General features: G+C 70.7%; 747 protein-coding genes, 2 tRNA genes, 45 pseudogenes and 6 riboswitches (2 of these 800 only partly in view). Of the genes and pseudogenes, 418 read left to right on the top strand and 376 right to left on the bottom strand.

The genetic code is table 11. The features are described 5' to 3' along the window. Both OG485_RS04920 and OG485_RS04915 read left to right on the top strand, forming a co-directional pair. Nucleotides 1–1,191: the final stretch of a phosphoketolase family protein gene (locus OG485_RS04920; protein WP_328664775.1), read on the top strand. It extends 1,194 nt beyond the left edge of the window; only the last 1,191 of its 2,385 coding nucleotides appear in the window; the start codon falls outside the window, past its left edge; its stop codon occupies nt 1,189–1,191. 144 nt (nt 1,192–1,335) lie between these two features. Beyond that, nucleotides 1,336–3,720, top strand: a complete 2,385-nt coding sequence (locus tag OG485_RS04915; RefSeq protein ID WP_328664774.1) for a glycoside hydrolase family 65 protein — start codon at nt 1,336–1,338, stop codon at nt 3,718–3,720. Nucleotides 3,721–3,811: 91 nt separating this feature from the next. Here the strand turns inward: OG485_RS04915 and OG485_RS04910 are convergent, their stop codons facing one another. The 3 genes from OG485_RS04910 to OG485_RS04900 all read right to left on the bottom strand — a co-directional run bounded on the left by OG485_RS04910 (nt 3,812) and on the right by OG485_RS04900 (nt 6,062). Then, on the bottom strand, nt 3,812–4,516 hold the full coding sequence (locus OG485_RS04910) for a response regulator transcription factor (RefSeq protein WP_328664773.1): 705 nt from the start codon (nt 4,514–4,516) through the stop codon (nt 3,812–3,814). Between the two features lie 163 nt (nt 4,517–4,679). After that, nucleotides 4,680–5,144: a Crp/Fnr family transcriptional regulator gene (locus tag OG485_RS04905; protein ID WP_328664772.1), complete on the bottom strand. Its 465-nt coding sequence runs from the start codon at nt 5,142–5,144 to the stop codon at nt 4,680–4,682. 333 nt (nt 5,145–5,477) lie between these two features. After that, the gene (locus OG485_RS04900) at nt 5,478–6,062 is read right to left on the bottom strand and encodes an Rv1733c family protein (RefSeq protein ID WP_328664771.1); all 585 of its coding nucleotides are present in this window, start codon (nt 6,060–6,062) and stop codon (nt 5,478–5,480) included. Between the two features lie 325 nt (nt 6,063–6,387). On the opposite strand from OG485_RS04900, the gene OG485_RS04895 reads away from it, so the two are divergent. Beyond that, the gene (locus tag OG485_RS04895) at nt 6,388–7,929 is read left to right on the top strand and encodes a hypothetical protein (protein ID WP_328664770.1); all 1,542 of its coding nucleotides are present in this window, start codon (nt 6,388–6,390) and stop codon (nt 7,927–7,929) included. 87 nt (nt 7,930–8,016) lie between these two features. On the opposite strand, the gene gndA is transcribed toward OG485_RS04895, so the two are convergent. From gndA to OG485_RS04880, 3 genes are all read right to left on the bottom strand, one after another. Further along, a complete protein-coding gene (gndA, locus tag OG485_RS04890; RefSeq protein ID WP_328664769.1) occupies nt 8,017–9,459 on the bottom strand; it encodes an NADP-dependent phosphogluconate dehydrogenase in 1,443 nt (480 codons plus the stop codon). Between the two features lie 393 nt (nt 9,460–9,852). Continuing rightward, entirely contained in the window at nt 9,853–10,650 is a 798-nt protein-coding gene (gene thiD / locus OG485_RS04885) for a bifunctional hydroxymethylpyrimidine kinase/phosphomethylpyrimidine kinase (RefSeq protein ID WP_328664768.1), read from the bottom strand. A gap of 65 nt (nt 10,651–10,715) precedes the next feature. Beyond that, on the bottom strand, nt 10,716–12,116 hold the full coding sequence (locus tag OG485_RS04880) for a purine-cytosine permease family protein (RefSeq protein ID WP_328664767.1): 1,401 nt from the start codon (nt 12,114–12,116) through the stop codon (nt 10,716–10,718). After that, a riboswitch (TPP riboswitch) is annotated at nt 12,108–12,202 on the bottom strand. Its footprint overlaps the gene before it by 9 nt. A 344-nt stretch (nt 12,203–12,546) precedes the next feature. Here OG485_RS04880 and OG485_RS04875 point away from each other — a divergent pair. From OG485_RS04875 to OG485_RS04860, 4 genes are all read left to right on the top strand, one after another. Continuing rightward, a complete protein-coding gene (locus OG485_RS04875; protein WP_328664766.1) occupies nt 12,547–13,380 on the top strand; it encodes an alpha/beta fold hydrolase in 834 nt (277 codons plus the stop codon). Between the two features lie 131 nt (nt 13,381–13,511). Further along, nucleotides 13,512–14,879, top strand: a complete 1,368-nt coding sequence (locus OG485_RS04870) for a phospholipase (RefSeq protein ID WP_328664765.1) — start codon at nt 13,512–13,514, stop codon at nt 14,877–14,879. 147 nt (nt 14,880–15,026) lie between these two features. Beyond that, the gene (locus OG485_RS04865; protein WP_328664764.1) at nt 15,027–15,629 is read left to right on the top strand and encodes a hypothetical protein; all 603 of its coding nucleotides are present in this window, start codon (nt 15,027–15,029) and stop codon (nt 15,627–15,629) included. Between the two features lie 88 nt (nt 15,630–15,717). Next, the gene (locus tag OG485_RS04860; protein WP_328664763.1) at nt 15,718–16,212 is read left to right on the top strand and encodes a hypothetical protein; all 495 of its coding nucleotides are present in this window, start codon (nt 15,718–15,720) and stop codon (nt 16,210–16,212) included. Nucleotides 16,213–16,226: 14 nt separating this feature from the next. On the opposite strand, the gene OG485_RS04855 is transcribed toward OG485_RS04860, so the two are convergent. Together OG485_RS04855 and OG485_RS04850 are read right to left on the bottom strand one after the other, a co-directional pair. After that, nucleotides 16,227–16,676: a hypothetical protein gene (locus tag OG485_RS04855; protein ID WP_328664762.1), complete on the bottom strand. Its 450-nt coding sequence runs from the start codon at nt 16,674–16,676 to the stop codon at nt 16,227–16,229. A gap of 35 nt (nt 16,677–16,711) precedes the next feature. Continuing rightward, entirely contained in the window at nt 16,712–17,416 is a 705-nt protein-coding gene (locus OG485_RS04850) for a phosphatase PAP2 family protein (RefSeq protein ID WP_328664761.1), read from the bottom strand. A 385-nt stretch (nt 17,417–17,801) separates the two neighbouring features. Between OG485_RS04850 and OG485_RS04845 the strand changes: the two genes are divergently transcribed. Both OG485_RS04845 and OG485_RS04840 read left to right on the top strand, forming a co-directional pair. Next, nucleotides 17,802–18,194, top strand: coding sequence for a VOC family protein (locus OG485_RS04845; RefSeq protein WP_328664760.1), 393 nt, complete (start codon nt 17,802–17,804; stop codon nt 18,192–18,194). A gap of 96 nt (nt 18,195–18,290) precedes the next feature. Continuing rightward, on the top strand, nt 18,291–19,355 hold the full coding sequence (locus OG485_RS04840; RefSeq protein WP_328664759.1) for an adenosine deaminase: 1,065 nt from the start codon (nt 18,291–18,293) through the stop codon (nt 19,353–19,355). Nucleotides 19,356–19,383: 28 nt separating this feature from the next. Here the strand turns inward: OG485_RS04840 and OG485_RS04835 are convergent, their stop codons facing one another. Together OG485_RS04835 and OG485_RS04830 are read right to left on the bottom strand one after the other, a co-directional pair. Then, nucleotides 19,384–19,893, bottom strand: a complete 510-nt coding sequence (locus OG485_RS04835) for a mycothiol transferase (protein ID WP_328664758.1) — start codon at nt 19,891–19,893, stop codon at nt 19,384–19,386. A gap of 108 nt (nt 19,894–20,001) precedes the next feature. After that, nucleotides 20,002–20,895 (bottom strand): LysR family transcriptional regulator, encoded by an 894-nt coding sequence (locus OG485_RS04830; protein WP_328664757.1) that lies wholly within the window; start codon nt 20,893–20,895, stop codon nt 20,002–20,004. Nucleotides 20,896–21,045: 150 nt separating this feature from the next. On the opposite strand from OG485_RS04830, the gene mgrA reads away from it, so the two are divergent. The 5 genes from mgrA to OG485_RS04805 all read left to right on the top strand — a co-directional run bounded on the left by mgrA (nt 21,046) and on the right by OG485_RS04805 (nt 27,002). Next, a complete protein-coding gene (mgrA, locus tag OG485_RS04825) occupies nt 21,046–22,038 on the top strand; it encodes an L-glyceraldehyde 3-phosphate reductase (RefSeq protein WP_328664756.1) in 993 nt (330 codons plus the stop codon). Nucleotides 22,039–22,319: 281 nt separating this feature from the next. Then, on the top strand, nt 22,320–22,730 hold the full coding sequence (locus OG485_RS04820; RefSeq protein WP_328664755.1) for a hypothetical protein: 411 nt from the start codon (nt 22,320–22,322) through the stop codon (nt 22,728–22,730). Nucleotides 22,731–22,798: 68 nt separating this feature from the next. Continuing rightward, a complete protein-coding gene (locus OG485_RS04815; protein ID WP_328664754.1) occupies nt 22,799–25,141 on the top strand; it encodes an ABC transporter ATP-binding protein/permease in 2,343 nt (780 codons plus the stop codon). Between the two features lie 6 nt (nt 25,142–25,147). Continuing rightward, nucleotides 25,148–25,969 carry a hypothetical protein gene (locus OG485_RS04810; protein ID WP_328664753.1) on the top strand — a complete coding sequence of 274 codons (822 nt, stop codon included), beginning with the start codon at nt 25,148–25,150 and terminating at the stop codon, nt 25,967–25,969. A 34-nt stretch (nt 25,970–26,003) separates the two neighbouring features. Beyond that, nucleotides 26,004–27,002: a serine/threonine-protein kinase gene (locus OG485_RS04805; protein WP_328664752.1), complete on the top strand. Its 999-nt coding sequence runs from the start codon at nt 26,004–26,006 to the stop codon at nt 27,000–27,002. 86 nt (nt 27,003–27,088) lie between these two features. On the opposite strand, the gene OG485_RS04800 is transcribed toward OG485_RS04805, so the two are convergent. Next, entirely contained in the window at nt 27,089–28,390 is a 1,302-nt protein-coding gene (locus OG485_RS04800; protein WP_328664751.1) for a streptophobe family protein, read from the bottom strand. A gap of 162 nt (nt 28,391–28,552) precedes the next feature. Between OG485_RS04800 and OG485_RS04795 the strand changes: the two genes are divergently transcribed. Both OG485_RS04795 and OG485_RS04790 read left to right on the top strand, forming a co-directional pair. After that, entirely contained in the window at nt 28,553–29,851 is a 1,299-nt protein-coding gene (locus OG485_RS04795) for a DUF6777 domain-containing protein (RefSeq protein ID WP_328664750.1), read from the top strand. Nucleotides 29,852–29,934: 83 nt separating this feature from the next. Then, nucleotides 29,935–30,411 carry a helix-turn-helix domain-containing protein gene (locus OG485_RS04790; protein ID WP_328664749.1) on the top strand — a complete coding sequence of 159 codons (477 nt, stop codon included), beginning with the start codon at nt 29,935–29,937 and terminating at the stop codon, nt 30,409–30,411. 26 nt (nt 30,412–30,437) lie between these two features. On the opposite strand, the gene OG485_RS04785 is transcribed toward OG485_RS04790, so the two are convergent. The 3 genes from OG485_RS04785 to OG485_RS04775 form a co-directional block, all read right to left on the bottom strand. After that, complete coding sequence (locus tag OG485_RS04785) at nt 30,438–31,040, bottom strand: ClpP family protease (RefSeq protein WP_328664748.1); 603 nt, start codon at nt 31,038–31,040, stop codon at nt 30,438–30,440. Nucleotide 31,041: 1 nt separating this feature from the next. Then, nucleotides 31,042–31,695, bottom strand: coding sequence for an ATP-dependent Clp protease proteolytic subunit (locus OG485_RS04780; RefSeq protein ID WP_326789705.1), 654 nt, complete (start codon nt 31,693–31,695; stop codon nt 31,042–31,044). Nucleotides 31,696–31,869: 174 nt separating this feature from the next. Beyond that, a complete protein-coding gene (locus OG485_RS04775; protein ID WP_328664747.1) occupies nt 31,870–33,066 on the bottom strand; it encodes an epoxide hydrolase family protein in 1,197 nt (398 codons plus the stop codon). Nucleotides 33,067–33,383: 317 nt separating this feature from the next. Between OG485_RS04775 and OG485_RS04770 the strand changes: the two genes are divergently transcribed. From OG485_RS04770 to OG485_RS04760, 3 genes are all read left to right on the top strand, one after another. Further along, complete coding sequence (locus OG485_RS04770) at nt 33,384–33,866, top strand: VOC family protein (RefSeq protein ID WP_328456170.1); 483 nt, start codon at nt 33,384–33,386, stop codon at nt 33,864–33,866. A 213-nt stretch (nt 33,867–34,079) separates the two neighbouring features. Next, nucleotides 34,080–34,877, top strand: a complete 798-nt coding sequence (locus OG485_RS04765; RefSeq protein ID WP_328664746.1) for a VOC family protein — start codon at nt 34,080–34,082, stop codon at nt 34,875–34,877. A gap of 100 nt (nt 34,878–34,977) precedes the next feature. Beyond that, nucleotides 34,978–35,679, top strand: coding sequence for a ribonuclease H family protein (locus OG485_RS04760; RefSeq protein ID WP_328664745.1), 702 nt, complete (start codon nt 34,978–34,980; stop codon nt 35,677–35,679). Between the two features lie 61 nt (nt 35,680–35,740). Here the strand turns inward: OG485_RS04760 and melC2 are convergent, their stop codons facing one another. Next, complete coding sequence (gene melC2, locus OG485_RS04755) at nt 35,741–36,565, bottom strand: tyrosinase MelC2 (protein ID WP_328664744.1); 825 nt, start codon at nt 36,563–36,565, stop codon at nt 35,741–35,743. A 33-nt stretch (nt 36,566–36,598) separates the two neighbouring features. Further along, nucleotides 36,599–37,003, bottom strand: coding sequence for an apotyrosinase chaperone MelC1 (gene melC1, locus OG485_RS04750; RefSeq protein WP_328664743.1), 405 nt, complete (start codon nt 37,001–37,003; stop codon nt 36,599–36,601). Nucleotides 37,004–37,340: 337 nt separating this feature from the next. Between melC1 and OG485_RS04745 the strand changes: the two genes are divergently transcribed. From OG485_RS04745 to OG485_RS04735, 3 genes are all read left to right on the top strand, one after another. After that, nucleotides 37,341–38,543, top strand: a complete 1,203-nt coding sequence (locus tag OG485_RS04745) for an FAD-dependent monooxygenase (protein ID WP_328664742.1) — start codon at nt 37,341–37,343, stop codon at nt 38,541–38,543. A gap of 325 nt (nt 38,544–38,868) precedes the next feature. Beyond that, a complete protein-coding gene (locus OG485_RS04740) occupies nt 38,869–40,314 on the top strand; it encodes an MFS transporter (RefSeq protein ID WP_328664741.1) in 1,446 nt (481 codons plus the stop codon). Nucleotides 40,315–40,520: 206 nt separating this feature from the next. Beyond that, on the top strand, nt 40,521–41,033 hold the full coding sequence (locus OG485_RS04735; RefSeq protein ID WP_328458684.1) for a TetR/AcrR family transcriptional regulator: 513 nt from the start codon (nt 40,521–40,523) through the stop codon (nt 41,031–41,033). A 33-nt stretch (nt 41,034–41,066) separates the two neighbouring features. Here OG485_RS04735 and OG485_RS04730 read toward each other — a convergent pair whose 3' ends face one another. Together OG485_RS04730 and OG485_RS04725 are read right to left on the bottom strand one after the other, a co-directional pair. Beyond that, nucleotides 41,067–41,693: an alpha-ketoglutarate-dependent dioxygenase AlkB gene (locus OG485_RS04730; RefSeq protein WP_328664740.1), complete on the bottom strand. Its 627-nt coding sequence runs from the start codon at nt 41,691–41,693 to the stop codon at nt 41,067–41,069. Nucleotides 41,694–41,796: 103 nt separating this feature from the next. Further along, on the bottom strand, nt 41,797–42,504 hold the full coding sequence (locus OG485_RS04725) for an SDR family NAD(P)-dependent oxidoreductase (protein WP_328664739.1): 708 nt from the start codon (nt 42,502–42,504) through the stop codon (nt 41,797–41,799). Nucleotides 42,505–42,606: 102 nt separating this feature from the next. Between OG485_RS04725 and OG485_RS04720 the strand changes: the two genes are divergently transcribed. Further along, nucleotides 42,607–43,446, top strand: a complete 840-nt coding sequence (locus tag OG485_RS04720; RefSeq protein WP_328664738.1) for a helix-turn-helix transcriptional regulator — start codon at nt 42,607–42,609, stop codon at nt 43,444–43,446. A gap of 16 nt (nt 43,447–43,462) precedes the next feature. Here the strand turns inward: OG485_RS04720 and OG485_RS04715 are convergent, their stop codons facing one another. Continuing rightward, the gene (locus tag OG485_RS04715; RefSeq protein ID WP_328664737.1) at nt 43,463–44,344 is read right to left on the bottom strand and encodes an aminoglycoside phosphotransferase family protein; all 882 of its coding nucleotides are present in this window, start codon (nt 44,342–44,344) and stop codon (nt 43,463–43,465) included. Between the two features lie 368 nt (nt 44,345–44,712). Here OG485_RS04715 and OG485_RS04710 point away from each other — a divergent pair, with 368 nt between their 5' ends. The 3 genes from OG485_RS04710 (at nt 44,713) to OG485_RS04700 (ending at nt 48,847) form a co-directional block, all read left to right on the top strand. Beyond that, entirely contained in the window at nt 44,713–45,768 is a 1,056-nt protein-coding gene (locus OG485_RS04710; RefSeq protein ID WP_328664736.1) for a tetratricopeptide repeat protein, read from the top strand. Next, a complete protein-coding gene (locus OG485_RS04705) occupies nt 45,765–46,832 on the top strand; it encodes a polyprenyl synthetase family protein (RefSeq protein WP_328664735.1) in 1,068 nt (355 codons plus the stop codon). The genes OG485_RS04710 and OG485_RS04705 overlap by 4 nt, the downstream gene beginning before the upstream one ends. A gap of 230 nt (nt 46,833–47,062) precedes the next feature. Next, nucleotides 47,063–48,847: a M4 family metallopeptidase gene (locus OG485_RS04700; protein WP_328664734.1), complete on the top strand. Its 1,785-nt coding sequence runs from the start codon at nt 47,063–47,065 to the stop codon at nt 48,845–48,847. A gap of 69 nt (nt 48,848–48,916) precedes the next feature. Here OG485_RS04700 and OG485_RS04695 read toward each other — a convergent pair whose 3' ends face one another. Together OG485_RS04695 and OG485_RS04690 are read right to left on the bottom strand one after the other, a co-directional pair. Next, complete coding sequence (locus OG485_RS04695; RefSeq protein WP_328664733.1) at nt 48,917–49,594, bottom strand: AIM24 family protein; 678 nt, start codon at nt 49,592–49,594, stop codon at nt 48,917–48,919. A 125-nt stretch (nt 49,595–49,719) separates the two neighbouring features. Continuing rightward, nucleotides 49,720–50,280 carry an NAD(P)H-dependent oxidoreductase gene (locus OG485_RS04690; protein ID WP_326789720.1) on the bottom strand — a complete coding sequence of 187 codons (561 nt, stop codon included), beginning with the start codon at nt 50,278–50,280 and terminating at the stop codon, nt 49,720–49,722. Between the two features lie 125 nt (nt 50,281–50,405). Here OG485_RS04690 and OG485_RS04685 point away from each other — a divergent pair, with 125 nt between their 5' ends. Together OG485_RS04685 and OG485_RS04680 are read left to right on the top strand one after the other, a co-directional pair. Beyond that, the gene (locus OG485_RS04685; protein ID WP_328664732.1) at nt 50,406–51,068 is read left to right on the top strand and encodes a TetR/AcrR family transcriptional regulator; all 663 of its coding nucleotides are present in this window, start codon (nt 50,406–50,408) and stop codon (nt 51,066–51,068) included. A 33-nt stretch (nt 51,069–51,101) separates the two neighbouring features. Next, entirely contained in the window at nt 51,102–52,238 is a 1,137-nt protein-coding gene (locus OG485_RS04680; protein ID WP_328664731.1) for a sulfite oxidase, read from the top strand. 127 nt (nt 52,239–52,365) lie between these two features. On the opposite strand, the gene OG485_RS04675 is transcribed toward OG485_RS04680, so the two are convergent. Continuing rightward, complete coding sequence (locus OG485_RS04675; RefSeq protein WP_443048655.1) at nt 52,366–53,562, bottom strand: glycoside hydrolase family 64 protein; 1,197 nt, start codon at nt 53,560–53,562, stop codon at nt 52,366–52,368. Nucleotides 53,563–53,806: 244 nt separating this feature from the next. Between OG485_RS04675 and OG485_RS04670 the strand changes: the two genes are divergently transcribed. The 4 genes from OG485_RS04670 to OG485_RS04655 all read left to right on the top strand — a co-directional run bounded on the left by OG485_RS04670 (nt 53,807) and on the right by OG485_RS04655 (nt 58,462). Continuing rightward, complete coding sequence (locus OG485_RS04670) at nt 53,807–54,493, top strand: FadR/GntR family transcriptional regulator (RefSeq protein ID WP_328664730.1); 687 nt, start codon at nt 53,807–53,809, stop codon at nt 54,491–54,493. Then, a complete protein-coding gene (locus OG485_RS04665; RefSeq protein WP_328664729.1) occupies nt 54,490–55,872 on the top strand; it encodes a hypothetical protein in 1,383 nt (460 codons plus the stop codon). The genes OG485_RS04670 and OG485_RS04665 overlap by 4 nt, the downstream gene beginning before the upstream one ends. Continuing rightward, complete coding sequence (locus OG485_RS04660) at nt 55,869–57,713, top strand: GMC family oxidoreductase (RefSeq protein ID WP_328664728.1); 1,845 nt, start codon at nt 55,869–55,871, stop codon at nt 57,711–57,713. The genes OG485_RS04665 and OG485_RS04660 overlap by 4 nt, the downstream gene beginning before the upstream one ends. 131 nt (nt 57,714–57,844) lie before the next feature. Beyond that, nucleotides 57,845–58,462 (top strand): hypothetical protein, encoded by a 618-nt coding sequence (locus tag OG485_RS04655; protein ID WP_328664727.1) that lies wholly within the window; start codon nt 57,845–57,847, stop codon nt 58,460–58,462. Nucleotides 58,463–58,582: 120 nt separating this feature from the next. Here OG485_RS04655 and OG485_RS04650 read toward each other — a convergent pair whose 3' ends face one another. Continuing rightward, nucleotides 58,583–60,400 carry a coagulation factor 5/8 type domain-containing protein gene (locus OG485_RS04650; protein ID WP_328664726.1) on the bottom strand — a complete coding sequence of 606 codons (1,818 nt, stop codon included), beginning with the start codon at nt 60,398–60,400 and terminating at the stop codon, nt 58,583–58,585. 429 nt (nt 60,401–60,829) lie between these two features. On the opposite strand from OG485_RS04650, the gene OG485_RS04645 reads away from it, so the two are divergent. The 5 genes from OG485_RS04645 to OG485_RS04625 all read left to right on the top strand — a co-directional run bounded on the left by OG485_RS04645 (nt 60,830) and on the right by OG485_RS04625 (nt 68,458). Then, nucleotides 60,830–61,924 (top strand): DUF1996 domain-containing protein, encoded by a 1,095-nt coding sequence (locus OG485_RS04645; protein WP_328664725.1) that lies wholly within the window; start codon nt 60,830–60,832, stop codon nt 61,922–61,924. Nucleotides 61,925–62,062: 138 nt separating this feature from the next. Then, the gene (locus OG485_RS04640; RefSeq protein ID WP_328664724.1) at nt 62,063–63,811 is read left to right on the top strand and encodes a discoidin domain-containing protein; all 1,749 of its coding nucleotides are present in this window, start codon (nt 62,063–62,065) and stop codon (nt 63,809–63,811) included. Nucleotides 63,812–63,845: 34 nt separating this feature from the next. Then, the gene (locus OG485_RS04635) at nt 63,846–66,308 is read left to right on the top strand and encodes a glycoside hydrolase family 3 C-terminal domain-containing protein (protein ID WP_328664723.1); all 2,463 of its coding nucleotides are present in this window, start codon (nt 63,846–63,848) and stop codon (nt 66,306–66,308) included. A 62-nt stretch (nt 66,309–66,370) separates the two neighbouring features. Next, the gene (locus OG485_RS04630) at nt 66,371–67,411 is read left to right on the top strand and encodes a LacI family DNA-binding transcriptional regulator (protein WP_326789731.1); all 1,041 of its coding nucleotides are present in this window, start codon (nt 66,371–66,373) and stop codon (nt 67,409–67,411) included. Nucleotides 67,412–67,579: 168 nt separating this feature from the next. Beyond that, nucleotides 67,580–68,458, top strand: a complete 879-nt coding sequence (locus OG485_RS04625) for a universal stress protein (protein ID WP_328664722.1) — start codon at nt 67,580–67,582, stop codon at nt 68,456–68,458. A 146-nt stretch (nt 68,459–68,604) separates the two neighbouring features. Here the strand turns inward: OG485_RS04625 and OG485_RS04620 are convergent, their stop codons facing one another. Next, nucleotides 68,605–68,958, bottom strand: a complete 354-nt coding sequence (locus tag OG485_RS04620; RefSeq protein WP_328456220.1) for a hypothetical protein — start codon at nt 68,956–68,958, stop codon at nt 68,605–68,607. Nucleotides 68,959–69,065: 107 nt separating this feature from the next. Here OG485_RS04620 and OG485_RS04615 point away from each other — a divergent pair, with 107 nt between their 5' ends. Both OG485_RS04615 and OG485_RS04610 read left to right on the top strand, forming a co-directional pair. After that, nucleotides 69,066–69,731 carry an NUDIX domain-containing protein gene (locus OG485_RS04615; protein ID WP_328664721.1) on the top strand — a complete coding sequence of 222 codons (666 nt, stop codon included), beginning with the start codon at nt 69,066–69,068 and terminating at the stop codon, nt 69,729–69,731. A 72-nt stretch (nt 69,732–69,803) separates the two neighbouring features. After that, nucleotides 69,804–70,790, top strand: a complete 987-nt coding sequence (locus OG485_RS04610) for an aldo/keto reductase (protein WP_328664720.1) — start codon at nt 69,804–69,806, stop codon at nt 70,788–70,790. Nucleotides 70,791–70,864: 74 nt separating this feature from the next. Here OG485_RS04610 and OG485_RS04605 read toward each other — a convergent pair whose 3' ends face one another. Together OG485_RS04605 and OG485_RS04600 are read right to left on the bottom strand one after the other, a co-directional pair. Then, entirely contained in the window at nt 70,865–73,444 is a 2,580-nt protein-coding gene (locus OG485_RS04605; protein WP_328664719.1) for a SpoIIE family protein phosphatase, read from the bottom strand. Nucleotides 73,445–73,634: 190 nt separating this feature from the next. After that, a complete protein-coding gene (locus OG485_RS04600; protein WP_328664718.1) occupies nt 73,635–74,555 on the bottom strand; it encodes a LysR family transcriptional regulator ArgP in 921 nt (306 codons plus the stop codon). Between the two features lie 66 nt (nt 74,556–74,621). On the opposite strand from OG485_RS04600, the gene OG485_RS04595 reads away from it, so the two are divergent. The 4 genes from OG485_RS04595 (at nt 74,622) to OG485_RS04580 (ending at nt 78,320) form a co-directional block, all read left to right on the top strand. Next, nucleotides 74,622–75,233 (top strand): LysE/ArgO family amino acid transporter, encoded by a 612-nt coding sequence (locus OG485_RS04595; protein ID WP_328664717.1) that lies wholly within the window; start codon nt 74,622–74,624, stop codon nt 75,231–75,233. A 379-nt stretch (nt 75,234–75,612) separates the two neighbouring features. Then, complete coding sequence (locus tag OG485_RS04590) at nt 75,613–76,947, top strand: MFS transporter (protein WP_328664716.1); 1,335 nt, start codon at nt 75,613–75,615, stop codon at nt 76,945–76,947. A 38-nt stretch (nt 76,948–76,985) separates the two neighbouring features. Continuing rightward, the gene (locus OG485_RS04585) at nt 76,986–77,804 is read left to right on the top strand and encodes a methyltransferase domain-containing protein (protein WP_328664715.1); all 819 of its coding nucleotides are present in this window, start codon (nt 76,986–76,988) and stop codon (nt 77,802–77,804) included. Nucleotides 77,805–77,885: 81 nt separating this feature from the next. Continuing rightward, a complete protein-coding gene (locus OG485_RS04580; RefSeq protein WP_328664714.1) occupies nt 77,886–78,320 on the top strand; it encodes a DUF6479 family protein in 435 nt (144 codons plus the stop codon). 90 nt (nt 78,321–78,410) lie between these two features. Here OG485_RS04580 and OG485_RS04575 read toward each other — a convergent pair. Then, nucleotides 78,411–79,121: pseudogene (locus OG485_RS04575) on the bottom strand (ATP dependent DNA ligase); the annotation flags it as partial. Between the two features lie 42 nt (nt 79,122–79,163). Next, complete coding sequence (locus OG485_RS04570) at nt 79,164–80,057, bottom strand: Gfo/Idh/MocA family protein (protein WP_328664713.1); 894 nt, start codon at nt 80,055–80,057, stop codon at nt 79,164–79,166. 254 nt (nt 80,058–80,311) lie between these two features. Here OG485_RS04570 and OG485_RS04565 point away from each other — a divergent pair, with 254 nt between their 5' ends. Beyond that, nucleotides 80,312–81,100: a PIG-L deacetylase family protein gene (locus OG485_RS04565; protein ID WP_328664712.1), complete on the top strand. Its 789-nt coding sequence runs from the start codon at nt 80,312–80,314 to the stop codon at nt 81,098–81,100. A 146-nt stretch (nt 81,101–81,246) separates the two neighbouring features. After that, complete coding sequence (locus OG485_RS04560) at nt 81,247–82,674, top strand: M1 family metallopeptidase (RefSeq protein ID WP_328664711.1); 1,428 nt, start codon at nt 81,247–81,249, stop codon at nt 82,672–82,674. A 32-nt stretch (nt 82,675–82,706) separates the two neighbouring features. Here the strand turns inward: OG485_RS04560 and glgB are convergent, their stop codons facing one another. From glgB to OG485_RS04535, 5 genes and pseudogenes are all read right to left on the bottom strand, one after another. After that, entirely contained in the window at nt 82,707–84,869 is a 2,163-nt protein-coding gene (gene glgB, locus OG485_RS04555) for a 1,4-alpha-glucan branching enzyme (protein WP_328674236.1), read from the bottom strand. A 140-nt stretch (nt 84,870–85,009) separates the two neighbouring features. Then, complete coding sequence (locus tag OG485_RS04550; RefSeq protein ID WP_328664710.1) at nt 85,010–86,383, bottom strand: maltokinase N-terminal cap-like domain-containing protein; 1,374 nt, start codon at nt 86,381–86,383, stop codon at nt 85,010–85,012. 47 nt (nt 86,384–86,430) lie between these two features. After that, nucleotides 86,431–88,152: a maltose alpha-D-glucosyltransferase gene (gene treS / locus OG485_RS04545; RefSeq protein ID WP_328664709.1), complete on the bottom strand. Its 1,722-nt coding sequence runs from the start codon at nt 88,150–88,152 to the stop codon at nt 86,431–86,433. Then, a complete protein-coding gene (locus tag OG485_RS04540) occupies nt 88,139–90,145 on the bottom strand; it encodes an alpha-1,4-glucan--maltose-1-phosphate maltosyltransferase (protein WP_328664708.1) in 2,007 nt (668 codons plus the stop codon). The genes treS and OG485_RS04540 overlap by 14 nt, the downstream gene beginning before the upstream one ends. A 99-nt stretch (nt 90,146–90,244) precedes the next feature. Continuing rightward, nucleotides 90,245–90,436 (bottom strand): annotated as a pseudogene (locus tag OG485_RS04535) (DUF5133 domain-containing protein); the annotation flags it as partial. A gap of 304 nt (nt 90,437–90,740) precedes the next feature. Here OG485_RS04535 and OG485_RS04530 point away from each other — a divergent pair. Both OG485_RS04530 and OG485_RS04525 read left to right on the top strand, forming a co-directional pair. Then, complete coding sequence (locus OG485_RS04530) at nt 90,741–91,256, top strand: pep a2 (protein WP_328664707.1); 516 nt, start codon at nt 90,741–90,743, stop codon at nt 91,254–91,256. A gap of 306 nt (nt 91,257–91,562) precedes the next feature. Further along, nucleotides 91,563–92,960, top strand: a complete 1,398-nt coding sequence (locus OG485_RS04525; RefSeq protein ID WP_328664706.1) for an FAD-binding oxidoreductase — start codon at nt 91,563–91,565, stop codon at nt 92,958–92,960. Nucleotides 92,961–92,978: 18 nt separating this feature from the next. Here the strand turns inward: OG485_RS04525 and OG485_RS04520 are convergent, their stop codons facing one another. The 4 genes from OG485_RS04520 to OG485_RS04505 form a co-directional block, all read right to left on the bottom strand. Then, on the bottom strand, nt 92,979–93,785 hold the full coding sequence (locus OG485_RS04520; RefSeq protein ID WP_328664705.1) for an SAM-dependent methyltransferase: 807 nt from the start codon (nt 93,783–93,785) through the stop codon (nt 92,979–92,981). 36 nt (nt 93,786–93,821) lie between these two features. Further along, complete coding sequence (locus tag OG485_RS04515) at nt 93,822–94,319, bottom strand: hypothetical protein (RefSeq protein ID WP_328664704.1); 498 nt, start codon at nt 94,317–94,319, stop codon at nt 93,822–93,824. 133 nt (nt 94,320–94,452) lie between these two features. Then, nucleotides 94,453–94,689 carry a DUF397 domain-containing protein gene (locus tag OG485_RS04510; protein WP_328664703.1) on the bottom strand — a complete coding sequence of 79 codons (237 nt, stop codon included), beginning with the start codon at nt 94,687–94,689 and terminating at the stop codon, nt 94,453–94,455. A 3-nt stretch (nt 94,690–94,692) separates the two neighbouring features. Continuing rightward, nucleotides 94,693–95,559 (bottom strand): helix-turn-helix domain-containing protein, encoded by an 867-nt coding sequence (locus tag OG485_RS04505; RefSeq protein ID WP_328664702.1) that lies wholly within the window; start codon nt 95,557–95,559, stop codon nt 94,693–94,695. A 253-nt stretch (nt 95,560–95,812) separates the two neighbouring features. Here OG485_RS04505 and OG485_RS04500 point away from each other — a divergent pair, with 253 nt between their 5' ends. Next, complete coding sequence (locus OG485_RS04500; protein WP_328664701.1) at nt 95,813–97,222, top strand: hypothetical protein; 1,410 nt, start codon at nt 95,813–95,815, stop codon at nt 97,220–97,222. A gap of 72 nt (nt 97,223–97,294) precedes the next feature. Here the strand turns inward: OG485_RS04500 and OG485_RS04495 are convergent, their stop codons facing one another. Continuing rightward, complete coding sequence (locus OG485_RS04495; RefSeq protein WP_328664700.1) at nt 97,295–98,116, bottom strand: SDR family NAD(P)-dependent oxidoreductase; 822 nt, start codon at nt 98,114–98,116, stop codon at nt 97,295–97,297. A 721-nt stretch (nt 98,117–98,837) separates the two neighbouring features. Between OG485_RS04495 and OG485_RS04490 the strand changes: the two genes are divergently transcribed. The 6 genes from OG485_RS04490 (at nt 98,838) to OG485_RS04465 (ending at nt 103,585) form a co-directional block, all read left to right on the top strand. Continuing rightward, a complete protein-coding gene (locus tag OG485_RS04490; protein ID WP_443048654.1) occupies nt 98,838–99,200 on the top strand; it encodes an ATP-binding protein in 363 nt (120 codons plus the stop codon). 65 nt (nt 99,201–99,265) lie between these two features. Beyond that, entirely contained in the window at nt 99,266–99,769 is a 504-nt protein-coding gene (locus tag OG485_RS04485; RefSeq protein ID WP_328664699.1) for a DUF6624 domain-containing protein, read from the top strand. 190 nt (nt 99,770–99,959) lie between these two features. Beyond that, nucleotides 99,960–100,475 carry a hypothetical protein gene (locus OG485_RS04480; RefSeq protein ID WP_328664698.1) on the top strand — a complete coding sequence of 172 codons (516 nt, stop codon included), beginning with the start codon at nt 99,960–99,962 and terminating at the stop codon, nt 100,473–100,475. 234 nt (nt 100,476–100,709) lie between these two features. Then, nucleotides 100,710–101,546: a hypothetical protein gene (locus tag OG485_RS04475; protein WP_328664697.1), complete on the top strand. Its 837-nt coding sequence runs from the start codon at nt 100,710–100,712 to the stop codon at nt 101,544–101,546. A 207-nt stretch (nt 101,547–101,753) separates the two neighbouring features. Continuing rightward, nucleotides 101,754–102,293 carry an ArsR/SmtB family transcription factor gene (locus OG485_RS04470; RefSeq protein WP_328664696.1) on the top strand — a complete coding sequence of 180 codons (540 nt, stop codon included), beginning with the start codon at nt 101,754–101,756 and terminating at the stop codon, nt 102,291–102,293. After that, nucleotides 102,290–103,585: an MFS transporter gene (locus tag OG485_RS04465; protein WP_328664695.1), complete on the top strand. Its 1,296-nt coding sequence runs from the start codon at nt 102,290–102,292 to the stop codon at nt 103,583–103,585. The genes OG485_RS04470 and OG485_RS04465 overlap by 4 nt, the downstream gene beginning before the upstream one ends. Before the next feature lie 205 nt (nt 103,586–103,790). Here OG485_RS04465 and OG485_RS04460 read toward each other — a convergent pair whose 3' ends face one another. Further along, nucleotides 103,791–104,333 (bottom strand): hypothetical protein, encoded by a 543-nt coding sequence (locus OG485_RS04460; RefSeq protein ID WP_328664694.1) that lies wholly within the window; start codon nt 104,331–104,333, stop codon nt 103,791–103,793. Between the two features lie 585 nt (nt 104,334–104,918). Here OG485_RS04460 and OG485_RS04455 point away from each other — a divergent pair. Then, nucleotides 104,919–105,569: a DUF4360 domain-containing protein gene (locus OG485_RS04455; protein WP_328664693.1), complete on the top strand. Its 651-nt coding sequence runs from the start codon at nt 104,919–104,921 to the stop codon at nt 105,567–105,569. A gap of 89 nt (nt 105,570–105,658) precedes the next feature. Here the strand turns inward: OG485_RS04455 and OG485_RS04450 are convergent, their stop codons facing one another. Next, on the bottom strand, nt 105,659–105,865 hold the full coding sequence (locus OG485_RS04450; RefSeq protein WP_328456281.1) for a hypothetical protein: 207 nt from the start codon (nt 105,863–105,865) through the stop codon (nt 105,659–105,661). Nucleotides 105,866–106,061: 196 nt separating this feature from the next. Here OG485_RS04450 and OG485_RS04445 point away from each other — a divergent pair, with 196 nt between their 5' ends. The 5 genes from OG485_RS04445 (at nt 106,062) to OG485_RS04425 (ending at nt 110,869) form a co-directional block, all read left to right on the top strand. Continuing rightward, nucleotides 106,062–106,295 carry a chaplin gene (locus OG485_RS04445; RefSeq protein WP_328664692.1) on the top strand — a complete coding sequence of 78 codons (234 nt, stop codon included), beginning with the start codon at nt 106,062–106,064 and terminating at the stop codon, nt 106,293–106,295. Between the two features lie 341 nt (nt 106,296–106,636). Further along, nucleotides 106,637–107,518: a hypothetical protein gene (locus OG485_RS04440; protein ID WP_328664691.1), complete on the top strand. Its 882-nt coding sequence runs from the start codon at nt 106,637–106,639 to the stop codon at nt 107,516–107,518. A gap of 130 nt (nt 107,519–107,648) precedes the next feature. Continuing rightward, nucleotides 107,649–107,900, top strand: a complete 252-nt coding sequence (locus tag OG485_RS04435; RefSeq protein WP_328664690.1) for a hypothetical protein — start codon at nt 107,649–107,651, stop codon at nt 107,898–107,900. Between the two features lie 11 nt (nt 107,901–107,911). Then, a complete protein-coding gene (locus OG485_RS04430; protein ID WP_328664689.1) occupies nt 107,912–109,105 on the top strand; it encodes a flotillin family protein in 1,194 nt (397 codons plus the stop codon). Nucleotides 109,106–109,393: 288 nt separating this feature from the next. Further along, on the top strand, nt 109,394–110,869 hold the full coding sequence (locus OG485_RS04425; protein WP_328664688.1) for an FAD-binding protein: 1,476 nt from the start codon (nt 109,394–109,396) through the stop codon (nt 110,867–110,869). Between the two features lie 34 nt (nt 110,870–110,903). Here the strand turns inward: OG485_RS04425 and OG485_RS04420 are convergent, their stop codons facing one another. The 7 genes from OG485_RS04420 to OG485_RS04390 form a co-directional block, all read right to left on the bottom strand. After that, the gene (locus tag OG485_RS04420) at nt 110,904–111,851 is read right to left on the bottom strand and encodes a TauD/TfdA dioxygenase family protein (RefSeq protein ID WP_328664687.1); all 948 of its coding nucleotides are present in this window, start codon (nt 111,849–111,851) and stop codon (nt 110,904–110,906) included. Between the two features lie 382 nt (nt 111,852–112,233). Further along, nucleotides 112,234–112,701, bottom strand: coding sequence for a peroxiredoxin (locus tag OG485_RS04415; RefSeq protein WP_328664686.1), 468 nt, complete (start codon nt 112,699–112,701; stop codon nt 112,234–112,236). Then, nucleotides 112,698–113,078, bottom strand: a complete 381-nt coding sequence (locus tag OG485_RS04410) for a DoxX family protein (RefSeq protein ID WP_328664685.1) — start codon at nt 113,076–113,078, stop codon at nt 112,698–112,700. The genes OG485_RS04415 and OG485_RS04410 overlap by 4 nt, the downstream gene beginning before the upstream one ends. 337 nt (nt 113,079–113,415) lie before the next feature. Further along, nucleotides 113,416–113,895, bottom strand: a complete 480-nt coding sequence (locus OG485_RS04405; RefSeq protein ID WP_328664684.1) for a cell envelope biogenesis protein OmpA — start codon at nt 113,893–113,895, stop codon at nt 113,416–113,418. Nucleotides 113,896–114,003: 108 nt separating this feature from the next. Continuing rightward, a complete protein-coding gene (locus OG485_RS04400) occupies nt 114,004–114,309 on the bottom strand; it encodes a hypothetical protein (RefSeq protein WP_328664683.1) in 306 nt (101 codons plus the stop codon). Nucleotides 114,310–114,417: 108 nt separating this feature from the next. Then, nucleotides 114,418–114,852, bottom strand: a complete 435-nt coding sequence (locus OG485_RS04395) for an ATP-binding protein (protein WP_328664682.1) — start codon at nt 114,850–114,852, stop codon at nt 114,418–114,420. Nucleotides 114,853–114,961: 109 nt separating this feature from the next. After that, entirely contained in the window at nt 114,962–115,222 is a 261-nt protein-coding gene (locus OG485_RS04390) for a WhiB family transcriptional regulator (RefSeq protein WP_326789774.1), read from the bottom strand. 265 nt (nt 115,223–115,487) lie between these two features. Here OG485_RS04390 and OG485_RS04385 point away from each other — a divergent pair, with 265 nt between their 5' ends. After that, nucleotides 115,488–116,192 carry a GAF and ANTAR domain-containing protein gene (locus OG485_RS04385; RefSeq protein WP_328664681.1) on the top strand — a complete coding sequence of 235 codons (705 nt, stop codon included), beginning with the start codon at nt 115,488–115,490 and terminating at the stop codon, nt 116,190–116,192. Nucleotides 116,193–116,246: 54 nt separating this feature from the next. Here OG485_RS04385 and OG485_RS04380 read toward each other — a convergent pair whose 3' ends face one another. Continuing rightward, nucleotides 116,247–117,461: a phospholipase D-like domain-containing protein gene (locus tag OG485_RS04380; protein ID WP_328664680.1), complete on the bottom strand. Its 1,215-nt coding sequence runs from the start codon at nt 117,459–117,461 to the stop codon at nt 116,247–116,249. Nucleotides 117,462–117,929: 468 nt separating this feature from the next. Between OG485_RS04380 and OG485_RS04375 the strand changes: the two genes are divergently transcribed. Beyond that, the gene (locus OG485_RS04375; protein WP_328456309.1) at nt 117,930–118,340 is read left to right on the top strand and encodes an ATP-binding protein; all 411 of its coding nucleotides are present in this window, start codon (nt 117,930–117,932) and stop codon (nt 118,338–118,340) included. 53 nt (nt 118,341–118,393) lie between these two features. On the opposite strand, the gene OG485_RS04370 is transcribed toward OG485_RS04375, so the two are convergent. Then, nucleotides 118,394–119,581 carry a PP2C family protein-serine/threonine phosphatase gene (locus tag OG485_RS04370; RefSeq protein ID WP_328664679.1) on the bottom strand — a complete coding sequence of 396 codons (1,188 nt, stop codon included), beginning with the start codon at nt 119,579–119,581 and terminating at the stop codon, nt 118,394–118,396. 174 nt (nt 119,582–119,755) lie between these two features. Here OG485_RS04370 and OG485_RS04365 point away from each other — a divergent pair, with 174 nt between their 5' ends. Beyond that, complete coding sequence (locus tag OG485_RS04365) at nt 119,756–120,187, top strand: MarR family winged helix-turn-helix transcriptional regulator (RefSeq protein ID WP_328664678.1); 432 nt, start codon at nt 119,756–119,758, stop codon at nt 120,185–120,187. Here the strand turns inward: OG485_RS04365 and OG485_RS04360 are convergent. Next, a complete protein-coding gene (locus OG485_RS04360; RefSeq protein WP_328664677.1) occupies nt 120,184–120,540 on the bottom strand; it encodes an STAS domain-containing protein in 357 nt (118 codons plus the stop codon). The genes OG485_RS04365 and OG485_RS04360 overlap by 4 nt on opposite strands. 198 nt (nt 120,541–120,738) lie before the next feature. Between OG485_RS04360 and OG485_RS04355 the strand changes: the two genes are divergently transcribed. The 4 genes and pseudogenes from OG485_RS04355 to OG485_RS04340 all read left to right on the top strand — a co-directional run. Then, a complete protein-coding gene (locus OG485_RS04355) occupies nt 120,739–121,200 on the top strand; it encodes a MarR family winged helix-turn-helix transcriptional regulator (RefSeq protein WP_328664676.1) in 462 nt (153 codons plus the stop codon). Between the two features lie 195 nt (nt 121,201–121,395). Beyond that, nucleotides 121,396–122,211, top strand: a complete 816-nt coding sequence (locus OG485_RS04350; protein WP_328664675.1) for an ABC transporter ATP-binding protein — start codon at nt 121,396–121,398, stop codon at nt 122,209–122,211. After that, nucleotides 122,171–122,815 (top strand): annotated as a pseudogene (locus OG485_RS04345) (ABC transporter permease); the annotation flags it as partial. The gene OG485_RS04350 and the pseudogene OG485_RS04345, both read left to right, overlap by 41 nt. Nucleotides 122,816–123,149: 334 nt before the next feature. Next, nucleotides 123,150–123,449, top strand: a pseudogene (locus OG485_RS04340) (IS30 family transposase); the annotation flags it as partial. 348 nt (nt 123,450–123,797) lie between these two features. On the opposite strand, the gene OG485_RS04335 reads toward OG485_RS04340, so the two are convergent. Both OG485_RS04335 and OG485_RS04330 read right to left on the bottom strand, forming a co-directional pair. Beyond that, nucleotides 123,798–124,247 carry a hypothetical protein gene (locus OG485_RS04335; protein ID WP_328664674.1) on the bottom strand — a complete coding sequence of 150 codons (450 nt, stop codon included), beginning with the start codon at nt 124,245–124,247 and terminating at the stop codon, nt 123,798–123,800. Between the two features lie 200 nt (nt 124,248–124,447). Continuing rightward, nucleotides 124,448–125,077, bottom strand: a complete 630-nt coding sequence (locus OG485_RS04330) for a PadR family transcriptional regulator (protein WP_328664673.1) — start codon at nt 125,075–125,077, stop codon at nt 124,448–124,450. An 86-nt stretch (nt 125,078–125,163) separates the two neighbouring features. Between OG485_RS04330 and OG485_RS04325 the strand changes: the two genes are divergently transcribed. From OG485_RS04325 to OG485_RS04315, 3 genes are all read left to right on the top strand, one after another. Beyond that, entirely contained in the window at nt 125,164–125,868 is a 705-nt protein-coding gene (locus tag OG485_RS04325; RefSeq protein ID WP_225900152.1) for an ABC transporter ATP-binding protein, read from the top strand. 5 nt (nt 125,869–125,873) lie between these two features. Then, the gene (locus OG485_RS04320) at nt 125,874–128,696 is read left to right on the top strand and encodes an FtsX-like permease family protein (protein WP_328664665.1); all 2,823 of its coding nucleotides are present in this window, start codon (nt 125,874–125,876) and stop codon (nt 128,694–128,696) included. 225 nt (nt 128,697–128,921) lie between these two features. After that, nucleotides 128,922–129,050 (top strand): hypothetical protein, encoded by a 129-nt coding sequence (locus OG485_RS04315; protein ID WP_328664663.1) that lies wholly within the window; start codon nt 128,922–128,924, stop codon nt 129,048–129,050. 10 nt (nt 129,051–129,060) lie between these two features. Here the strand turns inward: OG485_RS04315 and OG485_RS04310 are convergent, their stop codons facing one another. Next, entirely contained in the window at nt 129,061–129,216 is a 156-nt protein-coding gene (locus tag OG485_RS04310) for a hypothetical protein (RefSeq protein WP_328674855.1), read from the bottom strand. A 409-nt stretch (nt 129,217–129,625) separates the two neighbouring features. Between OG485_RS04310 and OG485_RS04305 the strand changes: the two are divergent. After that, a pseudogene (locus tag OG485_RS04305) lies at nt 129,626–129,862 on the top strand (ABC transporter permease); the annotation flags it as partial. 115 nt (nt 129,863–129,977) lie between these two features. Then, nucleotides 129,978–131,615 (top strand): MFS transporter, encoded by a 1,638-nt coding sequence (locus OG485_RS04300; protein ID WP_328664659.1) that lies wholly within the window; start codon nt 129,978–129,980, stop codon nt 131,613–131,615. 181 nt (nt 131,616–131,796) lie between these two features. Here the strand turns inward: OG485_RS04300 and OG485_RS04295 are convergent, their stop codons facing one another. Beyond that, the gene (locus tag OG485_RS04295) at nt 131,797–134,529 is read right to left on the bottom strand and encodes a SpoIIE family protein phosphatase (RefSeq protein ID WP_328664657.1); all 2,733 of its coding nucleotides are present in this window, start codon (nt 134,527–134,529) and stop codon (nt 131,797–131,799) included. A gap of 176 nt (nt 134,530–134,705) precedes the next feature. Between OG485_RS04295 and OG485_RS04290 the strand changes: the two genes are divergently transcribed. Next, on the top strand, nt 134,706–134,942 hold the full coding sequence (locus tag OG485_RS04290) for a DUF6296 family protein (RefSeq protein WP_328664655.1): 237 nt from the start codon (nt 134,706–134,708) through the stop codon (nt 134,940–134,942). On the opposite strand, the gene OG485_RS04285 is transcribed toward OG485_RS04290, so the two are convergent. Both OG485_RS04285 and OG485_RS04280 read right to left on the bottom strand, forming a co-directional pair. Next, the gene (locus OG485_RS04285) at nt 134,903–135,481 is read right to left on the bottom strand and encodes a GNAT family N-acetyltransferase (RefSeq protein WP_328664648.1); all 579 of its coding nucleotides are present in this window, start codon (nt 135,479–135,481) and stop codon (nt 134,903–134,905) included. The genes OG485_RS04290 and OG485_RS04285 overlap by 40 nt on opposite strands. A gap of 78 nt (nt 135,482–135,559) precedes the next feature. After that, nucleotides 135,560–137,803 carry an MMPL family transporter gene (locus tag OG485_RS04280; protein WP_328664646.1) on the bottom strand — a complete coding sequence of 748 codons (2,244 nt, stop codon included), beginning with the start codon at nt 137,801–137,803 and terminating at the stop codon, nt 135,560–135,562. Between the two features lie 441 nt (nt 137,804–138,244). Between OG485_RS04280 and OG485_RS04275 the strand changes: the two genes are divergently transcribed. Then, the gene (locus OG485_RS04275) at nt 138,245–140,638 is read left to right on the top strand and encodes a M4 family metallopeptidase (RefSeq protein ID WP_443048653.1); all 2,394 of its coding nucleotides are present in this window, start codon (nt 138,245–138,247) and stop codon (nt 140,636–140,638) included. Between the two features lie 108 nt (nt 140,639–140,746). On the opposite strand, the gene OG485_RS04270 is transcribed toward OG485_RS04275, so the two are convergent. After that, nucleotides 140,747–141,367: an L-threonylcarbamoyladenylate synthase gene (locus OG485_RS04270; protein WP_328664644.1), complete on the bottom strand. Its 621-nt coding sequence runs from the start codon at nt 141,365–141,367 to the stop codon at nt 140,747–140,749. Nucleotides 141,368–141,548: 181 nt separating this feature from the next. On the opposite strand from OG485_RS04270, the gene OG485_RS04265 reads away from it, so the two are divergent. Next, on the top strand, nt 141,549–142,622 hold the full coding sequence (locus OG485_RS04265) for an NAD(P)H-dependent amine dehydrogenase family protein (RefSeq protein WP_328664641.1): 1,074 nt from the start codon (nt 141,549–141,551) through the stop codon (nt 142,620–142,622). 9 nt (nt 142,623–142,631) lie between these two features. After that, the gene (locus tag OG485_RS04260; protein WP_326791090.1) at nt 142,632–143,111 is read left to right on the top strand and encodes a carboxymuconolactone decarboxylase family protein; all 480 of its coding nucleotides are present in this window, start codon (nt 142,632–142,634) and stop codon (nt 143,109–143,111) included. 67 nt (nt 143,112–143,178) lie between these two features. Here OG485_RS04260 and OG485_RS04255 read toward each other — a convergent pair whose 3' ends face one another. Continuing rightward, nucleotides 143,179–144,822, bottom strand: a complete 1,644-nt coding sequence (locus OG485_RS04255) for a GMC oxidoreductase (protein WP_328664639.1) — start codon at nt 144,820–144,822, stop codon at nt 143,179–143,181. Nucleotides 144,823–145,071: 249 nt separating this feature from the next. On the opposite strand from OG485_RS04255, the gene kstD reads away from it, so the two are divergent. Then, nucleotides 145,072–146,892: a 3-oxosteroid 1-dehydrogenase gene (kstD, locus tag OG485_RS04250; RefSeq protein ID WP_328664637.1), complete on the top strand. Its 1,821-nt coding sequence runs from the start codon at nt 145,072–145,074 to the stop codon at nt 146,890–146,892. A gap of 10 nt (nt 146,893–146,902) precedes the next feature. Here the strand turns inward: kstD and OG485_RS04245 are convergent, their stop codons facing one another. Then, on the bottom strand, nt 146,903–148,099 hold the full coding sequence (locus OG485_RS04245; protein ID WP_328664634.1) for a PP2C family protein-serine/threonine phosphatase: 1,197 nt from the start codon (nt 148,097–148,099) through the stop codon (nt 146,903–146,905). 408 nt (nt 148,100–148,507) lie between these two features. Between OG485_RS04245 and OG485_RS04240 the strand changes: the two genes are divergently transcribed. After that, nucleotides 148,508–149,365: a DMT family transporter gene (locus OG485_RS04240; RefSeq protein ID WP_328664632.1), complete on the top strand. Its 858-nt coding sequence runs from the start codon at nt 148,508–148,510 to the stop codon at nt 149,363–149,365. A gap of 125 nt (nt 149,366–149,490) precedes the next feature. Next, on the top strand, nt 149,491–150,234 hold the full coding sequence (locus OG485_RS04235) for an HAD family hydrolase (protein WP_328664630.1): 744 nt from the start codon (nt 149,491–149,493) through the stop codon (nt 150,232–150,234). Nucleotides 150,235–150,415: 181 nt separating this feature from the next. Here the strand turns inward: OG485_RS04235 and OG485_RS04230 are convergent, their stop codons facing one another. The 3 genes from OG485_RS04230 to OG485_RS04220 all read right to left on the bottom strand — a co-directional run bounded on the left by OG485_RS04230 (nt 150,416) and on the right by OG485_RS04220 (nt 158,445). Further along, nucleotides 150,416–152,833 carry a SpoIIE family protein phosphatase gene (locus OG485_RS04230; protein ID WP_328664627.1) on the bottom strand — a complete coding sequence of 806 codons (2,418 nt, stop codon included), beginning with the start codon at nt 152,831–152,833 and terminating at the stop codon, nt 150,416–150,418. Nucleotides 152,834–152,934: 101 nt separating this feature from the next. After that, nucleotides 152,935–157,209 (bottom strand): HAMP domain-containing protein, encoded by a 4,275-nt coding sequence (locus tag OG485_RS04225; RefSeq protein WP_328664625.1) that lies wholly within the window; start codon nt 157,207–157,209, stop codon nt 152,935–152,937. A gap of 354 nt (nt 157,210–157,563) precedes the next feature. Further along, a complete protein-coding gene (locus OG485_RS04220; protein ID WP_328664623.1) occupies nt 157,564–158,445 on the bottom strand; it encodes an RNA polymerase sigma factor SigF in 882 nt (293 codons plus the stop codon). Nucleotides 158,446–158,919: 474 nt separating this feature from the next. On the opposite strand from OG485_RS04220, the gene OG485_RS04215 reads away from it, so the two are divergent. After that, complete coding sequence (locus OG485_RS04215) at nt 158,920–159,855, top strand: sensor histidine kinase (protein WP_328664621.1); 936 nt, start codon at nt 158,920–158,922, stop codon at nt 159,853–159,855. Between the two features lie 121 nt (nt 159,856–159,976). On the opposite strand, the gene OG485_RS04210 is transcribed toward OG485_RS04215, so the two are convergent. Further along, the gene (locus tag OG485_RS04210; RefSeq protein WP_326789810.1) at nt 159,977–160,546 is read right to left on the bottom strand and encodes a Dps family protein; all 570 of its coding nucleotides are present in this window, start codon (nt 160,544–160,546) and stop codon (nt 159,977–159,979) included. Between the two features lie 332 nt (nt 160,547–160,878). Here OG485_RS04210 and OG485_RS43920 point away from each other — a divergent pair, with 332 nt between their 5' ends. The 9 genes and pseudogenes from OG485_RS43920 to OG485_RS04165 all read left to right on the top strand — a co-directional run bounded on the left by OG485_RS43920 (nt 160,879) and on the right by OG485_RS04165 (nt 166,534). Then, nucleotides 160,879–161,286 (top strand): DUF5133 domain-containing protein, encoded by a 408-nt coding sequence (locus OG485_RS43920; RefSeq protein ID WP_443048652.1) that lies wholly within the window; start codon nt 160,879–160,881, stop codon nt 161,284–161,286. A 107-nt stretch (nt 161,287–161,393) separates the two neighbouring features. Next, the gene (locus tag OG485_RS04200; protein WP_328664619.1) at nt 161,394–161,813 is read left to right on the top strand and encodes a hypothetical protein; all 420 of its coding nucleotides are present in this window, start codon (nt 161,394–161,396) and stop codon (nt 161,811–161,813) included. A 382-nt stretch (nt 161,814–162,195) separates the two neighbouring features. Continuing rightward, entirely contained in the window at nt 162,196–162,372 is a 177-nt protein-coding gene (locus OG485_RS04195; RefSeq protein WP_192582574.1) for a hypothetical protein, read from the top strand. Between the two features lie 102 nt (nt 162,373–162,474). Beyond that, a pseudogene (locus OG485_RS04190) lies at nt 162,475–162,831 on the top strand (cobalamin B12-binding domain-containing protein); the annotation flags it as partial. A gap of 80 nt (nt 162,832–162,911) precedes the next feature. After that, a complete protein-coding gene (locus OG485_RS04185; protein WP_443048651.1) occupies nt 162,912–163,067 on the top strand; it encodes a hypothetical protein in 156 nt (51 codons plus the stop codon). Nucleotides 163,068–163,225: 158 nt separating this feature from the next. Beyond that, nucleotides 163,226–163,591, top strand: a complete 366-nt coding sequence (locus tag OG485_RS04180) for a PRC-barrel domain-containing protein (protein ID WP_328664613.1) — start codon at nt 163,226–163,228, stop codon at nt 163,589–163,591. A gap of 197 nt (nt 163,592–163,788) precedes the next feature. Further along, entirely contained in the window at nt 163,789–164,712 is a 924-nt protein-coding gene (locus OG485_RS04175; protein WP_328664611.1) for a YihY/virulence factor BrkB family protein, read from the top strand. Nucleotides 164,713–164,793: 81 nt separating this feature from the next. Next, nucleotides 164,794–165,072 carry a GlsB/YeaQ/YmgE family stress response membrane protein gene (locus OG485_RS04170; RefSeq protein ID WP_326789817.1) on the top strand — a complete coding sequence of 93 codons (279 nt, stop codon included), beginning with the start codon at nt 164,794–164,796 and terminating at the stop codon, nt 165,070–165,072. 253 nt (nt 165,073–165,325) lie between these two features. Beyond that, on the top strand, nt 165,326–166,534 hold the full coding sequence (locus tag OG485_RS04165) for a cysteine desulfurase-like protein (protein ID WP_328664608.1): 1,209 nt from the start codon (nt 165,326–165,328) through the stop codon (nt 166,532–166,534). Nucleotides 166,535–166,615: 81 nt separating this feature from the next. Here OG485_RS04165 and OG485_RS04160 read toward each other — a convergent pair whose 3' ends face one another. The 4 genes from OG485_RS04160 to OG485_RS04145 form a co-directional block, all read right to left on the bottom strand. Then, nucleotides 166,616–167,695, bottom strand: a complete 1,080-nt coding sequence (locus OG485_RS04160) for a MerR family transcriptional regulator (protein ID WP_443048900.1) — start codon at nt 167,693–167,695, stop codon at nt 166,616–166,618. A 253-nt stretch (nt 167,696–167,948) separates the two neighbouring features. Continuing rightward, nucleotides 167,949–168,836 carry an oxygenase MpaB family protein gene (locus OG485_RS04155; RefSeq protein ID WP_328664604.1) on the bottom strand — a complete coding sequence of 296 codons (888 nt, stop codon included), beginning with the start codon at nt 168,834–168,836 and terminating at the stop codon, nt 167,949–167,951. 216 nt (nt 168,837–169,052) lie between these two features. Beyond that, nucleotides 169,053–170,003 (bottom strand): ornithine cyclodeaminase family protein, encoded by a 951-nt coding sequence (locus OG485_RS04150; RefSeq protein ID WP_328664602.1) that lies wholly within the window; start codon nt 170,001–170,003, stop codon nt 169,053–169,055. Continuing rightward, entirely contained in the window at nt 170,000–170,923 is a 924-nt protein-coding gene (locus OG485_RS04145; RefSeq protein WP_328664601.1) for an IclR family transcriptional regulator, read from the bottom strand. The genes OG485_RS04150 and OG485_RS04145 overlap by 4 nt, the downstream gene beginning before the upstream one ends. A 168-nt stretch (nt 170,924–171,091) precedes the next feature. On the opposite strand from OG485_RS04145, the gene OG485_RS04140 reads away from it, so the two are divergent. The 4 genes from OG485_RS04140 to OG485_RS04125 all read left to right on the top strand — a co-directional run bounded on the left by OG485_RS04140 (nt 171,092) and on the right by OG485_RS04125 (nt 175,779). Continuing rightward, entirely contained in the window at nt 171,092–172,519 is a 1,428-nt protein-coding gene (locus OG485_RS04140; RefSeq protein WP_328664599.1) for an amidohydrolase family protein, read from the top strand. After that, the gene (locus OG485_RS04135; protein ID WP_328664597.1) at nt 172,516–173,595 is read left to right on the top strand and encodes a dipeptidase; all 1,080 of its coding nucleotides are present in this window, start codon (nt 172,516–172,518) and stop codon (nt 173,593–173,595) included. Before OG485_RS04140 ends, OG485_RS04135 begins: the two co-directional genes overlap by 4 nt. A 350-nt stretch (nt 173,596–173,945) precedes the next feature. Further along, complete coding sequence (locus OG485_RS04130; protein WP_328664595.1) at nt 173,946–175,295, top strand: transaminase; 1,350 nt, start codon at nt 173,946–173,948, stop codon at nt 175,293–175,295. Between the two features lie 43 nt (nt 175,296–175,338). After that, complete coding sequence (locus OG485_RS04125) at nt 175,339–175,779, top strand: Lrp/AsnC family transcriptional regulator (RefSeq protein ID WP_328664593.1); 441 nt, start codon at nt 175,339–175,341, stop codon at nt 175,777–175,779. A gap of 303 nt (nt 175,780–176,082) precedes the next feature. Here OG485_RS04125 and OG485_RS04120 read toward each other — a convergent pair whose 3' ends face one another. Further along, nucleotides 176,083–178,356: an FUSC family protein gene (locus OG485_RS04120; protein ID WP_443048650.1), complete on the bottom strand. Its 2,274-nt coding sequence runs from the start codon at nt 178,354–178,356 to the stop codon at nt 176,083–176,085. Nucleotides 178,357–178,507: 151 nt separating this feature from the next. Between OG485_RS04120 and OG485_RS04115 the strand changes: the two genes are divergently transcribed. Beyond that, nucleotides 178,508–179,137 carry a GNAT family N-acetyltransferase gene (locus OG485_RS04115; RefSeq protein ID WP_328664591.1) on the top strand — a complete coding sequence of 210 codons (630 nt, stop codon included), beginning with the start codon at nt 178,508–178,510 and terminating at the stop codon, nt 179,135–179,137. Between the two features lie 56 nt (nt 179,138–179,193). Here the strand turns inward: OG485_RS04115 and OG485_RS04110 are convergent, their stop codons facing one another. After that, nucleotides 179,194–180,648: an MFS transporter gene (locus tag OG485_RS04110; protein ID WP_328664589.1), complete on the bottom strand. Its 1,455-nt coding sequence runs from the start codon at nt 180,646–180,648 to the stop codon at nt 179,194–179,196. A gap of 184 nt (nt 180,649–180,832) precedes the next feature. On the opposite strand from OG485_RS04110, the gene OG485_RS04105 reads away from it, so the two are divergent. Continuing rightward, nucleotides 180,833–181,288 (top strand): MarR family winged helix-turn-helix transcriptional regulator, encoded by a 456-nt coding sequence (locus tag OG485_RS04105; RefSeq protein WP_328664587.1) that lies wholly within the window; start codon nt 180,833–180,835, stop codon nt 181,286–181,288. A gap of 119 nt (nt 181,289–181,407) precedes the next feature. After that, on the top strand, nt 181,408–181,971 hold the full coding sequence (locus OG485_RS04100) for a 3'-5' exonuclease (RefSeq protein ID WP_328664585.1): 564 nt from the start codon (nt 181,408–181,410) through the stop codon (nt 181,969–181,971). A gap of 42 nt (nt 181,972–182,013) precedes the next feature. Here OG485_RS04100 and OG485_RS04095 read toward each other — a convergent pair whose 3' ends face one another. Continuing rightward, the gene (locus OG485_RS04095; protein ID WP_328664583.1) at nt 182,014–182,607 is read right to left on the bottom strand and encodes a DinB family protein; all 594 of its coding nucleotides are present in this window, start codon (nt 182,605–182,607) and stop codon (nt 182,014–182,016) included. A gap of 230 nt (nt 182,608–182,837) precedes the next feature. Between OG485_RS04095 and OG485_RS04090 the strand changes: the two genes are divergently transcribed. The 4 genes from OG485_RS04090 to OG485_RS04075 all read left to right on the top strand — a co-directional run bounded on the left by OG485_RS04090 (nt 182,838) and on the right by OG485_RS04075 (nt 185,397). Then, nucleotides 182,838–183,212 carry a VOC family protein gene (locus OG485_RS04090; RefSeq protein ID WP_328664581.1) on the top strand — a complete coding sequence of 125 codons (375 nt, stop codon included), beginning with the start codon at nt 182,838–182,840 and terminating at the stop codon, nt 183,210–183,212. A gap of 253 nt (nt 183,213–183,465) precedes the next feature. Further along, nucleotides 183,466–184,170 carry a beta-glucanase gene (locus tag OG485_RS04085; protein ID WP_328664579.1) on the top strand — a complete coding sequence of 235 codons (705 nt, stop codon included), beginning with the start codon at nt 183,466–183,468 and terminating at the stop codon, nt 184,168–184,170. A gap of 176 nt (nt 184,171–184,346) precedes the next feature. After that, nucleotides 184,347–184,520: a hypothetical protein gene (locus OG485_RS04080; protein ID WP_328664577.1), complete on the top strand. Its 174-nt coding sequence runs from the start codon at nt 184,347–184,349 to the stop codon at nt 184,518–184,520. A gap of 130 nt (nt 184,521–184,650) precedes the next feature. Continuing rightward, nucleotides 184,651–185,397 carry an alpha/beta fold hydrolase gene (locus OG485_RS04075; protein ID WP_328664576.1) on the top strand — a complete coding sequence of 249 codons (747 nt, stop codon included), beginning with the start codon at nt 184,651–184,653 and terminating at the stop codon, nt 185,395–185,397. Nucleotides 185,398–185,483: 86 nt separating this feature from the next. Here OG485_RS04075 and OG485_RS04070 read toward each other — a convergent pair whose 3' ends face one another. Beyond that, the gene (locus OG485_RS04070) at nt 185,484–185,714 is read right to left on the bottom strand and encodes a hypothetical protein (RefSeq protein ID WP_328456447.1); all 231 of its coding nucleotides are present in this window, start codon (nt 185,712–185,714) and stop codon (nt 185,484–185,486) included. Nucleotides 185,715–186,215: 501 nt separating this feature from the next. Next, a riboswitch (cyclic di-AMP (ydaO/yuaA leader) is annotated at nt 186,216–186,387 on the top strand. Nucleotides 186,388–186,394: 7 nt separating this feature from the next. Here OG485_RS04070 and OG485_RS04065 point away from each other — a divergent pair. Further along, nucleotides 186,395–188,176, top strand: a complete 1,782-nt coding sequence (locus OG485_RS04065; RefSeq protein ID WP_328664575.1) for an NlpC/P60 family protein — start codon at nt 186,395–186,397, stop codon at nt 188,174–188,176. Between the two features lie 94 nt (nt 188,177–188,270). On the opposite strand, the gene OG485_RS04060 is transcribed toward OG485_RS04065, so the two are convergent. Then, on the bottom strand, nt 188,271–188,588 hold the full coding sequence (locus OG485_RS04060; protein WP_326789838.1) for a hypothetical protein: 318 nt from the start codon (nt 188,586–188,588) through the stop codon (nt 188,271–188,273). Between the two features lie 178 nt (nt 188,589–188,766). Between OG485_RS04060 and OG485_RS04055 the strand changes: the two genes are divergently transcribed. The 4 genes from OG485_RS04055 (at nt 188,767) to OG485_RS04040 (ending at nt 192,453) form a co-directional block, all read left to right on the top strand. Further along, nucleotides 188,767–189,297: a PadR family transcriptional regulator gene (locus OG485_RS04055; protein ID WP_328664574.1), complete on the top strand. Its 531-nt coding sequence runs from the start codon at nt 188,767–188,769 to the stop codon at nt 189,295–189,297. An 84-nt stretch (nt 189,298–189,381) separates the two neighbouring features. Next, nucleotides 189,382–190,557 (top strand): DUF2306 domain-containing protein, encoded by a 1,176-nt coding sequence (locus OG485_RS04050; protein WP_328664573.1) that lies wholly within the window; start codon nt 189,382–189,384, stop codon nt 190,555–190,557. 60 nt (nt 190,558–190,617) lie between these two features. Beyond that, a complete protein-coding gene (locus OG485_RS04045) occupies nt 190,618–191,544 on the top strand; it encodes a hypothetical protein (RefSeq protein ID WP_328664572.1) in 927 nt (308 codons plus the stop codon). Between the two features lie 216 nt (nt 191,545–191,760). Further along, nucleotides 191,761–192,453 (top strand): hypothetical protein, encoded by a 693-nt coding sequence (locus tag OG485_RS04040; protein ID WP_328664571.1) that lies wholly within the window; start codon nt 191,761–191,763, stop codon nt 192,451–192,453. Between the two features lie 78 nt (nt 192,454–192,531). Here the strand turns inward: OG485_RS04040 and OG485_RS04035 are convergent, their stop codons facing one another. Beyond that, on the bottom strand, nt 192,532–193,761 hold the full coding sequence (locus tag OG485_RS04035; RefSeq protein ID WP_328664570.1) for a PP2C family protein-serine/threonine phosphatase: 1,230 nt from the start codon (nt 193,759–193,761) through the stop codon (nt 192,532–192,534). Nucleotides 193,762–194,127: 366 nt separating this feature from the next. Here OG485_RS04035 and OG485_RS04030 point away from each other — a divergent pair, with 366 nt between their 5' ends. The 4 genes from OG485_RS04030 to OG485_RS04015 all read left to right on the top strand — a co-directional run bounded on the left by OG485_RS04030 (nt 194,128) and on the right by OG485_RS04015 (nt 197,799). After that, nucleotides 194,128–196,224, top strand: a complete 2,097-nt coding sequence (locus OG485_RS04030) for a DUF1996 domain-containing protein (protein ID WP_328664569.1) — start codon at nt 194,128–194,130, stop codon at nt 196,222–196,224. Between the two features lie 256 nt (nt 196,225–196,480). Then, nucleotides 196,481–196,912: a hypothetical protein gene (locus tag OG485_RS04025; protein ID WP_326789845.1), complete on the top strand. Its 432-nt coding sequence runs from the start codon at nt 196,481–196,483 to the stop codon at nt 196,910–196,912. 74 nt (nt 196,913–196,986) lie between these two features. Further along, nucleotides 196,987–197,060: transfer RNA gene (locus OG485_RS04020), tRNA-Met, on the top strand. A gap of 145 nt (nt 197,061–197,205) precedes the next feature. Continuing rightward, nucleotides 197,206–197,799 (top strand): uridine kinase family protein, encoded by a 594-nt coding sequence (locus OG485_RS04015; protein ID WP_328664568.1) that lies wholly within the window; start codon nt 197,206–197,208, stop codon nt 197,797–197,799. An 80-nt stretch (nt 197,800–197,879) separates the two neighbouring features. On the opposite strand, the gene pflA is transcribed toward OG485_RS04015, so the two are convergent. The 3 genes from pflA to adhE all read right to left on the bottom strand — a co-directional run bounded on the left by pflA (nt 197,880) and on the right by adhE (nt 203,784). After that, nucleotides 197,880–198,707: a pyruvate formate-lyase-activating protein gene (gene pflA / locus OG485_RS04010; RefSeq protein WP_328664567.1), complete on the bottom strand. Its 828-nt coding sequence runs from the start codon at nt 198,705–198,707 to the stop codon at nt 197,880–197,882. 69 nt (nt 198,708–198,776) lie between these two features. Then, a complete protein-coding gene (pflB, locus tag OG485_RS04005) occupies nt 198,777–201,041 on the bottom strand; it encodes a formate C-acetyltransferase (RefSeq protein WP_328664566.1) in 2,265 nt (754 codons plus the stop codon). A gap of 52 nt (nt 201,042–201,093) precedes the next feature. Then, entirely contained in the window at nt 201,094–203,784 is a 2,691-nt protein-coding gene (gene adhE, locus OG485_RS04000; protein ID WP_328664565.1) for a bifunctional acetaldehyde-CoA/alcohol dehydrogenase, read from the bottom strand. Nucleotides 203,785–204,063: 279 nt separating this feature from the next. Between adhE and OG485_RS03995 the strand changes: the two genes are divergently transcribed. Continuing rightward, nucleotides 204,064–204,516, top strand: a complete 453-nt coding sequence (locus OG485_RS03995; protein ID WP_328664564.1) for a flavodoxin family protein — start codon at nt 204,064–204,066, stop codon at nt 204,514–204,516. Between the two features lie 95 nt (nt 204,517–204,611). Here the strand turns inward: OG485_RS03995 and OG485_RS03990 are convergent, their stop codons facing one another. The 3 genes from OG485_RS03990 to OG485_RS03980 all read right to left on the bottom strand — a co-directional run bounded on the left by OG485_RS03990 (nt 204,612) and on the right by OG485_RS03980 (nt 208,207). Further along, nucleotides 204,612–206,252 carry an FAD-dependent monooxygenase gene (locus OG485_RS03990; protein WP_328664563.1) on the bottom strand — a complete coding sequence of 547 codons (1,641 nt, stop codon included), beginning with the start codon at nt 206,250–206,252 and terminating at the stop codon, nt 204,612–204,614. Between the two features lie 126 nt (nt 206,253–206,378). Beyond that, nucleotides 206,379–207,557, bottom strand: a complete 1,179-nt coding sequence (locus OG485_RS03985; protein ID WP_328664562.1) for a PP2C family protein-serine/threonine phosphatase — start codon at nt 207,555–207,557, stop codon at nt 206,379–206,381. A gap of 194 nt (nt 207,558–207,751) precedes the next feature. Then, entirely contained in the window at nt 207,752–208,207 is a 456-nt protein-coding gene (locus OG485_RS03980; protein WP_328664561.1) for a hypothetical protein, read from the bottom strand. Between the two features lie 247 nt (nt 208,208–208,454). Here OG485_RS03980 and OG485_RS03975 point away from each other — a divergent pair, with 247 nt between their 5' ends. After that, nucleotides 208,455–209,102 carry a TetR/AcrR family transcriptional regulator gene (locus tag OG485_RS03975; protein ID WP_328674232.1) on the top strand — a complete coding sequence of 216 codons (648 nt, stop codon included), beginning with the start codon at nt 208,455–208,457 and terminating at the stop codon, nt 209,100–209,102. 95 nt (nt 209,103–209,197) lie between these two features. Here OG485_RS03975 and OG485_RS03970 read toward each other — a convergent pair whose 3' ends face one another. The 5 genes from OG485_RS03970 to OG485_RS03950 all read right to left on the bottom strand — a co-directional run bounded on the left by OG485_RS03970 (nt 209,198) and on the right by OG485_RS03950 (nt 214,753). Further along, nucleotides 209,198–210,778 carry an MFS transporter gene (locus OG485_RS03970; RefSeq protein ID WP_328664560.1) on the bottom strand — a complete coding sequence of 527 codons (1,581 nt, stop codon included), beginning with the start codon at nt 210,776–210,778 and terminating at the stop codon, nt 209,198–209,200. A 350-nt stretch (nt 210,779–211,128) separates the two neighbouring features. After that, on the bottom strand, nt 211,129–211,869 hold the full coding sequence (locus OG485_RS03965) for an FAD binding domain-containing protein (RefSeq protein ID WP_328664559.1): 741 nt from the start codon (nt 211,867–211,869) through the stop codon (nt 211,129–211,131). Between the two features lie 259 nt (nt 211,870–212,128). Beyond that, a complete protein-coding gene (locus OG485_RS03960; protein ID WP_328664558.1) occupies nt 212,129–212,962 on the bottom strand; it encodes an ABC transporter ATP-binding protein in 834 nt (277 codons plus the stop codon). A 128-nt stretch (nt 212,963–213,090) separates the two neighbouring features. Beyond that, nucleotides 213,091–213,531 carry a VOC family protein gene (locus OG485_RS03955; RefSeq protein ID WP_328664557.1) on the bottom strand — a complete coding sequence of 147 codons (441 nt, stop codon included), beginning with the start codon at nt 213,529–213,531 and terminating at the stop codon, nt 213,091–213,093. A gap of 292 nt (nt 213,532–213,823) precedes the next feature. Continuing rightward, nucleotides 213,824–214,753 (bottom strand): alpha/beta hydrolase, encoded by a 930-nt coding sequence (locus OG485_RS03950; protein ID WP_328664556.1) that lies wholly within the window; start codon nt 214,751–214,753, stop codon nt 213,824–213,826. Nucleotides 214,754–214,867: 114 nt separating this feature from the next. On the opposite strand from OG485_RS03950, the gene OG485_RS03945 reads away from it, so the two are divergent. Next, entirely contained in the window at nt 214,868–215,314 is a 447-nt protein-coding gene (locus tag OG485_RS03945) for a MarR family winged helix-turn-helix transcriptional regulator (RefSeq protein ID WP_328664555.1), read from the top strand. Nucleotides 215,315–215,600: 286 nt separating this feature from the next. Here OG485_RS03945 and OG485_RS03940 read toward each other — a convergent pair whose 3' ends face one another. Together OG485_RS03940 and OG485_RS03935 are read right to left on the bottom strand one after the other, a co-directional pair. After that, complete coding sequence (locus tag OG485_RS03940) at nt 215,601–216,293, bottom strand: metal-dependent transcriptional regulator (RefSeq protein ID WP_328664554.1); 693 nt, start codon at nt 216,291–216,293, stop codon at nt 215,601–215,603. An 8-nt stretch (nt 216,294–216,301) separates the two neighbouring features. Continuing rightward, entirely contained in the window at nt 216,302–216,841 is a 540-nt protein-coding gene (locus tag OG485_RS03935) for a YbhB/YbcL family Raf kinase inhibitor-like protein (RefSeq protein ID WP_328664553.1), read from the bottom strand. Between the two features lie 154 nt (nt 216,842–216,995). Between OG485_RS03935 and OG485_RS03930 the strand changes: the two genes are divergently transcribed. Next, nucleotides 216,996–217,688 (top strand): GntR family transcriptional regulator, encoded by a 693-nt coding sequence (locus OG485_RS03930; RefSeq protein ID WP_328664552.1) that lies wholly within the window; start codon nt 216,996–216,998, stop codon nt 217,686–217,688. A 154-nt stretch (nt 217,689–217,842) separates the two neighbouring features. Here OG485_RS03930 and OG485_RS03925 read toward each other — a convergent pair whose 3' ends face one another. The 3 genes from OG485_RS03925 to OG485_RS03915 all read right to left on the bottom strand — a co-directional run bounded on the left by OG485_RS03925 (nt 217,843) and on the right by OG485_RS03915 (nt 220,232). Next, the gene (locus OG485_RS03925; RefSeq protein WP_328664551.1) at nt 217,843–218,511 is read right to left on the bottom strand and encodes a DUF4232 domain-containing protein; all 669 of its coding nucleotides are present in this window, start codon (nt 218,509–218,511) and stop codon (nt 217,843–217,845) included. Between the two features lie 337 nt (nt 218,512–218,848). Further along, nucleotides 218,849–219,577 carry a hypothetical protein gene (locus OG485_RS03920; RefSeq protein ID WP_328664550.1) on the bottom strand — a complete coding sequence of 243 codons (729 nt, stop codon included), beginning with the start codon at nt 219,575–219,577 and terminating at the stop codon, nt 218,849–218,851. A gap of 202 nt (nt 219,578–219,779) precedes the next feature. Next, a complete protein-coding gene (locus tag OG485_RS03915; protein ID WP_328664549.1) occupies nt 219,780–220,232 on the bottom strand; it encodes a hypothetical protein in 453 nt (150 codons plus the stop codon). Between the two features lie 319 nt (nt 220,233–220,551). Between OG485_RS03915 and OG485_RS03910 the strand changes: the two genes are divergently transcribed. Beyond that, nucleotides 220,552–221,895: a tetratricopeptide repeat protein gene (locus OG485_RS03910; protein ID WP_328664548.1), complete on the top strand. Its 1,344-nt coding sequence runs from the start codon at nt 220,552–220,554 to the stop codon at nt 221,893–221,895. Nucleotides 221,896–222,109: 214 nt separating this feature from the next. Here OG485_RS03910 and OG485_RS03905 read toward each other — a convergent pair whose 3' ends face one another. After that, nucleotides 222,110–223,711, bottom strand: coding sequence for a TROVE domain-containing protein (locus OG485_RS03905; RefSeq protein ID WP_328664547.1), 1,602 nt, complete (start codon nt 223,709–223,711; stop codon nt 222,110–222,112). Between the two features lie 520 nt (nt 223,712–224,231). Between OG485_RS03905 and OG485_RS03900 the strand changes: the two genes are divergently transcribed. Further along, complete coding sequence (locus OG485_RS03900; protein ID WP_328664545.1) at nt 224,232–224,981, top strand: MerR family transcriptional regulator; 750 nt, start codon at nt 224,232–224,234, stop codon at nt 224,979–224,981. Then, nucleotides 224,978–225,850 carry a hypothetical protein gene (locus OG485_RS03895; protein WP_328664543.1) on the top strand — a complete coding sequence of 291 codons (873 nt, stop codon included), beginning with the start codon at nt 224,978–224,980 and terminating at the stop codon, nt 225,848–225,850. Before OG485_RS03900 ends, OG485_RS03895 begins: the two co-directional genes overlap by 4 nt. Nucleotides 225,851–226,423: 573 nt before the next feature. Here OG485_RS03895 and OG485_RS03890 read toward each other — a convergent pair. The 3 genes and pseudogenes from OG485_RS03890 to OG485_RS03885 all read right to left on the bottom strand — a co-directional run bounded on the left by OG485_RS03890 (nt 226,424) and on the right by OG485_RS03885 (nt 231,470). Next, nucleotides 226,424–230,158 (bottom strand): tetratricopeptide repeat protein, encoded by a 3,735-nt coding sequence (locus tag OG485_RS03890; protein ID WP_328664541.1) that lies wholly within the window; start codon nt 230,156–230,158, stop codon nt 226,424–226,426. 138 nt (nt 230,159–230,296) lie between these two features. Continuing rightward, a pseudogene (locus tag OG485_RS43915) lies at nt 230,297–230,620 on the bottom strand (toll/interleukin-1 receptor domain-containing protein); the annotation flags it as partial. Nucleotides 230,621–230,939: 319 nt separating this feature from the next. Beyond that, complete coding sequence (locus OG485_RS03885) at nt 230,940–231,470, bottom strand: hypothetical protein (RefSeq protein WP_326787697.1); 531 nt, start codon at nt 231,468–231,470, stop codon at nt 230,940–230,942. Nucleotides 231,471–232,061: 591 nt separating this feature from the next. Between OG485_RS03885 and OG485_RS03880 the strand changes: the two genes are divergently transcribed. Together OG485_RS03880 and OG485_RS03875 are read left to right on the top strand one after the other, a co-directional pair. Further along, the gene (locus tag OG485_RS03880; protein ID WP_328664536.1) at nt 232,062–235,436 is read left to right on the top strand and encodes a dsDNA nuclease domain-containing protein; all 3,375 of its coding nucleotides are present in this window, start codon (nt 232,062–232,064) and stop codon (nt 235,434–235,436) included. Nucleotides 235,437–235,723: 287 nt separating this feature from the next. Continuing rightward, nucleotides 235,724–236,230, top strand: coding sequence for a hypothetical protein (locus OG485_RS03875; RefSeq protein ID WP_328674192.1), 507 nt, complete (start codon nt 235,724–235,726; stop codon nt 236,228–236,230). On the opposite strand, the gene OG485_RS03870 is transcribed toward OG485_RS03875, so the two are convergent. Continuing rightward, nucleotides 236,172–236,978, bottom strand: coding sequence for an IS5 family transposase (locus tag OG485_RS03870; RefSeq protein WP_328663239.1), 807 nt, complete (start codon nt 236,976–236,978; stop codon nt 236,172–236,174). The genes OG485_RS03875 and OG485_RS03870 overlap by 59 nt on opposite strands. 636 nt (nt 236,979–237,614) lie before the next feature. On the opposite strand from OG485_RS03870, the gene OG485_RS03865 reads away from it, so the two are divergent. Together OG485_RS03865 and OG485_RS03860 are read left to right on the top strand one after the other, a co-directional pair. After that, on the top strand, nt 237,615–238,025 hold the full coding sequence (locus OG485_RS03865) for a GntR family transcriptional regulator (RefSeq protein WP_328664533.1): 411 nt from the start codon (nt 237,615–237,617) through the stop codon (nt 238,023–238,025). A gap of 10 nt (nt 238,026–238,035) precedes the next feature. Continuing rightward, complete coding sequence (locus OG485_RS03860; RefSeq protein WP_328674231.1) at nt 238,036–238,602, top strand: HD domain-containing protein; 567 nt, start codon at nt 238,036–238,038, stop codon at nt 238,600–238,602. On the opposite strand, the gene OG485_RS03855 is transcribed toward OG485_RS03860, so the two are convergent. Then, nucleotides 238,590–239,063 (bottom strand): NUDIX domain-containing protein, encoded by a 474-nt coding sequence (locus tag OG485_RS03855; RefSeq protein ID WP_328664532.1) that lies wholly within the window; start codon nt 239,061–239,063, stop codon nt 238,590–238,592. The two genes, OG485_RS03860 and OG485_RS03855, sit on opposite strands and share 13 nt — an antisense overlap. 2 nt (nt 239,064–239,065) lie before the next feature. Beyond that, the gene (locus OG485_RS03850) at nt 239,066–239,782 is read right to left on the bottom strand and encodes an XRE family transcriptional regulator (protein ID WP_328664530.1); all 717 of its coding nucleotides are present in this window, start codon (nt 239,780–239,782) and stop codon (nt 239,066–239,068) included. 788 nt (nt 239,783–240,570) lie between these two features. On the opposite strand from OG485_RS03850, the gene OG485_RS03845 reads away from it, so the two are divergent. The 8 genes from OG485_RS03845 to OG485_RS03810 all read left to right on the top strand — a co-directional run bounded on the left by OG485_RS03845 (nt 240,571) and on the right by OG485_RS03810 (nt 245,804). Continuing rightward, on the top strand, nt 240,571–240,750 hold the full coding sequence (locus OG485_RS03845) for a hypothetical protein (protein WP_328664527.1): 180 nt from the start codon (nt 240,571–240,573) through the stop codon (nt 240,748–240,750). Between the two features lie 94 nt (nt 240,751–240,844). Next, nucleotides 240,845–241,114 carry a DUF6284 family protein gene (locus OG485_RS03840; protein ID WP_328664525.1) on the top strand — a complete coding sequence of 90 codons (270 nt, stop codon included), beginning with the start codon at nt 240,845–240,847 and terminating at the stop codon, nt 241,112–241,114. Further along, entirely contained in the window at nt 241,111–241,965 is an 855-nt protein-coding gene (locus tag OG485_RS03835; protein ID WP_328664524.1) for a protein spdB, read from the top strand. The genes OG485_RS03840 and OG485_RS03835 overlap by 4 nt, the downstream gene beginning before the upstream one ends. Next, nucleotides 241,965–242,348, top strand: a complete 384-nt coding sequence (locus OG485_RS03830) for an RRQRL motif-containing zinc-binding protein (protein WP_328664522.1) — start codon at nt 241,965–241,967, stop codon at nt 242,346–242,348. The genes OG485_RS03835 and OG485_RS03830 overlap by 1 nt, the downstream gene beginning before the upstream one ends. Before the next feature lie 29 nt (nt 242,349–242,377). Continuing rightward, on the top strand, nt 242,378–242,608 hold the full coding sequence (locus OG485_RS03825; RefSeq protein WP_328664520.1) for a hypothetical protein: 231 nt from the start codon (nt 242,378–242,380) through the stop codon (nt 242,606–242,608). A gap of 2 nt (nt 242,609–242,610) precedes the next feature. Continuing rightward, a complete protein-coding gene (locus OG485_RS03820; RefSeq protein ID WP_328664518.1) occupies nt 242,611–242,928 on the top strand; it encodes a hypothetical protein in 318 nt (105 codons plus the stop codon). Nucleotides 242,929–243,010: 82 nt separating this feature from the next. Beyond that, the gene (locus tag OG485_RS03815) at nt 243,011–245,125 is read left to right on the top strand and encodes an ATP-binding protein (RefSeq protein WP_328664516.1); all 2,115 of its coding nucleotides are present in this window, start codon (nt 243,011–243,013) and stop codon (nt 245,123–245,125) included. A 208-nt stretch (nt 245,126–245,333) separates the two neighbouring features. Next, nucleotides 245,334–245,804, top strand: coding sequence for a hypothetical protein (locus OG485_RS03810; RefSeq protein ID WP_328664514.1), 471 nt, complete (start codon nt 245,334–245,336; stop codon nt 245,802–245,804). A 21-nt stretch (nt 245,805–245,825) separates the two neighbouring features. On the opposite strand, the gene OG485_RS03805 is transcribed toward OG485_RS03810, so the two are convergent. Continuing rightward, nucleotides 245,826–245,969, bottom strand: a complete 144-nt coding sequence (locus OG485_RS03805; RefSeq protein WP_328664513.1) for a hypothetical protein — start codon at nt 245,967–245,969, stop codon at nt 245,826–245,828. A gap of 73 nt (nt 245,970–246,042) precedes the next feature. Then, nucleotides 246,043–246,351 (bottom strand): hypothetical protein, encoded by a 309-nt coding sequence (locus tag OG485_RS03800; protein WP_328664511.1) that lies wholly within the window; start codon nt 246,349–246,351, stop codon nt 246,043–246,045. A 206-nt stretch (nt 246,352–246,557) separates the two neighbouring features. Between OG485_RS03800 and OG485_RS03795 the strand changes: the two genes are divergently transcribed. From OG485_RS03795 to OG485_RS03780, 4 genes are all read left to right on the top strand, one after another. Next, nucleotides 246,558–247,448 carry a bifunctional DNA primase/polymerase gene (locus OG485_RS03795; RefSeq protein ID WP_328664509.1) on the top strand — a complete coding sequence of 297 codons (891 nt, stop codon included), beginning with the start codon at nt 246,558–246,560 and terminating at the stop codon, nt 247,446–247,448. Nucleotides 247,449–247,450: 2 nt separating this feature from the next. Further along, entirely contained in the window at nt 247,451–248,932 is a 1,482-nt protein-coding gene (locus OG485_RS03790; protein ID WP_328664506.1) for an ATP-binding protein, read from the top strand. Between the two features lie 443 nt (nt 248,933–249,375). Then, entirely contained in the window at nt 249,376–249,615 is a 240-nt protein-coding gene (locus tag OG485_RS03785) for a helix-turn-helix transcriptional regulator (RefSeq protein ID WP_328664504.1), read from the top strand. Nucleotides 249,616–249,690: 75 nt separating this feature from the next. Continuing rightward, on the top strand, nt 249,691–250,956 hold the full coding sequence (locus OG485_RS03780; protein ID WP_328664502.1) for a tyrosine-type recombinase/integrase: 1,266 nt from the start codon (nt 249,691–249,693) through the stop codon (nt 250,954–250,956). 148 nt (nt 250,957–251,104) lie between these two features. Here OG485_RS03780 and lpdA read toward each other — a convergent pair whose 3' ends face one another. Then, nucleotides 251,105–252,505 carry a dihydrolipoyl dehydrogenase gene (lpdA, locus tag OG485_RS03775; RefSeq protein WP_328664500.1) on the bottom strand — a complete coding sequence of 467 codons (1,401 nt, stop codon included), beginning with the start codon at nt 252,503–252,505 and terminating at the stop codon, nt 251,105–251,107. Between the two features lie 155 nt (nt 252,506–252,660). Next, nucleotides 252,661–254,883 (bottom strand): catalase/peroxidase HPI, encoded by a 2,223-nt coding sequence (gene katG, locus OG485_RS03770; RefSeq protein WP_328664498.1) that lies wholly within the window; start codon nt 254,881–254,883, stop codon nt 252,661–252,663. Nucleotides 254,884–255,476: 593 nt separating this feature from the next. On the opposite strand from katG, the gene OG485_RS03765 reads away from it, so the two are divergent. Both OG485_RS03765 and OG485_RS03760 read left to right on the top strand, forming a co-directional pair. Further along, nucleotides 255,477–255,887, top strand: a complete 411-nt coding sequence (locus OG485_RS03765; RefSeq protein ID WP_328664496.1) for a Fur family transcriptional regulator — start codon at nt 255,477–255,479, stop codon at nt 255,885–255,887. 270 nt (nt 255,888–256,157) lie between these two features. After that, on the top strand, nt 256,158–256,649 hold the full coding sequence (locus OG485_RS03760) for a GNAT family N-acetyltransferase (protein ID WP_328674230.1): 492 nt from the start codon (nt 256,158–256,160) through the stop codon (nt 256,647–256,649). On the opposite strand, the gene ligA is transcribed toward OG485_RS03760, so the two are convergent. Further along, nucleotides 256,637–258,739, bottom strand: a complete 2,103-nt coding sequence (gene ligA / locus OG485_RS03755; RefSeq protein ID WP_328664495.1) for an NAD-dependent DNA ligase LigA — start codon at nt 258,737–258,739, stop codon at nt 256,637–256,639. The genes OG485_RS03760 and ligA overlap by 13 nt on opposite strands. A gap of 364 nt (nt 258,740–259,103) precedes the next feature. On the opposite strand from ligA, the gene OG485_RS03750 reads away from it, so the two are divergent. Further along, on the top strand, nt 259,104–260,078 hold the full coding sequence (locus OG485_RS03750; RefSeq protein ID WP_328664493.1) for a helix-turn-helix domain-containing protein: 975 nt from the start codon (nt 259,104–259,106) through the stop codon (nt 260,076–260,078). A 27-nt stretch (nt 260,079–260,105) separates the two neighbouring features. Here OG485_RS03750 and OG485_RS03745 read toward each other — a convergent pair whose 3' ends face one another. The 9 genes from OG485_RS03745 to OG485_RS03705 all read right to left on the bottom strand — a co-directional run bounded on the left by OG485_RS03745 (nt 260,106) and on the right by OG485_RS03705 (nt 269,864). Then, nucleotides 260,106–260,480: an ArsR/SmtB family transcription factor gene (locus OG485_RS03745; protein WP_389157841.1), complete on the bottom strand. Its 375-nt coding sequence runs from the start codon at nt 260,478–260,480 to the stop codon at nt 260,106–260,108. A 279-nt stretch (nt 260,481–260,759) separates the two neighbouring features. Continuing rightward, entirely contained in the window at nt 260,760–261,134 is a 375-nt protein-coding gene (locus OG485_RS03740; protein ID WP_328664489.1) for a hypothetical protein, read from the bottom strand. A gap of 171 nt (nt 261,135–261,305) precedes the next feature. Further along, a complete protein-coding gene (locus tag OG485_RS03735; RefSeq protein ID WP_328664487.1) occupies nt 261,306–263,306 on the bottom strand; it encodes an acetoacetate--CoA ligase in 2,001 nt (666 codons plus the stop codon). 29 nt (nt 263,307–263,335) lie between these two features. Further along, complete coding sequence (locus tag OG485_RS03730) at nt 263,336–263,914, bottom strand: RBBP9/YdeN family alpha/beta hydrolase (protein WP_328664483.1); 579 nt, start codon at nt 263,912–263,914, stop codon at nt 263,336–263,338. Beyond that, a complete protein-coding gene (locus tag OG485_RS03725) occupies nt 263,911–265,257 on the bottom strand; it encodes an MFS transporter (protein WP_328664481.1) in 1,347 nt (448 codons plus the stop codon). The genes OG485_RS03730 and OG485_RS03725 overlap by 4 nt, the downstream gene beginning before the upstream one ends. Nucleotides 265,258–265,290: 33 nt before the next feature. After that, the gene (locus OG485_RS03720; RefSeq protein WP_328664479.1) at nt 265,291–266,199 is read right to left on the bottom strand and encodes a TauD/TfdA dioxygenase family protein; all 909 of its coding nucleotides are present in this window, start codon (nt 266,197–266,199) and stop codon (nt 265,291–265,293) included. A 50-nt stretch (nt 266,200–266,249) separates the two neighbouring features. Beyond that, the gene (locus OG485_RS03715) at nt 266,250–267,224 is read right to left on the bottom strand and encodes a quinone oxidoreductase family protein (protein ID WP_328664476.1); all 975 of its coding nucleotides are present in this window, start codon (nt 267,222–267,224) and stop codon (nt 266,250–266,252) included. Between the two features lie 229 nt (nt 267,225–267,453). After that, nucleotides 267,454–268,506: a 3-keto-5-aminohexanoate cleavage protein gene (locus OG485_RS03710; RefSeq protein WP_328664473.1), complete on the bottom strand. Its 1,053-nt coding sequence runs from the start codon at nt 268,504–268,506 to the stop codon at nt 267,454–267,456. A gap of 356 nt (nt 268,507–268,862) precedes the next feature. Next, a complete protein-coding gene (locus OG485_RS03705) occupies nt 268,863–269,864 on the bottom strand; it encodes an AraC family transcriptional regulator ligand-binding domain-containing protein (RefSeq protein ID WP_328664471.1) in 1,002 nt (333 codons plus the stop codon). Between the two features lie 158 nt (nt 269,865–270,022). Between OG485_RS03705 and OG485_RS03700 the strand changes: the two genes are divergently transcribed. Then, nucleotides 270,023–271,096: a TauD/TfdA family dioxygenase gene (locus OG485_RS03700; protein ID WP_328664469.1), complete on the top strand. Its 1,074-nt coding sequence runs from the start codon at nt 270,023–270,025 to the stop codon at nt 271,094–271,096. Beyond that, nucleotides 271,093–272,586 (top strand): long-chain-fatty-acid--CoA ligase, encoded by a 1,494-nt coding sequence (locus OG485_RS03695; RefSeq protein ID WP_328664467.1) that lies wholly within the window; start codon nt 271,093–271,095, stop codon nt 272,584–272,586. Before OG485_RS03700 ends, OG485_RS03695 begins: the two co-directional genes overlap by 4 nt. Nucleotides 272,587–272,632: 46 nt before the next feature. Here OG485_RS03695 and OG485_RS03690 read toward each other — a convergent pair whose 3' ends face one another. From OG485_RS03690 to sigK, 8 genes are all read right to left on the bottom strand, one after another. Further along, entirely contained in the window at nt 272,633–274,243 is a 1,611-nt protein-coding gene (locus OG485_RS03690) for a sodium/solute symporter (RefSeq protein ID WP_328664466.1), read from the bottom strand. Continuing rightward, nucleotides 274,240–274,713: a DUF485 domain-containing protein gene (locus OG485_RS03685; RefSeq protein ID WP_328664464.1), complete on the bottom strand. Its 474-nt coding sequence runs from the start codon at nt 274,711–274,713 to the stop codon at nt 274,240–274,242. The genes OG485_RS03690 and OG485_RS03685 overlap by 4 nt, the downstream gene beginning before the upstream one ends. Nucleotides 274,714–275,106: 393 nt before the next feature. Beyond that, entirely contained in the window at nt 275,107–275,781 is a 675-nt protein-coding gene (locus OG485_RS03680; protein ID WP_328664463.1) for a hypothetical protein, read from the bottom strand. A 263-nt stretch (nt 275,782–276,044) separates the two neighbouring features. Beyond that, the gene (locus OG485_RS03675; protein WP_328664461.1) at nt 276,045–276,536 is read right to left on the bottom strand and encodes a peptidylprolyl isomerase; all 492 of its coding nucleotides are present in this window, start codon (nt 276,534–276,536) and stop codon (nt 276,045–276,047) included. 274 nt (nt 276,537–276,810) lie between these two features. Continuing rightward, nucleotides 276,811–278,328: a glycerol kinase GlpK gene (gene glpK, locus OG485_RS03670; protein ID WP_328664459.1), complete on the bottom strand. Its 1,518-nt coding sequence runs from the start codon at nt 278,326–278,328 to the stop codon at nt 276,811–276,813. A 33-nt stretch (nt 278,329–278,361) separates the two neighbouring features. Next, nucleotides 278,362–279,207, bottom strand: a complete 846-nt coding sequence (locus OG485_RS03665; RefSeq protein WP_328456558.1) for an MIP/aquaporin family protein — start codon at nt 279,205–279,207, stop codon at nt 278,362–278,364. A gap of 199 nt (nt 279,208–279,406) precedes the next feature. Next, nucleotides 279,407–280,141, bottom strand: coding sequence for an anti-sigma factor (locus tag OG485_RS03660; protein WP_328664456.1), 735 nt, complete (start codon nt 280,139–280,141; stop codon nt 279,407–279,409). After that, a complete protein-coding gene (gene sigK / locus OG485_RS03655) occupies nt 280,138–280,740 on the bottom strand; it encodes an ECF RNA polymerase sigma factor SigK (protein WP_328664454.1) in 603 nt (200 codons plus the stop codon). The genes OG485_RS03660 and sigK overlap by 4 nt, the downstream gene beginning before the upstream one ends. A gap of 548 nt (nt 280,741–281,288) precedes the next feature. Between sigK and OG485_RS03650 the strand changes: the two genes are divergently transcribed. The 5 genes from OG485_RS03650 to OG485_RS03630 all read left to right on the top strand — a co-directional run bounded on the left by OG485_RS03650 (nt 281,289) and on the right by OG485_RS03630 (nt 285,121). Continuing rightward, a complete protein-coding gene (locus OG485_RS03650) occupies nt 281,289–281,648 on the top strand; it encodes a hypothetical protein (protein ID WP_328664453.1) in 360 nt (119 codons plus the stop codon). Nucleotides 281,649–281,752: 104 nt separating this feature from the next. After that, nucleotides 281,753–282,112, top strand: coding sequence for a DUF6204 family protein (locus tag OG485_RS03645; RefSeq protein WP_328664451.1), 360 nt, complete (start codon nt 281,753–281,755; stop codon nt 282,110–282,112). A gap of 60 nt (nt 282,113–282,172) precedes the next feature. Next, nucleotides 282,173–282,631 carry a MarR family winged helix-turn-helix transcriptional regulator gene (locus OG485_RS03640; RefSeq protein WP_328664448.1) on the top strand — a complete coding sequence of 153 codons (459 nt, stop codon included), beginning with the start codon at nt 282,173–282,175 and terminating at the stop codon, nt 282,629–282,631. 401 nt (nt 282,632–283,032) lie between these two features. Next, nucleotides 283,033–283,791: an IclR family transcriptional regulator gene (locus OG485_RS03635; protein ID WP_328664446.1), complete on the top strand. Its 759-nt coding sequence runs from the start codon at nt 283,033–283,035 to the stop codon at nt 283,789–283,791. A 91-nt stretch (nt 283,792–283,882) separates the two neighbouring features. Then, the gene (locus OG485_RS03630; RefSeq protein ID WP_328664443.1) at nt 283,883–285,121 is read left to right on the top strand and encodes a PP2C family protein-serine/threonine phosphatase; all 1,239 of its coding nucleotides are present in this window, start codon (nt 283,883–283,885) and stop codon (nt 285,119–285,121) included. Nucleotides 285,122–285,183: 62 nt separating this feature from the next. On the opposite strand, the gene OG485_RS03625 is transcribed toward OG485_RS03630, so the two are convergent. Beyond that, nucleotides 285,184–286,140: an expansin EXLX1 family cellulose-binding protein gene (locus tag OG485_RS03625; RefSeq protein WP_328664442.1), complete on the bottom strand. Its 957-nt coding sequence runs from the start codon at nt 286,138–286,140 to the stop codon at nt 285,184–285,186. A gap of 420 nt (nt 286,141–286,560) precedes the next feature. On the opposite strand from OG485_RS03625, the gene OG485_RS03620 reads away from it, so the two are divergent. Beyond that, nucleotides 286,561–286,794 carry a hypothetical protein gene (locus OG485_RS03620; protein ID WP_328664440.1) on the top strand — a complete coding sequence of 78 codons (234 nt, stop codon included), beginning with the start codon at nt 286,561–286,563 and terminating at the stop codon, nt 286,792–286,794. A gap of 170 nt (nt 286,795–286,964) precedes the next feature. On the opposite strand, the gene OG485_RS03615 is transcribed toward OG485_RS03620, so the two are convergent. Next, nucleotides 286,965–288,239, bottom strand: coding sequence for an acyltransferase family protein (locus OG485_RS03615; protein WP_328664438.1), 1,275 nt, complete (start codon nt 288,237–288,239; stop codon nt 286,965–286,967). Between the two features lie 391 nt (nt 288,240–288,630). On the opposite strand from OG485_RS03615, the gene OG485_RS03610 reads away from it, so the two are divergent. Next, nucleotides 288,631–288,921, top strand: a complete 291-nt coding sequence (locus OG485_RS03610) for a hypothetical protein (protein ID WP_328664436.1) — start codon at nt 288,631–288,633, stop codon at nt 288,919–288,921. Nucleotides 288,922–289,017: 96 nt separating this feature from the next. Here the strand turns inward: OG485_RS03610 and OG485_RS03605 are convergent, their stop codons facing one another. Together OG485_RS03605 and OG485_RS43910 are read right to left on the bottom strand one after the other, a co-directional pair. After that, entirely contained in the window at nt 289,018–289,809 is a 792-nt protein-coding gene (locus OG485_RS03605; RefSeq protein WP_328664433.1) for a glutathione S-transferase C-terminal domain-containing protein, read from the bottom strand. Nucleotides 289,810–289,920: 111 nt separating this feature from the next. Then, nucleotides 289,921–289,986 (bottom strand): putative leader peptide, encoded by a 66-nt coding sequence (locus OG485_RS43910; protein ID WP_351121255.1) that lies wholly within the window; start codon nt 289,984–289,986, stop codon nt 289,921–289,923. Nucleotides 289,987–290,022: 36 nt separating this feature from the next. Then, nucleotides 290,023–290,167, bottom strand: a riboswitch (SAM riboswitch). 487 nt (nt 290,168–290,654) lie between these two features. Between OG485_RS43910 and OG485_RS03600 the strand changes: the two genes are divergently transcribed. From OG485_RS03600 to OG485_RS03565, 9 genes are all read left to right on the top strand, one after another. Then, the gene (locus tag OG485_RS03600; protein ID WP_328664431.1) at nt 290,655–291,659 is read left to right on the top strand and encodes an amino acid ABC transporter permease; all 1,005 of its coding nucleotides are present in this window, start codon (nt 290,655–290,657) and stop codon (nt 291,657–291,659) included. Further along, a complete protein-coding gene (locus OG485_RS03595; RefSeq protein WP_328664429.1) occupies nt 291,656–292,555 on the top strand; it encodes an amino acid ABC transporter ATP-binding protein in 900 nt (299 codons plus the stop codon). Before OG485_RS03600 ends, OG485_RS03595 begins: the two co-directional genes overlap by 4 nt. 151 nt (nt 292,556–292,706) lie before the next feature. Beyond that, entirely contained in the window at nt 292,707–293,732 is a 1,026-nt protein-coding gene (locus OG485_RS03590) for an ABC transporter substrate-binding protein (protein WP_328664427.1), read from the top strand. 90 nt (nt 293,733–293,822) lie between these two features. Then, nucleotides 293,823–294,608: a GNAT family N-acetyltransferase gene (locus OG485_RS03585; RefSeq protein WP_328664424.1), complete on the top strand. Its 786-nt coding sequence runs from the start codon at nt 293,823–293,825 to the stop codon at nt 294,606–294,608. A 104-nt stretch (nt 294,609–294,712) separates the two neighbouring features. After that, the gene (locus OG485_RS43905; RefSeq protein WP_443048649.1) at nt 294,713–294,826 is read left to right on the top strand and encodes a putative leader peptide; all 114 of its coding nucleotides are present in this window, start codon (nt 294,713–294,715) and stop codon (nt 294,824–294,826) included. A gap of 73 nt (nt 294,827–294,899) precedes the next feature. Then, nucleotides 294,900–296,108 carry an LLM class flavin-dependent oxidoreductase gene (locus OG485_RS03580; protein WP_328664421.1) on the top strand — a complete coding sequence of 403 codons (1,209 nt, stop codon included), beginning with the start codon at nt 294,900–294,902 and terminating at the stop codon, nt 296,106–296,108. Between the two features lie 19 nt (nt 296,109–296,127). Further along, nucleotides 296,128–297,504, top strand: a complete 1,377-nt coding sequence (locus OG485_RS03575) for an NtaA/DmoA family FMN-dependent monooxygenase (RefSeq protein WP_328664420.1) — start codon at nt 296,128–296,130, stop codon at nt 297,502–297,504. Next, entirely contained in the window at nt 297,501–298,622 is a 1,122-nt protein-coding gene (locus OG485_RS03570) for an LLM class flavin-dependent oxidoreductase (RefSeq protein ID WP_328664416.1), read from the top strand. The genes OG485_RS03575 and OG485_RS03570 overlap by 4 nt, the downstream gene beginning before the upstream one ends. Nucleotides 298,623–298,636: 14 nt before the next feature. Next, nucleotides 298,637–299,764: an MsnO8 family LLM class oxidoreductase gene (locus tag OG485_RS03565; protein WP_328664414.1), complete on the top strand. Its 1,128-nt coding sequence runs from the start codon at nt 298,637–298,639 to the stop codon at nt 299,762–299,764. 297 nt (nt 299,765–300,061) lie between these two features. On the opposite strand, the gene ssuE is transcribed toward OG485_RS03565, so the two are convergent. The 11 genes from ssuE to OG485_RS03510 all read right to left on the bottom strand — a co-directional run bounded on the left by ssuE (nt 300,062) and on the right by OG485_RS03510 (nt 311,363). Then, nucleotides 300,062–300,619, bottom strand: a complete 558-nt coding sequence (ssuE, locus tag OG485_RS03560; protein ID WP_326789920.1) for an NADPH-dependent FMN reductase — start codon at nt 300,617–300,619, stop codon at nt 300,062–300,064. A 105-nt stretch (nt 300,620–300,724) separates the two neighbouring features. Further along, nucleotides 300,725–301,504 carry an alpha/beta hydrolase gene (locus OG485_RS03555; protein ID WP_328664411.1) on the bottom strand — a complete coding sequence of 260 codons (780 nt, stop codon included), beginning with the start codon at nt 301,502–301,504 and terminating at the stop codon, nt 300,725–300,727. A gap of 1 nt (nt 301,505) precedes the next feature. After that, nucleotides 301,506–302,540, bottom strand: a complete 1,035-nt coding sequence (locus OG485_RS03550; RefSeq protein WP_328664409.1) for an LLM class flavin-dependent oxidoreductase — start codon at nt 302,538–302,540, stop codon at nt 301,506–301,508. A 117-nt stretch (nt 302,541–302,657) separates the two neighbouring features. Then, nucleotides 302,658–303,998, bottom strand: a complete 1,341-nt coding sequence (locus OG485_RS03545) for an LLM class flavin-dependent oxidoreductase (RefSeq protein ID WP_328664407.1) — start codon at nt 303,996–303,998, stop codon at nt 302,658–302,660. Nucleotides 303,999–304,025: 27 nt separating this feature from the next. After that, complete coding sequence (locus OG485_RS03540) at nt 304,026–304,967, bottom strand: ABC transporter ATP-binding protein (protein WP_328664405.1); 942 nt, start codon at nt 304,965–304,967, stop codon at nt 304,026–304,028. Continuing rightward, nucleotides 304,964–305,866, bottom strand: coding sequence for an ABC transporter ATP-binding protein (locus OG485_RS03535; RefSeq protein WP_328664403.1), 903 nt, complete (start codon nt 305,864–305,866; stop codon nt 304,964–304,966). The genes OG485_RS03540 and OG485_RS03535 overlap by 4 nt, the downstream gene beginning before the upstream one ends. Further along, nucleotides 305,863–306,771 (bottom strand): ABC transporter permease, encoded by a 909-nt coding sequence (locus tag OG485_RS03530; protein ID WP_328664400.1) that lies wholly within the window; start codon nt 306,769–306,771, stop codon nt 305,863–305,865. The genes OG485_RS03535 and OG485_RS03530 overlap by 4 nt, the downstream gene beginning before the upstream one ends. 2 nt (nt 306,772–306,773) lie before the next feature. After that, nucleotides 306,774–307,802, bottom strand: a complete 1,029-nt coding sequence (locus tag OG485_RS03525) for an ABC transporter permease (RefSeq protein ID WP_328664397.1) — start codon at nt 307,800–307,802, stop codon at nt 306,774–306,776. A 31-nt stretch (nt 307,803–307,833) separates the two neighbouring features. Further along, nucleotides 307,834–309,408 carry an ABC transporter substrate-binding protein gene (locus OG485_RS03520; RefSeq protein ID WP_328664395.1) on the bottom strand — a complete coding sequence of 525 codons (1,575 nt, stop codon included), beginning with the start codon at nt 309,406–309,408 and terminating at the stop codon, nt 307,834–307,836. A 552-nt stretch (nt 309,409–309,960) separates the two neighbouring features. Then, nucleotides 309,961–310,878: a DsbA family oxidoreductase gene (locus tag OG485_RS03515; protein WP_328674229.1), complete on the bottom strand. Its 918-nt coding sequence runs from the start codon at nt 310,876–310,878 to the stop codon at nt 309,961–309,963. Between the two features lie 50 nt (nt 310,879–310,928). Continuing rightward, nucleotides 310,929–311,363 carry an RrF2 family transcriptional regulator gene (locus OG485_RS03510; protein ID WP_328664393.1) on the bottom strand — a complete coding sequence of 145 codons (435 nt, stop codon included), beginning with the start codon at nt 311,361–311,363 and terminating at the stop codon, nt 310,929–310,931. Nucleotides 311,364–311,502: 139 nt separating this feature from the next. Between OG485_RS03510 and OG485_RS03505 the strand changes: the two genes are divergently transcribed. Both OG485_RS03505 and OG485_RS03500 read left to right on the top strand, forming a co-directional pair. Continuing rightward, complete coding sequence (locus OG485_RS03505; protein ID WP_328664391.1) at nt 311,503–312,012, top strand: cupin domain-containing protein; 510 nt, start codon at nt 311,503–311,505, stop codon at nt 312,010–312,012. Between the two features lie 482 nt (nt 312,013–312,494). Further along, complete coding sequence (locus OG485_RS03500; protein WP_328664389.1) at nt 312,495–313,190, top strand: SMI1/KNR4 family protein; 696 nt, start codon at nt 312,495–312,497, stop codon at nt 313,188–313,190. Between the two features lie 297 nt (nt 313,191–313,487). Here OG485_RS03500 and OG485_RS03495 read toward each other — a convergent pair whose 3' ends face one another. Continuing rightward, nucleotides 313,488–317,750: a golvesin C-terminal-like domain-containing protein gene (locus OG485_RS03495; RefSeq protein WP_328664387.1), complete on the bottom strand. Its 4,263-nt coding sequence runs from the start codon at nt 317,748–317,750 to the stop codon at nt 313,488–313,490. A gap of 933 nt (nt 317,751–318,683) precedes the next feature. Here OG485_RS03495 and OG485_RS03490 point away from each other — a divergent pair. The 3 genes and pseudogenes from OG485_RS03490 to OG485_RS03480 form a co-directional block, all read left to right on the top strand. Next, nucleotides 318,684–318,896 (top strand): annotated as a pseudogene (locus OG485_RS03490) (cupin domain-containing protein); the annotation flags it as partial. Between the two features lie 144 nt (nt 318,897–319,040). Beyond that, complete coding sequence (locus OG485_RS03485; protein WP_328664385.1) at nt 319,041–320,159, top strand: enoyl-CoA hydratase/isomerase family protein; 1,119 nt, start codon at nt 319,041–319,043, stop codon at nt 320,157–320,159. Nucleotides 320,160–320,404: 245 nt separating this feature from the next. Next, a complete protein-coding gene (locus OG485_RS03480; protein WP_326784383.1) occupies nt 320,405–320,626 on the top strand; it encodes a CbtB domain-containing protein in 222 nt (73 codons plus the stop codon). A gap of 238 nt (nt 320,627–320,864) precedes the next feature. On the opposite strand, the gene meaB is transcribed toward OG485_RS03480, so the two are convergent. Genes meaB through OG485_RS03465 form a run of 3 tightly spaced genes read right to left on the bottom strand, consistent with a single transcriptional unit; the run spans nt 320,865 to nt 325,827 of the window. After that, on the bottom strand, nt 320,865–321,848 hold the full coding sequence (meaB, locus tag OG485_RS03475; protein ID WP_328664378.1) for a methylmalonyl Co-A mutase-associated GTPase MeaB: 984 nt from the start codon (nt 321,846–321,848) through the stop codon (nt 320,865–320,867). Further along, nucleotides 321,845–324,019, bottom strand: coding sequence for a methylmalonyl-CoA mutase (gene scpA / locus OG485_RS03470; protein WP_328664375.1), 2,175 nt, complete (start codon nt 324,017–324,019; stop codon nt 321,845–321,847). Before scpA ends, meaB begins: the two co-directional genes overlap by 4 nt. Continuing rightward, entirely contained in the window at nt 324,019–325,827 is a 1,809-nt protein-coding gene (locus tag OG485_RS03465) for a methylmalonyl-CoA mutase family protein (protein ID WP_328664373.1), read from the bottom strand. The genes scpA and OG485_RS03465 overlap by 1 nt, the downstream gene beginning before the upstream one ends. A 227-nt stretch (nt 325,828–326,054) precedes the next feature. On the opposite strand from OG485_RS03465, the gene OG485_RS03460 reads away from it, so the two are divergent. After that, nucleotides 326,055–326,552: an NUDIX hydrolase gene (locus OG485_RS03460; protein WP_328664370.1), complete on the top strand. Its 498-nt coding sequence runs from the start codon at nt 326,055–326,057 to the stop codon at nt 326,550–326,552. A gap of 39 nt (nt 326,553–326,591) precedes the next feature. Here the strand turns inward: OG485_RS03460 and OG485_RS03455 are convergent, their stop codons facing one another. Further along, nucleotides 326,592–330,680 carry a molybdopterin-dependent oxidoreductase gene (locus OG485_RS03455; protein ID WP_443048898.1) on the bottom strand — a complete coding sequence of 1,363 codons (4,089 nt, stop codon included), beginning with the start codon at nt 330,678–330,680 and terminating at the stop codon, nt 326,592–326,594. Nucleotides 330,681–330,938: 258 nt separating this feature from the next. After that, nucleotides 330,939–332,450, bottom strand: coding sequence for a hypothetical protein (locus OG485_RS03450; protein ID WP_328664366.1), 1,512 nt, complete (start codon nt 332,448–332,450; stop codon nt 330,939–330,941). A 563-nt stretch (nt 332,451–333,013) separates the two neighbouring features. Between OG485_RS03450 and OG485_RS03445 the strand changes: the two genes are divergently transcribed. Together OG485_RS03445 and OG485_RS03440 are read left to right on the top strand one after the other, a co-directional pair. Then, nucleotides 333,014–333,217 (top strand): cold-shock protein, encoded by a 204-nt coding sequence (locus OG485_RS03445; protein WP_037622929.1) that lies wholly within the window; start codon nt 333,014–333,016, stop codon nt 333,215–333,217. 836 nt (nt 333,218–334,053) lie between these two features. Further along, a complete protein-coding gene (locus OG485_RS03440; protein ID WP_328664345.1) occupies nt 334,054–334,587 on the top strand; it encodes a lamin tail domain-containing protein in 534 nt (177 codons plus the stop codon). Between the two features lie 179 nt (nt 334,588–334,766). Here the strand turns inward: OG485_RS03440 and OG485_RS03435 are convergent, their stop codons facing one another. After that, nucleotides 334,767–335,639: a UbiA family prenyltransferase gene (locus OG485_RS03435; protein WP_328664344.1), complete on the bottom strand. Its 873-nt coding sequence runs from the start codon at nt 335,637–335,639 to the stop codon at nt 334,767–334,769. A 143-nt stretch (nt 335,640–335,782) separates the two neighbouring features. Between OG485_RS03435 and OG485_RS03430 the strand changes: the two genes are divergently transcribed. The 6 genes from OG485_RS03430 (at nt 335,783) to OG485_RS03405 (ending at nt 340,312) form a co-directional block, all read left to right on the top strand. Further along, nucleotides 335,783–336,841 (top strand): type III polyketide synthase, encoded by a 1,059-nt coding sequence (locus tag OG485_RS03430; protein WP_328664341.1) that lies wholly within the window; start codon nt 335,783–335,785, stop codon nt 336,839–336,841. Between the two features lie 40 nt (nt 336,842–336,881). After that, nucleotides 336,882–337,415: an isoprenylcysteine carboxyl methyltransferase family protein gene (locus tag OG485_RS03425; protein ID WP_328456647.1), complete on the top strand. Its 534-nt coding sequence runs from the start codon at nt 336,882–336,884 to the stop codon at nt 337,413–337,415. Beyond that, on the top strand, nt 337,412–338,425 hold the full coding sequence (locus OG485_RS03420) for an NAD(P)/FAD-dependent oxidoreductase (RefSeq protein WP_328664337.1): 1,014 nt from the start codon (nt 337,412–337,414) through the stop codon (nt 338,423–338,425). Before OG485_RS03425 ends, OG485_RS03420 begins: the two co-directional genes overlap by 4 nt. Nucleotides 338,426–338,580: 155 nt before the next feature. Next, nucleotides 338,581–339,084 carry a DUF3618 domain-containing protein gene (locus tag OG485_RS03415; RefSeq protein WP_328664335.1) on the top strand — a complete coding sequence of 168 codons (504 nt, stop codon included), beginning with the start codon at nt 338,581–338,583 and terminating at the stop codon, nt 339,082–339,084. 243 nt (nt 339,085–339,327) lie between these two features. After that, entirely contained in the window at nt 339,328–339,654 is a 327-nt protein-coding gene (locus OG485_RS03410) for a plasmid stabilization protein (protein WP_328664334.1), read from the top strand. Nucleotides 339,655–339,784: 130 nt separating this feature from the next. After that, a complete protein-coding gene (locus tag OG485_RS03405) occupies nt 339,785–340,312 on the top strand; it encodes a DUF6328 family protein (RefSeq protein ID WP_328664332.1) in 528 nt (175 codons plus the stop codon). 367 nt (nt 340,313–340,679) lie between these two features. Here the strand turns inward: OG485_RS03405 and OG485_RS03400 are convergent, their stop codons facing one another. After that, a complete protein-coding gene (locus tag OG485_RS03400; protein ID WP_326789946.1) occupies nt 340,680–341,465 on the bottom strand; it encodes an SAM-dependent methyltransferase in 786 nt (261 codons plus the stop codon). Nucleotides 341,466–342,215: 750 nt separating this feature from the next. Here OG485_RS03400 and OG485_RS03395 point away from each other — a divergent pair. After that, on the top strand, nt 342,216–343,157 hold the full coding sequence (locus OG485_RS03395) for a L,D-transpeptidase (protein WP_328674228.1): 942 nt from the start codon (nt 342,216–342,218) through the stop codon (nt 343,155–343,157). 30 nt (nt 343,158–343,187) lie between these two features. Here OG485_RS03395 and OG485_RS03390 read toward each other — a convergent pair whose 3' ends face one another. Together OG485_RS03390 and OG485_RS03385 are read right to left on the bottom strand one after the other, a co-directional pair. Beyond that, nucleotides 343,188–344,069, bottom strand: coding sequence for a diacylglycerol kinase family protein (locus tag OG485_RS03390; protein ID WP_328664327.1), 882 nt, complete (start codon nt 344,067–344,069; stop codon nt 343,188–343,190). A gap of 175 nt (nt 344,070–344,244) precedes the next feature. Beyond that, a complete protein-coding gene (locus OG485_RS03385) occupies nt 344,245–345,834 on the bottom strand; it encodes an FAD-binding oxidoreductase (protein ID WP_328664325.1) in 1,590 nt (529 codons plus the stop codon). Nucleotides 345,835–345,906: 72 nt separating this feature from the next. Here OG485_RS03385 and OG485_RS03380 point away from each other — a divergent pair, with 72 nt between their 5' ends. The 3 genes from OG485_RS03380 (at nt 345,907) to OG485_RS03370 (ending at nt 350,261) form a co-directional block, all read left to right on the top strand. Continuing rightward, nucleotides 345,907–346,506 carry a TetR/AcrR family transcriptional regulator gene (locus tag OG485_RS03380; RefSeq protein WP_328664323.1) on the top strand — a complete coding sequence of 200 codons (600 nt, stop codon included), beginning with the start codon at nt 345,907–345,909 and terminating at the stop codon, nt 346,504–346,506. Next, the gene (locus tag OG485_RS03375; RefSeq protein WP_328664321.1) at nt 346,503–348,101 is read left to right on the top strand and encodes a glycerol-3-phosphate dehydrogenase/oxidase; all 1,599 of its coding nucleotides are present in this window, start codon (nt 346,503–346,505) and stop codon (nt 348,099–348,101) included. Before OG485_RS03380 ends, OG485_RS03375 begins: the two co-directional genes overlap by 4 nt. Before the next feature lie 336 nt (nt 348,102–348,437). Further along, nucleotides 348,438–350,261, top strand: coding sequence for an FAD-binding dehydrogenase (locus OG485_RS03370; protein WP_328664319.1), 1,824 nt, complete (start codon nt 348,438–348,440; stop codon nt 350,259–350,261). A gap of 100 nt (nt 350,262–350,361) precedes the next feature. Here the strand turns inward: OG485_RS03370 and OG485_RS03365 are convergent, their stop codons facing one another. The 3 genes from OG485_RS03365 to OG485_RS03355 form a co-directional block, all read right to left on the bottom strand. Continuing rightward, nucleotides 350,362–351,000, bottom strand: coding sequence for a DUF4328 domain-containing protein (locus tag OG485_RS03365; protein ID WP_328664316.1), 639 nt, complete (start codon nt 350,998–351,000; stop codon nt 350,362–350,364). Nucleotides 351,001–351,296: 296 nt separating this feature from the next. Beyond that, nucleotides 351,297–352,253, bottom strand: coding sequence for a hypothetical protein (locus tag OG485_RS03360; protein ID WP_328664315.1), 957 nt, complete (start codon nt 352,251–352,253; stop codon nt 351,297–351,299). A 140-nt stretch (nt 352,254–352,393) separates the two neighbouring features. Further along, nucleotides 352,394–352,852 carry a PPOX class F420-dependent oxidoreductase gene (locus tag OG485_RS03355; protein ID WP_328664313.1) on the bottom strand — a complete coding sequence of 153 codons (459 nt, stop codon included), beginning with the start codon at nt 352,850–352,852 and terminating at the stop codon, nt 352,394–352,396. A 190-nt stretch (nt 352,853–353,042) separates the two neighbouring features. On the opposite strand from OG485_RS03355, the gene OG485_RS03350 reads away from it, so the two are divergent. Beyond that, a complete protein-coding gene (locus OG485_RS03350; RefSeq protein ID WP_328664311.1) occupies nt 353,043–354,275 on the top strand; it encodes a cytochrome P450 family protein in 1,233 nt (410 codons plus the stop codon). Nucleotides 354,276–354,331: 56 nt separating this feature from the next. On the opposite strand, the gene OG485_RS03345 is transcribed toward OG485_RS03350, so the two are convergent. Beyond that, nucleotides 354,332–354,766 carry a hypothetical protein gene (locus OG485_RS03345; protein WP_328664309.1) on the bottom strand — a complete coding sequence of 145 codons (435 nt, stop codon included), beginning with the start codon at nt 354,764–354,766 and terminating at the stop codon, nt 354,332–354,334. Between the two features lie 345 nt (nt 354,767–355,111). Here OG485_RS03345 and OG485_RS03340 point away from each other — a divergent pair, with 345 nt between their 5' ends. The 3 genes from OG485_RS03340 (at nt 355,112) to OG485_RS03330 (ending at nt 359,283) form a co-directional block, all read left to right on the top strand. Further along, complete coding sequence (locus OG485_RS03340; protein ID WP_328664306.1) at nt 355,112–357,052, top strand: lamin tail domain-containing protein; 1,941 nt, start codon at nt 355,112–355,114, stop codon at nt 357,050–357,052. Between the two features lie 184 nt (nt 357,053–357,236). Next, nucleotides 357,237–358,379: an ROK family transcriptional regulator gene (locus OG485_RS03335; protein ID WP_328664304.1), complete on the top strand. Its 1,143-nt coding sequence runs from the start codon at nt 357,237–357,239 to the stop codon at nt 358,377–358,379. Nucleotides 358,380–358,419: 40 nt separating this feature from the next. Next, nucleotides 358,420–359,283, top strand: coding sequence for a Cof-type HAD-IIB family hydrolase (locus OG485_RS03330; protein ID WP_328664302.1), 864 nt, complete (start codon nt 358,420–358,422; stop codon nt 359,281–359,283). Nucleotides 359,284–359,462: 179 nt separating this feature from the next. Here OG485_RS03330 and OG485_RS03325 read toward each other — a convergent pair whose 3' ends face one another. Beyond that, the gene (locus tag OG485_RS03325; protein WP_328664300.1) at nt 359,463–360,656 is read right to left on the bottom strand and encodes a cytochrome P450; all 1,194 of its coding nucleotides are present in this window, start codon (nt 360,654–360,656) and stop codon (nt 359,463–359,465) included. Nucleotides 360,657–360,894: 238 nt separating this feature from the next. Continuing rightward, entirely contained in the window at nt 360,895–362,118 is a 1,224-nt protein-coding gene (locus OG485_RS03320; protein ID WP_328664298.1) for an MFS transporter, read from the bottom strand. Nucleotides 362,119–362,186: 68 nt separating this feature from the next. Between OG485_RS03320 and OG485_RS03315 the strand changes: the two genes are divergently transcribed. Further along, entirely contained in the window at nt 362,187–363,209 is a 1,023-nt protein-coding gene (locus OG485_RS03315; RefSeq protein ID WP_328664295.1) for a helix-turn-helix domain-containing protein, read from the top strand. A gap of 250 nt (nt 363,210–363,459) precedes the next feature. Here OG485_RS03315 and OG485_RS03310 read toward each other — a convergent pair whose 3' ends face one another. Continuing rightward, nucleotides 363,460–364,011, bottom strand: coding sequence for a YciI family protein (locus OG485_RS03310; protein WP_328664293.1), 552 nt, complete (start codon nt 364,009–364,011; stop codon nt 363,460–363,462). Between the two features lie 319 nt (nt 364,012–364,330). Here OG485_RS03310 and OG485_RS03305 point away from each other — a divergent pair, with 319 nt between their 5' ends. The 3 genes from OG485_RS03305 (at nt 364,331) to OG485_RS03295 (ending at nt 367,357) form a co-directional block, all read left to right on the top strand. Next, nucleotides 364,331–365,080, top strand: coding sequence for a YoaK family protein (locus tag OG485_RS03305; RefSeq protein WP_328664291.1), 750 nt, complete (start codon nt 364,331–364,333; stop codon nt 365,078–365,080). Between the two features lie 125 nt (nt 365,081–365,205). After that, nucleotides 365,206–366,906, top strand: coding sequence for a PASTA domain-containing protein (locus OG485_RS03300; RefSeq protein WP_328664289.1), 1,701 nt, complete (start codon nt 365,206–365,208; stop codon nt 366,904–366,906). Between the two features lie 97 nt (nt 366,907–367,003). Then, a complete protein-coding gene (locus tag OG485_RS03295) occupies nt 367,004–367,357 on the top strand; it encodes a hypothetical protein (protein WP_328664287.1) in 354 nt (117 codons plus the stop codon). Between the two features lie 38 nt (nt 367,358–367,395). Here the strand turns inward: OG485_RS03295 and OG485_RS03290 are convergent, their stop codons facing one another. Continuing rightward, nucleotides 367,396–368,253, bottom strand: coding sequence for a YhjD/YihY/BrkB family envelope integrity protein (locus tag OG485_RS03290; protein WP_328664284.1), 858 nt, complete (start codon nt 368,251–368,253; stop codon nt 367,396–367,398). 192 nt (nt 368,254–368,445) lie between these two features. Next, nucleotides 368,446–370,338 (bottom strand): arabinofuranosidase catalytic domain-containing protein, encoded by a 1,893-nt coding sequence (locus tag OG485_RS03285; RefSeq protein ID WP_328664282.1) that lies wholly within the window; start codon nt 370,336–370,338, stop codon nt 368,446–368,448. A 495-nt stretch (nt 370,339–370,833) separates the two neighbouring features. On the opposite strand from OG485_RS03285, the gene OG485_RS03280 reads away from it, so the two are divergent. The 7 genes from OG485_RS03280 to OG485_RS03250 are packed head-to-tail and all read left to right on the top strand — an operon-like array spanning nt 370,834 to nt 379,985. Continuing rightward, a complete protein-coding gene (locus tag OG485_RS03280; RefSeq protein WP_328664280.1) occupies nt 370,834–373,599 on the top strand; it encodes a phosphoenolpyruvate synthase in 2,766 nt (921 codons plus the stop codon). Continuing rightward, nucleotides 373,596–375,248, top strand: coding sequence for a hypothetical protein (locus OG485_RS03275; protein ID WP_328664278.1), 1,653 nt, complete (start codon nt 373,596–373,598; stop codon nt 375,246–375,248). The genes OG485_RS03280 and OG485_RS03275 overlap by 4 nt, the downstream gene beginning before the upstream one ends. Before the next feature lie 53 nt (nt 375,249–375,301). Further along, nucleotides 375,302–376,408, top strand: a complete 1,107-nt coding sequence (locus OG485_RS03270) for an SDR family oxidoreductase (RefSeq protein ID WP_328664275.1) — start codon at nt 375,302–375,304, stop codon at nt 376,406–376,408. Next, a complete protein-coding gene (locus OG485_RS03265; RefSeq protein WP_328664273.1) occupies nt 376,405–377,349 on the top strand; it encodes a nucleoside-diphosphate kinase in 945 nt (314 codons plus the stop codon). Before OG485_RS03270 ends, OG485_RS03265 begins: the two co-directional genes overlap by 4 nt. A 10-nt stretch (nt 377,350–377,359) precedes the next feature. Continuing rightward, nucleotides 377,360–378,340 (top strand): ScbA/BarX family gamma-butyrolactone biosynthesis protein, encoded by a 981-nt coding sequence (locus tag OG485_RS03260; protein ID WP_328664270.1) that lies wholly within the window; start codon nt 377,360–377,362, stop codon nt 378,338–378,340. 47 nt (nt 378,341–378,387) lie between these two features. After that, a complete protein-coding gene (locus OG485_RS03255) occupies nt 378,388–379,335 on the top strand; it encodes a hypothetical protein (RefSeq protein WP_328664268.1) in 948 nt (315 codons plus the stop codon). Further along, nucleotides 379,332–379,985, top strand: a complete 654-nt coding sequence (locus tag OG485_RS03250; protein ID WP_328664266.1) for a nitroreductase family protein — start codon at nt 379,332–379,334, stop codon at nt 379,983–379,985. Before OG485_RS03255 ends, OG485_RS03250 begins: the two co-directional genes overlap by 4 nt. 75 nt (nt 379,986–380,060) lie before the next feature. Here OG485_RS03250 and OG485_RS03245 read toward each other — a convergent pair whose 3' ends face one another. Further along, complete coding sequence (locus tag OG485_RS03245) at nt 380,061–380,801, bottom strand: DUF4142 domain-containing protein (RefSeq protein ID WP_328664264.1); 741 nt, start codon at nt 380,799–380,801, stop codon at nt 380,061–380,063. Nucleotides 380,802–381,165: 364 nt separating this feature from the next. On the opposite strand from OG485_RS03245, the gene OG485_RS03240 reads away from it, so the two are divergent. Genes OG485_RS03240 through OG485_RS03230 form a run of 3 tightly spaced genes read left to right on the top strand, consistent with a single transcriptional unit; the run spans nt 381,166 to nt 384,685 of the window. Continuing rightward, on the top strand, nt 381,166–381,822 hold the full coding sequence (locus OG485_RS03240; RefSeq protein WP_328664262.1) for a TetR/AcrR family transcriptional regulator: 657 nt from the start codon (nt 381,166–381,168) through the stop codon (nt 381,820–381,822). Next, nucleotides 381,819–383,186, top strand: coding sequence for an MFS transporter (locus tag OG485_RS03235; protein WP_328664260.1), 1,368 nt, complete (start codon nt 381,819–381,821; stop codon nt 383,184–383,186). Before OG485_RS03240 ends, OG485_RS03235 begins: the two co-directional genes overlap by 4 nt. After that, complete coding sequence (locus tag OG485_RS03230) at nt 383,183–384,685, top strand: pyridoxal phosphate-dependent decarboxylase family protein (protein WP_328664258.1); 1,503 nt, start codon at nt 383,183–383,185, stop codon at nt 384,683–384,685. Before OG485_RS03235 ends, OG485_RS03230 begins: the two co-directional genes overlap by 4 nt. Nucleotides 384,686–384,734: 49 nt before the next feature. Here OG485_RS03230 and OG485_RS03225 read toward each other — a convergent pair whose 3' ends face one another. Together OG485_RS03225 and OG485_RS03220 are read right to left on the bottom strand one after the other, a co-directional pair. Then, a complete protein-coding gene (locus OG485_RS03225; RefSeq protein WP_328456733.1) occupies nt 384,735–384,908 on the bottom strand; it encodes a hypothetical protein in 174 nt (57 codons plus the stop codon). Nucleotides 384,909–384,935: 27 nt separating this feature from the next. Next, nucleotides 384,936–385,292 carry a PRC-barrel domain-containing protein gene (locus OG485_RS03220; RefSeq protein ID WP_328458709.1) on the bottom strand — a complete coding sequence of 119 codons (357 nt, stop codon included), beginning with the start codon at nt 385,290–385,292 and terminating at the stop codon, nt 384,936–384,938. A 53-nt stretch (nt 385,293–385,345) separates the two neighbouring features. Here OG485_RS03220 and OG485_RS03215 point away from each other — a divergent pair, with 53 nt between their 5' ends. Both OG485_RS03215 and OG485_RS03210 read left to right on the top strand, forming a co-directional pair. Then, nucleotides 385,346–385,717 carry a hypothetical protein gene (locus tag OG485_RS03215; RefSeq protein WP_328674854.1) on the top strand — a complete coding sequence of 124 codons (372 nt, stop codon included), beginning with the start codon at nt 385,346–385,348 and terminating at the stop codon, nt 385,715–385,717. A gap of 91 nt (nt 385,718–385,808) precedes the next feature. After that, a complete protein-coding gene (locus OG485_RS03210; protein WP_328664250.1) occupies nt 385,809–386,705 on the top strand; it encodes an arginase family protein in 897 nt (298 codons plus the stop codon). Between the two features lie 129 nt (nt 386,706–386,834). Here OG485_RS03210 and OG485_RS03205 read toward each other — a convergent pair whose 3' ends face one another. Next, entirely contained in the window at nt 386,835–387,464 is a 630-nt protein-coding gene (locus tag OG485_RS03205; protein WP_328664248.1) for a TetR/AcrR family transcriptional regulator, read from the bottom strand. Nucleotides 387,465–387,684: 220 nt separating this feature from the next. Between OG485_RS03205 and OG485_RS03200 the strand changes: the two genes are divergently transcribed. Then, nucleotides 387,685–388,821, top strand: a complete 1,137-nt coding sequence (locus OG485_RS03200; protein WP_328674227.1) for an FAD-dependent oxidoreductase — start codon at nt 387,685–387,687, stop codon at nt 388,819–388,821. A 70-nt stretch (nt 388,822–388,891) separates the two neighbouring features. Then, a complete protein-coding gene (locus OG485_RS03195; RefSeq protein WP_328664245.1) occupies nt 388,892–389,872 on the top strand; it encodes a phosphotransferase family protein in 981 nt (326 codons plus the stop codon). On the opposite strand, the gene OG485_RS03190 is transcribed toward OG485_RS03195, so the two are convergent. Together OG485_RS03190 and OG485_RS03185 are read right to left on the bottom strand one after the other, a co-directional pair. Beyond that, the gene (locus tag OG485_RS03190; RefSeq protein ID WP_328664243.1) at nt 389,863–390,315 is read right to left on the bottom strand and encodes a pentapeptide repeat-containing protein; all 453 of its coding nucleotides are present in this window, start codon (nt 390,313–390,315) and stop codon (nt 389,863–389,865) included. The genes OG485_RS03195 and OG485_RS03190 overlap by 10 nt on opposite strands. Nucleotides 390,316–390,410: 95 nt before the next feature. Further along, nucleotides 390,411–390,923, bottom strand: coding sequence for a GNAT family N-acetyltransferase (locus tag OG485_RS03185; protein WP_328664241.1), 513 nt, complete (start codon nt 390,921–390,923; stop codon nt 390,411–390,413). A gap of 371 nt (nt 390,924–391,294) precedes the next feature. On the opposite strand from OG485_RS03185, the gene OG485_RS03180 reads away from it, so the two are divergent. Continuing rightward, nucleotides 391,295–391,750 (top strand): VOC family protein, encoded by a 456-nt coding sequence (locus OG485_RS03180; RefSeq protein WP_328664239.1) that lies wholly within the window; start codon nt 391,295–391,297, stop codon nt 391,748–391,750. 87 nt (nt 391,751–391,837) lie between these two features. Here the strand turns inward: OG485_RS03180 and OG485_RS03175 are convergent, their stop codons facing one another. Continuing rightward, a complete protein-coding gene (locus OG485_RS03175) occupies nt 391,838–392,257 on the bottom strand; it encodes a transposase (RefSeq protein WP_443048897.1) in 420 nt (139 codons plus the stop codon). 354 nt (nt 392,258–392,611) lie between these two features. Further along, nucleotides 392,612–394,873: an eCIS core domain-containing protein gene (locus OG485_RS03170; RefSeq protein WP_443048648.1), complete on the bottom strand. Its 2,262-nt coding sequence runs from the start codon at nt 394,871–394,873 to the stop codon at nt 392,612–392,614. 188 nt (nt 394,874–395,061) lie between these two features. On the opposite strand from OG485_RS03170, the gene OG485_RS03165 reads away from it, so the two are divergent. Continuing rightward, on the top strand, nt 395,062–396,168 hold the full coding sequence (locus tag OG485_RS03165; RefSeq protein ID WP_328664233.1) for a hypothetical protein: 1,107 nt from the start codon (nt 395,062–395,064) through the stop codon (nt 396,166–396,168). Between the two features lie 206 nt (nt 396,169–396,374). On the opposite strand, the gene OG485_RS03160 is transcribed toward OG485_RS03165, so the two are convergent. From OG485_RS03160 to OG485_RS03145, 4 genes are all read right to left on the bottom strand, one after another. Then, entirely contained in the window at nt 396,375–396,842 is a 468-nt protein-coding gene (locus tag OG485_RS03160; RefSeq protein ID WP_328664231.1) for an HIT family protein, read from the bottom strand. A 171-nt stretch (nt 396,843–397,013) separates the two neighbouring features. Then, nucleotides 397,014–398,579 carry an alpha/beta hydrolase gene (locus tag OG485_RS03155; protein ID WP_328664229.1) on the bottom strand — a complete coding sequence of 522 codons (1,566 nt, stop codon included), beginning with the start codon at nt 398,577–398,579 and terminating at the stop codon, nt 397,014–397,016. 366 nt (nt 398,580–398,945) lie between these two features. Further along, nucleotides 398,946–399,200 (bottom strand): hypothetical protein, encoded by a 255-nt coding sequence (locus tag OG485_RS03150; RefSeq protein ID WP_328664227.1) that lies wholly within the window; start codon nt 399,198–399,200, stop codon nt 398,946–398,948. 393 nt (nt 399,201–399,593) lie between these two features. Then, complete coding sequence (locus tag OG485_RS03145) at nt 399,594–400,256, bottom strand: lysophospholipid acyltransferase family protein (protein WP_328664224.1); 663 nt, start codon at nt 400,254–400,256, stop codon at nt 399,594–399,596. Between the two features lie 713 nt (nt 400,257–400,969). Between OG485_RS03145 and OG485_RS03140 the strand changes: the two genes are divergently transcribed. Then, the gene (locus OG485_RS03140; RefSeq protein ID WP_328664222.1) at nt 400,970–401,308 is read left to right on the top strand and encodes a thioredoxin family protein; all 339 of its coding nucleotides are present in this window, start codon (nt 400,970–400,972) and stop codon (nt 401,306–401,308) included. 106 nt (nt 401,309–401,414) lie between these two features. Here OG485_RS03140 and OG485_RS03135 read toward each other — a convergent pair whose 3' ends face one another. Beyond that, nucleotides 401,415–401,930, bottom strand: coding sequence for an NUDIX hydrolase (locus OG485_RS03135; protein WP_328664220.1), 516 nt, complete (start codon nt 401,928–401,930; stop codon nt 401,415–401,417). Between the two features lie 203 nt (nt 401,931–402,133). Between OG485_RS03135 and OG485_RS03130 the strand changes: the two genes are divergently transcribed. Then, the gene (locus OG485_RS03130; RefSeq protein ID WP_328674226.1) at nt 402,134–403,150 is read left to right on the top strand and encodes an NAD(P)H-dependent glycerol-3-phosphate dehydrogenase; all 1,017 of its coding nucleotides are present in this window, start codon (nt 402,134–402,136) and stop codon (nt 403,148–403,150) included. Nucleotides 403,151–403,212: 62 nt separating this feature from the next. On the opposite strand, the gene OG485_RS03125 is transcribed toward OG485_RS03130, so the two are convergent. From OG485_RS03125 to OG485_RS03100, 6 genes are all read right to left on the bottom strand, one after another. Next, nucleotides 403,213–403,626 carry a pyridoxamine 5'-phosphate oxidase family protein gene (locus tag OG485_RS03125; protein ID WP_328664219.1) on the bottom strand — a complete coding sequence of 138 codons (414 nt, stop codon included), beginning with the start codon at nt 403,624–403,626 and terminating at the stop codon, nt 403,213–403,215. A gap of 139 nt (nt 403,627–403,765) precedes the next feature. Next, nucleotides 403,766–404,260 (bottom strand): GNAT family N-acetyltransferase, encoded by a 495-nt coding sequence (locus tag OG485_RS03120; RefSeq protein WP_328664217.1) that lies wholly within the window; start codon nt 404,258–404,260, stop codon nt 403,766–403,768. 167 nt (nt 404,261–404,427) lie between these two features. After that, on the bottom strand, nt 404,428–405,852 hold the full coding sequence (locus tag OG485_RS03115) for an NAD(P)/FAD-dependent oxidoreductase (RefSeq protein WP_328664215.1): 1,425 nt from the start codon (nt 405,850–405,852) through the stop codon (nt 404,428–404,430). A gap of 14 nt (nt 405,853–405,866) precedes the next feature. Continuing rightward, nucleotides 405,867–407,045: an MAB_1171c family putative transporter gene (locus tag OG485_RS03110; RefSeq protein ID WP_328664212.1), complete on the bottom strand. Its 1,179-nt coding sequence runs from the start codon at nt 407,043–407,045 to the stop codon at nt 405,867–405,869. 64 nt (nt 407,046–407,109) lie between these two features. Further along, nucleotides 407,110–408,288 carry an MAB_1171c family putative transporter gene (locus OG485_RS03105; RefSeq protein WP_328664211.1) on the bottom strand — a complete coding sequence of 393 codons (1,179 nt, stop codon included), beginning with the start codon at nt 408,286–408,288 and terminating at the stop codon, nt 407,110–407,112. After that, nucleotides 408,285–408,791, bottom strand: a complete 507-nt coding sequence (locus tag OG485_RS03100; RefSeq protein ID WP_328664209.1) for a toxin — start codon at nt 408,789–408,791, stop codon at nt 408,285–408,287. The genes OG485_RS03105 and OG485_RS03100 overlap by 4 nt, the downstream gene beginning before the upstream one ends. A gap of 668 nt (nt 408,792–409,459) precedes the next feature. Here OG485_RS03100 and OG485_RS03095 point away from each other — a divergent pair. Further along, nucleotides 409,460–410,275 (top strand): DUF427 domain-containing protein, encoded by an 816-nt coding sequence (locus tag OG485_RS03095; protein WP_328664206.1) that lies wholly within the window; start codon nt 409,460–409,462, stop codon nt 410,273–410,275. Between the two features lie 47 nt (nt 410,276–410,322). Here the strand turns inward: OG485_RS03095 and OG485_RS03090 are convergent, their stop codons facing one another. Beyond that, nucleotides 410,323–411,954: an alpha/beta fold hydrolase gene (locus OG485_RS03090; protein WP_328664204.1), complete on the bottom strand. Its 1,632-nt coding sequence runs from the start codon at nt 411,952–411,954 to the stop codon at nt 410,323–410,325. 96 nt (nt 411,955–412,050) lie between these two features. Between OG485_RS03090 and OG485_RS03085 the strand changes: the two genes are divergently transcribed. Next, on the top strand, nt 412,051–412,965 hold the full coding sequence (locus tag OG485_RS03085) for a helix-turn-helix domain-containing protein (protein ID WP_443048647.1): 915 nt from the start codon (nt 412,051–412,053) through the stop codon (nt 412,963–412,965). A gap of 106 nt (nt 412,966–413,071) precedes the next feature. Here the strand turns inward: OG485_RS03085 and OG485_RS03080 are convergent, their stop codons facing one another. Both OG485_RS03080 and OG485_RS03075 read right to left on the bottom strand, forming a co-directional pair. After that, entirely contained in the window at nt 413,072–413,629 is a 558-nt protein-coding gene (locus tag OG485_RS03080) for a pyridoxamine 5'-phosphate oxidase family protein (protein WP_328664202.1), read from the bottom strand. 142 nt (nt 413,630–413,771) lie between these two features. After that, entirely contained in the window at nt 413,772–414,029 is a 258-nt protein-coding gene (locus tag OG485_RS03075) for a hypothetical protein (protein ID WP_328664200.1), read from the bottom strand. Between the two features lie 399 nt (nt 414,030–414,428). Here OG485_RS03075 and OG485_RS03070 point away from each other — a divergent pair, with 399 nt between their 5' ends. Further along, a complete protein-coding gene (locus OG485_RS03070) occupies nt 414,429–415,268 on the top strand; it encodes a virginiamycin B lyase family protein (RefSeq protein WP_328664198.1) in 840 nt (279 codons plus the stop codon). A 36-nt stretch (nt 415,269–415,304) separates the two neighbouring features. On the opposite strand, the gene OG485_RS03065 is transcribed toward OG485_RS03070, so the two are convergent. From OG485_RS03065 to OG485_RS03055, 3 genes are all read right to left on the bottom strand, one after another. After that, nucleotides 415,305–416,591, bottom strand: a complete 1,287-nt coding sequence (locus OG485_RS03065; RefSeq protein ID WP_328664196.1) for an MFS transporter — start codon at nt 416,589–416,591, stop codon at nt 415,305–415,307. A 262-nt stretch (nt 416,592–416,853) separates the two neighbouring features. Then, the gene (locus OG485_RS03060; RefSeq protein ID WP_328664194.1) at nt 416,854–417,777 is read right to left on the bottom strand and encodes an RNA polymerase sigma-70 factor; all 924 of its coding nucleotides are present in this window, start codon (nt 417,775–417,777) and stop codon (nt 416,854–416,856) included. A gap of 49 nt (nt 417,778–417,826) precedes the next feature. Further along, nucleotides 417,827–418,300 (bottom strand): carboxymuconolactone decarboxylase family protein, encoded by a 474-nt coding sequence (locus OG485_RS03055; protein WP_328664192.1) that lies wholly within the window; start codon nt 418,298–418,300, stop codon nt 417,827–417,829. Nucleotides 418,301–418,738: 438 nt separating this feature from the next. On the opposite strand from OG485_RS03055, the gene OG485_RS03050 reads away from it, so the two are divergent. After that, nucleotides 418,739–419,191, top strand: a complete 453-nt coding sequence (locus tag OG485_RS03050) for a hypothetical protein (protein ID WP_328664191.1) — start codon at nt 418,739–418,741, stop codon at nt 419,189–419,191. Nucleotides 419,192–419,386: 195 nt separating this feature from the next. Further along, nucleotides 419,387–419,890, top strand: a complete 504-nt coding sequence (locus OG485_RS03045) for a GNAT family N-acetyltransferase (RefSeq protein WP_328664189.1) — start codon at nt 419,387–419,389, stop codon at nt 419,888–419,890. A 98-nt stretch (nt 419,891–419,988) separates the two neighbouring features. On the opposite strand, the gene OG485_RS03040 is transcribed toward OG485_RS03045, so the two are convergent. From OG485_RS03040 to OG485_RS03025, 4 genes are all read right to left on the bottom strand, one after another. Further along, entirely contained in the window at nt 419,989–420,483 is a 495-nt protein-coding gene (locus tag OG485_RS03040) for a 2'-5' RNA ligase family protein (RefSeq protein WP_328664186.1), read from the bottom strand. A gap of 65 nt (nt 420,484–420,548) precedes the next feature. Next, nucleotides 420,549–421,154, bottom strand: coding sequence for a hypothetical protein (locus OG485_RS03035; protein ID WP_328664184.1), 606 nt, complete (start codon nt 421,152–421,154; stop codon nt 420,549–420,551). A 353-nt stretch (nt 421,155–421,507) separates the two neighbouring features. Continuing rightward, nucleotides 421,508–422,470 (bottom strand): NAD(P)H-dependent flavin oxidoreductase, encoded by a 963-nt coding sequence (locus OG485_RS03030; RefSeq protein WP_328664182.1) that lies wholly within the window; start codon nt 422,468–422,470, stop codon nt 421,508–421,510. Between the two features lie 146 nt (nt 422,471–422,616). Continuing rightward, the gene (locus OG485_RS03025; RefSeq protein WP_328664180.1) at nt 422,617–423,249 is read right to left on the bottom strand and encodes a TOPRIM nucleotidyl transferase/hydrolase domain-containing protein; all 633 of its coding nucleotides are present in this window, start codon (nt 423,247–423,249) and stop codon (nt 422,617–422,619) included. A 270-nt stretch (nt 423,250–423,519) separates the two neighbouring features. Here OG485_RS03025 and OG485_RS03020 point away from each other — a divergent pair, with 270 nt between their 5' ends. The 3 genes from OG485_RS03020 to OG485_RS03010 are packed head-to-tail and all read left to right on the top strand — an operon-like array spanning nt 423,520 to nt 426,847. Then, complete coding sequence (locus tag OG485_RS03020) at nt 423,520–424,746, top strand: PP2C family protein-serine/threonine phosphatase (protein WP_443048895.1); 1,227 nt, start codon at nt 423,520–423,522, stop codon at nt 424,744–424,746. A gap of 44 nt (nt 424,747–424,790) precedes the next feature. Further along, nucleotides 424,791–426,401 (top strand): sensor histidine kinase, encoded by a 1,611-nt coding sequence (locus tag OG485_RS03015; protein WP_328674224.1) that lies wholly within the window; start codon nt 424,791–424,793, stop codon nt 426,399–426,401. Further along, nucleotides 426,398–426,847 carry a response regulator gene (locus OG485_RS03010; RefSeq protein WP_328664177.1) on the top strand — a complete coding sequence of 150 codons (450 nt, stop codon included), beginning with the start codon at nt 426,398–426,400 and terminating at the stop codon, nt 426,845–426,847. Before OG485_RS03015 ends, OG485_RS03010 begins: the two co-directional genes overlap by 4 nt. Here OG485_RS03010 and OG485_RS03005 read toward each other — a convergent pair whose 3' ends face one another. The 5 genes from OG485_RS03005 to OG485_RS02985 all read right to left on the bottom strand — a co-directional run bounded on the left by OG485_RS03005 (nt 426,848) and on the right by OG485_RS02985 (nt 439,594). Next, nucleotides 426,848–428,896 (bottom strand): hypothetical protein, encoded by a 2,049-nt coding sequence (locus OG485_RS03005; RefSeq protein ID WP_328664175.1) that lies wholly within the window; start codon nt 428,894–428,896, stop codon nt 426,848–426,850. Continuing rightward, nucleotides 428,893–432,534, bottom strand: coding sequence for a vWA domain-containing protein (locus OG485_RS03000; protein ID WP_328664173.1), 3,642 nt, complete (start codon nt 432,532–432,534; stop codon nt 428,893–428,895). Before OG485_RS03000 ends, OG485_RS03005 begins: the two co-directional genes overlap by 4 nt. Further along, the gene (locus OG485_RS02995) at nt 432,531–433,691 is read right to left on the bottom strand and encodes an ATP-binding protein (protein ID WP_328664172.1); all 1,161 of its coding nucleotides are present in this window, start codon (nt 433,689–433,691) and stop codon (nt 432,531–432,533) included. The genes OG485_RS03000 and OG485_RS02995 overlap by 4 nt, the downstream gene beginning before the upstream one ends. Nucleotides 433,692–433,829: 138 nt before the next feature. Then, nucleotides 433,830–438,731 carry a DNA-binding protein gene (locus tag OG485_RS02990; RefSeq protein WP_328664170.1) on the bottom strand — a complete coding sequence of 1,634 codons (4,902 nt, stop codon included), beginning with the start codon at nt 438,729–438,731 and terminating at the stop codon, nt 433,830–433,832. Further along, nucleotides 438,728–439,594: a DUF4132 domain-containing protein gene (locus OG485_RS02985; protein WP_328664168.1), complete on the bottom strand. Its 867-nt coding sequence runs from the start codon at nt 439,592–439,594 to the stop codon at nt 438,728–438,730. Before OG485_RS02985 ends, OG485_RS02990 begins: the two co-directional genes overlap by 4 nt. Nucleotides 439,595–439,775: 181 nt before the next feature. Between OG485_RS02985 and OG485_RS02980 the strand changes: the two genes are divergently transcribed. Both OG485_RS02980 and OG485_RS02975 read left to right on the top strand, forming a co-directional pair. Further along, nucleotides 439,776–440,573, top strand: coding sequence for an inositol monophosphatase family protein (locus OG485_RS02980; protein WP_328664167.1), 798 nt, complete (start codon nt 439,776–439,778; stop codon nt 440,571–440,573). Nucleotides 440,574–440,703: 130 nt separating this feature from the next. Further along, nucleotides 440,704–441,609, top strand: coding sequence for a transporter substrate-binding domain-containing protein (locus OG485_RS02975; protein WP_328664165.1), 906 nt, complete (start codon nt 440,704–440,706; stop codon nt 441,607–441,609). Nucleotides 441,610–441,690: 81 nt separating this feature from the next. On the opposite strand, the gene OG485_RS02970 is transcribed toward OG485_RS02975, so the two are convergent. The 4 genes from OG485_RS02970 to OG485_RS02955 all read right to left on the bottom strand — a co-directional run bounded on the left by OG485_RS02970 (nt 441,691) and on the right by OG485_RS02955 (nt 446,463). After that, nucleotides 441,691–443,358, bottom strand: a complete 1,668-nt coding sequence (locus OG485_RS02970; protein ID WP_328664162.1) for a polysaccharide deacetylase family protein — start codon at nt 443,356–443,358, stop codon at nt 441,691–441,693. After that, nucleotides 443,349–443,471 carry a hypothetical protein gene (locus tag OG485_RS02965; RefSeq protein ID WP_328664159.1) on the bottom strand — a complete coding sequence of 41 codons (123 nt, stop codon included), beginning with the start codon at nt 443,469–443,471 and terminating at the stop codon, nt 443,349–443,351. The genes OG485_RS02970 and OG485_RS02965 overlap by 10 nt, the downstream gene beginning before the upstream one ends. After that, entirely contained in the window at nt 443,468–445,003 is a 1,536-nt protein-coding gene (locus OG485_RS02960) for a glycosyltransferase family 2 protein (protein WP_328664157.1), read from the bottom strand. The genes OG485_RS02965 and OG485_RS02960 overlap by 4 nt, the downstream gene beginning before the upstream one ends. A gap of 116 nt (nt 445,004–445,119) precedes the next feature. Continuing rightward, nucleotides 445,120–446,463 (bottom strand): nucleotide sugar dehydrogenase, encoded by a 1,344-nt coding sequence (locus tag OG485_RS02955; protein WP_328664155.1) that lies wholly within the window; start codon nt 446,461–446,463, stop codon nt 445,120–445,122. Between the two features lie 637 nt (nt 446,464–447,100). On the opposite strand from OG485_RS02955, the gene OG485_RS02950 reads away from it, so the two are divergent. Both OG485_RS02950 and OG485_RS02945 read left to right on the top strand, forming a co-directional pair. Further along, entirely contained in the window at nt 447,101–447,967 is an 867-nt protein-coding gene (locus tag OG485_RS02950) for a LamG domain-containing protein (protein WP_328664153.1), read from the top strand. Between the two features lie 288 nt (nt 447,968–448,255). Further along, nucleotides 448,256–450,655, top strand: a complete 2,400-nt coding sequence (locus tag OG485_RS02945; protein WP_328664151.1) for a beta-L-arabinofuranosidase domain-containing protein — start codon at nt 448,256–448,258, stop codon at nt 450,653–450,655. Between the two features lie 169 nt (nt 450,656–450,824). On the opposite strand, the gene OG485_RS02940 is transcribed toward OG485_RS02945, so the two are convergent. Next, the gene (locus OG485_RS02940) at nt 450,825–451,331 is read right to left on the bottom strand and encodes a DUF6584 family protein (RefSeq protein ID WP_328664149.1); all 507 of its coding nucleotides are present in this window, start codon (nt 451,329–451,331) and stop codon (nt 450,825–450,827) included. Between the two features lie 80 nt (nt 451,332–451,411). On the opposite strand from OG485_RS02940, the pseudogene OG485_RS02935 reads away from it, so the two are divergent. After that, nucleotides 451,412–451,653, top strand: a pseudogene (locus OG485_RS02935) (GNAT family N-acetyltransferase); the annotation flags it as partial. Between the two features lie 5 nt (nt 451,654–451,658). On the opposite strand, the gene OG485_RS02930 reads toward OG485_RS02935, so the two are convergent. Continuing rightward, the gene (locus tag OG485_RS02930) at nt 451,659–453,035 is read right to left on the bottom strand and encodes a serine hydrolase domain-containing protein (RefSeq protein WP_328664147.1); all 1,377 of its coding nucleotides are present in this window, start codon (nt 453,033–453,035) and stop codon (nt 451,659–451,661) included. Between the two features lie 104 nt (nt 453,036–453,139). Here OG485_RS02930 and OG485_RS02925 point away from each other — a divergent pair, with 104 nt between their 5' ends. Further along, the gene (locus OG485_RS02925) at nt 453,140–453,835 is read left to right on the top strand and encodes a TetR/AcrR family transcriptional regulator (RefSeq protein WP_328664145.1); all 696 of its coding nucleotides are present in this window, start codon (nt 453,140–453,142) and stop codon (nt 453,833–453,835) included. A 390-nt stretch (nt 453,836–454,225) separates the two neighbouring features. On the opposite strand, the pseudogene OG485_RS02920 reads toward OG485_RS02925, so the two are convergent. Further along, a pseudogene (locus tag OG485_RS02920) lies at nt 454,226–454,570 on the bottom strand (hypothetical protein); the annotation flags it as partial. Between the two features lie 178 nt (nt 454,571–454,748). On the opposite strand from OG485_RS02920, the pseudogene OG485_RS02915 reads away from it, so the two are divergent. Continuing rightward, nucleotides 454,749–455,307, top strand: a pseudogene (locus OG485_RS02915) (DUF3291 domain-containing protein). Nucleotides 455,308–455,401: 94 nt separating this feature from the next. Here OG485_RS02915 and OG485_RS02910 read toward each other — a convergent pair. The 3 genes from OG485_RS02910 to OG485_RS02900 all read right to left on the bottom strand — a co-directional run bounded on the left by OG485_RS02910 (nt 455,402) and on the right by OG485_RS02900 (nt 457,611). Next, nucleotides 455,402–456,034 (bottom strand): glyoxalase, encoded by a 633-nt coding sequence (locus tag OG485_RS02910; RefSeq protein ID WP_328664143.1) that lies wholly within the window; start codon nt 456,032–456,034, stop codon nt 455,402–455,404. A gap of 162 nt (nt 456,035–456,196) precedes the next feature. Then, nucleotides 456,197–456,748 (bottom strand): ABC transporter ATP-binding protein, encoded by a 552-nt coding sequence (locus tag OG485_RS02905; RefSeq protein WP_328664141.1) that lies wholly within the window; start codon nt 456,746–456,748, stop codon nt 456,197–456,199. Between the two features lie 134 nt (nt 456,749–456,882). Next, complete coding sequence (locus OG485_RS02900) at nt 456,883–457,611, bottom strand: hypothetical protein (protein WP_328664139.1); 729 nt, start codon at nt 457,609–457,611, stop codon at nt 456,883–456,885. 241 nt (nt 457,612–457,852) lie between these two features. Between OG485_RS02900 and OG485_RS02895 the strand changes: the two genes are divergently transcribed. Then, nucleotides 457,853–458,836, top strand: a complete 984-nt coding sequence (locus OG485_RS02895; RefSeq protein WP_328664137.1) for a DUF6215 domain-containing protein — start codon at nt 457,853–457,855, stop codon at nt 458,834–458,836. 326 nt (nt 458,837–459,162) lie between these two features. On the opposite strand, the gene OG485_RS02890 is transcribed toward OG485_RS02895, so the two are convergent. From OG485_RS02890 to OG485_RS02875, 4 genes are all read right to left on the bottom strand, one after another. Then, entirely contained in the window at nt 459,163–459,549 is a 387-nt protein-coding gene (locus OG485_RS02890; RefSeq protein WP_328664135.1) for a hypothetical protein, read from the bottom strand. Next, a complete protein-coding gene (locus OG485_RS02885; RefSeq protein ID WP_328664133.1) occupies nt 459,501–459,839 on the bottom strand; it encodes a hypothetical protein in 339 nt (112 codons plus the stop codon). Before OG485_RS02885 ends, OG485_RS02890 begins: the two co-directional genes overlap by 49 nt. Before the next feature lie 132 nt (nt 459,840–459,971). Further along, complete coding sequence (locus OG485_RS02880) at nt 459,972–460,706, bottom strand: dienelactone hydrolase family protein (protein WP_328664131.1); 735 nt, start codon at nt 460,704–460,706, stop codon at nt 459,972–459,974. Nucleotides 460,707–461,229: 523 nt separating this feature from the next. Further along, nucleotides 461,230–461,385 (bottom strand): DUF6131 family protein, encoded by a 156-nt coding sequence (locus OG485_RS02875; RefSeq protein ID WP_328664129.1) that lies wholly within the window; start codon nt 461,383–461,385, stop codon nt 461,230–461,232. Nucleotides 461,386–461,590: 205 nt separating this feature from the next. Between OG485_RS02875 and OG485_RS02870 the strand changes: the two genes are divergently transcribed. Together OG485_RS02870 and OG485_RS02865 are read left to right on the top strand one after the other, a co-directional pair. After that, nucleotides 461,591–462,040, top strand: a complete 450-nt coding sequence (locus tag OG485_RS02870) for an NUDIX hydrolase (RefSeq protein ID WP_328664127.1) — start codon at nt 461,591–461,593, stop codon at nt 462,038–462,040. A 339-nt stretch (nt 462,041–462,379) separates the two neighbouring features. Beyond that, nucleotides 462,380–464,077, top strand: coding sequence for an LCP family protein (locus OG485_RS02865; RefSeq protein WP_328664126.1), 1,698 nt, complete (start codon nt 462,380–462,382; stop codon nt 464,075–464,077). A 32-nt stretch (nt 464,078–464,109) separates the two neighbouring features. Here OG485_RS02865 and thpR read toward each other — a convergent pair whose 3' ends face one another. Together thpR and OG485_RS02855 are read right to left on the bottom strand one after the other, a co-directional pair. Further along, a complete protein-coding gene (thpR, locus tag OG485_RS02860; RefSeq protein WP_328664124.1) occupies nt 464,110–464,718 on the bottom strand; it encodes an RNA 2',3'-cyclic phosphodiesterase in 609 nt (202 codons plus the stop codon). Between the two features lie 58 nt (nt 464,719–464,776). Continuing rightward, nucleotides 464,777–466,000, bottom strand: a complete 1,224-nt coding sequence (locus OG485_RS02855) for a saccharopine dehydrogenase family protein (RefSeq protein ID WP_328664122.1) — start codon at nt 465,998–466,000, stop codon at nt 464,777–464,779. A 126-nt stretch (nt 466,001–466,126) separates the two neighbouring features. Here OG485_RS02855 and OG485_RS02850 point away from each other — a divergent pair, with 126 nt between their 5' ends. From OG485_RS02850 to OG485_RS02835, 4 genes are all read left to right on the top strand, one after another. Further along, complete coding sequence (locus OG485_RS02850; protein ID WP_328664120.1) at nt 466,127–466,870, top strand: TetR/AcrR family transcriptional regulator; 744 nt, start codon at nt 466,127–466,129, stop codon at nt 466,868–466,870. A 168-nt stretch (nt 466,871–467,038) separates the two neighbouring features. Then, a complete protein-coding gene (locus OG485_RS02845; RefSeq protein WP_328664117.1) occupies nt 467,039–467,779 on the top strand; it encodes a peptidase E in 741 nt (246 codons plus the stop codon). 110 nt (nt 467,780–467,889) lie between these two features. Further along, nucleotides 467,890–468,339: a hypothetical protein gene (locus OG485_RS02840; protein WP_328664115.1), complete on the top strand. Its 450-nt coding sequence runs from the start codon at nt 467,890–467,892 to the stop codon at nt 468,337–468,339. Then, nucleotides 468,326–468,865: a YrhB domain-containing protein gene (locus OG485_RS02835; protein ID WP_328664113.1), complete on the top strand. Its 540-nt coding sequence runs from the start codon at nt 468,326–468,328 to the stop codon at nt 468,863–468,865. The genes OG485_RS02840 and OG485_RS02835 overlap by 14 nt, the downstream gene beginning before the upstream one ends. A 2-nt stretch (nt 468,866–468,867) precedes the next feature. Here the strand turns inward: OG485_RS02835 and OG485_RS02830 are convergent, their stop codons facing one another. Together OG485_RS02830 and OG485_RS02825 are read right to left on the bottom strand one after the other, a co-directional pair. Then, nucleotides 468,868–469,098 carry a DUF6192 family protein gene (locus tag OG485_RS02830; protein ID WP_328664111.1) on the bottom strand — a complete coding sequence of 77 codons (231 nt, stop codon included), beginning with the start codon at nt 469,096–469,098 and terminating at the stop codon, nt 468,868–468,870. A 19-nt stretch (nt 469,099–469,117) separates the two neighbouring features. Next, nucleotides 469,118–469,225: pseudogene (locus OG485_RS02825) on the bottom strand (hypothetical protein); the annotation flags it as partial. A gap of 696 nt (nt 469,226–469,921) precedes the next feature. Here OG485_RS02825 and OG485_RS02820 point away from each other — a divergent pair. Further along, nucleotides 469,922–473,122 carry a TIM-barrel domain-containing protein gene (locus tag OG485_RS02820; protein ID WP_328664109.1) on the top strand — a complete coding sequence of 1,067 codons (3,201 nt, stop codon included), beginning with the start codon at nt 469,922–469,924 and terminating at the stop codon, nt 473,120–473,122. A gap of 173 nt (nt 473,123–473,295) precedes the next feature. Beyond that, nucleotides 473,296–474,420 (top strand): ABC transporter substrate-binding protein, encoded by a 1,125-nt coding sequence (locus tag OG485_RS02815; protein ID WP_328664106.1) that lies wholly within the window; start codon nt 473,296–473,298, stop codon nt 474,418–474,420. A gap of 64 nt (nt 474,421–474,484) precedes the next feature. Here the strand turns inward: OG485_RS02815 and OG485_RS02810 are convergent, their stop codons facing one another. Further along, nucleotides 474,485–474,808: a VOC family protein gene (locus tag OG485_RS02810; protein ID WP_328664104.1), complete on the bottom strand. Its 324-nt coding sequence runs from the start codon at nt 474,806–474,808 to the stop codon at nt 474,485–474,487. 110 nt (nt 474,809–474,918) lie between these two features. Between OG485_RS02810 and OG485_RS02805 the strand changes: the two genes are divergently transcribed. Continuing rightward, nucleotides 474,919–475,434, top strand: a complete 516-nt coding sequence (locus OG485_RS02805) for an AMIN-like domain-containing (lipo)protein (RefSeq protein WP_328664102.1) — start codon at nt 474,919–474,921, stop codon at nt 475,432–475,434. A 189-nt stretch (nt 475,435–475,623) separates the two neighbouring features. On the opposite strand, the gene OG485_RS02800 is transcribed toward OG485_RS02805, so the two are convergent. The 4 genes and pseudogenes from OG485_RS02800 to OG485_RS02785 all read right to left on the bottom strand — a co-directional run bounded on the left by OG485_RS02800 (nt 475,624) and on the right by OG485_RS02785 (nt 480,454). Further along, nucleotides 475,624–477,216, bottom strand: a complete 1,593-nt coding sequence (locus OG485_RS02800) for an alpha/beta fold hydrolase (RefSeq protein ID WP_328664101.1) — start codon at nt 477,214–477,216, stop codon at nt 475,624–475,626. After that, the gene (locus OG485_RS02795) at nt 477,213–478,961 is read right to left on the bottom strand and encodes an alpha/beta fold hydrolase (protein WP_328664099.1); all 1,749 of its coding nucleotides are present in this window, start codon (nt 478,959–478,961) and stop codon (nt 477,213–477,215) included. Before OG485_RS02795 ends, OG485_RS02800 begins: the two co-directional genes overlap by 4 nt. A 240-nt stretch (nt 478,962–479,201) precedes the next feature. Beyond that, a pseudogene (locus tag OG485_RS02790) lies at nt 479,202–479,354 on the bottom strand (MFS transporter); the annotation flags it as partial. Between the two features lie 206 nt (nt 479,355–479,560). Continuing rightward, nucleotides 479,561–480,454 (bottom strand): LysR family transcriptional regulator, encoded by an 894-nt coding sequence (locus tag OG485_RS02785; protein WP_328664098.1) that lies wholly within the window; start codon nt 480,452–480,454, stop codon nt 479,561–479,563. A gap of 98 nt (nt 480,455–480,552) precedes the next feature. Here OG485_RS02785 and OG485_RS02780 point away from each other — a divergent pair, with 98 nt between their 5' ends. Then, a complete protein-coding gene (locus OG485_RS02780; RefSeq protein ID WP_328664095.1) occupies nt 480,553–480,918 on the top strand; it encodes a YybH family protein in 366 nt (121 codons plus the stop codon). Between the two features lie 183 nt (nt 480,919–481,101). Here OG485_RS02780 and OG485_RS02775 read toward each other — a convergent pair. From OG485_RS02775 to OG485_RS02765, 3 genes and pseudogenes are all read right to left on the bottom strand, one after another. Next, nucleotides 481,102–481,281 (bottom strand): annotated as a pseudogene (locus tag OG485_RS02775) (WD40 repeat domain-containing protein); the annotation flags it as partial. 192 nt (nt 481,282–481,473) lie between these two features. Beyond that, a complete protein-coding gene (locus tag OG485_RS02770) occupies nt 481,474–483,567 on the bottom strand; it encodes a hypothetical protein (protein ID WP_328664093.1) in 2,094 nt (697 codons plus the stop codon). Nucleotides 483,568–483,911: 344 nt separating this feature from the next. Beyond that, the gene (locus tag OG485_RS02765; protein ID WP_328664091.1) at nt 483,912–484,091 is read right to left on the bottom strand and encodes a DUF6480 family protein; all 180 of its coding nucleotides are present in this window, start codon (nt 484,089–484,091) and stop codon (nt 483,912–483,914) included. A 293-nt stretch (nt 484,092–484,384) separates the two neighbouring features. On the opposite strand from OG485_RS02765, the gene OG485_RS02760 reads away from it, so the two are divergent. Then, on the top strand, nt 484,385–487,159 hold the full coding sequence (locus OG485_RS02760) for a lectin (protein WP_328664089.1): 2,775 nt from the start codon (nt 484,385–484,387) through the stop codon (nt 487,157–487,159). 111 nt (nt 487,160–487,270) lie between these two features. Here OG485_RS02760 and OG485_RS02755 read toward each other — a convergent pair whose 3' ends face one another. The 5 genes from OG485_RS02755 to OG485_RS02735 are packed head-to-tail and all read right to left on the bottom strand — an operon-like array spanning nt 487,271 to nt 494,732. Next, nucleotides 487,271–487,906 (bottom strand): vitamin K epoxide reductase family protein, encoded by a 636-nt coding sequence (locus tag OG485_RS02755; protein ID WP_328664087.1) that lies wholly within the window; start codon nt 487,904–487,906, stop codon nt 487,271–487,273. Beyond that, nucleotides 487,903–488,682: a respiratory nitrate reductase subunit gamma gene (gene narI, locus OG485_RS02750; RefSeq protein ID WP_328664084.1), complete on the bottom strand. Its 780-nt coding sequence runs from the start codon at nt 488,680–488,682 to the stop codon at nt 487,903–487,905. The genes OG485_RS02755 and narI overlap by 4 nt, the downstream gene beginning before the upstream one ends. Beyond that, nucleotides 488,679–489,470, bottom strand: a complete 792-nt coding sequence (narJ, locus tag OG485_RS02745; RefSeq protein WP_328664083.1) for a nitrate reductase molybdenum cofactor assembly chaperone — start codon at nt 489,468–489,470, stop codon at nt 488,679–488,681. The genes narI and narJ overlap by 4 nt, the downstream gene beginning before the upstream one ends. After that, a complete protein-coding gene (gene narH, locus OG485_RS02740; protein WP_328664081.1) occupies nt 489,467–491,023 on the bottom strand; it encodes a nitrate reductase subunit beta in 1,557 nt (518 codons plus the stop codon). Before narH ends, narJ begins: the two co-directional genes overlap by 4 nt. A 1-nt stretch (nt 491,024) precedes the next feature. Further along, nucleotides 491,025–494,732 carry a nitrate reductase subunit alpha gene (locus tag OG485_RS02735; protein WP_328664079.1) on the bottom strand — a complete coding sequence of 1,236 codons (3,708 nt, stop codon included), beginning with the start codon at nt 494,730–494,732 and terminating at the stop codon, nt 491,025–491,027. A gap of 475 nt (nt 494,733–495,207) precedes the next feature. Between OG485_RS02735 and OG485_RS02730 the strand changes: the two genes are divergently transcribed. The 5 genes from OG485_RS02730 to OG485_RS02710 all read left to right on the top strand — a co-directional run bounded on the left by OG485_RS02730 (nt 495,208) and on the right by OG485_RS02710 (nt 502,053). Beyond that, a complete protein-coding gene (locus tag OG485_RS02730) occupies nt 495,208–496,482 on the top strand; it encodes a TIGR04053 family radical SAM/SPASM domain-containing protein (RefSeq protein WP_328664077.1) in 1,275 nt (424 codons plus the stop codon). Beyond that, nucleotides 496,463–499,105 (top strand): multicopper oxidase domain-containing protein, encoded by a 2,643-nt coding sequence (locus tag OG485_RS02725; protein WP_328664075.1) that lies wholly within the window; start codon nt 496,463–496,465, stop codon nt 499,103–499,105. The genes OG485_RS02730 and OG485_RS02725 overlap by 20 nt, the downstream gene beginning before the upstream one ends. After that, nucleotides 499,105–499,551 carry a hypothetical protein gene (locus OG485_RS02720; protein ID WP_328664073.1) on the top strand — a complete coding sequence of 149 codons (447 nt, stop codon included), beginning with the start codon at nt 499,105–499,107 and terminating at the stop codon, nt 499,549–499,551. Before OG485_RS02725 ends, OG485_RS02720 begins: the two co-directional genes overlap by 1 nt. A gap of 445 nt (nt 499,552–499,996) precedes the next feature. Further along, on the top strand, nt 499,997–501,013 hold the full coding sequence (locus OG485_RS02715; RefSeq protein WP_328664071.1) for an Acg family FMN-binding oxidoreductase: 1,017 nt from the start codon (nt 499,997–499,999) through the stop codon (nt 501,011–501,013). Nucleotides 501,014–501,486: 473 nt separating this feature from the next. Next, the gene (locus OG485_RS02710) at nt 501,487–502,053 is read left to right on the top strand and encodes a dihydrofolate reductase family protein (RefSeq protein ID WP_328664069.1); all 567 of its coding nucleotides are present in this window, start codon (nt 501,487–501,489) and stop codon (nt 502,051–502,053) included. 300 nt (nt 502,054–502,353) lie between these two features. Here OG485_RS02710 and OG485_RS02705 read toward each other — a convergent pair whose 3' ends face one another. Beyond that, nucleotides 502,354–504,813: an alpha-L-rhamnosidase-related protein gene (locus tag OG485_RS02705; protein WP_328664067.1), complete on the bottom strand. Its 2,460-nt coding sequence runs from the start codon at nt 504,811–504,813 to the stop codon at nt 502,354–502,356. 608 nt (nt 504,814–505,421) lie between these two features. Here OG485_RS02705 and OG485_RS02700 point away from each other — a divergent pair. Further along, nucleotides 505,422–505,649: a hypothetical protein gene (locus tag OG485_RS02700; protein WP_328674853.1), complete on the top strand. Its 228-nt coding sequence runs from the start codon at nt 505,422–505,424 to the stop codon at nt 505,647–505,649. Nucleotides 505,650–505,819: 170 nt separating this feature from the next. On the opposite strand, the pseudogene OG485_RS02695 reads toward OG485_RS02700, so the two are convergent. Further along, a pseudogene (locus OG485_RS02695) lies at nt 505,820–505,909 on the bottom strand (pyridoxamine 5'-phosphate oxidase family protein); the annotation flags it as partial. A gap of 268 nt (nt 505,910–506,177) precedes the next feature. Here OG485_RS02695 and OG485_RS02690 point away from each other — a divergent pair. From OG485_RS02690 to OG485_RS02680, 3 genes are all read left to right on the top strand, one after another. Next, nucleotides 506,178–507,461: an MFS transporter gene (locus OG485_RS02690; protein WP_443048894.1), complete on the top strand. Its 1,284-nt coding sequence runs from the start codon at nt 506,178–506,180 to the stop codon at nt 507,459–507,461. Between the two features lie 47 nt (nt 507,462–507,508). Then, nucleotides 507,509–507,985 carry a hemerythrin domain-containing protein gene (locus OG485_RS02685; RefSeq protein ID WP_328664065.1) on the top strand — a complete coding sequence of 159 codons (477 nt, stop codon included), beginning with the start codon at nt 507,509–507,511 and terminating at the stop codon, nt 507,983–507,985. Nucleotides 507,986–508,364: 379 nt separating this feature from the next. Continuing rightward, nucleotides 508,365–509,861, top strand: coding sequence for an IMP dehydrogenase (locus tag OG485_RS02680; RefSeq protein ID WP_328664063.1), 1,497 nt, complete (start codon nt 508,365–508,367; stop codon nt 509,859–509,861). A 100-nt stretch (nt 509,862–509,961) separates the two neighbouring features. On the opposite strand, the gene OG485_RS02675 is transcribed toward OG485_RS02680, so the two are convergent. The 3 genes from OG485_RS02675 to OG485_RS02665 form a co-directional block, all read right to left on the bottom strand. Continuing rightward, nucleotides 509,962–510,525 carry an AAA family ATPase gene (locus OG485_RS02675; protein ID WP_328664061.1) on the bottom strand — a complete coding sequence of 188 codons (564 nt, stop codon included), beginning with the start codon at nt 510,523–510,525 and terminating at the stop codon, nt 509,962–509,964. 115 nt (nt 510,526–510,640) lie between these two features. Continuing rightward, a complete protein-coding gene (locus tag OG485_RS02670; RefSeq protein ID WP_328664060.1) occupies nt 510,641–511,555 on the bottom strand; it encodes a PhzF family phenazine biosynthesis protein in 915 nt (304 codons plus the stop codon). A gap of 53 nt (nt 511,556–511,608) precedes the next feature. Further along, on the bottom strand, nt 511,609–512,181 hold the full coding sequence (locus OG485_RS02665) for a carboxymuconolactone decarboxylase family protein (RefSeq protein ID WP_328664058.1): 573 nt from the start codon (nt 512,179–512,181) through the stop codon (nt 511,609–511,611). 143 nt (nt 512,182–512,324) lie between these two features. Here OG485_RS02665 and OG485_RS02660 point away from each other — a divergent pair, with 143 nt between their 5' ends. The 3 genes from OG485_RS02660 to OG485_RS02650 all read left to right on the top strand — a co-directional run bounded on the left by OG485_RS02660 (nt 512,325) and on the right by OG485_RS02650 (nt 515,262). Beyond that, on the top strand, nt 512,325–512,627 hold the full coding sequence (locus OG485_RS02660) for a winged helix-turn-helix transcriptional regulator (RefSeq protein WP_328674222.1): 303 nt from the start codon (nt 512,325–512,327) through the stop codon (nt 512,625–512,627). Between the two features lie 143 nt (nt 512,628–512,770). Beyond that, on the top strand, nt 512,771–512,917 hold the full coding sequence (locus OG485_RS02655) for a hypothetical protein (protein ID WP_328664056.1): 147 nt from the start codon (nt 512,771–512,773) through the stop codon (nt 512,915–512,917). Between the two features lie 305 nt (nt 512,918–513,222). Beyond that, complete coding sequence (locus OG485_RS02650; RefSeq protein ID WP_328664054.1) at nt 513,223–515,262, top strand: SpoIIE family protein phosphatase; 2,040 nt, start codon at nt 513,223–513,225, stop codon at nt 515,260–515,262. A gap of 73 nt (nt 515,263–515,335) precedes the next feature. Here OG485_RS02650 and OG485_RS02645 read toward each other — a convergent pair whose 3' ends face one another. The 4 genes from OG485_RS02645 to OG485_RS02630 all read right to left on the bottom strand — a co-directional run bounded on the left by OG485_RS02645 (nt 515,336) and on the right by OG485_RS02630 (nt 519,508). Then, nucleotides 515,336–515,641 (bottom strand): ANTAR domain-containing protein, encoded by a 306-nt coding sequence (locus OG485_RS02645; RefSeq protein WP_328674221.1) that lies wholly within the window; start codon nt 515,639–515,641, stop codon nt 515,336–515,338. A gap of 141 nt (nt 515,642–515,782) precedes the next feature. Then, nucleotides 515,783–516,523, bottom strand: a complete 741-nt coding sequence (locus OG485_RS02640) for a class F sortase (RefSeq protein WP_443048646.1) — start codon at nt 516,521–516,523, stop codon at nt 515,783–515,785. 91 nt (nt 516,524–516,614) lie between these two features. Next, entirely contained in the window at nt 516,615–517,106 is a 492-nt protein-coding gene (locus tag OG485_RS02635; RefSeq protein WP_328664052.1) for a sortase, read from the bottom strand. 401 nt (nt 517,107–517,507) lie between these two features. After that, on the bottom strand, nt 517,508–519,508 hold the full coding sequence (locus OG485_RS02630; protein ID WP_328664049.1) for an ABC transporter ATP-binding protein: 2,001 nt from the start codon (nt 519,506–519,508) through the stop codon (nt 517,508–517,510). A 399-nt stretch (nt 519,509–519,907) separates the two neighbouring features. On the opposite strand from OG485_RS02630, the gene OG485_RS02625 reads away from it, so the two are divergent. Further along, nucleotides 519,908–520,456, top strand: coding sequence for a DUF1062 domain-containing protein (locus OG485_RS02625; RefSeq protein WP_328664047.1), 549 nt, complete (start codon nt 519,908–519,910; stop codon nt 520,454–520,456). Nucleotides 520,457–520,529: 73 nt separating this feature from the next. On the opposite strand, the gene OG485_RS02620 is transcribed toward OG485_RS02625, so the two are convergent. Further along, a complete protein-coding gene (locus tag OG485_RS02620; protein ID WP_328664045.1) occupies nt 520,530–520,784 on the bottom strand; it encodes a lipopolysaccharide assembly protein LapA domain-containing protein in 255 nt (84 codons plus the stop codon). Nucleotides 520,785–520,961: 177 nt separating this feature from the next. Here OG485_RS02620 and OG485_RS02615 point away from each other — a divergent pair, with 177 nt between their 5' ends. Then, a complete protein-coding gene (locus OG485_RS02615; protein ID WP_328664043.1) occupies nt 520,962–521,318 on the top strand; it encodes a hypothetical protein in 357 nt (118 codons plus the stop codon). Between the two features lie 33 nt (nt 521,319–521,351). On the opposite strand, the gene OG485_RS02610 is transcribed toward OG485_RS02615, so the two are convergent. The 7 genes from OG485_RS02610 to OG485_RS02580 form a co-directional block, all read right to left on the bottom strand. Then, nucleotides 521,352–522,248: an NAD-dependent protein deacetylase gene (locus OG485_RS02610; protein WP_328664040.1), complete on the bottom strand. Its 897-nt coding sequence runs from the start codon at nt 522,246–522,248 to the stop codon at nt 521,352–521,354. A 93-nt stretch (nt 522,249–522,341) separates the two neighbouring features. Then, a complete protein-coding gene (locus OG485_RS02605; RefSeq protein ID WP_328664038.1) occupies nt 522,342–522,890 on the bottom strand; it encodes an FABP family protein in 549 nt (182 codons plus the stop codon). Between the two features lie 144 nt (nt 522,891–523,034). After that, a complete protein-coding gene (locus tag OG485_RS02600) occupies nt 523,035–525,962 on the bottom strand; it encodes a hypothetical protein (protein WP_328664036.1) in 2,928 nt (975 codons plus the stop codon). A 2-nt stretch (nt 525,963–525,964) separates the two neighbouring features. Continuing rightward, on the bottom strand, nt 525,965–527,812 hold the full coding sequence (locus tag OG485_RS02595; RefSeq protein ID WP_328664034.1) for an HSP90 family protein: 1,848 nt from the start codon (nt 527,810–527,812) through the stop codon (nt 525,965–525,967). Nucleotides 527,813–527,860: 48 nt separating this feature from the next. Continuing rightward, entirely contained in the window at nt 527,861–528,847 is a 987-nt protein-coding gene (locus OG485_RS02590) for a hypothetical protein (protein WP_328664033.1), read from the bottom strand. 433 nt (nt 528,848–529,280) lie between these two features. Next, on the bottom strand, nt 529,281–529,949 hold the full coding sequence (locus tag OG485_RS02585) for a class I SAM-dependent methyltransferase (protein ID WP_328664031.1): 669 nt from the start codon (nt 529,947–529,949) through the stop codon (nt 529,281–529,283). Nucleotides 529,950–530,119: 170 nt separating this feature from the next. Continuing rightward, entirely contained in the window at nt 530,120–530,377 is a 258-nt protein-coding gene (locus OG485_RS02580; RefSeq protein ID WP_328664029.1) for a siderophore-interacting protein, read from the bottom strand. 143 nt (nt 530,378–530,520) lie between these two features. On the opposite strand from OG485_RS02580, the gene OG485_RS02575 reads away from it, so the two are divergent. Together OG485_RS02575 and OG485_RS02570 are read left to right on the top strand one after the other, a co-directional pair. Then, complete coding sequence (locus OG485_RS02575; protein ID WP_328664027.1) at nt 530,521–531,303, top strand: AraC family transcriptional regulator; 783 nt, start codon at nt 530,521–530,523, stop codon at nt 531,301–531,303. 210 nt (nt 531,304–531,513) lie between these two features. Further along, nucleotides 531,514–532,686, top strand: a complete 1,173-nt coding sequence (locus OG485_RS02570; protein WP_328664025.1) for a 4-hydroxybenzoate 3-monooxygenase — start codon at nt 531,514–531,516, stop codon at nt 532,684–532,686. Here the strand turns inward: OG485_RS02570 and OG485_RS43900 are convergent. From OG485_RS43900 to OG485_RS02545, 6 genes and pseudogenes are all read right to left on the bottom strand, one after another. Beyond that, nucleotides 532,642–532,845, bottom strand: a pseudogene (locus tag OG485_RS43900) (hypothetical protein); the annotation flags it as partial. The gene OG485_RS02570 and the pseudogene OG485_RS43900 sit on opposite strands and share 45 nt — an antisense overlap. 71 nt (nt 532,846–532,916) lie before the next feature. Further along, nucleotides 532,917–534,416, bottom strand: a complete 1,500-nt coding sequence (locus tag OG485_RS02565) for an MFS transporter (RefSeq protein WP_328664023.1) — start codon at nt 534,414–534,416, stop codon at nt 532,917–532,919. A gap of 216 nt (nt 534,417–534,632) precedes the next feature. Then, on the bottom strand, nt 534,633–535,451 hold the full coding sequence (locus OG485_RS02560) for an ABC transporter permease (protein WP_328664021.1): 819 nt from the start codon (nt 535,449–535,451) through the stop codon (nt 534,633–534,635). Then, nucleotides 535,448–536,215, bottom strand: coding sequence for an ABC transporter permease (locus tag OG485_RS02555; protein WP_328664020.1), 768 nt, complete (start codon nt 536,213–536,215; stop codon nt 535,448–535,450). The genes OG485_RS02560 and OG485_RS02555 overlap by 4 nt, the downstream gene beginning before the upstream one ends. Further along, entirely contained in the window at nt 536,212–537,267 is a 1,056-nt protein-coding gene (locus OG485_RS02550; RefSeq protein WP_328664018.1) for an ABC transporter ATP-binding protein, read from the bottom strand. The genes OG485_RS02555 and OG485_RS02550 overlap by 4 nt, the downstream gene beginning before the upstream one ends. Then, the gene (locus tag OG485_RS02545; protein ID WP_328664016.1) at nt 537,264–538,457 is read right to left on the bottom strand and encodes a nucleotidyltransferase family protein; all 1,194 of its coding nucleotides are present in this window, start codon (nt 538,455–538,457) and stop codon (nt 537,264–537,266) included. The genes OG485_RS02550 and OG485_RS02545 overlap by 4 nt, the downstream gene beginning before the upstream one ends. A gap of 434 nt (nt 538,458–538,891) precedes the next feature. Between OG485_RS02545 and OG485_RS02540 the strand changes: the two genes are divergently transcribed. The 8 genes from OG485_RS02540 (at nt 538,892) to OG485_RS02505 (ending at nt 548,222) form a co-directional block, all read left to right on the top strand. After that, nucleotides 538,892–539,791, top strand: coding sequence for a nucleoside-diphosphate kinase (locus OG485_RS02540; RefSeq protein WP_328664014.1), 900 nt, complete (start codon nt 538,892–538,894; stop codon nt 539,789–539,791). 55 nt (nt 539,792–539,846) lie between these two features. Continuing rightward, the gene (locus OG485_RS02535; RefSeq protein ID WP_328664012.1) at nt 539,847–540,659 is read left to right on the top strand and encodes a metallophosphoesterase family protein; all 813 of its coding nucleotides are present in this window, start codon (nt 539,847–539,849) and stop codon (nt 540,657–540,659) included. Nucleotides 540,660–540,864: 205 nt separating this feature from the next. Beyond that, on the top strand, nt 540,865–541,038 hold the full coding sequence (locus tag OG485_RS02530; protein WP_328664010.1) for a hypothetical protein: 174 nt from the start codon (nt 540,865–540,867) through the stop codon (nt 541,036–541,038). A gap of 50 nt (nt 541,039–541,088) precedes the next feature. Continuing rightward, nucleotides 541,089–542,168, top strand: coding sequence for an alkaline phosphatase family protein (locus tag OG485_RS02525; protein WP_328664008.1), 1,080 nt, complete (start codon nt 541,089–541,091; stop codon nt 542,166–542,168). Nucleotides 542,169–542,202: 34 nt separating this feature from the next. Continuing rightward, nucleotides 542,203–543,423, top strand: a complete 1,221-nt coding sequence (locus OG485_RS02520; RefSeq protein ID WP_328664005.1) for a hypothetical protein — start codon at nt 542,203–542,205, stop codon at nt 543,421–543,423. Further along, nucleotides 543,420–545,315: an aminotransferase class I/II-fold pyridoxal phosphate-dependent enzyme gene (locus OG485_RS02515; RefSeq protein WP_328664003.1), complete on the top strand. Its 1,896-nt coding sequence runs from the start codon at nt 543,420–543,422 to the stop codon at nt 545,313–545,315. The genes OG485_RS02520 and OG485_RS02515 overlap by 4 nt, the downstream gene beginning before the upstream one ends. Next, entirely contained in the window at nt 545,305–547,173 is a 1,869-nt protein-coding gene (locus tag OG485_RS02510) for a DUF4910 domain-containing protein (protein ID WP_328664001.1), read from the top strand. Before OG485_RS02515 ends, OG485_RS02510 begins: the two co-directional genes overlap by 11 nt. Continuing rightward, the gene (locus tag OG485_RS02505) at nt 547,170–548,222 is read left to right on the top strand and encodes a GNAT family N-acetyltransferase (protein ID WP_328663999.1); all 1,053 of its coding nucleotides are present in this window, start codon (nt 547,170–547,172) and stop codon (nt 548,220–548,222) included. The genes OG485_RS02510 and OG485_RS02505 overlap by 4 nt, the downstream gene beginning before the upstream one ends. Nucleotides 548,223–548,332: 110 nt before the next feature. Here OG485_RS02505 and OG485_RS02500 read toward each other — a convergent pair whose 3' ends face one another. The 4 genes from OG485_RS02500 to OG485_RS02485 all read right to left on the bottom strand — a co-directional run bounded on the left by OG485_RS02500 (nt 548,333) and on the right by OG485_RS02485 (nt 551,039). Beyond that, nucleotides 548,333–548,929 (bottom strand): GOLPH3/VPS74 family protein, encoded by a 597-nt coding sequence (locus OG485_RS02500; RefSeq protein WP_328663996.1) that lies wholly within the window; start codon nt 548,927–548,929, stop codon nt 548,333–548,335. Nucleotides 548,930–549,010: 81 nt separating this feature from the next. Next, complete coding sequence (locus OG485_RS02495; protein ID WP_261709417.1) at nt 549,011–549,433, bottom strand: hypothetical protein; 423 nt, start codon at nt 549,431–549,433, stop codon at nt 549,011–549,013. Nucleotides 549,434–549,741: 308 nt separating this feature from the next. Continuing rightward, the gene (locus OG485_RS02490; RefSeq protein WP_328663991.1) at nt 549,742–550,359 is read right to left on the bottom strand and encodes a VOC family protein; all 618 of its coding nucleotides are present in this window, start codon (nt 550,357–550,359) and stop codon (nt 549,742–549,744) included. Between the two features lie 131 nt (nt 550,360–550,490). Beyond that, entirely contained in the window at nt 550,491–551,039 is a 549-nt protein-coding gene (locus OG485_RS02485) for a hypothetical protein (RefSeq protein ID WP_328663989.1), read from the bottom strand. 213 nt (nt 551,040–551,252) lie between these two features. On the opposite strand from OG485_RS02485, the gene OG485_RS02480 reads away from it, so the two are divergent. From OG485_RS02480 to OG485_RS02470, 3 genes are all read left to right on the top strand, one after another. Further along, nucleotides 551,253–552,278 carry an alcohol dehydrogenase gene (locus OG485_RS02480; RefSeq protein ID WP_328663987.1) on the top strand — a complete coding sequence of 342 codons (1,026 nt, stop codon included), beginning with the start codon at nt 551,253–551,255 and terminating at the stop codon, nt 552,276–552,278. A gap of 610 nt (nt 552,279–552,888) precedes the next feature. Then, on the top strand, nt 552,889–554,478 hold the full coding sequence (locus OG485_RS02475) for a molybdopterin-dependent oxidoreductase (RefSeq protein WP_328663985.1): 1,590 nt from the start codon (nt 552,889–552,891) through the stop codon (nt 554,476–554,478). Nucleotides 554,479–554,578: 100 nt separating this feature from the next. Further along, on the top strand, nt 554,579–555,241 hold the full coding sequence (locus OG485_RS02470) for a fasciclin domain-containing protein (RefSeq protein WP_328663983.1): 663 nt from the start codon (nt 554,579–554,581) through the stop codon (nt 555,239–555,241). Nucleotides 555,242–555,446: 205 nt separating this feature from the next. Here OG485_RS02470 and OG485_RS02465 read toward each other — a convergent pair whose 3' ends face one another. After that, nucleotides 555,447–556,073 carry an HD domain-containing protein gene (locus OG485_RS02465; protein ID WP_328663982.1) on the bottom strand — a complete coding sequence of 209 codons (627 nt, stop codon included), beginning with the start codon at nt 556,071–556,073 and terminating at the stop codon, nt 555,447–555,449. A gap of 450 nt (nt 556,074–556,523) precedes the next feature. On the opposite strand from OG485_RS02465, the gene OG485_RS02460 reads away from it, so the two are divergent. Further along, on the top strand, nt 556,524–560,798 hold the full coding sequence (locus OG485_RS02460; protein WP_328663980.1) for a discoidin domain-containing protein: 4,275 nt from the start codon (nt 556,524–556,526) through the stop codon (nt 560,796–560,798). An 89-nt stretch (nt 560,799–560,887) separates the two neighbouring features. Here the strand turns inward: OG485_RS02460 and OG485_RS02455 are convergent, their stop codons facing one another. Continuing rightward, nucleotides 560,888–561,766, bottom strand: a complete 879-nt coding sequence (locus tag OG485_RS02455; RefSeq protein ID WP_328663977.1) for a hypothetical protein — start codon at nt 561,764–561,766, stop codon at nt 560,888–560,890. Nucleotides 561,767–561,930: 164 nt separating this feature from the next. Here OG485_RS02455 and OG485_RS02450 point away from each other — a divergent pair, with 164 nt between their 5' ends. The 4 genes from OG485_RS02450 (at nt 561,931) to OG485_RS02435 (ending at nt 564,587) form a co-directional block, all read left to right on the top strand. Continuing rightward, entirely contained in the window at nt 561,931–562,170 is a 240-nt protein-coding gene (locus OG485_RS02450; protein WP_328663976.1) for a hypothetical protein, read from the top strand. Next, nucleotides 562,170–562,547, top strand: a complete 378-nt coding sequence (locus OG485_RS02445) for a fic family toxin-antitoxin system, toxin component (RefSeq protein ID WP_328663974.1) — start codon at nt 562,170–562,172, stop codon at nt 562,545–562,547. Before OG485_RS02450 ends, OG485_RS02445 begins: the two co-directional genes overlap by 1 nt. A gap of 175 nt (nt 562,548–562,722) precedes the next feature. Next, complete coding sequence (locus OG485_RS02440) at nt 562,723–564,423, top strand: FG-GAP and VCBS repeat-containing protein (protein ID WP_328663972.1); 1,701 nt, start codon at nt 562,723–562,725, stop codon at nt 564,421–564,423. Further along, nucleotides 564,324–564,587, top strand: coding sequence for a DUF6000 family protein (locus OG485_RS02435; protein WP_328663970.1), 264 nt, complete (start codon nt 564,324–564,326; stop codon nt 564,585–564,587). The genes OG485_RS02440 and OG485_RS02435 overlap by 100 nt, the downstream gene beginning before the upstream one ends. A 120-nt stretch (nt 564,588–564,707) precedes the next feature. Here the strand turns inward: OG485_RS02435 and OG485_RS02430 are convergent, their stop codons facing one another. The 10 genes from OG485_RS02430 to OG485_RS02385 form a co-directional block, all read right to left on the bottom strand. After that, nucleotides 564,708–566,429: an acyl-CoA dehydrogenase family protein gene (locus tag OG485_RS02430; RefSeq protein WP_328663968.1), complete on the bottom strand. Its 1,722-nt coding sequence runs from the start codon at nt 566,427–566,429 to the stop codon at nt 564,708–564,710. 70 nt (nt 566,430–566,499) lie between these two features. Next, nucleotides 566,500–567,105: a PadR family transcriptional regulator gene (locus tag OG485_RS02425; RefSeq protein ID WP_328663966.1), complete on the bottom strand. Its 606-nt coding sequence runs from the start codon at nt 567,103–567,105 to the stop codon at nt 566,500–566,502. Nucleotides 567,106–567,285: 180 nt separating this feature from the next. Beyond that, complete coding sequence (locus tag OG485_RS02420) at nt 567,286–567,597, bottom strand: DUF3040 domain-containing protein (protein WP_328663964.1); 312 nt, start codon at nt 567,595–567,597, stop codon at nt 567,286–567,288. Nucleotides 567,598–567,667: 70 nt separating this feature from the next. After that, on the bottom strand, nt 567,668–568,144 hold the full coding sequence (locus OG485_RS02415) for an Asp23/Gls24 family envelope stress response protein (protein ID WP_328663962.1): 477 nt from the start codon (nt 568,142–568,144) through the stop codon (nt 567,668–567,670). Between the two features lie 499 nt (nt 568,145–568,643). Next, a complete protein-coding gene (locus tag OG485_RS02410; protein WP_328663960.1) occupies nt 568,644–569,888 on the bottom strand; it encodes an acyl-CoA dehydrogenase family protein in 1,245 nt (414 codons plus the stop codon). 794 nt (nt 569,889–570,682) lie between these two features. Next, nucleotides 570,683–571,732 (bottom strand): LLM class flavin-dependent oxidoreductase, encoded by a 1,050-nt coding sequence (locus OG485_RS02405; protein ID WP_328663957.1) that lies wholly within the window; start codon nt 571,730–571,732, stop codon nt 570,683–570,685. A 12-nt stretch (nt 571,733–571,744) separates the two neighbouring features. Further along, nucleotides 571,745–573,439, bottom strand: a complete 1,695-nt coding sequence (locus tag OG485_RS02400) for a dipeptide ABC transporter ATP-binding protein (protein ID WP_443048645.1) — start codon at nt 573,437–573,439, stop codon at nt 571,745–571,747. Beyond that, on the bottom strand, nt 573,421–574,344 hold the full coding sequence (locus OG485_RS02395) for an ABC transporter permease (protein WP_328663952.1): 924 nt from the start codon (nt 574,342–574,344) through the stop codon (nt 573,421–573,423). The genes OG485_RS02400 and OG485_RS02395 overlap by 19 nt, the downstream gene beginning before the upstream one ends. Further along, a complete protein-coding gene (locus tag OG485_RS02390; protein ID WP_328663950.1) occupies nt 574,341–575,300 on the bottom strand; it encodes an ABC transporter permease in 960 nt (319 codons plus the stop codon). The genes OG485_RS02395 and OG485_RS02390 overlap by 4 nt, the downstream gene beginning before the upstream one ends. 3 nt (nt 575,301–575,303) lie before the next feature. Next, nucleotides 575,304–576,923: an ABC transporter substrate-binding protein gene (locus tag OG485_RS02385; protein WP_328663948.1), complete on the bottom strand. Its 1,620-nt coding sequence runs from the start codon at nt 576,921–576,923 to the stop codon at nt 575,304–575,306. Between the two features lie 425 nt (nt 576,924–577,348). Further along, nucleotides 577,349–577,462, bottom strand: a riboswitch (SAM riboswitch). A 552-nt stretch (nt 577,463–578,014) separates the two neighbouring features. On the opposite strand from OG485_RS02385, the gene OG485_RS02380 reads away from it, so the two are divergent. Beyond that, entirely contained in the window at nt 578,015–579,289 is a 1,275-nt protein-coding gene (locus OG485_RS02380; protein WP_328663946.1) for a sulfite oxidase, read from the top strand. Nucleotides 579,290–579,311: 22 nt separating this feature from the next. On the opposite strand, the gene OG485_RS02375 is transcribed toward OG485_RS02380, so the two are convergent. The 3 genes from OG485_RS02375 to OG485_RS02365 form a co-directional block, all read right to left on the bottom strand. Continuing rightward, nucleotides 579,312–579,830, bottom strand: coding sequence for a GNAT family N-acetyltransferase (locus OG485_RS02375; RefSeq protein ID WP_328674219.1), 519 nt, complete (start codon nt 579,828–579,830; stop codon nt 579,312–579,314). A 32-nt stretch (nt 579,831–579,862) separates the two neighbouring features. Continuing rightward, the gene (locus OG485_RS02370; RefSeq protein WP_328663944.1) at nt 579,863–580,297 is read right to left on the bottom strand and encodes a hypothetical protein; all 435 of its coding nucleotides are present in this window, start codon (nt 580,295–580,297) and stop codon (nt 579,863–579,865) included. A gap of 184 nt (nt 580,298–580,481) precedes the next feature. Beyond that, a complete protein-coding gene (locus OG485_RS02365) occupies nt 580,482–581,738 on the bottom strand; it encodes a cytochrome P450 (protein ID WP_328663942.1) in 1,257 nt (418 codons plus the stop codon). Nucleotides 581,739–582,232: 494 nt separating this feature from the next. Here OG485_RS02365 and OG485_RS02360 point away from each other — a divergent pair, with 494 nt between their 5' ends. The 5 genes from OG485_RS02360 (at nt 582,233) to OG485_RS02340 (ending at nt 588,684) form a co-directional block, all read left to right on the top strand. Further along, entirely contained in the window at nt 582,233–582,508 is a 276-nt protein-coding gene (locus tag OG485_RS02360) for a hypothetical protein (RefSeq protein ID WP_328663940.1), read from the top strand. Between the two features lie 104 nt (nt 582,509–582,612). Continuing rightward, nucleotides 582,613–583,809 carry a radical SAM protein gene (locus tag OG485_RS02355; RefSeq protein WP_328663939.1) on the top strand — a complete coding sequence of 399 codons (1,197 nt, stop codon included), beginning with the start codon at nt 582,613–582,615 and terminating at the stop codon, nt 583,807–583,809. Continuing rightward, a complete protein-coding gene (locus OG485_RS02350; protein WP_328663938.1) occupies nt 583,806–585,380 on the top strand; it encodes an MFS transporter in 1,575 nt (524 codons plus the stop codon). Before OG485_RS02355 ends, OG485_RS02350 begins: the two co-directional genes overlap by 4 nt. Nucleotides 585,381–585,431: 51 nt before the next feature. Continuing rightward, entirely contained in the window at nt 585,432–587,561 is a 2,130-nt protein-coding gene (locus OG485_RS02345; protein WP_328663935.1) for a prolyl oligopeptidase family serine peptidase, read from the top strand. A gap of 1 nt (nt 587,562) precedes the next feature. Continuing rightward, nucleotides 587,563–588,684 carry a glycosyltransferase gene (locus OG485_RS02340; protein ID WP_328663933.1) on the top strand — a complete coding sequence of 374 codons (1,122 nt, stop codon included), beginning with the start codon at nt 587,563–587,565 and terminating at the stop codon, nt 588,682–588,684. A 96-nt stretch (nt 588,685–588,780) separates the two neighbouring features. On the opposite strand, the gene OG485_RS02335 is transcribed toward OG485_RS02340, so the two are convergent. From OG485_RS02335 to OG485_RS02310, 6 genes are all read right to left on the bottom strand, one after another. Beyond that, complete coding sequence (locus tag OG485_RS02335; protein WP_328663931.1) at nt 588,781–589,392, bottom strand: GAF domain-containing protein; 612 nt, start codon at nt 589,390–589,392, stop codon at nt 588,781–588,783. Beyond that, the gene (locus OG485_RS02330; RefSeq protein WP_328663929.1) at nt 589,389–590,249 is read right to left on the bottom strand and encodes a S8 family peptidase; all 861 of its coding nucleotides are present in this window, start codon (nt 590,247–590,249) and stop codon (nt 589,389–589,391) included. The genes OG485_RS02335 and OG485_RS02330 overlap by 4 nt, the downstream gene beginning before the upstream one ends. Further along, nucleotides 590,246–593,320 carry an AAA family ATPase gene (locus OG485_RS02325; protein ID WP_328663927.1) on the bottom strand — a complete coding sequence of 1,025 codons (3,075 nt, stop codon included), beginning with the start codon at nt 593,318–593,320 and terminating at the stop codon, nt 590,246–590,248. Before OG485_RS02325 ends, OG485_RS02330 begins: the two co-directional genes overlap by 4 nt. A 101-nt stretch (nt 593,321–593,421) precedes the next feature. Beyond that, on the bottom strand, nt 593,422–593,631 hold the full coding sequence (locus tag OG485_RS02320) for an aroma-sacti cluster domain-containing protein (protein ID WP_037623557.1): 210 nt from the start codon (nt 593,629–593,631) through the stop codon (nt 593,422–593,424). After that, nucleotides 593,624–594,316 carry an iron-containing redox enzyme family protein gene (locus OG485_RS02315; protein WP_328663924.1) on the bottom strand — a complete coding sequence of 231 codons (693 nt, stop codon included), beginning with the start codon at nt 594,314–594,316 and terminating at the stop codon, nt 593,624–593,626. The genes OG485_RS02320 and OG485_RS02315 overlap by 8 nt, the downstream gene beginning before the upstream one ends. Further along, on the bottom strand, nt 594,313–595,380 hold the full coding sequence (locus OG485_RS02310; protein ID WP_328674218.1) for a radical SAM/SPASM domain-containing protein: 1,068 nt from the start codon (nt 595,378–595,380) through the stop codon (nt 594,313–594,315). Before OG485_RS02310 ends, OG485_RS02315 begins: the two co-directional genes overlap by 4 nt. A 409-nt stretch (nt 595,381–595,789) precedes the next feature. Between OG485_RS02310 and OG485_RS02305 the strand changes: the two genes are divergently transcribed. Further along, nucleotides 595,790–597,685 (top strand): AfsR/SARP family transcriptional regulator, encoded by a 1,896-nt coding sequence (locus OG485_RS02305; RefSeq protein WP_328663922.1) that lies wholly within the window; start codon nt 595,790–595,792, stop codon nt 597,683–597,685. 531 nt (nt 597,686–598,216) lie between these two features. On the opposite strand, the gene OG485_RS02300 is transcribed toward OG485_RS02305, so the two are convergent. Then, entirely contained in the window at nt 598,217–599,278 is a 1,062-nt protein-coding gene (locus OG485_RS02300) for a helix-turn-helix transcriptional regulator (RefSeq protein WP_328663920.1), read from the bottom strand. 98 nt (nt 599,279–599,376) lie between these two features. Between OG485_RS02300 and OG485_RS02295 the strand changes: the two genes are divergently transcribed. From OG485_RS02295 to OG485_RS02275, 5 genes and pseudogenes are all read left to right on the top strand, one after another. Next, a complete protein-coding gene (locus tag OG485_RS02295; protein ID WP_328457117.1) occupies nt 599,377–599,565 on the top strand; it encodes a hypothetical protein in 189 nt (62 codons plus the stop codon). A 142-nt stretch (nt 599,566–599,707) separates the two neighbouring features. After that, nucleotides 599,708–600,379, top strand: a complete 672-nt coding sequence (lexA, locus tag OG485_RS02290; protein ID WP_328663912.1) for a transcriptional repressor LexA — start codon at nt 599,708–599,710, stop codon at nt 600,377–600,379. Nucleotides 600,380–600,556: 177 nt separating this feature from the next. Further along, a complete protein-coding gene (locus OG485_RS02285) occupies nt 600,557–600,919 on the top strand; it encodes a DUF1330 domain-containing protein (protein WP_328663907.1) in 363 nt (120 codons plus the stop codon). A 99-nt stretch (nt 600,920–601,018) separates the two neighbouring features. Further along, nucleotides 601,019–601,846, top strand: a complete 828-nt coding sequence (locus OG485_RS02280) for a class I SAM-dependent methyltransferase (protein ID WP_328663905.1) — start codon at nt 601,019–601,021, stop codon at nt 601,844–601,846. A 577-nt stretch (nt 601,847–602,423) separates the two neighbouring features. Beyond that, nucleotides 602,424–602,846 (top strand): annotated as a pseudogene (locus tag OG485_RS02275) (carbohydrate binding domain-containing protein); the annotation flags it as partial. A gap of 76 nt (nt 602,847–602,922) precedes the next feature. Here the strand turns inward: OG485_RS02275 and OG485_RS02270 are convergent. The 7 genes from OG485_RS02270 to OG485_RS02240 all read right to left on the bottom strand — a co-directional run bounded on the left by OG485_RS02270 (nt 602,923) and on the right by OG485_RS02240 (nt 610,658). Then, nucleotides 602,923–603,714, bottom strand: a complete 792-nt coding sequence (locus tag OG485_RS02270) for an MBL fold metallo-hydrolase (protein WP_328663902.1) — start codon at nt 603,712–603,714, stop codon at nt 602,923–602,925. 211 nt (nt 603,715–603,925) lie between these two features. Further along, nucleotides 603,926–604,729, bottom strand: coding sequence for an alpha/beta hydrolase (locus OG485_RS02265; RefSeq protein ID WP_328663900.1), 804 nt, complete (start codon nt 604,727–604,729; stop codon nt 603,926–603,928). A 29-nt stretch (nt 604,730–604,758) separates the two neighbouring features. Then, nucleotides 604,759–605,007 (bottom strand): alpha/beta fold hydrolase, encoded by a 249-nt coding sequence (locus OG485_RS02260; RefSeq protein ID WP_328663899.1) that lies wholly within the window; start codon nt 605,005–605,007, stop codon nt 604,759–604,761. A gap of 343 nt (nt 605,008–605,350) precedes the next feature. Further along, on the bottom strand, nt 605,351–606,175 hold the full coding sequence (locus OG485_RS02255; RefSeq protein ID WP_328663897.1) for an alpha/beta fold hydrolase: 825 nt from the start codon (nt 606,173–606,175) through the stop codon (nt 605,351–605,353). A 211-nt stretch (nt 606,176–606,386) separates the two neighbouring features. Continuing rightward, nucleotides 606,387–609,161: a helix-turn-helix transcriptional regulator gene (locus tag OG485_RS02250; protein WP_328663895.1), complete on the bottom strand. Its 2,775-nt coding sequence runs from the start codon at nt 609,159–609,161 to the stop codon at nt 606,387–606,389. Between the two features lie 133 nt (nt 609,162–609,294). After that, nucleotides 609,295–609,702, bottom strand: a complete 408-nt coding sequence (locus OG485_RS02245) for a hypothetical protein (RefSeq protein ID WP_328663892.1) — start codon at nt 609,700–609,702, stop codon at nt 609,295–609,297. Between the two features lie 308 nt (nt 609,703–610,010). Beyond that, a complete protein-coding gene (locus OG485_RS02240; RefSeq protein ID WP_328663891.1) occupies nt 610,011–610,658 on the bottom strand; it encodes a TetR/AcrR family transcriptional regulator in 648 nt (215 codons plus the stop codon). A 135-nt stretch (nt 610,659–610,793) separates the two neighbouring features. Here OG485_RS02240 and OG485_RS02235 point away from each other — a divergent pair, with 135 nt between their 5' ends. The 7 genes from OG485_RS02235 (at nt 610,794) to OG485_RS02205 (ending at nt 621,201) form a co-directional block, all read left to right on the top strand. Continuing rightward, nucleotides 610,794–611,939, top strand: coding sequence for a VOC family protein (locus OG485_RS02235; RefSeq protein ID WP_328663890.1), 1,146 nt, complete (start codon nt 610,794–610,796; stop codon nt 611,937–611,939). A 26-nt stretch (nt 611,940–611,965) separates the two neighbouring features. Further along, nucleotides 611,966–612,904 (top strand): fumarylacetoacetate hydrolase family protein, encoded by a 939-nt coding sequence (locus OG485_RS02230; protein WP_328663888.1) that lies wholly within the window; start codon nt 611,966–611,968, stop codon nt 612,902–612,904. 24 nt (nt 612,905–612,928) lie between these two features. Next, nucleotides 612,929–614,542, top strand: coding sequence for a bifunctional 3-(3-hydroxy-phenyl)propionate/3-hydroxycinnamic acid hydroxylase MhpA (mhpA, locus tag OG485_RS02225; RefSeq protein ID WP_328674217.1), 1,614 nt, complete (start codon nt 612,929–612,931; stop codon nt 614,540–614,542). Beyond that, on the top strand, nt 614,539–616,515 hold the full coding sequence (locus OG485_RS02220; RefSeq protein ID WP_328663887.1) for an acetoacetate--CoA ligase: 1,977 nt from the start codon (nt 614,539–614,541) through the stop codon (nt 616,513–616,515). The genes mhpA and OG485_RS02220 overlap by 4 nt, the downstream gene beginning before the upstream one ends. A 286-nt stretch (nt 616,516–616,801) precedes the next feature. Beyond that, the gene (locus OG485_RS02215) at nt 616,802–617,623 is read left to right on the top strand and encodes an SAM-dependent methyltransferase (protein ID WP_328663885.1); all 822 of its coding nucleotides are present in this window, start codon (nt 616,802–616,804) and stop codon (nt 617,621–617,623) included. A 270-nt stretch (nt 617,624–617,893) separates the two neighbouring features. Then, the gene (locus OG485_RS02210) at nt 617,894–618,709 is read left to right on the top strand and encodes an ABC transporter ATP-binding protein (RefSeq protein WP_328663882.1); all 816 of its coding nucleotides are present in this window, start codon (nt 617,894–617,896) and stop codon (nt 618,707–618,709) included. Beyond that, nucleotides 618,706–621,201, top strand: coding sequence for an FtsX-like permease family protein (locus tag OG485_RS02205; RefSeq protein ID WP_328663880.1), 2,496 nt, complete (start codon nt 618,706–618,708; stop codon nt 621,199–621,201). The genes OG485_RS02210 and OG485_RS02205 overlap by 4 nt, the downstream gene beginning before the upstream one ends. Nucleotides 621,202–621,911: 710 nt before the next feature. Here OG485_RS02205 and OG485_RS02195 read toward each other — a convergent pair. Further along, nucleotides 621,912–622,541 carry a TetR/AcrR family transcriptional regulator gene (locus OG485_RS02195; RefSeq protein ID WP_328674216.1) on the bottom strand — a complete coding sequence of 210 codons (630 nt, stop codon included), beginning with the start codon at nt 622,539–622,541 and terminating at the stop codon, nt 621,912–621,914. A 113-nt stretch (nt 622,542–622,654) separates the two neighbouring features. On the opposite strand from OG485_RS02195, the gene OG485_RS02190 reads away from it, so the two are divergent. After that, nucleotides 622,655–623,239, top strand: a complete 585-nt coding sequence (locus OG485_RS02190; protein ID WP_328663878.1) for a dihydrofolate reductase family protein — start codon at nt 622,655–622,657, stop codon at nt 623,237–623,239. A 47-nt stretch (nt 623,240–623,286) separates the two neighbouring features. After that, nucleotides 623,287–623,670 (top strand): annotated as a pseudogene (locus OG485_RS02185) (VOC family protein); the annotation flags it as partial. 337 nt (nt 623,671–624,007) lie between these two features. On the opposite strand, the gene OG485_RS02180 reads toward OG485_RS02185, so the two are convergent. The 3 genes from OG485_RS02180 to OG485_RS02170 all read right to left on the bottom strand — a co-directional run bounded on the left by OG485_RS02180 (nt 624,008) and on the right by OG485_RS02170 (nt 626,909). Next, nucleotides 624,008–625,513, bottom strand: a complete 1,506-nt coding sequence (locus OG485_RS02180) for an FG-GAP repeat protein (RefSeq protein ID WP_328663877.1) — start codon at nt 625,511–625,513, stop codon at nt 624,008–624,010. 431 nt (nt 625,514–625,944) lie between these two features. Next, nucleotides 625,945–626,136, bottom strand: a complete 192-nt coding sequence (locus tag OG485_RS02175; RefSeq protein WP_328674215.1) for a DUF6183 family protein — start codon at nt 626,134–626,136, stop codon at nt 625,945–625,947. 59 nt (nt 626,137–626,195) lie between these two features. Then, on the bottom strand, nt 626,196–626,909 hold the full coding sequence (locus OG485_RS02170; RefSeq protein WP_328663874.1) for an SDR family oxidoreductase: 714 nt from the start codon (nt 626,907–626,909) through the stop codon (nt 626,196–626,198). Between the two features lie 111 nt (nt 626,910–627,020). Between OG485_RS02170 and OG485_RS02165 the strand changes: the two genes are divergently transcribed. Then, nucleotides 627,021–627,848 carry a helix-turn-helix domain-containing protein gene (locus OG485_RS02165; RefSeq protein WP_328674214.1) on the top strand — a complete coding sequence of 276 codons (828 nt, stop codon included), beginning with the start codon at nt 627,021–627,023 and terminating at the stop codon, nt 627,846–627,848. 500 nt (nt 627,849–628,348) lie between these two features. Here OG485_RS02165 and OG485_RS02160 read toward each other — a convergent pair whose 3' ends face one another. From OG485_RS02160 to OG485_RS02150, 3 genes are all read right to left on the bottom strand, one after another. Next, complete coding sequence (locus OG485_RS02160; protein WP_328663871.1) at nt 628,349–629,182, bottom strand: SDR family NAD(P)-dependent oxidoreductase; 834 nt, start codon at nt 629,180–629,182, stop codon at nt 628,349–628,351. Continuing rightward, entirely contained in the window at nt 629,179–629,391 is a 213-nt protein-coding gene (locus tag OG485_RS02155) for a TetR-like C-terminal domain-containing protein (protein ID WP_328663869.1), read from the bottom strand. The genes OG485_RS02160 and OG485_RS02155 overlap by 4 nt, the downstream gene beginning before the upstream one ends. 385 nt (nt 629,392–629,776) lie before the next feature. Continuing rightward, entirely contained in the window at nt 629,777–630,295 is a 519-nt protein-coding gene (locus OG485_RS02150; RefSeq protein WP_328663866.1) for a hypothetical protein, read from the bottom strand. A gap of 487 nt (nt 630,296–630,782) precedes the next feature. Between OG485_RS02150 and OG485_RS02145 the strand changes: the two genes are divergently transcribed. The 6 genes from OG485_RS02145 (at nt 630,783) to OG485_RS02120 (ending at nt 653,459) form a co-directional block, all read left to right on the top strand. Continuing rightward, the gene (locus OG485_RS02145; RefSeq protein ID WP_328663863.1) at nt 630,783–631,691 is read left to right on the top strand and encodes a hypothetical protein; all 909 of its coding nucleotides are present in this window, start codon (nt 630,783–630,785) and stop codon (nt 631,689–631,691) included. 578 nt (nt 631,692–632,269) lie between these two features. Then, the gene (locus tag OG485_RS02140; protein WP_328663862.1) at nt 632,270–634,045 is read left to right on the top strand and encodes a fatty acyl-AMP ligase; all 1,776 of its coding nucleotides are present in this window, start codon (nt 632,270–632,272) and stop codon (nt 634,043–634,045) included. Nucleotides 634,046–634,384: 339 nt separating this feature from the next. After that, nucleotides 634,385–648,649 carry an SDR family NAD(P)-dependent oxidoreductase gene (locus OG485_RS02135; RefSeq protein ID WP_328663859.1) on the top strand — a complete coding sequence of 4,755 codons (14,265 nt, stop codon included), beginning with the start codon at nt 634,385–634,387 and terminating at the stop codon, nt 648,647–648,649. A 67-nt stretch (nt 648,650–648,716) separates the two neighbouring features. Further along, the gene (locus OG485_RS02130; protein ID WP_328663857.1) at nt 648,717–651,482 is read left to right on the top strand and encodes a thioester reductase domain-containing protein; all 2,766 of its coding nucleotides are present in this window, start codon (nt 648,717–648,719) and stop codon (nt 651,480–651,482) included. Continuing rightward, nucleotides 651,479–652,615 (top strand): alpha/beta hydrolase, encoded by a 1,137-nt coding sequence (locus OG485_RS02125; RefSeq protein WP_328663854.1) that lies wholly within the window; start codon nt 651,479–651,481, stop codon nt 652,613–652,615. Before OG485_RS02130 ends, OG485_RS02125 begins: the two co-directional genes overlap by 4 nt. Nucleotides 652,616–652,679: 64 nt before the next feature. Next, the gene (locus OG485_RS02120) at nt 652,680–653,459 is read left to right on the top strand and encodes an alpha/beta fold hydrolase (RefSeq protein WP_328663853.1); all 780 of its coding nucleotides are present in this window, start codon (nt 652,680–652,682) and stop codon (nt 653,457–653,459) included. A 42-nt stretch (nt 653,460–653,501) separates the two neighbouring features. Here OG485_RS02120 and OG485_RS02115 read toward each other — a convergent pair whose 3' ends face one another. The 7 genes and pseudogenes from OG485_RS02115 to OG485_RS02090 all read right to left on the bottom strand — a co-directional run. Further along, nucleotides 653,502–654,326, bottom strand: a complete 825-nt coding sequence (locus OG485_RS02115; protein ID WP_328663851.1) for a DUF1684 domain-containing protein — start codon at nt 654,324–654,326, stop codon at nt 653,502–653,504. A 79-nt stretch (nt 654,327–654,405) separates the two neighbouring features. Then, nucleotides 654,406–655,329 carry an LLM class F420-dependent oxidoreductase gene (locus OG485_RS02110; protein ID WP_328663849.1) on the bottom strand — a complete coding sequence of 308 codons (924 nt, stop codon included), beginning with the start codon at nt 655,327–655,329 and terminating at the stop codon, nt 654,406–654,408. Nucleotides 655,330–655,405: 76 nt separating this feature from the next. Then, a pseudogene (locus OG485_RS02105) lies at nt 655,406–655,627 on the bottom strand (ABC transporter ATP-binding protein); the annotation flags it as partial. A gap of 15 nt (nt 655,628–655,642) precedes the next feature. Next, entirely contained in the window at nt 655,643–656,749 is a 1,107-nt protein-coding gene (locus tag OG485_RS02100; protein WP_328663847.1) for an aliphatic sulfonate ABC transporter substrate-binding protein, read from the bottom strand. 229 nt (nt 656,750–656,978) lie between these two features. After that, nucleotides 656,979–657,080, bottom strand: coding sequence for a putative leader peptide (locus tag OG485_RS43895; protein WP_443048644.1), 102 nt, complete (start codon nt 657,078–657,080; stop codon nt 656,979–656,981). A gap of 139 nt (nt 657,081–657,219) precedes the next feature. Next, nucleotides 657,220–657,678: an RrF2 family transcriptional regulator gene (locus OG485_RS02095; protein ID WP_328663845.1), complete on the bottom strand. Its 459-nt coding sequence runs from the start codon at nt 657,676–657,678 to the stop codon at nt 657,220–657,222. An 89-nt stretch (nt 657,679–657,767) separates the two neighbouring features. Further along, a pseudogene (locus OG485_RS02090) lies at nt 657,768–657,878 on the bottom strand (winged helix-turn-helix domain-containing protein); the annotation flags it as partial. Nucleotides 657,879–658,814: 936 nt separating this feature from the next. Here OG485_RS02090 and OG485_RS02085 point away from each other — a divergent pair. The 7 genes and pseudogenes from OG485_RS02085 to OG485_RS02055 all read left to right on the top strand — a co-directional run bounded on the left by OG485_RS02085 (nt 658,815) and on the right by OG485_RS02055 (nt 670,270). Further along, entirely contained in the window at nt 658,815–662,840 is a 4,026-nt protein-coding gene (locus OG485_RS02085; protein WP_328663843.1) for an amino acid adenylation domain-containing protein, read from the top strand. A 62-nt stretch (nt 662,841–662,902) separates the two neighbouring features. Next, the gene (gene epsC / locus OG485_RS02080; protein WP_328663841.1) at nt 662,903–663,511 is read left to right on the top strand and encodes a serine O-acetyltransferase EpsC; all 609 of its coding nucleotides are present in this window, start codon (nt 662,903–662,905) and stop codon (nt 663,509–663,511) included. Nucleotides 663,512–663,641: 130 nt separating this feature from the next. Next, nucleotides 663,642–664,595, top strand: a pseudogene (locus tag OG485_RS02075) (ATP-grasp domain-containing protein); the annotation flags it as partial. Next, a complete protein-coding gene (locus OG485_RS02070) occupies nt 664,584–665,882 on the top strand; it encodes a cysteine synthase (protein ID WP_443048893.1) in 1,299 nt (432 codons plus the stop codon). The pseudogene OG485_RS02075 and the gene OG485_RS02070, both read left to right, overlap by 12 nt. After that, on the top strand, nt 665,879–668,482 hold the full coding sequence (locus OG485_RS02065; protein WP_328663839.1) for an ATP-grasp domain-containing protein: 2,604 nt from the start codon (nt 665,879–665,881) through the stop codon (nt 668,480–668,482). The genes OG485_RS02070 and OG485_RS02065 overlap by 4 nt, the downstream gene beginning before the upstream one ends. A gap of 8 nt (nt 668,483–668,490) precedes the next feature. Then, nucleotides 668,491–669,756 carry an MFS transporter gene (locus OG485_RS02060; protein WP_328663837.1) on the top strand — a complete coding sequence of 422 codons (1,266 nt, stop codon included), beginning with the start codon at nt 668,491–668,493 and terminating at the stop codon, nt 669,754–669,756. A gap of 61 nt (nt 669,757–669,817) precedes the next feature. Next, complete coding sequence (locus OG485_RS02055) at nt 669,818–670,270, top strand: cupin domain-containing protein (RefSeq protein ID WP_328663835.1); 453 nt, start codon at nt 669,818–669,820, stop codon at nt 670,268–670,270. Between the two features lie 72 nt (nt 670,271–670,342). Here OG485_RS02055 and OG485_RS02050 read toward each other — a convergent pair whose 3' ends face one another. From OG485_RS02050 to OG485_RS02035, 4 genes are all read right to left on the bottom strand, one after another. Then, a complete protein-coding gene (locus OG485_RS02050) occupies nt 670,343–670,891 on the bottom strand; it encodes a nucleoside deaminase (RefSeq protein ID WP_328663832.1) in 549 nt (182 codons plus the stop codon). 27 nt (nt 670,892–670,918) lie between these two features. Next, nucleotides 670,919–671,755, bottom strand: coding sequence for an LLM class flavin-dependent oxidoreductase (locus OG485_RS02045; protein WP_328663831.1), 837 nt, complete (start codon nt 671,753–671,755; stop codon nt 670,919–670,921). An 87-nt stretch (nt 671,756–671,842) separates the two neighbouring features. Next, nucleotides 671,843–673,000 (bottom strand): MFS transporter, encoded by a 1,158-nt coding sequence (locus OG485_RS02040; protein ID WP_328663829.1) that lies wholly within the window; start codon nt 672,998–673,000, stop codon nt 671,843–671,845. Nucleotides 673,001–673,369: 369 nt separating this feature from the next. Beyond that, nucleotides 673,370–673,762: a hypothetical protein gene (locus tag OG485_RS02035; protein WP_328663826.1), complete on the bottom strand. Its 393-nt coding sequence runs from the start codon at nt 673,760–673,762 to the stop codon at nt 673,370–673,372. A 247-nt stretch (nt 673,763–674,009) separates the two neighbouring features. On the opposite strand from OG485_RS02035, the gene OG485_RS02030 reads away from it, so the two are divergent. From OG485_RS02030 to OG485_RS01995, 8 genes and pseudogenes are all read left to right on the top strand, one after another. Next, nucleotides 674,010–674,085, top strand: a tRNA-Arg gene (locus tag OG485_RS02030). Nucleotides 674,086–674,193: 108 nt separating this feature from the next. Next, complete coding sequence (locus OG485_RS02025) at nt 674,194–675,327, top strand: gala protein (protein WP_328663824.1); 1,134 nt, start codon at nt 674,194–674,196, stop codon at nt 675,325–675,327. After that, on the top strand, nt 675,324–677,300 hold the full coding sequence (locus OG485_RS02020) for an ankyrin repeat domain-containing protein (RefSeq protein WP_328663822.1): 1,977 nt from the start codon (nt 675,324–675,326) through the stop codon (nt 677,298–677,300). The genes OG485_RS02025 and OG485_RS02020 overlap by 4 nt, the downstream gene beginning before the upstream one ends. Next, complete coding sequence (locus tag OG485_RS02015) at nt 677,297–678,508, top strand: AAA family ATPase (protein ID WP_328663819.1); 1,212 nt, start codon at nt 677,297–677,299, stop codon at nt 678,506–678,508. Before OG485_RS02020 ends, OG485_RS02015 begins: the two co-directional genes overlap by 4 nt. A gap of 41 nt (nt 678,509–678,549) precedes the next feature. Then, a complete protein-coding gene (locus tag OG485_RS02010) occupies nt 678,550–679,707 on the top strand; it encodes a vWA domain-containing protein (protein WP_328663817.1) in 1,158 nt (385 codons plus the stop codon). A 13-nt stretch (nt 679,708–679,720) separates the two neighbouring features. After that, nucleotides 679,721–679,933: pseudogene (locus tag OG485_RS02005) on the top strand (hypothetical protein); the annotation flags it as partial. 71 nt (nt 679,934–680,004) lie between these two features. Then, the gene (locus OG485_RS02000) at nt 680,005–680,706 is read left to right on the top strand and encodes an HAD family hydrolase (protein ID WP_328663815.1); all 702 of its coding nucleotides are present in this window, start codon (nt 680,005–680,007) and stop codon (nt 680,704–680,706) included. A gap of 60 nt (nt 680,707–680,766) precedes the next feature. Then, nucleotides 680,767–681,360: a VOC family protein gene (locus tag OG485_RS01995; protein ID WP_328663811.1), complete on the top strand. Its 594-nt coding sequence runs from the start codon at nt 680,767–680,769 to the stop codon at nt 681,358–681,360. A gap of 499 nt (nt 681,361–681,859) precedes the next feature. On the opposite strand, the gene OG485_RS01990 is transcribed toward OG485_RS01995, so the two are convergent. After that, nucleotides 681,860–682,777, bottom strand: coding sequence for a LysR family transcriptional regulator (locus OG485_RS01990; RefSeq protein ID WP_328663809.1), 918 nt, complete (start codon nt 682,775–682,777; stop codon nt 681,860–681,862). A 100-nt stretch (nt 682,778–682,877) separates the two neighbouring features. On the opposite strand from OG485_RS01990, the gene OG485_RS01985 reads away from it, so the two are divergent. The 4 genes and pseudogenes from OG485_RS01985 (at nt 682,878) to OG485_RS01970 (ending at nt 686,626) form a co-directional block, all read left to right on the top strand. Continuing rightward, the gene (locus OG485_RS01985; protein WP_328663808.1) at nt 682,878–683,900 is read left to right on the top strand and encodes an NADP-dependent oxidoreductase; all 1,023 of its coding nucleotides are present in this window, start codon (nt 682,878–682,880) and stop codon (nt 683,898–683,900) included. A 216-nt stretch (nt 683,901–684,116) separates the two neighbouring features. Further along, nucleotides 684,117–684,251: pseudogene (locus tag OG485_RS01980) on the top strand (IS5/IS1182 family transposase); the annotation flags it as partial. Nucleotides 684,252–684,372: 121 nt separating this feature from the next. After that, nucleotides 684,373–685,317: an RNA polymerase sigma factor SigJ gene (gene sigJ / locus OG485_RS01975; protein ID WP_328663806.1), complete on the top strand. Its 945-nt coding sequence runs from the start codon at nt 684,373–684,375 to the stop codon at nt 685,315–685,317. Between the two features lie 112 nt (nt 685,318–685,429). Beyond that, the gene (locus OG485_RS01970) at nt 685,430–686,626 is read left to right on the top strand and encodes an NAD(P)/FAD-dependent oxidoreductase (RefSeq protein ID WP_328663804.1); all 1,197 of its coding nucleotides are present in this window, start codon (nt 685,430–685,432) and stop codon (nt 686,624–686,626) included. A 130-nt stretch (nt 686,627–686,756) separates the two neighbouring features. On the opposite strand, the pseudogene OG485_RS43890 reads toward OG485_RS01970, so the two are convergent. Next, nucleotides 686,757–686,882, bottom strand: a pseudogene (locus OG485_RS43890) (TetR family transcriptional regulator); the annotation flags it as partial. 580 nt (nt 686,883–687,462) lie between these two features. Then, on the bottom strand, nt 687,463–687,861 hold the full coding sequence (locus tag OG485_RS01965) for a nuclear transport factor 2 family protein (protein ID WP_328663801.1): 399 nt from the start codon (nt 687,859–687,861) through the stop codon (nt 687,463–687,465). Nucleotides 687,862–688,143: 282 nt separating this feature from the next. Between OG485_RS01965 and OG485_RS01960 the strand changes: the two genes are divergently transcribed. Beyond that, on the top strand, nt 688,144–690,564 hold the full coding sequence (locus OG485_RS01960; protein ID WP_328663799.1) for a SpoIIE family protein phosphatase: 2,421 nt from the start codon (nt 688,144–688,146) through the stop codon (nt 690,562–690,564). Between the two features lie 116 nt (nt 690,565–690,680). Here the strand turns inward: OG485_RS01960 and OG485_RS01955 are convergent, their stop codons facing one another. Continuing rightward, nucleotides 690,681–690,860, bottom strand: coding sequence for a hypothetical protein (locus OG485_RS01955; RefSeq protein ID WP_328663798.1), 180 nt, complete (start codon nt 690,858–690,860; stop codon nt 690,681–690,683). A 28-nt stretch (nt 690,861–690,888) separates the two neighbouring features. Here OG485_RS01955 and OG485_RS01950 point away from each other — a divergent pair, with 28 nt between their 5' ends. Then, complete coding sequence (locus OG485_RS01950) at nt 690,889–691,059, top strand: hypothetical protein (RefSeq protein WP_328663795.1); 171 nt, start codon at nt 690,889–690,891, stop codon at nt 691,057–691,059. A gap of 46 nt (nt 691,060–691,105) precedes the next feature. Here the strand turns inward: OG485_RS01950 and OG485_RS01945 are convergent, their stop codons facing one another. Next, nucleotides 691,106–692,314 (bottom strand): MFS transporter, encoded by a 1,209-nt coding sequence (locus OG485_RS01945; protein ID WP_328663793.1) that lies wholly within the window; start codon nt 692,312–692,314, stop codon nt 691,106–691,108. 90 nt (nt 692,315–692,404) lie between these two features. Here OG485_RS01945 and OG485_RS01940 point away from each other — a divergent pair, with 90 nt between their 5' ends. Next, on the top strand, nt 692,405–693,166 hold the full coding sequence (locus OG485_RS01940) for a DeoR/GlpR family DNA-binding transcription regulator (RefSeq protein WP_328663792.1): 762 nt from the start codon (nt 692,405–692,407) through the stop codon (nt 693,164–693,166). Nucleotide 693,167: 1 nt separating this feature from the next. Here the strand turns inward: OG485_RS01940 and OG485_RS01935 are convergent, their stop codons facing one another. Then, nucleotides 693,168–694,712 carry a hypothetical protein gene (locus tag OG485_RS01935; RefSeq protein ID WP_328663791.1) on the bottom strand — a complete coding sequence of 515 codons (1,545 nt, stop codon included), beginning with the start codon at nt 694,710–694,712 and terminating at the stop codon, nt 693,168–693,170. A gap of 235 nt (nt 694,713–694,947) precedes the next feature. Between OG485_RS01935 and OG485_RS01930 the strand changes: the two are divergent. The 4 genes and pseudogenes from OG485_RS01930 to OG485_RS01915 all read left to right on the top strand — a co-directional run. Beyond that, a pseudogene (locus tag OG485_RS01930) lies at nt 694,948–695,155 on the top strand (short-chain fatty acyl-CoA regulator family protein); the annotation flags it as partial. Further along, nucleotides 695,153–695,329, top strand: a riboswitch (cobalamin riboswitch). Its footprint overlaps the pseudogene before it by 3 nt. A 355-nt stretch (nt 695,330–695,684) precedes the next feature. Next, the gene (locus OG485_RS01925; protein ID WP_328663788.1) at nt 695,685–695,816 is read left to right on the top strand and encodes a hypothetical protein; all 132 of its coding nucleotides are present in this window, start codon (nt 695,685–695,687) and stop codon (nt 695,814–695,816) included. Between the two features lie 3 nt (nt 695,817–695,819). Beyond that, nucleotides 695,820–696,212, top strand: coding sequence for a (2Fe-2S) ferredoxin domain-containing protein (locus OG485_RS01920; RefSeq protein WP_328663787.1), 393 nt, complete (start codon nt 695,820–695,822; stop codon nt 696,210–696,212). A gap of 469 nt (nt 696,213–696,681) precedes the next feature. After that, complete coding sequence (locus OG485_RS01915) at nt 696,682–696,906, top strand: transposase family protein (protein WP_328663784.1); 225 nt, start codon at nt 696,682–696,684, stop codon at nt 696,904–696,906. Nucleotides 696,907–696,953: 47 nt separating this feature from the next. On the opposite strand, the gene OG485_RS01910 is transcribed toward OG485_RS01915, so the two are convergent. The 3 genes from OG485_RS01910 to OG485_RS01900 form a co-directional block, all read right to left on the bottom strand. Continuing rightward, the gene (locus OG485_RS01910) at nt 696,954–697,322 is read right to left on the bottom strand and encodes a VOC family protein (protein ID WP_328663782.1); all 369 of its coding nucleotides are present in this window, start codon (nt 697,320–697,322) and stop codon (nt 696,954–696,956) included. A 217-nt stretch (nt 697,323–697,539) separates the two neighbouring features. Beyond that, nucleotides 697,540–698,337: an ArsR/SmtB family transcription factor gene (locus OG485_RS01905; RefSeq protein ID WP_328663780.1), complete on the bottom strand. Its 798-nt coding sequence runs from the start codon at nt 698,335–698,337 to the stop codon at nt 697,540–697,542. Nucleotides 698,338–698,635: 298 nt separating this feature from the next. Continuing rightward, nucleotides 698,636–699,295: an MSMEG_1061 family FMN-dependent PPOX-type flavoprotein gene (locus tag OG485_RS01900; protein WP_328663778.1), complete on the bottom strand. Its 660-nt coding sequence runs from the start codon at nt 699,293–699,295 to the stop codon at nt 698,636–698,638. Here OG485_RS01900 and OG485_RS01895 point away from each other — a divergent pair. Beyond that, nucleotides 699,294–699,455 carry a hypothetical protein gene (locus tag OG485_RS01895; RefSeq protein ID WP_328663776.1) on the top strand — a complete coding sequence of 54 codons (162 nt, stop codon included), beginning with the start codon at nt 699,294–699,296 and terminating at the stop codon, nt 699,453–699,455. The two genes, OG485_RS01900 and OG485_RS01895, sit on opposite strands and share 2 nt — an antisense overlap. 176 nt (nt 699,456–699,631) lie before the next feature. Here the strand turns inward: OG485_RS01895 and OG485_RS01890 are convergent, their stop codons facing one another. Beyond that, nucleotides 699,632–700,747, bottom strand: a complete 1,116-nt coding sequence (locus OG485_RS01890; RefSeq protein WP_328663774.1) for a serine hydrolase domain-containing protein — start codon at nt 700,745–700,747, stop codon at nt 699,632–699,634. A 234-nt stretch (nt 700,748–700,981) separates the two neighbouring features. Between OG485_RS01890 and OG485_RS01885 the strand changes: the two genes are divergently transcribed. Then, nucleotides 700,982–701,863 carry an AraC family transcriptional regulator gene (locus OG485_RS01885; RefSeq protein WP_328663771.1) on the top strand — a complete coding sequence of 294 codons (882 nt, stop codon included), beginning with the start codon at nt 700,982–700,984 and terminating at the stop codon, nt 701,861–701,863. A gap of 267 nt (nt 701,864–702,130) precedes the next feature. On the opposite strand, the gene OG485_RS01880 is transcribed toward OG485_RS01885, so the two are convergent. Further along, the gene (locus OG485_RS01880) at nt 702,131–702,916 is read right to left on the bottom strand and encodes a GNAT family N-acetyltransferase (protein ID WP_328663770.1); all 786 of its coding nucleotides are present in this window, start codon (nt 702,914–702,916) and stop codon (nt 702,131–702,133) included. 461 nt (nt 702,917–703,377) lie between these two features. Here OG485_RS01880 and OG485_RS01875 point away from each other — a divergent pair, with 461 nt between their 5' ends. The 4 genes from OG485_RS01875 to OG485_RS01860 all read left to right on the top strand — a co-directional run bounded on the left by OG485_RS01875 (nt 703,378) and on the right by OG485_RS01860 (nt 707,896). Further along, nucleotides 703,378–704,112 (top strand): HAD family hydrolase, encoded by a 735-nt coding sequence (locus tag OG485_RS01875; RefSeq protein WP_328663768.1) that lies wholly within the window; start codon nt 703,378–703,380, stop codon nt 704,110–704,112. A 567-nt stretch (nt 704,113–704,679) separates the two neighbouring features. Next, entirely contained in the window at nt 704,680–705,891 is a 1,212-nt protein-coding gene (locus tag OG485_RS01870) for a M4 family metallopeptidase (RefSeq protein ID WP_328663766.1), read from the top strand. Between the two features lie 71 nt (nt 705,892–705,962). Further along, a complete protein-coding gene (locus tag OG485_RS01865) occupies nt 705,963–706,265 on the top strand; it encodes a protealysin inhibitor emfourin (RefSeq protein WP_328663763.1) in 303 nt (100 codons plus the stop codon). 41 nt (nt 706,266–706,306) lie between these two features. Beyond that, entirely contained in the window at nt 706,307–707,896 is a 1,590-nt protein-coding gene (locus tag OG485_RS01860) for a hypothetical protein (RefSeq protein WP_328663761.1), read from the top strand. Between the two features lie 71 nt (nt 707,897–707,967). Here the strand turns inward: OG485_RS01860 and OG485_RS01855 are convergent, their stop codons facing one another. Both OG485_RS01855 and OG485_RS01850 read right to left on the bottom strand, forming a co-directional pair. Continuing rightward, nucleotides 707,968–708,531: an SMI1/KNR4 family protein gene (locus OG485_RS01855; RefSeq protein ID WP_328663758.1), complete on the bottom strand. Its 564-nt coding sequence runs from the start codon at nt 708,529–708,531 to the stop codon at nt 707,968–707,970. Between the two features lie 122 nt (nt 708,532–708,653). Next, nucleotides 708,654–709,097 carry a MarR family winged helix-turn-helix transcriptional regulator gene (locus OG485_RS01850; protein WP_328674212.1) on the bottom strand — a complete coding sequence of 148 codons (444 nt, stop codon included), beginning with the start codon at nt 709,095–709,097 and terminating at the stop codon, nt 708,654–708,656. 171 nt (nt 709,098–709,268) lie between these two features. Between OG485_RS01850 and OG485_RS01845 the strand changes: the two genes are divergently transcribed. Beyond that, nucleotides 709,269–710,102: an alpha/beta fold hydrolase gene (locus OG485_RS01845; protein WP_328663756.1), complete on the top strand. Its 834-nt coding sequence runs from the start codon at nt 709,269–709,271 to the stop codon at nt 710,100–710,102. A 42-nt stretch (nt 710,103–710,144) separates the two neighbouring features. On the opposite strand, the gene OG485_RS01840 is transcribed toward OG485_RS01845, so the two are convergent. Next, a complete protein-coding gene (locus tag OG485_RS01840) occupies nt 710,145–711,359 on the bottom strand; it encodes an MFS transporter (RefSeq protein ID WP_328663754.1) in 1,215 nt (404 codons plus the stop codon). A gap of 68 nt (nt 711,360–711,427) precedes the next feature. On the opposite strand from OG485_RS01840, the gene OG485_RS01835 reads away from it, so the two are divergent. After that, nucleotides 711,428–711,844, top strand: a complete 417-nt coding sequence (locus tag OG485_RS01835) for a MerR family transcriptional regulator (RefSeq protein WP_328663752.1) — start codon at nt 711,428–711,430, stop codon at nt 711,842–711,844. A 29-nt stretch (nt 711,845–711,873) separates the two neighbouring features. Here OG485_RS01835 and OG485_RS01830 read toward each other — a convergent pair whose 3' ends face one another. Continuing rightward, nucleotides 711,874–713,004, bottom strand: a complete 1,131-nt coding sequence (locus OG485_RS01830) for an LLM class flavin-dependent oxidoreductase (RefSeq protein WP_328663750.1) — start codon at nt 713,002–713,004, stop codon at nt 711,874–711,876. A 380-nt stretch (nt 713,005–713,384) separates the two neighbouring features. Between OG485_RS01830 and OG485_RS01825 the strand changes: the two genes are divergently transcribed. After that, nucleotides 713,385–714,596: a S8 family peptidase gene (locus OG485_RS01825; protein WP_328663748.1), complete on the top strand. Its 1,212-nt coding sequence runs from the start codon at nt 713,385–713,387 to the stop codon at nt 714,594–714,596. 462 nt (nt 714,597–715,058) lie between these two features. On the opposite strand, the gene OG485_RS01820 is transcribed toward OG485_RS01825, so the two are convergent. Next, nucleotides 715,059–715,784, bottom strand: a complete 726-nt coding sequence (locus tag OG485_RS01820; protein WP_328663745.1) for a dienelactone hydrolase family protein — start codon at nt 715,782–715,784, stop codon at nt 715,059–715,061. A gap of 481 nt (nt 715,785–716,265) precedes the next feature. On the opposite strand from OG485_RS01820, the gene OG485_RS01815 reads away from it, so the two are divergent. The 7 genes from OG485_RS01815 to OG485_RS01785 all read left to right on the top strand — a co-directional run bounded on the left by OG485_RS01815 (nt 716,266) and on the right by OG485_RS01785 (nt 722,034). Further along, nucleotides 716,266–717,213 carry a M28 family metallopeptidase gene (locus tag OG485_RS01815; RefSeq protein ID WP_328663744.1) on the top strand — a complete coding sequence of 316 codons (948 nt, stop codon included), beginning with the start codon at nt 716,266–716,268 and terminating at the stop codon, nt 717,211–717,213. A gap of 300 nt (nt 717,214–717,513) precedes the next feature. After that, on the top strand, nt 717,514–718,290 hold the full coding sequence (locus OG485_RS01810; protein ID WP_328663742.1) for an endonuclease/exonuclease/phosphatase family protein: 777 nt from the start codon (nt 717,514–717,516) through the stop codon (nt 718,288–718,290). Nucleotides 718,291–718,459: 169 nt separating this feature from the next. Further along, a complete protein-coding gene (locus OG485_RS01805; protein WP_328663740.1) occupies nt 718,460–718,900 on the top strand; it encodes a DoxX family protein in 441 nt (146 codons plus the stop codon). Between the two features lie 95 nt (nt 718,901–718,995). Beyond that, entirely contained in the window at nt 718,996–719,523 is a 528-nt protein-coding gene (locus tag OG485_RS01800) for an STM3941 family protein (protein WP_328663738.1), read from the top strand. Between the two features lie 249 nt (nt 719,524–719,772). Next, on the top strand, nt 719,773–720,129 hold the full coding sequence (locus tag OG485_RS01795) for a hypothetical protein (protein ID WP_328663735.1): 357 nt from the start codon (nt 719,773–719,775) through the stop codon (nt 720,127–720,129). A gap of 235 nt (nt 720,130–720,364) precedes the next feature. Next, a complete protein-coding gene (locus tag OG485_RS01790; protein ID WP_328663733.1) occupies nt 720,365–720,982 on the top strand; it encodes an RNA polymerase sigma factor in 618 nt (205 codons plus the stop codon). Beyond that, nucleotides 720,979–722,034, top strand: a complete 1,056-nt coding sequence (locus OG485_RS01785; RefSeq protein WP_328663732.1) for a CU044_5270 family protein — start codon at nt 720,979–720,981, stop codon at nt 722,032–722,034. Before OG485_RS01790 ends, OG485_RS01785 begins: the two co-directional genes overlap by 4 nt. A 174-nt stretch (nt 722,035–722,208) precedes the next feature. On the opposite strand, the gene OG485_RS01780 is transcribed toward OG485_RS01785, so the two are convergent. The 4 genes from OG485_RS01780 to OG485_RS01765 form a co-directional block, all read right to left on the bottom strand. Beyond that, nucleotides 722,209–722,376 (bottom strand): hypothetical protein, encoded by a 168-nt coding sequence (locus OG485_RS01780; protein WP_328663729.1) that lies wholly within the window; start codon nt 722,374–722,376, stop codon nt 722,209–722,211. A 78-nt stretch (nt 722,377–722,454) separates the two neighbouring features. Next, the gene (locus tag OG485_RS01775; protein WP_328663727.1) at nt 722,455–723,186 is read right to left on the bottom strand and encodes a DsbA family protein; all 732 of its coding nucleotides are present in this window, start codon (nt 723,184–723,186) and stop codon (nt 722,455–722,457) included. A gap of 176 nt (nt 723,187–723,362) precedes the next feature. Then, nucleotides 723,363–724,055 carry a DUF4232 domain-containing protein gene (locus OG485_RS01770; protein ID WP_328663725.1) on the bottom strand — a complete coding sequence of 231 codons (693 nt, stop codon included), beginning with the start codon at nt 724,053–724,055 and terminating at the stop codon, nt 723,363–723,365. An 83-nt stretch (nt 724,056–724,138) separates the two neighbouring features. Beyond that, entirely contained in the window at nt 724,139–725,038 is a 900-nt protein-coding gene (locus OG485_RS01765) for a PIG-L deacetylase family protein (protein WP_328663724.1), read from the bottom strand. A 382-nt stretch (nt 725,039–725,420) separates the two neighbouring features. Here OG485_RS01765 and OG485_RS01760 point away from each other — a divergent pair, with 382 nt between their 5' ends. The 4 genes and pseudogenes from OG485_RS01760 to OG485_RS01745 form a co-directional block, all read left to right on the top strand. After that, entirely contained in the window at nt 725,421–726,071 is a 651-nt protein-coding gene (locus OG485_RS01760) for an RICIN domain-containing protein (RefSeq protein ID WP_328663722.1), read from the top strand. Continuing rightward, nucleotides 726,059–726,655, top strand: a complete 597-nt coding sequence (locus tag OG485_RS01755) for an exo-alpha-sialidase (protein WP_328663720.1) — start codon at nt 726,059–726,061, stop codon at nt 726,653–726,655. The genes OG485_RS01760 and OG485_RS01755 overlap by 13 nt, the downstream gene beginning before the upstream one ends. 423 nt (nt 726,656–727,078) lie before the next feature. After that, nucleotides 727,079–727,474 (top strand): hypothetical protein, encoded by a 396-nt coding sequence (locus OG485_RS01750; protein ID WP_328663718.1) that lies wholly within the window; start codon nt 727,079–727,081, stop codon nt 727,472–727,474. Between the two features lie 330 nt (nt 727,475–727,804). Next, a pseudogene (locus OG485_RS01745) lies at nt 727,805–728,056 on the top strand (SAM-dependent methyltransferase); the annotation flags it as partial. A 140-nt stretch (nt 728,057–728,196) separates the two neighbouring features. Here OG485_RS01745 and OG485_RS01740 read toward each other — a convergent pair. The 6 genes and pseudogenes from OG485_RS01740 to OG485_RS01720 all read right to left on the bottom strand — a co-directional run bounded on the left by OG485_RS01740 (nt 728,197) and on the right by OG485_RS01720 (nt 731,779). Further along, nucleotides 728,197–729,597, bottom strand: coding sequence for an SMI1/KNR4 family protein (locus tag OG485_RS01740; RefSeq protein ID WP_328663717.1), 1,401 nt, complete (start codon nt 729,595–729,597; stop codon nt 728,197–728,199). 127 nt (nt 729,598–729,724) lie between these two features. After that, nucleotides 729,725–729,838, bottom strand: a complete 114-nt coding sequence (locus OG485_RS01735) for a DUF6281 family protein (protein WP_328663715.1) — start codon at nt 729,836–729,838, stop codon at nt 729,725–729,727. Nucleotides 729,839–729,863: 25 nt separating this feature from the next. Further along, nucleotides 729,864–730,324, bottom strand: a pseudogene (locus tag OG485_RS01730) (IS5 family transposase); the annotation flags it as partial. A 4-nt stretch (nt 730,325–730,328) separates the two neighbouring features. Continuing rightward, nucleotides 730,329–730,472, bottom strand: coding sequence for a hypothetical protein (locus OG485_RS43885; protein ID WP_443048980.1), 144 nt, complete (start codon nt 730,470–730,472; stop codon nt 730,329–730,331). 140 nt (nt 730,473–730,612) lie between these two features. Continuing rightward, entirely contained in the window at nt 730,613–731,197 is a 585-nt protein-coding gene (locus OG485_RS01725) for a DUF4383 domain-containing protein (RefSeq protein ID WP_328663714.1), read from the bottom strand. Nucleotides 731,198–731,317: 120 nt separating this feature from the next. Further along, nucleotides 731,318–731,779 (bottom strand): SRPBCC family protein, encoded by a 462-nt coding sequence (locus OG485_RS01720; RefSeq protein WP_328663712.1) that lies wholly within the window; start codon nt 731,777–731,779, stop codon nt 731,318–731,320. A 510-nt stretch (nt 731,780–732,289) separates the two neighbouring features. Between OG485_RS01720 and OG485_RS01715 the strand changes: the two genes are divergently transcribed. After that, a complete protein-coding gene (locus tag OG485_RS01715) occupies nt 732,290–733,189 on the top strand; it encodes a hypothetical protein (protein WP_328663710.1) in 900 nt (299 codons plus the stop codon). A gap of 51 nt (nt 733,190–733,240) precedes the next feature. Here OG485_RS01715 and OG485_RS01710 read toward each other — a convergent pair whose 3' ends face one another. The 5 genes from OG485_RS01710 to OG485_RS01685 all read right to left on the bottom strand — a co-directional run bounded on the left by OG485_RS01710 (nt 733,241) and on the right by OG485_RS01685 (nt 740,347). Next, nucleotides 733,241–734,242: a hypothetical protein gene (locus tag OG485_RS01710; RefSeq protein WP_328663708.1), complete on the bottom strand. Its 1,002-nt coding sequence runs from the start codon at nt 734,240–734,242 to the stop codon at nt 733,241–733,243. 751 nt (nt 734,243–734,993) lie between these two features. Beyond that, nucleotides 734,994–736,688: a hypothetical protein gene (locus OG485_RS01700; protein ID WP_328663706.1), complete on the bottom strand. Its 1,695-nt coding sequence runs from the start codon at nt 736,686–736,688 to the stop codon at nt 734,994–734,996. A 35-nt stretch (nt 736,689–736,723) separates the two neighbouring features. After that, nucleotides 736,724–738,280, bottom strand: coding sequence for a serine/threonine-protein kinase (locus OG485_RS01695; protein WP_328663704.1), 1,557 nt, complete (start codon nt 738,278–738,280; stop codon nt 736,724–736,726). Next, entirely contained in the window at nt 738,277–740,037 is a 1,761-nt protein-coding gene (locus tag OG485_RS01690; protein ID WP_328663702.1) for an FHA domain-containing protein, read from the bottom strand. Before OG485_RS01690 ends, OG485_RS01695 begins: the two co-directional genes overlap by 4 nt. Nucleotides 740,038–740,149: 112 nt before the next feature. Beyond that, entirely contained in the window at nt 740,150–740,347 is a 198-nt protein-coding gene (locus OG485_RS01685; RefSeq protein ID WP_328663700.1) for a hypothetical protein, read from the bottom strand. Between the two features lie 37 nt (nt 740,348–740,384). Between OG485_RS01685 and OG485_RS01680 the strand changes: the two genes are divergently transcribed. Then, nucleotides 740,385–741,353: a hypothetical protein gene (locus OG485_RS01680; protein WP_328663698.1), complete on the top strand. Its 969-nt coding sequence runs from the start codon at nt 740,385–740,387 to the stop codon at nt 741,351–741,353. Between the two features lie 731 nt (nt 741,354–742,084). On the opposite strand, the gene OG485_RS01675 is transcribed toward OG485_RS01680, so the two are convergent. The 3 genes from OG485_RS01675 to OG485_RS01665 all read right to left on the bottom strand — a co-directional run bounded on the left by OG485_RS01675 (nt 742,085) and on the right by OG485_RS01665 (nt 744,947). Further along, nucleotides 742,085–742,450 (bottom strand): tetratricopeptide repeat protein, encoded by a 366-nt coding sequence (locus tag OG485_RS01675; protein WP_328663696.1) that lies wholly within the window; start codon nt 742,448–742,450, stop codon nt 742,085–742,087. A gap of 154 nt (nt 742,451–742,604) precedes the next feature. After that, a complete protein-coding gene (locus tag OG485_RS01670) occupies nt 742,605–742,814 on the bottom strand; it encodes a hypothetical protein (RefSeq protein WP_328663695.1) in 210 nt (69 codons plus the stop codon). 651 nt (nt 742,815–743,465) lie between these two features. Then, the gene (locus OG485_RS01665) at nt 743,466–744,947 is read right to left on the bottom strand and encodes an MFS transporter (protein WP_328663693.1); all 1,482 of its coding nucleotides are present in this window, start codon (nt 744,945–744,947) and stop codon (nt 743,466–743,468) included. 64 nt (nt 744,948–745,011) lie between these two features. Here OG485_RS01665 and OG485_RS01660 point away from each other — a divergent pair, with 64 nt between their 5' ends. Continuing rightward, nucleotides 745,012–745,794: an ArsR/SmtB family transcription factor gene (locus OG485_RS01660; protein ID WP_328663692.1), complete on the top strand. Its 783-nt coding sequence runs from the start codon at nt 745,012–745,014 to the stop codon at nt 745,792–745,794. A 432-nt stretch (nt 745,795–746,226) separates the two neighbouring features. Here the strand turns inward: OG485_RS01660 and OG485_RS01655 are convergent, their stop codons facing one another. Next, entirely contained in the window at nt 746,227–746,805 is a 579-nt protein-coding gene (locus OG485_RS01655) for a TetR/AcrR family transcriptional regulator (protein WP_328663690.1), read from the bottom strand. A 91-nt stretch (nt 746,806–746,896) separates the two neighbouring features. Here OG485_RS01655 and OG485_RS01650 point away from each other — a divergent pair, with 91 nt between their 5' ends. After that, nucleotides 746,897–747,343, top strand: coding sequence for a DUF1772 domain-containing protein (locus OG485_RS01650; protein ID WP_328663689.1), 447 nt, complete (start codon nt 746,897–746,899; stop codon nt 747,341–747,343). 538 nt (nt 747,344–747,881) lie between these two features. Here the strand turns inward: OG485_RS01650 and OG485_RS01645 are convergent. The 6 genes and pseudogenes from OG485_RS01645 to OG485_RS01620 form a co-directional block, all read right to left on the bottom strand. Next, nucleotides 747,882–748,136: pseudogene (locus OG485_RS01645) on the bottom strand (SCO4402 family protein); the annotation flags it as partial. A 24-nt stretch (nt 748,137–748,160) separates the two neighbouring features. Continuing rightward, nucleotides 748,161–748,589: a ribosomal protein L7/L12 gene (locus OG485_RS01640; RefSeq protein WP_328663684.1), complete on the bottom strand. Its 429-nt coding sequence runs from the start codon at nt 748,587–748,589 to the stop codon at nt 748,161–748,163. Between the two features lie 789 nt (nt 748,590–749,378). Then, nucleotides 749,379–749,816 carry an SRPBCC family protein gene (locus tag OG485_RS01635; protein ID WP_328663682.1) on the bottom strand — a complete coding sequence of 146 codons (438 nt, stop codon included), beginning with the start codon at nt 749,814–749,816 and terminating at the stop codon, nt 749,379–749,381. 34 nt (nt 749,817–749,850) lie between these two features. Then, on the bottom strand, nt 749,851–750,192 hold the full coding sequence (locus tag OG485_RS01630; protein WP_328663680.1) for an ArsR/SmtB family transcription factor: 342 nt from the start codon (nt 750,190–750,192) through the stop codon (nt 749,851–749,853). Between the two features lie 150 nt (nt 750,193–750,342). Next, complete coding sequence (locus OG485_RS01625) at nt 750,343–750,453, bottom strand: SRPBCC domain-containing protein (protein ID WP_328663678.1); 111 nt, start codon at nt 750,451–750,453, stop codon at nt 750,343–750,345. Between the two features lie 221 nt (nt 750,454–750,674). Continuing rightward, the gene (locus OG485_RS01620; RefSeq protein WP_328663676.1) at nt 750,675–751,721 is read right to left on the bottom strand and encodes a hypothetical protein; all 1,047 of its coding nucleotides are present in this window, start codon (nt 751,719–751,721) and stop codon (nt 750,675–750,677) included. A 495-nt stretch (nt 751,722–752,216) separates the two neighbouring features. On the opposite strand from OG485_RS01620, the gene OG485_RS01615 reads away from it, so the two are divergent. Further along, the gene (locus tag OG485_RS01615) at nt 752,217–752,948 is read left to right on the top strand and encodes a hypothetical protein (protein WP_328663674.1); all 732 of its coding nucleotides are present in this window, start codon (nt 752,217–752,219) and stop codon (nt 752,946–752,948) included. A 199-nt stretch (nt 752,949–753,147) separates the two neighbouring features. Further along, the gene (locus OG485_RS01610; protein WP_328663672.1) at nt 753,148–753,672 is read left to right on the top strand and encodes a hypothetical protein; all 525 of its coding nucleotides are present in this window, start codon (nt 753,148–753,150) and stop codon (nt 753,670–753,672) included. A 396-nt stretch (nt 753,673–754,068) separates the two neighbouring features. Here the strand turns inward: OG485_RS01610 and OG485_RS01605 are convergent, their stop codons facing one another. The 3 genes from OG485_RS01605 to OG485_RS01595 form a co-directional block, all read right to left on the bottom strand. Continuing rightward, complete coding sequence (locus OG485_RS01605) at nt 754,069–756,348, bottom strand: ABC transporter permease (RefSeq protein WP_328663670.1); 2,280 nt, start codon at nt 756,346–756,348, stop codon at nt 754,069–754,071. Continuing rightward, nucleotides 756,345–756,968: an ABC transporter ATP-binding protein gene (locus OG485_RS01600; RefSeq protein ID WP_328663668.1), complete on the bottom strand. Its 624-nt coding sequence runs from the start codon at nt 756,966–756,968 to the stop codon at nt 756,345–756,347. The genes OG485_RS01605 and OG485_RS01600 overlap by 4 nt, the downstream gene beginning before the upstream one ends. Nucleotides 756,969–757,670: 702 nt before the next feature. Continuing rightward, on the bottom strand, nt 757,671–758,096 hold the full coding sequence (locus tag OG485_RS01595) for a MarR family winged helix-turn-helix transcriptional regulator (protein WP_328663665.1): 426 nt from the start codon (nt 758,094–758,096) through the stop codon (nt 757,671–757,673). Nucleotides 758,097–758,286: 190 nt separating this feature from the next. On the opposite strand from OG485_RS01595, the gene OG485_RS01590 reads away from it, so the two are divergent. Continuing rightward, the gene (locus OG485_RS01590) at nt 758,287–758,931 is read left to right on the top strand and encodes an MBL fold metallo-hydrolase (protein WP_328663663.1); all 645 of its coding nucleotides are present in this window, start codon (nt 758,287–758,289) and stop codon (nt 758,929–758,931) included. A 257-nt stretch (nt 758,932–759,188) separates the two neighbouring features. Here OG485_RS01590 and OG485_RS43880 read toward each other — a convergent pair. Together OG485_RS43880 and OG485_RS01580 are read right to left on the bottom strand one after the other, a co-directional pair. Further along, nucleotides 759,189–759,344: pseudogene (locus OG485_RS43880) on the bottom strand (transposase); the annotation flags it as partial. Between the two features lie 123 nt (nt 759,345–759,467). Then, nucleotides 759,468–759,863, bottom strand: a complete 396-nt coding sequence (locus OG485_RS01580; RefSeq protein ID WP_328663662.1) for a VOC family protein — start codon at nt 759,861–759,863, stop codon at nt 759,468–759,470. A gap of 137 nt (nt 759,864–760,000) precedes the next feature. On the opposite strand from OG485_RS01580, the pseudogene OG485_RS01575 reads away from it, so the two are divergent. From OG485_RS01575 to OG485_RS01540, 9 genes and pseudogenes are all read left to right on the top strand, one after another. Beyond that, nucleotides 760,001–760,607 (top strand): annotated as a pseudogene (locus OG485_RS01575) (IS5 family transposase); the annotation flags it as partial. Nucleotides 760,608–760,625: 18 nt separating this feature from the next. After that, on the top strand, nt 760,626–760,769 hold the full coding sequence (locus OG485_RS43875) for an integrase core domain-containing protein (protein WP_443048892.1): 144 nt from the start codon (nt 760,626–760,628) through the stop codon (nt 760,767–760,769). Nucleotides 760,770–761,032: 263 nt separating this feature from the next. Further along, nucleotides 761,033–761,911 (top strand): CPBP family intramembrane glutamic endopeptidase, encoded by an 879-nt coding sequence (locus OG485_RS01570; protein WP_328663659.1) that lies wholly within the window; start codon nt 761,033–761,035, stop codon nt 761,909–761,911. 28 nt (nt 761,912–761,939) lie between these two features. Then, nucleotides 761,940–763,169 (top strand): sensor histidine kinase, encoded by a 1,230-nt coding sequence (locus OG485_RS01565; RefSeq protein ID WP_328663658.1) that lies wholly within the window; start codon nt 761,940–761,942, stop codon nt 763,167–763,169. A gap of 4 nt (nt 763,170–763,173) precedes the next feature. After that, nucleotides 763,174–763,866, top strand: a complete 693-nt coding sequence (locus OG485_RS01560) for a response regulator transcription factor (RefSeq protein WP_328663655.1) — start codon at nt 763,174–763,176, stop codon at nt 763,864–763,866. Nucleotides 763,867–764,287: 421 nt separating this feature from the next. Continuing rightward, on the top strand, nt 764,288–764,845 hold the full coding sequence (locus OG485_RS01555) for a TetR/AcrR family transcriptional regulator (protein ID WP_328663653.1): 558 nt from the start codon (nt 764,288–764,290) through the stop codon (nt 764,843–764,845). Further along, nucleotides 764,842–765,735 carry an aldo/keto reductase gene (locus OG485_RS01550; RefSeq protein ID WP_328663651.1) on the top strand — a complete coding sequence of 298 codons (894 nt, stop codon included), beginning with the start codon at nt 764,842–764,844 and terminating at the stop codon, nt 765,733–765,735. The genes OG485_RS01555 and OG485_RS01550 overlap by 4 nt, the downstream gene beginning before the upstream one ends. Before the next feature lie 90 nt (nt 765,736–765,825). Beyond that, nucleotides 765,826–766,845, top strand: a complete 1,020-nt coding sequence (locus OG485_RS01545) for an NADPH:quinone reductase (protein WP_328663649.1) — start codon at nt 765,826–765,828, stop codon at nt 766,843–766,845. Between the two features lie 277 nt (nt 766,846–767,122). Beyond that, nucleotides 767,123–767,834, top strand: a pseudogene (locus tag OG485_RS01540) (IS5 family transposase). Between the two features lie 22 nt (nt 767,835–767,856). Here the strand turns inward: OG485_RS01540 and OG485_RS01535 are convergent. The 3 genes from OG485_RS01535 to OG485_RS01525 form a co-directional block, all read right to left on the bottom strand. Then, complete coding sequence (locus tag OG485_RS01535; RefSeq protein WP_328663647.1) at nt 767,857–768,504, bottom strand: tetratricopeptide repeat protein; 648 nt, start codon at nt 768,502–768,504, stop codon at nt 767,857–767,859. Nucleotides 768,505–769,307: 803 nt separating this feature from the next. Beyond that, nucleotides 769,308–770,126 carry a barstar family protein gene (locus OG485_RS01530; protein ID WP_328663645.1) on the bottom strand — a complete coding sequence of 273 codons (819 nt, stop codon included), beginning with the start codon at nt 770,124–770,126 and terminating at the stop codon, nt 769,308–769,310. Nucleotides 770,127–770,310: 184 nt separating this feature from the next. Continuing rightward, a complete protein-coding gene (locus tag OG485_RS01525) occupies nt 770,311–770,625 on the bottom strand; it encodes a hypothetical protein (protein ID WP_328663644.1) in 315 nt (104 codons plus the stop codon). Between the two features lie 1,230 nt (nt 770,626–771,855). Here OG485_RS01525 and OG485_RS01520 point away from each other — a divergent pair. Then, entirely contained in the window at nt 771,856–772,392 is a 537-nt protein-coding gene (locus tag OG485_RS01520) for a hypothetical protein (protein WP_328663642.1), read from the top strand. An 83-nt stretch (nt 772,393–772,475) separates the two neighbouring features. Beyond that, nucleotides 772,476–773,596, top strand: a pseudogene (locus tag OG485_RS01515) (IS630 family transposase). 29 nt (nt 773,597–773,625) lie between these two features. On the opposite strand, the gene OG485_RS01510 reads toward OG485_RS01515, so the two are convergent. Further along, complete coding sequence (locus tag OG485_RS01510; RefSeq protein WP_328663640.1) at nt 773,626–774,081, bottom strand: SUKH-4 family immunity protein; 456 nt, start codon at nt 774,079–774,081, stop codon at nt 773,626–773,628. Nucleotides 774,082–774,279: 198 nt separating this feature from the next. On the opposite strand from OG485_RS01510, the gene OG485_RS01505 reads away from it, so the two are divergent. Continuing rightward, nucleotides 774,280–774,849, top strand: a complete 570-nt coding sequence (locus OG485_RS01505) for a hypothetical protein (RefSeq protein WP_328663638.1) — start codon at nt 774,280–774,282, stop codon at nt 774,847–774,849. A 194-nt stretch (nt 774,850–775,043) separates the two neighbouring features. Further along, nucleotides 775,044–775,889: pseudogene (locus tag OG485_RS01500) on the top strand (transposase); the annotation flags it as partial. Nucleotides 775,890–776,079: 190 nt separating this feature from the next. Here OG485_RS01500 and OG485_RS01495 read toward each other — a convergent pair. Both OG485_RS01495 and OG485_RS01490 read right to left on the bottom strand, forming a co-directional pair. Beyond that, nucleotides 776,080–776,829 (bottom strand): SDR family oxidoreductase, encoded by a 750-nt coding sequence (locus OG485_RS01495; protein WP_328663636.1) that lies wholly within the window; start codon nt 776,827–776,829, stop codon nt 776,080–776,082. A 154-nt stretch (nt 776,830–776,983) separates the two neighbouring features. Further along, nucleotides 776,984–777,889 (bottom strand): AraC family transcriptional regulator, encoded by a 906-nt coding sequence (locus tag OG485_RS01490; RefSeq protein ID WP_328663634.1) that lies wholly within the window; start codon nt 777,887–777,889, stop codon nt 776,984–776,986. 143 nt (nt 777,890–778,032) lie between these two features. Here OG485_RS01490 and OG485_RS01485 point away from each other — a divergent pair, with 143 nt between their 5' ends. Together OG485_RS01485 and OG485_RS01480 are read left to right on the top strand one after the other, a co-directional pair. Continuing rightward, the gene (locus OG485_RS01485; protein WP_328674211.1) at nt 778,033–778,350 is read left to right on the top strand and encodes a putative quinol monooxygenase; all 318 of its coding nucleotides are present in this window, start codon (nt 778,033–778,035) and stop codon (nt 778,348–778,350) included. 94 nt (nt 778,351–778,444) lie between these two features. Continuing rightward, nucleotides 778,445–779,413 (top strand): alpha/beta hydrolase, encoded by a 969-nt coding sequence (locus OG485_RS01480; RefSeq protein WP_328663632.1) that lies wholly within the window; start codon nt 778,445–778,447, stop codon nt 779,411–779,413. Nucleotides 779,414–779,495: 82 nt separating this feature from the next. Here the strand turns inward: OG485_RS01480 and OG485_RS01475 are convergent, their stop codons facing one another. After that, on the bottom strand, nt 779,496–781,457 hold the full coding sequence (locus tag OG485_RS01475; RefSeq protein WP_328663630.1) for a serine/threonine protein kinase: 1,962 nt from the start codon (nt 781,455–781,457) through the stop codon (nt 779,496–779,498). Nucleotides 781,458–781,784: 327 nt separating this feature from the next. Between OG485_RS01475 and OG485_RS01470 the strand changes: the two genes are divergently transcribed. Further along, complete coding sequence (locus tag OG485_RS01470; RefSeq protein WP_328663628.1) at nt 781,785–782,744, top strand: 5'-nucleotidase; 960 nt, start codon at nt 781,785–781,787, stop codon at nt 782,742–782,744. A 58-nt stretch (nt 782,745–782,802) separates the two neighbouring features. Here the strand turns inward: OG485_RS01470 and OG485_RS01465 are convergent, their stop codons facing one another. The 4 genes from OG485_RS01465 to OG485_RS01450 all read right to left on the bottom strand — a co-directional run bounded on the left by OG485_RS01465 (nt 782,803) and on the right by OG485_RS01450 (nt 785,067). Then, complete coding sequence (locus tag OG485_RS01465; RefSeq protein ID WP_328663625.1) at nt 782,803–783,072, bottom strand: sensor histidine kinase; 270 nt, start codon at nt 783,070–783,072, stop codon at nt 782,803–782,805. Next, entirely contained in the window at nt 783,069–783,470 is a 402-nt protein-coding gene (locus OG485_RS01460) for a histidine kinase (RefSeq protein WP_328663622.1), read from the bottom strand. Before OG485_RS01460 ends, OG485_RS01465 begins: the two co-directional genes overlap by 4 nt. Nucleotides 783,471–783,490: 20 nt before the next feature. Then, a complete protein-coding gene (locus OG485_RS01455; RefSeq protein WP_328663621.1) occupies nt 783,491–783,970 on the bottom strand; it encodes an ATP-binding protein in 480 nt (159 codons plus the stop codon). Between the two features lie 308 nt (nt 783,971–784,278). Then, on the bottom strand, nt 784,279–785,067 hold the full coding sequence (locus tag OG485_RS01450) for a hypothetical protein (protein ID WP_328663618.1): 789 nt from the start codon (nt 785,065–785,067) through the stop codon (nt 784,279–784,281). 294 nt (nt 785,068–785,361) lie between these two features. Here OG485_RS01450 and OG485_RS01445 point away from each other — a divergent pair. Both OG485_RS01445 and OG485_RS01440 read left to right on the top strand, forming a co-directional pair. Continuing rightward, a pseudogene (locus tag OG485_RS01445) lies at nt 785,362–785,814 on the top strand (sugar nucleotide-binding protein); the annotation flags it as partial. 93 nt (nt 785,815–785,907) lie between these two features. Beyond that, nucleotides 785,908–786,156, top strand: a pseudogene (locus OG485_RS01440) (transposase); the annotation flags it as partial. A gap of 99 nt (nt 786,157–786,255) precedes the next feature. Here the strand turns inward: OG485_RS01440 and OG485_RS01435 are convergent. Next, a complete protein-coding gene (locus tag OG485_RS01435; protein ID WP_328663617.1) occupies nt 786,256–787,185 on the bottom strand; it encodes an ADP-ribosylglycohydrolase family protein in 930 nt (309 codons plus the stop codon). A 391-nt stretch (nt 787,186–787,576) separates the two neighbouring features. After that, nucleotides 787,577–788,824 carry an FAD-dependent monooxygenase gene (locus OG485_RS01430; RefSeq protein ID WP_328663615.1) on the bottom strand — a complete coding sequence of 416 codons (1,248 nt, stop codon included), beginning with the start codon at nt 788,822–788,824 and terminating at the stop codon, nt 787,577–787,579. Nucleotides 788,825–788,904: 80 nt separating this feature from the next. Between OG485_RS01430 and OG485_RS01425 the strand changes: the two genes are divergently transcribed. After that, on the top strand, nt 788,905–789,498 hold the full coding sequence (locus OG485_RS01425) for a TetR/AcrR family transcriptional regulator C-terminal domain-containing protein (RefSeq protein ID WP_328674210.1): 594 nt from the start codon (nt 788,905–788,907) through the stop codon (nt 789,496–789,498). A 21-nt stretch (nt 789,499–789,519) separates the two neighbouring features. On the opposite strand, the gene OG485_RS01420 is transcribed toward OG485_RS01425, so the two are convergent. Further along, entirely contained in the window at nt 789,520–789,777 is a 258-nt protein-coding gene (locus OG485_RS01420; protein ID WP_328663614.1) for a hypothetical protein, read from the bottom strand. A gap of 126 nt (nt 789,778–789,903) precedes the next feature. Then, a complete protein-coding gene (locus tag OG485_RS01415) occupies nt 789,904–790,764 on the bottom strand; it encodes an SDR family oxidoreductase (protein ID WP_328663612.1) in 861 nt (286 codons plus the stop codon). 88 nt (nt 790,765–790,852) lie between these two features. Here OG485_RS01415 and OG485_RS01410 point away from each other — a divergent pair, with 88 nt between their 5' ends. The 3 genes from OG485_RS01410 (at nt 790,853) to OG485_RS01400 (ending at nt 793,392) form a co-directional block, all read left to right on the top strand. Continuing rightward, nucleotides 790,853–791,581 carry a TetR/AcrR family transcriptional regulator gene (locus tag OG485_RS01410; RefSeq protein WP_328663610.1) on the top strand — a complete coding sequence of 243 codons (729 nt, stop codon included), beginning with the start codon at nt 790,853–790,855 and terminating at the stop codon, nt 791,579–791,581. A gap of 409 nt (nt 791,582–791,990) precedes the next feature. After that, nucleotides 791,991–792,719, top strand: a complete 729-nt coding sequence (locus OG485_RS01405; RefSeq protein WP_328663609.1) for an SDR family oxidoreductase — start codon at nt 791,991–791,993, stop codon at nt 792,717–792,719. Nucleotides 792,720–792,909: 190 nt separating this feature from the next. Beyond that, nucleotides 792,910–793,392: a GNAT family N-acetyltransferase gene (locus OG485_RS01400; RefSeq protein WP_328663607.1), complete on the top strand. Its 483-nt coding sequence runs from the start codon at nt 792,910–792,912 to the stop codon at nt 793,390–793,392. Nucleotides 793,393–793,512: 120 nt separating this feature from the next. Here the strand turns inward: OG485_RS01400 and OG485_RS01395 are convergent, their stop codons facing one another. After that, nucleotides 793,513–793,887 (bottom strand): NAD(P)-dependent oxidoreductase, encoded by a 375-nt coding sequence (locus OG485_RS01395; RefSeq protein WP_328663605.1) that lies wholly within the window; start codon nt 793,885–793,887, stop codon nt 793,513–793,515. Between the two features lie 181 nt (nt 793,888–794,068). Between OG485_RS01395 and OG485_RS01390 the strand changes: the two genes are divergently transcribed. From OG485_RS01390 to OG485_RS01370, 5 genes and pseudogenes are all read left to right on the top strand, one after another. Next, a complete protein-coding gene (locus OG485_RS01390; protein ID WP_328663603.1) occupies nt 794,069–794,683 on the top strand; it encodes a DUF6817 domain-containing protein in 615 nt (204 codons plus the stop codon). A gap of 218 nt (nt 794,684–794,901) precedes the next feature. Then, nucleotides 794,902–795,283: pseudogene (locus OG485_RS01385) on the top strand (DUF3224 domain-containing protein). 94 nt (nt 795,284–795,377) lie between these two features. Further along, nucleotides 795,378–796,376, top strand: coding sequence for an RNA polymerase subunit sigma-70 (locus OG485_RS01380; protein ID WP_328663602.1), 999 nt, complete (start codon nt 795,378–795,380; stop codon nt 796,374–796,376). Between the two features lie 5 nt (nt 796,377–796,381). Then, nucleotides 796,382–796,717: a hypothetical protein gene (locus tag OG485_RS01375; protein WP_328674852.1), complete on the top strand. Its 336-nt coding sequence runs from the start codon at nt 796,382–796,384 to the stop codon at nt 796,715–796,717. A gap of 34 nt (nt 796,718–796,751) precedes the next feature. Then, nucleotides 796,752–796,933: pseudogene (locus tag OG485_RS01370) on the top strand (IS30 family transposase); the annotation flags it as partial. A gap of 278 nt (nt 796,934–797,211) precedes the next feature. On the opposite strand, the gene OG485_RS43870 reads toward OG485_RS01370, so the two are convergent. Further along, a complete protein-coding gene (locus tag OG485_RS43870) occupies nt 797,212–797,736 on the bottom strand; it encodes an AMP-binding enzyme (RefSeq protein WP_443048891.1) in 525 nt (174 codons plus the stop codon). A gap of 210 nt (nt 797,737–797,946) precedes the next feature. Here OG485_RS43870 and OG485_RS01365 point away from each other — a divergent pair, with 210 nt between their 5' ends. Both OG485_RS01365 and OG485_RS43865 read left to right on the top strand, forming a co-directional pair. Then, the gene (locus tag OG485_RS01365; RefSeq protein WP_328663601.1) at nt 797,947–801,288 is read left to right on the top strand and encodes a S8 family serine peptidase; all 3,342 of its coding nucleotides are present in this window, start codon (nt 797,947–797,949) and stop codon (nt 801,286–801,288) included. A 72-nt stretch (nt 801,289–801,360) separates the two neighbouring features. Then, the gene (locus tag OG485_RS43865) at nt 801,361–802,014 is read left to right on the top strand and encodes a carbamoyltransferase C-terminal domain-containing protein (RefSeq protein WP_443048890.1); all 654 of its coding nucleotides are present in this window, start codon (nt 801,361–801,363) and stop codon (nt 802,012–802,014) included. Here OG485_RS43865 and OG485_RS01360 read toward each other — a convergent pair. Then, a complete protein-coding gene (locus tag OG485_RS01360; protein WP_328674209.1) occupies nt 802,004–802,177 on the bottom strand; it encodes a zinc-binding dehydrogenase in 174 nt (57 codons plus the stop codon). The two genes, OG485_RS43865 and OG485_RS01360, sit on opposite strands and share 11 nt — an antisense overlap. Before the next feature lie 1,172 nt (nt 802,178–803,349). After that, nucleotides 803,350–803,967: a LysE family translocator gene (locus OG485_RS01355; RefSeq protein ID WP_328663599.1), complete on the bottom strand. Its 618-nt coding sequence runs from the start codon at nt 803,965–803,967 to the stop codon at nt 803,350–803,352. Nucleotides 803,968–804,078: 111 nt separating this feature from the next. On the opposite strand from OG485_RS01355, the gene OG485_RS01350 reads away from it, so the two are divergent. The 4 genes and pseudogenes from OG485_RS01350 to OG485_RS01335 all read left to right on the top strand — a co-directional run bounded on the left by OG485_RS01350 (nt 804,079) and on the right by OG485_RS01335 (nt 808,347). After that, nucleotides 804,079–804,534 carry an Lrp/AsnC family transcriptional regulator gene (locus OG485_RS01350; RefSeq protein ID WP_328663595.1) on the top strand — a complete coding sequence of 152 codons (456 nt, stop codon included), beginning with the start codon at nt 804,079–804,081 and terminating at the stop codon, nt 804,532–804,534. A gap of 61 nt (nt 804,535–804,595) precedes the next feature. Next, a pseudogene (locus OG485_RS01345) lies at nt 804,596–804,737 on the top strand (thioredoxin-disulfide reductase); the annotation flags it as partial. Nucleotides 804,738–805,198: 461 nt separating this feature from the next. Beyond that, nucleotides 805,199–806,482, top strand: coding sequence for a PP2C family protein-serine/threonine phosphatase (locus OG485_RS01340; RefSeq protein ID WP_328663593.1), 1,284 nt, complete (start codon nt 805,199–805,201; stop codon nt 806,480–806,482). Nucleotides 806,483–807,373: 891 nt separating this feature from the next. Further along, nucleotides 807,374–807,459, top strand: a riboswitch (ZMP/ZTP riboswitch). A 21-nt stretch (nt 807,460–807,480) separates the two neighbouring features. Further along, nucleotides 807,481–808,347 (top strand): bifunctional 5,10-methylenetetrahydrofolate dehydrogenase/5,10-methenyltetrahydrofolate cyclohydrolase, encoded by an 867-nt coding sequence (locus tag OG485_RS01335; protein ID WP_328663592.1) that lies wholly within the window; start codon nt 807,481–807,483, stop codon nt 808,345–808,347. A 444-nt stretch (nt 808,348–808,791) separates the two neighbouring features. Here the strand turns inward: OG485_RS01335 and OG485_RS01330 are convergent, their stop codons facing one another. Beyond that, complete coding sequence (locus tag OG485_RS01330) at nt 808,792–809,259, bottom strand: hypothetical protein (protein WP_328663590.1); 468 nt, start codon at nt 809,257–809,259, stop codon at nt 808,792–808,794. Between the two features lie 248 nt (nt 809,260–809,507). Here OG485_RS01330 and OG485_RS01325 point away from each other — a divergent pair. Further along, nucleotides 809,508–810,721: pseudogene (locus OG485_RS01325) on the top strand (RNA-guided endonuclease InsQ/TnpB family protein). Between the two features lie 230 nt (nt 810,722–810,951). Here the strand turns inward: OG485_RS01325 and OG485_RS01320 are convergent. Next, on the bottom strand, nt 810,952–811,593 hold the full coding sequence (locus OG485_RS01320) for a uridine kinase family protein (RefSeq protein ID WP_328674184.1): 642 nt from the start codon (nt 811,591–811,593) through the stop codon (nt 810,952–810,954). 377 nt (nt 811,594–811,970) lie between these two features. Between OG485_RS01320 and OG485_RS01315 the strand changes: the two genes are divergently transcribed. The 5 genes from OG485_RS01315 (at nt 811,971) to OG485_RS01295 (ending at nt 815,248) form a co-directional block, all read left to right on the top strand. Continuing rightward, nucleotides 811,971–812,174: a hypothetical protein gene (locus tag OG485_RS01315; RefSeq protein ID WP_328663588.1), complete on the top strand. Its 204-nt coding sequence runs from the start codon at nt 811,971–811,973 to the stop codon at nt 812,172–812,174. Continuing rightward, nucleotides 812,171–812,389, top strand: coding sequence for a hypothetical protein (locus OG485_RS01310; protein WP_328663586.1), 219 nt, complete (start codon nt 812,171–812,173; stop codon nt 812,387–812,389). Before OG485_RS01315 ends, OG485_RS01310 begins: the two co-directional genes overlap by 4 nt. Before the next feature lie 283 nt (nt 812,390–812,672). Beyond that, the gene (locus tag OG485_RS01305) at nt 812,673–813,221 is read left to right on the top strand and encodes an effector-associated constant component EACC1 (RefSeq protein WP_443048642.1); all 549 of its coding nucleotides are present in this window, start codon (nt 812,673–812,675) and stop codon (nt 813,219–813,221) included. Then, nucleotides 813,221–814,384 (top strand): caspase family protein, encoded by a 1,164-nt coding sequence (locus tag OG485_RS01300; RefSeq protein WP_328663582.1) that lies wholly within the window; start codon nt 813,221–813,223, stop codon nt 814,382–814,384. Before OG485_RS01305 ends, OG485_RS01300 begins: the two co-directional genes overlap by 1 nt. 114 nt (nt 814,385–814,498) lie before the next feature. Continuing rightward, nucleotides 814,499–815,248, top strand: a complete 750-nt coding sequence (locus OG485_RS01295) for a transposase family protein (RefSeq protein WP_328663580.1) — start codon at nt 814,499–814,501, stop codon at nt 815,246–815,248. A 680-nt stretch (nt 815,249–815,928) separates the two neighbouring features. Here the strand turns inward: OG485_RS01295 and OG485_RS01290 are convergent. Together OG485_RS01290 and OG485_RS01285 are read right to left on the bottom strand one after the other, a co-directional pair. Continuing rightward, nucleotides 815,929–816,699, bottom strand: a complete 771-nt coding sequence (locus OG485_RS01290) for a polysaccharide deacetylase family protein (protein WP_328663578.1) — start codon at nt 816,697–816,699, stop codon at nt 815,929–815,931. Nucleotides 816,700–816,861: 162 nt separating this feature from the next. Continuing rightward, nucleotides 816,862–818,398 (bottom strand): annotated as a pseudogene (locus OG485_RS01285) (ISL3 family transposase). Between the two features lie 104 nt (nt 818,399–818,502). Between OG485_RS01285 and OG485_RS01280 the strand changes: the two are divergent. Continuing rightward, a pseudogene (locus OG485_RS01280) lies at nt 818,503–818,935 on the top strand (transposase family protein); the annotation flags it as partial. Nucleotides 818,936–819,295: 360 nt separating this feature from the next. Here the strand turns inward: OG485_RS01280 and OG485_RS01275 are convergent. The 3 genes and pseudogenes from OG485_RS01275 to OG485_RS01265 form a co-directional block, all read right to left on the bottom strand. Next, complete coding sequence (locus OG485_RS01275; protein WP_328663575.1) at nt 819,296–819,877, bottom strand: TetR/AcrR family transcriptional regulator; 582 nt, start codon at nt 819,875–819,877, stop codon at nt 819,296–819,298. Nucleotides 819,878–820,108: 231 nt separating this feature from the next. Then, a pseudogene (locus OG485_RS01270) lies at nt 820,109–820,714 on the bottom strand (IS110 family transposase); the annotation flags it as partial. A gap of 624 nt (nt 820,715–821,338) precedes the next feature. Then, nucleotides 821,339–821,596 carry a phosphopantetheine-binding protein gene (locus OG485_RS01265; RefSeq protein ID WP_328663574.1) on the bottom strand — a complete coding sequence of 86 codons (258 nt, stop codon included), beginning with the start codon at nt 821,594–821,596 and terminating at the stop codon, nt 821,339–821,341. Nucleotides 821,597–821,914: 318 nt separating this feature from the next. Between OG485_RS01265 and OG485_RS01260 the strand changes: the two genes are divergently transcribed. The 12 genes from OG485_RS01260 (at nt 821,915) to OG485_RS01205 (ending at nt 833,962) form a co-directional block, all read left to right on the top strand. Further along, nucleotides 821,915–822,904, top strand: coding sequence for an ATP-binding cassette domain-containing protein (locus OG485_RS01260; protein WP_328663572.1), 990 nt, complete (start codon nt 821,915–821,917; stop codon nt 822,902–822,904). Then, complete coding sequence (locus OG485_RS01255; protein WP_443048641.1) at nt 822,897–823,706, top strand: ABC transporter permease; 810 nt, start codon at nt 822,897–822,899, stop codon at nt 823,704–823,706. Before OG485_RS01260 ends, OG485_RS01255 begins: the two co-directional genes overlap by 8 nt. 213 nt (nt 823,707–823,919) lie before the next feature. Then, complete coding sequence (locus tag OG485_RS01250) at nt 823,920–824,660, top strand: TetR/AcrR family transcriptional regulator (protein WP_328663570.1); 741 nt, start codon at nt 823,920–823,922, stop codon at nt 824,658–824,660. A gap of 191 nt (nt 824,661–824,851) precedes the next feature. Beyond that, nucleotides 824,852–826,078, top strand: coding sequence for a macrolide family glycosyltransferase (locus OG485_RS01245; RefSeq protein ID WP_328663568.1), 1,227 nt, complete (start codon nt 824,852–824,854; stop codon nt 826,076–826,078). A gap of 98 nt (nt 826,079–826,176) precedes the next feature. After that, complete coding sequence (locus OG485_RS01240) at nt 826,177–827,421, top strand: macrolide family glycosyltransferase (protein WP_328663566.1); 1,245 nt, start codon at nt 826,177–826,179, stop codon at nt 827,419–827,421. After that, nucleotides 827,408–827,995 carry a dTDP-4-dehydrorhamnose 3,5-epimerase family protein gene (locus OG485_RS01235; RefSeq protein WP_328663564.1) on the top strand — a complete coding sequence of 196 codons (588 nt, stop codon included), beginning with the start codon at nt 827,408–827,410 and terminating at the stop codon, nt 827,993–827,995. Before OG485_RS01240 ends, OG485_RS01235 begins: the two co-directional genes overlap by 14 nt. Nucleotides 827,996–827,997: 2 nt before the next feature. Beyond that, nucleotides 827,998–828,942 (top strand): NAD-dependent epimerase/dehydratase family protein, encoded by a 945-nt coding sequence (locus tag OG485_RS01230; RefSeq protein ID WP_328663562.1) that lies wholly within the window; start codon nt 827,998–828,000, stop codon nt 828,940–828,942. Nucleotides 828,943–828,944: 2 nt separating this feature from the next. Next, complete coding sequence (gene rfbA / locus OG485_RS01225; RefSeq protein ID WP_328663560.1) at nt 828,945–829,826, top strand: glucose-1-phosphate thymidylyltransferase RfbA; 882 nt, start codon at nt 828,945–828,947, stop codon at nt 829,824–829,826. Continuing rightward, nucleotides 829,826–830,815, top strand: coding sequence for a dTDP-glucose 4,6-dehydratase (gene rfbB / locus OG485_RS01220; protein WP_328663558.1), 990 nt, complete (start codon nt 829,826–829,828; stop codon nt 830,813–830,815). The genes rfbA and rfbB overlap by 1 nt, the downstream gene beginning before the upstream one ends. Continuing rightward, nucleotides 830,815–832,191 carry an NDP-hexose 2,3-dehydratase family protein gene (locus OG485_RS01215; RefSeq protein ID WP_328663556.1) on the top strand — a complete coding sequence of 459 codons (1,377 nt, stop codon included), beginning with the start codon at nt 830,815–830,817 and terminating at the stop codon, nt 832,189–832,191. The genes rfbB and OG485_RS01215 overlap by 1 nt, the downstream gene beginning before the upstream one ends. Then, the gene (locus tag OG485_RS01210; RefSeq protein ID WP_328663554.1) at nt 832,158–833,228 is read left to right on the top strand and encodes a Gfo/Idh/MocA family protein; all 1,071 of its coding nucleotides are present in this window, start codon (nt 832,158–832,160) and stop codon (nt 833,226–833,228) included. The genes OG485_RS01215 and OG485_RS01210 overlap by 34 nt, the downstream gene beginning before the upstream one ends. 53 nt (nt 833,229–833,281) lie before the next feature. Then, a complete protein-coding gene (locus tag OG485_RS01205) occupies nt 833,282–833,962 on the top strand; it encodes an NAD-dependent epimerase/dehydratase family protein (protein ID WP_328663552.1) in 681 nt (226 codons plus the stop codon). 111 nt (nt 833,963–834,073) lie between these two features. Here OG485_RS01205 and OG485_RS01200 read toward each other — a convergent pair whose 3' ends face one another. Then, nucleotides 834,074–835,273 (bottom strand): macrolide family glycosyltransferase, encoded by a 1,200-nt coding sequence (locus OG485_RS01200; RefSeq protein ID WP_328663550.1) that lies wholly within the window; start codon nt 835,271–835,273, stop codon nt 834,074–834,076. 408 nt (nt 835,274–835,681) lie between these two features. On the opposite strand from OG485_RS01200, the gene OG485_RS01195 reads away from it, so the two are divergent. The 3 genes from OG485_RS01195 to OG485_RS01185 all read left to right on the top strand — a co-directional run bounded on the left by OG485_RS01195 (nt 835,682) and on the right by OG485_RS01185 (nt 839,685). Next, the gene (locus OG485_RS01195) at nt 835,682–835,969 is read left to right on the top strand and encodes a hypothetical protein (protein ID WP_328663549.1); all 288 of its coding nucleotides are present in this window, start codon (nt 835,682–835,684) and stop codon (nt 835,967–835,969) included. Nucleotides 835,970–836,309: 340 nt separating this feature from the next. Beyond that, nucleotides 836,310–838,943, top strand: coding sequence for a helix-turn-helix transcriptional regulator (locus OG485_RS01190; protein WP_328663547.1), 2,634 nt, complete (start codon nt 836,310–836,312; stop codon nt 838,941–838,943). A 76-nt stretch (nt 838,944–839,019) separates the two neighbouring features. Next, the gene (locus OG485_RS01185) at nt 839,020–839,685 is read left to right on the top strand and encodes a DUF1707 SHOCT-like domain-containing protein (protein WP_328663545.1); all 666 of its coding nucleotides are present in this window, start codon (nt 839,020–839,022) and stop codon (nt 839,683–839,685) included. Nucleotides 839,686–839,759: 74 nt separating this feature from the next. Here OG485_RS01185 and OG485_RS01180 read toward each other — a convergent pair whose 3' ends face one another. Both OG485_RS01180 and OG485_RS01175 read right to left on the bottom strand, forming a co-directional pair. Then, on the bottom strand, nt 839,760–840,533 hold the full coding sequence (locus tag OG485_RS01180) for a class I SAM-dependent methyltransferase (protein ID WP_328663543.1): 774 nt from the start codon (nt 840,531–840,533) through the stop codon (nt 839,760–839,762). A 53-nt stretch (nt 840,534–840,586) separates the two neighbouring features. Continuing rightward, a complete protein-coding gene (locus tag OG485_RS01175) occupies nt 840,587–841,435 on the bottom strand; it encodes a mycofactocin-coupled SDR family oxidoreductase (protein WP_328663542.1) in 849 nt (282 codons plus the stop codon). A 246-nt stretch (nt 841,436–841,681) separates the two neighbouring features. On the opposite strand from OG485_RS01175, the gene OG485_RS01170 reads away from it, so the two are divergent. The 12 genes and pseudogenes from OG485_RS01170 (at nt 841,682) to OG485_RS01115 (ending at nt 869,101) form a co-directional block, all read left to right on the top strand. Then, nucleotides 841,682–843,229: an AMP-binding protein gene (locus OG485_RS01170; RefSeq protein WP_443048889.1), complete on the top strand. Its 1,548-nt coding sequence runs from the start codon at nt 841,682–841,684 to the stop codon at nt 843,227–843,229. Then, nucleotides 843,226–844,473, top strand: a complete 1,248-nt coding sequence (locus OG485_RS01165; RefSeq protein WP_328663540.1) for a type III PLP-dependent enzyme — start codon at nt 843,226–843,228, stop codon at nt 844,471–844,473. Before OG485_RS01170 ends, OG485_RS01165 begins: the two co-directional genes overlap by 4 nt. After that, nucleotides 844,470–844,970, top strand: a complete 501-nt coding sequence (locus OG485_RS01160; RefSeq protein ID WP_328663539.1) for a cobalamin B12-binding domain-containing protein — start codon at nt 844,470–844,472, stop codon at nt 844,968–844,970. The genes OG485_RS01165 and OG485_RS01160 overlap by 4 nt, the downstream gene beginning before the upstream one ends. Continuing rightward, on the top strand, nt 844,967–846,307 hold the full coding sequence (locus OG485_RS01155) for a methylaspartate mutase (RefSeq protein WP_328663537.1): 1,341 nt from the start codon (nt 844,967–844,969) through the stop codon (nt 846,305–846,307). The genes OG485_RS01160 and OG485_RS01155 overlap by 4 nt, the downstream gene beginning before the upstream one ends. 121 nt (nt 846,308–846,428) lie before the next feature. Continuing rightward, nucleotides 846,429–862,460, top strand: coding sequence for a type I polyketide synthase (locus tag OG485_RS01150; RefSeq protein WP_328674186.1), 16,032 nt, complete (start codon nt 846,429–846,431; stop codon nt 862,458–862,460). Continuing rightward, nucleotides 862,444–863,814 (top strand): annotated as a pseudogene (locus OG485_RS43860) (type I polyketide synthase); the annotation flags it as partial. The gene OG485_RS01150 and the pseudogene OG485_RS43860, both read left to right, overlap by 17 nt. Before the next feature lie 5 nt (nt 863,815–863,819). Continuing rightward, on the top strand, nt 863,820–864,341 hold the full coding sequence (locus OG485_RS01140) for a flavin reductase family protein (protein ID WP_328663535.1): 522 nt from the start codon (nt 863,820–863,822) through the stop codon (nt 864,339–864,341). A 24-nt stretch (nt 864,342–864,365) separates the two neighbouring features. Further along, nucleotides 864,366–865,628: an LLM class flavin-dependent oxidoreductase gene (locus tag OG485_RS01135; RefSeq protein ID WP_328663533.1), complete on the top strand. Its 1,263-nt coding sequence runs from the start codon at nt 864,366–864,368 to the stop codon at nt 865,626–865,628. A gap of 1 nt (nt 865,629) precedes the next feature. Continuing rightward, a complete protein-coding gene (locus OG485_RS01130) occupies nt 865,630–866,385 on the top strand; it encodes a thioesterase II family protein (protein ID WP_328663530.1) in 756 nt (251 codons plus the stop codon). Between the two features lie 97 nt (nt 866,386–866,482). After that, nucleotides 866,483–867,604, top strand: a complete 1,122-nt coding sequence (locus OG485_RS01125; RefSeq protein ID WP_328663529.1) for an NADH:flavin oxidoreductase — start codon at nt 866,483–866,485, stop codon at nt 867,602–867,604. A gap of 37 nt (nt 867,605–867,641) precedes the next feature. Further along, nucleotides 867,642–868,892, top strand: a complete 1,251-nt coding sequence (locus OG485_RS01120) for a cytochrome P450 (protein WP_328663527.1) — start codon at nt 867,642–867,644, stop codon at nt 868,890–868,892. A gap of 11 nt (nt 868,893–868,903) precedes the next feature. Then, nucleotides 868,904–869,101 carry a ferredoxin gene (locus OG485_RS01115; RefSeq protein ID WP_328663525.1) on the top strand — a complete coding sequence of 66 codons (198 nt, stop codon included), beginning with the start codon at nt 868,904–868,906 and terminating at the stop codon, nt 869,099–869,101. Between the two features lie 107 nt (nt 869,102–869,208). Here the strand turns inward: OG485_RS01115 and OG485_RS01110 are convergent, their stop codons facing one another. Further along, nucleotides 869,209–869,664, bottom strand: coding sequence for an SRPBCC family protein (locus tag OG485_RS01110; protein ID WP_328674206.1), 456 nt, complete (start codon nt 869,662–869,664; stop codon nt 869,209–869,211). Nucleotides 869,665–869,938: 274 nt separating this feature from the next. On the opposite strand from OG485_RS01110, the gene OG485_RS01105 reads away from it, so the two are divergent. The 7 genes and pseudogenes from OG485_RS01105 to OG485_RS01075 all read left to right on the top strand — a co-directional run bounded on the left by OG485_RS01105 (nt 869,939) and on the right by OG485_RS01075 (nt 907,150). Continuing rightward, nucleotides 869,939–871,129: a DUF993 family protein gene (locus tag OG485_RS01105; protein WP_328663523.1), complete on the top strand. Its 1,191-nt coding sequence runs from the start codon at nt 869,939–869,941 to the stop codon at nt 871,127–871,129. A 41-nt stretch (nt 871,130–871,170) separates the two neighbouring features. Continuing rightward, a complete protein-coding gene (locus tag OG485_RS01100; protein WP_328663521.1) occupies nt 871,171–872,583 on the top strand; it encodes an FAD-dependent oxidoreductase in 1,413 nt (470 codons plus the stop codon). Between the two features lie 54 nt (nt 872,584–872,637). Then, nucleotides 872,638–879,414, top strand: a pseudogene (locus OG485_RS01095) (SDR family NAD(P)-dependent oxidoreductase); the annotation flags it as partial. A 279-nt stretch (nt 879,415–879,693) separates the two neighbouring features. Continuing rightward, nucleotides 879,694–884,532, top strand: a complete 4,839-nt coding sequence (locus OG485_RS01090) for a type I polyketide synthase (RefSeq protein WP_328663517.1) — start codon at nt 879,694–879,696, stop codon at nt 884,530–884,532. Between the two features lie 121 nt (nt 884,533–884,653). Next, nucleotides 884,654–900,082 (top strand): SDR family NAD(P)-dependent oxidoreductase, encoded by a 15,429-nt coding sequence (locus OG485_RS01085; protein WP_443048640.1) that lies wholly within the window; start codon nt 884,654–884,656, stop codon nt 900,080–900,082. Between the two features lie 47 nt (nt 900,083–900,129). After that, nucleotides 900,130–906,159, top strand: coding sequence for a type I polyketide synthase (locus OG485_RS01080; protein ID WP_443048888.1), 6,030 nt, complete (start codon nt 900,130–900,132; stop codon nt 906,157–906,159). Nucleotides 906,160–906,253: 94 nt separating this feature from the next. Continuing rightward, nucleotides 906,254–907,150: a proline iminopeptidase-family hydrolase gene (locus tag OG485_RS01075; protein ID WP_328663512.1), complete on the top strand. Its 897-nt coding sequence runs from the start codon at nt 906,254–906,256 to the stop codon at nt 907,148–907,150. Between the two features lie 62 nt (nt 907,151–907,212). Here OG485_RS01075 and OG485_RS01070 read toward each other — a convergent pair whose 3' ends face one another. Together OG485_RS01070 and OG485_RS01065 are read right to left on the bottom strand one after the other, a co-directional pair. Continuing rightward, nucleotides 907,213–908,697, bottom strand: a complete 1,485-nt coding sequence (locus tag OG485_RS01070) for an amino acid adenylation domain-containing protein (RefSeq protein ID WP_328663510.1) — start codon at nt 908,695–908,697, stop codon at nt 907,213–907,215. A gap of 38 nt (nt 908,698–908,735) precedes the next feature. Then, entirely contained in the window at nt 908,736–909,686 is a 951-nt protein-coding gene (locus OG485_RS01065; RefSeq protein WP_328663507.1) for an ACP S-malonyltransferase, read from the bottom strand. Nucleotides 909,687–909,803: 117 nt separating this feature from the next. On the opposite strand from OG485_RS01065, the gene OG485_RS01060 reads away from it, so the two are divergent. Genes OG485_RS01060 through mftR form a run of 3 tightly spaced genes read left to right on the top strand, consistent with a single transcriptional unit; the run spans nt 909,804 to nt 911,509 of the window. Then, nucleotides 909,804–910,229 (top strand): hypothetical protein, encoded by a 426-nt coding sequence (locus OG485_RS01060; RefSeq protein ID WP_443048639.1) that lies wholly within the window; start codon nt 909,804–909,806, stop codon nt 910,227–910,229. Continuing rightward, complete coding sequence (locus OG485_RS01055; protein ID WP_328663506.1) at nt 910,226–910,888, top strand: 4'-phosphopantetheinyl transferase family protein; 663 nt, start codon at nt 910,226–910,228, stop codon at nt 910,886–910,888. Before OG485_RS01060 ends, OG485_RS01055 begins: the two co-directional genes overlap by 4 nt. A 24-nt stretch (nt 910,889–910,912) precedes the next feature. Continuing rightward, a complete protein-coding gene (mftR, locus tag OG485_RS01050) occupies nt 910,913–911,509 on the top strand; it encodes a mycofactocin system transcriptional regulator (RefSeq protein WP_328663504.1) in 597 nt (198 codons plus the stop codon). On the opposite strand, the gene mftF is transcribed toward mftR, so the two are convergent. The 6 genes from mftF to mftA are packed head-to-tail and all read right to left on the bottom strand — an operon-like array spanning nt 911,425 to nt 916,483. Beyond that, nucleotides 911,425–912,909 (bottom strand): mycofactocin biosynthesis glycosyltransferase MftF, encoded by a 1,485-nt coding sequence (mftF, locus tag OG485_RS01045; protein ID WP_328663502.1) that lies wholly within the window; start codon nt 912,907–912,909, stop codon nt 911,425–911,427. The genes mftR and mftF overlap by 85 nt on opposite strands. Next, complete coding sequence (gene mftE / locus OG485_RS01040) at nt 912,906–913,637, bottom strand: mycofactocin biosynthesis peptidyl-dipeptidase MftE (protein ID WP_328663500.1); 732 nt, start codon at nt 913,635–913,637, stop codon at nt 912,906–912,908. Before mftE ends, mftF begins: the two co-directional genes overlap by 4 nt. Nucleotides 913,638–913,640: 3 nt before the next feature. Further along, a complete protein-coding gene (gene mftD / locus OG485_RS01035) occupies nt 913,641–914,819 on the bottom strand; it encodes a pre-mycofactocin synthase MftD (RefSeq protein ID WP_328663498.1) in 1,179 nt (392 codons plus the stop codon). A 48-nt stretch (nt 914,820–914,867) separates the two neighbouring features. Further along, nucleotides 914,868–916,067, bottom strand: a complete 1,200-nt coding sequence (mftC, locus tag OG485_RS01030) for a mycofactocin radical SAM maturase (RefSeq protein ID WP_328663496.1) — start codon at nt 916,065–916,067, stop codon at nt 914,868–914,870. Continuing rightward, entirely contained in the window at nt 916,064–916,345 is a 282-nt protein-coding gene (gene mftB, locus OG485_RS01025) for a mycofactocin biosynthesis chaperone MftB (RefSeq protein ID WP_328663494.1), read from the bottom strand. Before mftB ends, mftC begins: the two co-directional genes overlap by 4 nt. A gap of 9 nt (nt 916,346–916,354) precedes the next feature. After that, complete coding sequence (mftA, locus tag OG485_RS01020; protein WP_328663491.1) at nt 916,355–916,483, bottom strand: mycofactocin precursor MftA; 129 nt, start codon at nt 916,481–916,483, stop codon at nt 916,355–916,357. A 176-nt stretch (nt 916,484–916,659) separates the two neighbouring features. On the opposite strand from mftA, the gene mftG reads away from it, so the two are divergent. From mftG to OG485_RS01000, 4 genes and pseudogenes are all read left to right on the top strand, one after another. Continuing rightward, the gene (gene mftG / locus OG485_RS01015) at nt 916,660–918,228 is read left to right on the top strand and encodes a mycofactocin dehydrogenase MftG (protein WP_328663489.1); all 1,569 of its coding nucleotides are present in this window, start codon (nt 916,660–916,662) and stop codon (nt 918,226–918,228) included. Nucleotides 918,229–918,377: 149 nt separating this feature from the next. Continuing rightward, nucleotides 918,378–919,909 (top strand): annotated as a pseudogene (locus OG485_RS01010) (ISL3 family transposase). Nucleotides 919,910–920,298: 389 nt separating this feature from the next. After that, nucleotides 920,299–920,700 carry a DUF6009 family protein gene (locus tag OG485_RS01005; protein WP_328663487.1) on the top strand — a complete coding sequence of 134 codons (402 nt, stop codon included), beginning with the start codon at nt 920,299–920,301 and terminating at the stop codon, nt 920,698–920,700. Between the two features lie 264 nt (nt 920,701–920,964). Then, nucleotides 920,965–922,500, top strand: coding sequence for an FAD-dependent monooxygenase (locus OG485_RS01000; protein ID WP_328663485.1), 1,536 nt, complete (start codon nt 920,965–920,967; stop codon nt 922,498–922,500). Here OG485_RS01000 and OG485_RS00995 read toward each other — a convergent pair. Continuing rightward, nucleotides 922,493–922,746, bottom strand: the 3' portion of a protein-coding gene (locus OG485_RS00995) for a ScbR family autoregulator-binding transcription factor (RefSeq protein WP_328663484.1). It continues 415 nt past the right edge of the window; only the last 254 of its 669 coding nucleotides appear in the window; its start codon lies beyond the right edge, outside the window; its stop codon occupies nt 922,493–922,495. The two genes, OG485_RS01000 and OG485_RS00995, sit on opposite strands and share 8 nt — an antisense overlap.

The following is a 922,746-nucleotide window of genomic DNA, read 5'->3' as shown; positions in this document are numbered from 1 at the left end:
GAGCCGACCCGGGTCCTCGGCGGCCTCCTCGAACACGTCATGAGCAAGACCTCGCAGCGCCGCGACTTCCGGCTGGTCGGCCCCGACGAGACGGCCTCCAACCGCCTGGACGCCGTCTTCGGCGCCAGCGGCAAGGCCTGGCAGGCGCAGACCCTGCCCGTGGACGAACACCTGGACCGGCACGGCCGCGTCATGGAGATCCTCTCCGAACACCTCTGCCAGGGCTGGCTGGAGGGCTACACCCTCACCGGCCGGCACGGACTGTTCTCCTGCTACGAGGCCTTCGTGCACATCGTCGACTCCATGGTCAACCAGCACATCAAATGGCTGAGGACCTCCCGCGAACTGCCCTGGCGCGCCCCGATCGCCTCCCTCAACTACCTGCTCACCTCACATGTCTGGCGCCAGGACCACAACGGCTTCTCGCACCAGGACCCCGGCTTCGTCGACCACGTCCTCAACAAGAGCCCCGAGGTCGTGCGCGTCTACCTCCCGCCGGACGCCAACACCCTGCTGTCCGTGGTGGATCACGTACTGCGCAGCCGCGACTACGTGAACGTCGTCGTCGCCGGCAAGCAGCCCTGCTTCGACTGGCTGTCCATGGACGAGGCCCGCGCCCACTGCGCCCGCGGCGCCGGCATCTGGGACTGGGCGGGAACCGCCGACGGCGCCCGGGACCCCGACGTCGTCCTCGCCTGCGCGGGCGACGTCCCCACCCAGGAGATTCTGGCCGCCTCCGACCTGCTGCGCCGCCATCTGCCCGAGCTCGCCGTCCGGGTCGTCAACGTCGTCGACATGACCCGGCTGCTGACGAGGGAGGAACACCCGCACGGGATGAGCGACTTCGAGTACGACGGACTGTTCACCACCGACAAGCCGGTGATCTTCGCCTACCACGGCTACCCCTGGCTCATCCACCGCCTCGCCTACCGCCGCACCGGCCACGGGAACCTCCATGTGCGCGGCTACAAGGAGATGGGCACCACCACGACCCCCTTCGACATGGTCGTCCGCAACGACATGGACCGCTACCGGCTGGTCATGGACGTCATCGACCGCGTCCCCGGCCTCGGCGTCCGTGCCGCCGCCCTGCGCCAGAGGATGGCCGACGCCCGCTCCCGCCACGGCATCTGGATCCGCGAACACGGCACCGACCTTCCCGAGGTCGCGGACTGGACCTGGACCGGCTGAGGAGCCCAGCCCGCGGCCGGAGCGGGGCGTCACCCGGGACCGTACGCGTCCATGACCGACGCTCATGGGACAGGCCCGCCGTCGCCCCGCGTGTGCCGCGTGTGCCGCGAGGCCGGCGGGCCGCCTGTGCCGGAGGATGAAGGCATGGACGACCTCACCTGGAACTACGAGGGCTACCACCCGGCGCAGGAACGCCTGCGCGAATCGCTGTGCACCCTCGGCAACGGGTACTTCGCGACCCGGGGCGCGGCCCCGGAGTGCTCCGCCGACTCCGTCCACTACCCGGGCACGTACGCGGCGGGCTGCTACAACCGTCTGACCTCGCAGGTGGCCGGGCACCAGGTCGAGAACGAGGACATGGTCAACCTCCCCAACTGGCTGCCCCTGCGCGTGCGGACCGCCACCGGGACCTGGCTCACCCCCGACTCCCACCGGCTGCTCGACCACCGGCTGCGCCTCGACCTGGTCGCGGGCACCCTGGAACGCGCCGTGCGCTACGAGGACGAGGAGGGCCGGCGCCTCGCCGTGCGGCAGCTGCGCCTGGTCCACATGGCCGATCCCCACCTCGCCCTGCTGCGCACGCAGGTGACGGCCGAGGGCTGGTCCGGACCCGTCGAGATCGAGTCGGCACTCGACGGGACGGTCACCAACAGCGGAGTCGAGCGCTATCGCTCCCTCGCCTCACGCCACCTGGCGGACGTCAGGACCGGCACCGGGAAACCGGACACGGTCTGGCTGCGCTGCCGCACCTCCGCCTCGGAGATCGGCATCGGACTGGCCGCCCGTACCGTCACGGACGCCCCCGCCGAGACGACGGACGCGCACACCCCGGGACGCGCCGCCCAGTCGCTCAGGATCGCGCTGACCGACGGCCGGACGGTGACCGTGGACAAGACCGTGGCCCTGCACACCTCCCACGACACGGCGATCAAGGACCCGCTGGACGCGGCCGTCGACCGGGTCGGGCGGGCCGCGGACTTCGAGGGACTGCTGGACACCCACCGCACCGCGTGGCATGCACTGTGGCGCAACGCCGACCTGGACGTGGCGGGCAGCGTGGGACCGATCCTGCGTCTGCACCTGTTCCACGTGCTCCAGACGCTCTCCCCGCACACCGCGGAGCTCGACGTCGGAGTCCCGGCGCGCGGGCTGCACGGCGAGGCCTACCGGGGGCACGTCTTCTGGGACGAACTGTTCGTGCTGCCGTACCTGAACCTCCATTTCCCCGAGGTCTCCCGCGCCCTGCTCACCTATCGTCACCGCCGTCTGGAGCGGGCCTGCCGGGTGGCCCAGGACGTCGGCCGCACCGGCGCGATGTACCCGTGGCAGAGCGGCAGCGACGGGCGGGAGGAGACCCAGCAACTGCATCTGAACCCGCGTTCCGGGCGCTGGCTGGCCGACCACTCGCACCTCCAGCACCACGTCGGGTCGGCGATCGCGTACAACGTGTGGCAGTACTGCGAGGCGAGCGGCGACACCGAGTTCCTGCACACCAAGGGCATCGAGATGCTCGTGCAGATCGCCCGCTTCTGGGCCGGCTTCGCCGAGTACGACGGCACCCTCGGCCGCTACCGGATCCGCGGTGTCGTCGGCCCCGACGAGTATCACGACGCCTACCCGGACGCCATCCGGCCCGGGCTCGACGACAACGCGTACACCAATGTGACGGCCGCCTGGGTGCTCGCCCGCACCCTCGACGTGCTGGGCGAGCTGCCCGAGCTGCTGCGCCGGGACCTCGTGGAGCGGACCGGCCTCGACCCCGCCGAACTCGACCTCTGGCACGACGTGTCGAGCGGACTGCACGTGCCCTTCCACGCCGGTGTCATCAGCCAGTTCGAGGGGTACGGCGACCTCGCGGAACTCGACTGGGAGGGCTACCGGGACCGGTACGGCGACATCCGGCGGCTCGACCGGATCCTGGAGGCCGAGGGCGACAGCGTCAACCGCTACCAGGCCTCGAAGCAGGCGGACGTGCTGATGCTGGGCTATCTCTTCGCGCCGGCCGAACTCGGCGCCCTGTTCCGCAGGCTCGGACACGAGGTCGACGACACCCTCTGGCGGCGCACCGTCGACCACTACCTGAGCCGCACGAGCCACGGTTCGACGCTGAGCAGTCTCGTGCACGGCTGGGTGCTGGGCCGGGCCCGGCGCGCCGAGGCCTGGACGTACATCCACGAGGCTCTGCGGGGCGACATCGCCGACCTCCAGGGCGGTACCACGGGGGAGGGCATCCACCTGGGCGCGATGGCGGGCACCCTCGATCTCGTCCAGCGCGGGCTGACCGGTCTCGAGACCCGCGGCGGAGCGCTGCGGTTCGACCCGGTCCCGCTGCCGGAGCTGTCCGAGTACGGTCTCGCGATCCGCTACCGCGGGCATCGTGGTGTGCACCTGCACCTGAGCGCGGGGAGGCTGATGGTCAGCGTGCCGGCGTCGGACGAGCCGCCGATCGACATCACCTTGGCGGACCGCACGGTCACGGTGGCGCCGGGTGAGTCCTGCACCCTCACGCTGCCGGAACGGCGACCATGACCGGGGTCCGGGGACTGGGGACGGGAGACAGTGACCGGGGACCGGGGGCGGGGGTCGGGGACAGTGACCGGGGACCAGGCCGGAGCGGGGCTCAGCGCGTGGAGTGGTGGCCGGCCGTTTCCGGGTGTTCGAGCTGGTTGGCCAGGACCGCGGCCTGGACGCGGCGCTGGACGCCGAGCTTGGCCAGCAGCCGGGAGATGTGGTTCTTCACCGTCTTCTCGGAGAGATAGAGCTCCTTGCCGATCTCGCGGTTCGTGAGCCCGTCCCCGATCAGCGCGAGGATGTCCCGCTCGCGCGGCGAGAGGCCGGCGAGCTCGGGCGAGAGAGCCGGTTCCTCGGCCGGGTCGGTGCGCAGCTTGCGCATCAGCCGGGCGGTCGTCGTGGGGTCCAGCATCGACTGGCCGGACGCGACGGTGCGGACAGCCGAGACCAGGTCGGAACCCTTGATCTGCTTCAGGACGTAGCCCGCCGCCCCGGCCATGATCGCGTCGAGCAGGGCTTCCTCGTCGTCGAAGGACGTCAGCATCAGACAGGACAGCTCGGGCATCTGGCTGCGCAGTTCCCGGCAGACGCTGATGCCGTCGCCGTCCGGCAGGCGTACGTCCAGAACGGCCACGTCGGGGCGCAGCGCGGGGCCGCGCACCAGGGCGTGCTCCACGTTGCCCGCGTCGCCGACCACCGAGATGTCGGGCTCGGCGTCCAGCAGGTCGGTGAGACCGCGGCGCACCACCTCGTGGTCGTCCAGCAGGAAGACCCTGATCGGGTTCCGCTCGGAGAACGTACGCGCCTCGGCCATGACGACCCCTTGTTCAGTAATGGACAGCAGACCGTGAGCCCGCTCAGCTCGATCGTTGCGCTTCCGGCCCCGATGCACTAGGGCCGACCGGCCCCATTCGAGTCTGCACGGGTTTCCCCGCCGAGGCCGACGGCAGGTTCACCGATCCGCGCGACGCCGGTGGTCAGCGCGCGCTGCCGCTGCCGTAAGGGGCGTACAGGTCGAGCAGCCGGGTCCGGGCCGACTGGAGCCGGTGGCCGACGATCTCGCCCGCCCACTGGGCCACGGCCATTCCCAGCTCGGGGTCTTCGCGGCACAGTGCCCGGACGTCCTCGGCGTCGAACTCGTAGGCGCGCACCGGGCTCGTCGCCTCGGCGCCCAGATGCCAGGTGTGCGGGGCGAACAGCCAGGACCAGCCGACGAGTTCGTTGTGACCGAGGATCTCGATGACGGCCGCCCGGCGGCCCGGGACCCGCATGTCGAGGGACACCGTCCCGGTCCGGATGATCCAGAACCGGTCCGCGTGACGGCCTTCCTCGAACAGCCGGGTGCCCTCGGGGAACGACACCTCGCGGGCCATGTGCAGCAGCCGTTCCTGCTGGTGGGCGGGCAGCGCCCGCAGCATGGTGGATGTGGTGGAAGTGTTCATGATCCTGCCTCTTCCTGGCGCCCGACCCTTCCGCCTCCAATCTCCGCCCGCGGTCCGCCCGCCGCCATGGGCCGTCCGGCCCCCCTTCGCGGGCCGCATGGCACCGGCCCGGGCCTGAGGCTTCCGCGGAAGGAGACTGCCGGCTGCGCGGCGCCGTGCCGCGCGCCATCCACGCCCTGACCGTCACGGACCCCGTCGCCGCCGAACGCCTCCCGGACGGCAACACCGTCCGGGAGGCGTGAAGTCCCGCACCGCTGAAGTCCCTTATGGCTCAGGCCGGTTGACTCCTGCCGGGGATCAGTGGCCCCGACCGTGGGGCCGGACGCACCCGGGTCAGGGCGTCTTGTGCCCCCACTGCGGGCCGAGCCGCTCCCACTCGCGCTCCCACCGGCGGTAGCGCCGCTGGTCGAGCCGCCACCGGACGAGGCCGCCCACCCCGAAGACCAGGCCGCCCAGGGCCACGGCGGCGGCGACGCCCAGCAGGGTGGACTCGGTGGCCGCGGCGCTCGTGGTCGGCGGTGCCGTGGTGGGCCGGCCCTGCGGATCCGTCCAGATCACCACGTGCGATCCGGCCTTGTGCCCGGATTCCACCAGGGCGCTGCCGATGTGCGGCGACCCGTCCGGCGTCGTCCAGCGGACCGTCGCCCGGACATGGTCGAAGGACGAGCCCTCTCCGGCGGGTACCGCCCTTTCCGTGCCGCTGACCAGTATGGCCGGGATGGCTTGCCGGTCGTGGCGCAGCCGCGTGAAGGACTCGTCGGCGGCGTGGGCGGTCACCAGGCCGGCGAGGGTGCCGCCCAGCACCATCACCGTCCAGACGATCAGCACGATCCACGCCTCGAAGACGTCGTCACGGCGACGCAGCGGATTCCTCCGCCAGCGCCAGCACCACTGCCTCGCACCCTGTGCTCCGCGCATGGCACCGCACCTCCTCGTTACACCCCAACAGTGCAAGGGGATCGCGGCGCGCGCGAGTGGTGGCAGAGGCCGGCAGGTCCCGCGGCGGGGGACCGACCGCCCCCGGCGCGAAGCATCTGCCCCGGTCAGGGCGGGTGTCGCGAGATCGACTCGCGTACTGAAGGAGCCGTTGACAAGGAAATTTCGACCTTGGGCGCCGATGAACGCCGGGGCACCGAGCGAGGCGTGCGCACCGCGCCGGCCGGCACCGGGACGTTCCGCCCGGTGACCTCCGCGCCGGAAAAATCCCGGGCCGATCCTCCACGCCCGAGGCAGGATGCCCCCTGTGAACCATGTCCTGAGCGGTCTCGCCGCCAACCCGGCCCTGCCGTCCGAACTGGTCGACCGGCTGATCGCGGTCGCGGACGCCGACCTCGCCGTCGACCTCGCGGGCCGGGAGGACCTCACCCACGCGCAGGCGGTCGCCCTCTTCGCGCGCGACGGGCGAAACGGCGTACGGCTCGCCCGTGAAGGCAGGCTGACAGCCGCCGACGTCGATCCCGTGGCGCGGCCGGACACCGCCCTCGCCCTGCTCGACGAAGGATCCGGCAGCCCGGAGTGGGCGCGCCTGTTCGCGGCGGACCCGGTGGCGGAGCGCCGGGAGAAGCTGGCCGCCTGCCCCGGCCTCCCCGCCGACGTGGTGGAGAGGCTCGCCGCGGACCCGGATCCGGACGTCGTCGCGGAGCTCGCCCTGTGGACCGTACCGGAAACGGCTGCCGGGCTCGCGGAGCATCCGCATGCCGAGGTGCGCCGCGCCGTGGCGGCCAACGAGGCGACGCCCGCGCACATACTGGCCGCGCTCGTCACCGGCGAGGGGCTGCCGCCCGCGAGACACTGCCAGGTCTGCGACCGCGAGGCGACCTCCTTCACCCACGATCCGGAGTGCCCCCGGCCGGACTGTGATCTGCTGCCGGGGGCCTCCTGCGACGGCTCCCACGAGTCCACGGTCCACGACATACAGGTCGCCGCACTCCGCAACCCCGCGACACCCACCGAAGCGGTCGTCCGCTTCGCGGACCATCCCTCGACGATGTTGCGCTGGACACTCGCGGCCCGTCCGGACCTGCCCCCGCAGGTGTGCGCACGGCTTGCCGCGGACCCCGTTCCCGGTGTCCGCGCCGACCTCGCCGAGAACCCCGCGACCGGCGAGGACGTGATCCGTGTACTGGCGGGGGACCCTGACGTCCACGTGCGCCGCAGCCTCGCACGGCATCCCCGTGTCCCGCTCGACGTGCTCACCGAACTGGCCCGCACCGCCAAGGTCGGCGCCACCCTGCTCCCCCGGATCGCCGCCGCGACTCCCGCCGAGATCAAGGAGCTGGCCCGGTCGCCGGACCCGGCGGCACGCATGCTGGCGGCCCAACGCCGTGATCTGCCGCCGCAGATACGTGACGCGCTGGCGAGTGACCCCGACGCGAGGGTGGTCAAGTCCGTCGCGCCGCACCCTGGCCTCACCGAAGACCGGTTGCTGGCCATGGTCGACCGGCACGGATCCCGGGTCCACGCCAAGGCGGCGGTCAACCCTGGAGCGAGTGCGGCACTGTTGGAACACCTGGCCCGGCAGGCCCCACCCGGGCAGAAGGTGTTCCGGGAGATCGCCCGGCACCCGAACGCGACCGCCCCGGTCCTGCTCTCCTGCCTCGCGGACGCCCGGGCGAGACCCGTGGCCGCCGCTCACCCGGCACTCCCGCCGCGGGTGATCGTGGAACTGCTCTCCGACCCCGACCGGCAGGTGGCGGAAGCGGCGGCCGGAAATCCGTCGCTGCCGCCCGCGGTGATGACGCGCCTCGTGACGGGGGTCGACGGGCCCTTCACGAACGGTGGTTGAGACGCCCGGCCGTCAGCGAGGGGCGGGCCGTACCTCCGTCACCACGGAAGTAGGCCCGCCCCTCGCTCGCTCATCGGCCGACGGAGGTCACAGAACCTCGGTCTCGCTGCGGGACGCCTCGCCCCACAGCGTGTGGAAGCTGCCCTGGCGGTCGGTGCGCCGGTAGGTGTGGGCACCGAAGAAGTCGCGCTGGCCCTGCGTCAGGGCGGCCGGCAGCCGGTCGGCGCGCAGCGTGTCGTAGTAGGACAGCGCCGCGGAGAACGCGGGCACCGGGACGCCTCTGCGGGTTGCCGTGGAGACGACCTCGCGCCACGGGACCTGGGCGTCCTTGATCTCGGTGGCGAACCCCGCGTCCGACAGCAGGCTGACCAGGCCCGGATCGACGGCGTACGCGGCGCGGATACGGTCGAGGAACGCCGCGCGGATGATGCAGCCGCCGCGCCAGATCTTCGCCACCTCGCCGAGGTCGATGTCCCAGCCGTACTCGGCCGCCGCGTCCAGGATCATCTTCCAGCCCTGGTCGTAGGCGATCAGCTTCGAGGCGTACAGGGCGTGTTCCACCTGGCTGGTGAAGCGCTCGGCCTCGGTTCCCGACAGCTCCCAGTGGGTGCCGCCGGGCAGGCCGCGGTAGGCGGAGCGCAGTCCGTCCTGGCTGGAGGCGGCGCGGGCGAAGGTCGCCTGCGCGATGGCGGTGACCGGGGAGCCGAGGTCCAGGGCGGTCTGCACGGTCCAGCGGCCGGTGCCCTTCTGCCCGGCGGCGTCCACCACGACGTCGACGAACGGCTCGCCGGTGGCGGCGTCCGTGTGCGCGAGGACCTCGGCGGTGATCTCGATCAGGTACGAGTCGAGGCGGCCCTTGTTCCAGCGCCGGAAGATCTCCGCGATCTGCTGCGGCGTGTAGCCGCCGACGCGCCGGAGCAGGTCGTAGGCCTCGCCGATGAGCTGCATGTCGGCGTACTCGATGCCGTTGTGCACCATCTTGACGAAGTGTCCGGCGCCGTCGGTGCCGATGTGCGTGGCACACGGCTCGCCGTCCACCTTGGCACTGATCGACTCGAACATCGGGCCCAGCGAGGCGTACGACTCGGGGGAGCCGCCCGGCATGATGCTCGGCCCGTTGAGGGCGCCCTCCTCACCGCCGGACACACCCGCGCCGACGAAGTGGATGCCGCGTTCGCGCAGCGACTGCTCACGACGACGGGTGTCGCTGAAGTGCGCGTTGCCCCCGTCGATGATCATGTCGCCGTCTTCGAGCAGCGGGGCGAATTCCTCGATGACGGCGTCGGTGGCGGCACCCGCCTGCACCATGATCATGAGGCGCCGGGGGCGTTCCAGCGCCGCCACGAAGTCCGCGGCCGACTCGGCCGCGACGAAGGAGCCCTCGTGCCCGAACTCCTCGACCAGTGCCTTGGTGCGCGCGGGGGTGCGGTTGTGGACGGCGACGGTGTAGCCGTTCCGGGCGAAGTTGCGGGCCAGGTTGCGGCCCATCACCGCGAGCCCTGTGACGCCGATCTGCGCGGTCGCCTTCATGGTGTGCTCCTTGGATCCGGATCTGCCTGTCCGCGTACCTGACGGGCGAGCAGACGACTGTCGCTGTGCCGATCAGTACGCCGGGAGGGGCCGAGGTGTTCACCGTCCGAGGCAGGAGGTGTGCCGGACCGTGGGACGGGCCTCCGGACCCGGACGCCCCGGGGCCTCGCGCCGAGGTGCGGAGCCGTTGGCCGGCCGGGGTCAGGGCCCCCGGCGGGCGGTGGCCGACGGAGGGGCGGGTCGGGCCCGAATGAGGGTCGGCGGCCGGGGAACTGAACAACCGTGCCGGGATCGCGGGCGGCGGCCCGGGCGGAATTCCGTGGTGCCGGAACGGCGGGCGTCCGCCGGGCGGGGGGCAGCCGTGCCCGAACATCGGGCGAACGCCGGGCGGGGTCAGTCGTTGCGGCGCAGCCGCCACCCGTGGTCCACCGGCCCGATACCGGCACCGAGCGCGAAACCGGCCTCGATCGCGGCCGTCACGTACGCCTTGGCCCGTCGTACCGCCTCCGGCACCGAAAGGCCCTCGGCCAGGCCCACCGCGATGGCCGAGGCGAGCGTGCACCCCGTGCCGTGCGTGTGCCGGTTGTCGTGGCGGGGCGCGCGCAGCCAGTGCTCGGACGTTCCGTCGGTGAGCAAGTCGACGGCCTGGCCCGGCAGATGACCCCCCTTCACGAGCACCCAACGGGGACCGAACGCGAGCAGCAGCCCTGCGGCCCGGCGCATGCCCGTCTCGTCGTCCACCTTCGACCCGGTGAGCTGGGCGACCTCGTCGAGATTCGGGGTGGCCACGGTCGCCCGCGGCAGCAACCGGGTCCGTACGGCGTCCAGCGCGTCGTCTGCCAGCAGCCGGTCCCCGTGCTTGGAGACGCTCACCGGGTCCACGACGACCGGGACGCCCACGTCGGACAGCAACTCGGCGACCGTGGTGACGAGTCCGGGCGACGAGAGCATCCCCGTCTTCACGGCCTGGACGCCGATGTCGTCGACCACACTGCGGTACTGGGCGCGTACCGCCTCCTCGGGCAGCTCCCAAGCCCCCTGCACACCCACGGAGTTCTGCGCGGTCACAGCGGTGAGCACGCTCATCCCGTGGGCGCCCAGCGCGAGCATGGTCTTCAAGTCGGCCTGGATTCCTGCGCCTCCGCCGGAATCGGAGCCGGCGATCGTCAGGACGCGGGGCGGGGCGGTCATGAGGTGTTCCTCTCGGATACGGCCGCGGGCCCGAAGCCCTGGACCGGCGGAGCGACGGGCGGCCCTCAGACGCGGCGGCGCATCCGCAGCGGGGCGTAGAGGGCGAGGGCGACGAGGAACGCCACGTAGTACGAGAGATCGGCGCCGTGCAGCGCGTCGGCCACCGGACCGACGTACAGGCCCGTGTCCATGAACGGCACCGCCGCGCCGAACGCCGCGACGAAGGCCACCAGCGACGGCCATCCGGGGCGCGGACGGGACATCTCGACGGCGACGTCGACCGGGGCGTCCCCACGTTCCCGCCCCCGGGCGATCCAGTCGACGACGACGATCGCGACGAACCCGGGGATCCAATAGCCCACGAACAACAGCACGTTCTGGAAGCGGGCCGTGGTGTCGGCGGCGTGCATCCACAGCACCAGCGGGAAGCCGAGCGCGGCGGCCAGGGCGGCCGCCAACGGGCGCGGCATCCGCACACCCAGGGTCTGCAGGGCCAGCGAACCGCTGTAGTCGTTCATCGCGTTGCTGCACACCGCGGCGAGTGCCACGGCCAGCAGCCCGAACGCTCCCGCGGCGCCGCCGCCCAGCAGCGAGTCCACGCCCGCCGCCGTCTGGTCGGTCAGCACCGACGCGCCCCACAGCCCGAGGACCTGCACGGCGACGAAGGATGCGACGAGCCCGAGCAGGGTGCACCAGAACATCCGCGGCCGGGACGTCGAACGCGGCAGATAGCGGCTGAAGTCACCGGCGTACGGCGCCCAGGACAGCGAGAGGCTCAGCGCGATGGTGCTGGTGAGCACGAACGCGCCGGCTCGGTCGGCGCCCGTCGCGGATCCGGTCGTCGTGGGGTGGACCCCGTCGAGCATCCGCCAGGCGATCACCGCGAAGGCCACGGCGAGCACGAACGTCATGACGATCTGCAGGCGGTGTATGGCTTCGTAGCCGAGGACGCCGAGGGCCCCCTGAGCGGCCATCATGACCAGTACGCCGAGCCAGAACGGCCAGCCGCACAGCCGCGCCAGCGCATCCCCGCCGAACAGGCCGATCAACGCGTCCCAAGCGACCGAGGACAGCCACTGGAGCATCCCGGGCAGTACCACCGCCCGGCCGAACGCGAGCCGTGCGAGCGGGAGTTGGCCGGTGCCGGTGAGCCCGCCCCAGGTGCTGAGGTAGGCGGTGGGCAGGGCGCCGATCACGGTTCCGAGGACGACCGCGGCGAGCGCGGTGCCGAAGTCCAGGCCCAGCGCGATCCCGATGGTGCCGGTGAACACGCCCGTCATCGTCAGGTTCGGGGCGAACCACACGGTGAACAGGCGCCCGGCCCCGCCGTACCGGTTGCTCTCGGGAACCGGCTCGATGCCGTGCCCCTCCACCCGCAGGTCGCCGGGTGCGGCGGGCATCCGTCCGTCGAAGACGGCGGGCCGGCTGTCGGCGGGCAGCCCGCCGGGAACATGCGCCAATGGCATGGAAGACATCCCTCCGCCAGTATGAACTGGTTCAGGTTCGACGGGTGTGATCTCAGCCCTCGGACGGGGCACCCCGTGTCCGGTACGACGGACACACTAACTGCTCCCGGGGACCGAGCGGGAGTGGGTCCCCCGGGCAGAACCCGTGCTCAGCTCCTGTGTACGGGCGGCGCCACCACCGGACACGGGCCGGACCGTCCGGGAGCCCTCCGGGGCCGTGACCCCAGGTCCCCTTCGGAAGCGTCCCCTCATGGGCTCACTCACCGGACCAGCGCCCGCCCGCGCACGCTCCGGTTCATTCGAACGGCGCGAGCGGGCCCGTTCGCAGCGCGGCGCGTGCCGCCCCTCGGTACTGTCGGAAGTGATCGCCGCCCGCTCTCCGCTCCCGGGTTCCCGGACCCGGTGGCCGGGCGGAAGGAGGCAGAGTGCCGTGACCGTGATCTCCCTGAAGTCCGCGCAGGTGCGGGAAGGTCTCGCGCTCCCGTACGCCGAAGCCGGCTACCCCAGTGGTACGCCGGTCGTCTTCGTGCACGGTCTGGCCGACTCCTGGTGGTCCTTCGAACCGCTGCTGAGGCGCCTTCCCGCGTCCCTGCACGGATACGCGCCCACGCAGCGCGGGCACGGTGATGCCGGTCGGCCCACGGAGGGCTACACTCCGGACGATTTCGCCGCCGACCTGGTGGACTTCCTGAACGCGGTCGACATCCCCCGGGCCGTCCTGGTCGGGGCGTCCAGCGGCGGCGTACCGGCCCGGATCGTCGCCGGCAGCCATCCCGACCGCATCGCGGGCCTGGTCCTGCTCGGTGTCCCCGGCACCCTCGCGGACAAGCAGGCGGTGACCAGGATGGCCGGCGCCATGGAGGATCTGGCCGATCCCGTGCCCCGCGCGTTCGTCGAGGACTTCCTGGCCGATACGGTGAACCGCCCGATCGCCCGGGGGTTCGTCGAGACCATGGTGGAGGAGAATCTCAAGCTTCCCGCGTACGTCTGGAAGGACACGGCCCGCGGTCTCCTCGACGCCGATCTCCGCGCGACCCTCGGCGGCATCCTGGTGCCCACACTCGTCATCTGGGGTGAACAGGACGAGTTCCTGCCCCGAGAGGACCAGCAGACCATCCTGGACGCGGTGCACGGCGCGGAATTTCTCGCCTACCCGGAGACCGGCCACTGCCTCCACTGGGAACAGCCCGAACGCGTGGTGGCCGACATCGCCGCGTTCGTCACGCGGATCGAGCACCCCGGCACGCGAGCCGGCGGCGGCTGACCTCACCCGGCGGGTGTGCGGAAAGCCATCGGCCCGGGGTCATACCCACTGACGCGATCCGTACCGCCATCGCCCGCCCCTGTGTCGCTGCATGGCATGCTCATGCTCCCCACAGGAAGGGATCACGTGCCATGAGACCGAGCCGACGCTCCCTGCTCGCCGCCACCGCTGTACTGGGCTCCGTTTTCGCCGTCCCCGCGCCCGCCGGCGCCGCCGAAGTCCCCGTCGCGGGCACCTACTTCGTCCAGAGCGCCGTCACGGGACTGAACGCGGCCGACAGCGCGGGCGCGGTCGTCCAGCACAACCCCAAGGGAAACGAGGACCGCCAGCAGTGGACCCTGCGCCGGAGCGGTTCCGCCTCCGTACTCGAAAGCACGGACAGCGCGGGCAGTTGCCTGGGCCGCTCGGGCGACCAGGCCCGGACCGTGGCCTGTACGAGCGCCGACGCGGCCTGGGAGGTGACACCGAGCGGCACCGACCAGTACACACTCAAAGCCCCGGGATCCGACCGGTACTTGACGGTCACCGACAAGTCCGCGGGCTCCAACTACCCGGCCCAGCTTGCGATCGGCTCACGGGGCGCCCTCGCCTCCTGGTACCTCACCCCGGTCGCGTCCGCGACCCGGCCGATGCCGCCGCAGGACCAACGCACCCTGGACCAAGTCACGTTCCTCACCGCGCACAACGCCTACGCGAACGGCGTGGACGGCGGATTCGCCCCGCCCTTCGTCAACCTCGTCCCCAATCAGAAGCGCGGTATCGATCAGCAACTCGCCGACGGTGTACGGGGCTTCATGCTCGATCTGCACCAGACCCCCGACGGCGCGATCCTGTGTCACAACAGCTGCACCCTCGTCAGCAGGCCGGTCGCGCTCTGGGTCGACCTCCAGCGCATGGTCGACTTCCTCAAGCAGCACCCCGACCAGGTCGTCACCGTGTTCCTGGAGGACTACGTCGATCCGGGCGTCCTGCGCTCCGAACTCGCCCGCGTGAACGGCCTGTCCGACGTCCTCTACCGTCCCGACCTGACCGGCGTGCGCGAGAACGGCTGGCCGAAGCTCGCGGATCTCACCGCGGCGGGACACCGCCTGCTCATCTTCACCGACCACAGCCGTTCATCGGACGAGGCCGCCGGACTGACCCGGGACAGCTTCGGCGTCATGTACCAGCGCGAATGGACCGTCGAGAACTACTGGTCCATGGGCTCGGGCCTCGGCTCCTCCGACTGGTCCTGCTACAGCCGCTGGTACGACGCGGGCACGAACCTACCGCTCACCCGTACCGAGAACGGCTTCCGCCCGCTCTTCGTCATGAACCACTTCCGTGACGCCACGATCTCCGGGACCGCCGGGACGGACAACACCAAACTCGCCGACCGGGCCCGCCGCTTCTGCGAACCGGCCGCCCGAAAGAAGCCCAACTACCTCGCGGTCGACCGCTACGACCTGGGCGATCCCGGCTCCGCGGTGAACACGCTGAACACGTACGTGTATCCGTAGCCGTACGCGACCCGTGAGTCTCGCCGAGGTCACCCCGAGGGGAGGGGCCCGGGCGAGGCTCGCCGGGCGTGACGGGGCGCCCGACGGCGGATGTCAGTGCGGTGCGGCAGGATCCGCCCAAAGACGTGGGAGGGGATCACCATGGGTATGGGCTACAAGACATCCTGGCTCGCCGTGCCCGGCGCCGGCAGCCGGGCGGTCGCCGACGCGCTCGGGTTGGTCGGGCGAGTGCCGATGGACTGGGACTCAGGGACCAAAGCGGCGTACAAGCGGGGCGTCTTCGTCGCGTCCCCCGTGGAGGGGTGGACACTGGCCCACGGCCGGATCCACCTCGAGAACGGACGCGACGGCGACGGTCCGGCCATGCTGGACTGGCTCGGAGCGCTCGGCCGGCGCCTCGGCGACCTTCAGTACTTCAGCACGGATCGCATCGGCGATTATCACGCCTGGGCGAGAGTGGAGGCCGGCCGACTGGTCCGGGCCTATTGCTACCACGGCTGCGTCGGTGATGTGCCCCTGCGGCTCGGCGAGCCCACCGAGATCGAGCGCCGACTCGGCGTCGGGGAAAGGTGGCTGGAGGAAGGACGACAGAACTGGAGCGAGGACGAATGGGACGACTGGCATGCCGCCATGCCGGATGAACAGCACGTCATGGCCATCGCCCGGAACTGGGGAATCCTCCCTCTGGAGATCCCGGACGGGACCCCCGTGGACGACGGCATCTACGGATTTCCGCCGGGCGCCGAGTGACGGCTGCCCGGCCGTCATGGCCCACGTTGTCAGGTCGAGACAATGCAGAGCGGTGTTCACCCGCCACCGCCCTCGTACACTGCGCCGGGTGAAGTGGGGAAGGGCGACAGGCGTCCTGGTTCTCGCACTCCTGCTGAGTGGTTGCGGCGCGGAGTTCGATCCGCTGTTCGTCGAGAGCGGGCGTTCGGGGCCGATGATCGGCTGGCGCGATTGTCCGGGCGCCGAGCACGACGGCATCACCGAGGTCGGCCTGTACCGGTGGGATCATGATGGCACGGTCGATGATCCGGGTGAACTGCTGTGGCACATCAAGGCTTCCCACGGGATCCCGCTGCATCGAATCCGCCTCGGGAGCTCCCCGCAAGGCTTCACGACACAGCTCCCCCTGTCCGTCGCGCTCGACCCCGAATCCACGTACGCGCTGCGCGCCAACATGACCTCGGACGATCTCGTCTCGGGATTCCTCACCTTCAAGCCCCGCCAACTCGACACCGGGCGCGTGGTCTTCAGCGAGGGCGAGGAAGCATCACGAAAGGCGTACGAGGATCGAGACAACGAGGACTTCGGCTGCTTCGCCGGCTGAAGCCGCTGTCGATGTCATCGGGGAACGGCGGTCTTCGCACGCCCTCGTTCGCCGCCGCCTCCTCGTACCCACCGCCGCAGGTTCTTGAGGGCGTGTTCCTTGTGGATCCGGGTCGCCGAGAATTCACCTGTGCCCGTGATGAAAGCGGTCAGAGGGGTCCATCGCTCGCGCCCGTTGCGAGCTGTCCACCTCACGGCCGGAAAGTCCGTGACGGCCTTGATGTGTTCTCGGTCGATGACCCGTGTGCGCGAGTAGCCGCGAATCGTGATCCGCGAGTGGTCGTAGGCCACGCCGAGCCGGTATCCGCGGACTGCCAGTACGGCGAACCCGAGCACGGCCAGAATCGCCACGAGGCGTGGCATCGAGTCGTCGGCTTGTACCGCGTACGCGGTAGCGGCAACGGCCGGGACGACCCCGAGGCCGCTGTTGCCCAGACGGTTACGGGTCGACAGCGAATGTTCCATGGCGTTCCTCGGGTGATCTCAGCGACGGCCGCAGCCTACAGCCCGTGGTTCGCCGTGGGGTCTTCGCGGAGAGGAGGCGGGGGCGCCGTTGTCGCGGAGTGGAGGTGGGGGAAGAAGCGCGCGAGGACGTACACGAGCAGGCTCAGCCAGCAGGTGGCGAACAGCCAGCCGCCCACGACGTCGGAGAACCAGTGAACGCCCAGGTAGACGCGTGACAGGCCGACGAGCACGGCCCAGCAGCCGATGAGCAGGACGAGGGCTCTCCTGGACTGCGGGGCGCGGGCGAGCACCGCGAGGATGAGCAGCCCGCCCGCGACGGCGGAGGTGGTGGTGTGACCGGAGGGGAACGACCACCCCGAGGCATGGGTGGCCCAGTTCGCCACGGGGGGCCGGGGACGGGCGATCAGTGACATCACGGCGAACCGCAGGGCCTGCGCGGCGGCCAGAGCGCATACACACGCGGCGACGGCGCGGACCCGCTGCCGTGCCGTCCGGCCGAGGAGCAGGCCGGCCAGGACGACCAGCGCGTACGGGACGACTCCGGTGCCGGTGTAGGTCACGCCGCGTGCCATGGCGAGCGCCACGTCCGGGCGGTGCGTGAGCGACCAGGAGGCCAGCTCGGAGTCGCCGGACAGGGGAGCACCGTCGTGACCGGTCACGACCAGAGCCAGCAGCACGAATGCCACCAGGCTCCCCAGTGCGGCCGACGCGGCGATGTCGCTGGTGCCCTGTCGCTTCACGGCCGGGCCCGGGTGGCGTCGGCCTCGTGCGCGAGTGAGGCGCCCAGGGCGGCGGACATGACTGTGGCCCCTTTCCACGGGACGCGCGCACGGGGCAGGACTGCTCGCCCGCGCCCAGCTGCGTCGCGGTTTCGTCTACACAACTGTAGACGATGCGTGCCCGGGATCGCCGCCGGGTTGCCCCACGAAGATCAGCGTCCCATCGCCCGAGGAAGTCGGCGTCCCGTGGCCCGGCGGGTGACGGCGTCCCGTCACCCGTCAGAGAAGCGGTGCCGTGCCACCCGTCAGAGAAGCGGCGCCGTGGAACCGGGCGGTGGAGCGGCGCCGTAGCGCCCGGCAGGGAATGACGTACCCTGCGTGTTACGTATAACCCTGGAGAGGTCCGATGAGACGCATCGCCCTGGTCACCCTCGTCGTCGACGACTACGACGAGGCCGTCCGCCACTACACCGAAGCCCTCGGTTTCCGCCTCGTCGAGGACACCCCGAGGCCCGACGGCTCCCGCTGGGTCGTGGTCGAGCCGGGTGCGGACGGCGGTGGGACCGGGCTGCTGCTCGCCCGGGCCAAGGACGAGGCGCAGCGCGGCCGGATCGGCGACCAGGCCGGCGGACGTGTCGGCTTCTTCCTGTACACCGACGACTTCGCCCGCGACCACGCCAGGATGCGCGCCGCGGGCGTGACCTTCCTGGAGGAGCCGCGCCACGAGCCGTACGGCTCGGTCGCCGTCTTCCAGGACCTGTACGGCAACCGCTGGGACCTGCTCCAGCCCGCGGGCTGACCGGCCCGGTCTCCCGCACCCTCCCGTACGCCCTCGTACGCCCCCGTACTCTTCCGCACCATCCCGATCCGAACGACCTCCCGAGGAACACCGCACATGACCGCGCCCCGCATCGACATCGACACGATCCGCCGCCTGCCCAAGGCGGTCCTGCACGACCATCTCGACGGCGGCCTCCGCCCGGCCACCCTGGTCGAGCTCGCGGAGACCGTCGGCCACACCCTGCCCACCACGGACCCGCGGGAACTGGCCGACTGGTACTACGAGGCCGCCAACTCCGGCGACCTGGTCCGCTACATAGCCACGTTCGAGCACACCCTCGCCGTGATGCAGTCCCGCGAGGGCCTGCTCCGCACGGCCGAGGAGTACGTCCTCGACCTCGCCGAGGACGGTGTCGTCTACGGCGAGGTGCGGTACGCGCCCGAGCTCATGGTCAACGGCGGGCTGACCCTGCCCGAGGTCGTCGAGGCCGTGCAGGAGGGCCTCGCCGCCGGTATGGCCAAGGCGGCCGCCGCGGGCACCCCGGTGCGCGTCGGCACCCTGCTGTGCGGCATGCGGATGTTCGACCGGACCCGCGAGATCGCCGACCTCGCGGTGGCGTTCCGGGACGCCGGAGTCGTCGGCTTCGACATCGCGGGCGCCGAGGACGGCTTCCCGCCCGCCGACCACCTGGCCGCCTTCGAGCACCTGCGCCGCGAGAGCGTCCCGTTCACCATCCACGCCGGCGAGGCGCACGGTCTGCCCAGCATCCACCAGGCGCTCCAGGTCTGCGGCGCCCAGCGCATCGGCCACGGCGTCCGCATCACCGAGGACATCGTGGACGGCAAGCTCGGCCGCCTCGCCGGCTGGGTGCGCGACCGCCGCATCGCCCTGGAGATGTGCCCGACCTCCAACCTCCAGACCGGCGCGGCGAAGTCCATCGCCGAGCACCCCATCACCGCCCTGCGCGACCTGGGCTTCCGCGTCACCCTCAACACCGACAACCGTCTGGTGTCGGGGACGACGATGACCCGGGAGATGTCGCTGCTCGTGGAGGAGGCGGGCTGGGGCATCGAGGATCTGCGCACCGTCACCGTGAACGCGGTCAAGAGCGCGTTCATCCCGTTCGACGAGCGCAAGGCCCTCATCGAGGACGTCGTGCTTCCCGGTTACGACTGCTGAACCGGTCCGAGGACGTCGTGCTTCCCGGTCACGACTGCTGAACCAGTCCGCGTACGTAGGCGGCCTGTCCGACGTGCTGGAGATCGTCGGACAGGACGCTGACCAGGCGTACGCCCAGGGTGACCGGCGGGTCCCAGCGTTCGTCCACGACGCGCTCGAAGTCGTGGGCGGCCAGCCCGCCGATGTAGGCGAGGGTCCGTTCGTGGACGGCGTCGTAGTAGCCGAGCAGCAGGTCGCCCGATTCCACCCGGACCCGGGCGACCTTCCCGGACGTGTGGCCGTACCCGGTGTCGCCGCGCGGCAGGTCGAGCGCGAAGCGCTTCGCCCAGTCCTCGGTGAGCCACACCTGCTCCGTCCCGGCCGCGTCGGCGACATGGTCGTCCTGGACCCGGGTGAGGTGCCAGACCAGCCAGGAGATCGAGTTCGCGGTCTCGTCGGGGCGGGCGTTGAGGGCGTCCGGCGCGAGCCCGTCGACAGCGGCATGGACTTCTTCCCGGATGCGGCCGAATCCGTCGATGAGGATGTCCTTCGCAAGCATGGAACCACCATCGCCCATCGGGCCCGTCCCTGCGCCCGGAACCGCCCGGGTGTCCCGAAACGGTGCCGGGCACGCCGCCTCCCCGCCGTCGCCGTGCGTCCCGGACGTTCAGGCGCCTTCCTGAGAGGCGTCGAGCAGGGCCATCAGGGCCCGCGCGGCCGGGCTCGTGGCCTCCGCCGGAGGCAGCATCGCGACCGTCTCGTACGAGCCCTCCGAGACGCCCTTGAAAGGCAGCGCGGTGAGATCGCGGGCCTCCGGCTTGTGACCGAAATGGCGTGGTACGACGGCGACGCCGAGGCCTTCGTGGACGAGCTCCAGAAGGCTGTGGACGTCGTTGACCTCCAGCGCCACCGTCCGCCGCACACCCGCCGCCGCGAAGGCGGCGTCGGTGGTGCGCCGCGGACCCCAGTCGGGGTGGAAGTCGACGAAGGCCTCCCCGCCCAGTTCCTCGGGCGTGACCACGGCGGCGGTCGCGAGCGGGTGCTCGGCGTGGCAGAGCACGGTCATCGGCTCACTGGCCAGCGGGACCGACCGCAGCTGCTCGGCATCGGCACGGGTGCGCACGGCGAAGGCCAGGTCGAGACGGCCCGCCGCGACCTCCTCCGCCAGTGCCTCGGAACCCGCCTGGCGCAGCCGGATCTCCACGTCCGGATGGCGCCGCCGGAACGCGGCGAGCAGCCTGGCGCAGTGCACGCCGGCGATGCACTGTTCGGTGCCGAGGGACAGAGTGCCGCGCAGCACCCCCTGGACGGCGGCCACGGCGTCGTGCGCCGACCGCACCTGGGCGAGGATCCGTTCCGCCTCGACGAACAGGGCACGGCCGGCCTCCGTGAGGGTGACCCGGCGGGTCGTACGGACGAACAAAGGGGCTTGGAGCTCCCGCTCCAGCGCTCTGATCGAGGAGGAGAGACCCGACTGCGACACCATGAGCCGCTCCGCCGCCCGGGTGAAGTGCCGGTCCTCGGCGACGGCGACGAAGTGCTGAAGATGACGCAGTTCCATGAGAGGCAAGGGTAGGCGCCGACCGAGGGGCGCCCGGACCGATTGAGAAGCGGGATCGCTCAATGCCATCCGATCCTTCCGTTGGACCGCTGCCCGCGGGGCGCGCGAGAGTGGAGGCAGCCTGTTTCCCCGGCCTCTCAGGAGTACGCGTTGTACACCCCGCACCCCGACCGTTACGCGGACATGCCCTACCGGCGCACCGGACGCAGCGGCCTGAAGCTTCCGGCGCTGTCGCTCGGTCTGTGGCACAACTTCGGCCCCGACCGGCCCGTGGACGTCCAGCGCGCGATCCTGCGCCGCGCCTTCGACCTCGGTGTCACCCACTTCGACCTGGCGAACAACTACGGCCCGCCGCCCGGCGCGGCCGAGTCCGCCCTCGGTGACGCCCTGAAGGCGGACTTCGCCCACCACCGTGACGAGCTGATCGTCTCGACCAAGGCCGGCTATCTGATGTGGCCGGGCCCGTACGGCGAATGGGGCTCGCGCAAGTACCTGCTGTCCTCGCTCGACCAGAGTCTGGGCCGGATGGGCCTCGACTACGTCGACATCTTCTACTCGCACCGCCCCGACCCGGAGACTCCGCTGGAGGAGACGATGGGCGCCCTGCACTCGGCCGTCCAGCAGGGCAAGGCGCTGTACGTCGGCGTCTCGAACTATTCGGCGGAGCAGACCCGTGAAGCCGCCCGGATCCTGGCCGAGCTGGGCACCCCGCTGCTCATCCACCAGCCGCGCTACTCGATGCTCGACCGCCGCCCCGAGGACGAGGGGCTGCTGGACGCGCTCGACGAGCTCCAGGTGGGGTCCATCGCGTACTCGCCGCTGGAGCAGGGCCTGCTCACCGGCCGCTACCTCGACGGCATCCCGGAGGACTCGCGGGCCGCGAGCGACAGCCCGTTCCTGAGTGCGGACACGGTCACCGAGGACCTCGTGGGCCGGCTGCGGACGCTCGACGAGATCGCCAAGTCCCGTGGCCAGTCGCTGGCCCAGCTCGCGCTGGCCTGGGTGCTGCGCGGCGGCCGCGTCACCTCGGCCCTGGTCGGCGCCAGCAGCCCGCGGCAGTTGGAGGACAGCGTCGAGGCCGTCGCCAGCCTGGACTTCACCGAGGACGAACTCACCCGGATCGACGCGGTGGTCAGGGCGTAGGGCCTGGGGCGCGGGGCGCGCCCGCGGGTGTACGCCGAGTTCCCCGACGCCGACCGCGTCGGGGAACTCCTCAAAAAGCTGTCGATGCCGTTTCGGCCAACCGCGGCGATGAATATGCCAAGAGACTGGCTGAATTCACGTGGTGACAGTGTGTCAGTAGTGACGATACTCAATCAGTAGGGCAATTCAGCCATGCCTGTGCAATTGCACGGAGCATAGCCCATGAGCCGCAGGGAAAGTGAGGCCGGACCGGCGACGAGCGACGCCAATGGGGGAAGATCGTGCACGACGAATTCCTGTGCCATGTCACCGCGTACGGCATGTGCGGCGGTCAGCGAGTCGGCGTACCCCTCGGCACCTATCGCGCGCCGACCCTCGCGCTGGCCCTGTGGTGGATGCGGGACCGTGCGGCCTGGATGGCCGAACGGCTCGATCCGCAGCCCGAGGATCCCGCCTTTCCGCCCAACTCGATCGCCCCGGTGGGGGACGGCGTTCCCGACGTCCCGACCATGCTGCGCTCCTGGTGCGGCGACTCGGGGCAACAGGAGCTGGTCGCCGAGGAGTTGGCCGCGGGCAAACTCGTCCGCGTCTCCACCAGCGACGACACCACCGAGTACGAACTGCTCGCGGAATCGGTGGACGCGCTGCGCATGCACCGCACCGCCGCGGTCCTCGGAACCTCGGCCGCCTGATCGTTCGCGAGCCCCGGCCGCCGGACACAGATCAGGCACTTATGTGGGCGGATCGTTAGAATTCAGGCATGGCAGAGAGGCCGCTCACGGCGACTGCACCCGAGCTCGTCCTCGAAACCGAGACGGGCTCGACGGTGATGAGCCCGGACCACGACTACCACGTCGGGCGCGATCCGCTGTGTGACGTCGTGATCGACGACGTCCGGGTCTCGTGGCACCACGCGGTGCTGCGGCCGCAGGCCGATCACTGGACGCTCGAGGACGAGAACAGCACGAACGGCACGTACGCCGACGGCCGACGCGTCCACGAATGGGGCGTCGGACCCGGCAGCGTGATCCGCTTCGGGAGTCCCGCGGACGGCCCGCGAGCCGTCCTCGTGCGCCGTCCGCCACCTGCCGCGGAGCGCCCCTCGGCCGTCTCCATGCCGGCCGCCACCAGCACCTTCAGACAGCCGACCACGGTACGGCCGCTGCCCTCCCGTACCGTCCGCATCGGCCGTGGCCCCGACAACGACCTCGTCGTCGACGACCTGATCGTCTCCCGGAACCACGCCGAACTGCTGGCCCGGCCCGACGGGACGTACGAGATCGTCGACCTCGGCAGCCACAACGGCACGTTCCTCAACGGACAGCCCGTCGAGCGTGCCCTGATCACACCCGGTGACATCGTCGGCATCGGGCACTCCGCGTTCTGTCTCGTCGGCGACCAGCTGCAGGAGTACGTCGACAGCGGCGAGGTCTCCCTCGACGTGCAGGACCTCACCGTCGAGGTGGACAAGGGCCGCAAGACGCTCCTGGACCAGGTGTCGTTTCCCGTCGGCGAGAAATGTCTGCTCGCGGTCGTCGGCCCGAGCGGCGCCGGCAAGTCCACGCTCCTGAACGCGCTCACCGGACAGCGGCCCGCCGACCACGGCACGGTGCTCTACGACGGCCGTGACCTCTACCGCGACTACGCCGAACTGCGCCAGCGCATCGGCCTGGTCCCGCAGGACGACATCCTGCACGCCCAGCTGACCGTCCGCCGGGCGCTGACCTACGCCGCCGAACTGCGCTTCCCGCAGGACACGGCCAAGGAGGAGCGTCTGGCGCGGGTGGACGAGGTGATCGGCGAACTGGGCCTGGGGCAACGTGCCGACCAGCCCATCCACAGTCTGTCGGGCGGGCAGCGCAAGCGCGTCAGCGTGGCCCTGGAACTGCTCACCAAGCCGTCCCTGCTCTTCCTCGACGAACCGACCTCCGGACTCGACCCGGGTATGGACCGCTCGGTGATGCACATGCTGCGCGGCCTCGCCGACGACGGCCGAACCGTCATCGTGGTCACCCACAGCGTGCTCAGCCTGGACGTCTGCGACCGGCTCCTGGTCCTCGCGCCCGGCGGCAAGGTGGCCTATTACGGGCCGCCCGACGACACGCTGGCCTTCTTCGGCTACCGGCAGTGGCCCGAGGCGTTCGAAGCCTTCGAGCGCGACACCGACCGTGACTGGGCGGGGGAGTACCGGGACTCGCCGTTCCATGGTCAGTACATCGACAAGTCGACCTCGCAGCCGAAGATGCCGGACGCGGCCACCGGAGCCCTCGTCGGGCCGCCGCCGAAGGCCCAGAGCTGGGGCTCCCAGCTCCGTACCCTGGTCCGCCGCTACGCCGCCGCGCTCGGAGCCGACCGGACCTTCCTCGCCATCATGATCGCGCTGCCGTTCGTGATGGGCGCGATGGCGCGGGCGCTGGCGGGCGGCAAGCTGACCCAGGAGACGGCGATGAACGCGCTGCTCATCCTGTGCGTCGGCGGCGTGCTGACCGGCGCGGCCAACGCCGTGCGCGAACTCGTCAAGGAACGGACGATCTACCAGCGAGAACGCGCCGTCGGCCTGTCCAGATCGGCGTACCTGATGTCCAAGGTCGTCGTCCTCGGCACCATCACCGTGCTCCAGGCCGTCGTGCTCACCCTCGTCGGCCTGTTCGGCGTCGACCTCAACGCCCCCGGGGGTGAGGGCGTCCTGATGCCACCCCTGCTGGAGATCACGCTGGCGGTGGCCCTGCTCGCCTTCACCGCGATGATGCTCGGCCTCCTCGTCTCCGCCGTGGTGCGCAAGGAGGAGGTGACGATGCCGCTGCTGGTGCTGCTGGCCATCGTCCAGGTGGTGTTCTGCGGCGCCCTGCTGAAGCTGAACGGTGTGCCCGGTCTGGAGCAGCTCTCCTGGCTCGTGCCCTCCCGCTGGGCCCTGGGCGCGATGGCCGGGACCATCGGCCTCGCCCGGATCGTGCCCGGCGACCTGACCGGCGACCCGATGTTCCGGCACTCGACCAGCGCGTGGCTCATCAACATGGGCATGCTCGTGGTGCTCTCCGTCGTCTTCGGCTGGCTGGTCGCCCGGCTGCTGCGACGGCACGAGCCCGCGGTCATGCGGAAGTAGCCGCCGATGACGACCCCCGGCTTCCGCCCGACGCATGTCGTTCCGCAGGACGGGCTGCCCGCCTGGGAGTCGCCCGACCCGTCCCGCCCCACCGTTCCCCTGGACGCGCTCCTGCCGGTCGAACTCGTCGACCGGCTCGGCGACTGGGGGCGGATCGTGTGCGCGAACGGCTGGTCGGCCTGGGTCGACGGCCGCCTGCTGATCGCCGTACCGCAGGTACCGCCGGCGGCGACCCGTCCGCTCGCCCGCACGGCCGATCCGCGCCCGCTGCTGGCCCGCGTCGAGCAGGCGCTCACCGACTACCGGCGGGCGGCCGAGGAACTGGCGTCCGGGCAGCTCGAGGCCGAGAACTTCCGTGCCCGGACGCAGGGCAGCCGGATCGGTGTGGTCGTCGACGGCGAGTCGCTGTGGCTGTACGACGGTGAGCACGAGCGGTGGGTCTACTGCGACGGGACGCGGCTGAGCACCTTCGCGGCCGAGCGCACCCCCTCGACCGCGCGACGCGAGCGTGCTCACCATCCCCGGGAGCGGGAACCGTCACGGGACCGGGCACAGTCGCGGGACCGGGACGCGGAGCGGGACCGGGGTCCGGAGCAGGATCGGGGTCCGGAGCGCGACCGGTCGCAGGGACCCGGCCGATCGCAGGAGCGGGATCGGTCGCAGGGGCCGAGCACGGCGCGCGAGCGCCAGGCGGAGCCGACACGGATCGTGCGGGAGCCCGCCCCCGGCGGGCCCCCCAGCGGGCCTCCTGGCGGACACGAGCCCACCCGCCTGGTCACTTTCGGCGGTGACGACGGCGACGACGGCGACGACGGGAGCGAGGACTGATGCACGGCGCGGGGCAGGACCGGGGTGACGGCTGATGGACGAGACGTCCGGGCGGGACACCAGCCCGTTCTCGGGGCGGCCCTCCGACCTGATCGGACGGCAGATCGCGGGCTACCGGATCGAGCGGGAGATCGGCCGCGGCGGGATGGCCGTCGTCTACCAGGCCAAGGACCTGCGTCTGGACCGCACGGTCGCCCTCAAACTGCTCGCCCCGGAACTCGCCCGGAACGACACCTTCCGCGGCCGCTTCACCCACGAGTCACGGGTGGCCGCCGCGATCGACCACCCGCACATCGTGCCCGTGTTCGAGGCCGGCGAGACGGACGGCGTCCTCTACATCGCCATGCGTTACGTGGCCGGACGCGACCTGCGCCATCTTCTCGACCGCGAGGGTCCGCTGACGGTCACCGTGGCCGCCCGGATCGGCATCCAGGTCGCCTCCGCGCTCGACGCGGCGCACGACCACGGCCTGGTGCACCGGGACGTGAAACCCGGAAACATCCTGGTGGCCCAGGGCACCGACAGCGACCACCCCGAACACGTCTATCTCACGGACTTCGGACTGACCAAGAAGTCCCTGTCGCTGACCGGGTTCACGAGCGTCGGACAGTTCGTCGGCACCCTCGACTACGTGGCGCCGGAGCAGATCTCCGGCAAGCCGGTCGACGGCCGCTGCGACGTCTACAGCCTCGGCTGTGTCGTCTACGAGACGATGGCCGGCCGTCCGCCCTTCCAGCGCGACGACGACATGGCGCTGCTGTGGGCCCACCAGTACGACCAGCCGCCGGCCCTGACCACGCATCGCCCCGACATCCCGGATGCGGTCGACGCGGTCCTCGCGAAGGCGCTCGCCAAGAGCCCCGACGACCGGTACGACTCGTGCCTGGCCTTCGTCAGCGCGCTGCGGGTCGCCGCACGCGGCCCGGTGACCGGGAGCGGCACCGGGTCGAGCGCGGAGGCCGAGGTGGCGTCGGGCGGCCCGGGGCCCGTGCCGCAGCCGCCCGTCTGGGCCCGGCCGGTGTTCCGGGGCTGAGGCGCCGCCGTCAGCGTGCGTGTGCCGTCAGCCGTCAGCCGTCAGCCGTCAGCCGTCAGCCGTCGTCCGTCAGCCGTCGGTATCGGTCATCGGCGGCCGGTGGACTCGACCTCGCCCTTGCGCCGGACGCCCTTGGCCAGGAGGGCGCCCAGGAAACCGGCGACCAGCCCCCACAGCACGGCGAGGCCGAGGGCACCCCACACCTGGGGCTTCAGGAAGAGCTCCCCCTTCAGACCTCCGCCGATGTCACCGAGGCCGAGGATCGACAGGCCGTAGTGCGCCGAGATCCGGCCCAGCAGGCAGATCATGAGCACCGTCAGCGCCAGCGCGACCGCCATGCGGACGGCGTGCTGCCAGGCCCGCGTCCGGGCCGGTGAGCGTACCGCCATCAGGAACGCCGCCCCGAACAGCAGAACGGCGTCGACGACCACCAGCCACCAGATCCTGCCGTCGTAGTCGGCGAGGGAGCCGAGGTTGAGCGCGGACACGTCCGGCGTGCGCAGCACCTCGTCGAGAAGATGCGGCATCGGCAGCCCGAAAGGCCCGTCCACCCGTCCGTTCCAGGTGGCGCCCAGCCCGATGGTGAAGGCGAGCCAGACGACATTGGGAAGACCGAGGAGCATCACGGCGAAGGTCTCGGCCGGATGCCCGCGGGTCGCCGCCACGACCAGTCCGATGACCACGCCGAGGCCCACGCAGGCGAGCAGCAGGATCACCATGGCGTACGCGGCCGGCCGCACCGATTCCTGGAAGCGCAGCAGCCGGGCCGGGAGCGGCGCACCGCGTGAGACCAGCAGCGCGATCACGAAGACGCCGGCGAGCCACAGCACCCCGAAAACCAGCGTCGGTGCCATGGCGGCCTTGAAACCCACCTCGGGCGTTGCGCCGAACAGGTCGCCGATGGCGCCGATGGTGCCGTCCCCGAGGTCGATGGTGAAGTTCTGGCGGGCCGCGAGCGCCAGCCCGATCAGGACGAGCAGCCACAGGACGGCGAGCCGTCCGGCCCAGCCGGCCAGCTCCGTCGCCCCGGCGACCGCGCGGTGCCGCAGCGGCCGCAGGAAACCCGCCCCGAGCACCAGCGCCCCGGTCAGGGTCACCGACAGCGGAATCACCGTGAGGCCCGCCTTCGTCTCGGCGATGGCTCCCGCGTCACCGGTGAGCTCGATGGTCCCGCCGACCGCCGTGACCAGGGTGGCCGCGACCACCCGCGGATAGGCGTTGTCGGGGAGGTCGGTGGCCCCGGAGGCCCACAGGCCGAGAGCGGCGACCACGGCCATCAGGACCAGACCGGCCAGTACGGCCACGAGGGCCTGGAGCCAGCCGTGACGGGCGGCCGGACCTGCACCGCTGCTGTGGGCCGGCTGGGCGGACGGTGTCTGGGGACTCACGCTGCCACGCTAAGCAGCACCGACACCGTCCGCCCCTCGGGAGAGCCGACCGCGTCGGCTTGCGGGCACCGGCGGACCGGGGCACACAATGGGTTCGTTATGTAGGAAAGCATGGCAAAAGCACCTCGGTGCCACCGCATCCCTCCATCGGGAGAAGAGCTTGTGAGCGTCGAACCGCCATCCTCCGGCCGCCCCACAGGACCGCCTTCGGGCCCGCTGTCGGGCCCGTCCCAGCCGAGCCCCACCCAGCCCGTCGACCTTCCGCCCGCGGGACCGCCCAGCGGCGCTTCCGGCGCGGGCGACGGAGCCGGTGGACCGGGAAGCGGTGGTACGGGAGGGGGCGGTACGGGTGGCGGTGGCTCGGGTCCCGAGGGGCCCGGCGGTGGCGCCGGCGGACCGGGTGGGCCGGGTGGGGGACCCGAACGGCCCTGGTGGCGGTCGGCGCCGCGGGTCGCGCTGATCACCGGTGTCGTGGCGGCGGCGGTGATCCTGGGACTGGTCTTCACCAACAGCGGCGGCGGGGCCAAGAACGCCAGCAGCGAGGTCTTCGCGCAGTCCGCGGACAAGTCGGGACCCGACCCGTTCACCGAGTCGACCGCCAACGACAGCTCCATCGAGTCGGAGACGCCCTCGGCATCGGCCTCGTCGGCGCCCGCCAACAAGGCCGGCATCTACAGCGGCAACGCGCCCGGCCTCTACGGCGGTACCCGCAACGTGTCGAGCTGCGACGTCGAGAAGCAGGTCAGCGCGCTGAAGGCGGACCCCGCCAAGAACAAGGCCTTCGCCTCGGTCGAGGGCATCCAGCCGAACGCGGTCCCCGCGTACCTGCGCTCCCTGACCCCCGTACAACTGCGCCTGGACACCCGTGTCACCAACCACGGCTACCGCAACGGTGCCCCCACCAGCTACCAGGCGGTCCTCCAGGCAGGCACCGCCGTCCTCGTGGACTCCCGCGGTGTGCCCCGGGTGCGCTGTGCCTGCGGCAACCCGCTGCTCGAACCGGTACCGCAGAAGGGCAACGTCAAGACGACGGGCGACCCGTGGCCCTCGTACCGTCCGCAGAACTCCGTGGCCGTCGCGCCGTCGACGACAGTCATCAACGTGTTCGTGCTCTACGACCCCGGGAGCAACGAGTGGATCGAGCGGCACCGGGGCGACGACGTGGACAAGGACAAGAAGACGCACCCCCCGGTGAAGCCCTCGCCGTCGGTCAGTGACTCGGGTTCCAAGTCCCCCTCGGCCTCGACCTCGACCTCGCCGTCGTCCGAGAGTTCGTCCCCGTCGTCGTCCTCCTCCGAACCTTCCTCCTCCGAGCCGTCCTCGGTGCAACCGGAGAGTCCTTCCAGCGAGCCTCCGCCGCCCGTGACGGAGTCGGCCCCGGCGTCCGGCTCGTCGTCCGGCGAACAGTCGCCGGCGCCGGAGTCGCCGGGTTCCTCTCCCGCCCCGGGCAACGGTGCCTGAGGGGCCGGGCGACGCACCCCGGCTTCACCGAGAGCGGAACGCCGGTCCCTTCCCGTACGGCCCCGCGCTTCTAGGCTGAAGGGGTGAGCGACCACGTGACCAACGAAGCCCGCGTCATTGCCCTCCGCCCGGCGGCGGGAGAGCCTTCCCGCGCAGCGCCGCCGGCCCGCGCCCCGGGCCGAGCACCGCGGCCACCGGTGCTCGCGCCGCTCCGGGGGCCCGCGGCTCCCGCTCCCACAGCCAAGGAGCCGCTGTGGCGCGACCTGGTCGGCGATGTCCTGAGGCGCGAGCGACTGGCTCAGGAACGCACGCTCAAGGACGTGGCCGACGCGGCCCGGATCTCCATGCCCTACCTCTCCGAGGTGGAACGCGGCCGCAAGGAGGCCTCCTCCGAGGTCCTCGCAGCGGCCGCGCGCGCCCTCGGCCTCGGCCTGACCGAACTGCTGTCGCTGGCCCAGCGTGAGCTGACCCGGCACACCCGGGCCGAGTCCGTCCGGAGCCGCTCCGCGTCCACCCCGTCCGCGGCCTCGCGGTACGACGGAATGTGTCTCGCCGCCTGACGCCGTCCCCGCCCGGCTCGCCGAGGTCAGACCACGGCGAGCCGGCGGCTGAGGATCTCGTCCGCGAGCCCGTACTCCACCGCTTCCTGCGCGGTGAAGATCTTGTCGCGGTCCATGTCCGCGCGCAGCGTGGTGACGTCGTGGTGGGTGTGCCGGGACAGGACCTCCTCGACCTGCGAGCGGATCCGCAGCATCTCCTTGGCCTGGAGGCTGAGGTCCGACACCGTGCCCTGACGGCCGCCGCTGGCCGGCTGGCCGAGCAGCACGCGGGCGTGTTCCAGGACGAATCGCCGCCCGGGATCACCCCCGGCGAGCAGCACCGCGGCGGTGGAGGCGGCCTGCCCGACGCAGAACGTCGAGATGGGAGCCTGTACGAAGGTCATCGTGTCGTAGATGGCCATCAGTGAAGTGAACGATCCCCCGGGCGAGTTGATGTAGATCGCGATCTCGCTCTCCGGGCTCGACGACTCCAGATGGAGGAGTTGCGCGATGACGACGTTGGCGACACCGTCGTCGATCTCCGTGCCGAGGAAGATGATCCGCTCGGAGAGCAGCCGGCTGAAGACGTCGTACGACCGCTCGCCCTGCGGGGTCCGCTCGACGACGTTCGGGATCGTGTACGTACCCATGTCAGAGTCCCATCCGTCGCCGTGACGCGGCCGGGCGGACATCGTCGAGCGACTCCACGACCCGGTCCACCATGCCGTACTCCCTGGCCTGCTCCGCCGTGAACCAGCGGTCGCGGTCACCGTCCCTGGAGATCGTCTCCTCGCTCTGGCCGGTGTGTTCCGCGGTGATCCGTTCGATGGCCCGCTTGGTGAACTCGTGGTTCTGTGCCTGGATCTCGATGTCGGCGGTGGTGCCGCCGATGCCCGCGGACGGCTGGTGCATCATGATCCGCGTGTTCGGCAGGGCGAAGCGCTTGCCACGGGTGCCCACGCTGAGCAGGAACTGTCCCATGCTGGCGGCGAATCCCATCGCGAGCGTGGAGACGTCGTTGGGGATCAGCCGCATGGTGTCGTAGATGGCGAGCCCGGCGGTCACCGAACCACCCGGACTGTTGATGTAGAGGCTGATGTCGGTGCGCGCGTCCTCGGCGGACAGCAGGAGCAGCTGGGCGCACACCCGGTTCGCGGAGACCTCGTCGACCTGGGTGCCCAGGAAGACGATCCGCTGGGCCAGCAACTGTGCGGCCAGATGGTCGTCGTAGCGGGTCGCCGGGGTGTCGCCCTCCTCGGCCCGCGGCATGCGGTCCGGATACCGGCCGGTGATGAGGGGAGTCATGGTTCCTCCTGGTCGTGACGCGGCGGGCGTCGCCGCTGACTCCACTCTCGGTCCGGTGGCGGTGCCGGAGCGGATTTCTCGGCCCGTGGCAGATTCGCCGTCGGCAGAGCAGGAAGGCGCCCCGGGGTGTTCCCGCAGGGTTCCCGGCGACCGCGACTGCGATGGCGGCGTTCCTCAGGCGGTCGCGTGGAGCTGGCGGAAGAACGCCCGGATGTCCGCGACCAGCAGATCCGGCTCCTCCATCGCGGCGAAGTGACCGCCCCGGTCGAACTCGGTCCAGCGCACGATGGTGTCGGTGCGTTCCGCGACATGGCGCAGCGCGACGAAGTTCTCCTCGGGGAAGACGGCGAGGGCCGTCGGAACGGTCGACGGCTCGGGCGGAGTGCCCCAATAGGCGGCGTGGGCCCGCTCGTAGTAGATCCGCGCGGACGAACCGGCCGTTCCGGTCAGCCAGTACAGCATCACGTCGGTCAGCATCAGATCCCGGTCGACGGCGTCCTCGGGACGGTCCCGCGAGTCCGTCCACTGCCTGAACTTCTCCGCGATCCAGGCGAGTTGACCGACCGGGGAGTCCGTGAGGGCGTACGCGAGGGTCTGCGGCCGGGTGGACTGGAGCGCGGCGTATCCCGCCTCCTCACGGTTCCATTCCCGGCCCCGCCGCCAGGAGCCGAGGGTGCGCTCGCGCTCGTACGGGGTCAGCTCGGCCAGTTCCAGGGCGGTCGGCTCGGTGACGGCGGACGACCCGGGCAGCAGGTTGAGGTGGACGCCGGTCACCCGGTCGGGGTGCGCCCTCCCCAGCTCGCGCGAGACGGCGCCGCCCCAGTCCCCGCCCTGTGCGCCGTATCGCCGGTAGCCGAGGCGCTCCATCAGCACGGCGAACGCTGCGGCCACCCGGGTGAACTCCCAGCCGGTGTCCCGGGTCGGCCCCGACAGCCCGAAGCCCGGGATGCTCGGCACGACCAGGTGAAAGGCGTCGGCCGGATCGCCGCCGTACGCGCGCGGATCGGTCAACGGCCCCACGACATCGGTGAATTCGACGATGGACCCGGGCCAGCCGTGCGTCATGATCAGCGGGGTGGCGTCGGGTTCCGGCGAGCGGATGTGCGCGAAGTGCACGCGCGCGCCGTCGATCTCGGTGGTGAACTGCGGCCACGAGTTGAGGCGTTCCTCGGCCGCGCGCCAGTCGTAGACGTGCCGCCAGTGGTGGACGAGATCCTGGAGGTAGTCCTTCGGGACTCCGTAGGCCCAGCCCACTCCGGGCAGTTCGTCGGGCCAGCGGGTGGCGTCGAGACGGCGGTGCAGGTCGTCGATGTCGCTCTGCGGGACGTCGACACGGAACGGATGGACGTCGGGGGAGTCGCTGGGATTCATGTCCGGGCATGCTAACGCCGCGCCCGGCTCGCCCGGCACGGGTCTTCCGCGGGACCGGGGGCCGGCAGCCGGGTGTCACCGGAGGGCGGTCCGGGGGCCGCGTCGACCCCCGACCGTCATGGCCGAGGGGGTGCGACCACTCCGGGTGACCAGGTCGGACCGGTGCCGGGCGGCCGAGGGTGGTCGAGGCGGGTGAAGGGGCGCGCACCCGGTGGCCCCGGGTCGTCGCGGGTGAGGTCGTGCGCGCGCGGCCGATGAGTTTTCGGACGAGGATCGGTCGACAGAGGTGACGACGATTTCCGCCCGAGGAGGTACACATGCCCGCCGACGGTTTCACCACCTGTCTGTGGTTCGACGGCCAGGCCGAGGAGGCCGCCCACTACTACGTCTCGATGTTCAAGCACTCCCGGCTCGGCCGGGTCGGCCGCTACACGGAGGCCGGGCCCGGGACGCCCGGTTCCGTGCTGGCCGTCGAGTTCGTGGCCAACGGCCAGAAGTTCGTCGCGGTCAACGGCGGCCCGCAGTTCACGTTCGACGAGGCGATCTCGTTCCAGGTGCACTGCTACGGCCAGGAAGAGGTGGACCACTACTGGGACAAGTTCATCGAGGACGGGGGCGAGGCGGGTCCCTGCGGCTGGCTGAAGGACAAGTACGGACTGTCCTGGCAGATCGTCCCGGACGGGCTCATCGAGTTGCTCGGCGACGCGGACACGGAGAAGGCGGCCCGTACGGCCCAGGCGATGTACAAGATGACCAAGCTGGACATGGCGGCCCTGGAAAGGGTGCACGCGGGGGAGTGACCGACGCCCGGCGCCCTCCGGCCGGCCGGGCGAGCCCGCCCGGCCGGAGGAACGGGGACGACCGGGGGCATGGGGTGCCGGGCCCCGTCCTGTCGACGACCGGGTCGGCCGGCCTCCGGTGTCGTGCGGGGCCCGCGCTTCGGCGCGCGGCCCGAGTGAAGGCTGGCTAGCGTGAACAGCGCAATCGTTCACCGAACAGGAGAAGGTCGGGTCATGGCCGTACAGCCTGAAGGAACGCCCTGCTGGGCGGACGCGATGTTCAGCGATGTCGAGGGGGCCAAGAGCTTCTACGGGGACGTGCTCGGCTGGACGTTCGGCGAGGCGTCCTCGGAGTACGGGAACTACACGCAGGCCTTTTCCGGCGGCAAGGCGGTGGCCGCCGTCGTACCGCCGATGCCGGGACAGGAGGGCCAGTCCGCCTGGTGTCTGTACTTCGCCTCACCCGACGCCGCAGCGACCGCCGAGAAGATCAGGAGCCAGGGCGGCGAGGTGCTGATGGAGCCGATGCAGGTCGGCGACTTCGGCACCATGGCGCTGGCCCGCGACCCCGGCGGGGCCGTCTTCGGCGTCTGGCAGGCGGGCGTCCACGAGGGCTTCGAGTCGATCGGCGAGCCCGGCTCGTACGCCTGGGCCGAGGTCTTCACCCGTGAGCCGGAGAAGTCCGACGCCTTCTTCCCGGCCGTCTTCCCCTTCACCGCCCAGCAGGTGCAGGACGACGCGGTCGACTTCCGCGTCTTCAACATCGGCGGGAACCCGGTGCTCGGCCGGATGAAGATGACGGACGACTTCCCGCCCGAGGTGCCGTCGTACGTCAACGTCTACTTCGCTGTCGACAACTGCGATGAGGCGGTGGCCAAGGCGACCGCGCGCGGTGCGGTCCTGCGCTTCGGGCCGATGGACAGCCCGTTCGGCCGGTTCGCGGCGCTGAGCGACCCCCAGGGCGCGTCGTTCTCCGTCATCGACATGAAGACGACCCAGGGCGAGATGCCCGGGATGGCGGATGTGTCCTGACGCTCGTCCGTGGCCGCCGCCCCGCCGGTGACCGGCGGGGCGGCACTGCTTCGCACCGCTCCGCACCACTCCGTGCGCGGGGCCGTCGGCCGGGCGTGGCATGATCGGGGTCATGCCTGAACGCGTTGTTGCCGCCTGTGACGGGGCTTCGAAGGGAAACCCGGGACCCGCCGGATGGGCCTGGGTCGTCGCCGACGGGGACGAGACCCCGGCTCGCTGGGAGGCGGGACCGCTGGGCACGGCGACGAACAACGTCGCCGAACTGACCGCGCTGGAACGCCTGCTGACGGCCGTCGCCCCCGATGTGCCGCTGGAGATCCGGATGGACTCCCAGTACGCGATGAAGGCCGTCACGACCTGGCTGCCGGGCTGGAAGCGCAAGGGCTGGAAGACGGCCGCGGGCAAACCCGTGGCCAACCAGGAACTGGTCGCCCGGATCGACGAACTCCTCACCGGACGTACGGTGGAGTTCCGCTACGTCCCCGCCCACCAGGTCGACGGCGACCCGCTGAACGACTTCGCCGACCGAGCCGCCAGCCAGGCCGCGGTGGTGCAGCAGCCCGCGGGCAGCGACCTCGGATCCCCGCAGCCGCCCGCCTCCCCCGACACCCCGGTCGCCTCGGGTGCCGCCCGCCGCCGCCCCGCGGCCAAGGCGTCCCGGCCGGGCACGTCGAGCCGCACCATCAAGGCCAAGTTCAACGGCCGTTGTGTGTGCGGTCGTTCCTATGCCGCGGGCGAGCCCATCGCCAAGAACGCCCAGGGCTGGGGTCACCCGGAGTGCCGCACCGAGGCACAGGGCTGAGCCTGAGCCCCGGCGTTCCCCGTGACGCGGGCGCCTGCTCGCGTCCGCGCCGCGGCCGGGATCAGACGGTGTCGAACGTGTAGAACGCGGAGTGGTCGAGCAGGTCGGCCGGCCGGGTGTCGTTCCACGGCTTCATCGTCTCGCCGAGGTCGACGACGTTCGGGGTGTCCTTGAGCGGGACGTAGCCGGAACCCGGGTGCCTGCGCTGCCACTGGGCCCACAGCCTGTCTATGAAGGCGTGGTGGAGCCAGAACACCGGATCGTTGGGGGAGACGCCCGTGCCCATCTGGCCGCCCACCCAGACGTGCACCCGGTTGTGGAGATTGACGCCCCGCCAGCCTTCGAGGTGATTGCGGAAGCCGTCCGAGGCGCTGTTCCAGGGCGCCATGTCGTACGTCGCCATGGCGAGCACGGACTCCACCTCGGCGCGGGTCGGCAGTTCCCGCACCCCGGTGCCCAGCGACCTGCGCAGATAAGTGCGGCTGTCGACGCGGACGTTGATGGGCCAGTTGCCCGAAGAGGCGGCGAACGGACCGTCCATCACCCGGCCGTCCAGACTGCGCCCGGTTCCGCCGAGGAAGTCCGGCGCCCACAGGGACGCCCGAGCGGTGCGGTCGGTGCTCCAGTCCCAGTAGGGCAGCGCCACCGAGGGGTCGACGGCCTGCAGGGCCCGCTCGAACTCTAGAAGGAATCTGCGGTGCCAGGGCAGGAACGAGGGTGAACGGTGGCCCGTCCGTTCGCCGTTGTCGGTGTCGCCGAGGATGAACGCGTTGTGCGTGGTGACGAAGGTGTCGTACGTTCCGCTGCGCTTGAGCTGCAGCAGCGCGTCGACGAATCGCCGCTTCTCGTCGGCGGTCAGGCTCGCCTGGTTCTTGCGTACGGTCATGTGCGGGACTCCACGATCTGCTTGCGGGGTGGTTCAGTTGGCGGCGAAGGGCACGAGCGGCGCCCCCTGCAGCTCCACGACGGCGGCGCGGGCCGCGTCGCGCGGGGTGGGAACGGGGGAGTAGTGGCTGACGACGCTGATCCAGCTGCCGTCGGCGTTGCTCATCACGTGCAGCTCCGCGCCGTCGACGAACACGGCGTATCCGGCGCCGTGGTGGTGGCCGCCCCCGGTGACCGGGCGGCCTTCTATGCGGCGCCCCTGGAAGACCTCGTCGAAGGCTTCCGGGCCGCCGTGGTGGTGCCCGGCCACGGACCGCCGCGATGCGGCCGGTGAGTCCGGGTTCGCGGACGCGGCGGGTGCGGCCAGGGTCTGGGCACCCGCGCCCACGGCGAGTGCGGCGGCGGCCCCGAGGGCGCGGCGACGAGTGAGCTCCGGCATGCGGAGACCTCCTGTGATCAGCTGTGTTGATGACCCGATATGCCTATCGGTTCGTCAAACAACGGGAGAAATCGCCGAATGTCGGTTGGCTGCGATCCGGACAATCGCGTATATGTCATGCAGAGTTGAACAAAGATGATCTTGCTGTCCGGGGTGCCCGCGGCCCGTCGATGGGCGGAAATCCTGCGGCCGGAAGACGCCGTGGTGATGATCTTGCGGTCGCGGCCGCCGGCTCGTGGCGCGGCTCACGTCCGCGATCTGGCGCGAACCGCGGGCGTGACGCCCCTGCTACTCTTCGTGGTCAATCGACCGCATTGTGCAACATAGGGGAGTGCGCGTGAAGATCGCGTGCGTCGGTGGCGGACCCGCAAGCCTGTACTTCTCGATCCTGATGAAGCTCCAGGACCCGTCCCATGACGTCACCGTCCATGAGAGGAACCCGGCCGGATCGACGTACGGCTGGGGTGTGACCTACTGGGCGGGCCTGCTCGACAAGCTGCGTGAGGGTGACCCGGCGTCCGCGCTCGCCGTCAGCGAGAACTCGGTGAGCTGGAGCGACGGTGTCGCCCATGTCGGCACCCGCATGACAGTGGCCCCGGGCGACGAGGGATTCGGCATCGGCCGCCGCCGGATGCTCGACCTGCTCGCGGAGCGGGCCCGCTCCCTGGGTGTCCGTGTCGAGTACGAGAGCGAGATCGCGGCCGACCGGCTGCCCGACGCCGACCTCGTCGTCGCCGGTGACGGGGTCAACAGCGCCCTGCGCGAGCGCCATGCCGGCCACTTCGGCACCGAGATCAGCCACGGACGCAACCACTACATCTGGGTCGGAACGACCAAGGTCTTCGACTCGTTCACCTTCTCCTTCGTGGAGACGGACCACGGCTGGATCTGGTGCTACGCGTACCGGTTCAGCGACGACCGGAGCACCTTGGTCATCGAGTGCTCTCCGGGGACCTGGACCGGCCTCGGGCTCGGGCGCGCGAGCGAGGCCGACGGTCTCGCGCTGCTGGAGAAACTGTTCGCCGGCCTGCTGAACGGGCACGGGCTGATCGGCCGGGCGCAGCCCGACGGCGCCGCCCAGTGGCTCACCTTCCGCACGCTGACCAACCGGACGTGGCACCGCGGCAACCTCGTCCTGCTCGGCGACGCCGCCCATACCACGCACTACTCGATCGGCGCCGGCACCACCCTCGCCTTGGAGGACGCCATCGCCCTGGCCGGAGCGCTGCGGGAGCACCCGGACCTCGAGACCGCCCTCACCCGGTACGGGCAGAAGCGCAGGTCCGAGCTGCTGTCGGTGCAGAGCGCGGCCCGCCACAGCGCCCAGTGGTACGAGAGCCTGCCGCGCTACATCGGTCTTCCGCCGGCGCGGATGTTCGCCCTGCTCGGACAGCGTCACTCGCCGCTGCTGCCCTACGTCCCGCCGCAGCTGTACTACCGCCTCGACCGCGTGGCCGGACGGCTGGAGGCGCTGCGCCGTCTCAAGCGCTGGCTCGGCCCCAAGGTCGCCCGCGGAGTACAGGCCCGCGCCGGGCGATAGCCGCGCCGGGGCGACAGCTGTACCGGCTCGTGCCGGGCGATAGCTGTACCGGTCCGTGCCGGGCGAAACCCGTTCAGGCCCGCGCCGGCCGATAGCTGTACCGGCCTGTCTGCGTCGGGCGCGACCCGTACAGGCCGGTGCCCGACGCGGACCGGCCCGCCCCAGGCCACCCATGAGTCCCCGACGTGTCCCCGGAAACACCCCAGCGCCGCCGAGGCGCCCTAACACACTCCCGGAGAAGCGGACACCCCTTTGGGTGAATGGCAATTCACCGCTAAGGTGAATTGTCATTCACCTCTTTCTCACGTCTACTTCTGGAGTGCCGATGGCGGCCTTGCGCGAGCGGCTCGCGATCCCTGTCCTGGCGTTCGGCGGGATTCTCATGGCCGTCATGCAGACGGTGGTCGTCCCGTTGCTGCCCGACCTGCCCCGCCTGACCGGCGCCTCGGCGGGCGCGGTCTCCTGGATGGTGACGGCGACCCTCCTCGCCGGAGCCGTGCTCACCCCCGTCCTGGGCCGCGCGGGCGACATGTACGGGAAGCGGCGCGTGCTGCTCATGGCCCTCGGGATGATGACGGTCGGCTCGCTGATGTGCGCGCTCACCTCCGACATCGGCGTCCTGATCGTGGCGCGGGCGCTTCAGGGCGCCGCCGCCGCCGTGGTCCCGCTGTCGATCAGCATCCTGCGCGACGAACTGCCGCCCGAGCGCACGGGTTCCGCCGTCGCGCTGATGAGTTCCACCGTCGGCATCGGCGCCGCCCTCGGCCTCCCGCTCGCCGCCCTCCTGGTGCAGTACGCCAACTGGCACGTCATGTTCTGGGCGACGACCGCGCTCGGTGCCTTCGGGACGGCACTGGCCTGGTGGGCGGTGCGCGAGTCGCCCGTACGGGAGCCGGGCCGCTTCGACACGCTGGGCGCGCTGGGCCTGGCCGCCGGACTGGTGTGTCTGCTGCTCGCCGTGTCCCAGGGCGGCACCTGGGGCTGGACCAGCCCCGGGATCCTCGCGCTGTTCGCCGCCTGCGCGGCCGTTCTCACGCTGTGGTGGCGACAGCAGCTGCGCACCGAACGCCCCCTCGTCGACCTGAAGCTGGCCGCCCGTCCGCGCGTCGCCCTGCCGCACATCGCCGCGCTGCTGACCGGCTTCTCCTTCTACGGCAACTCGCTGGTCACGGCGCAACTGGTCCAGGCGCCGAAGGCCACCGGCTACGGGCTCGGCCTGTCCATCGTGGCGACCGGCCTGTGCCTGCTGCCCGGCGGGGTGACGATGCTGCTGCTGTCGCCCGTCTCGGCGCGCATATCGGCGGCCCGCGGTCCCCGGATCACCCTGGCCCTCGGTACGGCGATCATCGCCTCCGGCTACGTCCTGCGGATCGCCGACAGCCGTGACCTGTGGGCGATCATCCTGGGCGCCACGGTCTGCTCGATCGGCACGACGTTCGCCTACTCCGCCCTGCCCACGCTGATCCTGCGTGCCGTGCCCGCCGGGCAGACCGCGTCCGCCAACGGCGTCAACGTCCTGATGCGGACCATCGGGCAGGCCGTGTGCAGTGCCGCCGTGGCCGCCGTGCTCGTGCACCACACGAGCCTCGTCGCGGGCGCCCCGGTTCCGACCCTGCACGGCTATCTGCTGGCCTTCGCCATGGCGGGTACCGTCGCACTGGTGGCCTGCGCCGCCGCACTGTCGATACCCGCCGACCCCGCCTCCCGCGAGACCCCGCGAACCGGCCGCCCCACCGGCGCACCCCGCGACGAGGCCCTCGAAGGAGCTTGAGCACCGTGACCACCCCGCACTCCGGTCTCACGGCGTCCCCGGCCGCACCAGGGCCCGGTGGGCAGCCGGCCGCCCCCGCTCCACCGCACCACGATCCCGAAGCGGCGCCCGCCCCGCACCGCGAACCGGGAGCCGCGCCCGCCCCGGACCAGGAGCCGGAAGCGGCTCCCGCCCCCCGCCGTGACGCCGAGGCGAGCAAGGCGGCGATCCTGCGCGCGGCCCGGTATCTGCTGGCCCGGCACGCGCACACGGACATCACGCTCAAGGCGGTCGCCGACCGGGCCGGAGTGAGCGCGCCGCTGATCCTCAAGTACTTCGGCAACAAGGACGCGCTGTTCGCCCGTGTCATGTCCTTCGAGTCCGATGCCGAGGCCCTGCTGGACGCGCCGCTGGAGGAGCTCGGGCGGCACATGGTCCGCCATCTCCTCGAAGGCCAGACCCAGCGCGGCGCCGACCCCGTCCTGCGGATCGTCTTCGCCCCGCTCCAGGGGGAGCAGGGCGAGATACTGCGGGCCAACTTCCGCGCCCAGGTCAGCGACCGTCTCGCCGGGCGGCTGAGCGGGCAGGACGCGGGCCTGCGCGCCGAACTCGCCGTGAGCACACTGCTCGGCCTCGGCGTGATGTACGGGATCGCGCGGGGCTCGCACCTGCGCGCCACCCCGGTCGACGACATCGTCGACCGGTACGCGCCCGCCGTGCAGGCGCAGCTCGCGCCGTGAGCCGGCCGGGCCCGGCGGGAGCGTCCGCGCCGGTCAGTTCACGCCGTCCGGGCGGAACTGGACGCTGATCCGGGGTCCCGCGGCCCGCGCCGTCTTGGGGATCGCGTGTTCCCAGGTGCGCTGGCAGGAGCCGCCCATGACGATGAGGTCGCCATGGCCCAGCGGGCGCCGGACCGTGTCCCCGCCACCACGCGGCCGCAGCAGGAGATCACGCGGGGCGCCCACCGACACGATGGCGACCATCGTGTCCTCGCGGGCGCCCCGGCCGATCCTGTCCCCGTGCCAGGCCACACTGTCGCGCCCGTCCCGGTAGTAGCAGAGCCCGGCCGTGGTGAACGCCTCGCCCAGCTCCTCGGCGTAATGCGCCGACAGCGCGTCCCGGGCCTTGTCCAGGACCGGGTGCGGCAGCGGATCCTCCGCCCGGAAGTAGGCGAGCAGCCGGGGTACGTCGACCACCTGCTCGTACATCTGGCGCCGTTCGGCCCGCCACGGGACCTCGGCGGCGAGGCGGGTGAAGAGCTCGTCGGCTCCGCTCAGCCACCCGGGCAGCAGGTCGATCCAGGCACCGTCGCCCAGCGTCGTGCGCCGCAGCCCGTTCAGGGGGCCGGGACGGAGTTCGTCGGTCTGGTCGAAGAGTGAGCCCTGGAGGTGCGTGGCCATGAGGCCAGCGTACCCTCGTAATCGAATACGTGTTCCATTGGGTTGCCGAGTTGCCGAGTTGCCGAGTTGCCGAGGGGCGGGGCCGGCCGGCCGGGTGGCGTGGTCACCAGGGGACGGGGCCCGCCGCGTCGAAGAAGCCGCCGGTCGGTCCGTCCGGGCCGATCAGCGCCATGCGCACGATGATCTCGGCGCCCTCCTCCACGGTCTGGATCCCGGTGTTGCCGTTCAGGTCGGTGGCGGTGAAACCCGGCTCCACGGCGTTGACGCGGATCCCGGGGAACGCCTTCGCGTACTGCACGGTGATCGTGTTGACGGCCGTCTTGGAGGCCGGATAGGCGACACCCGGGTAGGCGTGGGCCGGGCCTGCGGGGTCGGTGATCCGGGCCAGCGAGGCCAGGCCGCTGCTGAGGTTCACCACGACCGGGGCGGCCGAGCGCTGGAGCAGGGGCAGGAAGGCGTGGAGGACCCGGACGACACCGAACACGTTCGTCTCGAACAGTTCGCGCATCATCCCGGCGGTCACCTCCGCCGCCCCGATCACGCTGTTGCCTTTGCCGCGCCCTTCCACGCCGGCGTTGTTGACCAGGACGTCCAGGCCGCCGTCCGCCTCGATGGTCCTGGCCGCGGCGGCGACGGACGCGTCGTCGGTGACATCGACGACGACCGGGAGCGCCCCGAGGTCCGCGGCCGCGCGCCGTCCGCGTTCCGCGTTCCGGCTGCCGACGTAGACGGTGTGGCCCGCCGCGACGAGCCGGCGGGCGGTCTCGAAGCCGAGGCCCTTGTTCGCTCCGGTGATGAGTGTTGTGGTCATGCGTCCAGAGTCCGGCGGTCCGCCGCCCGCAGCCAGGAGTCCGGTCTTCCTGGGACCGCCGGTACCAGGCGCGCCGGGCCGGGCGGGTGCACAGTGGGTGGCATGGCGAACACGGAGTTCGGGAGGACGGTGCGACGCTGGCGTGACCGGGTCACGCCGGAGGCCGTCGGGCTGCCCGGCGGCGGGACCCGGCGCGCGGCCGGACTGCGCCGCGAGGAACTGGCCCTGCTCGCCGGAATCTCGGTCGACTACGTCACCCGCCTCGAACAGGGGCGGGCGGCCCATCCCTCGGAGCAGGTCGTCGAGGCCCTGGGCCGGGCACTGCGGCTGTCCGGAGCCGAACGCGAGCACCTTTTCCAGGTGGCCGGACTGGTGCCGCCGGGCCGGGGCATGGTGCCGGCCCACATCAGCCCCGGCGTCCACCGGCTGCTCGACCGGCTGAGCGGGACGCCCGTGGCGGTGTACGACGCGGCCTGGACCCTGCTGCTGGCCAATCCGCTGTACGCGGCGCTGCTGGGTGATCCGTCCGGGTGGAGCGGCAACGAACGCAACGGTGTGTGGCGCGCCTTCGTCGGCCCCGGCGGCCGGGTACGGCACACCCCCCGGGAGCGGCGCGCCTTCGAGGCGACGCTCGCCGCCGACCTGCGCGCGACCGCGAGCCGGTACCCGACGGACCGGCGCCTCGGGCAGCTGATCGACGAGCTGTGCGCGAACAGCGTGCGGTTCGCGGAGCTGTGGGAGTCCGGAGCCGTCGCCCGTCACGATGCCTCCCGCAAGACCATCGACCATCCCCAGGTCGGAGCCGTGACGCTGGACTGCGATGTGCTCAGCGTCGCGGGCAGCGACCTGCGGATCATGGTCTACACGGCCGAGCCCGGCACGGAGGACGCCGAGCGCGTCGCCCTCCTCGGCGTTCTCGGAACGCAGGCCCTCGTCGAGTGACCGCGCGTGACGGCGGCTACGACCCCCGCTGTTCGGCCAGCACTTCGCGGATCACGTGCTCGGCGTTGCCCGCGATGACCGGGTTCGTGACGCGGTAGTACGGGAGTTGGGCGAGGGCCATGGACAGGGCCCAGCCGCGTCCCCGTGCCCATCCGGCGTCGTCGGCGCCGGCCGCGTCCCGGAAGGCGGGCCTCGCGGCCGCGGGCAGGAGGTTCCAGGCCGGGATGAAGTCACAGGCCGGATCGCCGGTGCCGAGGGTGCCGAAGTCGAGGACGGCCGCGAGCCGGCCCCCGCGGACCAGGAGGTTCATCGGCATCAGGTCCGAGTGGAGCCATCGCGGCGGTCCCGTCCACGCCGGTGCCGCCAGGGCTTCCTCCCACGCCGCCGTCGCGGCCCCGGTGTCGATGGCGCCGCGGAGGTCGTCGAGCGCCGAGCGCGTCTCGGCGTCCACCGCGGCCAGTGGTGTGCCGCGGTAGGCGCGCGGTCCCCCGGGCAGGTCGATCCCGCGCAGGGCGGTGACGAACGCCCCCAGATCGGCGGCGAGTTCCTGTGGGGCGGTCAGGGCATCGGGCGCCGGGAGGTCGCCGTCCAGCCAGCGCAGCACGGACCAGTGCCACGGGTAGTCCGCGGCGGGGGTGCCGAGGCCGAGGATCTCGGGGACCGGGAACGGGAGCATCGGGGCGAGCCGCGGCAGCCACGTGTGTTCCTTGAGCGCGTCGTCGGAGCCGTCCGCGATTCGCGGGAGGCGTACGGCCAGGTCGTCGCCGAGACGGTAGAGGGCGTTGACGGTACCGGCCGACTGCACACGTTTCAGGGGGAGTCGGGCCCACCGGGGGAACTGCCCGGCCAGCAGACGCCGTACGAGCGAACCGTCGATCCGCGTCTCACCTGCGTGCATCGGGGCTGGGGGCAACGGTGGCCTGCTTTCCGCGGGGGAGGCTCTGCTGCCGCCATCCTGTGGCCGGTTCGGGCTGCCGTGCAACGTGTTCGGGGCGGCCAGGCAACCTCCCGGACGCGATCGCCGTCTTGATCGGCAACGGGCGCGTGGCGCGCTGCCCTCCCTGAGGCATCGGTTCGCGGACAGGGATCGGCGCACTATACACATTGCGTATACAGTCCGTGTATACAGCCCATGTATGCATGTCGTGTATACGTGGTGTGCATAGTGGGATCGCCGCACGTCACCGCCTTGAAGGAGTCGAGAACAGCATCACCACCGGGACGAGCCCGCACGGGGACGGACGGTGGGCGGACGGAAAGGCACTCATGTACGGCAAAGCCTTCGCCCCGGAATACCAGGGCGCCTTGACCACCCTGTCGGTGAACTCCTCGCTGACCGACGTCCTCGCGGCGGGCACCGAGCAACTGCGCGCCGCCGAGCGTACGGGCGCCCGCGCCGAGGCCGCCCGGTCGGGCCTCGCGGTCGCCGAGGCGCACCGCCGGCTCGGGCAGGTGACGGACGCCGACCGGGCGTGGAAGGCGAGTTACCGCACCGCCCGGGAGGCCGGGGACGGCGCCGCGATGGCGTGGGCGCTGTGGAGCGGCGGCACCCTGGCCCGCCAGCGCGGGGCGTTCCCGCTGGCGTGGCGGCTGCTGCGGCTGGCCGCCGAACTCGGCGGCCGGGCGGGGGATGTCGTGGTGCGCGGCTACTCGCTGGCCGGAATGGCGGAGACCGGCCGCATCCAGGGCGACTACGCGGCCGTGACGGAACTGCACGAGCAGTTGCTGGCCGAGGCCCGCAAGCGCGGCGAGGCCCGGCACACCGTGTGGGCCCTGGAGGGCATCGCCCAGATCCACCGCAACACCGGCGCGTACGACACCGCTTACGCGATGTTCGAGGAGGCGGCCGGGATAGCCGCCCGTGCCGAGGACCGGCGCGGCCACGCCTGGGCGCTGCGGGGACTCGCGGACATCGTCTCCGTGCGCGACGGAGACACGGAGCGCGCGCTGGAGCTGCTGAGCGAGGCCGAGGTCTCCTGCCGCGCGATGAAGCTGTCCGGCGCGCTCGCCTACAACCACAAGATGCGCGGCAACGTCCTCTACCGCGCCGGGCGTTACGGGCCGGCCCGCGATGTGTACGCGGGCGCCCTGGCGGAGTTCGAGGCGATGAGCGAGCCGCGCGGCACGGCCCTGTCCCGTCTCGGGCTGGCCAAGTCCCTCGCCCGCCTCGGCCGCGACCGCGCCGAAACCGCCGCCGAACTCGACGAGTTGGCCGTGACGCTGGAGGGCATCGGACTGCGGCACGCCCACCGGATGGTCGAACGAGCACGGACGGAACTCGGGTTGACGACCGGGACCGACGAGACGGAGGCCGCGGGATGACCTCCACCGCCCTCGACCGTTCGACCGCCCCGGCGCTGGCCGCGCCGTCGCCCGCCGCCGCGCAGGTGCTGCGCCGGTGCCGCGAACTCGCCGCTCCCGCACTGTCGGAGGCGATCGGCACGCTGCACCCGTGGGTGGCCGAGATGGCCCGGTACGCGCTCGGCCGCTGCGAGGTCGGCGGCGCCCCCGCCGACCACGGTCAGGGCAAAGGGGTACGCCAGGCGCTGGCCGTCCTCGGGGCGGAGCTCGTCTCCGGCCCGGCCGAGGCCGGTGTGCCGGGGGCTGTCGCGGTGGAGCTCGTGCACGTCTTCTCGCTGCTCCACGACGACATCATGGACGGTGACCCGCTGCGCCGCGGGCGCCCGGCCGTGTGGAAGGCGTACGGCACCGGTCCCGCCGTCCTGGCGGGCGACGCGCTGTTCGCGCTGGCCGTCGAGACCGTCGCTCTCACTCCCCAAGCCGGTTCCGCCGTACGGCAGTTGACCTCCGCACTCGGTGACCTGGTCCGAGGCCAGGCCGACGACCTGCTGTTCGCCGACCGGCCCTGGGCCGGGCCCGGCGCGGTCGGGGTACGGGAGTACGAGGTGATGGCCGAACGCAAGACCGGTGCGCTGCTCGGCTGCGCGCTGGCACTGGGCGCCCGGCTGGCCGGAGCACCGGACCGGACCGTGGCCGTGCTGGACCGCGCCGGCCGCCATCTCGGCGTCGCGTTCCAGATCGCCGACGACGTGCTGGGCATCTGGGGCGATCCGTCGGTCACCGGCAAGCCGGTCCACAGTGACCTGCGGCAGGGGAAGAAGACCCTGCCGGTGCTCGCGGCGCTCGGCGGAGCCGGGTACGGCGAACTCGAAGAACTCCTCGCGCACTCGGCCGTCCTGGGTGAATCCGGAGTCCGCCGTGCGACGGCCCTCGTCGAGCGCGCCGGGGGCCGGGCGGAGGCCGTGCGCGCCGCGCGCCGCCACCTGGCCGTGGCGGACACGCTCCTCGCCGGGGTGCCGTCGGCCCAGGAGCCCGCGGCGCAACTCCGTACCGTGCTGTCCGCCCTCGCCGACCGCACCGTCTGAGGTCTCCGCGCTCCCGGATCCCGCCTCGCAGCCCGCACGCCCGCCCTGTCCGCTCCGGGGCCGGGTCCGTGCGACATCGGTCACACACGGACGCTGATCGGCCGGGCCGGGCAACCACCTCGTTTCCCCGCACATCTGTCCGACCGGGACCCGACAGCCCCCGCGGTGCCCGACGGCGCCGCGCCGTAAGGCGGTTGGTGATCCTGGCCGCCCTTGTACGAAGGAACTCAGTGCGTAGACCCCACATACGCCGCGTGGCGATCGCCGTCGCCGTGACGACGGCCGCCACGCTCCCCGGCCCCGCCTTCGCCGCCGTGCCGAACGAGCCCGCCCGCGCGGCGGCTTCGGTCTCGTCGCCGGTGGCCGCCGCCAGGGCGGCGGCGTTCGCGCACGCCTCGGCCACCGGTGTCACCCACGGCGACACGCTCCGGGCCAAGGACGTGATGACGGACCCGGACGGAAAGAGCCACGTCCGCTTCGTCCGCACCCACCGGGGCCTCCCGGTCCTCGGCGGCGACATGGTCGTCCACCTCGGCAAGCGGGGCGAGTACCTGGGTGTGACCCGGGCCGCCGATCACGTGGTCGAGCCGTCCACCGTCGAGGCGGATCTGACGCCCGAGCAGGCGGAGCGGAAGGCCGAGGCCGTGGCGAAGGGCGACGCGGGCACCGCCCGGCTCGTCGTGGACGCCCGTGACGGCGCCGCAGCCCTCGCCTACCAGGTGCTCGTCATGGACAGCGACACCACGGAGGCCGGCGGGTCGAGCACGGTCGTGGTGGACGCCCGTACCGGCCGGATCCGCAGCAACACCCCGAACACCGACGAGTTCATATCCCCGTCCCTGGCCGCGACGCTGCGCGAGCGCGGCGAGAGCGCGACCCCGCGGACCGGCACGGCCGCCGGTGCCGCGACCGGGCTGTCCGGCCTCACGAGCGCCGCCGCGGGCCGTTACCCGGCCACCGCCACCGGAAGCGGGTCCTCCCTCTTCGCCGGCAAGGTGGCGCTGACCACCACCCGGACCGCGCGGACCAGCTATGTGCTCAAGGACCCGACCCGGTGGAACACCGAGACCCGGGACGCCAAGGGCCAGGAGCTGGAGTCCTTCGCGCGGGGCAAGGCGTTCACCGACGGCGACAACAAGTGGGGCACGGGTACCACCTCGGCCCGGACGAGCGCCGCGGTCGACGCCCAGTACGGCATCGCCCAGACCCTGGACTTCTACAAGAAGACCTTCGGCCGCAAGGGCATCAAGAACAACAGCGCCGGTGCCCGCGGAATGGTGCACTTCGGCAACAAGGTCGGCAACGCCTTCTGGGACTCCGCCTGCGGCTGCATGCTGTACGGCGACGGTGACGGCCAGGTGTTCAAGAAGCCGCTCGTCGTCCTCGACGTCACCGGCCACGAGCTGACCCACGGGGTGGTCGACGCGACCGCCGCCCTGGAACCCACCCGCGTCGACGACGACGGCAACCAGTACGGCGAGGCGGGCGCTCTGAACGAGTCGCTCGCCGACGTCTTCGGCTCGGACGTCGAGTTCTCGGCGAACAACCCGAAGAACCCGCCGAACTACCTGGTGGGGGAGAAGCTGGGCCTCGCCCAGAAGTTCCTGCGGCGCCTCGACCACCCGTCCCTCGACGTCCTCGAGGAGACGATCGACTACTGGTCGCCCGCCGCGTACGACACCGAGGTGCACGCCGGCTCCGGTGTCTCCTCGCACGCGTTCTACCTGCTCGCCGAGGGCAGCGGCCGTAAGACGATCAATGGTGTCGCGTACAACTCGCCTACGTACGACGGATCCCGGGTGACCGGCATCGGCCGCACCAAGGCCACCGCCGTCTTCTACCGGGCGCTCACCCGGTACATGGTCTCCACGACCGACTTCCACGACGCGCGCAAGGCCACGCTGAAGGCCGCCGCCGACATGTACGGCGCGAACAGCGCCGAGTACAAGGCGGTGGGCTCGGCCTGGGCGGCCGTCAACGTCACGGCCGCCAACACCCCGGCCGCCGGCCGCTGACGAACCGCTGCGGAAGACGCCACGAGGGGGCTCCGCCGGCCGGCGGAGCCCCCTCGCCGTTGCCCGGAATCAGTGCTGCTGCGTCTTCTGCGGTGTCGCCTCACTGGGACGTACGACCACGTGGCCCTCGCCCTCCAGCTTGAGCTGGACCGCCTCGCCCGACCCCCCTCGGATCATCGAGCCGATCGACTGCGAGCGGTGCAGCGAGGTGCGCAGATGCGCCGTCCAGCCGACGACCGCGTCGGTGTCGACGAACACCGGCTGCTGCTGGGAGACGGGGATGACGAGCGGGTTGCCCTCGCATATCAACCCCAGGCTGCCGTGACCGGTGAAGACGCTGTTGAACAGACCGCCACCGGTGATGCCCGCGCCCTTGACGGTCTTGATCTCGTACGACAGCGAGGCGTCGAAGCACAGGACGTTGCGGCCGTTGACCGTGAACACGTCGCCGGGTTCGATGCCCACGATGAAACAGTTCTGTGCCTCGTGCGCGAACCAGGCCTCGCCCTGCCCGCGGACGGTCATCAGCGGAAGTCCCTCACCCGTGACCGCGCGCTTGAGCATGCCGCCCACGCCCTGGCCCTTGCGCTCGAACTGGAGGCTGCCCCGGTAGGCGACCATCGCGCCCTGGCGCGCGAACATCTCGCCCTGGACTGCGTACTTGATGGACTTCGCGTTCTGGACGGTCATGCCCGCCGCCACGGCCGGCCGCACGATGTGGTCACTGGAAAAGAGATCGCTCTTCATGCGGGCATCCTGTCGCGGAGGGTGAGGCTCCGCCAGAGCCGTAGCGATCTTGGGACGAACGGTGGCCGAGTGACGACATGCCGAAGGCCGGTCCGGGGCAACCGGACCGGCCCACAAGGGAGTTGTCAGGCAGCGGGCGCACCGACGTGGCCGTGCAGCCGGTTCAGGACCTCGGAGAGCTGCGCCGCGACCTCGGCGTCGTCGACGGGGTGCGTCTCGGCGAAGCGGACCACGGAGCCGGGGACGGAGAGCTTGACGTCCTCCAGCACGGTGCCGCCGGCGATGCCCACGGCCTTGCGGGCCTCGTCCTGCGCCCAGACGCCGCCGAACTGGCCGTACGCGGTGCCGGCCACGACGACCGGCTTGCCGCTGAAGGCGCCGGCGCCGTACGGACGCGACAGCCAGTCGATGGCGTTCTTCAGGACGGCCGGAATGGTGCCGTTGTACTCCGGCGAGAAGAGCAGGAACGCGTCGGCCTCACCGGCCGCGGCGCGCAGCCGGGCGGCGGCGGCGGGCACGGCGCCCTCTACGTCGATGTCCTCGTTGTAGAAGGGGATCTCGGCCAGGCCCTCGAAGAGCTCGACCTCGGCACCCTCCGGGGCGAGCTTGACGGCCGCCTCGGCGAGCTGACGGTTGTGGGAACCGGCGCGCAGGCTGCCGACGAGGGCGAGGATGCGTACGGACATGGATATCTCCCGGGGGGTGGAATCGCTGAAACACTGCCGTAATGAAACGGACCGAAGTCCGCTTAAGGTCTACCACTGAAGCGGACCGCAGTCCAGTTGACCCCGGATGCCGTTACGCTGGCTTCATGTCCCATCCACTTCCGCCGTTTCCGAAGCGACCGGAGTCGCCCGGAGAGCCCGTCCTCATGCAGCTCACCGCGCCTGAGGAAGCCCCGTTGCGCGCCGACGCCGCCCGCAACCGCGCGCGTCTGCTGGAGGCCGCCGCGCGGCTGGTCGAGGAGCAGGGAGTGGCCAGGCTCACCATGGAAGGCGTCGCCTGCGCGGCGGCGGTGGGCAAGGGGACCGTCTTCCGGCGCTTCGGCGACCGCACCGGCCTGCTGATGGCCCTGCTCGACCACACCGAGCAGCGCTTCCAGACCGCCTTCATCAGTGGTCCGGCCCCGCTGGGCCCCGGCGCACCACCGGTGGAGCGCCTGCACGCCTTCGGATGCCACACCCTTCGCCAGACCTCCGAACAGCTCGACCTGTACCTCGCCGCCGAACCCGAGGTCACCCGCCGCTTCACCTCCGCGCCGTTCCGGGTCCGCTTCATGCACGTGTGCATGCTGCTGCGGCAGACCGGCTCGGGGCCGGACACGGACACGGAGCTCGTCGCCCAGACCCTGATGGGATACCTCGACCCCGCACTGATCGGCCATCTGACCCGCCAGCGCGGTATGCCGCTGGAGCGGCTGGAGGCCGGCTGGCGCGACCTGGTCGACCGGAGCGTCACCCCGCGCTCCGTCTAGCGGCCCCGCCCCCGGCGGGCGGAGAATGGGCGCATGGGTCAACGCCTTGAGGACATGAGCGCACCCGCCCGGCTGGCCGACCCGGACGAGGGCATCAGCGCCCAGGAACTGGCCCTCGCCGCCCGGAACCACGGACTGCCGCTGGAGGCCCTGCGCTACGAGGTCACACCGCCAGGGCTGCACTATGTGCTGACGCACTACGACATCCCGTACGCCGAAGAGGCCTCCTGGCGGCTCGTTCTCGGCGGGCGGGTGCAGCGCCCGCTGCTGCTCGGAGTCGACGAGCTGAAGGCGTATCCCGCGGTGAGGCAGCGGGTGACCATGGAGTGCGCGGGCAACGGGCGCGCCCTGCTGACACCCCGGCCGGTCAGCCAGCCGTGGCTGGTGGAGGCGGTCGGAACGGCCGAGTGGACGGGTGTGCCGCTGCGCCTGCTGCTCTCCGAGGCCGGGGTCGAACCGGACGCGGTGGACGTGGTGTTCACCGGAGCCGATCACGGCGTGGAACGCGGGGTCGAGCAGGACTACCAGCGTGCCCTTCCGCTGGACGTGGCCCGCGGCGAAGAGCCCGAGGTCCTGGTGGTCTACGCGATGAACGGAGCCCCGCTGCCACCGCAGCACGGGCATCCCCTGCGGCTCGTGGTGCCGGGCTGGTACGGCATGGCGCATGTGAAGTGGCTGCGGGAGATCACGGTGACGAGCGCGCCGTTCCGGGGCTTCCAGCAGGCCGTGGCGTACCGGCTGCGGCAGGAGGCCTCCGACGAGGGCGAGCCGGTCACCCGGATCGCCCCGCGCGCCCTGCTGGTCCCGCCGGGCTTCCCCGACTTCATGTCGCGGGAGCGGGCGGTCCCGCCGGGCGTCGTCACCCTGACGGGACGGGCCTGGTCGGGGCGCGCGCCCGTGACCGGCGTCGAGGTCAGCACGGACGAGGGGCGTACCTGGCATCCGGCGCGGCTGGACCCGCCGAACGCCGACCGGTGGGCCTGGCGCGGGTGGAGCTTCACGTGGACGGCGACCCCCGGCCGTCATGTCCTCAGTGCGCGCGCCACCGATGCCGAAGGCCACACACAGCCCGTCGAACAGCCGTGGAACCGCGGGGGCTTCGTGAACAACCTGGTCCAGCGGGTCCCCGTGCACTGTCTGGATCCCGGCGACGACGGACGAGGCCGCTGACGGCGACCCACGCCCAGGACGGTCCGGGCGGCGCGGCACGGGGGCGGACACGAGGACGGGGGCGGGGACGGTTCCCGCCCGGGACATGCCCTCGCTCCCGCCCCCGCCCCTCGCGACTCGGCGTCGGTCAGCTGAACGGGTCCAGCGTGACGAACGCCTGCTGCGGATTGCCGTCGTTGACGAGGGACTCGTGGTTCCCGACGTCGTCGAACGCGAACGCGTAGGCCTTGCCGTCGGCCATCTGAGCGTGGATGGCGCGGGCGTACTGGTTGGTCACCGCGTCCGCGTAGAAGTTCGCGGACGAGGTGTCCGGCTGGTTGGGGTTGGTCAGCAGCGTGGTGCGGTTGAACCCCGCGCACAGCGTGCGCGAAATGGGCCCGCGCACCAGGTCGTTGGGTGCGTCGAGCCGCTTGTAGCAGCCGAAGACGCTGTCCGAGTCCGGCTTCTGGAAGCTGGTGACGACCGCACCGGAGCTGTTGGTGAAGTTCATGACGCCACCGGAGACCCGGCCGAAGTACTTGGTGTTCGGCTGGTCGCCGAAGGGTGTCACCGTCAGTGTCGACGAACCGTACTTCTGCCAGACGCGGTTGATGTAGTCGTCCATGACGCCGGCCGGGAGCGCGCCCGCCTCGATGCCGTGCCCCGGGGCGAGCGCCCGCAGCACCGTGCCGTCGGACCGGGTCTGGATGAGGTTCGCCCAGCCGCCCGGCCGACCGCGCAGCGCGTTGAAGAAGCCGTTGTAGCCACCGGCCTTGAGGTGCCCGGTGCTCTTCGTGGTCCCGTCGGCGAGCTTGACTCCGACGGCGTACGGGGCGGAGAACATGTCGACCTGGGTGCTGTTGATCCACAGACCGGAGTCGTTGAGCGTGTACTCGGACCAGTTGAAGAGGATGTTGCGGTTCGGGTCGCTCGGATTCTGGACGGCCGGCTGCACGAGACCGCCGGTCGTCACCCGGAAGTCGAGCTTCTGCCCGAAGGAGAAGTAGAGCCGCCCGGAGAACTTGGGGAGCCGGATCGTCTTCGACTGACCGTTGGCCGGTCCCGTGATCGACGCGTCGGGCGCGGGCGTCGGCGGGTTGCCGCCCACGGGCCACGCGTGGAAGGTGCCGTTCGCGTCGGCCCAGCCCTGCCGTCCGGTCGAGAGCTCGGTGCCGAGGTCGTAGATGTAGACCTGGTCACCGCGGCCGGAGTTGTTGGTGAAGGTGAGGGGGATGGTCGCCGGGACCGCGGCTTCGGCGCGGGAGGGTGCGCCGAAGGTGAGCAGTGCCGTGGCGAGTGTGGTGCAGGCCAACGCCCAGGCGGGCCATCTGATGTGTACGCGCACTCTCTGCCTCCTTGATGTGGGGGTTCAGCGAGGTGGATGCACGCGGACGCGGCTCGTCCGCTTCCTTTTGAGAGCGCTCTCAGAATCCTGCCGGGCGGTAGGCGTGTCAACGATTCGCGCAGCATTGGTCCGGTCCAACTCGCCTTGCGGTGGGGCGGGTCGAGTGCGCGCGAGGGGTTGACCCCCAGGGGCGGTCACTGGTTCAGTGGCTCATCCACTCAGCCACTTGCCCGGAGGGGGAAACGTGGAGGCTCTGCCCCGCGAGACCATCGTGGACGTCCTGGAGGACCGGCTGCGGACGGACATACTCGACGGCCGTCATCCGGCGGGGAGTTACCTTCCCCCCGAGCGGCGGCTGGCCGACGGGTACGGCGTCACGCGCACCACGCTCAAGCACGCCTTCGGGCGGCTCGTGCAGGCCGGACTGCTGGAGACCCGGCACGGAGTGGGCACCCGGGTGCGGGACTACGCCCGGCTCGGCGGAGCTGATCTCCTGCCCATGCTCGTGCGGCACGACGCCGGCTGGGTGCACGAGGTGTTCGAAGTACGGCGCGGGGTGGGCGCGTTGATCGCCGAGCGGGCCGCCGAGCGTGGCACCCGCCCCCAACGGGCCGAACTCGGCGCGCTGCTCGCGGCCGTACGGCGGGCCGAGGGCGCCGACGCGGTCCAGCTGGCCGACGTCGAGGTGCACCGCGCGCTGGCCCGCGCCACGGGCAACCGCGTGTACGTCCTGCTCACGAACACCCTCTTCAACGCCTACCTGCCGGTCCGTTCCCTGCTCAAGGGGCCCTTCACCGACCCGGAGACCGCCCACGAGAGGCTCGCGCCCGTGGTGGAGGCCGTCACCGCCGGTGATGCCCGGCGAGCGCACGAGGCGGCCGACACCTATCTGCGGGCCACCGAACGCATCATGCTGGACGGCCTCAAGTGAGGGGCACGCGGTTCACGGAGACGATGCTCGGCACCGTCCGCCTCGACGGCGAACCGGGGCAACGGCGCATCCGGCTCGACCTGCGCGCCGTCGCCGACCAGGTCCTGCTCCCGCACCGGACCACCCCGGCCCGCCTGACCGGCCGGGTGCGCATCGCCGGACACACCGACGACCCGCTCGCCGAAGGCGAGTTGGAGGTGTCACCGATCGCCCGGCGGCGCATCCGCTACCGGCTCACGTTCACCGCAGACGGGCGCCGCCTCACCCTGGACGGCTGGAAGTCGGTGACACCCAGCCGTCCCCTCACCTCCATGACCGTGCTGCCGTTCACCGTCCACGAGGGCCCGGTGCGGGTGGGCGAGGGCGTCCTGCGCTTTCCCCTGGCCACCGGCCTTCTCCCCTTCCTGCTCGGATTCCGCTTCCCGCGCCGCGAGGACCCCGCGGAACACGCGGCCCCGCGATGGAACGGCACCCCGGGCCGCACCGAGGTCTGGTACACCACCCTCACCGACCCGACGACCGGAACCGGGGTCTGGCTGCACCACGAACTCACCGCACCCGCCGACGGATCCGAGCCGTTCGCCCACGGCTGGGCCGCGGTGTTCCCCCGCGAGGGCGAGGTACGGCACGCCCGCTTCGGACCCGTCCCCTGGACCCGGCCGGCCGACGGATTCACGGCCGAGGACGTCACCAGCGTCGGCGGACAACTCACCGGCAGCGCGGGCGACTTCCACTGGAGAATCCTCGAACAACCCCAGGCAACACCACTGTTCACCTTCCCCCGCTGGTCCTGGCGCCGCCCCGTGCTGCCCGCGGCCCAGATGCTGCCGGCCGCCCGCGCCACGTACGAGGGCGAATTCTCGTACGGGGAAACGACCTTGAACCTGGTCGCCGCGCCCGGAGCCTCGGCCCGGATCTACGGACACGGCAACGCGCACCGGTGGACCTGGCTGCACGCGGACCTCGGCGACGGAGACGTCCTGGAGATCGTCGCCGCCGTGTCCACCCGGCCCGCCCTGCGCCGGCTGCCACCGCTCGTCTTCCTGCGCCTGCGCCGCGACGGCCGCACCTGGCCGCGGCGACCCGAGCGCTCGGCCATCGGCCGGGCGGGACTCGGCCGTTTCCGGGCCGCCATCGGCCTGCCCGAGTGGACGGTCACCGGCCGTACGGCCCTGCGCCGCATCCGCGTCGAGGTGCGCCAGCCCCCGGAACGGACCCTCACCCTCGAATACCGCGACCCGGACGGCGCCCGCGCCGTCTGCCGCAACAGCGAGTCCGCCGACGCCCGGGTCGTCCTGGAACGCTGGTGGGGCCACTGGCGGCCGGAAGCCACCTGGGAACTCGACGGCACCGCCCACGCCGAGGCGGGCGAACGATGACCGCCGACGGGCTCGTCGCCGCGCTGCTCGCCGACGAGGGCGGCCCCGCCTGGCCCGCCCGGGTGCCGCACCGCCTCGATTCCGTGCTCGCGGCGCTTCCCCGGCCCGCCCGCGCCGCGGTACACACCGCCGTCGCCGCCGTGGAGTCGTACACCCTCGCACGCACCGGCAGACGTCTGGCGGCGCTTCGCCCCGAGGAACGCGAGGACGTACTCCGCTCGCTGGCCCGGCGACCCCGGCTCGCCCCGCTCCTCGACCTCCTCAAGGTTCCCGTCCTGCTGGCCGCGGGCACCGAACGGACACAGGCCCGGCCCGCCCCCGGGGCCGTCCCTCAGGATCCGCCCCTCGACTGCACACCGGCCGAGGAATGGCCCGCCCGCACCACCGCCGACGCGGTCGTCGTCGGCTCCGGCGCGGGCGGCGCCATGGCCGCACGGACCCTCGCGCGCGCCGGGCTGGACGTCGTCGTCCTGGAGGAGGGCCGGCACCACCCGACGGCCTCCTTCGGCCGCCGGGCGCCCCTCGACCGGTTCACCGAGCTGTACCGGGACGGCGGCGCCACGGTGGCCCTCGGCAGGCCGCCCGTCCTGCTGCCCGTCGGCCGCGCCGTCGGCGGCACCACCGTGGTCAACTCCGGCACCTGCTACCGCACACCGGACCACGTACGGGAGCGCTGGCGGAGCGTGTTCGGGTTCGCGCTCGCCGACCGCCTCGGCCCCTACCTCGACGAGGCCGAGCGCACCCTGCGCGTGGCACCCCAGCCCCTCGACGTCCTCGGCAACAACGGGCTGCTCACCCTCACCGGCGCCGGACGCCTCGGCTGGCGGGCCGCCCCGCTGCGCCGCAACGCCCCCGGCTGCAAGGGCTCCTGCCAGTGCGTCGTGGGCTGCCCCACCGGAGCCAAGCAGAGCGTGCAGCTGTCCGTCCTGCCCGACGCCTGCGCCGCCGGCGCCCGGATCGTCACCGGCGCGCGGGTCCACCGCATCCTGCTGGACCACGACGTTCCCGGCCCGCCACGCGCCGCCGGAGTCCGGGCGCGCCGCCCCGACGGCGGCGAACTGGAGATCCTCAGCCCCCTCGTCGTGACGGCCGCCGGCACCCTCCAGACCCCGCCCCTGCTGCGCCGCTCCGGCCTCGGCGGACATCCCCGCCTGGGCCGCAACCTCAGCGTGCACCCGGCCACCAGCGTCGCCGGACGCTTCACCGAACCCGTGACGGCCTGGCGGGGCGTGCTCCAGAGCGTCGGGGTCGAGGAACTCCACGCACAGGGGATCCTCCTCGAGGCGACCGCGAGCCCACCCGGCATGAGCAGCTTCGTCCTGCCCGGCCTCGGCCGGGAACTGCGGCGCGAACTGGAGGGATCGGACCATCTGGCGACCCTCGGCGCCATGATCGCCGACCGTCCCTCGGGGCAGGTCAGGGGCCGGGACCGCACGCTCGTCCGCTACGACCTCGACCCCCGCGACGGCGACCGCCTGGTGACCGCCGTACGCGCCATGGGCCGCCTGCTCTTCGCCGCCGGGGCGACGGAGGTCCTCACCGGAATCCCCCGCGCGCCCCGCGCCCGCTCACTCGACGCGCTCGACGAGCTGCTCACCTCGGCCGGGGCCCGTGATCTGCATGTGTCGGCGTTCCACCCGACCGGCACCGTGGCCGCGGGCGATGATCCGCAGCGGGCACCCGCCGACCCCGAGGGCAGGCTCCGCGGTGTCCGCGGAGTCCTCGTCGTCGACGGTTCCGTCCTCCCGTCCTGCCCGGAGGTCAACCCGCAGCTCAGCATCATGGCGGCGGCCCTGGCGGTCTCGGACGCGTGGCTCGACGGAGCACGGCACGGGGTCTGAACCGTCGTGCGCCACCCCAATGGCCCCCGTGGTTCGCCGTGGCCGGGCGTGGCGCGGAGCATGAGGGAGTCCGTAAGGCAGGAAGAGGACGAGCCCCCGTGCCCCGTACGGCAGGAAGAGGACGAGCCCCCATGAGCAGACGTGTTCCCCACGGCCGGAGCGGATCACGGCGTGCCGCTGCCCTGTTGTCCGCGATCGCGTGCTGCTCCGTTCTCGTCTCGTGCAGCTCGGACGACGGCGGCGGCAGCAGCACGGCCTCCATCACCCCGCCGAACAAGTCCGACTTCACGGGGTCGGCACCCTCCGCCATCGCCTCGGCGGCCTCCTCGATCATCGCGTCGGCCAGCGAGCGGGCGTCGTCGGCGGCGGCCTCCGTGGAAGCCAGGGCCTCGGAGTTCGCGGCCTCGGTGTCCGCCGACACCGTCCGCGCCGCGGCCACCGCCGAGAAGGAGCTGAAGGACGTCCAGGGCAGCGGCAACGCGACGTCCGAGGTCAGCATGAAGGGCGTGCCCACGGCGGAGACCGGCGGGCTGCGGGCCGTACTCGTCACCATCACCAACACGACCGGCAAGACCGCCTCGTACGCCGTGCAGGTCGACTTCAAGAACCCCGACGGCAAGGTCGTGGAGACGAAGTTCGTCGGCAAGGAGAACCTGGAGCCGGGGAAGAAGGCGACGCCGATCGTGATCAGCAGGCAGCCCGCGGAGCCCCAGCTCACCGCCGTGCTGGTCAAGGCCCAGCGCTACTGACGCGGGCGGACGCGGACGAACACGGGCGTCGGCCACGCCCTCGCCCCGGGAAGCCCGTCCTCCTGTCGGGGACGGGCTTCCCGGGCCCGCGCCGGTGCAAGCCGCGCGGACGGGGAACGGTCAGGGATACGAGACCACGGTGGACGGCACGGTGGAGGTGCCCGAGGTGGGGGCGCCCGTGTCGTTGATGACGCGCTCGTACTGTCCGTTGCCGCCGAGCGAGACGACCAGCAGGTCGTGGAACTTCACGCCCGGCCTGTTCGGCGCCGCGAAGCCGTGGTGCTGGACGATCGTCGGAGCGACGTTGTAGTAGCAGTAGCTGCCCAGGCCCCAGCCCTCATGGGTGGTCACGGTGTCGGCGACCTTGTAGGCCGCGTACCCCTTGACGCTCCCGTTCTGGATGGCGGCCTGGTTCGGGGCGTCGTACGCCTTCTCGTTCTGGAAGAAGATCGTGCGGCCCCGCTGGCCGTACCACTGCACGTCGTACTTGTTGAAGTGCTCGACGAAGAGACCCGTGGCCAGGACGTCGTCGCCGTTGACGCGGATGCCGTAGTCGGCCCGGTTGGTGTCCCAGCCGACGCCGGTGCCGTGGTCGGCCCGCCAGACCCAGGTGTGGTCGACGATCGTGTGCCGGCTGTTGACGACCATGCTGGTCGTCGCCTTGCCGGCACCGGCTCCGCCGATGCGGACGAAGACGTCCTGCACGGTGGTGGGATTGGCCGAGTGGTCCGCCGAGGCTCCGGCCGGACCGATCTCCAGGAGGGTCGTGGAGTTGACCGGCCCGGCGTCGATCAGGAAGCCGGCCAGTCGGACGCCGTCCACGTCGGCCGTCCTGAGCACGGTGACGCCGTTGTCCGGGATCAGCGTGGCGTAGCCGAGACCGAGGACCACGGTTCCCGCGCGGTTCACCTGGATCGGCTGGTCCAGGTGGTAGATCCCCGGTGTCAGCAGCAGATGGAGTCCTTGCGTGAGTGCGGCGTTCAGGGTGGCGGCGGTGACACCGGGCTTGGCCACGTAGAACTGGCCGAGCGGCAGGGAGGAGCCGCGCGGGGTTCCGTTGCCCCAGGTGACGCCGCGTGCGTTGGTGCGCTTCTCCGGCAGGAACACCCGGTACTCACTGCCGTTGAGGTACAGGAACGGCTTCTCGCGCGACACCGGTGTGGTGTCGAGCGTCGTGTACGGAGGGTTCGGGAAGGACTGGGCGGGCGCCCCCTGGACGCCCGAGAACACCATGTTCCAGACGGCGTTGACCCAGCCGCCCACCGAACTGTCGCGGGTGTACCACTGCTGCTGCGAGTACGGTCCGACCGAGCCGTCGATCCGGCTGTCGGCGATGTAACCGCCGCTGGCCCAGCCGTAGCCGTCGGGCGCCAGGTTGAGGCCGCCCTTGACGTGCATACGACGGAACGGGGCGGCCTGCGCCACCGCCCACCGGTTGGTGCCGCTGACCGGGTTGAGCGCGAGATTCTCCGCCGAACGCCAGAAGTTCTGGGTGGCGTTGCCGTTGAACCAGCCGGCGTCGACGGTCACGTCACCGTTGATCGTCGTGTCGTCCGGTGACAGGCCGAGGCCCGCGATCGAGGTGTAGAAGCCGAGCTGGGCGTTGAGCCCGTTGTACGTGCCCGGCTTGAAGAAGAACGCGTAGCGGCCCGTGCCGAACTGCGCCGACTCCTGCTGCCGGAAGATCTGGTCGAGCCTGGCTTGGATCCCCGGCGTCGAGGGATCGAACACGATGACGTTCGGGCCGAGATCACCGCCGCCGGGAAGCGCCGACGGCTGCCGGGTGGGGGAGGCGGACTCGGCGGGTACGGCGGACGCCGGTGAGGACAGCGCGAGCAGTCCGGGCGCCGCCGCGCCGGCCGCCATCGCTCCGAGGACGGTGCGCCGCGCGACGGGGGAACGGCCGGAGTCCGGGACGTCTGTGGGGGTTGGAGGCATGGGGGGCGACTCTCCTTGTTCAGAAAGTGAACGATGGGAGGTACGGGGGAGCGCTCTCTCGCCGATGCATGCTTCATCCAGGTGAACGACGCGTCAAGAGTTGTGACCGCAGTCCCGGATGTTGTTGCACGGCGAAGAGGCAACACGGTGGGGATTTGGGATAGTTCACTGCTCTATGGGCTCACTCGAAGATCGATGACGAGTTCGGAGCTGTATTCAAGAGGTGAGCGCACGGCGGTCACCTGATTCTTCGTCAACTCCCTTGACACTCCCGCGCGACCGCCACAACACTCCTCGACGGGAGAGCGCTCTCCCGTTCCCTCGGCACATGTGATGGACCGTCACGCGGGCGGCCCGGCGGCACCGTGCTCATCGCCGCTCACGGCCGTCCGACCCCCACCGTCCCCATCGACGTGGCAGGAGGTCTCCATGGCACGGAGATCGAAGATCGTTTCAGGAATCCTGATGTCCGGCGCGCTGGTGCTGACCTCGCTCGGCCTGGCCGGAGTGGCGATGAGCGCCGACCCCCCGTCCCGCCCGGCGGCGTCCGTGGCCGGTGCGCCGGCCGTGCACGCGGCGCACGTGATGGCCGCCTCCACGATCTCCTCGCCAGAGGACCCGGACGGCGACGGCTACATCCCGGCGAATCCGCAGGTGACCGGTGTCGTCCCGTCCAAGGCGGAGCCGGCGCACCGCTACTTCCACGAGTTCCAGGCGAACTGTTCGGTGTCCCACACCCGGCCGGACGACCCGATCGTCTACCCCGGCCAGCCGGGCAAGTCGCACGACCACACCTTCATGGGCAACACCACGACGAGCGCGGCCAGCACCACCGCCTCGCTCGACGGCGGCGGGACCACCTGCCGGGCCCCCGGTGACAGGTCGGCCTACTGGATGCCGACCCTGCTCAACGGCAACACGCCCGTGCTGCCGGTGGGCCCCCAGGTCATCTACTACAAGGCAGGGGTCACCGACTACACCAGCGTGCGCCCTTTCCCGAAGGGTCTGCGCTTCGTCGTCGGCAGTCCGATGCAGTCGGCGGCCGAGTTCCGCAACCACCGCGGCTTCGTGGAGGGCTGGGAGTGCGGCGACAGCTTCTTCAACGTCGAGTTCCCGCAACAGTGCCCGAACAGGGCCGACGTCCAGCTCAACATCCGTTTCCAGGCGCCCAGTTGCTGGGACGGCAAGTATCTGGACACCCCCAACCACCAGAGCCACATGGCCTATCCGGTGGTCAACCCCGGCACCAACAACAACATCTGCCCGGACGACCACCCGGTCGCGCTGCCGATGATCGAGTTCAAGATGGCCTTCCCGGTCAACGGTGACATGTCGCAGGTCAGGCTTTCGAGCGGCGCCGGCCACTCGTTCCACTACGACTTCTTCAACGCGTGGGACGCGCCGACACAGAAGGCGCTCGTCGACCACTGCGTCGTGGGCGGGCTCCAGTGCGACGCCCGCGGCTACGACCAGACGCATCCCGAGGCGGGCGCGGCACTCGACGCGAACTACCGGCTTCCCTGAGGCGACGCGGACGGGTTCCGCCGGTCCGGCGCACACCCGGCCGGCGGGACCGTCCGTCCCCGTCGCCCCGCGCACCCGTACCTCCTCACCCGCACCCCTTCCCCGGCACCTCCCCACCCGTACACCGGACGGACTCTCATGACCGGATCGCGTACCACCCGGCGCCGTGTTGCGGCGCCCCTCACGGCGGGCCTGCTCGCCGCGGGAGCACTCGTTCTGCCCGCCCAGCCGGCCCAGGCCGCCGGCGGCGTCGTCAAGGTCACCGGCTCGCAGGGCAACTGGCAGCTGACCGTCGACGGAAGCCCGTACCAGATCAAGGGCCTCACCTGGGGGCCCGCCGTCGCCGACGCGGGGCGCTACCTGCCCGACCTGAAGTCGATGGGCGTCAACACCGTCCGCACCTGGGGCACCGACGCGTCCAGCAAGCCCCTGTTCGACGCGGCGGCGGCCCAGGGCATCAGAGTGATCGGCGGCTTCTGGCTGCAGCCCGGAGGCGGTCCCGGCAGCGGCGGCTGTGTGAACTATCTGACGGACACCTCCTACAAGAACCAGGTACTCACCGAGTTCCCCCAATGGGCCGCCACCTACAAGGACAACCCGGGCGTCCTGATGTGGGATGTCGGTAACGAGTCCGTGCTCGGACTCCAGAACTGCTACAGCGGCGCCGAGCTGGAGCGCCAGCGGGACGCCTACACCACCCTCGTGAACGACATCACCAAGAAGATCCACGCCGTCGACCCCAACCACCCCGTCACCTCGACCGACGCGTGGACCGGCGCCTGGCCCTACTACAAGCGGAACGCGCCCGATCTGGACCTGTATGCGGTCAACGCCTACAACGCGGTCTGCGACATCAAGTCGGCCTGGCAGCAAGGTGGTTACACCAAGCCCTACATCGTCACCGAAACCGGTCCCGCGGGCGAGTGGGAGGTGCCGGACGACGCCAACGGCGTCCCCGCCGAACCGGCCGACCGGGCGAAGGCCGACGGCTACACCCGGGCCTGGAACTGCGTCACCGGACACCAGGGCGTCGCGCTCGGCGCCACGATGTTCCACTACGGGACCGAGTACGACTTCGGCGGCATCTGGTTCAACCTGCTGCCCGCGGGCGAGAAGCGGCTGTCGTACTACGCCGTGAAGAAGGCGTACGGCGCGGACACCTCCCGGGACAACACCCCGCCGGTCGTCTCCGACCTGACCGTCGAGGGAGACGCGGGCAAGGTGCCGGCCGGGCGCGACCTCACGCTCTCCGTCAAGGCCACGGACCCGAACGGCGATCCGGTCACGTATGAGGTACTGGACAACAGCATGTACATCGACCAGGGCAAACAGCTGAACCCGCTGCCCTTCACCGACCTCGGCGGCGGCCGGCTCCGGGTCACCGCGCCGGACCGGCCCGGAGTCTGGAAGGTCTACGTCAAGGTCAAGGACGGCAAGGGCAACGTCGGTGTCGAGACCCGGTCCGTGCGGGTGGTGCCGCCCACCCCGAGCGGAACGAACGTCGCGCTCGGCCGGCCGGCCACCGCCTCCTCGTTCCAGACCGGCGGCGGCGACTGTCCCTGTACCGCGGCCGGTGCCGTGGACGGCAACCTCAGCACCCGCTGGGCCAGCGACTGGAGCGATCCCCAGTGGCTGCGGGTCGACCTCGGTACCCGAACCCCGTTCCGCCATGTGCAACTGGTCTGGGAGACCTCGTACGCCAGGGCCTACACCGTGCAGACCTCGGACGACGGGCAGAACTGGACCACCGTCCGCACGGTCACCGACGGCAACGGCGGCGTGGACGACCTCGATGTCACCGGGGCGGGCCGCTACGTACGGGTGAACGGCACCACGCGAGGAACCGGATGGGGTTACTCGCTCTACGAGTTCGGCGTCTACAACTGAGTCGAGCACCGACGGGGAGAGCGCTCTCCCAGGAATGAGGCCGCACTTGACGGAGAAGACGGACGACGAGGCGGAACGCGAACGGCTCCTCGGCAAACTGACCCTCCGCGAGAAGGTCCGGCTGCTCACCGGCGCGACCACCTGGCGCACCAGGGCCGAACCAGCCCTGGAACTGAGGGAGATGGTCCTGTCGGACGGTCCCGCCGGAGTACGCGGGCAGTCCTGGGACGAGGGCGATCCGGCCCTGCTGTTGCCCTCGGCGTCCGCGCTCGGCGCCCTGTGGGACGAGGAACGGGTGGAGCGTCTCGGCGGGCTGCTCGCCGCCGAGGCGCGCCGCAAGGGTGTCGACGTCGTCCTCGCACCCACCCTCAACCTCCACCGGACACCGCTCGGCGGGCGGCACTTCGAGTGCTTCTCCGAGGACCCCGAACTGACCGGCCGCACCGGCGCCGCGCTGATCCGGGGCATCCAGGCACACGGAGTGGCCGCCACCGCCAAGCACTACGTGGCCAACGACTCCGAGACCGACCGGCTGACCGTCGACGTACGGGTGTCCGAGCGGGTCCTGCGGGAGGTGTATCTGGCACCGTTCGAGGCGGCCGTCGAGGCTGGCGTCCGGATCGTCATGGCCGGGTACAACGGCGTCAACGGCACCACGATGACCGCCAGTTCCCTGCTCGAGGAACCCCTCAAGGAGGAGTGGGGCTTCACCGGCGTGGTGGTGTCCGACTGGGGCGCGGTGCGGTCCGGGGAACCGGCCGCCCGCGCCGCCCTCGACCTCGCGATGCCGGGACCGGAGAGCGCCTTCGGCGAGGAGCTGGTGCGGGCGGTGGAAGAGGGGCGCGTTCCGCGGAACGCCGTCGACGACAAGGTGCGGCGGCTGCTCGGGCTCGCCGCCGCGTGCGGCGCGCTGGGGGAGCCGCTGCGGGACGCCCCGCCCGCCACCGGCCGGGGCGAGGCCCGCGCGCTGCTGCGCGCGGCCGCGGCCGCGAGCACCGTCCTGCTGCGCAATCGCGGTGTCCTCCCGCTCGATCCCGCCCGGTTGCGCACCGTCGCGGTGATCGGCGCGCACGCGGCCCTGCCGCGGGTCCAGGGCGGCGGCAGCGCGGGAGTCTTCCCCGAGCGGGTCGTCACTCCGCTGGAGGGGATCAGGGCCGCGCTCGGCGACGGCGTACGCGTCGTCCATGTGCCGGGCCCCTCGGCCGACGCGCCCGCGCCACCCCTGGCCCCGGACCTGTGCGCCGATCCGGAGACCGGCGCCCCCGGTGTCCGGCTGCGCGTGCTCGACGCGGCGGGGCGTGAACTGCTCTCCGAACACCGCCTCGGGGGACGTCAGTTGGAGCCGCCGCTGCCGTCGGGCGCGCACACCGTCGAGATCGCCGCCCTTCTGCTTCCGCGGATCTCGGGGCGGTGGACGCTCGGAGTCGGCGGGTTCGGGCGCCTGAGCATCACCGTCGACGAACGCGTCGCCCTGAAAGGGGAGTTCGGCAAGGAGACCGACGATCCGGCGGTCGTCCACGTGAACCCGCCCGTCCACGGTGCGCCCGTCCCGCTCACGGCGGGACGCGCGGTGCGCGTGGTGGCCCGCCGCGAACTCGCCCCGGGCACCGGCCGGGCCACCGTCGTCACCGCTGCCCCGCCACCCCCCGACGACGGTCCGGCCCTGGCCGACGCGGTGCGGGCGGCCCGCGACGCGGACGCGGCGATCGTGGTCGTCGGCACCACCGAACACGGCGAGTCCGAGGGATACGACCGGACGGACCTCGGGCTCGGCGGACGCCAGGACGAGCTGGTCCGCGCGGTGACCGCCGCCGAACCGCGCACGGTCGTCGTCGTCAACAGCGGCGGACCGGTCGAACTGCCCTGGCGCGCGGCGGCCGGTGCCGTCCTGCTGACCTGGTTCCCCGGTCAGGAGGGCGGCGCGGGCCTCGCCGACGTGCTGTTCGGCCGAGCCGAACCCGGCGGGCGGCTGCCCACGACCTGGCCGGCGACCCTCGCCGACGCGCCGGTCACCCGCACCCGGCCCGAGGACGGACACCTCGACTACACCGAGGGCCTGCACATCGGTTACCGAGCCTGGGCACGCCACGACCGCGAACCCGCCTACTGGTTCGGGCACGGACTCGGCTTCACCACCTGGGCGTACGAGGGGCTGGGCGTCCCCGGCGACATCGTGGCCGGCGAGCCGTTCACCGTGCGGGTCGACGTACGCAACACGGGCCCCCGGCGCGGACGCGAGGTCGTCCAGGTCTATCTCGCCGGGCCCCCCGGCCCGCCGGACCGCCCGGAACGCTGGCTCGCCGGGTACGCCGCGGTGAGCGCCGAACCGGGCGAGCGGGCGACGGCGTCGGTGCGGATACCGCCCCGGGCGCTGCGCCACTGGGCCGAGGACGAACACGCGTGGCGCACGCGGCCCGGCGCCTACCGCGTGCTCGCCGGCAGCTCCGCGGGCGCCCTGCCGCTGACGGCCACCGCCCTGGTCCGGGCCCCCGGCTGAGCGCCGGGCGGCCGGGGAGAGCGCTCTATCCCGGGGCGGTGCCGTGCCGTTAGGGTGCCGCCATGAGCAGACAGGCTCCCACGCTGGAGGATGTCGCGCGGGTGGCCGGAGTCTCCCGCGCGACCGTGTCCCGGGTCATCAACGGTGTCCGCAACGTCGACCCCGGAATCCAGGAGGTGGTGCGCCAGGCCATCGAGCGGACGGGATACGCGCCCAACCGGGCCGCCCGATCGCTGGTGACACGGCGCAGCCAGACGGTGGCGCTGATCGTCTCCGGCGCGGGCGACACCCCGGGGGAGGCGCAGAACGCCTTTGCCGCGCGGGTGTTCGCGGACCCCTTCTTCGGACGGGTCGTCAGCGGCGTGGTGGGGTACCTGCGTCCACGCTCGATGCATCCGCTGCTGATGTTCGCCGAATCCGCGGAGACCAGGAGCCAGGTGCTGGCCGACCTCCGGCAGGGCAGCGCGGACGGGGCCCTTGTCGTCTCCACCCACGCCGACGACCCGCTGCCCGCCCTGCTCGCCGACGCGGGTCTGCCCGCCGTCCTCTTCGCCCGGCCCTCCCGCCCCGTGCGGCTCAGCTACGTCGATCTCGCCCACCGCGAGGGGGCGCGACTGGCGGCCGAACACCTGCTGAACCGGGGCTGCCGGCGGATCGTCACCGTCACCGGGCCGCTCGGCGTCGCCGCGAGCCAGGACCGGCTCGCCGGGTTCCGCGACACGATGGCCCGCAGCGGACACCCGTACGTCCCGGTCGCCGAGGGCGGGTTCACGCTGGACAGCGGCATGGCGGCGATGTCCGGTCTGCTGTCCGAACACCCGGATGTGGACGGGGTGTTCGCCGCCAACGACCTGATGGCCCAGGGTGTGTGCCAACTGCTGCGGGAGCGGGGCAGACAGGTGCCGGACGATGTCGCGGTCGTCGGCTTCGACGACTCCAGCGTGGCCGTGACCTGCCGCCCTCCGCTGACCACGGTGCGCCAGCCGGTGGAGGAGATGGCCGCGGCGATGGCCGCCCTCCTGGACGAGCACATCCAGGGCGTCCGCACCGAACCCACGTCGCTGATCTTCGACCCGGAACTCGTGGTCCGCGCCTCGGCGTAGGGCTTGGCGGACAAGCCCTAGCAGGGTCACGCCCGTCGGCCCGTGCCGGAGCGGGTCCTCCGCATGTCCTGTCGTGTGTCCGCCGTCCCCGCCGGTGACGGAGACTGGACCGGCAAGGATGGACGAGCACCCGGCCGGGCAGACGGGCCGGCGACGGAAGGCAGGCGGATGACCCACCCGATCACCGTGGGCGTGGACGGATCACCCGAGAGCAGGGCGGCCCTGGCCTGGGCGGGCCGTGAGGCCGTCCGCCGGGGTGTGGCGCTGCGGGTGGTGTACGCCTGGCACTGGCCGCCGCACGACATGGTCGGCGGTGGTGACCGGGAGGACCAGGCACGCGCGGCCCGAGCCATGATCGAGGACGCGGCCCGCACGGCCACCGAACGGCACGAGGGTCTGCCGGTGACGGTCGACGTGATCGACTCCGTCGACGGCGACGTGGTGCAGGCGTTGCTGGGCGTCGCGGCCGACACGCGGACCCTGGTCCTCGGCTCGCGCGGATACGGCGCGTTCGTCGGCTTCCTGCTCGGTTCCGTCGGACAACGGGTGATCGCCGAGGCGTCCTGCCCGGTGGTGCTGGTGCGTTCGGAGGACCGGCCCGAGGACGAGGCGGGCGGCCGCGAGATCGTCGTGGGCCATCAGGGCGGGCCCGAGGACGACGCCGGTCTGCGTTTCGCGTTCGAGACCGCGGCGGCCCGTGGCGCGGCGGTGCGGGCCGTACGGGCGTGGAGCCTGCCGCCGGTGTTCGCCTACAGCCCCGGTTCGCTGAAGATGCTCGACGAGGCCGGCGGCCTGGAGCCGTACGAGAGGAAGGCGCTGGCCGAGGCGCTCCTGCCGTGGCGCGAACGCTTTCCCGAGGTACCCGTCACCCAGCACATCGAGATGGGCAGCGCGGGCCAGGTGCTGCTGTCCCTCTCCGACCGGGCCCAGCTGGTGGTCGTCGGCCGCAGGGCCGACCGCTCCGCGGTGGGCGTCCGGATCGGTTCGGTGGCCCACGCGGTGATGCATCACGCGCCCTGCCCGGTGGCCATCGTTCCGCACGCCTGACCCGGCACCGGGCCGTCGGACCCCGCCGCGGGCTCCCCCGGTCGAGAGCCGGCCGGGGGAGCCCGGGCCGGGACCGGCCGGGTGCGCGTCGAGCGGGACCGGTGACGTGGAGCGGGGCGGGACGGCGCGCCCGCGTCGGACGGCGGTTACTCGTTGTCGGCCCGGGACATGCGCAGGGCGAGATCCTGGAGCAGATCGGCCGTCGAGACGTCGGTGCGCCCGGAGTCGTGGAGGTCGGCGAGCTCGGAGAAGAGGAACGCGAACGCGCCCACCAGCGAGATGGCGGCGGGCAGGTAGGCGTCCGCGACCGCCTGCCCCGCCTCGGCGGGACCGGCGTCACCGGGCACCTCGACACGCGGGAACACCTCGGTGACGAGAGCGCCCAGGTTGTTCTCGGCCGATTCGACCCCGGCCTCCTCGTCCTGGGCGATCCTGCGCACCATGGCGTTGGTCTCGGTGAGCACGCCGATGGCGCGCAGGATGATCTCCGTCTGTTCCATGGCGTGAGCCTAGACGGGCGAAGCCCCGCTGTGACCAGGACCTTGGTCTCGGGATGGTAGACAGTGCCCATGAACGACAACTCCCGCGCCCGCCGGGCCCGCGCGCGATGACCGCCGGCATCGACACCCCCGACCGCCGGGGCCGGACCGGACTCGACCGGACGGGCCGCGACCTGACCGGCAACCCCCGGGTCAGGATCCGCGACGTGCAACTTCTGTCCTGCCACTGGTACGTGGAGCGCACCACCACCTTCGACCTCCAGCTGGCCGACGGGACCTGGAGCACCCAGGAGCGCGAGACCCACGACCGCGGCAACGGAGCCACCCTCCTGCTGTACGACAGCGAGCGCGAAACCGTGCTGCTGACCAGGCAGTTCCGCTATCCCGTGTATGCCAACGGGCACCCGGACGGCATGCTGGTCGAGACACCCGGCGGCCTCCTCGACGAGGAGGACGAGCACCCCGAGGACGCCGTACGGCGCGAGGTCATCGAGGAGACCGGGCACACCGTCGGCGCGGTGGAACACGTCTTCGACGTCTACATGAGCCCGGGTTCGGTCACCGAGCGGGTGAGCTTCTACGCCGCCTCCTACGGCCCGTCCACCCGCACCCACGAGGGCGGCGGACTCGACGAGGAGGGGGAGGACATCGAGGTGGTCGAACTGCCCTTCCGTGAAGCCCTGTCGATGATCCGCAGCGGGGAGATCGCGGACGCCAAGACGATCATGCTGTTGCAGTGGGCCGCCCTGGAGGGCCCCTTCGCCAAGGCTTGACCTCAAGAGCACTCCAGCGACCAGACTCCCGTTCGGGCCCGGGGACTTCGGGCCCGAACGGGAGGGAACACCATGCGCTACCGCACGATCGGCACGGACCCGGCGACCCGCCGCGAGGTGAGTGTGCTCGCGCTCGGCGCGATGCTGTTCGGCTCACTGACCGACGAGAAGACGTCGTTCGCCGTACTGGACCGCTATGCCGAGGCCGGCGGCAACTTCATCGACACCTCGGACAACTACGCCTTCTGGACCGACGGCGGGCAGGGCGGCCAGAGCGAGGAACTGCTCGGACGCTGGCGGCGCAGCCGGGGCGTCGGCGACGGGATCGTCCTCGCGACCAAGCTCGGCGCACGCCCGCTCGCCCCGGGGACCGGCTACGTCGACAACCCCGAGGGACTGTCGGCCAAGGTGATCCGCGAGGCCTCCGAGCGGAGCCGGGAACGCCTCGGCGTGGAGAAGATCGACCTTCTGTACGCGCACATAGAGGACCGCACCGTCGAACCGGGCGAGACCGTCCAGGCGTTCGCCGAACTCGTCGCGGCAGGCAGCGTCGGACTCCTCGGGGTGAGCAACCACGCCGTCTGGCGCGTGGAGCGGGCCCGCGCCCTGGCCGCCCTGGCCGGACTGCCCGGCTACGAGGTCCTCCAGTACCACCACAGCCTGCTGCGCCCGCGCTCCGACGTACCCAGCGGGCTCTTCCCCGAGGGCGGCCTCGGCGCCGCGACCGGTGAACTCCTCAGCTACCTGGGGGCGGAGCCCGGGCTGACGCTGGTCGCCTACTCGCCGCTGCTGGGCGGCGCCTACGGGCGCCGGGACAAGCCGCTGCCGTCCGACTACGACCACCCGGGAAACGCAGCCCGGCTCACCGCGCTCAAGGAGGTGGCGAAGGAGACGGGGGCGACCCTCAACCAGGTCGTGCTGGCCTGGCAGATGGGCGGCGAGCTGCCGCTGATCCCGCTGGCCGGTGCCTCCTCGGTGGCCCAGCTGGAGGAGAACCTGGCCGCGGTGGACCTGGAACTCACCCCGGACCAGCGGGCCCGTCTGGACGCGGCCCACTGACTCCCGTCGGGCGTACTGACATCCGTCGGGCCAGCTGACATCCGTCGGGCCAACTGACCTCCGTCCGGCCCGTGTCACCGTGAGCGGTCCGGACGGGTGTCCGGCCCCGGGCGTTCATCCTCGTCGGGCGGCCGGCGGGTGGTGAGCAGCAGCGCGATGTCGTCGGGGCGTTCGTTGGCCCTCCGGGCGTCCGCGGTGAGCAGATCGGCGGCGCTGGACAGGGACGGACCGCCCGCCGTGCGGTGCCGCGGGGGGTCCGCGTCGGCCAGGGTCGAGCGAAGGGCCTCGATCCCGTCGTCGATGTCCGTGCCGGGCCGCTCGACCAGCCCGTCCGTGTACAGGGCCAGTACGGCCTCGGGTTCCAGCACCAGGTCCGTCACGGGGTAGTCGGCGTGCGGGTCCACGCCCAGCACCACACCGCCCGGCAGGTCCAGAACCTCGGTGCGGCCGTCGGGGTGGCGCAGCAGCGGCTGCGGATGCCCGGCCCGCGCCGCCTGCGCGACACCGGTCAACGGATCCACCCGGACGTAGCAGCAACTCGCGAACTGGCCCGGATCGAGGTCGATGAGCAGCCGGTTGGTACCGCTCATCACCTCGTCCGGAGGATGGTCCCCGAGGGCGAACGCCCTTACTGCGCTGCGGAGTTGACCCATGGTGGCGGCGGCCTGGACGCCGTGGCCCTGGACGTCCCCGATGACGAGGGCGAGCCCGTCGCCGGCCTCGACGACGTCGTACCAGTCGCCGCCCACGTCCATGCCGACGGTGCCGGGCAGATAACGGCCCGCCGTCTCCACGAGGGGGTGTGCCGACAGCCGGTGCGGCAGCAGGGCCTCCTGGAGCCCGCGGGCGAGCGCCGCCTCGCTGTCGTAGCGCCTCGCCCGTTCCAGGGACTGCGCGATCAGCCCGGCGAGCGCGGTGAGGACCGTACGTTCCTCGGTGCTGAAGCCGCGCGGCCGGTCGAACCCGAGGATGCAGGAGCCGACCGGCCGTCCGGAGGCGATCAGCGGAAGGAAGGCACGGGCGCCGACGGTGGCGTCCAGGGAGATGCCCGGATAGGCGGCGGCGAGCTGTTGCATCGACTCGAAGAAGAGCGGCCGGCCGCTGGTGAGTGACTCGACCCCGGGCAGTTTGGCGTCCAGGCCCACACCGTCGAAGGGAGCGAGGAACCCTTGCGGGAAGCCGGTCTCCCAGGCCAGATAGAGCCTGCGGTCCTGGAGCAGATAGATGGCCAGGCGGCGGCTGCCGAACGCGGGCAGCAGTTCGCGCATCACCACCTCGGACACCTGCCGCGCGGTCACCGCCTCGGTCAGGGCGATCGCGAGGACGATGGGCCGGTACTGCGGTGCCGTGCCCGGGGCACCGGTGTCGGGCTCTTCGGTCCCGGCCCCTGCGGCCTGCGTCGCCTCCAGGTCGAACGGGGCGTTCCCGGCGGACCCCGAGGCCCGTCCCAGAGGCGTGATCTTGCAGGTCACCCCGCGCGGGCCCGGATAGACGGAGAAGCTCAGCCAGGTTCCCGTCAGGTGTCCCGGAGTCGTCGCGGTGCCGTGTCCCAGCGGGCTGCGGGCCCGGAAGTGCACCGGGTCCGGTGAGAACAGCGCGCTGCGCAGGTGATCCTCGTAGGCGGGGTGGTCCATCCAGGGCACCGCGTCCCACAGCAGCCGCCCCATCAGCTCGGCGCGCGGGCGGCCGAGCAGCTCGCCGGCACGCGGGTTGGCGTAGGTGATCAGCCCGATCCGGTCGATCGAGAAGACGCCCTCGGGGAGCTGGTCGGCCGCCCCGTCCGCCGCCGGTCCCGGTCCCGGGTCGACGAGCGCGCCGCTGACCCGGAACGGCGGATCGTCCGTTCCTCCCGCTGTCCACAGTTCGAGAAGCCGCAGTCCGCCGTTTCCGGTCCGTACGGGCAGGGGATGGGGCGGGGGCCGGCCGGCGGCGGTCTCGCGCAGGGCGGCCAGCAGCAACCGGGGCTCGTCGTGGGCCAGCGCGTCCGCGAAGGCCTCGGGGGTGCCCCCGAAATCCTCCTGGGGTATTCCCAGCAGCGCCCACAGGGCGTCGTCCGCGAGCAGCGTGCCGTCCTCCGGATCCCAGGTGAAGCCCCCGACGCACCGGGTGGACGGGCCGTCGACCGGCGGCCGGGTTCCGAGGGGGTTGCCGTCCCACAGGACCGAGGACCCGTCCCTGTCCAGCTTCGCCAGGGCTGCTCCGAGGCCCGCCGCCACCGCTGTCATCCGGTCGCGGTCCGGCAGGACCTCGGTGGCGTCGGAGGCGGGCGGGCGCAGCACCGTCAGGACGCCGTACGGGGTGGAGTCGCTCACGACCGGCACGTAGAGCGAACCGAACTGGAACGGCAGTCCCGCCGCGAGCTGCGGATAGCGGCGCATCGTCTCCGTCGGATCGGCGAGCAGCACCTCGACACCGAGCCGATGGGCGTCCGCGACCGGGAACGGCCGGTCCACGTGCATGCGCGACCAGGGGCGGAAGAGGGGCCCCGGCAGGCCCGCGAGCACGGCGAGTCGCAGCAGGCCGGGCGTACCGGAGCGCAGGTACACGCCCCCCGCGAAGCCGCGGGCGGCCCGGATCGCGTCCGTCACCGCGTCACTGAGCAGGGAGGTCAGGCTGTCCAGCGCCTGGCCCTCGCGCTCGGCGCTCCCTGTCATCGATCTGCCCTCGTCCGCCCGCCACCAGGGGGATAACACAGCAAGAATGCGCCTCTCGGGCCGTTCACCGCACCTCGACGTCCTCCGCGGCACCGGGAGGTGAGGCCATTCTTCCCGGCCGCGCCCGAATGCGCCCGGCGTGAACATACAGACTCGGGCCCGCTTCGGGAACTGTCGGGAAGCGAGTGATTCAGGAGGCCGGTCCGGGCCGCAGTGCCCCGGCGGCGACGGCCGTCACCGCCTCGGCCAGCGCGCCGAGGGCGGGGAAGTCGAGCTTCCACTGCTGCCAGAAGAGGGGGACGTCGATGCCCCGGCCCGCCGCGAGAGGGACCAGTCTTCCGGCGCGCAGCAGCGGTGCCGCCTGGACCTCTGGCACCATGCCCCAGCCCATCCCGGCCGCCACGGCGTCGACGAACCCCTCCGACGTGGGGACGAAATGGCGCAGCGCGCTCCCGCCGGGACCGCCCGTGAGGGCGCGGACGAAGTCGTCCTGGATGTCGTCGTTGCGGTCGAACGCCACCACGGGGGCGGAGCCGATCAGCTCGCGCAGGGGCGTGCCGGTCGTCGTGCCGAGCCACTGCTCGGCGCAGCCGGGGCTCGCCACCGGCAGATAGCGCATGATCCCGAGGGCGCGCACGGAGCAGCCGGCCACCGGGTCGGGCGACGAGGTGACCGCCGCCATGACGGTTCCCTCGCGCAGCAGGGCCGCGGTGTGGTCCTCGTCCTCCCGGCGCAGTTCGAAGCACAGCCGCAGTTCGCCCGGCACACGGGCGAGCGCCGGCAGGAACCAGGTCGCCAGCGAGTCGGCGTTCACGGCGACCGACAGCCGTGTGGGCTCACCGGATCCGGACATGCCGAGCTCGGCGTGCGCGTCGCGCTCCAGCCGGGCGAGCCGGCGCGCGAAGCGCACCACGATCTCGCCGGACTCGGTCGGGCGCACCGGCTTCGTCCGTGTCAGCAGGACCCTGCCGGTGCGCTGTTCGAGTGACTTGACCCGCTGGCTCACCGCCGAGGGCGTCACATGGAGGGCCGTGGCCGCCGCGTCGAAGGTGCCCTCGTCGACCACCGCGAGCAGTGTGCGCACCTGGTCGAGGGGGAGTTCCGTCATCACGATCGCTAAGGATACGTAAGAATCTTTAGCTGTACTTCCGGCGATCCGTTTTCTAGCGTCGACGGCATGACAGACGCCCTGGCCGCAGCGGTCGCCGGATTCGGCGCCGGCCTCTCCCTCATCGTCGCCATCGGCGCTCAGAACGCCTTCGTCCTGCGCCAGGGCGTCCGCCGGGACGCGGTCCTCGCCGTGGTGGGCATCTGCGCCCTGTCCGACGCGCTGCTCATCGCGCTGGGAGTCGGCGGGGTCGGCGCGGTGGTGGTGGCCTGGCCCGCGGCGCTCACCGCGGTCGGGCTGATCGGCGGCTGTTTCCTCGTCGTCTACGGAGTTCTCGCCGCCCGGCGGGTGCTGAAGCCGTCGGCCCTGCGGGCGGCCACCGACTCCCCGGGCTCCTGGCGCCGTGCCGTCCTCACCTGCCTCGCCCTGACGTGGCTCAACCCGCATGTGTACCTCGACACCGTGTTCCTGCTCGGCTCCCTGGCGGCCGGACGTGGATCGCTGCGCTGGACGTTCGGGCTGGGCGCGGCACTCGCCAGCCTGTGCTGGTTCGTCGCCCTGGGGTTCGGCGCGCGGCTGCTCGGCCGCTTCCTCGCCCGGCCGGCGTCCTGGCGTGTGCTCGACGGACTGGTCGCCACGACCATGATCGCGATGGGCGCCACCCTGATCGCCGGCGCCTGACCCGCCGCACCGCACGTACGGTCGGCACCGCCCGGACCGCCGCAAACGTCCAGCCCGCCGCCCGCCGCCCGCCGCCCGCCGCCCGCCGTCCGCCCCGTGCCGCCCGCCGCCCGCCGCCCGCTCCGCTCCGGGCGCGCACCGTCCCGCAGCGCCGTGCGCCCGGGTGCCCGCACGCCCGGGTGCCCGCACGCCCCGCCGGGGTGTTCCGCCGCGCACTGAGCGTGCGCCGTCGTGCGCCCCTTTGAGGTATCCCGCGCTGCCGTGCGCCGGTCGTGCGACCGGCCCGCAGGGCCGGTCTCCGGGCGCCCCGTGCACCGATCTCGTCCCCCGGGGGACACGCGCCGCCCGCGCTCGGCCATAGTGATCCCCGAATCGAAAGATGTATCGAGCAACCAGGATGAGCGTGGACACGAGCCAGAGCAGTACGGACAGCGGCGCCGCGGAGCCCGACGGGAGGGCGGAGACCGAGCGGCCGGGCCGCTCCGGATGGCGGCGATGGGCCATGGACACCCGGCCGCTGCGCCGTCCCGCCTACCGCCGGCTGTGGTCGTCGACCGCGGTCACCTCCGTGGGCAGCCAGCTCACCGCTGTCGCCGTGCCCAAACAGATCTACGACATCACCGGCTCCTCGGCCTGGGTCGGCTACGCGAGCCTCGCCGGCCTGCTGCCCCTCGTGGTCTTCGCCCTGTGGGGCGGTGCGGTCGCCGACAGCGTGGACCGCCGCAAGCTGCTCCTCGTCACCAACATCGGCATAGCCGTCACCTCCCTGCTCTTCTGGGTCCAGGCCGCCACCCAACTGGAGTCGGTGCTCGTCCTGATGGTCCTGCTCGCCCTCCAGCAGGCGTTCTTCGGCCTCAATTCCCCGGCCCGCAGCGCGTCCATCGCGCGGCTCGTCCCGGCGGACGAACTGCCCGCGGCCAACGCGCTCGGCGCGACCGTCATGCAGACCGGTTCGGTGGCCGGGCCGATGCTCGCCGGTGCCCTCATTCCCCTCATCGGGCTGCCCGAGCTCTATCTGATCGACGCCCTCGCCCTGTGCGTCACCGTGTGGGCCGTCCTGCGCCTTCCGGCACTGCCGCCCCTCACCGGAACGGCCTCCCAGCGCGCGGGCCTGCGCGAAGTGGTGGCCGGTTTCCGCTACATCGCCCTGCACAAGGTGCTGTTGCTGTCCTTCCTCGCCGACATCATCGCCATGGTCCTCGGCATGCCGCGCGCGCTGTTCCCGCAACTCGCCGCCGAGACGTACGGCTCCTACGGCGAAGGACTCGCGCTCGGACTGCTGTTCGCGGCGATCCCCGTCGGCGCGGTCGTGGGCGGACTGATGTCGGGCACCTTCTCCCGCGCCCGCCGGCACGGTCTGATGGTCATCGTCTCCGTCGCGGCCTGGGGCGCGGCCATCGCCGGGTTCGGTCTCAGCGGCAGTCTGTGGCTCGCCGTGGCCTTCCTGGCCGTCGCCGGGGTCGCCGACATGGTCTCCATGGTCTTCCGCGGCGCGATCCTGCTGTCCGCGGCCACCGACGAGATGCGCGGACGGCTCCAGGGCGTCTTCACCGTCGTCGTCGTGGGCGGCCCGCGCGTCGCCGACGTCCTTCACGGCACGGCGGGTTCGGCCCTCGGAGCACCGGCCGCGGTGGCCGGCGGAGGCCTGTTGGTGATCGTGGCGGTGCTTGTGCTCGCTTTTGTCACACCGGCCTTGAGGCGTTACACAATCTGAATACGAAAAACGACCATGGTGGTTCTAGAGTGGCCGCCATGGTGGACACGCGCCCTACGTCGGCATTCCACGCGCAGAACATCAGCGCGGACAGTACCTCCCGTCTGGTGGGAGCCCTGGATGCCCAGGACGTCAACGACGGCGTACAGCGCCTGCGTTCGTGGGCACACGCGGCACTGACCGTGCGGCCCGGGGAGCGGGCGCTCGACATCGGCGCGGGCACCGGATCACAGACCCGGCGGCTCGCGGCGGCCGTGGGTCCGCGCGGCAGGGTGCTCGGCATCGAACCGAACCCCGGACTGCGCGCCGTGGCCGAACAGCGGGGCACCGAGGAACGCAGCGCGGCGCGGTTCGCCGACGGTGACGCCCTCGCCCTGCCGCTGCCCGACGCCACCGTCGACGTGGTGTGGTGCGAGCGGGTTCTCCAGCACCTCGTGGAGCCGGAGAAGGCCGTCTTCGAGATAGCGCGCGTGCTGCGCCCCGGCGGGAGGGTCGCCCTGCTGGACACCGACTGGGCGACCACGATCCTGCACCCCGGCGACCCCGAGACGATCGCCGCGCTCACCACCGGCGCGCTGTCCGCGGCCACCGACCCGTACTCGGGACGCAAGCTGGTCGGACGGCTGACGGCGGCCGGCCTCGTCATCGACGACCGTGGATCGCAGGCGCTGCTCCAGGACCACAAGTCGGTCGCCTGGCCGCTCATCCGCATGCTGGGCGACTCGGCGCTGAGCCGCGGACTCATCGGCGAGACGCAGCGCGACCGCCTGTACGAGGACCTCGCCGAAGCCGCGCGCCAGGGCGGCCTGCACATGTCCGTGACGATGTTCGGAGCCGTCGCGCACCGTCCGGAGTGACCGGGTCCGCGTTCACCGTGTGCCGTCGGCGGTGACCGGGTCCAGGAGCGCGGCGTAGCGTCCGGATTGATCCGGAATACAATGGAATGGCCGTCGCTGACGGGCCAGTACGCAGATTTCCCCTGGTATTGGGGGTACGCGAACACCATGTACACCGCGAGCCAAGAACTGATCGCAGCGAGTTCATCGCTGAACGCGGGCGCCGCTTTCATCGGCGGCCTCATCATCGCCGGTGCCCTCGTCTGGGCCGTCCGGATGGGCATCCGGGTGCGGAACCTGGAATCCCGCCCGCCCACAGCCGAGGAGCAGCCCAGGCTGCCCGAGACCGGGGCGGTGCACGAGGAGCGCGAGATGCGGGAACCCGACGAGGTCCCGCACGCCGCGGACGAGAGTGAGCGGCTCATGCCGTACAACATGCACTCCGCGAGCACCAAACACGCCGATGACCAGCACCGCAAGCGCTGGCAACCAGGATCCAGCGGGTCCTTCGGCAGCGGCGGACCCGGCAGAACCTGACCGGGGCGCGAAGGAGCCGACCGCCGCGAGCGGCCGGCTCCTCCATGTACGCGCACGGCCTCTCATGGAAGCTCGGAAGACCGGTCCTGGGGGGAGATCGGCCGCCGAGTCCTCGGGAGCGAGGCCGGGACGCAGCCGCAGCCACGACGGCTGGCGCAGCAGCCCGGCCCGGGTGCGCGTGCTGTAGCGGACCTCGCCCATCAGCCGGGGCAGCACCCAGTGCGCCTCGGCCGCCCGCGGGACACTGTCGAAGGGGCAGTGGCCTGTCTCGGCGGCCCGCAGCAGCCGGGCCAGTCCGGCACGTTCGGCCTCGCTCCAGCCGGTGCCCACGCTCCCGACGTGGCGCAGCCTTCCCGCGTCGCGCTGGCCCACGAGCACGGCACCGGGCAGTCCCGGCAGACGCCCCTTCCCGGGGACCCAGCCGCCGACCAGGACGTCCGCCGTCCGCATGTTGCGGATCTTGATCCAGGACCGTGAGCGCACGCCGGGCTCGTACACCGAGTCCAGGCGCTCGCAGACCAGCCCCTCGAGGCCGCTCGCCCGTGTCGCCCGCAGGGCCTCTTCGCCATGCCCCACGAGCGCCGTCGGTGTCGACCGGAACGGGCCCTCCGGGGAGAGGCTCTCCAGCGTCTGCCGCCGCCGCGCGTAGGGCCGGCCCGTGAGATCGCCGCCCAGGCGCATGACGTCGAACAGGACGAGACGAGCGGGTGCCTGCTCGGCGCGCCGGGCCGCACTGCCGGGCGACCGGGCGAGGCCCATCCGGGACTGCAGCAGCCGGAAGTCACCGCGTCCCTGGTCGTCCCGGAGCGGTGACCGGGGGCCTCTCAGGGCTGTCCGGGCCCTCTAGCCCTCCAGCGCCTGGGCGATCAGCGTCTGCAGGTACAGCCCGCGGTGGGCGTCGAGGTCGCCCGGCCGGCCCGAGCGGACGGCGGTGGCGAACTCCCGGCGCAGCACGGGCCAGGACTCCTCGTGGTCGAGGGCTCCGGCGTCGAGGACCAGTTCGGGATGCCGGCCGAACAGCTCGACACGGGTGATCCCGCGCTCGACCTCGACCGAGCCCGACAGGGAGGCCTGGCTCACGGCGCCGCTCTCGTGCTCGCAGGTGAGTTCGAGCCAGCGGCGCGGGTCCCCGGCACCGCGCACCCGGACGACCGGCCCCAGTGCCGCGTCCAGCAGGTCCAGCAGATGCGGTCCGAGGTCGAGGAGCGCCCCGTGCTCAAGGCGCCACGGGGTCGCGAAGTCACCGCCCAGGAAGGCACCGCTCAGACCGCAGGAGCGCGCGCCCGAGACGTCCAGGGTCCGTGCCGCGGCGAGGAACCGCCGGACGGCCGGGTGATAGCGGTTCGTCAGGACGAGCTGCGAGACCACGCCCGAGGCGTCGATCGCGTCCACGAGCCCTCGCGCCGCGGACAGGTCGAGCGCCAGCGGCTTCTCCAGGAGCAGGGCCTTGCCCGCCTCGGCGGCCCGTACGGCCAGTTCGGCCTGTACCGCGGGCGGAACCGAGAAGGCCACCGCCTCGCAGCCGTCGAGCAGTTCCTCGAACGTCGCGCTGACATCCGCGCCGTACGGGGCCGCCGTCTCGCGGGCGGCCTCCGGCCGGCGTGCCCACACCGACGTCAGCACGGTCTCGGGTCCGGCGGCGAGCACCCGGGCGTGCACGGCCCGCGCCCAGGGTCCCGCGCCGACGAGCCCCACCCTGACGGGTGTCCGGTTCCAGGCGGGCGAGGTGGTGGTCACGGCTTCTCCTCTGCGCTGTACGGGTTCTGACATGCCGTCGGCGGCCGCGCCCGACGAGGGGAGCGGCCGCGCCCGACGTCGGATCTTCGGACGTGTGGACAGACTTCACCACGGTGTCCCGGTGTTCGGCCAGCGGCTCGACAGCGTCCTCGCCTCCCGGTCGCGCGGGGCACGCGGGGCGCGGGAGCCCGGCGCGTGAACCCGGGAAGCGCGCCTCTGTCGGTCCCCGCCCGCCGCACGTCATCATGCCGGACATGGATCCCACACAGGACAAAGCGGGCTTCGGGGGCGGTGCGGGCCTGCCCGCGCTGCCGGAGGACTGGGAACGGTGTCTCGCCGTGGCCGCCCACCCGGACGACATCGAGTACGGCACGGCCTGTGCCGTCGCGCGCTGGACCGCACAGGGCAAGCGGGTGAGCTATCTGCTGGCGACCAGGGGAGAGTCAGGCATCGACAGCCTGCACCCGGACCGGGCGGCACCGCTGCGGGAGTCCGAGGAGCGGGCCGGCGCACGGCAGGTCGGCGTCGACACCGTCGAGTTCCTCGATCACCGCGACGGCGTCGTCGAGTACGGGACCGGCCTGCGCCGGGAGATCGTGCGCGCGATGCGCCGCCACCGGCCCGAGATCGTGGTGTCCGGCGCGTTCACGGTACGGATGATCGGCGGCATGACCAACCAGGCGGACCACCGGGCGGTGGGCCTGGCCGCCCTCGACGCGGCACGCGACGCGGGAAACCGCTGGATCTTCCCCGAACTCGCCGACGAGGGCCTGGAACCCTGGAACGGCATCCGGATGGTGTGCTTCGCCGGAGCGGAACGGCCCAGCCACGGCGTCGACGTCACCGGCGAACCCCTCGAACGCGGCATCGCCTCGCTGGAGGCACACGCCGAGTACACCAAGGGTCTGGGCGCGGGCGCCTTCGAAGCACGGCCGTTCCTCACCTGGGCGGCCGGTATGGGCGGAGCGGCGCTCGGCGTCGAGTCCGCCGTCCTGTTCGACGTCCACCAGCTCGTCCCGGACGGTCCGCCGCCCTGGGTGTGAGCGCTCCGGACCCATCCACCGGGACGGGGCCGGGCCCGGCGACCGGGGGCGGGTATGGACGCGACTTGACCGGATCGTGGGGGTCGAGGCCGCGAGGGACTCATAGGCTGTGCGCGAGTGATCACCGTCGAACAGGAGGAGCGAACGTGACAGCACGCCCGCACGAGGCCGCACGACGCACAACCGTCCTTCGCCGCGAGGCAGTTGTCGCGGCCGTCCCCGTCGCGCTAGCCGCGCTGCTCACCGCGGCGGGCCCCGCCACAGCGGCCGGGACCGTGGGCTCCGCGGGCGCGGGTGACCCGTACTTCCCTCTGTCGGGCAACGGCGGCTACGACGTCCACCACTACGACCTGACGCTCGGATACGACCCGGGCAGCCGCCACCTCGACGGCAAGGCGGTCATCACCGCCCGGGCCACCGAGCGGCTGACCCGGTTCGACCTCGACCTCAGCGGGCTGAAGGTCACCGGCGTCACCGTCGGCCACGCCAAGGCGGCCTTCCGGCGCGACGGCCGGGAACTCGTCGTCACTCCGAAGGAAACCCTGCGCAAGGGCGAGGAGTTCCGCGTCACCGTCACCTACTCCGGCACCCCGAAGCCGGTCACCGATCCCGACGGTTCCCTCGACGGGTGGATCCCCACGGACGACGGCGCGTTCGTGGCCGGTGAACCGCAGGGCGCGATGACATGGTTCCCCGCCGACAGCCACCCCACGGACAAGGCGTCGTACGACTTCACGCTGACCGTCCCGAAGGGGCGCACCGCTGTCGCCAACGGCGTCCTGCTCGGGCAGCGGACCGCGAACGGCCGGACCACCTTCCGCTGGCGCCAGTCCGAGCCGATGGCGGCCTACCTCGCCACGGCGACCGTCGGCACGTTCAAGGTCGAGCAGTACACCACCCGCGACGGCCTCAAGATCTACAACGCGGTCGACCCCCGCGAGGCGACCGCCGCCGCGCCCGTCGTGAAGAAGCTGCCGTCCGTCCTGGCCTGGGAGAGCAAGCTCTTCGGCCCCTATCCCTTCCGCGCCGCCGGAGCCATCGTCGACCGGGCCCCGCAGGTCGGCTACGCCCTGGAGACCCAGACCCGTCCGGTGTACGACTCCGCGCCCGACCTGGACACCCTCGTCCACGAGAGCGCCCACCAGTGGTTCGGCGACTCCGTCACCCTGACCCGCTGGAAGGACATCTGGCTCAACGAGGGCTTCGCCACCTACGCCGAGTGGCTGTACGCCGAGCAGCACGGCGGCAAGAGCGCGCAGAAGGCCTTCGACGCGCTGTACGCCACCCCCGAGGGCAAGGACCTCTGGGCGTTCCCGCCCGGTGATCCCGGAAACGGCGAGCACATCTTCGAGACGCCGGTCTACGCCCGGGGGGCCATGGTCCTGCACAAGCTGCGCACGGCCGTCGGCGATCCCGCGTTCTTCCGCATCCTGCGCACCTGGGCCACCGTCCACCGCGGCGGGCACGGTACGACGGACCGGTTCATCCGGCTCGCCGAACGGGAGTCAGGCAAGGACCTCACCGCTCTCTTCCACACCTGGCTCTTCACGGCCGGGAAGCCCGCCTCGGCCTGAGACGGGCTTCCCGGCGGCGGCTGCGGTCCGGCTCAGGCCGGCCGCAGCCAGACCGTCGCCAGAGGCGGCAGCGTCAGCTCGATGCTGGTCGGGCGGCCGTGCGTACCGATCGCCTCGGCCTTCACCGGCTCGGGGTCCGTGATGTCGCCGCCGCCGTAGCGCAGGGCGTCGGTGTTGAGGACCTCGCGCCAGGCCGGGATGTCCTCGGGGACGCCGAGGCGGTAGCCGTGGCGGACGGCGGGGGAGAGGTGGGAGACGGCGAGGAGCGGGGTGCCGTCGGCGGCGTGGCGCAGGAAGGCGAAGACGTTGTCGTCGGCGGCGTCGCCGACCACCCAGGTGAAGCCGGACGGGTCGGTGTCGCGTTCCCACAGCGCGGGTTCGTCGCGGTAGAGGGTGTTGAGGTCGCGGACGAGATCCTGGACCCCGCGGTGGTCGGCCTCGGCGCCGTAGGCGGGGTCCAGCAGCCACCAGTCGGGGCCGTGGGCTTCCTTCCACTCGCCTCCCTGGGCGAACTCCTGGCCCATGAAGAGGAGTTGCTTGCCGGGGTGGGCCCACATGAAGGCGAGGTAGGCGCGGAGGTTGGCGCGCTGCTGCCACCAGTCACCCGGCATCTTGGAGACGAGTGACTGCTTGCCGTGCACGACCTCGTCGTGGGAGATCGGCAGGACGTAGTTCTCGCTGTAGGCGTACACCATCGAGAAGGTCATCTCGTTGTGGTGGTACTTGCGGTGGATCGGCTCGTGCTGCATGTACTCCAGCGAGTCGTGCATCCAGCCCATGTTCCACTTGAGGCCGAAGCCGAGACCCCCGTCGGAGGTCGGCCGGGTGACTCCGTCCCAGGCGGTGGACTCCTCGGCGATGGTGACCACGCCGGGATTGCGGCGGTACACCGTGGCGTTCATCTCCTGGAGGAACGTCACCGCGTCGGGGTTGTCCCGCCCGCCGTGTTCGTTGGGAGCCCACTGGCCCTCTTCGCGGGAGTAGTCGAGGTAGAGCATGGAGGCCACGGCGTCGACGCGCAGGCCGTCGATGTGGAACTCCTCGCACCAGTAGGTGGCGTTGGCGACGAGGAAGTTGCGGACCTCACGGCGGCCGTAGTCGAACTCCAGGGTTCCCCAGTCGGGGTGGTCGGCGCGCCTCGGGTCGGCGTGTTCGTAGAGGGGGCGGCCGTCGAACTGGGCGAGGGCCCAGTCGTCGCGCGGGAAGTGGGCGGGCACCCAGTCCATGAGGACGCCGACACCGGCGCGGTGCAGGGCGTCGACGAGGAACTTGAAGTCGTCGGGGGTGCCGAGGCGTGCGGTGGGCGCGTAGAACCCGGTGATCTGGTAGCCCCAGGAGCCGCCGAAGGGGTGCTCGGCGACGGGCATGAGCTGGACGTGGGTGAAGCCGAGGCCGGTGACGTAGGCGGGGAGCTGGTCCGCCAGTTGACGGTAGGTCAGACCTGGTCGCCAGGACGGCAGATGCACCTCGTACACCGAGAACGGCGCCTCGTGCAGCGGGCGTGCCCTCTCCCGCTCCTTCATCCACTTCGAGTCCTGCCACGTGTACGACGACCGGGTCACGACCGACGAGGTCGCCGGAGGCACCTCGGTGCGGCGGGCCATCGGGTCGGCGCGCAGGGTGCGGGATCCGTCGGGGCGCGTGATGTCGAACTTGTAGAGCGTTCCCTCACCCATGCCGGGCAGGAACACCTCCCACACACCGGACGAGCCGAGTGAACGCATCGGGAACCCGGCGGCGCCGTCCCAGTGGCAGAAGTCCCCGCAGACCCGGACCCCTTGAGCGTTCGGGGCCCACACGGTGAAGCGGGTGCCCTCGACCCCCTCGTGGGTCATCGGCTCGGCGCCCAGCGCCCGCCACAGCTCCTCGTGCCGGCCCTCGCCGATCAGATGCAGGTCCAGATCGGCGAGCGCGGGCAGGAACCGGTAGGGGTCCTCCGAAGCGAACTCGGTGCCGTCGTACGTCACCAGCAGGGTGTACGCGGGAATCGCGTCGAGCGGCAGCGCGGCCCCGAAGAGCCCGTCGCCCAGGTCGTCCAGGTCGGTGCGCTGCCCGTCCACCATCACCGCCACGCCCTGGGCGTACGGCCGCAGCGCCCGGAACACCACCCCGCCCGGCACCGGATGGGCACCCAGCAGCGCATGCGGATCGTGATGGGCGCCGGACAGCAGCCGCCCCCGATCCATGGGGTCCAGCGCGGTGTGCTGCGCCGAAGGGGTGACGGGCTTGGCCCGTCGTGCGCGGTTGGATGCGGTGCGGGTCACGGCTTGAGCCTCTCGAAGTGGGGGCGCTGAGGGTGGTCGGTCGGAGCGTCGAGGTGGTCGGTGGTCGGTGGTCAGGGGCGGTCGGCGAGACGTCCGACCGCTGCCATGGGCACGGGCAGCCAGTCGGGCCGGTGCCGTGCCTCGTAGAGCACTTCGTACACGGCACGGTCCGTCTCGTACGCGCGCAGCAGTTCGGGTTCCTCGCGCGGGTCCCAGGCCGCCGCGGCGGCGTAGCCCGAGCAGAAGGCCTCGCGGCAGCGCTCCGCCCACTCCGGACGCCAGGGCTGCCGGGAACGGGCCGCGTAGTCGAAGGACCGCAGCATGCCCGCGACATCGCGCACAGGCGACTGGACACGCCGACGTTCGCTGATCGGGCGGGCCGGTTCACCCTCGAAGTCGATGACCGACCACCGCTGCCCGGCCCGCAGGACCTGGCCGAGGTGGAGGTCACCGTGGATGCGCTGGGCGGGGCGGACCGCGGAGTCCAGCGCGGCGAGCGCGTCGAACGCCGACCGCAACCCGACCGCGTGGGGGCGGAGTTCGGGGACGGAGCGGACCGCGGCGTCGAGACGGCCGTGCATCGCCTCCGCGAGCCGCTGGTTGCGGTAGGGGCTCGGCGCGTCCACGGGGAAGGCCGCGCCCAGGGTCAGATGCACCTCGGCGGTGGCCCGGCCCAGTTCGTACGCCTCGCCCGTGAAGTCCTGCCGCGAGCCGAGGGATTCCAGGGCGAGCGCCCAGCCGTCGGCGGCGTCGCGCAGATACGGCTGCAGGACGCCGAGCGTCGCCTCCTGCGGCTCCGAGGTATGGAACCACGCGGCCGGCGCGGGGACGCGGGTGCAGCCCTGCCGGGCCAGTGCGCGCGGCACCTCCAGGTCCGGGTTGATGCCGGGCTGGACGCGTCGGAAGACCTTCAGTATGAACGCGTCTCCGTAGACAAGTGAAGTGTTGGACTGTTCGGCGTCGAGGAGGCGTGGCGTGAGACCGGACGGCACCGTCACACGAGGATCGCGCTCGAACCGCAGCGGTCCCGCCTTACCCGAACGGCGCAGTCGCTCCAGGAGCAGTCCCGCGGCCTTCGGGTCGTGGAAGGCGTCGTACACGGTCAGGTCGGCCAGCGGGCCGGCGCTCGCCCGGCCGATGACGGCGTGGGCCAGCAGGGGCGGCAGGGTCTTCCGCACTCCGAGCAGCAGTTGGTAGCAGTCCTCGGCAGCGGGAGTGCCGGCCGTGCCGTGGGCGGGCGGGCCGAGGTGCTCGGTGCGGACCAGCACATGCAGGCACCCCGGGTACAGCTCGGTGGTCGACAGCAGCGTCAGATCCGTCACGGGCCTGCCCTTGCCCGCGAACCAGCGCTGCCGCGGCAGCCAGGCCCGCAGCAGCTCGGCCAGCGAGGTGAGCAGCGGAGCGGTGTCGAGGCCGCTCGGACGCTGCAGAGCGGTGTTCGCCATGACGGCACGTCCTTTCAGGGGCGGGCGGGCTGTCGAGGGGTACGCGTTCACGATCGCCTCGTGGTGCCGGGCCCGACCGCGCGGCGCAACCGGAACCAGTAGAAGCCGTGACCGGCGAGGGTGAGCAGGTAGGGCAGCTCGCCGATGGCGGGGAACCGCACGCCGCCGATCAGCTCGACCGGGTGCCTGCCGTCGAACTCGCGCAGGTCGAGCTCGGTGGGCTGGGCGAAGCGCGAGAAGTTGTGCACGCACAGCACCAGGTCGTCCTTGTACTCCCGCAGGAAGGCGAGGACGGCGGGGTTGGAGGAGGGGAGTTCGGTGTAGGAGCCGAGTCCGAAGGCCTTGTTCTGTTTGCGGATCTCGATCATGCGGCGGGTCCAGTGGAGCAGCGAGGAGGGCGACGACATGGACGCCTCGACGTTGGTGACCTGGTAGCCGTAGACGGGGTCCATGATCGTGGGGAGGAAGAGGCGGCCGGGGTCGCTGGAGGAGAAGCCGGCGTTGCGGTCGGGGGTCCACTGCATGGGGGTGCGCACGGCGTCGCGGTCGCCGAGCCAGATGTTGTCGCCCATGCCGATCTCGTCGCCGTAGTAGAGGATCGGGCTGCCGGGCAGGGACAGGAGCAGGGCGGTGAAGAGTTCGATCTGGTTGCGGTCGTTGTCCAGGAGGGGGGCGAGGCGGCGGCGGATGCCGATGTTGGCGCGCATACGCGGGTCTTTCGCGTATTCGGCGTACATGTAGTCGCGTTCTTCGTCGGTGACCATTTCGAGGGTGAGCTCGTCGTGGTTGCGCAGGAAGATGCCCCATTGGCAGTTGCCGGGGATGGCGGGGGTCTTGGCGAGGATCTCGGAGACGGGGTAGCGGGACTCGCGGCGGACGGCCATGAAGATGCGGGGCATGACCGGGAAGTGGAAGGCCATGTGGCACTCGTCGCCGCCGGAGGGGAAGTCGCCGAAGTAGTCGACGACGTCCTCGGGCCACTGGTTCGCCTCGGCCAGCAGCACCGTGTCCGGATAGTGCGTGTCGATGTCGGCCCGGAGCCGCTTGAGGAACTGATGGGTGGCGGGGAGGTTCTCGCAGTTCGTCCCCTCCTCCTGGTAGAGGTAGGGGACCGCGTCGAGCCGGAAGCCGTCGATGCCCAGGTCCAGCCAGAACCGGAGAGCCGCCAGGATGTCCTCCTGGACGGCGGGGTTCTCGTAGTTGAGGTCGGGCTGGTGGGAGAAGAAGCGGTGCCAGTAGTACTGCTTGCGGACCGGGTCGAAGGTCCAGTTGGAGGCCTCGGTGTCGACGAAGATGATCCGGGCGTCCTGGTACTGCTTGTCGTCGTCGGCCCAGACGTAGTAGTCGCCGTAGGGTCCGTCGGGGTGGGCGCGGGACTCCTGGAACCACGGGTGCTGGTCGCTGGTGTGGTTCATGACGAAGTCGATGATGACGCGCATGCCGCGCTGGTGGGCGGCGTCGACGAACTCGACGAAGTCGGCGAGGTCGCCGAACTCGGGCAGGACGGCGGTGTAGTCGGAGACGTCGTAGCCGCCGTCGCGCAGGGGGGACTTGAAGAACGGGGGCAGCCACAGGCAGTCGACGCCCAGCCATTGCAGGTAGTCGAGTTTGGCGGTCAGGCCCTTGAGGTCGCCGATGCCGTCGCCGTCGCTGTCCTGGAAGGAGCGGACCAGGACCTCGTAGAAGACGGCGCGTTTGAACCACTCGGGATCGCGGTCCTTGGCCGGGGTGTCCTCGAACTTGTCCGGGACGGGCTCATTGACCATCATGCGGGGACCCTCCGATCCGCGGTGCCGGGCCGACAGTGAGCACATGTGCACCGCCCGGACCCAGGCGCACAAAGTTGGACCTGCCCCAGTTGTAGGTCTCGCCGGTGAGCTCGTCGCGCACCGGCACGCGCGCGTCCTCGCTCGGAGCGAGTCGCGGCATGTCCAAGGACACTGTCGCCTGCCGGGTGTGGTGGGGGTCCAGGTTCGCCACGACGACCACCGTGTCGTCACCCGAACGCTTGCTGTACGCGATCACGGCATCGTTGTCGACCTGATGGAATCGAAGGTTCCGCATTTCGCGCAGAGCCCTGTGTTCCCGTCTGATCCGGTTCAGCCGGGTGATCAGCGGGGCGATCGTACGGCCCTCGCGCTCGGCGGCTTGCCAGTCGCGGGGGCGGAGCTGGTACTTCTCGGAGTGGAGGTATTCCTCGCCGCCCTGGCGCAGGGGGGTGTTCTCGCAGAGTTCGTAGCCGCTGTAGATGCCCCAGGTGGGGGAGAGGGTGGCGGCGAGGACGGCGCGCAGCGCGAAGGCGGGGCGGCCGCCGGTCTGCAGGAACTCGTGCAGGATGTCGGGGGTGTTGACGAAGAGGTTGGGCCGCATGCGGGCGGCCGAGTCGCCGGAGAGTTCGGTGAGGTACTCCGTCAGCTCCTGTTTGGTGTTGCGCCAGGTGAAGTAGGTGTACGACTGCTGGAAGCCCACCTCGGCCAGGGTCCGCATCATCGCGGGGCGGGTGAAGGCCTCGGCCAGGAAGATCACGTCGGGGTCGGTCGCGTTGACGTCCGCGATCACCTGTTCCCAGAACACGACGGGTTTGGTGTGCGGGTTGTCGACGCGGAAGATCCGCACCCCGTGGTCCATCCAGTGCCGCAGGACGCGTACGGTCTCGGCGACCAGGCCGGGCATGTCCTGGTCGAAGGCGATCGGGTAGATGTCCTGGTACTTCTTGGGCGGGTTCTCCGCGTGGGCGATGGTGCCGTCGGGGCGGTGGTGGAACCATTCCGGGTGCTTCTCCACCCAGGGGTGGTCCGGGGAGCACTGCAGGGCGAAGTCGAGCGCGATCTCCAGGCCCAGGGAGCCGGCCCGGCCGACGAAGGCGTCGAAGTCGTCCAGGGTGCCCAGGTCCGGGTGGATCGCGTCGTGGCCGCCCTCGGGGGAGCCGATGGCCCAGGGCACCCCGACGTCCTCGGGACCCGCGGACAGCGTGTTGTCGGGGCCCTTGCGGTAGGTGGCGCCGATGGGATGGATGGGCGGGAGGTAGACCACGTCGAAGCCCATCTCCGCGATCGCGGGCAGCCGTTCGGCGGCCGTCACGAACGTGCCGTGCACCGGCGGATCGACCTGCCCGCTCTCCGAACGCGGGAAGAACTCGTACCACGCCCCGTACAGCGCCCGCTCCCGCTCCACCAGCAGCGGCAACGGGAGGGAGGGGGTGAGCCGTTCACGCAGCGGATGCTCCGCGAGCGTGGCGGCCACCTCGGGCGCCAGGGCCGCCGCGAACCGCTCGGCCGGGGGCAGGGAGTCGTCGCGCAGGGTGTCCGCGGCGGTCAGCACCGTGTCCCGGCCGGCGCCCTCGGGCACGCCCGCGGCGGCCCGTTCGTGGAGGGCGGCGCCCTCCTCCAGGACCAGCCCGACGTCGATCCCGGCGGGGATCTTGACCCCGGCGGAGCGCCGCCAGCCGGTCACCGGGTCGCTCCACGCCTCCACCCGGTAGGTCCAGTGGCCCGTCGCCGACGGAGTGACATGGGCTCCCCAGCGGTCGGTGCCGGGGGCCAGTTCGCGCATCGGCGTCCACGGGCCGGGGCGCCCGCGCGGATCACACAGGACGACATTGGCACCGACCACGTCATGGCCTTCGCCGAAAAGGGTGGCGGTGACCTGGAAGGTCTCGCCCACAACCGCTTTGGCGGGCCGTCTGCCGCGATCGACGACCGGCCGCACATCCATGACGGGTATGCGGACGGTCTCCGATTTCGCGTCCATGATCGCGTCCATGCGTCTAGCCTCCGCGGTTCTGGGCCGAATCGTCGTTGCCGCGAGAGGCCCTCTCGGTGCGGTCCCTGGGACCGTCGTTCAGATCCGTGCCGGAACGTCCTGCAGATAGACCTCGGCGGCGTTCGCCGCCTCCCGCGCGCAGCGCTTCCCCATCAGGACGCACAGGGTGTAACCGGTGTTCTCGAAGTTCCCCCGCACCACGCGGTCGGCGGGAGTCGCGAGAAGCAGGCGTTCCCACGCCCGGTAGCGCTCCAGATGCCTGGCGACCTCGGCTTTGGCAGGCAGCAGCATCACGCTGGTCACCTTCCCGATCTCTCGACCGCGCACGGCTCGCCTGGCCGGCGGATGAGGGCCGTACGCGAAGGGGAGCCGTTCCGTCACGGAGCGACACCCTCACTCATGGTGCCTGCACAGGGACCGAGCGTCTTGTTGGTTCTTCAACCACATTGGGCTCGCGCTCGGGTTGCACGAATGGAGTAGCCCTCTCATGCTGAGGGTGACTCAGGAGCGATCGGTGCTCACGCTTCGCAATCGGGGCTCGGTCCCGCAGGGGGCGAGGAGGAGCGAGAGCTTCGCCGGTGAGGAGCCAACGACGATGAAAGCCGCAGTCCCCTGCTACTACCACCTTGATGTGGAGCTCAGCGAGGAAAGGGTCGGACAGGTCAAGCGGATTCTGGCCGCGCACCTCAGGTACTGGAACCTGGAGAATCTCGCCGAGTCCGTCTGCCGCTGTGCGGAAGCGCTGCTCCGCACCATCGAGCAGCACTCGGCGGACAAGAACACCACGATCGAGATGTGGTGGAACGGCCGCCGTCTGTTCGCCGCCGTCTCGGACAACAGTCAGGACATCCGCCCGCACCGGGCACCGCAGGGATGTCTGGCCCAGATCGCCGCCCTGAGCGACGGCTGGGGCTGCTGTGCCACGGACGTGGGTGGAAAGATCATCTGGTCCTCGTGGCGGGCCCGCGCCGCCGATCACGCCCCGCTGGACCCGTCCGTGCCCGCGCCCTGCCTGCGGGTGGCGCGTCCGACGCCCCTGTACGCGATGCTGCCGGAACCCGCGCTGGCCGCCGGACGCGACGAGACCGAGCCGGTCGCCTCCCACGGATGACCGGCCGGCGGACCCGGCCGTGACGCCCGGCCACGCTGTCCGGCCGTGTTTCCCGACCATGTCGCCGGGCGCTTCGATCCGTACGGGATCGAAGCGCCCGGCGACGTCCGCGCTGCCGTCTCCTGCCGTCTCCGGCCGTGTGCGGTCGGTGCGTCGCAGGTCGCACGGGTCGCCGAGCTAGGCGGATGTGACGGGGTTAGGCTGGTCATTGATCGGGCTGAAACGGGCACATCGGACCCAATGGCGGGGAACCGGTCCACGGCCCGGACGCCGGACCTGGGGCGGTCCCCAGATACGGGGATGCACATGTCCACAACACCGGTACAAGCGGCACGCCAGGAACTCTCCGGATTCAAAGGGCAGTTGATCGGCCCGGAGGACTCCGGGTACGACGAGGCCCGTGCCGTCTACAACGCGATGATCGACCGGCGCCCCGCCCTGGTGGCGCGGTGCACCTCCCCGGAGGACGTCGCCCTGGTCATCGGTTTCGCCCGCGACCACGCTCTCCCGCTCGCGGTGCGCGGCGGCGGCCATCACGGGGCGGGCCTGAGCACCTGCGACGACGGAGTGGTCCTCGACCTCTCCCCGTTGAAGGACATCGAGGTCGATCCGGCCGCCCGTACGGTACGTGTCGGCGGCGGCTGCCTCCTGGGCGAGGTCGACCGCGCCACCAACGAGCACGGCCTGGCCACACCGAGCGGCATCATCTCCACCACCGGGGTCGGCGGCATCACCCTCGGCGGCGGACTCGGCCATCTCACCCGCAAGTGCGGGCTGGCCGTCGACAACCTGCTGGAGGCGGAGCTCGTCCTGGCGAACGGTGAGCGCGTCCGCGCCGACGCCGACGAGAACACCGACCTCTACTGGGCGATCCGTGGCGGCGGCGGCAACTTCGGCGTCGTCACCTCGTTCCTCTTCCGGCTGCACGAAGTGAGCACGGTCGTCGCGGGTCCCACGTTCTGGCCCGTCGAGCTCGGCGCCGAAGTCCTCGCCGCCTACCGCGACTTCATTCCCCACGCGCCGCGTGAACTCGGCGGCTTCTTCCTCTTCGCCTCGGTCCCGCCGGGACCGCCGTTCCCCGAGGAGCTGCACCTGAAGAAGGTCTGCGGTGTGATGTGGTGCCGCGTGGGCGACGACACCGACGCTGCGGCCCGGGACATGGCCCCGCTGCTCGACGCCCTGCCCGAGCCCCTGCTGCACGGCCCCGCGCCGATGCCGCACCCGGCCATCCAGTCCGCGTTCGACGGCGTCTACCCGCCCGGCGACCAGTGGTACTGGCGGGCCGGTTTCGTCGACGAGATCCCCGGCGAGGCCGTCGAGCTGCACGCCAAGTTCGGTGCCGGGATGCCGACCTGGAAGTCGACCATGCACCTCTACCCCATCGACGGAGCCGTCCACGACGTCGGCCCGACGGACACCGCCTGGGGCTACCGCGATTCCGGCTGGGCCGCCGTCTACGCGGGTGTCGATCCCGACCCGGCCAACGCCGAGGTGATCAAGCGGTGGAGCGTCGACTACTCCGACGCCCTCTTCCCGTACTCCGCGGGCGGCGCGTACGTCAACATGGTGATGGCCGAGGACCAGGAGAGTGTCCGGGCCAGCTATCGCGGCACCTACGACCGGCTGGCCGGGGTGAAGGCCGAGTACGACCCCGCCAACCTGTTCCGGCTGAACCAGAACATCGAGCCGGCGTCGAGCGACTGACCTGCCGGGCGGGCCCGTTCACGGTTTGCGGGCCACGCCTCCGTGGACGTCCGTGGGCTCGGGCGACGTACCGGGCTCCGGACGCCACAAGGGGCAGGACACGACGCCGGGTTCGACCGGTTCGAGGCCCTCGTAGAACGCGCCGATCTGTCCGGGGCTGCGCAGCACGTACGGGATCGCCCCGGTGTCGTCGTAGCCCTGCTGGGCCTCCTTGAGCGCGGCGTCCGTGTCCGTGCTGTCGTAGTGCACGAAGCAGCTGCCCGGAGGCAGGGCTTCCTGGAGGCGCCGGACGATCGACCTGGCCTCCCCGTAGTCCTGGATGTGGCCGAGGATGCCCATCAGCATCAGGGCGACGGGCCGGGAGAAGTCGAGGATCCGGGACGCCGCTTCGATGATCTTCTCGGGCTCGTGCAGATCCGCGTCGATGTAGTCGGTGACGCCCTCGGGAGTGCTCGTCAGCAGCGCCTGGGCGTGGCGCAGCACCAGCGGGTCGTTGTCCACGTAGACGATGCGGGACCCGGGCGCGACGCGCTGGGCGACCTGGTGGGTGTTGTCGTACGTGGGCAGGCCGGTGCCGATGTCGAGGAACTGGCGGATGCCGAGCTCGCCCGCTACGAAGGTGACGGTACGGACCAGGTAGTCGCGCGAGGCGCGGGCCATCGTCTCGATGTTCGGGGCGACTTCGCGGTACGCGTCACCGGCGACCCGGTCCACCTCGTAGTTGTCCTTCCCGCCCATCCAGTAGTTCCAGATGCGAGCCGAGTGCGGCACCGTGGTGTCGATCTTGGACAGTGCGTCCTGGTCGGGGGCGGGTCGGTCGGCCATAGGAGGTCTCCTGCCGTGCGTCGCGCGGTCGGTTCCCTACGTTATCGGCAACAGGCCTGCACAGAAGTCGAGTTGACGGACAGGCCGGGAGGGGTCGTGGACCGCGCCGGCCGGTTCTCCGGTGTCGAGGGTGATCACGGGGACGTGCTGGGCCAGGGTCCGCAGTACCCGCTCGTAGGCGCAGGCCGCCTCGGCGTCGTCCGTCCGGCCCGTCAGATGGACGAGCGCTCCCCCGCGTTCGGCCACCGCCTCCGCGAAGTCGAGCGCCTGGATCCATGTCACCCGGGAGCGGCCGCGGCGCAGCGGTCCGTAGACCAGTTCGTGGACGAGACCGCCGTCGACGGCCAGCCGGCCCGGCGCGGACAGGAGTTCGCGGTAGGGCTGGGTGGGGTCCACGTGGTGAAGGTGCCCGTGCAGCGGGCGGATCGTGAAGCGGTGGCGGGCCAGTTCGGCGAGGAACGGGCGCCGGTCGAGACCGTCGGGGCCCTCGACGACGAGCGTCCGGCACCGTGCGAGAGCCTGCTGGAGGATCATGCCCGTATCCGCTCCCTCCGGGACGAACGGATTCGCCAGTATGGGGGGACAACCCGCACGGCGGGAGTGTGCGTGCGGGTTGTCCGGTCGTGGGGGCGTGGTTGCGGTCTCCGAAGGCGCGGCGCGGACTCGTTCAGGCGATCAGGAAGTCGGCCTGTCCCGACTTGGCGCCCTCGATGAACGCGGCCATCTCGTCGCGGGAACAGATCAGCGCGGGTCCCTCGGGGTCCCGTGACTGGCGCAGCGCGACACTTCCGTCGGCGAGCCGCTTGGCCTCGACGCAACTTCCGCCGTTGGTGCCGCTCCAGGGCTTGTGCCAGCCCCCGGTCCCCAGACCGGCCGCTGACATGCCGTTGTGCACGGGTCCCATGGATCACAACTCCTTACGCAGTTCGCCCAGGACGGCCCTGGTCCGGGCGACCGGCTCCGCCTGTACGGACATCCGGTCCAGTACTTCGAGATAGCTGACGACGACGTCGGGACGGTCGACGTAGACCGCGCCCACCAGGCTCTCCGTGTAGACGATGTCGGGGAGTTCGGAGAAGCCGAAGCGGAAGTGGTGGAAAGGGCCGAACGCCCCCGGGTGCGCGCCCACGCCGAAGCGCATGATCTGGATCCGGACCTTCGGCAGGTCCAGGGCCTCGGTCAGCCGGTCGAACTGGGCCCGCATCACCTCGGGTCCGCCCACCGGCCGGCGCAGCACCGTCTCGTCCAGGATCGCCCAGACGGCCGGGGCGTCCGGTTTGGCGAGCAGGTCCTGGCGTTTCATCCGCAGGGCGACGCGGCGGGCGACGTCCTGCTTCGTCTCGTTGGGGAAACCGACGCGCATCAGGGCCGTGGCGTAGTCGCGGGTCTGCAACAGGCCCGGGACGTAGTGGGGTTCGTAGAGACGGATGACGCCGGCCTCGCTCTCCAGGCTCACGTAGGCGCTGAACCAGTCCGGCAGTACGTCGCGGTAGGAGTACCACCAGCCCGGCTTGTTGGCCTCCCTGGCCAGGGCCAGGAAGTCGTCGACCTCCGCTGCCGGCACCCCGTAGGCGCGGAGCAGTTCCCTCACGTACGGGATGCGGAGCCCGACCTCGGCCTTCTCGATCCTGCGGACCGTCAGAGCCGTGACCTCGATGGCGCGCGCCGCCTCCTCGAAGGAGACTCCCGCCCGTTCCCGCAGATGACGCAGCCGTTTCCCGAGGACCAGGCGCAGGACGGTCGGCGCGCTGCCGCCGGAGCGGTTCTCGCCCACGTCCTACCTCCCGGTAACGGCCGTCTCAGGGGGCAGTGTGCCACGCGGCCGGTGACAGGGACAGAGCGTCGCGGATCGTTCTGAAATTATCAGGACGCCGGTTGCACAGGCGGCGGGCGGGCCACCATAGTGATCGAGTGACCTGTCGCACATTCGGCGACGATCACTCTCAACTGCGCTTGTCCACACGGCAATTGAAAACCCGCCAGAAGGGATCGGAGCGCAGCCGCACGCGGATGTGAGGCGATTCGGGATGGCCGCCGTGGCCGAGGGGCAGATGAGGAACGCCGGCAGGAGCGCCGGGCCGAATCAGGTGCTGGGGACCGTGCTCAAGGAGGCCGGCTGCTCCTACGCCTCCCTCGCTCTGCGGGTCAATGAACTGGGGCGCCGCCAGGGCGCGGACTCCCACTACGACAAGGCGTCGGTCACTCGCTGGCTTCAAGGCCAGCAACCCCGCGGAAGCACCCCGGAGTTGATCGCCGCCGTCCTGTCCGAGCGGCTGGGCCGCGCCATGTCGCCCGCCGACCTCGGCTTCCACTCCGACTCCCAGCGCCCGGTCGCGAGCAGAGCGCTCGTCTACGGCGAGGACGTGGCCGAGACCCTGCACACACTCGCGGAACTGGGCTCGACCGACATCTCCCGCCGCAGCCTCCTCGGCACGGTCCCCTTCGTCGCGGCAGCCCTGACGACCCCCCAACGCGATTGGCTTCTCTGGCTGTTGGAGCACCAGGAGGCGCTCTCCTCGGCGCTGCCCGTGAGCGGCGGACCCGTCGAGCAGGTGCACGCGATGATCGCCGTGTTCGACCAGATGGACAACCACTACGGCGGCGGCGGAGTCCGCACCAGCATCGTGCACTACCTGTCCACCGAGGTCGTCCCGATGCTCCAGCGGCGCGGCACACCGGCCGGCCGGCGCCGGCCGCTGTACGCGGCCGCCGCGCGCCTGGCCGCCATGGCCGGCTGGAGCTCGTACGACGCGGGGGAGTACGGCCTCGCCCAGCGCTACATGACCCAGGGCCTGCGGCTGTGTGCCGAGGGCGGCGACCGGGTGCTCGGCGGCCAGATACTCGCCGGGCTCTCCCACCTCGCCACCAGCCTCGGCCGCCCCGACGAGGGGGTGACACTCGCCCGCGCCGGAATCGTCACGGCCCAGGGGGCGGGCAGCCCTCTCGGACTGATGCGGCTGTACGCCATGTCGGCCCGCGGACATGCGGCGCAGGGCCGCTCGGACGACACGTCCAAGGCGCTGCGGCTGGCGGAGCGGCAACTGGCGGCGAGCAAGGGGGCCGAGCAGGAGTCACCGTGGGTGCGCTATCTGGACCATCACTACCTTCAGGCCGAATCCGCCCTGTGCTTCCGTGATCTGGGACAGGCCCGGCAGGCCGAGCGCACGGCCGGCGAGTCGCTCGCCGCGGGCGCCGACCGGCGCAGGCGCCAGGCCATCAGCCGTTCCGTCCTCGCGACCGCGCACCTTCAGCAGGACCGCCTGGACGAGGCGGTCGGCACCGCGACCCTGGCGCTGGAGACCCTCGGCACCGTCCACAGCGAACGTTCCGTCCAGGCCCTGCGTGACTTCCGCAGACGCCTCGAACCCCGCCGCGCCGAACCGGTCGTGCAGGAGTTCGAGCGCCGCTCCCGCGGGGTCCTCGGGGCGGTTGCCTGAGAGGCCGGCACGTCACCCGGGACCGGGCTCGGTGCCATGAGCGGGAGCGGTGCCGCCGGTCCGCCGCGGGGCTCAGTACCCCTCGGGGGAGGGGGCGTTCTGGGCGCGGTCGACCGGGAGGTGCGCGCCGGAGATCCCGCTCGACCAGTCCGACAGCAGGAACGCCACGACCCGGGCGACCTCCTGCGGCGCGACCGGTGCGCCGCCCGGCAGCTCCGCCGCCACGAAGCGGGCGAACGCCTCGGGCTCCTCGCGGCGCATCCGGTCCCAGCGCCGTCCGGGGATCAGCATGGACCCGGGGGAGACCGCGTTCACCCGGATCCCGTCCGGACCGAGCTCGCGGGCCAGCGAAGCGGCGAGCTGGATCTGCGCGGACTTCGCGACCGAGTACTGCGCGGGCGGGCCGGGCTTCCAGCCGGAGATCGAGGAGATCACCACGACGGAGCCGCCGCCCGCGGCCCGCAGATGCGGGACCGCGGCCCGCACCAGCCGGGTCGCGTGACCGACGTTCACCGCCCAGGTCGCGGCCCAGTCCTCCGCGTCCGCGTCCTCGAAGCCGCCGCCGCGCGAACCGCCCGTGCAGGCCACCACGCCGTCCAGGCCTCCGAAGCGTTCCGCCGCGTCCTGGACGAACCCCTCCAGGTCCCCCGGCGCGGTGACGTCGAGCCGTCTGGTGAACAGACCGGGACCCATCGAAGCGGCCAGCGCCTCCAGACCCCGCGCGGTGCGCGCGCAGGTGGCCACCCGTACGCCCTCGGCGGACAGCAGCCGCACGATCTGCTCGCCGAGCCCCCGCGTACCGCCGGTCACCAGCACCCGCTTGTCACGCAGTCCCGCCCGGCCGGTGTCACCGTCAAGGGACACCGCCGCCCCGCCCCCGCTCCCGTTCCTCACAAGATCGAACATACATCCCGCGCCACTACGTTCTTGCAACCGGACAACCCGAATACCCCCTGGTCGCCGAGACAGTCCGGCGTGTTGGCTGCACGGGCAGCCGCCGAGACAGCCGCCCCCCCGGGCTGCACCCGAAGGAGGACCGATGCCGGCATCCAGGGCGCCGCGCCGCGAGCCGTGGCCCGCACCGGCCCACGGCGGCCGGGCTCCGGGGCACGAGACGCGGGTACCGGAACAAGGAGTCCACCCGGCGGACGGCCAGGCAATCCGCGCCCACCTCGCCGAACGGGCCGAGCCCTCGTCACCGGCCGCACCGGAACCCCCGACGGCGGCCCCGGCCCCGACCGAGTTCGTACAGGCCCCGGCTCCGGCCGGGACCGAACCCATGGGGTCCGCGACCCCGGCACCGACCGGGCCCCTGCACTCCACGGCCCCGGCACGGACTGAGCCGGTACAGTCCCCGGCCCCGACCGAGCGCGTACAGGCCGCGGCCCCGCCCCCGACCGAACCTCTACCGTCCCCGTCCCCTGCCCCCGCCCCCCGCGCCGGTTCCGGACCGTCGGGAGCCCCGGACTTCTTCGCGGGCTCCGCGCCGGTCGCGGCCCCCGCCCTCCCCGTGTCTGCCGTCCCCTCCGGGACCGCCGCCTCGGGGGGCCTCCCCACGAGCCGGGTGCGCGGGGCGCACGGCCTGCGGACCACTGTCCCGGCGCACCCCTCGCGGGTGCCCGCTGTGCGGGCCGTCGTCGCCGAGTACCTCACCCGCCTGCGGCTGCCGGCCCACCGCGTCGACGACGCGGTGGTCGCGGCCGGGGAACTCTTCACCAACGCCCTCAGACACGGCAGCCCGGACCGCGGCGACACCATCACCGTCGGCATCGAGTGCGACCCGCGCGAACTGCGCGTGTCCGTCGCCGACCGCTCCTCCGCCCTACCCGCGGCACGGACGGCGGACGGTGCCGAGGAGTCGGGACGCGGGCTGACGATCATCGCCGCGCTGAGCGACGACTGGGGCGTCGCGCCGGCCGACCCGGGTACCAGGGGAAAGAAGGTGTGGTTCTCGATGGTGCTTCAGGCGGTGCCGTGAAGGTCGCCCCGAGGCGGCCGGCCAGGGACACCGGGGCGGGTCCCGGGGGCCGGGGTGCCGCGCCGATGGTCCCGGCGCTCGCCAGGGCCCTCGCGGGGGAGCTCGTACGCCGGGCCGACGAGGAACGCCGCCTGATGCGCCAGGCACGGGACCGTCCCGCCGGGCCGTGGCGCGAGCCCCTCGCCGCGTGCCGCGCGGGCAACGCCGAGGCGCTCGCGGTGATCGTCCGGCGGCACGGCTGGCCGACCACCGACCAGGTCGGCGCGCCCGCCTCGACCGCGGCCCTGATGATCCTGCTGCACGCCCCGGACCTCGGCCTGCAGCTCAGGTGCCGCGACCTGATCGCGCAGGCCGCGGCCGACGGACTCTGCCCGGCCCTGCACCACGCCTACATCGCCGACCACTGCGCGGTGGAACTGGGTCTGCCGCAGTTCTACGGAACCCGCGTCGATCCGGTCACCCTGCGCCCCTGTCCCGTACGCAGGCCCGGGACTCTCGACGAGCGGCGCCGGGATGTCGGACTGGGCCCGCTCGACGAACAGCTCCGGCGTCTGCGCGACGGCGCCTGAGGCCTCCGGGGAACGTGATGTGAAGCACGCCCGGAAATACCCCGTTCGGGTGGCGCGGAAAGATTCTGGCTGGGCACGGCTTGATCACCGATCAAGAAAGGCGAAATCGCTGGCCACGGCATGTTCGGCGCATTTGACACTTCGTTGAGGGCACAGATAGGAACAACTCTCTGAAGCGGAGAGGTGGACTGTGCACGAGCCGAACGTGGTCGGGGACTGGCAGGAGTACGACGAGCAGGCCGGCCTGCGTGTTCGCGTTCATGGTGTGGAGAAGGCGGAGCCCCCGAAGGGGCGCGACGACGCCGCCGACGAACTCACCTACTTCAGATTGCGGGTGACCGTCGAGAACCGTGGCACCGAGCATTTCGGCATCCTCCTCGAAGACGGCCAGATCGATATCCGTGTCGGCGCCGACGGCGAGAGCGCCTTCCTCGACTGGCGGAACTCGCAGTTCATCGAGGGATACGACATCTATCCCCTGCGCCGGGCCACCGCGGTCCTCTTCGCGGCCGGCCCCGACGCCGACCTGGACCGGATGGACATCCAGGTCCAGCTCAAGGTCGACGACGAGTGGACCGAGCGCTACCTCTGGGCGGGTGGCATCGAGAACGACACGCCCGTCGAGGCGGGCGCGCGTCCCGACACGGCCTGGGACAGTCTCGCCTGCCAGGTGACCAACTTCCTGAGGCGTGAGGCGGAGTCCTGAGCCCACCGGCCCGAACGCCGCGGACCACGGGTGTGTCCTGTCCGCGGCCATGGGCGTGTCCCGTCCGCGGGCGGGCGTAGGCGTGTCCCGTTAGCGGGCGGGTGCAGGCGTGTCCCGTTCGCCGGCACAGGCATGTCCCGTTCGTGGGCAGACCCGCCCGTCCCCGGAAAACCGTCCGAAAGGTGACGGGGCGGGTGAACGACGGATTTCGCCGCTCCGGGCTATGGTCGCCGGGTGAGTCGAACCGAAGCGCGCTCCGAGGGGGCGGGTCCCTTCACGACCCGGCTGACCTGGCGTCTCATCGACGGGCGTATCGCGGTCTGGGAATCGCGCCGGGCCCGTAAACGCGGTTTGCTCACCGTACGCGTCCCGGGCGAGGCCGAGGCCCGTTCCCGGCGGGCGGACACCGTGTCGATCGCCCGGCTGCGCCGGCTGAACGCCGTCGCCGCGGCCGCGTTCACGGTCGGCGGGCTGCTGTTCGCCCTCGGGGCCGGGGTCGCCCAGTTCGGCTCGAGGGGCGCTACGGGCGCCTGGATCTACTTCGCGGGCGGCCTGTTCTTCAACACCGGGGGCTACGCCTCACTGCTCCAGGCGGTGAACGCTCCTCGCCGCGACAGCGAGTCCGACGCACTGACCGGGCGGCGCTGGAGGTGGTGGAGCTACGAGCCCGGCCGGATCGACTGGCTCAGTACGTTCCTGCTGTTCGTGGGAACGCTCGTGTTCGGCGTCAATCTGCTGGACTCGCTGCTGAGGGGACTCTCGGTCCAGCAGACGGACCGGCTGATCTGGGCGCCCGACATGATCGGCTGCGTCCTGTTCCTGGTCTCCGGCCACCTCGCTGTCGTGGAGGTCTGCCACGGGCGTCCCCGCGTCCTCGCCGGCGACCTCGGCTGGTGGATCGTCGCGGTCAACCAGTTCGGTTCCGTGCTCTTCTTCGTCTCGGCGCTGGCCGCCTTCACACGGCCGGCGACCGGCAGCCTCGTGAACGTCGACATCGCCAACTGGGGCACCCTCGTCGGCGCGCTGTGCTTCTCGGCCGGAGGCGTGATCCAGTTCTTCGAGCGGCCCTGAGGGGCGCGGCGGGACAGCCGTCTCCTCGGGCGGCCCCGGGTGTGAGCAGTTGAGGTACGGAAAGTGCCGCCGAGATCGATCTTGGCCCGCTCTGCCTGCTGTGCGAGGGCTTCGAGCCGGCGGGGAACCGTGCCGGCGCGCGGCTCGCGCAGGGGTTCGGCGTAAATCCGCTTGCGCAATGGTCAAGAGTCGTTGACCATTACTCGTATGCCTACCGATGATCTTCCCGAGACGTTTCACGTCACCACTGAGGACCAGTTACGCGCCGTCTCCAATCTCACGCGGCACCGGATCATGGCCGTGCTCCGCTTCGAGCCGGCGACGATCACGCAGATCGCCGAGCGGGTGGGCCTTGCGAAGGGGAGTTCCAGCTATCACGTGCGGCTGCTGGAGCGGGCCGGCCTGGTGAAGGTGGTGCGGACGCGGAAGGTGCGGGGTGTCACCGAGCGGTACTACGCGATGGCCGCGCGGGCGATCGTGCTGCCGGATCCGGGCGAGGGAGGGCCGGATGCGCTGATGCGGCATGCGGTGGCGGACCTGGAGGCGTCGCCGGCGGATGGCGAGCGGCACGTACGGATGGCGCATCTGCGACTCACCGAGGAGCGGTTCGCACAGCTGGGGGCGCGGTTGCAGGCTCTGGCGGACGAGTACCAGGAGCTGTCCGATCCGTCGCTGCCGGACGCGTCACTCGTCTTCGCACTGTTCCACCCGGCACCGCGCGAGCAGGCCGAGGGGGACGCCAAGTGACCTCGGACATTCGGAAGTCGCCGACCGGGTTCGGACGGCTGTGGACCGCGCAGACGGTGTCCTCGCTCGGTGACGGGGTGTCGCATGCCGCGCTGCCGCTGCTCGCCTTGACGTTGACGCGGGATCCGATGGCGCTCGCCGTCGTCACGGCCGCGGGGACGCTGCCGTGGCTGCTCTTCGGGGTGCTCGGCGGTGCGCTGGTGGACCGCTGGGACCGCCGGCGCACGATGTGGGTCATGGACGCGGCGCGTGCGGTGCTGCTCGGGCTACCCGCGGCTGCGGCCGTGCTCGACGTGCTGAGCATTCCGCTGCTGGCGGCCGTCGCCTTCCTGCTCGGCCTCGGCGGGCTCTTCTTCGATACGGCCGCCACGGCCTATCTGCCGGATCTGCTGGGCCGCGACCCCGCACTCCTGGAGCGCGCCAACTCCCGCCTGCGCGGAGCCCAGACCGCCATGTCCGGCTTCGCGGGGCCGCCTGCGGGCAGTGCGCTGCTCGCGCTCGGGCGGGCGGTTCCGCTGCTCGCCGACGCGCTGTCGTTCGCGCTCTCCGCACTGCTCGTACGTACGCTGCCCGCCATGCCCCGGCCCGTGCCGGAGGTCCGCGAGTCGCTGCTGCGGCAGGCGCGGGCCGGGGCCTCGTACGTCTTCCGGGACCGGTTGCTGCTCGGGCTCGCGCTCCGCCCGGCGGTCGGGAACATCGCCTTCCTCGCGGTGGAGACCGTCCTCGCCCTCTTCGCGCGCGAACGCCTCGGCATCGACACCTACGGCTTCGGCCTGCTCCTCACGGCGGAGGCCACCGGCGGCCTGCTCGGCGCGGGCATCGCCTCCTACCTCGGCCGACGGCTCGGCACCGGCACCGCACTGACCTGCACGGCCGCCGTCGAAGGTCTTGCCGTCCTGGGCCTGGCCGCTGCCCCGAATCCGTACGTGGCCGGGCTGGCGCTCGCCGTCTGCGGGGCCGGCATGGGCGCCACGATGGTGCTCGCGCCCTCCCTCCGGCAGGCGATCGTCCCCGCCCACCTCATGGGCCGGGTCGCCTCCACCTCCCGCATGCTGGCCATGTGCGCCGCACCCGTCGGGGCCTTCCTCGGCGGCTGGCTGGCCACCACGTACGACATCCGCACCCCGCTCTACGCCGCCGCCGTCCTCCTCCTGTCGATGACGGCCGTCACGGCATCCATGACCAGCAACCGCCGGGTCGAAGCGGCGCTGCGTGCCGCCGCTCCGGCCGGCGGTCCGGACGGCCCGGCAGCCGAGGATCCCGCCCGGGAGAGTGCATCCGACGTGTTGTGACGCCTGCCGCGCCGCGAATGCCGCACGACAAGCCGGGAGCCGGGCCCCCGCGGGGCGCGGCGAGTGGCCGGGTCGGTCGGGTGTGCCGCCCGTCGATCCTCGCCGCCCTCGGCGGCGTCCGGGTTCCGGAAGGGGCGCAGGCCCTGGCCGGGGCCGCCGGCCTCGATGTACCGCGTCACGCCGGGACCGCCGTACCGGCGATCGTCTACCGGTCGCTCGCCGGGTTGCCCTCGACCCACTGGATGAGGAGCTGTCGTACGTACGGATTGCCCTCCTGGGCGGCGTGCGCCAGCCGCTCCGCGCTCGCCCGTGCCGCCCGCCAGGCCGCCGGGGTGTCCTCGGCGTTGGCCTGGTCCGCCGCGGCCAGCGCTTCGGCCGCCAGGAGCCGGAGGTCCTCGGAGAGATCGTCGTCGGCGGCGGCCCGGTAGGCCTCCAGGCGCAGGGCCGCGAGAGCATCCTTGGAGGGGGCGGGCTGCGAGGGCGGCTGGGCGTAGCCGCTCACCGCTATGACCACGCAGAAGGTGGCGACGTCCCGGTTGCTCTCCGACCGGCCCTTGGCGATGGCGGGCGCGAGCCAGGTGGAAGCCCGCCAGTGCAGGACCGCGGTGGCGATGAGAAGGGCAACGGCCAGCAGCGCGAAGGGAATCCAGCCACCGAAGAACCAGCCGAGCGGCCCGAGGACCAGGAAACAGACGGCGCTGCTCATCCATATCCGGCGGCGGCCGAGTCTCAGGTGTCGTGGATCCATGTGTCTCAGTGTCGCAGGGGCGCCCGGGACGCGCTGAGGGGGCGGGTGATTCGCGCGGTCCCACCCCCTTCCGGCCCGCCCGGGACACGGGAGCGAATGCCTGGGGACCAGGGTCCGGGAGGGGCGCTCGGGTCCTTCACGCGGGGGCGGCCGGGGCGCCCGCGCGTGCTCCGGCGCCTTGGCGGCGGGCACGCACCGTGACGGCCGCCGGGAGACCGTCACCCCCGGAGCAGGGTCCCTGGGCGGCCGCCGTGCCCGGCGCGACGGCCGCGGGTGGCGCGAACCGTGGTGAACAGGCCGGTGACCGCGGCGCCGGGTGTGAACGGCGCGTATCGAATGGCCGGAGATGGCCCTGTCCGGCGCGGCCCCCCGTACGTACGATTTCGTCGTTCCCGTTCTTCACAGCTCCTTCACAGCCGGGAGCGACTTGCGCATGTGCATTTGTCATGCGCATGCGCAAACGAACCACTTGATCCAACGCTGGTCCGCGACGGTTCCCCGTCCGTTCGGGGAGCCGCACCCCCCATTCATGGCGGCGCACCCGCGTGCTGCCGCCGGAACACCGACGCAACGGATTGGAGCACCATGGCCGGTGGCCTGTTCATGGGTGGCGCGATCGCCGCCCTGTTCGCCACAGCGCTTCCCCTGTCGAGCCCGAACTCCGGTATCCAGGACCCGCCCCCGGACAAGATCGTCATCAGTGTCGCCACGGTCAACGGATCCGGCTGTCCCCAGGGGACCGCTGCCGTCGCCGTCTCCCCGGACAACACCGCCTTCACGGTGACCTACAGCGAGTACCTCGCCCAGGTCGGAGGCAACGCCGACCCCACCGCGTTCCGCAAGAACTGCCAGCTCAACCTGAATGTGCATGTCCCACAGGGCTTCACCTATGCCATCGCCAGCGCGGACTACCGCGGCTTCGCCTCGCTCCAGCCGGGCGCCAGCAGCACGGAGAAGGCCTCGTACTACTTCCAGGGATCCTCGAACACGGCCTCCATCACCCACCCCTTCCGCGGCCCGTACGGCGACGACTGGCAGACCACGGACACCACGGACTGGGCCCAACTGGTCTGGGCGCCCTGTGGTGTTCAGCGCAACTTCAACATCAACACCGAACTTCGCGTCAACGCGGGCACCTCGACGCCCGGCAGCTCCAGCTTCATGACCATGGACTCGACGGACGGTGACATCAGCACCGTCTACCACCTGGCCTGGAAGGAGTGCCCCGCCGTCTGACCCGCCCGTTCACTCGCGGATCCTCGGCCGGCTCCACCGCATCGGAGCCGGCCGAGCCGGTCCAGGGTCCTCGTCCTGCGGGCAGGGCCCTATGGCAGCAGCTTGTCCACCGCCGCCGAGCCTTCCTGCTCGAGTTTGCGCTCGGCCCAGGCGAGGCTCTGCGGTGTGACGTCGCGACCCGCGGCGAGAACCAGGTCCTCGGCCGTCACCGGGCCCTCGGTCCCGGTGTGCAGCAGCGTGTCGGGGGTCGCCCTGTCGTCGGAGGGCGTGGACGCGTCGGGCTGGCTGGTTGGCATGGTCTCTCCCTGTTCCACCGGATCTGTATTCACGCTACGGGCATTCCGTACGCCCCGCGCGACACGTCCTGGGCCAGGGCCTTTCCACGCCCGCCGCGGCGGGCGAACCCCCGTTCGGCTGCTCTGGAATGTCGACAAGTGTTCGCCGAGGTGATGGTGGAGGAGCTCGCACCACCGCGAATGAACGGAGCTTGGAATGCGTATTCGTCTGATGGCTGCCGCCGGACTTGCCGGCGTGGCCCTGCTGGCCACCGCCGGGACCGCCGCCGCCGACCCCGGACCGGTGGGCGTCGCGGTGGGCAGCCCCGGATTCCTGTCCGGCAATGTCGTCCAGATCCCCGTCGACGTCGACGCGAACGTCTGCGGCAACGCGGTCAACGTGCTGGCGCTGCTGAACCCGACGGGCGCAAACAGCTGCACGAACAACTGACGGTCGGCGGGTCCGGGCGGTCACTGCCCGGACCCGCGGCCCTCTCCGGGCCCGGCGGCACACTCATCCTCCCGAGTGAGCCGCCGGGCCCGGCCGCGTTCGGGGGTGTGGGACCGTGCCGGCGCGGACGTCGGCGTTCGATCGGCCCCGCGGGCGGTGAGGCCGAGCTCGATGCCGACGGCGACGTGATGGCCGACGGGAGGGCGGGAGGCGACGGGGAGACGGCGGGGGTGTGTCGCCGGTGACGGGGTTCGGTGTCGGGCGCGGATTGGTCTGTACATGACCATCATGGCGGGCCAGACTGTGCGCCGACCCACACCCCCCATCGAGGAGCACCTTTCATGCGCATGCCCGCACGGCGACGTTGTCACGCGGTCCTGGCCGGGCTCGTCACCCTCACCACCGCCGCCGTCCTCTCCGTGGCCACCGGAGCGCCGGCCTCGGCCGCCGACACCTGGAACGAGGTGGGTTCGGACCGCGCCGACCCGCTGACCGAGAGCCAGGGCCTGACCTCCGTCGAGGTCCCGGCCGGCAGTCCCAACCGCTACACGGGCATCGGCACCGTCCCCACGAGCGTGAGCAGCCGGGGCTGGAACCACGTGGGCGACCCGGACGCCTCGTACAACGGCTACTACGTGGAGCCGTACCAGAGCGACTCCGGCAGCGCGAAGATGTTCCGCGTGCAGGCACCGGGCGGTGCCTGGTCGGAGTACGTCCACACGCTGAGCGCCGGAGAGGCGCTGAACAACTCGTTCGTCAGCATCGCGCCGAGCGGTTCGTGGATGGTGTCCGGCGAGTACGGCACGATGAACCGGCTCCTGGTGTTCCCGACTCCCGGGATCAACCCGGCCACCTCGCCCTCCGCCAACCTTCCGCAGGCGTCCACCATCAACCTCGACCACGCCGTGCGCGACGTCCAGGGCTGCGACTTCGTCACCGCGACCCGGCTGCTCTGCTCGTCCGACGACCCCGCCGGCACGCTCTTCGGGATGACCAAGCCGCTCCTCCAGATCGACCTGTCCGGCGAGCCGAACGGCTCGGCCGACGTCTCCGGACACGTCACCGCGCTGCGCCAGCTCCCGCTGCGCAGCTCCTGCTCGGGCACCTTCGAGGTCGAGGGCATCGACTACGACCGGCGCAGCGCCACCCTGCGCGTGATCGTGGTGTCCCCGGGCTTCTGTGTGCTGACCGACAGCAAGACCTATCGCTTCACCAGGAGTTGAGCCCACACTTCTCCTGAGGCCCGGGCGCGTACCCCGCCGAGCGGCTGCCGACCGACGGGGGGCGTACGCGCCCTGAAAGGGCTGGGTCTAAGGTCAGAGGCAGATTCAGAGTGATGGGGGGTGGCCGGCTGTGGTGGAGGACGAAGCCGTGATCGGCTGCACGGGGGAACTGCTCATCGGCACCCGGGGACCCGCCGGTCCCGGCGAGATCCTGGTGCGTGTGAGAGGCGGATCCGAGACCTTCCTCGCCTGGTCTCGGGAGCCCCTGCCGAAAGGGGCGACCGCGCTGGTGATCGAGTCCAGGGGATGTCGCACGGTCGACGTCATCGAGTGGGCCGATCCGCTGGACGCGCTGGACGGCGTCGCCGTCGGCGCCGGTTGAGAAGGAGAAGCATGTTCGGTTATCGCGTACCCGCTCCCGATGAGGCGATGTTGATCTCGGGTGGCAGGCGGGGACTGGGGGGCGCGCCGTTCCGAGTGGTGACGGGGCACGGAAAGTTCGTGCTCCCCGTCTTCCGTAAGACCCGCTTCCTGACCCTGTCCATGTGCGAGGCGGAGGTCACCGAGACCTGTGTCACGAAGCAGGGCATCTCGCTGCACGTCCGTGCCGTGATCGCGTTCAAGGTGGGCAACGACACCGAGAGCATCATCAACGCGGGGCAGCGGTTCCTGTCCGACCAGGACCAGATGTCGGTCCTGACGGGCCGGATCTTCGCGGGCCATCTGCGTTCCATCATCGGTTCGATGACGGTCGAGGAGATCGTCACCGAGCGGCAGAAGCTCGCCGCCGAGGTCCTCGACACCTCGAAGCTGGAGATGGCGAAGATCGGCCTGATCGTCGACTCGCTCCAGATCCAGTCGATCGACGACGGCGACACCGGCTACATCGACGCGATGTCCGCGCCGCACAAGGCGGCCATCCAGCGTCAGGCCCAGATCGCCCAGGCGCAGGCCACGCAGGCCTCCGTCGAGGCGCAGCAGGTGGCGGCGCGCAACCAGGCCGAGTACGCCCGGCAGACGGCCATCGTGCAGGCGGAGTACTCGGCCGAGGTGGACCGGGCACAGGCGATGGCCGCCCAGGCGGGCCCGCTCGCCCAGGCCCACGCCCAGCAGGAGGTCCTCGCGGCGCAGACCGAACTCGCCCAGCGCGCCGCCCTGTTGCGTCAGCAGCAGCTCGTCGCCGAGGTCGTCAAGCCGGCCGAGGCGGAGGCCGAGCGGATCAAGGTGCTCGCCATCGCCGATGCCGAGCGCATGAAGATCCAGGCCGAGGCGGCCGCCTCGCACGACCGGGTCGCGCTCGACCGGATGCTGATCGACCAGCTGCCCCTGATCGTCAAGGAGGCGGCCGGCGGTCTCGCGGGCGCCAACGTCAACGTCCTCAACGGCGCCGACGGTCTCGGCGAGATAGCGGCCGGCCTGGTCGCCCAGGGTCTGACCATCCTCGACTCGGTCCGCCAGAACCTGGGCGGGCAGAACGCCGAGGGCGGCGCCGGGAAGGCGAACAGCCCGCTCGAGCTCCAGGGATACAGCCGCACGCCGGTCGACGTCGACGGCGACGAGCCGAAGGGCTCCTCGGCGGCCAACTGACCGTCCCCGGTCCTTCGCCCACCGCGTCCGCCGTCCCCTCCGGGGCGGCGGACGCGGCCGTTTCGCCCGGCACCGGGCAGGCGGGGCACCGCGGCCGGCCATCGGCTCGCGACGGGACGAGGCCGGACCCGGGCCGGCGCACGAGACTGCGTGCATCACGTCGCCGGGCGGACGGGAACTGTCAGACAGGCCCCAGTGACCCCGTTCGGATCAACCGGCCCCAAGGGCTCTCAAGTCCCTTACACTCTGCCCCAGTTGATCTCGATGCGGCCGCCCCTGGAGGAGCGCATGCCCCGGACACCCTCGCGACGTAACGCACTTCAGGGCCTCGCCGCCGCCGGCGCCGCGGTCGTCGGGTTCGATCCCTTCACCCGGAGCTGGGCGGCCACCACGACCGGCACCGGCCGTCGGCCGCTCGCCGGCCTTCCGCCGCTGGACGGGAGCGTGCACACCGACGACGCCTCGCTCACGGCGGACGCCGACGACTACGGACACATCGTCCACCGGCGTCCGGCCGCGGTGCTGCGACCGGGCTCGGTGCGCGACGTCGTCGCGATGGTCCGCTTCTGCAACGAGCACGGTGTGTCCGTCGCACCGCGCGGCCAGGGCCACGCCACACAGGGGCAGGCACAGGTCGACGGCGGCCTGGTCATCGAGACAGCGCCGCTCGCCACCATCGGCCCGGTCGGGCCGGGCAGTACGACGGTCACCGTCGGCGCGGGCGCCAGATGGAGCCAGGTCGCCCACGCCACCCTGGCCCACGGACTCACCCCGCCCACCCTCACCGACTACCTCGAACTCTCCGTCGGCGGAACCCTCTCGGTCGGCGGCATCGGAGGCCAGACCCACCAGCAGGGCGCCCAGGTCGACAACGTGACGGAACTCCAGGTCGTCACCGGCGCCGGTGACCTCGTCCGCTGCTCCCCGACCCGCCACCGCGATCTGTTCCACGCCGTGCTCGCCGGACTCGGCCAGTGCGCGATCATCGTCGGCGCCACGCTGCGCCTGGTCCCCGCGCCCGAGACCGTACGCCACTACCTCCTGCCGTACGACGACCTGCGCACGTTCCTCGACGACCAGCGGCTGCTCGTCGAAGAGGGCCGTTTCGCCTACGTCGAGGGCCAGGTGACCGCCGACGCCGACGGGGCGTTCAACGGCTACCTCCTCGAAGCCGTCGCCTACGGGCCGCCCGTCGGTCCCGCCCCCGACGACACCACGCTGCTGCGCGGACTGCGGCACGACCCCGCGGGCGCCCAGACGAGCGACCTCGGCTACTACGACTTCCTCGACCGGCTCGCGGCCGGAGTCGCCGCGCTCAAGGAAGCGGGCCTGTGGGCCTTCGCCCACCCCTGGCTGAACCTGCTGCTGCCGGGCCGTTCGACGGCGGCACTGGCGGAATCCCTGCTGGCGGACCTCACCCCGGCCGACCTCGGGCCCGGCGTCGTCCTCCTGTACCCCGTGCTGCGCGAGAACCTGCACGCCCCGCTGCTGCGCACTCCCGACGACCGGGTGTCCTATCTGCTGGCGGTCCTGCGCACGACCCCGCCCGAGGACACCGCGACCGTCGGCCGTCTCCTCGCGGCCAACCGGGCCGCCTACGACACCGTCCACGCGGCGGGCGGCACCCACTACCCGGTCGGCTCGGTCCCCTTCGGCGCGGCCGACTGGCGCGAGCACTTCGGCCCCGCCTACCGACGGCTGGCCACCGCCCGGCACACGTACGACCCGCGAGGGATCCTGGTCCCCGGGCAGGGCGTCTTCTGACGGAGGTGTCCAGTCCCCGGCCCGCGGACCGCGCTCACCAGCGGCCGGGCTCGCTGCCCACGATCGGCGCCGACGGCTCGCCGTTCACCCCCCTCGGGACATCACCGGCCAGCATCACCCGGTGCATGACCCGGGGGTGGTCGAGGTGGGCGGTGTCGCTCGGTGCCAGATGGATGGTGGCCCGGTTGTCCCAGAAGGCGACACTGCCCGCCTCCCACCGGAAGCGGACCGTGTACTCGGGCCGGGTCGCCTGCTCCAGCAGCATGTCCAGCAGTGCCCGGCTCTCCGGCCGGGACACCCCGAGGATCTGCTCGACGTAGTAGCCGTTGACGAACAGCACCCGCTCACCCGTCTCCGGGTGCGCCCGCACCAGCGGGTGGTCGGTGGCGATCTGACGGTCCAGGAGATGACGGACGTACGCGTCGTCGCCCGGCCGGCTCTGGTAGCCGACCCCGAGCCGGTGCTCGGCGCGCAGGGTGTCGACGAAGGCGCGCACGGGAGCGGAGAGGCCCGCGTAGGCGACGGCCAGGTTCGACCAGGTCGTGTCGCCGCCGTACGGGGGCACGGTCTCGGCGCGCAGAATCGTCGCGGCCGGGGGATCGACCCGGGCGCCGTGGTCGCAGTGCCACCCGCGCAGCAGCGAGTGACGGCGCCTGCGCAGCCATTCCTCGTGGTCCATGCCGTAGCGCCCGCCCAGTTCGAGACGGTCGGCCGTCGTCTCGATCTCGGGGAACTCCATGGGCGACGCGCTGCCCCGGGAGCGGAGACGGACCGGAGTTCCGAAGCGGCGCGCGAAGGCGACGTGCGCGGTGTGATCGAGCCGCTGGCCGCGGAAGAACAGGACCTTCCAGCGCAGTACGGCCGCCCGGATCGCGGCCACGACCTCGTCCGTCAGCGGTTCCGCCAGGTCGACTCCCGTGATCTCGGCGCCGATGTGTCCCGCCGCCGGTCTCACTTCGAGGGATGCGACCTGGTCCATCATGGGGCCTCCGTGGTTCGTGTGTCGGGCTCTTCGGCTTCAGGATGACCGTTCGGCCGGGAACGGGACAGGCCGCCTCGCGAGCGGTGCCGGCCGCAGGGTGCCGGTCGGGGGAGGGCGGTGCGCGGGGGCGCCGGGGCATCCGCTCGGGCAGGGCGGGTGCTTGGGCAAGGCAGGGCGGGCGTTCGCGCCGGGCGCACACGGGAGGCGCGCGGCGCGCACGGGGTGTGTCCGGTGTCCCCCACGTCACCGGGTCGCACTCCCTGTCGGCGGACACGGGCCGTACCGAGAATGGGGCACAGTGAACGGGGCCCGCCCTCCATCCGCATAGGGGCGGGGCCCGTTCACTCCGTACAGGGGCCGTGCGCGAGGCGCCCCGGACCTCTCAGCCCTTGTACTCGCGCAGCGCGGCCAGAGCGCGGTCGGCGTGGGCGCTCATGCGCAGTTCGCTGCGGACCACCTCCAGGACGGTGCGGTCCTTCGCGATGACGAAGGTGACCCGCTTGGTGGGGGCGAGCGAGAAGCCCCGCTTCACCCCGAACCGCTCCCGCACGGCTCCGTCGACGTCGGACAGCAGCGGGAAACCGAGCGTGTGACGGTCGGCGAACTCCTGCTGCCGGTCGACCGCGTCACCGCTGATCCCGACCGGCCGCGCGCCGGCGGCCGTGAACTCGGTGGCCAGATCGCGGAAGTGGCAGGCCTCGGCGGTGCAGCCGGCGGTGAGGGCCGCGGGATAGAAGAAGAGCACCACCGGTCCCTCGGCCAGCAGCTCGGACAGGCTCCGCGTCGCCCCGGTCTCGTCCGGCAGCGCGAAGTCCTCGACCTTGTCGCCCACGTTCACCTGAGATGTCATGACTGTCCCTTTCCGGACCGGGCGACTGCGCGCGCCCAGAGTACGAGCGGCACCTGGAGCGGGAGCCGTGCCAGGGCCGCGGCCCTGAGCGGCGCGGGGCGGTCGCGCCAGTCGGCGGCCATCTTGACGTTGGCGGGGAGGACCCCGACGAAGAACGCGGCGGTGGCCAGCGCGGCGACCCTGCGCGTCCGGGGGAGTGCCACCCCTGCCGCCAGGGCGAGTTCGGCGGCGCCGCTCACGTACGTCCAGGTCCTGGGCGCTCCCGGGAGAGCGCGCGGGATGATGGCGTCGAACTGCCGTGGTGCGGCGAAGTGGGCGACGCCCGCGGTGGCCAGAAGGCCTGCGAGCAGCAAGGGTGATCGTTCGGGCCGTGGCACGGTTCCTCCTCGGGGGGCCTGCCCGCGGATATTACTGCAGAGTAAGTGCCAGTGGTACGGGTGGGACACGTCGGCCGGCCGTCGTTCGGATGGCGTGCGCATGCTCTCCGCGTGCCGTCCGCATCCCCTCCACGTGCCGTCCGTGTACCGTCCGAGGGCCGGAGCGGGGAGCCGGGGCGTCGGGGCGTACCGGCGGGGCGTCGGGGCGTACCGGCGGGGCGTCGGGGCGTACCGGCGGGGCGTACCGGCCGGGAGTCGGGTGTCAGGGCATGACGGCAGGGCTCTGGTGTCAGGGCACGACGGCAGGAAGCCGGGTGTCAGGGCGGGCGGCGGGGAGTCAGGCCGTCAGAGCATGCCGGAAGCCGCTCGCAGCCATCCCCTCGCTCCGACCGGTCGCTTCGTTCCGCCCTGTTCCCTCACTCCGCCCCGTTCCCTCACCCCGTCCGGTCGTCTCGCCTCGGCCCACGGCGGTCGTACGTGCCGGGGCCTGCACCGCGTACGTGGTCTTCGCGGGGTCGACGAGCGGGTCGCCGAGCGTGATCCGTCCCGCCGCGTGCAGCGCGTCGCACTCGCCGGTGGGCAGGGCGACATAGCAGCCGCCGCGCCTGGTCGAAGGATCGAAGGGAAGCCAATAGCCGTACCGACGGCGGCCGTTGGCATGCACGGTGAGGCGGACGGGGAACCGGCGCTGGGTGATCAGACGCAGGATCTCGGCGCCTTCGGGGCCGAGCGGGGCGGGCGTGCGGGGCAGCGGCCGCACCATGGTCACCGGCCTCCGATCGGCGCTCGCGGCACGGAGATGCGGGGTCGGCGTCATGTGCGGGCGGCCTTTCGACGGACGGACGGGATCACACGGCACGAGTGCGGTGATCTTCTGGCTGACCAGCATTGTTCCGTACGGGACTGACAACAGGGAAGGAATGGCTCAGCCACGTCGTGTCGATGCCCGTGCGCGACGGGACCGGGCGGCGAGCTGGCCTTGGACGAAGGGGTCCGTGGCGGGGTCGTAGGACCCGGCGTGGTCGGCCAGGGTCTCGGTGATCCGCTCCCATTCGTCCAACTCCGTCTGTGTGTCGGGCGCCGTCCCGCCGGCGGACGGATTCTCCTCGGCCGCCTTCCTCGCGTCGTCGAGGGCCGCCTTCGCCCGGTGATGGTTCATCCCGGTGGCGGTGCGGCGCACCCGGTCCCACACCGCGTGCTGCCGCTCGGACGGCTCCGGCTCCTGACTCAAGGCTCCACCTCGATCGTGCGACGGAACAGCTTCCTCACCGCAACCGTGTGCCCGTGCCGCGCGGAACGACACCTCCGCGTCGGCGTGCGCGGCGCGGGTACCGTCCCGTCACCAGGGCAGGAACGCGTGGACGTCCTTGCCGTCGGGCCGCACGATCACGCTCACCTGGTCGCACAGCGCGTGGACGAGATGCCAGCCGATGCCGCCCCCGCCCTGGGACGGGCGGAAGCGGCGTGGCGCGGGCGGGGTGGTGCTGGTGTCGTGGAGCGTCACGTGCACACCGCCGATGGTGGGACGCATCTGGAGCTCGAAGGGGCCGGGAGCGTACTGGACCGTGTTCGCGGCGAGTTCGGTGACCACCAGCAGGATGTCGTCCCAGTGCTCGGCCGCCGAGGGCGGTGTCGCTCGCGCGAGGGCCCGCAGATAGCCGTCCGCGGCCAGCCGCGCGTCGGACACGTTGCGCAGCTCGCCGCCGAACGCGCTGGTGAGCGTCCCCAGTTCCCCGTACGACGACTTCCCGTTCCGGCTCGGATCGATCTCCATCGTGTCCTTCGTTCGGATCTCGTCGGCGGAATGTCTCTCGCTGCGCCGCGACCCGGTCGTCTGCTCCGAACCCGGCCCTGTGGCGAGGCCCGGTGCTGCCCCTCCCGCTCTACGCGGAGGTGTTCCGGGAGCGCCCACGGGAGCGGCGCCGCGCCAGCGCGCGCCGTTCCGCCTCGCTCGTACCACCCCAGACGCCGACGGTCTGGCCCGTGTCCAGGGCCCAGCGCAGGCACTCCTCACGGACCGGGCAGCCCGCGCAGACCGCCTTCGCCTCCTGGATCTGGAGCAGCGCGGGCCCGGTGCTCCCGATGGGGAAGAACAGATCGGGGTCAACGGTGCGGCAGGACGCGCCTTCGCGCCAGTTCTCCATGCGAGCCTCCTGATCGAGTCGAACGCGTTCTTCGGAATTCGGTCCCTTCCCGGGTCACCCTTGATCCGCCGGATGAAACAGGCGAGTCGTGCAAAGATCCCGTGGATACTGGAGCGGCCGTAAGGGGCGGCCGCGCCGTACGGCGGGATGCGCCCGGGCCGGCGTACGGACCTCACCCGGCCGCCACGGCGGGGGTGAACCACGGTGTCACAATGGAACCCCCGGGTAAGCGCTGGTTTCGCTTCGACGGATGATCGGATGGCCCATGACGCAGGAGTCCGGCGAGGTCTGGGAGAAGTTTGCCGTCGCCCTGGCGGACATGGCACGGGACCTGCTGGCGCAGGACTCGGTGCAGGCGACCTTGGACCGGATCGTGGAGCACGCGACGGTGCTGATCAACGGCTGCGACGAGGGCGGCATCCTCACCGTCCGCCGCGGTGAGGTCAGCGCCCTGGCCGCGACCAGTGACGTCGTGCGCATGGCGGACCGGATCCAGCAGGACCTGCGGGAGGGACCGTGCTTCGACGCGGTGACCGACCGGGAGCAGCTCTACGCCATCGAGGACCTGCGCCGGCCGCACGAGAAGTGGTCCCGCTTCGCGCCCGAACTGAGAAAGCTCGGCATGGGCAGCATGATGGGCTTCCTGCTCTTCACCGACGAGGACGAACTCGGCGCCCTCAATCTGTACTCGCGCCGTCCGAACATGTTCGACGAGTCGGCCCAGCGTGCCGGCTGGGTCCTGGCCTCGCACGCCGCGGTCGCCCTGTCCGCGGCCCGTACACACCAGCAGCTCGGCCATGCCCTGGAGACCCGCCACGAGATCGGTGAGGCGATGGGCATCCTCATGGAACGTCACGGCCTCAGCGAGGAGGACGCCTTCGCCGTGCTGAAGAAGGCCTCCCAGGACCACAACATCAAACTGCGGGAGATCGCCCGCAAGGTCTGCGAGACCGGCGAACGGCCCCGCTGACCCCCTGACCGATCCCGTCCGGACCCGACCGGACCAGGGTTTGTCCGACGATTCCTAGAGGAAACGGCGCAGGGGTACGACGGCCAGCTCCTTGGCGCGCTGGACCGGGGACCTGCGCCGCCAGCGGGTCGGATCGATGCTCACGGCGTTCTCCCGGTCCTCGTCGAAGTCCCGGTCGAGGGTCGCGGTGAACGCCTCGTCGAGGACGGCCAGCATGACCTCCTCGTCGTGCTCCATCGAGCGGCGGTTGAAGTTGGTGGAACCGATCAGGGAAGCCACCCCGTCCACTGTCATGATCTTGGTGTGGAGCATGGTTGGCTGGTACTGGCGTATCTCGACACCGGCGGCCAGCAGCGTGCCGTAGTGGTTCTGGCCGGCGAGCTGACAAGCCCGCTGGTCGGTGTACGGACCGGGCAGCAGGATCTCCACCCGGACACCGCGGCGCGCCGTCGCGCACAGCAGGTCGACGAAGTAGGTGTCGGGAGCGAAGTAGGCGGTGGCGAGGCGGAAGCGTTCCTCCGCGGAGCCGAGCATCACCCGGATGAGGGTCTGCATGTCCTGCCAGCCGAAACTGGCCGAGCCCCGCACCACCTGCACCGTCGCCGTCCCCGGCTGACCGTGCCCGGTGAAGCGGTCCCGGTCGTCGAAGAGCTCGTCGTGGCACTCCGCCCAGTTCTGCGCGAACGCGGCGGCGATGCCGTCCACGGCCGGCCCCCGCACCTTGACGTGCGTGTCCCGCCACTCGGAGGGACCGCGGGCGTCCCCGCACCATTCCTCGGCGATACCCACGCCGCCGGTGAACGCGGTGTGCTCGTCGACGACGAGCGCCTTGCGGTGACAGCGGTGGTTCTGCTTCAGGGGCGAGAGCCACAGCGGCTTGCGGAACCACGCGACCTGCACACCCGCTGCGGTCATGGACCGCAGCAGGTCCCCTTCGATCCGCTTCGCGCCGAAACCGTCCAGCAGGAGCCGCACCCTGACGCCCGCCCGCGCCCGGTCGGCCAGCGCGGCGGCGAAGTCACGGGCTATCTGCCCGCGCCAGTAGACGAAGGTCATCATGTCGATGGTGTGCTCGGCGGACCGCACCGCGTCGAGCATCGCGGCGAAGATCCGGTCGCCGTTGCGCAGGGGAACCAGCTCATTTCCCTCGGTGGCGGCGATGCCGATCAGCCGTTCCAGGCGTCTGCGGAACCGCTGCTTGCGGCGACGCGCCTCCGCCGGGGCCACCGTTCCGTACGCCTCGACTCGTGCAGCGATGGTCTGGGACATCCGCAGTCTCCTGTTGTGCGTGCCGCGTTCCGACAGTCCGTGCCGCGTTCCGTCCGGTCGCCCCGGGCGGAACGCGGAGCAGTGCCGGGGTGGCGGCCCTGCCGGCCGCTGCCCGGCGAGGGCCACCACCCCGGCCGCTCGACCGTGCCGGCCTCGGGGTCGCCCGGCCCCGACGACCGACACGGGAGCGATGTCGCCGAACCACCCGTGGGCGTCCGGGACGCGTGCCTAGTGCCCCCGATCCGCCGCGGCAGTCCCCTGTCCCCGAGACCTTTCGCCGTGGGCCGGCCTCGGGGCGCCGTCTCGGAGGGGGACGCCTGTGGACGGGGTGTGAAGCCGGGGACACCTGTGACATGGCCTCCGGAGGTCCGGGAACAAGGGGAGACAGCCTGCCCGGCACTTCGATCAGCGCGGAGGGGCGCCGCCGCGCGGCGCGCGGGCGGGACGTACGGCAAGGGAGGCGAAGGCATGACCACCGTCGAACCGTCCTGCGATCTCGGTCCCGATCTCGGTGCGAGACTGGAGCGGGATCCGCAGGCCGCCGTGCACGCCCGGCGGATGGTCCGCACGTTCCTCGGCGGCCTGCCGCGCGCCGTGCCGCGCGAGACCGCCGAGGCGGTCACGCTCGTGGTCTCGGAGCTCGTGACGAACGTGGTGCGCCACGCGCGCGGTCGTCTGTGCAGCCTGGACCTGAGGGACATGGGCCACGGGGTGGGCATCTCGGTCTCCGACGACGACCCCGAGCCGCCGCGCCCGAAGCGCCTCGACCTGACCGGACAGGGCGGCTTCGGCTGGCCGCTGGTGCACCGGCTGTCCGCCGAGCTGACCGTGCTGTCCCGCCCCGACGGCAAGACGGTCCACGCGGTCGTGAGGTTCTGACAAGTGCCGCTTCCGGCCGGCCCAGCGGGAGCCAGGCCGGCCGCCTGAGCCGGTTACCGAGCTGCGCCGTGCCGGGCGCTCGCCGGGCCGTGCCAGTCGAGGCACACCACGAGGGCGTCGTCCTCCGGGCCGGGCCTGCCCCGGTGACCGGTCAGCTCCCGCAGGACGGCGCGGGGCACCTCCGCCGCGGGCAGCAGCCGGGTGGAGCTGATCGCCCTGGCCAGGGCCTTCTGCCCGTACCTCTCGCCGCCCGGCCCGGCCACGGCGTGGACGCCGTCGCTCACGAAGAGGAGCCGGTCGCCGGGTTCCACCCGGAACTCCTGGACGAGGTAGTCGGTCTCCTCGAACATGCCGAGGGGCAACTGGGCCTCGAACTCGACGCGTTCGACGGTCCTGCCGCGCAGCCGCAGCATCTGGGGCGATCCCGCGTCGATCACGCGCATCCGGCCGGTGGACAGCTCGAAGTCGAGCATGAGCACGGACAGATAGCGGTCGCCGCGGTACTGGGCGTGGACCGCCTGATCGGCGAGCGCCGCCTGGTCCGCGAGCGGGATGCCGGCCCGGCGCGCGTTGCGCAGGGCGTTGATACCGAGATTGGTGAGCAGTGACGCCTCGATACCCTCGCCCATCCCGTTCGTCACGTAGAGGGACAGCCGCTCGGCGTCGGCCGACCAGTCGAAATTGTCGCCGAAGATCGCGTAGGCGGGTTCCAGCTGGGCGCCGAGCTCGTACTCGGGCCGGGAGCAGGAGCGGCCGGGCAGGAGCTGCCACTGCATCTCCGCGGCCAGGGTCAGCCGGTCCTTGCGGCGGGCCTGGAGGTACAGGTCGGTGTCGCGTTCGGCCACGAGCACCTCGTGGCCGAGGACCTCGGCGATGTCGGCGAGCTCGGCGACCGTGTCCGCGTCGCAGGCGGCGGAGGGCAGGACGACGGACAGGACGCCGAGCCGGTCGCCGCGGACCGTCACCGGGAGGTGCGCTCGTACGCCCCCGTCGCCGCGTTCCTCCACGAAGGGTTCCTGAGCGCCGAAGGCCCGGCCCTCGGGGCTGGTGTGCACCGGAATGGGTTCCAGGGTGTGCGGAAGCACCGAGACGGGCTGCAGCACGGTGAGCCCGTAGTCGGCCATGAAGAGTTCGACGGAATCGGCCGCGTAGTGATCGCACAGCACGTCACGGACCGCGTCCAGCAGCTGATGGGGCGCCGCGGTGCGCAGGGCACGCTCCGCGGCCACGAATCTGTTCACGATGTCGCACAGACCAATCTTCGAGAAGTTCAAGGAGTCCAAGGGGTTCGAGGGCCGGTATCCACCCTTTCGTTCCTGGTGTCGCGCCGACAGGCTGACAGCGCCCGGGAAGACTGGGAGAGTTGGACGGTGACTTCCTCCGGCCCGCGTCCACGCCGCAGCGAGGTGGCCCGCGTGACCGCCGAGGCCGCCGAGCTTCTGGAGATCCTCTGGGGCCGCGCCTCGACGGCCCCGGTCTCCGCCTCCCAGTTGCGGGTGCTGTTCATCCTGGAACACGGCGAGGGCATCAACCTGAGGACCCTGGCCGACGCGCTCGGCTCCACACCTCCCTCGACCAGCAGACTCTGCGACCGGCTGCAGGCCGTGGGGTTCGTCGAACGGGCACCGAGTACCACCAGCCGCCGCGAGCTGCGCCTGTTCCTGAGCCCCCAGGGCCGGACCTTCCTCGCGGAACTGCGCGCACGGCGCGAGCGGGCCGTGGAAGCCGTCCTCGCGCAGATGCCGGCCGCCGGGCGGGAGGCGCTCGTGGAGGGGCTGGCGGCCTTCTGCGCGGCCGCGTCGGCACAGCTCCACGACGTGGACACCCTCGAGGCCCGCTCCGCCTAGTGCCGGGCCGTCCCTTCTCCGATGCGGACCAGTGCGGCGTCCACATCGGCCACCGACGGTATGGCGAGGCTGACGCCCGTGAGATCCAGAACGCGCTGGACGGCCGGCGCCGGGGACACGAGGCATACTCCGCCTCCCGCGTGTCCGGCGGCGTCGTGGGCCTTGAGCAGGGCGTTGATGCCGGAGGAGTCCATGAAGGGGACCGCGGACAGGTCGAGCAGCAGGTGCCGTCGGCCCCCGCGTACCTGGTCGGCCAGGCGGTGGTGCAGCTCGGGGGCTGTCTCGACATCCAGTTCCCCGGCGACGGTGACCAGGGCGATGCCCTCGCCGTACAAGGTCGCGTCGATGGTCACAGGAGCCTCTTCGGCCGGCACGGTTACCTCCAAGGGGGAACTGACCCGTCGGGATCCACCCGGCGCTGGGATACGCCGGTGAGCAGGTCAACGGTTACCCCCCGAACCGAGGTGCACACCTAGGGTCTCGCCGCCTGAGCCCGGTCTCTTGACCCTCCCTTTCCCGAATTACCTCTGACACAGAGGTAACCTCGGACCGTGAGGTCGGAGTCGGAGAGTTTCCCCGAGGCACTGGCGGACACGCTGGCCGGGTTGCAGCGGCTGATCAGACGGCGGCTGCGCCGCGGCACGGCAGGACCGAGCCTGCGCGGTGCCGAGGTCGATCTGCTGCGGCTGGTCGTCGACCGGCCGGGCATCGGTGTGTCGGAGGCGGCCAAGGAGCTGTATCTGGCGGGCAATTCGGTCTCGACGCTGGTCAACCGGCTGGTCGCGGACGGCTATCTGGTCCGCGAGACCGACCCGGCCGACCGGCGCGCCGCCAGGCTGCTGTCCACCCCGGCGGCCGATGCCCGGTTGCGCGACTGGCGGCAGCGGCGCGCGGTGCTCGTACGCGGCCAGGTGGCGCGCCTCGACGCGGCCGACCGTGCCGCGCTGGAGGCCGCTCTTCCGGCCCTGCGCAAACTGGCGGCGAACCTGCACGAGGAGGCCGAGGAGACATGACAGGGCACAGCAGCGGACGCGGGGAACCCGCACGGCAGGAGAACCCGGAACCCCCACGCGACGAGGCGGACCCGGCCGGCGACCGGGCGGACACGCCCCGAACGCCGGTCCCGGCCACCGCGGTCGACGCCGACGCCGACGCCGTGATGACGGGAGCGGCCGCGGACGGCGCCGTCGCGCCCGCCCCCGGACGCCGTGTCCTGTGCGGGACTCGTGTACGCCTTCGGCGAGATGACCGCCGTCGACGGTCTCGACCTCGCCGTCCGTGACGGTGAGGTGTTCGGACTGCTCGGCCCCAACGGCGCCGGCAAGACCACGGCGCTCCGCTGCATCACCACGCTGCTGCCGGTCCCCTCGGGAAAGGTCCGTGTCTTCGGGCACGACGCCACCCGTGAACGCATGGCCGTACGAAGCCTGTTGGGCTACGTGCCGCAGCAACTGTCCGCCGACTCCGGGCTCACCGGCAGGGAGAACGTGCTCCTGTTCGCCCGCGTCTTCGACGTGTCCCGGCGTGAACGCGCGGCCCGTGTGGCCCAGGCGCTCGACGCGGTCGGCCTCACCGACGTGGCCGACCGGCTCGCCAGGACGTACTCCGGAGGCATGGTGCGCCGCCTGGAACTCGCCCAGGCCCTGGTCAGTGCGCCGCGGCTGCTGATCCTGGACGAGCCGACCATCGGCCTCGACCCGATCGCCCGCACCAGCGTGTGGGAGCACATCAACGCCGTACGGGCCGCCACCGGGATGACCGTCCTCGTGACGACCCATTACATGGACGAGGCCGACCAGTACTGCGACCGGGTCGCGCTGATGCACCGTGGACGCGTCCGCGCGCTCGGCACCCCACAGCAGCTCCGGGCGGGTCTCGGCGAGCGCCGTGGGATCGACGGCGACGCTGAACCGCCCACGCTGGAAGACGTTTTCCGCGATGTGGCCGGCAGTGGATTCGACGACCGATCAGGAGACTTCAGCGATGTCCGAAGCACCCGCCGTACCGCTTCCCGCGTCGGCTGAGAGCGTCCGCCCCGGGAGCCTCGACCTGCTCGTGACCCCGCCCAGGGCCCGTACGGGCTGGCGCGTGCTGCCCACCCGGGTCGCCGCGATGTGCGCGGTCGAGCTCCAGAAACTCCGCCACGACCGTACCGAGTTGTACACGCGGGCGATCCAGCCGGCGCTCTGGCTGCTGATCTTCGGCGAGACGTTCACCCGGATCCACGCGATCCCGACCGGGGGGATCCCCTACCTCGACTATCTGGCGCCGGGCATCATCGCCCAGTCCGCCATGTTCATCGCCATCTTCTACGGCATCATGATCATCTGGGAGCGGGACGCCGGCATCCTCACCAAACTCCTCGTCACCCCCACACCCCGCTCCGCGCTCATCACCGGCAAGGCGTTCGCAGCCGGAGTGAAGGCGCTGATCCAGGCCGTGGTGGTCGTCGTGATCGCCGCACTGCTCGGGGTGGCGATGACCTGGAACCCGCTGCGGCTCCTCGGAGTGGCCGTGGCCGTCGTGCTCGGTTCGGCGTTCTTCTCCCGCCTGTCGATGACGATCGCGGGCATCGTGCTCACCCGCGACCGGCTGATGGGCATCGGGCAGGCCATCGCGGTACCGCTTCCAAGCAGTGGCGGCACGGCTGACCAGCGGGTATAGCGCGAGTGATACAGGATCTCCCAGTGGCGGATGGTTTTATCGTGCTGCAGTGCGACTGTGCGGGCAGATTCGCCGGATCGTTGGCTGGTCCGCCGCGACAAGGAAAGAGACCCGCTCGTCCTGGAAGCCCTGGACATGGCCTTTTGGCAACGCGATTGGGACGGAATCCCCCCAGAGCCAAGACGAGTTGAGACTTCACGCCGATGCCGGGTCACAGGGTGGATTCAACCGGTCGTCGCAACACTCGCAGTGGTGGGAGTGTGATGGGCAGGCCGGCAGGGTGAATGAAGGCGTTGACGCCCAGTTCAAGCTCGACACTGGCGTCGCGGTCTACTTCGCGGACCCGCACAGTTCCTGACAGCGCGGGACGAACGAGAACGCGAACAGGCTTCTCCGCCAGTACTTTCCCAGGGGCACCGACCTGGCCAGGTGGTGGCCAGATGAGCTCCAGGTCGTGTCTCACGCCCTCAACAGCAGGCCCCGGAAACGATCCGGTTGGAAGACGCCCGCTGAAGTCCTGAATGATGACCAGTTCCACTACGACACCGCACCGGCCAACGGCTGGCCCATCGCCGCAAATGGTGACTTCGAGGACTAGTGGCCTTACCACGGGCATCGCGGGCACCGGCATCTCCATCCCGTATCCCGCCAGCAGGAACACGGGCCTACAGTCTGATCAGGAGCTAGTGCCCCGGCAGGCAACGTTCGCCCCGTCGCGACGCCCGGCACGCTCCCCCAAGCTCTTCGAGCAGGGGGGACCCCCACTCGCCGCACCGGGCACAAGCCCAAGTACGTCCAGTACGAGGGCTTGCACCCGGCACGCCGAGAGCACGCACCGGACGCCGCTCCTTGACGGGTAAACGTTGCCTGCCGGGGCACTAGCGACGGTCCCCGTCTCAACCTCCTCCCTGGTGCTGAACTGGCAAGGCAAGGGGGTAGGCGCCCGTCAGACGCAGATCCAGCAGTAGAGGCGATGCCCTCGCTCGACCGCCCGGCCCGCCAGGTCGATGGCCTGCTCGAGGAACTCCGCAAGGCCCTGTGGATCCGGCGGTGTGGGGAACACGTCCGATGCGGCCCATACCTGGGCCACGTGGTGCAATGAACCGCGGTCAGCGGCGGCGAACGCGTCACGCAGGGCATCTGTCAGCGACAGACGCAACAGTTGCCCATCGTCGGCCGTCGCGAGCAGGTGACCGTACCGCGGGTCCGCCTGGATGGTCTCGGCAGACCGGCCCGAAAGGATCACCTCCGCCGGCAGCAGGTCGACGGTCGGATCCATACCGTTGACGTCGAACCCGTCATAGCCCGTCGCGGTCGGTTCGTCGTCCTCACGCGTCACGGCCCGGACCGCGTCGTCATCGTCAGCAGCAGCGAAGTAGCCATAGATGACTCCCATGCGGCGATCTTGGTACCCGCCCCTGACACCCGCTCTCGATCAGTCCATCACTCCGGAGGAACCGCACCCAACCCGGATCGCATGCGCCGTCGCTTCACATCGCCGGGTGCGGGGTCCGGTCGTCGCCGCGCAAGCGCGTGCTGTGCGCCGGGTGACGGCTGCGCTCAGCCGTAACCACCTTTGAACGCGCGTGGCGTCGGCTATGCGGACTCCGACCGGCGTCCTCTCCTGCCGTTGTCGTCGCTGGTGGTGTCCGTACCGCCGGATCCTTGGGGCTGTGAACGCTGTGGCGCCTGTGCGTCTTGGGCCGCGGCGAGCGGCGCCAGGTGTGCCGAGGCGCTGTCCAGCAGTCCGAGGTCGGCCTTGGTGTGCGCGATGGCGGCGTCGATCAGGACCGCGACCAGCGGCTCGGCGGCGTGGGCCCGGCGTTGCTGTGCCAGGCCGGCGAGTTCGGACAGGTATGTCTGCCGCTGTGCCTCGATCAGTGTGGTCAGGGCGTGCGGGCCCAGGGCGACGGCGCCGAGGAGTTTCAGGAACAGCTCGTCGCGGAAGCCGCCGACACGTACCCAGGCGCTGGTCGCCCACGTGTTCAGCTCGGTCCTGCCGGCCTCGGTGAGTGTGTAGAGGTTCTTGTCGGGCCGGTCGGTCTGCGTGACCTGTGAGCGTGAGACATAGCCGTCACGGACCAGCCGTTCGAGGATCTGGTAGAGGTGGCCGATGTTCAGGCCACCCCACTGCGGGCCGATGGCCTCCTCGAACCGGGCTTTGAGTTCGTATCCGTGGTTCGGCCGCTGGGTCAGCAGCGCGAGTACCGCGTGGTGGAGCGGCATATACCTCTCCCTTCGGCATTGCTCCCTTCTGCATTGTGACAACATACCCTTGAATTGCGACAATGTATGAGGGTGAGGCTGCATCTATGGCTGTGAGCGTGGCGTTGCGCGGGGTGAGCCGCCGGTATCCCGGGCTGACCGCTCTGGACGGGATCGACCTGGAGGTCGCGGCCGGCGAGGTGGTGATGCTGACCGGGGCCTCCGGTGCCGGCAAGTCCACCGTGCTGCATGTGACGGGCGGTATGGACCAGCCCGACGAGGGGCATGTCGAGATCGACGGCACGGAGCTGGTGCCCCGGAACCTCGACCGCCACCGGCGGCGTATCGGCTTCGTCTTCCAGCGCTTCCATCTGCTGCCCGCGCTGACCGCGCTGGACAACGTGCTCGCCCCCGTCCTGCCCCGCAGAGTGGACTTCGACCGGCGCGAGCGCGGCATGGAACTGCTCGAAGCGGTCGGCCTGGGAGACCGGTCCGACGCCCTGCCCTCGCAGCTGTCGGGCGGTCAGCAGCAACGCGTCGCCGTCGCCCGCGCGTTGGTCAACCGGCCGGGACTGCTGCTGGCCGACGAGCCGACCGGCAACCTGGACAGCGTCATCGGGCGGGAGATCATCGATCTGCTGATGTCGCTGCGCGAGCGGTACGCGATGACGATGCTGATCGCCACCCACGACGCGGAGGTCGCCGCCAACGGCGACCGGGTGGTGCGTCTGCAGGACGGCAGGATCACCTCCGACCAGCGGGTCACGCCGTCCGGCGACGTGCTGAACCGGCTGGGGGGCCTGCGCCCGTGATAACGATGATCCTCGATCAGCTCCGGCGGCGGCGCGGGCGGGCGCTGGCCCTGGCCGCCGGCATCCTGGTGGCGGCGACCAGCTTCACCCTGCTGACCGCGACGGTGAGCACCAGCAGGGCGACCACCGTGGGCACGGTCCGCAAGAACGCACGGTCCGCCTACGACGTCCTGGTGCGCCCGCCGAACTCGCAGACGGACGTGGAACGGCAGAGCGGACTGGTCGAGCCGAACTTCCTGTCCGGCACGTTCGGCGGCATCACCATGGACCAGTACCGGCGCATCCGCGGCATGGCCGGGATCGACGTGGCCGCACCGGTCGCCAACATCGGGTACCTCATGGTGATGAGCACCGTCACCGTGGACGTCTCCCGCTTCCTGGACAGCAAGGCGTCCCGGCAGATCCTGCGCATCAGCCCGACGCTCACGGCCGGACTGGGCGCCTATCGCACCTCCGACGAGTACGTCTACCTCACCCGCTCCCCCCTGACGTCGGGGTCGTCGTCGGATCAGGTCTTCCAGTCCGACACCCTGGAGAAGGGCGCGGTCGACAAGAGCACCCAGCGCTATCGGCTGAAGGGTAAGTACGACGTCTGCTTCTACTTCAACCGGGACAAGACCGAGCAGACGGACTTCAACCTGCAACTGCCGATGAGGCCGAACCTCATCGCCGAGGATCTCAGTGACAGGTCGGCGTTCGACCGGGACCTGAATTCGTGGATGAACTGTCAGTCCGGGCAGGGCAAGGCCACCATCGACGTTCCGGTCAGTTACCCCGTGCTGCTGTCCGCCGTCGATCCTGAGGCCGAGAACCGCCTGGTGGGCCTGGGCGGCGCGATCGCCTCGGGCCGCATGCTCACCGAGCAGGACAAGCCGTGGACGCTGCCGTCCTCCAAGAGCATCCACGGACAGCACGACTCGTACATCCCGGCGCTGCTCAGCAGCAGCCCGCTGACCGCCGGAACGCTCAACGCCGCCGTCGAGCGGCTCGATGTCGGTGACCCGGCCGAGCTGCCCTCCAAACTGGGCAATCCGACAGCCGCCAGTTTCGTCCGCGGCCTGCACGGGACCCGTGTGGGCAAGGTCGGCGTCGATCTGAGCAAGGGCTACCGGAAGGCGCTGGAGGAGGATTCCTTCGACACCGGCGCCTACTGGACGGTGGGCCCTGTCACCTACCGCCGGACATCCGACGGCGACCTCGCCGTGCAGGCACAGCCGCGGCAGAAGCCCGGCCTGTGGGTGACCAACCAAGGACAGCGGCCCGTCCCCTACGTCCCCGAGGAGAACCAGGGCAAGCAGTACCGGAAGGTGGTCAGCCATGCCTCCACGGACTGCCTAGGCCTGGGATACTGCGACCAGGTCGACTCCGGGCGCCTGCCCAATCCCTTCGTCCGCCTGGTCGGCCGCTACGACACCGGCAAACTGCGCGGCTTCTCGACACTGTCCGACGTCCCGTTGGAGACCTACCAGTCGCCACAGGTCACCGGCGCGGACCCCGCCACGCGCGCGGTGCTCCACGACAAGCCGCTGCGGCCCGACCGCAACCTGGGCGGTTACGCCAGCCCGCCGCCCACCATGCTGACGACGATGGACTCCATCACCGCGCTCACCAAGAGCCGCCGGGTCCCGAGCCTGCAGGACAAGGCGCCGGTCAGCGCGATCAGGATCCGGGTGGCCGGCGTGAGCGGCGTCGACACCGCTTCCCGTGCGCGGGTGAACGCCGTGGCCGGGGCGATCCGGGCCGCCTACCCCCGGCTCCAGGTCGACGTCACCGTCGGCAGTTCCCCCGCCCCTCAGACGGTGGCGCTGAGTCCCTCGGCGCATGTGACGGAGCGCTGGGTCGCCAAGGGCGTGGCACTGCGGATCCTCAGGGCGGTGGACACCAAGAGCGCGGTGCTCTTCGTACTGGTCCTCGTCGTGTGCGCGCTCTTCCTCGGGCAGGCGGCGCTGGCTTCGGTGCGCTCACGCCGCACCGAGATCGGCACGCTGCGCTGCCTGGGCTGGAGCGGCGGTGAAGTACTCCGCCTGGTCCTCGGCGAACTGGCGGTCATCGGCCTCGCTGCCGGAGCCGCGGGCACGGCCCTCGCCTACGCCCTTGGCCGCATGCTGGGACAGCCCGGCGCCGGCGCCAAGTCACTCCTCGTCCTGCCGGTGGCGCTCCTCGTGGCCCTGGCGGCGGGATTGATCCCCGCCTGGCTCGCCGCCCGGCTGGGGCCTATGGCAGCCGTCCGACCCCCTGTGACCGCGGCCCGCCGCTCCCGCCCGGTGGGTTCGGTGGCCGGACTGGCCGTGCTCAACCTGCTGCGGGTGCGGGGCCGCACGCTGCTGGGCGCGGCAGGGCTGGCGCTGGGAGTGGCCGCCTTCACCGTGCTGCTCGCCCTGACACTGGCCTTCCGCGGCGAGGCGGCCGGCTCGCTGCTCGGCAACGCCGTGGTGGCGCAGGCACGCGGGGCCGACTACCTCAGCGTCGCCCTCTCCCTGCTGCTGGGTGCCGCCGGCGCTATCGACGTACTGATCATCTCGCAGCGCGAGCGCGCCGCCGATCTCGCGGTGCTGCGGGCGACCGGCTGGACCAACCGCGAGCTGGCGATGCTGACCCTGTACGAGGGGATCGGACTGGCTCTGCTGGGCGGCCTGACCGGCGCGGTGGGCGGCCTGCTCGTGGTGCTGTCGCTCGGTCAGGGCGTGCTGCACGGACACCTCCTTGCGGTCGCCGGCGCCGCACTGCTGGCCACGCTTGCCGCGACCGCCCTGGTGAGCGCGGCTCTGACAGTCCCGATCCGGGGGCTGTCCCGGATCGCCCCCGCCCACCTGCTCGCCGCCGACTGACAGTGAGGATGTGACGTGGTGACGCTGCTGGTGGGTCCGACCCTCCGACTGGCTGACGTTTCGACTGCCCTGTCTGGGATTTGTCGGCCCATCGGGTGTCACCACGCACGCGGCCGGACGGGCGCTTGTGACTTCATGGGAGCTTGGCCCAGAAGCCCCGTCACTGTCTTGTCCACCCGCCCGACCGGCGCGTGCCGCCCTCGGATCGGACACGCATGGACGGACATGACCAGCATGACGCACGACGGCCGGCAGATCACAGGCGGAGTCGACACCCACGGCCTGACCCACCACGCCGCAGTGATCGACCGGATCGGCCGGCACCTGGCCGAGCGTGCGGATCCTGTCGAGTGAAGGCCGTTGATCAGGCGCCGAGTTGGTAGTCGTGCTGGTCGGGGTAGGTGCGCTGGTGTTCGGGGGTGTGGTGGTAGGTGAGGCAGTCGTCGAGGTCGCCGTTGGCTTGGACGGCGCGGAGTTCGAGGACGGCTTCGGCGTCGGCGACTACCTCACCTACCACCACACCCGCAAAACCCCAGCTCAACCGTCCCCCGAGAGGATCCACACCCAACGGCGACTTCGAGGACTACTGGAACTTCCACGTGGCCCGCGAACATCAACGCCTCTACCTCAGCCCTGACCAGCAGCACTACCGCCTCACCGCTTGATCCCGACCTTCACTCCAGAGGATCCGCACCCAACGAGGAAGGGGCTCAAAGACCACGTGGCCGTACAGAACCTGGACCCGGTTTTCGGGCTCACCCTGTCTCGGAGGCGATCCGCGAGGCGTCTCAAGTACCCACCGGGGACAGGCTCAAGATCGCGTCCTTAGTGCCCTTCGATGCAGGCCAGTACGCGTTTGGGGCGCGCATCGACCGCCCCGGCAGTCGGACGTCGGTCGACAGTAAATGTCTTGTGAACCGACGTTGACCCAGGCGATCACCATGCCCCTCTTCTTCGCCTCCAACGCCCTCTACCCGGTGGCCGTCATGCCCGGCTGGCTGAAGGCCGTCAGTCTCGTCAACCCGCTCAGCTACCAAGTCGACGCCCTGCGCGGCCTGCTGCTCGGAACGCCCGCGCACCTGGCCCTGGACTACGGCGTCCTGGCCGTGGCCGCGGCCCTCGGTGTCCTGTCCGCGTCGTCCCTGCTGGGCAGGCTGGCCAGGTGAGGCGGTGATCCCGGTCCCGCGCGTTGATCGATTGGTGGGGCCGGGCGGGCAGGCTTAACGTCGATGGGGTGAACACCCACGTTCGCCGCCGACCCGCGATCCAGGGCCATCCCCGATGACGGCCGGTCACGTGACATCCTCCGATTCTGCCGAGTCCCCGCAGCGGGGCCGAGGCAGCGGTATCGCGCTCCTCGTCATCGCCTCCTGCCAGTTGATGGTGGTCCTCGACATCACCATCGTGAACATCGCGCTTCCGCACATTCAGACCTCGCTCGGTTTCTCGACCGAGAACCTGTCCTGGGTGATCAACGCCTACACGCTGACCTTCGGCGGTCTGCTGCTGCTCGGCGGACGCTCCGGGGACATCCTCGGCAGACGCCGGGTCTTCATGTTCGGTGTGGTGCTCTTCGCCCTCGCGTCGCTGCTCGGCGGACTCTCCCAGGAATCCTGGCAGTTGCTCGCCGCACGCTCGCTGCAGGGCGTCGGCGGGGCCATCGCGTCGCCCACCGCGCTGGCGCTGATCACCACCACCTTCCGCGAAGGGCCGGAGCGCAACAGGGCGTTCGGCGTGTTCGCGGCCGTCTCCGCGGGCGGCAGCGCCATCGGGCTGCTGGCCGGCGGCATCCTCGTCGAGTGGCTCGACTGGCGCTGGGTGTTCTTCGTGAACATCCCCATCGGCCTGCTGATCGTGCTCGCCACGCCCCGCTACATCAAGGAGTCCAAGCGCCACCCGGGCCACTTCGACTTCCTGGGCGCCCTCACCTCCACGCTGGGCATGGTGCTGCTCGTCTACGGCTTCATCCGGGCCTCGGAGAAGGGCTGGAGCAACCCGGTCACCCTCGCGGCCTTCGGGGCGGCACTGGTGTTCCTGATCGCCTTCATCGCCGTCGAACGCCGGTCGAGACAACCCATCACACCGCTGTGGATGTTCCGCGACCGCAATCGCTCGGGCGTCTACGCGATGATGCTGAGCCTCTCCGCCGCGATCTTCGGGATGTTCTTCTTCCTGACCCTGTTCGTGCAGAACATCCTGGGCTTCAGCCCGCTCAAGGCCGGCATCTCGTTCCTGCCGATCAGCGCGATCATCGCGATCGGCGCGGGAGTCGCCTCGAACCTGCTGCCCAGGTGGGGGCCGAAACCCTTCATGGCCGTGGGCGCGGTCCTCTGCGCCCTGGGCCTCGGCTGGCTGACACTGACCGATGTCGACAGCACGTATCTCGGCAGCATCCTCGGACCGACTCTGGTCTTCGGCTTCGGCATGGGCCTGCAGTTCGTGTCGCTGACGCTGATGGCCGTGTCCGGAGTCCAGCCCAAGGAGACGGGCGCCGCCTCCGGCATCCTCAACGCCACCCAGCAGGTCGGCGGATCCCTCGGCCTGTCCGTACTGGTCACGGTCTTCGGCACGGCGAGCCGCAACGAGGCCACGAACCAGGTCGCTGACTTCCTGTCGACCGCGACCCCCGCCCAGCAACTGCAGTTCCGCAGAACGGGACAGTTGCCCGCGCCCTGGAGCGGCCAGGTGCTGACGTCCGGCATCACGGGCGCGTTCGTCGCCGCCGCCGTTTTCGCGGTCTTCGCCGCGCTGGTCGCCCTGATCGTCATCCAGGTGCGCCCCTCCGACCTGGAGCGGCTCCAGGGAGGCGCCGCCGCCATGACTCCGGCGGACGCGGCCGGCGACGCGGAGAGTGCCCCGACCGGCGCGAGTCCGGCGGGCGAGTCGGACGGCCGGGACGGCCCGCCCGGCTCCGGCTGACCCGGCCCCGCCCCAGAGGGCCCGCCCGCGGGCGGGGCGCCCGAACCATCCGACCGAGCCGAACCCCGGCATCCGACCGAGCCGACCCTCGGCACGGGAATCCCAGGTATCCCCGTGGCCGCGTCGCCGTCGTACGGCCGTAGCGGTGCCGCCGCCGCTGCCGCTGCCGGGAGCGTCCGGCTCAGGGCAGCGGCTGTTCCGCCCAGATGACCTTTCCCTCGGGCGTGTAGCGGGTGCCCCAGCGGTCGGTGAGCTGGGCGACCAGGAACAGGCCGCGCCCGCCCTCGTCCGTCGTCGCCGCGTACCGCAGATGCGGTGAGGTGCTGCTGCCGTCGAAGACCTCGCAGATGAGCGTGCGGTCCAGCAGCATACGGACCCCGATGGGCCCGTTGCCGTAGCGGATCGCGTTGGTTACCAGCTCGCTGAGGACCAGTTCCGTGGTGAACGCCAGCTCGTCGAGCCCCCACCGGGCCAGCTGCCGGCTGACCGAGGCACGGACCTCGCCCACGGCGGCCGGTTCGGACGGCACCTCCCACGACACGATGCGGTCGGGGCCGAGGGCGTGGGTCCGGGCCACGATCAGGGCGATGTCGTCGCTCGGCCGGGCCGGGAGCAGGGCGCTCAGCACGGCCTGACAGGTGTCCTCCGGCGAGCGGTCGGCTCCGGCCAGCGCCGTGCGCAGCAGTTCCAGCCCGACGTCGATGTCCCGTTCCCGGTCCTCGACCAGGCCGTCCGTGTAGAGCACCAGCCGGCTGCCCTCCTCCAGTTCCAGCTCGGCCGTCTCGAACGGCAGACCGCCCAGACCGAGCGGCGGGCCGGCCGGCACATCGGGGAACTCGACGCTGCCGTCCGGACGGATCACCGCGGGCGGCGGGTGTCCGGCGCGGGCGACGGTACAGCGCCGGGTCGTCGGGTCGTAGACGGCGTACACGCAGGTGGCGCCCGTGACGGCGGCTCCGGTGTCGTCCGAGAGCTCGTCCTGGTCGATCCGGCCGACCAGTTCGTCCAGAAGACCGAGCAATTCGTCGGGCGGCAGATCGAGCGCGGAGAAGTTGTGGACCGCCGTACGCAGCCGGCCCATCGTCGCCGCGGCCAGCAGTCCATGGCCGACCACATCGCCGACGACGACCGCGACCCGGGCACCGGGCAGCGGCAGCACGTCGAACCAGTCGCCGCCGACCCCCGCCTGCGCCGGCAGATAGCGATAGGCGAGGTCGAGGGCGCTCTGGTCGGGCAGGGTGCGCGGCAGCAGGCTGCGCTGGAGGGTCACGGCCATCGTGTGCTCGCGCGTGTAGCGGCGCGCGTTGTCGATGGAGACCGCCGCACGGGCGACCAGTTCCTCGGCGAGGGCGAGATCGTCCGCGTCGAACGGGTCGGGCTTCTCGGAGCGCCAGAAATTGACCACGCCCATGACCAGGGGTCCGACGCGCAGCGGGACCGTGATGAGGGAGTGGATCCCGTAGTCGACGACCTGTGCGGTGCGCTGCGGGTCCTGGGCCAGCCAGCCCGGGGCACCGCCGAGGTCGGGCTCGACCACGGCCTCTCCGGTTCGCAGACTGTGGGCCTGGGGCGTGGAGGGGATGAACCCGATGTGCTCCCCGACCGGATAGAGCGGCGCGTCCTCGCGGATGCCGCCGGAGGCGGTGCGGCGCAAGCCGGCACCCGCGTCCGGCTCCTGGCCGTTGAGTACGGCGTCGGCCAGGTCCACGGTGACGAAGTCCGCGAACCGGGGGGCGGCGACCGCCGTCAGTTCCTCGGCCGTCCTGGTGACGTCCAGACTCGTCCCGATGCGCACGCCGGCGTCGTAGAGGATCTTGAGCCGTTCGCGGGCGATGTCCGCCCGGCCGGAGAGCGCGCGCAGTTCGGTCGAGTCGCGGAGCGTGGCGACGCTGCCGGCCGGCCCGCCCGGAAGGTCTGTGGGCCGCTGGTTGACGGCCAGGAGCTGGTCCCCGACGAGATGCACCTCGTCGGTGGCGACGCGCCCGGAGGCCAGCAGCTCCGCGGTGCCCGAGTCGAGACCGAGTTCCTGGACGTGCTGTCCCTCGGCGTCCGCGGGCAGGCGGAGCAGGCGGTTCGCCTCGTCGTTGGCCAGGAGCAGCTGCCCCTCCGCGCCGATGATGATCACACCTTCCCGGACGGAGTGCAGCACGGCGTCGTGGTGCTCGTACATCCGGGTCATCTCGTACGGGCCGAGGCCGTGCGTCTGGCGCAGCAGGCGCCGGCTCACCAGCGCGGTGCTCGCGGTCGCCAGGGCGAGCGCCACGGCGGCGGCGCCCAGCACCAGCGGCAGCTGGTGGTCGGCCGTGCCGCCCACGGTCGCCGTGGTGATCCCGGCGGACACCATGCCGACGACCGTGCCGTCGGGTGCCTTGACGGGGACCGTGGCCTGCACCAGCGGTCCGAGCGTCCCGGTGATCTGCTCGGTGACGGAATGCCCGGCCAGCACCGGAGCGGTGGTCCCGATGAACTTCTTGCCGATCCGGTCGGGCTTGGGGTGGGTGTAGCGGATCGCGTCGGTGTTCAGTACGACGATGAAGTCCACGTCCGACGCCTTGCGGGCGGCTTCGGCGCTGGGCTGCAGAAGGGCCGTCGGATGGGGGGCGGCGAGGGCCGCGCGCGTGCCGGGCGCGTTGGCGAAGGTCTGCGCGACGGCCAGCGAGCGGTTGCGGGCCTCCTGTGTGCTGTCATGCCGCACCTGGAGTACCAGTGCGACCACCGCGGCGACGACCAGGAGCAGCACGATCACCACTTGCAGGACGAACACCTGTCCGGCGACACTGCGCCCGCCCAGGGCGGTACGTAGCCCGTTGGACGGGCCGTGCCTGTGCTTGCCGTCGTGTGGCCCACGCTCATGTTGCGCTGTACTGGGGCGGCGGGTCGACTGAGCCCGGGTTCGACCCAATAGTCCGACCATGAGCTATGTCTACACTGCCCGGCCTCCGGTGGCGAGAGGCGTCACGTTCCGTGATCGGTCGCTACGCCGGTCGGCAGACGGGCCCGGCGCGGGCGACGCGGCTCGCGGGCGTGTGGACGCATGATGGAGACCTAGTCCTTCTTACCTGCATTTGTCGCTTCGGCGCGGAGGCCCTGATGAAGACCGTTGACCGCTACCGGCTGACCTTCACCCATCCCGGACCGGATGCGCGCATGGTGACGGATGAGGTGGTCGTCGAGCGGACGACTGCCCACGGGCCGGGCGGCAACCCGGTGTACAGCGATCCCACGGGCATCCTCCGCGCCGAGATCAGCCCGGCGGGCGAGGTCCGCATGCTGGCCAGCGGCGCCTATCAGTCGCCGATCAACCCGGCCGCCGAACCGCTCTCCTGACCGGTGGCGCGCCCTGCCGGAAGCGCGGCGTCGGCGGCGGAGGGCACCGCGCCGGCGGCCGGGAGCTCCCGCGAGAAGCGGAGGCCCGGTCGCCCGTTCAGTTCGGTCTCGCCGGTCAGGAGGAACCCGGTGCGGGCCAGAACCGTCCGGGATCCGGTGTTGCCGACGGTCGTGACGGCGCGCAGGGTGCTCAGGCCGTACGCGCTCGCCGCCAGGGCGCACATCTCCCGTACGGCGCCCGTGGCGAGCCCCTGCCGCGCGGCCCGCTCGGCGACGCGGTATCCGAGGTCGGCCGAACCGCGTGCCACGTCGACCAGGTTGACGCGGGCCAGCACCGCGCCGGAGTCGTCCACCACGAGGTGGAAGTGGGCCACCCCCTCGGCCTGTTCGGCCAGACGCTCGTGGAGCAGGGCGTCGAACCGGGCGAAGAAGGTGTCGCCGCGGTCGGAGATCGACGCGGCGAAATAGGCGCGGTTCTCCCGCTCGAACGAGAGCAGCGCGGGCGCGTGGTCGAGTCGCAGGCGTTCGATGCGAGGCATCACGCCATGCTAGGGACCCGTGCGTCCCCGGGCGCGCGGATTTCGGCGCGTGCTCGGGGACGTGCGCAGGCGCCGTCCCTAGGGGGTGTCGCCCTCCGGGTCGATGTGCGGGAGGATCCGGTCCAGCCAGCGAGGTGCCCACCAGGCGCGCGGCCCGAGCAGTGTCATCACCGCCGGAACCATCAGGAGCCGTACGACCGTCGCGTCGATCAGCACGCTCACGGCGAGCCCGAGGCCGAGCATCTTGACGACGATGCTGTCGCTCAGGATGAACGCGGCGAAGACGCTCATCATGATCAGAGCGGCGCAGGTGATGACGCGGGCGGTGATCTCCAGGGCGTGCGCGACGCTCGCCTTCGCGTCCCCGCTGCGCAGCCAGAACTCGTGGACCCGCGACAGCAGGAAGATCTCGTAGTCCATGCTGAGCCCGAAGATGATCGCGAACATCATCATCGGCACGTAACTCTCGATGGGCACCTTGCCCGAGACCCCGAGCGCGGGCCCGCCCCAGCCCCACTGGAAGACGGCGACGACGACACCGTAGGAGGCGGCGATGGAGAGCACGTTGAGGACGGCCGCCTTCAGTGCGACGAGCAGGCCGCGGAAGACGATCAGGATGATGATGAAGGCCAGCCCCACCACCACGGCGATGATGAGGGGCAGCCGACTGGAGACGATGTTCCGGAAGTCGACCTGGGCGGCCGTCGTGCCCGTGACGTAGCCCTTGGCGGAGGTCCCGGTCACCGCCTGCGGCAGGGTGTCGTCCACCAGACGGTTCGCCAGGTCCGTGGTGTCCTGGTTCTGCGGGGACACCTTGGAGTAGACGGTGCCCACCAGCACGTCTCCGTCCTGGGTGGTCGTCAGCGGCGTGACCACGGCGGCCCCTGACACACCGTCGAGTGTCTTCTGCGCCTGTGACTCCAGAGATGAACGCTTGTCCGACGGTACGTTCGTCTGGTCGATGACGACCGTCAGCGGGCCGTTGGAGCCGGGCCCGAAGGAGTCCGCCATGATGTCGAACGCCCGCCGGTCCGTGAAGGACGTGGGGTCGGCGCCGTCACCGATGTGCCCGAGCTGGATGGTGAACAGGGGGATGGCCAGCACGACCACCGTGAGGAGGCCGCCGGTCAGGAACCGCCAGGGATGCCGCTCGACGCGCTGGGCGTATCGGTGCCAGGTGCCGGTGGCGGGCGCCCCGGGCTCGGCGTTCGTCTCCGCGATCGGGGTGCGCACGTGATAGCGGTCGATGCGCTTGCCGATGAGCCCGAGCAGGGCGGGTACGAGGGTCAGCGCGCCGGCCACCGCGGAGACGACCGTGACGGCCGCCGCGAGGCCGAGTTTGCTGATGAACGAGACGCCGGAGACCGACAGCCCGGCCAGGGCGACGATCACGGTGCAGCCCGAGACCAGGACGGCCCGTCCGCTGGTGGTGGCGGCCCGGCCCGCCGCCCGCACCGGGTCGGCCCCGTTGATGAGGTTCTGCCGGTGGCGGGTGATCAGGAACAGGGCGTAGTCGATACCGACGCCCAGTCCGATCATGGTGGCGAGCGTCGGTGACACGGTCGCGAAGGTGGTCGCGGCGGCGAGCAGGCCGAGGACGGCCAGGCCACCCACCACGCTGACCAGGGCGGTGACCAGCGGCAGACCCGCCGCGATGACACTGCCGAACCCGACGAGCAGGACGACGATCGCCACCGCGAACCCGATCAGTTCGCTGATCTTGTCGTTCGCCGCGGGCCGGGCCAGTTCGCCCAGCGGGCCGCCGTACTCGACGTCGACCCCCGCGGACCGCAGCGGCTTGACGGCGTTGTCCACGCCGTGGAGGTAGTCGTCGCCCAGGGTCGAGGGCTGCACGTCGAAACGGACCGTGATGTAGCCGGTCTTCCCGTCGCTGGACAGGGGTCCGACGTTCTGCTGCTGGGACTGCCCCGAGGGCGGCTGGGACCCGGGCGGCGGCAGCGGGTTCTGTGCCGACATGACGTGCGGCAGCTTCTCCAGGGAGTCGACGGTCTGGCTCATCTGGGAACTCAGCTCCGTCAGCGGCTTCTGCGTGTCGCGCAGCACGATCTGGCTGCTGTAGCCGCCCGCGGCCGGATCGTGCTTCTTGAGTACGTTCAGCCCTTTCGTGGACTGCACTCCCGGCAGTGAGAAGTTGTCCGAGTACTGTCCGCCGAAGGAGTGGTTCAGCCCCTGGAGTACGCCGAGAGCGACGAGCCACGCCACGATCACGATCACGAAATGGCGGGCGCACCACTCGCCCAGCCGCTGCAGCACTCCAGGCCTGGTCCGCCCGCTGGCTGAAGGGGCTTGACTCGCCGACATGGGCAGCTCCTGATCGAGGACGACTCCTCCGACTCCGTCATTAAACGACGCGGCGATCATCGCGGCCCGCCGGGAATCACGGCGACTGCCCGCCGTCCGGCGGTCGCCGGTCCGCTCCGGTCCGCCGACGTACAGGGCCGGGTACGACGTACCGGGCCCGGTACGTCGTACCCGGCCCTGTACGACGTGTCGTCGCCCGGGGGACGCGGCGCGTGGCGGGGGTTTCGGTGCGCGGGCGTAGGGATAACCCTCGATCGCCCTCAACTGCGTGTCATGGCTAGGTCAAAAGTGCGATCCTTCCCACACCTGTCGGACAGGTCGTCCATGGCCTGCCCACAGTCGCGTTCCCGCGCGCCCCTGCTCAGCTCTTCCCGGACAGCACATCCCGTCTGCCCGGTCTGTCACCGGCCGCCGACCGCGGCCGAAGCAGTAGGAGTACGAGTGAGACGTTTCCCCCGTCAGGCGACCGCGGCCGGAGCCATGGTGGCCACCGCCGCGTTCCTGGCCGTCGGTATACAGACGGTCCCGGCAGTCGCCAAGCCTGCCCCCCACACAACTCCCCTGCGTACAGGGGGACTTGAGGCAAAGCTCACCCCGGCCCAGCACGCGGCGCTGCTGACGAAGGCATCGAAGCAGACCACGGCGACCGCCGGCACCCTCGGCCTCGGCTCGAAGGAGAAGCTGGTAGTCAAGGACGTCGTCAAGGACAACGACGGCACCTTGCACACCCGTTACGAGCGCACCTACGCCGGCCTCCCGGTGCTCGGCGGCGACATCGTGGTCCACACCCCGCCCGCCTCGCAGGCCACCGGCACGGTGAGCACGACCTTCAACAACAAGCACGCCATCAAGGTCGCGAGCACCACCCCGGCCGTCACCAAGGCGACCGCCGGAGCCCAGGCACTCAAGACGGCCAAGTCGCTCAAGGCGGAGAAGCCCTCCACCGACAGCGCCCGCAAGGTCATCTGGGCCGGCACCGGCACCCCCCGGCTCGCCTGGGAGACCGTGATCAGCGGCTTCCAGGACGACGGCACGCCGAGCAAGCTGCATGTCGTCACCGACGCCACCACCGGCAAGGAACTCACCCGGTACGAGGGCATCCAGACCGGCACCGGCAACACCCAGTACAGCGGCACGGTCACGCTGAACACCACGCTGTCGGGATCGACGTACCAGCTCACGGACTCGACCCGCGGCAGCCACAAGACGTACTCGCTGAACAACGGCACCTCGGGCACCGGCACGCTGATGACGGACGCCGACGACGTCTGGGGCACCGGCGCGGGTTCCAACACCCAGACCGCCGGCGCGGACGCGGCCTACGGCGCCCAGACGACCTGGGACTTCTACAAGAACACCTTCGGGCGCAGCGGCATCAAGAACAACGGTGTCGCCGCCTACTCGCGCGTCCACTACAGCACGGCGTACGTCAACGCCTTCTGGGACGACAGCTGCTTCTGCATGACCTACGGTGACGGCACCAGCAGCACCCACGCGCTGACCTCGCTGGACGTCGCGGGCCACGAGATGAGCCACGGCGTCACCTCCAACACCGCGGGCCTGAACTACACCGGTGAGTCCGGCGGCCTCAACGAGGCCACCTCCGACATCTTCGGCACCGGTGTGGAGTTCTACGCCAACAACTCCTCCGACGTGGGCGACTACCTCATCGGCGAGAAGATCAACATCAACGGGGACGGCACCCCGCTGCGTTACATGGACAAGCCGAGCAAGGACGGCGGCTCCGCGGACAGCTGGTACTCCGGCGTCGGCAACCTGGACGTCCACTACTCCTCGGGCCCGGCGAACCACATGTTCTACCTGCTCTCCGAGGGCAGCGGCACCAAGACCATCAACGGTGTCACGTACACCAGCTCGACCTCCGACGGCGTGGCCGTCGCGGGCATCGGCCGCGCCGCCGCCCTGCAGATCTGGTACAAGGCGCTGACGACGTACATGACGTCGACCACCAACTATGCGGGTGCCCGCACCGCCGCGCTGAACGCCGCGACCGCGCTGTACGGCGCCAGCTCCGCCCAGTACGCGGGTGTCGCCAACGCCTTCGCCGGCATCGCCGTCGGCAGTCACGTCACCCCGCCGACCAGCGGTGTGACCGTCACCAACCCGGGCAGCCAGTCCTCCACCGTCGGTACCGCGGTGAGCCTGCAGGTCTCGGCCAGCAGCACCAACACCGGCTCCCTGACGTACTCCGCGACCGGCCTGCCCACCGGCCTGTCGATCAGCAGCTCCACCGGGGCGATCACCGGGACCCCGACCACCGCCGGTACGTACAGCACCGTGGTGACCGTCACGGACAGCACCGGCGCCACCGGCACCGCGTCGTTCACCTGGACCGTCAGCTCCTCCGGTGGCGGCGGCACCTGCACCTCGGCGCAGCTGCTCGGCAACGCCGGCTTCGAGTCCGGCAGCACCACCTGGACCGCGACCAGCGGCGTCATCAACAACGACACCGACGAGGCGGCCCACGCCGGTTCGTACAAGGCCTGGCTGGACGGCTACGGCTCCACCCACACCGACACGCTCTCCCAGTCGGTGACCATCCCCAGCGGCTGCAAGGCCTCGTTCACCTTCTACCTGCACATCGACACCGCGGAGACCACCACCAGCTCGCAGTACGACAAGCTGACGGTCACCGCCGGATCGACCACACTGGCGACCTACTCCAACCTCAACAAGGCCACCGGCTACGCGCAGAAGACGTTCGACCTGTCCTCGTTCGCCGGCACCACCGTGAGCATCAAGTTCAGCGGTGTCGAGGACTCCTCCCTGCAGACCAGCTTCGTCGTGGATGACACCGCCGTGACGACCAGCTGACCTTCGGGACCGGTATCCCCCCACAACGGCAGCACCGGCATCCCCCCACAACGGCAGCGACGTGGGTCCTCCGCGAGGACGACCCACGTCGCGCGCCGCTTTCCGGGGCTACTCGAACCGGGAGGGGTCACCCGCCCCGAGGCGCACGAGCTCGGCCTCGCCGCTGGAGAAGTCGACGACGGTCGTCGGTTCGGTGCCGCAGTCGCCGGAGTCGATGACGGCGTCCACCACGTGGTCGAGGCGGTCCTTGATCTCCCAGCCCTGGGTCAGCGGCTTGTCCTCCTCCGGCAGGAGCAGGGTGCTCGACAGCAGCGGCTCGCCGAGTTCGGCAAGGATCGCCTGCGCGATGACATGATCGGGAATCCGCACCCCGACGGTCTTCTTCTTCGGGTGCAGCAGCCTGCGCGGAGCCTCCTTCGTCGCCGGGAGGATGAAGGTGTAACTGCCGGGCGTAGCCGCCTTGACCGTGCGGAAGACCGCGTTGTCGATCCGCACGAAGTGTCCGAGCTGGGCGAAGTCCTCGCACATCAGCGTGAAGTGGTGGCGCTCGTCGAGCTGGCGGATCGAGCGGATGCGGTCGATCCCGTCCCGGTTGCCGAGCGCGCAGCCGAGTGCGAAGCAGGAGTCCGTCGGGTAGGCGATCAGCCCGCCGCTGCGGACGATCTCCACCACCTGGCCGATGATGCGCCGCTGAGGGTTCTCCGGGTGAACGTCGAAGTACTTGGCCATGCCGCGAGCCTAGTGCCCCGACAGGCAAAGGCACCGGAGCCTGCCGGCCCGTTCCCGTCGTCGCCCGGCCGGTGGCCGTGCGGTCCGCCATCGGGGCGGTGACACCGGCTCCGGTTCACCGCCGGAATTCTCCCGGTCACGGCTATAGGAACCTTGAGGACGTCTCGCTACCCTCCGCCGCATGATTTCCACGGTGGTCTGGGGTACCGGCAATGTCGGCCGCGCGGCCATCCGCGCCGTCGAGGCCCACCCGAAACTGAAACTCGCGGCCGTGCTCGTCCACGACCCCGGCAAGGTCGGCCGCGACGCGGGCGACCTCGCCGGCCTCGGCCACGGCCTCGGTGTCGCGGCGAGCGACGACATCGACGCGGTCCTGGCCGGTGGCCCCGGAGCCGTCGTCTACGCGGCCACCGGCGACATCCGCCCCGACGAGGCCCTCGCCGACATCGGCAGGGCGATCCGGGCCGGTGCGGTGGTCGTCACCCCCGCCCTCTATCCGCTCTACGACCAGCGCAACGCCCCGCCGGAGTTCCGGGACCCGATGCTCGCCGCCATCGCGGACGGCGGCGGCTCCCTGTTCGTCTCCGGGGTCGATCCAGGCTGGGGCAACGACGTCCTGCCCCTGCTGATCAGCGGTCTGGGCACCACGGTCGACGCCATCCGCTGCCAGGAGATCTTCGACTACTCCACGTACGAACAGGAGGAGTCCGTACGGTACTTGGTCGGGATGGGACAGCCGATGGACTACGAGCCGCTGATGCTCGCCCCGTCGATCCCGACCATGGTGTGGGGCGGCCAGATACGGCTCATGGCGCGGGCCCTGGGAGTCGAACTCGACGACATCCGCGAGACGTTGGAGCGCCGGCCGCTCACGGACACGGTGAGCACCCGCACCATGGGGGAGTTCGCGGCCGGCACCCAGGGCGCGGTCCGCTTCGAGGTGCGGGGGATCGTCGGGGGAGAGCCCCGGATCGTCATCGAGCACGTCACCCGCATCCACGCCTCCTGCGCGCCGGACTGGCCGACGCCGCCGGACGGGGACGGCGCCCACCGCGTGATCATCGAGGGCCGTCCGCGCATCGAGGTCACCGTCGCGGCCACCGACGAGGGCGAGAACCGCTCCGCGGGCGGGAACGCCACCGCGGTCGGCCGCCTGGTCGGCGCCATCGACTGGCTGGTGGACGCGGAACCAGGGCTCTACGACGCACTCGACGTCCCGCTGCGCCCCGCAGTCGGCCGACTCGGAAGGAAGTGACCCATGACCCTGCGCATCGACATTCCCGAGGGACAGGAACCGATCGGATACGTGTGGGGCGAGATGGTGCCCGGCATCGGCATGGCCGCCGCGAACTTCTCCCTGTCGGTGTACGAGCACACGACGCTGGGCCTGCGCGAGTTCGAGGCGGCCCGACTGCGGATCGCGCAGATCAACGGGTGCCTGTTCTGTCTCGACTGGCGCACGGAACGGGAGGGCCTGAAGGTCGAGGAGGAGTTCGCGGACGCGGTGACCCAGTGGCGTACCACCGGTGCCTTCGACGACCGGACGCGGCTGGCCGCCGAGTACGCCGAGCGGTACGCCCTGGATCACCACGGTCTGGACGAGGAGTTCTGGACACGGATGACGGCGCTGTACAGCCAGCGGGAGATCGTGGAGCTGACGATGAGCATCGGCTCCTGGCTGGCGTTCGGCCGGCTCAACCATGTGCTGGGACTGGACGCCGTGTGCGTGCTGCCCACCCACTGAGAGGGTGGCTCACCCGGCGGCCCTGGCTCCCTGAGCGGTTCCGGGCCCAACGCGCGGCCCGGACGAGCTAGAGGTCCACGGCGATGATGTTCTCGATGTTCCGTTCCGCGAGGGCGGTGATGGTGACGAACGGATTGACGCTGGTGTTGCCGGGTATCAGCGCGCCGTCGATGACGTACAGGCCCGAATAGCCACGCAGGCGGCCGTAGTTGTCGGTGGCCTTGTTGAGTACGGCGCCGCCGAGAGGGTGGTAGGTGAGATGGTCGCCCCAGATCTTGTACACACCGAACAGATCGGTCCGGTAGATCGTCCCCTCCTTCGCGTTGATCTTGTCGAAGATGGTCTTCGCCATGTCGATGGCGGGCTGTTTCCAGGCGGTCTGCCAGTTGAGGTCGACGGTGCCGGTGGAGGAGTTGAAGGTGAACTGGGCGCGGTTCGGGTTCTTGGTGATGGACAGGTAGAACGAGGCGTAGGTCTCGATGCCGGTGGGCAGCGGAGCCACCTCGGCGAACGCGCCTCCTGCGGTCCAGTTGTCGATGCCGCCGCAGGGGATGCTGGCCTGGAGCGAGCCGGTCGGATCCCACAGATGGTTGGCGCGGCCGCACATGACGTTGCCGTTGTCGCCCCAGCCCTGCCCGATCTCGCCGTTCAGGCCGGGCAGCGCGCCGGTGGCCTTCAGCCTGACCAGGAGCTTGCTCGTTCCGACGCTTCCGGCCGCGAAGAACACCCGGTCCGCGGTCACCGTCTTGGTGGCGGTGGTGTCACCTGTGGTGTTGAGCTGGTCGATCAGGACCGTGTAGCCGCCGCCGGACGCGGGTGCGACCGAAGTGACCTTGTGCAGCGGTGAGATGGTGACTCTCCCGGTGGCCGCGGCCTGGGCGAGGTAGGTCTTCTGGAGCGATTTCTTGCCGTAGTTGTTGCCGTAGAGGATCTCCCCGGCGAGGGCCGACTTGGTGACGGTGCCCGCGGCCTCCTGCTTCATGTAGTCCCAGTCGTACACGTCGGGCACGAAGACGAACGGGAAGCCGGAGCGCTGGGCCTGCTTACGGCCGACCCGTGCGTACTGGTAGCAGTCGGTGGTGTCGAACCACGCCGGGTCGATGAGACCGACGCCGAGCGCGGCGTTGGCGCGCGGGTAGTAGGTCGCGTACATCTCGTCGGCGTTCACCGACGGGAGGATGGCGCCGAAGTTCTCCCGTTTGGGGGTGACCGCCATGCCGCCGTTGACCAGTGATCCGCCGCCGACACCACGGCCCTGGTACACGATGATCTGGCCCATCTCCTCGGCGTCCAGGATCCCCGTGTAGCGCGGGATGTCCTTGTCGATGGGGAAGCCGAGGAAGTTGCTGAGGGGCTGTTTGGTCCTGGTGCGCAGCCAGTACGAACGCTGGTCCGGACTGGTCGTGTTGGCGAAGATCTTGCCGTCCGAGCCCGGGGTGTCCCAGGCCATGCCCATCTCGACCATCTGCACGTCGACGCCGGCCTGGGCGAGGCGCAGGGCGGCCACGGAGCCGCCGTATCCGGTGCCGATCACCAGGACGGGGACGTGTGCGCCGGAAGGGATCGACGAGGCCGTCGTGGCGATCCGCGCGGGGGCCGCGACAGCGCGACCGGCAAGGCTCACTGCTCCAAGAATAGAACCTGTTCCAGCTATGAATCGTCGGCGCGAAACACCCCTGGAGTCATTGGATTGCTGGTTGATGTCACCCACGTGACACTCCTCACTCTCGATGAGTGGGAACAGGTTCTACTGTTGCTGGCTTGTTAAGTCACTACATACCGGTTGGTAACTTCTGTCCGATCTTGGGGTGATCGGCGAGCTCTGACGGACTTGCCCTTGACTTCACAAGACCCTCGCGCGACATTCCTGACGCTGCATCAGAACCGCTACGGCGGGGGCCTGTCGGCTCCCGGAGCAACGGAGCGCCTCACATTCCCTCGCCCGCTGGAGAGCCCTGCCATGTCCCCGAGCGCGGACCCCGTCGGACGTACGGACCCGTTTCCGGCACCTGACTCGTTTCCGGCACCCGGCCCCTCACGGCGCCGGGTGCTCGGCACGGCCACGGGCGCCGCACTCGCGCTCGCCGCGGGCGCCGCCGGTTCCACCGGGTCCGCGGCGGCGGCCGACCTGCCCGCGCTCGGCACCTACGACGTCGTCGTGGTCGGCTCGGGCGCCGCGGGGATGACCGCGGCGCTCACCGCCGCGAAACGGGGACTGAGCTGCGTCGTCCTGGAGAAGGCGGCCACCTTCGGAGGCTCCGCGGCCCGCTCCGGCGCGGGCATCTGGATCCCCGGCAACCCGGTGATCCTCGCCGCCGGCGTCCCCGACACCCCGGCGAAGGCCGCCGCCTACCTCGCGGCCGTGGTCGGCCCGGAGGTCTCCGCCGACCGGCAGCGGGCCTTCCTCGGCCACGGACCGGCCATGATCTCCTTCGTCATGGCCAACAGCCCGCTGCGCTTCCGCTGGATGGAGGGATACAGCGACTACTACCCGGAACTCCCCGGCGGCCTCCCGGGCGGACGCTCCATGGAGCCCGACCAGCTCGACGGCAACATCCTCGGAGCCGAACTCGCCCACCTCAACCCGGCGTACATGGCCGTCCCGGCCGGCATGGTCGTCTTCAGCGCCGACTACAAGTGGCTCACCCTCGCAGCCGTGAGTGCGAAGGGCACGGCCGTCGCCACCGAATGCCTGGCGCGTGGCACCAAGGCGGCGCTGCTCGGCCAGAAACCGCTGACGATGGGCCAGTCGCTCGCGGCCGGGCTGCGCGCCGGCCTGCTCGCCGCCCAGGTCCCGGTGTGGCTGAACACCCCGCTGTCCGACCTGCTCATGGAGAACGGCGCCGTCACCGGCGCGGTGGTCACCCGGAACGGCGCGCCGGGACTGGTCAGGGCCCGGCGCGGGGTCATCGTGGGCTCCGGCGGCTTCGAGCACAACGCGGCCATGCGCGCCGAGTTCCAGCGGCAGCCCATCGGAACCGCCTGGACGGTGGGCGCCAAGGAGAACACCGGCGACGGCATCCAGGCGGGCCGGCGCGCCGGGGCCGCGCTCGACCTGATGGACGACGCCTGGTGGGGACCGGCCGTCCCGCTGCCCGACCAGCCCTACTTCTGTCTCGCCGAACGCACCCTGCCCGGCAGCCTGCTGGTCAACGCCGCCGGAGCGCGCTTCGTCAACGAGGCCGGACCCTACAGCGACGTCGTGCACACCATGTACGACCGCGATCCGACCGCTCCGGACATCCCGGCCTGGCTGGTCGTCGACCAGAACTACCGCAACCGCTACCTGTTCAAGGACGTCGCGCCGGCCTTCGCGTTCCCCGACTCCTGGTACGCGTCCGGCGCCGTGTACAAGGCGTGGACCCTGGACGACCTCGCCGGCCGCGTCGGTGTCCCCGCGGCCGCCCTGCGCACCACCGTCAGCCGCTTCAACAGCCTGGCCCTGAGCGGCACGGACACCGACTTCCACCGCGGTGACAGCGCCTACGACCACTACTACACGGACCCCGCGGTCCTCCCGAACTCCTGCCTCGCCCCGTTGTGGCTCCCCCCGTTCCACGCGTTCAGGATCGTCCCGGGCGACCTCGGCACCAAGGGCGGCCTGCGCACCGACGCCAGGGCCCGCGTCCTGCGCCCGGACGGCATGGCGATCCCCGGCCTGTACGCGGCGGGCAACGCCAGCGCGGCCGTCATGGGCCACAGCTACGCGGGAGCGGGTTCGACGATCGGTCCCGCGATGACGTTCGGGTACATCGCGGCACTCGATATCGCGGCGACCTGACGGAGGACTCTCAGTCGCTGTCGCTGTCGCCGTCGGCGTTCGGGTCCGGGTTGCTGTCGGGCTTCGCCCCCGGGGCTCCGTCGCCGTCTCCCTCGTCGCCGTAGTTCCGCTCGCCGCGCAGCCGGGGCGACAGGACCAGGACGGAGACGTCGTCGCGGATCGAGGGGCAGAACTCGACGAGGTCCTCCCAGAGGCGGTCGACGAGGACGTCCGAAGGTTCCTCGGCGAACACGGCCAGCCGGTCCGGCAGCGGGTAGAAGGCGCCGGTGGTGTCCCGGCTCTCGCTCACGCCGTCCGACGCCATGAACAGCCGGTCGCCGGGTTCCAGCTCGACGGTGAGCCCCTTCGGCGGGGACAGCTCGAAGAACCCCAGCCCCAGCGGGGACGCCGGCTCGGCGTCGAGTTCGAGGGCCTTCGCGCCACGCAGCAGCAGCGGCGGGGGATGCCCGCAGGACACCAGCCGTACGGTGTCGGTGCCGGGCGGGAACTCCAGGAGCAGTGCGGTGGCGAACAGCTCGGCGTGATCGACCGACGCGGAGTCGACGACCAGCCTGCGGTCGAGCCGGGCCGCGGCGGCCTCCAGATCACGCTGGTCGAGCACCGTCTCCCGGAACGCCCCGAGCAGCGAGGCGACCGTCCCCACGGCCGACAGCCCGTGCCCCTGTACGTCGCCCATCACGGCCCGGACGCCGAAAGGCCCGTCGCGCACCTCGAAGAAGTCACCTCCGACCAGCGTCTCCCGCTGCGCTGGCCGGTAGAGACCGGCGCAGCGGACCGGGCCGACACGCTCCGGCAGTGGCGGCAGCACGGCGAGCTGAGCGGCTTCCGCGACCGACCGCACGGTGACCAGATGCGCGTCCCTGCGGCTGCGCACGAGCGACACGAACACGCTCAGCACGGCGATGAAGCTGATGGTGAGCAGGTCCGCGTTGCCCGGACGGTTCAGATCGAGGGCGGGGATGTTCATCAGGACCACGACGATCACGCCGAAGGCGGCCGTCCCCAGAGGGCCGTAGGACAGGACGGCCAGGGAAGGGATGGCTCCCAGCAGAAAGCCGATGTCCAGCGCCTCACTGCTCACGAGTTCCCCCACGCAGACGCCCACCAGCAGGACCGGCGGGAGCAGCCGTACCCAGCGTGGAGGGGGCGAGCCGCGCAGCCATCCCCGGTGGTCGTCCCGCCGGCCGGGCGCGGCCTTCGTGGCCATGGCACTCCTCCCTTTGACACCACGCTCCCCCTTTCCCCGCCGTCGCGCATTCCGATCGGGTCACGCACGCGTGCGGGCCGGAGCGGTCCGGTGGCTGCCGGAGCGGGGAAGGGGCGGCCGTCCGGAGGAGCTCTGGCGGGGGCGGGCGCCACGAAGCCCCGCCATCACGGGGATGAGATGACGGGGCTCCTCAGGGCGGCTGCCCCGTCGGCGACGTTTCATCCCACCGGCGTTCCATGCCATGGGCGCCTGGTCCCACCGGTGTTCCATCCCGTCGGCGGCCCGGCCCGAGCTCGGCCCGGCCCCTGGCCGTCACCCGTACGGCGGGCCGGACCGGACGCGGTCGTACGGGCCCCGCAGGCGACGCCCGGGGAGGCCCCGACACCCGTCCCGGGGCATGGTGGAGGGGTGACGGGACTGGCCGTGCTGTTCGCACTCCTCGGAGCAGCCAGCAATGCGATGGGCACGGCGTTCCAGCGCAAGGCGGCCTCGCGCGTCAGCGAAGGCGGTGGACTGCGGCTCATCATCCGGCTCGCCCGGCAGCCGTCCTGGCTGATCGGCATCGCCGGGGTGATCGGGGCGGCACTCTTCCAGGCGCTCGCGCTGGCGAACGGGCCGCTGTCCCTGGTGCAGCCCCTGTTCATCCTGGAACTGCCCTTCGCCCTGATGATCGCCGTCCCGCTGCTGCACCGGCGCCTGTCGCGCGCGGGCTGGCAGGCCGTGGCCGGTGTGGTGGCCGGCCTCGGTCTCGTCCTCCTGTCGGCCGCTCCCTCGGGAGCACGGTCCGACGCCTCCATGGCACGCTGGATCCCGGTACTGGTCCTGTGCCTGGGCACCGTGGCGGCCGCGGTCGTCGTCGCCCGTCCGGGCCGCCCGCCGCTCTTCCGCGCGGCCATGCTGGGAACGGCGTCGGCCATCAGCAACGCGCTGACCGCCGCTCTCCTCAAATCGGCCGTGGGCACACTCGACGACGACGGCTTCGTCGCCTTCCTGGGCGTGTGGCAGACGTACGGATTCGCCCTGACCGGGATCACCGCCGTCCTGCTGCTGGAGAACGCCCTCCAGGCGGGCCCCCTGGCCGCCTCGCAGCCCGCGCTGACCATCGGCGACGCGACGCTCAGCCTGGTGCTCGGTGTCACGCTCTTCGACGAGGCCATCCGTACGGGCTGGTGGCTGCTGCCCGAGCTGATCGGCGCCGGGCTCGTCCTGTGGGGCGTGCTGCGGCTGACCCGCGTGGTCCCGCACCTCGCGGACATGGCCCACTGACGGCCGCGCGGCCCGGCCCGCCCACGGCCGGCCCCCGCCCTGACCGTCCCCTGACCGGCGGCTGACCAGCGGCGGAAGCCGCGGTCACGGCGGCCGGAGGCGACCGGCCGGCACCCGCTCGATTGGTGACTGCCGGGACGGGAAAGACCCTGGTGGTGACGAGTCGGATCGAGAACGTTCGGGAACTGGTCGCACGGACGCGGTATGTCGTCCTCGGCTTCGACGGCCCGATCTGTCAGCTGTTCTCCGGGCCCTCGGCGACTGCCGTCGCACGAGCCCAGCGGGACCGGCTGACGGAAGCGGGTCTCGGCGCGGTGCTCACCGACGAGGAGCACGGCCCCGCGGACCCCTACCGCGTCCTGTCGGAGGTGGCCGGACGGCACCCGGGCAGCGAAGCCCTCGCCCGGCTCGACGCGTGGCTCACCCGGGCCGAGCTGGAGGCGGTGCGCACCGCCATGCCGACGGCGTACGCGGATCCGCTGATCCACACCTGGGCCGCGGTCGGGGCGAGGCTCGCCGTGGCGACCGGCACATCGGCCCGGGCCGTCACCTCGTACCTGGACGCCCGGGGGCTCACACCCCGCTTCGCCCCGTACATATTCGGCAGGGCGCCGGACCCGGGGACGCTCACCCCCCGTCCGGCCGCCCTGTCACTGGCCCTGGGCGCCATGGAGGCCGCACCGGAGGCCTCGCTGATGATCGGCGGCACCCCGGCGGACCACGCGGCGGCGCACCACGCCGGTGTCCGATTCCTCGGATACGCCCGCCACCCCGCCAGAGCGCGGGCACTGCGGGAGGCCGGCGTTCCCGACCGGTGCGTCACGGACTCCCTGGAGCCACTCCTGCGCGCCCTGCGCGACTCCTCGTGAGCCGATCGTTCGGCCATACGAGGGGAATACCGGCCGGAAACCCGTGTGCATGCATCGCCTGAAGCGGGGCAGCAGCATCCTGAGACAGCTCGGGAAGCTACCCCCCTGGCGAAACCCGAGCTGCACGGCCCCGCAGGCAGTCACTCCCCCCGGCTGCCGGCGGGGCCGCATTCGTACGGCCCTACTCCACCCGGATGCCGACGATGCAGGTGTCGTCGTCGGTGTCGGACCTGCTGTACGTCAGGAGCCGGTCGAGTTGATGGTCCAGCGTCCCGGACGTCGTACGGGCCGCGTTGAGGAGCTGGCGCAGCGACACCTCCACCGAGCGGTCCCGCCGTTCGATCAGACCGTCCGTGTACATCAACAGGGTGTCGTGGACGTCCAGTTGCACCTCGTCCTCCTCGAACGTCGCCTCGGGGACGGCACCGAGCAGGATGCCCTTGAGGAGCGGCAGCGGGTTGGCGTCCGTGTCCCGGACCAGAACGGGCGGCAGATGTCCGGCCCTCGCCCAGCGCAGAACACGGCGGCGCGGATCGTAGATCCCGCAGACCGCGGTGGCGGTGACCCCGCCCGTCAGATGGTGCGCCACGATGTTGAGCCAGGACAGCAGCTGCCCCGGCCCCGCACCCGTCACGGCGAGTCCGCGCAGCGCGTTGCGCAGCACCACCATGCTGGTCGCCGCCTCGATCCCGTGACCGGCCACATCGCCGACACACAGCAGGACCAGGCCGGACGACAGCACGACGGCGTCGTACCAGTCACCCCCGACGAGCTGCTCGGTCTCCGCGGGCCGGTAGCGCACCGCCACGTCGAGGCCCGGAGCCCGCAACGGCGCCTGGGCCGGCGGCATGATCGCGTGCTGGAGCTGGAGGGTCAGCCGGTTGCGCTCGTGCGCCTGCTGCTCGGTGTGCGCGAGCTGGTCGCGGGTGACCGCCAGCGCCACCTCGGTCCAGTGCTGCGCCGAGATGTCCTGGTAGGCCCCGCGGACCGCGAACAGCCGGTCGTCGGCGTCGAGCACCGGTTCGGCCACCACGCGGATGTGCCGGGTCACGCCGTCGGGACGCTGGAGCCGGAACGCTGCCGACGCCGGCCGGTGACGGTGCAGGACGGTCCGCAGGAAGCGGCCGATGGCGACGGCGTCGTCGGGATGGGCGTGCGCGGCCAGCTCCTCCAGCGGGACGGGAGTGCCCGAGGGGGAGCGGCCGTACAGATCGAAGAGCGTCTCGTTCCAGATGGTCTCGCCAGTCAGCAGGTTCTCCTCGAAACCGCCGATCCTGCCGAGCCGCTGGGCGTGCTGGAGCAGACTCGCCAGCCGCGCCGTCTCGTCCTCTATGCGCCAGATGAGCAGCACGGTTCCGCCGTGCCGGCTGACGTTGATGTCGGCCACGGCCGACAGCCGCACCTGGTCGACCAGCGCCGTCAGATCCATGCGCCGCGCCCGGAACGGCTCCCCGGTGGCGTAGACGCGCTCGACGCACTGGAAGAGGCCGCTGTCCCCGGCGGCCAGCGGATAGGCCTCCAGCAGCAGTGACCCCTGAACGGTGCCACGCGGCCGGCCGGCCGGATCGAGGAAGCGTCCGTTCGCATGACGGATGCGGAAGTCGGCGAGCCGCCCCTGGTCGTCGAGCTGGGGGACCAGGACCAGGGCGGGATCGTGCAACCCGTCCACCAGGTCGATCAGTTCGCAGACATCGGCCGTCCCCCGCACGTCGTGGAAGTCGCCCGGCGGCGCGTGGGTCTCCAGTGTGTGCGAGCACAGTTCGGCCAGTGCCTCGACCTGGCGGACCACCTGCGGTGGCTGAGGTGCCAGGGCGGACGGCCACGCGATCTCCAGGACGCCGTGGATCCGGCCTCCGGAGCCGGCCGGTACCGCGACCCGTCCGCCGTCCGGATGTTCCGCGTGCCCGATGGACGGCAGCCCGGTGTCCGTCAGCGACCCGGCCCACAGCGCCGTACGGTCGGACAGCGCGCGGCGTGCCATCGTCGCCACGCCCGGGGGAACGTAACGCCAGCGCCGGGCCTCGGCCGCCGAGAACCCGGCGCTTCCCGCCAGGGAGAGCGAACCGTCGGCGTCCGCCGCCCAGATGGCCACGGCGACCGCCCCGAGGGGAGTCAGCGCGTGCTGCAGCAGGGAGTCGGCCACCGCCTGGCTGTCGCCCGCCGCCAGCGCGCCGCTCTCGGCCGCGCGCAGCCGTACCGCGGGGGCGTCGTCCTTCGGGGGATGCTCCGCCGTGGCGGAGAGGAAGGCGCTGGTCACCTCCGAAAGCCGGTCGTGGGCCGCCTGGTTGATGATCTCGACCGCGAGCTGGAGTTGTGGCACCTTGGCCTGCTCGGCCAACTCGGTGAGCTGGCGGGCGGCTTGTGCCGGTCCGCAGCCCAGCCGCTCGACCAGGATGCCCTTGGCCAGCTCGATCAGGGCCCGCCCCTCGGCCTCCGCCTGTGCGGCCCGTACCTCGCGGCGCAGCCGATCGACGGTGGCCGCCAGCCGGCCCACCGGGGACGTCCGGGCCGCGCCCGACAGCTCGCCCGCGTGCCCGGCGTCCGCGACGTCGTCCGGGGAATCGGGGACGCTCGGGCCGGTTGCCTCAGGACTGTTCATCGTGCGGCCGCTCCTCGGCGGGAACCCTGTGGGGGCGGGGGAGGGGCGGCAGCGGCGGGTGTCCCGCCGCACGGCCGCGGTGGAGGGTACCGGGCGTCATGTCACTCCCCGAGCCAGCGCCGGACACAGGCGATGAGGTCGTCGGTGTCGACCGGCTTGGTGACGTGGTCGCTGGCGCCCGACAGCAGGCTCTTCTCCCGGTCGCCGGGCATGGCCTTCGCCGTCACCGCGATGATCGGCAGGTCCGCGTACCGGGGCATCCTGCGGATCTCGGCGGTCGCGGTGTACCCGTCCATCTCGGGCATCATCACGTCCATCAGGATCAGCGCGACCTCGGGCCGGGCCAGCAGTGTCTCGATGCCCTTCCTGCCGTTCTCCGCGTGCAGCACCTGGAACCCGTGCAGTTCCAGGATCCCGCTGAGCGCGAAGAGGTTACGGGCGTCGTCGTCGACGACGAGCACCGTACGGCCCTGGAAGGCGTTGTCGATCGGCCGCGCGGGCCGGTTCCTGGCCTCCTCGGCGCGGACCAGCGGCACCACGTCGCCCGGCTGCTCCGCGGACAGGTGCAGCGCGATCCGCTCGCGCAACTCGTCGAGACTGGAAAGGAATTCCAGCGACCGTGCGCCCGAGCGGGACTGCAGCGCCTGCTCCTGCGCGAGGTCGACCCGGCTGCCGTTGTGGACGAGGACGGGCACGGTCGCCAGGGCCGAGTCGCCCTCCACCGCTTCCAGGAACCGGGCCGTCTCGCCCTCCGGCATGCCGAGTTCGAGCACGACGCAGTGCCACGGCTCCGCGGCGAGGGCGCTCGCCGCCTCCTGTGCGCCGACGACGGTGATGATGTCGACGCGCTCCCGTGTGTCGCCCTCGTCACGGCTGCGCGCCACATCCCCGACCGCGCTCTCGGCCACCAGCGTGAGCAGCCCCCGCGGCCGTTCCTCCACGACCAGGAGCCGCCGTCGCTGGCGTGGCAGGCCGGCCGAACCGGGAGCGGTGTGCCGCGGTTCGGTGTACGCCGAGGCGCCCTCGTCCACCGCCGGTTCGGGTGCCCGGCCACCGGCCATCAGCTCCTCGAACTCGGGCCGGGCGACGGGGAGGAAGAGTGTGAACGTACTGCCCTGTCCGGGGGTGCTGTCCACGGTGACCGCCCCGCCGAGCAGGTGGGCGATCTCCCGGGTGATGGACAGACCCAGACCTGTGCCGCCGTACTTGCGGCTCGTGGTGCCGTCGGCCTGCTGGAAGGCGCCGAAGATCGTCTCCAGCTGCTGCTCGGGGATGCCGATGCCGGTGTCCTTGACCCGGAAGGCGGCGATCGTGCCGCCGCGCGGAACGCCCGCGGGGATCTCCGCGTCGGCCGCCGGTTCGATGCGCAGTTCGACCCGGCCCTGCTCGGTGAACTTGACGGCGTTCGACAGCAGGTTGCGCAGCACCTGCCGCAGCCGGGAGTCGTCGGTGAGCAGGTCCACCGGGGCGCCGGGAGCGGTGCTGACCGTGAACTCCAGGCTCTTCTGCGAGGTCATGGGGCGGAAGGTGGCCTCGACGTATTCGAGCAGCTGCCGCAGCGGGACCCGCTCGGGGGTCACGTCCATCTTGCCGGCCTCGACCTTCGACAGGTCGAGGATGTCGTTGATCAGCTGGAGCAGGTCGGAACCCGCGGAGTGGATGATGCCCGCGTACTCGACCTGCTTCGGCGTGAGATTGCGCGAGGGGTTCTGCGCCAGCAACTGGGCCAGGATGAGCAGGCTGTTGAGCGGGGTCCGCAGTTCGTGGCTCATGTTGGCGAGGAACTCGGACTTGTACTTGGACGCCAGCGACAACTGCTGGGCCCGTGCCTCGAGTTCCTGCCGGGCCTGTTCGATCTGGAGGTTCTTCGCCTCGATGTCGCGGTTCTGGGTCACGAGCAGGGAGGCCTTGTCCTCCAGCTCGGCGTTGGAACGCTGGAGTTCGTCCTGCTGGACCTGCAACTCCTCGGAGCGGGCCTGGAGTTCGGCGGTCAGGCGCTGCGACTCGCCCAGCAGCTCATCGGTGCGGGCGTTGGCCACGATGGTGCTGACGTTGACGCCGATGGTCTCCATCAGCTGTTCCAGGAACGTCCGGTGCCCCTGCTTGAAGCGGGTGACCGAGGCGAGCTCGATGACGCCGAGCACCTGCTCCTCGACGACGATGGGCAGGACCACCAGCGCTGTCGGCGCCGTCTGCCCGAGGCCCGAGGAGATGGTGACGTACCCCGGCGGCACCTCGTCCACGGTGATCGCCCGCCTGCTGCGCGCGGCCTGCCCGACCAGGGAGCGGCCGAGCGGGATACGGGTGGGACGCCCGTCCTCGTCGGGATAGCCGTACGAGCCGACCAGCCTGAGCTCCGTGCCCTTCGCGGTCTCCTCGGCGAGGTAGAAGGCGCCGTACTGCGCGGCGACCAGCGGGGTGAGCTCGTCCATGATGAGGTCGGCCACCACGTCCAGGTCGCGGTATCCCTGCATCAGGCCGGAGATACGGGCCAGGTTCGTCTTGAGCCAGTCCTGCTCCTGGTTGGCCCGTGTGGTCTCACGCAAGGACTCCACCATGGAGTTGATGTTGTCCTTCAGGTCGGCGACCTCGCCGGAGGCTTCCACGGCGATGGACCGTGTCAGGTCGCCCTCGGCGACGGCGCCGGTGACCTCGGCGATCGCGCGGACCTGCCGCGTGAGGTTGCCGGCCAGTTCGTTCACGTTCTCGGTGAGCCGCTTCCAGGTGCCCGAGACGCCCTCCACCTCGGCCTGGCCGCCGAGCCTGCCCTCGCTGCCGACCTCCCGCGCCACCCGGGTGACCTCGGCCGCGAAGGCGGAGAGCTGGTCGACCATCGTATTGATCGTCGTCTTGAGTTCGAGGATCTCGCCCCGGGCGTCGACGTCGATCTTCTTGGACAGGTCGCCCTTGGCCACGGCCGTCGTCACCAGGGCGATGTTGCGCACCTGCCCGGTGAGGTTGTTGGCCATCGAGTTGACGTTGTCGGTGAGGTCCTTCCAGGTGCCCGCCACATTGGGTACGTGCGCCTGGCCGCCGAGACGTCCTTCGGTGCCGACCTCACGGGCGACGCGGGTGACCTCGTCGGCGAACGCGGACAGGGTGTCGACCATCGTGTTGATGACGTCCGCCAGGGCCGCGACCTCGCCCTTCGCCTCCACGGTGATCTTCTGCGAGAGGTCGCCGCGGGCCACGGCGGTCGCCACCTGCGCGATGGAGCGGACCTGGCCGGTGAGGTTCGACGCCATGACGTTGACGTTGTCGGTGAGGTCCTTCCAGGTGCCCGAGACGCCCCGCACGGTGGCCTGCCCGCCCAGGTTGCCCGCCGTACCGACCTCGCGGGCCACCCGGGTCACCTCGTCGGCGAACGCCGAGAGCTGCTCGACCATCGTGTTGATGGTCTCCTTCAGCTCCAGGATCTCGCCGCGGGCGTCCACGGTGATCTTCTGCGACAGGTCGCCCTTGGCCACCGCGGTGGCCACCTGGGCGATCGAGCGGACCTGGGCGGTGAGGTTGCCCGCCATGAAGTTCACCGAGTCGGTGAGATCACGCCAGGTGCCCTTGACGCCCTTCACGTCGGCCTGGCCGCCGAGGCGTCCGTCGGTGCCGACCTCGCGGGCGACGCGGGTGACCTCGTCGGCGAAGGCGGAGAGCTGGTCGACCATCGTGTTGATGGTGTTCTTCAGTTCGAGGATCTCGCCGCGGGCGTCCACGGTGATCTTCTGGGAGAGATCTCCCTGGGCCACCGCCGTGGTGACCTGGGCCACGTTGCGGACCTGGGCGGTGAGGTTGCCGGCCATGAAGTTCACCGAGTCGGTGAGATCACGCCAGACGCCGCCGACACCGGGGACCTGGGCCTGGCCGCCGAGGCGTCCGTCGGTGCCGACCTCGCGGGCGACGCGGGTGACCTCGTCGGCGAAGGCGGAGAGCTGGTCGACCATCGTGTTGACGGTCTCCTTGAGCTGGAGGATCTCGCCGCGGGCCGGAACGTCGATCTTCTGCGAGAGATCACCCCTGGCGACCGCCGTGGCCACCTGCGCGATGTCGCGGACCTGCGTGGTGAGATTGCCCGCCATGGCGTTGACGGAGTCGGTGAGGTCCGCCCAGGTGCCCGAGACCCCCGGCACCTCCGCCTGGCCGCCGAGCGTCCCCTCCGTGCCCACCTCACGGGCCACTCGTGTCACTTCCGAGGTGAACACCGACAGCTGGTCGACCATGCCGTTGAACACGGTGGCGATGTCCCCCAGCAGGCCACCGGCCTCGTCGGGGAGCCGGGTGCCGAAGTCGCCGTCGCGCACGGCGGTGAGGCCGGCCAGCAGTTGCCGCAACTCCTGCTCGCCCGGCGTCCGTACGGACGTCCCGCTCGCTGCCCTGGTCATGGCCACCCTCGTTCCGCTCCCCTGGAGTCCCGTGTCACGGAACTCGGAACCGCGCCGGGCCCACGGGCGGCCCCCGCACGCCCGTGGGATTCCCGCAGATCACGGGTCATCCCCTTAAGAAAATACGCCGCAGGCTAACCCAGATCGCGGGGGCGGAACAAAGCGCGGGAAAGAATTCTCCAGGGGCCCGGAAATCTCACCGGCAGCAGGAATGACCTGGACGGAACTGGATACACAGGACCCTCTCGGTCCCGTTCGCCGGGACCGCGTACGCGAAATCCCGTCGGCCCGCTCCGGACCGGAGTCCGGGGCGGGCCGACGGGACCGTCGTACGGGCTGTGACGTGCGGGAGCCTCAGGCGACCGCGGGATCGAGGAGCCCGGTGCGCAGACGCTTGATGATGCGCGTGATCAGCCGGGAGACATGCATCTGCGAGATGCCGAGCTCCTCGCCGATCTGCGCCTGGGTCCACTCCTCGACGAAGCGCAGATGAATGATCCGGCGCTGCCGGTCGTCGAGCTGCGCGATCAGGGGGGCCAGCGAGTTGAAGTCCTCGACCAACTCCAGCGAGGGATCCTCCTCGCCGATGAAGTCCGCGAGGACCGCCTCGCCGTCCGCACCGCCGTCCGCCGTGAGGGCGGCGTCCAGGGACGAGGAGTTGTAGCCGTTCGACGCCTTGCGGGCCTCGATGACCTCTTCCTCGGTCAGACACATCAGCTCGGACAGTTCACGGGTGGTGGGCGTACGCCCGAGGCGGGTGCGCAGTTCCTCCGTCGCCTTGGCCAGCTCGACGCGCGCCTCCTGCAGACGGCGGGGAACGTGGACCGCCCAGCTCGTGTCGCGGAAGAACCGCTTGATCTCACCGACGATGTACGGAACCGCGAAGGAGGTGAACTCGACCTCGCGGGACAGCTCGAAGCGGTCGATTGCCTTGATCAGCCCGATCGTGCCGACCTGGACGATGTCCTCCATCTCACCCTGGCTGCGGCTGCGGAAGCGGGCCGCCGCGTACCGGACGAGGGAGAGGTTCATCTCGATGAGGGTGTTGCGCGCGTACTGGTGTTCGTGCGTGCCCTCCTCCAGGACGGAGAGCCGGTCGAAGAACTGGCGGGACAGCTCGCGCGCGTCCTTCGGGCTGATCTTCAAAGGCTCGTCGATCTGCGGCAGGACGCCTCCCTCGGTCGTCGCTGCCCGGTGCGCCGTGTCCCTTGCCTTCGCTTCCGCCACGGCCGCCATGCCGTCCACCCCAAATCGTCCGAAGGAAATGATGACAGGGCCCGTCTGCCCTGCTTCACACCGCTCATGCCACCCGGTTGCGGAATTCTGCGGGACGCGTACGTCCAGCCTCCCCCTGACACCGGGTCAGGGGCTACTTCCTTCCGGGGGCGCCCTTCGGATGCGGGGTTGTGACAGCGGTCTCCTCGCCGAGCTGATGTCGCTTTTGATGTGACTGATGCCGGTTCAGCCCGAAGGATGACACGGTTCCGGCGGGGATCGAGGGCGCAGGTGGGGAAGGAGGGCGACCGTTGCGACGGCGCTCTCGTGTCCGGGGGCCTGCCCCGCTGTCGTGGCGGCGACGTAAAATGGGTCACGGGGTGAGTCCGTGGGTATCGAGCGTCGAGTCGGCCGAGCGCACACGCGCTCGCCCTTGGCGCGCCCCGAAGCGGGACCGCTCGCCGGACGCCGGCCCCGGGGCGCGGTGATCGTGCCATGACTACGGCGGCACTTCGCGACGATCCCTTCGTCCACCCCGCGCTCGTCTACGACGGCGACCGTGAGTACGTGGAAGGGACGACACGTTTCGTCTCCGACGGCGTAGCCGCGGGGGAGCCGGTGGCGGTGGCCGTCCCCGCCCCGCGACTGGAACTCATCCGCGGCGCCCTGGGGCCCATGGGTGCCGGCGTCCGATGGATCGACATGACGCGGGCGGGCCTGAACCCGGGCCGCATCATCCCCTCCGTCCTGCGGGCGTTCGCCGACGCCCATCAGGACGTCCACGTACGGATCATCGGCGAGCCCGTCTGGCACGGCCGTACGGCGGTGGAGTACCCGGCCTGCGTCCAGCACGAAGCCCTGATCAACCGGGCGTTCGCGGGCCGGGACGTGACGATCCTGTGCCCGTACGACGGTCGCGCCCTCTCCCCGGACGTGATCGCCGACGCCCACGCCACGCACCCGGTCGTGATCAGCGCCGGCCGGCAGAGCGCCAGCCCGGCCTACGACCCGGACGGGGTGCTGACGCGCTTCAACCAGGCGCTGCGCCACCCCCCGGGAGCGGCGGCGGTCCGTTTCGACGCCGAACTCCTGCCCGTCGCCCGCGACTTCGCCCTCGCCGAGGCCCGGAGCCGGGGGATGACAGCGGCCCGGCTGCACGACCTGAACCTCGTCGTCGCGGAGCTGACGACCAACAGCGTGGTGCACGGGGGCGGTTCGGGGACCCTGAGGATCTGGGCCGAGAGCGAGCAGATCGTGTGCGAGGCGCAGGACGAGGGCCGGCTCAGCGATCCCCTGGCCGGCCGGCATCCCGTGCGTCCCGACCAGATCGGCGGACGGGGCCTGTTCCTCGTGCACTTCCTGTCGGACCTCGTCCGTGTGCACACCGACGCCTCCGGGACGACCGTGCGCAGCTACATCGGCCGCGGCTGACCGGCTGACCGGCTGACCGGCTCACGACGCACGTCGGCCGTGGGGCCCGGACCTGTGTTTCCCGGTCCGGGCCCCACGGCCGCCGTGTACCGCCGTGTACCGCCGTGTTCTTCCGACAGCGCTAGCCCGCGGTGCCCTGCCGGGCCGATCGCGCCGCCTCGCGTTCCGTGCGGGCCCCGGCCTGCGACAGCGACCCGCCCGAACTCTCCAGGTGCGCCCGGACGAACCACTGGAACTGTTCGAGCGCGCGGAGCTGTTCGATGAGAAGGTCCTCGGTCACCGGGTCGATCTTGCCGACCTCGGCCACGGCCGCGCGGTGCTCCTGCACGATCCCCGTGTAGACGAGGTCGAGGGCGCCGAGGTGGGCGATGGCGTCGGCGCGGCCGACGCTGTAGTCGTCCCAGGTCCGTTCGGCGACGAGCGCTCCCGGTGTGCCGTGCGGAACCCCGCCGAGGGCGGAGATCCGTTCGGCGGCGTCGTCCGCCATGTCGCGCACGCGGTCCACCTGCGGGTCGAGCATTTCGTGCACGGCGATGAAATGCGGGCCCACCACGTTCCAGTGGATGTGTTTCAGCGTGAGCGACAGGTCGTTGAGAGCGTGCAGCCGCATGCTCAGCAGATCGATGATCCGCCCGCCGTCGTGCGTGCTGACGCCGGGGACCGTGTAGTTCGGTGTCGTGGAAGTCGTCATGTTCCTTTCCTTCACACAGATCTCTTGTACGTGTTCCGGCGCGGGGGTGTCCGTGGCGGGACTGTCGGCGGTGCCACCGGCCGTGACCGCCGCCGGACGCGCCTGGCAGGGAAACCGTCGCCGTCAACGTCCGGTGCCTCCACGTGCCCTGGTTCGCTTGCGTCACACCTTTTCGCCCGGGTGCCGGTCCGTTCCGCACGCGACGGGCGGGAGCGGCGGGATGCCGTCACCGGGGCGGCGTTGGGCCACATAGGTTGTCTGGGGCGGTTGTTGGGAATGAACCGTGGCGAACCCGGGCACACGGACGGAAACTCGAGAGAGGAGCCCTCGCCGTGCTCGTGCCCGACCCGAAGGTTGTCCGGAGGCTGCTGACGCGTTACGCGGCCCTGAAGATCGCGTACTCCGAGAAGGAGACACTGGAGACGGCCCGCGGCCTGGAGGACGTCACGTACACGCTCTGTGTGATGACGGGAACGACCAGCGTGCGCGACGCCGTCGTCGCCGCCGACGCCCTGCTCGTGGCCGGAGAGAAGCGGCGGGAAGCGCGTCAGGCCGGACTGCTGGGGAGCGTGACGTCCCCGGCTCCCTCGCCGAAGGCGGTGTCCGCGGCTGCCCCGCCGCTCGCACAGCAGCCCACCGAGGTGCGGACGCTGAACGGCCGGCGTCTCCCGTCCCGAGCGTGGCCGCACCCGGACGCCGGGGGCTCGATGACGACGGGTCCCTGTCCTTCGAACGGCTGAACTACCTAGTCGGCCCCCGCTCGTTCTCCTGCTGTGAGCATCGTCGAGGCGGAGATGAGGAATCGATGAGCCGACACAGCAAAGGCCGTAGGCACCGCAAGGTGAACATGACGCCCCGTCCGGTCGGACCGAGGAGATCGCCCCGCGAGGTCCGGGAGCAGGTCCGGGAGCAGGCGGGCGTGAGTGCGGTCGGCCCGCAGCAGGCGCGGGCCAAGCCTCCCATTCCCGGGCAGGACACGAACGGGGAAAGGGCCGAGGCCGTGTCCAGGACGGTGAGCGAGAGCGGTCTGAGCCGCCATGCCGTGCGCACGTGGGAGCGCCTGGCGGAAGCGGGCGCCGAGGGTGTCGAGGTCGCGGAACTCACCGTGGCCGTGGGCTTCCGGCGCTCCACCGTGCTCGGGCATCTGAAGGGTCTGGCCGGACTCGGACTGGCCGAGGACCACGAGAGCGTGTGGCGGGCGACCGGCCCGGCGGAGGGCGCGGCCGTGCGTGAGGGTGTGGGGGCTTCGGCCGGGAGCGTTTCCTAGGACGGAGGCCCGTGGCGGCGCTTGCCGGGCGATCCACCCGCGTCCAAGCGCCGCCTGGCCCCGGCATGCCCGCCGCGCCGATGTCCATGCGCCGCCCGCCCCGCGCGTGCCTGCTCCTCGCGTGTCTGGCCCCTGCGTGCGCTTGCCTCCTGCGTGCCCGAACGCGGCTGTCGCCCCCGGCGTGGTCGCCCCCGGCGTGGCCGCCTCCTGCCTGTCGCCCCTGTGTGCCGGCCCCCGCATGTGTGCCCGCCCTCCGCGGGTTGCCGTACGGGCCTTGCCGGAAGGGGATCCGGCGGATCCGTCACGCGACGTAGTGTCGGGCGGCCTTCTCGGGGCATCCGGACTCCATCGCTCGACTGCCGGACCTTCACAAGGAGTCCTCATGCTCGGCATAGCTGCCGCCGTACTGCTGTTCATCGCGTTCCTGATCAACGCCGGTGACGTTTCGACCAATCACGTGTTCACGTCCACCAACGTCATGCTCATCGGACTCGCCCTGCTCGCCCTTCACCTCTCGGGCGTCGGCGGGGGCTGGACGACGCGCAGCCGTCGCCGCTGACGGGCGGGGACCGTCTCGTCTCCCCGGCGGTGTGCGCTGTTGACGCGCATGGCGCGACGGCGCTCGCCGGCCGGAACGGTCTCCGTGGTGCACCGTCCTGTCACGGTGGCCTGTGCCGACGGTGAGTGGCACGACCTGCCGGCCAGGCTTCTCGCGGAGGTGCTGCGGCTGCGCGGATGGCGGGTGGACTTCCTCGGAGCGCACGTGCCCACCCCGCATCTCATCGCGCACCTGCACCGGACGGGACCGCGGGCGGTGGCGCTCTCCTCCTCGGTCCCCACCCATCTGCCCACCGCGCACATGGCCATCACGGCGTGTCAGGCGCCGGGCGTGCCCGTCATCGCGGGCGGCGCCGCCTTCGGCCCCGACGGCCGCTACGCCCGCGCCCCGGGAGCCGACGGACGGGCCCCCGACGCCAGGGGCGCGGCGGCGGTCCTCGAACGGGGCCTCGACCGCCCCGGCCCCCGGCCGTCCACCAGTCCGTGGACCATCTCACGAGATTCGTCCTGCGGACCGCGGACATCCTGACCGCCCTGCTGATGATCCGTCGCCGTACGGACGCCGCGGGTGTGCGCCTGGGTCTCGATCAGCGGCCCCGCGGCCTGGACCGGCTGCTGGAGATCACGGGAACGCTGGAGCACCTCACCGCACCCCGCGACGAGAGCGGCGGGGCGCGGAGTCCCGGGACCGGCTGACACGGCGCACGCCCCGGTCACGCACTCGGGCGCACGGCACCGAGCCCGCGCGTCAGCACGCCCGATTCATCGAATGCCCGCCGCATAGCGGGGTATTGGCAGCCCTGTGAGACGGCGCGGGGGCGCATCGGCGAACCCGCGAGCTGACGGAGGAAGACATGACGATCGACGAAATCTGGTCGTACGCACCGGAGTTCAACCACCCCGAAGCCAACGAACTGTCCGGTTACAGCGTCGAGGCGACCGACGGGACGATAGGACATGTCGACCGGCAGGCAGACGAATCGGGGATGCGGCACATCGTCGTCGACACCGGTGTCTGGGTGTTCGGCAAGAGTGTGCTGGTGCCCGTGGGTGTCGTCGCCGGCATCGACACGGAGTCCCAGAAGATCACCGTCGCGTGCACGCGCGAGGAGATCAAATCGGCGCCGGTGTTCAAGACCGACCGCGAGACCATGGACCCCGCGTACCTGTCCAGCGTCGGGACCTACTACCGAAGCCTCCCGCCGAGGCAGCCCGCATGAGCCCTCGCGCCGTGACACACGGCGCCGCGCGCGCGGCCGGCCGCCGCGGGCGAGGTGAGCAGGCGTAGAGGGACCCGCGCGTGGAAGGAGAGCCTCGACCGACTCCGCCGGACACGGGGTCCGGAACGCCGGCCGGACCGGCGCGGAGAGGTGAGGGATGAACACACGAGGTGTCACGCGGTTCCCGGGGACCGGGCATGTCCGCTGAGCCGGGGCCAGGCAGTGTCATCGAGGCGGTCCGCCCGGCACGGCTCCGCCGGTACGGGCCGCGGCTGCCCGCCTTCTGGTGGCCGGCGCTGCGCCGCACCCCGGTCTCGATGTGGAACGACGACGTGTCCGACTGGGCGGCGGCGCTGACGTACTACGCGATCCTCGCGGTGCTCCCGGCCCTGCTGGTGATGGTCATCGCCTTCGGCCTGATCAGCCCGGACACCGCCGAACAGCTCATCGCGCACGTCACGGCGTACGCGCCCGCGCAGTCGGGGGCCGAACTGCACCAGGCGCTGGGGGAGATGCTGCGGCAGCGGTCCGCCGCCTGGACGCTGCTGGTCACCGGTGCGGCCAGCGCGCTGTGGTCGGCGTCGAGCTACCTCGCGGTGTTTCGCAGGGCTCTGCACAGCATGCACGACGCGGCGGACCACCGTTCGGTCTGGCGCACCGCGCACCGGCTCGTGCTGACCGCGCTGGCGCTTCTCGGACTGCTCGTCGTCAGCGCGCTCGTCCTGCTGCTGACCGGCCCCCTGGCCGAGGCCGCCGGCCGTGTCGTGGGGGTCGACGGCCAGGTGGCCGTGGCGTGGAACCTGCTCCGCTGGCCCCTGTTGACGTGTCTGGTGGCCCTGCTGGTCCTCGTCGTGTTCCACACCGGGCCGCCGCCCGCCCGCCGGCGCCGGCACAGCCTGCCCGGCGGCGTCCTGGCCGCCGTCCTCTGGCTGGCCGTGTCGGCCGGATTCGCCCTGTACGCCTCCGTCCTCGGCGCCTACAGCCGGCTCTACGGGTCCCTCGCGGGCCCTGTCGTCTTCCTCGTGTGGCTGTGGCTGTCCAACCTCGCGCTGCTGGCCGGCGCGCAGTTCACGGCCGAACTCGACAAGGCCGCGGCGGCGAGGCACCGGGCGACAGTCTGAGGTTCACAGGTTTGTTCCGGTCAGGACGGCGCACACGGACTGAGGAAGCCACATCTTGTACGGACGGACGATGGAGGAACTGTGGGCATCATCGCTTGGATTCTGATCGGGTTGCTTGCCGGTGCCATCGCCAAGCTGCTCCTGCCGGGCAAGGACCCGGGCGGGATCATCATCACCATGCTGATCGGGGTGGCGGGCGGTCTGCTGGGCGGCTGGCTGGGCAAGGTCGTCTTCGGCGTCGACTCGATCGACGGGTTCTTCGACCTGTCGACCTGGATCGCCGCCATCGCGGGATCGCTGATCCTCCTGGTTCTGTACCGGGTGCTGACGGGCAACAGCCGGTCACACCGCCACGCCTGAACGGGCCCTGCCCCGTTCGACGCGTCATGACATACGGCCTGGGGCCGGCACCGGAGTTCCCGGTTGCCGGCCCCAGGCCGTACGTCACCTCCTCGGGGCGCGCCCGGGGCGCCGCGCCGCCTTCCCACCGCGGCGGGCCTCCTGCCATGATCACCGGAGAACGCGCGGGCCCGCCCCGTCACGGGCTTTCGACGGCCGGACCCCGTTCCGGGCCGCCCGGTGCGGGCCGCGCCGCAGCCAGTGAGGAGCCCGAGTGACGTACGACGTCGGCGCGCTGCGCGCCGAGATCCCCGCCCTGCTGTCCGGTGTCGCGCACTTCGACGGACCGGGCGGCACACAGACCCCGGCCCGGGTGGCCGGCGCGATCGCGGACGCGCTCACCGGCCCGCTGTCGATCCGGGGGCGCCTGACGCCGGGAGAGGTGAACGCGGAGAACCTCGTCCAGGGGTTCCGGCAGGCGGTGGCCGACCTGGTGGGAGGTGATCCGTCCGGAGTCGTCTTCGGCCGCAGCGCCACCCAGCTCACGTACGACGTCGCCCGGGCGCTCGCGAAGGACTGGGCTCCCGGTGACGAGGTCGTCGTCAGCCGTCTCGACCACGACGCGAACATCCGGCCCTGGGTCCAGGCGGCCGAACGGGCCGGCGCCCAGGTGCGCTGGGCGGACTTCGACCCGGAGACGGGTGAACTCCCGTCCTCCGCGGTGGGCGCCCTGCTGACCGAACGCACCCGGCTGGTCGCGGTCACCGCCGCCTCGAACCTGACGGGGACCGTGCCCGACGTCGCGGAGATCGCCCGCCTGGTCCACCGGTACCCACGGGCGCTGCTCCACGTCGACGGGGTGCACTACGCGGCGCACGCCTTCGTGGATCTCGCGCGGCTCGGCGCCGACTTCTTCGTGTGCTCGCCCTACAAGTTCCTCGGCCCGCACCACGGTGTCCTGGCCGCGTCCCCGCAACTGCTGGAGCAACTGCGCCCCGACAAACTGCTGCCGTCCACCGACACGGTTCCCGAGCGGTTCGAACTCGGGACGCTGCCTTACGAGTTGCTCGCCGGTACCACCGCCGCGATCGATGTCCTCGCCGGCCTCTCGGGCGACACGACGGGCGGGAGGCGAGACCGTCTGCGCTCGGCCTTCGCGGCGATCGAGCGGCACGAGGAAGCGCTGCGTGGACGGCTGGAGGCGGGCCTCGCCGAACTGCCCGGTGTCACGGTCCGCTCCCGCGCGGCCCGTCGTACGCCCACCCTGCTGCTGACGTTCGACGGCCGGGAGGCGGCGGAAGCCTCCGTGTACCTGGCGGACCGCGGTGTGCACGCACCCGCCGGATCGTTCTACGCGCTGGAGGCGTCCCGGCACCTCGGACTCGGGGACACCGGGGGCCTGCGGGTCGGGCTCTCGCCGTACAACGACGAGGACGACGTCGACCGGCTGCTGGAGGGTCTGGCGGCCTTCCTGCGGTCGTAGGCGCGGGGTCGGTCTCCCCCGTCGCGGGCCCGGTGCCGGGGCGAGCCGGGCCGGCCCGCGGACGAACGCGAGGCCGGCCGGTCAGGAGCGCATCGGCGTCGTCGGACCCGTTGCCCGGTCGTCCGGGGCGGTGAGCAGGCGGAGCGTCTCGGCGAGTTGACGCGGACGCAGGAGTCCGGGGCCGGGCTGTGTGTCCCAGCCCGGCCCGCACAACAGGATCCGGCTCCGGGTTCGTGCTCCCCGTACTCCCCAGCGTGTGGCGGCGAGGTGCCGGGCGAGCGGCAGGTTCGCCGTCGACCACGACTGGGACCACAGGACGACCGCCGGGGGACCGACGCGTTGCACCGCCGCCATGAGTGACTCGGGCGGGACGGATCCGCCGAGGGCCACGGCGGGTACACGCCGTTCCGCGAGCGCCGCGTCGAGGGCCTCCAGGGGCAGGGTGTGCTGTTCGCCCGGAGTGCAGGCCAGCAGGACGGGCGACACCGCGGCGGGCGGTCCGTGCCCCGCCGCGGACACGTAGGCGTGGCGCAGGGTGGCGGAGACGTGCCAGGTCAGAAGGTGCTCGACCTCGACATAACGGTCTCCCGACGACTCCCATTTGCGGCCCACGGCCCGCAGGGCGGGCACCATCACGTCCTCCCAGGCCCTGGCCAGGCCGTGCGTACGGACCGTCGTCGCAAGCCGCTCCTGGACGGCGTGGGCGTCCAGCCGGACGGCGGCACGCGCGAGACCCCGGACCTCCTGGGCCACGTCCGTCGACGGCAGCCCGGTGCCCGTCGGCGATCCCGTTGTCCCCGGGTCCGGAGCCGTCGTCGACGACCCCTCCGGGATCCGGACACCGGTCCGCGTACGGGCGGTGGTCCGTGCCCGGGCGGCGAGGGCCGGTGACGCGGCGACACGGCCGCGAGCCGACTCCTTGGCCGCGCGGGCGGCTTCGGCGGGGGGCAAGCCGGCGGCGGTCAGGCGGCACATCTCCTGGACCATGGCCACGTCGTCGGGCGACCAGCGGCGGTGGCGGCCGTCCGCCCGCACCGCGGGCCCGAGACCGTACCGCCGGTCCCAGGAGCGCAACGTCGTGGGCGACACCCCGAGCCTGCGCGCCAGGAAACCCGTCGTCACTCCCGCCCCCGTGGTCTCCGGCTCGTCGTCGGCGCTCAGTTCCACGGAGCGGCTCCCAGGAGGACGGTGGACGGCGCTCCGGCGGAGGTGCCCCACCCACGGGTGGAGGGGCCCGGTGCACGGCGGCAGCGGATCATGACGGGCCTCGCCTCGATTCCCGAGCCGTCCAGGACCCGGCCGGCCGCCGGGCTCACCCCTGCTTCGGCGCGGGGCGGCCCCCCGGATGCGGCGAACACACCCCTCCCGCACCCGGCCGGCCCCGATGGGGCGGGCCGGGGCTCGCGGGCACTGCTCAGGTGACCGCCTGGACGGTTCGCGCGCGCTGCGGTGCCATCGCCCAGCGGACCGCCGAGGTGAAGGCGCTGCCGAGCGGACGTACGCACACGCTGTCCACCAACGGCAGCCGGGGCAGCCGGAGTTCGGCGGCGGCCCAAGCGGGCAGCAGGGACACCGCGTTCGCGGCGAGCACCCCGTACGGCAGGCGGGCCACGAGCGGCACCGGCGGGTCCAGCAGGAGGAAACGCGCGGCATCGCGGGCCTGTGGCGTCGCGCGCACCTCGCCGCGGTACGCGTTCAGCCGGTCCGCGAGCTCGGCACGGTTCGTGGGCGGGTCCAGGACGCCCAGCGCGGAGGCGACGCGGGCCGTGTCCGCCACGTAGGCGTCGCAGTCGGCCCCGGAGAGCGGCCGCGAGCCGTACCGCTGGTGCGCGCGCAGGAAGCTGTCGATCTCCGCGACGTGGACCCAGCCGAGGAGGTGGGGATCCGCCGCGTGATACGGCGTGCCCTCCGAGGTCACACCGCGCACCCGCTCATGGACCGCCCGTACCCGGTCGCAGGCGTCCTGGGCGCTCTCGGCCGTGCCGTAGGTCGTCACCGCGAGGAAGGTGCTGGTGCGCTGGAGTCTTCCCCAAGGGTCCCCGCGGAAGCCCGAGTGCGCGGAGACGGCGGCCATGGCGAGCGGATGCAGCGACTGGAGCAGCAGCGCGGAGAGGCCGCCGATGAACATCGACGCGTCCCCGTGCACGGTACGGATGGGTCGGTCCGGGCCGAACCAGCGGGGTCCGGGCGTGCCGTGGATACGGGCGCGGTTCTTCGGTCCGTCCGGGCCCGCGACCCGGGTGAACAGGGCACTGCCCAGTCGTTCCCGCACTCCGCCGCCGTCCGCTCCGGTCACTCTCATGGGGCACCGGCCTCCTCCGCGTCGTGCTCCGTCGCGCCCGCGGCCTGTTCCGGACCGGCCTGTCCGGGACTGCGGCCGTGGCGTCCGGGGTCGCCCGCGGACCGGCGGAAACACCCTTCAGCATGGCCGAACCGGGGGAGGAAAGTCCACGGGGCCCATCGGTCACCGGGTGATGCCGGCGCCGCCGAGCGGGACCGACACTCACCGGGCGCCGCCTCACAGGGCGATACGGGTGCCCCACGCCTCGGCGCGGGCGACGGCGTCGGCGACATGGGCGGCCGCGACGTCCAGGGCGGCGTGGCCGGTCGACTTGAACAGCGTGAGTTCGTCCTCGTCGCGCCGCCCGGGGTGTTCGCCGCCGAGGACCGAGCCGAGGAGCGTCAGTCGCCGCTCGGGCGGAAGGTCCTGCAACTCGTGGGCGCCGGAGGGGGGCCGGGTCGTGGCGGCGCCGTGCCATTCGGCGAAGAGGGTGGCGTCCCGGACCGTGTCGGCGTCCAGTTCGGGCCCGTGGGAGCCGCCTACCGAGCTGATGTGGGTGCCGGGGGCGAGCCATGCGCGACGGATCACCGGGAGGACGGCGCCGGTGCAGCAGAACACCGTGCCGGCCCCGCGTACCGCGTCCTCGATGCGCTCCGCCACGCTCCCGGCGGGGTGGAGCGCGGCGGCGCTCCCGGCGCGCCCGGGATCGCGGCCCGCGACGGAGACCGGGGTCTCGGGATCCACGGCCGCGAGCAGCGCGATCTGGGCGCGCGCCTGCGCACCCGTCCCGATGACGGCGACCCGCCCGGCGTCCGGACGGGCCAGCGCGCGGGCGCTCAGTGTGGCCGTCGCCGCGGTACGGATCTCGGTGAGAGGCTCCGCGTCCATCAGGGCCAGCGGACGGCCGTCGGTCTCGTCGAACAGCGCGACGATCCCCCGGTGGCTGCTGCGACCCGGCCGTGCCGGGTCGGCGAACACCGAGACCAGCTTGGCCGCGAGCCCGAGACCGGGCACATGGCCGGGCATCGCGCCGAGCAGGCCGTGCGGGGTGTGCGCGGCGATCCGCGGCGGTACGGAGACCTCGTCGCGGCCGATGGCGACGAGGGCCGTGGCCACGGCGTCCAGGACGCGCCGCGGATCGAGTGCGGCGCGCGTCTGCGCCCCGTCGAGGAAGAGGATCTCGCTCATGCCGGGCCTTCGGTGGACGGGGACGGGGACGGGGAGGCGTTGGGGGAGGGGGAGAGGGGGCCGGACGTGGTCCGGGACGGGGACGAGAGCAGGGGCGACGCTTGGCCGGTGGCTCCGGTGGCTCCGGTGGCTCCGGTGGCTTCGGTGGCTTCGGTGGCTTCGGTGACTTCGGAGGTTCCGGGGCCGGAGAGGATCCGTGCCAGTTCCTCCGTCGCCTCGCGCAGTCGCTCCCGCAGACCGGGAAGCCGGGCCTCGCCGAAGTCGGGGCCCAGCCCGACCAGGGTGAGGGCGCAGACGGGGGCGCCCGGACGCGTGACCACGGCGCGGGCGAGCGAGGCGACCGGCTGCTCGTTGCGGCCGTACTCGACGGCGAATCCGGTGCGTTCGGCGTCCTCGATGTCGGCCAGCAGCCCGTCGGGTCCCTCCAGCGGATACCCGGACTCCTCCGCGGCGCGCAGATAGGGGACCCGGTCGGCGGGGGAGAGGGCGGCGACCAGGGCGAGCGGGCCGGCGAACCGGTGAACGGGTAGTGCCTGGCCGGTCAGACTGCTGATCATCGCCAGACGGTCGGGTCGTACGACGTCGATCACGCGGGACCGGTCGACCTCGGGCACCTGAAGGTTGACCATCATGCCGGTGCGCTCGGACAGCGCCGCGAGAACCGGCCGGGCGAGGGCGCCGAGCGAGTTCCGGGCCGCCGAGGACGACAGTTGCAGGACTGCCGTGCCGGGCAGATAGCGGTCGCCGGCGCGCAGCACCCAGCCACGCCGGACCAGGTCGACGAGCACGCGGTAGGCGGTCGCGCGATGCAGCCCGACCTCCTCGGCGAGGTCGACGAGACGCGGAGGCTGGGACGCACGGGCCACGGCCTCGACCAGGTCCAGGGCCTTGTCCACCGCGGTGCGGGGTGCTGCGGGCAATTCCGGCCCCTCCTTGTGACGACGTGAGACGCGAGCGTACGGTAGCGCATGTTGCGAGAGACGATACGCATGTTACTTAGAGCGTAACAAGATCTTTCAAGCGTCCCCGGTCCGGACGGAGCCGCACCGGACGGAGTCGCTCCGGTAAGAGCTACTACTGAGGTGAAGATGACGGACGAGACTTCGGACGTACCGGCCCCGCACGCGCCCGCGGTGAAGGGAGCCGTCGCGGTCTACCGCGGCGCGACACTGTTCGACGGAACCGGTGGTCCGGTCCGGACCTCGACGTCGATCGTGATCGACGGTCCGGTCATCCGTGCCGTCGGGGACGATGCCGTGATCGCCGGGACCCTGCCCGCCGAGGCACAGGTCTTCGACCTCGACGGACGTTTCGTCGTCCCCGGTCTGATCGACGCCCACCAGCACATCGCGACGCCGCCGGACCGGCCCGTCGCCGAGGCGGTGCTGCGCCGGCTCGTCCACAGCGGGGTCACGGCCATCCGTGACATGGCGGACGACCTGCGCCAGGTCGGTGACCTGGCGAGGGCGACGCTCGTCGGCGAGATCCCCGGTCCCGACATCCGCTATGCCGCTCTGATGGCGGGACCCGGCTTCTTCGACGACCCGCGCACCCACCAGGTGTCCCAGGGCGAGACGCCCGGTGCCGTTCCGTGGATGCAGGCGATCACGAAGGACACCGACCTGCGGATCGCCGTCGCCCTGGCGCGCGGGACCCATGCCTCCGCGATCAAGGTGTACGCGGATCTCGACCACGCGACCGTCGCCGCCGTCACCGAGGAGGCGCGCCGCCAGGGCATCCCCGTCTGGGCCCACGCGACCGTCTTCCCGGCCTCGCCCGGCCAGGTCGTCGCGGCCGGCGCCGACAGCGTCTCCCACGTCACCCTGCTCGCCTTCGAGGGCACGGACGAACCGCTGACCAGCTACAAGACCAAGCCCAAGGTCGACTACGAGCGGTTCGCCGCCGGTGACGACCCCCGCGTCGAGGAACTGTTCGCCCTGATGAGGCGGCGGGGCACGGTCCTCGACGCGACCGCGGGCATGTGGGCGAGCGAGGCTCTCGCGGGCGAGGGTCCCGAGGACGCGGCGCGGGCGGCGGCCAACACCGAACTCGCCGCCGTGCTCACCGCCCAGGCCCACCGGGCCGGTGTGGAGATCGCGACCGGCACGGACTACGAGACCGACCCCGGGGACCCCTTCCCCGCCCTCTACGAGGAGCTGGAGTTCCTCGTGCGGCGCTGCGGGATGTCACCCGCGCAGGTGCTGCGCTCGGCCACGCTGATCGGTGCCCGGAGCGCCGGGGCCGAGGACATCATGGGCAGTGTCGAAGCGGGCAAGCTCGCCAACTTCGTCGTCCTGGAGGACGATCCGCTGCGGGACATCGCGCATCTGCGCAGCGTCACGCTGACCGTCAAGCGCGGCCGACGCTTCGAGCGCCGGGACTTCGACGGCACCGCCCCCGGCGCCGGGCGGCCCGAGGGCGCTCAGGGCCCCGGGTCCGAGGAGCCCGCCGCGACCCACCCCGTCGACGCGAGCCGCCCCGCCGAGTCGACCCACGCTGTCGAGGAGACCCGATGACCGACCTTCCCATGATCATCAACGCGCTCGGGCAGCTCGACAATCCGAACGCTCCCCAGTCGGCCGAGGCCGCCGCGCAGCTCAACCCCTCCAGCGAGCAGATGACCGTCGACGCCCGTACGTTGGCAGACGCCCACGCCTCCGGCCTCACCGCCGTCAACATCACCCTCGGCTACACGATGGGCGATCTGCCGCCCTACGAGCACACGCTCCACGAGATCGCCGTCTGGGACGGGATCATCCGGGACAACGCGGCCGACCTCCTCAAGGTCCGCACGGCCGCGGACATCCGCCGGGCCAGGGAGGAGGGCAGGATCGGCGTCATCTACGGCTTCCAGAACGCCGTCGCGGTCGGCGAGGACACCGGGCGCATCGCCACGTTCGCCGATCTCGGTGTCCGGGTCGTCCAGCTCACGTACAACCAGGCCAATCACATCGGCGACGGCTCCATGGCGCCGGAGAACCGGGGCCTGACCGACTTCGGCCGGAGTGTCGTCGAGGCCCTCGACGAGCACCACCTGATGGTCGACCTCTCCCACAGCGGCGAGCGCACCTGTCTGGAAGCAGCCAAGACGGCGCGGCTTCCCGTGTCGATCAACCACACCGGCTGCCGCGCGCTCGCCGACCTCCCCCGCAACAAGACGGACGAGGAACTGCGCCTGGTGGCCTCGCGCGGCGGCTTCGTGGGCATCTACTTCATGCCCTTCCTGAACGTGTCCGGCCACGCGACGGCCGCCGACGTCGTGGAGCACATCGTCCACGCGGTCAACGTGTGCGGCGAGGACGCCGTCGGTATCGGCACCGACGGGACCGTGACGTCCATCGACGACCTCGACGCGTACCGCTCGCATCTCGCCGGGCATGTGGCCCTGCGGCGCTCGGCGGGTGTCGGGGCGGCGGGGGAGCGCGACGACACGCTTCCCTTCGTGCTCGACCTGCGCGGAGTGGACCAGTTCCGGGAGCTCGTCCGTCTTCTGGAACAGCGCGGCTACACCTCGGAGCGCATCGAGAAGATCCTCGGCAGGAACTTCCTGGACTACGCGGACCGGGTGTGGGCCCCGGAGGCCGCCCGGTAGCCGGCTCCGGCACCCGGGCGGAGTGGGGTGGCGGGCGGTCGGATCGGATCCGCCCGCGGCCCCGTTCCCGGCCGTCAGGCCGTCGGGCCGTCCGGCCGTCCGGTCATCCGAATGCCGGGAGTCCCGTCACCCTCACCCGTACGAGCGGGCCCCGGCCGGCACGCCCGCCCCCGCGGCCGCCGGATCGAGCGTCATGACGAGCGCGGCGGTCGAATCAGTTGTTTGTGCAACTGAATCGAGCGTTTTGGCTTGCTTCCGCGCCGCATACGTTCGTACGCTGGCCGAATCCGCTCGCCGAACGTGTCGTCGACCGAGCTCGTCGACCGGGTTCACCGACAGAGGAGCCCTTGATGGACCGCACACGCCTGCACCAGCTCCTGGCCCGGGAGAGCGCCGAGGCGGAGCGTCGTAACCCGCGGTCCAGGGCCGCGTACGAGCGTGCCGAGCACCTGTTCGGCAGGGTGCCGATGACCTGGATGAACAAGACCGCCGGGGCCTTCCCGCGCTATCTGGACAGCGCGCGCGGCGCCCGCGTCACCGACATCGACGGGCACGAGTACATCGACTTCTGTCTTGGTGACACGGGCGCGATGGCCGGTCACTCACCCGAGGTGGTCGCCGAGGCGGTGCGGACGCGGTTCGCCGAGAGCGGCGGCGCGACCGCGATGCTGCCCACCGAGGACGCGGAATGGGTGGGCGCCGAACTGACCCGCCGCTTCGGTCTCGCGCGCTGGAGCTTCTCGCTCACCGCGACCGACGCCAACCGCTGGTCCATCCGCCTGGCACGGGCGGTCACCGGCCGCCCGAAGATCCTGGTGAACAGCTACAGCTACCACGGCAGCGTCGACGAGTCGCTGATCGTCGTCGGCCCGGACGGACACGGCACCGCCCGCCCCGGAAACGTCGGCGCCCCCTGCGACGTCACCCTCACCAGCCGCGTCGCGGAGTTCAACGACCTGGAGCAGCTGGAGCGCGAGCTCGCGCACGGCGACGTCGCCGCCGTCCTCATGGAGCCCGCGCTCACCAACATCGGCATCGTGCTGCCCGAGCCGGGCTACCTGGAGGGCGTCCGTGCCCTGACGCGCCGCTACGGAAGCCTCCTCATCAACGACGAGACGCACACCTTCTCCGCCGGCCCCGGTGGCTGCACCGCCGCCTGGGGCCTGGAGCCGGACATGCTCACGATCGGCAAGGCGATCGGCGGAGGGATCCCGGCCGGCGCGTACGGGCTCTCGGCCGAGCTCGCCGACAAGCTGCTCGGCCGCGCCGATCTGGACCTGGTCGACATGGGCGGTGTCGGCGGCACCCTCGCCGGGAACGCCCTCTCCACCGCGGCGACGCGCGCGACCCTGGAACACGTCCTCACCGACGCCGCGTTCGACACGATGGCGAAGCTCTCCGAACGCTTCGAGGCGGGTGTGCGGGCGGGGATCGGCACCTGGGGCCTGCCGTGGTCGGTGAGCCGGCTCGGAGCCCGTACGGAATACCGGTTCGCCGATCCCGCGCCGCGCACCGGAACGGAATCGGCCGCGGCGGCGGACACCGAGCTGGAGGACTTCCTCCACCTGTACCTCGCCAACCGGGGCATCCTGCTGACCCCGTTCCACAACATGGCGCTCATGTGTCCGGCGACCACCGAGGAGGACGTGGACCGGCACACCGAGGTCTTCGCCGCCGCCCTGGCCGAACTGGCCGGCTGAACGGCCCGTTAACCTTGGACCGGGCCGGCCGGAGAGGAACAGCGTGGACGAGATCGACCGGGCCATCCTGCGCGAACTGCAGATCGACGGCCGTATCGCCTATGCCGAACTCGGCCCCAAGGTCGGGCTGTCCGCGTCGGCGGCCCGCCAGCGCCTGCAACGCCTGCTCGACTCGCAGGCGGTCCAGGTCGTCGGCGTCACCGACCCGATGGGCATGGGTGGACAGGCGATGGCCCTGCTCGGCATCGCCGTGGACGGCGATCCCCGAGCGGTCGCCGACGCGCTGGCCGAACGGGCCGAGGTCGTCTACCAGGTGCTGACCTCGGGCGGCTTCGATCTGTTCGCCGAGGTCGTCTGCCCCGGACCGCGTGATCTGCTGGATTTCGTCAACGACGTCGTACGGCAGATCGAGGGCGTCCGGCAGGTGCAGTCGTTCCCCTACTTCGGGATCCACACGCACCGCTTCCTCTGGAACGTGGGCTGAGCCGCCCCCTTCGGCGGCCACCGTGCGACAGCCGAACCGTCGCCGCGGTACGACGCCTCCCCGGCGCGGCTAGTGCCGCGGCAGGCAACGTTCGCCCCGTCGCGACTCCCGGCACGCTCCCCCAAGCTCTTCGAGCAGGGGGGACCCCCACTCGCCGCACCGGGCACAAGCCCAAGTACGTCCAGTACGAGGACTTCCGGCCGGCACGCCGAGAGCACGCTCCCCCAAGCTCTCGGCTTCGCTCGAGCAGGGGGGACCCCCATGACGCCGCTCCTTGACGGGCAAACGTTGCCTGCCGCGGCACTAGCGTGCCGCGCTCCGGGCCGGCTTCTTGCCGGGCGTCGAGATCCGCACCCCCAGCGGGCGGGCCAGACCGATCACGCCTTCGTCGAGACGCTGCAGATGGCGCAGGACGCGGCCTGTGACGCGGTCGTGCCGGGGGGAGTCCGGCGTGTCCAACTCCAGCATGGCGGCGAGGCTCGCCCCGGTCTCCGCGACACCGTCCCCGGCGTCCGCGGCCACCCGGGCGACGAGGACGTCGATGTTGTGGCCGATCCGGCGGCCCGCCAGTTTGAGCCGGGGATCCGCGGCGACCGACCTGCTGTACGGGAGGAGTTCGGCCGTCGCGGCGAGGGACCGCGCGTGATAGGCGCACGTCTCCAGCAGGGCGACGATGTAGCGGGCGGTCTGACGACGGGCCCGCCACGGCGTGATGGGGTGGGTCAGCGGTTTGGTGGAGGCCCGCAGTTTGTCCAGGGCCACGTCCAGCTCGCGGGCCTTGCCCAGCAGATCGAGGGCGATACCGCCGCTGAGCTGCTCCACCGCCGCACCGCTGACGTCCCCGAGCCGGACGAGCACGGCGGCGAGGAGCTCGTCCGTACGGCGGTCGGTCTGCACCGGAAGGACCACGATGGCCGCGACCATCCCGCAGATCGCGCCGAGCGCCGTCTCCTCGATCCGCAGGACGAGCACTGCCGGACTGTAGGTGTTGAGCACCGTGTACAGCAGCCCCAGCATCGCCGTCACGAAGAAGGACATCAGGACGTACGACACGGGGGCGGTGAAGTACATGGCGAAGATGAACAGCAGGACCAGGGTGAACGCGGTCCAGGTGTGGCCACCCACCATCCCTGCCAGAACGACACCCGCGACCACGCCGAGGACCGTCCCCAGCAGCCGGCGATAGCCCTTCACCAGGATCTCCCCGGTCGAGGAGGTGTTCAGGAAGACGACCCAGCACGTCAGCACCGCCCAGTACCACCGTTGCGGGGAGAGCAGTTCCCCGCCGACGATGGCCAGGGTCGACCCGACCGAGACCTGTACCGCCGCCCGGGTCGTCGGCCGGTCAAGTCCCGTGGGGTGCGGCTCGTCCTCCTCGCCCTCCTCGGCGGCGATGGAGGCGTCCTCGGCGTCCAGCTCTTCGCGGGAACGTTTCGTCTCGGGGGAGTCGTCGGTCTCGTCCTGGGGTCCGTCGAGCGCCATCCGCAGCCCGAGGGCGGCGCGGGCCGCCTCTCCGATGCCGCGGAAGACGTCCTGCACGGCGGCCGGGGCGTGCGGCAGATTCTGCTCGTCCCGGTAGCCGAGCAGTCGGTTGCGCAGCTGGGCCACGCCGGCGCCGCGCTCACTCGAGACCGGGCCCACGACGAGTACCTGCAGTGCTTCGAGGTCGCGGTGCAGCGTCTCGATGGTGTCGTCCTGCTTCCGGAGCCGGTCTCCAGCCGCGGGCAGCGGCGCGTGCGGCAGGTGCAGGGCGAGCGTGTCGGCCTGTTCGGCGCTGCGCGCGGTGAGGATGAGGATCCCGAGCCGTTCCGCGGCGATCTCGGCCTCGGCGACCCGCCGCTGGAGCAGCGAGGCGCTCGCGCCGTCGGCGGTTCCCTCGTCCAGACGGTCCTGGATCATCATCGCGCTCTCGTGCAGCCGCGCGGTGTGCAGCCGTACGTCGTCCAGGGCCTTCTCGACCTCGTCCTGACCGGCGTCGAGAAGGTCGATCTGGACGGACACCAACTGGGCCACGCGAGCCCGGAACGCCTTGCGCAGCCGTCCCAGGACCCGCTCGGTCGACTCGGCGATCACGCCGAAGCGCACCAGGGCACTGCAGGCGAAGCCGATGGCCAGTGTCGCCCAGAGTTCGGGAAGGGAGGCGTAGGTCGCTCCGCCGAACAGGGACAGGAAGTAGACCTGGAAGGCGATCAGCCCGAGCGCCGTACCGCGGTCTCCGTACCGGCGGCAGTAGACCGCGGCGAAGATCAGGGCGAGGAAGCACGCGTCGCTCGCGACCGAATGACCGCGCAGCAGCGCGCCCAGCGACATCGCCATGACCGCCACGGGCAGGCCGAGCGCCAGCGTGACGGCCTGTTCGCCGCGGTGCTTCTCCTTGATGGAGAACGTGGCGACCATGGCGGTCATGGCTCCGGTCACCATGCGGCTGGGACCGGAGCCCATCAGGCCGAGGACGGCGAGGGTGAGGGCGATCGCGCCGACGGTCCGCAGCCCGGCCATGAGCCGCAGCAGGCCCGGGTCGGATGCCACGAACCGGTTCCAGATCGCCACTCGGTTCGGCCGAGTCACTGTCCTCACGCTGCCGTCGTTCCCTGCTCCCAGGTCATGATCCGGTACTTCAGCATGGCACCTTGCGGCGTTCTGCGCCGGATGGTGCCCGGGCGCCCGCCTCGCGGAGGGTGCGAGCGGCCTCTTGTGGGAGCGCTCCCATGCGAGGGAGGATGCACCCATGAACCCAGTGCCGACCATTCGCCCCTACCGGCCCGCCGACCGCGCCGCCGTCGCGGAGGTGTGCGTGAGCACCGCGGACCTCGGCGGGGATTCGCGAGCCCTGTATCCCGACGAGGAGCTGATGCCGGCGCTCTTCGCGGCGCCCTACTGCCATCTGGAGCCGGGCCTGGCCTTCGTCCTCGACGACGGGAGCGGCCGGGCGGTCGGCTATGTGGTCGGCACCGGAGACACGGCGGACTTCGCCGCCCGGTTCCGCGGCACATGGATCCCTCGGGTCGCGCACCGCTATCCCGAGCCCACGACGCCGCCGCGCACACCCAGCGAGGTGATGGTCGGGCTGCTGCACACCCCCGAGCGCATGATCCTGCCCGAACTCGCCGCCTATCCGGCGCACCTGCACATCGACCTGCTGCCGGACTTCCAGCGGCGCGGCCACGGCAGAGCGCTGATGAACACCTTCCTCGCCGCGCTGCACGACCGCGGGGTACGGGCGGTCCATCTGGGCATGGTCACCGCGAACAAACCGGCCAGGGCGTTCTACGACCGTCTCGGCTTCCACGAGATTCCCGTCGACGACCCAGGGCCCCTCACCTACCTGGGAAGGCCGACGGCGGTGGCGGAAACGTGAACGCACCGGTTCCGGCGGACGGAGCCGTCGGAACCGGTGCGGGCGGTGCGTGAACCTCAGCGGGTGGCAGTGGCCGCTTCCGGCGTGGCCGTGAGGCCGGCCTCGTCGTCTCCGGCGGTGGCGCGGACGGCCGGAATCAGGGCGGCGATGGCCGCGGCCACCAGGGCGACACATCCGCCGACGATGAGTCCGGTGCGGAAACCGTCCTCGGAGGTGAAGGTGTAGCCGCCCGCGCTGGTCGTCATCTGGGCGAGGGTGACGCCGACGACGGCCGAGCCGACCGAGGTGCCCAGCGAGCGCATCAGCGTGTTGAAGCCGTTGGCCGCGGCGGTCTCGGAGAGCGGGACCGAGCTCATGATCAGGGCCGGCATCGATCCGTAGGCGAGGCCGATACCGCTGCTGGTGACCATGAGGGTCAGCATGAGACCCCAGGCCGAGCCCATGAGGACCAGCGACAGCCCGTAGCCGAGGGCGACTACGAGAACTCCGCAGATCAGCGTGAACTTCGGGCCGCGGGCGTCCGTCAGCTTCCCGCCGAGCGGGGAGACGATCATCATCATGATGCCGCCGGGTGCCATCCACAGGCCCGCCGCGAGCATCGACTGGCCCAGGCCGTAGCCGGTGGCCTCGGGGAACTGGAGCAGCTGCGGGATGATCAGCATGCTCGCGTACATGCTGAAGCCGACGAAGATCGAGGCGACGTTGGTGAGCAGGACCCGGGGGCGGGCGGTGGTGCGCAGGTCGACCAGCGGGTCCTTGGCGCGCATCTCCCAGGCGCCCCAGGCGACCAGGACCACGACGGCGGCGACGAACAGCCCGAGCGTCGTCGCGGAACCCCAGCCCCAGTCGGCGCCCTTGGAGACGCCGAGGAGCAGGCAGACCAGGCCGGCGCCGAGTCCGAGCGCGCCGAGGACGTCGAAGCGCTGACCCTTGGCGCTGGCCGGCACGTCCGGGATGAGGAACCAGATCAGCGTTCCGATCGCCAGGGCCAGCACGGCGGAGCCCCAGAAGAGGACGCGCCAGTTCGTGTACTGGGCGACCGCGGCGGCGATGGGCAGGCCGAGGCCGCCGCCGATGCCCATGGAGGCGCTGACCAGCGCGATGGAGGAGCTCAGCTTCTCCGCCGGCACCACGTCGCGCAGCAGGGCGATGCCGAGCGGCACGATGCCCATGCCCATCCCCTGGAGGCCTCGTCCGACGATCATCGGGACGACGGACGAGGAGAGCGCGCACACGACCGAGCCCGCCATGAGCGGGAGGGAGCAGGCGAGCAGCATCCGCCGCTTGCCGACGAGGTCGCCCAGCCGGCCGGAGACCGGGACGCAGACGGCCGCGACCAGCAGGGTGACGGTGATGACCCAGGCGGAGTTCGCGGGCGTGGTGTGCAGGATCTGGGGCAGTTCGGCGATCAGCGGGGTGACCAGCGTCTGCATGATCGCCGCCACGGTGCCGGCGAGGGCGAGCGTGGCGACCACGCCGCCCGCTCGGGCGGAAGGCTGGGGGGCGTCCATGAGGGACTCCTCGGGTCTGTCTGCGGGGCAAGAGATGTGCATCGTACATGTCTTATGTATCGCGCATGTGATGTGGTTCATGCATGTGATGTGGGCCGTGCATGGGGGTGTGGGACCATGAAGCCGGGCCGCACCGATGTGCGCGGGACGCGCGGCTCAGGTGACACCGGGAGGCGGCAGGCGGATGGTCAGGCCCACACACGAGGTCGAGTACGAGCAGATGCTGCTCAGCCGCCACGGATGGATGAACCACAGAGGCGGCCGCACCAAGGACGGCGTCCTGGAGCGCAGCGCGTACATCCTGCTCAGCCGGATCCGCATCCAGGGGCCGATGACGATCGGTGAGTTGAGCGACGCCTTCGGGCTCGACGCCTCCACCCTCAACCGGCAGACCGCGGCGGCGCTGCGTGCCGGGCTCGTCGAGCGCATCCCCGACCCCGACGGGGGCATGGCCCGCAAGTTCCGCATCACCGACGAAGGGGCGCGGCTCCTGGACCAGGAGCGGCATGGGCTCATCGACGCGCTGGACCTCGTCATGGCCGACTGGCCGGAGGATGACATCGCCGCGTTCGCCTCCTACTTGCGGCGTTTCAACACGGACATCGAGCGCATCGGCGGACGTCCCTGGCCGCGTCCGTGAGCTGAGGTCCGACTGCCGCCGCTTCTGACTTCTCCTGGCGGCGAGGTCTCCCGCTGACAGGCGGGGCGGGGCGGAAAACCGGGCGACGCGGTGGCGTGCCGCCTTCTAGGCTCGCCCACATGAAAAGTTCCGGGGGACTGCTGAACGTCGTCGATGTCGAAGCGACCTGCTGGGAGGGCGCGCCTCCGCCCGGAGCGGTGAGCGAGATCATCGAGATCGGCCTGACGGTCGTCGACCTGGACGAAGGCGTCCGGCTGGAGAAGCACCGGCTTCTGGTGAGGCCCGCGCGGTCGACGGTCAGCGCCTTCTGCACCGAGCTCACCGGGCTGACACCGGACGAGGTCGAGCAGGGGGTCGAATTCGCCGAGGCCTGCCGCGAGTTGGCCGCGCGGCATCGTACGGGGGAGCGGCCGTGGGCGAGTTGGGGCGACTACGACCGTCATCAGTTCACGCGTCAGTGCGCCGCCACGGAGACTCCGTACCCCTTCGGTCACCGGCACGCCAACGCCAAGGCGGTCTTCACCGCCGCTCGCGGGCTGCGGAAGCGGCCGGGGATGGCGCAGGCCCTCCGCCTGGCCGAACTGCCCCTGGAGGGGCGGCATCACCGGGGCGAGGACGATGCGTGGAACATCGCCGCACTCGTTCTCGACCTGGCGGGGCGCGGGGCCTGGCCGGGTGCGTGACGCCCTCGGCGCCCGGCCGGCCCGGCGGATCCGCCCCCGGTGTCAGCCGCTCTTGTCGGCGTCCCGGGCCGCCTGCTCCAGCCGCGCCCGATAGTCCTCCCACCACGCCGAGTCACCCGGCATCAGGCTGTCGTTGTCCTCGTTCATCCCGGCTGCGCCGTCCAGGAGTTCGCGGATGATGTCGGCGTGCCCGGCGTGCCGCTGGGTGTCGGCGAGCACGCGAACGACCGCGTGATGCAACGTCACCTCGTTCTTCCCGGCGGGCCACCACGGCACCGTGCCGGTCGTCTCCAGTGGCAGCGCGTCGATCGTCGCGTCCGCGTGAGCCCATGCCCGGCGGTAGAGCCCCACGACGAACTCGCGTGTCTCGTCCGCGGTGGCCCACATGTCCCCGTTCGTCTCGTGGGCGTGCTCCAGCCAGGGGAGCGGCTCACCGGACGGCCGTCCGAAGGTGTCGCCGAGGTAACCCAGTTCCATCGTGGCCACGTGTTTCACCAGACCGAGCAGGTTGGTCCCGGTAGGGGTGAAGGGGCGGCGGATGTCGTATTCCGAGAGACCCTCGAGCTTCCAGATCAAGGCGTCGCGAGCCGACTGCAGATAGCGGTGCAGGTCGGCCTTGAGGTCGGGTGAAGTCATGGCGTTCAGTCTGCCGGGCCCGGGGGCGTTGTAGTGGTCGACCGGATCAAGTAGCGTCACCGACGTGAACACCGGACCGGCGTCAAGCCACACACGGATCGGCAATCCGGCGGAGGGCTGATCGCCCAGTGGGTGCGCCGAAGGCACCGTCTCAGTCCGGCACGTGGACCTCCCAGTGCTTGTGCACCGCGAGTCCTTTTTCCGTGTCGAGCACTACTGAGGTCAGTCGAATGACAGTCACCTTCAATCACACCATCATCGCAGCCAAGGACCGCCACGAGTCGGCACGCTTCTTCCGGGAGCTGCTGGAACTGCCGGAAGCGCCGTCCTGGGGTCTCTTCACCAACATCCAGCTGACGGACGGCGTGCTGTTGCAGTTCGCCGAGCCACCGGTGGACATCCAGATGCAGCACTACGCGTTCCTGATCGACGACGAGCTGTTCGACCGGGCCTACCGGCGGCTCTGTGACGACGGCGTCGAGCACTGGGCCGATCCCCAGATGCGGCGCTCGGGCGAGATCAACAACGAACACGGCGGCCGGGGCGTGTACTTCAAGGACCCGGCAGGCCATGCCATCGAGTTGATCACCCGCCCCTACCTGTAGCCGGCGGAGCCTGGTCGGGTGCGCGGGATGCGGCGCCCGACCAGGCAGCCGGCCGAACCGGGCGCCGTGCGGGCGGGTGCGGGGGTGCGAGCGGTGGTGCGAGGCGCGGCAGGCCGAAGACAGGGTGCGCCGGAGTACGACTGGTTCACCCCGATGGGTTGTTTTGTGGCGGGTTGTCGCGAACAGGGCGTGGATGTCCGGTGCTTGGGGAGAACCTGGAGGTACGCGCAACGCCGTCATCGAGGAGTGCCGCGTGTCCGATGTCGTCTTCACGGCGGATTTCGCCTCGCCTCGGCAATGGGTCGCGGGCCATTCCTGGGCCTATCCCGACGGCGGTCCGGTCAATCCGGACGACGGGAAACTCGACCATCTGGTGACCGACCCCGCCTACTGCCGGACGGGCCGCTTCCTGGCCACGCGACGCCCGGACGGTGACTGGGACGCGGGCCTCCTCACCACCGAGGGCAGCGCGGACGGGTTCATGGTCCGTACGGGGGACGTGCTGGAGACACGGGTCAAGCTGCCGACGGTGACCGGGGCCTGGCCGGCCGTCTGGACATGGCGGGACGGCGGTCAGGAGATCGACGTCTTCGAGTACCACCCCGACAACCCGGACCTGCTGGAACTGTCCAACCATGTACGCAACACCCACCGTTACTACCGGAACCCCGCCATTCGGCCGGGTGCCTGGGTCGACCTCATGGTCGAGTTCGGCGCCCAGCGGGTCGCGTGGTGGGTGAACGGGATCCAGGTCTTCGACGACCGGCGCGGAGTGGGCAGATCCTGGCACGCCTATCTCATCGTCAACCTGTCCGTATGCGCCGGGCGTTACCACCCGCCGCCGCCTCCCGAAGCCTCCGAGATGGACTTCGAGGTGGCCCGGCTGACAGTCCGCAGATCCCGGGTCGGCAGGCCCTTTCCCGCGACGGAGGAGTACGGCGCCGACCTCGTGGACTGAGACGGGAACCGGGCGGCCGTCGGCGGGAGCACGGAAGCCGCCCGCCGGCCACTGGGATCCGCGGGCCGGGCACGGGAATCCTCGGCAGGTGCATCCGCCGAGCCCCTCGGCGCGGAAGCACGGCATCAGAAGCGACGCCGCGCCGGTGCGCGTCGCACCGACAGGTGCCGAGGGCCATGCCGAATCCGGAGCCGGGGCGGGACGCCCCCGAGACCGCCTACATCAGTCACGTCGGCGACTGCCGCAGGTGCCGACGGGAGTCGGGACGCTGCCCACAGGCGGCACGCCTCTGGCGCTTCTACCAGGAGTGGCGCGACGGTTACCGCGCGCGGCCCGAGGACACGGGCTGAGCCCACGAACTGAGCCCACGGCTTGGTCGGCTACGGGTGGTAGGTGGTCGGCGACCGGTGGCCGGTGAGATGATCCCTCCTCCCGGTCCAGTGCGAGGCGTGCGGGAACGTCGCGAGGTGGAGAGGTGTCATGCGAGGCTCTGCGCGGATGTCCGCCGATGATGTGTCCCGGTCCCGGGCGAGCGGCGCCCCCGTGGCGCTGCGTCCGTGTCACGTCGTCCGCCCGGACGCGGGTCCCGCGCGTGCCGCCGTACTGATCCTTCACGGTGGAACCGTCGACAGCAAGGACCCGTTGCGGCCGTGGAATGTGGCACGCGCCCGGATGCGGCCGTTCGTGCGCTCCGTGACGCGGGCCCTGCCGGACGGGAACGCGTTCGTCGGGCAGGTGCGCTACCGCTACCGGGGGTGGAACGGCGTGGACGCCGACCCCGTCGCCGACGTTCTGCGGGCACTGGATGAACTCGCCGCTCTGGTGGGGGAGGTGCCGGTCGTGCTCGTGGGCCATTCGATGGGCGGGCGCGCGGCCCTGCGGGCCGCGGCCGTGCCCCAGGTCCGGGCCGTGGTGGCGCTGGCGCCTTGGTGCCCGGAGGGTGAGCCGGTGGCCCACCTCCGGGGCAAACGCGTGATCGTGCTGCACGGCGACCGGGACCGGGTCACCGACCCCGCGGAGTCGTTCGCCCTCGTCCGCCGGGCCGCGGAGGCGGGATCCTCCGCGAACGCCGTGCGGGTCGAGGGCGGTGACCACGCCATGCTCCGGCGCGCGGGGACCTGGCACAGAGCCACCGGTGCGACGGTCGCCGATCTGGTGACCCGGATCGGCGCTGGGCTCGACCCGCTCCCCGCCGAACGGCCGGGTGGCGAACCCGGCGTCCTCTAGCAGCCGGTCACCGGTTGGCGTTCGGCGGTCGTTGCCGCCAGATGTGTCCGGCCCGTCCTCGGCCTCCGGTCGCGTTCGGCCGGCCGTCAGGGGCCGCGTGTGTCGAGCCGGTCGTCGGGGTCCGGGGTGGGGGAGAAGGGGCGTCGGGCGCCGGACGACGGCCGTGCGGTGGACGCGGGAAGCGGGGCGCCCGTCGACGGATCCCAGCTGAGGATCCACTCGAAGTCGCGTTGCAGCCGACGGGCCTCGCTTCGCACGAGCGTCGGTATGTCGCCGCGTTCGGAGATCAGTTGGGCATAGATCGGCGCATCGTGCACGTGGGGATCCTCGACTCGCTCTCGTGGTCTGACGTGCCTCGACGGTACGGCCGGCACGTGGCCGCAGTGGTCATCCGGCCAGCTCGGCCAGAACTGATCAAGGTGTGACCGATGGGTGCCGTCGATGTCGAACGACATGCCAGGGAACGTCAGTTCTGTGCACGCTTTCGACACATCCGGGGCGGCTGGGCGGGTGACCGGCGGACCTGGACGACCCGGCCCCGTGCGGTCGGCCGGCCGTCGGGGTGGAGCGGGGCGGTCCGGCCGGGCGGGGGGTTCGGGGTGGGGCCGGGACGGTCATCGGGCCCCGAGCGCCCAACATCCTTGCTCAGCGGCTTTTTCGAGCACGGCCCGTGTCCTCACCGTCGCGCTGCGAGGTGATGCGATGAAGGTCACGAAAATGTATCGGACATCTGGGACGTGGATCTTCACATCGGGTGCACAACATGGCTAAGTTGGCGACCGGGCCGCCCGACTCCCTCCGGCGAAGCTCGCCGGGCGGCGCGGCCTCCGCCGAATCCTGCCTGTCCTCGTGGCAGCTGGAGCCGGGGACCCACCGAACTTGGGGTGAATCGGCCAACTGCCTTACGGGGTAGGGGCCGTAGGGCATACCTTCCGGAATCGTCCGCCCGAACCCGACAGCTAACCCGGTAGGCGGACGACGGAAGGAGCACCACTCCATGGCGCCGGAACGCACCCCGCCCAGCGGCGAAGAAGTCGCCCGACGGCTCTCGTCCCTCTACGACCAGGCGGAGCTCGCCACCGGTAAATTCAACGGGACCCGCGCCTCGGCGAACTCCACCCGCAGGCCGGGCCGACGGGGCTCCGGTCAGGGGGGCGGGGGTTCCGATCCCGCCCAGGAAGACCTGATGCGGCAGTTGTACGACGGGGCACGCTCCCGGTACGGACCCTCGGCTCCGGCCACCCTTCCGGCCGACAGGCAGCCGGAGCGCGGCGGCGAGAGTGCCCGTCCGAGGGAGGGCGCGAAAGGCCCCAAGGGGTCCGCGGGGGAACTTCCGACGGTGTATCAGCTGGAGCAGATCGTCCGGCCCGTCGCCGAGTTGACAGCGGCACCGATGCGCGAGCTGACCGCCGGCCCGGCTTCGGAGCCGGCCGCGCGCCCCGTCCTGGAGCTGACCGCGGGTCCGGTGGCCGGGACGACGGCCGGTCGCGCCCCGGCGCCGGGAGCCGAGGCCGTGGGCCGTGCGGCGCTTCCCGCGGGGTCCGCTCCGGAGGCCGCCCCACAGAAGTCCTCGCCGCACGTCAAGAAGCAGACCGCCCGGCGCAAGCTCGCCGCCGCACAGGAGCTGATGGCACGGAACGCGGCACGGCAGAGCATGCCCGTCGCGCAGGCCCCGGCGATCGAGTACCGGCCGGTGGAGGAACCCCGGCTCCCGTCCTTCCCGTCGGTTGGTCAGACGGGTTCCTTCCCGTCGGTTGGTCAGACGGGTTCCTTCCCGTCGGTCGGTCAGACCGGTTCGTTTCCGTCGGTCGGTCAGACCGGTTCGTTTCCGTCGGTCGGTCAGACGGGGTCGTTCCCGGCAGCCGGCCCGACCGGCACGTTCCCGTCGGTCGGTCAGACACCCGTGTTCCAGCCGGCGCCCCAGCCCGCCCCGTACGAGCCCACGCCCCAGCCCGCGGCACCCCAGCCGGCGCCCATGCCCACGGTCTTCGACACGGGCTCCATGCCCCGGGCGTACGAGGCGGCGCCTCCGACCGGCGAGTACAAGTCGGTCCTCCTGCCCCTCGGGTACGAGCCGCCGCCCCCGCCCTCCGAGTACACGTCGGTGCTCCTGCCCCTCGCGTACGAGACGGCGGCCCCTCCCAGCTCGTACCAGCCGGCTCCGATGCCCCCGGTGAGCGAGCCGGTGCCTCAGCCTCCGGTGTACGAGCCGGCACCGGGTCCCGTCGCGTATCAGCCGGCCCCCGCGCCTCCGGCGAACCAGCCGCCGCCCCCGCCGGCCGACGACGCCTGGCGGCAGTCGCTGCGGCCGGCCGGCCAGCAGCAGGCCTGGCCCGCCGCTCCCGGAGCCGTCGACACGAACCCCGGGTTCAGTATCGACAGTCTCGTCGCGCCCGCCGCCCCGCCGGTCGTCGGACCCGACAGCAGGGCCGCGGAGGCGGTCGCCTTCGCCCGCGCCCAGATCGGCAGACCCTGCGTGTGGGGAGCGTCCGGACCCGGTTCGTACGACCCCTCCGGGCTCACGCAGGCGTCCTGGAAGAGCGCCGGGGTCATGCTCCCCCGTGCGACGCAGGATCAGGCACAGGTCGGCCCGGCGGTCGCCCTCGGTGCCATGCAGCCGGGTGACCTGGTCTTCTTCCACGCCAATGTGAGTCACGTCGGCCTCTACGTGGGTGACGGCATGATGGTCCACGCTCCGAGTCCCGGAGCACGGATCACCGAGGAGTCGGTCGAATACGCCGGACAGGCGGCCGTCCACAGCGTCGTACGTCCGGTCTGACCTGCGGCCCGGCTCAGGGGCGTACCGCCGTTCGGGGTGCACCGGCCGCTCGTGAAGTGCCGTCGTCCGCGAGCACGGGCGCGGCGGCGCGCCGTCAGAACTCGCTGTCGATCCCCGTGACGGCGGCAGGCCCCAGCGGGGCGTCGTCCGGGGACAGGCCGCTGTCCAGGAGGGCGCCGGAGACGAGCCGCACGGCTTCGGCCTCGGCGCTTCTCCGGTCCGCCGCCTCGACCTCGAGCCGGACGGAGAACCTGTTGTCCTCGTCGACGGTCAGCAGGCTCAGTTCCTCGCTCTCGCCCAGGTCCGTGTTCTGCGGGTCCTGGGGGCGAAGCCTGCGCTCCACGTCGGCACGGGAGGCGTCCGACAGGCCGTGGACGAACGTCCCGGGAACGGTGATGACGTAGGTGGTCACAGGAGCTCCTAGTGCGGCCGGCGCGTGGGCCTGAAGTGGGGTCGGTTGTGTGATCGCCCGTATACCCCGCATTGTGCCGGGCACCCGGATCTTCTTCGCGTCGGGCGGAGCCGGCGGTGCGGTGAGCGGGCCCGGCGGTGCCTGCCGCCCGGTGATCGTGTGGCGATACGGTCGCCCCATGGCTGACGCTCGGTTGACCACCGCCTCGTATCTCGTCCTCGGCATCATCGACAAGCTGGGCGAGGCCAGCGCGTACGACGTGAAAGGGGAGGCGGCGCGGACGGTCGCCCCCTTCTGGTCGGTGCCGCACGCGCAGGTGTACGCGCAGTGCGACCGTCTCCTCGACGCCGGGATGCTGTCCCAGGTGCGGCAGGAGAGCGGCCGCAACCGCAAGGTGCTGACGCTGACGGAGCAGGGCAGGGCGGCCCTGCGGGGCTGGCTCGACGACCCCGCGTTCGTCCCGGTGGAGGCTCGTGAGCGCGGCATCCTCAAGCTGTGGTTCGGTGGCGAGCCCGCCGTGCTCGGTCCGGTACAGCTCGGTGAGCACCTCCGGACCCTGGGCGAGTACGAGGAACTCGCCGAGACCGTCGGGGAATTGCTGACGGGCGGGCAACGGGACGCGCTGGAGTTCGGAATCCGGTACGAGCGGATGATGATCGACTTCTGGCAATGGGTGCAGCGCCGGGACGAGGACACGACAGACCGTTGACCCCGGCGGTGGACGGCCCTACCGTCTCGATAGTCCAAACGAGACTATCGATGGCCGGGTCGCGGCCACGAGCAGGGAGTCGTCGTGCGCCGTCCCACGGGCACCACCTGGCGCCGCCTCGCCGTCATCGCCGTGTCCGCCGTGTGCGTGGGCTACGCGCCGATCGCGATGACCGAGCTGTGGCCGTACGCGCACCCCGGCGCACCGGCGTTCGGTGAGTGGATCCTGGCCCACGTGGTCTCGCCGCGCTACGTGGCCGACGCGCTGGCCACCCGGATCGGGCCGTACCGCCACAGCCTCGTGCCGATGATCGTGCACTCGGTGCTCGGTGGTGTGCTGATGCTGCTGGGCCCCGCGCAGGTGCTCACCGCCGTACGGCGGCGCACGCGGCTGCACCGGGGGCTCGGGGTGGTCTTCGCGGTGACCGTGTACGCCTCGATGGCGGGCGCCGGGATGTACCTGGCGCGCACGGCCCCCGAGGACGCCTTCAGCGGCGCCGCCTTCTGGATCGTGCTCGCGACCATCCTGGTGGGCACCGTGATGAGCGTGACCTTCGGAGTGCTCGCCGCCGTCGGGGGCTTCCCCGACCTGCACCAGCGCTGGATGCTGCTGTGCTACGGCTTCCTGCTGACCGCCCCGCTGCTCCGCTTCGAGTGGGGTGGCCTGCCGCTGATCCTGCCGGGACTGTCCATGGCCGAGATCAACCAGCTGGCCACCATGCACCTGGGCTCCGTCGTCGCCCTCGGCGCCCTGATCGCCTCGCGTTCCCTCGACCGGCGCGCGAACGTCGCGGGGGTGTCCGGGTCGTGGGCCCCTGTGCCCGTCCTGGCCCTCGCGCACCTGGCCGGAGCGGCCGCGCTGACCTGGATCGCGCGCGCCTCGCTGGACCACGGGACGCGGGGGAGGCGGCTCCTGCTCGCCTATCTCCTGCCGTACGCCGTCACGTACGCGGTGATGGCCCTGCGCGCGAGGCGGGCCGGCCGGGAGGGCCGCCTCTGGGCGCGCGAGGAGTGGCGTCTGCACTGGGTGGCCCTGTGCCTGGCGCCGGTGCTGTCGGTCGGGGCCGCTCCGCTCTTCGAACGGTCGCTGGGGCTCGACGGGCTCACGGCGCTGGCCGCGGGGGCGGCGATCGGCTGCGGCGTGATGGCGTTCACGGCGACCCTGATGGTGAGCGTGCGCGTCATGTACGCACGGGAGGTCCTCAAGAGGGCCGCGCCCGCCCCCGGTTCGGTCACCCGCCTCTCCGCACCGGTCTCGTAACCCCTCCTCGCCCCCGACGCGTCCACTCCGTCGCGCCCTACGTCCGGAAACGGAATCCCCATGCCGAACGCATCCGACCCGCCCCGGACCGACGACGTCTCCGGGCAGCCGAGGCCCCTCGCGGCGGGCGGAAGGCCGCTGACCGCCGGAGTGGCGATGCTGGCCACCGCGGTCGCCGTGGTCGGTGTCCTCGTCGGCGGCCTGCTGGCGGCCGTGGCCCTCACCGGACACGTCTTCGGCGCGTGGCGCTCCACCGAGTCGCTGACGCCAGGGCTGATCGGCGCGGCCATGCTCGGCACGGCGCCCGGCCTGTTCGCGCTGAACCGGGTTCGCACCTGGCACGAGGCCCGCTCGCTCGTCCACCCGCTGGCCGTGGTGCTGGGCGGGCTGTTCACGGTGAGCCTGCTCAACGCGGGGCGGTTGTACATCGCCCGGGGCGGCTCCATCGTCCCGGTGCTGTTCAGCCTCGGCTGGCTCTTCGTGCTCGGCGCCCTGTGCGTGTGCGCCCTGATCGCGCTGGTCCTGCAGTACCTCACCCCCGGCCGTCCGCTCGGCCCGCGCGGTGCGCCGCTGCCCGGCTGGTCGAAACCGGCGCTGGCCGTGCTCGGTTCGGCGTGGCTCGGTATCGGCACGGGTCTGCTCGTCCGGCCCGGCTTCTGGGCCGACTTCGTGCCGTGGAGCGTCGACCGCCCCGACGCGCAGGCGCTCGGCGTCTGGGCATTGGCCCTCGGCGTCGGCGTCCTCGGCGCGCTCGCCGAGGACGACCTCGGCCGCACCGGCCCGGCGCTGATCGCCCTGCCCGGGACCGCCGTCGCCGTGACCGTCGTGCTGGCCTGCCGCGCCGCCGCCGTCGACTGGTCCTCGGGTCCCGCTCTCTGCCTCGTGTCCATGGTGGCCGGGCTCCTGCTGGCCGGCCTCAGCGGACGCGTCCTGCTGGCGCGAGCCTCGGCGGTACCACCCCGGCAGAACCCTGTCACCGAGGGCTGACGAAGCCGGCCGCACCCGGAATCAGCACAATTGACACTCCGTCACCAGGATGCCTGAATCGCCTCGCTCCCGGGGGCCCGACCGGACCTTCGCTGCCGACTCCCGGCAACGGTGTCCACGCCATCTGTTCCGGACCGAGGCAGGGCCGCGGTCCGCTCCGGACGGCAGGATACGAGGCGTCGAACGACGAGGAATGTTGCCGGGGGTGGTCCAGGGATGCGCGGGTGGCGTCGTCCTGCACCCGTCCGGGAGCCGGACCTGACGGCGTACATGCGGAGCACGGTGTGGGGGCCCGCCGAGTTCGTCGGATGGCCGCCCCGGTGGCTGGCGGGGGAGGGAATCCTCGCCGGGGTGCTGGGGGCCGGATCGATCGTCGGCGCCGGGGTCCTCGGCGACCGGACCGGAGTGCCGGTACTGGCCAGCGGCGAGGCCGGGCTCGTGTGCGCCGGGATCCTCGTCCTGCACCTGGTTCTCCTGCGGGCGGGGCGGGCGCTGGTCGGCGTCGTCGCGGCCCTCGGCGTGTGTCTTGCCCTCCAGGCCCCGCAGGCCGCGGCGGACGTGGTGCCGGCGGACGGCGAGCGGGTGGCGCCCATGGTCGTCACGTCCGTCGAGGGCGGCGGGAAGGAGGGCGTGGGCCGCACCCGCTATCTGTGCTCGGTCGTCGCCCGGGACGGCGCACCGCTCAAGGTCCGCGTATGGCGGGGATGCGGGCGGACCACCCGGCCGGGGGACGTGCTCGCCGTTGTCTACGACCCCCAGGGGCGGATGCCGCCACGCGCCCTGGCCGCGGGACCGGTGCCGACGGGGCCGCTGCGTGCCCTGGCCGCCCTGGCCGCGGCCCTCCTCGCCGTATGCGTGCTCGCGGTCGTCCGCTCCCACCGGCTCACCCCTTCGCCCTCCACCGGGTGACACCGTCCGGATGCCACCGCCGCCGGGCGGCCGCCGGCTGGACGTCGGGCCCCCGGAGCCGTCCCCCGCCGGTCGGGCTCACAGCGGGAGGATCACCAGTGCCGTGTCGTCGGTGACACCGCCGGGCGGGAGCAGCTCCGACAGCAGCGCGTCGGCGAGGGCCTCGGGCTCGGCCCCCCGGTGCCGGGTCAGCGCGGCGGCGAGTCGTCCGAGGCCCACGTCGATGTCCTCGGCGCGCCGCTCGATCAGACCGTCGGTGTACAGGACCAGGGTGTCGCCCGTGACGAAGTCCGTCGCGGCCTCGGGGCGGTCCGCGTGCTCCGGCCGGGCTCCCAGTGGCGGGTCGGTCGCCCCGTCCAGGAACTCCACGCTCCCGTCGCCGCGCAGGAGGGCCGGCGGAGGATGTCCCGCGCTGCTGTACGCGATGGTGTGCCTCTCCCAGTCGATCCAGGCCGTCACCGCCGTGGTGGACTCGGCACCCTCGACGGAACGCGCGTACAGCCCGAGCACCTCGAGTGCGCGCGCGGGACCGGCGGAGGCCCGGGACGCGGCACTGAGGGCACTGCGCAACTGGCCCATGACACAGGCGGCGGGCAGCCCGTGGCCCACGACATCACCCACCGCGACCGCCATCCGGTCGCCGTCCAGTGCCACCAGGTCGTACCAGTCCCCGCACACGTTCAGCGAACTCGTGGCCGGCTGGTAGCGCATGGCGGCATGGTGCGTCACCACCTGGTTCGGTGAGGGCAGCAGCGCGTCCTGGAGCGCGACGGCGACCTCCCGTTCGCGGGCGTGGGCACGACGCAGGCGCTCGTTCACCTCCTGCAGCTCCCGGGCCCGCGTGTACAACTCGGCCTCCATCACCGGGGTCCGGTCGCCCGGTGCGAGCCCGCCGCGGGCGCGGATGAGTTCGGTGACCTCCTCCACCCGATGCACCACCAGCGCCACCGTGCCGTCCGCATGGAGCACCGGGGCGTTGACCGGGCTCCAGTACCGCTCCTCCCAGACACCCGGCCGGTCCAGTGACTCCACGTCGTACCGCTGGAGCGCCATGGCGTCGCGCTCGCCGGACTCCACCACCCGGCGCAGGGACGCCGCCAGGTTCCGCATCCCGGTGGAGGCGGGGTCGCCCGGCCGGTCGGGAAAGACGTCGAAGAGGTACCGGCCGACCAGCTGCTCCCGGGAGCGCCCGGAGTTGCTCAGGTAGTCGTCGTTGGCGTCCACGAAGACCATCTCCGGGGTGAGCAGGGCGACCATGCCGGGCAGGGCGTGGAAGACACCGCCGAAGTCGATCTCCGCTCCCGTCACTGGTTCACCGCCTCACGCCGCTGCCCTTGCCGTGCCCACGGCGGAAGCGGCGGAGCACCCTGCCCTGTGCCACCGGCCCGGGTCATGACCGGGGCCCCACGTCCAGGGCGTACCCGTGGTGCAGTGCTCCCATCAGGCCACCGGTCCGCGCCCGGTGCAACCGCAGGGGTGCGCGGGCCACGCTCGCCGCCGCCCGGCCGCCCGGGGGTGAGAGGGTCTTCCGGCGTTCACCGAAGCGCCTTGGGGCAGTTGCTCCATACGGGGTCACTGTGAATTCGGGAGACGGCTGAACACAACGCGACCCGCGTGCGTATAGGGGCGGGGGATTTCCATGCCGAGCCGACCACGACGCGTAGGAGCACCACCTTGGGACGCAACACGCGCAGACGCCCAACGGGCGCACGCCGCGCGACCTCTGCAGCTTTCGCACTGATACTGGGCGGAGGCGGACTCGTAGGAGTCAACGTCTACGCATCGGCGAGCGAGACCGGCGCGACGGACGCCAACGTCCTGTCCGCCGGGTCCGCCACCATCGACTGCCCTGACGTCGGCGAACAGTTGAAGACGGTTCCGGACGCCGCGAAGGAGGGCGTCGACAAGGAACTCGCAGACCTGGACCAGCAGATCGCCGAGGCGTACCGGCAACTCCAGGCAAAAGCCGACCAGATGCAGCAGAACGGCGACAGCGGCGCCGACGCCATCATGAATCCGCTGAAGGAGAAGCGGTCCGAGTCGATCGGCCGCATCGTGGCCGCGATCGATGCCGTGGGCGACCCGCCGAGCGGGCTCGACGGTTTCGCGGCCTGCACACTGCGTCCCTCCGGCAACCAGCCCGGCACCGGGGCGGACACCGGTCAGAGCGCCGCGCCGCAGGACCAGAACAGCGCGTCACCGAGCCCCGGCGCGTCGCAGAACCAGGGCGGCCAGCAGGGAGGCGCCGCACCGGCCGGCAACGGCCCCGTGGCCGCCGACTACGCGGACATCAAGTCCGTCCAGCCCAACGTGGCGAACCCGCAGCCCCAGGGCGACGCCTCCCAGGGCGAGTTCGTCTCCAGCTGTGGAGTGAACGCCAACGGCCTGTTCAACTCGGACAACGTGATCGTGGCTCCCGGTGTCACCAACGGCGCCCACCACTTCCACGACTACATCGGCAACCAGTCCAACACCGCCTTCGCCAGTGACGACGACCTGGCCAAGGCCGACACCTCCTGCCAGGACAAGGGCGACAAGTCCTCGTACTTCTGGCCCGTGGTGCGCCTCCAGAACGGAACCCAGGAACGCGACGCGGGTTCCCCCGGAGGCGGGACCGAGGGCAACGCCGGCAAGATCGTCACGCCCAAGCAGGTCACGCTGACCTTCGTCGGCAACCCGCGCAGCAAGGTCACGGAGATGCCGCGGCTGCTGCGCATCATCACCGGTGACGCCAAGGCCTTCGTCAACGGCCCCGCGAACGCCAACGCCTCCTGGAGCTGCACCGGTTTCGAGGACCGGCAGCTGAAGGACAAGTACCCGCTCTGCCCGCAGGGCAGCGACGTGGTGCGCACCTTCAAGTTCCAGAGCTGCTGGGACGGCGCGAACATCGACAGCGCCAACCACCGTACCCACGTGGCCTTCGCGGACGCCCAGGGCAACTGCCCGGGCAATTTCAAGGCGATTCCGCAGCTGGTGCAGCGCATCGTCTACGACATCGACGCGCCGAGCCTCCAGGACGGCGGCCGTACCTCGCCGCTGTTCGCGGTGGACTCCTTCCCGGAGAACCTCCACAAGCCGGTCACGGACCACGGCGACTTCATCAACGTCTTCGACGAAGACACCATGAAGAACGTGGTCGACTGCATCAACAGCGGCAAGAAGTGCGGCGCGGGCGCCGGTGACGGGGGCGGCCAGCAGGAGGACCCGCCGGCCACCGACGAGCCGTCGCAGAGTGCCGAGCCGAACCCCTCCGAGGCGGCCCCGAACCCGTCGGAGGCGGACCCGAACCCCTCCGAACAGCCCGCGGAGAACCCCTCCGAGGCGGCGCCGAACCCGTCGGAGGCGGACCCGAATCCCTCCGAGGAGCCCGCGGAGAACCCCTCCGAGGATCCGGCGCCCACCGCGCACGACCCGTCCGACGGCAAGGGTGAGCAGGGCTCCGGTGACAACGGAGGCGGTCAGGCCGAAGAGCCCACCGAGGAAGCACCGGCCACCGAGCCGGCCGGGAACGACGCGCCTCCCGCCACGGTGGAGCCCAAGTCCGATGTGACGGCCCCGGGCGACGACCAGGGTGCCGAGGTGGGGACACCCGCGCAGACGGAACCCGCGGCCGCGTCCTACCCGCCGGCCACGTCGGGGATCGAGCCGCAGGCGGTCGGGACCGGCGGGCTCGCCGAGACCGGGGCGAACCTGTGGCCGGGCGTGATCGGCGGGATCTTCGTCCTCTCCGGCATCTTCGTTCTCTACCGGATCCGGCGCACCTACGCGTGACACGGACAGCCCGGTACGGGCGACTCCCGACGGATGAGTCCTGACGGATGACTCCTGGCGGATGAAACTCGCTGGACGAGTCCTCGCGGACGAATTCCGGACAACGAGTTTGAGGGGGCGCGTGGCCTGTGCGGACAGGGCACGCGCCCCCTCGGCCGTGTTCGGGGCGGCCGTCTCGACCGGCGGGGTGAGCCGATTCGCAGCATGCTGGTGGGAGACGCGATCATGTCGTCCACATTGGGGAAGGCGAAGCTCCATGGACGCATCAGAGCAGGCACCGGATGACCGGCCCCTCGACCTGTACCTCGAAATGCTCCGCCTGCGTATGGCTCCGGCGGACTACGCGCTCTTGCTGCGCATGGTCGAGCCCGTACTCGAAGCGATCAGGGAGGAGAGGGTGGGAGCGATCGAACTGTGTCTCGACGGCGCGGAACCCGAGAGCGTCCCGCAGGAGGTCCGTGACGAGGCGTCCCTCGTGGTCGCCGTGGCCGTCACGGGACGCCTGGACAACCGGATCGTCGAGCTGGAGACCGAGGAGATCGGTGTCGTCCGGGTCGTCACGGATTCGGGTACGGCCGATGATCCCGAGCGGTGCAAGGAGATCGCCGACTTCATCGGAGAGCGGCACCGTCAGGACGAGGAACTGCGGGGCATCGCCGAAGTGAGCGGTCTGCCCACCGACGTGTGACAGCCCGCGCAGCCCGCCGGCGGGCGATCATGGTCCAGGGTCCGGAAAACATGGCGTAGAGTTGATTTCACCGACGCGGGGTGGAGCAGCTCGGTAGCTCGCTGGGCTCATAACCCAGAGGTCGCAGGTTCAAATCCTGTCCCCGCTACTCGAAGACAGAGGGGCCGACATCACGATGTCGGCCCCTCTGCCGTGTCGTGTCTCCCCGGCCGCCCGGACCCGTGAGTCGTCGGAACATACGAGTGCCGCTCATTCGCCACGGGCGGAGCGCCCGGTGTCGACACAATCGCCTCATGACGAAGATCGAAACAGCCGCGGAGCGCGTCGTGGCCGCCGCCCGCGCCCGCGCCGGCAAAGGGCTGGTGCTGATCGCGGTCGACGGCATGGGAGGGTCGGGCAAGTCGACCCTGGCCTCCGCCGTCGCCCGGCTCGATGATGCCGTGGTCGTGCACGGAGACGACTTCTACCGTCCGATGGACGCCGACGAACGCGCGGCACTGACCCCTGCTCAGGGCTACGACCGCTACTTCGACTGGCAGCGGCTGCGCGACGAGGTCCCCACCCCGCTCGCCACCGGCCACGACGCGGCCTACCGGCGGTACGACTGGCCCACCGGATCCCTGGCGAAGGACGAGGTGTGTGCCGTCGCCTGCGACGGCATCGTCCTCGTCGAGGGTGTCTACACCGCCCGGCCCGAACTCGTCGGCCACTACGACCTGGTCGTCTACGTCGACACCCCGCCCGAGGAGTCCATGCGCCGGCTCCGGGCCCGCGGTGACGACCACGGCCCCATCGACTGGGAGGCCCGCTGGCGCCTGGCCGAGGAGCACTACCTGAACACGACCCGTCCCCGGGAGAGGGCGCATCTCGTGGTTCCCGGCCACTGACAGCGCCCTGACACGGCAGTGCCCTGACATGACGGCGCACTGACAGGGCGCAACGAAACACCGCCTCCGGGTGCAGCGGGTCATACCGCGTTCAGGCCGTACGAGGCGAAGACGGAGCGGGCTTCGGCGATCTGGGCGGCGCTCGGGACCGGGGTCGCGGCGAGGGTGAAGTCCATGCCCAGTCCCGACCATTTGTCGGCGCCGAACTTGTGGAAAGGCAGGATGTCGACACGGGTGACGTTTCCCAGGGACGCCGTGAAGGCGGCGACTCCCGCCACGTTCTCCGGGGGATCGGTCAGACCCGGGACCAGGACGAAGCGGACCCAGACCTCCTTGCCCAGTGCGGCCAGGCGACGGGCGAAGACCAGGGTCGGTTCCAGCTGGCGGCTGGTGAGGCGCATGTAGAGCTCGCGGTCCCAGGACTTGATGTCGAGCAGCACCAGGTCGACGCTCTCCAGCATGGCGTCGGAGGCGCGGGCGCCGAGGAAGCCCGAGGTGTCCAGGGCGGTGTGCAGGCCCAGGTCGTCGTGGCAGCGGCCCATGATCTCGCCGGTGAAGTCCGGCTGGAGCATCGGTTCGCCTCCGCTGACGGTGAAGCCGCCGCCCGCGGCGCGAATGAACGGGACGTACTTGGCCGCCTCCGCGACAACCTCGTCGGTCGTGGCGCGCTTGCCGTTGCTCATCCGCAAGGTGTCCGGGTTCTGGCAGTACAGGCAGGCCAGCGGACAGCCGGCGACGAAGACGACGAAACGGGTGCCGGGGCCGTCGACACCGGTGGAGAGGTCCCAGGAGTGCACCGACCCGGTGACAGGCCCGGTGCCGCGCCGCGGGACAGCCTGTTCGACCGGCCTGTCGGGGTCGGCGGAGATGAGGGGCAGGAGAGCGCTTCCCGGCTGGATCAGGGTCATGACCAAGCCTCCTGACGTCGTGGCGGTGCCCGGGGAGCGCGCCCGGCGCACTCCCCGGGAGACGGGTGGCTACAGCGACCCGTGGAAGGTGCGGCCCAGGACGTCGAGCTGCTGCTCGCGCGTCAGCCGCACGAAGTTGACCGCGTAGCCGCTGACCCGGACAGTCAGCTGCGGGTACTTCTCCGGATGCTCCATCGCGTCGATCAGCGTGTCCCGGTTCAGCACGTTGACGTTCATGTGGAAGCCCTGGCAGGTGACGAAGCCGTCCAGGACTCCCGCCAGATTGCGGATCCGGTCCTCGGGGGTGCGGCCCAACGCGTCCGGGGTGATCGTGTTCGTGAGCGAGACCCCGTCCTCCGCCTGCTCGTACGGCAGCTTGGCCACCGACAGCGCGCTGGCGACGTAACCGTGGGTGTCACGGCCGTTCATCGGGTTGGCGCCCGGCGAGAACGGCTCGCCCGCGCGGCGGCCGTCCGGGGTGTTGCCGGTCTTCTTCCCGTACACCACGTTCGAGGTGATGGTGAGCACCGACTGGGTGTGCTCGGCGCCCCGGTAGGTGGGGTGCTTGCGCACCTTGCGCATGAACTCCTCGACCAGCCACACCGCGATCGAGTCGGCCCGCTCGTCGTTGTTGCCGTACGCCGGGTACTCGCCCTCGATGCGGAAGTCCACGGCCAGCCCCGTCTCGTCCCGCACCGGAGCGACCTGGGCGTACTTGATCGCCGACAGGGAGTCCGCGGCGACCGAGAGCCCGGCGATGCCGCATGCCATGGTGCGCCGGATGTCACGGTCGTGGAGCGCCATCTCCAGCCGCTCGTAGGCGTATCTGTCGTGCATGTAGTGGATGACGTTCAGGGCGTGGACGTACGTCTCGGCCAGCCACTCCATCTGCCGGTCGAGCCGGCCCAGCACCTCGTCGTAGTCCAGCGTCTCGCCGGTGACAGGCCCGGTGGCCGGGCCGACCTGGTCGCCGGACAGCTCGTCGCGGCCGCCGTTGATGGCGTACAGCAGTGTCTTGGCGAGGTTGACCCGGGCGCCGAAGAACTGCATCTGCTTGCCGACCTCCATCGCCGAGACACAGCAGGCGATGGCGGTGTCGTCCCCGAAGCGCGGGCGCATCAGTTCGTCGGACTCGTACTGGAGGCTGGAGGTGTCGATCGAGACCTGCGCGCAGAACTCCTTGAAGCCCTGCGGAAGCGCCGGCGACCAGAACACCGTCATGTTCGGCTCGGGCGCCGGCCCCAGGTTGTACAGGGTCTGCAGGTAGCGGAAGGAGGACCGGGTGACCAGGGTGCGGCCGTCCGAACCGATGCCGCCGATGGACTCCGTGACCCACGTCGGGTCGCCGGAGAACAGCTCGTCGTACTCCGGGGTGCGCAGGAATCGCACGATCCGCAGCTTGATGATGAAGTCGTCGACGAGTTCCTGCGCCGTGCTCTCGTCGAGGATCCCGGCGTCGATGTCCCGCTGGAGGTAGGCGTCGAGGAACGTCGAGGTGCGGCCGAGGGACATCGCCGCGCCGTTCTGCTCCTTCACCGCCGCGAGATAGGCGAAGTACAGCCACTGCACGGCCTCCCGGCCACTGCTCGCCGGGCCCGAGATGTCGTAACCGTAGGAGGCGGCCATCTCCTTCAGTTCACCGAGCGACCTGATCTGCTCGGAGATCTCCTCACGTTCGCGGATCACCTCCTCCAGGCGTGCGGGGTCGCCGGGCAGGGCGTCCAGATCGGCCTTCTCCTCCAGCTTGGCCTCGATCAGACGGTCCACGCCGTACAGCGGGACCCGCCGGTAGTCACCGATGATGCGGCCCCGGCCGTAGGCGTCGGGCAGGCCCGTGACGATGCCCGCCTTCCGGGCCGCCCGGATCGCCGGGGTGTACGCGTCGAACACCCCGGCGTTGTGGGTCTTGCGGTACTGCGTGAAGACCTTCTCCAGCTCCGGCGAGACGGGATAGCCGTACGTCTTGAGCGCACCGGCCACCATCCGCCAGCCGCCGAAGGGCATGATCGCCCGCTTCAGCGGGGCGTCGGTCTGAAGACCGACGATCAGGTCACGGTCGCGGTCGATCCAGCCCGGCGGATGCGCGGTGATGGTGGACGGGACGTCGTACGACACGTCCAGGACGCCCTTGGCGCGCTCCTCGGGGAACAGATCGGTGATCTTCTTCCACACGGCCGTGGTGCGCTCGGTGGGACCGGCCAGGAAGGACTTGTCACCTTCGTACGGGGTGTAGTTCTGCTGGATGAAGTCCCGTACGTTGATCTCGTCGCGCCACAGACCTCCCCGGAAGCCGTCCCAGGCGCTCCGGACGGGCCGCTGCTGCTGCGTGGTCATCGGTGTACGACTCCTTCTCGGTCGATCGGGGCCTTGGCGTTCGTACGGGGGCTCACACCGGGTCGCCGTAGTAGGCGCGGCGCATCAGCTCCTGCATGTCGGCCAGCATCGGCAGCCTCGGGTTGGCGGGCGCGCACTGGTCCTCGTAGGCGAACATCGCCTGCTCGGGCAGGGCGTCCAGGAACGCAGCCTCGTCGACCCCGGCGTCCTTGAACGACCTCGGGATGCCGACCTTCTCGCGCAGCTCCTCCAGCGCGTGGGCCAGGGACTCCACACCCTCCTCCGGGGTGTCGGCGGGCAGGCCCAGCATCCGGGCGATGTCCTGGTAGCGCTCGGGGGCGACGTAGTTGTGGTACTTCGGCCAGCTCGTGACCTTGGTGGGCGCCGATCCGTTGTAGCGGACCACGTGCGGCAGCAGCAGCGCGTTGGTGCGGCCGTGGGCGACGTGGAAGGTCGCGCCCAGGGTGTGCGCCATGGCGTGCACCACGCCGAGGAACGCGGACCCGAAGGCCATGCCGGCGATCGTGCCGGCGTTGTGCATCTTCCCCCGGGCGACCGGGTTGGCCGCGCCCTCGTTGACGGCCTTCTCCAGGTTGTCGAAGATCAGCCTGATCCCCTGCAGCGCCAGTCCGTCGGTGAAGTCGTTGGCGTACACCGAGACGTAGGTCTCCAGGCAGTGGGTCAGCGCGTCGAATCCCGAGTCGGCGGCGACGCTCCTGGGCAGGTCCAGGGTCAGCGCCGGGTCGCAGATCGCCACGCTCGGGGTCAGCGCGTAGTCGGCCAGCGGGTACTTCTGACCGGTGGCGGTGTCGGTGATCACCGCGAACGGGGTCACCTCACTGCCGGTGCCCGAGGTGGTCGGGATGCACACCAGCCTGGCCTTCTCCCCCAGGTCGGGGAAGGTGAAGGCACGCTTGCGGATGTCGAAGAACTTCTCCTTCAGGTCGGCGAACTCCAGCTCCGGGTGCTCGTACATCAGCCACATCACCTTGGCGGCGTCCATCGGCGAGCCGCCGCCGAGCGCGATGATGGTGTCCGGCTCGAAGTGGCGCATCATCTCGGCGCCCTTCTGCACGGTGTCCAGGCTCGGGTTGGGCTCGACGTTGTCGATCACCCGGATCTCGGGGATCTCGCTGCGGCGGCTCAGGACGTTACGGATCCGCTCCAGGTGCCCGATCTCCACCATCGTCTTGTCGGTGACGATGACGAACTTGCGGGAGCCGCGGACATCGGCCAGGTACTTGATGGAATCGCGCTCGAAGTAGATCTTCGGCGGGATCTTGAACCACTGCATGTTGTTGTTCCGCCGCCCGATCCGCTTGATGTTGATCAGGTTGAGCGCGGTGACGTTGCCGGAGACCGAGTTGCGGCCGTACGAGCCGCAGCCCAGGGTCAGGGACGGCATGAAGGCGTTGTAGACGTCACCGATTCCGCCCTGCGAGGTGGGCGCGTTCCAGATCACCCGGCAGGCCTTGACGGCATGCCCGTACTCCTCGGCGAACGCCGCGTCCTCGGTGTGGACGGCGGCCGAGTGGCCCAGACCGTTGAACTCCACCATCTCGGTGGCCAGCCGTACCCCGTCGGCCCGGCTGTCCACGGTCAGCACGGCCAGCACCGGGCAGAGCTTCTCCCGGGTCAGCGGCTCCTCGACACCGACCTCGGAGACCTCGACCATGAGCACCGAGGTGTCCTTGGGCACCTGGAAGCCGGCCCCCTCGGCGATGGCGACCGCGCTCTGCCCGACGATGTCGGCGTTCAACTGGGCGCCCGCGCAGTCGCGTCCGCCCTGCTGCTCGGCGCCGACACCGAACAGATACGCCTCCAGCAGCGCCTTCTCCTGGTCGTTGACCGTGTACGCCTTGAGCTTGCGGAACTCCCCGATCGCCTCGTCACGGATCTCCCGGTCCAGGATCACGGCCTGTTCCGAGGCGCACACCATGCCGTAGTCGTAGGTCTTGGAGAGCACCACGTCGTTGACCGCACGCCGTATCTGGGCGCTCTTCTCGATGTAGGCGGGTACGTTCCCGGCCCCGACGCCCAGCGCCGGCTTGCCGCAGCTGTAGGCGGCCCGGACCATCGCGTTGCCGCCCGTCGCCAGGATCGACGCCACTCCGGGGTGGTTCATCAGGGCGCTGGTGGCCTCCTTGGACGGCCGCTCGATCCACTGCACGCAGTGGGCGGGGGCGCCCGCCTTCACGGCCGCGTCCCGGACGATCCGGGCGGCCTCGGCGGAGCAGTCCTGCGCGGCCGGGTGGAAGCCGAAGATGATCGGATTGCGGGTCTTCAGCGCCATCAGGGCCTTGAAGATGGTGGTGGACGTGGGGTTGGTGACGGGTGTGACGCCCGCGATCACCCCGACGGGCTCGGCGATCTCCACGATCCCGTCGATGTCGTCGCGGCGGATCACGCCGACGGTCTTCACGCCCTTCATCGAGTGGGTGATGTTCTCGCAGGCGAAGATGTTCTTGACGGCCTTGTCCTCGAAGACGCCGCGCCCGGTCTCCTCGACCGCCATCATGGCGAGCCGGGTGTGCTCGGCGAGCGCGGCCAGACTGGCCTTCTTCACTATGTGATCGATCTGTTCCTGGGTGTAGTCGGCATACTCTCCCAATGCCTCCAGGCCGCGCGCCACCAGCTCGTCCACGGCCTGTTCGACCCCGGCGGGCTGGGACCGAACGGCTGACGCGGCGGCTGTGCCGGCCTCGGAGGTGTGCTGGCCGTCCTTCTTTCGGCGGCTGGTCATCGGATCACCCTTCGGTCGCGGTGTGCCGAAACAGCCGGGCTCCAACCGCTCCGGATTACTTCCAGCCTTGCACCGCGCGCCCGATCGTGCAGCCGGGCGGGCCGCCGCCTCCCGGCCGTGCGTCGCCCGTGACGGACGGTGGCGGCGCCCGGATCCCGGCGCCTGCGGCGGGGAGCCGGAAATACCGGCGGGGAGTCGGGGTCTGCTCGTCCAAGTCGGCCGTCGGCTCGGCCCGGTGGTGCTTGCGGTGACGGCGGGCGGCGCGGCAGGGTGCGGGGTGTGCCTACTCTGCTGATCGTGCATCACACGCCCTCTCCCAACTGCCAGGCCATGTTCGAAGCCGTGGTCTCCGGCGCGACGGCGCCCGAGATCGAGGGAGTCCAGGTGGTGAGGCGGGCGGCGCTGGAGGCCACCGCCTCGGATGTGCTGGCCGCCGACGGTTATCTGCTCGGCACCCCGGCCAACCTCGGCTACATGTCGGGCGCGCTGAAGCATTTCTTCGACCAGGTCTACTACCCGTGCCTGGACACGACGGCCGCGCGCCCCTTCGGCTATTACGTGCACGGCGGAAACGACGTCACGGGGGCGGTGCGCGGCATCGAGTCCGTGACGACGGGCCTCGGTTGGCGCCGTGCGGCCGAGGCGGTGAAGGTGACCGGCGAGCCGGGCAAGGCCGACATCGAGGCGTGCTGGGAGCTCGGCGCGACCCTCGCGGCCCAACTGATGGACTGATCCCGCCCGTTGAGGCCTGAGGATTGAGCAATGAGGCCTGTCTGACACCCTCGTCTGCCGCGCGGTGCCGGACAGGCCTCGACGGGCCGGTACCGCTACCGGGTGCCGGAGTCGGCCTGGGCGAAGGTGCGGGCGAGGTGGGCCGTCAGCTGCGCCGCCGTCGGCGGACAGAGGCGGGCGCCGAGGTATCCGTCCGGGCGGACCACGAAGGCGGTCACCCCGTCGGAGACGCCGTACAGACGGGCGAACTCGCCGAGCGTGTCGACGTACGCCGGAGAGCCTGAGGTGTTCGTGGTGCTCCCGGCGGGCCGGATCACACAGGTGCCGACCCGCCCTCCGGAGAACTCGCCCGCCACTTGGGCGAGTTGACCGCTCTGCTCGCCGTCCCCGTACACCAGCAGAACGTGCCCGCGATCGCGCAGGAGGTCGTAGAGGCGCAGCGGGAAGGTGGCGATGTGCGCCGTGAGGCCGGTGCAGTCGGGTGCCCGGTCGCCCGGCTGGGGTCCGGGGCCCTCGGAGGCCGGGCCCACGAGCGGGCTGCCGCGGTAGCCGACGAGGAGCTGTGCCTCGCGCAGCATCACGGTCCCCGGGTCCGCCGGGTCGGCCTGGACGCCCTGGGTCGCGTGGCGGACCGTGCGCTCGACGACTTCCTCACCGACGGGCCGCCGCTCGGCGTCGTAACTCGCCGCCAGATCGTGGCGCGCGCCGCCCTCGATGGCGAGGACGAGTTTCCAGGCCAGGTTCCAGGCGTCCTGGATACCCGTGTTCATGCCCTGGGCACCGGTCGGGGGGTGGATGTGCGCCGCGTCGCCCGCGACGAAGACCCGGCCGTCGCCGTAGCGGTCGACGATCCGGTGACTGATGCGGAAGACAGAGGACCAGCGCAGACGGGAGGCGGTCGTGGGACGGGGGGACAGCCGGTCCAGCACGGTCTGGATGTCGGAGAGCGCGGGCGCGTGTCCGCCGTCCAGGCCGTGGACGACGCCGTCGGCCGGCCCGTCGTTCCGCCCCGCCGTGGAGAGTGCGGGCGGGACCGCCATCGACATCCGGTACCGGTTCCGGCCGGGCAGCGGGATGCACACCAGGATGTCGTCCACCTCGCCGTCGCCGTTCCGGTGCATGGCACGGACGCCGTAGCCCTGCGGCAGGTCCCAGTCCACCTCGACATCACCGAGCATGTACTCCTCGGGGAACGCGCTGCCCTCGAAGGCGAGACCCAGCTTCTTGCGCACGATGCTGTGCGCGCCGTCGCAGCCCACCAGATAGCGCGCCCTGACCTCTTCCTCGGCACCGGACGCCGACCGCAGGGCGACCGTCACACCGTCGGCGTCCTGGCTGAACGCGACCAGTTCCGTGCCCCGTTCGATCCCGGTACCGAACCGTGCGAGATACGTGTCGAGGATGCGCTCGGTCTCGTACTGCGGCAGGGCGGCGAAGCCGTACGGCACCTCGGGCGGCAGGACGAGGTCGATCCGGGCCTGTTCGGTGCCGTTGACGTAGGCGAGCTGCCCGTACATCGGTACCGCCGCCTCCAGGACCGTGCGGGTGAGCCCCATGTGGTCCCAGATCTCCAGCGTGCGCGGCTGGATGCCCACCGCCTTCGCGTACGGGAGCCGAGCCGGAAGCCGGTCGACGATACGGCAGCGGATTCCGCGCCTGCGCAGCTCCGCGGCCGCCGTGAGACCCACCGGGCCCGCACCCGCCACCACGACGTCGGTTCCGAAGGTGTGGGCCACGGGAGCCTCCCTGGGTGAGCCCCCTGCGCCGAGTCGATCTCCCACCATCCTGGCCCCGCGGCGGCCGCCCTCGCGAGTCGGGCACGGGCGCGGGAAGCGCGCCGTGTCGTCTCGGGCGCCGTGCCTTCAGAGCTGCGCGGGAGGCGGCGATCCGTCGGTGGGAATCCGGTGGTGGCCGTCCGGGGGGCGGTGTGAGAGGCGGAGGTGGTGCGCGGGGGCGCGTTCGATGACCAGGAAGGCGGCGTCGTCGCCGGGCTGGTCACCGATGTGCCGGACGAGATCGTCGTGGATCTGGCGCAGCAGGACGTCGGGACTGGAGGCGGCGAGGGTGGCCACCCGGTCGGCCAAGGGGTAGAAGGCGCCGTCCGGGGAGCGGGCCTCGATCACGCCGTCGGTGTACAGCAGCAGGAAGTCGCCCGCCTCGAAGGCGAAGGGATCGGTGTGGTGGCTGGTGGCGGGCAGCTCGCACATGCCCAGCGGGGGCACGGGATGCCGTGTGTGCAGGACGGTGACCCGGTTGTCACGCAGGAGCAGCGGCGGGGGATGACCACAGTTGATCATTTCGACCTGCGCACCGTCGTCGGGGATGTCGAGAACGAGCGCCGTGATGAAGTGTTCGCCCGGGTCGTGCTCGGTGTCGGCCACCTCGTCCAGGTCCCGGCACACGCTCACCTCGAGGGCCGCCGTCAGTTCGGGGAGCGTGGCGTACCGGTGGGCGCCCTCGCGGAAGGCGCCCAGCACCACCGAGGCCTCGCCGATGGCGGCCAGCCCCTTGCCCCGGACGTCCCCGATGATGACGCGGGTGGACGCGCCGGCGGCCCGGGTGACCGCGAACAGGTCGCCGCCGATCTGGGTGTCGTCCTCGGCGGCCAGATACAGCCAGGCCACGCGCAGCGGACCGATCTTGCGCGGCGGGGGGCGCAGCAGCACGCGCTGTGCGGTCTCGGCGACCGAGCGCGCCCGCACCAGCTCCCGGGCGCGCCGCTCCCGTACATGACACACGAACACGACCAGGGCGGAGAGCACCACCAGAGCGATGAGCTGCGCGATGTGGTTCGTGGTGCCGAGTCCGCCGTGCAGGATGGCGATGACCACCTGGGCGCTGACGGCCAGCACGCCGACCAGGGCCGTCAGCGCGGGGCCCGCCAGCGAGGCCGTGAGGGTCGGCGCGATGACCAGCAGGGGGCCCAGATGGACGTCGGTGGGGGAGCGTATGTCCACCACGGTGATCACGACGATCAACGCGAGCGGGATCGCCACCAGACCGCGGCCCGACGGTTGTTCCACGAGACGGTCCACTGACATGCGCCGGATACCCACATGCCCCATTTTGTACCCGTTTCCGTGGCTGTGGGGTTCCGTACGGTGTTCACCATCGGCGAGTCGACGGTGAACACCGTCGGCGAGTCCGGCGCGCTTGTCGGTTCCCGGGTGACCCCTTGGAATGGCCTCGGGCGGGGGCCGTCAGTCCGCGACGCCGGGTCGGTGAACGGCCGGAGTCAGTCCCACAGTGGGTAGCTGACCTTCTGCGCGTATCCGTCCGGGTGGTCATGGGTGTAGGTCAGCGTCATCTGCGCGTAGTGCTGCACTTGCGGCTTCTTCTTCCACGGCTGCGGGTGGTCCAGGCGGACGATGACCGGGTACGAGTGGAACTTGCCCGCCGCGCAGTACGGCTTGCAGTCGTTCACCATGTTGACGCCGCGGGCGACCGCGGAGTCCTGGTTCCAGTGCGACCAGTGGAGCGAGACGAGTCGGCTGTTGCCGTCGCCGCAGGCCAGGATGAACTCGGTGGGGCGCACATCCGGATGCCAGAAGCAGTCCACGAGCACAGGGGGCGCCTGGCGCTGCTGCGTGGCGTGCGGGGTCGCGGGGGCGGCGGAAGCGGTACCCATCACCGCTGCGAGCGACGCGGCCGCGCAGACGGTGAACGCGGTCCGGATCGAGTTTCTGCGCATATCAGCTCCATGCGGGACGCTCTGTCATGTGGCCGTCAGCGTGTCGGCTCTTCCTCGACGCTACGGCCTCGGTGTGTGATGTACCACTCATACGGATTAACGATGCCATTTCGTAAGAAGTGGCAGACATTGGTACACAGGGCGACGTATCAGAACGCACCGCGACGGATGGCAACGCACCGCGACAGACGACAACGCACCGCGACACAGGACAACCCGTTCGGCGGCGCCATAGAATTCGTCCGTGATGAATAAACCCGGTTCACAGCGTGGACGCAGGCCGGGAAGCCCGGACACCCGGGCCGCGATCCTGGCCGTCGCCCGGCGGCGCTTCCTCGAGGACGGCTATCACGCGGTGACCCTCCGGTCCGTGGCCGGCGAGGCCGACGTCGATCTCGCCCTGATCAGCTATTACTTCGGGTCCAAGAAGGGGCTGTTCGGTGCCGCTCTGGCGCTGGGCGCCAACCCGGCCGAACTCCTCGCGCGGGTCGTGCAGGAGGGTGAGCTCAGCACGTTCCCCGAACGGGTCGTCCGTCAGGTCGTCGCCGTCTGGGACGACCCCGTGACGGGTCCGCCCCTGCTGGCGATGATGAAGACCGCGATCGACGACGCCTCCCTCGGCTCGCTGGTGAAGGAGGCGCTGGAACGCGAGATCGTCGACCGGATCGCGGGCCTCGTGCCGGGACGCGACGCCCGGCAACGTGCCGCAGCGTTCACCACCGTGGTGGCCGGGCTGATCGCCACCCGCTATCTGCTGCGGCTGGAGCCCAGCGCCTCCATGACGACCGACGACCTGGTCCGTTTCGTGAGCCCGCAACTGCGGCAGGCCCTGCGCGGCCCCGGCCGCCCCGAGCGGGACGCCCGACCCGCCGGACGACCGGTGCCGCGCCCCTGATCGACCGTCCCGTTCCGTCGTGCCGGTGGGGCCGACGCACCGAAGACCGGCGCCTCGCGCAGTGCGAGGCGCCGGTCCGGAGTTCTTGCGGCAGTTCAGAGGTACGAGGGCTGCTCCTGCGCGGACTGCTCCCGCGCGTAGGCGGTGTCCGCAGGCTCGTCGTCCTCGGCGGGGGCTTTTGGCCCCGGAGCCGAACGCAGCAGGGCCGCGACGGCGACGGCGGCGAGAACGGCGGCCGAGGCGGCGCCGAGGAGCGCCAGGTGCATGCCGTCGACGAACGCGGCCGTCGCCTGGCCGGAGACAGGGCCGCCGATGGCATGGGCGGCGGCCAGCGAGGAGCGCGCCGCGTCCGCCACGTGCTGCGGCAGGCCGGGCAGGCTGCTCAGGTGGTCGCGGTAGGCGGCGCTGAGCAGGCTGCCGAGGACGGCGATCCCCAGGGCGCCGCCGAGCTCGCGTGCCAGGTCGTTCATGGCCGAACCGACGTTCTGCAGCGAGCGCGGCAGCGCGTCCGTGATGGCGGTCGTGGCCGGTGTCATGGCCAGGCCCATCCCCGCACCCAGCGGCACGAGACCGGCCGCGATGATCCAGTACGGGCTGGACGCGTCGAGCCGGGAAAGAATCCCCATGCCTGCCGCGACACCGGCGAGACCGGCCACCCAGGGCCCCCGGAAGCCGAACCGGCCGACCAGCACAGGGGTGGCGCGGGAGACCGGCACCATGGTCACGGCCATGGGCAGCATCGCGGTCGCCGCCATCAAGGCGCTGTCGCCCCGCACCAGTTGCAGGTACTGCATCATCACGAAGACGAACCCGAAGAACACGAAGAACTGAAGCATGATCGACAGCGAGCCCGCGGCGAAGTGGCGGTTGCGGAAGAGCCGGGGGTCGAGCAGCGGGTTCTCGCGGCGCAGCTCGAAGACGACGAACCCCGTCAGCACGGCCAGGCCCAGCCCGATCCCGGCGAGCGTGACCGGGTCGGCCCACCCGCGGGTCGGCGCCTCGATGACCGAGTAGACCAGCGTGACCAGGCCCGCCACGGCGAGGACGGCGCCACCGACGTCGAGCCGAGGCTGCCGCGGTTCCGCGGACTCGGGCACGAACAGCAGCGTGCCGACCAGGGCGACCAGGGCCAGAGCGACGTTCAGCAGGAACACCGATCGCCATGACCAGCCCTCCAGCAGGGCCCCGGAGGCGAACAGACCCACCAGTGCGCTGGCTCCGGCGACCGCCGCCCAGACGCTCACCGCTCGGGCCCGCTGGGCGCGCGGGAACGTGCTGGTGATGGTCGAGAGCGTGGCGGGCATGACCAGCGCCGCTCCCACTCCGAGGACGCCCCGCAGCACGATGAGCGCAGAGGGCTCGGTGGTCAGGGAGGCGGCGGCGGATCCGGCGCCGAAGACCGCCAGTCCCGCGAGCAGGGCACGCCTGCGGCCGAAGCGGTCGCCCAGGGCGCCGGCCGGCAGCAGCAGCGACGCGAAGACCAGGCTGTAGGAGTCGATGATCCAGGACAACTGCGTCTGCGTCGCATGTGTCTCGCGGGCGAGATCGGGCAGCGCCACATTGAGCGACGCCATGGCGGCGACCACCGCGCCGAGGGCGACGCAGGTGACCACCAGGACCAGGTTGTGTCGTACGGCCGGCGGGGAACCGGCGGCAGGGGTGCGGGTGGAGGGCATGTGCTCCGTCCTTCGTCCGAGTGGTCCGGGAGGTTCCCGGTGCCTGGACCCAGAGTCGGGAGTCCGCCGTGCGATTTCCACGTTGATGAATTAGGGATGCGGTCGGGTGGCCGGTGCCGCGGGCCGCGTGCGAACACGGTCACCGGCACCGCACCGGGCGGACATGCCGTTCAGCGGGCCGGAAGCCCGGGACAGCGGCCCACGGGGGACGGGCGCGCCCGCGTCTCCCTCCCCGGATCGGTACAACTGACCGGCACCTGTTGAATTCCCGGGCCCCGGGCCCTGCCGCCAGGGCCCGGGATCACGCGTCTCCGTCCCCGACTTCCATGAAGGCGGGACGACGAGAACCTCTAGCGGTCGGCGGCGCGTGCCAGCAGGTCGGTCACCTGTCGGCCGACGAGTTCCCCTGCCGGAGCCGGAAGCCGGCCGAGGGAACTGTTCCGCAGGGTGCGCAGAATGTCCTCGGTGTCGGTGTCGGTGTCGGTGTCGCCGTGGCACTCGGCGCTCTCGCTGAACACCTCGTCCTCGGAACGGACCGCGACGCGAAGAAGGGTCCGGCCGTCGTCGACGCGGTGCAGGGCGGCGGCGACGACGAGCGGCGACGGCCCGCCCGGCTCGGCCGCGGCCTTGACGTAGTTGCTGGTGACCGGTGTGCGCCAGCGCAGGCTCAGGAGCAGATGACGCTTCGCGAGCACCTCGGCCAGATCGGTCTCGGTGACGCCCTCCGGTTCCAGGATCACCGCGCGGGCGTCCAGGACGAGGGCCGCGGGCAGCAGACAACGCAGCGTGCTGCCGACGATGTTGCCGCCCACCGTGGCCGTCCGGCGTACGGCGCCGGTACCCACGCCGGCGGCCGCCCGGCGCAGCACCTCCGGCACGCGGTCGTCTATGCGGCTGAGCACGACGGCCGCACCCAGGGCCTCGGGCTCGATCGTGTTGGCCTCCGGGAGCTCGCGCAGCGACATGGCCCGGTCGGGGAACCCGTCCCGCTGCCAGGTGGCCCACACCAGTGTGGCGCCGCCGATGGGCACAGCCCCTTCGGTCATGTACTCCTGTGCTTCGGACACGGACGTGGGCAGACGCAACAGCACGACAGCCGACCTGCTTTCCTGGTGACTTGGCGGCGGGGTACTCGGTGTCTTGGCGAAATCACCGTCGACGGGCGCATTTTCGCCGTACGGGCGGGGGCGCGTACAGGGCACACTCCCTCGACCGGTGCGCCCCGCCGTGCGGATACGCTCACGCCGGGGACGTCGCCGGGGGGCGGCCGCACGCGTGGTCCGCACTCACTGGGCGGCCATGACGCCCGTCACTTTCCTTTCCCGCGCCGCGAGTTGCTTCGTACCGCTGTCAACTACCCTGGTGGGAGCCGGAATAGGCCGCCCATCGCCCGCCGTGCCGGACCACGGTGATCCGCCGTCCGAAGCAGGTGGTCATCCAGGAATCGGTCAGGGTGTCCTCGACGGTGCCCTGCGCGAGGACGCGCCCCTCGCGCAGGAGCAGGGTGTGGCTGACGGCCGGGGACAGCTCCTCCAGATGGTGGGTGACGGTCACGGTGGCCAGCTCCGGGCGGCTCTCGGCCAGCCGCTGCATGGCCTCGACGAGGTCCTCGCGGGAGGGCAGGTCCAGGGCGTTGAACGGCTCGTCGAGCAGCAGCAGGGCCGGCTCGGCCATCAGTGCCCTGGCGATCAGGACACGGGCCCGCTGCCCGCCCGAGCAGACCCCGTACGGCCGGTCGGCCAGCTCCTTGATGTCCAGTTCGGCGAGCAGTTCGTGGCCACGCCGGCGCACCTCGGCGTCGTACCTCCGCCACAGCGGCTGGACCGTGCCGGTGTGGCCCGTCAGGACGACGGAGTGGGCGTCGAGGTCCTGCGGTACGCGCTGGGCCGTACTCACATGGCCGATACGGGCGCGCAGCTCGCGCACGTCGACCCGGCCGAGCCGGCAGCCGAGCACCTCGACGCTTCCCGTCGTCGGATGCATCAGCGCGCCCAGCAGCCGCAGCAGGGTCGTCTTGCCCGCGCCGTTGGCTCCGAGCAGGGCCCAGTGCTCACCGGCCCGTACCGTCCAGCCGATGTCCGAGAGGATCACCTGGCCGCTGGTGTGACGGTGGACGCTCACGTCGCGGAGCGCCACCACCGCGCCCGTGCCACTGACGTCCGACTCGGTCCGCACCTCGGTCATGTCGGGCTCCCCTCGATCGGTCGGCGCACCACGCACATTAGATGTGTTGAGCATCTTGTTGCCCGTGTGTCCGATTGGTGGAAGATCTTCCCCGGAGCCGGACATCGCGCGCGAACATCCAGACCTTCTCAGCGCAGTTGCTCGGCCAGTCCGACGATGATGCCCTCCGGGCCGCGGAGGTAGCAGAGCAGATAGCTGTCCTCGAACCGGGCGATCTCGCCCACGAGTTCGGCGCCGTGAGGGCGCAGGCGGGCAACGGTGTCCTCGATGTCGTCGACGGCGAACATGACGCGGTGCGTGCCCAGGATGTTGTGCGGCCGGTTGCGCGGCCCGGCGCTGATCACCGCGGGGCTGCGGTACTTCGCCAGCTCGAGCCGGCTGTGACCGTCCGGGGTCCGGACCATCGCGATGTCACAGCGGACGCCGTCGAGTCCGGTGCACCGGTCGGCGAAGAGGCCCTCGACCTCCCCCCTGCCCTCCAGCTCCATACCGAGTTCCACGAAGAACGCGATGGCGGCATCCATGTCCTCGACGACGATGCCGACGTTGTCCATCCGCTGAATCGCCATGCTGGTTTCGCCTTCTTCCTCGTGCGGCCGGTGGTGGCCGCTGATGTCCCTGGGACGGAGCGGGTGCCACGTTCTCGACATCCTCAGACCGCCGAACTCCGAAAACTCTGGTGGAGGGCGAGATGGTGCCCCCTGCGGCGCAACGTGGCGTGCGTGAGCCGACCCGACGCGGAGCCCGAAGTCGCGGCGCGTCGGACTCCGGACTCGTGCGTCGGCTCACTGCTGGACTTGAACCCATGATGTCGGCGATGGCGCTGCTGCGGGCGTCGCCGGCATCACGCGGGGGCCGGCGTCAGTGGGCCCGCTCGAGACGGTCGGCGCCCGGGTGCCCGGTGCCCAGGTGGGCGGTGACGAAGCGGGCGGCGCGGTCGAGCGCGGCGTCCGCCTCGTCGAGGTGGCCGTAGTGGTGCTGGAAGACGTGGGGGAGGCCGGGCCCGACTTCGAGTGTGACCTCGACGTCGTCGGCGCCCGCGCGGCCGGCCAGCCGGATCGCGTCGTCGAGCAGCACCTCGTTCGCCCCGACCTGCACGAGTAGTGGGGGCAGGCCGGTGAGGTCGGCGAACACCGGGCTGGCCAGGGGATGCGCCCGGTCGCCCGCGCCGACGTAGAGATCGGCGTAGGCGCGCACGTCCGCCTCGGTGAAAATGGGGTCGGCGCCCTCCTTGGAACGGATGCTTCCGCCCGCGAGCGTGAGGTCGGCCCACGGGGAGAAGACGACCACGGCGGCCGGTTGCGGCAGCCCGGCCTCCCGGGCCGCGAGCAGCGTGGCGATGCTCAGGCCGCCACCGGCGGAGTCACCGGCCATGACGAGGTCCCGTGCGTCCGTGCCCGCCGCCAGCAGCTCGCGATAGGCCGCCAGACCGTCATCGACGGCCGCGGGGAAAGGGTGCTCGGGCGCCAGCCGGTAATCCACCGATATCGCTCGCAGTCCCGCGCGGCGGGCCAGTTCACCGGCCAGTCCCGCATGGGTGTCCGGTGAGCCGACGACGTAGCCGCCGCCGTGCAGGTAGAGCAGTCGGCCGCGGCCGGAGACTTCGGCCGGCTCCAGCTCCAGGGCCGGCCGCCCGCCCAGGACGGTCCTGCGGGTGACCACGCCCTCCGGCGCGGGGCGGGTGACAGCTCCGGCGAAACCACTGCGCTGCTTCGCCGCAGTGGGCCGCGTCTCGCTGCGAGGGGCGGAACGGAGCATGGCGTCCAGGGCGTCGCGCTGCTGTCGGGACATGGGGGCCTCCATGAGGTGGGCGGGGTGCGAGGATGCATTCCTGGGAATCCATCCGTATGAGCCCAACCAGATTCCAAGGAAGATGATTCCCAGGAATCTATCTGGAGAGATGCTGTGAGCCACGTCACCTCGATCTTCACCGACCTCGTCCGCGTCGAGACCCGGCTCTACAACGCGGTGAGTGCCCGGCTGCGCGCCGAGCAAGGGCTGGGGCTGGGGCAGTTCGAGTTTCTGGAGATCATCGACCGTGTGCCGGGGTGCCGCGTGCTCGACATCGTCGGCGAACTGGCGATCACCGTCGGGGCCGTCAGCAAGGCGGTCGACCGGCTGGTGGCTGTGGGCTGGTGCCTGCGGGTCGCGCACCCCCAGGACCGCCGCTCGTCCGTCCTCCGCCTCACATCCGAGGGTGAGGAGCAGTTGGCCGCTTCCCGCCCCATCGTCGAAAGCGCACTCATCTCGCTGACCGCGGCGGTTCCCCTTGGCGACCTGACCCGCATCGCCTCGACCCTGACCACCCTTCGCGCGACCCTCGAGGAAGGCTCCCACGGCCGACCGGGCTGAGGGGACATGCGCCAGGCGCGGCCCCGCGAGGCCGGCATCACGAGTTCAAGTTCAGGACCGATCCGCCCCAAGGGGTCCGTCCCGCCTGTCGAATGCCGCTCTCCGATCCGCTCGCTTCCCCTCTCGCATCCCCTTGGCGCGGCGGAACTGGCCAACGGTCACATGCAGGGCAAGCTCGTGCACCCCTTCCGCTGAATCAACGGGGATGGCCCTCGAACACGATCGTGTTCGAGGGCCATCCCCGTTCCTGTACGGGCCACGGCAGCGGGCCGGCGCCCGGCTGGGCTCAGCGTTTGGCCACGAAGATGTGCGCGGCGGCCTGCTTGGGGAGTTCGGCGGCTTCCCCGCCGCTGCCGACCATCACGCCGCCGGGCGACGACGTCACGCTCACGACCGCGCCGGGCCGCACCCCGGCGCGCCGCAGGCTGTACATCAGCTGGGAGTCGGTCTGGATCAGCTCCCTGATGCGCCGTACGACCGCGCTCGTGCCGTTCGGACCGGGCCGAAGGTCGCTGAGGCTGACCACGCCCTCGCCGGGGAACGGATCCACGGTGCTCTTGTCGCCCAGCTCCTCCAGGCCCGGGATCGGGTTGCCGTACGGCGACTCGGTCGGGTGGCGCAGCAGCTCGAGCACACGCCGCTCCACGGCCTCGCTCATCACGTGCTCCCAGCGACAGGCCTCGGCGTGCACCTGCTCCCACTCCAGGCCGATCACGTCGACGAGCAGGCACTCCGCGAGCCGGTGCTTGCGCATCACGCGCGTGGCGATCCGTCGGCCCTCCTCCGCCAGCTCCAGGTGCCGGTCGTCGGCTACGTGCAGTAGACCGTCGCGCTCCATGCGCGCCACCGTCTGGCTGACGGTCGGCCCGCTCTGGTCGAGACGTTCGGCGATACGGGCGCGCATGGGGACCACACCTTCCTCCTCCAGCTCGAGGATGGTGCGGAGATACATCTCCGTGGTGTCGATGAGTGGGGGCATGCTGCCCGTCAGGCGGGGGTTTCGGCGGTGGCGGTCAGGACCGCGCGGCCGAGGATGTGACCGGCCATGGTGAAGCCGAGGACGGCCGGGGTGGCGTCGGCCGCGACGCCGATGGAGGCGACGTCGAGGGCGTGCACCACGGTGAAGTAGCGGTGCGGGCCGTGCCCGGCCGGCGGGGCGGCGCCGATGAAGCGGGCCGCGCGGGCGTCGTTGGGCAGCTGGAAGGCGCCCTCGGGCAGGCCCGAGCCGGTGTCGTCGCCGGCGCCCTCGGGCAGCTCGGTGACGGTGGCGGGGATGTCGGCGACCGCCCAGTGCCAGAAACCGGACCCGGTGGGGGCGTCGGGGTCGTAGAGAGTGACGGCGTAGCTCTTGGTGCCTTCCGGGGCGCCGCTCCAGGACAGCTGCGGGGAGACGTCCTTTCCACCGGGGACGCCGAAGATGCCGGAGAACTGCTCGGGCGACCAGGCGGCGCCGTCGGTGAGGGTGGTGCTGGTGACGGTGAAGGAGGCCGCCTCGGGGAGGCCGGTGAACGGGTCGTTGCTGCTCATCGCGTCGTTCCTTTCGTGCCGTACTGAGGGGTGGTGATGCGGTCGACGGAGGGTTGACGGCGTCGCGAAGAGGTATCGCCGTCGTCTTCGGCAACCACAGGATCGACGATAACACTAATAATCGATTATTTTCTGGATCGTCTATGCTGACGGCATGACCCAGACGGCCCACACCTCGACCTCGCCGGGGAAGCAGATGCTCTCCGAGCAGGTCTACGCGCACCTGCGGGACGCGATCATGCGCGGCACCTACGCCCCCGGCGACGCCCTCAAACCGCAGGACCTCGCCAAGGAACAGGGCGTAAGCCTGGCCGTCGTGCGCGAGGCGCTCGTGCGGGTGGTCGGCGAGGGTCTCGCCGACCGGCTGCCCAACCGCGGTTTCGCGGTCCCGTCCTTCTCCGACCGCCGCTGGCAGGAGATCGCGGAAGCCCGCCGGACCATCGAACCGGTCATGTTGCGTATGTCCATCGAGCGCGGTGACGTCGACTGGGAGGCCCGCGTACGAGCCGCGCACCACCGTCTGGTCCGCACCCCCGCGTACGTGCCGGAGGAGGGCGAGTACTACAGCGGCGCCTGGTCCGAAGTCCACAGGGCTTTCCACCGCACCCTGCTGGAGGGCTGCGGCAACCCCGTCCTGCTGGAGACCTTCGACCGGATGTGGACCGCGAGCGAGCTGGCTCGCCGCTGGTCGGCGCACCGCAACCCCGACCGGGACGGCGCCGACGAACACCGCCGCTTGGAAGAGGCGGCGCTGGCCCGCGACGCCGACACCGCGGCCGGCCTACTGGCCGAGCACCTCACCCTGACCGCGGACTTACTGACCGTCTGCACCCCCTCGAACCCGTGAGGCGTGGGGCAGGTCGAGTGCGGCAGGATACGGAACCAACGCGGCTCCTGGGCCTGGGGGTTGAGACTTCGAACACCTCCCCCAGCGGCACAGGAGCCCTCGTACGTTGCGGACATCGCGCCCGTCACCCGATCAGCGGCCACGCTGAAAGAGCTCAGTAGGTCAGCGCGTCCTCGGCGGTACCGAAGAAGCTGGTGACCTGGCTGTCGTTGACCGTGATGGGGCCATCCTTGACCGGAACGGTCGTCGGGCTCTCGGAAGCGGTGAGTGCCACCTCCACCTTGTCGGCGCTCTTGCCGCCCGCGGTGTCGGCGCGCGAGAACATGATCCCGGCATACGCGCTCTCGCCGGGCTTCAGAATCCAGTCCTTGCCGTCGGGTCCCATGTGCCCGGCGGCGCCGTCGAGCCCCGGGATCGTGATCACCAGCTCGTTCGCCGGCAGCAGACAGGGGTCGCTGCCCTTGTTGCCGGCGGTCAGCAAGGCGTGGTTGACAGGCCTGGACGCGACGGTGACGTTGTAGGTGAGGTCGGCGGTCTCACACATGCCGACACCTCCGTCCTGGTCGTCGTCGGCCCCGGGCTTCGGCGACGACGCCGGTGTGCTGGGGCTGTCGGAGGACTTCCCGCTGCCACCGTCACCCGGGTCGGCCGACGAGGGTGTGTCGGTGCCCTCGTCCGTACCCGTAGCGGAAGGGCTCGCGTGCGTGCCCGGGGTGGCCACGTCGTTCTCGGCGTCACCGTTGCATGCGGTCAGGGCCAGGATGCCGATCGACAGAGCGGCGAGTGCGGCGGTGGTACGGCGTGAACGAGCGGTGTGAGCCATGAGAAGTCCCCCGGGATTCGGAATGTCCTGGTGATCATGCCTCATGGGAGCGGTGCTGCCGCCTGATCGCACCGAGCGGGAGCGGTCTTCGAACAGGTTCGTGACATTGTGACGGTGGCCGTGGAGAGGGAGTACCCGGCATCGAGCGGTGGCCCACCCAGAGCGCTCCCACTGCCGCTGACGGACGCCCCTTCGGCTCCGGCGAGGGTGAGGCGGCGCCGGAGTGGCCAGGATCCTGTACACCGGTGGTAGGGAGAAGCTGCCGTGGCATCGCCGGAGCAGCCGGTGACGAGTGCGAGGGCGGCCAGTGCGGAGCGCATGAAGCTCTTCACGCTCGCTATCGTTGGGGCAGGTCAGGTGAGCCGAACACGGTGGTCCAGCGACGGGCGAGCACCGCGTTTTCCCCGGGCGAGAGCAGCTCGGGGGCTCCGAGCGCCAGCGCGGCCGCGTACGCCGCACGGAAGGCCCGCAGCCAGGCCGGATCGCTGAGCACCTCGACCTCGTGGTATTCCTCATCCGGACCGAACAACTGCGGGCCCACCCGGTGAGCGGCCTCGTTGACTACCTTGTAGAGAGTCGTCAGGGCGCATCCGACCGGAGAAAGAGTGTGGTGGCCTCGCGACCAGCGAGACCACAGTGTTCGTGTCAGAGGCTCTTCGCCTTCGTCCGACAGCGCGGCAAGAGCGTCAGCCTGGGCGCCGGTCAGCGTTCGCGTCCGGGCGATCACCCATTCCACGGCGTCCCCGTGAGGTCCGGCGACCAGCCACGCGGGCACCTGCTCCACGACCGTGAAGGCCCGGCAGTGCATCCACCTGGGGCTCGGTATCGGCCGCATCGGTTCGAGATCGGTCACGCGCCACAGGCTGGACGGCCACTGCAGGACATCGGCGGCGATCTCGTTCACCAGCAGTCCCTCGTCGCCGACCGGCTGTCGGTCCGCCGGTCGCACGGGACGGCGCTCACGAGCGGCGAACAGCTTGTCGGGAACGAAGGACACGCGCGCCCCGGGCACAGGCTCCGGCCCGCCGTAGAAATGTTCGGCGTCGTACAAGGCGAAGAAGGACACGCCGCCACCGTACGACCTCGACGCTGCGGCCGCCCCCGGCTTACGGAGCGTCGAGAGGGAGCCGCTGGTCACGCTCCGCCCCGGACCAGGATCACGCTCCAGTACTGGTCCGCCTCGTGCCGGCACCAGCAGAGGCAGCCACGACCGGCAACGGCTCACGGCCGAGGCCGCCGGCCCCGAACACCCGCATCGCGGGCTCTGGTCAGTGGCCGCCGCTCGGGGGCTCGCAGTTGCTGCCGTCGGGGTACCCGCCGAAAGCGTCCGCCGTGGTGGAGCCACTGTTCATCGTGCCCTCCACACACCAGGGAGAGACGCCGATGTCGATGAGGAAACCGGCCCCGGCGGACCCGTTCTGGTACGCCTGTACCTTCTCGGCGGAGTAACCGAGACCGGAGAGCGCGTCGCGGACGCTGTCCGGGGCGAAGTCGCCACGCCGGCGCAGCGGTTCGAGTGCGTCCTTGACGCGTCCGACGACGGTCAGCCCGTCGCAGCGGTTCTGGCCGTGGAGCGGAAGGGGAACCCTGAAGCCGTGGTTCTCGGCGTAGTGGTCGGCCGGCGACTCGGTTGAGCCGGGGGTGGCGGCGGCCGTGGACTCCGTCGGCTCGGGGCTCTCGCCCGGACAGATGAAGTCCACTGGTGTGCTCGGCGTCGCCATGCCGGTCGGCGTTGGACGCGAACTCCGGTACGCGTCGGCGGCATCCCCCGCCCGCTGTGTTCCGCACCCTGTCGCCGACAGGACCAACACCGTTAACGTCAGCATCCCGAGCCGGGCTCTCATCTTCCTTGGCGTCGTCATTCCCTGATCCTTTCCCGTAGCCCGGCGGGCGTCATGAGTACTTCTACTCATGACCGCAACATCGCGGTCAGCCGTCGATGGCAGATCCCGGCGATCGCTGTGTGGGGGAGGCGTCGTGGTCGTCGGCGACGTACCGGCGTCGGCACGGTGCCGGACGGAGGCACTACGGTACGTCGCTGTGGACGCTGCTGATCTCGACTATCGGGTCCGGACGCAGTCCGGTTGCATCCCGCCGCACCTGGTCTCCCGGCTTCTCGAACTCGGCCATGCCGAAGCGGTGGGGTACTGGGCCGGCCACGGGGAGTGGTTCTGCGCGCGGGAGTGGGCGCGGCTGCTCGGTGAACAGGAGCTGCGGGTCGAGGCGTTGGAGATACTCGCCCCGTACCTCGCTTCGGGCTGGTGGACGGCCACCAGGACCACGGCGGAGCTGTTGGAGAGCTGGGGGCGGGCCGACGAGGCGATCGCGCTGACCCGATCTCGTATGGAGGCCGGGCATCCGTCGGCGCTGGAGTTCTGTGCGCGATTGCTCGCCCGGCACGGCAGGAGCGACGAGGCGTTCACCTTGTTGCGGCCACACATCGACGACGGCACCCTCGCTGAGGCCCTGGTCGACGTCGCGGCGGGCGCCTGCCGCGACGAGGAGGCCGCAGCACTGCTCGCCGCCCGGATCCCGGACGGGCACCGTTGCGACACGCCGTGGTGCTGCCACGGCCTCGACTCCGACACGGCGATCGGTCTGCTCGCCGTGATCCGCGAACGTCAGGGCCGCACCGACGAAGCGACAGCCCTGCTGCGGACCCGAAACGGCACCTCGGTCAACGGCCGCGACCAGCTGGCCGACCTGCTGGCCCGGCACGACCGGACCGGGGAACTGCGCGCCTACGCCGCGACCGAGGTGCTGGGACATGGCGCGCGGCGCCTCGCGGAACTGCTGGAGGAACGCGGTGACGTGGAGGGCGCGATCGCCGTGTACAGGCGAGCCGGCCGCTCATCCGTGTGCCGGGGCACCATGACGGTGCATCTCGCGCAGCTCCTGGCGCGGCACGGCCGCGGGGACGAGGCGATCGAGGTGTTGCGGGCCCTGGCCGGTGGGGCCGACGACTGGATTCTTCACGTGCTCTGCACCCTCTGCGCCGACGCGGGCCGCCCCGAGGACGGCCTGGCCCACCTCGATGCCTTGAAGGCACGCCGTGGCGAGGAGGAGTGGGACCTCTTCTGGATCCGGCTTCCGCTGCTGGCCGCCTGCGACCGCGTTGACGAGGCGGTCGAACGGGCCCGGGCTCACCCCGAGGGCGGCACGTCGTACGCGGCGCCGCACATTGCCGAGCTGCTGGCGGGCGCCGGACGCACCGAGGAGGCTGTCGCGGTCCTGCGACCCCACGCCTCCGCGAACAGTCACGAGCTGGCCGGGTACCTCATCGACCTCGGCCGGGTCGCAGAGGCCGTTGCCGTCCTGCGTCAGGACGAGTCCCGTCCGCCACAGCCCTCGACCACCGCCTGGAGCGCAGAGCCCCCGTTCTGATGTGTGCCCGGCACGAACCGAGGGCTGATCGGGTCACCGATGTGACCGGGCTGCACGTGAACCGCCCGCGGGAAGCGGATCCCGTCGAAAGCACGCTCGCGCTCTTCGGGGGACTGCCGAGCCGGTGCAGGCGCCTTCCGGTGATGGGAGCCGGACGGACAGGGGGTGTTGATGGCGCACCCGATCCACCGGCTGGGGCGGGCGACCGTACGGATCACGCCGGTTCGGCGGTCCACGGCCACGCGGCCTCGCGGCCGGCCTCGATGAGGCCGGCCATCCGGAACGCGGCGTCCGTGAGGCCGCCGAAGGTGTGCCGGTGGGGGCCCGTCGGTCCGTGGGCGGGCCGGTATCCCGCAAGGTTCCAGGTGTAGACCGGGATGCCGAGCGGGACCGGCTGGGCCGGGTCCCCGGAGCAGCGGCAGGAGGCGGCCTGCTCGTCGGTGACGATCAGGACCCGGTCGTGCCCCCGGTAATGGGTCCGCACGGCCTCCGCGGTGTGGGTGCCGCCCATATCGTGGAACCGTTTCAGCACCTCGAGCACCGGCTCGCCCGCCTCGAACGGCACCTGCGCGCTGCTCGAGCCGAACTCCACCAGATCCGCCTGCTCGGCGCGCATGGCCAGCGCGGTGCCGAACACGGCTGCCGCGTCCGAGTGGGTCAGCTTGGACCGCTCGGAGACGGTGCCGTAGAACATCGAGCCGGACCGGTCCACCAGGATCAGCGTCCGGCCGGGCAGCGGCGGTACGTTGGCCAGGGAGTGGGTCAGTGCCTGTTCCAGTGCGGCCGCCCAGCGCTGCGACGGTGCGTGCTGGTGGGCGGCCAGGTAGCGGAAGGGGAACTGCCGGGACCGGGCCACCTCGGAGGCGTTCGAGAGCCGGGCGGCGACCTGGGCCGCGACGTCGTCCGAGACTCCCGCCTCGTCGAAGTTCCGCAGGTTCCGCAGGAGCGCCATCGGCGCCATCGTGGGGATCATGGCTTCCCAGACAGCGGCGTCCATCGGTCCGTGGAGCCAACCCGCCAGCACCTCCCACGTCATGCCTGCCGCGGCCAGCCGCTCGGAGCCGCCCGGCCCGGTCACCAAGGCACGCCGCTCGTCCGCAGGCGCTTCCATCAGGGTCCGGTGGGCGGTCAGCAGACGGTCGGAGGACGGCGAAACCGCCTGTTCCGGGTGGTGGCGCCGGTCCAGGGCGTACCGGAAGAGCGCACCCTGCCAGGGCTTGTCCGGGGCGGGGGAGGCGTGCACCAGGTTGAGCACGTCGCCGAAGCGCAGACCCTTGGACGCGGTGTCGTACTTGAGCAGGGACCGAGACGTGTACAGACGGCGTACGCCGTCGGCGATGCCCCGCTTCACCGGCTGCGGCACGTTCCGCCCGTACGCCGAGATCCAGTGGGCGAGCAGTTCGCCGGGCTCGTCGGCGCGCTGGAGCACCGAGTCGATCACGGAGCGGTTGGACGGGCCCCCGGACTTCCCGGCCCTGAGCCGGGCCCGCACGTACGCGGCGGCGCCGACCAGGGACGCCGTGCGCATGTTGCCCTCGCCGCGAAGCCAGCGCAGCAGGCCGGCCGTCCACTCGGGGTCCTGGAGAGCGAGTTCACCGACGAGGCGGGCGTACCGGTCGTCCCGCTCCGCACCGCTCTCGTAAAAGGTGCGCTGGGAGACGAAGTTGCCGACCGCGAGCAGGAAGAGTTCCTCGCGGGGTTCCCGGACGAAGGCCTGGCCGCCCTCGTAGGTGCGGAAGTCCGGCGTGCACTCGTGACCGAGCCGTGGTGGGGACAGGGTGCGCGCGGTGACCGAGATGTGCGGGGCCACGAGCATCTCGGACCAGATCTTGGAGACGCGTGGGGTATGACGAGGCAGCGAATCCCCCCGGATTCAAAGGACTTGGACGGCCCCGGCCAAAAGGTCGACGGGGCGAAGACGCCCCGACGGGGCGAACGCGCCCGCGCCTGCCGAGATCAAAGGTGGCGGCGGCGTTACTTGGTTTCAGAAGGAAGTAGCCGCAGCCGAGCGCATCGGAGGCGCGGTCGCGATCCCAACGTACAAGCGCCGTCGGGTCGCACGCCAGCGATTTAGTACTCCAGCAGCGTTTCGCTGTCTGGCCTGGTCAGAGGCGTTTTCGGGAGTGTGGTCGGCCGCAAGAACGGCTGACAGCCGGCCGGATGTGCCGGGCACCGCACCTGCGACGGCCTGCGACGGCTGTTGGACGGGGCAACCTGGGATGCCGATTCGTGGCAAGGGTGACGAGGCCGCCGAACTCCCCGTGGCGCCTCCACCACGGTCGCGCCGGACCTGCCGCCCTTGACCTTGCCGCAACGTCATGGTCTGTACTGGGCTCATGCGAATCGGCGAGATCGCCGCCCTCGTCGGGGTCACCCCGCGGGCCGTGCGGCACTACCACCATCTCGGGCTGTTGCCCGAGCCCGTACGGCGCAGTAACGGCTACCGCGAGTACGGCATGCGGGAAGCTGTCCTGCTCGCCCGGATCCGGCGGCTGACCGCGCTCGGGCTCGGGCTCGACGAGGTGCGGGACGTCCTCGCGGACGACGAGGGGCGGGAGCTGGTGGAGGTGCTGGAGGAGCTGGACCAGGACCTCGGACGGCAGGAGGCGGTCGTCCGGGAGCGGCGGGCACGGCTCGCCGGGCTTCTGGCCGAGGCGCGGGCCGGGCGGCTCTCCGCGGAGGGTCCGGTGTCGCCGGAGCTCACCAGGCTGTTGGCAGGTCTCGGCGAGGCGCCGGACTCCCCGATGGCTGTGCGGGACCGGGAACACCTGGCGTTCCTCGACGCCGTGGTCCCCGAGGAGAAGCGGGGCTCGCTGATGGCGGCGCTGCACGGGATGAGGGAGCACGCGGGGGAGGTGTACGGCCTGCTGGACTCGCTCGCCGACGAGGAGCCGGACGACCCGCGGGTGGCCCGCGCGGCGGCATCCTTGGCAACCCTCCTGCCCGATCACCTGGCGGTGTACTTCCCGGGCAAGGGCGCAGGCGGTCCGGCGGACGCCATCTTCGCGGATCTGGCCCCTGCCCAGTCGGAGGCCATCCGCCGTGCGATGGAACTGGTGACGGAACGACAGGAAGGACCATCATGACGACTCCGGAGATCCGCGTGGCCCTGCCCCGGCCGGCCGCCTCCGTCCGCGGGCCGGTACTGCGGAAGCTGCGCGGCATCGCGTTCCCCGCACAGCTCGTGTTGGCCGCATGCCTGATCAGCGGAGTGGCGATACCCGGCACCGTCCTGCTCGGCGGCAAGCTGCTTCTGCTGGTGCTGCTCGGCATCGAGGTGCACGTCTGGCTGAGGCTGCGGCGGCACGGGCTGTCCCGGCGGGAGGCGCTCGCGCAGCTCGTGCCCGAGCCCGTGCTGCGGTTCGTCAAACACGAGCTGCGGATCATGGCGAGCCTGGTCCGGTGGGCAGCCCGCCGCCGGCACGGTGTCAACGGCGCCGACGCGGTCTTCTCACACGGCCGCGACCAGGCCATTATGATCTACGGCCTCGTGTTCGCCTGCATCGCCGAGACCGTCGCCCTGTCGTACCTGCTCACGGACTGGCCCGTCGTCCACACCGTCTTCCTGGTGGTCGACGTCTACACCGTCCTGTTCGTCCTCGGCCTTCACGCGGCCTCCGTCACCCGGCCGCACGTCCTCGCCGACGGTGCCCTGCGCGTCCGGCAGGCAGCCCACATCGACGTCCACGTGCCACTCGACCAGGTCGCCTCCATCCGGCGCGAGACGCTGTTCACCCACGAGAAGAAGGACGACGAGCTGAACCTGCCCATCGGCTCACAGACCTCCGTCACCCTCGCACTGACCGAACCGGTCAACGCGCCGAAGTTCCTCGGCGCGCCCCGCCTCGTCAGCGTGATCAGGCTGCACGCGGACGATCCGAAGGCCCTCCACGACGCCGTCACACGGGCACGAACCGTACCCCCGTCCGTCCCCGGTGGATCGGCATCGGCCTGACACGGAGCGGCAGGCCCGCCGCACCCCTTCCTCGCTCGCTACGCTGCAGGTCAGAAGGGGTGCGGAGGCATTCACCCGTCACATGTTGATCAAGTGCGGGGCCGGGTCTCCGACCTGCACCCCTGCAATCGATCAACACTGCGACCTGCGACTTAGCCGTCGATGGTTGTCAGCGTTGGTCGTCGTTGAGCACCCTCGGACGGCCCAGGGACGGCCCGGAGGGTGCTCAACACCATGACCGATGAAGCCCCTCAATGTCAGAGTCCTGGCGAGAGAGATGGATCGCTCTCGCCGTGCTTCGTCACTGTCAGAGTCAGGAAGGTCACGGTCCGGGTGAATGCCCACAACACGCCGCGTCGTCCGACACGTGCTGTGAGCCATCAGCTTGGGAAGCTGAGGTGATCTGGGGCCTGTTGGAGGACTGACCTGGGGCGGAAGGGCGTCGACTCCAGGTGACGGATTCCTCGATTCCCCGGTGTTCCCCGCGGTTCCCCGTACGATCTGGCGCGCGTCTGGCACGACCTCTTCGTCCCGAACTCTCGGCGGGACGGTCATTGACGGTTCTCGGGCTGCTCAATCAGCTGTGGACGGCTTCTGAGGTACAGCCTCGGTCGCTGAGGTTGCTGTACTCCCGTGCTGTACGACGTCGGCTTTCTGACGGGCGCTGGCGAGGTTGTTGCGTGAGGTCAGGGTGTTGGGGTGGTCCTCGCCCAGCAGTCGGACGCGGTCGGTGAGGGTCTGCTCGAACAGGGGGATGGCCCGTCCCAGATCCCCTGCCGACTCGTAGGCGCCGGCGAGGTTGTTGCGGGAGGTCAGGGTGTTGGGGTGGTCCTCGCCCAGCAGTCGGACGCGGTCGGTGAGGTTCTGCTCGAACAGGGGGATGGCCCGTCCCAGGTCCCCCGCCGACTGGTAGGCGCTGGCGAGGTTGTTGCGGGAGGTCAGGGTGTTGGGGTTGTCCTTGCCCAGGACTCGCTGGCTGTCGGTGAGGTTCTGCTCGAACAGGGGGATGGCCCGTCCCAGGTCCCCCGCCGACCGGTAGGCGCCAGCAAGGCCGTTGCGGGAGGTCAGGGTGTTGGGGTGGTCCTCGCCCAGCAGCCGGATGCTGTCGGTGAGGGTCTGTTCGTACAGGGGGATGGCCCGTCCCAGATCCCCTGCCGACTCGTAGGCGCCGGCGAGGTTGTTGCGGGAGGTCAGGGTGTTGGGGTGGTCCTCGCCCAGCAGTCGGACGAGGTCGGTGAGGTTCTGCTCGAACAGGGGGATGGCCCGTCCCAGGTCCCCCGCCGACTCGTAGGCGCCGGCGAGGTTGTTGCGTGAGCCCAGGGTGTTGGGGTGGTCCTTGCCCAGGACTCGCTGGCTGTCGGTGAGGTTCTGCTCGAACAGGGGGATGGCCCGTCCCAGGTCCCCCGCCGACTGGTAGGCGCTGGCGAGGTCGTTGCGGGAGGTCAGGGTGTTGGGGTTGTCCTTGCCCAGGACTCGCTGGCTGTCGGTGAGGTTCTGCTCGAACAGGGGGATGGCCCGTCCCAGGTCCCCCGCCGACCGGTAGGCGCCAGCAAGGCCGTTGCGGGAGGTCAGGGTGTCGGGGTGGTCCTCGCCCAGCAGCCGGACGCGGTCGGTGAGGGTCTGTTCGTACAGGGGGATGGCCCGTCCCAGATCCCCTGCTGACTCGTAGGCGCTGGCGAGGTTGTTGCGTGAGGTCAGGGTGTTGGGGTGGTCCTCGCCCAGCAGCCGGATGCTGTCGGTGAGGGTCTGCTTGAACAGGGGGATGGCCCGTCCTAGATCCCCTGCTGACTGGTAGGCGCTGGCGAGGTTGTTGCGGGAGATCAGGGTGTTGGGGTTGTCCTTGCCCAGGACTCGCTGGCTGTCGGTGAGGGTCTGCTCGTGCAGGGGGATGGCCCGTCCCAGGTCCCCCGCTGACTCGTAGGCGCTGGCGAGGTTGTTGCGGGAGGTCAGGGTGGTGGGGTGGTCCTCGCCCAGCAGCCGGACGCGGTCGGTGAGGGTCTGCTTGAACAGGGGGATGGCCCGTCCTAGATCCCCTGCCGACTGGTAGGCGCTGGCGAGGTTGTTGCGGGAGATCAGGGTGTTGGGGTTGTCCTCGCCCAGCAGCCGGACGCGGTCGGTGAGGGTCTGCTTGAACAGGGGGATGGCCCGTCCCAGATCCCCTGCCGACTGGTAGGCGCTGGCGAGGTTGTTGCGGGAGGTCAGGGTGTCGGGATGGTCCTCGCCCAGCAGCCGGATGCTGTCGGTGAGGGTCTGTTCGTACAGGGGGATGGCCCGTCCCAGATCCCCTGCCGACTCGTAGGCGCTGGCGAGGTTGTTGCGGGAGGTCAGGGTGTCGGGATGGTCCTCGCCCAGCAGCCGGACGCGGTCGGTGAGGTTCTGCTCGAACAGGGGGATGGCCCGTCCCAGATCCCCCGCCGACCGGTAGACGCCAGCCAGACCGTTGCGTGAGGTCAGGGTGTTGGGGTGGTCCTCGCCCAGCAGTCGGACGCGGTCGGTGAGGGTCTGCTTGAACAGGGGGATGGCCCGTCCCAGATCCCCCGCTGACCGGTAGGCGCTGGCGAGGTTGTTGCGTGAGGTCAGGGTGGTGGGGTGGTCCTCGCCTAGCACCCGGACGAGGTCGGTGAGGGTCTGCTCGTGCAGGGGGATGGCCCGTCCCAGGTCCCCCGCCGACTCGTAGGCGCCGGCGAGGTTGTTGCGTGAGCGCAGGGTGTCGGGATGGTCCTCGCCCAGCAGCCGGACGCGGTCGGTGAGGGTCTGCTCGAACAGGGGGATGGCCCGTCCCAGGTCCCCCGCCGACTGATAGGCGAGGGCGAGGTTGTTGCGTGAGGCCAAGGTGGTGAGGTGATCATCGCCTAGCACCCGGACGAGGTCGGTGAGGGTCTGTTCGTACAGGGGGATGGCCCGTCCCAGGTCCCCCGCCGACCAGTAGGCGCCGGCGAGGTTGTTGCGGGAGGTCAGGGTGTCGGGATGGCCCTCGCCTAGTTGGTTGGTGTTCGCATCGGTGAGGCGTTGGTAGTGGTACACGGCACTGGCGGGTTGTCCGCTTTCGTAGTCGTAGCGGGCCACGCTGTCGAGCAGGTCGAGGCTTTCACTGGTGTCGAGCTCTTCGACGAGGGCGCGGGCGTGAGGCATGACGCCGGCGAGGTCGAGTCGGCCGGGTGTGTACACGGCTTGCATGAGGTGGGTGGTGGCCGTGAGAGCTGCTTGGCGCAGGGCAGGTTTGAGGCGTGTTGTTTCGGGGTGCAGAGTGAGGGTGCGGCTGACCAAGGCGTGCATGAACCAGCTCGGGGGCTCGGTGCCCGTCTGGCGGATGAGGGAGCGCCGCTGGGCGGCGGACAGGGCACGTCGGTCCGCACGTAGGGTGCTCTGCTCGTCCTGGTGGTTCAAAGCGGTGCTGATGCTGGTGAGGAGGCGTTCGGGCAGCGGGGCGGGGGCGAGGAGGGCGGCGATGCGCAGCAGGGTCAGGGCGTGGTTGTCGAGGTGGTGCAGGCTGCGGGCGAAGGTGGCGGCGATGTCGTTGGTGTGGTCGGTGGGCACCTGCATGTACAGGTCGTCGACCAGTTCCTGGAAGGCGTCGCCGTGCTGGGTGTCGGCGAGCTGGCTCAGCAGTTCGGTGTAGGTCAGGCCCGGCTGGTCGGCGAGGCAGCCGCGGGCTAAGTCGATAGCCAGGGCGTGACTGCCCAGGCGCTGCACCAGCGTCCGCGCAGCAGCCTCCTCGGCCGGGCCGTTCGGGATGCGGGCGGTGGTGAGTAGGCGGTGGGCCTCGTCGGGATGCAGCACATCCACGTCGACGAGGGGTTCCGGATAGCGGCGCCAGCGTGTGGTCATGATCGTACGGCCCAGTGGATGCGGTGCCGCCAGCTCCTGCACCACATTCGGCGAGAGATCACCGGGGACGTCGTCGACGATCCACAGACACGGCTCGTTGATGGTCTGGATGTGCTGGCGGGCAGCCTCCCGGACTTGCACCGGAGCAAGCGCGGTGCTGTCCAGCGCCAAGGCGGCTGCAATCTGTTGGTAGTGCTGCGCCAGCACATCCGCCTGCCCAGCGTCTGAGGCTGGTGCGTTCGGGGTGTGGCTGGCGGCCGAGGTGAACCAGTAGATCCCACCGGGGTAGAAAGCCTCGAACTGGCGGGCGTACTGCTCGACCAGCAGGGTCTTGCCCACCCCGCCCAACCCCATGACCACGGCCTGGCCGGCCGCCGCCCCGTTCTGTGTCGCCGGGTACTCGAACGCGTGCAGCGCCTTATGCAACTGCCAGAACTCGTCCACCCGGCCGACGAACCGCTCCGAACCCAGATGCTCCAACGGTCGCCACACCGGCCGCTTTGAGGCAATCGCATCCCCCAGACATCCCGGAGACTCTCCTACACGTGCCACGATCCGCTCGACCAGCCGCGTCACAGACTCTGGTTCGGTGGAAACGCCATACCGGGCATCCCGCAACTGCACCGGCTGAATATGATCCGCAACAGGCTCGGGATTGATGACCAGGATGCGCTCACTGGCCTGTCCTAGCGTGGTGGCTGCACGAAACGCGGTCAGCAATTCCCACTGGCAAGCCGGACGAGTGGGATAAGTGGCTGAGTAGTAGGCCACGAACAGTCGCGCTCCCGCCAGCGCCGAGCTGATCTCGTCGGTGATGCCCTCGAACTCGTCGATCCCCGACTCGTCCAGAAAGACGCCCACCCCCGCATCCCGGAGCGCCGCCACCAGCGGCAGAACAGCGACACGATCCGCTCTGGGGTAACTGAAAAACACCTCGTTCATATCACCCTGTGCCTGTTCATGGGCCGCGCCGTCTGTCAGATGCATGAAGACCCCCGTACCTGCCGCACACCATCCGATACCGGTCACACTGCGGCACAACAAGGCTAGCCAGTCCGAACCCGCACCGTCCCGACAACGCAAGACCCGATCTCACCCCTCCACGACGATCGCAAGGAGCGGGCCCCTGCCAGCTCTGTTCGGCTGACCGGTCAACCGCGGTTGCGGTGTTGCCGCGAACCGCTCTTGTGCGGCATGTCCTTCGTGGCGAGGCGGTGCAGCGGGCTCGTTGAAGTAGCGAGAGCGGTGATGCGGCGACGGGTCAGTTGTCGGTGGGTACGGCTTGCAGGAGGTTGGGCACGCCGCAGGCGCTGGCGAGGAGATCCGCGTACGCGGTGAGGATGCCGCGGGTGTCGGTCAGGGCTGCGCGAAGCTCCTCGGTACGGGGCCAGAGTTGCTCGTGGTCGCGGCGTGAACGGTCGGCGGGACGCTGGTTCTCCCAGTCCTCCAGCATCGGGTGCCAGCGGGCCAGCAGAGGCCGGATGCCGAAGTTGAGCATGGCCACGGCCAGAAAGCCGAAGTTGTACTGCCCGTTGCGTTTCGGCTCGGCCACGTCCGGGCCATGCTGGCGCAGGACATCACGGGTCGTGGCGAACAGGGAGTACAGACTGGTGAGCGCCTCCCGCAGGAGACCCTCGTCGGCGCGCAGAGGCACCACAGAGATCCGAGTGACCAGTTCTACGTAGACCTCCCAGGCCGCGCGGCGTTCGGCGTCGTTGGGCTCCCAGGTGCCGGAGATCTCCAGCACGTGCAGGTTCAGTTTCACATCCACGCTCTTGGGCGCGCGCACCATGACCGTTCCCCTCGGCTGCTGACGGAAGTGGTGTTCTCTCGGTTCCTCGGCTCACGTTACTGGGATTGATCACGGGGTAACGCTGTCAACGCCGTCTTCTGCTCCGTCGGTCATCGTGGCGGTCATGGTCCGTAGGGCGGCGGGGAGTGCTGCTTTGTAAGGGCGGACGTGGTCGGCGGTGCACTTTCCCAGGTCGCTCCGGCTGTAGCCGCTGCCCAGAGCATCGACTCATCTCGACTGTGGCGAACCGTCGTTGACCGTGGTTGACCGCACGATGTGGCACGGCTGTGGCACGGGGACCTCTTCGTCCCTAAGCAACTTCGGTGAGGGCGCCGCCGTGGGCTGGTGTGTCCTTCGCCTGCGCTGATAGTCCACGCTTGTCCGCCGTTGCTCGCTGTCGTTGGCGTCTGATTGATGGCCCCGTCGACCTGAAGCGTCGGCATTGGCTGGGAAGCAACACGAGCTCGGACCACAAGCCACCAAGGTCACCGACGGCACGCACTCACCCGCCAAGGGGAATGTGCGGTATACGGGCCTCCCAGCTGCAGCTGCGTGATACACAAGGAGTTGAAGTCACTACTTGGGGGGACAGTGGACGAACAGGATATCTCCGATTTGGCGCAAGCCCTCATTGCTGAGCCGATCGAAGATTCAGGCAGTGATACGGCATCGCGATACAATTTCCAGTATCTATGTGCAGCTCGGCATTGTTTTGCGCTCTTGATGGACCCGAGACTGACTGGCGTTATATGCGAATGGCACGTTGACTATGTCCTGCTGTACAGCGATGGAACGAATGAGCTCGTTTCCGTAAAGCATCGCGAGCCAAAAGTCGGACCTTGGCCATTTGCAGAACTCTGGACGAAAGGTGGTTTGACAACACTATATCAACGATGGAAGGAGGTCCCAGGCGCAAAATGTCGCCTGGTAACCAACGGTTCCATGAAGGCCGGACGAGATTCCGCACTGGAATTTGCTACAGACCTGACAGGTCGACGTGTTGAAAAATATGCCACGGATGTAGCAGGCAAACTCAAATGCGCCGAAGAAGAGGCGAAAGAGTTCCTACTGGCGCTACGTATCGAGCACGGGACCCCAGACCGGGTTGCCCTGCGGTCTCATCAGATTGTGCATACTGTAGGCACCGCGCTGGAGGCAGCTGATATCGCGGGTATCAGCCCACCGGACGCATGGGACGCCGTAGTTAACCTAGTCGCTTCCAAGTCAAGAGACCTTGACAATCGTGATTTTTCGTCGATCGATCTTGCAAGTCCAAGCGCCTTGGACGCCGAGGACCTGATGTCGGCCAAAATCGTGAGACGCACAATCAGGCGAAGCGATATCGTTAAAGCGCTCTCCTCGCCAGACAGTTATATCGAAGACCAATACCCCATCGCATCGAATCTATGGGCGCGAGAGCCAAGCGCCACCTTTGTCGGCCGAGATAATATTCTGCAAGAAATGGAGGAATGTTGCCGGGAGGGCTCGCGTTCAAATCCTGCGGTAGCGCTGCTCGGCATGAGCGGCGTAGGGAAAAGCGAGCTACTAGCACAATACGCATGGAAGCATGCGGAGCAATATAAATTTGTGTGGTGGGTCCGCGCTGATTCATGGAACTCCCTAGCCGCGGACTTGACTGCTCTCGCCGACAGGCTTGGCTTGCCAGTCTCTGAATCCGATGATGAATTGCGGCAACTAAAGCAGTACTTCCTTCACAACCGCGGATTGATCCTGCTTGATGGGGCGGCAACGGACCCGAAAATTGTAAAATTCATCCCGAAAATCTCCTCCAGTCGATTCTTGGTGTCCAGCCTCGATCAGACTTGGGTTGCACACATGCCAGTCATAAGCGTATCTCCGCTTGCTGACGCTGACGCTAACGCCCTGCTAGCCTCCGTCCTTACTGAGGTGAACTACGAAGAACTGGCTGTTCTAAACCAAGCCCTGAAGGGCTTGCCGCTGGCATTGAAACAAGCAGCTGGCTATATCGGTGTATCGGGTATGCCTATCAAGGCATACTCCGAAATGGTCCACGATCGGGCAAGTGAACTGCTGCGGAGAGCCGCTCCCCCTGAGCATGTGGGGCTAACAGCCGCTCTCTCGATCACGCTGGATAGGCTACAGAGGGACCACCCTCACGCGCTCGGCCTGCTGCGCATTCTTTCCTTCTTGGCTCCCCATGGCTTCCCTACGGATCTCTTCGGTATCGAAATTCCACTGAGAGAGGATCGCGAGCTCGCATCGGAGGCGCCGCCTGCAGGAGCTGTAGAGGTTGAGCAACTCGCTGCAGCGGAGCTGGAGAGCCTGCCGGACGGAACGGTCCGACTGCTCTCTCACCTCAAAGATCATCTGGCCCTGTTTGATGCGGTGGCCGACTTGCAAAGGTACTCCCTCATTGAAGCCCAGCGAGGAGGCGTCACATGCCATGCCCTGACCCAGGCAGTAGTTCGCCATACCCTTGGACAGCCGGAAAAGCAGTCGGCTATTGATGCCGGCACATTCCTTCTAAACAAGGTAGCAAATCTTAGTCCATTTGATTCTCGCCACTGGCCGCACTATCGACACATGATGCCGCACTTTGAAGCAAATATTGAATACCAGGCAAGCCGCCGATCCCTCCCTTGCAATATTCTATTCTTCTACTCGGTAATGTCTCTGAGTCTAGGAATATACGGGGCGAAGGAATCCAGTCTTTCCTACGCCGAAAAGACGGTTGCCGCATGTGATGAACTGGATGGAATGAGCGGCGACACCACCGTTTTCACGAGATTGCTACTGGTGGAAGCCCTGACAAGCACAGATCGGTGGGAAGAAGCGCTTCGAGTTACTGATGAATGCTTCGCGCTAGATGGTTACGGTGAACTCGATCCGTACTCTGTCGGTACCTTGCATACGAAGAGGGCTGCGGCGCTGCACTTGCAGGGAAAGCTTGAGCAAGCGATCGCGGAACTCGACATTGCGCACAACTATATAGATTCCAGCTTGAACCTCAAAAAGGCTTCCTCGCTTCAGCGTGCCGTCAAAGCCAACAAGGCCACCTTGAGGCGCGAACTCGGCGACGCCGAGGGGGCGATCGCCGAGTTTAAGGAGCTAATTTCGGATTACCCGGAGGATGCTTCACGGAATGGCTTGGCGACACTCTACAGCAATCTCTGCCTGTGCTATTTGGACACGACGGATTATAGAAAAGCTCTCAGTGCATCCAAGAAGGCGCTTGACATTGATGTAGAAACCCTGAACGGATTCCATGCGGATGCTGCGCGAGACTGGAACAATGCCGGACTTGCGTTGCTCGAGCTCGAAAAAGCAGACGCCGCTATCACCGCTTTTGAGACATCCCTGCGGATTCATGAGCGAATCAGTAAAACCACGTCCATGGCGTCCCTTGTCTCGCGAATGAACATTGGTCGCGCCCAGATTGCTCAACGTGACTTTGCTGCGGCACGTAAAACCCTTGAGGAAACGCTGAAAGGCCAGGAGTCTCTTGTTGGCCCTAAGCATCGGGAAGTTGCCGCGACTCTAGCAAACCTGTCTGTTCTGTATTCCGCACTACACCTCTTCGGAGATGCCGCCTCTGCGGCCTATCGGGCGATAAAGATCGACACAGAGGTCTATGGGGACGGCCACCCGGAGTTGATGCCAGACTATAACAACATGGCAGGAGCTCTAATGTTTTCGGAACAGTATAGAGCTGCGCTAAAGTGGCTTAATAAGGCGCACGCGATCGCAGTCCGGCGCTTCGGCGATGGCAGTATCCGGGTCGGCATGTGTCTGGAAAAGATTGCTCTCTGTAAGTATTTAAGCGGCGGAGCGAAAGAAGGGGTCGCGGCAATGCGGAAGGCAGTTGAAATCTTCGAATCACAGCTAGGAGTGCAACATCCTCAGACGCTTTCTTGTCGTTCACTACTTGCTCAGATGTTGGAAGGAAAGAGCCGTCTAGACCTGAGTGCTCCGCAGTCGAGGTGACGGCTGTGAGCGTAGGCCGGCGGAGCGGCTTTGGGCTGGAGCTGCTTTGGGGCGAGTGATCATGGCCCCTTAAGCTTCCGGCGAGTCGGGCAGTCTGTGGACCTGCCCGTTAAAGCACGACGTTGGGGCCATGATCTTAGAGGCTCGCCCCAAAGTGGCTGCCTAAGAGGTCGTTCTCTTTCCGAACCTTGTGTGCGGATTCCGCTGGTCAGACATGGGATGGCATCTGTCGCGGAAGTCTCGGCTTGTTGCCGGTCGAGATGTTGCGGGGGTGGCGGATGCCGTCGATGCGGGCGGTTCTGGAAGCGCGGCGGAAGGCCGCGGTGGTGCGGGTGGAGGAGCTCGAAGCCGAACTGGAGCGGGTGCGGGCGGACTTGGCGGACGCCGAAGAAGTCCTCAGGCGTCGGGTGATCGGGCTCGAGCAGTATCTGGAGGCGCTGGCCGAGGAGGAAGCGCCGGCCGTGGTGGTCGGCGGGCCGTCGCGGAAGAAGCCGGTGGGTCCGCGCCGTGCGGTGCCGCATCGGGAGAACGCGGTCGGGGTCGAGGATCTGTCGGTGGACTACCGGGCGGTGATGGCTGCCGCGGCGGAGGCCGGAGTCGAGGGGTTGGGTGCCCGGCGGACAGCGGTGGTACTCGGCTGGGACAGTGCCTCCGTCTCACGCGTCGAGGGTGCGAGAGCACGGTTGAAGAGGCTGGTGGAACGGGGCTGGCTGGTGGAGGCGAAGCCGGGAAGGTTCACGACGCCGCCGTCGGAACAGGTTGATCATGTCGGGCGGCCAGACGGCGGCTCATGAGTGCGATCATCGACCAGCGGATGACGGCTTCGCTGGTGTCGGTGCGTCGCTCGTAGTCCCGGACCAGACGCCGGCTGCGCAGGAGCCAGGCGAAGGATCTTTCGACGACCCAGCGGCGGGGCAGTGCCTGGAAACCTTGGACGTCCTCATGACGGCGGACGACGTCGAGGACGAGCCCGAGATGCCGGCTGGTCCAGTCGGTGAGGTGGCCGGTGTAGCCGCCGTCGGCCCAGACCCGCGTCAGCCGCCGAAAGCCCTCCTTTGCCGCGGGCAGAAGGATCCGGGCGGCGTCCCGGTCGGTCGTGGACGCCGGTGTGACCAGCACGTTCAGCAGAAGTCCGAGCGTGTCGGTGAGCAGATGCCGCTTGCGCCCGTTGATCTTCTTGCCCGCGTCGAACCCGCGTGAGGCGTGGGCGACGGTGGCGTCCGCCTTCACCGACTGCGAGTCCACGACCGCGGCACTGGGTTCCGGGCCGCGGCCCTCGCTGGTGCGGACGGCCTCACGGAGCCGTTCGTGCAACTCGGTCACGAGGCCGGCGTCCCGCCAGCGGGCGAAGAAGGCGTAGACACGCGGCCAGGGCGGGAAGTCGGACGGCATCGCCCGCCACTTGATGCCGTTGTCGACGAGGTAGCGCACCGCGTCGATCATCTGCCGGTGGCAGTAGCCCTCCGGTCGGCCGCCCCGGCCTGCCAGCCAGCCCGGAACTGGCAGCAGATCCTTCACCAGAGCCCACTCGGAATCGCTCATGTCCGAGCCGTACCGGGGCCGGCGATCCGGCCGGTCGGCCGCGTTCCCGAACCTGTGGGCGAGGCAGTCACACCCACGAGTGGACCAACTGGACTCGGCAACCGTGACCACGCGACACTTCGACAACAGGGCCTCTTGCTTCTCGCTGGACTCGACATCCGCGAGCTACCAAGAGGCCCTTCTTCCATGCCTGCACACAGAACAACTCACCCGAACCAGGCCCCTGTTCGAACCCCACCGATCACACGGCCGGATAGAGAACAGCCAGTAAAGCCGTGGAGCCGACCGCCCCAGCCACAGAAGGTGTCTCTCACTTCATGCCCGCAGCTCGTCAGCGCGCCGCCGGGCGCGGCCAGCCGGGGCGGAGACAGGAGGCAGGCCGCGCCGCAGAGGCGGCGCGTGCCCGCGCCGTGCGCGGGCCTTGACTGCGCAGGGAAAGCTTTATCGTCAATGGCCGAACTGCGGCCGCCCCGCGGCTACGGCTGGCCGCTCGGCCCCCTCCGGCCCGACTCCCACGGCTGAGTATCCCGAGCGTGGGAAGCTTGAGCCTGACAACGGGCGGACAAGGCAGGGGGGAGAGCGAGTGTGTCGGAGCATGTCAGTCCTCGGGGGACCTTTCTCAAGGTCGCGGACGCGGTGAAGGCCCAGATCGCGGACGACCCGGAGCTGACGGAGCTTCCGTCAGCCGCAGAACTGATGCGCGACTACGACGTCTCGCGCGGGGTCGCGCTGCGTGCCTTCGGCGTCCTCCAGAAGGATGGAGTAGCCGAGCCCGTTCCTGGTGGGCGCTGGCGCGTGATCCGCGACGGGCAGCGACCCTCCCGACGACCGTTGGAAGAGCAGTTCCGCGACATCATCGCGGATGAGGGTCTTGAGGTCGGGGCAGCCTTCCCGAGCGCCTCTGCACTGGCTGCGAGGTTCGGGGTCTCGCGTCCCACGGCGACGAAGGCTCTCGACAAGTTGGAGGCCGCCGGCGTGCTGGCGGGTGGGGGGCAGGGCAAGGTGCGGACGGTCCGCGCCGTGCCGATTCGAGAGGAGCGTTCGTAGCTTGTCGGAGCTGACGGAGCTGACGGAGTGGGCCTACCCCCTCGCGGAATCACTGCTCGCTGAGGTACTGCCTCGGCGGTGGCAACACTGCTTGGGCGTTGCTGAGCGAGCACGCACAATCGCGCTCATCCTTGGGGACGACGCCGAACTGCTGGAAGCCGCGGCTGTCCTTCACGACATCGGCTACGCGCCCGACCTTGCCAAGACCGGGTTCCACCCGCTCGATGGCGCCCGGTACTTGCGCGACGTCGCGAACGCCGACGAGCGGGTCGTGCACCTGGTCGCACATCACTCCTGCGCGTGGATGGAGGCCGAAGCGCGCGGCCTGCGCGAGGAGTTGGAGGGAGAGTTCCCCCGCGAGAGCGCGCACCTCAATGACGCTCTCTGCTACTGCGACATGAACACCACGCCGGACGGCACACCGACGAATCCCGTGGACCGGATCAATGAAATCACCGGACGCTACGGGCCGGACAGTTTGATCGGTACCTTCATCCGCCGCGCCGCACCCGAGATCCTCGCGAGCACGGCCCGCGTCCTCGAACGGGTCGCGGCCGCCAAGCCTCAGCCGATGTAGGGAGCCGTCCTCGTAGCGTCCATCGCGTGCTCGATCCGAAGTCGCATGGTGGGGTGCACGTCCAGCGTCGACAGGTCCGCGGGGGCAACCCAGCGGACCTGCGTCGTCTCGTTACTCGTACGCACCTCACCGCCGACCGGTCGCGCCCGGAAGCAGATGCTGAACTGCTGGCGGACCTCGCCGTCGTCGTATCGCATCACGTGCCCGGGGTCCGTGTAGATCCCCGAAATGTCGACGACTTCCGCCTTGATGCCCGTCTCTTCCCAGACCTCGCGCACGACGGTGTCGCTGATGGACTCCCCGACATCGTGACCGCCACCAGGAAGCGCCCAACGGCCGTTGTCAGACCGCTGGATCATCAACACCTCTCCCGCATCGTTCTGGACGAACGCCACCACCGAGGGCACCACCGAATTGGCCGGCGGGGCGTCGGGGTCGTGCAGGTAGTCAATCCGTCCCATGTTCAAGCTCCCGTGATGTCGCGGTCCGTGATGAGGCGAGCGCCGCCCCAAGTCTGTTCGATGCTATTCGCGTACGTGTCGAACAGGCCGCCGCCCGGCATGCGACGCAGGTGGAGTACCGGCGCCAGGTACGCACCGATGCCGTAGACGTGCGGGTTCACGAGCATCTCGTCATCGGACCGGTAGATGGAGTTGTAGAGCGTCGAATCGTGCAGTCGGAAGCCGATATCTGGGTGGCTCTCGAAGAGTGGGCGGTAGTTCAGTAGGGCATTGCGGATCTTGCCGTCCATGATCCGGTGCCCTTCGTCTATGCCGCGTTGCCGGACCGCGTCACTGCCTGGGTCCCCCAGCAGGATTCGCACCTGCGTGGTCCCAACCACCTTCGCCTTCAAGATGTCGTGAAACACGGGATCTTCGGACAGGAACAGCCCGGAGTAGACGAGCACGTCCAGGTGGTTCTCCGCCCGCGCGTAGATCTCGCGCCAGAGTCCAGCGGGCACCGTGTGCCGATGCGGGTAGACCGCGACGATCTCCGCTTTGCTCAGGTCCATCGCGCTGTCGACGGTGCGACTGTCGTCCCACAACGTGGTCACGTCGACCTTGAGCGCCGAGGCTGTCGCGTATTGGTGACGCCGATAGGGCACTTTGTCCTGAGTGATCCAGCGCTCGACGGTCTTCGGGTTGACCTCGATCGCTTCCGCCAGGTCCTGGACGCTCATGCCTCGCGCCAGGAGAGCGGACCGTAAGCGCTCATTGGACATCTGCACTCCCGATGGGACTTCTAGGGAGCTCTTGACGGTAGCCAGATCTGCCCGAGCTGTCCACGCACGGGGTCACCAACTCCCCTGAGCTGCACCGATGCTGATGGTGCGCCAGGAAGTCCCCGGCGTAAAGCCGAGAGGTTCCGTCGATGTACTTGACGGAACCCAATGCAGTACCTGTAAAACAGGTACTGCATCACGAACGCCCGGAGAGCCTCGTGAAACGGGTTCAAAGGCAGTGTCTGTTGGTTGAGAACTCAACAGTGTGACGATTTGGCGGGGGTACGAATCCCTGCCCCCGCAACGGCCCGGGTGATGGCCGCTGGCGGTCACTTCCCCGCGCATCGGCTCTGGAGAACAGCCCTCGGGATCATCCCTCCCTCACTGGAGGTCAGTCCTTGGGTCTGCCACCTGGTGTGCGCCTCCCTGCTGGCGTCAGAGCAGTGACGATGACGCGCCCGACTTCCCGGCTCGGGACCGGTCCGCCACGCAAGGGCGAGTCCGGTGAAGCCGCGTCCCTGCGATCTGCGGGAGGTCGGTCATGGACCGACGACATCGACAGGCGCCACCGGACGGACCCACGGCCGGCGCCTGAACCACCCGGGTCCACATCCTGGCTCGCGGCTCCTCTGCCGCGACCGGCTGCCTCTCTCGCCCGTCCGGCCCACGCTCCGCGTGCTGGTCGTACGGACGGGAGCGCGGGGAGCCGCGAGAGCGCTTCACCCCATCAGCCGAGAGGACTGTTCATGGACCGCCTGAAGAAGGCCGCTGTCCAGCACCGACGCATTGCTGCTGTCCAGCGTGACCGCGGTCGTGACGCTGAGGCGGACCGGCACGAGGCCCGTGCGGATGCTCTGGAGTCCGGCAGGGTCACCGACCGCACCGACGACGTGATCGGCATCTTCCGCGCAGTGTTCCGCCGCTGACAGCGCAACCCGCCATCCAAAACGGCGCGCGGTCCCCGGGTTGCCTCCCGGGGACCGCTTCGGGCCGTACATCTTCTAGGGAGAACACGACCCAATGAACCCCATCGTCACTGTTCAGGAAGCTGTTACTGCGTTCGCCGACTTCATGGAGCCGACGGGTGCGGAGCTGGACGCGATCGAGCGGGAGATGTCGCTGATCCTGGCGGACGTCGACCTGATCGACGCGCAGATCATCGCCATGGACCACGCCCCGAACGAGGTCGACACCCGCCGGGTGCGCCGGGCCTTTGCCCGGGTGCTCGCCGAGCGGGCCAAGCTGTCCAGCCGCACGGCCGGCACGACCCTGGCGGGTGGTGCGGCGTGAAGGCCAAGACCGTTCTGCCCGCCGTCGCGATGACGGCGGTGTCCATGGTCCTCACCCTGGCCGTGGTCATGATGTGGCTCGGTAGGGCGATGCCGTGGCCGGTCGCGCTGGTCGTCGGTCTGGGGATCGACGGCGGATGGCTGGCCACCCTTGCCTACGAACGCCGCCTCGCTGCGCAGGGTGACCACAACCGTGCTGTGACCGCCGTCGGCTGGTCCTTCGGCCTCATCGCGGCCGGCGTCCTGGTGGCCCACGCGCTCACCGTGGAGGAGTCCATCGGCGCGTGGCTCGCCGTGGCCTGGCTCCCGATCGCAGCGAAGGCGCTGTGGCTGGTGCATGGGCTATGGGAGGCGACCGCGCTCACCCCCAACGCCCTCGGGGCGATCCGCGGCATCCAGCAGGAAGCGCGCGACGAGGCGGCGGTGGCCCGCGCCCGCCTGCGGGCCGAAGCCACGACCGAGGAGACCCGGTTGACGGCCGTGACGCAGGCCGGTGCCCGCGTCGCACGCGTCCAGGCCAAGACCGCACAGACCCTGTCCCGGGTCTGGTCCACGCTGGAAGCCGCGCGGGAGGGCGAGGACACCGGGCGGGCGCTGAGCAGTGTGACGCACCGCGTCACGCCCGACGTCATGCCCCGCTGGAACCTGCCCGTCTGGGGACCCACCGAGCCCGTCTCCGCGTTCACCCTGGCGCCCGCGCTCACCGACGCTGAGCTCGACGCGCTGGTGGACGAGATCCGCAACAACGAGGTCCCGGCCCTGTCCTACCGGGAGATGGCGACCCGGTTCCGCGCGGCCGGCCACTCCGCATCCGAAGTCCGCCTGCGCGCGGCGTGGAAGCGGGTTGCCTGATGTCCGCCGCGTGGGGCGAGTGCTTCGACCCGACCGGCACCCGCTACGGCGTACCCACCTACCCGTGGCGCCTAGCCCCGGACGGGCTCGCCACCCGCCGCCAGTTACGCGCGCAGGGCCTGCGCCCCGGGGGTCAGCCGATCGCGGCGCAGACGATGCGGGTCAACCGGCGCGCGGGTGGGGTGCGGGTCGCTTACCTGTACCGCCTGGACCTAGCGAAACCGGTGCGGCCGATGACGTCGCGGAAGTGGGGCGCGCTCGCGCTGGCGATGCTCGCCCGCCGTACCTGCCCGAAGTGCCGGATCACCTACGGCTACTGCATGCCCCGCTCGCTCGGCATGTGCGTGCTCTGCGCCTTCCCTGACGACCAGCGCGCCGCCTGAACTCTCCCACCATCTCTTGGAGTTCTGCTGTGACCAGCCTCAACGCTGCTCCGAGCACCATCGACTACGCGTGGCACGCCTGGGTGAGTGTGCCCGGTGAGGGCCGCGCGTTCGCCCACGGCACCGTCACCGTCCCCGTCTCCTTCTGCTGGGACCGCGTCATCCGCGAAGTCGCGGCATGGCTCGGGACCCAGGGCACGACCGGCCGGCCCGACGACATCCACCTCATCCTCGCCCCGAACGCCGGAAAGACGGTCTGACCATGGGCAAGCCCGACACCCGCCGCCTGGACCGGGCGATCCGGGAGACGAACCGCAAGCTCGAAGCCGTCCGCCGCGGCGAACTGTGGCCGCTCACCGGCTCGGAGCGGCGCCAGATGCTCGCCGCGCTCGCCGGTGGCTCCTACCGGGTCCTGCGCGGCAGGAGCACCGGCCGCGCCGAGAACCGGATCGACTCGGTGTCGACCTCGGCGGAGACGCGGCTGATCGCCGAGATGACCGCGTTGCAGATCGAGCGGCAGCGCATCGTCACCGAAGCCGCCCGCGCCAAGGCCGCCAAGAAGTCCTCTGGCTGGTGGTGACCCGCACCGCGCCACCCGCCCGCACCGCACGTCTCCCCTTCACTTTCACCCCGATCCGGGGCAGTCAGGAGTCCGTTTCACCATGAGTGAGAACGTCGTTCACCTGCACAAGAACACCGACCCGGCCCCCGAGCCGGACACCGTGACCACGCTGACCGTGGTCCCCGAACCAACCCCCGCGCCGCCCGTTCCGCTGTGGGTCCGCTCCGGACACGCCATCCGCACCGCGGTCACGCACGAGACCACCAGGACCACCGCCCGCGCGCTCGCCCGCCACACCCTCTACGTCGCCGGCGGGGCGAGGATCGCGGCGAAGCGGACCTGGGACGGACGGACCGCCTCCCGCTACGAGCGGATGTTCCGCGCCGCCGAAGCCACCGGCAACCACGAGATGGCCGCCGAGTGGGAAGAGCGCGGGCAGCACTTCCGCGAGGCCCGCCACCGCCGCCGCATGGACCTGCTCCACTCGCCCCTCGACGCGGCCAAGGGCATCGCGGTCGGAGCCGGGATGGGTATCGGGTCGCTAGTTGCGCTCGGCATCGTGATGGCGATCGCGACGAAGGACGTCACGCAGGTCGTCACGCCGCTGATGGCCACGATCGAGTTCATCAACCTGTTGATCGCCATCGTCCAGGTGGTCTGGGGTCCAGCCTTGGCGATCGGCCCGTTCCTGGCCCTGCTCGCCTTATGGGCGGTGGGCAGCAGGCAGCAGGCCGCACCGGCATGGGCGCTGCCCGACAACGCCCGCAGCAGTGAGGGCGAGCCCATCACGCCCTCGATCGTGGTCAAGGCTCTGCGCGACCTGGGGGTGCCCGCGCTGCGGAACGCGATCAAGGAGATGGGGGACGCGGGTGCGTCGATGCTCGGGCCGATCCGGATCGCCGGATGCGGCGTGGAAGTCGACGTCACGCTCCCGTCGGGGGTGTCGACGATCGAGGTGCAGAACCGGCGCCGCAAGCTCGCGGAGAATTTGACCCGGCACGAGCACGAGGTGTTCATCACCATCCCGACCGCAGCCCGCACGGTCCGGCTGTGGGTCGCCGACTCGGGTGCGCTGGACGAGCCGATCGGCCCGTCTCCGCTCATGACGGACGAGACGATGACCGCCGACTACGCCAAGGGCCGCGCCCCGTGGGGGCAGGATCTGCGCGGCGACGCGGCCGCCATCAGCCTGTACCAGCGGCACTTGCTGATCACGGGTCTGTCGAACCAGGGCAAGACCGCCGCCCTGCGCGCGCTCGCGCTGTGGCTCGCGCTGGACCGGTCGGTGGAGTTCTGGGTGGGCGACCTGAAGGGCGTGGGCGACTGGGCCATGTTCGACCAGCTCGCCTCCCGGTTCGTCCAGGGACCGACCGACGACCACGTCATCGAGGTCACCGAGATGGTCGAGGACGCTGTCGCGGAGATGAACCGCCGCATCCAGGAACCGCCCGGCAGCACGTTTCCGCTGCTGGTCGTCATCGTGGACGAGGCACAGGTCGCGTTCATGTGCCCGGCCAAGGACGAGGCCAAGCGCCCCTACGGCGGTGCGAAGGCCAATTCCCTGTACTTCATGGGCGTCCGCAAGATTCACAACCAGGGGCGTGCGGTCAACGTCCTGATGTGGCAGGGCACCCAGGACCCGACGAACGAGAACCTGCCCAAGCTGGTCCGCGAGGGCGCCCACACCCGCGCCTCCCTCGCCCTGGGCACCGAGTCACAGGCTCGCATGGCACTGGGGGACAAGGCGGTCGACGGCGGCGCGGCGCCCAACCTGCTGCGCCCGGGGCTGGACCGGGGAACCCTGGTCGTCGCGTCCGACGGGATCGCCGTCCCGGCCGGCCAGGCATCCATCACCGTGCGCACGCACTACATCAGCACCGAGGACGCCGTCGAGATCGCCAACCGCGCGAAGGCGATGCGCGACGGAGTCACCACCCTGCGCGCCGTCGACCGCGGGCAGGAGCGGGACCCGCTCGCCGACGTCGCCGCCGTCCTCGGGGACGCGAAGCGCTCGCACACCCAAGACATCCTCAAGCGGCTCGCCATCCTCGACGAGGACGCCTACGGCGACTGGTCGTTCATCGACCTCAAGCGCGTCCTGGAGGCAGCAGGGATCGAGCCGTACAAGTCGCACGGCCGCATGGTCGTCCGTGCCGACGACGTCACCCGCACCCTCACCGACCGGGGCACGGACGGTTCCGCTTCCGCCTTCTGACCCTGGGGAGGCACACCCTCCCGGCACGGGGAGGCGGGGAGAACTCCCCAACCGCCTCCCCATGCCGCCTCCCCTACGTTGATCAGCGAAAACATCGTTTCGGGGAGGCGGGGAGGCATCCCAGCCCACACCCCCGAAACCCCCTCCACAGCCAACCTCCAAGGGGGTGTCCCCGCCTCCCCCGACCGAGCACCGGAAGGGATTCCGCATGTATCCCGAACACCCCACCCGCCACCGCCCTGCGACCACCGTGGAAGTCCACCAACCCGCACCGATGGCACCCGTCGTCGCGACGCCGGCGCCGCTCATACCCGCCCAGCCGGGCAGCGTTCCGGCGGTCGCGAGCGTGGTCCTGCCCGACGGGCGGATCGTCACCGGCTACGCCATCAACCCCGCCCAGCCCGAACCCCTCGCGGCCAAACCGCCCGTCTCCCGCACGGCCGTGAACATCGCCCTCGGCGGCATCGGCTTCGCCGCCGTGTGCGGCGGGCTGCTGCTGTTGACGACGTTCATTGCCGCGCTGACCGCGCTCATCACCCAACTGATCACCCTGGCCGCCGTCATCTTCGGCGGCTGGATCGCCGTGCAGATCTTTGGCGCATCCGGCGGCCCCAAGCGCGGCGGGACCACGGTCAACATCCGCAAAGCCGTCATCAAGCGCAACCACTTCCACGGCTGATCTGGACAGGAGCAACGCTCCCTAACCACGCAGGTCGTCGGGGCCCTGTCGCCCGAGTCGGGAGAACAGCAAGTCCCGGGCCGTCTTGCCGACCACGTAGAAGGCGAACAGCCCTACGAAGCTCTTCCCCGCTGCACTCCAGGTCGGCGCCTGAGCGAGCAGCATCCATCCAAGCGCGCCTATCGCAGCCAATGCGAAGCCGAGCACCACGTTCCCCAGCACCATCCGGCCCACGCCGCTAACCCCGATCTTCCTTGTCTCCGCCCGCAGGACGCTGGCTCGCCCGGACCACCCCAGTGCTGAAAGCCACGATTCCGATGCCAACCGCTCTTCCCGCCGACTGAATCAGATCGTTGGATGTCGCCTCACCGACCGCCACCACAAACGGGCCGATGGCGAACAACAGCACCCCCAAGCCGTAGACGCGAGTGCGCTCCACCGCCGGCCGGACGTTGGGAAGTACCCAGCCAACAGTGATCGCCGCGATGCCGCCGACGGTGGCCACCAACGCGCACAGGGCAAAAAGTGCCGCGAAGCAGATGGCCATGGGTCCTCTCCGAGTGCCAGATCCAGGGCGGATGCCCGCGTGATCTTTACAGCCTCCGAGCCCTACGTCCACACATGCCCGCAGCCTGCTGCCGCCCTCGTCCAGTCGACTCCCAGCTACGCCAAGGGCGGCCCCCACCTCACGCCAATGACGCGGGGCCGCCCTTGCCAACCGGCCCGCTACAGACCTGTTGGAGGTCTCCCAGCATGACGCAACCGACCGACATTCGGCGAGTACGCGGCTTACAGCCGCAGGCCACGCCCGATCGCCTGCGGACCGCCCTGAATCTCGCGGCGTCCGGGATTCCGTCCCTTCCGCTGCGGGCGGGAAAGGTGCCGTTCGGGAACTGCCCGGCCTGCGCCCAGAACGCGTGCGGTGGTCGGCCGAACATGAAGACCCCCGGGCCCTGCGTCTGCCCGTACCTGTGCCACGGTTGGGCCGCCGCCACCACCGACCCGCACGTCCTCAACTCTGCTGCGTGGGCGCCTGCGTGGCGGCATGCGGCGACGGTCGCCTACCACCCCGGCGGCGCCGGGGTGACCGTGGTCGACCTCGATGATCCCGCCGCCATCGCGTGGGCCCGCGAGGCCCTGCCTGTCACCCGGACCGTGGCCACCACCCGGGGTGAGCACTGGATCTATCGGGGCACCATGCCGTCCGCCAACGCGGTCCGGCCCGGCGTCGACATCAAGTCCCTGATGGCGTACGCCCGTTGGCTCGGCCCCGGCACGGGAGCCACTGCTGCTCTCCCGGATGCTGTCCGCGCGCTGGCAGTAATGGAGCCGTCCACGGCTCGCAGGGCACCACAGATGCTCTCAGCGCCCCTCGGTGGCCAGCGGGGGCAGTGCCCGCACCGCACGCCGACCTATCTCGAACGCGGCGTCGCCATGGCGGAGCAGCGCATCACCGAGGCCCGTAGCGGGGTGCATGCCACGGTCTACCGGACGTTCCTCGCGGTGCTGTCCGTTCACGGACGTTGCGGCTGCCTCACCGAGGCACACACCGCGCGACTGTTCACTGCCGCGCAGGGCAAGGGCGAATCGGCCCGGCACTGCACCGACGCGTGGACCAACGCCCTGACCCGGTTGGGACTGTGACCATGTCCGAGGACGAGAAGAATCCTGCCCGCGAGGTCATCGCGGACTACGCGCATGCGCACTTCCGGTACTTCCGCACCGCCGACGGGACCGTGTACGCGCAGAAGAACGGCCACCCCGTCGCCCGTCCGATCCGCTCCCAGGGCACCACGGGCAGCCACCGGCAGGAACTCATGGTCGGCCTGTACCGGGACGGGATTGGCGTGTTCAACGGAACCGCGCTCAAGGAGGCACTGGACTTGATCGAAGCACTCGCACTGACCGAGGACGTCCAGCCCGTGAACATCCGCGTCGCCCCCGGCTTCGACGGAGCGACGTGGCTGGACCTGGGCCGCAACGACGGGCAGTCCGTCCGCATCCACCCCACCGGCTGGGACATCGCCGTCCCCGACCCGCGGGAAGTCTGCTGGCGGCGCACCCAGCTCACCGGCGAACTGCCCCTGCCGGTCAAGGACACCGACGGCAAGGGCATCGACCTGCTGCTCCGCCTGTGCAACTTCGCCAACGCGGAGACCGAATGCCTGGCCATCGCCTGGCTCCTCGGCTGCCTGGAGCCGTCCGTGCCTGTGCCAGCACCGTTCCTCACCGGGCCGCAGGGCGCGGGCAAGTCCACCGGTGGGCGGATGCTCGTGCGGATCATCGAGGGCATGAGCGGTGACCTGCGCCGGGCCCCGAAGGACGAGGAGAACCTGATCGCGGCCGTGGCAGCCGGATGGGTCACCGCGCTGGACAACCTCTCCCACATGACGCCGGACCTGTCCGACGCGATGTGCTGCATCGTCACCGGCGCCGAGAGCGTCAAACGGGCCCTGTTCACCGACGGGGACGTCTTCCGCGTCGGCTACCGCCGGCCCCTCCTCCTGACCGGCATCGACGTCGGCGTCATCCGGCCCGACCTCGCCGAACGACTCCTGCCCCTGCGCCTGGAACGGCCCCGCGTCCGGCGTACCGAGGCCGAACTGTGGGCGGACTACGCGGAAGCGCTGCCCGTCGTCCTCGGCTCGCTCCTGGACCTCACGGTCAAGGTCCGAGCCGTTGCGGCGGAGACCCCCACCGATCTGCGGATGGCGGACTTCGCCCACCTGTGCGCACAGTTCGACGCGGCAACCGGGCTCGGGGTGCTGGCCGCGTACCGGGCCAGTCTGGACGACCTGAACGACGACGTGATCGAGGGCGACCTCCTCGCCCAGACCGTCCTGCGGTATGCCGAGACGATCGAGCCGGGCGGGGCGCAGCGGATGACGTCCACGGAGTGGCTGTCCTGCCTCAGCAGCCTCTACAGCGGCGACGACTGCCGTCCCCTGCCCAAGGGGTGGCCGACCACCGGCAAGGTGCTCTCGGACCGCCTCAAGCGTCTCCAACCGACGCTGGCGGCCCGGGGCGTGCTCATCGACTCGGGCCGCACCAAGGCGGGCCGCTACCTCGAAATGACCCGCACGGCCGTCCTCACCCTGCCGCCGCACGAGCAGACGTCAGCGTTCTGACCCGCGATCCGCACGCCGAGCGAACAGCAAGAGGAGCACCGGCCCGGGCGACGCGTGCTCCTCTTGCTGTTCGGCGGAACGCCGCCCCCAGGTCGCGCCGCGCAGCGGCTCTTCTTCGCTCTGTAAGGGGCACTCAACTACTACAGGCAGCCCCTTCTTTGTCCTAAGAGGGAAGACGCTGCGTCACCTGCGTCACCCGGCCCGGAAAACGGCCGCTGACCTGCGCGGACAGCGGTGACGCAGACGGCTGGCTCTGAGTCATCCTGCGTCATCCTGCGTCACCCGGTGACGCAGGATGACGCACCGGTGACGCAGCCCCGAACTGCCGCGTCACCAAAACCCGCAGGTCAGAGCCTCAGATGACGCAGATGACGCGGTGACGCAGAAATCCGCACCTCGGACAGGCATGGACTCACCGACCCAACGTGGAGGACCCATTGAGCGTGTCCGCCCCTTCCAAGAGCGACCGCCGCGCGACCCTCCGGGGCGGTCTCCCAGACCGCTACCTCACCCCTGACGACATCGCAGGCATGTTCGGCGTGCCGCTCGAAACCGTCTACCAGTGGCGCAGGAAGCGCACCGGACCGCCCGGCTTTCGTATCGGTAAGCACCTCCGCTACGACCCGGCCGACGTGCGCGCCTACGTCGTGCAGCGCAAGAGCGCCTGCCCGGACACCGCCTAGACAACCATCCCCAGACAGCAGGGAGAGCCGCTACGGGCGGCTCTCCCTGCTGCACGTCGAGAGGACTGCCGCCGTATGGCTGGCCACATACAAGACCGTTGGTACAAGACCGAGACGGCGCCCAACGGTAAGACGACCAGGGAAAAGACCGAGCGATATGGGACGGGCTTGCGCTACCGGGCGCGCTACGTTTCGCCGGATGGGAGCGAACGCAGCAAGTCCTTCCCTGACAAGCAGAAGCGACTTGCCGAGGCGTGGCTGACTCAGATCGCGGCTGACATGACCCGTGGTCAGTACGTCGACCCTTCCTCAGGCAAGGTGACGTTCAAGGACTTCGCTACTCGGTGGCTGGCATCCCAGACCACGGATCCTTCCACCATCGTGAATCTGGAACTGAGGTTCCGGCTGCATGCCTTCCCCTACATCGGTTCTCGCTCCATGAGTGCGTTTGCACCCGCCCATATCCGCACGTGGGCGCGGGCGCTTGCCGATTCCGGGATGGCAGCGTCGTATCAGCGGACCGTCTTCGCGAATGTCTCTGCGGTGTTCGCCGCCGCAGTGGACGACGGCATTCTGGTCCGGAACCCTTGTCGTGCGGGTTCGGTGCGGGCCCCCAAACTGGATCGGCGGAAACTCAAGCCCTGGACGCACGCTCGCGTGGCCGCGGTCCGAGGTGGACTTCCGAGTCAGTACGCGCCGATCGCGGATGTCGGGGCCGGGTGCGGCTTGCGGCAAGGTGAGATCTTCGGGCTCGCTGTCGACGAAGTCGACTTCGCCGGGGGAGTCGTCCACGTCGTGCGACAGGTCAAGCTGATCGGGCCGCATATGGTGTTCGCTCCGCCCAAGGGCGGCAAATTGCGTGAGGTGCCGCTGCCGGATGTGGTCTCGGGCGGGCTGGCCGTCCATATGACCGGTTGGCCCCCCATCGACGTCACGTTGCCGTGGAAGACTCCGGATGGGCCGCCGGTCACGGCCAAGCTGCTGTTCTACTCGCGGGAGCGGAAAGCAATGAACAGGAACTACTTCAACACGTACCTGTGGAAGCCCGCTCTGATCGCGGCCAGCGTCATCGCGGAACGAGGACCGGGGGAGCGGTTCGAACCCTCGCGAGAGCACGGCATGCACGCTTTGCGGCACTACTACGCGTCGGTGCTGCTGGACTCGGGAGAGAACATCAAGGCTTTGGCCGAGTACCTCGGTCACTCCGACCCGGGATTCACACTCCGGACGTACACGCACCTCATGCCGAACAGCCAGGACCGTGCCCGCAAGGCCATCGACGCGGCGTTCGGCTCGCAGGGCGCGAAGGCTGGTCCCGGCGAACCCAGTCCGGCGGCCTGAGCGGCGGCCTGGCGTAAGTCCTCGACAGCGTTCGCGGTGCAGGGGCCGAAACAGGCCGTCGGCCGTCCTCCTCCAGCGAAGGAAGAGCACGGCCGACGGCCCACAGACGGCCCAGAAGAGCGGAAACCCGCTCTGACCTGGGGCGATATCACATGTTGATCATGTGACCGGCCAGTCCGTGTACGGCCTCCTTGACCGCCTCGCCGAGCGTCGGGTGCCCGTGCACATTGCGTGCGACCTCGTGGACCGTCAGGTCCCACTGCTGAGCGAGCGTCAACTCCGGCAGCAGTTCGGTGACTTCGGGGCCGATCAGATGGGCGCCGAGGAGTTCGCCGTAGCGCGCGTCGCTGAGGATCTTGACGAATCCCGCCGTCTCGCCCAGGCCGTGGGCCTTTCCGTTCGCCGTGAACGGGAACTTCGCCACCTTGACGTCGAAGCCCCTCTCGCGTGCCTGTGCCTCGGTCCAGCCGAAACTGGCGATCTGCGGCTGGCAGTAGGTCGCCCGCGGGATCATGACGTAGTCGAGTTCCATGGTCTCGGCGTCGGCGATCGTCTCCGCGGCGACGATGCCCATCGACTCGGCGGCGTGGGCCAGCATCAGCTTCGCCGTCACGTCTCCGATGGCGTAGATGTGCGGCACGCTCGTACGGCACCGGCCGTCGATGTCGATCGCACCGCGGTCGGTGAGCTTCACACCGGTGTTCTCCAGCCCGTAGCCCTGCACGCGCGGCTGGAACCCGATCGCCTGGAGCACCTTGCCGGCTTCCAGCGTCTGCCGCTGCCCGCCCGTGGTCACCATGACCTTGACCCTGTCGCCGGAGTCGTCGATCGCCTCGACACGGGTGGAGGTCAGCACGTTGATGCCGAGCCGCTTGTAGCGGCGGGCCAGTTCGGCGGAGACCTCCTCGTCCTCCAACGGGACGATCCGGTCGAGGAATTCGACGAGGGTGACCTGGACGCCGTAGTTGTGGAGCACGTAGGCGAACTCCACGCCGATGGCGCCGGCGCCCGCGATGACGATGCTGTCGGGGAGGGTGTCCGACAGGATCTGCTCCTCGTACGTCACCACACGCTCGCTCAGTGAGGTTCCGGGGAGCAGCTTGGTGGTGGCGCCGGCCGCGACGACGCAGTTGCCGAAGGAGACCGTCTCCGTGCCACCGTCGGCCAGGGCGACGTCGAGCGTGTGATCGTCGCGGAAGGTGCCACGGCCGTCGTACTGGGTGATCTTGTTCTTCTTCATCAGGTAGTGGACGCCCTTGACGCGTCCGTCCGCCACCTTGCGACTGCGGGTGAAGGCCGCTCCGTAGTCGAAGCTCACCTCCCCGTTCACCTGGATACCGAAGGTCTTGGCCTCCTGGGTGAAGATGTGGGCGAGCTCCGCGTTGCGCAGCAGCGCCTTCGACGGGATGCACCCCACGTTGAGGCACACACCGCCCCAGTACTTCTCCTCGATGATCGCCGTGCTGAGTCCGAGCTGGGCGGCCCGGATCGCCGCGACATATCCTCCCGGGCCGGCGCCCAGGACCACCACGTCAAAGTGTGAGCTCATGACCTTCAGCCTAGAACGCCACCGCCCCCGGCGGCGCGACGGGCGCGGCCCGGAACACCGCGGCCTCTCACGCAGGGGAACGCGTACGGGCCGGCCCCCGCGGGGACCGGCCCGTACGTCAGGCCGGGTCAGGCGGCGTCAGGCGCCGCCCGACCTCAGACGAGGTCGAACCGGTCCAGGTTCATGACCTTGTCCCAGGCGGCGACGAAGTCCTTGACGAACTTGGCCCGGGCGTCGTCGCTCGCGTAGACCTCGGCGAGCGCGCGCAGTTCGGAGTTCGAGCCGAAGACGAGGTCGGCACGCGTGCCGGTCCACTTGACCTCGCCGGTGACGTCGTCGCGGCCCTCGAAGGTGGTCGCGTCCTCGGAGGTCGCCTTCCACGTCGTGCCCAGGTCGAGCAGGTTGACGAAGAAGTCGTTGGTGAGCTGTCCGGGGGTCGCGGTGAGGACACCGTGCGAGGACTGCCCGTGGTTCGCGCCCAGGGCACGCAGGCCGCCGACGAGGACGGTGAGTTCCGGCGCGCTCAGGGTCAGCAGGTTCGCCCGGTCGAGCAGCAGGTACTCGGCCGGCAGCCGGTTGCCCTTCCCGAGGTAGTTGCGGAAGCCGTCCGAGGCCGGCTCCAGCGCGGCGAAGGACTCCGCGTCGGTCTGCTCGTCCGTCGCGTCCACACGGCCCGGGGTGAAGGGCACCTGGACGTCGTGACCGGCGTCCTGGGCGGCCTTCTCGACCGCGGCGACGCCGCCGAGGACGATCAGGTCGGCCAGCGAGACGTGCTTGTCACCGGAGTTGAAGTCACGCTGGACACCCTCCAGCGTGCGCAGCACCGTCGCCAGCGTGTCGGGGTCGTTGGCCTCCCAGCCGCGCTGCGGCTCCAGACGGATGCGGCCGCCGTTGGCGCCGCCGCGCTTGTCGCTGCCGCGGAACGTCGAGGCCGACGCCCAGGCGGTGAAGACGAGCTGCGCGACCGTCAGGTCCGAGCCGAGGATCTTCGCCTTGAGGGCGCTGATGTCGTCGGCGCCGATGACCTCGCCCTCCGCCTCCGGCAGCGGGTCCTGCCACAGCAGCGTCTCCTCCGGGACCTCCGGGCCGAGGTAGAGGGACTTCGGACCCATGTCACGGTGGGTCAGCTTGTACCAGGCCCGCGCGAAGGCGTCGGCGAACTCGGCGGGGTTCTCGTGGAAGCGGCGGGAGATCGGACCGTAGATCGGGTCGAGGCGCAGCGACAGGTCCGTCGTGAGCATCGAGGGAGCGATCTTCTTGGCCGGGTCGTGCGCGGCCGGGACGGTGCCCTCGCCGGCGCCGTCCTTCGGCTTCCACTGGTTGGCGCCCGCGGGGCTCTGGGTCAGCTCCCACTCGTAGCCGAAGAGGTTGTCGAAGAAGCCGTTGCTCCACTGCGTGGGCGTGGTGGTCCAGGTGACCTCCAGACCGGAGGTGATGGCGTCGGCGCCCTTTCCGGTGCCGTACGTGCTCTTCCAGCCCAGGCCCTGCGCCTCGATCGGGGCGGCCTCGGGGTCGTCGCCGACGCTCTCCGCCGGGCCGGCGCCGTGGGTCTTGCCGAAGGTGTGACCGCCCGCGATCAGGGCGACCGTCTCCTCGTCGTTCATCGCCATCCGGCGGAACGTCTCACGGATGTCGCGGGCCGCGGCGATCGGGTCCGGGTTGCCGTTCGGGCCCTCGGGGTTGACGTAGATGAGGCCCATCTGGACGGCGCCGAGCGGGTTCTCCAGCTCACGGTCGCCGCTGTAGCGCTGGTCGTCGAGCCAGACGCTCTCGGGACCCCAGTACACGTCCTCCTCGGACTCCCAGACGTCCTCGCGGCCGCCGGCGAAGCCGAAGGTGTCGAAGCCCATCTGCTCCAGGGCGACGTTGCCGGTGAGGATCATGAGGTCGGCCCAGGAGAGGCTCTGGCCGTACTTCTTCTTGACGGGCCACAGCAGACGGCGGGCCTTGTCCAGGTTGCCGTTGTCCGGCCAGCTGTTGAGGGGGGCGAAGCGCTGCTGACCGGCACCGGCGCCGCCGCGGCCGTCGCTGATGCGGTAGGTGCCCGCGCTGTGCCACGCCATACGGATCATGAAGGGGCCGTAGTTGCCGAAGTCGGCGGGCCACCAGTCCTGCGAGGTCGTGAGCACCTCGGCGATGTCCTGCTTCACCGCGGCGAGGTCGAGGGCCTCGAAGGCCGCCGCGTAGTCGAAGTCCTCGCCGAGCGGGTTGGCCACGGCCGGGTTCTTGGCGAGGATCTTCAGGTTGAGGCGCTCCGGCCACCACTGTCGGTTTCCGCCGCCCTGGGTCGGGTGCGGAGCGCGGTCGTGTGCGACAGGGCAGCCGCCCGCGGCCTCGGTTTTCGCGTCGGTGACGATCGCGTCGTGGTTCTCAGACATGGGAATCCTTCCGGATGGGCCGATCTCGGTGCTCAGCGACTGCGGGTGGGGGGAGCGGCCGGGGCGGGGCCCCGGCGGCCGGCCCCGGAACCATCGACGGAGCCGACGGGGAGGCCGTTCTTTTCGGACGATAACGGGCAAAGGGGGCGTCCGGCCGCTTGGCCGGGAGCGGGGGCGCCGTACACGGCTCGCGCCGGACCGGCTGGACCGGTCCGATACGGGGTACGCATCCCGCCACGGTGGGCGGACGGAGGGCTGTGTGCGGCGTGCGGGCAGGTGCGGCGCCGGGTCGCCCGTCCCGGCGGCGATCGCGTCGTCGCCGCGACGGTCCCCGGGTCCGGGAGGGTCCCGGGCTGCGTGTCACGGCGGCCGTCACGCGCAGGCCGACGCCGCGTGGCTCCACGGCGGTGGTCCCGACATCTCTGTCTCTCCTGCCCGTACTGAAGTCCTTCTGTCCCTTGGCCAGTGCCAAAACCGATCCTACAATGGACAGAGTCCAAGTCAAGAAGGACGCCAAACCCGTATCCGATCGGACCCCTGGATGCGCACCGATAAACTGCGGATTCCCACTGATCCTGAAAAGGTGAACCGATATGAGTGACCTGCTGGAGCGACTGCGAGGACGTGGCTGGCGGATGACTTCCCAGCGGCGCGTCGTTGCGGAGGTCCTCGACGGTGATCATGTGCATCTCACGGCCGACGAGGTGCATGCCCGTGCGGCCGAACGGCTGCCCGAGATCTCCCGGGCTACCGTCTACAACGCGCTGGGGGAGCTGGTCTCGCTCGGCGAGGTCATCGAGGTCTCCACCGACGGCCGCGCCAAGCGCTACGACCCCAACGCGCACCGGCCGCACCAGCATCTGGTGTGCTCCGCCTGCGGCACCGTCCGTGACGTCCACCCGACCGGCGACCCACTGGCCGACCTTCCGGCGACGGAACGATTCGGGTTCGCCGTGGCCGCCGTTGAGGTCACCTATCGGGGGCTGTGCCCTTCGTGCGTCTAGGATCCGCCTGCATCCCGGATCCCGGATCCCGGCAGACGGCAGACGGCAGACGGCAGACGGCTGAGCGGACAGCCGATGGCGGATCGCCGAGGCGGACTGCGGCCGACGGTCGGTCGGCGGACTCGTCGGCGGTGATCGTTTCGGCGCGCGGCCCTGTGGCGGGCCACCCATGCGGCCTAGGCTTCCGACGTGAACAGCACCCAGTGGGACATCTCGCAGTCGATACGGATCCGGCCGGGCGTCCCGGCCGACGCACCGGCCATTCTGGACATGCTCGATGGAGCGGTGGTCTGGATGAACGCCCGGGGCAACACCGAGCAGTGGGGCACGACCCCGTACTCGGGGACGGCGAACGGGGCGGAGCGTGTCCGGCGGTACATGACCGAGAACGCGCCCTTCGTCGCGGAGGCCGACGGAACACCCGTCGGAGCCCTGGTCCTCGACACCGGGCCCAGCCCGCAGATGCCGATCAAGCCCGCCGCGGAACCCGAGCGGTACGTCCGGCTGCTGGTGTCCGACCGCCGGTACGCCGGCCGCGGCATCGGGGCCGCGCTGCTGGCCCACGCCGCCGAGGAGACACGGCGGGCCGGAGTCGAACTGCTGCGGGTCGACTGCTGGGCGGGCGGCGGGGGCCAACTGGTCGCGTTCTACGAGCGCCAGGGATTCACCCCCGCCGAGCGATTCCTGTCCGGGACCTGGCCGGGCCAGGTGCTGGCCCGGCGGATCGTCGTGCCGCGTGAGCGGAGCGGTCAGGCGAGGTAGTCGGCGACGAGTTCGGCGAACTCCTCCGGCGCCGCGAGTCTGACCCCCAGGGTCTCGGCCTTGGCGCGCTTGGACCCGGCGCCCTCGCCCGCCACGACCAGGGTCGTCTTCTTCGACACGCTGGAGGAGGAACGGCCGCCGGCGCGTTCGATGAGCTCGTTCATCTGGTTGCGGCTGAGCTGCTCCAGAGCCCCGGTCATCGCACCCGTGACCACCACCGTCATCCCGGCCAGCGGCCCGCCGGCGCTCCCGCCCTCCTCCGCGTCCGGGCCGCCCTCGCCGCCCTCGCCGCCCTCGCCGGGCGGGGCGGGCGGGGTGGCCCCGGGCTCGGTCATGTTGACCCCGGCGGCGACGAGCCTGTCGATGAGCGGGGCCAGTTCGACCAGCTCCGCGACGATCGAGGGGGCCTTCTCCGTGCCGATGCCCTCGACCCGCTGCATCGTTTCCGTATCCGCCGAGCGCACCTCGTCCATGGTGGCGAAGTACCGGGCGATGCGCCGGGACATGGAGCGGCCCGTACCGCGGACACCGAGCGCGCACAGCACCCGTGACAGCGGCCGGCCCTTGGCCGCCTCGATCGCCGCGAGGAGGTTGTCCGTGCTGGTCTCACCCATCCGCTCCAGGCCGAGCAGCTGCTCGCGGGTCAGGCTGAACAGCCCGGCGAGATCGGCGACCAGACCGCTCTCCACGAGCTGGACGACCCGCGTGTGACCGAGGCCCTCGATGTCGAGCTGGTCGCGGCCCGCCGCGTACGAGAGCGCGGCGACGAGATGGCAGTTGCGGCCCTGCTCGCAGCGCCACCGCTGCTCGCTGGTGTCGATGGCGGATCCGCAGTTCGGGCACGTCTCGGGGAAGACGATGGGCTGTTCCTCACCGGTCCGCAGATGGGCGACGGGCGCTTCGATCCGCGGGATGACGTCACCGGCGCGGTGGACCATCACGTGGTCGCCCAGCCGCAGATCGCGGCGCGTGATGTCCGCCGGGTTGTGGAGGGTGGCGTACGTGATGGTCGAGCCGTCGATCTCGACCGGCTCCAGCACGCCGCGCGGGGCGATGATGCCGGTGCGGCCCACGTTCCACTCGACCGCCAGCAGCCGGGTGATCTTCTCGACGGCCGGGAGCTTGTACGCGATCGCCCAGCGCGGCGCGCGGGAACCTGACCCGGCGGCCCGCTGGTCGGCCGCCAGGTCGGCCTTGACGACGATCCCGTCGATCCCGAACGGCAGCTCGGCGCGCAGCGCCCCGATCTCCTGGACGCGGGCCAGGACCTGCTCGGCGGTCGCCGCCGTGATCCCGGGGACGGCCGTGCTCGCGGTGGTGTTCACGCCCAGCTCGGCCGCCCGCGCCATGAGTTCGCTGTGCGCGAGCTCGGCCAGCCGCGCGGCCTCCTCGGCCCCGGTGCCGGACACCGGCAGCAGGCCGTAGCCGAAGAAGGTCATCGGCACCGTGTAGGCGCGTTCCTTGGCGCGCAGCGTGCCCGCCGCGGCGTTGCGCGGGTTCGCGAACGGCTGCCCGCCGTGCGCGGTGCGCACCTCGTTGGCGTGTTCGAACTGCGCCGTCGTCATGAGGACTTCGCCGCGCACCTCCAGCGTGAGGGGCTCGGTGAGCTCGCCGGGCAGGCCCTCGATCGTCCCGATCGCGTGCGACACGTCCTCACCGGCCGTGCCGTCCCCACGGGTGATCAGCCGGGTGAGCCGGCCCTGGTGGTAGCGCGCCGCGATGGCCAGGCCGTCGAGCTTCGGTTCGACGCTGTACCGCTCCACCTCGTGACCGGTCCGCCGGGCCAGCGACGCCGTCCAGGCGGTGAACTCCTCGGGCGAGAAGACATTGTCCAGGCTCAGCATCGGCACCGTGTGCGGGACGTCCCCCTCGACGGCGCCGCCCGCGACCTTCCCTGTCGGCGAGTCGGGCAGCACCTGACCGGGATGCTCGGCCTCCCAGACGGCGATGCCGCGCACGAGCCGGTCGTACGCGTCGTCGTCCAGCACGGACGTGCCGCCCTCGTAGTAGGCGGCCGACGCCTTCAACGCGTCCTCGACCGCCTGCGCGTAGGCGACGGCATCCACGATCACTGCAACAGGTGTTGTCATACCCGTCATCCTGCCTGCCACCACTGACAATGCCCTCCGGAGCAGGCCTGGAGGCTGTGGAGAGCGGTCGCCGCGGACACCCCGTGCACGGCCGTCTCCTACGACGACGGCCGTCACTGGCCTACGGGGCGCCTGGGTCCTGCGGCCACCGGCCACCGGACCGCCCGATCCGGCGCCCCGCACGAGTGATTCGTGTCTCTCAGGGCCCGCACTTGGGACGATGCGGGCAACAGCGTCACGCGGGAGGTGACACGGGCCCACGGCTTGAAGTAGACCTTGGAGGAACCGTGAGTTCGGGCAGGCCACGGGTTTTCGCAGCCCCCGTCCCGTCCGGCGTCACTACGCCGACTTCAAGGAGTGGCCCATGCTCGCCGCGCTCGGTCTCGGTCCGGCCGAGGAGGAGATCTACCGCCTCCTGGTGGCCCGGGGACGGGCTGCCGTCCCTGAACTGGCCGCCGACGGTGGCCGCCCCGAGTCCGAGGTGCGTGAAGTCCTCACCGATCTGGCCGGGCGCGGTCTCGTCGTGCGCCTGGCGGGCGAGGGCGCGGTCACCAGGTATCTCGCGGCACCCCCCGCGGTGGCGCTGGGCGGGGAACTGCGGCGGCGCCGCGACGAGTTGAGCGCGGCGGAGCACGCGGTGCTCACTCTCGCGGAGCAGCACCGCACGGGTGCCGAGGGCGGCGCGGTGGAAGTGATCAGTGACATCGACGCGGTTCGCCACCGGTTCAGACAGCTCCAGGAGTCCGCCCGGCAACAAGTGAGGGCGATGATGGTGCCCGAACAGACCGTCGTGTCGCGCAGCGACAACGTCGCGGAGGGGGCCGGAGTCCGGCGTGGCGTGCTCTACCGGACGATCTTGCACCGGGAGGCGCTGACCGAGCCCGGAGCGCTGGCCCAGGCCCTCGGGGCGCTCGAGGCCGGACAGCAGGTCAGGGTCGCCGACGCCGTGCCGGTCAAACTCATGATCGCGGACCACGAACTGGCGATGCTTCCCCTGTTCAGCGGCCGCAACACCGCGGCCGCCTCGGTGCTGGTGCACGTCGGCGGGCTGTTGGACGCGCTGGTCGCCTATTTCGAACTGGCCTGGGAGCAGGCGTACCCGCTGTCGCCGCACACGACGGGCGACGGCGTCGCCGAGCAACGCGCGGACGCCATAGACGCGTTCGACGCCAGGATGCTCGCCCTGGTCCTCGCGGGACTCACCGACCAGGCGGTCGGTGCGCGCCTCGGCGTCTCCCGCCGCACGGTACAGCGGCGCATCGGTGAACTCATGACGCGGGCAGGCGTGGAGAGCCGTATCCAGCTCGGCTGGCACGCCGCGCGCAGGGGGTGGGCCTGACGGCCCGGCAGGCGGCCGTTCCGGGCGTCAGTGTCCCCGGACCGCGGGTGAGGGCCGTACGGACCGGGTGACGACGAGGTCCGGCTCGCGCGGACCGGGAGGCAGGCCCGTGCCGACGTCCGCCTGACGCAGCTCGGCCAGCAACTCGGTCTGTCCGGCGAGCAGTTCGGTCAGGATGCGGCGGGCGGCGCGCAGCAGCTCGGCGACATCGCCGCCCGCCAGGGCGTAACTGACGGTCGATCCCTCGCGGATCGACACCACGATCCCCGAGCGGCGCAGCACGGCCAACTGCTGCGAAAGGTTGGAGGGTTCGACCTCGATCTCGCTGAGCAGGTCGCGCACCGAGACGGGTCCGCTCTGCAGCAGTTCCAGGACCCGGATGCGCACCGGGTGTCCGAGCATGCGGAAGAACTCGGCCTTGGCCTGGTAGAGGGGAACCTGCCTGGTCAAAATCGTTCGCTCCCTGCCGCCTGGGGACGGTCTGTTGCTCCGGCTGGTGCGGTGGCTCTCCGCTGCTCAGGCTGGTGCGGTGGCTTCCGAGCGCCCGCCGCGAGCGGTGCCGTAAGGACCGATCCTGGCGGCTCCGCCTCCGCATACCCACGTGATTGAGCCGATCTGGATGTACCCAATTGAAGAAGTCTTCAAGTCGTGGGCATGCGAAGGCGCGGAGAACGTGGCTGTCTACACCTCTAGTTCGGATTCGATGCGTGCGAGCTGGTGGCGGGCCATGGCCAGGTTCGAGGTCGCCTTGTTGAGCACGAGGTACAGGAACAGTCCGTTGCCGTTGCGGCCCGTGAGCGGCCGGATCACGTGGTACTGGTTCTCGAGCGTGATGAGCACGTCCTCGATCTTGCTCTTGAGCCCGAGATGTTCCATCGTGCGCACCTTGGCCCGGACCACGTCGGTGTTGCCGGCCGCGGCGACGTTCAGATCGAGATCCTTGCCGCCCCCCAGCGTGCCCAGCGCCATGCCGCTCGTGTAGTCGACGAGGGCCACGCCCAGCGAGCCCTCGATCGACGTCATCGTCTCCTTGAGGGAGATCTCCACATTTGCCATACCGATGTCTCCTTCGGGTCACCGCGCGGACGGAGGAGTTCCCGACCGGCCGGTGACTCGGACCCTACGGACCGTCCGCGACGTGCGGCCGGGTTGTTTCGGGACTGGCGGAAGGAGCATCGAAAGGCGTACGGGATGACAGATGGTTGATCGCCGGTGACCGGTTGTTGATCAGGGATGGCGCCCGGCGCCCCCTGCGCCGGTGGCCGCGAAGTCCGCGAACCACGCCAGCATCTCCGGGTGCGTGATGGACCCCTCGCTGCTGACCTCGCCGGGGCGGGCGCCCTGGAGGACGCGTTTGACCGGGACCTCGAGCTTCTTGCCGGTGAGGGTGCGCGGGACGGCGGGGACCGGCACGATCACGTCGGGCACATGGCGCGGGGACAGCCGGCTCCTGATGGCCGTGGCGATGCGGCGGCGCAGACCGTCGTCGAGCGCGGTTCCCTCGGCGGGTACGACGAACAGCGGCATGAAGTAGGCGCCGTCGGGCTGTTCCACCCCGATGACGAGACTGTCGGCGATCTCCGGGAGCTGGTCGACGACGGCGTAGATGTCGGCGGAACCCATGCGCACACCCGAGCGGTTCAGGGTGGAGTCGGAGCGGCCCGCGACGACGACCGACAGGTCCGGGTCGATGGTGACCCAGTCACCGTGCCGCCACACCCCGGGGTAGGTGTCGAAGTAGCTGGCCCGGTAGCGGGCGCCGTCCGGATCGCCGACGAAGCGCAGCGGCATGGACGGTAGCGGCGCCGTCACCACCAGCTCGCCCTGTTCGCCCGTCAGCGGCCGTCCCTCGGGGTCCCAGGAGGCCAGGGCGACGCCGAGGGAGGGCGCCTGGATGCGGCCGACGCGGACGGGCAGCAGCGGGGTGCTTCCCGCGAGCACGGAGCAGACGTCCGTGCCGCCGCAGATGGACTGGAGCCGCACTCCGGGCGCCAGCCGGTCGTGGACCCAGCGCCAGGTGCTCGGCGGCAGGGTCGACCCGGTCTGCAGGACGGTCCGCAGCCGCCCGAGGCCGAACGTGTCCGCGGGACGCGTGTCCGCCTTCTCGGCGGCGGTGAGATAGGCGGCGCCCACGCCGAGCACGGTCGCACCGGTCCGTTCGGCGATCTCCCAGGCGCCGTCGATGCCGGGATACGTCGGGCTGCCGTCGTACAGGACGACGGTGCTGCCGTGCAGCAGCCCTCCTACCAGGAAGTTCCACACCATCCAGCTGGTGGAGGTGATGAAGAGGTAGCGGTCGTCGGCGCGCAGGTCGACGCCCAGGCCCAGTGCCTTGAGCAGTTCGACCACGATGCCGCCGTGGCCCTGGACGATCCCCTTCGGTATTCCCGTGGTTCCCGACGACCACAGGATCCACAACGGGTGGTCGAAGGGCAGGTCGGCGAACTCCGTCGGACCGTCCGCGGACGGCAGCGCGGACCAGGCGTGCTGGTGGACGTCGGGCCGGCCGGACCACGGCTCCGCCGGGGTGTCGAAGACGTTCTCGACGGCCAGGACGTGGCGGACGGTGGGCAGCCCGTCCGCGAGTTCGGCGACCTCGGGGCGCCGGTCGTAGGTCTTGCCGCCGTAGCGGTATCCGTCCGCCGCCACGAGGACGGCGGGCCCTGCCTGGCGGAGCCGGGCGAGCACGCTGGGCGTGCCGAAGTCCGGGGAACAGGCCGTCCACACGGCGCCGACGGCGGCCGTGGCGAGCAGCGCCACCACGGTCTGGCGGAGGTTGGGGAGATATCCGGCCACGCAGTCGCCGGGCTCCACGCCCATGCGGCGCAGTGCCGCCGCGACATCGGCGACCTGCCGGCGCAGCTCGCGCCAGGAGGTCTCCTCGGGGGTGCCGCCCTCGGTCAGACAGACGAGCGCGGGGCGGGCGTCCGTGGCCTGGGCGAAGCAGCGTTCGGCGAAGTTCAGCCGGGCGCCGGGGAACCAGTCGGCTCCCGGCATCGACGCCTGGCCCAGTACCTCGTCGTAGTCGGTGACCGCGTCCAGCCCGTAGAACTCCCACACCGCCGACCAGAATCCCGCGAGGTCGGTGGAACTCCACCGCCACAGCTCGGCGTAGTCGGAGAAGTGGAGTCCCCGTACTTCGCCCACCCAGTTCATGAAGCTCGCTGCGTTGGAGTCCTCCAACTCGCGGCGACCGGGGGACCACAGCAGGTCGGTGTCGGTGTTCATCGGGTGCCTTCCTGGGCTGGACGCGGCGTTCAGCCGGTTTCCACGTCGTGGAGCAGTTCTTCCGCGCGCGGCCACGGGCCGTAGCCGGACGCGGGGTTGAGATGGCCGACCTCGCCGAGTTCCACCAGGGCGCCGCCCCAGTCGCGGGCCAGTCCGGCGACCTGCTCGGCCGTGCCGAGGGGGTCGTTCGCGCTGGCGGCGACGACGCTGGGGAAGGGCAGCGGGGTCCGGGGTACCGGTGTCCAGCCGTGCTCGACGAGCACTTCGGGCGTCGGATAACCCTCGGGCAGAGGGGTGTCGAAGTCCGGCGGCGTCACGAGCAGCGCTCCGCGCACCTGTGCCGTGTGTCCCGCGGCCCAGTGGACCGTGGTGATCACGCCGGCGCTGTGCGCGACGAGCACGACGGGGCCCTCGGCCTCCGAGACCACCTTGTCGAGGGCCGCCACGCGGGCCGCGCGGCTCAGGGAGTCCTCGGTGAGCGGCGGGACGGTGCGCACGGTGCGCCCGGCCTCCGTCAGCCTCTCCGCCAGCAGGGTCTGCCAGTGGTCCTCGACGTGATCGCGCAGCCCCGGGACGATCACGACGACCGGGTCGGTCCGGGTGCTCACGCGGTCACCACCGCGTCCTCCGGCTCCGGCGCCGGGGCACCCGTCAGACGGAGCAGGTCACGCTCGTAGAAGTGACGGCCGACCAGGAACGCGAGGGTGGCGCCGAGCGCGGCGAGCGGGATGACCCGCAGGGCGCCGAGCAGTCCCATGTGGTCGGCGAGCGCGCCTGTCACGGCGGGCCCGGGAGCCAGCCCGAGCAGGCTGTTGGCGAGGGTCAGGGTGGCGAAGGCCGTCGCGGAGATGGCCGCGGGGGTCAGGTTGGCCACCATGGCGGTCGCGGGACCGGCGGTGCCGGCCGACAGCAGGGCTCCGGCCGCCAGCACCGCGAGCTGGAGAGGTCCGGTCGGCAGCCGGAAGGCGGCCATGAGCAGGACGAGCGAGCCGATGCTGCACCCGATGGCGACCGCCCATTTGCGGATGGGGAACGCCCGGCAGATGCGGTCGGAGACGATGCCGCCGCCGATCATGCCGACGCCGATCACGAGGATGAAGATGCCGGCGGTAGCGCCCGCCTTGGCGGTGGGCATGTCGTAGTAGCGGTTGAAGAAGCTGGGCAGCCAGGCCATCAGGGAGGCGGCGATGAACAGTTGGAGACCGCTGCCCACGTAGGCGCTGATCACCGACACGGAGGAGAACAGCCGGGGCAGCAGCACGCGCAGCCGGCCCTGCGGTCCGGGACCGGGCCCGGTGTCGGTGGAACCGGCTTCCGGCGTCAGCCTCTTCTCGGTGACGACGACCCCGTAGACCGCGGCCAGGACCAGACCGAAGATGCCCATGAAGCCGAACGCCCAGCGCCAGCCGAGGTGTTCGGCGACCGCGCCGCCGATCGACACGCCGAGGACCGAACCGAAGGCGCCGCCCGCTATGAACGCACCGGAGAGGGTGGCGCGCAGACCGATCGGGAAGATGCTCAGGACGACGGCGATGCCGACGCTTCCGTACGCCGCCTCACCGATGCCGACGAAGAGCCGGCCGACGAGCATCTGGTCGTAGCTCGCGGAGACCGCGCAGCCCAGGGTCGCCACGCTCCACATCACCGCGGCCAGCAGCAGGCTCTTGACCCGGCCCCAGCGGTCGGCCATGAGTGACATGGGGAACGTGAGCAGGCCGACCATGAGGGCGACGACGCTGCTGAGCGTGCCGAGTCTCGCGTCCGAGAGCAGCCACTCGCTCTTGAGGTCGGGGAAGACGGCGTTGAGGACCTGCCGGGACATGTAGTCGGACAGCAGCAGGCCGAAACTGAGGGCGAAGACCACCCAGGCGTAGCGTCGGGACACGGGCCATCCGGACGAGGCGGTCGTGTCCGTCTCGGGGATGGGCCCAGCAGTGGTGTGCAAGTCCATTGTCATCACCTCACGCGCTCTTGGAGAAAGGGGCTAGAACGGTCTGTCGCCGACGATTCCCGCGCGCTCCATCCGGCGGACGGCGGGCCAGTAGTCCTGTACGGCGTAGTGCTGGGTGGAGCGGTTGTCCCAGATGGCGACACTGTTCGGGGTCCAGCGCCAGCGCACCTGGTACTCCGGGATCGCGGCCTGGCCGATCAGGTAGTTGAGCAGGAGGCCCGCGCCGGGGGCGAAGTCCTGCCCGAACCGCACGTTCTCCGGCGTGTGGTAGTTGACGAAGTGGGTGGCGAACGCGTTGACGAAGAGGATCTCCTCGCCGGTCTCCGGGTGGACGCGCACCACCGGGTGTTCCGCGTCGGGGAACCGCTCCTTGAGAGCGTGCCGCTTCTCCTGCGGCATGGCGGCGCCGAACGTGGCCTCGATGCTGTGCCGGGCCCGCAGGCCACGGATCTTGGTGCGGATGTCCTCGGGCAGTCGGCGGTACGCCTCGGCCATGTTCACCCAGATCGTGTCCCCGCCGACGGGAGGCCCTTCGATACACCGCAGCACGGCGCCCATGGGCGGGTTCTCGCGCCACGTGGCATCGGTGTGCAGGGCGTTCTCGTAGTGCTCCGCCGGGCTGTCGAGGTCCTTGTAGATCCGCACCAGGCCGGGGTTCTCGGGGTCGCTGCCGGCCACCGGGTGGTCCTCCAGCGCGCCGAACCGTTCGGCGAAGGCGACGTGTTCGGCGCGCGTGATGTCCTGGTCGCGCAGGAACAGCACCTTGTACTGGAGCAACAGAGACCTGATCTCCTCGAAGAGGTCGTCGTCGCGTGCGGCGTCGCCGAGGTTCACTCCGGACAGTTCCGCGCCGATGGTACAGGTCAGCGGTTCGACCTTGATCGAGCCGCGGTGGTGGGCGCGGACCGGGGCGCCCTCGGGGGGAGCGAGCGTGTGGTCCATGGTGCTTCCTCCTGGAGAGAGTGGAGTTGACCGAGGGGGAGCGGTGGGGCTCAGAGCACGAAGACGGACGATCCGGTGGTCTGCCCCGCTTCCAGGTCGCGGTGTGCCTGGGCGGCGTCCTCGAGGGCGTACCGCTGGTTGACCTCGATGGTGATGCGGCCGGAGGTGACGTGGCCGAAGAGCTCGCCCGCGAGCTCCGCCCGTTCCGCGGGGTCCGCGATGTAGTCGGCGAGCGCCGGCCGGGTGACGAACAGGGAGCCCTGGACGGCGAGTTGCATGGCGTCGATGGGCGGGACGGGGCCGGAGGCGGTGCCGAAGCAGACGAGCAGGCCGCAGCGGCGCAGCGATGCGAGCGAGGAGGCGTAGGTGGTCCTGCCGACGCTGTCGAAGGCCACCGGGACCCCGGCGCCGTCGGTGAGTTCGCGCACCCGCTCGGCCACGTTCTCGCGCTTGTAGTGGATGACGTGGTCGCAGCCGTGCGCCCGGGCCAGCTCGGCCTTCTCCTCGGTGGAGACGGTGCCGATGACGTTCAGTCCGAGCAGCTTGGCCCACTGGCAGACTATGAGGCCGACGCCGCCGGCCGCCGCCGTCAGCAGGATCGTGTCACCCGCCTTGAGAGGGTGGATCCTGCGGAGCAGGTACGCGGAGGTCAGACCGCGCATGGTCATCGCGGCCGCGGTCTCGAAGGCGATACCGTCCGGCAGCTTGATCAGGGAGCCGACGGGCATGACGCGCTCGGTGCTGTAGGCGCCGAGCGGACTTCCCGTGTACGTGACCCGGTCGCCCTCGGTGAACTCGGTGACGCCCGTGCCGACCGCCTCGATCACGCCCGCGGCCTCGACGCCGAGCCCGGCGGGCAGCGGCGCGGGGTAGAGCCCGGTGCGGAAGTAGGTGTCGGCGAAGTTGAGTCCGACGGCGTGGTGGCGGATCCGGACCTCGCCGGGGCCGGGGTCGCCGACGACGACCTCCTCCCAGCGCAGGACCTCGGGACCGCCGGTCTCCTTGAATCGAATGGCGTGGGCCACTGGGGGGCTCCGTTGTTCGTGTCGGGTGGATGGGGAGAGGAGGGGACCGCCGGAACCGGGGGGTCTGGCCCCGGCGGCCCCGTGGCGTGTGCTTCCGCCCCGTCCGGGCGGATGGCACCGCGGGGCCGGGCGCCGGCCCGGCCGGCCGCACCGGCGATCGGTGCGGCAGCCGGCGTATCGCGGGCCGGCATCCGGCGGCCGCGTCGTGGTGCGGTGGAGCGCCGTCGGGTCAGGCGTCGCGGAGCATGAAGCCGCGCTGTCCGGGACGGCGGTTGGGCACCATGCCGAGCTGGGCGAGCGTCTCGTCGGTGCTGGAGTAGGTCTCGCCGATCTTGTAGATCTTCCTGGCCTCCGCGCCGGTCGCGATGTCACGGCCGAGCGCCTGCGAGATCTGCACCATCTGCTCGATCTGCTCGACGCTGGACATGCGCTGGCCCTTGCGCCCCCACAGGTTGTCCTCGTTGCCCACCCGGACGTGCACGCCGAGTGCGATGCCGATCGCGTTCATGGGCGCCACGGCGCGCATGGAGCTCTCGATGGTGAGGACGGCGCCGTCGGGGACGCGGCGGACGAACTCGATCAGGTCGGCGGGATGCCGGCCCGCGAAACCGCCGCCGATCGCGACGTAGTTGAGGACCAGAGGCCCTGTGTGGACACCGGACCGGATCAGCCGCTCCACGGTTTCGAGCTGGGCCAGGGTCGCGAGCTGGAAGTGCGGCTGGATACCGCTCGCGCTCAGCCGCTTGAGGTGCTCCAGGTAGAAGTCCGGACCGGCCTCCAGGTACATGTCCCGGTACGCCTTGTAGTAGTCCGGCTTGGCGATCGAGGTGCCCTCCAGATCGTCGTCGGTCATGATCTCGACGATGTTCATCTGGCTGGTGTTGATCGCGATGGTGACCTGGTCCGGCTTCGGGTCCAGGTCGGCGAGCATGTGACGGCTGTCGAAGTCGAGCCACTTGGCGTCCGCGCCCTCGCCCTCCGGGGCGAACGAGATGGACCCGCCGATCTGCAGGACCATGTCCGGCACGGCTTCGCGCAGCCGTCCGACCAGCTCGTTGAACATGGACAGCCGCTTGGAGCCCTTGCCGTCGAGCTCGCGGACGTGGATGTGGAGGACGGTGGCACCGGCGTTGTAGCAGTCGACGGCCGCCTGCACGTGCTCGTCCATCGTCAGGGGCAGGTCGTCGGCGTCGCCGGGAAGCCATTCGGGCCCGTAGGGAGCGGCCTGGATGACGAGCTTTTCCTGGTTCTCGGGGAACAGTGAGTCGTCGTGGAAGTGCACGGTCCGTCTCCTTCGTCGGATCGGTGATCACTCGCCGGGGGCATCGCCGCGCGCTGCGCGGGCCTGGGACGTCCGGCGGGGATCGATGCGGGTCACCGGTGACAGCGGGCGCGAGGTGGCCCGCTGCGATCGGCCGGTCCGGAGGGAGCCTGGGGGAGTGGCTCGGCTCCCTCCGACGGCCGACCGCGTTGTGCTGTGCGGTGGTGCAAAGGTAGGGCCGAGTCCAGGGACGCGCTTGCCTTCAGGAGACAGATGATTTGTCATTTGGGGACACCTGTGACGCGGGACTCAGTTGTGTGTGCCGCACGGCCGAGGTGCGGGTCCCACCCGTCCCTCCCGTCATCCAGGGGGAGTTGCTACGGAGTCCTGCTCTCGCGCCACGCTCGGGGGCTGCATCCGAACTGCTCGCGGAACCATCGCGAGAACCCGCTCAGGGACGAGAACCCCAGCAGGTCGGAGATCTCCGTCAGCGACCGCCGGGGGTTCGCCACGAACTGTTCCGCGAGATGGCGCCGGGTGACATTGAGGAGCGAGGAGAAGGTCTCGCCCGACCCGGCCAGATGGCGGTGGACCGTGCGCCGGTCGACGCCGAGGCTGCGCGCCACCTGCTCGACCGAGCAGCGCCCGGTGGGCAGCAGGACCTCGATCAGTTCGCGCACCCGGTCCGCGGCGCTGGTGTCCTTCGGTACGGCGATCGCGTCGAAGTACTGACGGGCGTACTCGCGCATCAGCGGGTCCGCCATGGCGTTCGGCGCGTCGAGGTCGTCGGCGTAGAAGACGATCCCGTCGATCTCGCGGTCGAACTCCACGATGGGCCCGAACGCGTCCTGGTGTGCCGAGGTGTCCGCCGGCGCGGAGTGGCGGAACCATACGGACAGCGGCCGCCAGCGGGCGTGCAGGAAGTCGCTCAGGATGCGGTGGAAGGCGACGACGGCCAGTTCCGTCGCCTGCCGGGACTCCATGGCCTCGCCGAGCCTCAGGTCCACCTTCAGCGTTGCCAGCCCGTCGCCCTCGGACAGCCGGGTGTGCAGCACCTCGTTGTACATGTACTGATGGCGGATCAGCATCTCCAGCGCGCTGCGCACGTCCGGTTCCTCGCGGACGACCAGGCTGATGGGGCCGAGCGTGGAGAAGCGGCGGAACTCGGCGAGGAGGACCCCGAAGTCCTCGTGGCCCGACTCGGCCGCCGACAGTTCCAGCACCTGGACGGCGGCCGTGCCGGAGATCCACCGGTCCTGGACGGTGAGCGCGGCGGTGTCCAGGCCCACCTGCTTCAGCAGTGCCTGCGGATCGATCCCGAGGGAGCGGCACAGCTCGACGTAGCCGCTCAGGGCGGCGGTGCGGACCAGAGGTCTCATGGGCACGCTCCAGGGATGTCCCGAAAAGCCAAGTCTCCTGTCCCGCCACGACAAGCGCGGCGGTGGTCGAGGAACCTAGCATGACGCCGTTCACCGGCCGGGCCTGCTCAGGGGTCATTCTCTCCGGCGGGTGAACGCGCGACGGATTGGAGGCGAACATGACAGGACTGACGGAAGCGGACCGGACACCGCCCCCGCCCTGCTCGGGCCCCGCGGTGTGGACGGGCCCGGAGCTCGCCGACCCCGGGCAGTGGCGGACACGCCTGTCGGAGACCGGGCTCGCCGAGATCGACTCCGCGCTGCGCGAGACGCGCAGACGGGACCTCACCCTGCTGAGGCTGACAGCCGCCGACTTCCCGCTCCCCGGCCTCGGCGCCGACCTGGAGCGCCTCTCCGGTGTCCTCGAACACGGACGCGGGTTCGCGGTCGTCCGGGGCATCCCCGTCGAGCGGCTCGGCGAGACGGCCGCGAGCACCGTGTTCTGGGGGCTCGGCCGGCACCTGGGGCACCCCGTACCGCAGGACGCCGACGGACTCGTCCTCGGCCGTGTCCGGGACACCGGACGCGGCCCGGGCGACCCGGCCGCACGTGACGGCCGGACCCGGGAGGCCCTGGCCTTCCACACCGACCCCACCGACCTCCTCGCCCTGCTGACGCTGCGCACGCCCCGCACCGGCGGACACGTCTCCCTGGTCAGCGCGGCCGCGGTCCACAACGCGGTGCTGGACCTGCGCCCCGACCTCGCCGGGCGCCTGTACCGCACGTACCACTTCGACCGCCGCGAGGAGCACGCTCCCGGTGAGCCGCCCTGCGCGGTCGCCCCGCTGGTCTCCCGCCACGACGGCCCCTCGGGCGCGCTGAGCATGCGCTACGACCGGTCCTGTCTCGAATCCGCCCAGCGCTTCCCCCACGTGCCCCGCCTGGAACCGGCCGACCACGAGCTCTTCGATCTCATCGACTCCGTGGCCGGCTCCCCCGAGTACCGGCTCGACCTCGACCTCCGGGCCGGGGACCTGCTCGTCCTCAACACACACCGGGTGATGCACGCCCGTACGGCGATCGAGGATCTTCGATCGCCGGAACACGAAAACCACCTGCTGCGCCTCTGGCTGGCCTTCCCACAGGGACCCGGCAGCCGGGACACCCACCACTGGGTCACGCTTCGTGATGTGATCCGACCGCGCGGCACCGCCGCGCCCCGCGCGACGAACGCAAGGAGATACCCGGCATGACCAACCTCGTCACCCTTCTGGCCGCCACCGTCGCGGCCCACGGCGAGAACGTCGCCGTCCGCCACGACGACGACACGCTCACCTACGCCGAACTCGACGAGGCCAGCGCGCGGGTGGCGGCGCTGCTGCGGGACCGCGGCCTGCTGCCGGGCGACCGTGTCGCGCTGACCATGCCCAACGTCCCGCTGTTCCCGGTCCTCTACTACGGCATCCTGCGGGCCGGCGGAGTCGTCGTCCCGATGAACCCGCTGCTCAAGGCCCGTGAGGTCGCCTTCACCCTGCGCGACTGCGGAGCGCGCGTGGCGCTGGTGTCCCCGCTGTTCGCCGACGAGGTGACCAAGGCCGCCGCGGAGACGGGCACCGACTGCCTGGTGGCCGGTTCCGCGGACTTCGGCACCCTGCTGCGCGGCCACGAACCCCTGCGCGACACCCCGGACCGGGCCGACGACGATGCCGCCCTGATCCTCTACACCTCCGGTACCACCGGAACGCCCAAGGGCGCCGAACTGTCGCACCGGAACCTGGCGAGCAACACCCTCACCACGGCCGAGACCCTCCTCCAGGTCGGACCGGACGACGTGCTCTTCGGCGGCCTGCCCCTCTTCCACGCCTTCGGCCAGACCTGCGCGCTCAACGTGGCCGTCGCGACCGGAGCCACACTGACCCTGCTGCCCCGGTTCGAGCCGGGAAGCGCCCTGGAGATCATCGCCCGGGACAAGGTCACCGTCTTCCTCGGTGTGCCGACGATGTACGCGGCGCTGCTGCACGCCGAACTCCCCGACGGTTTCGACGCCGGCCTGGTGCGCCTGGCCGTCTCGGGCGGGGCCGCGCTTCCGGTCGAGGTCCTGCACGGATTCGAGCGGCGCTTCGGTGCGGCCGTGCTGGAGGGGTACGGGCTGTCCGAGACGTCGCCCGTGGCCGCGTTCAACCACCCGGACCGTCCGCGCAAGGCGGGCTCGATCGGTATGCCCATCCGCGGGGTCGAGATGCGGCTCGTCGCCGAGGACGGCGGAGTGGCCGCGTCCGGAGAGGTGGGCGAGATCGCCATCCGCGGCGAGAACGTCATGACCGGGTACTGGAACCGGCCGGACGCCACCGCGGAGGCGGTCCGCGACGGCTGGTTCCACAGCGGTGATCTGGCCCGCGTCGACGAGGACGGCTTCTACTTCATCGTCGACCGCAAGAAGGACATGATCATCCGCGGCGGATACAACGTCTACCCGCGCGAGATCGAGGAGGTGCTGTACGAGCACCCCGCCGTCGCCGAGGCCGCCGTCGTGGGGATGCCGCACCCCCTGCACGGTGAGGAGATCGCGGCCGTGGTCACGCTCCGGCCCGGTGCACAGGCCACGCCCGAGGAGATCCGCGCGCACGCCAAGGAGCGGGTCGCCGCGTACAAGTACCCCCGGGTCGTCACGATCGCGGCCGAACTGCCCAAGGGGCCCACGGGCAAGATCCTCAAGCGGGAGATCGTGGTCAGCGGCCTGTGAACCGGTGACGACGAAGGCCCAGGTGACGGCGGCCGCCTCGCCGCCGTCACCGGTCCCTCGGTCGCGGCCCGGCGAGAATCAGGCTCTCGACACGCTCGTACACCCCGCGTTCCCGGTCCGCCGCCCGGCGACCGGACAGCATGCTGCCGAGCCAGCCGAACGCGAAGCCCAGCGGGATGGACACCAGCCCCGTGGTGGTGAACGGGAACCAGTTGAAGTCGGCGGCGGGAAAGGCGGAGGTCGGGGATCCGGACACCAGTCTGGTGCCCGGCATCAGGACCAGGACGGCGAGGGTGCCGCCGATGAGCGTGCTCAGCAGACCGGCGCGGGTGTAGCGGCGCCAGAAGAGGCTGTAGACCAGGGCCGGGGCGATCGCCGAGGCGCCCACGCAGAAGGACATCGTGGCCAGCGGCTGGAGACTTCGGTTCTGGACGAGGACGGCGAGGGCGATCACGGGCGCGCCGACGACCAGGGCCGAGCCGCGGGCGAAAGCCGTCTCCCGCTGGGACGACATGGCGGTGCCGCGGCCCGCGAAGACGTCGTGGGCCAGCGAGTTGGCGCAGGCCAGGGTCATGCCGGCGACCGAGGCGAGCAGGGTGAGGAAGATCGCCGTGGTCACCGTGGTGAACAAGAGGGTCTCCGCCCGGGACACCACGGGGCCGAACGCGGCACGAGAGCCCAGCAGATAGGCGGTGTGCCCGCGCGGGTCGGCGGCGGTGACGCCGGCCCGGCCGATCAGGGCCATCGCCCCGATGGCGACGACGCCCGCCATCAGCATGAACAACGCCACCGACGACACCGCCCAGGACATCGAACGCCGCACCTGGCGGGCGCTGTTCGCGGTGAACATCCGCATGGTCACATGCGGGAGGCAGGCACCGCCCAGCACGATGGCGAACTGGGTACTGATCATGTCGAGCCGGGGATGCGGGCCACCGGCGAACTGGAGTCCGCCGTGCAGGAACGCGTCCGGTGAGCCACTGCGCCGCGCGGCCGCGGTGAACAACGCCCCGGGGTTCCAGTGGAATTGACGGAGGATCAGCAGAGAGACGACGATTCCGGAGCCGAGGAGCACGACCATCTTCAGGAGCTGGATCAACGCGGTGCCCCGCATGCCGCCGATGGCGGCGTAGGTGATCATCAGGGTGCCGACTCCCACGATGCAGCCCGTCTTCATGGAGCTGTCCGTGAAGCCGAGGATGTACGCCAGGAGCTGCCCCGTACTGGCGAGTTGGACGAGCATCATCGGCACGAGAGCGGCGATCGTGACACCGCACCCCGTGATCCGCACGGTGCGGCCCGGCATCCTGCGGGCCAGTACGTCGCCCATGGTGAACTTCCCCGTGTTCCGCAGGGGTTCGGCCAGCAGGAACATCAGCACCAGCAGCGAGAGCAGCGTGCTGAGAGCAAGGACGACGCCGTCGAAACCGCACAGGGCGATGACACCGCCGATGGTCAGCACGGTCGCGGCGGAGATGTAGTCGCCGGCGATGGCGAGTCCGTTGCGCAGCGGGGAGAGCGAGCGGTAGCCGGTGTAGAACTCGGCGAGATCGTCGCTGTCGGGGCCGGTCAGAACGCACAGCAGCAGGGTGACCGTGACGGCGATGGAGAAGGCGACGAGGGACCAGGACTGCGTGGAGCCGGCGAAGTCGCTCACCGCTTCCGCTCCTGCTGGGCTTCGGCCCACGGAACGCTCCGGTTCACGCGGCGCGCGAGGGGATCCACATAGCGGCGCGCGGTGCGTTCGTAGACGAGCACGGCGAGCCAGGTGGCGGGGATCTGGGAGAGGGCGATGACCAGGCCGGCCGAGAGACCACCGGTGACGGGACGGTTCATCAGGCCGGGGCAGCCGGCGGTCAGGCCGAGGAAGAGGGTGAAGCAGCCGAGCACCGCGAAGGTGGTCACGCGCCGCTGGCGGCGGTAGGCGCGCCGCAGGATGCGCAGATCGCGGTGGTGCCCGGTCGAGGCGCGGGGTGATGCCCCGCCGCGTAAGGGTTCCGCCGCGGCCGGGTCCGGGACGTGCTGGGCGAACGAGTTCTGGTGTCCCCGCGGCGGTCCTGCGGGCCGTGGGGCGGAGCTGTCGTACGACATGCCGGTCTCCAGGTGGGGTGCGGGCCCGGCGTGCATGGACCGCGGGACGGTGGGGGAACGGCTCGGGTCCTCGCACGCTATGCGGCCCGTCGGCCCGTGCGAAGGGCTTTCCTTCAACTACCTGGTCGGAACGTGTCCACGCCGCTGACCTCGTCTGTTGTCGGAGAAACCGCTGTTGCGCCCGGGCTCGAAGTGAGCACTGTGGTGGGGGTGGTGTGGACGTCCGGCGAGCGCGGATCCGGTGCCGGACCCACCGTGGGGCGGGACGCCGGGGGCGTACGGGCCGGTCGAGGAGGCGGTCCGGGAGGTGATCGGAGCGGCGGTTCGAGAGGCGGTCCGGGAGGCGGTCGGACAGGGGGTGGGGCGAGCGTTCGGCGCGGTGCCCGTCCGCGGGTCCCGCGGGCGGGCGGAGGACGGGTCCGTACGGGCTCAGGGGGAGTCGCTCAGTTCGTTCAGCGGGGTTCCGTGCGCCCAGCGCCGCAGGCACGGACCGTCGATCAGACGGACACCGCCCTGGCGTCGCGCCCACTGGACGTCACGCCGGGTGAAGGCCCCGCGGTGCACCACGAGACGGAGCGGGGGGCCGGGGCCGCCCGTACGCCGCGAACGCGAGGGCGTGTCCTCGTCGGGCAGCGGCTCGGCCACGGGCCGGAAGGCGACCTCCAGACGGTGCCCCCGGCCGTCCCGCGCGCGGACCCGGACACGGGCCTCGCTCCTGCGCTGCGGGAGCACCCGCCAGCCGTCCCGGCGCAGCATCCGGGACACGGCCAGGGCCAGACCCTGGGTGTCCAGCTCCGCGAGTTCCTCGGGAGTGTAGAAACCGAGACGGCGGCGGGCCAGTGGCCGGTGCCGTCGTATCACGGCGGGGGTGACGACGGCCAGGACGGCCAGAACGCCGATCGGTACGCCGATACCGGCGGCCCGGTAACCGACGGCGACGCCGGCGACGACCGCGCACAGGACGACGACGACCGCCGCGAGGGCGGGCAGCACCTCACGAAGTGCGGGCCCGTAGGCCCCTTCCTCACGCAGCCGGCGGACGGCTCGGCGCCGCTGCGCGCGTGCTGACAGGCGTTTTCCCGGTGTCCGCCCCCTCGAACTCACTCGGGCCAGCTCCCCCCAACCCTCGCGCGCTTCGGCGTGTCCGGGGAGGGCTACCCCTCGCGGGCGGGCCGGTCCCCTGGAGTACGGGATCCGGCCACGAATCCGGCTGAACTCTTTCGAGGCGCCGCGACGCGTGGGGCACGACCGGCTCCGGGGACCGCGGAGTCCGGTGGGGCGGGCCGCCCGGGGGCGGCGGGTGATGGACCCGCCACCCCCGTCGGCACGGGTCCGCGGGAGAGACCCGGGACCGGCTGCCGGACCGCTCAGACGGTGCCGCTGTCGGAGATGACGATCTTCTTGGAGGTGGCGCCGTTGCCGCTGCCGAGCTTCTCGATCGCCTGCACCACGTCCATGCCCTTGACGACCTCACCGAAGACGACGTGCTTGCCGTCCAGCCAGCCGGTGACGACGGTCGTGATGAAGAACTGCGAGCCGTTGGTGTTCGGGCCCGCGTTGGCCATCGACAGCAGACCCGGCTTGGTGTGCTTCAGCTGGAAGTTCTCGTCCGCGAACTTCTCGCCGTAGATGCTCTTGCCGCCCGTGCCGTTCTGCCGCGTGAAGTCGCCGCCCTGGAGCATGAAGTCAGGGATGACGCGATGGAACGGCGAGCCCTTGTAACCGAAACCGTGGGCGCCGGTGGCGAGCTCACGGAAGTTCTTCGCGGTCTTCGGGACGACGTCGTCGTAGAGCTTGAACTCGATGCGGCCCAGCGGCTCGCCGTTTGCCGTGACGTCGAAGTAGACGTTCTCGCTCATTGCTCTGCTCCTCATGGATGCGAATGTTCGCCCCCGAGCATAGAGAAGCCGAGAGGGTGGGTGCGTGACCGGGGGTGATCATTCGGCGTGTGGCCCGCCCGCGCGCGAGGGCGGGCCGGTCGTGACACGGACCCCGGAAATACAGGGACACCGAGGTCCGGGCCGGGGCATCCTGGTTCGCGACTGCACATGAGACCCCTCGGAGGTGCGTTGGGCCCCGGCAGGACAAGGTCAGGCGCTGGACGGAGCACCCGCCGGCCACCGGTGTGACCGGCTATTCCACCTTCGCCCAGTCGAGCGTCCGCTCCACCGCCCTCTTCCAGTCCGCGTACCCCTGTTGGCGCCGGTCCTCCGACCACTGGGGCTCCCAGCGCTTGGACTCCTGCCAGTGGGTGCGCAGTTCGTCGGTGTCGCGCCAGAAGCCGGTGGCCAGACCGGCCGCGTACGAGGCGCCGAGCGCGGTGGTCTCGGCGACGACGGGCCGGCTCACGGGGACGCCGAGGACGTCGGCCTGGATCTGCATGCACAGGTCGTTGGCGGTCACACCGCCGTCGACCTTGAGCACGTCGAGATGGACTCCGGAATCCTGCTCCATCGCCTCGACGACATCGCGGCTCTGGTAACAGATCGCCTCCAGCGTCGCACGGGCCAGGTGGGCGTTGCTGTTGTACCGGGCGAGTCCGACGATCGCGCCACGGGCGTCGGAACGCCAGTACGGGGCGAACAGGCCGGAGAACGCCGGGACGAAGTACATCCCGCCGTTGTCCTCCACCGTGCGGGCCAGCGTCTCGCTCCCGGCCGCGTCCGTGATGATCTTCATCTGGTCGCGCAGCCACTGCACCGCGGATCCGGTGACCGCGATGGAACCCTCCAGCGCGTAGACGGCGGGCTCGCCGCCGAACCGGTAGGCGACGGTGGTCAGCAGGCCGTGCTCTGAACGGACCAGTTCCGTACCGGTGTTGAGGACCAGGAAGTTGCCGGTGCCGTACGTGTTCTTGGCCTCGCCGGGCGCGTAGCAGACCTGCCCGACGGTGGCCGCCTGCTGGTCGCCGAGCACCCCGGTGATGGGGACGGCGGCGCGCAGTGGCCTGGAGGTGCGTGCCGTGCCGTACGCCTCGCGGTCGGACGAGGGGTTGATGCTGGGCAGCATGGCCCTCGGCACCCCGAAGAAGCCCAGCAGCTCGTCGTCCCAGTCGAGGGTCTCGAGGTCCATGAGCATGGTGCGGCTGGCGTTGGTCACGTCGGTGGCGTGGATACCGCCGTCGGGACCGCCGGTCAGGTTCCACAGGACCCAGGCGTCGGTGTTGCCGAACAGCGCGTGTCCCTGCTCCGCCGCTTCCCGGACCCCGTCGACGTTCTCCAGGATCCACTGGATCTTGCCGCCGGAGAAGTAGGTCGCCGGCGGCAGCCCCGCCTTGCGGCGGATGACGTCGCCCCGGCCGTCACGCTCCAGTGCCGCGGCGATGGAATCCGTCCGGGTGTCCTGCCAGACGATGGCGTTGTAGTAGGGCCGGCCGTTGCGCGGGTCCCACACCACGGTGGTCTCCCGCTGGTTGGTGATGCCGATCGCCGCCAGGTCCTCCGCGGTCAGGTTCTTGTGCCGCAGGGCGTTCTGGATCACCGAGTTGGTGCGTTCCCAGATCTCCACCGGGTCGTGCTCGACCCACCCGGAGCGCGGAAGGATCTGGGCGTGTTCCAGTTGGTGCTTCGCCACCTCGTTGCCCGCGTGGTCGAAGATCATGAATCGGGTGCTGGTGGTCCCCTGGTCCACCGCGCCCACGAAGTCAGCCATGGGTTGCCGCCTCTGCTGTGGGTGTTGCGGGAGTCAGGACTCGGAAGGCGGGATGCGTCCCGGCGGTTCGGGCTCCGCCGTCGGCAGGAACCTGCCGATGAAGAGCTTGTAGATGCCGGCGCCGAGCACACCACCGATGAATGGACCGATGATCGGCACCCAGAAGTAGAAGTTGCCGTACTGATCTCGCCAGGCCCCTCCGTAGCCCGTGAGGAAGCTGGCCAGGCGCGGACCGAAGTCACGGGCCGGGTTGATCGCGTAGCCCGCGAGGGTTCCCCACGCCATGCCGATGCCCACGACGAGCAGACCGATGACGAACGGGCCCAGGTTCGCGCCGGGCGGGGTGTTGAGCAGGTCCGTGACCGCGAAGATCACCAGGAGCAGGATGGCGGTTCCGATGATCTGGTCGCGGAACGCGCCCCATTCGTGGACCGGCAGGTTCGGGTTGCCGTTGGCGGGCAGTGTGGAGAACACGCCCTGGGTCTTGATGGTGTGGCCGGGGTCGGCCTTGGCCAGGGCCTCCGTGTAGTTCCAGCGCACGATCAGCGCGGCCACGAAGGCGCCGATGGTCTGCGCCACCACGTAGGGCGCCACCTTGCGCCACGGGAAGCCCTTGAACGTGGCGAGGGCGAGGGTCACCGCGGGGTTGAGATGGGCGCCGCTCAGGCGTGCCGCGACGTAGACGCCCATGGTGACGCCGATGCCCCAGGCCCACGCGATGCTGTCGTGGTTCCCCAGACCGCCCGGCGGCGTCGTGAGCGCGCCGCCGGCGACCACTTGGGCCACCACGCCGCACCCGAACAGGATGAGAATCATGGTGCCGAGGAACTCACCGGACAACTCGCCGATCAGCCCCGACCTTTTCAACCGATCAGTCATGGAAGCCCGCTTCCCGCCGGTCAGGGACCGGCTGTTGACCGCCGCCCGAGCCCCCCTCACCTCAGCATAGAGTGATCAAGAGCTAATCGCATCAAAAGTAAACTATCCTGTTTTACTGCGTCATATCAGGCGACTCGGGGATGTGGTGCGGCCTGGGGCGACGGGTGCCCGCGGTGGCGGACGTGGACCCGGGAGCACGTCAGGCGGGCACCGTGACGATGCCGAGCGGATCGCTCGTCGGCTGCCGCGATCCGCCCGCCGGTTCGGCCGTGATGCCTACGGCGCCGACGTCGTCCAGGGAGCCGTGGAGCAGTTGGGCGTGCCCGCCGCCGGAACCGGGGAGCAGGCCCGCCGGGCGGAGGCCGCCGGACTTCGCGGCGTACCAGAGTTCGTAGACCTGATCGTTCCCGAGGCGGGGCAGGTCCGAGGCGATGAAGGCCGCCCGGCCCTGGGAACGGGAGGCGACGACGCCGATGTCGGCCCCGTTGCTCAGCTTCTGGGTGCTGATCGTGGCGTCCCGGGCCGTCAGGAGGCCGGTGAGGACGGAGGCCTGTGCCTTCCTCACGGTGACTTCGCCGCGTGCCTCGTCCGCCTCGGTGTGCTGCCAGACGGCGACCCCACCGAGCGCGGCCACGAGAGCCAGGCACGCGGCCAGGGCCGCCCGCAGCGCCCGCCGGCGAACCGGAACGGCGCGCGGGAGTCGCTCCTGGCGGGTGCGGGCGATCCGTTCGAGGACGTCCCGGCGCAGTTCGGGGGACGGAGTCGCGTCCTGGGCCGAGGCCAGTCGCAGCGTGACCTCGGACAGTTCCGCCACCTCCTCCCGGCACGCGGCGCAGCCGGCGAGATGGTTCTCGAAGGAGGCTTCCTCCGCCGCCGGCAGGGCGTGCAGGACGTACGCGCCGACGAACTGGTGGGGATCTTCGGCGGCCGTCATCGGCCTTCCTCCAGACAGCTGCGGAGCAGGCGCAGCCCTGTGCGCATCCTGGACTTCACGGTGCCCGCCGGGGTGGCCAGACAGGCGGCCACCTCCAGGTAGGTCATGCCCTGGTAGTAGGCGAGCACCAGCGGTACGCGCTGATGCCGTTCCAGGTCGGCGAGACAGCGCTGCACACGATCGTGCTCCTCGTGCCGCTCCACGGCCTCGGCCACCTCGTCGAAGGGACGGTCCTCCGCGAGCAGGGCGCTGCGCCGCTCCCGTGCCGTACTGGCCTGGACGTGCCGGACCCGGTCGACGGCCCGCCGGTGCGCGAGGGTCAGGACCCATCCCCGGGCGGTACCGAGGTCCGGGCGATAGCGGTCGGCGGTCCGCCAGATCTCCACCATCACGTCCTGGGTCACCTCCTCGGCCTGTGCCTCGTCCCGCAGTACGCGGCAGATCAGGCCCTTGACCGGCCGCGCGAGGGTGTCGTACACGTCGGCGAACGCGTCCTGGTCGCCCTGCGCGGCGCGCTCGAGCCGGGCGTCCAGCCACGTGTCCGCCGATGGGTGCCGTCGCGAACCGTGTCCGTCCCGGCCGGTCTTGGCATCGCTCACAGAATCCGTCCGTTGCTTCCTTCTCGCCTGGCCCGTCCGGCTCGACTCTCCGTCGTGGCGGTCTCCTTCGCAGCGCGAGGCGGCCGTTCGCCGACGGGCCGCGCGCTGGGCGTCGGGCAGGTGAGCCCGCGTCGGCCGCGCGTTCGGCAAGCGTGGCGTTCGGCAAGCATGGCGTTCGGTACGTACGCGGTCGGTGGCCGGCGCGTCCGGCGGGCGTCCCGCGGACGGGAGGGGTCCCGTCACCGTGTATTCGTGGCCACCCGGCCCGCGGATGGGCCGGGGCGCCGACGTGTTTCCCGGTGCCGGGCCGGTGACGGGCCGATCATGGGCCGGTGCCGGTCACCGACGGAGCCGCCCCGTTCGCCCGCTCCCGAAAACTCGTACCAAAAACTTACATAGGTCTATCCTCATACGTACCTTTCGTTGCTCCGAATGCCCTATGTCCCGCGCATCGAGGGCCTGGAAACGCACCGTCAGCTTCGGCGTGAACTTCCCGGACAGCGGCCCCCGTGGCGCACGTCCATCACATTGCGAGGGAGGTGAGTCCGATGACCACACGCATCAGCGCCCGGCGACTGCTCGCCGGTGCGGCCGCGACAGGCCTGCTGGCCGGAGGTGCCGCTCTGGGCATGTCCGGTACCGCCGCCGCGGCCCCGGCCCCGACGTCCACGCCTTCGGTGGCTACAGCCGACCACCACGGTCACCACGACCGCTGCGAGTGGAAGAAGGGCCACTGGGAGAAGAAGTGGGTGCCCGGACACTGGGTCAAGAAGTGGGTCCACCAGGACTCCTGGCACCACGGTCACCACAGCCACGGCTGGGTGAAGCAGTGGGTCTACGTGCCCGGTCACTGGGACCACGTGTGGGTCAAGGCCCACTGGGACTGCCACCATCACCACGGCCACTGAGCGCTCCGGCCGAGGTGTGAGGACCGGGTGCGGTGACCCCGCCCCGGTCCGTCCCTCGGGAAACGCGGTGGAACGGGGCCGATCCCGTTGGTTAGGCTCGTCGGATGACCACACGCACATTCCGCATCACCGTTCGCGGTGTCTTCGACGGGCTCGGCGCCGACCAGCGTGCCGATCTGCTGGCGCACGCGGCGGAACGCGACGTCCTTCGGGCGGCCTTCACGCCCGAGGGGCACCTCAGCTACGACGTGGCCGCCCGCCCGGCCTTCACCTTCCGCTTCCTGGACTCGGGGGAGGCGGAGGAGGACATCCTGGAGGCCGTCGAACGGGCCGAGGCCGCCGCGACGGCCTGGCTCGCCGAGCGCGGCTACGGCTTCAAGCGGCTCAAGTCGCAGGCCGAGGATCTCTCCCAGGCGCCCCTCGGTAAACGGCAGCGGCGGGCCATCGCGCAGAACACCCCCTGATCCGCGTACGTCAAGGGTGGCTTGCGCTCCCCATATGCTTGAGTAGTCAAGGAGATGTCAATGAGTAAAGGGCTGGACGCGGCACTGCGTCTGGTGCGGGCGCAGGCCGCCCTGGTGAAGCGGTTCGACGTGAGCCTCGGCGGACTGCACGGAGTGAGCCTGGCCGACTTCACGATGCTGCTGCGTCTGTCCGAGGCCCCAGGAGACCGCATGCGCCGGGTGGATCTGGCGGAGGCGCTGGGGCTGACCGCCTCCGGTGTCACCCGGGGACTCGTACCGCTGGAGCGCATCGGCCTGGTCAGGCGGGACCCGGACGCCCGTGACGCGCGGGTTGCCTACGCGGCCCTCACGGAGACCGGCCGGGAACGCCTGGCGGAGATGCTCGTCACGGCGGAGCGGGTCGCCGAGGAGGTCTTCGCGGAGCCGGCGTGGACCGCGGAGGAGACGACGCGGCTCGCCGGTCTCCTCGGCCGGCTCGGCGGTACCGGGTTCACCCGCCGCGCGTCCGGCGGCTCCTGAAGCCGCGGGCGGTCCCGGGCGGGACGCCCCGCCCGGGACCGGCGCCCCCGCCGTGGCCGCCGTCACCCGGGCGGTCCCGGGGGTCATCGGGGATCACCGGCGGTCCCGGAATCGATGGACCGTGACCGAGGCTGCGAAGCAGTGGTGACCCGGGACACGTACACGGGGTAACCCTGCCTCGCCCCTCGGCGGGGACCGTGACCCCGAGTAGCCTGCCTCGTCCCGCGGCGGCCCTCGGCTCCCGGCCGGTGCCTCGTCCTCGGCCGCCCTCGGCTCCCGTCCGCCGGTCCTCACGGCAACAGCGGCCCGGAGGCCCGGGAGGGCGTTCTGACGTTCACCGCGACGATCACCGGATCCGGTGGCGCCTTGCCTGTGCCGTGACCTCGGCGCACTCTGGTGGCATGGGAGCTCGCGACGGGCCCACGCTCATCACCTCCGTTCAGCGGGCCTTCCGCCTGCTGGAGGCGGTGAGCGCGCACGAGAACGGTGCGCCCGCCAAACAACTGGCGCGCGAGACCGAGCTGCCGCTGGCCACCGCCTATCACCTGCTCCGGACCCTCGTCCACGACGGATACATCCGCAAACTCGACGACGGCGGGTTCATCCTGGGCGACAAGATGCAGACGCTGCGGACGCAGGGCCGCGGGCAGGAACTGCTCAGCCGCGTCCGCCCCACGCTCGCCGCTCTGCGGGACGAACTCGCCTCGGCCGCCTACCTCACCTTCTACGAGGACGGTGAGATCAGGGTCGCCGAGATCGTCGACGGGCCCCGGGCCCCCCGGGTCGACCTGTGGGTCGGCTTCGAGGACGCCGGGCATGCCACCGCACTGGGCAAGTCCGTGCTGCGGGAGCTGGACGAGGAGTCCCGCAACGACTACCTCGCCCGGCACAGCCTCGCCGACCTCACCCCGCGGACCATCACCAGCCGGCGGCAACTGCTGCGCCACCTGGCCTCGTCGCCGATGGCCCCGGCCGTCACGGACCTGGAGGAGTACGCTCTCGGTACGGTCTGCGTCGCCGTACCCGTCCACAGCGGGGACACGCTCGGCTCGCTCGGCGTCTCGCTCCCCGCCGCGCAGCTGTCCCGGCTCGACCAAGTCCTGAAGCGACTGATCCCGACCGCGAACCGGGTCACCAGGGGCCTGTCACTCACTATCTGAAATCTCCGTGCTTGTGGATCACGCCTCGAACGTCTTTCCTGGATCAACCGGACATTTCAGGGATGAACCCAGGTGAGGACTGCGGACGAATATGAGTCAGGCCCGAGAGCACGGTAGCGAGCACTGGCCGAAACGGACGTTCCGGAACGGGGGCGTCGGTTCCGGGGCGGCGGTCCGCAAGCGCGCCGCCCATCTGGCCTTCGGCACCCCGGTGCTGCCTTTACTGGTCGTCGCTGCCATCGTGCTCGTCGACCTGGCCGGGGGCGCGGGGATCATCTGGCTGCCGCTGCTGGCCGCAGGGCCCGCGCTGGCCGCCACCACCAGCCGGCCGTTCGGAGTTCTGTGCGTCGGGCTGCTGGCCGCGGCGCTGAGCGCGGTGCTCGGCATCCGGGACGGCGTTCCGGGTGCCGAGCTCATGGCCGTCCTGTCCGCCCTGGCGGCCGTCACGCTGGCGAGCGCCCTGGCCAGCGCGCTGCGCTGGCGCCGGGAGCGGGTCCTCGCGGCCGTCCGCTCCGTCGCGGAGGCCGCCCAGCACGCTCTGCTCGCACCCATACCGTCGAGTGTCGGACCGTTCCAGGTGGCCGTCCGCTACAGCGCCGCCGCGGCCGAGGCCCGGATCGGCGGGGATCTCTACGCGCTGGTGCCCACGCCGTACGGGGTCCGCATGATCATCGGCGATGTCCGGGGCAAGGGGCTGCCGGCCGTGGGCACGGCCGCGCTCGTGCTCGGTGTCTTCCGTGAGGCGGCCTACGACGAGCCCGACCTCCTCACCGTCGTCGCCCGGATCGAGCGGAGTCTGGCGCGCAACCTGGACCACGACGACTTCGTGACCGCTGTGGTCGCCGGGTACCCGGAACCGGGCCGGCTGGAGGTCGTCAACTGCGGACACGCGCCTCCGCTTCATGTCCGCGCGTCCGGGAGCGTCTCGTCGGTCGACCCCGTCGATCCCGCTCCGCCGCTCGGGCTGCGGGCCCTGACGGGGGAGACCCCGAGCCTCCAGGTGCTGCCGCTCACCGCCGGCGATCAGCTCCTGCTGTACACGGACGGCGTCACCGAGGCCCGCGACCACGGCCGGGAGTTCTACGCGCTCGCGGAAGGGCTGGCACGGCACGTGTCCGACGAGCCGGCCTCCACGCTCGCCGCGCTCGACGCCGAGCTCCAGGCCCATGTGGGCGGCCGGCTGCACGACGACGCGGCCCTGCTGCTGCTCCGTATGCCGGCCTCCGTCGAGCAGGGGCCGGCGGTGGCCGCGGGCGGTGGCCCCGTCACCGTTCCCTCTCCGCCCCGGCCGCCTGCCGCGGGTGTGCGCTGCGGCAGGAGCGCGGAGTAGGCCGTCCCGGAGAGGACGCCTTCCCCTCGGACGCGCCCCCAGCGTGAGACGGGGCGCACTCCTCAGTGCCGGGCGAACTGGAGCCGGGTCGTCTGCGGGGTGCCGGGGCGCACCGCTATGCCGTCGACGGTCAGGCGTTCACCGTAGATGTCGGTGATCCTGATCGTGCCGCCGCACCCGCCGCCGTCCTCGGCGAGGAAGTAGTTGTAGTCGGTGCGAGGCAGCCGCCGCCATCCGCCGTCGGCGCGCAGTTCCAGCCGGGCCACCGGGTTCCGGTGGCCGATCACCTGGACCGCGCACCAATAGCGGCTGGAGCCGGTCTTGTAGCGGAGCGCGACCGTGCCGGAATCGCCGGGGCTCAGCAGCTTCCAGGTGACCGGGATCCGGCCGGCCACCGGGTTCGCGAGCCGGGCGAACGCCTGTGCGCTGAGGTCGAGCTGCCCGGGGGCGCAGCCCGTCGGGCATTCGTTGGTGATCCGGACCGTGACGGTCGCGCCGCCGGCCGCGCGCACCAGTACGTAGGCCCCGCACGCCTTGGACGTCTCGTAGTCCGTGTGGTTCATCGCCGCCGTCATGAGATCGTCGCTCGGACCGTAGGAGCAGGCGCCGTCGCCGGTTCCGGCGTCGTACGTGGTCGCCACTCCCCGGTAGCCGATCCCCGGGCGGATCCGTCCCGCCAACGAGGCCGTCGTCGCCGTGATCCGGGAGGCGTCCGGGGCCGACGGCCGCGCCGACGCCGTGGAGGGGCGCGCCGTCACGGCCGGGGAGACGGCCGAGCCGGGCGACCGGGTCGCCGTCGGGGACGTCGATCCGGCCGAGGACCCCCGGCCGGGAGCCGCGGTCCCCAGGGAAGCGGTGGCGGTCGAGGCCGCCGTCTGTCCGGTATCGGCCTGGTGGCCGGGCCGGAACGCCACGGCCAGACAGACCAGAGCACCGACCGCGACCAGGGCGACCGGGGTGAGGGCCCACAGCGTCCGCCGACGTCCGCGCCGTCGCGCGGCCTGTCTCGTTTCCTTCATGCGCATTCCGTTCGGAGGATCGAGCCGGTGATGTGTCCGTCAGTGGCCGCCGGAAGCGAAAAGGTTGCCGTGGGCGGGGCGGTGCGTCTCATGGCGTCGGCCGAACCGACCTTCCTGTCATGACCACTACCTGTCATGTTCATGACTTATCCGCGACCAGGGGGTCGTAGTGAGGGAGGGATCGGCATGCGAGCTACACGAATGGGCGCGGGGTTAACAGTCGCCGTCACGGCCGTTCTCGGGCTGAGTCTGGCGACCGCCGGCCCCGCCGCAGCTACGGACGCCGGCGCCTGGCGTGCTTACGGCAACACGAATCCGATCACTTCGAGCTCCAGCACATGGCGTTGCGCCGGCACTGAGACGGTCGCCACCAATGTGCTCGCGCAGGTCTGTGCCATCAGGTCGTCGGGCGGAGGCGGGGTGCAGGCGGCAGTAATCGTGCGCAACAACCGATCCAGCCTCTACGGTGCGACAGCAGCCATGGACCTGTACACCTCCTCCGGCACGTACCTGGGCGACTGGGCGTGCGAGTCATCGGGGGTCGGGGCGAACTCCTGGTCGGTGTGCTTCGGCAAGACCCTCACCCAGAGCAGCCAGGTGAACTCGTACGGAGCGGCCAACGGTGCGGCCCTCGGCCAGTCACCGAACGTCTGATCCGGAGCCCGGCTCCTCCGACGAGTTCGATCTCCAGCGCATGGCCTGATGCTCCCGTGCTGCTGTCGGGTGTCCATGAGCACCTGGCAGCAGCACCGGGCCGAGACCTCGAGCCCGCTGACGTCCGCGCCCTGAAGGCCTTCGGTCGCCGAGCTGCGGAGCGCGGTCGGTCACGTCGAACGCATGCGGCGGATCCGTTTCCGGCCCCGGGCCTGCCCCGGAACCTCGACGAGGTGATGGGTCAGCGCGGCCAACGGCAGCAGCACGGCGAGGAACGCCGCTTCGAGTACGGGTCTGTCGTGCCGGTACCGGCCGATCACACTGTCGCTCACCGCCAGCAGGGCCGGATGCACCAGGTACACCGAGTAGCTGACCGTCCCCAGCCAGGTCAGCGCGCGCGGAAATCTCCGGCGGCGCAGCGCGAGGGCCACGCCGAAGGTGAGTACGGCCAGCAGGAAGGCGGTGATCCAGCCGCGCCGCGCGAAGTGGGCCGCCGCGCCGTGCTCGTACGCACTGCCCACGGCGCAGATCAGCACGACGGCGGCGGTGCGGGCCGCGCACGGCCAGGTGATCTCACCGCTTTGCGCCCGACGGACGGCGGTGCCGAGGAATATCACCGCCAGGATCACCAGGCCTTCCCAGAGGGGAACGGTGCCGTTGAAGGGGACCAGGACCAGCGCGAGGACGCCTCCCGCCACGGCCCCCGGCACACGCAGCGCGGACGTCGCGGAACTTCCGCAGAGGACGGCGACCACCAGCGCCGTCGCGGCGAGTGCGACGAGCGGGCCCGTACCGACCGCGGACGAGAGCGCCGACGCCCGCGGCACGAACGCCGCCGTCGCGCTCACGGCGGCCAGCGCTCCCAGAGTCATCGCGACCGTCGCCGAGCGCCGGTGCAGCCGGAGCGTGAACAGGGCGACGACCAGCAGGTAGAACGCCAGCTCGTACGACAGCGTCCACAGGACGAGGACGACACTCGGTGTCCCCAGCAGTTCCTGGAGCAGGGTGACGTGCGCGACGGCCACCGTGACGGGATTCCGCCCGTCGAAGCGAGCGCCCAGGTGCGCGACGCCCAGCAGATCCAGCGCGAGGACCGAGCCCACCACGGCGGCCCACAGCGGATAGACGCGAAAGGCCCGCCCGATCCAGAAGGTCCTCACACAGCCCCGGCGCTCGAGCGAGGCGGGGATGACGTAGCCGCTCACCAGGAAGAACACCATGACGCCGTACCGGCCGATGTTCAGCTGGGGCAGCAGCTGCTCACGGAACTCCGCCATGAAGGCGTACGACGAGTGGTCGACCGCCACGAGGAGGGCGGCGATCCCGCGCAGGGCGTCCAGCCAGCCCAGCCGTGGGGGACCGGCGGAGCCGCCGGACGCGGGTGGACCTGACGCCGGGGATGACCGGTGTGAGAGCGGCCGGGGAACGGGAGGTGCGGGTTCCATGGAGCTGCCTGCCTGGACCGGGTCCTGTGGGGTGACGGGTCCGCCGGGCCGGCCGGGAAGCGGGTACGGCGGGCGGGGCGGCCCGGTCCGCGGCTTGCCGGCGCTCGGCTCGCGAGGCCCTGGAATCCACATCGAAGTGCGGACAAGCCGCGGCGCGGTACGGGACACGCCCTGAGGAGACGGCTTTCGCCGGGATTGCCTACGCGCCGGTCGGCAGCGTGTTCCGGCGACGCGTAGGCCGATCGGGTTGCGGAGCCCACCGCGGATCTGTGGCTAGGCGTTGCCCGGCTCGTCGGCTTTACGGGACGCAGGGTTTGGTCCGGCTTCTGGCGGCCTGGAGAGGAGGGCCGCGGCGGCGAGCGGTGGCATCGGGCATGCGTCGTATCCGGGGATGGGACAGAGTGATGCCATGGGCCGCCTGTGGATGACCTGGTCGCTCGAGGGTGTCGGATCGGCCGGCCAGAACGTCGCGGACGTCGAGGCGGCCTGCCGGGCCCTGATCGGCTCCGTGGAGCGGTCCCGGCGTGCCTTCGAGGTGCCGGAGCCGTGGGAGGAACTCCGCGAGTCGGCGCTGATCCTCCAGGAGCAGATTCTGGGCCCGGGGCGCGAGGTCCTGGAGCAGGGCCGGCTCTGGGCCTCCACCCTGAAGGGCGTGAGCATTCTGCTGGTTCCGCGCGAGTGATCCGCGCGGCCGCCGGGCCGGTGTTTCCGGCCCGGCGCTCGCCGTCCGCGGGAGTTACCGTCCGACTGCCCGGCAGGCCCGGTTACGGCGGGAGCGTCAGACGTCCGCCGCCAGGGGCACCACATCACTGCCGTGCCGGAAGGCGGGGTGATCGCCGAGACGGCGTACGTAGTCCAGGAGCCGGGGACGCGAGCGGAGGGCGTCGCAGGGGCCCAGCCCGGTCAGAGCCGTCCATACGTCCACGTCAGCCGCCGTGAGGGAATCACCCAACACGTAGGGCCTGGAGGCGAGTTGGCAGTCCAACAGTTCCAGGGCAGCCGCGAGCTCCGAGGCCGGGGCGGACGGGGTGACATCGCGGTCGAGCAGATCGCGGAGGGCTTCGATGTCGGCGGCGAGGGACGGAGGGCAGAGCGCGGAGGGGCTCGTCGTGGTGTGACCGGAGAACAGTCCGGCCAGATCGCGGAGGATGGCGGGCGAGTGGTTGCTGACGATGCGTCCGCTCCACCGGTCGCACAGGGCGGGAACGGTGAGCGGTCCGTCGAAGTGATACGCGGTGGCCTCGTAGGCGCGGCGCAGTGAGGCGAAGGCGTCGGGTGTCCGCGCGGGGTCTTCCATGAGCGTGGTGGCGACCGAGTCCCGCAGGCCGAGCAGCTCGAGGGTGATGGCGATACGCAGCGAGAACGGACAACTCCGCGACAGATACAGCTCGTAGCGGTGTGGAGCCGGGTAGAAGCCGCCGGCGAGACCGACACCGATGCGGCTGTCGACGCGGTGGGGGAGGGCGGACGGTGTCGTTGCCGGCTGGAGGCGAAGGGTCGAGGGGAACGAAATCTGCTCACAGGGGCGTGCGTCGGCTGTGCTGGACGTGCGCGAAGCTGTCTCGGGCATGACTCTCCCTGGGGGAAGAAGGAAGCCACCGCCGCTTTGTGGGCACCGGCGGCCGAATGCGGATTGACTGCGCTGGTCGCACCGGTCCGGATCGCACGGACCGGCAGCGGATCAGTAAGCGCTGGAGACACGCAACAGATCGATGTGCAGGCGCCTCGTCAAGCCGTTCCTTGGCATTCCCACCGGTCCCGACTCCGGGGCTCGCGAGACGCGAGACCACGCTTGCCCCGCCGCACCGGCGGGACCCGGTCGTCACCCGGGGCACCCCGTCGCGGTGGAAGGGTTGCCTGTCAGCGGGCCGGGGCCGATGACCGACGGAGCGGGCGAACCCGCGCCATCGGCGCTGACAATCGTGACCGTCCATGCCAGTCTCGGTGCGCTCTGTTGCGCCGTCAAGAAGGCCGCACGCACGGTCTCACCTGGTGGTCACCCGCATTGACATTGTTTTCGGGACGGGCCTAACCTGCGGCCCACCACAGGATGCCTTTTCGGCCGGAGTAGAAATGGTGACGGCGATGCACACAGCTGACGGGACGGCCGCATGGCGGCGCCTCGGTCGCGATGTGCTGTGCGCCGACCGCTCCGTGGACCTGCTGCGCGTCAACAGCGCCCTCTGTACGGGCATGTGTCGCTCCCTCAGCCGAGGCTGACGGCCTCTTCGGGTCTTTGACGACCAGGGGCTGACGGCTCTTCGAGTCTTCGACGACCACCGCTGCCGCGATGTGTCCTTTCCCGTCCAGCCCCCGTTCCACGTGTGCCCGCGCCTCGCCGCGTACCGAGCCGTCCCGCCCGGCGTTGCGCTGCCGCTCCGTGGTCCGGGGTGTCCGAATCCGCTGGAGCTCTCCATGAGTCAACCTCCCGGCAGCGCTGTGTCCTTGGGATCAGCGACGCCCGCCGAGGCGATCCCCCGTACCGACGTCCCCGCCGCGCCCAGGCCCCTGGCGGCCCAGCGAGTCCTTCCGCTCCGGCGTCCCGGCCGCTGGATCATCACGGCCGTCGTGCTCGTGCTGGTCGCCCAGATCCTTCACGGCCTGGTGACCAACCCCTTCTACCAGTGGGATCGGTTCCAGTACTGGTTCTTTCGCCCGACCATTCTCGACGGCCTGCTCATCACCCTCGAAGTGGCCCTCTACAGCGCCGTGTTGGGACTGCTCGGCGGCATCGTGCTGGCTCTGGCCAGACTCTCCCAAAGCCCGGTGCTGCGCGCGGTGAGCTGGGTCTACACCTGGCTGTTCCGGTCGGTGCCGCTGATCGTGGTCCTGCTGTTCCTCTACAACTTCAGCGCGCTGTACCAGACGTTGAGCGTGGGCGTACCGTTCGGGCCGGCCTTTTTCACCTTCGACGAGTCCCGCCTGGCCACCGACATGGCCGTCGCCGTCGTAGGACTGAGCCTGAACGAAGCGGCGTACGCCTCCGAAGTGGTACGCGGCGGCCTTCTCTCCGTCGACCAGGGCCAGCACGAGGCGGCCTCCGCCCTGGGACTGCCGAAGCGGTACCAGTTCGCGAAGATCGTCTTCCCGCAGGCACTGCGCTCCATCACCCCCAACTACGTGAACCAGCTGATCGGCCTGATCAAGGGCACCTCGCTGGTCTTCTACGTGTCCCTGCTGGACCTGTTCGGCTCCGTGCAGAGCATGGGCAGCACCTACCCCGGCGACATCGTGCCGCTGCTCCTCGTGGCCACCGCCTGGTATCTGATCCTCACCAGCGTCGTGTCCGTCATCCAGTTCTATGTCGAGCGGTACTACTCGCGGGGCGCGCTGCGCACCCTGCCGCCGACCCCGTTGCAGAAGGCGCGGAACGGTCTGCGTGACGTGCGGGACCGGTTCCGGAGGGAGACGGCGATATGAGCGGCGAGACCCATCTGAAGACAGTGAGGACTCGGACGGCCCCGGTCGCCGACGCGGCGGAAGCGGCGTCGGCCTCCTCCGCCCGGGCAGCGGACGCCGCGGCGACCGCCGAGAGCGCCGGAGCGCTCCAGGTCGAGCCGGCCGCGGTCGAGGTGCACGATGTGCACAAGTGGTACGGAGCCCAACGGGTTCTGGACGGTGTGGAGTTGACCGTGCGGCCCGGCGAGGTGACGGTCGTCCTCGGCCCGTCCGGCTCCGGAAAGTCCACCCTCCTGCGGGTGATCAACCACCTGGAGAAGCCCGAGATCGGCCATGTGAGCCTGAACGGTGAGCTCATCGGCGTACGCAGGCACGGCGACCGTCTCAAGGAGCTGAGCGAGCGGGCCATCCTGGCCCAGCGCAGCCGGATCGGGTTCGTGTTCCAGAACTTCAACCTCTTCCCGCACCTGACCGTGCTGGACAACGTGGCCGCCGCTCCGGTGGCGACCGGGCGGCTGTCCAGGGCCGGGGCGCGGGACCTGGCCCGCGATCTGCTCGCCCGGGTGGGCCTGGCCGACAAGGCGGCCGCCTACCCCCGGCAGCTGTCGGGCGGTCAGCAGCAGCGCGTGGCCATCGCCCGCGCGCTCGCCCTGCGGCCCGGAGTCATCCTCTTCGACGAACCCACGTCGGCGCTCGACCCCGAACTGGTCGGCGAGGTCCTCGCCGTCATCAAGGATCTGGCCCACAGCGGCACCACGCTGGTCATCGTCACCCACGAGATCGGCTTCGCCCGCGAGATCGCCGACCGGGTGGTCTTCATGGACGGCGGCCGCATCGTCGAACAGGGCCCGCCCGAGCAGGTGTTGGACCATCCGCGAGAAGCGCGCACCAGAGAGTTCCTGAGCAAGGTGCTCTGACCGCTGCCTCTCGACGCACAGCGGGAAACCCCTCGCCGAGGTGCTCCTGCCTCATCGCCCCGACCCGCGGCGGGGCGACTCCTCCCCGATTCGGCGGCCCGCCGGGACCGTTCCCCCACATCTCTCACCGCACACCCGATAAAGGACAGCCATGCCCACCTTCAGCCTGAACCGCAAGGCCCTCCGCGGCGTCGCCGCCACCGCCGCCGTCGCCTCCCTCGCGGCCTCTCTCGCCGCGTGCGGGGGAGACAGCGACGCCGCCACCCGCACGCGGACCGACGCGGCCGGCACCGTGACCGTGGGCGCGCTCTCCAACGGGGCCGCCAAGGAGACCGCTCTGAAGGTCTCCGAGGTGAAGTCGATCAGCGATGAGCTGCCCAAGTCCGTGGCCGAGAGAGGCACGTTGGTGGTGGGGATCGGCGCACTGCCCGCCGGGTCCCCGCCCTTGAACTTCGTCGGAGAGGACCAGAAGACGCTCACCGGCAGCGAACCCGACCTCGGCAAGCTGGTCGCCGCGGTCCTCGGGCTGAAGCCGGTCGTGAAGAACTCGACCTGGGAGAACCTGTTCGTCGGCGTCGACAGCGGCAAGGTGGACGTCGCCTTCTCCAACGTCACCGACACCGAGGAGCGCAAGAAGAAGTACGAGTTCGCCTCGTACCGGCAGGACAACCTCGCCTTCGAGGTCCTGAAGAAGAGCACGTGGAACTTCGACGGCGACTACCGGAACCTGGCCGGCCAGACCGTCGCGGTGGGTGCCGGCACCAACCAGGAGAAGATCCTGCTGGAGTGGAAGGCGAAGCTGGCCAAGGCGGGCAAGACGTTCACCGTCAAGTACTACCAGGACAACAACGCCACGGCCCTGGCGCTGAACAGCGGGAAGATCGACTCCTTCTTCGGCCCCAACCCGGCTGTCGCCTACCGCGCCACCCAGAACGCCAAGTCCCCCCACCCGACCCGCAACGCGGGCCAGTTCTCCGGCGCGGGCGAGACGATCCAGGGCCTGATCGCGGCCACCGCGAAGAAGGACAGCGGGCTCGCGAAGCCGGTCGCCGATGCCATCAACTACCTGATCAAGAACGGCCAGTACGGCAAGTGGCTGGCCTCTTGGAACCTCTCCGACGAGGCGGTGGAGACCTCCCAGGTCAACCCGCCCGGCCTGCCGCTCGACAACTCCTGAAACCACCGTGCGCCCAAGGGACTTCGCCGTGCGCGGCGAAGTCCCGGGGCGCGTCCGGCCGCGTTCCAGATACGGAGAACCCGCACCGCCATGTCCACCAGCGTCCACCCCGTCCCCGTCCCTTCCCCGAGTCCGACCGCACCGCATGTCCTCGACAACGCGGCGTGGGCCGCGCTGACGGGTCCGCACGCCCACCTCGCCGAGCGCGTCGGCCGCGCCGCCCGCTATCCCGCCGACGTCTCCCCGTTCACCGCCCTCGCCGACCCCGCCGACCCCCGCTCCTGGGACGACCTGGCCGCACTGGTCGGTCCCGGCGCGGTCACCCCCGTCACCGCGGTGCAGGCCGTGCCCGACGGCTGGACGATCGAACACAGCGGCGACGGGGTTCAGTTGACCGCCACCGCGCTGCACTCGGAGCCCGCGCCCGAAGCGGTACGGCTCGGCCCCGCCGACGTGCCCGAGATCCTCGGCCTGATCGCCCTCACCCGGCCGGGCCCCTTCCTGCCCCGTACCGTCGAACTCGGCACCTACCTGGGCATCCGGGAAGGCGGTCGCCTGATCGCCCTGGCCGGCGAGCGCCTGCGCCCGCCGGGCTGGACCGAGATCAGCGCGGTGTGCACCCACCCCGGCCACCGAGGCCGGGGCCTGGCCACCCGTCTCGTCCGCGCGGTCGCGGCGGGGATCAGGGAGCGCGGAGACATCCCCTTCCTGCACGCCGCCGCCGACAACACCAACGCGATCCGGCTCTACGAGTCGATCGGTTTCACCCTGCGCCGCCGCACGCGGTTCGTGCTCGTCCGCCCACCCGGCGGACAGCGGTCGGCGCACGCCGGGCAAGAAGAGACCGGGCAGCCGGAAGAAACGGCACACCCGTGAGGTTGGGACTGTCGACGACCGTGCGGCGCCCCGTCGGGGAATCGCGAGGGCGGGGCGGACGAGGGACCCGGGAGCACCGGGCCGAGAAGGCGGAGGTGAGGCACATGCGCCGTGTGTCCCGCCACGTGCCGAGGCCGCTCGCACCCCGCCCCCTGCACCTGTACGGCCGGCCGCACATCGATCTGCAGCGGGTCGCCGGCGCGCTCTGTCGCCCCTGACCCGTCTCCACGCAGCCCCGCCCCGCTCGCCGGGGCGGGATTCCTCGTACGGCCGATCAGGAAGGCACCTCCCGTGTCCTCGTCACGCTCTCCCCTGCACCTCGCCGTCGCCCTCGACGGCGCCGGCTGGCACCCGGCCGCCTGGCGCGAACCGGTCGCCCGCCCCGGTGAACTGCTCACCGCCGCCTACTGGGCCGATCTGGTGACCGAGGCCGAGCACGGTCTGCTCGACTTCGTGACCATCGAGGACGCGCTCGGCCTCCAGTCCTCCTCGCCCACGGAACCGGACGGCCGCACCGACCAGGTCCGCGGACGCCTGGACGCCGTCCTCATCGCCGCGCGGATCGCGCCGCTGACCCGTCACATCGGCATCGTGCCGACCGTAGTGGCCACCCACACAGAGCCGTTCCATATCTCCAAAGCGATAGCCACCCTCGACTATGTGAGCACCGGCCGTGCCGGTGTGCGCGTCCAGGTCTCGGCACGCCAGAACGAGGCCGCGCACTTCGGACGCCGAACCCTCCCGCAGTTCCGAATCGAGGACTACCGCACGCCCGCCGGGCAGGAGCTCGTGACCGACCTCTTCGAGGAGGCCGCCGACTACGTCGAGGTGGTCCGCAGGCTCTGGGACAGCTGGGAGGACGACGCGGAGATACGCGACGTCGCCACCGGCCGCTTCATCGACCGCGACAAGCTGCACTACATCGACTTCGAGAGCGGCCGCTTCAGCGTCAAGGGCCCCTCGATCACCCCCCGGCCGCCCCAGGGCCAGCCGATCGTCAGCGCCCTGGCCCACGCCACCGTCCCGTACCGGCTGATCGCCCGGGCCGCCGACCTCGGCTACGTCACCCCTCACGACGCCGAACAGGCACGCGCCATCGTCGAGGAGATCCGGGCCGAACAGACCGCGGCAGGCAGGGGGGACGAGACCGTGCACGTCTTCGGCGACCTCGTGGTGTTCTTGGACGACGACCCCGCAGCCGCCGAGGCCCGTCGCGAGCGGCTGGACGCCCTCGCGGGCCACCCGTACACCGGTGACGCCCGGATCTTCACCGGAACTCCGGCCGAACTCGCCGATCTCCTGCAGGAATTGAGCGAGGCGGGACTGTCCGGATTCCGGCTGAGGCCCGCCGTCGTCGGGCACGACCTCCCCGCGATCACCCGAGGCCTGGTGCCCGAACTCCAGCGCCGGGGCGCCTTCCGGCGGGCCTACGAGGCCGACACCCTGCGCGGGCTGCTCGGACTCGCCCACCCCGCGAACCGCTACTCCACCACCGCCTGAGCCGGAAGGACCCCCGACCATGAGCAAGCCGCTCAAGCAGATCCACCTCGCGGCGCACTTCCCCGGCGTCAACAACACCACCGTGTGGAGCGACCCCGAGGCCGGCAGCCATATCGAGTTCAGCTCCTTCGCGCACTTCGCGCGCACCGCCGAGCGCGCCAAGTTCGACTTCCTGTTCCTCGCCGAAGGCCTGCGCCTGCGCGAACAGGGCGGACACATCTACGACCTGGACGTCGTCGGACGGCCCGACACCTTCACCGTCCTCGCCGCGCTCGCCGCCGTCACCGAACACCTCGGTCTGACCGGCACCATCAACTCCACGTTCAACGAGCCCTACGAGGTGGCCCGTCAGTTCGCCAGCCTCGACCACCTCTCCGGCGGGCGTGCCGCCTGGAACGTCGTCACCTCCTGGGACGCCTTCACCGGGGAGAACTTCCGCCGCGGCGGCTTCCTGCCGCAGGAGGAACGCTACTCGCGGGCCAAGGAGTTCCTGGCCACGGCGAACGAACTCTTCGACTCCTGGCGGGGGGACGAGATCGTCGCCGACCGGGCGGGCGGCACCTTCCTCAACGACGCCAAGGCCGGAGCCTTCGTCCACCACGGACAGCACTTCGACATCGAGGGGCAGTTCAACGTCCCGCGCTCCCCGCAGGGCCGCCCGGTGATCTTCCAGGCCGGTGACTCCGAGGAAGGCCGCGAGTTCGCCGCCTCCGGCGCCGACGCCATCTTCAGCCGCTACTCCACGCTCAAGGAGGGCCAGGCCTTCTACACGGATGTCAAGGCGCGTCTCGCCCGCTACGGCCGCCGCTCCGACCAGCTGCTGATCCTGCCCGCCGCGACGTTCGTGCTCGGGGACACCGACGCCGAGGCCGAGGAGCACGCCCGCGAGGTGCGGCGCCTTCAGGTCAGCGGCGCCACCGCCATCAAGCACCTGGAATTCGTCTGGAACCGCGACCTGTCCGCCTACGACCCGGACGGCCCGCTTCCCGACATCGACCCGGACCTCGGCGAACACACCGTCGCACGAGGCCGCGCGCAGGTCCGGATGTACCGCGACCCGCTGGCCACCGCCCGTGAGTGGCGCGAGCGGGCGGCCGCCAACAACTGGTCCATCCGCGACCTCGTCATCGAGACCGGCAGCAGGCAGGCCTTCGTCGGCAGCCCCGCCACCGTCGCCGCGACCATCAACGACTTCGTCCAGGCGGACGCCTCCGACGGCTTCATCCTCGTCCCGCACATCACCCCGGGCGGCCTCGACGCCTTCGCCGACAAGGTCGTCCCGCTCCTCCAGGAACGCGGCGTCCACCGCACCGAGTACGAGGGCACCACCCTGCGCGACCATCTCGGCCTCGACCACCCCGACGCCGGGACACCGGCCGACCGGGTGGCGTCATGAAGTTCCTCGCGATCACCTTGATCGTGCACGCGCCCCACCCCGTCACCGGGATCCGGAAACCCACGAACGACCGCTTCCGCGAGGTCGTCGACAACGCGCTGCTCGCCGAGGAGCTGGGCTTCGACGGCTTCGGCGTGGGGGAGCGGCACGAGCGCCCGTTCATCTCGTCCTCACCGCCCGTGGTCCTCAGCCACATCGCCGCGCTCACCTCACGGATCCGGCTGTTCACCGCGGTCACCACACTCAGCCTCCTCGACCCGGTGCGGGCGTACGAGGACTACGCGACGCTCGACCATCTGTCGGGCGGACGCCTGGAGCTGATCGTCGGCAAGGGGAACGGCGCCGCGCAACGGGAGCTGTTCCAGGTCACCCCCGAGGACCAGTGGGACCGCAACGCCGAGAGCTACGAGGTGTTCCGCCGGATCTGGCGGCAGGACAAGGTCACTGCGGCGACCCGCTTCCGCCCCGAACTCAAGGACGCCGAGGTGTGGCCCCGTCCCCTCCAGCGGCCCGTCCGGGTCTGGCACGGCAGCGCCACCAGCAAGGAGTCGGTCGACCTGGCCGCCCGCCACGGCGACCCGCTCTTCTCCGCCAACGTCACCAACCCCATCGAGCCGTACGCCGAGTTGATCCGTTACTACCGCGAACGCTGGGAGCACTACGGCCACGATCCGGCCGGCATCGCGGTCGGCGCGGGGACGGCCGGCATCTACGTGGCCCGGACCTCCCAGGAGGCGCTCACCGCCTACCGGCCCGTCTTCGAGGGAAACCTGGCGTTCCAGAAGCGGCTCGGTCTGGAACCGGTGTTCACCTCGCTGGAGGACTTCGTGGAGCGCAGCTCGGCACTGATCGGCAGTCCCCAGCAGATCATCGACAAAGTGCACCGGTATCACGCGGAGTTCGGGCACAGCGTCCTGCATCTGCACGCGGACGCCGGAGGACTGACCGACCGTCAGCACCGCGACTCGCTCGAACTGTTCCAGTCCGCCGTCGCGCCCGTGCTGCGCCGCGAGATTCCCGATCCGCCGTTCCCGTGGGAGCCGGTCCTCGGGCCGTCCGGGCCCGTGCCCGAAGCCGTACCCGCTCTCGAACCCGTCCGCACATCAGCCGAGCGCTGAGGAGGCCTCCGCACATGTCCGACATCCCTCTCGGCGTCCTTGATCTGGTTCCGGTCTCCTCCGGCTCCACCGCAGGCGACGCCCTGCGCAACTCCATCGACCTGGCCCGGCGGACCGAGAGCCTCGGGTACGCCCGCTACTGGTTCGCCGAACACCATCTCAACCCGGGCGTGGCCGGAACCTCGCCCGCGGTCGTCCTCGCCCTGACCGCCTCCGCGACCTCGACCATCCGCCTCGGCTCCGGTGCCGTGCAACTCGGACATCGCACCGCCCTGTCCACGGTCGAGGAGTTCGGCCTGATCGACGCGCTGCACCCCGGGCGCCTCGACCTGGGCCTCGGGCGCTCCGGTGGCAAACCGTCCGGCCCGCCCTCCGTCCCGCCCGTGACCGCGACTCCCGTGGTCGACGGCCGCGCCCCGAACGGACTCCGCATTCCACCCCGCTTCTCCTTCGAACACCTTCTGGGCTCACCGAGGGTCGCCGTCCAGCGCGCCCTCCTCCAGCAGCCCAACGCCCAGTCGCAGGACTACGGCGAGCAGATCGACGACATCCTCGCGCTGCTCGCGGGCACCTACCGCTCGGCGGACGGCACGCAGGCGCGCGCCGTTCCCGGTGAGGGCGCGGACCTGCAACTGTGGATCCTGGGCAGCAGCGGTGGCACGAGCGCCGAGGTCGCGGGCCGGGGCGGGCTCAGGTTCGCGGCGAACTACCACGTCAGTCCGGCCACCGTGCTGGAGGCGGTGGACGGCTACCGAGCGGCGTTCCAGCCCTCCGAGGTCCTCGACAAGCCGTACGTCAGCGTGTCCGCGGACGTCGTGGTCGCCGAGGACGACGAGACCGCACGTGAACTCGCCACGGGATACGGCCTCTGGGTCCGCAGCATCCGTACGGCGGAGGGGGCCATCGAGTTCCCCACGCCGGACGAGGCACGCGCCCACGTCTGGTCGGACGCCGACCGGGCACTCGTCCAGGACCGCCTCGACACCCAGTTCGTCGGCTCACCGCGCCGCGTCGCCGACCAGCTGGAGCAGCTCCAGGAAGCCACCGGAGCCGACGAGTTGCTGATCACGACCATCACCCACGGGCACACGGACCGGGTGCGGTCGTACGAGCTGCTGGCCGAGGAGTGGCGCAAGAGGTGAGCCGTCCTCGGCCGCCGGGGACGAACAGGACCGGCGAGCCGTGACGTGGCCCGGACCGGCAGCACGGAATCGCACCGGGTGCGTGACCGTGCCGGCCGGTCCGGCCGCGCGTTGTGATCAGCCGTCTCCCATGCCGAACACGTCGTGGACCGGCCGCACCTCGACCGCCACCACGTGGAAGTCGAGTACGCGCGCGGCGATGGCGCGCGCCCGCTCGGGGGTCGCGCACTCGATCACGTAGTAGGCGGTGAGGTGTTCGGCGGCACGGTGCGTGCGGGGCGATGCCGGCGGTCCCGTTCAGCCGGTCGAGGCGAGGGCCGTCGTGCGGCCTCCCAGCGCGGCGGAGAAGTGGTCCGTCACCTGCTCCAGCGCCTGGGCCGCGGCGGGCGCGATCACGGCCGTGCCGTCCTCGCCGGCGGTGACATCCTTGTCGAGGGTGAACCAGCCGGGCACGATGTGCGACGCGCCCATGGAAGTGAGCACCGGGCGCAACGCGTAGTCGATGGCGAGAACATGGGCCGTGCTGCCGCCGGTCGCGAGGGGCAGTACCGTCTTGCCGGCCAGCGCGTACTGCGGGAGCAGGTCGAGCAGCGACTTCAACAGGCCCGAGTAGGCGGCCTTGTACACGGGCGTGCCGATCACCACCCCGTCCGCCCCCTCGATCAGGGCGGCGGCCTCGACGATCGCGGGGTGCTGGAAGTCGGCCCCGAGCAGCGCGTGGGCGGGAAGTGCACGCACCTCCAGCGGAATCACCTCATGGCCCTGGAGGCGGAGCCGGTCGTCCAGGTGACGCAGGAGACGTGTGGTGCGGGAGGTGGGGGAGGGGCTTCCGGAGACGGACACGATCGTGGCCATGGCGGACCTTCCGGGTCGGGATTCGGTTACGTGGAGCGGGTGTGCTGCGGACGGCGGTGCGGTCGCGGCGGGAGAGTCCACCCGCCGCGACCGCACCGCGAGCCCTCACCAGGCGCTCGAGCGCACGGTGATCAGCGGCCGCGGGTCACCACCCCGCAGCGCTTCGAGGAAGGTGACGACCTCGGCCGCCACCGAGCGGTGCTGGAGGTCGTTGAGGACGTCGTGGTGGGCGCCGCGCACGGCCGAAAGGCGGGCCAGGGGCAGCGACTTGGCCAGGCGGGCGAGCGCCTCGTCGTCGGCGAGCGGATCGGAGTCGCCGACGAGCAGCAGGGTCGGGACGGGTGTCTCGCTGTCGTAGGCCGCGCCGAGCACCGATTCCGGTATCGCGTCGTTGAGCGACCCCCGCCGTACCTGGGGGTCCTGGGAGAGGTTGCCCCGATGAGTGGGGCACGCGGTGCGGACGTCGAGCTCGTCGTCCCACGTCCCGACGTCCTCGCCGGTCGCCGCGGACGGCCCGGGAAGGCCGGCGAGGACGAGGGCGTCCGGCCACCAGGCGGCCGGAGCCTGGTCCCCGCCGAGGAGCGCGGCGAGCGCGACGGCCCCCGAGTCCGCCCCGACGAGGACGACAGGCCGTACGACACCGTCCTTCGAGGCGGTGCCCTCCACGGCCTCGGCGAGCCGGGCCGCCAGACCGGCCAGGGACGCGGTCGGGTCCTCGGCGTCGAGGGCCGGGGGGTCGATCACCCGGACGCGGTAGGCGTCGGCGGCGAGCCGTCCGCCGAAGCGCGCGTAGGTCGCCCGGGTCTCGCCGCGACCGGGCACCACGAGGATCGTGCCGCGGACGAGGAGCCCTTCGGGCCCGTGGTGGTCGCTGTACTGGGTCATCTCATACTCCTGCGGATGCGGGCTCGTCCGTGTGCGCGGGCTTCCAGCCCAGCGCGGGTGCCACCTCGGTCGCGATGAGTTCGAGGGCGCGGACGGAGGCGTCGTGGTCGGGGACGGCGGGGTTGAACTGGGTGATCAGGTCGGTCGCGACGGGCAGGACCTGCTCGCGGCCCAGGGCTGCGACGATGTCGTCGGGATGGCCGTAGAAGGCGTGGAAGCGGCGCAGCGCCTCGTCCGCGCCGAGGCCCTTCGGGAACGCGCCGCTCTCGGCCATGCGCAGTGCCGCCCGGTGCACGTCGTCGCCGATCGCGCGCAGCGCCGTGCGCCGGTCCTTGGCCGGGAAGACGAAGCGGGACAGGCCGATGCGCGGGCGGTGCGGCTGGTCCCAGGCGGCGAGGAAGGCGTCGGCCCAGGGGCGCTGCACCTCGTCGGTGGGAGCGTCGAACCCGTAGGCCGCCCGGTTGAGCAGCAGGTTCGAGCCGCTGCGCGCGGCGTACTCGGCACCCTGCGCGCTGAAGACGCCCTGCCAGAAGCGGCGGCCGAAGTCGCCGGGGCGGGGCTGGATGCGGAAGCCGGGTGTGCCCACGTCGTCGTGGGCCAGGGCCCGGCGCAGCACGTCGAGGTTCTCGCTGGTCAGTTCGCGCTTGCGGCCGGCGTCCTTGCCGAACGCGGCGTACTCCAGGGCGCTCGATCCGCTGCCCACGCCGATCTCGACGCGGCCGCCGCTGAGGGCGTCGACGGTGGCGATGTCCTCGGCGAGCCGGACCGGATCCTCCAGCGGGAGGACGGTGACGGCGGTGCCCAGCCGGATCCGGGTGGTCCGCGCGGCCGCGTGGGCGAGGAAGGTCCAGGGCGAGGACAGTCCGCCGCCCCCGAGGGAGACGTGGTGCTGGGCGACCCAGCCGACGTCGAAGCCGAGTTCGTCCGCCACGGTGAACAGTTCCTGCGCGTTGCGGTAGGTGCGGGCGATGTCGGGATCGCGTCCCTGGACGTGGGTGAGGAAGCCGAGCCTGATGCGTGGTCGCTCGCTCGTCATGGGATGTCGGCCTTTCGGTGTCGGGCCGCCGTGCCGGCCGGTTGTCGGTTCGAGCGGCCGGTGGACGCGGCCGGTGGAGGCGAAGGCGTGGTCCACCGGCCGGTCGCGGCGCGAATCTCAGTCGCTGACGAGCTGCGGTTCGCGGGTGTGGCGGTTGGCCGGGACGGGCAGGCCGAGGTTGCCGCGCAGGGTGTCGGCCGCGTACTCGGTGCGGAACAGTCCGCGCTTCTGGAGGATCGGGACGACACCGTCGACGAAGAGGTTCAGTTCGTCCTCGGTGCGGAAGGCGAGGTTGATGCCGTCGAAGGTGCCGGCGTCGAACCACTTCTCCACGGTGTCGGCGACGGTCTCCGGGGCGCCGACGAACGGCGAGCCGCGGAACTGATTGACCAGCTCGGCGACTTGACGCAGGGTCAGGTTCTCGGTCCGGGCCCGTTCGATGAGGGCGGACGCTCCGGTGCGGCCGCCCTTCTCCGCGAGGTGCGCGACATCGGGGAACGGCGCGTCCAGGTCGTGCGCGCTGAAGTCGTAGGCGCCGAAGGAGCGGCCGAGCAGGGCGAGGTTGCGGTCGAAGTCGTTGTCCTCCTCGAAGATCTCCCGTTCGCGGCGCAGGGCCGCCTCGTCGGTGGCGGCGACGACCGGGCTCCCGTGGATGAAGATCTTGATGTGGTCGGGGTTCCGGCCGTAGGAAGCGGTGCGCTTCTTGATGTCGGCGTAGTACTCCTGGGCCTGCTGGAGGGAGCCGCCCGGTGCGTAGATGCCCTCGGCGACCTGCGCGGCCAGGTCGCGGCCCTCCTCCGAGACCCCGGCCTGGAAGATGACCGGCTGGCCCTGCGGGGAGCGGGAGAGGTTGAGCGGTCCCGCCACCTTGAAGTGCTCGCCCTCGTGGTCGAGCGCGTGCAGCTTGGCCGGGTCGAGGAAGACACCCTGGTCCACGTCCGCCGGGAAGGCGTCGTCCTCGTAGGAGTCCCACAGGCCGCGGGCGACCCGGACGAACTCCAGGGCGCGGCCGTAGCGGGTGGTGTAGTCGAGGTGTTCGTCGAGTCCGAAGTTCCGGGACGTACCGGTGTCGAAGCTGGTGACGACGTTCCAGCCGGCCCGGCCGCCGCTGATGTGGTCGAGGGAGGCGAACCGGCGGGCCAGGTTGAACGGCGAGTTGTACGTCGAACTCGCCGTGCCCACCAGGCCGATGTGCCGGGTGTGGGTCGCGACCGCGGACAACAGGGTCAGGGGTTCCAGGCGGTTGAGGTAGTGCGCCGGATAGGTGGCGTTGATGAACTGGCTGTCGACGATGAACAGCGCGTCGAAGAGGGCGTGTTCGGCCGCCTTCGCCAGCCGGATGTAGTAGTCGATGTCGATGCTGGCGTTCTTCGCCACGCGCGGGTCCTTCCACAGACCGTGCTGGCCGGGACCGCCGACGCCATAGGGGTGCAGGGCGAGATGGATGGTGCGGGGCATGGCGTTTCTTCCTGTCTCTCGTGGGGTTCAGACGTTCAGCAGGGCACGCAGGGCGGCGCGTTCGGCCCGGTCGGCCGGGGCCGAGTGCAGCGTGGGCGCGGAACGGACCAACAGGCGGGTGTACGGGTGCCGGGGCCGGCCGATGACATCGCGGGCGGCGCCGGTCTCGACCAGCTCGCCCTGGTACAGCACGGCGATGCGGTCGGCGATCCCGGCGACGGAACCGAGGTCGTGGGAGATGAAGACGAGGGCCACACCCGCGTCGCGGAGTTCCTGGAGGATCCGCAGGATCTGGACGCGATTGGCGGAGTCCAGTGCGCTGACCGGCTCGTCGAGGATGACAAGGCGCGGTTCGGTGACCAACGCCCTTGCCACGGCGACGCGTTGGCGCTGGCCGCCGGAGAGCTCACCGGGCAGCCGGTCGAGCAGGTCCTCGGACAGCTGGACGCGGGCGAGGAACGCGCGGACCCGGCGCGCGGCCTCGTCGCGGGACACACCCCGGACGAGCAGCGGCTCGGCCAGCGAGGCCTCGATCGTGAGGTCCGGGTCGAGGCTGCGCAGCGGGTCCTGGAAGACGTACTGGACCAGACCGCGGCGGCGCAGCGCGCGCCACCGGCGCCCGCCGTAGGCCGTCACGTCCTCACCGTCGACGACGACGGACCCCGCGGAGGCGCGCACCAGGCCGAGCACGGCCCGCGCCAGGGTGGACTTGCCGGAGCCCGTCTCGCCGATGATCCCGACGGTCTCGCCGGGCACGACGCGCAGCGAGACACCGCGCAGCGCGTGCCGGCGCCGTCGGCGCGGTCCGTAGCGCACTTCGAGGTCCGTGACCTCCAGGACGGGCCGCGTCGGCTCCCCGGAGGCGGTGGACCCTTCGGCCGGGCCGGTGCTCACGGCCTGGGCGTCCGCGGTTCCGGTGTTCACGGTCTCGGTGTCCGTGGCTTCGGTCCTCGCGGTCTCGGTGCTCATGCGTCCTCCTCGGGCGCGAGGAACTTCTCCAGGCCGTAGTGCTGGTGCTCGGCGATCAGCAGCCGGGTGTACTCGTGCCGCGGACGGTGGAGCACGTCCTCGGTCGGACCCTGTTCGACCACCTCGCCGTGGCGCATGACGAGGACTTCGTCGCACAGCTGGGCGACGACGGCGAGGTCGTGGGAGACCACGACGAGGGCCAGTCCGGTCCGCTCGCGCAGATCGGCGAGCAGGTCGAGGATCTCGGCCTGGACGGTGACGTCGAGCGCGGTGGTGGCCTCGTCGGCGACGAGGATCCGCGGTCCCGCGGCGATCGCCACGGCGATGAGGACCCGCTGGAGCATGCCGCCGGACAGCTCGTGGGGGTACTGGGCGCTGACGAGTTCCGGGTCCCGCAGATGGACGGACCGCAGCAGTTCGACCGCCCGGCGGCGGGCCGCGCGCCGCTTCAGTCCCTTCTTGACCCGGACGACCTCGGCGATCTGCGCCCCGACCCGGATCGAGGGGTTGAGATAGGACGCCGGGTCCTGGAAGACCGCGCTGATCGTCGCGCCCCGCAGGTCCGTCCACCGGGCCGGGGACAGGCCTGCGATGTCGCTGCCGTCGATCTCCACCGAGCCACCGGTGATCTCGAAGGGGCCGGGCAGGATGCCCAGTGCGGCACGGCAGGTGAGGGTCTTTCCGCTGCCGGACTCGCCGACGATGCCGACGGCACGGCCGGGCGTGAGCGCGAAACTCACGCCGTGCACGATCTCCCGGCCGGTGGCCGGGTCGCCGATGCGCACATCGCGTATGGCCAGGACCGGGGACGGAGACCGGGCGGGCTCTCCGGGACCGGGTCCTGCGGCTTCCTCGGTCGTCTCGGCCCGGGCGGGGAGCTTCTCGGACAGGGTGGTCATCGCGCACCTCCTGCGGGAGCGGGAGCGGGGTCGGCCTCGGTGCGGCGGTCGGTGCGACGGCCGGCGCGTGCGCCGCGGTCGGCGGCCGGCGTGCGGCCCGCCTCGCCGGAGACGTCGCGGACGGCGTCGGCGAGGAGGTTGCAGGCCCAGACGGTCACCATGATCAGCAGGGCGGGGGCGAGCGGTGCCCACGGCTGGTGGCTGAGGTAGCCCAGATCCGAGGCGAGCAGGCCGCCCCAGGTGGGTGCGGGGGGCTGGACCCCGATCCCGAGGAAGGTCAGGCTCGACACGATGACGAAGCCGACCCCGACCGTCTGCGCGAGCGCGACCGCGATCGGCGGAAGCACCTTGCCCCAGATGTGACGGCGTACGATCCAGCCGGTCGAGGCGCCCGAGATGATCGCGGCCTCCACGTACGGCGAGCGGGCGACGGCCAGGGTGGCGGCGCGGGCCACGCGGTAGAACAGCGGGGACACCAGCGCGCCGGTGACCAGCATCGCCTGGGTGAGACCGTTGCCGAGCAGGGCGACGACGGCGACGGCGAACAGCAGGAACGGCAGGGCGACCAGCGTGTCGGCGAGCCGGAGGGTGACCCATTCGAAGACCCGGCCGAGATGGACCGACAGGATGCCGGGGACGGCGCCGATGGCCAGGGCCGTGAACGCGACCTCCAGCGAGCCGAGGACGCTGACGCGGGAGCCGTCGAGGAGCCGGCTCAGCACGTCACGGCCGAGGTAGTCGGTCCCCAGCCAGTGGGCGCCGGAGGCGGCGGCGAGCGGATGGTCGCTGGTCGCCAGGGGGCTCTGCGGAGCGAGCAGCGGCCCGAACACGGCGAGCACGGCGATCGCGGTGAGGACGGCCAGGGCGATCCGGCCGGAGGTGAGGGCGAGAACGCGGCGCACCATGGTCACACCCCCCGCCGGGAGGCCGGCGTCACGCGGGCCAGCACCAGGTTGACGAGCAGGTTGAAGGCGACGACCAGGACGATCGACACCACGAGGACGCCCTGCACGGCCGGTACGTCCCCGGCCTGCGCCGAGTCGTTGGCGAACCGTCCGAAACCCTGGAGTCCGAAGATCCACTCCGTGACGACGGAGGCGCCGACCAGGGCGGGGAACTTCAGTCCGAGGGTGGCGAGCGCGGGACCGAGGCCGTTGCGCAGCACGTGGCCGAAGAAGATCCGGCGCGGACCGAGCCCGCGGACCACCGCGCCGGTCACGTAGTTCTCGCGGTAGGCCCCGACGAGGCTTCCGCGCAGCTGACGGGCGACATCGGCGACGACGTCGAAGCTCAGCGCCACGGCGGGCAGGGTGATGTGGGCGAGCCACGGTCCGAACCCCTGCTCCGCCGGTATGTATCCGGCGGACGGGAACAGGTGCAGCCCCACCGAGAAGACGGCGACGAGCACGATGCCGACGACGAAGGCAGGCATCACCGAGATCACCGTCACGAAGCCGGTGATCGCGCGGTCGATCCAGGTGGTGCGGCGCACCGCCGCGAGCGTGCCGAGACCGAAGCCCGCGACGACACCGATGACCAGCGCGAAGGTCGCCACCGACAGGCTCACCCCCAGGCCGAGGCCGATGAGGGTGGAGATGTCGGCGCCGTTGGTCCAGCTCGTGCCGAGCCGGCCGTGCAGGACGTCACCGAACCAGTCCCCGTACTGGACGAGGAAGGGCCGGTCGAGGCCCCAGTGGGCCTCGACACGGGCGACCGCCTCGGGAGTCGCTTCCTCGCCCAGCTGGATGCGTGCCGGGCTGAGTCCGCTCAGCGACCGCAGCGCGAACGTCACGAACGTCGCGACCAGGAAGACGGGCACGAAGATCGCGACCGACCGGGCGAGGGTGGCCAGGACGCGGCCCAGGGTGTGCCGGGTCCGGGCCGCGGCGGCCGGGAGACGGACGTCGGGCGGTGCCGTTGCCTCCGTCGTCGTCATGGGTTGCCCCCTCTCTGTGATGGACGGAGTGTCAGTTGCCGCCGGCGATGGTCACGCCGGTCCAGTCGATGTGGGCGGGGTTCTTCGGCAGGCCGGAGATGCTCTTGCTCTTGGCGATGAGGTTGGGCGAGGAGTACGTGAAGACCAGCGCCTTGCTCTTGAGGCCGGCCCGGGTCGCCGCCTGGAGGACCTTCGTGTAGCCGGGCGAGTCCAGCGGGGTCCGGCGGACCTTGGCGATGGCGGCCTCGAAACCGGACGGCTCGTAGGGCGAGCTGAGGTTGAGCGGGCCGTTCGGGCCGAAGTGCGCGGTGAGCGTCTGCGCCGCGGAGTCACGCCCTGTGGTGCCGTACAGCGAGAACGTCAGGTCCTTGGCGAAGAACGGAGTGGCCCAGTTCTTGTCGATCTTGATCGTGACGGTGATGCCGACCTTCGCCAACTGCGCCTGGACTATCTCGGCTTGAGGGTCCTCGGCCGGGATGACCAGGTTCAGCTTGAGGGCGCCCGCCTTGTAACCGGCCTCGCTCAGCAGCTTCTTGGCCTTCGCGGGGTCGTAGGCGTACGCGTTCTCGGACTCCGGGTCGTAGGCGACGTACCCCTTGGGGAACGGCTGGTTGGTCACCGAGCCGTAGCCGAAGGTCAGCTTGTCGACGAACTCCTGACGGTTGACCGCGTAGCGGACGGCGTCGACGACCTTGTCGTTGTCGAACGGCGCCTTGTTGGTGTTGAGGCTGAGGTTGGAGGCGTTGAAGCCGGGCTGCACGAAGACGTCGAGTCCGGCCTTCTTGGCCGCGTCGGCCTGACTCGGTGCTATGTCGGCGAAGTTGTAGACGCCGGTCTGGAGTCCGGAGACGACGGTGGAGGCGTCGGGGGCGGAGCTCAGCTCGACGGTGTCGATGTGGATGTTCTTGGCGTCCCAGTAGTCCGGGTTCTTCTTCAGGACGGCCTTGGTGCCCGGGACGAGCTGGGTGACGGTGAACGGGCCGGCGCCGACCGGGCCCTGGTCCAGCTCGGCGGGGGACGCCGCCGCCTTCGGACTGGCGATCTGGAGGACGCGCTCGCCCAGCAGCTGGGGGATCTGGTAGTCGACCTGGCTGAGGTGGATCACCGCGTCGAGACCCTTGGCGTCCACCGACGTGATCGAGGTCAGGTCACCGAACAGGGCGGAGTTCTTCTGCTTCTTGGCCCGTTCGATCGCGGCCTTCACGGCGGCACCGTCGACCGGCGCGCCGTCGCTGAACTTCAGGTGGGGCCGCAGATGGAAGGTGACCACATCGCCCTTGGCGTTGTAGTCCCAGCTCTCGGCCAGGTCGGGGACGGCCTTTCCGTTCTCGTCCGTCCGGGTCAACGAGGCGTAGACCAGGGCGAGTTCACGGAACTGGGCGCCACTGCCGCTGACGACCGGGTCCCAGTGGGCGGGGAAGTAGGAGGAGGTCCACTTCAGCGCGGTGGAGCCGGCGGACGCGGAGGTCTCGCCGCCGCAGGCGCCGAGCGCGGGGACGAGCACGGTGGCGAGGGCGGTGCCCAGGGCGGCGGCGCGCAGCCGGCCGGGTCGAGGGGCGGAACCGAAGGCCGTGGCGGGGGTGCGGGGCGTGAGACGTCCGGGCATCGGATTGCTTTCTGCGAAGGCTCCCCCCGCGCCGGGGCGGCGCGGCGGGGAGCGAGGGCGGACCGCCCCGCGGACGGACGCCACGCAGGCCGAAGACGCGCATGCCTGTGTGTGCTTCGGTGCGCACGGGGGCATGCCGCGTTCAGGGCAGGAGGCGTCGGCGGATCGCGGGGAGGGCCGGGAGGCCGGGGAGCGGAAACGACGAAACGCTGGGAGAACGGCGCGCGATGACGGGGGCCGGGCGGCGAGTCGGCTCGGGGCCGGTACCGGAGTCGGCGGGACGGGCGTCAGGCGCCTGGGGGCCGCGGCTGGCGGGCGGTCAGCGACAGAGTGCGCTGCAGGTGCGCCGCAGGTCCACGTAGCGGCACACCACGCCGGGGTGCGTCGTGAGCATGGTGCACATCCTGGGGCCGGTTCTCGGCGGCTGTCAATGGACACCAATTGGTGTCTCATTGGGCGGGACGGGTTCTGACCGCTGATCAGAGCACCGGCAGGGACGGGAGGGTCCTCCACGGCCACCCTCCTCCACCCTGACCATTCGTCAGAAGACCTTCAGGGAACGGCTGGAGCGACGCGGTCGCGTTCCGGGTGCACGGCGGCCTCGTCCGGGTGCAGCCACAGGGGGCCATTGCCGGTCTCGACGCGTACGGCGTCCCCGGGAGGCCACGGTCCGTCGCTCAACACCGCCGCCTCCGGGCCGGTCAGGCTCCGGTACCGCGCGAGCGCCTCCGGCGGAGCCGGCCGCGCGGGCTCCGTCAGCAGCCCCGGGCTCAGCTCCTCGAACGCCGACGCGTACTCCTCGTACGGCCGCCAGCCGGGTACGACGCGCCGCCCCGCGGGAGTGCGGACCAGCAGCGTCGGCAGCGCGTAGCGGTACCCGCCGTCGGCGGTCTCCTTGGCGGCACCGGGATGCGGCGAACCACCGCGCACCGACAGCACCTCGCCGACCGGCCGACGCGACTCGGAGCGGTCGGCAAGTACCGCTTCCCGTACGGACGCTGACGCCGCGTCGGCCGCCAGCCGCTCATGGTCGAGGCCGGGCACACCCCGGACCGCGGACAACGCCAGCGCCGGGGTGTCCGCCGGTTCACCGAGCACGAACACGCTCTCCCGCAGGCGCCGCAGCACCCGCTCGGCAACCTCGTGGCCCTGACGCTCCGCGGCCTTGGCCGCCAGCGAGGACGGCCACGAACTCGCCGCGACCCGGCTGAGCCGCCGCGCCCGCGGTGCCACCGTGTGAGCGCTGATGTCCTCGACGTACCGCGTGTACCAGGCGGTCTCCGCGGCGGGATCGGGCGGCGGGTCGTCGTCGTGGTCGAACAGGACGCAGTACGCGCGTCGCCAGCGGACCCGGCCCGCCAGCGCGGCCCGGAGCCTGCGGAACACCGGCTCCGATCCCCAGGCCCAGGGACACAGCGGGTCGGTGTACTCCACCACCTCCACCGCCTCCACCACCTCCAGCGTTTCCATGGTGTCGACCACCTCCACCGCTTCCACGGTCTGCCGGTGCGGCGGGCGGGTCACGCGGCTCCCTTGTGGTCCATCCGCCCGGCCGCCTCGGCGGGCAGCAGCCCGGCCAGGGTCGTCCCGCCCAGTACCGCCGCGGCGTCCGCCTCGATACGACGCCAGACCCCGGGCAGTCCGGAGGCGGGCCCCGGATAGTCGAGTCCGGCCAGCGGCTCGCCCCGCAAGGTGATCAGCTCACCGTCCACGGCGCGTACGACGTCCAGCAGAGTGATCTCGTCGGCGGGCCGGCCGAGCCAGTACCCGCCCTCGCAGCCGCGCTGGCTGCGTACCAGGCCGGCCCTGCGCAACTCGCCCACCACGGACTTCAGGAAGCGGAACGGAACATGCTGCGAGGAGGCCATGGACTCACAGGTGAGCGGGCGGGCCGGTTCGCGGGCGAGCTCCAGCAGAGCTCGCGTGGCGTAGTCCGCCTTCGCGGAGATATGCATGGGCCCATGATGCCCGACCAGGTGTGCGCGGGCGGGGTCTCCACCGGTTCCCCACGTACATTGCGGGAACATTGCCGCAGGTGAAGCGCAATGGATACCTCTTGACATCCTTTTCCGGGCGGCTCTAGCGTCCCCCTCCATGAGCGAGCCGTCGACAACCCCCGGCGAAGGTTTCCACCCCCATCTCCCGGACGCCGAAGCACAGTCCGTACGCCCCTTGAGCACCCGCCTGCACCACATCCGCGCCGACGCCCTCGACGGCGACACGGCGCAGACCGGTGGCATGCGCAGATTCGCCGCCGTCAGCGGCACCACCGTCGGCTCCGAGAAGCTGTGGATGGGCCAGACCCACGTCGCCCCCTCCACCGCCTCCTCGGACCACCACCACGGAGCCTCCGAGACCGCCATCTATGTGGTCAGCGGACACCCCGAGTTCGTCTTCCTCGACGACTCGGGGGAAGAACCCGAGGAACTACGGCTGCGCACCTCACCCGGTGACTACGTCTTCGTGCCGCCGTTCGTGCCGCACCGCGAGGAGAACCCGGACCCCGCGGAGGAGGCCGTCGTCGTCATCGCCCGCAGCACCCAGGAGGCGATCGTGGTCAACCTGCCCGGACTGTACGTGCTGAAGGACGCCGGAGAGGGCTGAGCGCGCGGGCCGTTCGATCACGTGATGGGTGCGGTGGGTACGGTGGCGAGGAGGCCGTCGTGACCCGCGAGCCGGCCGGAGCGTGGAAGGAACCACGGAGATCATGCGCGCCATCGTGACCCGCCGCCCCAGCGGGGCGTCCGGATGAACGGCTCCCCTGTTCGGGCGGAGTCGATGAGCGGGCCTTTGGTCGCCATCCCCGTCTGGAGCAGGTTCTGCCCGGCGAAGTCGACCGCGTGATCCGTTCCGGCCGGCGGCGCGGTGAGCGCGTTCGGGATCTCGCCCGGCTCGAAGACCGGTTACGACAACAACCACAAGCAGAAGCTCCCCTTCGGATCCCAGCCCGGCAAGCACTGGACCTGGGGCAAGAACGGATCGATCAGCAGTGGCTACGCCGGTGTTTTCTACTTCCCTTCTCGGTCGCGTCGGGGGCACGTTGAACAGTCGAAAAATCCTATGGCTTGCACTCGTATAGTCGTCGCATGACTAGCGATCACCTTTCCGGCGTTCTTGAACGGCTCGACACCTGGCTGGAAGGAAATACGCCCGGTGAAGTCCCGGCACTGAACCCGTCCGCCACGCAGGATGCCATCGACCGCGTCGCTGAGGGCCGGTTCAGTCTGCATCCCGACCTTGTCGCACTCCTGCGGTGGCACAACGGCATCAGATTCGGCCTGCCCCATAACGCCGGATACATCCTGCCCGGCGGATACTCCATCCTGCCGGCGCAGAGCATGGAGGGCGGGCAGCGCGAGATGGAGCAACTGGTCGCATGGAGTCTCGAAGAGGACACCGATGAAGTCGTCACCATGTTCATCGTTGCCGATGGAGTGGAAATCGTCGGTGACGGACAGACGCACTACCTGCGAGAGGATCTGGGCTTGACCGCTGCCCCGGCAACCGCGCACGTCAAATGGGTCCCCATTGGTGCGACCAGGTCGGGCGACCGGCTGGTCGTTGACCACCGGCATGGTCCCATGTATGGAAATGTCCACGCAGTTGCTCACGATGGCACCGATTTCCAGACCGCGTGGGACAGTGTTCGCGCGATGTGTGAAGACATGTTGATTTCGCTGGAAGCCAACCAGCCCCTCACCGCTTGCAGGCTGGGGTCTGGCTATGTTCCGCGTATTCGAACGACCAGTTTCGGAGCAATGCTCGACTGGGAAATCATCTGAGCATAGCGGATTCACGGGAACGGGCATCGCGGGCCATTTTCCGTCTTGCCTCTGATCGCTGGAAGGTGCGGGAAAGTCCTCTGTGAATATTCCAGGACCTGCTCGCGGTCCTGACGGAGGAATCGGAGCAAACCCGAGCATGCAGAGCCGGTGGCACTGTGGGTGCCAGGTGCCAGGTGCCAGGTGCCAGGTGCCAGGTGCCGGGCGCCGTCGGCGATGCGCACGCGAGTGGGTATGACTGAGTGGCGGTCCGAGGCATGAAGCCTCGGACCGCCGCTCCGTCTCGGAGGCTATGCGTTACGGGTTGACCACGCACACCTCATCGGTACGACATCCCTCCAGGTCGGGTGCCTCCATGTAGAAGGCATCGTCATCGTCCATGCGTGCTTTCGTGTAGAAGGCGCCGACGCCCCGGCCTGCGGCCTCGTTCTGCTTCGCAGACATTGATGCCCGGCCGCAGACTTCCTGCCACGTAGGTGTCGGATACCGGTCGAGATCCGGGTACAGGCGCCACTTCCCGTCAGTGTCGCTCTTCTGCGCGAACAGTTGGGTGCACTCGTCTCCGTTGCTCACGGACTGGCCGCCGCTCTCCTTCGTCGTAGCGAAAGGGAACTCGTCGCACTGCCTGCCATCGGGGCTGTTGTGTGTCGCCTCGGGGGTTGCTTTTGTGGTCGGCGTGAACGAATCGGGGCACACCTTTCTTCTGTTCTTTTCCTTCACATCCTGATCGATTTCTCGGTGGAGTGGCTTCTCTTCGGCCTTGCTGCCTGGGTGTGAAGGAAGCTCTTCACGGAGCAACCAGTAGTAGGCTGCGGCAGCCGGGTACTTGGCGGTCGTCATGGTCCAGGTCGGGATGTGCCTGTAGAAGATGCATCCGGTCGAGTTCTTGACGGCTACTGAATTGTCGCACCTGATTTGATCGAACAGTGATATCTCTGGTTTGTCCACTGGAACAAGGCCTTGCCATTCGGGGCTGTTGGCCTTGAAGCTCAGGAAGATGCCGCGGTCGAGCTTCTGGGATGTGTTTTCCACCGGATTGTTCCATGTGTTCGTCTTCGTCGCCGATGCCCAGTGGTTGTCGAGAATGCTCGACCATTCGGCGCCGTTCCAGGCTGTTGAGTAGCTGGCGTCGCAGTCCGGGGTGCAGGGGGTGTCCCAATAGTCCAGCGAGACACTGCCGAGGGCCGCGTCCATGTCCACGGGGACGATCGACATGCGCTCTTTGAACGTAGCCTTGTTCTCTGTCTTGGTTTCGACGAAGACGTTGAACGCTGCGGATGCGGTTTCCACGGCGCCGTCGGGGTCCTTTTTGGTCCAGTGGACGATCGTGGTGAAGGCCAGGCAGCCTTCACGGCGTTCGATGGTGTAGGTCCACGTCAGACCCGTCTGAGAGCACCACGTAACAAGGGGCGTAGACACAGCGCCGGCGGCGGCCGCGCGCGCGAGGGTGGGCACCGTGGTCAGCGGTTTGTAGGTGACGCACTGGCGGCCCTGACCGTTCTTCAGGCCCTCGGCACATCCGTCGTCCGGTCCGAGCGAGCGGAACAGGGGGTTGGACACGAGCCCGGTCGGAGTCGGTTGCTTTTGTTGGTCGTCGTCGACGAAGTCGACCTCTGTGGCGTTGTCATCCGGCTCAGGGAGCTCCAGCCCGGCCATTCTGCCACCGGGCACGTTGAAATCGCCCGGGACGAACGCGACCGCGCTCCAGGCGATGTCCTTGTCCGCGGTTCCGCTGGGGGTTGTGTTCGAGAGCCGGACCTCGGGGGTCATGTCGTTGAAGCGGAAGGCGCCCAGCGGGACCCACCGGCCGGATGCGTTGGCGGACTGATCGATGGTGACCTTTTGAGTCCCGAGAGCGGTGACGACCTCGTAGACGGCCTGATGGGTCTGCGCTCCCGTGTCTGGGATGTACACGTAGACCATGGCCTGCTTCTTTTCCAGCTGCCCGTTCAGCTTCCATCTGCCGTCGATGGTCATCTGACCGCCTTCACCGCCCAGGTGGCCGACGTCGCGCTCGTGGGCGTACCAGAAGTGACCGCCGTACCCTCCGCCTATCTGATGCAGATCGGCCTTGGCGTCGAAGTGGGTGCCCATGGTGTCCGCATAGAAGGTGAACTGGAAGGTGCCTGAGGAGGTGATTTGTCCGCAGTCACCCCACGTCTCCGTTCCGTTGGGGGCAGAGGCGACGACGTGGGCGCCGTCGGGCGCCCCGGAGCAGACCGGCGTACCGTTCTTCAGGCGATAGCCGCGTCCCGGCTCCGAGATCAGCGTCGCGTACTTGATCAGCTCGTGCCCGCAGTCATTGGCACAGTTCGTCTTCCAGGTGGCATTGGGCTTGTTCCACCAGTACTGCGCGTAGCACTCCGCGTCCGGGCAGTTCGGCGGTGTCGCCGGGTCACAACTGTTGTTGCTGTTGCAGAAGACGCTCAGCGGCGGCGAGACCAGGCTGCGCTGGGCGGTGCTGGTCCACCAGGCGGGCCGGAAACCGGCCGAGGAGAAGCCGGCTTCGCCCTTCCAGTCCTGGCGGCCGTCGGTGCTGTAGGAGTAGCCGGTGTCGATGGACCATGCGGCCCAGCCCATCACCTTCTCCTCATACGGCCAGTCCTGCGGGTGAGCGGCGTCGTGGTTGGCTTCGGTGCCGTCCACGTCGGTGTCCATGAACGGGTGGCCCCAGCTCTTGGCGTAGACGGGGTTGGCCGGGTTGTTGTACCAGCCCAGGCCCCAGTGGCCGCCATGTTGCGAAGCGTCGGAGGGGGGGTTGAAGCCGAGGTTGTAGTTCCATACCGCGGTGAACCAGTTCTCCACCCGGGATGGGTCGTCGTCGTTGACGGTGATCGTCTGCCCGGCGGTGTGGACCTCGTTCCACTTGCTGGCGAGGATCTTCATGGAGGCTGCGATGTTCACCGAGTAGTCGACGGAGACAGCCTTTTGCAGAGCGGGCGAGAGGCTTGTTTCGCCGGGCTTCTCGTGTCCCGCCAGACGCATGCCGTCGGTGACCTGTCCGACTCCGTAGCCGCAGTCGGACTTGTCCCAGTTGATGTTCCAGTAGGCGTCCGGGTTGCCCGGGTCGATCTGGTGGCCGTAGTAGCCGTCGACGGCGGCAAGAGGGCTTCCCATCTGGCCGGGGATGGCGCCGGACTCCGCCTGCCACATGTTGGATTCCTGGGCCATGATCCCGAGCATCACGTTGGCGGGGATGCGTCCGCCGCCGGTCAGCGTGGGCGGCGGGAACAGACCCTGCGGGTCGACTGTGCCCAGCCCGGATTGGTTGCGGTAGCCGCCCTGGCGCATGTAACTCGCGCGCAGGTTGCCACGTACAGCCATGTCGACGGCCCATTCGACCTGGTTGGGTGTCGGCTGAAGGGCCTGCGTGTTGACATCGTTGCGGGAGATGGAGCACCAGCGGTCGGGATCAGTCGGATCGTGCGACACGATCGACGTCACTGCCGCACTCTTGGCCAGCTGCGCATGCTTGCCCGAAGCGGCTGCGGCCGAGCGCGCCTTGACGCTGCTCATCAGCGCTGGTGTGAGAAGGTCCGTTCCCGTGCTGGTGCTGGTGCTGATGACTGTCTGACTGATCTTCGCGCCGGTATTGGTGGCGGTGGATGTCACGGTCAGTGGCGCGTCATCCGCCAGGCTGGTGGCCTGCGCCGTGCCGTTCTTCGCGGAGGGGGCGGTCTTTGCGAACCCCTTGCCCGCGTTTTTGATGTTCTCGACGCCCGCTCGCATGCCGGGAGTCAGGACCGGGTCGACGGCGAGTCGCCCTTGACTGGAGATGACGGTGCCGACCTTCGCGTTGAGGCGGCTGACTCCACTGCCCTGGATTCGGGAGACGCCGGCCGGGTGTCCGGTGATGAACACCTGAGCGGACCCGCCGCGGGTCAGGTCGAGGTCGCCCAGCCTGCCGGTGGCGACCGTGATCGCCTTGCCGGGCCCACCCCACAGCCGTGCGCGCGCCTTTTCGCTGCCGTTGCGCTCGACGAAGGCGATATGCCCTCCGTCGACTGGGTGGATATCGAATGGCACCCCGCCTGCGGTGAGGAGGTTCTTGACCTTTCCGGAGCGATCGAGGTGGACCAAGCGCCGGCCCATGGCGGCGACCGTGCCGTCCTTGAGGGGTACGGCACTGGTGGCCTCGCCGGTGGTCGCTACCTTGCCAAGGATTTTGCCGGCAGTGTTCACGGTCACAACACGGGTCCGGGTCTTTGCCGGATCGTTCATGTCGCGGTACGCGGTGAACGCGGCCGTGCGCGTGTCAGGGTTACAAGACGGGTCGAAGTACGCCAGCGATGCCGTGAACGGCAGTTTCGTTACCTTGCCGGTGGTGAGGTTGACGATCGCGGCGAATGCGCCGCCCTGCATCAAGTCCGGACTGTTCGTGAAGCTACGTGGTGCGTACACGGCGGCTGCGTGATCACGGTCCAGGACGCACTCGTTGCCAATCCACGAGTCCGCGGGCAGTCCCGGTTCGCTGAGGGTGGCTGCGGTCTTCCATGCGTATGCCTGGGCGCTGTCGGCGACCAGGATTCTCAGGCCGCCGGTGTCGGCGACGGCAGTCACCGCTCGGTCCCTGCTCGTCTTCCAGCCTTTGCCAAGCGTCTTGTCAGGATCCGTAACCCGCCCTTGGCCGGCAGTTTTCGGCTTGCTGTGCTCGGCAGGTTTGGTCTGCGGTGCCGACAGGGCGTTCGTAGGATGTATGAGACTGCCCGCTAATGCGGCGCTGGCCAACACGGCAGCCAGTCGCACACGGGCGCCTATCTTGTATCTCAAGAGAGAACTTTTCCTTCCTGGTTGAACAGCCGGGCTTCTTGGCATGCCCCGGCAAGAAACCGTCCCCGACCTGCAGACGCCGGCGCCTTGAACCCCAGCGCCACTCGGCGGGACAGCATCGTGTCGGCAGCGGGGCCGGTCCGATTTGTCTCAGGCCGACCAAAACAGCCCTCAGCCCTCAAGGGGCCGCGTGCAGTGAGGGGCAGGCCCTGTTCCCGGTCGACGATGGGAGTGAATTCGTCGACACAAATCTTTGGAAACTGCGGAGTCGGACCCATGTCTTTCGGGCCGATCGCTGCATGATCCCGTCCGGTTTCCCCGGAGGGGCATCCTGAAGCCTGCTCCTCATCGCACCACCATTAGTAGATCACTTGTACGAACGAAGTGGATCTTCACATGAGGGGAGATGTCATGGCTATGACATTGCTCAACTTTGAACTTTCGTGACGCTCCGTCGGATCCAAGGCGGACTGGCACCTACGGGATCCTCCATGTGCGGTGCGGAAGGGAGCCCGGAGCAGCGGACCGCGCGAGCGGCGGGTGCCGGCTGCCGACGGGATGGACCGGCTGCTGGCGTGGTGACTGCCACAGCAAAAACAAGAGGCTGGAAGGAACGGAGGCAGGGCGCACTTTGGGGATCGGCTCACCCTCCGACCTGCTTGCGCACCGGCGGGGCCTGGCCGACCGCAGCCCGGCTGCCCCTGGCGAGTGGTCCTGGGAGGGGTGTTCCTCGACGACGTGGGGGAGATGTCCGAGGAAGTACAGCGGCGCACCTCACCCGGTGACTACGTCTTCGTGCCGCCGTTCGTGCCGCACCGCGAGGAGAACCCGGACCCCGCACAGGAGGCCGTCGTCGTCATCGCCCGCAGCACCCAGGAGGCGATCGTGGTCAACCTGCCCGGACTGTACGTGCTGAAGGACGCCGGAGAGGGCTGAGCGCGCGGGCCGTTCGATCACGTGACGGGTGCGGTGGGTACGGTGGCGAGGAGGCCGTCGTGACCCGCGAGCCGGCCGGAGCGTGGAAGGAACCACCGAGATCATGCGCGTCATCGTGACCCGTCGCCCGGCGGAGGCGTTCGGATGAGCGGCACCGAGACATCCGGCTCAGAGCCCGGCGGCGCCGAGGAATCCGTCCTGCTGCGCACCGAAGGACGGGTCGGCCACATCGTCCTCAACCGGCCCAGGGCGCTGAACGCCTTGAACCACGCGATGGTGCGCCGCATCGATCGGGCGCTCACCGCCTGGGAACACGACCCCGCCGTCGAGACCGTCGTCATCACCGGCGCCGGAGAACGCGGCCTGTGCGCGGGCGGCGACATCCGGGTCGTCCACGACGACGCGCGCGACGGGGACGGCACCGCGTCCGCCGCGTTCTGGCGCGACGAGTACCACCTCAACGCCCGCATCGCCCGCTGTCCCAAGCCGTACGTGGCGGTCATGGACGGCATCGTCATGGGCGGCGGCGTCGGCGTCTCCGCGCACGGCAGCGTCCGGATCGTCACCGAGCGCTCCCGCGTCGCCATGCCCGAGACCGGCATCGGCTTCGTCCCCGACGTCGGCGGCACCTACCTGCTCGCCCTCGCCCCGGGCGAACTCGGCACGCACCTCGCCCTGACGGGCGCCTCCATCGGCGCCGGCGACGCGCTGTTGTGCGGCCTCGCCGACCACTACCTGCCGTCCTCCGCGCTCCCGCGGTTCGTGTCCGACCTCGCGGACCGGCCCGTACCGGAGGCCGTGGCGGCTCACGCGCGGCCCGCGCCACCGGCGGAACTGGCCGACCAGCGCGAGTGGATCGACGCCTGCTACAGCGCCGACACCGTCGAGGAGATCATCCGGCGGCTGCTCGCGGCGGACGACCCGGCCGCCAAGGAGACGGCGGAGATCCTGCTCGGTAATTCGCCGACCGCCCTGAAGGTCACGCTGGCCTCCCTGCGCCGGGCCCGGCGGCTCGGATCGCTGGAGCAGGTCCTCGACCAGGAGTACCGCGTCTCCTGTGCGGCCCTGTCCGCCCCCGACCTGGTCGAGGGTGTCCGGGCCCGGATCATCGACAAGGACCGCGAGCCGCGCTGGTCCCCGGCCACGCTCGCCGAGGTCACCGACGCCGACGTCGAGCGCTTCTTCTCTCCCCTCGGTGAGCGTGAACTCGGGCTGTCCGACGACGAGTCCGGCACCGGCGGGGACACGGCGGGGCAGGACTGAGGACAGCGCGTCACCTGGGACGAGAAGAAGATCACCCCGGTCGGCGCGGTCTTGGCCAGGTACGCGGCACGCGGTACGGTCGGTCCGATATCGATGACGTCAAGACGGAAGCCGGTGGAGATCCGGCACGGTCGCGCCACTGTGAACGAGACGCTCCAGCCATGCTGGGCGCCCGTGAGTCAGACCCGTAGGCGTCATCCTGTGCACCACCGAGATGGGACGCGAACTCCCGAGGAGGTCCTGCCATGGCGCAGACCGTCGCTCCGCCGACAGCCACCACCCCCGCCCTTCCCGCCAAGCTGCCGATCGGTGCGATCGTCCCCTGGGCGGCCTTCTTCGGCATCCTGATGCTGGTCCTGCTGTACTTCGTAGGCGCCGAACAGGGCGCCACCTCCGTCGTCTCTGGCGAGAACGTCCACGAGTGGGTGCACGACGCCCGCCACCTGCTCGGTTTCCCCTGCCACTGACGCGAGGGACACCTGCTCGTGCGAGGCACGCTCGCCGGCCTCGCGGCCGGTGTACTCGCCCTGGTCGTCGCCTACTCGCTCGGTGGACCGAGTACACCGCAGGCCCCCGGAATCCTTCCGGGGGCCTGTCGTCCTGCACGGGCCGCGACGGGCGGCTGCGGGGAGCCCGGCCCGTCGCGGGTCACCGCGGGTGTGAGCGGTGGCCGGGCTCCGACCTGCCCCGCCACCGCCGTCCGACTCAGCGGCCTTCGCCGCCGAACACCTTCAGAATGCGTTCCGCCGCGAGCGTGGCCGTCAACCCGCCCTCCCGTACCTGCCGTTCGAGGTCGGGGGCGACCGCCCGTACGGCCTGATCGGAGTGCAGGCGGCCGAGAAGCTCGTCCCGGACCATCGTCCAGGTCCAGTCCACCTGCTGGTCACGGCGCTTCTCGGCGAGACGGCCGGTCGAGTCGAGCAGTGTGCGGTGCTGTTCCAGACGGTCCCAGACCGTGTCCAGGCCGGCCGACTCGCGGGCGCTGCAACTCAGCACCGGCGGCGTCCAGGCCGCGTCCCTGCCGTGCATCAGCCGCAGGGCGCCCGCCAGTTCACGCGCGGCGGACTGGGCGTCGCGCGCGTGCGGGCCGTCCGCCTTGTTGACGGCGATCACGTCGGCCAGCTCCAGGACACCCTTCTTGATGCCCTGCAACTGGTCCCCGGTACGCGCCAGCGTCAACAGCAGGAAGGAGTCGACCATGTTCGCGACCGCGGTCTCCGACTGGCCGACGCCGACCGTCTCCACCAGCACCACGTCGTAGCCGGCCGCCTCCATCACCACGATCGACTCGCGGGTCGCCTTCGCCACGCCGCCGAGCGTGCCGGCGGTGGGGGAGGGGCGGATGAACGCGGCCGGGTCCACGGCCAGGCGCTCCATACGGGTCTTGTCACCGAGGATCGAGCCGCCCGTACGGCTGGAGGACGGGTCGACGGCGAGCACCGCGACCCGGTACCCGAGCGAGGTCAGCATCGTGCCGAACGCGTCGATGAACGTCGACTTGCCCACGCCCGGCACCCCGCTGACGCCGATCCGCCGGGCCTTCCCGCTGTACGGGAGCAGCTCGGTCAGCAACTCCTGCGCCAGTGCCCGGTGCTGGGGCCGGGTGGACTCGACGAGCGTGATGGCGCGGGCGACCAGCGCCCGCTTCCCGTCGAGCACACCCTTGACATAGGTGTCGAGTTGGATCACAGGTCGTGCCCGAGGTCGGCAGAGAGCCGCTGGACGAGGTCGTACGCCGCGTCCGGGATCACCGTCCCGGGCGGGAAGACCGCCGCCGCGCCCATCTCCAGCAGCGTCGGCACGTCCTGCGGCGGGATCACCCCGCCGACCACGACCATGATGTCCTCGCGGCCCTCCGCCGCCAGCTCCTCGCGCAGCGCCGGCACGAGGGTCAGGTGTCCTGCGGCCAGCGACGAGACGCCCACGATGTGCACGTCCGCCTCGACCGCCTGACGGGCGACCTCGCCCGGCGTCTGGAACAGCGGGCCGACGTCGACGTCGAAGCCCAGGTCGGCGAAGGCGGTCGCGATCACCTTCTGGCCGCGGTCGTGACCGTCCTGGCCCATCTTGGCGACCAGGATGCGCGGGCGCCGGCCCTCGGCCTCCTCGAACGCGTCCACCAGGGTGCGGGTGCGGTCCACGGACGGGGACTCCCCTGCTTCGTTGCGGTACACCCCGGAGATCGTACGGATCTGGCCCGCGTGCCGCCCGTACACCTTCTCCAGGGCGTCGGAGATCTCCCCGACGGTGGCCATCGCGCGGGCCGCGCGCACCGCCAGCTCCAGCAGGTTGCCCTCACCGCCCGCGGCGCGCGTCAGGTCGTCCAGCGCGTCCTGGCACGCCCGCTCGTCGCGCTCCGCGCGCAGCCGCCGCAGCTTCTCGATCTGCTGCGTGCGCACGGAGGAGTTGTCGACCTTGAGGACGTCGATCTTCTCGTCGGTCTCGACCCGGTACTTGTTGACGCCGATGACCGGCTGGCGGCCGGAGTCGATGCGGGCCTGGGTGCGGGCCGCAGCCTCCTCGATCCGGAGCTTGGGGATGCCGGCGTCGATGGCCTGCGCCATGCCGCCCGCCGCCTCGACCTCCTCGATGTGCTGCCAGGCCCGGCGGGCGAGGTCGTACGTCAGCTTCTCGATGTACGCGCTGCCGCCCCACGGGTCGATGGCCCGGGTCGTGCCGGACTCCTGCTGGATCAGCAGCTGGGTGTTGCGGGCGATCCGCGCGGAGAAGTCGGTGGGCAGCGCGAGCGCCTCGTCCAGGGCGTTGGTGTGCAGCGACTGGGTGTGGCCCTGGGTGGCGGCCATGGCCTCCACGCACGTGCGCGTCACGTTGTTGAACACGTCCTGCGCGGTCAGCGACCAGCCGGAGGTCTGCGAATGGGTGCGCAGGGAAAGGGACTTGGCGTTCTGCGGGTCGAACTGCTTCACCAGCTTCGCCCACAGCAGGCGCGCCGCCCGCAGCTTGGCGACCTCCATGAAGAAGTTCATGCCGATCGCCCAGAAGAACGAGAGCCGCGGCGCGAACGCGTCCACGTCCAGGCCCGCCTCGCGGCCCGCCCGGATGTACTCCACACCGTCCGCGAGCGTGTACGCCAGCTCCAGGTCGGCCGTCGCGCCCGCCTCCTGGATGTGATACCCGGAGATGGAGATGGAGTTGTAGCGCGGCATCCGCTGCGAGGTGTACGCGAAGATGTCGGAGATGATCCGCATCGACGGCTTCGGCGGATAGATGTAGGTGTTGCGGACCATGAACTCCTTCAGAATGTCGTTCTGAATGGTTCCGGCCAGCTTCTCGGGCGGCACGCCCTGCTCCTCGGCCGCCACGATGTACAGCGCGAGGACGGGCAGGACGGCGCCGTTCATCGTCATCGACACGGTCATCTTGTCCAGCGGGATGCCGTCGAAGAGCTGCCGCATGTCGTAGATGGAGTCGATGGCCACGCCCGCCATGCCGACGTCGCCCGTCACGCGCGGGTGGTCGCTGTCGTAACCGCGGTGCGTGGGCAGGTCGAAGGCGATCGACAGGCCCTTCTGGCCCGCGGCGAGGTTGCGGCGGTAGAAGGCGTTGGACTCCTCCGCCGTGGAGAAGCCCGCGTACTGGCGGATCGTCCAGGGCTGGTTGACGTACATCGTCGGGTACGGACCGCGCAGATACGGTGCCATGCCCGGGTACGTGTCCAGGAAGTCCAGGCCTTCCGTGTCACGGCCGGTGTACAGCGGCTTGACCGCGATGCCCTCCGGGGTCTCCCAGAACGCCTCGCTCCCGCCCGTGGCCTTCTCTGCGGCGGCACTCCACTCGTCGGCGCTGCCTTCGGTGGTGGGCGTCCCCAGTTCGATTCCGGAGAAGTCGGGGATTCCCATCAGGACACTCCCATGCGGTCGAGGGTGGCGGAGAGGACGGCGACGGCGTCGCAGCCCGCGAAGACATAGGAGTCGACACCGGCGTACCCCGCAGGGCGGCCGGCCAGGAAGACGTGCCGGGCCCCGGCCGCCGTGAGGGCTTCAGCCGTGCTCGCGGCCTGCTCCTCGTAGAGCGCGTCGCTGGAGCACAGGCAGGCCTCGGTGGCCCCGCTGTCCTCGAACGAGCCGTCCGTGACGGCCTCGATGCCGCCGGCCTGGAACAGGTTCGCGACGAAGGTGCTCCGCGCCGTGTGCGCGGCGGCCGGGCCGATCGTGGCGAGATAGATCCGGGGGCGGGCCCCGGTGGCGGCGAGATGCGCGTCGGAGCGGGCCCGCAGCGCCTCGTACGCCTCGTCGCGGCGCACCCGCGGCAGTCCGCCGGACGGCGCCTCGGGAGCGGGCTCGCGCTCCACCGGGCGCTCCGCCAGATGCGGGAACTCGCTGACGCCGGTGATCGGTTCGCGCCGCTTGGCGAGCTTGACCGAACGGGCCGCCCAGGTGTCCGCCAGGTCGCGCGCCAGCCGGCCCGAGCGCAGGACCGCGGCCTGGCCGCCGTCCCGCTCGATCCCCTGGAAGAACTCCCAGCCGGCGTGGGCGAGTTCGTCGGTCAGCTTCTCCACGTACCAGGAGCCGCCCGCCGGGTCGATCACCCGGGACAGATGCGACTCCTCGATGAGGATCGTGGAGGTGTTGCGGGCGATGCGCCGCGCGAACGCGTCCGGCAGACCGAGGGCGTGGTCGAAGGGGAGGACGGTGACGGAGTCGGCGCCGCCGACACCGGCCGCGAGCGTCGCGATGGTCGCGCGCAGCATGTTCACCCACGGGTCGCGGCGCGACATCATCACCGGCGAGGTCACGGCGTGCTGCACCTGCGCACCCGCGCCCGGTGCCCCGCACACCTCGGCGATCCGGGCCCACAGCCTGCGCGCCGCCCGCAGCTTGGCGATCGTCAGGAACTGGTCGGCGGTCGCGGCGTACCGGAACTCCAGCTGCGCACAAGCCTGTTCGACGGACAGGCCCGCCTCGGTCAGCTCGCGCAGATAGGCGACACCGGTCGCCAGGGAGGCGCCCAGCTCCTGCGCGGGCGAGCCGCCCGCCTCGTGGTACGGGAGCGCGTCGACGGTCAGCGCCCGGAGTCCGGGGTATTCGGCGGCGCAGCGCGCGGCGAGCGGGACGACCGCGGCGAAGTACATCGGGGACCCCGTACGGGCCTCGTGGCCGAGCGGGTCCGCGCCGAGGTTGCCGCGCGCGGCGCTCGGCGCGACGCCTCGTGCCGCGTACAGCCGCAGCAGCTCCTGGGCCGCCGCTTCGACGTCGGGTCCCGCGTCGAGGACGACAGGCGCCAGATCGAGGTAGACGCCGTCCAGGACCGCTTCGAGCGAGGGGACCGGAATGCCGCCCTCACCGACCGTGAGCCACAGCGACGTGACGCCGTTCTCCAGGTCGCCGAGGACCAGGGCGTTGTCCGCCGACGTGTGCCGCTGCCGTACGTCCCAGCCGCCCGCGGTGTTGCCCTCGGGCCTGCTGCCCCGGACGAACGGGGCGAAGCCGGGGAAACCGGCGTCGGCGGCCGTGTCACGCGCGGTGTAGAGGGGCCTGGAGGCGAGACCGTCCTCGAGCGTCGTGGTCAGCACGTCTTCGGCTGCCGCGCCCGAGGCCTCCTTGCCCGATTTGCGCAGCACGCCTTCTACCAGGAGCTGCCACTGGTCATGGGTCGCGGAAGGGAACTCGGCGGCCAGCGCGAGCCCGTCGTTGGGCAGGACTGTCATGCTCGGATGCTAGGTCAGACCGCTAGGGCGGCAGCAGAGGCGAAGCCTGTGACCTTGACCTCTTGCTTTCGGTGATCCAGATCTCAGCCGTCGGGCGGGGCCTTCGCCCGCCGCTGGGAGGACAGCCCGGGAAGCCTCGCCCCGGGCGAATACGCCGACCTGGCGGTGCTCTGCCGACGTCGTCCGGGCTGATCGACAGCGCGGCCCGGCTCTGTCACGGTGAACCGATGCGGATACCCAGGCAGGCAGCCAGAGTCGCGGTGCTGGACCCGGCGGGCGCCGTCTTCATGTTCCGGTACGACAACGAGGAGGTCGGCGTCCACTGGGCGTTGCCCGGCGGCGGAATGGATCCGGGGGAGACCCCGCTCCAGGCCGCCGTGCGCGAGGTGCGGGAGGAGACGGGCTGGACGGACATCGAGCCCGGCGGCACGGCGCTGTGCTTCTGGGAACACGACTTCACCCGCGTCGGTGTCCCCGTACGGCAGTACGAGCACATCTTCCTCGCCTACGGCCCTCGCCGGCAGCCGGGCGGCGAGCTGGCCGCCTCGCAGGCGGCGGAAGGCATTCTCGGCGGGAGATGGTGGTCGCCGCGCGACCTGGCGGAAGCGGCGGAACCGCTCTGGCCGCCCCGGCTTCCGGAACTGCTGGCCTCGGTACGGCGGGACGGTCCGCCCACGACGCCCGTCGACCTCGGTTTCCTGCCCGACGGGGGACTCACGCCCTGACCGGGAGCGGGGCCCCGCGTACGGCGGGGCCCGCCTCGATCAGTACACGTCGCGGACGTACCGCTTCTCGGCCGCGAGTTGTTTGACGTACGCGGCGGCGCCCTCCGCGCTGTGGCCGCCGTGGGCGACGGCGATATCCCGGAGGGCCTGGTCGACGTCCTTGGCCATGCGGGAGGCGTCGCCGCACACGTAGAAGTGCGCTCCGTCGCGGAGCCAGGACCACAGCTGGGAACCGTGCTCGCGCATCCGGTCCTGGACGTAGACCTTGGCCCGCTGGTCGCGGGAGAAGGCCGTGTCGAGGCGGCTGAGGGTGCCGTCGGCGAGGAGGCCGGCCAGTTCCTCCTCGTAGTAGAAGTCGGTGGCGCGGTGCTGCTCGCCGAAGAACAGCCAGTTGGGCGCGCGGTGGCCGAGGGCGCGTCGTTCGTGCAGGAAACCCATGAAGGGCGCGATCCCGGTGCCGGGGCCCACCATCACCATGGGGGTGGCGGGGTCGGCCGGCGGCCGGAACCTCGGGGAGGACTGGACGAAGACCGGTACCGGCGTGCCGGGGGCCGCGTCGGCGAGAAAGGGTGAGCAGACGCCCTGGCGCGGCCGTCCGGCGTGGTTCTCGTAGCGGACGACGGAGACCGTGAGCGAGACGAGGTGCGGGTCGGCCAGGGGGCTGGAGGATATGGAGTACAGCCGGGGCTGGAGCGGCCTCAGCATGTCGGCCCATTCCTGGGCGTCCGCCCGGACCGGGTGTTCGGCGATGAGGTCGACCGCTTGACGGCCCCAGGACCACTGGGCCAGTTCGTCCTTGTTGTCGGGGCGCAGGAGCTTCTTCAGGACCCGGTCGTGCGTGCGTTCGGCGACGAAGCGCAGCATCCCGGGAGTGATCCGGGTGATGTCCAGATGCCGGTGCAGGGCGTCGTGGAAGGGCATCTCCCCGCCGCCTTCCAGGCGCACGGTGCCGTCCGGCGCGAGTCCGGTCGCGGCCAGCCATTCCGAGACGAGTTCCGGGCTGTTGACGGGGCGTACGCCGAGGGCGTCGCCGGCCCGGTACACGAGCGGGGTCTCGCTGTCGCGGGTGTCGAAGGTGAAGCGCCGGACCTCCTTGCCCGCGCCGGGCAGGCTGAGCAGCCGGTTTCCGGCCAGACGGGCGGTGACGGGGCCCGGCCTCCTCGGCGGGGCGGCGGACGGTGGTGCCGGGGGAGGGGACGCTCCCGGCGCGGTCGTCTCCACGGCGTCGTCGGTCAGGGAGGCGAGGACCTGGTCGAGCCAGGCCGTGGCCGAGGGCCCGTAGTCGGGTTCGCAGTCGGTGCGCGGTGCGAGGCGTACGGCGCCCAGCTCGTCGAGGCGCCGGTCGAGGCGGCGGCCGTGCCCGCAGAAGTCGTCGTACGAGGAGTCGCCCAGCGCGAGGACCGCGTAGCGCAGGCCGTCCAGTCGGGGAGTGTCGGGCGCGGCCAGGGCGTCCCAGAACCCGGAGCCGTTGTCGGGCGCGTCACCGTCACCGAAGGTGCTGGTGATCAGAAGGACGTCGGCGCCGGCGGGTAGTTCCCCCGGGTGGGCGTCGTGCATGCCGACCAGAGTGGCCTTGTGCCCGGTGGTGGTCAGCCGGTCGGCGGCGGCCGTCGCGAACTCCTCGGCGTTGCCGGTCTGCGAGGCCCACAGGACGACGACCTCCCGGAGGGGGCCGGCGGGCGCCGGGGCCGATGGCGGCGTCCCCGGAACGGCCCGGGAGTACATGCCGGCGAGCACCCCGTTCACCCACAGGGCGTGCTCGGGACTGAAGGGCGCCCCCGGAGGCAGCACCGGTACGCCCGGAGCACCCGGTTCGATGCCGGCGAGGAAGCCGACCAGATACCGCCGCTCGTGCTCTGCCAGGACCGGTGGCGGGGCGGGCTGAAGCCCGAAGACGCCAGCGGGAGGCGTGGGCAGGGCGGCCGGCGGACCAGGCCTCCCGGTCACGGCGGCCGCCGCGAGGGCCGGAACCGCGCCGGCCCCGCTCCCGGGTCCCGTCGTGGCCGTGACCGTGGCCGTTCGCGGTGCCGTCACGGACACCGGAGTCGTCACTTTGGTCAGCGACACCGCGCACACCTTGAACTCCGGCTGGAAGGACAGCGGGTCCACCGCGTCGCTCGTGACGGCGTTGACGCTCAGGTATTCACCGAACAGGTCGTTCCAGTGGAAGGGCGCGAAACAGCAGCCGGGCCGTACCCGGTCGGTCACCACCGCGGGCAGCACCGCCCGGCCGCGCCGGGAGGCGACCTCCACCGAGTCGCCGTCGGCGACACCGAGCGCGGCGGCGTCGTCCGGGTGCAGCTCCACGAAGGGCCCGGGGTCGAGCTTGTTCAGCTTGGCGACCCTGCCCGTCTTGGTGAGGGTGTGCCACTGGTGCTGCACCCGGCCGGTGTTCAGGACGTACGGGTAGTCGTCGTCCGGCATCTCGGCGGGAGCGATGTGCGGGCGGGCGTGGAACACCGCCCGGCCGCTCGCCGTGGGGAAGACCGGGCCCCCGCCGTCCTCGCCGACATAGCGGATCGGATTGCGGTCGGGGCCGTCCTCGCGCGCGGAGGGCCACTGCACCGGGGTGGAGCGCAGCCGCTCGTAGCTGACGCCCCGCAGGTCGTAGCCCGTCTTCGGGTTGTGGGCGCGCTTGATCTCCTCGAAGACCTCTTCCGCGCTGTCGTAGGAGAAACCCCGCTCGTAGCCCATGGCGCGGGCGACGGCGGCGATGATCCGCCAGTCCGCCATCGCCTCCCCGGGCGGCTCCACGGCGGGCCGGGCGAGCGTGACATTGCGCTCGCTGTTGACGAGGACGCCCTCCGTCTCGGTCCACAGGGCTCCCGGCAGGACGACGTCCGCGTACGCGTTGGTCTCCGTCTCGGCGAACACGTCCTGGGTGACGACGAACTCGGCCCGCTCCAGGCCCTCGATGACGGTCTTGCGGTTGGCCACGGACGCGACGGGGTTGGTGCAGATGATCCAGCACGCCTTGATGTCCCCGTCGGCCATCTTCCGGAACATCTCGATCGTGCCCTGGCCGACCCCGTCCTTGCGGACCGTGCCGGGGGCCAGTTCCCACAACTTCTCCATGAAGGCCCGCTCCGCGTCGACCAGCACCGACCGCTGGCCGGGCAGTCCCGGACCCATGTATCCCATCTCCCGGCCGCCCATGGCGTTGGGCTGGCCGGTCAGCGAGAACGGGCCGCTGCCGGTCCGGCAGATCGCCCCCGTCGCCAGGTGCAGGTTCACCAGCGCGTTGGTGTTCCAGGTGCCGTGCGTGGACTGGTTCAGGCCCATGGTCCAGCAGCTCATCCACTCCCCGGCCTCGCCGATGAGCCGGGCCGCCTCGCGGAGGTCGTCCTCCGCCACGCCCGTGATCGCGGCGACCGTGGCGGGCGGGTAGTCGGCCAGGAACTCCGGCATCGCCTCCCATCCCTCGGTGTGCGCGGCGATGAAGGCTTCGTCCGTGTGACCGTTCTCGTACAGCAGGTGCAGCAGACCGTTGAGCAGTGCCAGGTCCGTGCCGGGCCGGACCGGCAGGAACAGGTCCGCCTTGTCGGCGGTCGCGGTGCGCCGCGGGTCGACGACGATCAGCCGGGCGCCGCCCGACTTCACCCGGTCCATCATCCGCAGGAACAGGACGGGATGGCAGTCGGCCATGTTGGAGCCGATCACGAGGAAGACGTCGGCGTGCTCGAAGTCCTGGTAGGAGCCGGGCGGGCCGTCCGCGCCCAGTGACAGCTTGTATCCGGTGCCCGCGCTGGCCATGCACAGCCGGGAGTTCGACTCGATCTGGTTGGTCCCGACGAAACCCTTGGCCAGCTTGTTCGCCAGGTACTGGGCCTCCAGGCTCATCTGCCCGGACACGTAGAACGCGAAGGCGTCCGGGCCGTGCTCGTCGATCACCGCGCGGAGCCGACGGGCCGTCTCGGCGATCGCCGCGTCCACCGGGGAGGGCTCGGCCTCCGCTCCCCGTTCGGCGCGCACGAGGGCCGAGGTGAGCCGTCCGGGGGCGGCGAGCATGTCGGCCGTGGTCGCGCCCTTGGTGCACAGACGCCCGAAGTTGGCGGGGTGCGCCTTGTCGCCTGACGCCTTCAGGACCGTACGCCGTCCGTCGGGCCCGGTACCGATGTCGAGAACCATTCCGCAGCCGACACCGCAGTACGAGCAGACCGTCCGCACCTGCTGGGTGGTCGTGGTCACGAGCGGCCCTCCGTGTGATCGGTACCTTCCTCCACCGACGCTACGAAGGACCCATTACGCGGTTGTCAGCCGCTCGATCACCGGGGGTTACGCGCTCCACACACCGCCGCTCCGGGGCCTGTGAGGTGTGGGCCCGTGCTGCGTGGCCTGAAACGGTGACGGGGCACCCGGACTCGCGCCGGGCGCCCCGTCACCGGCTCAGTAACCGAAGCTCGAGGTGGTGTACGCACACTCCGTGTAGATGTAGCCCGGTGACAGTTTGGCGGTGTCCGAGGCGGGGGACTTTCCGGTGCCGCTCTGGGACTTGTGCACGAAGTAGGTGGTGCCGACGGGCAGGTGGATGGTCCGCTGCGGGTAGTGCTTGCCGCTGTCGCTGCACGGCTTGAAGCCGATTCCCAGCGTGCTGCCCAGCGAGTACGAGGAGCAGCCCCCGCAGGCCTTGAGGGTGAAACTCCCGGTCACCGGTCCCGTGTACATGACCGTGATGTCGTCGGGGCTGTCGTTCTTGACCGTGACGGCGATGCTGCCGCCCGACGCCGTGGTCGGCAGACGCTTGCCAGCCGCGGGCACGGTCTGCGCGACCTCCGCGGCGATGGCGATCTTCTGGGCGCGCGCCCGGTTCTTGTGGTGCGGGTTGTTCTTGGCGAAGTCGTTCATGGTGGTGACGGCGTCGGCGAAGTTTCCGTCCTTGTACTGGTCGACACCGCAGGCGTACGTGCCCGAACGCGCGCTCCGCGAGGCCCGGTCGGCGTCCTTTCCGAGGGCGTCGGCCACACCGGCCTGCTCCCCGGGCAGTCCGCGGACCTGGGTGTCGAGGGTGCCGAGCCGCTTCACGGCGGTGCACGGGTCGTCGCCGCCCACGGAGTCGACCGCCTTGTCGACCGCCCTCTTCACGGCGGGCTCGACCTTCCCGGCCTGCGCGGACCTGGGGAAGGTCGACAGCAGCTCGCCGAACTGTGCGGTCCAGCCCGCTTCCCCGCCGTTCAGGGACGCCGTCGCGCAGGCGTAGAGCGACGTGGCCAGCCGGTCGTCGGGCCAGTGGGCGAGGCTTCCCAGCGCCTTCTTGTCCATGGTGCCCGGCAGCGTACGCAGGTACTGCAAGGGCGGTACGGCGGAGCAGTAGTCCTTTCGCGCGTACGGGGCGGCGACGGTGGCGTAGTAGGTCTTGAGCCGGTCGGGCACTTGCCGGGCCGCGCGTGAGCCCGGGTGGTCCTCGCCGAGCGCGCTGTAGGCGGCCAGGGCGCGGCGATAGCCTGTCTCGGCCGTCGAGAAGTCCTGCTTCCCGGACTGCTCGACCAGCTTGTCGGCCCGGTCGAGCCGGTCGAGGAGCATCCGTTCCGTCGCCTCGTCGCGCGCGCCGTCGTACAGGACGACTCCCCCTGCGGGCACGGCCAGCAGGACGACACCGAGCACCGCAGCGATCAACGCGCTGGGCAGCAGCGCCAACCGGGCCCGCAGGCCCACGGACGCGCCGTGCGCGGCGGTCAGTACAAGGAAGAGCAGGTAGAGCACGAGCGCAGTGCCAGGGACTCCGTCGGGGTCCGCGGGCAGGGCCACCACGAGCAGGATCGCCGTCGCGACCCAGCACACGGCCATCAGCCCCCAGCGGCGCACGACGGCGTAACCGAGCCCGAGCCCGCTGAGGTTCAGCAACGCCACCGCGAGGGCCCGCCAGGGGCTGGCGGGAGCGGGTGGCGGCGCGGCAGGCATCGGCGGAACGACGAAGCCTGCATGAGCACTTTGATGATCCCAAGACATGACGGTCCCCCCGTCGATCACGCCTGAACTTACCTGACTTGTCAGCGTACGGACAGTCAGCGACCTGCGACAGTGCCCGCATCGACCCTCTGTGCCCAGCCGGCCACTCCGAACGACAGCGACCCTGTACGTCGCACACGAAGTGACCACCTCTTCTCATCGTGTTCTGCGTCACGTGGGGCGGTCCGTCCGTGAGCCTTTTCGGCGCCGTCCTGACGGGTGGTCCGTGACCATGAGCCATGGGGCGGCCGTGTTCCGACGTCGCTCGACGACCGGGGCCGGACGCGGACATCGGGCCGTCGTGAGGCGTGTGTGTCTGCAGTGGCGCCGCACCTGACGGCCCTCGCTCTCTGGTGAGAGGCGCTCTCGCCGTGTAACGTCGCTGGCAGATGTCGTGGTTCGCAGTACCTGCCCGCGCCGTGGTGCGGGCGTTTTGCTGTGCAGTGCCCGAGGACCAGGACGACTACCTCCGGGTTCGCGCGGTGCGGACCCGTCATCGAGTGAGAGGCACTGGCATGGCCAGCGGAACTGTCAAGTGGTTCAACGCCGAAAAGGGCTTCGGTTTCATCGCGCAGGACGGCGGCGGCCCCGACGTCTTCGCGCACTACTCCAACATCAACGCCACTGGCTTCCGTGAGCTCCAGGAAGGCCAGGCCGTGACGTTCGACATCACCCAGGGTCAGAAGGGCCCGCAGGCGGAGAACATCACCCCCGCCTGATTGCGTCACGCCCGCACGGCGCCTCGCCGAACATTTTCGGTCGAGGCGTCGTGCGGGACGGCGGACGACGAAGGCTCGCCGTTCCCCCCCCCCAAGAGGGGCGGGCGGGCCGTGTACTGACACAGCGGCAGCGTGAGACACGCCCGCGGCGGGCGGCATCCGCCCTTTCCGGCGCCTCCGGCGCCGAGGCTCCGACGGCCCGAGTGGCACCGTCCTCCCTCGTCGGCGACCCACCACCTCGCGCGGGTCGTGCCGAAGCGCCCGAGATCTTCCGGCCCGAGACCGGGCTGAATCCGCCGGCGAACGGTCCGGCCGATGACGTCTGTCGCGGCGCGGACTCCCCCGGATGCCACCCGTTGCTTCCGCGGCTCGTGGTCCGGCCGCGTCGATGATGTGTGTGCCTTCAGGGTTCTGTTTTTTCCGGGCCGTTTTCGAGGTCCCGTCTTCCGGGTCGTCTCGTCGAGCCTGATCCCCGGACCGTCACGCGATCCGACCGGAGCGGAACGGTGTTACTCACTTTCGGGTGACGGCTCGGTGGGCTGGGGTGACGTGGAAGATGCCCGACTATCGCCTGGAAGCTGCAGGAGTACGGGAGTTGGCGATGACGAGCCGTCAATCATCGGCTTTCGGCAGTTAAAGGGCTGATACAAGCATCTGTAACCGACATGTCCGTAATTCGTAACAGGGGTCGGGTGTCGCCCGTCCTGGGCGGGGATGTGCAGCAAGTTATGAGTCCTCGGCCACCGGGCCGGGACTCGCACAGGGTCGCACCGTGCGGGTTCCCCGAGAGGGGGCCCGCACGGGGTGTGCCGGCTCTCGAACCTTGAGGAGCATTCATGTCCGTTTCCACGTCTGTCACTGCCCGTCGCATGGTGGCCGCCGCCCTGGCGGCCGGCGCGCTGGTCGGCTCGGCGTCCGTGTCGGCCTCGGCCGCCGAGCCGCGCTTCGACCGCTCGCACGTCGCCATCAGCAGGGTCCAGAGCGACGCGCCGGGCTTTGACGACCGCTCCGCGCGTTCCTTGAACGCGGAGTGGGTGGAAATCACCAACTCCGGTCGCCACGGGGTGAACCTGAACGGGTGGACGCTGAAGGACAAGGACGGCAACCGCTACACCTTCAGGCACTACACCCTGGCCGGCCGTGCCACCGTCCGTGTCCACACCGGCTACGGACGTGACACCAGCCGCGACCTCTTCCAGGACCGCCGCAACGAGGTCTGGGACAACCGTTCCGACGAAGCCACGCTGCGGAACGACCGCGGCCGCTTCGTCGACAGCGTCTCCTGGGGCCGGCACCACGACCGCAACCACGGCCGTGACGACCACCGCGGCCACGGGCGCGACGACCACCGTGGCCACGACGGCCGCTGAACGTCCCCTGACGGCACGCCCGTTCAGCACCGGATGATGGAGGATGACCGGCCGACGGCCGGACGCCGCCAGACCCCGTGATCACTCGGCCCGCCGGACGGCTTCGCCGAGGAAGGCCCGCACCGCACGGTGCGGGCCTTCCTCGTGTACGGGAACGCGCCCCTCCGGTCAATGACCGTTCAGCCGGGCCCCATCCCGGTGCCGCCGAGCAACAGGCCCACATCGACCGCCGCCACGACGACCGCCGTCGCGAACGCCAGCCGCTCCCTGCGGCGTCCCAGTACCGTCCCCGTCACCGCCACCAGGAGGACCAGGGCCAGCGCCGTCACCTCGCGCCGACCGGGCGGCCCCGAGGGCCCCAGCGCCAGCAGCGCGGACGCGATCACCAGCGGTACCGGGAGCAGCAGTCGGGCACGGTCCGGTCCCAGCCGCTGCGGCCACCCCCGTACCCCCGTCACCAGATCGCCGCGGATGTCGGGAAGCACATCGCCCAGATGCGCTCCGACCCCCAGGAGCGCCCCGGCGGCGAGGACCCACCAGGCCGGCCACGGACGGCCGGGCAGCCCGAGCGTCACGAAGGCGGGGAGCGCGGCGAACCCCAGCGCGTAGGGCGCCCAGGACCAACAGGTGGCCTTGAGCCGCAGGTTGTACGCCCATGCCGCACCGACCGCGGTCAGGTGGACGGCGCCGGCCGCGAGGCCGCAGAGGAGCGAGAGGGGCACACACAGGGCCAGCGCCGCGTACGCGGCAGCCCACGCCTGCCCCGCTCCGATCGTGCCGTCCACGACGGGCTTGCCACGGCGGCCCGCCGCGATGTCCCGCCGCGCGTCGAACGCGTCGTTGCACCAGCCGACGGACAACTGCCCCGCGAGCACGGCGGCCCAGACCAGGAGACAACCCCCGGGACCAAGGCCGGTGATCACGGCCAGCGCGGCCGTCAGCGTGGTGACCGCCACGACCGGCCCGGGGTGGCACGCCCGGCCCAGACCGGCCACCGGGCCGCTCCCACGCCCCACGGTGTCTCCGGCCGTCGTGTGCTCGGGAGTACCCACCCGCCGATGGTAGGAGGCTTCGTCCGCGCGGCCCGGGCTCGCCACGGGACGAACGGCCGGACGGGCGATCCCTGGTGGCGATGTGCGGGTCCGGGGAAGGGCTGTGGGGCAAGCCCACCCCAGCCGGTTCGGACGGGAGCCCTATGACGCGGATCGCCGCCGTTCACGGAACCCTCGCGCCGCACCGCTACGACCAGTCCGAGATCACCGACATGGTGGCCCGCAGGTGTCTGCGGGACGGCGCCGACCGGCGCGCGCTCGACCGGCTGCACCGCGCCGCGAAGGTCGGCGGCCGCCACATGACCCTGCCGCTCGAACAGTACGAGGCGCTGGACGGATTCGGCGCCGCGAACAGCGTCTTCGTCCAGGCCGCGACGGACATGGGGGCCAAGGCCGTCCGGGAGGCACTGCGCCTGGCCGGCCTGTCCGCGGCCGATGTGGACCTGCTGGTCTTCACCTCCGTCACGGGGATCGCCGCGCCCTCCGTCGACGCCCGGGTGGCGGGCCGCCTCGGACTGCGGCCGGACGTCAGACGGGTGCCGATGTTCGGCCTGGGCTGCGCCGGGGGTGCCGCGGGCCTCTCCCGGATGCACGACTATCTGCTGGGCCGGCCCGAGGAGGTCGCGGTCCTGCTGTCGGTGGAACTGTGCTCGCTGACCTTCCAGCGCGACGACGCCTCCTTGGCCAACCTGGTCGCCACCGGCCTGTTCGGCGACGGCGCCGCCGCGGTGGTGGCCTGCGGATCCCGTCGTACGGGCGAAGCCGCCGGGCCCACGATCGTGGACACGCGCAGCCGGCTGTATCCCGACACCAGCCGCATCCTCGGCTGGGACATCAAGGACTCGGGCTTCCAGGTCGTTCTGGACCCGGAGATCCCCGAGGTTGTGCGCCGTCACCTCGCCGACGACGTACGGGGGTTCCTGGACGACCACGGTCTGAAGACGAAGGACGTCAGCGCGTGGGTGTGCCATCCCGGCGGCCCCCAGATCCTGGAGGCCGTCGGTGACGCACTCGAACTGCCGGACGGGGCGCTGGACGTGACCTGGCGTCATCTGGCCGACGTGGGCAACCTCTCCTCGTCGTCCGTGCTGCACGTACTGCGCGACACCCTGGCCACCCGCCGGCCGCCCACCGGCACCCCGGGCCTGCTGCTGGCGATGGGGCCGGGCTTCGCCTGTGAACTGGTGCTGTTGCGCTGGTAGGCCACCCGGCGCACGACATGGAACGGTGGGACACGGACACATGGACTGGTACGCACTGCTGGTGGCCGCCGTCGCCGCCGAACGGGCCGGCGAACTCGTCGTCGCCCGTCGCAACGGGCGCTGGAGCCGTGCGCGCGGCGCGATCGAGGCGGGCCGGGGGCACTACCCGGCGATGGTAGCCCTGCACACCGCCCTGCTGCTCGGCTGCCCGGCCGAGGTGTGGCTGGCCGGCCGGCCCTTCGTCCCGGCACTCGGCTGGTCCATGCTGGCCGTGCTCGCGGGCGCCCAGGCGTTGCGCTGGTGGTGCATCGTCACCCTGGGGTCCCGGTGGAACACTCGGGTGATCGTCGTGCCCGGCCTGCCGCTGGTGGCTCGCGGCCCCTACAGGGTGCTGCGGCATCCGAACTACGTGGCGGTCGTCGCGGAGGGCGTGGCCCTGCCCCTGGTGCACACCGCCTGGGTCACGGCGGTCGTCTTCACGCTGGTGAACGCCGCCGTGCTCACGGTACGCATCCGGTGCGAGAACCGGGCACTGGCCGGCGTGGCCACCTCGTTCGGGTCCGTTCCGGCGTGATCGACGTCCTGGTGGCCGGTGGCGGCCCGGCCGGTCTGGCCGCCGCGATCCACAGCGCGCTGGCGGGCCTGGAGGCGGTCGTCGTCGAGCCGCGGACCGCGCCCGTCGACAAGGCCTGCGGAGAAGGGGTCATGCCCAGCGGCGTCGCCGGGCTGCGGGTGCTGGGCGTCGAACCCGTGGGCAAGGAACTGCGCGGAATCCGGTACGTGGACGGCACCGCCCGCGCCGAGGCGTCCTTCCGCGGCTCCCGCGGCCTGGGCATCCGCCGTACCGAGCTGCACCGCGCGCTGCACGAGCGCGCGCTCGGCCTCGGTGTGCGGATCGTGCCGGGCAGGGCGGGGGAGGTGCGCCAGACCGCGGAGACGGTCACCGCCGCGGGACTCACGGCGCGCTGGCTGATCGCCGCCGACGGCCTGCACTCCGCTGTCCGCCGCGGCCTCGGGCTGGAACTGCCCGGCGGCGCGCACCGGCGCTACGGACTGCGCCGGCACTACCGTGTCGAGCCCTGGACGGACTTCGTCGAGGTCCACTGGTCCGGCCGGGGCGAGGCCTACGTGACACCGGTCGCCGACGACCTGGTCGGTGTCGCGGTCCTCAGCCGCGTGCGGCGCGGATACGACGAGCACCTGGTCGGCTTCCCGGACCTCACCGAGTCGCTGCGCGGGGCCGGGGCCACGGATGTGCGAGGCGCCGGGCCGCTGCTCCAGCGGGTACGCCGCAGGGTCGCCGGACGTGTCCTGCTCGTCGGCGACGCGGCGGGCTATGTCGACGCCCTCACCGGCGAGGGGATCGCCCTCGGCCTGGCGACGGCCGGTGCCGCCGTCCGCTGCCTCGCGTCGGGGAGGCCACGGGAGTACGAGCGGGCGTGGGCCCTGCTGACCAGGCGGCACCGGTTGCTGACCGGCGCCCTCCTGGCCGCGAGCCGCCGCCCCGGCACCGCCCGCATGGTCGTCCCGGCGGCGGCCCGGCTGCCTCCGGTGTTCACCGCCGCGGTCCGCGCCCTCCAGTAGCGCGGCGGAAACCTCACCGACCGGGAACGACGAGAACCGCCCTGGACCGCCTGGTTCGGGGTACCCGGGTCCTGAGCGACGGCCGGAGCACGCTGGGTCCCGACAGTCCAGGCCCTCGTGGCCACCGTGATCGCGATCAAGAGGAGTGCCCACCGATGAGCGAACCGTCCGACGACGAGCACACCCCCACGACACCCGGCGAGATGCGTGAACAGGTCGAGCGCACCCGCGCCGAGCTGGGAGAGACGGTCCACGCACTGGCCGACAAGGCCGATGCCAAGGCCCGTGCCAAGGACAAGGGCGTCGAGGTCAAGGAGAAGACCGTGGAGATGGCCGAGCAGGCCAAGGAGAAGACCGCCGAGGTCGCCGAGCAGGCTCTGGCCAAGGCGGGCGAGCTGAGGACCAGGGCGGCCAGGGCCGCGCACACGGTGCAGGACAAGGTGCCCGACCCGGTCAGGGACCGGGCGGCCCAGGCCGCGGACCAGGTGCGGGACAAGGCCGCGCAGGCCGGCGGCGTGTGGCAGGAGAAGGCACCGGAACCCCTGCGGCAACAGGCTGCCCAGGGGGCGCGGCTGGCGCGCGAGAACCGCACGCTGGTTCTGGCCGCGGCGGGCGCCGCCGTCCTCCTGTGGCTGGTGCTCCGCCACCGGAAGGGATGAACGGGCGGCCGCGCGGAGCGGCGTCGGGCTGATCCGCCGCGACGCGCGGCGCTCCTGTCCGCCGGTGTCCGCTGCCGCGGGGAAGTCCCCGGCCGTCCCGGTGCGGGGACTTCCGCCGTTCCTGGGCCGTAGGGACGCAATTCCGGGCGGCCCGTGAGGCCGCGGACCATCGGGGGTACCCGATGGTCCACGTACGGGCCGCATCCAGCACGTACCGGCCACATCCAGGAAGAGGGGTGCACCATGCCTGCCGGATCGAACAGGAAGCGCGAGCGGCAGTACGAACACATCAAGCAGAGCGCGCAGGACCGCGGGGAGTCCACGAGCCGCGCCAAGGAGATCGCGGCCCGCACGGTGAACAAGGAGCGGGCCAGGGCCGGCGAGTCCGAGACGGCGAGCAAGGCGTCGTTGCGCGACCCGAAGTCGGCGTCGCAGCGGGGTGGCGAGCGCTCGCACTCCGGGGCGCAGGGCCCCACCAAGGACCAGCTGTACGAAGAGGCCAAGAAACGCGACATCCAGGGACGCTCGTCCATGAGCAAGCAGCAGCTGAGGAACGCGCTGGGCCGCTGAGCGACGTATCGCGGCGCCGAGCGGGAGACCGGCCGCGAGCCGGGAGGCCGCGTCACACGGCGCGTCACACGGGCGGGCCGCGACACGAGGAGCGGCTCGGCGGGTGGTGCCACCAGGAGAGGGACTGCCGATGCAGGGCGACACACGGACCGACGGACGCGATGAATCGCCCGAGGAGCGGGCCGACCGCAAGTGGGCGGACCTGCTCCAGGAGATCCGCGTGGCCCAGACCGGCGTGCAGATCCTGTTCGGTTTCCTGCTGACCGTGGTGTTCCAGCCGTCCTACCGGCGGCTGTCCGAGGCGGACCAGACCCTGTACATGGTCACGATCGTCCTCGGTGCCGCGGCCATCGGCGCGCTGGTCGCCCCCGTGGCGTTCCACCGCATCGTGACGGGCCGCTTCATCAAGCCGGAGGCTGTCGTATGGGCGTCCAGGCTGACTCTCCTCGGCCTGCTGCTCCTGCTGCTCACCATGATCTCCTCCCTCCTGCTGGTGCTGCGCACCGCCACCGACGACGACTCGTACGTGCCCTGGATCGTCGCGGGTGTGGCCGGGCTGTACATCCTGTGGTGGCTCGTCATCCCGGCGGTTCTTCGCGTGCGCATGGCGGACCGCGCGGCCGGCTCCCGCGACGAGGACAGCGGTGGAGCGGACTGAACCGGACGCCGCCCACATGCCCCGGGTGGGACGGCCTCCGCGGCCGTCCCACCGGCGGACGCCCGGTCGCGCAAAGTCCGGCAGCGCGTGGGGGCGTCTCGCTGTCAGCGGTTGCGGATGGCGCTGGTGGTGAAGAATCCGGTGGCGGCGGCGGCGACAAGAGCACAGACAGACAACAGCATGGTTCGACGCACGGGACGTCCTCTCTGACTGATCGTGAGTTGGCACCGTGCACAACGCCGCTCATGCCATCGGGGGCTCGCCGCCGCCCCATACGCCACCCGCATGGACGCGATGCCGGGCCGCGTCCCCCGGATCACCATCACCGGGGGCGCGGGGCGCGGCACATCCGCCGTACCCCTTCCGCTCAGCGGACGCGTGCCACCGCCGCGTAGATGCCGCTGTCCTCCGGAGCGGGCGCTCCCGACTTGGCCCACTTCGTCGCCGTCACCAGCCCGGGGGAGACGAGGTCGAGGCCGTCGAAGAAGCGTTCCACCTCGGCACGGGTACGGAAACCGAGCTGGATACCGCCCTTCGCGTACTCGGCGGTGACCTGCGCGGAGAGCTCGGGGAACACGTCGGAGGAGGCGTGCGACAGCACCAGGTAACTGCCCGAGGGCAGGGTGTCGACGAGGTTGCGGACGATGGAGTGGGCGTCCTGCTCGTCGGGGATGAAGTGCATGAGCGCGATCAGCGACAGCGCGATCGGACGGCTGAAGTCCAGTACGTGGCGGGCGTGTTGGACGATGTCCTGCGGCCGCCGCACATCGGCCTGGATGTAGTCGGTGACGCCCTCGGGGCGGCTGACCAGGAGCGCCTCGGCGTGACGCAGCACGATCGGGTCGTTGTCGGTGTAGACGACCTTCGCCGACGGCGTGATGTCCTGGACGATCTGGTGCAGGTTCGGCTGGGTGGGGATGCCGGTGCCTATGTCCAGGAACTGGTCGACGCCCTGCTCGGCGAGCCAGGCGGACGCCCGCTGCATGAACTCGCGGTTCTGCCGGGCCGCGTCCCTCGCCTCGGGCGGCAGTTTCTCTCCCACCGCCTCGTCGACCGGGTAGTTGTCCTTGCCGCCCAACAGCCAGTCGTAGACCCGCGCGGGATGCGCCTTACTGGTGTCGAGCGGCGGAAACGACTGTCGGTCGATCGTCATGCTAGCTCCCATCGCACCACGGAAACGCGGGCAGACCAAGTGTTCGATCATCCTACTCGGAGCGGTCATGTGGTCGGCACGGTAAGGGAGTTGAGCGGATCCGCAGGCCGGATGCCGGGACTGTTCCCACGCCGGGACCGCGCCGTCATCGCCGCCGCCTCGATCGCGATGCTGCTGGTGGAGCTGGACTTGGTTCGCGCTGAACCTGATGCTGCCCGTGATCGCCCGGGACTTCGGGACACCGGCCACGAACCTTCAGCGGGGGGTGCTACGGGTGGTCGCCGTGCTCGCCGGTGCCGGTGCCGGTGCCGGTGCCGGAGTGCTGGTACCGCTCGTCCGCTCCGGCGCGGGGACGTCCACGGGACAGCCCGCGACGGCGCCCCAAGAGGTCGACGCGGCCCGGCGAACGCGCTCCGGGAACCCCGGTCGGCACGAGGGACTTGCCCAGGGCCGACGGCGCGGTGCGGTTCCTCTCCCGGCATCCGGGCCGCGCCGGCGCCGGAGTCGGCGCACAGGCGTGAGCCGACCTGAAGCGGGTACCGGTGACCGGTGGTCCGGGCACCGGTAGCCGTCACGCGTTCCGCCCGATCCGCGGGGGCGCGAGCCTCCCGAGTCGGGTTTTGAACCGCGCTTTACACATGTACTGCAACCGCGGGCCGGTGCCCGCAGTCCAAGTGAACAGTGAGGCAGGCACGATTGTGAGCCGGGGTAAAAGTGAAGCGACGTAGCGGGATATCGACGGCACTCGTCATGGTTGCGGTGCTGGCGGGGGCCAGTGCCTGTGGCGGGGGTACGCCGAAGGCGAGTTCAGACGACGGAAAGGCAGGGTCGAAGAAGCCGACGGCCGGTGCGAAGCCGTCTCCATCGAAGCCCGCCGGGCCACCGATGCTGCTGGAGACGATCACGCCGCAGACCGGTGCCACGGTCGGCGTCGCGATGCCGATCTCGGTGATCTTCACCAACCCGGTGGCCCAGAAGGCCCGCGCCGGCGTGGAGAAGCACATGAAGGTCACCAGCTCCCAGCCGATGACGGGCGCGTGGCACTGGTTCGGGGACCGGCGTGCCGACTGGCGGCCCAAGTCGTACTGGGCGAGCGGCACGAAGGTGAAGGTCACCGCAGACCTGAAGGGTGTCGCCAACGGCAACGGCCGCTACGGCACGCGTTCCTACGTCCATGACTTCACCGTCGGCGACGACGTCCGCGCGGATGTGTCCGTCACCGGCCACACCATGAAGGTCACCAAGAACGGCGCGCCCGTACGGACCCTGTCGATCAACGCGGGCAGTGCCGAATACCCCACGTGGAACGGCGTGATGGCGGTGATCGACAAGCAGGAGAAGGTCCACATGACCTCGTGCAGCGTCGGCATCAGCTGCAACAAGGGCGACGCGAACTACTACGACCTGACCCTTCCCTGGGACGTCCACCTGACCCAGTCCGGGACCTACGTCCACTACTCGACCGGCGACCCGAACCCGGGCAGTGGCAGCGCCCGGGGCTCGCACGGCTGTGTCCACCTCTCCATCACCGACGCCAAGTGGTTCTACGGCCAGGTCAAGCAGGGTGACCCGGTGTCCGTCACCGGCTCCCCGCGCGCGAAGGCCTCGGCCGACAACGGCTACGCCTCGTTCAACCTGAGCTGGGACCAGTGGCTGGCGGGCAGCGCGAGCGGGGAGACCGCCGCGGGGTGACCTGCGGTGGCGCGCCGGGGGCCGGGGTGATCAGAAGAGCATGGCCAGATCGCCCGGCCGCACCCGGGCCGTGACGGGGAGGGCGGCCTCGACCTCCCCGTCGGCGCCGTAGGGCACGGGCCGGTCGGCCTCGATGCGGATCTCGCGGCCCCGCAGGATCACCACTTCCGGCCGCGCGGTGTGCGCGCCGGTCTTGAGCTCGTTCATGAGGGTGAAGAACAGCCGGCGCGGGGCCTCGCGGATCATGACGACGTCCAGCAGGCCGTCGTCCGTCAGGGCCGCCGGGGCGATGATGCGCCCGGAGCCGTAATAGGCGGAGTTGGCGGCCACGACGGTGTAGCCGCGGTGGAGGTGTTCCTCCCCGTCGACGGTGACGCGGTACGACACCGGACGCCAGCCGGTGACCGCGCGCAGGCCGCCGGCGTAGTACGAGGCGGCCCCGCGCAGCACGCGTGCGTGGTTGGCGTGCTGATTGGCGAGCGCGTCGACACCCGCGTACACGCTCCCGAGAACCACGGTGCGCGCGTGCACCGCGGATTCCACCTCGATGGTGTCGACGCGCCGGGGCTCGTGGTGCAGCAGGACGCGCGTCAGGTCCGCGGCCGCGGCGGGCAGCCGGAGCGCGCGGGCGAAGTCGTTGCCGCGGCCGGCCGGTATCAGCCCGAGGATGGTGTCGGTCCCGCTCAGGGCGCCGCCGATCCCGCCCGCGATCCCGTCGCCGCCCACGGCGAGGACGACCCGGCCCCGCTCCCCGGCGCTGAGCGCGAGCTCCTGCGCGTGGGCCAGGCTGCGGCTGTACTCGGTCTCCAGACCGGCTCCGGCCTCCCTGAGCAGGCGGGCCACCGGGAGCAGCGCGGCCGCCCCGGTGGAGCCGCCCGCGGTGGGATTGACGACGGCGGTGAACTGTCGCATCGGTGTGCCTCCGGGCAGTGACGGGTGGGACGGAGCGGGCAGGGACGGAACCTGTGTACGGCGACGGTGTCGGGGCCGGAGCCGGTGGTGCGGCTGTGCGCGGCGGGGTCCGGGCCGCCGGAGCCCGATGACGTGGCAGCGGCCCCGGGCCGCCACCACGTCATCGGGGGCGGTGTCAGTCGAGGGGCAGCAGGATCCCGGGATTGAGGAGGCCGTCGGGGTCCAGCCGCCGCTTGACGGCCCGCAGGGCCTCGATGCCCAGCGGCCCCGCTTCCCGGAGGTACCAGTCACGGTGGTCCGTTCCCACCCCGTGGTGGTGGCTGATGGTTCCGCCCGCGCTCAGCACGGCCTCGTTGGCGGCCTCCTTGGCCGGCACCCAGTGGGCCACGGCGTCCTCGCCCTGCGCGGAGACCACCGTGAAGTAGAGCGAGGCACCGTTCTCGTAGACGTGCGAGATGTGGCACATGACCAGGGGCGGGGTTCCCGCGGCGGAGAGCGTCCCGGTCAGGGCGGCGCGCACGGCGGCGTAGAGCTCGGGAACGCGGGACCAGAAGGTCGCCGTCTCCAGGGTCTCGGCGAAGGCCCCGGCGTCGAGCAGCGCGTCGCGCAGGTAGGGCGCCGAGTAGCGGCCGTGCGCCCAGCGGTCGCCGGGTTCGGCGCCCAGGTAGGTGCCTCCGGCCGCGCGCAGGACCGCCGCGGCTTCCTCGCGGCGGCGCGCGGTCTCCTCCTCGGTCCCCTCGTACCCGGCGATGGCCGTGCAGCCGGCGGCCGCGGGGGCCTCGGCCGAGCCGATGGCGTCGGGCTGGGCGAGTCCGACGAAGGTCTCGGTCTCGTCGGACAGCCGCAGCACCGTGGGGCGCGGCCCGTCCTGGGCGAGCCGGCGCAGCGCGGTGGCTCCCTCCTCGAACGAGGCGAACCGCCACCCCTCGTACACACGCGTCCGCGGCAGCGGCCTGATCCGTACGGTGACGGAGGTGATGACCCCGAAGGCGCCCTCGGAGCCGAGGATCAGTTGCCGCAGGTCGGGGCCTGCCGCCGACCGGGGGGCGCGGCCCGTGTCCAGGGTGCCTTCAGGGGTCGCGAGGGTGAGTCCGAGGACCATCTCGTCGAAGCGGCCGTATCCGGCGGAGGCCTGGCCGCTGGAACGGGCGGCGGCGAACCCGCCGATGGTCGCCCACTCGTAGGACTGGGGGAAGTGCCCGAGGGTGAAGCCGTATTCGGCCAGGAGCGCCTCGGCGTCGGGAGCGCGCAGGCCCGGCTGGAGCGTCGCCGTCCGGGAGACCGGGTCGATGCCGACCAGGGCGTTCATACGGCGCAGGTCGAGGGCGACGAAGGCGCTCCGCTCCGGGGCGAGGCCGCCGACGACGGAGGTGCCGCCGCCGAACGGGACGACGGCGAGGCCGTGTTCGGAGCAGACGCGCAGCACGGCGAGGACCTCGTCGTGGGTGGAGGGCAGGACGACGGCCCCGGGGGCGTCCCCCGCGTCACCCGCGCGGAGCCTCAGCAGATCGGGCGTCGACTTCCCGCGGGTGTGCCTGATCCGGGTCTCCGCGTCGGCGCGCACATGCTCCGCGCCGCCGACGGCGTCCGCCAGCGCGTCCAGGGCCGGGTCAGGCAGGGGATCGGGAACGGGGATCTCGTCGAGAGCGTGTGCGGCGGTGTCCCGCGGCTTGACGCCGAGCAGATCCCGCAGCAGGCCGGTCACCGAGTCGGGCAGCGGTGCCGCCTTGGCCGGGTCGCCCCAGCCACTCCACAGCATGTCCATGAACTAGTCCTCATCGGTCGGTCGCGACGTGCCGTCTCCCGCACAGCAGCACGGGGCGTTACACTGTGACACATGACGCCTATTCGTCACAAGCACTCGGACGGCGACCCCGTCCTCGACGCCGTACGCGACTGCGTCCTGGCGGTCGGAGTCCGGCGTACCACCCTGACCGACGTGGCCCGCCGCGCCGGTGTCTCGCGCATGACGCTCTACCGGCGCTGGCCCGATGTGCGGTCGCTGGTCGGCGACCTGATGACCCGTGAGTGGATCGACGTGGCGACCCGCGCCATGCCCGAGCCGCACCCGGACAAGGACACGCGGACCCAGATCGTGGACGGTCTGGTGGCCGGAGTGGAGGGCTTCCGCGCCCACCCGCTCTTCCGCAAGATCATCGACGTCGACCCCGAACTCCTGCTCCCGTACGTACTGGACCGGCGCGGAGCCAGCCAGGAAGCCCTCCTGGAACTCCTCGCCGACGCCCTGGAGCAGGGGCACGCCGACGGCTCGGTGCGGTTCGCGCCCACGAGAAGACAGGCCCGTGCCGTACTGCTCGTGGTCCAGTCCTTCACCCTGTCGCTGCGGACCATGACCGACGAGGACGACCCCGAACTGACCAGCACGGCCTTTCTCGACGAGCTGCGCACCCTTCTGGAGAGGACCCTCACGCCATGAGTCCCACAAGCAGTCCGTCCGGCCCGGCGGCCCCGGCGCCCGGATCCTCGCTCTCCGCCGCCCGCCGCCGCCGTGAACTGGCCGAGGCGGTGGGCGGCGGCACGGTGGACGTCCTGGTGATCGGACTCGGCGCCACCGGTGCCGGGGTCGCCCTGGACGCGGCCGCGCGCGGTCTCGACGTCGTCGCCGTCGACGCCCACGACCTCGCCTTCGGCACCTCGCGCTGGAGTTCCAAGCTCATCCACGGCGGACTGCGCTACCTGGCCTCCGGACAGCTCGACGTCGCCCACGAGAGCGCGGTCGAACGCGGCGTCCTCATGGAACGCACCGCCCCCCACCTGGTCCGCGCCCAGCCCTTCGTACTGCCCCTGACACCGCTCGTGTCACGCGGCCAGGCCTCCCTGGCCTGGGCCGGGTTCCGGGCCGGGGACACCCTGCGACTGGCGGCCCGCACCTCCCGTGCCACCCTGCCCGCTCCGCGCCGCCTCTCCGCGGTGGAGGCCCGGCACCTGGCGCCGTCGGTGCGCCCGGCGGGCCTGCGCGGCGGCCTGCTGTCCTGGGACGGCAAAGTGACCGACGACGCCCGGCTCGTGACGGCGCTCGCCCGCACCGCGGCCGCCCACGGCGCGAAGATCCTCACCCGGGTCCGGGCTCTGGAGACGGGCGGGACCGTCACCCGGGTCCGCGACGAACTGACCGGCGAGCAGGGCGAGATCAGGGCCCGCTCGGTCATCAACGCGTCCGGCGTCTGGGCCGGCGACCTGGTCGAGGGCATCCGTATCCGCCCCTCGCGCGGAACGCATCTGGTGCTGCGCGCCGACCTGTTCGGACCGCTGCCCGCCGGGCTGCACATCCCGATCCCGGGCGAGACCAACAGGTTCGTCCTCGTCCTGCCGCAGGACGACGGCCGCGTGTACGTGGGCCTGACCGACGAACCCGTCGACGGGGACCTCCCGGACGTGCCCCAGGTTCCGGAGTCGGACATCGGCTTCCTGCTCGACGTCGTCGGCTCCGCCCTGGACACCCCGGTGAGACGCCATGACGTCGTCGGCGCCTTCGCGGGGCTGCGCCCCTTGCTCGACACCGCGCCGGGCCGCTCGGGAGAGGCCGCCCGCACCTCCGACATCTCCCGCCGGCACGCCGTCCTCACCTCCGACGACGGGGTGACCACCGTGGTCGGCGGAAAACTCACCACCTACCGGCGCATGGCCCAGGACGCCGTCGACGCGGCGGTCGAGGCCCGGGGTCTGCGTGCCGGTCCCTCGGCGACCGCCTCCCTGCCGCTGGTCGGCGCCGCGGCCCCGCGCCGGCTCGGCTCCCTGGCCGCCCCCGGCCACCTGATCCGCCGCTACGGCGCCGAAGCCCCCGCCGTCCACGCCCTCGCCGCCGGCGGTCCCCGGCTGGGCGAGCCCGTGGTGCCAGGACACCCCGTCACGCGGGCCGCGCTGCTGTGGGCCGTGCTGCACGAGGGCGCCCTCGACGAGTCCGACCTCCTGGACCGGCGCACCCGCATCGGCCTGGTACCCGAGGACCGGTCGGCGGCTCTGACCGCGGCGCGTGAAGCGCTCGACGCGGCTGCGGAGCACTCGGTCTGACGTCTCGTCACAACAACTCGCGCGGACGGCGGAGCCGGCATGCGGCCCGCCGTTTCGCGTGCCCGCCCATCCGTATGCCCGCCTCTCCGTGCGCCCGCGTGGGCTGCGCATGGCCGCGTGTTCCTCCGCGATGCGGCCCGACACCTACGTGCCGGGCCGGTCTCCGCGTGTCTCAACTCTGGCCCAACTCCCTCTATTTCAGGGCCTGTTGCAACGCGGACCTCATGGGCTACCGTCGGTAACACCTGTCGGTCGGCCCATCGGTGACGCCTTTGCGCCTCGGCACCCCGCGCACGTATCTCCCGTACCTCCGGCACCTCTTGACGAAAGGCAGCCATGGAGAACTCCAGAGGCAACTCCGCATCACGTCACGGGAACGACGCGGAGGCGGGAGGGGGCATCACACGCCGCCGCGCCCTCACCGTCACCGGAGGGATGATCGCCGGAGCCGCGCTCGCGGCCCAGGCCTTCCCCGCGTTCGGTGCCGAGTCGCAGGACGCGGACGCGATCGTGGTCGGACACGGGCTGGCGGGGCTGGTCGCGACCGCGGAACTCGCCGCGGCCGGACGGAAGGTGCTCCTCCTCGACCAGGAGCCGGAGGCCAGTCTGGGCGGTCAGGCCTTCTGGTCCTTCGGCGGACTGTTCTTCGTCGACTCCGACGAGCAGCGGCTGATGGGTGTCAAGGACTCCCGTGACCTCGCCTGGCAGGACTGGCTCGGCAGCGCGGGCTTCGACCGCGGCGTCGGTGACCCGTCCGGCCAGGACCACTGGGCGTACAAGTGGGCCGAGGCCTATGTGGACTTCGCAGCGGGGGAGAAGCGTTCGTGGCTCTCCGGCCTGGGCGTGCAGTGGTTCCCGGTCGTCGGCTGGGCCGAGCGGGGCGGCGGGCTCGCGGACGGACACGGCAACTCGGTACCGCGCTTCCATGTCACCTGGGGCACCGGTCCCGCGGTGGTCGAGCCGTTCGAGAAGAAGGTCCGCGCCGCGGTGGCGGCCGGCAAGGTCACCTTCAAGTTCCGGCACCGGGTCGACGGGATCGTGACGACCGGCGGGGTCGTCACGGGCGTCCGCGGCGCGGTTCTGGAACCGAGCGGCGTGGCACGCGGGAAGCCCAGTTCCCGTACCGTCGTGGGTGACTTCGAGCTGCGCGCCCCGGTCGTCGTCGTCACCTCCGGGGGCATCGGCGCCAACCACGATCTCGTACGGCAGAACTGGCCGGACCGCCTCGGCACCCCGCCCAAGTTCATGGTCACCGGTGTGCCCGCGCACGTGGACGGCCGCATGCTGGCGATCACCGAGCAGGCCGGCGGCAGGATCGTGAACCCGGACCGCATGTGGCACTACACCGAGGGGCTGCGCAACTACGACCCGATCTGGCCCGGTCACGGCATCCGGATCCTGCCCGGTCCGTCGTCGATGTGGTTCGACGCGCGGGGCCGTCGCTTCGGCAGCCCGGACATCCCCGGTTACGACACCCTCCACACCCTCAAGTCGATCACGGGCTCCGGCTACGACTACTCCTGGTTCGTCACCACACAGAAGATCCTCGCCAAGGAGTTCGCGCTCTCCGGGTCGGAGCAGAATCCGGACCTCACCAACAAGGACGTGTGGAAACTCCTCTCCCGGATCTGGCAGAGTCCGGAGCCGATCGAGAAGTTCAAGAAGAACGGCGCCGACTTCGTGGTCGCCACCACGCTCGCCGACCTCGTCACCGGCATGAACAAGCTCACCGGCGACAACCTCGTCGACCGTGCCGACCTCCAGCGCCAGATCGAGGCCCGTGACCGCGAGATGGACAACCCGTACACCAAGGACGTCCAGGTGATGGGCATCCGGAACGCGCTCGCCTACGTCGGGGACTCCCTCAGCCGCACGGCGCCCGCCCACAAGATCCTGGACCCCGACGCCGGTCCGCTCATCGCCGTACGGCTCAACGTCCTCACGCGCAAGACCCTCGGCGGCCTCCAGACCGACCTCTCGGGCCGTGTCCTGAACGCTTCCGGCAGCCCGGTGCCCGGTCTGTACGCGGCCGGTGAGGTCGCCGGTTTCGGTGGCGGCGGAGTTCACGGCTACCGCTCCCTGGAAGGCACCTTCCTGGGCGGCTGCCTCTTCTCCGGCCGCCAGGCGGGACGCGCGGCGGCGGCCGCCACCGCGACCTGACGACCGACGACGCCGGGGAGGGGCGGGCCGACCCCTCCCCGGCGCCATGATCACTCGCCTGCCTGCCGGAGTAGCCCGGGACGGGTCGAGGGTGTCGCGGTCACGCAGTCGGTGTGGCGCGTTCCAGCCTGCGGATGAGCTGCCGGACGACGATGATCGACAGCGCTGCGGCGCAGATGTACAGACCGTCGCCGAGCATGATCTGCCGCAGCGCATGACGTGCCTGGCCCGCGCTGACCGCCTTCTTCAGATCGTCGTAGGCGTCGTTGTAGGCATTCGCCGCGACGAGGACGGACAGCCACCATGCCGTGAGCAGGGGATGTCCTCGACGGCGCTGCGGTTCCGGCCGGCCGGCGGCCCACAGGTCGTTGACGAACATCTTGGGTATGAAGAGCTGCGCCACCGGGATCACCCAGCCGAAGACCAGCCACGCTCTGCGCCGACGCTGTCCCCGGCGCCAGAGCACGTCCGCGACGTCGCGCATGGTGGCGAGCCAGATGCTGAACTGGAGCAGGGCCATGAGAAGCAGAGCGGTACGCCAGCCCATCAGGTTTCTGAAGTACGTGTCGGCCTCGACGAACGGGTTGTCGACGTAGGGTCCTCGCGTCAGGGGTCCGGCCAGCAACTGGTACTTGTGCCACGCCACCAGCCCGGCCGCGAGGGTCACCAGCGCGAACGCGGCGATCGCGCCGCAGGCGAACCGGGCCTGTCCGCGCGGCACCCTGACCGATCCGGTCACTTCACACTCCCTGGAAGCCGCCCATTCGGACTTTCCGCAGGTCGGCAGCGGATCTTAACCCCCAGGGAGCCTGATGCCACAGCCTGGCCCGCGAGCCCGGCAGTCCCGGGACCACCACTGCCCGGGCCCTCGACACCCTCGGCCCCACCCACCCCCTGACGCTGTCCGCCCCGGTTGCCCTCGCCGCCGACCACCGCGCACTGCGGAAGCGCCGGCAGGCCCGGAAGGTCGAGGAGGAAGCCGTCCTCATGTCCGGGAATCCGAACCGGCGCGCCGGTAAATACACTTCACACCGTTCAGCCGCCGGTGAAGTAGGACGGCGTGCGGACTCGCATGGAGCCGGCGAGGTTTCGGAGAACGGTGTCGCTCACTGGAGGGGTGCGGGCTTGGATGACCGCGACAGCGTCGCCGACCCGGGTGAAGTACTTGACGTACTCGTACTTCGACCACCGCCACACTCCAGGAGCCACCGGGGTGCAGGCGGGTGACGGCACCGGGTAGACGCTGGTGAGCGCGGCGCAGTGGGACGGCGGGGTGAAACCCGGCTGTACGGGGCCGACGGTCACCTGGATCTCCTGACGGAGCTCGTCCATGGTGTCCGCGCCGCTCAGACTGTCGGGTGAGATCCGGTAGAAGAAGGTGGCCTCGACTTCGGCTGCCGACCCGTTGGTGCCGACACCGTTCAGGTGGTAGCCCGCGGGCATTCGCGGCCCGAGCAGGGGGACACGGGCACCGGCCAGTTCACCGTCCTGCCTGCTCCGGACGTGTTGCGCGGTGGCGAGCGAGTCGAGTGGCATCAGCAGGACCAGGGCGAGGGCCACGGCTGCCCGCGGCCACAGCGGCCTGCGGGACTGGGTGATCCAGGCCGCGAGGGCGAACGCAGCCACGTATAGGACAGGTTGGACGTACCGCGTGCCACCGGGGAGCCACTGGAGGGCTTCGACGTTCCGGACCAGGTACCAGCCGATGCCGGTGCCGATCAGGGCGGTGAGCCAGGCCGGCCGGATTCCGAGGAGGCGCAGGGCCGGCCAGGTGAGGAGGAAGTTCAGGAAGGGCAAGAGGTGGGACCACACGATGAGGAAACCGAGGCAGCCGTAGTCCGGCGCGTTCCGGCAGGCGTTGGAGTCCAGCAGCAGCCATGTCGCGAGCGCGGAGACGGCCACCGAGGCGAGCCCGACCCCGGCAGCCCGTGCGGCACGGTTCACATGCCTCGACCGCTTCACGGCCGTCGGTTCGACCAGGGCAGTGCCCATTCTTTCCTCCCGCGATCAACCGTCCCAAGCGGCACGGGGCCGTGGCAATGAGATATGACAAGGTCGCCGTCCGTTACGAAGCGACCGCGCTGGTCGCAGTCATCAACGAGTGACTGCGACCAGCATGTGCCCGATATGTCCTAGTCGTCGATGTCAAGGACCGTGCCGTACAGTCGGTCCACCTTCAGCCGGATGACCACCCGGCGATCGGCGACCAACTCCTCCAGGTACGTATCCTCGTCCTCGGGCCTCGCGGCCTTCGGGATCATCCCGAGCAGTTCCAGTCCGACCGCGTCCCCAGGAACGGTCGTGCTCTCGGAGACCGCGGTCTCGCCTTCGGCGACGGCGAACGACCACACGTCGCCGCCCGACACGTGCAGCGCCGCGCGTGGATTGCGCCGCAGGTGCCGGACTTTGACCCTATCCGCCGTGGTCGAGAACCGCACAGTGCGGGCTTCGGGGTCCCAGCTGTACATCATGGTTGTCAGGTGGGGGTGGCCACTGCGTTTGACGGTGGCGAGCGTGCCGAACTGCTGCCGGCCGAGCAAGTCGGAGAGGGCTTCGTCGGACAGGGGGCGAGGCCCTGGTCGTTGAGTCATGAAATGACCAACGTTCCTGACCGTCCAGCAATTTCGTGGACTCCACGAGCCCGGCACTCCCTGCTGGTCGCCGCCCTCGCCTGAATCCGCGGGCCGAGACGGGAACGCGCAGGTGGCTGTATTCCTCCAGCTCTGCGGACGGTGGCGGGCCATCAAAGGTACGCAGCTCGTTCGCAAGTAGGGTCAGGGTATGACTGACGCAACCCCCGCTCGGCAGGCGCCGATTGACATCAGGGCACTCGCGGAAGATCCCTACGCCGTCTATGCGCAGTTTCGCCGAGCGGGGCCCGTGCACCGGATCACTGGAACGGACGGGCTGCCTGCCTGGCTGGTGACCGGCTATGACGACGTACGCGAGGCGCTCGCCGATCCGCGGCTCTCCCTCGACAAGCGTAACGCGACGCCCGGTGGCTACCGAGGCATGGCCTTACCGCCGGCACTGGACGCCAACCTGCTCAACATGGACCCCCCGGACCACACCCGCATCAGGCGTCTGGTGACCCGGGCCTTCACCCCGCGCCGAATCGAGCAGCTTCGCGAGCCGATCCGGCGCACCGCCGACCAGCTCCTTGACCGTATCGCCGCGGATGAACACGCGGACCTGATCGGCTCGTACGCCGCGCCGCTGCCGATCACCGTGATCTGCGACCTGCTCGGTGTAGCCCCGGCCGACCGGCTCGACTTCCGGTCATGGACCGACGCTCTCATGGCTCCCGATCCGGAGCGCCCGTCCCTCGCCAAAGAAGCGGTCGGCAGCATGCTGTCGTTCCTCACCCACCTCATCGCAGGCAAGCGGACCGCCCCGGCAGATGATCTGCTCTCCGCGCTGATTGCCGTACGCGACGAGGAAGACCGGCTGAACGAGGACGAGTTGATGTCCTTGGCCTTCCTCATCCTGGTCGCCGGGTACGAGAACACCGTGCATCTCATCGGGAACGCGATCCTGACTCTGCTTCGCCACCCGGAGCAGTCGGCCGAGTTGAGGGCCGATCCCGCGCGATTGAGCGCTGTGGTAGGGGAGTTGGCTCGTTACGACGGCCCGATGCCCCTGGCCATCCGCCGGTTTCCGACCGAGGACATCTCCATCGGCGGGGTGCCTGTCCCGGCGGGCGACACTGTTCTGCTGTCCCTCGCGGCCGCCCACCGGGACCCACTCCGCTTCACCGACCCCGACCGCTTCGACATCGACCGGGACGCCACCGGACACCTCGCCCTCGGCCACGGCATCCACTACTGCCTCGGCGCTCCTCTGGCCCGCATGGAAACCGAGATCGCTCTGTCCGCGCTCCTCGGCCGCTTTCCGGACATGGCACTGGACGTGTCTCCGGCCGAACTGCAATGGCGTCCCTCGATGCGGTCCCGCGGTCTGCTTGCCCTTCCGGTCCGTACCGGTACCGCCAAGGAGCCCGCTGCGGATCGATGACGGGTCGAGACCCCAGGGGAGCATGAAGATGCACCTCGCGGCCGCGGGAGCCCTGGTCACTCCATGACAGGTCGCGGCACTTCATAGCCGGCCGGCGCGAGCGTCATCACCACATGCTCCAACCGTCCAGGCTCCACTGCCAAACGGACGTCACCGTCAGCAGACGTGCATTCCAGCACCAGCAGGCGATAGTGCAGCCGGTTCCTCTCCCGCCCCTCGGGCCTTCGGATCCGTGCGATCCGCGCGTCCACCGGCAGCACGGCCTCACCGGCGCGCGAACGACGTGACTCCCACGACCAGCCCCCTGGTTCGATCACGAACAAGCCCCGTTCCCAACGATCGGCTCCAGTAGGGCAGATGACACAGGAAACGGTGACGCGTCGACCATCGATGAATCGGGCTGTAAGCCTGTCCTGCCGTCTGTTGACATACGAGGCGACCGCTACGGCACCGAGAAGAGCACACATGAAGAACGGCAGGACATTTGGCATGCGCGCATTCAACCAGCGGGTATTGGCGACGGTCCAGCGAACGGAAGCTCCGCACTCGAGCGGTGACACCCGCCGTAGGCCGCGTCAAGGACCAGGCCGGCGATCTCGACGAGAACGGCGGTCACGGGTTCGCTGCGCAGCCGCTTCATGTGATGCGGGGGGCTGTTGGGCCTCAGGGGGACAAGGAGGGCGATGCCGTGCCGGCCGGTGACGGCGTATGCCCGACGTTCCGGTGGTCAGAAGTTGCCGTTCAACCGGAGTACACGGCGTTTCAAGATCGTCTGGCCAGAGTTCCCCCTCGTGCCTACCTCACCTTCGCGTGCCGGCGTCGCCTCTGTGTGCGCCGTGTCCCTGACACTCTCAGGACTCCTCGTCACCGGATTGCTGGCCGCTCAGCCCGCGGCCGCCGCCGACCCGGTCGGCTATCAGAACGTTCGGATCAACGAAGTCACCTCGTCGAACAACGACACGGTGGAGCTGTACAACTCCGGCTCGACCGCGGTGAGCATCAGCGGCTGGAAGATGTCCGACGACAGTTTCTCGCAGCAGTCGTTCAGCCCGTCCGCCGGTTCTGTCCCGGCCGGTGGCTTCGTCACCTTCAACTCGCCCAAGGGACTGGGTGATTCGGACAAGCTGGTGATCTACACGTCCGGCGGCACAGTGGTCGACCGCGTCGAGTGGGCGACCGACAAGGCGAAGCCGGCGATGGCGCGTTGTGGCGGCGACGGCACCGGGGCGTGGGCGACCGCGACCTCGGCGGCCACGTTCGGCGCCGCGAACGCCTCGGGCTGCCCGTCGTCGATCCCGGCGGCGAGCCGGGTACGGATCAACGAGGTCACGTCCGACGGCTCCGACACCGTGGAGCTGTACAACGGCGGAACGAGCGCGGTCAGCGTCGGCTCGTGGAAGTACGTCGACAACGACACCTCCCACTCCGCGGCGACGATCTCGTCCTCCTCGCCGAGCGCGAGCAGCATCCCCGCGGGCGGCTACGTCACGTTCAACTCCACCATCGGCCTGGGCGACAACGACTCGGTCGTCCTCGTCGACAGCAGCGGCAACACCATCGACTCGGTGACCTGGACGACCGGCGCCGCCAAGCCGTCCAGCGAGCGCTGCGCCAATGGCACGGGCTGGTTCCAGACCGCCACGACCGCGACGCTCGGCAGCGCGAACTCCTGCTCGGGCAGCACCGGTGGTGGCACCGGCGGCGGCGGTTCGCAGACCGGCCAACTGCTGGGCGGCGGCGGCTCGCTCACCAGCGGCTGCGCGCCCGAGGCGCCGTCCGGTACGGGTTCCACCCCGACGGGCACGACGGCATGGCCGGGCGGGCTGGACGTCACGATCGTGGACAACGTCTGCGCGTTCACCACGTCCACCGGACCTGAGGGCCGGGATGTGAGCGGTCTGGCGTTCGACTCGGCGAACCCGTCGGTGCTGTGGGCCGTCAAGAACAAGAACTGGCTGTACAAGCTGGTGAAGAGCGACGGCAAGTGGATCCCGGACACGACCTGGAGCGCGACCGGCAAGCAGATCCGCTTCACGAGCGGCTCCGGCGAGCCGGACTCCGAGGGTCTGACCGTCGGCAGCGACGGCCACCTCTACGTGACCTCCGAGCGCGACAACACCAACAACACGGTGCCCAAGGACACGATCCTGGAGTTCGACCCGGCCGCGAGCGGATCGACGCTGACGCCGGTCCATCAGTGGGACATGACCTCGCAGTTCCCGCAGCTCAACACCGGTGACAAGGACGACGCCAACCTCGGCTTCGAGGGCGTCGGATACGTGCCGGACAGCTGGCTGACCGCGAACGGCTGGGTCAACCCGCTCACCGGTGCCGCCTACAACCCGGCGAACTACCCGCTGCACGGGTCGGGCCTGTTCTTCGCCGGCCTGGAGTGGGACGGCTCGCTGCACGTCTACGGTCTGAACTCCGACGGCACGTTCACCACGTTCGGCACGATCGCCACGGGCAAGGCCTCCGTGATGGACGTGACGTACGACGCCGGTACCCAGCGCCTCGTCGCGACCTGCGACAACACCTGCGGTGAGACCCACACCTTCATGAAGGTCAACGCCTCCGGCGCGATCGTGCCGGACGTGACCTACACGAACCCGGCCGTCATGCCGGCCGACAACCTGGAGGGCTTCGCGATCGCGCCGGCCTCGACCTGCGTCAACGGGTTCCGCGAGGCGGTCTGGAGCGACGACGGCGTCTACGGCTTCGGTTCCGGAACCTCCTCGTACGGACACGCCCTCTACAGCGGTACCTTCCCCTGCTGATCGTGCCGAACACGGGAGGCGGCTCATTCACGGGGCCGCCTCCCTCACTCATGCCCGGTTCCCGTTGGAGCGGTCACCGTGGGCTGCCCCAGTAGCTTGTGGGGATGACCGACTCCGTGCCCCGTGGTGCGTCAAGGCAGGCCCGCGTGCATGTTTAGGTAAGAGTCCTTACTAGAATGGTCGTATGACCGCGCCGAAACCGTCCCTGGAGCTGCTGCGTGCCCTGACGGACGAGAACGTGCTGCGCGTCCTGATGGCCCACGCCCGGCTCACGCGGGCGGAGATCGCCACCAGGACCGGCATCTCCAAGCCGACCATCTCCGAGTGTGTCCAGCGGCTCGAACAGGCGCGACTCGTCGTCGACACCGGCGAGCGCACCACCGGTCGCGGCCGGGTCGGCTCGTACTACGCGCTGGCCCCGCACCTCGGTACCGCCCTGGTGGCGAGCATCACCCCGCACGGTGTCGCCGCCGAGGCGGTGGACGCCCTCGGGCGCACCCACGGGCAGGTCCGCACCGCGCTGCAAGCCGACGCGGGACAGGAAGCGGTCGCCGAGGCGCTCGGCGCGGCCGCCGTACAGCTCGGCGGCCAGACCGGCGGACCGCTGCGTCTGGCGGTCGTGAGTGCCGCCGACCCCGTCGACCGGGCGACCGGCCGACTGGTGCACCTGCCGGACGCTCCGTTCCTGGTGGGCGCACTCGATCCGCCCGCCGTCCTGGCCGGCACGGTGACAGGCCCGGTTCTGGTGGACAACGACGTCAACTGGGCCGCGCGCGCGGAGTACGAGTACGGCTGCGTGCAGGGCGTCGACGACTTCGTCTACCTCCACCTCGGAGAAGGCCTCGGCTGCGCAGTGGTCGGCGACGGCGTCGTGCGCCGCGGACATCGCGGGCTCGTCGGGGAGATCGCACACCTGTACACGGCGGGGCCGGACGGACAGGCGATGCCCTTCACGGAGGTGTTCGCCGCGCTCGACCTGCGCCGGGCCTCCTCCACCGCCGTCGACGTGCCGAAACTGCTGGAAATCCTGGAAGCCCCCGACGCCGGCGCCGACCGGGTACGCGTCGCACTGGCACACGCCATCGGCGGTGTCCTGTCCGCGGCCCTCTCCTTCGCCGACCCCCAGACGGTCGTCGTGGGCGGACCCTGGGGCTCCCGCCCCCGCCTGATCGCCGCACTCGAGGAACACCTGACCCGCTCGCCACGCTCCGTCCCGGTCACCGCGGCGGTACTGACCCTGCCCGAGCTGGCCGGAGCACGCTCCCGTGCCGTCGAGGAACTCGGTTCCCTGATCGTCCGCGCCGCCCACCCCGCCACGCAGTGGTGACTGCCCTCAGCCCCTTTCCGCACCGACCCACCGGAACATGATGACCACGCGACCTGCCCCTGCCCCTGTCCCTGCTGCTACTCCTACTTCCTTCTCCCCCCGTCCCGACATCCGGCTCGTCGTCACCGACATGGACGGCACCCTGCTGGACGCCGACGGGCAGGTCCCGCAGGGGCTGTGGCCCCTGCTCGCCGATCTGCGGCGCCGGGGCATCGTCTTCAGCCCGGCCAGCGGACGTCAGTACGCCACGCTGGCGCACCTGTTCGCCGGCGCCGACGACGGCATGGTCTACATAGCGGAGAACGGCGCGTTCGTCGTCCGTGACGGCGTGGAGGTTTCGTCGGACCCACTGGACCCCGCTGTCGCCGCCCGCCTGGTCAAGTCCGTCCGGCAGCTCACGGACGAGGGTGTGGACGTGGGCGTCGTCGTCTGCGGCAAGCGCGCGGCCTACATCGAACGCGGTGACCAGGCCTTCCTCGATGAAGTGGGCCGGTACTACAACGCGCACCGCCTGGTCGGCGATGCCACTGCGGTGGACGACGAGATCGTCAAGGTGGCCGTCTTCGACTTCGGGCCGATCGAGCGCACCACGGCGCCCGCCCTGGCGTCCTTCGCCGACACCCACCAGGTCGTCGTCTCCAGCGAGCACTGGATCGACGTCATGAACCACAGCGCCGACAAGGGAGTCGCCGTGCGCCGGCTTCAGGAGCACCTGAACATCGGTCCGGCCCAGACGATGGTGTTCGGGGACTATCTGAACGATCTCGGCATGCTCGACGCCGCTGACTGGTCGTACGCCATGGCCAACGCCCACCCCGCCGTCATCAGCCGCGCCCGCCACCTGGCTCCCGCACACAGCGACGACGGCGTCGTCCGCACCATCAGGAGCGTTCTGGACCTCTGATACCGGGCGAGGCGGCTGGAGGTTCATGTGTCAGGGAATCAGGCGAACCATCGATCGCGATTCTTCCGATTGCCTGCGCGCAGATCGCACCCTCGGTCATCGGCGCCGTCTCCCGGATCTCGTCGCGTGGGGACGCGTACGTGGCCGGGACGCTGGACGAGTGCTGACGGCGCCCGGCATCACCCCTGGTCGACGGCCACCCTGAGTCCACGGATCACATAGCCCCCTATCTCGTCCTGGAACGTGACACGGGGCGGTGTGAGCATGCGGATGCCCTCGAGGGCGAAGAGGTGCCCGAGGAAGACGTTGGTCTCCATCATCGCGATGTCGGCACCGGGGCAGCGGTGCGGTCCGTCTCCGAAGGACAGGGCGGCCGCGTACCGCCCGGTCGTTGCCGGCCGGCCGGGGCAGACCGCAGTGGGGGCGGCGCCCACAGCCTCCGGGTCGGTGTTGGCCTCGTCCACGTAGATGTCGACGAGCGCGCCGGCGGGTACGGTGACCGGGCCGTCGGCGCCTGGGACGTCGAAGGCGCCGGTGGTTCGCCGGCTCAGGCGGGCGACCGCGGGTTCCAGGCGCAGGAGCTCATGGATCACGGCAAGGCGTTCCGTCTCGTTCCCGGTCAAGTAGCGCTCGCGCAGAGCGGCGTCGGTGAACAGATGCCATGCGGCGACGCAGATGAACTCGCGGGTCGTGACCATTCCGGCAGCGGCGTAGGTGAGGCATTCGCCGAGGATCTCGGGGTTCGAGCAGCCCTCCGCGATCAGGTGCGAGATCAGGTTGTCGGCGGGCCGTTCACGGTGGGCGCGGACGGCCGGGCGGACGTCGGCGAGGTAGATCCGCAGCCAGTTGGTGTTCTGGCGCACCAGCCAGTAGATCCCGTGCGGGCTGGTCAGCCCGGGCCTGCCGAACTCCTCGGGGAAGAAGCGCTCCAGCCGGCGCTGGATGCCGGGTCTGCTGCGGGTCAGGCCGATCACCCCGCACGCCACGTCGATCGCGACGCCGAAGGTGAGGTCCTCCAGCCGTGCCTCGCCCTCGGTCCGCAGGGTGTTCAGGTGTTTGTGCGTGACGCGTTCGGTGAGTTCCCGGTAGTGCTCGTCCACGCGGCGGGGTGTGAAGTAGCGGGCGGTCTGACGGCGGTGTTCCCGGTGTTCGGGTCCGTCGCGGTACAGCACGGGCCGCCGGATCCGGGCGGGCAGCTTCTCGACGGTCTCGATGCCCAGACCCGCCTGTACGGTGTCGGTGCTGCGCAGCACGGCGCGTGCCGTCGGGTAGCCGCGCACCTGCCATGTGCCGTCGTCCCGGCGTTCGATCGGGCAGCCTGGTCCGGTGTGATTCCGGCGAATCTTCCGTGCGTCGTCGTCGGCTCGGTCCATCGAATGCTGCCTCCGTCGTCGTGTCGGTACCCCTCCCGGGAGGAGTCCGCCGTCAGGCACGTGCGGCCAGACTTCAGGATGGCCGCCGTTGCCGCCAGTGCTTCGGCCGCCAGAGCCCGTGGCTCGTCCTCGACGCCGACCGCGCTCACCACGGCCTCCACACGGGCGGTCCGCTCGGTCTGGACGGAGGCCGCCAGGGCGCGTTGCGGCAAGGCCCTCGGTAAAGAGGCAGATCAGCTCACTTGTTTCTGGCAGCCGGTTCCGACAGGAAGCCGGGGTGCGTACCGGGGACGGCCGACTGCCGTTTCTCGTACCTGCCCAGCACCGCGAGGGTCAGGGTCACGGTGACCGATGCGGCCGCCATCAGTGTCATCGCCGTGGCAGGGGAGGTCAGTTGGGCCAGCGTGCCCGCGAGGAGGGCGCCGATGCCTTGCAGGGCAGCCATGCCGGTGGCGTGCAGCCCGAGGGCCTGGCCCGCGAGGTCGTCGGGGGTGAGTGACATCAGGCGTTCCTGGAGGACCAGGCTCGCGGCGAAGCCGGCGGAGGCGACGGTGACTGCCACGGCTGACAGCGGCACCCCCGGCTGCAGGACGAAGAACAGGTAGGGAACCGCGAGCAGCAGGCGCAACGGCGTCGCGAGGCGACGGCGCAGGGCGTGCGGTACGAGACGGCCCACGGCCAGGTCGCCCGCGAACATCCCGAGCGCACCGAACGCGTAGAGCAGGCCGGCCGCTTCGGGGGCGTACGAGACGTACAGCGAATCGCTGCCGACGATGAGGCCGTTGGGAACCCACAGGCCCAGATACGTCAGGCGGCGGTGGCGCGAGGACCACAGGAGGGAGTTGGCGCGCCAGCTCGCCGCGAGGGACGGCCGGCCGACGGAGCGCGGCGGGCGGGCCGTGAGGCCGAGGTGGGTGACGAGGGCGGACAGCAAGTACAGCGCCGCCGCGAGGAGCAGGCAGGTCCGCGGGGAGAGGAGCGCAAGGAGCGCGCCACCTGTCGCGAAACCGGCCATTTGCGTCAGGCCCCAGAGCATGTTGAATACCGAACGGCCCAGGACGTAGCCGTCCTTGGTCAAGATCTCGTTCAGCAGGCCCCCGCGTACTCCGCCGCCCAGCGACGCGACCAGGCCCTGCAGGAGCACGACGCCGAAGACTGCCCAGACCGGCAGACCCGGCAGCGCGAGGACCGTCGTGGCGGCCGCGAAGGAGAGCGACAGGGCGGACAGGACCGCGCGCGGCGGCAGTCGGTCGGCGCCCGAGAGCAGGAAGGCGCCGCCCAGCAACTGCGCCAGTTGCGGTCCGAACATGCTCACCGCCGACAGGAACGGGGAGCCGGTGGCCCGGAAGACCAGCGTGGCGAGGGCCAGTCCGCCGATCGTCTGGGCCGCGGCGAAGGCGGCGAAGGAAAGCAGGAACGGGGTGAACTCCGCCGTGCGGAACAGGGATCTGTAGCTGCGCATGATCCGGAGTCTCCGGTCGTCTCCGGGGCCGTGTGTACTGTTTCGGCGACACGCGAAAGGTCGTACGGATGGGCTTGTGGCAGATAGACACCGACACCCTCGCCCGCAGCCGGTTCGTGCTCTCGCCGTTCGCCGAGGCCTTCGCGAGCCTGAGACTGCTGTACGCGGGGACCGGCGCCCATCCGGGCGAGGATGCCTGGCTGCGCGCGCATCTGCCTGGCTACCGTGCGTATCTCGCGGCCGATCCGGCCGCCGCGCCGCTCGTACAGGCGGCCATCGGCACCTCCTGGATCGCCGACTTCTTCTGCCCCACCTCGCGCGCCGGGGAGAGCTTCGAGGAGACCGTGACCCGGGTGCGGACGACCGATGGCGGGGAGGCACGGGCCAACCTCCGGGTGTCCCTGCGGGGACCGCTCCCTTCCGTCTTGGAGCGGGACGACCTGCCCGAGCGGGCGACCGCGCTCCTGACGTACGTCTGGGAGGAGACCGTCCGGCCGGACTGGGAGCGCCGTCGGCGCGTCATGGACGCCGACATGGCCGCGCGGACCGCGCGAGTCAATCAGGGCGGCTGGGCGGCAGTCCTCGACTCGCTGAAGCCGGGGACGCGGTGGCTCGGGAAGAGCCGCTTCCAGGTCAATCACAACACCTATCCGCCGCGGGAGATCGCCGCCGGGGCCGAGCTGCTGTTCATGCCGGTCACGCCGAGGACCAGTTGGGTGTCGTGGGAGGGGCGAGAACGGTACGCAGTCGTCTACCCGTGTCTGGGGGTGCTCTCCGAGGACCACGACCGGCGGCCCGTCCCGGCCGGGCTCGGGAGGCTCGTCGGGACCGCGCGGGCCGGGTTGCTGACGCTGCTCGGGACGCCCATGAGCACAACCCAGTTGGCCGCCGTGACCGGGCGGCCGCTGGGTTCGGTGGGCGGGCATCTGCGTGTGCTGCTCGACGCGGGAATGGTGGAGCGGCGGAGGGCGGGGCGGTCGGTGCTGTACGTCCGGACGGCGGCAGGGGAGGTGCTCATGGATGCATCCGGATCCCGTACCGGTGGTCCAGAGCCGGAACCGGGGATCCACCAGGTGTCCGACAGATCATGAACTTAGGGCGGAGAGTGCCTGTATGCGGCCGGGGGAACCACCTGGCTCGCCAACCCGGTCCGGGGCTGGCGACACGCACGTTCAATGTCACCCCAGGACCCCCGTGGGTTCAGGAAAACCAGGTTCTTCGGCGCGAACCCACGGGTGCACCGATGTGCGTCAGACCGGTGCATCCGTGGGTTCGGGTGAAACGCGAGGATGCCGGGCGATCCGAGGGGCTCGGCCGTGACGTCGGCCGGACGTCCTGGGGTTATGACGGCCGCCCGCCGAACTGCCAGTTGTGCACCTCGATGTCGGCGTACCGGTCCGGGGTCAGGACGGTGCGTGCCGTGTCCGGGTCCGGTGCCCGGAGCAACGCCGCCGTGCCCAGCCAGGTGGCGCCGTTGTCGGACAGCAGCGGCCCGTAGGCGATCAGCTCGTCCCGGGCGGGCGGGACCGCGAGATCGGCGGCCTGCCCCGTGCCGAGACCGAGCACCAGGTACCGGTTGCCACCGTTCCGGCCGCCGGGGAAGTCCCACATGGTGCGCCCCAGGGTGTTGCGCCACCGTCGCAGCAGCACGTCCCGGTAGACGCCGGCCTGGTAGTTCGGCTCGTCGAAGGCGAACGCGCGGGCGGCGACGGGATCGGGCAGATCGACGATGTGCACGCTGCCGGTGGCTGTGTCGCCGTCGTCGGCGAGGGTCGGGCCCCGGGCGATCATCTCCTTCGCGTACCGGTCCATATACGACCAGTGCTCTTCCAGCAGCTCGTCGCGCAGCAGCAGGGAGTCGGGCCGGTCACGGTGGAAGCAGAGGAACTCCATGCCCATAGGGTCTCTTCAACGAGGTGACCAGGTCGAGCGGATTTCACTGCGACGACCGCTCGGCAGCCTCACCCAGAAGCGCGCGAATGTGACGCCGTGTGGTTCGGCGTGGTCCCGCCGAAGGGCTCTCCCGACGGCACGCTCTACCAGTTCGTCGAGGCTTACGGAGGCCCGGGCACTCCCACGGACTGGGAGCAGACAGAGGCTGTTGGTGAGTGATCCGGAGCAACGCCCCGGAACGCCGTCCATTGGCGGCACGGTCGACGCGTGTCGGAGCCGACTCCGCGGCTGTGAAGTCGCCGGTGCCGAGACTGTCCGTATGAGTGAAGAATCCGCACCGCCACCCCTACCGCTGCCGTCCGCAGAACGGCGCGAACGCCAACGGACCGTCGTCATGGCGACCCTCACCGTCCTGGCGGGCGCGGCCGACGCGGTCAGTTTCCTGACCATGGGCCACGTCTTCACCGCCCTGGCCACGGGCAACGTGCTCTTCCTGTCCTTCGCCGTAGCCGGTGAGGGACAGGTGTCGGTGGCCCGCCCGGCGATCTCCCTGGCCGCCTTCGTCCTCGGTGCCCTGGCCGGCGCATTGACCACCAAGAGTCTCGTCGCGCACCACCGGCACTGGTTCGCGGCCGCGCTGGCGGTGGAAGGGGTACTGCTGGCGCTCGCGGGCGCGACAGCGCTGTGGCGGCACGGTGCCGGCTCGCTCGCCGAGGACCCGGACAACCTGGTCATCGCCATCGTCGGCTTCGCCATGGGACTGCGCGCGGACACCGCACTGCGCGCGGCTGTTCCCGGTATGCCCACCTTGCTCGTCCAGGTGTCGCTGGTCCGCCTCATCCACGGCCTCACCGGAGCCGTCCCCGCGACACCGGAACGGCATACGATCCGTCCCCGGCTCGTCGCCACCGTCGGCGGCATCTTCGCGGGCGGCGCCCTCGGCACGCTCATCACGCCGTGGGGGACGGGCCGCGCGTTGCTCGCCATCGCCGCCGCGGTCCTGATCATCGCGGCGCTCAACGTGCTCCTGGTGCGGTATCACCGGCTCGCGCCGGAACTGATCGGCTGACTTCCTCTTCCTGACAGCTCCGCTTCGCTTCCCGGCGAGGCGGCATCATCTGTGCAGGTCACAGCCCTGCATCGGTTCATGGAGCAGTGTTTCTGCCGAAGATCGACAGCGGCTATTCTCCGCCTATGTCCCCAACCTCCGCGCAGCGTCGGCTGCGTGACGACCCGCGTACCGCCGAGGTGGCCGTCCGCGAGATCGTCCCCCTTCCCCTCCGTCAGGCCGACGCCCTGCTCCGTACGCTCGGGTCCAGGGAGAGGGTGATCGCGCTCTACCACCAGGGGCTGGGGTACGCCGCGCTCACCACCGACGCGCTCATCCTCCTGAACGGGGAGACGCCCGCGCGGGTCGACAGGCCTCTCGTGATCATGCGCCCCGCGCACGGGGCCGCGTCACGCGTGGACGTGTCCGTTCAGGGGCGACGGATCACCGTGTGGGGTTCGCTGACCGACCCGTCCGGCGACCTTCTGGCCGGGACCGGGAACGTGGCGCAGGCCTCCACCGCCGATGATCCGCGCCTGGCCGCGGTCGTCGCCGGGGAGAAGCTGTCGCTGCCCGACGACCACAAGAAGGCACTGCTCGCGGAACTCGGACCCGGTGAGTCCGTGCGGTCCCTCTACCACTGCGGCTGGGGCTACGCCGCGCTCACCGGGCGCGGACTCGTGCTGCTCCGCAGTCTCATGGCCCCCAAGGCGACCCGGGTGCCCGAGCCCGTGTCCGTCCTTCGCCGCGAGCACGGCATCCTCGACTCCACCGTCATCGTCGTCGACGGCAAGGAGTACAAGCTGCACGGGTCCACGCTCGACCCGAAGGGAGAACTGCTCGCGGAGACGGGCGAGATGCTGCCCGCCGGTTCCTTCGTACGCCCCCACGGCCGAGCCCGGGTGTGGGCCTGGGCCCGCAGGCGCCCAGTCCTCGCCTCCATGGTCGCGATGACGATGGTCTCGGCCGCCTGGGGGGCGGGACACGAGACACCCGCCCGGGCAGGCGCCGACGGCCCCGTGGCGGTACGGGACTTCAAGGGAACGGCACTCACCACGGCCGTCGCGGCCGCGCGACGCCAGTCCTGGATGGCCGTGACGACGGCCGATGCCTCCTCGTCCTTCCGGCCGGTGAAGGACTCGGCGCCCGGCTGGCGGGTGTGCTTCCAGACGCCCTCCCGAAAGGAAACGGTCCGCCCGGCCGTCAAGGTGCTGACGCTCTACGCGGTCCCCGAGCAGGAGGCGTGCCCCACGCGGCTGCTCGGCCCCCGACGGATCGTCATGCCGGACCTCCGGGGCGAGAGTTTCGGCGAGGCCTCACGTGCCGTGGACGACCTGGGGTTCGTGTATACGGCAGCCATGCACGCGCACACGGGTGAGCGTCTCGACCACGGTTCCCGGGACGTGGACGACTGGCGGGTGTGCCGCCAGCAGCCGGCACCCGACCGCGAGGTTCTGCTCTCGACCCGGGCCGACCTGTGGCTGATCGGTCCTGGTGACTCCTGCACCAAGCCCAGCCCGAAGCCCAGTCCGACGCCCAGTCCGAAGCCGAAGCCCAAACCGAAGCCGACATCCGCGCCGAAACCGCGTACGGGGGGTACCAGCGGCTCCGTCACAGCGGGTGGTGCGTCAGGAGGCGGCACCGGCAGTGGTGGTTCCACGGGCGGCTCCTCCGGGACCTCGGGCGGAACCACCGGCGGCACGGGCGGCACGGGCGGCGCGTCCGGCATCGGGTTCGGGCAGTACTGCTCGCCCGTGGGTGCCACCGCCACCACGGCCGACGGTCGCCCCGCGAAGTGCTTCATGGGCAGGGACGGTCAGGCCCGTTGGGGCTACAACTCCGGCTGACCGGGAGCACCTGCCGGGGCTTCACGCTTCCGGGACCTGCCATGTCGGCCGATCGGCGACGTGTGACCCGATGCTCCGGAACGAAGGAGACACGGGAGTGGCTGTGCGGACGACGGACCGGTGGATCGCGGCGCGGATCCGAAAGGAGCGGTGGCACGCGGCGGCGTGGGCGCTGCCCGGACTGGCCCTGTCGGCGGTGGCCGTGGGGCCGAGCCTGTACGTTCCCGGAAAGGTCGCCACGGAGGCGGCCTTCCGCGACGCCCGGCCGTGCGCCGGTGCAGTCCCGGCACGGGACGACGGCGCCGGCTGCCTGCGCACGATCCGGAGCACGGTCCTCTGTGCCCTGATCGCGGTCCCGGCCACGATCCTCGCCCTGCGCCGGGACCGGGAGCCGTCCCCGGCATCCCCGCCGGGCACGGAGGTCACCGGCCCGCTCGGCGAGCCCGTCTGACCGGGCGGGAGCCGGAGTTCGAGGAGCGCTGCCCGGACTCACCCCCTATGACGCCGTGCCCGGCGCAGAAGGGTCTCCACCGCGGTGATGATCTCCTCGTGCGCCAGCCGCCCCACCAGCGCGCCGCCGAAGACGACGACGCCGACACCGACCAGCCAGGACTGGACGACCAGAACGGTGCCGAAAGGACCGTAGTTGACGGTGCTGGAGGCGATCAGGGGCGAGAAGACCAGACGCGAGAACATCCGTAGACCGAGCAGGCCGAGTGCCGTCAGTACGGCGCCGGGCAGGAGGGCCTTCCCGGGGATCCTGCCGCCGAGCAGCATCCACTGCGACCACCAGAAGAACAGGACGGCGCTCAGTGCCGCGGTCACCGTTCCGGCGGACGAGTGGCGCCACAACGTGGTCGTCGCGGTCACGTAGATGGTGCCGATGAGCACGGCGAGCCAGAGGACCTGGCGCCATCTGGCGTACCAGCGGGCCGCGGGCAGGTCCCAGATCTTCTCGTAGCCGGTCTGCACAGCCGCGCCGAAGCTCAGGCCGAAGACGGCGAGCGCGGCGAGACCGAAGGCCGTCGTGGTCTGCCGTACCTGCGCGGGCCCGGCGAACAGCCGCGCGACCTCGTCCCGGGCGGCCCTGGACACCCCGAGGCCGTCCCCCAGCCACTGCGCGAAGCCCCGCCCGTGTGCCGGATCGGCGGCGGAGACGACGACCAGGAGGGGCACCAGCGTGAGGAAACCCAGGGCCGCGAAGCCCAGCGACCTCTGCCCCAGCTCGATGTCCTTGCCGTGCCGCCATCCCCGGCCGGCCGGGGAGTCGCGCAGCGCCGTGGACAGCCGTACCCGCGCGGTGGGCCTGTCGTGGTCGTCGGCGTCCGGCGGGGCGTTGTTCGGCATGCAGACCGATTACCACAGACGGCGCCGACAGCGTCAAGGGCGGCTTGCCGGTGCGGGGCCGTTCCCGCCGGATCCGGGGAACGGTTACGGGCGGCCGTCCGTGACCCGCGACGGGTGGGCCGCCTGTGACTGGCCGACGGCGGGCCCGGCCGGACGTCGAGTCCGGCCGGGCCGAAGGGCGGTGGGGCGGGGTCAGCTCAGTGCGAACTTCTGTGCGGCGGAGCCGTTGCAGTCCCAGATGCGCAGGCGGGTGCCGTTGGCCGTGGCGCCGTCGGGGGAGTCCAGGCAGCGTCCCGACTGCGGGTTGAGCAGCGAGCCGTCGGTCTGCTGCTGCCAGATCTGACCTCCGGCCCCGTTGCAGTCCCACAGTTCGACCTGGGTGCCGTTGGCGGTGCCGTTGCCGATGATGTCCAGGCAGCGGCCCAGCGTGTGCAGCCGGCCGTCCGAGCTGCGGAACCAGTGCTGGTCGACCGCGTACGACTGGCAGCTCCAGAGCTGAACGGCGGTCGCGTTGGAGCCGTTGTCGTCACCGGCCACGTCGGCACAGGTGCCGCCGGGGCCGGCCACGGGCGCGCCCGCGTTGACCGCGAACCGCTGTGCGGCGGAGCCGTTGCAGTCCCAGATGCGCAGGCGGGTGCCGTTGGCCGTGGCGCCGTCGGGGGAGTCCAGGCAGCGTCCCGACTGCGGGTTGAACAGCGAACCGTCGGCGCGCTGCACCCACTTCTGGCCTCCGGCCCCGTTGCAGTCCCACAGTTCGACCTGGGTGCCGTTGGCGGTGCCGTTGCCGATGATGTCCAGGCAGCGGCCGATGGTGCCGAGCGATCCGTTGGCGTTGTGCGTCCAGTACTGGTCCTCGGCGTACGACTGGCAGTTCCACAGCTGTACGGCGGCGCCGTTCACCCCGGTGTCGTCCGCGGCGACGTCGACGCACTGGCTGCCAGGGCCGCTGACGGTGTTCTGCGGACCGTTCGGGACGCTGGTCTGGCCCGAGTAGCCCACGGAGACGATGTTCGCCTGGACGGCGTTCTCGGCCGCGTCGGTCGGATAGCCCGCGACCATGACGCCCTCGAAGAACGTTCCCATGTTCCAGTTGCTGTTGTCGCCGCCCGTGCCCAGGATGATGCCGCCCTCCTGCTGCATCGGCCGGTAGCCGCCCCGTGTGGGCAGCGCCCCGTCCCACCAGGTGGTCAGGCCTCCTGACTGCGAGTTGCCTCCCTTCAGCGCGTAGGTGGTCTGGCCGTTGTTCTTGAGGACCGCCGTCACGTACGTGCTGCTGTTCCCCTTGTTCGCGGTGTTGGAGCCGTTGTCGCCCTGGAACATGCCGTTCTCCAGGTCGGCTTCGATCCAGGGGCCGGACCCGCTGCAGGGAGCGAAGTAGCAGGTGGTGGCGATGGACACGGCGTCCATGTGCCCGTTGCCGGTGTCGGCGGGGGTGGCCTCGGCGTTGCCGTAGTCGAAGCAGCAGGCGGAGCCGACGTGGGTGCCGCTGGCGACCATGTAGGCGCCCTCCGCCTGGCCGTTGACCGCGGTGCCGGAGGCGGCGCCGTGCGAGCGGTAGCCGACTCCGGGGGATATCCAGATCCCGTACACCTTGTGGCCGCCCGCCGTGACGGACAGTTCAGCGGCGTCCGCACCCCGGTCGGCACCCATGCCGGCCGTGCCCGCGGGGCCGGGGAACAGGTCGTTGTGGCGGGACGTCTGGTCGTACACCTTCGAGATGCTGCACGTGGTGTTCGCGCAGAAGCCGTCCTGCTGGGCGGCGTTCGCGTAGCCGCCGGCCGCCAGCAGCCCGATGTCGGCGCTCGCGCCGTCGGAGACGCGGGTGACTTGGTAGAGCGGGCCGTTGTACGCCGAGAACAGCGCGCGTGTCGAGCTGTGGGCGGCGACGCACGGGGTGCCCGCGGCGGCGTAGATGTCGCAGGGCTGGGAACCCGCGGCCTGAGCGATGCCGGGCATGCCGACCAGGACGGTCACCAGGAGGCCGAGGACTGCTCCGACGGACAGCAGGGCGCGGCGCAGCCGGGGTAACGCCCCGGCCGTGGGGGAGGGGAAGAGACGCGAGGAGGCAGATCTTCTTCTGCGCATGTGTGCTCCCGGAGTGGAGGGTGGAGCTACAACTCGCCCTCGGGGCAGCCGAGTTCAGGCTGCCTGGCGACTGAGACGGAAGTTACAAGCGCTGGTCGATTGCGTCAATATTTGTTGCTTTCCTTTCTGGTCAACCCCTGCCGGTGTCCGAACGTGTGGCTTTGTGGAGCCCGACGGTCTGCGTGGCGGTCTGCTCCGGCCCGGCGCCCTCACTCCGTCAGGGCGGGGGAGGTGTCGGGGGCGTACGCGGTGTTACTGCCGCGTACCGCCACCGCGGGCCGGCCCGTGACCGGTGTCGGGCCGACCCACTTCGGCCGGATCATCCCGTTTCTCTTCGCGTCCCCGGCATTCGCCCTGAACAGTGGCGCGCCACCGGAAGGTGAATGAGGTACGACGACCGAAAAGCGCCTACGGCGGCCCGCCCGAGTTTTTTCGACCGGCTCTGCTGTGCAACATTCGAGCGAGGTCGAGCAACAGCCTCGGAGGGGAAACGCATTGTCGCCCACCACGGGATCCGAACACCGGTCCCCGCACGTTCTCACACAGTCCAGCGACGAATCCCTTGTCACCGAATGGGCCGGTGGTAAAGGGAAGAACCTGCACACCCTGACCGCGTCCGGATTTCAAGTACCGCGATGGTCGGTCATCGGCCTGGACGTATTCGCGGAATTCAGCCGCGGCAGCGGACTCGACGGGCACCTGAAGCGGCTGCTCGCCGACGACTGGGAGCCGAAAGCGGGCCGGATCGCCGCCGAGATCGCCGGCCTGATCGAGGCCGCTCCGCTCGACGACCGCCTCAGCGACGCCATCGGACTGGCCTACGGCCTGGCCGGCGGGGGCGCCGTCGCGATCCGGTCGTCCGGTGCGCAGGAGGACGGCGCACGCCACTCCTTCGCCGGCCAGTTCGACAGCTTCCTCAACGTCCGCGGCCTCGACGAGGTCGTCGCCCACGTCCGCCGCTGCTGGGCCTCGGCCTTCAGCGAACGCTCCCTGCGCTACCGCGCGCGCCACGGGCTGGAGATCGACACCGGAGGCGTCGCCGTCATCGTGCAGCGCATGGTGGCCGCCGAAGTCAGCGGTGTGCTGTTCACCGCCGACCCGGCTAGCGGGCGCACCGACCGGCACGTCGTCAGCGCCGTCCACGGACTGGGGGAGGGGCTGGTCTCGGGCGCCGTCGACGCGGACACCGTCGTCCTGGACGCCGCCACCGGCGAGCCGCTGACCACGGTGCTCGGCGACAAACAGGAGCGCTACGACGCCGGATCCGGACCCGGCTGCCAGGTGTCACCCGTCGCCCGCGAGGACCGCGCCCGACTGGTCCTGACGGACGCCCGACTGGCCCGGCTGCACGTGGCCGGGGTCCGCGTCACCGCCCGGTACGGCGCCCCCCAGGACATCGAGTGGGCCATCGACGAGGACGCCCTGTGGATCCTGCAGAGCCGGCCCGTCACGACCCTCGCCCCGGCCACCAACCCCGCACCTGAGCCCGGGCAGGACCTGCGGCTGTGGGACAACTCCAACATCATCGAGAGCTTCAGCGGTGTCGTGTCCCCGCTCACCTTCAGCTTCGCCGCCGACACCTACGCGAAGGTATACGACAGCTACGCCCGAGCCCTGGGCGTCCGCGGGGAGCGGCTGCGCGAGGTGCGGGAGTGGACCCCGTACCTCCTCGGCTATGTCCACGGGCGGGTCTACTACAACCTTTTCCACTGGTACCGCATGGTGCGCCTCGCCCCGTTGTACCCGCTCAACCGGCGCGTCCTGGAGAAATCCCTGGGCGTCGCCGAGAGTATTCCCGACGAACTCGCGGACACGCTCCACCCGTTCACGCCCCGGCCCGGGCTGCGCGGCCATGCCTCACGTCTGACACGTACGGTCATCTTTGCCGGAAGATTTCTCACCATCCGAAAGTCCGTCGACACGTTTCATCGAGATTTCTATCGCTCGTACACGGTATTCAACAATGTCGACTACGACGCACTGCCGGGAGACGAGACCTACCGCCGATTCCGGCGGCTCCAGCGGGAACTCATCGAAAAATGGGGCCCGATGCAGACCCTCGACGCCACGATCCTGCTCTCCGTGGGACTCCTGGCCCTGCTCACCCGCAGATGGCTGCCGGCCGCGCCCGAATGGTTCATCTGGGCCGCGGCGGCCCCGGGCGACACGGTCGAGTCCGCGGAACCGGTCTGGGCCCTGCGCGAGCTGGCCGCCCAGGCGCGGGCCGACGCCGACATCCTGGCGCTGCTGGAACGCACCCCTCACTCCGAGGCCCGGCAGGCGCTGGCCGACGCCGGTCACACCGGCTTCCTGCGGGCCGTCGACGCGTACATCGCCGACTACGGCTACCGCAGCCCCGACGAACTCAAACTGGAGGTCCCCGACCTTCGCGAGAACCCAGCGGGAGTCTTCATCCTGCTGCGCGAAGTCCTGCCGGACACCGGCGACGGCGCCGGCACACCGGACCGCGGCGGCGAGGCCGACACCTACCTCGACGAGCACCTGAGCCGTCCGCGGCGCCTGGTGTACGAACGGGTGCGCGGCAAGGCCCGGGCCGCCCTCGCCGACCGGGAACGGCTCAGGTTCTGCCGTACCCGCGCCTTCGGAGCGGCCAAGCGCATGCTGCGCGCCCTGGGCCGCGATCTGGCACGAGCCGGTGCCATCGACGCCTGGGACGACGTCTTCCTGCTGCGTCTGGAGGAGATCCGGGGCGCCTACGAAGGCACGGTCGCCCACACCGAACTGCGGGACCTGGTCGTGCTGCGCCGCCGGCAACAGGCCGCCGACGCCGAACTGCACGCGCCGTCCCGCTTCACCACCCGCGGCGCGCCGTACTGGTCCGGCAACCTCGAACGGGCCGGCTGGAGCAGCGGCCCCGCCGCTCCCAGCGGCGCCCGCGAACTGACCGGAGTCCCCTGCTGCCCCGGCGTTGTCGAGGGGCCCGCCGTGGTCACCGACACCCCGCGCGACATCGGCGGCGGCATCCTGCTCGCCTACCGCACCGACCCCGGATGGGTGACCGCGCTCTCCTCGGCCGCGGCCCTCGTCATCGAACGGGGCAGCCCACTGACCCATGTGGCCGTCGTGGCAAGGGAGCTGGGCATTCCGACCGTCGTCCAGGTCAAGGGCGCCACGACCGAGATCCGCTCCGGCACCCGGCTGCGGGTCGACGGCGCCGCGGGGACGGTCACCGTGCTCGCCGACCCGCCCCGCGACAGCGCGGCCGCCGCGGACAGCCCCCGAACGGAGACACGCCAGTGATCCTCACCGAGGAACGGCTGCAGGACCTGCTCGACAAGTCGCTCGCCGAACTCCCCCCTGACACCGAGCGGGCCGTGACCCTGGAGGGCTCCATAGCGGAGGGGTTCGGCAACCCCTCCTCCGACATCGACTTCCTGCTCGTGAGCCGCACGGACGACGATCTGCCGACCATGCCGTCGCTGCTGTTCGTGGACGGCAGACGGGTGGAGATCCGCACCCGGTCGGTGCGCCGGCTCGCCGACCAGTTCACGGCGCTGGAGCAAGGAGCAGGACGGCCGGGCCGGCTCTCCGAGGATCTCCTCAACCGCTGCCAGCGGGTGCTGCACAGCCATCCGCTGCGCGGGCACAGCCTCATCGAGGAGGTGAAGGCGCTGCTGCCCGTGGAGCGCTTCCGCCGGATCGCCGCCGACTGGTGGGCGCACCGGGCCCGGCAGTCCCTGCGGCACGCGATGGCACTCCAGTGCCTCGGCGAGAGCGAAGAGGCGGTCGACTGGACGCGCGCCGCGCTCGTGCAGAGCGTCAAGTCCTGGGCGGCCGGCCTGGGCGAGACCTATCTCGAACCCAAGTGGCTGTCCATGCAACTGGACCGGGCGGGACGCACGGACGTACGCGACCGCTACTGGGAGCTCGAATCGGCCGCGGTCCGGCCCGGCGACACCGATGCCGCCCAGGCCCACCTGACCGACTGCCTCGACTTCGCCGAGAACCTCGGACTCACCAAGGTCCCCCGGCGGCCCGAGCGGCTCACCGTCGAACGCGTGGCCCGGGTGACCACCTGGCAGACCGGCGAACGGATCCACGTCGTCCGCGGCCGGCGCGACGTGTTCGCCCTCGGCGCCGACGCCGGAGCCGTCTGGCGCTCCCTCGTCCTGGGCAGGCCGCTGCCCCAAGTGCTGGCCGAGGCCGCCGGTACCGGTGTCGCCGGTCCCGGAGCGCTGTTGGCCGTCTTCCTGCGCTACGGACTGATCCGCCTCGCCTGGAAGGGCGGCGGCGCCGTCACCCCCGCGCTTCCCCTCGCCGCTCCGCCCGGCCCCGTGACCCCGCCGCCCTCCACCGCGCAGCCGCTGCTCTCCGTGCGCGGCGCGGCCGTCGGCGAAACCCGCTCGGTCGACCTGATGCCCCTGCCCGCCGACCGGTTCGCCGCCGCCGCCATGGCCCTGGTGTGGTCCAACGTCGTGGTCGAGAACGCCGTCGAGGACCTGACCGGGGCCCTGCGGCGCGGCCAGCACCGGGTGGCCGAACTCACCGCGCGCCGCGCCGTGCACGCCGCGCTGCGCGCGCTGTTCAGCGCCCACGGGGTCAATCCACTGCCCGCGGACGCCGACCTCGTACGGCGTATGGACCTGCTTCCCGCAGCCACCCGGCCGATCGGCGTCCACGCCGCGGAGCTGCTGGTGCGGGGCGTGCACTCGGCGGAGGACGGCGACGCCCTCCGCACGGAGCTGCGCCGCTTCATCGGCCTGGTGCGGGGTGCCGTGGGCGCCGACTCCTTCCCGCTCTCGTTCGACTCCGCCCACACCTGGCGGGCGACGCTGCAGCTCGGCCACGACTGGCTGCGCCTGGGCGCCCACCTCGGCGCGGAGCTGCCCATCGAAGAGGCCCGCGACCTGCTGGCCGGCAACGGGGCCCAGCCCCATCAGGCCCGGTGACGGCGCCGGGCTCCCGAGCATCCCATCCGACGTTCCGCGCGGAGGACCCACCGATGTCCGATCCGATGAACTCCGACCCGATGACGGTGCTGGTGACCGGCGCCAGCGGCTTCGTGGGCACCGAGGTGACCGCCCGGCTCACCGCCGCCGGTCACACCGTGCTGGCCGTGCTGCACCGCAACGGCGACCTCGTCCGCAACAACGGCAGAAGACTCACCGCCGGTCCGGGCACCCTCACCCGGATGACCGGTGACATCACCCGCCCCGGCCTCGGGCTGAGCGGCGACGACCGGCGGCTCGCCTCCACCGCCGACCGGATCGTGCACTGCGCCGCCGTCACCGACTTCGGACTGCCACCGGGACGCTACGAGCGCGTCAACGTCGAGGGCACCCGGCACGTCCTGGGCGTCGCCCTGGCGGGCGGTGTCCCCCTGGTGCACGTCAGCACCGCCTACGTGTGCGGCGAACGCGACGGCACCGCGTACGAGGACGAACTCGACCTCGGCCAACGCCCCGGCAACGACTACGAGAAGAGCAAGCTGGCCGCGGAGACCCTCGTCCGCAAGGCCGCGGCGGACGGCCTGCCCGTCGCCGTGGTCCGCCCGAGCATCGTCACCGGCGCCGCCCGCACCGGCCGGGTCCGCGACCTCAAGACCATCTACCCCGTGCTCCGCGTCCTGACCAGAGGCCTGGTCCGCACCGTGCCCGGCCACCAGGACGCCGTCCTCGACCTGGTCCCGGTCGACCGGGTCGCCGACCTGGTGACGGAGGCCGTCACCCGGTTCCAGGACGCCGAGGGCCGCACCCTGCACGCCGTCGGCCACGAGCTGACCCTGCGCGACATGTCCGACGTCCTCGCCGAGTACCCGTCCCTCCACGTGCCGCGCTTCGTCCCCCCGTCCGCGTTCTCCGCCACGGCCCTGCCCGGCCGCGAACGCCCCTACTACGACCGTGTCGTCTCTTTGTACGCCCCCTACTTCCGGCGCCGCGTCCGGTTCGACGCCACCCACGCCGAGGCCTTCGGCCACCGCCCGCCCGCGACGGGCGCACACGCCTACCTGCGCCGCCTCCTCGACCACTGCCTCGCGACCGGCTACCTCGGCCCGCCCCCGCGCAAGGAGCCGGCCGCCGCCCGACCCGACGGGAGCACCCACCGATGACGCCCGCCCACACCACCGAACCTTCGTACGGCATACCCGTCTCACCGCTGCTGACCTGCCACCCCGACAAACAACGCCTGTACGGCGCGGACACCTACTACCAGGAGAGCCACGACCAACTCGCCGCCCTCACCGGCGACATCACCGGCTTCGCCCACCGGCACGCACTGCTGCTCCTCAAGCCCGACGCCGTCGTCGCCCGCAGGCTGGACGTGGCCGTGGACTGGCTGGCCGGTCAGGGCTTCAGGATCGTCGGCGCGGCCGTCACCCGGCTGACCCGCACCATGATCCGCTCCCTGTGGTACTTCCAGTGGAACCTCGCCACCCCCTACCGCAGGCGGCTGGCCGCACTCTTCCTGGAGGACGCCGACGCCCTCGTGCTCCTCGTCCGCCCCCGCCACGACCTGGACGTGCCCGCCTCGGTCGAACTCACCCGGCTCAAGGGACCCACGGACCCGGACGCCCGTCGGCCCGGCCAGCTACGTCATCTCCTGGGCCGCTACAGCTACTTGTTGAACCTCGTGCACACCCCCGACGAACCGGCCGACGTCCTGCGCGAGTTGGCCGTCCACTTCGACGACAGCGAGCGCGACCGCCTGTTCCGCTCCGCCCTCGCCGACGAGGACCGCACCGGGCATGCCCGGGAACTGACCGGTCGGTTGTACGACGCGACCGCGCCCCGGGACCTCGCCTTCGATCCCGCCGTCGCCCGGCTGCGCGCCACCGTGTCCCGGCACCCGGGCGCCGACCCCTCCGCCACTCCGCGCACGCTGCTGGAGACCGCCTGGCGGCAGGGAATCGACCTCGACCCGTGGGACGCCGTCATCGTCGGCTCGAAGGTGCTTCCCATGCGGCAGCCGGGCCGGACGCCCGTGCTGGACGGAGCCGACGCCGACACCTGGCGCCTTCACCTGGACACCGTCCGCGCCACCGCGAACTGAGGAGCGGCCCATGCAGTTCACCCGGACACTCCCCAAGGAACTGGTCCACCGCTCCGCGACCGCGGAGGTCTTCCTGACCGACGTCGAACGTCACGGCGAGAACGACATGCTGCTGGCCGCACGGTTCCCCCGCCGTCACGCCTTCTACGACGACACCCTCGGCCCCGCCGACCGCCTCGACCCCTTGCTGCTCCTCGAGGCGTGCCGGCAGGGCATCTTCGTGGTGGCCCACCGCTGCCTCGGCGTCCGTCCGGGGCACAAGTTCCTGCTCAGGGCCGTCGAGTTCGCGGTGCCGGACCCGGCCGCCCTCACCCGGGAGGACCGGCCCACCGAGGCGGTCGTCGTCACCCGGATCGAGAAGCGGTTCCGGACCCGGGCCGAAGTACGGGGCCTGCGCCTTCGCTTCACGCTGGCCATCGGCGGCCGGGAGGCCCTGCTGGCCCGCATCGACTACTCCTGGATGCCGCCCGAGGACTGGACGCGTCTGAGGGCCGGACAGCGCGGTGCGCTCGGCCTGCCGGCCGTGCCCGTCGCCCTGCGCGGCGCACGCGTCGAGCCCGCACTCGTCGGCCGGCGCACCCCTGCCAACACGGTCATCTCGCCGCCGCGCACCGCGGACGACGGCACCCACACGGCAGATCTGGTCGCCGAGACCAGCCACCCCACCCTCTACGACCACTGGGTGGACCACGTGCCCGGCATGCTGGAACTGGAGGCGTTCCGCCAACTCGCCCTGCGCGCCTGTGTGTCCGCCGGAACCGTCCGCACACCCAGCCCGCTGCCCGTCGCCCTGAGAGCACGGTTCCGACGTTTCGCCGAGATGGATCTGCCGCTGGTGTGCCGGACCGCTCCGGCCCGGCCGGGCGCCGACATCGAGTGCACCCTGCGCCAGCCAGGCACCCTGGCCGCGGAGGCCAGCATCAGGCTCGCCGACCCGGACACCCGACCGGTTCGTTCCATGGCGGCCCCGACCACCCACAAGGCCGCATGAGTCCGGCCGTACCGAACCGAGACGCACCCCATCGGAAGGTCCCCGCAGTGCCCACCGCCGCCGCCCCGCACGTGCCCGCCCGACCGGGCCGGCATCTGCCCGCCCGCCCTGGCCGTCATGTGCCGGCTCGACTCGGCCGTTTCGTGCTGCGCAGGTTCCGGCCGCAGATCTACGTCACCTACGGACTGCTGTGGGTCCTCGCCCTGGAGGGCACGGCGGCGGCCGCGACCGGCACGGCCTGGCGTCCCTCCGGCACCACCGCGATCCGGGTCGTCAGCGTCGTACTGGCCCTGTTGTTCCTGCGGATGCTGGACGAACAGAAGGACCTCGCCCACGACCGTGTCCACCACCCGGACCGGCCGCTCGTCACCGGCGCGATCACCGCGGCCGAACTGCGCGGAGCGATGGCGGCGATCACCGTGGTGGTGACCGGTCTGAACGCGGCCCGCTCGACGACCGACGCCCTGCTGATTCTCGCGGCCCTCGGATACGGGCTGCTCCTCGCCCCGCTGGAACGGCTTGTTCCCGCCGTGGGCGAACGGCCCCTGCTCGGCCTGGCGTTCACCTACCCGGTCCAACTGCTGCTCGGCGGCTATGTCTACGGATCCCTCGTCGCCGCGGGGACCGTCACCGCCGACTGGCGCGGCGCCGTGCTGCTCGCCCTGTGCGCCTGTGTCTTCCTGCACTTCGAGTTCGCGCGCAAGACCGCCTGGGAAGCGCCCCCGGGCGCCCGGCTGTACTCGGCCGCCCTCGGCCCGAGGCGCGCCGCGGCGGTGACCGCGGGCTTCGCGGCCGGCGCCGTCGGCTGCGAGGTCGTGCTGCTCGCCCCGCACGGTCCGCTCGCCCTGCTGCCCTGCCTGGCGGCCGTCCTTCCCGCCCACGGCACCCGGCGGTTCCTGGCCGCCGGCCACGGTGGGTGGCCGGTGCCCGCCGCGATCGCTTTCGTCGTGGCCACCCACCTCGCGCTGGCCGTCCGGGCGGTGCTGCTGCCATGACCGCCGAACTGCCCCTTTCCTGCGAGGAGTTGCTGACCACCACGCGGTCGGTGCGGTACGGCCTCGACCTGGACCGGGCGGTGGACCCGGCCCTGGTCGAGGACTGTCTGAGCATCGCGCTCCAGGCACCGAGCGGCAACAACCGGCAGAACTGGCGCTGGATCGTGGTCACCGACCCGCGTGTCCGGGCGGATGTCGCCGAGGTGTACCGGGCCGCGTTCTACGAACGCAACTCCGCCCGTCTCGACCGGCCGGCGGACCTGCCCGAGGACGTACGCTCGGTCCTCGTCTCCGCCCGGGCGCTGGCCGACCGGCTGCACCGGGTACCGGTCCTGGTCATCCCGTGTCTCGAAGTGCCCGGCGGACAGCTGCCCACGGGCAACCAGGCAGGTCTGTGGGCGTCGTTGCTGCCGGCCGCCTGGAGCTACGCGCTTGCCGCCCGCAGCCGGGGCCTGGTCACCGCCTGGACGGCGGTGCACCTGGACCGTGAACGGGAGGTCGCCGACCTGCTGGGCCTGCCGCCCACGGTCCGCCAGGGTGCCCTGCTGCCCACGGCCCACCCTCTGCGCGACACGTTCCGCCCGGGCCCGAGGCTGCCCCTGGACCAGGTCCTGCACCACGACCGCTGGCAGGGTGCCCGGCAGGCCTGAAGCCCCGCCCGCGGGAACGATCGGCCGTTCCGCGCGCGGGGCTCAACGGACTTGCGATGTCCGCCGCCCCGGGCTTCAGCCGACCGTCGGGCTGGGCGTCGGGCTGTTGGTGTTCACGTTGAGGTCGGGGCGCGGGGTGAGGACGACCATCGGGGCACCGGGCTGCGGCGCGGGCGGCGTGAGCTGGTCCTTGGGAAGCGTGGGCGGGGCACTCTGCTGGGCGATGACCTGGGCGAAGTCGATGGTGCCGGTCTTCTCCATCATGGTGATGTGGTCGAGGACCGTGTCGTTGGCGAGGTCCGCGAGTTCGCGTACGAGGGAGTTGTTGGTGTTGGCGCGCACCTTGGCGATCACCGAGAAGATGGAGCCGTGCGTGACGCGCAGGATGTTGGCGGTGGTCGAGTCGAACTGCTTGCCGGTCAGGGCCGCGGAGGTCGCCACGAACTGCTGCTGCTGCGGAGACGCCTGGTTGGGCAGGGTGATGTTCAGCTGGACGGCGACCTTGCGGTCCAGATCGTCGAGACGGGCGTGACCCACGATCAGGTGCTTACCGGCCTCCCGCATGGCCGCGGTCGAGCCCTTCTTGAGCGCGATCTCGCCCAAGGGGTACTCCCACAGCCCGGCCGCGCGGACCTTGACGACGAAGTCACGGTCGCCCTCGGTGAGCGGGCCCCACTGGGTGTTCGCTATGACGCGGGTCTGGGCGCTGGACGCGGTCTGGAACCCGAGCATGGTCGGGTATGCCAGAGCGGCGAGAGTCAGAGTCACCGCGCCGCCCACGAAGACCGTTCCTGCCAAGTTGCGTGAGACGGGCATGATGCCTCCTGACGTATCGATCAGATTTCACAGGGGGTACGGATGTCGCGACCCCATTGATCATTTTGCTGGGTAAAATCTGACCTCTGAGCTGTGTTGTGCGTCACAGTCGGTGCCCAGGTTGTCGGTTCGGTGCGATTCGGTTCGATGTAGTGCAGTGCGGTGCAGTGCGGTGCAGTGCGGTGCAGTGCGGTGCCGTCGGCGGCGCCGGTTCCAAGGGGCCGGCCGGGAGTCGGCAGGGCCGTCCGGCGGGTGTCCTCGGCAGGAACGTACGGGCGAACCGTCGTGCGCGTGCGGTGAGGTCCGCGAAATCGTCTCCATCAATCGATTGATCGGCGCCTCCCGGCGGCATATCCTCCCCGCCATGTCCGACTCGCCATCCGCCTCACCGGCCCCACCGCCCGCCGACGCCAGCCGCGAACGCATCATCGCGGCAGCCACCTCCCTGTTCGCCGACCACGGCTACGACGGCACGAGCACCCGGCGGATCGCCGCCGAGGCAGGGCTGAACATGGCCACCGTCGCCTACCACGTCGGCGGGAAGCCGGACCTCTACCGTGAGGTCATGCTCCGCGCCCACCTCGCCGAGCAGCGGGTGCTGACGGACGCGCTGGCCGCCTTCCGGGAGCTCGCGCCCACCGATCCGGCCGCGGCCGTCACCGGCCTGGTCGACCGCTACCTCGACTTCTGTCTCGACCAGCCGCACATTCCGGCCCTGTGGATGCGCCGCTGGCTCTCGGACGCCGCCGAGTTCGCGGATCTGGAGGCCGCCTACGCACGGCCGCTCGTCGACGCGGTCCGCGACACCGTGCGCGAGGTCGTCCCGTCCGCGCCGCGGGCCGGATCCGCCGAGCCCGCCGACGTCGAGATGACCGTCTGGACGGTGCTGTGGAGCACCCACGGCTTCTGCCGCTCGGGCATCCGCGCCGAGGTCCCGCGCTTCCGCGCCCACCTGCGCGCCCTCGTCCTGCGCGAACTGGGGCTCGCCGCCCCGCACCCGCGCGACCGGGAGCGCGGATGACGACCGCCCTGGTCCCCCCGGCCGCCGTCGGCGACCTCACCCGGCGCCGCCTGTTCGTCTACGGACTCGGCTCGGTCGGCACCGGCGTCTTCTCCACCGTTCCCGGCCTGCTGCTCCTCTACTTCATGACCGACGCGCTGGGCGTCCCCGCCGGCATCGCCGGACTCGTCGTCACCCTGCCCAAGGCCTGGGACGCCGTGTTCAACCCGCTGGTCGGGGCGGCGAGCGACCGTGAGGCCGTCCGCACCGGCCGACGGACCCGGCTGCTCGTCGCCGGCGCGCTCGCGCTGCCCGCCGCGTTCGCGGCGATGTTCCTGTCACCCATGACCGGCACGGGCGCGGCGGTGTGGGTGACCGTCACCTTCGTCCTGGCCGCCAGCGCCTTCTCACTGTTCCAGGTGCCCTACGTCGCCCTGCCCGCCGAGATGTCCCCCGTGCCCTCCGCCCGCACTCGGATCATGGTCTGGCGGATCGTCTTCCTGACCCTGGGCATCCTCGTCGCGGGCGGCGCCGCACCCCTCCTGGTCGACGCCGCGGGCGGAGGCCGCAAGGGATACGCGACTATGGGGCTGACCGTGGGCCTCGTCATCGCGGCGGTCCTGCTGGTGCCCGCGCTCGGCACCCGCTGGGTGCGCTCACGGCCCGGAACCGAACCCCTCGGACTGGTCGCCGCCTTCCGCACCGCACGCGGCAACCGCGCCTTCTTCGCGCTGCTGCTCTCCTTCGTGCTCCAGGCCGCCGCCGTCGCGATCATGCTCGCCGCCGCACCGTACGTCGCCACCTACCGCCTCGGCGGCTACGGCCTGACCTCGATGCTCTTCGTCTGCCTGGTCGCACCCAGCGCGGTCGCCGTCCCGCTCTGGGCCAAGGCCGCCGGACGGTGGGGACGGCTGCGCTGCCTCACCGTCGCCACCTGCGGCTACGCCCTCGGCGCCGCCGCCCTGCTCCCGGCCGCCGGCAGCGGCAGCGGAACCGTCGCGGTCGCCGCGACGCTCGCGCTCTGCGGACTGCTCGGGGTCTGTTACGCGGCCCTCCAGGTTCTGCCGCTCGCCCTGCTGCCCGACACGGTGCACGCCGACACCGCCAGGACCGGACAGATCCAGTCCGGCGCGTTCACCGGACTGTGGACGGCGGGGGAGACCGTCGGTCTCGCGGCCGGACCCGGCGCCTACTCGATCGCCCTGGCCGCCACCGGCTTCGTCTCCTCGACCCTGGACCACCCGGTCGCCCAGTCCGCCACCGCGCGAACCGGGATCCTCCTGGGCTTCAGTCTCGTCCCCGCCCTGCTCATGCTGCTCTCCCTGCCCGCGCTGCGCGCCTACGGCCGACGCCGCGCCGTGCGAGAAACGGAAACCACCCGATGACGACCCCTCAGCAGACCGCCGCCGACGCTCCGGCCGCCCACCCGGGCCTGCCCGAGACCGGCCGCTCCGGCGCCGACCTCCTCGCCGAACTCGCCGTCCTCACCGCCGCCGACCTGCCCACCCGGGGCGGCAACACCACCGCCTACGTCTACGACAGCGGCCGTCCCGAAGTACGTGAGGCCGCCGAACAGGCCTACCTGACGATGATGGAGGTCAACGGTCTGGATCCGACCGCGTTCCCCAGCATCGTCGCCCTCGAACGCCAGGTCGTCGGCGCGACCGCCACCCGCCTCGGCGGCGACGACACCACCCCCGGCATCTTCACCAGCGGCGGAACCGAGTCGATCATCCTCGCCGTGAAGGCCGCACGGGACGCCCGCCCGGACGTCCTCGCCCCGGAGATCGTCGTCCCCGTCACCGCCCACGCCGCCTTCCACAAGGCCGGCAGCTATCTGCGGGTGACCGTGCGCAGCGCGCCCGTCGACCCCGTGACCTACCGGGCCGACCCGGCCGCGATGGCTGCGCTCTGCAACGAGAACACGGTCCTCGTCGTCGCCTCCGCGCCCTCCTACGCCCACGGCGTCATCGACCCCGTCGCGGAGATAGCCGCCGACGCCGCCGGCCGCGGCATCCCCTGTCACGTCGACGCGTGCGTCGGAGGCTGGCTGCTGCCCTGGCTCGCCGAGGCCGGCGCGCCCGTCCCGGCCTTCGACCTCTCCGTCCCCGGCGTCACCTCCCTCTCCTGCGACCTGCACAAGTTCGGCTACGCCCCCAAGGGCGCCTCCGTCCTGCTGTTCCGCGACGAGGCCCTGCGTCTCGACGCCTATTACGCCTGCGCCACCTGGCCCGGCTACAGCGTCGTCAACTCCACGATCCAGAGCAGCAAGGGGGCCGGCCCGCTCGCCGGGGCGTGGGCCACCCTCCAGGCCCTCGGCGCCGACGGCTACCGCGAGCTGGGCCGCGCCGCCCTGTCCGCGACCCGGTCACTGATCAGCGGCGTCCGGGAGATCGACGGCCTCACCGTCCTCGGCACTCCCGAGGCCACCCTGGTCGCCATTGGCGCCGATCCGGCGGCCGAGACCCCGCTCGACCTCTTCGCCCTCGCCGACGAGACCCGCGCCCGGGGCTTCTTCCTCCAGCCGCAGCTCAGCCTGGACGGGCTGCCGGCCAACCTGCACCTGACCCTCACCGGGGTCAGCGAGCGGGGCGTGGAAGAGCTGCTCGCCGTCCTGCGTGAATGCGTCGACGTGGTCCGTCCGCTCGGGCCCCCGACGCCGCCCGCGGACATCGTCGACCTGCTCCGGCAGGTGGACCTGACCGAACTCGACAACGCCTCCTTCGCGGCACTGCTCCCGGCCGCGGGCGTCGACCTGAGCGGCGACAACGCGGCCCGGATGGCCCCGGTCAACCGCCTCCTGGACGCCCTCCCGGCGACGACCCGCGAGGTCATCGTCACCCGCTTCCTGTCCGCGCTCTACAGCCCTTACCTGGGCGGCTGAGCGCCGGGCCCGGGACGACCGGTCCGCGTCGGCCGGGGCGGTGCCGCGCTCACCGCGCCACGCGCTGCTTCCGGCCGCCGTGGCGCAGGCGCATCCCTCCGTAGACGAGATCGGCGAGAAGGACGACGACGCCGATGACCAGCAGGTAGAACAGTCCGTGGGCGGCGACCCCGATGATGCCCAGGACGACCGCCACGAGAATCAGGAACAGAAACAGGCTCATCGGGCCCTCCCGGGCTCTCGGGGCGGATCAGCGACGGGCGAGACGCCGCTCGCCCTTGACACCCGGCGTGTACTCGAGTTCGTAGTGCGCGAAGACCTCGGGCTCGTCCGTGGCGGGCAGCACACCGTCCGTGTCGATGGAGGGGGCCCTCTTCACCAGACTCCGGTCGTGGGCGACCCTCAGATAGCCAGGGCCGACGGTCGCCCGGTCCAGGGGGACGAACACCAGGCGACGGCGGGTGGGAAGGCCCACGGTCACGGTGGCGAAGGAAGGATCGTCGGTGGCCGTGTCGACGTAGACGGACTCCAGGGTGCCGATCTTGTGGCCACCGGGGTCCACCACGTCGTGACCACGCCATTCGCGGATGTCACCTGCCTCGAACATCATTGCCTCCGATACGGGGTTCCCCTTCGGGGGTTCCCCCGATCGCGGGTCCGATGCCTCGACGGCCCCGGCACCCTGCCGACGGGCGGTTCGCTTTGCTGATCGGGAACGTCATCGCCGATGTCAACCGCGATGCCACCCACCTGACCGGCGCCCCCGGCACGTCCGGGGCGTTCCCCACGGGCTTCGCCCGGGACTCCGACGGCCAAGCGGTCGACTTCGCGTGGGAGGGCCTCGGCGGCCGACGCGAGCAGATCGGCCTGCGGGCCCTGACCGGCCCGCAACGCGTCCACGCAGGCCGTCGCGTCGCCGGTGCCGAAGGCCGGGACGCGTCGGCGCAGCAGGCGCAGGGCGTGGGCCACCGGAGGGGGGTCGTTGCCGACCAACGCGTGCCGGTGCCGGCAACGTCCCGCCCGGAGCGTTGAGTTGGTACTCGACCCGTGAAGGTGCGTCGGGGGCCGCCTGCCGGTCGACCAGTCCGTTGAACTGAAGCCGACGCAGAGCCAGAATGGCCGGATGCGCCGTCTCGTCGTCATCGACGCCCCGTCCAATCTCGGCCTCCGGCCGCCCGCCGAAGGCACCGTGCCCGGGTGCTACAAGCTGGCGGGCGCGCTGCGGGAGCAACGGCTGGTACAACGGCTCGGGGCGTACGAGGGCGGAGTCGTCGTGCCGCCCCGCTACGACCGCGGCGGATGGGCGGAGGGCGACGGTGTGTTCAACGCCGAGGCGATCGCCACCTACAGCCGCAAGCTCGCCGACCGTGTCGAGCACCACGTCCGGGCGGGAGACTTCCCGGTCGTCCTGGGCGGGGACTGTTCCATCCAGCTCGGCGCCTCGCTCGCCCTCCGCCGCATCGGACGGTACGGACTCGTCGTCATCGACGGCTCCGCGGACTTCCGGCACCCCGGCAACTCCGACCGGGTCGGTGCCGCGGGCGGCGAGGAGCTGGCCCTTGGGACCGGCCGTGGCCAGCGGGACCTGACGGACCTCGAAGGGTTGCGGCCGTATGTCAGGGACGAGGATGTACGGGTCCTCGGTATCCGGGACTACGACGACGAGCGGGCCGAGCTCACCGAGTTGAAGATCATGAACGCGACGGTCGGGGAGATCCGGCAGTGGGGCGCCGGGGAGTTGGCGGGCGCGGTCCTGCAGACTCTCGAGGTGCCCGTGACCGAGGGGTTCTGGGTTCATCTGGACGCGGACGTGCTGGACCCGTCCGTCATGCCCGCCGTCGACAGCCCCGACCCCGGCGGGCTGCTGCCCGACGAACTCGCCGCGCTGCTGCGGACCTTGGTGCGATCGGAGCGGTGCGTCGGCTTCAATCTCACCATCTACGACCCCGATCTCGACCCGGACGGCTCCTGCGCGGCCCTCCTCGCCGACCTCCTCCAGACGGCCTTCACCGGCGCTTGAACGACGGGCCCTCGATCTCCACGGCACGAGCGGCTGCGCCGTGCGCCCGCGGCCGGTGTGGCTGGACTACCCGAGGCATGTGGTCGCGCCCCGCGTGCTTCGCCGCCGCCCCGGCCGCGCTCCCGTTCCTCAGCTCGGGGCCGCTTCCTCGCCTCCGAGGTCGCGCCAGCCCCTGTCGAGCAGGTCGAACGCTCTGCTGATGACCCGCTCGGGGTCGTCGTGGGTGCGGGCTGCGTGCGGTGCTTCGAGGGCGAAGTGGGCCAGTGCGGTGCAGGCGGGATCGCCCGCGGGGAGGCCGCTTTCTTCGGCGATCACCTGGGCGAGTGCGGCCGTGTGGCGTAGCCACATGGCCTGGTGGTAGTCGCGCAGGGCCGTGGTGCTGCTCACCAGTGCGAGGAAGGTGGCGAAGCGGGGATCGCTGCCGGCGCCCGCCCTGCGGTGGCGCAGGGCGTGCTCACGCAGGGCGTTCGGGATGGACTGGCCCGGCGGCCGCTCGCGTACGGCGGCGAGAAGGCCCTCTTCCACATCGGATTCCCGGTCGAAGACGAGCGCCTCTTTGACGGGGAAGTGCTTGAAGAGCGTGGTGGTCGACACGTCTGCGGCGTCGGCGATCTCGCGGATGCCGACATCGTCGTAGCCGCGCTCCAGGAAGAGACGCAGTGCGGCGTCGGCGATGGCCTGGCGAGTGGCCGCCTTCTTGCGCTCGCGGCGCCCTACGGGGGCCGGGGCGCTGTCGGTCGGGCGGGTGGGTTCGAGCATGGAAGCAATCTACACCACTAGTTGCCTTGATGAAAAAGTTGAGTTGTTGCACTTATTGATTCGGTGTGCTCTTCTGATGTGGTGGCCGCGAGGCACTGCCCGGCCCCCTTGCATCGCACCTCCCTCTGCCCGAATGGAGTGATCAGCCATGTCCGCGACCGCTCCCTTTCCCGCGGCAGGCCCCCAGCGCCCCGCCGCCCCGCACGAACGGAGCACCACCATGAACACCGACCCCACCCCCCGCATCGCCGTCGTCGGAGCCGGCCCCGGCGGCCTGACCTGCGCGCGGATCCTCCAGCAGCACGGCATCAGCGTGACCGTCTACGACCACGAAGCCGGCGCGGAGGCCCGCAACCAGGGCGGCACGCTCGACCTGCACGAGGACAACGGCCAGATCGCCCTGCGCGAGGCCGGACTGCTGGACGACTTCTTCCGTCTCTGCCGCCCCGAAGGGCAGGAGATGCGCCAACTCGACCACGCGACGGGTGCGATCGGCTTCCATCATCTGCCCGGGGAAGGCGAGAGCTTCAAGCCCGAGATCGACCGCGGACAGCTCCGCGACCTCCTCCTGAACTCCCTCCAGGCCGGGACCGTGCGCTGGGGCCACACCCTGCATTCGGTCGGCGGCCCCTCTCAGGGACCCCGTCTGCTGCACTTCACCGACGGCACGAGTGTCGAGGCCGATCTCGTCATCGGGGCCGACGGCGCCTGGTCCAAGGTGCGCCGCGTCCTCTCCGACGCCACGCCTCGGTACACCGGCATCAGCTTTCTCGAGGCGTGGTTCCACGACGTCGACAACCGGCACCCTGACCTCGCGGAACTCGTCGGCCGGGGCAGCGCCGCCGCAGGCGACGGCGAGCGCGGTCTGTTCGCCCAGCGCAACAGCGGCGACCACATCCGCGTCTACGTCATCCAGCGGGTCCCCGCCGACTGGATCACCGCCGGGGGCCTCACGCCCCAGGACACCGACGGCATCCGGGCCGTCCTCCTCGACCGCTACCGCGACTGGTCCCCCCGCCTGCGGCAGATGCTCCGCGACAATGACGGCCTCTACCTCGACCGCCCGCTGTACGCACTGCCCGTTCCCCACACCTGGGAACACAACCCCACCGTCACTCTGCTCGGGGACGCCGCCCACCTCATGCCCCCGCTCGGCGTCGGCGTCAACCTCGCCATGCTCGACGCCTGCGAACTCGCTCTCGCCCTCGCCCGCCACGACACCATCGACGACGCCGTCCAGGCCTACGAGAAGACCATGCTGCCCCGTTCCGCCGAAATGCAGTACGCCCTCGACGGCCACGCCGAAGACCTGCTCTCCGACGAACCGCACGGTCCGCGCAAGGGCGACAACGACTGACCGTGCGGCCCGCTGATGACCCATCACGGTGCCGGTGCCGTCCGTCCGTGATGTCGATAGCCTCCCCCTCATGATCAAGGGTGAGGACGGGCGAGCCGGAGACGATCGTGAGGCGCGTGAATGGGGTGCCACGCGATCGTGGGTGGAGAAGCGGCTCGCCGAAGGGGAGCGGATAGAAGGCGCCGAGCGCTTGCGAGGTGGTTGGACCTCGCACATGCGCAGCCTGCGTATTTCGGGGCCTGACGGCCGGCGGGTTCTGGTGCTGCGGTCCTTCGAGAAGCCCTTCTTCGTCCGGCACGCGGATGGTTTGCTGTCCCGCGAAGCTGCGATCCTGCGCCTGCTCGGGGAGACGTCCGTGCCCGCGGCGGTGCTCGTGGACGTCGACTCGGCCGGGACATGCTGCGACCACCCGTCCTTGCTGATGTCGTCGCTGCCCGGGTCCGTCCGCCTGGACGATCGAGGTGCTGAGCGCCGGGTTGATCTGCTGGCCGCGCAACTGCTGCGCATTCATCGGATCGAGGTCCCCGCACAGGCGAGGCCGCGGACTTGGCAGGCCTGGACTTCGCCGGAACGGGTGACGCCACCAGAGTCCACGCCGCGGCCGGAGCTGTGGCAGCGGGCCGTCGACGTCATCCGGAAGGGTCCTCCCGATCACCGGTCCTGTTTCCTCCACCGGGACTTCCACCCGGGCAATGTTCTCTTCGAAGGCGAAGGGAACGACCTCCGTCTCAGCGGTGTGGTCGACTGGGTGGAGACCTCTTGGGGACCGGCTGACCTCGATGTGGCCCACTGTTCAACAGCCCTGGCCCTGCTCCACGGTGTTCCCCTGGGAATGAGCTTCGCGGACCGGTACCTCGCCGCGGGAGGGCGACTGGCCGAACGGCGCTCGGCGCACCTGTACTGGAGGCTCATCGACGCCCTGGCCTTCGCCCCGGACGCGGAGAAGGTCGCCGTGCCCTGGCGCGAACTGGGCCGCACGGATCTGACCCCTGCCCTGCTGACCACCAGGCTCGAGAACTACATGGCTGCCCTGTTCGAGCGCTACGCGTAGGCCCCGGGCAGGACGAATCCGCCCGGCGCCTGCGAGGAGCAGGACAGCTTCCGCAGCGCGGTCGACGGGAACGGCCGGCACGTCTCGACGGACCAGTGCACGCCGCTCAGGTCCGCGCCCGCCAGGTCCGCGCCGACGAGGTTCGCCTCGCGCAGATCGGCGAAAGGCATGAGAACGAAGGAGAGTTGAGTCCCTGTCAGCCGCGCCCCGGCCGGTTTCCCCTGGATCAGGACCGCGCCGTCCAGGTTCAGGCCGGAGAGGTCGATGTGGGCCAGCAGGCCTCCCGGGAGATGGGCCAGTTCCTCGTAGAGGCCGCCGCACTCGGGGCGGGCTCCGGTCAGCAGCTCGTACAGCACACAGCCCAGGGTGTACAGATCGGCCCTGCCGTCGGTCGTCCCGGGTGCGCCGAACTGTTCGGGCGCCATGTAGGCGGGGGTTCTCACGGCCTGGCCCGCCAGGGTGAGCGGGTGCGCCCGGTCCGGCTCCCGGACGAACCGGGCGTGGCCACCGGTTCAACCCGGTCGGTGGCCGATGGCGATCAGCGCACCACCTCGTCGGCCAGGAGGTCCATGAGGAGGCCGTCGTGCCAACTGCCGTCCAGGCCGCGCTCGTACCGCCGCATGATGCCGACCGGGCGAAAGCCGACCTCGGCGTAGCAGCGGATCGCCGCGGCGTTGTCGGCCGCCGGGTCGATGATCAGGCGGTGATGGCCGTGATCATCGATGAGGTGGCAGGCCAGTGTGCGTACGGCGTCGGTGCCCAGGCCTCTGCCGTGCACCGCGGGATCGAGGAAGAGGTCGATGCCGGCGTGCCGGTAGTCCGGCTCCTCCTCGGCGTGCCACTGGATCATGCCGATGATCCGCCCCTGGTGGTCCACCGTCAGGCACCGGGTGCCGGCGTCCTGCAGATCGGCCGTGAGCTCGGCCTCGAGATCGTCCCCGCCCCGCCAACGCGCACGTACTTCCGGAGTGGCCCGGATGGCGGCCAGGGCGGGGACGTCGTCCTGGGCGGTGGGTCGGAGAACGACGGAAGCGCCACGCAGCACGGTCATGCCGTGTGACCCTAGTGCGACCGGCTTCGAAGCGGCGCGCGCCGCGACGGGCTCAACGGCGATGACGATTCTTGAAGCCGGCTTCGTTCGCAGATCCGTGAACCACGGCGCCTGGCGTGCCGGCACACACAGCATCAACTGCCCTGTACCGAGCGATGACCCGCCTCGGCCGACCCGGGTCCGGCACCTCCTGAGCGTCGTCTTCCGGGCTCGCATCCTGGTCGCGGAGTTGATGGCGACCCGCGCCCGGCAGGGCATGGCCTCCACGAGAATGACTCGTGTGAACGGATCCAGTTCGAAGAGCGGCCGGTGTCCGCTTGCTTGGCGGGCGGTCCGGGGTGAATGTCAGAGGTGTCTGTCAGGCTCTGGATATGGAGATGACGCTGCAACTGACGATCGACTGTGCCGACCCGCCGAGGCTGGTGGCGTTCTGGAGCGAGGCTCTGGGATACGTACCCGAACTCCCACCGGGTGACCATGCCACGTGGCGGGAGTACTGGGCAGCCATGGGAGTGCCCCCGGAGGAGTTGCCCGCGGGTGCGGGCGACGTCCCGGAGTCGATCGTCGATCCCGCGGGACAGGGGCCCCGGGTGTGGTTCCAGCAGGTTCCAGAACCCAAAGCCACCAAGAACCGCATACATTTCGACCTGAAGGTCGGCGGCGGGCGCGACGTCCCGTTGGCGGTCCGCACGCAGCGGGTCACCGCCACAGTGGACAGACTCGTAAAAGCCGGCGCAGGCGTGCTCCGGATCACGGATGCGCCGGACATGGGGTACTACGCCGTCCACCTGCAGGACCCCGAAGGCAACGAATTCGACGTTGTCTAGTAGGACTCCGTTAGGTCTGTCTGGGTCTTGGTGCGGTGTGTGTTCTGGCGGGGAGGGGTTGGTGGCAGGTGGTGCAGGTCCAGCAGTTCAGCAGGTCCTGGAGGGCGTCGAGGATCTGGTAGAGGGTGAGTTGGCTGTATCGGCTTTTGGGGCCATGCGCTGTTCGGTGAGGAAGGCGTGGGCGGCGGTGACCAGGGTGACGTGGTGATGCCACCCGGCCCAGGAACGTCCCTCGAAGTGGTCCAGGCCCAAGCCGTGCTTGAGTTCCCGGTAGTCGTGCTCGATGCGCCAGCGGATCTTGGCCAGGCGGAACAGTTCGGCGATCGGGGTGTCGGCGGGCAGGTTGGACAGCCAGTAGCTGGTGGGTGCTTCGGCGCCTTCGGGCCATTCGACCAGAAGCCGCGACGCCATGGCCTGGACGGACTTGCGGCGACCGTCCGTCATCAGTCCCCGCAGGTAGCAGTCGCTCTTGGCCCGCTCATCCTTCCGTTGCACCGAGGCGAACACATCAGCCACGAACAACGCCAACTTCGCCCGAGCACGGTTCACTTCATGTGCATCCACACACCCACCATGCCGCTGAACAGGCCCGACAGAAAGACGTAACGAAGTCCTACTAGTGCTGGCGCGCGCGGTGCACTCCGCACCTGGTGCGCACCAGTAACTGCACCACCGTGCGCACCAGTGCGGACATGTGAATCCATCCGATGCGCAGCGAATCCGCTCGGCGGTGCGCACCGGATGGACTCGGTGCGGTGGAGCGGGGCCGGGTGGAGGCGGCCCGACACCGAACGGAACCGGGCCAGGGCCTCCCTCCCGTCGACTGTCGCAGGTACAGCCGCACGCTGCCAGGAATCGTTCCTACAGGTTCTTCGCCATGGCCAGTACCGGGGCGAACTGGTTGCTGAGGTTCTGGAATTCGTCCGGGATCCTCGCGAGGGAGTCCTGGAGGGCCTGCGCCAGCGCTGTCTCCTCCCTGCTCCTCTCCCCTGGCTGGTTGGCCAGGAAGCCCGCGAGGTCCGCCAGCTGTTGGGCGATGCGGTGCAGGTCTCCGGCGATGCGCTCGGCCACCTCGGCGACCCTTTCGTGCTCGTCGGTCCACATGCCGGTGTCCGACTTCTCTGCCTGTTTGAGAAGGCCGATGCCGTGCTGGACCTGCTGGAGCCCCCCGCTCACTTGTCCTTGGAGCACGTGGAGTTGGTCCACCAGCTTGGTCACCTTCAAGTCCTCCCGGCCCGCATACTGGTCGGTGATCTTGTACGGGACGCCGAAGTTCTGCGCGATGTCCATGACTTCGTGCAGCGTGTGGTAGGCGAACGGGGTCGTGTGGTCGAAGTCCAGCCGCCAGAAGGCGAAGATTCCCCAGGCCACCGCAGCGATTTCCTGCTGGGTCCCGCCCGCGCCCCGGGCGAGGTTGAACATGCGGGCAGCCGTGTAGGACTGGCCCGCCCAGACCGGTGCTTTGTGGGCGCGTGCGAGCTTCGTGGTGTCGGAGCTTTCGTTCCTTGTGGACGGGTGCTCCTTGCCCCCTTGCCACTTCCGCGGGTTCTGGCCCCGGTCCTGAGCCCGCTGGTTCCGCACCCCGGTCGCGGGATCGATGCCCGATGTACTCCAGGTGTCGTTCTCGCCGATGTCATTCAGCTGGTCTGTGCCCATGGTCGGAGGGAAATGCCTGGCCGGTCCGAAGTACTCCATCAGGTCGTGGAGCACCATGATCTTCTCCCGGAACGGGAAGCTCTCCGGGTTGCGCAGCACCGCCTGGATTCCGCCGCCCACTCCAGGGACGGTGGTCGCCAGGTGTGCGAGCGCCTCGCCGGGACGGAACTTGCTCTGCGGGTTATGCGCCGGATTGAAGTACGTGAGGTAGGCGCCGAAGGGCTGGCCGGCCTTGGCCGTGCCTCCTGCCGCAAGTTCGTGGGCGACCCCGTGGACGAGCTCGTACTCCATGGCCTGCCGCTTGTCGGGAGTCATCTTCGACTTGATCGTCTCGGTCCGGCTGTTGATGCGCAGCAGCAGGGAGTTGAGGAGGATGTCGACGTCCCGGCTGACCTTGATCTCGGCTGCCGCCGCCTTCTCCTTCTTGCGGTTCTCCTTCGCCTCGACCCAGCCCATCAGCCCGCGCGCCAGCTCGGCGTAGTCGTTCACCTGGACGTCGCGGTTCTTCGCGCCGAACTCCGGGTGCTTGCCTACATCGGCTCCCAGCACCTTGTTGAGGCCCTTCTCACCGACCGGCGATACGATCAGCTTGCGCAGCTGCTCAAGGATCCGAGTCTCCGCGCCGCGGATCTGATTCCACTCGTCCTCGGAGAGCTCACCACTCTGCTTCGCCGCGCTGATCCCGGCAACAACGCTGTTTACCTTCGCGTCAAGCTTCGCCCGCTGGTCTGACGGGGATTGGCCCTCGCTCTCCTTCTTGTACTCCTCGGAGATCTTCTGGCCGTTGATGGTGAGCGCCCGCTGAACAGGGTCAGCCCCCGGCCCAGGCGGCGTGATGCGCGGAGCGTGCTCCTGCCGCTGCACCGGGGTGGAGCGCGACATGGCCCGCGTCGCGCTGGCTTCGGCTTCGCGTTCGAAGCGGTCGGAGGGGTCGGAGACCTTGAGGCCACCGCCGTTGTCCGTTCCGGCCACGGGGCCCTGGCGCTGCTGGATGACGTGCGTCAGCTCGTGGGCGAGGGTGTGTCTGTCGCCGCCGCCGTCACCGATCACGACATGGGAGCCGGAGGTGTAAGCGCGGGCGCCGACCTCCGCGGCGGATGCCTTCGCAGCGGAGTCGTTGTGGATACGGACGTCGGAAAAGTCTGCCCCCAGACGGGCCTCCATGTCCGTGCGGGTCGGCTCGTCCAAGGGGCGACCACTGGTGCGCAGGACGTCGTGGACGGCGGAGCGCTGCACGGAGGGCTGCCCAGCTGGCAGGTGACCGCAGCCTGCACCGTGCTGGTGCTCCTCAAGCCGGGCCCCGGCACGGCCGGCTTGACGGAGCATCTGAACCACGGCGGTGTTGCCCACGGTGGCCTGGAGGCCAAGAAGCCCGGCGGGAAAGCCACGTTCTGCCGGCTGGATCCTGTCATGGCGGCGGCCAGTCTGCCTGGCATGGGTCGTCGGACTCTTGTCGTTGGCGTGCATTGGACCCTCTCATCACGAGCACTGAAACCGGCGTCGGCCATGGCTGTACCAGATGAGTTGCGTACACCAGCTCCATGGGCTGTGGGGATCCCCGCGCCAGGCTCCCGCCCGTCGCAAGCACCCTACTAGGGCGCGTATCGAGTCGCGATCAATCAGCCCTGATCCGTTCTCCTGGATAGGGTGACCAGATGACGCGAACGCTCCCGTCCCTGACCACTGAGGCGGCGGCACTGTCCGTCGCCGGAGCCGGGCTCCGCCGTTACGAGATGGGCCCGGCGCTGATCGGGGCGGGGGCGGACGCGACCGTCGTCATCGTCGAGCCCGGGGACGACCCGGGGGTCAGTGGTGTCCAGGACTCCACCAAGGTGCTTCTGCGCGGGGACGCCGTTCCGGCGCTCCATCCACGGTTTGAATTCCGGGCTGCCCTGCCCATTCACCTCTTCGCCCGCCTGGACCGGGGCTGCCTTCCCCTGGGCACCGCGCTCTGTCGGGGAGGGTCGTCGACACCTGCCCATTTCAACCACGCCGAATTGAGGCTCGACCAGCCCCTGACCCGCGAAATGCTGGACGCGGTCCGGCCCGTCCCGGCACCCGGGTCGGTGCCAACGGTGGACTGGGTCGACCACGTGGAAACGGATCCGATCCGGGCCCTGGAGTCGTTCGTCCTCGGCTGGTTTCCCGCCGAGGAGGCGGAGCCGGCCGGGGAAGAGAGCACGGAGGGCGAACCCGACGACCTGCCGGAGGCGTTGGCTGGCTTCTACCGCGTGGCCCGCCTCCGCCCCGCTATCCACAGATTCCGCAACCCGGTACTGAAACAGCCCCAGCGAACTTCCGGACCGCTCGGCGGCCGACTGGTCTTTGCCGCGCATGGCGAGGGCACCCGGGACTGGTCCATCCCGTGGCCACCGCAAGAACTGGGCGAAGCCGATCCCCGTGTATGGCTCACCGAAGACCCCTTCTCTGCGGGCCCGGAGACCATACTCGAAGAAGAACCGCTCAGCCGCTTCCTCCTGCAGTACACCCTCTACGAAGCCATGAACGCCGCCCTCTACCAGGCATGGACCTACTGCATACCGGCTGTGCGCCTCGCCCCGTTGTGGAGCACGCTGCGCCCCGTACCCCTGAGCCCGTTCCTGCCGGCCTACACCGCCGAGAAGTTCTTCGTCGCCCCGGGACTGCTCACGACGATCAGCAGCGACGAGAACGAGGCCGTCGTGGCCTTCGCCACGCTCCATCGCGCCACCTTGACGCCCCTGCTCGAACACGGGTTCCGCTGGTCTCGCTTCGACGGCTGAGGCATGAGGCCCGTGACTGGGGCGCATACCTGGCCGTGGTCAGGGGCCGCCCCGGGTGAGGTCTTTGATCCAGATCATCGAAGCGCGTAGGTGGAGGCCGGCGAGGAAGCTGTCCGGGGTCTTGTCGTATCGGCTTGCGGCGGCACGTTGTCTCTGGAACAGACCGGTCACTCTCGCTTGCGTGCGCGACACGTTCCACGCGCCGCCTACCGAGCGTTCGGGTGACCTTGGAATTGGGATCGGAGAGAGCGGGCAATCCGGTCTGCCTGGTCGGCCGATACACGCTCCGGCTCCGGTCGTCGAAGCAGCTCGAAAACGCCCGGCCCACAATGCTCTGGCCGCAGATCCTCCGCGCGCGGAACGATGTGGAAGTGCACGTGCGCGAATCCTTCGGCCTCGGCGAACTGGATGACGTAGGTCTTCGCGCAGCCAGTCATGGTTCGGAGCGCCCGGGAGAGCTTCACCTGCCACGTCCCCAGGGAAGATGCCTCGTCGTCGGTGAGGTCATGAACCGCGGCGACGTGGCGTCGAGGAAGGAGCACCAGCCAGCCCGGCAGTGCGGTGTTGAAGGCGTGGGCCACCCGCCAGTGCTGGTCATATGCCACGCACTCGCGTGGCGGAAGGTCGTCGAACTCCGCTTCCTGGCCACATGCGAAGCAGTCGGGAGTCGTCATGAACCGTGATCGTAGAACTGTCGCATGGGGAAATGCCTGTCGGCCTCCGCCGGCAGTCACGTCAGGAGGGCTCTTTCCCGAAGGAGTTCGCGCCGCCACCGCGTCCTGAGCCGGTCCGCGCCGACCTTCCGGGCACGGACCGGCTCGTTCTCCCGGAGGCGTCCCCGTGTGTCAGGGCGCGGAGAAGGGCGGAGTGTCCTGAGCGCATCTCGTTCCGGGGCGCGGGAGGGTGCCGTCGATGAAGTAGCGGCTCTCGTGCGCGTTGATGCAGGCGCTGGGGTTGAGCAGTGCGGTGTGCCCGTAGCCGGTGTTGGTGAGCAGGCGGGCGTCGGCCAGTTCCCTGGCCATGGCCTGCGCGTCGCGATAGGGGGTGGAGGGGTCGTAGGCGGTGCCGACGACGAGGATGGGCTTGGACGTGGGCTTGTTCCACGGGCCGGTGTAGCGGTTGGCGGCTGTCGCCGGCCAGGTGGCACACGGCTCGGCGGCCCAGGTCCAGTAGCGCCCGGCGTCGCCTGTCCGGGCCGCACTCGCCTCTTCGAGCCGGTGGTAGACCTGGGGATCACGCGGGTTGGGGCTGTCTCCGCAGAACACGGCCCCGGCCTGCTCCTCGCCCAGGTACGGGATCGGGTAGGGGAGGGGTGACGTGTCCGGGGCGGCTGGCTGCGGCTCTCTGCCCTGCCACAACTCCTGGAGTCTGACGGCGAGCTGGGTCCATCCGGGGTGGACGATGTAGAGGCTGTTGATCGTGTCCGCCACAGTCCTGGCATACGTCCAGGTGCCCACCGGACGCGCCCGCAGGCGTGCCGTCAGCTGGTCGAACTTCTTCCGGGTCGCCCGCGGGCTGCCCGCGGAGAACGCGCACTGGGCCGGGCGGGATCCGCAGAGTTCGAGGAACTGCTCCAGCGTGGCCGCGGCGCTGTGGTCGGAGCCCATACGCAGGAACGTCGGCAGCCGGGCGTCGTCCGAGGCGCGGTTCGTCCATGCCGTCGGGGCGATGTTGCTGTCGAGGGTCATGGCGCGGATCCGCGAGGGGAAGAGATTGGCGTAGGTGGCGCCGAGGATGGTGCCGTACGAGATGCCGAGGTAGTTGAGCTTCGGGTCGCCCGCCGCCCGGCGGAGCTGGTCGAGGTCGCGGGCGCTGTCCTCGGTCGAGACATGGCGCAGCAGTTCGGGGTCGCGCTCGTCGCACAGGCGCCCCAGCTTCCGGTACGCGGAGATCCACTCCTGGCGTTCCTGCCGGCCGACCGGGAAGCCCGCCGGCTTGCTCGCGCTCCAGGCCTCGGCCTCCTCGGGACTCGCGAAGCAGTTCACCGCCGTGCTGTTGCCGATTCCACGAGGGTCCCAGCTCACGATGTCGAACCGTTCCCGGACCTTCTCGGGGAAGAAGTCGTAGTTCTGCGGCATCTGGACCGTTCCCGGTCCGCCCGGTCCGCCCGGGTTGAAGAACAGGGTCCCGATCCGGCGGCCGGGGCCGGTCGCCTTCCGCTTCACGACCGCGAGTTCGATGGTGCGCCCGCGGGGCTTGCCGTAGTCCAGCGGGACACGTGCGGTCGCACAGTCGTACGAGCTGTTCCCGGCGCAGGCTCGCCAGTGCAGTCTCAACGCCGGCACGGAGGGCGCGGCACCGCCTTCGGCGGCGGCACCGGGCTGCCCGGCCAGTGCCGACGTGAAGGCCGCCAGCACGGCGACAGCCGCGGCGCCCCCGCGGCGACTCCCTCTGCGTACCGATCTGTACATGTCCGGTCCTTTCACGGCAGGCGTCCGACGCCGCCCCATGCGGACACCGGCACGCTTCCGTGCCAACGTCACCGAGATCCACAGGCGGCGCCAGACGACGGCAGCCGAATGGCGCAGCCACGGATTTGACCTGAACTGCCGGACGCGGAACTCGAACCCGGTACGGGCACCGGCAACGCGCCCCACCTCAGCGTGCTGTTCGAACCGGCAATGCCGCCGCCGCGCGGAGCACATTGACGCACGGGGAGAGCGGGGCACTGATGCACGTCCTGGAACCGGGGGATCCCCGGCAGATCGAGGACCTCACGCTGATCGGCAGGCACCCCAAGACGATCCCGCCTGCGGCCAGCGGTTACGAGGCAGCCCTCAGCAGTGGTATCCGTCCGGGCACTCGGGGAACAGCACTCCGATGACAACGAGGAAGAGAATCGGCAGAGTGGACACCGCGGCCATGACCAGGAATCGCCCGCATGCCCGTCGCCGGTTGCTGACCCGAGCCACCACGAATCCCGCTGCCGGCGCGAGGGCGAAGGCGAACAGCCCCGTCAGGCCGAACACCCAGCCGATCCCTCGTCGCACGTCCGGCAACCCCATCGAATGCGCGATCGCCGGGGCGAACATGATGAGGGGCGCAGACGCCCACGCCCACGACAGTGCCCTGATGATCCGATCCGCTCGTGCGGGCACCAGGCCGGTCGACCTCGTTTCCCCGCGGCGGTCTTCCGGAGCGACCCCAGGCGATGACATGCCCACATCGTAGGTGGCTGAGGGGAACCTGCGGCCCTTCGCGGCCTTGACTCTCCCGTGAACGGGCCCGGGCCCGCACGGTGTAGAGGCCCCGGCGGTCCCAACGCCGCGTTGCGGTGGAACAGGAAGCGACCGCCCATTTCGCTGCTGGCCGCCCTGGGTATCGCCGCCGTCTCCGTCACGGGGTGCGGCAGCACCGACGATGAAGGACCGCCGGTGCGAGTGGTCAATGAGTCGGCGTGGGATGCCCTCGTGGTCGGCTGCCCGCTATGCGGCGAGCGTGGCCGGCTCGCCCAGGTGCGCGGCGGCTGTCCGCCAGGCTGCGGTCACCGCGGCTCGGGCACCTGCCGTGCGCTCGGCTTGGTCGCCGGACAGGACCAGCGGCGTGCCCACGTGGACATGCAGCCGAGGACGGCGCACCGGTGCCGTGGCCAGACCGGCGAGCTGCTTGATCACACCGCCTGAGACCATCCGCCGGGCGCCGGCCTGGCCTACGGGTATGACACGAGCGCCGGTGTACTCGGCGAGCCGGGCCAAGCCGCTGCGGAACTCGCCGGGGGCACCCTCCGCGGAGTCCTTGCGGCGGGGCAGACCTCCTTCGGCGTAGATGAGGAGATGGCGCCCCTGCTGGACGGCTTCCGCGGCCAGATCGAGGGAGGCCGCGGCCCGCGGGCCGCCCCGGTGCACGGGGATGTGTCCTTCGCGGACGAGGGTGCGGCCAAGCAGGGGGATACGCCACAGGCCTGCTGCCGCCATGATGACCGGTTCGATGCCAAGACGGTACAGAGCGGCGACCACGATGACGGGGTCCGCGAGCGAGGTGTGATTGGCGGCGATGATGCTGCCGGGCTCAAGCTCGGCGGATGCGTCGGTGGTCACCGACAGATGCCCGAACGCGGGCACCAGCAAGTCGGCGGTGCGGCTGAGCACGAAAGGTCTCCCGGTCTGGACGGCGTTGATCCCAATCCTCGCTCCTGGACGACGCCACGGCCTGAGTCCTCGTACTCATCTTGACGGTCGTCGGATGGGCCGGGCTGGTGATCTGGTTCGCGGGGGTCTCGCACCGGCTCGCCGACACCGGGCCTCCACACGAAGCCGGAGAACTCCTGGACGAAGCCATCGCCGCCCGCGACCTGCTTCCCCCGGAGGCGACCGCGGGAACTTCGGATCCGGTCGAGTGCTGCCGGGAGCCCGTCGGCAACCTCCAGGCGCAGCCCCATCAGGTCGCAGGCGTGGTACGAGAGTTCGCCGGTGTGGCTCGCGGTCCGAACCTCGCCCGTACTCGAAGTCCTCCCAGCAGTACGCACCATGACGGGCGATCACATGTGCGACCGTGTGGGACCCTGCCGTGCGCGGACTTCTCGCCGCGGTAGACGGCGAATACCTCCGACACCCTGACCAGTGCCCGGAGCGGCGTGCGCTGTCCCCCGGTCGAGCACCGCCCACTCCGCGCACGGCCGACCCGCGCGGATGCGCTCCGGCGGGTGCTGGCGCTTGCTGTCCGTGACCAGATCCTGACAGCCGTCCCGCTGGAGACGCCCCCGGCCCAGGAGGCTGCCGACCGATGCACCGCGCTGACGACGGGCCCGCGACACCGGGGGATGATGGGGACGGAATGACGGAACGCGAAGTCAGGAGCTTCCATGGCGAAGCGGGTTCACCAACCCCGTGAGGACGCGGAGTTCGATTTCATCCTCGGGATGAGCAAAGCCCCGGTCCTCGCCTACTTCACCGGGACATGGCCCAAGGCGATCGAGCCCTGCCGGGCGATGGACCTCGTCGTGGGTGCTGTCGCCGACGAATACGCGGGTCGCCTGACGGCAGTCCGCACCGACATCACGCGCTGTCCGTCGGCAACCGAGCGATACGGGGTCACCGGAGCCCCGTCCTACGTCCTGCTGAAGGAGGGCGAGGCGGTGGCGCAAGGAACGGGGCCTATGACCATCGCCGAGGTACGGAGGTTCCTGGACGGCCACCTCTGAGTCGCGGCCGCGGCACTGTGGCCGCGACGTCGCCCCCTGGCCCACCACCCCCGACACCCCATGCTCCTCGGGCCGGCTCGTGGGAACCGGAACCTCGGCTCGAGTTCTAACGGCACGGTGGATCGTCGGAGGGAGCAGAGCCCGACTTTCTCGTGAGTCGGGCGAGATAGGTGTCCAGGGATTGAACACGTCCCGGGAGGACATCCCGGAGGTTCCACCAACGGATGCCAGCGATCTCTTCGGTGGCCTGGAAGTCCCGAACATCGGTGGTGCGGCCTGTGAACAACGCCAGGTACTCGGCTCGTTGGTCGGGTGCGAGTACGAAGCCTGCGTAGCCGATGAACCGTAACGGGCCGTCGGGTACCTGGCCGCTCTCCTCCAGCAACTCGCGCGCGGCCGCCTGCCGAAGGGTTTCGCCTTCCTCTATGCGGCCGCCGGGCAGTTCCCACGCCTGGCGGAATCGGTCGAAGACCATGAGGACACGGTCGGCGTGCCAGATGGCGACCAACGCCGCCGGCAGCGGCGCGTCACACGGTGGCGCGTCTTCGGTCCCGCGTGCGAAGGAGACCAGGAAATTGCCACGACCGTCGACTGCGAGAGGTGGGACATGAGAATGGGGCACCTCGCTATGATTCCCAGTTCATCGCCGTGAAAGCCCGATCCGGTCATGACGGACGGACGGACGAGCGACCGCGACGCGGGTGGGGCAGTAGAGGGACATTGCTCCCGCGGGAGGCCTCACTGCCGGTGCGAGGAAAGAGGTGACCGCGGCAATGCCGGATAGGCTCACCGGGGTCAGGACTCAGGACTCAGGACGTGGATGGGGTGTGTCGGGTGGCCCGGGTTGCGGTGCTCTCCGCGGGATCGTGGGGAACGACCATGGCGAAGGTCTTCGCCGACGCCGGCAACGACGTCGTGGCCCACGCCCGGCGGGCCGAGGTCGCCGAGGCGATCAACGTGCGGCATCAGAATCCGTCCTACCTGCCGGGTGTCCTCCTGCCGCCCCGCCTCCGGGCGACGACGAGCGCGGCCGAGGCCCTCGACACCGCCGCATACGTGGTTCTGTCGATCCCCGCGCAGACGCTACGGGACAACCTCGCCGCCTGGGCCCCCCACATCGCCCCGGATGCGGTCGTCGTCAGCCTGATGAAGGGCATCGAGACGCACTCCGGACTGCGCATGTCCGAGCTGATCCACGAGGTGACGGGCATTTCGCGCCAGCGGATCGCCGTGCTGTCCGGGCCGAACCTGTCCCGGGAGATCGCCGGCGGGCAGCCGGCCGCCTCCGTCATCGCCTGCCCCGACGAAACCGCGGCCGCCGCGGTCCAAAAGGCCTGCCACACTCCCTACTTCCGCCCGTACACGGCCACCGACGTGACGGGCTGCGAGCTCGGCGGCGCGACCAAGAACGTCATCGCCCTCGCCGTCGGGCTTGCCGCCGGTCTCGGCCTGGGCGACAACTCCCGCGCTCTGCTGATCACCCGCGGCCTCGCGGAGACCGCCCGGCTCGGCGCTGCGATGGGCGCCGACCCGCTCACCTTCTCCGGGCTCGCCGGGGCCGGTGACCTCATGGCCACCTGCTCCTCGCCCCTGTCCCGCAACCGCACCTTCGGCGAGCACCTTGGGCAGGGCATGAGTGTCGAGGAGGCCACCAAGGCGACGAACCAGACCGCGGAGGGCGTGAAGTCCTGCCGGGCCATCCTGGACCTGGCGCGGGCCCACGGGGCCGAGATGCCGATCACCGAAGTCGTCGCCGCCGTGATCGACGGTGAGGCCACCGTGGAAGACGCCGCCGCGGTCCTGCTGTCCCGCACCCCGAAACCGGAACACTACGGCGCCTGAAGCCATCAGCCGACCGGCAGGCAGGTCAACCGTCCGGCGGGTCCGGTTCGGCGATCACCGCGTCACGCGTGTCCCCTGAGCTCACGTCCGTTGACCATCTCCGATTCGATCCGCACGAACACCGTGCCCCGCAACGGCATCCAGGAGGTCGGGCCGACCTGCGACAGCCGTTCGTGCTCGGTGGGGTCGGTCACGACTATGGCCCGTCCGGTGACGACCACGCTCCAGCCGGACCGGGTCTCTGCGTCGAACTCGTCCGCCTCGAAGGCGACCACGACGCCGTCGATCGCGCGGACGAGTTCCGAGTCCGACGAGGTGCGCAGCAGAACGGAGTCGTCCGTGTCCAGACAGAAGTTGACCGGCAGGACCGCGGGCAGCGCCTGCCGGGTGTACACCACGCGGCCGACCGGGACCTTCACCAGGAGGCGAAGGCACTCCTGCCGGTCGAGTTCGTGAAACGTGTCTTCCTGCGACATCCAGCCATCGTCCCTCCCCACGCCGGGACCGAATAGGGCCGGTCGGCCCCACTGAGGGGGAGCCGAAAGGCAGGTCCTCCTGCCGGACGGCCCAGGGCAGGACGCCCCAGAAGGCGCCCCAGAAGGTCAGGCAACCGTGTCAGGCAACCGTGTCAGGCAACCGTTCCGGCGCCTGTCGGCCGGGCTCGCTCACCGGCAGGGGCTGCCGCATCATGAACACGTCCACCGGATCCTCGGCCTCCGCAGTGAACCCGTACCGCTCGTACAGCCGCCGGGCCGGACTGCCCTGCAGCACGTTCAGCCGGACCGGGACACCGAGGCGATCACACCGCTCCAGCAGCTCGCTCAGTACGCCCGAGCCGATACCGCGGCCCTGGAGACGGGGCGCCAGGTAGAAGTGCTCGAACCACCGGCAGTCCTCCGCCGGCCGCAGGGCCACGGACCCGGCGAACGCGCCGGCGACCTCGATCACCCAGGTGTGGGCAGGGTCGAATCCGTCCCGCAGCCGCTGGCGCACGCGGTGCGGGTCGTAGCGTCCGAGCCGCTCCAGATCCGCCCGCATCACCACGGCGCGCAACTCGACCACCGCCTCGACGTCTCGAAGCGAGGCCGGACGAAGATCCCAGTCAGCCATGATGATCACACTATCGCCCGGGTTTTCTGTCCAGGTGACAGCACTCGGGCAAGCGCCGACTGGGCCGGCCGGCGTCGACTGGTGCCGGGCTGGTGTGCCGGCCGACACCGGCCCGGCGTCCAGCCAGGGAGGGTTTCCGGCGTCCGCCGAGATACGGGACCCCGCCCTCACGCCGGTGTGGGGGACGAGGCTCCTTCCCCGGACGTGGAATCGAGGGAGTCGAGGAGCTCACGCTCACGTGGGGTGAGAGGCGGCTCGGACAGCGGCGGCAGCGAAGGACCGCTGAGTGCCGCCAGAACGGTTCTCGGGCGCAGCAGGCGGGCGGGTCCGGCCTTGAGACCGGTGACGTCCCACAGGGCGGACGCGGCGACGTAGGAACCGGTGGCCGCCCTGGTGAGGCGGCGCGTGTACCGGCCGGCGATGCGGTCGACAGCCGTCCGCTCACCGCCGCGGACCCCGGGGTACATCGAGTCCTGGCTGACCGCGATGCCCCACGCCGTTTCGACGACGGCGGCCGCGGCGCGCTGGACCCTGTGGCTGAGACCGGGGGTGCTCAGGTCGGCCTGTGCCAGGTGCCGGCTGAGGACCTGGGCGCCCAGTGCGGCCACCGACATGCCCTGTCCGTAGGCCGGGTTGAGAGTGGCGAGTGCGTCGCCGAGGACGACGAGGCCGTCCGGCCAGTCACGCGCCTTCTCCACGTAGCGACGGGAGTTGCTGGTGCTGTGACTGACGAAGACGTCCGTGAGCGGTTCCGCTCCGGACAGGAGCCGGCCCACGATGGGGTGAGGGAGGTCGAGCGTGTAGCGCAGGAACCCGTCGGGATCGGCCGGGGGTTCTCCGCCCCTGGTGCCTCCGAGGCTCACCATCCAGCGGTTGCCCTCGATCGGGACGATCACCGCGCTGCGCCCGGGCTCGCCCAGATAGGGGTTGGCCTGCACCATGGTCAGGGGGAAGTTCTCGGCGCCCGGCGGGGTGCGGTAGATACGGGTGGCGTTGACGAGGCCGGCGTCGACCCGTATCTCGTCGATGCCGGTGATGCCCAGGGTGGTCAGCCAGGTCAGGATGCGGGAACCGCGTCCGCTCGCGTCGACGACGATGTCGGCGTCGAGCACCTCCGGGTTCGCGGCGGTGCCGACGCGGACGCCGCGGACGCGCCGGGCGTCACCGGTCAGGTCGACCACATGGGTGGTGCGGACCTCGACGTTGCCGGTGTTGTCCACGACTGCGCTTCGTACGGCCCAGTCCAGCAGCGCCCGGCTGGAGGTGATCATGTTGTGGCTGTTGTGGCGCCAACGATGGAACCAGCCCTCCGGGCTCAGGGCCAGCATGCCCGAGCTCAGTGATATCTCGCGGGCGCCCGCGGCGAGGAGATGCTCTCTGATGCTGATCTTCGGTATCAGCTCTTCCATGGCGTCCAGGCCGCCGGGCATCAAAAGGTGCGCGTGACGTCCCTGGGGAAGCCCTTTGCGGTGTTCCGGCCCGTCGGGCAGCTCGTCGCGGTCGAGCACGATCACCTCGTCGACGGCGGGGGACAGCGCCGCCGCCGCCATGACACCGCCCAGTCCGGCTCCGATCACGACAGCTCTACTCATGGTGCTCCTTGATCTCAGTCATGGGACGCGGTCACCGATCCCCGACGGGCTGCGGCGACGACGGGTGATTGCCCCAGTGCCTGGGCGAGTTCCACAAGTCCCGTTGTGACGACGGCACCGGTGGCGTGCAGGCGGTAGGTGCTGGGTTCGTTGAAGCGGCGGCCGGCCGGGGCGGCCGCCTGCCGCGCGGCGTCGGCGAGCATGGCCGCCTCCGCTATCACGCGGGCCTGGCTGGGGGTGTTGCCCTCGTCGAGCGCTGTCGCCAGCGAGATCCGGCGTACCCGGTCGTCGAAGAGGGGGGCCAGGGCAAGGAGCGCGTCGTGGATGGAAACCTCCAGCCACTGGAGTCGCGCGTAGGGAAGTTCCCACCAGGAGGGCGACGGTTTCGGCGCGGTCGCCGCCCGCTGCACTTCCGTCCACAGCGGTGTCAGCCGGCGGTAGTCGTTCAGGCTGCGCCAGTGGGTGATGGCCGGCGGCAGGAGCCGCGGGATCGTGAAGCCGGCGGAAGAGAACAGAGCACCGAGGGAGACCACGGGCGGCGCGACGCTGGTGGAGAGAAAGTCCAGGTCGTGGCCGAGCCAGCGGGCCACGACAGCGGTGATCTTCGCGATCTCGAAGCCCGCGAGGTCCAGCAGCAGGCCGACGAGTATGAGGCGAAGTCCCGTACGGAGGGGGCCTGTCACCTCACGCATCCACTTGAGGCACACGGCGCTCATCACCGCGATGCAGGCACCGTGCCCGATCAGGTACAGCACGATCATCTCGCGCATGTACGGCGTGTTGGCGTAGTAGGTGTCGAGGTCGTTGAGCCGCTCGGTACGCGGGTCCGCCAGCGTGAACAGGACGATGACGGCGATGATGAGCAGACCGAAGACGGTGACGGCCTGGCGGGTGCTGCGCCTGACCAGTTCGGGCGGGCCGCCCCTCCACTGGATCAGCAGAATGATCAAGGAGCAGCTGTACGCGGAGATCATGCTGTACGTCAGCGGTGCGCCGAAGTTGGGAACGCCCGTCAGCCGGTTGACGGCGGCCAGGGTGACGGGTGCGGAGCACGTGAAGCACAGAGCACCGATGGAGACCGCGGCGCACGTCGAGGCCGTCAGCGGATTGCGCAGCGCGGCACGCGGCCGGCGGAACAGCAGGACGGCCGATAAGGCCAGGAGTAACGCGGCGAGGTACACGACAAGGCTCATGGGTGAGAACTCCGTTCAGCGGCCCGCGCGATGGATGGCTGCGCCGGAGCTGTCGGCGTGTGCCTCATACGGCACCCCTGGCGCTCGGACCGGGGAGTACGGGGGTGTCCGGGAGGCTGCCGGACGTGGTCAGAGCCTCGGCGATACGTACGAGAGCCGAGGCATCCGGCGCCGGGAGCGTCGGGCCGGAGCCGCCCGGTGAACCGGGAGCCTGCTGCCCGCTGCGCTCCATCCGTACGGCCGCGGCGATGATCGCGGCCCAGCCGGCTGCCTGGGCCCGCTCTCTGTCTCCCGTCGCGAGCAGGGTGGCGTCATGCGTCCGCTCGTACAGATCCCGGTCGAACAGCGCGTCGAGGTAGCTCAGCGCGTTGTGGATGCTGGTCTGGCGCCACATGAGCAGGGTGGCCGGGGAGGACGGTCGTGGGCGTGGCAGCCGTAGGTTGCGGTGAGCGAGTACACCGTCCAGTTCGCGTTCGAGCGGTGCCAGGCCTACGTACGCGCGCCAGGAGTGCAGCCAGGCTGTCAGGCTGGGCCCGGCCCAGGGGATGAGGATTCCCGTGACGGTCAGAAGGGCGCTGAGGCCCGCCAGTCCGGGCGAGACCTCCGTTCCGAGGGCCGACCAGTCGGGCCCGCACCAGCGGGCGACGACGGCGGTGAGCTTGGAGACGCTGTACCCGGCGCCGACCACCGTGCCCGCCCCCATGGTCAGCAGCCCCGTGCGGAGCCGGCCGTGGACCTCGCGGGCCCAGCGCAGTGACCACAGCGCGGTGGTCACCACGGCGGCCAGATGAGCGAGCAGATACAGCACGATCATCTCGGCGATGAAAGGAGTCATCGCGTAGTAGGTGTCGAAATCGGTGCGACGTTCCGTGGGCGCGTCCCCGAGCGCGAACAGCACGGCGACGAGAACGAGTACGACGCAGTAGGCGCCCATCAGGAGGCGGGCGATCCTGCGGACGTCCGGTCCGCCCTTCCAGAAGATGATCAGAACTAGTGACATGGCGCTGTAGGCGGTGATGGAGGCGTAGGTCAGCGGCGCGGCGAGATTCGGGATTCCGCTGACCCGGTTGATCGCCCCCACCGTGGGTGGCGCGCCGAGCAGGAAGCACAGGCCGGCCAGCGCCATCACCGCGCAGACGGTGCGCAGAATGGGGTCGCGCCAGTGGCGTACGAGATCGGGGGCCCGCACGGTCAGGCCCAGCCACAGCACGCCACAGCTCACGTAGTTGATCAGTCCGCTCATCGTCGTGTTCCGCGATAGTTCAGGGCGGCCCCGATGCGACTGGCGAGATCGTCGGCGCTGTTCGACCCGGACGCGAGGACGGAGTGGTCCGAGGCTTCCAGAAGCGCCCGGAGACGCCGTCCGAGCAGCATGCCGAACCGATCCGCCTCCTGCTCGGCCCGTAGGCTGAAGTCGGTGCGGGCGGCGGTCTGCTGGGCATCGTGGGACACGTCCAGGTGGTGTGGCGGCGCTGCCTCTCCTTGGCTCATGTGCCACACCTCATGGCCGAAGATCACGATCTGGTGCCATACGGCCGTGCGCTCTTCGATGATGACGTCGTCATGTGTGTCGCGTTCGAGCCAGAGCCCCGTCGCCGTGTGCGGCGGGAAAGTCGCCTTGTGGACGACGACTTCGCGCCCCCGCCACTGGTTGACCGACGCGACCAGCGCGGCGAACAACGCATCGGCGTCCGCCGGGGGCGTCACCCGGACAGAGTCGATGAGCACGTCGGCAAGCCTGCGCATCTCCCTTTTCCTACGCACCGTTCCCCCCGCGCTCGTCCCTGGTTCCGGGCTGTACAAGGCTGTTGCCGACGGGCCCGACGACGGTGCCCGGCCGATCGTGTCGACGGTGTCCCGGCCCGTACATCACCTCGGCCGGCCCGTGAGGCCCGCCACGTCGGACCGCGTGGTCCCCACGTCCGGGAACCCGGCGAAGAGCCCGGCGAAACAGCGAGGCAGGTCCGCGGACATCGGGCCGGGCACGTCCAGCGGGCGGACGCCGGCATGCGGAGAGACGGCGGTGCCATGCGCGGGGCCGTTGGCGTCGAGAGCGTCGGAGAGGGGCTCTCGACAGCAGGCCGACCGGCTGATGTGCGTCGGCGTTCCGGCCAGTTGGGCACAAGCATCCGCTGCCACCGAGCGTTCTCCAAGGCGCTTGAAAAGATGATGAGTCGACGTCCACGCGAGACTATCCGGCTGCGCCCGGGTTGTTAAGTTTTCCGTATTTCCCGGGGGCAGAGAGGGGCTCCCGCCGCAGGCCCCGTCCACGCCCCGCACCCAACGGGTCCAGCCGGCCCGGCTGCCCCGGACGGCCTCGGCCGCGGTTTCGGCTGAGACTCCGGCGCCGAAGCGTGTCAGTGTGGAAACGGAAGCCGAAGCCGCGGCGTGAGCGATCACGAGGAGGGCCGGTCATGACCACATTCCCCACCGCACGAGCCGTCCGGACCACCCCGGAGGGTCTCCTGTGGGAACCCAGCGCACGCTGGGTGCGCGGCCGACGCGGCGAGGTGACCGTCGTGGACAGCAGGCACCCCGTCCTCGTGTGGGAGCCGGGAGTACCGGTGCCGCTGTACGCCTTCCCGCGCGAGGAGGTCCGCGAGGACCTGCTCCGCCCCGCGAAGAACCCCGCGACGGGCACGCACACCGGATCGCGGATCTTCTACGACCTGGAGCTCGACGGCGAGCTCCAGGCGAACGCGGCCTGGACGTTCGCCGCCTCCGACCTGGCCGGACACATCGCCTTCGAGTGGTTCGGCCGCGTCGGCCGGGGCCTGGACCACTGGTACGAGGAGGAGGAAGAGATCTTCATCCACCCGCGCGACCCGCACAAACGGGTGGACGCCATCGCGAGCGGCCGTCATGTGCGGGTCGAGATCGACGGCACGCTCGTCGCCGACACCGTCCGCCCGGTCCTGCTCTTCGAAACGGGGCTGCCCACGCGGTTCTACATCCCGCGCGGGGACGTCCGCCTCGAACGCCTCGTCCCCACCGACCACCACACCGGCTGTCCCTACAAGGGCACGGCCGACTACTGGTCGTGGCGGGGCGGCGCCACCGTCCCGGCGAACATCGTCTGGACCTACCCGGATCCGCTGCCGGCGGTGGGCGCGATCAAAGACCTCCTGGCCTTCTACAACGAGGTGGTCGACATCACCGTGGACGGCGAAGGCCTGGAGCGCCCCGTCACCCCGTTCACCCGAGCACTCGCGGAGCAGACACAGCCTTGATGGACCAGCCCTCCAGCCGCGCCCGCCCCGGCGCAAGCGGCGATCGGTCAACCTCGCAGATGTCCCCATACGGACCGTGCCGCGCGCTCCACGGCGTGGCGGGCCTGCCCGGAGTGGTCGGTCGTCTCGAAACCGTGGCGGCCACGGGGTACGTCGATCACCTCGACATCGGCGTCACACTCCTTGGCGGCGGCCAGGAACTCCTCGACCGTCGCCGCGATCTCGGCGCGCTCCAGTTCCACCCGGGTCAGCACGACCGGCAGCCGTTCCGTGCTTCGTAGGGCGACCGCGGGCCGGAACCGGGAATCGACGCGCCCCCAGTTCGGCATCGGCGCGAGGACCGGATAGGTCGCCGCCACACACCGCAGCCAGGGCGGGGGCGCCGCCAGCCAGTCCGCCGACAGCAGCCCGCCGGCGGAGAAGAACCACAGCGCCACGCGGTCCGCGTCGACACGGGGATCGGCCCGTACGAGGTCGACCGCTTCGGCGATGTCCTCGGCGGCCCGTCCGTAGTCGGCCAGATCGTGCAGCCGGTGGTCCAGCGTGACGCCGACCGCTCCCAGACCCGCCATGAGGCGGGCGTAGCCGACGAAGCCCGGCCAGTCCCGCGGAGTCGGCCGCACGTCGGGGTGCACCGGACCGCCATGGACGAACACGACCGCCGGCCATGGGCCTTCGGCTTCCGAGAGGCCGTCAGGAAGGTCCGCGTGGAGGCCATTGGGGAGGTTGCCATGGCGGAGGCCGTCGGGAAGGTCAGCCTGGAGTTCGTCAGGAAGTCCCTCGGGGAGGGCGTCGGACAGGTCGCCGGGGAAATGGAGATCGACCCGTCCGATCCGCTCGCGGCGCCGCTCCGGTACGTCCAGCAGGAACGGGCGCAGGTGAGCCGGCTGTTCGCTCACCGCGGCCGTCACCCGGTGGCCTTCCCCCGCGGCGGCCCGGAGCAGCGTCCCGGCCACGTCGTCGGCTCGGGAGAGCATCGGCCAGTGCCCGGTGTCGAGTTCGAAGAAGGTCACCCGGGGCTCGGTGAGGGCCCGGAGCCGGGGATCCCCCAACGCCACCAAGCCCTCGACCATCGCGATGCTCGAACCGTTGCCGGTGCACAGCACCCCGGTCGACGGCAGAGCGGAGACCGCTCCCGTCAGACGGAGCGGCTGGGTGAGCGTGCCCACCGGCTGCGGTACGGCGTTCGCCGTCAACCGGGTCAGGGCGCTCGACGGGATCCCGGCGACGCTGCCCCAGCGCTGCCACGCCTCGAGCGGTGGCGGAGGGATCAGCCGGTCGTCCCCGTCCGCACCGGTGCGCCGCGACAGCCGCTCGCGTACGGCCTCGTCCGGCACCAAGGTCAGGGCCTGGTCGCCGTGTTGGGGCATGCCGGCGTCCAGGTGGACGATCCGGGCGATCCGCTCGGGACGCCGGTCGGCTGCGCCGAGCACCGGGTAGATGCCGTAGCAGTGACCGACCAGGACCACTTCCGGCGCGTCCAACTCGTCGATCAGCCGCAGCAGATCGTCGATGTGCGTCTCCAGGTCCGTACCGGGGCCCGCCGCAGGGCCGTCGGCGCCCATGCCGGTGAGCGTCACCGGACAGACCCGTGCCCCCGACTCCCTTAGCCGGGCGGCCACTTCCTGCCAGATCCAGCCGCCGGTGTGGGCACCCGCCACCAGAATGAAAGTCGTCATCACCGTCTCCTCGTACTGGGGTCCGCGGGGCCGGGCGTACCGGTGCTCCGCGCTCGCCGGTACGGTAGGAACTCCCCCTGAGGGAGGTTCAAGTCCGTGTCCCCCGACAGCATGTGGAGCATCGGAGAGCTCGCCGAACGCGCCGGCGTCACCGTCAAGACCGTCCGCTTCTACTCGGACCGGGGCCTCCTGCCCGAAGGAGCCCGCAGCTCCGGCGGCCACCGCCGCTACGGCCCGGAGGCCCTCGACCGGCTGCACCTGATCCGTTCCCTGCGCACCCTCGACCTGCCGGTTCCCGAAGTGGAGCGGATCCTCGACCGGGACGACACGCTGGAGGACGTCGTCGCGGGACAGCTGCGGCAGATCGGCTCGCGGCTGACCGCCCTGCGCTGGCAGGAGGCGGCGCTCCAACTGCTCCAGGACTGCGCCCCCGAGGAACGTGCCACTCGTCTGCGGCTGATCGGTTCCGTGTCCGTCCCGCCCAGCACCGCGCCGCTGGCACGCTTCTGGCGGCGCTGGCTGCCTCCGCGGCTCCCGGCCCGGCTCGTCTCCGCGATCGTCGAACACTCCGTTCCGCGGCTTCCCGAAGGCCCGACACCGGCCCAGGTGCTGGCCTTCACCCGGCTGCACGCCTTCGTCACCGCCCCTTGCCCCGGCACGGACAACGGGCAGCCGGCGGCACACCGGCCCGACGGCGGACGTCCGGCGGTGCTCTACGACGGCCTCGTCGAGGCGTACGCGCTGGCGTCGCCGCAGGTACGAGCGGAGCGGTCACCGCGAACGGGCGAGGCACTCGACTGTTTCGTCTCCGCCTACGCCCGCTCCCGTGACACGCGGGACACGCCCGCATTCCGCCGCGGACTCAGCGGGATGCTCGCCGCGGACCCCCGTATCGACCACTACTGGAATCTCACCGCCGAGATCACCACCTCACCCGAACCGACCCCCGGCGCCATCCACGACTGGCTCTGCGCCGCTTTGGACGACCAGATCGCCCACCAGGCCGGCTGATCAGGGTGGCTCCGCCCGGCGGACGGAGAGGTTCCGGCCCGCGCCCGCGGCGTCATGAGGACCGCGTCGCTCGGAAGACCGCTCGGAACGCCCACCGGGTGTGCGCTCAGAACGCCCACCGTGTGTGGGTGTAGACCCCGTCGTCGCGACCGAACCCGTACGCGGTGGCCGGAGCCACCCCGTACACCACGGCGTCTCCCTTTCTGAACGCGTTCCCGATCCCGTGGAAGGTGCCCTGAGGGGAGGTGATGTGCGGCCCGTATTTCGTCTCGTACGCCGCGATCACCTCTTCCAGAACGGCCGGATCGGCAACCGGTACCGCCTCGCCCTCGATCACGAGGTCGAGCCCTTCGGTGAGCGAGTTCCCGCCGGTGGTCAGCGCGCAGTGCCCGTTGTGGGCGAGGTTCTTCGCCTTCTGCTCCCCCGGGCCGGTGGAGAAGTACAACACCCCGTCGTGCCAGGCGGCGATCACCGGGGTGACGTGCAGCCGGCCGTCGGGCCGCACGGTCGACACCCAGAAGATCTCGGCGGCCTCCATCGCCCGCCGGGCCTCGGCCCACTCGGTGGCCGTGACGTCCGCGGCACCCGGGCGGGGACGGAGCGCGGAGCTGTAGCGGGCGTCGAGCTCGGTGGCGGGCTCTTTGGCGGGTTCCTGTGTCGGCATGGCGGAACTCCCTTCCTCGTCCTTCTTCCCTCTTCCGGCCTCTTCCTGATGACGACCGGTCGACCGCCGAGAATTCATCGCCGCGCCCGTTATTTCGTCTCAGTGACAATAAGTGGTCCATGGCTGGGCAGTGAGGGCCGGATCAGGTGGACACGATGGCGTTGAGTCCGTAGTCCAGCTCCGAGCCGTCGACCAGAATCGCCTCGACCGTGCGCGAACGAGGGTCGATGTCGGCCACGATTCCGTCGCCCGCGTAGCGCGGGTAGCCCGTTTCCCCCGTCTCGCCGGTCGCCTCGACGGCCGCCGATCGCACAGCGGACTCCTGGACGGAGACGGCGTCCTTGTTCACGACGTACTCGGGGACCAGCAGGACGGTGAAACGCTGGGGTTCGGTAGTCACGTTCCGGTATTTAAGTGCCTCTCCCGGCGCCCGTCGCGCAGGCGCACGGTAGTTCTTCGCACCTCGGCGGTCGGCCGAGCGGGCGACAGCGGTGGGATGCGCCGCGTGATGGGGGAAGGCATCGGTCATGCCGCCGTCCCGGCCGCCGCTCGGCCCGATGACGGCGTTCTGCCGTCGGACGGTCACTCGTCGCATCGGCGGCGCGGCTGTCGTCCGGCGCGCCCTCGCGCCTGAGCGGCGGCGATCGTTTCCGCGGACGGTACGGCGACGCGCCGACCGTCGAGAACAGATGGGCGAACCGTGAGGCACAGGACCACGCAGGTACGAACGCGCACGACGTCACCGGCTCGGGGCCGTGCGGGGTGGGCCCGGCGACTGGGGGCCGTCACGGGAGTTCTCGTGCTGTGCGCCCTGCCCACCGGACCGGCGGGCGCGGCGCAGGAGAACGGTCCCTCCCCGGCGAGAGCGCCGCTGTTCGTGTCCGACTACGGCAACAACCGGGTGGTGAGGCTGCCGGCGATCGGCGACAGCCCGTCGACGGTCCCCCTCGACGGTGTCGTACGTCCGACCGGTCTGGCGTGGGACGCCGCCCGCGATCTCTATGTCGCCGACACGGGCAACAACAGGGTGGTGAAAGTGGTGGCGAAGGGCGGGGAGCAGTCGACCGTCCCCACCGTCGGCCTGTCGCGCCCGCTGGGCCTCGCCGTCGACGTCCACGGCACGCTCTACATCGCCGACAGCTTCAACGACCGTGTGGTGAAGGTTCCCGCCGACGGCGGCGGGCAGACCACCGTCCCCACCACGGGGCTGCTCCACCCCTGGGGTCTGGCACTCGGCGCGGGCGGGGACCTGTACATCTCGGACTTCGTCAACGACCGGGTGGTGAAGGTCGCCGCGGACGGCAGCGGCCAGACCACGGTCCCCGCGGTCGGCCTGTCCCAGCCGACCGGACTCGCCCTGAACGCCGCCGGTGACCTCTACATCTCGGACAGCGGCAACAATCGCGTCGTGAAGGTGTCCGCGGGCAGTGGTACGCAGAGCACGGTGCCCACGACCGGACTGAGCGATCCGCTGGGCCTCGCCCTGGACGGCCGCGGCGGCCTCTATGTGGCCGATGGTCTCAACAACCGGGTGGTACGGGTCGCGGAGACCGGCGGTGATCAGGTCACGCTTCCCGCCTCCGGCCTCAACACGCCGACCGGCGTCGCGTTCCCGCCGGCCGACAAGGCGGTCGGGTGACACGGAGCACCACTCGGCACCACGGAGAGAAGCCGCTCATGATCCGTCCGGTACGGGGACCTCCGCGGGCTTGAGCGGCGTGATGCCGGCACCGGGCCCGGACACGGATCCGCCCCGCAGTTCCGGGGTCCTCGCGCCGACCCAGAGGACCGCGAACAGACAGAGGAGACCGCCGCTGACCAGGGCGGTCGCCCCCGAGGTCCAGCTCGCGACGACGCCGCCGCGCAGGTTGCCGAGGTCGGGGCCGGCCTTGCCGACGATCTGCTCGGCCGCCGTCACCCGGCCCAGCAGGGCGTCCGGGGTGTGGGTCTGGACGATCGTGCTGCGTGAGATCACCGAGACGGCGTCACCGGCCCCGGCGAGGGCCAGGAGCACGAGCCCGGCCCAGGGATCACGCACCAGGCCGAAGGCCGCGAGGGACACGCCCCACAGTCCCGCCCCGCACAGCATCACCGGCCCGGGACGCCCCAGTCGTGTGATCGTCCCGGACAGGGCGGACGCGGAGATGCCGCCGACGGCGAGCACGGACAGGAACAGGCCGAGCGTGCGCGGACTGCCGCCGAATCGTTCGGCGTTGACCAGCGGGAACAGGCTCGTCGGCATCGAGAGCACGGTGGCGGCGAGGTCGGTGATCAGGGCGCCGCGGACCGCCCGGTGTCCGGCCAGGAAGCGGAGGCCGTCCATCACCCCGTGCAGCCCGGCCCGGGACGGCTCACCGGCGGGCGGCAGAGCCGGCAGCCCGAACGCGCCGTAGAAGGAGAGCCCGAAGGACAGGCTGTCGACGAGGTAGCAGGGTCCGATGCCGGCCCAGCCGAGCAGGATGCCGCCGAGTGCCGGACCGACGAGCATCATGGCCTGACCGGTGATCTGCTGGAGTGCCAGCCCGGCCGCCACCTGCTCCTTCGGCAGCAGCCTCGGCACGAACACGCCCGCCGCGGGACCGCCGACCGCCGAGCAGCAGGACTGCGCGGCCACCAGGGCGAGCACACCCGCCACCGGAACATGTCCGGTGAAGCCCTGCACCGCGAGCAACAGGGAGACGGCCGCCTGGCCGACGGTGGCGTACAGGTAGATCCGCCGGCGGTCGCCACGGTCCGCCCAGGAACCGGCGAACAGCCCGAACACCACCATGGGCAGCGCCTGTGCCAGCCCCACCGCGCCGGTCCAGACCGTGCTGTGCGTCATGTCCCAGACCTGGAACATGACGGTGACCATGGTCATGAAGCTGCCCAGCACGGACACGGTCCGGCCGATCAGCAGGCGCCTGAAGACCGGGGACGTACGCAGTGGCCGGACGTCGATCAGGGTGCGGGCCAGGCTCATGAGGGGTGGCGGGATGCGCGGGGGTCGTTCACGTCGCGCAGGGTAACCGGCGCCCTCCGGCCGGAGCGAATCGTTTTCGCCTCAACCGACGCCGTCCTCCGGCGTGCGCCCGCCGCGGCCCTGGACGCAAGAGGGGCCCCGGGGTGGCTGGTTCTACGGCGGTCGGGAAGGACGAGGAACTGCGCCGCGTCGGCCACGGGTTCCTCGTACGGCTCGGCTGAGTTCCGGTAGCGGCCCGCCCCGTCGGACGGACCGACGCGCGTCAGTTCATCCGGCGGCGGGCCTGTTTCACCTCGCGTTGGACGGCCCAGGCGTCGGCGACCGGACCCAGGTGACCGAGCTTGTCCGGGTTGAGTACCGAGCGGATGGCCTGGATCCGCCCGTCGAGCACGTCGAGGGCCAGGGTGTGCAGGATCTTGCCGTCGGGAGCGCGGAAGACCGCACCGGGCTGGCCGTTGACCTCGTGCGGCTCGAACGTCACGTTGATCCGGGCGAGCACGGGGAAGACGGAGGCCAGGAGCCGGGCCACGTTCTCCGCACCGACGACGGCCCGGGCCAGATTCGGGGCATTGCCCCCGCCGTCACCGACCATCTGTACGTCGGCCGCCAGCAGGCTCCGCAGGGCGTCCACATCGCCGTCCTTCAAAGCGTCGAAGAAACGCTCCGCGAGTTCCTGCCGCTCCTTGCGGTCCGCCGCGAACCGTGGCCGGCCGGCCTTCATGTGCCGGCGTGCCCGTACCAGCAACTGCCGGCACGCCGCCTCCGAACGTCCCACCGCCGTGGCGATCTCGTCGAACCCGAAGGCGAACACCTCCCGCAGCACGAACACCGACCGCTCCAGCGGGCTGAGCCGTTCCAGCAACAGCAAGGCCGCCATCGAGACGGAGTCGGCCAGCTCCGCGGAGCGCTCCGGATCCTGGTACGGATCACTCAGCAGCGGCTCGGGCAGCCACGGACCCGCGTACTGCTCCCGCCGCACGCGCGCGGAGCGCAGCACGTCGATCGACACCCGCGTGACCGTGGCCGACAGAAAGGCCTTGGCCGAGTTGGGCAGGGTCGTGGAACGGTCGAAGCGGAGCCAGGTCTCCTGGACCGCGTCCTCGGCCTCGCTCACGCTGCCCAGAATCCGGTAGGCGATCGAGAACAGCAGCGCTCGCAGCTCTTCGAACTCCTCGGCCTTGTTCACACCGGTCTCCCTTTCCATCCATCCTGCCCCGCCCGGTCGCCGGTCTCGCTCAGTGGAACTGTCCAGGCTCGTAGTCGCCGGCTGGCTGGCGCGTGATGATGTTCAGCCGGTTTGCCGTGTTCATGAAGGAAACCAGCATCACCAGGGCCGTGAGCTGCTCCTCGTCGTAGTGCTTGACGGCGTGCGCCCACACCTCGTCGCTGACCCCCTGGGCCGCGTCCGCGACGCGGGTGCCTTCTTCCGCCAGTTCCAGCGCGGCCCGCTCGGCCTCGGTGAAGACCGTGGCCTCCCGCCAGGCCGCGACCAGGTTCAGCCGTACCGAGGTCTCGCCGGCGACGGCGGCCTCCTTGGTGTGCATGTCGACGCAGACGGCGCATCCGTTGATCTGGCTCACCCGCAGTGACACCAGTTCCTGCGTCGTGGACGGCAAAGCCGAGTCCTTGAGCACTTTCCCGGCCGACATCAGGTACTTGAGAGCCTTGCCCGCGGTCGGGCTGGCGAAGTAGTTCAGTCGTGCGTCCATCGTGGGCCCCTTCTGTTCGTGAGTGGTCACACCCCCGAGACGAGGCAGCCCGCCTTCTTGTGACACGAGCGCATGTGACCCGCGTCACGCCACCGCCGACGCGCACCGGCGCACCGAGCCCGAGCCGCCGCACCGAGTCGGAGCCGCCGCACCGAGCGGCGCCGGACGCTTCGGACCGGCGGACCACGGCGTCGCCGTCGGCCCGGACGACCAGCCGGAGCTGTGGGCACAGGTCAGGGCCGCCGCCGAGGTGGCGGGGGAGCGGCCGCCGGACGAGCTGTACCTGGTTGACGCGGTGAACGCGGGGGTCGGCGAACAGAGCCGCCTGCTCGGGCTGTTGCCCGGACGGCGCCGCATGATCCTGGGCCTGCCCCTGCTCGCCGGTCTCACCGTTCCCTGGCGCGCGCTGTCGCCGACGCCGAGGACTGGTCGCGGCCGTTGCGGGTCGCCGTGGCCAGGGCGCTGCGCGCCTCGGCCCCGACGGCGGACGCGGCGGCACCCGTCCGTCAGGGCGGCCCGGCCGGTCAGCCGGAGGAAACCGCTCTGCCCGGCCTCGACGAGGTGCTGGGCGCGTTCGACCGCGGACTCCTGTGGATGGAGGTCGCCGATCGCAGGCCCAAGCCGCCCCAGGCGGCCCGGCTGACCGGGCCGTCGGCCCGGAACTTCATCCGGCCGAGGATCTTCGACGGGCTCGCCGGCATGGTCCATCTGCATCTCGTGCGGAACGGTCACGCGGTTCCCGACACCGGCTGGTCGGGACAGCCCGGACTCGCCCTGCCGGAGCACTGGGAGAAGGGCCTGGACGACGCTCTCGACGCGGCCGTGGCCGACACACCTGACACCGCGCGGCTGCGTTCCCTGCTCGCCGACAGCGAGGCCGTGTCCGCGTAACAGCCGCCCAGGACTCATGGCCGGACGGATCCATGGCCTGGGAACGAGGCCGCTCCCGCTGTACGAGTTGCTCCTGCCGCACCAGCCGCACCAGCCGCTCCGGCCGTACGAGCGATTCGCGGAGGCCCGGGTGGTTCGCCCCGCCGTCGAGGGCCATGCTTCTCGGGGGCCGGCGCGGCTGGTTAGCCTGCCTGGATGTCATACCTGTCACTCACACCGCTCCGCTTCTCCCCGGAGGAGATCGCCGAGGTGGTCGGCCTCTACGCGAGCAATCCGGAGTACTGCCGCGCCGCAGGCGAGTACGACCCCGAGCACATTCCGGCCGACAGGGTCGGGGCGGATCTGCGGGAAGAGGCGGGTACCGAGGGCTGCGAGGTCCTGCTCGCCCGTGACGAGGGGCACCGGATCGTCGGTCTGCTGTGTCTGCTCGACCGTCATCCCACCGACGGACACCCGTGGATCGGACTGCTGTTGGTGCACGGGAGCCTTCACCGGCAACGGATCGGAAGGCGCCTGGCAGACCTGGTGGAAGAACGCTATCGGCGCGAGGGCAGGGCCGGCATCAGGCTGGCGGTCCTGGAGAACACCCCCACCTCTCTGGCCTTCTGGAGTTCCCTGGGATGGCAGGAGGTCGACCGTCGCACCGACCGCCAGTACGGCCGCCCGTGCATCGTCATGCACAAGCAACTGACCCCCTGATGCTCTCCGGAGCCGGGTTGCTTCGAGCCACCGCCGGCTGCTGCGAGCCGACGGTGTTCTCTCCGGGCCCGGCCCTTACGTCCCCGATCAGTGGATTGCTACCTGGATCCCCGGAGCGCGAACGACGCCCGCTGCCGCCACCGCGATCCGTCGTGGACCAGGAGATCGACCGACGCCACGGGGGAGACGACGGGGAGCCGGCCGCGGAGGTCGGCCTCGGCCTCGTCCAGGACGGTGTCGTCCTGCCCCTGGGTGATGGTCAGATGCGGCACGATCTCGGCGAACTCCCCGCCGAAAGGCGGGGTTTCGGGCCACCTGTCCACGATGGCCTCGGTGAGCGCGCGAAATGGGGTGGCCGGTTCAGGGGCGAGATACAGAATCCCGGGAAACCGCCCGAACCGCTCGAACCGGGCCTCGAAGGGGCTGTGACGCCCGATGACGGCGTCGATGGCGGCCAAGGTGTCGCAGTCGATACGACTCTCGGGGAGAAAGGGGAAGAGCACGGTGACATGGGCCGGCATACCCGACGGGACGGCCGGGTCCAGCCGGTCCCGCCACTCTCGAACAGCGGGTTCCGCCTCAGGAACCCTCACGACCAGTCCCGACCGCGCTACTTGAGGTGTGCCCGACACCTGCTCACGGCCACAGGCCCACCTGCTCACGGCCGCAGGCCCGCCTGCCGGAGTGTCAGGGTCGACAGGTCGGCGATGACCTGCTGGTCTCCGCGTCGCCAGGCGTCGGCGAGGCCGCCCGGCGGGCTGGGGACCGCCGTCAGGGCGCGCTGCGGTCCGGTCAGGGCGCGCAGCGCGAGCAGGTCGGCGCCTCCGGGAGCGTCCAGGAGACGGCGGGTGGTGGCGCTGCGCCGGATCCAGCGCAGGCGCGGCGGAAGCCACAGCACCAGGACGAAGGCCACCGAGAGGACGATCAGGGCGATCGCGGCCAGCAGGGCCACACGGCCCACCAGGTCCTCCAGCGACTGTCCGGCGTCGGAGAGACCGGTGGCGGCGTCGGCGGCCGACCTGAGCGGCTTCTTCAGTGAGCTCCCGACGAGCGGCACCTTCGACGCCGCGTCGCCGGCGTCGTCGAGACCGCTCGCGAGGCTGTCGCCCGCGCTCTGGGCCTTTCGCCCCGGCTCGGCCAGCAGCATGATCGCGTGGTGCACCACCAGGGCGAACTTCACCGCGGCAGCGATCAGTGTCACGGCGATCAGGTCGGCGATCACCTGCCGGCTCCGACGTGCTGGGGTCTGGGCGTAAAGGCGCATGGGCGTGCTCCTGTTCCGGCGATGCCGTAGACCGGACCGGTCGAGTCTCACGAGGTGCTGCGGGGCGGTACCGCCGAGGCTCGGCCGGTCGTGTGCGTACGAGGGAGTGGAGGTGGGTTGCGAGGAACGGGTTTCCACGGCCGGTGAGTTGAATCCGAGGGGACGAGCGGTGGTGCTGTGCCGGAGGTCGACGGGGGCCGGAAGGCGGGCCCGAACAGTTTCCCGGGCAATGGTGACATTCCGTCAGGGCGACTTCCCGTCTTTCGCGAAGTCGTGCTCGGTGTGGTGTGTGAGGAGGCCGAGGTCTTCCCGGCAGTGATGGCGGACCGTCAGGTCCTGGAGCAGTGCTCCGGTCAGCCGCGTCCCGCTCGGGCCAGGGCCTGTCCGGCCTCGGAGGCCAGGGCGGCGACAAGATCGGCCGCAGGTGGCAGGTCGGTCACGAGGTCGACGCCCTCACCCGCCCAGACGGGCTGTGCGGGCACATTCCCGCTCGCCACATCGGCCTGATAGGCAAGGCGTGCCGCCGCGGGGTCCGTCGCGAGTTCTGTCTCCCGGCCCCGCCACCGGTCGAGATACGGGTGACCCAGGGTGCGGGCCGTGTACTTCGACGGCCATCGGGAACTCCGCGCGATGTCGAGGATGCGGTTTCGCTCCGTGTCCTGTCCGCGTCCGTCCACGAGTGCCTTGGCCGTCGCGGGATCCACGAGGGACTCGGCCGTGGCCTGGAAGCGGGTGCCGATGACCGCCCCGGCGGCGCCCAGGGCCAGAACGGCCGCGACACCCCGGCCGTCCGCGATCCCGCCGGCCGCCAGCACCGGCACGCCCTCGGCCATGTCCACGACGACGGGTACGAAGGGGAGCGTCGACCGCCCGTGCCGACCGCCGTGCCCGCCGCTCTCGGTGCCCTGCGCCACGATGACGTCGGCCCCGAGTTCCACGGCCTGTCCGGCTTCGTCGAGATCGGTGACCTGGATGATCACGGCCGCGCCGGCCTCACGGACCCGTTCGGTGTACGGGCTCGGATCGCCGAAGGAGAACATCACGGCCGCCGGGCCGTACTCCAGCGCCTGCTCGATCACGGCCGCGCCGGCCGCCCAGGTCTGGAACCCCACGCCCCACGGTTTCCCGGCCCCCGCCACGATCGGCAGCTCACGCGCCAGCCAGTCCGGATCTCCCCCACCGGCGCCGAGCAGGCCGAGTCCGCCCCCGCGCGAGACGGCCGCCGCCAGCTCGCCGCCGGCCGATCCGCCCATGGGAGCCAGGGCGATGGGGTGCTCGACACCGAACAACGTCGTGAACGCGGTCGACAAGGGCATGACGGCAATCATCGCCCGTTCGCCGGAACATGCCTACGGCGTGGGCGAATCCGTGACCCCGGACCGACATCGATGTGACCCCAGACCCCAGGCATCGATGTGACCGAGTCACTGAGAAGAACGGGTCTGTGAGCCGTCCGGAGCGCTCACACCGCGGCGAGCAAGGCGTCGAGCGGAGCGGGTACGTGGTCGGGGGAGAGGGCCTCGACGAGGACACGGCCGTAGTGGATCTTGCGACCCTTCTTCGTCCCGAGGAAGCGCCTCAACTGCCGCTGGGAGGAACGGCCGTGCTGTGCCGGCTGACGAACGAAGGTCCTCAGGGCGCGCAGATCACCCTCCGCCCCGACGAGCTCCTCCACCCGGGACACGCCCAGAGCGCGGATGAGCTCGTCCTCCAGATCCGCCGCGCAGACGAAGAACTCCTGTGGCCGCGCAGTGTTCCCCTCCGGACCGTCCTGTTCCAAGGCGCGGGCGTAGTAGCCCCGTTCCGCCTCGTCGCACAATCCCGTGAGACGCAGGCCCAGGCCCGAGGGTCCGAGGAGGCGGGCGAAACGGCCCACGCTCATGGCACCGTTCATCGCCAGGACACAGACTCCTTCGGCCTCCAGATCCCGGCCGCGGCTCGCGGCGAGCGCGTCGACCGCCGCGAGATCGCTCGGCCCTTCGAGCAGAACGACCGTCCTCACGGACAGCCGTGCGGCCAGCTCGCGCGCGAGGTCACCGGGGCCACCGGCCGCCCAGGCGGTGACGGACTCCCGGAACGCCCCCATGTCGGTCATGCGCCGAGTCTGAGCCCTCCCGTCCGGCACGGCAACGAAATTCCGCCGCCGCGACGGTCGGCGGGGCGGATGCGTCGGAGGCCGACCGACATGTACGCGGCTCCGGCCACCCTCGCGGAGAGAGATCGTTCATCGTCGCCGACGCCGACCCAGGCGCGGAGTTACGAACAGAAGTCCTGTGAGCGTATGCCGATGCGAGCGTGAGTATGCTCGCGTAGTTGTCCGTCATGAAGCGGCGGAGTGGTGGCGGGTGTGGGGGTTCATTCAATGATGACGTCGCAGCCCGGGGCTGCCGGCGTGGCTTCGCCCGAGTTGGACCGCGCCGCGGCCTGGGGGACGGAAGAGCCGTCGGTGCTGCTCGTCGAGGACGACCCGGGCGACGCGCTGCTCGTGGAGGAGATGGTCGCCGACAGCGCACTCGGCATGCGTCTGCGCTGGGTGCGTTCGATGGCAGAAGCCTGTGACGTGCTCGCGTCCGAGGTCCCCGACTGTGTGCTGCTCGACCTGCACCTCCCGGACGCGCAGGGCCTGGAAGCGGTGTCGAGGGTGCGCGAGCGTGCCGAACACGTCGCCGTCGTGGTCCTGACCGGACTCGCCGAGGAGGGAACCGGTCTGGCGGCCGTGGCCGCCGGCGCACAGGACTACCTGGTCAAGGGCCGGGTCGAACCGGAGCTGTTCGGACGGGCGGTGCGCTACGCGATCCAGCGCAAGCAGGCCGAGCGCGACGCCGTGGCGTTGCAGGCCAGCCAGATGCAGGCCCGGGAGAACGCCCGCCTGGAACGGGGGCTGCTACCGCGCCCCCTGCTGCGCGGCGACGGCGTGGAGGTCGTGACCCGATACCGGCCCGGCCGCGCGCACGCGCTGCTGGGCGGGGACTTCTACGACATCGTGCAGAGCGCCGACGGCACCGTGCACGCCCTGATCGGTGACGTCTCCGGACACGGTCCGGACGAGGCCGCCCTCGGGGTCGCGCTGCGCATAGCCTGGCGCACCCTGGTGCTCAGCGGCGTCACCGGTGCCGACCAGGTGGGCCGGCTCGAGGAGATCCTCATGGCCGAGCGGGCCAGGAACGGGGTCTTCGCCACCCTGGTCGTACTCAGCGTCGGCCCCGGCCGGCGACGCGTCCGGATGGTGCGGGCGGGCCATCACGGCGTGCTGCTGTGCGGGACCGGCGGCGTCGAGTGGGTGGAGGTCCCGGGCGGCCCGGCGCTCGGCATCATTCCGGGCGGAGCACGCTGGCCCGTCGAGGAACTGGAGCTCCCCGAGGGCGCGGCGATGGTGCTGTTCACCGACGGCCTGTTCGAGGGGCGTGTCGGCCGCGGCACGGAGCGGCTGGGCGAGGAGGGACTGCTGGCGATGGCCCGTGAACTGGACGGTCTGCCCCCGGACGCGTTCGTCGACGGACTCATCGACGGTGCCGAGGCACTGGCCGAGACGCAGGGCGGCCTGGCCGACGACGTCGCCGTGCTCCATCTGCGCTGGGGCCGACGGGTGTGAAGAACGTGCGGGAGAACAGTGACTTCGAGGACGGGACACGGAACATGACCGGCGGGTGGTGGGCCGGACGACGGCTGACGGTACAGGGCTGGATCAGGCTGGTACTGGCGTTCATGGCGCTGCTGGTGGTCGTGGGCGCGGGGATCGGCGCGGGGCTTCTCCGGAGCACGACCTCGGTCACCGACCATCTGCTCATGGACGTCGAGCCCGCGCAGACGGAGGCCTACCGGCTGCAGTCGGCCCTGGTGAACCAGGAGACGGGAATCCGCGGGTACGCCATCGCGGCCGACCGCCGGTTCCTGGAGCCGTATGTGCAGGGCCGGAAGGACGAGGCCCGCGCCGTCGCCCGGATGCGCGCCCTCATCGGTGACCGACCCGAACTGCTCCGCGAACTGGAGACGGTCGAGAAGCGGGCGGCCGACTGGCGGCGCGCCTACGCCGAACCCCTCGTGGACGGCGTCACACCGGGCGAGCCCCGCACGATCGACTCCGCGACCGCCGAACGCGGCAAGAAGTCCTTCGACCGTATCCGCGGCGCGTCGGCCCAGCAGATCGCCGGACTGGCGACGGCGGTCGAGGAGGGCCGAGACCAGCTGGAGTCCTCGCGGAAGGTCCGCGACGCGGTGCTCATCGCCATGGTCGTCGTGTTCCTGCTGACCGGTGTGGTGCTGACGATCCTGATCCGCGTCCTGGTGACACGCCCGCTGGACCACCTGCGGATCGCCACACGCCGGGTGGCACAGGGCGACTTCGACCATGTCATCACCGGTGGCGGGCCCGTCGACCTCACCGCCGTGGCAGACGACGTCGAGAACATGCGCCAGCGGATCGTCGCCGAGCTGGGCTCCTCCCGGGAGCAGCGGGAGATCCTCACCCGGCAGACCGCCGACCTCGACGCACAGGCCGTGGAGTTGCGCCGCTCCAACGCCGAACTCGAACAGTTCGCCTACGTGGCCTCCCACGATCTCCAGGAACCCCTGCGCAAGGTGGCCTCGTTCTGCCAACTGCTGGAGAAGCGCTACAGCGACCAACTGGACGACCGCGCACGGCAGTACATCGACTTCGCCGTGGACGGCGCCAAACGCATGCAGGTCCTCATCAACGACCTGCTCACCTTCTCCCGCGTGGGCCGCGTCAACGACGCCCGCCTTCCCGTCGACCTGGACCAGGCGCTCAGCAAGGCACTGGCCAATCTGGAGAGTTCGGTCACCGACAGCGGCGCGCGCATCGACCGGCCGGACGAACTGCCCCGGGTCGTCGGGGATCCGACCCTGGCCACGATGCTCTGGCAGAACCTGGTCGGCAACGCCGTCAAGTTCCGCCACCCCGACCGCCCGCCACACGTCCGCATCACCTGTGAGCGAGACCCGGAGGACTCCGGCGCCTGGCGCTTCTGTGTCACCGACAACGGCATCGGCATTCCCGGTGAGTTCGAGGACAAGGTCTTCGTCATCTTCCAGCGGCTGCACGCCCGCGATGCCTACGGTGGAACCGGCATCGGCCTCGCGCTGTGCAAGAAGATCGTCGAATACCACGGCGGCCGCATCTGGATCGACACCACCCACACCGACGGCACGCGCTTCTGCTTCACCCTCCCGTCCGCCGACACGGCGGACGCCCTTCACGACAGCACCGAGGACAAGGCCCTGATATGACGACTCCCGCCGGCACCCCCATCAACGTCCTCCTCGTCGAGGACGACCCGGGCGACGAGCTGATGACCCGGGAGGCGTTCGAGGACAACAAGATAGGCAATACCCTGCACGTCGTCCGCGACGGCGAGGAGGCACTCGACTTCCTCTACCGGCGCGCCGCCCACGCCGACGCACCGCGGCCCGACCTGATCCTCCTCGACCTCAACCTGCCCAAGTACGACGGCCGCCAGGTCCTGGAGAAGATCAAGTCGGATCCGGCCCTGTCCCACATCCCGGTCGTCGTCCTCACCACCTCGGCGGCCGAGGAGGACATCCTGCGCAGCTACAAACTGCACGCCAACGCCTATGTCACCAAGCCGGTCGATCTGGACCAGTTCATCGCGGCCGTCCGCCAGATCGACGACTTCTTCGTCCAGGTGGTGCGCCTGCCACGGCAGAACGGCTGATCAGGAACCGGTGGCCCCCGGCTGCCAGGTGGCCCGCACCAAGGCCCGTTCGACGTCGGCCAGATAGACGGCCGCGGCGAGCCAGGCCCGTGCGTAGCGGTCCGGGTCGGAGCCACCGGTGCGGCCGAAGACGTCACGGGTGCGCCGGTCGGCCTCCGCCGTGAGACCGGCCGCCAGGTCCGCCGCCGTAGGGAAACCACCGCGTCGCAAGGCCGCACCGTCCCCGCGCAGATCGCCGTCGCGCGCGGGTTCCGCGACGGCTCTGCGGCCACCCGACACGGCGACCTCGACCAGCCGCCGCAGCCGCCACAGCGGCGCCTGCGCCAGCGGGTCCGGCGCTTCGTCGCCCGGGCCGTCCACAGCGGGCACGGTGGTGGCCGCTACGACGTCCTCCGGCGGGAAGTGCGCGCCCTCCAGCCGGTTGTAGCCCAGGTCGGCGTGGCCCTGCCACTCCGCGGGCAGCCGCAGTGTCGCCTCGGTCCCCGGCAGCGGGGCGACGGCCAGCGGGCGGAGCGTGGCGGCACGCTCCGGGTCCAGGCGGCCGATGACCCGCAGCCGCAGTCCCGGTCGGGAAGCGAGCCGTCGGAAGTTGGCCGTGTGGGCGAGGCCGGGGTGGCCGTGGGCCGGGACCAGCCGCATCAGGACGCCCTCGGTGTCCGGTCGTCCGGGGGGCAGCTCCCGGGCGATCAAGTGATCCCCGGCCGCCCCGACGAGGACGAGGTCGCAGCCGACCAGCTCGCGCGCGGCCTGCTCGGTGCGCTCCGGGTCGGCGTCGGGCGCCACGGTCAACCGCTCGGCGACAGCTTCGGCGAGCGGACGGGCGAACAGCGCGGCGAGCGGACCCGAGGCCCACGACCCACCGGTGAGCGGAGTCGCCCGTACCCCCTTGCCGGAGCCGAGGCGGCCGTCCTCGGACACCGTCGCGCCGGAGATCAGCATCCCCCCGCGGGCGAGCTGGGCGTGATCGAGGTTTCCCGAGCCGAGCGCCACGGTCGCTGTGGCCGCGCCCTGGGCACGAGCCGGTCCACCGGGCTTGACGTCGGCGACCGAGAACCAGTGTCCGTCGTCGGAGACGACATGGGTGACGACGCCGCTGTAGCCGGTGGCGGCGATCACCGGCTCGCTGCAGACCCCGTGGACCCGCAGGCTGCCGCCGCCCGGCCGGTAGGCGCGGCGGGCGGTGCCGATCAGCGCCGGCCCTGGGGTTCCCGCGCCCAACAGGGCCGTGGTGAGGAGCAGTTCCCGGACCTGCGCGACGAGGTCGGCCAGCCGGTGGCCGTCATCGCGGGCACGCGCGCCGCGCAGCCCTCGTACGACCCGCAGCGCGGCTGCCTCGGCGCGGTGCAGCCCGGCGAGCCGGGCCGTGTGCGCGGCCCGCAGCAACCCGGCCTGGGGAACCGCGCCCGCGGCGGGCACCCCGGCGGCGAGCAGCGCGGCGGCCGCCGTCCACAGGTCGGACGCGGCGGCCAGCTGGGCCTCGGTGAGGGAGACGGCCTCCCCGGGCTCGGTGACGGTTTCTGTGTTGACGGCATCTGCGGTGTGCGACGCGATGGCAGCGGCGGTGTGCGCCACCCCGGGAACTGCGCTGGGCGATGCCGCGGGAACAGCGATGGGCGCCGCCCCGGGAACGGTGGCGGGCGGGGCGACGGGAGCCCTGGTGGTCGCAGCGCCGAGGGCCGTGTCGGCACCCGTCTCGGAGCTCTCCTGCGGGGCGCCGTGGTCCGCGGTCCCCGCTTCGGCGTCCGGATCGGCGTCCGCATCGGCCAGTGGGCAGGCGCCGAGGACGGCGGCCCTGTGCAGGCACCTGGGGGCGAGCAGACAGCTGCACACCACCTGGCCCGCGTCCGTGACGGCGCCTGACGGGCCCGGGGCGAGAGCGACCTCAGCGTCCTCACCGCACCGCACGCGCAGGACCGTGCCGTCGGCGAGGACAGGCAGGGCCGCGTACGACGCGATCGCGGCGTCCAGCTTCTTGCGCAGCCTGCTCGTCAGGCCCTCCACGGCGGAGGCGACCACATCGGCCGCCACCAGGGGCAGTTCGGCGTTCATCGGGCATCTCCGCGGAGACGGTCGCCCACCCAGCGGGCGAGGGCGAGGGGACTGAGCGCGGCGACGGGCATGCCGGCCGCGACGAGTTGCTGTGCGACGGGCACCGAGTAGCGCGGGTTGCCGGTGTCGTCGAGGGCGGCGCATCCCATCAGATGCACCCCGGAGCCCGCCAGGGCCCATACCTCACCGAGGAGGCCGCCCAGCGGGTAGCCCTCCTCGAAGTCGCTCACCACGACCACGAGCGTCCGGCTGGGCACCGTGACCAGGGAACGCGCGTGGCTGAGCCCGGCCGCGATGTGGGTGCCGCCGCCGACCCGTACCTCCAGGAGCAGCGAGAGCGGGTCGTCGACCCGGTCCGTCAGGTCGATCACCTCCGTCGAGAACGCGAGGAAGTGGGTGGACAGGGTGGGGACGCCGCCCAGGACGGCCGCCGTCAGGGCCGACCAGATGACGGAGGCCTCCATCGACCCGGACACGTCGACCACGAGGATCAGGCGCCAGTCGGCCTCCTTGCGCGAGCGGGTGCTGAACACCGGCCGCTCCGGCACCACCACGGTTCGTCCGTCGGCCGTGCGGCGCGCGTGGGCGAGGTTGGCCCGCAGGGTGCGCGGCAGGTCGAGCCGGCCGCCGGGCCGCCTGGTGGGGCGGGGCGTCGCGAGCCCGGTGAGGGCCGGGCGCATCCGGGTCGCGAGTTCCTTGGCCAGTTCATCGACCAGACGCCGTACGAGGGGACGCAGGCCGGCCAGTTGCTTCTCGGGCATCCCGCCGGCGAGGGACAGCACCGAGGTCAGCAGATCGACCGACGGACGGACCGCGGCGGGGTCGAGTTCGGCCAGTACGTCGCTGCGGCCCTGGTCGGCGGCGCGGGCGAGCACCTCCTCCCGGACCTGTGCTCCGAACAGCGCCTCCAGTTCCTCGGCCCAGTCGCGGGCCGTGGGGAAGGACGCCTCGCGGCCACCGCCCTGGCCCGGGGACGCGTCCTCCCGGCCGAGGTCGGCGGAGCCTTCACCGCGGCCGGTGCCGTACAGCTCGTCGAGCGCGTGCGCGTAGCGGCGGGCGTGCTGCGGGAGCTTGTCGGTCTCCCGGCCGAGCAGCAGCCGCCAGCGGTCGGTGGGAGTGATCCGGAGCGGGGCGGACGGTGCTGTGGTGGCGGCTGTGGCCGCCGAGTGCGTCGGTGCGAAGGGTGCGGACGCGGGGTGCTCGGCCGTTTCGGGACGGCCGGGGACCGCGCGGATCCCGGGGTCCTCCGCTTGAGCGGCGTCCGTCCCCGAGGGCAGGTCCAGCGCGCGCAGGGCCGCGCGTCCCGCGGCGTCCGCGGCCGTCCACAGCGCGAGGAGTCGCGGCGAGGCGGTGAGCGACAGGTCGAGTCGGTCACCGAGCCGCTCGGTGATCGTGTGCAGGAGTCGGTCGCGGCCTGCGGGGGTGAGTGTGTCGAAGCCCGCGCGCAGGGCGGGCAGCCGGTCGAGGAAGTCCTGGTCGGTGAGGGTGTCGACGCGGTCGAGAAGCGGGTCGAGTGCCGTCGGTGCCGACTGGAGGAGCGCGGCCGCGCCGCCGAGCAGTCCGCCGAGGCGGCGGCCCAGCGCATGCCGCAACTCAGGGCCGGTGGCCGTGTCGATCCAGCCCGCTGTCCGTGCGCCGAGGACGGTGGCGTCGTCGAGGTCGAGCAGCACCCGGGCGGCCAGCGCGGCGCCCTGGACGAGGGGTGAGCCGGTGCGGGCGAGGGTGCCGAGGGCGTCGTCCATCCGCAGTCCGAGGCGGTGTTCACCGGCACGCGAGGCCAGTTCGATCAGCGCGGCCGTGTCCTCCGGCCGGTCGCTGCCCGCCAGCCCGGGCAGGGTGCGGACCGCCGACTCCAGCAGATCGGTGGCCAGTTCGGCGGCGGCCTGCCGGGTGTCCGGGCCGGTGCCGGGCAGATGGCCGCGGCACAGAGCCTCCAACAGATCGAGTGCGGACAGGAGTTCGGGGAGGGTGGCCGTCGCGGGGAACAGTGCGGCGGCGTCGGCGAGCCGCTCCGACACCAGCGAGGGCAGATCGCAGCGGGCGGCGGCGCCGAGTGCCGCGAGGACGTGGGCGCAGGTGGGCCCGCCGTCCGCGGACTCCCGGCGGAAGGTCTCCCGCAGGGTGCCCTCGGCGGCCAGGGCCGGGGTCACGCCCCGCATCCCGGCCAGGTCCAGCCGTACGGGGACGGCCGGTGTCCATGACACCCGCCAGCGGGTCGTCAGCGCGGCCGCGTCGCCCGTACCGGCCACCGCCACGGTCTCGCCGTAGCCCGCACCGCACACGGCGAGGCGCTGGAGCAGGACTTCGCGGCGGCCGTCGAGGGCGGAGCGGAGCGGATCGAGCCGTAGCTCGCGCGCCGCGGGGTCGTCGGGGCCGGGCAGCCGCAGCGCGGAGACCTCCGCCTCCACGCAGGGGCCGAGCCCGGAGCGGGGTGTGCCCGGTGCGATCCGGCCCCGCTCGGTGCCGACCAGGACCACTTCGAGCGCCCGCGCGAGGGCCCGGCCGCGCCCGAGCGGTTCGCCCTGGCCCATCACGCTCGTCAGCGCCTCGACGACCTCGCCCCGCCCGGGTGCAGCGAGTCCGCGTACGCGCGCTAGGTCGCCCGCCATCCGCAGGGTCTCGGCGGCCTCGCCCGTTCCGGCGGGGTGCCCGGCCGCTCGCAGTTCCCGGCACACGTCGGTGACCGCTCGGGCGGCCGCGTCCCGCACCCGCTCGGGGTCGCCGCCGGCCCGGAACACCGCCTGCTGCCAGCGCGGGTCCCGGATGCCGGCCGGGTAGCCGGAGCGGGAGTCCAGCAGATCGAAGGCGTAGGGGACGAGGGAGGTGACGACCTCCGGATCCTTCGTGCCGGCACCGCGATCCAGCGGCGCCGCCCCCTCGTCGGCGACACCCGGACCCGTGCCGGGTGCGGCGGCGGTCGCCGTCAGCGCCGGGGCGTGGAACGCGCCGACGACGGCCGCGACCCGGCGCCCGTCATGGGCGGCGCGGGCGATCGTCTCGCGCATGTGGGCCTCACGGGCCAGGTCCAGCGCCGGTGTGCCGCCCGAGGCCTCGGCGTCGCTGCGCAGTGCCCAGCCGACACCGAGCGCGGCGCGGCGGATCGCCTCGGGGGCGGATCCCGGGGCGAGGACCTCCACGCATCGGTCCCACAGATCGTCACCGTCACGGCCGGTCCCGGACGCGGCGAGAGCGTTCCCGAAGGAGACGGACACACCCACGGGCGCCTCCTCGGCGACCGCGGTCCGCGTGTCACCCGACGGGAGGGGACCCTCCGCGGTCCACAGGGGATCGGACATCGGCAGGTCGCAGCACACGACGTCCGCCCCGCGGTCCCGTGCCCAGCGGACCGCGGCCAGCTCGGGGGAGAAGTCGGCGAACGGATAGAAGCCGAGCCGACCGTTCTCACCCGCCCCGGCGAGCGCGACCGGCGCGACGGTACCCGGCGCGCCCAGATGGGGCAGCCACGGCTGGAAGTCGGCGGGCAGCTCCACGCACACGACCTCCGCCCCGGACGCGTCGAGAAGGGCGGGCACCGCTGCGGCGAGTGCCGGGCTGTGGTGTCGTACGCCGAGCAGGTACGGCGCCACGGAGCCGGCGAGGGCGGCGAGGGCCGCCCGTGGATCCTGGGTGTACGTCACCGGAGGTTCTCCCGCAGGTCCCAGAGCCGACGCCACAGCGCTGAACCGTCCTCGGCGCGGCGGCGCACCGGACCGTCCCAGTAGCCGAGCAGCCGCGCGTGGTCGGCGGGGTCGTCCTTGCGGACGACGCCCAGCAGGTGACCGGGGACCAGGTCGAGGGTGTCGGCCCCGGGAAGGTAGGCGGCGGCCACTCCGAGGGAGACCGCCACCTGCACCGCCTCGGCCGTCGACATGACCGTGCCGGGCCGCTCCACGTCCCAGCCCTCCGCGGACCGTCCGGCCCGGAGGTCGCGGAAGACGGTGACCAGCACGTCAAGGACCGCGTCGTCGACGCCGAAGGCGGCACCCGCCCGCTCCACGGCCGCGACCGCCTGCCGCCGTACGAGCGCGGTCTCGGCCTCGACGTCGGCGATCGGGTGCACGGTCTCGAAGTTGAAGCGGCGCTTGAGCGCGGCGGACATCTCCGAGACACCGCGGTCGCGGAGGTTGGCGGTGGCGATGACGGTGAACCCGGGGGTGGCCGCGACCTGGGCGTCCTCGGTGCCGGCCAGTTCGGGCACGCTCATCCGCCGGTCGGACAGGATCGACACCAGGGCGTCCTGGACCTCGGGAAGACAGCGGGTGATCTCCTCGACGCGGGCCACCCGCCCGGCGCGCATGGCGGCCAGCACCGGGGAGTCGACCAGCGCCGTCGGTGTCGGCCCCTGGGCGAGCAGCAGGGCGTAGTTCCACCCGTAGCGCAAGGCGTCCTCGGTGGTGCCCGCGGTGCCCTGGACGGTCAGCGCGCTGGTGCCGCAGACGGCGGCGGACAGCAGCTCGGAGAGCATGGACTTGGCCGTGCCCGGCTCACCGACCAGCAGGAGACCGCGTTCTCCGGCGAGGGTGACGACACACCGCTCCACCAGGGCGCGTTCGCCGACGAACTTGGGGGCGATCACCAGTCGGCCGGGCAGCGTGTCGTGGCGCCCGGGGAGTTCGAGGGGCTCGCCGCCGCTGCCGCACACGAAGGTGATGACGGCGCGCGGTGTCAGCCGCCAGCCCGGTGGGCGGGGGCCCGTGTCGTGGGCGGCGAGGAAGGCGAGTTCGGTGGCGTGGCGCTCCTCGGCGGGCAGCGTCTGCCGCGCCGGAAGGGCCGTCGCCGTGTCGGTCGGGGTCATGCGTGTTCCTTGCTCGGTAGGTACGTGTTGGTGAGCGGTTCGGTGAATACGTGGGTGGTGAGCGGTCTGGTGAATACGTGTGTGGTGAGGGGCGGAAGGTGCCGGGGCCCGGGCGGTCGCCAGGGCCCCGGCGGTGGGTCAGCGGCGGCGGCCCGGTCGCACCTCGAACTCCGCGAACCGGGGCCCGCCGCCCTCCTGGACCTGCTGCCAGACCCTTCGGTACAGCTCCGCGACCGGTTCGGTCGGCACGATCACGGCGAGCAGAGCCTCCTCCTGCCACAGCAGGTCGTCGTACAGGGGCCGCTTCCACTGCTCCAGCGGAACGCGCGGAGCCTTCGGCACCACCCAGCCGCCGGGCAGGAACAGTGAACGCCCGGCCCTGGCGCGGCTGGCCTCCACCACCAGGTCGGTGGCGGCCAGTTCGGTACGGGCCGCCTTGAGACGGGCCGGCTTCCACCCCGTCCACCGGGCCGTCATCCGGTCCGTCGGGTCGGGCATGGCGAGCAGCATCAGATAGAGCGCCGCGGCGTCCTCCCCGAGGCCGTACTCCTTGGCGGCCTCCGTCACCAGATCCGGCACCGAGCGGCTGGGGTCCTGCGGCCACCAGGTGCCGTCCTTGCCCCGCTCGCCCGCCTGCGGGTCGCCCGGATCGGCGAGCAGGGCCTCGAAGCGGTCGGAGCGGGCCAGACGCAGGGCCACCTCCACCTGGTAGGGGCGCTGGCCGTCGACGCGCAGCGCGGGCAGGTACGGGTCCTGGCCCGCCTCGTCGAGCAGGGAGACCCGCAGGGCGGGGGAGGGCTGGTCGTCGTGCGTGGCGAGGACGACGGCGCCGTACCGCTCGAAGCCCTTGCCGACCTCGGCCGGTGCGCCCGCCGTCTTCCGGAAGGCGGTGATGCTGATGTACTGCCCGAGGTCGAGCATCAGTCCGGGGTGGGACAGCCGGTCCCGTACGGCGGCGAGCGCCGTGGGCAGCGCGGCGCGGATCGGATCGCCGGCCGGCAGCCGGTGGGCCAGCCAGGCCGCGAGTCCGACGAACCCGAGCAGCGCCGGTCCGTCGAATCCGGCCGCGCTCCTGTCGACGCACTGGACCCGGTCTCCGTCGACCGCCCACTCGAGGTCACGGGTGAGCCGGGGCTCACCTGCCGGGTCGAGCAGTGCGGGCAGTGCCTGGCGGACATTCCACTGCCCGTGCTTGAAGGCGCGCACGGCGTCGCCGAGCAGTTCCTCGGGTACGGCGGCCCGTCGGCCCATCCTGCTGTTCCAGACCTCGGCCGCGGCGGCCCAGTCCGGTCCCTCGGTCCACAGGCGGGCGGGTTCGGCGGGCAGCAGCGCGGCCACGACCGCGGCACGGATCGCCGGATCCACCTGGTGCAGTTCCTCCTTGGCGACGGCTGCCGCGGCGGCCTTCACGCCGATGGCCGCGCATGCCTGGGCGGTCAGGAACGACCGTTCGTAGACGTCGACCTGGGGCAGACCGGCCACGATCAGCTTGGCCATGGTCTCGGTGACGCCCGTCAGCCGCGCGAACTCCTCCGCGGCCTCAGGGAACCAGGGCGCGGGTCCGCGCGCGGACAGCTCCGCGAGGAACGCGCCGAGCCGGGCCGCGTGCCCGTCCTCGCCCAGCGGTGTCGATGCCCGCAGCGTGTAGGGCTCCGGGGTCTCGAAGCGCCCGGCCGGATCGTGGAAGAAGCCGGCGAAGACGCAGCCGTCCTCATCCTGCGAGAGGCGTCCCACCACGGCGATGAACGAACCGCCGCCCAGGGGCAGCACCCCGTTCCACGCACCCTCACGCCATTCGCCCGACGGCGTGCGCAGCACGCCCGCTCCCAGGTGCAGCTCCACCTTGCGCCAGCGCGAGGGCTTGGCGGCCGGCCCCAGACCCAGGGCGTCGAACTCGGCGAGCAGCGCGTGCAGGGCCGCTCGATGGTCCTCGGGGGTGGTGCATGCGCCTGCCCGGAAGGCCAGCGCGGGCACCCGGCCGAGCAGCGTCTCCAGGCTCGGCAGGCCGACGGGCACCCGTCGTCCGTCGAGGTGGAGGAGCGCCGCCGGTCCCTCCGTCACGGCGGTGCCGGGGAGCCGGGCCGCCCGCTTCATCTCGCGCAGGGCACGGAAGACGGTGTCGGACTCGCTGTCCCGGTTCCACCAGGAGCGGGTGCTTCCGCTCAGACCGTTCGTCGCGTCGAGGAGCACGCTGTCCGGCGGTCCGGCCGGACCCTCCTCCTGCGGGCCGCCGTCGAGTGCGCGGGTGAGCCGGGCGGCCACCGCGTCCAGGACGGCCTGCTGACCGCCCGCGTGCCGTACGACACCGGCGATCCCCGCGACCAGCGCGCCGTGGGTGACCGGGAGGAGGGAACGGATCGCCTCGGGCAGGACGTCCTTGTCCTCCTGCCCCGCGGCGGACAGCAGGGCCGCCGCCGTGTCGCGGTCGATCTGCCGCAGAGAAGCGGAGCCCTCGGGGTCGCGGGCTGTCAGACACTCCCAGTACTGCACCGGCGGCAGCAGCAGCGAGCCCTCGCCGAAGGTTCCGGGCGCGCGGTCGGTCTTGGCCACCGAGGTGACCACGCCGTCGGCGTCCACGATGGAGAGGCGCCAGCTGTCGCGGACGACGGCCCGCGCCTCCTCGGCGCCGGGGAAGACCACCAGCGTCGAGGGCCGGCCGACGTCCGCGGGCAGGGTGACGGTGTTACCGGCCAGATCCTGGGCGCGCACCGAGCCGTCGGGCAGCTTCACCGCGCGCAGACCGACCAGACCGTCCACGGGCGCGGAGGCAGGGCTGGCGCCGGCGGTCGGCGACGGGCTCAGCCGGCCACCACCGAACGTGCTGCCCTCGGGGGCGTCCCGCAGGGCGTCGGCGAGGAAGGCGGGCCTGCTCGCACGGCCGAGCTCACCCGTCGCCGGGTCGTACTCGTGCCAGTCGTGCGCGCCGCCGTCCGTGCTCCACACCCAGTACGAGACGCCGTCGCAGAGAAGTTGGCGCTCCTCGGGCAGGGTGGTGTCCCCGGCGTGCAGGACGCCGCCGCCGGTCGTGCGGCCGCCGCCGGGCAGAGGCAGGGTGATCGGTCCGTTGCCCTGGTACCAGTCCATCCTGGTGCCCCGGGTGTTCCGGGCGCCCTCCAGGGACTGCGGGCGGTCGGGGCGGGTGTGCCAGTAGCCGCGCAGGCCGTCGTTGCGGTCGTTCCAGTAGACGAGAAGCTGTCCGTCCACGTGGTGGAAGCCCGGATCGCCCCAGGTGCCGTTCGACGGGATCCGCAGGTCGTGGGTGAGGAGCGTGCCCTCGGCGCCGATCACCCGGGCCTGGGCGGCCCCGGCCACGATGAGGTGCGGCCAGGCGTCGGCGACCACCACGTCCTCGACGTCGGCCTTGGGAACGAGGGAGGCGACCGCGTCCTCCCAGGCGGGCCAGCCGAGTTCGTCGAAGAGCCCGGCCCGCAGGGTGCGCGCCAGCACCGGTGCGAGGTCGGTGCCGGCGGCGGCGCGCACCTCGTCCTCCGCCAGCGCCAGCGCCTCGGCGGGCAGCCACTTCAGCCGGGCCAGCGCCTCGGGCAGCTGGGGCAGGCCCACCGCGGTGAACCGGCGTACGACCGTGCGCACCCAGTCCGCGAGCAGGGGACTGCCGCCCGGCGACGCCGCCAGGAGCGCGATCGCCCGCAGCGACTGGTCGTCGTTGGCGAACCGGTCCGCGCCCCGGCGGAAGGCCGGGTGGAAGCGGCTGTCGGCGGCCAGTGACACCAGGTCGCGGCGCCCCTCGCCCAGGGCCCACTGCGTCAGCAGCAGCGCGTCGCCCTTCCGCGGGGCGGCCACCGGAACGTCCAGCGACAACAGCAGGTCGATCAGGTCGACGTCTTCGATGACCCTCAACGCGGCGCCGGACGCGGCGAGTTCGGTCCGCAACCGGTCCGCCGTCCGTTCCACCAGCGGATACAGCTCGGCCATGCGACTGGGGTCACGCCACGAACGGGCCCGCTCCCGGTAGGTGAGGAACCGCTCCAGCCAGCCCGCGGCACCGTCCTGCGGACGCTGCTCCCCGGGCAGGGAGGCGTCCCACAGCCCCGCGGTGGCGCCCGAGGCCTCCAGCAGCTCCAGCCACATCGCCGGCATGTCGCTGTCGAGAGCGGCGGGCATCAGATCGAGCAGCGCGCCCCGCACCCGCGGCTCGCGCGCGGCCAGGGCGACCAGGGCCGTGCGGTGCCCCTTCCACCAGCCGCCCGCCGCCCGCAGGGTGGCCGGCAGAGTGAGGAGCTCGGACACGTACTCCTGCTCGGTGAGGTTCGCGTCCCGGCCGGCCCCCCGGGCCAGCTTGCGCAGGTCGTTCGCCATCTGCACCGACGGCGGCAGCCCGCCCGCCGTGCGGCGCAGGCACAGCCGCGTGAAGCGCCGCAGCGCGTCCTCGGCCGGCACGCGCGCCGCCAGCTCCCTGGCGTAGGCCGACAACACCTTCACCGGGAGCGCCCCGGCGAGCGCGAACTCCAGGAACACGGCGTCCAGCCGCTCCTCCTGCACCGTCAGACCGTGCTCCGCCTCGGCCTTGCGGGCACGGGTGAACAGCTGGGCCGCGTAGGTGGCGTTCTCCTCCGCCAGGAACACCCGCCCGGCCTGCTCGTAGAACGTCGGCAGGAAGTGCGGCACCGAGGCCGCCAGCCGCTCCCCGAGTTCCACGAAGGCGTCCAGAGCCGCCTTCGGACGGGACTTGACCTGCCGCGCGGCCCGCTCAAGGTCCGGCACCACGCGCAGCGCGTGGTGTCCGTCCTGCGGGTGGTGCACCAGCACCCATTCGGGAAAGCCCAGCGACTGGCGCGGCCCGAACCCGACGACGACGGGCTCGGTGTCCCGCTCCAGGCCGAGGAATCCGGCGGCCAGGTCCTCCGCCTCCCCCAGCTCGCCGGCGACCAGCCGTACCACCACCCGGTCGTCCAGGCCCGGGTGACGGTACGCCCGCGCCGTCAGCGGCACCCCCTGCTCGCCCGCGTTCTCCGTGTCGGGCGGCAGCACCGCGCCCGCCGCCAGCAGTTCCCCGTACGACACCTGCGTCCCCCCGCTCATGCGTTCTTGCCCTCCTCGATGACACGGCCCGCGTACAGCGCCGCGGCCATCCGCATCCCCTCGGACCAGGCGACCGGTCCCACCTCGCCCAGCGGCAGTGCGCGGCCGTCCTGGTCCCGCCAGGTGAGCGCCCCGGTCTCGACCTCGCTGTCCCAGTACGGCTCCCCGATCCACACCGAGGATTCGAGGCTGCGTCCGCCGTCCCGCACCCGGGCGGTCGCGTACCCCCCGGACACGCGGTAGCCGAGCGAACTGGCCCGTGCGGCGAGCGCGAAGCGGGAGCGGAACGAACCCCCGGCGAAGTCCCTCACCTCGGTGGCCTTGGCGCGGAGATCCCCGGGCTGGCGCCATATGGCCCGGTGGATCTGCTCGACGCGCTGCGCCATGCCCAGTTCGGCCGCGAAGTCGCGCAGGTCGTCCAGGTCCGGGAGCAGTACCGGGTGCGGAAGCGTGACCGTGCGCGGGGCGATCCGGACGGTCTCGCCGTCCAGGTTCACCAGCCGCAGTTCGCCCGTGTCGGTGGCGCCACGCAGGAAACCCACGTCGTCGGGGTCGTCGCCGACGACCACCAGATCGCGCAGCGCGGACTGCCAGGCCTCGTCGGGCCACACCCGGGCCAGCAGCCCCGTGGGTACGGGCAGCGACGACACCATCCACGCATCCGCCTGTGCCACACACGCCGTGGCATGCCGTTCGAGCCACTCGGCGAACCGTCGCAGCCGGTCCACCTCCGGGTGGTCCTTGAGCGTGCGCGGGAGCGATTTCAGCTGCCGTCCCGCCGCCCGGCCCGAGGTGGCACGTGCTGCCACCCGCCCTTCCACCAGGGCGACTTCATACCCGTCACCCGCCGACAGCCACCCCACGAGCCACAGCCTTTCGCGTCAAGAACACCAGATGAGAGCACAGTTCACCCAGGTCAGTGCGTCCGGGCGGAGTGCGACTATGCAGCGAACGCTAGCGTCGGCCACTGACAATCGGCCCCGCGGTCCCACAGATCCCGGCCGACGCAACGGATCCTGAGCCACCGCCGATATCGTGCGGGGCGTGAGCAACTCGTATGCGGGACTGGACGATGCCGCCGTCGCGACCGCGGCGGCCTGTGCCGGCGCGGACGTGGTGCGGGCCATGTACGGCCGGCGCCTCACCCGTATCGACAAGGGCGCCGGAGACTTCGCGACCGCCGCGGATGTGGAGGCGGAGAGGACGATCCTGGGGATCCTTCGCGACGCCCGGCCCGGTGACGCCGTGCTCGGCGAGGAGAGCGGGCCGCAGGGCCCGGCGGGGGCCGCGCGCCAGTGGCTGGTGGATCCGTTGTGCGGCACGTTGAACTACGCCGTGGGCACCATGCTGGTGGCCGTGAACGTGGCGCTGCGCGGCGGTGCCGCCGCGGTGGCCGACCCGTTCGCCGGTGAGGTCTTCTTCACCGACGGGGAGAGCGCGTGGGTACGGCGGGACGGCGGCGATGCCCGGCTGGAGCCCACGTCCGCCACCCGGCTCGTGGACGTCAATCTGGACCCGCCGTTCCCTGGCGCGCCCGGCTTCCGGGCTGTGGACCTGCTGGCTCGGTCCGCCTTCGTGGAACACTTCCGGCCCCGTGTCGTGTCCACGACGCTGGCCCTGGCCTGGGTCGCCGCCGGCAAGCGCGCCGCGTACGTGACGGATGGCGGCGACCTGTCCGGGAGCGTGCACTTCGCCGCCGGCATCGCCCTGTGCAGGGCCGCCGGTTGCGTCGTCACCGGGATCGACGGTGCCCCGATCGGGCCGTCGGGCCGCGGACTCGTGGTGGCCGCCGACGACGAGACCCACGACCTGCTGATGTCGATGACGGGAAGCCGCCGCTGATCCGACGCGGTCGGAGCGGGAGGACCACGGCGGGCCCGTCCCTCGAGGCCTCGGCCGCAGGTGTGAACAACACCCTGCGAGGAGTCCGGCGCGTTGACACACGAAGCGGCGAAATGCCCTAATAACGGTGATGAAACACCTTGCCGCGCTCGGCGCGATCACGGGCGCCGCCGCTCTGGCCCTGAGCGGTTGCGGTGACCAGACCCCCAAGAAGGTCACGCCCTCGGCGTCCGGCACGGTCAAGGCGCCGTTGTACGACGAACTCCCGGCGTCGGTGCGGCAGGCCGGTGTCGTCAAGGTCGGCTCGGACATGCTCTACCCGCCGATGGAGTTCGTCCGGAACGGCAAGCCGGTCGGCGTCGACCCCGACCTCGCCACCGTGATGGGCAGGGAACTGGGAGTGAGGTTCGAGTTCGCCAACAGCGCGTTCGATACTCTGCTCACCGGTCTGCGGGCCAAGCACTATGACGCCGTGATGTCCGCGATGAGCGACACCAAGGACCGTCAGGAGGGGTTGGACCCCTCCACCGGGGAGAAGATCGGCGAGGACATCGACTTCGTCGACTACTTCGCCTCCGGATCGTCGATCATGGTGAAGAAGGGAAATCCGGAAGGCGTCGAGTCGCCGGCCGACCTCTGTGGCAAGAAGGCGGCCGTGCAGAGCGGCAGCACGGCGTACGACCTGCTCCAGTCCCAGAAGTGCGACGAGCCGATCGGCATCGAGGCCTACGACACCCATGACGAGGCGCAGGCCCGCCTCAAGGCCGGCGGTGTGGTGGCAGACGTCGCCGACTACCCGGTGGTCGCCTACGCGGCGAAGACCGCAGGCGACGGCAAGGACTTCGAGGTCGTCGGCGAGCAGATCGATCCCGGCCCGTACGGCATCGCGGTGCCGAGTTCGAACACCGGACTCCGGGACGCGCTCCAGGCGGCCCTGGACGCCGCCATCCGGGACGGTTCCTACGGGAAGGTCCTGAGCAAGTGGAACGTCAGCGAGGGCGCGGTGACCGACGCCACGATCAACAGCGGCACTTGAGCGGGCGTTCCTGACGAGACGTCCCCGCTCCGCCCGACGGCGTCAGGTCGTTTACGGCGTCTGGTCGTCCACGGCGTCTGGTCATCCACGGCGCGACGCGTCCTCGAGCGGCGCGATGTCGAGCGACCTGAAGACCGGCCACTGGTCTCCGGCCTTGTTGATGCCGGACCGGATGGTGATGCCGCCGGACAGCTGATCGGACGGCCGGTTCGACACATGACTCAGTTTCACCTGGCCGTCGACGTAGGCCGTGGTGGTGTCCCGTCCGACTCTGACGGTCACGGTGTGTTCGGACTTCGGGTCCAGAGGCTGCGAAGCCACCTTGTAGCCGTTGGCCAGCAGGGTCGCCCGGTTCCGGGTGATCACCACGGTCATCGGTTCCTTGCTGTTGGTCCGGACCCCCAGCGCGGCCTGGTTGGTGCCGTTGCCCAGAGATCCGAGGAGCGCGGTGGCGCTGTAGTCCGTCCAGTCGACGCTGCTGTTCGGCCGGTAGTCGGCCTTGGCGTACAGGGGGGTCTGCGCCGTCGAGGGCGCCTTGCCCAGGAAGACGTCGAAGCTCGTACGGGTGGTCTGGCGCCCACCCCAGTTCTCCGGCTCGAACAGCGGCCGGTGCGCACGGGCCGGCACCTGGACGTTCCGCCCGACGTCCTCCAGCATCCGGTCGGGAGTGGTCCGGGCGTAGACCTCGACACGCTGGACGAGGCCCGTCGACGCGGACCGCCGACTGGGGGTGAGCGGAACGCTGGAATGGTCCGTCATCACGAGCGGGAAGAGCTCCTTGAGCAGATGCCTGGCCTGTGAATCCGTCGAGTCGGCGTCCTGCTGACCCGGTCCGTCGGAGAAGGGGACGGCGAACATCGACGGGGTCGGCATGCCGTGGCGGACGATGTCGTCGACGGAGCCGACGAGGTCGTGAAGCACCCGGGCCCGGTACTCGGCCGCGTTCTCCCGCCGCCCCTCGTCCTTCAGCCACAGGCGGTTCACCAGCGGCGCGCCCGTGTTGCCCGTGGCGTCCACGGGCTTGACGCTGTGCATGGCGCGGGTGTGGCTCTGGAAGTCCCAGCGGCCCGACCGGTGCATCCGCTCGATCTCGCGCCAGGTCAGATAGTAGGGGCGGTGCTTGTCCATCGACCCGGTGATCAGGAAGATCGTGCCGTGCATCCGGTGCTTGGCCAGGATGCGGTCGGCGTACTTCCACAGTCCGTCGGTGCCGTCGTCGAAGGTCAGCAGCACCGAACGCCGCGGCACCGGACCGCCGTTCATGTAGTTGGTGAACTGCTTCGCGCTCAGGGTGCGGTAGCCGGCCTTCTCCAGCGCGGTCAGCTGGGCGTCGAACGCCTTCGGGGTGAGCACGTACGGGCTCTTGCTGTTCTTGTTGACGTCGTGGAAGGTCAGCACCACCGGCGGAGCGTAGTCCGGCAGTTCCCGGCCCTGACTCATCCAGCCGGCCTTGTCCGCGGAGGTGATGGACGCCTGGGTCAGCGGCGCCTGCGGGGACATGTACTTCCGGCTGAGGTAACGCTCGATGCCCGCGGCGCCCGACGCCACCACCACGGAAAGGGTGAGTGCGCCGAGCAGGACGCGGACGGGCCACTGCGTCCACCCGCGGCCCCAGCCGTGGCCGCGGCCACGGCTGCAGTCGTGGGCCGCCTTCTCCGCGTAGTCACCGCGGAAACACGGTTCCGGACCGTTCCCGTGGTCGTGCACGACGATGCCGACAGGTTCGCGGTGTTCGCTCTTCAGAGCCATGAGAGCACGTTCCCTCGCGACAGAACGATCAGATAGACGCAGCCGACCACCGCGATGGCGACCACGTCGGTGATCACCCGGACCGTCCTGCGCCGCAGGAAGTTCTTCATCATCGAGTCCTCGACCAGACACCGCGACGGATGGTCGCGAGGGAGTAGGGAAGCAGCCAGGACAGGAGCAGCGCCGACAGCAGACTCATCAGCGGCCGGTAGCGCCAGCGGGGGTCGCCCGGGTTGTCGATCTTGAACGCCAGGCCCCAGATACTGCCCTTGAGCACCACGCCGCTCAGATACAGCACGCTCACGAAGATTCCGCCCTGCATCGGCGACCAGATCATGTGACGTACGGCCATCAGCGGCGCTGCCATCACCCACAGCACGTGCCCGTAGTACAGACAGGAAGGGCCGACACCCCGCCGCCACATGAAGGTGCCGGTGAAGCAGGTGTTGCGGATGAAGCTCTTCTTCCAGCGGATCTGCTGCTTCATGAACGGCCGGAAGTGCTCGGGCACGTTGGTCCACACCTTGGCCGACTGGACGTAGCCGATGCGCCACTTGCGCTCGGGATAGTCCTGCGCCGTGACGAAAGGAGAGTCGGCGTACTGCTTCTTCAGCTTCTTGCCGACCCAGAGCTGCCCCAGTACATAGCCGGTGAGCTGACGGTCGGTCGCGAACCGGAAGGGGGCGCCCAGGAAGCGGTCGCCGGCCCACGCGGGGAAGTAGTTGTACACCGCGTCCCGGCGGAAGACCGCCAGAGGACCGGAGACACAGGTGACCGATCCGAAGACCGACTCGGCGGCCTTGGCCACGCGGAACTGCCCCTCGTACCAGACGTCCTGCGCCTTCGTGAAGAGGGTCTCGTCCACGTTCAGTGCCCGGCAGTGGCCACTGACCGCGCCCAGTTCGGGGTGGTCGACCAGGGCCTGCACACACTTGCGCAGAGCGTCGGGTGCCAGAATGCAGTCGGAGTCCGTGAACGCCAGCACGTCACCGGTCGCGATGCCCGCTCCCCTGACCAGGGCGTGCTTCTTGCCGAGGTTCTTGTCCAGCTTGAGAAGGGTGATGCCGAGCTCCTGCGCCAGCCCGTCCAGGATCTCCCGTGTCCCGTCCTCGGAGAGATCGTCGATCACGATGATCTCCAGGTCGGGGTAGTCACTGCCCGCCATCGAGCGGACACAGCTCTCGATGTAGTCGACCTCGTCCTTGACCGCGAGCAGGAAGGACACCTTCGGCACGGCCGGCAGGGACGGGAAGGACGAGAGGTTCTTGGGGCGCCTGCGGAGGGTACGGACCGACGGGTCGTCGTACCGGCTGTACGCGATCTGCAGCATGGCGATGGTGCCGACCAGCACCGTGATGCCGTAGCCGATGACCAGCGGTTTCTCCGGCACCAGCGGGAGCTCGCGGGCCAGGATCAGCCCCAGCGGCAGCAGGCAGAACATGGCCAGCACCCGGCGCACCGCGAAGCGGACATCGGTCTGCATCCGGTTCGTCCAGCGGGTCAGCCGGCCGGGCGGTCTGCCCACGACGGCGGACGAGCGGACCCTCGGCAGCGGCACGGACGCCTTGGGGCGCGGGTTCGGCAGGATCAGTCCGCACGAGGCGGAAGGCACCGGGACGGTCTCGCCCGCGGGGGCGACCGTCATGTCCCGGGACCCGGCCGGAGTCGCCTGACCTGGTACGCCGCCTGCCGGCGCCCCGGGCAACACTGCCCCGGGCGCCGGGAGGGCCGCGTCCGCGGCTCCCGGCGCCCGCAGGTCGCTCACAGGGTCTCCCGGGCGTTCACGGAGTCCAGCCGGTAGGTGGCGTCGAGAACGTCGTCCCGGTCGTTCAGCCAGGCCAGGTCGGCGCCCGGGTGCACGGTGTGCACCAGCACCAGGTCCCACTCGTGGTCCTCGGGCGCGATCACGCTCTCCTGGATCCCGCCGGCCACGCGCGCGGCGCGCACCATCGAGTCGGTGAAGCGGACCCGGGCACCCTCGTGGACGAGTTCGTCGAAGATCTCCAGCGCGGGCGATTCCCGCAGGTCCTCCACGCCCGGCTTGTACGCCATGCCGACGATCAGGATCCGGGCGCCGGTGAGCGGCTTGCCGCGCTCACCCAGCGCCTCACGCACCCGGCGCACCACCTTGCGCGGGCGTCCGGCGATGGCGTTCATGGCCGCCTCGACCAGCGGGGAGGTGCTGCGCTCGGCGCGCAGCTGCCAGAGCAGGTAGTGCGGGTCGCAGGGGATGCAGTGCCCGCCGACTCCGGGGCCGGGGTAGAAGGGCATGAAGCCGAACGGCTTGGTCGAGGCGGCCTCGATCACAGGGATCGGGTCCAGGCCGAGGACCCGGCAGTTGTCGGCGAACTCGTTCGCGAGCGCGATGTTGACCGCGCGGAAGGTGTTCTCCCAGAGCTTGGTCATCTCGGCCGCCTCGGGCGAGGGCAGCACGTACACCGAGGAGGCCGTGCGGGACAGCACGGAGATGGCCCGGTCGACGGTCTCCTGGCCGGCGCCGCCGACCACGCGCGGGGTGGTGTCCTGGGTGTGGCGGGCATTGCCGGGGTCGATCCGCTCCGGCGAGAAGGCCACGAAGATGTCCTCGCCGACCGTGAAGCCGCGCTCGGTCAGCGGTTCGGTCAGCAGGTCATGGGTGGTACCGACGTAGGTGGTGGAGGTCAGCATCAGCAGCTGGCCGGGCACGGCGTGTTCGACGACGGTGGCCGCCGCGGCGGTCAGCGCCCGCAGGTCGGGGGCGAGATGCCGGTCCACCGGGGTCGGCACGCACACCAGCACGGTCCGGGCGCGGGCGAGTGCGCCCGGGTCGTCGGTGAGGGTGAAGCGCGGATCGCCGTTGAACTGCGACAGCCGCTCGAGGTCGCTGGGCAGGAGGTCGACTTCACCGCCGCGAACGGCCTCCAGCCGCTCCGTGCTCGCGTCGATGCCGATCACTTCGGTGCCCGCGGCCAGCAGGCCGAGCGCGGTCGGCAGGCCGACGTACCCGAGACCTACGACCGCCACGGCCCCCAGGTCCGGTGCGTCCAGGGTGACTTGACCGCTGAGACTCTCGAAAGCGGTGCCGAGGTGAAGGCCCTGGGGGGCGGACAGGGTGTTCGTCAGCATGATCGAAGCTCCAGGTATTGCGCTCGGGGATGCACACCGACCGGCGCGCATGGATTGCCGCGATGAGGGACCTCGAGTCCTGCTCGCAGAATGTTCTTCGCTTCAACAATCGTCCCAATTGTCCAATTTCGGGTCAAGCGCTGGAAATGGGGGAGGAGGTGCCGCTCGATGGCCTTTACGGAATCATTACCAACCCTCCGACCAGGTCTTTTGCCTCTGCTTTACCGGCCGGCAGGCCTCTTCTGTGTGTGCGCCCGTGTGACATGGCAGCCAATTTCCGATGCGACAGGGGGTGATGCAGGTCACTTGTCAGCGGAGAGCTCGGTCCGGTTCCGTGTCGGTACTGCCCCGGGCATCGTTTCTCGGGTGGCGAGGCGGTGTGTGGAAGAATGAACGAGGCCGCGGAGCCGTTGCTCCGTGAGTGAGGCGTCGCGCGGGGAAGGCGACCGGGGCGCCGGATCAGGCGAGTGGTCTTCACCATCGCGAAATGCCGCGCTCGCTGCCCGGGCCGGCTGTGACTGCGGAACAAGCAGGAAATTTCTATGACTTGTGGCATCGCGGCAGCAATTCGCTGCCAACTCTCCATGCCGGACGGTCCGTTGCGGCACCATCGCGTCGAGCGCCGGACGTTCCGCTCATGACGCGAAGGCGACGCGCAGCAGGCCTTCTGGCCGTCCTCGTCGCCGGCGCTGCCATGACACAGGCGGCCTGTGGCGGCCGGACCCCGTCCGCCGGTCCGCCCGCGTCGTACGACGCGGCGGTGCGTTCCGACTCCCCGGCCCTCTATCTGCCACTCGGCGCCGGGAACACCGTGAAGCGGTCCACGGCCGGACTCGAGGCCACCTGTCATCACGCGCCCGGCGTCACCTCCATGCCCAACGGGGACCAGGCCCGCCTGTTCGACGGAACCTCGCAGTACGTGGAGGTCCCGGACGACGACCGGCTCTCCGTCACCACGACCGGTGAACTGACCGTGGAGGCGTGGATGCGGCCCGACACGCTCACCTTCCCCAGGACCGCGGGTTCCGGCTACGTCAACTGGCTCGGCAAGGTCTCCGCCAAGGGGGTCGGGACCGAGTGGCTGGCCCGCATGTACTCGCGGGACAACACCGAAGTCCGCGCCAACCGCATCAGCGGATACGTCTTCAACCGGGGCGGCGGACTCGGTGCCGGATCGTATTTCGAGGACCGGGTCAGGCCCGGCGAATGGATCCACTACGCGCTGGTCATCAACATCCGGGACAAGAGCGACACCTATCCCACCGGATACGTCAAGATCTACAAGAACGGGGTGCTCCGCGACCAGGACGCCCTCGACGATTACGACATCGCCCCCAGCAATACCGACGCCCCGCTCAGGATCGGCGCCGCCGACGCCACGTCGTACTTCAAGGGGGCGATCGGCAAAGTGGCCGTGTACGACTCCGAGGTCTCCCAGTCCCGGCTCGCGGCCCACTACGCCGCCATGAGCGCAGACCTCACGCGATCCGCCGCCGGAACCTGACGCCCGCCCGTGCCGCCGGAACCCGACGCCCGCCCGCAGGGATCCGCAGGGATGCGGTCGGCGCGCGTGGATGGTCGGTGACGCGTTCTCTGGACAGCCGGACTCCGCCGTGCTGTCATGTCCGCGGCGCTATTTCCAACGTTGTAGAAGTCCGCGGCGCCTTCCGGTTCCGGAGACAGCGTGGAACCGGATCCGGACGATCCGACGGGCGGATCCTGTGTTACCGGACCGAACGAGACAACGTTGTCGCACTGCGAGTAGGCCCCTTCGGGAAGGCAGGTCACCTGCATGTCAGTGAGCAGACGGAGAATCCTCGCCATGGGCTCCGGCGCGCTGGGCGCCACGGCCCTCGGAGGCACGTTCGCGGGGGCCGCGGCCGCGGTGCCCCAGCCGCGAGCGGAGACGGCACCGGCCGACGCGTTCCAGAAGCTGCCGCCCGGAAGCGTGGTCGCCCGTGGCTGGCTCGCCGGGCAGCTCCGGATGCAACTCGCCGGTCTGTGCGGCACGTACGAGAATTTCTCGCACTTCCTCGACTTCTCCACCACCGGCTGGGTGCACCCCGAGCGCGACGCCTGGGAGGAGGTGCCGTACTGGCTCCGTGGCTACATACCGCTGGCGATCGCCACGGGCGACCCGCACGCGCTGACCCGGTCGCGTGAGTGGGTCGACGCGATCCTCGCGACCCAGCAGAGCGACGGCTTCTTCGGGCCCCGCGGCTTACGCACGGCACTCAACGGCGGACCGGACTTCTGGCCCTTCCTGCCGCTCCTGCAAGCACTGCGGACGCACGAGGAATTCACCCACGACCAGCGGATCGTGCCGTTCCTCGTCCGCTTCCTCCGCTACATGAACGCTCAGGGTCCGGGCGCCTTCAACGCGAGCTGGGTGTCCTACCGTTGGGGCGACGGCCTCGACATCGCCGTATGGCTCCACCGCCGCACCGGCGAGGCGTTCCTGCTCGATCTCGCCGCCAAGATGCACGGCTACGGCGTCGACTGGACCGGGGCCACCCCGAGCCGGCACAACGTGAACATCGCCCAGGGCTTCCGGGAGCCCGCTCAGTACGGGCGGCTGACCGGCTCCGCCGACCTCACCCGGGCCACGTACCAGGCCTACGATGCCGTGATGGGCGCCTACGGGCGTTTCCCCGGCGGCGGGCTCGCCGGTGACGAGAACTACCGCCCCGGTTTCGCGGACCCCCGGCAGGGCTTCGAGACCTGCGGCATCGTCGAATTCATGGCCAGCCACGAGCTGTTGACGCGGATCACCGGAGACCCGGTATGGGCGGACCGCTGTGAGGACCTGGCCTTCAACATGCTTCCGGCATCCCTCGATCCCGACGGCACGTCCGTTCACTACATCACCAGCGCCAACAGCGTCGACCTCGACAACCGCCCCAAGACACAGGGACAGTTCCAGAACGGCTTCGCCATGCAGGCGTTCCAGGCCGGCGTCGACCAGTACCGGTGCTGCCCCCACAACTACGGTATGGGCTGGCCCTACTTCACCGAGGAACTCTGGCTCGCGAGCGCCGACGGCGGCCTGGCCGCCGCGCTCTACGCCCCGAGCCGTGTGCGGGCCACGGTCGCCGGCGGAACGACGGTCACCGTCACCGAGGAAACGGGATATCCCTTCCAGGACACGATCACCCTCACCGTCTCCACGCCCCGTCCTGTGCGCTTCCCGCTGCAACTGCGCGTGCCCGGCTGGTGCAAAGGTCCCCAGCTACAGGTCAACGGTACGGCGGTCACCTCCTCGGACGGCCCGTCCTGGGCGCGGATCGACCGCACCTGGCGCGAAGGCGACGTCGTCCGCCTGCGGTTGCCGCAGAAGGCTCAACTGCGCTCGTGGCCCGGCCTGCACGGCGCGGTCAGCGTCGAACGGGGCCCTCTCACCTATTCGTTGAAGATCGGCGAACGCTACGACCGCTACGCGGGGGACGACAGGTTCCCCGCCTATGAGGTCCACGCCACCACCGGATGGAACTACGGCCTTCTGCCGGAGACATCCCTGACCCCGGCGCAGACCGGCACCGCCGTCCCGGACCAGCCCTTCACACCCGGCACCACGCCCGTGTCCATCGCGGCGCAGGCCCGGAGGATCCAGGAGTGGGTCGCGGACGACGAACACGTCGTCGCACCGTTGCAGGACTCTCCCGCCCGCAGCGACGCGCCGGTCGAGACGGTCACCCTCATCCCCATGGGTGCCGCCCGACTTCGCGTCACGTCGTTCCCCACGGCGGCTCCCGACGGCCGGCCCTGGACACCGGAGCCGCCCTTCCGCCGGCTAGCCAACAAGAACAGCGGCAAGGTCCTGGCCGTCGACGGGATGTCGACCGAGAACGGCGCGCGCGTGGTGCAGTTCGACAACACGGGGACGGGCGACCACGCCTGGCAGCTCATCGAGAGGGGCGACGGCTGGCATCTCATCCGCAACGGGAACAGCGGCAAGGTGCTCGGCGTCGACCACATGTCGATGGACAACAGCGCGATCGTCGTGCAGTTCGAGGACAACGGAACGGACGATCACCTGTGGGCGCTGGTCGACAACGGCGACGGCTGGTACCGCATCCGGAACAAGAACAGCGGGAAAGTCCTCGGGGTGGACCGTATGTCCACCGGCAACAGCGCGCAGGTGGTCCAGTACGACGACAACGGAACGGCCGACCACCTGTGGCGCTTTCTGTGAACGTCTGAGCCCGGCGTGAACTCCTGAGCCCGGCGCGGCGACGGATCGGCGGCGCGGTGTCCGGCCCGCCACCGACCGGGCCCCGCACCAGTGGTCCTTCCGTGCCTCGGTCCGAGCAGATGACGAACCGCCGAGGACCTGTGCGTCGCACGGGTCCCCGGCGGTGAGTTCAGTCGAAGAGGGCTATGACGCCGTTCACCCAGATCGCGAGGAAGGCGACGACCGCCACCAGGCATCCGGCTCCCGTCAGGAAGGCGGTCAGCGGACCGCTCTTGCTGTCTGTCTCCATGCCGTCCGGCACGGTGTCCCAGTCGACGGGCTGCCCCACGGCGTCGGAGCAGGCCGCGCGTACCGCTTCCAACTGCTCTCTGGCGAAGGCCGTTGGGGCAAGAGACTCGGAACCGCGCCACGCGAGTGCGCGCATCCGCCGGGCGGCGGTGCCGTATCTGGCCTCGAAGGCCGCGGTCTCGATGATGTCCCGGTCCGATTCGAGATACATCCAGCGACCGGCCTCCGCGGGCTCTCCGTACAGGCGGTAGGTCTCGGCGAGGCGGCGCCGAAGTGTCAGGTCGTTCGGAAACGACGAGACCAGCCCGCGCAGGCGCTGACGCGCGACGGGGACCCGGCCGGCGGCCAGGTCCGCGTCGACGCGCGCAAGGGTGTCTCTCAGTGGCATGGGCCGATGATCGACTACGGGGGCGACCGGCGTCGACCGCTTTTGGCACCCGGTGCTGCGCACTGTCAGGATCGTCACCCATGGGAATCGGCATGACACCGGCTGAAGTGGCCTACTTTCACCAGGTGCTGACGGACCACTCCCGCTACTGGGGCGAACGGGAACTTCGCTCGCTGCATCTGCTGGCACTGGTGCAGGAGTTTGGTGCCACCTGCTTGGTCGCCCGTGCCGAGGACGGGATCCGCGGGTACGTCTTCGGGTTCGTCACCCCGGACGCCCCACCGGTTACGTGCATCTGATCGCCACACGGGACGACACTCGGGTGGATCAGGAAGCCCGCGTGACCCGGTGGAAGAGCCGGCCGGCGATGTCGACGCCTGTGACCGTTCCGTCGGCGTCGCGGGAGAAGTAGCCGCGCTGCCCCTCGAGGCCTCCTTCGGTGATGACGTACTCGTCGCCGTCGCCGGGAAGGAATCCGATGGCCGCGGCCGGGTGGTCAGGCGGCATCTCCTCATCGGATGCCTCGCGGATCGCCGACTTGATCCCGACGCCCAGGGTGAGACGGGTGCCGTCGACGGCGATGCCGAGGTCCATGGCGTCGATCTCATAGCGGCCGACGACTTGCCGGGCCCTTGTCTCGTCGTACGGGAGCGGCTGCGCCGGCTTCTCGGTGACGCCGAGGCAGTGTTCGAGCGCCCACCGTACGACGGACTGGTTGAAGGGGTGGCCGTCCGGGCCGAGGTTGGCCAGGGAGACCACCGCGAAGTCACGTTCGGGCACGATCAGCAGTTCGGCGAACTGGCCGTTGCCCGACCCGCCGTGGCCGATCCCGTGGAGGCCGTCGAAGTCGTGGAGGAACCAGCAGATGCCGAAGCCGACGCCGAGGGTGCTCGCGCGGAGTGCGACCGTCCGCTCACGCATGCGGTGCAGTTGGGCCGCCGGCAGCAGGCCGTCGCCGTCACCGAGCTGGAACCGTGCCCAGCGCAGCAGGTCGCTCACCGAGGAGGCGAGCCCGCCGCCGGGGTTGTCGCCGCGGGCACCCTCCTTGAACGCGTTCCAGGGCCGGGCGACGCGCAGTTCGCCGTCCTCGGCACGGTTGTAGCCCACGGCGAACTTGCGGACCATCGCCTCCGCCAGCCCGTACACGGTGTCCGTCAGGCCCACCGGCTCCAGGACGAGCGAGGCCATCGCCTGCTCGAACGGCAGACCGGTGACCTTCTCGACGATCCGGCCGGCCAGGTTGTAGCCGGCCTGGCTGTACGAGGCACGGGCGCCGGGCGCCGCGATCAGCGGGAGGCCGGGAAGCTTCTCCACCAGTCCGGCCAATGAGCGGTCGCCCTTGCCGTCGTCGATCAGGTTCCACTCCAGGCCCGCGGTGTGGTTCAGCAGGTTCAGGACGGTGATCCGCGCCGCGGCCCGCTCGTCGGCGAGTCGCAGCTCGGGCACGTAACGCCTCACCGGCGCGTCCAGGTCGACCACACCCTCGGCGACCAGGCGCATGAGCGCGGTCGCGGTGAACGTCTTGGAGACCGAGGCCAGGGGGAAGAGGGTGTTCTCGTCCACCGGCAACGGGTTGGCGAGGCTGGTCACACCGTGCGAGGCGCACATCTCCCGGCCGTCCAGGAGCACCCCGACGGCGACACCGGGAATGCCGAGCTCCGTGGCCTGCGACGAGACGAACTCCGACAGCTTGTCCTGGGACATCTCTCCCCCTCCGCCTGCTTGAACTAAGTACAAGAAGTAGCGTAGGAGCCACTTGAACAAAGTGCAAGGCGCTCCATGAACTAAGTTCAAGTAGGGTGTCGGCCATGCCGCGAGACACGCTGACCGCAGACCGGATCGTTCGTGCCGCCATCGAGCTGCTCGACAACGAGGGGCTGGACGGCCTCAACATGCGCAGCCTCGCGCAACGGCTCGGCACCGCCGCCACGGCGGTCTACTGGCACATCAAGAACAAGGACGACCTGGTCCGGCTCGCCAGCGACGCGGTCTGGGTCGAGGTCGAGCTGCCCGATCTGGACCGCACCGAGTGGCGTACGGCCGCCGCCGCCCATGCCACCGGGGTGTACGCGATGCTCACCAGGCATCCCTGGCTCGTCCAGGCGTTCGGCAGCCACCTCCTGTACGGATCCGCCCAGGCCCGGCACAACGACTTCAGCCTGGCCGTCTACGAGAAGGCCGGCTTCGTGGCCGCGGACGCGGACCGTGCGGCCGCCGCGGCACTCGCCTTCGTGCTCGGCAGTACCCTCGGACCCGCCGCACAGGTGTCGTTGAACCGCCGGTTCAACAAGAAGGGTGAGGGGGCGGAGGAGTTGATGGCCGACGCCATGACGCGCGCCACCGAGACCGCCATGCAGTTCCCGCACCTGCGCAGGCGTCTCGACACCGCGGCGGCCAGCGAGTACGCCGGAGCACCCGACAACTCCTTCGAGTTCGGGCTGCGCTCCCTTCTCGACGGTTTCGAGGCCCGCCTGGCGGCCGACCGCGAGGACGCGGGCCGTTGATGAGCCCTGAGCCCTGGTCGCCGACGGCCGGGGCGGGGTGACGCTGTCGAGCGCGACGTATCTCGGGGCTTCGACGAGGTTCGGTGGCCCGGGCCTTTGCGTCAAGTTCTCGGTGGCATGACCGTGTTCGGGAACGCCGCGGTGAGACGGTCGGCCGCCTTCTGAGCGCGATGGGGGAGCCGTTGTCGACGATCCAGAACACGTGCTTGGCGCTTGCGTCGGGGCGATGCCCCACCGGGCGGCCTCGCGGGCCAGTTCCGGGCACGCCCGGCATGAGAGCGCTGCTTCACCTTCGGCAGGCAGGCAGGCCAGTGCCTTGACCTCGGCGGCCTGCGGCAGTGTGAACGAGGCGGGACGGCCGCAGCGTTGACGGTCTGTGAGCCCGGGCAGGCCCGCCCGGGCGAACCGGCCACGCCGGCGGCGCACGGTGTCCAAATGCAGCCCCGCCTCCCGGGCGATGCATGCGTTGGAGCGTCCACGCGCGGCGTGCGGCACCACCTGTGCACGCACCCGCAGCCGGTGCTCGGTCTTGTGGCCGTGGGCGGTCTTCTTCAACCGCACGCCGTCGGCGGCACTCGGGGCTGTCGGACAGGAGGTGCGGACGGGCACGGCGGGCGAACCGATCGGCCGAAGCGGATCACTGCGACCCCGCAGCCTGCCCCCCACGTCACCGCCCCAGCCCTCAATCAGCCGGTGCAAGAGGCCACTTGGACAGGGAAAACGCAACTTCGACATGGCCCGCAGAGGCAGCTACCTTCACCTGGTCTTCGGCGATCGCCCACGGCCGCAGAGGAGTTCCTTCAGGCTGAGCCACCCGCGACGGGACGAGTTGGTCAGGCCCCGCGAATCCTCGCCCCATGCGAAAGCCACCGAACCGGGTCAACACCAGGCACCCCCAACCAGGGAGAGACGCATGCCCCATCTTGCGCTGTACACATTCGGCGTCCTGAAGTCACCTCTCGCCGATCCCGCACCTCTCACGCGCGAGTTCTACGACATCGGTGAGGCCGTCTACCGGAAGATCAGTCAGCAGCCCGGGTACCTCGCGCGTGCTGAAGCGGCAGCTGGTGACAGGGGCATGCTCTTCGAGGCGGACTGGGGCGCATGGGGAGAGTTCCGCCGTACCGACCTGGTACGGCAAGGGGCATACGGTGGAAACCACCGCCCTGGCCGCGACCCTCTCACTCTGGACCGACCTGCGCCCCGCCTTCGACGCCATCTACACCGGTCTGCACCGTGAGGCGCTGAACAGGCGTTACGACTGGTTCGAGAGGACAGGACACCCGAATTACGTGTGCTGGTGGGTCTCCGACGGCGTGACACCCACCTGGCAGGACGGGGTTTCCAGGCTGGAACACCTCCACCACCACGGCTCCGCGCCGCACGCCTTCACCTTCCACCACTCGTTCGCCCCGGACGGAACTCCGGCCAGGACCAAAGGCATCGGGCCGAAGAGCGACCACGTTCGCTGACCAGGAAGCCTGAACGACTGGATTCGCTGTCAAACGCCTCGATCGAATGACGGCTAACCAAGGGCAGTCGTAGCGCTGTGTGCCCGGGAGGCGGTCAGGACTGTGCGGACGTCAGGGAAGAGGCTTCCCAGGTGAAGCCGTCCGGGTCGGTGAACGCCGTGGCGGAGCCGGTGAGGGCGAGCCTGTGCGAGCCGCTGCCGTCCTCGGCGACGCCGAGGTCCTTGGCCAGCCCGGCACGCTTGTACAGCGCCAGCTTGAACTGGTCCGGTCCGTCCGCGGTGAACTCGGCGTACTTGCCGCCGAAGCTCTTCGCGACGGTCAGCCCCTGCTCGACGTAGAACCGCTTGCTCGCTTTCATGTCCGCGACGCCCAGCAGGAGCACTCGTTCGTCGATGGTGCCCGTGGCCGGGCCCGAGTCCTTCTTCGCCGAGGTCGCGACCTTCCAGATGGTTCCGTCCGGGGCCTGGACGACGCCGCCGTAGCCCCACAGGGACTTCGACACGGGCTTCAGCGGGGTGGCGCCGGCCGCGAGGGCGCCGTCGACGAGGCTCACGACATCGGCCGGCTGGGAGACGGTGAGTGCCAGCGTGAATCCGCGGAAGCTGGCCGTCGGCGCTTCTGAGGTGCGCAGGCGCAGCCGGGAGCCGAGTCCGAAGGCGGTGGTGTAGAACTGCTCGGCGGCAGTCGTGTCGTCCACTTCGAGGGTGATGGATGCGATGGAAGTCATGCCGATCACGCTAGTCGCGGCTCGGTGGCGGCGGCTTCTTCGATCCTGCTCGATCTGATCCTGCTCGATCCGGTTCTGGTGGATCCTGTCCCGCTCGATCCGGACACCGTTGATCGGCCGCCATCGTCCGTCGTGCCGTCCTGGCCGCCCTTTCCGTCGGATTCAGGGTCCGGAAACGGCCTGGCTGGCGATGAGCCGCTGGTAGGGGGTGCAGCGCGCGAGGAGTGTGGGGTGGTCGCCGGTGTCGGTGACGGTGCACTGATCGAGCATGATCACGTGCTCGGCGTGCTGCACGGTGGTGAGCCGGTGGGCGACGACGATGACCGCGCGGGTCGTCGCCAGCTTTTCGATGACGGTCCGGAAGCGTTGTTCGTTGAGGCCGTCGAGGTGGCTGGTGGGTTCGTCGAGCAGCACGATGTCGGCGTCGGAGAGCAGGGCACGGGCGAGCGCCATGCGTTGCCTGTGGCCGCCGGAGAGGTCGGTCTCGCGGCCGAGATGGGTGTCGAGTCCCTGGGGGAGGCGGGTGAGTTCGGCGTCCGTGGCGGGGGTGGTGCGGCCGAGCTGGAGGTTCTCGCGGGCGGTGGCTTCCAGCAGGGTGAAGGCCTGGTCGACGTAGGTGATGCGGGTGCGGAGGGCGTCCAGGGGCTGCTGGGGGACGCGAATCGGAGGCGGTGGACGTGATCGGAGGAGGTCGGACGCGCAACTCCAGTACAAGGTCGTGAAGTTGGGCGTTCGGTTGGTGGTCGACGGCCGGTCCGACTTGGCGCCTGCGCGATGTACGCGGACAGAGTGAACGCCGATGACCAGCCGCCGTGGACCAATGGAGCCGCGCGACGCGCGGCCCCCCGTCACTGCTGCGGAGGCTGTGGCAGGCTCTGCCCGGCGGCGTCGATCCGCCCGGCGCGGATCGCCTGCTCCCGTGCCGCGGCCCTGTGGGCGGCCCAGAACTTCGACTGGATCTCGGCCATCGGCCCGCGCAGCGCACGCAACGCCAGGCAGGACGCCAGTGCCAGGACGCCGGTCGGGATCGCGATACCTCCGGCGATCTGCCAGGACAACCGGGGGTCGGTCACCGAGCCGCCGACGATGACACAGAACCCCACCAGGATCCAGCCCAGCCGATAGCCGGAATCCACGCCCTCGGCGTCGCCGGCGAAGGTCAGCCGGCCCGCGTTCACCAGCCCGTAGCCCACCAAGCACACCAGGCCGGCCGGGATCAGCCCGATGAGCAGCAGCACCGGCATCGGGATCGGCGGGTCCTGGTGGTTGGTGGCCCAGATCAGCGATTCGATCACCACCCCGGAGACGAACACCACCAAGCCCAGCGCGCTCAGTACACCGCCGAGGATCCGCAGCCGCTTGCGCAGCACCGGGTCGGCGAGGGCCCCCATGTCCTCGCCCTGATACCGCCATGCGGCCAGGGCGCGCGCGACACCCGTGGCGATCGGGATCACGCCCAGCACCACGCCGGCCGCAAGCAACAGGGCGCCCAGCAGATAGTCGTGGTCGTAGAGCATGCCGATGCCGACGAACAGGGCGAGGGTGCCGAACGTCAGCATCGCCCGGTACAGGAACATGGGTGTGTACCTCCGTGAAGACCGCGGGAAGGCTCTGCACCCTACCGCTTGACGCGTGCCGGTCAGTCCTCGCGCGGCGTTCGTCCGACAGGTGCGCCGGCCCCGGTGTGTGGTAAGCCAGTTGGGGCAATCCAGGCCTTCCATGCCATCAAGCCGATATCGCCGCACCAATTCGTCGCACGTGCCCGGAACTGTGGCTTCCACCACGGCGATGGTGATCTTGGCATGGTGGGATCGTCGGATGCTCGGTTTCCTCCTGCGTCTCCTGCCGTTCTGGGTCCGTGAGCCTCTGCTCATCGTGGTCGGCTCGGTTTTCGGCGTACGCATCATGTATCTCGCCGTCCGTGATCAGGAGCTGGTCCCGGCCGGTATCGGTGCGGTGTTCCTCGTGTTCACCGCCATACGAGTCCACGAGGTGGTCCGGGCCCTGCGCGCCCGCCGGAGCCCCGGTCCGGCGGCCTCCACGGCCGGGGTGGCGGTCGCTGCCGACGCCCCCGCCCAGACCGCCGTCGGGCCGCGCCCTGGCCCGGCCACTCCGCGGAAGGACCACAACGCTTGGGGCCAGGCCGTCGCGGCCATAGCCTTGTTCGGGGCGCTCGGGGCCGCGCTGTGGCTGGGTCCCCGCGTGATGCCGTCCGACGTCAGCACCCCGCAGGCCGTCTCGTGTCATGGCGCGGAACACGAGGAGCTGCCGAAGGTCTACAAGAAGGCGCCCCGGCCTGTCACCGGTGAAGAGCTGTGCGAGGCGCTCAACCGGCCGTACCTGCCCAAGCTTCTCGGAACCCCGACGGAGACCGCGACCACTGTCTCCGGCACCAACAACACCGCTCCCCTGACCGACGCGAAGGTGGCCCAGCCGGAGGCCGAGGTCGAGTTCGACACGTACACCGTGAATGTCTCGGCCACGTACAACCATCTGACGACCGACCAGTACGTGAAGCTGATGAAGTACGGGACCGAGCAGGACATCAAGACCCTCACGGTTCTGGGTCGGCCCGCGGTCCTGTTCTCGGATCACACCATGCGGATTCGGATCAGTGGCGGCAGTACCGGCGGTCCGGTCGAACAGGGTCCCCTGGCCAGGAACCTGACCGTGGCCCTCGACCGTAAGGACCGGGGCGGCTACTGCGACATCACCGTGTGGAGCGCATCCGGAGCCCTCCCCGACGACAGCGCTCTCCTCGCCATCGCCGACAAGGTACTTCCGGTGATCCGCGAACGCTGATCGGCGAGACGCCAGAGCTCCCCAGTGACCGGCGGCAGGAGGTGCGGCCGGTCTCCATGCTCACGGGTGCGCAAGACATCGCCCGTACATGCGTGCGCTACTATTTCGTCAGAGCCGGTCGGAGGAAGTCACTCCGGTTGGTGATGCGTCGGTGGTCCAAGGAAAGACGCCCCGCTTCCTGCGGGGAAATGCAGGTGCAAGGCCTGCCCGGCGCTCTGTCGAAACCCTGTCCCGCGGTGTGCGGGACAGGGTTTCTTGCTGTCCGGGGCCGGTCGGGGACCGGTCCGTGCCGGTGCCGGGCAACAAGGGGCCCGGCTGCCCTGGTGTCAGGTGGCACCACCCGGTGCCGAGGCGGCGAGCAGTGCCGCGCGTGCGGCCTCGCACAGCGCGTCGTCCTCCGGGACGGAGCGCCAGGTGCCGTGTCTCACGGGCCGTTCGTCGGCGTCGAGGAAGGCCCTGAGGGCGGGCCGCGCGGGAGCCGCGTCCGCGCCGGTCTCCGCCAGCAGCCGCACTGTTTCGGTGACCGCCGGATGGGAGGCGAACCCGTGTCGCTCTTCGGCCAGGCGCCGCACCAGGCGCGGGACGCACCGCGCGTCACCGAGTCGCGACAGTGCCCAGAGCGCGTGGGACCGGGTGGGCTGGTGCGGTTCGCCCGCGTCCGTGCTCAGGGCCGCCAGCGCGTCCGCCCAGGGACGGGCGGCTCGCCCGCACATGCCGAGGACCCGGGCGGCGAAGAGCCGGCGAGCTCCTCGGCGTAGCGCGCGCTGTGCTCGTCGTCGGCCGCCGACGCGATGAGACCCGCCAGTTCGACGGCTTCGTCCGGTTCACCGGGGGCGCGGCCGTCCGCGATCTCAGCCAGGTAGGGGAGGGCGGTGAAGCTGTCGCTGCCGACGCACCCCTGATGGCACGAGTCGTCCCACGGCTCGCTCCAGACCTGTCTGTCGTCCTCACCACCCAGACGTGCGAAGGAGGCGGCAAGATCCTCGGAAGGTATCGCGGCCATATCACCGGATCATGTCAGGACCGGGCTCGTGCGGAGGACGGGGTCGTGGGCCGTCGCGCGATGACGCATCCGTCCGTCGGCGGGCGACGCGCGTGCAAGCCGTCGGCATGGACAGCGGCTCGGGCCGGAGCCTCAGCTCTTGGTCAGGGTGCGGCCGAGAAGGGACAGCAGGCGGTCCCAGTGAAGCTGCAGTGCGGCGGGGTTGAAGGCATCGGTGTCGGACATGGTGAAGCCGTGGATCGTGCCGGGGTAGATCTCGGAGGTGTAGCCGACACCCGCCGTGTCCAGGGACTGGTTGAGCTCGTCGAGGGCCTCGGGCGTCAAGTCGCTCTCGGCGTGGCCGAAGTGGGCCTCGGCGGTGAGCTTGGAGAGGCTGTCGGGGCCGTCGGCTCCCACCGGACCGTGGAATGCGGCGACGGCGGCTACCTGGCCGGGGTGGGCCGCGGCGGTGCGCGTCGCCAGGAGGCCGCCGATGCAGTAGCCGGTCACCGCGACCGGTCCGGCGCTGACCTCGGGCTGAGCGGTGAGGAACGTGAGAAAGGCGTCGGCGTCGCTCAGGACACGTTCTGTGGTGTGCGCCTCGATCATGGGCATCAGCTTGGGGAAGAGCGTGGGCCGGACCTCTTCCCCGATGTGCTCGGGAAGTTCGATCACCGGTGTGGGGCCGTGCCTGTAGAAGAAGTTGGGGACGAGTACGTAGTACCCGTGCCCGGCCAGTTCGCGGGCCATCTCCCGCAACACGGGCCGAATCCCGAAGGCGTCCGCGTACATCAGCACCCCCGGGTGCCGCCCGCCACCGTCGGGGAAGGTGGCCAACGCGTCGGCCTGTCCGTCCGCGGTGGGAATCTGCAGCGTCTTGGTGGGCATGAACTCTCCTGTCGTGGTTGACGTGTCGAGCCTGTGATCAACACGATGGAGGCGGGGCCCGCGCAGCAGCGCAAGATCCTCGGTCCAACAGCGGGCCGACACCGGCCCGCGCGGCGCTCAGAAGAGCACCGGGTCACCGAACCGTGTGTGGCGCAATGCCGTCCCGGTAGTCATGGCTGCACAACGTAGCCCACCGGATGAAGCCGATGCCAGCCCATCAGGAGACAGTGCCGGTCGCGAGAATGATCTCGGTCGACACCTCGGGATCCTGAACCCGGTCGACGCGCTGCCCGTGACAGGGATACCCCGTCCCGCGGCTGCGCGGTCGGGTCACCGCACGTCGAAACACTCCCTTGCCGAACGCTCCGGACGTGGCCGAAACCGGAGCCACCCTTCCGGTCCGGTTCGGCCTTGTTCGTTGGCGGGTGGAGGAGATCTCCTCCACCCGCTCCCTTCCGTACCGCAGCTGCTCAGGCCCGATGGCGTGCCGAACCGCCGGTCACGCGACCTGCGGTCACGCGGCCTAGTAGTAATGGCGTCGCCCACCGACCTCGCGGCCGACCGCTCCCAGGATCCACAGCACGACACCGACAGCGACCAGGATGATCCCGATGGTCCACAGGATTCCGATACCGGCGACGAGGCCGATGACAAGCAGGATGACTCCGAGGATGATCATGGTGTCCTCCGGTGGCGGGACGTCGTCCGCGGGCGTCCCTTTCCCCGCCGGGTTTCCTGCGTCGTGCGAGGCAAACACGGGATGGGTGTCAGACGCCCGCCCGGCCACGCGCACGCTCGCTGTCCTTCCCGCGACCGTCATCGGCGCGGCCGCAGGTCCGCCGACAATGAAGGCGCGTCGTATCCTGCGGAGCAAGGGAGGCAGCATGGCCGACAGTGGTCGCGGATATGTCAGGGACCGGCGTGGGTGCCGTCATTGGGGCCCCCACGGCGCGGCGGGACTGCTCCTGCGCCAGGACGGCCGGTTCCTGCTCCAGCGTCGCTCCTGGCGGGTCCATCACGGCCGCACCTGGAGCACTCCGGGTGGTGCGCTGCACGCGGGTGAAGGCCCCTGGGACGGGGCCCGCCGGGAGTTCGCGGAGGAACTCGGCGGTGTTCCCGCACTCCGTCGGATCCACACCTTCGTCGACGATCACGGCGGCTGGGCCTACCACACCGTCGTCGCGGAGGTCACCGAGTCGTTCTCCCCGCGTCGTGGCGACGGCGAGGGCGCCGCCTACCGGTGGTGCGCCCCCGCGGAGATCGACTCGCTTCGTCTGCACCCCGGATTCGCGGCCGCATGGCCGCTGTTGCCGGCCGGCCTGCACGGACTCTGACGACTCCCGGGAGCCGGGAACGCAGCGCACGGGAACGTCGGTGGCGTACGACGGTGTGGGGGAGCCGGGGCCAAAACCGGGGCATCCGCGGAACGGAACGGCTCGGGTAGACGTCTCCCTTGAGGAGACGGTTCCATCAACTGCCCCACAGGTGCCATGAGATGCCTCACCTGCGCATCGCGAGAGGATCGCGGCTGACCTGGCCGTCGATTTGTTAGATTGCGCAATTACGCAACCCGGACAGACGCGCGTTCCATCCGCCCGTAGACCGCAGTTCACGCTCGGCCGTAACTCCTGATGGCCGGAGCCGACGGGCCCGAGTGTTCATGGGAGTGGGAGATGAGCGACCCCTGGGACGGCTCGGGCGGCCAGGCGACACGCAACCGAACATCGCGGATTCCCGGACAAGGTACGTCGCAGCCCGACGGAACCGGCCTTCCGGGCGACCGGTTCGCATCCAGAACGGCCTCCCGTTCGCACGGCGGCAGACGGACGCGCCGGGCCGGGCGCGGCAGGCGAGTACTGAGGACCGCCGGGATATGTGTCGCACTCCTGGTGCTGGGCACGGCGGGCGTCGGCTGGTGGTTCTACGAGCACCTGAACGGCAACATCGACACCCTCCCCCTGGACGGCAAGGGCGGCACGGAGAAGGCGGACGCGTTCGGCCGCACCCCGATCGACATCCTGGTGATGGGCTCGGACGGCAGGACCAGCAAGGCGGACTGCAAACTCGGCGGCGGCTGCGCCCGCACCGGGGTGCAGACCGGCAGCAACGCCGATGTGCAGATGGTGGTGCACGTGTCCGCCGACCGTTCCAACGCCACCGTGATGAGCATTCCGCGTGACACCATGACCCGTGTCCCCGCCTGCAAGGACAGCGAGACCGGAAAGTCGACGGCCGGCTACTACGGCCAGATCAACAGCGCGCTGCAGTACGGCCCGGCCTGCCAGGTGGCGACGGTTCACCAGCTCACCGGCATCCCGATCAGCCACTTCGTCAAACTCGACTTCTCCGGCGTGGTCAAGATGTCCGACGCCGTCGGCGGCGTCTCCGTGTGTGTCAGCGGCGACGTGTACGACACCTACTCGCACCTGAAACTGTCCGGGGGCAGCCACACGCTCAAGGGCGAGGCGGCGCTGCAGTTCGTCCGTTCCCGGCACGGCTTCGGCGACGGCAGCGACCTGGGCCGCACCGTCTCCCAGCACATCTTCCTCAGCGCGATGATCCGCAAGTTCAAGAGCGCGGGCACCCTCACCGACCCCAGCGCCGTGTACCACCTCGCGGACGCCGCCACCAAGGCCCTGACCGTGGACGAAGGCCTGGGCAGCGTGAAGAAGCTCATCGGGCTCGCGTCCGACCTGGACAAGGTTCCGACCAAGCGGATGACCTTCACGACGATGCAGACGGCGCCCGACCCGGCAGACCGCAACCGGGTGGTGGTGGGCGCGGGCGCGAAGAGCCTGTTCGCGACGATCGCCGACGACAAGTCGCTGACCACCGGATCGGGCAAGAAGTCCGCGGCGGCCGCCGCGACCGCGAAGCCCGCCGACACCACCCCGGCCGTACCCGCCTCCGAGGTCGGCGTGACGGTGGAGAACGGCACCGGGATCACCGGCCGCGCCTCCGTGGTCGCGGCCGCTCTCACCGAGAAGGGCTTCAGCCCGAGGACGACCACGGCCAACGCACCGGCCTCGGCCACCACCACGACGCTCACCTACGGCACCGGACAGAAGGGCGAGGCCCTGACGGCCGCCAAGGCCCTGGGGCTGTCCGCCTCGCATCTGAAGCAGGGCACCGGCCCGGGTCTGGTCCTGGTGGTCGGCAGCGACTGGCCCAGCGGCAGCACCTACCCCGGCGGCTCGTCGTCCGCCCCGGCCGACAGCAGGACCGCGGTCGCCGACGCCCACGCCTCCACCGCCGAGGCCAAGAAATGTGCCGACGTCAGCCCTTACAAGACGGTCAGCCTCAATGGAGTCCCCATGACTCCGGCACAGGCCTACGCGGCGGCGCGGAACAAGCCGGACTCCGACGAGTGATCCGGCCCGGGTGAAGCGGCCCGGCCGGCGACTCAGGAACCGGCGGAGCGCCCGTCACCGAGGGGCCACGCCTCGATGTCGCGGTAGTGGATCGGTCCGCTGCTGCGGCCGACGTTGCTGCCGACCAGGTGCAACCGTTCGGCGGGCCACCGGCGACCGGTGAACCCGGCGAGCCCCTGGGCGATCTCGCCCGCCGAGGACCGGTCTCCCCTGCGGGCGCGGGCCAGCGTCAGATGCGGACGGAAGGGCCGTTCCTCGAAGACGACTCCGCAGTCCTTGACGGTGGTACGCACATCCATGGCGAGGGCGTGCAGTTCGTCGAGGTCTCCGTCGATTCCGCTCCACAGCACACGGTCGTCGAAGTGGCCGCCGCCGCGCAGGGCCAGCGAGGGTGACCGGCGGCCCGCCGCGAGGCCGGCGAGCGGCGGACGCAGGAGAGGAACCGTCCCGACCGGCAGTTCCCCCAGGAAAGCCAGGGTGATGTGCCAGTCCTCTATCCGGTTCCACCGCAGGTGAGGGTGTGTGCCGTAGGCGGGGCGCAGTTCCCGGGCCAGTTCTTCCTTCGCGGGGTCGGGCGGGGCGAGGGCGATGAACACCCGAACGGTCGCGGGTCGCGTCTGATCATGCACAGCAGACTTCATACCTCACCTTCCGCGGTGACAGCGCCCTCGCCGTATGCCCTGGGCCACGCCCGGTGCCTCAGAGCTCCTCGCGCAGGCCCCACGGCGAGCCGTACTCGTTGAGCAGGTCGAGGAAGGGGCGGGGCGGCAGAGCCTCCGGGCCGAGGACACCGCTCGCCGACCAGGCTCCGCCCGCGATGAGTTCGAGGGCGATGACAGGATTGACCGCCGTCTGCCACACCACCGCCTGGGACCCGTACTCACGCATCGACCACTGATTGTCGACCACGTGATAGAGGTACACCTCGCGAGCCGAGCCGTCCTTCGTTCCCTTGACCCAGGTGCCCGCACAGGTCTTGCCGGTCATGCGGTCGCCCAGTGTGGCAGGGTCGGGCAGACAGGCGGCGACCACATCGCGCGGGGAGACCTCCACAGGCCCGTTCTCCGAAGGGACGGTGACCTTCCTGGTGGAGTCGAGGCCCAGCTCGTGGAGGGTCTTCAGCTTGGCGATGAAGTCGTCGCCGAGGCCGTACTTGAACGTCACCCGGCGGGCGTCGACCCAGCGGGGGATGAGCAGGACCTCCTCGTGCTCGACGTTGACGCACTCCACCGGACCGATGCCCTCGGGGAAGTCGAAGACCTCGGGTTCGCTGAAGGGGGCGGTGGTGAACCAGCCGCGGTCCTTCTCGTAGACCACCGGGGGATTGAGGCACTCCTCGATGGTCGTCCAGATGCTGAAGGACGGGGCGAAGTCGTAGCCCTCGACCGTCAGGTCGGCGCCGTCGCGGACACCGATCTCCTCGATCTCGTCGAAGAGTTCGTCGGCCGCGTACCGGGCGAAGACGTCCGACAGACCAGGCTCCACGCCCATGCCGACGAGGGCCAGTCGTCCGGAACGCTCCCAGGAATCGGCCTGTTCGAACTGCGCGTCGCCGAGCTTGACTCCGCACTGCTCGTAGGGGTGGGTGGCGTGCGGCGCGGACAGGGACATCGCCATGTCGAGGTAGTGGGTGCCCGCGGCGCGGGCCGCGTTGAACAGCGGCATCACGAACCGCGGATCGGTCGCGTTGAGAAGCGCGTCGCACCTCTCCTCGGTGAGCGCCCGGCGTACCGCGTCCTCGTCGGAGGCGTCCAGGCGCCTCGCGCTGAACCGGTCCCCGCCCTCCTCGACCGCCGCCACGGCCGCCTCGGCGCGTGCGAGATCGTAGTCCGCGACCACCATGTGGGTCACGAAGCCGCGACGGGCCGCGATCCGGGTGACGGCTGTGCCCACGCCGCCCGCGCCCACGAGCAGTACTCGCATGTCACACACCTTTCGTCGCCGGGGACGAATGTCTCCGGGCTGGACAGATGCAACGGGATGCCCTCGGTTAAGGTCAATCATGTTGGCATAAGGGCTGTCGCCGCGCGGTGAGCAGGGAGGGTCGGCATGGCGAAACAGGTGGTGCCGGAGACGGAACGGCGCAGACGCCGGCCGACCCGGCAGGGCACGGTGCTGTCCGAGAAGCTGATCGTGCGGACGGCGTTGCGGATGCTGCGCGAGCACGGCAGCACCGGGCTGACCGCACGCAGGCTCGGCACCGCCCTCGGCGCCGACCCCAGCACCCTCTACCGCTACTTCGCCGGTCTCGACGACCTGACCAGGGCCATCGGCGAGGAGCTGATGGGGCGGGCGCTGGACGTCTGGACGCCCACGGGAGAGTGGCGGGCCGACCTGCGGGCGCTCGGCCAGGCCATTCACGCCTCCTACCTCGCGCATCCCCAGGCCGCCGTGCTGACCGCCAGCCGGGTCACCGGCCGGCCGCGCGAGATCGCGGTGGACGAGACGATCCTCGGCATCCTGCGCGGCGCGGGCTTCCCGGACGTGGACGCGGTCGTCGTCTACCACGCGTTCATCGACCTCACCCTCGCCTTCGCCGCCCTGGACGCCGGGTCACTGGCGCTGACGGACGAGGCCCGCGCGGCGGACGAGGAGATGTGGCAGTCCACGTACGCCGAGCTGCCCGCGGGCACCCACCCGCACATCGCGGCCACGGCACGGCTCCTGGCCGGACGGATGACCCACAGTGCCTACCCCGTCGTCCTCGACACCCTGCTGAACAGCGCGGCCGAGCAACTCGCCTGGGCACGCGCCCGGCGCTACCCCGATCCCGCGAACACCCGAAAACCCTGACGCGGGCTCTTATGCCAACGCCCATGTTTTCGTCAGTGCCTGTTCCCGATCCACTCATGACAGGACTTCACCGGCCGGTTCTGATTTCCCGCTGGCGACCACTGAGTAGGTGCCCTTCAACCTGCGGTGGCCCAGGTTCTTCAGCATCCCATCGATATGATCATGGGCATGACGGCATTGGAACCGACCATCCTCGCGACCTCCGGCGGGCATCGAGTCGGAGGACGAACCAGAGTGATGTTTGATGCCCTGGTGCATCATGCGGTTGACCTCTCCGGCGTGCATGGCCGGCGCCCGCGCATCATGTATGTCGGTACCGCTATCGGGGATGCCGAGCACTTCACGACGCGTATGACCGAGGCCGCGCGAGTAGCGGGGTTCGATCTGACGCCGCTGCACCTGTTCCCCATGCCCAACGTCGAGGATGTCGAGGGCTCGATCCTCGACCACGATGTGGTCTGGGTCATGGGGGGCTCGGTGGTCAATCTGCTGGCGGTGTGGAGAGCACATGGCCTGGACCACATCATGCATCGTGCCTGGCGGGCCGGTGTCGTGCTCAGTGGAGTCAGCGCAGGCTCCATCTGCTGGTTCCAGGGAGGTGCGACCGACTCGTTCGGGCCGGAACTGCGCCCGGTCACGAACGCACTCGGTTTCCTGCCGTATGGCAACGGCGTGCACTACGACTCGGATGAGGGCCGACGTCCGTTGATTCACCAACTTGTGGCGGACGGCACTATGCCTACTGCTCACTGCACGGATGATGGAGTCGGCCTGGTGTACCGCGGAACGGAATTGGTGGAGGCGGTGACGGAAACTCCCGGTAAGGGCGCCTACATAGTCAAAAGCGACGGAGCCAGGGCGGTGGAGGAACGAATAGAACCCCGCATGCTCACCTCATCCGGGCGATAACCAGGTCTTTCACCCGCGGGGCGAGACGATTCGCGTTGAAGTCGTTCCATCTCGGCGGGGGGCCGGAGGCTTCTTGGCCCACTGGCTGGTGCGCGGGCTTTCGGTCGGAGGTGGCGCTGATCGAGGACATGGCCACGGCGGAGCAGTTCGACGTCACCCCCGACGAGGACGAGGCGTTCTGGGCCTGGGCGATCATCCAGCGGCGAGCACCACGGCCCGCAGAGGAATGCCGCGAACCCACCACAAACGAATGGCGCGAGTTCCAAGAGCACTTCCACACCCACAAGTTGGAACTGGGAGACGGCCCACGACCCTACGGAACCCCTTGTCGGCATGAGCACTCGTGTCTGCGCTGCCCGATGGTGCGAGTTTCCCCCAGGCAGCGGCCCCGGCTGATCGAGATCATCCGCAACCTCTCCGAACGCATCGCAGAAGCCCGGACGAACGGCTGGCTCGGCGAAGTCCAAGGGCTCCAAGCCACCCTCCAGCCCATGGCGAGAATGGAAACCGATGGTGGTTCCATCGCACGTGGGAGATGCTGCCTGAATGATCGACCGTGAATTCGCCGTCCAGCTGGTGGAGGCGCAGCTGGAGCGTGAGTCGCCGGGGCAACTGCTTGTGACGCATGCTGAGGAGCACGAACTGGCGTGGATTGTCTCCTACCAGTCCGCGGAGTACGTGCGGACGGGAGACCCCGCTCAGCTGCTGGTAGGCAATGGTCCGTTTCTCGTCGATCGCGTTGACGGCGGGCTGCATTCGATCGGTGTGGTGTCCTCGGTCACCGGGGCGTGGGAAGCGGACTACCGGACCCGCATCCGGAAGATGGCAACACGAACAGCGGTGGACGACCTGCACGACGAGACACGCCAGATGACAGCCACTCGCGGGCGGATCTTCGCTATGCACGTGCTGCGACAGAAGGTTCCGGCGCTTGCTCACGCGGAGGTCATCGAATACGTCAATGCCCTGCAGAGTGGCTCAGCACCGGCCCATCTCGTGGCGATCTCCACCAAGACCCTCATCCCCGAACTGAACCCCGTCCTCGGCGTCCACACCATCCAGACAGGACAAAACGCCACCGGCTGAGCTCAAGCCGCCAGCCGGTAGTCCGGACAGTCGTCCGACATCGCCCTGAACGCGACGTCTGGCCGGCGCAGCAGGCCCGTGGTCACCGTCGCGGCGACAACCTCGTCGCCGGTCAGTTCCTCGACCGCCCGGACCCGGTCTTCCCGGCGGACTTGCGCGACGACCGTGGGCCGCGCTGATCCGGTCCTCCTGGCGGACCTGGGCGACCACGGAGGGACGTCGCAGCAGGTCACCTGTGACGACCGCGGCGACTGCCTCGTCCCTCGCGAGAGTGTGGATCGCGCTGACCTTCCGGAACAGCGAGTCCTTGACCGTGAAACAACTCCTCGACCTTGTCCTGCGGGCCCTGCTCTCGCGCATGGGCTCGATCTCCAAGGCGTAGTCCCCGATCGCGAACTGACCCCGGGTCTGGGCCTCCACGATCTTTCGCAGTTCCGTGACGATCTGCTCGTAACGGTGGGCACTGACGCTGCCGACCCGCGCGTCCGGCCTCAACCGGTCACCGCAGCCTCCGCACACCCGCATTTCGGGCCGCCCGGAATCCTCGGACACGACTGCAGGCTAGAGCTCCGGGCGCCTCGAAAGCCGGGATATGGAACAGGCGCTCACGGGGGAGGAAGGGGTCGGGTTCGGCCATGTCATGGGGCTGAGTCCGGATGCGGTCGGACATATGGACACCGCGCGAGTCGACATGCTCTGATTCCCAGGGTTGATCGCTTCGGGTACGGGCCGGTCTGTTCGAGCACTGGCCGGTCCCTTCGAGCACGGGCCGAAGACCCGTGTCACCTCGCACCGCTGCACTGCCGCACCTTCGGAGGACGCGGCAACTCGACCACTGCCCGCGAGCGGTCGGCAACTCCGGATCTCGACCGGCACAGGGGGATGTGTCCTCCTGCTGAGAGCAGAACGGATGTGTGCATGAAGTCCACGGCAAGGACATCAAAGGTCTCAAAGGCGTCGAAGGCGTCGAAGACAGCAAAGGCGTCGAAGAGGCGACGGCTGAGATGCGTGCGAGGGCGGGCAAGCGTCGCAGCCGTCCTCGTCGTGTCCGCCGCCATGACGCTGACAGGTGCCGACTTACCGTCAGCCGGCGCTGCGCACGCTCGGCGCATCCCGGCCGTCTCCTCGGGGAACGCCCGCTTCGAGATCCTCTCGCCCACCCTGATCCGTACCGAGTACGCGGGCGACCAGAAGTTCACCGACGAACCGACGTTCAACGCGATCGGCCGCGAAGGGTTCGAGCCGGCCGCGTACAGCGCGACGACGTCCAACGGCTGGCTCACCATCGAGACGAGTGCGATGAGCCTGCGCTACAAGGTCGGCTCGGGTCCCTTCGACGCCCAGAACTTCTCCCTGCGGTCGACGGCGGGCGGCACTCCCGTGGCCTCCGCTCCCTGGCAACGTCTGACCTGCGCGCTCGGGACCCTGTGCGAGGCCGAGAGTCTTCGTCTCGACGGGCTCTCCGTCGCCTCCGACCACGGTGGCCACACCGGGAGCGGGTTCGCCGCGGGATTCGAGGGCACAGGCAGCTCGGCATCCGCTGACATCGATGTCAAGGACAGCGGGACGTATCAGTTCGACCTGCGCTACGCCAACTCCCTCGGCGGTGATGGCCAGACCCGCACCCGCACCCTGACGCTCACCGTGGACGGCGGCGCACAGCAGACGATGTCCTTGCCGGTCACGGCGAACTGGGACACCTGGAACACCACTTCGGCGAGCGTCCGGCTCGGCGCGGGCCATCACACCCTCGCCCTGACCCGGGCCGCCTCGGACTCCGGCGATGTCAATGTCGACAGCGTCGCGCTCGTCCGGCCCGGCGACACCTTCCCGCCCGTATCCAGCACCGCGATCATGGACTGCGCGTACGGCGCGAGCTGCGAGGCGGAATCCGGACGCATCGGCGGTGCGGCGGTCGGCGCCACCGATCACAAGGGGTACGCGGGCGGTGGCTTCGTCGGCGACCTCCACCAAGGATCGAGTCTGACGACCCACGTGGTCGGCGTGCCCGCCGACGGCGTCTACACCCTCCGGGTGCGGTACGCCAACGGCGTCGGCGGCGACGGCCTCCACCAGCGGCGCACCGCCTCCGTGTCCGCCGCCGGAGCCGGCGGCACCTTGTCGTTCCCCACGACGAAGGACTGGGACGACTGGCAGACCGCCGCGCTGCCCGTCACCCTCACCGCGGGCACCAACGACATCACCCTCGGCTGTCCCGACGCGGCAAGCTGTCACATCAACGCGGACACCGTCTCGGTGGCCGCCCCCGGTACGGCCGCGCCCCCGCCGCACCTCGCGCTCGGCGGATACCGCCGAGGCCTCGACGGTGTGACCGGCAACGAGAGCTCCGTGCCCACCACGCCCGGCCTGCTCAACCAGGACGGCTGGTACCTCCTCGACGACACGACGTCCGCGGTGTACGACGCCACGGCTCGCAAGACGGCACCCCGCCCCGACCACGGCGGCACGCCCTACCAGGACGGCTACGTCTTCGGCTACGGACACGACTACAAGCGGGGACTCACCGACCTGGCCACACTGACCGGTCCGCCCGCACTGCTGCCGCAATGGGCCTACGGCGTCTGGTACTCGGAGTACATCGACCGCACCGCGGCCGACTACGAGAACACCATCCTCCCGGCGTTCCGCTCCGAAGGCACTCCGCTGGACGTCCTGGTGACCGACACGGACTTCAAAGCCGTGAACACCTGGAGCGGTTGGGAGATGGATCCCGCGAAGTTCCCCGATCCCCAGGGCTTCTTCGACTGGTCGGCTTCGCAGGGGCTGCACAACACGCTCAACGTGCACCCCGGCATCCTCGCCTCCGATCCCCAGTTCGCCCAGGCACAGGCCACGGCCAAGGGCAAGCTGACCAAGGGCGGTTGCGCCTCGGGAGCCGCCGTCGAGAACAACTGCTACACCTTCGACTTCGGCGACCCGGACCAGCTCAAGGCGTACATGGACCTGCACCGGACGATGGACCGGCAGGGGAACGACTTCTGGTGGCTCGACTGGTGCTGCGACGCGTCACGGTCGTCACTGAGGGGCGTCACACCCGACGCGTGGATCAACCAGCAGTACGCCACTGCCAGTTCCGCGAACCTCGGCCGCGGATTCGTACTCTCCCGGGCCTACGGCTCGTTGCAGGCGGCCGGTTACAGCGGCCAGCGGGGGCTGCCGACCGGGCCGTGGGCCGACAAGCGCAGCACCGTCCACTTCACCGGTGACACCTCCTCGACCTGGGGCGCGTTGAAGCTGGAGGTCGGCTACACCCCCGGGGAGTCCGCCGCGACCGGCATGGCGGCCGTCACCCACGACATCGGCGGGCACAACGACACGACAGGGCTCACCGGTTCGGAGAAGTACACCGAGGGCGGGCAGAGCCGCACCACGCGCAGACTGCCCGACGACCTGTACGCCCGCTGGGTCCAGTTCGGCGCGTTCCAGCCCATCGACCGGCTGCACAGCAATCACAGCGACCGGCTGCCCTGGCAGTACGGGACCGCGGCGCGGCAGTCGGCCGACAAGTTCCTCAATCTCCGAGAGAACCTGGTGCCTTACACCTACACGCTCGCCGAGGAGGCGAACCGAACCGGCGTGCCCATCGTCCGCCCCACCTACCTGGAGTATCCCGACGAGCCCCAGGCGTACGCTGCCGCCGACAGCGAGTACTTCTACGGTTCCGACATCCTCGTCGCCCCTGTGACCACGCCGGGCACCTCCGCCACCACTTCGGTATGGTTCCCGCCCGGACGGTGGACCGACTACTTCACGGGTGAGACGTACACCGGCGGGGGCATCCAGGACGTCACCACAGGCCTGGACTCGATGCCGGTCTTCATCAAGGCGGGCGGCATCCTGCCCACGCGCACCCACGACGTGACCGGCGATGACGGGAATCCGCTGACCGACGTCACGCTCAGCGTCGCCGCGGGCCGGCCGGGATCGTTGCGCCTCTACGAGGACGACGGGGTCACCGCCCCCAAGGGCAGGAGCGCCACGACGACGATCCGGTACCGGCAGAAGGGAGAGCGTCACACGGTGTCGATCGGTCCGGCGCGGGGCTCCTTCACCGGCCAGGTGCGGACCCGCCGGTGGACGATCGCCCTCATGGCGGCGCACGCGCCCACCAAGGTCTCGGCGACCGGTGTGCACCTGTCCCCGCAGGCGTACCACTGGGACGACACCTCGAAGGTGCTGACCATCACGCTCCCGCGCCGCAGCGTGCGTGCCCCGATCACCGTCACCTTTCAGTAGGGGGTGCGAGTAACCTCCTGGAGTGATCCGGGTTCCGGCCATGGAGCGGCGGCACATCGCTCCGTGGCCGGCCGCCTCCGAGGGTCCGGCCTCGCTCCGCAGGGCGGGCCCTCTTCGACGGCCCGCCCTGACGCCGATGAAGTGCCGCACAGGTTCACGGGGGACACCGACGCATGAAGACGCCACCATCGCCGCCCGTGTCGCCGTCCGCGGAGACGCCGACCGACGGATCATCCGTCCGGATCGGTGCTCTCGTACCGCTGACCCGGCCCGGCTGGGCCGAGGCGGGCCGGCACCTGCTCACCGGACTCGAGCTGGCCGTTCACGAAGTCAATGACACCGGCGGCATGGCCGGGAGACCCCTCGAACTGCTGGTCCGCGACACCGCGGCCGATCCGCAGAAGGCCGCGGCGGCCGTGGACGAACTGGCCGGGCTGGGCGTGGCCGCCCTGGCGGGGGAGTACCACAGCGTCGTCGCCCGGGCCGCTGCCGCCAGGGCCGACGCACTCGGTGTGCCGTTCCTCTGCTCGTCGGCTGTGCTCGACACGCTGACCGAGCGGCCGACGCCCTGGGTCGCGCGCCTCGCCCCGGCGCAGTCCCACGGCTGGACGATCTACGCGGACTTTCTCCTCGGCGCGGGCCACACCCGTATCGCCGTGGCGACCGAACCGAGTGTCTACTGGGCCTCCGGGACCGGCATCCTGCGGAACCACTTCGCCGCACGCGGTGGTTCCGTCCTCGAACTCGACATGCGCGCACTGACGCCCGCGGCCGTGTGCGACGAACTCGTCCGCCGTCGCGCGACGGCGCTGCTTCTCCTGGTCGGCCATCCGGAACCCGCGGTGTCGATCGTCGCGTCGGTCCGCCGCGACCGGCGCCTGCCCGGGATCACGATCGGTGCTCCGGCCGGGCAGCCGGAGTTCGCCGAATGGTTCACGTCGGCCGGCGACGACGGCGCCGCCGTCCCGTTCCTGCGCTACCTTCCGGAGCGCCTGAGCCCCCTCGGCGCGCGCGTCGAAACGGCCCTGCGTGAGCGGCTGGGCCAGGCGCCCTCCTTCGTCGCCTTCGAGGGCTACGACACGGTCACCGTCCTCGCCGACGTGCTGCGATCCCAGGGCGCGGACCGGGCACGCATCGCCGGGGCCTGGCCGGGCGTCGACGTCGAGGGGACCCGCGGGCGGATCAGGTTCTCCCGGGTTCCGGGCATCAGCGTCTGGCAGTGGTCATGGGCACCGGTCCAGGTCGTCGAGCGCGTACGGGCGGAACCCGGTCGCTTCCGGATCCTTCACTCCGGATGAGGGGCCCAGGGTGCTCGACGGGGCGCGACCGCCGCGCCGGGCATCCTGGCGGGGCCGGAACGGATCAGGCCGCGGGAGCCCCGGCGATGTTGACCATCCACTCGATGCCGAACCGGTCCGTGCACATGCCGAAGGTGTCGCCCCACATCTGCTTCTCCAGGGCGACCGCCACCTTGCCGCCGGCGGACAGCTTGGCCCAGTAGCCGCTCAGCTCCCCGGCGTCGTCGCCGCTCAGATTCCTCAGGGGCCTGGGCGTGCGAGGCGCGCACCCGGGCCCGGGGAGGAGGGGAACGCGTTCGCAGGGCCCCGCTCCCTGTGGGGTGCCCGCCTCGCCAGGGCCGTGCTCGCGGCCTTGCACGCGGCCGCCGGGGAGGCTTGATCCGGCCACTGGCGCGAACGTGACACAACAAGTCTCCGGCAGTGCAACCATTCGTACCCCGAGCATGTCTTCCCTAGTGAAATAGTCTGTCCCCTTCACCAGGAGCAACTGGGGGCGTCATGCATCACCACCCATCCCGCGCAGCCGTAGTCGCCGGCGTTGTTCTCACCGCCGTCGGCGCCACGATCCCTGCCTCCGCGGTCACCCAGCCGAAGGCAGCCGCGACGCCTTCGTCCCCCGCGCGCATCGTCAACGCCCGGTGGGCCGGGCACTGCACCTACGACCGGCTCGTCATAGACGTCCAGGGTGGCACCCCGTCCGTCGCCGTGAGCCGGGTCAGCACACTCCGCTACGACCCTTCAGGTAAGAAGGTCCCGCTCGCGGGCAACTACTTCCTGTCGATCAGGCTGTCCCCCGCGGTCGCTCACGACAACGCGGGCAAGTCTGTGTACAAGGGCCCCCGACTGGTGAAGATCCCGTTGTACAAGCTGAAGGGTCTGGCCCTGACCGGGGACTTCGAAGGGGTCGTCTCCTTCGGAACCGCGTTCCAGACCAAGCCCGCGTACAAGGTGTTCAAGCTGCACAGTCCGGAGCGTGTGGTCCTGGACTTCAACCACACCAACCGGTGCGGCTGACTGCCGGACCGTCGGCCGAGAGTGCCGCTGAGTGTTCGCACGGCGGGCCCGGACCCCTTTGCCGGGGTCCGGGCCCGCCGTGCTGCAGTGCCCCGGAGCCGCGGGCTCGGACGCCGAGAAGGGGCGGGCGAGCGCCGCGTCCTCGGCTGCTCGCCCGCCCCGGTCTCCCCGGATCCGATGGGTAGCGCTCTACGGCGCGATCTCGAACCGCGGGGGCTGAAGACCCGCGAGGCAGGACTTGTCCGGTGCCGTCGGCGTGTCGAAGAACGACCGGGTGATCGTCTGCGCGCAGGGTGATTCGGCGAACGCGACGTGGGCGACGTACGGGACCTTGACAGTGGTGGAGCGGCTCAGCGTGCGCGCCACGTAGGGCCCGTTGCTCGGCGCGGTCTGCGCGTCGAAGCCGGCCGACATGACCAGGGTGGGGATGTCACTGCGTACGACGCTGCGGACGGCACGCGGTTGTGCGGGGACGTTCCAGGCGCGGCAGTCGTCGTGGAGGAAGGCGAGCTGCGGCGCGTTGGCGAGGACGGAGCGGGGGAACGTGGGGAACACGCGCCGGCCCGCCCGGATCACCTCGGCCTGGGTCTCGTACGGTGTCCACTCGCCGCAGAAGACTCCGTAGGCGAGCCCGTGCGCGACCCGGCCGACGGCCTGCGGGCTGAGCTTGCCCCCGGCCCACTGCTCGGCGATGCGCTGCGGGTTGCCGTGCGCCAACTCGTCGATGGAGCGGGGCACTCCGGGCGCCAGGTGGGTCGCGGAGGTCAGCCAGGTCACCAGCGTGCCGCCGTCGATGACGACCTTCACCGGTCCGGGCTGTCCGGGGACGGTGACGTGGGTGGTGACCGGATGGGCTTCGAGCTTGCTCACCAGGCCCTGGAAGGTCCTCGACAGATGGGGATAGCGCTGGTTGCACGCGGGCTGCTGCGCGCAGGCCGCGAACAGGCCGTCGAAGCCCTCGCGCGCGGCCTTCCAGGTCACCGCGCCCCCGGCCAGGGAGGGCGGCAGCACGCCGTCGATGCCGACGGACCGGACGCCCTGCGGGTGCGTGCGCATGTACGTCAGGGCCAGGTCGGTGCCGTACGAGATGCCGAACACGTTCCAGAGTCCGATGCCCAGGGCGACGCGCAGGTCGGCGTAGTCGGCGGCGCTCTCGGTGGTGTTGTAGGCGCCGAGGTCCTTGGTGCGCCGCACCAGTTGGTCGCGGCAGGCCCGCGTCGCCTGGACGTGCAGACGTCCGGTGGAGGGGGCGTCGTAGACCAGTCCGACGGCACGGGCGTTGAACTCGTCGATGTTCGGACAGGTGAGCACCGGGTCGGCGGAGTAGGTCCCGCGCTGGGACATGAAGATGACGTCCCGGTCGTGGTTCAGGCCGCCGTCGACCGCCAGTTGGGCCTCGGAGACGGCGTCGTCGCCGGGACCGCCGGCCAGCCACACGATCGGGTCGGACGCGTGTCTGCGGGTGGCGGCCAGCACGATGGCGACGGAGAGGGTGATCTTCCGCCCCCGGGGGCGGGAGCGGTTCTCGGGCACGGTGAGCGTGCCGCAGTTCGCCCCGGCCAGAGCGGGGACGGGGTCCGCGGTCCGTGGACAGGGGCCCGGTACGAAGCGGGAGTGGCCGGCCGTCCGGGCGACCGTGCCCGGAGTCGTCGTGGTCCCGGGCTCGGCCTCGGCGGGGGAGGCGGCGAGACCGGCGACCAGGAGGCCGGCCGTGGCCCCCGCCAGCGCGGCGGGGAGCCGTCGCGCGGTGCTGGGACGCCGGGGCGGACGGATGGACATCATGACTTCTCCAGAGCGGGGACGATGGTGAACGGTTTCGGCGTCAGGCCCGCGACACAGCGGGTGTCGGGCGGGGTGGGACGCGTGAGGAACGAGGTCAGGACGCTCGCCGCGCACGGCGACTGGGGGACCACCCAGTGGCCGATTCCGGGAATCCGCACGGTGGTCGAGCGGTACAGGGTGCGGGCCGCGTACGCGCCCCAGCGGGCCCCCGTCTTGGCGTCGAACGTTCCTGAGAGCACGAGCGCCGGCACGTTGCTGACGGTCGTCACCCGCTGGACCGGCGTGCGGTCCGGGACGTTCCAGACGCGGCACGCCTCGTGCTGGAAGGGCAGCTGGGGTGCCTGGGCCAGCACCGAGTCGGGCCACCCGGGGAAGGCCCGGCGGCCGGCCGCGAGCAGGTCGGCCTGCGAATAGCCCGGCACCCACTCGCTGCAGGCCACGGACTGTGTGAGCCCGTGCGCGAACTCGCCGATGACGGGTGTGGCGCCGGCGGCGCGGGCCCGGGCGAAGCGCTCCGGATCGCCGTGGGCGAGTTCGTCGAGCGCCGCGGGTACGTCGACTGCCGGGACGGCGTTGGCGACGAGCAGATTGACGAGCGCGCCCCCGTCGAGGACGATCTTGACCGGCGCACCTCCCGCCGGAGGCTGTGCCGTCACCGTCAGAGGGTGTGCCTCGAGCCGCCGGACCTGCTGGCTCAACGTGCGCGAGAGGTTCGGGTAGCGGTTCCTGCACGCCGGCTGGGCCGCGCAGGCGGCGAAGATCGTGTTGATGCCTTCCTGGGCGCTGTCCCAGGTCCACGGCAGACTGACGATCCGGGGAGGTGCCACCGAGTCGATCGCCACCGAACGGATGCCCTGAGGGTGGCGGCGGAGGTAGGTGAGCCCGAGGTCGGTGCCGTAGGAGTATCCGTAGACGTTCCACCGGCGGATCCCGAGCGCCTTGCGCAGGTCGTCGAAGTCGGCGGCGTTCTCGGTGGTGTTGTAGGCGCTCAGGTCGACGCCTTCGCCCGCGAGGCGGTCCCGGCACTGTTTGGTCGCGCGCACCAGGCGCCGTCCGGTCGATGCCGCGTCGTAGCGCAGCCCGACGGACTCCGCGTAGAAGCGGTCGATCTCCGGGCAGGCGAGGTTCGGCTGCGCGTAGAGCGTCCCGCGCTGGGTCATGACGATCAGATCGCGGTCCTGGTTCACGCCCGCGCCGATCACGAACTGCATGTCGTCGAACGCGTCACCCCCGGGACCGCCGGCCATGAACACGACCGGATCCGCGGACGGCTTCGCCGAGACGGCCGGGATGATCGCGACGGCCAGCCGGACCGTCCGCCCGCCGGGACGGGCGCGGTTCTCGGGAACCTCCAGGAACCCGCACCGTCCCGGGACCGGCTCGGGCGTCTCAGGGCAGGGGCCGGGTACGAATCGTGCGGGGGCCCCGGGCCGCGGTCCGCTCTCGGACGCTGGCACGGCGTGGCCAGGTGTCGGGGCCAGGACACCGAGGAGGGCCACGCCCGCCGTGACGACAGCCAGCCTGGTGCGTGCGTGCCGGGAGCGCCGCCGCGTGGACCGGTACGGTGTCCGCACCGGTTCGGCCCCGGAGCCGCCGCGATGGACGTCGCCCTTGAGACGGACACCGCGACCGCCGGCCCCGCTCCCGCCGTTCCAGCTGCTGCCGCCGTCTCCGCTGTTCCGGAGCTCGCCGCCCGCCCCGCCAACGGTGGGCGGACAGCCCGTTCTGATGCCCTGTTCCCTCATGCGATCCCGTTTCTCCGACGTCCCCGGCCACGCCGATGCCGCGACGCCGGCGCAGGGCTCCGCCCGCCACCGCCTGCTGCGGTCGGGCACCACGTGGGCCAGCCTGGACGCGTGGCCAGAGGCCCACCACTCATGGGATCCACTCGGAGCAGTCCTTGATCGGGGGCGCGTTCGCGGGCGCGCGGCCGCGACGGAGCCCCCGCTCGCGGCGGAGACGCTGGTCGACGGCGGCTTCAGCGGGTCCTTCTCGGTGACCACGGCACCGGCACCGGCAGCGAGGAGCGTCGCGGCGGAGAGACCGCCCCGGAGGGCGGCGGGACCGCGGGGCGCGAGCGCGGTGATGGCCGCGGGGGAGACGGCGAGGCCGAACCCCGTGGAGAGCTGGAAGCGGGCACGGGTGTGCCGACAGCTTCGACACCGTCACCCTGTACCGGAGCAGAAGGGGGCGCAACAGGCCGGTGCCCAGAGCGTCCACGGCCAGGGCGACGGTACGGCGGGGGCCTCCTGAAGCGCGGACGAACGCGCGCTACCGGGTTTTGCGCGCCCAGGGGGCCTGGCTGCCCGTCCGGCGTCCGGGCCTCACGCCCGTTCACCGCGGGTCATGAGGGTCCGGGAAAGCCCGTGAACGCCTTCCGGCAGCGCATCACCAACTCGCGGATCGGCGGATTGTGCGCGTTTTTCCAGATCAGGGCGAGCAACGCCGGCGCCCGGACATCGGCGATCGTGCGGCCCACGAGCCGGTCGCTGTGGTTCTCGGCCATCGAGGCGCTGAGGACGGCGACGCCGAGCCCGCGGGCGGCGAGGCCGGCGATGGCGTCCGCGGCGCTGGCTTGCAGCGCGATCGTGGGCCGGAGGTTCTGTGCGGCGCAAGCCTGGTCGAACACCGCGCGCAGGCCGGTGCCCGGCGGCATGCACACGATCGGGTAAGGCATCAGGTCGCGCAGGGCGACGCGCCGTCGCCTCTCCAAGGGGTGTCCGGCCGGGACCGCCGCGGTGAGCCGTTCACTGATGACGGTCAGCGAGTCCAGCCCGTCGGGGGCGGCGTTCGCGGCGCCGACGAGCGCCAGGTCGACGGTGCCGTCACGCACTCCGTCGACGAGCCTGTCGGAGCCGTCCTCCAGCAACGAGATCTCCACACCGGGATGTGCCGCGTGGAACGCGGCGAGGGCGTCGAACAGCGGGGCGAGGGTGCAGCCGATGACCATCCCGACGGTGAGCCGGCCCCGGACCAGGCCGGTCACCTCGCCCACCGCCTGACCGACCGCCCCGGCCGCGGCGAGTGCGGCACGGGCGTGGTCCAGTGCCGCGACCCCCGCGACGGTGAGGGTCACGGTGCGGGCCGACCGGTCGAACAACTCGGCACCGAGTTCCCGTTCGAGCTGCCGGATCTGGGCGCTGACGCCGGACTGGCTGATGTGCACCCGCTCGGCGGCGCGGGTGAAGTTCCGCTCCTCGGCGACCGCGACGAAGTACTCCAGCTGCCTCAGGTCCATGACTGCTGATTCTAGTTCGCAGAAGATCCATCTGTTGGACTTCTGGAAGGCGGACGACCACGCTGGGAAGTGCCGGAGCCCAGCCCCAGGAGGAACCCATGCCGGAGTACGAGAAGGCCGTGCGACCCGAGGACATCACCCGCTTGTTCGTCGAGCGGTCCAACGCCGGTGACGCCGCCGGGGTCGCCGCGCTCTACGAAGAGGACGCGGTGATGGCCTTCCCGCCCGGCGAGCTGACGGTCGGGCGGGAGGCGATCCGCGCGCTGTGGGAGAAGGTGCTGGCCGCCGCTCCCCGCTTCGAGCCGGAACCGCCCCTGCCGACGCTGGTCAGCGGCGACATCGCTCTCACCTCGACCCCGCCGAAGGACGGGGCGGGCGCCCGGGCGCAGGTCGTCCGCCGCCAGCCCGACGGAAGCTGGCTGCGCCTGCTGGACCAGCCCGAGTTCACCCCGCCCGCCCGCTGACCCCGGAGCGGTCACCGGGTGCGGGTGCGGCCGGGCGGGTACTGCGGGCACAGGCGCCTGTAGGGCGTGTCTCCGGCGTGTCGTTTCCATTCCTGGTGCGTGAGGTTGCGGCCCGCCCTGCGGCACAGTTCGTCGGCCCATTGCCGGGGTACGGGGATGATCCTGGCGGCCCTGTCCCAGGGGGGCGGTGGCCAGGAGCGTGCCGTCCGGGCTGAACGCCACCGAGGTGACCCAGCCGGCCGTGGCACCGAGGGCGGTCGCGAGGTGTCCGTCCCGTACGTCGAAGAGGAGTGCCGGTGCGGTACGGTCCCGGCTCCCGATCGCGACCGTGCCGCCGTCCGGACTGAACGCCAGCGTCGTCACGGGGCGTCCTGCCGTGCGAGGGTGCGGACGGCGGAGTGGGCCGCGATGTCCCACACAACGGAACGAACGACCGGGTGAACGAGGACGCGGAATCCGATAAGCGCCGCGGCCAGGACGACGGCCCCACCACTCTGCGCCTCGGCCGCACGGCCCTGTTCCTGCTCGCGGCCGCCGCCCCCGGGCAGGAGTCCGTCAACGCAACGGCGTGGCCTCGCCCTGGCCGACGGTGTGACGGTCGAACCAGGCCTGGGCCGCCGCGCGTTCGGCCTGGGTCGGCTTCGGGTTCAGCTGGTCCGGGTTGCGGATCAGGAAGTGCTCGCGGGCGGCTTGCAGTCCGATGGCGCGGGCCTCCGGCGACAGGCCGGGGTGGTCGGCGACGTCCATGGCTCGCTGCCACCAGCTCCGGCTGTGAGGGCTGATGGAGTAGTGCCACAGCGGCTGTTCGGGGTCGGCCACACCGATCAGCACCCGGCGCAGGACGTGACCGTTGACGCCCGGGGTGCCGAGCAGCCGGTCGGCCACGAGCAGCGGATGCTCCCCGTCGAGGCGGGCCCGGACCAGGACCCAGGTCATCAGCTGGCCCACGTCGTGGGAGGGTGAGGTGACGAAGTCCCACAGCTCGGCGGCCTTGGCCTCGTCGGGGGCGCCGAGGCGGGTGAGGAGCCGCACCTTGTCCTTCCACACCGGCCGGGCTCCGTTCCACCAGGTGACCAGCTTTCCCGCGGCCGGATGGTCCAGGTCGAGGGCGAGGCAGGTCAAGGTGACGAGCGGATGGCGCCACTCGGTGTACGTGGTCCGGTACGTCCTGGTGAGGTCCTTGAGCCGACGCGGCAGCAGCGCCTCGACATCGGCCTCCGTGGCCCTGCCGTGGGCGAGGAGGAGTTCGAGGCAGAAGCCGAGTCCCTGCAGACCGGTGGCCGGGTCGGCCACCCGCTCCCGCAACCAGCGCACATCGGTGTCGGTGAGCGTCCGGTACCGGTGCCACACGCGGCTCAGCGCCCCCTCGGAGGCGGTGAGATCGGTGCCGGTGCCGGACAGAAGCCCGTCCCGGACGGCCTCGTAGCGCGCCAGGGCGGCCAGCACCTCGGAGGTGTCCGTGCCGACGAGCACGGAACCGCCGGGCCGGAGCGCCTCCTCCCGTACGAGATCCACCTGGTCACGGGCTGCGCCCGCCGCGAGGACGCGCAGGGCGTGGGGCAGCCGTTCATCGGTGCCGAAGCGGACCGCCGCGAGCGCCGCGTAGGACAGGCCGGCGCGGTGGTCCGCCCCAGTCTCCCGGCGCCAGTCGGCCGTGACGGCCCCGATCAGCGCGTCGTACAACCCGCGCAGCGAAGTCTCCGGGGCGACGGACACGGCGAGTTCGGCCGCGAGGCCGGCCGCGGCCCGTACCGCGTCGGGCTCACGGAGTGACCGGTGCAGCGCCAGCCAGGAGTGGACCGAAGCGCGGTCGCCCGCGAGCGAGCACTCCCGCACCACGGCCAAGCCCCGCTCGGACGGCACCTGCCGCAGGACACCGGACGCTCCGGCGCCGAGGTCGGCGACCAGCTCCCACGCCTCCGCACGGCCGTGGCGCAGCAGCGCGTGGAGCAGTTCCCGCCAGGCACGCCACTCCGTCGGCGGCCCTTCACGCTCCAGCCGCCAGGCGGTCAGCAGCCGATCCGTCTCGTCGGGTGTGAGTTCCTCCCGCCGCTCCAGCGAGACCACGAACCGCGTCGCGGCGGAGAGGTCCAGGGGGTCGCGCAGCCGTTCGTGGAGCCACGCGGCCTCGGCCGGTGACAGCGGCCGGTACCGGAGGGAGGGACCGCTGCGGTCCACCGGCTCGTCGAGCACCGCGAGGAACTGGCGCACGCCGTCGGGGTCTCCGGGGTCGGGCAGGCCCGCCTCGTCCCGGGGGGTGATCCGGTCCAGCCGGAAGGCGCTCTTCGGCCCGCCGTCGACGACCCGGAAACCGGTCGGCCCCTCGCCGAGGCCGGCGGCGACGGCGGCGTGATCGCCGCCCCAGTGCAACAGCAGCTCGCCCGTCAGGGAGCCGGAGCGGTCGAAGGCATGCCGGTGGGACTGCCAGTGCCAGTACGCGAAGGAGGCGGGGCCGCTGAACCCCCTCGCCTCGAGGAGTTCCGCCGCGTCACCATGGCCGTCGGACTGGGTGTAGCGGGCCCGGTTCGGCGGCGGCAGCACGAAAAACCCGTCCCCCTCGAGCTCCCGCCACCAGGCCTTGATCGTGCCGAGGTCCGAGCGTCGCCGCGTCGTACGCTGCCCGGGCGGGGCGGTATCGGGGCTGGTCACGTACTGCTCCCTGGGTCTTCGGGATCCGTCCCGGACGAATCCTCCGTCCGGGACTCACCCTGTCACAGGGCTCTGACATCCCCGTCCGCGCCCGGTACCGGTCTGCCACCTCTCAACGCGTATGCCAGCTTCAAGCGTTCCGCCGGTCCTTGCCTTCCGTGTCCTCATCCTCCGCTTGCGCGGGCGCCGTTCGAAGACACCGGGGTGGATCGTCTCCGCCTGGCCGTCGGTACGTCGCCGTGCGTTCGCGCTCCGTCCGGGGCGGGGGCAGGGCTTGCTCCGGACCGTGGACCGCGCGGTCTCCGCGGAGGCCTCCGCTGCGGCCCGGAACCAGGGTGGCCGGCTCAGTACCCGCTGATCCGGGCCACGAAGTATCCGGCGACGATCACCGAGCCCACGACAATGAAGCTGAGCCAGACGTAAGGGTGTTCCCATATCCCGCCGTCGGGCTGTTCCTGATGCGCTTCGGCGATGCAGCCCTCGACGGGAGGGGTCTCGCCTGGGGGTACGAGTGGATGTGTCATATATCAACGGTCCGTCCGATGAGTGGGCGCCGCATCTCCGACGCGGACCTCGTAGCGGCCCCTGCGCGAATCGTTGACATGACCCTGCCCTATAGCTAGCTTCACGAACAGTTCTCGTCCGCGCCCCCAGGTGCTCGCGGCCCAGGGGTCCCGTCCGTGCGTTCGCATCGTCAGGCGCCCCATCTCGACGATGCGACAACGTTGTCCAACTCGACTGCCGCCCGAGTGTCACACCTCGCAGGAAGACAACGTTGTCAGTCTTCAGCTCCCGCTCCCGAGTAGAGGAGAAACCCGTGACACGACTGTCGAGACCCCCCGGAACGGCCGCGATCGGTTTATTCGCGGCCGCGGCACTGGCCATGGCCGGGCTGTGCGCACCCGCGTGGGCGGCCGGAAAGGCCGCGCTCGTCGCGTCTCCGGCCACCGTGGTCAACCCGTTCATCGGAACGTCGAACGAGGCCAACGACTTCCCCGGCGCCGACGTGCCGTTCGGCATGGTGCAGTGGAGCCCGGACACGCCGTCGCGGCCCCCCGGTGGCGGATACGAGTACAACGACTCGTCCATCACCGGCTTCAGCCTCACCCACATCGCCGGGCCCGGCTGCGGCGCGGCCGGAGACATACCCGTGCTGCCCACGGTCGGCACCGTGAACACCGGAGCGACGGACGCGTTCTCGCACGCCAACGAGTCGGCGTCCGCCGGTTCGTACAAGGTCGCGCTCAACAACCAGGTGACCACCGAACTGACCACCACGACACGCAGCGGGATGGCGCGCTTCACCTTCCCTTCGACCACCCAGGCCAACCTGATCTTCAAACTCACGGGCAGTCAGAACGGCGCCAGTGCAACGCAGTTCACCAAAGTCTCGAACACCGAGGTGAGCGGTCAGGTCACCAGCGGTCGATTCTGCGGTGCGGGGAACACGTACACGGTGTACTTCGACATGGTCTTCGACCAGCCGTTCGCCTCGCAGGGCAGCTCGGTCGCCAAGACGCCGGCCGCCACCCCGGCGAAGCCGGGCACCGCGTCCAAGAACGCGGCGGAGAAGCCCGACAGGCCCGTGCTCCACGGCAAGATGCCCGCTGCCGAGGCCCCGAAGACCGCCAAGGACAGCGCCTCGCCGGAAGCCGCCGCCTCGAACGGCTACGTCACCTTCAACACCACCAGCAACCCGGTGGTGCAGGCCAAGGTCGGCATCTCCTACGTCTCGGTGGCCAACGCGGCGGCCAACCGGGCCGCGGAGAACACGGGGTGGGACTTCGCTGCGACCCGCACCGCCGCGCAGAACGCCTGGAACAGCGCACTGGGCAAGATACAGATCGCCGGCGGAACAGCGGCGCAGCAACAGACCTTCTACACCGCGCTCTACCACTCGCTGCTGCACCCGAACGTCATCAGCGACACCAACGGCCAGTACTACGGCTTCGACGGCAGGACCCACACCGTGGACGCCGGCCACAAGGCCGCCTACGCCAACTACTCCGGCTGGGACATCTACCGTTCGCAGGCCCAGCTCGAAGCGCTGGTCGCCCCCCAGGTCGCCTCGGACACGGCACAGTCGATGGTCGACGACTACGCCCAGACCGGGATCTTCCCCAAGTGGTCGGAGAACAACGGCGAGTCCTACGTGATGGTCGGTGACCCGGCGGACGCCATCCTCGCCGACTACTACGCCTTCGGCGCCAGGGACTTCGACACCGCGACCGCTCTGGCCGACATGGTCAGACAGGCGAGCACGACCAACAACGACCGGCCGGGCCTCAACTACCTGAACTCACCCGGATACATGCCGCACGACGGCAGCTACGGCTGCTGCAACTTCTACGGCCCCGTGGCCACGACGCTGGAGTACAACACCGCCGACTTCGCCGTCTCCGCACTGGCCGGAGCGCTCGGTGACACCAACAACCAGAAGACGTACGCCAACCGTGCCCAGAACTGGCGCAACGTACTCAACCCGGCCTCCGGCTTCGTCGAGCCGCGCAACGCGAGCGGCTCCTGGACCGGCGGCTTCGACCCCACCAGTGGCACCGACATGGTCGAGGCCGACTCCTGGATCTACACCGGGATGATCCCGTTCAACATCGCCGGCCTGGCGCGCGCCAAGGGCGGCAACACGGCGATGAGTCACTACCTGGACACCGTGCTGCGCAGCTACACCGGCGACAAGGGCTATGCGTGGGTCGGCAACGAGCCCAGCATCGAACTGCCTTGGGAATACGACTACATCGGGCAGCCCTACAAGACCCAGGGCACCGTCCGGGCGATCCAGCAGCAGATCTGGGCGAACACCCCGGGCGGGCTGGCCGACGGCAACGACGACCTCGGCGCGATGAGCGCGTGGTACGTGTGGTCCGCACTCGGCATGTTCCCCGAGACGCCCGGCACCTCCGATCTCGCCCTGGGCTCCCCCTTGTTCACCCAAGCCGTGATCACACTCCCGTCGGGCAGCACACTGACGATCAACGGAAGCGGCGCCGCCGACAACGCCCCCTACGTCCAGTCCGCGACGTGGAACGGCTCCGCCTGGAACAACGCCTACGCCCCCACCTCGGCGATCACCGCCGGCGGCACCCTGAACTACACCCTCGGGACCAGCGCCAACACCTCCTGGGCGACGGCCGCGTCCGCCGCTCCGCCCTCCTACGCGGGTGACACCCCGGCCCCGGCCTCGCCGCGGATCGGTCCCGTCACCTCCGCGGTGGCCTCGAACCTGTGCGTCGACGACGCGAGTTCCTCGACCACCGACGGCAACCACGTCCAGATCTGGACCTGCAACAACACCTATGCCCAGGACTGGATCGTCGCCGGCGACGGAACGGTCCGGACCCTCGGCAAATGCCTGGACGTCGACCACAGCGGCACTACGAACGGGACCCTGATCCAGCTGTGGACGTGCAACGGCACCGGCGCCCAGCAATGGGCGGCGGGCGCCAACGGATCGCTGATCAATCCCCAGTCGAAGCTGTGCCTGGACGACCCCAACGCCACGACTACGACCGGCACCCAACTCCAGCTCTACACCTGCAACGGCACGGCCGCCCAGAACTGGAAACTCCCGAGCTGAGCCACCGGCCACCCCGGCACCCCCGGCGCACAGCCTCCGTATGCCCGGCCACGCGGGCGGGCGTACGGAGGCGCGCCGGACTGGCAGGCGACAGCGGTGGGGCGGGCCGGGTCACAGCAAGCTGCTCCAGTACGGCCAGAAGCGGGTGAGGACGAGCAGCGCGATCACCCCGTACCAGGCGCCGAGCAGCATCCAGTGCGTGTCCCGGACGATCACCAGCACACGGCGTGGAGCGGGCAGGATTCCACGTTCCAGGCAGTGCACGGTGACGTACCAGAACAGGGCGATGGTGGAGATCCACACGACGGCGCAATAGGGGCAGATCTTGTTGAGTTCGTAGAGTGACTGCACCATCAGCCAGTGGACGAACACCACCCCCACCAGCGCACCGGCGTCCAGCGCGAGCCAGAGCCCGCGGTGCAGTCGCGCACCGGTGAGGACGGCGACGCCCAGGGCGGCCACGGCGGCGAAGGCGCCCAGCCCGAGCAGCATGTTGGGGAAGCCGAACAGGCTGCCCTGCGAGCTGGACATGACGCTGCCGCAGCTCACGACCGGGCTGATGTTGCACGGTGGCTGGTAGGTGGGGTCGCGGAGCAGTCGCCAGTCGTCCACGGTGAGCTGGAAGGAGGCGAGCCAGCCGATGATCCCGGTGAGGAGCATCACCAGGCCCGTCCGGCGGCCGGCGCCCGCTGTGCGGGTGCTCGCGGCGGTCGTGGACTGTGCCGAGAGCGCCGGACCGTGGCTCATCGGGTTCGCCCGGAGTGGGAGGCGTGCCGGGTCCGGCCCGCGGCCGTCGGGGCTGCCGGTGCGGCCCTCCTGCGGTAGACCAGGTACGGCCGGGCGAGGTATCCGATCGGCGCGCTCCACACGTGCACGAGGCGGGTGAACGGCCAGGCGGCGAAGAGCAGACAGGCGCTCAGGGCGTGCAGCTGGAACAGCAGCGGGGCCCCGGAGATCGCCTCCGGCTGCGGCTGGAGAGTGAACAGGCCGCGGAACCATACGGAGACGGTGGAGCGGTAGTCGTAACCGGGGCCGAAGACGTTGTGCGTGGCGGTGGCGGTGATGCCCAGCAGCACGGTGGCGGACAGCAGCGGGAAGAGGACCTTGTCGCTGCGGTCGGTGCCCAGCCGGATCCGTCGGGTCAGCAGCCGCCGGGCGCACAGCATGCCGAGCCCCGCGACCATGGCGACGCCCGCAACCGAGCCCGCCCAGACGGCCGTGGTGTGGTACATGTGCTCGGAGATGCCCGCGGCCTCGGTCCACGAGTCGGGGATCGCGAGCCCCACGACATGCCCGCCGATCACCATGAAGGCACCCAGGTGGAACAGCGGGCTGGCCCAGCGCAGCCAGCGGTGTTCGAAGAGCTGGCTGGTGCGGGAGGTCCACCCGAACTGGTCCTGCCGGTAACGCCAGATGTGCCCGACCACGAACACCGCGAGACAGATGTACGGGACGGCGACCCACAGGAGCAGATCGGCGCCGCTCACGGAGGCGGCGGCCACGGGGAGGAGCGGGGCGTTCATCGAGGGCCTTCCGTACGGCTGGTCGGGCGGGGCGGCACACGGGTCGGCGGGGCGGGTATCGGGGGTACGAACGTGCCCGGAGGGGCGAACTCCCCTTCCCCGTACGTCCCGTAGGGGTCGAGACCGACGTCCTCGTTGGGCGGGCCCTCGGCGACCAGCTGGGCCACCGCGGCCCGGTCCGCCTCGGTGGGCGGCGGGAGCAGGGTGAGCAGCGCCCCCAGGACGCGCCGGTAAGGCGAGTCGGCGTCGCTCAGCGCCCGGTGGATCAGCTCCAGTCCGCGCCGGTGCTGACGCAGCGGCGCCTCGCCCGCGCCGGTCCCGGTGAGGGCGGCGAACTCCAGCACGACCGGGAGGTGGTCGGGCAGTTCACCGCCGTCGGTGTCCCAGCCGGCGGCCTTGTACCGCTGGTTCAGGGTGAGCAGGGCCATGCCGCGGCGGCGGGTGTCGCCGTGCAGGTAGTAGGTGAGGTAGAGGCTGCTCTTTCGGCGCAGGTCGAACATCTCGACGTAGTGGCGCTCCAGCGCGTCCGGTTCCTCCCCGGTGAGCCAGGCGGTGAAGGCGGCGAGGTCCTCCGCGGCGGGCGAGGGCGGCAGCGCCCCGACGGCGGCCGTCAGGACCGGCCGGGCGGTGGTGAGTTCGGCGTCCGGGTACTGGAGAAGGAGCGAGCACAGCCGCAGCAGCAGCGTGCGCGCCTCGGCCTCCTCGGGCGTGAGCCGTGCCGGGCGGCGCACGGCCGCCCGGACGCGGGTGCGGACCAGGGCCGGGATGCTTGCGGGCAGGGGGCTCACGGGCGGTCTCCGGTGTTCTTGCGGCGCAGGGTGGGGATCCCGAGCATCACCCGTCCGCCACCGGTGTCCTCCGGGGCGTCGGACGATTCGACCGGGCAGCGGTTCTCCATCGCGCTGAGGGCGGCCGCGTCCTCCTTGTGCGCGGCGGGGACGACATAGCGGTCGGCGTACTTCGCGATCGCGAGCAGCCGGTGCATGTCCTCCGCCTCCCGGGCGGTGAGGCCGACGGCCTTGAGTACCGCCTCGTCGCCCTCCTCGCCCAGGGTGCGCTCGCGCATGAAGGAACGCAGCGCGGTGAGCTTCATCAGCACTCCGCCGACCACGTCCGCGTCCCCGGCGGTGAACAGTTCCGCCAGGTACTCCAGCGGGATGCGCAGCCGGGTGACGGCGGCGAAGACATGGTCGGGGTCGTCCTGGTTCCCGCCCGCCGCGTCCACGGCGTCCAGCACGGGCGACAGCGGGGGCACGTACCAGACCATCGGCAGGGTGCGGTACTCCGGGTGCAGCGGCAGCGCCACCTTGTACCGCATGACCAGGTCGTACACCGGGGATCGGCGGGCCGCGTCCAGCCAGTCCTCGGGGATGCCGGACTCCCGTGCCGCCGCGATGACTTCGGGGTCGCGCGGGTCGAGGAAGACGCCGCGCTGGGCGTCCAGCAGGTCCTTCTCGTCCGGGGTGGCCGCGGCCTCGCCGACCCGGTCGGCGTCGTAGAGGAGCAGTCCGAGGTAGCGCAGTCGGCCGACACAGGTCTCGGAGCAGACGGTGGGCTGTCCGGCCTCGATGCGCGGGAAGCAGAAGGTGCACTTCTCGGCCTTGCCGGTGGCGTGGTTGACGTACACCTTCTTGTACGGGCACGCCGTCACGCACATCCGCCAGCCGCGGCAGCGGTCCTGGTCGACCAGGACGATGCCGTCCTCGACCCGCTTGTACATCGCGCCGGACGGACACGCCGACACACAGGCCGGGTTGAGGCAGTGCTCGCACAGGCGCGGGAGATGGAAGAGGAAGGTCTGCTCGAACTCGAACTTGACCTTCTCGGCCCATTCCCCGCTGAGGTTGGGGTCGGCGCCGGCGTTCTCGCCCGCGCCGCCGAGGCCGTCCTCCCAGTTGGCGCCCCAGGTGATGGCGGTGGGCTTGCCGGTGAGGACCGAACGGGGGCGGGCCACCGGCATGTCCGGGCCCGCCGGGGCGCTGACCAGGTTGTCGTAGTCGTAGGTGACCGGCTCGTAGTAGTCCTCGATGGACGGCAGGTCGGGGTTGGAGAACAGCGACAGCAGGCGCTTCAGGCGGCCCCCGGAGCGCAGGACGAGCCGTCCGCGCTTGTCGAGCATCCAGCCGCCCTTCCAGTGCTCCTGGTCCTCGTAGCGGCGGGGGTAGCCGACGCCGGGCTTGGTCTCGACGTTGTTGAACCACGCGTACTCGACGCCGGTGCGGTTGGTCCACGTCTGCTTGCAGGTGACCGAGCAGGTGTGGCAGCCGATGCACTTGTCGAGGTTCATCACCATGGCGATCTGAGCCATGACGCGTCCGATGGTGGCTTCGCCACGGGGCATGTCAGTACTCCACTTGCTGGCTGCGGCGGCGGATGACCGTGACCTCGTCGCGCTGGTTGCCGGTCGGGCCGTAGTAGTTGAAGGCGTACGTGAACTGGGCGTAGCCGCCCGCCAGATGCGTGGGCTTGATCAGCAGGCGGGTCAGGGAGTTGTGGATGCCGCCGCGCTTGCCGCTGACCTCGGTCTTCGGCACGTTCACGTTGCGGTCCTGGGCGTGGTACATGTACACCGTGCCCTCGGGCATGCGGTGGCTGACCACGGAGCGGGCGGCGACGACACCGTTGCGGTTGTACGCCTCGATCCACTCGTTGTCCTTGACACCGATCTTCTCGGCGTCCGCGGTGGACATCCAGATCACCGGACCGCCCCGTGACAGCGCCAGCATGTGCGCGTTGTCCTGGTAGTTGGAGTGGATGGACCACTTCGAGTGGGGGGTCAGATAGCGGACCGTGACCTCCGCCCGGCCGTCCTCGTGCAGCTGATCGTCTCCGTAGTGCTTGGGCGTGTTCAACGGGGGCCGGTAGACCGGGAGTTGCTCGCCGAACTCGGCCATCCAGTCGTGCTGGACGAAGAAGTGCTGACGTCCGGTGAGGGTGTGCCAGGGCTTCTTGTGCTCGGTGTTGATGACGAACGCGGAGTAGCGCCGCCCGCCGGCCTCGCTGCCCGACCACTCGTACGACGTCATCACCGCGCGGGGCTGCGTGCGGGTGTCGGCGAACGTGATGCGCTCGCCCTCCCGTTCGGCGGCGAGTTCCACAAGCCCCTTGCTGCCCGTCTGCCGTTCCAGTTCACGGAAGCCCTCGGTGGCGAGGCGCCCGTTGGTGGTGCCGGACAGGGCGAGGATCGCCTCGCACATGTCGGAGGCGGTGGCCAGCGAGGGACGCCCGGCGGCGACTCCGTCCCGGACGGTGCCGTTGCGGTGACGCAGTTCCTCGATCTCCTGGTTCGGGTGGACGGTGACGCCCTTGGTGGTGGTGCCGAGGGTGTCGAGGAGCGGGCCGACGGCGCGCATCTTCTGCGCCACCGCCGTGTAGTCCCGCTCGATGACCACCAGTTTCGGCATGGTCCGGCCGGGGACCGGCTCGCACTCGCCGGCCTTCCAGTCCCGAACGACCCCGCCGGGCTGGGCGAGTTCGTCGGGGGTGTCGTGCAGTAGCGGTACGGCCAGGACGTCGGTGCGGGTGCCGAGGTGCTCACCGGCCAGTTCGCTGAACTTGTCGGCGATGGTGAGGAACGCGTCGTAGTCGGTGCGGGCCTGCCAGGGCGGGGCGATGGCGGGGGTGAAGGCGTGCACGAAGGGGTGCATGTCCGTGCTGGACAGGTCGTCCTTCTCGTACCAGGTGGCGGCCGGCAGGACGACGTCGGAGAGCAGGCTGGTCGAGGTCATCCGGAAGTCCATGGTGACCAGCAGGTCGAGCTTGCCCTCGGGGGCCTCCTCCCGCCACACCACGTCCTGCGGGCGTGCCTCGGGCGGGGTCTCCTCGGAGCGGACCGCCGCGTCCGTGCCCAGCAGATGGCGCAGGAAGTACTCGTTGCCCTTGCCGGAGGAGCCCAGCAGGTTGGCCCGCCAGACAGTCAGTACGCGGGGGAAGTTGGCGGGGTCGTCGGGGTCCTCGGCGGCGAACCGCAGCCGCCCGGACTTGAGTTCGTCGACGATGTGCTCGGCGACGGGACGCCCGGCGGCGGCCGCCTCGTCGGTGAGGTCGAGCGGGTTGCGGTTGAAGCCGGGATGGCCGGGGGTCCAGCCCATGCGGATCGCCTGGGCCAGACAGTCGGCGGTGGACTTGCCCGCGAAGCGGCCCTCGCCCAGCGGCGACGCCAACTCGTCCGGCCCGATGGCCTCGTAGCGCCACTGGTCGGTGTTGAGGTACCAGTACGAGGTGCCGGCCATGTGCCGGGTGGGCCGCTGCCAGTCGAAGGCGAACGACAGGTGCTGCTGCCCGGTGACCGGTCGGACCTTCTCCTGGCCGACGTAGTGCGCCCAGCCGCCACCGTTGACGCCCTGGCAGCCGGTCATGGTGGTCAGCGCCAGGAAGGCCCGGTAGATGGTGTCGGAGTGGAACCAGTGGTTGGTGCCCGCTCCCATCGCGATCATCGAACGACCGCCTGTGCGCTCGGCGTTGCGGGCGAACTCCCGGGCGATCCGGGCCGCCTGCTCGGCCGGGACCGAGGTGACCGTCTCCTGCCAGGCCGGCGTGTACGGCTCGGACGCGTCCTCGTACGACGAGGGCCATGAGCCCGGCAGGCCGGGGCGGGCCACGCCGTACTGGGCCAGCATCAGATCGAAGACCGTGGTCACGAGCCGCCCGCCGACCCTGCGGACGGGAACCCCGCGCACCATCGTCGAGCCACCCTCGGTGGCGCCCTCGTCGAACCGGGGCAGCACCACGGCGACGGTGTCCTCGGCCCGCTCCAGCAGACTCAACTCGGGTACGACATCGCCCAGTTCGAGGTTCCAACGACCCGCGCCCGTCTCTCCCCACCGGAAGCCGAGCGAACCGTTCGGCACGACGGGTTCACCGGTCACACTGTCCAGGAGAACGGTCTTGGACCCCGCGTTCTCCTCGGTCCCCTCGTCGTGCCCGAGGTCCGCGGCGGTCAGGAACCCGTCCGGCACCAGCCCCAGCTCGTGCTCGCGCAGGGTCACCAGGAACGGGGCGTCCGTGAATGTCCTCAAGTACTTCTGGAAATACGGCACTTCGCGGTCGACCAGGAACTCGCGCAGGATCACGTGGCCCATCGCCATCGCCAGCGCCCCGTCCGTTCCGGGGTGCGGGGAGAGCCATTCGTCGGCGTGCTTGACGTTGTCGGCGTAGTCGGGGCTGACCGCGACGACCTTCGTGCCGTTGTAGCGGGTCTCGGTGAGGAAGTGCGCGTCGGGCGTGCGGGTGACGGGGATGTTGGAGCCCCACATCACCAGGTAGCCGGCGTTCCACCAGTCGGCCGCCTCGGGGACGTCGGTCTGGTCGCCGAAGACCTGCGGGGAGGCGATCGGCAGGTCGGCGTACCAGTCGTAGAACGACAGCAGGGTGCCGCCGATCAGCGACATGAACCGGGTGCCGGCCGCGAACGACGCCATCGACATCGCCGGGATCGGGGAGAAGCCCGCCACCCGGTCCGGACCGTAGGCCTTGACCGTGTGGACGTGGGCGGCGGCGACCAGCTCGCTCACCTCGTCCCAGCCGGCGCGCACCAGACCGCCTTTGCCGCGGGCCCGCTTGTACGCCCGCGCCTTCGCCGGGTCGGAGGTGATCTCCGCCCAGGCGGCGACCGGGTCGCCGAGCCGCTTGCGTGCCTCGCGCCACAGCTTCAGCAGCGTGCCGCGCACATACGGGTAACGGACCCGGCTGGGGGAGTAGGTGTACCAGGAGAACGACGCTCCGCGCGGGCAGCCGCGCGGCTCGTACTCGGGGCAGTCCGTGCCGATCGACGGATAGTCGGTGGCCTGGTGCTCCCAGGTGATGATGCCGTCCTTGACGTACACCATCCACGAGCAGGACCCGGTGCAGTTGACGCCGTGCGTGGACCGTACGACCTTGTCGTGCGCCCACCGGTCGCGGTAGAAGCCCTCCCACTTCGGGTCGCCCTCGCCGAACACGGCGCGGCCGTCGGCCGACACCTCACGGCGGGTGAGCAGCCGCCGGGCGGCCAGCGGCCAGCTCTCACCGGCGCGCGACGCCTGCCCTCGTACGTTCTGATCGTTCTCCATGGCTGGGACGCTAGGTGCCACGGACCTCGGCGTACCTGGGTCCGGCGGTCCCTGCCGGACCGCTTTCCGGCCCACTCCGAGCGGCCGCAATAGGGCCGAACGGTCCCTGTGCCGGGTCCGGTCGGCGGCCGGCCCGGTGCCACCGCCGCGAACGGGGACCTTCGCACCCCTGGACGCCTGTCGCCGAAAGGGACCGTCGGCCCTGTGCGCCCGTCAGGAAGAGGGACCATCGGCCCCGTTCGGGAAGACCATCGGCCGCCGCGCCGACCACCGCCGCCGGTGGACGCTGACGGCGACCGATTCGGAGGAATCCCGTGCACGACCACATCGCCTGCCCTCGAGGCCGATCCCACCCCTGCCGCTCACGGTGGGAGCCGCGCGCGGTCCGGCCCGGTCACCGTCCGGCCGCCCCGCTCGTCTGCCCTGACTCCAGGGCGGCCGGACACACCCGCAGGACGCCGGGAAGGACCGCGCGATGAGCGCCGCCACGCACGCCATCCGCCGTCAGCGCCACGACGCGGGGCAGCGGCCGTTCATCGTCATCTGGGAGTCCACCCGGGCCTGCCCGCTGGCCTGTCTCCACTGCCGCGCCGAGGCGGTGCCCGACCGCGACCCGCGGGAACTGGACACCGTCGCCGCTCAGGACCTGCTGCGCCAGGTGGCCGCCTTCGGGAAGCCGGCCCCCCTGTTCGTGATCACCGGAGGGGACCCCTTCCAGCGCCCCGACCTGACGGACCTCATCGCCTACGGCAGGAGAATCGGGGTCCGGGTCGCCGTCTCGCCCTCCGGCACCCCGACGCTCACCGCGGAGCGGCTGCGCGCCGTGCACGCCGCGGGCGCGTCCGGGCTCTCCCTCAGCCTGGACGGCTCCACCGCCGAACTCCACGACGCCTTCCGCGGAGTGCCCGGAGTGTTCCGCTGGACCCTGGACGCCTGGGACACGGCTCGCGCCCTCGGTATGAAGGTGCAGATCAACACCACGGTCACCCGGCACAACCTGCACGACCTCCCCGACATCGTCCGCCTGGTCGCCGAGCACGGGGCGATGCTGTGGAGTGCCTTCTTCCTGGTACCCACCGGCCGGGGCCGGGGCCTCGGCGTGCTGACGCCCGGCGAGGTCGAGGACGTTCTCAACTTCGTCCACGACGTGGGCCTGACCATCCCCGCCAAGACCACCGAAGCCCATCACTTCCGCCGGGTCGCGCTCCAGCGGCAGATCCTCGCGGACAAGGGCGACGACCATCTCGCGGTGCTGGGACTCGGCCCCCTGTACAGGGAGTTGCGTGACCGCGCCGCCGACCTGGGACTGGACACCGGAGCGCGCCGGGTCAGGCGTCCGCCGCTCGACGTCAACGCGGGCCGTGGATTCGTCTTCGTCTCGCACACCGGATCCGTCCACCCCAGCGGATTCCTGCCGCTCGGCGCGGGCAGCGTTCGCGAGCGGCCGCTGACGGAGATCTACCGCACCTCCGAACTGTTCACCGGTCTGCGGGACGCGGGCAGGCTGGGCGGCAGGTGCGGGGCGTGCGAGTTCCGCCGGGTCTGCGGCGGCTCCCGCTCGCGCGCCTACGGCGTCACCGGCGACCCCTACGCCGAGGAGCCGTGGTGCGGCTACGTCCCCGGGTCCTTCCCCCACCAGCGGGAACTGGCCGCACTGCTGGCCGGCGGCGCCTACGCGCAGCCGCCTGTCCGTCCCAGCCCGACCGCCGCCCCCGGCGGCAAGGAGCACCGTGCACAGCAAGAACGATGAACCGGCTGCCGACGGTACCCGCCCGCCCAGCAGGTTCAAGGCGTCCGGACAACGCGGCCGTCACCTGGCCGCCCACGCACTGACAGCGGCCTGGGCGGTGCTCGCGCTGCTGGCGGCGAGTGCCCAGCAGACGCTGCCGGTTGCCCGCTGGCTCGCGATCCACCTGTTCCTGCTCGGCGCCGCGACCACGGCGATCGTGGTGTGGAGCGAGCACTTCGCGGTCGCCATGCTCCACACCCGGCTGCCCGACCGGCGGTGGAGCAACGGCCGGCTGGCCGGCGTCAACATCGGGGTGGTGGGTGTCCTCACCGGAGTGTGGACGGATCTGCCTGTCCTGACCGGCGCCGGGTGCGCACTGCTGGTCACCGGCATCACCGCGCACCTGGTGGTACTCGTCCGCATGGGCCGGGGAGCGCTCGGCGGACGGCTCGCCCCGATCGCCGACTACTACCGGGCGGCCGCGGCGGCGCTGATCGTCGGGGCGGTCCTGGGCTGGCTGCTGGCCACCGGGAAGGCAGGCCCGCAGCACTACACCGGGCTGAAGCTGGCCCATGTGCACGTGACGCTCCTCGGCTGGATCGGACTGCCCGTGCTGGGCACGCTGTTCATGCTCTGGCCCACCGTGCTGGGTGTGCGCATGGCCGAGCGCACCACCCGGCTGGCGCGCCGTGTGCTGCTGCTGACCGGCGGCGGCCTGCTGACCGCGGTCGCCGGACTGGCGGGCGACCGGCGCCCCGCCGCCGCAGTGGGTATGGCCCTGTACGCGGCCGGGGTCGCCGTCACCGGGCACCTGTTCGCCCGTACGGTGCGCAGGAGGCCCGCGATCTCGGCGGCCGCCGCGTGGATGCTGGCCGCGGCCCTGGCATGGCTGGCTGTCGGCGTGGTCGTCGACCTGGGGCTCCTGGTCGCAGGACCGCTCGCGCAGGTACAGGACGACATCGGGTCCCTGATCCCGGTGCTGCTCGTCGGGCTGGTCGCCCAGGTCCTCGTCGGGGCCCTGACCTATCTCCTCCCCATCGTGCTCTCCTCCGGCCCGAAGGAGCGGGCCGCGCTGAGGGCGATGCTGGAGCGGTACTGGCCGCTGCGGCTGACGGTCCTCAACCTCGGCGTCGCCCTGTCGGCACTGCCGCTGCCCCACCCCGCCGGCACCGCGGGCGCGCTGCTCGCCGGGACGGCCGGGGCCGCGTTCCTCGCCCTGGTGGTGTCCGTGCTCGTCCGCGGAGGCCGCGGGCTCCTGCGGGAGGCCGGCCGGGCCGGCGTGGCACGGCGTCCCGTGCTGTGGGGCACCGCCGCGGGCGCCGTGCTGACCGTGCTGGCCGTGCTGGTGGCGAACAGCGGTGGCGGCGCGGGCGGTTCGGACGTCGCCTCCAGGGCGGCCGGCGGGGGTTCCGGAGCGGGCCGTACCGTCGCCGTGACCCTGGCCGACATGCGGATCCGCCCGGCCCGGATCGAGGTCGCGGCGGGCACCGACCTGCGACTGAAGGTCACCAACACCAACGCCCAGCGGCACGACCTCAAGGTGGAGAACGGTCCCGCCACCCCGATGCTCGCCAAGGGGGACAGCCGGGTGCTCGACCTCGGACCGGTCACCGCGGGCCGTCAGGCGTGGTGCACCCTGCCGGGCCACCGTGCGGCCGGGATGACCTTGGACATCGTCGTGAAGAAGGGCGGCACGGCGACGGCCGGCACCGGACGGACGGGCCACATGCCGACCGGACACGACGGGCACATGCAGGCCGCCACCACCGACGGCCTGGACCTCTCCGCCGACTTCTCCACCGGCTGGCAGCCACGCACCGCCGACCTGGCCCCCGCGCCGGGCGGTACGGTGCACAGGGCCGAGCTGCACGCCGCTCACACCGAGATCGAGGTGGCCCCGGGCGTGAAGCAGCGGATGTGGACCTTCGGTGGCACCGCGCCGGGCCCGACCCTGCACGGCAGGGTCGGCGACGTCTTCGAGGTCACCCTCGTCAACGACGACACCGTCATGGGCCACGGCATCGACTTCCACGCCGGCTCCCTCGCACCCGACACGTCCATGCGCACGATCCAGCCCGGCGAGCGGCTGGTCTACCGCTTCCGCGCCGAGAGGGCCGGAGCCTGGCTGTACCACTGCAGCACCGCACCGATGCTCCAGCACATGGGCAACGGCATGTACGGCGCCGTCATCATCGACCCGCCCGGCCTGAAGAAGGTCGACCACGCATACGTACTGGTCTCCTCCGAGCTCTATCTCGGTACGCCGGGCAGCACCGCCCAGGTGACGAAGATGCGCCAGGACACCCCGGACGCCTGGGTGTTCAACGGCGTCGCCGACCAGTACACCCAGCGCCCCCTGAAGGCGAAGGCCGGTGAACGGGCGCGCTTCTGGGTCGTCGCCGCCGGGCCGAGCGACGGCATCGCCTTCCACATCGTCGGCACCGTCTTCGACACCGTGTACAAGGAGGGCGCCTACCTGCTCCGGCCGGACCGGTCGGGCGGCGCCCAAGTGCTAGACCTGGGCACGGCGCAGGGCGGCTTCGTCGAGACGACGTTCCCCGAGGCCGGCCACTACGCCTTCGTCGACCACGACATGCGCCACGCCGAGGCCGGCGCACACGGCATGGTGGAGGTGAGCGGCTGATGGACACCGTCGGCTGGTGGTCCCTGGTGCGCTTCGCGCATGTGACGGGCGCCGTCCTGTGGGTCGGCGGGCAACTGGCCCTGTCCCTGGTGATTCTGCCCCTGGCCCGCCGTCTGCTCCCCCCGGAGGCCAAGGACCGCTTCACCTCCGCGGCGGGGCGCCGGTTCGGGATGCTGACCGGCGCGGTGTTCCTTCCGGTGCAGCTGTGCACGGGCTGGGCCATGGCCTGGCACCGGGGCGTCACCTGGTCCTCGCTCGCCGAGCCCGGCTACGGCCGCACCCTGGCGGCCAAACTCGCCCTGTTCGCCGTGGTGATGATCGCCACGGCGGGCCACGGCATCGCCCAGGCCAGGGGCCGCCCGGATCTGGCCCGTTCCCTGGCGGTCGTCTCCCTCGTCGGCTCGCTCGGCGTCGTCCTGCTCGCCACCGCCCTGCCCGCCACCTGAACCGACCCGGCCCATCCGTTTTTGCAGGGGACGGCCGAAGCGACTCACCGACTGTGTGGCTCTACACGGTCGCCGACTGTTCGGCCCCGCGCGGCCGGCCCCTGAAGGGATCCCAGCGCCGCTTTCGGGGTGGGAGGGGAACGAGCGTCGGCGAGGGGACCCCCAGCGCGGTCAGTCGGGAAAGGAGCGCTGTCTCCTGCTCTTGAGTATGGACGAGCCCCTGTGCGCTGCCAGGGGCTCGCCCGGGAGGGTGAGCAGCGGCGACGCGGCGGTGATGCCGGTGATCACCGCGACCGTCGTGGCCGTCGAGAACTCTTGCCGCGCCGTCCTCCTCCTCGCCGATCGAGGCCGCATGGCCCGCAGGGTGGGGCCGTTCAACCCTCCCCTTGAACCCGTCGACGTCGGAGGGTTGACGCAACGGAGGAGAACGCGCGAAGGAGCCTCGATGCAGACCCGGAAATCCGACGCCGCAACGGTTCATGCCCTGCTGGCCGCGGCGGTGGCGGCGCCGTCGATACACAACACGCAACCCTGGCGGTTCGGCCTGGACCCGGACACCGGATTGATCCAGGTCCGTCTTGACCGACGTCGACCGCTGCCCAGGGCAGATCCCCGGCTGCGTGCCCAGCACCTGTCCGTGGGCGCGGCCGTCTTCAACCTCCGGGTGGCGGCTGAGCATCTCGGCTGGGATCCGGTCGTCCGGCTCTGTCCGGCCCCGGACGATCCGGACCTGCTGGCCACCGTGCGGCTGGCTCGGCCTGTCGCTGACGCGCAGTTGCCCTTGCGTGATCTGTACGAGCAGATCGAGCGTCGACACACGAGCAGGATGCCCTTCACCGGTCGCCCGGTTCCGGAGCCGATCGTGTGCGAGATGACGAGTTCGGCTCGGGCCGAGGGCGCGCACCTGGAGGTTCCCGACATCATCGGCACCCGGCGTCTGCTGCGCCTGACGCAGGCGGCCGAGGTCCGTAACGCCGCCGACCCGGCTCGCGCGGACGAGGAGCGCACCTGGATCACCGTGCCGGGAAGCGACGCGACGTACGGCGTTCCGATCACAGCCCTGGGCGCGCGGGACGTGTCCGGCCGGATGCCGGTGCGTGACTTCACCGGCGGGCTGCCCGTGCCGCGACTGGCGGCCCTGCGTTTCGAACGCCACGCCCAGGTGGCCCTGCTGTGGACGTCCTACGACTGGCGGGAGGACTGGCTGAGAGCAGGGCAGGCCCTGGAGCGGGTGCTGCTCGCGGCGACCCGGCGCGGGGTGCGTACCTCGGTGCTGCACCAGGCGATGGAGTGGCCGGACCTACGGGCGGCGATGGCCGGAGCGAAGCGGCGGTGCGGCCCGCAGGTGCTCATCCGCTTCGGATACGGCACCGACGGGGGCCCCACACCGCGTGCCTGCGCGGACCTCGTACCGGGTTCCGACACGAGGCCGGATCCGGAAGATCGCTCACATCGATACTGACATCCGGACCGATCCGTTTCCGTAGGAGGCGCCAGCCCTTGAGGGTGGCCATGGCCCGCTCGCCAAGGCAGCAGATCTTGGCATGGGTGGTGTCGTGGCGGCGCTTCCATCTCTTGAGGAGGCGACCCCGAAACGGCCCATCTACCAGGGGCTTCGTCGCTGCGCAGGTCTGTCCAACTCGCGGTTACGGATGCGCGGTCACAACCGGGTCCTGGCCGGGACGGGGCCGGGATCCGCGAGCGGGAGATGCGGCCGGGTACCGGGGCCACGGGTCCATGATCTCGTTGTGGGAGAAGATTCCTCGGCAGCGTGTCGATCGGTGGGTCTCCCGTTCGACGCTTGGGTAGAGGCGCGACCTGCGAAGCGGAATCCGGACAGGCCGCGGCTCCGTGATCAACAAGTGATGCCATTCGTCGTCCAGCGATTCGGGTTGCTGGCCACATAGCCGGCTGTCGGACGCCCCAAGGAGAAACATGCAGATCCGCGCCCGTATGAGCATGAGTGCCGACGGTTACGTGACCACACCGACCGGGTGGCCCGCCCTGACCGCCGACCCCGCGTTCGTCTCCGGCGAAAGCCACGGTATCCGGGAGTTCCTCGAAGGCTGCGAGGCGGCGTTGATGGGCCGCACCACCTTCGAGCCCGCGCTGACCAACAACCGCTGGCCATGGCCGGACCTCGACGTGTTCGTGCTCGGCTCACACCGCCCGGACGGCACCCCCGATCACGTCACCACCGACAGTGACCCGGCGCGGCTGCTGGAGAAGCTCCGCTCGGCCAACCGGGGCGGCGACGTCCACCTCATCGGGGGCCCGCAGACGATCGGGACGTTCCACGCCCTCGGCGCACTCGACACCCTCGAACTGGTCGTACTGCCGATGCTGTTCGGCGGTGGGATGCAACTGACACCCATGCTCAGTTCCGACACCGGGCTGACCTTCCAGCGCGAGCGTGCCCTCCCCGGTGGTTCGGTGGAGATCGTCTACTCCTGCCGGGGCAGCCGCACTGAACTTCCAAGCAAGCCTGCCAGTCAACGCTGATCTCGACCAAGACAGAGGTGGCCAACCGGCGGAATGTGCCGACCTGCCGATACGCAGCCGCCGCCGGGTGAGGATCCCGAGCAGAGGTGTGGGGTTCCCGGTGAACCGCCGTAGGCCGCCGTCATCGGTACGGGTGATCACGGCCCGTTCCCAGATGGGGAACCGGCCGGTGGCGAAGACTTCGAGCGTGATGAGGAGGACCGCGAAGGGCGCCGGGGGCTTCGCCTACGTGGACGGCGAATTGAACGACGGTGAACTACTGCTTCTGGGAGCCCCTCCACGAACTTGTGCGGAGCAGCCCTAGCGTGAAGTGACCTTGTAGCTGCCGTGCTGCTTCACCTTCAGGTAGACGTAGCCGGATTCAAAGTGACCACCGGTAACTCCAGCCGCAGCAGTGAAGGCCCCGTGGCGCCACACCACCTTGCCGTTGACGGCGACGGTGCGGGCCTGGCCGGAGACCGGGATCGCGATGGTGCCACTGGTGGCCCTGGGGGCGTTGACGGTCAGACTGAACCGATCGGCGCCACTCTTGGCAGTCCAGCGGACGTCGATGTCGCCGTGCGGGGTAGGGACACTTCCTCGCGTCCAGGTGAGGTCTCCGGGGTGGGGCTGGACTGTCCAGCTGGTGTATCCCGCTGTATCCGGACGAACGCCCAGGACGTAGCTCGACAATGCGGATGTCGGGGTTGTGGACCACCCGTGGGACAGGCTCGTCCCCGAACCCAGGCCGGGTGTCCCGTCGCGGCCGGAGATGTTCTCCCACATGGTCCCGGTGCTGTTCGGGCCCGCAGCGATCATGTGACCCCACACATTGTGCAAGAGCTCTTGCGCGTTCGCGGTGTCGCCGGCCGCCAGGCGTGCCTGGAGTTCGAACCCACTGATGAAGGGGCTGACCAGGTCTTTGTTGCCTGCGTCGGAGGAGAAGGGAAGCGGTCCGTAAGGGGAGCTCCACAGGGCCGACTTGAGCTTGGCCAGGATCTCCTCATGCTTCGAGGACGGCGCGACTCCGTAGAGGACGGCCAGGGCGTTGGCGTCCTGCGCGACTCCTGACTGGGTGTCACTGATTTTGTAGAGGCCGCTCTTCGAGTCGTAGAGACGTTCATTGATCCGCGTCTTCAGCGTCTCGGCATCCGCCCTGTAGGCAGCGGCTTGCGAGGCCTCTCCTGCGGCGGTCGCCAGTGCCGCACCGTCGAGCAGTGTCTTGTAGTAAAGGATGTTGTAAGCGGAGACCTCGCCGCCCTTGTCGCTGTCGTAGAAGTTCCAGTCCGCGCCGTCGACTCCGGCTCTGGTCGAGAACAAACCGTTCCCGTCGAGCCGCGTCGCGTTCCAGGCGAGCTCACGCTTGACGACGGGCCATTGCCTGGCGATGAAATCCTTGTCGCCGGTGTGGAGGTAGTAGCTTGCCAGGCCGGTGACGAAGTACATGGAGTACGTGGCAGAGTAGGTGGTCGTGTCGCCCGGGGTGAGCGGTCCGAGGTGCGGCACGGTCGCCGGGTGAAGGGCGCCGGGAACGAACCCGCTGGAAAGCTGCCGGCTGCCCAGCAGGTTCAGGGACTGCTTGATGTACTCCGGGTTGTTCACGGAGTAGTAGTCGGTGAGGCCCTCGACCAGGATGTCGCCGCTCCAGATCGCACGGTCGCGCCTGGCTCCATCGAGCACCGACGCCAGCGCGTTGGACCCCGGTGGAGTGAAGTCGGCGAGCGCGGTGGGAGTGGTCAGAGGGGTGCTGTAGAGCGTCGTGCCCGTACTGCTGACGACAGTGAGGTCCTTGAAGGCCGCCTTCTCGTCGCCGAACTCACGAAACCCTATGGTCCCAGCTGGATTGGCAACGGCGCCGGAGGGCAGAGCCGACGTGTCGACGCGGTCGATCTGCCTGCCGTCCAGCGAGATCGTCATGCTGGTTCCGGACACCGTGGTAGCCACTGTGTGCCAGGTCCCCTCGTCCACGGAGGACGGCAGAGCTACGGAGCCGAGGCTGGTGTAGGCCCCGTCATGGACGTTGAACTTCTGCAGCGTGTTCGGGGCACCGCCGGTGTCGGTGCTGTCGTCGAGAATGAACAGGTAGCCGTTCTGAGAGTTCTGCGCGCGGACCATCCACCCGGCCTGGTTGTGGAGAATCTTCGTCCGGAAGGTCGTCGTGTAGTCGCTCCAGGAAGCTCCACGATTCAGGACCCCGGCACCGTCATTGATCTTCGAACCGCCGGCATTCAAAGCGCCGTCCTGGACGGACCAGGACCCGGGAAGGGAGTTGGCCGGAACGAGATCGGTCTGCAAGGTGTACGCACCGGCGTACCAGATCTTGTTCAACTCGTCCGAACTCGAGAGGAAGTGGCCCCCGTACCCGTCCGCCTGGGTGCGGTCGGCGATGTAGTTGATTCCGACCTTGCTCAGTGTCAGGCGGCCTGGCGCGGAGAGCGTGATCTGCTGGTACCGCTCGCCTCCCTGCGCGGAGCGGTTGGTGATCGTGCCCGGCCCGGAGACCTGGTAGGTGTCGGACCGGGAACTGTCGCCGTCGGCCCACGGCGGCGACCCGTCACCGGACGGGCTCATGTACTGCAGGCCCTCGCTGTACGCGGCCTTCAGGGTCGGGGACCCGGACTTGGCAGAGACGTTGAAGTAGGGCAGGCCGCCTACCTCTTGGCCGTAGTCGAGAAGGACGGTCGGTGCTTCTCCGCCGTCGACGTAGGTCAGCGTTGCTCCGCCCGACCCCCCGCACAGAAGGTTCCGGGCGCCTTCGACAGCGCCTGACGTGCTGACCACGGAAACCGGGCACACATCGGAACGCTTCGGAGTCTGGACGTACTCCCGCCAGTCACTGGGGACTCGGGGCGCCTTGGAGTGGGCCGCACGCTCTGCGGAGACGAGAGCCGGCGTCGCCGCTGTGGCGGACGGTGCCATCGGCTGGGTGAGCATGGCGAGGATGAGGGCTAAGCCCAGCGAGATGGCCGCGCCGGTCGAACTGCGTCTACGGGGTGGATGCCTTCTGCCGTACATGATCATGCGTACTCCGAGGTTGCGGGTGCTTCCCTTGACGATCCGGACGCGACGATGCTCCGCCGAGGAATGCGCAGGCCAGGGCGGGCGGATGACGGCTCGAATTATTTTGAAACGATTCAATTCGATTCTGCAAGACGCAAGCTATGCAGGAGCCATGAGTACGTCAACCCATAGCGCAGGCCTTGTCGTGTCGACCAGGCCTGCCGGCGGGCCGAGGAGGCTCTCGGGACTGACGGGTGCTGCTGGACCAGGCCGATGCTCCTCGGGCGTTCGGCCTCGGTGATCCGTCGTTTTGCGGCCCTGCCCGCCCAGATCCTCCAGCCCGTCCAGGCCCAGGCGGAGGGTGTGCGACTCCGGACGGGATTGCGCCGGTGCGCGGTGAGTTGGAGACGTTCGCGGTGGAGGTGTTCGAGCCGTTTGCGCGCACGGACCAGCGCCGGGTCGGGGACGTCCTGTACGAGGGGCGCGCTGCCCGCATCCACGTCCTCTGCAACGGCCGGGCCGCCGGCGGTGGCCTTGTCCCCGCCGCCCGCGAGCAGTTCGCCACCGTGATCCTCGCGCGGGTCGGCGTCACACCTGGCAGCAACTCGCCCCGATAGCCGGCCCGGCCCCGAAGAACAGCACGCTCCCGGGCGCCGCCCACGTCATCCAGGACGGCACCGCCCACCAGACGCAGTTGCTCCTCCCGACCGACGCCGCCGACTGGCTCACCGCCATGGCGGCCGGAGAGCGAAGATCCTCCGCGACTGCCGTCAGAGGGGCGACAGCCCGCGGGCAGTGGCTGTCGGGTGTACACCACGCGGCCGACCGGGACCTTGGCCGACAGGCGTACGCACTCCTGCCGGTCGAGTTCGTGCAAGGCGTCGTCCTGGGACGTCGAAGCATCGTCGTTCCGTCTGCCCAGGACCGTGTAGGGCCGGGCGGCCCTGGTCCGGGGCCTTGTGGCGGAACGGCCGGGTCCTCATCAGGGACCGTCCGACCGGCAGGCAGGGCCTCTTGGCCCCATGTACGGGGAGGGACGCGGGCCCATGGTGGTGCCTGGGGTTCCGGCCCGCCGGCGAAAGGCCTGCGGTGCCTGGGGGATTCCGGTGCTGCGGCACCACCGTGAGAGGGAGGGGATGGACAGCATGGTCCAGCCATTGAAGTCGAAGGGCGGCAGTTCGCCGTCGGAGGCCCCGGTGTCCCGGCAGGCGTGGCTGATGCTGGCTCTGGCCACCGTCGGCTTCGCCGTGAACTTCTGGGCGTGGGCCCTGGTCAGTCCGCTCGGTCCCCGGTTCAAGGACACACTCGAACTGTCGTCGTTCCAGCAGTCGCTGCTGGTGGCGGTGCCCGTTGTGGTCGGCTCCCTGGGCCGTATCCCGGTCGGCGCGCTGACCGACCGGTACGGCGGTCGCATCATGTTCCCGACCGTGTCGGCCGTCACCATTTTGCCGGTGCTCTACCTCGGCCTGGCCGGGCACTCTTCCCTCACCGCGCTGCTGATCGGCGGGTTCTTCCTCGGCGTCGGTGGCACCACCTTCGCCGTCGGCGTGCCCCTGGTGAACGCATGGTTCCCGCCCGAGCGGCGCGGCCTGGCCATCGGCATCTTCGGCGCCGGTATGGGCGGCACCGCCATCAGCGCCCTGACCACCGTGAAGCTGGTCGACGCGCACGGTACGACCACACCGTTCTTGATCACCGCCGCGGTCCTGGCCGTCTACGCCGTCGTCGCCGCGCTGCTGCTGCGCGACGCACCCGGCCGTGCCGTCCCGACCGAGCCGCTGGGCCGCCGGCTGGCCGCCACCGCCCGCCTGGGCATCACCTGGCAGGCGTCCGCGCTCTACGCCGTGGCCTTCGGCGGCTATGTCGCCTTCTCCGTCTACCTGCCCACCTACCTCAAGACCGGCTACGGCCTGACCCAGGCGGACGCCGCGAACCGCATGGCCGGGTTCGTGCTCCTCGCGGTGGCGATGCGCCCGACGGGTGGCTGGCTGTCGGACCGTATCGGCCCGGTGCGGGTGGTGGCCGGCTCGCTGGCCGTGGTGGTGGCGGGAGCGCTCGTGCAGTCGTCCACACCGGCGCTGGCGCCGCTGGGGACCGTCGCCTTCCTCGCCATGGCGGCCGCGCTCGGTGCGGCCAGTGGAGCGGTCTTCGCCCTGGTGGCGCTGCTGACCCCGGCCGACCAGGTCGGCTCGGTCACCGGTGTGGTCGGTGCCGCGGGCGGTCTCGGCGGCTTCCTGCCGCCCCTGCTGATGGGTTCGCTGTACGGCGCGTACGGCACGTACGCGGCCGGTCTCGCCCTGCTCGCGGTCGTGGCCGCCGTGGCGCTGATCTACACGCTGACCGGTGTTCGCGCCGCCGTGGAAGCCCGCGGGAGCACGCCGGGCAGCACGAGCGCGGGCGAGCACCGCACCGTCGGCCACCCGGCCTGACGGCGAACGGACGAGACCGACGGCGACGAAGGACAGGGAGAAGACCGGTGTGTGAGTACTGCGGCTGCCAGTCGCTGGCGACGATCGACGAGTTGACCCGCGAACACGACGAGGTCGTCCGCCTGATCAGCCACCTCCGCCCCGCTCGCCAGGAGGGTGGCGCGGCGGCGATGGCGCAGGTGGCCCGGGAGATCGCGACCGTGCTCGGCCCGCACACCCAGGTGGAGGAACAAGGGCTGTTCCCCGCCCTGGCCGGGGACTTCCCCGAGCAGATCGCCGCCCTGGAGGCGGAACACCGCCGCATCGAGTCCGTGCTGGCGGAGGTCACCGACGGGGTCGCATCCCCTGACCCGACCTGGCCGGACCGTCTGATGGAGGCGATGGCGATGCTGCGCGATCACATCCTCAAGGAACAGGACGGCGTCTTCCCGGCCGCGCTGGCCAGCCTGGGCACCGAGGACTGGGAAGCGGTCGAGGCCGTGCGCGGCTTGGCGGGCGGCGCACTGGTCCGGCCGACCACCTGACCGGGCCGTGCTCCCGAGCCGTCGGGAGCCCATCACGGAGATCCCGCGTCCTTCACTCCACGAGTGGGGGCGCGGGATCCGTCTGTGCGGGCGGGACGCACCGCCACGGGGGCAGCGGCTCCGGCGGACGGGTGACGTTCACCGGGCCACCACTCCTTCGTGGTGCCACTGAGGGGCACGATTCGTGCTGCGGCCGGCCAGTCGATAAGGTGCCAGGTCACGACCGCACCCGTTCGATCCACGGGCCGGTCAGGGCTCTGCCGCAGTTTGTGGCACCTCCACGGCTGCCTTGTCGACCCCTGCCTGCCCGGGTCCTGGGACACGGGGGCGATCTTCACGGCGGGGCAGTCGGGCCCGGCCGACGGGTCAGGAGGAACGAGTGGCACAGATCATCGCCGAGGTCTCACGGACGTTCAACGAGTTTCTGCTCTTGCCCAACCGGACCCGGACCGACTGCTCGCCCGCGACGGTCGAGCTCCGCACGCCCCTGGTGCGGCACATCGCGGGCGAGCAGTCGGCGATCGAGCTGCATTCCCCGTTCACGTCCGCGATCATGCAGGCCGTCAGCACACCGGAACTCGCGATCGCGCTCGCTCGCAACGGCGGTCTGAGCTTCCTGCACCACAACCAGTCGATCCAGGACCAGGTCGCAGCGGTCTGCCAAGTGAAGAACTTCAAGGCCGGATTCGTCACCAGCGATACGAACGTCCGGCCTGACGACAGCCTGGGTCTCCTGGTCGACGTCATGCGCCGCACAGGTCACAGCACCGCCGCGGTCACCCACGACGGGACCGCCACCGGACGCCTGCTCGGCCTGGTGACCTCCCGCGACTTCCACCCGCAACGCCACGACCTTGCCGAACCGGTCAGCGAGCGGATGACCACCATCGCCGAATTGCCCCATGCCGGGCCTGACGCCACGCTTTCCGAGGCCAACGCCCGGCTGTGGGACGAACGGCTGGACTGCCTCCCAGTGGTGGACGGCGAGGGCAACCTGCAGTATCTGGTGTTCCGATCCGACTACACGGACAACAAGCGATTCCCGAACCAGGTCGTGGACGGCGCCAAGCGCCTGCGCGTGGGTGCGGGCGTCAACACCCATGACTACCAGGAGCGCATTCCGGCCCTGGTGGAGGCGGGCGCGGACGCGTTGTGCTTCGACTCGTCCGACGGCTACAGCGACTGGCAGGCACAGGCCCTGACCTGGGTGAAGAAGCACTATCCCGAGATCCCGGTCGGCGGCGGCAACGTGGTCGACGGCGAGGCGTTCACCTTCCTCGCCGAGGCGGGGGCGGACTTCGTCAAGGTCGGTGTGGGCGGCGGTTCCATCTGCATCACTCGCGACCAGAAGGGCATCGGCCGCGGCCAGGCCAGCGCTGTGCTGGACGTCGCGGCCGCCCGAGATGCCTTCCGCGAGCGCACCGGCGAGTATGTGCCGATCTGCTCCGACGGCGGCCTGGTCCACGACTACCACGTGGCCCTGGCGCTGGCGATGGGGGCCGACTTCGTCATGATGGGGCGATACTTCGCGCGCTTCGACCAAGCGGCCGGCGCGAAACTGCCCACCCGCGACGGCTTCGTGAAGGAGTACTGGGGTGAGGGCTCGAACCGCGCCCGCAACTGGCAGCGCTACGGCCAGGGAGCCCAGGGGCTGGTCTTCGAGGAAGGCGTGGACGGCTACGTCCCCTACGCGGGCGACCTCAACGAAGGGCTCGCCCTGACCGTCGCCAAGCTCAGGACCACGATGGTCTCCTGCGGTTCCGCCACCCTGCCGGAGTTCCAGTCCACGGCCCGGCTGACCCTCGTTTCAGACCAGAGCTTCCAGGAGAGCCACGCCAACGTCACCCTGCGAGACACCCCGACGACGGTCTCCTGACAAGCCGCCGAGGCCCATCGAGGACTACTGGCCGGGGGGAATAGCGCACGGCCGGACAAACCCCTCCCGCCAGTAGTCCGGGGGGCTGCGCTCGACAACGTCATCCCGTTCCCTCGACCGACAACTTGAGAAGGCCACCCACGCGAGCCAGTACTTCGTCGGCCAACTCCTTCGGGGTCAGCTCGCCGTCCAGGAACACGGTGTCAGTGGGCAGCGTGTTCATCGCGGTCGCGCACGGCTCGATCCTGGCCTTGCACCACTGCCGGACCCGCTCATCCTGCCCGGGATCGTCCGGCGTGAAGCTCCGTCCGTCGATCCGCTTCCTCAAGACCTCCTCGGAGACCTTGAGGAAGAAGTGATGGACCGCGGTCCCCGCGTCCTTCAGAGCACCGAAAATCTCCTCGGCATACCCCGGGTTGACCAATGTCATGGGGACAAGGACGGGCCTCTGGTACTCCTCGACGAGTCCTGCGGCCAGGTTCGCGACTTGCCGTCGCCATAACCGCAGATCCTGGAAATCGCCGGTGGGGACCTCCACGATCTCGCGCAGTACATAGCCGACCATCTCCGGGTCATAGACCAGTGCCTCGGGCCAACGCGGACGCAGTTCGTCGACCAGTGTGCTCTTCCCGCTGCCGAACGCGCCGTTCACCCAGACGATCACACGCATCTCCCCGTCACTGATGCCCTCATCGGGCACGACCGTCGCCGGAGCCACACACCACGACGCACCGGTGGGGCCGAATCACACGGCAGATCATCCCTGAACGCTCGCCAACTCAGTGGGCGTTCGGCCCTTTTGTCCACCTGGACAGGTGGAGCACCTGCCCGATCCGTGCGGCGCCGGTGATGTCGACCGGGGGACTCGGTGAACCGTGGGAACTGTGGCCTGTTCCGGTGGTGACCGTGGAAGGAAAGCCCAGGGCGTCGCCCATGTCGACGTCGATCCGGGTGGTGCCGTGCCGGGCGAACAGGTGGGCGGCCAGGCAGGCGGAGCTGTTCACGTTGGCTATGTCCTCGGGTACGCCGATCGATGGAGCGAACATGCGGGCCTCGACCCGGGCCGTGGCCGACCCAGGGGAGTGGGCGAAGCAGCCCAGCAGGCCCAGACGGTCACACGCGGCGGCGAGCCGGTCGGGAGCGGGGGACAGGGCCGCGAGAGCGGATCGGTCGGTGACGGGGACCAGCAGTCGCGGACGTCCCAGCGTGGCGACGCGGGCCCCTGAGGACACCGCCGCGGGGAGTCCCAGAACGGGGAGAAGGAGCGCGAGTTCCCGTGACGTGGGCTCACGCAGGTCGATCGGCCCGGCCTCGAAGGTGACATGGACGGACGACGAGGTCCCACGGACCGCGCGCCCCTTGACGACTCGTCCGGACACCCGCGCATCTACCCGGCACTCCTTGCGGCCCGTATGTGCCGCGAGGAAGGCCAGCGCCGCCACGGTCCCGTGGCCGCACGCGGGCAGTTCCCCCTCCCTGGTGAAGAAGCGCGCCGAGACCACGGGCCGTTCGTGCGCCCGGCCGTCCGCCGGAGAGCGGTCGTCCGAGAGGAAGACCGCGTGGGAGGTGCCGGCCAGCGCGGGCACGCGGCGTCGCTCGTCGTCGGTCAACGGGCGGCCGGACCGGACCGGGAGCCCCTCGTCCACGACCGCCGTCGGGCTGCCGCCACGGCCCTCGCGCAAGCATGCCCGCACGAGCGTGACGGGAAGGTCGGACGGACCCGTGGGCGACCCGGACGGGTGACGACTCATCGCGAGCGGGGGAGGAAGTCGGCGAAGTCCGGTGCGCCGGGCTCGTGCGGCAGGCGCGCGGCTCGCGCGGCGAAGCTGACGGCGTGGTACCAGCCGCACAGCAGGAGCAGGTCGAGCAACCGGAGTTCGTCGAACGCCGATGCGAGCCGTGCCCACAGCGCGTCGTGGATGTCGGAGCGCTCGTGCAGCGCGTCGACGGCCAGGATGAGCAGCCGTTCCCGCTCGGACGTCCAGCACGCGTCGGCGGGACCGCCGTGAACCAGCGACGCCGTCTGCTCGTGGGTGAGGCCGGCCCGCTCGGCGTACGTCATCACGTGCACGCCCCACTCGTAGGCGCAGCCGCACCGCGCGCACGTACGGTCGATGACGATCTCACGTTCCCGCAGGGTGAGGGTCAGCTGCCGGCCCAGCTCGTAGCGGCCCCAGCCGTGCATGGCGCCGGTCATCGGGAGGTTTCTGGCGAACATCCGGAACAGTCCGATCGGCGGAGCTCCCCCGGGCATCATCCGCGCGAACAGCGCGTCGGCCTGGTCGGTGTACGGCGGCTCCAGCGGGGTTATCCGCGGCATCGGCTCTCCCGGTAGGCGTTGTTTCGAAATCAGAAACGCGCGGTCGCCGATGCTAGTGTTTCGAATAACGAAACGCAAGGAGGGCCATGTCGACACCGCGCCCAGGAGCGCCGGTTCGCGGCTCCGCGACCGGCCGCCCGGTCATGGCCGCGATGGACCTGTTCGGCCGTCGCTGGGCGCTGCGCATCCTCTGGGAACTGCGCGAAAGGCCGCTCGGTGCCCGCGCGCTGCTGGCGCGGTGCGAGGGCCTGTCGTCGAGCGTCCTCTATCAGCGGCTCCGCGAACTCGCGTCGAGTGGGATCATCGCCAACTCGGCCGACGGCTACGAGCTCACCCGCCTGGGAGCAGCCCTCGGCGACGCACTCCGCCCGCTCGACGACTGGGCGACCGTGTGGGCCCAGGCCCAAGCCCAAGCGCGGGACGGCCAGGATTCCCTGGAAGCGTGAGGTGCCCGGCGTATCGAACCGCCCCGGTAGCGGGTCGAAGCGTGGGCAGGCCCTTGTTGGGCGACGGAGGGCCGCATATCGGTAATGTGGTTGAAACATGCCTAAAGCGGGCATATCGCGAAACTTGGGAGAGGAGCAGGAAGATGCGTCGAGAGTTGGTGCAGAAGAAGCACGACAAGAAGTCCGAGCCCCATGGTCGCGCGCCCGAGGAGATGCCCGGGGAGACGGAACAGCGTCCGCGCCCCGAGGTCCGAAAAGACATCGCGCGAACGTGGTGGCCGGACGGGTAGTCCGTCAGGCTCACGGTGCCGCTTCAGGAGCGTGCCCGGGGCTGCCGTGGCACGTGAACCGGACCGCCGAGTCCGGGCGCGGGAGGAGGCTCGCCGCTGTGTCGACCAACCCGGGAGGGGTGAGTCCAGACCGCGGTGAGCGGTCGATCCGCGCCGACACGCAGAGTGGTGCCGGGGGGCCGGGCCACGTCGAGGATTCGAGCGGCGCCGGAAAGCCGGGCCGCGTCGCGGAGCCGAGTGGTGTCGAGAAGCCGAGTGGTGCAGGGAAGCCGAGTGGGTTCGAGCCGCTGGTGGAGTCACTCGTCGTGGCCGTCCGTCGCAGCGGGGCGTCAGGCGGCGGCATCTACCTCGTGGACGAGACCAGCCGGCTGCTGGGACTGAAGATCGGGTGCGGGCTGCCCCGCGACATCGCGGTGTCCTGGCGGCAGGTGCCCGTGACGGCGTCCGTCCCGGTCAGTGACGCGTTCCGTGAAGACCGTGTGGTGTGGGTCGGCTCGCAGGAGGAGATGGCCCGCTCCTATCCGCAGACCGCGGCGGCGTTGCCCTACCGCTACGCCCTCGCCGCCGCACCGCTCGCCGGCCGCAGCGGCTCCCGGGGTGTGCTGTTCCTGATCTGGCCGGCCAGCCACTCCGGCCGGGCCTCGCCCAGGGAAAGGGCGAATTTCGCCGCTCTCGGCCGACGGGTCGCCCGGGTGCTGGAGGACGCGGGCAGAGCACTCGTCCCGCCCGACGAGCCACACATGATCCCCGTGGACGGCGCTTCCGAGAGCTTCGTCCTGTCCGCCCACGCCCCCGCCGATCTCCTGGAACGCCTGCCGGAAGGCTTCCTGGCCCTCGATCTGGAGGGCAGGATCACCTTTCTCACCACCCGGGCCGCGTCCCTCCTCGGCCGCCACGTCAGCCGGCTCCTGGGAACCCGGCCCTGGCAGTCCCTGCCCTGGATGGACCAGGTCCTCGTCGAGGACCACTACCGCACCGCGGTCATGAGCCGCGAGCCCGTAGGTTTCACCGTTCTGCGGCCGCCGGACACCTGGCTGGACATCGATCTCCATCCCGATTCCAGCGGCATCAGCGTCCGCGTCAGCCCTCGCCGTTCAGAGCCCCGTGACCGGCCCGGCACGGTTTCTCCCGCAGCGCCCGAGGCCTCAGTCGGCCGGTTGTACCAGCTGGTGCACCTCGCGGCGGCCCTGACAGACGTGGTCGGCGTGCAGGATGTGGTCGACCTGATCGCCGCCCAGATCCTTCCCGCGTTCGGGGCCGACGGCATGGTCCTGTCCGCGGCCGACGCCGGCCGCCTGAAGATCATGGGCCACCACGGCTACGACCCGCAGACCATCGAACGCCTCGACGGCCTTCCCGTGGCCACCAGCCTGACGCCCGCGGGCGAGGCGCTGATCGGCGGGATCCCCCTGTTCTTCTCCGACCCCGACGAACTCGCCCGTGCCTACCCCGCCGCACCGAGGATCAGCGGAAAGCAGGCCTGGGCCTTTCTCCCGCTCATCAGCGACGCCCGCCCCGTCGGCTGCTGCATTCTCACCTACGCCCGCCCCCACGCGTTCACGGCCGACGAACGGGCCGTCCTCACCTCGCTGGGCGGCCTCGTCGCCCAGTCCCTCGACCGGGCGCGCCTCTACGACGCCAAGCAGGCCCTGGCCCACACGCTCCAGCAGGCGCTCCTCCCGCGGAGCCTGCCCGCCCTCAGCGGGCTGGACGTGGCGGCGCGGTACCTCCCCGCCGGTCACGGCATGGACGTGGGTGGTGACTTCTACGACCTCATCCGGCTCGACCACGTGACGGCGGCGGCTGTCATCGGCGACGTCCAGGGTCACAACATGGCGGCCGCCGCGCTCATGGGACAGGTCCGTACCGCCGTCCACGCCACCGCGGGCGTGCGGCCCGACGAAGTGCTCGCCCGCACCAACCGCGTCATCGCCGACCTGGAACCCGACCTCCTCGTCTCCTGCCTGTACGCGCACCTCGACCTCGCTCGCGGTCGGCTGAGCCTGGCCAGCGCGGGCCACGTACCACCGCTGCTGCACCGTCCGGGGGAACGTCCCGGCGTGCTGGAGATCGAGCCAGGTCCGTTGCTCGGCATCGGTGTGGAGCTCCCGTACCCGGTCACCACCGTCCCGATGCCCCCGGGAACCACCCTCGCCCTGTACACCGACGGGCTGGTCGAAGTGCCCGGCACCGACCTCGACCTGATGACGAGCGGTCTCGCACAGCTCCTCGCGGGCGGATCACGGCTGGACCGGCTCGTCGACAGGCTCATCCACCACTCCTGGCCCCATGGCCTTCCGACCGACGACATCGCCGTACTGCTCCTGAAGACCGGTGAGGCCTGAAGCCTGTGACCGACCCGTCGAATTGGCGTGTGTCTGCGATCGTGGGCCGACGCCGGGCACAAGCCCGGCGGCGTCACATGTCCGCCTGCCGGTGTCCGGGGATCCGTGCGAGCTGCCGCTCCAACTCGTTGCGGATGTCGGGCGGCAGCTCCTCGGTCCGGGCCCATTCGATGACCAGTTCCGCCACGTTCCTCAGCTTGATGTTCGTCCGCTGCGAGATCGTCCGGAGGACGTGCCACCCCTCATGCGGCGTGAGTCCTCCGAGCGCCAGCACGACGCCGATCGCCTGGTCCACCACGGCGTGCGACCGCAGTGCCTCCTGGAGCTGGATGTTCTCCCCCTCCAGCTCCCTCAAGCGTGCCGTGACGCATGCCTCCAACGACGTCGAAGAGGTCGAGTCCAACTCGTCGCCCCCAGTCACCGTTTCCTCCGCGGTCCGGTCTCCGATACGGATTGTCTGCTTGCCCCCGTCCTTGCCCGCATGCCCGGCTACGGCGGGTGGAAGCTCGGTCCGGGACATTCAGAGAGATGGATCACCCGAGTCGGTTCGAACGCCTTCGGCGGCGCGCTGCCCCGCCAGGGCGTGGCCCTTGGGCTGCCGCACCGCGGTGAGGGTCGCGTACACCACGACATTGCCGCTGTATCCAGTGCCCCCGGCCGGTCCGCCGCAGGTGATCACGCGCAGTTCGGGCCGGCCGGAGGTGCCGTAGACCTTCTTGTCGGGGAAGCGCTCCTTGTCGTAGACCTCCACGGCATCGACGGTGAAGACGGCGGTACGACCGTCCGCCCGGCTGATCTCGATCGTTTCGCCCTTGGTGAGCGCGCCGAGCTTGTAGAAGACTCCGCGGCTGCCGGCGCGGGTGTCCACATGCCCGGTGGTCACGGCCGTGCCTCGTGACCCCGGAGCCGTGCCTCCGGCGTACCAGCCGGCGAGACCGGCTTCGTCGTCGGGCGGGGGCTCCAGAGCCCCCGCCCGGTCGAGCCCCAGCCGCGCCAGCCGAGCGTTCACACCGATCGCCGGGATACGGAGCCGGACGGGCTCGGCGCGGGGCAGCGGCGGGACGGCGGGGTGTCCCGGCGGGGCGGCAAGGCCCGCCGAGGGGGTGGAGAAGGCCTGGTCGGCCGAAGGCTGCGGGGGCCGCCTGTCGACCATCGTGCCGAGCACCAGCAGACAGCCCGCCACCAGTGCCAGGACCAGATACGTGACCGGTGGGACGAACGTGCGCGGGGGTGTGCCAGCCTCGTTCCTGGATTCCTTCAACGTCGGGCCTCTTGCCTGGAGGGAGCCGGGTGGAGTTCGTCCCCGCGGTGCCGGGAACGAGACTGGGGGCCGAGGCGGCCGGAGCGAAAGGTCAGGACCCGGCGCCGTGCGAGCGCCGGCGCAGCCTGAACAGTGCCCCGGCCGCGGCCGCGGTGATCAGCGCACCGCCCACGGCGATCTGTGTGTCGGTGTCCTGGGCGTCCCCGAAGCCGGCATGGATGGCACCGTTCGGCTGCCGGTCCGCGATCTCGTACGTGTCCGTGAGCTTGATCCGCGGCGGGCACTTCACGGTGACGGTGTCGGTGCCGGACGCCCCCTCGGCCGGGATCTGGAACTCTCCCGCGAGCACGCCCTTGCGGCTGCCCTCGAAGAGATGGAACTGACCCCCCGCCGCGGACTCGCCCTTGCCGTACGTCACGTCCGGGCCGCAGGCCGTCGTGGTGACCGTGACCGTGGTGCCCGGCAAGGCGTTGCCCGGGTAGATGCGGAGCTCCGAGTCACCGGCGGCCACAGCGGCCGGGCTCGGCAGAGCCAGGACGCCGAGGAGCAGTCCGACACCGACGCCAACATGTGTGTTTCGCAAGGGAATCCTCCGACGATGCAGTGGCCGACCTGTCCGCTCGGCGCTCCTGTGGTCTCCTCCGACGAGAAAACCGACGCTCCGTCAGGTCCGCAACAGGAGCCATCGGCACAGGCATCACCCGGGCGGCCGCGGTGACCGCACCCCGCGGGAGCGTTTGCGCAGGTCCCCGAAGCGGGCGCGCGGCAGCGGACGTGCGCCACAGGAAGCGGATGGGCTAACGGGCTTCATCCCCGAACGGGCCAAGGGGGGTACGGCCGCAGCCGAATCGCGGGGGACGCCGCGCACCGCGTGCCGGCCCATCGGCGGCGAAGGCCGACGGGCCGGGAAGTGTCGGTCCGAGGGCGCCGGGTTCATCGAGTGCGAGCGCGGCGGGTACGGCGATGACCGTCATCGCTACGGCGTCATGCGGGGTCCGCGACGACCGGTGAGCCGGGGGAGGTGGGGTGGGGGAGGACGATGCCGGTGGGCGCGTACTGGGCCGCCTGGGCGGCGAACATCGTGGCGTAGCGACCCCGGGCCGCCACGAGTTCGTCGTGACGGCCCTCCTCGACCAGCCGTCCCTGATGCAGGACGTAGATGCGGTCGGAGTGGCGGACCCCGGACATGCGGTGGGTGACGAGGACGACGGCGCGGTGCGGGGAGGCGAGCCCGCGGATGCGGTCGAACGCCTCGATCTCCGCCTCCGGGTCGAGGGCGGAGGTGGGTTCGTCCACGATGAGGACACTGCCCGCCCGCGAGGTGGAGCTCCGCCAGTGCGTGCGGGCCAGACCGACCTTCTGCCACTCGCCGCCGGACAGCTCGATGGCTCCGCGGAAGACGCGGGCCAGCAGACTGTGGAGCCCGTCGGGGAGTTTGGCGATGACCGGGCCCGCTCCCGCGTAGTCGACGGATTCCCGCAGCTGTTCGGACGAGGCCTCGTGTTCGGGGCGGCCGATCCGGATGTTCATCGCGGCCGTCACGGGCCAGCGCTCGAAATCCTGCGTGAGCAGCGCGACGCGCTCGAAGACCTGGGAGCGTTCCAGCCCGGTGACGTCCAGGTCGCCCCATCGCACCGTTCCTCCCTGAGGGAGCAGCAGGCCGGAGAGGACCTTCATCAGGGTGCTCTTGCCGGAGCCGTTCTCACCGACGACGGCCGTGACCGAGCCCATGGGGATGGTGAGCGTGACCCGGTCCAGCGCCGGATCGTCGCGGTCGGGGTATCGGTACGTGACCTCGTCGAGCGTGACCTGCTTGACGTGCTCCGGAACGGGACCGCCCGTCGTGGGGATGGCGCGTTCGGCCGCCTCGGTCAGGAAGCGCCCATGGTCGCGGACATACAGGGACTCCTCGTGCAGGGTGTTGACGTTCATCACCAGCGCGCCCAGGCTCGCCGATCCCGACCGGACGGCGATCACCGCCGTGCCGGCCACCGCCAGACTCATGTGTCCGCTCATGACCAGCCAGATCATGGTCCCGTACGTGGCGGCCATGGCCAGGCCGGACAGCGCGGCGGCCACCCACTCGGTGATCGCCTTGCTGGAGGCCAGCCGTTCCTGTTCGGCCTCCGCACTGCGCGCCATGCGTTTGTACCGGCTGAGCAGGAAGGGACCGACCCCGTGAATACGTACCTCCTGGGCGGCGGTACGTTCGGTGAGGAGGTTGCCGATCAGCCGGCTGGCCCGCAGGTGCTCGATCCAGCTCATCACCGACACATAGCGTTCCTGGGCCACCCGCATCGCGCCCCAGCCGCGCGGGGCGGCGATGAGGATGAGCATCGGCAGCAGCGCCGGGTGCAGCACGGTCAGTACGCCCGCCGTGGCCACCAGGGAGATCGTGCTGTTCAGCGCGGCCACACAGGCGCTGATCATGCGGCGGGCGGAAGCGGGGCCGTACTGGGCGACGTCGATCAGCCGCCGGAAGTCCGGGTCGTCGATGGCCTCCAGTTCCACGGAGGCCGCGGCGGCCAGGTACTGCGTGGTGGCGATCCGCTCCACGAGCGGTTCCAGCCGGCCCGCCCGGGACGTGGACCAGCCCGCCAGCGCGGAGTTGACGACGGCGATCGCGGCGGCGGCGAGCAGGCCCGGCATCAGAGCGTGCAGCCGCTCCACCGCGGTGCCGACACCGAGCAGTGCGTGCATGACCGCGTTGACGGCGAGGAGCGCGACGGCGGCGGCGACGCCCTGCCCGATCTCGCTGGCCCCGACGGCGATGAGTGCCCGTCGATCCGTGCTCCACGCCATGCGCAGGGTCGCTCCGACCAGGGTCGGCATCGACCGGAGTGCGGACAGCATGGTCAAGTCGAGCTGTGCGTGCTCGTGTTGGGACCAGCCCATGTCGTAGCGCAACGGGCCGCCGAACAACTCGCGCTCCGCGTCGGACACCTCGGGCTCGGCGAGCCGGACCTTCCCGAAGAACCTCTTCACACCACGCCTCCCCGCGTGTGCCGGTTCCGTGCTCTGGGCTCGCGGCCATGACTGAGCATCAGTGAGAAGACATAACCGGGTGTCGGCACCCACCGTTGAGCAGGTAACCGCCATGGGTCGGACGTCAGCATCTGAGGAGCCTGCCCAGTCGGCGCGTGACCATGTCCCATACGTCGGTTATCGGCCTCCTGGGAGTCGGAGGCCGAGAACGGCCGGGCCGGAAAACCGGTGGAACGGCACCGCCGCGAGCCTTTACCGTGCTGCCGAGCCCCATCGCCCAGGCAAGGACGTGCCGTTGTACACCCTGTGAGACCTCCCGAGCGCTGATCTGTCGCGCGTCGCACCTGTGCGCCGCGCTGCTTCCTGCTGCGGACTTCTCACTGAAAACGGTGTACTTCTGTGCTCAATAGCTGGGTGGTCATGCCCACCTGCCTGCCGACCGTTCTCCGCCGATGCCACGCCTGCGCGTCCGAGCGTTTCCGGACCGACGGAAAGTTTCGCGTCAACGCGAACCACAAGCTCCTCGACGCCTGGCTCCTCGTCCTCTGCGCCGGGTGCGGGGACACGGGCAAACTCACGATCCTGGAGCGGACCCATGTGCGCTCGGTCCGACCCGAGCTGCTGGACCGGATGCACGACAACGACCCCGGCCTGGCGGCGGAGTTGCTCCAGGACCCGGTGGTGCGGCGCCGCAGTCGCATCGCCCTCGACTGGGACGGCGCCTGGCGTCTCGACACCGGCGGGTCGGATCACCTCGGCCGTGAGGTGATCGACGTCTCGGTCCGCTTCGCGGCGCGGATCCCCGTCCGGCCGGTGCGCCTGATAGCCGAGGGCTGCGGTCTCTCGCGGGCCGAGGTCGAGAGACTGACGGCGGAGGGCAAGGTCGTCTCGGCGGTCCGGCTGAGCGGCAAGGTGTCCGGCGACTTCACCTTCACGCTCAAGCGCTGAGCCTGCTCGGAACCGGTGTGGGCCTGTCCGGCATGATCCGCCGGGCAGGCCCCAGTCGAGTTCGGAGCGCGGACTACCGGCGCGCCCGGCGGTAGGCGATCAGCAGCCCCAGGAGGATGCCGACGAGGAGGGTGACGGTCAGCACGATCCAGAGGGGGAGGGTGACCTCGGGGATCCAGAGCCGGATGGTCACGGAGCTGGTGTTGGCTGCGATGAACCAGATCGTCAGGGCTGCCAGCACGAAGAATCCGATGCTGCGTATCCGGTAGTCCCGCCCCTTGACCGTCACCGTGGACGGCCCGTGTGCCTTCGCGGTCTTCTGGCCCATACAGCCAGTATCCGGCTGTTCATGCGCGCGGGCGACTCGATCGGTCGCGACGGGCGCCCTGCGCCGTCGTCTGCTGGTGCCCTCTGTCCGTCTGCGGTGTCCGTCCCCTGCGGCTGTCGGCGGACTGTGCGGCCTTCCGCCCATCAGAGCCGGGGAGCAGGCCGGTAGCCTCACCCCATGGATGCGCTCGTGCCCTTCGTCGTCATGTTCGGCGGCCTCGCCGCGGTCCTGGGTTTCTTCGTCTGGCTCGCCGCCCGTGTCCGTGCCAGGGGCCTTGCCGGTGGAGCCGTGAACGCGGCTCTCGCTTCGTACGAAGAGGCGTTTCGCGCGACCTCACACGCGGCCCACGTCGAGATCCAGGCGCAGAAGGAACGCAAGGCACCGGTCCTGTCGCCCGACGACCACGGGGAGCGCGGTCCCGGAGCGGGGATCCCGGTGGGCCCCCGGGAGCGCCGACGACCGGCCCGCTCGCGCACGCGTCGTTCGCGACGGACTCTTCGTCGCTGGGCCGGTCGCTTCCGGGGCGAGCACTGAGCCACGCCATCCCTCCGGCGGTACTGGTCCGGCTCAGGCCGCGGCCTCGTCCAGGGGTATGCCGAGCCGGCCGGCCACGGTGGCGAGGGCCGTGCCCAGGGGGAGCGCGACCCGGGTGAGGGCGTGCTGGTCGCCCCGGGTCGCGTCCCGGTTGACGATCACCACCGGCTTCCCGGCATCGGCCGCCTGACGGACGAACCGCAGACCGGACATGACCGTCAGGGAGGAGCCCAGGACCAGCAGCGAAGTTGCCTCACGGACCAGCCGACGGCAGTGCTCGACCCGCGGCGGCGGAACGGACTCGCCGAAGAAGACCACGTCCGGCTTGAGGATGCCGCCGCAGACCGTGCACGGGACCACATGAAAGTCCCCGACCTGCTCATCGGTGAGATCGGCGTCACCGTCCGGGTTCACTGCGGCGGCCACCGGATCGAAGCCGGGATTGGCCTCCTCCAGCAGCCGGGCCAGTTCGCGGCGCGGGGTGCGGGCACCGCAGGAGAGACAGACGACCCGCTCCAGGCTGCCGTGGAGTTCCACGACGCCCTGACTGCCGACGGCCTGGTGCAGCCCGTCGACATTCTGTGTGATCACTCCCGAGAGCAGACCCTGCCGCCCGAACGCGGCCACGGCCCGGTGTCCGTCGTTGGGGCGAGCACGGCCGAAGGTCCGCCAGCCGAGGTGGCTGCGCGCCCAGTACCGCCGCCGGGCCTGAGCGGTCGCGGTGAAGTCCTGGTAGGTCATCGGGGTGTGCCGGCGCAGGCTCCCGCCCTCGCCGCGGTAGTCGGGGATGCCCGACTCCGTCGAGATGCCCGCCCCGCTGAGCACCAGCACACCGCCCGTGCTCAGTGCGGCGGCGACCGGCTCCAGATCCGTGGTGCCCGGCGGTAGATCCCCGGGGGGTATCCAGCTCAGAGTGGGGCGCATGCGCATGCCCCCAGGGTACGGACACGACGACACCCTGTACGGGCCGGCGGGCACCGCGCCGCTCTCCGGCCCGCCCCGTTCCGCGGCCGGCTGTGCGCCTCAGCTCCCGCCCGGGCGTCGGAGCCGCGCGGAGAGATGATGTTGCAGGGGCTGACCGACCGCCGCCAGGTCATGGAGGAAGTCCAGCGTTCCGGCGTCCGCGAACGTGTAGCGGCGGCGGGTGGCGACCACCTCCTTGGCCGTGGGGGCGAGCGCCACCTGCTCGGTGGCCAGATCCACCGTGCCGTCCGCAGCTCGGCCGACCAGGATCTCCGCGATGCCGGTCGGCTGCGTGATCAACGCCTCCACCCGTCCGTCGGCCTGCATCCGCCACCAGCCGCTCTCCCGGGCCGAGGGGCGCAGCGGAGCGCCGTCCGCGTCCAGCAGCCAGGCACGCGCCTCGTAGTGGAGGAAGGGCCGGCCGTCGTGGCTGAACGTGACCTCCTGCGCGTAGACGAACTCCTCGTCGAGCGTCGGATACGTTCCGCGGCCCTGTCCGGCCCAGGTGCCGAGAAGTCCGGTCACCGGCGTGAGCAGCGCGTGCGGCGCGGGCGCCTCGTCCGGTCCGAGCGCATCGGGGTACGGGTGCTTCCCGACGGGGGCGACCATGGCATCCACTCCTGGGTTGAGGCACCGGTACCGCCCGGCAGCCTAGTGGTAGACCACCCGTAGATCGTGATCCTCCCGCTGGAGCGGCCTGTCGAGCCGCGGCCGCGGTGCCGGGAAGGGTGTTCCGGCACCGCGGCCGGGGTGTCACTCCTCGTCGCGCAGCCGGGCGGCCAAGGCGGTCAGCGGTTCGGCTTCCGCCGTGCGGCCCAGGGCGGTCAGGAGGGACACCGCCGCGCCGAGGCGGGTGAGGGCGGGGGAGACACGCTCCAGATAGACGCCCTCCATGGCACCCGCGAAGCGCACGCACTCGGCCCACTCGCCGGCCCGGTCGTCCTCCGGTCCCGGCTCGCCGAGCAGGGCGAGAGCCTTCTCCAGCGCCGCCAGGGCGTCCTCGTACGCACCGGCGTAGGCGTTGACCCGCCCGTGTTCGTAGGCCAGGGCCGATTCCAGGGAGCGGCCCTGCGCCTCGTACGCGGCCTCGCGGGCCTCCTCGGCGATCCGGCCGGCGTCGGCGAGGAAGGCGAGCGCGTCGGCCAGGCCGTCCTCGCCCTGCTGCTGGGTCCGCTGGCGGGCGAGTTCGCGCAGGCAGCTGCTGAGCTGCTCGTAACGCGGTGCCTGCCCGTGGGCGGCGAGCGCCTGGGCCACTGCTTCGCGGGCACGGTCGAACTCGCCGGACTCGCCGAGGAGAACGGCCGCCTCGGAGGCGATCATGGCGTGGCTGCCCGGGTCGTCGTCCCAGCCGGCCGACTCGGCGGCGAGGGCGACGAGTTCCGCCGTGGCGGCCTTGAGGTCCTCTCCCGTGTGCAGCGCCCGGGCCCGGGTCAGCCGCAGCTGAGCCAGGAGCCGGTCGTCCAGCTCTCCCGCCGTGACGTCCGGTTCGGCCATCAGGGAGTCGAGCAGGGCGATGCAGTCCTCGACACGGCCCAGGTCGAGGCTGAGCTGGGCCGCGTTGCTGTAGGTGCAGAACGCCTCCGTGCGGCTGCCGTGACGGAGGTCGAGTTCCGCCGAGCGCGTCAGGTGGCGCAGTGCCTCGTCGGGCCGGCCCAGGTGCATGCAGACCTCGGCCAGGTCACCGTGGAGGCGCCCGGTGTCGACCGCCGCGGCCGGCCAGGCGGCGGCCAGTCGCAGGCCCTCGGCCAGGCTCGCGTGCGCGGCTTCCGGGTCCCGGAGACCGAGCTGGAGCCGGCCCCGGAGCCCGAGTGCGCGAGGCAGGTGCCAGGCGGGGCCGTGGGCCTTCAGCCGGTCGATGAGGTCGTCGACCCCGGTGAGCGCGGCGGGGAGGTCCCCGGAGAGGGCGTGCGTGCCGGCTCGCAGCAGCAGCCCGCCGGAGATCTGCCCGACGACCTCGTGCCGGGTGGCGAACTCGAGAAGCAGGTCCACCTCGGCGAAGACCGGCGCGACGTCCTCCTCGTTCCCCGACTTCTGCAGGCGCAGACCGAGGGAGGTCGCCCGCAGCCGCAGCAGACGGGCCTCGTGCACCGGTGCGAGGTCCGACGTCTCCTCGTGCAGGGCCACGATGGACGCGTGGGCGGCCGTCAGCGCGGCGGACTTCGCCTCGGCGTCGTCACCGGCGTCCTCCGCGGCGGCGAGCAGCGCGCAGGCGCGGGCGAGTGCCGCCTGGCCCGGCGCCGCGGCGTCTTCGTACAGGCCCGCGGCCTCCTCGTACAGGGCCTCGGCGACGGCGAAGTCGTCCTTGTCGCCCGCCCGGTTCGCCTCGTCGTCCAGCAGGTCCGCGCGCAGCCGTACGAGCGGGCCCACCTCCGGGTCGTCGGGGTGGGTGTAGTCGCCGGCGGCGGCGAGCGTGCGGAGCCGTGCCCAGCAGGCCGGTGAGTCGGGGTGTCCCTGGTCGTCCAACGCCCTTGCCTGGAGGATCATTTCGGCGATCGACTCGGGCACGGCGGTGGTGGTACGGGTGGGGGGTGCGGCAACCGGGACGACGGCGGTGACCAGGTCGTCGAGGCTGCGGGGGCGCAGGGTCAGCTCCAGCGAGTCCAGGAGCGGGGCACGTTCGACGCGGGCCTTGCGACGGTCGCCGTGGGTGCCGGTTCCGTTGCGGGTGTCGAAACGCGCGGCGAGGTCGTCGGCACGGTTTCCCACTTCGGCGCGCAGCCCGGCCACCGTCCAGGCGCGGCCCGCGTATCCGGCCGCGGGCAGCTCGCCGTGGCCGAGGTGCTCGACCCGCCGGAGGAGAACATCCACGCCGGTGAGGAAGTCGAGCATCTCCCGCGGCGAGTCCACCTCGTCGAACAGCCCCCGGTTCTCGGCGAGCAGCTCCAGACCGCGTGCCTCGTTGCCGGTCAGCGCGCAGAACTCCAGGTGACGGCCGACCTCCCCGGCCATCGAGGGGTTGCGGCGGCAGGCGCGGTAGCCGGCGAGGTGCAGTTCGACGGCCCGCTCGACGGCGCCGGTGCGCAGCAGGGGCAGCAGCGCGTGCGAGATGGAACGGGCCGGCTCCTCCTGACAGGAGTCCTTCCCGGCCAGGACGGGCTCCCAGACGCGCAGGGCCCGCTCGTCGTCGCCCCTCGCGAGGTGGTACAGGGCCCGCTCGCAGATCTCGCAGGCCTCGCAGTCGCTGAGCCGGGTGCGGGGGCGGCCCGCCCACAGCTCGAAGGCGAGGGCGGTGTCCTCACCGATGTGGGCGGCGAGTTGGTACGCCTGCCCGTAGTAGGGCTGGAGGCCGAGGTCGGCCTTCTCGTACCGGTCGCGCATCTCCGTCTGCCACTGGCGCAGGCTGGTCAGCGGTATCTCGGGCAGCGCGAGCAGGGCGTTGGCCACCCACTTGAACCGCCAGAACAGCGTGTGCCGCAGGCGCCCGTCGAAGACGTCGGGCTGTTCGTCGAACAGGGTGAGCAGGCGGGCGAAGACGACGGGCGACTTCCGGGGCTCGGAGCCGTAGGTGTACGCCTCCTGGAGTTCGAGGAGAGCGTGAATGAGCGGGCCGGGCTCCTCGAACTGCTCGGCCGCCTCGACGAGTTCCTCGGCGGTGACGGTGCGGGTGCGGCCGTACGGGCGCCGGTCGTTCTCCTGGAGCGCCTCGAGCAGCTCGTCGGTGGTCTGGGGTGCGATCGGCATCGTCAGCTGTCCTTGCGGAGGGCGTGGGCGAGAAGGTCGAGGAAGGAGCGGTTGATGAGGCTCGACTCGGCGGGCCTGAGCGGACGCCGGGACAGCATCGCGGCCTGACCGTAGAGGGCTTCGGCGCTGGTGCGGGCCAGCTCGGGCTCGGTGATGGTGACGGCCGTACGCACCAGCGGATTGAGCTGGTTGAGGATCAGCTGGGCCCGCGGAGCCTCTTGGCGCAGGGCACCGAGAATGTCGCCCCACACACCGCCTTCCTGCTCACGGGCGAGCTGGGAGCGGGTGCGCTCGTGCCGCGCCTCGCGGCTGTCGACGAGGAGGGCGGGGGCGGAGGCGGGCTGGAAGGCACGCAGGGCCACATCGCAGTCGAAGACGGCCAGGGCGTCGCGGGCCCGCGCCAGGTAGGCCGCCGCGGCCAGTTCCGTCTCCCGGTCGACGGGGTCGAGGTGGGCGGTCAGGGTCGCCGGGTCGAGGTCCGCGACGCTTGCCTCGGGCCTGATCTCCGGCAGCCGGTGGACGAGTTCACGGTCGTACGTGTAGCCGCCGTTGACGACGCCGAGTCCGGCGGCCGAGGCGATCGCGGCGACCTGGCGGAACTCCTCCACGCTCGATGTCACGAGCACCGTGCGGTGGGTGCGCGCGAACTCGTCGAGCGTGGCGTGCCCGTCGGTCGTCTCGAACGGCAGCCAGGGCAGCAGCATCCGCAGGATCTCGTCGTCGTGCACCGCGAGCGACTTGACGGCCAGATGGTGCGCCTGGAGGAAGCGCGCGAGCAGGTCCGGGTCGCTGGCGGCGGCTCGGGCGATCCACTCACGCAGCCGTTCGGCGAGGGCGTCACGGACGGCGGCGAGGGTGTCGTCCTCGTACAGGGACTCGCGGGACGCCGTCGGGCGAAGGCTCTCGGCGTCGACGACGCAGCGGACGAAGAACGCCCACTCCGGCAGGATCTCCTCGGCCTGCTCGGACAGCAGCATGCCCTTGACGTGCACGCGGTGGCCGTGGCGGCGCCCGGCCGGCACCGTCTCGGGCAGCACGCAGGCGACGCCCTTGAGGCCCACGGCCGGCAGGTCCAGCTCGATCGTGTCCAGCGGCTTGAACCCGAGGACCTCCTCTCCGTACGCGGCCAGGGCGCGCGAACGGGCTCCGGGCGTGGGGTACGCAGCCGTCCAGGGCGCGGGTTCGGGGTTGACCGGCGCGGGCGTGCCGCCCGTACCGTCGGCGAAGGTCACCGGGTGGCGCAGCAGGGAGCCGAAGTGCCGGGCCAGCGCCTGGACCTGGACCGGCCGGGTCCACTCACCGGCGTCGGCGCGCGGCGTCAGGGTGACGGTGGTGCCGGGCCGGGGGCGGGCGGACGCGGGCAGGGTGCGGACGGTGTAGCTGCCGTCGCCGCGTCCCCGCCACTCCACGGTGGGCGCGTCGGGGGTGCGGGCGGAGCGGCTCAGGACGTGGATCTCGTCCGCGACCAGGAAGCAGGACAGCAGGCCGATGCCGAACTGGCCGATGAAGTCGGCGCGTTGCTCGGCGATGCGCTCGGCGCGCTTGCTGCTGCGGCCGATGGTGGCGAGGAAGGTGTGCACGTCGGCCTCGGTGAGACCGACACCGTCGTCCTCGACGCGTACCACCGAACCGTCGGCGTACAGGCGTATGCCGAACGCGTCGGTCGAGGCACCCGGTTCGAGGGAGTGCCGGGCGGTCAGCGCGTCCACCGCGTTCTGCAGGAGTTCACGCAGATAGACGCGGGGGCTGGAGTAGAGGTGGTGGGACAGGAGGTCGACGAGGCCACGCAGATCCACTTGGAAGGTGCGGTCGTCGCCCGCCGGGATCGCGGCGGTGTCGGGCAGTGTCATCGGGACGTCCGGAGGGGAGAGGAGACGGGTGGCGGGATCGGCGTGCGCTCAGGCGCGGCGGTGGTGGCGGGCGAACTGCTTCTGGGGCTCCGAGAAGTACGTCCAGGGCCAGCTCGTGTACGCGCCGTCGAGCGCCTGGAAGACACGCCGGACCGTGTGACCCTCACCGGCCAGCGACAGGGCCATGGCGAATATGTTGAAGTCGTGCTGCCAGCCCGGGTGCCGCACATAGTCGGGGTGCAGGATGCTGTGGTCGGCCGCCTTGCGCAACTCGGCCTGGATCTCCGGGGTTTCGAGACAGTCCGCACGTTCCGACTCGACCCAGTCCTCGATGTGCGCCATGGCGATCGCGCAGCCGAGCCGGTGTCCCTGCGGGGCGCGGCCGATCGCCTCGCAGGCGAACGCCAGGGCCTGGCCGGGATCGCCGCCCCAACGGGGCTGCAACTGCGACACCCACTCGATGTGGGTCTCCAGATCCAGCGGGTCACGGCGCAGAGCGGCGTCGAGCCGGGCCTCCTTCACGGAGGAGGCCAGCGACATGCCCCGGGCCGAGGTGAGCAGGCGGCGCCACGGGGTGATCCACTCCGGCCGCAGCTCGGCGGCCTCCAGCAGATGCTCCTCGCCGATGAGCAGCCGCTCGCGGAAGACGCGCCACTGCTCCTGCTTGACGTCCACGGCACGCGCGCTGGTGCGCGCCTCCCAGCCCCAGCTGATGTGACGCGTCCCGGATATCAGCAGGGCCGTCGCCCGGTGCTCCTTGTCCTCCTCGACGGCCCGCCCGATCCAGTCCTGAACACCGTCCAGCTCGGCCAGTTCGGCGAGGACGCGGTGGTCGCGGCCGAGATCGAACGGCGCCAGCCTGGCCTTGACCGCCTCCCATTCACCCGCTTCGGCCGCCTGGACCAGCGCGAGCACCCGTACGTTCCCGAGCGCGAGCAGCGTGTGCGTCCCGTTCTTGCCCCTGCGCACCACCGGGAGCGCGTACGGATCCGCCGCCGGTCGCTCCGCCTCCCTGCCGAACAGCCTGCCCCACATGCTGCGCCCTCCCCTGGTCCCTCATGATCGTCCGGTGCAGCATAAACGGACCTGCTGACACCGTTGCCACCGAGTTTCCACGGGTCTTTCACGGGCTCGGGCCCGGTCGCGCAGGTGAGCCCCCCGGCCGCTCGGACAACTCGGGCGTACGACCTGCTCGTGGCGGCGGACGGCTCGGATCCCGCGCCCGGGCCCGATCCCGCGGCCCCGGCCGCCAACCGGGCGAGGCCGCGGGCGCAACGGCATGGTGCGAGACCTGAACGAGCCGGCGACCGGAGACTGGTGGCCCGGTGTCAGCCGGAGCAGGAGTGAGCAATCACCTCGAAGATCCGCTCGTCCGGCCGCGGCAGCGGCAGACCGTCCACCAGGTGCGGCCCGGCAGACCCCGGCGCGAGTCCGTCCCCACCCATCCGTGATCACTCTCCGTATGTCTTCAGCCGGGGCGCTTGGCCATGACGACCAGACCGGGCCCGCTGTACTCCTCCGGGGGGAGTCGCAGTTCGGCGACCGGGTTCAGGCCGGCTTGTTCGATCAGGCCGACGAGTTGTTCCGGCCGCCACTTGTGTGTCGTCCAACGGACGGGTACGCCTCCGTAGGCCTCGGTGCGCACCGCGTCCTCGTCACCGACGTGTGTTCCGGTGATGAAGTGTCCGCCCGGCTTCAACGCGCGCGCGAACATGGCGAGGACCTGGGGAAGGACGTCCCGGGGGAGGTTGAACAGTGACCACCACCCGAGCACGCCCCCCAAAGACGCTTCACCGAGGTCGAGCTCGGTGGCGGAAGCGACAGCGAAGCGGCACTCCGGATGGAGTCGGCGCGCGTTCTCGATCATGCGAGGAGAGAGATCCACCCCGGATACATCGAGTCCGCGTTCGGCGAGGTAGGCGGTCACCGTTCCGGGCCCGCAGCCGACGTCGAGGACGGGCCCGAGCCCGCGCACGGTGTCGGCGAAGGCGTCGATCGACGCCTTGAGCCATGGATGCTTACGGATGTCGCCGACTCCCGTCGTCACGACCATGTGGGCGTAGTTGTCGGCTACCCGGTCGTAGGACTCACGTACGACGTCGAGATCGGCCGGGCGGTCAACAGGATGTGCGCGCATCAGTCAACGATAGTGCTGCACGGGGGACTTGGGGCCTGTGCAGCGGTGAACGCACTGCGGTTCCTCACGGTCCGGCCGGACCTCGTGAGGGCGTTGACGCGGTTCTCGTACTCGCGGCGGGCCTCGCGCTGTACCGGTATCACTGGGACACCCAGTGCGTGGTGGGGCGGTTAGGAGGCCGGCGCGCCCGTGAACCTGCGCATCGTGTACGTCCGTACCCGCGGGCGCCGCTTGCCGCCCTGCAGCGTGAACTGGACGATCCACCGCTCACTGCTGGGCGGGAACACGTCGCCGTCGTCGGCGGGGTCGGCGAAGAACAGACGGCCGGCCTGGTCGAAGCCGGTCTGTTGCAGGTGCCGGACGTCGTCTCCGCCCGGCGTGACGGTCATGAAGTGCGGGCTGGTCTGCTCGCCGGCCTGAACGGTCAACGACAGCATCCGCCGTTTGCTCGGGCGTTGGACGCGCGGCGTCATGACCGTCCACCGCCTCGCAGGATCGTGCTGCTTGTCGGGTTCATGACGCCACTGTCCGGCTCTCCACCCATGCGGGACCACCGTTAAACTGATGCCTGATGCCGAAAGACCGCCAACCTTCACCGGAGTCGCCCGGCCCCGAAGCGACGCCGCTCCAAGGCGCCGCGTGGCTGCCGCACGGCTACCGGCTCGACCCCCACTCGCATGCCGAGGGGCAGCTCGTCTATGCCGCCGCCGGCGCGCTGGCCACCGCCACCGAACGCGGAACATGGGTCGCCCCGGCCAACCGCGTCACCTGGACACCCCCTCACTTCGCGCACTCCCACCGCTTCTACGGCCGGACCGACGTACGCCTCCTTCAGGTCCCGCTCGACCTGTGCGCACAACTCGTGGCCCACCCCAGCGTCTTCGCCGTCAGCCCGCTACTGCGCGAAGCGCTCCTCGCGCTCACCGACAGCCCAGAGCGGCGCCCAGGCGCCCACCGACGACTGCTCACGGTCATCGTGGACGAGCTTGTCGACGCCGACGAGCAGTCCCTCCACCTGCCGGAAGCCAACGACGACCGGCTCCGCGCCGCCACCGCGCTCCTGCACGAGGACCCCGCCCGGCCCACGACCCTTGCCGACCTGGGCCGCAGGGTGGGAGCCGGCGAACGCACCCTGAGCCGCCTGTTCCACACCGAGCTGGGCATGAGCTTTCACCGCTGGCGCACCACCCTGCGCATCCACCACGCGCTGGCCCGCCTCACCGACGGGATGTCAGTGACGGAGACCGCGGTGGCGTGCGGCTGGTCCAACCCCTCCAGCTTTATCGACGCCTTCACCGAAGTCGTCGGCCAGACACCCGGCCGCTACCGGGCCGAACTGCGCCACCACTCCTGACCATCAGCGTCTGTGCAGCTCAGACACCCTGCGTCGACCTCACTCGCCAGGTTGGCGGCTTTCCGGTATCTGCTGTCCAATCACCGGTGGTGCGCACGACAGGGGGCGTCGCAGGGTGGTGACCGAACGCCGCACCACCCGGGCGGCGCCACCGGCGGCAGCCATGCCGGGAACCGGTCCACCGCCTTGAGCACGGAGGCTCGCACACCCATGACCACGACACGCGACGACACGGCAGTCGTCATCATCGGAGCCGGCGTAGCCGGTCTGACCCTCGGCAACTTCCTGCTGCGCAACGGCATCGCCTGCATCGTGCTGGAGAAGCATCCCCGCGCCTACGTCGAACAGCGCCAGCGCGCCGGGACCATCGACACCTTCGGGGTGCGCATGTTCCGCGAGTGGGGCCTGGACGAAGTCCTGGCGGGCGACCCGATCCCGCACGGCGAAGGCGGCTTCTACATCGATGGCCACGCGATGCCGATCGATGTGGACGAGGACAACAACGAGAGCCGGTACTGCCCGCAGCAAGTCCTCGTACGCAACCTCACCGAGGTCTTCCTGCGCGAAGGCGGCGACCTGCGCTACGAAGCCGCCGACGTCACCCTGGAGAACCTCACCAAGGGCCACCCCGGCGTGCGCTACCAGGACGCCGACGGAACGGCCCGGTCCATCGACTGCAACTTCATTGCCGGCTGCGACGGCTTCCACGGCATCTCCCGCCGCAGTATCCCCGCCACGGCCCTGACCGAGTACTCCCACGAATACGGCTACTCCTGGCTCAGCGTCCTGGCCGCCACTCCGGCCGGCCCGTCCGGCATGGCGATCCACGAACTGGGCCTGGCCGGCATGATCCCCCGCGGACCCCGGGCCAGCCGCATCTACCTCCAATGTGCCGTCGACGACACCCCCGAACAGTGGCCCGACGAGCGCATCTGGAGCGAGCTGGAAGCCCGCTTCGGCACCCCTCCCTCGCGCGGCGAGATCCTGTCCAAGCAGATCGTGCCCCTGCGCAGCGTGGTCTTCGACCCGATGAGTCACGGCAAGCTGTACCTCTTGGGCGACGCCGCCCACATCGTCCCGCCGATGAGCGCCAAGGGCATCCATCTCGCCCTGCACGACACCGAGGTCTTCGCCCGAGCCGTGATCCGCCACGCGACGGAAGGCGACTCCAGTCTCCTCGACAGCTACTCGGAGACCTGCCTGCCGCACATCTGGAACTACCAGGCGTTCGCCACGTGGATCACCGACACCATGCACAACGCTGGATTCACCGGTTTCGAGGGCGAGTTCAAGAAGCAGATCGCCCGTGCCGAGCTCCAGCGCCAGTTCGCCTCGGAGTCAGCGAACAAGCTGTTCAGCGAACTCACCGCCGGTACCAACTAGTCCCCACCTCCTCTGGGACTGCGCTGCGTCGTCGTCCTCGTCCAGCTCCGGCCCGTCCGGGTCGCGCAACGGGCGCAGTGCGCCGGCGGCCGGGACGCCGGCGGTGAAGCTGTAGCGGCCGAGCAGGTCGAGGTTCCGGTGTCTGAGCGGGGAGAGCCGGTGGCCAGGTCCCATCCGTCCCGCATCGCACCCGTGCCGAAGGCACACCCGCGGAACCCCGGGAAGACCGTTCAGCCGCGCCGGATCACTTCCTCCGCGTCGCCCTCCTCGAATCCCCGCGGCACGGCCGCCGCGGCCCGTTCCGGCTCGGGGTGCGCCTGGCGCACACGCAGGTCGGCGACGGCCAGCAGCAGGGCGATCACGCTCATCCCGACGGCCGTGAGCAGCCCGAGCTGGATGGCCGTCACGGAGCGGCCGTGGTCGACCTGATGCGCGAAGTACACCGCACCCACCACGGCGATCCCGGCCGCCGAGCCGATGCGCTGCCCCGTCTGGAGCACCCCGCCGGCCGCGCCGGCACGCTGCACGGGGACGCGGGTGAGGGTGAGGGTCGTGTTGGGGGAGACCGTGAGGCCCGAACCGATGCCGCCGACGACCATGGGCAGGGCCGTGGCCCATCCGACACTCTGCAACGGCACCAGCTGCACCGCCACGACCACCCCGAGCAGCCCCACCACCACGGCGAGCAGGCCGAAGACGACCAGCTTGCGCCCGTGCCGCATCACCAGCCGGCCGCCGATGGCCGCGCCGACCGCCGAGGCGGCCGCGAAGGGCAGCACCGAGACACCCGCCGCCAGCGCGCTGTATCCGGCCGTGTTCTGCAGGAACAGGGAGTAGACGAAGAAGACGGTGGTGAATCCCGCGAAGTAGGTCAGGCTGATCAGGGAGCCGAGTGTGAAGGAGCGCAAGGAGAACAGGTCCAGATCGACCAGCGGAGCCCGCCCCCGACGCTTCTGGCGCCGTTCCCACTCCCAGAACGCGATCAGCAGCAGCGCGGCCACCGGCAGCAGGGCCCACTTCAGCCGTCCGGTCCACTGCTGCTCCTGAACGAGCGGCAGCATGAGCGCGAGCACGGCGGCGCCGAGGAGCAGCACGCCGACCGGGTCGAACTCCTCCCGCTTGCCCGTCGACGCCGGGAAACGCGGCAGCAGCCGAAGTCCCGCGGCCAACGCGGCCACGCCGATGGGCAGGTTGACGAAGAACACCCAGCGCCAGCCGTCGTCGGTGCCCACGGCGTCGATCAGCACACCGCCCACCAGCGGGCCGGCCGCCGTCGAGATCCCGATGACACTGCCCAGCAGTCCGAACGCCTTGGCCCGCTCGGCGCCCTGGAACATCTGCTGGATCAGGCCTGAGGTCTGCGGGGCGACCATGCCCGCCGCCGCGCCCTGGATCAGCCGGAACAGCACCAGCCAGGAGGCACTGGGAGCCAGGCCGCACGCCCCCGAGGCGAGCGTGAACAGGGCCAGCCCCACCAGGAAGGACTGGCGCCGCCCCCGCATGTCGCCCAGCCGGCCCGCCGGGACGAGCACCAGCCCGAAGGTCAGGGCGTACCCGGAGACCACCCAGGACTGGGCGGCCTCCGAGGCGGCCAGCCCGTGTTCCATCGAGGGCAGTGCCACGTTCACGATCGAGGTGTCGAGGAGCGAGATGAAGCCCGCCGTCAGACAGACGGCGAGCGCCTTCCACCGCCGGTGGTCGGGGGTGGGCGGGGCTTGGAGGGTGGTCATGGGGTCACGCTAAGCAGCCGCCCCGCCCAACGCAGGGAAGGAGCCCTTCCGCGCGCGTCGTGACCGCCGGGGCCGGTACGGGGCACTCCGCCCCCGTACCGTCGCCCTGCACGCCTGCACGCCTGCACGCCTGCACGCCGCAGTACCGCCCCCGAGGCGGATACTCCTCCCGCCCTCGCCGGGAGCGCCGCGGTGCCCACGCGCTTCCGGCGCCTCTCACGTCAGGAAGAGGGCCGCCCCGTCCCGCCTGCTTCTCCGGGCCCGCAGAGCGAGCACGGCGAGCGCCGCGGCCAGCCAGCACGCGCCGATCAGCGTCTCCCATCCGGCCAGTGCGGCGGTGTGCGCGCCCGCCTCGCCCGCCAGCACTTCCCGGACCGCCAGCAGTCCGTGGGTGAGGGGCAGCACGTGGCCGAACCCGGCGAGGACGGGGCCGACGGCGTCCGCCGGTACCTCCGGCCCGCAGACGATCAGCATCACCGTGAACGCCGCGTTGGACACGACGTTGCGCAGGTCGACGGCGGTCAGCACCAGGGATCCGAGGAAGAGGCCGAGGCAGTAGCTCGTCACCGCGACGAGGACCAGCAAGGCGGTGAGCAGGGCCACCGATGCCACGCCCAGACGCAGTCCGGCCACCGGGCCGAGGATGAGAACGGCGCCCAGCCCGCAGGCCACCCCGTCCGGCAGCCAGAAGAGGCTCCGCCCGACCAGGACCAGTGCGGGGCTGCTGGGTGAGGCGACCAGCAGGGGAAGGGTGCCGTTCTGGAGCTCCCAGGTGGTGGAGGCGGTCGCGAACATGCCGTGCAGCGCGACGAGTGCCACCGCGTTGCCGATCAGGAGACAGCGGGCCTGCCCCGGTCCGAGCAGGTTGCCGATGGTGGCGAAGAAGAGGACCTGGGCGAGCATGCGGACGAACCAGCCGAGCAGCCAGGTCTTCCAGGTGAACACGGTGCCGTAGTCGGCGGCCCCGGCGCGTGCAGCCCAGCCCAGGACCCGCGTGCGGCGGCCCGTCCGGGTGTCGTCGGCGGTGCGGCTCAACGCAGTCCCACCGTCCCGTTCTCGCGGACGAGCCGTACGACCCTGCCGAGCAGGAGCCGTCCTCCGGCCCCGGTCAGGAGGCCGAGACCGAGGATGGCGCCGGTGCGCCACGGGACGGAGGTGACCGTGGCGGGGGCGAGCGCGTCGCGCAGCAGGTCGGAGCTCCAGGAGAGATAGATGAGGCGGCCGATGGGGTGCGTCCACTCCGGCAGCCGGTCGAGCGGGGTGAACACCCCGCCGAGGAGGAGGACGGGGTAACTCAGGGAGTTCTGGAAGGTGCGGGCCGTCCGGGTCGCGACGAACAGGGCCGCCATCAGCGTGGCGGTGCCCGCGGTGGCGACGGCGGTGGCCAGGAGCCCCACGGCGAAGACGCCGGGATGCGGTACGCGGGGAACGGTGTCGAAGCCGAGGACCGCGACGGCGGCGACCTCCCCCACCGTCAGCAGGCTGATCGCGGTGGTCACCCAGACCCGGCTGAGGACCACCCGGGCGAAGTCGACCGGCGCGGCGATCTGGAGCTCCAGCGTGCCGAGCCAGCGGTCGTTGTCCACGACCTCCCCGGAGATCAGCATGGCCATGCTCCACACCCCCATCAGTACGGGGGCGAGGAGGCCGTTGGCGAGGAGGTCGGGGCGCTCGTTGTGCCGGATCAGGAGCAGGAAGACCGCGGCGAGCAGCGGCGTACGCACCAGGTCGATGAGGTAGTCGCGGTGGGTGAGCACGAGGCGTCCCTGGAACCGGCCGGCGGCCACGAGCAGGCTCACCGGTTCACCACGCTGCGCGTCTCGCCACGGTGCACGAGTTGCAGGTAGACCTCCTCGAGGCCGGGCAGTTCGGTGCGGACCTCGGTCACACCCCGCTCGACGACGAAGGCGAGCACGCGGCCCACGGCTTCCTTGTCCTCCACCGTGACGAGCGTGGTCCCGTCGTCGGCGGGTTCCGTGCCGAGGACCCCCGGGAGTGCGCGCACCAGGTCCAGCAGGGGTTCCTCGGCGCGGACACGGACACGTTCCCGGCGTGAGACGAGCCGGGCGAGGGTCCTGGGTGCCTCCGCGGCGACCACCCTCCCATGGTTGATCATGGTGACGCGGTCGCAGAGCACTTCGGCCTCGGCCAGGTCGTGCGTGGCGAGCAGCACGGTGCGCCCCTCGCCGGCCAGCCGCCGGATCAGTTCGCGCAACTGCCGTGCGGCCAGCGGGTCCAGGCCGTTGGTCGGCTCGTCGAGCAGCAGGACGCGGGGGTCGCCGATGATGCCGCGAGCGAGGTGCAGACGCTGGCGCATGCCCACGGAGAAGGTCTCCACCCGGTCGTCGGCGCGGTCGGCGAGCCCGAGCTCGTCGAGCAGAGCGTCGGTACGGGCGATGCCGTCCCGGCTGGTCAGACCGTACAAGGCGGCCCAGTAGCGCAGGTTCTGACGTGCTGTCAGGCGGGGGTAGAGCCCGCGTTCGCCGCCGAAGACGATGCCGAGCAGGGGCCGGATCCGACGGTGTTCGGTCGCCAGGTCGTGGCCGAGCACCCGGCCGGTTCCCGAGGTCGGCAGCAGTACCGTGGACAGGATCTTCATCAGGGTGCTCTTGCCCGCGCCGTTCGGTCCGAGCAGTCCGTGCACCTCGCCCTGCTCCACGCTGACCGACACGTCGTCGAGCGCGACGACCGCCGGGCCGCGCCGTGTGCGGTACTCCCGCCGCAACCCGCTTGTCTCGACCGCTGGTTCGCCGTTGCCCGGACGGGCACCGCTTCTCCCGCCGTTTCCGTTGTCCGTCATCGCGCTCCCGTTCGCGTCGGGGTCGTCGGACCTGTGTCCGCCGAGGATCACGTGCCGGGCTCCTCGGCGGCCCGCCCACCGGCGGCCGCCTCGTCGAGCCACTCCCGCCGGGCGGCTCCGGACACCAGCAGGAACGAGCCCAGCGGGGTCCGTGCGACGAGATGACGCCCCACGTCGTGCAGGCGCAGCCGGTCGGTCCGCTCGTCGTCCACGGGTACGCCGAACAGCGGCAGCCCCGCGCCGAGCAGCCGCCGGGCGCCGATGCCGCGGTGGGCGAGGTCGGAGGCGAGTTCCGCGATACGGCCGCCCTCGCCCTCGATGCCCGCCTGGGCGACCAGCGCGGGCGCGCGGACCGGGCTGCTCCAGCGTGCCGTCGCGTGGGCCGCCCGCAGCAGCCGGGCGCGTACCGCGGCCCTCCGGGTGTGCGGCAGCGTCACGGCGGGCCGCCAGCCCAGCCGGGCCATGGCGCGCAGGGCTTCCCGCCACTCCGGCCACAGACCGGTCCTGGCGAGGTCGGTACGCAACTGCCGTACGCCCGTGTCGTCGAGGTGCTGGAGCAGCAGCGCCAGGTCGAGCAGGTCGCGGCTGCGGAAGGGGCGCTCCCAGCGTTCCGCCACCAGTGCGACAGCACAGGCGGCCAGGGCGGAGCGGGAGGGGCGGGTCAGCTGCCAGGCCGGGGCGTGCACCTCGGTCACGATCTCCGCGGTGAACAGGCCGACGGCGTAGGGGTCGGGGGACGGTTCGGGTGCCGGACTGCGGAACTCGGCTCCCAGATGCAGGGGCACACTGTCGCCGGTTCTCGCGGGGCTGACGGTGAAGGCGGCCAGGTCCCAGCCGGTCGCGGTCAGGTGACGGGCGCAGTTCCACAGGTCCTCGTGGCCGGGGCAGACGACGTCGAGATCGCCGGCCGCGCGGAGCACTCCCGGCGGGTAGAGGCCGGCGATGGTCATTCCCTTGAGCAGGGAGGCGCCGGGCGCCGCCGTCCGCAACCGTGACCAGATACGGCGGTAGTGGTCGACGCGTTCCCGGTGCAGGCGCAGTTCGGCCCTCTGCGCCTCGGTGAGCGTCCGGCCGTCCTCGGCCCACAGGCTCAGCAGCGTCGCGGCGAGTTTGTGGCGGCCGTCGCGGGCGGTTCGTAACACGGCCTCCCGCGACGCCGTGGGCCCCGCGTCGAGGAGGGCCAGGACGGTCGCGGCGGACACCGTCACGTCCGTCGCCGTTCCGGTCGGTGCGTCTGTCAACGCCGGCTCCGCCCCGGTGCGCGAAGGTGGACGGGGCCCCTGGTCCGGGGGACGCCGTGGTGGCCGGGGAAGAATGCGATCAGGACCGCTGGAGGGCGAACAGGCCCGGATCCGGATCCCGATCGCATTCGACGGTCGACTACTTGCCCGGCTTGGGGCGGACCTTGACCTGCTTGAAGGCGACACTCATGGGACCCTCCTTGATGTGGTCGGTCATGGAAAGTAGCCTCAGCGTATTGCCCTCGAATGGTGCATGACAATGATGCAACTCGCTTTGCATACAGCTGACTTGGCGTGCCGCGTGGGCGCTCGATCGAGCCCGGCGGACGAAGGGATGCCGGAGGAGCATGACGGTCCACGCGTGGTTGAGGGCTCCCCTCACGCATGATCCCGAAAGACGCCGCACCTATCCCGACGACGTTTATTTCCGGGAAATGGCGGCTTTGCTGGACGGCTGGGAACCGGGCGGGGCCGACCGGGCACTGCTGCTGTCGACGTTCGTGATGTTCAAGCCGGACGCCGTCGTCGGCCGCCGCGTCGAACCCGCGCTCGCCTTCCTGGCCGGACACGGATTCGAGCCCCTCGGCGCCCTGACCGTGCGGGTCGACGCGCGGGTGTGCCGGGAACTGTGGCGCTACCAGATCAACGCGGCGCCGCTGGCGGTCATCCGGGCCGTGGACATGATTCTCGAGTCCGGACCGCCCTGTGTCCTCGTCGCGCTCCGCGACACCCGGGGACCCGAACGCACCGGGACGACCGCGGCGGAACGGCTCGCCGAGCTGAAGGGGTCGTCCAAGAACCGCTCGGCGGACGGCGGTTCACTGCGCGGGGCGCTCGGTTGCGAGCTGATGTGCCTCAACTTCGTGCACGCTCCCGACGATCCGGCCGACCTGATCCGCGAGGTGGGCGTCCTGCTGCCCGGGCGGCGGGCGGAGGTGCTGTCCCTGCTGGCCGCCGAGGTGTCGCCGCGCGGCGCAGCCGAACCGGCGGCCGTGGCCCGCGAGTTGTACGCGGCCCATCCGGCCCACACCCTCACCCGGCCCGTGTCCACGTTCACCCGGGCCGCGTCCTCAGGTGCTTCCTCCCGTCCCACGCCTTCGGGCACGTCGGACCGCCCGGCCGACCCCCAGTCGCTGCTGGCGCGGGTGGAGGAGCTCGCCGCGGACGCGGACGGGCTTCCGCTGTGGGACCGGATCGTGCTCGCCGCGGAGATGGTGGAGGGCCTGCCCTCCGAAGGCCGGCCGCTGCTCGGGCCGCCTCCCGGCAAGCGCCCCACCCATCCCCGTACGGTCCGCCCCGCCGGACCCCCGGCCGCCGCCGCGGCGGACCGCTGAGGGCACCGGTCCCGCCCGACCGGGAAAGCTCCCACTCACCAGGAGGAAGGCATCCATGGCCGACGTCGACGTCGAACTGCACGGTCCCGCGAACGGGGAGGGACCGCCACGCCGTTACGGGCCGGCCGCCCGGGTCGCCGTGCTCTCCGATGTGCACGCCAACATCCCCGCCTTCGAGGCGGTGCTCGCCGAACCGGACGTCGCCACGGCCGACTTCGTCGTCCTGTGCGGCGATCTGACGTGGGGGCCGCAGCCGCAGGAGACGTACGAACGGATCGTCGCGCTGGGCGAACGCGTCCTGTGCGTGCGCGGCAACGCCGACCGCTACGCCGCACAGATCGGCACCGCCGCGCGGGCCGCCGACACCCCGCGTCAGGCGTGGATCGCCGCACAGCACTCGCCCGAGGCCATCGCCTTCCTCGACCGTCTCCCGTTCGGGGTCGTCGTCGAGATCGACGGGCTCGGACCCGTGCACTTCTGCCACGGTTCGCCGCGCAGCGACCACGAGCTGGTCACACCGGGGACACCGCCGGAGCGGTTCGCGGAACTGTCCGCGGCCATCGACGCGCGGGTTCTGGTCACCGGACACTCGCACCTCCAGTTCGACCGCGCCGTGGCGGGCCTTCGCAGTGTGAACCCGGGCAGTGTGGGGCTGCCGTACCACACGGGTGACCCGGGCACCGCCTACTGGGTGCTGCTGGGCCCCGATGTCCGGCTCAGGACCACTCGCTACGACGTGGAGGACGCCGTCGCACGGGCCCGCCGCGCCGCCGATCCGGACGCGGACCGCTACGCGGACACCCTGTCGAACGCGCCCGATCCGGAGAAGATCGTCGTGGAGGCGGAGAAGCTGATCTTCGTCAATTGACGGTGCGCCTTGATCGCAGGGGGAATCGGTGACCGCGGTCGACGGAATTTATCGTTCCGTCAAATACGGGAAACAATATATGAGTTGAGGGTTGATTTACGGCGTGACGTTGACATGCGCGGCCGTGACGTGTTGACCTGTGCATGCAAAATTGGCCAAGTTGTTTGGCACGTTTCTCTGGCACCGTTCCCGGCAGGAGGAATCCATGCAAACAGCTCCACTTCCCACCGTGAAGTCCACCACCGAGGTGACGCGGACGTCGACCCCGGCGCCCGTGATGCTGCTGCCCCGCCTGGTCGAGCGCATGATCACGGACCGGCAGGCCGCGCATATCGTCAAGTTCCGCACCACCTGCACCGACTGCGTGCCGAACTTCTGAGCACCCGGTCGCGCGTCGGCGGACAGGCGACAGCGTCCGCCGACCTGCGCGTGGTCACCGAAGTCGTCGCGCGCGACCTGCGCGCCGCCGCCAAGGGGCTGTGTGTCCTGGCGGTCGACGGCCTGTCGCTCGAAGTGGCCGAGTCCGCGTTCCGCCACGCGAGCATCCGGCCACTGCGCTCCACCTTCCCGAGCACGTCGACAACGGCCTGGCTCACCGCGGTCACCGGCACCGATCCCGGTGTCCACGGCGCCGTCGGCATGGTCCACCGCGCGCCCGGAGCCGACTGCGTCACCCACCTCGTCACCGGGGAGACCTACGCCTTCGGCTCGCCCCGCACGCCCGGAAACGCGCTGCCGCCCCCGGGACCGACCCTCTTCGACCGCGCGGCCGAGTCGGGCCGGTCCGCCCTCGCGATCGGCGCGGAACTGGAGCGGCTGACCGGTCCGTGGGTGAACGCGTTGCTGCACGGCGCCCGGATCGTGCCCTCACCGGCCGCCGTCGCGCCCCTGGCCACCGATCCCGTGAACGTGGCCGAACGGACCGTCCGAGAGGTCGAGGCCGTCCTCGCGCACGCCTTCGACACCCCGCCCCTGATGTGGGCGTACGTGAACCTCGACGACCACATCCACCGGTCCGGCTACGACACCCGGCTGCGCGAGGCACTGCTCCTGCTCGACACGGCGGCCGCCCGCTGGGCCGACGCCGGCTGGAGCGTCCTCGCCCACGCCGACCACGGCCAGGTGGAGGTGACCCCGAGCCCGGCCCTCGTCGAAGCATGGGCGCGCCTTGACTCCCCCGCCCACTGCCGCATGCCCGGCGGCGGCGCCGGCCGCGTCCGCTGGCTCCATCCGCTCTCCGGGCGGGAGGAAACCGTGGCCGCCGCGCTGCGCGACACCCTGGGGGACCATGCCCTCGTCCTCACCCCGGACGAGCTCCACGCACGGGGACTGCTGTCCGCCACACCCGTCGTCCGCGCGCGCATCGGCGAGGTGGTCGCACTGGCCACCTCCCCGCACTTTCCCGTCCCCGACCCCAGTGCCGCCTGGGAGCACGGATCCGTCTCCGACGGCGAGACGCTCGTACCACTGGCCGCCTGGAACCCCGCACCAGAACCCGCCCTGCCCTGATCACCCGGAACCTCACGACACGATGGGAGAACCCGTGAGCACGGTCGTGTTCCGCAACAAGACCGGTGGTTCGGAGACCCTGCACGCGACACCGGGACAACGCCTCCTGGACGTGCTGCGCCTCCACGGAATCCCGGCGAACGCCGTGCTCGCCCACCGCGACGGGGAGGTGATCCCCGAGGCGACGGCCGTCGTCGGCACCGACGACGTCATCGAGGTGCGCCAGGTGCGCCACTACGACCTCGACGTGCTGCGCCGGCCCAAGGAACACGTCTACGCCGCTCCGGACCCCGTCTACACCAAATCCGTTCTCTTCGACCACGGCGGCACTCTGGAGCGGCGCACCGAACAGTTCACCGCGGAGACCTTCGTGACGTACGTGGAGGAGACGTTCGTCCAGAGCATCGCCGCCGGTGCCACCATGCGGGCGGGGGACCGGGTTGTCATCGGGCTGTCCGGCGGACGTGACAGCGTCGCCTACCTCAAGCTCCTCGAACGCACCCGCGGCCGGTGGCCCGAGGTCGACATGACCGCGGTGACCATCACCGGCCTGCCCGACTGGGACGAGCCCGCCACCTTCCGGACCGCTCTGGACGCCTGTTCCGGACTCGGCGTGGACCACGTCATCGTCACCGCCGACGACGTGGCCGAGGTGTTCAAACTCCGCGAGCCCTTCGTGGACGTCATGAACAAGGTCGTCGCCGGCGAGCACCGCAACATGAACATGGTCATCGGCCACCAGGTACTGCGCCGCATGCTCGAACAGGAAGCCGAACGCCGGGGCGCCCCCGTCGTCGCGTTCGGCTTCAACGCCGACGACCTGGTGGCCAGCATGGTCACCTGGTTCACCACCGGCTACCGCATGGGCGGCATCCCGGTCCGTGAACTCGGCTCCCTGCGCTACGTGTTCCCTCTGTACCGCATCACCAAGAAGGAACTCACCCTCTACCTGGAGCTCGTCGCCCCCGGCCTCAACCGGCAGGGGGCACCGGGCCGGTTCACCACCGGCTCCGACGAACGCTCCCTCGCCTACGCCGTGGCCGACCACCTCTACGACCTGTGGCCCGGCATCGACTACTACCTCTTCAACGCCTTCGAGAACGTCCAGCGCACACTGCTGCCCCTGGTCGACGACCTCTGCCGCGTCTGCGGGGGACGGTACGTGCTCCAGGAGGGCGTGGCCAACCCCGCGGGCCTGTGCGACGTGTGCGGATTCCTGCACCGGCAGGAGGCGTTGCGGGCGGACGCCGTATGAGCGAAGCCGGACGCCAGGACGCTCCTCCCTGGTATCTCACCTTCTTCGGGGAGGACTTCTGGGCCGTCGCGGACCACGAGTACACGCCCGAACGCACGGCGGCGGAGACCGACTACCTCGCCGCCGTCCTCGACGCCTCGGCCCCCGGCCGCCGCGTCCTCGACCTGGGTTGCGGCACCGGCCGCCACGCCGTCGCCCTCGCCGCAAGGCAGTTCAGCGTCACCGGCGCCGACGCCGGGGGCTGGGCGCTGGAGCGTGCCGAGGCCGCCGCGAAGGCGGCGGGTGTCCGGGCCGACTGGCTGCGGTTCGATCTGCTGCGCGAACTGCCGTGGCCCATCGGCGAGTTCGACGCCGTCGTCTGCGTCCAGTCGTTCGGCTGGGGGAGTGACGCCCAGCAACTGAGGCTGCTCCAGGAAGTCCGCCGGGTGCTCGTCCCGGACGGGCTGCTGATCCTCGACCACTCCAACGTGCTGGCCATCGCCGGAAACTACGTGCCGGAGGCCACCTTCGAGACCGCGGGCCTGCGCGCCGACTTCCGCCGTGCCTACCGTATGGCCTCCGGCCGCAGCACCGGCGAGATCGAGGTACGGCGGGGCGACGCGGAGCCGGTGGTCATCCACGACGACGTCCGGATGTACCAGCCGGCCGAGGTGCACGACCTGCTGACCCGCGCCGGCTTCACCGTCGAGCGCGTCGACGCGGACTTCGCCGTCGGCCGGGAGCCCGCCCCGACGACACGCTACGTCCAGTTCGTCGCCCGGAGCCGGACGGACACCCCGGCGGCGATCACAGCATGGGAAGGGAGGCGCGACACCCGCGCCTCCACGCAGGACGAGGCCCGCCCCAACACGCTGGACCTGCGCTGGTCGCCGGACGAGACCGAGTTCGTACGACCGTGGGTCGACGCGGCCTTCCGGGGCGCGTACGACGACGGCGGCCTCGCCGAACTCTCGCGCGCCTACCCCCTGTCCGACCCCTACTCCGCGGACGCGGCCGCACCCGTGCTGTCCAGTCACTTCGGGCTGGACCTCGCACCCGGCACGGTGACCGCCGGGGCGGGTGCCACCGGTCTGCTGCACGCGTGCGCGGCGCTGGCCCTGCCCGGACCCGTACTGCATCTGGCCGGCGCCCACCCGGACCTGCCGCGCTGGGCCGCCCGCCTCGGCGCCAGGGCGATCACCACCCGGTTCGAGGACATCACCGCCGACCTCGACCGCCACACCCCCTCGGTCCTCGTACTGGACCGGCCCACGATCACCGGAGACCTCTTCGGGAGGGAGCGGCTGGCGGAGATCGCCGAGGCCGCCCGCGCGTGCGGCACGACCGTCGTCCTCGACGAGGCGTACGCCGTCTACGCCGGGCCCGGCGCGAGCTGTGTCCCGGCGGTCGCCGAGCACCCCAACCTGATCGTCCTGCGCAGCATGTCGAAGGGGTACTGCTGCGGCGGGCTCCGGGTCGGATTCGCCTTAGCGGCACCCGAGTCGACAAGACGGCTGCGCGAGATCGCACCACCCCTCGGAGCCGGGGGCGCGGGTCTCGCCGTCGCCCTCCGCCTCCTCGCGCAGGGCGACGTCTTCGGCGCGCTGCGGACCCGGATCGCCGAGGTGAAGCCGGTCGTGGCCAGGACGCTGCGGCGGACAGGGCTCAAGGTCACCGAAGGGGCCGACTGCCTGCCGTGGGTGACGGTCGAGGGGGAGCGGGACGCGAACCTGGTGTGGGAGAGGCACGGGGTACGGGTGAAGGAGATCGGTGCGGGCGAGGCCGGGATCGGCGGGAGGCCGGGGGAGGCCGCCGACGTCGGCCGTCGTGACGGACCGCTGTACAAGATCGCCGTACCCCTCTCCGAAGCCCGTCTGACCGCCTTCCGCGACGCGTTCGCCGATGCCGGGTAGCCTCACCGACCTCGTCGCCGGGATCCATCACGGCATCGACGCCGACGAGGCGATGTTCTGGGTCGCCCGGCTCACCGAATGGGACCGCTACCAGGGGTCGAGGGGCATCGCCGCCGCAGCCGACTTCGTGGCGGGCGAGGCCGAACGCGCCGGGCTTGCCGGGGTGGAGATCCTGAACTTCCCCGCCGACGGCCGTACCTCGTGGTGGACATTCACCGCGCCCTCCTCCTGGACCCCTCGCTCCGCGCGGCTGTCGCTACCCGGCCGGACCGCACTGGTCGACTACCCGGCCCAGCCGTACACCCTCGCCGTCCACTCGGCCGCCGCGCACGGTGAAGCACCCCTCGTGCACGCGCAGGACGACCGGTGGCCGCCGGGCGCGGTGGTCCTGGTTCCGTCGGCGGCGGGCCTCGGCGGGAAGCTGTTCGCCCGGATGCGGGTCGAGCGGGCGAGCGGTTTCTGCGTGAGGACCGGCTCCGACCGGCCGGACGGGGCGGGCCGCGTCGAACTGCCGGGCGGAAGCGCCCTGTTCGGGTTCAGCGTGGTGCCCGGTCAGATGGACGCGCTCCTGCGTGCCTACCACCGGGGCGAACGTGCCCGCGTGGACGTCGACGTCGACACCGCCCCCGCGCGGATGCCGGTGGTCGTCGCCCGCACCCCGGCGGGATCCGGTGCCGCGCCGTCGTCGCCCGACGCCTGCCTGATCACCGCCCACCTGTGCCACCCCGCACCCGGCGCCAACGACAACGCCTCCGGAGTCGCGGCCGCCCTCGCGGCCGGGCGGGTCCTGGCGGCCCGGCGCCTGCGCCGTCCCGTCCGGTTCCTCTGGGCACCCGAGTTCGTGGGGCTCGCCGCCTACGTCCACCGGCTCGTGGAGGAGGGCCGAGGACCGTTGCCCATGATGGCGGTCGATCTCGACATGGTGGGCCAGGACCAGCGGCGCTGCGGGGGCCCGCTGATCGTCGAACACAGCCCGGAGTACCTGCCCCACTTCGCGAGCGCCCTGGTCGAGGCCTGTGTCCGGGCCCTGCCGCCGGCCGCGCACTCCTACAGCGGGGCCGTCGGCTGTGACGTATGGGCGTGGCGTACGACCCCGTTCGTCGGCGCCTCCGACCACGCGGTCCTCGCCGACCGCGCCATCGGCTGTCCCGCCGTCCAACTGGGCCACTGGCCCGACCGGTTCAACCACTCCGGCGCCGACACCCTCGACAAGGTAGACCCGCAGGAACTGCGCCGATCCGCCGCGATCGCCGCGTCCGCCGCCGCCGTCGTCGCGACAGCCGGTGCCCAGGAAGCCGACCGGCTCGCCCCCCTCCTCACCCGCTGGACGGCGCGCCGCATGACCGCCTGCCTGCCGCCCGACGACGACCCGCTCGCCCCCGATCTGCTGAGCCGCCGTTGGCGGTACGGGCGGGACGCACTGGACACCCTGCGGCCGCTGGGCGCCGGCCGCGACGTCCTCGAACGGCAGGCGGACATCGTGGCCGATCTGCACCGCACCCTGTCGAAAGCCTGGGACGAGGTTCCTGCGGCAGCCCGTGGGGGCCCGAGCCTGCACAGGTCATGGCCGGGCCCCTTCAACCTCCGTGCCCTGATGGGAGCCGTGGACGAGACCGACCGGCAGTGGTTCCAGCGCCGGCTCGCCGACGACAGGGGCAGGTTCTACGCCTCCGCGATGGCCCTGGCCCAGAGCGTCGACGGAGTGTCCGGCACGGCGGGCGTGGTCCGAACCGCCCAGCTCGACGCGGGAATCCGGTGGGAGCCGGGCTTCGGCGAACGATTCCTGGCCGCGATGGCCGGAGCGGGCTGGGTGAAGGAGAAGGACGGAGACGGGGCAGAGGGAGGGGAACCGAGTTGAGCACGCGGCGGATCGCGGTCGATGTCACCGACCGCATCGATGATGTCGACATCGCCCAGTGGGAACAGGTGGCCGCGGAGAGCATCGCGCCCGTCCACTACACCCCCGCGTATCTGCGCGCCTACCAGACAAGCCCGTTGAGCCCGTTCCTCGCGGCCCGCTACGTGACGGTGACCGAAGCGGGCCGCACCCTTGCCGTGCTGCCGTGCTATCTCCAGAAGCAGGGTGATCCGTACGGCTTCCTGCGCGCCGTCGGCATCGAGGGGGCCGACGGCCCGGCGCTCCTCGGGCACAACTGGTACTGCTACGACACCCGCGTACCCGTGCGCGCGACCGGCCCCGGACAACGGGCGCGCGTTCTCGGAGCCGTGCTGGACGCTCTGCGGAACGTGGCGGCCGCCGACGGTGCCCGGACCGCAGGACTCGTGAGTGTCCCCGAGGGCGACCCGGTCCTCGACATCGCGCGGGACAAGGGGTGGCAGGTGGCACCGATCGTCACCCGGTTCCAACTCCCGTTGCACACTGAGGCGGGGGGCGCCTTCGACGCGTACGACTCCTATCTCGCCACCCTCGGAGCCCGCACCCGGCGGACGATCCGCCAGTATCTGCGGCGCGCGGCGGACACGGGCGTCACCACAGCCGTCGAGGCACCGCGCCCCGACTTCCTCCGCACGGTGGGCGACCTCACCCGCCGCACGGCAGCCAAGTACGGCAGCGCCGACATGTATCCCGAGAGTGCCTTCACCGACTTCGTCATGGCCCTGGGCGACCATGCCCGTGTGGTCCGCGTCGACCGAGGCGAGCAGACTCTGGCCGCCGCGGTCGTCCTCCTCGACGAGGAGCGCCTGCACATGTGGGCGGGCGGCACCAGCCACGCCACCCTCGACGGGTTCAGCCCCAACTACCTTCTGTGGGCCACGGAGATCCGTATGGCCATCGAATGGCGCAAGCGCTGGGTGGAGGGCGGCCGCAGCAACGCGCCCATGAAGACCCGCCACGGCATGAAACCCCTGCGCCTGTACGCCTGCGTCGCCCCGTCCGGGGGCTGACCGGTGGTCACAGCGTCGGTGTCAAAGGGCTTGCCCGGCACCGCCCGGCGGCCGTGTGACCGCTCACCGTCGCCATCGGGTTCGACCACGCTCCTGAGAGCAGGCCCGGCTCACGGCCCGCGCCAGAGGTTGGCGAAGGCCGCGTTCTCGATGGTTCGCCGCTGGCGTACGGCCTCCAGCTCCATCACCGCGTCGTTGACGGCGGCCACCACAGTCGTCACGGCCTCGTCATCGAGGCCGGTCTCATCGTCGGATCGTTCGTCGTCGGTGCCCAGGACTGCGGCGAGGGCGGTCAGCACGGGTTCCTTTTCTTGCCAGCGGTCGGCTGCACGGCGGCGCGCGGGCGTATCGACCGGTTCCAGGCTTTCCGAGCCGAAGGAGAACCGGCTGCTTCGCTGCGGCTTCAGCTCACCGTTCTCCTCCAGGTCGGCCTGGTACGCGGCCGAGAGGTCCCGGCCCCGGCGCCACAGCCAGTCCGCGATCCGCTCGTAGGGGGCCTGCCGAGTGAGACCTGCCGCAGCCTCGCCCAGGAATGGATCGCCCGGCGGCGGTCCACCTGGCACGATCCGGTCGCCGTCCACGGCGACCGCCCCTGCCCCGATGAGATCGATCAGCTCGGCTCCCGCGAGCGCGAGGGACAGGTCACCCTGCCCCACGGGATGCTTCAGGTCCAAGGCGATGATGAACAGATCTTTCGCCGTGGTCATGAACGGCTCCCCTCGGAGGAGGGGCCCGCTCCGGCAGGCCCGTCCTCGCCTACGAGACGGTCGTCGGCGGCCTCCACGCCGCTACACGGTGTGCAGGGGTTCCTTGAAGGACTTGCGGAACACCGGACCGGCGAAGGGAATGATCGAGGACTTCATCTTTGATGTGAACGAGTCGGGGTGCCGTTCGAGTCTGACGTCGACACGGGTCCCGTCATCCGTGGGGGTCATCTGGAACTGCCAGCCCCCCGAGCCGAAGGGCACCGAGTCCCGAGTGGTGACCGTGACCCTGTTCGCCGAGGGGTCCCATTCGTAGCGTGCACGCTCCCACGACTTGTCGTTCCCCTCGGTCACCTCCGCCCAGGTATCGCCCCGCTCGTGGACCTGGAAGTGCTCGGCATCGATGGAGGGCCACTCATCGACACGGGAAGGGCTGAAGTTCGTCAGCACGCCCATCACCTCCCCCGGGCTCATCGAGGAGTTCACATGGAAGTGTAGGGACGGCATGACCTACTCCCTGGTTCGAGATGACCGTTGTCTGTCGGCGGCCACCGGTACGCACCTCGCGGGTGCCCGGCTCGCTTCGCCGACGCCGGTTCGCGGACCCGGCCCTGCTGAGGCCTCGCAAGGGCCTGCTGGGCAGGCCCGCTGACCGGAACGCTCACCTTTCAGAATGCACCTGCGCCCAGCACCGCGCACCAGCAGGTTCCTGGCCTGCACGTGTGTGACCGTGTCCGGGACCGGAATCGGTACCGGACAGCCACCGATCCAGCCCCACGCCGGCTGTCACAGGAGTTCTCGACAGGACGACGCGGTCACGACGGCAGTTCGGTCCCGGCCTGCTCACGCACCATGTACTCGGCGTACCAGTCCGGCCAGTTCGGGTCCTCCGCACCGATGCGTGCCTCGTGCTCCCCGTGCGCGGCCGCGGCGCGGCGCAGCGCGCTCGCCAGGTCCTCCGCGGAGGCGAACGTCGTGGTCGCGGGGTCGAGGCGTCCCGGGAGCCGGGTGGTGATCTCCTGAAGGAGCCAGCCGTTGCCGTCCGGGTCGCTGAAGGACAGGAACGAGCCGTAGCTCGTGCGCTGCGGATCCGGCCCCGGCAGCCGGGCGTCCGTTCCGGCGTGGTGGAAGACGCCGCCTGCGTCGTGGAACACCTCGCTCGGCTCGGCGCCGAGCCGTTTCAGCTCGTCGTACGCGGCGTTGATGTCGTCCACGATCAGCTGCAGGCCCTGAGCCGAGCCCGGCGTCTGGGACGTGACCGAGGTGCCGAAGATGACCGACGCCGGCGAGCCAGGCGGCGTCATCTGCACCACCCGGAAGTTCTCGTCCGGGGCGATGTCCGCGTCCAGCCTCCAGCCCAATCGCGTGTAGAAGCTCTTGGCCCGGTCGACGTCGGACACCGGCACCACCACGACTTCGAGTTTCATGTCCATGACTGACACTTCCCTGCGCTCGTACAGATGCCGGCATGACGAGACTCGCACGGCCGGACACGGGCCGCGCCCGGGAATCCGGTCGACTGCGGCCCGGTCCACGCCGGGGCCGGTCGTCGGAGGGAATCGGCTCACGGTCTCCGGCCGACGGCGCCGATGCCGAGTCCGCTGAGCAGCCAGAAGGCGATTGCGGTGCCGGTGCCGTAGGCGACGTGCGCGCCGAGATCCCAGGCCAGGATCTTGGCGTCGTACTGCCAGATCGGCTTGTAGAGCCCTGCGATCGGCAAGGTGACGTAGTCACCGGCGAACACCGCGGCACCGAAAGGCACGCCGTACACGGGGGAGGGTCTGGGCAGTGATCCGGCCAGGATGCCGTAGGCCGCGCCGGCCGCTGATCCGTAGGCCCAGTGAGCGATGGTGCTCGTGAGCCAGGCGGAATCATCAGGAAGCCGGCGCTGGGTGAAGCCCTCGATCACCCGCTTCGCCACCTGCCCCGGATCAGGGGCCTTCTCCCAGCTCTCGACCGGCGCGAATTCCCAGGCGAGCGGGCTGTCCGTCCCGCCCGCGCGACGGTACTTCAGGTAATGGACGGCATCCAGGCACACCGTTCCCACCGCCCCGGCCAGCAGGCCGGCCGTCACCGCCTCGAGGGGAGTCAGCGGATTCCTTTGGGAGCGCATGACGCAATCTCCTCATCGGTGGGGGCCGGGAAGGAAGCCCGATGTTCCTCAGCGTCTGGTCTGCGGTTGGGAGGCATCGAGCCCCCATCGAGTATCCGGCGGCCAGGACGTGCGCGCACGAGGAGAACGTCCGCGGCAGGACTCGACGCGCGTAATCGTCCCGTACCTGTTGCCCTGGAACCAAGCCCTTGAATGCATCCATCGGAGGGACCAATGAACAGTTACCGAGTCGCGCAGGTAACCGCCCCGGGCGGCACTCTCGAGATCGCCGAGCGAGAGGTGCCGCAGCCCGGCCCCGGACACGTCAGAATCGCCGTGGAGGCGTGCGGTGTCTGCCACAGCGACGCCAGTTTCGTCGAGGGACATCTGCCTGGTGTCTCGTTCCCGGAGGTGCCCGGACACGAGATCGCCGGGCATATCGAGGAACTGGGCGACGGGGTGCACGAGCGCGGGTGGCAGGTGGGCGACCGAGTGGCGGTCGGCTGGTTCGGCGGTAGCTGCGGCCACTGCACACGCTGCCGGCAAGGCGACTTCATCGTCTGCGACAACCTGAAAGTCCCTGGCTGGGCCTACGACGGCGGCTTCGGCGACAAGATGATCGCGCCCGCCGACGCACTCGCCGAGATCCCCGACGATCTCGCGGCAACCGACGCGGGGCCCATGGCATGTGCCGGCGTGACCACGTTCAACGGATTGCGACGCAGCCCCGCTGAGCCCGGAGACCTCGTCGCCGTCCTTGGCCTGGGCGGTCTGGGGCACCTCGGCGTCCAGTACGCATTCGCCCTCGGCTTCGAGACCGTGGCGATCGCCCGCGGCGCCGAAAAGGCGGAGTTCGCCAAGCGGCTGGGCGCCCACCACTACATCGACAGCACCGCGGACGTCCCGGTCGCCGAGGCGCTGCAGGCCCTCGGCGGTGCGAGGACCGTGCTGGCCACTGCCGGAAACTCCCAGGCCATCAGTGCGACCGTGGAAGGCCTGACACCGCGAGGCGAGCTGGTGGTCATCGGAGCGGATCCCTCACCGATGAGCATCGCCCCCGCCCAACTGCTTCTCAGCGGCCGTGTCGTCCGCGGCCATCCGTCCGGCACCTCACAGGACGTGGAAGACACCATGGCCTTCAGCGTCCTGCACGGCATCCGGCCGATGACCGAGACCGTACCGCTGGAGCACGCCGATGAGGCTTTCCAGAAGATGCTCTCCGGAGCCGCCCGCTTCCGGATGGTGCTCACACCTGGCTGACTCCGGCAGGCCTGGGCGACGGTCATGATGTGACCTGACCGTTCTGTGAACCGGCGGCTCTTGCAAAGGCACCGGTACAACCCGCCGTGTCACCGGGACGGGCTGGTGGAAACGGGTCGCGGCCGCGCCACTCGGTCAGGGCCCAGTGGGTCAACCGACCGGGTGGTCCAGCGGGTTCGCCCGGACTCGCTCGGCGAGGCCACCCCGGACCGACACGGCCGGCGAGCTCTGCGCCTTGCGGGCGGCCTGGTCGTGGAAGCAGGCCAGGAACTCCTCCGAGAGTCCCGCGCGGGCACCGGGTGTCGACGTCGGCAGCCCAGGTCTGTCTGGTCTCGGGAACTCGAACTGCTCAACGGCGAGTTCGAGGCCGAATGCCCGGAGTGCGAAGCGAGGTTCGTGATCTCCGAAAGCGTCATCGACCAGTAGCGTTCAGCGAGCACGACGGTGATGACCGGCGGCGTCGCAACTGTCTGGTCCGTTGCCGCAAGCGGGGTGGATTGGTGGGAGATCACTTTTCATCCGATCAGGTGGGTGGGCCAATCCGTCCGGTGGGCAGAACCGGATTCCCCATGTGAGGGACGAAGAGAAGGATCAGCGAGTACGGCCAGGCATGCCGCGTTCGGCGCTGGGTGCGCTGAGCGGGGCACTGGCCGCGTTCGCCGCACTGGCGGTGGCCGAACTGGTCGCCGCGGCGGTGCGTCCGCAGTCCAGTCCGGTCATCGCGGTGGGCGGCGCGTCCGTCGACGCGACACCTGCTCCGGTGAAGGACTGGGCGATCCGCCACTTCGGCACCAGCGACAAACTCGTGCTGCAGCTCGGCATCCTCGTCGTGCTGGCTGTCTCGGCTCTGGCGCTGGGCGTGCCGGCGGTGCGGTTTCGGCGGGTCGGAACCGCCGGGGTCCTTCTCTTCGGGGTCGTGGGCGCGGCGGCAGCCGTCAGCCGGCCCGACTCGGCCGGCGTCACCGACGCGCTGCCCTCCCTCCTGGGGGCCGTGGCAGGGGCCCTGCTTCTGAACGTTCTGGTGAGCCGCCTGACCGTGGTGCGACGGTCACCGGCGCCGCCCGCGTCCGTGACCGAGGAAGCGGGAGACGGCTCGCCCGCGTGCGAGGGATGGGACCGACGGGGGTTCGTCCTGGCGGCCGCGTCCGCAGCGGCGGCCTCTGCCACGGTGGGCGTGGTCGGCCGGTCACTGAACACCTCGCGCGGCCGGGACGCGGTCGCCTCACGTGAGAGGGTCGTGCTGCCGGCCCCTCGGTCACCGGCGCAACCGGTACCCGGAGGCGCTGGACCGCGCGTCCCCGGCGTCAGTCCCTTCCTCACCCCGAACGGCGACTTCTACCGGGTGGACACCGCGCTGGTGGTGCCCAAGGTGGACGCCACCGGCTGGCGGCTGCGTATCCACGGCAAGGGTGTGAGCCGTCCGGCCACGTACTCGTTCGACGACCTGCTGCACAGGGAGCTCATCGAGCGGGACATCACGCTGACCTGTGTCTCCAACGAGGTCGGCGGCCCTTATGTGGGCAACGCCCGCTGGACCGGCGTACGTCTGGCCGACCTGCTGGCCGAGTGTGGGGTGCGGCCCCCGTCCCGGGGAGGTCCGGGGGACCAGTTGGTGGCGCGTTCGGTGGACGGCATGACGATCGGCAGCCCGGTCGAGGAACTCATGGACGGCCGCGACGCGATGCTCGCCCTTGGCATGAACGGCGAACCACTGCCCTTCGAGCACGGTTTCCCGGCGCGGATGGTGGTCCCGGGTCTCTACGGATTCGTCTCGGCCTGCAAGTGGATCGAGGACATCGAGCTCACCACCTTCGATTCCTACGACCCGTACTGGGTCAAGCGCGGCTGGGCCCGCAGGGCCCCGGTCAAGACCGCATCGCGTATCGACACCCCCAAGCCCTTCGCCCGGCCCAAGGCCGGCACGGTGATGATCGCCGGCGTCGCCTGGGCCCAGCACCGGGGTATCGACAAGGTCGAGGTCCGCGTCGACGACGGCCCCTGGCAGAAGACCCACCTGGCCGCGGAGGACACCCGCGACACATGGCGCCAGTGGTCGATGCCTTGGCAGGCCACCCGAGGCGGCCACACCCTCACCGTCCGCGCGACCGACCGCACCGGCGCCGTGCAGACCGCCGGACGCACCCGCACCATCCCCGACGGTGCCGGCGGACGGCACTCCGTCGTCGTCACCGTCGAGTAGCCACGCCCACCTCACGACGGGGCCGCGTGTCCTTCCGAACCACCTTTCCGAACAACCCGAACGCAGCCGCATCGTGCTGCTTTTCCACCAGGAGAACATGATGAACACCCGTATCCGCCGTACCACCGGCCTTCTCGCCGCGGCGGCCGTGCTGCCCCTGGCCCTGACCGCCTGTTCCAACGGCAGCGGTGACGCGGACAAGTCCGATTCCGCCGGTACGGCAACGGCTTCGGCGACAACGGGCAGTGACGACATGGCCGGCTCGGGCAGCAGCGCGAGCAGCATGGACCAGCCGTTCGGCCCGGCTTGTTCCTCCGTTCCGAAGGACGGCGCCGGGTCCTTCGACGGCATGGCCAAGGCCCCGGTCGCCACCGCTGCCTCCAACAACCCGGCGCTCTCCACTTTGGTGGCGGCGGTGCAGAAGGCAGGCCTGGCCGACACCCTCAACAACGCGCAGAACATCACTGTGTTCGCGCCGACCGACGACGCCTTCGCCAAGATCCCGAAGGTGACCCTGGACAAGGTCCTCAACGACAAGGCCCAGCTGACGAAGATCCTCACCTACCACGTCGTCGGCCAGAAGCTGACGCCGAAGGACCTGGAGAGCGGCTCCTTCACCACCCTGGAGAAGTCGAAGATCACGACTTCCGGTTCGGGCGAGTCCTACACGGTCAACGGCTCCGCCAAGGTGGTCTGCGGCAACGTGAAAACCGCGAACGCCAACGTGTACATCGTCGACACAGTCCTGATGCCCAAGAGCTGACAGGTGCGCCCCTGGGCTGGTCTGCGGTCCTCAAAGGCCTGCAGACCAGCCCTCTCGGACTGCGGTTCATCCGTCAGGTTCATACGTCACGTGCATGCGTCAGGGGAGGAGGACCCGACGCACGCCTGGCAGGCACACCGGGGGCAAGCTCACCGGCCGACGGACCCGCGATGCCGGTGGCACCCGCCGGACCGCGTCCTGCGGGTCAACCGGCCGGGCGGTCCAGCGGGTTCGCCCGGACGCGCTCGGCGAGGCCGGCGCGGACCGACACGGCCGGTGAGCTCCGCGGCTTGCGGGCGGCCTGGTCCTGGAAGCAGGCCAGGAACTCTTCCGAGAGTCCCGCGCGCGGGTACCGGGCCAGGACGTCCGCCCGGAACCCCGCGCCGAAGTCGTCCAGGTGGCGCCCCGAGATGTCCACGCCGGTGGCCCGCTCCAGCAGATGTCCCTCAGGATCCTCCCGCACGTCCACCGCGTCCCACATGTGCCGGACGATGACCTCCGACAGCCGCTGTCGGCGCTCCGCCGGCCACTCGGCCCCGGCCGCGAACACCCAGGCCACATGCCCGCCGGCCACGTCGAAGTCGACCGTGTGACTGTCGAACTCCGCCACCAGCCCGATGTCGTGGAGCAGCGCTGACACGTACAGCAGCTCCGCATCGTGCTCGATGCCACGCTGCGCCGCGTACGCGGAGGCCCACACATAGGACCGCGCCGAGTGGTTGAGCAGTGCGGGGGAGCAGTACGCGGTGGCGACTTCGAGGGCGGCCGCGCAGGCGGCGGTGTCGGGGGCGACGGGTACGGTCGGGCCTCCGCGGGCGCTGTGAACAGTCATGCCGCCGAGTATGCCTTTCCGTCCTGCCTCGGCCGCCCCCATCAGCGACTTCCGGGCACTCGGTGGCGTGGTGGGCTTCCGTGTCGCTGCCCAGTAGCGCAAGAACTTGCGTGAATTGCGCTCGTTTGCATTGCGGCGTCTCTCGATCTGGCGAGCCTCATGTATCGCCCTATTCATTGGTTCGCAGACAGGGTTCGGCAGGTCCTTGTCGTTGATGCGCGGGTGTTGATGGTGAAACTTGTGGCGTCCTGACGGTAGACGGGCTCGCACCGCTCTGCAATATTGCGATGAAACAACGCAATAAGCTGCGCATCGTGTCCCCTGTTGGGGATGGTGTGCGCCGTGCAGCCGACTCTTGCCGTTCGTCGTACCGCGCCACCGCTCTGCCCAGGAACGAGCCGACCCCGCCGCCCCTCCGGCGCGCGAACCTCCGCAGGGAGTGAACCCCGCATGACTTCACACAAGCCGAGATCCTGGAGAAGCCGCGCAGCGACCGCCGCGCTGGCTTCCCTCGTCATGGTTCTGGGCCTGCCCGCCGTCGGCGCCCACGCGGCCGGCGGCCCCGACGCCGCCGCGGACGCCGTCACCAAGGCCGGCAGCGCCCGCGGCGCACACACGGCCGTCAAGGTCACCGACGGCGACGCAGACACCTATTGGCAGGCCGGAAAGAAGTCGGCCCAGTGGGTGCAGACCGACCTGGGGCGGACCAGACGTGTCCGCCAGGTCGTGCTGCGGCTGCCCGAGCACTGGCAGACCCGCAAGCAGACGCTGGCGCTTCAGGGCAGTGCCGACGGAAAGAGCTTCGCCACGCTCAAGTCGTCGGCGCAGTACGTCTTCAGCCCCGGCAACGGCAACACGGTGAAGGTCTCCTTCCCCGCGACCCTCGCCCGGTACGTACGGGCCGACTTCAGCGGCAACTCGGTGGCCCCCACGGCCCAGCTCGCCGAGATGCAGGTTCTCACGACCGCCGCCTCGACCCCCAACCTCGCGCAGGGCAAGCCCTTCAGCGAGAGCGGGCACGCCGACGTGTACCCCGCCGCCAACGCCGGTGACGGCAACCGGAACACCTACTGGGAGTCCACCAACAACGCCTTCCCGCAATGGCTCCAGGTCGACCTCGGCTCGTCGGTCAAGGTGAACCAGGTGACCCTGCGGCTGCCCAGTGGCTGGCCCGGCCGCAGCCAGACCCTGAAGGTCCAGGGCTCCACCGACAACCAGAACTTCACCGACCTGACGGCCTCGAAGGCGTACACCTTCGACAGCTCCGGCGACCAGTCGGCGGCCATCGCCCTCGACACCGTCACGACGCGGTACGTGCGGGTGCTTTTCACCGCCAACACCGCTTGGCCCGCAGGGCAGTTGTCCGAGCTGGAGGTCTACGGGCCGGTCACGGGCGACACCCAGGCGCCGACCGCGCCGTCCAGCCTGGGCTACACCGAGCCGGCCACCGGGCAGATCAAACTGACCTGGAGCGCGGCGAGCGACGACACGGCCGTCACCGGCTACGACATCTACGCCGACGGCCAGTTGCGGGCGAGCGTGGCCGGGAACGTACTGACGTACACCGACACACAGCCGGCCGGCAGCGCCATCACGTACTTCGTGCGGGCGAAGGACGCCGCGGGCAACGTCTCCTCCAACAGCAACAGCGTCACCCGCCCGGCATCGGGCGGCGACACGCAGGCTCCCACGGCGCCCGGCAATCTCGCCTACACGCAGTCCGGCAGCGATGTGAAGCTCACCTGGCAGGCGTCGAGCGACAACGTGAAGGTCACCGGGTACGACGTCTACGCCGACGGCCAGCTCGCCAAGTCCGTGGCGGGCGACGTCACGACATACACCGACACCCCGTCGGCGACGGCCACCGTCACCTACTACGTGAAGGCGAAGGACGCCGCCGGGAACGTGTCGGCGGCCAGCAACAGCGTCACCCGGACCGGCTCGACCGGCTCCGGATCCAACCTCGCCGAGGGCAAGCCCATCGAGGCGTCCTCCTCCACCTTCACCTATGTCGCCGCCAACGCCAACGACGGCCAGATCGGCACCTATTGGGAGAGCGCGGGCGGTGCCTACCCGGCCACCCTCACCACCAAGCTGGGTGCCAACGCCGACCTCGGCCAGATCGTCGTCAAGCTCAACCCGGACGCCGCCTGGTCGACCCGGACCCAGAACATCCAGGTGCTCGGCCGCGACCAGGACGCGACGGCCTTCACCAGCCTCGTCGCGGCGAAGGACTACACGTTCAACCCGGCCGGCGGCAACACCGTGACCATCCCGGTCTCCGGCACCGCCGCCGACATCCAGCTCAAGTTCACGTCCAACTCCGGTGCCCCGGGCGGGCAGGCCGCCGAGTTCCAGGTGATCGGCACCCCGGCCGCCAACCCCGACCTCAAGGTCACCGGCATCACCAACACGCCCGCGGCCCCGGTCGAGTCGGACGCCATCAGCCTGACGGCGACCGTCACCAACAGCGGGACCAAGGCGTCCAAGGCCACCGACCTCAACTTCACCCTCGGCGGCACCAAGGTCGCCACGGCCGATGTCCCGGCGCTCGCGGCCGGTGAGACGAAGACGGTCGCCGCGAGCATCGGGGCCCGGGACGCGGGCAGTTACCCGGTCGGCGCCGAGGTGGACCCGGCGAACAAGGTGATCGAGCAGAACGAGGCGAACAACACCTTCACCCGCTCCGACGCCCTGGTCGTCAAGCCCGTCTCCAGCTCCGACCTCCTGGCCGCACCGGTCTCCTGGAGCCCCTCCAGCGCCTCGGCGGGCGACGACGTCAAGTTCACCGTCGCCATCAAGAACCAGGGTACGGTCGCCTCCGCCGCAGGCACCCACGGCGTCACCCTCACGGTCCAGGACTCCAAGGGCGCCACGGTCAAGACGCTCAGCGGCTCCTACAACGGTGCCGTCGCCGTGGGTCAGACGACGGCGCCCGTCGCCCTCGGGTCGTGGACGGCGGTCAACGGCAAGTACACCGTCAGGACGGTCATCGCCGACGACACCAACGAACTCCCGGTCAAGCGGGCCAACAACACCACCACGCAGGCCCTGTTCGTCGGCCGCGGCGCCGACATGCCGTACGACATGTACGAGGCGGAGGACGGCACTCTCGGCGGCGGTGCCAAGACCGTCGGACCGAACCGGACCATCGGCGATGTCGCCGGCGAGGCGAGCGGCCGCAAGGCGGTGACCCTCGACGGGACCGGCCAGTACGTCGAATGGACCACCCGCGCGGCCACCAACACCCTGGTGACCCGCTTCTCGATCCCGGACGGCACCACGACGACGCTCGACGTCTACGTGGACGGCCAGTTCCTCAAGGCGATCGACCTCACCTCGAAGTACGCCTGGCTCTACGGCAGTGAGACCGCGCCCGGCAACTCGCCCGGCTCCGGAGCCCCTCGGCACATCTACGACGAGGCGAGCCTGCAACTCGGCAGGACCGTCCCGGCCGGATCCAGGATCCGGCTCCAGAAGGACGCGGCCAACTCCTCCACGTACGCCATCGACTTCATCAACACCGAGCAGGCGACGGCGGCCGCCAACCCGGACCCGGCCGCGTACGCCGTCCCGGCCGGATTCACCCACCAGGACGTGCAGAACGCCCTCGACAAGGTCCGCATGGACACCACGGGCCAACTGGTCGGGGTCTACCTGCCCGCCGGCGACTACGAGACGGCCGGCAAGTTCCAGGTCTACGGCAAGGCGGTCAAGGTCGTCGGCGCCGGGCCCTGGTTCACCCGCTTCCACGCCCCCGCCTCGCAGGAGAACACCGACATCGGCTTCCGGGCCGAGGCGAGTGCCAAGGGTTCGACCTTCGCCGGCTTCACCTACCTCGGCAACTACACGTCCCGGATCGACGGCCCGGGCAAGGTGTTCGACTTCTCCAACGTCTCCGACATCACCATCGACAACATCTGGGTCGAGCACATGGTGTGCCTGTACTGGGGCGCCAACACCGACAGCATGACCATCAGGAACGCCCGCATCCGTGACACCTTCGCCGACGGCATCAACATGACCAACGGCTCCACGGACAACCACGTCGTCAACAACGACGCGCGCGCCACGGGCGACGACAGCTTCGCCCTCTTCTCGGCGATCGACGCCGGAGGCGCCGACGAGAAGAACAACCTCTACGAGAACCTGACATCGACGCTCACCTGGAGAGCGGCCGGCATCGCCGTCTACGGCGGCTACAACAACACCTTCCGCAACCTCCGCGTCGCCGACACCCTGGTCTACTCCGGCGTCACGATCTCCTCGCTCGACTTCGGCTACCCGATGAACGGCTTCGGGACCGAGCCCACGACCATCGAGAACGTGTCCCTGGAGAGGACGGGCGGCCACTTCTGGGGCTCGCAGGTCTTCCCCGCCATCTGGGCGTTCTCCGCCTCCAAGGTCTTCCAGGGCATCCGGGTCAACGACGTCGACATCGACGACTCCACCTACGGGGGCGTCATGTTCCAGACCAACTATGTAGGCGGGCAACCGCAGTTCCCGGTGAAGGACACCATCTTCACCGACGTCTCCATCACCGACTCCAAGAAGAGCGGAGACGCCTTCGACGCCAAGTCCGGATTCGGCATCTGGGCCAACGAGTTGCCGGAGCCCGGCCAGGGGCCCGCTGTCGGCGAAGCCACCTTCCGCAACCTGCGGATGAGCGGCAACGCCCAGGACGTCCGCAACACGACCAGCACCTTCAGGATCAATATCGAGTAGGTGCCGGACGACACCGAGCGGTACGGGGCCGCCCTCATATGAGGGCGGCCCCGTGCTTCACCCGAGCGGTCACCGCGCGGGTCGGACGGTCACTGTGTAGGTCCGGCGGGCTCCTGGCGGGGAGGAATGGGCCTGCCGGTGAACGCGTCGAGGAGGATGCGGTCGCCGACCGGGTGGCGCAGCTTCACCGTCACCTTCTTGACCCGCAACTCGGATGTGCACGGTCCGTCGGAGGTGCCACGGATCGACGCCGAGAACACCACGCCGCCCTCGGCCTCGAGCACCTCGACGGCCGGGCCGTCGTCGCACGCTCCGTGCTCGGCGCGCAGGGTGATCGTCCTGCCGTCCCGTGCGACGGTGTCCAGCCCGACGAGCGGCCCCAGTTCGTCCGTCCGCTCGGGTACGGGCCCGATCGGGGACCGGGGGAGTTCCGAGGGCGTGACCGCGACGCGTTTGAGCGGAGTGTCGTAGCCCTTGACGGTGAAGAGCCAGGCGGGCACCGTCGCCGTCCCCCGGCTGGTCGGCACCGTCATCCGGCCGAGCCGGGCAGCGGTCACGGTGAGGGCCGGGCCGGAGTTGCTGCCGCGGGCGAGCTTGTCGTAGGCCTCCCGTGCCGAGGCGAGGGGGAGGGTCAGCGAATCGCCGTCGCGCCACCGGACCTTCGCCTGCTTCTTCGCCGTGTCGGGAAGGGGGGCGCGCAGTCGGAAATTCTGGGTGGCGTAGGCGCGTTTGTCGGCGTCGTCGTGGAAGGCCCCGTCGGGCAGTTGGACGGAGTCGCCGAGCGGGTAGTAGCCCTGGCGCCAGACACGCGCCGCCTCGGAACCCTCCCAGGCGGTGGCGACCCGGCGGGCACGCTCGGCCGTGTCGACGTTGCCGGCGCGGTTGTCGGCGGGTGCCCTGTCGTCGCCGCATCCGACGGCAGCAGCGGCGACCAGGCCGAGGGTGACGAGCATTTTGACGGACCGCATGATGCCCCCGAGAAGAAGACGGTGGAATGGAGTCGAATACGACATCAGACCTGTGACGCCCAGGGAATGCCGGACGTTCGGTCCAGCAGGGGGACGATACGTGCGGGGGCCGCCGGTTTCCCCGTTTCCCTCCCTGGGGTGGTAACGACTGTTACCATGTCGGTATGGCGAAGACACAGCTGGGCGCGCGTGTGGACGAGGACATCGCGGATCTCGCGAAGAAGCGAGCCGCCGACCTGGGGCTGAGCATCGGGGACTATCTCGCCCGACTGGTGCAGGACGACACCAGCGGCCTGCGTGCCCGTGCGGTGGACGCGGCCGCCCGCTTCCTGAGCGAACACCAGAGTGTCTTCGACGAGGTCGAACAGGCCCAGCAGACGGCTCGGGGAGCGCACGCGGCCTGATGGATCTGCACATCGACGTTCCCTGGATCCTTCAGGTGGCCGAGGCCGCCGGAGCCGACGATCCGGCGCCGGACGACTACGGCGTTCCCGCCTCGGCGGTCGCGCGCCACCGTGCCGAACTGTTCGAGCAACCCGTCTACGACGGCCCCTACGCCAAAGCCGCCGCCCTGGTGCACACCTTGGGCCGGTGCCGCTGGCTGGAGCGCTCCAATCTCGCCGTCGCCGCGGCCAGCGGCGTCATGTACCTCGAAGCCGCCGGGATCGGCGTCAAGCCCGTACGCGAGGACGCCATCGCCCTCAGGGACCTGCTCCTCGACCCCGCCTGCACCGCCGGGAAGATCGCCGCCCTGCTGCGGACCTGGCCCACCACGACCTGACGCCCACCGACCAGGCGCTGCTTTGCCTTCGCCCTTGTTTCGAGGGAACCGCATCCGCGCGCCTGTGAACCCGCCCTGTTCGATGCTCTTGAGAAGGCTGCCGTCCCGGTGACACCCGCTGACCGGGAAGGGACGGGCGTCGGGGGCACGCGTGCGCACCGCATGGAGGACACCGATGAACTCACGTCGAACCGCACACGCCCGGGGCTTGGCGCTGAGCATCGCGGTCGGCCTGTCCGTGACGGCGTGCACGAGTGCCGACCCCGCCGAACCCGAGGGCGGCGCCAAGAGCAAGGTGTACGGCGCCCCTCCGGCCGATTGGTGTGTGAACGGCGTGCCGAGCGCCTCGTCCGGTGCCGGCGAGCTCCACCGAGGAGCGCTCCATGACGACTTCAACGGCGACGGCTACTCCGATGTCGCCTTTCCTTCTCCGCACGGCGACCTCAGTCGCGGGAAAGCCCGTCGAAAGCCCGGCTATGTGGCCGTCGTGTACGGCTCGTCCCACGGTCTGCGGATCTCGTCCAAGCAGATCTTCGACCAGGACAAGCCCGGCGTGCCCGGGGTCGGCGAACCGGGTGACTACTACGGCAGTTCCGTGACCACCGCCGACCTCGACCAGGACGGGTACGCGGACCTGATCGTCGGGTCCCGCGAGAACAGTCACGACGAAGCGTACGGAAGCGGCGGATACGAGGACGGGCAACTCCGCCGGTATCACTGGCAGGGATCCCTCTCGGTCATCTGGGGAGGCCGGCACGGGCTGTCCGGCTCGGTCACGCTGCCCAGTCGCGCCACCTCCCGTGACGGGGTCGGTTCGCTCGTTGCGGCGGGGGACTTCAACGGCGACGGTGCGCCGGATGTGGCGACCCAGGTCCGGGGCGGCGACCTGCGCGTCCTGTCCGGGCCGTTCGGGCATGACGGCACGCCGGCCGGCGGCGTGCACGACGTGAAGGGCCCGCGCAGAGCCGGGATGAGGGACCTGGCCACCGGGGACGTGAACGGTGACGGCGTCACCGACCTGGTCTCCGTGGGTGAGACGGAGAACGGGAGCACGAGTCGAAGCGACGTCCTGTACTGGAAGGGCACCCCTGACGGCCTCACCGCCGGCGCCGCCCTGAGCGGGATCCACGGTCCTCAGGATGCCGGTCATGCGGTGGCTGTCGGGGACGTGAACGGCGACGGTTACGCCGACATCGTCACCAACGCCTTCTTCGAGTTCGTCTCCGTCGACAGCGGCGGCAGCGGGGTGGAGGAGCAGGAGTACGCCAGGAAGTACCGTCTGCCGCACCTCAAGAGCGGGGCGGTCATCTATCTGCCGGGCGGCAAGAACGGCCCCGACGTCGAGAAGATGACGATGCTCAACCAGGACAGTCCTGGTATACCCGGCGTCGCCCATGAGGATTCCGGAGCCGACGAGGAGGGCGGGACCGAGTACTTCGGTGCCGGCGTCTCGGTGGGTGACATCGACGGTGACGGGTACGCGGATGTGTCCGTCGGAATACCGCAGAAGGACGTCGGCGGCGCGGACGGCGCGGGCAGTGTCCTCACGATGCGGGGAACCGCGCACGGCCTGACCGGAAAGGGTGCGCAGCTCCTCACCCAGGACACCGGAGGCGTGCCCGGCACCGCTCAGGCCGCCGACGCGTTCGGGACGGCGACCAAGATCGTCGACGTCGACGGCGACGGACATGCCGACCTGCTCGCTGGAGGTGAGGTCGCTCCGGACGGCACCCCGCACGGCGCGCGCGGCGCAGTCTGGGTGTTTCCGTCGACGGCGTGTGGGGTGACCCCGAAGGGCTCAGTCGTCATCGGGCCCAGCACCCTCGGTGCCCCCAAACAGTTCAACTCCGCGCTGGGCGCGGACTTCAACTCCTGACCGCGGGTATCCGGGCGGACGCCGAGATCCTCACTGCCTACCTCGACCACTGCCTGCCGCGCACCGACCTGCGCTACCACCAGCCCGCCGCCCTCGGGCCCGCCGAACAGCGCTGCTGGACCGACCTCCAGTGCGACTTCGCCAACGGCTGGACCCTCGGGTAGGGAGATCCCGGCCCGCGGCCGGGCAGCCGGAGCCCAGCTCGGTCGCGTGGCGGCAGGTCGTGCGCAACCGGCTTTGTACAGACGCCAGTTGCACACGACCACCTCATGTCGGCAGCGCCGCTACAGCGACATCTCGTACGCCCCGGACAGCGCCTCCACGCGCTTCCAGATCTCGGCCGCACGCGCCTCGTCCACGACGGGACGCCGGACCGCGCCGAGTGCCCAGCCCTGCTGCTGCTCGGTGGCGGAGTCCTTGCCGTGCAGTTCGACGCAGTGGCCGGAGAAGTCACGGACCAGAACGGAGAACAGCTCGTCGAGCACCGACTCGTCCAGGTCCGTCAGACGCGCCTGCTCCAGGATGAGCTGTCCGTGCACCACCAGCGCGAACAACTGGCCCACGGAGAGGAGGAAGTCGAGGTCGCGGCCCTGCGCCTCGTCGGGGGCCATCGTGGTGACGAACTCGCACAGGGCGTCGGCCTGTTCGCGGAAGCGGGCGACGTTCGGGACCTCGGCGTACGCGTCGTAGGCGGCGCGCCAGTCGTGGAAGCGAACCGAACCCAGGCCGCGTGCCGGTCCCTGCCGGAACAGGAAGTCGTCGTCGGCCGCGTCGAGACGGGTCGGCACGGCGGGTACGTCGATCGGGTCGAGCAGGTGGTTGCGCATGAACTTGAGGATCAGCGCGAGGTTGACGTGGACCGTGCCCTCGAGCTTGGGCAGGCCCCGGATCTCGACGGCGGCCTGGGAGAAGTAGTTGTCCTTCTCGAAGCCCTTGGCGGCGATCACGTCCCACATCAGGTCGATGACCTTCTCGCCCTCAGTGGTCACCTTCATCTTCGTCATCGGGTTGAAGAGGAGGTAACGGCGGTCCTCGGGACCGGCCGAACGGAAGTAGTCGACGGCGCGGTCGCTGAACAGCTTCATGCCGACGAGCCGGACGTACGCCTCGGCCAGCTCCCGGCGGACATGCGGGAACGCGGTGACGGGGCGGCCGTAGAGGATCCGGTTGCTCGCGTGGGTGACGGCCTCGTACATCGCGTGCTCGCAGATGCCGATCGAGGCGGTACAGAGGTTGAACTTGCCGACGTTGACGGTGTTGAGGGCGGCGTCGAAGGCCGCGCGGCCGGTGTGCAGGACGTCCTCGGGGGCGACCGGGTAGTCCTCCAGGCGGAACTCGCTGACGAACTTGGAGGAGTCGACGACATTCTTCACCAGGTGGTACGCCGGGTGGCGGCTGTCGGCGGCGAAGAAGACGTATCCGTCCGGGCCGTCGACGTCGGTGCGGCGGCCGAACACGGAGACGAGGCCGGCGGCGTTGCCGTTGCCGATGTAGTACTTGGAGCCGCCGGCCAGGAAACCGCCGTCGGCCTGGGGCTCCAGCAGCATGTCGGTGGAGTAGATGTCGGCGCCGTGGGCCTTCTCGGACAGACCGAAGGCGAACACCTCGCCCTGGGACAGGAGGTCCGCGGCACGCGTGCGAGCCGTGGCGTTCTCGCTCTGCCACACCGGGCCCAGACCGAGGATGGTCACCTGCCAGGCGTACCAGTAGTCGAGACCGTAGAACCCGAGAATCTCGTTCAGCGCGGCGATCCGGGCGGTGTCCCAGCGCTGGTCCTCGTCCGTGGCGGCCGAGGCCGGGGTGAGGAAGGTGGCGAACAGGCGCTCCTTGGCGGCGAAGGCGAGGAAGTCACCGAGCCAGGCGCGGGTGCGGTAGTCCTCGATGATCTGGCGCTTGCCGCGCTCCTCGAACCAGTCGACGGTGGCGCGCAGCAGCCGGCGCGTCTCGGGGTCGAAGTGCGCCGGGTCGTAGGTGCGCGGGTTGAACAGCAACGGAGTGGTGGTCACAGAGGTTCGCCTTCCGAGGGGTGGGAGGTGGGAGATTGCATGACGGGGAGACGGAGGAAGCCGGGGTGGGTCAGGACGACTGCCGCTCGGGGCCGTCCTGCGGGTCGCCGCCCGTGACACCGGTCGTCGTGCCGAGGGTGCGGAGCGTGGCGAGGACGTCGTCGAGCCAGGCGATCGTCATGCGCTCGTACGCGATGCCGCCGCGCAGTACGACGTGCTGGAGCTGCTGACCGGCGTCGAGGGGGGCGGGGGCGTCAGGACCGGTGAAGTCGCGCAGCTCCCCGGCGAGATAGCGCGCGAGCCGGTCACTGTGTATCCGGTGGTGCCGCTCGACCTCGTCGACGAGCGCCGCCGGGTCGTCGAAGGCGGCGCCGCGGATCTTCACCGCGAGGTCGTGACGGATGCTTTCCGGTTCGATCGGCTCGTGCAGCCACTCGGAGAGGACGGCACGCCCGGGGCCGGCGACCGAGTACACCTTCTTGTCCGGCCGCCCCTGCTGCGGCACGTCCCGGACGGCGAGCACGCCCTCGCTCTCCATGCGCTTGAGCACGCGGTAGATCTGCTGGTGCGTCGCGGTCCAGAAGTATCCGATGGACCGCTCGAACCGCCGGGCCAGCTCATAGCCGGACCCCGGTTTTTCCAGCAGGGAGACGAGGATCGCGTGTTCGAGCGCCATACCGCACAGCTTTCTATGCAACTCGTTGCATAGGCAAGCGCTGCCGCCCTTGTGAGACACGGCTCACCCGGGCTGCCGCACACACCAAGGCGCCCCGCGCGCGATCACGGCGATGTCGTGGGCCTGCCCACGCGAGGAAGCCGGGAAGTTCCTCTGCCGGCCGCGGAGGCCGCGAACCGGTCAGAACCACGGAGTGAAAGGGCCCGTGCTTCTGATCCAGCGGCCCAGCAGCCTGACGAGCTGCAGCGCGGTCAGCGGCCACAGAACCGCGAATGACCAGAGAAGCGCGGCGTTCGACGTGCGGATGCCGACCACCGCGAGGACCACCGAGCACACCAGCATCAGTGCGACCGCGACGGGCAGCCGGCGCCCGCCGGACGGGCGGTGCGGCTCCGGCGCGGGGTCCTGCCGCAGCCCCTCCTCGATCTCCGCCAGCGCGGCACGTTCGCGCGCTGTGAGGCGGACACCATCCGCGTGGTCCCTTTCGTCCACGGCGACGCATCTCCTGGGTGTTCTTCCGCGGCGGCCGGTGGATGCGAGCCTCCGGCGCCGGTGCGGCGGGTCACGTCACGCGAGGGCCGTCCTGCGGTTCCTCGTCCGGTTCGTCCGGCAGACGCACGTCGCCGACGGCGACGTTCACCTCGACGACCTCCAGCCCGGTCATGCGCTCGACGGCGGAGACCACGGCGACGCGCATGTCCGCGATCACCTCCGTGATGGGGTACCCGTACTCGACGACGACGTCGAGATCCACCGCGGTCTGCCGTTCGCCGACCTCGACGCTCACGCCGCGGGTCTGACCGGGGCGCCCGGCGGGCACCCGGTCGCGGACGGACCCGAGGGCCCGGGTCATTCCTGTGCCGAGGCCGTGGATACCGGGCACATCGCGTGCGGACGCCGCCGCGATCTTGGCCACCACGCCGTCGGCGATGGTGGTCCGTCCCTTGCCGCCCGGATCACCGGTGCCGGAGCGCCGGATCCCCTTGGCCTCGCCCGTTTCGTTCCTGGTGGCCGCGGAGCGGGTGGTCAGGTCCGTCATCAGGACCTCCTCGGTCTTCCGTGCGGACACTTCGCGTGACACTCAAGGGGGACTGCTCTTGCCCCTCCGCCATCGTCACACGAATGGCTCAATTTGTGCGATCTGGAGCAAATGGCGCAAGGCCCGAACCGGGGGCGTCGTCACAGTGCTCGCGCCGCCTAGGCCGTACTTCCGCGTCCGAGTCCGTTGTCGCGGTGGCCAGGGCCGCGCGGGCGTCCTCGGTGGCACGGTGGTGGGTCAGCGCCGCTTCCGCACGGTGGATCGGAGCGCCGGCCGTCCAGGGACACCGTCCCGGCTTCCCTGTCCAGGGAGGGAAGCTGCGGGCGTGCGGCGTCAGGGGTTGCCCAAGCTCCGGGAGTGTCGGTCAACGCGCGGACATCGGAGGGCAGTTGGGCTGACGAGACGTCGGCGAGCGTGACGCCTTCGAGGATCCCGCCCTGGCTGAAATCCGCATGGGCGACTATCCGTACGGCTCGGGCCGGTTTCGACGCTCGCCCGGTCAGAGGGGCAGGACGAACGGAGGGTGCGCGCCGTTGAGGAAGTAGTCCCCGACGTCACGGAGTCGGGCACCGACGGGCTCGTGCAAGGTGAGGGTTCGCGCATTGCGCCAGAAGCGGTCGAAGCCCAGCCGCGAGGACGCGGAGCGTGCGCCGACGACCTCGAGGGCACGGGTGGTGGACTCCTGCGCGGCCCTGGACGCGGCGGCTTCGGCCATGGTCACGAGAACGGAGATCTCCGCGTACTCGTCGTAGCTCAGGGCTTCACCGCGTGCCAGTCCGCCCAGCACGGCTCGCACCGCCTGCTCGTTGAGTGCCGAGGCGGAACGGGTGAGAACGGTGAGTTCTCCGTGCAGGATCAGGATCCGTGGGTCCGAGGGCGAGCCGACCGGCCAGCCGGGATACCAGAGCGATTGGCCTGCCCGGCTGTATTCGCGTACCTCGGTGAGCACTCCCTCGGCGATGCCGAGAAGGATTTGGACGGAGAGGAGGCGTCCGACCGGTGAGGTGAAGGCGGTCAGGGGTGACAGGACGTCCTCGTCCGCGGACAGGGATCCGAGCACGTTGCCGGCGGCGACCGGTACGGCGTCGAAATCCACGCTGCCGCCGGCCGCGAGCCGCTGGCCGAAGGTTTCCGAGTCGGCGTCGATCCGCACACCGGGATGGGCGGGATCGACGACGACGGCGAAGGGTTCGCCGGTGTCGGTCCGCTCGCCGCGTACGGCGAGGCGGTCGGCGACCAGGACCCCGGTGGCGTAGCTCTGCCGACCGTCCAGGACGTAGCCGCCGCCTTTCCTGGCCAGCCTCAGAGGCGGTTCCTGGCGGGCGAGACCGCCACCCCAGAGGAAGGGCTTCTTGGTGGAGCGCTGGACGGTCTCGGTGGCACGGGCGGAGGCGGCGAAGGACAGCGCGCTCCACGACAGGAAGTAGTGAGAGCCGAGCAGTTGACCGATCGCGGCGTCGGCGGCGGAGATCTCCCGGACGACGGCGTAGGCCGTCGCCCAGTCCGCGCCGCCTCCTCCGGCGCCGGCCGGTGCCAGCAGCGTCAGCAGGTCCGCCTCGCACAGTCGGGAGACCTCGTCGAAGGGGGTCTTGCCCGCCTGCTCCCTGGCCACTGCGTCCGTGGCCAGGTCTTCCGCCGTCTCGCGGGCCGCACGCAGCCAGTGTGCATGGCCGGAGTCGGCCGGCTCCGGTCCGGTCCGGTCGGATTCGGTGGCGGGTCCCGACGGCGCGGTGACAACGTCCATGATGATGAATTCCTCAAAGTCGGTGGCAAGGTGCCGTGTCGGGAATCTCTTGCCGGTCGGGCACGCACTGGTGGTCCACGCGCCGTACGGTGACGATCCGGCGCCGGGGAGCCCTGCCCGGGTGCGGCTCGGGCGGCATCGCCTGATCGCCTGGGCGGGAGGAGGAGTGGCGGCACGCGCGAGGTGTGGGTGCCGCGCCCTACGCGCTGCAACAGACGGCGCTGGCGACGCGACCGAAGTCGACGTGCCGACGACGAACCAGCCGCTGCTGTGTGGGGGGCATGTACATCATCCTGCGCATCCTCAGGACGCGCGGTCAATGATTTCCTAGTAAATCAATAGGAAATCAGAGGGAGCGGTCCCACGGACGGATGGGCGACCCCATGGGTACCGGCCACGTCCGGTCGTCCGGCATGCGGACCGTAGTTGACGGGGAGCCAGACGCACCGCTCAATGAGTCACATGAACGCCGAGCATCGCCTGGTCACCCGGGACCACATCGACTTCGGCCGGGTGTGGTCCGCCGCGTGTCGCGCCTGACGCGCCGACGGACCGTGTGAACGGCCCGTCCCCCTTGGCGATCCCGTCGTGTACGGATTCCTTCTTCGTGGCATCGTCGGTTTCCGTGGTTCCACGGGGTGTTCAGTCCTGCGTCGCCCCTGCTCGACGACGCGATCGACTTCGGCCGGTACGTGATCCCGATCGTCGCGGCGACGTGCCCTGCCCGGTGCGATCGGGTACGCAGGCGGGCCCGGGCCGCGTCCGGCCGCACGTCCGGGTTCCGGGAAGCGGACTCAGCGGACCGTCTCCCGCGCCGTCGACGAGGCCGGACGCCAGCCCAGTTCGGGTGCGATCAGCTGCCGTGTGTCATGCAGGATCTGTTCGTACTCCTCCCGGTGGAACTCGTACGGCAGCTCCAGACGCAGCTCCGAGACCTGCGCCAGGACCGGGTCGGCGGCCAGCTGCTCGAGGATCTGTTCGGCCGTGCCCACCACGTCGGGGGCGAACAGGGTCCGCTTCGGGCCCTGAGGCCTCAGGGTACGGGCGTGGCGGTCGGCCGCGTAGGCGCGGTATCGCGCTCGGCCGGCCGCGTCGGCGCCGTCGAAGGGCACGATCACCCGGCCCAGGGCCACCCGTGCCGGACGCTCCACGCCCTGCCGGGACAGCGCCCGTCGGTACTCGGCCAGGAGATTCAGCTGGGCCGTGGTGAAGTCGTCGGTACCCTCGCCGGAGACGATGTTGCCGGACAGCAGGTTCAGGCCGTTCTCCGCTGCCCAGCGGACCGAGCGCAGGCTCCCGCCGCCGTACCAGAAGCGGTGCGCCAGACCGGGATCGTGCGGTTGCAGACGGGGACGCTGTACGTTGCCGGGCGAGTGGATGACCGTGTCGGGGCCGCCGAGGTGGTCGCCGCGCAGGTTGTCGAGGACGCGGGCGATCCTGCCGTACGAGAGGTCGAAGCCGCGCCAGTCCCCGTCGTACACGAGGTCGCCGAGCAGCTCGGCGTGCGGCATGCCGGTGCTGAAGCCGATCTGGAGCCGGCCCCGGGACAGTACGTCGGCCAGCGCCAGATCCTCGGCGAGGCGGAAAGGGCTCTCGTAGCCGATCGGTATGACGGCGGTGCCGAGTTCGATCCGCTGCGTGCGCTGGCCCGCAGCGGCGAGGAACACAGCGGCCGACGAGACACCGTGTTCGAGGTGCCGCTGCCTGATCCAGGCACCGTCGAAACCCGACCGTTCGCCGTACTCGAACAGCTGGAGCGTCTCCTCGAGGCCGGTGTACGGGTCGTCGTCGGCGAAGTTGCCCGGAGTGAGGAACGCAAGGGACGTGATGGTGGGAGTGGTCATGTGAGGCGGTCCTCAGCTCGTGATGGTCTCGGCGTCGGGGGAGGGGACCCGGCCGCCGGGGATCGCCGCGAGCAGCTCGCGGGTGTAGGCGTGGCGGGGACGGGTGAAGAGCTCCTCCGGAGGGCCCGCCTCCACGACGCGGCCGGCCCGCATGACCGCGACCTGGTGCGCGATCTGGCGTACGACGGCCAGGTCATGGGAGATGAAGAGGTAGGCCACCCCCGTGCCGGCCTGCAACTCGGCCAGCAACTCCAGCACTTGGGCCTGCACCGAGACGTCGAGCGCGGACACGGGCTCGTCGCACACCACCAGGTCGGGGGAGAGGGCGAGCGCACGGGCGATCGCCACGCGCTGACGCTGCCCGCCGGACAGCTCCGCCGGCCGGCGTTCCAGTACGGCCGCCGGAAGCGCCACCCGGTCGAGCAGTTCGCGGGCCCGCGCGAGCCGCGAGGCACGGTCGCCGACCTTGAAGGCACGCAGCGGCTCGGTGATCACCTCACCGATGGAGAAACGCGGATCGAGGGACGCGTACGGGTTCTGGTAGACGAGCTGGGCACGGCGGCGCAGCACCCTGGCACGGGCACCCCCGGCGGTGGTGACGTCGACGCCGTCGAACAGGACCTGCCCGGCGGTCGCGTCGGCGAGCCGGAGCACCAGCCGGGCGGTGGTGGACTTGCCCGAGCCCGACTCACCCACCAGGGCGAGGGTCCGCCCGTGATGGACGGCGAAGCTGACGTCGTCGACCGCGCGCAGGGTCCGGGGACCGTCCGTGGTGCGAGGCAGCCGGAACTCCTTGACCAGGTTGCGCGCCTCCACCAGCGGAACCGTGTCCGCCGTGGCCACGGGCGCGGACGGGCGGCGGCGAGCCGTCGTCATGCTCGGGGCGCTCGCCAGCAGTTGCCGGGTGTACGCGTCCTGGGGATCGGCGAGGACGTCACGGGTGGCTCCCGCCTCCACCACCCGGCCCTGCGCCATGACCACCAGCCGCTGCGCCCGTTCGGCGGCGACCCCGAGGTCGTGGGTCACCAGCAGGATCGCCGTGCCCGACTCCTCGGCCAGGCGCTGGAGATGGTCGAGGATGACCCGCTGCACGGTGACGTCGAGCGCGCTGGTCGGCTCGTCGGCGATGATCAGCTCGGGTCGCGCGGCGATCGCGACGGCGATCAAGGCGCGTTGCCGCATGCCCCCGGAGAGTTCGTGCGGGTACTGCCGGGCCCGGACGGCGGCGTCGGGCAGCCCGGCCCGGTCCAGAACGTCGAGCGCCTCGACGGCGGCCGAGCGGCGGTTCGCCAGACCGTGGATGCGCAGCACCTCCGCGACCTGTTCGCCGATCCGCTTGACCGGGTTGAGCGACACGGTCGGGTCCTGCGGCACCAGCCCGATCCGTGCCCCGCGTACGGTGCGCAGTTCCGCCTCCGACAGCGTGGCCAGGTCGTGCCGGCCGAAGCGCACCGAGCCCGCGTCGATGACGCCGTTGTCCGGGAGGAGACGGGTGATCGCGTGCGCGGTCGTGCTCTTGCCGGATCCGGACTCACCGACCACCGCGGTCACCTGTCCCGGCCATACGTCGAGATCCACGCCCCGGACGGCCGCCACGCCGCCACCGCCGCGGGTGCGGTACGAGACGGACAGGCCGCGGATCTCCAGCAGTGGTGTGGTCATGTCCTCACCGTTCTCGGCTTCGCCGGTCATCGCTGCCGGGACCATTCGCCGTCCAGCGCCCTCGCGACGCGGTTGGTGGCCAGTACGGTCGCGGCGATCGCCAGTCCCGGCAGCGCGGTCAGCCACCAGGCGTTGGCCAGGTAGTTGCGGCCCTCGGAGATCAACGTGCCCCACTCCGGGGCCGGCGGGGGAGCGCCGTACCCGAGGAAGCTCAGCGCCGAAACGGCCAGGATGGAGGCGCCGAAGTCGAGCGTGGCCAGGACGATCACCGGGCCCGCGGCGTTGGGCAGCACATGCCGGCCCAGCACCGAGTACCAGCGGGCCCCGCAGGAGCGCGACGCCTCGACGAACACCGCCTGACGCACCCGGAGCACCTCGGCGCGGGCGACGCGGGCGAAGGAGGCGACACTGGCGATGCCGACCGCGACGGCCACCTTGACCGTCCCGTATCCCAGCGCGGTCACCAGGGCCAGCGACAGGAACAGCGCGGGGATGGCGAGCAGGACGTCGACGAAGCGCATCAGCACGTCGTCCACCCAGCGGCCGACGAACCCGGCGACCACGCCCAGCAGGCCGCCCACCACGAACGCCACGAGCACCGCGATCAGCGTGGCCTTCAGGGACAGCTGTGCGCCGTGCACCACCCGGGAGAACACATCGCGCCCCAGCTCGTCCGTGCCGAACCAGTGCGCGCCGCTCGGGCCGCGGAAGTTCTGCGCCGGTACCCCCGTCAGCGGGTCGCGGGAGGTGAACAGCTGTGGCCGGAACGAGGCCAGCACCACCAGCACGAGGACGCCGGCGGACAGCAGCAGACCGGGGCGGCGCAGCACGAACCGCAGCACCCGCCGTACGCGGACGCGGCTTCCCGGTGCGGGATCCGGCGGTGCGCCCACCGGCCGAACGAGACCGAGCGCGGCCTCGGCGGGGTCGTCGACAAGACTCTGGCTCATGCGATGCGCGCCCTTCTGTCCGAGGCCACCACGATCCGGGGGTCCAGCAGCGGATAGACCAGGTCCACGACGAGGTTCGTCGTCACGAAGATCAGTGCGCCGAACGCCACCACCCCCTGGACCACCGGGATGTCCTGGGCCGTGACGGCCGCCGCGGTCACGCGGCCCAGGCCGTCACGGGAGAACACCGTCTCGACGACGACCGAACCGGCGATCAGCTGCCCTACCAGCAGGCCGGCGACCGTCAGCGCCGGCAGAGAGGCGTTGCGCAGCGCGTGCCGCAGATGGACCCGCCAGCGGCCCGCGCCCTTCGCGCGGGCGGTCTCCACATACGGCTGGTCGAGCGCGGTGAGCAGACTCTTGGCCAGCACCTGCGCGATCAGAGCGCCGGTGGGGACCGCGAGGGTCAGCGCCGGCAGCACCAGCCCCTTCAGCCCGTCGTTGCCGAACGCGGGGAACCAGCGCAGCCGGAAGGAGAACGCCTCGACCAGCAGGAGCCCCACCCAGAACGTCGGGACGGACACTCCCAGCGGCGGCAGCGACAGCAGCAGCTGCCGCAGCCAGCGCCGTGTGGTGTACGTGGCCGTCACCGCCAGCCCACCGCCGAGGACCACCGCGAACAGCAGTGCCGAAGCCGTCAGTTGGAGAGTCTGGGGCAGCGCGTCGGCCAGTGTCGAGGCGACCGGGCGGCCGGTGGCGACCGAGTCGCCGAAGTCCCCGCGCACCGCCCGGCCGAGATACTCGGCGTACTGCGTGAGCACCGGCTTGTCGAAGCCGTACTCGTGCCGCAGGGCGGCGATCTGCCGGGGATCGACCTGTCCCGAGTCCATTCCGGCACCGGCCATCGCGGTGACCGGGTCGCCCGGCAGGTAGTCCAGCACCAGGAACGACACGGTGTACGCCGCCCACAGCACCCCGACCGCCTGCGCGAGCCGTTTGAGCACATAGCCACGCACGGGTCAGCCGATCCAGGTGTCGTGCAACTGGATCCGGCTGGAGGCGTCGAAGGCGAGGCTGTGCACCTTCGTGGACAGGCCCAGCTGGGTCTGCAGCTCCACCACCGGCACGTTGTAGGCGTCGCGCACGATCGACTGCTGTGCCTGGGCCACGAGTTTGCTGCGCCCCGCCGGGTCGGTGGTCGCGGCCTGCGCGGACAGGGTCCTGTCCAGGCCGCTCGCCGGCACGCGGTAGAAGTTGGCCAGCTTCGTGGAGAAGGAGCTGCGCAGGATGTCGGGGTCGGCGCGGGTGATGTTCCCCCATGTCGCGTCGAATTCGCCCGACTGCTGTGTCGGTGTCAGCTGGGTGAGCTGGAGCTGCTTGAGGGTCACCTGGACTCCGACCGCCTTCAGTTGCTGCTGTATCAGCTCCAACGCGGGCTGATTCGTGGCCGCGTTGGGAACCCAGTCGATGGTCAGGCTCAGCTTCTTGCCGTCCTTGGTGCGCGTGCCGTCGCCGCCCGCCTTCCAGCCGGCCTCGTCCAGCAGGGACTTCGCCTTGGCCGCGTCGAAGGCCAGATCCGGGGCGAGGCTGGTGTAGTCGGGCGTGGTGTGTGCGAGGACGCTGGTCGCCGCCCGGGTGCCGGTGGGGAAGACGGTGTCGGCGATCTGCTTGCGGTCGATGGCGGCCAGGATCGCCCGGCGGACCCTGGCGTCCTTCAGGAGGGGCCGCGCGTTGTTGAGGCCGAGTCCGAAGACGATCCCGGGGTTGGCCCGCCTCTGGAGGGTGACCTGGCCGCCCTTGAGCGCCGCCTCGTCGGCCCGGCCCACACTGCCGATCGCGTCCACCTGGCCGGACCGGAGACTGCCGGCGCGCACGCCCGCTTCCGGCACGACCTTGAACACGAGCTCGTCCAGGTACGCCTCGCCCTTCTTGTTCCACCGTGAGGAGCCCCAGGCGTAGCCGTGGCGCTTGGCCAGGGTGACCGACTGGTTCTGCACGTACCGCTTCAGCACGAAGGGTCCGGATCCGATGACCCCGTCACTGCACTTCTGCTGCGGTGACCTCTTCGCGCTCGCCGACGACTCGATCCCCAGGGAATGTGTCGAAGTGGCCTGCAGGAACTGGGCGTTGGGCTGCTGGAAGGTCACCTTGACGGTGAGCGGGTCGACCACCGTGGTGCTCTTGACGCCGCTCAGGTAGCCCTCGGCCAGGGTCCCCAGGACACCGAGACGCGGCACCGCGTCGAAGTTGTCCTTGACCACCTGGGCGGTCAGCGGGGACCCGTCGCTGAAGGTGACACCCGAGCGCAGGTGGAAGGTGAAGGCGGTCGCGTCGGCACTGATGTCCCAGCTCTTCGCCAGCCACGGCACGATCTTGCCGGTCCTGGGGTCCTGGTCCGTCAGGGAGTCCACAACCTGGCGCACCGAGTAGATCGTGTCGTTGCTGCCGACCTGCTGGGGATCCACACAGCCGGCGTCCGAGCCCACGGCGAACGTCAGGCTTCCGCCGGACCTCGGCTTGCCGTCACCGGCTCCGGATCCGCCGGTGCCCGACCCGCAGGCCGTCAGCAGCACACTGGTGGTGAGAAGGGCGGTGAGCGCCGCCCATCGGGGAGATCTGAAATCCGGAAGTGCACGCACGGAGGGTTCTCCTCATGGTGTCGCCAGGCACGGGACACCGCGCGAGGCACGGCCACGCACAGGCGTGCGGGCCCGGTCGGCGCGGTGACGTGACGGGGGGGGAATGCCCTGCGGACAGGGGCCAGGCGGAAGGTGGATCCGAAGGATCCGAAGAATCAGGCGGAGCGGAAGGAAGCGGGACCCGGGCGGGGACACGTACCCCGAGCGCCGGTCACGGGCGGGGACCCTCGGCGGGCAAGCCCGTCAGCGCTCCGCTGCGGGAAGGGCCGTCAGGCCTGACAGAAGCAGCTGGTCGAGCGCTTCAGATCGATGTGGCGTCGGCGCGCCAGCCGGGAGAACACCATGGCGACGGAGAAGGAGGCACGAGGGTCACCACCGTGTCGCATAATGATCCTCCCCCCCCCATCTCCGGCCCCGGTCATGAGGCCACGCGCTTGCGCGGATCGTCGCTGATCCCGCCGGGCTTTCACCTGGAGCACCCCACCGCGCGGGAGGGTTGCCGGTCAGCAAGCCAGGGCTTGACGCTGACACTCGATGCCGTTCGTGATCGTACGGAGCGGTTCTGACGTACGTCAATGGCGGCACCGGACTCCGCCGGAGAGCACGGGCCGGACGCGGTCGTGTCGGCGACCCGGGGCCGGACGCGGTCGTGTCGGCGACCCGGGGTCGGCCGCGGTCGTGTCGGGGACACGGGGCCGGCCGCCGTCACACGGCCGGGGAGAGCCGGAGTTCAGGAACTGCCACCTTCGCGCCGGTCCGCCGGTCCGGTGCGGGGCCGACGGGTCGTGGCCGCCACGCCAACCGACTTGCCTGGACGCCTGGTTCACCGGCACGAATGCTCCGTTGACGCCTTCCGCCCCGTGTGCTTTCATCCCGCCATGCCGATGTCGGAGCCACTGACCCGCCGCCGCGCCGTGGACCTCGTCCGCGTCGCCGCCGCGCTGTGTCGGACGACCGGCTGACCACACGCTTCCGCGAACTTCCGCTCCGGACAAGCCGGTCGGGCGCATAGCGGCCGTCCTCGCGCACCCCCGCGCCCACTTGTGCCGAGCCCTCTCGTTCCTCTCGCCCCGTAATGACGAGGACCCGCCATGCCTTCGCTCACCCCCGCCGGTCGCCGCTACGAAACCGAGTACGACCGCCGCAGGCTGCGCCAGTGGCTCGCAGGTGAGGCCAGAGCCGAAGGGGTCACCCGCCGCCGGCTGCTCACCCTGCTCACCGCTGCCGCCGCCGGAACCGCACTCGGCACCCCGGGGCCCGCCCACGCCGCCGACAGACCGATCGTCAAGCCGCTGCCCGCCGAATGGTTCATCGAGCGCGGCACCAACGCCGAGACCCGGTGGGAGGCGCTGCGCGGAACCGGGCACCACACCCCCAACGAACTGTTCTTCGTGCGCAACCACACCGCCACACCCGTCCTGAACGCCGACGACTGGCGGCTGCGGTTGTGGGGGAGCGGGTTGCGCGGCAGCCACGGCGAGGACCGTCCGGTGGAGTTCGGTTACGACGATCTGCGCGCACTGCCGGCCGTCACCCGGACAGCGTTCGTCGAATGCGCCGGGAACGGCCGCTCCTACTACACGACGCAACAGGGGGAGACGGTCACCGGCACCGCGTGGACCCTGGGAGCGATCGGTGTCGCACGCTGGCGCGGGGTGCGGCTGGGTGACGTGCTGCGCAGGGCAGGGCTGTCCCCCCGCGCCGTGGACGTGCAGCCGCGCGGTCTGGACGCCGAGTACGTCAGCGGCGGCGAGAGCCTGGGGCGGGTACGACGTCCGCTGCCGCTGGCCAAGGCCCTGGACGACGTACTGCTCGCGTACGAGATGAACGGCGAGCCGCTTCCGTACGACCACGGTCATCCGGTGCGGGTGCTGGTGCCCTCCTGGGTGGGGATCGCGTCGATCAAGTGGGTCGGCGACATCGAAGTGTCCGCGCAGCCGCTCTACTCGCCCTGGAACACCACCTTCTACCGGCTGTTCGGCCCCGCCTACCCCGAGGGCGGGAGCGCTCCGCTGACCCGGCAGGCCACGAAGAGCGCCTTCGAGCTGGCGAGCGGGGCCACGTTCACGGCCGGAAGCAGGCACGTCCTGCACGGACGGTCGTGGTCGGGGGCGGGAGGCGTCGCCAAGGTCGACGTCAGTACGGACGGCGGTGCCAACTGGCGGCCTGCCCGGCTGCACGACCGGCCCCGGACCGGCACATGGACCCGGTGGTCCCTCGATTGGCGGCCCGACACACCCGGCGCCACCCACCTGCTGGCGCGCGCCACGGACACAGCCGACCGGACCCAGCCGGACACCGCGGTACCGAACACACAGGGGTACCTGTTCGGCGCGGTGGTACGGCATCCGGTCAGCGTGGTGTGACGGACGGCGGTCCCGGGGTCTGTCACATAGGAAGAGGCAATAGCCGTACCGGCCCTGACGGCCAGTCGGCTTCGTCGCGCAGTGGCGCCACCATGGTCTGCAGAGGCATGGCGACCACCTGGGCTTCGGGCTGTTCGACGAGCACCTCTGAGTCGAGCGGGTGCCATCCGAGGCGTTGGTAGAGCGGCACGAGAGGAGGTCGGCAGAACAGGAGCGCGTGCTGAGGGCCCATCGTGCCGGCGTGTTCCAGCGCGGCGGTGACGGCGAGCCGTACCAGTCCCTGACCTCGCACGGTGGACGCGACGGCCACCCCGCCGACTCCCACCACTTCTGTCCGGGCCCCGCCGATCACGACCGGCAGTCGCAGCAGGCCGACGTGTGCCACGAGTCGGCCCTCGTGTCTGACGCCGAAGTGCACCTCCTTGGGCAGCCAGGTCAGACCGGTCGAGGCGACCCCGAAGGGATCACCGGAGTCGCCGAGGATCTCGTCCTGGTCAGCCTTTGTGTACTGGGGCTGTCCGCACCGGCCCCGCCACGCGATCCTGACGAGTTCTCGGACGGAGGGAGTGGCCGTCAGGTGGAACTGGCCTCTATCCCTTTCAGGATCTCCCGCTCCTGTTCGCGCACCCGGTTCCGCTCCCGGACCTGTGCGCAGAAGGCGGCCAAGGCTTCGGGCTCGGCGGCCAGCTCGCTGTCCACGACCGTGCGGGATCCGTCACCGACTTCGACGATCGTCTGGTCCATACGGCCGCTGCCCAGGATGCCCATGACGGTCAGCCACTCGTCGAGGACAGCTGGATTCAGGTCGATGTCCAGGCGCCGCTCGGAAGGAGGGTCGTCCGCGGTGATGGGTTCGGCCATCTCCCCGAGAAGGGTGAAGAACAGTGTGCGCAGGTCCGCGTACTCCGCGGGGTCCATGAGGTTTTCGAGTGTGTCGAGGTAGAACTTGGCAAGTTCGTTGGGGGCGGGCGTGGCGGCAGCAGACTCGTGATCGTCGTGATCGCTCAAAGGTTGTCGTCTCTCTTGTCGGGGTTTGGGCGGTGCGCTTGCGCACCTGGCAGAGGGCGTCGGTCGGTCGGAACAGTGCCCCTGAACGAGACGGAGGGAAACTGTCGTCACCTGCGGGGCAGTTGAGGTTACCTGCCGACCGGTGATCCGATCCGACTCCCATCGGCGATACTCAGCCGTCCCCTCACACCGACCCGTGGGGCAGCACGGGCAGTGCGGTCAGACGGCGGTGCAGATAGCCGCCGCCCCAGGCCAGTTCGTTGAGCGGCACAGCCGGCTCCAGCCGTTGCCAGCGGCCGAGGATGACGGTCAGGGCCACCGTGAGCTCCAGGCGGGCCAGCGCCGATCCGGGACAGTAGTGCGGACCCAGACCGAACGTCAGATGACGGCCGGCGGTGCTGCGGTCCGGGTCCAGCGTGCCGGGGTCGGCATGGCAGCGCGGGTCGTGGTTGGCCGCCGCCACGGAGAGCAGGACTCCGCTGCCCGCCGGAATGACCGTGTCCCCGAACCGGACGTCCTCCAGCGCCACCCTCTTGGTACTGAAAGGACCCGGGGTGTCCCAGCGCAGCAACTCGTCCACGGCGCGCGGAATCCGCGACGGCTCCTCCCGCAGGGAGTCCTGTACGGCGTGGTGACCCAGCAGCGCCACCACGCTCATGCCGATCGCCTGCACCGTGCTGTCGAAGCCGGCCAGCAGCAGCATCGCCAGGAGGGAGGCGACCTCGTCCTCGGTCGCGCCGCCCTGTCGGCGCCATGCCGCGAGGACGCGCGAGACGACGTCGTCACCCGGAGCGGCCGCGCGGCGGGCCATCTCGCCGCGGACGAACGCGTCGATCCGGGCCACGCTCTCCTCGACGGCGCGGGCGGAGCAGCCCGCCTTGTCGGCGAGGAGCGCCACCGGTTCGTACAGCGCGGCCCGCTCCTCCTCACGCACCTCGAACACCTCGCACAGCGACCGGAAGGCGAACGGGCGCGCGAAGGCGTCCATCAGCTCCAGCGGCCCCTGCCCCCGCGCCGCGTCCGCCGCGTCGAGCAGTTCACCGGCGGCTTGCTCGATACGCTCCCGGTGGGCGGCCATGCGCGCCGGGGTGAGGGCCGGGGTCGCCAGACGGCGGATCCGCGTGTGGTCCGGCGGATCGTAGTTGACCAGCGTCACGTCCAGCGCGCGTCGGCGCACGCCAGGGTCGGGAACGTGGCCGCCGCTCAAGGACAGGCGGGGGTCCAGGAACCCGGCCCGCACGTCCTCCGCACGGGTCACCAGCCAGGCCGGCCGTCCGGCGGGCGTCCTGATCCGGGCCACGGGACACGTCTCCCGGATCTCGGCCAGCGTCTCCTCGGGACGGGCCAGGAACGCGGCCCCGAGCGGCTCCGGCAGCCGCTGCCGTCCTGCCGCCGCGGGCTGGGCGGACGGCGCGGCCGTGACGACGGGCTCGGTGTCCATACGGAGGCGTCCTCTCGCGGTCGCGGAGCGTGCGGCGGCCACCGTAGGAACGGCCGGTTGCCCGCCGGTTCGCGCCCGGTGCGATTCCGGTATGCGGCCGACGCGGCCACCTCGCCGGCGACACCCCCGAGACGCCATCGCCTCCCTGCTGGAGGAGCGGGAGCAACGCCCGCGCAACGGCCCCTGCCACGCGCCGACGGCGTTCCCGAGGCGCCTGGCCTCCCGCCGTACCACCGGAAGCAACGCCCCAACGGCCGGCTCCACCGGGGTCGACGCAGTACCGGGAGCAACCGTCCGCCCCCCGGAGCAGCCCCACAGCCGTCTCCGTCGCGGTTCCGGCCGGCCGTCATGGGCTGATCCGACGCGCCCACCAGGGATTTCACCACGGGCCAACCGGCGGTGAACCGGTGCCGAACCCCCTCCTCCTAGCTTCCTGCCGGTCGGCGCACCGCTGCCGTCCGTCGTCCCGAACGCCCGTCGTATGGAGGACCATCATGGCCGAGAACGTCGAGCCCAACGAGGAGACCACCGAGACGCCCGCGGAGGAGACTCCCGAGGTCGTCGCGCACGCCGCGTCGAACGTCGCCTGGTGCGGGGTGCACCAGGAGTCCGCCGTCGACGAGCCCGAAGTGGTCGCGCACGCCGCGTCGAACGTCGCCTGGTGTGGTGTGCACCAGGAGTCCGCCGTCGACGAGCCCGAGGTGATCGCCCACTCCGAGGAGGACGAGGACACCCCCTGGTGCGTCGTCCACCAGGAGCACCAGGCCTGATCGGCTCACCACCGGCGCGGTCCTCCCGGTCGCGGTGGCGCCTGACGCCGCCGCGCCCGGGCCGCGCCAGCCCTCCAACTCCCGCCCCCGCTCCGGAGGTTGCCGTGCCCGGTACGCAGTCCGTCGCCGTCCCCGCCGCCGGGGCCCGTCTGATCCAGGCCGACAGGGGGTGGTGGTTCCTGGGCGCCGGCGGATACGCGCTGATGCGCCCCGGCCAGGTGGAGCCCGACGGCACCCTGCGGCCCTCCGCCGAACGCTATCTCCGCGAGGCGGGACTGTACGACGTAAAGCCCTACAACTCGTACTCGCTGACCGTACTGACCAGCACGGACTGCAACCTCGGCTGCGGCTACTGCTTCCAGAACACCGCCCAGGACCCCAAGGGAGGAAGCCGGCCGCCGCGCATCCAGCACGCCCGGCTGACCCCCGAAGCCGTCGGACAGGTCCTGGACTTCACCCGTGAGCGCATGGCCGCGGCCGGCATGGACAAACTGTCGCTGCTGCTCTTCGGCGGCGAGCCGCTGCTCAACCCGCGAGGCTGCCGCGACCTGCTGACCAGGGCCGGGGAACTCGGCGCCCTCACCGCGTCGATGACGTCCAACGGCACCCTGCTCACCCCGCTGATCGCCAAGGAGCTCAACGCGGCGGGCCTCGGCTCCGTACAGGTGACCTTCGACGGCGACCGGGCCGACCACGACGCCATCCGGGTACGCCGCTCCGGAGGCGGCACCTTCGACGTCATCGTCTCCAACATCGCGCGCGCCATCGAGAAGACCTCCCTGCGCTGGATGCTGCGGGTCAACGTCTCGCACCTGAACAGCCACGGCGTGGACGACCTGGTCGAACGGCTCGGCGCACGCCTCGATCCGGCCCGCTGCGGCATCCACTTCGCCCGCGTCGGCGACGTCGGCGTCGGCTACGCGAACAACCTGCTGCACGAGAACGGCCTCGTCGACGACTTCGTCCGCTGGCACGCCCGCGCGCTGGAACTCGGTTTCACGGTGGCCCGTCCGCGCGCCCATGTCCCCTGCCAGGCCTGCTCCTTCGCCGACGGCCGTTACGGCGCGGTCGTCAACGCCGACGGGGTTCTGGCCAGTTGCTGGGAGACCGCGGGCAAGCCCGGCATGGAGGTCGGCACCATCACCGACGGCTATCTCGACGCCGAGCAGACGAAGGGCCGTTGGGTCAGCTGCCACGACCACTACCAGTACGACGAGGAAGCCGCCGTCCGCACCGTCTTCCAGGACCGGGTCGACGCCGGAGTCCTGGACAGCCTCCACGCCGTCGGGCGGCTGGGATGAAGAGCGCCGGCATCCTGCGGACCAACGCCGACTTCCGCCGCTTCTGGCTCAGTTCGACGCTGTCCACCCTCGGATCGCAGCTGTCGTTGCTCGCCTTCCCGCTGCTCGTCCTGTCCATCGGCGGCAGCGCCGCCCAAGCCGGTACGGTCGCGACCTGCTCGCTGGTGACCCGGACCCTGCTGCGCCTTCCGGCGGGCCATCTCGCCGACCGGCTCGACCGGCGGATGATCATGGTCGGGACCGATCTGGTACGACTCGTGGCACTCGCCAGCATTCCCCTGGTGTCGGCGCTGGGAGACCTCGGACAGACACACCTCCTCGGCGTCGCCGTGGTCGAGGGCGCGGCCACCGCGCTCTTCGCACCCGCGGCCACGATCGCCGTGCGCGACGTGGTGCCGGAGAAGGACCTCACCGACGCGCTGAGCCGCAGCCAGGCCGCCATGGCGACGAGTTCGCTCATCGGCCCGTTCCTCGGCGGCTGGCTGTACACCCTGGACCCGATCCTGCCCTTCGCCGCCGACGCCTTCTCCTACGGGGTGTCCGCCCTGCTGCTGCTGCGGATCGCCACCAGCCCCCCCCGCGAGGTCGCCGCGAGCGACCGCGACGACCGGCTCACGGCCGGGCTGCGATGGCTGACGCACCAACGCGCGCTCCTGGCCGCGCTGCTGTTCGCCGCGGGAATCAACGTCGTCTCGGCGGCGGCGCAGACGACCATGGTCGTCTCCCTGCGGCAGAGCGGCGCCGCAGGGACGGCGATCGGAGCGGTGATGGCCTGCGCCGGCATCGGGGCGATGCTGGGCGCCGCCACGGCGCCATGGCTGATCAAGAGGATCCCCGCCGCCCGTCTGTTCCTGCTCATCGGCGCTGTGTGGGCGGTCGGCCTCGCCGTGTTCTCCGGGACCACGCACCCCTGGACGATCGGCCCCGTTCTGGTCGTGGTCGTCTTCTTCAGCCCGCCCGCGGGCATCGTCGTAGGCCGCGCGATGCTGGTGCTCGCACCACGGGACCTGCTCGGCAGGGTCAGCACCGCGACCGGACTGGTCATGGCCGGTCTCGCCTCCCTCGGACCGCTTCTTGCCGGCTCCTTCGTGGACTCCCTGGGGGCGAGCGACACCTGGCTCGCACTCGCCGGAACCGCGGCGGTCGTCACGCTGGTGTCCTCCGTGCCCCTGCTGCGCGAGACCAGCCTCGACGCCGTGGCGGACGACGCGAAGAGGACCGGCCTCGACGCCGTGGAGGACGAGGCGAGGAAGACCGGCCTCGACGCCGTGGAGGACGAGCCGAAGAAGACCGGCCTCGGTGCCGACGCCCCACACACGATCAGGTCCGGCCTCGACGCCGTTGCGGCCGACACGGGAAGCGCCCGTCCCGCCCGTCTCCCCGACGCGCCCGAACCCGTGGACACCACCGCTCCTTCCGGCTTCCTGAACACTCCTGCCCTCGCGGGCACGAGCCGTGCCGAGCGGCCGGCTGTCGAGGCGCACGGCGAACCGACCCCGGCCGACGGCTCCACGCCCGAGGACCCGTCTCCGGCGGCCCCGGCGCAACGCCTCGGCACCGGTGACGCCTGAGTCCGTCCCCCTCACGTGACCCACGTGGTCCGTTCTCCCTGGAGCGCCGCGATGACCCAGTCCCCGCCCCGCGACGCCAGGCCGGCGCCCGCCCCGTACACCTACCCGCCGGCCCCGCGCAGCGGACCGGAGGAGATCATCCACGGAGTGCGGGTGGCCGACCCCTACCGCTGGCTGGAGGATCCGCAGGACCCCGCCACCGCCGCGTGGTGCGCCGCCCAGGATCTGCTCCACGCCGAGGAGGAGGCCCGCTGGCCGGCCCGGGACGCGTTGCTCGCGCGGATGACCGCCCTGCTCGCCGCAGGAGGCGCCCGTCCGCCGGTGGCGCGCGGCGGGCGGGAGTTCCATCTGCGCAGGGAACCCGGGCGCGAACTCGCCGCGCTGGCCGTGCGCGAGGCCGGCCGGACGCGGATCCTGCTCGACCCGCTGGACGCCGATCCGTCCGGTACGACGGTCCTCGACGCCTGGGAACCCTCCTGGGAGGGCGACCTCGTCGCCGTCCAGCTGTCCTCGGGCGGTACGGAGCACTCGGTGCTGCGGGTGCTCGACACGGCGACGGGCGAGACGCTCGACGGGCCCGTGGACCGGGTCCGACGTTCCCCCGTGGCATGGCTGCCGGGCGCCCGGGCCTTCTACTACGTACGCCGCCTCCCGTCCGGGCACACGGCCTGCGGGGCGGGACCCCGACGCCGCGTGTATCTGCACCAGGTCGGCACACCGGCCGACCAGGACGCGGAGATCTTCGGGGCCGGACGGTCGGACACCCAGTACTACACCGTGGCCACCGCCCCCGACGGCCGGCTCCTGGTCGTCGGCGCCAGCGAGGGCACCTCCCCGCGCACCGATCTCTGGACCGCCGACCTGACCGGGACCGGTCCCCACCGGCCCGAACTGCGCCGCCTCCGGCACGGCGCCGACGGCCACACCGCGGTCCGCCTCAGGCCGGGCGGGGGACCGCTGCTGCTGAGGACCACCGCCGGCGCCCCACGCGGCCGGATCGCCGCAGCGCCTCGCGACGCCACGGATCCGCGCCGGTGGCGCACCCTGGTCCCCGAGCAACCCGGCACCGTACTCCAGGACTTCGCGGTCCTGGACGGCCCGGCGCTGGACCGGACCCTGCTGGCGGTCGTACGAACCCGGCACGCCGTCGGCGAGTTGACCCTGCACGACGCCCGGACCGGCGCCCGGACCGGCGCCGTACCCCTGCCCGGACGAGGGACGATCTCGTCTCTGACCGCACGTCAAAATCCCGGCCACGAGCTCTGGTTCGCGTACACCGACCACATCACACCCACCGTCGTCCTGCACTACGACGCCGCCGCCGGACGCCTGAGCCCCTGGCCCGGCCACTCCCCGGCGGTGGCCCCCGTCGAGGGCGTGCACGTCACCCAGGAGGTCCTGCGCTCCCGCGACGGCACCGAGGTGCGCATGTTCGTGATGTCCCCCACGGGCCGCCCCGACAGACCCCGCCCCGCCGTCCTCACCGGTTACGGCGGCTTCGGCGCCTCGATGACCCCCGGCTTCACCCCACAGGCCGTGCCCTGGGTGCGCTCGGGCGGCGTGTACGCGGTGGCCTGCGTGCGAGGCGGGGGAGAAGAAGGGGAGGAGTGGCACCGGGCCGGGCGCCGCGAGCACAAGCACAACACCTTCGGCGACTTCGACGCCGCGGCGGACCAGCTGCTCCGTGACGGATGGGCCGCGCCCGGCCGGCTAGGCGTCCTCGGCAGCTCCAACGGCGGCCTGCTGGCCGCCGCCGCGCTCACCCGCCGTCCGGAGACCTACGCCGCCGTCGTCTGCGCGGCACCCCTGCTCGACATGGTGCGCTACGAACGGTCGGGGATGGGGGCGAGCTGGCGCGACGAGTACGGAAGCGCCGCGGACCCCGCTGAGTTCGCCCGTCTCCTGTCGTACTCGCCCTACCACCAGGTCCGTGAGGGCGCGTGCTACCCGGCCGTGCTGCTGGCCGTCTTCGACGGCGACACACGCGTCGACCCCGCGCACGCACGCAAGATGTGCGCCGCCCTGCAATGGGCCGGTACCGGTGACGCGCCGGTCGTGCTGCGCACCGAGCACGGCGTCGGACACGGAGCGCGTGCCATCTCGCGCAGCGCCCGCCTCTACGCGGACGTCATGGCCTTCTTCGCCCACCATCTGGGCCTTCCACTGCCGGGGGACGGCTGACATGAACGTGCTGCTGTGCCCGCTCAACGACCCGGGCTACCTGTACCCCGCCCTCGCGGTCGGCCGCGAACTGCGCCGCCGCGCCCATACGGTGCACGTCCTCGCCGGGCCGCGAGCCGCTCCGCCTGCGACCGCTGCGGGCCTGGAGGTGTCCGCCGTCACCGACGCCAGGGCCCTGTCGGTGACCCATTGGACGGTCCGCGGCCCCGAGCAGTACACCGAGGTGGCGCGGGCGGTGCGGCGGTTGCGGCCCGACGTCCTGGTCACCTCCGTGCTCTGCCACGGCGCGCTCGTGGCCGCCGAGGCCGCCGGCCTGCCGGTCGTGGTGCTCGGACTGGCGGCACACCTGTGGCCCTACCGCGACGGCGGTGCCGGGCCGGCGGACGCGCACGACCGAGCGTGGCGGCTCACGGAGACCCTGAAGCACTACCGAGCGGTACGAGAGGCGGCCGGCCTCGCCCCACGGCACGACCGCTTCCCCGACACCCCGCTGCTCGGCACCGCCTTCCTGCTGCGCGGCCACCCCGTTCTGGAACCGGCCGGCGCCGAACTCCCCCCGGCCGTACGGCATGTCGGCCCCTGCTGGTGGGAGCCGGAGCCTTCGTCCACCGAACCGCTGCCGGATTCCAAACCCCTGGCCTACGTCCATCTCGGCCGGACCTTCGGCGGCGCTTCCCTCTGGCCGCGGCTCAACGCGGCCTTCACCTCGGGTACTTACCGGGCCGTCGTGGAACTGGGACGGTCGGGCGCGCCCGAGGCCGACGCCGACGCCGACCTGATCGTCGGCCGCCGCCCCTGGATGGGCCCGCTCGTCGACCGGGCCGACCTCGTACTGACGAACGCGACCTCCGCCCCCGTACTCGCCGCCCTCCTGCGCGGCAAGCCGCTCCTCGTCGCCCCCAACGGGTCCGAGCAGCAGGTCCTCGCCGCCGGCTGCCTGCGCGCCGGCGTCGCCCGCAGGCTGCCGGAGCCGGGTGCTTCCGCCGCGGAACTGCGGGCCGCGGTCGAGGTGACGGCGCGCGATCCCCGACTGCGGGCGCGCGCCGAGGAGATCGGCGGCCTGCTCGCCGAGGGCAAGAGCGAAACCCGTGCCGCCGACGCCGTGGAATCGGCGGCACACTGATTTCCCTGAGGCTGTTCCGCAGGGGCTGTCGGCCGGCTTCCGGTCGGAATGTGTGGCGGGGGCTGCCCCAAAGGCGCGGCAGCCCCCGGCCTCACCTCACCCCTCGTGCGACCCCTGGGGCGGTACTCCGTCGAGCAGTACGTCCCGCAGCGCGGCGAGCAGTTCCAGGCCCCGGGCCCGTACGGCCGACGGCGTCTCCTCGTGGCGCCGGTCGGCGATGACCGCGAGCGCCGCCGCGGCCTGCCGGGCGAAGAGCGCGAGGAGGTCGAGTTCGGAGAGGCTGGAACGGGACTGCTCGGCGGGGTCGAGTACTTCGAGCACGCCGAGCACCCGGTCGCGGTGGGCGAGCGGCGCCGCCATCAGCGCGTCCGGCACGTACCCGGTCGACTTCGCGACGTCCTCGGCGAACATGCTCTGTTCCCGGAGGTCGTCCGCGATCATGGGTTCACCCGAGACGAGCACCCAGCCCGCCAGGCCCCGCCCGGCGGGGAACCGCGAGCCCACGAGAGACTCCTCTCCCTCCCCGGCCACGGCCTGGAAGACCAGCTCGTCGGTCTCCCGGTCGTGCAGCAGGACGGAACTGGCCGCGGCGCCGAAGATGGCCCGCGCGGTGTCGACGACGGACTGCAGCAGATCGTGCTCCGCGCTGCCGGCGCGTGTCGCGGGGTCCACGCCTGGGGCGGGGACGAGACCGGGGGACTGGCTCATGATTCACCTCGGGTTCCTGGTTCGCCGATGCGCACGTTCGCGGCGGAGAGGTAGAGCGCGTGTTTGATCTGGAACGGTGTCAGCTTCGGGTGCGTGCCGAGCAGGCGTGCGCACATCCCGCTGATGAAGGGGGTGGCGAAGCTGTTGCCCGTGGTGCGGATCGTCTTGCCGCCCGTCCAGGCCACCTGCACGTTCTGGCCCGGTGCGAAGAACTCCACGGGTGGCGCCGGGTTGTAGAGGAAGAGCCCGGAGTCGTCCTCGCGGTGCGTACCGACCGAGATGACGGACGAGAACCGCCAGGGGAAGCTCTCCACCGGTGTGTTGTGGGCGGATGCCACGAGCGTGGTCCCGGTGAAGAACGCCTGGTCGGCCAGGGCCCGCAGCGTTTCGAGGAACTTCGGACGGGTCGTGGACAGACTGAGGTTGACCACGTCGAAACCCTGGTCGACGGCCCACCGCAACCCGGTGAGCAGGGCTTCGCCCGTGCCGGTGAAGCCCTCGCCCAGCACCCGCACGCTGTACAGCTCGCAGTCCGGTGCCACGCGCCGGACGATGCCGGCGCACGCCGTTCCGTGCCCGCAGCCGTCGCCGGCGCCGTCGGCCAGCGGGCCGCTGCCGACGACACGCAGGGTCCCGTCGGGGGCGGACGACACCTCGTACGAGCCCTGGACGGTGCCTACCGAGGGATGGCCGCACTCCACCCCGGTGTCGACCACGCACACCCGCACCCCGGCGCCGTCCGACCACGCCGAGGGATCGGCGGGCAGGTCCGGCACCGTGTCGGCGAGCATCGTGAGGTCCTCGGGGGAGCGGTCACGCAGGCTCCAGGTGAGCCCTCCCGCCGTTCCTGTGGTCATCCGGTCCTGCCTTCCCGTCCGGCCGGGCGTTCCGCGCCCCGGACCGTGGCCGTCGTCTCGTCGGCGAACACGGACGCGCGGTCCGTGCCCGGCCGGTGCCCCTTGGCGGCGAAGTGTTCCCGTGCCGTGTGCGCTTCCCGCGCCGCGTCCGCGGCCAGGCCGAGTGCGCGCAGCGTGTGAGCGAGGTCGAGGGCCGCGGTGCCCCGTACGACCGGGGAGTCCGTCTCGCCCGCCGCGGCGACGGCCCGGCCCGCGCAGACCCGCGCCAGGTCCGGCTCACCGGCGAGCGCCAGGGCACGGGCCCGCAGTCCGTAGGCGTCGGCGGATTCGGCCGGAGGCAGCGCGGACCGCTCGGGGTCCGGCAGGGCCAGTGCCCGCGCCGGCTCTCCGCGGTCCAGCAGGATCCGCGCCCGCTCCCGGGCGATGCCGGGCAGGGCGCCCGTGGCGCCGAGTTCGCGGCCCGCGCGTTCAGCCTCCTCCAGCAGGGCCAGACCACGGGCCGGTGTACCGCTCAAGGCCTCGACCTCGGCGGCGAACAGCGGGATGAACAACGCGCTCTCCGCGTAGCCGAGGCCGTGGGCCAGTCGTGCCGCCTCGGTCAGCCGCTCGTGTGCCTCCTCGTGCCGGCCCTGCAGCGCCAGGAGCACGGCGAGCGGGCAGCCCAGCGTGGCGCGCACGGTCGGCCGGCCGGCGCCGTGGGCCGACAGCAGTTCCTCGCAGCGCTCGACGGCGCGCCCGACCGGGGTGGGTCCGCGCCACAGGGAGATACCGACCGCGCCGAGCGCCAGCGCCCGTTCGGGTTCGGCGTCGGCACGGTCGGCGTGCTCCAGGGCCCGGTGGAGCAATTCCTCGGCCTCGGCGTGCAGTCCGCGCCGCTGACGGTCCTGGGCGATACGGACACAGGCACGGGCGATGCCCTGGTCGTCGCCCGCCCGGTCGAACAGCGGGAGGGCGGCCTCCGCCACCTCGGCCGCGGAACCGTGCCGGGGGTCGAGCGCGGTCAGCGCGAGCCGGGCATGGGCGGCGTCCAGTGGATCCCCGGCCCGGTCCGCCGCGTCGAGCGCGTCCGCCAGCAGTTCCCGGCCGCGCCCGGGCTCACCGCGGGCGGCCTTCGTCTCGCCGAGCCGGCGGGCGGCCGCGCGGGCGACGGGCTCGCCGGGCGCGGCCAGGTCCAGGGCCTGGGTGAGCAGGTCGTCCGCCCACGGCAGGTCGGAGCGCGCCAGGGCGGCGGCGCCGGCCCGGGTGAGCAGAGCGGCGGCGCGAGTCCGCAACGCGTCGGTGTCGCCGTCGTGGATGCCCAGTTCGCTGAGCAGACGGTGGGCGCGGGCCAGATGGGAGCCGACGGCGGCATCGCCCGCGTCGTGGCGGACGAGGACCCGGGCGGCGTGCTCGTGGCGCCGGGCACGTACCTTCTTGGCCATCCCGCGGTACGCGGTCTCCTGCACCAGCGCGCTCCCGAACCGGAGGACGGAGCTGGTGGACCGGGCGCGGCCACCGGCCTCGATGAGCCGCCGTCGTACGAGGCCGCGCAGCAGACCGCCGGGGGACTCAGCCGGGTCTCCGGGCTCCTCGGCGGTGGCCAGTTCGGTCAGGTCGGCGCGCTGGAACTCCCTTCCCAGGACGGCGGCCACCTGCAGCAGCGTCCGCTCCTCGGGCGGCAGCGCGTCGATGCGGGCGCCGAGCAGGGCGTGCACGGTCAGCGGCAGGTCGTCGCACTCGGCGGCCATCGCCGTGAGATGTTCCAGGTACAGCGGATTGCCCTCGGCGCGGTCGAGCGCGCCCTCCAGCACGTCCTGCCGGTGGGCCGCCACCTCGACCAGCTCCCCGGCGAGTGCGGCCGCCTCCTCCCGGGTGAGTGGTGTGAGCAGCAGCGACGCGGACCGCATCCGCCCGCTGCCCCAGCCGGGACGGGTCTCCAGGAGCTCGGGACGCGCGACGCACACCAGGGCCACGGGGGAGCGGTCGAGTTCGTCCAGCAGCCGGTCCGCCAGGTCGAGCAGCGGCCCGGTGGCCCAGTGACAGTCGTCCAGCACCAGCACCACGGGCCGCTCACGGGACAGCGCGTCCAGGAGGCAGGCCAGGGCCATGAGGGTGTCGTCCGCCGAAGGGCTGGGCGTGCCGTCCGCGAGCAGACCGGTCCGCAGCAGGCGCAGCGCCTGTTCCGCCTCCGTCCGCTCGGGGGCCGGCAGTGCGGCGAGGGCCGTGTCCTCGCCGACGGCGGCGAGCACCTGGCGTACCGCTTCGGCGAGCGGAGACAGGGAGCCGGACTCGCCGTAGGGCCGGCATCGGCCCTCGCCGTACGCCGGGCCGTCCCGCAGCCACTCGCGCAGCAGGCGCGTCTTGCCGAGGCCCGCCTCGCCGTAGACGGTCACCAGGTGCGAACGCGGGTCCGTCTCCAGCTTGCGCGACAGCAGGCGGAGTTCGGCCAGTTCCTGCTCCCGTCCGATGAAGGGGGTGTCGAAACGGCGTACCCGCTCCGGGTCGTCCTCGTGGAGTGCGACCAGGCGGTGGGCCGGGACGGGGACTCCGACGCCCTTGAGGGACAGCGATCCGGCGGATTCGGTGACGGCCGAGGGACCGGCGGCGTCGAGTGTGGCGGGGCCGATCAGGATGTCCCCCGCGCCGGCGTGCTGTTCGAGCCGGGCCCCGATGTTGACGACCTCGCCGGAGACGAGGGCCTGCCGGGCGGCGGGATCGACGCTCACGACCACTTCACCGGTGTTCACACCGATGCGCACGGCGAGCCGCACGCCATGCTCGCGCTCCAGCTCAGTGTTGAGCCCGTCGAGGCCGGTGACCATGCCACGCGCCGCTGCGAGCGCCCGGTGGGCGTCGTCCTCGTGGCGCACGGGCACCCCGAACACCGCCATCACCGCGTCGCCGATGAACTTCTCCACTGTGCCGCCGTGCTCCTCGATCCGCGCCCGCATCAACGCGAAGTACCGGAGAGTCACCGTGCGCAGGGTCTCCGGGTCGAGCCGCCCGGACAGGGCCGTGGACCCGACGAGGTCGCAGAACAGCACCGTCACCACCCGGCGCTCCTCGGCCGCGGTGGCGTCGCCCGCGGCCACGCACGCGGTTCCGCACCGGGGGCAGAACGCCGCGCCGTCCGGCGGGGGTTCGGGGCACCGCGGGCACTTCACGCGCGTGGCGCCGGTCGTCGCGCCCGTCATCAGAACAGCGCTCCGCCGGCGATCTCGCTGTGCGCCTGCACCTCCGGCTCGGCCGCGTCCAGTCGCTCCTTCAGGCCCAGCAGCAGGGTCAGCTCCTGTGCGCTGAGGTCCTGGAGCACCTCTCGCTGCTCGGGGGAGAGGCTGTGCAGAGGGAACCCGGCGTCCTCCAGCGCGCGGAGGCGGTCGCGATCGGGTGCGGGGTCAGTCATCGGTGCTCTCCCATTCGGTTGGTACCGCGGTGATGCGGTCGAACAGCTCGGCGAGGGAGGCGACCGTGTGCAGCGCGCTGACGGCGACCAGGGAACGCTGTGCGGCGTCCAGCGGCAGCCGTTCGATCAGCCGGTCCAGGTCGGCGCTGTGTCCGTCGTCGAGGTCCGCGTGGAGGCGTACGGTCTCGAAGGCGGCCGGCGGCAGCCCGGTCTCGCGGGCCAGCAGGCCGGCCAGGCCGGGAGCGGGCGCGTTGCCCTCCAGTACCGCGATGTAGCCGAGCAGGGCCACCGGATGACTGTGCTCGATCCAGTAGTACTGGGCCCCCACCAGGGCGGCCACATGGGCCGGCGGCACGGTGCCGGTCAGCTTCTCCGGCGGCGTCCCGGTCGCCGCGGCGTCGGTGAGCAGCCAGTCGTCGTGGCCTCGTTCCTCCTCGGCGTGCGCCCGCAGGTACCGCGCGAGGGGTCGTGCCACCGGGTCCCGCGGCAGTGCCTCGCAGCGGGTGGCGGCCCGCTCCATGAGCGGAACGGAGGCGCGGATCACCTGGTGCATGGCGCACAGATAGCGCCGGTAGCGGCCGGGGAGCCCGGAGTCGGCCCGCCACGTGCGCGCGGTGGCGGCCCACAGCACGGGCCGTACGAGGGACAGTTCGAGTCGCAGGCTCGTGACGGCCGACGGGCTCACCCGGACACCTCCTCGTTCCCGGGACCGCCGAGCAGCACGAGCGGTGCGTAGCGGTCGCTTCCGTACCGTCGCAGGAGTGAGGCGGCCCCCGCGTCGTGCTGGAGCCGGGCGCCGAGCGCGTCCATCGCCCCGGCCGCGGGGCGCGAACCGGACCGTTCGGCCGCGTCCAGGGCCGCGGGCCGCCGGGCCAGGCTCCGGCAGTCCGCGCACGATCCGACTCCGGCGGTACGGATGGTGCGCAGCACGGGAGAGGCCTGGCAGCGGCGCCGTATCGCGGCCCAGTCGTCCTGTGCGATGTGACCCAGGCGCAGGTGTTCCGGGACGGGTCGGGCGTCCACCACACGCTGGTTGCAGCAGGCCGCGACGGTGCCGTCGAAGGCCACGGTCGGCCAGGCGGCCATCGCGCACGGTGCCGGGGGCGACTCGGAGGAACTCTCCTCCGCGGCGCCCCGGAACCGGACGGCTCGCGCGGACGCCCAGCCCGCCGCCCGGCCCACCGGCCGGATGTGATTGACCAGGACGGCCGCCTGGTCGTGGAATTCCGTACGAATGGACGCGGTGATGTCCGCGAGATAGGCGTCGTCCGCCGGTGTTCCCGCCACGTGGAAACTCACGTCGATTCCGCTTTCCCTGATGCGGTGCATCGCGCGAAAGACCGCGGCGCGCGGTACTTCACGTTCGTGGAACACGTCGATGCTCGCCGAGAAGTGGGCGACGTGCCGCAGGGAGCGCAGGATGCGGGCAGGGACCCGGCCGTCGGCGGCGAAGAACATGCCGCTCAGTACCGACGTACGCGTTCCGGCCGCAGCCGCGAGCGCCGCGAGGTCCGCCACGAGCGCGGGCCGCAGCAGCGGCTCGCCCCCCGTGAGCATGAGGACCTCCGGACGGTCGTCGGGGGCGAAGCCGCCGACGAAGCGGCGCAGCGCCTCGGCCGGGGTGTCCTCGCCGCGCGGCCCCGACGAGGTGGAGCAGTGGGCACAGCTCAGCGGGCAGCGCCTGGTGAGGGTGGCGAGGAGCCCGGCCGCCGGCACCGGACGTAGCTCGATGATCTCGGCCAGCCGCAATCTCGTCACCTCCGTAGGCCACCGGGACGTGCGGGCTCAGCGTGCGGGGCACCGGTTCGGTCGTGGTTGGCGGACGGTTCGGAGCCGGTACGCGGCGCGGGGCGGACCGGCCGTGGGGACGGACCGCGGCACGGCCGGTCGATTCGCGCGGATTTGTGCGCTTGTTTGCTCTTTATCCCGGCGGGTGTGTTGCTGCATGCACCTTGAGCCATCCTCGAGTCCATGGCCCCGGAACCGGCCCGTGCGCATCCTGTGAAGGCCGAAGGAATTCCACCGAATTCCCGAAGGGTTCACGGCTCCTCGCGGATTCCCTCACCCCTGCCGCTCCTCGGAGGCTTTCGTGCACAGAATTCCCTTCCCCTGTCAGACCTCCGACGACACCGGCTGGGGAAGGGGCTGAGGGGGCGAGATGGCCGAAGCGCTCACGGAAAGCCGCGGCATGGCATCGGCTCCCGGAATTCCGCGAGAGTCGGCCGCTGAAATAGGCGGCGAAGCCGAAGCCGCCCCCTTACGGCTGACCCTCCTCGGTCCGCTGCGGGCCTCCCGCGGCGGTCTGCCGCTCGCGCTCGGACCGCTGAAGCAGCGCCTCGTCCTGGCGGTCCTGCTCACCCGCCCCAACACGCCGGTGTCGGTGGAGGAACTGACCGACGCCCTCTGGCCGGACGACCCGCCCCGTACGGCCCGCAAGAACCTTCAGGCGTACGTGTCGGTCCTGCGCCGCGTGCTCGACCCCGACGACCTCGGCCGGCTGAGCCACGGTCCCGGCGGCTACGTACTGCACCTCACCGCGGAGGAATGCGACACCCTGCGCTTCGACGAACTCGCCCGGCGCGGCGACACCGAGGCGCGCGCGGGCGCGCCGAGTCACGCGGCCCGTACGTACCGCCAGGCGCTGGACCTGTGGCGGCACGACCCCTTCAGCGACCTGGCACCCCGGGCCGACGTGCTGCGCGCCGCCGTCGAACGGCAGCACGCCCGGCGACTGGCCGTCTACGAGGCCTGGGCGGAAGCGCAGCTGGAGATCGGTGACCCGGGTCCGGTCGCGGACACCGTGGACGAGATGGTGAGCCGCCACCCGCTGCGGGAGCGGCTGCGCGCCGCCCAGCTCACCGCGCTGCACGAGGTGGGCCGCAGAACGGAGGCGCTGGCCGCCTACGACGACTGCCGTCAGCGGCTGTCCCGGGAACTGGGCCTGGAACCCGGCGCGGCGCTCCACGGCGCCTACCGCTCCCTCCTGGACGACATGGCCCCGCCCCGGCCGCGCGGCGGCCCCACCGGGTCACGGCTGCTGCTCCCGCCGGACCTCGCCGACTTCACCGGGCGCGCAGGGGAACTGGAGTCCGTCCGGGCCCAGTTGGAGACCGGGGGCGGCCCCCCGGTCCTCGTCACCGGCGCGGTCGGCGTCGGCAAGTCGGCCTTCGCCGTACACGTCGCGCACCGCCTCGCCGCGCACTACCCAGACGGCGTGGTCGCCACCCGGCTGTGCGCCGAGGACGGCTCGACGCGCCCCTGGGCGTCGGTACTGGCGGAGCTGGCCCGATCGCTCGGCTGTACCGAGCGGCTGCCCGCCGACCGGGAGGAGGCCGCCACCGTCTGGCGCTCCTGGCTGTCCGGGCGCCGGATCCTGCTGCTCCTGGACGACGCACCCGACGCCACCGCCCTCGGCCCGCTGCTGCCGCCGTCGGGCAGCTCAGCGGCCCTGGTCACCTCCCGCGGCCGGTTGCCCTGTCTGGAGTGCGCGCACCGGGTGGAACTCCCGCCGCTGTCCCCCGAGGAGGCACAGGACCTGCTCGGGGGAATCGTCGGGCGGCCCCGGCTGGCCGACGAGCGCGCGGCGGCAGAACGTATCGTCGCGGCCACGGGGTTCCTCCCGTTCGCTCTGCGAGCGGCCGGAAACCGCCTGTCCGTGCTGCGCCACATGCCGCTCGGCCAGTACGCGGACCGCCTCGAACATCCTCTGGAGGCGCTGGACGAACTCGCGTCCGGCGGCCTAGGGGTCCGCGCCCGTCTCGCCGGGGCCTGGGCCCGGCTGCCCGCTTCCGCCCGTGACTCCCTCCACGCGCTGGCCGCACTGCCGGACGTCTCCTTCACTCTCCCCTCCGCCGCCCGCGTTCTGGGCAAGGCCGGACGGGACGCGCAGCGCTCCCTGGAGGAACTGATCGACATCGGCGTCCTGCCACCGCCGTCCCTGCCCGAGGTGACCGCGCACACGGCCGCGGCCCCGGAGACGGTGCGCTACGAACTGCCCTGGCTGACCCTGTTGTTCGCGCGCGAGCAGGCAGCCGCGTCGGGGGAGCGGTGCTAGGGCGTGTCCGCAAAGTCGCGTCGTCCGCCCGAAGGGCGGGCCCGGCGGCGTCATGGGGGTCCCCCCTGCTCGAGCGGAGCCGAGAGCTCGGGGGAGCGTGCTCTCGGCGTGCCGGGCGCAGACCCTCGTACTGGACGTACTTGGGTCTTCGCCCGGTGCGGCGAGAGTGCGTGCCAGGCGTCGCCGGGCAGGCGCGACTTTGCGGACACGCCCTAGGGCCTGTCGTCCGGATCACGCGTCGGGACGCGGGGCCGAGTCCGCGATGTCCCGGGAGCGGGATCAGGAGGCCGACGACGGTGGCCACGGCCGTGCTGGGGCGGCCGGAGTGTCGTGGCGAGTGAGGCCGGCTCCACACCGGCACCGGCACCGGGACCGGGACCGGCACCGGGACCGGCACCGGTATCCGTATCGGCACAGGCACAGGCACAGGCACAGGCACAGGTACAGGTACAGGCATCCGTATCGGCACCGGTATCGGTATCGGCGCGTCGCCCGGCCCTCAGTGGGCCGAGGCTCACGCCGGCAGGGTTCTCACGCTCCGCCCGTCGTGGCCGAAGCCGGACCGGAGGACTGCACACGGGCCAGATATCCGGCCTGGAAGCGGCTGGCCGCGCCCAACTGCTCCATGATCTCGGCGATGTGCTTGCGGCAGGTGCGCAGCGACATCCCCAGCCGGCGGGCCACCATCTCGTCCTTCATGCCCTCGGCCAGCAGCCGGACGATCGCCTGTTTCACCTCGTCCCGCGCCGAACTCTCCGTCCAGGCCGGTTGATAGGGCTCGGCCAGGGACCAGGCGTGATCGAAGGTCGCGCAGAGATAGGAGACCGTGGACGGCTCCTGGATGACGATGGCCGCGTCCAGGTCGTCCTGGTGCGGGATGAACACCGTCTCCCCGTCGAAGGCGACCATGCGGCCGAAGAGTTCGCTCAGCGTCCTGATCTCGGCGCCCTCGTCGGTCATCCGCCGCGCGTACTCCTGCGTGGGCAGGTGGTAGCGGGCGGTGTGCTGGTACAGGGTGCGCATCCGTATGCCGCGGCGCAGCATGTCGCGGTCCTGTACGAACGCCTGCTCCAGCAGTGCCGGGGAGCGGCCGCCGCCGGGGTGACAGGTACGGACCTCCTTCCGGCACCGCATGGTCGCCTCGGTGATCATTCCCACGACGGTCTTCAGGTCCGTGATCTCCGTCAGCGGGGCCCGCCCCTGCCACTGCCGCATGCCTTCCGTATAGAACGGCGCCAGGAGGGAAAGCTCGGCCCGCAGCCGATCGATCTCGGCGAGCTGCCGCCGCAACCCCGCCTCCCGCGGCGCGACCAGCGCGGCGAGGGCCGCGTCCGGCGCCATCGCCACGAACTGGTCGGGGTCCCCGGGCAGGCGGCGCAGCAGCAGGAGTTCGGTCAGCGTCGTCACCGCCGAGTCCGCCCGGCTCTCCGGCAGCCCCAGCGTCGCGCCCAGCGTCCCCGCGTCGCACGATCCCTGGTCGCTCACCCACCGGAACACCCGGACGGCGTCCTCGGACAACTGCGCTTCGTGCGACGGCCACCCCGCCGCCGTACGCAGGCCCGGAACCGTGCCGTCCTCACCGATGCCGCCCACCCAGCCCCCTCATCAGCCACAAGACCTCAGCAGCCGCTGCTGTGTCCATTGTTCAGATGTGCGATGGAGTTTCCCAGACCCCCTCGGAAGGAATCACTGTGAAACCGGCCAAAGGCGCATTCATCCTGCTCTTCGAGCGCTTCACCGTACTCGGCCACCGGGTGCGTGCCCGGCGGCGCCGGGGCGGTGGCGCCGGCGCCACCGCGCGCGAGATCCTCGACCAGCCTCCGCGCCCGGTGCGCGAGGGCGACGACGACTCGCCGACCGTCCCCACACCCCACTGGTGACGTGCCGACGCCCGGACGCCCCCGTGTCGAGAAGTCCCTTCCGCGTCCTGGCAGCCCGCGTTTCCGATCCCGGCGTTCCCCATGCACGGGAAGGCGGGTTAGGGTCGGGTTCCGCGAGGATCATGTACGGAGGGACCGGGGGATGGAGAACAGCACGCCAGTACGCCGGGGACGACCTCCGGGCGTACAGGCCGTCGAAGGTGAGCTGACGGCCCGCCAGGCGGCCATCGTCCGCTACATCACCGAGTCCGTCGCCCGGCAGGGCTACCCGCCGTCGATGCGCGAGATCGGCCAGGCCGTGGAGCTCTCCAGCACCAGCTCGGTGTCCCACCAACTGGGCGCGCTGGAACACAAGGGTGTGCTCTACCGCGACCCGCACCGTCCCCGCGCCTACCGTGTGCGTCCTTCCTGGGCCCCCGAGCTCGCCGCCCGGAGCTCGAAGCCGGCCGAGGTGCCGCTCGTCGGACGGATCGCGGCCGGCGCGCCCCTGCTCGCCGACGAGATGGTCGAGGACGTCTACTTCCTGCCCCGTCAGGTGGTCGGGGAGGGGGAGCTGTTCGCCCTGACCGTGTCCGGCGACAGCATGATCGACGCGGCGATCTGCGACGGTGACATCGTGACCGTCCGCAAGCAGGACACCGCCGAGCACGGCGATATCGTCGCCGCTCTCCTGGAGGACGAGGCCACCGTCAAGGTCCTGCACCGGCAGGACGGACAGGTGTGGCTGATGCCGCGCAACGCGTCCTTCGCCCCGATCCCCGGTGACGACGCGCGCATTCTCGGCAAGGTGGTCGGCGTCCTGCGCGTGCTCTAACGCAGGGGGTTTTGGCACACATGCCGGGAGAGGTGGAACGCCTGGACGGGCTCCGGCCCCGGCGCGTGTCCTCGATGCGAACGCCCGGCAATTACCCCCGAGGTAATCGCACCGGCCAACCACCGTCGGCTACGTTCCGGTCATCGCTCACAGCCCCGGAACGAAAGGAGCCCTGTGGTGCCCGCCTACGGCTTCGCTCATCTCCGCAGCCGCCGGAGTCACTCCGACATCATCGAGTACCTGGAGCGCATCCAGGCAACCCTCGACCCCTTCGCCGGCCGCTTCGTCATCCACGGTCCGCCGGTCGAGGTCGTCGAGGGTACGTGGCCCGGCAGCATGGTGCTGATCGAGTTCCCCGGCCTGGCCGAAGCCCGTGCCTGGTACGACTCTCCCGCCTACCGGGCCATCCTGCGTTTGCGTACCGACCACGTGGAGGGCGACTTGGTGCTGATCGAGGGCGTCGGTCCCGACTACGACCCGGCCGAGCGAGCTCGCACGTTGCGAACGGAAGCCGGCCGAGCGGGCCCGTCGACCACGTGATCCTGCGGCCGCGGTGCGAGCTCACCGACATCACGTCCCCCCGGGCTGCCGCCAAACCGGTTGGCGTACCCGTGGACGCGCCGCATAACTTGGGCGCTCGTGACCGATGACCCGAAGACACGCCCGAATCGGCAAGACCTCGGCCGGGTGTTCAACGAGGTGCCGGAGCTCTACGACCGGGTCCGGCCGGGATACCCGGACGAGCTGTTCGCGGACCTTGTCACGGTCACCGGCATGGACGAGGGGGCGTCGGTACTGGAGGTGGGCTGCGGCACCGGTCAGGCGACGCGCTCGTTGGCGGCGCTCGGATGCTCCGTGACCGCTGTCGAACCGGGCGAGGAAATGGCCGCACTCGCTCGCCGACGGATCGCCGCCTTCGGCAACGTCGAGGTCGAGACGTCGACGTTTGAGGAGTGGGACGACCGCGGTGGACGCTTCGATGTCCTCGTGGCCGCGTCGTCGTGGCACTGGGTCGACCCGTCGATCGGCTGGCGACGAGCGCACGACGTGCTGAATCCCGGAGGCTGGATGGCACTGCTCGGCAACGTCGTCGTCCGCCGGCCGGGAGAGCCGGAGGTGTACGCCGAGACCGCCGATCTGCACGAGCGGTTCTGCCCCGGAAACCCCGGCTGGGGTCATCCGCCGCTGGAGAACACCGTGCGAACCACCGGCGAGGGCTGGGGACTGGTCGAAGATCCCGGCGGATTGTTCGGCCCGACGATCGTGCGCTGGTACCCGACCGTTCAGTGGTTCGACGGCGACGGCTTCGCCGATCTTCTTCGCTCGACGTCGCTGTACCGGAGGCTCGACCGCGACGTCCGGGAGCCCCTGCTCGACGCGATCGCCGAACGCATCCGCACCCGGATGGGCGACCGAGCCGCACGTCGCTACCTGAGCGTCCTCCGCGTCGGGCAGCGCGCCGAGTGAGCCCGGTGGTGAAGGACCTGCCGAATCAGCGGCAGCCGTGCGGCTTCCCCAGGCGCCGGCGCCGGCTGAACCTACGGAGCGGGCGTTGCGTATCAACTCCAGAGGGACAGCTCAGGTCTCCACCACGGGACGGAAGGAGAGCACCGTGCCCACACCGCCCGCGTCCGGCTCCTCGGACGACGACCAAGCGCTGGAGCCCATCCGCGTGCTGCGCCCGCGCCGCACCGACGCGCTGGCCCAGCTGCTCGACGAGATACGCCAGGACAAGGACTACCGCAGTCACGAGACCGTGGCCGCAGCCGACCCACACACCCGGACCGACGGCGAGACAGAGGAGCTCCAGCCTGTCCCCGGCGGCAGGACGGAGGAACTCCCCGCACCCGACGGCGACGCCCGCCCGCCGCATTCCCTGGGCCGCCCGCGCCTCGGGCCCGGACAGCGCCGGGCAGCCGTGGTGGTCGCGGTCGTCGCGGCGGCCGTCGTCGGCTTCGGCTGCTCCCTCCTGATCCCCAGCCGCACCGACGCCACCCCGGCCGCACCCGAGGCGAGCGCGTCGTCGGCCCCGACGCCGGTCGCCCCGGGCGCGGCCGGGGCCGCCGACGTCCTGACCAATCCCGGCTTCGAGTCGGGCGGCCTCTCGCCGTGGAGGTGCACCGGCAACCTGGGCTCGATCGTCTCCTCCCCCGTCCACACGGGCTCCAAGGCCCTCCAGGGGGCGGTGAGTTCGAGCGACACCGCGCAGTGCGACCAGACCGTCGCTGTACGGCCGGACACCACCTACTCGCTCAGCGGCTGGGTCCGCGGCTCCAACGTCTACCTGGGCGTGAACGGCGGCGCCTCCACCTGGACCACTTCCCCCTCCGGATACAGCCCACTGACCGTCTCCTTCACGACAAAGGCGTCCCAGACCAGCGCGACCATCTACGTGCACGGCTGGTACGCACAGGGCACGTACTACGCCGATGACATCACCCTGGACGGGCCCCGTGGCGGCGGAGGCACCTAGAGCTTTCGTGTGCCGGCGCACCCGCCGGTCCTACCGTCGAGGAACCCGGCGTTTCCGCCATCGTCCACCGTTACACGGTGAAGTCCACACCCGTCCCGGCGGGCAGCAGGCGGAAGCGGTCCCGGATGTCCTCGGGGGCGGTGGCCAGGTGCCGTTCCATGGTCGCGCGGCTCTCGTGGAAGTGGTGCCAGCCCTCGTAGTGGACCGGGATGACGGTGCGCGGGGCGAGCAGACGGCAGAGTTCCACCGCCTCGGCCGCCGTCATCGTGTAGCGGACCGGGCCGGTCAACGGGAAGCGGACACCGCCCAGGTGCATCAGGGCCGTCCCCACGTCCAGGCGCCGGGCCACCTGCCGTACACCGTCGTACAGGACCGTGTCGCCCGACATCCACAGGGCCCCGTGTCGCTGCCCCTCCCAGTGCAGGGCGAAGCCGGTCACCTCGCCGGTGAAGGGGCGGGACAGCGGTGGGCCGTGGCGCGCGGGGGTCGCCGTGACAGTGATGGCCGGTCGGCCCGGAGCCTCCAGGCGGTGGGTCGTCCAGGGAGCGAGGGCGCGCGCGTTGCCGCCGAGGCGGCGGGCGCCGGACGGCGTGGTGAGGACGGTGTCCGCGGAGGCGAGCAGGGCCCGTCCCGCGAGGTCCAGGTTGTCGCCGTGGTGGTCGTGGCTGAGCAGAACGGCGTCGATCGGAGGGAGTTCGGCGGGGGTGAGCGCGGGACCGGCCGTCTTGTACGAGGACGTTCCCCAGCCGAAGCGGTAGCGGTGGCCGGGCGGGTCGAAGGTGGGGTCGGTGAGCAGCCGCCAGCCACCGGCCTCGATCAGGGTGGTCGGACCGCCGATGTGGGTGATGCGCGCTTCGCTCATGCCGGGTCCCCGTTCACAGTGCCGTCGTCCGCTGTCTTGTCATCCGCTGTCCAGTCGTCCGCGGTGTCGCCTGTGCGGTCCGGCCCGTTCGCGGTGTCACCCGTACCGCCCAGCCGATCGCGGTGTCACCGTATGCGGTGTCGGCCGCAGGCGGTCCCCGGGCCGGGACGGATCGCGTACGTCCGTCCCGGCCCGGGCAGTGCCGTGCCGTCTAGCTGATGGCGTGCTCCAGTGCCCACGACAGGGCGTGGTCCGCGACTTCTTCCCAGCCGGGCGAGGCCGGCATGAGGTGCGGCTGGCCGGGATACACCTTCACCTCGGTGACGGTGTCCGACTCGTAGTGCCGGGCGTTGGACTGCTGGACCTTGGGCGGCATCAGATGGTCGAGTTCGCCGGAGAGGAACAGCAGCGGCGCGCGGTCGTCGTTGTGGTAGTTCACCCAGATGTCCTGGTGGCCGGGCTGAAGGTTGGCCAGCACGCTGTTCCACAGGATGCGGCCGGAGGCGGGGACCGCGTAGCGCTCGTACAGCGCGCGCGACTCCTCCTCCGTGAACGTGTTGGTGAAGGCGTAGTGCCACTCGTCATGGGTGAGGCCGACGGCCTTGTGATGGTTCGCCGGGTTCTTCAGCACCGGGAAGGTGGCCTTCACCTGGGTCAGGGGCACCACCGATACGCCCTCGGTGGGGGCGGAGTTGATGGCGACGCCGGCCGCGCCGTAGCCGTGGTCGAGCAGGACCTGCGTGAAGGCACCGCCGGCGGAGTGACCGATCAGGACGGGTGGCCTGTCGAGCCCGCGGACCACGTTCGCCAGGCTCTCGATGATCTGCGGGGCGGTGATTTTCTCGATCGGGGCCGGGTCGGCGTTCAGAGCCTCGACCTCCACCTCGAAGCCGGGGTACGCGGGAGCGATCACGCGGTAGCCCTGCTTCTCGTAGCGGTCGATCCAGTGTTCCCAACTGCGGGGTGTGACCCAGAAACCGTGGATCAGGACGATGGTGTCGGGGGCAGTGCTCATCGGAGCTCCTCGGGAGGCGGTGACAGGTGTCAGCGGGTGGCGCGGTGCGCGGCCAGGATCTGGCGGACCACGACGTCCGGGTGGGACATCATCACGACGTGCGAGGCACCCTTGACCTCGACGGTCGCGCTGCCCGCCCGCTCGGCCATGAAGCGCTGCGCCGTGGACGAGGACGACGGTCGGTCTGCTCGTGTCGCCGGTACGGGCCGTCGCGGAGGCGGACGCGGTGCCACCGGCGAGCGTGAACGCGCCGGTCGCGAGCAGGCCGCCGAGGACACGGCGGCGGGGGTGGGCGGGGGAGGTCACGGTATGGCTCCTTCGGCTCGGGCGGGCGGGAGGCCCGCCGGACAGCGGGCGGGGAATCGCCCGGCAAGATGCGGGAAGGGGGGAGAGGCGCCCGACGGGGTGAGGGCGGGGCGAAGAGTCGCCCCACGGGGTGTGGGCAGGACGAGGTGCCGTCCGGCAGCGGTGGGCGGTGACCGCGTCCGCCTCCGCGACGGCCCGTGACAGCGGGCCGGGGAAGACCGGTTCACCCGGTCGCACCGGACGCCTGTGGCGAACGCGCGAAGGCGCGTCCCGGCCGTCACGCCCTCCTGGCGCGGCCGACTCGCTCGCTCCCGCTCAGGAGTTGAGGAACTCCAGCAGATCAGAGCCCAGTTGGTCCTTGTGCGTGTCCGTGATGCCGTGCGGTGCGCCCGGATAGACCTTGAGGGTCGCGTTCTTGATACGGGCGGCCGACGCCTTGCCGCCGGCCTCGAACGGCACGACCTGGTCGTCGTCGCCGTGGACGACCAGCGTGGGAACGTCGAAGGCGTCCAGGTCGGACCGGAAGTCGGTGGCGGAGAAGGCCGCGACACACTCGTAGGCGTTGCGGTGTCCCGCCTCCAGACCCTGCCGCCAGAACGCGTCCCGGATGCCCTGCGAGACCTCGGCGCCGGGCCGGTTGTTGCCGAAGAACGGTCCGTCGGCGAGGTCGTGGTAGAGCTGCGAGCGGTCGGCGAGGGAGCCCGCGCGCAGCGCGTCGAACTCCTCGAGAGGTACACCGCCGGGGTTGTCGTCGGTCTTGAGCATGAAGGGTGGTACGGCGGAGACCAGGACGAGCTGGGCGAGGCGTGCGGTGCCGTGCCGGCCGACGTAGCGGGCGACCTCGCCGCCGCCGGTGGAGAAGCCGACGAGGGTCGCGTCGCGCAGATCGAGGGTGTCGATGAGGGTGGCGAGGTCGTCGGCGTAGGTGTTCATCTCGTTGCCGTTCCAGGTCTGGTCGGAACGACCGTGCCCGCGCCGGTCGTGGGCGATGGCGCGGAAGCCGTTCGCGGCGAGGAACAACTGCTGCGCCTCCCAGCTGTCGGCGTTCAGCGGCCAGCCGTGGCTGAGCACGACCGGCCTGCCCTGGCCCCAGTCCTTGTAGTGGATCCGCGCTCCGTCGGCCGCGGTGACGTACGGCATGGGTGCTCCCGTCTTCGGAGGATTTCCGACCGGTTGATCGTCCGCCGGGACCGTGCGCCCCCGAATCCCGTGCGACGCGTAGTCGTGACCGCCGCGCGCCGGTCGCGTCACCGGGTGCCCGTCCTGCGAACGGTCCGCCCAGCCGCCTGGATCGGGCGGACCGGCCCCTGCGCCGCGGGTCCGGAGGGAGTACCTGGGCCCGGCGCCGGGCTCAGAGCCCCGGCGCCTCGCCGAGCCGGCGTCGGGAGGTGACGTCGAGCTTCCGGAAGACCTTCCTCAGGTGGTAGTCGACCGTGCCGGCGCTGATGAAGAGCTGGGCGGCGATCTCGGCGTTGGTCGCGCCGTCCTTCGCGAGCCGGGCGATCGTGAGTTCCTGCGGGGTCAGCGCGGGCTGCGGTCCCGCGGATCCACGACGGGGGTGTTCCCCGGTCGCGGCCAACTCCTGGGCGCTGCGCGCCGCGTAGCCCATGGCCCGCATGCCGTCGAACATCGCCAGGGCCGTACGCAATTGCTCACGGGCGTCCTTGCGGCGCTTGCGGCGGCGCAGCCACTCGCCGTACAGCAGATGGGCGACGGCGCGATCGGAGCGGGCCCTGGTGCCGGAGAGCAGGGTGATCGCCTCGCGATAGAGCGGTTCGGCCTCGTCGGCGGGAGCGAGCAGCGCCTCCGAACGAGCCAGTACGCCCAGCGCCCACGGTGTGTTCGCCGCCCTGGCGCGGGAGGTGAGCGTACGCAGCGCGGCCGAGGCCAGCACGCGGTCGCCGCAGCGCACCGCCGCCTCGACGAGGTGGGGCAGCAGCCGGGAGTGCACCCCGAGGACGTCGTGTTCGATCAGTTGGTGGGCGGTGGCGCGTGCCTGCGCGTAGTCGCCGCGGCTCAGCGCCAGGACGACGGCGCCGATGCGGGCGATGGACGCGACGGCGCCCGCGCCGAGCCGGGTTCCGGCCTCCATCGAGCCGCGCAGGACCGTGTCGAGATCGTCGGCCTCACCGTGCCAGGCGAGCAGTTCCGGGTGCCGGTAGATGGCCCACACCTCGTCGTTGGCACCGATCGCGGAACGGATCTGGTGACCCTCGGTCAGCAGGTCGTCGGCGGCGGCCAGTTCGCCGAGATTGGTCTCGGACATGGAGGCGCAGTACAGGGCGGAGTCCAACTGCCACAGGGCGCCGGCGCGTCGGCTGATGTCGGCACCGCGCCGGATGACGGCGGTGTGCGCCCCCTCGTCCCACAGGACCATGGTCATGGTGATGACGGGCAGTTGGCCCCGTATCACGTCCTCGTCGCCGGTCCGCGGGTCGAGCAGCATCGTGGCGGCCCTCCGCAGATGGGGCACGGCGCTCTCGTACCCGTCGGTGGCCAGGACGGCGAACGCGCGCAGCACGAGGTCGACACCGGTGGCGGGCGCGTCGCGCGGCACCAGTTCCTCGATGGCGCGGGCGATCTCGGCCGGTGTCGTTCCCTCCGCGAGGTGTTCGGCGGTGATGACACGCTCGACGGCCCTGAGAAGCGCCTCACGGGCGAGGTCGGGTGCTCCGCCGGTCAGGGAACGGGCCGCGTTCAGGCACAGCGCCGGCGCCTTGGCGAACGAACCGGCGTCGCCGAGCGCGATGACGGTGTGCGCGCGGACGAGCAGCGCCCTGCCCCGGCCCACGTCGTCGAGCAGTGAGACGTCGAGGGTGTCGAGGAGCGATTCCGCCTGCACCGGCGCTCCGGCGCGCAGCGCGGCCTCGGCCGCGGCCAGCAGCCGCTCGGCGCGTGTCCCGGCCCGCGAGGTGAGTTCGGCGGCCCTGGTCAGGAAGGTGGCGCGGGCCGCGTAGCCGCCGCGCGCGCCCGCCCGGTCGGCCGCCCGCTCCACCTCGGCGGCGACGGCCTCGTCCTGGCCGAGCGCCGCCGAGGCGAGGTGCCACGCGCGCCGGTCGGAGTCGGCCGGGCGGTCGGTGACCTCGGCCAGGGCACGGTGGGCGCGTCGGCGTTCGCCGCCGTCCGCGCCGCCGTAGACCGCGGACCGCACCAGGGGATGCCGGAACCGCGCGGTGGTCCGCAGCACCACGAGCCGCTCGGTCTCGGCGGGGCCGGAGGCCTCGGGGTCGACGCCGAGGCGCCGCGCAGCGCTGGTGACGTATCCGAGATCGCCGCCCGGCTCGGCGGCGGCCAGCAGTAGCCAGGTCCGGGCCGGTTCCGGCAGCGCCCGCACCTGCCGGAGGTAGTGGGCCTCCAACCGGCCGCCGAGAGGCAGCGGTTCGGGCAGGGCGAGTCCGCCGGAGAGCTGCTCGGCGGAGAGCTCCTCTCCGAGGTCGGCCAGCGCCAGGGGGTTCCCGGACGTCGCGGTGACGATCCGTGCGGCGACCCGGGCGTCGAGCTGACCGGGGACGGCCTCGCGCAGCAGTTCCAGGGCGAACTCGTCCGCCAGGCCTCCTACTTCGATGACCGGGAGCCCCGCGGGCACCTCGAAACCGGTGCGGGCCGCGAACAGCAGACCGACGCCCTCGGCGTGGAGCCGTCGGCCCACGAAGGACAGGACACCCAGCGATTCGTCGTCGAGCCACTGCATGTCGTCGACGCAGCACAGCACCGGGCGTTTCCTGGCCGCTTCGGCGAGCAGGGTCAGTACCGCGAGCCCGACGAGGAACCGGTCGGCCGGCGGACCGTCGGCCAGTCCGCAGGCCACGCGCAGCGCGTCGTGCTGGGTGGGCGGCAGCGCGCCGGAGTGCTTGAGCGCGTCCAGGCCGCCCCGTCCGTCCACCAGCGGGATGAGCATCCGGTGCAGCGCGGCGAAGGGGAACCCCGCGCTCTCGGACTCGATCCCCGCCACCGGGACCACGCGCAGGTCGGCTGCCTCCGCCGCCGCGTACTCCAGCAGCGCGGTCTTGCCGATCCCGGCGTCTCCGCGCAGCACCGTCACCTTGCTGAGCCCGTCACGCATTCCTGCCACGAACCCTTCGAGGACCCGGCGTTCCCCGGCCCGCCCCTTGAGTGTCAACGCCACGCCCTTCGGATGCTCGGGTGGCGAGCCGACGACGGCACGCTCCCTCGCGCCCGCAGTGATCTCACGCTCCCCCTGTCCTGCCCATCCTGGAGGGACCTGACCAGGAAAGGGGGCTGCCCGCGGAAGTTCGAGATCACGTTCCGCTTCGCCGGCTCGGCGCGTCCTGACGGGGGAACTCGACCGGCTGGTGCGGGAGTTCGCGCGAGGAGCCTTGAGGGCGAGTAGCCGCGGCAGCGATGCCGGACTCCCGAAGCCTGCGGGCCAGTCGTTCCATCTCGGGAAGGGTTCCTGAGCAGTCACCATCCAGCACACGGCGCAGCACAGCCTTGGCGTTCATCAGGTCGATGCCGAGCTCGGACCGCAGCACGCGCATGATGGCGACGTTCTTCGCCGGCGGGCTACTCACCTGCAGCCTCGCGAGTCCATGCTCGGAGAGCATCTGATCCCGCCGTTCGGACGGCAGGGCGCCATCGCACACGGCTACCGCAAATCCACAGGCGAAACAGGTCGACTCGACGTCCCATCGCAACCGGCCGTCCATCAGGCCTGGACTCCCCAGCACTCCAGCTCCGCACCGCAGTCCGGGCACACAGCGGAGTACCTGACGGATTCGAAAACCGCCCGTTCCATTCCCACCCCCGACAGAGACGAGGCGGGAGAGGCCAACCCCGCCGGACAGGCTCACTCCCGCCCGCGTCCGCCGCGACGTCCAGCACGTCCGGCAGCACGGCGACGGCCTCCACCACGCGGTCCAGGCCGTCGCCCACATGCACAATCTCGCCCGGCCGCGCGATCAGGACACCCGGGCCAGGCCCCTGACCTGCAAGTCAGGGGCTTGCGCGCCACGCTTCAGGCGACGGGGGAGGCGAGGTCGGGAAGCGGGCGCCGGGCGACCTCGCGGGCTTCGTCCGGCGGGACGCCCAGCATGCGCAGGACCATCTCGGCGAGGTTCGACGATGCCTCGTCCCCGTCCAGGTCGGGGCGCGCGAACCGCAGCTCCACCAGGGACAGGAGGGTTCCGCCCAGGGCCGTGAGGGCGACCGTCGGATCGACGGCGGTGAAGCGGCCGGAGGTGATGCCCGCCTGGAGGTCCCGCAGTGCCCGGGCGGCCAGGCCGTTCTCGGAGTGGATGTGGGACAGGCCGCAGTGGCGCAAGACCTGCATCAGCTCCGGGTGGGACGTGGTCAGCCGGGCGCTGAGGCGGAAACCGGCCGCGACGAGCTCGGCCGGGTCGCCGATGCCCGTCAGGCTCTCGTCGAAGGTCCTGCCGAACTCCTCCAGGGCGTCGACCACGGCCGCGTCGAACAGCTCCGTCTTGGACTGGAAGTGGTTGTAGAAGGAGCCGAAGCCGACGTCGGCGCGTTCGGCGATCACCTGGATGCTGGCGCTGGTGTCCCCGGATTCGGCGAGGATCTGCCGGGCCGCGTGGACGAGGGCGCCGCGGGTCTTGGCGCGGCGCCGATCGAACCGGTTGCCGGGCGGGGCTGACGTAGGCATGCGCAGATTCTAACCGCCGAGGCGATGACTGTCGCAGTCCTGATGAATTCATCATTTCCCGTCGTGAACGTATTGACGACGGAACCGTCACAGTTGATGATTTCATCATTACGGCGATGCTGCTGGGAGGACACCATGTCTGAAACCCGCCTCAACGGGGCCGACACAAAGACGGCCCATCAAGACCTCCACAGTGAGCAGGGCGCCCGGCGCGGTGAGCATCCGGGACGCTCCCGGAACCCCGTGATCAAGGTGGCGGACCTGGCCTGGCTGGAATTCGAGAAGCCGGACCTGGAGCGGGCGGAAGTCTTCGCCCGCGACTTCGGCTTCCAGACCGCCGCACGCACCGAGCACGAACTGTGGCTGCGGGGCACCTTCTCCGGATCGCCCTGCATGGTGATCCGGCGCGGCCGCACGTCCCGCTTCATCGGTCCCGCCTTCCACGCGGCCGAACGGGGCGACCTGGACCGCCTTGCGCGCGCCACCGGTGGGGACGTGCGCGGCGCGGACGTGCCCGGCGGCGGCACGGTGGTCGACCTGCTCGACCCCTCCGGCTTTCCGGTGCGGGTCGTGCACTGCGCGGAACCGCTCCCCGAACTGCCGGGGCAGCAGCCGCAGCTGCTCAATTTCGGCACCGAGCGGCGTCGCACCGACACCACCCAGCGCCCACCGCGGGAGCCGTCCCGGATCCAGCGCCTGGGACACGTGGTGCTGGAGACGCGGGTGTTCGCGCGGGCCCTGGGCTGGTACCTCGACACCCTCGGCATGATCGTGTCGGACTTCCTGTTCCTGGACGGGCAGCGCGGGCGCGGCCCGACGATGGCGTTCATCCGCTGTGACCAGGGCGGCCTGGCCGTCGACCACCACACCCTGGCCATGCACCTCGGCCCCGCCAACGGCTACGTCCACTCCGCCTACCAGGTCACCGACCTGGACTCGATCGCGGCAGGCGGCGAATACCTGGGCGAGCGCGGCTACAAGCGCAGCTGGGGCATCGGCCGGCACATCCAGGGCAGCCAGCTGTTCGACTACTGGCGCGACCCCGACCGCTTCATGCTGGAGCACTTCGCCGACGGCGACCTGTTCTCCCGCGACCTCGAACCGGGCTGGGCGCCGATGTCGACCAGCGGACTGGCCCAGTGGGGGCCGCCCGCCACCCGCGACTTCCTCGGCGCGAGTCCCTCCCCGCAACGGATCCGCGACGTCGTCCAGGCCCTGCGCGGCGACAACGAGATGGACCCCGCCCGTCTGCTCGGCCTGATGAAGGCCATCAATTCCTGACCCCGCCCCCTCACAAAGGCACCGACATGAGCACCAACATCCTGCGCACCGCCGACGGCTGGTGGGTGGTGCGCGACGAGCACGCCGTCCTCATCGACACCAAGGCCGTCACCACCGCCGACCTGATCGCCGACCGCCAGGCCGTCGGTGAGGCCGCCGAGAGCACCGCTTCGGGCACACCCGTCGCGGACCTGGCCGCCCTCTCCCCGGTCACCACCCCCTGCCGGGTCGTCGCCCAGATGGTCAACTACCGCAGCCACGCACGCGACTCCGGCTTCACCGGCGACATCCCGCCCGCCTTCTTCCGCAAGGCGTCCGGCTCGGTGAGCGGCCCGGGCGATGCCATCGTCCGCCCCCGGCACGTGCGGTTCCTCGACTACGAGGTGGAACTCGGCCTGGTCATGGCCGCGCCGCTGCCCGTCGGCACCGTCGTCCAGGAGGGTGACCTGCCCTCGTACGTCGCCGGCCTCGTCATCACCAACGACGTCAGCGCGCGGGACGTGCAGCTGACCAAGACGCAGTTCTACGAGAGCAAGTCGTACCCGACCTTCACGCCCACCGGCCCCCACCTGGCCCTGCTGGACACGGAAGACTTCGCCCACCTCCTCGACCTGCGACTGCAGTTGAGCGTCAACGGGGACCTCCGCCAGGACCGCACCCTCACCGACATGATCGTGCGGCCGGCCGAGGCGCTGACACTCCTCGCCCGGTTCCAGACCCTCGACGCCGGAGACCTCCTGCTGACCGGCACCCCCGGCGGCACCGCGCTCAAAGCCCCGCCGAAGGCCATCGAGAAGATCGGCGCCCTTCTGCCGCCCGCCATGAAGTGGAAGGCGTTCTTCAAGAGCCAGGCCCGCAATCCGCACTACCTGCACCCCGGCGACGTCGTGACCGCGACCATCGCCACCCCGGACGGGCGCATCGACCTCGGCGAGCAACGCAATTCCGTGTCCGACGCGAAGTGACCGACGCGACGTGACCGACGTGAACTGACCCGAAACGAGCCGCACATGACCGTCGAGCACATTCCGGCCGACATACCCGTGGTGATCATCGGCGCCGGACCGGTGGGCGTGACCGCCGCCCTCCTCCTGGCCCGGCGCGGAGTCCGCACCGTCGTCCTGGAACGCCACCACGCCCCCTACCCGCTGCCACGCGCTGTCGCAGTCGACGACGAGGTCCACCGGATCCTCCAGGCCGCCGGTGTCGGTGAGGAGTTCACCGCGATCAGCCGCCCCGCCCGCGGACTGCGACTGCTGGACGCCCGGCACCGGGTGATGGCCGAGTTCCCGCGCGCGGCGCTCGGCCACCACGGCTACCCGCAGACCAGCATGTTCGACCAGCCCGAGCTGGAGCGGCTGCTGCGCGACGCCCTCACCCTGCGCCCGGAGTGCGAACTGCGCAGCGGCGCGGAAGTGACCGGCATCCACCCGGACGGCGCGGGCCCCGTCCGCGTGACCTACCGCGACGAGCACGGCGAGCACCAGCTGCGGGCGGAGGCCGTCCTGGGCTGCGACGGTGCGAACAGCATCACCCGCACCGCCATCGGCGCCGCCTGGGAGGACCTGCGCTTCGAAGAGCGCTGGACCGTCCTCGACATCCGCACCGATGCCGACGTCCGCTGCTGGGAGGGGGTCGAGCAGATCTGCGACCCCGACCGGCCGGCCACCTTCATGCGCGTCGGCGAGGACCGCTACCGCTGGGAGTTCCGCCTGAAAGACGGCCACGGGACGGTCCGTGAACTCCTCGCCCCATGGCTGCCGCCCTCGCACGAAGGAGACTTCGAGGTCGTCCGGGAGAGCCAGTACACCTTCCGGGCGCTGGTCGCCGACCGGTGGCACAGCGGACGCGTCTTCCTCCTGGGCGACGCCGCCCACCTGACTCCGCCGTTCGTCGGGCAGGGGCTGTGCTCGGGCCTGCGCGACGCCTGCAACCTCACCTGGAAACTCGCCCGCGTCCTCGAACAAGGCGCCGACGAACGGCTGCTGGACACCTACGAGAGCGAACGCAGACCGCACGCCCGGCACATGATCCGCCTCGCGGTCGCCATGGGCTGGGCCATGACCGGCGGCCAGGACGGCGCCGCCGCACTCCGCCGCAGACTCCTGGCCGCGGCCTGCCGCATACCCGGCCTGACCGCTGCGGCCGGCCGCGACCTCAGCCCCGCCCTGACCACCGGGCCGCTCGTACGACGCCGGACGCGGCCCGGCCGGCGCGGCCTCGCGGGCACCCACTGCCCGCAGCCGTGGACCGGCACCGGTACCGGCAGAACCCGTCTCGACGACCTGCTCGGCGACTCCTTCACCATCCTGACCGCCGACGCCCCGACCCCCTCGCTGATCGCCCTCGCCCACAGCCTCGGCGCCCGCCCGATCCGGGTGACCGAAGCGGGCGACGACGGCACCCTCGCCGCCTGGCTGCGCGCCGGCCGGGCGGACGCTGTCCTCCTGCGCCCCGACCGTGTCGTCCTGGACGTCATCCCCACCGGAAGCGACTCCTTCACCGACACCGCCGCCTGGGCATTCCTCCTGCACACCACACGTAGCCCCCGCCCCCACCCACGGACCGCCCGGAAGAACCCGCTGAGGAGCGCCGCCCGATGACCGTCAGCCCCGACCCGGCCCCCTTCACGACACCCGACCCGAAGGACGTCGCCGACAGCCGCATCGCCGACTTCGCCCGCCACGCAGGACTGGACGGCACCGACTACGCCGCCCTGCACCACTGGTCGGTCACCGACCTGGAAGGCTTCTGGCGTGCCGTGTGGGAGTACTTCGCCATCGACGCCGACACCCCTTACGAGCAGGTGCTCGCCGAAGAGACCATGCCCGGCGCCCGCTGGTTCACCGGAGCCACCCTCAACTACACCCACCACGCTCTGCGCAGTCTTCCCGACGACAAGAGCGCCGTCATCGCCCTGGACGAGACCGGCGCCGCCCACGAGCTGACCGGCGGTGAGCTGCGCGCGCACGTCGCCTCCGTCGCCGCCACCCTGCGCGACCTGGGCGTCCGCCCCGGCGACCGCGTCGTCGGCTACCTGCCCAACACCCCGCACGCCATCGTCGCGTTCCTGGCCGCCGCGAGCCTGGGCGCCGTCTGGTCGGTGTGCGGGCAGGACTACGCCCCCACGGCGGCCGCCGACCGGTTCGCCCAGCTGGAGCCGACCGTTCTGGTCGCCGCCGACGGCTACCTCTTCAACGGCACCACACACGACCGGCGTGACGCCGCCCTCGAACTGGCCGGCGCGCTGCCCACGCTGAAGGCCACCCTGCTCGTGGACCACGTCGGCCTGCCCTGGCCGTCCGGCGGCCTTCCCTCGCCCGTCGTCCCGTGGGAGGACGCCTCCTCCCGCTCGGAAGAACTCACCTGCACTCCCGTACCGTTCGACCACCCCCTGTGGGTCGTCTTCTCCTCCGGCACCACGGGCCTGCCCAAGGGCATCGTGCACGGCCACGGCGGCGTCCTGCTGGAGCACCTCAAAACCCTCGGGCTGCACTCCGACCTCGGTCCCGGCGACCGCCTCCTGTGGTACACCACCACCCACTGGATGATGTGGAACCTGATCGCCTCCACCCTCCTGACCGGCGCCACGACCTGTACCTACGACGGCAGCCCAGCACCCTTCGCACAGCCCGACATCCTGTGGGAACTGGCCTCCCGCCACCGCGTCACCGTCTTCGGCACCAGCCCCCAATACCTGCTGGGCATGGCCAAGTTCGGCATCGACCCCGCCGTCCACGACCTGTCGTCCGTCCGCGTGGTCGGCTGCACCGGCTCCGCCCTTCCCGCCTCCGCGTACCCCTGGGTCCGCGACCATGTCGGCGAGGGCGTCCTGCTCGCCTCCACCAGCGGCGGCACCGACATCGTCTCCGGCTTCGCCGGCAGCGCACCCAGCACTCCCATCTGGGCCGGAGAACTCTCAGCACCCAACCTCGGCGTGGCGCTGGCCGCCTACGACACCGCAGGGCTCCCCGTCACCGGCCAGGTCGGCGAACTCGTCGTCACCCGCCCCATGCCGTCCATGCCGCTGTACTTCTGGAACGACCCCGACGGCACCCGCTACCACGACGCCTACTTCACCGCCTATCCCGGCATCTGGCGCCACGGCGACTGGATCACCCTCACCCGGCACGGCTCGGTCATCGTCCACGGCCGATCCGACTCCACCCTCAACCGCAACGGCGTCCGCCTGGGCAGCGCCGACATCCACGACATCGTCGAACGCCTCCCCGAGATCACCGAAGCCCTCGTCATCGGCGCGGAAGAGCCCGACGGCGGCTACTGGATGCCGCTGTTCGTGACCCTGACGGCCGGAGCCGTACTGGACGACGACCTGCGCAAGCAGATCAAGGACGCGATCCGCAGCGGCATCTCACCCCGGCACGTCCCCGACGAGATCATCGAAGTGCCGGGCATCCTGCACACCCGCACCGGCAAGAAGCTGGAAGTCCCCGTCAAACGCCTCCTGCAGGGCGCCCCGGCCGAAGAAGTCGTCAACCCGGCCACGGTCGACGCTCCCGACCTCATCGACTACTACGCCCGCCTGGGCACCGAACGCAGAGACCGATGGGCATGACTCGACCGGATCACCCGGCCCGGCTACGAGCACCTGGAGAGCGGCTGGACCCGCCTGTCCAGCGGCGTGGTCATGGTCAGCCGACAAGCCGCCGCGGCACGGGCCTTCGTCGAACGCCCCGGTGTCGGCACCGAGCTCAGCCCCTGTCCGCCGCTGGGCTCGATCCCGTACCGTACCCGGGCTGAAGAGAAGCACAAGGTGCCAGACACCGCGGGGGCACCCCGCGGCCGGTTCGATCGTCCGAAGTGCTGGGCAGCGGGATCTCGCGCAGGGGAGGATGGTCGTCATGACGAGCGAAGGCACCTCGATCGACGCAACCAAGCCCAGTATCGCGCGTGTTTACGACTATCTGCTGGGCGGCAAGGACAACTACGCCGTGGACCGGGAGATCGGCGACGTGTTCAAACGCGACCTTCCCGGCTCGGTGGCGATCGCCTTCGCCAACCGCTCAGCGTTGACCCGGGCGGTCGCGGAGATCGCCACGACCACCGACATAACCCAGTTCATCGATCTCGGCAGTGGTCTGCCGACCGCGGACAACGTGCACCAGGTCGCGCAACGCCATACCCCGGAGTCCCGGGTGGTGTACGTCGACATCGACCCTCAAGTGCTCGTCCACGGGCGTGCCTTGCTGGAGGAGAACGACCGGACCCGGGTCGTCGAGGCCGATGTCCGTGACCCCGAGGCCGTCTACAACCACCCCGAGACCCGGGAAATGATCGACTTCGAACGCCCGGTCGCCGTCGTGTTCAGTGCCATCCTCCACCACGTCAACGACGAGGAGGACCCTGCCGCGATCGTCCGCTACTGGCGCGACCGCGTGCCCTCCGGAAGCTGCTTCTTCGTCAGCCACTTCCGTTCCGGCAACAACCCGGAGACGGCCGAGGCGGAGAAGGTCCTCCAGCAGACGTTCGGCCGCGGCCGCTGGCGCACCGACGAGGAGATCGCCTCCCTGCTGGACGGTCTGCAGATCCTCGATCCGGGAGTCGTCCCCGCCTCCCTGTGGCGCCCCGCGGCGGTCGGCGAGCAGCCGTGGGGCGACGGCGGGGAGAGGGAACTCACCGTCTGGGAACACCTCATCGCCGCCGGGATGGCCCGCAAGGCCTGACGGCCGTCAGGAAGTGGGCCTCTACGGCGAGGCGGGCCCCTGCGGCGAAGCGGCCCGCAAGCCGTGCCCCCGCAGTCCCGCCCATCGGCCGTTCCGGCGGGACGGGGTGCGCCCTGTCGGTCCGACGCCCAGGTGCACGGCAGCAGCCGCGTCGTCACCCGGTTTCGGGTTAACCCCACCACCGATCCGCCAGCAGCCGCCATGGTCCGCGGTGACAGCGATCCGTAGCTTCGAGGTATCGCTACGCGAAGATCGTGAGAGGGCGGAACATTGAGGCTGCGCGGGAACAAGCGCCGGAAGACGGACAACCGGCCGGAGCCTCAGGGCACGTCCGGTCTCGCTGTCGAACTGCGGGGCGTCCGGCGGCAGTACGGCCGCGGCAAGGGCGCCGTACACGCCCTCGGCGGCGTCGATCTCGTCCTGTCCCGCGGTACCTTCACCGCCGTCATGGGCCCGTCCGGCTCCGGCAAGTCCACGTTCCTCCAGTGCGCCGCCGGCCTCGACCGGCCGTCGGCCGGGTCCGTGCGCCTCGGCGGTACGGAGATCACCGGCATGCGTGAGAACCGGCTCACCGAACTGCGCCGCAGCCGCCTCGGCTTCGTCTTCCAGGCGTTCAACCTGCTGCCGTCCCTCACCGTCGAGGAGAACGTGCTGCTCCCGATGCGTCTGGCCGGACAGCGCCGGGACCGCCGCCGCGCCGCCCAGGTGCTGGCGCAGGTCGGGCTCGCCGACAAGGCCGGGCGTCGGCCCGGCGAGCTCTCCGGCGGCCAGCAGCAGCGCGTCGCCATCGCCCGCGCGCTGGTCGCCCGCCCAGACGTGATCTTCGCCGACGAGCCCACCGGCGCCCTGGACTCCACCACGGCCGCCGAGGTCCTCGGCCTGCTCCGGCACGCCGTGGACACCCTCGGCGCCACCGTCGTCATGGTCACCCACGACCCCGCCGCGGCGGCCTGGGCCGACCGCGTGCTGTTCCTCGCGGACGGCGTCTTCGCCGGCGGCCTCGACCGTGGTTCGCCGGAGCGGATCGCGGCGCGGATGGCCGCCCTGACCTCCCGGACCGGCGCGATGGCGAGGGCCGCGGCGTGAGGAGCTTCGCCCCCAACGGCCTGGCCCGCGCGGCCGTGCGCTTCGAACCCGCCTCGTTCGCGGGCACGTTCATCGCGCTGATGATGTCGGCGCTGATCGTCTCCGCCTGCGGAATCCTCCTGGAGACGGGTGCCCGTGCCTCGGTGCCGGCGGAGCGCTACGCGAGGGCGCCGGTCCTCGTGGCGGCCGACCAGTACGCCCACCTGGTCACGGGCAGCGGAGACAGCCGGTCGGACTCCCCGGCACCGCTGCCGGACACGGCGCGCGTGGACAGCGCCCTGGCGCGCAAGGCGGCCCGCGTGCCCGGCGTGAAGGCGGCGGTGCAGGACTTCGCGTTCCCGGTGCGCCAGGGCGACGGCACGCTGACCGGGCACGGCTGGGGATCGCACGCCTTCACCGGTGCGGCGCTCGTCTCCGGGGCCGCGCCCCGTACCGGCGAGGTCGTGCTCGACGCCCGGGCCGCGAGGACCGCGGAGGCCGCCATCGGCGACACGGTCGCGCTCGAAGCCGCCACCGGGCGTGCCGACTTCAGAATCTCCGGGCTGGCGAAAGCCGGATCCGGCGATGTGACCAGGGCCGCCACAGGCTGGTTCGCCGACGCGCAGGCCCCAGCTCTCGCCGGGCATCCGGGCAAGGCCGACGCGATCGCCGTACTGGTGAGGCCCGGAGCGGACACCCACGCCCTTGCCGCCGACGTGAAAAGGGCGCTCGCCGGCTCCGGCGCCGAGGTGTACACCGGCGAGGACCGTGGCGCCGTGGAGGAGCGCGGCCTCGGGTACGCGAAGGAGACGCTCACCGGCCTCGGCGGCTCCTTCGGCGGGATCGCCGCCGTGGTCGCCGTCTTCACCGCGGCCGGCACGGTCGCGCTGTCCGTCGCCCAGCGCGCCCGGGAATTCGCGCTGCTGCGCGCCATCGGGGCCACCCCGCGGCAGATCCGCCGCGCGGTCGCCGCCGAGGCGCTGCTCATCGCGCCCGCCGCGGGGCTGGTCGGCTGCCTGCCCGGGGTCGGCCTAGCGCACTGGTGGTTCGGGCAGCTGAAGGACCGCGGCGCCGTCCCGCAGGCCGTGAACCTGCACGTGTCCTTCATCCCGCTCGTCGTCGCCGTCGGCGTCGGACTGCTGACCGCGCTCGCGTCCGGCTGGGCCGCCGGCCGCAGGCCCGCGAAGATCAAACCGGGACAGGCGCTCACCGAGGCGTCGGTGGAGCGCCTGCGGCCCGGTGCGGTCCGTACCGGGCTGGGCGTCGGCGCCCTCACCGGGGGCGGGTTCCTCACCGGCCTCGCCGCCCGTTCGGCCGGGGACGACGCCGCCAACGCCGCCCTCGGCGTCGTCATGCTCTTCATGCTCGCCGTCGCGCTCCTCGGCCCTCTGGTGGCGCGGCTGTGTGCCACGCTGTTCTCACTGGCCCTGCGTGAGGGCAGCGCCGCGGCCTCCCTCGCGGCCGCCAACTCCCGTACGAACGCCCGGCGGCTGGCATCCGCGATCACCCCGATCGTGCTGGCCATGGCCTTCGCGTCAACGCTCGTCTTCATGCACACGAGCGAGAGTCACGTCGCCGCGCAGCAGCTGCGCGCCGGCGTCACCGCGGACCACGTGGTCACGGATCCGGCCGGACTGCCCGCCGACGCGGTCACCCGGGCCGCCCGGGTGACCGGTGTCGACGTGGCCGTGGGCCTGCTCGACACGCAGGTACTCGTGCCGGTCGGCTCCGGAGGCGACCGATGGCTCCAGGGCGCGGCGACCCAGGGCATCTCCGGCTCCGGCGCGCAGCTCGCGAAGGTCCAGGACCTCGACGTGCTCAGCGGCAGCCTGGACCGGGTCGAAAGAGGCCGGATCGCCATCGACAGGACGCTCGCCACGTCGGCGAAGGTCGAGATCGGCGACAGGCTGCCGCTCCACCTCCCGGACGGCACCAGGATCAGCCCCGAAGTCGTCGCCGTCTACGGCCGCGGCCTCGGTCTCGCGACGGTGACCATGGACCGGGCCACTCTGGCCGCCCACGTCACGTCGGGCTTCGACAGCACGCTGCTGGTACGGGGCGGCGACGCCCGATTCCTGGCTCCCCTTGGCAAGGTCACCGACGCTTCCGGCTACGCCGTCGGGCAGGACGCCGAGCGCGAGCTCAACGCCTGGGCCAACTACACGATGGCCGGTGTCCTCGGTGGCTTCGCGGCCGTCGCCTCCGCCAACACACTCGTGACGACCGTCCTCGCCCGACGCCGCGAACTGGGCATGCTCCGCCTCGTGGGCGCCACCCGGCTCCAGGTGATGCGGATGCTCCGCTGGGAGGGTCTGCTGGTGGCCGTGGCGGGCGTGGTCCTGGGCACGGCCATCGCCGCGGCCACGCTCGTCCCGATGATGCGCGGCCTGACGGGGGAGTCCCCGTACGTACCACCGCTGGTGTACGGGGCGTTCGCCGCGGCCGCCGTGGGCCTCGGCCTGCTCGCCGTCAGCCTCCCCGCTCGCGCCGTACTGCGTGATGGGCGGGCCTGAGGCCAGAGGAGGGTGACCTGTGCGGGCACCGGTGATCCGGTGGTGTCCAATGGCGCCTGCACAGTGATTCGGGGGAGTCAGGGGCAGCCTGATGGAGGGGCTGAAACCGACCGATCCCGAGCAGGCGGGCCGGTACCGCATCGCGGGCTTGCCGGGGGCCGGCGGGATGGGCCGCGTGTACATGGGCCGTTCGCCCAGCGGGAGGCTGGTCGCGGTCAAGGTGGTGCGGCCGGAACTGGCCGACGATCCCGGGTTCCGGCGCAGTTCGCCCGGGAGGTGGCGGCCGCCCGGAAGGTCACCGGATTCTTCATGGCCGCGGTGGTGGACGCCGATCCCGATGGGTCACCCCCGTGGCCGGCGACCGCCTACGTGCCGGGCATGGCGCTGGACCAGGCGGTCGCCGCGCGTGGTCCCTGGCCTGTGGCCTCGGTGTTCGCGCTCGGCGCGGTGCTGACCTGCGCGGCCACCGGCACCGGTTCGTTCGGAACCGGCTCCGCGCAGTCGCCGGACTGTACGGCCCACTTCCTCGACAGACACCCCGCGGTGCGGGAGTCTCCCGGCCGGTGCCCGGAGGGCGGCGGGCTGCCGCGCCGCCCGCCCAGGGCCCATGAGCTACCGGGGCGCGGTCGGCCGTGCCGGTTCAGGGGCAGGAGTTCCTGTCAGGAGTTCTTGGCCGTGGCCCGTCGCGCGATCCCGGGCGTGCGGCGAGGTCACCGGGCCGTGGCGGTGGGGTGGTTGCCCAGGGCGGCACCAAGGAGGCTGCGGAGGTGGTCGGCCTCCGGGAGCAGGGTGGCCTCGATCTGGTCGTCGGTGCGGCCGGCCAGGGTGAGTTCCTGGATGCGCCGGAACAGCAGGCGGTCCGCGGCGGCGATCAGGGCGGCGGCGGCCCGGGGCGCGATGGCCGGGGCGGGGTCCGGGGCGGCGGCCGTCAGCGCTGCGGCGAGTGCCGCCTCCCGCTGGTCGTGCAGTTCGCGCAGCCGGGCGGTGAGGGTGGGGCTGTCGGCGACCATGCGGGCGAAAGCGGGGCCGGTGAAGCCGACCACGGGGTTGTGTTCCAGCAGGGCGGCGCGGAAGGTCCGGCCCAGGGCGGCGAGCGGCTCCTCGTCGGGCCCGCGCTCGGCGACGACCCGGGCCAGGCCCTGGGCGAACGCCTCGTGGTGGTCGAGGGCCAGGTCTTCCTTGCGGGTGAAGTAGTTGGTCACCGTCTTCTTGGCCACCCGGGCCGCGGCGGCGATCTCGGCGATGGTGGTCTGCTCGAAGCCCTGCTCGATGAAGAGCCTGGTCGCGCAGTCGGAGATCAGCTGCCTGGTCTCCTGCTTCTTGGACTCACGGAGTCCCATCTCGGTAGCCATGGAGCAATCTTACATCCGTCGTAAAATTATACTTGACCTATCAGTTGGCCCGTGGCTAAAGTTATGTCCGTCGCAAAATTAGCCCGAGTGAACGGAACTGGATGCGCAAGCTCACCTACTTCGTCGGCGCCACCATCGACGGCTTCATCGCCGCCCCTGACGGTGACTTCGACTTCTTCACCCCGTACCTCACCGAGGACTACCTCCCGCACCTGGTCGGCGAGTACGCGGACTGCCTCCCGAGCCCGGGCCGCGCTGCCCTCGGCGTCGCGGACGTACCCAATACCCGCTTCGACACCGTGCTCATGGGTCGCGGCACGTATGCCCCGGGTCTGGCCGTCGGCCTCACCAGCCCCTACCCCCACCTGCGGCAGATCGTGTTCTCCCGCTCGCTCACCACCAGCCCGGACCCGGCCGTCGAGGTCACCGGCGAGGACCCGGCCGCCCTGGTCCGCAAGCTCAAGCAGCAGGACGGGCTCGGCATCTGGCTCTGCGGCGGCGCCGACCTGGCCGGCCGGCTGCTCCCCGAGATCGACGAGTTGATCGTCAAGCAGTACCCGGTCGTGACCGGCACCGGCATCCCGCTGTTCCGCGCCGGCTTCTCGCCGCGCGCCTTCCGGCTCACCGACAGCCGCGTGTTCGAGAGCGGCACCCTCGTCCTCACCTACACGAAGGCCGCCGACTAGACCGGCACCCTTCGCCCACGCCACGCCCGAACCAGCCAGGAGCTGCTCTGAACGTCACCACCACCACCCTGTCCCTCACCGTCGCCGACGTGGACGCCTCACGCGAGTTCTTCTGTACGCACCTCGGCTACCAGGTCGCCATGGCCGCCGACGGCTTCGCGTCCCTGACCCGCGGCGACGCCGCCGCCGACATCGTGCTGCTCCGCCGTGGCACCGAGGTGCTCCCGCCCGAACAGCGGGACCGGCAGGCCGGCGGCCTGATCCTCGCGCTCACCGTCATCGGCCTCGCCGCCGAGGAGCGCCGCCTGCGCGAGGCCGGCGCCCCGATCACCATGCCGCTGCGCGAAGAGCCGTGGGGCGAGCGACTGTTCCAGCTGACCGACCCGAACGGAGTCGTCGTCCAGCTCGTCGAATGGGCCACCCCCGACGAACCCGCGCAGACCGAGGAGCCCGCCATGCACGTGGTCAGCCCCGACGCCAAGAACGTCACCGAGTCCCCGAACGCCCGGATGACCGGTCTGGCCGCTCCCAGCCAGGGCAGCTCCGAACTCGGCACCTAGACCGTCGCGATGGAGGCCGACCGCAGGCCCTTTCCCTGGACCGTCCGACATGGTCGAGGACGAAGTCGCCGACCACGGCGTCGAACGCGTCGAACCTGCACGGACCAACGGGCCGGTGCATGCCTCGTACCGGCCCGTAAGGTGGGAACAGGAAGGGTGAGTTCTGGCGCGAAATCCGGTGAACTCCCGGGCTTCCCTGGGATTTCCGCTACTCGTCGATCGCCGCGCCGAACCGCGCGTCGGCCGCTGTTGCTCCGAGGCGCGCCCCGTCATAGGTCCACGAATCCGTCGCGGTGAGTCCCGAGGACGACGCGGGAAGGACCCATACGAAACCGTCGTCCGTGTTCTCACCCGGTGCCGCCGCCAGCAGACCGAAGCGGCCGTCATGGTTGGCGTCGATCAACCGCACCTGGCCGCCCCAGCGGTCCGAGGCCTCCGCCGCTCCGGGAACGCCGGAGGAGTTCTGATCGAAACTGCGCACCCCCGTCGCCGTCAGCCCGCCCGGTGCGCCACGCAACGTCCAGACGGCACCCGCGTCGGACACGGAACCCACGTCCTCCCCGGGTGCCCCGATGGCGAGATCCGGGCGGCCGTCGCCGTCGGTGTCACCGGAGGACAGCTCGGCACCCCACCGGTCGCCCGCTTCGGCCGTACCGGGCACGCCGGGGGAGTCCTGGGTCCATGTCTGGGCCGGGGTCGGGTCGAGGCCCGACAGGTCGCCCTTGCCCAGGTAGACGGAGACGGACCCGCCGACGGGTGAGCCGACCCCCGTGTCGCCGATGGCCAGGTCGTCCTGGCCGTCGTGGTTGAAGTCGCTGGAGACGACCGCGGGACCACCTTCGAACGCGCCGCCGTCGCCCAGCGCCTCGACGTCTGGTGCGCCATGGAGCACCTGGGTGGCGCCGATGCCAGGCCGGTCGCCGGTGGTCACACCAGAGATCGCCAGGTCGGCCCAGGAGTCCTCGTTGTAGTTGCCGTGGCTGAGGCTCCGGAAGGCGAAGCCGGTCTCCAGCGGGCTCACGTCCCGGGCACGGACTCCCGTGTCCACCGCCCTCAGCTGCCGGACAGCAGCCGCCGTCGGCGCGGAGGTGAAGAACAGCAGCGTGTCGTTCTCCAGGACGGCGACGCTGTCGCGCGGACTGGCGTCCGGGTCTGCCGGGTCCGGGGCGAAGTACCGGGCCGCTTCGATGGCCAGACCGAACCTGGCGCCGGCCCGCGGTTGGCCGGTGTCCTCGAGCCAGGTGCTGTCGGACCCGTGAAGCCCGCTCGGCGAGCCCCAGAAGACGACGGCACCGCCCGCGTCGGACACTCCGGCCAGATCTTCGGCGGGGATGCCGACGATCGCGTCGTCGTAGCCGTCGTTGTCCAGGTCACCTGAGGCCACGGCGCTGCCGAAGCCGTCGCCGGCCTCGGAGGCGCCCGGAACGCCCGAGGTGTTCTGGTGAAGGACGCTCTTCTTGGTGGTGCTGAGACCGCTCGACGAGCTGTACTGCACGGAGACGTAGCCCGCGGCCTTGGCACCGCTCACCGTGGCGCCCGGGGCGCCGATCAGCACGTCGTCGAACCCGTTGCCGTCGAAGTCGCAGTTGTGCTGCTGCCAGCCGATGGACGGGAAGGGCGCCACGGCCTGTGCCGCGGGGGCCGCGATCATCGCGCCGCCACCGAGGGCGAACACTGCCGCGGCTGTCAGGGCCGCGCTGGTGATGTGACGCACGGGAGCCAACCTCCTTGAGTTTCTGGACTGCCTGCGGCGTCCTGCTCGGCCGAGGTGGAGGGGTCGGATGGGGCCTGGGGGCGGTGCAGGTACGCAGTCGGCCGCTCACCGGCGACACCGCCGAACAGAAAGCGGTGGGTGCTGGTGGTCGTAGAGGCCCGGAACGACGTCGTGCCCGCCACGAAGCGGCATGAAGTCATGCAAGGCCCCCTGGTCCGACAGTGCGGGTGAGAGCGACGCCCTCTTCCGCTCACCCAGAAGACACCCGAAGTTCGTCCATGGTTGTACTCGGCGCGCGGGTCAGTCGTCCGGTGCAGGGCCGCCGCACTCGCCCGCAGGGCTGGACCCACGCGGCCATAGCCACGGACAACTACAAGGACCGGCTCGGCATTTCGTTCCGCAACCGGTTCTCCGGAGTGACCGCGGGCGCCTCAGTCGGTATCGGTCGCGGCAAGGACGGCCAGGCGCCTGCCGTCGGGGGAGAGCACGGCCAGGCCGATGTCCCGGGCCACGTGCTCGAACCACTTCGTGCCGGCGTCAAAGCCATGCCATGCGCAGGCCGTCACCTGTACCTCGACCTCTGCGGCACCGGCGCTTTCGGGGCATCCGGCGAGGGCGGACAGGGATCGTTCCCCGCGAGGAGCGGGTGAGCGGCGCTGGTGCCGGGCATCTGGGTACCGGATCAGGTGATGCGGTGTCCTCCATCGACGTGCAGGACGGTCCCGGTGATGAATCCGTTGTGTATCACCGACAAGAATGCCTGGGCGATGTCGTCGGGGGTGCCGACGCGGCGGGCCGGGAGTCGCGCGGCCAGCTCCGCGAAGGCTGCTTGTTTGTCCATGCCGAGTTGGTCCCAGATGGGGGTGTCCACCCAGCCGGGGGAGATGACGTTCACTCGCACGGGGGCCAGTTCGATCGCCAGCCCGTACGCCAGTGACGCGAGCGCGCCGTTGGCCGCGGCCATGATTGTGTTCGACCCGTTCGGCCGGTACGCATTAATGCCCGAGGTATAGGTGATCGAGCCGGTGACTCGTCCGGCCGCGTGCTTGCCGACCAGCCAGGCACCGAGCAGCTTGGTTTCCACGATGGCCCGTGCGGTCGCGGTGGCGACGTCGGCGGTCCGGCCGTACACGCCGGTCGCGTCCGCAGCGGTGACCGCCACGTGCTCCACGCGTTCCACCTGGGCGAACAGTTCGGCCACGTCCTCCTCCCGCCCCATGTCGGCCGCGATCGCGCTGATCTTCCCGTGACCGGGGCGTTCCAGTTCCGCCCGGGCCGTCGCGAGCCGGTCCGCGGATCGGCCGACGATCGTCACATTCATGTCCTTGGCAAGCAGAGTCCGGGCCAGGGCAAGGCCCATGCCGGAGCCGCCACCGATGATGATCGCGTCAGTCATGATGCGAGGCTGCGCCGCCGGGCCGGTTCCGGGAAGGCCGTGTGATTCCTGGGTGTGACACGGCCACCCAGGAACGCATCGGCCGGTGGCAGACTCGACGCCGTGAACGCGATGGCCAAGTTCCTTCGGATCCGGCGCGGGCGGATCGGCCCGGCCGACGTCGGGCTGCCCACCGGGCCGGGCGCCCGGCGCACACCCGGGCTGCGCCGCGAGGAGTTGGCGGCGCTGGCAGGCGTGAGCGTGGACTACTACGTCCGGATCGAGCAGGGGCGGGAGACCGCGCCCAGCGACGCGGTACTGGGCGCGCTGGCCCGGGTCCTGCGGTTCACCGCCGACGAGCACGCCCACCTGCTCGGCCTCGCCGACCAGGTCGCCGGGCGGGCACCGCGCCGCGGGCCCGCAGACCCGCGACCAGCCAGCCCTGGCCTGCGGCTGCTGCTGGAGTCGGTCCGGCCCAGCCCGGCGTACGTACTCGACGACGTCAACGACGTGCTGGCCTCGAACCCGGAGGGCCTTGCGCTGATGCCCGGGCTCAGCGACTGGCCGCCCGCACAGCGCAACACGATCCGGTACACCTTCCTGCACGCGGCCGCGCGCACCCTTTTCGCCGACTGGGACCGGGTGGCACGTAACAGCGTCGCGCACCTGCACACCGCCGAACTGACCGCCCCGGAGCGGACTGCCGCGCTGGTCGCCGAACTGGCGGCGGCCAGCGGCGAGTTCGCCGCACTGTGGCGCCGGCACGAGGTATGGGTCAAGCGCGCCGGCGAGACCGCGTTCCGGCACCCGGTGATCGGCCCGATCACCCTCGCCAACGAGGTGCTCAGCCCTGCCGGCGAGGGCCAGCGCATGCTGATCTACCAGGCCCCTCCCGGCACGGTCGAGCACGACTCCCTGGTCCTGCTGGCAATGACCACCGAGGACGCGGGAACCCCGTGAACTCGCAGTCGAAGACGTGATCTGACGAGCAGCAGCCGCTGGTACCGCGGCTGACCGGCCGTGTGGCACCGCGCATACGAAAAGCCCCGGCGCTACCGAGACTCTCAGCTTGTTCTTTATCTACCGTCAGCCGGTCAGACGCCGTCTGGAACCTTCCGACCCCGTCCTACGACGCTGACGGTAGATAAAGAACAAGCTCAGGATGCCGCAGGTCGGCGCTGGCCATGGGCGGTAGGTCTACCAGGGCGTCCATCGTGGCGGGGCCAGAACCAAGTCCGGCCCCGGGCCCGCGCCGACCTGGGCCACGGCGACTCCGAACACGCCGCCGCGCGGCTGGCCTCGCTCGTTCCTCAAGGCGATCGGACGGGCTGCGGGAACGGGCATGCAGGCAGGCCGATCACGAGAAGTGGATCACGACGGGCCGTCATCTGCGGCCCTTTGGTCCTGCGGGCATCGGGCAGGTTGGCGGCCTTGGCCATGGCCTTCCACTCCAGCGGCACTCAATGCAGGGGGCTCTCGGCTTTGGTGAGTTGCAGGCTCGCCTGCCACAGGCGCAGTCGGGCCTCGCTGTCGTATGCCTGGGAATGAGCGCGTGCGTCGCGGGTGCGGTCGTAGAAGCGTCCGGTGGTACCGGCGAGTGCCGGGTCGGTGACGAGCCGGCGGGCGGCGGTCACTCCCTCTTCCAGGGTGTCGATGCTGTGTCCGGTCTCGGCGAGGACGATCTTGGTCGGCATATAGGTTGCGGGGTGCAGGCTGTTGACCGTGACCTCGTCGGCGGACAGGCGTGCGGCGAGTTCGAAGCCGGACATGATCTGGGCGAGCTTGCTCTGACCGTAGGCTCGGATGCCGTCGTAGTCGTGCTCCAGCATCAGATTCTCGAAGTCGAGCGGGTGCTGGCCGATGGAAGCGACGTTGACGATGCGGGCCGGCGCCGACGCCCGCAGCAGCGGCAGGAGTTCGAGGGTGAGCAGGAAGCCGGCGAGGTGGTTGACGGCGAAGCGCAGCTCGTGGCCGTCGGCGCTGGTGCGGCGGGTGCGGCCGTCCGGTTGCCCGCCGCCGATGCCGGCGTTGTTCACCAGGACGTCGAGTCGGTCCACCGATGCGCGAATCTCAGCGGCCATACGGCGGACCTGGTCGAGGTCGGCGAAGTCCGCGGTCACAGTCCGGGGCCTGGACACGCCGCGGGCCGCGAACCGGTCTGCGATGCGGTCGAGTTTGGCCTGGTTGCGGCCGTGCAGGATCAGGTCGGTGCCGTCGGCTGCCAGGTGTTCGGCCAGGGCCAGGCCGAGGCCGTCGGTGGCGCCGGTGATGAGGATGGTGCGGGAAAGGCTCATTGCTCGTCTCCCAGGTCGATCGCTGTGTTGGCCGAGGGTTGCGCAGCCTGCGTGAGGGTGGCCGTGAGGTCCTCGACGAGGTCGTCGCCCATGGGCCGGCGCGTGGCCAGGAGGCGATACCACAAGGTGCCGAACACGATGTCCAGGACGGTGGACGCAGCAGGACGGGGCGGCAGGTCGCCCCGTGTCCGGGCCCGATCGAGGACCACCTGGAGCGCGTCACGCCGACGCTGCAGAAAGGCACCGCCATCGAGACCGACGGGGCACTTCGGCGATCTCGGAGGTGGCAGGCCGACGTCGAGCGCGGCGTTGATGCGTACTTCGAACTCGATCCCGCAGCTGCCGAGCGCGGCGAGCCGGGGTGATCAGCGGCCAGTCGCGCAGCAACCATTGTCATAGGCAGGACCGAATGATTAACCCCGAAGGGCTTCCGGGCGAGACCGCTTGGTTCCTGTGGTCGTGGCGTACCGGGGCACGGATTTGATGACGCGCCCGGTGCCGGACACCCACCAAGGCGCCCTCCGGTGGTTGTCGCCCGCTCCGGTCCAGGGATACCCCCAACGGGTGGCAGCGGCATGCGCATACGAGGGTCGGCTACGCCCTCGGCACCGACCACTCCGCCGGCGCCTCCGGTGTCGTCGAGATGTACAGCACTCGTACGGGCCGCTGCTTCGACGGCACCGCGAACACCGTCTTCCCGCGCACGCACGAGCCCGCCTTCACGGTCGCCATGAGGGGATACTCCGGTCGCGGGAGGTCGTCGAACGTCACGCGGCTGGGCTTGATCCGCGCTCCGTCCGCGTACGCGAGTACCCACGAGTTGCGGGTGATCACGGCGAAGCCGTTCTTGAGGCACGCCCTGATCTCGACGGCGGCCCACGTGAACCCGGTCGTCCCGAACTCCTCGTCGGCGGAACGCCGGAGGTGGAACGTGCCCTGTTCGTACCGGAGCGCGGTCATTGCCATCGTCGATCCGTCGGTCGTGAAGGACAACGGCGTGCCGAGCGCGCGGGGCGCCTTCGGGTCCGGCTTCGCGGGGGTGCCGCCACCGGTGCAGGCCGTGACGGCGGTGAGCAGCAGGACGACGGTGACGGTGGTGGTGCGGGTGCGCATGGTCCCCCTGGTCGTGCGAGTCGAGGGAGGCATCATCGTGTGTGCATCGCCCGTTCCAGATGCATGTGTTCAAGCTGTGACCCGCCCGCCGCCGAGGTCTGGGTTCGGCCAGAACGCGGCGCTCGAGCTCTTCCCGCCGGGCAGCCGACCGTCCCTGTCCCTGTCCCTGTCCCGGCAGTTGGCTTCGCGTCGTGTGGCAGATGGCGGCCTGGCCGCCCTCCGAGTCGGCTGCACCCCGTCGATCGCCGACAGGGAAGCTGCCGGCCGAGAGAGCGGCTGTGCTCAACCCGTGCAGAATTGACGAGAGTTGTGAAAGGAGACAAGAATGTGGCTCGCTTCGCTGTGTCTGAAGAGAGCGAAGTGACGCGAGCGACGTGAGTGACACAGGCGTCCACGTCTTTGTCGGTCATGTCTTCATGGCACCCGTCCGTATCGCCCGCTCGCACTCTGCCACCTCCCACACCCTTGACCTTCACAGAGGCTCATCTTGTCGCGTTCGCAACAAACACGATTCCTCACCGCCCTCGCGGCAACGGCTTTCGCCGGTGCCGTGGTTCCCCTCGTCGGGGCAGGGGCCGCAAGCGCCACGACGTCCGGCGACTGCCAGTCCGCCACGGTCCAGTACCGCATCGTCGACGCCGACGGAAAGCCCGTGGGCGCGGACTGGTCCTCCCAGGGCGGGTTCCACCAGTGGGACACCGTCCCGGGAACGGTGGAGGTCCGGCTGGCCCCCGGTCAGAGCGTCGGTGACGGCTGCAAGTACCCCGTCTCCCTCGCCGAATACACCACCGAGGGGCCGAACTGGTTCGTCTCCGGTCACCAGGCCCTGGTCGACAAGGCCACCGTCTACCTCACCGCCGCGGACGTCGCGGACTCGGCCGACGCCAAGCAGACCTGGCAGAAGCTCGAGGTGAAGGCGCCCGACTGCTACGGCCAGATCGACCTGTACGGTGACGACGTCTCGTACGACGGAAAGACCGGGGAGGGCCACGGCCCGCTGCCCTATCAGCCCGACAACATCGCCACGCCGTACCACCTGATAGCCGCGTGGAACGGCGGCGAGAAGCCGTGCGCCCCCGCGACACCGGACTCGCCCTCCCCGTCGCAGTCCGCCCCCGCCACGCCCACCACCCCCGCGGCGAGCGAGCCGCCGGCCGACAAGACGACGGAGCCCGCCAGCCCCAAGCCGTCCAGCACGCCCTCCACGACGCCGGACGTGCCCCCGCTGACGTCGACGCCGCCCGCCACCCCGTCGCCGTCGCCCAGCGAGAGCACGCCGCCGCTGGCCGAGACCGGTGCGAGCGGCCCGCTCGGCCCCATCGCGGGAGGTGCGGCCCTGGTGATCGTCGCCGGAGCCGGTGCGGTCGTCATGTCCCGCCGTGCGCGTCGCTCCTGACGCAACACCCGGGATCACTCCCGAACGCTAGGTAGTTCGCAGGCTCCGCCCGCAGGACATCGACGCCACCCGCGTCGGCCTGCGGGCGGAGCTGTCTGGTCGGGGGCCGGGAGTGGGGAGCCGGGTCGAAGCACCTGTGTTGCGTTTGCCGCTGCCGCTGCCGCTGCCGCTGCCGCCCCACTGTCACGGCCACGGCGGGGCACGAGGTGGCCGGGTGGCTCGAACGTTGTTCGGAGTACGTGATGCGGCACACATGTTTTCCCAGTGCACCCCGCTTACCAGCCACTTCGCTCGGTTCATGTGTGGTGACAGACCGTCAGGTCGGCCAATTCCGCATTTAGTACCCGGGGTTACATCTGTCGAGTCGATCGAGCTTGCTATCGTGTTACTCGTTGGTAGCAATCCGTAGGGGGCCCCGGGAGGCCGGCGCGCATGTCGTCGGCGCTGCCTGGGCGGATTGGCCGAGACGGACGTTCTGGCAAGGGGGCCAGGCGGACGCGGTATCTGCGCGTACCCATGACGCGGCCTTCGAACTCCAGTCTTCCCGCTCACTCATCCGAACAGGTGAGACTCGTCTTATGGCTCGTTCCCTGGTCGATCTATTAACCCTGCATGCTTCCCGGCAACCCGACCGGACTGCCTACCGGTACCTCGTCACGGGTGACTGCGACGGAGAGATCCAGGACATCTCCTACGCGCGGCTCGCGGAGCGGTCCCGGGCCATCGCCGCGTGGCTCCAGGAGCGCGGCCTTGCCGGCTCCCGCGTCATGCTGCTGTATCCGCCCGGCATCGAGTTCATCTGCGGTTATCTCGGCTGTCTTTCGGCCGGGGTCGTCGCGGTGCCGGGATTGCCGCCGCACGGGCGGTCACAGAACCACCGCGCCCTGCTCCGGATGAAGCGTCTGATCGCCGACGCGGACGCCCAGGTGATCCTGGGCGGCCGCGAGGTGATCGCGGCCCTCGCCACCATGGCGGAACACCTGCCCGAACTGGCCGGGATCACCTGCGTCGCCACTGAGGACATCCCCGACGAGGCGGCCGGTTCCTGGCGTGAACCCGACCTCACCGCCGACTCCGTCGCCTTCCTCCAGTACACCTCCGGATCCACCTCCGCCCCGCGCGGGGTGATGGTGACCCACGGCAATCTGCTGGACAACGAGCGGGTCATCACCGAGCGGATGGGCCACACTCCCGACGTGATCGAGGAGTACGACCATGAACTCTTCGTCAGCTGGCTGCCCGTCTATCACGACATGGGCCTCATCGGTCCCGTCCTGAACGCGGCCTACCTCGGCGTGACCGCCACCCTCTTCTCCCCGCTGCACTTCCTGCAACGGCCCGAACGCTGGCTGACGGCCATCAGCCGGTATCGCCCGCACACCAGCGGCGGCCCCAACTTCGCCTACGAGCTGTGCCTGAAGCACACCACACCGGAACTCCTCGACACCCTCGACCTGAGCCGGTGGAAGGTCGCGTTCAACGGCGCCGAACCCGTGCGGGCCGCGACCCTGCGCCGGTTCACCGAGACCTTCGGCTCGGCCGGGTTCCGCCGCGAGGCCCTGTACCCGTGCTACGGCCTGGCCGAGGCCACGCTGATCGTCACGGGCGGTTCGGTGCACGCCCCGCCCACACTGGCCACCGCCACAGCCACAGCCGCGGCCACCACCGCCACTTCCACTGACGGGACCGGGGCGCGTGCCATCGCGCCGGAGGCCAGGTCGGTGGACGCGGCGGCGGTGGGTTCCGGCCGGCCGGGCCCCGGCGTCACCGTGGTGATCGCCGACCCCGAACGGCAGGAAGAACTCCCCGAGGGTGAGGTCGGCGAGATCTGGGTGTCCGGCGCGAGTGTCGCCAAGGGCTACTGGCGCAACGCGCTCGCCACCCGGCAGACCTTCCGGGCCGGCCTCGCTGGGCGCGAGGGCCGCTTCCTGCGCACCGGAGACCTCGGATTCCTGCGGGACGGCGAACTCTTCGTCACCGGTCGTCTCAAGGACCTGATGGTCATCGAGGGGCGCAACCACTACCCGCAGGACCTGGAACTGTCCGCCGAGATGTCCCACTGGGCGCTGCGGCCCGGCTGCACCGCCGCCTTCTCGGTGGACGTCGGGGGAGAGGGCGAGCAACCCGTCGTCGTGGCCGAGACGGCGCCGGAGGCGGTGGGCGAGTCGGAGAAGATCATCGATCTGATCCGCGGTGCGATCAGCGAGGCACATGGCCTGCCGGTACGCGACGTCGTGCTCGTCCACCCCGGCACCATCCCCAAGACGTCCAGCGGGAAGATCCAGCGCCGTGCGTCCCGGGCGGCGTATCTCGACGGCACGCTCTCCCTGGTCGGCGGGCCCGAGACGAGTTGACGGCGCCTGCCGGCAGTGCGCCCACGCGCTGCCGGCGGCTCAACGGCCGCTTCGGACAGGTCTGTTCGGCGGTCGCGGGCGGTGCTGTGACGGTTGTGCGTCAGCGTCAGCGTCAGCGCCATGGGAGTCATGCAGCGCTCGTACAACCGCCGGAATCCGCCGCTCCTCACCCGAATCCACCCTCCACCCTCCATCGTCTGCCGTCTGCCGTCTGCCGTCTGCCGTCTGCCGTCTGCCGTCTGCCGTGCACTGTGGGCACGGCGGCAGCAGTCGTGCGCACCCGTCGCGTCGGCCGTACGGAATCCACCTGCGCCCAAGTTCACGAGGACACCAGCCCAGATGCCTGCGAACGAGTCCCCGAAGCGGTACACCGAGATGTCCCCGACGACCTCCGAGGGGGTGCGGACCTGGTTGACGTCCGCCGTCGCGGAAGTTGCCGGGCTTGCCCCGTCGGCCGTCGCGCCGGAGCGTCCGATCGCCGAATTCGGTCTGGGATCAGTGCAGTTGGTGACACTCGTCGCGGGCCTGTCCGAGTGGACCGGGCGGCCCCTCGAACCGTCCGTGGTCTTCGACCACCCCACCATCGCGGGGATCGCCGCGGCCGTCTTCGACGAACAGCCCCTGGGTGCGCCCGATCTGGCTCTGGCCCCGGCCTCGACGCCGACCGGCCCGTCCGTGCGCGGGGGTGACGACATCGCGATCATCTCCATGGCCTGCCGGTTCCCCGGTGGCGCAGACGACCCGGAATCGCTCTGGCGGCTGCTGGCCGCGGGCGAGGACGCCGTCGGCGAGGTGCCCGCGGGCCGCTGGGAGACCCACGAGCTCTACGACCCCGACCCCGACGCCGTCGGCAAGGCGTACTCCCTGCGCGGCGGCTTCCTGACCGGCATCGACCGTTTCGACGCGGCCTTCTTCGGGATCTCGCCGCGCGAGGCCGCGGCCATGGACCCGCAGCAACGGCTGCTGCTCCAGACCGGCTGGGAGGCGATCGAGCGCGCCGGGATCGTCCCGGAGACGCTGAACGGCACCCGGACGGGTGTCTATGTCGGCCTGTACGACAGCGGATACCTCGCCTCGGCCCCGCTGGACCGGCTCGACGGGCACGTCGGCACGGGCTCGGCGTCCAGCGTGGCGTCCGGGCGCATCGCCTACACCCTGGGACTCCAGGGGCCTGCCGTCACGGTCGACACCGCCTGCTCCTCCTCTCTCGTGTCCCTGCACCTGGCGGCGCGGGCACTGGCCGGCGGAGAGTGCGACCTCGCGCTGGCCGGTGGCGCCACACTCCTCGTGACACCCCGCGGGCACGTCGAGTTCAGCAGGCTGCGCGGGCTGTCGCCGTCCGGTCGGTGCAGCCCGTTCTCCACCGACGCGGACGGGGTGGTGTGGGCCGAGGGCTGCGGTCTGGTGCTTCTCAAGCGGCTCGCGGACGCGCGCCGGGACGGCGACCGGGTCCTCGCGGTCGTCAAGGGGTCGGCGATCAACCAGGACGGCCGCAGCCAGGGCCTGAGCGCGCCGAACGGTCCGGCACAGGAACGGGTGCTGCGTGCCGCCCTGGACGACGCCGGGCTGCTGCCCGACGACCTGGACTACGTCGAGGCCCACGGCACGGGCACGCCGCTCGGTGACCCCATCGAAGGTCGCGCGCTCGCGTCGGTCTTCGGACCTGGCCGCCCGGCGGACCGGCCGCTTGGCGTCGGCTCCCTGAAGTCCAACATCGGTCACACACAGGCCGCGGCGGGCATCGGCGGCGTCATCAAGACGGTCCTGTCCCTCGGCCATGAACGCCTCCCCGCGTCCGTGCACGCCGAGACCCCGACCGAGCACGTCGCCTGGGCGGACGGTGGCCTGCGCGTGCAGAGCGGCGCCGAGACGTGGCCGCGCCGGGCCGACCGGGTGCGGCGGGCCGGGGTGAGCGCGTTCGGGATCAGCGGCACCAACGCGCATGTGGTGCTGGAGGAGTCACCGCAGGACCTGACACGACCGACGGCGACACCGACGCAGGATGCGGCACCGACACCGACACCGACGCAGGATGCGGCACCGACACCGACACCGACACCGACGCAGGATGCGGCACCGATGTCGGCAGGCACTCCGACACAGGGCGTGACACCGACACCGGCCGCCACGTCGGCACACGCCACGGCGTCGACTCCCGCGCCCGCCCCGGCGGAGGCCGCGACACCGACGCCGGCCGCCACTCCGACACAGGCCACGACGCCGAAGCCGACCGCCCCTCCGACGCCCGTCCGGCACCCCCGTACCGGGCAACCCGCGCTCTTCCCGCTGTCCGCCCGCACCCCCTCGGCCCTCCGTGGCCAGGCGGCCCGCCTGCTCGACGTGCTCGCCGCGCAACCGCGGCCGGAACTGCCCGGCGTGGCCGGAACACTGACCCACCACCGCACACACTTCGAGCACCGCGCCGTCGTCAGGGCGGGCGACCACGACGAACTGCTCACCGCCCTCCGCGGCCTCGCCGAGGGGGAGCCGGACCCCGATCTGGTCGTGGGCCCGCAACAGACCCTCCCATCGAGCAAGTTGGCATTCGTCTTCCCCGGTCAGGGCGCCCAGTGGTCCGGCATGGCCCGCGAACTCCTCGACCGTTCACCGGCGTTCGCCGACGAACTCGACCGCTGCGACGCCGCGCTGCGCCCGTTCACCGTCTGGTCGGTGGCCGCCGTCCTGCGTGGCGACGAGGGCGCCCCTTCCCTGGAACGGGTCGACGTCGTCCAGCCGGTCCTCTTCGCCGTGATGGTCTCCCTGGCCGCGGTGTGGCGGGCCCGTGGCGTCCGGCCGGACGCGGTGGTCGGACACAGCCAGGGCGAGGTCGCCGCGGCCTGCGTCGCCGGGGCGCTGAGCCTCAACGACGCCGCGGCGGTGGTCGCCCTGCGCAGCCAGGCCCTGACCGCGATGTCCGGCACCGGGACCATGGCCGTCGTCGCCCTGCCGCACAGCGAGGTCGAGGCGCGCCTAGCCGGCCTCGGCGGCCGGGTGTCCGTCGCCGCCGTGAACAGCGGCCGCTCGACGGTGATCGCCGGTGACGTGGAGCCCCTCGACGCCCTGCTCGCCGACCTCGACCGGGAGCAGGTGTTCGTCCGCCGCCTCGACGTCGACTACGCCTCCCACAGCGCCCGGGTCGAGCCACTGCGCGCGACGATCCTCGACGAACTCGACGGCGTCACCACCTCCCCGACCACCGTCGCCTGGTACTCCACGGTCACCGGCGAGCCGGTCACCCAGGAGCTGGAGGCCGGCTACTGGTACACGAACCTGCGTGAACCCGTGCGCTTCGCGTCCGCCGTGGAACGCATGGTCGCCGACGGATACCGCCACTTCGTCGAACTCAGCCCCCACCCCTCCCTCGTCACCGCCGTGCGCACGGTCGCCGAGGACCACGGCCACGACGACCTGGTCGCCGTCGGATCGCTGCGCCGCGACGAGGACGGACCCGCCTGCCTGGACCGGGCCGCCGCCGAACTCCACGTCCACGGACGGCGGATCGACTGGCGCCGCGTCGTTCCCGATGGGGAGACGGCCGAACTGCCCACATACGCCTGGGATCCACAGTCGTACTGGACCGAAGCCGAGTCCGGGCCGGTGGCCTCCGGCCTCTTCGACCGCGCCGCGCACCCTCTCCTGGGCGTTCAGCTGCGCTCGGTGGACGAGACCCGCTGGACCTTCCGCAACGAATGGTCCCCGGCCACCGCCGACTGGCTGGCCGACCACGCCGTGTTCGGGCGGACCGTGGTGTCGGGCACGACCATGATGGAGCTGTGCCGTGCCGCGCTCGCCGTGGCCCGCCCGGACCTCCCCGGCGACGTGACCGATCTGCTCCTGCTCGCACCCCTCGTGCTGCCCCGGACCGGCACGGTCGAGGTGTCGGTCGAAGTGGTCACCACCGGATCCGCGCCCGAGGTCACCGTGCACAGCCGCCCGCGCGGCCCGGAGGCCCCGGGCTGGACCCTGCACGCCACCGCGTCGGCGTCCGCCTCCGCCCCGGCGACGACGGCGCTGCCGCCGGTGTGGCCGGAGGCCGCCGAGTCCGCCTGGGGCGCGCAGACGTACGAGCGACTGGCCACTCTCGGTCTCGGCTACGGCCCCTCCTTCCAAGGCGTCCGGTCGGCGGTCACGACCACCGCCGACGGCGAAGTGCTGGCCCGGCTGTCGCTGCCTGCCGTGGCCCGCGGCTCGGCCGATCCCTACCCCGTCCACCCGGCACTGCTGGACGCCGCACTGCACGTGGCCGCGGCACTGGACGCGTCCGACGGCCGGGTGCTGCTCCCGGTCGCGGTGGGCCGCTGCGTCCTGCCGCCCGGCGGCGCGAGGGACCTCACGGCGCTGGTACGGCGGACGGGCGGCTCGGCGACGGACCTCGCCCTCGACGTGACCCTGTGGGACGCCGACGGCCTCCCGGCGGGCCGGCTGGAGGACGTACGGCTGCGGGCCGCCGACCCGGCGGACCTCGACGGCGCTTCGGAGAACGACCGGCACCTGTACGAAGTGGCGTGGACGGCCGTGACCGAACCGCCCGTGACCGAACAGCCCGCGACGGTGCCGCAGGCTGTGTGGGCCCTGCACGGCGACCGCTCCGACCCGGAGGTCGCGGCCGCCCTGCGGGGCCTGGCGGCGGCAGGCGTCCAGGTGCGCGACACGGGCGCCGACATCGTCGTACGGTTCTGGCCGCGTCCGGCTCTCGATGCCGAACTGGCCGTTGCCGCACAGGAGTTGGCCGCGACGGCGCTCGCCGAACTGCGCGCCCTGATCGCGCTCACGGACGACCCGCCGCCCGCCCGGACCGTCTGGGTGACCCGCGGCGCGGTCGCGACCGGTGCCCAGGACACCGTGCCCGGCCTGGCCCAGTCGGTGCTGTGGGGACTCGCCCGCAGCGCCCGGGCCGAACACCCGCACCTCGGGCTGACCCTGCTCGACCTCGCGGGCGCCGACCCCGCCGACGCCCTTCCGACGGCCCTCGCGCATACCGGCGAGCCCGAACTCGCCTTCCGCGAAGGCTCCTTGCTCGCTCCACGGCTGGTCCGTTCCCGCGCTGCCACCCCCCTGCGAATCCCGCCCGTCACCGCCGCGCGCGAGGCGCTCCGGCGGGGCGAAGCGTCGAACACCCCAGTCGCCCTCGACCTCGTCGGCCGCGGCACCCTCGTGCCCACCGACGGTACGGTGCTGATCACCGGCGGGCTCGGTGCCGTCGGCCTGCACATCGCCCGGCTCCTGGCCGAACGCGGCGTCCTCCGACTGCTCCTGACCTCGCGTCAAGGCTCCGCGGATCCACGTGCCGCGGAGGTCACCGCCGAACTGACCGCGCTCGGAACCGAGGTCGAGATCGCGGAGTGCGACGTCGCGGACCCGGGCGCACTGGCCGGCGTACTCGCAGGTGTCGGCGACGAGTTGCCGCTGCGCGGAGTCGTGCACTGCGCCGGAATCCTGGACGACGGGGTGGTCGCCGAGCTGACGCCCGAACGCCTCGCGAGGGTGCTGCGCCCCAAGGTGGACGGCGCCGCCCATCTGCACCGGCTCACCGCCGGCACACCGCTCGGCCTGTTCCTGCTGATCTCCTCCGCGGCCGGCGTGCTCGGCAACCCGGGCCAGGGCAACTACGCCGCGGCCAACGTCTTCCTCGACCAACTGGCCCACCACCGGCGAGCCTTGGGTCTGGCCGCGGTCTCCGTCTCCTTCGGCGCCTGGGCGGATGAGGGTCTCGCCGCCACACACGCCGACCTGGACCGGATGGCCCGGCTCGGCCACCGCGCCCTGACCCCCGACCAGGGCCGCGAACTCGTCGAACTCGCCCTGCGCCGGGGCGCACCGCACCTGATCGCCGCGTCCTTGGACCTGCCCCGCCTGCGCGCGGCCACCGCTGCCGCGGACGACGGTACGGCGGCCCTGTGGCGCTCGCTGCTGCCCGCACCCCGCACCGGTCAGGACGGCGGTGCCGGTCTGGCCGACCGGCTGGCCCGGCTCCCCGAGGCCGACCGCCCCGCACGGGTCCTGGCCCTCGTCCGTGAGGAGGCGTCCCGGGCGCTCGGCCTGCCCTCGGCGGAGTCCGTGCGTCCCGATCAGCCGCTGCGCGAGCTCGGCATGGACTCCGTGACAGCGGTGGAGCTCCGCAACCGCATCGGCACCCGGATCGGCGCCCGGCTCCCCGCCACCCTGCTGTTCGACCACCCCACCGCCGCCCGGCTCTCCGCCCACCTGCTGACCACCGCGCTCGCCACGGACGGCCGGACCCCCCGGCGCGGCACACCCGATCCCCGGTCTCCCGTCGCCCCGGCGGCGACGGCGGACGAGCCGCTGGCCCTGGTGGCCATGGCCTGCCGTCTGCCCGGCGGCGTGAGCGACCCCGAGGGACTTTGGCGCCTCGTCGCCGAGGGACGCGACGCGGTGGGCCCGTTCCCGGCGGACCGCTGGGACGTGGAGTCGCTGCACGACCCCGACCCGGAGGCCCTGGGCACGTCGTACGCCAAGGAAGGCGGCTTCCTCGACGACCTGGAGTCCTTCGACGCGGGATTCTTCGGGATCACTCCGAAGGAGGCCGCGAGCATGGACCCGCAGCAGCGAGTGCTGCTGGAGACGGCCTGGGAGGCACTGGAGCGCGCCGGGATCGTGCCGGCCGAGCTGGCCGGCAGCAACACCGGTGTGTACGTCGGCATGTTCGGCAGCGACTACCTGGCGGGCTCCCGGCTCGACGAGCTGGACGGCTACGTCGGCACGGGGTCCGCGCCGAGCGTGGCCTCGGGCCGGCTCGCGTACACGCTGGGGCTGAACGGACCGGCGCTGACGGTGGACACCGCCTGCTCGTCGTCCCTGGTGGCGCTGCACCTGGCGGCACAGGCACTGCGGGCGGGCGAGTGCGATCTGGCGCTCGCCGGCGGGGTGACGCTGATGGTGACGCCGGGAACCTTCGTCGAGTTCAGCCGGCTGCGGGGACTGTCGCCGACCGGCCGCTGCCGCTCCTTCTCCGACGACGCCGACGGTGCCGTCTGGGCCGAGGGCGCGGGCATGGTCGTACTGAAGCGGCTCGGCGACGCGCGGCGCGACGGCGACGAGGTGCTGGCCGTGCTGCGCGGTACGGCCGTCAACCAGGACGGCCGCAGCCAGGGCCTGTCCGCGCCCAACGGTCCGGCCCAGGAACAGGTGATCCGGCGGGCCTTGGAGCTGTCCGGCCTGGAACCCGCCGACATCGACTACGTCGAGGCGCACGGGACCGGCACCACCCTCGGCGACCCGATCGAGGCGAACGCCCTCGCGGAGGTCTTCGGCACCTCGCGCCCCCGAGGCAGGCCCCTGCATCTCGGCTCGCTCAAGTCCAACATCGGTCACGCGCAGGCGGCTTCGGGCGTGCTCGGTCTCATCAAGGTCGTGCAGTCCCTGCGCAACCAGTCCCTGCCGCGCACCCTGCACGCGAGCACGCCCAGTCGCCATGTCGACTGGGACGACAGCGGGTTGCACCTGCTGCGGGAGACGGTCGCCTGGCCGGCGTCGGGCGGACGCGTACGGCGGGCCGGTGTGAGCGCCTTCGGGATCAGCGGAACCAACGCTCACCTGATCCTGGAGGAGGCCGAGCGCGCCGAGGCGCCGACGCGGAACGAAATCGCCCCGGGTGCAAGGCTGTTCGCGCTGTCAGGGCGGGGTGAGGCCGCCGTGCGGGGGCAGGCCGCACGCCTGGCCCGCCACCTGGACGAGGACGTCGCCCTGTCCGACGTCGCCCACACCCTGGCGCGACACCGCAGCCACTTCGAACAGCGAGCGGCGATCGTGGCCGGCGACCGCGAAGAACTGCGCTCACGGCTCGACGCGTTGGCGACCGGACACCTGCCCCTGGCGCCGATTCGCGCGGAACAGACGGGCAAGGTGGCCTTCGTCTTCGCCGGGCACGGCGGCCAGTGGCCCGGCATGGGTGTGGAGCTGGCGGCCGAGTCGGAGGCCTTCCGCGAGGAGCTGGCCCGTATCGACGAGGCGGTGCGCGGACAGGTCGGCTGGTCGGTGCTCGACGTGCTGCGGGCACCGGAGGAGTTCGCTCCGTTCGACCGCACCGAGTACCTGCAACCGGTGCTGTTCGCGGTCAACGCGTCCCTGGCCGCAGCCTGGCGCGCGCTCGGGGTCCGCCCGGACGCCGTGATCGGACACAGCCTGGGCGAGATCGCCGCCGCGTACAGCGCGGGCGCCCTCACCCTGGACGACGCCGTGTCCGTGGTCAACGGGCGCGCCCGGGCGGTCGCCCCACTGGTCGGACGGGGCGGCATGCTGGCCCTGGAGCTGCCGCGCACGGAGACCGAGAAGCTGCTCGCGCTGCACCCCGGCCGGCTGTTCGTCGCGGCGGTCAACAGCCCGCATTCCACGGCCGTCTCCGGTGACACCGAAGCACTGGCAGAGCTGTGCGCGCATCTCGAAGCGCGGGACGTCCCGGTCCGGCGGCTGTCGACGCCGTTCGCCTCCCACACCCCCCTGATGGACCCGGTCCGCGCGGATCTGCTGGACCGGCTCTCCGGTATCAGGGGCACGTGGGCGGCGACCCCGCTGTACTCGACGGTGGCGGCCGAACCGGTGCCCGGCGACCGGCTGGACGCCGAGCACTGGTACGCGAACCTCGGGCGCCCCGTCCGCTTCGCGGACACGATCCGGCGGATGCTGGACGACGGCTACCGCTACTTCGTCGAGCTGAGCCCGCACCCCTCGCTCACCGCTTCCGTCGAGGCGGTGGCGGCCGAGGCGGGGATCGACGCGGTCGCGGTCGGCTCGCTGAGCCGTGGGAGGGACGGACGGGACGTTCTGCTGGGCCGGGTCGGGGAGTTGTACGAGGCCGGGCACACGCCCGACTGGCCCGTGCTGCTGCCGGAGGGGCGCCGGATCGACCTGCCCACGTACGCCTTCGCCCGCGAACGCCACTGGCGCGCACCTGCCCCGGCCACCGCAACGGCCGGAGGCTCACCGCTCCTCGGCACCCATGTCGAGGCCAGCGACACACCCGGCCGGCACGTCTTCCAGAGCGACATCGACCTGCGAGACAGCCGCTTCGCCTACCTCACCGACCACCGGGTCACCGGCGAGGTCTGGATGCCCGGCGCCGCCTTCCTCGACCTGGCGCTGGAGGCCGCGTCCGCGCTCCGGGACGGCGGCGAGACACGACTGGCCGACGTGAGATTCGTACGGCCCCTGGCCCTCGACGCGCAGAAGCCCGTACGGCTGCAACTGGTCCTGCATCCCGTCGGGGAGGACGGTTCAAGGGACTTCACCATCGCCTCTGCGGCAGCCGGGGAACGGCACGCGCCCTGGGAGCGGCACGTCACCGGACGGGTCGTCGACGGCGCCGCCGAACCCGCGCCCACCGCGCCCGACACGGGCGAGGAGCTTTCCGCGCTGCGTGAACGATGCGGGGAAGAGGCCGACCTGCCCGCCGTCTACGCGGGGCTCACAGCCCTGGGCATCGACTACGGTCCCTCCTTCCGGCTCCTGGAGCAGGGCCACCGCACGACGACCACCGCGGTCGGCCGGCTCACCCGGCGGCCCGCCGCCGGTCACCTCCTGCACCCCGCGGTCCTCGACGCCGCCTTCCACACGGCGGCCCTGCCCACCGACGCGCCCGAGGGCCGGGCCTTCGTGCCCGCCGGTGTCGGACGGCTGCGCTTCACCGGCCTGCGCTCCGCTCCCGCGTGGGCGACCTGCCGACTGCACACCGTGGACGGCGACACCGCACTCCTGGATCTGCGGCTCTGGGACGAGCAGGGTCAACTGGTCCTGGAGGCGACGGAGTTCCAGCTCGCCGCGCTCTCGCCGCTGGACGGCGCGCTGTTCGAGACCCGCTGGCAGCCGCGCCCGCCCGCGCAGGAGCGGCCCGTCGACGGCGGCTGGCTCGTCCTCGCCGACGAGACCGGGGTGGCCGACGCACTCGCGGAGCGGTTGGCCTTGGCCGCCGTCCCCCATGTGATCGTGCGCAGGGGAGCGGCGTTCGGCGCCCAGGGCCCCGGTCGCTATGTCCTCGATCCGTCCGATCCAGGGCAGTTGACCCGCCTGCTCGACGAGGCCTTCCCCGACGGGCCGCCGGAACGGGTGGTGCAGCTGTCCGCCCTCGACGCTCCGGCCGTCGAGGACGCCGCCACGGCCGAAGAGGCCGCGCGCTGCTGCTGCTTGAGTACCCTGCACCTGGTGCGCGCGCTCGCCGACCGGCCCCGGGGCCGCTCGCCGCGCCTGTTCGTCGTCGTACGGGGCAGCCAGGCAGCCGGCGACAGCACGCGGGTGACGCACCCTCAGCAGGCTCTCGCCTGGGGCTTCGGACTCTCCGTGGCCCAGGAATACCCGGAACTGCTCACCACGCTGATCGACCTGCCGGCCACGAACGACGACGACGGCCTGTGGACGCAGCTCCGGCACGCGGACGACGAACGGCTCGTCGCGCTGCGGGAACCGGGCCGGCTCGTGCCACGGCTCGCCCGCACCCGCCCGGACGAGGGAGGGCACGACGGGATCACCGCGGACGGCGTGCACCTGATCACGGGCGGTCTGGGCGGTCTCGGCCGGGTGGCCGCCGAGCGGCTGGTCCGCCGGGGTGCCCGCCGACTGGCCCTGCTGAGCCGGGGCGGGCCCGACACGGTGGCCGAGAGCTGGATCAAGGGGATCGAAGCACGCGGTGTCACCGTCCACCTCGCCCGCGCGGACGTCGCTGACCGCGCCGCGCTCACGGCCGCCCTGGACGCCGTACGACGTGAGGCCGGACCGATCGCCACCGTCGTCCACGCGGCAGGTGTCCTCGACGACGCCACGCTGGCGAACCTGACCGACGAACGCGTCCTGCGCGTGCTCGCCCCCAAGGTCCTGGGCACCGCCCTTCTCACCGAACTGGCCCCGGAGGCCGAGAGGTTCGTCCTCTTCGCCTCCGCGGCAGGTGTCCTCGGCTCGCCCGGTCAGAGCCCGTACGCGGCGGCGAACGCGTTCCTCGACGCCTGGGCACACCACCTCTCCCGCACCGACCGCCGGGCGCTGAGCCTGGACTGGGGCGCCTGGACGGAGGTCGGCATGGTCGCCGGTTCCGGCGCCCGGGCGGCCGAGACCAGCCGTTCGGGTCTCGTCGCCTTCACTCCGGCGGAGGGCGGCGACCTGTTCGAGCGGGTGCTCGCCACCTCCCGCCGCCAGCTCGCCCCCCTCGCCCTGGACCCGGAGGCACTCGAGCTCGACCAGGAAGCGGCGCGCACCCGCCCGATCCTCGCCGACCTGATCACCGTCGCAGCCGACCCCGCGGGCACGGACGACCTCGTCGCCCGGGTGTTCGCGGCGACGACGGACCAGGACCGGGCCGCATGGCTCGAAGCGTATGTACGGGCCAAGGTCGGCCAGGTCTCCGGCGGTGCCGTGGAGTTGTCCGCGACGACGGCCCTCAAGGAACTGGGCCTGGACTCGCTCATGCTGGTCCGGCTGCGCAACGCCTTCACCCGCGAACTCGGCGCCGAACTCCCGGCCGCCGCCGTCTTCTCGGCGTCCGACATCCGGAGCCTCGCACGGGCCCTGGGCGAGGTGCTGCCCGAACGCGCCACCGGGCCACGGAGCGAGGAGCCACAGCCCGGCGTCACCTCCGAGGTGCCCGAGAGCGAGCTGCGGCCCGCGACCCGCGACGTCGTACGGCTGCTGCGCAGCGCCCAGCCGGGCATGCCGGACGCGGCGCACTCCGTCGGCCTGGCCGTCCGGCTCACCACGCCGACCACCCGCGAGGCCCTCACCGACATCGTCACCCGGCTCGCCGGACGGCACGCGGCCCTGCGCACGGCGATCGCCGGAAGCGGCGGACGGGGCCGACAGCTGTGTGTGGTGCGGGAGCCGGCCGAGCCGCTGCTGCGCTGGACGGAGCTGCCCGCCGATGCCGAACCGGACGCCGACGACCGGTTGTCCCGGCTGCTGGAGCCACCGTTCGACCTGGCCAGGGCGCCCCTGTGGCGGTTCGAGCTGCTCGACGCCGGTGCTCGTGGCCAGGTGCTGGTGTTCGGAGCGCACCACGCGGTGAGCGATCTCCAGTCGCTGCTGCTCGTCGCGGGGGAGATCGACGCCGAACTGTCCGGTACCTCGCTCGGCGACGCCGTCACCAACCGTGACATCGACCTCCTCATCGAGGCACAGCGGACCGGCGATGCCCCCGGCGGCGCCGGTGCCGGTGCCGCCGCCGAATGGCGCGAGGCCTTCCACGGCAGTGAGCGTCTCGACCTGACGCTCGCCCGGCCGCGCCCGGCGACGCGTTCGTACCGGGCCGGGAGCGTGACCGTGGCGATACCCGACGGGCTGATGGAGCGGGTGTCGGCGACCGCGAGCAGGCTGGCCGTCACACCGGCGGCCTTCTGCCTCGGCACCCTGACCGTCCTGCTGGCCAGGATGCGTGAGCGGGAGCGCTTCGTGCTCGCCGTGCCCGTCGACACCCGCATCCACGCCGACGCGTACGACGCGGTGGGGTTCTTCGGCGTACCGGTGCCGTTCCCGGCACAAGCGGTGGCGGGGGAGCGGATCGAGGACGTGCTGCGCCGGACGGACACGCGCCTGAACCGGGTCCTCGCCAAGGGCGCCATGTTCTCGGACGTGCTGTCCACACTGACAGGGCAGGGACTGCACCGGGCGAACGCCCCGCTGGTGGAGGTGTACTTCAACTTCGTACGCTCCTCGGCGGCCCGCTTCGGACGACTGGAGGTGCTCCCGGCCGGAACCGGATACTCGGACCTCGATCTGATGGTCACCATGACCCCGGACGCCGGCCGCGTACGGCTGGATCACAATCTCGACATCCTGGACGCGGCGGCCTCCACCGAGTTGGCGGAGACGTTCCTGCGGCTGCTCGCGGAGACGGCCGACAACCCGGCAGCGGCGGTCCGGGCGACGGGTACGACGGCTGCCGCCGCGACGGGCGCGGCGGCAACGCCGGTCGCGATGGTTCCTGCTGCGACGGGTGCACCGGGAGCGACGGCAGCCACGGTCGTGACGTCGACTCCGGTCACTCGGGGCATCGTTGCCCGCCCTCGCCGCTCGCTCGCGCTCGCCGCCACCTTCGCCCTCGGCAATCTGCCGCTGCTGTGCGAGGCGGCGATCGAGGAGGGCACCCGGGAAGGGGAGCGAACGCGGGACCAGAGGCCGACGGTGGCGGAAGCCCCGTACCATCAGGTGCTCGCCGCGTTGTGCGATCCCTCGGGCGTCTTCACCGATCCCACGACAGCGGTGGGCGTGGTGCTGCTGCGGGCGGCGGACCTGGAGCGGTTCGGCCCGGTCACCGACGAGGCGCTGACCGAACTGCGCGCCGCGTACCCGGCCGCGCTGCGGGCCCTGTCCGAGCGGACCCGCAGACCACTGATCGTCGGCGTCCTTCCCTCGGCGCGGCAGGACGAACGCCTCGGGCGATGGGAGAGCGACCTCGCAGCCGAGCTGACCGATGAGCCCGGCATCGCGGTGCTCGGCCCGGACGAGTGGACGCGCCACCACGCCGTCACGGAGCGCTTCGACGAACGGACCGAGCGGCTGGCCCATCTCCCCTTCACCCCGCGGTTCCAGGCGGCGGTGGCCCTGCGGCTGGCCCAGGTGGCACGAGCGGTCCTGCGCCCGGCACCGAAGGTGATCGCGGTGGACGGCGACGAGACCCTGTGGGGCGGGGTCGCCGGGGAGATCGGCCCCGAGGCGGTGGACGTGAGCGGACCGCGCGCCCGGCTGGCGGGGACACTGCTGCGATGGCGTGCCGCGGGCGCGCTGCTCGCTCTGGTCAGCAACAACGACGAGGACACCGTACGGGCCGTCCTGGACCGTCCGGACAGCACGCTCAAGGCGGAGCACTTCAGCGTGCTGTCCGCCGGCTGGGGTCCGAAGCCGGGCCGGCTCACGGAGGCGGCGCGCACCCTCGACCTGGGTCTGGACAGCTTCCTCTTCCTCGACGACAACCCGGTCGAGATCGAGAAGATGCGGTCGGCGCTGCCGGAGGTGCTGTCGGTGACCTGCCCTCCGACGGCCGAACTGGACGATTTCCTGGGGCGCTTGTGGCCCCTCGTTCCGGCTGCGGCGACGGCCGAGGACGGGCTGCGAGCGGGGTTCTACGCGCAGGAGCGGGAGCGGGAAGCGGTGCGCGAGCAGGCCGGATTCGAGGAGTTCCTCGCCCAGTTGGAGCTGGAGGTCGACATCCGGGCCCTGTCCGGAGCCGATGTCGAGCGGGCGGAACAACTCGTCCGCCGCACCAATCAGTTCACCCTCCGCCCCCGGTCCGCCGACGGTGGCGATCTGGCGCGGTGGCGGGAGCAGGGCGAGGTCTGGACGGCCGCGGCGCGGGACCGCTTCGGCGACTACGGCCAGATCGGCCTGCTCGCACTGCGCGTGGACGGCGATCAACTCGACGTCCTCGCATGGAACCTGAGCTGCCGCGCGCTCGGCCGAGGCGTCGAGGAACGGCTGTTGGGGTGGCTGGCGGACCGAGCCGACCGACTGGGCTGCGTGAAGGTCCGGCTCACGGCGGAGCGCACCGACCGCAACGTGCCGGCCCGGCGGCTGCTGGCGGCGCTCGGTGGCGGTGACCAGGACGACGAGCACCTGGAGACCGTGGTCACCCCGGAACAACTGCGGACCTTCCGCTCCTGGCGACGCCGGTGAGCGGGCCGGCGGCCTGGCCCGCGGAAGCACTGCGGAAAGAGACACATGCACAGGGCGAAGGGCTCTCATGACTGAAGTGAACGAGAACACGTCGGCCCACGCCGGACAGCGGGCGACCGGCGAGGCGATCGAGCGGGGTGACGGCGGGCCGAGCGTGGAGGCCCTGCTGGCCAGGATCGGACAGGCCGCCGCACCCACGGCGACAGGAACCCGCACGGAGCCGGGCGCGCGCACAGGGGCGGACACCTCCGCGTCCGGTGCCCCAGGGGACGAGGACGCGGACGCCGGTGGGGTTGCCGGGCGGTCCGGGGCCGCCGTGGATCCGTACGCGAAAGCGCCCACCGCGCCGTTCGGTGCGGGGGCCGGTGACGACACCGGTGCCGGGACGGATCCTGTTGTCGACGCCCAGCCCGCCCCTGGCGCCCCCGACGAGCACGGCCTGGCCGCCGTCGTCGCCGCGGCGGCCGGGCGCTTCGTACCCGGAGGGCATCTGTCGCCCGACACGGACTTCTTCGACGCCGGGGGTACCTCGGTCGGCGCCGTGGAACTCGTCGCGGCGCTGGAGGACGAGCTGGGCATGGAGATCGACCTCGACGAGGTGTTCGCCGACGCCCGGCCGCGCAGCCTCGCCGCGCGCTGGCTGGCGACCGCGGGTACCACGGCCGCCCTCTCGGCCCCGGGCGTGCCAGCAGCCCCGTCGGCCGCACGGACCTCGGCCCCGGCGACCGGTACGACCCGCGCCACACGGGCCCCGGACAACCTTCCCCTCCCGGTCCCGGCACCGCCCTCGGTTCTTGTCCCCGTCCCGGGAACCAGTCCCGCTTCCGCCCCGGGATCCAGCCCGGCTCCCGCCACGGACACCCCGTCCGTCCCGTCTCCCCGCGTTCCGTGCGGGGCGACGGTCGCGGCACGGACGAGCGGCGGCGGCACCCCGTACGCCACCGCCCGTCCCGAGGACCTCGACCAGATCCTGGCCGACCTCTCCCTGGCCGACCGCCTGCCCTGGACCGGCTCTCCCGAGCCCCTGCCGCCCCGCCGGATCCTGCTCACCGGCGCCACCGGCTTCCTCGGCAGCCATCTGCTCCTCGATCTGCTCAGGCACAGTGACGCGCACGTCCACTGCCTCGTTCGGGCGGCCGACGAGGAAGCGGCCACCGCTCGTCTCGGCGAGGCGCTGAAGAGCCACCGGCTGCCCTGGTCCTCGGAGATCCGCCGCCGGGTGACGGTACTCCCCGGCGACATCAGGCGACCTCGCCTCGGCCTGTCCGACAGCGGCTGGAACGAACTCGCCCACGAGCTGGACAGCATCGTGGGCGTGGCGGCGGCCGTGGACTTCCTGCGCGGCTACCAGTCGCTGCGGCAGAGCAATGTCATCGGCGCGCTGACCCTGGCCGAACTGGCGGCGACCGGCCCGCCCAAGCCGCTGCACCACATCTCCTCGATCGCGGTCTTCAACGAGGTCGGCATCGCCTCCATGGGCGAGGACGACCCGCTCGCCCACGCCGACCGTCTCGTCGCCGGCTACGACCAGACGAAATGGGCCGCGGAGGTCGCCCTGCGGCGGGCCCGCGACCACGGCCTGATCGTCACCGCGATGCGTCCGGGAGGCATCGGCGGCCACACCCGGACGGGCGCCCACAACCCGCAGGACCTCAGCAGCGGCCTCATCGCGGCCTTCGGACGCTTCCGCACCGTTCCCGCCTTCCACTGCCTGAACGCGGCCCCGGTGGACTGGGTGAGCAGGGTCGCGGCCGCCGTCATCTGCGAACCCGACGCCTGGGGATTCGACTACAACCTCACCGGCGTACCCAACACCCTCGACGACGTCGTACGGGACATGGCGTTCGGCGGGATGCATGTGCGCGTACAGGAATGGGAGGAGTGGCGCACCGACGTCCTGGCTCGGCTGGACGCCGAACCCGTTCCCGAACTGGGCTTCCTCGCAAGGGTGTTGCGAAGTCCCACCGCCCTCAAACTGTGCGAGGCGACCCTGAAGGGGCCGGCGGCCAGCGGCGAACGCACCGCCGCGCTCGTCGAGGCGCTGGGACTGCGCCCCGCGACGCGCTACGACGCCCGGGCCCAGCTGAGGACGTTCGAGCGGCTCGCCGAGGACGGACTGGCCCGGCTGCCGGACAAGGACGACCAGCCGTACCTGTGGTTCTCCGAGACGACCGAGGGCGCCGTGGGCCCGGTTGGTGCCACCGCCACCGCCACCGCCAGTGCCAGTGCCAGTGCCAGCGCAAGTCCCCATGCCAGTGCAGGTGCCGACACCCCCTGCTCGATGGCGCTCACCCTCTCCATCGCGAGCATGCACCAACTGGTGAAGGAGCGCCGGGTGGACGTCAGCGGTGAGTTGGTGTGCGCGGCCGCCCATCCCGCGCCGCTCCTCGTGGAACACGGCGACGTCTGGATCCGCCCCGAGGAGGGCATCCCGCAGCGCCACGGGATGCGCCACCAACTCCTGCGCTACCGGCTGACGTTGCGCGACGCCGACGGAGGCCGCTGGTGGCTGGAGGGCCACAAGTACGCCCGGGCCCGCCGTGACGTATGGCGGCAGACCCGCGCGCTGAGCGTCGAGATCGGCCGCGAGGGCGAACCGGCGAGCCTCACCGGCGAACTCGTCGTGCCCGCCGACAGCTATGTACGCGACCAGATCGACGGCATCAAGGTCGACCCCCGTCTGACCGGCCGGGAGAAGCGCGCCGCCAAGCTGACCTGGCTCGCCTGGTTCGGCGCGGAGATGGGCCGCGGCCTGCTCGGCCCCTTCACCCGCGCCGCCGCGGACCTCCTCGACCTGCGCCGCACCCTGACCCCCTCGGAGCACCACCGATGATCCTGAGATCCACCAACTCCCGTACCAGGCCCACGATCCGCAAGGTCAGAACGGGCACGGTCCTGCGGCCGTTGCGCCACCGCCTCGACCCGGCGCGGGTCGAGGAGATCCCGTTCCACGCCGGGGACGGCGTACGCCTGGGTCTCACCCGCATCGACAGCGGAGAGCGGGACCGGCCTGCCGTGCTGCTCCTGCACGGCCACACCGCGTCCGCCGACATGTATCTGCTCCCCGAGACCCGCAACCTGGTCGACGTCCTGCTCGACGACGGCTACGAGCCCTGGCTGCTCGACTGGCGGGGCAGTTGCCGGCTTCCCTACAACGAGACCGGTCAGAGGTACACCTACGACGATGTCGCCCTCCACGACATCCCCGACGCCGTCGCACGCATCCGCGAACGCATCGGCGACCGGCCGCTGTTCGTGGTCGCGCACTGCATCGGCTCCCTCGCCCTGTCCCTGAGCATGACGGCGGGGCTGGTGCCCGGGCTCGCGGGCGTCGTCTCGCAGGGCGTGTTCCTGACGCCGAAGCTCGCGGGACGCACCTCGCTGCGGATGACCGTGGCGGGCGAGCTGCTGAAGAACCGGATCGACCACATCCCGGTCGACTTCCGCAAGGTCGGTCTCCGGTCGAGGTACACACCGCTGTTCGCGCTGGCCTCCCGTGGGGCGGTGTGCCCGGACCCGACCTGCCAGATCCTCCACAACTCGGCCTGGGGTTCGGGAGCTTCGCTGTTCCTGCACGAGAACCTGTCCGAGACCACCCACGACCGGCTCGCCGAACTCCTCGGGCCGGCGCCCCTGTGGATCCTGCCGCACCTGCGCCGGATCGAACTGGCCCGCAGCGTCGTCCGCTGGCACGACACCGACCACCGCTACCGGGCCCTGCCGCCCAACGCGCTCGACGCGGCCGCCCGCATCGACACCCCGGTGCTGCTGCTCGCGGGAAGCGAGAACGGACTGTGGCTGGACTCGCAGAAGCTCTGCCACGAGGTGCTGGCCCACCGCCGGCCCGAGCTGGACGTGTCGTACACCGAGATCCCCGGCTACGGCCACCTCGACACGTTCCTGGGCCGGGGCGCCGCACTCGATGTCTTCGGACACATCCTCGAATTCCTCGGCGAACGCCGGTGACGGCGCCCCCGCCGCCGGATACCGTACCGACCAGTAACCACCGGACCGCACTCCAGGAGGCCCCATGCCGCAGCTCGAAGTCGACGGCGCCGCGCTGACGTACGACGACGAGGGCCCCCGCGACGGTGACGGTGTGCCGCTGGTGTTCATCCACGGCTGGACGGCCAACCGGCACCGCTGGGACCACCAGCTGGACCACTTCACCCAGAAGCGCCGGGTCGTACGACTGGACCTGCGCGGGCACGGGGAGAGCGGGGGGTCGGGGCGCCGGACCGTGGCGGAACTGGCCGGTGACGTACTCGCCGTACTCGACCACCTGGAACTCGACCGGTTCGTACTCGTCGGCCACTCGATGGGCGGGATGATCGCGCAGACCCTGACGCTGGACCATCCCGAGCGGGTCGAGCGGCTGGTGCTGGTGAACTCGATCAGCAGGATGACGTACAGCCGGGGGAGGGGCCTGCTGATGGCGGTCTCGACCATGGTGCCGTTCAAGTTGTTCGTGGCCGCCAACATCCAACGGGCCTTCGCCCCCGGCTACCCGCGCGAGAAGATCCGCGAGTACGTCCGGGCCTCGGCGGACACGCCTCAGGAGGTGGTCATGACGTGCTACGGCGCCATGCGGTCCTTCGACGTCCTCGACCGGATCGGTGAGATCCACACGCCCACCCTCCTGGTCCACGGCTACCACGACATCCAACTGCCCGTCTCGCAGATGCTCCGGATGGCGAAGGCCTACCCGGACGCCGTGGTGCGGATCGTGGACGCCGGCCACGAACTGCCCGTGGAGAAGCCGGCGGAACTCACCGCCGTGCTCGACCGGTTCGTGACCGACCGGCCCTGACGTCCTTCCCGGAGGGGGCCGATGATTCCCGGCCCGGCGTGCTCAGGACCCTCCGCGCTCGCGGGGGATCTTCTGGCCGGCCTCGACGGCCACGGGCAGCCGGTTCTCCGCCGGCGGCAGGGGGCAGGTCGCCAGGTCCGTGTAGGCGCACGGCAGGTTCGCCGCGCGGTTGAAGTCCAGGACGACGGTTCCGTCGGCGGCCGGCGCGTCCACGCCGAGGGAGCGGTTCGCGGCGTAGGTCGTGACTCCTGAGGTCGCGTCGGTGAAGAGCAACGACAGCCCGCCCGGGGTGTGTCCGGGGAACGCGGTCAGGGACAGGGACCGGCCGTCCAGTTCGAACTCGACACGGCCCGGGGCGACGTACACGTGCTCCAGGCCCTCGACCGCGGCGCCCACGGTGGTGGGCCGGGGCTCGTCGAAGGCGACGTAGCGGCCGGTCACGGCCCAGCGCGGGTCCGGTGCGTAGGCGGGCGTTCCGGTGAAGGCGGTGCGCAGCGGCGCGTCCGGGTGCCGGGGACGCACGATGTCGTTCCCGCCGCGCCTGGCCACCTCGATCACGGCGTCTCCCCAGACCGCGTTGACGCCGCCGCGTTCGGGCAGTACTCCGAAGCGGTGCTCGCCGCGCACCGGTGTTCCCTCCACGACCAGTTCCTCGCCCTCGTCGAGGGCCACGGTGACTCCGTCGGCGTCGGTCCACCACGAGCCGGGGGCGTCCGGGAAGCGCTGCGGGCGGTCGTCGAGCCAGTGCAGGCCGGTGATCGCGAGGAATCCGTGCGGATCGGCGAGCCGTTCCTCCTGGGCGCGGTACCAGCCCAGCCAGTCCTCGGTGAAGGCCTGGAGGTCCGTCGTCGTGAGCTCAGTGGTCATGAGTGCTCCTTCGTTCCGCGAGGTCCGGCCTCGCGGGCGGTGTGTGGATCTTCCGGGGATACGTGTGTCCGGTGGTCGTTCATCCGGCCAGTTCGCCGAGGAGTGCCCAGGTGCGCCGCCGGTCCGCTTCCCCGGCGATGTCCGTGGAGGTGAAGACCACCTCCGTGGCTCCGGCGTCCCGGTAGCGTCGTACCTCTGCCGCGACCGTCCTCTCGTCCCCGATCACGGCCAGGTCGGAGGCCCGCCGACCGCCGGAGAGCTCGACGACCCGTGCGTAGGACGGGATCTGCTCGTAGAAGGCCAGTTGCTCGGTGGCCTTCGCGCGTACGGCCTCGACGTCGTCCGTGACCACGCCGGGCACCAGGGCCACGATCCGGGGCGAGGGACGGCCCGCGGCGGCTGCCGCTGCGGTGAGAGCGGGCACGATGTGCTCCTCCAGAGCGCGCGGGCCCGCCAGATAGGGCAGGATCCCGTCCGCCAGTTCACCGCTGGCACGCAGGGCCTGCGGGCCCATCGCGGCGACGAGCAGGGGCACTCCGCTCTCGGCGCCGGGTACGCGTGCGGAGATCGGCGGGGCGGCGGTCAGCAGCTCACCGTGGAAGTCGGCTGTTCCTGTCCGGGTCAACTGCCGCAGGGCGGTGAGGAATTCACGCAGGCGGGCGATGGGCCGCTCGAAGGGCAGGCCGAAGCCGCCTTCGGTGAGGAGCTTGGTGCCCAGGGCGAGCCCGAGGTGGTAGCGGCCGTGCGTGGCCGCCTGGGCGGTCTGGGCCTGGCTGGAGACGAGCAGGGGATGCCGGCCGAAGACGGGGATGGCCGAGGTGCCCACGTGGAGTCGGGGTTCTTCCCGCCCGACGATCGCCGCGAGCTGTGGCGAGTCCGCGCCGAAGGTCTGTCCGAACCAGGCCGAGCGCAGGCCGGCCGCCGCGGCTTCGCGAGCCAGACTCACGGAGGCGTCGACCTGGTTCTCCGCGTCGGATGCGTTGAGTGCTACTCCTACGGTCATGCCAGTCAGAACCGCCCGCGTCCGATCCCGCATTCCGGTTCGTGTGTGACAGCTTCTTGTCAGTCGTGTGTACGGGGGTGGAGCTGCCGTCAGCCCGAGGCCCCCAGGAGGTGACGAACTCGCCCGGTGCGACATCGGGCGTGATGCCGTCCGGCACGAGCTGCTGTCCGCCGGGTGTGCCCGGTGCGGAGAAGGACGTGGAGACGTGCTCGATGCGGGCGGCATGGGTCACCGCCGTCGCGTCCTCGGCAGCCGTGGCCGTCGTGGTGGCCATGGTCGTCACCTCCTGGGAGGTCATCGGGTCCGGTTGTCGTTACTCGGCGCCGAGACCGGCGTCGTCGACCTTGTCCTTGCCCTCGGCCTCGAGGACCTTGCCCAGCGGTGCGAGGTCGTAGATGCCCTTCAGATCGGGCTTGTCCAGCAGGCCGGCCTTGACCGCGTGCTCCGCCTCGGTGCTGAGAGTGGAGGCCAGCGGGTCGTCGAGGAAGGCGATGGACTTCCACGCGGGGTCGATGACTTCGGCGGGCAGCGCCTTGCCCGACAGCTTCTCCAGCGCCGCGTTGGCGGCCGCCTTGGCCTTGTCCGGGTTGGTGTTGATCCACGCGTTGGTCTTCACGGAGCCGCGCAGCACGGCCTCGACGACGTCGGGGTGCTCCTTGAGGAACTTCTGCGACACGATGATGTTCGTGATCACGAACTTCTTGTCGGGCCACAGGTCCGACTCGTCGAGCAGTACCTTGCCTCCCTCGGCGACCAGCTTGGACGCGGTCGGCTCCGGCACCCAGGCGCCGTCGATGGAGCCGGACTTGTAGGCGTCCGGGGTGATCTTGTTGTCGGTGCGGACGACCGACACATCACCCTTGCCGCTCTGCGCGTCGACCTTCCAGCCCTGTTCCGCGGCCCAGTTGAGGAACGCGACGTCCTGGGTGTTGCCGAACTGCGGCGTCGCGATCTTCTTGCCCTTGACGTCCTTCAGGGACTTGATCTTCTTCGGGTCGACGACGAGCTTCACGCCGCCGGAGGCCGAACCGCTGATGATCCGCAGGCTCTTGCCCTTGGACTTGGTGTAGCCGTTGATGGCCGGGGAGGGGCCGATCCAGCCGATGTCGATGGAGCCGGCGTTCAGCGCCTCGATCTCGGAGGGGCCGGCGTTGAAGGTCGAGGCCTTGATCGTGGTGCCGCCGAGTTCCTTCTGGAACAGGCCTTCCTGGACGCCCACCAGAGCCGTGGCGTGCGTGAGGTTGGGGAAGTATCCGATCTTCACCTCGTCGGCGGAGAGCTTCTTGGCGCCCGCCGCGACCTCGGTCCGCTTGTCGTCGTCGGTGGAGTCGGAACCGTAACCGCAGGCGGTGAGCAGGAGGGGGACCGCGGCTATGACGGCGATGGTGCGCAGGGCGGAGAGCGGTCTTGCGGCAGACACTGAGGTGTCCTCTCGGAAGATGGGTCGAGGAAGGTGTGAAACCGCGCGGCGACGACGCGTCGGCGCGCACCGGCACGCCCTTTCCCTGCTTTCGGCGGTACGCGTGTCGCCGAAAGCAGGGAAAGGGAACGCTGAGGTCGAGGCCGGGGGACGAGTGTCCGATCCGCCGGACACGGACGTGGCGGGCGGGGGAGCTGTCGCGGCTCGGAAAGGTGCAGGTTCTGCGGCGTCAGACGGGCCGACAGATGGCACTGGACGTACGGCCGAGGTCGATGTGGCGACGCGAGGTCAGAAGCGGCAGTGTCCGCCCTGTGCGGTCGAGCGTTCCCATGGCCACCCCCCACGATCCCGATATTCCTACCTGGCTGATAGGGATCGTGGCAGAAGGCGGCCTCCACCCCAAGGGGGTGTTCGTATGATGGACGCAGTCGTCTCGCTTTATGGGACGAGGTGTGGGACGGCCCGCCGTCTCAGGGGTTCGTCCAGGCTCCCGGAGCGTCGGTCAACGCGGATACGTCGGCGGGTAGTCGGGCGGATGCGACGTCGGCGAGCGACACACCCTCAAGGATCTCGCGCACGTTGGAGCGCAGCGCGATCCACAAGGGGAGCAGCGATTCGGCGGGGCCGGTGTAGGAGAGCTCCGGGGGGCGCACCCCCCGTACCGAGACCAGTGGTCCGTCCACCGCGCGTATCACGTCGGCGATGCTGATGTCCTCGGCGGGCCTGGCCAGTCGGTAACCGCCGTTTCCGCCGCGCCGGCTGAGGACGAGACCGCCCCGGCGCATGTCGTTCAAGATGCTTTCGAGGAACTTGTGCGGGATGTCCTGTGAGTCGGCGATGGCCTCGGCTTTCAGAGGCGCGTCATCCCGTGACGCGGCAAGCTGCAGCGCGGCACGTACCGCGTAGTCCGCCCTGGCTGAGATCCGCATGTGCGTAGTATCCCGCACTGTTCCTGTCCGGTTCCCCTCCGCCCCGGCCGGTGTCCCTCGTGCCGCGCCTTGGAGGGTTGCCGCGGGTCGGGCACGTACTTGCAGCCCACGCCTCGTACGGTGACGATCCGGTGCCGGTGGGCCCTGCCCGGCTTGCGGCGCAGCCGCGCGATGCGGACGTCCACGGTGCGGCCGTCGCCGTTCGCTCCCGTCGAGTTCCGCGGCAGGTGACTCCCTGGCGACTGCCCCGCCCTGCTGTGTCGTGCGGGGGGTCGCAGGGCGCGTTCCGCGGAGACGCAGGTAACGGCGGTGGGGCGGTACGGGCTGTTCCGGTGGCGCCCTCCATTGCAGCTCCGTGAACTGTTCCCGACGGCCCGGACCGCCGGCGGCCGACCGCACCGCCCGACTGGCTGCACAGGGCATTCGCTGCCGCGCACGACTGTGAACGTTCGCGTCGTCGAAGAACGGTGACCGGCTCGCCGTCGGCCGGCGGGAAGCAGGTGCCTCGTTGTCGATTCGGAAGCCATCGACCCCCGTCCCCATTGACGCCGAGGGCGAAAACCGGAACAGCGTCACCCTGTTTGCGCCACGCAACACTTCGGCATGCGTGGCCGACCGGGAACTCGGAGACGAGGACTTGTTCAAAGGGGCAAGGTGCTCCATTTCTGGTCTCACGTTGCCCATCTCGATCGTGTACCTTCCGATTGCCCGCAGGAAATGCTCTGGTTTTCCTGCGAGCACCCTCGGGGCGCCGTGGAAGACCGTCATGTTCCGCGGCAGTGCTGTTTCGGCCCCGGACTCTCGAAATGCGGCCGCGGAGACCTGGTAGGGGAGGCGCAAAAGGAATGTCCGCACGACTTCTTGAACGGGCACAGCACCCCACTGGGCGATGTACGAGACGGCCTGAGCGCCGGCCTCACACCATGTGGTCGCGACGCTGATCAAGCAAGCGATCCCGTGGAAGTCCGGTGTTCCGGCTGCTTGTGTTCGAAACCGGATCCATCACCGATCGCGCATTTCCCATGCCTGATTTCCCAGGGCATGTTACGCGCGTCGACCTGCCCGGAAACGACGAATTCTAGGTTCGAAGGACGATGGCGAAACCAACGGGGCCCGAGAAGATTTCCCTGTCAGACATGCTGCGTGCGGCCACGCACGCCCAACCCGACCGGACTGCCGTCTCCTGCGGCACGGAGCGGCTGACGTTTCGGCAGCTCCATGAGCGCAGTGAGGACGTGGCGGACCGTCTGCGACGGCTCGGAGCCGCGGCGGACGATCCCGTCGGCATCTTCATGGGGCCCTCCGTCGACCTCATGGCAAGCGTCTGGGGCGTCCTGCACGCGGGCGCCGCATACCTCCCGCTGTCGCCCGAGTACCCGGACGACCGCGTGCGCTACATGGTGGCCGACTCCCAGGCCAAGGTCATCCTGACGGACGAGTCCTTGGCGCCCCGCCTGTCCGCGATGACGCCGCCAGGGACGAAGATCGTCATCCTCGACCGGACACGAGCCCACCGGGCGACCGGGCCGGAGCACCGGGCCGTCCCGCCAACGGCTCCTCGCCCTGTGGGGGGTGCCGGCCTCGCCTATGTCATCTACACCTCGGGAAGCACGGGCAAGCCGAAGGGCATCGGCATCGAACACCACAGCATCGTCGATCAGATGCGCTGGCTCGCCGACGAACGGGGCCTGGACGCGAGCAGAACGGTGCTGCAGAAGACACCGCTGAGTTTCGACGCCGCACAGTGGGAGATCCTCGCGCCGGCCTGCGGCAGCAGCGTGGTGATGAGTGAGCCGGGGGTCTACGCCGACCCCGGCGGGCTCATCGACCTGATCACGGCGAACGGGGTGACCACTCTGCAGGGCGTGCCGACCCTGCTGCAGGCGCTCGTCGACACCGGACGGCTGTCCGACTGCACCTCGCTCACCCATCTCTTCAGCGGCGGCGAAGCGCTCACCAAGAGCCTGGCGATCGAACTGCTCGACGCGTTACCCGGCTGCGAACTGGTCAACCTGTACGGCCCGAGCGAGTGCACCATCAACGCTTCGGCCCACGTGGTGGACCGCGGCTCCGTCCAGAACGGTCCGGACCACGTCCCCATCGGCCTGCCGGTGCGCGGCATGAGTTTCCACATCCTCGACACCGCCCGCCGGCCGGTCGCGCGGGGGGAATCGGGTGAACTCCACATCGCGGGACCCCAACTCGCCCGCGGGTATCTGAACAACCCCGAGCTGACCGCCGACCGGTTCGTCACCAACCCGTTCGCCACCGGTCCCGAATCCGCCCGTCTCTACCGCACCGGTGATCTGGCCCGGTGGAACGGCGACGGCACCGCGCAGTTCCTCGGCCGTACCGACACCCAGGTCAAGTTGCGCGGTTTTCGGGTCGAGCTCGACGAGGTCAAGGTCTCCATCGAAAGACACGACTGGGTCAAGCGCGCCGCCGTCCTGGTCCGGGACGACGCGAGAATCGGCACCAACCTCATCGCCTTCATCGAGCTCGATCCTCAGCGGGCCGCGCTGATGGACCAGGGCAACCACGGCGCTCACCACCAGTCCAAGGGCAGCAGGCTTCAACTCAAGGCGCAGCTCTCGAATCCGGGAGTCCGTGAAGAGGGCGGAGCACCGTACGTCGATCTCCCCGGACGGACGGCCACGGTCCGCCAACGGCGCACGGTGTTCGCCCGCAAGACGTACCGGTTCTTCGAAGGCGGCGCGACAACCCGGTCCGACATCCTGGGCCTGCTCGCCCGGCCGGCCGGCCGACCGGACGCGCCCCGGACGCCGGACACCCTGACGCTTCCCGAACTCGGTTCCCTGCTGCGCTATTTCGGGCAGTTCCCCAGCGGCGAACGGCTGCTGCCCAAATACGGGTACGCCTCGCCGGGCTCGCTCTACGCCACACAGTTGTACCTGGAGCTGTCCGGCGTCGCGGGCCTCGAACCGGGCTGTTACTACTACCACCCGGTCAGTCATCGGCTGTTGCTGATCAGCCGTGTTCCCGCCGGTGCTCCGAGGCTGCGCGTCCACCTCATCGGGCGCCGGGCGGCGATCGAACCCGTCTACCGGAACAACATCCAGGAAGTCCTCAGGTTCGAAGCCGGTCACCTGGCCGGCCTGTTCGACCATGTGCTGCCCGCGTACGGGCTGCGGATCAGCGCCCGCCCGGAGGCGCCGGAGGTCAAGGACGTCCTGCGCTGCCCGGAAGAGGACTACCACCTGGCCACGTACGAGGTGGAGACGGCGGACACCCCGGCCGCGGACAGTCCGGTCGACCTGTATGTGCAGGCCCATCCCGGCCGGATCGTGGATCTCGACGGCGGTCAGTACCGCTATGCCGGCGGCGAGCTGGTGCGTGTGTCCGACGAGCTGATCCGCAAGCGGGACGTCATCGCCATCAACCAGGAGGTCTACGAGCGCGCGGGCTTCGGCATCAGCCTGATCGGTCACGCGTCCGAACCCTGGCGGCGCTACGTCGACCTCGGCCGGGAACTGCAGCGCCTCCAGACGAACGGCCTCGATCTGGGGCTGATGTCCTCCGGCTACAGCTCGGAGACCGGCAACCCCCTGCCGTCGGCCCGGCGCATCGCGGACATCGTCGGCCTCGGCCCGGACACGGCCTCGTACTTCGCCGTCGGCGGCCGCATCAGTGCCGAGCAGCGGCTGAGCGAAGGCATGAAGGAGGACTCGGTCCACATGCGGGGGCCCGCCGAGATCGTGAAGGACAATCTCGCCGAATCCCTGCCTCCGTACATGCTGCCCAACCGGGTCACCGTCCTGGACGCCTTCCCGCTCACCCCGAACGGCAAGATCGACCACCAGGCGCTGCGCGACCTGGACAAGGCCGCCGTGGAAGACAGCGAAGCGCCGGTCGTCCCCCCGCGCACGCCCACGGAGGAAGCCATCGCCGGGCTGTGGCGGAAGGTGCTGCGAGAGGAACGGGTCTCGATCCGGGACAACTTCTTCGCCGCCGGGGGCCACTCGCTGACCGCGGTCAACCTGGTCGGCCGCATCAACCGGGAACTCGGCAGTGCACTGCCGCTCCAGGTGCTGTTCGACGCTCCGACCATCGCGGACCTGGCCAGACGCGTCGACCGTGAGCCCACGAGCGCGCTGTCGAGGCTGGTGCGGCTGCACACCGCGGAAGGCGGCCGGCCGGTGTTCTGCTGGCCCGGTCTGGGCGGATACCCGATGAGCCTGCGGCTGCTGGCAGGCCGGCTGGAGCAGGACCGGCCGTTTCTCGGTGTCCAGGCCCACGGAATCAACGAGGGCGAGATCGCCTACCCGTCGTTCGACGAGATGGTCGCCAAGGACGTCGAACTCATCCGGCAGGTCCAGCCGGTCGGCCCGTACACGCTGTGGGGTTACTCCTTCGGGGCCCGGGCCGCGTTCGAGGCGGCCCGCCAACTGGAGTGCGCCGGCGAGCAGGTCGACGAGGTGATCCTGATCGCGCCGGGCAAGCCGCCGGTCGGGAAACGCGCCGGGACCCGCCCGCCCGCCGAGGCGAAGGTCAGCTTCACCGACACCACCTTCGTCGCGATTCTCTACTCGGTCTTCTCCGGGAACCTCGAACAGCCGGCCGTCGACGCGTGTCTGGCCGCGACCCACGACGAGGACTCGTTCATCGCCTTCGTCTGCGGCCGGTTCGCCCATCTGGACCGTGCGCTCGTGCGCAGGATAGTCGGCGTGGTTCGGCAGACCTTTCTGTTCGAGTACGCCCCGCACGAACTGGTCCGGCGCGCCATCACCGCGCCGATCACGGTGTTCCGCGCCGACGGCGATCAGGACTCCTTCATCGACACCGGTTACACGCTGTCGAGCACGCCCCCCAGGATCAGCCGACTCAAGGCTGATCACTACGAATTGCTGCGCGCGAGCGGAATAGACGAACTCGTCACCGCCATCAAGGCCGCACAACTCACCGGAAAGGTCATCGGAGTGCCCCACGTCAGTATCAAGCATTTCCCGAACAACCTTGCAGCCGACCAGATATCGGCCCTCGTCGACGCGATCACCAGTGCTGTCCGGACCGCGTTCTCGGTCGACGAGGGCGCGGTGTCGATCGCCCTCGAACCGGTGGCTCAGGACGCCTGGACCGAGCGGGTGTACATACCGGAGATCGTCGAAGGCACCGGAAATCTGGTCAAGGCCCCGAACTACTGAAGCCTGCCAACGAATTCGACCGTGGCGACGGAGAACCAGGACATGAATTCACGGAGGACCGCATGCGCAGGGTGATCATGAGAGCGAGAGAGGACCTCTCCGTGATCGTCGCGCGGGACCCGTCGGTCCGCACGCGCGCGGAGGCGCTGCTGCATCCCGCGCTGCCGGCGCTGTGGACCCACCGGCTGGCCTCCGTCCTGTACGCCCGCGGGCACCGTCAACTCGCCCGGCTCCTGGCCTACCTCGCGCGCGCGGTCACCGGCGGCATCGAGATCCATCCGGGCGCGAGGCTCGGACGGCGCGTGTTCATCGATCACGGGGCCGCGGTGGTCATCGGGGAGACGGCCGAGGTCGGCGACGACGTCACGATCTTCCATCAGGTCACGCTGGGCGCGGTCGGCTGGTGGCGGGACGGGCGACGCGAGCCCGGCGCCCGCCGGCATCCGGTCGTCGGCGACCGCGTGGTGCTCGGCACCAACGCGATCGTGCTCGGCCCGGTCACCGTCGGCGACGACGCGCTGATCGGCGCGGGTTCGCTCGTACTGCGCGATGTGCCTTCAGGCGCCAGGGTGATGGCTCCCGTGGCGGAGATCGTGCCACGGCTCTCGGCCGCCGACCGAGATGAGTCGGACCAGTTGCTGCGCTCGCTGGCCACGTCCGGGTGCTGGTGAGGTCCGCCCGGACCGGTTCACCGGTCGCTGTCCGCCGCTCGTCGGCGCAGTTTTGGTGCGCCGCTTCTCATCCGCCGCCCGTCGTCCCGCTCAAACCCGACCACGCGTCGGGATGCCATCGGAGGCATAGATGATTCACGTCGGTGTCGTGGAGAGCAACCTCTCCGGTTCCGGCTTCGAGGGCCTGCAGATCATCAAGGAACTCGACTGCCGCGTCACCTTCTTCACCCGCGACCTGGACCGGTACCTGGAAGTACCGGGCGGCCCGGCCTACTTCGACAACTACGTCGACGAGATCGTCCACTGCGAGACGAACATCTTCGAGGAACTCCTGCCGCATGTGCACGCGGCCGGGGCCGGGCACCCCTTCGACGCGTTCCTGACCCTGGCCGAGTACGACGTGGTCGTGGCCGCCCAGGTGGCGGTCCACCTCGGACTCCCGACGGTGAGCGTCGACGGCGTGGCGACAGCGCGCAACAAGGCGTCGATGCGCCGGCGCTGCGCCGAACTCGGCGTCGCGATACCGGCGTTCCGCACCGTGCAGACCCCGGCCGAGGCGGAGGCGGCGGCGGCGGAGATCGGCCTGCCCTGTGTGGTCAAGCCCGCGGACGAGACCAGCAGCGCCGACGTCCGGCTCGTCGAGACCGCGTCCCAGGCAGCCGAGCACGTCGCGCTGATCCGGTCACGGCGGGAGAACACGCGCGGCCAGGCCCGCCACCACGAGCTGATGGTCGAGGAGTACCTCAGCGGCCCCGAGGTCAGTGTGGAGGTCCTGGCCGACGGCGACCGGTACGAGGTGTTCGGGGTGACCGACAAGTCGGTGATCGGCCAGGGCTACTTCGTCGAGCTCGCCCACAGCTTCCCCTCGAGCCTGCCCGAGCCGTTGGTCCGTGCCTGCGGCGACCTGGCCGTGGAGGCGCTCCGAGCGGTCGGGTTCGACCTGGGCATGGCCCATGTCGAGATCAAAGTGACCGAGTCCGGGCCCAAGCTCATCGAGATCAACCCCAGGCCCGCCGGCGGCAAGATCACCTATCTCGTCGACCGTGCCCTCGGCATCCGCTCACTGGAGCTGGTGGCCCGGCAGTACCTCGGACAGCCGCTCCCGGCCCGGGTGCTGCCCGAGCGGCCGGTCGCCGGTGCCGCCATCCGCTACCTCACGGCGGCGCCCGGCCGCGTGGTGTCGGTCAGCGGGCGGGAACGGGCCGCCGCGCTGCCCGGAGTCGAGGAGGTCGTCGTCAAGCCGGAACCGGGCGCCGTGCTGCGGGAGTTGCGCCGCAACGGCGACCGCGCCGGTCATGTCCTCGTGGTCGCCGAAACCGCCCAGCTCGCGGCGCGGACCGCCGAGGCCGCCGTGCAGGAGATCGACATCCGCACGGAGCCGGTCACCCGGCGGCCCGTCGCACACTCCCTGGTCGACCTGATCGGCCGTACACCGCTGCTCCGGCTGCCGGTGGACCGCATCACGGACGGTGTCCCCGGCGATGCCGAGGTGCTGGCGAAACTGGAGCTGTTCAACCCCTGGTCCAGCAGCAAGGACCGGGCCGCACTGTGGATGCTGCGCGGCGCCGAGGAACAAGGGCTGCTCACCCCGGGCAACGGCACGGTGATCGAGGCGACCTCCGGCAACACCGGGATCTCACTGGCCGCGCTGGCAGCGGCCCGCGGCTACCGCTGTGTCATCGTGCTGCCGGACAACGCCACCCAGGAGCGCGTGGCCATGCTGCGGACGCTGGGCGCCGAGGTGGTGCGGACACCCCACACCGGGGGTTACCAGGCCGCGGTGGACAAGGCCGCGGAACTCCACCGGCAGACCCCCGGGTCGTGGTTCTGCTGCCAGCACGACAATCCGGACAACATCCGTGCGCACTACGAGTCGACCGGTCCGGAGATCTGGTCCGACACCGACGGGCGGGTCGACGTGTTCGTCTGCGGAGTCGGCACCGGCGGCACGATCAGCGGTGTGGGGCGCTACCTGCGCGAGCGGCACCCCGCCGTCCGGATCGTGGCGGTGGAACCGGCCGGGTCACCCCTGCTGTCCGGCGGCGAGCCCGGCACCCACTCCATTCCGGGGTTCAACGGCGGCTTCATCGCGCCGACCACGGACCGACGCCTGATCGACGAGGTGATCGCGGTCTCCGACCAGGACGCGCTGGACACCACCCGGCGGCTCGCGCTCGACGTGGGCCTCATGGTCGGTGTCTCGGCCGGTGCGGTCGTCCACGCGGCCGGTGTGGTGGCCGGCCGTCCGGAGTACCGCGGCAAGCGCATCGTGACGCTGTTGCCCGACACCGGTGAGCGGTACCTGAGCCTGCTCGGCCGCGAGACCGAGCCGGTACCCGCCGGGGCCGCCGCCGGCGGAGGTGCCCGGTGACAGCGCCCGCGCCCGCCGACGACCGGCCGCGCCTGCTGATGGTGATGCCGTACCGCCAGTTCGTGCGCAAGGCACAGGCCGAGGGTTTCTGGGTCGGCGCGATCTGGGACCCACGGCTCGAGTCACCCCAGTACCTCGACGACGTGCGCGAGCTGGCGGACCTGTTCGTGGCGGTCGACTTCCAGGACACGGAGCTGCTGCGCCGCACCCTTCGCGAGGTGGCCCGGGAACACCACGCCACGGTGATCTACCACATCGGCAGAGAAGAAACGATGGTCACCGCCTACGAGGTGGCCGAGGACCTGCACGCCGAGGTCAACCCGGCCGCGGCGATCCGCTACCTCGTCGACAAGCACGCGATGCGGGACCTGCTGGCCCGGCGCGGTCTGTCACCGGTGTCCTTCGAGGCGGCAGCGACCCGGCACGAAGTACCGGAGGCGGTCGAGCGGATCGGCTACCCGGCGGTCGTCAAACCGACGGCGCTCGCCGGCAGCCGAGGCGTGTTCCTCTGGCAGGACGCCGAGGACCGGTCGGCATGGACCGCGCTCGTCGACCAGTACGGCTACGACGGCCCCTTCCTGGTCGAGGAATACCTGCGGGGTCCCGAATACAGCGTCGAGACCCTGAGCAAGGACGGCCGGCACCTGGTCGTCGGCGTCACCGAGAAGGTACTGGGTCCGCCGCCGCTGTTCGTGGAGGTGGGACACGTCCATCCGGCGCCCCTGCCCGAGGACCGCCGGCGGACCGTCGAGGATCTCACCACGGAGTTCCTCACGGCGTGCGGGTACCGGTTCGGCCCGGCGCACACCGAGGTGATCTGGACCCCGCACGGCCCGCGCATCGTCGAGTCACAGGCCCGGCTCGGCGGTGACCGGATACCGCGGCTCGTCGAGCTGGCGACCGGACTGGACATCGAACAGGCGATCTTCGCCGGCCTCGCGGGCACGGCGGCCGAGCCGGTCGCGTCGCAGGCGACAGCGATCGTACGGTTCTTCACCTTTCCGCCCGGCCGGGTCGGTGAGATCCGCGGGCTGGAGGCAGCCGCGGAGCTCGGCCACGTCGACGAGCTGACCATCAGGCTGCGTCCCGGCGACACCGTGGCGGCGGTCCGCGACTCGAAGAGCAGGCACGGGCATGTCATCGTCTCCGGTCCCACTCCCGAGGAGGCCAGGGCCCGCTGCGCGCAGGTGCTCTCCGCGATCGAAGTCGTCATCGACGAAACGCCCGTACGGGCGGACGGCCGGGCCGGGACGCCCGTACGGGCACCGTCGGTCACGAGTCCCCCCACCCCGCAGAAAGGCAGTGGCCATGCAGTGGTCCCCCACGACAACCAGGAGGTCGCCATGACCGCCGCCCCCACCGACGCGCAGGTGGTGTTCGTCGGCTACAACGCGGCCTACCTGCGCGCGATCGACGGGAAGGTTCCCAGCAGGTCGGTCGTGGTGATCGAGGAACCCGACATCATCCGCAAGCGGGAACTGGGTGACGCCGCGGCCGGTTTCGACTGTCTGGACCGGATCGTGCCGGCGAGCTACCAGCAGTCGACCGAAGCCCTGGACCTGGCCGCCGAGCTGACGGCCGCGCGAACGGTGGCGGCGGTCGTCCCGGGGCTCGAGTACGCGGTGCCGGCGGCGGCCGCGCTGGCCGAGAAGCTCGGGCTGCCGGGCGCGACCGAGGCCGCCGCGCAGGCGTTGCGGGACAAGGTCCGGCTGCGCGAGGTGTCCGGCGCCGGGGGAGTCCGCAATCCGCGCTGGCGCGAGGTGCACGGCCCCGCGGACATCCTCGGGTTCGCGGGCGACGGCCCGGTGGTGGTCAAGCCGGCCAACCGGCAGGCGAGTGTCGGCGTACAGCTCCTGGACGCGGTCGACGCCACCACCGCGGCACAGGCATGGGAACGGACCTCGTCCGCCGCCGAGTACGAGCAGGTGCCCGACCGGCAACTGGCGTGGCGCTTCCTCGCCGAGGAGCGACTGCAGGGTCCCGAGTACAGCGTCGAGGCGCTGGTCCAGCAGGGTGAGATCGTCTTCCAGAACATCACGGCCAAGACCGTGATTCCGGGGCCGTACCCGGTCGAACTCGGCCATCTGCTGCCCGCGCCGCTCGACCAGGACACAGAGACCGCGTTCACCACGGCCATGCGGGCGCTTGTCACCGCGATCGGGTTCGGGACCGGCATCCTGCACGCCGAGTGGATCCTGACCGACTCGGGACCGACGCTCGTCGAATGTGCCGGCAGGTGCCCGGGTGACTACCTCATCGACCTGATCGACCTGGCCTACGACACACGGATCCGGCTGACCCTCATCGACCTGCTGGCAGGCCGTCCGGTCACGCTGCCCCGATCGTCGCAGCGGACCTCGGCCATCCGGTTCCTGGCCGCCGGTCCCGGCACCGTGACCGAGGTCGTGGGCGTGGACACGGCCCGGGCGCTGCCCGGCGTCCAGGTCGTGGAGGTGGACGCCGAACCCGGCCAGGAAGTCCGGCCGTGGGCGTCCTCCTGGGACCGCGCCGGGCACGTCATCGCGACCGGGCCGGACGCGAACACCACACGGCATCGCGTCCTGGACGCGGAGACCGCCATCCGTATCGCAACCGATTGAGGAAACACATGTCTGTTCTCTGGCAGCGCGTCCGCGGATGGCGCGGATCCATGCCCGGAGGCTCGGTCGGCATCCGGCTGGCCGTGATGGCGATGATCGACGCGGTGGGTACCGGTGCCTTCCTGGCCGTGTCCGTGCCGTTCATCACCAGGTCGGTCCGGCTGTCGGAGGGCAGCCTGGGTCTCGGCCTGACGCTGTCCGCCGCCATCGCCCTGGGCACGGCGATACCGATCGGCATCCTGGCCGACCGGATCGGCCCGAAGAAGGTGCTGGTCGGGGTGAGCCTGTGGCGCTGCGCCTGCTTCGTGCTCTACCCGTTCGTCCAGAACCTGTGGCAGTTCCTGACCGTGGTGTGTCTGCTCGGCCTGGTCGACAAGGCGGCGGCGCCGATGGAACAGGCTCTGGTCGGGCAGGTGACGGCGACCGACGACCGGGTCAGGGTGGTCGCCATCCTGCGGTCGCTGCGCAACGTCGGCTTCACGGTCGGCGCCCTGCTGGGCGGTATCGGGCTCCTGATCGACAGCCGGGCGGGGTACTCCGCGATCCTGCTGGTGAACGCCTCCTCCTTCGCCGTGCTCGCGACACTGGCCGCCCGGCTGCCGGTGCTCAGCGCGCCGGCGAAGAGTCTGCGCCGGCGCTTCTCGGTCAGGGTGCTGCGCGACGGATCCTTCCTGTCGTTCACCGGCATCAACGCGGTGCTCACCATGCACATGACCCTGCTCAGCATCGGGATCCCGCTCTGGATCGTCGGGCACACCGCTGTCTCCTCCGCGCTGATCTCGCCCCTGGTCGCGGTCAACACCGTGCTCGCCGTCGCCCTGCAGGTCCGGGCCAGCCGGAACACCGACACCATCACCGGCGCGGCGCGGGCGCTGGTGCGGGCCGGGATCTGCCTCGCGGTCTGCTGCCTGCTGCTCGTCGCGGCGCCGAAGCTGCCGGTCGTCCTGGCCGTGGGGGTGCTGGTGCTGGCCATGGTCGCGCTGACCGGCGGCGAGTTGTTCCAGTCCGCCGGCGGCTGGGGCGGGTCCTATCTGCTCGCGGTGCCCGGAGAGGAAGGCGTCTACCTCTCGGTCTTCTGGCTGGGCGTGGCGGTCCAGCAGATCGCGGCCCCGGTCCTGGTCAGCGTGGTCGTGACGAGTGGTACCACGGGCTGGGCGGTCCTGGCCGCGCTGTTCGCCGTCTGCGGCCTGGCGGCGCCGCTCATCGGCCGGTGGGCGCAGGCACAGGCGGACAGCAGGACACCGGCGGACCCGAGTCTGGCCGAGGCCACGTAACCACCCCGCACGCCGAACCCGTAGTCGATTCAGCACAGTTGACCAGCATCCAAGGAGAGAAATGTCCGTTCCGCTGTATGTTCCCTCGGGCGAAGGCGAGTTCGTCAACATCCGGGACACGAAGAGGACCTACCTCAAGCTCACCACGGCCGACTCCGACGGGGAGTTCGGCTTCTTCGAGCACCACATGGCTCCGGAGGCGAGGGGTGCCAGCCCGCACATCCACAAGCAGTCCACCGAGATGTTCTACGTGGTGAAGGGCGAGATCGAGTTCACCATCGGCGACCGCAAGGTGGTGGGCGAGCCCGGGGCGTTCGCCTACATACCCAAGGGCGAGCCGCACGGGTTCACGAACAGGGGCAACGAGGACGCCACGCTGCTCATCATGTTCTACCCGATCTACAACCGTGAGGACTACTTCCGCGGCCTGGGGCGCCTCACGGCCAACGGGCGCAACCCCAGCCTGGAGGAACTGCAGGAGCACATGGCGAAGTACGACCAGTTCATGGTCTGATCCACGAACACGTGGGAACGACCGGGGCCTGGCAGCGGACTTCCGCTGCCAGGCCCGGCGTTCGTGCGGCGGTCAGCCGGTCGTGCTGTTCCCGGTACGGAAGCGCCACTGCAGGTCTCGCACCTGCTCGGCGAGTTCCGGAACCGGGCCCGCCACTTCGAGACCGGGGACGACGTCCTGGATGGACAGCGGACTCAGGGGCGAGGTGATGGGCACGCCCCACTCCGCCTTCCAGTCCCGAGCCTGCTGGGACGAGCTCGCGTACACGATCCGTCCCAGCCCGACCCACCCGTGCGCGGCCGCGCACATCGGGCAGTGCTCGCCCGAGGTGTACACGGTCGCCGTGGCTCGTGCCTCGGGGCTCAGGTGGGCCGCGGCCCAGCGGGCCAGTTCGAACTCCGGGTGCGCGGTCGGGTCGCCGGTGGTGGACTCACGGTTGCGTTCCTCGGCCAGGATCTTGCCGTCCGCGTCGACGAGCACGGATCCGAACGGCCAGTCACCGGCCTCCACCGCCTCGGCCGCCAGCTCGACGCAGCGGCGCAGGTAGGGCAGTTCGGCTTCGCCGACGGTGCCTGCGCGGGGGGTACCGCTCTCGGGAAGGTCGTGGTCGTTGAGGGCCACTGTTGCTCCGTTTCTGGAAGGTGTCGGCTACGGCCGGTGGGCGGCCACGGTGGCCAGTGCCTGCCACGCCACCTCGGGCCGCAAGGTCTCGTTCGGATCGCCGTGGTAGGGATCGAGCAGTACGGTCTCGGCACCCGCGCGACGCAATTCCTCGATGTCCTCGAGAATTTGCTCGATGGTGCCTTCGCCCGCCCGGCGATCCGGGTGGTCGATCGGCTTCTCCGTGATCCGGAGGAATGTGCGTGGCACCAACTCGGGGACCGGCTTGCCGAGATCGGCTGAAATACTGTTCAGTCGGTTCAGGGCCTCTCTGAACCAAGGCATCGTGAACCGCAGCGGATGCCACGGAGACGCAAAACGTACGGCCCGGCGCATTGCGGCGTCGCTGTTTCCGCCGACCCAGATCGGAACCTGTCCGCATCCGTAATCGGCTTCGTTCTCCCATGCCGCCCGTATGGTCCGCAAGAGTTCGTCGGTGAGAGCGCCGCGTCGCTCGAAGGGGACGCCCAGTGCCTCGAACTCTTCCCGGGCCCACCCGACCCCGACGCCGAGGATCAGCCGGCCGCCGCTGAGTTGGTGCAGGTTGGCCGCCATGCGGGCGACCAACAAGGGGTGTCGGTAGGGGGCGATGAGGACGGTCGTACCCAGTTTGATCCTGGTCGTAATTCCAGCCAGCCAGGCGAGAGTTGTGACAGGTTCATAAAATGGAGCGGGATATTGTTTGGCGACGTCCGAGGTGATCGCCACATGGTCGGAGAGCATCAACAGGTCGAACCCGAGGCCTTCCACGGTTTTGGCCCAGCGGGCCAGGACATCCGGGTTCGTGCCGGGCCCGAAGTTGGGAACATTCACGCCTATCCGCATGCCCCCAACACTAGCAACTGTGCTCAGTGGACGGGTGGTTGACACCAAGGCCTTCGAGGATCCGAATGTACGGCCACAGGCGGGGTGTCAGGCTTCGCGCGCCGTGTCGCCATTCTTCGAATGCCGCGGGCGTACCGTGAGGAAGTCGACGAGAAGGAATACGGACAGGACGGCCGCCGTCGCCGGGAAGAGGAGGGACGGGCCGCCCACGGAGAGCAGCGGACCGCCCGCGAGCGAACCGACTCCCGTACCGCCGTCGAAGGCGACGTTCCAGGCGACCCCGGCGACGCCGAGACCGGCGGGGCTGTCGTCGGCCGCCTCCATGACGAGCACCAGGGTGGCGCTCTGGACGGCGCCGAAGCCCGCTCCGAACAGGGCGGTACCGATCAGCAGCAGTGCCGTCTCGTGAGAGGCCGCACCCGCGGCAGTGCCGAGAGCGGTGACCACGACGGCGGGTACGAGCACCCGGCGGCCACCGTGGCGGTCGATGAGCCACCCGGCGCCGAGCCGGGCGAGCACGGTGGAGGCCTGCGCGGCAAGGAGCGCCTCGGGAGCGGCCGAGGCGGTGAGCGGCAGAAACGTGAAGACGACGCCGTAGGCGGTGGTGGAGGCGACCTCCACGAACAACGGGCCGGTCATGGGGCGCAGCGATCGCCACGTCCCGCGCAGGGCCCATGAGCGGCCGGACTTCGGTCTTTCCCGGTGGGCCGGCTCCGTTCCCCGGCGAAGGCCGAACGAGCCGGCCACGACCAGGGCGGCCGTGCCCGCCGCCAGGGCGAAGGCGAGCCCGTACGCCTCCTGACGGGCCAGGGCGATGCCCAGGGGAGCCCCCAGGACTCCGGCGACTCCGACCACCGCGCCGTACCAGCCGATGGCTCGCCCGCGTCTGCCGGGCGGGAACAGCTCGGCGGTGAAGGTGACGCCGGCGACGACGAAGACGCCGAACCCCAGCCCGCGTACCGCGGCGAGGCCGGCCAGCATGGACATCGTCGTGGCGGCGGGCAGCAACAGGCAGGGCAGCGCGAGCAGTACACCGCTGAGGGCGAGGGAGTACCGGCGTCCGAGCCGGGCGAAGAGCCGCGGTGTGAACGGCTGGACGACCAGGGTGGCCGCCATCAGGGTGGCGGTGAGTACTCCGGCCCCCGACGGTCCGGCGCCGGACCGGACGGCGTACGCGGGCATCGCGGAGAGCGTCACGTTGAAGCTGGCGAAGCCGCCGAACGCGGCGATCAGGGTACCGGCCACCGATGCCCGCCTCCGCCCGGCGGTCGGCTCCCGGGAACGGTCGGTCGACGAGGCCGGGGCCGCGGACGGATCCGTGGACGGTTCTGCGGGCGTGATCACCGCGATCCGGTCATGGGCGTGAACCGGGTGTGCGTCCGGGCCGGGTACGGGTCGCGGAAGGCGTGCTTAGTCTTCTCGGGCACACCGACGAAGGTACCCGCCTCGCCCACCGCGGAGTCCGCCAAGACGGCCGTGCGGATGCAAGTACCCGCCTCGGCCACCGCTGAGTCCCGCCAGGACGGCCGTGCGATCGAGCCGGCCGGCATGCCGGGCGACGACCGAGTCATCCAGCCCCTCGGACCGGCGACCACGTGAGGCCTCGGGCACCCGTCAGTTCGGCGTCGCGTCCTGACAGCTCTCCGAAACCTCCATCACCTCGAAGACCACCGGGAAATCGGTGATCTGCTGGTTCGGGCCCGGCTGGGAGCCGCAGATCTTCCACGCGGCCGGATCGTCCACCGAACGACCCCGTCCGCTCGCGTCCTTGAACGTCATGTCGAGTTCGGAGCCCATCTGCTCGAACGCGCGCCCGGCATTGCCGCCGATGACATCGGGCATGACGGCGCTGACGGGCTGGGGGAGTGCCGAACCGCGCGTGTTGACGGCGGCCGGGCCGGCCGCTGTGCCCGACGACGCGTCCGGCCCGGAGGACGCTCCGCAGGCGGTGGCCGATGCCAGGAGAGCGGCGGCGAGGGCGGGTCTCAGAATCCTGGCGACGGTCATGTCATGTTCCCCCAGCTCGACGGCAGTTCCGACAGTATCCAGTCCGGAGATCGAGTCCGGATCGTAGCCCGGCCATCGGAACGGCCGGGACCGGCTTCGCGTGGACAGCGAAGAGCGGAGAAGCGGTCGGTGAGAATCCGTGAGGCCGTCCGGAGTGCCAACGGACCTCCTCGACCGGGTCGTCCGGTCTCCGATGTGCCCAACCGGGTTCGAACGCGGACCCGAGTGTGGTTATGATCACCGCGGCAAGGCTGTAGCGCAGAGGTCGTCGCGCCCAAGCATCGAGCTGGAGGACGTCGGTTCGAATCCGGCCGGCCTTGCCACCCTTGTCGTGGAGGAAGTCGATTGGCGTCGGTTCACCCTGGCGGGCGGAGGGCGATGGATGCCGCCCTCGGCGCGCCGGGCACCGGCAATGGACCGGTGGAGTGGTGATGACGCAGCCGACGCCCGTACGCTGCCCCGCGATCGAGCACCCCGACATCCCGATCAGCGAACCCGCCGCGCTGGAGCCGTTGCTGGCCCGGCTGCGGTCCGCCCTGCCGGTCGAGGCCGACGAGGCGTTCCCGCTCGGCACCGTGCGTGCGGACGGACGTGTCGACCTGTGCAAGCAGGGACTCGGAGCGGGCGGCGCCGCCCGGCTGATGCCCGTGGCCGCGGCCTCCCCGCACGCCGCGCACATCCTGCTCGGCACCAACGCCATCGGCGACGAGGGAGCCCGCACGGTCGCCGACGCACTCGCCGACGGCCATGGCCTGCACACGCTCTACCTCGGCTGCAACCGCATCGGCCCCGACGGCGTCACCGCGCTCACCGACGCGCTGACCACGGACGCCACCGTCCACGCCCTGTGGCTCAAGCGCAACCCGGTGGGCGACCACGGTGCCCGTGCCCTCGCCGCGATGCTCCGCAGCAACACCACGCTGCGTACCCTCGACCTGGTCAACACCGGTCTGACCACCGACGGTCTGCGAGCCCTGTGCGAGACCCTCACCAACCGGCCCAGCCCGGTGGAACGACTCTTCCTCGGCGGCAACGGTCTGACCGCCGAGGCCGCCCCGCTCCTGGCGGCGCTGATCCGTGACGCGGGCGTGCGCGAGCTGTACCTCCCCGCGAACCACCTCGGGGACGAGGGCGCCGCGATCCTCGCCGCGGCCGCCGATCCCGCGCGGCCCGTACGCCTCGGTCTGGGCGGCAACGGCATCGGCCCCACCGGTGCCCGGGCCCTCGCCGACTCCCTCGGCGGCATCGAGGCGCTCGACCTGGGCCGGCCGATGTCGGAACGCAGCCTCGGCGCCCCGGCCAACACCACCGGCGACGAAGGCGCCCACGCGCTGGCCGCCGCCCTGCCCGGCAGCCCGCTGCGCCGACTCGAGTTGTGCCACACCGGTCTGACCGGACGGGGCGCGAAGACCCTGCTGGCGGCCGTCCCCGACGACACGCCCCTGGAGTACGTCGGCCTGGGACCCGGCCTGCCCCGCAAGGTGAAACGGTCCTTCACCCGGCGCCTGCGCCCCGTCGGCAGGGCGCACCCCGACCTGCGCGCGATAGGGAGCGTCTACCGTTGAGCTCTCGTGGCGAACTCCGCTGCTTCCCCGCGGACGAGGCGTCGAGCCGGCGCCGGATCCGCCGGTACGCCGTGCCCCGCTGGATGATCGAACGCGCGACCGCGTCCCGGCTGGCAGGTGACTGGCGCGGAGCCTGCGCGGCGGCCAACGTCGACATCACCTTCGAGCTGTCCGAGGTGGCCGACCACTGCGGCGACGACGTCGCCACGGCCCTGGAGGACGACCTCCGTCACTTCGCCCCCGACCTGCTGCGCTGGCATCTGCCACGCCTGCTCGGCGGGCGGACCACGCTCGCCACGGACCGGACGGTCGTCCTGGCGCGCTACCGCCCGAAGGCGGCCGACGAGAACCGCCTGACCACGCCGTACCTGCACATCACCACGCCCGCGATGATCGAGGGACCGCAGCGGATCGCCCTGCGGTTCGGCACGGTCGAGAACGAGCGGGCCGCGGGAGTCTTCGGGCCGGGCACCGAGGACTGGCGGTCCGCGCGGCACCTGTGGGACACACGGCACACCGCCGAACTGCTCGAACGCTGCGGCGGCGGTGCGGACCGGCCGCCGTTCTTCCGCGCCGACGCCACCCCGCGCGGCACGGACGAACTGCCCACGGCCGATCCCGGAGCGGGGGACCCGGCGGCGCTGGCCGAGTGGGCCACACTGCTGCACCAGAAAGGCGAGACACAGGCCGCCCTCGCCGCCGCCGGCATCGAGGCGGACCTGACCCGCCCGCAGAACTCGCGCCGGTTGGTGGCCCTCGCGGAGCTCCTGGGCGGGATCGCGCTCGACCATACCCGCCTGGAGCCGGAGATCCGCCGGCAGATCGCCGAAGGCGTCGGCGACCGCTTCGTCATCGCCGCGCACTGGCGGACCCACATCCTGCTGGAGCCCGCGGAGTCCGGCGGGCTGCTGATGCGAACCGTCGACCGGGACGAGGTCAAGGGCCATCCCCTGCTTGCCGAGGCCCTGTGGCGCAGGCTCCCCGACCTCGACCTCATGCGCGCCCGTGGCCTCGCGGCGGAGCACCTTCATCCGCTCGTCCGCGAGGCACTGTTCCCCGCCCTCCCCGTCCCGGCGGCCCCGGCCGGCCCGCCGGGCCCGACGCTCCCCGAACCGGTGCGGATCAGGTGCCGCGGGGAATGGCACGAGGTGGCCTTCAGCCCCGGCGGCCTGCTGACCATGCCGCACAGCGACGAGGAACAACAGCGCGAGCGCGCCCTGCGCGCCTTCGGCGGTGCCGTCGCCGGATGCTTCGCGATGGAGCAGACGTGGACCTCCGGCGAGGGCCGCCTGCCGAAGGCGCTGCGGGCTCAGCGCAACGAACTGTTCCTGCGCGTCCAGCACGGCGACACCCCCGGCGTGCTGGAACTTCTCGACTCCGGTGTCGACCCGCGCGTACGGGATCCCAGAGGCCGCAGCCTGCTGCACCTGCTGAACCTCCTCGACCACGAGCCGCTCCTGCCGCGGCTGCTGGCGGAGGGACTCGACCTTGAGGCCCGCGACCGGCGGGAACGCACACCGCTGTACGTGGCGGTCAACGACCTCGGTTCGAAGGCGCTGGTGGAGGCGCTCGTCGCCGCCGGGGCACGGCTCGACGCGGTCGACGAGTCCGATCTGTCACTGGCCCAGATCGTCCGCCGCTACAAGCGGCACGACCTGGCCTTCCTCCGGAAGCGCGTCCAGGCGGAGCACCCCGGCATAGGCGCCGAGTGGTGGGACGAATGGATGGAGGAGCAGGCGGAGCGCTACGGCGACGAGCCCGACGACGATTTCGAGCCCGATGACGACCCCGGCGAAGAGCTCGCCGACGATCCCGGTGATGAGCCGGGTGACGAGTTCGCCCCCGAGCCTGGCGACAAGTTTGCCGATGAGCCTGGTGACGAGCCCGGCGATGAGCATGGTGACGAGTTCGCCGACGAGCCCGGTGAAGAGTCCGTCGAAGAAGGCGGCGCCGAGGAGAGGCTGTCCCTTTGAACACCGGTGTGACCGCCCCCACCGCGCCGTCCGGCCCGCTGACGGCCGCGGACGACCTCAACCGCAGGCTGCGTACGCACCGCACCGAAGCCGCCGCGAACCCTCAACTCGAGGCGCTCGCACTCGCCGTGACGGCCAATCAGCCCGTGCTGCTGTGGGGAGAACCCGGAATCGGCAAGTCGGCGGCGCTGGAACAGCTCGCCGCCGGGCTCGGCCTGCCGCTGGAGACGGTCATCGCCAGCGTGCACGAACCCTCCGACTTCGCCGGACTGCCCATCGTCGGTGACGACCCGGCCACCACCGGCGTCCCGATGGCCCCGCCGGACTGGGCGGTCCGCCTCGCGCGAGCCGGACAGGGTCTGCTCTTCTTCGACGAACTCTCCTCCGCGCCGCCCGCCGTGCAGGCGGCCCTGCTGCGCGTGGTGCTCGAACGACGGGTGGGCAGCCTGGTCCTGCCGGAGGCGGTACGCATCGTCGCCGCCGCCAACCCGCCCTCCAGCGCGGCCGACGGCTGGCATCTCAGCCCACCGCTCGCCAACCGGTTCGTCCACCTCGAATGGACCCACGACCCCCGGACCGTCGCCCGCGGCATGGCCGGCACCTGGCCGGAGGTGACCGTGCCCGTCGTCGGCGCCGCCAAGGTGCCCGGCGCCGTCGCGCGGGCGCGCGGCGCGATCTCCGGCTTCCTGACGGCCCGGCCCGGCCTGGTCCACCACATCCCCGGCGACGCCGAGAGCCGCGGCCGGTCCTGGCCGTCCCCTCGGACCTGGGAGATGGCGCTCAAGCTGCTCGCCACCGCGTACGCGGCCGGCGCCGGCCGGGAGGCGCTGGCCGCCGCGCTGACCGGTGCCGTCGGGGACGGCGCGGGCCTCGAGCTGCTGTCCTACCTCGAACACCTCGACCTGCCCGACCCCGACCGCGTCCTCGCCGACCCGGACGCCTTCGCCCTGCCCGAACGTGGCGACCGGCAACTGGCGTTCCTCATCGCGGTGGTCGCCGCCATCCAGAGCGACCTCACCCGGCCCCGGTGGGAGGCGGGCTGGACCGTGCTGGCGAAGGCCGTGGACGCGGGCGTACCGGACGTGGCCGCCCGGGCCGCCACCGACCTCGCGATGATGCGGCACCTCGACTGGCCCGTACCGCCCGGCATCGACGGGTTCCTGGACCTGCTGCAGATGTCGGGGGCGCTGCCCGGCGGCGGCCGGTGAAGGGCGCGGGCACCACGGAAGACCCCCGCGGGGCCCTGGACATGACCAAACTGCTCGCCGCCCGCTACCGGGCGGCGAGCGACCGGCCGTATCTGGCGGCCGCGTTGTACTCCCTGACCGTGGTGCCGAGCACGCAGGTGCCCACGATGGGGGTGGACCGGCACTGGCGCTGCTACGTGTCCCCTGCCTTCGTCGAGGCGACAGCGGTGCCCGAGCTCGCCGGCGTGTGGGTGCACGAGGTGGCGCACCTGCTGCGCGACCACCACGGCCGGGCGGACCGGCTCCCCGCCGCCGTCCAGCGCGACGGGCACCGCGTCAACGTCGCCCAGGACTGCGAGATCAACGACGATCTGCTCGCCGACGGTCTCCGGCTGCCCGAGGGGCGCATGGAACCCCGCCTGTTCGGCCTTCCCGAGGGCCAGCTGTTCGAGGTGTACGTCGACAGGCTGCCGCCGCAGGTGCGTACGCCGGACTGCGGATCGGGCGCCCACGGCCGGCCCGGGCCCTGGGAGCTGCCGGGGAATGCCGGGTCGGCACGGATCGGGGAGATCGAGGCACAGGCACTGCGGCGGCAGACCGCTGACGCGATGCGCGCCCACCAGCGCACTCGCGGCACCCTGCCCGGGGGCTGGCAACGCTGGGCCGAGCAGATCCTGGAACCCACGGTGGACTGGCGGCAGGCGCTGTCCGGCGCGGTCCGGGAAGCAGCGGCCTGGGCGGGCGGAGCCGTCGACTACACCTATCGCCGCCCTTCGCGCCGCACTCCGGCCCTGCGCGGCGTCGTCCTGCCGAGTCTGCGCCGCCCGCTGCCGAGGGTGGCCGTGGTCATCGACACCTCCGGTTCGATGGGCGACGCCGAACTGGCCGCCGCACTCGCGGAGGTGACGGGTGTCCTGCGTGAGGTGGGTGTACGGGGCAACCGCGTGACCGTCCTGGCGTGCGACGCCGATGTACAGGCCGTGTCCCGGGTGGCGGCCACCGAGCAGATCACCCTGGGCGGCGGTGGCGGCACGGACATGCGCGTCGGCATCGAGGCGGCGCTCGCGACACCGGACCGCCCGAACATCGTCGTGGTCCTCACCGACGGCATCACCCCCTGGCCCGAGGAGAATCCGCCCTGCCGGGTCATCGCGGCCCTGATCGGCTCCACGGCACCGCAGCCCCCGAGCTGGGTGGAGACGGTACGGATTCCCGCCTGACCCCACCAGCCCGGTGCACGCCCTACCGGCTGAGGCCGCTGACCGGCCGGTCCCACCGCGGCCGTTCGACGTCACCGCGCTCTTTCCTCGACCGGCCCCGCCGGCGCGCACGGCGACCCGGCTGCACCCGCGGCCCGGGTCGCCGGCCGTGCACGACAGCTCCGTCGGCGGACCGCTCCTGTGGCCCGCCGACGAGCCGTGGCCGTACTGCGACGAGCCGCACGACAGTCGCGTGACGAGAGTGGTGCACTCAAACACGCTGTGATGTGGCCGAGCGCCTGATGGCATGATCGACGCGTGATCAGTGAACCCGGTCGTCCCGGAGCGGCGAGGTATGTCCTGTTCGATGTCGACGGCACGTTGATCGATGCCGTGGAGAACCAGCGCCTGGTCTGGCGGACATGGGCAGAGCGTTACGGACTGGACCCCGACGAGGTTCACCGAGTGGCGCTGCGGACGAGGCCCATGGAGACCTTCGCACAGGTCGCGTCGGACAGGGACCCCCGAGAGTGCCTGGCCGTGCTCCACGAGCTGGAGGACGAAGACGTTCGCTCCGGCACCTATGCGGCCTTCGACGGCGCCTTGGAGTTGCTGAGTGCTCTGAGGCCCGGGGCTTGGGCGTTGGTGACCTCGAACTACGAGCACCGGGTACGTGGGCGCTTCACGCGGACCGGTCTGCCGGTGCCTGAGGTCTTGGTGGACGCGGCCGTCGTGGCGGAAGGGAAGCCGTCGCCGGTGCCGTATCTGCAGGCTGCCGCGCGACTCGGGGCCAGACCGGAGGAATGCCTGGTCATCGAGGACGCCCCCTCCGGGGTGCAGTCCGGCCTGCGTGCCGGGATGACGGTGTGGGGCGTCAACACCGCCGAAGCGGAGAACGGCGTGCACCGCCACTTCGGCAGCCTGCGCGATGCGGTCGGCGACATCCTCGCCTTCGCGTCGGACCTCCCCCCTCACCGGCCCGAGGGAGCGGCGGACACCTCGCCGCGTTCCAGCTCGTAGCGGCCGACAGCGGCGGAGACAATGGGGAGCTGAGGGGTTCGACGGCTTGGGGGAAACGGGTTGCTGACGGGGATCGTGATCGACGCGCTGGATGCCGCGCGCATGGACCGCTTCTGGCTGGACGCTACGAAGGGCCGGACGGGCGGCCTGCGACTGCGCTTCGTGCCGACCGCGATCCCGAAGGCATCGCCCAAGAATCGACTCCACCTCGACCTGGCCGGGGGACCCGACTGGGAAGCCGAGGTGGTACGCCTGCTCGCACTCGGTGCGACGCGGGCCGACATCGGCCAGGGGGACGTTCCGTGGGACGTGCTGGCCGATCCGGAGGGCAACGAGTTCTGCGTGCTGCGTCCTGGCCACCCCGGCGTGCTCGCCGACTCCGGCCTCGTCGCGATCTGCCTCGACGTCGCCGGGGAAGACCGCTTCGCGCAGGCGGCCTTCTGGCAGTCCCAGGCCGACTGGCACGCGGTCGAGCACCACGACTGGGGCGTCCGGCTGCGTCGGCGGCCCACCAGCACGGTCTCGCTGGTGATGGGACCGCCCGCGGCGCCGAAGGCGGGAAGGAACAGGCTGCGGCTGGAGGTCACCCAACGCGAGGGGGAACCGGGCGAGTTGCTCGACGCCGCCGGCAACGAGTTCCACGTCACGAACTGACCGGGCCTCGTGCTGCCTGCCACCGTGTGACACCCGTGCAGGGGCACTTTTCCTACCCGCACGGGTGAACGCCGCCGACCGCCAGGCCGGTCTGACGCCGGTAGTTCCGGGTCCTGACAGCCGGGGATGGTGGGCCTCCGCCCCGCGGTCGCCGTAGAGCATGGTCACGTTGACGCGGAGGTTCTCGTAGCCAGGGCGGAAGGAGACCGCGTCCGACGCGTGGAAAAAGGTCGGAATCGAAGATGAAAGCCCGGTTCTGCCGGCAGGGGATGGTCATGCTGCGGGCCCGTCGGGGTTGCTCGGCTTGATTCCCCGGGCGGACCCACGCTGACCTGCGATCCGGGGCCACGGGGGAGGGGCCGTCCAATAGCCGTACAGCACCAGGGCCGTGGCCGTATTCCGCAATCTCGCGTTCGTCCGGGTCACTTCGACCGGCCGGCCAACCTGGCCGCCGTCGTCGACCGCCGGCAGCCACACGTGGGTCACGTGCTCGACCGGATCAGGCCTCGGAGCTGAGCAGGCTCACATCATGGGGGAGTGTGGCTCGCAGTTCCCTCACCAAGGCGCGCACGACGGCGGATCTGGCCAGTTCAGAGGTGGTGACATAGCCGACCTGGCGTGTCGGACGGTTGGGGCCGAGATCAGTGATAAGGACCGAGGCCGGTGCTCCGTCCAGAGAGAGCGCGGGCATGATCGCCATTCCGTGGCCTCCGCTCACCAAAGAGAGCACCGCTCCGTCGTCCTCGGCCTCGACGGTGGCCTTCGGGATCCAGTCCTGTGCGGCCCACCAGCCGCGGGTGTACGAGCCGCAGTTCTCGGCCCAGTCGACCAGCGGCAGCGAGCGCGGTACGGCGTGACCGGGCGCGTGCACCAGGGCGTACGGCTCCTCGAAGAGTTCGTTCGCGACCAGTCCCGGTGGAAGCGGCGCGGCACCGCCCAGTGTGGCGATGGCTATGTCGGCTTTCCCGTCTGCCACTTCGCCGGCGGTGCCGCGCCCCACCTCGCGTACGATCCGCACCCGCGGCTCGATCGTGGGATGCCGGGCGCGCAGCCGCTCGAGCACGGGCGGCAGCAGGTGCAGAGCCGCGCTGCGGAAGGCCGCGATCCGTAGCGTCCCTTCCGCAGCGTCGGGCCGGGCCGCACCGCGCGCCTCAGCGGTCAGGACGTCCAGCAGGCGCAGGATGTGGCGGGCGTGCGCGACGGCCTTCTCTCCGGCAGGCGTGGGGCGGGCACCGGTGCGGCCGCGTTCGAAGAGGACGGCACCGATCTTGCGCTCGCTGCCGCGAACCGAGTGGGAGACCGCGGACTGCGTCAGACCGAGTGTCCCGGCCGCGGCCGAGAAGCCGCCGGTGTCCGCGGCCGCCACCAGGACGCGCAGTTCGTGCGGGGCGAGATCGGAGTCGGTCGTGCGGGCCATGGGGTGCTCACCTCAACGTATGAGAACTGCTCATGGAACGGGGTGTCACATGAGCCCAACCGGCTCCCCACCAGGCGCATTCCCGCCCTACGGTCCGGTCATGAACGAGACCACGCTCACCGTGCACCAGACCGCCCGCCCCCATGGCTTCCCCACCGCCGAGCACTTCGTCTTCGTCGAGTCCACGCTTCCCGAACCCGCAGCCGGCAGCGCGCTCGTGGAAAACCTCTACTGGTCCGTCGACCCTTACCACCGCGAGATGATGGACGACGTGCCCGGCGGCTTCGTGCTCGGCGCACCGCTGGAGGGGCGCACCATCGGGCGGGTCATCGCCTCGCGCACGCCTCGGCTGCCCGAGGGCGAGATCGTGTTCCACAGGCAGGGCTGGCGCACGCACGCAGTGGTCACGCCCGAGGAGATCCGGCAGCTGCCCCGCTTCGACGGGGTGCCCCTGACCGCGTACCTGAGCATCCTCGGCGGCACCGGTCTGACCGCCTATGTGGGCCTGACCCGGATCGCCCGGCTCCAGGAGGGCGAGGACCTGCTCGTGTCGGCCGCCGCGGGCGGGGTCGGCACCGCGACCGGGCGGTTCGCCCGGCTGCTCGGCGCCGGACGGCTCGTGGGCAGTACGGGTTCGGCGGCGAAGGCCGGCCATCTCACGCGGGAGGTCGGCTATGACGCCGTCTTCGACTACCACGAGGGGCCCGCCGCCGATCTGCTCGGCAAGGCCGCGCCGGACGGCATCGACGTGTTCGTCGACAACGTCGGCGGCCAGCAACTGGCCGCGGCGGTGGGAGCGTTGCGCGAGTTCGGACGCATCGTCCGCATCGGCACGATCAGCCAGTACAACGACCCCGACGCGTCGCCGCCACGCTTCAACCACGCGGACATCGTGGAGAAGAGCATCCGCATGGAGGGCTTTTTGGTCAGCAACTACCGTGACATGCAGGACGAGTTGTACGAATTTGCGGTACCGCATCTGCAGAGCGGCCGGCTTGCTCTGGACGAGACGGTCGTTGACGGGTTCGAGCACATCGTGGACGCGTTCCTGGGAATGCTGCACGGCCAGAACACCGGCAAGATCATCGTGCGAGACCGCACGCAAATCCCGCCCGCAAACTGACACCGGAATCGGTATTGCGGAGCGGCGCCCTGTCTTGCCCCCTCTCGCGCTCCCCGCCCATGGGCAGACACCTTGATCATCAGGGGCCGTGTCACGCAACCCCGGGATCCTCACGAATCGCCAAACGTAACCGGGGTGCCCCGGCTGCCGTTGGAATGTGTGACGAAAACCAATAAGCACGCCGAGAGCACCTGCTCGCTTGTCTGCCAGTGCCGCCTGCCGCTGTCCACGCGCACCGTCAACCACCTCGCCGATCTGCTGCGACGCCACCTGAAAGTGATCCGGTCCAGGTGGCGGATCCTGCCGCCCGGGAAGACCGCGGTGATCGTCCTGGCAGTGCTGCGGTGCGGTGCGGGCCCGGCCCCGGTCGCCCGGCGGCGGCTCGGTCCGCCAACGAGCCCGTAGACCTCCGTCGTTGTCAGGCGGAGGGCCGCCCTGCCGATCCGGCGCCGAGGCGCCTAAGATCGCAGGCATGGCCCTGAGCATGAGTGACGTGGACCGATTCGAGGCCGCCAGGCCCCGGCTGGAGGCCATCGCCTACCGGCTGCTCGGCTCGTCGGGCGAGGCGGAGGACGCCGTACAGGAGACGTTCCTGCGCTGGCAGGCCGCCGACATCGGCCGGATCGAGGTGCCCGAGGCCTGGCTGACCAAGGTCCTCACCAACCTCTGCCTCAACCAGCTGACTTCGGCCCGCGCGCGGCGCGAGACGTATGTGGGACGGTGGCTCCCCGAGCCGCTGCTCGCCGGAGACGCGATGCTCGGCCCCGCCGACACCGCCGAGCAGCGCGAGTCCGTGTCGTACGCCGTCCTCGTCCTGCTGGAGCGCCTGTCGCCCAAGGAGCGGGCGGTGTACGTCCTGCGGGAGGCCTTCGACTACCCGCACCGGGAGATCGCCGAGATCCTGGACATCACCGAGGCGGCCGGTCAGCAGATCCACCACCGGGCCAAGAAGCACGTCGCCGAGGGGAAGGCGCGCACCGAGGTCGACGAGGACGCCGCACGACGGATCGTCGAGGAGTTCCTGGCGGCGGCGACCAGCGGCCGCACCGACCCCCTCATCCGCCTGCTCACCCAGGACGCCGTCTCGGTCGGCGACGGCGGCGGCAAGATCCCGGCCCGCGCGAAGGCGTTCGAGGGCGCGCACGCGGTCGCCACCTTCCTGCGCGGTCTCTTCAAGCCCAGCGACGCCAAGCGGAAGTACATCGGCGGCGCGCCCGACATGTACGCCACAACCGCCAACGGCGGACCCGCGATCGTCGCCGTCGTGGACGGCAGGGTCGTCGGGATCACCTGCCTGGAGGTCACCGCGGACGGCATCGTGGCCGTCCGGAGCCAGGTCAACCCCGACAAACTCGTCCGCGCGACCCGGCAGTGGGCCGCCACGGACCACGGGGAGGGACCGCTCTACACGCTCTGACATGATGTGGCGCAGGTCACATTCCGATCCTGTCAGGAAACGCCGGGCTGCCCGGTTCAAGGGGCGACACCACGCCGGACAACGGCGGACCCGCCCAGACAGGAGCACGGACATGCAGCACCGCATCGTCGTCCTCGGAGCCGGCTACACCGGAGCCACCGCCGCCGGCCGCCTCGCCAAGAGGCTGCACCGCGAGGACGTCACCATCACCCTCGTCAACCCGGAGCCCGACTTCGTCGAGCGTGTCCGGATGCACCAGGTCGCCACGGGCCAGGACCTCAAGCCCCGGCCGTTCAGCGAGATGTTCGCCGGCACGGGTGTGGAGCTGAAGCCGGCCAAGGTAACCGCCGTGGACGCGGACCGCAGGACGGTCTCCGTCACCGGCGCCGACGGCCCGGCCGAGCTCGCCTACGACACCCTGGTCTACGCCCTCGGCAGCGGCTGGAACGACGGAGACGTCCCCGGCACCGCCGTACACGCCGACGAGCTGGCCAGCCGCCCGGGCGCCCGCCGCCTCCGCGACCGCCTCGCCGCGCTGGACGCCGGCATGCCCGTGGCCGTCGTGGGCGGCGGCCTGACCGGCCTGGAGGCCGCGACCGAGATCGCCGAGGCCCGCCCGGACCTCAACGTCTCCCTGGCCGCGCACGGCGCCCTCGGCGACTGGCTCTCGGAGAAGGGCCGCGCTCACCTGCGGAAGGTGACCGACCGGCTCGGCATCGAGGTTCACGAGCACGCGGCGGTCACCGCCGTGACGGCGGACGGCGTGACGACCGCCGACGGACGGACCGTTCCCGCCGCGGTCACCGTCTGGACCACCGGTTTCGCCGTCCACCCGATAGCCCGGGCCACCACCCTGGAGGTCACCGACCGCGGCCAGATCGTGGTCGACAGCACGATGCGCTCGGTCTCCCACCCCGATGTGTACGCCGTCGGTGACGCCGCGCTGGCCATCGGCCCCCACGACAAGCCCCTCCGCATGTCCTGCGCCTCGGGCGTCCCCATGGCCTGGCAGGCCGCCGACGCCATCGCGGCCCGCCTCACCGGCACCAAGGTCCCCCAGGTCTCCATCCGCTACTACCAGCAGTGTGTCTCCCTCGGCCGCAGGGAGGGCCTGATCCAGTTCGTCACCGCCGACGACCGAGCGGTCGACCGCGCCCTGACGGGCCGTGTGGCCGCCCTCTACAAGGAGCTGATCTGCAAGGGCGCGGCGTGGGGCGTCGCCAATCCGACGGTGGGCATGCCGTCCCGGCGCCGGCGAGTCGTACGGCAGGAGACCCAGGACCTGGCCCCCGCGGAGGCGACCGCCTGACCCGCCCCGGCCGAACCGACCGAAGCCCCGGGCCGGACACCCGGGGCTCGGACGGAGTATCGCGGTGAGGCCGACGAGGAACGCGTCCGTCTCGTGCTCCACCAGGGCGCGGGCCGATCCCCGCCCGGTCGCCGAATTCCTTGTAGAGCGACGGGCGTGATACGTCGGCCCGCAGGGCAAGGTCAGCCACCCGCACACGGTCCCAGCCGTCTTCGGCGGCCAGCGATCTTGCTTCGGCGACGACCCGCTCGCGCATCTGCCTGCGCCAGGCCACACGGGGTGGATCCGGCCGGGAATGCGCAGTCGTGGAGGCGTGGCCGTCAGGCATGACCGCAGTGTGGCATGACGGGCACGCGGTGGACGGGGTGCAAGCGGCGCTGTGACGGTGGTCCGCGCGGGATGTCGTACTGCGGCGCCACCCGGCGACGCCGGGCCGCCGTCGCTCGGGGCCGCGTCGCCCGTACCCCTTCCGACCGCCTCAGGGCATTGACGTTGCGTCCGTACGGGGACGGCGCGGACTGCCCTCTTCCACGCGCTTCCGCCGGTCCCGCCCGGGAGCCGGCGGAAGCGCGCTCGGCGACGAGCGTGCCACCGCCGGCGCGGTTCGACAAAGGGGGCTCGGTGTAAACGTTCTGATGGTCCGTCAAGTGAAAAGGTGCTACTTCATCGCGGCACGTGCGCCTGCTTGGTCTGCACGGTGGGGAAGCCATGCGGCGAGCCGGTGACCCCGAGGCCTGCCGGCAACCAGCACCGACCGTCGCCACCGGGTCCGGCACAAGGCCCGAGGGACGTCATCGACCTGTGCGGGTGGGCCGCTACGAGATCCGTGCCGGGGGTCAGGGCTCGTCGTACCAGGCGACCGCCGTGATCCGCCAGCCCTGTGACGTGCGGACGAACTGGATGGTCTTCGCACCCACTCCCTCGAACCGCCGGCCGTCCAAGATCCCGGACTTGCTGTACTCGCTGAACCGCGAAGCGATATCGCCCGCGATCTCTGTCCGTTCGGAGGTCTCCCACTCGGAGAACTCGACCAGGCGGCCGTCGGTCAGCAGTTGCCGGCGGGGCTCGACGAACTCGTCCACGGTGTAGACGGTGAACTCCGGGCCGGTCTTGACGATCACACCGTCCGGGAGAACCAGTCGGCTGATCCGGTCCACGTCGGCAGCCTTGCCGTCCCGGTTGTCGAAGGCGCCGAAGAACTCTGCGGTCACTGCGTCTATATCGGTCTTGGACATGGCGCGACGGTAACGCGAAGCGGGCCGGACACAGCCTGCCTCTGTGCCGATGCCACGAGCGCGAGACCGCACAGCTCCTCGCCTTCGGCGGCCTCCGTGACGAAGTGGTCCCGAGCCGTGACCACCTCCTTCCCCGCAGTCGCTTGCCTGCACGCGCTGAGCGCCGCCGTGTCACTCCTGTCGAACCACCGAGCCGAGAGGAACGGGAGAGTCGCGGACGGAGACCGGGAGGAGGAACATCGGAGTCACGGAGACAGAGTGGTGGTTATGGGGACGCCTTCGATGCATTTCAGTGAGAGTCCGGAGGATCCGTTCGCCCTGGGGCATGCCGCTTCGGCCGTGCTCGACGATCACGGCGCAGTGGTCGGCTGGAGCGCACGCGCGCAGGAGCTGCTGGGCTACCGCGCCAAGGAAGTGATCGGACGGGCCTGGCGGGACCTCCTGGTCGACGCCCGCGACCTGCCTGTCGCGCGGTCCGTCGTCGTGGACGCCATGAGAGCAGGGGGCTGGTTCGGAGTCCTGCCCGTCCGGCACCACGACGGACGGCGTGTGGAGATGGGTTTCCGGGCCCGCGCGATCACCCGCGACGGAGATCGTCAAGAGTGGTTCCTGGTCGGTGCTCCTGCCACGGAAATCGTTGCCTGGCAGCGGGACCGTGCGCTGCTGGACGGCCTGTACCGCCGGTCCCCGATCGGTCTGGCCATCCACGGCCCGGACAGGAAGGTGATTCGGGTCAACCGCGCGATCGAAAAGGCCAGCGGCATCACGGCCGAGGCGCCGGTGGGTCGTAGTTCCGGTGAATTCCTGGTCGACGAGGACGCGGGACCGGCCGAGGAACGGGTACGCCACGTCCTGGAGACCGGCGAGCCGTTGATCTTCACGGAGCAGTCGGCGCGCACACGCCATGCTCCGGGGCAGGAACGGATGGTGTCCGTCTCCGCGTTCCGGATGGAAGACCCCTCGGGCCGGGTTCTCGGCGTGGCGGAGACGATCGAGGACGTGACCCAGCGCTACCGGGCCCGCCGCAGACTCACTCTGCTGAACGAGGCGAGCGCCCGGATCGGAACCTCACTGGACGTGACGCAGACGGCCCGGGAGCTGGCCGAGGTGGCCGTCTCCGGCCTGGCCGACTACTGCTCGGTGGACCTCCTGAAGCCGGTGGCACTCGGTGACGAACTGCCCTCGGACATGGCAGGCGCACTACTGCGAGTGGCCCTTTCGCCCCCGGAACCACGGGTCCCGTTCCAGGAGGGCGAGGTGGTCCCGCTCCTTCCGGAGTCTCCACAGGCGCGGTGCCTGGCCGAGCGTCGCCCGGTTCTCGAACGGGTGCTGTCCCTCCGCCCCGAGTGGTACGCCATGGACCGGCGGCGGATCGAGGTCGTGGTGGGTCTCGGCGTTCATTCCCTGATCGCGGTGCCCCTGATGGCACGCGGCCTGGTACTGGGCGTAGTGAGTCTGTGGCGAGTGCGCCATTCGGAGCCTTTCGAGGACGACGATGCCGCGGTGGCCCATGAGTTTTCCTCGCGTGCGGCCGTCTGTATCGACAACGCGCGCCGCTTCACCCAGCAACAGAGCGCCGCTCTGACTCTGCAGCGCAGTCTGCTGCCGGGCACGGTGTCCGACCTGCCGGCCGTAGAGGTGGCCTGCCGGTACCTGCCGGCGAGCGGTGAACCGGGCATCGGTGGTGACTGGTTCGACGTGATCCCGTTGTCAGGGGCCCGAGTCGCCCTCGTCGTGGGAGACGTGGTCGGCCACGGAATCCACGCCGCGGCGTCGATGGGGCGCCTGCGCGCCGCCGTGCGCACCCTGGCCAGCCTCGACCTGGAACCGGACGAGGTGGTGGCCCGGCTGGACGATCTGGTCAGTCTGCTGGCCTCCGAGCTGGAGACGAACGCCGAGGGCAACCAGTCGGCGATCGAGCAGGTGGTCGGGGCCACGTGCGTCTACGCGGTCTACGATCCCGTCTCCCGGCACTGCTCCCTGGCACGCGCCGGCCACCCGGCACCCTTGCTGTCCACGCCGGACGGCCGGGTGACCATGCTCGACCTGCCCGCGGGTCCACCGCTCGGCCTGGGTGGTCTGCCGTTCGAGATGTACGACCTCGACCTCCCTGAGGGCAGCCTGCTCACGCTCTACACCGACGGCCTCCTGGAGGCGCGCGACGGCGACATCGATGTCGCGCTGGAGAACCTGGAGGAATGTCTCGCCCACGGTGCCGACGCTCTGGAGCGCATGTGCGACGGGGTGGTCGAAGCGCTGGTGCCCGCGGACCGCCGCCCGACCGACGACATCGCGCTGCTCATGGCCCGTACCCGGGTACTGCCGCCGGAGAACTTCGCCACCTGGCACCTGCCTCTGGAAGCGACCGCCGCTGCCCGCGCCAGGGAGCTGACCACGGCGAAACTGGCCGAATGGGGGCTGTCGGAAATGGCCTTCACCACCGAGCTGGTCGCCAGCGAGCTCGTCACCAACGCCTACCGGTACGCGGACGGCCCTGTCACCCTGCGCCTCATCCGTACACACTGTCTGACCTGTGAGGTGTCCGACGCCAGCCACACGTCCCCTCACCTCCGAAGGGCGCTCAGCACGGACGAGGGCGGACGCGGGCTCTTCCTGGTCGCGCAGCTCACGGAGCGGTGGGGCACCCGCTACACCCACGACGGCAAGACAGTCTGGACGGAGCAGCCTATGCCGCCCTCCTGACCACCCGCGTCGCAGCCCGCGGCGGCTTCTCATCGGCCCTCGAAGGCCGGACCCGTCGGGGCGTCCCGCATCCGAGACCAGCGGCGGCAGAGGAGCAGATCGGTGACCGACCGCGGTCAGTCACCGGTGAGCCACAGATACCGGTGCGGCCCGCGCTCGACGATCTGGCACAGCTCGCGGGCCTGCCCGACGCAGTCGCCGCCCAGGTGAACAGGAAGCCGGTCGAGCTCCGCCGGCAGCGGCGCCTGTCGCTGGTTGAAGACGGCATCCCCGTACGGCGTCAGGGCCCAGAGCATCGGGAACTCCGCCGGGTCCAGATCCGCGATGCTCGACCTGAACGACACCGCTGACCCGATCGAGAACTACCTCGCCGCACCGAGGCTGCTCGAGGACCCGCGGGTCGGCCCGTCGGCTACGTACGACTGGGACTGGCTGCCCGGCGTGCACGAACGGCGACTCCAGTATCTCGCCCGAAGAAGCGAGCCCGACCGATGAGAGGGCCTTGTGCGGCACGGGCTCTGGGAGCGTGCCGCGCCGGCGGTCAGTGGCCGCTCGGTGCCGTCTCGTACCGGCGCGTGCGGCCGGACCCGGTGCGCAGGATCCCGGCGGCCGCAGCGGTGGTCACACACAGCAGGGTCAGCAGGACGAATGCGTGGTTCAGGGCGACGAGGTGGGTCAGCCAGCCGATGACGGCGGGACCGGCGAGCATGCCGACGTAGCCGAGCCCGGCGACGCGGGAGACGTTGGCACCGGCGGCCGCGGGATCGGTGTGCCCGGCCGCGCTGAACAGTTGCGGGACGGTGCCGGACAGGCCCAGGCCGAACAGCGCCCAGCCGGTGAACGCTGCCCACATCCACGGGCCGAGAGCCACGAGCGTGATGCCGGCGGCGGCCATGGCCGCGCCGTGGCGCAGGATCGCCACGGAACCGAACCGGGCGACGAGGCGGTCGGCGACGAGCCGGCCGATGGTCATGGCCGCCGCGAAGGTGCCGTACGCGAAGGCAGCCGTGCCGGCGGACGCACCGAGGACATCCTTCAGGTGCAGAGCGCTCCAGTCGTTGGCGGCGCCTTCGCACAGCATGACCATCAGCGCCAGCACGGCGAGGAGCCAGACGCGCCCCCCGGCCGCGCGCCGTGTGACGGTCGGTGCCACCTCGGGGTCTTCCATGAAGCCGGGACCGGCAACGGCGGGGGAGCGCGGCAGCAGGGCGCGTGCCGACGCCAGAGCGATCACGACGCCCACGGCTCCCATGACGGCCATGCTCGCGACCGGTTCCAGACCGGCGGTCGCGGCACCCGCCCCGACGAGCGCGGCGATGACGCCGCCGACAGAGAAGGTGGCGTGGAAACCTGACATGACGGGCCGGCCGTACGCCTTCTCCACGTGCACGGCGTGCGCGTTCATGCTCACGTCCAGCCAGCCGTTGCAGAACCCGAAGACCAGCAGTGCTCCGGCCAGCGTCCACGGATCGTGGGCAAGACCGGGGAGCACCAGGGCCGCGCCGCACAGCACGCCGCCGGTGGGCACCACGACGCGCGCGCCGAAGCGATCGGTCAGCGGCCCAGCCACCTGCATCCCGGTGAAGGCCCCGAGCCCGAGCAGCACCAGCAGTCCGCCCAGCGTCGCGTGGCTGATGCCCACGCGCTCCTCGGCGGCGGGAATGTGCACCACCCAGGCGCCCATCAGGGTGCCGCACAGGACGAAGTAGACATAGGTCGCCGCACGGGCGGCTCGAAGCGAACGTTCCATGTCGCGTACCGTAACGAACAGATGATGTGTTTGAAAAGTGCGGTAATGAACATCTTGCATGTTTGTTTTCTGATGGTGTTCAATCCCGTTATGAGCAACGCAGACCGGCACGGGCTGATCGCGAAGGCTGTGAGGGACTCCGGCGGCGCCACGGTCCAGGAACTCGCGGAGCTGACCAACGCGTCCGAGATGACCATCCGGCGTGACCTCGACACCCTGGCCGCGCAGGGCGTTCTCGAACGCGTCCGAGGCGGGGCGCGCAGCCTGCTGCTCAGGGGTGAGGAGCCCCCGTTCGCGTTGCGCGCGCACGAGGCGCTCGACGTCAAGCGCCGGATCGCCGCCGAAGTCTCCGCCCTCATCGCCGACGGTGAGAGCGTCCTGCTGGACAGCGGTACCACCTGTCTGGAGGTCGCCCGCCTCCTGCGCGAACGGCCCGTCACCGTGATGCCCCTGTCCCTGCAGGCCATCCACCTGCTCGGCGAGACACCCGGCCCGGCCACACTGGTGGTGCCCGGCGGACAGCCGCGCGCCGCCGAAGGAGCCCTCACCGGCCCCCTCACCCTCGCCTCACTCGCGGCCCTGCGCTTCGACACCGCCGTGATCGGCTGCTGTGGACTGAGCGCGGCAGACGGCCTGACCGCCTACGATCTCGACGACGCCGCGGTGAAGAAGACCGGAATCGCCTCCGCCCGCCGCACCATCGTCGCCACGGACGGCGGCAAGCTCGGCCGTACCGCCTTCGCCCACGTAGGTCCCTCCACACTCCTGCAGACCCTCGTCACGGACACCACGGCACCCCCCGGCGAGGTGACTGCGCTCGAAGGCGCGGGCACGATCGTCAAAATCGCCTGATCTAGCGTCGGTCGACCGGTCGGATGTGGCTCTCGGCGAGGTTGCGCAGTTCGGCGCGCGTGAGTGCGGGGTCGGCAGCGGTCTCGACGGCACGGCCCCTGGGGAGGTAGCGGACGCCGTCGATCTCGCATATCAGCGGGCCCACGCCGGTGTCGTGCACCAGGGCGTCGCCGACCGGAGCAGGGCCCCCGACCGTGCGGCGCTCACTGCCGCGGGATCGTGAGATTCGCTGGAGGAGCACCGGGGTCGCCACGTCTCCGCCGTCCGGGCGGAACAGGACCAGCACCAGCTCTCCGGGATTCCGGCGCAGCCGGACGTAGCGCATGGGCTGCCATGCGTCGTCCCCGGCCGCGGAACGGGCGGCACGCAGTACCGGGCCGCAGAGGGCGGACCGATCCACGATGAACCAGCCGAGCCGGGCGAGGGAGACGATGGCGACCGTTCCGAAGACGAGGAAGCGCCGGTGCCCCAGGTCCAAGGGGTCGTCGAGGACGGCGGCGCAGGAGAGCAGCAGGAAGCACCAGGCGCCGGTGCCGAGGAGGGTGGTCAGCACCCAGACGCGCGGAGACACGGACGTACGGCCGAAGCCGCGGCGCGGCGCGGTCACCCGGGCACCCGGAGCGTGGCGATCGCCGTGACGGGCCGCGGCGGCGAGGCTCGCGTAGTTCAGGTCGTCCTCGAGGGTGGTCCACCCGTCCTCGCTCTCCTCGTCCTCCTCCTTGTCGCTCGCGGCCGCCTGCGAGGTGATCGCGGGGCTGGCTCGGCGCGCCCTCCGGACGCGTCGGGCGCAGGCCAACGGGCTGATGACCAGGGCACCGCCAAGGCCGAGCAGACCGGGGCCGCCGCCGAGGACGGCGACCACGATCAAGGAGGTCCGCGTATCTATGGCCTCACCCAGGAAGGGCCAGGGCAGCGCGATGATCGGGACGTGATCGCCGGGACGGACGTCTGCCGTGTCGCAGTCCACGGTCGTATGCTGCGAACCGCCGTCCCAGCTGACGATGCAGCCGTCCTCGGCCCGGTTCGGACGGACGACCTCGGCGGAGGTGTGTTTCCCGAGCAGGGCGAAGTCCGCTGCGGCCAAGCCCACGAACAGCGACGCCACGAGCGCCAGCACCGCCCATAGCGGCGCGGTCGGCAACAGCGGCCGGCGGGCGGGTGCGAGGGTCGGACGGGCCTGTTCGCTCAGCCAGGCACCGAGCGTCCGCGCGTCGTGTGTGCCCAGGCCCAGCCGCAACACCTGGCCGTCGGGTGTCCGGTAGCGCAGGCCGACCTTCTCGAAGGCGCCCTGGCCCGTGGTGGTGACCGTCGCGTCCAGGGCCTCGCCGCCGCGCGGCAGGGCAGTGGCACTGCCGGAGCGGTCGAGGAAGACGGGTCCGCCGAGGCGCGGGTCGGCCAGCAGTCGGCCCTTGCGGCCGTCGAGTCGGCAGCGGAGGTGAACGGCCCGGCCCGCTGCCAGGCCATGCCGCCTCCTTGCCGCCGCCCATCGAGCGAGCCCGGCCATGGCCAAGGGGGCCACCGCGAGGGCCACGATGCTGCCGATCATCGATTCCGTCGTCTCTTCGCTGTGTCTGAATTGATGTGAGTGAACGAAGAGTACGAGCGCTGCCAGAGGCTCTGGCCCCGGGGGTGACCCCGTGGTGCCTCATCCGAGTTCATCGGATGACGCGAGCATTGCCCTTACACCGTTGGGCGGCGTGGTGACAGCGACGCTTCCTCCAACGTCACCGGAGAGACTGTCAGATGTGAAGGCAGCAGCATCGTGTACGGGAAATATTCGCGTCCACTCCGACGGCATCGACCTCACCAACGCCTCCGCCGCCACCCCCATCGGCCTGGGCTGCCGGGTCTGCGAACGCGTCGACTGCCCCCAGCGCGCCGTACCGCCCCTCGGCCGGTCCTCTGCGGATCGACCAGAACATCAGCACGTTCGTCCCTTACCTCGTACCCAGTGACCGAACGCACGAACTGACGGTACGACGAGCTTGATAGCCTCATCAGGCCAGTTGAGCCTCATCCGAGGCCAGGGAATCCGGTGCGAATCCGGAACTGACGCGCAGCGGTGAGGGGAACGGGCGGGGCACGCGAGCCACTGGGAGACCGGGAAGGCGCCCCGTCCGGACGAACCCGAGTCCGAAGACCTGCCGGCACCTCCGCGCCCCGGCACGGAGGACATCCACAGTCCAGGCTCCGCGTACGAGCCCCGACCCCGAGGTCTGCCCGTGCTCCCCACTCCCGCCCGTCACCTCACACCCGCCCTGCCGGTCACCGCCGTGCCGTTCACCGTCTGCGGCGGCCCGATGAACGACACCGAGGGCACGATGGAGTCCGCCGCCGCGGGCTACCCGGATCGACGACTGCGAGCACGAGGTCACCCGTGCGTAGGCCCCGAAGCCGGCTGTCCTGGCCGACCGGGGGAGTACGGAGATCCTGCTCGCCCTTGGTCTCGCCGACCACAGGGCAGGCACGGCCACCTGGACCGACCCGGTGATGAACGGGCTGGAGAAGCAACACGTCCGTGCCACGGATCGCGGCCGACGAACTCTTCTGCGAGAAGGCCCCGGACGCCGAACCCGACCTTGTCGCCGCATCGCGCCTCTCGAACCTCGGCAAGGGCGACGTCGCCAAGTGCGAGCATTCTGAAGGGTGACGCATGACCTCTCGCGAGCGACCTGACGAAGGCCCTACGGAGCGAACCCCCGTCGAACCGGCGCCGTGCCGCGTCGTCGTCTGCCGGGACTGCTGCTGCGGAAGCCCGAAAGTCACCGGAGTGGATCACGCCCGGCAGACGGCACGCCTGGCCGAGAGCGCACCGGTGCGCATCGCGGCCTGCCTCGATGTGTGCGAACACGCCAACGTGATCGTCGTCCAGCCCTCTGCCGCCGCACGTGCCGCGGGCGCCCGCCCGGTCTGGCTCGGCCTTGTCAACGACCCCGATGCCACGGACGACATTGCCGCCTGGGTAAAGGCCGGTGGCCCCGGCGTCGCCCCCTGCCCCGACATCCTCGACCTCTACGTCTTCACTCCGCCCCGGAGGGCGCGATGAACGCGAAAGGCGGCCTGGTTGACGGCGCTTGGATCCCGAGGTGTTGGAGCGGATCGCCGCGCGGCGTGAGGAGCTGGACGGACTCGAAGAGCAGCTGGTCAAGCAGCTGTCGGCGGTACGAGCTGAGCGCGACGAAAACCGAAGAGCACGCTGGGGACACCGTGTCCCTGGTCTACCAGTGCTGCCTGCCGCTGTCCACGCACACCCTGAACTACCTCTCCGGCCTGCTGCGACGCCGTCTGAAAGCGATACGGTCGAGGTGGCGGGTGCTGCCGCCCGGGAGAATCGCGGTGATCGTCTTGGCTGTGCTGCGGCACGATCAGCGCCTGGCCGACATGGCCGGCGGCAACGACATCTCCGCCACCACCATCCGGCGCCGGCGCGATGAGCTGATCCGCCCTGCCGGCCGCGAAGGCCCGGCCTGGCCGACCTGGGCTTTCTCGGCCTGGACGACGACGGGGACGACCCCGTGGTCGTCACCGGCTTCAAGGCCACCCGTGCCCGCAAGCTCGCATCCGCCGAAAGGGAGGCCAACCGCATCCTGGCCGCCGGACGCGCCCCGGTCGAACGCGGCTTCGCCCATCTGAAGAACTGGCGGATCCTCACCAAGCTCCGCACTGACCCCGCTCGCGCCACCCACCTGCTTCGCGCGCTGCTCGTACTGACGAACATCGAGGCCACTGCAGGCAATTGATCCATACCGCAGATAGCCCACGACCGGCACCAGCACCCGGAACAGCGTCACTGAGCCGGGATCGGTTGGGTGAGGTTCACCGGGTTGCCGTCGGGGTCCTGGATGTGGGCGACGCGCTGTCCCCACGGCATGTCGTTGGGGCCGCTGCGGACGGAGCCGCCCAGCGCCATTACCCGGCCGAGCGTCTCGTCGACGTCGTCGACACCGATGCTGAGCAGGATCCGCGGTGCCGCCCCGGTCCCCGGGTTCGTCTTGGCCACCAGCCCGAGGTCGGTGTCACCGATGCGCAAGCCGAGGTAGAAGGCCGGGCCTTCCTCCGGTACCCGGAAGATCTCCTCGGCGCCGAACAATTTCGTATAGAAGCCGAGCAGGACGTCCTGGTCGGCCGTGATGATCACTGGCTGGATGGTGGACATGGCACTCCTGTCGAGAACGGTCGTGTCGCTGGGTAGACCGTTCGAGGACGGTGAACTCATCGGCAAAACCGCCCCGCCAGACGATCTACACCCCAGACTGCCGCCCGCGACCCGTACGAGCAGCCCGAAACGGGGTCACACCACCCCTGCTGACCAGCCACTTCAAGATGGCGGAGCTTCCCTGATCGGGAAGTCACGCATCGGGCCACGCATCCGGTCACGCATCGTCGGGGAGTGGTTCGCCGGTCTCCAGGAGCGACTTCATGCTTGCCACCACGTTCGGCCAGCCGTGGCTGACCATCTCGGCCAGGCTCGACCCGGGCTCGAATCCGTCGTGTACGACGGAGAGCTTCACGACCTGCGCGGCGGCCTCCTCGATCGTGAAGGTGACTTTCGAGCGGGCCTCGCCGGACAGCTTGGCGAGCAGTTCCTCGTCCCAGTCGAAGCGTTTGGCGAGCTCCGGGGTGATGGCGTGCCAGGTGTAGGAGAGCCGGCTGTAGGGTTCGGCCTCCAGTACGACCTGCTTCGGGTCGCTGATCTGTACGCCGTGGTTGTCCCAGGTCATCGGTGAGCCGACGGACCAGTCCGTGGTGAACTCCGTGGACCAGTAGCGGCGGGTGAAGGCGGGCTCGGTCAGCGCCTGCCAGAGCTTTTGCGGGGTGGTGCGGATGTAGGTGGTGTAGACGAAGGTTGGCGCAGCGTCCATCGCGGTCTCCTCCAGGGCGAGTTTCAGGTCCGCCAGGGCTTGGACCCTGGTCCTGTCGTAGCGGCTGATCCACCGGTGAGCGATCTCGTGCACGGGCGCTGCGTTGAGATAGTGCAGCTTCTCCCGGCCCCGCCGCACGGTGGTGACGAGCCCGGCCTCCTCCAGCACCGCGAGGTGCTTGCTGACGGACTGCCGGGCCATGTCGAGTCCTGTACACAGGTCGCGCAGGGTCTGCCCGTTGTGCGCGTTGAGCGAGTCGAGCAGTGCGCGCCGCGTCGGATCGGCCAGCGCCTTGAACACCTCGTCCATGTCCGTCCCCGTACCCAGGCCGCCGCCTGTCGATATGCAGCCGTCCAGCTGCCTTTAATTTAGGCAGCCAATAGGCTGCATGTCAAGGCCGGCCCAGCGGTCGGACGAGGGTCGCGGGATCCCTCACCTGTCCGCTGGTTCAGGCGGCATCGGCAGCGTGAACCCCGTCGCCAGGGCAGCGGCCGGACGCCGTCCGCCGCGGGTGACCTCACGGGAGGTCCCGCGATGGCGCTCGGGGCATGTCGGTCCGGGGATTCGGCGTGCTGCTGGTGGTTCGGTAATCGCTGTCGGCGGCCCGCTACTCGTAGCGGTACATCAGCGAATCCGCTTCCGTCTGCTCGATGTCGGCGATCGTCAGCTCCGGCATCCGCAGCTGAGCCAGCGTCACCTCGGCCGAGGTCGGCTGGGCGTCAGCCGACAGCCACTGGTCCGGCTTCCAGGCCCCGCTGCGCAGGAGCGCCTTGGGGCAGTGCGGGTAGACCTCCTCGATCCCCAGCACCAGCGCACTGGCCGGCGGTTTGCCCACGGCGGTCAGCTGAGACAGCAGGTCCGGGCGGGTGGAAACGCAGGCCCGGCCGTTCACTCTGAGCGTCGTGGTGCGCCCGGGGATGACGAACAGCAGGCCGGCCCGTCCCGTGGTGACGACGTTCTGCAGGGTGTCCAGACGCTTGTTGCCGGTCGCGTCCGGTATCGCCACCGTCCGTGTGTCCAGGACGGCGACGAACCCGGCGGGGCCGCCGCGCGGGGAAACGTCACAGTTGCCCTCGGCGTCCGTGCTGGCGACCAGGACCAGCGATGAGCATCCGATCAACCGCTTGGTCTGTTCGGTGAGTTCGGTCATCTGCTTGCGCACGGCGGCGTCGCTGGGGAGTTCGTAAGCCCGGCGCAGCGCATCCTGGTCGGGCACGGCGTCGAGAAGGAGCGAGTCGAAGGCACTGCCGGAAAGGGTTGGTGTCATGCCCCCGACCCTAATGGGCACCGATCCGCGATTGATCTTGGTCGTCCGCAAGGCGTATGTCCGCGGCCTGTGGGCGCATGACGAGGGCAGTCACGAGACCTACACCTTCGGGCTGAAGATCGACAAGCGGGTGGCGGGTGAGGCGCCAAGGGCTCGGTGACGCTGAGTACTACGGCGCGGCCGTTCAACCCCGACAAGGCCGACGACAAGGCCGACATCACCCTGGACGTCACGGGTGCGGGCGCCCTTCCCATCGCGCTCATCGCGCCCGTTCCGTCAGCGTGGGCGGGGAGAGAGAGCAGCCCGTGCGGGTCCCGGACCACCCCCGTCGCACTGTCAGCGCAGGCCACTGTAGGCAGCCATCACGATCTCCATGCCCCGGTTGTCCTCCTGTCGGTCCCGGTCGATCATCTGGTTCATGACATAGGTCACGGTCATGTGCGAACCGGGATCGCTCACGACCAGCGAACCGCCCCAGCCGCCCCAGCCGAAGGTTTCGCCGAACTTGCCGAATCCGACCGTCCAGGACATCGACGTCCCCAGCACGCGGTCGTGGCCGCGGAACACCTCCTGCCACGCCGGCTCGCACCCCTGGGGGGACAGCAGCCGTACGCCGCCCGCCGACCCCTGGTTCGCCAACACCGACTGGACAAGGGCGACGGAGCGAGCGTTGCCGAAGCCGTTCACCGCGGGGATCTGGGCACGGCGCCAGGGCACGGAGTTGGCGTCCTTGACCCGGACAACGGCTCCGGTGTTCTCCCGGCGTGTGCCGTCAGGGCCCGGCGGTGCACTGGCAGCGTACGCGTCGGTCAGCGACGGCGGCGGGATGAGCGGTGCGACGCGGTGGTCATGATCGGAGGAGAGCCCGATGTGGAAATCCGCGCCCAGCGGTTCGGCCACCTCTTGGGCGAAGAACTCGCCGAGACCGCGGCCGGTGATGCGGCGGACGATCTCACCCACAAGGAAGCCGAAGGTGAGCGCGTGATAGCCGGCGGCCGTTCCCGGCTCCCATTCGAGTGCCTGCGCGGCCAGCCCCGCCGTCACGCTCTCCCAGTCGTAGAGCTCCTCGACCGCCGTCAGCCCGGACAGGTCCGGAAGCCCCGCGGTGTGCGACAGCACGTGTCGTACCAGCACCTTCTCCTTGCCGGCCGCGGCGAACTCGGGCCAGTAGGCGGCGACCGGCGCGGACAGATCGAGCTCGCCCCGGTCGGCCAGAATCAGTACGCACAGGGCGATCATGTTCTTGGTCGTCGAGTTCACGCCCGTGAGGGTGTCGCGTTCCCAGCCGACGGAGCGGTTTGCGTCGGCGTACCCGCCCCAGAGGTCGACCACCGGCTCGCCGTCGATGTAGACGGCTGCCGAGGCGCCCACGTCGTCCTTGCCGAGCAAAGCCGCCAGTGCCTCACGGACTGCGGCAAACCCCGGATCGCAAAATCCCCTAACATCGTTCATGGGCGTAAGCCTCAAGCAGTCCCAGGGCCTCCCGCCCAACAATTCCCGCACCGGTTTTGTCGGGCGGGGCGCGATCAGATCTTCTCTACTGCGGTGAGGCGGCCTGACGGGTCGCGCGGTCGGCCCGTCGGCCGATCGCTACCGCCTCCGCCCCGCGGTCCGCCGGCGGCCCGGCCGGTCGTCCCCGAGCCCGGCCGTGTCGGTGGCTGTCCCACAAGGCAAGGGCGGATACGCGTGCTGGAGCGGCTGAATCAGGCGCTGGACCACCTGGAGGGCTGCCTCGACCAAGAAGTCGACATGGCCGAGGTCGCCCGGATCGCCGCGGTGTCTGAGTACCACTTCCGGCGGCTGTTCTCCGCGCTCGCCGGGATGCCGCTCGCGGTCTACGTACGGCGTCGGCGGATGACACTCGCCGGGGCCGAGGTGCTGGCCGGGGAGCTGACGTTGCTCGATGTCGCGGTGCGGTACGGGTACGGCTCGGGCGAGGCGTTCGCCCGGGCATTCCGGTCGGTGCACGGCATCGGGCCGGGCGAGGCCCGGCGCACGGGCGCGGTGCTCACGGCACAGCCGCGCATGTCCTTCCGCGTCGTCGTCGAGGGGAGTACGACCATGCGGTACCGGATCGTGGAAAAAGAGTCGTTCCGGGTCGTCGGCAGGAAGGCCCGGATCCCCCTCGTGCACGAGGGGGTCAACGAGGCGGCCGCGGCGCACGTGGAGAGCCTGGACAAGCAGGCGATCCTCCGGATGAAGGAGCTGGCCGGCGGGGAGCCGGACGGGGTCCTGTCGGCGGTGGTGTACCTGACCGACAGCCGGGAGGAGGGCGCCGAGGCGGACTACTGGGTCGGCGTGGTGACCGGTCCCGAGACGGTCGCCGAGGAGCTCGACGCCCTCGACGTGCCAGCCGGCACCTGGGCGGTCTTCGACAACCACGGGCCCTATCCGAGCGCCCTCCAGGAGCTGTGGCGCGACGTGTTCACGCAATGGTTCCCTTCGAACCTGTACACGGCCCGGCCAGGCCCGGAGCTTCTGCTGACGCGGCCGGTGGAGATCGGCGCGGAGACCGGATCGCAGCTGTGGATCCCGGTCGAGCGGGGCGGTGGGAGCGCCGGGGTGTGAACATAGGTACCTGGCAACGGAGTTCGGGCTCAGCCAGGCCGAAGCGGCCCAAGTGGGCCGTTCGTTCGACGGACCCCGGTCCTGATGGCCGTGGCTCTTGCCCCAACTGCCGCTGGTGCGTCCTCAATCGCCGGTGCGGCCTGGCTGTACAGCGGCGTGGCGATGGCCCGGCGCGAACACCCTTCCGACGGACAGCAACACCGTCCGCATGTTGGTCGAGTCCTGCACCCGGGCACGAGCCGAGGAGCCGCCGAAGGCCGGCTGAGTTCAGGGCGACCAGACATACGGTGTTGTCGTGGTGACCGCGTGCAGGCCAAGGCGGGTGAGAATCGGGGCGCTGTCGGCTGAGGCGTCGACGTAGAGGTAGGGGACATCGCGGGCAGCAGCGAGTTGGGCCCGGTGGGCGACCATGGCCCGGTAGATGCCCTGTCCGCGCCATTCCTTGAGCGTCGAGCCGCCCCAGAGACCGCCGAAGTCGACGCCGTCCTTGAACACCAACCAGGCGGCGCAGACGACTTCGGTGCGTGCCTCGGCGACGAGGACGATGGTGTTCTCCGGGGCGTTCTCGATCCGGGCGGCCAGGTCGTCAGCGAGCCAACTCCAGTCCTCGCCCCAGACGATGCTCTCCATGGCGGCAATGCGCTGGAAGTCGGATCGGGCGGTGACACGGCGGAGGGTCACGCCGTCGGGCAGGACGGGATCGGCGGCAAGATCTGCGGACTGCCCGATGAGCACGGTCTCGCTGTCCTCGGCGACGAAGCCCGCCGCCGTGAGTCGGTCGGTGAGGTCGGCGGGGAGATCATGGGCGCGAGTCTTCCATTCGACCGCCTCGCCACGGGCAGCGTAGAAGTCACGCTGCCGCGCTATGAGCGTGTCGAGTTCCGCCCCGTACACACCGAGGTCGCGCGGGCCCGTGACGAAGCCACGGTGCCAGCCGACGACACGGGTCAACGGGCCGTCCTTCTCGATTCGGGCGCTGCCGCCGGGCGGGGTGACACCACGGAGTTGGGCGTCGTACACGGTGCGGAGTTCGTCAATCAGCATGTCCATCACTCGAACACCGTACGGACCGGGTCAAGTGATTAAACGCCGGTCGAAACGCGCGAACATCACGGGCTGCACTCTCCCACCCGGCCACCCGGATCAGGAGCAGGTACTGCCCTCTGCCGCTACCGGCCTCGACGGCCGGCCTCCCTTCGGCCGGCCGTCCCCCGTTCGTATCCACGCCGCGCCACCCGTACTCCGTACCTACTTCAACTGTCTGAAGGCGAACGGAATCCGCATACATCCCAGGATGCGAAAGCGCAACCTAGGGGGGACGATGGACGAGCGGGAGTCCGTTCTCGGAGCGTCTGTGCGGCTGCGGGCGGACGGCACGGGCCCTCGGAGTTCCCCGGAGCGGCGACACCCGCTTCTCCGGCCCCGTTCCTTCCCGAACGGGCCTTACCGCTACGACCGTTTGACTTGGGCGCGTGCCGATTCCGGATACGGATTCACCTCGCGGAGGCATCGAGATGCCCGTGCTCTTCTTCGACATAGGAGCGACCCTGGCGGACGCCCGCATGGAGGCAGACGGTTCGCTGAGGCTACTGCCCCGGCCGCGTGTCCTCGCCGTGCTCGATGACTTCCGCGACGTACGCAAGGGTGTCATCTCCAACCCCGGCCCCGGTGAGGGTGCCGCGGAGCGTGCCTTCTCTGCTCTGCGGGAAGCATTCCCCGGCCGTTTCACGGACGACGCGCTCGTGCACTGGGGTTCCAAAGACAACCGGGAGATCTTCGACGAGGCGGTCGCCGGCACGGCGGGCGAAGGCACGCCTCCCTCGGCGGCCGGCGAGTGCGTCTTCGTGGGCGAAGATCCTCAGGAGCGTGGGTTCGCGAGGGAAGCCGGGCTGCGTACCGCGGCTCACCCCGTGTTCACCCGCGCCGCAGTGGAGAACCGCCCCGTTCTCTGGGCGCGGATCGAGCTGTCCGAGGGGCAAGGGCTGAGCGATCTGGAGGCCGTCACCAACCGGACCGAGGTCGTGCCCGTGAATACCGCCTCCGCCCGGTTCGTCCCGGCCATGGTGAGCATGCACGGGGCCATTGCACTCGAACAGGCTGGTTTCACAGTGGACTTGCGGGGACCGGTGGAAGATACAGCAACTCCGCTGATCCGCGACGATCGTCCCCTCGCTCCAGCTCGGGGATTCGCCGAGGGGCCGGTGGGGCGAGGGGTGGGGGAGCAGGGCCTGCCGGAGAGGGACCGGTAAGCCGCCGAGAGGCGGTGACGGAAACTTGAACGGTTCGTCACCAACACTGTTTCCTCGGCAATTGCATGAGGTCGTGGGGAACGACGGCATGGCCGTGACCATCGACCTCGTGTCCGAAGTGGCCGAGCGTGCACGGAAGTTGTTGCCTGGGGAAAGCTGTCGGCCGGGTCCGCGTCATCCTCGGAAAGAGAGCCTCGCCCGGGGTGCGCGTCGATGGCACCGAGCGGATACTCGAAGTAGACACGGTTCTCACCTCTTCGGTCATGCGCACGAAGCAGAGACAGTGAGACCGCTCGCTACACGGCTGAGCCGGCATCCCGGAGTTCACCTCGCCGTACAGAGGTGCGGAGCAGGTGGGGCCCGGCGCGTCAGACGCGATTGCCCGGTCACAGTAAAACCGTCCGCCTGGCGATCGACACCGTCGATGTGCCGCCTCCGGCGCAGACGATCGACGAGGGCGAGCTCCAGTCGGGATCGGCGTGATTGTTCCGAACGCGGAGAACAACCACCCAACAACATCCGATGAGCGAGGTTTCCCCGCCTCTCCTCATGTACGCGAGGTGTCCCATGACCAGGACCTCCCACCTCCATTGCATCATCCCCCCGCACCTGCTCGAGAAGCTCTTGAGCAGTGATGACAGCGAAGTCCGCCAGATGGCGCTGAACACCATGCTGACCACCGCTCGGTTGCGGGGCGAGCGAGGGATCCGGGCGTCCTTCGCAGGCGCCACTGCCACTCCCGGCAACGGCCGGCGGACCGTCTTCGACTGCCAGAACGGCACCTTCCTCCCTTCTGCCGTTCTCGCCCGGTCGGAGGACGGCCCGGAGTCCCCGGATGATTCCGTCAACCGCGCATTCGGTGGACTCGGAACGACACGCGATTTCTACAAGGCGGTGTTCAACCGCAATTCGATCGACGGCCAGGGGATGCGTCTGGACGCGTTCGCCCACTTCGGCGAAAGGTTCAACAACGCTTTCTGGGACGGGCAGCAGATGGTCTTCGGTGACGGGGACGGAAGGATGTTCTCCGACTTCACCGGATCCGTCGACGTGATCGGCCATGAGCTGACACACGGAGTCACCGAGCTCACCGCGGGACTCAAGTATCACAACCAGTCCGGGGCCCTGAACGAATCCATGTCGGATGTCTTCGGGTCGCTGGTCAAACAGTGGTCGCTGAAGCAGTCGGCCGATGAGGCGGACTGGCTGATCGGGCCCGACATCTTCACCCCGGGAATCGACGCCGACGCCCTGCGATCGATGAAGGCCCCGGGGCACGCGTACGACAACGCCCTGTTCGGCAGGGACCCCCAACCCGACCACATGGAGCACTTCGTCAGACTGCCGGACACCGAGAAGGGCGACCTCGGCGGGGTGCACGTCAACTCCGGCATCCCGAACAAGGCGTTCTTCCTGACGGCGTCGCGCATCGGAGGATTCGCCTGGGAGGCTCCCGGCCTCGTCTGGTTCGAATCACTCAAGGCTTCCAGCACCGAGACCCAGTTCCAGGAGTTCGCGAACACCACGTACCGGAAGGCCGCGGAACTGTTCGGCGACGACAGCACCGAACAATTGGCCGTACTGGCCGCCTGGCAGGACGTCGGCATCCAGATCAGCGGGATCCTGGCAGGCGTCGCCCGGGCGCGAAGCCTCGCCGCCAACCGGAACGGTGGCGCGGGCGGGGACAAGGGAATGGCGACCGTGAGCCGCCAGATCGGCGCACTGGCCGCCCAGGTGACGGGGCTGGCCAGGGACGTGACCGCGCTGAAGGGCAAGTGACCGACGGCTGTCGACGTGGCCGACCCCCGACGGCGAGGAGTGCCGGTCGGCCGGCCTGAAGGGTGTGCCCGATGAGGGTGACCTGGGAAGCACAGGGAGGCCAGGCGGCCGCGATCCGCCTGGGCCTTCCGCCCAAGGTGCTGGACACCGACGCCCTGCCCGAAAGCACGGCGGGGGAGCTGGACCGGCTGGTGGCGGCGGCCGCCCCCGAGGCCGGGCAGGAACGGCCGAGCCGGGCCAGGGACGCGATGAGCCACACGATCACGGTGGAGGACGGCGGCCGTTCGACCGCTCTGACCCAGTCCGAAGCCGCCATGTCCCCGGCATTCGCGGCCCTGCTCGGCTGGCTCGAAGAACACATCGCGGAGCAGTGACACACGCAGGAACGCCGCCCCATCGGGCCGAGGAGAACACCATGGCCGACCATACGTATGTTCACATCCCGGCCGAGGTCCTGGCGGGCAGGGGACAACCACCGCGCGAACCGGTCACGGACCCCACGCTGGGCATTCCGTTCGATCACCCGGAGCAGGAACAGGAGCCACGTCATCGGCTCGTGACGATCGGCGACTCGCTCACGCACGGGTTCCAGAGCGGAGCGATCTTCAACACCGACCTGTCCTACCCGGCGATCATCGCTCACGAACTGGGATCCGGCACCGACTTCCGATTCCCCGTGTACCCGGGGTACGGAGGGCTGCCCCTCAACATCGAACTGCTGCTGAGGGAGCTTCAGGAGCGCTTCGGCAAGGATCTGGACTGGTGGGAGGTCCCGCTGGCCCTGTTCCACGCCCGCAGGTTCCTGGACGAGGTCGAGGACTACTGGGAGCGCGGGCCGGGAAGCGTCGTCCCGCAGATCAACGCCATCAACCACAACCTCTCCGTGTACGGCTGGGACCTGCGCGACGTCCTCGAAAAGAGCGCCAAGATCTGCCAGGACGCCATCGCGACGCCCACCGACAACCTGCTCCGGCAGACCGTGGAGAACAACGGTGACCGCGCGGCACTGCGGGTCCTGCCCTCCGGCAGCGTGGACCGAGGCGGAACCATGACGCTGCTGTCGGCGGCCCGCCGCCTCGGCGAGGACCGGCCCGACGGAGGGAGCCACGGAATCGAGACCCTGATCGTCTTCCTCGGCGCCAACAACGCCCTGCAGACAGTGACCCAGCTCAAAGTGGAGTGGAGCGGTGAGGGATACGACGACCTGGAGCGCAAGAAGGCGTACACGGTCTGGGATCCCAGCCACTTCAAGGACGAGCTGAGGCAAATCGTCGCCCAAGTACGGCAGATCGCGGCTCACCATGTCATCTGGTGCACCGTCCCGCACGTCACCATCCCCCCGCTCGCCCGTGGAATCGGCGGCAAGAGCGCGTCAGGGTCCAGGTACTTCCCCTACTACACCCGGCCCTGGATCGACGATGACACCTTCAGCCCCGTCCTTCACCCCCACCTGACGGGGCAGGAGGCGGAAGACGTCGACCGGGCCATCGACCTCTACAACGAGGCCATCACCGACCATGTGAGAACAGCGCGGACGACGGGGGCGGACTGGCTCCTCATGGACACCGCCGGCCTGCTCGACCGACTCGCGTCACGCCGGTACATCGAAGACATGACGGCCCGACCGCCATGGTGGCGGCCCTACCAACTGCCGCCGCAACTGAAGGCCCTTGCTCCGGAGCCGAACTCCCGCTTCATCACCAGCGACGGCACAGGACGTACCGCCGGCGGCCTGTTCTCCCTCGACGGCGTTCACCCCACCACCATCGCCTACGGGATCCTCGCCCAGGAATTGATCAACGTCATGCTCGCGGCCGGTGTGCAGTTCCGCCACTTCGACGGCAGCGTACGGACAGCCCCGGTCACGGTCGACTTCGATCGGCTCATCCGCCGCGACACCCTCGTCAGCCAGCCTCCCGCCAACCTGGACTCCACCCTGAACATCCTCGCCTGGGCGCAGTCGACACTCGGCCTCCTGAAACGCACCCTGTACTTCCGCGTCTGACAGGTCTCCCGGAGGCACAAGCGTCAGCCCTCCTCACTGCGTCTCCGGAGCCGTCGAGAGCGGCCGACGGCTCACTGTCCGGCGGTTCCCAAAATCGCGTCGGCCGTCGCGAAGCGGTGCACACTCGGCTTCAGCACTTCGTGGAGGTAACCGAAGTACTCCGTTTCCGCAGTCCCGTTGAGCACCGCCAGCAGGAAGGCGAGGCATCCCATGTCGTGCTGCTCCCACAGGGGACCGCGCCCCTCGTTGTAGAGCACGGTCCACTCGTCGGGGTGCTGACCGGGCCGCGCCAGCCAGTACAGGAACGCCCCCGTGCCCTCCTCGAACGCCCACGGCAGGACCCTCGCCCCCGCCTCCCGCAGACCGGCGGGCTTCTCCTCGAACTCCCACAGGTCTGCCAGGATTTCGTCGCGCTCCGCCGTCCGCGCGTGCAGGTCGCAGTCGTCGTAGGCGGAGTCGGGGACGAGCAGCCAGATCGTCTCGTCGAAGACGCCGTCGCCGTACGTCTCGACGAGCTGCTTGTAATCGGCCGGCAGACCCATACCCAGGGCGCCCTCGGCTTGCGCCCAGTCCACCACGGGTGGCGGATCGGCGGGGGGAGGGCAGAGCCGGACGAGTGCGTCGAGAGCGATCATGCAGCGGACGCTACAGGGATACCGGCCGCTGCCCGAGGGCCGGTTGCCAGCCCTGTTCGAGGGCGCAGGCCCGGGTCGGAAGGCCGGCTCTCGTGAGCCGCGGGGCTTCCTGGTCGCTGATCCTAGAGACCCTCACTCGGAACGCCGATACGGCGCAACAGCCCGAGCAGCGTGGCCCGTTCGCTTTCGTCCAGCGGGCCGAAGGATGCGGCGAGGACATCGCGTGCGACGGCGCGCCCCGCCCTCAGGACGTGCTCGCCGGTCTCCGTCAGATGGTGCTCGATACGCCGGCCGCGACCGGGACGGCGCTCGATGAGGTGCTGGGCCGCGAGCCGGGAGGCCAGGGTGCCGAAGGACTGGTCGCCCTGGAAGGTGGCGACCGCCAGCTCGTGTGCGGATGCTCCGGGCATACGGGCGATGGCCCGCAGCGCGTCCCACTGCGCCAGCGTCGTGCCGACCGCCGAGAGGCGGGTGTCGAGCGCGCGGTGGTGCCGGTACTGCGCTTCCTTCACGGCGCGCCCCAGCTCTTCGAGATCGACGGGAACGGCGGACGAGTCCGGTTCCACGGCGGGCGGAGCGGCGAGGTCGGACACGGTGCCGGTGCCGGCAGACGTCCTGCTCCCGGCCTTGTCGCCCGTGCCTCGGACTCCGGGTTCCTCATGGTTCGCGGTCATGGGCGCATCCTAATCCAGAATCTAAGGTTGCGTATATACGTATGCGTAGATACCGTGAGGCGCATGACCGACACCGAGACGCGAACCCGTACCGTCCACCCACGCCCCGACCTTCCCCTCACCCTCACCGAGTCCGGACCCGCCGACGGCCGCCTCGCACTCGTCCTGCACGGCGGTGGCGGACCCGCCACCGTCCAGGGCGTCGCCGCGCATCTGGCCGGCCGGCACGGCATGCGAAGCGTCGTTCCCACCCACCCGGGCTGGAACGGGACCGAGCGCCCCGGCTGGTTCACCGGCGTCGACGACCTGGCGATCGCCTATCTGCACTGGCTCAGGGACGAGGGCCACCGCGACGTCCTCGTCGTCGGCTCGTCGCTCGGCGGCTGGACCGCGGCCGAGATGGCCTTCCGCGACGACGGCGCCGTGATCAGCTCCCTGGTCCTGGTCAACGCCGCGGGCGTGGCCGTCCCGGGAGAGCCGGTCCGCGAGATCTTCGGGCTCCGGCCGGACGAGATCGCCGCGTACTCGTTCCACGACCCGGCCCGTTTCGCGGTGGACCCGGCCACCCTCACCGAGGAGCGGATCGCGGTCCAGCAGGCCAACATGGCCACTCTCCGACTCCTGGCCGGCGACCCGTACATGCACGACCCGAAGCTCCTGAACCGGCTCGCACGGGTGCGGATCCCGGCCCTCGTGGTGTGGGGTGAGAGCGACCGCATCGTCACGCCCGCGTACGGGCGGGCCTACGCGCGGGCGTTCGCCCGAGGGCGCTACGAGCCGATCGCCGAAGCCGGTCATCTGCCGCACATCGAGCGCCCCGAAGCGACATTCGCCGCGCTGGACGCGCACATCGACGCACACGCCGGTGCCGTGAGTACTCCCGCCCGGCCGAGGTAGGGCTGTCCTCCGGAGCCACGGACGGTGATGTGTTCGCGCATGTCACGGTGTGTCCTGGTCGGACAGCGCGAAGGCATGGTGTCGCGCGATGGCGATCACGGCCAGGCTGAGGACTCCGAGCACTGCCGCGGCGACGGCGTCGGCGGTGACGCCGACCCGCTGCAGGAGCAGGCCGCCGATGACGCCGCCGAGTGCCATGGCCGCGTTCCACAAGGTCACAAGGATGGCCTGCGCGGTGTCGGCGACGGCTGGACCGCGCCGTATCCCGGCATGACCGGCCGCGGTCTGAAGGAGCGTGGGCGCGGCGCCCCATCCCAGGCCCCACGCGACGGCCGCGACCCAGACGACGGCCTGTGCCGTGGTGGCGGCGAAGGCGGCCGTGGCGAGGGTGAACAGCGCCGCGGCGGTCAGCGCGAGCCCGCGAGGACGACGGTCGATGTGGCGGCCGGTGTACCAGATGCTGATCAGGCAGGCGATGCCGAAGGCCAGCAGGATCGCGTCCGCCGCGTCGCCGAGGCCGGCGTGCCGCAGATACGGCGCGATGTACGCGTAGATGACGGTGTGGCCGAGGACGAAGGTCACGACGGCGACCATGACGGCGGCGACCCCGGGGACCCGGAGCGTCTGCCGGGTGGTCGCTTTCGGCCTGTCGGCTGTGGCCGTCGGCCGGCTGACGGCGGGAACGCCGATCGTGATCCACCCGAGGACGGCGAGAGTGAGCACCGAGACAGCGGCGAAGGACACGCGCCATCCGACCTGCTGCCCGATCAGCGTCCCGGCGGGAACACCCAGCGACAGCGCCAGCGGGATCCCGGTCATCGCGATCGCGATGGCACGTCCTTCCTGGCCGGGAGGCGCGATACGCCGCGCGTATCCGGCGAGGAGTGCCCACGCGAGTCCGGCGGCGACGCCGGCGAGGAACCGTGAGAGGAGCAGGACCGCGTAGCCGGGCGCGGCAGCGGTGAGCGTGTTCGCGACCAGGAAGACGGCCATGGCGCCCAGCAGCAACGGCTTGCGCCGGATTCCCGCCGTGGCGGCGGCCAGCGGTATGGCGGTGAGGGCGGTACCGGTGGCGTACACGGTGACGGTCTGGCCCGCCGCACCGGAACTGACGCCGAGAGCGGAGGACATCTGCGGGAGGACGCCCGCCGGGAGGGTCTCGGTCAGGCTGGTGATGAACACCGCGGTGCCCAGTGCCAGCAGCGCGGACCAGGGCAGGACATCACGTCTTGTCGCGGAGACTGTTGTGGTCGTCATGCACCGATAGTGAAACCCTCACACTCATGTGATGGTCAAGCCCGGACCGGGCGGCTAGTCTCCAGTGTGTGCGGATCGGTGAACTGTCCCGTGTGACGGGGGTGTCCCGGCGCCTGCTGCGGTACTACGAGCAGCAGGGCCTGATCGTGCCGGACCGGTCGACCAACGGATACCGTGACTACGACGAGCGGTACGCGGACCGGGTGAAGCAGATACGCGGTCTGCTGGCCGCGGGGTTGTCGACCCGGCTCATCAAGCAGATCCTGCCCTGCCTGGACAAGCCCAGGTCCATCCACTTCCCGGACGCGACCCCGGAGATGCTGGCGCTGCTGACCTCGGAGCGGGACAAGCTCACCGACCGGATCGAGGTGCTCACCCGCAACCGGAACGCGATGACCGAGTACCTGACCGAGGTGGAGCGCCACCGCGCCCCCGACGTACCCGGTCAGGCCCTCGCCGCACCCGGTCAGTCGGGCAGCGCCTGATCAACTGCGCGGCGCCTGAGGCAAGTTCCTCACCGGACAAGCTCCCGGACGATCCTGTCGCCGTCGTCCGAGAGCACCGCGGGGCGCAGCCGGACCCCGCGCAGGCCGAACTGTTCGCGCCAGCGGGCGAGTTCCTGGCCGAGGTGGTCCGCGGTTCCGACGAACACGTGCGTGTCCGGTGCCCAGGCGAGACCGGCGGCTTCGTCCAGCCGGGCCAGCCTGGCCTTCGCGTGCTCGTCGGTGTCGCCCAGGACCACCGCCACGTCCGCGTACACCTCGGTTTCGCCGGCGTCCGGCGTCAGCCGCTCGATTTCCCGAAACGCCGTCAGGAGCGAGGAGACCGGGTGTTCCTGAGAGGGAGTCACGAAGACCCGGTCCGCGACGGCGGCGGCGAGCCGGTACGGCTCCAGTGCATGGTGGGCGAGCACCGCGACCCTCGGGGTGCTCAGTGCCGGGACGGTCAGCGGGCCGGCCGCCAGGTACCTTTCCGTCCCGGTGAGCCTCAGCGGGGCGACCATGTCCCGGTGCAGGAACGTGTCCCCGGAGCCCAGGCTCTCGGCGGGAAACGTCCGCCACAGCTCGCGCACCGTTCGCACGTAGTCCTCGGCATCACGAAACAGATCCCGCAGGCGGCGTGCGATGCGGGTCGGGACGTACACGTCCTCGGGCCGCAGCCGGGGCGTCGCCGGGCCGCCGACCGCCGCGGCATCGCGCGCGTCGGCGGAGACCTGAGGCCGCCACGTCACCCGGCCCGGCCCGATGGCCGCCAAGGACGCCATCTGGGCGGCGACGTGGAACGGATTGGTGTGCGTCACATTGCGCGAGACCACCACCTCGCCGATGTCCGTCGTCGCCAGCAGGAGCGCCGCGGTGACGACGGGATCGAGTCTGCCGCGTACCCGGTCGCGGGCCTGGTCGGAGGTGCCGAACCGGTTGGTCTGCAGGCTCAGGCCGTCCTCGAGCGTGACGAAGTCGATGCCGCCCGACGCGGCCGCGCGCCCCCAGTTCGTCCAGTAGCCGCCGCTGAAGACCTCTGCGGCCTCCGTCAGCGACGACGACAGCCACGAGGCGGGGTGCCAGCCAGCGCCTTCCAGGGCCAGGCCGAGCCGAAACGATCCGGGGTCCATCGAGTCCCTGTCCGAGTTCCTGTCCATGTCCATGACTCGATTGCACAACCATCACACCGATGCGAAGGTCAACCCGCCGACGACCTCCTGCCCCGCACCAGGGTGCGGTGGCGCCATTGCCCCGGCCGCTGCCCGCCGGGCACGCCCGGGCGGGCCTCCTCGGACGATGCCCTTCCCGCGAATGCGCCCGCCCCCTGTCGCGCATCAACTCGTAAGCAGACGTGACCCCTTGTGGCCGCAGTGCTGCGCACGATGGCCGCACATGACGGATTCATGACGTGTGCATGTAATCCCTTTTCGACCGCCGGGCGCGGAACCCATGGTCGCTCTGTGGCACCGACCCGAGTGCCTCACATGGTTCGGCCGGGATCCGCACCAGGATTCCCGTGCCCGATCGCAAAGGACCTCCCCACATGGCAGCACGACGCACCATGAAGCGGCGCATCGCCGCGGCGATCGCCACAACAGCCGCCGCGGCGGCCGCAGTCGGCACCCTTTCCGCCCTCCCCGCCCAGGCCGCACCGGCCGAGGGAACCGTCTTAGGGGCGAATTCCTCCGGTGCCGTTCCCGGCAGCTACATCGTCACGCTCAAGAAGAACGTCGGCTTCAAGGCCACCGCCGCACGAGGCAAGGGTCTGGTGTCCCAGTACGGAGGCACCGTCAGGCGGACGTTCACCTCCGCGCTCAACGGCTACGCCGTCCAACTCACCGGCGCCCAGGCCAGAAGGCTGGCGGCCGACCCCGAGGTCGCATCGGTCGAGCAGGACCAGGTCGTCCACGCGCTCGGTACGCAGACCAGCGCTCCCTGGGGCCTGGACCGGATCGACCAGACGAACCTTCCGCTGAGCGGCACCTACACCTACCCCGACGCCGGGGGCAGCGGGTCGACCGTGTACGTCCTGGACACCGGTGTGCGCATCACCCACCAGGACATCGCGGGCCGCGCCTCCTACGGGTGGGACTTCGTCGACAACGACGCCACCGCGCAGGACGGCTACGGCCACGGGACCTTCGTCGCGACCGCCGCCGCCGGCACCACCTACGGCGTGGCCAAGGCGGCGAAGATCGTCGCCGTCCGGGTTCTCGGCAACGACGGCTCCGGCACGACCGCCGGGGTCATCGCGGGCGTTGACTGGATCACCGCCCATCACGTGGCCGACTCCGTCGCCAATGTCTCCCTCGGCGGCGGGGCCAGCACCTCGCTGGACACCGCGGTGAAGAACTCGATCGCCTCCGGGGTGACGTACTCCATCGCGGCGGGCAACTCCGGCGCCCTGGCGTCGAACTACTCCCCGGCCCGGGTCGCAGAGGCGCTGACGGTCGGCGCGACGACGAGCAGCGACGCACGGGCGAGCTACTCCAACTACGGCTCCCGGGTGGACCTCTTCGCCCCGGGTTCCGGCATCACGGCGGCCTGGAACACCTCCGACTCGGCCACGTACACGGGCAACGGCACATCGTTCGCCGCCCCGCACGTCTCCGGGGCCGCCGCCCTCTACCTGACGGCCCACCCGGGTGCCTCCCCGGCAAGCGTGGGCAGCGCGCTGGTCAACGGCGCGACCAGCGGAGTCCTCAGCGGAATCGGGTCGGGCTCACCGAACAAGCTGCTGAAGCTCGTTCCGTAGGCCATGCCGCCGGCGCCGCGGACACAGCCGCCGGAGCCGGACGACGGAAGCCGTTCCGACGAGGCGGATTCCCGGGGCCGCACCACGGGACGCGTTCGTGGCGTGGGCGGCGGTTCATACAAGAGGCTCGGCCGGATCTCCCGGCCGAGCCTCTTGCGGCCGGGCACCACCGGCGCCGGAGACGACGGAGGCGGCGATCGGTTCGCCTTCGTGCAGAAGCCCGAGCGTCCCGACATCTTCGTCGGGGAGCACGAAAGCGACAGCCGCCGGTGGGTCGCCGACAACCTCCAGGACTACCTGGGCCGTGCGCTCCGAGCCGGCGGCGACGTATCCACACGGGAACGCGTCGGGGCGGTCGTGCGTCTGCCGGTCACCGCCGTCGAGGAGGGCCGGGCCCTGTCCTCGACGACGGCGTCCTGGCCGATTCCGCCTAGCGTCTGCTGCCCGCCGGGCGGCCCGGCCCTACTTCAGGTGCCGGTCCAGGAACCGGCACCCGTCCTCCAGCTCGAACCACGGGGTGCCGGTGTGCCCTCCCGGATTGGCGTGCAGCGTCTTCTCCTTGCTGCCGAAGGCGTCGAACAGATCCAGGGCCCGCTGCCGGGGATTGCCCTGGTCGTCCCACTGCAGCAGGAACAGCAGCGGAATGGTGACCTGCCGGGCCTCCTCGCGCAGGGCGCGCGGCACGTACCCACCGGCGAAGAAGCCCGCGGCCGCGATGCGCGGCTCGGCCACCGCGAGGCGGATGCCGAGGGCGGTCCACCCCCCGGAATAGCCGACCGGGCCGCCGATCTCGGGCAGCTCAAGAAGGGCGTCCAGAGTGGTCCGCCATTCCGGGACCGCGTTTTCGACCAGCGGGCCGATGAAGGACTCGAAGATCTCGTCGACCGGCTCGCCGGCCTGCATCGCCCGCCGGAGGTCGGCACGGGCCTGCTCGTCGGCGGCGGAACGGGGACGGTCACCGCACCCGGCGGCGTCGATGGTGGCCACCGCGTAGCCGCGCGCCGCGGTGTACCGGGCCCGGGCCACCAGCCGGGGCTCCGCCTTGGGCAGGCCGTTGTTGTGGGCCATCAGGACCAGCGGGGCCTGTGCGGCGGACTCAGGCGTCCACAGGGTGCCGGGGATGTCGCCGAGGATGAATTCGCGCTCGAGGACGCCGTCGTCGAGACGCTGTTCGGAAATGAAGTGCACGGTCGTGCCTTTCGGGAGGGCTCAGAGCGGCGCTCCCGGACGACCTATCGCCCGACCGTGGCCCCAGAGGGGAGCACCCATGTCGATACTGCGTTCACGGGTACCACCTCCTCGTTCTCTCGCACGGCCTCCCGGAGGGTAGCAACGGTCGCCGTGGTTTGCCAACGGGATTTCGTCGAGGCTCCGTGGCCGGATGCCATCGCCGCGCGGACACGAGAGGGCGCGGCGGGTCCGGGCAAAGGGTTCGGGGCCGGTCCGCCGGCTGCCGGTGCCGGGCGGCTGCCCCCGTACTCGCGGCGGACAGAACCGACACCCAGGGGAGTCTCCGGTATGCGAACGCGCGTGACCGAATACCACTCTTGACGGCAAGTCAGTCCCACCTTCACCATCCAGGCACCCCACTCACCGTGGAATCCCCGGACACCTCGCGCACCCCTCGTGAGAACTCCGCCGGGATTCCCTGGAATTCGGAGCCCCCCACATGAAGCTCTCCATTCCTGGGCGTGCCTCGGCGACCGCTGTCGTCTCGGCCGCCGTGCTGCTCACCGGCGGTTCCATAGCCGGGGCGGCCCCCGCCCCCGTGGCAGCGGCCGCCGCGCCCGACATCCCCGTGGCCAACGTCAAGGCCCACCTCACCCAGCTCCAGTCCATCGCCACCGCCAACGGCGGCAACCGCGCGCACGGCCGCACCGGCTACAAGGCCTCCCTCGACTACGTCAAGGCCAAGCTGGACGCGGCCGGCTTCACCACGACCATCCAGCAGTTCACCTCCAGCGGCAGCACCGGCTACAACCTGATCGCCGACTGGCCCGGCGGCGACACCAGCAAGGTCGTCATGGCCGGCTCCCACCTGGACAGCGTGACCGCGGGCCCCGGCATCAACGACAACGGCTCCGGTTCGGCGGCCGTGCTGGAGACGGCACTCGCCGTGGCCCGGACCGGCTACCAGCCCACCAAGCACCTCCGGTTCGCCTGGTGGGGCGCGGAGGAGCTGGGCATGGTCGGCTCGCGCTACTACGTCAACAGCCTCACCACCGCGAACCGTTCGAAGATCAGCGGCTACCTGAACTTCGACATGATCGGCTCGCCGAACCCGGGGTACTTCGTCTACGACGACGACCCGACCATCGAGAAGACCTTCAAGACGTACTTCACCGGGATCGGCATCTCCACGGAGATCGAGACCGAGGGCGACGGACGCTCGGACCACGCGCCCTTCAAGAACGTGGGCATCCCCGTCGGCGGCCTGTTCAGCGGGGCTGACTACATCAAGACGTCCGCCCAGGCCGCCAAGTGGGGCGGCACCGCGGGCAAGGCCTTCGACGCCTGCTACCACTCCTCGTGCGACAAGTCGACGAACATCAACGACACGGCGCTGGACCGGAACGCGGACGCGCTGGCGTACGCGGTGTGGGGGCTGTCGGCCTAGACCCGCTCCGACCTCAGGTCACCCGTCCTCAGGTCATCCGACCTCGGGTCACCCGTCCTCAGGTCATCCGTGCGGCGGGCTGTCGGCCCCCGCACGTTGTTCCACGAGCGTTGTTCCACGAGCGCGGGCAGGGGCCGACGGCCCCCGCCCGCGCTCTGCCGACTCTCGTGGCAGTGCCCAGCCACGACCCCGGGCTTCGGCGGGCACGGGTGACAGTACGATCAACGCCGCGGCTCCCGCACGGCCGTGAGTGGCTCCCCGCACGGCCCGACAGGCCACCGGACGGAAGGTGACAAGTTCGTGAAGGCCCTGCGACTGCTGACCATGAACACCCTCTTCACCGGCGATGTCCCGGCCCGGCTGCGCGCCCTCGGCGCGGCACTCGACCGTTCCGACTACGACATCGTCTGCCTGCAGGAGGTCATGTTCCGCCGCAACGCCGGGCTGATCCGCCGTGCCGCTCCCGCGTACCGGCACGTCGCCTGTTCGGGCACCATCCTGCTCAAGGGCGGCCTGGTATTGCTGTCCCGGTGGCCGATCAGCCGATGGCGGTTCGTGCCGTACCCGATGACGGGCCCGGTGCGCGGCGAATTCTTCATGCGCAAGGGCGCCCTGCTGGCATCCGTCATCACCCCGGACGGTGAACTGGTGGTCGTGAACACCCACCTGTCGGCCAACCGCGACGACGACTGGTCCCCCACGAACCGGTACACGCGGATCGCAGCTGCCGAACTGGCCCGGCTCACCGAGCTGATCGCGGACGTCGGCCCGTCCCTGCCGGTCGCCGTGGTCGGTGACCTGAACATCCCGCGCGACTCGGCGGTACTCGCCGATTTCATCGCCACAGCGGGACTGCGCGACATCCTCGCCGGCGACCGGCGTCCGACCTACCGGCCCACACCTCGATGGCCGTCGCCGCCGGCCCTGGACCACGTACTGGTCCGGCCCGCGGCCGGGGAGACACTGACCGGCGGCGCCGACCTCGTGTTCCAGGACAAGGTGACACTGGCCGACGGCCGCCAGGCCTACCTGTCCGACCACTACGGCGTGCAGGCACAGCTGATCCGCTCGAAGTGACACGGGGCGGAAAACGGCAGGACGTCGCACTGAACCGACGATCCCGCGCGCACGTAGAGGAAAGCACGCAAGAGGAAAGCACGTAGAGGAAAAGGGGACGGGCTCTTCACAAGCCCGGCCCCTCATACCACCCGGGTACGCACCCGACCGATCCAAGGAGTACGCACCCATGAGCGCCCCACGCCTGAGCGACCGGCTGTCGAGCCACCAGCCTCTCGTCCTCGGTCTGTTCCGTATCGTCCTCGGCCTGCTCTTCGCCAGCGAGGGTGCTGCCACGCTCTTCGGGATACTGGGGCGGCAGAGCAGCCCAGTGGGCGACTGGCCGTTCTGGTACGCCGGGGTCATCGAACTGCTCTGCGGTGTTCTCGTACTCCTGGGAGCCGCGACGCGTAGCGCCGCGTTCCTCAGCTCGGGGGCCATGGCCTTCGCCTACTTCACCGAGCACCAGAAGAACGGCCTCTTCCCCCTGCAGAACGGCGGCCTGTCGCCCGCGTTGTTCTGCTGGGCGTTCCTGCTCCTGGTCTTCTTCGGACCCGGAGCCCTGTCCCTGTCCGCTCTGACCCAGAGCAAGGGAACCGTCCGGGACACAGCCGGCCTCGACGCGGTCTGAGCGGCCGGCCGGGCCCAGGGACGCTGCGCGCACGCTGCTCCTTCAGGCCGGCGAGACTTCCGCTGACGAGGGCTCTGGTCCTATCGTCTGAGCCTGTGATCAGAAACGGCGTTCCGCTGCCCCCGACGGTCTACCCGCTCGCCAAGAGACGCGTGTGGGCCATGCTCGTCGGCTCTCTGGTCTTCGTCGCTCTGGGCATGGGTTTCCTGGTCGCCCACAGCACCATGAAGATGACGGTGGCGGGGGCGCTGGCCGTGCCCTTCTTCGGGTTCTGCTCGGTGGTCATCATCCAGCGCCTGCTCCGCGGCCGACCGGAGTTGGTGCTGGACGACGCGGGAGTGGACCATGTGAGGCTGGGCCGGTTCGGCTGGGACGAGATAGCAGCCGTGCGGATACGCGAGCAGCGGGTACGTAACACCTCGCAGCGGTTCATCGAGTTGGTGCTGCACGATCCGGAGGCCTATCTGGCTCGAGCACCCAAGCTCGTCCGCAGCACCGCGTCCATGAACGCACGACTCGGCTTCGGCCCCGCCAACATGGCCACCAACACCTTGCCGGTGCCGCCTGAGGCGGTCTTGGACGCGATGCGGCGTCACCGGCCCGGACTCGCGATACAGCACTGAGCGCGCCCGTTGCGACCGAGACCCGCACCACCGCGCCAGCCGGCCCGACGGCACTCTGCCGCAGGCATGATCAACAGAAGCCAGTTCTGATGTCAGGCAGGAGTCGCGGATGGACGTGACCGATGCAACGCAGGCCGCGCGAGTTTCCGCTTACGCGGCCGTGGCAGGACGGCTGTCCCTGTGCGGCGACCGTCGGCTCGAGGACGCGGTGGCCGCCGCGCGAAGTCTCGGCTCCGGAATCGGCGGTAGGTGGACTTCGGGCTCGCGTTGAGCCGCGACTTCGAACTCTCGGCCGAGGAGCGTGCCTTCCTCACCGATCACCTCGTGTACGACCGCTCCTGCGCACCCAACCACCTGCTGCGCCACCACCTGCCGGACGATGTGCGTGGTGACACCGAACACGGGGCGTTCCTGCGCGAATGGGTTGATGGCCATCGGCCCGATGGCGTCCCGGCCGACATCGGCGCGATCATCGACCGTCACGCCTCGCACGCGATCGTCCTGGACGACTTTCATCATCGACTGCTCACGCAGAGCAAGCGCACTGCCTTCCCCGCGGCAGCGGTCCGGCGGGCCCTGGCCGGCGTATCAAGGCCAGGGAAATGAGAGCCTGTTGCTCCGGGGCAGTGGTTCAGGACCAGGCGGGACGCGCCCGGGCCACCGAGCCGTTTCGTGGGGGGCGCCCACAGTGCGGCCGTCGTGGACGACCAGATCGTTGGCGGGCGGCAGCATCGCAGTCGTTGCGGGCGTCCATCGCACATGGGGCGTGACGCGCGCCACAGGAACTTCGGGCGGGGCGCGGAGAGTACCGAGTGTGAGTGATAAAGAACCAGCGGAATCCATGCGCGCGCGCATACGGGCGGGGGACCGGGCGGCGTTCGCCGAGCTCTACGACCAGTATGCGCGGGCGGTCTACAACCATGCCCTGCGGCTGACCGGTAACTGGTCCCAGGCCGAGGAGGTCATGTCCGAGACGTTCCTCGCCGCCTGGCGCGGCCGGGAGCGGGTCGAGCCGGAGGGCGGATCGCTGGGGCCCTGGCTGCTCGGTATCGCCACGCACAAGGCGCGCAACGCCAACCGGAGTCTGCGCCGGCGGCTCGCCTTCCTCGCGCGCAGCCCGCAGCCGCGTCCCGTGGAGGACTTCGCGGAGGAGGCGGCAGGGCGGATCGACGACGCCCGCCGGCTCGCGCTGGTCCACCAGGCGCTGGGCCGGTTGCGCCGCCAGGAGCGTGAGGTGTTCGCGCTGTGTGTGTCGGCCGGGCTCGACTACCGGCAGGCCGCGCAGATGCTCGGGGTCCCCGTCGGCACCGTACGGTCGCGGCTCTCGCGTGCCCGGGCGCGGCTCGCCCGGCTCAGCTCCGGGCAGGACAGCGCGGGGACGGAACTCCCCGTCCCCCGTGGAGAGATGGAGAGTGAGGCCGCGTTCGCGGCCCTGTTCCTGAAGGAGGAGACCCGATGAACGCCGACGGTCGACGGACCGAGGACGCGCTGGAGTTGCTGTCCGCACCGGCCGAATGGGACCTCCCGCCGGGACGACACCTCCACTACAAGGACGTTCTGATGCAGCAGATCGACCAAGACCTCGGCCACGCTCCCGTCCCGGCGCCGGCCCCGGCACCGCGCCGCCGCCTGACGCGTCCGGCCATCCTGGTGCCCCTCGCCTCGACGGTGCTGGCCGGAGCGCTGGCCCTCACCCTCACCGGCACCGGCGGCGACCACGGCCCCGTGCCGGCGGACCGGGCCGCCACCGGCAGCGCACACGCCCAGAGCGCCTCGCTGACTCTCCACCGGATCGCCGTCGCCGCCATGGCCAGTGACGTCACGCCGGTCAGGGACGACCAGTTCGTGTACGTCAGGAGCCTGACCGTGTCGAACAAGGGAACGTTCGAAGGGCCCGTGAAACTCGGCGCCCCGCACACGGTGGAGACATGGACCTCGCAGGACCCCAGGCCCCTCAAGACCCTCGGCTGGATCCGCGAGTCCGGCAAGGACGCCGTGATGCCCGGGGAGACGATCCCCATCGAGTCCACCGACGCGGTCCCGGCGGGGATCGACCATCCCACTTACACGTGGCTGTCCTCGCTGCCGACGAACCCCGACGCCCTGCTCGCCCTGCTGCGCCGCGACGTCCGCGTGTCCGACGGCGAGTCCAGGGAGCAGGCCGTCTTCTCCCTGATCGGCGACCTGCTGAGCCAGACGCTCATGCCGCCGCGGAACACCGCCGCGCTGTACAAGGCGGCCGCGAGGATACCGGGCGTCAAGGAGATCCCGGACGCCGTCGACGTGGCCGGCCGGCACGGGATCGCCATCACACGCGAGGACGCCTCCTCCGCCACGCGGGACGAATGGATCTTCGACAAGCACAGTCTCGCGTTCCTCGGCGCGCGCGGCTTCATCACCCACGACAAGCAGAAGGGCATCACGTCCGACACGCTGATGGGCAGCACAGCCGTGCTGCAGCGCGCCGTCGTCGACCGGCACGGCGAGAAGGCCGCAGGGGCCGATAGCTGAGCAGCAGGGGGCGAACTGCGGGGCCCTTCGAGCCCACCCGAGTTCGCCCCCTGCTTGCCGGGGCTCACGCGGGGGCGAGCAGGCTGCCGGCCGGTTTGCCGGGCATGCTCGCGCGGCCTCGCCTGGCTCCGCTCATGAAAACGGGGATCAGGCACCATTCCGTGAGGACGCCTGTCAGGAAGGCGAGGGATCGGAGTCGTCCCATTTCCATCCCGTTCCGGGGAACTGCTCAAGCAGGGCAGGCAACGAAGTTGCCTGGTGGATGGCAGACGACCAGTCCTGAGCGGAGACGTCGAGCAGGACCAGAGGCGGGTTTTCCTGCCGGTAGTCGTAGGCGAGCATTTCGCGGCTTCCGTCCCCGCCGATGACGACGCTCCCGGACTCCGAAGTGGCACTCGACCTGCGTGATCTGGTCGTCGTTCACAGGGCGGTCTGTTCCCACTCCCAGGGCCTGGCGTGGATCTCCTGCAGCAGTTCGGCGAAGACGTCACCGTCGAAGAGCACGCCGTTGGACTCGTCCGGGATCTGCCTGTCGTTGATCACTGCGGTGGGCGTCCCCGGTCCTTGGGGATCCTTCGCACCCCCGGCCCGCTCGTACGCCTTCTCGGAGGCGGTGACGAAGGAGCGGTATTTCATGCTCTTGACGGCCGCGTTGAACTTTGGACCGCGCAGCCCCTCTACCTGGCCGGCCAGTTCCAGCAGACGGGCATCGGTGTACCCGTCGACGCTCTCCTCGGGCTGGTTGGCGTAGAGCACTTCGTGGTACTCCACGAATTTGCCCTCCTCCAGTGCTGCCCGCAGTGCGTTGACCGCCTTCTTCGAGCCGCTGCCGCCGAGCCTGTCGTCCAGGAAGGAGGCCAGGGTGTATTCGGTGACTGTCCGGCGGTCGAGCGTCGCTTCCCGCAGCCGCGGGGAACCGCCGGTGGTTTCGAACTCCTCACAGACCGGACAGCGCGGATCCTCGTACAGGTGCACGGTCACCTTCGCGTCCGGGTCACCCACCAGGATGGTGGTGCCGTCCTTCGCGAGCTTCTCCGGCAGCTTCTCCGCGCTCTCGAACGCAGGTTTGTCCGCGGCCCATCCGTGCCCGCACCCCGTCAGCATCAGCACTGTGGCCACGCACAGCACAGCCCACCGCCCCCCACGCACCATGCGCCATCCCCTCCCGAAGAACAGCGCGACCTTAGATCATCTGCACGACGTACGCACATTTCATTTCGTCCGCAGGACGTCCCCTCACGGGTCAGGAACCCGGCACGGGGCGCGCAGCCCAACCGCAAGGATGCTCAGCCAAAATCATCCTGGGTGCCGAGATCAGTGACACCCGCTCAGAAGTCGTCCGCGCCGTTGCGAAGTTCGGGAGTCCAGTAGCCGGTGAGGGCCTTCGCCGGGTCGACGGCGATGCCCTCGCTGCCGGGCGCGGAGACGGTGATGACGGTGGAGTCGCCCTCCAGCATGACGGAGAACGCCGACACGGGTTCGTTGTTCTCGTCGACCCCGCCATCCGACAGCTTCACCAGGGCGTAGGCCGGGGCACCGGCCGTCAGCACGACCGGTGCGGCCGGCTTGCTCTTGGCGACGGCCGCAACGTCCTGCTTGTGGCTCTCCACGAACTGGATGTGCGGGAAGCCTGTCAGGCGGCAGGAGTGCCGGGTGGTGTTCTTCGCGGTCAGGACGATATGGGTGTAGGGCGGACCGTCCTGCCTGGCGGCGGTGACGCGTACATCTGCTGCCCTGCACACCGGCGTGGAGGCGGCCGCCTGCTTGCCGGTCGCGCCGGCAGAACCCGCGGAGGTGTCGGTGGAGCCCGCCGATGCCTTCGATCCCGCAGATCCCGCCGAGCCGGTCGCATCCGTCGCGTCGGACGTGCCGGTGGCCGCAGGGGACGACGCCGCCGGGGCCGAAGGGGCCGCCGCGGATGACGACTTGGTGCCCGACCCATCCTGGCAGGCGGCGAGGGACAGGGCCAGAGCCGTGCCCGTGACGGCGAGCAGCATGGAGCGGTGACGCGAGGCGTTCATGAAGGGTTCCCCCGTGAGTGGTGCGGGGCCGCGGCTTGGTGCCGTCGGCCGGTGTCGGTCGGTCTGCCGGTTCTTCTCGATGGTCAGTTGCCCTTGCCCGGCCGGTAGTCGGAGGGCAGGGTGTGGACGAACTCGCGCGGATCGGCGTGCGCGGCCTCCAGCAGTTCCGGGACGCTGTGATAGCCCAGCGCGTACAGGTTCCGGCTCGGGTCCCAGGTGTTGTAGGCGTACATCGCGTTGCGCTTGATCGTCATGTGGGAGCCGGGGATGGTCAGCACGTAGGCCGCGCCGTCCGCACGGTCCTGCTGGGGACGTTCATAGGCGTAGACGTGGTTGAAGCGCACGTCGGAGATCGTGCCGTCGTTCATCAGGCGGTAGGCCACGTCGCTGCACGCCTTGTGCGTTTCTGTGTGCTCGAGCCAGCCGGCGGTGAACTTGTGCGAGGCTCCGGGGTACTGAGCGGCGAGCGCCCTGACCTTCGCTTCGATCCGGTCGACAAGCCGGTTGTAGGCTGCGGTGCTGGAGAACCCGTCGTCCACCACCTTGAAGTTGATGACCTTGTCCACGCCCAGCGCCTTCGCGGAGGCCATGAACTCGGCGGTCCGGGCGGCGACGACCTTGGTGGTCCCGTCGGTCGGCCAGGACAGGTTGTGCCGGCCGCCCGCGGCGCACGGATGCGGGCTGGACCACTGGGTCAGGGGGCACGGGTCGGTGTTCATGCGCACGGCCAGATCGGGATTGCGGCCGTTGCTCACCAGGACGAGGTGGACGGGCCGGCCCGCCGCCTTGTGCTCCAGGATCGACCCGGCCAGGCCGATCGCGTCGTCGTCCTGGTGCGGGGCGTAGAAGATGGCGGGCTTGGCGGCGGCCGACGCCGTTGGGGCACGGCCAGCCTGGTACGCCACAGCGGCCGCGGTCAGCGCACCGGCGGCCAGAACGCTCCGTCTGGACAACCCTGCGGTGCGCTCGTTGCTGCTGTTCATGTGAGAGGTCCCCGTTCGGTCTGCTGCATGCGTGCGACGGTCTGTCGAGCGGCGGGTGGTCGGTGCCGCTCCGTCCCGGCGGCCGTCCGCCGAGGGGGCGTCGACCGGAGCGCGTTTACGTGGAGGGCGTCCCGCGTCTGTCTTCAGTCGATCATCCGAGGTGCTCCATGCCCAGGCGGTTCTCCCGGCAGAAGCACTGTCGGCGCTACTTCTGCCGGGGGCTCACATCCGGAGGAGTCCGATGAACGGGGACATCGGCGGTGCGCGACGGCACGCCTTCCACGGGGCACTTCGGGCGGCAGCCGCGGAGCCTTCGGGCCGGCTCCCGGGTGAGCGGGCGCAGGGCGGCCGGCCGACGGATACAGAGAGAGTGGTTGATGTCATGCCCCTGAAGAAACCGAAGAGCCTCTTCACAGCCGCCGCCATGGCGCTGTGCGTGCTTGCCGCCACGGTGGTGTGGACGCTGGTGTTCTTCACGCCGGCGAGCGCGGAGGACGACTGGAGAAACCTCAACGACCGCAACTCGGGCGGATGCCTGGCCGTGCCCAACTCCAGCACGGCCAACGGCACGGGCCTGGTCCAGCGGACCTGCTCGGACACCTTCGACCAGCGCTGGAACTGGTACGACCACGAGGCCGTCTCGGCGCGCCTCTACAACATGGCCACCGGTTTCTGTCTGGCCGACGCCAATTCCGACACGGCCAACGGTGCCGCGATGATCCAGTGGGTGTGCGGCAACAGCGACAGCAGCTACTGGACACTCCAGGCCGTGACCGGCGGCTATCGGGTGATCAACAAGGCGAGCGGCAAGTGCCTCGCCCCATCGGTCGGCGGCACGCCCCTCGGCGCGCAGGCCGTCCAGCAGCCCTGCGGCGACGGCAGCGACCAGGTCTGGATCCACGACAGCTGGGACCGGCTTCGGAACGTGCAGAGCGACTACTGCCTCGCCATCCCCAGGAGCAGCCCGGACACCGGTACGGAGGCCATCCAGTGGACCTGCACGGACAACACGAACGAGCAGTGGCTGTGGTGACGCGCCGACGGGCATGGCCCGTTCTCCTGACCGTGGTGGTGGCCGTACTGACCGGCCTGCTCATGCCCCGTTCCGCTTCCGTCGAGGGCATCTCGGGCGAGTCGACCGTCTACACGAACCTCGCGAGCAAGGGCGACGGCACGCGCACCCCCGACATCATCAGCACCAGCGCGAACAACGCGGTCGTGGTGTGGCGTGAAGGGCTCAGACCCGGCAACGTGGACATGGGCTACATGCGGTACTCGTACACGACCGACGGCGGAGCGACCTGGAGCCCCTTCGAAACGGACACCGACCTGCCGAGCTCCAACATCGCCCGGAGCTACTTCACCACGGACGACAACGGCCGGTACCTGTACATCTACAACGCCGGTACGGACTCGGACAACCGTGACATCCTCAACTACAAGACCAAGCGTCCCGGCGCGGCCTGGAGCGCCGCCAAGCTCTTCGCCAACGGCCCGGCGAGCGACAACACGAAGCAGGACGACGGTATGGGTGGGACAACTACCCCATGGCCGACGAGTACGCCCCGGGGAAGTTCTGGGGCGTCTGGGAGTTCGACACCACCCGCATCAAGATGAACAGGCTCGACATCTCCGACGCGCCCTGAACCCGTCTGCTGAAACCGCCCGGGCCCGCGCGTCCGCTCCTCGTACGCCAACTCCTCGTCGGGCGCCACCGTGAACCCGACGACGCACGGCACGTGGAAGTACTTCACCTTCACCTTAACGAGCTGAGCGGGGCGGCAGCGGCGCTGATCCGCTCCCCACACCCCAGCGGATGCGACCCGGCGAGGACGGCCGGACCTCCGGCGTGACGTACGTGAACGGCACCCGCGGCTCACGAACCGCAGCACCCCGCCGCCCGCGCCGACACCCGCTCCACTTCACCTTCGATCGCGCCGGGACCGGAGGCGGGGGTGGGATGATCCTGTCCTCTCCGGTACGCCTGGCGACGCGACGTCCGCCGGATCGCCGGTGACCGACGAGGAAGACGAAGGACCGATGACGCTGAATGTGGGCCAACGGGTGCGGCTGGCTGCGGATCTCCGGTTGGCCGGGTCGGTGACCCCGGCCGGGGAGCCCCCGGAGGAGACGGGTGCCTTCGCCGCCTCGCTGGCCCTGGCGGCAGGTATCGAGGGCACTGTCGAGCGTGTGGACGAGCACCACCGGCAGCAGAGTCACGAGGTCCGTGAGTACCTGCGTCTCAAGTCGCTCCTCGACGACTTCGGCCACCAGATGCCGCCGGTGAGCAGAAAGCAGCTGGAGGAGCAGGTGGGGTCCTTGGAAGAGCAGTGGGTCGCCCACCAGCGACGGATGCTCCGCGTCACGGTCCGCGTCCGGCTCGACAACGGATTCGTCCTCGACGACGTCCCCGAGGAGGCTTTCGCCTCCGCCTGACCAGGCGTCGGAGCGCTCGCTCTCGGCCTGATTGTGGGGTTCGACTGCTGATTGCGGTGGCGCCCAGGCAGATGAGGCCGTCGTTGATCGGACAGTCCCGGTCGGCGACGGAACCTGGGTCCTGCGGCACGGGCTGGGACACGTGCTCGCCCCGGCAGAACTCGGTGAGTCTGCCGGAGCGAGTCGGGCCAAGTGCGTTCCCGCGCGGTGATCGGGCTGTGGGGCGCGGGCCCGATCACCGTCGGCCCTCCGTACCCGGGGCAGGGGAGAGGGCGGCGCTGGAGCGTGGTGGCCGGGAGGAGTGGCGGGTCAGCGGGTGAAGATGACCTGGAGATCCCGGGCGTCGGCTCCGTCGAGAGCTGGGTCGACCTGATCGAGGTGAGCCAACCTCTGGTGACCTTCCGCTGGACCTACGTCTTCGCAGCGGACGGACAGGTGCTGACCTCGGATTCGACGCTGTGCTTCCGAGAGCGCGAAGAGGTCGAGTCAGACCTGGTCGCACACGGCTACGTGGTCCAAGACGTGCGCGATGCGCCTGACCGGCCGGGCAGAGAGTTCGTCTTCCTCGCCCGACGACCCTGATCCTCAGTGATCCACTCCACTCAGACTTCGATGGCACACGCTCAAAGTTCGATGACACAGGACACGACCGGGCGCCCAACTCGTTGTGACCGAAGGCCGTAGTCGACCTGGACGGCGTGGTCCCGTGCGACCTCGCAGCCCTATGCCACGGGACCGAGGTCGCCTTCGACGACGGTCCGGATGATCGGGGGCCGGTCCCAGAGGGCGAGGAGTTCGTTGGCGAGGTCCGCGACGGCCAGGGGGTCCTCGTCGTGCCGTACCTTGATCGCGGCCGCCGACAGACTGCGCGGAACGGCTTTGGCATCGAGGAGGACGCGCCATTCCTGCGGTCCGACTTCCAGGTACTCCAGTCCGGACAGCTCGGCGATCTGCAGTACGTCGGCGAGCGTGCCGGCGTAGGCGGTGAGGGTCCGCAGCCGCGGCAGCCCCATCAGCGGCGCGAGGCTGAACGGCGGACCGTCCCACACGCCGATGGACAAGACTTCCAGACCGGGGTGGACGGCCTCCTCGATGCTCCGCAGGCTCGATGTGTTGACCCGGGCCACGGCTGGTGGCTGCTGAACCGGCCGGCTGCCGGGTTCCGCGCCGGGCCGGTCCAGCACCATGTCGGTGAGGGAGTCGGCGACGAGCGCGGCGCCGACGTTCTCCTCGTGGGAGAGGATGATCACCTGTCCGGTGTGTCCACGGGGGCCCGGCGTCAGATCGACGGCCAGCCGGTCGCCGCCTCCGTTGTCGCCGAAGACGATCCAGCCCGGTGAGCCGACCAGCCCCTGCACGACGGCGTCGGGCCGCATGTCGACCGTATCCATCGCCGCGAACTGCCAGGGGCAGTAGCGCGTCTCGGCCTTGGCGACATACAGGTCCTTCAAGCTGAGGAGTTCGCAGCGGACCACCTCGGAATGGCGGTGCGCCGCCTCGTAGTCGCCGTGCCAGTCCTCCCAGTCCGCCCGTGTCACCCGGTAGAGCGCCTTGAGCTCGTCGGGCAGGACTATGCCAAGGCGCGACTCCGCCGCGACGATCTCGGCCTCCGTGGCCCCGACGGCGTCGGGCAACCGTTCGCGGAGCGTCCGCTCCAGCACGGCCGGGTCCGCCGACGGCGCCGGCACCGCCTCGGGCACCGGATCGGGAAGGCGATGCCAGGGCTCGGGAAGCGAGTCCTCGACCAGGACAAGCGCCCCCGGATGCGGGCCGATGCCGGACTCCACGGCTGGGCTGGGCTTGAGCAGGTGCAGCAGAGTCCTCCCCGCCGGCTCGATCTCCACCGCGAACGAAACGGCCTCGATGCCGTCCTTCGCCAGAGCACCGCGCACCCGCTCCACGGCGTCGTACTCGTCCCGCATGTCGTCCAGTTGGGCGGCTCGGCCCAGCGGCGGCAGCCGTCGCTCCAGGGGCACGCTCCATCCACCCTGGCCGATACGACCCACCACGCGACCATCGGGGTCGGCGAGGCGCTCCGTATGTTCCGCTCGCAGGAGCCGCAGGAGGGGTTCCCACGTCACGAAGTCGTGAATCGAGAGAGTGGGGTTCCGTTGATCATCCATGCGCAGACCGTACTCGGGGCCACTGACACCCGTCCCTGTCGGTCCCTCCCACAGTCGGGGGTCACTTGTGTGGTCGCCCGAGGACTGGTGTGGGGGAGTCCCGCTCGCGAAGCCCCCACGCCAGGCGTCAAGAGCCTGGGATCAGCTTCTTGGTCTCGGGCAGCTTGGTGTCGGAGTCGACGTTGACGAAGATGGCATTGTCGGACGAGTCCTTCAACGCGATGGCGATGCTGGGATCCACTCCCTTGATCGCATGACTGATGGTTTCAGAATGAGGTTCGGAGTCGTCTCAAGCAGATGATGCTGCAGGCGAGTCGGAGCAGTGCGAGGTGGAGGTCGGCACGTATCTCGTAGCGGATCCGGAGTCGTTTGAACTGGTGGAGCCAGGCGAAGGTTCGCTCGACGGCCATCGGGTCTTACCCAGTGGATCCGTGGGCGGCGCCTTTCCGGGCGAACTTCGGTGTGATGCCGCGGGCCCGGAACAGACGGCGGTGCTTGTCGTAGTCGTAGCCGCGGTCGGCGAACAGCCGGCCCGGCCGGTGACGTGGCCGCCCGCGCACCCCGCGGATGCGGGGGATCGCGTCCAGCAGGGCATCGGCTGCGTGATGTCGTGACGACTTCCGCCGGTCAGCGAGACGGCCAAGGGAGTGCCGTACCTGTCGACGATCACGTGGTGCTTGCTGCCGGGCCGGGCCCGGTCGACCGGCGAAGGTCCGGTGTGAGCCCCCCTTTCAGCGCCCGGACGTGCGAGCCTTCTTCGCCCACGCTGCGTAGGGTGCCGGGACCAGTTCGTCCAGCGGGGCGGCACCCTGCGTCGCCGTGGCGGCGAAGGCGGTCGTCAGGCAGGCGCCCGGCTCGACCGTCTTGGCCCGCACGCCGAAGGACGAGAGTTCGAGAGAGAGAGGGATGCACTGCAGCAGACCCTCGCCGAAACGATGTGTCTGCCATGCCTGTAGTCGTTCTGACCATCGATGAGACCAATGCTCGTAGGGTCGTGGGTGCCAGGCCGGACCCCTCAGTGGCCGTGTCGCGAGCCGGGAGACCCGATCGCTCCACGCAGGGCGGTCCGGTCCGTGCCGGTCGGCAGCGCCCTTGCGGGAACCGGGTGGCTGCGCCGGGTGAGGGATTCCTCGGCGGCCTTCCGGGGGTGACGACGCCGCCAGTACGGGTTGTCGTGCGGAAGCTTGCTCGACACGCGGCCGTACATGCCGAATGTCAGGATCACCAGCCCCATGACGAAGCTGAAGATGACGTTGGTCATGCCGAAGTCGAGGATGTTGGCGGGCCGGTCGAGGATGAAGATGTGGACGAATCCGCTGAGCAGGAACAGGGTTCCCACCGCCATGTTGAGCGTGGAGGCGACGTTGCCGCCGATGCTGCCGCCGATGATCAGAGTCAAGCCGACCAGCACGGAGAGCAGGCTGAGGGCGCCGTTGGTCGACATGCCCGCGATGCTCTGCCCTTCGGTGTTGAACGGACTGAGCTCGTCGGCGAAGCCGAGGATGCCGAAAACGAGCAGGATCACCCCGCAGAAAGCGGCCCCCCAGCGGTACACGGCGGCCAGGTGGTGGTCGACGGGCAGTTCATCCTGAAGCTTCATCGCTCGGTCCTTCTCTTACCGGGAGTCAGGCCCGCGAAAGCGGCGCCTCTTCTTGTATTTCGCACCTTTATTCCGTCGAAAGTCGCCGAGTGGTTGCATCGCGTTCCTGCGATGGCGGGATCAGCCGGTCGAGCCCCTGCCGGCGCCGAAGTGGCTGTCCACCGCTTGGGGCATCCTTTGGACCACCCCGTCCCCCAGGTGTTCGAATTCTCCGCGCAGGAACGGAGAGGCCAGCCGGGCCAGGCCGTGGAAGTCGATACGGGCCCGGTAGGTGAGAAGGGTGGCGCCGTTCTCCTCGCGGAAGGTCAGGTCGTCCGTGGAGGTGGCGGTGCGGTTGCGTCCGACGAAGGTCAGACGCAGGTCCTCGAGCCGGACCAGCCGGTAGCGGAGTTCGGTGCGTCGTCCGCGGAACATCGAGACGTTGAGCCATTCGGCACCCTTGGTGACGGGAGCGCCGGATCTGGCCGGACGGCAGCTCACCGTGCCCGGGTCCCATTCCTGCGCGTGCGAGAAGTCGGCCAGGTAGGCCACCACGTCCGGCAGAGGGTGGTGCAGGGTGAGCGTGCGTTCGACTTCGACCATGGAACGTCCCTTTCACGGAGACCGCAGCGGCTGACTTCAGGAGTGCGGGGGCCTACCTGCCTTCTCTTCCCGACGGGAACACTGAGCGGATGCAGCGGCTTCGTCGCGTGACGCAGTGTCTGGCGGTCTTCTCGGGGCACTCGCACCCCGAACTCCTGGGCGATCCCAACTGACGGAGCGCTATCAACGCAGGGCCCCGGCGCTACGGCGGGCTGCCCGGGCCGTGGGTGTTGGTCTGGGCGAATGCATGGCTCCTACCTGCGATTTCCCCGTGACCTGCCGACAGCGGGCAAGCTAGTGCCCCGGCAGGCAACGTTCGCCCCGTCGCGACTCCCGGCACGCTCCCCCAAGCTCTTCGAGCAGGGGGGACCCCCACTCGCCGCACCGGGCACAAGCCCAAGTACGTCCAGTACGAGGGCGTGCACCCGGCACGCCGAGAGCACGCACCGGACGCCGCTCCTTGACGGGCAAACGTTGCCTGCCGGGGCACTAGTCGTGGTGTCGTTGCGCGTGCGCCGGTTCGTCTGCACGGAGGGCTCCTGCTCACGCAAGACGTTTGCCGAGCAGGTGCCCGGGCTCACGCCGTGGCCAACCGGCCACAGGTTCGCCGAGCGCACCAGTGCCAAGCACGCCACCGTCCACGCCCTGCTGGCCGCCGGACACAGCAAGCGGTCCATCGCCCGGCAGCTCGGCATGGGCCTCAACACCGTTCTCTGCTTCTCCCGCGCCACCGAGCCGGAGCGGCTGTTCACCGGCCAGTGGCAATGTCGCCCCACCAAGCCCTACGCCTACAAGCCCTGTCTCGACCAGCGATGGCAGGAAGGCCGCACCAACGCCTGGAAACCGTGGGAGGAGATCAAGGCACAGGGCTCCCCAGACGGCTACGGCAACGTTCGCGCCTACGTCAGCCGGAACCTACGCGGCAAGCCCCAGCCGGTCGGGCCCCGGCCGCCATCCGCCCGTGCGGTCAGCCGCTGGATCCTCACCCACCCCGACGCCCCGGCCGAGAGCGACCGGCTTCAGCTCAAGGCAGTACTGGCCGGCTGCTCCGGAGCGTCCCAGGATGTTCAGCTTGATCGCTGGGCGAGGCGGCGGCTCATGACCATGCTCATCGACCAGCGGATCATCGCCTCGGCACTGTCGGGACGAGCCTCGGTCGCCTGTGCGGACGGTCTGCGGCGTTCTCGAACCGGTGCGCGAGACAATCACACTCAGGTGCAACCGAGTTGGAACCATCTGGTGAAAGGGCGTACCGCAGCGACAACAGGGCCTCACCGGTGCTTCTCCGGCTTCAACACCCAGGAACTGCACCGGAGGCCCTGCCTTTATGCGGCTATCGCACCGCGACCACCCGAACGGGACTGTCGTTCGATCGGCAACCGCCACGATCGATACGGCAACTACCCCTGAAGCGAAGTCGGTTCGGAGCCGCGATGAGCCCTGAAGGTCCCGCGGGCGGCATCACGACGTCGAAGAGGCCACCCAACGGGCGGTGACGCAACCGTCGTCTCCCGGCACGACCGCCTCCAGGCGCACCGCGTCCTCTGCCGGCCACGGGAAGACCCCGAACTCCTGTCCTGGGGGTAGGTCACCGTCGTCCGGCAAGGGGTCATCCCATTCCACGGTGACGGTGCGGAGTTCTCTGTCGCCGGCCAGCGGGAAGATCACCACGTCTGCGCCGTCATCGTCCGATCGGGCCCGTCGTGCGGCCTCCACGGCACGCGCGACCTCGCCCCGAGAGGTCGCGTGGATCTCCAGATCGATGAAGGCGGAGATCAGCGCCTGACGTTTCACCGATGCGGCCACCGAAGAGAGGTCGTCGGCTGCCACGAACCACAACCGGCGACCGAGTCTTCCGCCGGCCCAGCGCTCCACGACAAGCGTCCGGGCTTCCTGCTGCTGTGCGGACGACCTGACGGCCAGCCCCCCGGCCACCTCAGTCCAGAAGGTGTCATCGGCGTGCCGCGAGACGTGTACTTCCTCGTCTTCGTCTTCGTCCTGCTCCCGGCCTCCCAAGACGAAAAGGCCCATCTCCTCGATCTCGTCGAGAGACGCGAGGGCTCGCTCAGGGATCTGTACGTGCATGTAGAAGTCGAAGCCCATCATCATGCACATCTTCTCGCTCTCGAACCAGGCAGCGGGAGTGTCTCCGGACATGTGCCCTCTGAGCATCCGCAGGGCTGAGGCCTTGTCGACGATTCGGCCCTCGTACACCTCTCCGAGCCAGGCCGGCGGAGGGCTGTGCAGGAAGACGTTCCGCAGGGTGAAGTGCGAGGCGCCGGCCGCTCTCGCGAGGATGTCGGCAGCCGCGATGTAACGGTCCTCGGTCCGTTGATACTCCTCAGCCGTCAGGACGCGTCCGTCGAAGGACGCGCCGATGTCGGAATGGTCGGTCCAGTCGTCGATGTCACCCCGGCGTCTGGCCTCGTCGTACTTGCAGAGGACGAAGGAGCGGAGCTTCACGGGGCTCGTATCAGGTCGCGCCCCGTTTTCGTGGCCGGCGGGACTGTTCTGACGGCCGGCGTCTTCGCTGCATGACATGCGTCGGAGCTCCTCTGGGCGCGCTGCGACTGTCGTCAGCGCCGCACGTCGCTTTCACCCGTGGGACCGCGCCCCGGGGCTGGACTCGCATTGTGCGCCTGCGACCGGACATCGCGCACCTGGGTACGGGGACGGTCGGTTTGCCGGAGGAGCGGGAGCGGGGCGCCGGAGGCGCGTTGAGGTACTGCGTCAGGAAACCGCCCCGGTTCTTGCCGAGCTGCGCGACGCGGAGTCGTCGCTTCCCGCAGCCGCGGGGTCGTCTTCCGGTTCATGGACGTCTCGCGGCTCGTGCCGGTGCTCCTGGGACACCTCGGCTTCCGGCTCCCGTACCGGTTGGTTCCGCGGAGCCGCATCGTCGTCAGAGGTCGGCCGACCCGTCCCGGAGCCGACAGAGCTGGAGCATTTCCTCTCGGCCCGCTAAGGGCTGTCCCGTAAACCCCGGTGGATCAGCGCGCGGCGTCAGATGCGGTACATCGCAAGGCGGAGGGTCGTCCTCATACTGGGTGTATTCGGGCGATCCGACAACGCGGCGAGGTGCCGTAGCTGTCGTCGTGCGCCCGCCGGGGATTACGGGACAGCCCTTAGGCGTGCACAACGCCTTCTCCGGAACCGAAGGAGCCCTGACCTCGGCCGGACCACGGGCGCCTCGGGCGGGGCAGAGGCCTCCGGCCCGTCAGGAGCAGGCATAGCTGAACGTCGCCTCCGCCTCGGTCGGCCCGGGCTGGTGCACGATCCGCAGGCGGGCCGTTCCTCGGAAGCTACCGGGGCCGCGGACCGTCCAGCGCAGGTGCACGGTGACCCTGTGCTCGCCCCGGCGGGCCGTGCTGACCAGTTCGCCGGAGTCGTGGCCGTCGCTGCGCAGCCAGTGGTACGTCACCGGGCCCCCGCGGCCGTCGGTGGTCACGACGCCGACCAGATCGGCGGTCTGTCCGCAGTGCAGCCGCCCGACGGGCGCCCGGACTTCGACGGCGGTGACCGTCGGGACGGGGGAGGGGCGCAGCAGTAGCCACAGGAGGACGGCCGCGGCGGTCAGGAAGGCCGTCGTGGCGATCCAGGCCCGCCGTCTGCGGCGGCGGGGGCGACGGTCGGGCGGTACAGGCGCGGTACGCCACTGGGCGCGCAGGACGTCCTGGTCCTCCAGGGGAATGCCGGGGCCGAAGCGCAGGAGGATCTCGCCGTCGTCTTCGCCTTCGCCGGTCGGGGGTGGCGTCGTTGCCTCGGCGGGGGTTCGGTTGCGTTTGCCGAGGAGGGTGGCCTGGTCGTCCGAGGCGGCGGTGGAGCGGGGTCGATGCGGGGCCGAGCGGGTGCGGCCGGGCAGGGTGAGCTGCTCGTCCGGCACGGTGTGCCTGGATCTGCCCCTTTCCAGGACCACGCTCCCGGCCCCGGGGCCCATGTCTTCGGCACCCGTGCTCCCGGCACCTGCGTCCCGGGCATCCGCACCTCCGGACTCTGCGCTTTTGGACTCCGTGCCCTCGGACCCTGCGGCTTCAAGGCCGGCAACGTCGGAACCGGCGGCTCGGAAACCGGCGATGTCGGAACCGGGGACTTCGCTTTCCCTCTCCCAGGGACGCACGCGCTGGACGCCCGCCCCCGTCCCATCCGCCGCCGTCGCTGCCGCGGCGCCCCCCGAAGCCGCCGCGGCCACCGCCGCACGCAGCTCCGTACGCCGCAGAAAACCCTCCGGCAGCGCCGCGCGTCCGGCGACCAGTGCCGCCCGGGCCGCCGCGAGCCCCTCGGAACCGGCGGCGGCGCAACAGCGCGCGAAAACAGCGGCCGCGGGGGTGCCGGGAGTCACCCACGCCTCGCCGAGGGTGCGGGCCAGCCCGGCCCAGGCCGCGATGTCCGCTGCTCGGCACGCGGAATCCGCCACGCCGCCCAGAGTGTCGCCCAGCACGGTGCCCAGCGCGGCTTCGGCGAGCAGGGCGACGCCGTCCGGGGCGAGGATGACGGTGTCCGCGTCCAGCGTCCCGTGGGCGAGACCGGCCGCGTGCAGGGTGAGCAGGGTCTGCGCGGTCTCGTTCAGGACGCTGGCCGCGCTGCCCGCGTCGGGGCCCTTATCCCCGCCGGCCAGCAGGTCCGCGAGGGTGGGAGCCGGTGGCCGGGCGGCGATCAGCCACACCTCCCCGGCCTCCGCGACGAGGTCGACCGTGCCGAGCACCCCGGGCAACCGGAGCCTGCCCACGGCGAGTACGGCCGCCGCGAGACGCTCGCGCGTGCCCTGCGGCGCGAGCAGGGCACGGTCGATGCGCAGCGCGCCGAGCACCGGCCCACCGGACCCGGCCGGGAGCAGCGCGTGCCAGGTGCCGTGGCGGGCGTCGCGCGACCAGCCCGACAGGGTCTGCCCGGCGACGGTGGTGGCTGTCGTCAATGTCGATCCGTTCTCGTTCTCGCCCGGTACGGCGCTCAGCACGGCGGCGCGTCCAGGGTGGCCGTCTGCGGTCCGTTCGCGGCCGCCGGAGTGCTGGTGAGCGTGACCGTCCAGGTGCCCCGGCACGGGTGGTTGGCGAAGTCGGCCACGAAGGTCACGGGGTAGTGCGTGCTGCCGGACAGCTCCTGGGTCCGATGGCCGTAGGGATCGGCGGGCGTGTCCACGTAGTAGTCGGCCGTGACGGTCACGGGCCCGGTGCCAGTCGTGTCCACGGTGACGGCGGCGACCAGCGTGCCGGGGCTCTGCCCCCGCTGCCAGGAGCCGATGCCGATCGTGACCGTGCCGGGCGCGGCCGGGCTCGCGGTCGTCGGCGTGGGGGACTTTGCCGGCGGGGCGGCGCTCACCGTGGGGGTGAGGGAGGGCGTCGGGCTGCCGGAGGGGATCGTGGTCGGGGTGGTGCCGGCCGCGGGGGAGGCGCCGGTCGCGGACACGGACGGTGAAGAGACCGTCAGGGTCGGCGAGTTGATGTCCGAGGGAACCGAACTGGCCGCCGTCGTCGACGTGTCGTGCGGACGAGCCGCCACGGACGTCACCCCGCCCGCCACGAACGCCAGCGCGGCCGCCCCGACGGCGGCCTTCCATCCGCTCCGCTTCACCCGGCCGAGCAGCGTCAGGGCCTGAGCCGGAGCTTCGAGGGTCGCTGTCGCGGTGAACGGGAACAACAGGGCGAGCAACGCGGTGAGTTCGGCGAGCCGGCGGCGTCCGCGCTCCTCCCAGCCGGCGCCGTACCCCTCGACGGCGGACCGTTCCAGATCGGTCAGGAAGGCCTCGATGTCCGGCCGTCGGGTCGGGTCCTTGGCCAACCCGCGGCGCAGCAGCCCCCGTACAGCAGCGGGTACGTCCTCCAGCGGGACGGGGGCCCGCAGGTGCTGCAGACGCAGCGCGGCAACGTCGTCGCCGGTGAACGGGCGGCGCCCGGTCAGGCACTCGTGGAACACCGCCGCCGCGGCGTACACGTCGCCGGCCGGTCCCGCCGGTTCGCCCTGCCACTGCTCGGGCGCCATGTAGGCGGGCGTGCCGGCGGCCTCGGTCTCGCGTCCGGCGCGTACGGCGATCCCGAAGTCGGCGAGCGCGCTCGTGCCGTCGGCGCGGACCAGCACGTTCTCCGGCTTGTAGTCGCGGTGGACCACCCCGGCCGCGTGGGCCGCGCCGAGGCCCAGCAGCGAGCCCTTGAGCAGGACCAGGGCGGCCTCGGGGCCGGTCGCCCCATGCCGGCGCAGCAGTTGGCGCAGGCTGACGCCGTCCACCGCCTCCATCACGATCGCGGCACCGCCGCGTGCCTCGACGTACTCGTACAGCCGCACCACGCACGGGTGCCGCAACTCGCCCAGCAGCCGGGCCTCCGCGCGGAAGCGGGCGAGGAACTCCCGGTCGCCGCGCAGGCGTTCACCGAGGTACTTGACCGCCACCGGTACCCCGGTCGCGGTGTGCCGGGCCAGAACGACCAGCCCGCCGGCCCCCTCGCCGAGCGTACGCACCTCTTCGTAACCGGACACGGCCCACGGGCCGGGTCTGCCGGTGTCCTCGCTCATGCCGTTCCCTCCACGGCCGCGCCCACGGCCGCAGCCGGTGCCGCACCTCGCGCGTCACGCCGGCGCCGCACCCGGCGGGCCAGCCATCGCACCGGCGCGGACCACACCGGGAAGGCCACCAGAGCGACCACGACGACCTCGACGACCGTGGTCCACGCCGGGGACAGCCACCCCTCCAGCAGGCCGCCGATCCGGGAGCGCCAGGCCAGCAGGGCCAGGACGAGGAAGCCGTACGTGCCGACGACGACCGCGAGGCCGTACGCGGCCATGCCCGCCTGCCGCGGGCCGGGCCGGCTGCCCGCGCGCAGGTCCTGCCACAGGCCCTTGCGGAAGTACGCGCTCGCCTCCTCACGCAGCCGCGGCACCCGCAGCACGTCGGTCAGGGCCTGGTAACCGTCCAGCGGCATCAGGGGGTTGAAGTTGTAGAGCGTGTTCATGTAGAGCCCGAAAGCCAGGTGGAAGAGGACGGCCGAGACCGCTTTGGCGGGCAGGAAGGCCGCGCCGGCCGAGCACCAGCCGGCCAGCGCCGCCGTCGACAGCGGCCCGGACAGCGCGACGACCACGCGCGACCAGCGGGTGCCGAACCACATGTCGCTGGTGTCCACGAACGCGAACGGCATGCCCATCATGAGCAGGAACCCGCCGCGCCGGACCTTGCGGCCGTACGACGCCACGGCCAGCGCGTGTGTCAACTCGTGGACGACCAGGGCGGACACGTATCCGGCGGCCAGGAGCACCGGGCCCCACACCCCCGCCCCGCCGAAGTCCAGCAGATGCTGCCGATCCTGCGCGACGAAGAACGCGACCAGCCCGCCGGCCACCGACAGCCAGACCAGCGTCACGCCGGTCCGGGTGAACAGCCGCCAGCCGAAGGCCTGGTAGAGGCGGGTGACGGCCCGGTCGAGGCCGGGAAAGGAGATCTCCAGCTTCAACAGCGCCCGGTAGACGGCGTGTCCCGCGCGCCGCCATCCCCTCCGCTCCGCCTCCTCGGGGCGGCCGGGCAGGCCGCGCAGCAGTCCCGCGTCCGCGAACGCGGCGAGCGCCGCCTCGATGCGCGGGAGGGCGAGTTCGCCGTAGCGGTCGGCGTAGGCGAACAGCAGGTCCCGTACGGTGTTCTCGCCGTCGACGGCGTGCCAGAGGAAGACCTCGCGCTCGTCCAGCTCCAAGTACCTGCCGGTGCGGGTGTTGTTCAGCACCCAGCGGGCCTCGCCGCGGTCGCTGGGCAGCTGCTTGAGCGCCCAGCCGGAGCGGCGGCGCGGGCGCGCGGTGAGCGGGCTGTTCGCCTCCGGTGCCGCCTCCTCCTGCGCGACGGTGGGGAGTTGGGTGAACTGGGTGCCGACGACCTGGGTGCGCTGGCCGATGTGGGCCTCGCGGGGCTGTTCGAACACCAGGCGTACGTCGCCGACGGACAGCTCGGTGCCGTCGGCGAGGTGGGCGGCGCCGCCGTGCAGGTCGACGCCCGCGACGGCCGTGCCGTTGAACGAGTCCAGGTCCTCGATGCGGAAACCCGACTCGGTGCGGACGATCCGGGCGTGGCGGCGCGACACACTGGCGTCGGCCAGGACGACGTCGCTGTCCGCGCCCCGGCCCAGCGTGGTGACCGGGCCGGGGAGCGGGACGATCAGGGCGGGGTCGTCGAGGCCGCGCAGGTGCGGCGCGGCGTACGACGTCGGTGCCGCGCCGCGGCGCAGGGTGCCGCAGTGCAGGCAGTACGGGAAGTCGCGCCGCACGTGGACGCGGCAGGCGTGGCAGAGCATGCGCCGGCTCAGCCCGCGGAGCCGCTGAGCGACGTTCCGCCGGAGAAGCCGCCGTCGGTGTCGGGCGCGGAGGGCGAGAGGCGGGTGGAGATGCTGTCGAGGCCGGGGGCGCTCACACCGCCGCGTACGCGCTCGGCACCACCGAGGATGCCCGCGCGGCCACCGCCCCCGCCGTCGCCACCGCCGGGTTCCCCGCCGCCGCCGGGTCGTCGCCCGGTGTTCTCCTGACTGCCGTCACCACTGCCGTCACCGCCACCGGGTTCTCCACCACCGCCGCCTGGCCGCCGACCGGTGTTCTCCTGGTCGCCACTGCCACCGCCACCTTCGCCGCTACCGGAGCCGCCGTCGTGACCGTGCCCGCCACCCTCTTCGCCGCCTCCGCCGGAACCCCCGCCGTCGCCTCCGCCGTCGCCTCCGCCGTCGCCTCCGCCGGAACCGCCGCTGCCGCCGCCCTCACCGCCACCGGAGCCACCGTCACCGGTTCCGCCGCCGCCCTCACCGCCGCCTGGCCGACGTCCGGTGTTCTCCTGGTCGCCCCCACCACTGCCGCCGCTGTCTCCGCCACCATCACTGCCGCCGCTGTCTCCGCCGCCGTCTCCACCCTCGCCGCGGTCGTAGATGCCGCCGTGCCCGAAGTGGCCAGCGTCGCCGCCCTCACCACCGAAGCCACCCCCGTGACCCCCGAGGTCACCGAACCCGCCACCGGATTCGAACCCGCCGTCACCGAATCCGCCGTCGGTACTGCCGCCGAGGCCGTCACCGAAGCCGCCGTCGATACCGCCGCCAGAGCCGCCGCCGAAGCCGCCGTCGATACCGCCGCCAGAGCCGCCGCCGAAGCCGCCGTCGATACCGCCGCCAGAGCCGCCGCCGAAGCCGCCATCACCGAATCCACCGTTACCGAATCCGCCGAATCCGCCACCGGCACCGCCGTCACCGAAGCCGCCGAAGTCACCCATGCCGCCGTCAGAACCCCCGTCGACATGCCCCCCGAGCCCGCCGACGTCCGTCCCGGCCTCGTTCTCGAACCCTCCACGGTCACCGAAATCACCGAAATCACCGAACCCGCCGCCCCCATCGACCGGCGACTCCTGGCCGAGGCCCCCGCCGAGCAGGCTCTGGGCGCCGGTGGCAGAGACGTCGAAGCCGCCGGTGCCCTCGTGGCCGTCGACGGAAAAGGACAGGTCGGGCGTGTGGTCGACGGAGGCAGAATCCCCCGACACATGGGCGGTGGGGACATCCGGAACGTCGTGGTGTGCCAATGCGTGTGCCGCGCTCCCGAAGAACAGGGACGACTTGGACAGGCGCGGGTCGAGTGAGGCTGGTCCTCCGGCGGCTCCGGACTCGACCCGCAGGGCCCGGAGTTCGCCGACCTGCGCGGGCGTCAGGCCCAGTCTTCGGGCCACCTCCGCGGTGTCACCGTCGAGTTCGGCCCTGAAGGCCGGGTCGACGGCAAGGCGGGTCATGGCATCGCGAAAGGCGTTGTCGGTCATGTCCTCGGGTCTCCGTGGGTCTGCGTACGCTGCTGTTGATCCCGGCGGAGTTGAGGATCCCCCCTGGTTGACGGCACCTGCCGTTTCCAGCCATCCCCACCGATGCCTGCACGGACGGTTATAAGGGGCATGGCGCGGCCCGCGCAAGGCTGGGAGCAGCGCACTCGCCGAATTGCCTCCGGAAAGAGGCGGTCGCTTTGGACCGAGAACCGATCGAATACAGCCACCGGCGAGGCCGCCTGAACCGTCCTGCTTCCATGCCTCCACGCTGAACAACTCACCGGAACCGGGCCCCTGTTCTCGAACCCCGACGATCACACGGCCGGATGGAGAACAGTCAGCTACTGTGCCGACAGCGGCGACGGTTCCTTCATCCGGATCCACGAGGCCACGGCACCCAGATGCGGCCTCGCGCCGCCGCTGCGAACCGGCACCGAGGCCTGGAGCGGCACCGGCCAGGGCAACGAAATCTGCGTCTGCTCCTGCACCGACGCCCTCGGCGAGAACTTCGTCCCATAAGAGGGCAGGTAGCCTGGATCCCAAGCTCAGGAACGGTTTCACCCTTCCCTGTGTCTGCCCCGCGACGTCTCGTCGATGAGGAGCCTGGCAGCAGCGGACGGTCCGGGCTGGTCGAGCTGATCAGCGATGGCCAGCGCCTCCCCGGCGAGGGCTGCAGCCTCCGCCAGGGCACCCCGGTTGCGCTGGACGGCGGCGAGGTCCAGGCAGGTCAGCGCCACATACGGTCGCGCGCCGAGGACCCGGTTGCGGTCCAGTGCTTCGTGTAACAACTCCTCGGCCTCTGCCGGGCGGCCGGCGACCAGAGCGAGACGGCCGAGTTCGCGACTGACCGTACCGGAGAAGTAGGCCGTGGGCGTGCCGAGCGCTCCTGGGTACGGCCGGAACAGAGCAAGCTGGTCATACACCAGCCGCGCGGGCGCAGCTGGACGTAGGCATCCCGCGCCTCGTCCAGCCGCCAGGCGAGGAACAGCGCCCGCGCGGACAGGAACAGCGGCTGCCGCGGCGCCCGGTCCAGGTCACGCCACATGTCCTCGGGCAGTTCCTCGGGGTCGCCGCGAACTACCCGGCGCTGGGAAGGGGAGCCGGCTGGCTGTACATGGCCTGGCGCGGGACGGGTGCGGATGACCACATCTGGTGGTCCTCGTTCAACGGATCGGCCTGGTCGGAGCAGCGGGTGCTGCTGGACCGGCGGACCAGCGGATCGCCCGGAATGAGCTGATGGACCGTGAACTCGACGACGCAGGGCGCGTGGAAGTACTTCACCTTCACGAGCTGAGCGGAATGCGGCGTGAGCTAGCGTCTGCAACCGGGCGGACGCCGGTGCAGTGCCCAGGCACCTCGCGGCACACCCCGGCACCCGCGCCCGTAGTCCGGCGGGCGCGGGTGCCGGGTCCCCAGGCTCCAGGCCCGCGCCAGGTTCGTATCCCCATCACCAGCCGCTGCAGCTCCGCGACCCGCGACGCTTCCAGCGTTCCGGTCACGTAGCAGCGGCGCTGGTCCGGCTACCCACCCGTACGCGCCTTCGGGGCCGGTGGCGGTCGGCGCGGCACTCCTGCGCCTCCCCGGCCAGGGCCGCCGGAGCACCCGGCAGAACAGCTGACGGCCCCAACGGCACCGGCACCGGCACCGGCACCGGCACCGGCACCGGCACCGGCACCGGTACGGGGGCGCGGGCCGGCGCCCGGCGTCACCTCCGGCCGTGACCTCGGCCGGTGACACGGTGCCGGCGACCGACGCCGAAGAACACCTGGCGCGGAGTTCCGCATCCCCGCCCCGCCTCCCGTTCACGCCGGACACCCCTGGGCACACGCCGGTCACCGAACCTGACGAAGCCGGCGCCGAACCCCGAAACGAGCTCCATGCCAGCCGTCCTGCCACAGGCGAACCGTCGGGCCCGGTGCCCGGGAGGTTCCGGCGGCCTCAGCGGGCTCGGGCGGCCTCGGCCCGGCGCCACCCGGTGGCCGCGGCCAGCACCGACGCCAGCAGGAACGCCGCCGAGGCGATGACCGCCGCCGCGTGCAGCCCGCCGATCATGCCGCCCGCCGCGCCGAGGAGAGTGCCGAAGAGGGCCACACCCATGGCGCTGCCCACCTGACGGGACACGTTGAACACCGCCGACGCCACACCGGCCTTGTCCACCGGACTCGCCTCCATGACCGCCACGGTGGCGGCCACGACGGTGACGGGCGTCGCCAGGCCCGTCGCCATGAGCGCGAACAGCAGCACGGGGTAGGGGGTGCCGGGGCCGGCCGCCAGCCAGCCCAGGAAACCGGCGCTCCCGAGCATCAGCGCGCCGGCCATGGGCAGATACGGACCGCTGCGGGCGGTCAGGCGGCTGGACAGCGGTGCCGCGAGGAAGCCCATGCAGACCGACGGGAGCAGGGCGAACCCGGTGCTCAGCGGGCTGAGCTGACGCTCCTGCTGGAAGTACAGCGTGGCCACGAAGAGCATCCCGTAGTAGCCGAAGCTGAGCAGCAGCCCGATGAGGTTCGTCGCGGTGAGCCGGATCTCACGGAAGAGCGACAGCGGCAGCAGCGGCCGCCTGCCCTCCGGCCGCAGCACCGCACCCTTCTCCAGACGCAGTTCGACGGCGACGAAGACGGTCAGGGACACGACACCCCCCGCGAACAGCGTCAGTACCTCCGGCGACGACCACCCCGTGCTCACCGCCTCGTTGAGCGCACCGGCCACCCCGAGCAGACCGACCACGCCGAGCACCAGACCGGCCGGGTCCATCCGGCCCGGCCGGGCCGGCCGGCCGGGAGCCGGGACATGACGCAGGGTCAGCAACACCGCCACCGCAGCCACCGGCAGGTTCACCCAGAACACCGAACGCCAGTCGAAGCCCGACACCAGCAGCCCGCCGACCGCGGGTCCGGCACCGAAGGCGACGGCCGAGACGAGCCCCCAGTAGCCCACCGCCCGGGCACGCTGGGCCCGGGCGGGATAGGCGGCCTGCAGCAGGGCGAACGACGCGGGGACCAGCAGCGCGGCCCCGGCACCCTGAGCCAGCCGGGCCGCGATCAGGACCTGCGCCGAGGACGCCACCCCGCAGCCCGCCGACGCGGCCGCGAAGACCCCCAGCCCCGTCAGGAACAGCGTGCGGTGCCCGAAACGGTCCCCGAGTCCGCCGCCGAGCAGCAGCAGTCCGGCGAAGAAGGCGCTGTAGCCGTCGACGATCCACTGAATGGCCGACGGACCGGCGTGCAGCGAGTCCTGGATCGAGGGGACAGCCACGTTCACGACCGTGACGTCGAGCATCACCAGGAAGTAGCCCAGGCTCAAGGCGATGAGCGGCGGCAGCGAGAGGGACGGCCGCGAGAGGGACGGCCGCCCCGGCGGCGCCCCGGCGGAGGCGGCCGATGGGCGCGAGGGGGAAAGAGAGGAATCCGCGGAGGTCATGTGATCAGTCTCGGGCTCCAACATTTCGTCAACCGTCGAAGTGTTGCCGCATTACGCTGGCCGAATGACCAGGACGACGACCGGTCGACACCAAGACCAGATACACCACCAGCCCGACATCGCCAGGGCAGCAGCCCTGATCGCCGACCCCTCCCGCGCCCGGATGCTGAAGGCGCTCAGCGACGGCCGCGCCCTGTCCGCCGGCCTGCTCGCCGCCGAGGCCGGCGTGAGCCCCGCGACGGCGAGCGCCCACCTGGGCAAGCTCGTCGAGGCACGCATGGTCACCATGGAAAGCGCGGGCCGGTGCCGCTACTACCACCTGGCCAACCCCGACATCTGCCTCGCCCTGGAGGCCCTGGCCGTCATCGCACCGCCCCTCCCGGTCACCTCACTGCGCCAGAGCAGCACCGCCGGCGCCCTGCGCCGCTCCCGCACCTGTTACGACCATCTCGCCGGCCAACTGGGCGTGGGCCTGCTGGAATCCCTCCTCAAGGGCGGCCTGCTCGCCGGACACGACGGCACCCACCGGCCCGACGAGGCGGTGCGCGACGGCGCGACCGGATACGGACACGACATCGACTACCAGCTCACCGAGACCGGCCGGGAAAGACTGGACCGGTTCGGTGTCGACCTGACCCGGCTGCCGGCCCGCCGCCCCCTGATCCGCTACTGCGTGGACTGGAGCGAGCAGCGCCATCACCTCGCCGGCGCGCTGGGCGCGGCGCTGACCGCCCGGCTCTTCGCACTGCGCTGGCTGCGCTACGGCTCCAGCCCCCGGGTCGTCCATGTGACCGAGGACGGCGCCGACGGCCTGGCCGACACCTTCGGGCTACGGCTGGCGGACTGACCCCGCCGCAGGGGCAGCCTCCACCTCGGCCGATCGGTGCACCTGCGGAGGAACAGGTCCCGGCGTTTCCTCCGACGAGCGATGACATGCCGCCCGCGTGCGTCCAACCTGGATCGGGCCGCACAGCCACCGCACCACGCCCGCCCCAGGAAACACTCCCACCGGCACAGACAGAGGAGAACACCAGGCCCTGTCACCTGCCTGGAGAGCCGCAGTTCTCGGCGGAAGCGGGCCTACGCGACGGGATCGCCGGCCTGCACCCGGCTGGATACGGCTGGGCACCAAGGCTTCCTCAGCGTGAGCAGCGGCGCATACAGGCCGGGGCGGATGCTGCACGTCATCCGGCGACACGCAACCGCGCCGACCTCTCGGCGGAGAGATGCCATGGGCGGGCGTCCGGGCCGGGAAGACCCCGCCGGCCCGGACGGTGCGTCAGGTCATGGCGAGCCGGTCCACCAGCAGTTCCACCCTCCGCTCGGCGTCCCCCGGCGGCAGCCGTCCCGCCCGGGTCAGGGTCGCCAGCCCGTGCAGGGCCGCCCAGAACACCTCGGTGAACAGTGCCGGGTGGACGCCGTCCCCGGCGACCTCGCCGAGGCTCTCCAGCAGAGCGGCGAAGGCGTCCTTCAGAGGCGCCGGGGTGTCCTCGTGCGCGAACGCCAGGCCGCCGTCGAGCTGGAACATGGCGTCGTAGACCGCCGGATTGCGTTCGGCGAAGTCGAGGTAGGCGCGGGCGAGGGCGGTGACCCGGGCGCGCGGGCCGTCCGCGGCGGAGGCCGCGGCACGCAGGGCCGCGGCCATCTCGGCCGCGCCCTCGAGGGCGACGGCGCCGATGATCTCGCGCTTGCCGCGGAAATGACTGTAGAGGACGGGCTGGCTGTACTCGATGCGCTCGGCGAGCCGGCGGGTGGTGACCGCGTCCCAGCCCTGCTGCTCGGCGAGTTCGCGGGCCGTCGCCACGATGAGGCGCTCGCGGCCCGCCCGTTCGCGCTCCTTGCGTTCCTGTACCGACATGATTCGATCCTAGCACTGCTAGACAATCGAGCGGCAGCAGTACTAGCGTTGCCTCATCACCTAGCAACGCTAGATTGCAGGAGGGGTCATCATGCTCAACGCACTCGAGGTCTTCACCACCGTGGCCGTCGGCGTGATGGTGGGGGTGGAGTTCTCCGTCGCCTTCTTCGTCAACCCGATCCTCAACGGCCTCCCCGGCGACAACGGCCTGCGCGGCCGCATCCACGGGGCCCGGCTGCTCGGCGCCGTGATGCCGTTCTGGTACATCGGCTCACTCGCCCTCAGCGTGGTCTGGGCCATCGCCGGATGGGACCACCACGGCGCCGGCCTCGTCGTCACCGCCGCCGCGCTGCTGATCCTCAGCGTGGTCATGTCGATCCTGTTGCTCGTCCCGATCAACAACCGGGTCAAGACGTGGACCGCCGACGGCCTCCCCGCCGACTGGAAGCAGCAGATGAACCACTGGGACCGCTTCCACTACGTCCGCGTCGCCGTCATCATCGCCGCCTTCACCCTGATGGCCGCCGCCCTCGCCTGAACCTTCCGGCACCCGGTCGCCGGAACGCATGCTGCGGTTCAGCGACTGCCGGGCGGGGGCGGGCAGGACGGTGCCGGGGCAGCGGCCGGGGATCCCTGTGGCGAGTGGGCCGGCAGACCGATCCGGATAAGGCCGGTCCCGATCAGGACGGTCGCGACAGTGGCGCCCGCCCTGCTCGCCTTGGCCGAACTTCGTGTCGGAATCTCACGGCTGGTGAAACGCCGACGCCTGGACGGCCCAGCGGCCGCACCGGGAGCAGCAGGTCCGGCCGGCACGGTTGCGTCGACCGAGGGACCGGTGCCAGACGGGCGGGGTAACGGAGACCGCGAGGTCGTCGGCCCGGTCAGGATCCGGGCCTCAGGATCGCGGTACGCCCGCCGCGCATTCGGACCGATGCATTTGTGCAGGAGGACATCGACCGCATGGTGCGGCTGGGCGGACCGGACGACCTGCCGCCCGATCCCCTCGCCCGCCGTTCGAGCTCCTACAAACGCGCATGCTCACCCAGCCGTCAGTATCCCCGCGGCACGGCTTTCGTTCAGGAGCGCTGACGCTGCTCCTGAACGAGGGACGCAGCTTGAAGGTCATTGGTCACCATCACCTGAGCCGGTCTGGCCGCGATGGCGATCACGGAGCCCCATTCCTCGGCTTTGAGATAGCCCTCATCCGGGGCGCTGCGGCCCACAGACTCCTGCACCGCCGAATAGGCTCTGCCCAGCTCCTTCATGAGTGTGACCTCCGCCTCCGTCCGGAGTCTCTTGCCCAGCCACGGAGCGGGATCGTCAGCGTTGCAGAAGTCGTCGAACGGCTCGTCGCCTCAGTCGGTTTGGTGCTCAACGGATGAGGAGCTTTGCCGACCTTGCGCGAGTTCCGGGGTGAGGCCGGTGGGTCCATAGGTGCTGCAGAACTCGCAAGCACAGCTGGTCAGGGAGTTCGCTCGGCAATGGGCGGTCGGCCAGTAGCGGGATGCGCAGGGGCCTGGGTCGAGCGGCGTCTCGTCGTGGGGCACTGTCCTGTCGCACCAGGTGCAGCGGACGGCTGCGGACACGCCGGCCTCCTGCAGTCGCCGGGCCGCGACGACGGCCGTGTCGAGCGGGACCTTCTCCACAACCGCCGCAGGGGCACTGTCCAGAAGAAGCTTGCTACGCCACAGGCTCAGTCCGGTCACCGCTCCGATCGCCTGCAGGGCTTTGTGTCCTCCGTTCCCGGATTCGGTCACCAGCACGGTGAACTCTGGCACCTCCATGGACACGTCTCCTTCGGCGACGGGACAGCCGCCTCAGTATGCCGACGGAGTGACCTTCGGCCCATCAGTTTTCAGTGCGACGATCGCCCTTACTGCCGGGCGGCGACGTCGTCCTCTCTGATGAACATCCGCGCCACTCAAGATCGCCAACTGTTTGTGGCACGACCTCGGCCAGGCCGTTGAGCGGGCTGTCGCCCGCCACCGCCAGTGCCTTCGCGTCCTGGTCCCTGATCGCGGGGGAAAGGCCGACGAACCAGCGCCTCCCGAGGAGAAGGCGGGCTCTCATTGGCGGAGCGAACGGTTCGCCAACCGTGTCCGAGCCAGGCACGCCACGGTCCACGCGCTGCTGGAGGCCGGCCACAGCCGCCGTTCCATCGGGCATCAGTTCCAGACGACCCACCGCACCGCCAAAAGCCCTCTGAGTTCTGCCGAACCCCTCCCGCCAACCGTGACGTCCGGGCGTACCGCCGCACCGTCAGCGACAGGCCCATCGCGATGAAGGGTCACCGTCCCTGGCGGAATTCGATCACTGAGCGTGTGCCCGGCGACGTCCATCCTGTTGGAGTTTCCCGTCGCACACCTCTGTGACGGGAGTCAGGTGCCGCTCACCGGCGCGTACGGCTTCCGCGGCGGCGTCGAGTCGCGTGTGGACCAGATCGCGCAGCGGGTAGTTGCTGCCGGTCGGCCGGACGGCCCCGGGCTCGCCCGGAGCCGTCTCGACCCGGGTGCACGCCCATGGCCGCGATGATCGCGCGAGCGTGCCGGGGCGACAGCCGCCCGCGGACGGGGTCAGTGCCAGTTACTGATCCGCACGTCGTGCGGGTGCGGTGCACCGGTGCCCGTCTCCACCAGGGATTTCAGGCTCATCAGGAACAGTGCCCACTTGGTGGTGCAGTGGTTCATGAACTCCACCTGCTCGCGCCATCCTTCGTGCGCGAACAGGACGATCGTCCACTCGCCTTCCTGCTTGAGGTCGAAGGTCACCGTGGTGCCGACCCATTCTTCGGGACCGCTGACGACCTCCCACCGCACTCGGGTGTCCGGCTGGAGTTCGAGGACCTTCATGTCGAAGCCGCCGACGTCGCCGAAGCGGAACTGCAGTACGTCGTCGCCGCTGCCCTCGGTGTCGGTCGTCCACCAAGCGGCCAGACCGTCGACCGTGGTGAGTGCCTGATAGACCGTCTCCCGGGCCGCCGTGGTGCCGACCCGGTGCAGGATGTCCGCCATCTCGATCTCCTCGCTTCTTCGCGTTCTCGGCTCGTTACTTTTTCTCGTTCTTGGCTCGTTGGATCGCCTCGGCAATGTTCTTGACGCGCTGCAGCCGGGCGTCCCACAGCGCGCCCACCGACTGCAACTGGGCCACGGCGCGCGCCAGTTGTGCCTCGTCGACGTGGTAGCGCCGCTCCCGGCCGGCCGCCGTGGACCGGACGAGTCCGGCCCGGTCGAGCACGGCCTGCTTGGTCACGGCCTGCCTGGTGACGGGCAGACGGGCGCTGAGGGTTGTCGCGGTGCCCTGCCCCTCGGCCAGCAGCAGGTCGATCATGCGGCGCCGGGTCGGGTCGCCGATCGCCGACCACAGACCGTCGTCGACGCCGGTGTTCATCGCGCGCCCGCCGCCTGCCTGGCGGTTGCCGCCAGGCAGGGCAGATGGAAGTCCCAGCCCTGCCGGTGGTCGTTGTAGTGCGCCTCGAGCACGGCGGCCTCCCAGCCGCGTTCGCGGTACCCGCTCTCGCGGAAGCGGAGCGTGGTCCCGTCACCTGCCGGGGGCCGCCTCGAAGTCGCTCTCCGCGCTCCACCAGTCCCGGATGTGCTCAGGGTCGGTGAGTACGTCGAACACCACTTGGGGCGGGGCGTCGACGTACAACTCGCGCTCGATGCTCCGTACTCCATGTCCGCAGCCACCTTTCGCAACCTTTGGTTGCCTATCACGATAGGCGACGCCGGCGCCTATCGCAACCGAAGGTTGCTCATTGGTGTCGGGCCCGCGGTGTCGGGCCCGCACGGCGGCCGCTGGCCTGCGGAGCGGGAACCAGTGGCGGGCACACCCGTCCCCGACGGGAATCACCCGCGTCCGGTGTCTGTCTGTCAGCGTGAGGCGGCCGCGCGCAACGCCCACTCGTGTGCCGCCGCGGTACGCAGGGCGGCCTCCAGGTGGAGGACCTCGTCCGACAGGGGATCGTCACTGCCGAAGACGCGGTCGGCGAGCTCGGTGAGCGTGTCACTGTCGTCGGCCGTCGGGGTGAACAGTGCGCTGTACAGCGCGTCGAAGCTCTCCGGGTGGACCTCGGCAGCCCCAACGCCGGTCCAGACATGTGCGCACCGAAGCTGCAGCAGCGTGATGAACGACCGCAGGGCGTCCCGCTGGACATCCGGGTCCGCGCAGGCATGCAACCGTGCCCGCAGGTCGGCGTACAACTGCGGCAGGCCGAGGCCCAGTACGCGTGTACCCGCGTACGTCCACAGCGCCGATCCGGTGCCGGTGCCGCAGGCCTCCCAGCGGGCGTCCCACAACAGCCGCGTGAAAGCGGCGCGCGCAGGACCGCCGTGCAGGGAGATCCCCAGGATCAGGCCGCCGTTGCAGTCGACCGAGGCGCGGTTCTCACCCCATGCGACGAGCCGCTCCAGCCATGCCGGGTCTTCGGACTTCGGGGCGAGGACGGGCAGGAACTCGGGGAACAGCGCGGCCCCTTCGTGCTTCTCCAGAGCCTCGGCGATCACGCCCCGCAGCTCCTCGCACGGCAGGTGCAGCAGGCCAAGGCACGCGTCCTTCGACACGTCGTGCAAGCCGTCGACGTGCTCCCACAGCAGGGACGTGGCCGGGGTGTACCCCAGGCGGCCCACGGCGTGGAGCACGTCGGACGGTACGTCCTCGCGCAGCCGGCCTCCCTCGACCGTCGCCTCCAACAGGCGTGCGGCCAGCCGCCGGTCGCCGTGACGGGCAAAGACTGGCATCAGCGCCTTGTGCGAGGAGGGCGCCGACAGAAACAGCGGCAGGAGCGCCTCCGCATCGGCTGAGCCGCCGTGCCGGAGCACGGCCTCGGCGGCCATGGACTCCCACTGCCACGCCACCTCCGAGGCGTCATCGCGGGCGCATCGGTCGAGTATGGCCTGCGTGGCCGGGAACAGCGTCAACGTGGCAACCGCCTCTGTATGGACAACACCGCCGCACATCATGACCGAGGCCCCTCATGGGATGCCACGCAGTTTCCGCGGTTTGCCAACTTGGTGGGGCGCCCCACCGGAATGGTTCCGACTGATCCACTTGATGTGGGGGACCCTGCTCAAGCCTGCGCCTTCGTCGTGCATCCCGCTCCCTGGCCATCCGCTGAGGACTGCGCACGTTGCGCGCGACAGTGATCGACGACTCGACGGACGTTCCCCGGGACAGCGCCACGACGAGCCCCGGGCGCCGGGCACCGTGCTGATCGGTACCACGGCAGGACGGCGGCCAAGGACGGCTGGTCACGGCCGGGTGGCCGACCGCAACCATGGTCAGTTGTGCGGCGTGTGATCCGGTGGGACGGCTTTCGTCTGTTCCCGACCGAAGGGCGAGGGGGTCCGATGATGCAGGAGCAGACCGGGGACACGGCGTCGCGGACGAGACCGGGCACGAGGCGGCCCAGGACAATGCGCGGCCATGCACTGCGCTGGGTGTTCCGCCTGGTCATGGCTGCCCTGATCCTGCTGCTCGCCATGCGTACCTACGAGGAGACGGGCGTCGCGCACGCACAGTCGAACGGAACGCTGCACACGGCCGGGGCCACCATTACGAAGCTGACGTCCCACTCGACGAGTGGGAGAGACGGCGGAGGCCAGGACGGCGGCAGCGGCGACTGGAACGTCACCACCAAGTACACGATCGAACTGCGCATCGGCGACGAGACGAAGACGGTGAGCGGCGTCCCGGACGATTCTGCGAACGGCCTCCAGGAGGGGCAGCGGGTCCAGGCGGGCCTGTGGCATGGGCGGGTCGTGGAGATCGACGGGCGTGACGTGTGGCTCGGCTGGTACCCCGGGGGGTGGGACATGGCACTGTTCATGCTCTACCCGCTGATCACGGGTTATCTGATCGCCCTCGCCCTGGCTGCCGCCGCGTACCTGGCAGGCCTCGACGGCCGGGTACGGCTGGAGCGTCAGGAGCGGGCCGTGCCCTGGGCGTTCGGGTTCCTCGTCGGGATGGCGGTGAGCTTCGTGCTCATGGGGTGCGCGGTTTTCGGGAACACCATCGCGTACTGGCCGCTAGCTCCCGTCGGAGCCGGAACCGCCACCGCGCTGGCGGGGCTGAGGCGAGCGCTCCGGCGAGCCCGGGCCACACGCGTCGAGGACGCACCCAGCGGGAGCGCACCGGCCCAGGCCTGATGACCGGGACTCGACCGCCCAGGCGATCAATCAGGGCTGATCGTGCAGAATCGGCCGGGAAGGAGACCTCCGTGCTCGGCGCCGGCGGGCCTCCGTGTGCGATCGGCCCTCGCCGCAAAGACCGCTACGGCGGGCGCAAGGACGACCGCGCATGGTGGCAGCAATACTACCTTTTTGGCAAGATCACGAGGTCCTGACCATGACACGCAAGACAAGACTCACCCGCTTCGCACTGGCCGCCGCCACGTTCGGACTCCTGACGGGCTGCACGTCAAACGACGAGTCCCTGACGTACCAGACGGACTACAGCAATCACCGGCCGCTGCGGGTCGTCGGCTATCCCTCAACGGGAAGTCTCGAGACGGTGCAGAAGGCCGTGTGGCGGCTCGCCGACGGCGACGTCGACGCACTGGCCGCGCTCGCCGTCGACGACACGCACGCCGACGCCACGGCCCGCAACTGGGTCAAAGCCTTCGGCGCCGCCGCCAAGGCAGACGTGACAGCGGACTTCTACGACGAGGGCTCCGTACGGCAGGTCGTGGTCCTCTACTTCGCCAAGAGCGGCCAGATCAAGGAGATCGAGGCCCGCATAGGAGAGGACGACTCCTGGGGACTCACCCTCGCCGAACCCGACCCGGCCGAGGCAACAGCCAAGCCCACATGGGCCCCGCCGACCCCGGGCCACTCCGGGTCCCGCACCTCTGGCACCCCGTCCGGGAACTAGCGGTCCCCGGGCCTCGCACTTATGCACAGGCCGGAAACCCCGCCGGGTCGAAGCGGCGCTGCGTGCCGTCGCCCCGGCCGGCGGTCCAGGTCACCTGGCATCCAAGGACCCCGCCCAGGAGAGTGCACCGGTCTTCTTGTGATGCCTGCCGCGAAGGCCTTGCAACAAGTCCGATGCCAGGCCCCCCGGGTCCGCGACGAGATGCCAGGTCGGTCGGGTGTGCTCGCCGTCAATCCTCGTCGTCCTCGGTGTCCGGGTCCCGGGACGAACTCCTGCCCGGCCACGTCTGCCCAGGCGTGAGCTCTCCGCTGTACGGCACGCCCGTTTCCCCGGCGGCACGCCGTGCTGTGACGATCCGGGCCGAGCCGACGGACCATGAGCGGTCAGGCGCTGTGGTCAGTCGCGCCGGATCAGTTCCGGGTCGATGCGCCGTCCCACGAGCGGGAGTGTGCCGACGGCGGAAACGGCCGCGACGCCCGCTGCCGCGAGCGCGAGCAACGGGACGCCGGCGAAGTCCCAGTAGATCTCGCTGCCCCCGGTGACCAGGTAGCAGGACTCGGCGAACTTGCCCGTCACGAGCGCCAGTGCGAGCCCGATGCTCAGGGGGAGCACGACCTGTACGCACTGCACGGCTCGCATCGTCCGGGCCCGTGCTCCGATCAGCGTGATGGCGGTGACCTGTGCGCGCCGCTCCACCGCCCGGTCGGTCGCCGAGACGACGAAGGCCGCGGTCCCGATGACCAGACCCATGATCATGCCGACGGCGAGCAGGGTCTCGAGGACGGCGATCTGCTGGAGGCCCTCGATGTTCACGCCTATGGGTTCGACTTCGATGGTCGGGGCGACAGCGGCGACACCGTCGAGGACCCTGCGGACCTCGTCGTGGTCGGAGCTGCTGGTGAGGACGTACCGCGCTTCCTTCGGGCGGGCCGTGGCGGACAGCGCCGACGGCGGGACGAGCACGTCCGCTCCGTGTACCGCCGACGGGTCGTACGCGCTGTAGGCGATGGTGTCGTGCGGAAGTTCGATGGTCAGGGTCTTGCCGGGACCGCCCTTCGGGTTGCGGAAGGGGAGGGTGTCACCAGGGTGCGCCCCCTGGCCGGTGCCCGCGTTCGGGTCACTGAGCCGCATCACCTTGCCGTCGACGCATCCCTCGGAGTGCCTCACCAGCTTGGACAGTTGGCCGCAGGTGGCGACGACGGCACTGGCCCAGGGCTGGTCGGCGGAACCATTGGGGTCGGTCCAGGACTCCATCGTCACAGCGTGCGCGCGTACCCCCGGCAGGGCGGCGAGATCGTGCTGTTGCCGAGCCGTGAGCGATGACAGAGGGATGGAGTAGTCCTGCACGGGAGAGGACGGCCGGGTGACCTGCTCGAGCTGGATCAGGACGCCCTGGGCCAGGGAGGCGGAGAAGACGAGGAGCACGAGGCCGGTGACGACCCGCATGGTGCTGCCCGGCTCGACCTCGTTGCGGCGCATCGCCAGGTTCAGGGTGAGGGACTGGGTGGTTCGCGCCAGCCGCAGGGCAAGGGAGTAGGAGATCAGGGGCAGCGTCAGCACCAGCCCCAGACCTGTCAGCAGAATGCCCGCCGGCATCAGGAGCGCGTTCGGGCCGAGGCTGTTGGCGGGGTGGTCGGTGAAGCCGGTGGCGCAGTAGCCGACGACGATGCCGAGGCCGGTCACGAGGAGCAGGCCGCCCCGCTTGGCGGGCCGCTTGGGGGTGGCGGTGCGGCGTACGGCCAGTGGATTGGCGGCGGCATCGCGTGCGCTGGCCCGGCCGACGAACCAGGCGAGGAGCGGGGAGCCGATCAGACAGACGGCGACGGTCGTCGCGCACAGCTCGCCATCGGCCGGATACCACCTCAGACCGGGAAGTCCGGTCCGGGTCATCACCTGGTTGAGGACCCAGTACTCGCCGAGGCCGAGAACCGCGCCGAGCAGGGCCGCCATCACGGTTTCGGCGGCGTTGACCCGCTGGGTTCCCCTGGTGCTCAGGCCCAGCAGACGCAGGGAGGCGAGGCGGCGGTTCCGGCTGGCGGCGGAGAGCCGGGCACAGACGGAGAGGAAGATGCCGAGGGGGAGCAGGACCAGTGAGCCCAGGGCGAAACGGATGTACGTCAGGGTCGAGGGCTCGACGGCGGGGAAGGGCGCGTAGCTGTATCCCCATCCCTTCAAGGCGCGGCCCTCGCCGGCGATCTGGCCGTGTGTCGTACCGATGTAGGCGAACAGTTCGTCGGGGTGGGCGAGTCCGGTCGCGCCGATCAGACCCTTCTCGTGACCTGGCAGGAGTCCCTTGACGGCGGGTCGGTCACGCAGCAGGTCGTGTACGCGAGGAGAGACGAACACCTCGCCCGGGTCCGGGAGTTCCTTCAGCCCTGGCGGGGCGTTGTCGGCGTTCTTGATCCCCTTGGCGACGAACACCCGGGTGAACGCCTTCGAGCCGTAGGGGTCGGTGCGCTGGAGCAGCAGGGTGGAACCCGCGGGCCGCGCGGAAGTGGTCTGCGGTTGCCGTGCGGCGGCCCGGCCGTCGTGTGCGTCGAGGATCTGCGGGACGGTGAGGACGAGAGCGAGGCAGCAGACCCCGAGGGAGCCGCCGGCCGCCATGAGGAAGAAACGTATGCGGTTGCCGCGACCGGAGCCGAACAGCAGGCGCAGACCGAGCTGGAACTCCCTCACGCCGCCCCCCGGTGAGCGAGGATTCCGTCGGACATCGTGTAGTGGGTGTCGGCCTGCGCGGCGACGGCGGGGTCATGGGTGACCAGGATGACGGCCGTGCCCTGTGAGCGCGCCAGGCCGAGGAACTCCTTCAGTACGGCGGATGCGTTGGCGCTGTCCAGGGACCCGGTCGGCTCGTCGGCGAACACGACGGCCGGGCGGTGGACCAGGGCCCGTGCGACGGCGACGCGTTGGCACTGACCACCCGACACCTGCGACGGGCGGCGCTCGCGCAGCTCGCCGAGTCCGAGCCGGGCGAGGACTTCACCGGCGGCCGCGAACGCGGGACGCTTGCGCTGCCCGGCCAGGCGTAGGGGCAGGGCGGTGTTCTCCTCGATGGTCAGCTCGGGGAGCAGTTCGCCGTACTGGAAGACGAAACCGAAGCGTTCACGGCGCAGCGTACTGATCTCGTCGTCGGTGAGATCGCCGAGCGACTCCCCCTCGAACCGGACCTGCCCGCGCGCGGGAGGCAGCACCCCCGCGAGGCAGTACAGCAGCGATGACTTCCCCGAACCGCTCTGTCCGGTGATGGAGGTGACCTCCCCCCGGGAGATCGAGATGTGGGCGTCGCTGACAGCCATGTGCTTGCCGTAGGAAAGATCGACGCCCTTGGCGGAAAGGACTTCTGACGTACTGATGGCTTCCCCCAAAGAAGCGACCGGGCCCAGGAGGTCAGCCTGGGCCCGGTACTTGGCGGTGTGCTTTTGCTTACCGCTGGTAGTTGCTTGGTAGGCGAGCAGTTGTCCGGGTTGAACGAACCCTTGTCACGGCAGACGCGGATGTACGCGTCGTCGGTGCAGCGCTGCGAGGGTGCCCGGTTGGAGTAGTTCAGCGGAACGGTCTGCCCCTGCTCGCCGTGGTGGAACTTCGCACCGCCGGTCGACAGTGTCGGAATGTCGTGCCACGAGGCGGTGAACGCTGTGCCCGCCCCCATGGCGAAGAGGCCGGCCGCGAGGGCGCCTACTGCCTACTTGCGCATCTTTTTTCTCCCGTTTGTTTTCTGTTGTACGACTCTGATGGTCAGTCAGAGCGGTATGAAAACTAACATCGACCAATTGGCGGGATCGTGACGATGTGTTGGATCTTGTCCCGTCTGTCCGGCCTGATGGCGGGCGTTTTTTTATGATGCCTTTGCCCCTCCCATGCGCTGCCATGGCCATGGGGGAGCCGTGCGCAAGTGCGGCTTCTCCGTTGCGCATTGGGCGAACCTCACTGAACCGCTGCGCCTGCTGGACCGGGAGGGATGGGGTTGCCCTGCAGGGGGGAATCCCGGAGGGTCGGGTCTACTTGGCCTTCAAGTGTGCGGTCAGGCGTGACAGTAGGGGCAGCGCCGCCGCGAGCGCCTCCCGCTCTTCAGGGTCGAGGGCATCGTTGATCGCGGTGCCGAGCCAGTCTGCACGCCTTCGGCGCTCCTCGGCCAGACGGCTGCTTCCCGCCGCTGTGAGGTTGAGCAAGAGTTTGCGCCCGTCACTGGGGTGAGCCTCGGCGTGTACAAGGTCCTGGGCGAGGAGTTCTTTGACCGCCTTGGCGGCTGACTGGTGGCTGACTCCCCGCTGTTGTGCGATATCGGCGGTGGTCAGCGGGCCGCTGCGGTCCAGGTAGCCCAGGACGGCAGCCTCGCCGGGGGGCATCTTGTCGGCGGTGCGCACGGTGCGTACGAGCTGTCCGACGGTCAGGCGGAGCTCTTCGGCCAGTTGATCGTTGTCCATAGCGCCGCCACCCTACGCATGTTTATCACCGAACTGTACACCTTGGTTGGCTAATGTGCCGGACTGAACAACTGGGCTGAATAAAAGGCCGCGGGGTCGCGCACGGTCGGAGGGTGCGAGTGATTCCGAAATCTACAGCTGATGTGTACAGTTTGATTGTAGATATTCCTCGGGTCAGAGAGGGCCCCCTGTGAAACTCACCAAGCACGCCCACGCCTGTGTCACGCTCGAGAAGGGCGACACCCGCCTGGTCATCGACCCCGGCACCTTCACCCCGGAGGCAGCGGAAGCTGTCACCCAGGCTCACGCCGTCCTGATCACCCACGAACACTTCGACCACTTCGACGAAAAGCTCGTAGCCGCTGCTCTCGAAGCCCAGCCCGGGCTGCAGGTCTACGGCACAGCCGCTGTCGCCGCCACCCTCGGTAGCCATGGTGGCCGCGTTCACGCCGTCGCCGCGGGCGACACCTTCAGCGTCGGTTCCATCACCGCCACCGTCCACGGCCACCACCACGCGCTGATCCACGCCGACATCCCGTGCCCCGACAACGTCGGCTACCTCCTCGATGACGGAACCGTCTACCATCCCGGCGACGCCTACTTCGCGCCCGACGCTCCCGTACGCACCCTCTTGCTGCCGACCAGCGGCCCATGGACAAAGCTCGGTGAAGCCGCCGACTACGTCCGCACGGTCAAGCCCGAGCGCATCATCCAGATCCACGAACTCATGCTCAGCGACCTCGGCCAGCAATCCACCGCCAATCTTCTCGGCGAGAAGGGTCTGACCGGCACCCCGATCGACCTCCTCCAGTCCGGCACCACCGTCCAGTTGTAAGACCCCGGACCCCGGAGCCCAGGGAGCGGACATGCGTTTCGCGACGATCCGCCCGGTGACACCCTCACCGCGGCCGGAGTCACTTGCGGCACTCGGAGCCGACATGATCCCCCCGGAGCCCGGACGTGCGACCCGTCCACGGAGCAGTCATCCAGGTCCGGCAGGTCGGCACGGCGCAGCTCGGCCAGCAGGGCAGCATGCAGGCGCGGCCACACGCCAGCCTCGGTCCAATCCCGCAGCCGGCGCCAGGCCGTCACCCCGGAGCAGCCCACCGTCTCCGCGGGGACATCACGCCATGCGACACCAGTCCGCAGCACATGCATCACACCAGTGAGTGTCACCCGGTCGGGAACCCGCAGCCGTCCGGGGCGGCGACGGCGCCGCTCGGGAGCAGGCGGCAGCAACGGGGCCACCCGCTCCCACAGGTCGTCAGGAACAAGATCAGCACGCACCCTGGACACCCTGCCGACCAAGATCGACGAGTGCGAGACCCGCAGCTCAACCCATTTTGAAACGATCAGTCAGTCGCGCTTGGGTCAGATCGGGCCCTGGTCGGTCCAGATGACGCCCTTGTTGCGGCACAGGCAGAAGGGGTGGCCGACCGGGTCGGTGTAGATCTGCCAGCCGTAGCCGTTGGGGCCGATGAAATCTTGTTTTAGCGTCGCGCCGAGGCCGAGGACGCGGCGCTGCTCGGACTCGATCTCGTCCACTTCGAAGTCGAGGTGGAACTGCTTGGGGTGCTCGCTGTCGGGCCACTGCGGAGCGCGGTAGTCGTCCACCCGGATGAATGCCAGCTCGATCTCGCCGAACTGGATGCCGGCCCAGTCCTCGGAGCTGCCTTCCTTGATCGGACGGCCCGTCACCTCGGAGTAGAAAGCCGCCAGCTTCATCGTGTCCGGGCAGTCGATAATGAAATCGGTGAGTCGCAGCATCCCGCGATCTTGCCACAAGTTCACACCCGACTTCGAGACAGGCCCTGACTGATCGTTTCAAATGAAGTGGGTTGTGGGGCTTGGTAGTTGGGTGCTGTGTCGGCACGATGTGTTGGGTGCCTGCTGATCTTGTGCCTGATGACCGGGCTGCGCTGCGTGGCATCGTCCATGTGCTGTGCAAGAGCGTGAGCTGGCGGGACGTTCCCGCGGAGCAGGTGGGCTGCAGCGGGGTGACGGCCTGGCGGCGTCTGCGGGACTGGACCGAAGCGGGCGTCTGGCCGCGGCTGCACGAGGTGCTGCCGGCCGGGTTGCGGGCCGCGGTCCTGCTGGACATGGACGACGCGGCGATCGACGGCTCGCACGTCCGGGTGCTGAAAGGGGGGCTCACGCCGGATCTTCGCCGGTCGACCGGGCCCGGCCCGGCAGCAAGCACCACGTGATCGTCGACAGGTACGGCACTCCCTTGGCCGTCTCGCTGACCGGCGGGAATCGTCACGATGTCACGCAGCTGATGCCCCTGCTGGACGCGATCCCCCGCATTCGCGGGGTGCGCGGGCGGCCGCGTCACCGGCCGGGCCGGCTGTTCGCCGACCGCGGCTACGACAAGTACCGCCGTCTGCTCCGGGCCCGCGGCATCACACCGAAGTTCGCCCGGAAAGGGACCGCGCACGGATCCGGACTGGGAAGACCCGCTGGGTCGTCGAGCGGAGCGTCATCTGTTTGAGACGACTCCGAACCTCATTCTGAAACCATCGGTCAGGGATCCGCAGGAGCATGGGCCGGGTCTGCTCGAGCTATGACAACGCGCTTGCCGAGTCGTTCTGGCAGGGACTCATGAGGGAGACGATGTACCGGAGGCTGTTCTCAACGATGCGTCAGGCAAGGCTGGTGATTTTCAGTGGCTGACCTACTACGACTCCCCACGGCGTCACAGTGCCCTCAACTACCTCTTGCCAGCCGGGTTCGAACAACGGCACCGGCGAGAAAGTGAACTCACACTCTCAGCATGAGCCTCGTGTCCACACTCCGGGGGGCGCCTCAGGGACGGCGCATCCCCCTTGCGAGCTACAGGGATTGTCCATGTGGGGGTGACTCGCGGACGTCGGCGCGTCCCTAGCGTGGTTGTCAGGTCGCCACGGGTGCGACCACCACCACAGGGGGAGGCCACGATGGACACGACGTCCACCGCACCGCACGACACAGGCTCCGGCCCGGACGAAGAGGGCGACGGCCGGGGCGGCCGTTTCGGCCGGATCGTTCGATCTCCGCTCGGCTGGATGCTGACGGGCATGGTCGGTGTCGGTCTCGTCTCGGGCCTGACCGCGACGGGCCCCGGTCCGGTGCCGGCGCTGGGAGCGGCTGCCGCGGTGGCCGTGTACTGGGCGGTCATGCGTTTCGTCGCACGACGTTCCACGCCGGAGATCGCCCGGCGCGGGGCCGGCCGTGAGGTATTGCTCGGCGGCGGGATCGGTCTGGGCTTCATCCTCGTGTCCGCACTCCTGATCACGGCTCTCGGGGGCTACTCGTTCTCCTGGGCGGGCAACGGCTTCGTGTCGGTCGTGTGGTCCGCGGTCATGGTGCAGATCGGCGCCGCGGTCACCGAGGAGCTGCTATTCCGCGGTCTCGCCCTGCAGGCTCTGGAGCAGTTGTGGGGCAGCCGGGTCGCCGTCGCGATCACCGCTTTGTTCTTCGGCGTCGCCCACCTGGGGGCTCCGGGTGCCAGTGGGCGGAGCCTGGTGGCGATCGCTCTCGAGGCGGGCGTCATGCTCGGTGCCGCGTTCCTGTGGCGGCGTAGCATCTGGTTCGTCGTGGGTCTGCACTTCGCCTGGAACACTGTCGAGCAGCTGCTCGGCGTTCCGGTCTCCGGGCACACCCCCGAGGCTCTGTACACCGTCGACGTCCATGGCTCCACCCTGCTGACCGGCGACGGCTTCGGCCTGGAGACGTCGATCGTGCCCATCGTCCTCGGCGTACTGATCACCGTCCCTATGGCCGTCCTCGCCCACCGGAACGGCCGACTGCTGCCCCGGCGGCGGGCCCGGCACTGAGACAGGCCGACTGGAGGAAACGGAAGTGATGTCCCGTCAGGCGCTCTGGAGTCCCCCGCTGTTCCGGGCACCACTTGACTGGTGGAACGAGCGGGACGCCTCCGTCAAGGACGGCGTCCTTGCTCTGGTACTCACCCTGCTGGCCTTCGTGCCGACCCTGTCGAACATCGGAGGGCAGATCGGCGATCTGCCCGAGCGGCCGGCGAACGCACTGGGCATCGGGCTGACCCTGGCTCAGACCCTGCCGCTGGCAGCCCGCCGCCGGTGGCCCGCAGCCTGTCTGGCCGTCGTCGCAGGCGCGTTCGCCATGCACCAGTCACTGGGCTTCGCGACGACGTTCGGGAGTGTGGGACTGTATCTCGCCCTGTACTCCGCCGGGGCCCATCAGGTCGGCCTCCGCCGGGCTGTGAGGGTCGCGGCGAGTGCGGCCTACGCCGTACTGGCCGTCGTCCTGCACCACCTCGGCTCACCACAGGAAATCCCGGACTATCTCGCGTTCTATCTGACTCTGGCCGCGATCTGGCTGGTGGGGAGTGCCGTGCGTATGCGGCGAGGGGAAGAAGCGGAGCGGCGGCGGCTGGCCGCCGAGGTGGCCACGGCTGCCGAGCGGGCACGGATCGCCCGCGAACTGCACGACGTGGTCACCCACCACGTGACGGCCATGGTGGTCCAGTCCGACGCGGCGCAGTTCCTGCTCACCTCCGCGCCGGAACGGGCCGGGGAGGGACTGGCGGCCGTCAGCGACACCGGTCGTCGGGCTCTGACGGAGCTGCGGTACCTGCTCGGTGTGCTGGAGGCGACCGGTGAGTCCGCGTTCGCCGACCCGGCGCGTGCGGACCGGGCCCCGACCCTGGGCCGGGTGGTCGATCTGGTCGAACAGGCCCGCAGGTCGGGTCAGTCGGTCGAGTTCAGCGAGCAGGGCGAGCGGCTGGCGCGGTCCGTGGACGTGGAGCTGGCCGCGTACCGTGTGGTGCAGGAGGCGCTCACCAACGCGATGAAACACGCGTCCGGGCAGATGGCACACGTCCTGGTCCGGCACCGCGAGGAGCACGTCGAGATCAAGGTGACGACCGACGCACCCGCCGCCTCCCCGGCGACCGTACCGGTCCCGCGGAAGCCTGGCCCGGCGGGCGGACGAGGCCTGGCCGGGCTGCGTGCACGGGTGGGGATGCTCGATGGTGAACTGGAGGCCGGACCCCGGCCCGAGGGCGGGTTCGAGGTCCGCGCAACGATTCCGTCCAAGCCCGTTCAGGAGTGACCCCGTGAGCGATGCGCCGCAAACCGTCCGTGTACTCGTCTGCGACGACCAGGAACTGGTGCGGACCGGCTACGTCACCATCTTCTCCGCGCAGCCCGACATCGAGGTCGTCGGGGAGGCCGAGAACGGGCACGCGGCAGTGGAAGCCGCACGGCGGCTGCGGCCCGACGTGGTGGTGATGGACATCCGGATGCCTCTGCTCGACGGCATCCAGGCGACCCGGCAACTGGCCGGTCCCGATGCCCAGTTCCCGCCGAAGGTGCTGGTCGTCACCACGTTCAACGTCGATGCCTACGTCTACGACGCGCTGCGGGCCGGAGCCAGCGGCTTCCTCCTCAAGGACGCGCCTCCCGCGGAGCTGGTGAACGGGATCCGTACGGTCGCCCGGGGCGAGGCCCTGCTGGCGCCCGCCGTCACCCGCGACCTCATAGGTCACTTCGCCGGACACCTGCGGCCGGCCGACACCTCCCGGCAGGCCAGGGAAGACCTCGTACGCGCGCTGACCCCCCGCGAGCTCGACGTGCTCCGGCAGATCGCCGAGGGGCTGTCGAACGCGGAGATCGCCACGGCGCTGTTCATCACCCCCGAGACGGTCAAGACCTACGTTTCGCGGATCCTGGCCAAACTCGGCCTGCGCGACCGGGTCCAGGCGGTCGTCCTCGCCTACCGGGTCGGGCTGATCCCGGCGGCCGACTGACTGGGGGCCGACCCTGCTGCGCCCGGCCCGGGACATGCCTCGGATGCCCTCTGCCGGCGCCCAGCCGGACAGATTCGAACAGTGCAGGTCAGCAGCGAAGGCGGGCTCTGTCCCCGTAGATACGCAGGATGCAGCCGCTGAAGCACGTCAGCGGCGCGCCCCCGCCCGAAGGATGCAGGGTCAGTCCCAGAGCCATCAGCGGGCGTACGGCCTCCGCGTTCAGACGTCCGTCGGGGTCGGGTCCTTGTACAGCCGCCCATGCCCCCGCCGCGGCCGGGGCTCCTGGCCGCGACCTCGCCATCCGCTTCATCGTCCACGGCCGGGCTTGTCCGCCCGTGACCCACCTCAAGCTAAACAGAGCGGCGACTCTGTATGGTGGGAGCTGCAAGCAGAGCAGCGATTCCTTTTGCTGGAGGGTGCAGTGCCGCGGCTTACCGACGCACGCAAGGAACTTCGGCGCGCCCAGATCACCGAGGCCGCCGTACGCTGCTTCAGTCGCAACGGCCTGGAGCGGACCTCGATCGCCGACATCACGGCCGAGTCCGGCCTTTCGAACGGCTCGATCTACGCCCATTACCGCAGCAAGGCCGACGTGGTCCAGGCTTCCGCCCACGCGGTGCTCACCAAGCGCGCCGAAGCCCTCGGCGGCTACGCCGCGAGCGACACCCCGCCCGACCCCGACGAACTGCTCGCCCGCCTGATCGCCGCGATCGACCCCGCCGAGGCCCGCGTCGGCGTGCAGACCTGGGGCGAGGCGACCACCAACCCGGCCATCCGCGGCATCGTCGTCGACACGATCGACCGGATGCGTGCCATGGTGCACGACTGCGTCATGGCCCACCTGGTCAAGGTCGCGCACCTCGACCCGGCCGAGGCCCTGGAGCAGGTCATCCCGATTGCCGACCGGGTGATGGCGCTCTACCTGGCCGAACTGCTGCACACCGCCTTGCGATCACCGACCGAGGAGACAGCGTCATGACCACCGCGACCGCTTCGTTAGCCGCCCGCACCGTTTTCCGGATCGGCTACGGCGCCTTGCAGCTCGAGCGCCTGCACGACCGTCGCAGCGACGCCGTCGCGCTGCTGCGCCGCGCGGTCGAACTGGGCGTCGACCACGTGGACACCGCCGAGTTCTATGGCTTCGGTTTCGCCAACGACGTGATCCGCGAGGCGCTGCGCCCCGAGGACGGCGTCCTGGTCGTCACGAAGGTCGGTGCCGATCCCGACCCGGGCGGGCCGCTGCCGCTGCGTCTGGCGCAGCGGCCCGAACAGCTGCGCGCCAGCGTCGAGGACAACCTGCGAAGCCTCGGCACCGACCAGCTCCCGGTGGTCAACCTGCGCCGCCTCGACTCCGGCCCCGGCCTGCGCCCTGACGGCGATCAAGTCGTCGATCTCGACGACCAGCTCGCGGTGATGACCGCCCTGCGCGACGAGGGCAAGATCGGCGCGATCGGCCTGAGCGGCGTCACCCTTGACGGCCTGCGCCGCGCCCTGCCCGCCGGCGTCGTCTGCGTCCAGAACGCCTACAGCGTCGTCTCCCGCGACGACGAGGACATGCTGCGGCTTTGCGCGGCCGAGGGCATCGCCTGGGTGCCGTTCTTCCCGCTCGGCGGGGCCTTCCCGAGCCTGCCCAAAGCAACCGACGAGCCGGCGGTGCACGCCGTGGCCGAGTCCCTGGGCGTCACACCCTCCCAGGTCGCCCTCGCCTGGCTGCTGCACCACGCCCCGAACGTGCTGCTCATCCCCGGCACCGCCAACGCCGCCCACCTGGAGGCCAACATCGCGGTCGGCGAGATCACCTTCGACGCCGCGAGCCTCGCCACCCTCGATGCCATCGAGTCCCGCTCCAACGAAGTCCCCATCGGCTGACCGGAACCACCCGGGCCCGGCTCGCGGCCGCAGCCCGGGCACCCGGCCACGGCGCACAGCCCATATCCGCCAAGGACCTGAGGACAGATCATGAAAGCCATCATCTACCGCGACAGCGGCGGCCCCGAGGTTCTTCAGCTGGTCGACCGCGACCTGCCCGTGCCTGGCCCCGGCGAGGTCCGTGTCCGGGTCGCCGTGTCCGGAGTCAACCCGACCGACTGGCAAGCCCGCTCAGGCGTCGCCCATGCCAGGCTGTTCGCCGAGGTCACCCCGCACCTGGACGGTGCCGGCGTGATCGACGCCGTGGGCGAGGGGGTCGATCAGAGCCGGGCCGGCCAGCGGGTCTGGCTGTACATGGCCGCCGCCGGGCGGCCCACCGGCACCGCCGCCGAGTACACCGTCGTACCCGCCGAGCGGGCCGTGCCGCTGCCCGACGATGCCGGCTTCGATCTCGGTGCCTCACTCGGCGTCCCCGCGCTGACCGCTCATCGCGCGCTCACCGTCGCCGAGGACGGGCCTGGCCGTCTCCATCCCGGGGCGCTCGACGACCAGGTCGTGCTCGCCGCGGGCGGGGCCGGGGCGGTCGGGCACGCCGTGATCCAGCTCGCCCGCTGGGCCGGCGCCACCGTGATCAGCACGGTCAGCGGCCCGGAGAAGGCCCGGCTGGCCACCGCCGCCGGCGCCCACCACGCGATCAACTACCGCGAAGGCGACCCGGCCACCGAGATCCGCAAGATCGCCCCGGACGGCGTCGACATCATCGCCGAGGTGGCGCTCGGCGCGAACCTCGCACTGGACCTGGCCGTGCTGCGGACGCGCGGCACGATCGCGACCTACGCCAACGACGGCGGCAAGCCGGTCGAATTGAACGTACTGCAGAACATGGTGCTCAACACCCGTCTTCAGTTCCTGGTGCTCTACACGGCCGGCCCGGAGGCACGCGCCGCGGCTGTCGAGGACGTCGCCGCCGCGGTCCGCGACGGCGCCCTGCCGGTCGGCGAAGAACACGGCCTGCCACTGCTACGCCTCCCGCTCCACCGCACCGCCGACGCACACCGGGCAGTGGAAAGCGGCGCGGTCGGCAAAGTCCTGGTGGACATCACGTCCTGACCCATAGCCAGCCGCCGTGCCGACATCTGCGCGTAGCCGCAATCGGCACGCCGCAGCTCCCCCAGCCGCAGGCTCGCCGCGAAGATCCGACCCCGGACCGGCGCTGGCAGGTTCCGACCTACCCCCCATCGCCTCCCGGACAGCCTGCCTGGCTCACGTCCCCGACATGCCAGAGGAACCCATAGACATCAGTGAGGCATGTCCGCTGAAGACCACGTGCCCCACGCGACTAGGGCCTGTTGCGAAAGTGGATCTTGGTCGTGAATGATCACGCTCTGTGGGACGTGGTGATCTGACAAACCGCCAGTGGGCCCGACTGGAGCCGTTGTTGCCGCAGGGCATCAAGCCGGGTCACCCGCCTCCAGGCCGAGGCAGACGCGAAGGGCCTATCACCTGGGACGTGAACGTCGACTCCACCGTGTGCAGGGCCCACCAGCACGCCGCCGGGGCGTCGAAAAAGGGGACCTGCAAATGGAACCGCCAGGCGGTCTCGCCGTCGAACCGGCCGACCACGGTCTCGGACGCTCCCGGGGTGGGCTGACCACCAAGATTCACCTCGCCGTCGAGCAGGGGCAGAAGCCGCTGTCGGTGCTGATCACAGCCGGGCAACGAGGTGATTCACCGCAGTTCGAGCCAGTCCTGGAGGCCATCCGGGTGCCCCGGACCGGCCCCGGGCGGCCCCGCAGGCGACCGGACCGGGTGCGGGCAGACAAGGCGTACGACAGCCGACGCAACCGCGCCTACCTGCGCAGACGTGGTATCAAGGCGACCATTCCGGTCTTGGCGGACCGCGTCCGCAACCGCCAGAAGCCCGGCTCCCGAGGCGGCCGGCCGCCGAAGTTCGACAAGACCGACTACCGCGAGCGCCACGCGGTCGAATGCGGGATCAACCGCCTCAAGCGCAACCGGCCGTGGCTACCAGGTACGACAAGCTTGCTGTGCGCTACGAGGCCACCGTGCTGGTCGCAGTCCTCAACGAATGGCTGTGACCAGCACTTCCCCAGTCAGAGCCTAGGAGCGGATGTGCGTGCGGGCTTGCTCGATCCATCCCGACACGGCCTTGGCTCCGCAGCTCTCGGCGACCGACTGGGCCTCGTCGAGGTGGTGGAACGCCGCCGATGGGTCGCCGGTTTCGGCCGCGAGGTAGGCCAGCGCCACCAGCCCGGCCGCCTCCCCGGGCCTGAAGCCGATCTCCCTGCGCAGTGCCACCGATTCGGTCAAACGCTCGCGGGCCTGATCGAAGTGGCCTGCGTCCTTGTCGGCGAAGCCGAGATGGCGAATCGCATAGGACATCGTCATCCGGTCGTCGACGGATTTCGCCAGCGCGTACGACCGCTCGAAGTACGGCCTGCCGGTGGCGCCGTCGCCCTTGACCACCTGATGCCAGCAGCCAACCCAGAACAACGCGTCCGCCTCACCCGACGCATCCCCCAGACGCTCGTACAACTCGGCCGCGCGCTCGAACAGCACCAGTTCCTGGCTGGTCTCCTCGCGGTCGTTCAGGAAGCGGACGTGCAGTACCTTGCCCCGCGCCATGGAAAGCGGCGCCTCGACCGCGTCCAGCACGTCATCGGACCGCTCCAGCGCGGCCGTGTCCCCACCGAACATCGCCGCTTCGAACAGCTCTCCCGCACGTTCGATCCAGTCCTGCCCTTGCATACTTCGACCTCTCCCCGTCGGACGATGGCAGCGCCGAGGCTATCCCGCACCCCCGGCGGTAGAGGGCATTTTTGAACGGCGGCCCTCAAGACCCCGTCGTCGGCGAGCTGGACTGCCAGCACGCCGACCCTGGCTGTCAGCTTTCCCAGAGAGGAGGCTTGCCGGGGCAGCCGAGTCCAGCCGTCCGTGGCTTTCCCAACAGGCTCTAGTGGTATCTGACGACCCTGGATAACGCGGGCAGTGCCCGGAACGGCGGGTGCGGCTTTGCGTATGCAGGGGCATGTAGAACGGCCAGCGCGACGGGTGGCGTGGCCCCGTGCAGAGCGCGGTCGGGACCGGGCTACGGCTGAGCACTCCAGGGCGGCCAGCGGGGCTCGAGTCCTCAGCGGTCCGACATCGGGTTCGGCCCCAGTGTGCGATCTCAGAGGAAACGACGTCTGCCGTCGACAGGCACGCCACGGGCCGTCAGCGCGCTGCGGACCGAAGCCTGTTGGAGCCGCGGGCGGTCGTGGGCCGGGCCGGGCCTGGCCTGGCTTCGGTGGAAGGTCTCCGATCGTCCGCCCCGCTCGATCCCCGACCAGCTCTGGGATGAGCTGTTCGATCGCATGGGCTGAGCGTGACCGCGCCCTGCTGGATCGGCGAGATCGAAGGCATTGACCTCGCCCTCACTCTCCTCTGCGTCAGGCGTGACGAGACCCAACGCCGAGCCCAGCGACCAGTTGTCCGCCTCGGCATCCCCGCACGCCTCCGCCCGAAGGAGTCCGAACGACCTTTCGGGATCGATGCCTGGAGGCGACCAGTCGTTATCGAAGGATGACGCTCACGCCCCGTTCCTCGAAGATCTCCAGGAGCAGGTCGAACAGCGGAACGTCCCGATCGCCGACGGGCACGCGCTCTACCAACCGCGTCCGAGCCTTGGCCGAGGAATCCCAGTGCAAGGTGAATGGCGTGGTGGCGCCCCAGCCGCCGCGCAGGCAGTCGCCCAGAGCGTCCAGGTTCCAGCCGAAGTATCCACCAGGCCCATTGACGGCCTCGCCGACCGCGCAGTAGAAGCTGTCCTCGTCGACGATGTACTCACCGTCGACGGTGAGCACCTGCCCTGCCGGAGCGTCGGGCCTTCCCTGGCGTTGGTACTGCCGGGACCACAGGGCCACCGACAGCCACGCGTGTCTGTCCTCGGGTGCGAGTTCGTGCCACATTCCGGTGCGGTTCAGGTGACCGGTACGGACCAAGTCCCACACCCTGTCCGCACCGGGCAGGGCGTTCTCACACCACAGGGTCACCGTGAGGTCGACGAGGCCGACTCCATGGGCGGAAGGCTGGACATCGACGACGGTGACCTCGCCGACGAAGTAGGACCCCATGGTGACACCGTCGCCGTCGAGGAGGCCGAACCAGGCGTTCCCCGCCACGGCACGACGACTACCGACATGGCCGACGCTCTTCAGTAGGCCACCCTGCGGGAGGAGACCTGCAAGGTGCACTCGGCGTGCGCCCTCCTCATCGGGCAGGGGCGTGAAAAGCCCCTCGGCCTCGTGAGCAAAGCCCCAGAAGTCGCTGTCGTCCTCGTCCGAGGTCAGCGCGTACTTCTGTCCCTCGCGGCTTCGCCCCGATGTTCGCATCGCACCCCCATGAGAGCGCTGTTCTTACCGACGCTCGGCGACTTGGGGGACCGACGAAATGCGGCTCCGGAGGTGACGGAATGCGCCGAGCGGGGGCAGCGGGTCAGGTGGCCGCCGCGTGTTGTGGCACGCTTGCCGGCCGCTCCGAGCGTCGCAGTTGGCTGGCTTGACGAGCCCCTGCTGGTCAGCAGTTGATAGGGGGGTTACCAGAAGTGACTCGGCAGTAGTCCGACCCGAGTCCGCCGTCGACGGTGCCGGCGTTAGGGCCGACGGAGATGAAGTCGCCGTCGGCTCCGCCGAGGATCTTGCCGGTCGCCGTGGTACCGGCGTTGGCCGTGATGGAGTCGCCACCGGCGCCGCCGTCGACAGTGCCGGCAACGATGCCGTTGATGACGATGTAGTCGCTGCCGCCCAATCCGTTGACGCTGTCGCCCATGGCCAGGGCGCCGCAGCTGATGTGGTCGGAGCCGGCGGTACCGCTGACGGTCGTTCCGGACACAGGGCGGCCGTTGACCGTACATGACGTCAGGGCTTGTGCAGGCGTTGCGGTCAGGGCGAGGGGAGCGGCAGCGAGGGTGGCGGCGCAGAGCGTACGCATCGCATGTCTGATCATGTAATGAGTGGCTCACGACGATTTCATGATCGCAATGCTGCATCATCGGTGGCGCCGCCGTTCGGGGCAGTCTGCCGCCCGGACGGGCCCTCGAGACCGACGGTCAGATGATCAGGGTTTGCGACGGGTGTCCGAGGCCGGAGTCAGAGGGCCGTCCCGCAGGTTTCCTGTCTGGGAACCTGCGGGAATCGCCCACGCCGACGTAGGGAAGTTCACTGGGAGCCGTTACCTCCCAGTCCGGGAAGTCCACCTGCTACGGGCAGTGTTTCCGCAGGTCAGCGAATTCCGTCGGTGTCCCGCGGTCCGACTCGGCGCGAGCCACTTCGGCGTCGTACTGACTCGCGTCGAAGTGGAACTCCGGCGGGGGGTGGGGCGTGGGGGTGTGCGTAGCCCACGGAATATCCCAGTCCGACCACTGCACGATCTCCCCGTCAGGCCACCCTACGGGGCGCTCTGACGTCGGCGCGCGGCCAACTGGCGCCTACCTCCCCCGGCCGGCGGGAGGATCTACGAGGGCCTTGACCCGGAATGTTGGACACGGGTTGTGCGGCTGGGGCCAGGTTGGTTGATGTTGTGGCGAGTGCTGTTTCGTAGGTGATGGGGCTGCGTTGTCCGAGGCTGGAATGGCGGCGTCAGCCCCCGCCTCGGTAGGGGCCGTTCTTCTTTGCCGCCGAGCACTCACTCTGATCGCCCAGAAACCGGCGAACTGCAGTCATGCCGGGCAGAATTGGCTTCGGAGACAGGGGCGGCGAATCTGGTTTCCGTAGCGACGGCGTGAGTGGTCGACTGGCAATGCGCACTGGGTTGCGTCCACATCGCGGCCGAGCGCTGGACAGGGACGGCCTTCGGTGAGCGGATCGGAAAACCAGGTGCAACGCGGCTCATGCGTCCGGTCCCAGCGTCACCCTGGACAGCGCTGCAGTCCGCGTCGCCCTCCTCGACGCGGGAGGAAGGCTCCATCAAGGGCGACAACCGCTTCTCCGTCCGGCTGATCGACGGCCCGGACAACCGCAAGGGTGGGGAGCAGATCAACGCGGTGTACACACTCAACCGGGTAGTGAACGGCGACCCCTTCTACGTGAAGATCACGAACTCGCTGAAAGGCTTCGACTGGCTATGGCGCTTTTCGCCGAGCATCACGTCACCGCAACTCCCGGCCGCCGCGTCCTGGAGGTCTACGACGCTGACGCCTTTCTCGGCGACAGCGCCGCCCTGGATGCCGCCGAGGTACAGGTGGTGGCGGGAAACGGCTACCACCTGTACCTCCTCAGCCTGCAGCCCGACATGCCCGTCCAGATCACCATCCGCGTCTGGGACACCCCACCCAAGCCGCCGGCCGACGCCGAAGGCCACGTCGACATCAGCCTCGAGTCCGAAACGGGCATCCTCGTGGTGGGCCAGCTCGACCGCGGCCCTGCCCCTGACGACGTCGTCCTTCCCCGCCCGGGCGTCTACGAGGGCCACGCCTGGTGGACCAACCGGCAAGCGGCAGGCGACTACTACGACACCACCCTCGCCCAGCTCCCCTATGACGCCCCCGACACCTGGCTCACCGAAGCATGGAACAACTGCCCCGTCGCCGAACGGTACGTCCTGGACCTCGCGTACAACTGGGAGCCCGAACCCGTTGACGACGACGAGGACTGGGCCTAGTGCTGTGACCGCATAGGTTCGCCGGGTTGGCGGTTGGGGCGGTTGGACGGGCGGCGACGTTCCGTCTGATCGCTGGAGGTGCGGTGGCCGAGTCTGTCCGGGTGCGCAGACTGACCGATCAGGAGGGGCAGAAGCTGCAGCAGATCGTGCGTCGGGGCAGCACCAACTCGGTGCGCTATCGGCGGGCGATGATGCTGCTGGCATCGGCCGGCAGGAACCGTGTGCCGGTGATCGCCCAGCTGGTGCAGGCCGATGAGGACACCGTCCGCGATGTGATCCACCGGTTCAACGAGATCGGTCTGGCCTGTCTGGACCCTCGATGGGCGGGAGGCCGTCCCGCCTGCTCGACCGTGACGACGAGGACTTCGTCGTGGCGACGGCCACCACCCGCCCCACCAAGCTCGGCCAGCCCTTCACCCGCTGGTCGCTGCGCAAACTCGTCGCCTACCTGCACAAAGTCCACGGCCGGATCATCCGTATCAGCCGTGAGGCGTTACGCGGCCTGCTCGTCCGCCGCGGCATCACCTTCCAGCGCACCAAGACCTGGAAGGAATCTCCCGACCCTGAGCGCGACACCAAACTGGACCGCATCGAGCACGCCCTGGACCGCTTCCCGGACCGCGTCTTCGCCTTCGACGAGTTCGGCCCGCTGGGAATGCGGCCCACCGGCGGCAGTTGCTGGGCGGAGCAGGCCAAGCCCGACCGAGTGCCGGCGACCTGCCACCGCACCCACGGCGTTCGATATTTTCACGGCTGCTACTCGATCGGCGACGACCGGCTGTGGGGCGTCAACCGCCACAGAAAGGGCGCCGCGAACACGCTGGCCGCCCTGAAGTCCATCCGTGCCGCACGGCACGACGGTGCACCGATCTACGTGATCCTGGACAGCCTGTCCGCCCACAAGGGCGCCGACATCCGGCGTTGGGCCAAGAAGCACAAGGTCGAGCTGTGCTTCACCCCGACCTACGCCTCGTGGGCGAACCCGATCGAGGCACACTTCGGACCGCTGCGGCAGTTCACCATCGCCAACTCCCACCACCGCAACCACACGATGCAGACCCGGGCCCTGCACGCCTATCTCCGCTGGCGCAACGCCAACGCCCGCCACCCGGGCGTCCTGGCCGCCGAACGCAAGGAACGCGCCCGCATCCGAAGTGAGAAGGGCATCCGCTGGGGCGGACGCGTCCTCGTAATCGCAGCGTGAACAGCCTGCCCTGGTGTTCTGCGTGGTCACTACATGCCATAACCCAGTTCCTCAGCCTCGATGTGCCAGAAGGAGTTCTCATCGGCAACAGCTTCGGCGTCAAGCACCCCGAATCGTTTCAGCAACGCTTCAGTGAGCGTGTCGCCAGCCTGCTCGACCAGGTCTACGGTCTCGTCCTCGCTCAGGCCGTCGCCGGGCCCCTCATATGCGTCGGCCTCAGCAGTGGCCTCCTCATAAGCGCGGTTGAAGGCGACGAACGCCTCCACGCTGGAGTTCACCAGTCGGGGAACATCACCCTCCGGCAGAAACCACAGCGAGCCGTCGTCACGCTGTAGGACGAGTGCGCTCAACCCTGGGTCGACCGCGACCAGGGCATACCGCACACCGCCGACCATGCGTTCTGCAAAAGGGGAGGCCTGCCACACCCCGTGGTACGGGCAGCAAACGCATCCGGCCAAGAGTGAGGCAACTTCAGCATCGTTCACGCCGAGAACGTAGCCCGCCCCGCCGACGCTTCACCAAGCCGGTGAACCTATGCGGTCACAGCACTAGCGATCGCCTGGAGATCACTGCGGCCCCTGGCAGACGGGGGTAGCCCGCGCCTGGCGGCACCCGGCGGGCTGCTGGTCGGTGATTGACATGATGGGCGGCGGCAAGATTTCAGCTGTCTCCAGGGGGCGATCATGACGTTCAAGACCGAAGCCGATTCCGCAGTCGTCGATCGGGACGAGTGGTCCTACGCACCGGCTGTCGGCGTCGGACCGCTCCGGTTCGGCATGACCGTCGACGAAGTGGTCAAGGCGGCTCAGCTTCTCGGCCAGACGCAGGTCAGCGATTGCGCACGGCACCACGCGATCTTCTCGCCGACTTGGAAGATCGAGATCCGCCGCAGGGCAGCCCCTTGTCCGCCTGCCGTCACGGCCTACGTGAGCCAGGCTGTGGGGTTGTTCTGCATCGCAGCCGACGCCGTCCACGGTCCACAGGTCCGGCACGACGGAATCTCGCTGGTCGGGAGGGACCCGTCGGGACTGGAGAGCGACACAATCGCGCATGCCGAGGCAGTGGACGGGTACTTTCGCTACACGCCCGAGGGCTTTGCAGTACCGGATGATTTCGGGGTGGTCATGCGCGGGCAACTCGTCGGGCAGGTCCTGCGATCGCGTCCGTTGTTCATGGTGACGCGCGACGGCGCGAATACTGAATGGGATTCGATGCCTTTCGAGGAGTATCTCCACGGTCAGTCAACGACCTGACGTGGTGCGACTCGTGGCGAGGGGTGAAGGAGGTCGCCAACCCGTCGTCGGCTGGGGCCACGCGAGACCGGAAGCCGGGGCCGCGTCAAGCCGGAACTCAGACCCCCAGCACGACGACATGGGGCCACCTGGAGCCGAAAAAACGGGGCCAGTTCAGACCGTCAACGCCACTCAAGCAGAGGCGGCAGTTCAGCACAGGAACGGTGCTCATCGTTGATGGCACCCTCGTGCCCACCCGTGACCATGCCGTCGCCCAGCAGTCGAAGAACTATCGGTACTCCACCAACCACCAGGTTGTCATCGACGCAGACAGTCGGCTCGTCGTTGTCGTCGGACGCCCGTTGCCGGGCAACCGCAACGACTGCAAGGCCTGGGCCGAGTCAGGTGCCAGGGCGGCTGTCGGCAAGACCACAACGATCGCCGACGGCGGCTACCCGGGCACCGGACTGGTCATCCCACATTGCCGCCCGGCCGACGGCGAGCTGTGCGACTGGAAGCACGAGCACAATCGCTCCCGCAAACAGGTCCGCGCCCGTGTCGAGCACGTCTTCGCGCGCATGAAGACCTGGAAGATCCTGCGTGACTGCCGCCTCAGAGGCGACGGCGTCCACCACGCCATCCTCTCCTGGACGATCGCGGAATCAGCGCGACCCTCGGTCAGCGCCCTGGTCATAGCCGTCCTCCCTCCAGAACCTTGCGCTGAGGATGAAAGAGGCTCAGGGACCGGCGGGATGGGGGAGGCCAACGCCGAGATGACCGAGCAGATCCGCGTCGCTGCCCTCGGCGGCATCGGCCGGTTCGCCCAGTTCCTCATGGCGGGCGGCCTGTGCGGCCTGATCCGCGCCGTCCAGGAGGCCGACGACCGGCTGCTGTGCGTGGCGGAACGCGCCTGTGCCACGGGAGCGGGGTCCTGTGATCCTGTTGATGCAGCGGGCGCCGAACAGGCCCGAGATCCTTCGGACGCTGACGGCCGACGCGATGGGGGACCAGTGGGTCCGCGGCGGAGGCCTCCCCCCCCCTCGCCTCGGGACGGGGGGTGAGACCACGATCGTCATCAACATCGTCCAATACCTCGTCATCCCGGAGAACAGAGGACCGGGAGCGCTGCCAGGCACTCCATGGACATGCTGCTGGCGCAACCAGCCGCGCGAACGCCCCGTCGGCCGGAAGCCCTCGGTCCGTCGTACGCGTGGGCTGAACGCCTCGCCGGTGGCAAGGACTCCGCCCACGTCACTTTGCCTGGGCGAGCCAGACCGCGTCGGGGCCGGCAGGGAACCGGAGTTGGCCGGTCGTGTCGTGCACGGCGCGCCACACCGCTTCGGCGACGTCGCTTTCCTCGGTGAACAGGTCCTGGCCCGTGAAGTCGCCCATGGCCTTCTCCGCCCACGCTGCGTAGGGCGCCGGGACCAGTTCGTCCAGCGGGGCGCCCTGCGTCGCCGTGGCGGCGAAGTTGGTCGTCAGGCAGGCGCCCGGCTCGACCGTCTTGGCCCGCACGCCGAAGGGCGCGAGTTCGAGCGAGAGGGATGCGGTGAACCCCTCGATGGCCATCTTGCTCGCCTTGTAGACGGCCGAGAGGGGCATGTGGCCCAGCACCACGCTGGAGGTCACGTTGACCACCACGCCGGAGCCGCGCTCGCGGAACTGGGGGAGTACGGCCTGCGTTGTTGCCATCACGCCGAAGGTGTTGGTCTCGAACACTTCCCGAACCCGGGTCATGGGGGTGCCCTCGAACACGCCGATCGAGGGGAGGCCCGCGTTGTTGACCAGGACGTCGACGGGGCCGGCTGCATCGAGCGCGGCGGCGATGCTCTCGGGCTCGGTCACGTCGAGTGCGACGACGCGCAGCCGGTCCGAGGAGGGCAGAGCGTCCGGACGCGGGGTGCGCATCGTGGCGACGACGTTCCACCCCTGCGCATGAAAGTGGAGGGCTGTCTCCCGTCCGTATCCGGACGAGGTACCAGTGATCAGAACGGTCTTCATGGTGATCCTTGCGAGGTGATGGGATCCCCGGCCGGACAGGCATTTTCCTGCACAGCTGGGGAATCGGTGATTCCATTGAATCGCTCTGACCTGCTGAAACAGTAGAACTATCCTCGCCTCTTCCTGCACGATCCTCTACCGTGCTCCAGATGGATCAGGGCAGGACGGTCACGGGGGAGTGCGCGGTGCTGCGCAGACGGGCGGCGTCCCGGCTCGGGGGCGCACCGAACTGACGGCGGTACTCCCGGCTGAACTGCGAGGGGTTGTCATAACCCACGCGCTGGCCGATGCCGGTGACGTCGCCCGGGTGGGTGGCGAGCAGCAACCGGGCCTCCTGCAGCCTGATCTGCTTCTGGAACTGGATGGGGCTCATCGCGGTCACCGCCTGGAAGTTGCGATAGAAGGCGGAGACGCTCATGCCGGACATGCGTGCCACGTCCTCGACGCGGAACGACTGCGCGTAGTGCTCGCGGATCCAGCGCACGGCCCGCGAGACGTGGCTGAGGCCACTGTCGGCCAGGCCGAGCTGGCGCACCGTCGCACCCTGCTCGCTGGTGATCAGGCGCCACAGGATCTCGCGTTTGACCAGCGGCGCGAGTACGGCACGGTCGCGGGGTTCGTCGAGCAGTCGCAGCAGCCGGACCACCGCATCGAGCAGCGAGGCCGAAGCGTCGCTGACGGCGATGCCCGACGGAGTGCCTGCGCCGGTGCGGGAGAGGTCGCCGGGCCCGGCTTGCAGCAGCACTTCCGCGACCGCGGACGGTTCCAGGGTGAGGCCGAAGCCGAGGGCGGGCTGCTTGAGGTCGGCCTGGGTGAACTGCCCGGTGACGGGCAGGTCGACGGATGCGACCAGGTACTGCCCGGGGCCGTACTCGTAGACCCTCTCGCCCAGCGCGAGCCGTTTCGCGCCCTGGGCGATGACGGCGAGCACCGTGCCGGACATGGAGGGCGCCGGCGGATCCGGCCGGTCGACCTTCGAGATCAGGACGCCGTCGATGGCTGTCGTCCAGTCGGGTCTGGCATGCCGGTCCAGCAGGGTTCGGAACTCTTCAAGGGACATGCACCCATTGCAGCACCCCTCCGCCACCCTGCTCCCGAAATCGCGAGGATCGTGCAAGTGCCCGCGACCATCGTTCTAACGTTTCAGCAGGTCAGAAGCATTGAATGGAATCAGCTCACTCCATCAATGCGAAGGAGAACATCGTGCTTGCCAACTACGGCTTCAACGCCACCCTGACCGCCAAGCCCGGGATGGGCGGCCGGCTGGTCGATCTGCTGCTGACCGGCCTGAACGAGGGCAGCCCCGGCGCGAGCGAACACTGCGTCGTCTACGTCGTCTCCCGTTCCGCGTCCGACACCGACGTCATCCACGTCACCGAGGGCTGGACCAGCGAGGAGGACCACCACCGGACCTTCGCCGGCGAAGCCGCCCAGGCGATCGTGGCGCAGATCGCCGGAATGCTGGCCGAGGAGCCCGAGCACACCGACTACGTCCCGGTCCTCGGCAAAGCCGCCTTCTGAGCCCCATGACGGATCAGCCGACCCGCCACCTGGCCACCTGCCCGGACGCCCCCGTCCTCGTTTGCCCGGCACCACACCACGAAAGGCCCACGCCATGACCTCGGCACGTCCCGCACTGGACCCCGAACTGCGCGAGCTACTGACCGGCATGCCCCTCATGTCCCAGCTCACCACGGAAGTTCTCGCACAACTGCGACAGCTCCCCTCGGCGCCCGTCGACTCGCTCCTGGCACACCGGCAGGTCGACAGGCGCGAGGTCAGCGTGCCGGCCAGGGACGGTGCCCAGATCTGCCTGTCGGTCTTCAGCCCCGCGAACGCCGACCGCACCACGGCCGCCCCCTGCATCTACTGGATGCATGGTGGCGGGATGGTCATGGGCGACCGCTTCTCGCAGATCGACATCCCGCTGGAATGGCTCGACGAGTTCGGCGCGGTCGTGGTGTCCGTGGACTACCGGCTCGCACCCGAAGCCACCGGCACCACCCTCGTCGACGACTGCTACCAAGGTCTGCTCTGGACCGCCGGACACTCCGAAGAACTGGGCATCGACCCCACCCGTATCATCGCCGCCGGCGCCAGCGCCGGCGGCGGCCTCGCTGCCGGCCTCACCCTGCTGGCACGCGACCTCGGCGCCCCGGCGATCGCCGCGCAGGTGCTGATCTGCCCCATGCTCGACCACCGCAACACCACCACCTCCAGCCGCCAGTACTCCGGCGTGCCCGGTGTCTGGACCGGCGAGATGAACGAGTTCGGATGGCGAGCCGTTCTCGGCGACCTCACCGCCGACGAGGTGTCCGCGTACGTCTCGCCCGCCCGGGCCAAGGACCTCTCGGGCCTGCCGACGACCTACATCGACGCCGGCTCCGCCGAAGTCTTCCGTGACGAGGACACCGACTACGCCACCCGCATCTGGGCGGCCGGCGGCCAGGCCGAACTCCACGTCTGGGCAGGCGGCTTCCACGGCTTCGACGCCCTGTACCCGCAGGCGGACATCTCGGCCACAGCCCGCCGAACCCGCACCGACTGGCTCACCCGACTCCTGCTCCCGAACGGCTCCGCGTAACGCACCCAACGCTTGAGGGAGGTCCTCCAGCCGCCCGTCCGGGAGCCGGCCCGCTGCTCCCGCCGCGGACCGCGGGGGCGGGCTACGCTGCGCAGTTACCGGCAGAGCCCCAGCGCAGGAACCTGCTGGATCCCGCATCGTCGACGAGGGTGACCGCGTATTGCGCGTAGCGCCATTCCTTGCGGGCCCGGGATTCCGTGAGGACCGCCTGGCAGGCCGTGTCGGCTGCGAGTGCGGCCCACCGGTCTCGTGTCGCCTCATCCCATGCGGGCTTGTCGGCCCATACGTACATCACGGCCTCGTCGCGGGCGAAGCCGATGGACATGTTGCCGTTGTCGAGCCAGTTGGGATCGCTGATGATGCGGGAGTTGCCCTGCCACTCGGAGATGATGCTGTCGACCGTTTGTCCGGCGACGCGGATCTCGTCCTTGTCCGTGCTGGGGATCTGCGCCTGCTCCAGGCCGGACCTGGTGGGCTGCCAGTCCGGGTCCTGTCCGGCGGCGGGAGCGCTCCGGTTCTGGACCGACGTGTCGCAGGAGGTGTTGGTGCGGAAGTCGTCCTCCCATACGATGCCCGGGCCTTCCTCACGGGCAGTGTCCACGACGATGTAGTCGTCGTAGGGGAAGTCGGGGTAGGACTTGGCGAGGTCCCGCAGGCCCAGGCACACCGTCGAGGCGACTTCTTGCACCGCCACCGGGGACAGCTCCTGGCCGCTCGTCGCGACGTACACCTCCCCTCTTCGCCGGTGGAAGGTGATGGCACGGTTGAAGTGGGGATAGGCGACGGGATCCAGCCAGGCCCCCGTCCCCATTGCCCCGAAGGCGTCGTTCTCGGCAGGGGTCCTGGCCGGCCGCGATTCCTTCCACGCCGTGAGGGACGCCTCGCCCGGATCGTCCGTTGCCGTACCGGCGGGACTGTGACTCCGGACCGCGCTCTGTGCGCTGTTCGTCGCGTCTGCGGTCGGGCTGGGGAGGAACGCAGGGCCGCCCGTGGAACTCTTCGTCCCGGGGCTGTTGCCTGTCTCGAAGAGGAGACCGCCCGCAAGCGCCCCGCTCAGGGCGGCGGCTCCGACGACCACGGCGATCGTACGGCCACGGCCCTTGCGTCGTCCGGCGGGAGCCCGCCAGGCCGGGTCGTCCAGGACGGGCATGTCCCACTGGGCTGTCACCAGGTCGTTCACGGCGGTGGGGATGTCCGTGGCCGGGTGCAGAGCCTGGGTTGTCTGGCCGGCGAACAGCGCCGTGCACTTCTCGGCGAGCACCGCTGCGGAGGGACGGTCGTCGGGTACTTTCGCCAGTGCGGACGTCACGAGCGCCAGAAGGTCGTCGGGCATGCCCGTGGTGTCGGGCTCACCCGATATCACGCGGTAGGCGACTGCGTCGGGAGCTCCGGTGCCGAAGGGCAGGCGTCCGGTGGCCGCGTAGGCGATCAGGGCTCCCCAGGCGAAGACGTCGCCGGCGGGGCCCGTCATCCCGGTGCGGTAGGCCTCGGGGCTGATCCAGCCGGTGGTGCCGGTCATGACGCCGGTGCGGGTCACCGAGGTGCCGTCCAGGGCGTGGGCGATGCCGAAGTCCAGTACCCGGGGTCCGCAGGGGGCGAGGATGACATTGGCCGGCTTGACGTCGCGGTGGGCCACCCCGGCCGCGTGAACGGCTGCCAGTGCGGCCGCGGTTCCGGCCGCGAGAGCGTACAGCCGGGCTCCGCCGAGTGGGCCGTCGACGGTGACGTACTGGCCGAGGGTGGGGCCGGGGATGTATTCGGTGGCAAGCCACGGGGCGGCGGCATCGGTGTCGGCCGCGAGCAGCGGCACCAGACAGGGACCGGCGACCCGCCGGGTCACTTCGACTTCCCGCCTGAACCGGGCGCGGAACTCGTCGTCGTCGGCCTGCGCGGGATGGATGAGCTTGACAGCCACCCGGAGTCCTTGGGGATCCAGAGCCGCGTGGACCGTGCCCATGCCGCCCGAGCCGAGTCGCCCGATGATCCGGTAAGGGCCTATCCGGGCCGGGTCACCAGGCCGTGCGGGGTGGACACGCGTGGGCAACGAGGACTCCCGGAAACAAGATGGAACAGACCGTGCTGGTCAGGTCCGTAACCTTCCCATGCCGCGATTCCAGATGACAGCCCGCCCCAGGTGAGGAAACGCCGGCGCGTCAACTGCCCGTCCCGGCGAGATACGGAAGGCCGGGATCCGGTCGCCCGCCACGGTCGTGCGGCAGCGGATTCTCCCGACAGCCCCTGCCCCGCCGGCCCCCACCCAGCAGGGCCGATCACCACAGCCTCTGCTCCGCCGGGCGGCAGCGGTCTTCGCGGAGCGCGGTGATTTAACATGATCGGGGCGTGTGGGTGAATGAGTGCCGGGGGGTATGACGTGGCCGTCTACGAACTCAAGAACCGTCTGGTCGTCGGTATCGCCTCCAGCGCACTGTTCAACCTGGCGGAGGCGGATGCCGTCTTCCGCGATCAGGGAGAGGAGGCCTACCGCGCCTACCAGGAGGAGCACCTGGACGACACGCTGGACAAAGGGGTGGCCTTCCCTTTCATCCGCAGGCTGCTGTCCCTGAACGGCCTCTCACCCGATGATCCTCTGGTCGAGGTCATCATCCTGTCCCGCAATGATCCCGACACCGGGTTGCGGGTCATGCGGTCCATCCAGTCCCACGGACTGCCCATCACCCGGGCCATCTTCATGCAGGGCCGCTCGCCCTACCACTTCATGCCCGCCCTGAACATGTCCCTGTTCCTGTCCGCGAACGAGGACGACGTCCGCGAGGCCGTCGCGCTCGGGCTGCCCGCCGGCCGCGTGCTCGGCCCGGCGGTGGCCGACGAGGACGATGACCAGGACCTGCGGATCGCCTTCGACTTCGACGGAGTCCTCGCCGACGACGCCTCGGAACAGGTCTACCAGGCCGGCGGCATCGACGACTTCCGCTTCCACGAATCGGCGAACGCCGCCACCCCGCACGACCCGGGTCCCCTGCGTGACTTCCTCGCGGGCGTCAACCGGCTCCAGCGGCGTGAGGAAGAACAACGGGCGCAGGACGCCGACTACAAGATCCGCGTCCACGTCTCCCTCGTCACCGCCCGCAACGCACCCGCTCACGAACGCCCGGTGCGCAGCCTGAAGGACTGGGGTGTGGCCGTCAACGACGCCTTCTTCCTCGGCGGCATAGACAAGAGCACGATCATGGAGGTCCTCAAGCCCCACATCTTCTTCGACGACCAGGTCGGCCACCTGACCGGCACCGCCCGCAGCACGCCCAGCGTGCACATCCCCTTCGGGAAGATGAACGATCCGGGCCACCCGGCGACTGAGCAAGCACAGCAATGAGGCAAGCACCGCGATGAGGCCCGCCTCGGACCGAGTCCGGGCCGCGAAACGCCCTGGACTACGCCGCTCGACTCCAGGGCGTCTCGGCCGCGGGGATGACGAGGGGCAGATCGGCAGTGACGGTGGCGCCCTCGGGGGTGGTGTCGATGGTGAGAGTGCCCCCGATCTCTTCGACGCGCTCGTGCATGGACTGGATGCCCACACCGGGTGTCCACGGCACGGTGCACCGGCCGCTGTCGGTGACGGTCACGCGCAAAAGAGCGGGGTCCGTGAGCTGCACGGTGAGGCGGGCGGTGGTGCCCTCGGAGTGCCGGGCGATGTTGGTCATGGCCTCCACCGCCACCCGGTACGCGGCCACTTCGACGGCCGCCGGGAGCGGCGGCAGCCGGGGGGAGCGTCGACCGTGACGGTCAGAGCCCGGTCGTCCGCGGCGCACAGCGGGGCGATGCCCTGGCGTACGGCGTCGACGAGGCCGAGTTCGTCGAGGGCCCGAGGCCGCAGGCCGTAGACGATCCGGCGGATCTCGGTGATCGCGTCGCCGATGTCGGCGCGCAGCCCGCGCGACGTCTCCACGGCACGCTCCGGGTCGGCGGCGATGAGGTTGACGGCCGCGTCGGTGGTGTAGGCGATGCCGGTCGGACTGGCTCCGCCGATGGGACGGGGCCGGTCCGGGAGCCGAGGGCCTCGAGACCGGGCTTTCAGACGCGCCGGGCTCGCAACCCGCATCAAGGCGGGACGTCTCCGGGCTACCGAACCGGCGCGGTCGTCGGCGGTGCGCGATGTGGGCCGCTGGACGGGGTGAGGGTCAGGGTCGCGTGCACGGTCTTGCCGCCGAGTGCGGGAACTGTCTTGATCCTTCCGCCGAGACCCTCGATGAGGGGGATCCCGAATCCACCGCGCTCGCCCGGTGTGCTGGACCTCTCAGGCAGCGTCTCGCCGTGGTCGGCGACGGCGATGTCCAGACGGCTTCCGTGCCACGTGAGCTTGAGGGTGCAGGGCTCGTGTGTGTGCCGGATGGCGTTGGTGACCAGTTCGGAGACGATGAGCACCACATTGCACATGCGCGAAGCCGGAGCCTCGTGCGCGGCCAGCCATCGGGCGGTGATCTGCCGCGCCACCTGCGGGGTGTGCAGTCCGTAGGGCAGGGCGACGGCTAGATGAAGGTCAGTAACGGGGCTGTGGTCCACATCAGTTGGGGGTGCCGGAGCCGCTGTGGTGACGGTCATGGCCGGCGCCTCCTCTCTGGAGGGGCGTGTTGTGGCTCTGTCAGTGATCCGGAGCCGTAGCCATCCTGGATGGCGAGAAAAACACAGTAAAAGTGAATATTCTTACAAATTATTCTTCTTTCTGATTCAGGTCTGTGCGGTAAGCGGTGTAACTCCCGAGCTGGAAGCGACAGTTGATGACTGACATGACGAGTGGCCGAGGGTGGTCGGGAGAACCACCGCAACGGCCGTAGGACACCGGCACGCGAAGGCCCCGCCGGAGCGGGGCCTTCGCTGCGCAGTCAGGCGCGGTGACCGTAGTACGGGCCTCAGGTCACGTCGACGTAGTCGCCGGAGGAGTTGCTGGCACCGGTGGTGGTGTTGCCGCCGTAACTCCAGCGCCAGGTGCCGTCCTGGGAGGCTGTCACGGTGGTCTTCAGGGAGCCGGTACTGCTGGCGGTCACCGTCTTGACCGTGGAGTAGGCACTGGAACCGGCGGGCTTGAACTGCAGCTTCACCAGCCGACCGCCGTAGTTGTCGTAGCGGTGCTGACTCCAGTTGGCGTGCTGCACGGTGCCGGTGACGGTGATCGGCTTGCCCTTGGCGACCGGCTCCGGGGACGCGTTCGCGTTCTGGATGCGCGAGGCACGCTGGAGACGGACCGTCGCGGACAGCAGGTCGGTGTCGTAACCGCCGTTCTTCTTGATGCCCGTGCCGAGAGTCTTCCATTCGGCGGCGTCACTGTTGACAAGGTGGTTGCCATTACCGCCCGGCATGCCGTCCGGGTCGATGGTCATCGTCTCGTCGCAGTCGCGGAAGGTGTAGCCCCCCGCGGAAGATGTCCTGCAGCTCCATCGGGTCGTGGAGATCGCGAGCAGGTATTTGGTGGACCCGTTACTGCGGTACGCCTCGACCCACCAGTCGTCGAGCGCCACGCTGCTCTTCGCCGTGTACGTCAGCGGGGCCTCGACCTCGGCACTGATGCCGACGACGATGGGCTTGCCGTTGTTGATGACGACGCTCGAGAACGAGATGTCGCTTTCGGCCGCGTGTGCGGCCGGCGCCGTGAGTCCCACGCCCGCCAGCGCCATGCCCCCGGCCACCGCCGCGGCAGCCACGCGCCGCCCGGTCGCCGGTCTGTTCCGCTGTATCGCAGCAGATTTTGCGGTGATCAATCCCCACCCCTGAGTCGAGTATCTGAGCGGCGGGTCGACTGCCCGCCGCCGGAACTCTAGATCATCCAGGGGAGGCACCCGGCGCCGCTCCGTACCTGGTGGCCAGGACGCTGACCGAGCGCCCACCGCCTCCACGACGAGGACGTCTGATGAGTCGCCGACGCACTCCACTCGCACATCGCAGTCCTGTTCGGGGCCTGAGCAGGCGCGTCTGAGCCCTGCATGACAAGTTTGCTGTATGGCGCGGCAAAAGCCACTGCCGAGACCGCTGTGCGGCTGCTGGCACCGACCGCTGCGGTCGCACGCACCTCGTTGATCATGGGGCATGGAGGATCTGTGCACGAGCGCATGGTCCACGCCCTGATTTCCGGCACCCGCGATGGCGTGCTGTTCACCGACGACATCCGCTGCCCGGTGCATGTCGAAGACCTCGCCTCCGCTTTGCGGGAACTCGCCGCGTCCGACCAGGCCGGCATGTTCCACCTTGCCGGACCGGACGCCCTCAGCCGTCACGAACTCGGCGTTCTCATCGCCCGACGCGATGGACTCGACGCAACCCGGCTGCCCACCGGAGGCCGAACCGACACCCTCATGCCCGGGGCCCTGGACGTCCGCCTCGACAGCAGCGCCACCCAGGGACACGTGCGTACACGGCTACGTGGAGCGCGAGAGTTCCTTCAAGCCCGGTAAGCCGCCCGCTGGGCGAAGGCCGGCGCATTCAAGCGCATCCTCGACCAGCTCCGCCGACGGCTGCGCCGCCAGCGCTGTTCCCGGTCGGTCCGGGTGATCGTGGACTCCCAGTCCGTCAAAGGCGCGGTGACCGTATCGAACGCGACGCGCGGATACGACGCGAACAAACACGTAAACGGCAGGAAGCGGCATCTCCTTATTGACCAGGACGGCCTGCTGGTCACGCCCGCCGCCGTTCAGGACCGCAACGCGGTCCGCGTCGTTCTCACCCGCCTCCACGCCGAACGCCCCGAAAACGTCCTGGTCTGGGCGGACAACGGCTACGGAGGCGAGGAGTTCGCCGCCTGGGCCCAGGACACGCTGACGGCGGACATCGCCAGCCGCAAGAAGGTCGACCGGATGAGGGCCGTAGTTCGTGGAGAGTGCGGAGCAGCACCCGGTTCAGCCTCCGAGGCGGTGTGCAAGGTGGAGCAGATCTGCCAGGTGCAGTACCCGTCCGTCGAATCCTGGGAGGGGGACATGGAGCGGCTGGGTCCAGCGGGCGGGGATTGCATCCAGCCCGTAGTACGCCCCGGCGAGGCCCCCGGTCACCGCGGCGACGGTGTCCGTGTCACCGCCGAGGTCGATCGCCGCGCGTATCGCGTCTTCGAAGCTGGCGGTGGTGCGTAGGGCCCAGACGGCGGAGCCCAGGCAGGGCCAGACGGCACCGTTGAACTCGGTCGCCTGATCGGGGTGCCAGTCGGGCGCGAGGACGGTGGCGTAACGGCCGCGGTGGTCGGGGTGGACATGAGCCAGGATGTCCGGGAGCGCTGCGAGGGGGTCGGTGTCCTCAAACGTGACGCGGATAAGTTCGTGGAAGATCGCGGTGCCTTCCCAGGCCGCGCGGTCACCGTGGGTGAGGGCAGCGATCCGGCGGGCCGCGTCCATGGTGGCTTCCTGGCCGGCGGCAGCGAAGTGGACCGCGGAGGTCGATGCCCGCATCAAGGAGCCGTTTCCCGCTGCTCGCTCGTTGACCTGGAAATGGATCGCGGCGGCGAGGTCCCAGGACATGCCGTTGGTCAGGACGTCTTCGGTCTGCAAGCCGATGTCCTTCGGTTCTGACGCTGCCCACCGCTGGAAGCGGGCGAAGATGTCCGGCAGGTCCAGTCCGCCCCGCTCCAGCAGCGACTCCGCGACCAGGATGGCCATCTGCGTGTCGTCGGTCGCCTCGCCGGGGTCCCAGCCACCGCCTCCGCACATCTCGTCACCTGCACCAGGCGCGGGAAACCGCGCAGAGAACGCTCCCTGGGGACCGAACTCGAAGGGGCCACCCAGCGCGTCACCCACCGCTGAGCCGACTATCACGCCGGCGGCCCGCTGAATCCGCTTCATCGGCGCAGGTTATCCGTGCCGCGCAGACGGCCGCGGCCCTATTACTCTTTCGGCTCCCGAACCATCGGTGGCGAACGCATCGTGTCCCAGCACCGCCTGAGGCATCCGGGGTCTGAGACACCGGTACAGGTCACTTGACACCGTCCACGACGCCGTCGGTGGCAGTCAGGGCCGGCGCGGTATCGGGAGACGGTCCGCAGCTTCGTCCCCATCGTTGGCACCATCGGCCGCGGCGTCGTCCCGCATCCGCGGACACCCGCCCGTACCGCAGCTGCAGTACCGGCGCGGCAAGGACCCATCCCCGAGGGGAAGGACGCCTGGCCGCTCCCGCCCGCTGACCGGTCCGCGTCACATCGTCGGCCCGCGCCCCCGAGCGCAGCGCGGGTGCGGCTCAGGCGGCGTGCGCGTCGGCGTAGGCCGGCAGCCGCCAGTCGCCGCCGCGGTCCTCCTTGGAGAACCGCGCGACAACGTCGGGGATGTGGAGGAAGCAGGCCAGCGCGGTGGCGTTCTGGAAGGCGCTGATGGCGTGCTTGTTCATGGGCATGCCCACGCGCAGGATGCGGGGATTGACCTCGCCCTGGATCTCGTCGACGAAGGGCCGCAGGACGCTGTCATAGTTCGCCAGCGCGGTCGGCAGGTCGTCCGCGTGCCGGTTGATCTCCCCGGCCAGGACATAGGCGCCGACCAGGCCGCCGGAGATCCCCATGCCGCTGTAGGGGGATGCGCAGTGCGCGGCGTCCCCGGCCAGGACCACCCGGCCCTTGGACCAGCTGTCGATGCGCACCTGGGCGATCTCCTGGGAGTAGAAGAACGGGCTGTCCTTCATGCCCTCGACGAACCGGTCGGTCTGCCATCCGGCGTCCCGGAACCGCTCAGCCCAGAACTTCTGCTGTTGCTCAACGGGAGCGCGGTGGATCGCGGACGCTTCCGCCGACTCCTCGCGCATCACGAAGTACACCTGGGTCTCGGCCGCGTTGTGGCTGCGCCGCATGATCTGCCGGCCGCCCGGGGCCATGTAGGTGTCGCGGATGTTGGTGTCAGAGGCAATGCGCGGCACGAACCAGTAGGCCATGTGGATGCCCAGGCGCCAGTACGGGTCGAAGCCCTCCGGCAGCAACGCCCGCCGGATGCGTGAGCCCTGCCCGTCGGCGCCGATCAGCAGGTCGTACTCGCCGGAGGTCCCGTCCGAGAAGTGCGCGGTGACCCGGTCTGCGTCCTGGTCGAAGCCGTCGACGCTCTTGCCGAAGACGTACCCGGCGTCGTTCTCGGTCCCCTCGTGCAGGATGCGGACGAGGTCGCCGCGCATGATCTCGTACTCGGAGGTCAGGGTCTGGCGTCCCTTGCCGGAGGTGTTTGCCATGATCGTCGCCTTCGGCTTGCCGCGGGAGTCGACGAAGGCGACGCCCGCCTCGTCCACCAGCCGGCTGCGCACGGTCTCCAGCAGGCCCATGCGCTCGACCGCCTCGATGCCCTGGCCGCGCAGGTCGACCTGCGCGCCCGAGGCGCGCAGCGCCGGGAAGCGCTCGACGACCGTCACCTGGTGACCGCTGCGGGTGAGCCAGAAGGCCAGCGCCTGCCCGGCGACGCCGCCGCCGGCGACGAGGATCCGCAGTGAACGTTTCGCGACCTTGTTTGTCATGTCCGACCACCCCAAAATCTATCGGTGATTGATTCCTTTCCACGGTCTTCTATCAGCGATAGAATGTCAACGTGACCAAGATGAACCGTGGGACCGTCGTCACAGAGGCGCTGGATCTGCTGGACGACGTCGGCCTGGAAACGGTCAGCACCAGGCGGCTGGCCAAGCGACTCGGCGTCGAGCAGCCGTCGCTCTACTACCACTTCCGGACCAAGAAGGATCTCCTTGCGGCCATGGCGGAGGCGGCCATGGCCCCGCACGCCAACGCGCCGCTGCCATCCCCCGAGGACGACTGGCGCGCGTGGTTCCTGGAGAACTCCCGCAGCTTCCGTCGCACGCTGCTGATGCGCCGTGACGGCGCCCGGCTGCACGCCGGCAGCACTCCGGCCGGAGACCTCGACCGGATCCGCCGCAAGATGGCCTTCCTGGTCTCCTCCGGCGTGCCCGAGCGGGAGGCGCAGACGGCGATGCTGGCCGCCGGCCGCTACACGGTCGGCTGCGTGCTCGAGGAGCAGGCGGATACGGATTCGCCAGACGGCGAGGACCTGCCGGACGACGTCCCGGTACTGGATCACGAGGCGGCCTTCGAGGCGGGCCTTGCGCTCATCCTCAGCGGCCTGGAACAGCACACCGCGGCATCCGGCCCGGCCTCCGTCGCACCGTCGCCGATCTGACCGGCTGCAGGACGGGACGGGTCAGGAGAGCGCCCTCCGGGGGCGTTCGTCGCGCGCCAGGCGCCCCAGATGGCTCCGCAGCCCCCACAGCGCCGCCGCTACGAGCAACCAGACCACGGCAGAGGCCGGCAGCCGCCCAGCGAAAAGGCCGGTGAGCAGGGCCACGGTCAGCGGGGGCAGCGAGTGCGCCAACAGACCGTGCCGGCGCGGCCCTTCACCGGCAGCGGCCTGTGCGGCCACCGTTCCGGTCAGACCGGTCAGACCGGTCAGCCCGAGCATGCCGATCAGCATCGTGCCCGTCCGCGCGCGGGCACCTGCGACGTCGCCGCGCGTCGTGGAGCATATGACGACGCGTTCGCCGGGTGCGTCCTTGCGGGCCCACGCCTTCTGCGCGCCCCACAGGATCTATTCGGCCCAGGCACGCTCCAGCAGGGCGCCGAAGGCGGCGGGCTCTCGGCCGATCAGCTCGGCCAGCGTCGAGTCGACGGCGGTGAACTCGCCGTTCCGCGCCGCTGCGAAGATGCTCAGCATCAGGTCGGCGATCGGGGCCGGGGCGCCGTGCGCCAGTGCCTGCTCGCGGAAGGCGTCGTCGGGGACGACGGTGCGGGTGAAAGGCCGTCCGGTGGCCTGGGACGCGATCTCGGCGACGGTGCCGAAGTCGAGCGTCGCCGCGCCGGTGAGCGGCGGGGTGGGCCCCTCGAATCGGCCCTCCTCGGTGAGGATGGCCGCGGTGGCCTCGGCGAGGTCGTCGTGGCCGGTCCAGGCGACGGGGCCGTCGGCGGGGAGGGCAATGTCGCCGGTGTGGCGGGCGGACTCCAGGAACTGCAAGGCGCTGGCCGCGTAGAAGCCGTTGCGCAGCGCGGTCCAGGGCAGGCCGGTGGCGCGCAGCAGGTCCTCGGTCTGGGCGTGGTCGCGGCATGCCTGGAAGCGGGAGTCGTGGGCGGCGCCCATCTGGCTGGTGTAGAGAATGCGGCCGGCGCCGGCCTTCACGGCGGCGTCGATGGCGGTGCGATGGCCGGTGACGCACTCCTCGCCGATGCGGTCGAGGGAGACGAGGAGCAGCTGCTCGGCCCCCTCGAAGGCATGCACGAGCGAGGCGGGGTCGTCGAAGCTGCCCTGCCGGACACGGACGCCGCGGTCGGCGAGGTCCTGGGCCTTGCGCGGGTCGCGGACGCTGACGCCGACGCGGTCGGCGTGGACGCGCTCCAGGAGGCGTTCGACGGTGCTGCGGCCGAGCTTTCCGGTGGCTCCGGTCACGATGATCATTGGGTTCTCCCGACGCTGTTTCCAGTGGAATCATTTCGACGGTAACACTGGAATATCAATGGAACCAAGTCTTCGATACCATCGATTCATGGCCACGCACGACACCACCGACAGTCCTCGTCGCCGCATCGTCGAGGCGGCCGTCGAGCTGCTGGAGAACGGCGGCCCGGACGCGGTGAGCACCCGCGCGGTCGCCGCCGCGGCCGGAACGCAACCTCCGGCGATCTACCGCCTCTTCGGAGACAAGGAGGGACTCCTTGAGGCTGTGGCCGAGCACGGCTACGCGCAGTTCCTGGAGGGCAAGCGCGCGCAGCTCGACCCCGACCCGCGGGACGCGGTGGAGGACCTGCGCCGAGGCTGGGACATGGTGGTGGAGTTCGGGGTCGCCCGCCCCGAGCTGTTCGCGGTAATGAACAGGGCCACCGGCCGGGGGGCGGACATGGCACACCGTGCGGGCCTGGAGATCCTCCACGGCCGGGTGCGCCGACTGGCTGCCGGGGGGTGGCTGCGGGTCGACGAGGAGCTGGCCGCCCAGATCATCCAGGCCACCGGTCGAGGCGCGGTCACCACCTGGCACTCCACCCCAGCGGAACGCCGCAATCCGGCGCTGCTGACCGTTCTCCGCGAGGCCATGGTCGCCGCCGTCACCCGCGCCGAACCGACGGTCCCCGCCGCGGAGGCCGGCCCCGCCGCGGCGGCCCGCGCGCTGCGGGCCGCTCTCCCGGATGATGCCGATGTCCTGAGCGACGCCGAGCAGCACCTGCTGCGCGAGTGGCTCACCCGCCTCGCAGCGGACGGTGGCACACCGTACGCCTGATCGCGCGTCAGGAGCCCTCGTGAGATGGGCATCCGTGCCTTCTGGTCTTGGCGTGCGAGCGGGCCTGCGGTCCGGACGCCGATCCGGCTTGGGCTGCGTTCGCCGCGCCCGAGGTGGCGGGGCAGATCCGGGGTGAGCGGCGCGCGGCCGCGCTGCGCCGACTGCGCGGGTCACATGAGGCGTACGAGGCGCGTCTTCGGGGCCCCGATTACTCCTTCGCCTACTGCGACCGGCTGGTACGTCGGCTCGACGTCCTGCGAGCCCGCGGGCACGGCCGACAGGAGGTGCCGCGGAGTTCGCCGGTCGAGCAACCCGTTGGCCGGATGTACGAACCCTGACCTGACATCAAACGTCTACACAGAGGATTTTGTGCCATATTTTGGACACATCTCCTGACGAAAGGCATGTCATGAAGTTCGCGGTCATCGGCGGTACCGGGCTGATCGGGTCGCAGGTCGTCAAGAACCTGAACGCCGCCGGGCACGAGGCGGTGCCGCACGCGCAGTCCACCGGAATCGACGTCATCACCGGCCAGGGACTGGGCGAGGCGGTGGCGGGGGCCGACGTCATCGTCAACCTGACGAACTCCCCGACCTTCGACGAAGCCTCCCCGGCCTTCTTCCAGACCTCGATGGACAACCTTCTGGCCGCGGCCCAGAAGGGCGGCGTCGGCCACTTCGTCATTCTCTCGATCGTCGGCGTGGACCAGGTACCGGAGCTGGACTACTACCGGGCCAAGGTGCTCCAGGAGGACATCCTCGCGGCAGGGCCGGTCCCCTACTCGATCGTCCGCGCGACGCAGTTCATGGAGTTCATGGACGCTGTCCTGTCCTGGACCGCCGAGGGCGACACCGTCCGGCTGCCCGCCACGCCGATCCAGCCGATCGCCTCCAAGGACGTGGCCCACGCGGTGGCGGAAGTCGCCGCGGGCGCCCCGCTGAGGGGCATTCGCAACATCGCCGGGCCCGAGGTCTTCTCCCTGGACGAGCTGGGCCGGATCACCCTCACCCACAAGGGTGACGGCCGCACCGTTGTCACCGACCCCACCGCCGGCATGTTTGCCGTCGTCAAGGGTGACGTCCTCACCGACAAGGACGCCCACCTCGCCCCCACCCGCTACGTCGACTGGCTCTCCTGAACCGCTCGCGCCCTCCAGCCTGGCTCTGACGTGGCTCGGTGGCTCCGGCATATTGGCTTCCTCTGGCCCCAGTTGACGAAGATCCTGTGTCGCCCGGACGCCTTGAAGTGGCCCCATGGGTTGGCCTGCGCTGGGCCCGCTTGAGGTGTCTGGAAAGCGGTGTCAGTGGCAGCCGATAGTGTCGTGGTCCATGAGTGGTCAACGGCATGAGGTGGTTGTCCGCAAGGCGGAGCATGCAGACGTCGACGGTCTTGTGGCGTGCAGTGGTGCCCTGTTCGCCGAGGACGCGGGGACCCGTGATCCGAGCGTCGACATCAACTGGCCGCGTGAGCACGGACGGCAGCGTTTCACTGCCGGTATCGACGATCCGGACCGGCTACTGCTTGTTGCCGACCGGGGCGGCGAGGTTGTCGGCCATCTCACCGGTGTGGTGGCCGAAGGGTCGGCGATGAAACCGGTGAAGGTCGCGTCACTGGTGAGCATGTATGTGCAGCCCGCCTATCGCCGGGAACAGATCGGCGGGCACCTGATGGGTCAGTTCTTGGCCTGGGCGAAGGACAAAGGTGCGGAACTGGCGGAGGTGACGGCGTACTCGATCAACACCGAGGCCATCCGTTTCTATGAGCGCAATGGCTTCGCGTCCAAGTCGGTGACCTTGGAGACTGTTCTGTAGACGCGTGTTGAAAGCGGCCACCGCGCGTCCGCTGTTCCGGCCTGGCTAGGGAGCGTCCACGGCAACGGCCGGCCACCACAGGGGGATGCGCGGCCGGCCATTACCCGCCGACCACAGACGTTACGGCGCCACCACGGGGACACCGTCCGGGCGGCCGGCGAGCAGCGCAGCGATGTTGTCGGCACAGCGGAGGGCGGCCTCAGTCATCGCGCGCCGGGTCATCCCGGCCACGTGTGGGGTGAGCAGGGCGTTGGGCAGGCCGAACAACGCGGAGGTGAACGCGGCGTGCTCGTGGGCGAAGGTGTCGACGGCGGCGGCCGCCAGGGGGCGTGCCGGGTTGCGTAGTGCGTCTGCCAGGGCTTGCTCGTCGACGATTCCGCCCCGGAAGGTGTTCAGCAGGATCGAGCCAGGTCGCATCAGCGCCAGTTCCGCCCGGCCGACCCGGCTTCCTGTCCGACACACGGCTACGAACACGCGCAGGTCATCCAGAGTCATAGCACCCAAGCTATGCCTGGGGTGAGTGGGAGTAATCACCAGGATTGACTGGGGTTCTGGGGTGTCAGAAGATCGTTGCAGGGCCCAGGCGGCAACCCGGCCGGTGCCTTCGTACGGATCCGGACCGGCGAAGGCGCTGTGCGGGTGCCGACCAACCCATTACCGAAGGGACACGGACACTGTGCCTGCTCTCCCTGCCACGACTGACCGGGCTGTCACCCTGCTGCGTGAGTTCGGTGCCGAAGGCATCGCCCACCCCGGCGGCACTCTCCTTACCCACCTCCAGCGTGTACAGGCGCGGCTGGCGACGTGGAAGGCCCGTCCGGCCCTCCAACTCGCCGGTCTGTGTCACGCGTTCTACGGCACGGACGGCTTCTCCACAGCACTGCTGCCACTGGACCGTCGCAACGACCTTGCGGCGGTGATTGGCACCGAGGCCGAGGCCATCGTGTACCTGTACGCCTCATGCGACCGGAAGGCAACGTACCCGGCTCTCAACCAGGCCGATGCGGCCTTCCACGACAGGTTCACCGGCCGCTCCCACGTTCCAGGGCCACAGTTGCGCCGGGACTTCACCGAACTGTCGGCGGCCAACGAACTCGATCTCGCCATCGTCGATTCCGCCTTCCGTGACAAGTGGGGCCCTCAGCTGCTCGCCCTGTTCACCAGACTCCAGGATTTGCTGAGTGCTGACGCCTGGCTCGAGTGCCGCACGGCGCTTACCACTCCTGCCTCCCGGCCGACGAACCAACACGCCAGTTCTGGCTGGTCGGCGTCGAAGGCCGACCAGCGCTGAGATGGTGGACAACGGTCGTGGCTGTGGCGGTCGGCCGGGGACCGGAGATGGTCGGCGCGTCGGGTGAGCCGGTCGGCGAGCGGGCCAGGTACAGCCTCCGAGGCAGCCTGTTTCTCCAACGTCTGTGCGCGCTGCAAGAGTTCGTCGGCGTGGCGGTCGGTGCGCGCGATGTTCGCACACGACGGCTGGCAGCGGTCGAGGCTTGGGGCGTCGGTGACATCAAAGCGTTCGTCCCGACTGAGCTGAAGCTCGAGCCAGCCGTGTCCACCGGTCTGCCGGTAGGTGTCGCGACGATGGTGAAGCACTTCGAGGGGGAGGTCGCGGGTCGCTCGGCGACCCTGCTCACTGCCGCGATCGACCAAGCGACCGGCGTCGGTACCTATGTGGCCATGGAGTCGTTCGAGGGTTCGCTGCACGGACGGGCGGGTCCTTCAACTTCGTGCGCTCGGCGACAACGTCCGGCAGCGACCGCACCACGGAGTTCTTCACCATCGTGCCTTCGAGCGGAACCGGCGAGCAGGCTGGAATCTCGGGTGCCGGGGGATGGCCGTTGACGCTGACGGCACGCATCGCATCTGGTTCGACTACCAGCTCGGCTAAGGGCTCGCAGGGGCTGCAGGCCCTTCGTGATGAGTTTTCGCGCCCGCGCCCGTCATACCTACGACGGGACACGACGAGGCGGAAGGATGACGTGATGAGCGTGGACACGCGGCTGGAGGAGCTGGGCGTGAGCGGGCTGGGCGAGGTCGACGAGTCGGCGTTCTCGGGGCTGGCGGAGCGGCACCGGCGGGAGCTGCACGTGCACTGCTACCGGATGCTCGGGTCGTTCGAGGACGCCGAGGACACCGTGCAGGAGACGTTCCTCCGTGCCTGGCGGCGGCGGGAGACCTTCGAGGGGCGGTCTACGTTCCGGGCCTGGCTGTACCGGATCGCCACCAACGCCTGCCTGGACCTGCTCGCCAAGTGCCGCCCGGAGCCCGCGACCGGAGGCGAGGTGCTGTGGCTGCAACCGTACCCGGACCGGCTGCTCGACGAGCTGCCCGCGGGCGACGCGGACGAGCCGGAGACCGTCGCCGTCGCGCGGGAGACGATCGAGCTGGCGTACCTGGTCGCGGTCCAGCACCTCGCGCCGCGCCCGCGGGCCGTGCTGATCCTGCGGGACGTGCTCGGCTGGCCGGCGAAGGACGTCGCGGAGCTCCTCGGGGACTCCGTCAACTCCGTGAACAGCGCGCTGCAGCGGGCCCGCGCCGGCATGCGGGAGTACCTGCCCGCCGAGCGGCAGGACTGGACCGGCGGCGAACAGGACGCCGGGACGCGCGAGCTGGTGCGCCGCTTCACCGACGCCAGCGTCGCGACCGACGTCGACGGGATCGCGGCCATGCTGCGGGACGACGTCCGCTGCTCGATGCCGCCCACGCCGGGCCTGTACGTCGGCCGCGACGCGGTGGTGAACGACTGGGTCGAGGACGGCTTCGAGGGCATGAAGGGCCTGCGCGCCGTCCTCACCTCCGTGAACCGGCAGCCCGCCGTCGCCTTCTACCTCTGGCGGGACCGGGAGGGCGCGTACCTGCCGCTGACGATCGACGTCCTGCGCGTCACCGGCGGAGCGATCACCGAGATCGTCATCTTCCACGACGACCGGTTCCCGCGGCTCAGGCTGCCGGAGCGCCTGCCGGCGGACGGCACGGAGTAGTCCCGGTGTGGACGCTCACGCTGCGCGGTGGCGTGCGGGTCGCGGTGGTCGCGGCGGAGTGGTGCGACGCGTGCGTCGTCGTCACCCGCGGGCGGGTGCAGCTGGAGCTGCGCGACGGCGAGCTGGGGCCGGTCCTCGGGCGCGGCGCCGGGTTCTGGCTCCGCGGCACCGGCGTCCGCGCCCTGCGGAACCCCGGCCGTCGCACGGCGAGGGTGCGCATCGTCACCCCCAGGGCCAGGACCGTCACCTGCCGGCCAGCGCACCCCGTACCCCAGTCATCGGGGCAAACACCGCCACCACCACCGCCTTCCTCGGGCTGCACCTTGTCCCTGCGACGGTGATGGTCCCCACCCTGGTGCGGAGCCTCCGCCGCACCTGGACCGATTGACGATCCCGCGACGGGACCGGTCACCGGGCAGACCGCCGGTCCGCCGGGACGTGGAGCGTGCTTCTGGAAGAAGATCGCCGAGGGGCTGACCAATGAGGACGCCGCGATCGCCTGCGGCGTGTCGGGGCCGGTGGGAAGTCGGTGGTTCCGGGAACGTGGCGGGACGCCGTTTCCCCCCGGGCCCGCACCGCCGGCCGGGGCAAGAAGTTCGTCACCGAGGAGGCAGGCGTGTACTTCGTCGTGGTCAGGACCAGGACGGCGTCCGCTCACGCGGAGGTCTCCCGGGCCACCACCCGGCCTCGGTCAGGACGGCTGCCTCATCGACCACAGAGCCGAGGTGGCCCGGCAGTCGGGCCGTGCGGTGTTGGTACCGCTCCAGCAGTCCGGGGACCTGCTCATAAAAGGTCTGCCATGCCGACGATCCCTGTCACGCTTTGTCGCCACCGACTACCAGTGGCACCGCCCTCCGCGTGAGTGACTGGAGAAGCGGAGTCGCTCGGCGCCCAAGGCCGATGAGCCGGCCCGGCGCAGTGGCTGGAGCGTCACCACTGGTCTGTCCACTCGGTCTCGATCGCGCTGAGCTCGTCCTGATCGATATCGAGCAGCGGGGGTTGGGGGCGAGCTGCGGGTCCTCAAGGACAGGGAGTTCTCCGGCGCCGGTAGACGCGTCTGGTCGATCTTCCCGTTCAAGGTCAGGGGCAGGGTGTCAGGCACGACGACGGAGGACGGCACCATGTAGTCGGGCAGACGCTCCTCCAACTCGCGGCGAACGGTCTTCGGCTGCGGAGCTTGCCCGGATTCCGGAACGACATAGCCGACGATGCGCCTGTCTCCCGGTACGTCCTCGCGCACGATGGCCGCTGCTCTACCGACTGATGCGCACTGGGTGAGAGCCAGCGTGATCTCGAGCAGTTCGATGCGGAACCCGCTGATCTTCACTTGACCGTCGGCTCGTCCGACGTGCTCGAGCATCCCTTCCGTGCGCCAGCGCACCAGGTCCCCGGTCCGGTACACGTGCGCTCCCTTTCAGGTCGACCGCTTCCGCGGTGTCCGCGGCGATCCGACGAAGGCTCATCCGCCGACGGGGAGCACATGTGCTTGAGCCCCTCGAGAACCGAACGTCACCTCAAGCGCGTGTATCGGAGAAGCAGATTGACATGCGCACGAAGGTGGGGAACGCGGGTGGGAACCAGATTACGAGCGAGAACGGCGGCACTCGCCGCCGCGGTGGCCGGGACGCTGATCGCAGGGGCGGCGCCGGCCGGCATCCATCCGGCGCAGGCCGCGAGCTCCACCGCACAGGACGGTACGAAGGCGAAGGCGTCGTCGACCGCGACCGTGACACTGATCACCGGCGACCGCGTCGTCGTCGGCTCCGACGGACGGGTCGTCCGGCTCGTCCGCGGCAAGGGCCGTGAAGAGACCGGCTTTTCGGTGCGGCGCGAGGCCGGGCACACGTACGCCATCCCGCAGGACGCCCTGCGCATGGTCGGCGACGGCGTCCTCGACCGGCGGCTCTTCGACGTCGCCCAGCTGGTCGAGGACGAGTACGACGACGCGCACCGCAGCACACTGCCCCTGATCGTCGGCTACCGGCGGAACGCGGCTGGGGCGAGGGACTTCGCCGCCTCCGGCGACCTCCTCGGCGGGGTCGCCCGCCACCGCCGTCCGCTGCCCGCGCTCACCGGCGAGGCATTCGACGCGCCCAAGTCCGACGCCACGGCCCTGTGGTCGGCGGTCACCGGCCGTACTCCCGCCCGCGCGGCGGGAGCCGCCCCCACGAGGCCCATCGCCCACCTGTGGCTGGACGCCAGAGTCCGGGCCACCCTCGACACGAGCGTGCCGCAGATAGGCGCGCCCGCCATGTGGAAGGCGGGCCACACCGGCAAGGGCGTCAAGGTCGCGGTCCTGGACTCGGGGGTCGACCAGAACCACCCCGACCTCAAAGGTGCCGAGATCGCGGAGAAGAACTTCAGCTCATCGCCCGGTCCGGAGGACCGCGACGGGCACGGCACGCATGTGGCCTCCATCCTCGCCGGGACGGGCGCGCAATCGGGCGGCCGCTACAAGGGCGTGGCACCCGACGTGCAGCTCCTGGACGGCAAGGTCGTGAACGACCACGGTTTCGGCAACTCCTCGGCCATCGTCAGAGGCATGCAGTGGGCCGTCGACGAGGGCGCGAAGGTCGTCAACATGAGCATCGGGGTCAGCGACTTCACGGACGTCGACCCGATGGAGGAGGCGATCGCCCGACTCTCCGACAAGGCCCTGTTCGTGGTGAGCGCGGGTAACGACGGCGACAAGGCCGGCACGATCAACTCGCCCGGCAGCGCCCCCGAGGCGCTCACCGTCGGCGCGGTCGACAAGCAGGACCAGATCGCGCCGTTCTCCAGCCGCGGCCCGACAGCCACCGGGGAGTCCAAGCCGGACATCACCGCCCCGGGCGTCGACATCACCGCTGCCCTGACCACGGAGGGCCCGGAGCCCTCGGGCGACGGCTACACCACCATGAGCGGGACCTCGATGTCCGCTCCGCACGCGGCCGGCGCCGCCGCCCTGCTGTTCCAGCAGCACCCGACCTGGAGCGGCGCCCAGATCAAGGCGCTGCTGACCGGATCGGCCGAGCCCAACCCGGCGCTCAACGCCTCCCAGCAGGGCGCGGGCCGGGTCGATCTGGCACGGGCGGCCACAGCCGTCGTCGTCTCCGAGCCCGGATCGCTCGACTTCGGCACGCAACTCTGGCCGCACGCCGACGACGAGTCGGTCACGAAGTCGCTCACCTACCGGAACTACGGCGACCAGGCCGTCACGCTCCGGCTGAGCGCGGCGGGGACCGACTCGTCGGGCAGCCCGGCCCCGGCCGGGATGTTCACCGTGAAGGACGCCGAGCTGACCGTCCCCGCCGGTGGCAGCGCGACGACCACCGTCGCCGCCGACACCCGCCAGGGCTCGGTCGACGGCGCGTTCGGCGGCAGCGTGCTGGCTGAGGGGGACGGCCAGTCGGTGCGCACCGGCCTCGCGGTCGTCCGTGAGGTGGAGTCGTACGACGTCACACTGCGGCACACGGGCGTCGACGGCGCGGCTCCGTCGAGCTACTACAGCACGATCACCACGGTCGGCACGGACGTGCCGGAGCACATCGACTTCCCGAACAACCCGACAGGCGTCGTCACCCGGCGGCTGCCCAAGGGGGACTACCAGCTGGAGAGCTTCGTCTACAGCCTGGACGACAGAATGGCCATTTTCGTCCAGCCGGTGTTGAAGGTGACGGCGAAGACCACGATCGACCTCGATTCCCGCAAGGCCAAGCCGTTCGCCGTCACCGTCCCGGATCCGGACGCACGACTGGTCGGCGCCACCGTCGGGTACGAGGACCAGGCCGCAGGGGTGAGTAACTCCTGGGTCACCCACGGCCAGACGCAGTTCCTCACCGCCGCGCTCGGCCCGGCCGGCGCCGGCCTGCGCGCGCAGTACAACGGTGTGTGGAAGGCCCCCGGCGCGGTGGGCGAGAACGTCGACTACCGGCTTGCCTTCCACCGCACGGGCAGGTGGTTCACCGGCCTCGACCGCACCGTCACCCGGGCCGACCTCGCCGAAGTGAAGCTCGGCTTCGGCGCGTCCGTGACCGGGGCGAAGGGCCAGATCTGGGTGACGCCGACGGACAGGAGCGGCTACGGCGTCGGTACGCGGGAACCGGTCGCGCAGAGTCTGCCGCTGGCCACCACGCAGTACGTCAGTACCACCGGCGTGCGCTGGCTCTGGAGCGCGGTGCAGGTCGACGCCCAGGGCGAGGGGCGCATCAACTACAGCAAGGGCCCGGTGGTTTACAGGCCGGGCACGCGCCACACGCTGAACTTCAACACCGGTGTGGTCGGCCCCGATCTGGAGGCCGGCAACGAACAGGGCGCCACCCGGTACGGCGACTACATCGACGCCAGGGTCCAGTTGTTCAACGACGGCAGCGGTCACTCGGGTTCGTCCGTCGTCACCGACGGCTTCGCCCGGCTGGAGTCGGGCGGCCGGGTCATCGCCGAGAGTTCGTCCAACGACTGGGTGAGCGCCGAGGTCGCGGCTCCCTCCGCTGTGTACCGCCTGAGGGCGGAGGCGAGCCGCTCCGCCGAGGACACCTCCATCAGCACGAAGGTCGCCGCGGTCTGGACGTTCACCTCGGCCCGCCCGTCCGCGGACCGGTCGGAAGTGCTGCCGTTGTCGACGGTGCGGCTCTCGCCGAAACTGAGCCTGAGCGGGACGGCTCCGGCGGGCGGCACATTGAAGGTGCCGCTACGGCTGGGTGGCGCGGCCGCCGCAGCCGGGCAGGTCGCCGCACTGACCGTCAAGATCTCCTATGACGGAGGCGAGACCTGGAAGCGGCTCACGGTGAAGACCGACGCGAAGGGGGCGCGCTCGGTGAGCGTGAAGCACCCGGCGACGGCCGAGGCCGTGTCCTTCCAGGTGGACCTGGAGGACAAGGGCGGCAACACCGTGCGGGAGACGATCACGAACGCCTACCGGCTCGCGCCGTGAGGTGACCGCACGACGGTGACCACCGCATGACGCCGACAGGTCCGGCCAGGCCCCCGCGAGGCCGGGCCGGACCTGTCGGCGCCGCGCCTCGGAGGCCGGGCGCGCGGACGTCAACTGCACCGCCGCGAGGCCAAGACCGTCGGCTGCTTCGCCCCACCCGCCGCCGGCGACCGCGGCCAGGTCCTCGGCTGCGCCCTGTACGCCTGGCACGGTCCCACCGGCGACCTGCCCGGGCGGGCCCTGTCCAGCGACTGCTTCGGCCGCGACCGCACCGACGAGGAGATCCGGCAAGCCCTGAACCGGGACCCCCGCTCCGGCCTCGCCGAACGGCGCCGCACGCCGTACACATGGCGCCGCGAGAGCGACATCGCCCGGACAGCCGCCCAGATCATCGCCGACGGGAAGATCATCGGATGGTTCCAGGGCGGCAGCGAACTCGGGCCCCGCGCACTGGGTGCCCGCAGCGTCCTCGCCGGTCTCCGCACCCCCGTCGGCGCCGACGCCCTCAAGCACGGGATCAAGCACCGCGAGCCGTTCCGGCCATTCGCCCCGGCCGCATTCTCCGACCATGCCGCCACCTGGTTCGACCTCGACGCGCCCAGCCCGTTCAGCCTGCCGGCCTCGCCCGTCCGCTCCGGCCACGCCCACCGCTGTCGTCGAGCCGGCCCTGACGCTGAACTGGTACTCATGTACCGGGCCGCCGGGGCGGCTCGTGTCAGGGGATGATCACCAGACGCCCTGTGACCTTGCCGGCGGCGAGCCGGGCAAGGGCCTCGTTGACCTGCTCCAGGGGGTACTCGGTTTCTACGCAGCCACGGAGGACGCCCGCCGCAGCCATTTTCATGACGGTGTGGGCATCGGCAAGGCTGGCGCCGACGGAGCCGCGGATCTCGGTCTCGCGTACGACGATGTCCAGTACGTCCAGGGTGGCGGGCCTTCCCGTGTAGACCGACGAGGACGACCCGGCCCCGGGTCCGCGCCATCCGCACCGCCTGTCCAGGGGGTGTACTCGTTCCCGACCGTGTCAACGACCACGTGGCAGCCCTAGCCCGCGGTCGCCGCGCGGACGGCCTCGACCGGGTCGCCGTTGCCCGGGTCGATGACGGTCTCCGCCCCGTACCGCCGCGCCTGTTCCCTGCGTCTCCGTGTCGCAGGAGGCATCGTGCTCCTCTACACGCAGTCCGTGAGCCGCATCGTCCGGCTCAGCGTCGACGACGTGATCCGCGATGGCGACACCGTGGTGCTGCGGCTCGGGGATCCAGCCTCGTCCGTTCCGGCACCGGTCGCTGCCCTGCTGCTGGAGCACATCGCGAACCGCCACAACATGAACACCGCCACCACCCCGGCATCCCCACGGCTCTTCCCGGGCCGGCCAGCCGTTCCGCCCCGACCAACTGCCCACGCTCCTGAACGAGGTCGGGGTCCCGGCGGATTGTGGAACGGCCGGCGTGGCAGTGGACCAGCCCGCCCCGCGATTCGAGGAGTGCTGCAGGTCCTTCGTACATTCGCCGGGAGGGAAGGGCACGGCCGTCCCGCCGGCATCCATGGGGAGGGCGACTGCGCGTTGGGCGGGTGGGTCATGGAACGGCGGCGCCTGTACCGCGCCGGAATTCCCCCAAGTGCAGATCCAGCTACTCGACGCGGTCCCAGGGTGGGTGTGGGACTGGAGCGCGTTCCGCTGGCATGTGTTCACCGAAGCCCTGACTTCGGTCGTCGCCCGAACCGGCCATGCCCGCGCCCCGTACGGACACATTGAGGACGGGTACGCGCTCGGGGCCAAAGTCGCCGCCCTCCGCGCCGACGATCAGCAGGGAAAGGCCCCGGCTACCTGGGTAGGGGAACTCGAAGCGCGTCCGGGATGGAAGTGGCGGCCGGAGCGGAGTCGACCGGGCTTCCCCTACCGTCACCGCGATCTGCTCGACACCCTCCACATCGCCGCCCGTGAACCCGCCACGCCTCACGCCGGCGGCCCCGGAGCCATACGGGCATCCTTCCTGGCCGACCTCGCCAATGCCAACGCACGCAGCGCCGGCCAGGTCCGTGTCGGGCGGAGCGGGTTCCTCAGCCGGCCAGGCGTTCCACCAGCAGGAAGGCGCCGATGGCGATCATCATGGCACCGCTGATGCGGGTGACGTCCCGGGCGGCCGAGGGCCGGGTACTCAAGACCGTACGGGCCAGGACGCCGACGGCGAGGTAGACGACGGCGCACGCCGTCAGGTGCACCGTGCTGAGCAGCCCGGTCTGCGCGGCCACCGGCCAGCCGGTGGCAGGGTCGATGAACTGCGGGAACAGCGAGAAGTACAGCAGCAACGCCTTCGGGTTCAGGCCGCTGATCCCGGCCCCCTTGAGCAGTGCCCGCAACCGGGAGGCGTCCGCGCTCTCGCCTGCGGCTGCCGGAACGGACGGCTGCCGCAGGACGCCCCAGCCCAGCCACAGCAGGTACCCGGCCCCCGCCATGGTCAGGGCGGTGAGCGCGGCCGGGGAACTCGCCACGATCATTGCCAGGCCCGCGACGGCCACTAGCGCATAGGCCGCGTGTCCGGCGATCAGCCCTGTTACGGCCGGGACGACCGAGCGTCCTCGCAGCCCGGCGGAAATCGCATAGGCCCAGTCCGCGCCCGGAGTGAACACCAGCAGCAGGTCCACAGCCAGGAAGGCCGCCAGCGTCGTCGTATTCATCGATCGTTCCCTCTCACATGGCTTGCTATGGAGGGAAGGCTAGGCCCGATATGCCCGAAAGTGTTTGCGTCTTTACCCCATGAGCGGGCTATGTGAGGGAGAATCTTCTTCATGGATGCCATGGATCGGAAGATTCTTGCCGAGCTGCAGCTCGACGGCCGCCTGACGATCACTGAGCTGGCCGCGCGCGTGCAGCTCAGCGTTTCGCCCTGCCACCGCCGACTGCGCGACCTCGAACGCGAGGGTGCGATCCGCGGCTACCGGGCGGTCGTGGATCCGGCGGCCGTCGGCCTGAACTTCGAGGCCCTCGTCTTCGCCACCCTGCGCTGGGAGACCCCCGACACCGTCGCCGCCTTCGAAGAGGCTGTGGCCGCCGTCCCCAACGTGCTGCAGGCGCAACGCCTGTTCGGCGAACCCGACTACCTCCTGCGAGTCGCGACCGCTGACCTGGCCGCGTTCCAGCAGCTCTACGACCAGCAACTTGCCCGCCTACCCGGAGTCCAGCGCCTGACCTCCACCCTCGTCATGAAGAACGTCATCGACGACCGGCCCCTGCCCGGGAATTAGCCATCAACGAGCTGCTGCGCTGAATCGCTCGATCCAGCGATGGCGCCACAACTGTTGCACTCTCGACCTGGACGAATCCGACCACCTCCAGGTCTCCTCGCCGTCGACCCGCATGAACATCCCTGGAGTCTTCGGAGCGGGCGACATCGTCTTACCGGACCTACCGACAGGCGATCACCGCAGCTGGCACCGGAGCCGAGGCAGTGTGTGCGACGAAGTACAGGGTGACGGGACGGGTGGTCGCGGTACAGCGGCCGGCGTGGAACGACTGCCCGGTGGCCAAGCCGAACAGCCGGTCGACCGCTACGTACACCGCGGTGACGTCCTCGTTTTGTGTGTCGACGCGATCGCGCGAACCCAGAGCGGTCCGGCGTACCGAAAGTGTGGTCACACCGGCTCGGTCTGGCGCGTGGTCCACGGCGGGCAGATTCCTGCCGCCGGCGTGAAACGTGCGTGAGGTCCTGCCATCGCATGGGCGCCTCAAGGGAGGGCGGACCGGGTCAGCTGATGCGGACCGCCTTGGGCGTTGGCGGTGCCGCTGGTGTAGCCGGTCTTCTTGGCGGTGACCTTGCCGGTGATGTCGCGCCCCCGGTCGCTCGTCGTGATTCGAGGACAGGCGATGTGCGCAGGTGCCGGGGGCGTCGGCGAACGGTAGAACGTAAGGATGGGAGACGAGAGCAGCCCTGCTGAGGATGCACGGCCGCACCGTGCGGTGAGGCCGGCGATCGATTACCAGGCGCTGTTCGCTGTCACCCCCAGCCCCTGCATGGTGCTCGGCCCGGATCTGGTGCTCGCCGACATCAATGAGGCGGCCTGCCGGGTGACCGGCCGTACCCGGGAGGATCTGCTCGGGCGGTACCTCTTCGATGCCTTCCCTGACAACCCGGCGGACCCGGATGCCGGCGGCGTGCGGAATCTGCACGCCTCCCTGCACCGGGTCCTGCGCTCGAAAGAGCCGGACACGATGGCGCCGATGAAGTACGACATTCCCGTGGCCGACCGGCCCGGCGTGTTCGTGGAGCGGTGGTGGTCCGCGATCAACACCCCGGTGCTCGGGCCGGACGGGCAGGTGGAGTGGATCCTCCACCGGGGGGAGGACGTGACCTCGTTCATCCGTTCCCACCCCCGCCTGCGAGAAGGCGGTGCGCTCAGCGACGTGGAGGCGCGGGAGGTCGAACTGTACGCACGGGCGCTTGAGCTCAAACGACTGAACGAGGAACTGCGCCAAGCCCACGCCCGGGAACGCCAGGTCGCTCTCACCTTGCAGGAGGCCATGCTCCACTCGCCACATCTGGCCCGGCACCGGGACACCGCGGTGCGCTACCTGCCCGCCGCCGGGTCGCTGAACGTGTGCGGCGACTGGTACGACGTGGTCGACCTGCCGGAGGACAGATTCGCCGTGGCGGTCGGCGACGTCGTCGGCCACGGCCTGGAGGCCGCCGCCGTCATGGGCATGCTCCGCAGCGCGTTGTCCGTGGTCGTCCGGGCCGTCGAACGGCCCGCGAGGGCCCTGGACGTCCTGGGCCTGTACGCACGCGACGTGGGGGGTGCGCTGGCCACCACTGTCGTCCAAGCCGTCGTCGACACCCGCGCTCGCCGCATCATGTACAGCAGCGCCGGCCACCCGCCCCCCATCCTGGTCCACCCGGACGGCACCTTCGACCTTCTCGACCGGGCCACCGACCCTCCGCTGGGAGCCCGCACCAAACACGTCCCCCACCCCCAGGCTGACCTGCCCTACACCCGCGGCGACACCTTCGTCCTCTACACCGACGGCCTCATCGAACGCCGCGGCGAGGACATCGACGCCAGCCTGCAACGCCTCACCGACGCGCTCGCCCGCCATGCCCGCCAGGAACCCGAACGCCTTGCCGACGCCCTGCTCGCGGACCTCGGCGTCAGCAGCGGCGCCCGCGACGACGTCGCCCTGATCGTCATCCGACTATGACCCGCGCGCCACCAGCGGACGCGCCACAGGTTGCGCATCCCGCCACGGAGCGAGGCCGTCCCGGCGCAGCGCGCTGCGCTCCTTGCGTCTTTGGACCACGTCGACCGCGACCGGGTCCTCACCTCTCGGTGGGCTGTCGGCCCGGGGAGGGGGTGTGCTGGGTTTCGTGGTCGGTGCCCAGGATGCCGTGTTGCTTGCGCGCGGCATGGACGCCCCGGCGGGCTGGGAGTGGTGCATGCGAACGGGTGCCCCGGTTCCCCTTGTGGTGCTCTGCTGGTGCGGCCTTGACGCCGTGCTGGCGTGCTGTCGGGGGGCTGGTCGGTGCGCGGGGTGGGGGAGCTGCTGGTGGGGGAGTTGGTGGTGTGTTTCGGCGCGGGGTGCTGGTGCTGGTGCTGGTGGGGTTGGTGGTTAGGGGGTGGGGTGGGGGGTTTGTAGTTCGGTGAGGACGGTGGCTCCTCTGGTTTCGGTGAGGTCGACGGAGGCGAGGACGGAGGGGATGGCGAGGCTGGGCAGGATGTGCGCGGGCGCGGTCTGTGGGGGCCCGGGTGCTGTGGGGGTACCGGGTGGTGGGGGTGCAACGCCGATGAGAACGCAGCAGTCAACGTCGCGGCAGGACAGGGCGGGATTCCCCGCCCCCGGCGCTCAGCCGGTGCCGGAGGGACGACACCGCCCGAACAGCGGTCGAGCGTCCGTGAACCCCAACCCAGCCGGGTTGGAATCCCCCTCGTTTAAGAGGGGGAGGATGTCAAGTGGCCATCGTCGAGCGCAAGCGGCACGGGAACGCTGACGAGAATGGACGTCGGTCCGGAAAGGGGACGGACCGTGGCGAGTCGCTCCCCAACTGGGAAGAGAACGCTGACCGGTGTGAGCATGCTGCGTCTACTACAGTGTGGCGTGGGCCGTGACTGGCGCTGAGGTGGAGCACCACCGGGGAGCGGTCTGACGAGACGTCGTTGCCGTGCGCCTGGGCGAGTGGTCAGCAACGCCTGGAGGCAACGATGTCCGCGACTCGGACGGCCCAGCTCATGGACGGCACCAACCTCGCCGAACGCATCATCGAAGAGGCTGCTGTCAAGGCGGCAGAGATCTCACGGCGTGGGGGAACCAGCCCCTGTCTCGCGACGGTGCTGGTGGGGGAGGACCCCGCGTCGGCCACCTACGTCCGCATGAAACGGGCGCGGTGCGCGAAGGCGGGCATCCAGTCCCGGCACATCGCTTTGCCCGCCACCACCACGACCGCCGAACTGATCGACACCCTCGCCGGCCTGTCCGGCGATCCGGACGTGCACGGCATCCTGCTCCAGCACCCTTGCGGCCCACACATCGACGAGCGAGCGGCGTTCGAGGCCATCGCCCCGGAGAAGGATGTCGACGGGGTCACCATGCATTCGTTCGCCGCGATGAGCTTCGCGCTGCCGGGCTTTATGTCCTGCACTCCAGGCGGAATCATGCGACTGCTGGAGGCGTACGACGTCGACCTCGCCGGCAAGCACGCCGTCGTGGTGGGCCGCAGCCCGATTCTTGGCAAGCCGGCCGGGATGCTCCTGCTCGCCAAGAACGCAACGGTGACGTACTGCCACTCCCGCACAGCGGACCTGTCGGCGATCGTCCGGGAAGCAGACGTCGTGGTAGCGGCCGTGGGACGGCCCCGGTTGATCCGGGGTGAGGACATCAAGCCCGGCGCGGTGGTGATCGACGCCGGATACAACCCGGGCAACGTCGGCGACGTGGACTTCGACACCGCCCGCACCCGCGCCTGTCTGATCACTCCGGTGCCCGGCGGCGTCGGGCCGATGACCATCGCCGTCCTGCTGGCGCAGACCGTGGACGCCGCCGCGAACCAGCTCGGAATCCAGCACCGATGACCTCCTGACCAGCAGCCCCTTGGCACCAGGCCAGAAGGGTCCCGCTCGGAATGGAAGACCTCGTAATCGGGCTGGCTGACAGTTCGTTCTGACAGCGGCTCGCCACCCGTGAGGGCGGTGAGCCGCCGAGGACGCGGATCCGCCGAGTGTCAGCCGGCCTAGGCGGGTGCCTCGGCTCGTGCCCGGTGCGGGCAGGGGCTGCTGAGCACTACTACGACCCGGAGGCAAGAGAGTTCAACTTCTCCGCGAAGCCGATCCCGGGCGACGACAACCAGACGGGGCGGCAACATCCTGAAGAGCTTCTACGCCAAGAACCGCATCATCGACGGAATGGATGACGGCTTCATCGTGAAGATCGCCACCTGACCTGACCTGACCTGACCTGACCTGACCTGCGCTGCGGCGGGAGCGACCCTGGCACCGGCCGCTCCCGCTGCAGCCGGTTCACGATTCGGCGGGCCAGAACTGCACGAGGTAGCGCTCCACACCGTGGCCGGTGCCCTCGCCTTCCGACAGGGCTGCGGCCTCGGCCCGGCCCGCACAGTGGACCCGGACGCGCCACGAACCGCCCGAATCCGCCAGCGTGATCAGGTCGTCCATCCGGCCCGTGTGCATGGACCACACGGCTACCTGACCACTGGCCGACTCGAAGTCGGCCTCGGCCACCTCATCCCAGTCGGCCCGTTCCTGCTGGGGCGGAGGCCCGTCCCACACTTCGACGCCGACCACGGCGGTATGGGTATGGCCACCGCTGGTGATGTCCAGACGTCCCGGGTGAGTGCTGAGGAACGCACGCCGGTTGAAGTCGTCCGGGAAGGGGACCGGCAGATCCGCGTCGCCGGACTCCTGCAACCCGAAGGCGTGAAAGCCCACGTAGGCATCCACATCCTGCTGCCGCACAAGCTCTGCCATGAGCGCCCCCTCGACATCACACACGGCCGGCCATCCCCGAGATCGTAGGCCCGTGCCATCCCTTGTTCTCGCAGGGAATCCCGGCCTTCAGGTCGGACGGGAATGCGATCCTCGGTCTGGAGGCGCGAAGCGCCGGAGATCACTGCGCTTGTGTGGTGACGGTCATGCCGGGCGCTTCTGGTTCCCGATGTGGTGACAAACGCCAAGACAGTAGGATCAAGTCAGCCTGACCGGAGGGGGTGGGCTGGATGATCCGTGCGTACAAGTTCCTGCTGCGGCCCACCGTCCGTCAGGCCCAGGCGCTCGCCGAGATGCTGCGCGATCACTGCTCTCTCTACAACGGGGCCTTACAGGAACGCCGTGACGCCTGGCGGCACGTCTCGAAGAGCACCGTCAAGTACGGGATGCAGTCCGCGCAGCTCAAGGAGATCCGGCGTTCGACCCTGAACGTCAGGGCCGCTGGTCGTTCAGCTCGCAGCAGGCGACGTTGCGCCGCCTGGACAAGGCGATGCAGGCGTTCTTCCGGCGGGTCAAGTCCGGAGAGATCCCGGGGTACCCGCGTTTTCGCGGGGTGAACTGGTTCGACACGGTGGACTTTCCGAAGGACGGGGACGGCTGCCGGTGGAACTCCACTCCGCATGACCCGGTCACCCGCGTCCGCCTCCAGGGCATCGGCCACGTCAAGGTCAACCAGCACCGCCCGGTGCCCGGCAGGGTCAAGACCGTCTCGGTCAAGCGTGAGGGCCGTAAGTGGTTCGTCGTGCTCAGCGTCGAACAAGACCAGCCGGAGCCACTGCCCGCGACCGGCAGCGTGGTCGGGATCGACCTGGGCATCGCGAACTTCCTCGCCGACTCGAACGGCGCCTTCGTGGCCAACCCGCGCCACGGCCGCCGCGCGGCCGCCAAGCTCGAAGCTGCGCAGCAGGCCCTGTCCCGGTTCCCCCGCTGCAAGGCCGGGAACCGCACCGGCAACCACCGGCGCGCGGTGGACAAGGTCGCCCAGCTCCACGGCAAGGTGCGCCGCCAGCGCCTCGACCACGCACACAAGACCGCGCTCGACCTGGTCCGCGCATACGACGTCATCGCGCACGAAGACCTCAAGATCCGCAACATGAGCAAGGCCCCCGCCCCGAAGCCCGACCCCGACCGGCCGGGCACCTTCCTGCCCAACGGGGCGGCCGCCAAAGCCGGGCTCAACAAGTCGATCAACGATGCCGGATGGGGGGTGTTCTTGACGATTCTGCACGCCAAGGCTGAAAGCGCCGGACGGGAAGTGATCGCCGTGGACCCCCGCGACACCTCCCGCACCTGCCCCCACTGCGGGCACACCGCCAAGGAGAACCGGCCCACACAGGAGAAGTTCCACTGCGTCGCCTGCGGACATATAGCGCACGCCGACACAGTGGGAGCACTCAACGTTCTACGGGCCGGGCTGGTCCGTCGCAACGCCAACCCGGCGTAACGAGAAGCCTCCGGCTTCAGCCGGGGGAGGAGTCACCGGGAGTCCTGTGACCGGGGCGCGTCCGGTATCGGCTCGCCCTCTGCCGGGGCTATGTCGCCGCTGCAGTTCGCCTGGCTGCAGGTGAACTGGATCGGTCGTGATCCATCTGAGAGCTCGCCGGGGGTTGGGCTGTGTTGCCGCAAGGATGATCACGCGGCGTCCCTCGCCGGGGCCGGTGTCCCCGGGACACGTCACAGCGCGAACACCGGGACCCCGGGGGTACGGGTCACACCGCACACCCCCCGTGCCCACGAGGGCGCCGCGGACGGCGGCGCGAGGGCCGGCCCGATCAGCGGCATGACGGCCGCCAGCATCTCCGCCTCGCTCGCGGTCCCGTCCACGACCAGATCGGCCGCTGCCCGGGAGGGCGCGACATGGGCTGCGTGGCGGTCCCTGCCGGTCTGCAGATAGTTGCGCAGGGACAGCCGGGGGTCCTGCCGCTGCACCTCGATCTTCCGGAGGATCTTGCGGGCCAGGCGTATGTCGTCGGGGGTGTCGACGTACACCCGCCACGCCGCCCGCCGGACCACGGACGGCAGTGACAGCGCGAACAGGCCCTCGACCACCACCAGCAGCACGCCGGGGCGCAGCAGCGCCGCGTCGATGGCGTGTGCCACCGCTGTCTCGTCGATCGACCCCGGATGGTTCCAGTCGAGGACGGCGTGCCCGTCGGCACTGACCGTCCACACACCCATCAGGGGGTCGTGCGCGGGCACGTAGTAGTCGTCCAGATGGACCAGCGCCACGCTCTCGGGACACTGTAGCGACAGGGCTTCGGCAAGGGTGGACTTGCCGGATGCGGTGCCGCCTGCGACCGCCAGTACACCCGTCATACGGGCGCTCCTCATGTGCTCAAAGGGGATAGACGAAGCGGCCGGACAAGCCGGGTGCAGGGAATGTACGGCGGCGTGATCGCCTATGGCAAGCAGGGAAACGCGGCCCGGTTCAGCGGAGACCCGGGGCCGCGACCTTCGGTCGAGCTGCGCACCGGTCTCGGCGATGCCGCGGACCTTCAGCGCGGCGTAACGGCCCTTGGGCGCGGGCGTGACGTCAACGCGCGGGAACGAGTAGTTATGCACCTGACCGACGTCTGCTCACCACGGCGGCCGCCGTCACCGCCCTCCTCGCGACCACCCTGTCCGCTGCTGCGCCGACCGCTGCCGCTTTCGCACCGTGCACATCGACATGGCCGGCCGTCCAGAAGGTGGCCGTGCGCAAGCAGGCGTGGAACGAGGGACCGGTCGCGACGACACGTTCGCCGATCGTGCGCTACCTGCGCCGGGGCGAGCGGGTGCGGTCGTGCATCGTCACCGTCGGCCGGGACTCGTCGCAGTACCACGAGTGCGGCGGCGGAAGCCTGCGGCGGGTCGTACCCGGAGGCCAGGTACCGTCCGGATGCCTGCGCCGAGCATGAGCAGACAAGCAGACCCTGTGCACCGCGACCACGACCCGGCCCTCACACTCACCCTCGCCGTTCTGACCAGCAGCATGCTGCTGATGTCCTGCTGGATAGGCCCGCTCACCCCGTCCGTCGCCGTGGCCGTCCCCGTCGTCACCGCCTACGCAGCACCCCGCCTCGCCCACCGCCTGGCCCTCCGCCAACTGCTGCGCGACGTGCCCGGTGCGTGACACACGGCGCGCCCCGCACAGGATGTCCGGTAACGCGGAAGGGCCGTCCGTCATGGGCGGCCCTTCCGAAAGACAAATCCGGGGCCCGGGGCCCCGGATGGCACGATCAGGCAGCAGTTTCCCCGCCAGCGCCGCCGTCTATTTCAGTGCGGCCGGGACTTCTTGATCTGCTGTCACCCGGGACTGTTCGGCATCGGCATCGGCGTCGGCGTCTGCACTGTTGCCGCAGGTGCAGACCAAACCACGCACCCGGCCACGCTGCTGACCCGGTAGCTCCCTCCAGATGCCCTCCGGATCACAGTGGCCCAACACGTTGCGGGCATCGCCTTGGCCACTCAGCACTGTACGTCCCGCCCGCCTGTGTAGACGTGACGTCCGACGGTCGTCGGTGGGCAGGGTTGGATTCTCTGGGCCCGCAGGTGGACAGGTCTGCAGTGTCGTCCGGATGGGGCGTGGGGAGTCGGGGAGGTCTGGGGTGCGGTTAGAGGTGCGGGTCGAGTCCGCTGAGCGGGAACTACGTTCGCTGCAGAGTTGGTTGAGGTCGGATCCCGAAGCGCGCAGGTCCGCTGTGGTTGAGCTGCACGGCAGCGTCCCGCGGCCGGGGGAGATGGGCACGGCGCTTGACGTGCTTGAGCTGGTGACAGGCAACGGGTGGAGCGCGGCCTCCTTCGTGATGGCCGTGGTGGCATGGCGCCGGACCCAGCCACAACGCCCCCGCGTGGAGATCCGCCGCGCCGGCACGGTCATCGTCCTTACCGACTGTTCCGAGGAAGAGATCGAGCGGGCGACCCGAGCGCTTGAAGCGGCGCAGGCCGACGGAGCCGCTGAGTGATGAGTGTCCTGCCCGACCCGGGTGCATCGCGTGCAGTCCTGGTGGGAACAAGCCGCTACCAGCACCTCGAGCAGCTGCCTGCCGTCTCCAACAACCTCAAGGCCCTGGCCGAGCTCCTGTGCGGCCCGCTGTCCCTGCACCTGTCGCCGCAGCACGCGAGTGTCGTCGAGAACGCGGAGACTGCGTCCGCGGTGATGGACGCGGTGCGCCAAGCAGCCCATGACGCCACCGACACACTGATCGTCTACTTCGCTGGCCACGGCCTGGTCGACGGGCAGGACGAACTCGGCCTGGCCCTGCCCCACACGCAGGCCGGCCGGATCGAAACCGTCCTGCCCTACGACTGGCTACGCCGCGTTCTGCTGGAGGAATCTCGGGCCGAGCGCCATGTCGTGATCCTGGACTGCTGCTACAGCGGCCGGGCTCTAGGGCGGATGAACGCCGCACCCGGACTCGCCGACCAAGCCGCGGTGGAGGGCAGCTTCCTCCTGGCGGCCGCCGCCGAGACCCGCACCGCTCTGGCCCCCGTCGGCGACACCCACACCGCCTTCACCGGCGCCCTGCTCGACACACTGCGCCTCGGTATACCTGGCGGTCCAGCGCTGCTCGATCTCGGAGCCGTCTACCGGCACTTGCGCCGGACGCTGGAGGCCCGCGGGCACCCCGTTCCGCAGGCGAGAGACCGTAATAGCGGCGCTCAGGTGGCCCTCGGGCGCAACCGTGCGGATCTGCCCGCCTCACCCGTGACCGCGATAGCCGACGTGCCGGCTCCTTCGCGACCGTGGCCCGATCCACGCTCGATCTGTACCGTCACCGGGTACTTCACAAGCCTGGCGGCCGTCCGCGAGGTCAGCGGACTGACGCAGCAGGCAGTTATCCAGCGCTCTGAGGGACGCATTTCCTCGGCCAGCACAGTCGGCCGGCTGGTCAACGCCTCCGCCCTTCCCACTACCTTTGCCACGACGTCCGCCTACCTCTCGGCCTGCGGCCTTACAGACGAGCAGGTCTTGCTCTGGCAGGACGTCTGGCAGCGGCTGCGTTCAGAGCAGGCCGCCACGGCCGAACCGCAGGACTCCGCAGCTCCTCCCAGCATCACAAGCGGGCCCGGGAAGGGGAAGAGGCGGCGGCCCTTCTCAGTCTTCCGACGCGGCGGGACTCACTGAGGTCTTTCAGTGAGGGCACCGATCGGGTGACAGCGACCTTGGCCACAACGCACAAGGCTCCCGTGCCGTTGAGGGAGGTGTTCGAAGTCTCAACCCATGGGCGGAGGAGCCCTGTTGGTCCCTCATCCTGCCGCACTCGACCTGCCCCATGCGCTCATCGAGTGGGTCACCATGCTCATCGTCACCCGCGAGGGTGACCGCCGATGCAAGCTCCCACCGCACCAGCGTGCCCTGGTCGCTCTGGTGTACCTGCGCAAGCACGAGCCCCTCGCACAGATCGCTGCCGGGTTCGGCATCTCGGTCGGCACCGCGCACGCCTACACCAGCGCGGTCATCGAGCTGCTGGCCGCCCGTGCCCCGGGCCTGTTGTGTGCTCTGCGGGAGACGGACCCCGAGTTCGTCCTGCTGGACGGCACCCTGGCCGAGTGCGACCGCCTCGGTGACGGCCGGGCCGACTACTCGGCCAAGCACCGTCGGCACGGGGTGAACGTGCAGGTGGTCACCGACCTCCATGGCGAGGTGCTGTGGCTGTCTCCGGCCCTGCCGGGGCGCTGCCACGACCTGACCGCGGCCCGCGCCCACCGGATCATCAGGATCTGCGAGCGCCAAGGAGTGCCGATCCTCGCCGATCGCGCCTACATCGGTGCCGGCGCGTGGGTGACCACACCGGCCAGACGGCCTGCGGGAGGCGAACTGACGCTCACCCAACAGACCGTCAACCGCGCGCTGTCGAGGGCGCGGGCCCTGGTCGAGCGCGGCATCGCACGCCTGAAGTCCTGGCGCATCTTCCGCCGATCCCGATGCAGCCCGAATCGAATGACGTCAATCGCCGCAGCCATCCTCACCCTGGAGCGGCAACGCTGAAAGACCTCACTGACCAAGATCCGCAGATGCCGAAGCACCGGAGGGGTTGGGGCGGGGTGTGTTAGTGGAACCGTCGGAGTCATTTCCGAACAGTGTGTTCCATCCCGCGATGACCAGCACAGCAACCACCAGGACAAGGGTCATGGACGGCTTCTTCCACCGGCTGGCGGGGGAGGAAGGCTTCACGTGGTGCCCTGCTCGATAGTACCCCTTGCGACTCTTGGCCACAGTTACACACCCCCGGCTCCGCGAGACTGCCTATGGGGCTGAGTCTTCCCGTGATCGGACCAGGTCGGATCCCGAACGGCTGAGCACGGCCGATTCCGCACTCTTGCGAATTGAACAGACGGTGCGGTCTGCCCGGTTCGCGCCGCGTGTAGTGCCGGGAGCCATAGACAGAAGTCAGCCTGGCCTGGAGCGCCCGCTTAAGTCTGAGAGTCCATGAGCACGCGCTCCCACGGACAACAGCCGATCCGCTTGCGGCCGACGGCTGGCCGCGCGCAGAAGGAGGCGAACAAGCTCGTGGCCGGCGAACGAGTACGGCTTCGCTGACTTCAAGAACTGGCGCGTGCTCACCGGGCTCTGGTCCGCGCCCGTCACGCCACCGCACTACGGCGGGCCCTGCTCGTCCCAACCCGCACTGAAGTCTCCCGGTGGTGGACGCTTCGCACGTCAGTCAGTCACTTGTAGATCTTGCCGGGCTCGGCCTTGGCCGGAGCGAGCAGCTGAGAGACGGTCACGAAGGTGTAGCCCTGCTTGCTGAGCGTCTTCAGAATGGAAGGCATGGCCGGCACGGTGCCCTTGTGCAGCGGGTGGAGCAGGACGATCCCGTCGCGGCCGGCGCCCGCGAGCACGCGCTTGGTGATCAGCGTAGTGTCGTTCGTTTCGTAGTCCTTCGCGGTCACCGTCCACAGCACCTGAGCCATCCCCAATTCTTTCGAGACCTTGGAGACGCGGTTGTCGGTGCGGCCCTGGGGTGGGCGCATCAGGGTCGGCTCGCTGCCGGTGATACGGGAGATGGCGCGTGCCGTGCGGCGCAGCTCGTCGCGGATCTGCGTATCAGAGACATCAGTCAGCACTGCATGCGTCCAGGTGTGGTCCCCGATCTCGTGGCCCTCCTTGGCGATCCGGCGCACCACATCCGGGAACTCATGGATGCGCCGGCCCTCAAGGAAGAACGTCGACGACGCCTTGTACTCCTTCAGGAGGTCCATCAGCCGGTCGGTGGGTTGGCCCGGGTTGCCGTCGAAGGTGAGCGCTATGCACTTGACCTTCCGGCAGTCCACCTGCCCCGACGGTACGGCTGTTCCAGACGCGGCACGGTCACGCTCCTCACGCGGGGAGAGAGTCTCCATCTTGTTCGCCTGGATGACCATGACGGCGATCACCGTCACGGCCGCCACCACGGCCAGGAGTATCAGTAAGTGAGGCCGCCTCTTAAGGATCTTCATCTAAAGGAGAAGATTTCGACGCCGGAAGCGTTGCCCAGCGGCCTCAACAGTGAGGCAGGACACGTGTGTGCAGCACGTTTCAAGTGAGCTGCGGCGCCACCTCGGCTGGGACTGTCAAACGAGTGGCTCTGTCATGTAATCGGTGGTTGCACTCCGTGGCGATCACTGGAGGAGGATGCGGTGGCGGAGGAGAGGGAACCCGGCTCGGCCGTGCATCTGCCGCATGATTCTCTTGGTCCGTGTATTGACGCCTTCGGTGCGGCCGTTGTGGTGCGGGGTGGTGAGGCCGGCGTCGACGGCGGCGCGGTCGAGTTCGAGGCCGTTGGTGAAGGCGTGCAGGTAGGGCAGGTCGGCGGCACGCACGTCGGTGATCCACTTCGTGAGCGCCGTCTTGTTGCCTGAGGCCGGGGACAGGAGTGCGGCGAACTCGCGGACCAGCTTGGCGAGGGCGGTCATCTCGGGGCAGGCGGCAGTGAGTTCGCCAAGGAGCGCGGCGTCCTTGTCCCGCAGGCTGCCGGGGCGGGTGAGTAGAAGGCGGGTCAGGCGCTGTGGGGTGGTGACGGGCCGGTGGCCCTCGGCCCGGCCCTGGGTGATGTAGCGGTAGAGGAGATTGAGGCTGCCGGTGTAACCCAGTTCCTTGATTTCGCGGAACAACTGCTTGACGGGGACGGCCGGGTCTTCCAAACGGCGCCGGCGAAGATGTTCCCGGTAGGGGTCGACCAGGGTGGGCCGGTAGCGAGGGGCTCGGCGCAAGTTTTCGGGTTCCCGGGTCCGCGCGTAGCGCTTGACCGTGTTGAGGGCCAGGTTGAGGCGGCGGGCGCATTCGAGCAGGCCGACACCCCTGCGGAGCAGGTCGTGGACCTGGTGCCAGCGCTCGCGGGTGGTCTGCTCGTGCGCGCCCGCGGGACGCGGCGTGTTGGCGGTGGCCCAGCACGAGCTGTGGGAACGGACGGTGGCCAGGGCCTTGTCACAGCGGTTCTTCCAGATGTGCCAGCGGTCGCTGACCTGCACCGCGCCCGGGCAAAGCCCGGCGGATCGCCTCGCCGTAGGCCCCCGAGCCGTCGCGGCAGATGATCTCGACGCCGGAATGCTCGCGCAGCCATCGCTCGAGTGTGTCAGCGCTGCGGTCGGGCAGTACGTCGATCCGTTCGCCGGTCTCGACGTCGATGAGGATGGTGGCATAGCGATGGCGCCGCTTCAGAGCGAAGTCGTCGACGCCGAGCACTCTTGGCACGCGCAGCGGCGGCAGGGGCAGCCGCGTCAGTATCCGCAGTGCGGACGAGCGGGAGATCGCGACAGCAAGGCATCGCGACAGGCGGGCGCCCGCCCGGCCCGCTAACTCCTTGACTATGAAGCCGAGTTGGCCAGCCAAGCGGGTCGTGCGGCGCTGGTACCGCTCCAACAGTCCGGGGACCTGCTCGCGGAAGGTCTGCCGAGGGCAGCCCAGCACAGTACAGACCAGGCGCCGCACCTGCACCGACACCACCACCCGACGGCCGTCCATCGGTACGTCGGCCACCGTACGTCCATGAAAGCCATGCACTTTCACAGTCGGCGTCCCGCACATCGGGCACGGTACTGACTCCTGGCGGGTCCGCGCCGACACGTGGATCACCTCGTCCTCGTCCACCACGTCCTCGACAACCAGCGCCGACAACCCTGAAAACACAGTCTCCACAAGGGAGTTGACGTCTCGCATGCGATGTCAACGATGCTGATCACGCTTCGTCACCGCCGATTACATGACAGAGCCGATTACATGACAGAGCCGTTGACCGTACAGACCCAGTGCTCGATCACGTTCGTGTCGCCGAAGGCAGCCGGCGGCGCCGGTCGAGCGTCGGCCGGCAAGCCCTGCTCACCCTCGCTCACCTGCGCAACGGGCAGCCCTACGCCCAGCTCGCAGCCGGGTTCGGCATCGGCACGACCACGGCCTACCGGTACATCACCGAAGCCGTCGACCTCCTGGCCGCCCTGGCACCCACGTTCGAACAAGCCGTCCGCGAAGCGACGAGGAAAGCGTTCGTCCTGCTCGACGGCACTCTCCTGCCCATCGACCGGATCGCGGCCGACCGGCCGTTCCACTCGGGCAAACACAAAAAATCACGGCATAAACGTCCAGGCACGCACCGATCCGGCCGGACGTCTCCCATGAGCCTCACCCGCCTTGCCCGGAGCCGTCCATGACATCCGCGCCGCACGCGAACACGGCATCCTCGCTGCCCCCACCTCAGCAGAGACGGTGTCCCGCCGAGTCGGTTCGAGCCATGGCATTGCCCTCGCCGAGTCGTTCTTCCAGGGCCTCGAGCGCGGGTTGTTCCGCGGGAGGCGTCGGGCCTCGAGGGCACGGGCTCGGCTGGAGCTGTTCCGCCGGCCGGCGTGCTACGGCCGGCGCCGTCTGCAGGTGGCGCTCGGCCGGCTCGCACCGGCCGGGTCCTGACAGCGGCTGATCACGTCACGTGCGGTGTGGCTCGTCGCGTGAGACCCGGTGTCCGAACCCGGCCGGTGCGAGGAGGGGCCACCTCCTGGACGCGGTCGCGGGTGTGAAGGGTTCGTTCGCGAGGGGGCCGCGTGATGTGCGGGCGGCCCGCCGGATCTACCCGGCCCTGCGGGCTGCCTCCAGCAACTGGCGCATCCCCTGGGTGAGTTCCTCGGCGGTGGCCGCCGAGTCGGCGTCAAAGGTGTACCGCGCGATGACACCCAGCATCAGCGTCATGTACAGCTTGCCCAGGGTGTCGACGGACGGGTCGTCGGCCGGCGGCTCCTTGCCCCCCATGAACATCGGGATGACACCCCTGGCGCCCTCGCCCTGGGCCGCCGCCACGTAGTCGCGCACGGTTGGCATCGTGTCGCCCATCACCACCAGCTCCATGCTCAGAGGCCAGATGGAACCGGGCTTGCCCAGCGTGCCGATGATGTTCGCCCACACCTCCTGGAACCGCTCCAGCGACCCTGGCGGCGTCGCGAGTCCCGAGCCTGCGTCGAAAGCGTCGGAGGTGCCTTCGGAGAGCGAGACGTATGCCTGCGCGAGCAGCGCGTCCTTCGAACCGTAGTGGTAGCCGATGGACGCCAGGTTCGTCCCCGACTCCTTGACGATGTCGCGTGCGGTCGTGCGCACGAAGCCCTTCTCCAGAAGGCAGCGCTTGGCACCTTCGAGCAGAGCCTCGCGATGTCCCATGCCGTTCACCGAACTCCTGATCCCTGCAAGCGTTTAAGGCACCCGTACGGTCCGGCCCGTGGCGAACCCGGCGAGCACCGTCCAGCCGGCGCCGGGCGGCGCCGACTCCCGTGCGGAGCACAAGGGACGGACCGCGATGGCCGTCATGATGCCGCTGCTCCTCGTCTCGGCGGACGTCTCGGTCCTCTGCTTCGTCGTCCCCGCGATCGGCGCGGACCTGGAGCCGTGCGGCATCCGCCGGCTGTGGGTCTTCGGCATCTGCGCGTTCGTGCTCGCTGGCCCGAGGAGTTTGAGCACGGCCGGGTGTTGGACGCGCGGGCCCAGGACCCGGTCCAGGGACGGGTGGATCTGCGTCAGCACGCCCCGCAGGCGGTTGCTGATGCGGGTTGCTTCGCCGGCCAGGTCGTCGTCGAAGCCGGTGATTATCTCCAGCTCGGCGATGGTCTCGTCCTGGAGGCCGACCGAGCGGAGCGTGTGAGGCATGACGCGGGCCGTGTCCGCGATGACGAACGCGTCGCGGGCATCTGTCTTGGCCTCGCCGGAATAGAGGTCGGCGATCCTTCTCATCGTCAGGCCGGGCAGATAGGCGAGCGGGCAGCCCATGTTCCGGGCCACTGCCAGCGGCAGAGCCCCGATCGAAGCTGGTTGGTCGACCACCACGAGCACGGTGCCGTGCTTGGCCTGCAGTTTGCCGAACACTTCGCGGAGCTTCGGCTCGCTGTTGGGCAGCCGCTTATCGAAGGCCTTCTTCCCGGCCGGGATGACGGCGGTGGCGTGGTGCTCGCCCTTGCCGACGTCCAGGCCGAGGAAAGCGCCGATGTCACTGACGTCGATCACATGCGCCACATCCACATTACGAAGAGCCTCCCGACCTGCGAAGAAGCCGGTGGTCATGCCCCTGATCGGCGGTCTGTCGATGCCTCCGGAGCCGGTGACACCACCCCCCCAAGACATGCGATCGGCAGGGGGAGAAAGTCATGCCAACTCCGAGGGCCGGGCGCCCCATTGCGGGGCTACCAAGAAGGTAAATGGGGGGACGCTGTCGTAGTCCGCCGACACGTGGAGCACGTCGTCCCGCACGGCATTGCAGGCCGGACCGACGGCGAGCAGCGCCATTCCCTCCGGGTCCGCGGAGGCGAGGGTGAATCTGCGCGGGTGCCCCGTCTGCGCGGCGCCGATCGGGTCTCAGGCCGCGGTAGCCGCGGGGGTGGGTGACTTTTCGGTCCTGAGCGCGATTGCTCCATGGGGCACGGTGACCCGCCGGGACGGGGCGGACCGTTTGTCCGCCGGCCACTGCTGTGGCTGGGCCGCGGTGGGGCCGGACCCGTTCCGGGATCGGATCCGATGTCGCTCCGGGCACAGCCAAGATGGAAAACGGGATCTTGGTTGTCGGTGAACCGCCGGGTGAGCGGAGGCCGCCGGTTGCGGTCCACTGGGCCTCGGGAGCGGTATCCATGGTGCTCAGGCGCCCGGATCGCTCAGCCGGGCCACTGCGGCCCACAGCGTGCCAGGAGTGGCGAACGTTTCCCGGCTGAGCGCCTCGTCGACGAAGCGCACCTCGTACTGCGCCTCCAGCTTGCCGAGCAGTTCCACGGTGCCGAGCGAGTCAAGGCCCGTGTCGCGCAGATCGGTCTGCGGGGTCAGTGGTTCGTCCTCGCCCAGAAACGGCAGGAAGCCGCGCAGGACCGCTTCGAAGTCCGGTCCCCAGTCCGTGCTCATACGTTTCGCCTCCACCCATTCATGCAGCGATCGGTCGCCGGATGCCGACGCTACGGCCGTGGGGGATGTCGCGTAACCCCTCATCCATGCCGTGCGCGCCCCTGGGCACCCCTATCCATGGCCTGGTGCCCCTGACGTGAACTGCCCCTGCGGCAGCGTTGCTTGACGGCCCCCGACGGTACTGTGTACCTTGTACGCGTTACTGCGTATGAGGCACGCTAGAAGCGTACCGTGTACGCGAAGGGGAGACTGTGTATACAGTACGAACGTGCGTGCCCCGTACGCAACAGTGCGGGACCTGCGTCATGGAGGCGGAGAATGGGCGGTAACTGGGCTGTTGAGGCGGCTGGGCTCAGGAAGTCGTACGGAAAAGTGGATGTCCTGACCGGCGTCGATCTGAAGGTCCCGGAAGCCAGCGTCTTCTCGCTGCTCGGCCCGAACGGCGCAGGGAAGACGACGATCGTACGGATCCTGTCCACGCTGCTGCGCCCCGACGGCGGGCAGGCCCGCGTGGCGGGGTTCGACGTCGGCCGGCAGCAGCGGGAGGTGCGGCGCGTCATCAGTCTCACCGGGCAGTACGCGGCCGTGGACCAGTTGCAGACGGGGGAGGAGAACCTCTGGATGACGGCCCGGCTGGCGGGCATCTCGCGGCGCGACGCCCGCCGCCGCGCCCAGGAGCTGCTGGAACGCTTCGACCTCGTGGACGCTGCGCGCCGCCGGGTCGCGACCTACTCCGGAGGCATGCGCCGCCGCCTCGACCTTGCGGCGGGGCTCGTCGGCCGCCCGTCGGTCATCTTCCTGGACGAGCCCACGACCGGGCTCGACCCGCGCAGCCGCCGGGCGATGTGGGATGTCATCACGGGTCTGCTGGGGGAGGGCGTCACCATCTTTCTCACCACGCAGTACCTGGAAGAGGCCGATCAGCTCGCCGATTCGGTCGCCGTGATCGACGGCGGGCGCGTGGTCGCCGAGGGCGCCCCCGCCGAGCTCAAGCAGAGGGTGGCCGGGCAGCGGCTCGACCTCGTCTTCGGCGACGACTCCGGTTACGACGAGGGGCAGCGCCTGCTGGCCGGCCGGGTCTCCACCGAGGACCGCTCCCGCCTGACGATCGGCGTGCCCACAGACGGCAGCGCGGCGCACGTGCGGTCGCTGCTCGACGAGATCGACCCGCAGGCCCGCCTTGTCAGCCGCTTCTCGGTGCACACGGCCACGCTCGACGACGTCTTCCTCGCGCTGACGGGCCGCCCCGCGCAGCGCCACCAGAACGAGAACACCAACGAGAACGACAAGGAGACCGCCGGTGTCTGAACTGGCCCTTTCCGCAGGCGCGTTGCGGCACCCCGGCAGGCCGGCGGCCGCCGTCCAGAACGCGATCACCATGAGCGGCCGGTGCATCCGCCTGACCTCGCGCGCCCTGGACGCCATCATCACCTCGGTGATGATGCCGGTCATGCTGATGCTGGTCTTCGTCTACCTCTTCGGCGGCGCGATCAAGAACACCACCGGAGGCGACTACGTCAACTACGTCGTCCCCGGCGTGCTCCTGCTCTGCGCCGGCTGGGGCGGGGCGGCCACCGCCGTGAACGTCAACATCGACATGAACGGCGGTATCGTCGACCGGCTGCGGTCGATGGACGTCGGCGGCACCGCTGTCCTCGGCGGACACGTGGTGGCCAGCGTCGCGCGCAACGTCGTCTCGACCCTGATCGTCTTCGGCGTCGCCCTGCTCATCGGGTTCCGTGCCGATGCCGACGCGGTGGGCTGGATCGAGGCGGTGGGCGTGCTGTTGATGTTCATGCTGGCAGTCTCGTGGCTCGCCTCCGTCTTCGGACTCCTGGTCAAAACGGCCGAGGCGGCCGGCGGGTTCTCCTTCATCATGATGTTCGTCCCCTACGTGAGCAGCGCGTTCGTCCCCGTCTCCACCCTGCCGTCCTGGCTGCGCGGGGTCGCGGAGCACCAACCGGTCACCCCGGTCATCGAGTGCCTGCGGCGACTGCTGAACGACCAGCCGCTCGGCAACAACGGCTGGCTGGCCCTCGCCTGGTGCGCCGGCATCCTGCTGGTGTCGGCGGTCCTCGCCGACCGGCTCTTCCGGAAGCGGGTCGCGTAACACATGTCCTGTGCGGTGCGCTGTAGGTAAGTCCGCCCCGTCCATAGACCACCGGTCGTCCGCGCCCCCCGTCGCGGACGACCGGTGCTGTAGTTTGCAGATCCGGCACGTGTATCCCTGACCACTCGCCTCGGGATAGATTGAGGACGTTGTGACTGGTTCCGATTGACATCATGAAACGAGAAAGTAGGGATGATGGGTAAGGAGACCGGAGTGAACCTGCCGACGAGTATTGAAGTGGCCTGGGGGCTGCGTGAACCGGTCACCAAGGGTCCAAAACGTGTTCTGAGTCTTGAGCGGATCGTCGGAACCGCAGTGACGATCGCCGAAGAATCAGGTCTCGGCGCTGTTTCGATGAATCGTATTGCCGGAGAACTGAATTCCTCGACGATGTCCCTCTACCGGTATGTGTCGGCGAAGGACGAATTGCTTCCGCTCATGGTCGACCAGGCGTTCGGACCCCCGGTCGCGCCGGAGGAGGAGTGTGCCGGCTGGCGGGCCGGTCTCGAGCACTGGAGTTGGTCCTATCTGGCTGTGCTGCGGCGTCACTCCTGGGTGATCCATGTCCCCACCGGCGGCCCGCCGTCCACGCCCAACCAGGTCGCGTGGACCGAGCAGGGGCTTTCCTTCCTCGCCGACGTGAACCTGCGCGAGGCGGAGAAACTGTCGACGATTCTGTTGCTGGCGGGAATCGTCCGGAATGATGCCATGCTCGCCAGCACGTACGAGGCCTTCGCGAAGGCGGGCGCCTCGGGTGGCGAGATCATGATGGACTACCGCAGGCTGATCGAGAGGCTTGCCGACAAGGAGCATTTCCCGGCGATCAACAAGGCCATCAAGGCGGGCGTGTTCGACAGCGCCGACGACCAGGACACCGAATTCATCTTCGCGCTCAAACGGGTTCTCGACGGTGTGGACGTACTTATTCGTGAGCGTGCCCAGTCACGTGCGTGAGTCTGGCTCAAAAAGGGGTTGATAGGGGTTCGGGGTGAGGTGAGGGGGTGATGATTAGGGGGCTGCGGGTATCCCTTCGCGTTGGCAATGCAGGGTAGAAAAGAAGAAGACAGCCTGACCTTGTGTGAGGGGCATTGCGTGCTCCTTCTGTCGGCTTTTTTCCATTGCCCCCAGCCAACGGAGCCGATCCCATGAGCCTGCACCTCCTGTTCATGAGCATGCCTCAGCCCGGCCATGTCTTTCCCAATCTCGCGGTCATCGAGGAACTGGTGCGCGAAGGGCACCGCGTGACCTTCGCGACGGGTGCGAGTCTGGCGGACGCCGTCGGCGCGGCCGGCGCCACGGCCGTGCCCTACGACTCCGTCTTCGACCGGCCGGAGCAGCTCGAGATGGGGTCGGAGCAGTCGGACATGGCCCTGGTCGTTCACGACGACGGTCTGGCCATGCTCGCCGCGGCCGAGTCGGTGCTCACGGACGACCGGCCCGACGCGGTTCTCTACGACACCATGACGGCGCAGGTTGGCCGGGTCCTCGCGGAGAAGTGGGGGCTTCCGTCGATCCAGCTGAACCCGATGTTCGCGTCGAACGAGAAATTCAACATGATGCGTGCCATGTTCACGCAGGAGGAGTCGGACGCCCCGGTCGACACCACCGAGAGCGTCGCCGCCGCGATGCCGCCCGAGATGCAGCAGTGGTTCGCGAAGACGACCGCGATGCTTGTGGACAACGGCATCGACACCCCGGTCGGCGAATGGATCGCGCGCGTGCCCGACTTCGGTGTCGTCTACCTGCCCCAGGCCTTCCAGTACTCGGGTGAGCTCTTCGACGACCGCTTCGCCTTCGTCGGCCCCTGCGTCAGCGACCGCGGCTTCCTCGGGACCTGGCAGGTGCCGGACACCGGCCTGCCGGTGGTCCTGGTCTCCCTGGGCACCGTCGTCAACGACCGCCCCGACTTCTTCAAGTCGGTGGTGGAGGCGTTCACCGGCGCCCCGTTCCACGTGGTCATCACCGTCGGCAAGGGGGTCGACCCGGCCACCCTGGGGCCGCTGCCCGAGAACGTCGAGGCCCACACCTTCGTCCCGCACCTCGCCGTCCTGGAGCACGCCCGGGTGTGTGTCACCCACGGCGGCATGGGCGGGGTCCTGGAGGCGCTGACCCAGGCGGTCCCGCTGGTGGTGGTCCCGCAGTCCTACGCCTCGGCAGCCATCGTCCACCGGGTCGACCAGCTCGGCCTCGCCCGCGTCCTGGACGCTGCCGACCTCACCCCCGAGTCCCTGCGCAAGGCCGTCGAGGAGACTGCCGCGGACGAACGGATCCGCGCCGCTGTGCGGGACATGCAGCGCCACATCCAGGAGGCGGGCGGCGCGCGCCGTGCCGCCCGGGAGATCGAGAACCACCTGCGCCGGGTCCTCGCCTGACCGGTCCGCGGCACCCACCTGCCCGTCAGCCATGTGCCCGTCGGCCATGGAACACACCCAGATTGGATCACTGACGCATGGGACAGCACGTTCTGTTCATGAGCATGCCCATCGCCGGGCACCTCTTCCCGAACCTGGCCGTGGTCGAGGAACTGATCCGCCGGGGGCACCGGGTCAGCTTCGCGACCGGGGAGAGCCAGGCCGAGGCCGTCCGGCACACCGGTGCCGACGTCATCACGTACGGCTCCTCCTTCGACGACGTCAAGAAGCTGAACCTCACCCAGGACCGGGACGGAGCCAACACCCCCCTGACCGTGCTCAAGGACGGCACCGCGATGCTGGAGGAGGTCAAGGCCCGGCTGGCCGACGACCGGCCGGACCTTGTCCTCTACGACATGCTCGCCTTCCACGTCGGCCGCGTACTGGCCCGCACCTGGGGCGTGCCGGCCGTGCAGCTCAACCCCATGTTCGCAAGCAACGAGCACTTCTCGCTGCACAGGGCCATGCACGACGCGCCGCCGGCGGCCGACGGCGGGCAGGAGGAGCAGAAGCCGCAAGCCCTCTCGGCCGGCATGGGGGAGTGGTTCGCGGCGCTCGCGGGACTGCTCGCCTCGCACGGTGTGGACACCCCGCCCGGTGAATTCCTCACGGCCACCGAGGAGCTGACGCTGGTGTACCTGCCGCGGGAGTTCCAGTACGAGGGCGACACCTTCGACGAGACCTTCGTCTTCGCCGGTCCATGCGTCAACAACCGGATGTTCATGGACATATGGCAGCCCCCTGCCGACGGCCTTCCCGTGGTACTGGTCTCGCTCGGCGGCATCTTCAACGAACTTCCGGACTTCTTCCACACCATCGTCCGCGCCTTCACGGACAAGCCGTGGCACGCCGTGATCACCGTGGGCAACGGCATCGACCCGGACGAACTGGGCCCGCTGCCGGCCAACATCGAGGTGCACCGCTGGGTGTCGCACAGCACGGTGCTCGAACACGCCCGGCTCCTGGTCAGCCACGGCGGCACCGGCAGTGTCACCGAATCGCTGAGCCTCGGTGTTCCGATGGTGGTGATACCCCAGTCCTCCGACACCCGCCCCACCGCCCGCCGGGTCGAGGAGCTGGGGCTGGGCCGTCGCCTGGACCACACCGAACTGGGCCCGGAGCTCCTGATCAAGACCGTGGAGGACGTCGCGGCCGACGGTGAAATCCGCGCCAACGTCGACCGGATGAAGGAGCACATGCGCACCGCGGGCGGCACCGCGCGCGCCGCCGACGCGCTCGAGGCACACCTGCGGCGCGTCGTTGCCGAGCCGGGGAAGGGGGGCAACGCCCATGCAGGTGCGTGAGCTGGCGGTGGCGGGGGCGTTCACCTTCACCCCCGACGTCCACACCGACGAGCGGGGCCTGTTCGTCGCGCCCTTCCAGGAACCCGCTTTCCTCCAAGCGGTGGGCGAACGGTTCTCCGTCGCCCAGATCAACTACAGCCGCTCTGCCCGGGGCGTCATCCGGGGACTGCACTTCACCCGGACACCCCCGGGGCAGAGCAAGTACGTCTACTGCGCGGCCGGGCGGGCCCTGGACGTCATGGTCGACGTACGGGTCGGCTCGCCGACCTTCGGCAAGTGGGACGCCGTCGAGCTCGACGCGGAGTCCTTCGGCGGCGTCTACTTCCCGCTGGGCGTTGCCCACAGCTTCGCGGTCCTGGAGGACGACACGGTCCTCGCATACATGGTCAGCAGCAGCTACGTGCCCGACCAGGAGCTGGCCATCGACCCGCTGGATCCCGAACTGGGACTGCCCTGGCCGCAGTCCGACCCCATCCTGTCCCCCCGTGACCGCGCGGCGGCGAGCTTTGCGGAGATCACCGCGCAGGGCCTGCTGCCGCGCTACGAGGACTGCGTCCGGCAAGAGGAGGCGTAGCGGTGTCCACCACCGGCAGCGCGCCGCGTGTGCGCGTGGTGGTCCTCGGGGCGACCGGCTGCCTGGGCCGGCAGATCTGCGCGACGCTGGCACAGCAGGGCCACGACGTCGTTGCTGTCGCCCGGACCTTCGCACCGCAGGTCGCCGAGCACCGGTTCCTCGCCCGTGACCTGGGGCGCATGACCGGCCCCGAGATCGGGGCGCTGCTGACCGAGGAGCGGGCCGGCGCCGTGGTCAACGCCAGCGGCACCTGGGAACGCTCCGCCGAGGAACTCGACTACGCCCATGTCACGATCCCCCGTCTGGTCACCGAAGGAGTGGCGGCCGCCGCCGGCCGCCCGCGGCTCGTCCACATCGGCACCATCCACGAGTACGGGCCGGTGCCGCCGGGCACCGTCATCGACGAACGGCGCGACACCCGGCCTGAAACGCCCTACGCGCGCGCCAAACTCATCGGAACGCGCACCGTGCTCGAGGCCGCCGCGGCCGGCCGTATCGACGCGGTCACCCTGCGGGTCGCGAACGTCTTCGGCCCGTTCCCGTCACCCAAGAGTTTCCTCGGCACCCTGGCGGCCCGGCTCCGCACCACCGGGCCCGGGGAGACCATCGAGCTGACCCTCGCTCCCGCGCACCGCGACCACGTCGACACCCGCGACGTCGCCGACGCCGTGGGCCGGGCCGTGCGCTGCCGCGCGGACACCAGCGGACAAGCCGTCAACATAGGCCGCGGCGAGGCCCTCGACCTGAGGGACCTTGTCTACGGCATGGTGGCCGCCGCCGGTCTGCCGCCGGAGGCCGTCAAGGAAGGCGGCACGCCGCTGTCGAGCGCCGGAGGCGGCGACTGGACTAGCGCCGACGTCCGCCGCGCCCGGACCCTGCTCGGCTGGTCGCCCCTCCACACCGTCGAAGAATCGCTCAAAGCGATGCTGGATCTAGGTGGTTGGTGAAGATGAAGGGAATCATCCTCGCAGGCGGCAGCGGAACACGGCTGCACCCGCTGACCCACGCCCTCTCCAAGCAGCTGTTGCCCGTCTACAACAAGCCCATGATCTACTACCCGCTGTCCGTGCTCATGCTGGCGGGTATCCGCGACGTCCTGGTGATCTCTGCGCCGGACCAGATCGGCATCTACCGCGCCCTGCTCGGCGACGGCGAGCGGCTCGGCATCAGCATCGACTACGTCGAGCAGGACGAACCCCGGGGCATCGCCGACGCGTTCATCATCGGCGCCGACTACATCGGGAACGACAGCGTCACCCTCATCCTGGGCGACAACGTCTTTCACGGCCCCAACTTCTCGGCGCTGCTCGCCGAGGCCACGCGCGACGTCTCGGGGTGCGTGCTGTTCGGCTACAGCGTCAAGGACCCCGAACGCTACGGCGTCGGTGAGGTCGACACCGAAGGGCGTCTGTTGCACATCGAGGAGAAGCCGGCCCGGCCGCGCTCCAACCTCGCGATCACAGGCCTCTACATCTACGACAACGACGTCGTGGACATCACCAAGAACCTCGCTCCGTCCCCGCGCGGGGAACTCGAGATCACGGACGTCAACACGGCCTACCTGGAACAGGGCCGCGCCCGTCTGGTGGACCTCGGCCGCGGTTTCGCCTGGCTCGACACCGGCACCCCGGAGTCGCTCCTGCAGGCGGGTCAGTACGTCCAGGTGCTCGAGCAGCGCCAGGGCGTCCGGATCGCCTGCGTGGAGGAGATCGCCCTGCGCATGGGCTACATCGACGCGGGGGCGTGCTACCGCATGGGCGTCGCCATGGGCAAGTCCGATTACGGCGTCTATCTGATGGACCTGGCGTCCGGCCGGGAGCAGGGGGAGTGATGAGAATTCTGGTGACCGGGGGAGCCGGCTTCATCGGCTCCAACTTCGTACGCCGCCTGATGAGCGGCGGCTACCCCGAACTCGCGGGCGCCCAGGTGGCGGTCCTGGACAAGTTCACCTACGCCGGCAACGAGGACAACCTCACGCCTGTGGCCGGTCATCCTCAGCTCACGGTGGTGCGCGGCGACATCTGCGACGGCCCGCTGGTGGAAGGCCTGATGGCGGACACCGACCTGGTGGTCCACTTCGCCGCGGAATCGCACGTCGACCGGTCCATCGCCAGCGCCGCGGAGTTCGTGCGCACCAATGTCCTGGGAACCCAGACCCTGCTGCAGGCCGCGCTCGGCAGCGGCGTCGGGCGCTTCGTCCACGTCTCGACCGACGAGGTGTACGGCACCATCGAGCAGGGCTCATGGACCGAGGACGAGCCGCTGCTGCCCAACTCCCCGTACGCGGCGTCCAAGGCGTCGTCGGACCTGCTGAGCCTCGCCTTCCACCGCACGTACGGGCTCCCGGTGTGCGTAACGCGCTGCTCCAACAACTACGGCCCGTACCAGTTTCCGGAGAAGGCCATCCCCCGGTTCATCACGCGCCTGATGTCCGGACAGTCCGTCCCGCTGTACGGGGACGGCCTGCACGTACGGGACTGGCTGCACGTCGACGACCACTGCCGGGGCATCGCCCTGGTCGCCCGGGGCGGAAAGCCCGGCGAGGTCTACAACATCGGCGGCGGTACCGAGCTGACCAACCGCGTCCTGGTCGAGCGGCTGCTGGAGCTGTTCGGCGCCGACCCGAGCCGGATCGAGCGGGTGCCCGACCGGCAGGGTCACGACCGGCGTTACTGCGTCGACATCACCAAGATCTCCGAGCAGTTCGGCTACGCCCCCGCCGTCCCCTTCGAGGAAGGTCTCGCCCGGACCGTGCGCTGGTACGCCGACCGCCGCGACTGGTGGGAGCCGCTGCTCGATCGGGCGGAGGCGGCTGCCTGATGCTGCAGCTCGCGCAGCGCGTCGCGCGCTCCGCCGCGACCCTCGCCACGCCGACCTCTACCCTGGACGGGTTCCGCGCGTGGTGGCAGCGGCAGCAGGCCGCCGACACCACGCGCGTGGAGCGGATCCCGTTCGACGAACTGCGCTCGTGGGCGTTCGAGAGGCAGACGGGCAACCTCGTTCATGACAGCGGGAGTTTCTACACCATCGAGGGCCTGCGCGTGCACCGGGACTCCGGTCCCGTGCCGGCCTGGACGCAGCCCATCATCCACCAGCCGGAGATCGGGATACTGGGCCTGGTCGCCAAGGAGTTCGACGGCGTCCTGCACTTCCTGATGCAGGCCAAGATGGAGCCGGGCAACTTCGGCGGGCTGCAGCTGTCCCCGACCGTGCAGGCCACCCGCAGCAACTACCGCCGGGTGCACAGCGGGAGAGCCGTCTCGTACGTCGACTACTTCACCGGCCCGCGCCGCCCCCGCGTACTGGCGGACGCCCGCCAGTCGGAGCAGGGCTCGTGGTTCTACCGCAAACGCAACCGCAATGTCGTCGTCGAGGCCACCGGCGATGTCGACGTCCTCGACGGCTTCCGCTGGCTCACGCTCGGGCAGTTGCACCACCTGCTGGAGTTCGACGACCTCGTCAACATGGACTCACGCAGTGTGCTGGCCTGTCTGCCCTTCGCCTTCGGCGGCACGGCGGACGGGCCCGGGGAGGTGAGCACCGAACTGCTCAGCTGGATCACCGACGCGCGCACCCGCCACGACGTGACTGCGGAGCGGATCGCGCTGTCGCAGGTGACCGGGTGGAAGACGCTGCCCGACCGCGTCACGCACGACGGCGGCGCCTTCTTCGACATCATCGCCGTCGATGTCACCACGGAGGGTCGCGAGGTCCGCAGCTGGACCCAGCCCTTGCTGTCGCCCCGAGGTGTGGGCGTCGCCGGCTTCCTGGTCCGGCGAACCGAGGACGGCCCGGATGTGCTGGTCGGCACGCGCGTCGAGGCCGGCTCCGCCGACGTCCTGGAGCTGGGGCCCACCGTGCAGTGCACGCCTGAGAACTACGCGGCCCTGCCCGCTGCTCCCGAGATACCGTTCCTGGACTGTTTGGTGCAAGCCCCGAAAGACCGGATCCTCTTCGACACGGTGCTGTCCGAGGAGGGCGGCCGCTTCCACCACGCCCGCAACCGGTACATGCTCGTGGAGGCACCCCCGGACACGGAACGCCACGCGTCCCCCGACCACCGCTGGGTCGCGGTGAGCGAGCTGGCCGGACTGATCCGGCACAGCCACTACCTCAACGTCGAGGCCCGCACCCTCATCACCTGCCTACAGAAGGTGCTCACGTGCTCGCCGACTCCGCCGCAGTACGACCTCTGACCGTCGGCGTCCTTGGGACGTCCTCCTTCGCCGGCCGGCGGATGGTGCCCGCGCTCCACGGCTGCCCCGACACCCGGCTCGCCGCGGTCGCGGGCCGGGACGCCGCGCGTGCGCGGCGGACCGCCGCACAGTGGGGCTGCTCGTCCCACGCCGGCTACGAGGAGATCCTGAGCCGCCCGGACATCGACGCCGTCTACGTACCCCTGCCCAACTCCCTGCACCACACCTGGGTCCGGCGCGCTCTGCACAGCGGCAAACACGTGCTGGCCGAGAAGCCGCTGACCACCGAAGTCCACACGACCACGGAGCTGTTCGCCCTCGCCGCCGAGCGCGGGCTCGTGCTGCGGGAGAACTACGCCTTCGAGCACCACGACCGTCACCGGGCGGCCAGGGCCCTCGTCGAGCAGGGAGGCATCGGGCAGATCCGCCACTTCAGCAGTTCGTTCTGCATCCCCTCGCTGCCCGCGGACAACATCCGTCACCGTCCGGACCTCGGGGGAGGGGCGCTCCTGGACGCCGGGGTGTATCCGGTACGGGCGGCCCAGTACTTCCTGGGAGACGAACTGACCGTGGCCGGTGCCGTGCTGCGGTGGGATCCGGACTACGGTGTCGACATCGGCGGCAGCGCGCTGCTGCGCTGTGCGGACGGTGTCACCGCTGCGCTGACGTTCGGGTTCGGGAACCGGTACGGAGCCGAGTACGAGCTGTGGGGCAGCGCCGGGCGGCTGGACACGCAGCACGCCTTCGCGGTGGGCGCCGACGACGTGCCGCTCCTGCGGGTGGAGGACGAGGACGGGGTTCGGCGCACCGCGCTCGATCCGCAGGACCAGTACCTGGCCGTCGTGGCCGCGTTCGCCGCGGCGGTGCGTGGGGCGCAGGCGTCCGGAGCGGACCCGGGCCACGAGGTCACGGCGGCCAGGGCGCGGCGTACGGCGGAGCTCGTCGCACGGATCGCCGACCTGGCGCGCACCGTGACCGAGGAGCCGACGCGCGAGCCGGCCGGGGCAGGGAGAGCGGGGGACCGATGGAGGTCGTAGGCCGTGGGTTTCTCGCACGCAATCTCGCCTCCGTCAGGAACCGGCACGCGTCCGTGACTGTCCTGGCTGCCGGGGTGTCCACCACCCACGCCACCGCGGAAGGGGAATTCGAGCGCGAGCTGGACCTGGTGCGCGAGACGGCGCGCCGCTGCCACCGGACGGGACGGACCGTGGTGCTCTTCTCCACCGCGTCCTCGGCGATGTACGGGACGACGGAGGCCCCGGCGAGCGAGGACACCGTCGCGCTGTCCGCCTCCCGTTACGGCCGGCACAAGCGCCGGGTCGAGGAGGTCGTCGGCGAGTCCGGCGCCCACTGGCTGGTGCTGCGGCCCAGCCATCTGATGGGCGCCGGCCAGCGTGCGCACCAGCTGCTGCCGTCACTGGTGGGCCAGATCCGGTCCGGTCGCGTCCGGGTCCACCGGGGCGCGCACCGCGATCTGCTGGACGTGATGGATCTCGTGGCCGTACTCGACGGCCTGCTGACCGCCGATGTGCGGGACGAGATCGTCAACGTGGCCAGTGGCACACCCTGCGCGGCCGAGGACATCGTGCGGGGCATCGAGCGGCGGCTGGGCCGCACCGCCGTGCACGAGACCGCCGACGGCGTCCGCCAGCGCACCCTGGTCTCCGTCGACAAGCTGCGCAAGTTGCTGCCCGAGGCGTCCGTGGCCGAAAGACTGGGCGGCGAGGGCCACCTCGACCGCCTGCTCGATCGGTATGTGTCCTGCTACTGATCCGGCTGGCCCTGCCCGTCGCCGGGTCGCGCCGTGCTCACGGTAGAGGGCCTGCGGCCGCCGCCTGTGCGAAGGGCAGCGGCCGCAGGCCCTCTCGTGCGAGCGGAGGCTTCAGGCCCAGGACGCCGCGGAGCGCTCCAGGGCATCGGCCGCGCGCGTGGCGCCGCCCGCCCGGCGGACGGGCTCCTGCATGGCGCGCGCCCGGGCCGCGGTCTCCTCGTCGGAGAGCAGCGTGTCCACGGCGGCACGGAGCTTTTGGTCGGTGAGCTCCTCCGGCGCGATCACCTCGCCGAGACCGAGCTCGATCACCCGGCGGCCGGTCGGACGGTCGAGGGGGCTGTGCGGCACCATGACCATCGGTACGCCGGCGCTGAGCGAGTCCATCACACTGCCCATGCCTCCGTGGGTGACGAACGCCTTGGCGTGTTCGAGCACGGCGACGTGCGATATCCAGCGGTGCGCCTCGATGTTGGCGGGCAGCTCGCCCAGTTCTGCCGGGTCCATGCTGCTGCCCAGGGTGAGGACCACGTGGAAGGGCGCGTCGGCGAACGCCTTCATGCCGGCGTCGAAGAACCCGGTGACATCGCTGAAGGTGGCCCCGAGCGACACCAGGACGACGGGCAGCCCGCTGGCCGGCGGCTGCCACTCACCCAGGAAGCTCCGGTCGCTGATGCACGGTCCGACGAAGGAGAACCGCTCGTCGAAGCTCTCGCCGTGGATCTGGAATTCCTTCGGCAGGAAAACTAGGTTCGATTGGGCGATGCTGAGGAAGAACTCGTGGAACGGAACGTCCAGTCCGTGCTCGGCCACCAGTTGGTTGATCGCCTCCACCATGACCGGCGGAGCGGCGTAGTCGGCGACACCGCCCTTGTCCGACTCGTCGAAACCGGAGGCGAAGGAGAACTTCTCGTTCTGTGCGAACGCGGGGCACAGCTGGACGGCCGGCAGCCCCCACTTCCGCTCCAGGATGCGGCCGGCGTGCGAGGTGGCGAAGTCGTAGACGACCACGTCGGGCCGGTCGTCGCCCAGCGCCGCATCGACAGTGCGGAGCATGGAGGCGCTCTCGTCGATCAGTAGCGTGAGCATCCGGGAGCCCAGATCCTCGTTGACGCTCTCGAAGTGACTCAGCGAGCGGTATTCGGACGCGTACGGCAGCACCGTGGCCCCGGCGGCACCGACCGGCTCGGACACCTCCTCCCCGGTGACGAAGGTGACGCGGTGGCCGCGACGCGTCAGTTCCTCCACGACGGCCAGATTGGGAAGGATGTGCCCGTGGTCGGGAATGACCAGGAAGAGAAAGTGCTGCGGCATGCGGTGTCCAATCTTTTGGATCGGGAACTGGCGTGCGGCGCATAAACCATTCAAAGGCGCGCCGTTTTGCTTGCGCCGGCTTTGCATGGGCCTGGACGCGGAGTATCAAGATGAACCCACAGTGAAGCTACCGGCGCGGGAGGCGGTTGCCACACCCCTAGCACCCCCTATGGGATGGAGCGGGGGACATGAAGTCAGTGGCGGATTACCTGGGGGCATTGTCTGGAAATCGATCGTTTATGTCGGGCGAACCGCTGAATCTGGTGCCTTTCGGGGAGATCGCTTGACGTCCGGCCATTCGGTGAGTGATGTGTTGGATGCTCACGGTGACCATGACGGTCGGTGGCGTGACCGGGAGCCCCTTGGGGTCGACGCCGTCGACGCTGTCACCTCGATGAAAGATTGGATATGGAAAGCGACGATCTGTGGCGGAACATGCGACCCGTTCATGACGTCGTTGCCGCTATCGAGAGTGATGGCTCGCTGACACTGCGCCACGAGTCCGGGCAGGAGGCCTTTGTGTGCGGTCCCGCCGGGGCGGTGATGTGGATCACTTTGCAGCGCCATGGCTGGCGGCTCGGGGCTGCCGCGCAGGAGCTGGGCCGGCTGTGGTCGATGGACGCGCTCTGGGTCCGTGTCGTGCTCGGCTGCTGGCTGGAGAACCTGCTGGAAGAAGGGCTCGTCATGGAGGTCTGAGCCGCTTCTTCTCCTTGGAGGGAGGCGTCGTCCGGCCTTCCCTTGAGCAGCTTTGAGTGCGCCATAAACTATCTGCGTGTGGTGTATACTCCACGCCCTCCGATGGCTTGAAGGCTTCTTGTTCAGGTCAATGGTTGAAGTGATCGGGGGTGCGCTATAGCATCGCTGGAGCTATGGTGCCGGTCGGCGCGCGTGGTGTCTCATTTGCATCTGCAGGGGGCTGTGGGATGACTGTGAGGTTTGGGCGGGCACGGGTCTGCCGTCGTGCCGCATTCTGATGAATTCGCCGAATGGTGCTGTACTCGCGATGTTCTGAATCGAAATGTCACGGGGGAACGGTATGGCAATTTCCGAATTTCAGGCTGGACGCAAGATATTTGAGACAGTTATCGCTGGTTTCCTGGAGCGACGGTCGGGAGTCGTCCTGATCGAAGGGCCCGCCGGGCACGGCAAGAGCGCGCTGCTGAGGCAGACGGAGAACGCGGCCGCATCCCTGGGCGCCCTGGTCCTCTCGGGAGTCTGCTCGGCCGCCGAACGGGGGACCCCGCTGGGCGCACTGCGGCAACTGCTGGCCGGTGTGCGCGAGGGCCTGCCGGCCGGCTTCCCGGCCCTCGGACCGCAGGCCCCGGCGGGCGTCCACGAGTTCTGCGCACAGATCGACGCCCTGAGCCGACAGCGGCCCGTGGTCCTGTGCGTCGACGATGTTCACCACGCCGACGAGGCGTCGCTCCAGTACCTCGGCACCCTGGCGCACGGCGCGCGGGAGCAGGTGCTCCTGGTCGTGACCAGGTCTCCCTACTTCGACCGGTCCTACCCGGCATCGCTGGACGGAGTGTCGCCCGGGGGCGGGGTCGAGCGGATCACCCTGAAGCAGATGGACGTCGAAGAGGTCGACAGCCTGCTGCGGCGCCAGTCCGGTCTCGCCAGGCACGGCGCCACGCCGCAGGAACTGCGCGACGCCGTCGGCGGCAACCCGCTTCTGGTCAGGACCCTCGTCGACGAACTGCACGACAGAGACCCGGTGGCCCCCGCCGACCCGGTGTCCGGGGCCAGGTTCGCGCGGGCCGTGCTGACCTGTCTGCGGCGCAGCGGCCACGCGGCGAACGACGTCGCCTGCGCCTACGCCGTCCTGCAGAGCGGCCCGCCGCCGGAGGACGTGGCCCAGCTGCTGGCGCTGCCGGTCACCACGGTCACCCAGGCGCTCGCCGCGCTGCGCGCGAGCGGCATCTTCGCGGGCCTTCGCTACCGCCACCCGCGCCTGGCCCGGCTGGTCCTCGAAGGCATGGATCCCGTGGCCCAGGCCCGGCTGCACCGACGCTACGCCGCGCTGCTGCACCGCACCGGCGCCCCCATCGCCGAGGTCGTACGGCACTTAGAGACCTCCCACACGTCGGACGAGTCCTGGACGGACCTGCCCTGGGCAGCGGACCTACTGTGGGAGCACGCGGAGCGGCTCATCGGCGGGGAGCAGCACCGGGAGGCGGCCCGCTACCTCGAACTGGCGCGGGCGGCCTGCCAGGACCCGGGTCTACGCGCGGCAATCGATCTCCGGTTCGCCGCCATCACCTGGCGGTTCGCTCCCGATACGGCCGAGCGCCACCTGGCCGTGCCGCTGCGCATGGTGGAGGAGGGCGGGCTGTCGACCGGCCGTATGGACGTGCTGGCCCGCCTGCTGAGAGCGCAGGGACGGATCTCCGAGGCGCGCCACGTGAGTGCCCGGCTGGCCGGACAACTCGGCGACGTGGACGGCGCCTTCGACATCGCGGCACGCCACGGCGGAGCCGTCCTGTGGGACATGCCCGAGCAGACCGGCGCGGACCTCGCCGCACACGAACACTTCCTCGCGGACAGCACCCTGTCGGAGGGAACGGTGCTGTCCATCGTCCGGGCGCTGCGCGCCCTCACCCTGTCGGACCGGCTGGACCAGGTGCCCGTCTGGTGCGCGCGGCTTTCCGAGGCGGCCATGCAACGCGACGCCCCGGGCTGGGTCTCGCTCTTCGCCACGCTGCACGGCGAGGCACTGCTGCGCCTGGGCGACCTGCCTGGGGCCGAACGGTGCGGACTGCAGGCCAAGGGGGCGCTGTCCGACGGCTGCCGTTCGGTGCTCGCCGGTGCCGCGCACACGCTCCTCATCGGGACCCGCACCGCCATGGGCAGGCACGGCGACGTCGCCCAGATGCTCGACACGCTCGCACCGGAGCTACTGTGCGACACGGTCTTCCGGCCCGGCTACCTGTATGCCCACGGACAGCACCTGATGGCGCTGGGGCAGGCCGCGGCGGCGCTGCACGAGTTCCTCGACGCCGGCCGCCTGCTTACCGCCTGGGCCATGGACCGGCCGCTCGCCCTGCCCTGGCGCACCGACGCGGCCGAGGCGCTGCTGCGGCTGGGCGAGACCCAGCAGGCCGAGCGGCTGATCGAACAGCAGCTCGCCCTGCCCGACGGCCGGCACCCCCGACTGCGCGGGGAGGCCCTGCGGCTGCGAGCGGCCATGGCCGCCACCCCGGAGCAGGGGCAGACGCTGCTGGAGCAGGCCGTCGAGGAACTGCGGCGCGGGGGAAACCGGCTGCAGCAAGCCAAGGCCATGACCGACCTGGGGCGGCTCTTGCAGTCCCAGGGGGACGCGGGCAGTGCCGGTTCCCTCAACCGCAGGGCCTGGAACGTCGCCCAGGCATGTGGTGCCCAGGGCCTGCAGGAAGAGATCCTGCCCGGCCTGACTGTCGCGCCCCAAGCCGGCACCCTCGTGCCCCGGCAGGCTCAACACGACGACAGGGGAGGCAAGTTGAGCGAGTCCGAGCAGCGCGTGGCGACGCTCGCCGCACAGGGCTACACCAACCGGGAGATATCAACCCAACTGTGGGTGACCGTGAGCACGGTGGAGCAGCATCTGACGCGGGTGTACCGGAAGTTGAGCATCAGCAGGAGGCAGGACCTGCCGGCCGACCTGCAGTTGAAGTGCGTGGAAGGCGCCTGAGGCAGGCGCCCCGGGAGCAGTCTCCGTAGTCCGGACAGGTGCGGCGACGACCTATCTGAGCGATTGAGGTGTGGACATGACGGTGGAGTCGTCACAGCCGCGGGAGCCGCGGGCCCTGCGGGTGTCGGATGCCGACCGGGAGCGGGTAGCGGAGGAATTGCGGGAGGCCGTCGCCGAAGGACGCCTTGACATGGACGAGTTCGAGGAGCGGCTCGAACAAGCCTACCGGGCCCGGGTCCACGCCGACCTCGCCCCCCTCACCGGCGATCTGCCCCTGCGGGGCGACAGCGCGGTGGCCCGTCGCAAGGACGGCGGCCCGGTGACCGACTGGCGCTCCCGCATCGGCGGCCGGCGCACCTCGTCCGGTGCCGTCGGCTTCCTCGGCGGGTTCCGCCGCACCGGACGGTGGACCGTGGGACGGCGCTTTCGGGCCCTGGCGTTCTGGGGCGGCGGCCAGATCGACCTGCGGGACGCCGACTTCGAGAGCCGGGAGACCGTGGTGCGCTGCTTCGCGATCATGGGAGGCATGCAGGTCATCGTCCCGCCGGGAGTGGACGTGGTGTCCCGCGGGTTCGCGCTGATGGGCGGCTTCGGCACCCCGGTGCGCAGCACCGTCGACCCTTCGGCACCCCGCGTGATCGTCACCGGGTTCACGTTCTGGGGTGGCGTGGGGATCGCGCGCCGGGCACCGCAGGAGCTTCCGGCCGATCCCCGTACGCAACAGCCGACGCTCGAGGCTTGAGCCGGGGCGGGCGCACGGCCGGTACAGCCCGAGCCCGCGCCCGTCGGTATGCCGAGGCCCGCGGTGGTGCGGCCTCACTCACCCCACTTCATGTAGATCACCGGCGACTCGCGGGTGGACAGCTGCCGCAGCGGGGCGTGGTCCAGGCCGAACACCTCGCGCAGCGCGGTGGTCTCACCCGGCCACTTGGGATGGGCCAGTTCGTCGAAGGCCAGGATGCTGCCCTTGGTCAGATACGGCTTGATGGCCTCGAGCAGCTCCTTGGTCGGCTGGTAGAGGTCCAGGTCGAAGTAGGCCATCGCGATGACGGTCTCCGGGTTCTCGGCCAGGTACCGGGGCACGGTCTCCCGTACGTCGCCCTGCACCACGAAGGAACGCTGGGTGTGACCGAAGACCTCGCCGGCCTCGTGGGCGGCCAGTACTTCGCGCAGGTGCTCCACCTCGCCGTCGGGCACCGCGAACCGGCCCGGCGTCGCACTGGTGCTGACCCGGTCCACGTCCTCGACGTCGGGGAATCCGGTGAACGTGTCGAAGCCGACAATGCGCCGCAGAGAGTTGTACGGCTCGTAGATGGCGCGCAGCGCGGTAAGCGTGGCCAGATGCCGGCCGTGCAGGACACCGAATTCCATGATGGTTCCCGGAATTTCTGGCAGCATCCGGTACAGGGCGTCCATGCTGAGCAAGTCGGCGAGTTGGTGGCGTCGAAGGTACACCGGCAAATTGTCGATCAAATATTTCGGGGGTATCGGGCTTTCCACGAAGAGCTTGGTGAGCTGCTCACGTACATAGCGCTCCTGCTCCGACTCGTGCGGCACAATTTTCGGGTCGGTGAATTTCTTCTCGCTCATGAGGTCCTTTCCTCAATTCGGCTCGGCCCGGAGGCTGTTGACGCGGCGCGATGTTACAGACCGAGCTTGACCTGGGCTCCGCCGTCGATCTTGAGGTGCAGGCCGGTGACATAGCGAGACTCGTCCGAGGCCAGGTACACGACGGCGTGCGAGACGTCGTCCGGGGTGACGTAGGGGATCGGCATCGCCTGGATACCGGTGAAGATCGGCATGGCGTCCTGGAGCGTCGGGGACTCCTTGTCGGGCAGGAACGCCTGGTACACCGCGTCGTTGAGGAGCATCTGTGTGTCGACGTTCGTCGGGTGCACGGCGTTGACCCGGATGTGCTGGGCGGCCAGCAGCTGGGAGAGCGTGTTGACGTACTCGACGAGCGAGTGCTTCGCGAAGCGGTAGCCGGCGAAGCCGGGCCCGGCCTGCGACACGTCGCCGTGCCCCGGCTGGAGTCCGACGATCGAGCCGATGACGACGACGGACGCGCCCTCGCCCAGGTGCGGCAACGCCGCATGCACGGTGTTGACAGCACCGGACAGGTTGATGTCGACGGTCTCGGCCCACGCGGCGATGGGGCGGCCCGCGCCGATGGGCAGGATGCCGGCGTTGGGGACCACGACGTCGAGCCGGCCGAGCTCCGCCACCCCCGCGTCGATCGCGGCCCGCAGCGCGGCACGGTCACGGACATCGGCCCGGTGCGCGGCCACGCGGCGCCCCGTCTTCTGCACGAGACGGACGGTCTCCTGCAGATCCTCGGCGCTCGCCAGCGGGTATTCCACGATGGGAATGTCCTCGCACAGGTCGATCGCGATGATGTCCGCGCCTTCCTCGGCGAGCCGCACCGCGTGGCTGCGCCCCTGACCTCGCCCCGCCCCGGTTATTACTGCTACTTTTCCTGTCAGTCGGCCCATCGGCCCTCCTTTTTCGGCACGGTCCGTGGAATCAAATACGTTCTCATTATTGAGGCGTTGGCAGGGATCGCAACACGCCTCTCACCCCTAAGCATGAGCCGGCCGCCCCCTGAGCGGGAGATAGGGGTGGGGATTGCACCGGGACTCGCATACCGTGACGCCGGGGGTTTACGGACCTTTGTTTCCCAGTACCGGCCCACAGATTTCAATGAGGCGGAGGGCGCGGAGTTGGTCGGCCACGTGCAACTGACAGATGAGAATGACGAAATACGCGTCGAGTCGTCGGCGCGGGGCGAACTCGTGCACCAACTCCTCAACGACGCCGAGGCGAAGGCGCCGGATGCCGCCGCGGTCCGTGACGCGAACGGCGTCTGGAGCTACCGCGAACTGGCCTCCTACAGCCGGGCGTTCGCCCGGTGGCTCCGGGAGCACGGGGTACGCCGCGGCGACCGCGTCGCGCTGCAGGTGCCGACCGGCCGGGAGCTGGCCGCCATGTTCTACGGCGCCTCCCGGTGCGGAGCGGTCTTCGTCCCGCTCAATCCGGCCATGAAGGCGTTCCACCTGCGCCACGTGCTGGACAACGCCCAGCCAGTCCTGGTCATCGGGGACGAGACGAGCGCCGGAACGCTCGCCGAGGCGGGCGCCGCAGCCGTGGAACCGGTGAGCGTCCTGTGGGCCCGCGTCGAGGAACTCCGCACCCAGGGCGCCGACTTCACCGACCCCCAGGTGCGTCCCGACGACGTGGCGACCCTCGTCTACACCTCCGGCTCGACGGCGGTACCCAAGGCCGTCGTCTGCCCTCACGCCCAAGTGACCTTCGCTTCGCGGGCGTTGACCCAAGCCCTTGGCTACCGCGGTGACGACGTGGTGCTGTGCCGGTTCCCCATGTCGTGGGACTACGGGCTCTACAAGGTCCTGATGACCTGCGCCGTCCAGTGCGAAGTCGTCCTCGCCGAGCGGGAGTCGGACCTGACGATCCTGCGCTGGATGCGGGAGACCGGCGTCACCGTCGTTCCGCTCGTCCCCTCGTTCGCCACGATGATCGTCACCCTGGCCGCGCGGGACGGGGCCGAGCAGGCCCCGGTGCGGATGTTCACCAACACCGGCGCGGCCCTGCCCCAGGCCACCATCGAAGCCCTGCGCGCCCACTTCCCCGGTGCCAAGGTGGTGCGCCAGTACGGCCAGACGGAGGCCAAACGCATCACCGTCATGCCGCCCGAGGCGGACACGGAACGCCCCGGATCCGTGGGACTTCCACTGCCGGGAACGCAGGTGCTGATCATGGACGCCGAGGGGCGCCCGGTCCCCGTCGGCAAGGTGGGCGAGATCGTCGCCGTCGGCCCGCACGTGATGCGCGGCTACTGGAAGACCCCCGAGGTCACCGCGGCCGCCTTCCGCTCCGATCCCGTCACGGGCGCGCCCCGCCTGCACACCGGTGACTACGGCCGACTCGACGCCGACGGCTACCTCTACTTCGAGGGGCGCCGCGACGACATGTTCAAACGCAAGGGAATCCGCATGAGCACACTGGAGATCGAGGCCGCCGCGCTGGACGTGCCCGGTGTCCGCGCGGCGGCCGCGGTTCCCCCCGGCGACACGCACGACCTGGCGCTGTTCGTCGAGGGCGACCTGACACCCGGCGTGCTGCGCAAGGAAATGGCCCGGCGCCTGGAGCCGGCCAAGGTGCCAGCCGTCTGCCGGGTCCTCGACACCTTCCCGCTCACCCAGCACGGCAAGAACTCCCGCCAGGAACTCGCCCGACTGCTCGACCTGCCCGACGGAGGAGCGAAATGAGCGCCGCCTCCACCGATCCGGGCCGACTGGCCGCTCAGTACGGAACCCCGCTGTACGTGTACGACCTCGACCGGGTCCGCGCCGCACGGCGGGACCTGTTCGGCTGGCTGCCAAACGGCTTCGAGGTGTTCTACGCCTTCAAGGCCAATCCGCATCCCGACCTGGCCCGTGCCCTGCGCGACGGCGACGGCCCCGCCTGTAAGGCCGAGATCAGTTCGACCGGCGAGCTGGCCGCCGCCCGGGCCGCGGGCTTCGCGGGCGCCGACATCCTCTACACCGGCCCGGGAAAGACCCCCGGCGAGCTGGCCGAGGTCGTCGCCGCGGGCGTGGGCACCTTCTCCGCGGAGTCCCTGTCCGACCTGCGGCACATCGGCGCCGCCGCACGGGCCCAAGGAACGGTCGCCGACTGCCTGCTGCGCATCAACAGCGCCTCGGCGAGCGCCACCACCAGCATCCGGATGACCGGTACTCCCACGCAGTTCGGCATCGACAGCGAGACCGTCGGCGACCTCGCCGACGCACTGCGCGCCACCCCCGGCACCCGCGTGCGGGGCCTGCACCTGTTCTCCCAGAGCAACGCCCGCGACGAGGCCGCGCTGATCGACGAGCTCTCCCACACCCTCGCCGTGGCGGCGGCTGTGCAGGACGACCTCGGCATCCCCCTGCAACTCCTCGACATCGGGGGCGGGTTCTCCGCGCCCTACGCCCAGCACGGCGAGCGGGCCCGCTACCCGAAGCTGAGAGGCGAACTCGAAGCCGCCCTCGATCTGCACTTCCCGAACTGGCGCTCCGGCAGCCCCCGGCTGGCCGTGGAATCGGGCCGCTACCTGTCCGGCGACAGCGGGACGCTCGTCGCCCGCGTCAGCAACGTCAAGGTCAGCCGCGGCATGAAGTTCGTCGTCCTCGACGCGGGCATCAACACCTTCGGCGGCATGTCCGGGCTCGGCCGCCTCCTCCCCGTCTCGGTCGATGTCGCCGTCGGCACGACCACGGAGAAGGCCACGCTGGCCGGACCGCTGTGTACCCCCGGCGACGTCCTGGGCCGGCAGATCGATGTCCCGGCCGGCCTGACGGCGGGTGACCTGGTGCAGGTGGCCAACGCCGGCGCCTACGGTCCGACCGCCAGCCTCCTGATGTTCCTGGGGCGTCCGGCGCCGGTCGAGGTCGCCGTCAGCGGTGGCGAGGTGGTGTCCGCGACGCGCATCGAGCACGTGCGCAACCCCGCGACAGGAGCGGCCCCGTGAGCACGGAAGCGGTGCCTGCCCACGGCACACCCCAGCGCAGTCGAGGAACCGTGATCGTCTCCTCACTGGCCTCCGACGCGCACACCTGGAATCTCGTCTACCTGCAACTGCTCATCGAGGAATGCGGATACGACGTGGTCAACCTCGGCCCGTGCGTGTCCGACGAGCTGCTGGTCGCCGAATGCGCCGCCATCGCCCCCGACATGGTGGTGATCAGCAGCGTGAACGGGCACGGCTACCAGGACGGCATCCGCGCGATCCGGGCGCTGCGCTCCCAGGCACCGCTCGCGCGGACACCTGTCGTGATCGGCGGCAAACTCGGCACCGACGGACCGGACTGCGCCGGCCGGGTGCGTGAACTGACCCGCGCCGGATTCGACGCGGTCTTCGAGGACGGCCAGGACCCCAGCGCCTCCTTCCGCGGCTTCCTGACCACCGTCCAGCGGGCCGAACTGACCGCAGTGCCCGAACCGGGCCCGCTCAGGATCGGCGTATGACGCACGGTCTGCCCCTGCCGGGGCTGGGCGCCGCCGCCCTCCAGGCCCCGCCGGACTTCGGCGCGTTCGTACGCCACAGGGGAGCCCGCGACCGCCTCGTCGTCCAACCGCGCATGGGCTTCGGCGATCCGGCAGGGATGCGCCGCGGGCTCCTCGCCACCAAGCGAGCCGCCGCCACCACCGTCGGCACGCTCACACTCGACAGTTACACGAGGGTGGGCGACCTGGCCGCGGTGCGGACCGCGCTGCGCGAGGGCACAGACCTCAACGGGTACCCCCTGGTCAGCCACCCCGTGGCCACCACGGCCGCACTGCTCGGCGGCGTCCGCGACGACGGCTTCCCGGTCCAGGTGCGCCACGGCTCCGCCGTCCCCATCGACATCTTCCGCGCTCTGATCCGACTGGGCCTGAACGCGACCGAGGGCGGTCCGGTGTCGTACTGCCTGCCGTACGGGCGCACGCCCCTGGACGAATCCGTACGCAACTGGCGCCAGTGCTGCGAGATGTACTCCCGGCTGCGCGAGACCGGCGTCGAGCCGCACCTGGAGACCTTCGGCGGCTGCATGCTGGGCCAGCTGTGCCCGCCCTCGCAGCTCGTGGCGATCAGCCTGCTCGAAGCGCTCTTCTTCGCCCAGCACGGCATCCGCTCGCTGTCCTTGAGCTACGCCCAGCAGACCGACATCGGACAGGACCACGAAGCCGTACTGGCGCTGCGCCGGCTGTGCGCCGAGCTGCTGCCCACACCGAACTGGCACATCGTCGTCTACGCGTACATGGGGGTCTACCCGCAGACCCCCCAGGGCGCCCGGCGCCTGCTCGGACAGGCCGCCGCGCTCGCCGTCACCAGCGGTGCGCCGCGCCTGATCGTCAAGACGGTCGCCGAGGCACACCGCATTCCCACCATCGCCGAGAACGTGCAGGCGCTGGAGCACGCGGGCGCGGTGGCGCGGGCCGTGGCCCTGGACGCCGCGGCCGGCCACGAGCCCGCCGAGTCCCAGGTCTACACCGAGGCCCGCGCCCTGGTCGACACGGTCCTCGACCTGCACGACGACGTCGGCGCGGCACTGCTCGCCGCGTTCCGCCGCGGACTCCTCGACATCCCCTACTGCGTCCACCCCGACAACGCGGGCCGGGCCCGCAGCCGCATCGACACCGACGGCCGGCTGCGCTGGAGCGAACTCGGCAACCTGCCGCTGCGGGGCATCGCCGAGCGTGCCACGGCCCGCAGGACCGGCTCGGCTGAGCTGCTCGAGGACCTCTTCCACCTGCGCTCCGTCTACGACGACCCCACCCACCCGCGCTCTGCTGAACTCGCCCTGAATGAAGGGCCGGGGTAGGGGCGGATAGGGGTGGGGGAGCCCTTTGCGTCGACCTAGAGTCGCAAGTCCGGTTCTGTCACCGGCCATTCACTGATCCAGTCTTCTGCGATGTCACCAGAACAGGGTGTGGAGTATGCGGATGAGCGGGCACGGAAGCCCTGTTTCTCACCTAGAGCGTGCCCGATTCGAGTCGCTGCCCCCGAGCGAGCAAGTACGCCACCTGCTCGACCTGGTGTGCACTGTCGCCGCGCAGGTCCTCCAGGACGCTGCGGGGCCGGCCGGCCCGGAGCGGACTGAGCCGTTCTCCGCGGACCGGGCGCTGCGCGAACAGGGCCTGGACTCTCTCGCCCTGGTCGCGCTGCAGCAGCGGCTGAGCGCCGCCACCGGCCTCGCCCTGCCGCCCACTGTCGGCTTCGACCACGTCACCCCGGCCGCCCTCGCCGACCACCTGCGCACCGAACTGCTCGGACTTGACGCTCCGGCCGATCACGGCACCATGCCCGTCGCCCGCCGGGCCGATGCCGACGAGCCCATCGCCGTCGTCGGCATCGGCTGCCGCTATCCCGGCGGCGTCCGCTCACCGCAGCAGCTGTGGCGGCTGGTCGCCGACGGCCGGCACGTCGTCGACCCTTTCCCCACCGACCGGGGCTGGGACCTCGAAGGGCTCTACGACCCGGACCCGCAGACCCCTGCCAGCACTTACGTACGGCACGGCGGATTCCTCGCCGACGCCGGTGACTTCGACGCCGACTTCTTCGGTATCTCACCGCGCGAAGCGCTGGCCATGGACCCCCAGCAGCGCCTCGTTCTGGAGACGGTGTGGGAGGCGCTGGAGCGCACGGGTGTCATCCCCGACCGCCTGCACGGCAGCCGCACCGGCGTGTTCATCGGCGCCGAGCCGCAGGAGTACGGCCCCAGGCTGCATGAGGCGCCCGACGGACTCGACGGCTATCTGCTGACCGGCAACGCCCCCAGTGTCATTTCCGGCCGCGTCGCCTACACCCTCGGCCTGGAGGGCCCGACGCTCACCGTCGACACCGCCTGCTCGTCCTCCCTGGTCGCCCTGCACCTGGCCGTGCGCTCGCTGAGCGCCGGCGAGTCCGACCTCGCCCTGGCCGGCGGCGTCGCCATCATGGGCGGCCCCGGCACGTTCAGCGCCTTCAGCCGCCAGCGCGGCCTGGCTCCCGACGGAGTCTGCAAGCCGTTCGCGGCCGCCGCCGACGGCACCGGCTTCGCCGAGGGCGTCGGCATCCTCGTCCTCGAAAGGCTCCGCGACGCCCGCCGCAACGGCCATCGGGTCCTCGCCGTCGTCAAGGGCACGGCCGTCAACCAGGACGGCGCCAGCAACGGCATCACCGCGCCGAGCGGCCGCGCCCAACAGCAGGTGGTGCGCGCCGCCCTCGCCGACGCGGGTCTGGGCGCCGGTGATGTCGACCTGGTCGAGGCGCACGGCACCGGCACCACGCTGGGTGACCCGATCGAGGCGAGCGCCCTCATCGCCGTGTACGGACAGGGCCGCGACGCCGAACGGCCTTTGCGTCTGGGCTCGGTGAAGTCGAACATCGGCCACACCCAGGCCGCCGCGGGCGTGGCCGGCGTGATCAAGGCGATCATGGCGATACGGGCCGGGGTCATGCCCCGCACCCTGCACGTGGACCAGCCCACGCCCAACGTCGACTGGTCGGCGGGCACCGTCCGGCTGCTCACCGAAGAGATGCCGTGGCCCGACGCGTCCGGCTCCCGCCGGGCCGGTGTCTCCTCGTTCGGCATCAGCGGCACCAACGCCCACGTCATCCTGGAGGAGGCGCCTCGGGAAGACCCGACGGCCACCCAAATCCCCGAGGGACCCGCCGCGGACGAGACGCCCGGGCCTGTGGCGGCCCTGGCGTTCTCCGCCCGCAGCGAGGACGCCCTGCGCGCCCAGGCCCACCGCCTCGCGGACCTGCTGCACGCACGGACCGACGTCTCTCCCGCCGCGCTCGGCCGGGCCCTGGCCACTACCCGGGCCGTGCACCGGCACCGCGCCGTCGTCGTCCTGGAGAACCGCGACGACCTGCTGCGTGCCCTGACCGCCGTCGCCGACGACACCCCCGACCGGACGGTCACCCGAGGGACGGCCGGGCCCGGCCTGCTCGCCTTCCTCTTCACGGGCCAGGGCAGCCAGTTCCCGGCCATGGCCCAGGAGCTTTACGACACCTACCCCGTGTTCGGGCGGGCCCTGGACGCCGCCATCGGCCATCTCGACCTGCAGCTCGAACGCTCCCTGTGGCACGTGATGTTCGCGCCCGAGGGCTCCGCCGACGCCGCGCTGCTCGACCGCACGGAGTACGCACAGTGCGCGTTGTTCGCCCTCGAGGTCGCCCTGTTCCGGCTGGTGGAGTCGTGGGGCCTGCGCCCCGACTTCCTGGCCGGGCACTCCCTGGGCGAGCTGAGCGCCGCGCACGCCGCCGGTGTCCTGTCCCTGGCGGACGCGGCCATCCTCGTCGCCGCGCGCGGACGCCTTATGCAGGCCCTGCCCGCCGACGGCGCCATGGTCGCCCTGCAGGCCACGGAGGACGAGGCACGTGAGCTGCTCGGCGAGCGGGTGAGCATCGCCGCGGTCAACGGTCCCGACGCCGTCGTCGTCTCCGGCGACCACACCGAAGTGGCGTGCGTCCAGGCCCACTTCGAGAACCTGGGACGCCGCACGAAGCGGCTGCGAGTCTCGCACGCCTTCCACTCCCCGCTCATGGAGCCCATGCTCGTCGAGTTCCGCCGGGTGGCCGGCGTCGTCGACTACCGGCCGCCCACGATCCCCGTCGTCTCCCACGTGACTGGCCGTATCGCCACCGCCGATGAACTCTGCTCCCCCGAGTACTGGGTCCGCCACGTCCGCGAGAGCGTACGCTTCGCCGACGGGACGCGTGCCCTGCGCGACGCCGGTGTCACCACGTTCCTCGAACTCGGCCCGGACGCCGTGCTGTCGGCGATGGCCCGCGCCGCCGTCGCCGACGAGAACGGCGGCGACGACCTCGCCTTCCTCGCCGCGCAGCGGCGCGGAAAAGACGCCGTCCACGAACTGCTGTCGGCTCTCGCCCAGGCACACGTACGGGGCGCTGCGGTCGACTTCGCCGCCCTGTACCCCATAAGCCCGCACCACGTCGACCTGCCCACCTACCCCTTCCAGGGCCGCCGCTTCTGGCTCGCTGCCCCCGCCCCGGCGGGTGACGCCACCGCGCACGGGCAGCTCGCACTCGACCACCCGCTGCTCGCCGCGGCCGTCCCGCTGGCCGGCGACGGCGGCACCGTGCTCACGGGCCGCCTGTCCGTCCCCGCCCAGCCCTGGCTGGCCGACCACCGCATCGCCGCCGCGACCCTGCTGCCCGGTACCGCCTTCGTCGAACTCGCCGTGCAGGCCGCGGACCAGGTCGGCTGCGAGCAGATCGACGAAATGAACCTGCTGGCTCCGCTCGTCCTCGACCGGACGGGCGCCGTGCTGCTCCAAGTCGTCGTCTCCGCACCCGACGCCACCGGCCGCCGTGACCTGACGTTCTACTCCCGCCCCGAGTCGGCCCCGGACGACGCGCCCTGGACCCGGCATGCCACCGCCGTCGCCGGTCCCGACGCGGCCGTCGCCCCGGCCCCGCTGCCCGGCCACGGCCAGTGGCCGCCGGCCGGGGCTCGGCCCGTCGACCTCACTGGCCTGTACGAGCGGATGGCCGGTCAGGGCTACGAGTACGGCCCCGCCTTCCGCGGACTGCGTGCCGTGTGGCGCGCGGGTGACGCGGCCTACGCCGAGGTGGAGCTGCCCGCCGACGTGGCCGCCGACGCGGCCGCGTTCACCCTCCACCCCGCGCTCCTCGACGCGGTACTGCACTCCACCGACCTCGCCGTCGACCAGCCCGCCGTCGCCGCCACCCGGGTACCGTTCAGCTGGACCGGAGTATCCCTGTACGCGCGCGGGGCGTCTTCCGTACGCGTACGGATCCTGCCCGACGGCCCCGACGCCGCCGCGCTGCACCTGTACGACGGCACCGGTGCGCCCGTCGCCCGCGTCGACGCGGTCGTCTCGCGTCCGCTGGACGAGGACGCGCTGCGCTCCGGCCGCGTGCACACCGAACTGCCGATGCGCCTCGACTGGTACGAGGTGGGGCCGACCGGCCAGCGCGACGACCGCCGCCCGCCCGCCGTCGTCGCCCCCGTCATGACACCCACGCGAGCGGCCGACCTGCCCGAAGCGGTGCGCGCCGTCCTCGGCCAGGTCCTCGACCAGCTGCGCGAACGCCTCGCCGACGACGACACCGAGTCCCCGATCCTCGTCCTGACCCGTGGCGCCGCGGCCACGTCCACGGCGGACATCGTGGACCTGGCCCAGGCCCCGGTGTCCGGACTGGTCCGCGCCGCGCAGTCCGAGCATCCCGGCCGGATCGTGCTGGCGGACCTGGACGCCGGCGCCCGCCACGACGACCCGGCCCTGCTGGCCTCCCTGGCTGCCGCGGGCGAACCCGAACTCGCCGTCAGGGACGGTCGCCTGCTCGCCCCCCGGCTGGTTCCCGAGGTCCCCGGGGAGAGCGGGGGGCCGCTGTGGGGTGGTGAGGGGTCGGTGCTGGTGACGGGTGGTACGGGTGGTCTGGGTTCGTTGGTGGCGCGGCATCTGGTGGTGGTGCACGGGGTGCGGCGTCTGGTTCTGGTGGGTCGGCGGGGTGGGGATGCGCCGGGTGTGGCGGAGCTGGTTGGTGAGTTGCAGGGTCTGGGGGCCGAGGTCTCGGTCGTGGCGGCCGATGTGTCGGATCGTGGGCAGGTGGCGCGGGTGCTGGCCGGTGTGCCGGCCGAGTATCCGTTGACGGCTGTGGTGCACGCCGCCGGAGTCGTCGACGACGGCCTGGTCACGTCCCTGACGGCTGACCGCTTCGACACTGTGCTGCGGCCCAAGGCGGACGCCGCCTGGCACCTGCACGAGCTCACCCGCGACCTGGACCTGAAGGCCTTCGTCCTCTTCTCCTCCTCCGCCGGATACCTCGACGGCGCAGGGCAGGGCAACTACGCGGCGGCGAACGTCTTCCTCGACGCCCTCGCCCACCACCGCAGATCCCAGGGCCTCACCGCCACCTCGCTCGCCTGGGGACTGTGGACCGGCGATCGGGGCATGGGCGCCCGTCTCGACCGGGCCGCCCTGCGGCGCATCACCCGGCTCGGCCTCGAACCCCTCGGGCCCGACGACAACCTCGCCCTCCTCGACGCGGCCCTGACGAGCGACCACCCCACGCACGTGCCCGTCCGTGTCGACCGGCAGACCCTGGCCGCCCGCCCCGACGGGGTGCCCCCGCTGCTGTCCCGCCTCGTGCGCACACCGGCACGACCCCTCGCCGCCACCGCGCAGAGCGTCCCCGTTGCCGACGCCCTCGCCCACAGCCTCGCCGGGCTCTCCGCCACCGAACGTACCGAGGCACTCCTCGACCTGGTCCGCCGTCAGGCGGCCGCCGTGCTCGGGCACGACAGCGCCGCCGACGTGGCCGCGACCCGCGCCTTCGGAGAGACCGGGTTCGACTCCCTGGCCGCCGTGGAGCTGCGCAACCAGCTCAAGGCAGCCACCGGTCTTCGGCTCCCCGCCACCCTGATCTTCGACCACCCCAACCCGAAGGCGCTCGCGGAGCACCTCGCCGCCCGGCTCACCGACGACGGCACCACGGCCACCCGCCGGCCCACCCGGCCCGCCGCCCCCGCCCGCGACGACGAGCCGATCGCCGTCATCGCCATGAGCTGCCGCTTTCCCGGCGGCGTCAGCACGCCCGAGGAACTCTGGCAGCTGGTCGCCCAGGGGCGCGACGCCGTCACCCCCTGGCCCACCGACCGCGGCTGGGACCAGAGCCTTTACGACCCCGAGCCGGGCGTCTCCGGCAAGAGTTCCAGCAACAAGGGCGGATTCCTGCACGACGCCGCCGACTTCGACCCCGAGCCGTTCGGCGTCAGCCCGCGCGAGGCCCTGGCCATGGACCCGCAGCAGCGCCTTCTCCTCGAGATCACCTGGGAGGTGTTCGAGCGCGCCGGCATCGACCCCCGTTCTGTACGCGGTACCGACACCAGCGTTTTCGCCGGCGTCATGTACCACGACTGGGCCACCCGCATGACGGAGATACCGGAGGAGGTGGCCGGGTATCTCGGCAACGGCAGTCTCGCCAGCGTTCTCTCCGGCAGGCTCTCCTACGTCTTCGGCCTCGAAGGCGCCGCGGTGTCCGTCGACACGGCGTGCTCGTCGTCGCTGGTCGCCCTGCACTGGGCGATCCAGGCGCTGCGCGGCTCCGAGTGCTCGCTCGCCCTCGCGGGCGGCGTCAGCGTGATGTCGACCCCGGACACGTTCCTCGACATGAGCCGCCAGCGGGGCCTGGCGACGGACGGCCGCTGCAAGTCGTTCGCCGAGGCCGCCGACGGCACCGGCTGGGGCGAAGGTGCGGGCATGCTGCTCCTGGAGCGCCTTTCGGACGCTCGCCGCAACGGCCACCGGGTGCTCGCCCTCATCAAGGGATCCGCGATCAACCAGGACGGTGCGAGCAACGGCCTGACCGCACCCAACGGCCCATCCCAGGAACGCGTCATCGAACAGGCCCTGGCAGCCGCCGATATGACGCCCGATCAGGTCGACGTGGTGGAGGCGCACGGCACGGGCACCACCCTCGGCGACCCGATCGAGGCTCAGGCCCTCCTCAACACGTACGGCAGGACGCGCCCGGAGAGCGGCACCCCGTTGTTCCTCGGGTCCATCAAGTCGAACATCGGTCACACCCAGGCCGCCGCGGGCGTCGCCGGAATCATCAAGATGGTCATGGCGATGCGCGAAAGCACCCTGCCCCGGACCCTGCACGTCGACGAGCCCACCTCCAAGGTCGACTGGTCCGACGGAGCGGTGGAACTGCTCACCCACACCCGGGAATGGCCCGCCGACCCGGACCGGCCGCGCCGTGCCGGTGTCTCCGCCTTCGGGATCAGCGGCACCAACGCCCACGTCATCATCGAGGAGGCCGGCGAAGAGCAGCGACCCAAGCCCCCCCACACCTCCGTGCCGGTGCTGCCGTGGCGGATCTCGGGCAAGACTCCGCAGACGGTGGTCGCACAGGCACAGCGTCTGCGCTCCTACCTCGACACCGTCCCCGACGACGAACTCGCCATCATCGCAAGGGCCTTGGTGACCTCACGCGCATCCCTTGACCACAGCGCCGTGGCCCTCGGCGCCGACCGGGCGGAGCTGGGCCGCGCCCTGGAGGCGATCGCGGCGGGAGACGGGATCACGGAGGCGGTCACGGGGAAACAGGCGTTCTTGTTTGCGGGGCAGGGTGCGCAGCGGGTTGGTATGGGGCGGGAGCTTTATGAGGCGTTTCCGGTGTTCGCGGGGGCTTTCGATGCGGTGCTGGGTGTCATCGATGTGCCGTTGCGGGAGGTGATGTGGGGTGCGGATGAGCTTGTTCTGAGTCGTACGGAGTTTGCGCAGCCGGCGTTGTTCGCGATCGAGGTCGCTCTGTACCGGTTGTTTGAGTCGTGGGGTGTCAGGCCGGATTATCTGGCGGGGCATTCGGTCGGTGAGTTCGCGGCGGCGCATGTGGCGGGTGTTCTGTCACTTGTCGATGCGGCGCGGTTGGTTGTGGCGCGGGGCCGGTTGATGCAGGTGTTGGACGAGGGCGGGGCGATGGTCGCCGTGCAGGCGGCGGAGGATGAGGTGCGTTCGCTGCTGGTTGGTGTCGGCGGTGTCGGTATCGCGGCGGTGAACGGTCCGACGGCGGTGGTTGTTTCGGGTGTCGAGGCGGAAGTCTTGCGGGTCCAGGCGTACTTCGAGGGTTTGGGGCGTAAGGCGAGCCGGTTGAGGGTGTCGCATGCGTTTCATTCGCCGTTGATGGAGCCGATGCTCGATGATTTCCGGGCGGTGGCGCGGGAGGTGGAGTTCGGTGAGCCTGTCATCCCGATTGTCTCGACGCTGACCGGTGCTGAGGTGGGTGGGGCCGAGTTGGCGGATCCGGAGTACTGGGTGCGGCATGTCCGCGAAACGGTCCGGTTCGCCGACGCCGTGCGGGAGTTGGCGGCGAGGGGTGTTACCACGTTCCTGGAGATCGGCCCGGACGCCGTCCTGTCCGCGATGGCACAGCAGTCCGCCGAGGACGCTGAGTTCGTGCCGGTGCTGCGCCGCAACCGGCCCGAGACACGTGAAGTCACCTCGGCGCTCAGGCAGTTGGACGCACTGGGCGCCTCGGTCGACTGGGCGGGCTACTTCGGCAGCTCCGCCGCCGTCGTGCTCGACACCGACCTGCCGACCTATGCCTTTCAGCGCAGCCGTTTCTGGCTGGACGCCACCGGCCCGGCAGCGGGCGATGTCGGTGCCGCTGGTCTGACCCCGGTGGACCATCCGGTACTCGGCGCTCTGGTCGGCGCACCCGAATCCGACGGGGGAGTCGTCCTGACGGGACGGCTGTCGGCCGACGGTTCCTGGGTGGCCGACCATGTGGTGCTGGGCAGCGTGCTGCTACCGGGCACGGCCTTCGTGGAGTTGGCCGTGCGGGCGGGCGACGAGGTTGGGTGCGGCCGACTGGAGGAGCTGACGCTCGAGGCGCCACTCGTGGTGCCGGAACGCGCCGCGGTCCAGATACAGGTCGTGGTGGGCGGCCCGGACGCGGCCGATGCCCGATCGGTGAGTGTTCACTCGCGGGCCGAGGGCGACTCCGGTTCCTGGGTGCGGCACGCCTCGGGTTCGGTGACGCCGAGTACCGCACCGGCCGCCGGGTTCGATCTGGAACAGTGGCCGCCAACTGGTGCCGAGCCGCTGGACGTGGCAGGTGCGTACGAGGCGCTCGCGGGTCGTGGATACGGCTACGGGCCGGCGTTTCGCGGGCTGAAGGCGGCCTGGCGGCGCGGCGACGAGGTCTTCGCCGAGGTGGCCCTCGAGCCGCGGGCGCGGGAGGAGGCTGCCCGCTTCGGGCTGCACCCCGCTCTCCTCGACGCCGCCATGCACGTCGACCTGCTCGGCGCCGACGGCGCGGCGGACGGCGACACGCTGCTTCCGTTTGTCTGGAACGGGGTCACGCTGTACACCGCAGGGGCCACCGAACTACGCGTCCGCATCAGCCGGTTGAGGGGCGACGAACGGTCCGCGATGTGGGTGGCCGACACCACCGGGCAGCCCGTCGCCGCCATCGAGGAACTGGTCTCGCGCCCCGTCACTTCCGAGCAGCTCACCGCGGCCGGAGGCCGCCGCGACGCGGCCGTGTTTCGCACGTCGTGGACGCGGATGCCGCTCCCGGACGCCGCCGGATCCGTCGTGCGACTGCCGGGACTTCCCGAACTCGGCGACGACGTACCGGAGTTCGCTGATCTCGCCGCGCTCGGCGCCTGGGTCGACCAGGGCGCACAGGTGCCCGACGCGGTGCTCGTGCCGCTGCGCACGCTCGCCGAAGAGGACGTCCTGTCTGGTGCGCGCGCCCAGTTCGCCCGCGCCCTGGCGATGGCGCGGGCATGGCTGGCGGACGAGCGGTTCGCCCGCGCCCGGCTCGTCATCGTCACCCGGCACGGTGTCGCGGCCCGCCTCGGAGACACCCTCGACCTGGCGCAGGCCCCAGTGTGGGGTCTGGTGCGGGCCGCCGAGGCTGAGAACCCGGGCCGCTTCGCGCTCCTCGACACCGACGGACAGGACGAGTCCCTCGCCGTCCTGGCCGCGGCCGCTGCCGTGCCCGAGCCGGAACTCGCCGTCCACGGCGGCTCCTTGGCCGTACCCCGGCTGGTTCCCGAGGTCCCCGGGGAGAGCGGGGGGCCGCTGTGGGGTGGTGAGGGGTCGGTGCTGGTGACGGGTGGTACGGGTGGTCTGGGTTCGTTGGTGGCGCGGCATCTGGTGGTGGTGCACGGGGTGCGGCGTCTGGTTCTGGTGGGTCGGCGGGGTGGGGATGCGCCGGGTGTGGCGGAGCTGGTTGGTGAGTTGCAGGGTCTGGGGGCCGAGGTCTCGGTCGTGGCGGCCGATGTGTCGGATCGTGGGCAGGTGGCGCGGGTGCTGGCCGGTGTGCCGGCCGAGTATCCGTTGACGGCTGTGGTGCACGCCGCCGGAGTCGTCGACGACGGCCTGGTCACGTCCCTGACGGCTGACCGCTTCGACACTGTGCTGCGGCCCAAGGCGGACGCCGCCTGGCACCTGCACGAGCTCACCCGCGACCTGGACCTGAAGGCCTTCGTCCTGCTCTCGTCGGCGGGCGGCACCGTACTCGCCGCAGGGCAGGGCAGCTACGCGGCGGCGAACGTCTTCCTCGACGCCCTCGCCCACCACCGCGCGTCCGCCGGACTGCCGGCCACTGCGCTGGCGTTCGGTATGTGGGACGTCGACACGGGCATGGGCGCCGTCACCGACGCCGACCGGGAGCGGATGCGCCGACTCGGCCTGCCCGCCCTCGCCGCCGACGATGCCCTCGCCCTGTTCGACGCGGCCCTCGTCACCGGTGCCCATCAGCTCAGCCCGCTCCGCATCGACCGCGCCGCACTGAACGCCAGGACCGACGCGCTGCCCGCGCTGCTGCGCGGCCTCGTCCGCGGCGCCGGGCGCCGCGCGGCCCGCACCGGCAGCGACGGCACAGGTGACACGTACGCCGCCCGCCTCGCCCGACTGGGGGAGGCCGAACGCGACCGTGCCGTCTTGGTGCTGGTCCGCACCAGGGTCGCCGCCGTCCTCGGACACAGCGGTGTCGACGCGGTCAGCCCCGACAAGGCGTTCCGTGAGCTGGGCTTCGACTCCCTCGCCGCCGTCGAGCTGCGCAACGCCCTGAGCGATGCCACCGGTCTGCGGCTGCCCGCCACGCTCGTCTTCGACCACCCCAACTGCCGTGCCGTCGCCGCCCTCATCAAGGACAGAGCCGGGGTCGCGGCTGACCCGCGCCCGGCACTCGGCCGGACCGTGCCTGAGGCGGCTCCCGGCACCGACGACGACCCCGTCGTCATCGTCGGCATCAGTTGTCGTTTCCCTGGCGGCGTACGGGACAGCGACGACCTGTGGCGCCTGCTCCGTGAGGAGCGCACCGCCGTCACCCCGTTCCCGCAGGACCGCGGCTGGGACCCGGAACGCCTCTACGACCCCAACCCCGGCACCCCCGGACGCACCTACACCGTCGAGGGCGGATTCCTGCACGACGCGGGCGAGTTCGACCCGGAGTTCTTCGGCATCATGCCGCGCGAGGCGCTCGCGATGGACCCGCAGCAGCGGCTGCTCCTCCAAGCCGCGTGGGAGGTCCTTGAACGGACCGGCGCCGACCCCACCACGATGCGCGGCACCCGCACCGGCGTGTACGTCGGGTCGATGTACCACGAGTACGGCACCCAGGCCGGGCCGATACCCGACGACCTGGCCGGCTACGTCGGCAACGGCAGCGCCGGCAGCATCGCCTCGGGGCGCATCGCCTACACGCTCGGACTCGAGGGCCCCGCGATCACCGTCGACACGGCCTGCTCCTCGTCGCTGGTCGCCCTGCACATGGCGTGCCAGGCGCTGCGCCACGGCGAGATCGACATGGCGCTCGCGGGCGGCGTCACCGTGATGCCCACCCCGGACATCTTCGTGGACTTCAGCCGGCAGCGCGGCCTGGCGCCCGACGCACGCTGCAAGTCGTTCGCCGCCGCGGCCGACGGCACCGGATGGTCCGAGGGCATCGGACTGCTCGCCGTGGAGCGCCTCTCCGACGCGCGGGCCAAGGGCCACCGGGTGCTCGCCGTCATCAGGGGCTCGGCCATCAACCAGGACGGTGCGAGCAACGGCCTGACCGCGCCCAACGGCCCCTCCCAAGAACGCGTCATCGAAGAGGCGCTGCGCGCCGCCGGGCTCGGCCCAGCCGACATCGACCTGATCGAGGGGCACGGCACGGGGACCCGGCTCGGCGACCCGATCGAGGCGCAGGCGCTGCTTGCGACGTACGGACAGGACCGGCCCGCAGACCGGCCGGTGTGGCTCGGCTCGATCAAGTCCAACATCGGGCACGCGCAGGCCGCGGCAGGCGTCAGCGGCGTGATCAAGGCGGTCATGTCCCTGCACCACGCCTATCTGCCCAGGACCCTGCACGTCGACGAGCCGTCGCCGCACGTGGACTGGTCGGCCGGTGCGGTGCGGCTGCTCACCGAGGGCAGGCCCTGGCCCGAGCGCACGGGACCGCGCCGGGCGGCCGTCTCCTCCTTCGGCCTGAGCGGCACCAACGCCCACGTCATCCTGGAGCAGGCCCCGACGCCGCAGGCCGCCCCGGACGAGGGAGCGGGCGGCACCGTTCCGCCTGTACTCCCGCTCCTGCTCACTGCCAAGAACGCGCAGAGCCTGCCCGCCCAGGCGGAGCGACTGCGCGCCCACCTGGAGGCCGACCCCGAACTGCGCCTGATCGACGTCGCCGCCTCCCTGATGACCTCACGCGCGGCGCTCGACCACCGGGTCGCCCTGACCGCCGCGGACCGCGACGAGGTGCTGCGCGCCCTGCTGGCCATGGCACAGGGCGGCCCGTGGCCCGGCAGCACCACCGCCCGGGACCGCTCCGACGGCCTGATGGCGTTCCTGTTCACCGGGCAGGGCGCGCAGCGGACGGGCATGGGCCGGGAACTGTACGAGGCGTTCCCGGTCTTCGCGGAGGCATTCGACGCCGTCCTCGCCGAACTGGATCTGCCGCTGCGCGAGGTGATGTGGGGTTCGGGCGAACTGGACCTGAACCGGACCGAGTTCGCGCAGCCCGCCCTGTTCGCCGTGGGGGTGGCGCTGTACCGCCTCGTGGAGTCGTGGGGGATCGGACCGGACTGGCTGGCCGGGCACTCGATCGGGGAGATCGCGGCCGCCCACGTGGCCGGCGTGCTGTCCCTGGCGGACGCGGCGCGGCTGGTCGTCGCACGGGGCCGGCTGATGCAGGCGTTGCCGGAGGGCGGGGCGATGGTCGCCGTGCAGGCCACCGAGGAGGAGATACGTCCGCTGCTGACCGGCGGGGTCGGTGTCGCCGCGGTCAACGGCCCCACCGCGGTGGTCGTCTCCGGCGCCGAGGCCGAAGTCCTGCGCATCAAGGACCGGTTCGCCGCACTGGGCCGCAGGACGACCCGTCTGAAGGTCTCGCACGCCTTCCACTCGCCGCTGATGGAGCCGATGCTGGACGCCTTCCGTGCGGTCGCGCAGGACCTGTCGTACGGCGAGCCGTCGATCCCGGTCGTCTCCGCCCTGACGGGAGCCCCGGTCACCGGACAGGAGCTGGCCGACCCGGAGTACTGGGTCCGCCACGTCCGCGAAGGCGTCCGCTTCGCCGACGCCGTGCGGGCCCTGGAGTCCGCGGGGGTCGGCACGTTCGTAGAGCTGGGCCCGGACGCGGTGCTGACCGCGATGGGGCAGCAGTCCGCCCCGGACGCGGAGTTCGTGCCCACCCTGCGACGCGGTCGGCCCGAGGCCCGCGAGATCACGGCCGCGCTGGCCCGGCTGCAGGCACTCGGCGCGCGGCCCGACCCGGCCGCCGTGTATCCGGGGGCGCGGCGGGTCGACCTGCCGCCGTACACCTTCGACAAGCGCCACTTCTGGCTCACACCGCAGGAGCCCGCGGACACCGACGCGGCCGGACTCGGTCTCGCCGACGCCGGACACCCTCTGCTCGGCGCGGTCCTGTCGCTGCCGGACGGCGGCGCGGTACTGACCGGTCGGCTGGCGGCAGCGGGCTCGTGGCTCGCCGACCATGTGGTACGCGGCAGGAGGCTGCTGCCGGGCACCGCGTTCGTGGAACTCGCGCTCCGGGCCGGCGGCGAGGCCGACTGCGGCCGGCTGGACGAGCTGACGATGGAGACGCCGCTGGAGCTGCCCGCGCGCGGCGGCGTCCAGCTCCAGGTGGTCCTGGGCGGCCCCGACGCCTCCGGAACGCGTCCGGTGACCATCCACTCCCGCGAGGAGGGCTCCTGCGGGGTGTGGGTGCGGCACGCGTCCGGTTCCGTGCGGCCGGACAAGGCCGCGGCGGAGTTCGATCTGGCGCAGTGGCCGCCGCCCGGCGCCGAACCGCTGGAGGCGGCGGGCGCCTACGCGGAACTCGCCGCCCGAGGCTACGGCTACGGACCGGCCTTCCAGGGTTTGAAGGCGGCCTGGCGCCGCGGTGCGGACGTGTTCGCCGAGGTGGCCCTTGCGCCGTCCGAGCACGCCGACGCCGCCCGGTTCGGGCTGCACCCGGCACTGCTCGACGCGGCCAGCCACGTCGACCTGCTGGACGGCTCCGCCGACACGGTGATGCCGTTCGTCTGGAGCGGCATCACCCTGCACACCGCCGGTGCCACCGCCCTCCGCGTCCACCTGCGCCGACTTGGCGGCGACGACGTCACCCGGCTGCACCTCGCCGACGCCGCCGGGCAGCCGGTCGCCACCGTCGAGAAGCTGATCTCCCGGCCCGCCGCCCCGCAGGCCCTAGCGGCGCCGGCCGAGGACACCGAGGCCTCGGTGTTCCGGTTCACCTGGCCTCAGGGCCCCGCGCTCACCCCGGACGGCGTGACATTGCCGCCGTTCGACGCGGTGCGCGACACCACCGCGGCGCCCGTCCCGCCGTACGTCCTGCTCACCGTCGAGACCGGCTCCGGCCCTGCGGGCGAAGGCAGCCGCAAGGTCACCCTGGAGGTGCTCGCTGCGGTCCAACAGTGGCTCGCCGAACCGCGGTTCGCCGACTCCACGCTGGTGATCGCCACCCGCGGCGCGGTCGTGGTCCTCGAAGGCGAGGACCCGGATGTCACACAGGCACCGGTGTGGGGCCTGGTCCGCGCCGCCCAGGCGGAGAACCCCGGCCGGTTCGTACTCCTGGACACCGACGGCACCGAGGCCACGGCGCGGGTCGTCGCCGCCGCGGCCGCCGCCGGGGAGAGCGAACTCGCCCTGCGAGCGGGCCGATCGCACGTCCAGCGGCTGGCCGCGCCACAGCCGGGCCACGCCGTCCCGCTGCCGTGGGACGCCACAGGGACCGTGCTGATCACCGGCGGCACCGGCGGTCTGAGCGCACTGGTCGCCCGGCATCTGGTGACCGAACACGGCGTACGGCACCTGGTGCTGGCCAGCCGCCGAGGTCCGACGGCACCTGGCGCCGCGGCACTGCGTGACGAACTGGCCGCGCTGGGCACCCAGGTCACCGTCACCGCCTGCGACGTGGCTGACCGCGGCGCGCTCGCCGACGTCCTTGCCGCCGTGCCCGCCGCGCACCCGCTCACCGCTGTCGTGCACGCCGCAGGCGTCGTCGACGACGGCCTCGTCACCTCGCTGACCGCCGATCGCGTCGCCGCCGTTCTGCGGCCGAAGACCGACGCGGCCTGGCATCTGCACGAACTCACCCGGGACCTGGACCTGAAGGCCTTCGTGCTGTTCTCCTCCACCACCGGGTACTTCGACAACGGCGGCCAGGCCTCCTACGCCGCGGGCAATGTGTTCCTCGACGCGCTCGCCCGGCACCGTCGGGCCCAGGGACTGCCCGCCACCGCGCTGACCTGGCACCTGTGGGCCGGTGACGGCATGGCCGCCGCACTCGGCGACGCCGTCGTCGAACGACAGCGCCGGCTCGGCATCCCGGCGATGGACCCTCGCGACGGCCTCGCCCTGTTCGACCTGGCCCTCACCGTCGACGAGGCGCTGCTCGCCCCCCTCGGGCTCGACCGCGGCACCCTGCGGACCGCCGAACCGCCCGCCCTGCTGCGCGACATCACGAGCATCGCCCCGCGCCCCGCGGGCGGCCCGGCCCGGCCCGCCCCGCAGGCCGGGCAGGCGCCACAGGCGGAGCCGAAGCCGGGCCTGGCCGAGACCCTGGCCGGCCTCGACGAGACGGAGCGGCTGCGCACCGTACTGGATCTCGTACGCGTCCATGTCGCACTGGTCCGGCACGACGAGCCTGCCGCGATCGACGTCCGACGGGGCTTCACCGAACTGGGCCTCGACTCGCTGGCTGCCATCGAACTGCGCAACGGCCTCGCCGAGGCCAGCGGCATCCGGCTGCCCGCCACGTTGATGTTCGACTACCCCAACTCCGAGGCCCTGGCGCGTTTCCTGCTGGAGGAACTGGCGCCGCCCAGCCCCGGTCCGGCGGCCCGGGTGCCGGACCGGGGCGGACCCGCGCCGGACGACGACAGGCCCGACGCGGGAGCCCTCAAGGACATGGCGGTGGAGGACCTGGTCCGGGCGGCTCTGGGAGCCGCCGACTCCAATGGCGACGAAGGCTGAGGCGGACACGATGGAAGTCGACCAGATAGTGGCGGCGCTGCGCGCCTCCATGATCGACAACGAAGAGCTGCGCAGACAGAGGGACGAATTCGAACAGGCGGCCGTCGAACCGCTTGCCGTCATCGGCATGGCCTGCCGCTTCGCGGGTGGTGTGGAGTGCCCCGAGGACCTGTGGCAGATGCTCCTCGACGGTCGTGACGGTGTCACCGACTTCCCCACCGACCGGGGCTGGGACGTGGAGGCGCTCTACGACCCCGAGGGCGGGCCCAAGACGTCCGTCACCCGCCAGGGCTCCTTTCTGCACGACGCCGCCGACTTCGACGCCGACCTGTTTGGCATCTCGCCGCGCGAGGCCGAGGAGATGGATCCGCAGCAGCGCCTGCTCCTCGAGACGGCGTGGGAGACCCTGGAGAACGCCCGGATCGACCCGCTGTCGGTGCACGGAAGCGACACCGGGGTCTTCGCCGGGCTCATGTACCACGAGTACGAGGGCGCCAGCACCGGCGGCAGCCTGGTGAGCGGGCGGATTGCCTTCACGCTCGGGCTCGAGGGGCCGGCGGTCACCGTCGACACGGCCTGCTCCTCCTCCCTTGTCGCCGTCCACCTGGCCGCTCGCTCCCTGCGCCAGCGTGAATGCGCTCTCGCGCTGGCCGGCGGGGTCACGGTGATGGCCGCCCCCGAGACGTTCCAGTACTTTACCCAGCAGAAGGGCCTCTCCAGGGACGGCCGCTGCCGGTCCTACGCGGCGGCCGCCGAGGGCACCGGCTGGGGCGAGGGCACCGCGATGCTGCTCCTCGAGCGTCTCTCGGACGCCCGCCGCAACGGGCGGCGCATCCACGCCGTCATCCGCTCCGCGGCGCTCAACCAGGACGGCGCCTCCAGCGGCATCACCGCCCCCAACGGGCCCGCGCAGCAGCGCGTCATCCGCAAGGCGCTCGAACAGGCCGGACTCGGCCACCAGGACGTGGATGCGGTCGACGGACACGGCACGGCCACCAGGCTCGGCGACCCGATCGAAGTGCAGGCGCTGCTCGCGACGTACGGACAGGACCGGCCTGCGGACCGCCCGCTGTGGCTCGGCTCGGTCAAGTCGAACCTCGGGCACACCCAGGGCGCGGCCGGCGCCGCGTCGCTGATCAAGATGATCCTGGCCCTGCGCGAGGGCGTGCTGCCCAGGACCCTGCACGTCGACGAGCCGACCCCGCACGTCGACTGGGAGGCCGGCGCCGTGCGACTGCTGACCGAACAACGCCCCTGGCCGGACACCGGTCGGCCGCGCCGCGCGGGTGTCTCCTCCTTCGGCATCAGCGGCACCAACGCCCATGTGATCCTCGAGCAGGCGCCGGCCCCGGCGGCCGCATGACCGCCCCGGCCGGAATCGGCTTCCACGAACCCCGTGTCGACTCCGCGCAGTTCCGCCAGGTACTGGGGCGGTTCTGCAGCGGCGTCACCATCATCACCGGCGTCGCCGACGGCGGCGCACCCGCCGGGCTCACGTGCCAGTCCTTCTTCTCGCTCTCGCTCGACCCGCCGCTGGTGGCCTTCTCGGTCTCCCGCACCTCCGGGACCTGGCCGCGGATCGCGCCCTCGAAGGCGTTCTGCGTCAACGTCCTCAGCACCGCACAGCAGCAACTGTCCCGATCGTTCGCTGCGCGCGGGACCGACAAGTTCGCGGGGCAGGAATGGACCCCGGCGCCGGTCACCGGATCACCCGCGCTGCCCGGCTCGCTCGCCTGGATCGACTGCGTCGTGGAGGCGGTGCATCCCGGCGGCGACCACTGGCTGGTGATCGGCCGGGTCCGGCATCTCGCGGCGTGCGACTACGAGGCCGACCCCCTGTTGTTCTACCGCGCCGCCTTCCGCAGGCCGGCCGTGGTCTGACCCATCCAATTCCCAGGAGACGACATGCGATTCGGACTGATATACCACCACCAGCTTCCGCGCCCCTGGCAGCAGGACAGCGAGGAGCGGATGTTCAACGAGGCCCTGGACCAGATCGAACTGGCCGACCGGCTCGGCCTGGACTACGCCTGGGCCACCGAGCACCACTTCCTGGAGGAGTACTCGCACTCCGGTGCCCCCGAGGTGTTCCTCGGGGCGGCCGCCGCCCGCACCCGCAGCATCCGCCTCGCCCACGGCATCGTCCAGCTCCCGTCGGCAGTGAATCACCCGGTGCGGGTCGCCGAGCGCCTCGCGACGCTCGACCTGATCTCCGGCGGCCGCGTCGACTTCGGTTCTGGCGCGGGCAGTTCGCAGCTGGAGCTCGCCGCCTTCGGCGTGGACCGGGCGACCAAGAAGGACGAGTGGGCCGAGTCGCTCGAGGTCGTCACCCGGCTGCTGTCCGAGGAGCCGTTCGCCGGGCACAAGGGCCGGTTCACCGAGGTGCCGCCGCGCAACCTGCTGCCCAAGCCGAAGCAGACCCCGCACCCGCCGCTGTGGCTCGCGTGCTCCGCCCGCACCACCATCGAGGACGCCGCCCGCGCGGGCCTGGGCGCGCTCTCCTTCTCCTTCGTCTCTCCCGAGGAGGCCAAGGGCTGGGTCGATACCTATTACGACACCCTCCAGTCCGAGCAGTGCCTGCCGATCGGACGTGCCGTCAACCCCAACTTCTCCGTCGTGCTGCCCTTCATGTGCCACCAGGACGAGGAGACGGCCCTGGACCGCGGCCTCGAGGGCGCCCACTTCTTCTCGTACGCGCTGATGCACTACTACATCTCCGGCGAGCACAAGCCGGGCCGCACCAGCGTGTGGGAAGAGTTCCAGAAGAACCGCGCGAGCGTCGGTCTCGTCCGCGAACCCGTGGCGCCCGCAGGGGATGACGCCGAGCAGTCCGAGGACGTCAAGAACATGCTGGAGCAGATCACCTCGCTGCGCCGGGGAATCGGCACACCCGAGCAGATCACCGACATGATCCGCCGTTACGAGGCCGCCGGCGTCGACCAGATCATCTTCTCCGTGCAGATCGGCAAGAACCGGCACGAGCACATCATGGAGTCGCTCGAGCTCTTCGGTGCCGAGGTGCTCCCGGAGTTCGCGCCGCACCGAGACGCCGTCGACGAGGCCCGGCGCGAGCGGCTCGCCCCCGCTGTCGAGGCCGCCCTCGCACGCCGCAAGCAGCACACCGAGGACGTCGCGGACTATGTCATCGCACCGGAGCTGAGGGCCTGACATGACCGCGGACACGACCGTGGGGACCAGCGACTGGATCCGGCGTTTCCACCCCGGCCCCCAGGGCGCCCCCACCCTGGTGTGCCTGCCGCATGCCGGCGGTTCGGCATCATACTTCTTCCCGGTGTCGCGGCGGTTGTCGTCCATGGCCGACGTCCTGGCGGTCCAGTACCCGGGCCGCCAGGACCGTCGCCACGAGCCGTGCGTCGACTCCGTCGCCACACTCGCCGACGCGCTGGCCGGGGAGCTGCTGCCCCTGCGCGGGCGGCCGCTCGTCCTGTTCGGGCACAGCCTCGGAGCCACCGTGGCTTTCGAGGTCGCGCGACGCCTGGAGGCCGAAGATGCCCCGCCACGGGCCCTGTTCGCCTCCGGTCGCCGGGCCCCCTCGACCGTGCGCGACGAGCGCGTGCACCTGAAGGACGACGACGCGCTGATCGCCGACATCGCCCGCCTCGACGGCACCGACACCCAAGTGCTCGGCGACGAGGAGATCATGCGCATGATCCTTCCGGCGATCCGCGCCGACTACCGGGCGGCGGAGACCTACCGCTACCTGCCGGGCCCCGCACTCACCTGCCCGGTCACGGTCCTGACCGGTGACGCGGATCCGCACGTCACCGCGGAGGAGGCGCACGCCTGGCGGCGGCACACCAGCGGAGCGTTCGAGCTGAAGGTCTTCCCCGGCGGGCATTTCTTCCTCAACTCCCATGCCCCGGCGGTGATGTCGCTCATCGAGACCGCACTGCGCGCGAGATAGGGGGGCGGCCACGCCGTTTAGGGGGTCGAACGCGTGGCCGCGCCATTCCTTTCCTGGCTTCAATCGGAAGACCGCCTGTGCTGAAGGGAATTCATTCATGTCCACTGCGCCCGCCAGCTATTCCGTGGATTCGATATTCACGCCTGTCACCCTCGGTGGGGTGCGGATCAAGAACCGATTCGCCATGGCCCCGATGACACGGAATTTCTCCCCCGACGGAATTCCCGGGCCCGATGTGGCGGAGTACTACGCCCGCCGGGCGCGGCACGGTGTCGGCCTCGTCATCACGGAGGGCACTGTCATCGACCACCCCGGCTCCACGCACAGCCCCTGCGTGCCGCACTTCTACGGGGACAAGGCTCTCGCGGGCTGGGCCGAGGTCGTAGGGCGGGTGCACGCCGAGGACGGAAAGATCTTTGCCCAGCTGTGGCACGTGGGCCTCGACCCGCTTGCCGGGGAGGCACTGGGCCCCGGCACCTCCCTGATCGGGCCCTCCGGACTCGTCGCTCCGGGGCAGCAGATCACCGAGCCGATGACCCAGCGGCAGATCGACGATGTCGTCGCGGCGTTTGCCACCGCTGCTGCCGAAGCCGAGCGTCTGGGCTTCGACGGTGTCGAACTGCACGGCGGCCACGGCTACTTGATCGACCAGTTCTTCTGGGAGGCCACCAACCAGCGCACCGATGCCTACGGCGGCGACGTGGCGGCCCGCACCCGGTTCGCGGTGGAGATCATCGAGGCCGTACGGGCTCGCGTCAGCGCCGACTTCCCCGTGGTGCTGCGCTTCTCGCAGTGGAAGACCGCGGACTTCACCGTGAAGCTCGCCGCCGACCCGCAGGAGCTGGAGGCGTTCCTCGCTCCTCTCACCGACGCCGGAGTCACCGCGTTCCACTGCTCGACCCGGCGCTTTTGGACCCCCGAGTTCGAGGGGTCCGACCTCACCCTGGCCGGCTGGACGAAGAAGATGACCGGCAAGCCGGTCATCACGGTCGGCTCCGTGGGCCTCGACAGCGACTACGTCACGATGTTCGCGGAGGGCACCGGTGCCGGCACCGAGGGCATCGGCGGCGTCCTGGACCGCCTCGAACGCGGCGAGTTCGACATCGTCGCGGTGGGCCGCGCCCTCCTCGGCGACGCGGAATGGGTCGCCAAGGTTCGCGACGGCCGCACCGACGAACTGGCCTCCTTCAGCCCGCAGTCCCTGGCCACACTCGCCTGACCGAACCGGCCCCTTGCCCGAGAGGACACCGCACACCATGACCGACGTCGCCCAGGCCGAGACCGGCCCGACATCCGCCGGGGAGGGCAGCTCCGCGCTCCCCTTCCCCTTCACGCGCAAGTGCCCCCTGAGCACACCCCACGAGTACGCCGAACTGCGCACGCACAGCCCTGCGACCAAGGTCCGCCTGCAGCTCTCGGGCAAGGAGGCCTGGCTGCTCACGCGGCACGAGGACGTCAAGAAGGTGCTGGGCGACCCGGCGATGAGCTCCGACGCCAAACGCCCCGGCTACCCGCTGCAGTTCCCGGTGCCCGAAGAGGTCCTGCAGTTCATCAAGTTCCCGTTCTCCGCGCTCGACGCCCCCGAGCACACGGTCCAACGGCGTCTGGTGATACCCGAGTTCACCGCCCGGCGCATCCAGGACCTGCGCCCCCGCATCCAGGAGATCGTCGACGAACGGATCGACGCGCTGCTGGCCGGCGAGGGCCCCGCGGACCTCGTCAAGGAGCTGGCCGCACCGGTCCCCTCGCTGCTGTTCTGCGAGATGCTGGGCGCCGATCCGGCGGACATCGACTACTTCCGGCGGTACTCCGAGGTCACCATGAACCGGGAGTCCACGCAGGAGGACGTCATTGCCCTGTACGCCGAGATGGACGGTTTCCTGGGGCGGCTCATCACCGAGAAGGAGAAAAACCCCGGCGACGACCTGCTCAGCCGCCTCGCCGCCAAGAACCGTGAGGAGGACGCAGGACTCGAACTGGCCGACCTGGTCTCCATCGCCCGGCTTCTCGTCGTCGCGGGCTTCGACACGACCGCCAACATGATCGGCCTGGGCACGCTCGTCCTGCTGCAGAACCCCGAAGCGGCCGACGAGCTGCGTGCCGACCCGTCCCTGACCCGCAAGGCCGTCGACGAACTGCTGCGCTTCCTGTCCATCGCGGACTCGGCGACCGTCCGCGTGGCCACCGACGACGTCGAGGTCGGCGGCATCACCATTCGCGCCGGCGAGGGCGTCATCGCCAGCAACGGGGCCGCCAACTGGGACGGCGCCGTCTTCGAGAACCCGCACGTCTTCGATATCCACCGCGACGCCAAGAACCACCTCGCGTTCAGCTACGGCGCCCACCAGTGCCTCGGCGCGAACCTGGCCCGCGTTCAGCTGGAGATCGTCTTCGACGCCCTGCTGGCCAGGATTCCGACGCTGCGCCTGGCCGCCCCGCTCGAGGAACTGTCGTTCATGCACGGCGGTCACATCTACGGGCTGCACCAGCTGCCCGTGACCTGGTGAATCCGGGCACGATGCGCGTCACCGTGGACCGCGGCAGGTGCGTGGGGTCCGGATCCTGCGCCCTCGCCGTCCCGGACGTCTTCGACCAGAGCCCCCGGGACGGCCGGGTCGTGCTGGTCATGCAGACGCCGGACCCGCATCTGCATGAGGCCACCGAGGCGGCGGCGGACTTCTGCCCCGTGTCCGCCATCACCGTCGGCGAGAGGTGAACGCAGGCGCGTACGCCGACGGCCCGCACCCCTGTGAGGGAGAGAGTGCGGGCCGTCGGCGTACCCGCCCGGCCGCGGGGGATGTACGGCCGGCCGGAGCCGAGGGGTCAGGACTCGAGCACCTTGGCCAGGCGCTCCAGGCCCAGGACGAGGTTCGTGGTGAGGAAGTTGCCGATGGCCTCGCCGACTTCTGCGCTCTGCGGGCCGTCGAGGACGATCGAGTGCGTGATCGTCACGCCGTCCGTGCCGTTGGCGACGGCGCGCAGGCTGGTGCGCAGGAACGTCTCGTCACGAATGTTCGACTCGGGGGTGGGGGCCATGCACTCCAGGGTGAAACCCTCGTTCTCCACCACGTCGACGAGCGTGAACGGCACCGGCTGAGGGTGATGGCCCTGCTCCGGGTCCTGCTCGATCACACCCTTGGCACCCGACACGAAGGGGCCCTCGACGCGAATCGTGCTGACGTCGTTGTACCACTCACGCCAGGACGGCAGATCGGTGTAGCGGGCCCACACCGCCTCCGGGGCGGCCTTGGCCTCCACGCTGTGCTCGAACTTCCACATGGTCACCCTCCACATCTGACGGTCAGTGAGAAATCGGCACGCGACGAGCCGGCCGACCGCACCCCCATGTAGTCACACACCTTGCGTCCCGATCCACACGAAGAGCCCCCTATGCGGCGGCGGGCGGCCCCCTGTTCGTACCGGGCCCGCAGACGAAGTCCCGAACTAGGGGGAGACGTGAGGGACTTAGGGGGTCGACCGGCTGGAGCGGCGGACACCCGACTGGATCTAATGAATCGCCAGTGGATTCCCGTGAGGTATCGGAGCTGAAGCGATGATTAATCTGCCGGAGTCGGACGGTACGCTCACGCCGTATCAGCCGAATGTGTCCCCGCGTGAATTCACCGCGCTTCGCGCCCCGTTCAAGAAGCGCTCCGTCCTGGCGACCGCACACGTGGTCGGCGATCCCCTGGCAGCCAACGAGCCCTTCGGACCGCCGGTCGGCCCGCCGCCCGAGCAGCGCCTCGACTGGGACGCCACCCTCGCCTTCCGCCGCCACCTGTGGAACCACGGCTACACCGTGGCGGAGGCGCTCGACACCGCCCACCGCGGCATGGGCCTGGACTGGCCCGGCGCCGCCGAACTCATCCGGCGCAGCGGCGCCGAGGCGCGCGCCGTCGGCGGACGGCTGGCGGCTGCCATCACGACCGATCAGCTCGACCCGTTCGCCGAGCACACCCTCAAGGACATCGTCACCGCCTTCGAGCAGCAGCTGGAGGTCACCGAGGCCGCCGGCGCACAGCCCATCATCATGTGCAGCCCCCAACTCGCCGCCGTCGCCCGCGGAGCCGACGACTACGCCGAGGTCTACGGGAACCTGCTGAGCCAGTCGAGCCTCCCCGCGGTCATCCACTGGATCCTGCCGGAGTGGATCCCGCAGCACGCCGGCTACTTCGGCCACCAGGACACCGACGCCGCCTACGAAGCGCTCATCGCCCTGGTCGAGGCCAACCGGGACAAGGTCGACGGCGTCAAACTGGCCCCCCTGACCGTGGAGCGCCAGATCGAACTGCGCCGCCGCCTTCCCGAGGGCATCCGCTTCTACACCAGCGACACCGACCGCTACCCCGAGCTGATCCTCGGCGACGACCAGGGCTTCAGCGACGCCCTCTCGCCCGTCTTCGACCCGGTGGCGCCGCTCGCCGCCCAGGCGCTGCGGGCCCTGGACGACGGGGACACCGCCGCCGCCCGCACCCTGCTCGACGAGACACTCCAACTGAACCGGCACGTCTTCGCGGGACCGCTGCGCAGCACCCTCTTCTTCAAGACGGGCCTGGTCTTCCTCGGCTGGCTCGCCGGGCACGCCGACCACTTCCGGATGGTGTGGGGTGAACAGTCGGCCCGATCCGTACCGCACCTGGCCACCGCCTACCGGCTCGCCGACGCCCTCGGCCTGTTCCCCGACCCCCCGCTGGCCGAACGGCGCATGAAGACCTACCTCGCCACCTGCGGCATCGAGCACTGACAGCCATCGAGACCATCGGCAGCTCAGGAAGGAAGCGGGCTATGACCAGGGCAATAGTGCTCGGTGGCGGAATGGCGGGGGTGCTCGCCGCGGTCGCACTGAGCGAGCATGCCGATGTCACCGTCGTGGAGAGCGACCAGTACCCCGACACCCCGGCCCCCCGCCGCGGATTGCCGCAGGGACACCACAACCACATGTTCATGCGGGGCGGCGTCGAAGCGCTGGAGAAGCTGCTGCCCGGCATCACCGACCAGTTGCACGAGGCCGGCGCCAAACGGCGCGAGCTGCCCTCGGGCAACCTGACCCGCTCCGGCGAGGGCTGGTTCCGCAGGCGCCCCAGCTCCGCCTACGTCCTGCTGTGCAGCCGGGACCTCACCGACCACGTGCTGCGCCGGACGGCACTCGCCGACAGGCGGATCACCGTCCTGCAGGGCACCCGCGTCACCGGACTGACCGGCGACGCCGACCGCGTCACCGGGGTCCGTGTGCGCGGCGAGGCCGACACCGAGCAGACCCTCGCCGCCGATCTCGTCGTCGACGCCACCGGGCGCCGCTCCCAGGCACCGACCTGGCTCACCGAGCTCGGCGCCGCCCCGGTCCACGAGGAGGTCGTGGACGGCGGATTCGCCTACGCCAGCCGGGTCTTCGAGGCGCCGGCCGGGTTGCGCGAGGACTTTCCCGGCGTACTCATCCAGGCCCAGGCGGGCACCGGGCTGCCGGGGCGGGGCGCGGCGCTGCTGCCCAATGAAGGGCGTCGCTGGATCGTCACCCTCTTCGGCACCCGCGGCGCCGTACCGCCCACCGACGAGGAGGGTTTCGCCCGGTTCGCCCGTGAGACCCGCCACCCCGTCATCGCCGACCTCATCGCCGCGGCCCGCCCCGACTCCCCCATCCACCCCTACCGCGGCATGGCCAACCGCCGACGTTACTACGAGAAACTGCCGGTGCCCGAGGGCTTCGTCGCCACCGGCGACTCTCTCATGGCACCCAACCCGAACTACGGCACCGGCATGTCCCAGGCCGCACTCCAGGCCCTTGCCCTGCGCGACACCGTGCGCCGCCACCACGGAGTGCGCCCCGGCCTCGCGCGCAAGGCGCAGAAGGCGCTGGCCAGGATCGCCACCGCCCCCTGGCAGGCCGCCGTCACCCAGGACCACTTCTTCCCGGACGTCCAGTCCAACGCCAAGCGCCGCCCCGGCCCCGCCCAACTGCGCCTCAGTGAGCGGGTCACCAGGGTCGCGGCGGAGAACGGCCGGGTTGCGGAGGCCGTGTTCAACGCGGCGGCGCTCTCCGGCTCGCCCCTGGCGATCTTCGCCCCCGCCAACCTACTGGCGATCCTGCGGGGGCCGCGTCTGCCACAACTGACGGCTGATCAGGCCATGGCCCAGTTCCCCGAGTTCGGCGACGTACTCGCACAGGCACAGAAGAACGATCACGTTGGTTCCGGGAACTGACGCGAGCATCCGACGTGGAAACAAAGGGGGGTGTCCGGGGTGGGCGCTGAGGTGATCCCGTGGATCGTCTCGGGGAAGAGCGCGGAGGCGCTGCGGGCACAGGCCGCGAAACTGCGGACGTACCTGGCGGACCGGCCCGGCGAACGTCCCGCCGACATCGGCCTGTCGCTCGCCACCACCCGGGCCCGGCTCGGGCACCGGGCTGTCGTCCTCGGCACCGACCGCGACACACTGCTCGCACAGCTCGCCGAGGGCGGCACCAGTTCCGCTCTGGTGACCGGCGCCGCCCCGGGCGGCGAACCCAGAACGGTCTTCGTCTTCCCCGGGCAGGGCTCCCAGTGGGAGGGCATGGCCGTCGAACTGCTCGACCAGTCACCCGTGTTCGCCGCCCGGATGACGGAGTGCGCCACGGCCCTCGCGCCGTTCACGGACTGGGACCTCATCGGCGTCCTGCGCGGTGAGGCCGGCCGCCCCAACCCGGAAGCCGTGGACGTCGTCCAGCCGGTGCTGTGGGCCGTGATGGTCTCGCTCGCCGCGCTGTGGCGCTCCTATGGAGTCGAACCCGCCGCAGTCGTCGGGCACTCCCAGGGCGAGATCGCCGCGGCCACTGTCGCCGGGGCGCTCTCCCTCCAGGACGGCGCACGCGTCGTGGCCCTGCGCAGCCGTCTGATCAAGGAACGCCTTGCAGGCAAGGGCGGCATGGTGTCCGTGCCGATCCCCGCCGAGCAGCTCACCGCCCGCCTGGAGCGCTGGGACGGACAGCTCCAACTGGCCGCCGTCAACGGCACGTCCACCGCAGTCGTGTGCGGGGAGAACACTGCGCTGGACGAGCTCTTCACCGAACTCACCGACGAAGAGGTGCGGGTCCGCCGCATCCCCGTGGACTACGCCTCCCATTCGCACTTCGTGGCCGAGATCCGTGAGGAACTCATCCACCTCCTCGCACCCGTCGCGCCCCAGAGCGCCCGGCTGCCGTTCTACTCCACAGTCACCGGCGACATCCTGGACACCGCCGGGCTCGACGCGGAGTACTGGTACTCCAACCTGCGCCGCACCGTCCGCTTCGACGAGGCCACGCGCGCGCTGCTGCGCGACGGATGCACCCTGTTCGTCGAGCCCACCGCGCACCACATCCTCAGAACCGGCGTCCAGGAGTCGATCGACGCCGCGGACAAGCCCGCCGCGGCGGTCGGCTCGCTGCGCCGCGGCGAGGGCGGCCTGCCCCGGTTCGCCACCTCGCTGGCCGAGGCGTGGGTGCACGGTGCCCCCGTGGACTGGGCCGCCTTCTTCGACGGCACCGACGCCCGCACCACCGACCTGCCCGGCTACGCCTTCCGGCGAAAGCGTTACTGGCGCAAGGTCCCCACCGTCGGCGGCGGCGTGACCGACCTCGGCCAGACCGGCGTCGAGCACCCGCTGCTGGCCGCCGCTGTCGAGACCGCCGAGGCCGACCGGCACGTGCTGACCGGACGACTGTCGCTGCACACCCACCCCTGGCTCGCCGACCACGAGGCGCTCGGCACCGTGCTGCTGCCCGCAACGGCCTTCGTGGAACTGGCCGTTCACGCCGGCGAGCGGGCCGGCTGCGCCACCCTTGACGAACTGACGCTGCACGCACCGCTCGTCCTGCCCGAACGCGGCGGAGTCTCCGTACAGGTCCTGCTCGACGCCCCCGACGCGTCGGGCGGACGCGTCGTCGGCATCCACTCGCGCGCCGACGGCGACGAACAGCCCTGGACACGGCACGCCACCGGCACCCTTTCGGCACGCTCCGCCCAGGACGCCGGACGGGAGCGGGCCGACCTGACGCAGTGGCCGCCCACCGGCGCCGAACCGATCGACCTGGACGGCGCGTACGAGCGCCTGTTCGGCCGCGGTTATGCCTACGGCCCTGTCTTCCAGGGGCTGACAGCGGCCTGGCGGCGCGACGACGAACTCTTCGCCGAGGTGACCCTGCCCGAGCGGGCGCACGCCGACGCCCAGACCTTCGGCCTGCACCCGGCCCTCCTCGACGCGGCCCTGCACACCGAACTCGTCGCGGCCGACCAGGACACCGCGGGCGAGGCCCTTCTCCCCTTCTCCTGGAGCGGGGTGCGGCTGCACGCGGTCGGCGCCACCGCGCTGCGCGTCCGCCTGGTCCGCGACGCCCACGGCCACACCACCCTTGACGCCGCCGACCCGACCGGCAGCCCCGTCCTCGGCGTCGACTCCATCACCGCCCGCCCCGTGTCGGCCGGCCAGCTGGACAGCGCGGCCGGACGCCGCGCCCTGCCGTACCGCCTGACCTGGAGCGAACAGCCCCTCGACCGGACCGCCCCCGGGCCCACCGGCCCCGCGCACCCCGAACCGCTCACTGGCCTCGACCAGTTCGACAGCGGACAGCCCGTCCCCGACACGGTGTACGTACAGCTCGACGAGCCCGCCGACACCGACGTGCCGTCCGCCGTCCGCGCCACGGCCCGCCGCGCCCTCGACCTCGTCCAGACCTGGCTCGAGCAGGACCGGTACGCCGACGCGCGCCTCGTCGTCGTCACCCGCGGTGCCGTCGCCGTATCCGGCGACAGCGCCCCCGCGCTTGCCCTCGCCCCCGCCTGGGGCCTGCTGCGCGCAGCCCAGGCCGAGAACCCGGACCGGATCACCCTCGCCGACCTGGACGCCACCGACGCCTCCCGCCAAGCGCTGAGCGCGGCCGTGGCCTCCGGGGAGCCCGAACTCGCCCTGCGCAAAGGCATGTTGTACACCCCCCGGCTCGTCCGCACCGCCGACACCGGCCAGGTCCCCGCGCCGCCCGTGCTCGCCCCGAACGGCACCGCACTGATCACCGGCGGCACCAGCGGCCTCGGCGCTCTCGTCGCCAGGCACCTGGTTGCCGAACACGGCATCCGGCACCTGCTGCTGACCAGCCGCCGCGGCCCCGACACCCCCGGCGCCGCCGCGCTGCGCGACGAACTCGCCGCCGCCGGCGTCACCGTGACCCTCGCGGCCTGCGACGTCACCGACCGCGCCGCACTGGCAGCACTCGTGGAGGCCGTCCCCGACGCCCACCCCCTCACCGCCGTGGTGCACGCCGCCGGACTCCTCGACGACGGCGTCGTCGCAGCCCTCACCCCCGAACGCCTGGACACGGTCCTCGCCCCCAAGGCCGACGCCGCCTGGCACCTGCACGAACTCACCGCCGGTCACAACCTGGCCCTGTTCGCACTCTTCTCCTCGACCGCCGGCACCCTGGGCGCCGCCGGCCAGGCCAACTACGCCGTCGCCAACGTCTTCCTCGACGCCCTCGCCGCCCATCGCCGCGCCATCGGTCTGTCTGCCACCTCCATGGCCTGGGGGCTGTGGGCCGAGGCCACCGGCATGACCGGCGGCCTCGCCGAGAGCGACATCGGACGCCTGCGCCGCCAGGGCTTCCCCGCCATGACGACGGCCACGGGACTCGCCCTGTTCGACCAGGCGCTGGCTCTCGACGACCCGCTGCTCCTGCTGCTCGTCCTCGACCTGGCCGCACTGCGGGCCCGCGCCGCCGAAGGCATCGTGCACGGTCCACTGCGCGACCTGGTACGCGCTCCCGCCCGCCGGGCTGCCGGGACGGGCACGGACGGCATCTCACTGGCCGACCGCCTGGCCCGCCTGCCGGAGGACCGGCGCGACGCATTCCTGCTGGACCTGGTGCGCGGCCACGTCGCCGACGTCCTCGGCCACGACTCGCCGGACGCCGTGGCGGCGGACCGGGCCTTCAAAGAACTCGGCTTCGACTCGCTCACCGCCGTCGAACTGCGCAACAGGCTCGCCGCGGCGACCGGACTGCGCCTGCCCGCCACGCTCGTCTTCGACCATCCCAGCGTGCGCGCCGCCGCCCGGCACCTCGAGGAGTCCGCCCTCGGCGGTCCGGCCACCGCCGCGGCACCCATCACCACAGCCACCGCCGACGACGATCCCATCGCGGTCGTGGCCATGGCCTGCCGCTTCCCCGGCGGCGTACGGACCCCCGGCGACCTGTGGCGGATCGTCGTCGACGGCACCGAGACCGTCTCCGCGTTCCCCACCGACCGCGGCTGGGATCTCGACGGCGTCTACGACCCGGAACCGGGGACACCTGGCCGGACGTACACCCGGAACGGCGGATTCCTGCATGACGCAGCCGAGTTCGACGCCGAGTTCTTCGGGATCAGCCCCAACGAAGCGCTCACCATGGACCCCCAGCAGCGGCTCCTGCTGGAGACCTCCTGGGAGGTCTTCGAACGCGCCGGCATCGACCCCGCCACGCTCAAGGGCAGCCGCACCGGCGTCTACACCGGGGTGATGTACCACGACTACACACGCTCCCGAGCCACCGGCTCCATCAACTCCGGCCGCATCTCGTACACATACGGCCTGGAAGGGCCCGCCGTCACGGTCGACACCGCGTGCTCCTCGTCGCTCGTCGCCCTGCACCTGGCCGTCCGGGCGCTGCGCTCCGGCGAGTGCACACTGGCCCTCGCCGGCGGTGTCACCGTGATGGCCACCACTGAAGTCCTCGTCGAATTCGGTCTGCAGCAAGGCCTGTCCGCCGATGGTCGCTGCCGTTCCTTCTCCGACGACGCCGATGGGACCGGCTTCTCCGAGGGCGTGGGCCTGCTGCTCGTGGAGCGGCTCTCGGACGCCCGGGCCAACGGCCACCCGGTGCTCGCCGTCGTGCGCGGCTCGGCCGTGAACCAGGACGGCGCGAGCAACGGCCTGTCGGCTCCCAACGGCCCCGCACAGCAGCGCGTCATCCACCAGGCCCTGGCCGACGCGGGCCTGACCCCCGCCGACATCGACCTCGTCGAGGCACACGGCACCGCCACCACCCTGGGCGACCCGATCGAGGCGCAGGCACTGCTCGCCACGTACGGGCAGAACCGGCCCGAGGACCGGCCCGTCTGGCTCGGCTCGGTCAAGTCCAACATCGGCCACACACAGGCCGCGGCCGGCGTCGCCGGGCTCATCAAAACGATCCAGGCGATACACCACCGCATCCTGCCGCCCACCCTGCACGCGGACACCCCGTCGACCAAGGTGGACTGGACGGCGGGCAACCTGCGGCTGCTCACCGAGGCCCGCGACTGGCCCGAGACCGGCAGCCCGCGCCGCGCCGCCGTCTCCTCGTTCGGCATCAGCGGCACCAATGCCCACGTCGTGGTGGAACAGGCACCGCCGACAGCACCCGACACCACGCAGACCGACCCTGACCCCGCGACCCATGGCCGCCCCTGGCTGCTGTCCGGCCGCACCCCGCAGGCCCTGCGCGCCCAGGCCGCGGAACTCGCCGCGTGGCTCGGCACGGCGCCGTCGGCGCACGACCGCGACATCGCCCGCGCCCTTGCTGTTGAGCGCACCACGTTCGAGCACCGCGCCGCGGTCCTCGCCCCCGATCGGGACGGGTACCTGCGCGCATTGACCGCTCTGGCCGAAGGGGACCTGCCCGCCACCGCTGTCCGCGACGCCGCTCGGGCCACCGGCCGTGGGCCGGCGTTCTTGTTTGCGGGGCAGGGTGCGCAGCGGGTTGGTATGGGGCGGGAGCTTTACGAGGCGTTTCCGGTGTTCGCGGGGGCTTTCGATGCGGTGCTGGATGTCATCGATGTGCCGTTGCGGGAGGTGATGTGGGGTGCGGATGAACTCGTTCTGAGTCGTACGGAGTTCGCGCAGCCGGCGTTGTTCGCGATCGAGGTCGCTCTGTACCGGTTGTTTGAGTCGTGGGGTGTCAGGCCGGATTATCTGGCGGGGCATTCGGTCGGTGAGTTCGCGGCGGCGCATGTGGCGGGTGTTCTGTCGCTTGCCGATGCGGCGCGGTTGGTTGTGGCGCGGGGCCGGTTGATGCAGGTGTTGGACGAGGGCGGGGCGATGGTCGCCGTGCAGGCGGCGGAGGACGAGGTGCGTTCGCTGCTGGTTGGTGTCGGCGGTGTCGGTATCGCGGCGGTGAACGGTCCGACGGCGGTGGTGGTTTCGGGTGTCGAGTCGGAAGTTCTGCGGATCCAGGAGTACTTCGAGGGTCTGGGGCGTAAGGCGAGCCGGTTGAAGGTGTCGCATGCGTTTCATTCGCCGTTGATGGAGCCGATGCTCGATGATTTCCGGGCGGTGGCGCGGGAGGTGGAGTTCGGTGAGCCTGTCATCCCGATCGTCTCGACGCTGACCGGTGCTGAGGTGGGCGGGGCCGAGTTGGCGGATCCGGAGTACTGGGTGCGGCATGTCCGCGAAACGGTCCGGTTCGCCGACGCCGTGCGGGAGTTGGCGGCAAGGGGTGTTACCACGTTCCTGGAGATCGGCCCGGACGCCGTCCTGTCCGCGATGGCACAGCAGTCCGCCGAGGACGCTGAGTTCGTACCGGTACTGCGCCGCGACCGGCCGGAGGAGGCCGAGTTGGTCGCCGCCGTCGCACTGGCCCACTGCCGAGGCGTCACCGTCGACTGGCGAGCCTTCTTCGCCGGCGCCCACGGCCGCCGCGTCGACCTGCCCACGTACGCCTTCCAACGACGCCCGTACTGGCTGGCCGAGACCACCGGCACCGACATGGTCGTCCACGGTGTCGACACAGGGACGGACGACGTCGCCGTGGAGGCCGGACGCTGGCAGCAGATCCTCGCCCTGCCCGACGGCGAACGCGAGCGGGCCGCGCTCGCTCTGGTCCGCGCACAGGCCGCCGCCGTGCTCGGACACGAGTCGGCCGACGCGGTGGCGCCCGACAGGGCTTTCACGGAACTTGGCTTCGACTCCGTCGCCGCCATGGAACTGCGCAAGAGGCTCATGGAACGCACCGGTACCGTCCTCCCGGCGACCCTGGCCTTCGACCACCCCAACACTCAGGCGGTTGCGACCCTGCTGCTCCAGGAGGGCACGCCGGTACAGGCCGGACCGGTCCAGCCGCTCCTCGCGGAACTCGACCGCGTCGAAGCGGTCCTGACCGCCGCACCTGAACTGAACGGGGACACCGACCGGATCACCAGCCGGATCGAGGCCCTGCTGCGCGCCTGGCGCGACACCCGGGGGAGCACGGCCGAGGAACGGCAGCCGGACGACGACTACACCACGGCCAGCGATGACGAGCTCTTCCAGGCACTGGACAACCTCGAGATTGGTTCATGAGCGATGGGGACGATGGGGACCGACGACAAACTTCGTGACTACCTCAGGCGCGCCACGGCCGATCTCCAGCAAACCAGGCGCCGCCTGCGCGAGGCCGAGGCCAAGGACCACGAGCCGATCGCCATCGTGGCCATGAGCTGCCGCTACCCGGGCGGCATCACCTCGCCCGAGGAACTGTGGGAACTCGTGGACTCGGGCCGGGACGCCATCTCGTACTTCCCGGACAACCGCGGCTGGGACACCGAGGCGCTCTACGACCCGGAGCCCGCCAAGCCCGGCAGGACGTACAGCCGCGAGGGCGGATTCCTGCACGACGCCGGGTACTTCGACGCCGACTTCTTCAAGATGAGCCCCAAGGAGGCCAAGGAGACCGACCCGCAGCAGCGGCTGCTCCTGGAGACCGCCTGGGAGGCCCTGGAGCGGGCGGGCATCAACCCGGTCACGCTCAAGGAGAGCCGGACCGGCGTCTTCGTCGGTGCCGTCTACCACGACTACCTCGTCGGCGGTGGTACCGGCAGCCTGGCCAGCGTCGCCTCCGGCCGCATCGCGTACACCCTCGGTCTGGAGGGCCCGGCCGTCACGGTCGACACGGCCTGCTCCTCCTCCCTGGTCGCCCTGCACCTTGCGGTGCAGGCGCTGCGCTCGGGCGAGTGCACGCTCGCGTTCGCGGGCGGCGCCACCGTGATGGCCCACCCCCACTCCTTCGTGGGCTTCAGCCAGGACCGCGGGCTTTCCCCCGACGGCCGCTGCAAGTCATTCGCCCAGGCCGCCGACGGCACCGGCTGGGGCGAGGGCGTGGGCATGCTCCTCGTCGAGCGTCTCTCCGACGCCCGCGCCAACGGCCACCCGGTCCTGGCCGTGGTCCGCGGCTCCGCCGTCAACCAGGACGGCGCCAGCAACGGCATCTCCGCCCCCAACGGGCCCTCCCAGCGCCGCGTCGTCCAACAGGCCCTCGCCTCAGCACAGTTGACCGCCGACCAGGTCGATGCGGTGGAGGCGCACGGCACGGGCACCACCCTCGGTGACCCGATCGAGGCGCAGGCGCTGCTCGCCACGTACGGGCAGAACCGGCCCGAGGACCGGCCGTTGTGGCTGGGCTCTTTGAAGTCGAACATCGGCCACGCCCAGGCCGCGGCCGGCGTCGGCGGCATCATCAAGGTCGTCGAGGCGCTGCGGCACGGCGTTCTGCCCAAGACCCTGCACGTGGACGAGCCCAGCGCCAAGGTCGACTGGTCCGCAGGCGCGATCCAGCTCCTCACCGAGTCGAGGAAGTGGCCCGCCACCCCTGGGCGCCCGCGTCGTGCCGGGGTCTCGTCGTTCGGTTTCAGCGGAACGAACGGTCACGTCATCATCGAGGAGGCGCCGCCCGCCGAGGAGCCTACGCCGGACGAGCCGACCGCCGGCGCCGCCGAGATCGTCCCCGTCGTCCTCTCCGGCAAGGGCCCAGACGCCCTGCGCGATCAGGCGCGCCGCCTGATCGCCCGTGCCGAAGCCGATGACCGGCCGACCCTTCTCGACCTCGGCCACTCCCTGGCCACGACCCGTACGGCCCTCCAGGACCGGGCGGCCGTCATCGCCACCGACCGCACCGAACTGCTCCGCAGGCTCACCGCCCTGGCGGAGGGCCGGCCGTCATCCGGCGTCGTACGGAGCGACGCGTCCCGCTCCGACGGTCTGGTGGCGTTCTTGTTTGCGGGGCAGGGTGCGCAGCGGGTTGGTATGGGGCGGGAGCTTTATGAGGCGTTTCCGGTGTTCGCGGAGGCTTTCGATGCGGTGCTGGGTGTCGTCGATGTGCCGTTGCGGGAGGTGGTGTGGGGTGCGGATGAACTCGTTCTGAGTCGTACGGAGTTTGCGCAGCCGGCGTTGTTCGCGATCGAGGTGGCGTTGTATCGGCTCGTTGAGTCGTGGGGTGTCAGGCCGGATTATCTGGCGGGGCATTCGGTCGGTGAGTTCGCGGCGGCGCATGTGGCGGGTGTTCTGTCGCTTGTCGATGCGGCGCGGTTGGTTGTGGCGCGGGGCCGGTTGATGCAGGTGTTGGACGAGGGCGGGGCGATGGTCGCCGTGCAGGCGGCGGAGGATGAGGTGCGTCCGCTGCTGGTCGGCGTCGGCGGTGTCGGTATCGCGGCGGTGAACGGTCCGACGGCGGTGGTTGTTTCGGGTGTCGAGGCGGAAGTCTTGCGGGTCCAGGCGTACTTCGAGGGTTTGGGGCGTAAGGCGAGCCGGTTGAGGGTGTCGCATGCGTTTCATTCGCCGTTGATGGAGCCGATGCTCGATGATTTCCGGGCGGTGGCGCGGGAGGTGGAGTTCGGTGAGCCTGTCATCCCGATCGTCTCGACGCTGACCGGTGCTGAGGTGGGTGGAGCCGAGTTGGCGGATCCGGAGTACTGGGTGCGGCATGTCCGCGAAACGGTCCGGTTCGCCGACGCCGTGCGGGAGTTGGCGGCGAGGGGTGTTACCACGTTCCTGGAGATCGGCCCGGACGCCGTCCTGTCCGCGATGGCACAGCAGTCCGCCGAGGACGCTGAGTTCGTACCGGTACTGCGCCGCGACCGGCCGGAGGAGGCCGAGTTGGTCGCCGCCGTCGCACTGGCCCACTGCCGAGGCGTCACCGTCGACTGGCGAGCCTTCTTCGCCGGGCGTGGCGCCGGGGTCGTCGACCTGCCCACGTACGCCTTCCAGCGCCGCTGGTTCTGGCGGGACCCGGAGGCAGCCGGTGCCACGCCCGTCTCCGCGGACGCCGTGGACACGGCCGTCTGGAACACACTGGAACGGACGGACACGGTCACGCTGGCCGACCGGATGGGCGTACCGGCACTGGCGCTGGGCGAGGTGCTGCCCGCGCTGAAGGACTGGCGACGCCGACAGCGCGACGAGGCCCGTACGGACTCCTGGTGCTACCGCGTCGACTGGCAGCCCGTTACGCCGCCCGCCGGCGAGCGCACCGCACCGGACGGCACCTGGCTGCTCGCCGTGCCCGAAGGACGCACCGACGATCCGCGCGTCCGCGCCGTCTCCGAGGGGCTCGCCGCGCAGGGTGTGCGGACCGTACGGCTCGAGATCGGCGACCAGGGGCGACCGGAGCTCGCCGGTCGGCTGCGCGCCTGCACGAATCCGGCCGGAGTCCTCTCGCTGCTTGGCCTCGACGCGCGCCCCCACCCACGCCACCGTTCACTGTCGCGCGGCACCGCGGCCACCGTCACCCTCGTGCAGGCTCTCGAGGACGCCGCACTCGACGCCCCGCTGTGGTGCGTCACCGCCCAGGCGGTCGCCGCCGCCCCTGCGGGCGAGAGCGCCGACCCCGCGCAGGCGGCCGTGTGGGGCCTCGGCTCCTCGCTCGCCCTCGACCTGCCCGAGCGCTGGGGCGGGCTGATCGATCTGCCGACCGACGTCGACGCCGAGACCGTGGCGCAGCTGTGCCGGGTGTTGGCCGCGCCCGGCGACGAGGACCAACTCGCCCTGCGCGGCGGCCGGGTGTTTGGCCGCCGTATGGTCCGGACCCCGCTCGCCGAGCTGCCCGCCGTCCGTGCCTGGGCTCCACGCGGTACGACCCTGATCACCGGCGGCACCGGCGGACTCGGCGCCCACGTGGCCCGGCTGCTCGCTGACCGCGGCGCCGAACACCTGCTGCTGACCAGCCGACGCGGACCGGACGCCGACGGTGTCGCCGACCTGGTCGACGAGCTGGCCGCGTGCGGCACCCGGGCCACCGTTGTGGCGTGCGACGTCGGCGACCGCGAGGCCGTACGTCGCCTGCTTGCCGACATCCCCGACGACCAGCCACTGACCGCGGTAGTGCACGCGGCTGGCGTCATGCAGCGCATCGCCCCACTGTCCGACGTGAGCCTGGAGGAGTTCGCCGCCGTCGCCGACGCCAAGGCGGGCGGCGCACACCACCTCGACGAACTCATCGGTGACCGCCCGCTGGACGCCTTCGTGCTGTTCTCCTCCGGATCGGCGGTCTGGGGCAGCACCGGACAGGCCGCATACGGCAGTGCCAACGCCTGCCTCGACGCTCTCGCCCGTGCCCGCCGCGCCCGCGGCGCCACCGCGACCTCCGTCGCCTGGGGCGCCTGGGACGGGGGCATGGTCGACGCCGAACTCGGCGCCGCGCTCAGCCGGATCGGCACCCCGCCGATGGACCCCGGCCTCGCCACCGCCGCGCTCGGCCGCATCCTCGACCGCGACCTGGCGCACCTCGTTGTCGCCGATCTGGACTGGGCGCGCTTCACCCCCGTCTACACCCTGGCCCACCCCCGTCCGCTGGTCGACGCGGTGCCCGAGGCCCGGGACGCCCGCGACGCGGGCCCGGCACAGGGCGGCACCGGCCGCGACGGGGCGGACTTCGCCGCGCGGCTGAAGGAGCTGTCCGAAGGGCAGCAGGGCCGGGCGGTCCTGGACCTCGTGCACACCCACGTGGCAGCCCTGCTCGGCTACGACGAACCTGCCGCCCTTGACCCGGCCCGGCCCTTCACCGACCTGGGCTTCGACTCGGTGGCCGCCACCAGCCTCGTACAGGCGCTGTCGGCAACGACCGGGCTGCGGTTGTCGGCCACGCTGGTCTTCGACCACGCGACCCCGGACGCGCTCGCCGCCCACCTGCACGGCGAGCTGTGTCCGCACGCCGACGGCGGCGTCCTCGCCGTCCTCGCGGACCTCGACCGGCTTGAGGAGACCCTGGCCGCCCTGCCGTCCGAGGACGTCGATCGGCACCGCATACCCGGCCGGCTGCAGGTCCTCACTGCCCGGCTCACCGGGAGCGGTGCGGGTTCGTCGCCGGACGGGCAGCTCGCCGATGACGCGAGCGCCGACGACGTACTCGCCTTCATCGACAAGGAGCTCGGCCTTGCCTGAGCAGCCCCGCTCCACCAGGACCGGCCCCGACCGGTCATGACGAGAACCGTTCGAACCACCGGATCCATGCAAACGGCTGGATCCATGCGAACCACCGGAACCGTGCGTATTCCCAAGGACGTTGCGAGGCGGGCAGATGGCTGACGATCAGAAACTCCTCGGGTACCTCAAGCGGGTCACCGCCGACCTGGCCCAGACCCGTCGCAGGCTCCAGGAGTACGAGGCCAGGGAGCAGGACCCGATCGCGATCGTGGCCATGAGCTGCCGCTACCCGGGCGGAGTGACCTCCCCCGAGGAGCTGTGGCGGCTGGTGGCCGACGGTGTCGACGCGGTCGGCCCCTTCCCGGCCGACCGCGGCTGGAACCTGGACTCCGTCGCCGACCTCGATTTCGCCCGGCGCGGCGGATTCATCGACGGGGCGGCCGAGTTCGACCCCGCTTTCTTCGGTATCTCGCCGCGTGAGGCCGTGGCCATGGACCCGCAGCAGCGGCTGATGCTGGAGCTGTCCTGGGAAGCCCTGGAGCGAGCCGGTATCCCCGCCGACTCGGTGCGCGGCGGCCAGGTCGCCGTCTTCGCGGGATCCGGTTTCCAGGACTACGGAGACCTGCTCAACGCCGCCCCCGAAGCGGCCGGCCCCTTCATGGGCACGGCCGCCGTCGCCGCTGTCATCGCCGGCCGCGTCTCCTACGCCCTGGGACTGGAAGGCCCGTCGGTGACCGTGGACACGGCCTGCTCGTCGTCGCTGGTGGCCGTCCACCTTGCCGCCCAGGCACTGCGCGAACGCGAGTGCAGCCTCGCACTGGCCGGCGGCGTCATGGTGATGTCCACCCCGGGCCCCTTCATCGGCATGGCCCGGCAGGGCGGACTGGCCGCCGACGGCCGCGCCAAGGCCTACGCCGATGCCGCCGACGGCACCGGCTGGGCCGAGGGCGCCGGCATCCTTGTGCTCGAACGCCTCTCCGACGCCCGCGCCAACGGCCACCCGGTGCTCGCCGTGGTCAAGGGCACGGCCGTCAACCAGGACGGCGCCAGCAACGGCCTGACCGCCCCCAACGGCCCCTCCCAGCAGCGTGTCATCCGCGAGGCGCTCAGCGCCGCCGGCGTCTCCGCCACTCAAATCGACCTGGCCGAGGGCCACGGCACGGGCACCACCCTCGGTGACCCGATCGAGGCGCAGGCGCTGCTCGCCACGTACGGGCAGAACCGGCCCGAGGACCGGCCGTTGTGGCTGGGCTCTTTGAAGTCGAACATCGGCCACGCCCAGGCCGCGGCCGGCGTCGGCGGCATCATCAAGCTGGTCATGGCGATGCGGCACGAGACCATGCCGCGCACCCTGCACATCGACCGGCCGTCCACCCACGTCGACTGGCACGCGGGCAACGTCGAGCTGCTCACCGAGTCCCGCCCCTGGCCGCGCGGCGAGCAGCCCCGCCGGGCCGCCGTCTCGGCGTTCGGCGTCAGCGGCACCAACGCGCATCTCGTACTGGAGGAGCCGCCCGCGCCCGCCCAGGACGACACCGAGCCCCCCGCACCGGCCCCGCTCGCCTGGCCGGCCGACGTCCCGCTGCCGTGGCTCGTCTCCGCCCGCAGCGCCGACGCCCTGCGCGCCCAGGCCGACCGCGTCGGCGCCCACGTCGCCGAGCGCACCGACCTGGCCCCACTCGACCTGAGCCACTCCCTCGCGACCACCCGTACCGCGCTGGAACACCGCGCGGTCGTCCTCGCCGCGGACCGGGACGCGGCCGTGACCGCGCTGACCGCCCTCGCCGCCGACGAGACCCGCACCGAGATCCTGCGTGGCACCGTTTCCGACGGTCTGGTGGCGTTCTTGTTTGCGGGGCAGGGTGCGCAGCGGGTTGGTATGGGGCGGGAGCTTTATGAGGCGTTTCCGGTGTTCGCGGAGGCTTTCGATGCGGTGCTGGGTGTCATCGATGTGCCGTTGCGGGAGGTGATGTGGGGTGCGGATGAGCTTGTTCTGAGTCGTACGGAGTTTGCGCAGCCGGCGTTGTTCGCGGTTGAGGTGGCGTTGTATCGGCTCGTTGAGTCGTGGGGTGTCAGGCCGGATTATCTGGCGGGGCATTCGGTCGGTGAGTTCGCGGCGGCGCATGTGGCGGGTGTTCTGTCACTTGTCGATGCGGCGCGGTTGGTTGTGGCGCGGGGCCGGTTGATGCAGGTGTTGGACGAGGGCGGGGCGATGGTCGCCGTGCAGGCGGCGGAGGATGAGGTGCGTCCGCTGCTGGTCGGCGTCGGCGGTGTCGGTATCGCGGCGGTGAACGGTCCGACGGCGGTGGTTGTTTCGGGTGTCGAGGCGGAAGTCTTGCGGATCCAGGCGTACTTCGAGGGTCTGGGGCGTAAGGCGAGCCGGTTGAAGGTGTCGCATGCGTTTCATTCGCCGTTGATGGAGCCGATGCTCGATGATTTCCGGGCGGTGGCGCGGGAGGTGGAGTTCGGTGAGCCTGTCATCCCGATCGTCTCGACGCTGACCGGTGCTGAGGTGGGCGGGGCCGAGTTGGCGGATCCGGAGTACTGGGTGCGGCATGTCCGCGAAACGGTCCGGTTCGCCGACGCCGTAGGTGTCCTGGAGGCGGAGGGCGTCACCCGTTTCCTGGAGATCGGCCCGGACGCCGTCCTGTCCGCGATGGCACAGCAGTCCGCCGAGGACGCTGAGTTCGTGCCCGCGCTGCGCCGCAACCGGCCGGAAGCGGGCGCCGTTCTCGCGGCAGTCGGACAGTTGCACGTGCGCGGTGCGGCCGTGGACTGGGCGGGCGTGTTCGCCGGGCGCGGGGCGGGCCGGGTCGACCTGCCGACCTACGTCTTCCAGCGCGGCCACTACTGGATCACGCCCGAGAACGGCGCCGGAGACGTCGCCTCCGTCGGCCTCGACGCCGCCGACCATCCGCTGCTCGGTGCCGCGGTGACGCTGGCCGACAGCGACGGTGTGCTGCTGACGGGTCGGCTGTCGACGTCCGCGCAACCGTGGCTGGCCGACCACGTGGTCGGTGGCACCGTGCTGTTCCCCGGCACAGGCTTCGTCGAACTGGCCGTACGCGCCGGCGACCAGGTCGGCTGCGACGTCCTCGAGGAGCTGACCCTGGAGGCGCCGCTCGCCCTGCCCGAGCACGGTGCCGTGCAGGTACAGGTCGCCGTCGCGGCGGCCGACGCCTCCGGTACCCGATCGCTGACCGTACACGGTCGCCCCTCCGCTGAGGCCCCGTGGACCCGCCACGCTGCCGGTGTCCTGACGCGTGGCGCGGCCCGCGAACGCGCCGACCTGACCCAGTGGCCGCCCCCCGGTGCGCAACCGCTCGACGCGACCGGCCTCTACCCGGACCTCGCTGGCCTCGGTCTCCAGTACGGCCCGGTGTTCCAGGGCCTGAAAGCAGCCTGGCGGGACGGCGACACGGTGTACGCCGAGGTCGCCCTGCCCGAACAGGGGCACAAGGACGCGGAGCGGCTGGGCCTGCACCCGGCCGTCCTCGACGCGGTCCTGCACGCCGTCGGCTTCACCGGGATCACCGGTGGGCAGGCGGCGCTGCCCTTCGCCTGGTCCGGGGTCACCCTGCACGCGGCGGGAGCCACCGCCGTACGGGCACGGCTGACGCCGACAGGTACGGGTGTCGCCCTGGACCTGGCCGACTCCGACGGGCGCCCGGTGGCCACCGTCGAGTCCTTGGTGCTGCGGCCGATCTCTGAGGAGCAACTGGCCGCCACCGGGAGCGGTTTCCACGACTCCCTGTATCACGTCGAGTGGACCCCCCTCCCGGCGGGCGCGTCCGAGGCTCAGCCGCCCGCCGCGGTCTTCACCAGCACCCCTGGCACGGACGCTGCGGCGGTGCGTTCGGCGGTGCACCGTGCGCTCGCCGTACTGCAGTCGGCTGAGGGGCGGTTGGTGTTCGTTACCCGGGGGGCGGTGGCGTTGCCGGGTGAGGATGTCACGGATTTGGCCGGGGCTGCCGTATGGGGGTTGGTGCGTTCGGCGCAGGTGGAGGATCCGGGCCGTTTCGTGCTGGTCGATGTCGGCGAGGGCGAGGACGCTGCTGTCCCCCTCGCACTGGCGACGGGCGAACCGCAGGTCGTCGTGCGTGATGGCAAGGCGTATGGTGCCCGGCTGGCGCGTATGCCCCTGGAGGTGAACGAGCGGGCCCCGGCCTTCTCGGCCGGGGGGACGGTGTTGGTGACGGGTGCGAGTGGTGTGTTGGGCGGTTTGTTCGCGCGGCATCTGGTGTCCGGGCATGGTGTGCGTCGTCTGTTGCTGGTCAGCCGTCGGGGTGAACGAGCCCCGGGCATGGCGAAGTTGGCGTCGGAACTGCGGGCTCTGGGCGCGGAGGTGAGGGTGGCCGCCTGTGACGCCGCCGATCGCGAGGCGCTGGCGGCGCTCATCGCGGACGTCGACCTGTCCGCAGTGGTCCATGCGGCCGGTGTACTCGACGACGGCGTCATCGCCTCCCTCACTCCCGAGCGAGTGGACCGGGTGCTGCGTCCAAAGGTGGACGCGGCCCTCAACCTGCACGAGTTGACGGTCGGAAAGAACCTGTCCGCCTTCGTCCTCTTCTCCTCCGGATCCGGCACCCTGGGCGCCCCTGGCCAGGGCAACTACGCCGCCGCCAACACCTTCCTTGACGCCCTGGCCGCCCACCGCGGGTCGGTCGGTCTGCCTGCTCAGTCCCTGGCCTGGGGGCTGTGGGCCGTCGGCATGGCCGACACCCTCGATGAGGCGGAGCGCGGGCGGATATCCAAGGGCGGCATCCAAGCGCTCACCCCCGAGGAGGGCCTCGCGCTGTTCGACGCTGCGCGGCACACCACCGAAACCACCCTCGTCCCTGTCAAGTTCGACATGGCCGCCCTGCGTTCCCAGGGCGAGGACATGCTTGCTCTGCTGCGCGGGCTCGTCCCCGCAGGCGCCCGGCGGCGTCGCAGCACGGGCGCACCCGGGGCCGAGGTCGGCACGCTGAAGCGGCGGCTCGGCGCGCTGCCGGAGGAAGAGCACCCGCAGGTACTGCTCGACCTGGTCCTCAACCGGGCGGCCGTTGTCCTCGGCTTCCCCGACGCCCGGGCGATCGAGCCTGAGCGCGCCTTCCGGGAACTCGGCGTGGACTCCCTGGCCGCCGTCGAACTGCGCAACGGCCTCAACGAGGACACCGGTCTGCGGCTGCCCGCCACCCTCGTCTTCGACCACCCGAGCCCGGCCGACGCAGCCCGCCACATCCTGGAGGAGCTCTCTGGCCAGGACACGGACGCGCCCGCGACGGCACCGGCCACCGCCCTCGACGACGATCCGGTGGTGATCGTCGGGATGAGCTGCCGTTATCCGGGTGGGGTGGAGTCGTCGGAGGATCTGTGGCGGCTGGTGGCCGACGGCGTGGATGCGGTGTCGGAGTTCCCGACGAACCGTGGCTGGAATATCGACGAGCTGTACGATCCCAACTCCGAGCGTCCGAACACGAGTTACGTCAGGCACGGTGGATTCCTGCACGGTGCTGGTGACTTCGATCCGGCCTTCTTCGGTATTTCCCCGAACGAGGCGCTTGGTATGGATCCGCAGCAGCGGTTGCTGTTGGAGGCGTCGTGGGAGGCGTTCGAGCGGGCGGGTATCGACCCTGCCACGTTGAAGGGTTCGTCCACCGGCGTCTTCGCCGGAATGATGTACCACGACTACGCCGCGAACAGCGGTACCGGCGCCATCGCGTCCGGCCGTGTGTCCTATGTCTTTGGTCTGGAAGGTCCTGCCGTCACGATCGATACGGCGTGTTCGTCGTCGTTGGTGGCGTTGCATTTGGCGGTGCAGGCGTTGCGGTCGGGGGAGTGTTCGCTGGCGTTGGCCGGTGGTGTCGCGGTGATGGCGACGCCGGAAGCGTTCGTGGAGTTCAGCCGGCAGCGGGGGCTTGCTCCTGACGGGCGGTGCAAGTCGTTCGCGGCGTCGACGGACGGGACGGCGTGGGGTGAGGGTGTGGGCATGCTGCTTGTGGAGCGGTTGTCCGATGCGCGTGCCAATGGGCATCCGGTCCTGGCGGTGGTGCGTGGTATTGCGGTGAATCAGGATGGTGCGAGTAATGGTTTGACGGCGCCGAACGGTCCTTCTCAGGTTCGTGTGATTCGTCAGGCGTTGGCGAATGCCCAGTTGGCTGCGGATCACGTCGATGCGGTGGAGGCGCATGGGACGGGGACGACGTTGGGTGATCCGATTGAGGCGCAGGCGTTGTTGGCGACGTATGGGCAGGATCGTCCGGTGGAGCGGCCGTTGTGGCTGGGTTCGATCAAGTCGAACATGGGGCATACGCAGGCGGCGGCGGGGGTTTCGGGGATCATCAAGATGGTGGAGGCGATCCGGCGTGGTGTGCTGCCGGCGACGCTTCATGTGGATGAGCCGACCCGTCAGGTGGATTGGTCGCAGGGGCATGTCCGTTTGTTGACGGAGTCGCGGCCGTGGCCGGAGACGGGTCGTCCGCGGCGTGCGGGTGTGTCGTCGTTCGGGATCAGTGGCACCAATGCCCACGTCATCCTTGAACAGGCCCCGGCGGAGGGCCCCGAGGAAGCCCCGGGCGAACACAGCATCCTCCCCGCCGTGTCCCTTCTCATCTCTGGCAAGACCCCGGAGGCCCTGCAGGGTCAGGCCCGACGCCTCAAGGCGCACCTCGAATCAGCCCCTGGCCTGAGCCCGCTCGATGTCGCGTACTCGCTGGTGGGTTCGCGGGCGGTGCTGGATGTCCGGGCTGCGGTGGTGGGTGCGGGTCGGGATGAGTTGCTGGCGGGTTTGGGTGCGTTGGCGGAGGGCCGGGCGTCGGCCGGTGTGGTGCAGGGGAGCGTGCGGGGCTCCAGGGGTCTGGTGGCGTTCTTGTTTGCGGGGCAGGGTGCGCAGCGGGTTGGTATGGGGCGGGAGCTTTATGAGGCGTTTCCGGTGTTCGCGGAGGCTTTCGATGCGGTGCTGGGTGTCATCGATGTGCCGTTGCGGGAGGTGATGTGGGGTGCGGATGAGCTTGTTCTGAGTCGTACGGAGTTCGCGCAGCCGGCGTTGTTCGCGATCGAGGTCGCTCTGTACCGGTTGTTTGAGTCGTGGGGTGTCAGGCCGGATTATCTGGCGGGGCATTCGGTCGGTGAGTTCGCGGCGGCGCATGTGGCGGGTGTTCTGTCACTTGTCGATGCGGCGCGGTTGGTTGTGGCGCGGGGCCGGTTGATGCAGGTGTTGGACGAGGGCGGGGCGATGGTCGCCGTGCAGGCGGCGGAGGATGAGGTGCGTCCGCTGCTGGTCGGTGTCGGCGGTGTCGGTATCGCGGCGGTGAACGGTCCGACGGCGGTGGTTGTTTCGGGTGTCGAGTCGGAAGTTCTGCGGGTCCAGGAGTACTTCGAGGGTTTGGGGCGTAAGGCGAGCCGGTTGAAGGTGTCGCATGCGTTTCATTCGCCGTTGATGGAGCCGATGCTCGATGATTTCCGGGCGGTGGCGCGGGAGGTGGAGTTCGGTGAGCCTGTCATCCCGATCGTCTCGACGCTGACCGGTGCTGAGGTGGGTGGGGCCGAGTTGGCGGATCCGGAGTACTGGGTGCGGCATGTCCGCGAAACGGTCCGGTTCGCCGACGCCGTGCGGGAGTTGGCGGCGAGGGGTGTTACCACGTTCCTGGAGATCGGCCCGGACGCCGTCCTGTCCGCGATGGCACAGCAGTCCGCCGAGGACGCGGAGTTCGTGCCCGCGCTGCGCCGCGACCGGCCGGAAGCCACTGAGGTGGTCTCGGCGCTGGCTCGGATCGCCGTGCGGGGCGGGTCGGTCGACTGGGCGGCGTTCTACGCGGGCACCGGAGCACGCCGCGTAGACCTGCCCACCTACGCCTTCCAGAGGCAACGCTACTGGTTCCACACCCTGGACTACTGGGCCGATGCCTGGGCGGGAGCGGACGCCGGCGGAGTCACGTCGGCCGGCCTGGACCGGGCTGCGCACCCACTGCTCGGTGCCGTGCTGGCTTCGCCGGTCACTGACGGTGTGGTGCTGACCGGCCGGTTGTCGACCTCCGCGCAACCGTGGCTGGCCGATCACGCGGTCGGCGGCACGGTCCTCTTCCCGGGCACGGGCCTGGTGGAACTGGCGATCGCCGCGGGCGACCGGGTCGGCTGCGACCGACTGGAGGAACTGACGCTCCAGGCGCCGCTGGTACTGCCGGAGCGGGGCGGGGCCGCCGTACAGGTGGTGGTGGGCAACGCCGCCGAGGACGGCACGCGTTCGGTGCAGGTGCACGCCCGCCCCGATGGCGAGGAGCAGCCCTGGGCGCACCACGCAACCGGTCTTTTGTCCGCCGGAGCCCAGGCGCCCGCCTTCGACCTGGCCCAATGGCCGCCGCACGGTGCCGAGAAGGTCGATCTGGCCGGGATGTACGACACCCTCGCGGAGGCCGGTCTGGAGTATGGGCCGGTGTTCCAAGGGCTGACGGCCGCTTGGCGCTCCGGTGCGGACGTGTATGCCGAGGTCGAGCTGCCCGAGCAGACGAGTGTCGACGGGTTCGGGGTGCATCCGGCGCTGCTGGATGCGTGCCTGCACGCGACCGGGCTGCTGGCGGGAGCTACCGAGGCAGTGCGCCTGCCCTTCGCATGGGCCGGGGTCTCCCTGCACGCCACCGGCGCCGCCCGGCTTCGGGTACGGCTCTCCCCTGAGGGCGACGAGGGTGTCTCCCTCGAGGTCGCCGACGAACAGGGCCGTCCGGTGGCCACGGTCGGCTTGCTGGTTCTTAGGGAGGTATCGGCGGATCAGTTGGCGGTGGCCCGGTCGGCGTTCCATGAGTCGCTGTTCCAGGTGGACTGGGTACGACTGCCCGAGAATCCGCAGGGCGGATTGGTGCCGGGTGATGTGACGGTGCTGCCTGTCGCCCCTGGCACGGACGCTGCGGCGGTGCGTTCGGCGGTGCACCGTGCGCTCGCCGTACTGCAGTCTGTGGATGGGCGGTTGGTGTTCGTTACGCGCGGTGCGGTGGGATTGCCGGGGGAGGGTGTCTGCGATCTGGCCGGGGCTGCGGTGTGGGGGTTGGTGCGTTCGGCGCAGTCGGAGGATCCGGGCCGGTTCGTCCTCGTCGATGTGGACACCGATGTAGCCGGCGACGCCGCGGTGGCGTTGGCGCTTGCTTCAGGTGAGTCCCAGGTCGTGGTGCGTGATGGTCTCGCCTATGGTGCGCGGCTGGTGCGTACGCCGGTGGTGGTGGCCGAGCAGGCTCCGGCCGTCTTCTCGTCCGAGGGCGTGGTGTTGCTGACGGGTGCGAGTGGTGTGTTGGGCGGTTTGTTCGCCCGGCATCTGGTGTCCGGGCATGGTGTGCGTCGTCTGTTGCTGGTCAGCCGTCGGGGTGAACGGGCCCCGGGCATAGTGGAGTTGGCGTCGGAGCTGCGGGCTCTGGGCGCGGAGGTGAGGGTGGCCGCCTGTGACGCCGCCGATCGCGAGGCGCTGGCGGCGCTCATCGCGGACGTCGACCTGTCGGGTGTGGTGCATGCGGCCGGTGTCCTGGACGACGGGATGATTGCTTCGCTGACTCCGGAGCGGGTGGATGGGGTGTTGCGTCCGAAGGTGGACGCGGCCCTCAACCTGCACGAGTTGACTGCGGAGAAGGATCTGAGGGCGTTCGTGTTGTTCTCGTCGGCTGCTGGAACGCTGGGGAATCCGGGGCAGGGCAACTATGCCGCCGCCAATACGTTCCTGGACGCCCTGGCGACCCACCGGCAGGCGCAGGGTCTGCCTGCGCAGTCCCTGGCCTGGGGGCTGTGGGCCGTCGGCATGGCGGGCGAGCTGAGCCAGGTCGACATCGACCGGATGAACAGCGCCGGCGTTCACGCGCTCACCCCGGAGCGCGGCCTGGAGCTGTTCGACGCGGCGGTAACCGTGCCGGACACGCCCGCCCTCCTTCCCATCCACCTGGATGTCAAGGCACTTAACGGCGCGGGTGGTGGCGCCGAACTGCCCGAACTCTTCCGCGGCCTGGTCCACCGCCCGGTCCGTCGTGTCGTCAGTGGTATGACGGGCACCGTGAGCGCCCTGGCCCAGGGGCTCGCAGGGATGTCCCCAGAGGCGCAGGAGGTCGAGATCCTCGGCCTCGTCCGGGCTGCGGCCGCGGCTACTCTTGGCCACGCGGGCCCGGACGCCATCGACCCGGACCGGGCCTTCAGCGAGCTGGGCTTCGACTCGCTCAGCGCGGTCGAGTTCCGCAACGGTCTGGGCGAGGCCGTCGGCCGGCGCCTACCCGCCACCCTCGTCTTCGACTACCCCAGCCCTGTCGTGCTCGCCCGGCACCTGCTCCAAGAGGTCACCGGCACCGGCGGCGACACCGCTGGCGGCGTCACCAACGTGGCTGTCACCGACGACGATCCGGTGGTGATCGTCGGGATGAGCTGCCGTTATCCGGGTGGGGTGGAGTCGTCGGAGGATCTGTGGCGGCTGGTGGCCGACGGCGTGGATGCGGTGTCGGAGTTCCCGACGAACCGTGGCTGGAATATCGACGAGCTGTACGATCCCAACTCCGAGCGTCCGAACACGAGTTACGTCAGGCACGGTGGATTCCTGCACGGTGCTGGTGACTTCGATCCGGCCTTCTTCGGTATTTCCCCGAATGAGGCACTTGGTATGGATCCGCAGCAGCGGTTGCTGTTGGAGGCGTCGTGGGAGGCGTTCGAGCGGGCGGGTATCGACCCTGCCACGTTGAAGGGTTCGTCCACCGGCGTCTTCGCCGGAATGATGTACCACGATTATCAGGACAACACGAATGCCGGATCCGTTGCCTCCGGCCGTGTGTCCTATGTCTTTGGTCTGGAAGGTCCTGCCGTCACGATCGATACGGCGTGTTCGTCGTCGTTGGTGGCGTTGCATTTGGCGGTGCAGGCGTTGCGGTCGGGGGAGTGTTCGCTGGCGTTGGCCGGTGGTGTCGCGGTGATGGCGACGCCGGAAGCGTTCGTGGAGTTCAGCCGGCAGCGGGGGCTTGCTCCTGACGGGCGGTGCAAGTCGTTCGCGGCGTCGACGGACGGGACGGCGTGGGGTGAGGGTGTGGGCATGCTGCTTGTGGAGCGGTTGTCCGATGCGCGTGCCAATGGGCATCCGGTCCTGGCGGTGGTGCGTGGTATTGCGGTGAATCAGGATGGTGCGAGTAATGGTTTGACGGCGCCGAACGGTCCTTCTCAGGTTCGTGTGATTCGTCAGGCGTTGGCGAATGCCCAGTTGGCTGCGGATCACGTCGATGCGGTGGAGGCGCATGGGACGGGGACGACGTTGGGTGATCCGATTGAGGCGCAGGCGTTGTTGGCGACGTATGGGCAGGATCGTCCGGTGGAGCGGCCGTTGTGGCTGGGTTCGATCAAGTCGAACATGGGGCATACGCAGGCGGCGGCGGGGGTTTCGGGGATCATCAAGATGGTGGAGGCGATCCGGCGTGGTGTGCTGCCGGCGACGCTTCATGTGGATGAGCCGACCCGTCAGGTGGATTGGTCGCAGGGGCATGTCCGTTTGTTGACGGAGTCGCGGCCGTGGCCGGAGACGGGTCGTCCGCGGCGTGCGGGTGTGTCGTCGTTCGGGATCAGTGGCACCAATGCCCACGTCATCCTTGAACAGGCCCCGGCGGAGGGCCCCGAGGAAGCCCCGGGCGAACACAGCATCCTCCCCGCCGTGTCGTGGCTGTTGTCGGCGAAGACGGACGAGGCCCTGCGGGCTCAGGCCGAACGCCTGCGCGACTACGTGGAGAGCGACCCGGCCGTGCGACCAGTGGACGTCGCCTACTCACTGTCCACCGCCCGATCCACCATGGACCACCGTCTCGCGGTGGTGGGTGCGGGTCGGGATGAGTTGCTGGCGGGTTTGGGTGCGTTGGCGGAGGGCCGGGCGTCGGCCGGTGTGGTGCAGGGGAGCGTGCGGGGCTCCAGGGGTCTGGCGGCGTTCTTGTTTGCGGGGCAGGGTGCGCAGCGGGTTGGTATGGGGCGGGAGCTTTATGAGGCGTTTCCGGTGTTCGCGGAGGCTTTCGATGCGGTGCTGGATGTCATCGATGTGCCGTTGCGGGAGGTGATGTGGGGTGCGGATGAGCTTGTTCTGAGTCGTACGGAGTTTGCGCAGCCGGCGTTGTTCGCGATCGAGGTCGCTCTGTACCGGTTGTTTGAGTCGTGGGGTGTCAGGCCGGATTATCTGGCGGGGCATTCGGTCGGTGAGTTCGCGGCGGCGCATGTGGCGGGTGTTCTGTCACTTGTCGATGCGGCGCGGTTGGTTGTGGCGCGGGGCCGGTTGATGCAGGTGTTGGACGAGGGCGGGGCGATGGTCGCCGTGCAGGCGGCGGAGGATGAGGTGCGTCCGCTGCTGGTCGGTGTCGGCGGTGTCGGTATCGCGGCGGTGAACGGTCCGACGGCGGTGGTTGTTTCGGGTGTCGAGTCGGAAGTCTTGCGGATCCAGGCGTACTTCGAGGGTTTGGGGCGTAAGGCGAGCCGGTTGAGGGTGTCGCATGCGTTTCATTCGCCGTTGATGGAGCCGATGCTCGATGATTTCCGGGCGGTGGCGCGGGAGGTGGAGTTCGGTGAGCCTGTCATCCCGATCGTCTCGACGCTGACCGGTGCTGAGGTGGGTGGGGCCGAGTTGGCGGATCCGGAGTACTGGGTGCGGCATGTCCGCGAAACGGTCCGGTTCGCCGACGCCGTGCGGGAGTTGGCGGCGAGGGGTGTTACCACGTTCCTGGAGATCGGCCCGGACGCCGTCCTGTCCGCGATGGCACAGCAGTCCGCCGAGGACGCGGAGTTCGTGCCCGCGCTGCGCCGCGACCGGCCGGAAGCCACTGAGGTGGTCTCGGCGCTGGCTCGGATCGCCGTGCGGGGCGGGTCGGTCGACTGGGCGGCGTTCTACGCGGGCACCGGAGCACGCCGCGTAGACCTGCCCACCTACGCCTTCCAGAGGCAACGCTACTGGCAGGAGAGCACTGTCGAGACGGGCACCGCCCTGTCCGAGATGGGGATCGGGGCCTCCGGACATGCGCTGCTGGGCGCGGCCATGACGCTGGCTGACAGCGACGGTGTGGTGCTGACGGGGCGTCTGTCGACCTCCGCGCAACCGTGGCTGGCGGACCATGCGGTCGGCGGCACGGTCCTCTTCCCGGGCACGGGCCTGGTGGAACTGGCGATCCGTGCTGGCGACGAGGTCGGCTGCAGCCGACTGGAGGAGCTGACGCTCGAGGCGCCGCTGATGCTTCCGGAGCGTGGCGGAGTCCAGGTCCAGGTGTCCGTCGGAGCATCCGACGATACGGGCTCCCGACATGTAGGCATTCACTCGCGTGCCGAGGGCCAGGACGAGCAGTGGGTGCGCCACGGCGTGGGCCTGCTCACCCATGCCGGTCCACGGCCGGACTTCGATCTGGTGCAGTGGCCGCCAGCGGGTGCGGTGCCGGTGGATGTGCAGGGTTTGTACGAAGGGCTGGCGGAGGCTGGTCTGGAGTATGGGCCGGTGTTCCAGGGACTGACGGCGGCGTGGCGTTGTGGTGAAGAGGTGTACGCGGAGGTCGCACTGACCGAAGAGACGGGCGTCGACGGGTTCGGGGTGCACCCGGCCCTGTTGGATGCGTGTCTGCACGCGATCGGGCTGCGCGAGGGCAGCGACGGTGGTTCCGCTCGGCTGCCGTTCGCATGGACGGGGGTGTCCTTCCACGCGGTGGCTGCCACTCGGGTGCGGTTGAGACTCACCTTTGCGGGAGAGTCGGTCGCGCTACAGGTCGCCGATGGCGCCGGCCGCGCGGTGGCGAGCGTCGACGCGCTTTCCCTGCGGGAGGTTCCCCCGGGTCAATTGGCGGTGGGCCGGTCGGTGGTTCATGAGTCGCTGTTCCAGGTGGACTGGGTGCGGCTGGCGGGTGTGCGGGGCGATGGGGCGATGCCGGGTGATGTGACGGTGCTGCGTTCCGCTCCTGGCGTCGGCACGGGTGAGGTTCGTTCGGCTTTGCACCAGGCGCTCGGCCAACTCCAGTCCACTGATGGCAAGTTGGTACTTGTCACGCGAGGCGCGGTGGGGCTGGCGGGTGAGGATGTTCGTGATCTGGCCGGGGCTGCGGTGTGGGGGTTGGTGCGTTCGGCGCAGTCGGAGGATCCGGGCCGGTTCGTCCTCGTCGATGTGGACACCGATGTAGCCGGCGACGCCGCGGTGGCGTTGGCGCTTGCTTCAGGTGAGTCCCAGGTCGTGGTGCGTGATGGTCTCGCCTATGGTGCGCGGCTGGTACGTACGCCGGTGGTGGTGGCCGAGCAGGCTCCGGCCGTCTTCTCGTCCGAGGGCGTGGTGTTGCTGACGGGTGCGAGTGGTGCGTTGGGTGGGTTGTGTGCCCGGCACCTGGTGACCGGATACGGGGTGCGGCGTCTGCTACTGGTCAGCCGTCGGGGTGAAAAGGCCCCAGGGATCAGTGAGTTGGTGGGGGAGCTGTCCGCCCTGGGTGCTGAAGCGGTGGTGGCCGCGTGTGATGTGGCGGACCGTGAGGCGTTGGCTGCGTTGATCGCGGATGTGGAGTTGTCGGCGGTGGTGCATGCGGCCGGCGTGCTGGACGACGGCGTCATCGCCTCCCTCACTCCGGAGCGGGTGGACCGGGTGCTGCGGCCGAAGGCGGATGCGGCATGGAATCTGCATGAGCTGACCGCGGACAGGGACCTGACCGCGTTCGTTCTCTTCTCCTCAGCTGCGGGCACGCTCGGCAATCCGGGCCAGGGCAACTACGCGGCAGCGAACGCCTTCCTCGACGGCCTCGCTGCCCACCGCCGGGCGCAGGGTCTGCCTGCACAGTCCCTGGCCTGGGGGCTGTGGGCCGACGGCATGGCGGGAGAGCTGAGCCAGGCCGACAGCGACCGGATGCGTAGCACTGGGGTGCATCTCCTCACCGCGGAGCAGGGCCTGGAATTGTTCGACGCGGCGACAACCCTGCCGGACACACCCTCACTGGTCCCGATGAACCTGAACGTCAAGGCACTCGCCGCGGTCGGCGATGAACTACCCGCCCTGTTCCAGGGATTGGTCCGCGCGCCCGCCCGGCGCGCCGCGACGGCGGGCGGCGGGCAAGCTGCCGAGGCGACCCTTGAGCAGCGGCTCACCGGCCACGCCGCTGAGGAACAGGAAGCCCTGCTACTGGACCTCGTCCGGACGAACGCCGCGACGATCCTCGGCCACGTGGGCGCCGACGCCATCGACCCGGACCGGGCCTTCAGCGAGCTGGGCTTCGACTCGCTCAGCGCGGTCGAGTTCCGCAACGTACTGGGTGGTCTCACCGGCCTGCGGCTTCAGCCCACGCTCGTCTTCGACTACCCCAACGCCCGGGCGCTCGCCGAACACGTGCGAGCGGAACTGATCCCGGACGTGGGCGACAACGGCAACGCCGAGGGGGCGGGCGAGGCCGAGATCCGCGCGGTACTGCAGGCCATCCCACTTACCAGGCTGCGGCATGCGGGACTGCTGGACGTCCTGCTCGAACTCGGCGGCGTCGGCGACGTACACACAGGGTCGGACGAGGCCGACGTCGCCTGGGAGGACTCGATCGACGACATGGACGCCGAAAGCCTCATCAGCCTGGCGCTCGGCAGCGGGGAAACGGGAGATCTGTAATGGTCGGCTCTGATCAGAACAAGCTCGTCGACGCGCTCCGATCGGCGTTGAAGGAGGGCGAGCGGCTGCGTGCCCAGAACAAGAAGCTCGCTGCCACGCTCCGTGAACCCATCGCCATCATCGGGATGAGCTGCCGTTATCCGGGTGGGGTGGAGTCGCCGGAGGATCTGTGGCAGCTGGTGGCCGACGGCGTGGACGCGGTCACCGGCTTCCCCGCCGACCGCGGCTGGGACGCCGAGCAACTCTTCGACCCAGAGGCGCAGCGCTCGGGTACGACGTACGTCCGCGAGGGAGGCTTCCTGCACGAAGCCGCTCTTTTCGACCCGTCGCTCTTCGGTATCGCGCCGAACGAGGCGCTGGTCATGGATCCGCAGCAGCGGTTGCTGTTGGAGACCGCCTGGGAGGCGATCGAGCAGGCCGGGATCAACCCGACCACGTTGAAGGGTTCGTCCACCGGCGTCTTCGCCGGAATGATGTACCACGACTACGCAGCCAACGCGAACACCGGCTCCATCGCCTCCGGCCGCGTCTCCTACGCCCTGGGACTCGAGGGCCCGTCCGTGACCATGGACACGGCCTGCTCGTCGTCCCTGGTCGCGCTCAACTCCGCCGCGCACGCGCTGCGTTCGGGGGACTGCACCCTCGCCCTGGTTGGAGGCGTCTGCGTGATGGCGACGCCGGAGACCTTCGTGGAGTTCAGCCGGCAGCGGGGCCTGTCGCGCAGCGGTCGCTGCAAGTCCTTCGCCGCCGGGGCGGACGGGACGGCGTGGGGTGAGGGTGTGGGCATGCTGCTTGTGGAGCGGTTGTCCGATGCGCGTGCCAATGGGCATCCGGTCCTGGCGGTGGTGCGTGGTATTGCGGTGAATCAGGATGGTGCGAGTAATGGTTTGACGGCGCCGAACGGTCCTTCTCAGGTTCGTGTGATTCGTCAGGCGTTGGCGAATGCCCAGTTGGCTGCGGATCACGTCGATGCGGTGGAGGCGCATGGGACGGGGACGACGTTGGGTGATCCGATTGAGGCGCAGGCGTTGTTGGCGACGTATGGGCAGGATCGTCCGGTGGAGCGGCCGTTGTGGCTGGGTTCGATCAAGTCGAACATGGGGCATACGCAGGCGGCGGCGGGGGTTTCGGGGATCATCAAGATGGTGGAGGCGATCCGGCGTGGTGTGCTGCCGGCGACGCTTCATGTGGATGAGCCGACCCGTCAGGTGGATTGGTCGCAGGGGCATGTCCGTTTGTTGACGGAGTCGCGGCCGTGGCCGGAGACGGGTCGTCCGCGGCGTGCGGGTGTGTCGTCGTTCGGGATCAGTGGCACCAATGCCCACGTCATCCTTGAACAGGCCCCGGCGGAGGGCCCCGAGGAAGCCCCGGGCGAACACAGCATCCTCCCCGCCGTGTCCCTTCTCATCTCTGGCAAGACCCCGGAGGCCCTGCAGGGTCAGGCCCGACGCCTCAAGGCGCACCTCGAATCAGCCCCTGGCCTGAGCCCGCTCGATGTCGCGTACTCGCTGGTGGGTTCGCGGGCGGTGCTGGATGTCCGGGCTGCGGTGGTGGGTGCGGGTCGGGATGAGTTGCTGGCGGGTTTGGGTGCGTTGGCGGAGGGCCGGGCGTCGGCCGGTGTGGTGCAGGGGAGCGTGCGGGGCTCCAGGGGTCTGGTGGCGTTCTTGTTTGCGGGGCAGGGTGCGCAGCGGGTTGGTATGGGGCGGGAGCTTTATGAGGCGTTTCCGGTGTTCGCGGAGGCTTTCGATGCGGTGCTGGGTGTCATCGATGTGCCGTTGCGGGAGGTGATGTGGGGTGCGGATGAGCTTGTTCTGAGTCGTACGGAGTTCGCGCAGCCGGCGTTGTTCGCGATCGAGGTCGCTCTGTACCGGTTGTTTGAGTCGTGGGGTGTCAGGCCGGATTATCTGGCGGGGCATTCGGTCGGTGAGTTCGCGGCGGCGCATGTGGCGGGTGTTCTGTCACTTGTCGATGCGGCGCGGTTGGTTGTGGCGCGGGGCCGGTTGATGCAGGTGTTGGACGAGGGCGGGGCGATGGTCGCCGTGCAGGCGGCGGAGGATGAGGTGCGTCCGCTGCTGGTCGGTGTCGGCGGTGTCGGTATCGCGGCGGTGAACGGTCCGACGGCGGTGGTTGTTTCGGGTGTCGAGTCGGAAGTTCTGCGGGTCCAGGAGTACTTCGAGGGTTTGGGGCGTAAGGCGAGCCGGTTGAAGGTGTCGCATGCGTTTCATTCGCCGTTGATGGAGCCGATGCTCGATGATTTCCGGGCGGTGGCGCGGGAGGTGGAGTTCGGTGAGCCTGTCATCCCGATCGTCTCGACGCTGACCGGTGCTGAGGTGGGTGGGGCCGAGTTGGCGGATCCGGAGTACTGGGTGCGGCATGTCCGCGAAACGGTCCGGTTCGCCGACGCCGTGCGGGAGTTGGCGGCGAGGGGTGTTACCACGTTCCTGGAGATCGGCCCGGACGCCGTCCTGTCCGCGATGGCACAGCAGTCCGCCGAGGACGCGGAGTTCGTGCCCGCGCTGCGCCGCGACCGGCCGGAAGCCACTGAGGTGGTCTCGGCGCTGGCTCGGATCGCCGTGCGGGGCGGGTCGGTCGACTGGGCGGCGTTCTACGCGGGCACCGGAGCACGCCGCGTAGACCTGCCCACCTACGCCTTCCAGAGGCAACGCTACTGGTTCCACACCCTGGACTACTTGTCCGAGTCCTGGGTCGCGGCCAAGTTGGGCGGAATGTCCGAGGCCGGTCTGGAGCCCGCCGGGCACGCGCTGCTGGGCGCGGCCGTGTCACTGGCCGGCACCGACAGTGTGGTGCTGACCGGCCGCCTCGAACTGGCATCCCAACCGTGGCTGGCGGATCACGCGGTCGGCGGCACGGTCCTCTTCCCGGGCACGGGCCTGGTGGAACTGGCGATCGCCGCGGGCGACCGGGTCGGCTGCGAGCGGCTGGAAGACCTGACGCTCCAAGCGCCGCTCGTGCTGCCCGAGAACGGTGGCATCGTCATCCACGTCGTCGTGGACGAGCCCGACGAATCCGGTGCGCGCCGTGCGGTACGCCTCTACAGTCGCGCTGACGACGCCCACGACGTCCAGTGGACTCTGCACGCCACAGGAACCCTCTCCACGGCAGTGCTCGAGGGTGCCTTCGATCTGCTGCAGTGGCCGCCAGCGGGTGCGGTGCCGGTGGATGTGGGGGGCCTGTACGAGGGGCTGGCGGAGGCTGGTCTGGAGTATGGGCCGGTGTTCCAAGGGCTGAGGGCCGCTTGGAGCTGTGGTGAGGACGTGTACGCGGAGGTCGCACTGCCCGAGGAGACGAGCGTCGACGGGTTCGGGGTGCACCCTGCTCTGCTGGACGCGGCCCTGCATGCGACGGGGTTGCTGGCGGACGGCGCTGAGGCTACGCGCCTGCCGTTCGCGTGGACCGGTGTGTCGCTGCATGCCACGGGTGCCTCTCGGCTGCGGGTGCGGCTGTCGCGCCGAGGTGCCGAAGGCATCGCGTTGGAGGCTGCCGATGAGCAGGGCCGTCCGGTTGCTACGGTCGGTTCGCTGGTCCTCAGGGAGGTCGCGCCAGATCAGTTGGCGGTGGCCCGGCCGACGGTTCATGAGTCGTTGTTCCAGGTGGACTGGGTGCGGTTGGCGGGTGTGCGGGGCGATGGGGCGGTGCCGGGTGATGTGACGGTGCTGCGCCCTGAGGCAGGTGTGGACGCGGAGGCTGCACGGACGGCGGTGTGTCGGGCGCTTGCGCAACTGCAGTCTGTGGATGGGCGGTTGGTGTTCGTTACGCGCGGTGCGGTGGGATTGCCGGGGGAGGGTGTCTGCGATCTGGCCGGGGCTGCGGTGTGGGGGTTGGTGCGTTCGGCGCAGTCGGAGGATCCGGGCCGTTTCGTGCTGGTCGATGTCGGCGAGGGCGGTGACACTGCTGTATCCGTGGCTCTCGCTCTGGCGGCCGGTGAGCCGCAGGTCGTGGTGCGGGACGGGGTCGCCTACGGTGCGCGGCTTGTGCGCACCTCGGGGGCGCGGGAGGAGGAAACGGTGTCCGCATCGGTGTTCTCGTCTGGGGGCACCGTGTTGGTGACGGGTGCGAGTGGTGCGTTGGGTGGGTTGTTCGCCCGGCACTTGGTGTCGAGGCACGGGGTGCGACGTCTGTTGCTGGTCAGTCGCCGGGGTGAACAGGCTCCAGGGGTAGGGGAGTTGGTGGCAGAGCTGTCCTCCCTTGGGGCCGAGGTGGCGGTGGCGGCGTGTGATGTGGCGGACCGTGAGGCGTTGGCGGAGTTGATCGCGGATGTGGATGTTTCCGGTGTGGTGCATGTGGCTGGTGTGCTGGATGACGGTGTGATCGCTTCGCTGACGCCGGAGCGGGTGGACCGGGTGCTGCGGCCGAAGGCGGACGGGGCGTGGAATCTGCATGAGCTGACCGCGGACAAGAACCTGACCGCGTTCGTCCTCTTCTCCTCGGCGGCCGGCACACTGGGCAATCCGGGGCAGGGCAACTACGCCGCGGCCAATACGTTCCTGGACGCCCTGGCGACCCACCGGCAGGCGCAGGGTCTGCCTGCGCAGTCCCTGGCCTGGGGGCTGTGGGCCGACGGCATGGCGGGCGAGCTGAGCCGGGCCGACATCGACCGGATGAACAGCACCGGCGTGCACGCGCTCACCCCCGAGCAGGGGCTGACTCTGTTCGACGCGGCGGCGACCCTCCCGGACACGCCCGCCCTCGTCCCCATCCACCTCGACGTCAAGGCACTTCACGCGGCGGGCGACGCCGCCGAACTCCCCGACCTCTTCCGCGGCCTGGTCCGCAGCCCGGTTCGCCGCACCGTGAGCACCAGGACCGACGCGGCGGCGGTCCGCGCCGAACTGGCGCGGCTGGAACCGCAGGAGCGGGAACGCGCGCTGCTGCACCTCGTTCTGAAGACCGCCGCCGACGTGCTCGGGTACCGCGGCCCGGATGGAGCGGATGCCATCGACCCGGAGAGGGACTTCCTCGAGGCGGGTGTCGACTCGCTCAGCGCCATGGAACTGCGCGGCGCCCTGAACAAGGCCACCGGACTCGACCTGCCACCGATGGCAGTCTTCGACACCAAGACGCCGACGGGTCTGGCGCGAATGCTGACGGCCCTGATGGACGTCACTGATCAGAGAGGGGCGGGTGACGGATATGCCGCCCCGGCCGGCGATGGTGACGGTGAAGGCGGCGACAGCGCCGACACCGTCAGCGGGCTGTTCCGCGGCACCGTGGCCGCCGGCGAGACCACCAAGGCGTTCAACCTGCTGCGCGCCGTGGCAGACCTGCGCCCCACGTTCGACACGTACGAGGAGCTGACCGCACCGCTGGAGCCGGTGAAGCTGGCCGACGGGCCCGCCCGGCCACGGCTGATCTGCCTGAGCACACCGATGGCGACCGGTGGTGTGCACCAGCACGCCCGGCTGGCCGCGCACTTCAGAGATATACGGTTCGTGGCCACGCTGCCGTCGCCCGGTTTCCGGCGGGGGGAGCGTCTGCCCGGCTCCGTAGGCGCCCTGACCGCGGCCCTCGCCCGGTCCGTGCTGGAAGCAGCGCAAGGCGAGCCGTTCGTCCTGCTCGGCTACTCCTCCGGCGGCCTCCTCGCCTACGGCACCGCGGCTCGTCTGGAGAGCGAACTGCGGACCCCGGCGGCGGGGGTGGTCCTCGTGGACACCTACCGCGTCACCCAGGAAGCCGGCGGAGGCATGCAGGCCCAGGTGTTCCGGCAGATGTCGGCGGCGATGGTGGCGCGCGACGAGGAGTACGGCCTGTTCAACACGACGGGCCTGTCCGCAATGCGGGCCTACTTCGACCTGCTGCCCCAGTTCCCGCTCGACGCTGTCGAGTCACCGGTCTTGTTCGTCGGAGCCGAGCACAGCTTCCTCCCCGAATCCCCATCCGAGACTGAATCCGCTGCCGGGACCGAACCCGAACCTGAATCCGGGAACGCATGGCAAGCCCGCCCCTGGCACACCGGACACACCTACCGCTCCGTACCCGCCGATCACTTCACCATTGTCGAAGCGGCCGCGGAGGCCACCGCTCACACGGTCGAGGAGTGGATTTCAGGGGTGCTCTAGGGGCGGCCCCGGCCTCATGCGCCTGGCTAGGGTCGTGTGGCAGTGCTGCCCGGCACGGGCCTGACCATCGGAACACGCGGAGTGGATGAGGGACATGTCACTGACCCCCAGCGCCAAGGGAACGGTCGCGTTCGGCGAGTACAAGACGTGGTATCGCGTGACCGGGAACCTCGGCAGCGGGATGCCACCCGTGGTCGTCGTGCACGGCGGACCGGGCTCCACCCACGACTACCTGCTGCCGCTGGCCCGGCTGGCCGAGGACGGCCGGCCGGTGGTCCACTACGACCAGATCGGCAACGGCGGTTCCACCCATCTGCCCGGCCGCGGGCCGGACTTCTGGACCGTGGACCTGTTCTTGACCGAACTGGACAACCTGCTGCGGTCTTTGGGCATAGCCGACGGCTACATCCTCTATGGGCAGTCGTGGGGCGGCCTGCTCGCCGCCCGGCACGCCGCCGCCCGCCCGAAGGGGCTGCGCGGTCTCGTCGTCGCCAACTCCCCTGCCTCGTACCCGCTGTGGCTCGAGGAGATGGCAGTGCTGCGCTCACAGCTGCCGCCCGGCGTCAACGAGACGCTGCTGCGCCACGAGGCCGCCGGGACCACGAGCAGCGAGGAGTACTACGAGGCCATGACACCCTTCTACGAGAAGCACGTGTGCCGGCTCAAGCCGTGGCCGCGTGAGTACCGGGCGTCGTTCTACGAGGTCTACAACGACCCGACGGTGTACTACGCCATGAACGGGCCGAGTGAGTTCCATGTGATCGGCACCCTGCGGGACTGGGGGGTGGAGGACTGCCTGCCGGACATCGTCGTACCGACGCTGGTTCTGTCCGGACGCCATGACGAGGCCACGCCCAGGGCGGTGCGGCCGTACCAGGAACTGATCCCCGACGCGCGCTGGGTGATCTTCGAGGAGTCCAGCCACCTGCCGCATCTGGAGGAGCCGGATACCTTCCACGACGTCCTGACGGAGTACCTCAAGGGACTGTGAACACACCGCTGAACCAAGCTCGTCGGTCAAACCTGTGACCACCCGCCGGCCGGCCTACGGCATCACGCCAGCAACTCGCCGGCCCGGCGGGCCAGTTCCTTGCGGTCGACCTTGCGGTTGGAGTTGAGCGGGAGCTCGGGCAGGTGCTCGAAGCGGCGCGGCAGCATTCCCTTGGGGAGCGACTCCCTCAGCGAGCGCGTGAGGTGGGACGCCGGGCGGACATCCCCCGTGTAAAAGACGACGAGTTCGGTGCCGGCCTGGGTGCTCGCACCGACCGCCACCGCCTCCGCCACGCCGTCGCACGCACCCAGGACGTGCTCCACCTCGGCCAGTTCGACGCGCCAGCCCTGGATCTGCACCTGGGAGTCGAGGCGGCCGAGGTAGACGAGTTCACCGTCGGGCAGGCGGCGCACCCGGTCGCCGGTGCGGTACCAGCGGCGGCCGTCGCGGTGCACGAAGCGGCCCGCGTCGTCCCTGGGGTCGAGATAGCCCGCGGTCATTTGTGGTCCGGTGACAAGGAGTTCGCCCTCGTCAGGGGACTCGGCGTCGTTCTCGTCGACGAGCAGATGGTCGTGGCCGGGGTGCACGGCGCCGATCGGGACCAGCCCGTTGACGCTGTGGTGTGGCGAGATCTCCGGGTCCCAGCGGTGGCGCGTGATGGTGACGGTCAGCTCGGTCGGCCCGTAGATGTTCTCCAGCGTCGAGCCGGGTGCGGCACTCTGCCAGGCCGTGGCGTCGTGAGTGCGCAGAGCCTCACCGGCGAAGAAGCTCCAGCGCAGCGAGGACAGTGCTCCGGGCGCGAGGCCGCCCATGCGACGTACGAGGGAGATGGCGCTGGGTGTGGCGAACCACACGGTGATCCCGCGCCGGTCCAGGTATCCGGGCAGATCGAGATAGGCGGTCTGCGGGACGACGTCGACGGTGGCGCCGCAGCCCCAGGCGCAGAACAGGTCGAACACGGAGCAGTCGAAGTTGAGGTCGAACGTCTGGGAGAACACGTCGTCGGACGTGAAGTCGTAGCGTTCGTCCATGAGTTGGAAGTAGTGACAGGTGCTTCCGTGGCTGAGAGGCACCCCCTTGGGGCGGCCGGTGGAGCCGGAAGTGAACAGTATGTACGCGGTGTCGTCCGGCCCGGCTTGAAGCGGTGCGGTCAGCGCGCGGGAGGGGTCGGTGCCGGCCGGGACGGGCAGGCCGTCGCCGAGCCCGGCCAGGACGCCACGTCCTCGTTCGTCGGCGACGACGGCCGTGGCCCCGGACAGTTCGAGCATGTGCCGGGTGCGGTGCGGCGGGAAGTCGGGGTGCAGGGGGACGACGGTGGCCCCCGCGTACAGGGCGCCGAGCACGCCCACGTACGCGGTGACGCTCTTGTCGGCGAGGACGCCGACCGCCTTTGCACCGACGAGCGAGCCGGCCTGGACGAGGGCACGCTCGTGCAGTTCCCGGTAGGTGACTCTCTCGGAGCCGATGCGCAGTGCGGGGCGGTCGGCGGAGTGGGCGAGCCCGCGCAGGAAGCGGTGGTGCAGGCCGCCGGAATGCTGCTGGGTCATGGTTCCTCCGGAAGGTGACGGGCAGCCGGGGGGCGTGCTCAGGCCGCCGCGGGACGGCGTCTGGGGCGCAGCGCGAGCCGCGGGTTGGCGGGGACGACGGTGAAGTTCTCGGTCGCTGCGCCGACGCGCCCGAACAGGGCGTCCTGGCCCGCGACGCACAGCGTGCCGACGCCCAGGCGGCGCAGTGAGCCGAGCGCGGTGGGCCAGGCGACCGGGCGGGTGCAGCAGTCGAGCAGCAGGTCCCTGATCTGTTCGCCGGTGGTCAGCAGTGTGCCGTCCTGGTCGGAGACGACCGGCAGCGTCGGGTCCCGGAACGTCAGGCTCGCCATGACCTCCTCGTCGGCCTTGGCCCGCAACGCGGTGAAGGCCGACGCGTGCATGGGCGGCCGCATGACGTACAGCGGCAGGCCGCCGACCGCGCGCAGCCGTTGCTGCAGCCACTCCAGCCGGTCCGCGCGCAGCGTGAGCATGCGGAAGTCCTCGTCGACCACACAGGTGACCTCGAACTCCTCGCCCTGCGCGGTGAGTTCGGCGAGGATCTCCTCCAGCACGGCGGCTGGGGTGCGGGCGAAGGACTGGGTCGCGACCTCTTCGGGGTACTCCCGTGCGAAGAACTCGTCGAGGCAGTGGGCGAACCGTTCGGTCAGCCGGACGCCGTCGGCGAACGACAGCGCGCCGGAGCGCACGGCGGTGGCCTTGCCGCCGAAGCTCGGCCCCGTGACGTAGGAGGGTTCGAGGCCCGTCTCCTCCTCGGCCCACTCGGCGAGGGCCACGCAGTTCACGAAGAAGGCGATCTGGGCGGGCACGGAGTAGTCGCCCTCCGCCTCCCGGAACCGGTCGAAGAGGGAGTGGCCGAGGACGTCGTCCGCTGCTGCGACGAGCCTCCGGGCGAAGGGATTCACCAGCATGAACCTGCCGGCTTCGCCGAAGGCGGAAGGCCCCATTCCAGGGAACACCAGGGCACTCTTCTCCCGGTTCTCAGTCTTCATGAGGCCAGTCTGCGGTCGCGGTGAGCGTGCCAATAACCCCTAGTTGCCCTTGTCGGGGCGGTAGTTGACCCGGATAGGGGTGGTCGGGCCGCCGGGCCCGTGAACATTATCGGTTCCGTGAACCAGGCGAACGGTACGGAGCACGGCACTCTGTGGGCGATCAGCGATCCGCATGTCGGCCATGAGAACAACCGGCGCATCGCCGAGCGGCTGCGTCCTCCTGCCCCCGAGGGCGCCTACCCGCCGGACGTACCGCTGCTGCTGGTCAACCACTACCCGCTGGTCCGGCACCCAACAGACATCCTCCGCTTCCCCGAGGCCGCCCAGTGGTGCGGCACGGAAGCCACCGCCGGGTGGCACCGGCGCCATCGCGTCGAAGGCGTCGTCCACGGTCATCTGCGCCTCCTCCGCACCACCGCGCACAACGGGGTGCCGTTCCAGGAGGTGTCGTTGGGATATCAGCGGGAGTGGCGCAGGCACGGTATGCCGGACGGTGTCCTGCGCCGGGTCCGGTCGGCTCGCGCGGCGCGGGAGGTCTCGTGATCGAGCGCATTCTGCCGGACAAGGCCGCCGTGTCGTGGAGCGTCGAGGACGCTCCGGAGTCCGTGCTGCTGCCCGAGGAGGCCGCGCGGATCAGCGGTGCCGTCGTAGAACGGCGGCGTGAGTTCGCCACCGTGCGTCACTGCGCCCGCGAGGCACTGGGGATCCTGGGCGTTGCGCCCGTCGCCCTCCTGCCGGGACCGCAGGGCGAACCACGCTGGCCCGACGGCGTGGTGGGCAGCATGACCCACTGCGCCGGCTACCGCGCCGCCGCTGTCGCCCCCGCGGCCGAACTGCGTTCGCTCGGCATCGACGCGGAACCGGACCTGCCGCTGCCGGACGGTGTCTTCGATGCGATCGCCTGCTCCGAGGAACGGGCACGGATGGCGCGCATGAGCGGCGCGGCCCACCCGGACCGCCTGCTGTTCAGCGCCAAGGAGAGCGTCTACAAGGCATGGTTCCCGCTGACCCGCCGCCCGCTCGACTTCTCCGAGGCGAGCCTGGTCTTCACCTGCGACGGCACGTTCGCCGCACACCTGCTGGTGCCGGGCCCCGAGCACGCCGGCGGCAGACTGCAGATGTTCCATGGGCGTTGGGCCGCCACCGCCGGCCTGCTGCTCACGTCGGTCGTGATCGGGCACCCCATCGGTGCCGGAATCTGACGGTCGGGCCGATAGCCTGCGGGCATGGCAGAGACGCGAGCCGCACGGCTGGTGCGTGCGGGGCGGCCGCGGGTCACATCGCGCGCCGAGCTGGAGCGGCTCGGGTTCGAGCTGTTCGAGCAGAAGGGCTTCGACGACACCACCGTCGACGACATCGCGGCCGCTGCGGGCATCGGCCGCCGCACGTTCTTCCGGTATTTCGCCTCCAAGAACGATCTCGTCTGGGGCGACTTCGAAGGACAGCTGGACCGGTTGCGGGAGCTGCTGGCGGCAGTGCCCGCACACGTGCCGGCCATGGACGCGCTGCGCACGATGATCATCGAGTTCAACAGCTTCGACGAGGGCACGGTGCCGTGGCACCGCCGACGCATGGACCTGATCCTGCGGGTACCCGCGCTGCAGGCCGATTCCACGCTGAGGTTCCGTTCCTGGCGGGCCGTCGTCACGGAGTTTGCGGCCGCCCGCGCCGGACTGCCGCCCACCGCGCTGGAGCCGCGGCTGATCGGTGCCGCGGCCCTGGCGGCGGCCGTCACCGCCTACGAGATGTGGCTGGACGACCCCGGCTCGGATCTCCCCGCACTGCTGGACGCGACGCTGCGTCGGCTCGCGGCCGGCCTCTGACCGCGGCCGCCGAGGAGTAGCCGGGGCCGCAGCGCGGCGAGGGAGCGGCCCCGGGCGGCGGAGAACCAGACGCCCGCCCCGTATGCGAGGTCGTCGAGGCGGCGGGCGACACCGTAGCGGACGGGGTCGAGACCCACCCGTCCCCGGCCGAGCTCCAGCACGATGTCGGCGACCGCGGCCACCGACGCGGCACGGCGTACCCGCCTGGACACCACGCAGCCGAGAGCGGTGAGGGGCCACCAGTGCCGGGTGAGCAGCGCTCCCGTCTGGCTGAGCGCGGCGACCGCGCCGTTGGCGGTGAGCCGCGCCCCCAGCCACACGGGGTGGTCGGTGCCCTCCAGCTTGCGGGCGATGCGCAGTGTGGTCACTCCGCAGACCGCGGCGGCCGCGGGCACCGACCACCGGCGCTGCGCCAGCAGGGCGATGACCAACGCGGTGCTCCACGGGGCCAGCACCGCCGGGGCGATGGCCCGAGGATGCCGTTCGGCCAGCGGCTGCGCGCCGGACCCGTACACGGCCTTGCGGACGAACCAGTCGCCGAGCAAGACGCGATGCTCGTGGGCGGCGACGGCTGCGGGCTCGTACCGCAGCCGCCAGCCACGGGCGACGGCCCGCCAGCCGAAGTCGACATCCTCGCCGACCCGCATCCGCGCGTCGAAGCCGTCGGCTACGGCGTCCACACGGGCGACCATGCAGGCGGTGCTGGCCCAGGAGACGAAGGAACCGGGCCGCACGGACGCCGGGTGCGCGCCGAGGTCGAGGGAGGATCGGGCCTGCTCGTAACGGCCGATCCAGCGGGACGAGCGAGGGGTGCGCAGACCGACGATGCGCGGCACGGCGATCGCGACGCGCGTGTCCGTGAAGTGCTTGAGCAGCGTTTTCACGGTGTCCGGGGCGAGGACGATGTCGGAATCCACGAAGACCACGAACGGGGTGCGGACCAGCCGCAGTCCGGCATTACGGGCCCCTGCCGGACCCACGTTCACGGGCAGCGGCACGAACCGGGCACCGTGCCGGACGGCGACGGCCGCGATGGCGGTCCGGTCGCGTGAGGCGTCGTCGACGACGATCACCTCGCTGCCCGGGCCGATGCTGCCCAGCAGGCGGTCGAGTTGGCGCAGTCGGTCGCGGACCGGGACGACATAAGTGCAGCGCGGGTCCGGGTGCGGCGACAGCGCATCGACAAGCGGGTGGGCGAGACCGCGCTCCAGAAGCAGGTCGGCGAGGGCGGCGCCGGCCGCGTCGCGCACCCGCAGCGTGCGGCCCGTCAGCAACGCCCGGGCACGCGGGGTCAGGCGCACCAGGCGGGTAGGGGAGCCGCCGAGCAGGGCGCGGCCGTCGTCGACGACGAGCGTGTGACGGTCGAGCGCGACGGTGAATCCGTGCGGGAGCGGGCTCATCGGCTCGCCGCCGCGGCCGGGGCCGGGTCCGTCAGCCGGCCGCGCCGGTCGGGGGCCGCGGCGACAACACGGCGGACGGTGGCGGCGACCAGGGCGTCGATGAGCTCGCGGCCCTCCCGCGCGGACGACCCGGCGGGATCGCCGAGCACCCCGTTGGGGGCGACGGAGCGGACGCCGCCGGCGATCAGTTCGGGCATGAGTTCCGCGATCGGCCGGGTGTCACCGGCGGCAGCGGCGGCCGGATCCACGTCGCCGGGGGCGAGATGGAGCATGACGGAGGTCTCCGAACGGCCCGCGTGGGCGTCGCCGCCGGGAAAGACGCACCCCGCCCACGCGACATCGTGGCCTTCTGCCCGCAACTGGCCGACGGCCTCGTCGAGCGCACGGACATTGCCGCCGTGGCCGTTGACGAAGACGGTGCGCGACGCCCACAGCGCGAGCGACCGCACGGTCTCGGTCAGGACGAGCTTCAGTGCCTCGTGCCCGATGGAGAGCGTGCCGGGAAAGCCCGCGTGCTCGCCGCTGTTGCCGTACGAGATCGTGGGCGCGACCAGCACCGGGCCGGGCAGACGTGCCGCGGCGCGGGTGGCCACGGCCTCGGCGATCACGCTGTCGGTGCTCAGCGGCAGGTGCGGGCCGTGCTGCTCGGTGGAGCCGACCGGGACGAGGACGAGCGCACCGTCGGCGGGGACCGCGGGCCAGGCGGTGCGGACCAGTTCGGTGGCCATGGTTCAGCCTGCACCCAGAACGCGTTCGAAACCGTCGGGTATCACCAGGTCGTCCGGGCCCAGCTCGCCCACGGAGGCATGCCCGAGGCCGAGGACCGCGGAGTCGAGACCGCCGCGCAGGATGTCCAGGACGTTCTCGACGCCCGCCTGCCCGTTCGCGGCGAGACCCCACAGGTACGCGCGGCCGATCAGCACCGCGCGAGCGCCGAGCGCGAGCGCCTTGGCGACGTCGCCGCCGCGTCGCACGCCACCGTCGAGCAGCACCTCGATTCGATTGCCGACGGCCTCGGCGATCGAGGGCAGGACACGGATGGTGGCCGGGGTGGTGTCGAGGTTGTTGCCGCCGTGGTTGGACACCGACAGAGCGGTGACACCGGCGTCGACAGCACGCTTGGCGTCGTCGACCCGGGTGACCCCCTTGAGCAGAAACGGACCGTCCCACTCCTTCGCCAGCCAGCTGACGTCGTCCCAGGTGGGCGGCGCCGTCTGCATCCACTCCCCGTACGCCCCGAAGAACGTGGGCGCCGTACCCCCCGGCGATGCCAGGTTCGGAGTGGTCAGGTCGGGCAGACGCCCGGCCCGGGCGAACTTCCACAGCCAGCCGGGGTGCGGCAGCACGTCCGGGGCGAGTTTCAGCATCGTCTTGAGGTCGACCCTCTCGGGGATGGTGGGGCTGCCCCAGTCCCGCCCGTGGGAGAACGACCAGTCCAGGGTGACGATGAGCGCCGTGCAGCCCGCAGCCCTTGCCCGCTCCATACGCTGCACCATCGCGTCGCGGCTGCCGGACCAGTACATCTGGAAGGCGGTGTTGGGGTTGGCCGCGGTGACCTCCTCCACAGGCTTGCTGGCGAACGAGCTCAGCCCCATCACCACGCCCCGGTTCGCGGCCGCGCGGGCGACGGCGATCTCGCCGTCCGGGTGGACGCCCTGCACCCCGGTCGGCGAGATGACGACGGGGAACGCCGACTCCATGCCCAGAACCGTGGTGGTGAGATCACGCTCGGCGTGGTGGCCGACGACGCGCGGCGCGAAGCCGAGCTCGGCGAAGGCCCCGGCGTTGTCGTGCAGGGTACGGCCGCGCTCGGATCCGGCGACCAGCGCTCCGTAGACCATGTTCGGCAGACGCCGTCGGGCGCGCCGCTGAGCCTCGGCGACCGTCTCGAACCAGGGATTTCTACTCATGGAACCTTCTCTTGTCCGATGCGGCCGCAGGGCTGGGCGAGCCCGGTCTCAGGCCAACGGGGTACGCGCCAGCGGGTTTTCGGCGCAGGGACCGACCGGTGGCCGGTCGAGGTCCGGGCGTCGGACGACGGCGACAGGGCGGCGGGAATGGTCGCCGGACGGCTTCGGTACGGCCCCGCGGATGGCGAGCAGCGGTTCGCCATACCCCTGGACACACTCCGGGTCCGGCCCGTCCAGCGGCAGTCCGGTGAAGAACTTGGCGGCCATACAGCCGCCCTTGCAGGTGTCGTAGAACGCGCAGGAAGCACACGCCCCGCCCTGCTGCGGCCGGCGCAGCCGGTGGAACAGCTCGGAGTCGCGCCACACCCGCGCAAACCCTCCCTGCCCGCGCACGTTCCCGGCCAGGAACTCGTCATGGATGGCGAACGGGCAGGCGTACACGTCCCCGACTGGGTCGATCAGGCACACCACCCGTCCCGCGCCGCACAGATTCAGCCCCGGCAACGCCTGCCCGTACGCGGACAGATGGAAGAAGGAGTCGCCGGTGAGCACCTGCTCGCCGTGGGCCAACAGCCAGTCGTACAGCTGTCGTTGCTGTGAGGGCCTGGGGTGCAGCTCGTCCCACACGTCCGCGCCGCGTCCGGACGGGCGCAGCCGCGTCAGCCGGAGCTGCGCGCCGTACCGGTCGGCGATCTCCTTGAAGTCGTCCAGTTGCGGGATGTTGTGCCGGGTGCACACCACCGACACTTTGAAGTTCTTCATCCCTGCATCGGACAGGTTGCGCATCGCGCGCATTGCCGTGTCGTACGAACCGGTCCCGCGCACCGCGTCGTTCACCTCGGCGGTCGCGCCGTCGAGCGATATCTGTACGTCGATGTAGTCGTTGCCGGCCAGCCGGCGCGCGACCTCCGGGGTGATGCGCACGCCGTTCGTGGAGAACTTGACGCCCACGCGGTGGGCGGTGGCGTAGTCGAGCAGTTCCCAGAAGTCGGGCCGCACGGTCGGCTCGCCACCGCCGATGTTGACGTAGAAGACCTGCATGGTCTCCAGCTCGTCGATGACGGCCTTGGCCTCGTCGGTGGTCAGCTCGCGGGGGTCGCGCCGGCCGGAGCTGGACAGGCAGTGGGTGCAGGACAGATTGCAGGCGTACGTGAGCTCCCAGGTCAGGCATATCGGGGCATCGAGGCCGTGCTCGAAGAGGTCCACCAGACGTAAACCGGGCTGGTTTTTCGGGAGAGTCGAGGTCATTGGGCCGGTGTCCTTTCGACCAGCATCGACGACTGTGCCAGCACGCCCAGGGCGCGCCCGTACCGGGGGATGTCCCCGTCGGCGATGTCGGCGGCCTTGCAGGCCGCCCGTGCGGTGGGCGCCGTCGCGAGCGCCTGGACGACCGCGAGCAGTCCGCGGTCCTTGAGAAAGGACAGCTTGCGCGTGCCGAAGTGGTAGAGCAGCGCGCCGAAGGGTTCCGGCCGTATCGAGACCTGTGGATGCAGGCTCCAGGCGCGATCGAGGTCGAGGGTAGTCATGAACGCGGACTAGTAGACGCCGCACATGCCGTCGATCGAGACCTCTTCGACCAGGTCGTCGGCCTCGATCAGAGTGTCAGGTGACGTCGGTTCCCCGGTGTCGGCCGGTGCCGCTGGGACGGGTTCGGTCTCGTGCATGCGCTTCTTCCTGAGTCATGGGACATGAGTATGGAATACGTGCGTGCAGCCGTCGGCTCCCGTGAGAATATTGGCATTCGGTGCCGAAAGGGAAGGTGTGCCGCCTGTGAATTTTGCTCCGCCACGGTGAACTGATCTCTTGCGAGGGGCAGTTGGCTTCGGCTTGGATCACGCCCATGCCCCTGGAAGAGTTCCCTCGCCCCGACGTCATCGTCGTGGGAACAGGCGCCGCCGGCGCGGTGCTCGCGGCGCGGTTGAGCGAGGATCTTGACCGCAGGGTGCTGGTGCTGGAGGCCGGGCAGACGCCCCGTGGCCCGTCCGGATTCGGGCCGGCGCTGCTGGATGCACGGCTGGTCCCTGGCGCACAGCCCGGCCATCCGGCCGTCAGCGCCACCCCCGTGCACCTCATGCCGGAGCGGCCGTGGTCAGTCCCGAGGGGCAGGATCCTCGGCGGCTCTACGACGGTCAACGGGGGCTACTTCGTCCGAGCCCGGCGCGAGGACTTCGACCGATGGGCCGCTGCGGGCAATCCCGCCTGGTCCTACGACAACGTGCTGCCCCACCTGCGGGCACTCGAGACCGACCTCGACCACGACCCGAGTGAACTGCACGGCGGCCGGGGCCCGATGAGGATCAGGCGTGGCACGCTGCGGCACCCCGCCGCGGCTGCCTTCCGCGACGCCGCGTACGCCCTCGGCTTTCCGTCCGACCCCGACAAGAACGACCAGGGACCGCCCGGCTTCGGCCCCGTTCCCTCCAACTCCGTCGACGCAGTGCGCCACAACACCGCACTGAGCTATCTGACGCCCGACGTCCTCGACCGCCCCAACCTCACCCTTCTGGGCGGCTGCAGGGTGCGCCGGGTCGTCGTCGAGCACGGCCGGGCCACCGGCGTCGTCGTCGAACACGATCAGGCGCACACCACGATGGGTGCCGGCTCCGTCGTCCTGAGCGCCGGAGCCTTCGCAACGGCACAGCTGCTGCAACTCTCCGGAATCGGGCCACGCGCCTGCCTGGAACGCGCCGGCATCCCCGTCGTCCGCGACGCTCCCGCCGTGGGCGCCCGATTCAGCGACCACCCTCAACTCGCCCTGGACTGGCTCCCCCACCACGACCTTGGCGAGCCAGCCGACTCATGGCTCGGTGGCTGCCTCCACCTGACCTCCACCAGCCGTGCGAGCGAAGGCCCGGGAGACCTGGAGGTCCTCCAGTCCCTGACCCCGATCGCCGGGCTCGTCGCCGGAGCCACCGGGGCCCCTGGCGCGCCGCTGCCGTTCCTGGTGTCCGACCTGACCCCTCGGCCGACGGGAACCGTGCGCATCCAGTCCGTGGATCCGGACGTGCCCCCGTGCATCAACTACGGCTACCTGGCCACGCCAGACGACCGCCGACGCCTGCGCGAGGCCGTGCGGGTCACCGCTGCCCTCCTCGACGCCCCTGCCTTGGCCGACCTCTCATCCGGACTGCTCGGCCCGTCCCCGCGCGTCCTCGCCGACGATCAGGCCCTCGACCACTGGATCCGTGACCGGGTCGGCACTGCCCAACACACCTGCGGCACTGTGCCGATGGGCCCGGCGGACGACGCCGAGCACGCCGCGGTCGACCAGTTCGGCCGCGTCCACGGCATCCGCGCACTGCGTATCGCGGACACCTCGATCCTCCCGGATGCCCCTCACCGTGGACCCGCGGCGACCGCAGTTCTCATCGGTGAGGTCATCGCCCATGCGATACGGCGGGGCTCCTGACGAAGGAGCTCCGCAGCCGTCAGGCGTGGAGGATCAAAAGCTGACTGGCTCATCTGGCGAATCCGCTGTTGATGGGAGTGTCCATTTCAACGGCTCTGGCCCGTAGTCGGTGGTGACGTCGAGTAGCCGTCCATGATCATGATCTTGTGATGGATGTCAACTCCCTTGTGGGGACGGTGTTTTCCGGGCTTTCGGCGCTGCTCGTCGAGGACGTGACGGATGGCGGTGACGCGATAGTGGTCACGGCCCGCACTCGGGATGTGGCGGTGCCGTGTCCGGTGTGCGGATCGCCGACGGCGAGGCCCATGGGTATCACCGCCGGACGGTGGTGGACGTGCCGGTCGACGGCCGCCAGGTCGTCGTTCACCTGCGCGTACGACGGCTGGCCTGCCCGATCCTGGGCTGCCGACGGCAGACCTTCCGCGAGCAGATTCCCGGACTGCTGGAGCGCCATCAGCGCCGCACGGTACGGCTGGCTGGGCAGATTGCCCAGGTGGCACGGGAGTTGTGCGGCCGGGCGGCGACCCGCCTGGCCGGCCTGCTGGCCATGCCCGTTTCCCGCAGTACCGCGCTGCACCATCTGCGGCGCCTGCCGCTGCCCCGGCGGGCGGTCCCACGGGTGATCGGAGTGGATGACTTCGCGCTCAAGCGACGTCACCGCTACGCCACCATCGTGACCAACGCCGAGACCGGCGAGCGGATCGACGTGCTGTCCGACCGCACCGCGGACACCCTGGAGAAGTGGCTGCGCGAACATCCTGGTGCCGAGGTCGTGTGCCGGGATGGATCAGGCACCTACGCCGAGGCCATCCGCCGTGCTCTGCCCGACGCAGTGCAGGTCAGCGACCGCTGGCACCTCTGGCGGAATCTCTGCGACAAGGCCCTGCTCGAAATCCGCGCGCATGCCGGCTGCTGGGCCACCATCAACCCGCCCCGCCCCGGCGGCATACGCGAGCAGACCACCCGCGAACGCTGGAACAAGATCCACGATCTCCTCGGCCAGGGCGTCGGCCTGCTCGAATGCGCCCGCCGCCTCAGCCTGGCCCTGAACACCGTCAAACGCTACGCCCGCCTGCCCGAACCCCAGGCCCTGCGCCTCACCCCCGCTTACCGACCGACCCTCGTCGACCCCTACCGCGACCACCTTCGCGAACGACGCCGGGCCGACCCCGCCGTCCCCGTCACCCACCTGCTGCGCGAGATTCAAGACCTGGGCTACACCGGCAGCGCCAATCTGCTGGTCCGCTACCTCAGCCAAGGCCGCGCCGAAGGCGACCGACCAGTCACCACGCCACGTCACGCCGGCCGTCTCCTGCTCACCGACCCCGAAAACCTGCGCCCGAAGGAAACGGCCCTGCTGGAGAAGACCCCCGCAGCCTGCCCGGAGATGACCCAACTCGCCGATCTCATACACGTCTTCGCCACCCTGCTGAAACCAGCCAAGGGAAACGACCTGAAGCTCACCGAGTGGATCACGACCGCCCGCGCCGCAGCACTGCCCCACCTGCACAGCTTCACCAACGGCCTCGAAAATGACCTGCTCGCCGTCAACGCCGGCCTCACCCTGCCCTACCACAACGGCCGCACCGAAGGCGTCAACACCCGCACCAAACGGATCATGAGGCAGATGCACGGACGCGCGGAATTCGACCTCCTCCGCCACCGCATCCTGCTCGCCTGACAGACACCCACCGTCACCACCGACTACGGGCCAGAGCCTTGTGGCGGGTGGGGGCGAAGGAGCGGGGCTGGCGCTTGCAGGAGTTGACGGTGGGGCGTGGAGGGGGCGGGTGGGGCAGTGCGGAGATCGGTCCGGCGACGCCGAGGACCGCACCGGCCGTTTTCTCGCCGGGTCCTGCCGGCTGGAGGGTGACCTGCGAGCGGAACGGGCGCGGCTCTACGCTGCCTGCAAGGCGTGGTGTCAGAATGAGGGGCCCCGGTCGTCTCGTCACGCGCCTTCGCGGCCCGGGTCCGCGAGGTGGTGGGACTGGCGTCGCCCGAGGAGATGGTCCTGTCCGGCCGGCGCACGTACTGCCCGGGCGTCGGACCGGTCGCCGACGAGGAGACGGTATGAGCGCTCTCATCGCTGAGGACGAGCTCGTTCCCGAGGCCGACTTGGTCCGGCTCGAGGGTATCGGCACGCTCGACTGCGTACGGTGGAGCCTGGACCTGTTGCCGACGCGGCGCGGCGAGCCGCTCTGCCGCCGCGGCGGACGCATGGTCGGCTGCGTGCTGCTGGGCCCCGGCGCCAAACCGTCCCGCTTTTCGGGCACCTTCCGCCGCCGGGTGTTCTGGCTGCTGCCGCACGACCGCGACACCGGCCCCGAGGGCCTGTACGCGGCCGGGGTGCCGGCCGAGGCCGTCGGTCCGCGGACACCGGCGCCGGGCGGCAAGGGGTGCAGGACCGGGCGTTCGCAGGGCGGGCCGCCGTCGTCGGCGATGCGGGAGCCGGGCGTCGCGCTGCCGTTGTAGCAGCGGGACCCGGGTGATCTGTTCTCCCGGGGGCCGTGTGCGCCTGCCGCCTCCAGTGAGGGGAAGCAGGACCGGCACCGCCGTTGCAAAGAAACCGCTCACCCGGTATATTTTTCTTCGCTCGTACGAACGAGTGAGCTGGGCAGCTCAACTCCTGCGGGGAGGAGGGACGTTGTTCGGACGGGGTGGACGCCGAGGCCCGGTGCGCTGAGCCTCCTTCGCCTCGCCGCTCGTGTACTGGTCCACGACTGGGGGAGGTCCGGGATGGTGCGCTGCGTACAAGGGCAAGTGGTGATCGTCGGCGGGGGGCCCGTGGGGATGCTCCTCGCCTGTGAACTGGCGGGGCAGGGAGTGCGCACCGTGGTGGTCGAGTCGCGGACCGCCGTCTCCCGGTGCCCCAAAGCGAGCACACTGCACGCCCGCGCGGTGCAGAGTCTCGTGCGGCGCGGACATCTCACCGGGCTCGTGACCGAAGGGGAGGGCGACGGCCCGGCGCCGGTCAGCAGCCCGTTCCACTTCGCCGGCATCCCGGGGCTGGCCATCTCGGCCCCGCCCGCCGAGCCGCAGCCGATCCTGAAGTGCTCACAGGAAGAACTCGAGCGCCACTTCGAGGGGCGGGCCCGGGCCGCCGGCGCGCGGATCCTGCGCGGACACCGGGTGGCGGAGGTACGGCAGGGGCCGGGCGGCGTGAGCGTCACCGCGCAGGGGCCGGGCGGCGCGGTGCTCTGCACGGGCAGCTACCTCGTGGGAGCCGACGGGGCGCGCAGCCTCGTACGCCGTCAGGCGGGCTTCGCCTCCCGCACCTACCCCGCCACCATCTCGGCGATGGCGGGCGACGTCCGCGTCGGGGAGGGCGTGGGCCTGGAGGCGGGGTGGCACCGCACCGAGCGTGGCTGGGTCGTCGCCAAGCACGTGGGAGGCGGAACGGTCCGCCTGCGGACTCTCAACTGCCAGGGCGCGCATACCCGGCGCGATCTGCCGCTCCTGCTGGAAGAGCTGCACCGCGAGGTCAACTGGATCACCGGAGGGGGCATCGCGATGCGCGATCCCAGGTGGCTGAGCAGGTTCAGCGACTTCTCCCGGCTGGTCGCCTCCTACCGCAAGGGGCGCATCCTGCTGGCCGGGGACGCCGCGCACGTGCACTTCCCGATCGGTGGCCAGGGGCTGAGCACCGGACTGCTCGACGCCGTCAACCTCGGCTGGAAGCTCGCGCTCACGGTACGCGGCAGGGCGGGCGCGGGGCTGCTCGACACCTACGACCGGGAGCGCCGGCCCGCAGCCCAGCGGGTGATCGACAACACGCGCGCCCAGCTCGCCCTGATGCGGCCCGGCCCCGAACTCGACCCGCTGCGCGCCCTGTTCGGCGAGCTGCTGGCCGGGGGAGGGGAGAGCGGTGTGCTGGCCTCCATGGTCAGTGCCCAGGACACCGTGCTGCCCGCGCGCGCCGCGGACTCCTCTCCCTGGGAAGGGACGTTTCTGCGCAACGCCGTCCTGCGGACCCGGGAAGGCACGGCCGATGTGATCGGCCTGCTGCGCGAGGGGTCCCCGCTGCTGCTGCTCTTCGGCGACAGGGGCGGCAGCGGCGGCTATGCCGAGCAGGCCCGGGGCTGGGCCGGGCTGGTGCGGGTGGTGCATGCCGAGCCGGTGCCTCAACTGCCCTGCGACGCCCTGCTGGTGCGGCCCGACGGCTACATCGCCTGGGCGTCGGGGGCCGACGGGCCGGCCGCCGCCCTGACGGCGTACTTCGGCCGGGGCGCGGGAGCGCAGGCCGCCGGTGTCCTCGCCGGGGCGGTCAGCTGACGGGTGCCGGCTCGAGCTCGGGGTGCAGAGCCTGCAGCTCGGCGTAGACCGCGGCCCCCCTGGTCGCGGTGAGGTCCACCGAGGCGAGGACGGACGGAAGGACCACACTGGGCAGCACATGGCGCAGCAAGGCGCTGACCCTGGGGGGCAGGTCCTGGTAATTGCACACAGCCTGGGACATGGCCTGGACGCCGGCGAAGGCTGCCACCAGGACGTCGGCGGTCTCGCCCGACACCACATGGGGCA

The sequence above is a fragment of the Streptomyces sp. NBC_00328 genome (assembly GCF_036139655.1).
Taxonomy (GTDB): Bacteria; Actinomycetota; Actinomycetes; order Streptomycetales; family Streptomycetaceae; genus Streptomyces.
The sequence above is the reverse complement of the archived record's forward strand: the minus strand, read 5'-3'. Positions and strand labels throughout refer to the sequence as shown.

What these genes read in the sequence shown, in the direction of transcription:
- OG485_RS04915 (WP_328664774.1), top strand. Translation starts at nt 1,336, where the DNA reads ATGGACGACCTCACCTGGAACTACGAGGGCTACCACCCGGCGCAGGAA.
- OG485_RS04910 (WP_328664773.1), bottom strand. Translation starts at nt 4,516, where the DNA reads ATGGCCGAGGCGCGTACGTTCTCCGAGCGGAACCCGATCAGGGTCTTC.
- OG485_RS04905 (WP_328664772.1), bottom strand. Translation starts at nt 5,144, where the DNA reads ATGAACACTTCCACCACATCCACCATGCTGCGGGCGCTGCCCGCCCAC.
- OG485_RS04900 (WP_328664771.1), bottom strand. Translation starts at nt 6,062, where the DNA reads ATGCGCGGAGCACAGGGTGCGAGGCAGTGGTGCTGGCGCTGGCGGAGG.
- gndA (WP_328664769.1), bottom strand. Translation starts at nt 9,459, where the DNA reads ATGAAGGCGACCGCGCAGATCGGCGTCACAGGGCTCGCGGTGATGGGC.
- thiD (WP_328664768.1), bottom strand. Translation starts at nt 10,650, where the DNA reads ATGACCGCCCCGCCCCGCGTCCTGACGATCGCCGGCTCCGATTCCGGC.
- OG485_RS04880 (WP_328664767.1), bottom strand. Translation starts at nt 12,116, where the DNA reads ATGCCATTGGCGCATGTTCCCGGCGGGCTGCCCGCCGACAGCCGGCCC.
- OG485_RS04870 (WP_328664765.1), top strand. Translation starts at nt 13,512, where the DNA reads ATGAGACCGAGCCGACGCTCCCTGCTCGCCGCCACCGCTGTACTGGGC.
- OG485_RS04865 (WP_328664764.1), top strand. Translation starts at nt 15,027, where the DNA reads ATGGGCTACAAGACATCCTGGCTCGCCGTGCCCGGCGCCGGCAGCCGG.
- OG485_RS04855 (WP_328664762.1), bottom strand. Translation starts at nt 16,676, where the DNA reads ATGGAACATTCGCTGTCGACCCGTAACCGTCTGGGCAACAGCGGCCTC.
- OG485_RS04845 (WP_328664760.1), top strand. Translation starts at nt 17,802, where the DNA reads ATGAGACGCATCGCCCTGGTCACCCTCGTCGTCGACGACTACGACGAG.
- OG485_RS04840 (WP_328664759.1), top strand. Translation starts at nt 18,291, where the DNA reads ATGACCGCGCCCCGCATCGACATCGACACGATCCGCCGCCTGCCCAAG.
- OG485_RS04835 (WP_328664758.1), bottom strand. Translation starts at nt 19,893, where the DNA reads ATGCTTGCGAAGGACATCCTCATCGACGGATTCGGCCGCATCCGGGAA.
- OG485_RS04830 (WP_328664757.1), bottom strand. Translation starts at nt 20,895, where the DNA reads ATGGAACTGCGTCATCTTCAGCACTTCGTCGCCGTCGCCGAGGACCGG.
- OG485_RS04815 (WP_328664754.1), top strand. Translation starts at nt 22,799, where the DNA reads ATGGCAGAGAGGCCGCTCACGGCGACTGCACCCGAGCTCGTCCTCGAA.
- OG485_RS04810 (WP_328664753.1), top strand. Translation starts at nt 25,148, where the DNA reads ATGACGACCCCCGGCTTCCGCCCGACGCATGTCGTTCCGCAGGACGGG.
- OG485_RS04805 (WP_328664752.1), top strand. Translation starts at nt 26,004, where the DNA reads ATGGACGAGACGTCCGGGCGGGACACCAGCCCGTTCTCGGGGCGGCCC.
- OG485_RS04785 (WP_328664748.1), bottom strand. Translation starts at nt 31,040, where the DNA reads ATGGGTACGTACACGATCCCGAACGTCGTCGAGCGGACCCCGCAGGGC.
- OG485_RS04780 (WP_326789705.1), bottom strand. Translation starts at nt 31,695, where the DNA reads ATGACTCCCCTCATCACCGGCCGGTATCCGGACCGCATGCCGCGGGCC.
- OG485_RS04775 (WP_328664747.1), bottom strand. Translation starts at nt 33,066, where the DNA reads ATGAATCCCAGCGACTCCCCCGACGTCCATCCGTTCCGTGTCGACGTC.
- OG485_RS04770 (WP_328456170.1), top strand. Translation starts at nt 33,384, where the DNA reads ATGCCCGCCGACGGTTTCACCACCTGTCTGTGGTTCGACGGCCAGGCC.
- OG485_RS04765 (WP_328664746.1), top strand. Translation starts at nt 34,080, where the DNA reads ATGGCCGTACAGCCTGAAGGAACGCCCTGCTGGGCGGACGCGATGTTC.
- OG485_RS04760 (WP_328664745.1), top strand. Translation starts at nt 34,978, where the DNA reads ATGATCGGGGTCATGCCTGAACGCGTTGTTGCCGCCTGTGACGGGGCT.
- melC2 (WP_328664744.1), bottom strand. Translation starts at nt 36,565, where the DNA reads ATGACCGTACGCAAGAACCAGGCGAGCCTGACCGCCGACGAGAAGCGG.
- melC1 (WP_328664743.1), bottom strand. Translation starts at nt 37,003, where the DNA reads ATGCCGGAGCTCACTCGTCGCCGCGCCCTCGGGGCCGCCGCCGCACTC.
- OG485_RS04740 (WP_328664741.1), top strand. Translation starts at nt 38,869, where the DNA reads ATGGCGGCCTTGCGCGAGCGGCTCGCGATCCCTGTCCTGGCGTTCGGC.
- OG485_RS04730 (WP_328664740.1), bottom strand. Translation starts at nt 41,693, where the DNA reads ATGGCCACGCACCTCCAGGGCTCACTCTTCGACCAGACCGACGAACTC.
- OG485_RS04725 (WP_328664739.1), bottom strand. Translation starts at nt 42,504, where the DNA reads ATGACCACAACACTCATCACCGGAGCGAACAAGGGCCTCGGCTTCGAG.
- OG485_RS04720 (WP_328664738.1), top strand. Translation starts at nt 42,607, where the DNA reads ATGGCGAACACGGAGTTCGGGAGGACGGTGCGACGCTGGCGTGACCGG.
- OG485_RS04715 (WP_328664737.1), bottom strand. Translation starts at nt 44,344, where the DNA reads ATGCACGCAGGTGAGACGCGGATCGACGGTTCGCTCGTACGGCGTCTG.
- OG485_RS04710 (WP_328664736.1), top strand. Translation starts at nt 44,713, where the DNA reads ATGTACGGCAAAGCCTTCGCCCCGGAATACCAGGGCGCCTTGACCACC.
- OG485_RS04705 (WP_328664735.1), top strand. Translation starts at nt 45,765, where the DNA reads ATGACCTCCACCGCCCTCGACCGTTCGACCGCCCCGGCGCTGGCCGCG.
- OG485_RS04695 (WP_328664733.1), bottom strand. Translation starts at nt 49,594, where the DNA reads ATGAAGAGCGATCTCTTTTCCAGTGACCACATCGTGCGGCCGGCCGTG.
- OG485_RS04690 (WP_326789720.1), bottom strand. Translation starts at nt 50,280, where the DNA reads ATGTCCGTACGCATCCTCGCCCTCGTCGGCAGCCTGCGCGCCGGTTCC.
- OG485_RS04685 (WP_328664732.1), top strand. Translation starts at nt 50,406, where the DNA reads ATGTCCCATCCACTTCCGCCGTTTCCGAAGCGACCGGAGTCGCCCGGA.
- OG485_RS04680 (WP_328664731.1), top strand. Translation starts at nt 51,102, where the DNA reads ATGGGTCAACGCCTTGAGGACATGAGCGCACCCGCCCGGCTGGCCGAC.
- OG485_RS04660 (WP_328664728.1), top strand. Translation starts at nt 55,869, where the DNA reads ATGACCGCCGACGGGCTCGTCGCCGCGCTGCTCGCCGACGAGGGCGGC.
- OG485_RS04655 (WP_328664727.1), top strand. Translation starts at nt 57,845, where the DNA reads ATGAGCAGACGTGTTCCCCACGGCCGGAGCGGATCACGGCGTGCCGCT.
- OG485_RS04650 (WP_328664726.1), bottom strand. Translation starts at nt 60,400, where the DNA reads ATGCCTCCAACCCCCACAGACGTCCCGGACTCCGGCCGTTCCCCCGTC.
- OG485_RS04645 (WP_328664725.1), top strand. Translation starts at nt 60,830, where the DNA reads ATGGCACGGAGATCGAAGATCGTTTCAGGAATCCTGATGTCCGGCGCG.
- OG485_RS04640 (WP_328664724.1), top strand. Translation starts at nt 62,063, where the DNA reads ATGACCGGATCGCGTACCACCCGGCGCCGTGTTGCGGCGCCCCTCACG.
- OG485_RS04635 (WP_328664723.1), top strand. Translation starts at nt 63,846, where the DNA reads ATGAGGCCGCACTTGACGGAGAAGACGGACGACGAGGCGGAACGCGAA.
- OG485_RS04630 (WP_326789731.1), top strand. Translation starts at nt 66,371, where the DNA reads ATGAGCAGACAGGCTCCCACGCTGGAGGATGTCGCGCGGGTGGCCGGA.
- OG485_RS04625 (WP_328664722.1), top strand. Translation starts at nt 67,580, where the DNA reads ATGACCCACCCGATCACCGTGGGCGTGGACGGATCACCCGAGAGCAGG.
- OG485_RS04620 (WP_328456220.1), bottom strand. Translation starts at nt 68,958, where the DNA reads ATGGAACAGACGGAGATCATCCTGCGCGCCATCGGCGTGCTCACCGAG.
- OG485_RS04615 (WP_328664721.1), top strand. Translation starts at nt 69,066, where the DNA reads ATGACCGCCGGCATCGACACCCCCGACCGCCGGGGCCGGACCGGACTC.
- OG485_RS04610 (WP_328664720.1), top strand. Translation starts at nt 69,804, where the DNA reads ATGCGCTACCGCACGATCGGCACGGACCCGGCGACCCGCCGCGAGGTG.
- OG485_RS04605 (WP_328664719.1), bottom strand. Translation starts at nt 73,444, where the DNA reads ATGACAGGGAGCGCCGAGCGCGAGGGCCAGGCGCTGGACAGCCTGACC.
- OG485_RS04595 (WP_328664717.1), top strand. Translation starts at nt 74,622, where the DNA reads ATGACAGACGCCCTGGCCGCAGCGGTCGCCGGATTCGGCGCCGGCCTC.
- OG485_RS04590 (WP_328664716.1), top strand. Translation starts at nt 75,613, where the DNA reads ATGTATCGAGCAACCAGGATGAGCGTGGACACGAGCCAGAGCAGTACG.
- OG485_RS04585 (WP_328664715.1), top strand. Translation starts at nt 76,986, where the DNA reads ATGGTGGACACGCGCCCTACGTCGGCATTCCACGCGCAGAACATCAGC.
- OG485_RS04580 (WP_328664714.1), top strand. Translation starts at nt 77,886, where the DNA reads ATGGAATGGCCGTCGCTGACGGGCCAGTACGCAGATTTCCCCTGGTAT.
- OG485_RS04565 (WP_328664712.1), top strand. Translation starts at nt 80,312, where the DNA reads ATGGATCCCACACAGGACAAAGCGGGCTTCGGGGGCGGTGCGGGCCTG.
- OG485_RS04550 (WP_328664710.1), bottom strand. Translation starts at nt 86,383, where the DNA reads ATGGCGAACACCGCTCTGCAGCGTCCGAGCGGCCTCGACACCGCTCCG.
- treS (WP_328664709.1), bottom strand. Translation starts at nt 88,152, where the DNA reads ATGATGGTCAATGAGCCCGTCCCGGACAAGTTCGAGGACACCCCGGCC.
- OG485_RS04540 (WP_328664708.1), bottom strand. Translation starts at nt 90,145, where the DNA reads ATGGACGCGATCATGGACGCGAAATCGGAGACCGTCCGCATACCCGTC.
- OG485_RS04530 (WP_328664707.1), top strand. Translation starts at nt 90,741, where the DNA reads ATGAAAGCCGCAGTCCCCTGCTACTACCACCTTGATGTGGAGCTCAGC.
- OG485_RS04525 (WP_328664706.1), top strand. Translation starts at nt 91,563, where the DNA reads ATGTCCACAACACCGGTACAAGCGGCACGCCAGGAACTCTCCGGATTC.
- OG485_RS04520 (WP_328664705.1), bottom strand. Translation starts at nt 93,785, where the DNA reads ATGGCCGACCGACCCGCCCCCGACCAGGACGCACTGTCCAAGATCGAC.
- OG485_RS04515 (WP_328664704.1), bottom strand. Translation starts at nt 94,319, where the DNA reads ATGATCCTCCAGCAGGCTCTCGCACGGTGCCGGACGCTCGTCGTCGAG.
- OG485_RS04510 (WP_328664703.1), bottom strand. Translation starts at nt 94,689, where the DNA reads ATGGGACCCGTGCACAACGGCATGTCAGCGGCCGGTCTGGGGACCGGG.
- OG485_RS04500 (WP_328664701.1), top strand. Translation starts at nt 95,813, where the DNA reads ATGGCCGCCGTGGCCGAGGGGCAGATGAGGAACGCCGGCAGGAGCGCC.
- OG485_RS04485 (WP_328664699.1), top strand. Translation starts at nt 99,266, where the DNA reads ATGGTCCCGGCGCTCGCCAGGGCCCTCGCGGGGGAGCTCGTACGCCGG.
- OG485_RS04470 (WP_328664696.1), top strand. Translation starts at nt 101,754, where the DNA reads ATGCCTACCGATGATCTTCCCGAGACGTTTCACGTCACCACTGAGGAC.
- OG485_RS04460 (WP_328664694.1), bottom strand. Translation starts at nt 104,333, where the DNA reads ATGGATCCACGACACCTGAGACTCGGCCGCCGCCGGATATGGATGAGC.
- OG485_RS04455 (WP_328664693.1), top strand. Translation starts at nt 104,919, where the DNA reads ATGGCCGGTGGCCTGTTCATGGGTGGCGCGATCGCCGCCCTGTTCGCC.
- OG485_RS04450 (WP_328456281.1), bottom strand. Translation starts at nt 105,865, where the DNA reads ATGCCAACCAGCCAGCCCGACGCGTCCACGCCCTCCGACGACAGGGCG.
- OG485_RS04445 (WP_328664692.1), top strand. Translation starts at nt 106,062, where the DNA reads ATGCGTATTCGTCTGATGGCTGCCGCCGGACTTGCCGGCGTGGCCCTG.
- OG485_RS04440 (WP_328664691.1), top strand. Translation starts at nt 106,637, where the DNA reads ATGCGCATGCCCGCACGGCGACGTTGTCACGCGGTCCTGGCCGGGCTC.
- OG485_RS04430 (WP_328664689.1), top strand. Translation starts at nt 107,912, where the DNA reads ATGTTCGGTTATCGCGTACCCGCTCCCGATGAGGCGATGTTGATCTCG.
- OG485_RS04425 (WP_328664688.1), top strand. Translation starts at nt 109,394, where the DNA reads ATGCCCCGGACACCCTCGCGACGTAACGCACTTCAGGGCCTCGCCGCC.
- OG485_RS04420 (WP_328664687.1), bottom strand. Translation starts at nt 111,851, where the DNA reads ATGATGGACCAGGTCGCATCCCTCGAAGTGAGACCGGCGGCGGGACAC.
- OG485_RS04415 (WP_328664686.1), bottom strand. Translation starts at nt 112,701, where the DNA reads ATGACATCTCAGGTGAACGTGGGCGACAAGGTCGAGGACTTCGCGCTG.
- OG485_RS04405 (WP_328664684.1), bottom strand. Translation starts at nt 113,895, where the DNA reads ATGACGCCGACCCCGCATCTCCGTGCCGCGAGCGCCGATCGGAGGCCG.
- OG485_RS04395 (WP_328664682.1), bottom strand. Translation starts at nt 114,852, where the DNA reads ATGGAGATCGATCCGAGCCGGAACGGGAAGTCGTCGTACGGGGAACTG.
- OG485_RS04390 (WP_326789774.1), bottom strand. Translation starts at nt 115,222, where the DNA reads ATGGAGAACTGGCGCGAAGGCGCGTCCTGCCGCACCGTTGACCCCGAT.
- OG485_RS04385 (WP_328664681.1), top strand. Translation starts at nt 115,488, where the DNA reads ATGACGCAGGAGTCCGGCGAGGTCTGGGAGAAGTTTGCCGTCGCCCTG.
- OG485_RS04380 (WP_328664680.1), bottom strand. Translation starts at nt 117,461, where the DNA reads ATGTCCCAGACCATCGCTGCACGAGTCGAGGCGTACGGAACGGTGGCC.
- OG485_RS04375 (WP_328456309.1), top strand. Translation starts at nt 117,930, where the DNA reads ATGACCACCGTCGAACCGTCCTGCGATCTCGGTCCCGATCTCGGTGCG.
- OG485_RS04335 (WP_328664674.1), bottom strand. Translation starts at nt 124,247, where the DNA reads ATGGGAGTCATCTATGGCTACTTCGCTGCTGCTGACGATGACGACGCG.
- OG485_RS04330 (WP_328664673.1), bottom strand. Translation starts at nt 125,077, where the DNA reads ATGCCGCTCCACCACGCGGTACTCGCGCTGCTGACCCAGCGGCCGAAC.
- OG485_RS04325 (WP_225900152.1), top strand. Translation starts at nt 125,164, where the DNA reads ATGGCTGTGAGCGTGGCGTTGCGCGGGGTGAGCCGCCGGTATCCCGGG.
- OG485_RS04320 (WP_328664665.1), top strand. Translation starts at nt 125,874, where the DNA reads ATGATCCTCGATCAGCTCCGGCGGCGGCGCGGGCGGGCGCTGGCCCTG.
- OG485_RS04315 (WP_328664663.1), top strand. Translation starts at nt 128,922, where the DNA reads ATGACCAGCATGACGCACGACGGCCGGCAGATCACAGGCGGAGTCGAC.
- OG485_RS04300 (WP_328664659.1), top strand. Translation starts at nt 129,978, where the DNA reads ATGACGGCCGGTCACGTGACATCCTCCGATTCTGCCGAGTCCCCGCAG.
- OG485_RS04295 (WP_328664657.1), bottom strand. Translation starts at nt 134,529, where the DNA reads ATGGTCGGACTATTGGGTCGAACCCGGGCTCAGTCGACCCGCCGCCCC.
- OG485_RS04290 (WP_328664655.1), top strand. Translation starts at nt 134,706, where the DNA reads ATGAAGACCGTTGACCGCTACCGGCTGACCTTCACCCATCCCGGACCG.
- OG485_RS04285 (WP_328664648.1), bottom strand. Translation starts at nt 135,481, where the DNA reads ATGCCTCGCATCGAACGCCTGCGACTCGACCACGCGCCCGCGCTGCTC.
- OG485_RS04280 (WP_328664646.1), bottom strand. Translation starts at nt 137,803, where the DNA reads ATGTCGGCGAGTCAAGCCCCTTCAGCCAGCGGGCGGACCAGGCCTGGA.
- OG485_RS04270 (WP_328664644.1), bottom strand. Translation starts at nt 141,367, where the DNA reads ATGGCCAAGTACTTCGACGTTCACCCGGAGAACCCTCAGCGGCGCATC.
- OG485_RS04265 (WP_328664641.1), top strand. Translation starts at nt 141,549, where the DNA reads ATGATTTCCACGGTGGTCTGGGGTACCGGCAATGTCGGCCGCGCGGCC.
- kstD (WP_328664637.1), top strand. Translation starts at nt 145,072, where the DNA reads ATGTCCCCGAGCGCGGACCCCGTCGGACGTACGGACCCGTTTCCGGCA.
- OG485_RS04245 (WP_328664634.1), bottom strand. Translation starts at nt 148,099, where the DNA reads ATGGCCACGAAGGCCGCGCCCGGCCGGCGGGACGACCACCGGGGATGG.
- OG485_RS04230 (WP_328664627.1), bottom strand. Translation starts at nt 152,833, where the DNA reads ATGAACAGTCCTGAGGCAACCGGCCCGAGCGTCCCCGATTCCCCGGAC.
- OG485_RS04225 (WP_328664625.1), bottom strand. Translation starts at nt 157,209, where the DNA reads ATGACCAGGGCAGCGAGCGGGACGTCCGTACGGACGCCGGGCGAGCAG.
- OG485_RS04220 (WP_328664623.1), bottom strand. Translation starts at nt 158,445, where the DNA reads ATGGCGGCCGTGGCGGAAGCGAAGGCAAGGGACACGGCGCACCGGGCA.
- OG485_RS04215 (WP_328664621.1), top strand. Translation starts at nt 158,920, where the DNA reads ATGACTACGGCGGCACTTCGCGACGATCCCTTCGTCCACCCCGCGCTC.
- OG485_RS04210 (WP_326789810.1), bottom strand. Translation starts at nt 160,546, where the DNA reads ATGACGACTTCCACGACACCGAACTACACGGTCCCCGGCGTCAGCACG.
- OG485_RS04200 (WP_328664619.1), top strand. Translation starts at nt 161,394, where the DNA reads ATGACGCCCCGTCCGGTCGGACCGAGGAGATCGCCCCGCGAGGTCCGG.
- OG485_RS04195 (WP_192582574.1), top strand. Translation starts at nt 162,196, where the DNA reads ATGCTCGGCATAGCTGCCGCCGTACTGCTGTTCATCGCGTTCCTGATC.
- OG485_RS04185 (WP_443048651.1), top strand. Translation starts at nt 162,912, where the DNA reads ATGATCCGTCGCCGTACGGACGCCGCGGGTGTGCGCCTGGGTCTCGAT.
- OG485_RS04180 (WP_328664613.1), top strand. Translation starts at nt 163,226, where the DNA reads ATGACGATCGACGAAATCTGGTCGTACGCACCGGAGTTCAACCACCCC.
- OG485_RS04175 (WP_328664611.1), top strand. Translation starts at nt 163,789, where the DNA reads ATGTCCGCTGAGCCGGGGCCAGGCAGTGTCATCGAGGCGGTCCGCCCG.
- OG485_RS04155 (WP_328664604.1), bottom strand. Translation starts at nt 168,836, where the DNA reads ATGAGAGTGACCGGAGCGGACGGCGGCGGAGTGCGGGAACGACTGGGC.
- OG485_RS04150 (WP_328664602.1), bottom strand. Translation starts at nt 170,003, where the DNA reads ATGAGCGAGATCCTCTTCCTCGACGGGGCGCAGACGCGCGCCGCACTC.
- OG485_RS04140 (WP_328664599.1), top strand. Translation starts at nt 171,092, where the DNA reads ATGACGGACGAGACTTCGGACGTACCGGCCCCGCACGCGCCCGCGGTG.
- OG485_RS04135 (WP_328664597.1), top strand. Translation starts at nt 172,516, where the DNA reads ATGACCGACCTTCCCATGATCATCAACGCGCTCGGGCAGCTCGACAAT.
- OG485_RS04130 (WP_328664595.1), top strand. Translation starts at nt 173,946, where the DNA reads ATGGACCGCACACGCCTGCACCAGCTCCTGGCCCGGGAGAGCGCCGAG.
- OG485_RS04115 (WP_328664591.1), top strand. Translation starts at nt 178,508, where the DNA reads ATGAACCCAGTGCCGACCATTCGCCCCTACCGGCCCGCCGACCGCGCC.
- OG485_RS04110 (WP_328664589.1), bottom strand. Translation starts at nt 180,648, where the DNA reads ATGGACGCCCCCCAGCCTTCCGCCCGAGCGGGCGGCGTGGTCGCCACG.
- OG485_RS04105 (WP_328664587.1), top strand. Translation starts at nt 180,833, where the DNA reads ATGGTCAGGCCCACACACGAGGTCGAGTACGAGCAGATGCTGCTCAGC.
- OG485_RS04100 (WP_328664585.1), top strand. Translation starts at nt 181,408, where the DNA reads ATGAAAAGTTCCGGGGGACTGCTGAACGTCGTCGATGTCGAAGCGACC.
- OG485_RS04095 (WP_328664583.1), bottom strand. Translation starts at nt 182,607, where the DNA reads ATGACTTCACCCGACCTCAAGGCCGACCTGCACCGCTATCTGCAGTCG.
- OG485_RS04090 (WP_328664581.1), top strand. Translation starts at nt 182,838, where the DNA reads ATGACAGTCACCTTCAATCACACCATCATCGCAGCCAAGGACCGCCAC.
- OG485_RS04080 (WP_328664577.1), top strand. Translation starts at nt 184,347, where the DNA reads ATGCCGAATCCGGAGCCGGGGCGGGACGCCCCCGAGACCGCCTACATC.
- OG485_RS04075 (WP_328664576.1), top strand. Translation starts at nt 184,651, where the DNA reads ATGCGAGGCTCTGCGCGGATGTCCGCCGATGATGTGTCCCGGTCCCGG.
- OG485_RS04065 (WP_328664575.1), top strand. Translation starts at nt 186,395, where the DNA reads ATGGCGCCGGAACGCACCCCGCCCAGCGGCGAAGAAGTCGCCCGACGG.
- OG485_RS04055 (WP_328664574.1), top strand. Translation starts at nt 188,767, where the DNA reads ATGGCTGACGCTCGGTTGACCACCGCCTCGTATCTCGTCCTCGGCATC.
- OG485_RS04045 (WP_328664572.1), top strand. Translation starts at nt 190,618, where the DNA reads ATGCCGAACGCATCCGACCCGCCCCGGACCGACGACGTCTCCGGGCAG.
- OG485_RS04040 (WP_328664571.1), top strand. Translation starts at nt 191,761, where the DNA reads ATGCGCGGGTGGCGTCGTCCTGCACCCGTCCGGGAGCCGGACCTGACG.
- OG485_RS04025 (WP_326789845.1), top strand. Translation starts at nt 196,481, where the DNA reads ATGGACGCATCAGAGCAGGCACCGGATGACCGGCCCCTCGACCTGTAC.
- OG485_RS04015 (WP_328664568.1), top strand. Translation starts at nt 197,206, where the DNA reads ATGACGAAGATCGAAACAGCCGCGGAGCGCGTCGTGGCCGCCGCCCGC.
- pflA (WP_328664567.1), bottom strand. Translation starts at nt 198,707, where the DNA reads ATGACCCTGATCCAGCCGGGAAGCGCTCTCCTGCCCCTCATCTCCGCC.
- pflB (WP_328664566.1), bottom strand. Translation starts at nt 201,041, where the DNA reads ATGACCACGCAGCAGCAGCGGCCCGTCCGGAGCGCCTGGGACGGCTTC.
- adhE (WP_328664565.1), bottom strand. Translation starts at nt 203,784, where the DNA reads ATGACCAGCCGCCGAAAGAAGGACGGCCAGCACACCTCCGAGGCCGGC.
- OG485_RS03985 (WP_328664562.1), bottom strand. Translation starts at nt 207,557, where the DNA reads ATGTCAGTGGACCGTCTCGTGGAACAACCGTCGGGCCGCGGTCTGGTG.
- OG485_RS03980 (WP_328664561.1), bottom strand. Translation starts at nt 208,207, where the DNA reads ATGCGCAGAAACTCGATCCGGACCGCGTTCACCGTCTGCGCGGCCGCG.
- OG485_RS03975 (WP_328674232.1), top strand. Translation starts at nt 208,455, where the DNA reads ATGAATAAACCCGGTTCACAGCGTGGACGCAGGCCGGGAAGCCCGGAC.
- OG485_RS03970 (WP_328664560.1), bottom strand. Translation starts at nt 210,778, where the DNA reads ATGCCCTCCACCCGCACCCCTGCCGCCGGTTCCCCGCCGGCCGTACGA.
- OG485_RS03960 (WP_328664558.1), bottom strand. Translation starts at nt 212,962, where the DNA reads ATGACCGAGGTGCGGACCGAGTCGGACGTCAGTGGCACGGGCGCGGTG.
- OG485_RS03955 (WP_328664557.1), bottom strand. Translation starts at nt 213,531, where the DNA reads ATGGCGATTCAGCGGATGGACAACGTCGGCATCGTCGTCGAGGACATG.
- OG485_RS03950 (WP_328664556.1), bottom strand. Translation starts at nt 214,753, where the DNA reads ATGTCCCGACAGCAGCGCGACGCCCTGGACGCCATGCTCCGTTCCGCC.
- OG485_RS03940 (WP_328664554.1), bottom strand. Translation starts at nt 216,293, where the DNA reads ATGCCCCCACTCATCGACACCACGGAGATGTATCTCCGCACCATCCTC.
- OG485_RS03935 (WP_328664553.1), bottom strand. Translation starts at nt 216,841, where the DNA reads ATGAGCAGCAACGACCCGTTCACCGGCCTCCCCGAGGCGGCCTCCTTC.
- OG485_RS03930 (WP_328664552.1), top strand. Translation starts at nt 216,996, where the DNA reads ATGACCCAGACGGCCCACACCTCGACCTCGCCGGGGAAGCAGATGCTC.
- OG485_RS03925 (WP_328664551.1), bottom strand. Translation starts at nt 218,511, where the DNA reads ATGGCTCACACCGCTCGTTCACGCCGTACCACCGCCGCACTCGCCGCT.
- OG485_RS03915 (WP_328664549.1), bottom strand. Translation starts at nt 220,232, where the DNA reads ATGGCGACGCCGAGCACACCAGTGGACTTCATCTGTCCGGGCGAGAGC.
- OG485_RS03905 (WP_328664547.1), bottom strand. Translation starts at nt 223,711, where the DNA reads ATGCTCGTGGCCCCGCACATCTCGGTCACCGCGCGCACCCTGTCCCCA.
- OG485_RS03900 (WP_328664545.1), top strand. Translation starts at nt 224,232, where the DNA reads ATGCGAATCGGCGAGATCGCCGCCCTCGTCGGGGTCACCCCGCGGGCC.
- OG485_RS03895 (WP_328664543.1), top strand. Translation starts at nt 224,978, where the DNA reads ATGACGACTCCGGAGATCCGCGTGGCCCTGCCCCGGCCGGCCGCCTCC.
- OG485_RS03885 (WP_326787697.1), bottom strand. Translation starts at nt 231,470, where the DNA reads ATGGTGCGCGCGCCCAAGAGCGTGGATGTGAAACTGAACCTGCACGTG.
- OG485_RS03875 (WP_328674192.1), top strand. Translation starts at nt 235,724, where the DNA reads ATGCGGGCGGTTCTGGAAGCGCGGCGGAAGGCCGCGGTGGTGCGGGTG.
- OG485_RS03870 (WP_328663239.1), bottom strand. Translation starts at nt 236,978, where the DNA reads ATGAGCGATTCCGAGTGGGCTCTGGTGAAGGATCTGCTGCCAGTTCCG.
- OG485_RS03855 (WP_328664532.1), bottom strand. Translation starts at nt 239,063, where the DNA reads ATGGGACGGATTGACTACCTGCACGACCCCGACGCCCCGCCGGCCAAT.
- OG485_RS03850 (WP_328664530.1), bottom strand. Translation starts at nt 239,782, where the DNA reads ATGAGCGTCCAGGACCTGGCGGAAGCGATCGAGGTCAACCCGAAGACC.
- OG485_RS03845 (WP_328664527.1), top strand. Translation starts at nt 240,571, where the DNA reads ATGGACCGCCTGAAGAAGGCCGCTGTCCAGCACCGACGCATTGCTGCT.
- OG485_RS03840 (WP_328664525.1), top strand. Translation starts at nt 240,845, where the DNA reads ATGAACCCCATCGTCACTGTTCAGGAAGCTGTTACTGCGTTCGCCGAC.
- OG485_RS03830 (WP_328664522.1), top strand. Translation starts at nt 241,965, where the DNA reads ATGTCCGCCGCGTGGGGCGAGTGCTTCGACCCGACCGGCACCCGCTAC.
- OG485_RS03820 (WP_328664518.1), top strand. Translation starts at nt 242,611, where the DNA reads ATGGGCAAGCCCGACACCCGCCGCCTGGACCGGGCGATCCGGGAGACG.
- OG485_RS03815 (WP_328664516.1), top strand. Translation starts at nt 243,011, where the DNA reads ATGAGTGAGAACGTCGTTCACCTGCACAAGAACACCGACCCGGCCCCC.
- OG485_RS03810 (WP_328664514.1), top strand. Translation starts at nt 245,334, where the DNA reads ATGTATCCCGAACACCCCACCCGCCACCGCCCTGCGACCACCGTGGAA.
- OG485_RS03805 (WP_328664513.1), bottom strand. Translation starts at nt 245,969, where the DNA reads ATGCTGCTCGCTCAGGCGCCGACCTGGAGTGCAGCGGGGAAGAGCTTC.
- OG485_RS03800 (WP_328664511.1), bottom strand. Translation starts at nt 246,351, where the DNA reads ATGGCCATCTGCTTCGCGGCACTTTTTGCCCTGTGCGCGTTGGTGGCC.
- OG485_RS03795 (WP_328664509.1), top strand. Translation starts at nt 246,558, where the DNA reads ATGACGCAACCGACCGACATTCGGCGAGTACGCGGCTTACAGCCGCAG.
- OG485_RS03790 (WP_328664506.1), top strand. Translation starts at nt 247,451, where the DNA reads ATGTCCGAGGACGAGAAGAATCCTGCCCGCGAGGTCATCGCGGACTAC.
- OG485_RS03780 (WP_328664502.1), top strand. Translation starts at nt 249,691, where the DNA reads ATGGCTGGCCACATACAAGACCGTTGGTACAAGACCGAGACGGCGCCC.
- lpdA (WP_328664500.1), bottom strand. Translation starts at nt 252,505, where the DNA reads ATGAGCTCACACTTTGACGTGGTGGTCCTGGGCGCCGGCCCGGGAGGA.
- katG (WP_328664498.1), bottom strand. Translation starts at nt 254,883, where the DNA reads ATGTCTGAGAACCACGACGCGATCGTCACCGACGCGAAAACCGAGGCC.
- OG485_RS03765 (WP_328664496.1), top strand. Translation starts at nt 255,477, where the DNA reads ATGAGTGACCTGCTGGAGCGACTGCGAGGACGTGGCTGGCGGATGACT.
- OG485_RS03760 (WP_328674230.1), top strand. Translation starts at nt 256,158, where the DNA reads ATGCTCGATGGAGCGGTGGTCTGGATGAACGCCCGGGGCAACACCGAG.
- ligA (WP_328664495.1), bottom strand. Translation starts at nt 258,739, where the DNA reads ATGACAACACCTGTTGCAGTGATCGTGGATGCCGTCGCCTACGCGCAG.
- OG485_RS03750 (WP_328664493.1), top strand. Translation starts at nt 259,104, where the DNA reads ATGCTCGCCGCGCTCGGTCTCGGTCCGGCCGAGGAGGAGATCTACCGC.
- OG485_RS03745 (WP_389157841.1), bottom strand. Translation starts at nt 260,480, where the DNA reads ATGCTCGGACACCCGGTGCGCATCCGGGTCCTGGAACTGCTGCAGAGC.
- OG485_RS03740 (WP_328664489.1), bottom strand. Translation starts at nt 261,134, where the DNA reads ATGGCAAATGTGGAGATCTCCCTCAAGGAGACGATGACGTCGATCGAG.
- OG485_RS03735 (WP_328664487.1), bottom strand. Translation starts at nt 263,306, where the DNA reads ATGAACACCGACACCGACCTGCTGTGGTCCCCCGGTCGCCGCGAGTTG.
- OG485_RS03725 (WP_328664481.1), bottom strand. Translation starts at nt 265,257, where the DNA reads ATGGACTTGCACACCACTGCTGGGCCCATCCCCGAGACGGACACGACC.
- OG485_RS03720 (WP_328664479.1), bottom strand. Translation starts at nt 266,199, where the DNA reads ATGGACCACACGCTCGCTCCCCCCGAGGGCGCCCCGGTCCGCGCCCAC.
- OG485_RS03705 (WP_328664471.1), bottom strand. Translation starts at nt 269,864, where the DNA reads ATGAGACCTCTGGTCCGCACCGCCGCCCTGAGCGGCTACGTCGAGCTG.
- OG485_RS03700 (WP_328664469.1), top strand. Translation starts at nt 270,023, where the DNA reads ATGACAGGACTGACGGAAGCGGACCGGACACCGCCCCCGCCCTGCTCG.
- OG485_RS03695 (WP_328664467.1), top strand. Translation starts at nt 271,093, where the DNA reads ATGACCAACCTCGTCACCCTTCTGGCCGCCACCGTCGCGGCCCACGGC.
- OG485_RS03685 (WP_328664464.1), bottom strand. Translation starts at nt 274,713, where the DNA reads ATGCACGCCGGGCCCGCACCCCACCTGGAGACCGGCATGTCGTACGAC.
- OG485_RS03675 (WP_328664461.1), bottom strand. Translation starts at nt 276,536, where the DNA reads ATGAGCGAGAACGTCTACTTCGACGTCACGGCAAACGGCGAGCCGCTG.
- glpK (WP_328664459.1), bottom strand. Translation starts at nt 278,328, where the DNA reads ATGGCTGACTTCGTGGGCGCGGTGGACCAGGGGACCACCAGCACCCGA.
- OG485_RS03665 (WP_328456558.1), bottom strand. Translation starts at nt 279,207, where the DNA reads ATGACTGATCGGTTGAAAAGGTCGGGGCTGATCGGCGAGTTGTCCGGT.
- OG485_RS03660 (WP_328664456.1), bottom strand. Translation starts at nt 280,141, where the DNA reads ATGACGGCCGCCGAAGATCCCCACCAGTTCGTCGGCGCGTACGTCCTG.
- OG485_RS03650 (WP_328664453.1), top strand. Translation starts at nt 281,289, where the DNA reads ATGACCACACGCATCAGCGCCCGGCGACTGCTCGCCGGTGCGGCCGCG.
- OG485_RS03645 (WP_328664451.1), top strand. Translation starts at nt 281,753, where the DNA reads ATGACCACACGCACATTCCGCATCACCGTTCGCGGTGTCTTCGACGGG.
- OG485_RS03640 (WP_328664448.1), top strand. Translation starts at nt 282,173, where the DNA reads ATGAGTAAAGGGCTGGACGCGGCACTGCGTCTGGTGCGGGCGCAGGCC.
- OG485_RS03635 (WP_328664446.1), top strand. Translation starts at nt 283,033, where the DNA reads ATGGGAGCTCGCGACGGGCCCACGCTCATCACCTCCGTTCAGCGGGCC.
- OG485_RS03630 (WP_328664443.1), top strand. Translation starts at nt 283,883, where the DNA reads ATGAGTCAGGCCCGAGAGCACGGTAGCGAGCACTGGCCGAAACGGACG.
- OG485_RS03625 (WP_328664442.1), bottom strand. Translation starts at nt 286,140, where the DNA reads ATGAAGGAAACGAGACAGGCCGCGCGACGGCGCGGACGTCGGCGGACG.
- OG485_RS03615 (WP_328664438.1), bottom strand. Translation starts at nt 288,239, where the DNA reads ATGGAACCCGCACCTCCCGTTCCCCGGCCGCTCTCACACCGGTCATCC.
- OG485_RS03610 (WP_328664436.1), top strand. Translation starts at nt 288,631, where the DNA reads ATGGGACAGAGTGATGCCATGGGCCGCCTGTGGATGACCTGGTCGCTC.
- OG485_RS03605 (WP_328664433.1), bottom strand. Translation starts at nt 289,809, where the DNA reads ATGCCCGAGACAGCTTCGCGCACGTCCAGCACAGCCGACGCACGCCCC.
- OG485_RS03600 (WP_328664431.1), top strand. Translation starts at nt 290,655, where the DNA reads ATGAGTCAACCTCCCGGCAGCGCTGTGTCCTTGGGATCAGCGACGCCC.
- OG485_RS03595 (WP_328664429.1), top strand. Translation starts at nt 291,656, where the DNA reads ATGAGCGGCGAGACCCATCTGAAGACAGTGAGGACTCGGACGGCCCCG.
- OG485_RS03590 (WP_328664427.1), top strand. Translation starts at nt 292,707, where the DNA reads ATGCCCACCTTCAGCCTGAACCGCAAGGCCCTCCGCGGCGTCGCCGCC.
- OG485_RS03585 (WP_328664424.1), top strand. Translation starts at nt 293,823, where the DNA reads ATGTCCACCAGCGTCCACCCCGTCCCCGTCCCTTCCCCGAGTCCGACC.
- OG485_RS43905 (WP_443048649.1), top strand. Translation starts at nt 294,713, where the DNA reads ATGCGCCGTGTGTCCCGCCACGTGCCGAGGCCGCTCGCACCCCGCCCC.
- OG485_RS03575 (WP_328664420.1), top strand. Translation starts at nt 296,128, where the DNA reads ATGAGCAAGCCGCTCAAGCAGATCCACCTCGCGGCGCACTTCCCCGGC.
- OG485_RS03570 (WP_328664416.1), top strand. Translation starts at nt 297,501, where the DNA reads ATGAAGTTCCTCGCGATCACCTTGATCGTGCACGCGCCCCACCCCGTC.
- OG485_RS03565 (WP_328664414.1), top strand. Translation starts at nt 298,637, where the DNA reads ATGTCCGACATCCCTCTCGGCGTCCTTGATCTGGTTCCGGTCTCCTCC.
- ssuE (WP_326789920.1), bottom strand. Translation starts at nt 300,619, where the DNA reads ATGGCCACGATCGTGTCCGTCTCCGGAAGCCCCTCCCCCACCTCCCGC.
- OG485_RS03555 (WP_328664411.1), bottom strand. Translation starts at nt 301,504, where the DNA reads ATGACCCAGTACAGCGACCACCACGGGCCCGAAGGGCTCCTCGTCCGC.
- OG485_RS03550 (WP_328664409.1), bottom strand. Translation starts at nt 302,540, where the DNA reads ATGACGAGCGAGCGACCACGCATCAGGCTCGGCTTCCTCACCCACGTC.
- OG485_RS03545 (WP_328664407.1), bottom strand. Translation starts at nt 303,998, where the DNA reads ATGCCCCGCACCATCCATCTCGCCCTGCACCCCTATGGCGTCGGCGGT.
- OG485_RS03540 (WP_328664405.1), bottom strand. Translation starts at nt 304,967, where the DNA reads ATGAGCACCGAGACCGCGAGGACCGAAGCCACGGACACCGAGACCGTG.
- OG485_RS03535 (WP_328664403.1), bottom strand. Translation starts at nt 305,866, where the DNA reads ATGACCACCCTGTCCGAGAAGCTCCCCGCCCGGGCCGAGACGACCGAG.
- OG485_RS03530 (WP_328664400.1), bottom strand. Translation starts at nt 306,771, where the DNA reads ATGGTGCGCCGCGTTCTCGCCCTCACCTCCGGCCGGATCGCCCTGGCC.
- OG485_RS03525 (WP_328664397.1), bottom strand. Translation starts at nt 307,802, where the DNA reads ATGACGACGACGGAGGCAACGGCACCGCCCGACGTCCGTCTCCCGGCC.
- OG485_RS03520 (WP_328664395.1), bottom strand. Translation starts at nt 309,408, where the DNA reads ATGCCCGGACGTCTCACGCCCCGCACCCCCGCCACGGCCTTCGGTTCC.
- OG485_RS03515 (WP_328674229.1), bottom strand. Translation starts at nt 310,878, where the DNA reads ATGGAAACGCTGGAGGTGGTGGAGGCGGTGGAGGTGGTGGAGTACACC.
- OG485_RS03510 (WP_328664393.1), bottom strand. Translation starts at nt 311,363, where the DNA reads ATGCATATCTCCGCGAAGGCGGACTACGCCACGCGAGCTCTGCTGGAG.
- OG485_RS03505 (WP_328664391.1), top strand. Translation starts at nt 311,503, where the DNA reads ATGAGCGAGCCGTCGACAACCCCCGGCGAAGGTTTCCACCCCCATCTC.
- OG485_RS03500 (WP_328664389.1), top strand. Translation starts at nt 312,495, where the DNA reads ATGACTAGCGATCACCTTTCCGGCGTTCTTGAACGGCTCGACACCTGG.
- OG485_RS03485 (WP_328664385.1), top strand. Translation starts at nt 319,041, where the DNA reads ATGAGCGGCACCGAGACATCCGGCTCAGAGCCCGGCGGCGCCGAGGAA.
- OG485_RS03480 (WP_326784383.1), top strand. Translation starts at nt 320,405, where the DNA reads ATGGCGCAGACCGTCGCTCCGCCGACAGCCACCACCCCCGCCCTTCCC.
- scpA (WP_328664375.1), bottom strand. Translation starts at nt 324,019, where the DNA reads ATGGGAATCCCCGACTTCTCCGGAATCGAACTGGGGACGCCCACCACC.
- OG485_RS03465 (WP_328664373.1), bottom strand. Translation starts at nt 325,827, where the DNA reads ATGACAGTCCTGCCCAACGACGGGCTCGCGCTGGCCGCCGAGTTCCCT.
- OG485_RS03460 (WP_328664370.1), top strand. Translation starts at nt 326,055, where the DNA reads ATGCGGATACCCAGGCAGGCAGCCAGAGTCGCGGTGCTGGACCCGGCG.
- OG485_RS03455 (WP_443048898.1), bottom strand. Translation starts at nt 330,680, where the DNA reads ATGGTTCTCGACATCGGTACCGGGCCCGACGGACGGCGTACGGTCCTG.
- OG485_RS03450 (WP_328664366.1), bottom strand. Translation starts at nt 332,450, where the DNA reads ATGCCTGCCGCGCCGCCACCCGCTCCCGCCAGCCCCTGGCGGGCCCTC.
- OG485_RS03445 (WP_037622929.1), top strand. Translation starts at nt 333,014, where the DNA reads ATGGCCAGCGGAACTGTCAAGTGGTTCAACGCCGAAAAGGGCTTCGGT.
- OG485_RS03440 (WP_328664345.1), top strand. Translation starts at nt 334,054, where the DNA reads ATGTCCGTTTCCACGTCTGTCACTGCCCGTCGCATGGTGGCCGCCGCC.
- OG485_RS03430 (WP_328664341.1), top strand. Translation starts at nt 335,783, where the DNA reads ATGACGCGGATCGCCGCCGTTCACGGAACCCTCGCGCCGCACCGCTAC.
- OG485_RS03425 (WP_328456647.1), top strand. Translation starts at nt 336,882, where the DNA reads ATGGACTGGTACGCACTGCTGGTGGCCGCCGTCGCCGCCGAACGGGCC.
- OG485_RS03415 (WP_328664335.1), top strand. Translation starts at nt 338,581, where the DNA reads ATGAGCGAACCGTCCGACGACGAGCACACCCCCACGACACCCGGCGAG.
- OG485_RS03410 (WP_328664334.1), top strand. Translation starts at nt 339,328, where the DNA reads ATGCCTGCCGGATCGAACAGGAAGCGCGAGCGGCAGTACGAACACATC.
- OG485_RS03405 (WP_328664332.1), top strand. Translation starts at nt 339,785, where the DNA reads ATGCAGGGCGACACACGGACCGACGGACGCGATGAATCGCCCGAGGAG.
- OG485_RS03400 (WP_326789946.1), bottom strand. Translation starts at nt 341,465, where the DNA reads ATGACGATCGACCGACAGTCGTTTCCGCCGCTCGACACCAGTAAGGCG.
- OG485_RS03395 (WP_328674228.1), top strand. Translation starts at nt 342,216, where the DNA reads ATGGTTGCGGTGCTGGCGGGGGCCAGTGCCTGTGGCGGGGGTACGCCG.
- OG485_RS03390 (WP_328664327.1), bottom strand. Translation starts at nt 344,069, where the DNA reads ATGCGACAGTTCACCGCCGTCGTCAATCCCACCGCGGGCGGCTCCACC.
- OG485_RS03385 (WP_328664325.1), bottom strand. Translation starts at nt 345,834, where the DNA reads ATGGACATGCTGTGGAGTGGCTGGGGCGACCCGGCCAAGGCGGCACCG.
- OG485_RS03380 (WP_328664323.1), top strand. Translation starts at nt 345,907, where the DNA reads ATGACGCCTATTCGTCACAAGCACTCGGACGGCGACCCCGTCCTCGAC.
- OG485_RS03375 (WP_328664321.1), top strand. Translation starts at nt 346,503, where the DNA reads ATGAGTCCCACAAGCAGTCCGTCCGGCCCGGCGGCCCCGGCGCCCGGA.
- OG485_RS03370 (WP_328664319.1), top strand. Translation starts at nt 348,438, where the DNA reads ATGGAGAACTCCAGAGGCAACTCCGCATCACGTCACGGGAACGACGCG.
- OG485_RS03360 (WP_328664315.1), bottom strand. Translation starts at nt 352,253, where the DNA reads ATGGGCACTGCCCTGGTCGAACCGACGGCCGTGAAGCGGTCGAGGCAT.
- OG485_RS03355 (WP_328664313.1), bottom strand. Translation starts at nt 352,852, where the DNA reads ATGACTCAACGACCAGGGCCTCGCCCCCTGTCCGACGAAGCCCTCTCC.
- OG485_RS03350 (WP_328664311.1), top strand. Translation starts at nt 353,043, where the DNA reads ATGACTGACGCAACCCCCGCTCGGCAGGCGCCGATTGACATCAGGGCA.
- OG485_RS03345 (WP_328664309.1), bottom strand. Translation starts at nt 354,766, where the DNA reads ATGCCAAATGTCCTGCCGTTCTTCATGTGTGCTCTTCTCGGTGCCGTA.
- OG485_RS03335 (WP_328664304.1), top strand. Translation starts at nt 357,237, where the DNA reads ATGACCGCGCCGAAACCGTCCCTGGAGCTGCTGCGTGCCCTGACGGAC.
- OG485_RS03330 (WP_328664302.1), top strand. Translation starts at nt 358,420, where the DNA reads ATGACCACGCGACCTGCCCCTGCCCCTGTCCCTGCTGCTACTCCTACT.
- OG485_RS03325 (WP_328664300.1), bottom strand. Translation starts at nt 360,656, where the DNA reads ATGGACCGAGCCGACGACGACGCACGGAAGATTCGCCGGAATCACACC.
- OG485_RS03320 (WP_328664298.1), bottom strand. Translation starts at nt 362,118, where the DNA reads ATGCGCAGCTACAGATCCCTGTTCCGCACGGCGGAGTTCACCCCGTTC.
- OG485_RS03315 (WP_328664295.1), top strand. Translation starts at nt 362,187, where the DNA reads ATGGGCTTGTGGCAGATAGACACCGACACCCTCGCCCGCAGCCGGTTC.
- OG485_RS03310 (WP_328664293.1), bottom strand. Translation starts at nt 364,011, where the DNA reads ATGGAGTTCCTCTGCTTCCACCGTGACCGGCCCGACTCCCTGCTGCTG.
- OG485_RS03305 (WP_328664291.1), top strand. Translation starts at nt 364,331, where the DNA reads ATGAGTGAAGAATCCGCACCGCCACCCCTACCGCTGCCGTCCGCAGAA.
- OG485_RS03300 (WP_328664289.1), top strand. Translation starts at nt 365,206, where the DNA reads ATGTCCCCAACCTCCGCGCAGCGTCGGCTGCGTGACGACCCGCGTACC.
- OG485_RS03290 (WP_328664284.1), bottom strand. Translation starts at nt 368,253, where the DNA reads ATGCCGAACAACGCCCCGCCGGACGCCGACGACCACGACAGGCCCACC.
- OG485_RS03285 (WP_328664282.1), bottom strand. Translation starts at nt 370,338, where the DNA reads ATGCGCAGAAGAAGATCTGCCTCCTCGCGTCTCTTCCCCTCCCCCACG.
- OG485_RS03270 (WP_328664275.1), top strand. Translation starts at nt 375,302, where the DNA reads ATGTCCGATCCGATGAACTCCGACCCGATGACGGTGCTGGTGACCGGC.
- OG485_RS03265 (WP_328664273.1), top strand. Translation starts at nt 376,405, where the DNA reads ATGACGCCCGCCCACACCACCGAACCTTCGTACGGCATACCCGTCTCA.
- OG485_RS03260 (WP_328664270.1), top strand. Translation starts at nt 377,360, where the DNA reads ATGCAGTTCACCCGGACACTCCCCAAGGAACTGGTCCACCGCTCCGCG.
- OG485_RS03250 (WP_328664266.1), top strand. Translation starts at nt 379,332, where the DNA reads ATGACCGCCGAACTGCCCCTTTCCTGCGAGGAGTTGCTGACCACCACG.
- OG485_RS03245 (WP_328664264.1), bottom strand. Translation starts at nt 380,801, where the DNA reads ATGCCCGTCTCACGCAACTTGGCAGGAACGGTCTTCGTGGGCGGCGCG.
- OG485_RS03240 (WP_328664262.1), top strand. Translation starts at nt 381,166, where the DNA reads ATGTCCGACTCGCCATCCGCCTCACCGGCCCCACCGCCCGCCGACGCC.
- OG485_RS03235 (WP_328664260.1), top strand. Translation starts at nt 381,819, where the DNA reads ATGACGACCGCCCTGGTCCCCCCGGCCGCCGTCGGCGACCTCACCCGG.
- OG485_RS03230 (WP_328664258.1), top strand. Translation starts at nt 383,183, where the DNA reads ATGACGACCCCTCAGCAGACCGCCGCCGACGCTCCGGCCGCCCACCCG.
- OG485_RS03225 (WP_328456733.1), bottom strand. Translation starts at nt 384,908, where the DNA reads ATGAGCCTGTTTCTGTTCCTGATTCTCGTGGCGGTCGTCCTGGGCATC.
- OG485_RS03220 (WP_328458709.1), bottom strand. Translation starts at nt 385,292, where the DNA reads ATGTTCGAGGCAGGTGACATCCGCGAATGGCGTGGTCACGACGTGGTG.
- OG485_RS03215 (WP_328674854.1), top strand. Translation starts at nt 385,346, where the DNA reads ATGCCTCGACGGCCCCGGCACCCTGCCGACGGGCGGTTCGCTTTGCTG.
- OG485_RS03210 (WP_328664250.1), top strand. Translation starts at nt 385,809, where the DNA reads ATGCGCCGTCTCGTCGTCATCGACGCCCCGTCCAATCTCGGCCTCCGG.
- OG485_RS03205 (WP_328664248.1), bottom strand. Translation starts at nt 387,464, where the DNA reads ATGCTCGAACCCACCCGCCCGACCGACAGCGCCCCGGCCCCCGTAGGG.
- OG485_RS03200 (WP_328674227.1), top strand. Translation starts at nt 387,685, where the DNA reads ATGAACACCGACCCCACCCCCCGCATCGCCGTCGTCGGAGCCGGCCCC.
- OG485_RS03195 (WP_328664245.1), top strand. Translation starts at nt 388,892, where the DNA reads ATGATCAAGGGTGAGGACGGGCGAGCCGGAGACGATCGTGAGGCGCGT.
- OG485_RS03185 (WP_328664241.1), bottom strand. Translation starts at nt 390,923, where the DNA reads ATGACCGTGCTGCGTGGCGCTTCCGTCGTTCTCCGACCCACCGCCCAG.
- OG485_RS03180 (WP_328664239.1), top strand. Translation starts at nt 391,295, where the DNA reads ATGGAGATGACGCTGCAACTGACGATCGACTGTGCCGACCCGCCGAGG.
- OG485_RS03170 (WP_443048648.1), bottom strand. Translation starts at nt 394,873, where the DNA reads ATGCACGCCAACGACAAGAGTCCGACGACCCATGCCAGGCAGACTGGC.
- OG485_RS03165 (WP_328664233.1), top strand. Translation starts at nt 395,062, where the DNA reads ATGACGCGAACGCTCCCGTCCCTGACCACTGAGGCGGCGGCACTGTCC.
- OG485_RS03160 (WP_328664231.1), bottom strand. Translation starts at nt 396,842, where the DNA reads ATGACGACTCCCGACTGCTTCGCATGTGGCCAGGAAGCGGAGTTCGAC.
- OG485_RS03155 (WP_328664229.1), bottom strand. Translation starts at nt 398,579, where the DNA reads ATGTACAGATCGGTACGCAGAGGGAGTCGCCGCGGGGGCGCCGCGGCT.
- OG485_RS03150 (WP_328664227.1), bottom strand. Translation starts at nt 399,200, where the DNA reads ATGTTCGCCCCGGCGATCGCGCATTCGATGGGGTTGCCGGACGTGCGA.
- OG485_RS03140 (WP_328664222.1), top strand. Translation starts at nt 400,970, where the DNA reads ATGGCGAAGCGGGTTCACCAACCCCGTGAGGACGCGGAGTTCGATTTC.
- OG485_RS03125 (WP_328664219.1), bottom strand. Translation starts at nt 403,626, where the DNA reads ATGTCGCAGGAAGACACGTTTCACGAACTCGACCGGCAGGAGTGCCTT.
- OG485_RS03120 (WP_328664217.1), bottom strand. Translation starts at nt 404,260, where the DNA reads ATGGCTGACTGGGATCTTCGTCCGGCCTCGCTTCGAGACGTCGAGGCG.
- OG485_RS03115 (WP_328664215.1), bottom strand. Translation starts at nt 405,852, where the DNA reads ATGAGTAGAGCTGTCGTGATCGGAGCCGGACTGGGCGGTGTCATGGCG.
- OG485_RS03110 (WP_328664212.1), bottom strand. Translation starts at nt 407,045, where the DNA reads ATGAGCCTTGTCGTGTACCTCGCCGCGTTACTCCTGGCCTTATCGGCC.
- OG485_RS03105 (WP_328664211.1), bottom strand. Translation starts at nt 408,288, where the DNA reads ATGAGCGGACTGATCAACTACGTGAGCTGTGGCGTGCTGTGGCTGGGC.
- OG485_RS03100 (WP_328664209.1), bottom strand. Translation starts at nt 408,791, where the DNA reads ATGCGCAGGCTTGCCGACGTGCTCATCGACTCTGTCCGGGTGACGCCC.
- OG485_RS03095 (WP_328664206.1), top strand. Translation starts at nt 409,460, where the DNA reads ATGACCACATTCCCCACCGCACGAGCCGTCCGGACCACCCCGGAGGGT.
- OG485_RS03090 (WP_328664204.1), bottom strand. Translation starts at nt 411,954, where the DNA reads ATGACGACTTTCATTCTGGTGGCGGGTGCCCACACCGGCGGCTGGATC.
- OG485_RS03080 (WP_328664202.1), bottom strand. Translation starts at nt 413,629, where the DNA reads ATGCCGACACAGGAACCCGCCAAAGAGCCCGCCACCGAGCTCGACGCC.
- OG485_RS03065 (WP_328664196.1), bottom strand. Translation starts at nt 416,591, where the DNA reads ATGAGCCTGGCCCGCACCCTGATCGACGTCCGGCCACTGCGTACGTCC.
- OG485_RS03055 (WP_328664192.1), bottom strand. Translation starts at nt 418,300, where the DNA reads ATGGACGCACGACTGAACTACTTCGCCAGCCCGACCGCGGGCAAGGCT.
- OG485_RS03045 (WP_328664189.1), top strand. Translation starts at nt 419,387, where the DNA reads ATGTCATACCTGTCACTCACACCGCTCCGCTTCTCCCCGGAGGAGATC.
- OG485_RS03035 (WP_328664184.1), bottom strand. Translation starts at nt 421,154, where the DNA reads ATGCGCCTTTACGCCCAGACCCCAGCACGTCGGAGCCGGCAGGTGATC.
- OG485_RS03030 (WP_328664182.1), bottom strand. Translation starts at nt 422,470, where the DNA reads ATGCCCTTGTCGACCGCGTTCACGACGTTGTTCGGTGTCGAGCACCCC.
- OG485_RS03025 (WP_328664180.1), bottom strand. Translation starts at nt 423,249, where the DNA reads ATGACCGACATGGGGGCGTTCCGGGAGTCCGTCACCGCCTGGGCGGCC.
- OG485_RS03020 (WP_443048895.1), top strand. Translation starts at nt 423,520, where the DNA reads ATGACGTCGCAGCCCGGGGCTGCCGGCGTGGCTTCGCCCGAGTTGGAC.
- OG485_RS03015 (WP_328674224.1), top strand. Translation starts at nt 424,791, where the DNA reads ATGACCGGCGGGTGGTGGGCCGGACGACGGCTGACGGTACAGGGCTGG.
- OG485_RS03010 (WP_328664177.1), top strand. Translation starts at nt 426,398, where the DNA reads ATGACGACTCCCGCCGGCACCCCCATCAACGTCCTCCTCGTCGAGGAC.
- OG485_RS03005 (WP_328664175.1), bottom strand. Translation starts at nt 428,896, where the DNA reads ATGAACGCCGAACTGCCCCTGGTGGCGGCCGATGTGGTCGCCTCCGCC.
- OG485_RS02995 (WP_328664172.1), bottom strand. Translation starts at nt 433,691, where the DNA reads ATGACCCCGACCGACACGGCGACGGCCCTTCCGGCGCGGCAGACGCTG.
- OG485_RS02990 (WP_328664170.1), bottom strand. Translation starts at nt 438,731, where the DNA reads ATGAGCGGGGGGACGCAGGTGTCGTACGGGGAACTGCTGGCGGCGGGC.
- OG485_RS02975 (WP_328664165.1), top strand. Translation starts at nt 440,704, where the DNA reads ATGAAACACCTTGCCGCGCTCGGCGCGATCACGGGCGCCGCCGCTCTG.
- OG485_RS02970 (WP_328664162.1), bottom strand. Translation starts at nt 443,358, where the DNA reads ATGGCTCTGAAGAGCGAACACCGCGAACCTGTCGGCATCGTCGTGCAC.
- OG485_RS02965 (WP_328664159.1), bottom strand. Translation starts at nt 443,471, where the DNA reads ATGATGAAGAACTTCCTGCGGCGCAGGACGGTCCGGGTGATCACCGAC.
- OG485_RS02960 (WP_328664157.1), bottom strand. Translation starts at nt 445,003, where the DNA reads ATGACGGTCGCCCCCGCGGGCGAGACCGTCCCGGTGCCTTCCGCCTCG.
- OG485_RS02955 (WP_328664155.1), bottom strand. Translation starts at nt 446,463, where the DNA reads ATGCTGACGAACACCCTGTCCGCCCCCCAGGGCCTTCACCTCGGCACC.
- OG485_RS02950 (WP_328664153.1), top strand. Translation starts at nt 447,101, where the DNA reads ATGACGCGAAGGCGACGCGCAGCAGGCCTTCTGGCCGTCCTCGTCGCC.
- OG485_RS02945 (WP_328664151.1), top strand. Translation starts at nt 448,256, where the DNA reads ATGTCAGTGAGCAGACGGAGAATCCTCGCCATGGGCTCCGGCGCGCTG.
- OG485_RS02940 (WP_328664149.1), bottom strand. Translation starts at nt 451,331, where the DNA reads ATGCCACTGAGAGACACCCTTGCGCGCGTCGACGCGGACCTGGCCGCC.
- OG485_RS02930 (WP_328664147.1), bottom strand. Translation starts at nt 453,035, where the DNA reads ATGTCCCAGGACAAGCTGTCGGAGTTCGTCTCGTCGCAGGCCACGGAG.
- OG485_RS02925 (WP_328664145.1), top strand. Translation starts at nt 453,140, where the DNA reads ATGCCGCGAGACACGCTGACCGCAGACCGGATCGTTCGTGCCGCCATC.
- OG485_RS02910 (WP_328664143.1), bottom strand. Translation starts at nt 456,034, where the DNA reads ATGACTTCCATCGCATCCATCACCCTCGAAGTGGACGACACGACTGCC.
- OG485_RS02900 (WP_328664139.1), bottom strand. Translation starts at nt 457,611, where the DNA reads ATGTTCCTGTACCGGGCGATGCTGACGTTCGGCACCCTCGCCCTGTTC.
- OG485_RS02895 (WP_328664137.1), top strand. Translation starts at nt 457,853, where the DNA reads ATGCTCGGTTTCCTCCTGCGTCTCCTGCCGTTCTGGGTCCGTGAGCCT.
- OG485_RS02890 (WP_328664135.1), bottom strand. Translation starts at nt 459,549, where the DNA reads ATGTGCGGGCGAGCCGCCCGTCCCTGGGCGGACGCGCTGGCGGCCCTG.
- OG485_RS02885 (WP_328664133.1), bottom strand. Translation starts at nt 459,839, where the DNA reads ATGGCCGCGATACCTTCCGAGGATCTTGCCGCCTCCTTCGCACGTCTG.
- OG485_RS02880 (WP_328664131.1), bottom strand. Translation starts at nt 460,706, where the DNA reads ATGCCCACCAAGACGCTGCAGATTCCCACCGCGGACGGACAGGCCGAC.
- OG485_RS02875 (WP_328664129.1), bottom strand. Translation starts at nt 461,385, where the DNA reads ATGATCATCCTCGGAGTCATCCTGCTTGTCATCGGCCTCGTCGCCGGT.
- OG485_RS02870 (WP_328664127.1), top strand. Translation starts at nt 461,591, where the DNA reads ATGGCCGACAGTGGTCGCGGATATGTCAGGGACCGGCGTGGGTGCCGT.
- OG485_RS02865 (WP_328664126.1), top strand. Translation starts at nt 462,380, where the DNA reads ATGAGCGACCCCTGGGACGGCTCGGGCGGCCAGGCGACACGCAACCGA.
- thpR (WP_328664124.1), bottom strand. Translation starts at nt 464,718, where the DNA reads ATGAAGTCTGCTGTGCATGATCAGACGCGACCCGCGACCGTTCGGGTG.
- OG485_RS02855 (WP_328664122.1), bottom strand. Translation starts at nt 466,000, where the DNA reads ATGCGAGTACTGCTCGTGGGCGCGGGCGGCGTGGGCACAGCCGTCACC.
- OG485_RS02850 (WP_328664120.1), top strand. Translation starts at nt 466,127, where the DNA reads ATGGCGAAACAGGTGGTGCCGGAGACGGAACGGCGCAGACGCCGGCCG.
- OG485_RS02845 (WP_328664117.1), top strand. Translation starts at nt 467,039, where the DNA reads ATGACGGCATTGGAACCGACCATCCTCGCGACCTCCGGCGGGCATCGA.
- OG485_RS02835 (WP_328664113.1), top strand. Translation starts at nt 468,326, where the DNA reads ATGATCGACCGTGAATTCGCCGTCCAGCTGGTGGAGGCGCAGCTGGAG.
- OG485_RS02820 (WP_328664109.1), top strand. Translation starts at nt 469,922, where the DNA reads ATGACGCTGACAGGTGCCGACTTACCGTCAGCCGGCGCTGCGCACGCT.
- OG485_RS02815 (WP_328664106.1), top strand. Translation starts at nt 473,296, where the DNA reads ATGAAGACGCCACCATCGCCGCCCGTGTCGCCGTCCGCGGAGACGCCG.
- OG485_RS02805 (WP_328664102.1), top strand. Translation starts at nt 474,919, where the DNA reads ATGCATCACCACCCATCCCGCGCAGCCGTAGTCGCCGGCGTTGTTCTC.
- OG485_RS02800 (WP_328664101.1), bottom strand. Translation starts at nt 477,216, where the DNA reads ATGATGTCCATCCGTCCGCCCCGGCGTCCCAGCACCGCGCGACGGCTC.
- OG485_RS02795 (WP_328664099.1), bottom strand. Translation starts at nt 478,961, where the DNA reads ATGAGGGAACAGGGCATCAGAACGGGCTGTCCGCCCACCGTTGGCGGG.
- OG485_RS02785 (WP_328664098.1), bottom strand. Translation starts at nt 480,454, where the DNA reads ATGGACCTGAGGCAGCTGGAGTACTTCGTCGCGGTCGCCGAGGAGCGG.
- OG485_RS02780 (WP_328664095.1), top strand. Translation starts at nt 480,553, where the DNA reads ATGCCGGAGTACGAGAAGGCCGTGCGACCCGAGGACATCACCCGCTTG.
- OG485_RS02765 (WP_328664091.1), bottom strand. Translation starts at nt 484,091, where the DNA reads ATGACACATCCACTCGTACCCCCAGGCGAGACCCCTCCCGTCGAGGGC.
- OG485_RS02755 (WP_328664087.1), bottom strand. Translation starts at nt 487,906, where the DNA reads ATGAGCCACGGTCCGGCGCTCTCGGCACAGTCCACGACCGCCGCGAGC.
- narI (WP_328664084.1), bottom strand. Translation starts at nt 488,682, where the DNA reads ATGAACGCCCCGCTCCTCCCCGTGGCCGCCGCCTCCGTGAGCGGCGCC.
- narH (WP_328664081.1), bottom strand. Translation starts at nt 491,023, where the DNA reads ATGCCCCGTGGCGAAGCCACCATCGGACGCGTCATGGCTCAGATCGCC.
- OG485_RS02735 (WP_328664079.1), bottom strand. Translation starts at nt 494,732, where the DNA reads ATGGAGAACGATCAGAACGTACGAGGGCAGGCGTCGCGCGCCGGTGAG.
- OG485_RS02730 (WP_328664077.1), top strand. Translation starts at nt 495,208, where the DNA reads ATGAGCGCCGCCACGCACGCCATCCGCCGTCAGCGCCACGACGCGGGG.
- OG485_RS02720 (WP_328664073.1), top strand. Translation starts at nt 499,105, where the DNA reads ATGGACACCGTCGGCTGGTGGTCCCTGGTGCGCTTCGCGCATGTGACG.
- OG485_RS02715 (WP_328664071.1), top strand. Translation starts at nt 499,997, where the DNA reads ATGCAGACCCGGAAATCCGACGCCGCAACGGTTCATGCCCTGCTGGCC.
- OG485_RS02710 (WP_328664069.1), top strand. Translation starts at nt 501,487, where the DNA reads ATGCAGATCCGCGCCCGTATGAGCATGAGTGCCGACGGTTACGTGACC.
- OG485_RS02690 (WP_443048894.1), top strand. Translation starts at nt 506,178, where the DNA reads ATGGTCCAGCCATTGAAGTCGAAGGGCGGCAGTTCGCCGTCGGAGGCC.
- OG485_RS02665 (WP_328664058.1), bottom strand. Translation starts at nt 512,181, where the DNA reads ATGCCGCGGATAACCCCGCTGGAGCCGCCGTACACCGACCAGGCCGAC.
- OG485_RS02660 (WP_328674222.1), top strand. Translation starts at nt 512,325, where the DNA reads ATGGCCGCGATGGACCTGTTCGGCCGTCGCTGGGCGCTGCGCATCCTC.
- OG485_RS02655 (WP_328664056.1), top strand. Translation starts at nt 512,771, where the DNA reads ATGCGTCGAGAGTTGGTGCAGAAGAAGCACGACAAGAAGTCCGAGCCC.
- OG485_RS02620 (WP_328664045.1), bottom strand. Translation starts at nt 520,784, where the DNA reads ATGGGCCAGAAGACCGCGAAGGCACACGGGCCGTCCACGGTGACGGTC.
- OG485_RS02615 (WP_328664043.1), top strand. Translation starts at nt 520,962, where the DNA reads ATGGATGCGCTCGTGCCCTTCGTCGTCATGTTCGGCGGCCTCGCCGCG.
- OG485_RS02610 (WP_328664040.1), bottom strand. Translation starts at nt 522,248, where the DNA reads ATGCGCATGCGCCCCACTCTGAGCTGGATACCCCCCGGGGATCTACCG.
- OG485_RS02605 (WP_328664038.1), bottom strand. Translation starts at nt 522,890, where the DNA reads ATGGTCGCCCCCGTCGGGAAGCACCCGTACCCCGATGCGCTCGGACCG.
- OG485_RS02600 (WP_328664036.1), bottom strand. Translation starts at nt 525,962, where the DNA reads ATGCCGATCGCACCCCAGACCACCGACGAGCTGCTCGAGGCGCTCCAG.
- OG485_RS02595 (WP_328664034.1), bottom strand. Translation starts at nt 527,812, where the DNA reads ATGACACTGCCCGACACCGCCGCGATCCCGGCGGGCGACGACCGCACC.
- OG485_RS02590 (WP_328664033.1), bottom strand. Translation starts at nt 528,847, where the DNA reads ATGTGGGGCAGGCTGTTCGGCAGGGAGGCGGAGCGACCGGCGGCGGAT.
- OG485_RS02585 (WP_328664031.1), bottom strand. Translation starts at nt 529,949, where the DNA reads ATGCGCGCACATCCTGTTGACCGCCCGGCCGATCTCGACGTCGTACGT.
- OG485_RS02575 (WP_328664027.1), top strand. Translation starts at nt 530,521, where the DNA reads ATGCCGAAAGACCGCCAACCTTCACCGGAGTCGCCCGGCCCCGAAGCG.
- OG485_RS02570 (WP_328664025.1), top strand. Translation starts at nt 531,514, where the DNA reads ATGACCACGACACGCGACGACACGGCAGTCGTCATCATCGGAGCCGGC.
- OG485_RS02565 (WP_328664023.1), bottom strand. Translation starts at nt 534,416, where the DNA reads ATGACCACCCTCCAAGCCCCGCCCACCCCCGACCACCGGCGGTGGAAG.
- OG485_RS02540 (WP_328664014.1), top strand. Translation starts at nt 538,892, where the DNA reads ATGGCGGCTTTGCTGGACGGCTGGGAACCGGGCGGGGCCGACCGGGCA.
- OG485_RS02535 (WP_328664012.1), top strand. Translation starts at nt 539,847, where the DNA reads ATGGCCGACGTCGACGTCGAACTGCACGGTCCCGCGAACGGGGAGGGA.
- OG485_RS02530 (WP_328664010.1), top strand. Translation starts at nt 540,865, where the DNA reads ATGCAAACAGCTCCACTTCCCACCGTGAAGTCCACCACCGAGGTGACG.
- OG485_RS02515 (WP_328664003.1), top strand. Translation starts at nt 543,420, where the DNA reads ATGAGCGAAGCCGGACGCCAGGACGCTCCTCCCTGGTATCTCACCTTC.
- OG485_RS02510 (WP_328664001.1), top strand. Translation starts at nt 545,305, where the DNA reads ATGCCGGGTAGCCTCACCGACCTCGTCGCCGGGATCCATCACGGCATC.
- OG485_RS02500 (WP_328663996.1), bottom strand. Translation starts at nt 548,929, where the DNA reads ATGACCACGGCGAAAGATCTGTTCATCATCGCCTTGGACCTGAAGCAT.
- OG485_RS02495 (WP_261709417.1), bottom strand. Translation starts at nt 549,433, where the DNA reads ATGCCGTCCCTACACTTCCATGTGAACTCCTCGATGAGCCCGGGGGAG.
- OG485_RS02490 (WP_328663991.1), bottom strand. Translation starts at nt 550,359, where the DNA reads ATGGACATGAAACTCGAAGTCGTGGTGGTGCCGGTGTCCGACGTCGAC.
- OG485_RS02485 (WP_328663989.1), bottom strand. Translation starts at nt 551,039, where the DNA reads ATGCGCTCCCAAAGGAATCCGCTGACTCCCCTCGAGGCGGTGACGGCC.
- OG485_RS02480 (WP_328663987.1), top strand. Translation starts at nt 551,253, where the DNA reads ATGAACAGTTACCGAGTCGCGCAGGTAACCGCCCCGGGCGGCACTCTC.
- OG485_RS02475 (WP_328663985.1), top strand. Translation starts at nt 552,889, where the DNA reads ATGCCGCGTTCGGCGCTGGGTGCGCTGAGCGGGGCACTGGCCGCGTTC.
- OG485_RS02470 (WP_328663983.1), top strand. Translation starts at nt 554,579, where the DNA reads ATGAACACCCGTATCCGCCGTACCACCGGCCTTCTCGCCGCGGCGGCC.
- OG485_RS02465 (WP_328663982.1), bottom strand. Translation starts at nt 556,073, where the DNA reads ATGACTGTTCACAGCGCCCGCGGAGGCCCGACCGTACCCGTCGCCCCC.
- OG485_RS02460 (WP_328663980.1), top strand. Translation starts at nt 556,524, where the DNA reads ATGACTTCACACAAGCCGAGATCCTGGAGAAGCCGCGCAGCGACCGCC.
- OG485_RS02455 (WP_328663977.1), bottom strand. Translation starts at nt 561,766, where the DNA reads ATGCGGTCCGTCAAAATGCTCGTCACCCTCGGCCTGGTCGCCGCTGCT.
- OG485_RS02450 (WP_328663976.1), top strand. Translation starts at nt 561,931, where the DNA reads ATGGCGAAGACACAGCTGGGCGCGCGTGTGGACGAGGACATCGCGGAT.
- OG485_RS02445 (WP_328663974.1), top strand. Translation starts at nt 562,170, where the DNA reads ATGGATCTGCACATCGACGTTCCCTGGATCCTTCAGGTGGCCGAGGCC.
- OG485_RS02440 (WP_328663972.1), top strand. Translation starts at nt 562,723, where the DNA reads ATGAACTCACGTCGAACCGCACACGCCCGGGGCTTGGCGCTGAGCATC.
- OG485_RS02425 (WP_328663966.1), bottom strand. Translation starts at nt 567,105, where the DNA reads ATGGCGCTCGAACACGCGATCCTCGTCTCCCTGCTGGAAAAACCGGGG.
- OG485_RS02415 (WP_328663962.1), bottom strand. Translation starts at nt 568,144, where the DNA reads ATGACGGACCTGACCACCCGCTCCGCGGCCACCAGGAACGAAACGGGC.
- OG485_RS02410 (WP_328663960.1), bottom strand. Translation starts at nt 569,888, where the DNA reads ATGGACGTTGTCACCGCGCCGTCGGGACCCGCCACCGAATCCGACCGG.
- OG485_RS02405 (WP_328663957.1), bottom strand. Translation starts at nt 571,732, where the DNA reads ATGACCACTCCCACCATCACGTCCCTTGCGTTCCTCACTCCGGGCAAC.
- OG485_RS02400 (WP_443048645.1), bottom strand. Translation starts at nt 573,439, where the DNA reads ATGGTCCCGGCAGCGATGACCGGCGAAGCCGAGAACGGTGAGGACATG.
- OG485_RS02395 (WP_328663952.1), bottom strand. Translation starts at nt 574,344, where the DNA reads ATGAGCCAGAGTCTTGTCGACGACCCCGCCGAGGCCGCGCTCGGTCTC.
- OG485_RS02380 (WP_328663946.1), top strand. Translation starts at nt 578,015, where the DNA reads ATGCCTTCGCTCACCCCCGCCGGTCGCCGCTACGAAACCGAGTACGAC.
- OG485_RS02365 (WP_328663942.1), bottom strand. Translation starts at nt 581,738, where the DNA reads ATGGACACCGAGCCCGTCGTCACGGCCGCGCCGTCCGCCCAGCCCGCG.
- OG485_RS02360 (WP_328663940.1), top strand. Translation starts at nt 582,233, where the DNA reads ATGGCCGAGAACGTCGAGCCCAACGAGGAGACCACCGAGACGCCCGCG.
- OG485_RS02350 (WP_328663938.1), top strand. Translation starts at nt 583,806, where the DNA reads ATGAAGAGCGCCGGCATCCTGCGGACCAACGCCGACTTCCGCCGCTTC.
- OG485_RS02345 (WP_328663935.1), top strand. Translation starts at nt 585,432, where the DNA reads ATGACCCAGTCCCCGCCCCGCGACGCCAGGCCGGCGCCCGCCCCGTAC.
- OG485_RS02340 (WP_328663933.1), top strand. Translation starts at nt 587,563, where the DNA reads ATGAACGTGCTGCTGTGCCCGCTCAACGACCCGGGCTACCTGTACCCC.
- OG485_RS02335 (WP_328663931.1), bottom strand. Translation starts at nt 589,392, where the DNA reads ATGAGCCAGTCCCCCGGTCTCGTCCCCGCCCCAGGCGTGGACCCCGCG.
- OG485_RS02330 (WP_328663929.1), bottom strand. Translation starts at nt 590,249, where the DNA reads ATGACCACAGGAACGGCGGGAGGGCTCACCTGGAGCCTGCGTGACCGC.
- OG485_RS02320 (WP_037623557.1), bottom strand. Translation starts at nt 593,631, where the DNA reads ATGACTGACCCCGCACCCGATCGCGACCGCCTCCGCGCGCTGGAGGAC.
- OG485_RS02305 (WP_328663922.1), top strand. Translation starts at nt 595,790, where the DNA reads ATGGCCGAAGCGCTCACGGAAAGCCGCGGCATGGCATCGGCTCCCGGA.
- lexA (WP_328663912.1), top strand. Translation starts at nt 599,708, where the DNA reads ATGGAGAACAGCACGCCAGTACGCCGGGGACGACCTCCGGGCGTACAG.
- OG485_RS02270 (WP_328663902.1), bottom strand. Translation starts at nt 603,714, where the DNA reads ATGAGCGAAGCGCGCATCACCCACATCGGCGGTCCGACCACCCTGATC.
- OG485_RS02265 (WP_328663900.1), bottom strand. Translation starts at nt 604,729, where the DNA reads ATGAGCACTGCCCCCGACACCATCGTCCTGATCCACGGTTTCTGGGTC.
- OG485_RS02255 (WP_328663897.1), bottom strand. Translation starts at nt 606,175, where the DNA reads ATGCCGTACGTCACCGCGGCCGACGGAGCGCGGATCCACTACAAGGAC.
- OG485_RS02245 (WP_328663892.1), bottom strand. Translation starts at nt 609,702, where the DNA reads ATGGACGGCCGGTTGCGATGGGACGTCGAGTCGACCTGTTTCGCCTGT.
- OG485_RS02240 (WP_328663891.1), bottom strand. Translation starts at nt 610,658, where the DNA reads ATGCCTACGTCAGCCCCGCCCGGCAACCGGTTCGATCGGCGCCGCGCC.
- OG485_RS02235 (WP_328663890.1), top strand. Translation starts at nt 610,794, where the DNA reads ATGTCTGAAACCCGCCTCAACGGGGCCGACACAAAGACGGCCCATCAA.
- OG485_RS02230 (WP_328663888.1), top strand. Translation starts at nt 611,966, where the DNA reads ATGAGCACCAACATCCTGCGCACCGCCGACGGCTGGTGGGTGGTGCGC.
- OG485_RS02220 (WP_328663887.1), top strand. Translation starts at nt 614,539, where the DNA reads ATGACCGTCAGCCCCGACCCGGCCCCCTTCACGACACCCGACCCGAAG.
- OG485_RS02215 (WP_328663885.1), top strand. Translation starts at nt 616,802, where the DNA reads ATGACGAGCGAAGGCACCTCGATCGACGCAACCAAGCCCAGTATCGCG.
- OG485_RS02195 (WP_328674216.1), bottom strand. Translation starts at nt 622,541, where the DNA reads ATGGGACTCCGTGAGTCCAAGAAGCAGGAGACCAGGCAGCTGATCTCC.
- OG485_RS02190 (WP_328663878.1), top strand. Translation starts at nt 622,655, where the DNA reads ATGCGCAAGCTCACCTACTTCGTCGGCGCCACCATCGACGGCTTCATC.
- OG485_RS02170 (WP_328663874.1), bottom strand. Translation starts at nt 626,909, where the DNA reads ATGACTGACGCGATCATCATCGGTGGCGGCTCCGGCATGGGCCTTGCC.
- OG485_RS02165 (WP_328674214.1), top strand. Translation starts at nt 627,021, where the DNA reads ATGGCCAAGTTCCTTCGGATCCGGCGCGGGCGGATCGGCCCGGCCGAC.
- OG485_RS02160 (WP_328663871.1), bottom strand. Translation starts at nt 629,182, where the DNA reads ATGAGCCTTTCCCGCACCATCCTCATCACCGGCGCCACCGACGGCCTC.
- OG485_RS02150 (WP_328663866.1), bottom strand. Translation starts at nt 630,295, where the DNA reads ATGCGCACCCGCACCACCACCGTCACCGTCGTCCTGCTGCTCACCGCC.
- OG485_RS02140 (WP_328663862.1), top strand. Translation starts at nt 632,270, where the DNA reads ATGGCTCGTTCCCTGGTCGATCTATTAACCCTGCATGCTTCCCGGCAA.
- OG485_RS02135 (WP_328663859.1), top strand. Translation starts at nt 634,385, where the DNA reads ATGCCTGCGAACGAGTCCCCGAAGCGGTACACCGAGATGTCCCCGACG.
- OG485_RS02130 (WP_328663857.1), top strand. Translation starts at nt 648,717, where the DNA reads ATGACTGAAGTGAACGAGAACACGTCGGCCCACGCCGGACAGCGGGCG.
- OG485_RS02125 (WP_328663854.1), top strand. Translation starts at nt 651,479, where the DNA reads ATGATCCTGAGATCCACCAACTCCCGTACCAGGCCCACGATCCGCAAG.
- OG485_RS02120 (WP_328663853.1), top strand. Translation starts at nt 652,680, where the DNA reads ATGCCGCAGCTCGAAGTCGACGGCGCCGCGCTGACGTACGACGACGAG.
- OG485_RS02115 (WP_328663851.1), bottom strand. Translation starts at nt 654,326, where the DNA reads ATGACCACTGAGCTCACGACGACGGACCTCCAGGCCTTCACCGAGGAC.
- OG485_RS02110 (WP_328663849.1), bottom strand. Translation starts at nt 655,329, where the DNA reads ATGACCGTAGGAGTAGCACTCAACGCATCCGACGCGGAGAACCAGGTC.
- OG485_RS43895 (WP_443048644.1), bottom strand. Translation starts at nt 657,080, where the DNA reads ATGGGAACGCTCGACCGCACAGGGCGGACACTGCCGCTTCTGACCTCG.
- OG485_RS02095 (WP_328663845.1), bottom strand. Translation starts at nt 657,678, where the DNA reads ATGCGGATCTCAGCCAGGGCGGACTACGCGGTACGTGCCGCGCTGCAG.
- OG485_RS02085 (WP_328663843.1), top strand. Translation starts at nt 658,815, where the DNA reads ATGCTGCGTGCGGCCACGCACGCCCAACCCGACCGGACTGCCGTCTCC.
- epsC (WP_328663841.1), top strand. Translation starts at nt 662,903, where the DNA reads ATGCGCAGGGTGATCATGAGAGCGAGAGAGGACCTCTCCGTGATCGTC.
- OG485_RS02060 (WP_328663837.1), top strand. Translation starts at nt 668,491, where the DNA reads ATGTCTGTTCTCTGGCAGCGCGTCCGCGGATGGCGCGGATCCATGCCC.
- OG485_RS02055 (WP_328663835.1), top strand. Translation starts at nt 669,818, where the DNA reads ATGTCCGTTCCGCTGTATGTTCCCTCGGGCGAAGGCGAGTTCGTCAAC.
- OG485_RS02045 (WP_328663831.1), bottom strand. Translation starts at nt 671,755, where the DNA reads ATGCGGATAGGCGTGAATGTTCCCAACTTCGGGCCCGGCACGAACCCG.
- OG485_RS02035 (WP_328663826.1), bottom strand. Translation starts at nt 673,762, where the DNA reads ATGACCGTCGCCAGGATTCTGAGACCCGCCCTCGCCGCCGCTCTCCTG.
- OG485_RS02025 (WP_328663824.1), top strand. Translation starts at nt 674,194, where the DNA reads ATGACGCAGCCGACGCCCGTACGCTGCCCCGCGATCGAGCACCCCGAC.
- OG485_RS02010 (WP_328663817.1), top strand. Translation starts at nt 678,550, where the DNA reads ATGACCAAACTGCTCGCCGCCCGCTACCGGGCGGCGAGCGACCGGCCG.
- OG485_RS01990 (WP_328663809.1), bottom strand. Translation starts at nt 682,777, where the DNA reads ATGGCCCGCACGACCGACTCCGATCTCGCCCCGCACGAACTGCGCGTC.
- OG485_RS01985 (WP_328663808.1), top strand. Translation starts at nt 682,878, where the DNA reads ATGAACGAGACCACGCTCACCGTGCACCAGACCGCCCGCCCCCATGGC.
- sigJ (WP_328663806.1), top strand. Translation starts at nt 684,373, where the DNA reads ATGGCCCTGAGCATGAGTGACGTGGACCGATTCGAGGCCGCCAGGCCC.
- OG485_RS01970 (WP_328663804.1), top strand. Translation starts at nt 685,430, where the DNA reads ATGCAGCACCGCATCGTCGTCCTCGGAGCCGGCTACACCGGAGCCACC.
- OG485_RS01965 (WP_328663801.1), bottom strand. Translation starts at nt 687,861, where the DNA reads ATGTCCAAGACCGATATAGACGCAGTGACCGCAGAGTTCTTCGGCGCC.
- OG485_RS01960 (WP_328663799.1), top strand. Translation starts at nt 688,144, where the DNA reads ATGCATTTCAGTGAGAGTCCGGAGGATCCGTTCGCCCTGGGGCATGCC.
- OG485_RS01955 (WP_328663798.1), bottom strand. Translation starts at nt 690,860, where the DNA reads ATGCTCTGGGCCCTGACGCCGTACGGGGATGCCGTCTTCAACCAGCGA.
- OG485_RS01950 (WP_328663795.1), top strand. Translation starts at nt 690,889, where the DNA reads ATGCTCGACCTGAACGACACCGCTGACCCGATCGAGAACTACCTCGCC.
- OG485_RS01945 (WP_328663793.1), bottom strand. Translation starts at nt 692,314, where the DNA reads ATGGAACGTTCGCTTCGAGCCGCCCGTGCGGCGACCTATGTCTACTTC.
- OG485_RS01940 (WP_328663792.1), top strand. Translation starts at nt 692,405, where the DNA reads ATGAGCAACGCAGACCGGCACGGGCTGATCGCGAAGGCTGTGAGGGAC.
- OG485_RS01935 (WP_328663791.1), bottom strand. Translation starts at nt 694,712, where the DNA reads ATGATCGGCAGCATCGTGGCCCTCGCGGTGGCCCCCTTGGCCATGGCC.
- OG485_RS01920 (WP_328663787.1), top strand. Translation starts at nt 695,820, where the DNA reads ATGACCTCTCGCGAGCGACCTGACGAAGGCCCTACGGAGCGAACCCCC.
- OG485_RS01910 (WP_328663782.1), bottom strand. Translation starts at nt 697,322, where the DNA reads ATGTCCACCATCCAGCCAGTGATCATCACGGCCGACCAGGACGTCCTG.
- OG485_RS01905 (WP_328663780.1), bottom strand. Translation starts at nt 698,337, where the DNA reads ATGGACGAGGTGTTCAAGGCGCTGGCCGATCCGACGCGGCGCGCACTG.
- OG485_RS01895 (WP_328663776.1), top strand. Translation starts at nt 699,294, where the DNA reads ATGCCCCCGACCCTAATGGGCACCGATCCGCGATTGATCTTGGTCGTC.
- OG485_RS01900 (WP_328663778.1), bottom strand. Translation starts at nt 699,295, where the DNA reads ATGACACCAACCCTTTCCGGCAGTGCCTTCGACTCGCTCCTTCTCGAC.
- OG485_RS01890 (WP_328663774.1), bottom strand. Translation starts at nt 700,747, where the DNA reads ATGAACGATGTTAGGGGATTTTGCGATCCGGGGTTTGCCGCAGTCCGT.
- OG485_RS01875 (WP_328663768.1), top strand. Translation starts at nt 703,378, where the DNA reads ATGCCCGTGCTCTTCTTCGACATAGGAGCGACCCTGGCGGACGCCCGC.
- OG485_RS01870 (WP_328663766.1), top strand. Translation starts at nt 704,680, where the DNA reads ATGACCAGGACCTCCCACCTCCATTGCATCATCCCCCCGCACCTGCTC.
- OG485_RS01865 (WP_328663763.1), top strand. Translation starts at nt 705,963, where the DNA reads ATGAGGGTGACCTGGGAAGCACAGGGAGGCCAGGCGGCCGCGATCCGC.
- OG485_RS01860 (WP_328663761.1), top strand. Translation starts at nt 706,307, where the DNA reads ATGGCCGACCATACGTATGTTCACATCCCGGCCGAGGTCCTGGCGGGC.
- OG485_RS01855 (WP_328663758.1), bottom strand. Translation starts at nt 708,531, where the DNA reads ATGATCGCTCTCGACGCACTCGTCCGGCTCTGCCCTCCCCCCGCCGAT.
- OG485_RS01845 (WP_328663756.1), top strand. Translation starts at nt 709,269, where the DNA reads ATGACCGACACCGAGACGCGAACCCGTACCGTCCACCCACGCCCCGAC.
- OG485_RS01840 (WP_328663754.1), bottom strand. Translation starts at nt 711,359, where the DNA reads ATGACGACCACAACAGTCTCCGCGACAAGACGTGATGTCCTGCCCTGG.
- OG485_RS01830 (WP_328663750.1), bottom strand. Translation starts at nt 713,004, where the DNA reads ATGGACATGGACAGGAACTCGGACAGGGACTCGATGGACCCCGGATCG.
- OG485_RS01825 (WP_328663748.1), top strand. Translation starts at nt 713,385, where the DNA reads ATGGCAGCACGACGCACCATGAAGCGGCGCATCGCCGCGGCGATCGCC.
- OG485_RS01815 (WP_328663744.1), top strand. Translation starts at nt 716,266, where the DNA reads ATGAAGCTCTCCATTCCTGGGCGTGCCTCGGCGACCGCTGTCGTCTCG.
- OG485_RS01805 (WP_328663740.1), top strand. Translation starts at nt 718,460, where the DNA reads ATGAGCGCCCCACGCCTGAGCGACCGGCTGTCGAGCCACCAGCCTCTC.
- OG485_RS01790 (WP_328663733.1), top strand. Translation starts at nt 720,365, where the DNA reads ATGCGCGCGCGCATACGGGCGGGGGACCGGGCGGCGTTCGCCGAGCTC.
- OG485_RS01785 (WP_328663732.1), top strand. Translation starts at nt 720,979, where the DNA reads ATGAACGCCGACGGTCGACGGACCGAGGACGCGCTGGAGTTGCTGTCC.
- OG485_RS01780 (WP_328663729.1), bottom strand. Translation starts at nt 722,376, where the DNA reads ATGCTCGCCTACGACTACCGGCAGGAAAACCCGCCTCTGGTCCTGCTC.
- OG485_RS01775 (WP_328663727.1), bottom strand. Translation starts at nt 723,186, where the DNA reads ATGGTGCGTGGGGGGCGGTGGGCTGTGCTGTGCGTGGCCACAGTGCTG.
- OG485_RS01770 (WP_328663725.1), bottom strand. Translation starts at nt 724,055, where the DNA reads ATGAACGCCTCGCGTCACCGCTCCATGCTGCTCGCCGTCACGGGCACG.
- OG485_RS01765 (WP_328663724.1), bottom strand. Translation starts at nt 725,038, where the DNA reads ATGAACAGCAGCAACGAGCGCACCGCAGGGTTGTCCAGACGGAGCGTT.
- OG485_RS01760 (WP_328663722.1), top strand. Translation starts at nt 725,421, where the DNA reads ATGCCCCTGAAGAAACCGAAGAGCCTCTTCACAGCCGCCGCCATGGCG.
- OG485_RS01750 (WP_328663718.1), top strand. Translation starts at nt 727,079, where the DNA reads ATGACGCTGAATGTGGGCCAACGGGTGCGGCTGGCTGCGGATCTCCGG.
- OG485_RS01740 (WP_328663717.1), bottom strand. Translation starts at nt 729,597, where the DNA reads ATGGATGATCAACGGAACCCCACTCTCTCGATTCACGACTTCGTGACG.
- OG485_RS01725 (WP_328663714.1), bottom strand. Translation starts at nt 731,197, where the DNA reads ATGAAGCTTCAGGATGAACTGCCCGTCGACCACCACCTGGCCGCCGTG.
- OG485_RS01720 (WP_328663712.1), bottom strand. Translation starts at nt 731,779, where the DNA reads ATGGTCGAAGTCGAACGCACGCTCACCCTGCACCACCCTCTGCCGGAC.
- OG485_RS01695 (WP_328663704.1), bottom strand. Translation starts at nt 738,280, where the DNA reads ATGAGCGAGGACACCGGCAGACCCGGCCCGTGGGCCGTGTCCGGTTAC.
- OG485_RS01690 (WP_328663702.1), bottom strand. Translation starts at nt 740,037, where the DNA reads ATGCTCTGCCACGCCTGCCGCGTCCACGTGCGGCGCGACTTCCCGTAC.
- OG485_RS01665 (WP_328663693.1), bottom strand. Translation starts at nt 744,947, where the DNA reads ATGACCTCCGCGGATTCCTCTCTTTCCCCCTCGCGCCCATCGGCCGCC.
- OG485_RS01660 (WP_328663692.1), top strand. Translation starts at nt 745,012, where the DNA reads ATGACCAGGACGACGACCGGTCGACACCAAGACCAGATACACCACCAG.
- OG485_RS01655 (WP_328663690.1), bottom strand. Translation starts at nt 746,805, where the DNA reads ATGTCGGTACAGGAACGCAAGGAGCGCGAACGGGCGGGCCGCGAGCGC.
- OG485_RS01650 (WP_328663689.1), top strand. Translation starts at nt 746,897, where the DNA reads ATGCTCAACGCACTCGAGGTCTTCACCACCGTGGCCGTCGGCGTGATG.
- OG485_RS01640 (WP_328663684.1), bottom strand. Translation starts at nt 748,589, where the DNA reads ATGGAGGTGCCAGAGTTCACCGTGCTGGTGACCGAATCCGGGAACGGA.
- OG485_RS01635 (WP_328663682.1), bottom strand. Translation starts at nt 749,816, where the DNA reads ATGGCGGACATCCTGCACCGGGTCGGCACCACGGCGGCCCGGGAGACG.
- OG485_RS01630 (WP_328663680.1), bottom strand. Translation starts at nt 750,192, where the DNA reads ATGAACACCGGCGTCGACGACGGTCTGTGGTCGGCGATCGGCGACCCG.
- OG485_RS01615 (WP_328663674.1), top strand. Translation starts at nt 752,217, where the DNA reads ATGCGCGGCCATGCACTGCGCTGGGTGTTCCGCCTGGTCATGGCTGCC.
- OG485_RS01610 (WP_328663672.1), top strand. Translation starts at nt 753,148, where the DNA reads ATGACACGCAAGACAAGACTCACCCGCTTCGCACTGGCCGCCGCCACG.
- OG485_RS01600 (WP_328663668.1), bottom strand. Translation starts at nt 756,968, where the DNA reads ATGGCTGTCAGCGACGCCCACATCTCGATCTCCCGGGGGGAGGTCACC.
- OG485_RS01595 (WP_328663665.1), bottom strand. Translation starts at nt 758,096, where the DNA reads ATGGACAACGATCAACTGGCCGAAGAGCTCCGCCTGACCGTCGGACAG.
- OG485_RS01580 (WP_328663662.1), bottom strand. Translation starts at nt 759,863, where the DNA reads ATGCTGCGACTCACCGATTTCATTATCGACTGCCCGGACACGATGAAG.
- OG485_RS01570 (WP_328663659.1), top strand. Translation starts at nt 761,033, where the DNA reads ATGGACACGACGTCCACCGCACCGCACGACACAGGCTCCGGCCCGGAC.
- OG485_RS01565 (WP_328663658.1), top strand. Translation starts at nt 761,940, where the DNA reads ATGTCCCGTCAGGCGCTCTGGAGTCCCCCGCTGTTCCGGGCACCACTT.
- OG485_RS01550 (WP_328663651.1), top strand. Translation starts at nt 764,842, where the DNA reads ATGACCACCGCGACCGCTTCGTTAGCCGCCCGCACCGTTTTCCGGATC.
- OG485_RS01545 (WP_328663649.1), top strand. Translation starts at nt 765,826, where the DNA reads ATGAAAGCCATCATCTACCGCGACAGCGGCGGCCCCGAGGTTCTTCAG.
- OG485_RS01535 (WP_328663647.1), bottom strand. Translation starts at nt 768,504, where the DNA reads ATGCAAGGGCAGGACTGGATCGAACGTGCGGGAGAGCTGTTCGAAGCG.
- OG485_RS01530 (WP_328663645.1), bottom strand. Translation starts at nt 770,126, where the DNA reads ATGCGAACATCGGGGCGAAGCCGCGAGGGACAGAAGTACGCGCTGACC.
- OG485_RS01520 (WP_328663642.1), top strand. Translation starts at nt 771,856, where the DNA reads ATGGCGCTTTTCGCCGAGCATCACGTCACCGCAACTCCCGGCCGCCGC.
- OG485_RS01505 (WP_328663638.1), top strand. Translation starts at nt 774,280, where the DNA reads ATGACGTTCAAGACCGAAGCCGATTCCGCAGTCGTCGATCGGGACGAG.
- OG485_RS01495 (WP_328663636.1), bottom strand. Translation starts at nt 776,829, where the DNA reads ATGAAGACCGTTCTGATCACTGGTACCTCGTCCGGATACGGACGGGAG.
- OG485_RS01490 (WP_328663634.1), bottom strand. Translation starts at nt 777,889, where the DNA reads ATGTCCCTTGAAGAGTTCCGAACCCTGCTGGACCGGCATGCCAGACCC.
- OG485_RS01480 (WP_328663632.1), top strand. Translation starts at nt 778,445, where the DNA reads ATGACCTCGGCACGTCCCGCACTGGACCCCGAACTGCGCGAGCTACTG.
- OG485_RS01465 (WP_328663625.1), bottom strand. Translation starts at nt 783,072, where the DNA reads ATGACCAACATCGCCCGGCACTCCGAGGGCACCACCGCCCGCCTCACC.
- OG485_RS01460 (WP_328663622.1), bottom strand. Translation starts at nt 783,470, where the DNA reads ATGCGGGTTGCGAGCCCGGCGCGTCTGAAAGCCCGGTCTCGAGGCCCT.
- OG485_RS01455 (WP_328663621.1), bottom strand. Translation starts at nt 783,970, where the DNA reads ATGACCGTCACCACAGCGGCTCCGGCACCCCCAACTGATGTGGACCAC.
- OG485_RS01435 (WP_328663617.1), bottom strand. Translation starts at nt 787,185, where the DNA reads ATGAAGCGGATTCAGCGGGCCGCCGGCGTGATAGTCGGCTCAGCGGTG.
- OG485_RS01430 (WP_328663615.1), bottom strand. Translation starts at nt 788,824, where the DNA reads ATGACAAACAAGGTCGCGAAACGTTCACTGCGGATCCTCGTCGCCGGC.
- OG485_RS01425 (WP_328674210.1), top strand. Translation starts at nt 788,905, where the DNA reads ATGAACCGTGGGACCGTCGTCACAGAGGCGCTGGATCTGCTGGACGAC.
- OG485_RS01420 (WP_328663614.1), bottom strand. Translation starts at nt 789,777, where the DNA reads ATGCTCGGGCTGACCGGTCTGACCGGTCTGACCGGAACGGTGGCCGCA.
- OG485_RS01415 (WP_328663612.1), bottom strand. Translation starts at nt 790,764, where the DNA reads ATGATCATCGTGACCGGAGCCACCGGAAAGCTCGGCCGCAGCACCGTC.
- OG485_RS01410 (WP_328663610.1), top strand. Translation starts at nt 790,853, where the DNA reads ATGGCCACGCACGACACCACCGACAGTCCTCGTCGCCGCATCGTCGAG.
- OG485_RS01405 (WP_328663609.1), top strand. Translation starts at nt 791,991, where the DNA reads ATGAAGTTCGCGGTCATCGGCGGTACCGGGCTGATCGGGTCGCAGGTC.
- OG485_RS01400 (WP_328663607.1), top strand. Translation starts at nt 792,910, where the DNA reads ATGAGTGGTCAACGGCATGAGGTGGTTGTCCGCAAGGCGGAGCATGCA.
- OG485_RS01395 (WP_328663605.1), bottom strand. Translation starts at nt 793,887, where the DNA reads ATGACTCTGGATGACCTGCGCGTGTTCGTAGCCGTGTGTCGGACAGGA.
- OG485_RS01380 (WP_328663602.1), top strand. Translation starts at nt 795,378, where the DNA reads ATGAGCGTGGACACGCGGCTGGAGGAGCTGGGCGTGAGCGGGCTGGGC.
- OG485_RS43870 (WP_443048891.1), bottom strand. Translation starts at nt 797,736, where the DNA reads ATGCTCGAGCACGTCGGACGAGCCGACGGTCAAGTGAAGATCAGCGGG.
- OG485_RS01355 (WP_328663599.1), bottom strand. Translation starts at nt 803,967, where the DNA reads ATGAATACGACGACGCTGGCGGCCTTCCTGGCTGTGGACCTGCTGCTG.
- OG485_RS01350 (WP_328663595.1), top strand. Translation starts at nt 804,079, where the DNA reads ATGGATGCCATGGATCGGAAGATTCTTGCCGAGCTGCAGCTCGACGGC.
- OG485_RS01340 (WP_328663593.1), top strand. Translation starts at nt 805,199, where the DNA reads ATGGGAGACGAGAGCAGCCCTGCTGAGGATGCACGGCCGCACCGTGCG.
- OG485_RS01335 (WP_328663592.1), top strand. Translation starts at nt 807,481, where the DNA reads ATGTCCGCGACTCGGACGGCCCAGCTCATGGACGGCACCAACCTCGCC.
- OG485_RS01330 (WP_328663590.1), bottom strand. Translation starts at nt 809,259, where the DNA reads ATGGCAGAGCTTGTGCGGCAGCAGGATGTGGATGCCTACGTGGGCTTT.
- OG485_RS01320 (WP_328674184.1), bottom strand. Translation starts at nt 811,593, where the DNA reads ATGACGGGTGTACTGGCGGTCGCAGGCGGCACCGCATCCGGCAAGTCC.
- OG485_RS01310 (WP_328663586.1), top strand. Translation starts at nt 812,171, where the DNA reads ATGAGCAGACAAGCAGACCCTGTGCACCGCGACCACGACCCGGCCCTC.
- OG485_RS01305 (WP_443048642.1), top strand. Translation starts at nt 812,673, where the DNA reads ATGCCCTCCGGATCACAGTGGCCCAACACGTTGCGGGCATCGCCTTGG.
- OG485_RS01300 (WP_328663582.1), top strand. Translation starts at nt 813,221, where the DNA reads ATGAGTGTCCTGCCCGACCCGGGTGCATCGCGTGCAGTCCTGGTGGGA.
- OG485_RS01290 (WP_328663578.1), bottom strand. Translation starts at nt 816,699, where the DNA reads ATGAAGATCCTTAAGAGGCGGCCTCACTTACTGATACTCCTGGCCGTG.
- OG485_RS01275 (WP_328663575.1), bottom strand. Translation starts at nt 819,877, where the DNA reads ATGGGACATCGCGAGGCTCTGCTCGAAGGTGCCAAGCGCTGCCTTCTG.
- OG485_RS01265 (WP_328663574.1), bottom strand. Translation starts at nt 821,596, where the DNA reads ATGAGCACGGACTGGGGACCGGACTTCGAAGCGGTCCTGCGCGGCTTC.
- OG485_RS01260 (WP_328663572.1), top strand. Translation starts at nt 821,915, where the DNA reads ATGGGCGGTAACTGGGCTGTTGAGGCGGCTGGGCTCAGGAAGTCGTAC.
- OG485_RS01245 (WP_328663568.1), top strand. Translation starts at nt 824,852, where the DNA reads ATGAGCCTGCACCTCCTGTTCATGAGCATGCCTCAGCCCGGCCATGTC.
- OG485_RS01240 (WP_328663566.1), top strand. Translation starts at nt 826,177, where the DNA reads ATGAGCATGCCCATCGCCGGGCACCTCTTCCCGAACCTGGCCGTGGTC.
- OG485_RS01235 (WP_328663564.1), top strand. Translation starts at nt 827,408, where the DNA reads ATGCAGGTGCGTGAGCTGGCGGTGGCGGGGGCGTTCACCTTCACCCCC.
- rfbA (WP_328663560.1), top strand. Translation starts at nt 828,945, where the DNA reads ATGAAGGGAATCATCCTCGCAGGCGGCAGCGGAACACGGCTGCACCCG.
- rfbB (WP_328663558.1), top strand. Translation starts at nt 829,826, where the DNA reads ATGAGAATTCTGGTGACCGGGGGAGCCGGCTTCATCGGCTCCAACTTC.
- OG485_RS01215 (WP_328663556.1), top strand. Translation starts at nt 830,815, where the DNA reads ATGCTGCAGCTCGCGCAGCGCGTCGCGCGCTCCGCCGCGACCCTCGCC.
- OG485_RS01200 (WP_328663550.1), bottom strand. Translation starts at nt 835,273, where the DNA reads ATGCCGCAGCACTTTCTCTTCCTGGTCATTCCCGACCACGGGCACATC.
- OG485_RS01195 (WP_328663549.1), top strand. Translation starts at nt 835,682, where the DNA reads ATGGAAAGCGACGATCTGTGGCGGAACATGCGACCCGTTCATGACGTC.
- OG485_RS01190 (WP_328663547.1), top strand. Translation starts at nt 836,310, where the DNA reads ATGGCAATTTCCGAATTTCAGGCTGGACGCAAGATATTTGAGACAGTT.
- OG485_RS01185 (WP_328663545.1), top strand. Translation starts at nt 839,020, where the DNA reads ATGACGGTGGAGTCGTCACAGCCGCGGGAGCCGCGGGCCCTGCGGGTG.
- OG485_RS01180 (WP_328663543.1), bottom strand. Translation starts at nt 840,533, where the DNA reads ATGAGCGAGAAGAAATTCACCGACCCGAAAATTGTGCCGCACGAGTCG.
- OG485_RS01175 (WP_328663542.1), bottom strand. Translation starts at nt 841,435, where the DNA reads ATGGGCCGACTGACAGGAAAAGTAGCAGTAATAACCGGGGCGGGGCGA.
- OG485_RS01165 (WP_328663540.1), top strand. Translation starts at nt 843,226, where the DNA reads ATGAGCGCCGCCTCCACCGATCCGGGCCGACTGGCCGCTCAGTACGGA.
- OG485_RS01155 (WP_328663537.1), top strand. Translation starts at nt 844,967, where the DNA reads ATGACGCACGGTCTGCCCCTGCCGGGGCTGGGCGCCGCCGCCCTCCAG.
- OG485_RS01150 (WP_328674186.1), top strand. Translation starts at nt 846,429, where the DNA reads ATGAGCGGGCACGGAAGCCCTGTTTCTCACCTAGAGCGTGCCCGATTC.
- OG485_RS01140 (WP_328663535.1), top strand. Translation starts at nt 863,820, where the DNA reads ATGACCGCCCCGGCCGGAATCGGCTTCCACGAACCCCGTGTCGACTCC.
- OG485_RS01135 (WP_328663533.1), top strand. Translation starts at nt 864,366, where the DNA reads ATGCGATTCGGACTGATATACCACCACCAGCTTCCGCGCCCCTGGCAG.
- OG485_RS01130 (WP_328663530.1), top strand. Translation starts at nt 865,630, where the DNA reads ATGACCGCGGACACGACCGTGGGGACCAGCGACTGGATCCGGCGTTTC.
- OG485_RS01125 (WP_328663529.1), top strand. Translation starts at nt 866,483, where the DNA reads ATGTCCACTGCGCCCGCCAGCTATTCCGTGGATTCGATATTCACGCCT.
- OG485_RS01120 (WP_328663527.1), top strand. Translation starts at nt 867,642, where the DNA reads ATGACCGACGTCGCCCAGGCCGAGACCGGCCCGACATCCGCCGGGGAG.
- OG485_RS01115 (WP_328663525.1), top strand. Translation starts at nt 868,904, where the DNA reads ATGCGCGTCACCGTGGACCGCGGCAGGTGCGTGGGGTCCGGATCCTGC.
- OG485_RS01110 (WP_328674206.1), bottom strand. Translation starts at nt 869,664, where the DNA reads ATGTGGAAGTTCGAGCACAGCGTGGAGGCCAAGGCCGCCCCGGAGGCG.
- OG485_RS01105 (WP_328663523.1), top strand. Translation starts at nt 869,939, where the DNA reads ATGATTAATCTGCCGGAGTCGGACGGTACGCTCACGCCGTATCAGCCG.
- OG485_RS01100 (WP_328663521.1), top strand. Translation starts at nt 871,171, where the DNA reads ATGACCAGGGCAATAGTGCTCGGTGGCGGAATGGCGGGGGTGCTCGCC.
- OG485_RS01090 (WP_328663517.1), top strand. Translation starts at nt 879,694, where the DNA reads ATGGGGACCGACGACAAACTTCGTGACTACCTCAGGCGCGCCACGGCC.
- OG485_RS01075 (WP_328663512.1), top strand. Translation starts at nt 906,254, where the DNA reads ATGTCACTGACCCCCAGCGCCAAGGGAACGGTCGCGTTCGGCGAGTAC.
- OG485_RS01070 (WP_328663510.1), bottom strand. Translation starts at nt 908,697, where the DNA reads ATGACCCAGCAGCATTCCGGCGGCCTGCACCACCGCTTCCTGCGCGGG.
- OG485_RS01065 (WP_328663507.1), bottom strand. Translation starts at nt 909,686, where the DNA reads ATGAAGACTGAGAACCGGGAGAAGAGTGCCCTGGTGTTCCCTGGAATG.
- mftR (WP_328663504.1), top strand. Translation starts at nt 910,913, where the DNA reads ATGGCAGAGACGCGAGCCGCACGGCTGGTGCGTGCGGGGCGGCCGCGG.
- mftF (WP_328663502.1), bottom strand. Translation starts at nt 912,909, where the DNA reads ATGAGCCCGCTCCCGCACGGATTCACCGTCGCGCTCGACCGTCACACG.
- mftE (WP_328663500.1), bottom strand. Translation starts at nt 913,637, where the DNA reads ATGGCCACCGAACTGGTCCGCACCGCCTGGCCCGCGGTCCCCGCCGAC.
- mftD (WP_328663498.1), bottom strand. Translation starts at nt 914,819, where the DNA reads ATGAGTAGAAATCCCTGGTTCGAGACGGTCGCCGAGGCTCAGCGGCGC.
- mftC (WP_328663496.1), bottom strand. Translation starts at nt 916,067, where the DNA reads ATGACCTCGACTCTCCCGAAAAACCAGCCCGGTTTACGTCTGGTGGAC.
- mftB (WP_328663494.1), bottom strand. Translation starts at nt 916,345, where the DNA reads ATGACTACCCTCGACCTCGATCGCGCCTGGAGCCTGCATCCACAGGTC.
- mftA (WP_328663491.1), bottom strand. Translation starts at nt 916,483, where the DNA reads ATGCACGAGACCGAACCCGTCCCAGCGGCACCGGCCGACACCGGGGAA.
- mftG (WP_328663489.1), top strand. Translation starts at nt 916,660, where the DNA reads ATGCCCCTGGAAGAGTTCCCTCGCCCCGACGTCATCGTCGTGGGAACA.
- OG485_RS01005 (WP_328663487.1), top strand. Translation starts at nt 920,299, where the DNA reads ATGAGCGCTCTCATCGCTGAGGACGAGCTCGTTCCCGAGGCCGACTTG.
- OG485_RS01000 (WP_328663485.1), top strand. Translation starts at nt 920,965, where the DNA reads ATGGTGCGCTGCGTACAAGGGCAAGTGGTGATCGTCGGCGGGGGGCCC.